General features: G+C 71.1%; 575 protein-coding genes and 24 pseudogenes (1 of these 599 running past the window's edge). 294 read left to right on the top strand and 305 right to left on the bottom strand.

Translation table 11 applies throughout. The features are described 5' to 3' along the window. A protein-coding gene (locus PH203_RS05870; RefSeq protein ID WP_289917154.1) for a Fur family transcriptional regulator crosses the window boundary here: on the bottom strand, positions 1 to 130 show its 5' end (the start). 308 nt of this gene lie to the left of the window's left edge; the window shows 130 of its 438 coding nt (coding positions 1–130); its start codon is at positions 128 to 130; its stop codon lies beyond the left edge, outside the window. A gap of 193 nt (positions 131 to 323) precedes the next feature. Here PH203_RS05870 and PH203_RS05875 point away from each other — a divergent pair, with 193 nt between their 5' ends. Next, on the top strand, positions 324 to 962 hold the full coding sequence (locus tag PH203_RS05875) for a hypothetical protein (RefSeq protein ID WP_289917156.1): 639 nt from the start codon (positions 324 to 326) through the stop codon (positions 960 to 962). 112 nt (positions 963 to 1,074) lie between these two features. Next, positions 1,075 to 1,695 (top strand): sigma-70 family RNA polymerase sigma factor, encoded by a 621-nt coding sequence (locus PH203_RS05880; RefSeq protein WP_289917158.1) that lies wholly within the window; start codon positions 1,075 to 1,077, stop codon positions 1,693 to 1,695. A gap of 72 nt (positions 1,696 to 1,767) precedes the next feature. Here PH203_RS05880 and PH203_RS05885 read toward each other — a convergent pair whose 3' ends face one another. Both PH203_RS05885 and PH203_RS05890 read right to left on the bottom strand, forming a co-directional pair. Continuing rightward, the gene (locus tag PH203_RS05885) at positions 1,768 to 4,839 is read right to left on the bottom strand and encodes an FAD-binding and (Fe-S)-binding domain-containing protein (RefSeq protein ID WP_289917160.1); all 3,072 of its coding nucleotides are present in this window, start codon (positions 4,837 to 4,839) and stop codon (positions 1,768 to 1,770) included. A 59-nt stretch (positions 4,840 to 4,898) separates the two neighbouring features. After that, positions 4,899 to 5,381 (bottom strand): MarR family transcriptional regulator, encoded by a 483-nt coding sequence (locus PH203_RS05890; protein WP_289917162.1) that lies wholly within the window; start codon positions 5,379 to 5,381, stop codon positions 4,899 to 4,901. Between the two features lie 92 nt (positions 5,382 to 5,473). Here PH203_RS05890 and PH203_RS05895 point away from each other — a divergent pair, with 92 nt between their 5' ends. Next, on the top strand, positions 5,474 to 5,989 hold the full coding sequence (locus PH203_RS05895; protein WP_289917165.1) for a YceI family protein: 516 nt from the start codon (positions 5,474 to 5,476) through the stop codon (positions 5,987 to 5,989). On the opposite strand, the gene PH203_RS05900 is transcribed toward PH203_RS05895, so the two are convergent. The 3 genes and pseudogenes from PH203_RS05900 to PH203_RS05910 all read right to left on the bottom strand — a co-directional run. Then, entirely contained in the window at positions 5,970 to 7,685 is a 1,716-nt protein-coding gene (locus PH203_RS05900; RefSeq protein WP_289918241.1) for a hypothetical protein, read from the bottom strand. The genes PH203_RS05895 and PH203_RS05900 overlap by 20 nt on opposite strands. Positions 7,686 to 7,880: 195 nt before the next feature. Further along, positions 7,881 to 8,399, bottom strand: a complete 519-nt coding sequence (locus PH203_RS05905; RefSeq protein ID WP_289917167.1) for an adenylate kinase — start codon at positions 8,397 to 8,399, stop codon at positions 7,881 to 7,883. Between the two features lie 67 nt (positions 8,400 to 8,466). After that, positions 8,467 to 8,730: pseudogene (locus tag PH203_RS05910) on the bottom strand (hypothetical protein); the annotation flags it as partial. Positions 8,731 to 8,970: 240 nt separating this feature from the next. Between PH203_RS05910 and PH203_RS05915 the strand changes: the two are divergent. The 4 genes from PH203_RS05915 to PH203_RS05930 all read left to right on the top strand — a co-directional run bounded on the left by PH203_RS05915 (position 8,971) and on the right by PH203_RS05930 (position 11,912). Next, the gene (locus PH203_RS05915; RefSeq protein WP_289917169.1) at positions 8,971 to 9,360 is read left to right on the top strand and encodes a cell division protein SepF; all 390 of its coding nucleotides are present in this window, start codon (positions 8,971 to 8,973) and stop codon (positions 9,358 to 9,360) included. Positions 9,361 to 9,764: 404 nt separating this feature from the next. Further along, on the top strand, positions 9,765 to 10,928 hold the full coding sequence (locus PH203_RS05920) for an ATP-binding protein (RefSeq protein WP_289918245.1): 1,164 nt from the start codon (positions 9,765 to 9,767) through the stop codon (positions 10,926 to 10,928). Further along, a complete protein-coding gene (locus tag PH203_RS05925; RefSeq protein ID WP_289917170.1) occupies positions 10,925 to 11,251 on the top strand; it encodes a nucleotide pyrophosphohydrolase in 327 nt (108 codons plus the stop codon). The genes PH203_RS05920 and PH203_RS05925 overlap by 4 nt, the downstream gene beginning before the upstream one ends. Before the next feature lie 190 nt (positions 11,252 to 11,441). After that, a complete protein-coding gene (locus PH203_RS05930) occupies positions 11,442 to 11,912 on the top strand; it encodes a DUF6099 family protein (protein WP_289918247.1) in 471 nt (156 codons plus the stop codon). A 178-nt stretch (positions 11,913 to 12,090) separates the two neighbouring features. On the opposite strand, the gene PH203_RS05935 is transcribed toward PH203_RS05930, so the two are convergent. After that, positions 12,091 to 12,258: a hypothetical protein gene (locus PH203_RS05935; RefSeq protein ID WP_289917172.1), complete on the bottom strand. Its 168-nt coding sequence runs from the start codon at positions 12,256 to 12,258 to the stop codon at positions 12,091 to 12,093. 239 nt (positions 12,259 to 12,497) lie between these two features. Here PH203_RS05935 and PH203_RS05940 point away from each other — a divergent pair, with 239 nt between their 5' ends. Further along, positions 12,498 to 13,421 carry an LLM class F420-dependent oxidoreductase gene (locus PH203_RS05940; protein ID WP_289917174.1) on the top strand — a complete coding sequence of 308 codons (924 nt, stop codon included), beginning with the start codon at positions 12,498 to 12,500 and terminating at the stop codon, positions 13,419 to 13,421. A gap of 107 nt (positions 13,422 to 13,528) precedes the next feature. Here PH203_RS05940 and PH203_RS05945 read toward each other — a convergent pair whose 3' ends face one another. Continuing rightward, positions 13,529 to 14,329, bottom strand: a complete 801-nt coding sequence (locus tag PH203_RS05945; protein WP_289917177.1) for an SAM-dependent methyltransferase — start codon at positions 14,327 to 14,329, stop codon at positions 13,529 to 13,531. A 104-nt stretch (positions 14,330 to 14,433) separates the two neighbouring features. Here PH203_RS05945 and PH203_RS05950 point away from each other — a divergent pair, with 104 nt between their 5' ends. After that, entirely contained in the window at positions 14,434 to 15,909 is a 1,476-nt protein-coding gene (locus PH203_RS05950; RefSeq protein ID WP_289917183.1) for a 3' terminal RNA ribose 2'-O-methyltransferase Hen1, read from the top strand. Continuing rightward, positions 15,906 to 18,449, top strand: coding sequence for a polynucleotide kinase-phosphatase (locus PH203_RS05955; protein WP_289917185.1), 2,544 nt, complete (start codon positions 15,906 to 15,908; stop codon positions 18,447 to 18,449). Before PH203_RS05950 ends, PH203_RS05955 begins: the two co-directional genes overlap by 4 nt. Before the next feature lie 681 nt (positions 18,450 to 19,130). Here PH203_RS05955 and PH203_RS05960 read toward each other — a convergent pair. After that, positions 19,131 to 20,021, bottom strand: a complete 891-nt coding sequence (locus PH203_RS05960; protein WP_289917187.1) for a hypothetical protein — start codon at positions 20,019 to 20,021, stop codon at positions 19,131 to 19,133. Continuing rightward, a complete protein-coding gene (locus tag PH203_RS05965; protein ID WP_289917189.1) occupies positions 20,018 to 21,223 on the bottom strand; it encodes an SPFH domain-containing protein in 1,206 nt (401 codons plus the stop codon). The genes PH203_RS05960 and PH203_RS05965 overlap by 4 nt, the downstream gene beginning before the upstream one ends. Positions 21,224 to 21,357: 134 nt before the next feature. On the opposite strand from PH203_RS05965, the gene PH203_RS05970 reads away from it, so the two are divergent. Both PH203_RS05970 and argF read left to right on the top strand, forming a co-directional pair. After that, positions 21,358 to 22,581, top strand: a complete 1,224-nt coding sequence (locus tag PH203_RS05970; RefSeq protein ID WP_289917191.1) for an arginine deiminase — start codon at positions 21,358 to 21,360, stop codon at positions 22,579 to 22,581. Positions 22,582 to 22,661: 80 nt separating this feature from the next. Further along, positions 22,662 to 23,669, top strand: a complete 1,008-nt coding sequence (argF, locus tag PH203_RS05975; protein WP_289917194.1) for an ornithine carbamoyltransferase — start codon at positions 22,662 to 22,664, stop codon at positions 23,667 to 23,669. 27 nt (positions 23,670 to 23,696) lie between these two features. Here argF and PH203_RS05980 read toward each other — a convergent pair whose 3' ends face one another. Beyond that, a complete protein-coding gene (locus PH203_RS05980) occupies positions 23,697 to 24,149 on the bottom strand; it encodes an ATP-binding protein (RefSeq protein WP_289917196.1) in 453 nt (150 codons plus the stop codon). A gap of 314 nt (positions 24,150 to 24,463) precedes the next feature. Here PH203_RS05980 and PH203_RS05985 point away from each other — a divergent pair, with 314 nt between their 5' ends. Next, a complete protein-coding gene (locus tag PH203_RS05985; RefSeq protein WP_289917197.1) occupies positions 24,464 to 25,291 on the top strand; it encodes an enoyl-CoA hydratase family protein in 828 nt (275 codons plus the stop codon). 53 nt (positions 25,292 to 25,344) lie between these two features. After that, positions 25,345 to 27,621, top strand: coding sequence for a bifunctional salicylyl-CoA 5-hydroxylase/oxidoreductase (locus PH203_RS05990; protein WP_289917198.1), 2,277 nt, complete (start codon positions 25,345 to 25,347; stop codon positions 27,619 to 27,621). A gap of 37 nt (positions 27,622 to 27,658) precedes the next feature. Here PH203_RS05990 and PH203_RS05995 read toward each other — a convergent pair whose 3' ends face one another. After that, a complete protein-coding gene (locus tag PH203_RS05995) occupies positions 27,659 to 28,471 on the bottom strand; it encodes a PaaX family transcriptional regulator C-terminal domain-containing protein (RefSeq protein ID WP_289917200.1) in 813 nt (270 codons plus the stop codon). Between the two features lie 15 nt (positions 28,472 to 28,486). Beyond that, the gene (locus tag PH203_RS06000; RefSeq protein ID WP_289918249.1) at positions 28,487 to 30,166 is read right to left on the bottom strand and encodes an AMP-binding protein; all 1,680 of its coding nucleotides are present in this window, start codon (positions 30,164 to 30,166) and stop codon (positions 28,487 to 28,489) included. A gap of 49 nt (positions 30,167 to 30,215) precedes the next feature. On the opposite strand from PH203_RS06000, the gene PH203_RS06005 reads away from it, so the two are divergent. Together PH203_RS06005 and PH203_RS06010 are read left to right on the top strand one after the other, a co-directional pair. Beyond that, a complete protein-coding gene (locus PH203_RS06005) occupies positions 30,216 to 31,349 on the top strand; it encodes an acyl-CoA dehydrogenase (RefSeq protein ID WP_289917202.1) in 1,134 nt (377 codons plus the stop codon). Continuing rightward, the gene (locus tag PH203_RS06010; RefSeq protein WP_289917203.1) at positions 31,346 to 31,744 is read left to right on the top strand and encodes a RidA family protein; all 399 of its coding nucleotides are present in this window, start codon (positions 31,346 to 31,348) and stop codon (positions 31,742 to 31,744) included. Before PH203_RS06005 ends, PH203_RS06010 begins: the two co-directional genes overlap by 4 nt. Before the next feature lie 13 nt (positions 31,745 to 31,757). Here PH203_RS06010 and PH203_RS06015 read toward each other — a convergent pair whose 3' ends face one another. After that, on the bottom strand, positions 31,758 to 31,946 hold the full coding sequence (locus PH203_RS06015) for a DUF5999 family protein (RefSeq protein ID WP_289917205.1): 189 nt from the start codon (positions 31,944 to 31,946) through the stop codon (positions 31,758 to 31,760). A 240-nt stretch (positions 31,947 to 32,186) separates the two neighbouring features. Here PH203_RS06015 and PH203_RS06020 point away from each other — a divergent pair. Continuing rightward, positions 32,187 to 32,339: pseudogene (locus PH203_RS06020) on the top strand (DUF6299 family protein); the annotation flags it as partial. Between the two features lie 85 nt (positions 32,340 to 32,424). On the opposite strand, the gene vanX reads toward PH203_RS06020, so the two are convergent. The 5 genes from vanX to PH203_RS06045 all read right to left on the bottom strand — a co-directional run bounded on the left by vanX (position 32,425) and on the right by PH203_RS06045 (position 37,896). Next, positions 32,425 to 33,033, bottom strand: coding sequence for a D-Ala-D-Ala dipeptidase VanX (vanX, locus tag PH203_RS06025; protein WP_289917207.1), 609 nt, complete (start codon positions 33,031 to 33,033; stop codon positions 32,425 to 32,427). Continuing rightward, positions 33,030 to 34,094 (bottom strand): D-alanine--(R)-lactate ligase, encoded by a 1,065-nt coding sequence (vanA, locus tag PH203_RS06030; protein WP_289917211.1) that lies wholly within the window; start codon positions 34,092 to 34,094, stop codon positions 33,030 to 33,032. Before vanA ends, vanX begins: the two co-directional genes overlap by 4 nt. After that, a complete protein-coding gene (locus PH203_RS06035) occupies positions 34,087 to 35,073 on the bottom strand; it encodes an NAD(P)-dependent oxidoreductase (RefSeq protein WP_289918251.1) in 987 nt (328 codons plus the stop codon). Before PH203_RS06035 ends, vanA begins: the two co-directional genes overlap by 8 nt. 106 nt (positions 35,074 to 35,179) lie before the next feature. After that, on the bottom strand, positions 35,180 to 36,352 hold the full coding sequence (locus PH203_RS06040) for a peptidoglycan bridge formation glycyltransferase FemA/FemB family protein (RefSeq protein WP_289917213.1): 1,173 nt from the start codon (positions 36,350 to 36,352) through the stop codon (positions 35,180 to 35,182). A gap of 452 nt (positions 36,353 to 36,804) precedes the next feature. After that, positions 36,805 to 37,896 carry an endonuclease/exonuclease/phosphatase family protein gene (locus PH203_RS06045; RefSeq protein WP_289917215.1) on the bottom strand — a complete coding sequence of 364 codons (1,092 nt, stop codon included), beginning with the start codon at positions 37,894 to 37,896 and terminating at the stop codon, positions 36,805 to 36,807. A 151-nt stretch (positions 37,897 to 38,047) separates the two neighbouring features. Between PH203_RS06045 and PH203_RS06050 the strand changes: the two genes are divergently transcribed. The 4 genes from PH203_RS06050 (at position 38,048) to PH203_RS06065 (ending at position 40,615) form a co-directional block, all read left to right on the top strand. Beyond that, entirely contained in the window at positions 38,048 to 38,743 is a 696-nt protein-coding gene (locus PH203_RS06050) for a response regulator transcription factor (RefSeq protein WP_289917216.1), read from the top strand. Then, a complete protein-coding gene (locus tag PH203_RS06055; RefSeq protein WP_289917218.1) occupies positions 38,736 to 39,824 on the top strand; it encodes a HAMP domain-containing sensor histidine kinase in 1,089 nt (362 codons plus the stop codon). The genes PH203_RS06050 and PH203_RS06055 overlap by 8 nt, the downstream gene beginning before the upstream one ends. Before the next feature lie 166 nt (positions 39,825 to 39,990). Continuing rightward, positions 39,991 to 40,218 (top strand): DUF397 domain-containing protein, encoded by a 228-nt coding sequence (locus tag PH203_RS06060; protein WP_289918253.1) that lies wholly within the window; start codon positions 39,991 to 39,993, stop codon positions 40,216 to 40,218. A 16-nt stretch (positions 40,219 to 40,234) separates the two neighbouring features. Continuing rightward, entirely contained in the window at positions 40,235 to 40,615 is a 381-nt protein-coding gene (locus tag PH203_RS06065) for a hypothetical protein (RefSeq protein WP_289917221.1), read from the top strand. 120 nt (positions 40,616 to 40,735) lie between these two features. On the opposite strand, the gene PH203_RS06070 is transcribed toward PH203_RS06065, so the two are convergent. Beyond that, positions 40,736 to 42,265: a UDP-N-acetylglucosamine 1-carboxyvinyltransferase gene (locus PH203_RS06070; RefSeq protein WP_289917223.1), complete on the bottom strand. Its 1,530-nt coding sequence runs from the start codon at positions 42,263 to 42,265 to the stop codon at positions 40,736 to 40,738. Between the two features lie 73 nt (positions 42,266 to 42,338). Beyond that, positions 42,339 to 42,536 (bottom strand): DUF4236 domain-containing protein, encoded by a 198-nt coding sequence (locus PH203_RS06075; RefSeq protein WP_289917224.1) that lies wholly within the window; start codon positions 42,534 to 42,536, stop codon positions 42,339 to 42,341. A gap of 359 nt (positions 42,537 to 42,895) precedes the next feature. Between PH203_RS06075 and acnA the strand changes: the two genes are divergently transcribed. Further along, the gene (gene acnA / locus PH203_RS06080) at positions 42,896 to 45,610 is read left to right on the top strand and encodes an aconitate hydratase AcnA (protein ID WP_289917226.1); all 2,715 of its coding nucleotides are present in this window, start codon (positions 42,896 to 42,898) and stop codon (positions 45,608 to 45,610) included. A gap of 156 nt (positions 45,611 to 45,766) precedes the next feature. Here acnA and PH203_RS06085 read toward each other — a convergent pair whose 3' ends face one another. Then, positions 45,767 to 46,510, bottom strand: coding sequence for a methyltransferase domain-containing protein (locus PH203_RS06085; RefSeq protein ID WP_289917227.1), 744 nt, complete (start codon positions 46,508 to 46,510; stop codon positions 45,767 to 45,769). Between the two features lie 507 nt (positions 46,511 to 47,017). Here PH203_RS06085 and PH203_RS06090 point away from each other — a divergent pair. The 4 genes from PH203_RS06090 (at position 47,018) to PH203_RS06105 (ending at position 53,078) form a co-directional block, all read left to right on the top strand. Further along, positions 47,018 to 47,599: an HD domain-containing protein gene (locus tag PH203_RS06090; RefSeq protein WP_289917228.1), complete on the top strand. Its 582-nt coding sequence runs from the start codon at positions 47,018 to 47,020 to the stop codon at positions 47,597 to 47,599. Positions 47,600 to 47,971: 372 nt separating this feature from the next. Further along, a complete protein-coding gene (locus PH203_RS06095) occupies positions 47,972 to 48,982 on the top strand; it encodes a lytic polysaccharide monooxygenase (protein WP_289917231.1) in 1,011 nt (336 codons plus the stop codon). A 108-nt stretch (positions 48,983 to 49,090) separates the two neighbouring features. Continuing rightward, positions 49,091 to 49,558, top strand: a complete 468-nt coding sequence (locus tag PH203_RS06100; RefSeq protein ID WP_289917232.1) for a hypothetical protein — start codon at positions 49,091 to 49,093, stop codon at positions 49,556 to 49,558. 271 nt (positions 49,559 to 49,829) lie between these two features. Next, entirely contained in the window at positions 49,830 to 53,078 is a 3,249-nt protein-coding gene (locus PH203_RS06105) for a GH92 family glycosyl hydrolase (RefSeq protein WP_289918254.1), read from the top strand. 167 nt (positions 53,079 to 53,245) lie between these two features. Here PH203_RS06105 and PH203_RS06110 read toward each other — a convergent pair whose 3' ends face one another. Further along, entirely contained in the window at positions 53,246 to 54,235 is a 990-nt protein-coding gene (locus PH203_RS06110) for an acetylxylan esterase (protein WP_289917234.1), read from the bottom strand. A 226-nt stretch (positions 54,236 to 54,461) separates the two neighbouring features. Here PH203_RS06110 and PH203_RS06115 point away from each other — a divergent pair, with 226 nt between their 5' ends. The 5 genes from PH203_RS06115 to PH203_RS06135 are packed head-to-tail and all read left to right on the top strand — an operon-like array spanning position 54,462 to position 60,728. After that, positions 54,462 to 55,445 (top strand): ABC transporter permease subunit, encoded by a 984-nt coding sequence (locus tag PH203_RS06115; RefSeq protein WP_289917235.1) that lies wholly within the window; start codon positions 54,462 to 54,464, stop codon positions 55,443 to 55,445. Next, complete coding sequence (locus PH203_RS06120; RefSeq protein ID WP_289917236.1) at positions 55,439 to 56,311, top strand: carbohydrate ABC transporter permease; 873 nt, start codon at positions 55,439 to 55,441, stop codon at positions 56,309 to 56,311. Before PH203_RS06115 ends, PH203_RS06120 begins: the two co-directional genes overlap by 7 nt. A 37-nt stretch (positions 56,312 to 56,348) precedes the next feature. After that, positions 56,349 to 58,004, top strand: a complete 1,656-nt coding sequence (locus tag PH203_RS06125) for an extracellular solute-binding protein (RefSeq protein ID WP_289917239.1) — start codon at positions 56,349 to 56,351, stop codon at positions 58,002 to 58,004. Positions 58,005 to 58,047: 43 nt separating this feature from the next. Then, positions 58,048 to 58,728 carry a hypothetical protein gene (locus PH203_RS06130; protein ID WP_289917241.1) on the top strand — a complete coding sequence of 227 codons (681 nt, stop codon included), beginning with the start codon at positions 58,048 to 58,050 and terminating at the stop codon, positions 58,726 to 58,728. Then, positions 58,725 to 60,728: a beta-galactosidase gene (locus PH203_RS06135; RefSeq protein WP_289917244.1), complete on the top strand. Its 2,004-nt coding sequence runs from the start codon at positions 58,725 to 58,727 to the stop codon at positions 60,726 to 60,728. Before PH203_RS06130 ends, PH203_RS06135 begins: the two co-directional genes overlap by 4 nt. Here PH203_RS06135 and PH203_RS06140 read toward each other — a convergent pair. The 5 genes from PH203_RS06140 to PH203_RS06160 form a co-directional block, all read right to left on the bottom strand. Continuing rightward, entirely contained in the window at positions 60,721 to 61,920 is a 1,200-nt protein-coding gene (locus PH203_RS06140) for a VWA-like domain-containing protein (protein WP_289917246.1), read from the bottom strand. The genes PH203_RS06135 and PH203_RS06140 overlap by 8 nt on opposite strands. A 443-nt stretch (positions 61,921 to 62,363) precedes the next feature. Next, positions 62,364 to 63,638, bottom strand: coding sequence for a MoxR family ATPase (locus PH203_RS06145; protein WP_289917248.1), 1,275 nt, complete (start codon positions 63,636 to 63,638; stop codon positions 62,364 to 62,366). A 158-nt stretch (positions 63,639 to 63,796) separates the two neighbouring features. Further along, a complete protein-coding gene (locus PH203_RS06150; protein ID WP_289917249.1) occupies positions 63,797 to 65,302 on the bottom strand; it encodes a hypothetical protein in 1,506 nt (501 codons plus the stop codon). 128 nt (positions 65,303 to 65,430) lie between these two features. Further along, positions 65,431 to 67,389, bottom strand: a complete 1,959-nt coding sequence (locus PH203_RS06155) for an alpha-glucuronidase (protein ID WP_289917251.1) — start codon at positions 67,387 to 67,389, stop codon at positions 65,431 to 65,433. A 20-nt stretch (positions 67,390 to 67,409) separates the two neighbouring features. Next, a complete protein-coding gene (locus PH203_RS06160; protein WP_289917253.1) occupies positions 67,410 to 71,186 on the bottom strand; it encodes a GH92 family glycosyl hydrolase in 3,777 nt (1,258 codons plus the stop codon). Between the two features lie 366 nt (positions 71,187 to 71,552). On the opposite strand from PH203_RS06160, the gene ngcE reads away from it, so the two are divergent. From ngcE to PH203_RS06205, 9 genes are all read left to right on the top strand, one after another. Continuing rightward, positions 71,553 to 72,995 carry an N-acetylglucosamine/diacetylchitobiose ABC transporter substrate-binding protein gene (gene ngcE / locus PH203_RS06165; RefSeq protein WP_289917255.1) on the top strand — a complete coding sequence of 481 codons (1,443 nt, stop codon included), beginning with the start codon at positions 71,553 to 71,555 and terminating at the stop codon, positions 72,993 to 72,995. Positions 72,996 to 73,067: 72 nt separating this feature from the next. After that, the gene (locus PH203_RS06170; protein ID WP_289917257.1) at positions 73,068 to 73,997 is read left to right on the top strand and encodes a sugar ABC transporter permease; all 930 of its coding nucleotides are present in this window, start codon (positions 73,068 to 73,070) and stop codon (positions 73,995 to 73,997) included. Positions 73,998 to 74,014: 17 nt separating this feature from the next. Next, positions 74,015 to 74,950, top strand: coding sequence for a carbohydrate ABC transporter permease (locus PH203_RS06175; RefSeq protein ID WP_289917259.1), 936 nt, complete (start codon positions 74,015 to 74,017; stop codon positions 74,948 to 74,950). Between the two features lie 194 nt (positions 74,951 to 75,144). After that, entirely contained in the window at positions 75,145 to 76,344 is a 1,200-nt protein-coding gene (locus PH203_RS06180) for an ROK family transcriptional regulator (protein ID WP_289917260.1), read from the top strand. Positions 76,345 to 76,477: 133 nt separating this feature from the next. Continuing rightward, on the top strand, positions 76,478 to 77,563 hold the full coding sequence (locus tag PH203_RS06185) for a substrate-binding domain-containing protein (RefSeq protein ID WP_289918257.1): 1,086 nt from the start codon (positions 76,478 to 76,480) through the stop codon (positions 77,561 to 77,563). A gap of 244 nt (positions 77,564 to 77,807) precedes the next feature. Beyond that, the gene (locus PH203_RS06190; protein WP_289917263.1) at positions 77,808 to 78,599 is read left to right on the top strand and encodes an ATP-binding cassette domain-containing protein; all 792 of its coding nucleotides are present in this window, start codon (positions 77,808 to 77,810) and stop codon (positions 78,597 to 78,599) included. Between the two features lie 50 nt (positions 78,600 to 78,649). Further along, positions 78,650 to 79,936, top strand: a complete 1,287-nt coding sequence (locus PH203_RS06195; RefSeq protein ID WP_289918259.1) for a sugar ABC transporter permease — start codon at positions 78,650 to 78,652, stop codon at positions 79,934 to 79,936. A 202-nt stretch (positions 79,937 to 80,138) separates the two neighbouring features. Continuing rightward, a complete protein-coding gene (gene dxs, locus PH203_RS06200) occupies positions 80,139 to 82,061 on the top strand; it encodes a 1-deoxy-D-xylulose-5-phosphate synthase (RefSeq protein WP_289917265.1) in 1,923 nt (640 codons plus the stop codon). A 176-nt stretch (positions 82,062 to 82,237) separates the two neighbouring features. Continuing rightward, positions 82,238 to 83,761 (top strand): amino acid permease, encoded by a 1,524-nt coding sequence (locus tag PH203_RS06205; RefSeq protein ID WP_289917267.1) that lies wholly within the window; start codon positions 82,238 to 82,240, stop codon positions 83,759 to 83,761. 201 nt (positions 83,762 to 83,962) lie between these two features. On the opposite strand, the gene PH203_RS06210 is transcribed toward PH203_RS06205, so the two are convergent. Then, positions 83,963 to 84,334, bottom strand: a complete 372-nt coding sequence (locus PH203_RS06210; protein WP_289917269.1) for an NTP pyrophosphohydrolase — start codon at positions 84,332 to 84,334, stop codon at positions 83,963 to 83,965. 159 nt (positions 84,335 to 84,493) lie between these two features. Beyond that, the gene (locus tag PH203_RS06215) at positions 84,494 to 85,369 is read right to left on the bottom strand and encodes an NAD(P)-dependent oxidoreductase (RefSeq protein ID WP_289917270.1); all 876 of its coding nucleotides are present in this window, start codon (positions 85,367 to 85,369) and stop codon (positions 84,494 to 84,496) included. A gap of 357 nt (positions 85,370 to 85,726) precedes the next feature. On the opposite strand from PH203_RS06215, the gene PH203_RS06220 reads away from it, so the two are divergent. Continuing rightward, a complete protein-coding gene (locus PH203_RS06220) occupies positions 85,727 to 86,746 on the top strand; it encodes a hypothetical protein (RefSeq protein ID WP_289917273.1) in 1,020 nt (339 codons plus the stop codon). A gap of 237 nt (positions 86,747 to 86,983) precedes the next feature. On the opposite strand, the gene PH203_RS06225 is transcribed toward PH203_RS06220, so the two are convergent. Then, positions 86,984 to 88,081 (bottom strand): LCP family protein, encoded by a 1,098-nt coding sequence (locus PH203_RS06225; RefSeq protein ID WP_289917276.1) that lies wholly within the window; start codon positions 88,079 to 88,081, stop codon positions 86,984 to 86,986. Positions 88,082 to 88,258: 177 nt separating this feature from the next. Between PH203_RS06225 and galE the strand changes: the two genes are divergently transcribed. The 7 genes from galE (at position 88,259) to PH203_RS06260 (ending at position 99,631) form a co-directional block, all read left to right on the top strand. Next, a complete protein-coding gene (gene galE / locus PH203_RS06230; RefSeq protein WP_289917277.1) occupies positions 88,259 to 89,245 on the top strand; it encodes a UDP-glucose 4-epimerase GalE in 987 nt (328 codons plus the stop codon). Between the two features lie 118 nt (positions 89,246 to 89,363). Next, a complete protein-coding gene (locus PH203_RS06235; protein ID WP_289917278.1) occupies positions 89,364 to 90,485 on the top strand; it encodes a hypothetical protein in 1,122 nt (373 codons plus the stop codon). Between the two features lie 40 nt (positions 90,486 to 90,525). Next, complete coding sequence (locus PH203_RS06240) at positions 90,526 to 92,097, top strand: hypothetical protein (RefSeq protein ID WP_289917279.1); 1,572 nt, start codon at positions 90,526 to 90,528, stop codon at positions 92,095 to 92,097. Positions 92,098 to 92,375: 278 nt separating this feature from the next. Continuing rightward, complete coding sequence (locus PH203_RS06245) at positions 92,376 to 93,599, top strand: CDP-alcohol phosphatidyltransferase family protein (RefSeq protein ID WP_289917280.1); 1,224 nt, start codon at positions 92,376 to 92,378, stop codon at positions 93,597 to 93,599. 23 nt (positions 93,600 to 93,622) lie between these two features. Further along, positions 93,623 to 98,104, top strand: a complete 4,482-nt coding sequence (locus PH203_RS06250) for a glycosyltransferase (RefSeq protein ID WP_289917283.1) — start codon at positions 93,623 to 93,625, stop codon at positions 98,102 to 98,104. After that, positions 98,094 to 98,888 (top strand): rhamnogalacturonan acetylesterase, encoded by a 795-nt coding sequence (locus PH203_RS06255; RefSeq protein ID WP_289917284.1) that lies wholly within the window; start codon positions 98,094 to 98,096, stop codon positions 98,886 to 98,888. The genes PH203_RS06250 and PH203_RS06255 overlap by 11 nt, the downstream gene beginning before the upstream one ends. After that, entirely contained in the window at positions 98,885 to 99,631 is a 747-nt protein-coding gene (locus tag PH203_RS06260; RefSeq protein ID WP_289917286.1) for an Ig-like domain-containing protein, read from the top strand. Before PH203_RS06255 ends, PH203_RS06260 begins: the two co-directional genes overlap by 4 nt. Positions 99,632 to 99,717: 86 nt before the next feature. Here PH203_RS06260 and PH203_RS06265 read toward each other — a convergent pair whose 3' ends face one another. From PH203_RS06265 to PH203_RS49620, 3 genes are all read right to left on the bottom strand, one after another. Beyond that, a complete protein-coding gene (locus tag PH203_RS06265; RefSeq protein WP_289917287.1) occupies positions 99,718 to 101,847 on the bottom strand; it encodes a 3-hydroxyacyl-CoA dehydrogenase NAD-binding domain-containing protein in 2,130 nt (709 codons plus the stop codon). Next, on the bottom strand, positions 101,844 to 103,061 hold the full coding sequence (locus PH203_RS06270) for an acetyl-CoA C-acyltransferase (protein ID WP_289917288.1): 1,218 nt from the start codon (positions 103,059 to 103,061) through the stop codon (positions 101,844 to 101,846). Before PH203_RS06270 ends, PH203_RS06265 begins: the two co-directional genes overlap by 4 nt. A gap of 214 nt (positions 103,062 to 103,275) precedes the next feature. Next, positions 103,276 to 103,593, bottom strand: coding sequence for a hypothetical protein (locus tag PH203_RS49620; RefSeq protein ID WP_354671236.1), 318 nt, complete (start codon positions 103,591 to 103,593; stop codon positions 103,276 to 103,278). A gap of 114 nt (positions 103,594 to 103,707) precedes the next feature. Between PH203_RS49620 and PH203_RS06280 the strand changes: the two are divergent. Then, positions 103,708 to 103,881: pseudogene (locus tag PH203_RS06280) on the top strand (carbohydrate ABC transporter permease); the annotation flags it as partial. 10 nt (positions 103,882 to 103,891) lie between these two features. On the opposite strand, the gene PH203_RS06285 reads toward PH203_RS06280, so the two are convergent. The 3 genes from PH203_RS06285 to PH203_RS06295 all read right to left on the bottom strand — a co-directional run bounded on the left by PH203_RS06285 (position 103,892) and on the right by PH203_RS06295 (position 106,903). Further along, positions 103,892 to 105,196, bottom strand: coding sequence for a ribonuclease D (locus tag PH203_RS06285; RefSeq protein WP_289917289.1), 1,305 nt, complete (start codon positions 105,194 to 105,196; stop codon positions 103,892 to 103,894). A 163-nt stretch (positions 105,197 to 105,359) separates the two neighbouring features. After that, positions 105,360 to 106,022 carry a response regulator transcription factor gene (locus PH203_RS06290; protein WP_059195623.1) on the bottom strand — a complete coding sequence of 221 codons (663 nt, stop codon included), beginning with the start codon at positions 106,020 to 106,022 and terminating at the stop codon, positions 105,360 to 105,362. Between the two features lie 212 nt (positions 106,023 to 106,234). Beyond that, positions 106,235 to 106,903 carry a DUF3000 domain-containing protein gene (locus PH203_RS06295; protein ID WP_289917299.1) on the bottom strand — a complete coding sequence of 223 codons (669 nt, stop codon included), beginning with the start codon at positions 106,901 to 106,903 and terminating at the stop codon, positions 106,235 to 106,237. Between the two features lie 100 nt (positions 106,904 to 107,003). Between PH203_RS06295 and hemE the strand changes: the two genes are divergently transcribed. Next, a complete protein-coding gene (hemE, locus tag PH203_RS06300; protein ID WP_289917301.1) occupies positions 107,004 to 108,071 on the top strand; it encodes a uroporphyrinogen decarboxylase in 1,068 nt (355 codons plus the stop codon). A 17-nt stretch (positions 108,072 to 108,088) separates the two neighbouring features. Here the strand turns inward: hemE and PH203_RS06305 are convergent, their stop codons facing one another. After that, positions 108,089 to 108,907 carry a rhomboid family intramembrane serine protease gene (locus tag PH203_RS06305; RefSeq protein WP_289917303.1) on the bottom strand — a complete coding sequence of 273 codons (819 nt, stop codon included), beginning with the start codon at positions 108,905 to 108,907 and terminating at the stop codon, positions 108,089 to 108,091. Positions 108,908 to 109,032: 125 nt separating this feature from the next. Between PH203_RS06305 and PH203_RS06310 the strand changes: the two genes are divergently transcribed. Continuing rightward, the gene (locus tag PH203_RS06310; protein ID WP_289917304.1) at positions 109,033 to 109,356 is read left to right on the top strand and encodes a hypothetical protein; all 324 of its coding nucleotides are present in this window, start codon (positions 109,033 to 109,035) and stop codon (positions 109,354 to 109,356) included. A gap of 3 nt (positions 109,357 to 109,359) precedes the next feature. Here the strand turns inward: PH203_RS06310 and PH203_RS06315 are convergent, their stop codons facing one another. Both PH203_RS06315 and PH203_RS06320 read right to left on the bottom strand, forming a co-directional pair. After that, positions 109,360 to 110,745, bottom strand: coding sequence for an FAD-dependent oxidoreductase (locus PH203_RS06315; RefSeq protein ID WP_289917305.1), 1,386 nt, complete (start codon positions 110,743 to 110,745; stop codon positions 109,360 to 109,362). A gap of 56 nt (positions 110,746 to 110,801) precedes the next feature. Next, the gene (locus PH203_RS06320; RefSeq protein WP_289917307.1) at positions 110,802 to 111,794 is read right to left on the bottom strand and encodes a DUF4349 domain-containing protein; all 993 of its coding nucleotides are present in this window, start codon (positions 111,792 to 111,794) and stop codon (positions 110,802 to 110,804) included. Positions 111,795 to 111,984: 190 nt separating this feature from the next. On the opposite strand from PH203_RS06320, the gene hemG reads away from it, so the two are divergent. Further along, positions 111,985 to 113,436, top strand: a complete 1,452-nt coding sequence (hemG, locus tag PH203_RS06325; RefSeq protein ID WP_289917310.1) for a protoporphyrinogen oxidase — start codon at positions 111,985 to 111,987, stop codon at positions 113,434 to 113,436. A gap of 5 nt (positions 113,437 to 113,441) precedes the next feature. Continuing rightward, the gene (gene hemQ / locus PH203_RS06330; RefSeq protein WP_289917311.1) at positions 113,442 to 114,173 is read left to right on the top strand and encodes a hydrogen peroxide-dependent heme synthase; all 732 of its coding nucleotides are present in this window, start codon (positions 113,442 to 113,444) and stop codon (positions 114,171 to 114,173) included. Here hemQ and PH203_RS06335 read toward each other — a convergent pair whose 3' ends face one another. The 6 genes and pseudogenes from PH203_RS06335 to PH203_RS06355 all read right to left on the bottom strand — a co-directional run bounded on the left by PH203_RS06335 (position 114,174) and on the right by PH203_RS06355 (position 121,077). Beyond that, positions 114,174 to 115,784: an alpha/beta hydrolase gene (locus PH203_RS06335; protein WP_289917313.1), complete on the bottom strand. Its 1,611-nt coding sequence runs from the start codon at positions 115,782 to 115,784 to the stop codon at positions 114,174 to 114,176. Between the two features lie 98 nt (positions 115,785 to 115,882). Then, complete coding sequence (locus PH203_RS06340; protein ID WP_289917316.1) at positions 115,883 to 116,671, bottom strand: TIGR04222 domain-containing membrane protein; 789 nt, start codon at positions 116,669 to 116,671, stop codon at positions 115,883 to 115,885. 176 nt (positions 116,672 to 116,847) lie between these two features. Continuing rightward, positions 116,848 to 117,615: a DUF4142 domain-containing protein gene (locus tag PH203_RS06345; protein ID WP_289917319.1), complete on the bottom strand. Its 768-nt coding sequence runs from the start codon at positions 117,613 to 117,615 to the stop codon at positions 116,848 to 116,850. A 532-nt stretch (positions 117,616 to 118,147) separates the two neighbouring features. Beyond that, positions 118,148 to 118,561: pseudogene (locus PH203_RS49625) on the bottom strand (endonuclease); the annotation flags it as partial. A gap of 858 nt (positions 118,562 to 119,419) precedes the next feature. Then, positions 119,420 to 120,238: pseudogene (locus tag PH203_RS49630) on the bottom strand (DUF692 domain-containing protein); the annotation flags it as partial. Between the two features lie 239 nt (positions 120,239 to 120,477). Further along, entirely contained in the window at positions 120,478 to 121,077 is a 600-nt protein-coding gene (locus tag PH203_RS06355; protein ID WP_289917323.1) for a TIGR03086 family metal-binding protein, read from the bottom strand. 138 nt (positions 121,078 to 121,215) lie between these two features. On the opposite strand from PH203_RS06355, the gene PH203_RS06360 reads away from it, so the two are divergent. The 3 genes from PH203_RS06360 (at position 121,216) to PH203_RS06370 (ending at position 124,438) form a co-directional block, all read left to right on the top strand. After that, positions 121,216 to 122,832 carry a recombinase family protein gene (locus PH203_RS06360; protein ID WP_289917325.1) on the top strand — a complete coding sequence of 539 codons (1,617 nt, stop codon included), beginning with the start codon at positions 121,216 to 121,218 and terminating at the stop codon, positions 122,830 to 122,832. A gap of 469 nt (positions 122,833 to 123,301) precedes the next feature. Next, a complete protein-coding gene (locus PH203_RS06365; RefSeq protein ID WP_289917326.1) occupies positions 123,302 to 123,715 on the top strand; it encodes an XRE family transcriptional regulator in 414 nt (137 codons plus the stop codon). A 201-nt stretch (positions 123,716 to 123,916) separates the two neighbouring features. Continuing rightward, the gene (locus tag PH203_RS06370; protein WP_289917329.1) at positions 123,917 to 124,438 is read left to right on the top strand and encodes a hypothetical protein; all 522 of its coding nucleotides are present in this window, start codon (positions 123,917 to 123,919) and stop codon (positions 124,436 to 124,438) included. A 560-nt stretch (positions 124,439 to 124,998) separates the two neighbouring features. Here the strand turns inward: PH203_RS06370 and PH203_RS06375 are convergent. Continuing rightward, positions 124,999 to 125,388 carry a hypothetical protein gene (locus tag PH203_RS06375; RefSeq protein WP_289917331.1) on the bottom strand — a complete coding sequence of 130 codons (390 nt, stop codon included), beginning with the start codon at positions 125,386 to 125,388 and terminating at the stop codon, positions 124,999 to 125,001. Between the two features lie 190 nt (positions 125,389 to 125,578). On the opposite strand from PH203_RS06375, the gene PH203_RS06380 reads away from it, so the two are divergent. Further along, a complete protein-coding gene (locus PH203_RS06380) occupies positions 125,579 to 126,802 on the top strand; it encodes a helix-turn-helix transcriptional regulator (protein WP_289917332.1) in 1,224 nt (407 codons plus the stop codon). On the opposite strand, the gene PH203_RS06385 is transcribed toward PH203_RS06380, so the two are convergent. Further along, positions 126,783 to 127,445: an HAD family hydrolase gene (locus PH203_RS06385; RefSeq protein WP_289917333.1), complete on the bottom strand. Its 663-nt coding sequence runs from the start codon at positions 127,443 to 127,445 to the stop codon at positions 126,783 to 126,785. The two genes, PH203_RS06380 and PH203_RS06385, sit on opposite strands and share 20 nt — an antisense overlap. Before the next feature lie 223 nt (positions 127,446 to 127,668). On the opposite strand from PH203_RS06385, the gene PH203_RS06390 reads away from it, so the two are divergent. From PH203_RS06390 to PH203_RS06400, 3 genes are read left to right on the top strand one after another with little or no spacing between them, the layout of a single operon-like run. After that, positions 127,669 to 128,142, top strand: coding sequence for an NUDIX hydrolase (locus tag PH203_RS06390; RefSeq protein ID WP_289917336.1), 474 nt, complete (start codon positions 127,669 to 127,671; stop codon positions 128,140 to 128,142). Between the two features lie 26 nt (positions 128,143 to 128,168). After that, a complete protein-coding gene (locus PH203_RS06395) occupies positions 128,169 to 128,414 on the top strand; it encodes a hypothetical protein (protein ID WP_289917338.1) in 246 nt (81 codons plus the stop codon). Positions 128,415 to 128,469: 55 nt separating this feature from the next. After that, complete coding sequence (locus PH203_RS06400; RefSeq protein WP_289917340.1) at positions 128,470 to 128,880, top strand: DUF6233 domain-containing protein; 411 nt, start codon at positions 128,470 to 128,472, stop codon at positions 128,878 to 128,880. A 92-nt stretch (positions 128,881 to 128,972) separates the two neighbouring features. Here PH203_RS06400 and PH203_RS06405 read toward each other — a convergent pair whose 3' ends face one another. The 46 genes from PH203_RS06405 to PH203_RS06630 form a co-directional block, all read right to left on the bottom strand. Beyond that, a complete protein-coding gene (locus PH203_RS06405; protein ID WP_289917343.1) occupies positions 128,973 to 129,335 on the bottom strand; it encodes a hypothetical protein in 363 nt (120 codons plus the stop codon). Then, positions 129,332 to 129,694, bottom strand: coding sequence for a hypothetical protein (locus PH203_RS06410; protein ID WP_289917345.1), 363 nt, complete (start codon positions 129,692 to 129,694; stop codon positions 129,332 to 129,334). The genes PH203_RS06405 and PH203_RS06410 overlap by 4 nt, the downstream gene beginning before the upstream one ends. Beyond that, complete coding sequence (locus PH203_RS06415; RefSeq protein WP_289917346.1) at positions 129,694 to 130,614, bottom strand: N-acetylmuramoyl-L-alanine amidase; 921 nt, start codon at positions 130,612 to 130,614, stop codon at positions 129,694 to 129,696. Before PH203_RS06415 ends, PH203_RS06410 begins: the two co-directional genes overlap by 1 nt. A gap of 2 nt (positions 130,615 to 130,616) precedes the next feature. Then, the gene (locus PH203_RS06420; RefSeq protein WP_289917348.1) at positions 130,617 to 130,862 is read right to left on the bottom strand and encodes a hypothetical protein; all 246 of its coding nucleotides are present in this window, start codon (positions 130,860 to 130,862) and stop codon (positions 130,617 to 130,619) included. A gap of 68 nt (positions 130,863 to 130,930) precedes the next feature. Beyond that, positions 130,931 to 131,125, bottom strand: coding sequence for a hypothetical protein (locus PH203_RS06425; protein ID WP_289917349.1), 195 nt, complete (start codon positions 131,123 to 131,125; stop codon positions 130,931 to 130,933). 10 nt (positions 131,126 to 131,135) lie between these two features. Next, positions 131,136 to 131,633, bottom strand: coding sequence for a hypothetical protein (locus tag PH203_RS06430; protein ID WP_289917351.1), 498 nt, complete (start codon positions 131,631 to 131,633; stop codon positions 131,136 to 131,138). Between the two features lie 14 nt (positions 131,634 to 131,647). After that, positions 131,648 to 135,589, bottom strand: a complete 3,942-nt coding sequence (locus tag PH203_RS06435; protein ID WP_289917353.1) for a carbohydrate binding domain-containing protein — start codon at positions 135,587 to 135,589, stop codon at positions 131,648 to 131,650. 14 nt (positions 135,590 to 135,603) lie between these two features. Then, the gene (locus tag PH203_RS06440; RefSeq protein ID WP_289917355.1) at positions 135,604 to 137,493 is read right to left on the bottom strand and encodes a phage tail tape measure protein; all 1,890 of its coding nucleotides are present in this window, start codon (positions 137,491 to 137,493) and stop codon (positions 135,604 to 135,606) included. Next, a complete protein-coding gene (locus tag PH203_RS06445; protein ID WP_289917357.1) occupies positions 137,477 to 137,830 on the bottom strand; it encodes a hypothetical protein in 354 nt (117 codons plus the stop codon). Before PH203_RS06445 ends, PH203_RS06440 begins: the two co-directional genes overlap by 17 nt. Before the next feature lie 20 nt (positions 137,831 to 137,850). Beyond that, positions 137,851 to 138,255 (bottom strand): hypothetical protein, encoded by a 405-nt coding sequence (locus PH203_RS06450; RefSeq protein ID WP_289917359.1) that lies wholly within the window; start codon positions 138,253 to 138,255, stop codon positions 137,851 to 137,853. A gap of 19 nt (positions 138,256 to 138,274) precedes the next feature. Further along, the gene (locus PH203_RS06455; protein WP_289917361.1) at positions 138,275 to 138,703 is read right to left on the bottom strand and encodes a phage tail tube protein; all 429 of its coding nucleotides are present in this window, start codon (positions 138,701 to 138,703) and stop codon (positions 138,275 to 138,277) included. Positions 138,704 to 138,728: 25 nt separating this feature from the next. Beyond that, positions 138,729 to 139,148: a DUF3168 domain-containing protein gene (locus tag PH203_RS06460; protein ID WP_289918261.1), complete on the bottom strand. Its 420-nt coding sequence runs from the start codon at positions 139,146 to 139,148 to the stop codon at positions 138,729 to 138,731. Between the two features lie 2 nt (positions 139,149 to 139,150). Continuing rightward, a complete protein-coding gene (locus PH203_RS06465; RefSeq protein ID WP_289917365.1) occupies positions 139,151 to 139,540 on the bottom strand; it encodes an HK97-gp10 family putative phage morphogenesis protein in 390 nt (129 codons plus the stop codon). Then, entirely contained in the window at positions 139,516 to 139,722 is a 207-nt protein-coding gene (locus PH203_RS06470) for a hypothetical protein (protein WP_289917368.1), read from the bottom strand. Before PH203_RS06470 ends, PH203_RS06465 begins: the two co-directional genes overlap by 25 nt. Further along, positions 139,719 to 139,916, bottom strand: coding sequence for a hypothetical protein (locus tag PH203_RS06475; protein ID WP_289917370.1), 198 nt, complete (start codon positions 139,914 to 139,916; stop codon positions 139,719 to 139,721). The genes PH203_RS06470 and PH203_RS06475 overlap by 4 nt, the downstream gene beginning before the upstream one ends. Continuing rightward, positions 139,916 to 140,254, bottom strand: a complete 339-nt coding sequence (locus PH203_RS06480) for a hypothetical protein (RefSeq protein ID WP_289917373.1) — start codon at positions 140,252 to 140,254, stop codon at positions 139,916 to 139,918. Before PH203_RS06480 ends, PH203_RS06475 begins: the two co-directional genes overlap by 1 nt. Beyond that, positions 140,247 to 140,591 carry a head-tail adaptor protein gene (locus tag PH203_RS06485; RefSeq protein WP_289917375.1) on the bottom strand — a complete coding sequence of 115 codons (345 nt, stop codon included), beginning with the start codon at positions 140,589 to 140,591 and terminating at the stop codon, positions 140,247 to 140,249. The genes PH203_RS06480 and PH203_RS06485 overlap by 8 nt, the downstream gene beginning before the upstream one ends. Next, positions 140,588 to 141,187, bottom strand: a complete 600-nt coding sequence (locus PH203_RS06490; protein WP_289917378.1) for a hypothetical protein — start codon at positions 141,185 to 141,187, stop codon at positions 140,588 to 140,590. Before PH203_RS06490 ends, PH203_RS06485 begins: the two co-directional genes overlap by 4 nt. Before the next feature lie 18 nt (positions 141,188 to 141,205). Continuing rightward, positions 141,206 to 141,670, bottom strand: coding sequence for a hypothetical protein (locus tag PH203_RS06495; protein WP_289917381.1), 465 nt, complete (start codon positions 141,668 to 141,670; stop codon positions 141,206 to 141,208). Continuing rightward, positions 141,670 to 142,047, bottom strand: a complete 378-nt coding sequence (locus tag PH203_RS06500) for a hypothetical protein (protein ID WP_289917383.1) — start codon at positions 142,045 to 142,047, stop codon at positions 141,670 to 141,672. Before PH203_RS06500 ends, PH203_RS06495 begins: the two co-directional genes overlap by 1 nt. Before the next feature lie 54 nt (positions 142,048 to 142,101). Continuing rightward, complete coding sequence (locus tag PH203_RS06505) at positions 142,102 to 143,349, bottom strand: phage major capsid protein (protein ID WP_289917385.1); 1,248 nt, start codon at positions 143,347 to 143,349, stop codon at positions 142,102 to 142,104. Positions 143,350 to 143,401: 52 nt separating this feature from the next. Further along, the gene (locus PH203_RS06510; protein WP_289917386.1) at positions 143,402 to 144,142 is read right to left on the bottom strand and encodes a hypothetical protein; all 741 of its coding nucleotides are present in this window, start codon (positions 144,140 to 144,142) and stop codon (positions 143,402 to 143,404) included. Positions 144,143 to 144,331: 189 nt separating this feature from the next. Further along, positions 144,332 to 146,386: a phage portal protein gene (locus PH203_RS06515; protein WP_289917388.1), complete on the bottom strand. Its 2,055-nt coding sequence runs from the start codon at positions 146,384 to 146,386 to the stop codon at positions 144,332 to 144,334. Between the two features lie 6 nt (positions 146,387 to 146,392). Next, positions 146,393 to 146,581 carry a hypothetical protein gene (locus PH203_RS06520; RefSeq protein ID WP_289917392.1) on the bottom strand — a complete coding sequence of 63 codons (189 nt, stop codon included), beginning with the start codon at positions 146,579 to 146,581 and terminating at the stop codon, positions 146,393 to 146,395. A gap of 18 nt (positions 146,582 to 146,599) precedes the next feature. Next, positions 146,600 to 148,417: a terminase TerL endonuclease subunit gene (locus PH203_RS06525; protein WP_289917394.1), complete on the bottom strand. Its 1,818-nt coding sequence runs from the start codon at positions 148,415 to 148,417 to the stop codon at positions 146,600 to 146,602. 18 nt (positions 148,418 to 148,435) lie between these two features. Then, positions 148,436 to 148,918 carry a phage terminase small subunit P27 family gene (locus tag PH203_RS06530; protein WP_289917396.1) on the bottom strand — a complete coding sequence of 161 codons (483 nt, stop codon included), beginning with the start codon at positions 148,916 to 148,918 and terminating at the stop codon, positions 148,436 to 148,438. Between the two features lie 155 nt (positions 148,919 to 149,073). Next, a complete protein-coding gene (locus tag PH203_RS06535; RefSeq protein ID WP_289917398.1) occupies positions 149,074 to 149,490 on the bottom strand; it encodes a holin in 417 nt (138 codons plus the stop codon). A 78-nt stretch (positions 149,491 to 149,568) separates the two neighbouring features. Then, on the bottom strand, positions 149,569 to 150,102 hold the full coding sequence (locus PH203_RS06540) for a hypothetical protein (protein ID WP_289917400.1): 534 nt from the start codon (positions 150,100 to 150,102) through the stop codon (positions 149,569 to 149,571). Between the two features lie 92 nt (positions 150,103 to 150,194). Next, complete coding sequence (locus tag PH203_RS06545; protein WP_289917401.1) at positions 150,195 to 150,437, bottom strand: MerR family transcriptional regulator; 243 nt, start codon at positions 150,435 to 150,437, stop codon at positions 150,195 to 150,197. Positions 150,438 to 151,374: 937 nt separating this feature from the next. After that, on the bottom strand, positions 151,375 to 152,145 hold the full coding sequence (locus tag PH203_RS06550; protein ID WP_289917403.1) for a hypothetical protein: 771 nt from the start codon (positions 152,143 to 152,145) through the stop codon (positions 151,375 to 151,377). A gap of 119 nt (positions 152,146 to 152,264) precedes the next feature. Beyond that, positions 152,265 to 152,555 (bottom strand): hypothetical protein, encoded by a 291-nt coding sequence (locus PH203_RS06555; RefSeq protein ID WP_289917404.1) that lies wholly within the window; start codon positions 152,553 to 152,555, stop codon positions 152,265 to 152,267. Then, positions 152,552 to 152,884, bottom strand: a complete 333-nt coding sequence (locus PH203_RS06560) for a hypothetical protein (RefSeq protein WP_289917406.1) — start codon at positions 152,882 to 152,884, stop codon at positions 152,552 to 152,554. The genes PH203_RS06555 and PH203_RS06560 overlap by 4 nt, the downstream gene beginning before the upstream one ends. Before the next feature lie 22 nt (positions 152,885 to 152,906). After that, entirely contained in the window at positions 152,907 to 154,301 is a 1,395-nt protein-coding gene (locus PH203_RS06565) for a hypothetical protein (protein ID WP_289917407.1), read from the bottom strand. Between the two features lie 6 nt (positions 154,302 to 154,307). Next, complete coding sequence (locus PH203_RS06570; protein WP_289917409.1) at positions 154,308 to 154,541, bottom strand: hypothetical protein; 234 nt, start codon at positions 154,539 to 154,541, stop codon at positions 154,308 to 154,310. Beyond that, positions 154,538 to 154,957: a hypothetical protein gene (locus PH203_RS06575; protein ID WP_289917412.1), complete on the bottom strand. Its 420-nt coding sequence runs from the start codon at positions 154,955 to 154,957 to the stop codon at positions 154,538 to 154,540. The genes PH203_RS06570 and PH203_RS06575 overlap by 4 nt, the downstream gene beginning before the upstream one ends. Before the next feature lie 10 nt (positions 154,958 to 154,967). Further along, positions 154,968 to 155,177, bottom strand: a complete 210-nt coding sequence (locus tag PH203_RS06580; protein ID WP_289917416.1) for a hypothetical protein — start codon at positions 155,175 to 155,177, stop codon at positions 154,968 to 154,970. 216 nt (positions 155,178 to 155,393) lie between these two features. Next, positions 155,394 to 155,936, bottom strand: coding sequence for an HTH domain-containing protein (locus PH203_RS06585; RefSeq protein ID WP_289917418.1), 543 nt, complete (start codon positions 155,934 to 155,936; stop codon positions 155,394 to 155,396). Continuing rightward, positions 155,933 to 156,793, bottom strand: a complete 861-nt coding sequence (locus PH203_RS06590) for a hypothetical protein (RefSeq protein WP_289917420.1) — start codon at positions 156,791 to 156,793, stop codon at positions 155,933 to 155,935. The genes PH203_RS06585 and PH203_RS06590 overlap by 4 nt, the downstream gene beginning before the upstream one ends. Before the next feature lie 106 nt (positions 156,794 to 156,899). Then, entirely contained in the window at positions 156,900 to 157,259 is a 360-nt protein-coding gene (locus PH203_RS06595; protein ID WP_289917422.1) for a hypothetical protein, read from the bottom strand. Beyond that, positions 157,256 to 157,486, bottom strand: coding sequence for a hypothetical protein (locus PH203_RS06600; protein WP_289917424.1), 231 nt, complete (start codon positions 157,484 to 157,486; stop codon positions 157,256 to 157,258). The genes PH203_RS06595 and PH203_RS06600 overlap by 4 nt, the downstream gene beginning before the upstream one ends. Continuing rightward, entirely contained in the window at positions 157,483 to 157,965 is a 483-nt protein-coding gene (locus tag PH203_RS06605) for a helix-turn-helix transcriptional regulator (protein WP_289917426.1), read from the bottom strand. The genes PH203_RS06600 and PH203_RS06605 overlap by 4 nt, the downstream gene beginning before the upstream one ends. Then, positions 157,962 to 158,453 (bottom strand): hypothetical protein, encoded by a 492-nt coding sequence (locus PH203_RS06610; protein WP_289917428.1) that lies wholly within the window; start codon positions 158,451 to 158,453, stop codon positions 157,962 to 157,964. The genes PH203_RS06605 and PH203_RS06610 overlap by 4 nt, the downstream gene beginning before the upstream one ends. Then, positions 158,450 to 159,115 carry a hypothetical protein gene (locus PH203_RS06615; protein ID WP_289917430.1) on the bottom strand — a complete coding sequence of 222 codons (666 nt, stop codon included), beginning with the start codon at positions 159,113 to 159,115 and terminating at the stop codon, positions 158,450 to 158,452. Before PH203_RS06615 ends, PH203_RS06610 begins: the two co-directional genes overlap by 4 nt. After that, positions 159,112 to 159,927, bottom strand: a complete 816-nt coding sequence (locus tag PH203_RS06620) for a hypothetical protein (protein WP_289917431.1) — start codon at positions 159,925 to 159,927, stop codon at positions 159,112 to 159,114. The genes PH203_RS06615 and PH203_RS06620 overlap by 4 nt, the downstream gene beginning before the upstream one ends. Before the next feature lie 81 nt (positions 159,928 to 160,008). Beyond that, positions 160,009 to 160,197, bottom strand: coding sequence for a hypothetical protein (locus PH203_RS06625; RefSeq protein WP_289917433.1), 189 nt, complete (start codon positions 160,195 to 160,197; stop codon positions 160,009 to 160,011). Then, on the bottom strand, positions 160,194 to 160,436 hold the full coding sequence (locus tag PH203_RS06630; RefSeq protein ID WP_289917435.1) for a helix-turn-helix transcriptional regulator: 243 nt from the start codon (positions 160,434 to 160,436) through the stop codon (positions 160,194 to 160,196). The genes PH203_RS06625 and PH203_RS06630 overlap by 4 nt, the downstream gene beginning before the upstream one ends. Positions 160,437 to 160,576: 140 nt before the next feature. On the opposite strand from PH203_RS06630, the gene PH203_RS06635 reads away from it, so the two are divergent. Further along, a complete protein-coding gene (locus PH203_RS06635) occupies positions 160,577 to 160,981 on the top strand; it encodes a helix-turn-helix transcriptional regulator (RefSeq protein ID WP_289917436.1) in 405 nt (134 codons plus the stop codon). 81 nt (positions 160,982 to 161,062) lie between these two features. Here PH203_RS06635 and PH203_RS06640 read toward each other — a convergent pair whose 3' ends face one another. Further along, positions 161,063 to 161,782 (bottom strand): peptidyl-tRNA hydrolase, encoded by a 720-nt coding sequence (locus tag PH203_RS06640; RefSeq protein ID WP_289917438.1) that lies wholly within the window; start codon positions 161,780 to 161,782, stop codon positions 161,063 to 161,065. A gap of 49 nt (positions 161,783 to 161,831) precedes the next feature. Between PH203_RS06640 and PH203_RS06645 the strand changes: the two genes are divergently transcribed. Continuing rightward, entirely contained in the window at positions 161,832 to 162,695 is an 864-nt protein-coding gene (locus tag PH203_RS06645) for an ATP-binding cassette domain-containing protein (protein WP_289917440.1), read from the top strand. Continuing rightward, positions 162,692 to 163,363 (top strand): ABC transporter, encoded by a 672-nt coding sequence (locus PH203_RS06650; protein ID WP_289917443.1) that lies wholly within the window; start codon positions 162,692 to 162,694, stop codon positions 163,361 to 163,363. Before PH203_RS06645 ends, PH203_RS06650 begins: the two co-directional genes overlap by 4 nt. On the opposite strand, the gene PH203_RS06655 is transcribed toward PH203_RS06650, so the two are convergent. The 7 genes from PH203_RS06655 to zapE all read right to left on the bottom strand — a co-directional run bounded on the left by PH203_RS06655 (position 163,355) and on the right by zapE (position 170,352). Beyond that, on the bottom strand, positions 163,355 to 163,534 hold the full coding sequence (locus PH203_RS06655) for a hypothetical protein (protein WP_289918263.1): 180 nt from the start codon (positions 163,532 to 163,534) through the stop codon (positions 163,355 to 163,357). The two genes, PH203_RS06650 and PH203_RS06655, sit on opposite strands and share 9 nt — an antisense overlap. Before the next feature lie 22 nt (positions 163,535 to 163,556). Further along, complete coding sequence (locus PH203_RS06660) at positions 163,557 to 164,393, bottom strand: polysaccharide deacetylase family protein (protein WP_289917445.1); 837 nt, start codon at positions 164,391 to 164,393, stop codon at positions 163,557 to 163,559. A 106-nt stretch (positions 164,394 to 164,499) separates the two neighbouring features. Next, positions 164,500 to 165,867, bottom strand: coding sequence for a PhoX family protein (locus PH203_RS06665; RefSeq protein ID WP_289917447.1), 1,368 nt, complete (start codon positions 165,865 to 165,867; stop codon positions 164,500 to 164,502). A gap of 91 nt (positions 165,868 to 165,958) precedes the next feature. Further along, positions 165,959 to 166,756 carry an SPFH domain-containing protein gene (locus PH203_RS06670; RefSeq protein WP_289917449.1) on the bottom strand — a complete coding sequence of 266 codons (798 nt, stop codon included), beginning with the start codon at positions 166,754 to 166,756 and terminating at the stop codon, positions 165,959 to 165,961. Positions 166,757 to 166,854: 98 nt separating this feature from the next. Next, positions 166,855 to 168,312, bottom strand: coding sequence for a SulP family inorganic anion transporter (locus PH203_RS06675; RefSeq protein WP_289917451.1), 1,458 nt, complete (start codon positions 168,310 to 168,312; stop codon positions 166,855 to 166,857). Positions 168,313 to 168,317: 5 nt separating this feature from the next. Further along, positions 168,318 to 168,896 (bottom strand): carbonic anhydrase, encoded by a 579-nt coding sequence (locus PH203_RS06680; RefSeq protein ID WP_289917453.1) that lies wholly within the window; start codon positions 168,894 to 168,896, stop codon positions 168,318 to 168,320. A 349-nt stretch (positions 168,897 to 169,245) separates the two neighbouring features. Further along, complete coding sequence (gene zapE / locus PH203_RS06685; RefSeq protein WP_289917455.1) at positions 169,246 to 170,352, bottom strand: cell division protein ZapE; 1,107 nt, start codon at positions 170,350 to 170,352, stop codon at positions 169,246 to 169,248. A gap of 37 nt (positions 170,353 to 170,389) precedes the next feature. On the opposite strand from zapE, the gene PH203_RS06690 reads away from it, so the two are divergent. The 4 genes from PH203_RS06690 to msrB all read left to right on the top strand — a co-directional run bounded on the left by PH203_RS06690 (position 170,390) and on the right by msrB (position 173,845). Then, the gene (locus PH203_RS06690; protein WP_289917457.1) at positions 170,390 to 171,313 is read left to right on the top strand and encodes a pyrimidine reductase family protein; all 924 of its coding nucleotides are present in this window, start codon (positions 170,390 to 170,392) and stop codon (positions 171,311 to 171,313) included. Between the two features lie 150 nt (positions 171,314 to 171,463). Then, positions 171,464 to 171,919 (top strand): indole-3-glycerol phosphate synthase, encoded by a 456-nt coding sequence (locus PH203_RS06695; RefSeq protein ID WP_289917460.1) that lies wholly within the window; start codon positions 171,464 to 171,466, stop codon positions 171,917 to 171,919. Between the two features lie 94 nt (positions 171,920 to 172,013). Next, complete coding sequence (gene murC / locus PH203_RS06700; protein ID WP_289917462.1) at positions 172,014 to 173,405, top strand: UDP-N-acetylmuramate--L-alanine ligase; 1,392 nt, start codon at positions 172,014 to 172,016, stop codon at positions 173,403 to 173,405. Positions 173,406 to 173,437: 32 nt separating this feature from the next. Continuing rightward, the gene (gene msrB / locus PH203_RS06705) at positions 173,438 to 173,845 is read left to right on the top strand and encodes a peptide-methionine (R)-S-oxide reductase MsrB (protein WP_289917463.1); all 408 of its coding nucleotides are present in this window, start codon (positions 173,438 to 173,440) and stop codon (positions 173,843 to 173,845) included. A 243-nt stretch (positions 173,846 to 174,088) separates the two neighbouring features. On the opposite strand, the gene PH203_RS06710 is transcribed toward msrB, so the two are convergent. The 3 genes from PH203_RS06710 to PH203_RS06720 all read right to left on the bottom strand — a co-directional run bounded on the left by PH203_RS06710 (position 174,089) and on the right by PH203_RS06720 (position 176,717). Continuing rightward, positions 174,089 to 174,742 carry a cutinase family protein gene (locus PH203_RS06710; protein ID WP_289917465.1) on the bottom strand — a complete coding sequence of 218 codons (654 nt, stop codon included), beginning with the start codon at positions 174,740 to 174,742 and terminating at the stop codon, positions 174,089 to 174,091. Between the two features lie 233 nt (positions 174,743 to 174,975). Beyond that, a complete protein-coding gene (locus PH203_RS06715) occupies positions 174,976 to 175,587 on the bottom strand; it encodes a response regulator transcription factor (protein ID WP_289917467.1) in 612 nt (203 codons plus the stop codon). Then, positions 175,584 to 176,717, bottom strand: coding sequence for an ATP-binding protein (locus tag PH203_RS06720; RefSeq protein WP_289917468.1), 1,134 nt, complete (start codon positions 176,715 to 176,717; stop codon positions 175,584 to 175,586). The genes PH203_RS06715 and PH203_RS06720 overlap by 4 nt, the downstream gene beginning before the upstream one ends. 823 nt (positions 176,718 to 177,540) lie before the next feature. Here PH203_RS06720 and PH203_RS06725 point away from each other — a divergent pair. Further along, positions 177,541 to 179,682: a tetratricopeptide repeat protein gene (locus PH203_RS06725; RefSeq protein ID WP_289917470.1), complete on the top strand. Its 2,142-nt coding sequence runs from the start codon at positions 177,541 to 177,543 to the stop codon at positions 179,680 to 179,682. Here the strand turns inward: PH203_RS06725 and PH203_RS06730 are convergent. Next, a complete protein-coding gene (locus tag PH203_RS06730) occupies positions 179,592 to 180,092 on the bottom strand; it encodes a hypothetical protein (protein ID WP_289917473.1) in 501 nt (166 codons plus the stop codon). The two genes, PH203_RS06725 and PH203_RS06730, sit on opposite strands and share 91 nt — an antisense overlap. Positions 180,093 to 180,112: 20 nt before the next feature. Next, entirely contained in the window at positions 180,113 to 181,369 is a 1,257-nt protein-coding gene (locus tag PH203_RS06735) for a hypothetical protein (RefSeq protein WP_289917474.1), read from the bottom strand. Positions 181,370 to 181,655: 286 nt separating this feature from the next. Here PH203_RS06735 and PH203_RS06740 point away from each other — a divergent pair, with 286 nt between their 5' ends. Next, positions 181,656 to 184,847, top strand: a complete 3,192-nt coding sequence (locus PH203_RS06740) for a tetratricopeptide repeat protein (protein ID WP_289917477.1) — start codon at positions 181,656 to 181,658, stop codon at positions 184,845 to 184,847. 376 nt (positions 184,848 to 185,223) lie between these two features. On the opposite strand, the gene PH203_RS06745 is transcribed toward PH203_RS06740, so the two are convergent. Then, positions 185,224 to 185,664 carry a hypothetical protein gene (locus PH203_RS06745; protein ID WP_354671233.1) on the bottom strand — a complete coding sequence of 147 codons (441 nt, stop codon included), beginning with the start codon at positions 185,662 to 185,664 and terminating at the stop codon, positions 185,224 to 185,226. Positions 185,665 to 185,868: 204 nt separating this feature from the next. Here PH203_RS06745 and PH203_RS06750 point away from each other — a divergent pair, with 204 nt between their 5' ends. Continuing rightward, complete coding sequence (locus tag PH203_RS06750) at positions 185,869 to 186,213, top strand: hypothetical protein (RefSeq protein ID WP_289917481.1); 345 nt, start codon at positions 185,869 to 185,871, stop codon at positions 186,211 to 186,213. A gap of 16 nt (positions 186,214 to 186,229) precedes the next feature. After that, positions 186,230 to 188,173: a caspase family protein gene (locus PH203_RS06755; protein WP_289917482.1), complete on the top strand. Its 1,944-nt coding sequence runs from the start codon at positions 186,230 to 186,232 to the stop codon at positions 188,171 to 188,173. Positions 188,174 to 188,181: 8 nt separating this feature from the next. Here the strand turns inward: PH203_RS06755 and purU are convergent. Beyond that, a pseudogene (gene purU, locus PH203_RS06760) lies at positions 188,182 to 188,388 on the bottom strand (formyltetrahydrofolate deformylase); the annotation flags it as partial. A 137-nt stretch (positions 188,389 to 188,525) separates the two neighbouring features. On the opposite strand from purU, the gene PH203_RS06765 reads away from it, so the two are divergent. Both PH203_RS06765 and PH203_RS06770 read left to right on the top strand, forming a co-directional pair. Further along, complete coding sequence (locus PH203_RS06765; RefSeq protein WP_289917484.1) at positions 188,526 to 189,482, top strand: 5'-nucleotidase; 957 nt, start codon at positions 188,526 to 188,528, stop codon at positions 189,480 to 189,482. Positions 189,483 to 189,681: 199 nt separating this feature from the next. After that, positions 189,682 to 189,891 (top strand): annotated as a pseudogene (locus tag PH203_RS06770) (peptide-methionine (R)-S-oxide reductase); the annotation flags it as partial. Between the two features lie 760 nt (positions 189,892 to 190,651). Here the strand turns inward: PH203_RS06770 and PH203_RS06775 are convergent. Next, positions 190,652 to 191,005 (bottom strand): helix-turn-helix domain-containing protein, encoded by a 354-nt coding sequence (locus tag PH203_RS06775; protein ID WP_289917485.1) that lies wholly within the window; start codon positions 191,003 to 191,005, stop codon positions 190,652 to 190,654. Between the two features lie 184 nt (positions 191,006 to 191,189). On the opposite strand from PH203_RS06775, the gene PH203_RS06780 reads away from it, so the two are divergent. Beyond that, on the top strand, positions 191,190 to 192,647 hold the full coding sequence (locus tag PH203_RS06780) for an MFS transporter (RefSeq protein ID WP_289917488.1): 1,458 nt from the start codon (positions 191,190 to 191,192) through the stop codon (positions 192,645 to 192,647). Between the two features lie 563 nt (positions 192,648 to 193,210). Here PH203_RS06780 and PH203_RS06785 read toward each other — a convergent pair. Continuing rightward, positions 193,211 to 194,125, bottom strand: a complete 915-nt coding sequence (locus PH203_RS06785; RefSeq protein ID WP_289917491.1) for an LAETG motif-containing sortase-dependent surface protein — start codon at positions 194,123 to 194,125, stop codon at positions 193,211 to 193,213. Between the two features lie 182 nt (positions 194,126 to 194,307). Continuing rightward, the gene (locus PH203_RS06790) at positions 194,308 to 195,009 is read right to left on the bottom strand and encodes an RraA family protein (protein WP_289917493.1); all 702 of its coding nucleotides are present in this window, start codon (positions 195,007 to 195,009) and stop codon (positions 194,308 to 194,310) included. Positions 195,010 to 195,117: 108 nt separating this feature from the next. Between PH203_RS06790 and PH203_RS06795 the strand changes: the two are divergent. Next, positions 195,118 to 195,399 (top strand): annotated as a pseudogene (locus PH203_RS06795) (MFS transporter); the annotation flags it as partial. Positions 195,400 to 195,764: 365 nt separating this feature from the next. Here the strand turns inward: PH203_RS06795 and PH203_RS06800 are convergent. Then, entirely contained in the window at positions 195,765 to 196,718 is a 954-nt protein-coding gene (locus PH203_RS06800; protein WP_289917497.1) for a lysylphosphatidylglycerol synthase transmembrane domain-containing protein, read from the bottom strand. A 305-nt stretch (positions 196,719 to 197,023) separates the two neighbouring features. Between PH203_RS06800 and PH203_RS06805 the strand changes: the two genes are divergently transcribed. Then, positions 197,024 to 198,499, top strand: a complete 1,476-nt coding sequence (locus PH203_RS06805; RefSeq protein ID WP_289917499.1) for a glycoside hydrolase family 3 N-terminal domain-containing protein — start codon at positions 197,024 to 197,026, stop codon at positions 198,497 to 198,499. A 20-nt stretch (positions 198,500 to 198,519) separates the two neighbouring features. On the opposite strand, the gene PH203_RS06810 is transcribed toward PH203_RS06805, so the two are convergent. Then, entirely contained in the window at positions 198,520 to 199,815 is a 1,296-nt protein-coding gene (locus PH203_RS06810) for a cellulase family glycosylhydrolase (protein ID WP_289917502.1), read from the bottom strand. 8 nt (positions 199,816 to 199,823) lie between these two features. On the opposite strand from PH203_RS06810, the gene PH203_RS06815 reads away from it, so the two are divergent. Beyond that, positions 199,824 to 200,906: a BadF/BadG/BcrA/BcrD ATPase family protein gene (locus PH203_RS06815; protein ID WP_289917503.1), complete on the top strand. Its 1,083-nt coding sequence runs from the start codon at positions 199,824 to 199,826 to the stop codon at positions 200,904 to 200,906. Beyond that, positions 200,903 to 203,113 carry a glycoside hydrolase family 3 N-terminal domain-containing protein gene (locus PH203_RS06820; protein ID WP_289917506.1) on the top strand — a complete coding sequence of 737 codons (2,211 nt, stop codon included), beginning with the start codon at positions 200,903 to 200,905 and terminating at the stop codon, positions 203,111 to 203,113. Before PH203_RS06815 ends, PH203_RS06820 begins: the two co-directional genes overlap by 4 nt. Here PH203_RS06820 and PH203_RS06825 read toward each other — a convergent pair. The 6 genes from PH203_RS06825 to PH203_RS06850 form a co-directional block, all read right to left on the bottom strand. After that, positions 203,103 to 203,990 (bottom strand): carbohydrate ABC transporter permease, encoded by an 888-nt coding sequence (locus tag PH203_RS06825; protein ID WP_289917508.1) that lies wholly within the window; start codon positions 203,988 to 203,990, stop codon positions 203,103 to 203,105. The genes PH203_RS06820 and PH203_RS06825 overlap by 11 nt on opposite strands. After that, the gene (locus tag PH203_RS06830; protein WP_289917510.1) at positions 203,987 to 205,009 is read right to left on the bottom strand and encodes a sugar ABC transporter permease; all 1,023 of its coding nucleotides are present in this window, start codon (positions 205,007 to 205,009) and stop codon (positions 203,987 to 203,989) included. The genes PH203_RS06825 and PH203_RS06830 overlap by 4 nt, the downstream gene beginning before the upstream one ends. 2 nt (positions 205,010 to 205,011) lie before the next feature. Next, on the bottom strand, positions 205,012 to 206,388 hold the full coding sequence (locus PH203_RS06835; RefSeq protein WP_289917512.1) for an extracellular solute-binding protein: 1,377 nt from the start codon (positions 206,386 to 206,388) through the stop codon (positions 205,012 to 205,014). A 115-nt stretch (positions 206,389 to 206,503) separates the two neighbouring features. Then, positions 206,504 to 207,175 carry a peptidyl-prolyl cis-trans isomerase gene (locus PH203_RS06840; protein WP_289917513.1) on the bottom strand — a complete coding sequence of 224 codons (672 nt, stop codon included), beginning with the start codon at positions 207,173 to 207,175 and terminating at the stop codon, positions 206,504 to 206,506. Continuing rightward, positions 207,172 to 211,458, bottom strand: a complete 4,287-nt coding sequence (locus PH203_RS06845; protein ID WP_289917515.1) for an NEW3 domain-containing protein — start codon at positions 211,456 to 211,458, stop codon at positions 207,172 to 207,174. Before PH203_RS06845 ends, PH203_RS06840 begins: the two co-directional genes overlap by 4 nt. Positions 211,459 to 211,611: 153 nt before the next feature. Then, positions 211,612 to 212,493, bottom strand: a complete 882-nt coding sequence (locus tag PH203_RS06850) for a MurR/RpiR family transcriptional regulator (protein ID WP_289917517.1) — start codon at positions 212,491 to 212,493, stop codon at positions 211,612 to 211,614. Between the two features lie 182 nt (positions 212,494 to 212,675). Between PH203_RS06850 and PH203_RS06855 the strand changes: the two genes are divergently transcribed. The 4 genes from PH203_RS06855 (at position 212,676) to PH203_RS06870 (ending at position 225,022) form a co-directional block, all read left to right on the top strand. Then, positions 212,676 to 213,440 (top strand): SIS domain-containing protein, encoded by a 765-nt coding sequence (locus PH203_RS06855; protein ID WP_289917521.1) that lies wholly within the window; start codon positions 212,676 to 212,678, stop codon positions 213,438 to 213,440. Positions 213,441 to 213,780: 340 nt separating this feature from the next. Then, entirely contained in the window at positions 213,781 to 217,485 is a 3,705-nt protein-coding gene (locus tag PH203_RS06860) for a LamG domain-containing protein (protein WP_289917523.1), read from the top strand. Between the two features lie 185 nt (positions 217,486 to 217,670). Then, positions 217,671 to 224,573, top strand: a complete 6,903-nt coding sequence (locus tag PH203_RS06865; RefSeq protein WP_289918264.1) for a polymorphic toxin-type HINT domain-containing protein — start codon at positions 217,671 to 217,673, stop codon at positions 224,571 to 224,573. An 8-nt stretch (positions 224,574 to 224,581) separates the two neighbouring features. Further along, positions 224,582 to 225,022 carry a hypothetical protein gene (locus PH203_RS06870; RefSeq protein WP_289917525.1) on the top strand — a complete coding sequence of 147 codons (441 nt, stop codon included), beginning with the start codon at positions 224,582 to 224,584 and terminating at the stop codon, positions 225,020 to 225,022. A 706-nt stretch (positions 225,023 to 225,728) separates the two neighbouring features. Here the strand turns inward: PH203_RS06870 and PH203_RS06875 are convergent. After that, the gene (locus tag PH203_RS06875; RefSeq protein WP_289917527.1) at positions 225,729 to 226,079 is read right to left on the bottom strand and encodes a hypothetical protein; all 351 of its coding nucleotides are present in this window, start codon (positions 226,077 to 226,079) and stop codon (positions 225,729 to 225,731) included. 46 nt (positions 226,080 to 226,125) lie between these two features. Continuing rightward, positions 226,126 to 226,958 (bottom strand): annotated as a pseudogene (locus PH203_RS06880) (IS5 family transposase). A 189-nt stretch (positions 226,959 to 227,147) separates the two neighbouring features. Here PH203_RS06880 and PH203_RS06885 point away from each other — a divergent pair. Next, positions 227,148 to 228,151 (top strand): annotated as a pseudogene (locus PH203_RS06885) (IS5 family transposase). Between the two features lie 98 nt (positions 228,152 to 228,249). Here the strand turns inward: PH203_RS06885 and PH203_RS06890 are convergent. Then, complete coding sequence (locus PH203_RS06890; RefSeq protein WP_289917530.1) at positions 228,250 to 229,593, bottom strand: transposase; 1,344 nt, start codon at positions 229,591 to 229,593, stop codon at positions 228,250 to 228,252. Positions 229,594 to 229,619: 26 nt separating this feature from the next. Here PH203_RS06890 and tnpA point away from each other — a divergent pair, with 26 nt between their 5' ends. Further along, positions 229,620 to 230,051, top strand: coding sequence for an IS200/IS605 family transposase (tnpA, locus tag PH203_RS06895; RefSeq protein WP_289917532.1), 432 nt, complete (start codon positions 229,620 to 229,622; stop codon positions 230,049 to 230,051). A gap of 92 nt (positions 230,052 to 230,143) precedes the next feature. Here the strand turns inward: tnpA and PH203_RS06900 are convergent, their stop codons facing one another. Then, positions 230,144 to 230,737 carry a glycoside hydrolase family 20 zincin-like fold domain-containing protein gene (locus PH203_RS06900; protein ID WP_289917533.1) on the bottom strand — a complete coding sequence of 198 codons (594 nt, stop codon included), beginning with the start codon at positions 230,735 to 230,737 and terminating at the stop codon, positions 230,144 to 230,146. A gap of 158 nt (positions 230,738 to 230,895) precedes the next feature. On the opposite strand from PH203_RS06900, the gene PH203_RS06905 reads away from it, so the two are divergent. From PH203_RS06905 to PH203_RS06920, 4 genes are all read left to right on the top strand, one after another. Then, positions 230,896 to 232,659: a beta-galactosidase family protein gene (locus tag PH203_RS06905; protein ID WP_289917536.1), complete on the top strand. Its 1,764-nt coding sequence runs from the start codon at positions 230,896 to 230,898 to the stop codon at positions 232,657 to 232,659. Beyond that, positions 232,659 to 234,974, top strand: a complete 2,316-nt coding sequence (locus tag PH203_RS06910) for a beta-galactosidase (protein ID WP_289917537.1) — start codon at positions 232,659 to 232,661, stop codon at positions 234,972 to 234,974. The genes PH203_RS06905 and PH203_RS06910 overlap by 1 nt, the downstream gene beginning before the upstream one ends. Before the next feature lie 177 nt (positions 234,975 to 235,151). After that, complete coding sequence (locus PH203_RS06915) at positions 235,152 to 236,231, top strand: LacI family DNA-binding transcriptional regulator (protein WP_289917538.1); 1,080 nt, start codon at positions 235,152 to 235,154, stop codon at positions 236,229 to 236,231. Between the two features lie 213 nt (positions 236,232 to 236,444). Next, on the top strand, positions 236,445 to 239,645 hold the full coding sequence (locus PH203_RS06920) for a SpoIIE family protein phosphatase (RefSeq protein WP_289918266.1): 3,201 nt from the start codon (positions 236,445 to 236,447) through the stop codon (positions 239,643 to 239,645). 9 nt (positions 239,646 to 239,654) lie between these two features. Here the strand turns inward: PH203_RS06920 and PH203_RS06925 are convergent, their stop codons facing one another. The 3 genes from PH203_RS06925 to PH203_RS06935 all read right to left on the bottom strand — a co-directional run bounded on the left by PH203_RS06925 (position 239,655) and on the right by PH203_RS06935 (position 244,663). Continuing rightward, the gene (locus tag PH203_RS06925) at positions 239,655 to 242,396 is read right to left on the bottom strand and encodes a SpoIIE family protein phosphatase (protein WP_289917540.1); all 2,742 of its coding nucleotides are present in this window, start codon (positions 242,394 to 242,396) and stop codon (positions 239,655 to 239,657) included. 132 nt (positions 242,397 to 242,528) lie between these two features. After that, positions 242,529 to 243,998, bottom strand: coding sequence for a HAMP domain-containing sensor histidine kinase (locus PH203_RS06930; protein ID WP_289917542.1), 1,470 nt, complete (start codon positions 243,996 to 243,998; stop codon positions 242,529 to 242,531). Next, the gene (locus PH203_RS06935; RefSeq protein ID WP_289918268.1) at positions 243,995 to 244,663 is read right to left on the bottom strand and encodes a response regulator transcription factor; all 669 of its coding nucleotides are present in this window, start codon (positions 244,661 to 244,663) and stop codon (positions 243,995 to 243,997) included. Before PH203_RS06935 ends, PH203_RS06930 begins: the two co-directional genes overlap by 4 nt. Before the next feature lie 174 nt (positions 244,664 to 244,837). On the opposite strand from PH203_RS06935, the gene PH203_RS06940 reads away from it, so the two are divergent. The 3 genes from PH203_RS06940 to PH203_RS06950 are packed head-to-tail and all read left to right on the top strand — an operon-like array spanning position 244,838 to position 247,689. Then, entirely contained in the window at positions 244,838 to 246,178 is a 1,341-nt protein-coding gene (locus tag PH203_RS06940) for a ferredoxin reductase family protein (RefSeq protein ID WP_289917544.1), read from the top strand. 10 nt (positions 246,179 to 246,188) lie between these two features. Beyond that, entirely contained in the window at positions 246,189 to 246,908 is a 720-nt protein-coding gene (locus PH203_RS06945; RefSeq protein ID WP_289917545.1) for an FMN-binding protein, read from the top strand. Positions 246,909 to 246,918: 10 nt separating this feature from the next. Beyond that, on the top strand, positions 246,919 to 247,689 hold the full coding sequence (locus PH203_RS06950) for an FAD:protein FMN transferase (RefSeq protein WP_289917547.1): 771 nt from the start codon (positions 246,919 to 246,921) through the stop codon (positions 247,687 to 247,689). A gap of 49 nt (positions 247,690 to 247,738) precedes the next feature. Here PH203_RS06950 and PH203_RS06955 read toward each other — a convergent pair whose 3' ends face one another. The 5 genes and pseudogenes from PH203_RS06955 to PH203_RS06975 form a co-directional block, all read right to left on the bottom strand. Continuing rightward, a complete protein-coding gene (locus PH203_RS06955; RefSeq protein ID WP_354671235.1) occupies positions 247,739 to 248,161 on the bottom strand; it encodes a tetratricopeptide repeat protein in 423 nt (140 codons plus the stop codon). 49 nt (positions 248,162 to 248,210) lie between these two features. Next, positions 248,211 to 248,438 (bottom strand): annotated as a pseudogene (locus PH203_RS49635) (tetratricopeptide repeat protein); the annotation flags it as partial. 1,623 nt (positions 248,439 to 250,061) lie between these two features. After that, positions 250,062 to 251,239 (bottom strand): annotated as a pseudogene (locus PH203_RS06965) (FxsB family cyclophane-forming radical SAM/SPASM peptide maturase). Between the two features lie 112 nt (positions 251,240 to 251,351). Further along, positions 251,352 to 251,549 carry a YxD-tail cyclophane-containing RiPP peptide gene (locus PH203_RS06970; RefSeq protein WP_289917551.1) on the bottom strand — a complete coding sequence of 66 codons (198 nt, stop codon included), beginning with the start codon at positions 251,547 to 251,549 and terminating at the stop codon, positions 251,352 to 251,354. A 20-nt stretch (positions 251,550 to 251,569) separates the two neighbouring features. Then, positions 251,570 to 252,655, bottom strand: a complete 1,086-nt coding sequence (locus tag PH203_RS06975) for a hypothetical protein (RefSeq protein WP_289917555.1) — start codon at positions 252,653 to 252,655, stop codon at positions 251,570 to 251,572. A gap of 321 nt (positions 252,656 to 252,976) precedes the next feature. Between PH203_RS06975 and PH203_RS06980 the strand changes: the two genes are divergently transcribed. Genes PH203_RS06980 through PH203_RS06990 form a run of 3 tightly spaced genes read left to right on the top strand, consistent with a single transcriptional unit; the run spans position 252,977 to position 255,503 of the window. Then, the gene (locus PH203_RS06980; protein ID WP_289917557.1) at positions 252,977 to 254,146 is read left to right on the top strand and encodes an ABC transporter ATP-binding protein; all 1,170 of its coding nucleotides are present in this window, start codon (positions 252,977 to 252,979) and stop codon (positions 254,144 to 254,146) included. Then, a complete protein-coding gene (locus tag PH203_RS06985) occupies positions 254,143 to 254,838 on the top strand; it encodes an ABC transporter permease subunit (protein WP_289917558.1) in 696 nt (231 codons plus the stop codon). The genes PH203_RS06980 and PH203_RS06985 overlap by 4 nt, the downstream gene beginning before the upstream one ends. Continuing rightward, entirely contained in the window at positions 254,835 to 255,503 is a 669-nt protein-coding gene (locus PH203_RS06990; protein ID WP_289917560.1) for an ABC transporter permease, read from the top strand. Before PH203_RS06985 ends, PH203_RS06990 begins: the two co-directional genes overlap by 4 nt. 3 nt (positions 255,504 to 255,506) lie before the next feature. Here the strand turns inward: PH203_RS06990 and PH203_RS06995 are convergent, their stop codons facing one another. The 4 genes from PH203_RS06995 to PH203_RS07010 are packed head-to-tail and all read right to left on the bottom strand — an operon-like array spanning position 255,507 to position 259,673. After that, positions 255,507 to 256,031 carry an ATP/GTP-binding protein gene (locus PH203_RS06995; RefSeq protein WP_289918273.1) on the bottom strand — a complete coding sequence of 175 codons (525 nt, stop codon included), beginning with the start codon at positions 256,029 to 256,031 and terminating at the stop codon, positions 255,507 to 255,509. A 34-nt stretch (positions 256,032 to 256,065) separates the two neighbouring features. Next, positions 256,066 to 256,491: a DUF742 domain-containing protein gene (locus tag PH203_RS07000; protein WP_289917562.1), complete on the bottom strand. Its 426-nt coding sequence runs from the start codon at positions 256,489 to 256,491 to the stop codon at positions 256,066 to 256,068. Between the two features lie 33 nt (positions 256,492 to 256,524). After that, complete coding sequence (locus PH203_RS07005) at positions 256,525 to 256,998, bottom strand: roadblock/LC7 domain-containing protein (RefSeq protein ID WP_289917564.1); 474 nt, start codon at positions 256,996 to 256,998, stop codon at positions 256,525 to 256,527. Beyond that, complete coding sequence (locus PH203_RS07010) at positions 256,995 to 259,673, bottom strand: ATP-binding protein (protein ID WP_289917566.1); 2,679 nt, start codon at positions 259,671 to 259,673, stop codon at positions 256,995 to 256,997. The genes PH203_RS07005 and PH203_RS07010 overlap by 4 nt, the downstream gene beginning before the upstream one ends. A 258-nt stretch (positions 259,674 to 259,931) precedes the next feature. Here PH203_RS07010 and PH203_RS07015 point away from each other — a divergent pair, with 258 nt between their 5' ends. Both PH203_RS07015 and PH203_RS07020 read left to right on the top strand, forming a co-directional pair. Further along, positions 259,932 to 260,900: an ABC transporter substrate-binding protein gene (locus PH203_RS07015; RefSeq protein ID WP_289917568.1), complete on the top strand. Its 969-nt coding sequence runs from the start codon at positions 259,932 to 259,934 to the stop codon at positions 260,898 to 260,900. A 45-nt stretch (positions 260,901 to 260,945) separates the two neighbouring features. Further along, the gene (locus PH203_RS07020; protein WP_289917569.1) at positions 260,946 to 262,436 is read left to right on the top strand and encodes an aromatic amino acid ammonia-lyase; all 1,491 of its coding nucleotides are present in this window, start codon (positions 260,946 to 260,948) and stop codon (positions 262,434 to 262,436) included. A 52-nt stretch (positions 262,437 to 262,488) separates the two neighbouring features. On the opposite strand, the gene PH203_RS07025 is transcribed toward PH203_RS07020, so the two are convergent. The 7 genes from PH203_RS07025 to PH203_RS07055 all read right to left on the bottom strand — a co-directional run bounded on the left by PH203_RS07025 (position 262,489) and on the right by PH203_RS07055 (position 270,234). Then, positions 262,489 to 263,067 carry an ATP/GTP-binding protein gene (locus PH203_RS07025; RefSeq protein ID WP_289917571.1) on the bottom strand — a complete coding sequence of 193 codons (579 nt, stop codon included), beginning with the start codon at positions 263,065 to 263,067 and terminating at the stop codon, positions 262,489 to 262,491. Next, positions 263,054 to 263,410: a DUF742 domain-containing protein gene (locus PH203_RS07030; protein WP_289917572.1), complete on the bottom strand. Its 357-nt coding sequence runs from the start codon at positions 263,408 to 263,410 to the stop codon at positions 263,054 to 263,056. The genes PH203_RS07025 and PH203_RS07030 overlap by 14 nt, the downstream gene beginning before the upstream one ends. A 1-nt stretch (position 263,411) precedes the next feature. Continuing rightward, positions 263,412 to 263,843, bottom strand: a complete 432-nt coding sequence (locus PH203_RS07035) for a roadblock/LC7 domain-containing protein (protein WP_289917574.1) — start codon at positions 263,841 to 263,843, stop codon at positions 263,412 to 263,414. 114 nt (positions 263,844 to 263,957) lie between these two features. Beyond that, on the bottom strand, positions 263,958 to 266,459 hold the full coding sequence (locus PH203_RS07040; RefSeq protein ID WP_289917576.1) for a nitrate- and nitrite sensing domain-containing protein: 2,502 nt from the start codon (positions 266,457 to 266,459) through the stop codon (positions 263,958 to 263,960). A 112-nt stretch (positions 266,460 to 266,571) separates the two neighbouring features. Beyond that, complete coding sequence (locus tag PH203_RS07045) at positions 266,572 to 267,579, bottom strand: substrate-binding domain-containing protein (protein WP_289917578.1); 1,008 nt, start codon at positions 267,577 to 267,579, stop codon at positions 266,572 to 266,574. A gap of 218 nt (positions 267,580 to 267,797) precedes the next feature. Further along, on the bottom strand, positions 267,798 to 268,622 hold the full coding sequence (locus PH203_RS07050) for an SAM-dependent methyltransferase (protein WP_289917581.1): 825 nt from the start codon (positions 268,620 to 268,622) through the stop codon (positions 267,798 to 267,800). Between the two features lie 85 nt (positions 268,623 to 268,707). After that, positions 268,708 to 270,234 (bottom strand): LCP family protein, encoded by a 1,527-nt coding sequence (locus PH203_RS07055; protein ID WP_289917583.1) that lies wholly within the window; start codon positions 270,232 to 270,234, stop codon positions 268,708 to 268,710. Between the two features lie 170 nt (positions 270,235 to 270,404). On the opposite strand from PH203_RS07055, the gene tatA reads away from it, so the two are divergent. After that, positions 270,405 to 270,608 (top strand): Sec-independent protein translocase subunit TatA, encoded by a 204-nt coding sequence (gene tatA, locus PH203_RS07060; RefSeq protein ID WP_289917584.1) that lies wholly within the window; start codon positions 270,405 to 270,407, stop codon positions 270,606 to 270,608. Positions 270,609 to 270,644: 36 nt separating this feature from the next. Here the strand turns inward: tatA and PH203_RS07065 are convergent, their stop codons facing one another. The 3 genes from PH203_RS07065 to PH203_RS07075 form a co-directional block, all read right to left on the bottom strand. Beyond that, complete coding sequence (locus PH203_RS07065; protein WP_289917585.1) at positions 270,645 to 271,919, bottom strand: cytochrome P450; 1,275 nt, start codon at positions 271,917 to 271,919, stop codon at positions 270,645 to 270,647. Between the two features lie 882 nt (positions 271,920 to 272,801). Further along, positions 272,802 to 273,266, bottom strand: a complete 465-nt coding sequence (locus tag PH203_RS07070) for a DUF6114 domain-containing protein (protein WP_289917586.1) — start codon at positions 273,264 to 273,266, stop codon at positions 272,802 to 272,804. Further along, a complete protein-coding gene (locus tag PH203_RS07075; protein WP_289917588.1) occupies positions 273,266 to 273,937 on the bottom strand; it encodes a DUF6230 family protein in 672 nt (223 codons plus the stop codon). Before PH203_RS07075 ends, PH203_RS07070 begins: the two co-directional genes overlap by 1 nt. Before the next feature lie 631 nt (positions 273,938 to 274,568). On the opposite strand from PH203_RS07075, the gene PH203_RS07080 reads away from it, so the two are divergent. Further along, positions 274,569 to 275,219 carry a Tat pathway signal sequence domain protein gene (locus PH203_RS07080; protein WP_289917590.1) on the top strand — a complete coding sequence of 217 codons (651 nt, stop codon included), beginning with the start codon at positions 274,569 to 274,571 and terminating at the stop codon, positions 275,217 to 275,219. Between the two features lie 45 nt (positions 275,220 to 275,264). On the opposite strand, the gene PH203_RS07085 is transcribed toward PH203_RS07080, so the two are convergent. Both PH203_RS07085 and PH203_RS07090 read right to left on the bottom strand, forming a co-directional pair. Then, the gene (locus tag PH203_RS07085) at positions 275,265 to 275,627 is read right to left on the bottom strand and encodes a hypothetical protein (RefSeq protein ID WP_289917593.1); all 363 of its coding nucleotides are present in this window, start codon (positions 275,625 to 275,627) and stop codon (positions 275,265 to 275,267) included. 23 nt (positions 275,628 to 275,650) lie between these two features. Further along, complete coding sequence (locus PH203_RS07090) at positions 275,651 to 276,592, bottom strand: lytic polysaccharide monooxygenase (protein ID WP_289917594.1); 942 nt, start codon at positions 276,590 to 276,592, stop codon at positions 275,651 to 275,653. A gap of 351 nt (positions 276,593 to 276,943) precedes the next feature. Here PH203_RS07090 and PH203_RS07095 point away from each other — a divergent pair, with 351 nt between their 5' ends. The 3 genes from PH203_RS07095 (at position 276,944) to PH203_RS07105 (ending at position 280,897) form a co-directional block, all read left to right on the top strand. Then, positions 276,944 to 278,746, top strand: coding sequence for a S8 family serine peptidase (locus PH203_RS07095; protein WP_289917596.1), 1,803 nt, complete (start codon positions 276,944 to 276,946; stop codon positions 278,744 to 278,746). A 272-nt stretch (positions 278,747 to 279,018) separates the two neighbouring features. Next, positions 279,019 to 279,666, top strand: coding sequence for a ScbR family autoregulator-binding transcription factor (locus PH203_RS07100; protein WP_289917598.1), 648 nt, complete (start codon positions 279,019 to 279,021; stop codon positions 279,664 to 279,666). 22 nt (positions 279,667 to 279,688) lie between these two features. After that, positions 279,689 to 280,897, top strand: a complete 1,209-nt coding sequence (locus PH203_RS07105; RefSeq protein WP_289917600.1) for a damage-control phosphatase ARMT1 family protein — start codon at positions 279,689 to 279,691, stop codon at positions 280,895 to 280,897. On the opposite strand, the gene PH203_RS07110 is transcribed toward PH203_RS07105, so the two are convergent. Next, positions 280,869 to 282,125 carry a cytochrome P450 gene (locus PH203_RS07110; RefSeq protein WP_289917602.1) on the bottom strand — a complete coding sequence of 419 codons (1,257 nt, stop codon included), beginning with the start codon at positions 282,123 to 282,125 and terminating at the stop codon, positions 280,869 to 280,871. The two genes, PH203_RS07105 and PH203_RS07110, sit on opposite strands and share 29 nt — an antisense overlap. Before the next feature lie 115 nt (positions 282,126 to 282,240). Here PH203_RS07110 and PH203_RS07115 point away from each other — a divergent pair, with 115 nt between their 5' ends. From PH203_RS07115 to PH203_RS07130, 4 genes are all read left to right on the top strand, one after another. Then, the gene (locus PH203_RS07115; protein ID WP_289917604.1) at positions 282,241 to 283,215 is read left to right on the top strand and encodes an ABC transporter substrate-binding protein; all 975 of its coding nucleotides are present in this window, start codon (positions 282,241 to 282,243) and stop codon (positions 283,213 to 283,215) included. Positions 283,216 to 283,236: 21 nt separating this feature from the next. After that, on the top strand, positions 283,237 to 284,031 hold the full coding sequence (locus tag PH203_RS07120) for an ABC transporter permease (RefSeq protein WP_289917606.1): 795 nt from the start codon (positions 283,237 to 283,239) through the stop codon (positions 284,029 to 284,031). A 499-nt stretch (positions 284,032 to 284,530) separates the two neighbouring features. Beyond that, positions 284,531 to 285,334, top strand: a complete 804-nt coding sequence (locus tag PH203_RS07125; RefSeq protein ID WP_289918274.1) for an ABC transporter permease subunit — start codon at positions 284,531 to 284,533, stop codon at positions 285,332 to 285,334. 74 nt (positions 285,335 to 285,408) lie between these two features. After that, the gene (locus tag PH203_RS07130; protein WP_289917608.1) at positions 285,409 to 286,185 is read left to right on the top strand and encodes an ABC transporter ATP-binding protein; all 777 of its coding nucleotides are present in this window, start codon (positions 285,409 to 285,411) and stop codon (positions 286,183 to 286,185) included. A 147-nt stretch (positions 286,186 to 286,332) separates the two neighbouring features. Here PH203_RS07130 and PH203_RS07135 read toward each other — a convergent pair whose 3' ends face one another. Further along, on the bottom strand, positions 286,333 to 287,568 hold the full coding sequence (locus PH203_RS07135; protein WP_289917611.1) for an endonuclease/exonuclease/phosphatase family protein: 1,236 nt from the start codon (positions 287,566 to 287,568) through the stop codon (positions 286,333 to 286,335). Between the two features lie 168 nt (positions 287,569 to 287,736). Here PH203_RS07135 and cyc2 point away from each other — a divergent pair, with 168 nt between their 5' ends. From cyc2 to PH203_RS07150, 3 genes are all read left to right on the top strand, one after another. Further along, positions 287,737 to 289,899 (top strand): germacradienol/geosmin synthase Cyc2, encoded by a 2,163-nt coding sequence (gene cyc2, locus PH203_RS07140; RefSeq protein ID WP_289917614.1) that lies wholly within the window; start codon positions 287,737 to 287,739, stop codon positions 289,897 to 289,899. 152 nt (positions 289,900 to 290,051) lie between these two features. Continuing rightward, the gene (gene phsA / locus PH203_RS07145) at positions 290,052 to 291,938 is read left to right on the top strand and encodes an O-aminophenol oxidase PhsA (protein WP_289917615.1); all 1,887 of its coding nucleotides are present in this window, start codon (positions 290,052 to 290,054) and stop codon (positions 291,936 to 291,938) included. 162 nt (positions 291,939 to 292,100) lie between these two features. Then, the gene (locus PH203_RS07150) at positions 292,101 to 292,712 is read left to right on the top strand and encodes a PDZ domain-containing protein (RefSeq protein WP_289917617.1); all 612 of its coding nucleotides are present in this window, start codon (positions 292,101 to 292,103) and stop codon (positions 292,710 to 292,712) included. On the opposite strand, the gene PH203_RS07155 is transcribed toward PH203_RS07150, so the two are convergent. Further along, complete coding sequence (locus PH203_RS07155) at positions 292,705 to 293,448, bottom strand: phosphodiesterase (protein WP_289917620.1); 744 nt, start codon at positions 293,446 to 293,448, stop codon at positions 292,705 to 292,707. The genes PH203_RS07150 and PH203_RS07155 overlap by 8 nt on opposite strands. A 138-nt stretch (positions 293,449 to 293,586) precedes the next feature. Here PH203_RS07155 and PH203_RS07160 point away from each other — a divergent pair, with 138 nt between their 5' ends. The 3 genes from PH203_RS07160 (at position 293,587) to PH203_RS07170 (ending at position 296,505) form a co-directional block, all read left to right on the top strand. Continuing rightward, a complete protein-coding gene (locus PH203_RS07160; protein WP_289917622.1) occupies positions 293,587 to 294,210 on the top strand; it encodes a LysE family translocator in 624 nt (207 codons plus the stop codon). A gap of 165 nt (positions 294,211 to 294,375) precedes the next feature. Beyond that, positions 294,376 to 295,503, top strand: coding sequence for an aminopeptidase P family protein (locus PH203_RS07165; protein ID WP_289917623.1), 1,128 nt, complete (start codon positions 294,376 to 294,378; stop codon positions 295,501 to 295,503). Between the two features lie 60 nt (positions 295,504 to 295,563). Continuing rightward, the gene (locus PH203_RS07170; protein ID WP_289917625.1) at positions 295,564 to 296,505 is read left to right on the top strand and encodes an aminoglycoside phosphotransferase family protein; all 942 of its coding nucleotides are present in this window, start codon (positions 295,564 to 295,566) and stop codon (positions 296,503 to 296,505) included. A 109-nt stretch (positions 296,506 to 296,614) separates the two neighbouring features. On the opposite strand, the gene treZ is transcribed toward PH203_RS07170, so the two are convergent. After that, positions 296,615 to 298,360: a malto-oligosyltrehalose trehalohydrolase gene (gene treZ / locus PH203_RS07175; protein ID WP_289917628.1), complete on the bottom strand. Its 1,746-nt coding sequence runs from the start codon at positions 298,358 to 298,360 to the stop codon at positions 296,615 to 296,617. Positions 298,361 to 298,545: 185 nt separating this feature from the next. On the opposite strand from treZ, the gene PH203_RS07180 reads away from it, so the two are divergent. The 3 genes from PH203_RS07180 to PH203_RS07190 all read left to right on the top strand — a co-directional run bounded on the left by PH203_RS07180 (position 298,546) and on the right by PH203_RS07190 (position 301,098). After that, entirely contained in the window at positions 298,546 to 299,097 is a 552-nt protein-coding gene (locus PH203_RS07180; protein WP_289917631.1) for a DUF1707 and FHA domain-containing protein, read from the top strand. Positions 299,098 to 299,308: 211 nt separating this feature from the next. Beyond that, entirely contained in the window at positions 299,309 to 300,622 is a 1,314-nt protein-coding gene (locus PH203_RS07185) for a M14 family zinc carboxypeptidase (protein ID WP_289918275.1), read from the top strand. Beyond that, the gene (locus tag PH203_RS07190) at positions 300,619 to 301,098 is read left to right on the top strand and encodes an SSI family serine proteinase inhibitor (RefSeq protein WP_289917633.1); all 480 of its coding nucleotides are present in this window, start codon (positions 300,619 to 300,621) and stop codon (positions 301,096 to 301,098) included. Before PH203_RS07185 ends, PH203_RS07190 begins: the two co-directional genes overlap by 4 nt. Positions 301,099 to 301,151: 53 nt before the next feature. Here the strand turns inward: PH203_RS07190 and PH203_RS07195 are convergent, their stop codons facing one another. Both PH203_RS07195 and treY read right to left on the bottom strand, forming a co-directional pair. Then, positions 301,152 to 302,402: a M14 family zinc carboxypeptidase gene (locus tag PH203_RS07195; RefSeq protein WP_289917634.1), complete on the bottom strand. Its 1,251-nt coding sequence runs from the start codon at positions 302,400 to 302,402 to the stop codon at positions 301,152 to 301,154. 642 nt (positions 302,403 to 303,044) lie between these two features. Continuing rightward, positions 303,045 to 305,423, bottom strand: a complete 2,379-nt coding sequence (gene treY, locus PH203_RS07200; protein WP_289917635.1) for a malto-oligosyltrehalose synthase — start codon at positions 305,421 to 305,423, stop codon at positions 303,045 to 303,047. A gap of 82 nt (positions 305,424 to 305,505) precedes the next feature. On the opposite strand from treY, the gene PH203_RS07205 reads away from it, so the two are divergent. Beyond that, positions 305,506 to 306,819 carry an MFS transporter gene (locus tag PH203_RS07205; protein WP_289917636.1) on the top strand — a complete coding sequence of 438 codons (1,314 nt, stop codon included), beginning with the start codon at positions 305,506 to 305,508 and terminating at the stop codon, positions 306,817 to 306,819. Here PH203_RS07205 and glgX read toward each other — a convergent pair. Further along, a complete protein-coding gene (gene glgX / locus PH203_RS07210) occupies positions 306,816 to 308,936 on the bottom strand; it encodes a glycogen debranching protein GlgX (RefSeq protein WP_289917638.1) in 2,121 nt (706 codons plus the stop codon). The two genes, PH203_RS07205 and glgX, sit on opposite strands and share 4 nt — an antisense overlap. Before the next feature lie 194 nt (positions 308,937 to 309,130). Between glgX and PH203_RS07215 the strand changes: the two genes are divergently transcribed. The 4 genes from PH203_RS07215 to PH203_RS07230 all read left to right on the top strand — a co-directional run bounded on the left by PH203_RS07215 (position 309,131) and on the right by PH203_RS07230 (position 313,535). Then, entirely contained in the window at positions 309,131 to 309,946 is an 816-nt protein-coding gene (locus PH203_RS07215; RefSeq protein WP_289917641.1) for a Tat pathway signal sequence domain protein, read from the top strand. Positions 309,947 to 310,002: 56 nt separating this feature from the next. Beyond that, positions 310,003 to 311,328, top strand: coding sequence for a copper amine oxidase (locus PH203_RS07220; protein ID WP_289917644.1), 1,326 nt, complete (start codon positions 310,003 to 310,005; stop codon positions 311,326 to 311,328). A gap of 85 nt (positions 311,329 to 311,413) precedes the next feature. Beyond that, positions 311,414 to 312,685 (top strand): SAV2148 family HEPN domain-containing protein, encoded by a 1,272-nt coding sequence (locus PH203_RS07225; protein ID WP_289917645.1) that lies wholly within the window; start codon positions 311,414 to 311,416, stop codon positions 312,683 to 312,685. Between the two features lie 127 nt (positions 312,686 to 312,812). Beyond that, positions 312,813 to 313,535, top strand: coding sequence for a 3'-5' exonuclease (locus tag PH203_RS07230; protein WP_289917647.1), 723 nt, complete (start codon positions 312,813 to 312,815; stop codon positions 313,533 to 313,535). Positions 313,536 to 313,554: 19 nt separating this feature from the next. Here the strand turns inward: PH203_RS07230 and PH203_RS07235 are convergent, their stop codons facing one another. Then, positions 313,555 to 314,418, bottom strand: a complete 864-nt coding sequence (locus PH203_RS07235; RefSeq protein WP_289917649.1) for an aminoglycoside phosphotransferase family protein — start codon at positions 314,416 to 314,418, stop codon at positions 313,555 to 313,557. Positions 314,419 to 314,639: 221 nt separating this feature from the next. Here PH203_RS07235 and PH203_RS07240 point away from each other — a divergent pair, with 221 nt between their 5' ends. The 6 genes and pseudogenes from PH203_RS07240 to PH203_RS07265 all read left to right on the top strand — a co-directional run bounded on the left by PH203_RS07240 (position 314,640) and on the right by PH203_RS07265 (position 320,860). Next, positions 314,640 to 315,575: a sugar ABC transporter permease gene (locus PH203_RS07240; protein WP_289917651.1), complete on the top strand. Its 936-nt coding sequence runs from the start codon at positions 314,640 to 314,642 to the stop codon at positions 315,573 to 315,575. Then, positions 315,572 to 316,405, top strand: a complete 834-nt coding sequence (locus PH203_RS07245; RefSeq protein ID WP_289917652.1) for a carbohydrate ABC transporter permease — start codon at positions 315,572 to 315,574, stop codon at positions 316,403 to 316,405. Before PH203_RS07240 ends, PH203_RS07245 begins: the two co-directional genes overlap by 4 nt. Beyond that, positions 316,405 to 317,679 (top strand): sugar ABC transporter substrate-binding protein, encoded by a 1,275-nt coding sequence (locus PH203_RS07250; protein WP_289917653.1) that lies wholly within the window; start codon positions 316,405 to 316,407, stop codon positions 317,677 to 317,679. The genes PH203_RS07245 and PH203_RS07250 overlap by 1 nt, the downstream gene beginning before the upstream one ends. A gap of 266 nt (positions 317,680 to 317,945) precedes the next feature. After that, positions 317,946 to 318,746, top strand: a complete 801-nt coding sequence (gene erm / locus PH203_RS07255; RefSeq protein WP_289917655.1) for an ErmE/ErmH/ErmO/ErmR family 23S rRNA (adenine(2058)-N(6))-methyltransferase — start codon at positions 317,946 to 317,948, stop codon at positions 318,744 to 318,746. Further along, positions 318,736 to 320,011, top strand: a pseudogene (gene mgt, locus PH203_RS07260) (macrolide-inactivating glycosyltransferase). The gene erm and the pseudogene mgt overlap by 11 nt, the downstream one beginning before the upstream one ends. A 4-nt stretch (positions 320,012 to 320,015) precedes the next feature. Further along, positions 320,016 to 320,860 (top strand): annotated as a pseudogene (locus PH203_RS07265) (methyltransferase domain-containing protein). A 107-nt stretch (positions 320,861 to 320,967) separates the two neighbouring features. Here PH203_RS07265 and PH203_RS07270 read toward each other — a convergent pair. Next, entirely contained in the window at positions 320,968 to 323,232 is a 2,265-nt protein-coding gene (locus PH203_RS07270) for an MMPL family transporter (RefSeq protein WP_289917657.1), read from the bottom strand. Positions 323,233 to 323,483: 251 nt separating this feature from the next. Between PH203_RS07270 and PH203_RS07275 the strand changes: the two genes are divergently transcribed. After that, positions 323,484 to 324,035, top strand: a complete 552-nt coding sequence (locus PH203_RS07275) for a DUF1697 domain-containing protein (RefSeq protein WP_289917658.1) — start codon at positions 323,484 to 323,486, stop codon at positions 324,033 to 324,035. On the opposite strand, the gene PH203_RS07280 is transcribed toward PH203_RS07275, so the two are convergent. Next, the gene (locus PH203_RS07280) at positions 324,004 to 324,840 is read right to left on the bottom strand and encodes a transglutaminase-like domain-containing protein (protein WP_289917660.1); all 837 of its coding nucleotides are present in this window, start codon (positions 324,838 to 324,840) and stop codon (positions 324,004 to 324,006) included. The two genes, PH203_RS07275 and PH203_RS07280, sit on opposite strands and share 32 nt — an antisense overlap. Positions 324,841 to 324,896: 56 nt before the next feature. On the opposite strand from PH203_RS07280, the gene PH203_RS07285 reads away from it, so the two are divergent. Continuing rightward, entirely contained in the window at positions 324,897 to 325,919 is a 1,023-nt protein-coding gene (locus tag PH203_RS07285; protein WP_289917662.1) for a 2-dehydropantoate 2-reductase N-terminal domain-containing protein, read from the top strand. A gap of 43 nt (positions 325,920 to 325,962) precedes the next feature. Beyond that, complete coding sequence (locus PH203_RS07290; RefSeq protein ID WP_289917664.1) at positions 325,963 to 326,580, top strand: DsbA family protein; 618 nt, start codon at positions 325,963 to 325,965, stop codon at positions 326,578 to 326,580. Between the two features lie 34 nt (positions 326,581 to 326,614). On the opposite strand, the gene PH203_RS07295 is transcribed toward PH203_RS07290, so the two are convergent. Together PH203_RS07295 and PH203_RS07300 are read right to left on the bottom strand one after the other, a co-directional pair. Then, positions 326,615 to 327,193 carry a DNA starvation/stationary phase protection protein gene (locus PH203_RS07295; protein ID WP_289917666.1) on the bottom strand — a complete coding sequence of 193 codons (579 nt, stop codon included), beginning with the start codon at positions 327,191 to 327,193 and terminating at the stop codon, positions 326,615 to 326,617. 203 nt (positions 327,194 to 327,396) lie between these two features. Then, a pseudogene (locus PH203_RS07300) lies at positions 327,397 to 327,720 on the bottom strand (helix-turn-helix domain-containing protein); the annotation flags it as partial. Positions 327,721 to 327,947: 227 nt separating this feature from the next. On the opposite strand from PH203_RS07300, the pseudogene PH203_RS07305 reads away from it, so the two are divergent. The 4 genes and pseudogenes from PH203_RS07305 to PH203_RS07320 all read left to right on the top strand — a co-directional run. Further along, positions 327,948 to 328,496, top strand: a pseudogene (locus PH203_RS07305) (thiamine pyrophosphate-dependent enzyme); the annotation flags it as partial. A 158-nt stretch (positions 328,497 to 328,654) separates the two neighbouring features. Then, positions 328,655 to 328,849 (top strand): annotated as a pseudogene (locus tag PH203_RS07310) (alpha/beta hydrolase); the annotation flags it as partial. A gap of 150 nt (positions 328,850 to 328,999) precedes the next feature. Next, entirely contained in the window at positions 329,000 to 329,962 is a 963-nt protein-coding gene (locus PH203_RS07315; protein WP_289917668.1) for a hypothetical protein, read from the top strand. 52 nt (positions 329,963 to 330,014) lie between these two features. Next, positions 330,015 to 330,521 (top strand): MaoC family dehydratase, encoded by a 507-nt coding sequence (locus PH203_RS07320; RefSeq protein WP_289917670.1) that lies wholly within the window; start codon positions 330,015 to 330,017, stop codon positions 330,519 to 330,521. 29 nt (positions 330,522 to 330,550) lie between these two features. Here PH203_RS07320 and PH203_RS07325 read toward each other — a convergent pair whose 3' ends face one another. The 16 genes from PH203_RS07325 to PH203_RS07395 form a co-directional block, all read right to left on the bottom strand. Then, a complete protein-coding gene (locus PH203_RS07325; protein WP_289917672.1) occupies positions 330,551 to 331,291 on the bottom strand; it encodes a sirohydrochlorin chelatase in 741 nt (246 codons plus the stop codon). A 5-nt stretch (positions 331,292 to 331,296) separates the two neighbouring features. Beyond that, positions 331,297 to 332,181 carry an ABC transporter permease gene (locus tag PH203_RS07330; protein ID WP_289917673.1) on the bottom strand — a complete coding sequence of 295 codons (885 nt, stop codon included), beginning with the start codon at positions 332,179 to 332,181 and terminating at the stop codon, positions 331,297 to 331,299. Next, on the bottom strand, positions 332,168 to 332,956 hold the full coding sequence (locus PH203_RS07335) for an ABC transporter ATP-binding protein (protein ID WP_289917675.1): 789 nt from the start codon (positions 332,954 to 332,956) through the stop codon (positions 332,168 to 332,170). The genes PH203_RS07330 and PH203_RS07335 overlap by 14 nt, the downstream gene beginning before the upstream one ends. Before the next feature lie 36 nt (positions 332,957 to 332,992). Beyond that, positions 332,993 to 334,096 (bottom strand): ABC transporter substrate-binding protein, encoded by a 1,104-nt coding sequence (locus PH203_RS07340; RefSeq protein ID WP_289917678.1) that lies wholly within the window; start codon positions 334,094 to 334,096, stop codon positions 332,993 to 332,995. 222 nt (positions 334,097 to 334,318) lie between these two features. Next, positions 334,319 to 335,653 (bottom strand): GTP-binding protein, encoded by a 1,335-nt coding sequence (locus tag PH203_RS07345; protein WP_289917681.1) that lies wholly within the window; start codon positions 335,651 to 335,653, stop codon positions 334,319 to 334,321. Between the two features lie 2 nt (positions 335,654 to 335,655). Then, the gene (gene cysD / locus PH203_RS07350) at positions 335,656 to 336,603 is read right to left on the bottom strand and encodes a sulfate adenylyltransferase subunit CysD (RefSeq protein ID WP_289917682.1); all 948 of its coding nucleotides are present in this window, start codon (positions 336,601 to 336,603) and stop codon (positions 335,656 to 335,658) included. Next, positions 336,600 to 337,136, bottom strand: coding sequence for an adenylyl-sulfate kinase (gene cysC / locus PH203_RS07355; protein ID WP_289917683.1), 537 nt, complete (start codon positions 337,134 to 337,136; stop codon positions 336,600 to 336,602). The genes cysD and cysC overlap by 4 nt, the downstream gene beginning before the upstream one ends. A gap of 23 nt (positions 337,137 to 337,159) precedes the next feature. Then, positions 337,160 to 337,870, bottom strand: a complete 711-nt coding sequence (locus PH203_RS07360) for a phosphoadenylyl-sulfate reductase (RefSeq protein WP_289917685.1) — start codon at positions 337,868 to 337,870, stop codon at positions 337,160 to 337,162. Next, positions 337,867 to 338,046 (bottom strand): hypothetical protein, encoded by a 180-nt coding sequence (locus PH203_RS07365; RefSeq protein WP_289917687.1) that lies wholly within the window; start codon positions 338,044 to 338,046, stop codon positions 337,867 to 337,869. The genes PH203_RS07360 and PH203_RS07365 overlap by 4 nt, the downstream gene beginning before the upstream one ends. Continuing rightward, complete coding sequence (locus PH203_RS07370) at positions 338,043 to 339,740, bottom strand: nitrite/sulfite reductase (protein WP_289917689.1); 1,698 nt, start codon at positions 339,738 to 339,740, stop codon at positions 338,043 to 338,045. Before PH203_RS07370 ends, PH203_RS07365 begins: the two co-directional genes overlap by 4 nt. A gap of 154 nt (positions 339,741 to 339,894) precedes the next feature. Further along, positions 339,895 to 339,978 carry a putative leader peptide gene (locus PH203_RS49640; RefSeq protein WP_310591794.1) on the bottom strand — a complete coding sequence of 28 codons (84 nt, stop codon included), beginning with the start codon at positions 339,976 to 339,978 and terminating at the stop codon, positions 339,895 to 339,897. 127 nt (positions 339,979 to 340,105) lie between these two features. Continuing rightward, positions 340,106 to 340,678, bottom strand: coding sequence for a GNAT family N-acetyltransferase (locus PH203_RS07375; protein WP_289917691.1), 573 nt, complete (start codon positions 340,676 to 340,678; stop codon positions 340,106 to 340,108). A 63-nt stretch (positions 340,679 to 340,741) separates the two neighbouring features. After that, positions 340,742 to 342,010 (bottom strand): hypothetical protein, encoded by a 1,269-nt coding sequence (locus tag PH203_RS07380; RefSeq protein ID WP_289917693.1) that lies wholly within the window; start codon positions 342,008 to 342,010, stop codon positions 340,742 to 340,744. 152 nt (positions 342,011 to 342,162) lie between these two features. After that, on the bottom strand, positions 342,163 to 343,452 hold the full coding sequence (locus PH203_RS07385) for a helix-turn-helix domain-containing protein (protein WP_289917695.1): 1,290 nt from the start codon (positions 343,450 to 343,452) through the stop codon (positions 342,163 to 342,165). A gap of 294 nt (positions 343,453 to 343,746) precedes the next feature. Next, a complete protein-coding gene (locus PH203_RS07390) occupies positions 343,747 to 345,381 on the bottom strand; it encodes an acyl-CoA dehydrogenase family protein (protein ID WP_289917697.1) in 1,635 nt (544 codons plus the stop codon). 135 nt (positions 345,382 to 345,516) lie between these two features. After that, a complete protein-coding gene (locus tag PH203_RS07395; RefSeq protein WP_289917699.1) occupies positions 345,517 to 347,550 on the bottom strand; it encodes a non-ribosomal peptide synthetase in 2,034 nt (677 codons plus the stop codon). Between the two features lie 494 nt (positions 347,551 to 348,044). Here PH203_RS07395 and PH203_RS07400 point away from each other — a divergent pair, with 494 nt between their 5' ends. After that, positions 348,045 to 349,184 (top strand): YihY/virulence factor BrkB family protein, encoded by a 1,140-nt coding sequence (locus PH203_RS07400; RefSeq protein WP_289917702.1) that lies wholly within the window; start codon positions 348,045 to 348,047, stop codon positions 349,182 to 349,184. Positions 349,185 to 349,249: 65 nt separating this feature from the next. Here PH203_RS07400 and PH203_RS07405 read toward each other — a convergent pair whose 3' ends face one another. Continuing rightward, positions 349,250 to 350,092 carry an NmrA family transcriptional regulator gene (locus PH203_RS07405; protein WP_289917704.1) on the bottom strand — a complete coding sequence of 281 codons (843 nt, stop codon included), beginning with the start codon at positions 350,090 to 350,092 and terminating at the stop codon, positions 349,250 to 349,252. 80 nt (positions 350,093 to 350,172) lie between these two features. Between PH203_RS07405 and PH203_RS07410 the strand changes: the two genes are divergently transcribed. Next, the gene (locus PH203_RS07410) at positions 350,173 to 351,147 is read left to right on the top strand and encodes an AraC family transcriptional regulator (protein WP_289917707.1); all 975 of its coding nucleotides are present in this window, start codon (positions 350,173 to 350,175) and stop codon (positions 351,145 to 351,147) included. A 4-nt stretch (positions 351,148 to 351,151) separates the two neighbouring features. Continuing rightward, a complete protein-coding gene (locus PH203_RS07415; RefSeq protein ID WP_289917709.1) occupies positions 351,152 to 351,838 on the top strand; it encodes a helix-turn-helix domain-containing protein in 687 nt (228 codons plus the stop codon). On the opposite strand, the gene PH203_RS07420 is transcribed toward PH203_RS07415, so the two are convergent. Together PH203_RS07420 and PH203_RS07425 are read right to left on the bottom strand one after the other, a co-directional pair. Then, complete coding sequence (locus PH203_RS07420) at positions 351,821 to 352,222, bottom strand: VOC family protein (protein ID WP_289917710.1); 402 nt, start codon at positions 352,220 to 352,222, stop codon at positions 351,821 to 351,823. The two genes, PH203_RS07415 and PH203_RS07420, sit on opposite strands and share 18 nt — an antisense overlap. Positions 352,223 to 352,322: 100 nt before the next feature. After that, a complete protein-coding gene (locus tag PH203_RS07425) occupies positions 352,323 to 352,955 on the bottom strand; it encodes a VOC family protein (RefSeq protein WP_289917713.1) in 633 nt (210 codons plus the stop codon). 138 nt (positions 352,956 to 353,093) lie between these two features. On the opposite strand from PH203_RS07425, the gene PH203_RS07430 reads away from it, so the two are divergent. Together PH203_RS07430 and PH203_RS07435 are read left to right on the top strand one after the other, a co-directional pair. Beyond that, entirely contained in the window at positions 353,094 to 353,741 is a 648-nt protein-coding gene (locus PH203_RS07430; protein WP_289918276.1) for a ThuA domain-containing protein, read from the top strand. 136 nt (positions 353,742 to 353,877) lie between these two features. Continuing rightward, positions 353,878 to 355,545 (top strand): serine/threonine-protein kinase, encoded by a 1,668-nt coding sequence (locus PH203_RS07435; RefSeq protein WP_289917716.1) that lies wholly within the window; start codon positions 353,878 to 353,880, stop codon positions 355,543 to 355,545. On the opposite strand, the gene PH203_RS07440 is transcribed toward PH203_RS07435, so the two are convergent. Beyond that, a complete protein-coding gene (locus PH203_RS07440) occupies positions 355,461 to 356,585 on the bottom strand; it encodes a LacI family DNA-binding transcriptional regulator (RefSeq protein ID WP_289917717.1) in 1,125 nt (374 codons plus the stop codon). The two genes, PH203_RS07435 and PH203_RS07440, sit on opposite strands and share 85 nt — an antisense overlap. Before the next feature lie 312 nt (positions 356,586 to 356,897). Here PH203_RS07440 and PH203_RS07445 point away from each other — a divergent pair, with 312 nt between their 5' ends. Next, positions 356,898 to 358,568, top strand: a complete 1,671-nt coding sequence (locus tag PH203_RS07445) for a carboxylesterase family protein (RefSeq protein ID WP_289917718.1) — start codon at positions 356,898 to 356,900, stop codon at positions 358,566 to 358,568. Here the strand turns inward: PH203_RS07445 and PH203_RS07450 are convergent. Both PH203_RS07450 and mmuM read right to left on the bottom strand, forming a co-directional pair. Further along, positions 358,450 to 360,303 carry a beta-L-arabinofuranosidase domain-containing protein gene (locus tag PH203_RS07450; protein WP_289917722.1) on the bottom strand — a complete coding sequence of 618 codons (1,854 nt, stop codon included), beginning with the start codon at positions 360,301 to 360,303 and terminating at the stop codon, positions 358,450 to 358,452. The two genes, PH203_RS07445 and PH203_RS07450, sit on opposite strands and share 119 nt — an antisense overlap. Positions 360,304 to 360,772: 469 nt before the next feature. Next, positions 360,773 to 361,693 carry a homocysteine S-methyltransferase gene (gene mmuM, locus PH203_RS07455; RefSeq protein WP_289917724.1) on the bottom strand — a complete coding sequence of 307 codons (921 nt, stop codon included), beginning with the start codon at positions 361,691 to 361,693 and terminating at the stop codon, positions 360,773 to 360,775. A gap of 455 nt (positions 361,694 to 362,148) precedes the next feature. On the opposite strand from mmuM, the gene PH203_RS07460 reads away from it, so the two are divergent. From PH203_RS07460 to PH203_RS07470, 3 genes are read left to right on the top strand one after another with little or no spacing between them, the layout of a single operon-like run. Continuing rightward, the gene (locus PH203_RS07460; RefSeq protein ID WP_289917727.1) at positions 362,149 to 363,066 is read left to right on the top strand and encodes an NADP-dependent oxidoreductase; all 918 of its coding nucleotides are present in this window, start codon (positions 362,149 to 362,151) and stop codon (positions 363,064 to 363,066) included. 41 nt (positions 363,067 to 363,107) lie between these two features. Next, complete coding sequence (locus tag PH203_RS07465) at positions 363,108 to 363,542, top strand: VOC family protein (protein WP_289917729.1); 435 nt, start codon at positions 363,108 to 363,110, stop codon at positions 363,540 to 363,542. Next, a complete protein-coding gene (locus tag PH203_RS07470; protein WP_289917733.1) occupies positions 363,523 to 364,686 on the top strand; it encodes an aminoglycoside phosphotransferase in 1,164 nt (387 codons plus the stop codon). The genes PH203_RS07465 and PH203_RS07470 overlap by 20 nt, the downstream gene beginning before the upstream one ends. A gap of 93 nt (positions 364,687 to 364,779) precedes the next feature. On the opposite strand, the gene PH203_RS07475 is transcribed toward PH203_RS07470, so the two are convergent. Further along, the gene (locus PH203_RS07475; RefSeq protein WP_289917735.1) at positions 364,780 to 366,873 is read right to left on the bottom strand and encodes an autotransporter; all 2,094 of its coding nucleotides are present in this window, start codon (positions 366,871 to 366,873) and stop codon (positions 364,780 to 364,782) included. Positions 366,874 to 367,078: 205 nt separating this feature from the next. On the opposite strand from PH203_RS07475, the gene PH203_RS07480 reads away from it, so the two are divergent. Both PH203_RS07480 and PH203_RS07485 read left to right on the top strand, forming a co-directional pair. Next, positions 367,079 to 368,176: a glycoside hydrolase family 43 protein gene (locus PH203_RS07480; protein ID WP_289917737.1), complete on the top strand. Its 1,098-nt coding sequence runs from the start codon at positions 367,079 to 367,081 to the stop codon at positions 368,174 to 368,176. Further along, a complete protein-coding gene (locus PH203_RS07485) occupies positions 368,173 to 369,582 on the top strand; it encodes an RICIN domain-containing protein (RefSeq protein WP_289917738.1) in 1,410 nt (469 codons plus the stop codon). The genes PH203_RS07480 and PH203_RS07485 overlap by 4 nt, the downstream gene beginning before the upstream one ends. Before the next feature lie 12 nt (positions 369,583 to 369,594). Here PH203_RS07485 and PH203_RS07490 read toward each other — a convergent pair whose 3' ends face one another. Next, positions 369,595 to 371,280 (bottom strand): rhamnogalacturonan lyase B N-terminal domain-containing protein, encoded by a 1,686-nt coding sequence (locus PH203_RS07490; RefSeq protein WP_289917739.1) that lies wholly within the window; start codon positions 371,278 to 371,280, stop codon positions 369,595 to 369,597. Between the two features lie 203 nt (positions 371,281 to 371,483). Here PH203_RS07490 and PH203_RS07495 point away from each other — a divergent pair, with 203 nt between their 5' ends. The 4 genes from PH203_RS07495 to PH203_RS07510 all read left to right on the top strand — a co-directional run bounded on the left by PH203_RS07495 (position 371,484) and on the right by PH203_RS07510 (position 376,942). Further along, positions 371,484 to 372,563: a rhamnogalacturonan acetylesterase gene (locus PH203_RS07495; protein WP_289917742.1), complete on the top strand. Its 1,080-nt coding sequence runs from the start codon at positions 371,484 to 371,486 to the stop codon at positions 372,561 to 372,563. Positions 372,564 to 372,758: 195 nt separating this feature from the next. Beyond that, entirely contained in the window at positions 372,759 to 374,450 is a 1,692-nt protein-coding gene (locus PH203_RS07500; RefSeq protein ID WP_289917743.1) for a DUF2264 domain-containing protein, read from the top strand. 23 nt (positions 374,451 to 374,473) lie between these two features. Beyond that, complete coding sequence (locus tag PH203_RS07505) at positions 374,474 to 376,456, top strand: PE-PGRS family protein (RefSeq protein WP_289917745.1); 1,983 nt, start codon at positions 374,474 to 374,476, stop codon at positions 376,454 to 376,456. 117 nt (positions 376,457 to 376,573) lie between these two features. Further along, entirely contained in the window at positions 376,574 to 376,942 is a 369-nt protein-coding gene (locus PH203_RS07510) for a VOC family protein (RefSeq protein ID WP_289917746.1), read from the top strand. A 29-nt stretch (positions 376,943 to 376,971) separates the two neighbouring features. Here PH203_RS07510 and PH203_RS07515 read toward each other — a convergent pair whose 3' ends face one another. Further along, entirely contained in the window at positions 376,972 to 377,559 is a 588-nt protein-coding gene (locus PH203_RS07515; RefSeq protein WP_289917747.1) for a TetR-like C-terminal domain-containing protein, read from the bottom strand. An 81-nt stretch (positions 377,560 to 377,640) separates the two neighbouring features. Between PH203_RS07515 and PH203_RS07520 the strand changes: the two genes are divergently transcribed. Beyond that, positions 377,641 to 378,303 carry a hypothetical protein gene (locus PH203_RS07520; RefSeq protein ID WP_289917749.1) on the top strand — a complete coding sequence of 221 codons (663 nt, stop codon included), beginning with the start codon at positions 377,641 to 377,643 and terminating at the stop codon, positions 378,301 to 378,303. Between the two features lie 201 nt (positions 378,304 to 378,504). On the opposite strand, the gene PH203_RS07525 is transcribed toward PH203_RS07520, so the two are convergent. Together PH203_RS07525 and PH203_RS07530 are read right to left on the bottom strand one after the other, a co-directional pair. Beyond that, positions 378,505 to 380,046: a hypothetical protein gene (locus PH203_RS07525; RefSeq protein ID WP_289917750.1), complete on the bottom strand. Its 1,542-nt coding sequence runs from the start codon at positions 380,044 to 380,046 to the stop codon at positions 378,505 to 378,507. An 82-nt stretch (positions 380,047 to 380,128) separates the two neighbouring features. Then, on the bottom strand, positions 380,129 to 381,448 hold the full coding sequence (locus tag PH203_RS07530; RefSeq protein ID WP_289917752.1) for a jacalin-like lectin: 1,320 nt from the start codon (positions 381,446 to 381,448) through the stop codon (positions 380,129 to 380,131). 148 nt (positions 381,449 to 381,596) lie between these two features. Here PH203_RS07530 and PH203_RS07535 point away from each other — a divergent pair, with 148 nt between their 5' ends. From PH203_RS07535 to PH203_RS07550, 4 genes and pseudogenes are all read left to right on the top strand, one after another. Then, on the top strand, positions 381,597 to 382,214 hold the full coding sequence (locus tag PH203_RS07535) for an ArsR family transcriptional regulator (protein WP_289917753.1): 618 nt from the start codon (positions 381,597 to 381,599) through the stop codon (positions 382,212 to 382,214). Then, on the top strand, positions 382,211 to 383,578 hold the full coding sequence (locus tag PH203_RS07540; RefSeq protein ID WP_289917754.1) for an MFS transporter: 1,368 nt from the start codon (positions 382,211 to 382,213) through the stop codon (positions 383,576 to 383,578). Before PH203_RS07535 ends, PH203_RS07540 begins: the two co-directional genes overlap by 4 nt. A gap of 208 nt (positions 383,579 to 383,786) precedes the next feature. Next, positions 383,787 to 384,539 carry a hypothetical protein gene (locus tag PH203_RS07545; protein ID WP_289917755.1) on the top strand — a complete coding sequence of 251 codons (753 nt, stop codon included), beginning with the start codon at positions 383,787 to 383,789 and terminating at the stop codon, positions 384,537 to 384,539. Further along, a pseudogene (locus PH203_RS07550) lies at positions 384,536 to 384,685 on the top strand (calcium-binding protein); the annotation flags it as partial. The gene PH203_RS07545 and the pseudogene PH203_RS07550, both read left to right, overlap by 4 nt. A 109-nt stretch (positions 384,686 to 384,794) precedes the next feature. Here the strand turns inward: PH203_RS07550 and PH203_RS07555 are convergent. The 9 genes from PH203_RS07555 to PH203_RS07595 form a co-directional block, all read right to left on the bottom strand. Then, positions 384,795 to 385,595, bottom strand: coding sequence for an ABC-2 family transporter protein (locus tag PH203_RS07555; RefSeq protein ID WP_289917757.1), 801 nt, complete (start codon positions 385,593 to 385,595; stop codon positions 384,795 to 384,797). Position 385,596: 1 nt separating this feature from the next. Further along, on the bottom strand, positions 385,597 to 386,400 hold the full coding sequence (locus PH203_RS07560; protein ID WP_289917759.1) for an ABC-2 family transporter protein: 804 nt from the start codon (positions 386,398 to 386,400) through the stop codon (positions 385,597 to 385,599). 1 nt (position 386,401) lies between these two features. Next, positions 386,402 to 387,406 (bottom strand): ATP-binding cassette domain-containing protein, encoded by a 1,005-nt coding sequence (locus tag PH203_RS07565; protein WP_289917761.1) that lies wholly within the window; start codon positions 387,404 to 387,406, stop codon positions 386,402 to 386,404. 149 nt (positions 387,407 to 387,555) lie between these two features. Then, positions 387,556 to 390,411, bottom strand: coding sequence for a glycoside hydrolase family 2 TIM barrel-domain containing protein (locus PH203_RS07570; protein WP_289917763.1), 2,856 nt, complete (start codon positions 390,409 to 390,411; stop codon positions 387,556 to 387,558). A gap of 38 nt (positions 390,412 to 390,449) precedes the next feature. Further along, positions 390,450 to 391,337, bottom strand: coding sequence for a carbohydrate ABC transporter permease (locus tag PH203_RS07575; protein ID WP_289917764.1), 888 nt, complete (start codon positions 391,335 to 391,337; stop codon positions 390,450 to 390,452). Then, positions 391,334 to 392,299 (bottom strand): sugar ABC transporter permease, encoded by a 966-nt coding sequence (locus tag PH203_RS07580; RefSeq protein ID WP_289917765.1) that lies wholly within the window; start codon positions 392,297 to 392,299, stop codon positions 391,334 to 391,336. The genes PH203_RS07575 and PH203_RS07580 overlap by 4 nt, the downstream gene beginning before the upstream one ends. A 20-nt stretch (positions 392,300 to 392,319) precedes the next feature. Further along, on the bottom strand, positions 392,320 to 393,579 hold the full coding sequence (locus PH203_RS07585) for a sugar ABC transporter substrate-binding protein (protein WP_289917767.1): 1,260 nt from the start codon (positions 393,577 to 393,579) through the stop codon (positions 392,320 to 392,322). 218 nt (positions 393,580 to 393,797) lie between these two features. Continuing rightward, on the bottom strand, positions 393,798 to 395,075 hold the full coding sequence (locus PH203_RS07590) for an ROK family transcriptional regulator (RefSeq protein ID WP_289917768.1): 1,278 nt from the start codon (positions 395,073 to 395,075) through the stop codon (positions 393,798 to 393,800). 113 nt (positions 395,076 to 395,188) lie between these two features. Next, the gene (locus PH203_RS07595) at positions 395,189 to 396,442 is read right to left on the bottom strand and encodes an FAD-binding protein (RefSeq protein ID WP_289917770.1); all 1,254 of its coding nucleotides are present in this window, start codon (positions 396,440 to 396,442) and stop codon (positions 395,189 to 395,191) included. Positions 396,443 to 396,561: 119 nt separating this feature from the next. Between PH203_RS07595 and PH203_RS07600 the strand changes: the two genes are divergently transcribed. From PH203_RS07600 to PH203_RS07610, 3 genes are all read left to right on the top strand, one after another. Next, positions 396,562 to 397,569: a hydroxyacid dehydrogenase gene (locus PH203_RS07600; protein WP_289917772.1), complete on the top strand. Its 1,008-nt coding sequence runs from the start codon at positions 396,562 to 396,564 to the stop codon at positions 397,567 to 397,569. 154 nt (positions 397,570 to 397,723) lie between these two features. Then, positions 397,724 to 399,043 (top strand): radical SAM protein, encoded by a 1,320-nt coding sequence (locus tag PH203_RS07605; protein WP_289917774.1) that lies wholly within the window; start codon positions 397,724 to 397,726, stop codon positions 399,041 to 399,043. A gap of 276 nt (positions 399,044 to 399,319) precedes the next feature. Continuing rightward, complete coding sequence (locus tag PH203_RS07610) at positions 399,320 to 400,795, top strand: cellulose-binding domain-containing protein (protein WP_289917776.1); 1,476 nt, start codon at positions 399,320 to 399,322, stop codon at positions 400,793 to 400,795. Here the strand turns inward: PH203_RS07610 and PH203_RS07615 are convergent. From PH203_RS07615 to PH203_RS07625, 3 genes are all read right to left on the bottom strand, one after another. Beyond that, the gene (locus tag PH203_RS07615) at positions 400,761 to 401,267 is read right to left on the bottom strand and encodes an ATP-binding protein (RefSeq protein ID WP_289917777.1); all 507 of its coding nucleotides are present in this window, start codon (positions 401,265 to 401,267) and stop codon (positions 400,761 to 400,763) included. The genes PH203_RS07610 and PH203_RS07615 overlap by 35 nt on opposite strands. Before the next feature lie 109 nt (positions 401,268 to 401,376). Then, entirely contained in the window at positions 401,377 to 402,333 is a 957-nt protein-coding gene (locus tag PH203_RS07620) for an MEDS domain-containing protein (protein ID WP_289917780.1), read from the bottom strand. Beyond that, entirely contained in the window at positions 402,330 to 404,864 is a 2,535-nt protein-coding gene (locus tag PH203_RS07625) for a LuxR C-terminal-related transcriptional regulator (RefSeq protein WP_289917782.1), read from the bottom strand. Before PH203_RS07625 ends, PH203_RS07620 begins: the two co-directional genes overlap by 4 nt. 512 nt (positions 404,865 to 405,376) lie before the next feature. Between PH203_RS07625 and rsgA the strand changes: the two genes are divergently transcribed. The 3 genes from rsgA (at position 405,377) to PH203_RS07640 (ending at position 408,570) form a co-directional block, all read left to right on the top strand. Further along, complete coding sequence (rsgA, locus tag PH203_RS07630) at positions 405,377 to 406,462, top strand: ribosome small subunit-dependent GTPase A (RefSeq protein ID WP_289917784.1); 1,086 nt, start codon at positions 405,377 to 405,379, stop codon at positions 406,460 to 406,462. A gap of 168 nt (positions 406,463 to 406,630) precedes the next feature. After that, a complete protein-coding gene (locus PH203_RS07635; RefSeq protein WP_289917785.1) occupies positions 406,631 to 407,989 on the top strand; it encodes an AlkA N-terminal domain-containing protein in 1,359 nt (452 codons plus the stop codon). Then, positions 407,986 to 408,570, top strand: a complete 585-nt coding sequence (locus PH203_RS07640) for a methylated-DNA--[protein]-cysteine S-methyltransferase (RefSeq protein ID WP_289917788.1) — start codon at positions 407,986 to 407,988, stop codon at positions 408,568 to 408,570. Before PH203_RS07635 ends, PH203_RS07640 begins: the two co-directional genes overlap by 4 nt. On the opposite strand, the gene PH203_RS07645 is transcribed toward PH203_RS07640, so the two are convergent. The 3 genes from PH203_RS07645 to PH203_RS07655 form a co-directional block, all read right to left on the bottom strand. Next, positions 408,509 to 408,877 (bottom strand): PPOX class F420-dependent oxidoreductase, encoded by a 369-nt coding sequence (locus tag PH203_RS07645; protein WP_289917790.1) that lies wholly within the window; start codon positions 408,875 to 408,877, stop codon positions 408,509 to 408,511. The genes PH203_RS07640 and PH203_RS07645 overlap by 62 nt on opposite strands. Positions 408,878 to 408,943: 66 nt before the next feature. Further along, entirely contained in the window at positions 408,944 to 409,426 is a 483-nt protein-coding gene (locus tag PH203_RS07650) for a DUF456 domain-containing protein (RefSeq protein WP_289917792.1), read from the bottom strand. A 36-nt stretch (positions 409,427 to 409,462) separates the two neighbouring features. Next, on the bottom strand, positions 409,463 to 410,497 hold the full coding sequence (locus PH203_RS07655) for a LuxR family transcriptional regulator (RefSeq protein WP_289917794.1): 1,035 nt from the start codon (positions 410,495 to 410,497) through the stop codon (positions 409,463 to 409,465). A 225-nt stretch (positions 410,498 to 410,722) separates the two neighbouring features. Here PH203_RS07655 and PH203_RS07660 point away from each other — a divergent pair, with 225 nt between their 5' ends. From PH203_RS07660 to PH203_RS07670, 3 genes are all read left to right on the top strand, one after another. Next, positions 410,723 to 414,415, top strand: coding sequence for a S8 family serine peptidase (locus PH203_RS07660; protein WP_289917796.1), 3,693 nt, complete (start codon positions 410,723 to 410,725; stop codon positions 414,413 to 414,415). Positions 414,416 to 414,595: 180 nt separating this feature from the next. Beyond that, entirely contained in the window at positions 414,596 to 415,987 is a 1,392-nt protein-coding gene (locus PH203_RS07665; protein ID WP_289917798.1) for a protein phosphatase 2C domain-containing protein, read from the top strand. A 27-nt stretch (positions 415,988 to 416,014) separates the two neighbouring features. Beyond that, a complete protein-coding gene (locus tag PH203_RS07670) occupies positions 416,015 to 417,757 on the top strand; it encodes a pyruvate dehydrogenase (protein WP_289917800.1) in 1,743 nt (580 codons plus the stop codon). Here PH203_RS07670 and PH203_RS07675 read toward each other — a convergent pair. Together PH203_RS07675 and PH203_RS07680 are read right to left on the bottom strand one after the other, a co-directional pair. Further along, complete coding sequence (locus tag PH203_RS07675) at positions 417,754 to 417,993, bottom strand: hypothetical protein (protein ID WP_289917801.1); 240 nt, start codon at positions 417,991 to 417,993, stop codon at positions 417,754 to 417,756. The two genes, PH203_RS07670 and PH203_RS07675, sit on opposite strands and share 4 nt — an antisense overlap. Positions 417,994 to 418,046: 53 nt before the next feature. Then, positions 418,047 to 419,483: a transcriptional regulator gene (locus PH203_RS07680; RefSeq protein WP_289917804.1), complete on the bottom strand. Its 1,437-nt coding sequence runs from the start codon at positions 419,481 to 419,483 to the stop codon at positions 418,047 to 418,049. 236 nt (positions 419,484 to 419,719) lie between these two features. On the opposite strand from PH203_RS07680, the gene PH203_RS07685 reads away from it, so the two are divergent. Continuing rightward, positions 419,720 to 420,331 (top strand): hypothetical protein, encoded by a 612-nt coding sequence (locus PH203_RS07685; protein WP_289917806.1) that lies wholly within the window; start codon positions 419,720 to 419,722, stop codon positions 420,329 to 420,331. Positions 420,332 to 421,184: 853 nt separating this feature from the next. After that, the gene (locus tag PH203_RS07690; protein WP_289917808.1) at positions 421,185 to 421,667 is read left to right on the top strand and encodes an ATP-binding protein; all 483 of its coding nucleotides are present in this window, start codon (positions 421,185 to 421,187) and stop codon (positions 421,665 to 421,667) included. A gap of 85 nt (positions 421,668 to 421,752) precedes the next feature. Here PH203_RS07690 and PH203_RS07695 read toward each other — a convergent pair whose 3' ends face one another. Together PH203_RS07695 and PH203_RS07700 are read right to left on the bottom strand one after the other, a co-directional pair. Next, a complete protein-coding gene (locus PH203_RS07695) occupies positions 421,753 to 422,793 on the bottom strand; it encodes a DUF2637 domain-containing protein (RefSeq protein ID WP_289917810.1) in 1,041 nt (346 codons plus the stop codon). 303 nt (positions 422,794 to 423,096) lie between these two features. Further along, positions 423,097 to 423,942, bottom strand: coding sequence for a (2Fe-2S)-binding protein (locus PH203_RS07700; RefSeq protein WP_289917812.1), 846 nt, complete (start codon positions 423,940 to 423,942; stop codon positions 423,097 to 423,099). 589 nt (positions 423,943 to 424,531) lie between these two features. Here PH203_RS07700 and PH203_RS07705 point away from each other — a divergent pair. Continuing rightward, positions 424,532 to 425,284 (top strand): GntR family transcriptional regulator, encoded by a 753-nt coding sequence (locus PH203_RS07705; RefSeq protein ID WP_289918277.1) that lies wholly within the window; start codon positions 424,532 to 424,534, stop codon positions 425,282 to 425,284. Between the two features lie 127 nt (positions 425,285 to 425,411). Further along, the gene (locus PH203_RS07710) at positions 425,412 to 425,702 is read left to right on the top strand and encodes a hypothetical protein (RefSeq protein WP_289917814.1); all 291 of its coding nucleotides are present in this window, start codon (positions 425,412 to 425,414) and stop codon (positions 425,700 to 425,702) included. A gap of 54 nt (positions 425,703 to 425,756) precedes the next feature. Here PH203_RS07710 and PH203_RS07715 read toward each other — a convergent pair whose 3' ends face one another. Next, positions 425,757 to 426,527 carry a hypothetical protein gene (locus PH203_RS07715; RefSeq protein WP_289917816.1) on the bottom strand — a complete coding sequence of 257 codons (771 nt, stop codon included), beginning with the start codon at positions 426,525 to 426,527 and terminating at the stop codon, positions 425,757 to 425,759. Positions 426,528 to 426,654: 127 nt separating this feature from the next. Beyond that, positions 426,655 to 428,328, bottom strand: coding sequence for a PucR family transcriptional regulator (locus tag PH203_RS07720; protein ID WP_289917818.1), 1,674 nt, complete (start codon positions 428,326 to 428,328; stop codon positions 426,655 to 426,657). A gap of 633 nt (positions 428,329 to 428,961) precedes the next feature. On the opposite strand from PH203_RS07720, the gene PH203_RS07725 reads away from it, so the two are divergent. Both PH203_RS07725 and PH203_RS07730 read left to right on the top strand, forming a co-directional pair. Continuing rightward, entirely contained in the window at positions 428,962 to 430,419 is a 1,458-nt protein-coding gene (locus PH203_RS07725) for an NCS2 family permease (protein WP_289917820.1), read from the top strand. Positions 430,420 to 430,461: 42 nt separating this feature from the next. Further along, a complete protein-coding gene (locus PH203_RS07730) occupies positions 430,462 to 431,616 on the top strand; it encodes an XdhC/CoxI family protein (RefSeq protein ID WP_289917821.1) in 1,155 nt (384 codons plus the stop codon). 203 nt (positions 431,617 to 431,819) lie between these two features. Here the strand turns inward: PH203_RS07730 and PH203_RS07735 are convergent, their stop codons facing one another. After that, positions 431,820 to 432,263, bottom strand: a complete 444-nt coding sequence (locus tag PH203_RS07735) for an SRPBCC family protein (protein WP_289917825.1) — start codon at positions 432,261 to 432,263, stop codon at positions 431,820 to 431,822. Positions 432,264 to 432,391: 128 nt separating this feature from the next. Between PH203_RS07735 and PH203_RS07740 the strand changes: the two genes are divergently transcribed. Next, positions 432,392 to 433,402, top strand: a complete 1,011-nt coding sequence (locus PH203_RS07740) for a DUF2278 family protein (RefSeq protein WP_289918278.1) — start codon at positions 432,392 to 432,394, stop codon at positions 433,400 to 433,402. 177 nt (positions 433,403 to 433,579) lie between these two features. Then, the gene (locus PH203_RS07745; RefSeq protein ID WP_289917827.1) at positions 433,580 to 434,800 is read left to right on the top strand and encodes a cytochrome P450; all 1,221 of its coding nucleotides are present in this window, start codon (positions 433,580 to 433,582) and stop codon (positions 434,798 to 434,800) included. Positions 434,801 to 434,835: 35 nt separating this feature from the next. On the opposite strand, the gene PH203_RS07750 is transcribed toward PH203_RS07745, so the two are convergent. Beyond that, complete coding sequence (locus PH203_RS07750) at positions 434,836 to 435,621, bottom strand: polysaccharide deacetylase family protein (protein ID WP_289917829.1); 786 nt, start codon at positions 435,619 to 435,621, stop codon at positions 434,836 to 434,838. Between the two features lie 77 nt (positions 435,622 to 435,698). Continuing rightward, positions 435,699 to 437,141, bottom strand: a complete 1,443-nt coding sequence (locus tag PH203_RS07755; protein ID WP_289917831.1) for a family 43 glycosylhydrolase — start codon at positions 437,139 to 437,141, stop codon at positions 435,699 to 435,701. A 254-nt stretch (positions 437,142 to 437,395) separates the two neighbouring features. Between PH203_RS07755 and PH203_RS07760 the strand changes: the two genes are divergently transcribed. Further along, positions 437,396 to 437,803 carry a (2Fe-2S) ferredoxin domain-containing protein gene (locus PH203_RS07760; RefSeq protein ID WP_289917833.1) on the top strand — a complete coding sequence of 136 codons (408 nt, stop codon included), beginning with the start codon at positions 437,396 to 437,398 and terminating at the stop codon, positions 437,801 to 437,803. A gap of 41 nt (positions 437,804 to 437,844) precedes the next feature. Here the strand turns inward: PH203_RS07760 and PH203_RS07765 are convergent, their stop codons facing one another. Then, positions 437,845 to 438,312, bottom strand: a complete 468-nt coding sequence (locus PH203_RS07765) for an Lrp/AsnC family transcriptional regulator (RefSeq protein ID WP_289917834.1) — start codon at positions 438,310 to 438,312, stop codon at positions 437,845 to 437,847. A gap of 79 nt (positions 438,313 to 438,391) precedes the next feature. Here PH203_RS07765 and PH203_RS07770 point away from each other — a divergent pair, with 79 nt between their 5' ends. Both PH203_RS07770 and PH203_RS07775 read left to right on the top strand, forming a co-directional pair. Next, on the top strand, positions 438,392 to 439,447 hold the full coding sequence (locus tag PH203_RS07770) for a Glu/Leu/Phe/Val dehydrogenase dimerization domain-containing protein (protein WP_289917837.1): 1,056 nt from the start codon (positions 438,392 to 438,394) through the stop codon (positions 439,445 to 439,447). Positions 439,448 to 439,544: 97 nt separating this feature from the next. Beyond that, a complete protein-coding gene (locus tag PH203_RS07775; RefSeq protein WP_289917840.1) occupies positions 439,545 to 440,285 on the top strand; it encodes a class I SAM-dependent methyltransferase in 741 nt (246 codons plus the stop codon). A gap of 22 nt (positions 440,286 to 440,307) precedes the next feature. On the opposite strand, the gene PH203_RS07780 is transcribed toward PH203_RS07775, so the two are convergent. Further along, a complete protein-coding gene (locus PH203_RS07780; protein WP_289917842.1) occupies positions 440,308 to 441,432 on the bottom strand; it encodes an FAD-dependent monooxygenase in 1,125 nt (374 codons plus the stop codon). Between the two features lie 88 nt (positions 441,433 to 441,520). Next, positions 441,521 to 442,675: a magnesium and cobalt transport protein CorA gene (locus PH203_RS07785; protein WP_289917843.1), complete on the bottom strand. Its 1,155-nt coding sequence runs from the start codon at positions 442,673 to 442,675 to the stop codon at positions 441,521 to 441,523. 165 nt (positions 442,676 to 442,840) lie between these two features. Between PH203_RS07785 and PH203_RS07790 the strand changes: the two genes are divergently transcribed. Then, positions 442,841 to 443,944 (top strand): winged helix DNA-binding domain-containing protein, encoded by a 1,104-nt coding sequence (locus tag PH203_RS07790; protein WP_289917844.1) that lies wholly within the window; start codon positions 442,841 to 442,843, stop codon positions 443,942 to 443,944. 101 nt (positions 443,945 to 444,045) lie between these two features. On the opposite strand, the gene PH203_RS07795 is transcribed toward PH203_RS07790, so the two are convergent. From PH203_RS07795 to PH203_RS07805, 3 genes are all read right to left on the bottom strand, one after another. Then, a complete protein-coding gene (locus tag PH203_RS07795; RefSeq protein ID WP_289917846.1) occupies positions 444,046 to 444,834 on the bottom strand; it encodes a serine protease in 789 nt (262 codons plus the stop codon). Between the two features lie 260 nt (positions 444,835 to 445,094). Further along, the gene (locus tag PH203_RS07800) at positions 445,095 to 447,959 is read right to left on the bottom strand and encodes an AAA family ATPase (RefSeq protein ID WP_289917849.1); all 2,865 of its coding nucleotides are present in this window, start codon (positions 447,957 to 447,959) and stop codon (positions 445,095 to 445,097) included. Positions 447,960 to 448,100: 141 nt separating this feature from the next. Further along, entirely contained in the window at positions 448,101 to 448,916 is an 816-nt protein-coding gene (locus PH203_RS07805) for a helix-turn-helix transcriptional regulator (protein ID WP_289917850.1), read from the bottom strand. 113 nt (positions 448,917 to 449,029) lie between these two features. On the opposite strand from PH203_RS07805, the gene PH203_RS07810 reads away from it, so the two are divergent. Continuing rightward, positions 449,030 to 450,694, top strand: a complete 1,665-nt coding sequence (locus tag PH203_RS07810; protein WP_289917853.1) for an AMP-binding protein — start codon at positions 449,030 to 449,032, stop codon at positions 450,692 to 450,694. After that, entirely contained in the window at positions 450,691 to 452,286 is a 1,596-nt protein-coding gene (locus PH203_RS07815; RefSeq protein ID WP_289917856.1) for an AMP-binding protein, read from the top strand. The genes PH203_RS07810 and PH203_RS07815 overlap by 4 nt, the downstream gene beginning before the upstream one ends. A gap of 15 nt (positions 452,287 to 452,301) precedes the next feature. On the opposite strand, the gene PH203_RS07820 is transcribed toward PH203_RS07815, so the two are convergent. After that, entirely contained in the window at positions 452,302 to 452,982 is a 681-nt protein-coding gene (locus PH203_RS07820) for a hypothetical protein (protein WP_289917857.1), read from the bottom strand. Between the two features lie 156 nt (positions 452,983 to 453,138). Between PH203_RS07820 and gcl the strand changes: the two genes are divergently transcribed. Continuing rightward, a complete protein-coding gene (gcl, locus tag PH203_RS07825) occupies positions 453,139 to 454,926 on the top strand; it encodes a glyoxylate carboligase (RefSeq protein ID WP_289917859.1) in 1,788 nt (595 codons plus the stop codon). 287 nt (positions 454,927 to 455,213) lie between these two features. Here gcl and PH203_RS07830 read toward each other — a convergent pair whose 3' ends face one another. From PH203_RS07830 to PH203_RS07845, 4 genes are all read right to left on the bottom strand, one after another. Beyond that, positions 455,214 to 455,450 (bottom strand): hypothetical protein, encoded by a 237-nt coding sequence (locus PH203_RS07830; protein WP_289917861.1) that lies wholly within the window; start codon positions 455,448 to 455,450, stop codon positions 455,214 to 455,216. A gap of 316 nt (positions 455,451 to 455,766) precedes the next feature. Next, complete coding sequence (locus PH203_RS07835) at positions 455,767 to 457,224, bottom strand: catalase (protein WP_289917863.1); 1,458 nt, start codon at positions 457,222 to 457,224, stop codon at positions 455,767 to 455,769. Positions 457,225 to 457,430: 206 nt separating this feature from the next. Further along, entirely contained in the window at positions 457,431 to 458,321 is an 891-nt protein-coding gene (locus PH203_RS07840; protein WP_289917865.1) for a 2-hydroxy-3-oxopropionate reductase, read from the bottom strand. A 27-nt stretch (positions 458,322 to 458,348) separates the two neighbouring features. Next, a complete protein-coding gene (locus PH203_RS07845; protein WP_289917867.1) occupies positions 458,349 to 459,170 on the bottom strand; it encodes a TIM barrel protein in 822 nt (273 codons plus the stop codon). A gap of 138 nt (positions 459,171 to 459,308) precedes the next feature. Between PH203_RS07845 and PH203_RS07850 the strand changes: the two genes are divergently transcribed. From PH203_RS07850 to PH203_RS07880, 7 genes are all read left to right on the top strand, one after another. Beyond that, on the top strand, positions 459,309 to 459,560 hold the full coding sequence (locus tag PH203_RS07850; RefSeq protein WP_289917869.1) for a hypothetical protein: 252 nt from the start codon (positions 459,309 to 459,311) through the stop codon (positions 459,558 to 459,560). Continuing rightward, entirely contained in the window at positions 459,557 to 459,925 is a 369-nt protein-coding gene (locus tag PH203_RS07855) for a helix-turn-helix domain-containing protein (RefSeq protein ID WP_289917871.1), read from the top strand. The genes PH203_RS07850 and PH203_RS07855 overlap by 4 nt, the downstream gene beginning before the upstream one ends. A gap of 124 nt (positions 459,926 to 460,049) precedes the next feature. After that, positions 460,050 to 460,559, top strand: a complete 510-nt coding sequence (gene uraD / locus PH203_RS07860; protein WP_289917873.1) for a 2-oxo-4-hydroxy-4-carboxy-5-ureidoimidazoline decarboxylase — start codon at positions 460,050 to 460,052, stop codon at positions 460,557 to 460,559. Between the two features lie 6 nt (positions 460,560 to 460,565). Next, positions 460,566 to 460,976, top strand: a complete 411-nt coding sequence (uraH, locus tag PH203_RS07865; protein ID WP_289917874.1) for a hydroxyisourate hydrolase — start codon at positions 460,566 to 460,568, stop codon at positions 460,974 to 460,976. Between the two features lie 4 nt (positions 460,977 to 460,980). Further along, positions 460,981 to 461,904 carry a factor-independent urate hydroxylase gene (gene pucL, locus PH203_RS07870; RefSeq protein ID WP_289917876.1) on the top strand — a complete coding sequence of 308 codons (924 nt, stop codon included), beginning with the start codon at positions 460,981 to 460,983 and terminating at the stop codon, positions 461,902 to 461,904. 127 nt (positions 461,905 to 462,031) lie between these two features. Then, complete coding sequence (locus tag PH203_RS07875; RefSeq protein ID WP_289917878.1) at positions 462,032 to 463,408, top strand: 8-oxoguanine deaminase; 1,377 nt, start codon at positions 462,032 to 462,034, stop codon at positions 463,406 to 463,408. Positions 463,409 to 463,645: 237 nt separating this feature from the next. Next, entirely contained in the window at positions 463,646 to 465,046 is a 1,401-nt protein-coding gene (locus PH203_RS07880) for a nucleobase:cation symporter-2 family protein (RefSeq protein ID WP_289917880.1), read from the top strand. 131 nt (positions 465,047 to 465,177) lie between these two features. Here the strand turns inward: PH203_RS07880 and PH203_RS07885 are convergent, their stop codons facing one another. Next, a complete protein-coding gene (locus PH203_RS07885; RefSeq protein ID WP_289917883.1) occupies positions 465,178 to 465,993 on the bottom strand; it encodes a helix-turn-helix domain-containing protein in 816 nt (271 codons plus the stop codon). Between the two features lie 87 nt (positions 465,994 to 466,080). On the opposite strand from PH203_RS07885, the gene PH203_RS07890 reads away from it, so the two are divergent. Beyond that, positions 466,081 to 466,944 (top strand): SDR family oxidoreductase, encoded by an 864-nt coding sequence (locus PH203_RS07890; RefSeq protein ID WP_289917885.1) that lies wholly within the window; start codon positions 466,081 to 466,083, stop codon positions 466,942 to 466,944. A gap of 157 nt (positions 466,945 to 467,101) precedes the next feature. Here PH203_RS07890 and PH203_RS07895 read toward each other — a convergent pair whose 3' ends face one another. From PH203_RS07895 to PH203_RS07910, 4 genes are all read right to left on the bottom strand, one after another. Then, positions 467,102 to 467,524, bottom strand: coding sequence for an acyl-CoA thioesterase (locus PH203_RS07895; protein WP_289917887.1), 423 nt, complete (start codon positions 467,522 to 467,524; stop codon positions 467,102 to 467,104). Positions 467,525 to 467,579: 55 nt separating this feature from the next. Further along, the gene (locus tag PH203_RS07900; protein WP_289917889.1) at positions 467,580 to 468,206 is read right to left on the bottom strand and encodes a hypothetical protein; all 627 of its coding nucleotides are present in this window, start codon (positions 468,204 to 468,206) and stop codon (positions 467,580 to 467,582) included. Between the two features lie 71 nt (positions 468,207 to 468,277). Then, positions 468,278 to 468,877, bottom strand: coding sequence for a histidine phosphatase family protein (locus PH203_RS07905; RefSeq protein ID WP_289917891.1), 600 nt, complete (start codon positions 468,875 to 468,877; stop codon positions 468,278 to 468,280). 53 nt (positions 468,878 to 468,930) lie between these two features. Next, positions 468,931 to 470,139: a pyridoxal phosphate-dependent aminotransferase gene (locus PH203_RS07910; RefSeq protein WP_289917894.1), complete on the bottom strand. Its 1,209-nt coding sequence runs from the start codon at positions 470,137 to 470,139 to the stop codon at positions 468,931 to 468,933. An 87-nt stretch (positions 470,140 to 470,226) separates the two neighbouring features. On the opposite strand from PH203_RS07910, the gene PH203_RS07915 reads away from it, so the two are divergent. After that, complete coding sequence (locus PH203_RS07915) at positions 470,227 to 470,868, top strand: helix-turn-helix domain-containing protein (RefSeq protein WP_289917896.1); 642 nt, start codon at positions 470,227 to 470,229, stop codon at positions 470,866 to 470,868. A gap of 26 nt (positions 470,869 to 470,894) precedes the next feature. Here the strand turns inward: PH203_RS07915 and PH203_RS07920 are convergent, their stop codons facing one another. Genes PH203_RS07920 through PH203_RS07930 form a run of 3 tightly spaced genes read right to left on the bottom strand, consistent with a single transcriptional unit; the run spans position 470,895 to position 474,523 of the window. Beyond that, complete coding sequence (locus PH203_RS07920) at positions 470,895 to 471,704, bottom strand: hypothetical protein (protein WP_289917898.1); 810 nt, start codon at positions 471,702 to 471,704, stop codon at positions 470,895 to 470,897. Then, entirely contained in the window at positions 471,704 to 472,978 is a 1,275-nt protein-coding gene (locus tag PH203_RS07925) for a VWA domain-containing protein (RefSeq protein WP_289917901.1), read from the bottom strand. Before PH203_RS07925 ends, PH203_RS07920 begins: the two co-directional genes overlap by 1 nt. A gap of 45 nt (positions 472,979 to 473,023) precedes the next feature. Beyond that, positions 473,024 to 474,523 carry an IucA/IucC family siderophore biosynthesis protein gene (locus PH203_RS07930; RefSeq protein ID WP_289917903.1) on the bottom strand — a complete coding sequence of 500 codons (1,500 nt, stop codon included), beginning with the start codon at positions 474,521 to 474,523 and terminating at the stop codon, positions 473,024 to 473,026. A gap of 96 nt (positions 474,524 to 474,619) precedes the next feature. Between PH203_RS07930 and PH203_RS07935 the strand changes: the two genes are divergently transcribed. From PH203_RS07935 to PH203_RS07945, 3 genes are read left to right on the top strand one after another with little or no spacing between them, the layout of a single operon-like run. Continuing rightward, complete coding sequence (locus PH203_RS07935; RefSeq protein WP_289917906.1) at positions 474,620 to 476,071, top strand: IucA/IucC family protein; 1,452 nt, start codon at positions 474,620 to 474,622, stop codon at positions 476,069 to 476,071. A gap of 20 nt (positions 476,072 to 476,091) precedes the next feature. Continuing rightward, a complete protein-coding gene (locus PH203_RS07940) occupies positions 476,092 to 476,997 on the top strand; it encodes a HipA family kinase (protein WP_289917908.1) in 906 nt (301 codons plus the stop codon). 23 nt (positions 476,998 to 477,020) lie between these two features. Beyond that, positions 477,021 to 477,302: a SelT/SelW/SelH family protein gene (locus PH203_RS07945; RefSeq protein ID WP_289917910.1), complete on the top strand. Its 282-nt coding sequence runs from the start codon at positions 477,021 to 477,023 to the stop codon at positions 477,300 to 477,302. Between the two features lies 1 nt (position 477,303). On the opposite strand, the gene aceB is transcribed toward PH203_RS07945, so the two are convergent. Next, positions 477,304 to 478,938 (bottom strand): malate synthase A, encoded by a 1,635-nt coding sequence (gene aceB / locus PH203_RS07950; RefSeq protein ID WP_289917911.1) that lies wholly within the window; start codon positions 478,936 to 478,938, stop codon positions 477,304 to 477,306. Positions 478,939 to 479,125: 187 nt separating this feature from the next. Continuing rightward, a complete protein-coding gene (locus PH203_RS07955) occupies positions 479,126 to 479,740 on the bottom strand; it encodes a nucleotidyltransferase family protein (RefSeq protein WP_289917912.1) in 615 nt (204 codons plus the stop codon). 219 nt (positions 479,741 to 479,959) lie between these two features. On the opposite strand from PH203_RS07955, the gene PH203_RS07960 reads away from it, so the two are divergent. Beyond that, positions 479,960 to 480,244: a DUF5955 family protein gene (locus PH203_RS07960; RefSeq protein ID WP_289917913.1), complete on the top strand. Its 285-nt coding sequence runs from the start codon at positions 479,960 to 479,962 to the stop codon at positions 480,242 to 480,244. On the opposite strand, the gene PH203_RS07965 is transcribed toward PH203_RS07960, so the two are convergent. Beyond that, positions 480,241 to 480,918: a DUF6304 family protein gene (locus tag PH203_RS07965; RefSeq protein WP_289917914.1), complete on the bottom strand. Its 678-nt coding sequence runs from the start codon at positions 480,916 to 480,918 to the stop codon at positions 480,241 to 480,243. The two genes, PH203_RS07960 and PH203_RS07965, sit on opposite strands and share 4 nt — an antisense overlap. Beyond that, positions 480,915 to 481,709, bottom strand: a complete 795-nt coding sequence (locus PH203_RS07970; RefSeq protein WP_289917915.1) for an IclR family transcriptional regulator — start codon at positions 481,707 to 481,709, stop codon at positions 480,915 to 480,917. Before PH203_RS07970 ends, PH203_RS07965 begins: the two co-directional genes overlap by 4 nt. A gap of 271 nt (positions 481,710 to 481,980) precedes the next feature. Here PH203_RS07970 and allB point away from each other — a divergent pair, with 271 nt between their 5' ends. Together allB and alc are read left to right on the top strand one after the other, a co-directional pair. Next, complete coding sequence (allB, locus tag PH203_RS07975) at positions 481,981 to 483,318, top strand: allantoinase AllB (RefSeq protein ID WP_289917916.1); 1,338 nt, start codon at positions 481,981 to 481,983, stop codon at positions 483,316 to 483,318. 48 nt (positions 483,319 to 483,366) lie between these two features. Beyond that, positions 483,367 to 484,497, top strand: coding sequence for an allantoicase (alc, locus tag PH203_RS07980; RefSeq protein WP_289917917.1), 1,131 nt, complete (start codon positions 483,367 to 483,369; stop codon positions 484,495 to 484,497). Between the two features lie 173 nt (positions 484,498 to 484,670). Here the strand turns inward: alc and PH203_RS07985 are convergent, their stop codons facing one another. After that, positions 484,671 to 485,417, bottom strand: a complete 747-nt coding sequence (locus PH203_RS07985) for a 3-oxoacyl-ACP reductase family protein (RefSeq protein ID WP_289917920.1) — start codon at positions 485,415 to 485,417, stop codon at positions 484,671 to 484,673. A gap of 108 nt (positions 485,418 to 485,525) precedes the next feature. Here PH203_RS07985 and PH203_RS07990 point away from each other — a divergent pair, with 108 nt between their 5' ends. The 3 genes from PH203_RS07990 (at position 485,526) to PH203_RS08000 (ending at position 488,052) form a co-directional block, all read left to right on the top strand. Beyond that, positions 485,526 to 486,344: an AIM24 family protein gene (locus PH203_RS07990; protein ID WP_289917922.1), complete on the top strand. Its 819-nt coding sequence runs from the start codon at positions 485,526 to 485,528 to the stop codon at positions 486,342 to 486,344. An 84-nt stretch (positions 486,345 to 486,428) separates the two neighbouring features. Further along, entirely contained in the window at positions 486,429 to 487,055 is a 627-nt protein-coding gene (locus tag PH203_RS07995) for a dihydrofolate reductase family protein (protein ID WP_289917924.1), read from the top strand. A gap of 91 nt (positions 487,056 to 487,146) precedes the next feature. Then, a complete protein-coding gene (locus PH203_RS08000; RefSeq protein ID WP_289917926.1) occupies positions 487,147 to 488,052 on the top strand; it encodes a DMT family transporter in 906 nt (301 codons plus the stop codon). Between the two features lie 124 nt (positions 488,053 to 488,176). On the opposite strand, the gene PH203_RS08005 is transcribed toward PH203_RS08000, so the two are convergent. Both PH203_RS08005 and PH203_RS08010 read right to left on the bottom strand, forming a co-directional pair. Continuing rightward, positions 488,177 to 488,563 carry a ribonuclease domain-containing protein gene (locus PH203_RS08005; protein WP_289917928.1) on the bottom strand — a complete coding sequence of 129 codons (387 nt, stop codon included), beginning with the start codon at positions 488,561 to 488,563 and terminating at the stop codon, positions 488,177 to 488,179. An 85-nt stretch (positions 488,564 to 488,648) separates the two neighbouring features. After that, positions 488,649 to 488,849 (bottom strand): hypothetical protein, encoded by a 201-nt coding sequence (locus PH203_RS08010; protein WP_289917930.1) that lies wholly within the window; start codon positions 488,847 to 488,849, stop codon positions 488,649 to 488,651. Between the two features lie 171 nt (positions 488,850 to 489,020). Between PH203_RS08010 and PH203_RS08015 the strand changes: the two genes are divergently transcribed. The 3 genes from PH203_RS08015 (at position 489,021) to PH203_RS08025 (ending at position 493,856) form a co-directional block, all read left to right on the top strand. Then, the gene (locus PH203_RS08015) at positions 489,021 to 490,280 is read left to right on the top strand and encodes a histidine kinase (RefSeq protein WP_289917933.1); all 1,260 of its coding nucleotides are present in this window, start codon (positions 489,021 to 489,023) and stop codon (positions 490,278 to 490,280) included. Between the two features lie 419 nt (positions 490,281 to 490,699). Further along, positions 490,700 to 490,975 (top strand): hypothetical protein, encoded by a 276-nt coding sequence (locus PH203_RS08020; protein ID WP_289917936.1) that lies wholly within the window; start codon positions 490,700 to 490,702, stop codon positions 490,973 to 490,975. 1 nt (position 490,976) lies between these two features. Beyond that, positions 490,977 to 493,856 carry a CHAT domain-containing protein gene (locus PH203_RS08025; RefSeq protein ID WP_289917937.1) on the top strand — a complete coding sequence of 960 codons (2,880 nt, stop codon included), beginning with the start codon at positions 490,977 to 490,979 and terminating at the stop codon, positions 493,854 to 493,856. A 5-nt stretch (positions 493,857 to 493,861) separates the two neighbouring features. Here the strand turns inward: PH203_RS08025 and PH203_RS08030 are convergent, their stop codons facing one another. Continuing rightward, positions 493,862 to 495,727, bottom strand: coding sequence for a caspase family protein (locus tag PH203_RS08030; protein WP_289917939.1), 1,866 nt, complete (start codon positions 495,725 to 495,727; stop codon positions 493,862 to 493,864). 178 nt (positions 495,728 to 495,905) lie between these two features. Here PH203_RS08030 and PH203_RS08035 point away from each other — a divergent pair, with 178 nt between their 5' ends. The 3 genes from PH203_RS08035 to PH203_RS08045 all read left to right on the top strand — a co-directional run bounded on the left by PH203_RS08035 (position 495,906) and on the right by PH203_RS08045 (position 498,970). After that, positions 495,906 to 496,952 carry a hypothetical protein gene (locus PH203_RS08035; RefSeq protein ID WP_289917941.1) on the top strand — a complete coding sequence of 349 codons (1,047 nt, stop codon included), beginning with the start codon at positions 495,906 to 495,908 and terminating at the stop codon, positions 496,950 to 496,952. A 79-nt stretch (positions 496,953 to 497,031) separates the two neighbouring features. Beyond that, entirely contained in the window at positions 497,032 to 497,712 is a 681-nt protein-coding gene (locus PH203_RS08040; RefSeq protein WP_289917943.1) for a response regulator transcription factor, read from the top strand. 73 nt (positions 497,713 to 497,785) lie between these two features. After that, positions 497,786 to 498,970 carry a cytochrome P450 gene (locus PH203_RS08045; RefSeq protein WP_289918279.1) on the top strand — a complete coding sequence of 395 codons (1,185 nt, stop codon included), beginning with the start codon at positions 497,786 to 497,788 and terminating at the stop codon, positions 498,968 to 498,970. A gap of 358 nt (positions 498,971 to 499,328) precedes the next feature. Here the strand turns inward: PH203_RS08045 and PH203_RS08050 are convergent, their stop codons facing one another. Next, positions 499,329 to 500,330, bottom strand: coding sequence for a Gfo/Idh/MocA family oxidoreductase (locus PH203_RS08050; protein WP_289917945.1), 1,002 nt, complete (start codon positions 500,328 to 500,330; stop codon positions 499,329 to 499,331). 129 nt (positions 500,331 to 500,459) lie between these two features. On the opposite strand from PH203_RS08050, the gene PH203_RS08055 reads away from it, so the two are divergent. From PH203_RS08055 to PH203_RS08090, 8 genes are all read left to right on the top strand, one after another. Next, positions 500,460 to 501,197, top strand: a complete 738-nt coding sequence (locus PH203_RS08055; RefSeq protein WP_289918281.1) for a GntR family transcriptional regulator — start codon at positions 500,460 to 500,462, stop codon at positions 501,195 to 501,197. Between the two features lie 301 nt (positions 501,198 to 501,498). Then, positions 501,499 to 502,647 carry an ROK family glucokinase gene (locus PH203_RS08060; RefSeq protein WP_289917946.1) on the top strand — a complete coding sequence of 383 codons (1,149 nt, stop codon included), beginning with the start codon at positions 501,499 to 501,501 and terminating at the stop codon, positions 502,645 to 502,647. A gap of 8 nt (positions 502,648 to 502,655) precedes the next feature. Further along, the gene (locus tag PH203_RS08065; protein WP_289917948.1) at positions 502,656 to 503,237 is read left to right on the top strand and encodes a sugar kinase; all 582 of its coding nucleotides are present in this window, start codon (positions 502,656 to 502,658) and stop codon (positions 503,235 to 503,237) included. A 96-nt stretch (positions 503,238 to 503,333) separates the two neighbouring features. Beyond that, positions 503,334 to 506,150 carry a DEAD/DEAH box helicase gene (locus tag PH203_RS08070; protein ID WP_289917949.1) on the top strand — a complete coding sequence of 939 codons (2,817 nt, stop codon included), beginning with the start codon at positions 503,334 to 503,336 and terminating at the stop codon, positions 506,148 to 506,150. Between the two features lie 617 nt (positions 506,151 to 506,767). After that, positions 506,768 to 508,924, top strand: a complete 2,157-nt coding sequence (locus tag PH203_RS08075; protein ID WP_289917951.1) for an SWIM zinc finger family protein — start codon at positions 506,768 to 506,770, stop codon at positions 508,922 to 508,924. 299 nt (positions 508,925 to 509,223) lie between these two features. Further along, positions 509,224 to 510,522, top strand: coding sequence for a 4-carboxymuconolactone decarboxylase (gene pcaC / locus PH203_RS08080; RefSeq protein ID WP_289917955.1), 1,299 nt, complete (start codon positions 509,224 to 509,226; stop codon positions 510,520 to 510,522). 34 nt (positions 510,523 to 510,556) lie between these two features. After that, positions 510,557 to 511,192 carry an MBL fold metallo-hydrolase gene (locus PH203_RS08085; RefSeq protein WP_289917956.1) on the top strand — a complete coding sequence of 212 codons (636 nt, stop codon included), beginning with the start codon at positions 510,557 to 510,559 and terminating at the stop codon, positions 511,190 to 511,192. A gap of 48 nt (positions 511,193 to 511,240) precedes the next feature. Further along, complete coding sequence (locus PH203_RS08090) at positions 511,241 to 512,020, top strand: exodeoxyribonuclease III (protein ID WP_289917958.1); 780 nt, start codon at positions 511,241 to 511,243, stop codon at positions 512,018 to 512,020. A 16-nt stretch (positions 512,021 to 512,036) separates the two neighbouring features. On the opposite strand, the pseudogene PH203_RS08095 reads toward PH203_RS08090, so the two are convergent. Beyond that, positions 512,037 to 513,745: pseudogene (locus PH203_RS08095) on the bottom strand (SGNH/GDSL hydrolase family protein). Between the two features lie 201 nt (positions 513,746 to 513,946). Here PH203_RS08095 and PH203_RS08100 point away from each other — a divergent pair. Both PH203_RS08100 and PH203_RS08105 read left to right on the top strand, forming a co-directional pair. After that, the gene (locus PH203_RS08100; protein ID WP_289917960.1) at positions 513,947 to 514,354 is read left to right on the top strand and encodes a DUF6278 family protein; all 408 of its coding nucleotides are present in this window, start codon (positions 513,947 to 513,949) and stop codon (positions 514,352 to 514,354) included. Between the two features lie 140 nt (positions 514,355 to 514,494). After that, positions 514,495 to 515,238, top strand: a complete 744-nt coding sequence (locus PH203_RS08105) for an amino acid ABC transporter ATP-binding protein (RefSeq protein WP_289917962.1) — start codon at positions 514,495 to 514,497, stop codon at positions 515,236 to 515,238. 168 nt (positions 515,239 to 515,406) lie between these two features. On the opposite strand, the gene PH203_RS08110 is transcribed toward PH203_RS08105, so the two are convergent. Next, positions 515,407 to 516,972 carry a CocE/NonD family hydrolase gene (locus PH203_RS08110; protein WP_289917964.1) on the bottom strand — a complete coding sequence of 522 codons (1,566 nt, stop codon included), beginning with the start codon at positions 516,970 to 516,972 and terminating at the stop codon, positions 515,407 to 515,409. Between the two features lie 116 nt (positions 516,973 to 517,088). Then, positions 517,089 to 517,847 carry a hypothetical protein gene (locus PH203_RS08115; RefSeq protein ID WP_289917965.1) on the bottom strand — a complete coding sequence of 253 codons (759 nt, stop codon included), beginning with the start codon at positions 517,845 to 517,847 and terminating at the stop codon, positions 517,089 to 517,091. Positions 517,848 to 517,991: 144 nt separating this feature from the next. Here PH203_RS08115 and ggt point away from each other — a divergent pair, with 144 nt between their 5' ends. Then, a complete protein-coding gene (gene ggt / locus PH203_RS08120) occupies positions 517,992 to 519,794 on the top strand; it encodes a gamma-glutamyltransferase (protein WP_289917966.1) in 1,803 nt (600 codons plus the stop codon). On the opposite strand, the gene PH203_RS08125 is transcribed toward ggt, so the two are convergent. Together PH203_RS08125 and map are read right to left on the bottom strand one after the other, a co-directional pair. Beyond that, a complete protein-coding gene (locus PH203_RS08125; RefSeq protein ID WP_289917968.1) occupies positions 519,795 to 522,338 on the bottom strand; it encodes an ATP-dependent Clp protease ATP-binding subunit in 2,544 nt (847 codons plus the stop codon). Between the two features lie 352 nt (positions 522,339 to 522,690). Beyond that, positions 522,691 to 523,458, bottom strand: a complete 768-nt coding sequence (gene map, locus PH203_RS08130; RefSeq protein ID WP_289917971.1) for a type I methionyl aminopeptidase — start codon at positions 523,456 to 523,458, stop codon at positions 522,691 to 522,693. A gap of 32 nt (positions 523,459 to 523,490) precedes the next feature. Between map and PH203_RS08135 the strand changes: the two genes are divergently transcribed. The 9 genes from PH203_RS08135 to PH203_RS08175 all read left to right on the top strand — a co-directional run bounded on the left by PH203_RS08135 (position 523,491) and on the right by PH203_RS08175 (position 534,826). After that, positions 523,491 to 523,742, top strand: coding sequence for a helix-turn-helix transcriptional regulator (locus PH203_RS08135; RefSeq protein ID WP_289917973.1), 252 nt, complete (start codon positions 523,491 to 523,493; stop codon positions 523,740 to 523,742). A gap of 147 nt (positions 523,743 to 523,889) precedes the next feature. Beyond that, complete coding sequence (locus PH203_RS08140; protein ID WP_289917975.1) at positions 523,890 to 525,812, top strand: hypothetical protein; 1,923 nt, start codon at positions 523,890 to 523,892, stop codon at positions 525,810 to 525,812. Positions 525,813 to 525,982: 170 nt separating this feature from the next. Then, a complete protein-coding gene (locus tag PH203_RS08145) occupies positions 525,983 to 526,825 on the top strand; it encodes a nitrilase-related carbon-nitrogen hydrolase (RefSeq protein WP_289917977.1) in 843 nt (280 codons plus the stop codon). Next, the gene (locus tag PH203_RS08150) at positions 526,822 to 528,111 is read left to right on the top strand and encodes an aspartate aminotransferase family protein (RefSeq protein WP_289917979.1); all 1,290 of its coding nucleotides are present in this window, start codon (positions 526,822 to 526,824) and stop codon (positions 528,109 to 528,111) included. The genes PH203_RS08145 and PH203_RS08150 overlap by 4 nt, the downstream gene beginning before the upstream one ends. 28 nt (positions 528,112 to 528,139) lie before the next feature. Beyond that, complete coding sequence (locus PH203_RS08155) at positions 528,140 to 529,687, top strand: PucR family transcriptional regulator (RefSeq protein ID WP_289917981.1); 1,548 nt, start codon at positions 528,140 to 528,142, stop codon at positions 529,685 to 529,687. 155 nt (positions 529,688 to 529,842) lie between these two features. After that, on the top strand, positions 529,843 to 530,685 hold the full coding sequence (locus PH203_RS08160) for a nitrilase-related carbon-nitrogen hydrolase (RefSeq protein WP_289917983.1): 843 nt from the start codon (positions 529,843 to 529,845) through the stop codon (positions 530,683 to 530,685). 31 nt (positions 530,686 to 530,716) lie between these two features. Next, the gene (gene hydA / locus PH203_RS08165; RefSeq protein ID WP_289917984.1) at positions 530,717 to 532,120 is read left to right on the top strand and encodes a dihydropyrimidinase; all 1,404 of its coding nucleotides are present in this window, start codon (positions 530,717 to 530,719) and stop codon (positions 532,118 to 532,120) included. 11 nt (positions 532,121 to 532,131) lie between these two features. Beyond that, the gene (locus tag PH203_RS08170; protein ID WP_289917986.1) at positions 532,132 to 533,151 is read left to right on the top strand and encodes a TIGR03842 family LLM class F420-dependent oxidoreductase; all 1,020 of its coding nucleotides are present in this window, start codon (positions 532,132 to 532,134) and stop codon (positions 533,149 to 533,151) included. Between the two features lie 118 nt (positions 533,152 to 533,269). After that, positions 533,270 to 534,826, top strand: coding sequence for an NCS1 family nucleobase:cation symporter-1 (locus PH203_RS08175; protein WP_289917988.1), 1,557 nt, complete (start codon positions 533,270 to 533,272; stop codon positions 534,824 to 534,826). 34 nt (positions 534,827 to 534,860) lie between these two features. Here the strand turns inward: PH203_RS08175 and PH203_RS08180 are convergent, their stop codons facing one another. Both PH203_RS08180 and PH203_RS08185 read right to left on the bottom strand, forming a co-directional pair. Beyond that, positions 534,861 to 535,517, bottom strand: coding sequence for a hypothetical protein (locus tag PH203_RS08180; protein ID WP_289917991.1), 657 nt, complete (start codon positions 535,515 to 535,517; stop codon positions 534,861 to 534,863). A 150-nt stretch (positions 535,518 to 535,667) separates the two neighbouring features. Then, a complete protein-coding gene (locus PH203_RS08185; RefSeq protein WP_289917994.1) occupies positions 535,668 to 536,666 on the bottom strand; it encodes a carboxymuconolactone decarboxylase family protein in 999 nt (332 codons plus the stop codon). Between the two features lie 167 nt (positions 536,667 to 536,833). Here PH203_RS08185 and PH203_RS08190 point away from each other — a divergent pair, with 167 nt between their 5' ends. From PH203_RS08190 to PH203_RS08215, 6 genes are all read left to right on the top strand, one after another. Continuing rightward, a complete protein-coding gene (locus PH203_RS08190) occupies positions 536,834 to 537,955 on the top strand; it encodes a sensor histidine kinase (protein WP_289917996.1) in 1,122 nt (373 codons plus the stop codon). After that, positions 537,952 to 538,611, top strand: coding sequence for a response regulator transcription factor (locus tag PH203_RS08195; RefSeq protein WP_289917997.1), 660 nt, complete (start codon positions 537,952 to 537,954; stop codon positions 538,609 to 538,611). Before PH203_RS08190 ends, PH203_RS08195 begins: the two co-directional genes overlap by 4 nt. A 157-nt stretch (positions 538,612 to 538,768) precedes the next feature. After that, on the top strand, positions 538,769 to 540,595 hold the full coding sequence (locus PH203_RS08200) for a gamma-glutamyltransferase (protein WP_289917998.1): 1,827 nt from the start codon (positions 538,769 to 538,771) through the stop codon (positions 540,593 to 540,595). A gap of 188 nt (positions 540,596 to 540,783) precedes the next feature. Continuing rightward, complete coding sequence (locus PH203_RS08205) at positions 540,784 to 541,629, top strand: inositol monophosphatase family protein (RefSeq protein WP_289918001.1); 846 nt, start codon at positions 540,784 to 540,786, stop codon at positions 541,627 to 541,629. Between the two features lie 475 nt (positions 541,630 to 542,104). After that, on the top strand, positions 542,105 to 543,520 hold the full coding sequence (locus PH203_RS08210; RefSeq protein WP_289918003.1) for an NAD(P)/FAD-dependent oxidoreductase: 1,416 nt from the start codon (positions 542,105 to 542,107) through the stop codon (positions 543,518 to 543,520). Positions 543,521 to 543,538: 18 nt separating this feature from the next. Further along, positions 543,539 to 544,048 carry an O-acetyl-ADP-ribose deacetylase gene (locus tag PH203_RS08215; protein WP_289918005.1) on the top strand — a complete coding sequence of 170 codons (510 nt, stop codon included), beginning with the start codon at positions 543,539 to 543,541 and terminating at the stop codon, positions 544,046 to 544,048. A 52-nt stretch (positions 544,049 to 544,100) separates the two neighbouring features. Here PH203_RS08215 and PH203_RS08220 read toward each other — a convergent pair whose 3' ends face one another. Then, positions 544,101 to 544,535, bottom strand: a complete 435-nt coding sequence (locus PH203_RS08220) for a hypothetical protein (RefSeq protein WP_289918007.1) — start codon at positions 544,533 to 544,535, stop codon at positions 544,101 to 544,103. A gap of 556 nt (positions 544,536 to 545,091) precedes the next feature. Here PH203_RS08220 and PH203_RS08225 point away from each other — a divergent pair. Continuing rightward, on the top strand, positions 545,092 to 546,840 hold the full coding sequence (locus tag PH203_RS08225; RefSeq protein WP_289918010.1) for a SpoIIE family protein phosphatase: 1,749 nt from the start codon (positions 545,092 to 545,094) through the stop codon (positions 546,838 to 546,840). A 65-nt stretch (positions 546,841 to 546,905) separates the two neighbouring features. Here PH203_RS08225 and PH203_RS08230 read toward each other — a convergent pair whose 3' ends face one another. Both PH203_RS08230 and PH203_RS08235 read right to left on the bottom strand, forming a co-directional pair. Further along, a complete protein-coding gene (locus PH203_RS08230) occupies positions 546,906 to 548,057 on the bottom strand; it encodes an MFS transporter (RefSeq protein ID WP_289918283.1) in 1,152 nt (383 codons plus the stop codon). Between the two features lie 19 nt (positions 548,058 to 548,076). After that, positions 548,077 to 548,433, bottom strand: a complete 357-nt coding sequence (locus tag PH203_RS08235; RefSeq protein ID WP_289918012.1) for a metalloregulator ArsR/SmtB family transcription factor — start codon at positions 548,431 to 548,433, stop codon at positions 548,077 to 548,079. Between the two features lie 57 nt (positions 548,434 to 548,490). Between PH203_RS08235 and PH203_RS08240 the strand changes: the two genes are divergently transcribed. Genes PH203_RS08240 through PH203_RS08250 form a run of 3 tightly spaced genes read left to right on the top strand, consistent with a single transcriptional unit; the run spans position 548,491 to position 552,672 of the window. Then, positions 548,491 to 550,650: a heavy metal translocating P-type ATPase gene (locus PH203_RS08240; RefSeq protein ID WP_289918286.1), complete on the top strand. Its 2,160-nt coding sequence runs from the start codon at positions 548,491 to 548,493 to the stop codon at positions 550,648 to 550,650. A 49-nt stretch (positions 550,651 to 550,699) separates the two neighbouring features. Continuing rightward, positions 550,700 to 552,181 carry an AlkA N-terminal domain-containing protein gene (locus PH203_RS08245; RefSeq protein ID WP_289918014.1) on the top strand — a complete coding sequence of 494 codons (1,482 nt, stop codon included), beginning with the start codon at positions 550,700 to 550,702 and terminating at the stop codon, positions 552,179 to 552,181. An 8-nt stretch (positions 552,182 to 552,189) separates the two neighbouring features. Then, positions 552,190 to 552,672, top strand: a complete 483-nt coding sequence (locus PH203_RS08250; RefSeq protein ID WP_289918017.1) for a methylated-DNA--[protein]-cysteine S-methyltransferase — start codon at positions 552,190 to 552,192, stop codon at positions 552,670 to 552,672. On the opposite strand, the gene PH203_RS08255 is transcribed toward PH203_RS08250, so the two are convergent. From PH203_RS08255 to PH203_RS08275, 5 genes are all read right to left on the bottom strand, one after another. Further along, on the bottom strand, positions 552,669 to 553,394 hold the full coding sequence (locus PH203_RS08255; RefSeq protein WP_289918020.1) for a Sir2 family NAD-dependent protein deacetylase: 726 nt from the start codon (positions 553,392 to 553,394) through the stop codon (positions 552,669 to 552,671). The genes PH203_RS08250 and PH203_RS08255 overlap by 4 nt on opposite strands. A gap of 46 nt (positions 553,395 to 553,440) precedes the next feature. Continuing rightward, entirely contained in the window at positions 553,441 to 553,722 is a 282-nt protein-coding gene (locus PH203_RS08260; RefSeq protein ID WP_289918021.1) for a hypothetical protein, read from the bottom strand. 25 nt (positions 553,723 to 553,747) lie between these two features. Next, positions 553,748 to 555,094: a S8 family serine peptidase gene (locus tag PH203_RS08265; protein WP_289918023.1), complete on the bottom strand. Its 1,347-nt coding sequence runs from the start codon at positions 555,092 to 555,094 to the stop codon at positions 553,748 to 553,750. Between the two features lie 153 nt (positions 555,095 to 555,247). Further along, positions 555,248 to 555,739, bottom strand: a complete 492-nt coding sequence (locus PH203_RS08270) for an NUDIX hydrolase (RefSeq protein ID WP_289918025.1) — start codon at positions 555,737 to 555,739, stop codon at positions 555,248 to 555,250. A 42-nt stretch (positions 555,740 to 555,781) separates the two neighbouring features. Beyond that, a complete protein-coding gene (locus tag PH203_RS08275; protein ID WP_289918028.1) occupies positions 555,782 to 556,852 on the bottom strand; it encodes an ADP-ribosylglycohydrolase family protein in 1,071 nt (356 codons plus the stop codon). A gap of 203 nt (positions 556,853 to 557,055) precedes the next feature. Between PH203_RS08275 and PH203_RS08280 the strand changes: the two genes are divergently transcribed. Next, a complete protein-coding gene (locus PH203_RS08280; protein ID WP_289918288.1) occupies positions 557,056 to 558,174 on the top strand; it encodes a glycerate kinase in 1,119 nt (372 codons plus the stop codon). 454 nt (positions 558,175 to 558,628) lie between these two features. Here the strand turns inward: PH203_RS08280 and PH203_RS08285 are convergent, their stop codons facing one another. Then, a complete protein-coding gene (locus PH203_RS08285) occupies positions 558,629 to 559,825 on the bottom strand; it encodes a helix-turn-helix domain-containing protein (RefSeq protein WP_289918029.1) in 1,197 nt (398 codons plus the stop codon). Between the two features lie 181 nt (positions 559,826 to 560,006). Here PH203_RS08285 and PH203_RS08290 point away from each other — a divergent pair, with 181 nt between their 5' ends. From PH203_RS08290 to PH203_RS08310, 5 genes are read left to right on the top strand one after another with little or no spacing between them, the layout of a single operon-like run. Then, positions 560,007 to 560,804, top strand: a complete 798-nt coding sequence (locus PH203_RS08290) for an ABC transporter ATP-binding protein (protein ID WP_289918030.1) — start codon at positions 560,007 to 560,009, stop codon at positions 560,802 to 560,804. Then, complete coding sequence (locus PH203_RS08295) at positions 560,792 to 561,574, top strand: ABC transporter ATP-binding protein (RefSeq protein WP_289918031.1); 783 nt, start codon at positions 560,792 to 560,794, stop codon at positions 561,572 to 561,574. Before PH203_RS08290 ends, PH203_RS08295 begins: the two co-directional genes overlap by 13 nt. Further along, entirely contained in the window at positions 561,571 to 562,461 is an 891-nt protein-coding gene (locus PH203_RS08300) for a branched-chain amino acid ABC transporter permease (protein ID WP_289918032.1), read from the top strand. Before PH203_RS08295 ends, PH203_RS08300 begins: the two co-directional genes overlap by 4 nt. After that, positions 562,454 to 563,533 (top strand): branched-chain amino acid ABC transporter permease, encoded by a 1,080-nt coding sequence (locus PH203_RS08305; RefSeq protein WP_289918034.1) that lies wholly within the window; start codon positions 562,454 to 562,456, stop codon positions 563,531 to 563,533. The genes PH203_RS08300 and PH203_RS08305 overlap by 8 nt, the downstream gene beginning before the upstream one ends. Beyond that, positions 563,530 to 564,804, top strand: coding sequence for an ABC transporter substrate-binding protein (locus tag PH203_RS08310; protein WP_289918036.1), 1,275 nt, complete (start codon positions 563,530 to 563,532; stop codon positions 564,802 to 564,804). The genes PH203_RS08305 and PH203_RS08310 overlap by 4 nt, the downstream gene beginning before the upstream one ends. A gap of 51 nt (positions 564,805 to 564,855) precedes the next feature. Here the strand turns inward: PH203_RS08310 and PH203_RS08315 are convergent, their stop codons facing one another. The 11 genes from PH203_RS08315 to PH203_RS08365 form a co-directional block, all read right to left on the bottom strand. After that, positions 564,856 to 565,917 (bottom strand): class I SAM-dependent methyltransferase, encoded by a 1,062-nt coding sequence (locus PH203_RS08315; RefSeq protein ID WP_289918040.1) that lies wholly within the window; start codon positions 565,915 to 565,917, stop codon positions 564,856 to 564,858. Between the two features lie 5 nt (positions 565,918 to 565,922). After that, entirely contained in the window at positions 565,923 to 568,871 is a 2,949-nt protein-coding gene (locus PH203_RS08320; RefSeq protein WP_289918042.1) for a BTAD domain-containing putative transcriptional regulator, read from the bottom strand. An 88-nt stretch (positions 568,872 to 568,959) separates the two neighbouring features. Next, positions 568,960 to 569,778, bottom strand: a complete 819-nt coding sequence (pssA, locus tag PH203_RS08325; protein WP_289918291.1) for a CDP-diacylglycerol--serine O-phosphatidyltransferase — start codon at positions 569,776 to 569,778, stop codon at positions 568,960 to 568,962. A 22-nt stretch (positions 569,779 to 569,800) separates the two neighbouring features. Further along, entirely contained in the window at positions 569,801 to 570,460 is a 660-nt protein-coding gene (locus PH203_RS08330) for a phosphatidylserine decarboxylase (protein WP_289918043.1), read from the bottom strand. 170 nt (positions 570,461 to 570,630) lie between these two features. Next, positions 570,631 to 571,845 (bottom strand): acyl-CoA dehydrogenase family protein, encoded by a 1,215-nt coding sequence (locus tag PH203_RS08335; protein ID WP_289918044.1) that lies wholly within the window; start codon positions 571,843 to 571,845, stop codon positions 570,631 to 570,633. 3 nt (positions 571,846 to 571,848) lie between these two features. Next, entirely contained in the window at positions 571,849 to 572,376 is a 528-nt protein-coding gene (locus tag PH203_RS08340) for a MaoC family dehydratase (protein ID WP_289918046.1), read from the bottom strand. 5 nt (positions 572,377 to 572,381) lie between these two features. Next, positions 572,382 to 573,395 (bottom strand): CoA ester lyase, encoded by a 1,014-nt coding sequence (locus PH203_RS08345; protein WP_289918047.1) that lies wholly within the window; start codon positions 573,393 to 573,395, stop codon positions 572,382 to 572,384. Further along, entirely contained in the window at positions 573,392 to 575,440 is a 2,049-nt protein-coding gene (locus PH203_RS08350; RefSeq protein ID WP_289918049.1) for a protein meaA, read from the bottom strand. Before PH203_RS08350 ends, PH203_RS08345 begins: the two co-directional genes overlap by 4 nt. A gap of 17 nt (positions 575,441 to 575,457) precedes the next feature. Next, entirely contained in the window at positions 575,458 to 576,801 is a 1,344-nt protein-coding gene (gene ccrA / locus PH203_RS08355) for a crotonyl-CoA carboxylase/reductase (protein ID WP_289918051.1), read from the bottom strand. 413 nt (positions 576,802 to 577,214) lie between these two features. Beyond that, on the bottom strand, positions 577,215 to 578,042 hold the full coding sequence (locus tag PH203_RS08360; RefSeq protein ID WP_289918053.1) for a TetR family transcriptional regulator: 828 nt from the start codon (positions 578,040 to 578,042) through the stop codon (positions 577,215 to 577,217). Between the two features lie 118 nt (positions 578,043 to 578,160). Then, the gene (locus PH203_RS08365) at positions 578,161 to 579,966 is read right to left on the bottom strand and encodes a 3-hydroxyacyl-CoA dehydrogenase (RefSeq protein ID WP_289918056.1); all 1,806 of its coding nucleotides are present in this window, start codon (positions 579,964 to 579,966) and stop codon (positions 578,161 to 578,163) included. A gap of 384 nt (positions 579,967 to 580,350) precedes the next feature. On the opposite strand from PH203_RS08365, the gene PH203_RS08370 reads away from it, so the two are divergent. Beyond that, positions 580,351 to 580,926 (top strand): adenylosuccinate lyase, encoded by a 576-nt coding sequence (locus PH203_RS08370; RefSeq protein ID WP_289918057.1) that lies wholly within the window; start codon positions 580,351 to 580,353, stop codon positions 580,924 to 580,926. Here the strand turns inward: PH203_RS08370 and PH203_RS08375 are convergent. The 4 genes from PH203_RS08375 to PH203_RS08390 form a co-directional block, all read right to left on the bottom strand. Then, positions 580,850 to 581,440, bottom strand: a complete 591-nt coding sequence (locus PH203_RS08375; RefSeq protein ID WP_289918059.1) for a GNAT family N-acetyltransferase — start codon at positions 581,438 to 581,440, stop codon at positions 580,850 to 580,852. The two genes, PH203_RS08370 and PH203_RS08375, sit on opposite strands and share 77 nt — an antisense overlap. Beyond that, positions 581,437 to 581,835: a RidA family protein gene (locus PH203_RS08380; RefSeq protein ID WP_289918060.1), complete on the bottom strand. Its 399-nt coding sequence runs from the start codon at positions 581,833 to 581,835 to the stop codon at positions 581,437 to 581,439. The genes PH203_RS08375 and PH203_RS08380 overlap by 4 nt, the downstream gene beginning before the upstream one ends. A 99-nt stretch (positions 581,836 to 581,934) precedes the next feature. Beyond that, entirely contained in the window at positions 581,935 to 583,497 is a 1,563-nt protein-coding gene (locus tag PH203_RS08385; protein ID WP_289918061.1) for an alpha/beta hydrolase, read from the bottom strand. A 135-nt stretch (positions 583,498 to 583,632) separates the two neighbouring features. Continuing rightward, positions 583,633 to 584,673: an Rv2578c family radical SAM protein gene (locus tag PH203_RS08390; protein WP_289918063.1), complete on the bottom strand. Its 1,041-nt coding sequence runs from the start codon at positions 584,671 to 584,673 to the stop codon at positions 583,633 to 583,635. Between the two features lie 205 nt (positions 584,674 to 584,878). On the opposite strand from PH203_RS08390, the gene PH203_RS08395 reads away from it, so the two are divergent. From PH203_RS08395 to PH203_RS08455, 13 genes are all read left to right on the top strand, one after another. Beyond that, positions 584,879 to 585,322 carry an SRPBCC family protein gene (locus PH203_RS08395; RefSeq protein WP_289918065.1) on the top strand — a complete coding sequence of 148 codons (444 nt, stop codon included), beginning with the start codon at positions 584,879 to 584,881 and terminating at the stop codon, positions 585,320 to 585,322. Between the two features lie 144 nt (positions 585,323 to 585,466). After that, positions 585,467 to 587,896, top strand: a complete 2,430-nt coding sequence (locus PH203_RS08400) for an MFS transporter (RefSeq protein WP_289918068.1) — start codon at positions 585,467 to 585,469, stop codon at positions 587,894 to 587,896. A gap of 188 nt (positions 587,897 to 588,084) precedes the next feature. Beyond that, a complete protein-coding gene (locus PH203_RS08405) occupies positions 588,085 to 590,553 on the top strand; it encodes a SpoIIE family protein phosphatase (RefSeq protein WP_289918070.1) in 2,469 nt (822 codons plus the stop codon). A 152-nt stretch (positions 590,554 to 590,705) separates the two neighbouring features. Then, on the top strand, positions 590,706 to 591,431 hold the full coding sequence (locus PH203_RS08410) for a class I SAM-dependent methyltransferase (protein ID WP_289918072.1): 726 nt from the start codon (positions 590,706 to 590,708) through the stop codon (positions 591,429 to 591,431). A gap of 82 nt (positions 591,432 to 591,513) precedes the next feature. Continuing rightward, complete coding sequence (locus PH203_RS08415) at positions 591,514 to 592,347, top strand: M55 family metallopeptidase (protein WP_289918073.1); 834 nt, start codon at positions 591,514 to 591,516, stop codon at positions 592,345 to 592,347. After that, on the top strand, positions 592,340 to 593,644 hold the full coding sequence (locus PH203_RS08420; RefSeq protein ID WP_289918074.1) for a M20/M25/M40 family metallo-hydrolase: 1,305 nt from the start codon (positions 592,340 to 592,342) through the stop codon (positions 593,642 to 593,644). Before PH203_RS08415 ends, PH203_RS08420 begins: the two co-directional genes overlap by 8 nt. A gap of 16 nt (positions 593,645 to 593,660) precedes the next feature. Next, complete coding sequence (locus PH203_RS08425) at positions 593,661 to 595,613, top strand: prolyl oligopeptidase family serine peptidase (RefSeq protein WP_289918075.1); 1,953 nt, start codon at positions 593,661 to 593,663, stop codon at positions 595,611 to 595,613. After that, complete coding sequence (locus PH203_RS08430; RefSeq protein ID WP_289918078.1) at positions 595,610 to 596,533, top strand: LD-carboxypeptidase; 924 nt, start codon at positions 595,610 to 595,612, stop codon at positions 596,531 to 596,533. The genes PH203_RS08425 and PH203_RS08430 overlap by 4 nt, the downstream gene beginning before the upstream one ends. A gap of 145 nt (positions 596,534 to 596,678) precedes the next feature. Next, complete coding sequence (locus tag PH203_RS08435; protein WP_289918293.1) at positions 596,679 to 598,382, top strand: CocE/NonD family hydrolase; 1,704 nt, start codon at positions 596,679 to 596,681, stop codon at positions 598,380 to 598,382. Between the two features lie 67 nt (positions 598,383 to 598,449). Further along, a complete protein-coding gene (locus tag PH203_RS08440; RefSeq protein ID WP_289918079.1) occupies positions 598,450 to 598,695 on the top strand; it encodes a LapA family protein in 246 nt (81 codons plus the stop codon). A 19-nt stretch (positions 598,696 to 598,714) separates the two neighbouring features. After that, positions 598,715 to 599,305 (top strand): GNAT family protein, encoded by a 591-nt coding sequence (locus PH203_RS08445; RefSeq protein WP_289918081.1) that lies wholly within the window; start codon positions 598,715 to 598,717, stop codon positions 599,303 to 599,305. A 5-nt stretch (positions 599,306 to 599,310) separates the two neighbouring features. Beyond that, positions 599,311 to 600,210: an arginase family protein gene (locus PH203_RS08450; RefSeq protein ID WP_289918084.1), complete on the top strand. Its 900-nt coding sequence runs from the start codon at positions 599,311 to 599,313 to the stop codon at positions 600,208 to 600,210. Between the two features lie 40 nt (positions 600,211 to 600,250). Then, complete coding sequence (locus tag PH203_RS08455; RefSeq protein WP_289918087.1) at positions 600,251 to 602,164, top strand: DUF5107 domain-containing protein; 1,914 nt, start codon at positions 600,251 to 600,253, stop codon at positions 602,162 to 602,164. Positions 602,165 to 602,187: 23 nt separating this feature from the next. Here the strand turns inward: PH203_RS08455 and PH203_RS08460 are convergent, their stop codons facing one another. Further along, positions 602,188 to 602,535: a VOC family protein gene (locus tag PH203_RS08460; protein ID WP_289918089.1), complete on the bottom strand. Its 348-nt coding sequence runs from the start codon at positions 602,533 to 602,535 to the stop codon at positions 602,188 to 602,190. Between the two features lie 150 nt (positions 602,536 to 602,685). Between PH203_RS08460 and PH203_RS08465 the strand changes: the two genes are divergently transcribed. Both PH203_RS08465 and PH203_RS08470 read left to right on the top strand, forming a co-directional pair. Then, positions 602,686 to 603,231, top strand: a complete 546-nt coding sequence (locus PH203_RS08465) for a phage holin family protein (protein WP_289918091.1) — start codon at positions 602,686 to 602,688, stop codon at positions 603,229 to 603,231. A gap of 6 nt (positions 603,232 to 603,237) precedes the next feature. After that, positions 603,238 to 604,284 (top strand): SDR family oxidoreductase, encoded by a 1,047-nt coding sequence (locus tag PH203_RS08470; protein WP_289918094.1) that lies wholly within the window; start codon positions 603,238 to 603,240, stop codon positions 604,282 to 604,284. Between the two features lie 69 nt (positions 604,285 to 604,353). On the opposite strand, the gene PH203_RS08475 is transcribed toward PH203_RS08470, so the two are convergent. After that, a complete protein-coding gene (locus tag PH203_RS08475; protein ID WP_289918096.1) occupies positions 604,354 to 605,445 on the bottom strand; it encodes an enolase C-terminal domain-like protein in 1,092 nt (363 codons plus the stop codon). Positions 605,446 to 605,447: 2 nt separating this feature from the next. Next, complete coding sequence (locus tag PH203_RS08480; RefSeq protein WP_289918097.1) at positions 605,448 to 606,407, bottom strand: LLM class F420-dependent oxidoreductase; 960 nt, start codon at positions 606,405 to 606,407, stop codon at positions 605,448 to 605,450. Between the two features lie 181 nt (positions 606,408 to 606,588). On the opposite strand from PH203_RS08480, the gene PH203_RS08485 reads away from it, so the two are divergent. From PH203_RS08485 to PH203_RS08545, 13 genes are all read left to right on the top strand, one after another. Further along, complete coding sequence (locus PH203_RS08485) at positions 606,589 to 608,541, top strand: FAD-dependent oxidoreductase (RefSeq protein WP_289918099.1); 1,953 nt, start codon at positions 606,589 to 606,591, stop codon at positions 608,539 to 608,541. Continuing rightward, positions 608,538 to 610,394, top strand: coding sequence for a transketolase (locus PH203_RS08490; protein ID WP_289918102.1), 1,857 nt, complete (start codon positions 608,538 to 608,540; stop codon positions 610,392 to 610,394). The genes PH203_RS08485 and PH203_RS08490 overlap by 4 nt, the downstream gene beginning before the upstream one ends. Then, a complete protein-coding gene (ligD, locus tag PH203_RS08495) occupies positions 610,391 to 611,320 on the top strand; it encodes a non-homologous end-joining DNA ligase (protein WP_289918105.1) in 930 nt (309 codons plus the stop codon). Before PH203_RS08490 ends, ligD begins: the two co-directional genes overlap by 4 nt. Positions 611,321 to 611,381: 61 nt before the next feature. After that, positions 611,382 to 611,735: a gas vesicle protein gene (locus PH203_RS08500; protein ID WP_289918295.1), complete on the top strand. Its 354-nt coding sequence runs from the start codon at positions 611,382 to 611,384 to the stop codon at positions 611,733 to 611,735. 49 nt (positions 611,736 to 611,784) lie between these two features. Next, positions 611,785 to 612,210: a gas vesicle structural protein GvpA gene (locus PH203_RS08505; RefSeq protein WP_289918108.1), complete on the top strand. Its 426-nt coding sequence runs from the start codon at positions 611,785 to 611,787 to the stop codon at positions 612,208 to 612,210. Further along, positions 612,207 to 612,977: a GvpL/GvpF family gas vesicle protein gene (locus PH203_RS08510; RefSeq protein ID WP_289918110.1), complete on the top strand. Its 771-nt coding sequence runs from the start codon at positions 612,207 to 612,209 to the stop codon at positions 612,975 to 612,977. The genes PH203_RS08505 and PH203_RS08510 overlap by 4 nt, the downstream gene beginning before the upstream one ends. Positions 612,978 to 612,981: 4 nt before the next feature. Next, positions 612,982 to 613,245: a gas vesicle protein GvpG gene (locus PH203_RS08515; protein ID WP_289918112.1), complete on the top strand. Its 264-nt coding sequence runs from the start codon at positions 612,982 to 612,984 to the stop codon at positions 613,243 to 613,245. Next, positions 613,242 to 613,967 (top strand): DNA primase, encoded by a 726-nt coding sequence (locus PH203_RS08520; RefSeq protein WP_289918114.1) that lies wholly within the window; start codon positions 613,242 to 613,244, stop codon positions 613,965 to 613,967. The genes PH203_RS08515 and PH203_RS08520 overlap by 4 nt, the downstream gene beginning before the upstream one ends. After that, on the top strand, positions 613,964 to 615,067 hold the full coding sequence (locus tag PH203_RS08525; RefSeq protein WP_289918116.1) for an SRPBCC family protein: 1,104 nt from the start codon (positions 613,964 to 613,966) through the stop codon (positions 615,065 to 615,067). Before PH203_RS08520 ends, PH203_RS08525 begins: the two co-directional genes overlap by 4 nt. Next, a complete protein-coding gene (locus PH203_RS08530) occupies positions 615,064 to 615,390 on the top strand; it encodes a gas vesicle protein (protein ID WP_289918119.1) in 327 nt (108 codons plus the stop codon). The genes PH203_RS08525 and PH203_RS08530 overlap by 4 nt, the downstream gene beginning before the upstream one ends. Next, complete coding sequence (locus PH203_RS08535; RefSeq protein WP_289918120.1) at positions 615,390 to 616,145, top strand: GvpL/GvpF family gas vesicle protein; 756 nt, start codon at positions 615,390 to 615,392, stop codon at positions 616,143 to 616,145. Before PH203_RS08530 ends, PH203_RS08535 begins: the two co-directional genes overlap by 1 nt. After that, positions 616,142 to 616,330, top strand: a complete 189-nt coding sequence (locus PH203_RS08540; RefSeq protein WP_289918122.1) for a gas vesicle protein — start codon at positions 616,142 to 616,144, stop codon at positions 616,328 to 616,330. Before PH203_RS08535 ends, PH203_RS08540 begins: the two co-directional genes overlap by 4 nt. Further along, positions 616,327 to 616,611, top strand: a complete 285-nt coding sequence (locus PH203_RS08545; protein ID WP_289918123.1) for a gas vesicle protein K — start codon at positions 616,327 to 616,329, stop codon at positions 616,609 to 616,611. Before PH203_RS08540 ends, PH203_RS08545 begins: the two co-directional genes overlap by 4 nt. Positions 616,612 to 616,624: 13 nt before the next feature. On the opposite strand, the gene PH203_RS08550 is transcribed toward PH203_RS08545, so the two are convergent. The 3 genes from PH203_RS08550 to PH203_RS08560 all read right to left on the bottom strand — a co-directional run bounded on the left by PH203_RS08550 (position 616,625) and on the right by PH203_RS08560 (position 619,262). Then, the gene (locus PH203_RS08550; RefSeq protein WP_289918124.1) at positions 616,625 to 616,795 is read right to left on the bottom strand and encodes a hydrophobic protein; all 171 of its coding nucleotides are present in this window, start codon (positions 616,793 to 616,795) and stop codon (positions 616,625 to 616,627) included. Positions 616,796 to 616,837: 42 nt separating this feature from the next. Beyond that, positions 616,838 to 617,659, bottom strand: coding sequence for a class I SAM-dependent methyltransferase (locus PH203_RS08555; RefSeq protein WP_289918125.1), 822 nt, complete (start codon positions 617,657 to 617,659; stop codon positions 616,838 to 616,840). A 109-nt stretch (positions 617,660 to 617,768) separates the two neighbouring features. Further along, positions 617,769 to 619,262: a bifunctional phosphatase PAP2/diacylglycerol kinase family protein gene (locus PH203_RS08560; protein ID WP_289918126.1), complete on the bottom strand. Its 1,494-nt coding sequence runs from the start codon at positions 619,260 to 619,262 to the stop codon at positions 617,769 to 617,771. A 63-nt stretch (positions 619,263 to 619,325) separates the two neighbouring features. Between PH203_RS08560 and PH203_RS08565 the strand changes: the two genes are divergently transcribed. Together PH203_RS08565 and PH203_RS08570 are read left to right on the top strand one after the other, a co-directional pair. Next, the gene (locus PH203_RS08565; RefSeq protein WP_289918127.1) at positions 619,326 to 619,991 is read left to right on the top strand and encodes a histidine phosphatase family protein; all 666 of its coding nucleotides are present in this window, start codon (positions 619,326 to 619,328) and stop codon (positions 619,989 to 619,991) included. A 79-nt stretch (positions 619,992 to 620,070) separates the two neighbouring features. Then, positions 620,071 to 621,690, top strand: a complete 1,620-nt coding sequence (locus tag PH203_RS08570; protein ID WP_289918129.1) for an ATP-binding cassette domain-containing protein — start codon at positions 620,071 to 620,073, stop codon at positions 621,688 to 621,690. A 75-nt stretch (positions 621,691 to 621,765) separates the two neighbouring features. On the opposite strand, the gene PH203_RS08575 is transcribed toward PH203_RS08570, so the two are convergent. Further along, positions 621,766 to 622,881: a Vms1/Ankzf1 family peptidyl-tRNA hydrolase gene (locus PH203_RS08575; protein ID WP_289918131.1), complete on the bottom strand. Its 1,116-nt coding sequence runs from the start codon at positions 622,879 to 622,881 to the stop codon at positions 621,766 to 621,768. Between the two features lie 57 nt (positions 622,882 to 622,938). Between PH203_RS08575 and PH203_RS08580 the strand changes: the two genes are divergently transcribed. Next, entirely contained in the window at positions 622,939 to 623,217 is a 279-nt protein-coding gene (locus PH203_RS08580) for a DUF6158 family protein (protein ID WP_289918134.1), read from the top strand. 18 nt (positions 623,218 to 623,235) lie between these two features. Here PH203_RS08580 and PH203_RS08585 read toward each other — a convergent pair whose 3' ends face one another. The 6 genes from PH203_RS08585 to PH203_RS08610 form a co-directional block, all read right to left on the bottom strand. After that, complete coding sequence (locus PH203_RS08585; RefSeq protein ID WP_289918136.1) at positions 623,236 to 625,353, bottom strand: catalase; 2,118 nt, start codon at positions 625,351 to 625,353, stop codon at positions 623,236 to 623,238. After that, entirely contained in the window at positions 625,353 to 625,895 is a 543-nt protein-coding gene (locus PH203_RS08590) for a type 1 glutamine amidotransferase domain-containing protein (RefSeq protein ID WP_289918139.1), read from the bottom strand. The genes PH203_RS08585 and PH203_RS08590 overlap by 1 nt, the downstream gene beginning before the upstream one ends. 6 nt (positions 625,896 to 625,901) lie before the next feature. Beyond that, positions 625,902 to 626,561, bottom strand: coding sequence for a diguanylate cyclase (locus PH203_RS08595; protein ID WP_289918141.1), 660 nt, complete (start codon positions 626,559 to 626,561; stop codon positions 625,902 to 625,904). After that, entirely contained in the window at positions 626,558 to 627,025 is a 468-nt protein-coding gene (locus PH203_RS08600) for a CBS domain-containing protein (RefSeq protein WP_289918142.1), read from the bottom strand. Before PH203_RS08600 ends, PH203_RS08595 begins: the two co-directional genes overlap by 4 nt. A gap of 196 nt (positions 627,026 to 627,221) precedes the next feature. Next, entirely contained in the window at positions 627,222 to 627,602 is a 381-nt protein-coding gene (locus PH203_RS08605; RefSeq protein WP_289918144.1) for a DUF2795 domain-containing protein, read from the bottom strand. Between the two features lie 312 nt (positions 627,603 to 627,914). Then, positions 627,915 to 629,726 (bottom strand): thiamine pyrophosphate-requiring protein, encoded by a 1,812-nt coding sequence (locus PH203_RS08610; RefSeq protein ID WP_289918145.1) that lies wholly within the window; start codon positions 629,724 to 629,726, stop codon positions 627,915 to 627,917. A gap of 242 nt (positions 629,727 to 629,968) precedes the next feature. Here PH203_RS08610 and PH203_RS08615 point away from each other — a divergent pair, with 242 nt between their 5' ends. The 4 genes from PH203_RS08615 to PH203_RS08630 all read left to right on the top strand — a co-directional run bounded on the left by PH203_RS08615 (position 629,969) and on the right by PH203_RS08630 (position 634,000). Further along, the gene (locus PH203_RS08615) at positions 629,969 to 630,763 is read left to right on the top strand and encodes an RNA polymerase sigma factor SigF (RefSeq protein WP_289918147.1); all 795 of its coding nucleotides are present in this window, start codon (positions 629,969 to 629,971) and stop codon (positions 630,761 to 630,763) included. A gap of 128 nt (positions 630,764 to 630,891) precedes the next feature. Then, the gene (locus PH203_RS08620; protein WP_289918148.1) at positions 630,892 to 631,524 is read left to right on the top strand and encodes a hypothetical protein; all 633 of its coding nucleotides are present in this window, start codon (positions 630,892 to 630,894) and stop codon (positions 631,522 to 631,524) included. Between the two features lie 155 nt (positions 631,525 to 631,679). Continuing rightward, the gene (locus PH203_RS08625) at positions 631,680 to 632,927 is read left to right on the top strand and encodes an aminotransferase class I/II-fold pyridoxal phosphate-dependent enzyme (RefSeq protein WP_289918149.1); all 1,248 of its coding nucleotides are present in this window, start codon (positions 631,680 to 631,682) and stop codon (positions 632,925 to 632,927) included. Then, entirely contained in the window at positions 632,924 to 634,000 is a 1,077-nt protein-coding gene (locus PH203_RS08630; RefSeq protein ID WP_289918151.1) for an MBL fold metallo-hydrolase, read from the top strand. Before PH203_RS08625 ends, PH203_RS08630 begins: the two co-directional genes overlap by 4 nt. Here the strand turns inward: PH203_RS08630 and PH203_RS08635 are convergent. Both PH203_RS08635 and PH203_RS08640 read right to left on the bottom strand, forming a co-directional pair. After that, positions 633,997 to 634,635, bottom strand: a complete 639-nt coding sequence (locus PH203_RS08635) for a VTT domain-containing protein (protein ID WP_289918153.1) — start codon at positions 634,633 to 634,635, stop codon at positions 633,997 to 633,999. The two genes, PH203_RS08630 and PH203_RS08635, sit on opposite strands and share 4 nt — an antisense overlap. Further along, positions 634,632 to 635,405, bottom strand: a complete 774-nt coding sequence (locus PH203_RS08640; protein WP_289918155.1) for an MBL fold metallo-hydrolase — start codon at positions 635,403 to 635,405, stop codon at positions 634,632 to 634,634. The genes PH203_RS08635 and PH203_RS08640 overlap by 4 nt, the downstream gene beginning before the upstream one ends. An 83-nt stretch (positions 635,406 to 635,488) precedes the next feature. On the opposite strand from PH203_RS08640, the gene PH203_RS08645 reads away from it, so the two are divergent. The 7 genes from PH203_RS08645 to PH203_RS08675 all read left to right on the top strand — a co-directional run bounded on the left by PH203_RS08645 (position 635,489) and on the right by PH203_RS08675 (position 643,964). Then, on the top strand, positions 635,489 to 635,890 hold the full coding sequence (locus tag PH203_RS08645; RefSeq protein ID WP_289918156.1) for a hypothetical protein: 402 nt from the start codon (positions 635,489 to 635,491) through the stop codon (positions 635,888 to 635,890). An 86-nt stretch (positions 635,891 to 635,976) separates the two neighbouring features. Beyond that, positions 635,977 to 638,055: a phage holin family protein gene (locus tag PH203_RS08650; protein ID WP_289918157.1), complete on the top strand. Its 2,079-nt coding sequence runs from the start codon at positions 635,977 to 635,979 to the stop codon at positions 638,053 to 638,055. A gap of 132 nt (positions 638,056 to 638,187) precedes the next feature. Continuing rightward, the gene (locus PH203_RS08655) at positions 638,188 to 639,249 is read left to right on the top strand and encodes a MoxR family ATPase (RefSeq protein ID WP_289918159.1); all 1,062 of its coding nucleotides are present in this window, start codon (positions 638,188 to 638,190) and stop codon (positions 639,247 to 639,249) included. A 199-nt stretch (positions 639,250 to 639,448) separates the two neighbouring features. Continuing rightward, a complete protein-coding gene (locus tag PH203_RS08660) occupies positions 639,449 to 641,191 on the top strand; it encodes a hypothetical protein (protein WP_289918297.1) in 1,743 nt (580 codons plus the stop codon). 55 nt (positions 641,192 to 641,246) lie between these two features. Then, the gene (locus PH203_RS08665; protein ID WP_289918161.1) at positions 641,247 to 641,675 is read left to right on the top strand and encodes an OsmC family protein; all 429 of its coding nucleotides are present in this window, start codon (positions 641,247 to 641,249) and stop codon (positions 641,673 to 641,675) included. A 154-nt stretch (positions 641,676 to 641,829) separates the two neighbouring features. After that, entirely contained in the window at positions 641,830 to 643,710 is a 1,881-nt protein-coding gene (gene dnaK, locus PH203_RS08670) for a molecular chaperone DnaK (RefSeq protein WP_289918162.1), read from the top strand. 113 nt (positions 643,711 to 643,823) lie between these two features. Further along, positions 643,824 to 643,964, top strand: coding sequence for a hypothetical protein (locus tag PH203_RS08675; RefSeq protein WP_289918163.1), 141 nt, complete (start codon positions 643,824 to 643,826; stop codon positions 643,962 to 643,964). Between the two features lie 10 nt (positions 643,965 to 643,974). On the opposite strand, the pseudogene PH203_RS08680 reads toward PH203_RS08675, so the two are convergent. The 3 genes and pseudogenes from PH203_RS08680 to PH203_RS08690 all read right to left on the bottom strand — a co-directional run. Further along, positions 643,975 to 644,332 (bottom strand): annotated as a pseudogene (locus tag PH203_RS08680) (respiratory nitrate reductase subunit gamma); the annotation flags it as partial. Between the two features lie 132 nt (positions 644,333 to 644,464). Next, positions 644,465 to 645,280 (bottom strand): annotated as a pseudogene (locus PH203_RS08685) (SAM-dependent methyltransferase). An 87-nt stretch (positions 645,281 to 645,367) separates the two neighbouring features. Next, positions 645,368 to 646,228: a helix-turn-helix transcriptional regulator gene (locus tag PH203_RS08690; protein WP_289918165.1), complete on the bottom strand. Its 861-nt coding sequence runs from the start codon at positions 646,226 to 646,228 to the stop codon at positions 645,368 to 645,370. Positions 646,229 to 646,466: 238 nt separating this feature from the next. On the opposite strand from PH203_RS08690, the gene PH203_RS08695 reads away from it, so the two are divergent. Next, a complete protein-coding gene (locus PH203_RS08695) occupies positions 646,467 to 646,892 on the top strand; it encodes a hypothetical protein (protein ID WP_289918167.1) in 426 nt (141 codons plus the stop codon). On the opposite strand, the gene PH203_RS08700 is transcribed toward PH203_RS08695, so the two are convergent. Beyond that, positions 646,874 to 647,671 carry a helix-turn-helix transcriptional regulator gene (locus PH203_RS08700; protein WP_289918169.1) on the bottom strand — a complete coding sequence of 266 codons (798 nt, stop codon included), beginning with the start codon at positions 647,669 to 647,671 and terminating at the stop codon, positions 646,874 to 646,876. The genes PH203_RS08695 and PH203_RS08700 overlap by 19 nt on opposite strands. A 118-nt stretch (positions 647,672 to 647,789) precedes the next feature. On the opposite strand from PH203_RS08700, the gene PH203_RS08705 reads away from it, so the two are divergent. Next, complete coding sequence (locus PH203_RS08705; RefSeq protein WP_289918170.1) at positions 647,790 to 648,095, top strand: 4a-hydroxytetrahydrobiopterin dehydratase; 306 nt, start codon at positions 647,790 to 647,792, stop codon at positions 648,093 to 648,095. 1 nt (position 648,096) lies between these two features. Beyond that, positions 648,097 to 648,840, top strand: coding sequence for a class I SAM-dependent methyltransferase (locus PH203_RS08710; protein WP_289918172.1), 744 nt, complete (start codon positions 648,097 to 648,099; stop codon positions 648,838 to 648,840). On the opposite strand, the gene PH203_RS08715 is transcribed toward PH203_RS08710, so the two are convergent. Together PH203_RS08715 and PH203_RS08720 are read right to left on the bottom strand one after the other, a co-directional pair. Continuing rightward, on the bottom strand, positions 648,824 to 649,321 hold the full coding sequence (locus PH203_RS08715; protein ID WP_289918175.1) for a hypothetical protein: 498 nt from the start codon (positions 649,319 to 649,321) through the stop codon (positions 648,824 to 648,826). The genes PH203_RS08710 and PH203_RS08715 overlap by 17 nt on opposite strands. Continuing rightward, on the bottom strand, positions 649,318 to 649,797 hold the full coding sequence (locus PH203_RS08720; RefSeq protein WP_289918177.1) for a hypothetical protein: 480 nt from the start codon (positions 649,795 to 649,797) through the stop codon (positions 649,318 to 649,320). Before PH203_RS08720 ends, PH203_RS08715 begins: the two co-directional genes overlap by 4 nt. Before the next feature lie 63 nt (positions 649,798 to 649,860). Here PH203_RS08720 and PH203_RS08725 point away from each other — a divergent pair, with 63 nt between their 5' ends. From PH203_RS08725 to PH203_RS08735, 3 genes are all read left to right on the top strand, one after another. Beyond that, positions 649,861 to 650,787 carry a YafY family protein gene (locus PH203_RS08725; protein WP_289918179.1) on the top strand — a complete coding sequence of 309 codons (927 nt, stop codon included), beginning with the start codon at positions 649,861 to 649,863 and terminating at the stop codon, positions 650,785 to 650,787. 141 nt (positions 650,788 to 650,928) lie between these two features. Further along, positions 650,929 to 652,854 (top strand): rhamnogalacturonan lyase, encoded by a 1,926-nt coding sequence (locus tag PH203_RS08730; protein WP_289918180.1) that lies wholly within the window; start codon positions 650,929 to 650,931, stop codon positions 652,852 to 652,854. 197 nt (positions 652,855 to 653,051) lie between these two features. Further along, the gene (locus PH203_RS08735) at positions 653,052 to 653,471 is read left to right on the top strand and encodes a hypothetical protein (RefSeq protein WP_289918192.1); all 420 of its coding nucleotides are present in this window, start codon (positions 653,052 to 653,054) and stop codon (positions 653,469 to 653,471) included. A 40-nt stretch (positions 653,472 to 653,511) separates the two neighbouring features. Here PH203_RS08735 and PH203_RS08740 read toward each other — a convergent pair whose 3' ends face one another. Further along, complete coding sequence (locus PH203_RS08740) at positions 653,512 to 656,172, bottom strand: cellulose binding domain-containing protein (protein WP_289918194.1); 2,661 nt, start codon at positions 656,170 to 656,172, stop codon at positions 653,512 to 653,514. A gap of 288 nt (positions 656,173 to 656,460) precedes the next feature. Then, positions 656,461 to 659,376 carry a glycoside hydrolase family 48 protein gene (locus tag PH203_RS08745; RefSeq protein WP_289918197.1) on the bottom strand — a complete coding sequence of 972 codons (2,916 nt, stop codon included), beginning with the start codon at positions 659,374 to 659,376 and terminating at the stop codon, positions 656,461 to 656,463. A gap of 478 nt (positions 659,377 to 659,854) precedes the next feature. Between PH203_RS08745 and PH203_RS08750 the strand changes: the two are divergent. The 3 genes and pseudogenes from PH203_RS08750 to PH203_RS08760 form a co-directional block, all read left to right on the top strand. After that, positions 659,855 to 660,153: pseudogene (locus PH203_RS08750) on the top strand (hypothetical protein); the annotation flags it as partial. Beyond that, a complete protein-coding gene (locus PH203_RS08755) occupies positions 660,150 to 661,862 on the top strand; it encodes a glycoside hydrolase family 6 protein (protein ID WP_289918199.1) in 1,713 nt (570 codons plus the stop codon). The pseudogene PH203_RS08750 and the gene PH203_RS08755, both read left to right, overlap by 4 nt. A 184-nt stretch (positions 661,863 to 662,046) precedes the next feature. After that, positions 662,047 to 662,964, top strand: coding sequence for a class I SAM-dependent methyltransferase (locus PH203_RS08760; protein WP_289918201.1), 918 nt, complete (start codon positions 662,047 to 662,049; stop codon positions 662,962 to 662,964). 10 nt (positions 662,965 to 662,974) lie between these two features. Here the strand turns inward: PH203_RS08760 and PH203_RS08765 are convergent, their stop codons facing one another. Beyond that, positions 662,975 to 663,550, bottom strand: coding sequence for a hypothetical protein (locus PH203_RS08765; protein WP_289918203.1), 576 nt, complete (start codon positions 663,548 to 663,550; stop codon positions 662,975 to 662,977). Positions 663,551 to 663,559: 9 nt separating this feature from the next. Here PH203_RS08765 and PH203_RS08770 point away from each other — a divergent pair, with 9 nt between their 5' ends. The 3 genes from PH203_RS08770 to PH203_RS08780 all read left to right on the top strand — a co-directional run bounded on the left by PH203_RS08770 (position 663,560) and on the right by PH203_RS08780 (position 665,763). Then, positions 663,560 to 663,880 carry a hypothetical protein gene (locus PH203_RS08770; RefSeq protein ID WP_289918204.1) on the top strand — a complete coding sequence of 107 codons (321 nt, stop codon included), beginning with the start codon at positions 663,560 to 663,562 and terminating at the stop codon, positions 663,878 to 663,880. Positions 663,881 to 664,026: 146 nt separating this feature from the next. Further along, a complete protein-coding gene (locus PH203_RS08775; protein ID WP_289918205.1) occupies positions 664,027 to 664,728 on the top strand; it encodes an SDR family oxidoreductase in 702 nt (233 codons plus the stop codon). 96 nt (positions 664,729 to 664,824) lie between these two features. Then, on the top strand, positions 664,825 to 665,763 hold the full coding sequence (locus tag PH203_RS08780) for a DMT family transporter (protein ID WP_289918207.1): 939 nt from the start codon (positions 664,825 to 664,827) through the stop codon (positions 665,761 to 665,763). A 4-nt stretch (positions 665,764 to 665,767) separates the two neighbouring features. On the opposite strand, the gene PH203_RS08785 is transcribed toward PH203_RS08780, so the two are convergent. Continuing rightward, a complete protein-coding gene (locus PH203_RS08785) occupies positions 665,768 to 666,391 on the bottom strand; it encodes a hypothetical protein (RefSeq protein ID WP_289918208.1) in 624 nt (207 codons plus the stop codon). A gap of 135 nt (positions 666,392 to 666,526) precedes the next feature. Here PH203_RS08785 and PH203_RS08790 point away from each other — a divergent pair, with 135 nt between their 5' ends. Continuing rightward, entirely contained in the window at positions 666,527 to 667,273 is a 747-nt protein-coding gene (locus tag PH203_RS08790; protein ID WP_289918209.1) for a helix-turn-helix transcriptional regulator, read from the top strand. Positions 667,274 to 667,322: 49 nt separating this feature from the next. Here the strand turns inward: PH203_RS08790 and PH203_RS08795 are convergent, their stop codons facing one another. From PH203_RS08795 to PH203_RS08805, 3 genes are all read right to left on the bottom strand, one after another. After that, positions 667,323 to 668,159 carry an aldo/keto reductase gene (locus tag PH203_RS08795; RefSeq protein WP_289918212.1) on the bottom strand — a complete coding sequence of 279 codons (837 nt, stop codon included), beginning with the start codon at positions 668,157 to 668,159 and terminating at the stop codon, positions 667,323 to 667,325. Between the two features lie 131 nt (positions 668,160 to 668,290). Continuing rightward, on the bottom strand, positions 668,291 to 670,117 hold the full coding sequence (locus PH203_RS08800) for a long-chain fatty acid--CoA ligase (protein ID WP_289918214.1): 1,827 nt from the start codon (positions 670,115 to 670,117) through the stop codon (positions 668,291 to 668,293). Positions 670,118 to 670,518: 401 nt separating this feature from the next. After that, a complete protein-coding gene (locus tag PH203_RS08805; protein ID WP_289918215.1) occupies positions 670,519 to 671,382 on the bottom strand; it encodes a LysR substrate-binding domain-containing protein in 864 nt (287 codons plus the stop codon). 162 nt (positions 671,383 to 671,544) lie between these two features. On the opposite strand from PH203_RS08805, the gene PH203_RS08810 reads away from it, so the two are divergent. Beyond that, positions 671,545 to 672,603 carry a bile acid:sodium symporter family protein gene (locus PH203_RS08810; protein ID WP_289918299.1) on the top strand — a complete coding sequence of 353 codons (1,059 nt, stop codon included), beginning with the start codon at positions 671,545 to 671,547 and terminating at the stop codon, positions 672,601 to 672,603. On the opposite strand, the gene PH203_RS08815 is transcribed toward PH203_RS08810, so the two are convergent. From PH203_RS08815 to PH203_RS08830, 5 genes and pseudogenes are all read right to left on the bottom strand, one after another. After that, positions 672,539 to 673,789 carry a DUF4185 domain-containing protein gene (locus tag PH203_RS08815; protein ID WP_289918217.1) on the bottom strand — a complete coding sequence of 417 codons (1,251 nt, stop codon included), beginning with the start codon at positions 673,787 to 673,789 and terminating at the stop codon, positions 672,539 to 672,541. The two genes, PH203_RS08810 and PH203_RS08815, sit on opposite strands and share 65 nt — an antisense overlap. Positions 673,790 to 673,799: 10 nt before the next feature. Continuing rightward, positions 673,800 to 674,408 (bottom strand): LamG domain-containing protein, encoded by a 609-nt coding sequence (locus tag PH203_RS49645; RefSeq protein ID WP_354671234.1) that lies wholly within the window; start codon positions 674,406 to 674,408, stop codon positions 673,800 to 673,802. Between the two features lie 254 nt (positions 674,409 to 674,662). Next, positions 674,663 to 675,247 (bottom strand): annotated as a pseudogene (locus PH203_RS49650) (sialidase family protein); the annotation flags it as partial. 446 nt (positions 675,248 to 675,693) lie between these two features. Next, on the bottom strand, positions 675,694 to 676,473 hold the full coding sequence (locus PH203_RS08825) for a collagen-like protein (protein WP_289918219.1): 780 nt from the start codon (positions 676,471 to 676,473) through the stop codon (positions 675,694 to 675,696). After that, entirely contained in the window at positions 676,470 to 676,742 is a 273-nt protein-coding gene (locus tag PH203_RS08830) for a hypothetical protein (RefSeq protein ID WP_171146965.1), read from the bottom strand. The genes PH203_RS08825 and PH203_RS08830 overlap by 4 nt, the downstream gene beginning before the upstream one ends. 239 nt (positions 676,743 to 676,981) lie before the next feature. On the opposite strand from PH203_RS08830, the gene PH203_RS08835 reads away from it, so the two are divergent. Beyond that, entirely contained in the window at positions 676,982 to 677,503 is a 522-nt protein-coding gene (locus PH203_RS08835; RefSeq protein WP_289918226.1) for an isochorismatase family protein, read from the top strand. On the opposite strand, the gene fdhD is transcribed toward PH203_RS08835, so the two are convergent. Continuing rightward, complete coding sequence (gene fdhD, locus PH203_RS08840; protein WP_289918227.1) at positions 677,490 to 678,338, bottom strand: formate dehydrogenase accessory sulfurtransferase FdhD; 849 nt, start codon at positions 678,336 to 678,338, stop codon at positions 677,490 to 677,492. The two genes, PH203_RS08835 and fdhD, sit on opposite strands and share 14 nt — an antisense overlap. A 7-nt stretch (positions 678,339 to 678,345) precedes the next feature. Next, positions 678,346 to 678,510 (bottom strand): annotated as a pseudogene (locus tag PH203_RS08845) (Fe-S-binding domain-containing protein); the annotation flags it as partial. Positions 678,511 to 678,620: the final 110 nt, after the last annotated feature.

Genomic DNA, 678,620 nt, shown 5'->3' on the forward strand with positions numbered 1-678,620 from the left:
AGGCGATGGCGTCGGCCCCGAGGTGGTCACCGGCGCGGACGGTCTCCAGGAGCGCGACGCGGGCGGCCGTCACCCGCAGGCCGGCCCCCCGCAGATCCCCTGCGGTGGTCGGAGGCTGCGGTGAAGTCATGGGTGCCAACCTACCCCCACAAACACGAATGGTTCAAGAAATGGATTCGTTCCAAGTCTGTGCCGTGTCGTGTGGCCGGATGTTTGCTTCCTGTTGTATGTGCAAGCCCGCGCGGCTGTATGCGCACCCCCGCGCGGGGGGAATCACGTACCTCCGCACGACGGGCCGGGCCCGGATGCGAGGATGTGACGCCATGACTGCAGGGTGGGGTTCTCGCACGGTACGGGCCGCGGTGTTCGCGGCCGTCTGTGTGCTGCTCGCCGCCCTGGGGCACGTTCTGATGTCCGGGCGGCACGTACCGGGCTGGGCACTGGCCACGGGCGCGGCTCTCACCGGGGCCGCGGGCTGGTGTCTGGCGGGGCGTGAGCGCGGGCTGCCGGCGGTGGTGGCCGTGGTCGTCGCCGCGCAGGCCGCCCTCCACGAGGGCTTCTCACTGGCGCAGCCGACCATCTCCGACGGCGGCGGCATGGGGTCCATGCCCATGGGGCCGATGCACCTGCACTCCATGGACGCCATGGATATGACACACATAGGCGCGGGCCACACCGCCTCCGCCGCGTCCTCCTCCCTCGGCATGTTCGCCGCCCACCTGCTGGCCGCACTGCTGTGCGGTCTGTGGCTCGCGTACGGCGAACGGGCCGCGTTCCGGATCCTGCGCGCCGTCGCCGGATGGCTCGCCGCCCCGCTGCGGCTGCTGCTCGCCGTACGGGTCCCGGCGCACCGTCCGCTTCCGGGCCGGCCCCGGCGCCGTGCCGGCCGGGCGCCGCGCCTTCTCCTTCTCGTCCACGCGATCACCACCCGGGGTCCGCCCGTGGGGACCGCTGTCGTCTGACAGACAGCCGCTGACCCGAGGCCGCCCCTGAGCGCCTCGGGCTTCTGCCGTACGCCCGCTTCCGAGCCGTACGGCTGTGTCCCCGTTCCCGGATGACCTCGAAGGACACCTGGTGATCACTTCTGCCCTGCCCGTCGCGCGCGCCGCGCGTGTCTCGCGTGAGGAACACGACAGACGAGCCGCGCTCGACGAGTCCGCCACCGCCTGGGCGCTGGCCGCCCGTGGCGGTGACCCGGCTGCCGTCGAGCAGTTCGTGCGCGCCCTGCACCGTGACGTCCTGCGGTACGTCGCCCATCTGTGCGCCGACCCGCAGGCCGTGGACGACCTGGCCCAGGACACGTTTTTGCGGGCGCTCGGCAGCCTGCACCGGTTCGAGGGGCGGTCCTCGGCGCGTTCCTGGCTGCTGTCCATCGCCCGACGGGCCGTGATCGACGGCTATCGGTGCGCGGCGGCGCGACCACGGCCGGCCGATGTGACGGACTGGGAGCCGGCCGTCGAACGCGCCCAGCCGTGCGGGCTGCCGGGCTTCGACGACGGCATAGCCCTGCTCGATCTGCTTCAGGCGCTTCCCGACGAACGCCGTGAGGCGTTCGTGCTCACCCAGCTGCTGGGACTGCCGTACGCGGAGGCGGCCGCGCTGATCGGCTGCCCCGTGGGGACCGTGCGGTCCCGGGTCGCGCGGGCTCGGGAGACGCTGGTCGAGTGGGTGACCGCCATCGATCTCGCGGCTTGAATCCGCGGGCCGGTGAGGCGTGTCGCGCGCACGCGGCGACAGCCGCATCACAGCCCCGGTACCGCGCCTGTGTCAGCCCGGCCGCCGCGCCCACGCCAGCCTGGCCGCCGCCCCCGCGGCGGCCAGGCCCGCCAGCCCCGCGCCCGCCAGGGCGAGCGCCCGCGTCCCGCGTCCCGGCAGCTCAGGTCGCACCCCTGGCGCCACCCCGTACGCGCTGCCTCCCGCCCCCGGAATCCCGCACGCCAGCAGCTCCGCCAGATGCACGCCCTCGTGGCCCCCGCTGTCGAGCTCGTGGATCTGCGTACGGCAGCTGAACCCGTCCGCCAGCACCACCGCCCCCTCCTCCGCCTCCCGCAGCCGGGGCAGCAGCACCCGTTCCGCGCACGCCTCGCTGACGTCGAGATGTCCGCGCTCGAAGCCGAAGTTGCCGGCCAGCCCGCAGCACCCGGAGTCCAGCCGCTCCACGTCGACCCCGGCCCGGCGCAGCAGCTCGCGGTCGGCGTCCCAGCCGAGCACCGCGTGCTGGTGGCAGTGGACCTGGGCCAGTGCCCGGGCCGACCGGTCCGGCACCGTGGGCGGTTCGTAGCCGGGGGAGTGCTCGGTGAGCAGCTCGGCCAGTGTCACCGTCCGCTCGGCCAGTCGCCGCACGTCCCGGTCGCCGGGGAACAGCTCGCCCGCGTCCGACCGGAACACCGCCGTACAGCTGGGCTCCAGCCCGACGACGAGCCCGCCGTCCCGGACATGCTCCGCCAGCCGTCGCACGGTACGGCCCAACACCCGCTTCGCCACCCCGAGTTGCCCGGTGGAGATCCACGTCAGCCCGCAGCACAGCGGTTCCTCCGGCAGTTCGACCCGCCAGCCCGCGTGCTCCAGCACCTCCACCGCCGCCTGTCCGACATGCGGATGGAAGTGGTCGGTGAAGGTGTCCGGCCAGAGCAGCACGCTGCCGCGCACGCCGTCGCCGTGGGACGCGTTCGGCTCACGCGTCTTGAACCACTGCCGCAGCGTCCGCCCGGCGAACAGCGGCACCTCGCGGTCCTCGACGCCCGCGACCGCGACGGCCGCCCGGGACAGGGGCGGGGTGTGGGTGAGCGCGTTGACGAGCGGTCCGAGCCGTGCCCGCCCGACCGTCCGTGCCACGACCGGCAGCCAGCCCATCGAGAGGTGCGCGCGCGGCCTGCGCCACCACCGGCCCTCGTAGTGGTGGGACAGGAACTCCGCCTTGTACGTGGCCATGTCGACATCGGCCGGGCAGTCCTTCTTGCAGCCCTTGCACGACAGGCACAGATCGAGGGCGTCCCGTACCGCCTCCGAACGCCAGCCCTCCTGGACCGCGCTGTCGCCGTGGCCGTCGAGCATCTCGAAGAGCAACCGGGCGCGGCCGCGCGTGGAGTGCTCCTCCTCGCGCGTGACCTGGTACGACGGGCACATCACGGAACCCGTGGTCTCCAGCTGCCGGCATTTGCCCACGCCCACGCACCGGTTGGCGGCCGCGGCGAACGAACCCCCGTCGTCCGGAAAGCCGAAACGCAGGTCGTGAGGGTCGTGCGGGGTCCAGTCGCCGCCGAGCCGAAGGTTCTCGTCGAGGCGGTACGGTGCCACGACCTTCCCGGGGTTCATCCGGTCGTGCGGGTCGAACACGGCCTTCAACCGGCCGAAGGCGTCCACCAGGTGCTGCCCGAACATGCGCGGCAGCAGCTCGCCCCGGCTCTGCCCGTCCCCGTGCTCGCCGGAGAAGGAGCCGCCGAACTCGACGACCAGATCGGCCGCTCGCTCCATGAAACGGCGGTAGGCGGCCACCCCTTCCGCGCTGTACAGGTCGAAGGGGATCCGGGTGTGCACACAGCCCTGCCCGAAGTGGCCGTACAGGCTGGGCCCGGCATCGCTCTGGTAGCCGAACTCCGCGAACAGGGACCGCAGTCGGCGCAGATAGTCACCGAGGCGCTCGGGCGGTACCGCCGAGTCCTCCCAGCCCTCGAAGGTGTCGGGGTGGCCCGGCACATGCGCGGTGGCGCCGAGCCCGGCCTCCCGCACCTGCCACAACTCCTCCTCGTGGACGGGGTCGTCGAGGAAGGCGACCTCCGGATCGTGCTCGGACTCGTGGAGCGCGTCCAGCATCCGGTGCGCCCGCTCGTCCGCCTCCTGGACGGTGTCGCCGCCGAACTGCACCATCAAGAAGGCGTCCCCTTCCGGCATGTGGGCCCGTGCCTTCGGGTTGAGGTGCTTGAGCCGCTCGTCGCGCAGGAGGTAGTGGTCGATGCCCTCCAGCGCGATGGGCTCGTACGGCAGGATCTCCGGTACGGCGTCGGCGGCCCGGTCGATGCCGTCGAACCCCAGGACCACCAGTGCCCGTTCCTTCACCACCGGCACCAGCTCCAGCTCCGCCCGCAGTACGGTCACCAGCGTCGACTCGCTGCCGACGAGCAGTCCGGCGACGTCGAAGCCGTGCTCGGGGAGCAGTGAGTCGAGGTTGTAGCCGGAGACGCGGCGCGGGATGTCGGGGAAGCGGCGGCGGATCTCGTCGGCGTGGGTGTCGCGCAGGGCGCGCAACCGCCGGTACACGGCGGCCCGGAGGTCTCCCTGCCGCTCGATCTCGGCGTACTCCGCGTCACCGGTCTCCCCGCACCAGAACCGGGTGCCGTCGTACAGCAGCACCTCCAGGCGGGCGATGTTGTCGACGACCTTGCCGGTCGACTGGGCGGTGGCCCCGCAGGAGTTGTTGCCGATCATGCCGCCGATCGTGCAGTTGGCGTGAGTCGCCGGTTCGGGGCCGAACCGCAGCCCGGTGTCCGCGAGCCGGCGGTTGAGGTCGTCGAGGACGATGCCGGGCTGGACGACACAGGTGCGGGCGTCGGGGTCCACGGACTCCAGCCGGTCGCAGTACTTGGACCAGTCGATGACGACGGCCGTGTTCGTGCACTGCCCGGCCAGGCTGGTCCCGCCACCGCGCGAGAGCACGGGCGCGTCGTGCTCCCGGGCGACGGCCACCGCCTCCGCGGCCGCCTCGGGCGTGCGGGGCACGACCACACCGATCGGTGTCTGCCGGAAGTTGGAGGCGTCGGTGGAGTAGGCGGCGCGGCTCCCGGCGTCGAAGCGGACCTCGCCGTCGACGCGTTCCCGCAGGGCGGCTTCCAGAGTGGGCATGAACCCCTCCTCGGTGTCGGCACGGGCACCGCCCCGGGTACCCGCAACCGCACCGGCGACTACTCCGTCGCGGGCTCCTCGGCGAACCCCGGCATCAGGGCGCGCATCGCCTCGCACTGGGCCGAGCCCATGATCCGGGCCAGCGCGTCCTTCACCGTCTCGGCGAGGACCCCGGAGGCCTCCGCCAGCAGCGTTCGCGCCTTCTCGGTGAGGGCGACCTCGATGCCGCGCTTGTCGCCGCAGACCGACCTGCGGGTGACGAGCCCGGCGTGCTGGAGGCAGGCGATCTGGTAGGTGAGGCGGGTCTTGGGGCGGCCCAGGAGCTCGGCGATGCGGGTCATGCGGACGCCCTCGCCGGGGTTGTCGGCCAGCAGGCACAGGATCAGGAACTCGTCGTGCGAGACGTCGAGACGCTCCTTGACGACCGAGCGCAGCTCCTGCTCCACCGCTCCGGTGGCGGCCAGCATCAGCATCCAAGCGTGCAGCTCCGCGGGCAGGAGCCCGCCACCTGCGGCGGAGGGACAGTCGGAGTGATCGGCCATGGTTTCCAGTCTACCTGTTGTCCAAATTTGAAGTATCGGCTAGCGTGCTGTCATCCAAATTTGGACTACAGCAGTAGCAGGAGTGAATGATCATGACCGTCGCCGTCGAAACCGGAACCTGGCAGCTGGACTCCGCCGCCTCGACCGTGGGGATCAAGCACAAGACGATGTGGGGCCTGGTGACCGTGAAGGGCACTTTCGGCGCCGTCACCGGACAGGGCGAGGTCCGGTCCGACGGCTCCGCGGTCGGCACCCTGACCCTGGCCGTCGCCTCCCTGGACACCAAGAACGCCAAGCGCGACACCCACCTCAAGGGCGCCGACTTCTTCGACGCCGACAACCACCCCGAGATCACCTTCGCGGTCCGCAGCGCCGAACTCCGCGACGGCGACAAAGTCCACGTCGTAGGCCAGCTCACCGCGCGCGGCATCAGCCGCCCTCAGTCCTTCACCGCCCGCCTCGTCGGCGCGGACGCCGACGCCCTCATCCTGGACGCCGAGTTCTCCGTGGACCGCGAGCACTTCGGGATGGGCTGGAACCAGCTGGGCATGATCCGCGGTCTCACCACGGTCACCACCACCCTCCGCTTCACACGGACGGCAGCCTGACGTAGGCGCTGGACAGCGTCTGCGGTGCGTCCGTGAAGGCACGCAGCCGGATCCGCACCCCCGCGCGGGGAAGGACGTACTTCCCGATGTACGGCCCCGCGGGAGGCCGGAGTTCATAGCGCGCGGTGGCGTGGGCGGGGAGCGCGGCCGGACCTCGCACAACCGTCCAGTACTGGCTCATGCCCTGGCCCGTGGTCAGCATGAAGTGGGGTGCGAGGGCCGTGCCGGACGTGTTGGTGACCTGGAGTGCGAGCCGGGAGCCGGCCACCGGCGAGGCCCGGTGCAGCGCGGCGACCCGCATGTGCAGCGGCGGCGTTCCCGTCGCCGCCCACGCGGCGCTCAGCAGGGCCGGGAGCAGCACCAGCGACGCCACCGCGACCCGTGCCCCCGGCCGGGCGAACAACCGCGGCCTCGGCTGCCACGCCGTCGCGAACTCCGAGGCCGGTGCGGTGACCGCGGCCGCCAGCCACAGCGGCGTCATCATCAGGTAGTAGCCGTCCTGCGAACGCGTCGCCAGAAAGAACGCGCACCAGGGCAGCACGGTCGCCGCGGGCCCCAACCGCCGTACGAACAGCACGAACAGCGTGAGCAGACCCACCGCGAGCAGCGCACTCGCGTGCGCGTACCAGTCGAGACGGTCGCTGCCGTCCGTGAGATAGATCGACACACCCACCAGGCCCTGACCGTGCAGCACCGCGCCCTGTGTCAGCGGCAGGGCGATGCCCCTGAGCCAGGCGCCCGGCTCGCTCACGATGAAGTACGTGTTGATCAGCAGCCATACGGTGACGGCGACCCCGGTGATCCGCAGCAGCACCAGCGTCGCGGCCCGGCCGCCCAGCTCCCCGCGCCGCACCGCGTAGATGCCGGCGAGCAGGAACGGTGCCAGGAACCACGGCAGTTGCTGCGCCGCGCACGCCGCGCCGAGACAAGCGGCCCGCGCCACCCCGGCCGCCCCGAGCCGCCCGCCCCGCCCGATCCGCGGCCAGTTCACGACCACCGGCACCAGTAGGGCGAGCGCGACGATCGCCGGGTAGCCGAGCCGGCCGTACTGCGTCAGCATCGCGAACCCGAGGCACACCATCGTCGCCGCCGGCCGCCACGGCACGGGCAGCATCCGCCACAACACCACCGCACCGACGATCAGCGCCCCCGTGCTCACCGCCGTCGCCGGGGCGGCACCGTGGCCGAGCCACAGCAGGGGCGCGGTCAGCAGCGGGGCGAGCGGGGGATAGCCGTACGTCAGGTCGTAGCCGCCGGTCACGGTCGGGGTGAGGGCGACCCCGTGACCGAACAGCCAGGGCCAGGGCTGCCCGTAGACCGGGTGCCCGGCGACCAGCTCCTTGGCGGCCTGGGTGGTCAGAAGCGCCTCGTCGCTGCCCCGGTGGAACACCGACCAGGCCGAGAGCGCCAACGTCACGGCCGTCACCAGCACGCACAGGTCGACGCGGGCGAGCGACCGTGTCCGGCGCACCACCAGCGCCAGCACCCCGCACACCAGGATCGAGGCGTAACAGACCGAGATCACCGCCGCCACGGCCATCCGGTGCGAGGCCGCCTGCGCCCACACCGTGCGGGTACCGATGAGCAGGCTGATGTCGGCGAGCAACGTCAGGACGCGGTGCCACTGCGCGGGGGACTCCGGGGCCGTCTCGGACACCACCGACCGCGTCCGCCGCCCGGGTGTCACCGGCTTCATTTCTGCCAAGTGCACGGGACCGGAAGGTAATCGGGGGTGGTGAGCGAGGTGGTGGTGGAGGTGAAGAGTCCGGTAGGAGGGCGGTAAGAAGACGAGTTTTTCGAGAGGTATCGCCTTAAATCACGACACCACGACACCACGACCCACGGCATCGCGGCGTTCAAAGGGCGATCGAAGGGTCGATCAGAGGGTCGATCAGAGGGACGTCAGCCAGGCCGCCGTGTCGTCGGGGTGGCCGAAGCGGAGCGTGTGCAGATGAGCGAAGCGGGGATCGCGGATCCGGCGCCCGATCTCGTGCCGGCGGATCCCGTGCTGCGACCACGCCCACCACACCGGGTGCTCCCGGCTCAGCCAGCCCGCCCAGGTCTCCCGGTTGCCGCCGAAGATGACCTCGCGCGTGACGGTGCGCCGGACGGACCGGCGCAGCACACGCGGCATGATGACGCGCCTGGGATAGTCCAGCCAGACCACGGTGTCGGCCCGGCCCCACAGCAGGTCGCGGACTTCCGGATAACCGACGGAGTCGACGATCCAGCGGGACCCGTCGGTGAGCCGTGACACGTCCTCGGTCAACTCGTCGTTGACGGCCCAGCCGGGGCCGCTGAAGTACAGCGCGTCCATCTCGTGGTACGGCAGCCCCAGCCGCCCGCTCAGGGCATGGGCGAGGGTGGACTTGCCCGCACCGGTGACGCCCACCACCAAGATCCGCTCCACGGGCGCACCCTATCCCGCACCCTCAACAGACGTCCCGCACATGTCGCTTGGCCGAGGCCGGCTGCTTCACATACGCCGCGGCCTCCGGGCCCTCGATGACGGTACGGCGGCCCGCGACCGAGGCGACCGGGTTGGCGCAGATGATCCAGCAGGCCTTGATCTCGCCGTCGGCCATCCTCCGGAACATCTCGACGGTGCCCTTGCCGACGCCGTCCTTGCCGACGCCGTCCTTGCGGGCCGTGCCGGGCGGCAGCTCCCACCGCTTCTCGATGAACTCCCGCTCGGCATCGACGAGAACCGACCGCTGACCGGGAAACCCCGGCCCGGAGTGGTGGGGGTCACACGGGGCCCTTGCGGCGGTCGGCTTTTGCTCCCAGAGCGTACGAATCGCCCATTACGCCGGTGTCACACGGCTTGATCACGAGCGGCTACGTCGGCCACACAGCTTTCGGGGGCACGATGTGAGGGGGTGAGAGCGTCGCGCACCGTGTCGCTGTTGGGCCGAACGGGTGACTTGGCGTAAGAATTGGCCGGTGCAGGCAATGAAGGCGAGCGAGTCCGGGGGGAACCGGTGAACAGGTACGACGTCACCGATGAACAGTGGGAAGGGCTCGCCCAGGTCGTTCCGTTGCGCGGCCGGGACGCATGGCCGTCGGCGGTGGACCACCGGGTCCCGCCGGAGGCGGCGACGGAACCCCGCCGTCGCTTCGTCGTCCTGCGGGTCAACGTCTTCGGCGACGCCCGCGAGGTCGCCGAGACCCTGATGGCCGGCATTCCGGTGCTCCTCGACCTGACCGGCGCGGAGGGCGAGGTCGCCAAACGCGTCCTCGACTTCAGTACCGGCGTCGTCTTCGGCCTCTCCAGCGGCATGCACCGCGTCGACCGCAACGTCTTCCTGCTGACCCCGCCGGGAACCGAGGTCAGCGGCCTGATGGAGAGCGCGGGTGCCCCCGGCGTGTGAGCCCGGTCCCCCGATCGTAGGAAGCGCCTTCCGCCGGAACGGTTCACCAGCCGACGGAGCCCTACGGTCCGGATATGTGCGCGACTTCTGTGCCGGCGGACTCCGCGGCCAACAGGGTTCCGAAGACCTCCTACGACCACCGGGTGCCGGCCCAGGGACGGGCGGGGACGCCCGGCGAAGGGTGCCCGGAGGTTTCGGGCGTGAGGTCCGACGGGGTGGCCGCAGAGGAGCCCCGGGACGTGTCGGCGGCGAGGTCCGCGGAGGCGTCTGCCGAAGGGTGTTCGGAGGCGTCGGGCGTGAGGGCTGCGGGGGCGGTCGGCGAGGGGCGTCCCGTGGTCTCGGCGGCAAGGTCCGCGGAGGCGTCCGTCGAGGAGCCCCCGGACGCATCGGTCGGGGCGCGCTCGGTGGCGTCGTCGCCTCGCTCGCCCGGCGTTCGCGTCGCGACCGGTCATCACCCCGGTCGCCCGCACCTCACCGAGCTGAGGCTGTCCGCCTTCGCCCGCCACCGCCGCGCGACCATTCCGATGAGCCCCCTCACCCTTCTCGTCGGGCCCAGCGGTTCCGGCAAGACGAGTGCGGTGCGGGCGTACGAGGCGCTGGCGCGACTTGCCGGCGGGATGGAGCTGGGGGAGGTGTTTCCCGATCCGCTCGGCTGTGTGCCGGAGCGGGCGCGGCCCGATGCCCAGCAGCGCAGGGGGTTCCGGATCGGGTGCACCGCTGACGGGCCCGAGGGGCCGGTCCGGCTCGACGTGGCGGTGCAGGCCGAGCCCGAGCTGCGCATCGTGGGGGAGCGGCTGGCGGCCGGTGGGGTCGTGCTGCTGGAGACCGCGTTGCGCGATCCGTCGCGGCGGTCCGTGCAGGCCGCCTGGCACACCGCCGGCTCCTCGCCCGTGACCCGCGCCCCGCTCCCCGACGACCGGCTCGGCACCGCGCTGCTCCCCTTACGCGTGGCCGGCAAGACCGACGGGCAGCGTCGGGTGCTCGCCGCCGCCGAGCAGATGGTCGTCGCGCTGCGGTCCGTGTTCGCCTGCGATCCGCGGCCCGACCGTATGCGGGCCCCCGTCCCCACCGGCTCCGGGCGGTTGCTCGGTGGCTGCGACAACCTCGCCGACGTCCTGTGGCGCACCCGCGCGGAGTGCGCGCGCCGGCACGGGCAGTTCGTCTCGGCCGTCGGCACCGGATGCGCGGGCCCCGTCACCGACGTGTGCGCCGAACTCCTCCACGACGGCACGGTCCAGGCCGCGCTCGACCGCGGCGACGGCGTCCGTACGGCGCTCGCACGGCTCGGCGACGGCGAGCTGAGGTACCTCGCGCTCGCGCTCGTGCTGTTCACCGGGCCCGGAGTGCTGGCACTCGACCAGGCCCACGAGGTGCCCGAGGCGATGCAGACGCTCACCGTGCTCGCCGACGGGTTGGACCGCCGCCTCGACCCCCACCAGCGCGCCGAACTCCTGCGGCTCGCCGGGCGGATGTGCGACCGCGGACATATCCGGCTGCTCGCCACGGCCACCGACGCGTCCTGGGCCACCGGGACCGAGGGCCTCACGGTGGTACACCTGGAGCCGTGACAGACCATCTCGATGTGGCGAAACTGCAGCGCAGGCTGGCCGAGTTCGCCGCCGCCCGCAACTGGCAGCCTTACCACACCCCCAAGAACCTCGTCGCCGCGCTCAGCGTGGAGGCCTCCGAACTGGTCGAGATCTTCCAGTGGTTGACCCCGGAGGAGTCGGCCCGCGTCATGGCCGACGCCGACACCGCGCACCGCGTCACGGACGAGGTCGCCGACGTCCTCGCGTATCTGCTGCAGCTGTGCGAGGTGTTGGGCATCGATCCGCTCGCCGCACTGGACGCGAAGATCGACAGGAACGAGCGGAGATTCCCGGCGCCGTAGCGGCGGTTGGCGCGGCCGAGGCTGACGTCGACAGGGAGTAGCCCGGTCCGTTTTCACTCTCCGCAGTCAAAATTCGGCCCGAAACCGATTCGTTGTCCACAGATTTCCGCCTTCCTCTGGCTTTTCGTCCCGTGGACCCTCACTCTGGGTAGTGGAGAACGGAGTTCGGGCGGCGGACGGGGGCAGCGGCATGGACGCGGTGCGGCTCATTGTGACGAGCAGACGCGCCCTCGCGGGTGGCGGTGACCCGCCTCAGGTGTTGACGGAGGTGTGGCAGGCACAGGCCCTGGCCCAGGCGATAGGGAGCCGGCTCGCTGTCTCGGGGCCGCCCCAACTCCGGGGCGAGGCAATCGGGTTGACCGAGCTGGCGGGCAGAGGATGCGGTGTCCTGGACAGTCCGAACCTGGACACCGCCGACCTGCGTGCCGCCCAGCTCACCGAACTGGGCGACGCCCGCCAGGCCCTCGTCTGCCTCGGCGGCCTCCTCGGCGAGGTGGGCATCGCCCTGGTCGGCCTCGCCTGCGCCGCGGACGACGAGGGCATGTACTGGCAGTGCATGGAGGCGATCGACGCGGCGGACGAGTCCCGGGACCGCGTCCTGTGGATGCTCCGCAAACTGGAGGACGGGGAACAGGGATCACCGGTACGGGAGGCGGTCTGACGCCTTCTGGGACCACGGATCCTGTGGGACCGCCGGCCTTCCGGGACCGCGGCCTGGCACGGCCCAAGAACTGCCACGGCCCAAGAACTGCCACGGCCCAAGCACCGGCGCCCAGGAGCCGGCGCCGCTCCCCAAGAGGTGGCGCGGTGGCTCGTGTTCGTCGCCCCGCGCCTCGCCCTTACTTCGCCTCGCTCTCCTCGCCCCCGCGCCCCGCCGACTGCAGGTCCGCGTCCAGGGCGGAGAGGTCCGCGTTGAGTGCCGCCATCAGCTCCTCCATCTGCTGCAGCAGCCCCTTCGGCTGACCGGAGGGCCCGGCACCCTGCTGCGGCACGGATTCTTCGGACATGACGGCCTCCTCGGCCCAGGCCTCCACGGGAGGCCGACACGGGTGACGCCCGGCGCTGACCGGCCGGCGCGGGCGCCGGTCGGTCCGGCTCCGCCCGAGCAACGATCATCGCCTTCACCGGGTCACTGGCCCGGGCAAGCCCTGTTCACGGCGTTGACGGAATTTCACCCGACCGGGCAGGACTGGGGCCGCGGGGACGGATGCGGTTGACCGATACGTCAGCGTGCAGGATGGGGGGTATGGATCTTCGCATCTTCACCGAGCCCCAGCAGGGCGCCACCTACGACACCCTTCTCGCCGTCGCCAAGGCCACCGAGGACCTCGGCTTCGACGCCTTCTTCCGCTCCGACCACTACCTCAAGATGGGCTCTGTGGACGGCCTGCCCGGCCCCACCGACGCCTGGATCACCCTGGCCGGCCTCGCCCGCGAGACCAAGCGCATCCGCCTCGGCACCCTGATGACCGCCGGCACCTTCCGGCTGCCCGGCGTGCTCGCCATCCAGGTCGCGCAGATCGACCAGATGTCCGGCGGCCGCGTCGAACTCGGCCTCGGCGCGGGCTGGTTCGAGGAGGAGCACAAGGCGTACGGCATCCCGTTCCCGAAGGAGAAGTTCGGCCGCCTGGAGGAGCAGCTGGAGATCGTCACCGGGCTGTGGGCGACGAAGGCCGGCGACACCTTCGACTTCCACGGCACGTTCTACGACCTCACCGACTCCCCGGCGCTGCCCAAGCCCGCCCAGGAGAAGATCCCGGTCCTGGTCGGCGGCCACGGCACGACCCGCACCCCGAAGCTCGCCGCGAAGTTCGCGGACGAGTTCAACATGCCCTTCGCCGGAGTCGAGGACTCCGAGCGGCAGTTCGGCCGGGTACGCGCCGCAGCCGAGGAGGCCGGCCGCAAGGGGGACGACCTCGTCTACTCCAACGCCCTGGTGGTCTGTGTCGGCAAGGACGACCAGGAGGTCGCCCGCCGCGCCGCCGCGATCGGCCGCGAGGTCGACGAACTGAAGCTCAACGGCCTGGCGGGTTCCCCGTCCGAGGTCGTCGACAAGATCGGCCGCTACGCCGCGGTCGGCTCCAGCCGCATCTACCTCCAGGTCCTCGACCTTCACGACCTGGACCACCTGGAACTCATCTCCTCCCAGGTGCAGTCGCAGCTGTCGTAAGGCGTGAGCGGACGGCATCACCGGCTCGGCCGAGCGGTGGTGCCGTCTCTCTATGTGCCCTCTCTGTGTTCGGTGAGGCGTCTGACGAGAACCTGACGCGACAGACGTCACGGCTTGAGGGCCACCCCCACATACAGCGGAATCTCCTCGCCGCCCTGCGGGGCACCGAGCTCCGGATGCCACGACGCCGCGAGCACCACCCCGGGGTCGACCAGCTCCAACCCCGTGAAGAACGCCGAGAATTCGGCGCGCGAGCGCACCTGCGCGTCCGTGCCGCCCTTGCGGTACACCTCGACCACACGCTCCCACGTCTCCGGGTCGAAGTCCCCGGTCGCATGAGAGAGCGTCAGATAGCTTCCCGGCGCGAGCGGTTCGAGCAGCTCACGCACGATCCGCGCAGGCTCGTCCTTGTCCGCCACCAGGTGCAGCAGCGCCACCAGGGACAGCCCGATCGGCTGCGAGAAGTCGAGGCTCTCCCGGGCCGCCGAGAGGATCTTCGCCGGTTCCCGTACATCGGCCTGGATGTAGTCGGTCCGCCCTTCCGGCGTGCTGTGCAGCAGGGCCTCCGCGTGCCGGAGGACGATCGGGTCGTTGTCCGCGTACACCACGCGTGCGTCAGGGGCGATCCCCTGGACGATCTGGTGGAGGTTCGGCTCGGTCGGGATGCCGGTGCCGATGTCGAGGAACTGCCGCACGCCCCGCTCGGCCAGCAGCCGCGAGGCCCGGTGCATGAACGCCCGGTTGGTCCGGGCCATCTGACTCACGGCGGGGAAGAAGGACGTCACCTGCTCGGCCGCCGCGACGTCGACCGGGTAGTTGTCCTTCCCGCCCAGGAAGTAGTCGTACATACGAGCCGAGTGCGGCTTGCTGGTGTCGATCCGGTCTGCGCCCAAGCCGGTGTCCGTCATGCGATGTCTCCGCTTCCGTGCGAGCGAAAATTCCCGAGTGCTGCCGATGTCCGGTCTGTACGGTGTGCATATCAGCAGTTCAGACCCTACTTGAGGCCAAGCCCGTGTTCCTTTCGATCAGCACGACCGGCACCCCCGAACGTCCCGCCACCGACCTCGGCTTCCTGCTCCACAAGCATCCCGAGAAGGCGCAGGCGTTCTCCACGTCCTACGGCAAGGCGCATGTCCTCTACCCCGAGGCCGATGCCGAGCGCTGCACGGCGGCGCTGTTGCTGGAGGTCGACGCGGTGGCGCTGGTCCGGAAGGGGAAGGGCAAGGGCCGCGGCGGGGCGCCCGACGCGGCGCTCGCGCAGTACGTCAACGACCGTCCGTACGCGGCGTCCTCGCTGCTCGCCGTCGCACTGAGCTCCGTCTTCTCCAGCGCGATCCGCGGGGTGTGCAACGCCCGCCCCGAGCGCGCCGCCGAGCCGCTGCCGCTGCGCATCGAGGTGCCCGCACTGCCCGCCCGGGGCGGCCCCGACCTCGTACGGAAGCTGTTCGAGCCGCTCGGCTGGACGGCCACCGCCGAACCGGTCGCGCTGGACCCGCAGTTCCCGGAGTGGGGCGACTCGCGGTACGTCAGCCTGGTCCTGGAGTCGCAGACCCTGACCCTCGCCGAGGCCCTGCGGCACCTCTACGTCCTGCTCCCCGTCCTCGACGACGCCAAGCACTACTGGGTCGCCACCGACGAGGTCGACAAGCTGCTGCGCGCCGGTGAGGGCTGGCTGCCCGACCACCCCGAGCAGAAGCTGATCACCAGCCGCTATCTGTCGCGTCGTTGGTCGCTGACCCGCGAGGCGATGGAACGTCTCGAACTGGTCCGGCTGGCCGAGGCCGACGACAGTGAGGTCGAGGAGATCGACAACGCCGTAGCGGCGGAGACCGAGGAGGAGGAACGGCCGACACCGCTCGCCGTGCAGCGGCGGGACGCGATCATCGCCGCCCTCCACGCCTCGGGCGCCGCGCGCGTGCTCGACCTCGGCTGCGGTCAGGGCCAGTTGGTGCAGGCGTTGCTCAAGGATGTGCGGTTCACCGAGATCGTCGGCGTCGACGTGTCGATGCGCGCCCTCACCATCGCCTCCCGGCGCCTCAAGCTGGACCGCATGGGCGAGCGGCAGGCCTCCCGCGTCAAGCTCATCCAGGGCTCGCTCGCCTACACCGACAAGCGGCTCAAGGGGTACGACGCCGCCGTGCTCAGCGAGGTGATCGAACACCTCGACCTGCCCCGGCTGCCCGCCCTGGAGTACGCCGTGTTCGGCGCCGCCCGCCCCCGGACCGTCCTGGTGACGACCCCGAACGTCGAGTACAACGTGCGCTGGGAATCCCTCCCGGCCGGCCACGTCCGGCACGGCGACCACCGCTTCGAGTGGACGCGCGAGGAGTTCCGGGCCTGGGCCGGGGCGGTGGCCGAACGGCACGGGTACGACGTGGAGTTCGTGCCAGTCGGGCCGGACGACCCGGAGGTCGGACCGCCCACACAGATGGCCGTATTCGAGATGAAGAGCACCGCTGACACAGAGAAGGAGGCGAAGGCGGCATGACCGAGAACCAGACCAAGGGGCGCGTGCTGCCCGTCACCGACCTCTCCCTCGTCGTCCTCGTCGGCGCCTCCGGCTCCGGCAAGTCCACGTTCGCGCGACGGCACTTCAAGCCCACCGAGATCATCTCCTCGGACTTCTGCCGCGGCCTGGTCTCCGACGACGAGAACGACCAGAGCGCGACGAAGGACGCCTTCGACGTGCTCCACTACATCGCCGGCAAGCGGCTCGCCGCCGGCCGCCGTACGGTCGTGGACGCGACCAGCGTGCAGTCGGACTCCCGACGCCAGCTCATCGAACTGGCGCGGCAGTACGACGTGCTGCCCATCGCCATCGTCCTCGACGTGCCCGAGGAGGTGTGCGCCGAGCGCAACGCCGGCCGCACCGACCGGGCCGACATGCCGGTCCGGGTCATCAAGCGGCACATCCGTGAACTCCGGCGTTCCATCCGGCACTTGGAGCGCGAGGGCTTCCGCAAGGTGCATGTCCTGCGCGGGGTGGAGGACGTCGAGAACGCCACGGTCCGCACCGAGAAGCGCTTCAACGACCTCACCCACCTCACCGGCCCGTTCGACATCGTCGGCGACATCCACGGCTGTGCCTCCGAACTGGAGTCGCTGCTCGGCAAGCTGGGCTACGTCGACGGTGTGCACCCGGAGGGCCGTACCGCCGTCTTCGTCGGCGACCTCGTCGACCGAGGACCGGACAGCCCGGGCGTACTGCGCCGCGTGATGTCGATGGTGAAGTCGGGCAACGCCCTGTGCGTCCCCGGCAACCACGAGAACAAGTACGGCCGTCACCTGAAGGGCCGCAAGGTCCAGCACACCCACGGCCTGGCCGAGACCATCGAGCAGATGGAGGGCCAGTCGGACGAATTCCTCGCCGAGGTGCGGGAGTTCATCGACGGGCTCGTCAGCCACTACGTCCTCGACGGCGGCAGGCTGGTCGTCTGCCACGCAGGTCTGCCGGAGAAGTACCACGGCCGCACCTCCGGCCGGGTCCGCTCACACGCGCTCTACGGCGAAACCACCGGGGAGACGGACGAGTTCGGGCTGCCGGTGCGCTACCCGTGGGCCGAGGACTACCGGGGGCGGGCGGCGGTTGTTTACGGTCACACCCCGGTTCCGGAAGCAACATGGTTGAACAACACCATCTGCCTCGACACCGGTGCCGTTTTCGGCGGCAGGCTCACCGCGCTGCGCTGGCCGGAGCGGGAGCTGGTCGACGTACCGGCGGAGCAGGTCTGGTACGAGCCGGTGAAGCCGCTGAAGTCGGAGGCGCCGGGCGGTCACGACGGCCGTCCGCTGGACCTGGCGGACGTCAGCGGCCGCCGGGTGGTGGAGACCCGGCACCAGGGCCGGGTGGCGGTCCGCGAGGAGAACGCGGCCGCGGCCCTTGAGGTGATGAGCCGTTTCGCGGTGGACCCGAGGCTGCTGCCGTACCTCCCGCCGACCATGGCACCGACGGCGACCAGCCACGTCGACGGCTACCTGGAACACCCGGCCGAGGCCTTCGCGCAGTACGCGCAGGACGGGGTCGCGCGGGTCGTGTGCGAGGAGAAGCACATGGGTTCGCGGGCGGTGGCGCTGGTGTGCCGGGACGCGGAGACGGCTCGGAAGCGCTTCGGTGTGGACGGCCCCACGGGATCTCTCTACACCCGTACCGGACGCCCGTTCTTCGACGACGAGTCGGTGACGGAGGAGATCCTGGGCCGGCTGCGGTCGGCGGTGACCGAGGCCGGGCTGTGGTCCGAACTGGACACTGACTGGATCCTGTTGGACGCCGAGCTCATGCCGTGGTCGCTGAAGGCGTCGGGGCTGCTGCGCTCGCAGTACGCCGCCGTCGGCGCCGCGTCCGGGGCGGTGTTCCCGGGTGCGCTCGCCGCGCTGGAGGGAGCTGCCGAACGGGGCGTCGACGTCGGGGAGTTGCTGGGCCGCCAGCGCGAACGCGCCTCGAACGCGGCCGCGTTCACCGAGGCGTACCGGCGCTACTGCTGGACCACGGACGGCCTGGACGGCGTACGCCTGGCCCCGTTCCAGATCCTCGCGGTGCAGGGCCGCAGCCTGGCGTACCTGCCGCACGACGAGCAACTGGCCCTGCTGGACCGGCTGGTGGAGCACGACGGCACCGGTCTGCTCCAGACCACCCGTCGCCTGTACGTCGACACGGCCGACCCCGAGTCCGTGCAGGCGGGCGTCGACTGGTGGCTGGAGATGACGGGCCGGGGCGGCGAGGGCATGGTGGTCAAGCCGCTCGGCGCGGTCGTCCGGAGCGGGGAGGGCCGTCTGGTGCAGCCCGGTATCAAGTGCCGGGGCCGGGAGTACCTGCGGATCATCTACGGTCCGGAGTACACCCGCCCCGACAACCTCACCCGGCTGCGTCAGCGCTTCCTCAACCACAAGCGGTCGTTGGCCATCCGCGAGTACGCGCTCGGCCTGGAGGCCCTCGACCGGCTGGCCGAGGGCGAGCCGCTGTGGCGGGTGCACGAGGCGGTGTTCGGGGTGCTGGCGCTGGAGTCGGAGCCGGTGGACCCACGCCTGTGACCTGGCCTCGCGGCCGGTCCGTCCCTAGGGTTGTCCCCGGGGGCGAGCCGGCCGCACAGGCTTGCCGCGGGCTGCCGATCACGGTCCGGGGCGGAGGGGGCGGCGAGTTGGATGCGGAGGCAGGCGAGGCGGCCCCGCCGCGGCCCGTGCCGCCGCCCCACCGGACATCGACGGCCCACCCTCCGCCGCCGAGCCGTTCCTCCGAGCGCACCGGCTCGATGGGAGCCTCATGTCCCCGCAGGTACTGCTCGGCGGACCGGCCGAACTCCTTTGTCCGGCCTGCCTGTTCGCCCGACTGACGGGCGGGCTCTGCCCGGGCCGCTGGATGGAGCCGCCAGAGCCGCCCCGGCCGCTGGAGGTGTCGCCCGAGCCGTCCCCGCCGCTGATGAGCCGCCCGAACCGCCTTTGCCGCCCGGGGTGTCGCCGAGCTGCCGCCCCGGCCGCGGGGGTGTCGCCCGAGCTGCCCCCGCCGCTGATCCGCCACTGATGAGCTGCCCGAGCTGCATCCGCCGCTGGCGGTGTCGTCCGAGCCGTCCCCCGGCCGGGGATGTCGCCCGAGCTGCCCCGCCGCCGATGAGCCGCCCAAGCCGCCCCCGCCGCCAGATGAGCCGTCCGAGCCGCCCGCCCCCGCCCCCACCCCGACGCTCCGCCGCGCACCCCCCACCCCGGCCACACAACCCGTCACCCCACCAGCCGCAGCCGCTCCGCACACACCCCCACCCGCACCGACTGCCCCCACGTCAGCTCCAGCGCATCGCTCTCCATCCCGTCCCCGAACGCGATCAACCGCTCCGACTCGACCGTCAGCCGGAGCCGGGCCGAGGCCGACAGCTCGCCCGCCACCAGGGACGTACCGGTCGCGGGGGAGGGCCAGGCCTCCCGTACGAACCACACGAGCCGTTCCTCCGCCGGTCCCGGCAGGCGCAGTGCGGCACCGCGCTCCTGCCACACCGAACGGAGCCAGCCCGTCGCGCCCGTTCCCGTGCCCACCAGCACCCCGGAGGAGGCCTGGGCCTCGACGGCACCCCCGTCGTCGTCGAGGCCCAGGCGGTAGCGGGCGGTCTGGTGGCCGGCGGCGCCGAGGTAGATCTCGTTGAGGGCGACGAGGCGCTGGGTGTCGTCGGCGACCGCCTCGACCATGGTGAGTTCGTCGACCGGTGCGGCTGTCGAGGTCAGGAGTTTCGCCGCGTCCTGCGGGCGGTGCCGCACCAGGACGCCCGGGTTGCGGCCGGGGTCGGTGTCGATGCCCAGCACCGGCTGTCCGGCGAGGTACTTGGCGACGTTCGCCACCAGCCCGTCCTGGCCGACGACGACCACCACGTCCTCCGGCGCGAACAGGAAACGGTCCAAGTCGGCTCGCTCGACCCTCGATTGACGCCATGTCAGAGGGATCGCCGAGGTGACCTCCGCCAGCGCCTGCCGGGTGCGGCGATGGCGTTCGGCCACCTCCTCGATGTCCCGGCCGCGGGAGGCGAGGAAGAACGCGGCCTGGCCGTGGGTGCCGTGGTGGGCCACCAACTCCTCGTACTCCGTGGTGCGGTGGACGAGGACGACCCGCGGGGCGAGGCTCATGCCTGGTCCCGGGCGCCGCCCAGCTTGGCCAGCAGGCCGGTCAGGACGTCGGGGGAGACGGTGAGGTTCTCGATGTGCGGCAGGCTCTCCGCGAGCCGGGTCCCGGCGAGGGCGTGCAGCACCGCCACGTCCACGTCCCCGTGCACCCGCAGCCATGCCTCCTGCGCCTGCGCCCGCGCCTCACCCACGGTCCGCGCCCCTTCGGCCTCGGCCCGGGACAGCCGCACCGCCCGTGCCGCCTCCGCCTCGGCGAGCTTGAGGGACCGGGCGGCCTCGGCGTCGGCGAGCCGCACCGACCGCTCGGCCTCCGCCTCGGTCAGCTTCAGGGAGCGTGCCGCCTCCGCCTCGGCGGACTTGACCGCACGCTCCGCCTCCGCCTCTGCCAGCTTCACGGTCCGCGCCGCCTCGGCCTCCGCCAGCTTCACCGACCGGGCCGCCTCCGCCCCGGCCCGCACCGCGTCCGCCGCCGCGTGCTCCTCCGCCTCCCGGCGGGCGTTCGTGCCCCGCTGCTCGACCAACTGCTCCTCGCGCCGGGCGAGTTCGATCTGGCTGGCCAGTTCGTTCTCGGCGATGGTCCGCTCCCGTTCGACCGCCACCGCCCGCCGCTCGTACGTGGCCCGGTCCGCCTCCTGCTGGATCTGCTCACGGGCGGGGGTGCGCAGGGCGCGCTCCACCTCCGGCTCCGGACGCAGCGCGACGACCCGTACGGCCACCACCTCGATCCCGGTCGCCGGCAGCCGCGGTTCCGCCGCGAGCCCCGCGGCGACCCGTTCCCGTACCGCCGCCACACCGTCCACCAGCGCCGACGACAGCGGCGTACGGGCGAGCACGTCCAGCGCGTGCTGCTGTGCCGTCTCCGTCAGCAGCGTGCCCAGCTGCTCCAGCGGGGTGCCGCGCCATGCGCCGGTGTCCGGGTCGATCGAGAAGTCCAGACGGGCCGCGGCGAGCGCCGGGTCGCTGATCCGGTAGGTCACCGTCGACTGCACCGCCACGTCCTGGAAGTCGGACGTGCGGGCATGGAAGGTCATCGCCAACTCCCGGTCGTCGACCGGTACTTCGGAGAGGGCGGCGGTCAGTGCGCGGAACCAGAAACTGAGGCCCGGACCGTCGTGCAGCAGTTTGCCGCCGCGGTGGTGCCGGATGTGCGCCGTGGGCGCGCCGCGCAGATGGCGCCAGCCCAGACGCCGGGTGATGTCGGCCACGAGACCCCTCTTTTCGTCGAGAGGACGATAATTGCGCATCGACTCGCTTATCGTCAAGGGGACGAAAATTGGATGCGGTAAGTGAAGTGGTCAAGTAGGGGGTGAATACGGTCTCCGGTGGTCAGGATGGAGGCATGGGATTCCATGTCGACTCCGAGGCCGGGCGGCTGCGCCGCGTCATCCTGCACCGGCCGGATCTCGAGCTCAAGAGGCTCACCCCCAGCAACAAGGACGCACTCCTCTTCGATGACGTGCTCTGGGTGCGCCGCGCCCGCGCCGAGCACGACGGGTTCGCGGACGTGCTGCGCGACCGCGGGGTCGCCGTCCATCTCTTCGGCGACCTGCTCACCGAGGCCCTGGCGATCCCGGCGGCCCGCACCCTCGTCCTGGACCGGGTCTTCGACGAGAAGGAGTACGGCGTCCTCGCCACCGACCATCTGCGCGCCGCCTTCGAGACACTGCCCGCACCCGAGCTGGCCGAGGCCCTCGTCGGCGGCATGACCAAGCGGGAGTTCCTCGACGCGCACGAGGAGCCGGTCTCCGTCCGCTTCCATGTGATGGACCTCGACGACTTCCTCCTCGCCCCGCTGCCCAACCACCTCTTCACCCGCGACACCTCGGCCTGGATCTACGACGGGGTCTCGGTCAACGCCATGCGCTGGCCGGCCCGGCAGCGCGAGACGGTCCACTTCGAGGCGATCTACCGGCACCACCCCCTCTTCCGCGATGAAACGTTCCGCGTGTGGAGCGAGGGGCAGGCCGACTACCCGTCCACCATCGAGGGCGGCGACGTCCTCGTCATCGGCAACGGCGCCGTCCTCATCGGCATGAGCGAGCGGACCACCCCGCAGGCCGTCGAGATGCTCGCGCACAAACTGTTCGACGCCGGGTCCGCGCAGACGATCGTGGCGCTCGACATGCCCAAGCGGCGGGCCTTCATGCACCTCGACACCGTGATGACGATGGTCGACGGCGACACCTTCACCCAGTACGCCGGGCTCGGCATGCTCCGCTCGTACACCATCGAACCGGGCGTCGGCGACAAGGAGCTCAAGGTCACCGACCATCCGCCGGAGCACATGCACCGCGCGATCGCGGCCGCGCTGGGGCTGAGCGAGATCCGGGTGCTGACCGCCACGCAGGACGTGCACGCGGCCGAGCGGGAGCAGTGGGACGACGGCTGCAACGTGCTGGCCGTCGAGCCGGGCGTCGTCGTCGCCTACGAGCGGAACGCCACCACCAATACCCACCTCCGCAAGCAGGGCATCGAGGTCATCGAGATCCCGGGCAGCGAGCTGGGGCGGGGGAGGGGCGGGCCGCGCTGTATGAGCTGTCCCGTGGAGCGTGCGCCTGTATAGACATGCCGACTGTATAGAAATGCTGATCGTCGTATAGACTTCCAGAGTCCCCTTGTCACGTACCACCTCTGGAGCGCCCCATGGCGACCGTCCCGACCGCCCTCGCCGGGCGCCACTTCCTCAAGGAGCTCGACTTCACCGGGCAGGAGTTGCTCGCTCTGGTCGAGCTGTCCGCGGAGCTCAAGGCCGCGAAGAAGGCCGGGACCGAGACCCAGTACCTGCGCGGCAAGAACATCGCGCTGATCTTCGAGAAAACCTCGACGCGCACCCGCTGCGCGTTCGAGGTCGCCGCCGCGGACCAGGGTGCCGCCACGACGTACCTCGACCCGTCGGGCTCGCAGATCGGCCACAAGGAGTCCGTACGGGACACCGCGCGGGTGCTCGGCCGGATGTACGACGGCATCGAGTACCGCGGGGACAGCCAGCAGAAGGTCGAGGAACTGGCCGCGTTCGCCGGTGTCCCCGTCTTCAACGGTCTCACCGACGACTGGCACCCCACCCAGATGCTCGCCGACGTCCTGACGATGACCGAGCACAGCGGCAAGCCGGTCGAGGAGATCGCCTTCGCCTACCTCGGCGACGCCCGCTTCAACATGGGCAACTCCTACCTGATCACCGGCGCCCTGCTCGGCATGGACGTCCGGATCGTCGCCCCCAAGTCCTACTGGCCCGCCCAGGACGTCGTCGAGCGGGCCCGGAAGCTCGCCATGGACAGCGGGGCGCGCATCACGCTCACCGAGTCCGTGGCGGAGGGCGTCGCGGGAGCGGACTTCGTCGCCACCGACGTATGGGTCTCCATGGGGGAGCCCAAGGCGGTCTGGGACGAGCGGATCGCGGCCCTCGGTCCGTACGCCGTGACCATGGACGTCCTGCGCGCCACCGGCAACCCGGACGTCAAGTTCCTGCACTGCCTGCCGGCCTTCCACGACCTGGGCACCAAGGTCGGGCAGGAGATATACGACTCCCACGGCCTGGAGAGCCTGGAGGTCACCGACGAGGTCTTCGAGTCGGCCCACTCCGTCGTCTTCGACGAGGCGGAGAACCGACTGCACACCATCAAGGCCGTACTGGTGGCGACGCTCGCCTGACGGAGACCGGGGCGGGGGCGGGCACGGTCACGCCGGGCGCCACTGCGGGGGCACCACCGGCAGTCTGAACCACACCGCCTTGCCGGACTCGGTGGCTCGGTGCCCGCAGGACGAGCTCAGGGCGCGGATCAGCAGCAGGCCGCGGCCGTGCTCCTGCCAGGGGTCCGGGTCGATGTCGACCGGGCGGGTGAGATTGCCCGGCGGGGCCGGGTCCGGGTCGTGGACCTCGACCTGGCAGCCGGTCGGGAGCAGCTCCACGACCAGCTCTATCGGGGCGTCCCCCGCGGTGTGCTCGACGGCGTTCGCCACCAGCTCGGCGGTCAGCAGTTCCGCGGTGTCGCTGTCGGCCCCGTGCTCCAGCTCAGCCAGCGCGGTGCGCACCAGCGCACGGGCCACGGGCACGGCCGCGGCGGAGTGCGGGAGCGCGATGCGCCAGGAGGCGGAGGCTGAGGGGCGATCTTGCAAGGCGGTTCCGTTCATGAGCAGGCTGTCCTGCTTTCAACCTTATGAATGGTACGGCGCCGCCCGGCAGAGGCGTCCGACGGGCACCGTACGGGACCTTCGGCCCCGTTACCGGGCGGCTTACCCCTCACAACGGCCCGCCTCGCACGGCTGCTCCCGCCGTAGCCGCTCTGTCGAGGAGCCGTGACAGATGTGACGGGTCCAGGTCACTCCCGGATGCTCTTATCGCGCACTCGTGACGACAGTCAAAGATGGGTGATAGCTTCGAGGGTAGAGCGTGGGAGAGCGCACCTTGTCCGAGTACTTGTCCGAGTACGAGGAGGCCGCACCGCATGAGTCCCTTCACCGGCTCCGCCGCCCGCACCGCCCGCTGGGAACACCTGCGGGTCGAGGTCGCCTCCGGCGTCGCCACCGTCACCCTCGCCCGCCCCGACAAACTCAACGCGCTCACCTTCGGCGCCTACGCCGACCTGCGCGATCTGCTGGCCGAGCTGTCCCGGGAGCGCTCGGTCCGCGCCCTGGTGCTGGCCGGCGAGGGCCGTGGTTTCTGCTCCGGCGGCGACGTCGACGAGATCATCGGCGCGACCCTGTCGATGGACACCGCCCAGCTCCTCGACTTCAACCGGATGACCGGGCAGGTCGTGCGGGCGGTACGGGAGTGCCCGTTCCCGGTGATCGCGGCGGTGCACGGGGTCGCGGCGGGCGCGGGCGCGGTGCTCGCGTTGGCGGCGGACTTCAGGGTGGCCGACCCGACGGCAAGGTTCGCGTTCCTGTTCACGCGGGTGGGCCTGTCGGGCGGCGACATGGGAGCGGCGTATCTGCTGCCGCGGGTGGTGGGGCTGGGCCACGCGACCCGGCTGCTGATGCTGGGCGAGCCGGTCCGGGCTCCGGAGGCCGAGCGCATCGGCCTGATCAGCGAGCTCACGGACGAGGGGGCGGTGGACGAGGCAGCCCAGTCCCTGGCCCGCCGCCTGGCCGAGGGCCCCGCATTGGCGTACGCCCAGACGAAGGCGCTCCTGACGGCGGAACTGGACATGCCGCTGGCGGCGAGCGTGGAACTGGACGCGTCGACGCAGGCGCTGCTGATGAACGGGGAGGACTACAAGGAGTTCCACGCGGCGTTCACGGAGAAGAGGGCGCCGAAGTGGAGCGGACGGTGAGGGTGGCCACCTCAGGGGCGCGGCCGGCCACCGACCATCCGCAGCCGCCGACGATGACGAGGCACCCCCTGCGAGTCGCGATCATCGGCGGTGGCCCCGGCGGCCTCTACGCGGCCGCACTGCTGAAACGCCTCGACCCGGCCCGCGAGATCACCGTCTGGGAACGCAACGCCCCCGACGACACCTTCGGTTTCGGAGTGGTCCTCTCCGACGAGACCCTCGGCGGTATCGAGCACGCGGACCCGGTGGTCTACGAGGCCATGCAACGGGAGTTCGTCCGCTGGGACGACATCGACATCGTCCACAGGGGAGGGCGGCACACCTCCGGCGGCCACGGTTTCGCGGCCCTGGGCCGCAAACGCCTGCTGGAGATCCTGCACGAGCGCTGCCGCTCCCTCGGCGTGGACCTCCGCTTCCGCACGGAGGCTCCGCCCGACCTGGCCCGCACCCACGACCTCGTGATCGCCGCCGACGGAGTCAACAGCACCACCCGTGAAGGCGCCGCCCATGTGTTCCGCCCCCATGTGACCACCCACCGCTGCCGCTACATCTGGCTCGCCGCCGACTTCGCCTTCGACGCGTTCCGCTTCGAGATCGCCGAGACGGAACACGGCGTGATGCAACTGCACGGCTACCCGTACTCCCCCGACGCCTCCACGGTGATCGTCGAGATGCGCGAGGAGGTCTGGCGAGCCGCCGGCTTCGACGAACCGGACACCCGGGAGTCCATCGACCGCTGCGCCAAGATCTTCGCGGAAGCCCTGGGCGGCAGGCCTCTCCGCTCCAACAACTCGACATGGACGACCTTCCGCACGGTCGTCAACGAACACTGGTCCCAAGGCAACACCGTCCTCCTCGGCGACGCCGCCCACACCGCCCACTTCTCCATCGGTTCCGGCACCAAACTCGCCGTCGAGGACGCCCTCGCCCTCGCCGCCTGTCTGGAGGAACAGCCCTCCCTGGAACAGGCGTTGACGGCGTACGAGGCGGAACGCAAAGCCGTCGTCGCCTCGACGCAGCGTGCCGCCCGCGCCAGCCTGGAGTGGTTCGAGAACCTCGGCCTCTACCTGGACCAGCCGCCCCGCCAGTTCGCCTTCAACCTCCTCACCCGCAGCCGCCGCGTCACCCACGACAACCTCCGCCTCCGCGACGCCCGGTTCACCGGCGCCGTGGAGCGGGAGTTCGGCTGCCCGCCCGGTACGCCCCCGATGTTCACCCCGTTCCGGCTGCGCGGACTGACGCTGCGCAACCGGGTCGTCGTGTCCCCGATGGACATGTACTCGGCGGTCGACGGTCTCCCCGGCGACTTCCACCTCGTCCACCTGGGCGCGCGGGGGCTCGGCGGGGCGGGGCTGGTGATGACCGAGATGGTGTGCGTGAGCGCGGAGGGCCGGATCACCCCCGGCTGCACCGGCCTCTACACCGGAAAGCAGGCCGAGGCCTGGCGGCGGATCACCGACTTCGTGCACACGCAGGCGCCCGGTACCGCGATCGGCGTCCAGCTCGGGCACAGCGGCCGCAAGGGCTCGACCAGGCTGATGTGGGAGGGCATCGACGAGCCGCTGCCCGACGGCAACTGGCCGGTCGTGGCCGCGTCCCCGATCCCCTACGGGCCCGGCAACCAGACCCCGCGCGAGCTCACCCGCGCCCAACTCACCGACATCCGCGAGCAGTTCACAGCCGCCGCCTGGCGGGCCGCCCGCGCCGGTTTCGACCTGCTCGAACTGCACTGCGCCCACGGCTATCTGCTGTCCGGCTTCCTCTCCCCACTCACCAACCTCCGCACCGACGCGTACGGGGGATCGCTCGCGAAACGGCTCCGGTTCCCTCTGGAGGTCTTCGACGCGATCAGGGGCGTGTGGCCGGAGGAGCGGCCCATGACCGTGCGGATCTCCGCCACCGACTGGGCGGAGGGCGGCACTTCGGCGGCGGACGCGGTCGAGATCGCCCGAGCCTTCGCCGCCCACGGTGCCGACGCGATCGACGTGTCCACCGGACAGGTCGTCGCCGAGGAGCGGCCCGAGTACGGGCGGTCGTACCAGACGCCCTTCGCGGACCGCATCCGCCAGGAGGCCGAGGTGCCGGTGATCGCGGTCGGCGCGATCTCCTCCTGGGACGACGTCAACTCCCTGATCCTGGCGGGCCGTACGGATCTGTGCGCCCTGGCCCGCCCGCACCTCTACGACCCGCACTGGACGCTGCACGCGGCCGCCGAGCAGGGATACGACGGACCGGGCGTCGTCTGGCCGGCCCCGTACCGCGCGGGCAGCCGACGCCCCCAGACCGGACGCACGGACGCCCCCAAGCCCCGCCTGACGCTCGGGACTTGAGAGCTGCCGGCATCATGAGGTCACCTTCCCGCCGCGGTCACATGCCGACGAACGCCGCCCCTGCGTCCCGCAGCCGTTCGTGCAGCCCGCGGAACACCGCTGCCGAGCGTTCGCCGGGCCAGTCCTCGGGGAGCAGCGCGGAGGGGAGGCCGGGGTCGGCGTAGGGCAGGTGGCGCCAGGAGTCCAGGGCGAGGAGGTAGTCGCGGTAGGCCTCCTCGGGCGGAGTGTCCTCGCGCTCCTCCCACGCGTGCAGCACGGGCGCGTGCCGGTCGAGGAACTCCTCGTGCTCCTTGGCGATGGCCGCGAGGTCCCACCAGCGGGCGACGGCCTCGGCGGTCGGGGCGTAGCCGAGGTGGTCGCCGCGGAAGAAGTCGACGTACGGGTCGAGGCGGAGCCGCTGGAGCACATGGCGGGCCTCCTCGTACAGCCGTGCCGGCGCGATCCACACCCCCGGCGCCGCGGTCCCGAAGCCCAGCCCGGCGAGCCGTGAGCGCAGTACGTGCCGCTTCTGCCGCTCGGACTCCGGCACGGAGAACACGGCGAGTACCCAGCCCTCGTCCTCGGGCGGCGCGACGGCGTAGATGCGGCGGTCGCCGTCCTCCAGCAACTGCCGTGCGTCCGGGGACAGTTCGTACCCGGCGGCGCCGTGTGCGGTGCGGGCGGGGACGAGCAGTCCGCGGCGTTTGAGTCTGGACACCGAGGAGCGTACGGAGGGGGCGTCCACGCCTGCCGCGGCGAGCAGCCGGATGAGCTCGGCGACCGGTACCGGGCCGGGCACGAAGCGGCCGTAGGCGCCGTAGAGCGTGACGATGAGAGACCGTGGTGCATGTTGGTCGGACACGTTGATCATCTTAGGTCTTCGGTATCAGTGCTGGTCACCCTCGGTGCGCAGGCGGAACCGCTGGAGTTTGCCGGTCGCGGTGCGCGGCAGCGCGTCCAGGAAGACGATCTCGCGCGGACACTTGTACGGCGCGAGCTCCGCCTTCACGAAGGCGCGCAGCGCATCGGCGTCCCGCGCGGCGCCCTCCTTCAGCACGGCGTACGCCACGACGACCTGCCCGCGGGCTTCGTCGTCCCGCCCCACGACGGCGGCCTCGACGACGTCCGGATGGCGCAGCAGCGCGTCCTCGACCTCCGGCCCGGCGATGTTGTACCCGGCGGAGATGATCATGTCGTCCGCGCGGGCGACGTACCGGAAGTAGCCGTCGCCCTCCCGGACATAGGTGTCGCCGGTGACGTTCCAGCCGAAGCGCACGTACTCGCCCTGCCGTGGATCGGCGAGATACCGGCATCCGACGGGCCCGCGCACGGCGAGCAGTCCGGGCTCGCCGTCGGGCATGTCCCGGCCGGCGTCGTCGACCACGCGCGCGTGCCACCCCGGCACGGGCACCCCCGTGGTCCCCGGCCTGATGTGCTCGTCGGCGGCGGAGATGAAGATGTGCAGCAGCTCGGTCGCGCCGATGCCGTTGATGATCCGCAGCCCGGTGCGCTCGTGCCAGGCCTGCCAGGTGGCGGCGGGCAGGTTCTCGCCGGCGGAGACGCAGCGGCGGAGCGAGGAGATGTCGTGGGCGTCCAGCTCGTCGAGCATCGCGCGGTAGGCGGTGGGCGCGGTGAACACGATGGAGACGCGGTGTTCGGCGATCGCGGGCAACAACTGCCTGGGCCCTGCCTGTTCGAGGAGGAGCGCACTGGCACCGGCCCGCATCGGGAAGACGACGAGTCCGCCGAGGCCGAAGGTGAAGCCGAGGGGAGGGCTGCCGGCGAAGACATCATCCGCATGTGGCCGCAGCACATGGGCGGAGAACGTGTCGGCTGTCGCGAGCACATCCCGGTGGAAGTGCATGCACCCCTTGGGGCGCCCGGTGGTACCGGAGGTGAAGGCGATCAGCGCGACATCGTCGGCGGCGGTCGCGACGGCGGGGTACGGGGCGGTGGGCGCCGTCCGGTTGAGGAGATCGTCGGGGGCGTCACCGCCGTAGGTCGTGATCCGGAGCCCGGGTATCTCGGCCTTGGCGAGGTCGTCGACGGCCCGTATGTCGCACAGCGCATGACCGACCTGCGCGATCTCGCACATCGTGGCCAGCTCGTGCGGCCGCTGCTGGGCCAGCACGGTCACGGCGACGGCCCCCGCCTTGAGCACGGCCAGCCAGCAGGCCGCGAGCCAGGGTGTGGTGGGGCCGCGCAGCAGCACACGATTGCCGGGTACGACGCCGAGGTCACCGGTGAGCAGATGCGCGAGCCGGTCGACGTGGGCGCGCAGGGTGCCGTACGTCCATGTCTCCCCGGAGGGGGTGTGGAACACCGGCCGGTCGTCGGGCGGGCCGGTCAGCAGCTCGGCGGCACAGTTCAGCCGATCGGGGTACCTCAGCTCCGGGAGTTCGAACCGGAGCTCGGGCCACTGGTCCGGGGGTGGGAGATGGTCGCGCGCGAAGGTGTCGATGTGCGCCGAACGGTTCATGGCGGTTCGCCCCCTTGCCTGGTCGGCCTGCCTTGTGGGCGTCGTGGGTGGGCTCGCGCAAGCAGCGTATCGTCTTGGTGACGACAGTCAATGGGACGCGATACGGTGGAAGGGTCCAGCGGAGAGGGGACCGGCAATGCCCGCATTCTCGCTCGATCCGGCACAAACCGCCTGGTGTGCGGAGCTCCGCACCCTGGCCGCCGACCGTCTGCGCCCCCTCGCGGACAAGGGCGAGCCGGGCCGCGTCAACCGGCCCCTGCTCGCCGAACTCGGCCAACTGGGCTTGCTGCGGCGCCTGTTCACCTCCGGCGCCCTCGATCTCTGCCTGATGCGGGAGTCCCTGGCGTACGCCTGCACGGAAGCGGAGACCGCCCTCGCGTTGCAGGGGCTGGGGGCGTATCCGGTGCACGCGCACGGCACCCCCGCCCAGCGGGAGCGGTGGCTGCCCCCGGTGAGTGAGGGACGGGCCGTGGCCGCGTTCGCACTGAGCGAGCCGGGGGCGGGGTCGGACGCGGCGGCGCTGGACCTGCGGGCGGAGCCCGACGGCCCCGCCCGCTGGCGTCTCACCGGGGAGAAGCGCTGGATCTCCAACGCCCCCGAGGCCGACTTCCACACGGTCTTCGCGCGCACCACCCCCGGTGCCGGGGCCCGTGGTGTCACCGCGTTCCTCGTCCCCGCCGACCGCCCCGGGCTCACCGGCACCGCCCTCGACATGCTCTCGCCGCACCCCATCGGTGCCCTGGACTTCGACGCCGTGCCCGTCACCGCCGCCGACGTCCTCGGGGAGCCGGACCGCGGGTTCCGGGTCGCGATGGGCACGCTCAACCTCTTCCGCCCCAGCGTCGGCGCGTTCGCCGTCGGCATGGCCCAGGCCGCGCTCGACGCCACCCTTGCCCACACCTCTCGACGCGAGGCGTTCGGCGGGAAGTTGAAGGACCTCCAGACCGTCGCCCACCAGGTCGCCGAGCTCGCCCTGCGCACCGACGCGGCCCGCCTCATGGTGTACGCGGCGGCGACGGCGTACGACGAAGGCGCCCTCGACGTCCCCAAGCGCGCGGCGATGGCGAAACTGCTCGCCACCGAGACCGCGCAGTACGTCGTCGACACGGCCGTCCAGTTGCACGGGGCGCGGGCACTGCAGCGCGGCCATCTGCTGGAGCACCTGTACCGGGAGGTGCGCGCCCCGCGGATCTACGAGGGGGCGAGCGAGGTCCAACGCGGCATCATCGCCAAGGAGTTGTACGCGAACCTGGAGGAGGCGTCCCGGTGAGCACCGAGCGCGTCAACCCGTCCGAGCTCTCCCCGCCCACGGGTTTCTCCCACGCCGTGGTCGCCACCGGCACCCGGGTGGTCTTCCTGGCCGGCCAGACGGCCCTCGACGGCGACGGGAAGGTCGTGGGGGAGGGGCTCGTGGAGCAGTTCGAGAGGGCGCTCACCAATCTGCTGGGAGCGCTGCGGGCCTCCGGCGGCACCCCCGCCGACCTCGCCCGCGTCACCGTGTACGCCACGGATGTCGCCGACTACCGCGCCCGAGCGGCCGAACTCGGGGGTGTCTGGCGGAGGTTGGCGGGCCGGGAGTACCCGGCGATGGCCGTCGTCCAGGTCGTACGCCTGTGGGACGAGGAGGCGTTGGTGGAACTGGACGGCTTCGCGGTACTGCCGTAGCGGCCCAGCGGGATCAGGCCGCCATGGCGAGCTGCGTGACCCGGTGCGGAGCCACGACGCTGCCGTCGGCGCGCAGCTCACCGGAGTCGTCGAAGACGATCGCCCCGTCGCACAACAGGCTCCAGCCCTGCTCGGGGTGGGCGGACACGACGTGCGGACCGGCGGCGTCGGAGGAAGGGCACGAAGGCTGGTGGGAACACATGTCGCACCTCCACATCGGGAGGACGATCCGTACGGGTCGTCCGTATGGATAGACCATGCTCCCGCCGCGAACTCATCGGAACCCCAGGACGCCGACCGTGACAACACGCGGACAACTCCAGGACCGATCCACGAAAACCGCTGCGGACTCGCCACCGAAGAAGTGACGATCACGCTCGTCGGCGCGCCCGGCCGGTGCCTGCGGAGGATTCCGTTCCGCTGACTTGGAAGGCATGTCCGTTCCCTGTCCGGCATCTACCGCTCGCTCGGCAGCTCCGGCCCGGTCTTCGTCAGCTCGTCCGTGAGCCAGGGCTCCCCGAGCGTCCGCCACGGCATCGGCGGCACCCGTGCCGTGTGCGACGGCGCCGAGCACGGGTGGGAGAACACCGGCAGGCTGAACGCCGGCGATCCGGCGGCGATCTCGCGGAGACCGGTCGCCGCCGGGTCGGCGACCACGTCGTCGATGAGGGCCTGCGGCTTTATACGACGGGGAAATCGAAATAGGTGTCCGGATAGGGCTCGTCGTCCAGCGTGTAATGCCACCATTCACGCTCGTACGCGCTGAAACCGCAGGTCTCCATGAGGGATCGCAGGGCCCGGCGGTTTTGTGCCTCGCCGGGCGTGATCCCTGGTGCGCCATGGTGGGAGACGGGATCCATCAGATCGTGGTCGCCGCCCATGGGGACGAGTTCACCCGTGGCCAGGTCATAGAGCGTGAGGTCGACGGTGCTGCCCCGGCTGTGGCCCGACCTGGCGGCCACATATCCCTCCGCGAACATGTCCGCCCTGCCGATACGGGGATAGTGCCGCGCCTTTCTCCGGCCGTCTTCCGGTTCCCGCGACCAGCGCAGAAAGCAGTCGACGGCATGCTGCGGCCGATAGCCGTCCCAGAGCAGTAGCCCGAACCCCAGCGACGCGGCCTTCTCCTGAGCCCGCTCCAGGGCCGCGCACAGCGCCCTCGTGCCGACGACCCGATTGGCCAGATATCCGTCCACCGGTTTTCCGGTGAAATTGTCCCAGGTGGCGTATTTGGCGTCCCAGCGGATTCCGGGTGCCATCTCGTCCACGAAGACGAAGCCGTCCCTCATCGGATCTTTCCTGTCAGGGCGAGGGAGACGGTCCGGTCGATCACCTCGGAGAGCGGAATTCCCGCGGCCGCCATCATGCGCGGATAACGGCTGTAGGAGGTCATGCCGGGGAAGGTGTTGACCTCGTTGAGGACCACCTCTCCGTCCTCCTTGAGGAACATGTCCACCCGGGAAAGACCGCTGCACCCCAGGGCGCGGTACACGGCCTCGGCCGTCTCCCGGACGCGCAGTCGTGACGCTTCGGGGATGTCGGCGGGGACGACGGCCGTGGAGTTCTCGGAACCGGTCTCGGGGGCGTCCTCCTGATGGATCCTGAAGAACCCGTGCGAGAGCGCGATCCGGTCGACCTCGCCGACGACGAGATCCGACTCGTTCCCGAGGACGGCGCACCCGATCTCGCTGCCGACGACGGCCTCCTCGATCAGCACCTTGGAGTCGTACCGCCGTGCCGTCTCCACCGCACTCGGGAGTTCCTCCGCCCGGGACACCTCGGTGACGCCGAAGGAGGATCCGGAACGGGCCGGTTTCACGAACACCGGGTAGGTGAGCCGGGCGGGGTCGACGGTTTCGCCCGCCGAGACCGTCCGGAAGACCGGCGTGGCGATTCCCGCGTTCGCGGCGACGACATAGGTGAGGGATTTGTCCATGCACAGGGCGGAACTCTGGATGTCGCAGCCGATGTAGGGGATGCCGGAGAGCTCCAGCAGGCCCTGTATCGCGCCGTCCTCACCGAGTGTGCCGTGGAGCACGGGCAGCACGACGTCCAGCCGGACCGTTTCGTAGCGCCCCTGCCCCTGCTGCCCCTGCTGCTCCGGCTCCAGGAGCAGCAGTCCGTGCACGTCGCTGTCGGGCGACAGTACGACGGGACGGCAGCCGCCGGTCTCCCAGTCCGCGTCGGGCCCGTCGCAGAGTTTCCAGGCGCCGCTCTTCGTGATCCCGATGCAGAAGGGCTCGTATTTCTCCGGGTCGAGGTTCCTGAGCAGCTCTCGCGCGGATTTGACGGAGACGAAGTGCTCCTCGGAACGGCCGCCGAAGAGGACGCCGACCTTCAGCCTAGCCATGCTGATTCCCGCTTTCGAATGTCAGGCAGTTGGTGAGAGAGTTCGCCACGGTGTCGCGCAGGGCGTGGTCCGTGTAATAGGCGGTGTGCGGAGTGATCAGCGCATTCGGCAGTTCCTGCAGCCGCAACAGCGCCTTGCTTGCCATGGGTCTGTCGCGGCAGTCGGCGTAGAAGACGCCTTCCTCGCCTTCGATGACGTCGAGGGCGGCGCCGCCCAGCCTGCCGCTCTCCAGTTCCTCCACCAGGGCCTCGGTGTCGATGAGCGCACCGCGCCCGGTGTTGACGACGAGTGCGCCGTTCTTCAGCCGCGCCAGGCGCCGCCGGTCCAGCAGATGGCGGGTGTCCTCGGTGAGCGGCACGTGCAGCGTGATCAGGTCGCTGCGGCGCAGCAGTTCATCGAGCCGAATGTTCTCGACGTTCTCGGTACCGATGACGGCGTGACGGTCATGGGCCAGAACGCGACAGCCGAAGCCTCGCAACCGCTCCATGACCGCCGCGCCGATACGGCCGGTCCCGATCACCCCGACCGTAAGATCGCGCAGTTCCCGTCCGGGCACATCGCTCAGCCGGTAGTCATGAATTCCGGTGCGGCGGACGATGGATTTCGCGTCCCGTATCGCCATCAGCATGAGCATCAGCGTGTGGTCGGCCACGCTGTCCGGTGAATAGGAGACGTTTCCGACGGAGATGCCGATGCTGTCCGCGTATTCCACGTCGATGTGGTCGCAGCCGATGCTCCGAGTGGAGATGTATCTGACGCCTGCTCGGCCGAGCGCACGGAGCGTGGGGCGGGTGACGGGCGTCTTGTGTCCGACGCTGACGCACCGGCTGCCGGAGGCCAGTTCACTGTTGGCCTCCGAGACCGGTGCGTCGGTGATGGCCGGCCGCACACCGAGGCCGGGCGCCAGCTCGCGGAACAGAACGGCTTCGTCCGGGCCGCATCCGTAGATGGTGATGCGGATCGATTCGCTGTGGGTCATGCCCGCAGTCAAGGCGGGAAGCTGTTGCCGGAACGTATGGGGTTTTCGATATGCCCCCGATACGTCCGGCCCTGGCACCATCTCGCGCCTCATACGGAGCGTCGCCTCATACAGAGCGTCGCCTCATATAGAGGTCGAACGCCCGGTGGACCAACGGTCGTAGCGGCAGGTCCCACTCGCCGACGTACCGCACCGCTCTGCCGCCCGTGCCGGCCTTGAAGCGGACCAGGCCGACGTGTGGGTCGTCGGGGCCGAGGGTGGGGGTGATGCCGCGCAGGTCGTAGACGTCGCAGCCGGTCGCGAGCGCTTCGCGGATCATCGCCCACTGGCAGGCGTGGGAGCCGCGTACCTCGCGCTTGGCGGTCGCGGAGGCGCCGTAGGCGTACACGGCGTGGGTTCCGACGCGGACCAGGATCGTGGCCGCGACCAAGTCGCCCCGGTGGTGGGCCAGATAGAGCGTGATCCGCTGCGGGTCCTCGGAGTTGAGCGCCGCGAACATGGTCTCGAAGTAGTGCAGCGGCCGGGGTGTGAAGCGGTCGCGCTCGGCGGTGTGGACGTAGAGGTCGTGAAACGCCTTCAGGGCTTCCGGGGTCCCGTCGTCGGCCGTCACCTCGACGCCTTCCCGGGCCGCCTTCTTGATGTTGCGGCGCCACTGCTGGTTCATGCCGCCGAGCAGCTCGTCCTCGGTCCGGCCCGCCAGCGGGACCTCGTACTTGAACTGCGGATGCCCGACACCGAACCCGTCCCGCGGGTGCTGCGGCAGCCAGCCCGCGTCCCTGAGACTCTCGCTCACCCGGGCGCCGACCGGATCGACCCACGGTCCCGGCAGCTCTGTCAGCCGCCGGACGGCCGGGTCGGTGATGCCCGCCTTGACCTGGGCGGTGCTCCAGGTGTGCGTCACGACCGGTGGGCCGAGCCGGATCGCGAAGGCGCCGTGCGCCTTCAGATACGCCGCCAGCGGATCGAGCCACGCGCCGATCTCGCCGCTCCAGTCGATGACCGGGCCCTCGGGAAGATACGCCAGCGTGCAGCGGTCCAGCCGTGGCACCGGCCGGTGCAGGACGAGCCCCGCACCGATCAGCCGCCGGCCGTCGAACCAGCCCAAGGACTCGCTGCGCCACTCGGTCTTGACGCGACCCCACGCCGGGGTCTGAAGAAAGCTGACCGACCGCTGGGCCCGCACGAACGCAAGATGCTCGGCGCCGCTGATCGGCCTGACGACGGGATTCCCGGCCGCCGGTGTTCGTACTGGTCCGCTGTCTGATGCGCTGTAGGACATGCCGCCAGTGAAGGCGGCGGGGTGTTGCCCGGACGTATGCGGTTTTCGATACGCCGCCGATATACGCGCCGCGGGAACATCGGTGCCCCGCGGCTGACCCGCCGCTGGCCTGCCGGCCACCAGTCGATGCCTGGCGCTCGCCGGCGGCTCACGCACCGGTCCCTGCTACTCGCCCGCCGCTCGCCTGCCGGTTACCGGTCGATGCCCGGCGCCCACCGGCGGCTCACCCGCCGATCCCCCTACTCACCCGTCGCTGGCCCGCCGATCCCCGCCACTCGCCCGCCGGTCACCAGTCGATGCCCGCCGCCCGCCCGCGGCTCGCCCGCCAATCCGCGCCACTCACCCGCGGCTCACCAACCGAGCCCGCCACTCATCGCCGACCCCCGCCACTCACCCGCCGATACCCGCGGTTCACCCGCCGAGGCCGCCACCCATGCGCCAATCCCTGCCACTCACCAGCCGATCCCCGCGGCCACCGGCCGATGATCGCTGCCCGTGGCCGGCAGCAGCCACGCGCTGCGCGGTTCCACGCCGCGGACCAGGATCTCGTCGATCCGCGCCACCGGGAACTCCGTCGGCCAGCTGAAGCCGAAGCCGGACCCGGCCATGTCCTGGGCCGAGCGCAGTTGCGAGGTGAGGCCGTCGAACGCGCGGTCGTCCAGGGTGCCGTTGAAGTCACCGAGCACCAGCACCCGTTCGCTGGGCTCGGCGGCGACCGCCTCGGCGAGCTTTGTCGCGCCGGCGTCCCGCGAGTCCGTCCAGAAGCCGCCCCTGGGCATCACCCGCACGGAACCCAGATGCGCCACGTACACCGCCAGCGGACCCTTCTCGGTGGCCACCGTGGTGCGCAGGGCACGGGGCGGGTCCACCGGGACGTCCTCGGGCGACAGCTGCTCGGCCAGCGGTCCGGCCATGTCCCGCAGTACGTCGACCGGCCGGGTGCCGGACAGCGGCAGCTTGCTCCACAGCCCGACCGTGCCCTGCACGGTGTGGTGCGGGTACGCCTCCGCCAGCTCCTCCTCGTACGTGCCCCGCGCGTCGTCGGTCAGCTCCTCCAGCGCCAGCAGATCGGCGCCGGAGGCGGCCAGGTCACGGGCGGTGCCGGCCGGGTCGGGGTTCTCGGCGGCGACGTTGTGGCTCACCACGGTGAGGTCACCGCCGGCGTGGGACTTGTCGGTGAGCAGGCCGCCGTAGAGGTTCAGCCACACCGTGACGGGCAGCAGCAGCGCGACGGCCGCGGCGGCGGAGCGGCGCCAGACCGCCCCGGCGAGCAGCGGCGCGACGAACAGGCCGAACCACGGCAGGAAGGTCTCCACCAGACTGCCCAGCCCGGCCGGGTTCGGGAGCTGCCGGTGCAGCAGCAGAAGCAGGCCGAGCAGCAGCGCACCGGCCGTGAACACCGGGCCGCGCCGCCATGGGCCCGGCTGCCGGGAGCCGTCCGGCCGCCGGGAGCCGTCCGGGGGCCGGGTGCCCGGGGTCGTGTCGTCGACGGCCGGGGCGGCCTGCCTGGCCTGCCCCGCCTCCGCCATGTTCACCTGCGTCATCGTCGGTCTCACTCACTCTTGCTCGCTCTTGCTCACCGCTGTCGGCTGGGCCTCGGCTGGGCCGTGTCGCAAGTGAAGAGAACCGGGTGTTACCAGGGCGTATGCGATTTTCGATACGCGGACGATATGTGCCGCCTCCTAGGCTTGACGTATGCGTGTCTTGATCGTCGAGGACGAGCCCTATCTGGCCGAAGCGATCCGCGACGGCCTGCGTCTCGAAGCGATCGCGGCCGACATCGCGGGCGACGGCGACACCGCTCTGGAGCTGCTCGGGGTCAACACGTACGACATCGCCGTGCTCGACCGAGACATCCCCGGCCCCTCCGGGGACGAGGTCGCCCGACGCATCGTCGCCTCCGGCAGCGGCATGCCCGTGCTCATGCTCACCGCCGCCGACCGTCTCGACGACAAGGCGTCCGGCTTCGAACTGGGCGCCGACGACTACCTCACGAAACCCTTCGAACTCCTGGAGCTGGTGCTCAGGCTGCGGGCCCTCGACCGGCGGCGCGCCCACAGCCGGCCTCCCGTACGCGAGATCGCGGGCCTGCGCGTCGATCCGTTCCGCCGCGAGGTCTACCGTGACGACCGCTACATCGCGCTCACCCGCAAACAGTTCGCGGTCCTCGAAGTCCTCGTCGCCGCCGAGGGCGGTGTCGTCAGCGCCGAAGAGCTTCTGGAGCGCGCGTGGGACAAGAACGCCGACCCGTTCACCAACGCCGTACGCATCACGGTCTCGGCGCTGCGCAAGCGGCTCGGCGAGCCCTGGATCATCGCGACCGTGCCGGGCGTCGGCTACCACATCGCCACGGCACCCGGCACCGGTCAGGAGGATGGTGACCGTGGATAGGCGGCGGCCCGGCCTGAGCGTCCGCCTCAAACTCACCCTCAGCTACGCCGGATTCCTCATGGTCGCGGGCCTCCTGCTGATCGTCGCCGTGGGGGTGTTCCTGCTGCGGCAGGGGTGGTTGCAGACCAATGAGTCGGGGGCGGTGCGAGTGACGCCGGGCACCCTCTTCGTACAGGGTTTCGCCCCGACGGCCGCCGCGGTCATGGCGTTCCTCCTGGTGTTCGGGCTCCTGGGCGGATGGATCCTCGCCGGCCGCATGCTCGCCCCGCTGGACCGCATCACCCACGCCACCCGCACGGCCGCGACCGGATCGCTGTCCCACCGGATCCGTCTGCCGGGCCGCAAGGACGAGTTCCGCGAACTCGCCGACGCCTTCGACGCGATGCTCGCCCGCCTCGAAGCGCACGTCGAGGAGCAGCAGAGGTTCGCCGCCAACGCCTCGCACGAGCTGCGTACGCCACTGGCGATCTCCAAGACCCTCATCGACGTCGCCCGTGCCGACCCGGACCACGACACCGGCCGGCTCGTCGACCGACTGCACGCCGTCAACACCCGGGCCATCGACCTCACCGAGGCGCTGCTCCTGCTCAGCCGCGCCAACCAGCGCTCCTTCACCCGGGAACACGTCGACCTGTCCCTCGTCGCGGAGGAGGCGGCCGAAACGCTCCACCCACTCGCCGAGAAGCACGGCGTGGCCCTGGAGACCAGCGGCGACATCGCCCCCACGAACGGTTCGCCCGCGCTTCTCCTGCAGCTCACCACGAACCTGGTGCACAACGCGATCATCCACAACGTCCCGGACCAGGGCACCGTCTGGGTCCGCACCGGCGTCCGCCCCGACGCCGTGGTCCTCACCGTCGAGAACACCGGCGAGCCCCTCACCCCGGAACGGGTCGCGACCTTCACCGAGCCCTTCCAGCGGGGCACCGAGCGCACCTACACCGACCAGGCGGGCGTCGGCCTGGGGCTGGCCATCGTCAAGACCATCACCGAGGCCCACGACGGCACCCTCACCCTCACCCCACGCCCGTCCGGCGGGCTCCGCATCACCGTGGAACTGCCCGCGGAGTCAGCGGCCTGAGCGGGCAGTACGCTGACGCGTTCGTCGCGTTGAGTGGTGGGTGCGGGCGGTGCAAGGAGCCATCGCGGTGCGGCGGGAGGGGCGGCGGATGACATCATCGGGAACGAAGGGAACGAGGCCGGGGAGTCGGTCGAGCAGGCGACCGGCGACACCGGGGCGCTGCGGAATCCCCGGCTCTGCCGGAGCGACTGCGAGGAGAGCTGCGAGCAGCGGTACGACGGAACTCGCCTGGTTCAAGTCCAGTTACAGCGGCAGCGAGGGCGACGACTGCGTGGAGATCGCGATCGCCGAACAGGCCGTCCACGTAAGGGACTCCAAGGACGTGAGCCGTCCGGCCTTCGCCGTGGGCCGGGAAGGCTGGGCACCGTTCGTGCGGTTCGCGGCCGGGTCCTGAGCCGCTGGGAACACGGATGCTTCACCACCTCGGCGGGCTGCTGTTCGTGGCCTTCGGTCTGGTGCTGGTCGCCGCCGGTGTCGTCTGGCGGGGGCATGTCCTGCGCCCCCTCTCGGCGAAGCGGGCGCGGGCGGCCGCGGCCCGGGACCGTTCCAGACAGCTGCTGCGGTCCGCGGACATGGCCATCGCCGAAGCGCGCCGCCGGGCCGCACCCGGTGAGCCGGCCATCGTCACCGTCAGGGATGTGACCCGGGTGGCGGGCCGGCACTACGGGCACCTCACCGTGGAGCACGAAGAGGCGGCGGCCGCCCTACGCCGCCGGTACGAGGCCGCTGACGGCCGGGCGGACTGCGTGACCGACGCGTTCACCCCGGCTCCTGGGACTCCTGGCCGATGAAGCGCGCGGTGCCGGGGCGAGTTGTATCTCTGCGCTCCGGCCCGGCGATCGGACCGCCGCCGGAGACAAGTCCCAGAGATGCCGCCGCCCCCTCCCCGGGGTGCGGCGGCATTCGCGCAATCAGATGTCCCGGAAGATCTCGATCTGCGCCCCCACCGAGTTGAGGCGCTCCGCGAGCTCCTCGTACCCCCGGTTGATGACATACACGTTCCGCAGCACGGACGTGCCCTCCGCGGCCATCATCGCCAGCAGCACGACCACGGCGGGCCGCAGCGCCGGCGGGCACATCATCTCGGCGGCGCGCCAGCGGGTCGGGCCCTCGACCAGCACCCGGTGCGGGTCGAGGAGTTGGAGCCTGCCGCCGAGGCGGTTGAGGTCCGTCAGGTAGATCGCGCGGTTGTCGTAGACCCAGTCGTGGATCAGCGTCTTGCCCTGCGCGGACGCCGCGATGGCCGCGAAGAACGGGACGTTGTCGATGTTCAGACCCGGGAACGGCATCGGGTGGATCTTGTCGATCGGGGCTTCGAGCTTGCTCGGCCGGACCGTGAGGTCGACCAGGCGGGTGCGGCCGTTGTCGGCGAAGTACTCCGGCGTACGGTCGTGGTCGAGCCCCATCTCCTCCAGGACAGCGAGCTCGATCTCCAGGAACTCGATGGGCACCCGGCGGACCGTCAGCTCCGACTCCGTGACCACCGCGGCCGCCAGCAGGCTCATCGCCTCGACCGGGTCCTCGGAGGGGGAGTAGTCGACGTCGACGTCGATGGTCGGCACGCCGTGCACGGTGAGGGTCGTGGTGCCGATGCCCTCGACCTTGACGCCGAGCGCCTCCAGGAAGAAGCAGAGGTCCTGGACCATGTAGTTGGAGGACGCGTTGCGGATGACGGTGACGCCGTCGTGCCGCGCGGCGGCCAGCAGCGCGTTCTCGGTCACGGTGTCGCCGCGCTCGGTCAGCACGATCGGGCGGTCGGGGGAGATCGAGCGGTCGACCTGGGCGTGGTACAGGCCCTCGGTCGCCGCGATGTCCAGACCGAACCGGCGCAGCGCGATCATGTGCGGCTCGATGGTCCGCGTACCGAGGTCGCAGCCGCCCGCGTACGGCAGCTTGAAGCCGTCCATGCGGTGCAGCAGCGGGCCGAGGAACATGATGATCGAGCGGGTGCGGCGGGCCGCGTCCGCGTCGATCGCGGCCATGTCGAGTTCGGCCGGGGGCACAATCTCCAGGTCGACGCCGTCGTTGATCCAGCGGGTGCGCACGCCGATGGAGTTCAGCACCTCCAGGAGGCGGTAGACCTCCTCGATGCGGGCCACGCGGCGCAGCACTGTGCGCCCCTTGTTGAGCAGCGAGGCGCACAGCAGTGCCACGCACGCGTTCTTGCTCGTCTTGACGTCGATGGCGCCGGAGAGCCGGCGCCCGCCGACGACCCGTAGATGCATCGGCCCCGCGTAGCCCAGAGAGACGATTTCGCTTTCGAGGGCTTCGCCGATTCGAGCGATCATCTCAAGGCTGATGTTCTGATTGCCGCGCTCGATGCGGTTGACGGCGCTCTGGCTGGTGCCCAGGGCCTCTGCGAGCTGCGACTGTGTCCAGCCCCGGTGTTGCCGGGCGTCACGGATGAGCTTGCCGATGCGTACGAGGTAATCGTCTGCCATGGGGTTGAGGCTATCTCAGATATGAGATGGCGCATTTCGGGGGGTCCGTCCGGGTGACGGACCTGACGATGCGTCAACGCCGCCTGGCGGTACGGGTGCGGCGCCACCCGAAAGGTCCGGGCAAATCCACCGATGTCGTACGACGTCCTGTGCTGCTGTGGGTCCGGCGCGGACCGTGACTGCCGCCGGTGGTGATGGACCAGGAGCGCCGGTTGATGTTCAGCCGCACGCCGGGCAGGATCCGGAAACTCTTGCGGAATGTGAGGGGCATCTGTGCCTCCCGTCGGGGTTGCGAACGTACCTGTCGGTTACCCCGACTTGGCGAGCTGATGGCCGAACGTTGCGCGGTCGGCCAGGTTCACGCCGCGCCGACGGCCGGGTTCGGCCGGATAATCACGGGGGTGGTGTCGGCCGTGTGGGACATCACAAACGGAGGCCGGGCATGACCATCCAGCCCCCGTGTACTAGAGTTATCTCGACATCGAGATATCTGCCTAGGCGCACCGCAGCCGCCGCATCGCCACCCCGGTGGTAAGGGTTACCTAACTTAGCCTGACCTTAGCGGATCGGCCAAGTTGCCGTGGCGGCAGGATCGTGGTGAGTACGCGCACATCAATGAAGGAGACTGTCGTGTCGGCGAACAGCTTCGACGCCCGTGCCACGCTGAGCGTGGGCGACGAGTCGTACGAGATCTTCCGGCTGGACAAGGTGGAAGGCTCGGCTCGCCTTCCGTACAGCCTCAAGGTTCTGCTGGAGAACCTGCTCCGTACCGAGGACGGCGCGAACATCACCGCCGACCACATCCGTGCCCTCGGCAGCTGGGACTCCCAGGCCCAGCCGTCCCAGGAGATCCAGTTCACGCCCGCCCGCGTGATCATGCAGGACTTCACCGGCGTCCCCTGTGTCGTCGACCTCGCCACCATGCGCGAGGCCGTCAAGGCGCTGGGCGGCGACCCGGCCAAGGTCAACCCGCTCTCCCCGGCCGAGATGGTCATCGACCACTCCGTCATCGCCGACAAGTTCGGCACCAACGACGCCTTCAAGCAGAACGTCGACCTGGAGTACGGCCGCAACAAGGAGCGCTACCAGTTCCTGCGCTGGGGCCAGACCGCCTTCGACGACTTCAAGGTCGTCCCCCCGGGCACCGGCATCGTCCACCAGGTCAACATCGAGCACCTGGCGCGCACGGTCATGGTCCGGAACGGCCAGGCCTACCCCGACACCCTCGTCGGCACCGACTCGCACACCACCATGGTCAACGGCCTCGGTGTGCTGGGCTGGGGCGTCGGCGGCATCGAGGCCGAGGCCGCGATGCTCGGCCAGCCGGTCTCGATGCTCATCCCGCGCGTCGTCGGCTTCAAGCTGACCGGTGAGCTCACCCCGGGCACCACCGCCACCGACCTCGTGCTCACGATCACCGAGATGCTCCGCAAGCACGGCGTCGTCGGCAAGTTCGTCGAGTTCTACGGTGAGGGCGTCGCCGCCACCTCCCTCGCGAACCGCGCCACCATCGGCAACATGTCGCCGGAGTTCGGCTCGACCGCCGCGATCTTCCCGATCGACGCCGAAACGATCAACTACCTCAAGCTCACCGGCCGCTCCGAGCAGCAGCTCGCGCTCGTCGAGGCGTACGCCAAGGAGCAGGGCCTCTGGCTGGACCCGAAGGCCGAGCCGGACTTCTCCGAGAAGCTGGAGCTCGACCTCTCCACGGTCGTCCCCTCCATCGCCGGCCCGAAGCGCCCGCAGGACCGCATCGTCCTCGCCAATGCCGCCGAGCAGTTCAAGTCGGACGTCCTGAACTACGTCTCCACCGCCGACGAGGCCGGCGAGGAGTCCTTCCCGGCCTCCGACGCCCCGGCGTCCACCAACGGCGTCCCGTCGAACCCGGTCACCGTGACCGCCCCCGACGGCTCGACCTACGAGATCGACCACGGTGCGGTGACGGTCGCGGCCATCACCTCCTGCACCAACACCTCGAACCCGTACGTCATGGTCGCCGCCGCGCTGGTGGCCAAGAAGGCGGTCGAGAAGGGCCTGACCCGCAAGCCGTGGGTCAAGACCACCCTCGCCCCGGGCTCCAAGGTCGTCACCGACTACTTCGACAAGGCAGGGCTCACCCCCTACCTCGACAAGGTCGGCTTCAACCTCGTCGGCTACGGCTGCACCACCTGCATCGGCAACTCCGGCCCGCTGCCGGAGGAGGTCTCCAAGGCCGTCAACGACCACGACCTCGCGGTCACCTCGGTCCTCTCCGGCAACCGGAACTTCGAGGGCCGTATCAACCCCGACGTCAAGATGAACTACCTGGCCTCCCCGCCGCTGGTCGTCGCGTACGCCATCGCGGGCTCCATGAAGGTGGACATCACCAAGGACGCGCTCGGCACGGACCAGGACGGCAAGCCGGTCTACCTGTCCGACATCTGGCCGACCGAGGCCGAGGTCAACGACGTCGTCGCCAACGCCATCGGCGAGGACATGTTCTCCAAGTCCTACCAGGACGTCTTCGCGGGCGACGCCCAGTGGCAGGCCCTGTCGATCCCGACCGGCGACACCTTCGAGTGGGACGCGGAGTCGACGTACGTCCGCAAGCCCCCGTACTTCGAGGGCATGACGATGGAGACCACCCCGGTCTCCGACATCACGGGCGCCCGCGTCCTGGCCAAGCTGGGCGACTCGGTCACCACCGACCACATCTCCCCGGCCGGTGCCATCAAGGCCGACACCCCGGCCGGCAAGTACCTCACCGAGCACGGTGTGGAGCGTCGTGACTTCAACTCCTACGGCTCGCGCCGAGGCAACCACGAGGTCATGATCCGCGGTACGTTCGCCAACATCCGCCTGCGCAACCAGCTCGCGCCGGGCACCGAGGGCGGCTACACCCGCGACTTCACCCAGGCCGACGGCCCCGTGTCGTTCATCTACGACGCCTCGCGCAACTACATCGAGCAGGGCGTCCCGCTGGTCATCCTGGGCGGCAAGGAGTACGGCTCCGGCTCGTCCCGCGACTGGGCCGCCAAGGGCACCGCGCTCCTCGGCGTCAAGGCCGTCATCACCGAGTCGTACGAGCGCATCCACCGCTCGAACCTCATCGGCATGGGCGTCCTGCCGCTCCAGTTCCCGGAGGGCCAGAACGCCGAGTCCCTCGGTCTGACCGGCGAGGAGACCTTCTCCATCACCGGCGTCACCGAGCTCAACGAGGGCACCACGCCGCGCACGGTCAAGGTCACCACCGACACCGGTGTCGAGTTCGACGCGGTCGTCCGCATCGACACCCCCGGAGAGGCGGACTACTACCGCAACGGCGGCATCATGCAGTACGTGCTGCGCAGCCTGATCCGCGGCTAGTCCTTCCCAGGAGGGCCGCATCCCCGCTGGACGGGGATGCGGCCCTTCGCCGTGTCCGCGCACGGAACGCCCGGGTCATCACCCACGGGCCACCTGCCGACCACGGTCCAGGCCCGCGCACCGCCCGCGCTCAGACCTCGGCTGCGGATTTCGGCCTCAGACCTCGGCCACCAGCAGCCGGTAGCCGACGTCGAAGGTCTCGTGGGCGAGCAGCTCGCCATGACGGGCCTGCCAGCGGCCCGAGTCGAGGTCGTCCGCGAGCCGGGCGAGCCCCGGTGCGAGGGCGGACGGGGCGGGCTGGGACAGCAGGGAGATGCCCGCGCGGACCCGGGGGTCGAGGTAGGCACGGGGGCGGCGCCAGTACGCGGCGGCGAATCCGTCCGTGCAGTCGTGGGGGACCGGAACCGGTTCCGCACGCGCCCCACCGAGCAGTCCGGCCAGCCGGTCCACGGAAACGGCCCGGGCGTCGTCGAACGCGGCCGCCTCCGGGAGATACTCCCGCACCAGCCAGAACCGCTCGCGGAACACCTCCTGATCCCACGTCAGCACGACGACACGCCGGCGCGCGACCCGACGCAGCTCGGCGATCCCGGCCACCGGGTCGGACCAGTGGTGGACCGTGAGCAGCGCCATGACCGCGTCGACGGCACCGTCCCGCAGCGGCAGACGCTCCGCGACGGCCTCCACGGCGGGCGCGGACCCCGCGGGCCGCTGGGCGATCATCACCCGGCTGGGCTCGACCGCGAGCACGGTCCGCGCCGGTTCGTAGGAACCGGTCCCCGCCCCGACATTGACCACATCGGCGACACCCCCGAGGGCGGCATGCACCTGGGCGGCGATACGGGCGTCGGGACGCCGGGTACGGGAGTAGGTGGCGCCGAGGGTGTCGTAGGTGGGCATGCGGCCATCATCCGCCGGGGAGGGCGGAGTTGGAGGAGCCGACGTCGAACGCGCCCTCGCCGGAGGCGGGTGGGCCGGCGGATGGATGCCTGGCGGTGAGTGCTTGGCGGTAGGTGCAGGCCGGTGAGTGACTGGCGGTGGGTGCCTGCTGGCGGATGCCTGCCGGTGGGCGGCGCGGGGCGGATACGACGGCTCCAAGCCGACCGGAGGGCCACGGCGGTCGAGTTGGCCGAGGCGGTCGGGTCGGCCGAGACGGCTGGGCGGGCTGGGACGGCCGTGTTGGTCACGACGGCTGTCACGGCCACGGTCGCCACCGCGGACCGGGTCGCCTGCCACCGCCAGGACGGTCGGGACGCCCCCGGACCGCCGCGACGGCCACGACGGCCGCAACGGCCACGACCGGTGGTGACGGGCACGAAACGACCACCGCACCGGCCCAGCCTCCACAGACCATCGAAGCCCCCTCCGCCCACCCCAACTCGGCCCCGTCACCCCTACCCTGTCCAGGTGACGCCCCCCGATCTCCTCCAGCGAGCCCTCGACGAGCCGCCCCTGCGCCAACTCCCGTCCCCCGCAGCGGACTTGCTGCGCGAGCTCGATGCGTCGCCGCGTCTGGTCGCCCACCTGAGGGCCGTGCACGACGTGGCGTACCGGATCGTCGAGTGGGTGGCGGAGCGGTACCCCGCGCTGCCGCTCGACCGTGAAGCCGTACTGTTCGGCGCGGCCACGCACGACATCGGCAAGACCACGCATGTCGCCGAACTCTCCGGCCCGGGCTCGGCACACGAGAACGCCGGCCGTGACCTGCTCCTGGAGCACGGCGTCCCCCCGTACCTCGCCCGCTTCGCCGCCACCCACGCCGGCTGGACCCTGCCGGACGTCGGCGTCGAGGACCTGCTGGTGAGCCTCGCCGACAAGATCTGGAAGAACAAGCGCGTCCCGGACCTGGAGGATCTGGTGGTCGGACGGCTGGTTGAGACGAGCGGCCGCGCGGTGTGGGAGGAGTTCCTGGCCCTCGACGACCTGCTGACGTCGGTGGGGGAGGGCGCCGGCGCGAGGCTGGCCTTCCAGGCGTCGTACCCGGTCTGAACGACCCCGCCCGACCCCAGCCGCATCGGCCCTCCAGAAAGTCCCCGCGCGCCTTCTCCCGTACGGCGTCCAGGGCCTCCTCGGTCACCACGGCACGCCACTGACGCCCAGCCCTCCTGCGCCACCCGTTTACACCTGCCTCCGTTCGCGCTACCTTCCGCAACAGGCGGGGTGGGAGCGCTCCCACCCGGGTGGACCGGAACCTGCCCGAAAGGACCCACCCACCCCGCCCATCCATACGCACGCACCGCACACACCCGCACGGCCCGTACCCAGGCAACGGACTGGACTGTCATGATCCTGACAAAATCAGCGGCGTCCCCGGGTCGCCGATTAACGCTCCCCACGCGCGCGAGAGCCTTCTTCCTCGTCATGATCTCCCTGCTCGCCACGGTCCCGGCCCTCGCCCTGGTGATGTCGACCGGCGGCGCGGCGGAGGCCCACGGCACCCCGATGAAGCCCGGCAGCCGCACCTTCCTGTGCTGGCAGGACGGTTTGACCGACACCGGGGAGATCAAACCGGTCAACCCGGCCTGCAAGAACGCCCAGGCGGTCAGCGGCACCACGCCGTTCTACAACTGGTTCTCCGTACTGCGCTCGGACGGTGCCGGCCGCACCCGCGGCTTCGTCCCGGACGGTCAGCTGTGCAGCGGCGGCAACACCAACTTCACCGGCTTCAACGCCCCTCGCAACGACTGGCCGTTGACCCACCTCACCGCGGGCGCGACCGTCGACTTCTCCTACAACGCCTGGGCCGCGCACCCGGGTTGGTTCTACATCTATGTCACCAAGGACGGCTTCGACCCGACCCGGAACCTCACCTGGAACGACATCGAGGACCGGCCCTTCCTCTCCGTCGACCACCCGCCGCTCAACGGCAGCCCCGGCACCGTCGAGGCCGACTACGCCTGGACCGGGCAGCTTCCGGCCGGCAAGTCGGGCCGCCACATCATCTACATGGTCTGGCAGCGCTCGGACAGCGCCGAGACCTTCTACTCCTGCTCCGACGTCGTCTTCGACGGCGGCAACGGCGAGGTCACCGGCATCCATGAACCGGGCGACCCCGCCGACCCGGTGCCCGGCACCTGCACCGCCACCCGCCGCACGACCGGCAACTGGAGCGGCGGCTACCAGTCCGAGGTGACCGTCACCAACTCCGGTGACGTCCCGATGCTCGGCTGGATGGTCGACTGGACGCTTCCGGCCGGCCAGACGGTCAACAGCCTCTGGAGCGGCAACGCGACCTACACCGGCCAGAACGTCATGGTCCACAACGCCGACTGGAACGGCTCGCTCGGTCCGGGCCAGAGCGCGACGTTCGGCTACGTCGTCTCCGGCGCCGGCGGCGATACGGCCACGACCCTGCCCTGCCGGGTCGGCTGAGCCGAACCATGGCCAGGGACCCGGCGGCCTTCCCCCATCCCGCCGGGTCCCCTCCGTCACCGGCGGCCTTCCGTATGATGATGCGCATGATCACGTACCGAAAGGCCCATGCCGCGTAGCCGGCCCGGCGCGCTGCGCGCCCGACGATCTCCCCGGCAGCCGTGGACGCTGCCCCCGCACCGCATCCACGGGCTCTCCTCCCGGACCAGCGTCGCCATAGACCGGGTGGAGACCCTCTCGGACGACTACTACGTCTACCCTGGCGCCACCGACCACGCACTCCGCCGCTACCGGGCGTTTCTCCATGGGGCGCAACGCCGCCCCGGCTACCCGCAGGCGACCGGGTGCTCGTGCCGCGGCTGCTCGTTCGAGGACGTACGGCACGCCCGTGACGTACTCGACGACGTTCTGCGGCAGCTTCCTCCGCGGCCTCGCGCCGAACTGGCCCGCCGGGTGCGGGTCCTGGACGTCCGATATCGGCAGCTCACCCTGCCTGATCCGTTCGCGGGGCAACGGCAGTGGCGTGCCGACCGCTGGTGGCGCCGTCGGCTCGCCCTCGGGCAGGAAGGCCGATGAGGTCCCCTTGAGACTCGGTGCGGACCCGGTGGACACCCCCACCGGGTCCGCGAGCCGGGCAGGCGGGGGAGTCCCTGCCCGGGTGTTGGTTGGCCGTTGGCGACGACGTGTCGTTCGGACAACGTTGTCGAGTGGTCTAAACCTCACTTTACCGTGTCAACGGACATCGAAGTCAAGCGAGTTGGGATTGGCCCGTCCGGGTGCTGCCCCCGCGTGGCCGTACGCCCGCCCGCCGCCCTGCGTGGTACGGCTGGCGCACGTGAAGTGCCTGATCATCGCCGCCGCCCTCGCCCTCACCGGCATCGCCCCCACCACCGCACCACCCGAACCGGTCGACGACCCCACGCCGTACGTCGACCCCCTCATCGGCACCCGAAACGGCGGCAACGTCTTCCCCGGCGCCGTCACCCCCTTCGGCATGCTCTCCTGGAGCCCCGAGAACACCTGGGGCGACGCCACCCTCCCCCACTCTCGACTTCGCTCGAGCGGGGGGACCCCCATCGCCGCGCCCGGCGGTTACCACTACGACGCCACCCGCATCCGCGGCTTCAGCCTCACGCACATGTCCGGCACCGGCTGCGCGGGCGGCAGCGGCGACATCCCGTTCTTCCCGTACGCCGGCGAGGTCACCTCCTCGCCCGCGAGCGACACCGAGGACGCGGTGTACGCCGCCGACTTCACCCACGCCGACGAGACCGCCGAGCCGGGCCACTACAAGGTCGGCCTCGCCTCCGGAGTCACCGCCGACCTCACGGCCACCGCCCGCACGGGCTCGGCCCGCTTCACCTATCCCGCCGACAAGCCCGCCTCACTGCTGATCCGCACGGCCAACTCCGAGGTGGGCTCGACCGATTCACGGATCGAGATCGACCCGGACGCCCGCACGGTCTCCGGCTCGGTCACCTCCGGCAACTTCTGCGGCCACCTCGACCCCGAGGGCCGACGCGCCTACTACACCCTCCACTTCACCGCCCGCTTCGACCGCGCCTTCAAGGAGACGGGCACCTGGGAGGACGCCCGGCTCAGCCCCGGTTCCCGAAACGCGTCCGGCGGCACCGGCGGCTTCGCCGACGCCGGCCGGCCCGTCGCGGGCAAAGGAGCGGGCGGATATGTCGAGTTCGCGCCCGGCGCCGGTCCGGTCAACGTCAAGGTGGGCATCTCCTACGTCAGCCGAGCGGGCGCCGAGGCGAATCTGACGGTGGAGAACCCGCCGTACCGCACCTTCGACGATGTACGGGAAGCCGCGCGCGACGCCTGGCGCGACCGTCTGGACGCGATCCGCGTGGGCGGCGGCACGGAGTCCGAACGCACCGTCTTCTACACCGCGCTCTACCACTCCCTCCTGCATCCGAACATCATCAGCGACGCCGACGGTCGCTACCGGGGCCCCGACGGCGAGCCGCACACCACCACCCGCCACGCCCAGTACGGCACCTTTTCCGGCTGGGACGTCTACCGCGACCAGGTGCAACTGCTCACCCTCCTGGACCCGCGCACCGGCTCCGACATCGCCCAGTCCCTGTACGAACTGGCCCAGCAGAACGACGGCATCTGGGACCGCTGGCTGCACGGCGCGAGCGGCACCCACGTCATGAACGGCGACCCCTCACCCATCGCACTGGCCGGCATCCATGCCTTCGGCGGCACGGACTTCGACGTGAGCGGCGCACTCGCCTCGCTCACGAAGGCGGCGACAGTGCCGACGGCCAAGGACCTGTCGGCGGCCGGGCGCCCTGTGCTGTCGGTCGGCCAACGCCCGTCCCTGGACCAGTACTTGGAGCGGCACTACATGCCGTCCGTCTCCAACGCCTGGGGCGGCGCGGCCGAGACCCTGGAGATGTCCGGCGCGGACTTCGCGCTCTCCCAACTGTCCGCGGCGGCAGGGAAGAAGAGACAGGCCGCCGACTTCGCCGCCCGCTCCCAGTGGTGGCAGAACACCTTCAATCTCGCGGCCACCCCCGACGGCGGCTACATCGCCAACCGCAACGCCGACGGCAGTTGGGTCACCGGTTTCACCCCGGCCACCGGCAACGGATTCGTCGAGGGCACGGCGGCCCAGTACACCTGGATGGTCCAGCACAACCCGGCCGGCCTCTTCGCCGCGATGGGCGGCAGGAAGCAGGCCGAGGCCCGCCTGGACGCCTTCTTCCGTAAACCGGACGGCAGTTGGGCCTTCACCGGCGCCGGCGGCGAGAAGTCCGAACTGGACAACGAGCCCTCGATCAACATCCCCTACCTGTACGCCTACGCGGGCGCCCCGGCCAAGACGCAGGAGACCGTCCGGGCGGCGATGCGACAGCTCTGGTCCACTCAGCCGGGCGGCATCCCGGGCAACGACGACCTCGGCGCGATGTCGTCCTGGTACGTCTTCTCCGCGCTCGGCATGTACCCGCAGATCCCCTCCCGGGCCGAACTCGTCCTGGCCTCACCGCTGTTCCCTCGGATCGAGATCGACCGCCCGCACGGCAACGACATCTCCATCGCCGCGGAGGGCGCCGCCGCGGACGCGCCGTACATCCGCTCCTTGAAGATCGACGACCGGACATCGCAACGCCCCTGGCTTCCCGCGTCCTTCGTCGCGGACGGCGGCCGCCTCGACTACACCCTCTCCGCCGCCCCACCGGACCACCCCTGGGGCACCGCCCCCGAGGACGCCCCGCCCTCCTTCCGCGAGGGCGAACAGCCGTACCAGATCGGCGTCGGGCCGACCACGGCGACACTTGCCCCGGGTGGAAGCACCGAGTTCGTCATCAAGGCCCTGTCGATGAGCGGGGGCGAGGAGCGTTTCCGGGTGGAGACACCCGAGGGCATCACGGCGACACCCGCCGAGGGAAAGGTCGTGGAGGGAACCCGGAAGATCACGCTGACGGCCTCCGACGACATCACGCCAGGCTTCTACGACGTGAGGATCACCGTGCCCTCCTACGCCCAACCCGTGGCCCTCACCGTCGCCGCCCCCGGCACCCTCCTGGCCGCCTACGACAACACCGGTATCTCCGACGACTCCGGCGACCACACCGAGGCCGACTACGACGGCGCGGGCTGGAGCCACTCCCGCCAGGCCCTGGCCGCAGCGGGCCTGACACCGGGCGAGCGCATCCGGCTGGACGGCCTGACCTTCACCTGGCCGGACTCCCCGAACGGCCGCCCGGACAACGCGTCGGCCACCGGACAGACCCTGGAACTGGCCGAACCAGCGCACCAGTTGGCCTTCGTGGGCAGCGCGGTCTTCGGCAGCCACCGGTCCAGGGCCACGGTCACCTACACCGACGGCACCACCGACACCATCCCCCTGTCCTTCACCGACTGGACCCTCGACGGCGGAAGCGCCGGCATCCAGTACGACAACAAGGTCGTGGCCAGGACGACGTACCGCAACATCGCGGGAGCAGGACGAGACCCGGTAGCCACGTACGTCTTCGCCACAGAGCCACACACGGCACCCGAGGGCAAACGCATCGCGAGCGCACGCCTGCCGAACGCCCCACGGCTGCACGTGTTCGCGCTCGCCGTCCGCTGACCGGAGGGGCCACGGCGCCGCACCGGCGCAACGGCGAGCAGGGGACGTGTCGGGGGGTGTCCGCCCGACCGAGGACGGACACCCCCCGGCGCGGCCCCGACCCCCGATGGCGAGTAGTGCGCAACGCGAACCCCACCCCACCCGCGCAGGCCGCCGCAGGCACCACGTCAGCCCCATACTCCCCGCAGCCAGTCCAACTGCCGCCGCACCTGCACCGCGTCCCCACCCTCGTGCCCGTTGTACGGATAGGCGTGGATCTCCGTCCGGGGCTGCGCTCCGGACAACTCGCCGTACCGATTGAACGCCGCGTACGCCCCACTCGGCGGACACACCGTGTCCCGCAGCCCCACCCCGAAGTGCGCCGGAGCATGCGCACGCCGGGCGAAGGAGATGCCCTCCATGTACGCGAGGGTGCGGTACGCGGCCTCTTCGGCGCCGCGATGGACGGACAGATACGCGGTGATCTCGCCGTAGGGGGTCGCGTCGGTGAGATCCAGCGCGCGGCGGACACCGCACAGGAACGGCGCGGTCACCAGAGCCGCCGACAGACCGGGCACGAGCCCTGCCACGGCCAGCGCAAGACCCCCGCCCTGACTGTTGCCGACGGCCGCGACCCGCCCGACGTCCACCCCCGGCAACTCACGCACCGCCGCGACCGCCCGCACCGCATCCGTGATGAGCCGCCGATAGTGATGGTCCCGCGGATCGAGCAGCCCCCGCACGACGGCCCCCGGCCCACCCGCCGCCGCCCCGGCGTGCGGATCGGGGGTCGCGCCTCCGTTGCCGTACTGGTCCCCCTGACCGCGATTGTCCATCAGCAGATGCGCATACCCGGCGTTCACCCAGGTGAGCCGCTCATGGGGGAGCCCCCGCCCGCGACCGTACCCCGCGAATTCGACCACCGCGGGCAGGAGTTCGGACACCCCCGCCGGTCTGCTGAACCAGGCCCGCACCGGGTCCCCACCGAAGCCCCGGAAGGCCACGTCCCATGTGTCCGTCAGCCGCAGCCCGTTCTCCACCGGCCGCACCGACACCAACACCTCTTCCTGAGCGGCCTCCTTGAGCGTCCCGGCCCAGAACTCCTCGAAATCGGCGGGCTCTTCGGGAAGCGGCCGATGATGCACCAGCTCCGTCAACGGCAGGTCGAACGCGGGCACAAGCACCTCGCAGGAGTCGGTCCGAGTATGGAAACTTGCGGAGTCTCACGCACCGAGCCCCCATGTTCTACCCCGCGCTCCACCGCCTACAACTCCGCGCACCCACATCAAAAGCCCGCTGCAGCACCCATTGACAGCGCTTTCTGACGCCTTTAGGTTGCCGCGAAGTTACCGGTAAGCGCTCGAAAGTTTCGGTTCAACTCCCCCCTCCTGAGAGGACCGAGCAATGAGCACCTCCACCAAACCGGCCTCTCCGCCGGGCATCGAGAACCCGTCCGCACCGGCCCCACCCCCACCGCCGTCCCCCCGCACCCCCTGGAGACGGGCCCTGCGCCGCGACTGGCAGCTCTACTCGCTCGCGCTGCTGCCCCTGCTGTTCTTCCTGGTCTTCCGCTATCTGCCGATGCTCGGCAACGTGATCGCGTTCCGCCGCTTCGAACCCGGCGGCTCGATCTTCGGCGAGCAGTGGGTGGGCCTGCGCTATGTCGAGATGTTCCTCAACGACCCCACGTTCTGGCAGGTGTTCCGCAACACCCTCTGGATCGGCGGACTCACCCTCGTCTTCTGCTTCCCGATCCCGATCGTGCTCGCCCTGCTGCTGAACGAGGTCCGCCGGCGCTCGCTGAAGCGCTTCGTGCAGTCGGTGTCCTACCTCCCGCACTTCCTGTCGATCGTGATCGTCGCCGGCATCACCCTGCAGATGCTTGCCACCGACGGCCCGGTCAACCATGTCCTGGGCTGGTTCGGCCACGACCCGATCCGGTTCATCCAGGAACCCGAGTGGTTCCGCGCGATCTACGTCGGCTCCGAGATCTGGCAGACCGCCGGCTGGGGCACGATCCTCTACCTCGCCGCCCTCACCACCATCGACGAGGACCTGTACGAGGCCGCCCGCATCGACGGCGCGGGCCGCTGGCAGCAGATCTGGCACGTCACCCTGCCCGGGATCCGCCCCACCATGATCACACTGCTGATCCTCAACATCGGCACCTTCCTGGCGGTCGGCTTCGAGAAGGTACTGCTGCTGTACAACGCGCTGACGTACCCGACCGCCGACGTGATCTCCACGTACGTCTACCGGACCGGTGTCGAGTCCAGCAGCTTCAGCTACGCAGCCGCCATCGGACTCTTCGAGGCGATCATCGGCCTGGTCCTGATCATCTCCGCCAACCAGCTCTCGCGCCGCACGGTGGGGACCAGCCTGTGGTGAGGCCGAGCCGCTCCTACCGGGTCTTCCAGGGTGTCAACGGAGTGATCCTCACGCTGGTCGTGGCCGTGACCCTGTACCCCTTCGTCAACATCATCGCGAGGTCCTTCAGCGGGGAGCGCCAGATCCGCGCCGGTGAAGTGACCCTGTGGCCCAAGGGGTTCAACCTCACCACGTACAAAATCGTCTTCCAGGACTCGATGTTCTGGCGGAACTACGGCAACACCGTGCTCTACACGGTCGTATCGACCGCCGTGGCCATGGTTCTGACGACCTGTTACGCGTACGTCCTGTCGAAGAAGCACCTCAAGGGGCGCACCGCGCTCGTCGGCATCGCCGTCTTCACCATGTTCTTCACCGGCGGCCTCATCCCGCAGTACGTCCTGATCACCAGCCTCGGACTGAAGAACAGCGTGTGGGCGATCGCGCTGCCCAACGCGATCAGCGTGTTCAACCTCCTGGTGATGAAGGCCTTCTTCGAGAACCTGCCGACCGAACTGGAGGAGGCCGCGCAGATCGACGGCCTGAGCACCTACGGGATCCTGCTCAGGATCGTGCTGCCGCTGTCCAAGGCGGTCGTCGCGACCATGGTCCTCTTCTACTCCGTGTCGTTCTGGAACTCCTGGTTCAGCGCCTTCCTCTACATGGACAGCTCGGACCTGATGCCGGTCACCGTCTATCTGCGCAACCTCATCTCGGGCGTGACCGGCGGCGGCAACGCCGGTGCCGGTACCGAGCAGCTCAGCCAGACCGGGGCCAACATCCAGGCGGTCGCGATCGTGCTCACCTCGCTGCCGATCATCTGCGTGTACCCGTTCGTGCAGCGCTACTTCGTCTCGGGCGTGATGCTCGGCGCGGTCAAGGGCTGACGCCCGCTCAATTCACTTACGGAACAAGGGAGTATCCGTGATGAACGAAGGACAGCTGTCGCGGCGTCAGATCCTGGCGGCCGCAGGTTTCATCGGTCTCGCCGCCCTCACCGGCTGCGGCAGCGGCGACGACGGCGGGGACGGCAAGGACCTGTCCAAGAAGCAGAACGGCGCGATGAAGGAGTACACCCCCGGCCAGCAGTTCAAGGCCGCGAAGCCGTTGTCCTTCTCCATGCTGCACAACAACAACCCGGTCTACCCGATGAAGAGCAGCTGGCTGTTCTGGAAGGAGGTCACCCGGCGAACCGGCGTCACCATCAAGCCCGTCGACGTCCCGCTGGCGGACTACGAGAAGAAGCGCAGCGTCCTCATCGGCGCGGGCGACGCCCCCTTCCTCATCCCGAAGACGTACCACCCGGGCGAGGTCGCGTTCGTGTCGTCCGGGGCGATCCTCCCGGTCAGCGAGTACGTGCATCTGATGCCGAACTACCAGGACAAGGTGAAGAGGTGGAAGCTCGAGCCCGAACTCGACTCCATACGCCAGTCCGACGGCAAGTACTACCTGCTGCCCGGCCTGCACGAGAAGCCCAAGGCCGGATACTCGCTCTCCTTCCGCACGGACACCCTCGAAAAGCTCGGCCTGACCCTGCCGGAGACCTGGGACCAGGTCTACGACGTCCTCAAGGCCCTCAAGTCGGAGTACCCCGACAAGTACCCGTGGACCGACCGCTGGAGCACCAACACCCCCTTCCCGTGCGGGGCGTTGTTCAGCTACCTCGGACAGGCGTACGGGATCAGGGCGGGCTGGACGTACGACAACATCGACTTCGACACCGAGGCGCAGAAGTTCGTGTTCACCGGCGCCTTGGACGCCTGGCGTCAGATGGTCGAGTTCCTGAGGAAGTTCGTCGCCGAGAAGCTGCTCGACCCGGAGAGCTTCACCCAGCAGGACGACCAGGCGCTGCAGAAGCTGCTGGCCGAGAAGTCCTATGCGATCAGCGCCAATCCGCAGGTGCTGGTGCAGGAGTACCGCTACAACCTGGAGAAGCAGGTCAAGGGCGCGAAGATCGAGATGGTCCCGGTGCCCCTCGGCCCGGCGGGCCCGGTGGTGATCGGCGGCGTCCGGCTGGAGAACGGCATCATGGTCTCCAGCAAGGCCCTGGGGAGCGACAGCTTCGTCGCGATGATGCAGTTCGTGGACTGGCTCTGGTACTCCGACGAGGGCCAGAAGTTCAGCAAGTGGGGTGTGGAGGGCACCACTTACACGGAGTCCGGCGGCCAGTACAGGCCGGCGCCCGGCATCTCTCTCATGGGCTCCGACCCGGACGCCCCGAAGGACCTCCAGAAGGACTTCGGCTTCTTCAACGGCGTCTTCACCTACGGCGGCAGCTGGGCCCTGGTCTCCTCCAACTTCAGCCCGGACGAGAAGAAGTTCCAGGACGCCATGGCCCAGCGCACCCAGCTGCCCATCCCCCCGGCCCACCCGCTGCAGTCCGTCGAGCAGGAACAGGCGACCCTCTGGGAGACCCCGCTCAAGGATCACGTCATCCAGAACACCCTCCAGTTCGTCCTCGGCAAGCGGCCGCTGTCCGAATGGGACGACTACGTCGCCGAGTTGAAGTCGAAGAACATGCAGCAACTCCTCGACCTGCACAACAAGGCGTACGAGCGGTTCAAGAAGGAGAACGCGTGATCCGCGTCCCGGCCGCGGCGCGACCGCTCGGGAGGGGCCCGCGATGAGCACCCCCACCACCGCCTTCGGCGCGGGCCCCCTCTCCCGGGCCGCCGCGCTCATCCACACCCTCGTCACCGTCGAAGCCCTGCTCCTGGCCGCCGCCGCACCCGGCCTCGCCGGTCTGTTCCTGCTGGGCCCCGACCCCTCCAACCTTCCCCTCGCCGCCGTATGCCTGCTCCCGCTCGGCCCGGCGCTCTCCGCGGCCCTGTACGCCCTCCACCACCGCGACCGCGACCTCACCGAACTCCACCCGGCCCGCGGCTACTGGCGCGGCTGGCGGCTCAACGCGCTGCCGGCGCTGCGGCTCTGGGCGCCGCTGCTCGGCTGGCTCACGGTCATCGCCTTCACGCTGACCCACTTCTCCGCGACGGGGCTGCCCGGCTGGTGGGCCGTGCTGCTCGCGGCGATCGGCGCGGGATCGCTTCTGTGGGGAGCCCACGCCCTCGTCCTGACCTCGCTCTTCACCTTCCGCGCCCGCGACACCGCCCGCCTCGCCGCGTACTTCCTGTTCCGGCACGGCCGGGCCACCCTCGCCGCCGGCTCGCTGCTCGTGCTGACCGCCGCGGGGACCGCACTGCTCACCGAGGCCCTGCCCGCCCTGCTGGCCGCGCCGCTGCTGCTGTCCCTGCTGCACGGCAGTCGTGCGGTGATCGCCGAGACCCGGGAGGACTTCACCGTATGAGCCGCAAGATCCGGTACGGCGGCGACTACAACCCCGAGCAGTGGCCACAGGAGGTGTGGGACGAGGACCACCGCCTGTTCACGAGGGCCGGTGTCGACACCCTCACCGTCGGGGTCTTCTCCTGGTCGTTGACCCAACCCGCCGAGGACACCTACGACTTCACCGTCCTGGACCGCATCCTCGACCGTGCCGCCGCCGAGGACCGCCAGGTCTGCCTCGCCACCGGCACCGCCGCCCTCCCGCCCTGGCTGGCCAGGAAGTACCCCGAGGTGAACCGCACCGACTTCGAGGGCCGCCGCCACCGCTACGGCCGGCGCCACAACTTCTGCCCCAGCTCACCGGCGTACCGCCGGCTCTCCACGGCCATGGCCGCACGGCTCGCCGAACGGTACGCACGCCACCCGGCGTTGATCGCCTGGCACATCAACAACGAGTACGGCGGCGTCTGTTACTGCGAGCTGTGCGCCGAGGCGTTCCGGGAGTGGCTCCGGAACCGGTACGACAGCCTCGACGCCCTCAACGACGCCTGGTGGACGACCTTCTGGTCCCACCGCTACACCGACTGGTCCGAGATCGAACCTCCGAGCGCGCTCACCGAGCACTGGCGCGGCCCCGACCACACCGCCTTCCAGGGCATCACCCTCGACTACTTCCGCTTCACCACCGACGCCCTCCTCGGCTGCTTCCTCGCCGAGAAGGAGGTGATCCGCGCCCATGACCCCGACACCCCCGTCACCACCAACTTCATGGGCATGTTTCGCCCCCTCGACTACCACCGCTGGGCCCCGCACCTCGACTTCGCCTCCTGGGACAGCTATCCGCCCCTCGACGCCCCGCCTACCTGGCCCGCCCTCGCCCACGACCTGATGCGCGGCCTCAAGGACGGGGCACCCTTCTGGCTGATGGAACAGACTCCGTCCACTACGGCCTGCCGGGACGTCAACCCCCTGCGCAGGCCGGGGGAGTTGCGGCTGGCCACGTACCAGGCGATCGCCCATGGCGCCGACGCCGCCCTGTACTTCCAGCTGCGCGCCTCGCGCGGTGCCTGCGAGAAGTACCACGGGGCGGTGATCGGTCACGCGGGGCGCGACGACACGCGCGTCTTCCGTGAAGTGGCAGTACTGGGAAGGGAGTTGGTGGAGCTGGGGGACGCCGTGCTCGACGCCCGCACCCCCGCCCGTACGGCACTCGTCTTCGACTGGGACAGCTGGTGGGCCCTGGAGATCTCCGACGGGCCCTCCCGGCTGGTCAAGTACCAGGACGTGGTGCACGCCTACTATCGGGCCGCGCGCGAGGCCGGCGCCGACGTGGACGTCGTACCGCAGACCGGTGACCTGAGCTCGTACGACGTGGTCCTGGCACCCGTGCTGCACCTGGTGAAGGGGGATCTCGCGGCCCGCCTCGAAGGCGTCGCCGCGCGCGGGGGCACGGTCCTGACGACGTTCCTTTCGGGGCGGTGCGACGAGCACGACCGGGCGTTCCTCACCGACGTGCCGGGGCCGCTGGCGCCTCTGACGGGCGTGCGGGTCGACGAATGGGACGCGCGGCAACGGGAGTTCGCCCAGCCGATTCCCGAGCTGGGCTCGGAAGCGCGGCTCGTGTTCGAGATCGTGCGGTTGCGCGGCGCCGAGGCGGTCGCCACGTACGGCGCCGACTTCTATGCGGGCACGCCGGCCGTGACACGGAACGTCTTCGGGGAGGGCGAGGGCTGGTACGTCGCCACCGCCCTCGCGCAGCCCGGCGTGGACGAGGTGGTCCTCCGTGTCCTCGCCCGTCACGACCTGATCGGCCCCTACGCCGACCACCCCTCGGTGGAGGCGGCGACCCGTGTGGCGCCCGACGGCACCCGCCTCCTCTTCCTCCTCAACCACGGTGCGGAGCACGCCCATTTGACCGCCCACACCACCGCCACCGACCTGCTGACCGGCAAGCGGACCGAGAAGGGCGAGCCTCTGACCCTCGATCCGCTCGGGGTGCTGGTCCTGCGCCTGATCAGTTGATGGTGACGACACGGGCCCAGGGCGGCGGGGAATCGGGCATGTACTCCGGATCCTGCTCGTTCACCGCGCGGCCGGCACGGGGGAACAGGCCGACGACCGTACGGCAGGGCGGCTGAGCGGATGGCCAGGGCGTCTGGCCGTCGGTCAGGGCGACGACCACGTCCGGGCGGGTCCGCAGCGCCCGGGCGAAACCGGAGCGCAGGTCGGTGCCACCGCCGCCGATCAGTTCGATGTCCTCGGCGCGGCAGAGCGGTACGGCCACCCCGGCGGCCGCGTCGCAGGAGATCACCGAGACCAGATCGCGCCGCCCGCCCACCGCCCGCGAGATCGCCGCGACCTCCAGCAGGGCGCTGCCCAACTCGGCGTCGCTCACCGAACCGGAGGTGTCGATGACGACACACACCCGGGGCGGGTGCCGGCGCAGGCTCGGCAGCAGCACCCCGGGCACACTCGCCGAGCGCCGGGACGGACGCCGGAAGCTGTGGTTCTCACCGGCCCCCGGCGCACCCGCCGCCGCACGCACCGCCGCCCCCAGCAACTGCCGCCACGGCTGCGGCGGCTGGAACGCCTCGTCCGCCCATCGCCGCCACCCCTCCGGGGCCTCGCCCGGCCTCGCTCTGATCCCCTCGGCGACCCGGAAGCGCACCGCGTCCCGCTGCTGCCTGCTCAGTCCGTGCGCCCCGTCGGGCCCCAGCTCCCACGGCCGAGCCTGCCCGTCGGCACCGCCGCCGCAGTCCAGCCACGCCAGGTCGGCGGCGAGCCCGGACATCGACGCCCTGCGCAGATACTCCTCCATCAGCAGCCCGTCGGGCAGCCGCAGCAGCGACGGGAGCACCGCGCCGGTCGGCCGGGGCAGGCCCTCGCCATAGATGTCGTCGTTGATCTCGAAGTCGGCGGCGATGTTCCTCCGGAGGCGTTCGCCGGGCCCGAACTCCTCGTTCTCCCGCGCATACCGCTCACTCCGCCCGTGATGATCCCGCAGCAGATGCGAGACCTCGTGCACCCAGACACCTGCCAGCTCCTCCACGGGCATACGGGCCACGAAGCCGGGGGAGACATAGCAGCGCCAGTGCGCGTCGACGGCCATGGTCGGCACGGAACGGTCCTCCACGATCCGCAGAGCGAAGAGAGCCACCGCGAGATAGGGCCGGACCTTGACGGCATGCAGCCGCGCGGCCAGCAACTTCTCCATGTCCAACGGAAGCCCGACCGGATTGTCGGGCCGGCCGCCGTGCCCCCTCGGCGCCACCGGCACACGGGCCCGTACCGGGCGGGGCGGGGGAGGCGGCGGCATCGGACGAGGCAGAGGCCGGGCCGCCCTCCGCGACGCCCCGGACACGGGCGGCGCCACCTGGGTGGTGCCCTTCACCGGCGGGCCCGATGCCACCTGCGTGGCGTGCTGCACGGGCGGGCCCGATGCCACCTGCGTGGCGTCCTCGACCGGTGGGCCTGATGCCGCCTGCGCGTCCCCCTCCACCGGCGGCCCCGATGTCCCCCGCGTAGCCTTCTCCACCGCCGCGGCATGGGCAGCCGAGGCACGACCCGTTCCTCTGTCGGGTCCGGGCAGCGACTGGCTCCCCACTCCCTCCGCCAGCCCCGGCATCCGCGCGCCCCCGGCCCCCATGACCTCCCCCATCACCGGCCCACCCCCATCGCCCGTCCCGCCTTACCGGTCTCCGTCGCGCGGGTCACCGACTCGTCCGCTCGGTGGGACAGGCTGATCACCCCGCTGAGGCGTTCCACCGCCTCCGGTACCTCCCAGTCGTCGCGTCGGAGCGCGGCGAGGGTCGTGGCGGGGGCGACCAGCAGGTCGGGGGCGCCGGTCTCCAGGGCGCGGATCAGTACCGCCCAGCCCGCTTCCCACCGCTCCCGCTCCGGTCGGGCGCCGACGGCGGCGACGACGGCCTCCAGCGCGGCCTGCCGCAGATCGCCCCGTTCCGGGAGGTCGGCGGAGGCCGGGTCGGCGAGCAGGGTCTCCGGGTCCGGGAGGTCCATCCGGTCCAGGTGGGCGAGGAGTTCCAGCCCGGGGCCGTCACCGACCGCGCCCCGCACCAGCAGCGCCAGCACCTCCCGCGACACGCCGGCCGCCGTACCGAACGCGAGCAGCGTCAACGCGGCCTCCCAGCTCCGGGGCGAGGGCCAGGCGCCACCGCGCCGCACCTCGGTGCTCGGCAGCCGGTGGATGAGCGTCGGCCGGGCCTTGAGGAACCCGCAGACCGCGCGCCGGGCGTACGTCACGGCGTCCGTCAGCAACTCCCGGTCGAGGAAGGGGAGTTCGGCCCGCGGCCAGATCCCGCCGAGGCCCCGCACCACCACGTCCTGGTCGTGCACCCAGTACAGGTGCACGAACCGGTTGGCCAGCGGCGGGCTCAGCTCCCACCCGTCCGCCGCCGAAGCCCGTGGGTTCGCGGCGGCCACGATCCTTACCCCCGGCGGCAGTTGCAGCGCGCCGACCCTGCGCTCCAGCACCACCCGGAGCAGCGCGGCCTGCACGGCCGGAGTGGCGGTGGAGAGTTCGTCCAGGAACAGCAGCCCCCGTCCGGCCCGCACGAGTTCCACGGCCCACTGCGGCGGCGCCATCGGCACACCCCGCACCTCGGGGTCGTCGCCGACGATGGGCAGCCCGGAGAAGTCGGTCGGTTCATGAACACTGGCGATCACGGTTGTCAGCGGCAGGCCGAGGGAGTCGGCGAGCTGTGTCAGCGCGGCGGTCTTGCCGATGCCCGGCTCGCCCCAGAGCAGCACGGGCAGATCTGCCGCGACGGCCAGGGTGAGCGCTTCGAGCTGTTCGTCGGGGCGGGGTTCGGTGGTGGTCGTCCGAAGGAGTGTCAGGAGGGAGTCTGCGACGGCGAGTTGGGGGGCATCGCCGGTGGCGAAGGGGTCGACGGGCAGGAGCGTGCTGGAAGTCATGGGCATCACCTGGGTGGGATGAGGGGGACGGGAGGACCCGTCCCGGATGTCGTGGGACGCCGAGAGAGGCGCGGGAGTCGAGTGGTGGCAGCCGTCGATCATTGACCGGCGACCGGCGACCGGCGACCGGCGACCGGCGACCGGCGACCGGCGACCGGTCAGCGGGCCAGGCCCGTGCGCGGCCGGGTCCGGCCGTTGAGCTTCTGGCGGATCGTGTGAGGTGTACGGCGGTCGAGCCGCGGCCGGTGGCTCGTGCGCCCCTGGTCCGAGGCGTCCCCGCCTCCCGCCGCACCCGCGGCGGGGTGCACGGGCAGCAGCCCCGACCGGAACAGCCCGTGGTCGATACGGCGGACCGCGGCCGTCTCCAGCTCGTCCCGGAGCGGCCCGTCCCGCAGCACCGCGGCGGGGCCGAGCAGCCCCTCGACCACGGCCAGCGCCCCGGCGACATCACCATGGAGCAGCCGGTCGCGGACCGCCGGCAACGCCTCCGGGCTCCGGTGCACGGTGTCGATCGCCCGCAGACAGGGCAACGGCGGCCCACCGAGCGCCACCAGCAGCTCCTCGCGCCGCAGTTGGGCAGGGTCGTGATCGACGGCGGTCAGCACGCCGTTCCGCAGGGCGATCCGATGCACCTCGCCCCGGCACTCCACCCGGTGCGGATCACCGGACGAGCCGTCAGGCCCGGCGCCGGGCACGGAACCGGGTCCGGAACCGTGGACCGTGCTCACCCCACCGCCCGCCGGCAACGCGGCGGCGACGAGCGGATGCAGCCGCTCGACCGGGACCAGCCCGGCCCTCAACAGTTCCAGGTCCGGCAGCACCCGGGCCGCCGCCTCCGGCAGCACCGGCAGCGCCGCGACCTCCTGCGGCGGCAAGCCCTCCCGCAGCGCCCGGACCGTCGGCACATGACTGTCATCCGGAGCCACCAGCTCGAACACGGCAAGCTCACGCGCACCGAGCCGCACCGTGAACGCCCCCCGGGACCGCCCCTCGGCCCGCAGCAGCACCTCCGCCTCGGCGGCCCAACCATCCACTGCCCACGAGGAGTCGAGACCGACGGACCACCCGAGAACCGCACCGGGCGATGCCCCGCCGCTCCCGCCGCTCCCGTCGCCCCTGTCGGCCCCGCACCGCGCCGCCAGCTCCCCGCTGCGCCCCGCATCCCAGAGATGCCGATGCAGATCGAGCCGGAACCGCCGGTCAGGATAAGGATGCGGATGATGCCCGGACTCGTTCTCCCCGGACCCCTCCCACAAGGCCAGCGCCATCCGCTGCCCCGCATCGGCCCGCATCGGCGGCGTCCGCACCACCAGCCGCACCGGTGCGGCACCGGACCCCAGGTCGTAGCGGGCCAGCGAAACGGTGAGCCCGGGCCGCAGCCGCCCGTCGGGGGCGATCCGCGGCATGTGCCAGCGCAGCAGATCCGGCGCGAGCCGACGCAGATCCGCACGAAGCGACGCGGTCAATGAAGTGCCGTGGCGGCGGCGCACGGCGCGCAGATCGAGATCGACATCGACCCGGGCGGCAGCGCAGGCGCCGGCCCAGTCACCCACGGCACGTCGTGCGGCAGCGGTCTCGATCATGGACGGTGGCACGGCGTACGCACGTACGCGCTGCCACATCAACAGGCGGGACGGAATCTCGTTCGCGAAGTGAGCTGCCATCAGCACTCACCCTGAGCGAACGATTCCCCCAATCCGTACGAGGAGAAGTTCATCATCGGCGGCATCATAAGCACCACGATCGCGATCTGTCAGCCGAGATTCTCCAGCCGGGATTCATCAGCCGGGATTCAGTGGATGCGCCGCCCGCGCACGTCGCCCGCACCGGACTTCCGGAAGAAGTAGCTGTTGATCTGATCCCGCCACTCCCGTGCGCTGCGGACCTGCTCCTCGTACCGCTCCACCACCCGCACATACCGCTCCGCGTCGACGAGACCGGCCAGCGAGTCCCACACCGCACGGGCCTCCTCCACCTCCGCCACACCCTCGAAGTGCGTGTCGTAGATATGCTGGATCACCGTCTTCCCGCTCCGCAGCACATGCCGGTACGGCACATGGTGGAAGAACAGCAGCAGTTCGTCCGGGCAGGTCTCCGCGGACTCGTACACCTCGGCCCACCCCTTGCCGTACAGCCCCGCGAACCCGGTACCCGTGGCCCGGCTGCGGTCGACCCCGACCCCGTCCCGGTCGGCGAAGTGATACGTCCCCCAAGGGCTGTACTCGTACCCGTCCACGCTCGGCCCGTAATGGTGACCGGGCTGCACCATGAACCCGACCCCGAGCGGCGCGGTGTACTTCTCGTACGTCCGCCACGAGTCCTCCATCACCGCGCGCACCCCCGACGCGGCCTCCGCCCGGAAGGTGAGCCGGATCCACTCGTCGAGGATCTCCAGCGGATCGGCGTCCGGCCGCCAGGCCAGCCGCCCGAAGGTGTAGAGGTTGGCCTGGGCCAGCGGATGCCCGGTCCAGAAGGGATCGTCACCGGCATTGGACACGGCCACGAGCCCGCCACGCGCCAACTCCCCGACCCGCGGCCCCTCTTCAGGACCGGAGAGCCTGAACCGCAGCACCTCGCTCCACATCGGCCCCAGCCAGCACACATGCCGCTGCTGCCCGGTGTACTCCTGAGTGACCTGCAACTCCACCGCGAGCCGTGTGCCCGGCATCGCCCCGATCAGCGGCGAGACCGGCTCCCGCACCTGGAAGTCCATCGGACCGTGCTTGACCTGGAGCACCGCATTCGGCGCGAACTCCCCGTCCAGCGGCACGAAATGGTCGTACGCCGCCCGTGCCCGGTCCGTCGTCCGGTCCCGCCAGTCCTGCCGGTGGTCGTACACGAACGCCCGCCAGTGGACCGTGCCTCCGTGCGGCTCCAGCGCGGCGGCCAGCATGTTCGCCCCGTCGGCGTGCGAGCGACCGTACGCGAACGGCCCCGGCTGCCCCTCGGAGTCGGCCTTCACCACATACCCGCCGAAGTCCGGGATCGCCTCGTACACCCGGTCCGTCGTCTCGGCCCACCACACCCGCACCCCTTCGTCGAGCGGATCGGCGGTCTCCAGCCCGCCCAGCACCACCGGCGCCGCGAAGGTGACCGACAGATGGGTCCGGATGCCGTACGGCCTCAACGCCCCGGCGATCGCGGCGACTTCGCCGATCCGCTCGGTCAGCAGCCGCGCCTCCGTCTCGTGCACGTTGACGTTGTTCACGGCGACGGCGTTGATCCCGCACGCGGCGAGCAGCCGGCCGTACGCCATGACCCGTTCGAGGTCCCCGCGCGCCCGTCCGTCCTCCCAGAACAGCGACCCGCCCGCGTACCCCCGCTCCACCTGCCCCATGACCGGGTGCACGGCCACGTTGTCCCAGTGGTCCAGCATCCGCAGGGCCGACGCGGGCCGGTGCTCCTCGTGTCGGTCCGCACCCCGGAAGGCGGCCTCCCCGAGCCGGACGACCTGGAAGAGACCGTGGAGCAGCCCGTGCCCGCCGGACGCGGTGACGATCGTACGGCCGCCACCGCGTTCGAGGACGAACGCCTCGCCGCCATCGCCATCGCCGCCGGTCGCTTCCAGCACCAGGTCGGACGGCCCGGGGGAGTCGTCCCGTGAGACGCTCCCCCCGAACCGTGCGCAGGCCTCGGCCACTTCCGTGTGCACGGTGTCGACCAGGGGGCCCGAGCCGCGGACCAGCGTCCGCCGGGTGCCGATCGACCGGAACACCTCGTACGGCAGCCATGCCGGATCGACACCGTGCACCGGACCCCCAATTCGCCCGCTCAGGCGAGCAGTTCGACTTCGGACACCACGGCCTCGCCGTCCAGCACGAGGCGGTACCTCTCGTACGTACCCGGCGACCCCACCGTGAACGCGCGGGTCTGTCTGTCCCAGGCGAAGGACTGACCGGAGCGTTCGTCCAGGGTCCGCCACGAGGTTCCGTCGGACGACCCCTGGAGCTTCCAGCCCGTGGGTGCCTTCGCGCGGTCGGCGGGCGAGGTCAGCGTGTACTGCACCGCCTCCACCCCTTCAGACACCGGCAACTCGGCCTCGGACAGCGTGACTTCGGTAGCCGAGGTGTTGTCGAAGAGCCCTGCGGAGGGACCGCTTGCGGCCTTCAGTGCGTCCGTCCGGGGTGTCGGCACCTTGTCGTCCCGGGTGATCGACACGGGCGCCGAGTCCTTCCCCCACGACGAGGGCCGCGGGCCCATGTCGAAGGTCAGCGTGCCTCCCCTGGAGATCAGCGAGTGGGGGAGCGAAGTCGACGTCCAGGGAAGCCCGTTGACCCTCAGCCCCTGGACGTACACATTGCGGGCGCTGTTCCTCGGCGCCCTGACCACCAGTTCCCTCCCGTTCTCCAGATGCACGGTCGCCTTGGTGAACAAGGGGGAGCCGACGGCGTATTCACCGCTTCCCATCACCAGCGGATAGAAGCCGAGCGCGGAGAACAGGAACCACGCCGACTGCTCGCCGTTGTCCTCGTCCCCGTGGTAGCCCTGTCCGATCTCGCTGCCGGTGTACAGGCGCGACAGCACCTCGCGGACGTTCCGCTGGGTCTTCCACGGCTGCCCGGCCGCGTCGTACATGTAGTTCACATGGTGGGCCACCTGGTTGGAGTGCCCGTACATGCCCATCCGCACATCCCGGGCCTCCGTCATCTCATGGATGACCCCGGGGTAGGAGCCGACGAAGTCCGGCGAGGCCGTCTCCGGGGTGGCGAAGTACGTGTCGAGCTTCTCGGCCAGCCCGGCGCGCCCTCCGTACAGATTGGCCAGGCCCCGGCTGTCCTGCGGGGCGGTGAAGGCGTAACCCCAGCCGTTGGTCTCGGTGTAGTCGTGGCCCCACACCCGCGGGTCGTACTTCGAGGACTCCACACGCCAGTCACCGGCCAGGTTCCGCCCCTGGAAGAACCCGGCCTCGGTGTCGAACAACTGCACATAGTCCTGGGCCCGGTCGAGGAAGTACTGCGACTCCTCCCGGTACCGCTTCTCACCCGTCTTCTCGTACAGCGCCCGCCCCATCCGGGCGATGCCGTAGTCGTTGAGGTAGCCCTCCAGCGCCCACGACAGCCCCTCGTGCGTCTCGGTGCTCGTGTAGCCGAGGAAGGGGGACGTCTCCATCCCCTTCCGCCCGACTCCGGAGGACGGAGGCACGACCGTCGCGTTCTTCAGCGCCGCCTCGTACGCCGCCTCGGCGTCGAAGTCCACGCCCTTGACGTACGCGTCGGCGAAGGCCACGTCCGAGGAGGTGCCGGTCATCAGGTCGGCGTACCCGGGGGAGGACCAGCGCGAGGTCCAGCCGCCGTCCTTGTACTGCTGCACGAACCCGTCGACCATCTCGCCCGCCTGAGCGGGCGTCAGAAGCGAGTACGCCGGCCAGGTCGTCCGATAGGTGTCCCAGAAGCCGTTGTTGACGTACACCTTGCCGTCCACGATCTTCGCCCCGGTGTGCGTCGGAGTGTCCGGACCCGGCATCGGCGAGAACGGCGAGGCGTACCGGTACGTCGAACCCACCTTCTCGAAACCGGAGTTGGGGTAGAGATACAGCCGGTACAGGCTGGAGTACAGCGTGGTCAGCTGCTCCGGCGTCGCACCCTCGACCTCCACCTTGCCGAGCAGCCGGTCCCACTGCCGCTGCGCACGGTCCCGGACCGTCTCGAAACTCGTGCCGTCCGGGATCTCCTGCCGCAGATTGTCCTTCGCCTGGTCGACGCTGATGAGCGAGGTCGCGAGGCGCAGCGTGACGGTCCGGTCCTCGAACCGCAGATACCCCTTGACCCCGCTGGAGTCGCCCCCGGTCACCGGCTTGTCGAAGACCCCGTACACGAACAGCCGCGTGGCCCCCGCCGACAGCCCGGACTTCACGTCCGAGTACCCGGTGACGACGCCGTTCTCCTTGTCGAGCGTCAGCCCCGCCTGGTCGGTCACATTGTCGAAGAGGACGCTCGCCTCGTCCCCGGGGTAGGTGAAGCGCAGCGCCGCCGCGTGGTCGGTCGGCGCCATCTCCGCCTTCAGCCCGTTCTCGAACCGCACCCCGTAGTAGTACGGCCGCGCGGTCTCGTTCTCGTGCCGGAAGGCCAGCTCCCGGGCCTCACGCCCGGTGTCCGGCACCCCCGTGGCCACCGACGGCATCACCTGGAAGGTCTGCCGGTCACCCATCCAGGGGCTCGGCTCATGGCTCGCGCTGAACGCCTGGATCGTCGGCAGATTGTCGTCGTTGTTGTCCCGCGCGTAGTCGTACAGCCAGCTCAGCGACCCGGCGTTCGTCACCGGCGTCCAGAAGTTGAAGCCATGCGGCACGGCCGTCGCGGGGAAGTTGTTGCCGCGGGAGAAACCGCCGCTGGAGTTGGTGCCACGGGTCGTGAGCGCGTAGTCCGACAGATGCGCCTTGGGCCTCTCGGGCGCGACAGACTCGATCCGGACGTCGTCCAGCCACCCCCGGAACTTCGCGGGCCCCGTGGGGGAGTCGTAGGCCACCAGGATCCGGTCGACCGTCTTGCCCGACGCCACCGCCCCGATCCGCGAGCGCACGTCGTTCCACTGGTTGACGTACAGCACCTTCGCGGCCCCCTGCCCCTGCGGCGACAGCGCGAATCCGTGCTGGTCCTGAGCCCCGAGCCCGCTGAGATACGTACCGTCCGTGAAGGCCAGGTCCACCGCCACATGCGTGGCGTCGTAGTCCCGGTCCCCGTCCGCCATCGACGGGAAGACCCGGTAGGACAGCCGGGTGTCCCGGCCGACCCTCACATTCACGTCGTACACCTTGTTGTACGAGTACGCCCGCCCGTCCGCGGTGTGCCGCCCCGCGTACCGCAGCGCCCGCTTCCCCGTGAAGCCCGCCCGTGCCTTCGCGGTGGGGGAGCCGTTCGGGCCGCGGTCGACCAGGGAGAGCATGTCCGGCGGCACGGGGCCCTCGTCGGGGCCCGTGGAGAACTGCACGTCGGCGAGCTGGAGGATGCCCGAGGCGCCGTTGTTGGCGGTGATGTCGAGGCGGAAGTGCCGGTACTCGGCCGGGCCTGTGATGTCGTACGACTTCGTCCGGAACCGTTCGTCGAACGCCTCGCCGGAGCGGGTGTCGAGGGTCTTCCAGTCCTTGCCGTCGGTCGAGCCCTTCAGGGTCCAGTCCCTGGGGTCGCGCTCGGCGTAGTCGTTGGCCGAGACCAGCGCGTAGGTGGTGATGGCCATCGGTTTGCCGAAGTCGAACTCCAGCCAGCCGGTGGGTTCGAAGGTCAGCCATTTGGTGCCGGGCTCGCCGTCGACGACCCGTTCCTTCACCTCGCCGCCGCCGGTGTTCTCGGCGCTCGCGCGGACGTCGTCGACCTGGTCGGTGACATTGCCCGGGATGCCGGTGCGGTAGCCGCCGTCGACGCCGGAAGCGCGCTCGACGGTGTTCACCCAGTCCGGCGGTGGATCGCCGGTCTCGAAGGAGGAGGCGAAGGCGCGGTCGGCGCCGGGCGCCTCCGGGAGGGCGGCCGCGGCCCCCTGCGAACTCATTGCCAAAGCAAAGGCGGCCGTGAGAACGACCGCCGAACACCGTCTGTACCGAGCTCTGTGCCGCATACGCCAGCGCCCTCCTGCCATCGCAGACAACGTTGTCAACTTCGATGCGCAAGGATCAGTTGTGGCCCAAGTAGCCAGCGATGTCAAGGTGTTGGGTGTGGCATTCGAGCGCAATGGCGGGCATTTTTCCGTCAGACCTCGCGCGGCTCGCACATATTTCCGCGAGGTCTCAACTCGGAAAAGACCAATGGCCAACCTTGCATTCGATCTTGCTCCGTTGGCGGGAAGTGGACTATACCTGTCGGCGATTCACCGATCTGTTCCACCGCACGTCCGCACTTCCTGCACGACCCAGCGTGACCCGACCGCGGTGCCGGGGAGGATCCGGTTCACCGCCTGAGTCCTGGAGAAGGCGAGGACTTGAGCATGGGATCCACTTCCGCCGAGAACAATGAAGGCTCCGTCGGCCGCCGCGATCTGATCAAGCGTTCCGCTGCGCTCGGCCTGATCTCCGTCCCCACGATGAGCTTCCTGTCCGCCTGTGCCAGCGGTGGCGGGGACGACAGTTCCGACAACGACACCGAGGGCCAGACGTCCAAGTCGAACCCCTTCGGAGTGAAGAAGGGCAGCAAACTCGATGTCGTGATCTTCAAGGGCGGCTACGGCGACGACTACGCCAAGGCCTGGGAGGCGAGTTTCAAGTCGAAGTGGGGTGTCACCTCCACCCACACCGGCACCCAGGAGATCACCGGCAAGCTCCAGCCCCGCTTCAACGCGGGCAACCCGCCGGACATCGTGGACGACTCCGGCGCCCAGCAGATCCCGGTCGACGTGCTGTACAAGAACGGCCAGCTGCTCGACCTCGCCGAGGTCCTGGACGCCCCCTCGATCGACGACCCGGCCAAGAAGGTCCGCGACACCCTGATCCCGGGCACCCTCGACGCGGGTCTGCAGGGCGGCAAGGTCGTCGCGCTGAACTACATCTACACGGTGTGGGGCCTGTGGTACTCCGGCAAGCTCTTCAAGGACAAGGGCTGGACGGAGCCCAAGACCTGGGACGAGTTCCTCGCCATCTGCAAGGACGCCAAGTCCCAGGGCATCGGCGGCCTCGCCCACCAGGGCAAATACCCGTACTACATCAACGTCGCCATCATGGACCTGATCGCCAAGACGGGCGGTCTGGACGCCATGAAGGCGATCGACAACCTCGAACCCGACGCGTTCGTGGGGTCCGACGCCGCGGCGGCCGCCGTCGACGCGATCTACGAGGTCGTGGAGAAGGGCTACTTGATGCCCGGCACCAACGGCCTGACCCACACCGAGTCCCAGACCCGGTGGAACCAGTACAAGGCGGTCTTCATCACCAGCGGCTCTTGGCTGGAGAACGAACAGCTGAAGTCGACGCCGTCCGACTTCGACATGAAGTTCCTGCCGATGCCGCTGCTGCCCGACAGCAAGCTGCCCTTCGAGGCGATCCGGGCCGGCTCCGGCGAGCCCTTCATCATCCCCGCCAAGGCCAAGAACCTGCCCGCGGCCAAGGAGTTCATGCGGATGATGCTCTCCAAGGAGTGGTCGACGTCGTTCGCCAAGGAGGCGAACTCGCTGACCATCGTCAAGGACGGCGTCGACACGGGCGTCCAGCTGCGGCCGGGCACCCAGTCGACGGTCGAGGCGTCCAAGGCCGCCGGGGACGACACCTTCCGCTACCTGTACACCGAGTGGTACAGCGAAATGGGCACGGCTATCGAGAACGCGTCGAACGAACTGATGGCCAAGCGTATTCAGCCGAAGGAGTGGCTGAAGCGGGCACAGGCCGCGGTGGACAAGCAGGCGAAGGACCCGGAATCCAAGAAGAACCATCGGGACTAGACCGCACGGCGCCCCGCGCCCCGGAACCGGGGCGCGGGCGTACCACCGGGAGACCAGGGGCAGGAAACGCCAATGCGCAAAGGGCAGTACCGGTTCGTCGCGGGATTTCTGTTCGCTCCCGTGGCGCTCTATGTGATCTTCGTGATCTGGCCTTACATCCAGACGTTCGGCTATTCGCTGACCGACTGGAAGGGGCAGTCGCAGACCTTCAGTTTCGTCGGCCTCGACAACTACAAGGCGTTGTTCCAGGACGACATCTTCATGGGGGCGATCTGGCACAACATCCTGTTCCTGATCTTCATCCCCGTGATCACCATTCTGCTCGCCCTGTTCTTCGCCTTCATGCTGAACGTGGGCGGGCGGAGCCGGGCCGGCGGAGTCGCAGGGGTCGCCGGATCCAAGTACTACAAGATCATCTATTTCTTCCCGCAGGTGCTGTCATTGGCGATCATGGCGGTGCTGTTCGGGGCCGTCTACCGCAGTGACGGCGGTGGCCTGCTCAACGGGTTCCTCGTCAAGCTCGGCCTGGTCGACGCCGAGAACCCCGTCGAGTGGCTCAACGAGCCGAACATCGTGCTGTGGGCCCTGCTCGTGGTGGTCGTCTGGCACGGCGTCGGCTTCTACCTCGTGCTGTTCTCCGCCGCCATGACGTCCATCCCGAAGGACATCTACGAGGCCGCGCTCATCGACGGCGCCGGCCGCGCCCAGTCGTTCTTCCGCATCACCCTGCCCCTGCTGTGGGAGTCCGTGCAGACCGCCTGGGTCTATCTCGGCATCGTGGCGATGGACATGTTCATCCTGGTCTCCACCATGACCTCCGGCGACTACGGAGGCGGCCCCGACCACCACAGCGAGGTCATGGCGACCGTGATGATGCGCAACTTCCAGCTCTACGGGAAGAGCGGCTACGCCTGCGCCATGGGCGTGGTCATGCTCCTCCTCACCCTGTTCGTGTCCGTGTTCACGTTGCGTGCCACCCGCCGCGACCGAGTCGAGTTCTGAGCGGGAGAGATACGACGATGAGCGCACCCCTCAAGGAGACCGCAGCCTCGGGCGGCTCCGTCCCCACCCGGCCCTCCGTCGCCAAGACCCCCGCCCGCCCCGGTGACGAGCGCGGCGAGGGCGTCGTCCTGAACGTCTTCTCGCACGGCTTCCTCGCCCTGTGGGCCCTGCTGATCATCCTGCCCCTGCTCTGGCTGGTCCTGAGCTCCTTCAAGACCGACGCCCAGATCGGCGGTTCGGCCTTCGGCTGGCCGCAGAACTGGTCGCTGGACGTCTTCTCCCGGGCCTGGGACAAGGGCATCGGCGACTACTTCGTCAACACCGTCATCGTGCTGGTCTTCTCGGTGCCGCTGACGATGCTGTTCGGCTCGATGGCGGCGTACGTGCTGGCCCGCTACCAGTTCTGGGGCAACAGGTTCCTGTACTACTTCTTCGTGGCCGGCGCGATGTTCCCGGTGTTCCTGGCCCTGGTCCCGCTGTTCTTCATGGTCAAACGGCTGGACATGCTGAACACCTACCAGGGGCTGATCCTGGTGTACGTCGCCTACTCGATGCCGTTCACGGTCTTCTTCATGCACGCCTTCTTCCGGACCCTGCCGACCGCGGTCTTCGAGGCGGCGATCCTGGACGGCGCCTCGCACAGCCGCACCTTCTTCCAGGTGATGCTGCCGATGGCCAAGCCGGGCCTGCTCAGCGTCGGTATCTTCAACACCCTCGGCCAGTGGAACCAGTTCATCCTGCCGACGGTCCTCATGCAGCCGCAGAGCGGCGACGATCCCGAGCGCTATGTCCTCACCCAGGGGCTCATCCAGCTCCAGCAGCAACAGGGGTACGCCTCCGACCTGCCGGTGCTGTTCGCGGGCGTGACCATCGCCATGATCCCGATGCTGGTCGTGTACCTGTCCTTCCAGCGCCAGGTGCAGGCGGGGCTGACATCCGCCACTCTGAAATGAAGCGCGCGTAGCGCTCCGGAACCGGCCGTGCGCACGCCGTTCCCCGCCCTGGGAGCGGCGCACGCACGCGTGTACGGCGCCGCGGATACTGTTCAACCTCTTGACGGAAGGCGACCCGAACGGCTCAGCTTAGAGTTCACTAGTTGGACATAGACGGGGCCTCATCGATGCGGTCCCGCGCGCAGGAGGTCGTCGTGGAGACTCCGGGGTCGCAGTCGTCGCTGCACCGAGCCAACCTGGAACGGGTCGTCCGGGCGGTCCGGCTGGCCGGGTCGCTCACCCAGGCGGAGATCGCGAGGACCACCGGGCTGTCCGCCGCGACCGTCTCCAACATCGTCCGTGAGCTCAAGGACGGCGGAACCGTCGAGGTCACGCCCACCTCGGCCGGTGGCCGGCGGGCCCGCAGCGTCTCGCTCAGCGGGGACGCCGGCATCGTGATCGGCGTCGACTTCGGCCATACGCACCTGAGGGTCGCCGTCGGCAACCTCGCCCACCAGGTGCTGGCCGAGGAGTCCGAGCCGCTGGACGTGGACGCCTCCTCGGCACAGGGCTTCGACCGGGCGGAAGAGCTGGTCAGCCGCCTGATCGCGGGGACCGGGGTCGACCGCTCCAAGATCGCCGGAGTGGGTCTGGGCGTCCCCGGCCCGATCGACCTGGAGTCCGGTTCCCTGGGCTCCTCAGCGATCCTGCCGGGCTGGATCGGCACCAAGCCCGCCGAGGAGCTGGGCGCCCGTCTGGGCGTACCCGTGCACGTCGACAACGACGCCAACCTGGGCGCCCTCGGCGAGATGGTCTGGGGCAGCGGCAGAGGCGTCAGGGACCTGGCGTACATCAAGGTCGCCAGCGGAGTCGGCGCCGGTCTGGTCATCAACGGCAAGATCTACCGGGGCCCAGGTGGCACAGCGGGAGAAATCGGGCATATTACTCTTGATGAATCCGGCCCGGTCTGCCGTTGTGGAAACCGTGGCTGCCTGGAGACCTTCGCGGCCGCGCGCTATGTGCTTCCGCTCCTCCAGTCCAGTCACGGCACCGATCTGACGATGGAAGGCGTCGTGCGGCTGGCCAGGGACGGAGACCCTGGCTGCCGTCGGGTGATCGCCGACGTCGGCCGCCATATCGGCAGTGGAGTCGCCAATCTCTGCAATCTCCTGAACCCGAGCAGGGTGGTCCTCGGCGGTGATCTCGCGGAGGCCGGCGAGCTGGTACTGGGACCCATAAGGGAGTCTGTCAGCCGGTACGCCATTCCCAGCGCAGCACGTCAACTCACTGTTCTCCCAGGGGCACTTGGGGGCCGTGCGGAGGTGCTCGGAGCACTCGCTCTCGCGCTCAGCGAGATGGGTGATTCGACCCTTTTGGACGGCACGCTGCACGCAGCAGCTCCTGCCTTCACTTAGAGAACGAAACCCGCCGTTGCCAACCCGTTAAGTATTTACTTCTTGACGTCGCACGTACGGCCGAGTTGACTTCCAGCCACCTCGGCCGCAACGACGCGGCCTCGTCAGGGAGGTTTCTGAAGTGAACACGCTTATGCGTCGTGCGGCCGTGCCCGTTCTGGTCTCGGCTCTCGCTCTGACCGCCGCCGCCTGTGGCAAGGCCGGAGACGACGACAACGACAGCGGCAGCTCCGACTCGGGCAGCAAGTCGATCGGTCTGCTTCTGCCCGACAACGTCACCGAGCGGTACGAGAAGTTCGACAAGCCGTACTTCGAGGCCAAGGTGAAGGAGCTGTGCTCGGACTGCAAGGTCGAGTACGCGAACGCCGCCGCCGACGCCAACAAGCAGGCGCAGCAGGTCAGCACCATGGTCACCAAGGGCGTGAAGGTCATCGTGATCTCCGCCCAGGACTCCGCCGCCATCAAGTCCTCCATCCAGTCCGCGGTGGACAAGGGCGTCAAGGTCGTCGCGTACGACCGTCTGGCCCAGGGCCCGGTCTCCGCGTACGTCTCGTTCGACAACGTCAAGGTCGGCGAGCTCCAGGGCCAGGCCCTGCTGGACGCCCTCGGCTCCAAGGCGACCGCCAAGTCGAAGGTCGTCATGATCAACGGTGACGACGCCGACCCGAACGCCGCCCAGTTCAAGGAAGGCGCGCACAAGACCCTCGACGGCAAGGTCGACATCGCCTACGAGCAGTCCGGCCTGTGGAAGGACACCGTCGCCGCGGAGAAGATGTCCGCCGCCATCACCCAGCTGGGTGCCAAGAACATCGCCGGTGTCTACGCCGCCAACGACGGCATGGCCGGTGGTATCGCCAACACCCTCAAGGGCGCGGGCATCGGTGACATCCCGCTGACCGGCCAGGACGCGGAGCTCGCGGCCATCCAGCGCATCGTCGCCGGCACCCAGTCCGCCACGGTCTACAAGGCCTACAAGCCGGAGGCCGACACGGCCGCCGAGCTCGCGATCAGCCTGCTGGAGGGCAAGGACATCAAGTCCATCGCCGCCACCGAGGTGACCAGCGGCTCCGGCAACAAGGTGCCCGCGAGCCTGCTCACCCCGGTCTCCGTCACCGTCGACAACATCAAGGACACGGTGATCAAGGACAAGCTCTACACGGCCGACCAGATCTGCACCGCGGCGTACGCCGCCGCGTGCAAGAAGGCCGGTCTGCAGTAACCACCGCCCCGGGGGGCGTGCCTTGAACGGGCACGCCCTCCCGGCAGGTAGAAGCCCCTCCGGCGCCCGCCCCGCCTTCATACCCCGCTGCGGGGCGGGCGCCGGACGGAAGCATGGCGAACGCGCCCGTTGCCAAATGGCACGGGCTGCGCGCAAGTTCATCAGTAAATCGGTGCCTCCTTCGGCACCCCCTTCCGCGCATTACCCCAAGCGCGGCATCCCCGCCGGTCAGGCGGCGAAGGAGATGGTTCACGTGTCCGCTACGCCCGTGCTGGCGTTGCGCGGAGTCTCCAAGCGATTCGGTGCGGTCCAGGCCCTCACCGATGTCGATCTGGAGGTCCACGCCGGAGAAGTGGTCGCGCTCGTCGGCGACAACGGCGCAGGAAAGTCCACGCTGGTCAAGACGATCGCCGGCGTCCACCCCATCGATGAGGGCGTCATCGAGTGGGACGGCAAGCCGGTCAGCATCAACAGGCCGCACGACGCCCAGGGACTCGGCGTCGCGACGGTCTACCAGGACCTCGCGCTGTGCGACAACCTCGACGTCGTCGGCAATCTCTACCTCGGCCGCGAGATCGTCCGCCGTGGCGTCATCGACGAGGTGGCGATGGAGAAGAACGCTCGCGAACTGCTGAGCACGCTCTCCATCCGCATCCCGAGCGTGCGCATCCCGATCGCGAGCCTCTCCGGTGGCCAGCGCCAGGTCGTCGCCATCGCGCGTGCCCTGATCGGTGAGCCCAAGGTCGTCATCCTCGACGAGCCCACCGCCGCCCTCGGCGTCGAGCAGACCGCGCAGGTTCTGGACCTGGTCGAGCGGCTCCGCGAGCGCGACCTCGGCGTCATCCTCATCAGCCACAACATGGCCGACGTGAAGGCCGTGGCCGACACGGTCGCCGTGCTGCGCCTGGGGAAGAACAACGGCTCCTTCTCCGTGAAGGACACCACCCACGAAGAGATCATCGCCGCCATCACGGGCGCCACGGACAACGCCGTGACCCGTCGTGCGGGGCGTCGCAGCACGGAGGCGGCAAAGTGAGCGACACGTCGAAGACCGAGGACACCGGAAAGGCGGCGAAGACCGCCGGTGTGGTCGAGGACCAGACCACCGTCGCCCCCGCCGACGACCCCACGGCCGCACCGGTCGCCGTCGTCGACCCGCGGCTGCTGCTCCGCGAGGAGGGCTTCAAGGGCTACTGGACCGAGTTCAAGCGCAAGACCAAGGGCGGCGAGCTCGGCTCACTGCCGGTCGTCATCGGGCTCATCGTCATCTGGACGATCTTCCAGCTGAAGAACGACCTGTTCCTCAGCGCGGACAACCTCTCCGACATCGGCTACTACATGTCGGCCTACGGCATGCTCTCCATCGGCCTGGTGTTCGTCCTGCTGCTCGGTGAGATCGACCTTTCCGTCGGTTCCGTCAGCGGCCTGGCGTCCACCTTGTTCGCCGTGTTCGTGGTGGACCACACCATGAACCCGTGGTTGGCGCTGTTCCTGACGGTGCTCACCGGTGCCGCGATCGGCGCGCTGCACGGCTGGTTCTTCGCGAAGATCGGCGTACCGGCGTTCGTCGTCACCCTCGCCGGCCTCCTCGGCTGGAACGGCCTGATGCTGTGGCTGCTGGGCTCCAGCGGCACCATCAACATCCCCTCGGACTCCGGTCCGGTGAACGTGCTGGCCAAGAGCTCCTACTTCATGGACCAGGCCATCATCGGTGCCTACCTGCTGGCCGGCCTCGCCGTGGTGCTCAGCCTCGTCGGCAACTTCGGTGAGCAGCGCCGCCGCAAGGCCGCGGGCGTCCCGTTCCGGCCGACCAGCGAGATCCTGCTGCGCGTCGGTCTGCTGGCCGTCGTGTCCTTCGTGGCCGCAGCCGTGCTGAACAGCGCCGCGGGCGTCTCCAACGCGCTGGTGATCTTCCTGGCCGCGCTCGTGATCATCGACTTCGTGCTGCGTCGCACGACCTACGGACGTCAGGTCTTCGCGGTCGGCGGCGGCATCGAGGCCGCCCGGCGTGCCGGTATCAGCGTGCCGATGGTCCGGATCACCGTGTTCGCCATCTCCGGCGGTTTCGCCGCGGTCGGCGGTATGTTCTTCGCCGGCCAGACCGCGTCGGCGACGCTGAGCGCCGGCACCGGCAACGTCCTGATGCTCGCGATCGCCGCGGCCGTCATCGGCGGCACGAGCCTCTTCGGCGGGCGGGGCACCGTGTGGTCGGCCCTCCTGGGCATGCTCGTGATCCAGTCGATCACGACGGGCCTGAACCTGCTGAACATGAACACCTCGATCCAGTACATGATCACCGGTGGTGTTCTGCTGGGCGCCGTGGTCATCGACTCGGTCTCCCGCAGGAGCCAGAAGGCCGCCGGACGCGGCTAGCACAATCCGGATCTGGCCCGGCGCTGTTCAGCGCCGGGCCATTTTCATGTCGTACGACCCGTGGATCTTACGAATGGTGGATCTTGGGTACAGCCGATCGCGTGACCTATCACGCACCGCCCGGGTCTCTTCCGCAAAGACGGAACATTAGACTCGACAAGCCCGGCAACAGCTCGAACAGCTCTACTGCAAGGAGGCACGGGTGCCGCTGCTGACCCGCATCAGGGGACCGCGCGATCTGGACCGGCTCAGCCTGGAGCAGCTGGACCAGCTGGCAGAGGAGATCCGGACCTTCCTCGTCGACGCCGTCTCCAAGACCGGCGGCCACCTCGGCCCGAACCTCGGCGTGGTCGAGCTCACCATCGCCCTGCACCGTGTCTTCGACTCGCCGAAGGACAAGGTGCTCTGGGACACCGGCCACCAGTCCTACGTCCACAAGCTGCTCACCGGCCGCCAGGACTTCTCCAAGCTGAAGATGAAGGGCGGCCTCTCGGGCTACCCCTCGCAGGCCGAGTCCGAGCACGACGTCATCGAGAACAGCCACGCCTCCACCGTCCTCGGCTGGGCCGACGGCCTCGCGAAGGCCAACCAGATCCAGAAACGCGACGACCACGTCGTCGCCGTGATCGGTGACGGCGCCCTCACCGGCGGCATGGCCTGGGAGGCGTTGAACAACATCGCCGACGCCAAGGACCGCCCGCTCGTCATCGTCGTCAACGACAACGAGCGCTCCTACGCGCCCACCATCGGCGGCCTCGCCAACCACCTCGCGACCCTGCGCACCACCGACGGCTACGAGCGCTTCCTGGCCCGCGGCAAGGACCTCCTGGAGCGCACCCCGGTCGTCGGCAAGCCCCTCTACGAGACCCTCCACGGCGCCAAGAAGGGCCTCAAGGACTTCATCGCGCCGCAGGGCATGTTCGAGGACCTCGGCCTCAAGTACGTCGGCCCCATCGACGGCCACGACATCGAGGCCATGGAGTCCGCGCTGGCCCGTGCCAAGCGCTTCGGCGGCCCGGTCATCGTCCACGTCCTCACCGAGAAGGGCCGCGGCTACCAGCCCGCCCTCCAGGACGAGGCCGACCGCTTCCACGGCATCGGCCCCATCCACCCCGACACCGGTCTGCCGATCAAGGCCTCCGGCGCCGACTGGACCTCCGTCTTCGGCGACGAGATGGTCCAGCTCGGCAAGGAGCGGGGGGACATCGTGGCCATCACGGCGGCCATGCTCCAGCCGGTCGGCCTGAAGAAGTTCGCGGACACCTTCCCGGACCGCATCTACGACGTCGGTATCGCCGAGCAGCACGGCGCGGTGTCGGCGGCGGGCCTGGCGACCGGCGGGCTGCACCCCGTCTTCGCCGTCTACGCCACCTTCCTCAACCGCGCCTTCGACCAGGTCCTGATGGACGTCGCCCTGCACAAGTGCGGCGTCACGTTCGTCCTGGACCGCGCCGGCGTCACCGGCACCGACGGCGCCTCCCACAACGGCATGTGGGACATGTCGATCCTCCAGGTCGTCCCGGGCCTCAGGCTCGCCGCCCCGCGCGACGCCGACCAGGTCCGCGCCCAGCTCCGCGAGGCCGTACAGGTCGACGACGCGCCGACGGTCGTACGGTTCTCGAAGGGCGCCGTGGGCCCCGCCGTACCCGCCGTGGGACGCGTCGGGGGCATGGACGTACTGCGCGAGCCCGGCACGGACACCCCGGACGTGCTCCTGGTCTCCGTAGGTGCCCTCGCCCCCATGTGCCTGGAGATCGCCGCGCTTCTCGACAAGCAGGGCATCTCCACCACCGTCGTCGACCCGCGCTGGGTCAAGCCGGTGGACGAGGCCATGGCCCCGCTCGCCGAGCGCCACCGCGTCGTCGTCACCGTCGAGGACAACTCCCGTGTCGGAGGCGTCGGTTCGGCGATCGCCCAGGCGCTGCGCGACGCCGGTGTCGACGTACCGCTGCGCGACTTCGGCATCCCGCCGCGCTTCCTCGACCACGCCTCGCGCGCCGAGGTCATGGCGGAGATCGGGCTGACCGCGCCGGACATCGCCCGCCAGGTCACCGGACTGGTCTCGAAGCTGGACGGCAAGTACGGCAGCGCGGCGGCGGCGGAGCCGGAGCCCGCACGCGACTGACACGCCTGAATGGGCCGGTAGTACCACCGCGAAGGGTGGTACTACCGGCCCATTTGCGTGAACCCCCACGCGCCGGGGCATACGCTCCCCCAGCTCTCGGCTTCGCTCGACCCGGGGGGACCCCCATCGCCCCCTCTCGATCATGTCGAGGACGACACAGCGTGGGAGGTACGCCCGTGAGCAGCACACTCTTCCGGACGAAGAGAGTCGAGCAGTCCATCCTCGATACCGAGGAACCAGAGCACGCGCTGAAGAAGTCCCTGTCCGCCCTGGACCTGACGGTCTTCGGCGTCGGTGTCATCATCGGCACCGGCATCTTCGTCCTGACCGGCACGGTGGCCAAGAACAACGCCGGTCCCGCCGTCGCCCTGGCCTTCGTCGTGGCCGGCGTCGTCTGCGCGCTCGCCGCGCTCTGCTACGCCGAGTTCGCCTCCACGGTCCCGGTGGCCGGCTCGGCGTACACGTTCTCGTACGCCTCCCTGGGTGAACTCCCCGCCTGGATCATCGGCTGGGACCTGGTCCTGGAGTTCGCGCTCGGCACGGCGGTGGTCGCCGTCGGCTGGTCCGGCTACATCGCCTCGCTGCTCGACAACGCGGGCTGGCACCTTCCGGAGGCGCTCAGCGGCCGCGACGGCGCCGACGGCTTCGGCTTCGACATCCTCGCGGCGGCGCTCGTCCTGGTGCTGACCGGCATCCTGGTCCTCGGCACCAAGCTCTCCGCGCGCGTGACCTCCCTCGTGGTCGCCATCAAGGTCACGGTCGTCCTGACCGTGATCATCGCGGGCGCGTTCTTCATCAAGGGCGACAACTACGACCCGTTCATCCCGAAGTCGCAGGCCGTCGAGGCGGGCGGGAGTCTCCAAGCCCCGCTGATCCAGCTGATGTTCGGCTGGGCGCCGGCCAACTTCGGTGTGATGGGCATCTTCACGGCCGCGTCCGTGGTCTTCTTCGCCTTCATCGGCTTCGACGTGGTGGCCACGGCCGCGGAGGAGACGAAGAACCCGCAACGGGACATGCCACGCGGCATCCTCGGCTCGTTGGTCATCTGCACGCTCCTGTACGTGGCGGTGTCGATCGTGGTGACCGGCATGCAGAAGTACACCGACCTGTCGATCACCGCACCACTGGCGGACGCCTTGAAGGCCACCGGGCACCCGTGGTTCGCGGGCTTCATCAGCTTCGGCGCGGCGGTGGGGTTGACGACGGTCTGCATGATTCTGTTGCTCGGCCAGACCCGGGTGTTCTTCGCGATGAGCCGCGACGGCCTCCTGCCCCGCTTCTTCTCCCACGTCCACCCGCGCTTCAAGACCCCCCACCGCCCGACCATCCTGCTCGGCGTGGTCATCGCGATCGTCGCCGGCTTCACGCCGCTCAGCGAACTCGCCGAACTGGTCAACATCGGCACGCTGTTCGCGTTCGTGGTGGTCGCGATCGGCGTCATCATCCTCCGCCGCACCCGCCCGGACCTGCACCGCGCCTTCCGCACCCCGTGGGTCCCGTTCCTGCCGATCCTGTCGGTGCTGGCATCGCTGTGGCTGATGCTGAACCTTCCGGCGGAGACATGGCTGCGGTTCGCGATCTGGATGGCGCTCGGATTCGTCGTGTACTTCCTGTACGGGCGGTCGCACAGCCGGCTCGGGCGGGAGACGGAGACGACGGTGGGGCAGATGCCGAAGCCGCCGAACGGCGGGGCGGAGTAGGCCGCCCAAGTCGTCTGCCTTGGCCCCTGCCCCTGCCCCTGCCTCGGCCCCGATCGATGCGCTTCGTCGCCTTGAGCGGGGCCGAGGCACGTACGGGTCAGGCGGCCGGCCGCACCAGGTCTGACCGCTCCCTCGGGCGGCCCCTGCCTCCGTGCGGCAGGAAGGGGAGGACGGTACCGGACACCACCAGCGCCCGGGCAGCTACCCGCGCACACTCCGAGGCCCCGCCACCTCCGCACCCAACTCCCCTACGCGCCGCCGGAGTTCCCGATCCGCCGTGACGACCAGGACATCACGCCCCGCCGCCTCGGCCACCAGCTCCACCATCCGGTCGTCCCCGCTCCCGGCAGCCGCCTCCACCCGCACGCCGGCCACGGACTCCACACCCCGGGCGGCCCCCTCGACCACCAGGACGATCTCCACGGGTCCGGCACGCCCCGGCACCCCGTCCACCGCCAGCCGGTCCCGCAACCGCTCCGCGGCTCCCCGCCGGTCCCGCCACCAGCCATCGGGAACGGAACCGACGACGTTGGCGGCATCGACGATGACGAGGAGCGGGGCTTCGGCGTTCATGGGGTCAGGGTGCCAGGTTCTGTGGGGGAGGTGGGGGCGGGTGTTGAGGTGGGGTGATCGGTGTGTGCCGGGTTCTGTGGGGTAGTTGGGTGCGGGCGCGACGCAGGGTTCCGTGAGCGCCGGGTTCCTTGTGTACGTACGCGTCGGCGTCGGCGTCGCTCACCGTCCCTCGTCGAAGCTCGCGTAATACGCCGCCGCCATGTCCTCCTCCCCATGCCCCAACTCCGCCGCCCGCTCCAGCCGAGCCGCACTCGCCGCCGCCACATCCAGCCGGACCCCGTTCTCCGCACCGGCGCTCACGATGAGCCGGGCGTCCTTCGCGGCCGTGGAGACCGCGAACTGGGCCGGGGTGAGCCGCCCGTCCAGCACCAGCCCGGCCTTGGCCCGCAGATAGCCCATGTCCAGCGGGCCGCCCGCGATCAGCGAGAAGAAGTCCCGCGGGTCCACGCCGAGCGCCTCGGACAGCGCCAGCACCTCGCCGGTCGCCGCGGTCGCGGCCAGCACCCAGCTGTTGGCGACCAGCTTCAGCCGGGTCGCGCTGCCCGCCTCGCCGGTCCACACCGTGCGGGCGCCGACCGCGTCGAAGACGGGGGTCACGGAGTGCCGGTGGGCTTCGGGTCCGCCCGCCAGCACGGTCAGTTGACCGGCCTCGGCGGGCTGCCGGGTGCCGAGGACGGGAGCGTCGTAGAAGACCAGGCCGTGCGCCGCGGCGAAGGCGGCCAGCTCGCCGAGCCCCTCGATGCCGGCCGTCGTCGACTGCACCCACACCACCCCCGGGCGCAGCGCGGGCAACGCCTCCTCCATCGTGGCCAGGGCGGCCGGACCGTCGTACAGCATGGTCAGGACGACATCGGCGCCCTCCACCGCCTCGGCGGGGGAGTCGGTCACGCGGATACCGGCGTCGGCGAGTGGCTCGGCCTTGGCACGCGTACGGTTCCAGGCACGGACGGCGAGCCCGGCTCCGGCGAGGTTACGGGCCATGGCGGCGCCCATGATGCCGGTGCCCAGGACGGTGACGGTGAGCTTGTCGGTCATGACGTCCACGGTAGGCCCGCGGGCCGGGGCCCGGGGGGGGCGGGTGTGTCGCGAGAGGGGTCGGGCAGTGGTCCATGGGCCGGACGCGGGTGGTCAGCCATGTCGCAGCCCAGGCCGCATGCTGGTTCGCGGGCCGACGCCGGGGATCAGGTATGTCGCGAGCCAGGTCGCACAGCGGTCCAGCCGCCGGGCCCAGGGACCAGGTATGTCGCGAACCACGTCGCACAGAGGTCCAAGCCCCGGACCCGGGAAGTCAGCCACATCGCGGCCCGAGCCGCACAGTGCCCCCGGGTGTGGCCCACGCCCCACCCGGGGGTGACCAGGCACGCCTCGAACCGGCCCGCATAGAGTGAACCGGTGAACGGCGACTGGCTCATCCGCGGCCGTGACGGCCGGCTCAGTGTCTATCTGCCGTCCGGTGAGGCCGTACTGTGCCGAGCCGAACTGGGGCCCGGCGGTTCCTGGGAGACGGCCCCGCGCAAGGTGGGCGGCGACCAACGGCTCCGCCCCGGCCTCGCGATCGGCCAGGGCACCGACGGCTACGCCCATCTGGTCTCCTGGCGGCCCACCAAACCCGGCGAGTCCGGGCTGGTCCACTCCACCCACTTCCGCCCGCGCCTCGCCGCCCTCGACTGGACCCCGATCGGCCACCCGAACCGGACCGGCGACCGCACCGGCACCCCCGCCGTCGCGGTCGACGCCCAGGGGCGGGCCCATGTCTTCGTACGCAACAGGGACGGCGGGGTGAGCATGGTCGCCCAGAAGGAGAAGGGCGGCTGGGACCCGTGGCGGGACCTCAAGGGGCATGACGTACAAGAGGACCTGGCGGCGGTCACGGCCGAGGCCGGGCAAGTCGAGCTCTACGCGGCCCACCCCGGCGGCATTCTGTACTGGCGCCAGGAGAAGCCGGGCGCACAGCCCGTGCTGACGGAGGAGATCGAGACCGACGTCCGCCCGGGCACCCTCGGCGCGCTCGCCACGTCTCCGGACCGCACCACCCTCTTCTACACCGACGGTTCCGGCGACCTCTGCACCTGGCGCCCCGGCGCCAAACCCGTCCCCCTCCTCGCCTCGGCCGGCCCCGGCCCGGTCTCCGCCGTCCGCTGCGAACTCGACGGCCACGACTGCACGTTGCTCGCGCAGCGCTCCGCCGGAGGCCGGGTCGCGTTCGCCGCCTATCCGACGGAGCAGGAGTCGGCGGGGGCGTGGTGGACGGAGTCGGGGCCCGAACTGCCCGGGGACGCCGGGGTGTCGCTGGCGACGGACGAGAGCGGTGCCGTCGTGGCGGCGACGCTGTCCCCGTCGGGCGGGCAGCTGCTGCTGACCCGCAGGAAGGACGAGCCGGGGCTGGCGCTGGAGGCCTGGCGGGAGATGTGAGGACCGGTGCCGGGATTCCTGGCACCGGTCGGTTTCCCCATGGGGCCGACCGCTGTCACACCATCCGCAGGATCCACTGCCGGCCGCCCGTGCCGACGGTGACAGGCGCCCCGAGCCCGGCGTCCGTGCCCGCGTGGAGCAGCAGCGCGCTCGGCTCCGTGTGCGCAGGGACAGGGCGAAGCGCCAGTGATCTCGGCGGAGTGACGGGGCGCCGGCCCCGTCACCGTCATACCGTCGTCAGGACCTTCCGCCGTTGGCCGGGGACTTCTTCGCCGACTCCGGGATCTGCGCGTCCGTGCGGATGGCCTTCCACAACTGGCCGGCCTGCGGCTGGGCGGCGACGACGCGGTTGGGGTCCTGGGTGTCGTACTTCACCGGCAGCATGATCGTCTCCATCGTCGACGGATCGATGCCGTTCATGCTGCGGCCGAAGTCGGCGAGTTCGGTGAGGGAGTCGAGGCCCGAGTCGGTCGTGAGGGACTCGGTGAGGGATTCGGCGATCTTGTACGTCTTGGTGGGGCTGCCGAACAGGTCCTGCTTCTTGATCTCGCTCAACAGGGCGATCATGAACTGCTGCTGGAGACCGATGCGGCCGAGGTCGCTGCCGTCGCCGTAGCCGTACCGCGTGCGGACGAACTTGAGCGACTGCTCACCGTCGAGTTCATGCGTGCCCGCGCTCAGGTTCAGCGGCTCGATCGGCTCGTCGAGGGTGACGCTGACCCCGCCGATCGCGTCGACCAGCCCCTTGAACCCCGCGAAGTCGACCTCCATGAGGTGGTCCATCCGCACCCCGGACATCTTCTCGACCGTCTTGACCACACAGGCCGGGCCGGCGAGCGAGTAGACCGAGTTGAACATCACGCGCTTGGCCGACGGGAGCGTGGAGCCGTCCCGCGTGGTGCACTCGGGCCGCGTGATCAGGGTGTCGCGCGGGATGCTCACGGCGACGGCCTTCTCGCGGCCCTCGGGGATGTGGATCACGAGCGCGGTGTCGGAGCGCGCACCGGAGATCTTGCTGCCCCCGTCCAGGTCCGAGTTCGCGCCGGAGCGGGAGTCGGAACCCAGCACCAGGAGGTTCTGCCCGGAGGTGGGCAGCTTCTCCGGGCGGTCGTCGCCGATCGCCTCGTCGAGGTCGACGCCCTTGATGTTGCCGTTGAGGTCGTTGTAGAGCCAGTAGGCGGTACCGGCCGCCGCGAGGACCAGGACGGTCAGGGTGAGCAGGATCCAACGGCCCACTCGGCGCTTGCCGGTGCGCTGACGCTTGCGGCCTCGTCCGCCGCGGCGCCGGGAGGGCGCGTCGGAATCGCTGCGCTGGGGCGTCGAGACATGGCTCATCCTGGTCCGAATCCTCGCTGGTCGTGCCCGAAGGGCGAAGCTTGACGCGTCGGGACTCGGGTGGGGAGGCCGGTCCGTGTGCTGCCGAACAATCCCGCACTATAAGCCGAGGATCGAACAATCTTGTACGAGGGGTGATGTATTTGTAAACAAGAATTGAAGAAATACTATGCGCCCATGACTTGGCTGATCACAGGCGGTGCGGGATTCATCGGTGCCCATGTCGTCCGCGCCATGCTCGCCGCGGGCGAGCGCGTGGCGGTGTACGACGACCTCTCGACGGGCGACCCCGGACGCGTCCCCGAGGGCGTGCCCTTCGTCAAGGGCTCCGTGCTCGACGGTGACCTCGTCCGCGCCACCCTCTCCGACCTGAGCGTCTCGGGCGTGGTCCACCTCGCCGCGAAGAAGCAGGTGGGGGAGTCGGTCGAACAACCGCTGTACTACTACCGCGAGAACGTCCAGGGCCTGCAGACCCTGCTGGAGGCCGCCGCGGACACCGGCGTGCGCCACTTCCTGTTCTCGTCGTCGGCGGCCGTGTACGGCATGCCCGATGTGGACCTGGTGACGGAGGACACGCCCTGCGCCCCCGTCAACCCGTACGGCGAGACCAAACTGGCGGGCGAGTGGCTCGTGCGTGCCACCGGGCGGGCGCACGGCATGACCACCGCCTGTCTGCGCTACTTCAACGTCGCCGGAGCCGCCGACGAGGAGCTCGCCGACACGGGTGTGTTCAACCTCGTTCCGATGGTCTTCGAGAAGCTGACCCAGGGCGTCGCACCGGTGATCTTCGGCGACGACTACGACACCGCGGACGGCACCTGCGTGCGGGACTTCATCCATGTCGAGGACATCGCCTCCGCCCATCTCGCCGCGGCCCGTGCCCTGACGGAGCGGGAGCCCGGCAGCGATCTCACGGTCAACATCGGCCGCGGACAGGGTGTCTCGGTGCGCGAGATGATCGCGTTGATCGGCGAGGTGACCGGCTACGCGGACGCGGCGGCTCCGGTGTCCGTCCCGCGCCGGGCGGGCGACCCGGCCAGGGTCGTCGCGTCGGCCGACCGCATCCGGGGTGAACTCGGCTGGACGGCGCGGCACGACGCCCGCGCCATGGTGGCGTCCGCGTGGGCCGGCTGGGTCCGGCGTCACCCGGAGGCCCGCCGCTGACCTGAGCCCGACCGGCCCGTGACCTCGAACGAAATGGCCGACCGGTCGAACAGGCGACTTATGATGGCGCGCCCGGGTCACGGGCCGACCGGGGGCCGATTCTCGGGAAGGACGGACGATGCGGGCCGGTACCGCGCGTGAGAACGCACGACGACAGCAGCCGTCGGACGCGGAGGCAACGGGCCTCGGCGCCCGCCGGCCGCCGGCCGTGCTCTGCGGACCCTGGCTGTTGTCCGGACACGACGGCCGGCTCCTCGTGTACGCGCAGGTGGACCAGGCCGTACTGCGCTGGACGGAGGACCGCCCGGGCGGCTCGGCCTGGCACGGTCCGGACGTCCTGCCGCTCAAGGGAGTCACGGACCTCACCGTCGTCCAGGGACGCAACCGCTACGCCCACCTCATCGGCCGCCGGGTGCGCGGCGCCGGCGACGGCCCGCGCACGGTGGACCTCTGCTACGCGATCCAGTACCAGACGGGCCGCCCGCTCAGCGAGTGGCGGTCGGTGGGCAACCCGCACGCCAAGCGCGAGCGCACGCCGCTGATGGGCGCACCGGCCGCCGCGGTCGACGCGGCGGGCACCCTGCATGTCTTCGCCCACACGGCCGAGGGCCGGGTGGCGATCCGGCGGGAGGATTCCCAGGGCCGCTGGGAGCCCTGGCGCGACCTGAAGATCTCCGCGGCCCTGGACGCTCCGGCCGCGGTGACCACCGCCACGGGGCGTCTGGAGCTGCTGGTGCCCACCCGCACCGGCGCCCTGACCTGGTATCAGCCGCAGCCCGGCGCGGATCTGGAACGAGGGCACGATGTCGCGGTGGTTCCGCTGCCCGGGTCCGCGACGGGCGTGGAGACATCACGCGGCCGGGTCACGTACTTCCTCACCGACGCGATCGGCGGCGGCATCGTCGCCGTACGTCCCGGGGAGTGGCCGGTGCCGGTCGGCGGCACCCCGGGCGACGGACGGCATGCGGCCCTCACCGCGACCGTGGACGGATACCTCTGCACCGTGCTCGCCCACCGCGACATCGAAGGCCGGGTCGTGCTCGGTGTGTGTGTCGCGGAGGACGAGCGCAACGGCGTGTGGTGGATCGACACCGGCGTCGGCTGTCTCGGTGATCCCGTGCTGGCTCGCGACGGACACGGCAGGGTCGTCGTCCTCGCCGTGGCCACGGACGGTGCGCTGATGCTGGCCCGTCAGGAGGACGGGCCGGGTGTGACGCTCGGCACCTGGAGCCGGCTGTGAGCGCGCCGGAGCCCACCGCCGTGCCGAGGGACGTGAGGACATGACACGGAGAACCGACCGAAGAGCCGGATCAGCCGCCGTCGCCGAGCCGGCGGGCGGCCGTACGCATGTGGTCGCGGTGATCGTGCCCGAGCCCGCGGACGCGGTGCCGCTCGTGGAACGGGAAGCGCCCGGCGCCGAGATCGCCGTCGTCTGTCTGCGGTCGGGCACCAAGGAGGGGCGGGCGGCGCTGGACCGGGCCCTCACCGCGGCCGGCTCCCGCGGCTGCCGGGTGCTCGGCGGCCCCCGCATCGTGGACGTCCAGGGCCGGGACGCCGTGGCCGCACTGCTGGCGGAACTGCGCGAGATCGACCCGGAGCGCTTGCACACGCTGGACCCCGACCCCACCCATGTCAGTGTCGACGAGGCGACCGGCGTGCCGGGGTACGACGTCCCCTTGGCGCACACCGAAGCCGCCGCCCACGCCCTTGCCGCGGCACGGGCCCGGCAGACGGAGACAGGCCGGCCGCTGTACGTCGACTGCCTGCGCGCGCAGGCGACGCCGGGGCCCGGTGCCGCCTCCGCCCGGCGCTACCCCATGCCCGTGAACTGGCTGTCGGCCGGCTTCGACGGCCGGCTGACGGCTTTCCTGCCCACGGCCGCCGGCGTGGTGCGCTGGCACGAGCAGACGCCGGGTGGCGCGTGGCGCGGACCCGAGCCGGTGGAAGGAGCCGGACTGGCGCCGGGGCTGCTGGTCATCGCGGATCCCCGGGGACTGCCCCACCTGTTCGGGCTGCGCCGGACCACCCGTGACGACGGCGGGGTGGACGTCGAGGTCGTGCACGCGGCGCAGTACCGGACGGGCCGGCCCCTGACCCCATGGCTCCCGCTCGGCGGACCGAACGCCCGAGCCTGGAACAAGGGGCGTGAGGTCGGCTTCCCCGCGGCCGCGTTCGACACCGCGGGCAACCTCTTCGTGTTCGTCCGCAACTTCGGGCACAGCATCAGCTGGCGCCGCCAGTCGGCCGACGGCGGCTGGACGGACTGGCAGCACCTCAGCGGCGTCAAGGTGGCCGACGACCTCGTCGCGGTGACCTCCGCGCACGGCGGGGTCGAGGTCTTCGCGCGGGCCCGCGACACGGAGGCGACGGTCCGCTGGTACCCGGGGCCGGACGGGACCTTCCGCGAGGACCGCGGGCTCCCGTTCGCCGCCCGCCCCGGCACTTTGGCCCCCGCTCCCGAACCGGGCGCCGTCGTCTACTGCGATCTGCACAGCGGCGAAGCCGCCGTCTGGCGTCCCGGTGCCCCGGCCCCCTGCCCGCTCGGCGGCTCCCCGGGAAGGCCCGCCGCGGTGCGCGGAGTCGAGATCGACGGCTGGCTCTACTCCGTGCTGGTCGCACCGGGCGCCGACGGCACCTGCTCGGTGGGTGCCTATCCGGAGGGCCGACCCGACGCCGGGGTGTGGTGGCAGGACCTCGGCGCGCCCTCCTACGGCGCCCCGACGGCGGCCGTGAGCCGGTCCGGCCGGCTCACCGTGGCGACCCGGATCCCCGGCGGCCGGCTGCTGCTGGCCCGGCGTCAGGAGAACCGGGACGGGCTGGTGTTCGACGACTGGGAGCCCGCGGGCCACTGAGCGCCCCGAGCCTCGCCCGGCACTGTGAATGGCTTGATTCCGACCCTCTGGTGCCTTGTGGAATGTGAAGATCGCAAATGGTTGCGTGGAAAACTTGTGATCAAAGTCGCTGCCTGCTGCAGGTCAACGCGTATAGAACCACAGGTGAAGGATTGTTAAAGTTCAGGTCGCTCATGTGATGAGCCTGTGAATGCACTGGCTTGAAAGTGGGCGCCTCCCTGCGGTACGGCGAACGGGCCACGGGGCTTGTGTCCTGTTTCGTCGGCTGCTGAGGGGTTATGACCAGGCTATCGCTGCGGGCTGTCCAGAAGTTGACCTGCAAGAAGCGCGACGCCTGGTGGACGGTCTTTCTCGTCGACCCCACCGCGACCCGGCTCCTGCTGGTCTTCGCCCGCTTCCGGTTCATCACCCCGGACCGTGTCACCTGGGCCGCCCTCTTCATCGGACTGGCCTCGGCCGCCCTCTTCCTGGAGGGTGACCGCACCTCGCTGCTCATCGGCGCCCTGCTCTACCACGTGAGCTTCATCCTCGACTGCATCGACGGCAAGCTGGCCCGGCTGAAGGGCAACGGCAGCGTCTTCGGGGGCTGGCTCGACTACGTCTTCGACCGTATCCGGGTGCTGTTCTGCGCACTCGCCCTCATGGGCGGGCAGTTCCTGCGCACCGACGACGAGCGCTATCTGGTCGCCGCCCTCGGCGTGGTCTTCCTCGACATGCTGCGGTACGTCGACGCACTGCAGATCTACAAGATGCGCCTGTCGATGCGGACGAAGATCGAGAAGGTCACCAAGGAACGGGCCGAGGCCGAGCGCGCCGAACGGGAGGCCGCCGCGGCGGCCGAGGGCGAAGCCGCGCAGGTCGTCTTCATGGAGGACCTGCTGCGCGACAACCCGCACACCGCCGCGGAGACGCTGCGCGACGAGGCGGGCGGGTCCAACGTGATCGACCTGCACGAACAGTTCCGCGGCCAGTTCCCCTGGTACACCCGGGTCCGCCGGGCCATGCTCCGCACCCGCGTGCGGCCGCATCTGATCAGCGGCATCGAGTTCCAGATGTTCATCTTCATCGTCGGACCGCTGACCGGCCAGATCCTGTGGACGACCGCGGTCTCCGCGGCCCTGCTGATGCTCTTCGAACTCGTGATCATGTACAAGTTCTGGCTCTCCACCCGCGACTTCACCCGGGTCATGAAGGAGCTGGCCCCCGCCCCGGCCAAGGCCGGCACCATCGCCCCGCATCTGCACCGGGGCCGGCACCGCCGGGCCGCGCAGGCGGCCCTCCTGACCGACGGGCGCTACCAGGCCCCGGAGCCGGACGAAGACCCCTTCTTCCGCCCCTACCCCCAGCCGAACGCCGTCCCCTACGGGGAGAACGTCCACGAGTCGGAAGTGCTCCCGCACATCCCGCAGCCGCACGGCGACACCATGCCGCTCGTCCAGTACGGCCGGACGCTGCAGGGTGGTCACCACGGGACCCCGGGGCCATGGGAGACGTCCCGATGAGAGCAGGCGCAGGACAACTTCAGATGTCACACACGCAGGACGGCGACAACTCATGGGTCACCGTGGTCATCCCCGCGTACAACGCGGCGACGACCATCGGCAAGGCACTCCAGTCGGCGGTGAACCAGACCTACGAACTGGTCGAGGTGATCGTCGTCGACGACGCCTCGACCGACGGCACCATCGAGGTCGTCGCCAACTTCGCCGGCAGCAATCCCCGGGTACGCGTACTGCGGCGGACACAGAACAGCGGCGGCGTCGGCGCCCCGCGGAACTGGGGCATCGCCCAGGCCGCCGGACGCTGGGTGCTCTTCCTCGACGCCGACGACGAACTGCCGCCCCGCGCCTGCGAGCGGCTGGTGGCCAGTGCCCTGGAGACCGGCAGCGACATCACCGCGGGCAAGGCGGTCCGCGTCAACCGGGCCACCGGCGACTCCGAGCCCTGGGCGCCGGAGGTCTACGCGATGGAGCGCACTGTCGCGGGCCTGGAGGAGTTCCCGCTCCTGCTCACCGACCCCATCGCCGCGGCCAAGCTGTACAGCGTGGAGTTCCTGCGCTCGGCCGGGGTGTGGTTCCCGGAGGGCGTCTTCTACGAGGACACCTACTTCTCCACGCTCGCGGGCTGCCTCGCCCGGGGCATCACCGTCATCACCGAGCCCGTCTACCGCTGGATGTGGGAACCGGACGGCGGGTCCATCACCGGCCGCACCGGCGAGCTGCGCAGCATCACCGACCGCATCGCGGTGCACCGGGCCACGGACCGGTTCCTCCTGGAGCGGGGCCTGTGGTCCCTGAAGGTCCGCAAGGACTCCAAGTTCCTCGCTCACGACCTGCGTCTCTACATGAGGGCCCTGGCCGAGGGCGACGCGGAGTTCCAGCAGGGCTTCGCGGACATCGTCAGCTCCTATCTGTTCTCCATCAGCGACGAGGCCTTCGAGCTGTGCGGTCCGGTCGACCGGGTGCGTGCCTACCTCCTGATGTACCAGGAGATCGAGGCGGCCCTCACGACGCTGGACTACACCCAGCGCAAGAGCGTGTTCTCCTCCCATCTGGTGGAGGAGGACGGCAGGGTGTACTGGTCCGCCGACCATCTGCATCTGCCGGACGCCCGCCGCATGCTGGATGTCACCGAGCTCGGCCTGGCCGCCGCTCCGGTGTCGCAGATCCCGCTCTTCGCCCAGCTCAACAGCTGGCGCGTCAAGGGCACGGAGCTGACCTACACAGGTGAACTCGTCAACCGCTTCGGGCGGATCACCGGCGAGGACTCCGTCTCGCTGTCCCTGGCCGTGCGCAACCGCCACACCAAGCGGGACGTCGTGGTCCCGGTGGCGGAGGTCGTCGTCGACGAGCGCCTCGTGACCTTCGAGGGCACGGCGGACCTTAACCGGCTGCTCGGCGACGACCTGTCCGACAGCACGGTGTGGAACGTGTCGGTCATCGTCGAGTGGAATCGCAGCCGCTCCCGTTCCGCGCTGAACGTGCGTGACATCGCCGTCGACGGTCTCACCTTCGACCGGGACGGCGAGGAGTACGAGGGATACCGCACCGTCAGCGGCAACCTGGCCTTCCGCTCGGCCACGGCCGGGCGCCGCACCTTCGAGACCGAGCAGAACGACCCGAACGCCCCCTGGATGTGGTGGCGTGACCGCATCCACCCGCCGGTCCGGCGGCTCACCCGCCGGTTCGAACTCGCCGTCGTCGTGCCCTGCTACAACGTGGCGAAGTACCTCGACGACTGCCTCGCCTCTCTCGCCGCGCAGCGCGGGTTCGACGCCATCCAGGTCATCCTGGTGAACGACGGGGCCACCGACGAGACCCCCCAGATGCTGGAACGTTTCTCCCGCTTCTACGCCAACGTCACCGTCATCCACCAGGCCAACGGCGGCCTCGGCAACGCCCGCAACACCGGCCTCGACCAGGTCGTCGCCCCGTACGTCACCTTCCTCGACTCCGACGACATCCTCGGCGAGGACGCCCTCGCCGCCATGGTCGAGGCCGCGCGGCGCGACGGCTCCGAGGTCGTCATGGGGGACCTCGTCAACTTCCCGGACCGGCCGTACGGCCCGTGGAAGGACTACTTCGGCAAGGGCGACCGGCTGATCGAGGACTTCGCCGAGATCCCGGACATGATCTTCAGCGGCTCCGCCTGCAACAAGCTCTTCAGCACCGCGCTGCTGCGCCGCCTCGGCGTCCGCTTCGGCGAGGGCGTGCACTTCGAGGACGCCTGGCTGACCCTGCCCGCACTGCTGCGCGCCAACGCCATCAGCCTGGTCGACCGGCCCGTCTACTGGTACCGGGGCCGCCCCGACGGCTCGTCCATCATGGACTCCCTGTGGAGCAAGCCCGCCAACTACCGCGACCACCTGCGGCTCAACCACTTCCTGCTGTACTACAGCGCCGAGGAACGCCCCGAGATCCGCCGGATGTTCCAGCGCTACGCCACCCGCACGTACAAGGGCTTCCTGTGCAACGCCCGCAACGTCATGGGCCGTACGCAGCTGGCCGAGATGTTCCCGGACATCCACCGTCACTACGCCCAGATCCCCGACGACGTCATCGTCGAGTTCGTGACCAGCCCGGCCCAGCAACTCGACCACTACGCGGCCCGGACCGGCAACTTCGAGCTGTTCTGCGACCCGGAACCGGCGCTCGCCACCGCGCCGCCGGTGCTCGAGATCGACGACGAAGGCTTCTACCGCACCTTCCCCGGCGGCAGCAGGCACAGCACCGCCGCCCGCGTGAAGGACCCCAACGTCGTGGTGGAGAGCGTCCGCACCCGGGACGACGTCCTGGTCGTCGAGGGATGCCTGGCCTTCCCCGGCATGGACCTGAGCGGTCCGATGGGGAACAGACTGGAGCTCGTCTACCAGACGAACCACAACAAGATCACCGTCCCGGTCCGGCAGGTCTACCGGCGTGATCTGTGGAACGCCCGCAACGGCCGCGACCTCTACGCCGGCTGGTACGCCGAGCTCCCCGCCGACGTCCTGGCGGAGAGCGGATTCGGTGTCGGGGACTTCCGGCTCCGGGTGCACCGCACCGAAGGAGACCGGCACCGCAACGTCGTGATGAAGGCACGCCTCGCCCTGCACCGGCTCAAGGGACCCGGACGGGTCGGCCCCTACCGCTACATGCTGACCATCGGCGCCCAGGACGCCCTGCATCTGCGCCTGGTCGACTCCGGGCTCGGCGCCCGCACCCGGCACGCGCTGTGGCGAGCGGGCCGCGAGCTGCGCATCCTCAAGACGCGCAACCCCGGCTGGAAGATGCGCCTGGCCTACTGGCTCACCTACCCCTTCCTGAACTCCAGGGAGATCTGGCTGATCGGCGAGCGCTCCGACACCGCGCAGGACAACTCGTACCATTTCTTCACCTGGATCCGGCAGAACCGCAAGCGCCGCAAGGCGTACTACGTCATCGACGGCGACTCGGCCGACTACGCCAAGGTCGCCCCGTACGGGCGGGTGCTGAAGCTCGGCTCGTTCAAGCACCGGATGTACCTGCTGCACGCCACCAAGCTCATCGGCTCCTACGACTCGGAGTCCTACCTCGTACCGGAGGGCTACAAGAAGGCGCTGTTCCTGCACCGGTTCGGTGAACTGGTCAAGTACCAGCGGGTCTTCCTCCAGCACGGAGTCACCTACAACGACGTCACCTCGGGTGCCGACCAGCGCATCGCCAGCTACGACCTGCTGGTGACCGCGGGCCGCCAGGAGCGCGACTTCATGGCGTCAGAGGCCGGCTACGGCGACCGGGCCCAGCCCGTGGGCTTCCCCCGGTTCGACGCGCTGAAGCGGGAACCGAGGGACAAGCCGCGCATCCTGCTGATGCCGACCTGGCGGCAGTGGATCGTCACCGCCTCCTACAAGAAGTCCTCGGGGCCGGCGAAGACCAGCTTCACGCAGTCCGAGTACTACCGCTTCTACCGGTCGCTGCTCTCCGACCCGCGGCTGGGCAAGGCCCTCGACCACTTCGGCGTGGACCTGGAGTTCTTCCCCCACTACGAGATCCGGCCGTATCTGCACACCTTCCAGTTCTCCTCGCCCTCCATCCATGTCGCCGACCCGCACACCCGCAATGTGCAGCAGGCGATGAAGGAGTGCTCGCTGATGGTCACCGACTACTCGTCGGTGTTCTTCGACGTGGCCTACATGGGCATCCCGCTCGTCTACGTCCCCTTCGACGAGGAGGACTTCTACGGGCGCCACTACAAGCGCGGCTACTTCAACCTCTCCGAGGACGGCTTCGGCCCGGTGTGCCGGACCGTCGATCAGGCGGTGGACGCGATCATCGCCGCGGTCCGCAGGGGCTTCACCGTCGAGCCGGTCCACCGGGAGCGGGTCGAGGAGTTCTTCGTACACCGAGGGGACGGCAACTGCGAGCGGGTCTTCGACGCCATCGACGCCCTCGGTACCGCCTCGGCGGCCGAACTCGCTCCCGCAGGACCGGTCGGCGCGCTGACGACCGAGCGGACCGCGCCCTCCCGGTGGGTCGATGCGGCCTGACGGAAACCCGACCCGTGTCTTCCTCGCGGGTGACTCCAGCGTCTGCAGCCGTGAGGCGGGACGGGCACCGATGACCGGGTGGGGCCAGACCCTGCCGCTGTTCTTCACCCGCGACGTGGAGATCGTCAACTGCGCGAGGGCCGGAGCCAGTTCGCGTACCTTCGCCGAGCGTGGCCGGCTCGCCTGGATCCTGGAGCACCTGAGACCGGGCGACTACCTGGTGACCTCCTTCGGCCTGATCGACCACAAACCGGAGAAGGAGTGGCGCACCGAGGCCTTCCACGACTACCAGCGGTATCTCCGGTACTTCGTCGACGGCGCCCGCGACCGTGGAGCCCACCCCGTCCTCGTCAGCCCGCACGAACGCTGCACCTGGGACGAGCACGGGAACCTGAGGCAGGTCTTCGGGGAGTACCCCATGGCCATGAAGGAACTCGCCGCCGAGACCAGCACGCCCTACCTCGACCTCTATGCCCAGAGCCTCGAATGGTGGACGCAGCTCGGTCCGGAGGGTACCCGGGCCCTGTTCATGTATCTCGCCCCCGGCGTGCACCCCAACTACCCCGAGGGAATCGAGGACAGCACCCATCTGCTGCCCGAGGGCGCGGTGGCCTGCGCCCGTTTCGTCGCCCACCAGCTCGCGGTCCGCCGGATCGTGCCCGCGCACTGGGTCACCGCCCTCGACACGCCGACGTTTGCGCCCCATGCGTTCGGATGGCTGGACGACGCGGAGCACGCGGCCCTGACGAGGGCACGGACCAGGGGAGCAGGGGAGACGCTGTGAGCCAGGACCATCAGCCCGAGCGGTTCCTGCTCGCCAGAGTGCACGGCGTGCAGCACGACGCACCGCAGATCCGGCTGACCACGGAGCTCACCGCGGACGCCGACCCCCGGCTGCCGCTCACCCCGGGACAGGAGGTCCGCTTCGCGCTCGCTCTGCTTCCCGAGGGCCAGGCACACCGCTACTACGGCTATCTGATGGCCGAGCCCTTCGCCAGGGTGGCCGACATCACCGGACTCGGCGGCATGAGCCTGCTCCCCAAGGGCGACCGGTACGCCACATCAGTGGAGTCGGGCGGCACCCGTGTCGCCCGGCTCACCGCCACGGTCCGGCACGACGTCCCCGCCGGGGCGTTCCTCATCCCGCAGCTGCGTGCCGGAATCATCGCTTTCGGCGGGACGAGCCTGAGCAGCAGCACGCATTCGGTGAAGCAGTACGGCTACCGTGTCGCGCCGCTCCCCGCGCAGGGACGCCTCCTGCGGGTGACCCCGGGCCACCGCGGGGTGCTACGGGGGCTGACCGAAGGGCTCGGCGAGCGCGTACGACTCGTCGGGGTGGGGCCGGCGGCGCACGGTGTCACCGCCGTCGAGCCCGACGGCGCCGTGGTCTACACGCCGTTCCCGAACCGGACGGGCTACGACCGCTTCACCTACGCGCTCGACGACGGTGACGGGCGGCTGACGCGGGGTCAGGTGACCGTGTTCATCGGCGACCTGGAGGCGGCGCCCGGCGTACTGGGCGGCTGACTCCGCTGTACGGTGCGACAGAGGGCCCCCGCCCATCAGGCGGAGGCCCTCTTCACATGCCCTGCTTCAGATGCCCTGCGGCGGTGTTACGCCGGAACCGACGCCACACCCGGAGCCAGGAACTTCTTGCCGTTCACCCGCTCCGACACACCCTCGCGGTCCAGGTACGGCGTGATGCCGCCCAGGTGGAAGGGCCAGCCCGCGCCCGTGATCAGGCACAGGTCGATGTCCTGCGCCTCGGCGACGACGCCCTCGTCGAGCATGAGCCCGATCTCCTGGGCGACCGCGTCGAGGACCCGGTCCCGGACCTGCTCCTCGGTCAGGACGACATCGCCCTGCTTCAGGAGCGCCGCGACCTCGGGGTCGAGCTCCGGCTTCCCGCTGTCGTACACGTAGAAGCCGCGCTTGCCCGCCTTGACGACGGCGGCGAGGTTCGGGGAGACCGTGAAGCGGTCCGGGAAGGCCCGGTTGAGGGTCTCCGAGACGTGCAGACCGATCGCGGGGCCGACCAGTTCAAGGAGGACCAGCGGCGACATCGGCAGACCCAGCGGCTCGACCGCCTTCTCCGCGACCTCGACCGGCGTGCCCTCGTCGATGACGTTCTGGATCTCGCCCATGAAGCGGGTGAGGATGCGGTTCACGACGAACGCCGGGGCGTCCTTCGTCAGCACCGCGGTCTTCTTCAGCTTCTTGGCGACGGCGAAGGCCGTGGCCAGCGAGGCGTCGTCCGTCTTCTCACCGCGGACGATCTCAAGCAGCGGGAGGATCGCGACCGGGTTGAAGAAGTGGAAGCCCACGACCCGCTCGGGGTTCTTGAGCTTCGACGCCATCTCGGAGACCGACAGCGAGGAGGTGTTGGTGGCGAGGATCGCGTGCGCCGGGGCGACCGCCTCGACCTCCGCGAACACCTGCTGCTTGACGCCGATCTCCTCGAAGACGGCCTCGATGACGAAGTCGGCGTCGGAGAAGCCCTCGGCCTTGTCCAGGACACCCGTGACCAGGGCCTTCAGACGGTTCGCCTTGTCCTGGTTGATACGGCCCTTGCCGAGCAGCTTGTCGATCTCGGCGTGGACGTAGCCCACACCCTTGTCGACGCGCTCCTGGTCGATGTCGGTCAGCACGACCGGCACCTCCAGGCGACGCAGGAAGAGCAGCGCGAGCTGGGAGGCCATCAGACCGGCGCCGACGACACCGACCTTGGTGACCGGACGGGCCAGGTTCTTGTCCGGCGCACCGGCGGGACGCTTGCCGCGCTTCTGCACCAGGTTGAAGGCGTAGATGCCGGAGCGCAGCTCGCCACCCATGATCAGGTCGGCGAGGGCGAGGTCCTCGGCGTCGTAGCCCTGCTGGAGGTCGCCGTTCCTGGCGCCCGCGATGATGTCCAGGGCGCGGTAGGCGGCCGGGGCCGCGCCGTGCACCTTGGAGTCGGCGATGGACCGGCCGCGCGCGACGGCCTGGTCCCAGGCCTCACCGCGGTCGATGACCGGGCGCTCGACCTCGACGTCGCCCTTCAGCACCTGGGCCGTCCAGATCAGCGACTGCTCCAGGAAGTCGGCGCCCTCGAAGATCGCGTCCGCGATACCGAGGTCGAAGACCTGCTGGCCCTTGAGCTGCTTGTTCTGGTTCAGGCTGTTCTCGATGATCACCGAGACGGCCTTGTCGGCACCGATCAGGTTCGGCAGGATCGTGCAGCCGCCCCAGCCGGGCACCAGGCCGAGGAAGACCTCGGGGAGGGAGAAGGCCGGGAGGGCCTTGCTCACGGTCCGGTACTTGCAGTGCAGACCGACCTCGACGCCACCGCCCATCGCGGCACCGTTGTAGTACGCGAAGGTCGGCACGGCGAGCGCGGCGAGGCGCTTGAAGACCTCGTGGCCGCCCTTGCCGATCGCGAGCGCGTCCTTGTGCTCCTTCAGCAGCTCGACGCCCTTGAGGTCGGCGCCGACCGCGAAGATGAACGGCTTGCCGGTGACGCCGACGCCGACGATGTCGCCGGCCGCGGCCTCCTTCTCGACCTGGTCGATGGCGGCGTTGAGGTTCGCCAGCGAGGCCGGGCCGAAGGTGGTCGGCTTGGTGTGGTCGAAGCCGTTGTCCAGCGTGATGAGCGCGAAGCGCCCGGCGCCGTACGGCAGGTCGAGGTGGCGTACGTGCGCGGACGTCACGACCTCGTCGGGGAACAGCTCGGCCGCACCCTTCAAAAGCTCAGCGGTGGTGCTCACTTGTCCCCCTCGAAGTGCGGGTTCTCCCAGATGACGGTCGCGCCCATGCCGAAGCCGACGCACATGGTGGTCAGGCCGTAGCGGACGTGCGGCTGCTCCTCGAACTGGCGGGCCAGCTGCGTCATCAGACGCACACCCGAGGAGGCCAGCGGGTGACCGAAGGCGATGGCGCCGCCGTACTGGTTGACGCGCGCGTCGTCGTCGGCGATGCCGTAGTGCTCAAGGAAGGCCAGCACCTGGACGGCGAAGGCCTCGTTGATCTCGAACAGGCCGATGTCGTCGATGGACAGCCCCGCCTGGGCGAGGGCCTTCTCGGTGGCCGGGATCGGGCCGTAGCCCATGACCTCCGGCTCCACACCCGCGAAGGAGTAGGAGACCAGGCGCATCTTCACCGGGAGGTTGTTCTCGCGGGCGAAGTCCTCGGAGGCGATGAGGGAGGCGGTGGCGCCGTCGTTGAGACCGGCGGCGTTGCCCGCGGTCACACGGCCGTGGACGCGGAACGGCGTCTTCAGACCGCTCAGGTTCTCGATCGTCGTGCCCGGGCGCATCGGCTCGTCGGCGGTGACCAGGCCCCAGCCCGTCTCACCGGCCTCCGGGTTCGTACGACGTACGGAGATCGGGACCAGGTCGGCCTGGATCTTGCCGTTGGCGTACGCCTTGGCGGCCTTCTCCTGCGAGCGCACGGCGTACTCGTCGGCGCGCTGCTTGGTGATCGTCGGGTAGCGGTCGTGCAGGTTCTCGGCGGTCATGCCCATGAACAGGGCCGACTCGTCGACGAGCTTCTCGCTCACGAACCGCGGGTTCGGGTCGACGCCCTCGCCCATGGGGTGGCGGCCCATGTGCTCGACACCGCCGGCGATGGCGATGTCGTACGCACCGAAGGCCACCGAACCGGCGACCGTCGTGACGGCGGTCAGGGCGCCGGCGCACATGCGGTCGATGGAGTAGCCCGGGACGGACGTGGGCAGACCGGCCAGGATTCCGGCGGTACGGCCGATGGTCAGACCCTGGTCACCGATCTGCGTGGTCGCGGCGATGGCGACCTCGTCGATCTTCTTCGGGTCCAGACCCGGGTTGCGGCGCAGCAGCTCCCGGATCGCCTTCACGACGAGGTCGTCGGCGCGGGTCTCGTGGTAGATGCCCTTCGGGCCCGCCTTGCCGAACGGGGTGCGGACGCCGTCGACGAAGACGACGTCCCTGACGGTACGAGGCACGATGGCTCTCCTCCAGATGCGGGATGGCACTGCTGGCACTGCTGCGCGGCGCATGCGCTGAGCGCGCGCTCAGGCCCATGCTACTTGTGGGTAACGTGGCTGCACAGTCCTGGAGGGGGGAGCGGCGAAGGTCACATCCGCGGAGGTGCCGTCGAGCTGCGCGGAGTCAGTACCGAGGTGGACGCAGGAAGTGATTCCGGCCCCTGCCGGGTGATCACCCCGAACGGCGTACGGGCCGCCTCCGCACCGAACCGCGCACCGGCCGTCCGCCGTATCGGCGCCGGGCATCGAGCGCCGCCAGATACCGGACCGCCTCCGTCACGGCGGTGGCGTCATCGGTCCACACGGAGGTGAGGCTCCCGGTCAGCGAGGGATGACCGACCGCCACCACCGGCATCCCGAGCTGCTCCGCCGACCCACCCGAGGGGTCGTCGGGCCGGAAGTCGACAAGGACCGCTCCGCCGATCTGCCGCCCCCGCCACAGAGGGTCCGAGCCCGAGCAGCCGGGCCGGCCGGCGGATCGCCGGCCCACCACGTCCACTCGCGACCCCGCCGACGTCTGCGCGGTCGGATTCGGCGCCCACCCCGACTCCCGCGCCGCCCGGAAGATCCGGTCCCGTCTCGCCTCCGACAACCCCGGCTTGCGCCCTCGGAAGATCTTGGCGTGATCTCGACGTCCCTGTTCCGCTTCCGGGACCCGTACGCGGCGCACCGGGAGGTGATCTCGGCGGGCGCGGTCCTGGTGATCCTGCCGATGCCGGTCGCCTTCCCGAGCCTGCAGCGCTTCGTCTGCAACGGCTTCATGAGAGGAGCGACCAGATGGCGGACCCTCAGGCGGACAGCGCGCTCACGAGCACCGGGGCGACGAGCTCGACCTGCCAGGGCCGCGCCCCGTAGCCCGCGAGCGCGAGCCCGACCGACTCCGCGTCGACGCTCTTCGGCGGCTCCCAGCAGACCCGCCGGACCGTGTCCGGAGTGATCAGGTTCTCCTGGGGCATGCCGAGCCGCTCGGCCAGGGCCGACACCCCGGCCCGGGCCGCCGACAACCGTGCGGCCGCCGCCGGATCCTTGTCGGCCCAGGCCCGAGGCGGCGGCGGCCCGGTCACCGGCTGTCCGGGCGCGGGCAACTGCGCCTCGGCCAGCCCCTTGGCCCGGTCCACGGCCGCCTGCCACTGCTCCAGCTGGCGCCGCCCCATCCGCTGCCCGAACCCGTTCAACGCGGAAAGGGCCTGGGCGTTGGTGGGCAGCGACAGGGCGGCCTCCACGATGGCCATGTCCGACAGCACCTTGCCCGGCGACACATCCCGCCGCTGAGCGATCCGGTCCCGCGTCTGCCACAGCTCCCGCACGACGGCCAGCTGACGGCGCCGCCGCACCTTGTGCATCCCGGACGTCCGCCGCCAGGGGTCCTTGCGCGGCTCGGGCGGCGGAGCCGAGGCGATCGCGTCGAACTCCTGCCGTGCCCACTCCAGCTTCCCCTGGCGGTCCAGCTCCTTCTCCAGCGCGTCCCGCAGATCGACGAGGAGTTCCACATCCAGCGCGGCGTACCGCAGCCACGGCTCGGGCAGCGGCCGGGTCGACCAGTCGACCGCGGAGTGCCCCTTCTCGAGTACGAAGCCCAGGACGCCCTCGACCATCGCGCCGAGCCCGACCCGCGGGAACCCGGCGAGCCGACCGGCGAGCTCGGTGTCGAACAACGCTGTCGGCACCATGCCTATCTCGCGGAGGCAGGGCAGGTCCTGAGTGGCGGCGTGCAGCACCCACTCCACCCCGGACAGCGCCTCGCCGAGCCCGGAGAGGTCGGGGCAGGCCACGGGGTCGATCAACGCGGTCCCGGCGCCCTCGCGGCGCAGCTGGACCAGATACGCGCGCTGTCCGTAGCGGTAGCCGGACGCCCGCTCGGCGTCGACGGCGACGGGGCCGGAGCCGGCGGCGAAGGCGGAGATCACCCGGGCGAGGGTCTCCTCGTCGGTGACGACGGGCGGAATGCCCTCGCGCGGTTCGAGCAAAGGAATCGGCTCGGGACCCGGTTCGGGATCGGGCGCCCCCGTAACAGAAGATCCGCCGTCGTCCGGAGGGGCGCCTCCGGTGGTTCGCAGTGAGCTGTCTGCTGCGGTCTCTTGGGCGTCGGTCACATGTCAAGGGTATCTGTGTATGGACAGCGCCCGCCGACGGAACGTTCCGTCGACGGGCGCCTGAGGGTCGTAAACCAGTCAGCTCAGTGAATGATCCGGTTTGCGTTCGGGGAAGGGGACGGGGAAACGGGGAAGGGGACGTGGAGAGGTGCCGGAGGCCAGGTCAGTGGATGATTCCGGTGCGCAGGGCCACCGCGACCATGCCGGCCCGGTCGCCGGTGCCCAGCTTGCGGGCGATACGGGCGAGGTGGCTCTTGACGGTCAGGGCGGACAGGCCCATGGAGACGCCGATCGCCTTGTTGGACTGGCCCTCCGCGACCAGCCGCAGCACCTCGACCTCGCGGCCGGAGAGCTCGCGGTAGCCGCCCGGGTGGCTCGGGGCACCCGGGGGGCGGCGGTGCATTCCGGCGGCGCGGGAGCCGATGGGGGCGGCGCCCGGTCGGGTGGGGAGCCCGACGTTGGTGCGGGTGCCGGTGACGACGTAACCCTTGACTCCGCCCGCGAGGGCGTTGCGGACGGCGCCGATGTCGTCGGCGGCGGAGAGGGCGAGGCCGTTGGGCCAGCCCGCGGCGCGGGTCTCCGACAGGAGGGTCAGGCCGGAGCCGTCGGGCAGGTGGACGTCGGCGACGCAGATGTCACGGGGGTTGCCGATGCGGGGACGAGCCTCAGCGACGGACGAGGCCTCGATGACGTCGCGTACACCGAGGGCCCAGAGGTGGCGGGTGACGGTGGAGCGGACGCGGGGGTCGGCCACGACCACCATCGCGGTCGGCTTGTTCGGGCGGTAGGCGACCAGGCTTGCGGGCTGCTCGAGAAGAACGGACACCAGGCCTCCTGGGGTGGGGGGACGGCTGTGAGGTCACAGACGTCTTCGGCACCAAAGCCGTAGGCCTTTAGAGAAAGATCACGATCTAGTGAGTAACAATTGGTGCAATTCGGACGTGTGGTCGATCGTTCGGTGAGCGATTGGGTTCGTTCGAGGGTTCACTCCTGACCGAAAGTGGTCGTGTCGACAAAGTGATCCTGAAAGAACCGAGCTCAGCGGGACTGCGGTCCCCGCCGCTGCGGCAGCGTCACCACCGACGCGTCACCCGGGCCGGCCGGCGGCAGCCCCGCGACCTGCGCCAGCAGATCGCACCACGACACCAGATGACCCGCGGTGTCCGGCACCCCGCCCAGCCCCTCGCGCGGCGTCCAGGAGGCCCGGATCTCGATCTGCGAGGTCGACGGACGCTCAGACAGCCCGCCGAAGTAGTGCGAGCTCGCCCGCGTCACCGTCCCGCTCGGCTCGCCGCACGCCAGCCCGCGCGCCTGCAGCGCGCCCGTCAGCCACGACCAGCACACGTCGGGCAGCAGCGGATCCGCCGCCATCTCCGGCTCCAGCTCCGCGCGCACCAGCGTCACCAGCCGGAACGTGCCCCGCCAGGCGTCGTGCCCGTCCGGGTCGTGCAGCAGCACCAGCCGCCCGTCGGCGAGATCCTGGTCGCCGTCGACGACCGTCGCCTCCAGCGCGTACGCGAACGGCGCGAGCCGCTGCGGCGCGCGCGTCGGCTCGATCTCGATCTGCGGCCTCAGCCGCGCGGCCCTCAACGCATCGACGGCAGCCCGGAAGGGCGGCGGAACATCATCGCCCGCATTCCGCTCCCCCTCCTTCGCATCGTCCATCCCGCCAGCGCCGTCCGACAGTCGTCCCTGAGCCGCAGCCATGCGGGGAAGATTAAGGGGAACGAGGGCTCCGTGCAGGGAGGGACACCCCTGTCGGGGTACGCGGGCTTGTCGGTTCCGGCGCCGTGCGAGACTTTCCCCCGTGAGTGCCAACGAGAACCCCACGGCCCAGCCGCCGTCCGCCACGTACGACTCAGCGTTCCTCAAGGCCTGCCGACGCGAGCCCGTGCCGCACACCCCCGTCTGGTTCATGCGGCAGGCCGGGCGCTCACTGCCGGAGTACCGCAAGGTCCGCGAGGGCATCCCGATGCTCGAGTCCTGCATGCGGCCCGAGCTGGTCACCGAGATCACCCTGCAGCCGGTCCGCCGGCACAACGTGGACGCGGCGATCTACTTCAGCGACATCGTCGTCCCGCTCAAGGCCATCGGCATCGACCTCGACATCAAGCCCGGCGTCGGCCCGGTCGTCGAGAAGCCGATCCGCACCCGCGCCGACCTGGCCCAGCTGCGCGACCTGACCCCCGAGGACGTCTCCTACGTCACCGAGGCGATCGGCCTGCTCACCCGCGAGCTCGGCGCGACCCCGCTCATCGGTTTCGCGGGCGCACCTTTCACCCTCGCGAGTTACCTCGTAGAGGGCGGTCCGTCCCGGACGTACGAGAACGCCAAGGCGATGATGTACGGCGACCCCGAGCTCTGGGCCGACCTGCTCGACCGTCTCGCGGACATCACGGCCGCGTTCCTGAAGGTCCAGATCGAGGCCGGCGCGAGCGCCGTCCAGCTCTTCGACTCCTGGGCCGGCGCGCTCTCCCCGGCCGACTACACGAACTCGGTGATGCCGGCCTCCGCCAAGGTCTTCGACGCGGTCGCCGGCTACGGCGTCCCGCGCATCCACTTCGGTGTCGGCACCGGTGAGCTGCTCAGGCTCCTGGGCGAGGCCGGCGCGGACGTCGTCGGCGTCGACTGGCGCGTCCCCCTCGACGAGGCCGCCCGCCGCGTCGGCCCCGGCAAGGCGCTCCAGGGCAACCTCGACCCGACCGTCCTGTTCGCGGGCACGGAGGCCGTCGAGAAGAAGACCCGCGAGGTCCTCGACACCGCCGCGGACCTCGAAGGCCATGTCTTCAACCTCGGCCACGGCGTCATGCCGTCCACCGACCCGGACGCGCTGACCCGGCTCGTGGAGTACGTCCACACGCAGACGGCCCGCTAGGACTCGTCCGAAGCGCCTCACCATGTGTGCCGGGGCCGCGCCTTCCTGCCGAACAGCAGACCGCGCGGTTCCGGCGGCGGAGGCGTGCCCGCCTTGAGCGGCCAGGCCAGCAGCATGCCCGCGAGGAAGCCCACGATGTGCGCCGCGTACGCCACCGTCCCGGCGTCCGAGACGCCCTCGCCGGACGAGTACACCGCCTGCAGCACGAACCAGAAGCCCAGCACCAGCCAGGCCGGCAGCCTGAGCGGCAGGAAGATCAGGAACGGCACGAGCACCCACACCCTGGCCTTCGGATACAGCACCAGATAGGCGCCCAGCACCCCGGCGATGGCCCCGGAGGCGCCGATCAGCGGGTCGCCCGAGTCGTCGTTGAGCAGTGCGAAGCCGTACGACGCCGCGTAGCCGCAGACGACGTAGAAGAGGATGAACCGCACATGGCCCATGCGGTCCTCGACGTTGTTGCCGAAGATCAGCAGGAACAGCATGTTGCCCAGCAGATGCAGCCAGCCGCCGTGCAGGAACATCGCGGTGAACACGGACAGCACCGGGGACTTGTCGTACGTCGGCGGGCCGACCACGCAGCCCGCGCCGCCCGGGCCCACCTCGCCGGTGGGGACCACTCTGGGCATCTGATGGTGGATCAGCTCCTGCGGCACGGCCGCGTAGTGGTCCAGGAACGCCTGGAGATGGCAGAGCTGGGACAGGCTGCTGTCACCCGCCACGGAGTCGGCCAGGCCGGGCATGTACAGGAAGACCAGCACGTTCGCGGCGATGAGCGCATACGTCACCACGGGGGTGCGGCGCACGGGGTTCACGTCATGGACGGGGATGACCACAAGGGAAATGTGCCCCCGATGTGGTTCTCGAATCGGTGAACGCCGGTACGCGCGCGTGCGTATGACTCCTCAACCGCCCGCGGCACGGGGAAGGCGGGTCGCGGGGCAAACGTGAGGAACAGGCGATGAACGACCGTATTACTCCTCCCATTCATGCGTTGCCCGACGGTGAGGCCGAAGTCGCGGTGGTGCTGAGGCTGCCCTGGGAGGACGTGGCCCGGCTGGGCCAGGACGCGGGGCGGCTGGCCGCGCAGATGCAGCGGCCGGTCACCCTCGACGAGGCGGTGAGCCACCGGCTCAGGTCCACCCGGACCGCCACGCACGCGAAACCGGCGGGGGAGCAGCCGCCGGCGGTGGCCGCCCCGAGCGCATCCGTCTCCTCGCTGCCACCCCGGCCGGCCGCCGACCAGGCACGTCAGGCCATCGAACGGATCAACGGCTCGGCGTGACGCTCAGGAGGCCCGTACTTTCAGCGCGGCCTTGCGGGCCGCCACGAGCACCGGGTCCCACACCGGGCTGAACGGCGGTGCGTAGCCCAGGTCCAGGGCCGTCATCTGCTCCACCGTCATCCCGGCCGTCAACGCCACCGCCGCGATGTCCACCCGCTTCCCCGCGCCCTCCCTCCCGACGATCTGCACGCCGAGGAGCCGCCCCGTGCGGCGCTCGGCGAGCATCTTCACCGTCATGGGGGAGGCGCCGGGGTAGTAACCCGCGCGGGACGTCGACTCGATGGTGACCGTCTCGAACTGCAGCCCCACCCTGCGCGCGTCCTTCTCGCGCAGGCCCGTCCGCGCGATCTCCAGGTCGCAGACCTTGCTGACCGCCGTACCGACCACACCGGGGAAGGTCGCGTAACCACCGCCCACATTGGCGCCGATGACCTGGCCGTGCTTGTTGGCGTGCGTGCCGAGCGCGATGTGCCGTTCCTGCCCGGAGACCAGGTCGAGGACCTCCACACAGTCCCCGCCCGCCCAGATGTTCTCGTGGCCGCGCACCCGCATGGCGAGATCGGTGAGCAGCCCGCCGTAGCGCCCCACGGGAAGTCCGGCGGCCCTGGCGAGCGCTGTCTCCGGACGCACCCCGATCCCCAGCACCACCACGTCCGCCGGATACTCGGCGTCCTCCGTGGCCACCGCCCGCACCCGCCCGTCCTCGCCGGTCAGGACCTTGGTGACCTCGGCGTCGTCGACCATGGTGATCCCCAGGCCCGCCATCGCCTCGTGCACCAGACGGCCCATGTCCGGGTCGAGCGTGGACATCGGCTCGCGCCCCCGGTTGACGACGGTCACCTCGTAGCCGCGGTTGATGAGCGCCTCCGCCATCTCGACCCCGATGTACCCGGCCCCCACCACCACCGCCCTGCGCCCACGCGTGCGTGCCAGCGTGTCGAGCAGCGCCTGACCGTCGTCGAGGGTCTGCACACCATGGACACCGGGAGCGTCGGCCCCCGGCATCTCCGGACGGATCGGCCGCGCACCGGTCGCGATCACGAGTTTGTCGTACGACGTCCAGGACTCGGCCCCGGAATCCACGTCACGCGCGCGTACCCGCTGCCCGGCCACGTCGATCTCCGTGACCTCGGTGCGCATGCGCAGGTCGATGCCACGGGCGCGGTGCTCCTCGGGCGTACGGGCGATCAACTGCTCGCGCTCCTCGACGTCGCCGCCGACCCAGTACGGGATGCCGCAGGCCGAGTAGGAGCTGAAGTGGCCGCGCTCGAAGGCCACGATCTCCAGCTCGTCGGGGCCCTTCATCCGGCGTGCCTGCGACGCCGCGGACATCCCCGCGGCGTCGCCACCGATCACGACCAGTCGTTCGTTCGCAGCGCTCATGCTCATGCGAACACGCTAGGCCCTGCCCTCGCATTCCCGTCCGCCCCGCGGGAGCGGCCGTTTCAGTCCTGTTCGCCGCCCTGTTCCTCGGTGCGCCGGGGCTGCGGTGCCGGGCGCGCGGTCGGGAGCGGGCCCAGGGCCGTCGACACGGTCGCAGGGGCCGGCCTGCGGGGGAGCCGGGGGCGTACCCAGCGCAGCCAGATCAGCAGGATCAGAGCCAGGACCACGGCGAAGGGCAGGACCGCGGCCAGGGCGACGACGATCCAGCGCAGCATCGCGACGAACGCGCCCCAGCCGCCCGCCAGCGCGTCCAGTACTCCCGGGTCGTCGTCCTCCGTGGCCTTCACCACCGGCTTCTCGGACAGGGAGAGGGTGATGGTGGCCAGGCTCGTGCGGTCCTTCAAAGACGCCTGGCGGGCGAGCAGCGCCTCCAGGTCGGCCTGACGGGTGCTCAGTTCGCTCTCCAGGGTGACCACGTCGGTCAGCTTGGTGGCCTGGTCCATCAGCTCCCGGATCCGGGTCACGCTCGCGCGCTGCGTCTTGATGCGGCTCTCCACGTCGACGACCTGGTCGGTGACGTCCTGCGCCTTCGCGGTGCGCTCCAGCAGCTTGCCCGAGCCCTCCAGGTCGGCGAGGACCTCCTCGTACCGGTCGACGGGCACCCGCAGCACCACGCGCGTCTCCTCGGTGCCCTCCTCGTCCCGGGAGGTGGTCTCCTGGCCGACATAGCCGCCCGCCGTCTCGACGGTGCTACGGGCCGCGTCGAGCGCCTTGGGTACGTCCTTGACCTGCACGGTCAGCTCGGCCGTGCGGATGATGTGGCTCGTGGGCAGCTTGGGCGCGGTGGTGGCCTGCTTGCCGCCGGCGGCCCCGCTGTCCGCGGCGCCGGGTGCCGCCTCCTGGGCGTCAGCCTGCCCGGCCTTGGAGTCGGAATCGCCGCCCGAGTCCGTGTCGGCCCCGCCGGAGCAGCCGGTCAGGGCGAGCGCCCCGGCCAGCAGGAGGGCGGCCAGGGCCTGGACGGGGCGTCCCGGTCGTAGGGATCGTCGTGCGCGCATCTGGTACCCCCGAGGGTCGTGACGAACTGACGCTCCTTCGACGCCGGGCCGCACCGGAACGTTGGGGCGCCACGGTTCCGAAGCGGTCACGGTCCGGACTCGGACGGGACATCGGGACATGCGGATGGGCCCTCCGGACGGGCCACAGGGCCCTGGCGGGACTGTCGGTGGCGTCTGAGAGGGTGGAGCCATGAGCGGATCAGGTACGGCGGAACACGTCGTCGTCATCGGAGCCGGGATCGCGGGCCTCGCCGCCGCGCACCGGCTGCTGCAGCGCGGGGCACGGGTGACCGTCCTTGAGGCGTCCGGCCGCGTCGGCGGCAAGCTGCTGCCCGGCGAGATCGCCGGCGCGCGCGTGGACCTCGGCGCCGAGTCGATGCTGGCCCGCAGACCCGAAGCGGTCGCCCTCGCCCGCGAGGTGGGCCTGACCGACCGCCTCCAGCCCCCCGCCACCGCCACGGCCTCGATCTGGACCCGCGGTGCCCTGCGCCCCATGCCCAAGGGCCATGTCATGGGCGTCCCCGGCACCGCCTCCGCGCTCGAAGGCGTCCTCTCCGAGGAAGGCCTCGCCCGCATCGAGCGGGACGCCGACCTCCCCCGCACCGAGGTCGGCGACGACGTGGCGGTCGGCGAGTACGTCGCCGCACGGCTCGGCCGCGAGGTCGTCGACCGGCTCATCGAGCCCCTGCTCGGCGGGGTGTACGCGGGCGACGCCTACCGCATCTCCATGCGCTCGGCCGTCCCGCAGCTCTTCCAGGCCGCGAAGACCCACACCTCCCTCACGGAGGCGGTCCGCGAGATCCAGGCGAAGGCCGCCGCCAACCAGCAGGCCGGGCCCGTCTTCATGGGCATCGAGGGCGGCGTCGGCAGCCTCCCGCTCGCCGTCGCCGAGTCGGTCCGCGCGCGGGGCGGCGAGATCGTCACCGACGCGCCCGTCACCGAGCTGCGGCGCGAGGGCGCCGACGGCTGGCGGATCACGGCCGGGGACCGCGTCCTGCACGCCGATTCCGTGGTCGTCGCCGTACCCGCCCCCGCCGCCGCCCGCCTGCTGCGCGCCGAGGCCCCCGGGGCCGCCGCCGAACTGGCCGGTGTCGAGTACGCCTCCATGGCCCTGGTCACCCTCGCCTACCGCCGCACCGACACCGACCTCCCGGCGGGCAGCGGCTTCCTGGTGCCCCCCGTCGACGGCCGCACGATCAAGGCGTCCACGTTCGCCTCCCAGAAGTGGGGCTGGATCGCCGACGAGAACCCGGACGTCGTCGTCCTGCGCACCTCGGTGGGCCGCTACGGCGAGACGGCCATCCTGGAACGCGACGACCAGGACCTCGTCGAGGTCTCCCGACACGACCTGAAGCAGGCCACCGGCCTCGACGCGCACCCCCTCGAAACCCGCGTCACCCGCTGGACCGACGGCCTGCCCCAGTACCCCGTCGGCCACCACACGCGCGTGGCCCGCATCCGCGAACACATCGCCAAGCTCCCGGGCCTCGCCGTCTGCGGAGCGCAGTACGACGGCGTCGGCATCCCGGCCTGCGTCGCGAGCGCGTACGCGGCGGTCGACCGGATCCACGGAGACGAGCGCGGTGAGCGGGAACTCACCGCCGACCCGGTGCAGAGTCTGCACGGAGGAGCAGGAGAATAAGGACCATGAGCAACGACGCCACCACCCCCGAGGCCGGCCGGATCCCGAACAAGGGCAAGCTGGCCAAGGACCTCAACGAGGTCATCCGCTACACGCTCTGGTCCGTCTTCAAGCTGAAGGACGTGCTCCCGGAGGACCGCGCGGGCTACGCCGACGAGGTCCAGGAGCTCTTCGACCAGCTCGCCGCCAAGGACGTCACCGTCCGCGGCACCTACGACGTGTCCGGGCTGCGCGCCGACGCCGACCTCATGATCTGGTGGCACGCCGAGACCGCCGACCAGCTCCAGGAGGCGTACAACCTCTTCCGCCGCACCAAGCTGGGCCGCGCCCTCACGCCGGTCTGGTCGAACATGGCGCTGCACCGCCCCGCCGAGTTCAACCGCTCGCACATCCCGGCGTTCCTCGCCGACGAGACGCCGCGCAACTACGTCAGCGTCTACCCCTTCGTGCGCAGCTACGACTGGTACCTCCTGCCCGACGAGGACCGCCGCCGCATGCTCGCCGACCACGGCAAGATGGCCCGCGGCTACCCCGACGTCCGCGCCAACACGGTCGCCTCCTTCTCCCTCGGCGACTACGAGTGGCTGCTGGCCTTCGAGGCCGACGAGCTCTACCGCATCGTCGACCTCATGCGCCATCTGCGCGCCTCGGAGGCCCGTATGCACGTCCGCGAGGAGGTCCCGTTCTTCACGGGCCGCCGCAAGGACATCGGGGAACTGGTCGCCGGTCTGGCCTGATCAGGCCGCGGGCCGGGTGGCCGGCCGCTTCCGGGCCTCGCGCGGCTCGGGCTCCGGGTGCGCGGCGCAGGCCGCGCGTCGCACCGGGAGCCTGCCCTCCAGCAGGTACGCCTCCAGGTGACCGTTGACGCACGGGTTCGGGCCGCCCGCGATGCCGTGGGTGCCCGAGTCCCGCTCGGTGACCAGGGCCGAACCCGACAGCCGGCGGTGCATCTCCAGGGCGCCTTCGTACGGGGTCGCCGCGTCCCGTTCGGCCGCCAGGATCAGCGTCGGCGGCAACTCACCGGGGCCGGTCCGCACATCCAGGGGTTCCTGACGCGGCATCGGCCAGTAGGCGCACGGCAGGTTCATCCAGACGTTGTCCCATGTCTCGAAGGGCGCCACCCGGGCGAGCCGCGTGTTGTCCCGGTCCCACACCGCGAACTCCGTGGGCCAGGAGGCGTCGTTGCACTCGACGGCCGTGTATACCGCGTTGGAGTTCTCCGCCTCCTTGGCCGCCTCCGGATGCGGCCCCGCCTGAGCGATCAGCTGCTTCGGGTCGCCCTTCAGATAGGCGGACAGCGCCTCCGCCCGGTGCGGCCAGTAGTCGTCGTAGTACCCGGCCGACAGGAACGCCCCCTGCAGCTGCCCGGGCCCCACCTTCCCGCCCGCCGGCTCCGCCGCCAGCTGCGCCGCCGCCCGGTCGTAGCTGCGCTGCACCTTCTCCGCCGTGTCGCCGAGCCCGTACACCTTGTGGTGCTTGGCGACCCACTCCCGGAAGTCCGCCCATCGCCCCTCGAACGCCGCCGACTGGTCGAGGTTGTTGCGGTACCAGATCTGCGCCGGGTCCGGATTCACCGCGGAGTCGAACACCATGCGCCGCACATGCGACGGGAACAGGGTGGCGTACAACGCCCCGAAGTACGTCCCGTACGACGCCCCCATGAACGTCAGCTTCTCCTCGCCGAGCGCCGCGCGCAGCACATCGAGGTCACGGGCGTTGTTGAGCGAGTTGTAGTACTGGAGAGCCCGCCCCGTCCGCTTCGCGCAGCCGCGCGCGTACGCCTTCGCCTCGGCGACGCGCTCCTGCTTGTAGGACTCCGAGGGGTGCGTCGGGGCCTGCGAGGGCGCCTTGAAGAAGTGCTTGGGGTTCTGGCAGGACAGCGGCGCCGAGCGGCCCACCCCGCGTGGGGCGTAGCCGACGAGGTCGTACGCCGCCGCGAGCCGCTTCCACTCCGGCATCACGCCGATGATCGGGAAGTACATGCCGGAACCGCCGGGACCGCCCGGGTTGAAGACCAGCGCGCCCTGCCGGGGCACCCTGCGCTTGCTGTTGGCCGGGTCCCTGTGGGTGGCCCGCACCCGGCTGACGGTCAGTCTGATCTGCCGGCCGTCGGGGTCGGCGTAGTCCAGGGGCACGGACACCGTGCCGCACCGGACCTCGGCCGGCAGGTCCTCCACCTCGGCGCACTTGCCGAAGGTGATGCCGTCGGCCTGGGCGCGCGCGGCGGCGGCCGCGGTGCCGCGCATCTCGGCCGCGCCGGGAGCACCCGGCGCGCTGCCGGCCGGGGCGGCCGCGAGAGTGGTCAGGAGCAAGGTCCCGGCGGCCGAGTAGAGGGCGGGGGCTCTCATCGCGTATCCCTTCGGTGCACGGCAGCAACAAAAGGGATGTTTCGTTCGGTTGTTGGTGAAGGCAAGCACCGTCCCGCGGGTGTCGGCGCCAATGCCCCCTATGCGCCCCTGGTGTGCCCGGCGCGCCAGTGCTGCTCGCGGTCGGCGAAGGCCGCCCGCAGATCGGGTTCACCGACGGCGCGGATGCCCCGTACGGCCACGGTCGTCAGATACGTACGGTCGTCGCCGCCGCTCGTGTGCCGGGCCAGGGCGCCGAGCAGCCGCTGACCGGCCGGGGAGGCCCAGCGCGAGTACGGGTGCACCTCGATCCGCGTGATGGCCAGGCAGCTCAGGGTGAGCGCGAGGGGCAGCGCGAACCAGAGGGCGACGAGATGGCGCGGCACGTCCGACGGGGCAGGTACCAGCAGCGCGGTCGCGCCCAGCACGAGGACGGCGAGCGCGGCGAGCTGCACCTGGCGGACCGCGGCCGCGATCGTACGCCCTCCGTCGGGCACCGCGAGGCCGTCGCGGACGAGACGGTCGGCGAGGCCGCGCACCGGGGGAGCGGTGGCCGCGGCGTCCCGGACCGGGGCGATACGGGACTGCCCCTCCGGCCCGATGGCACCTATCACCGAGCGCTCGATCTCGTCCCGGCCGCGCGGGTCGACGACCGTCGCCCAGCCGGTGTGCGCGAGCAGCAGCCGCCGCTGCCTGGCCATGGAGACAAGGGTGAGGTCGGCGACCCGACGCGGTCCGCCGGACAGGAACGCCGCCTCGTACAGCGTCAGGTCGTGTCCATGGCCCGCGTCCACATCGACGGCCGCACTGCGTACGGCGGCCAGGCACAACCGGGTACACGCGGTACCGGCGGCGGCCCAGGCCAGCAGGAGGAGAAGGACCCAGAACATGACGCTGTTCTATGCGAGATGGTCTGACCGGCGCCATGCCTTGCTCACAATTCGGACGGAGCGTTGCCGGTACGTGACGTTCCCCTTTTTGCGGCTGAACCGCCGCCGCTCTCGCGGACCTGGTTGCTCGCCGCGGGGGGTTGCTCAATTGCTGGTTGCGGTTTTGGGATGGTTTTCTATGGTGTGCGTGGCGGCGGGCTGGTGGCCGGCGGGGGCAGTGCGTAGCTCGGGGTCACCGGGACGGCGGGGGGCGGGGTGGTCGTCGCGAGCGGTGGAGCGGGGGAGTTGGTGATCGGGGGCGTGCTGCCCGCGGCCATGTCCTGGGCCAGGGCGTCGAAGTCGACGTAGCCGGTGGCCTCCAGGATCTTGATGTGGTCCAGGACCGTGGTGTTGGCGTCGTCGGCGAGGGTGCGGACGAGGGAGTTGCGGGTGCTCGCGCGGACCTGGGCGACGACCGAGAAGACCCTGCCGTGCGCGAGGCGCAGGATGTTGGCGAACTGGCGGTCGTAGTCGACGCCTTGGGCCGCGTCGAGCGTCGCGAGCCACTGCTTCTGCTGGTCGTTCGGCTCGTTGGGGAGTGCCATGCCCAGCTGCGAGGCCACATCCCGGACCCGCTCGTCGAGGAACGTGTGCCCCTGGACGAGGTGTTCGCCCGCCACCCTTACGGCGCGGGTCGTGCCCTTCTGCTGAGCCTGCTGGCCCGCCGGCAGCTCCCACAGCCCGGCCAGCCGGACCTTCGTGATGAAGTCCCGGTCCAGCGCGGACAGCGGCCCGTACTGCGTCGACACGGTCGTCGCGTTGAGCACGTCGACCCCGGTCCCCGACCGGTCGGCGTACGACCAGATCGGGAAGACCAGCGCCAGTAGTGTCGCCGTCAGGCCGACGATGATGATCCCTGTGCCACTGAAAATGCCTCGGCCCTTGACGGGGGGTCGCGGTCGCATGGTGCCTCCTGTTACGGCACCGCACGCTAGTGAGATTCGAGTGCGGGGTTCGCATGTTACTGCGGGGTCAACGCCAACTGCCTTACGGGGACGAAGGGTTGCAACCGGGACACTGGGGGCGAATGGTGGGCGGGGAGTTGGCGGCATACGGCACCAAAGGTGACGTATGGAGTGTGGAGAAGGTGTGACGAGGTCACGGTGTTAATCCGGGCACACTCGGCGGGGACGGGGCGCGAACGGGGGATGGGCGGGGCGTGGACGGACGCGTAGCGGTCGGGGCCCGGCTGCCGTAGAGGGGCTCCGCTGGTGGGGGCGGGCCTGTCGGCGGGAGGTGGGGCCTTGGTCGGGGTGGCTTGCCTGAGGGGGGCGAGGTTCTGATGGGGGCGGGCCCGTCGACCGGGTCTGGTCAGCCGACCCGGTCTGGCCCGTCGACTTGGTCGGCCTGCCTCGCGGGGTCAGGCCCGCCGGCCGGTGCCGGGCCGTTGGCGGGACCCTGGGCGTTGCTCTGGGGCGGGCCCTCGGTCATGGGCGGTCACCGGCGCAGCAGCACCCGTCGTGTCGCCCGCGCCAGCCGCACGGCCGGCCGGTGCGACCGGGGGCGTGGTCCCGAGCGCTCCAGCCACCACTCCCGCAATTCGGCCCGGGCCTGCGGGTTCTCCGGGAGGCCGGAGCCGAGCACGTACCCGGCGAAGTCCAGCGCGTCCCGCCGGTAGCCGTCGGTCATGGGGTGCCCGTGTGCGTACCCGAGGAACGCGGACCGGTATCCCGCCCCGAGAATCCCCGGCAGCTCCGGCGCCACCTTCGCCACGACATCCGCCCGCTTCCCGGCCAGCGCCCGCGCCTGCACCCCGAGCCGCACCCGGTCGAACCCCTCGGGCACGGGAGTCCCGGCGACGAGGGCGGACAGGAGGGCGGTCTGCGCGAGCGCGAGCCGCTGACGGGCGGGGGAGGTGTCGGAGGCGGTCTCCTCGCCCCGGCCACCGGGGGCCTGGCGCGCCGCGCCGGACTGCTCCGCCGTTTCCGGCGCGGGCTCGACCTCGGACTCGGACGGCGGTGTGTGGTTGTCGGCTTCGGCCGCATCGATGGTGGGCCCCTCCGACTCCTCCGCCGTCTTCGGCGCGGGCTCGACCTTGGACGGCGGTGTGTGGTTGTCGGCTTCGGCCGCATCGATGGCGGACCCTTCCGACTCCTCCACCGTTTCCGGTGCGTGCTCGACCGCGGACGGCGGCGCGTGGTTGTCGGCTTCGGCCGTGCCGATGGCGGGCCCCTCCGACTCCTCCGCCGTTTCCGGTCCGCACCCGGCCCGCGGAGCCAGCACGTCTGCCCCGGGGTGGATCCGCTCCGGCTGGCCGGTTCCCGCAGCCGTTTCGCCGGCTGCCGTGCCCGGGTCTCCCGCCCCCGTGCCAGGCGCTCCGGTTTCCGTGCCGGAGTCTCCGGTTCCTTCGCCTGCGCCCCGGGCTCCTGTGCCGGTGGCCCCGGCTCCTGCGCCCTCGACGCGCGCGGCCGTGTTCCGGGTTCCTGTGCCCGTACCCCCGGCTCCTGTGCTCGTGTCTCCGGTCCCCGTGCCCGTGTTCCCGGCTCGCGCGGCCGTGGTCCCGGTTCCTTCGCCTGCGCCCCCTGCTCCTGGGCCTATGTCTCCGGTCCCCGCGCTTGTGTTCCCAGCTCCTGTGCCCGCGCCCCCGGCTCCCGTGGCCGTCTCCCGGGTTCCTGCCCCTATCCCAGCCCCAGCCCCGCCCCCCGACGCAGCCCGCCCGACGTTCTCCCCGCGGCCCCCCTTCGAGGCCACCCCGCCCTGCTCCCGCCCCTTCTCCAGTGCCTCCCTGATCGACCCCAGCTCGCGCTCCAGCTCGGTCGGTTCCGGGAAGTTCTCGTCTCGTTCCAGGAGTACGCCGGGGGGTGAGATCCGGGACGCGAGGTCCGTGAGGATGTCGAGGACCGGGCGGGGGACGGGGTGGGCGTGGCTGTCGTGCCAGACGCCGTCCCGTTCGAAACCGCCGGCGACGTGGACGTAGGCGATGGCCTCCAGAGGGAGGTCGGTGAGGGCCTCGGCGGGGTCCTCGCCGCGGTTGACGTGGTTGGTGTGGAGGTTCGCGACGTCGATCAGGAGGCGGACCCCGGTGCGGTCGGCCAGCTCGTACAGGAACTGCCCCTCCGTCATCTCCTCGCCCGGCCACGAGATCAGTGCGGCGATGTTCTCGACGGCGAGCGGCACCGGCAGCGCGGCCTGGGCGATGCGGATGTTCTCGCACAGCACGTCGAGGGCGTCACGGGTGCGCGGCACCGGCAGCAGATGCCCGGCTTCGAGGCGCGGCGAGGCCGTCAGCGGACCGCCCGCCCGCACGAACGCGATGTGCTCTGTCACCAGGGGCGACCCCAGCGCCTGGGCCCGCTCGGCGAGGGCCGTCAGCCGGCCCTCGTCGGGGCGGTCGGCGCCGCCGAGACCGAGGGAGACGCCGTGCGGGACGACTGTCACTCCGCGCTCGCGCAGCCGCAGCAGCGACTCGGGGAGATGCCCGGGGCAGACGTTCTCGGCCACGGCCTCGACCCAGTCGATGCCCGGCATGCGCTCCACGGCGTCCGCGATCTCCGGTCGCCATCCGATTCCCGTGCCCAGTCGCTCCATCGTCCCCGTCCCTCCTCCGGCCGACTCTCCGCTCCACCTGGATCCGCTGTGTCGTCCCCTTCGACGGCTCGCTGTTTCCGGCGTGATCGGGGTATGGCCCCGGTGCCCGCCCGTGAATCCCCCTGTCGGGTCGTTCAGAGGAACATTTGAGGTTTGAGGGCACCGGTGCCAGGAGGTACGCAACAGGACCACCGGGTGTTCAACCGGACACGGCACGACCGACGGTCAGACCTCGACGGTCACACCCCGCCGGGCCACCGCTCCGGCGACCGCCCCAGGAGCCGCAGCGTCTCCGCGAGCGGCCCGGCGCCCGGCGGCACCTCCAGTGCTGCCGCGAACGCGAACCCCGGCCCCTGACCTCGCACCTCCGGGCCCGCCGGCACCCGCCGGGCCACGGTGAGCGCCGCCCGAAGGACCTCCTCGGGCAGGTCGATCCCGGCGCCCAGGGTGGCGGCCACGTCCCAGGCGTGCACCACGTAGTCGACGAGATGGAAGCCGATCGCGAGCCGCCCGGGGAACCGGCCGCCGAACTCGGGAAGTGTGAACTCCCGCTCCATTACGCCGGGTTCGGCGAAGGCTTCGAGGACGGTCGCCGCCGCCTCCCCATGGACCTTGGTCGGCTCACTCATGTCCTCCGATTCCGCCCAGTACGCCAGATCCCCACCCGCGCCACCCGCCGCGGCCGCGAACCCCCGGTGCTGCGCCGCCATGTGCGCCACCAGTCGCCGCAGCGTCCACCCGGCACAGGGGCTGTCCCGCTCCCAGTCCCCCTCCTGCGCGAGCTCCACGACGCGCACGGCCTCGTCCACGGCGATCCGGTCCAGCTCGACGACATCCATGAACCTCACGGTAAAAGAAAGCGAACGGTCGTGCTACTTAATTTCGCCGACCGCGTCACGTCCGACCACCCGCATTTCTCAGCCCACTTGACCCACTCGCCGCTTCGTCACCGCAGCGCCGGATGGTCCGCGACCACCGTGCAGGAGCCCGGCGCGATCTCCCTAATGCCTTCCATAACTCATGTACTCCCACCTAAGCTCGGAACCATGAACCAGCTCATCCCGCAGAGGCCGGCCCTCTACTGTCGGTTGTCCTACGCGCCCGACGGCTCGCTGGAGAAGGTCGAGCGTCAGGAGGCCGACGGCCGCGCGATGGGGGGTCGCCTGAACTGGCCCGACTTCTGCTGTGTGTACGTCGACAACTCCCGGTCCGCATGGCAGCGCAACCGCAAGCGGCCCGACTGGGACCGAATGCTCCTGACCCTCGACGTGGACAGCGGGCGCCTGATAGCGGCGGACCCGAAGGCGAACCATCACCACGACGGGATCATGACCTACCACGGCGACAGGCTCATTCGGCAGCCGTACGACCTGGAGCTGTTGCTCAACATCGCCGACAGCCGACGGATCCCCCTCGCCTCTGTGTCCGGTGTCCGTGACCTGTCGAATCCCGACGACCGTTTCATCCTTCGCATCGAGGCCGCCCAGGCTTGCCGCGAGTCGGACAACACCTCGCGCCGGGTGAAGCGGGCTCTCGGCGCTCGGGCCGAGCGAGGCCTCACGCAGGTCGGTGGGAGCCGGCCGTTCGGCTTCGGTGTTCAGATCGGCACCCGTACCAGACTCGACCCGGACACCGGCGAGGACATCGAGGTACCGGTCTACGACACGACCAAGCACGTGCCCGACGAGGCGCGCTACGCGGCCGACGCCGTGGACCGGCAGCTCGCCGGCCAGTCTCAGATCGGCGTAGTCAAGTGGCTGAACACGAAGTGCACGACGACCGCCGGGAACCCGTGGACCACCAAGACGTGGCGGGACTACGTCCTGCGGCCGCGGATCGCCGGGCTGATCGAGCATGAGGGCCAGCTGAAGAAGGCTGCCTGGGACGGCATCGTCTCGGAGGAGGCCTGGCGGGCCGTGACGGCTCTCTATGACTCCAGCCGCAGCGCACATCCCTACGTGGGGCGCGAGAGGCGGTACTTGCTGTCCACTGTCGCCGAGTGCGGCGGAAGTGACTGCGGCGGAATCATGAGAGGACGGCCTGTCGGTGGCAAGGACAAGCCGCATCGCCGGACCCGCTACACGCAGTACTACTGCCCGGTCTGCAAGAAGGTGTCGAGGAAGACTGAGCCCGTGGACGCCTACGTGCAGGGGCGCGTGCTCCGGCTGCTGAGTGACGCTCGACTCGCCTCGGAGCTGCAGGCTGCGGCAGAGGACGGCACGCCTGGGATCGCCGCCCAGATTGCCGAGATCGTACGTCGTAGGGACGAGAGGGCGGCGCAGCTGGAAGAACTCGCGGATGATCCGGATCTCGACCCCGTCTTGGCGATGCGCGCCGTGGCCTCCTTCAACCGGAAGATCGACACGCTGCGTGCTCAGCTCGACGCGACGGCAGAGCAACGTCGGCTCCAGCGGTACGTGGGCATCTCCCGTGAGGAGTGGATGGACTTGCCGCTCGATGTCAGGGCCACAGTGATCAAGGACCTGTATCGCGTGGTCATCCTGCCGAGCGCGCGGCGTGGTCCGGGATTCGACCCGTCCAGCGTCCGGCTGGAGCGGCGCCCCCTGGTCGATCGCCCCGAGCGGAGCCGGTGATGACCTGGAACGACGAGCGCCGCTCCTGAGCATCCTGGGCTGTGCCGTGTTCCTCGCGGGTGGTCGCGGCGGCGCGTTCGAGGACGGCCAGGAGCTGGGTGCGGCGGCCGGGATGGGGCTCTTGGAGCGCGACGGCTAGGGCCGTCTCTATCACCGTGAGGCGGTCATCGAGGCGTCTGAGGGATTCCATGGGTGATCCTTATGGACGACGAGCCGTTGCGCATGAGCACTGGAGTGCCCAAAGTTTTGGGCAGTCTCAACATGTCAGCAATCGATCAACGTGTCCAGATTTTTGGGCAAGGATAGTGAAGGAATCGCCAAAGACCGACGCCACCACTGGCGCTACATGCCCAAAAACCTGGACACTCAGCGTGTGACGCATGATGCGCCGAGCGCGCTGAGCAGTGCACACAGAGCCCCATTACCGCAGGCCACGCGGACACCCGACCGCACACAGGAGACGAGAGTCATGACAGCCGACGGGACGCGCGAGCGCACAGACCTGTCCGACCTTGTCGCGGAGCGCATGGAAGAGCTCAAGCTCAGCTTCCGCCGCCTTGAGGAACTGTGTATCGACCCGGAGGCGGAAGGTGACGCGTCAGGCGCTCCACTCTGGAAGCGCGGGACCCTGGAAAACCTGGCGAAGGGGCGGCCCATCAAAGCGCCCGACATCCCCCAGTTGCGCGCACTCGCCGCAGGGATTGAGGTCCACATCAGCGTGGTGCAGGAGGCCGCCGGCTCCCAGTTCCTCGGGATCGACACGGTATGGAGCCAGGACAAGCAGGCCCGGACCTTCGTCCGGGGTTTCCGGGACATGAGCCCGGAAGATCAGGCATTGGTCCTGGCGTTCATCGAGGAGAAGGCGCCGTTGCCTCGCAACTGACCAATTTCCGCCCCAACTTCCCTGCCCGGGTGACGAGTTATCCAGCGATCATTACTCACTGTGCACAAGAGGGTGGCTTAAAGTCGCCGCACGGTGCATGATGAGCGTCCGCCTGGGAAGCGCTTGCCGGTTCAACGATTCCGTGCTGCCCGCATCCCGTTCGGGCAATGCAGCAGCAGGGGGCTTCGTGGGGGGAGTTCCATGTCGGCCCAACATCAGTCAGTCATCTACATCCTCGGGATGCCGGACCACGTCCCGCCCGAGACACTCGTGCACGCCGAAGAACACCCGGACGCCCTAGCGGCCATCTATCTCAACCCGCTGGAGATCCGGAGCCAGGCCGTCTGGGACCTCAACTGGCTCGTACGGCACCACGTCGGCCACGCGCTGTGGCGGCAGAACTGGACCCTCGGAGCGCACGAGGGCCGGATGCAGGAGCCGCCTGAAGGTCACCGCTTCGCCGCCTCTCGGTGGGAAATCGATTCTGCGCGCAAGTTCCCGCGGGGTGTCCATGTCGTCCCAATCGAGGTCGACGGCAACTGTGTCTGGTATATCCGCGCCGGCTCCTGCACCCAGGTGCTGGTCACCGAAATGAACGTGGTGCTGGAACGCATCGCCGGAGACGCACTCTGGATCCAGCGCTGGTACGCCTATCAAGACAGGTTCCCTCACGGCGCAGGCACTCCGGCCGTGTCGCCACCTGGGGCCACGCTGCTGGTCTGAGCCGGATATGACAGCGCCCCCGGCCCGGGCCGGGGGCGCCGCGACCCGTCCCCAGCGCCTGGGAAGCGGATGGGGTGGGCCGTCTTGTCGGGCGGCCGCCCCCGACGGGGGACGGAGGCGGCCGCGTTTCGTCCCGCTACCGGCGCGATCGGCGCGCGGGCCGGTAGCGGGTGTCAGTGACACACAGGAACCTGTGCGGTCTCGGTCATCCCTCCCGCAGCGGCCTCGACCTTGACGCGGGAGCGGTTTGGATCAGCACGCGCTCGCAGAGTTCGGCGTGCAGATGGACGGTTGCGCCAGGCCCGGACGCGGAGGGGAAGTCGTGAGTTTCGTACTTCTCTCCGATGCCGATCGGCTGGTCGCAGCGTCCGCAGATCTTCATGGCCTTGCCGCCTTCCGTGCTCTGCTCCACGCGCTGCGCAGACGCTCGGCTTTCGGGCAGACCTCGGCAGGTGTAGCCCTGCACTTCGGGCAGCTTGCGCAGTGGTCCATCAGCTCGCTGTACGCCGTACCGACCTGGTCGGTGACGGCCTGCGCGGCGCTGTGCACTCGGCTGTCGTTCATCCCGCCTGCTCCGATCCGAGGCGCGGGCCGAATGCGTCCGAGATCGCGGCGGCCAGTGCTGCCGGATCGGTCAGCCATCGGTCGTCGCCTGGGCACATGCGCCAGAACGGGCCAGGCCCGCTGGTTCGGCGGGGAGGCGGGATCGTCACGGTGCCGCCCTCGCCCAGTGCACGGGTGTTGTCCACATCCCAGTCGCGTGTGGTTCCGACAGGAACGAAGTAGTAGAGCACTCCGCCAAGGGGGTCCTCGACGACGGCACCACACCGAGTGCCGAGGATCGCGAGGGCGGCAAGTCCGGTCTGGCGCGGGACGCGAACCGCGTCCCACTCATGGCCCGCGTCGTGCAGGGTGCACCCTGCTGCGGTGGGTAAGCGGGGTGTCGGCATCGCGGAGCCTCCTGGGCCGGTCGTGATCAGGTGCGTACAAGCGTGGCCGCAAGGGGGACTTGTTCCGAGGACTTCGAGAGGCCTCTTCTCGGCCCTAAAGAGGACTTCTCTTAGGGCCTATGAGTGACGGCTGGTCAGTCAGAGGGCTTCCGGCGACACTGTCCGCAGTGTTCGGCATGGAGGTGCAGCAGTGGCAAGGCCCGTAGGAAACACCCGTCTCAAGGCCGCCCGCGTGGCGGCGGGCTATCACTCCCAGCAGGCCCTTGCGGAAGCGTTGCGCGTCGGCGTGCGACAGGTCCGCAGATGGGAGTCCGACAGTCCGCCTTGGCCTCATCCCGAGGTGGGACAGGCTCTCACACAGGTCCTCGGCCAGGACCTCGAATCCCTCGGCTTCACCCCGCCAGCCGGTGCCACCGGGCGCGGGCGCCGAACTGTCCTTGCCACGACAGCCGCCGCCGTCGGCTTGGCTGCTGTCCCGACCAAGGCTCTCGCCATGCAGCCGTCCACTGCCGCCGAGGATTATGCGGCTGTCACGCGGTCGCACCGGCGCCTGTACTGGTCGGTCGCCCCCGCCACCTTGCACCCGGCCGCACTCGCACACGCTACCCTCGGCTGCGAGCTCCTCCCGGAGACGGCCGGGCAGACCCGGCAGCGGATCGCCGCGGCCTTGGGCGAGACGTGGCTGCTCGCGGGGCGGATCGAGTTCTTCGACATGCGTGACGCCGAGCGCGCTCAGCAGACCCTGCTGCGAGCACTCCAAGCCGCCGGCGAGGCCAACGATCCGCTGTTGGGGGCCGCAGTGCTGGCACACACCGCATTCATCCCGGGATGGGCCGGAGACCGTGAAGCAGCCGTAGAGCGAATGGTGGCCGCGCGCGCGTATGCCCGGCGGGGGCCTGCGTCAGCCGAACTGCTGGCGTGGCTGGACGCCGTGGAGGCCGAGTGCGAGACCCGGTGCGGGCACACACGGACGGCACTGCACCTGATCGGGCATGCCGAAGATGTCCTCACCAACGGCTCGGAGTACGCGTCGCCGGAGTGGCTGGACTGGTTCTCTCCCGTCCGGTTGGCCGCGTTCAAGGGCAACACTCAGCTGCGCGCCGGCCATCTGCCGCAGGCCCGTGTAACCCTGCTGGGTGTCCTGGACGACCTCGACGCGTCGGAGGAAAAGCAGACCACCGTGGTCCTCGGCGACCTGGCCGCCGTCGAGGCCGCGGCCGGCGACCCGGAGGCGGCGTGCGGGTACGCGTTGCGAGCACTCGATCAGCTGGAGCGCACGTGGTACGCGATGGGCATGGACCGGGTCCGTGATGTGCGGCGCACACTGGCGCCGCACCAGCACGAGGAGTGCGTACGGAAGCTGGACGACAGGTTGTACGGCTGGTCGACGACGGTCAGCGCCCTTGCTCGTTGAACTGTTTGATCAGCGGAGACAGCTCCAGGAGGCTCTCGACGCGGAACGTCGGGAGCTTCTCCGCTTCCTCGGAGTGCCACTGAATCGTGGCCCATGGACCACGGTGTACGAGGGCCGTATGCATGCTGGCTGCCACGGCTGGCCGCAGGTCGTTGTCGACTCGGTCACCGACATAGAGGATCTCTTCGGCGCCGTACGGGACGACTTCGGCGACGCGGCGGAAGAACTCTGGGTCGGGTTTGCTGGCGCCCCAGTCGTCCGAGGTGCCGATCAGGTCGACGTCATCCGTGAACAGCTCGCGGAGGATCTTCCCAGCGCGGATCGTCTGGTTGCCTGCAATCCCCAGCCAGAGACCATCGGCCCGCAGCTGGGCAAAGGTGGGACGGACGTCGTCGTACAGGTCCTCCTCGCCAAATGACTCGGGTTGCCCAGCAGCCGCGCGTTTTTCGCGCTGCTCGTAGAGGTCGAACCCCGGCTGGAACTCCTGGAACACCTCGCGGTAGTCCCGGCCCTGCGCGACGACTGCGCCGAACATCGCGTGGAAGGTATGCCGGGGCACACCGAGCCAGTCAGCCCAAGTGCCGTACTCACGCGTCTCGTCTACCAGGCACTCACCGACGTCGAACACCACTGCACGAATCATGACGGCAGCGTAGCCGGGTACGGCAAAGAGCCCTCTGCACGGCCCGTATCGGACGGTGCAGAGGGCTCGGTCATGGAGTGCCGGCACCGGTTGCGAGGCGCACGCGACGAAGCTCACGCGTGTTGGGATGGGGCCGTACCCGACGAGAGGCCGGACTGTGTCTTCTGTGTGGCGGAACCTTGGCGAGCGCACCGTGTACGAGAATCGGTGGGTCAACGTTGCGATGGCCGATGTGGAGTTGCCCGACGGCCGGCACCTGGACCACACCGTCATCCGACTGCGTCCGGTAGCCGTTGCCACGGTGGTGAACGAGGCCAACGAGGTGCTGCTGCTGTGGCGTCATCGGTTCATCACCGATGCCTGGGGGTGGGAGCTCCCGTCCGGTGGCACCGGTGAAGGTGAGGATCCCGCGGTCGCGGCAGCGCGCGAGTTCGAGGAAGAAACCGGGTGGCGCCCAGGTCCGATGCGGCTATTGCTTGCCGTCGACCCCATGCCGGGGATCTCGACGAGTCACCACCGCGTCTACTGGTCGGACCAGGCTGAGCAAGTGCGGGACGTGCCGGTCGACGCGATGGAGTCCGCGCGCCGCGAGTGGGTGCCGCTAGAGAAGGTTCCCGAGCTGGTGACTCGCGGAGAGGTCCGCTCGGCAAACGCAGTCGCCGCGCTCCTGATGCTGCACCACCTCCGGCTGACCTAGCAGTTCCCCGCTTAGGATCCCTGGTCGTGGCAGACATCCCCGACGAATTGATCAAGCTGGAACGATCCGCCGAAGAGGCCCGCGCGAAACTCGCCAGCCTCGACGGCGACGAGTACGAGACGCAGCGCCGAGACTGGCGCGACAAAGCAGCAGCCTTCCATGCCGCAGTGGCCGAGTACGCGGCACGGGACGACGTGGCCATGTCCCGGTACGAGCTGGAGCAAGCCGTGAAGCAGGCCGTACGGCACGCCGGGGAAGACCCGGCGGGCTAGCCCTGCACCCCACCCCCGCTCGACGGGGGTAGGGCGCAATGTTTCAATCGAACACATGAGCGACCTGCCCCCGGATCCCGCACGCCTCCGCGTGATCCTGGAGCACCTCGATAAGCAGATCGCCGACAACCAGATCGTCGGCATTTACTTGCGGCTCCAGCGCGAAGCCGTCCAGGCAGCGCTCGCCCGGGCCGAAGCGCCACCGCCGCGGCGACCCCGGCTCCCCAAAGGGGGCGCTGGCCTCGGCCCCATGGCGCGGATCTCGCCTCGGCCGCAGTTCGTCGTCCAGCAGAAACGGACGCCCCGCGGACCCGAGCCCGCCATCATCCACCTCGGGGACTGCACGATGATCGAGGGCACGCCCCACTCGATCAGCGAGCATGATGCTCGGGTCTCTCTGACGGATCCCAACCTGGAGCCGTGCGCGTTCTGCCGTCCGGACACCGAGTTGGGGATCCTGGACTGACCTGTCTGAACGCGATTCGGCATGCCCGGCTCGCCGCGGGCAGGCGAAAGAGCCCCCTGCACCGCCCGTATCGGGCGGTGCAGGGGGCTCGGTCATGCGGTGTCGGTATCGGGTGCGAGGGTGCGGGTGCGCGCGTCGACGCGGTCGACGGCGTCCCTGAGGGAGAGGCCGCTGTTGGGCTGCAGCTCGTGCGCCATGGCCTGTAGCCGGTCCTCGATCCGGTCGAGCCGCACCATGACTCCGGGTCTCTCGGGCACGCCCGGGCGGCCGGGTACGCCCGCCCAGTCGTCGGCGAAGTCATCGATCCTCGTCACGATCCGGCGGAGGCCGCGGACCGTACGCCAGGCCAGAGCGATCAAGCCGGCGATGGCTACGGCCGCCACGCTCCAGATGACGGCCACGTCGACCAGGGGTACGCCGGTGCTCTCCGCCAGGGCGCGCAGGGGCGTCGTCATCTGCGGTCCTCGTCGCCGCCCAGGACTATGCGCTTGAGCGCGGCCAGATCCTGGCTGAGCGCGTCCAGGTCGGGAGAGGCCGCCTGCGGCAGGGTGCTCGGCGTCTCGTACTGGGGCGGCCGCGCCCACCCCAGCAGCAGGCCGGCTGCGAGCTGCAGGGGCCGCCACGCGAGCCGCTCGGCCGCCCACTCCAGGCCGCGGAACGCGAGGTAGTACGCGGAGCCCACGCCGACCGTGACGGCGGCCGCCGCGGCCTCGCTGTCCACGGGCAGGCCGAGCCACCCCGTTCCGGTGAGCACCAGGGCGACGCCCCACGGGACGAGGGTCCGCATCGCGGAGACGAACAGGTTCCCGGTCATCAGTCCACCACCTTGAATCCGGCCTTCAAGCCGAGTCGCTTGAGGGAGTCACGGCCGGGGACGCCGTCGGCATCCGTGCCGCGGTAGCCGCCGCCGGCCTTGGAGCGCTGCCACGTCGCGTAGGCCGTCACCGTGGCGGTGCCGTAGTGCCCGTCGCTGTAGGGCTTGGCGAGCAAGCCGATGTCGACGAGGGCCGCCTCAACCGTGGCGACGCCCTTGTACGACACCGGGGCGCCCGTCTTGGCGGGGTCGGTCTTGGCGGCCTTGATGAGCTTGGACAGGCTCACGCTCGGGGTCGTCGGCGCCGGCGTGGACGTGACCGGCTTGTTCGTGCCCAGTCGCTTGGCGATACGGGCCTGCATCGCCTTCCAGTCGATCCCTCGCGGGTCGACCTTCCCTGGCTGCCAGTCCAGGTGCCGGATCACCGACGCCGGCGTCCACCCGTGATGCCGGCACAGCGCCGCGCCCACTTGCTCGATGGCGAGCAACTGGGCGGCCGGCCATGGGTCCTGGCCGTCGCCGAGGTTCTCGCACTCGAAGCCGTAGAAGTGCCGGTTGCCGTCCGTCGAGGCCTCGTCGTCGACGGGCAGCGTCTTCTCGGCGATGACCGCCCGCAGCACGTCGGGGTCGCCGAGGCCGGCATGGTTGGCGCGGCCGTAGCCGACGAGGTGGACGCGGCCGTCCTTGGTGATGACGCCGTGACACAGCGGCCCGGGCAGTGCCTCGTAGCCGTCGCGGCAGATGGCCACGGTGCGGGCCGAGCCCTTGGTCACCGTGTGGTGGATCATCGCGCCGTGCACCGGCCCCCAGGGGCCCTTGTGGTTGCGGTTGTGGTCGCGCCAGTCGCCGACCTCGACGACGGTCAGGCCCTCGTCGACGAGGGCGTCAAGGAACGTTCCTGCGCTGGGTGGTGTGGCCATCGTCAGCCCTTCCCCTCGGCCCGGACGCCTTCGACGGCGGCGAGGAGGACGGCGCAGTCCTTGGCCTCGCGCAGCTTGCGCAGGCACGCGGTGAGTTCGGGGTCGTCGGGCAGCAGCTGCAGGAGCTCGGCGGCCGCGTCGTGGAAGACGCGGGACACCCGTTGCAGCTTGGGGTCGGGCAGGTGCTTATAGGAGAAGCCACGGCAGGCCTGCACGGTGCTGACGTGGCGTCCGAGGGTGGCATCCATCAGGCCTCCAAGGGCATGAAGAAACCCCGGGCCGGTCGGCGCGGGGCAGGCGTGGGCGGGTGGTCGCGTCAGATGTCGGTGTGGGCGACGGTGTGGAACGTCGCGGTGACCGTCGGGGCCCCGGGCAGTGCCTCAAGGACCGCCCTGACCGCATCTACGACGTCTTGTTCGTCCAGGCCGGTGTCGCTGGGATAGATGTCCAGTTGGACGGTGGCCGGTGCCACGCCGCCGGTCTGCACCGTGTAGTACGGATAGTTCGGCATGCCGGTCTCCTCAGGTGATCGCGGTGGCGCTGGGGTAGTCGGCGGCGTCGCCCAGGTCCTCGACGTGGACGAAGGCCACGTTGTTGACGGAGGCCGCGATGAACGCGTTACCCGAGCCGACGTTGCGCAGGTAGGTGGCGACCAGGACCGCGGTGACGTCGGCTCCGGTGGTGTTCGCGCAGATGTTGCTGAAGTAGATCGGGCAGTTCGCGCCGGCCGCCAGGATCTGGACCCGGATCTGGTCGATGTATGCGGTACCCGACGTGTCGGTCTTGCGGACACGGAGCATCATGTTGTCGCCAGAGACGCTGGACTGCGCCAGGCATTTCAAGGTGATGCGGTAGGCCCGCCCGGTGCGGAAGGTGATGGGCGCCGTCGTGATGCCCACCGTCTCCGTCGTGGTGGTGGTGGCCGTGTTCGCGGTGATCGCCGCGAATTCCACGGTGAACGGCGGGGCGTCGTTGAGCCGCGCGTCGGTGATCCTCATGCCCGGTTGCCAGAGCGTCATCGGCGGCCTCCTCTCTACAGGGCGACGATGGCGGGACGGGCGAGGAGCACCTCGGTGCCTGCGGCATGAGGCTTGGTGATGTTGTTGCGGGAGCGCTCGACGGTGAAGGTCTGCGGGTTGATCACTTCGAAGTTGTCGAAGCGGAACTCGGCGTTGGCGTTGGTGTTGCCGGTGTCGCGGAAGCACCGGATGCCGACGCCCTCGGCCGCGGTCAGTGAGGTGTCGGTGGCCTGCATGTGCCACACCTTGGGTTCCGCCGCGGACGCGAGCCAGAACTTGCCTTTCACGGAGGTGCCGATGGTCTGCAGCCGGCACCGGTACGTGGTCCCGGCGGTGTGCGTGAGCGGCGCCGTGTAGGAGGCGAGTGTCGTGTCCACCGACGCCACCCGCTTCTGCAGGATCATCGTGATCGTTCCGGACGTGTTGAACGCGATCCGGATGGTGTAGAAGTTGCTGTTCCCGGTGCTCCGGCTGACCGGCCCCGCGACCAGCGCGGCTCCGGTCGCGGTCGCCGCGGTGGCGATGTCGACGTAGAAGTCGGTGTCGGCCGACGGGGCGGCGAAGCGGGCGATGTGCGCGATGCCCGCCGAGGGGTTGGTCACCGTCCCGTAGGTGCCGTTGATGTCGAAGTCGGCGGCAGCCCCGGTCAGAAGCCACGTGTGCCCCGAGTCGGAGATCCCCCACCCGTCGGCCACGGTCCGCGCGAACGTGTCATAGATCGCCGATGCCTTGGGCTGGGTGATCCGCACCGCCCATACGTAATAGATGGCGCCTGCCGCCGGTGTGCCCCTCTCCAGCGCCAACGTTGACGCCCTGGACGCCGTCGAAGGGGCGGTGACTGTCTGCTTCAGGAACGTCCAGGTCCCGGCGGGCACCGGCATCGGTGACGATCCGGCGCTGGTCGTGATGTACGTTCCCGCCGCTGTGTGCCAGTTGACGCCTGGTCGGATGTCGCTGTAGCCACCCGGCGAGTACGCCCACATGCTGACCACGTAGGAGGCGCCAGGCGTGATCGAGCCGACCGGGGTCAGCTCCCCCACCGCGTTTGCGTCGCTGCTGACGCCGTCCGGGGTGATGAGCATGGAGCCCTTGGCCTGGGGGTGCACGACGGCCGTGGACGGGGCCACGGTGCTGCCCTGCGCGGACCAGCCCGCAATGCCCTCGTCGAAGAACGGGTTGGCGTTGAGCAGCCGGCCGCCCGCGGTGACGCGCACCTCCTCCCCGCCGATGGCCAGGTCCCAGGGCGAGTCGAAAGGATCGGACGTCCACGGGCGGGTGGAGGTGAGGACGTCGAGGGTGGTGGCCGTCGCCGTGGCAGCAGCGGCCAGCGTGCTGCCGTCGGTGTCGACGTAGGCCGCCTGGGCCGACTCGCCGGCGGCGGGCAGCCCGTTGCTGTCGAGGACCGTGCCGACCAGGTAGGGGCGGTAGGGGGTGCAGTTGAAGGTGATGTCGAAGACGCCCTCGGCGTGCACCTCCTTGCTGCCGCGGATGAGCAGGTCGAACCCGTTGGGCCCGTACCGCTTGGGCGTGTTGATGACCTGCAGGCGGGAGCCTTCCTTGAGCGCCAGGACGGCGTCCAGGAGGGCGTGCATGCGGGGGTTGGCCATCTTCAGCGTCAGGGAGGCCACGCGCATCTCGTCCCACGTCGCCAGGTGCAGGCGCCAGTTGGCCTGACCCGCCAGCTGGTCGTCGGTATAGACGATGGTCTCGGCGGTGGTCTCGTTCTCGCCGATCCCGTTCGGCGGGGGCTGCGTGGACAGCTTGCCGTCGGTGAGTTCGGCGGTGGCCTCGGAGCCGCCCCGCCGCCGTGCGGTGATCTTGTTGTTGAGGTCCTTGTCGTCGTCCTTGGGCTGGAACGGGCCGAAGATCTGCCCGCTGCGGTAGTCCAGGACGAGTTCGACCGGCTTGTTGTAGAGGGCCTCCCGCGCGATGTACTTCAGGCCGACCTGGTCGCGGTGTTCGACGAGCAGGCCCAGGTCGGTCTTAGCGGCGTCCTCGGCGAGCGCGATGAACGAGGCCTCCCGGTAGGGCCCCAGCAACGTGCTACCCGGGCCGTACACGTCGAGGGCCGCCTGCTGGTCGCAGGTGAGCAGGCTCAGCCAGTTGCGGGCGGACAGCCCGGGCGCGCCGAGTTCGAAGGAGATGTCCCCTGCGTTGAAGTCGGTGGTGTAGGCGTCGACGAAGTTCGCCCCCCACACGCTGAGGTGGCCGATGCCCATTCCCTGCACGCCGGCGCCGAACGTCGTGCGGATCGTGCGGACCCGGTCGGCGGTGACCGCCACACCGGAGATGGTGGAGGTCAGGCCCAGGTCGTCGGGGTCCAGCAGGGCCAGCGTGAAGGAGGTGGTGGCGCCGGACTGGGCGGCGTACACCTTGACCTGTTGCCACCGCTCCAGAAAGCCCAGCCGGCCGGCGGCCTGGAGCTGCTCGTGGCTGATCGCCGCGGTGGTGCCGAAGCTGGCGCCGTCGGCGTCGACGCCGTCCAGGGTCAGGAAGTGGCTGCCGCCGGACAGCTGCGCGGCGAGCGTCAGAGTGGCGGTGCCGGTGGTGAGCTTCAGGATCTGGTGCTTGGCGGCGTCGGTGGGGAAGTCGTTGGCGGTGAACTTGACCATCAGGTAGATGGCCCAGTAGCCGGTGTTCATCCCGGGGATGACGCTGGATCGCAGGGTGCCGCCGGCCTTCACCGTGGGCAGCGCGGAGCTGCCCACCAAGGTGGTGTCACGGGCGAAGTCCAGGCCGGTCACGCGCAGCGGCCCGGCGGTGGACTGCGCGCCGTACTCGGCGACGTAGGTGTCGCCCTGGGCGCCCTCCTCGAACGTCCAGTACGCCTGTGGGGCGTAGATGGCGATGTGGCGGCGCATCGCGGACTTGACCGGCTTCTGGGTGCCGTCGTAGCGGCGCAGCACCCCGGCGACGTCCAGGTCGACGTAGGCGTCGTTGCCGCTCTCGTCCTGATAGGGGGTGACGCCGGCGGTCTCCCCGATCATGCGGATGGTGTCCGCGGCCGCCGTCAGCGGGCGCACCGTGAGGTCGGCGAACGACATCACGACCGGGGTGGGGGTGACGTCGGCGCGGACCTGGGCGCGGAAGCCGAACTCGCCGGAGGTGTAGGTGGTGTCGTAGGCCTGCAGGTGCCAGTGGTCCGGCTCCAGGCCGCCGTCGTTCCACACCCGCATGCGGATTTCGGGGCCCTCACAGCGCACCCGCACCCGAAGCGGTGTGCCCACCGCGTAGACCAGGCCGGGGATCTGCCGGCGCGGGCAGAGCGCGGCGAACTCGGTCGGGGTGTCGGAGCGCGTGCAGCCGACCGAGACGCGCAGACCTGCGTTGCCGGGCAGGCCGGTGTTGGGCAGCAGGTTGACGTCGGCCAGGTAGAAGCGGGCGCCCGAGGTGTCCGCGCGCAACACCGCGGACAGGGTGATGCCCTCCTCGGCGTTCTCGTCGACGGGCAGGGTGCCAGTGGCGACGGTGAAGACAGCCTCGTAGTCGCCGAGGTCCAGGCCGGCGGTGGCGATGTAGCGGGAGGTGTTGAGCGTACTGGTGGTGATCTTCCCGGAGCTGGGTGCCACGGAGTACTCGGAGGCGAGCGGCGAGGTACCCAGCGGGTCATAGATGGCCCAGGTGGCGCCCGAGGTCGCCGTGCCCCACCCGTTCGCGACGGTGCGGGCGAAGGTGTCGGTGAAGACGGCGGCCGGAGCGGCGGGGACGTCGCCGACGCGGAAGCGGAACTGGCTGTTGCGGCCGGCCCGGTCGTACCAGTCGCCCTCGGGGTTGCGGGGGCTGAAGTCGCCGTCCGGGTCGTTGAGCCGCACCGACATGCTGGCCGGGCGGGCCTTGACGGCCTCGGAGCTGATGCCGCGACTGATGGTGATCTTGGTGGTCTCCCGCATCGGCACGGCCGTCCATACGCCGTCGATGAGCATCTCCCCGATACGGGGCAGCGGCCAGGTGGCCATCTGAAGTCTCCCGTCTATGCCTGTCCGAGTGCGGTGACGTCGCCGCCGAAGCGGATGCGGATGGTCTCCATCAGCCAGTCGATGAACGCGTCCCCGCCGCCCGGTTCGAAGCCGACGCTCATGTGCTGCGGGGCCAGCTTGTCGCCCATCGGCGAGGACGTGTTCAGCAGCTGCTCCAGCCGCGACAGCGGCAGGACGGCTTCCTTCTCGGAGCCCTCACCGATCATGGCCAGGGTGGGGCCGGTGGCGATGCCGCCCTCGGCGAGGAAAGGGATGTTGGGCGTGGACAGGGTGATGCTGGGGATGGAGACGCCCAGGATGCTCCCGCCGCCGATGGTGAACGACAGGTTGTTCCAGGCGCCGATCACGCCGTTGATGGCGCCGCGGAAGGCGGCCGGGATGGCGTCGAACAGACCCGACACCGCGCGGCTCACCCGCCCCGGCAGGCCCTGCAGCCAGGACACCAGGGCGAGGGCCTTCTCGATGGCCCAGTCCTTGGCCTGCCCGAACCAGCCGGCCACGTTGCCGGGGACTCGGGCCAGCCAGCCGACCGCGGCGACGATCCCGTCGACGGCGGCCTCTACGCCGCTCTGCACGGCGCTCCAGACGCCGAGCACGATGTTCCGGAAGGTCTCGCTCTTCTGCCACAGAGCGACGATCCACACGATCAGCGCCATGATCAGCAGCACCACGACGGTGATCGGGTTGGCGAGCAGCGCGGAGTTCATCGCCCACTGCGCCACCGCAGCGATGCCCAGGGCGACAGCCAGGGCGAGCAGCGCCGGAATGATCATCTGCAGCAGCCCGGGGTGCTCGCGGAACAGGTCGGACACGAACGACAGGACGGGCAGGAGCATCTCGCCGAGCGTGGTGGACACCGTCCGCATGATGCTGTCGAACTGCTGGGCCGGGGAGGCAGCCATGGTGTCCGAGACGGACTGGGCTGCGCCGGCCGCCTGGTCCAGGCCGGTGGCCGCGGCGGCCCCGCTGGCATCCAGGTTGAGCAGCGTGTTGCCCAGGTCCTCGCCCGGGCCGCCGAACAGGGCAGCCTGCAGCATGGTTCGCTCGGTCTGGTCCTCGACGCCCTTGAGGGCGGTGGTGACCTGATCGAAAGCCTGGGTTCCCTTGCCCTCGTTGACCAGCCGCTGGATCTCGGCGACGTCCAAGCCAAGCTTCTTCAGCGGCTCCTCGGCGGCTTTGGTGTCCGCCAGACGCAGGCTGAACTCCTTGACCGCGTCGCCGAGCTTGTCGAGTTCGAAGGTGGGGTCTTGTGCAGCCTGGGCCAGCAGCCCGAACATCTGCGGCCCGGTGAACCCCAGCTGGGAGAAGAACTCCGCGTACTCCTTGGACACCTCGGGGAGTTCCTCGCGCATCGCGGCGGGCACCTTCTGCGCGGTCGCCGCGAGCAGGTCCAGGGCCTCGGTGCCGTCCTTGACCAGCCCAGCCTTGATCAGATTGCCCGCGGCCGCGGTGGCCATGCCCACGTCGAACTCGAAGGTCTTGGCCAGCGCCAGGGCGTCCTTGGTGAGCTGGGCCATCTCCTTGTCGGAGATGGAACCGAACTCGGCCATCGAGGACGACACCGCGGACAGTGCCTCGCCGACCTCGCCGACCGACTCGCCGAATCCGGCCGAGTACACGTCGCCCGCGATCTCGCCCGCGCGGGCGGCCTCCTCGTCGGTGAGCGCCAGCTGGTTCTGCAGCTGGGTCGTCACCGAGGAGATGTCCATGGCGGACTCAAGGCCCATGACGAATGCGGCGCCGAGGCCGGCCGCCGCGACACCGCCCGCCGCGCTGAGCCCGGTGAGCCGGTTCTCGATGCCCTGCGCGCCGCGGTCAATCTCGCCCTCGGCCTCCGACATGTCGACGCCGAGCCGGACGAGGAGCTCATCCAGAACCGCCATGCGCCACCGCCTTCCTGCGTGTGCGCCTGATCCGCTGGGCACGCTGCTCGTCGTCCCGGTCGTACTGCGCCTGCAGGTTCTTCACGATGGCGAGCATTTCCCGGCCGGACTGCCGCGGCCGGTCCGCGCGCGACCACACCATCAGGTGATCTCGCAGCACGGTCCGCCGGCCCCGCTTCAGGTGCGGGCTCATCAGGTCCATCGCCAGGCGCGCCAACAGCACGTCCAGCCGCTTGGGGGTGATGGGCCCGTACAGGTTCTGGTAGGCGACCAGGTGGACGATCTCCTCGTCCGTGAAGCGCTGCATCACCTCACCCGGCGGGGCCTTGAAAGCCACGGCCAGGTCGTACAGGAGTTTCAGCTCTGGTCGCCGTCGAAGTTTCCCTCCGCGTCCTTCACCTTCTGCTCGAAGTCGCGGTCCTCACCGGACAGGTGACGGCACAGTTTGAACAGGCCGTCGACGGTGCCGGGCGCCTTCTTCGACAGGATGCTGATGCCTTCGGCGAGGTCGGGGAAGACCAGCTGGTTGGTGCCCGGCTCATATAGGCAGCGCGCGACGATCTCCGCCCGGTTGGACTTGACCGCCATCTCCGCGCCCTTGCTGCCCTCGGCAAAGCGCAGCTTGTTCAGCTTGTTCTGGTAGGCCTCCCACGCCCCGGACGGCAGGCCCCACACGTCGACGGTGACATTCCACTCGGGGATGTCCACGCCCTCTTCGACCTTGATGTCCTGCGCGGCGCGGATGGCTTCCTTGATGCTCACGGGTCTCTCTCTTCCTCGATCAGGTGGCGGTCAGGGTCGGCTTGCCGCTGATTTTGAAGGTGACCTCGCGCGCCATTTTGTCGTCGACGGGGAACTCGTCGCCGATGTCCGAGATCCCGGCGTTGAACTGCCAGGTGTGCTCGTCGTCGTCGCCGGGCAGCAGGACGAGCTGATAGGCCCGCAGGCCGTCCTCTTCGAAATCGGCGTCCAGGTCCTGGTGACTGGTCTCGCCGGGCCGGTAGTTGATCGTGGCGGTGACCTCACCGCCGTCCTTCATCCCCTTGACGAACTCCCGGTACTTGTCCGGGGAATCGTGGGCGGTGACGTCGATCATGTTGCGGGTGCGGGACGGCCCCGACAGGGACTCCACGCTGGCGATCGTCACGAAGTTGCCGGCGCCGTTGCTGTCGCGCTTGAGCTGGGTCCCGGTTGCGTCCTCACCGGCCATGGCGGGTCACATCCTCTCTGGGTGGTTAGGGGCTGACCTGGGTCAGAACCCGGAACGAGATCGGTACGTGCCGGATGTCACCCGGCGGTTCGGGATCGGTCAGCGTCTGCTGGGAGACGAAATAGGTGGCCACGTGCCGGTGCCCGGCGATCGTCAGCGGCCGGTGCTCCAGCAGCGCCCGCAGCCGCGTGACGATCGTGCGCGCCTGGTGAAAGCCGCGGTACTGCGACCACACATGCAGCGTGATCACCGTGTTCGAGCCGTGGCTGTCATGGGTGTTGTCGGGGGTCTCGATGGACTCCCCGAGGACGACGTACGGGTAGGGCTGCTTCTCCTTGACCCAGTCGAACACGCCCTTGACCAGGGCCATCAGCTCGGCGTCCGCCGTCAGCACAGCCAGGACGGCGTCCTGAACGGGCCCGTCGGCGGACGCGGCCACGGGCATGCTCACCGCAGGGCCCTCCTGACCTCGTCGGTCAGCCGAGCCTGGTAGCGGCCGCGCTCACGCTCCAGCGCCGGATGCAGGGACGGCTGTGCGGGCCGGCTGCGCGTGCCCCGCTCGACGAAGAACGCGTAGTAGTCCTCCTGGTTGAACCAGCCGACGTCAGCGACCAGATCATCCTCGCGGTAGCGGATGTCGACGGTGTCCTTGAGGTGGTGGCTGTCCCGGCCGCTCGTGTCGACGGGCACGGTGCGCTCGACGTCGTCGCGCACGGCCTCGGCGGACTCCCTCACCCCCTTGACGAGGGCCTGTTTGATCTCGTCGGGCAGGTCCTCCAGGCGGTCGCGCAGCCTGGCCAGCCCGGTGATCGTCACGTGCGCGCGCCCGCGTGCCATCGCCCCGCCCCTCTGCCCTGATCGATGTCCTCGGCGGCCTGGCGCAGCAGGGCAGCGAACCGGCCCCGGTCCAGGGCCGTTTCCTCATCCGGCGCGCTGTAGAGAGCGATGGGGTAGTCGCGGCCGGCGATCCGCGCGAACACCTCGACCTCCAGGCGCACGGTGACCTCGGCCCGAGTCACCGCTTGCGCCTGAGTTCCTTGCGGATGATGTGCAGCTCGGCGGCGACGGCGAGCAGCCCCCAGGCGATCGCGCGCGGGATGTCGATGTCCGTCTCGCCCTGGCCGAGGAAGGCCTCGGCCCGCCGCTTGCACTCGTGCGCCTCGCTCGCGACGAACGGCCCTGCCGCGTCCGCGCGTTCGTGCTCGCCGGTCATCAGGTGCCCAGCTCGAACGGCTTGACGGTCACGGCCGTGACCGCGCTGTAGGTGATCGCCGCGCGTCCCGTGGCGCCGCGGAAAATGTTGGTCAGCGGGATGATGGCGTGCTTGCCCGCGGCCACCACCACCGCAACGTCGGCGATCGCCAGCCCCGACACCGTGCCCGGCGTTGCAATGGTCACCGTCTTGGAGGACGCGTCGGCGTTGTTGACGTACAGGAACCGTCCCGGTCCGACGGGTGCGGTGTCGCCGCCGCCGGCCGCGGCGACCGCCTGCGCGGCGACGTCGGCAATGCCGGCGGCCACCGGGACGACAGTCAGTGCAAGGTCAGCCATCGGGCTCTCCCTCTCCTTGGATCAGCTGGGCTTGGGCTTTGCGGTAGCGGGCGGTGGAGGGGCCGACGACGTGCAGCACCTTCCACACCTCGCCGGTGGTCTCGTCCCGCAGCTCGTCGAGCCGCCGCACGTCGGCGGTCGGCAGCAGGAAGATGTCGTGGCTGTGCTCGCTGCTGGTCTGCGCGGCGAGCAGCCGGTCAGTGGCAGAGGGCTGGTCGACCTTGGCGCGTACGTCATCCGGTTGACGTACGTACGTGGACGTCTGGCCGCCGTGCCCGTCGTCGGTCTCCTCCGAACGCCACACCTGCAGCGCACGGTTGAGCCAGTGGCCGATCATGTCCGGGCCCGGTACAGGCCGAGGAGTTTGCGATCCTTGTCGGACATTGACATGCCCAACGCCTCGGCTGAGAAGCTGCGGGAGTGATCGCCCAGGGACTCCGAGGCGAGGAGCATGGGATTGCCCCAGGCGGCGGCCGCCATGCGCAGCTCGATGCGTTTGACGCCGGCGGGGACGGGATCGTGCCCGGCGGTGTAGACGACCTGGACGGAGCGGTCGTTGGTGGGCCACCAGCCGTTGACGCGGGTGAGGGTGCCGGCCGCGGACCAGGTGTAGTCGTGATCCTTGCCGAAGGTGAGGTCCTCGTCCGGCTCGTCGTCGCCGAGGAGGGTGACCGAGGCGACCGCGGTGACCGGCCACCGCGGCAGGATCAGCATGTGTGAGCCGGTGCCCGGGGCCTGCGGCCAGGGGTCCTGGCGGGTGGGCGAGTCGAGGACGACGGTGTCGGTGGACAGCGTGAGGGACTGCCCAGTGACGTCATCGATCTCGCCCTCCGCGAGCTCCAGGAGCAGCTCGGCCTGGGCGGTCTCGTCGGCGGTGAAGGCGCCGGGGTGCCGCAGGAACAGCCGCAGCTCATTGGCGTTGGCGTATGTCACGGCACCCCACCCCCTTCGTCACGCGCGCTCCTGCAGGGCGGCCTCGATCGCAGCGAGCAGCTCGGCCTGGTCGCCGTCCTCGGGCAGGGCGATGTCCTGCTCGTCGGCGTAGTCCCGCAGTTCCTCGACGCTCAGCTCGGCGAGGGCCTTGTCGGTGGGTTCTGTCTGGGCGGCCTCGATGGCGGCAAGGATGTCGGCCTTCTTGGACGTGGCTCCCAGGTCGATCGCATGGTCGGCGGCCCAGGCCTTGAGGCGTTCGACGGTCCACCTGTCGGACGGCTCCTCGCCGGGGGGATCGGCTGCGGGTTTGCCGCCCAGGACACGCCGCAGCCGTTTACCGAGGCCCTCCTTGGGCTGGTCGAGGGCGACGCAGTGGCCGAGCTCGATACGCCGCAGCGCCTCGTCCTCGGGCACGTCGAGGATCTGCCCGACGCTCGCGGACAGGCCGGGGCTGGCCACGGGCCGGTTGAACTGCACGCGCATCAGGGCTTCACCCGCCCGTTGCCGCGGATGACGGAGATACCGAAGACGGCGTCGCCTGCGGCGGTGTCGGTGGCCACGGCGCGGATGTACCGCTTGATGCCGTGGTAGCCGATCAGGGTGGTGGTGGCTGCGGTCAGCGTGGCGGGCTCGGTGCCGTCCAGGTCGCTGTTGGCGACCGCGGTGTAGCCGGTGGCCAGGGAGTCGGACTCCTGGATCTCGACGGAGAACGCGTTGGAGGTGACGGCGCCCACGGTGATCTGCACGGCGGCCGCGTCGAACCCGGCCAGGTCCACGCCGGTGCCGGTGACGGTCGCGGTGTAGGCGGCGGGGGCGACGGACTGGGCCACCGCGAGATGGTTCTTGATGTCGGTCCTCATGACGGGACGCTTCCTTCCTGGCCCTGGGGCCTGGGTGGTGGGTCAGGGCGAGGATCAGGCGACGGTGTCGTTGGACTGCAGCCGCACGAACGGCTCTTCCAGGACCGGCATGGCGTCGGACTCCATGCGGCCGATGAACCCGATCTGGTTGCTCTCCGCGTACAGCTCGACCAGGCGCTGGATCTCGAACTGCAGGGCGTCGACGATCCAGTAGTAGGAGAAGTCGCCGAGCATGCCGATGTAGTCGTTGTTCGCCATGGTCGACGGCGCGAACTCCGACAGGACGTGGGGGATTTCGAGGATGGTGTCCGGGGCGTCGCCGAGGCCGGCCTTCCAGATGTACTGGTCGTTGGCGTCCTTGATCTTGCGGACCTCGGCCAGGATCAGCCGGTGGAACAGCCACCGCGCCCGGGCGTGGTACTGCGGCTTGAGCGCGTACTTGGCGTCGATCAGGGCATCGGCCGCGTAGCCGTTGGTGGCATTGTTCACGAACCCGGTGCCGGACGTGGGGACGTCCTTGTCCCGGGCGGTGGTGATGCCTCCCAGGTCGGCGTTGCCGACGGTGAACAGGCCCAACGGCTTCTGGTTGCCGTCGCCGGTCATGAACGCGTTCTCCTGCGCGGTGGCGTGCCGGTAGGCCATCCGCTCGCGCACGATCTGCTCGGGGTCCAGCGAGGCCCTGCGCAGCAGCGTGCGGGAGATCTTCACGCGCTTGGCGAGCGGGTGCGGGCGCAGCTCGCGCTTGCCGAAGCGCAGCGCGTCGTCCTGGCTGCCGGTGCCGACCTCGGAGGTCCAGGTGGCGTCGGCGAGGTCGGCGTCACGGGTCGGCACGCCGAGGGACTCAGCCTGTGTCAGGCGCATCACGGTGGCCAGGCCGCGCAGCGGCAGCTGGTCGTCGACGTTGGCCAGGAGCCGGTTGACGAACTCCTCCGGCGCGACGAGGAAGCCGCCCTCGGGGTCGTTGCCCGCGTTCAGTGCGCGGGCGTGCTCGGCGGACAGGCCGGGCCGGCCGTCGCGCAGGTAGGCGTTCCACGCCGTCATCTGCACGGCGGCGTTGCGGTTGCCCGGGCGGCCGTCGTCCGGGATGTCGTCGACCGTGTCGCGGTCGTCCTCAAGGAGGCGTTCGGCCCGCTCGATGGTCCGGTCGAGCTTGTCTCGCTCGTCCATGACCGCGTCGAACTTGGTCTCCTCCTCCGGCGTCATCGAGCGGCCCGCGTCAGTGGCCGCCTGCATGATGCCCGTGGCCTCGTGCCCCAGCTTGCTGCGCTGGGCCTTCAGCTCGCGGATCTTCAGGGTCGTCATTTCCGTCCCCTTCTGGGTGTGGGTGGTGCCGCCCGCGGTGCGGGGGCGGAAGTCAGTGGTTGAGGCCGGCCAGGCGCAGCAGGCGGGCCCTGTCGACGATTACGCCGGTCGCGCGGCCGTCGTCGTCGGTGTCGCCGGCGGCATTGAGGAGTTCCTGCAGCGCGTCCCGGGCGGACTCGACGAGCTGCTTGTTCTTCTTCGACAGCACCGCGCCCGCGCGGCCGCCCGCGGCCTGCAGCTCGTCGAGGTGGGCCATGACCGCCTGAGCGAAGGCCTCGGCGTCGGGGCGGCCGCCCGCCAGGTGACGGACCAGGGCCAGCCGGTCCTCACGGCCGGACTCGACGATGGCGTTGGGGTCCATCGGCAGCGGGACGGCGGAGACTTCGAACAGCTCCCAGCCCTCGGGGGTGCCGTCGTCGGCGATGTTCCAGACGTCGAAGCCGATGGAGAACGCGTTCATGATCTTGTTGCGGTACTTGCGTTCGACCTTGCGGGCGAAGTCGTCGTCCTGGTCGAAGACGATGGCCATCTTCAGCGCGTCGCCGTCGATCCAGGTCTTGTCGGAGCGGCCGATCGGCAGGCCGTCGCGACCCCAGTACGAATGCCCGTAACCGACCACGGGGTTGGCCTCGAAGCGGCCGAGCTCGGCGCCCTTCATGGTGAGGTTGAGGCCGTCGCCCTTGCGGCCCTCGGTGGCGGCGACGATCGTCAGCGGCTTGCCCGCGGAGTCGTCGCCCTGCTCGTCGTCGGCGCGCTGGACGTAGCCGCGCATGTAGTGACGCTGGCCCTTCATCGGTCCCTCCCGGGGTGTCGTATCTGCCGGTCACGCGGCGCGGTCTGCTGCTGACGGGCGGCGAAGCGCGCCGGAACGCGGCCGCAGGAGTCCTCACGGCGCACGTGCCACCAGGCCCCGGACGGGCCGCGCTCGGCGGGGCACCCGCACTCCGAGCAACTGCCTTGCTCGATCCCGTCCCGGGGCTGCTCAGTCGGCGACAACGGGCACCACCTGACACCTGCAACCCGCGTGCACGGGCGGGTGGAAGGTGTTGCGCTTGGCCTTCAGGGCCTCGCCGTCATTGCCCTCGACCTCGTCGCCCTTGGCGATGAACGGCACCTCGATCTCGGTCGTACGGCCGTCGAGCTTCGTGCAGTACGGGCAGTGCTTGGAGCCCTGGGTGACCCACTTCAGGGTCTGGACACCGGCCTCTTTCCACGTCTCCCGCGCGGCCGCGTTGGGCAGTTGCGCGCCCTCCCAGCGGGCGGTCTGTGCGGGCCGCTCCTGCTGCCACTTGATGAGCCGCTCGACGACCGCGGCCGCCGCGTCCTCCTGGGTGTCGGCCTGCTCGGTCTGCTTGCGCAGCTGCCCGAAGCTGGAGGCGATGCGGTAGGCGACGTGCGCGAGCGTGTATGCGTGCGCCCACGTGGACAGGTCGACGTCGTCCTCGTGGCCGACCTCCTCGGCGGCGTCCTCGGCGACGTCGGCGGCGAACGCGGTGATGATCGGCAGCCACAGCGCGGTCATCGCCTCGGCGATCGGCCCGTCCGTGGCGTACAGGGCGGACAGCGCGGCGAGGAACGCGGACGTCGAGCGGGCGCCGCGGCCGCCGGGGATCAGGTGCTCGTCGACCAGGGCGCCGACCTTCTTGCGTTCAAGGTCTGCGATCTCTTGGTCGGCCTCCTCGATCTTCGGTGCCCACGCGTCGGCCAGCCGCTCGCGCGCGGCGATGCCGCGACCGCGCAGCAGGCGCGCGTACCGGCGGGCGGCCTCGCGGCCCTCGCCGTCGACGTCGTCCTCGGCTGCCGGCGTGCTGGCGCCGGCGGGGACCATGTTGAGCGGGACCAGGTAGGCGTCGCCGCCGTCGACCGGGTTGAGGTTCTCCTTCTCCCGGACGTCGTTGGCAGACAGCCAGCCCCACTGGCGGCCGATCGCGTACGCCGCATAGCGGGCCGCGGTGTTGCCGCGCAGCAGCGCGTCGACCAGGTGCTCGGGGAAGTACCGCGCCCGTTCCTCGGGCAGGAGAAGCTGGGTGAGGATGGCCTGCTCCCACCGCGTCAGCCACGCGCTCAGGGCGGACGACACGTAGTCCAGCTGCTGTTCCTCGATGTTCGAGAACGTGGCGCGCTCAAGGTCACCGATCTTGTGGGGCGGCAGGCGCAGCCACCGGGCCATGTCGGTCACCTGCAGCTTGCGGGTCTCCAGGAACTGGTTGGCGTCGTTGGGCAGACCGACGGCCTGCCAGGTCACGCCCTCCTCCAGGATTGCCACGCGGTGGGCTCGGTCGATGCCGCGGTGAATGTTCTCCCAGTCGTCGGCCATGCGCTTGCGCGCCTCGGGCGAGAGGTTCTCCGGGTGGCTCAGCGCCCCTGCAGGAGCCGCGCCGTTCGAGAACGTCTTGGCGCCGTAGTGCTCGGTGGCCAGGCCCAGGCCGATGCTGTTCGCGGCGAGTTCGACGACGGAGTAGCCGGTGACACCGTCGTCGCCGAGGCCGTTGATGCACAGGAACTCGCCGGGGGCGAGGTTGGCGTAGATGCCGTTGACGTCGTCGCGGTACTGCACCCACCGCTCGACGCGTCCCTTGCCCATCTGTCGGACCTTGATCCGTACACGGTCCGGGCGCAGCGGCCACAGCTCCTCGACCACGCCGGTGCGTTCGTGGGTGACGACGTAGGCGACGCCGCGGCCCCAGGTGATGGCGTGGCCCTGCAGGGCCTCCTTGAAGGCCATCGCGCCCATCATGTCGTTGGGCGCATCGTGCAGCAGCGGGTAGAGCGGGTGGCTGGTGGCACGGCGCTTGCCGCGGGCGAGGCGCTCGTACAGGAACAGCGGCAGCAGGCCGAGGTCCTCGGCGATGACGCGGACGCCGGCGAAGAACGGCGCGTACATCATCGCGGTGTCGTAGTCGACGCGGACGCCGGCGCTGTTGGCCATGTCGCCGCGGAACCAGTCGACGACCCACTTCTCCGGGGTGGCGATCGAGGACAGCGGGCCGGCCGAGGCCCGGGCCACGGCCCGCACCCCGGAACGCAGGAAGCCCATCGCGCGTCACCCGCCTTTCTTCGCGTCGATGAGCTCCTGGCGCGCGGCGGCCTTCTCCGCGAGGACGGAGCCGCCCAGGCCGATGACGACGAGCGCGCCGCCCACGACGGTCAGGCCGAGCCAGGGGGCGATGAGCCACAGGCCTGCGCCGAGGAACACGATTCCGAGCAGCGCGAGGACGTCCCAGCGGTCCACCCGTCACCTCCGTTGGGGTCACAGGGCCATGCCCTGGCTTTCGTAGACGGACGGCTTGGGCATGCCGCGCATGGCGCCGTCGAGGGCGAACAGCAGGGCGGGGATGCCGTCGATGCGCTTGCCGGTCTTCTCCCGGTCGGGCTTGACCGGCCGCTGCCGGTCGGGGTCGTCGCGCGGGGACTTCTTCTCGACGACGTCGGCCATCCACTGCGCGACCGGGTTGCCGAAGTGGCTCAGCTCGTCGGCCTTCAGCCGGCGCATGAGCTCACCCATCGGCCCGGTCATCCGCAGGTAGGTCGTGTCGGATTCGAGCATCTTCAGCCGGGTGCGCTTGACGATCGCCTGCCGTACGGGCTCGCCGGACCACTTGTCGTAGGTGATGTCGACGATGCGGAAGTCTTTGTGGTCCGCGGCGATGTCGTCGTAGATCCGGTCGTAGTCGATCGTGTCGCCGTCGGTGGCGGTGATCCAGCCCTCGGCCACCCATTCCGACAGGCGCCCGTTGGTGTGCGTGTCGAGGTCCTCGACGACCGACTCGGGCAGCCAGAACCGCCACAGGACCTCACCGCCGGGGAAGACCAGGGCGAACGCGGTCAGGTCGAGCTTGCTGGACAGGTCCAGTCCGCCCCAGCAGCGCTGGCCCTGGAGCTTGGCGCGGATCCAGTCCGGTGTCGGGGCAACCTCGCCGACTCGCGCGTTCCACAGGTCCATGGACAGCCAGCGCGTCACCTGGCTCACGCGCTGGTTGAGGCGGAACTGCAGGAAGGAGTTCTCTTTGCTGCGGTCGTTGCGGGCCTCGGCGGCGTCCTCGCGCAGGGCCTGCACCGACAGGAAGGAGCCGAGGGCGGGGTTGGGCCAAGACCAGTTCGCCTCGTCCCACGGGTCGGTGGACACCGGCAGTTCGGGGCGGGCGGGGAACAGTCGCCACAGCCGCTCAAGGTCGTCGACGGTGCGCGGCATCTTCCGCACGAACGCGAAGTGGTGCGGCGCCCGCGCCGGGTCCTCCATGACCCGGTCGGCCTCGTCGATCATGTCGGCGCCGAACGAGGCGCCGTCCTTGGTCTCGGTGGTGATCGCGAGCATGAGCGGCTGCGTGCGCGCGCCGGCGCCGGTGACCATCGCATCCCACAGGGTGGCGTCCGGCTGCGAGAGGACTTCGTCCAGGATGAAGCAGTGCGGCGAGTGGCCGAGCTCGTTGTCGGCGTCCGAGGGGATGACCTCGTAGTGGCTGCCGGTCTTCTCGTCGACCAGGCGGCGGGCGTTCTTGATGTGGGTCAGCCGCGCCGCGAGGATCGGCGACTTGCGCATCATCTTCACCGCGGGCTCGAACACCTTGCCCGCCTGGCGGGTGTTGGCGGCCGCGCCGTAGACCTCGGCGGATTCCTCGCCGTCCCCGACGAGCATGTACAGCGCGATCCCGGACAGCAGTGCGCTCTTGCCGTTCTTGCGGGCCATGACGATGGTCGCGCGGGTGTAGCGGCGAACGTAGCAGCCCCACTGATCCGACCAGTGGACCTCGCCGAAGAGAGGCCGGATGATCTCGTGTTCCTGCCACGGCGCGAGTTCGAAGCGGGTGTTGGCCAGGGCGCCGGCGGGGTGGATGAGCAGCTCGGCGAAGAACTTCACGACCTTGTCGGCGCGTGGCTCGCAGTAGTGCGCGCCGCGCTTGCTGCAGGTCTTGCCGTCGAGGGTGTACCCGCACGTCCCGCCGCGCCGACTGTTGGGCCGCCACCGCTTGTTGTGGTCGACCTTGAGGACGCGCCGCCTGGTGGTGCGGCCCGGGCGGGCGGCCGCCTTGCTGCGGGCCGGGCGCCGGGTCGTGGTGGCCGGGGACATGGCGCCTCCGCAGGTCGGTCAGGACAGCAGCCGCTCGGCCCCCAGTCCGTCGCCCTCGTTCGGGATCTTCAGGCCTGCGCGGTCGGACGGGGTCAGACCAAACCGCGCGCCGTACGTACGGACCTGGGCGTCGGCCGCGTCCAGGGCGAGGAGCCAGGGGTTCTTGCCGCGCCGGTGGCCGCTGATGTCGCCGTTCTTGTTGAACACCGGCGACTCGACGACCGCGCCTTCCTCCTCGACGTGCCGGGCGGCATCCCGGCGGCGGGCGACGGCGTCGCACCAGGCGGCGAACGCCTCGACGTCCCACGCGGTCAGCACCCGCTTGGCCTCAAGGTCGGGGGCGTACTCCTCCCACACCTCCCGGGCCTCGTCACTCAGCCAGGTCGGCGGGGCGACGTCGCCGGCGGACGGCTGCGGCTCGTCCGAGTTGATTCGGTCCTTGCGGTCGCCGTGCAACACCCGCAGCTGGGTCGGCTTGGGGGCCGGGCCACGCTTCCCCATGATCACCTCCAGTGGTGACGCACCGTTACGGCGGCCGCCGCGGTACGGCGGATCCCGATACCTGTCAGCGCGGGAGGGGGCTCCCCCCCGCGTTCCGACCCCTCCCAGGGCCAGAGATTTGAGGCCCCCTCCCCGGCCGGCGTTGTCACGCTCGGTCAGAACGGAGGGGCGTCCGGCTCGCGCGGGGTCGCTGCCCAACCGGCCGGCTGATGCTTGCCCGTTGCCCGGGCGTGGCACGAGGCGCACAGGCCTCGGCCGTAGTTCGGGTGGTGCTCGTCCAGGCCGCGCCGGCGCAGCTCGCGCTTGGACAGTGGGTAGTGGTCGGCGTGCTCGCTGCGCGCGCCACAGGGTGAGCCGTGCTTGTGCTCGGTCGACGTGCACACGCACGTCGGGTCACGTTCGAGGACGCCCTTGCGGAAGCGGTCGCGGTGCTCGGCGTCGTAGCCCTGAGCCTTGGCCGAGGGGCGGTCGCGGCGGGAACGGGCCAGGCACTCGGCGCACTTGGCCGAGCCAGGTACGGGTGTGCCCGGGCAGCTGCCTGTCGTACAGGGGCGGGGAGCGCGGGAGGGCATGGGCGCTCACCTCCTGCGGGTATGGGTGCGGCCCCGTACCTGGTGGGCACGGGGCCGCGTGGTGTGTAAAGGGGTACCTCAGAAGTCGGGGCAGAGGTGCTTGTGCACGGCGTCTGTGACCTTCGCTCCGGTCTGTGGGGTGGCGATGTCGGGCAGGCGCGTGGTGATGGTGAACCGGTCGAGGGCGAGCTGGCTCAGCTTGTCCTTGTCGTCGGGGTTGCTCTTGATGGAGCTGCACTGATTGCGGCCCCGGTCGACGGTCTGGTCGTCCTTGCCGTCCTTGGCGATGCGTGGGTCGATGGCGTCCAGTGCGTCCAGGTACGCCTTGCGGGTGGCGGCGTCGGGCTTGGGCGGGAGGCCGGCGGCCGCGTCGATGCTGGCGCGCTGCTCGTCGGTGAGCGCGGGCGCGCTGCTCGTCGCGGACGGCTTGTCGTCGGCCTCGTCCTTGTCGTCGCTGTCGCCGATGGCTGCGCCGAGGACGGCCAGGCCGATGAAGAGGGCGAGGAGTCTGCCGCAGCCGATGGCGGCGATCTTGGGGCCCTTCTTCTTCGGCGGGCGCGGAGCGGGCGGCGCTCCCCATGCGGGTTGCTGCTGGTACGGCTGATGGCTCACGAGATCCCCCCAAGGACGCGCGGTGTGCGTGGGGTTCGCATCATGCCGTCGGGCGGGGGTGGCGTGTGGGGGCTGTGACGGTGCTGTGACGGCTACTGGGTGACGATGCCGACGAGGCGGAGGGCGCGGGGGCGTGTCGCGTGTTCGGCACGGGCGAGGTCAGCGAGGGCGTACAGGGGGCGGCCGTGTTCGTCGAGGCCTGCTACGGGCAGGTGGCCGCGGGCACGCCAGTTGCAGATGGCGGGGCGGGTGACGGCGGCCGCGGTGGCGCTGACGGTGCGGCGCCAAGCGGTGGCGAGCTCGGCGGCTTGGGCGCCGTTGTAGAGCTGGCTCATGGTGCCCCCGTTCTGCCGTGGACGTGCCGCAGCCCCGGGTTGAGGGAGCGAGTCCGGGGCTGCGGATGTGAGCTGTGGGCACAAGTGTGCTGCTGGCACCATGTTCACGCTACGTAGGGATCTTTGTCCAGCGGGAACGCCCCAGGATTCCGCTTCGAGCGGGCACAGGGGACGGCCGCCCCTTCTGGCCGCGGCGCGAATTCACGGGGGAAATGACACGCCGTCATATCGCCGATATGACTAGCGGAAGTATTAACCCATTGGGGCGATAAATGCCGCACGGGCGCTTCTGATTGAAGCTGCTGCGCGTTAAAGAAAGCGACGGCTCAAGAGCACCTTGGGCCTGCGGCGCCGTCGCCCATTCGTCCTGCCATAGACATATAGCTGGACGGCAGCGCCGCACACCTCTCTTCTGATTGGATGCTATGAATAGCACCCACTGCGACGGGTCTCACGGACCCGACCGCAACTCGTGTGACCCCGGGTCGGGGTCTTGCGGCTCGCCAGATTGCACCGAGGTTCGCCTTCTGGGTGAAGTCTGCGTCGCGACGGTCAAGGGCGCGACACGTGAGATTCTGATCTCCTTGATCGAGACCGGCCACGTCGATCCCAAGCATGTATTGCTGTCCGCGGCCACAGCCGGGGCCGTGACTGTGGGCGGGGCAGGAGTGAGGGCGATCGTCCGCAGGGTTCGCCGCCGACGGTAGTTCACCCCAATTCATCCTTCCGCTCTCACTGAATCGATCGGGCCAGACTCCATTGCTCTGGCCTGATCGGTTCCTTACGTGTCCGCGAGCGTTCTGGTGTCCACAGCCATCGATCCGAGCGGGAACGATGTGAGGGCGAAGAAGCGCTGCATCCAGGTAACGCCACATCTGCGTACGGGATGTGGTGCACGCATGCACATTCACCCCAAAGGCTGATGGCATTTCTAGGATCAGAGGAATGCCGGATCGTGCCCGTCAGGTATGCGGTCGGTGATCATGGACACATCCCCTCGTGGATCGCTGGCGTCGGCCTGGCGGCCTGCGAGGTAGCGCGTGGCGTGCTGGTCGTAGTCGTCGGGGGTCATTTGGTGGCCGCAGTCGAGGCAGTGAATGTGCCAGCGGCCGTCGGTCCGTACGAGCGTGCACAGGTCGCAGACGGGGCAGGGCGCGGCGCGGGGATGCTGGCGGGGTTCGGTGTGAGTGAAGTTGCGCAGGCGGCGGACCAGGTCGCCGAGGGCGCGGTGGAGCTCGGCGACGAGTGGGAGCGTGAGGGCGAATGGCAGGTAGGCGGTCAGCCATGTGCACCAGCCGGTGATGGTCTCGCCTCGGGTGGGCCAGGCCTGCTCGCAGGGTTGGGTGCGGGCGGTGCCGTACGGGTCGCGTGCGGCCGCGGGGTAGTGATAGGCGATGTGGCCTGCCCAGGCGCCGAGGATGGCGGTGATGGGCGCGGTGCCGTCGTCGTCGGTGCCGGGGGCGGGGTCGTAGCGGCCGGCGCCGAGGAGGTTGAGGACCCGGAGGTCGACGGGCACGGGGGCGTCGGCGCGGCCGGTACCGCCGAAACGGCCCTGTGAGGGCCGTCCGCCGGGCTCGATGAACTCGGCCTGCAGGAGTCGGGCTTGGGCGGGGATCTCGGTGAGCCAGCCGCGCAGTTCGCCGGAGTGGAGCCGGCACAGGTGCTCGTGGTCGGGGGCGGTGCGGGGGCAGATGGTGCAGGTGCTCATGGCTGGGTGCTCCGGTCTCCCGTCGGTGGGCGGCGGTCACACGTACTGGCGGGTAGGGGTGGCGTCTCGCGCGTGCGCGCGCCTGCGATTGCGGGCGCACGGTCGCAGGCGCGCGAGGGTCAGGCGTTCTTGTGGGTGTGGTCGGGGCAGGTGGGGTCGTGGTGGGTGCCGCATGAGGTCCACCAGGTCTCGCAGCAGGCGTCGTTGAGGGCGAGAGCGACGGTGTCCTCGGTGGCCCGGGTGCGCTGGATGTGCTGGGCGCGGGCGGCCTGGCGTGCGCGGCGGTCGGTGCGGACGTCGAGGGCGCGGCCGAGGGCGACGTAGGCGCTGGACCACAGGATGATCAGCGCGGCCATGATGCCGAGTGCTGTGGCGATCCACAGGCCGGTGAGGGTGTGGTCGTACGTCATCGTTGCCACCTGACGGGCCGTACGCCGCGGCGGCCGCGCGGGATGCCGGGCGTAAAGGCCGGGCGGGGTGCGGGGTTGGTGCAGGTGGGGGCGTGGGGGTAGTGGAGGGCTTCGGAGCCTTCGAGGGTGGGGCGCTCCTTGGTGAGTTGGCGGACGTGCCAGCGGCCGGCCGCGTCCTGCCTCACGGCCTGGTTGCCGTAGTCGACGCGCTGGGCGTTGACGGCCTGGGTGTTGCGGTTGGCGTTGAGGCACCAGATGACGTGGGCACCGCATCGGGTGCATATGCCGGGGCCGTTGGGTGGGGCGGGGCGCGTGTATGGGGTGGGCATGGCATCGGGTCCTTCCGGTCGGTCAGGCGGTGGGTCTGCAGGCGTGGCAGAGGCCTGCGGGCAAGTGGTGGCGTGAGGGCGCCTGGCAGGCGCGGCACTCGTGCCAGTCGGTATGCGGGGGGTGAGCGGCCCGGGCGCGGGCGTTCGCGACTTCGGCGCAGGTCTTGCAGGGGAAGCCGGTGCGGTGTTTGAAGCCCCAGTAGCAGTCGGGCAGTCCGCAGGCGGAGCGGGCGGGCAGGACGGCGCCGAGGAGCCAGCGGCCGGGGTCGGTGATGTTCTCGCCGGGGGTCCAGCGGCGTAGGCGGTCGAGTTGGTCGCGGATGTCCTCGGGCCAGATCCCGGCGTCGAGCTGGGCTCCGACCTCTCGGGCGATGCGGCGCACCAGGAACGGCCGGACGTCCGCGAGGAGGTCCGCCACGGGTTCCAGGACGGCCCAGACGCGGGGGCTGAGGGTGAGCTGGGGTCCGTCGTACGCGGGGCGCTCTTCGGGGTGTTGGGGCGTTCGGGGGGCGGGGCGGAAGGTGGCAGCGACCGAAGCGACCGAGGCCGCCGACGAGTTGTCCACAGGGGCGGCGACCCACTTACGGTCATCTCGCCTACGGCGGAAGGCCCCACGCTCCGGCGTGCTTCTGAGGTCGTTCAGTTCTAGGTCTTCCTTATACGCGGGGGCTCCGCACTCAAGATCGGGAGCCGCCCCGCCTTCAGTATCGGGAGTCATCTCCGGTCCGGGGCCCGGGGTGTGGGGCTCGTCGGCCGGGCGGACGGGGTCGTCGTGGACGGTGATCGCGTGGCGGCCGCGGTAGCCGGCGCGCTTGTCCTGGGTGATCCAGCCGGCGTCTTCGAGTTCGTCGAGGAGGTGGGCCGCGGTGCCCTCGTGCAGGGGCTGTCCGGCGCGGCGGCCGCCGTGGTGGCGCAGCACGGCGGCGATCTCGGCGAGGGTGAGATCCCGCTTCTCCACCAGCTTCGTGTAGCGCAGGAGGAGGTAGAGGCGGTGCAGGGTGCCGCGCAGGCTGTCAGCGGCCCGTACGGGCGCGCACACGAACCGCTCGGCCTCCTCCAGCGGGCGGCAGGTCCGCTCGTTCGTGCGGCCCGTGCCGGTCACCTGGTGTGAGCGCTGCTTGCGGGTGAGCTCCTGCACCCCGTCGGTCGGCGCAGGCCTGGAGAGCCGGCGCAGCGCCTTCTCGACGGTGGACACGCTCAGGCCGGTGAACTCGGCCAGCTTCTCGACGGAGGCCTCGCACGCGCGGCCCCGGGACAGGGCCTTGACCTTGCCGTAGACCTTCGTGTCCGCGTCCGCGTACGCCGCGGCGTCGACGACCAGGCGCAGCGGGTACTTCACCCATTGCCCGCGGGCCACGCCACCGGCCCCGCCGCGGCTGCGGCGGGGCTCGGCGGGGAGCTCGCGGGTGTGGGTCACGGTGTCCTAGCTGGTGTCGTCGGCGACCTGGTCGCCGTCCGGGACGGTGTAGGTGGCGCCGCACGGGCCGCGGCGGATGCCGGGGCCGGTGTGGCGGTGGAGCTGGCTGCAGCCGGTGCAGCGGACGGTGTACTCGGTGCGGCCCGAGGTCGCGATCGCCTGCGCGGCGACGGCGGCCGGGCCGCCCCAGCGGGTCGGGTCGGCGGGCAGCAGCGGTAACTGCCCCGGGACGCCGTTCACTTGGGCACCTCGCCGGTATGCGGGGGCTCGGTGCGCGCGTCGGCGGGCGGCAGGGTGAGGACGACCGGCCGGCCCGCGGTCTGGGCTCCGCTGCGGCTGCTGCTGCGCGGCCGACGGATCAGTCCGGCCGACTGCAGCTGGGGCAGTGACATGCGGACCTGCCGGGCGGTCAGGCGCAGCGTGCCGGCCAGGCTGCCCTCGGACGCGATGGCCGGCGACAGGTACCCGGTCGTACCGGCCAGGTGAGCCAGGCCCCAGCCCAGCAGGAGCGCCGAGGAATGGGGCAGCTCGGCGGCCAGGAGCGCCTGCTCCCACAGGTGGCGGTCGTACGACGGCGGGGGCGTCGTGGGGATGGGTGCGGGCCGGGTCCGGCCGCGGGCGACGTCGCCCGGGGTCGGGACAGCTCTCGTCTCCATGGGTCTCCGTTCAGAGGGTTGGGGGCCCGGGGCAGTGCCGGGCATGGTGGGCATCGATGGCGCGGGTGAACTGGGCGACGTACTCGGCGCCGGAGCCCTCGAACAGGCAGCCCCAGCGGCAGGTGAAGCGGGCGGCCGGCAGCCTCAGCCAGCGGCCGAGGTTCGGGCTGTAGTGGCCGAAGGACACCCACAGCCCGAACAGCTCCCGCTCGGCCCGCACGCCGTCTACCGGGCCGGGGGGATCGGAGCGGGGGCCGGGCTCGGCGCGGGCGGAGCGCCGACCGCGGGATGACAGCCGCCGAGCGCCAGGACCACGGCCAGCACGCTGGCCGACAGCAACAGCCATGACCGGTACACAGTCAGCCTCCGTCGCTCGGGTGTTCGGGTAGGTGGGCCGCCCGCCCCTCAGGGGGGCGTCGGGGCGGGCGGCCCGGTCTCAGACGGCCCGCCGGACAGCGGCCGCGGGCCGTACGCGGGTGCGCACCTCGTAGGGCTCGCCCGGGCGCAGCTCGCCGCGGGCCAGCGCGTGCCGGTAGGCGTCCGTGAAGGCGGCCACGGCCATGTCGATGACGGCCGGGGCCTTCAGCCCCAGGTCCAGGAGCGCAGCCAGGTTGCGCAGCAGCCGCGGCCGCCGGACCAGGTCGATGCGCAGCACCGGCCTGACCGGCTCCTCCTCGGCCACCGGCGCGGCCGGTGGCGCAGCCTGTGGCGCACGGTCGTCCGCCTCCTGCGCTACCGGCTCACCGGGTGGCTCATCACCTGGCGCGCTGTCCTCGGCCGCAGCCTCGCTGGCCTGCGGCGCATCGGCTTCGTCCGGCTCACCGGGCGGCGCATCGGCCGACTCGTCCTCGGCCTTGATCCGGTCCAGATCCCGGCGCACGGTGTCCTTGGAGACCTTCAGGCGCTTGCCGATCTCGCGTCGGCTCAGCCCCTCCTCGTGCAGCTGGCGCACCAGCGTGAGCCGGTCCGCGCGCGTCACTGCGCCACCTCATCCGGGGTGGCGCCGGGCCGGTCAGCGGACTCGTCGGCGGAGGCGGGCTCCTCGATGAGCGCGGCCAGTTCGACCAGGGCGCGGTCGCTGCCGTATGCCGACAGGCTCAGCTCGACACGCGGCGGCTTCCAGCCCCGCAGGCCCTGGCGGGCCGGATACCGGAACTCCCGGACCTCGTCGGCGCCCAGGGCGGCCGCCCATCCGGTCATCGCGGTGCGGGCGTCCTCAAGCGGCAGGCCGTCCAGGCTCCCCCGGGCGATGCCCCCGCCGGCCGCGGGACCGTTGTAGACCGGGCCGAACGTCCACGGCACCGGCGCCAGGCTCGTGTTCGCGTCCTGCAGCTCGGTCACCAGACCCAGCGCGGGCTGCGCCACATAGGACGCCCGGGTCAGCGCCGTCGCCTTGTGGTCCAGCCACGCGGCCTCGGCCAGGCCGGCACCCGTGGCGCCACCGGTGTGGGTGCTCTCCTCCCGCCAGCCGCACGAACAGCCAGCGGTGTGCGAGGAGTAGAAGCGGAACCAGCCGCGGGCCACCAGATCGGTGCGCTCGATGCGCCGTCCGTGACCGCGGACCGGGCCGATCGCCTCCAGGGTGCGCCACACCCGCACCGTGTCGGTCTTCGGCAGACTGCGACGAGCCGTCGGCTGGATCTCGTCCGGCGCGCGCCAGTCGCGGCGGCCGTGCTCGTCGTGGTGGACGTGTCCGGGCGGATCTCCGGCCAGGTCCCACAGGTGTCGGCGCTGGACGATCTCCCGCACCTGCAGGCGGCCACCGGCATGGTCGGTGATGTCACCGAGGCGTACGTCGGGCACCTTCAGGGCCAGGACGACGAGTTGCCCGCTCACCGGACACCCCCGGTGTCGCTGGTGTTGCTGGTCATGGTGTGGTCCTTCAGTTGGGGCCCGGGCGGGACGGTTGTCAGGGCACGTCCCGCCCGGAGATCAGGTGGGGTCAGGCGCTGGTGCGGGCGGCAGCCGCGAGGGCGGCGGTGTGGCGCTCCCAGGGCACGGCGAGCGCGTCGAGGGGTGTGCCGGGCCGGGCGCGGCCCAGCACTTCGCCACACCGGCAGGTGCCGACGAGGTCGAAGCCGCGGTACTCGACGACCAGGGCGTGTGCGGAGGACGGCGGCTCGGACACGGCCTGGTCGATGGCCTCGGCCAGCAGCCGGGGCGAGGCCTGCCAGGTCGGGTCAGTGGTACCGGACCCGAGCAGCTGCACGAGCGGGCCGCGCAACTCGTAGGCCAACAGCGGGCGTACGGGCTGCGGGTGGGTGAGCACGTGCAGGATCACGTCGTAGCGGGGCTCCTTCACCGGGTGCCTCCCTGGGATGCGTGGTGACGGACGCGGCCGCGGCGGATGGCGCGGGCCCGCGGCAGGTCTGGGCGGGGCCGGGTGGGCGGCAGCAGCGGGACGGGCGGCGCGGGCTGGGCGATGCGCGGCAGAGGACGGCGGGCCGCGCGGGCGTCGATGATCCCGGCGACCACCCACAGCGCCAGCGCGGCCAGGCAGACGACGATCAGCCACTGGATCGCGGTCACGGCGACACCCCCTGCGTGATCTGCAGGTCGGTGATCCAGCCGGCCGCGACGCACAGGGCGACCGCGTGCAGGATGTTGCGGGCCTCAAGGCGCGCCACGGCGCGCTGCCGGTGCGACTTGACCGTGTCGTAGGACAGGCACAGCCGGCGGGCCGTGCCTTCCGGGGACTCGCCCGCGGCGGCCGCCGCGACGATGCCGAGCTGCGCCTGCGACAGCGGGCAGTCCTTCAGCCGGTCGATGGTGCGGGCAGCATCCGCGATCACCTCCCCGCGCGGCCTGCGCGGCATCTGCCCGCGCAGGCGGCCGACCTCCTCAAGGAGGACCAGACGCAGGCGGTCCAGGCGATAGCCCTCGCTGAGCAGGTGCTGCTCGGCCTCGGTGCGCGGCGTCCACACCTGCCCCGGGTAGGGGGCACGCGGCCGCGTCAGCCCGGCGTTGCGCAGCTGCGCGATCGCCTTGTCCGTCAGGGCGGCGGTCACTGGCTCGCCTCCCGCTGCTGCCAGGCCGCGAGCGCGGCGTCCAGGTGGCCGGCGTGCGTCCAGCGGGCGTCGAACGGCTCCACCCACTCCTTGAGCAGGCCGTGCTTCGCGTAGTGCTGGGCGGCGTCGACGACCAGGAGCGGCTCCGCGAGCCGGACGATGGGCAGCAGGCAGGAGCCGGTGGCGGTGTGGGCCGACCAGCCGCCGGTGTGCGACCAGCGCAAGCTCAGGCCGTCCGCGCACGCCGTCGCGCCCAGGAGATCGTCCTGTGGCGGCCACACCAGCCGCAGAAACAGCACCCGGTACGCGCCCCACTCCACGCCCAGCTCCAGGAACTGCGGCGGCAGGCCCGCCTCGGCGAGCTCGGCATGGATCGCGTCGGCGTACGGGGCCTGCGGCAGCGTGGCCAGGGTCCGGGTGGCATCGCCCACGGCGTGGGTGCTCTTCCCGGCGGCCGAGGCCGCACCGTTCGCGATGGTGGCACTCACACCGCACCACCCGTCGCCTCGTACTCGGCGAGCCGCGCAGCAACCCACCGGGCGGCCGCGCCCACCGAGCGCAGCGGCGAACCCCCGCGGCCGCGGCCGTCGTTGCAGTACGCGAACCGCAGCGGCGTACTGAACCCGAACTGGCCCTCGGGGTCGGGCGCCGCGAGGCAAGCCCAGATCCGGCCGCGCAGCTTCCCGTCGCCCTGGGTGAGCGTGCCGACGATCGCCTTCGCCGTCACCGTCTTCACGCCGGTGCGGGTCACGACGAAGTCGTGCGGCTCATCCCGGCGGTCTCCGAAGTCCAGCCACGGCGTGGCCGGCCACAGCAGCAGCCCCGCCTTTTGCCGGGGCGGCAGCCCGTAGCCGAGCCTGGCGCTGCTGGTGGGCGTGTCGCGGGTGTCGTCGGTGTCCTCACCGGTGAGCACCCGGGCCGCGCCGCAGGACGTGCACACGATCCGCACCCGGATCTCGGTGAACGTGTTGCCGTGCGTCTCGCAGTACTCGTCCTGGCACTTGTGGTTGTGGTGGGGCTCGCCGAACCCGCGGTGGCGGCGGTAAGTGTGCTCGCTGCGGCGCCATCCGATGTCCAGCGCCGGCCGCTTGCAGCCGGTGAGGTGCGGCAGCGTCTCCCAGCCGAGATAGGTGTCCAGTACCGAGCTCACAGGCCACCGCCCAGCTCGGCGCGGCGGTCGGCCTCGGCGAGCTCGTGGCCGGCGCGGGCGAGCGCGTCGACCACGCACATGTCGCTGCAGTACCAGCGGGCCTCGTCGCCGAGCGCGGCGACCTGGAGGCGGGACCAGCCGAACAACGCGGGGTCGGAGGCGTCGTAGTCGTCCACGGTGCCGCACCCGTCCGTCGGGCACGTCGCGTGGATGTCACGGACCTGCAGGTCCAGGAGGCCGGCGAGGGCCTGGCGGTCGTCGCCCTGGACGACCAGGTCCGCGGCCTGCCCGTGCGAGGACCGGCACCGCACGATCGCGCGCCCCTCGACATCACCCGGGCAGGGGATGTCCACCCCGTACCTGGCCCTCCAGGTCAGCGTCATCGGGTAGGCGTCGAGCGAGGTCGTGCCGTACTCGACGGCCCGGGCCACCTCGGCCGCAGACAGGAAGTCGCCGGCCGGGCGGCCCTCCAGGAGACGCGTCACCGCGTCGAGCCGGCGGCGCACGTCGGCCAGCTCGGCGGAGCACTCGGCACGAGCCTGCTCGCGGGCAGCGTCCTCGATGTCCTTTGCTCGCTGTGGGTCGAACAGGATCCCGGCAGCGGCCTCGGCGTCGGCAATCTCCGCCGGGGCGGTGTGGCCCTGCTCCATCGCGGCGGTGATAACCCCGGCCGCGGCCAGCACCGGGGAGACCGGGCCAGCGGGGGCCGGGATCGCCTCGGCGTATGAGGCGACGGCGGTCTGCAGCGGCACGGGCGTGTACCGGGATTCCGGGAGCTGGGGCTTGGGCGGGTTCTGGGATGATGCGGTCACGGTGACCTCGATTCACAGTGGTTGAGGTGTGCCGGAGGGGTCGTGCGCGGGTGGAGCCGGGCACGGCCCCGAACTTTTTGATCAGGCGGCCGTCGTGGCGCTCTGCTGCGGGCGATAGGCGCCCTGCAGGAGCACGACCAGGCGGCCGATCTCGGCGTCCGTCAATCGGCAGCGCGGGCAGTCGTTCGGGTCGGGCTGGTCGTGCTGACACGAGTCGTTGAACCCGGCCTCGAACGCCTCCTCGGGCGTCAGGCAGACGCGGCGGTTCACGCTGCTGCGTCCCTGCTCTGCGAGCGTCGCGGCACGTGTCCGTTGGTGAGGTCTTCGATCTCGCAGTCGAAGATCTCGGCAGCCGTACGGAGAAAGCGCAGGCCTCCGTTGCTGCGGCCGAGTTCGACCTGACTGACGTGATTGACGCTGTAGCCCGCCTGGCGGGCGAACTCGGCAAGGGTCATGCCCTTCAGTTCGCGCCGCTCCCGAAGCTGTGCGCCGTTGGTGAGCAGTGGCATGCCCAGATACAAGCATGCATGTAAGTCTTATACAAGTCTTGCTCAAGAAAAACGTAAGTCGGGGTCGACGCGGAGAGACTGCTAGAGGTGACGTAGCGAAGTTCTAGACTTCTTAGAGAACGTTGGAGTAACTTCCGGACGTGAAGCCCTCAGACGACGCCCCTCTCCGAGTCGGTCAGCAGCTCTCTGGGCGCCGCGAGGACCTTGACCTCACCCAAGGTGCCGTGGCGGCCGAGGTCGGAATCACCGTCACGTCGGTCAGTTCAGCCGAGCGCGGCCGCGCGACCATCAGTCGCAGCAAGCGCCCCCTCTGGGAACGAGCCCTCCGGCTCAAGCCGGGCACGATCTCGCGCGCATACCGCGACGGCACAGATCTGGAGCCAGCGCCAGAGGTGGAGGCCCAATCAGAGGCCCCGTACGCGGACCTGTCGGACCACCTTGAGCGAACAGCGTGGGAGATGCCGCTGTCTGTCGAGGACCGGAAGTTGATCGTGGACATGCTGCGCCAGGCGAAGGCGCAGGGGCGCAGCGAGCGCAGCGCCTAGCCCGCGCGGCCTGAGTCTCACGTTGTCGCGGCCAGCGCGGCCGCATAGGTATGCGTCGCCCTTGTAGGACGTTTTAGCTGGTCACGGCTGTCGAAGGGGCGGTAGGGAAGCGACTCGGTGGTGTCCTTCGACTGCAACAGTTAGCCCGGGGGCGATCTCGGTGAACCCGGCGTCCCGCACCAACGGCAGCCCGCTGCCCACGAGTTCCCGCCACTGATCCCGTCCCGGCGTCCGTACGGCGACCGGGAATCCGGCGTCGCGCCAAGCCGCCCGTTCCTCGTCCGACAGTTCCCACCACGCCAGTTGGGCCCCGTGCCCCGCCTGCGCCATCGACTTCCCGGCCGACATCTCGACGTCGGGGCTCATCCACAGCACGGGCACCTCGGGGCCGGCGTCCACCGGAGGCTCGGGATCGTCCAGCTCGGTGCCGGACACCTGAAGCTTGGCCAGTTCCTTCGGCCACCCGTCCAACGGCACCGGCGGGAACACCCGCACCTCGGCCGACTTGCCGGTGACCGTGATCCCGGGCAGCGCCTCGGCCCGTCGCCACTCCGCACCGCGAGCCCGCCGCACGACCTTGCGGATCCGCGCGTCCTGCCAGTCCCGCATGGCCTGCGCCCACTCGCCGTCGCCGAGGGACCGCTCGTCGCTGAGCATGACGAGAACGGCACGCGCGGCGGTTTCAAGGGCGTCGGTGCGGGCGGGAGGAGCGGCCCGTTCGAGCCGGACGACCAGCGGCAGGACGAACTGGGGTGCGTGATCCCGGGCGATGACTTCGTGCTGGAAAGGACTGTCGCTCACGTCGCCCACCCTAAACAACCGATGGCCGCGACCCGACATCATGATCTGCATGGAACGCGATCTGCAGCTGGACAACGTGGGCCGCCGCTACGGCCTGCGCGGCCCCTGGGTCTTACGAGGCATCCACCTCACTCTCGCCCCCGGCACCCTCACCCGCATAGAAGGCCCCAACGGCACCGGCAAATCCACGCTCCTGCGCGTACTCGCCCGGCTCGACGCGCCCTCGGAGGGCCGGGTCAAGGGCCGCCCCACCACCGCCTACGTCCCCGAGCGCTTCCCCTCCGCGCTCCCCTTCACAGCCCTCGGCTATCTCACCCACCTCGGCACCATTCACGGCCTCTCCCGGCCCTCGGCCCAGCGCGCCGCGGGCGAGGTGCTGGAGCGCTTCGGCGCCGCCCCCTACGCCCGCACCCCCATGGCCCAGCTCTCCAAGGGCAGCAGTCAGAAGGTCGCCGTCGCCCAGGCGCTGCTCGCCGACCCGGAGCTGCTCGTCCTGGACGAGGCGTGGACCGGCCTCGACGCGGACGCCCGCGCCGAACTGGAGCGCGCCGTCGCCGAGCGCACCGCGGCGGGCGGTGCGGTGGTGTTCGTCGACCACGATCCGAACCGTCTGGCGGGGGTGCCGGACGCGACGTACGCCGTGCACGAGGGCGGTCTCCATCGCCGTACGACACGAACCGTGCCCACGGGCCCGCGGGTGACCGTCGTGGTGCAGGGGCCGTCCGGCGGCAGGTTGCCGGTGGAGGCGGCGCGGATCGCCGGGGGCGGGGTCGAGGAGACGGAGCCCGGTGTCTACCGGGTCGCCGTTCCCGCGTCGCACTCGGACGTGCTGTTGCGCACTCTGCTGACGGCCCGTCCGTCGTGGCATGTGGTGAGGGTGGGCGAGGAACCGACACGAGGAGAGGGCAGATGACCGCACTGTTCCGATATCAGGCCGCACTGCTCGCGCGCTCGCAGCGGTGGCTGCCGCCGTTCATCCTGTACGCCGTGTTCCTGGGCGTCGGGGTGCAGAGCGGGCAGCCGATTCTGGACTCGCTCGGCTATGCCGCCGCCGCGCTGCTGCCGGTGGCCGCGTGGCTGGTGCGGATCTGTGTGGCCAACGAACCGCCCGCGGCGCGTGCCTGTGTGTCGGCCGCTGTGGGACCCGCGCGGGCGCACCTCGCCTCGCTGCTGGTGGCGCTCGCCGCGGCGGCCGTGCTCGGTACCGTCACGACCCTCGTCGTGACGCTGATCAGCGATCCGGTGAGCGCCGACCACCAGACGCGGGTGGCGCGGCTGCCGGCCGGTGCGGCCGGGTTGCTCGCGACCCTCGCCTGCGCGCTGCTCGGCACGGCCGTCGGCGCGCTCACCACCTGGCCGCTGCTGCGCTCGCCGGGCCGGGCGGTTCCCGCGATGCTGCTCGCGGCGCTGCTGTCGGTGGTGACGACCGGTTCTCCGGCGCAGGCTGCAGTCTCCGGCCTGGTCACCGGTTCCCGCGAGGGCGCGGTCCCGCTGCCGTTGCTGCCGCTCGCGGCGGCCGCCCTGCTCACCGCCGCGGCGACCGCCGTGGCGTGCACGCTGACGTCCCGCAGATCACCCTGAGCAGGCGGTCCGCTGGGCCTCCTGCCACTCGCAGACCGGGCAGAGAGTGATGCCTTTGTACGACTCCGGGTACTCCGTCGGCTTCCGGCACAGCACGCAGTCCGCGTACGGCGGCCCCTCGGCGACCGGCGGCTTCGGCACCTCTCGGATCGTGCAGTAGTCGTCGCTCATGCCTTCAAGCATGCCTTGAAGGCTAGGACGGTCTCCTGTTCGCCCCGATCAGCTCGGACACCTTCACGAACCGGTAGCCCTTCGCCCGCAGCTCCGGCACGACCGCCCGCACCGCCCGCTCGGTCGTCGGGGCGGCGCTGCGGGTGCAGTGCATGACGACCACGGAACCGGGTCGCACCCCGTCGAGGACCTGCCGGGCCACCGCGTCCGCGTCGGTCGCGAAGGCGTCCCCGCTGACCACGTCCCACTGCACGGCGGTGACACCGGCGGGCGTCAGCGCCTTCAGCGCCGTCCGGTCGTAGCACCCGCCGGGGAAGCGGAAGTACGGCATGGCATCCGGCACGCCCGCCTTCCGGAAGGCCGTGTACGCACGCTCCACGTCCGCCCGCATGCGGTCCTCGGACACCGTCGGCAGCCCGTAGCAGTCGCCGGTGAAGGCGTAGTGGCTGTACGAGTGGTTCGCGACCTCGAAGAGCGGGTCCCGTCCGATGGACCGGGCCTGGTCCGGGTACTGCTCGGCCCACCGCCCCGTCATGAACACGGTGGCCGGCACCTTCAGCGCCCGCAGGGCCGCGATGAGCTCCGGGTTGTCGAAGCGCTCGCCGGCCGCGGCCCTCGGTCCCTGGTCCGCGGTCATGTCGGCGTCGAAGGTGAGGGCGACGGTCCGGTCCGGGGTGCGGGGGCCGTTCTCGAAGACCGGGGTGAGTCCGCCGGGACCGGGGGCGAGGGTCGGGGGCCGGGAAGGGACGACGGAGGGAGCCGGGAGGGCGGCTCGGGGTGCCTCGGGGGCGGTACCGCAGGCGGCGAGGGCGGCACCGAGGGCACAGGCGGCCGCGACTTGTCGTACTCGAATGATCACCGCATGAACATAACGGGATTAATCGGGCGGATCTCGGATTGCCGCCGCTCACGCGCGGACCCGCGCCCCCGAAGAGGCGCGGGTCCGTGTCCGGGTGGGTGTCGCTCTACCTCCGCCAGGGCCCCGTCACCGCGAACGTCGTCCCCGGTGTGTAGCAGTTGACGTACATCGTGTCGCCGTCGGGGGAGAAGGCGACGCCCGCGAACTCGCCCCACTCGGGGGCCTCGGGGGTGCCGATGTTCTGGGCGTTGCGTGCCATCGGGTACACCTCGCCGCGGCGCGTGACGCCGTACACGTGCTGTGCGCCGTTGCCGTCCTCGCAGACCATCAGGCCGCCGCTGGGGGCGAGGCAGATGTTGTCCGGGGACTCGCCGGGGAGCTGGATGTCGGTGTCGGGGCCGAAGACGATGACCAGGGTGAGGCGGCGGCTGTGCGGGTCGTAGCGCCAGATCTGGCCGAAGTGGTCGGCGGCCGAACCCTCCGCGCTGTGCGCGAAGGACGAGACGAAGTACACGCACCTTCCGCCCCAGTAGCAGCCCTCCAGCTTCTGGGCGTGCGTGATGCCCTTCGGGCCGAAGTCCTGCAGGCGGATGGGGGTCTGGACGGCCAGCGGGTCCGGTACGTCGACCCACTCGACGCCCTCGAAGCACGCGCCCGTCTCCTGGATCGAGGACAGGTCGGGTACGCCGGGGACGCGCATCGCCTGGAGTCTGCCGCCCGCGCGCAGTGAACCCAGGCCGCCCAGCGGCTTGTCGGGCAGGAAGCGGTAGAAGAGGCCGAACGGCTTGAGGAAGGCGTCCTCGGTCTCGTAGACGATGCCGCGCCCCGGGTCGACGGCGACCGCCTCATGCTGGAAGCGGCCCATCGCGGTCAGGGGGACCGCACCCGAGCGGCGCGGATCGGCGCCGTCGACCTCGAAGATGAAGCCGTGGTCCTTGGTGTAGCCGTTGGTGCCGGCCTTGTCCTCGGTCTCCTCGCAGGTCAGCCAGGTGCCCCAAGGGGTGGGTCCGCCCGCGCAGTTGACGGCGGTGCCGGCGATGGCGACCTGTTCGGAGAGGACCCTGTTCCGGCCGTCGAGCGTGAGCGCCGTACAGCCGCCCTTGCCCGCCGGGTCGTAGGTGAGGCCCTCGATCGTCGGGACGGGAATGGCCGCGGTGGCCCGGTTCTCGTGGTTGCGGACGAGGTGGACGCGGCCGTGTCTGCCCGCGAAGGCCGACATGCCGTCGTGGTTGGAGGGGACCTTGCCCTGACCGGAGCGCAGCTGGTCGCCCTCGCGGGAGAGGACCTGGTAGCGGAAACCTTCCGGCAGATCGAGGAGGCCGTTCGGGTCGGGGACCAGCGGGCCGTAGCCGGTATGGCCGAGGCCCTGTGCCGCGGCGGTGCCGGTGAAGAGTTCGGAGAGGGCGCCGGTGAAGGCGATTCCGGCGCCCAGGGCGCCGGTGCGGGCGAGGACCTGACGTCGTGTTGCGGACATGGAGCAGCAACCTTCCTGCTGGCGGACAGGATGTGACGCCGCTGTGTCTATCACCTGGGTCCGGCTGCGGGAACCACGCGCGTAGCACGTGTCATCGGTCGGACGAGTGCCCGTGTTCGTGGGCCGGGTGTTCCTGCGCCTTCTCCAGGAACCGGAGCAGCTCCACCGGGAACGGCAGGACCAGGGTGGAGTTCTTCTCGGCGGCCACCGCCACCACCGTCTGGAGCAGTCGCAGCTGCAGCGCGGCGGGCTGCTCGGACATCTCCTTGGCGGCCTCGGCGAGCTTCTTCGACGCCTGGAGTTCGGCGTCCGCGTTGATGATGCGGGCGCGGCGCTCCCGGTCGGCCTCGGCCTGCCGGGCCATCGAGCGCTTCATCGCGTCCGGCAGCGACACGTCCTTGATCTCGACGCGGTCCACCTGCACGCCCCAGCCGACGGCCGGACTGTCGATCATCAGTTCCAGGCCCTCGTTGAGCTTCTCGCGGTTGGAGAGCAGGTCGTCGAGCTCGCTCTTGCCGATGATCGAGCGCAGGGACGTCTGGGCCATCTGGGAGACCGCGAACTTGTAGTCCTCGACCCGGACGAGCGCGTTCGCCGCGTCGATCACCCGGAAGTAGACGACGGCGTCCACGCGGACCGTCACGTTGTCCCGCGTGATGCCCTCCTGGGCCGGGATCGGCAGCGTGACGATCTGCATGTTGACCTTGTGCATCCGGTCCACGAACGGGACCACCATCGTGAAACCGGGCCCCCGCACGTCGTCCAGCAGCCGCCCGAGCCGGAACACGACCCCGCGCTCGTACTGCTTGACGACCCGTGCCCCCGCGGCGACATAGACCACGCCGGCGGAACCGGCCGCCGCGGCCGCGGTCAGGAGCTCCTGGAGCATGACGACCCCTTTCATGAGAGGTCTTTTTGTCCGCTCCTGCAACGATATGCCCGGTACCCGGCCCGAGGCTACGGACCGGGCACCGGGTGGTGCGTGCCCTACCGGGCGGTCACCCGCACCGGTTCCGTACCGACCGCGCTGTGCCGCTCGGCCCAGTTCTCCAGGGCCGTACGGCAGGCGTGGTCCAGGTGGTGCAGACCGGACAGGTCCAGCTCCACCGGGCGGTCCTGGGGCAGCGACTCCAGGCTGTCGAGTATCTTCGGCAGCCTGAGGAAGGTCGCGTTGCCGGAGAGATACGCCTGGACCGGACCCGCGCCCTTGTCGATGACCTCCAGCTTCAGGTGCGAGGCCTCCCAGGCGGTCTTCGCCACGGCCAGCGCGAGGCCGATCAGGACGCCCTCGAACATGCTGACCGCGACGATCGACACGGCCGTGACCACGAGGATCAGAGCCTCGCCGCGGTGCTCGCGCCACAGCTCCACGATCGCGCGGACGGGGATCAGCTTGAACCCGGAGTAGACCAGGATGCCCGCCAGCGCCGGGATCGGGATGTAGGCGAGGACACCCGGCAGCAGCGCCGCGAACAGCAGCAGCCACACGCCGTGCATGACCCGGGACGCCTTGGTCCGCGCGCCCGCCTGGACGTTCGCCGAGCTGCGCACGATCACCGCGGTCATCGGCAGCGCGCCGAGCGCACCGCACAGCGCGTTGCCCGTGCCCTGCGCGACCAGCTCCTTGTCGTACTCGGTGCGCGGCCCGTCGTGCATCCGGTCCACGGCCGCCGCGCTGAACAGCGACTCGGCGGACGCGATCAGCGTGAACGCGACGATCGTGGCGAGCACCCCGACGTTCGCGAGCTCACCGAACTGGCCGAAGGACGGCGGCTGGACGGAATCCACCAGTCCGTGCACCTCGACGGTCGCCACCGGCATCGAGAACGCCAGGGCCGCGAGCGTGGCCAGGCCGACCGCGGCGAGCGGACCGGGGACCGTGCGCACCTTCGCCGGCATGTGCTTCCACAGCACGAGCACGGCGATGGTGGCGAAGCCGAGTCCGAGCGAGGCCAGTGCGCCGGTGTTCCCGACGGCGTCCGCGAGCGCGCCGGGCAGGCCGGCTATCTTGCCCAGGCCCGAGGCGGGCGCTTTGGTGTCGGCCATCGCGTAGAGCTGTCCGGCGATCAGCACCAGGCCGATACCGGCGAGCATGCCCTCCACGACGGAGACCGAGATGGCCCGGAACCAGCGCCCGAGTTTCAAGGTGCCCATGAGGATCTGGAGCAGGCCGGTGGCCAGCACGATCACACCGAGGACGGGCAGCCCGAACTTCTGGACCGCCTCGAAGACCAGCACGGTCAGACCCGCGGCCGGTCCGGAGACCTGCAGACTGCTGCCGCGCATGAGACCGGTGACGATGCCGCCCACGATGCCGGTGACCAGGCCGAGTTCGGCCGGGACACCGGAGGCGACGGCCACGCCCACGCACAGCGGGAGCGCGACCAGGAAGACGACCAGGGAGGCGGCGAAGTCCTGCCGCAGGTGAGGGTATTTGGTCATCATCGCGATCACAGCGCCTCGAACGTGTCGGTGTCCGGACGGTGTTCCTGCACGGCACCGGTGTGCACCTCGTAGTACCAGGCGTGCAGGGTGAGCTGACGCTCCGCCAGCTTCTTCTCGATGAACGGGTACGAGCGCAGCCGGAGCAGCTGCGTCAGGACGTGGCTCTGCACGCCCTCGGCGACGGCCGGGTCCTCGGCCGCCCCCGCCGGACGCGGCGCGGCCTGGGTGAGCCAGTCGCGCACGGCCGGCACGGCGGTCAGGTCGTCGCCGCGGACCAGGGCGCCGACGGCGCCGCAGTGCGAGTGGCCGCAGACCACGATGTCGCTGACACCGAGCACTTCGACGGCGTACTCGATGGTGGCCGCCTCGCTGGTGGGGTGTTCGGAGGCGTACGGGGGCACGATGTTGCCGGCGGTGCGGAGCTCGAAGAGCTCGCCGGGGCCGGCGCCCGTGATCAGGGCCGGGACGACCCTGGAGTCGGAGCAGGTGATGAACAGGACTTGTGGGGACTGGCCTTCTGCGAGGCGGGCGAACTCCTCAGGGCGCTGTCCGAACAGGCGGGCGTTGTCGATGAGGGGCTGCATATGTGGTGATTCCTCCTGGCGCGCCTGCAGCGGCGCGTCGGGCTTGCACGACAGATGTGGGGGGTGCGGCGAACTAGAGCCGCTGACCTCTGGGCGAAGCTTCACTGATCGTGTGCGCGCATGCGAACGTTGCGGTGACTGCGAACAGGAGGAGGAATTGCAACATGCGTCCCCCTTTCGACAGTTCACGGTCCACGCGCACGCCAAGGCTTGGTCAACGCCTGGTCAAGAAACACGTTAACCCTGCAAGGTTGTTTGCAGGGTTAACTTAACGTTTCGAGCTGAAGAGAGCCTGAAAAGGGTAGGTCGGCTGGCCTGAACTGAATCTTGACCTGGGGGAGTTCCCGGGTTAGAGGGACTCGATGATTCCCTTGCCGTCGCGGGCCAGCGCGGTGAGCCGGGAGATCGCCCGGAAGTACTTCTTGCGGTAACCGCCCTTCAGCATCTCCTCGCTGAACAGCTGGTCGAACGGCAGTCCGGACGCCAGAACCGGAACCTCACGGTCATACAGCCGGTCCGCGAGCACGACGAGCCGCAGCGCGGTGGACTGGTCCGGAATCGGCTGTACGTCGGTGAGACACACCGCGTTCAGGCCATCGGTCAGCGCGCCGTACCGGCTGGGGTGGACGCGGGCGAGGTGTTCGAGCAGCTGCGGGAAGTCGTCGAGCGAGGCGCCGTCGGTGGCGTACGCCGTCTTGGTGACCTGTTCCTCGGAGTAGGGCGCCGGGGCCTCCGGCAGACCGCGGTGCCGGTAGTCCTCGCCGTCGATGCGCAGGGTGCGGAAGTGGGCGGACAGGCCCTGGATCTCGCGCAGGAAGTCCACCGCCGCGAAGCGGCCCTCGCCGAGCTTGCCGGGGAGGGTGTTGGAGGTGGCGGCGAGGGCGACACCCGCGTCGACCAGCTTGGCGAGCAGGGAGGAGACGAGGACGGTGTCGCCCGGGTCGTCGAGCTCGAACTCGTCGATGCACAGGAGCCGGTGGCCGGAGAGCGTCTGGACGGTCTTCTGGAAGCCCAGGGCGCCCACGAGGTTGGTGAGCTCGACGAAGGTGCCGAACGCCTTGAGACCGGGCTCCGCGGGGGTGGCGTGCCAGAGGGACGCGAGCAGGTGGGTCTTGCCGACGCCGTAGCCGCCGTCGAGATAGACACCGCGAGGCCCGGTGGGGACCTTGGGCGCCTTCGCCTTGCCGAACCCGAAGAACCCGCGCTTGCCGCCGGCGACGGCGTGCGCCCCGCCGAGCCCGCCCGCGAAGCCGTCGAGGACCTTGACCGCCTCGATCTGGCTGGGCTGGTTGGGGTCCGGGAGGTACGTGCTGAACCGGACCGAGTCGAACCGCGGAGGCGGCACCATCTCGGCGACCAGCCGGTCCGCGGGGACGTGCGGCTCGCGGGCGCACAGGGACAGCGGGGCCGCGTCTGCTATCGGGCTGATCCCGTGGGCGGCGGTGGAGGACGACACGGTTCCCCATGCTAAGCGCCGTGCCACACTGCACGACATGCGACGCCTGTTCCCTGTGACCGACCAGACAGCGACGAGGGCCTCCGGCGGTGGGGCCGGGAGTGTGGGGGCGGGGGGTGCCGGTGAGGCCCCTGGGGCAGGGGGATCCGGCCGGGTTCACGGGGCGAGTGGGGTCGGTGAGGCTCCTGAGGCCGATGGGGGTGTCCTCCCGGGCGGCGACCTGATCGACCGCGACTGGGGGCTCGACGAACTGGCCGAGGCCTACGCCTACCCGGAGCCGGCCGCCGATGGGCCGCCGGTGCCCTGGTTGCGGGCCAACATGGTCTCCACGCTGGACGGGGCCGCGCAGCACGACGGGAAGTCGCAGCCCATCTCCACCGCGACCGACATGCGGATCTTCGGTACGTTGCGGGCGCTGGCGGACGTGGTCGTCGTAGGTGCCGAAACGGTACGGCAGGAGGGGTACCGGCCGGCACGCGCGCGTGCGGAGTTCGCTGATCGGCGGGAGGCCGCCGGGCAGGGGCCCGCGCCGGTGATCGCGGTCGTCAGCGCGAGTCTCGACCTCGACTTCTCCCTGCCGCTGTTCACGTCGCCGCTCGTGCCCACGCTGATCCTGACCGGTGCCGCCGCCGCTCCCGACCGGGTCGCGACCGCGGAGAAGGCGGGCGCGCGGGTCGTGATCGCCGGTGACGGGGTCGGTGTGGAGCCCGCCCGTGCCGTACGCGCCCTCGGTGAGCTCGGGTTCACCCGGCTGCTCACCGAGGGCGGGCCCCGGCTGCTCGGCCAGTTCGTGGCGGCCGGGGTGCTCGACGAGCTCTGTCTGACCGTCTCGCCGATGCTCACCGCGGGTGACGCGCAGCGGATCGCGGGAGGGCCGTCGGTGGCGGTCCCGCAGCGGTTCGCCCTCGTGTCGCTGCTGGAGGAGGAGGGTTTCCTCTTCAGCCGCTATCAGCGGTCCTGAAATCGTTCAGCGGTACCGCCGGTCCCGAAATCGGCGGAATCTACCGTTCCGTTTAGCTTCCGACGGGCACACTGAATCTCGCAGTCCCCGTGAGACCACGGGGCAGGATGGTTTCCGCAGAAGGGGCGTGCGGTGTTCACAAGCGTTTTGATGATCGAGAAGGCCCTGACCTCGGCCGACGTGGAGTTCGTGACCACGCTGCACGGGGACGAACAGGTCTCGTTCCATGTGCTGCTCCAGCCGCGGGGCGACCAGGCGGACCGCCTGCTGCGGGCCATCGACGACGTCGCCCTGGGTGAACTGGACGAGGCGGCGAAGGAGCGCGAGGTGCCCGAGGGGGACGCGGCACGGCCCTTCGGGGAGCGGGCGCTGGAGGTGTCGCTGCAGGCGCTGCGGGCCTCCGGCAACGCGGCGGAGGGGCGGCTGATCGAGGACCATCCGCTGGACGCGCTGAAGGGGCTGGTGGAGGAGGTCGGGGCGGACGAGGTGATCGTGCTGACCGATCCGCACTACGTGGAGGAGTTCTTCCACCGGGACTGGGCGTCGAGGGCCCGGCACAAGGTGGGGGTGCCGGTGCTGAAGCTGTTCTCGCACAGCAAGGCCTGAGAGCCGACCGCGGTCACCCGTAAACCATCGCATCGCAATGGATAGGGTGGGCCGCTGAACGTCCGCCGCATCCGCACGCACAGGGAGACATCACGTGGCACCCGGCACCCTTCCCACCGCCATGGACCGACCGCACTTCATCGGCATCGGCGGCGCCGGGATGTCGGGGATCGCGAAGATCCTCGCGCAGCGCGGTGCGAAGGTGGCGGGGAGCGACGCCAAGGAGTCCGAGACCGCCGCGGCCCTGCGGGCACTGGGCGCCACCGTGCACATCGGGCACGCGGCGGAGCACCTCGCCGATGACGCGAGCTGTGTGGTCGTGTCGTCGGCGATCCGGCAGGACAACCCGGAGCTGGCGCGCGCGGCCGAGCTGGGGATCCCGGTGGTGCACCGCTCCGACGCCCTCGCGGCCCTGATGGAGGGGCTGCGGCCGATCGCGGTCGCCGGCACCCACGGCAAGACCACGACCACCTCGATGCTGGCGGTCTCGCTGTCCGAGCTGGGCCTGAAGCCGTCGTACGCGATCGGCGGCGACCTGGACGCCCCCGGCTCCAACGCGCTGCACGGCGACGGCGAGATCTTCGTCGCCGAGGCGGACGAATCGGACCGCAGCTTCCACAAGTACGCCCCCGAGGTCGCGATCGTCCTCAACGTCGAGCTCGACCACCACGCGAACTACGCGTCCATGGAGGAGATCTACGAGTCCTTCGAGACGTTCGCGGGGAAGATCGTCCCCGGCGGCACGCTGGTGATCTCCTCCGACCACGAAGGCGCGCGGGAGCTGACGCGGCGGCTGGCCGGCGCGGTGCGGACGGTGACGTACGGAGAGGCCAAGGACGCCGACGTACGGGTGCTGTCGGTCGTCGCGCAGGGGCTGAAGAGCGAGGTCACCGTGGTCCTGGACGGGACGGAGCTGACCTTCACGGTCTCCGTCCCGGGCCGTCACTACGCGCACAACGCGGTCGCCGCGCTCGCCGCGGGTGTCGCGCTGGGCGTGCCGGCCGCGGAGCTGGCCCCCGCGCTGGCGGCGTACACGGGTGTGAAGCGGCGTCTGCAGCTCAAGGGCGAGGCGGCCGGGGTCCAGGTCATCGACTCCTACGCCCACCACCCGACCGAGATGACGGCCGACCTGGAGGCGATGCGCGCGGCGGCCGGTGACGCCCGCATCCTCGTCGTCTTCCAGCCCCACCTCTTCTCCCGCACCCAGGAGCTCGGCAAGGAGATGGGCCGGTCGCTGTCCCTCGCGGACGGCTCGCTGGTCCTCGACATCTACCCGGCCCGCGAGGACCCGATCCCCGGGGTGACGAGCGAGCTGATCATCGAGGCGGCGCGGGCCGCGGGCGCGGACGTGACGCCGGTGCACGACAAGGCGGACGTCCCGGCGGTGGTCGCGGGAATGACGAAGCCCGGTGATCTCGTTCTCACCATGGGCGCGGGCGACGTCACGGACCTCGGACCGCGCATCCTGGACCGTCTCGCGCAGTAGCGCAACAGAGCACTGGATAGGGGCTGAGCAACATGTCGTACGACATCGAGAAGCCGGACGAGCAGTGGCGTGCGGAGCTGAGCCCGGCCGAGTACGCCGTCCTGCGCCAGTCCGCCACGGAACCCGCCTTCACCGGCGAGTACACCGACACCAAGACGCAGGGCGTCTACTCCTGCCGCGCCTGCGGCGCCGAACTCTTCACCTCCGCCACCAAGTTCGACTCCCACTGCGGCTGGCCGAGCTTCTACGACCCGCGGGACTCCGATGCGGTGGAACTCATCGAGGACCGGTCGCACGGGATGGTGCGGACCGAGGTGCGGTGTGCGCGGTGCGGGTCGCATCTCGGGCATGTCTTCGAGGGTGAGGGGTATGCCACCCCGACGGATCAGAGGTACTGCATCAATAGCATCTCGCTGAGGTTGATGCCGGACGAGGGCTGACTCGCCGTCCCGGGCGAAACCGTGTCTGGCGGGTCCGAGCCCGAGTCATCTGCGCGCCCTGACCTGCCGTAGCGAGAAGGTGCCCCGACCGGCCGAGGCCGGGGCACCGCAGAGCGGTCCGGTGCCAGGTAGCGGATACGGCCGGTACGTTGCCGGACGCACCGCTCCTGCGCACCGGCCGCCGATGAGCCCGGTTGGTGTGTAGTTGTCAGGAGTTGCGTCGCGGGAGGACACAATGACCGCTCAGCGGGTCGACAGGTCGGCCAGGAACCTTCCGCCATGGCGCGTGGCTTCCGGGATGTAGGCGCAGTGTGTCGTGCACTTGCGTGTCACGAGCATTGTCGCGGCGTCTGCGGCCTGCCGGGCAGCTTCGCTCGCGCTCGTGCCGTATCCGGTGCCGCAGACCGGGTCACCGGAAACGCACCAGCTCTGGATTCGGCTCATCCACTCCGGAGGGATGTAGGGGTCCTTCTTGGGGTCGAATCCGAAGCCGAAGAGGTGCGCGAGCCCTCGGTTTCCGTACTTCTCGTCGTACCACTGGGGATCTCCGAGGAGTACGACGCCGACCACTTGGGACTTCAGCGCGGGCGACGCGTTCCGCAGCCAGACGTCGACACTCCACGCACCCGCTGAGTAACCCACGAGGACCAGCCGGGCCGGGCTGCACAGCTTATTGGTGTGGTCGACCATGTCGTCGAGGGCCTCGATGCCCTGCTCTACCGGATTCTCGTCCACCGGTTTGCCGTGGAGCCAGTCCCAGAAGTCCACGCCGGTCCGCTTCGGATGGGCGAGGAAGATCGCGTTGGCGGATTGTCCCCGCTTGTGCATGGCGTCCAGGTAGTGCTCCCAGACGCTGTGGACCATCGGCGACGTGTGGTCCTCGTTCAGACCGTGCACCCCCAGGAAGGTGGCGGTGCATGGCGCGGCAGGCGCTCGGGGCGCTGCCGTCGCCGTTGGCACAACTGTTGCGGTGCTCCCTGCCGCCAGCAGAAACGCGGCAACACTGCAGACCAGCCTCCGCCTGGTTTTCGACCACATGGTGTCCCTCCGGCTCGTGCGGGTGATGCGGAGCTCAGCATGGAGGTCGGCGCAGGCTGTCCGGCAGGTCAGAAATGACGGTCTGGCCAAGGTCAGCGGGAGGGAGGAGAGATGCCGTATTCGGCGGCGAAGCGCAAGAGTTCGATCCGTCGTCGCCGGTGGAGCTTGTCCCGGACGTTGCGGAGATATCCGAGCTCGGTGGTCAGAGCGATACCGAGGCTGCGGGCGATCTGCTTGTCGGTTTCACCGTCGGCCACGAGTTCCAGTACTTGCAGTTCGCGCTGAGTGAGATCGATCTCGCGCCATGACAGAACGTGCGCCGCGAGCGCCGGATCGAGTTGCCGAGGGCCGACGTACAGACCTCCGCGGGCCACAGACCGGACGGCCGCCAGGACTTCGTCCTCCTCGCTGTGTTTGGTCATATAGCCGCGCGCACCGGACTTGATCGCCGCGGTGACCGTGGCAGGGGCTCCCTGGTTCGAGAACACCACCACCCGGTGACCATGGGTGGCGAGCCTGTGCACCACGGGGATACCGGACAGTCCCCTGAGGGTCAGGTCGAGGAGAACGACATCCGCTCGCACGAACTCCTCGGCCGTGACGTCTTCGACCCTGTCGGCGAAGGCCACCACCGTCATGTCAGGTGTGCTCTCCACCATCTTGACCAGGTGCTCACGGAACATCGGATGGTCCTCGAGGATCACGACTGCGATCGGAGCGGCACCCACAGCGTCACCTTGGTTCCCTCCCCGGGGCACGACTCGATCGCCGCCGTGCCCCCGACGTGTTCCATCCGCCCGATGACCGAGTTGCGGATGCCGAAGCCGGCGCTCTGCCGCTCGACGTCGTAGCCGACGCCCTGGTCCCGCACGGTCACGCGGACAGCCCCGCTCCGCACGGTCAGCCGTACCACTGCGTGTCCTACCCGGGCGTGCTTGACGACGTTCGCGAGGGCTTCCCTGACCGCGCCGGCGATGGCCAGCGTGGCCATCGGCCCGGGCTCCGCAGGTAGTTCATCGGCGATGAGTTCGACAATGAGGCGACGCGGATGGAATTCGACCACCAAGTCCCTCAGTTCCCTGTCGAGCGCACTCCCGTGGTGTCCGTCGATGGCCGCGAGCACGGTCCTGATGTCGTCGGCCTGTCGCTCCGCGTCGACACGGATCGTGGACAACCGTTCTTCCGGTGGGAGTTCAGCAGCCGTCGCCTTCTTGCCGATGAGCTCGAGTGTCTGTAGCACGCTGTCGTGCAGCGACTTGAGCTGTTCCACACGCCCTGCGCGGAAGGCCGCCGCCGCGCTGGAATAGGCCGCTTCCCATGAGAGTGCCGCGATGATCGCGCTGACGACGAAGCTGGTCAGCAACCACAGATCCCGAGCGACGATGTCCGCCCAGCCGGGCGAGGTGATGTCGTACCCGTTCAGCCATGCCATGCCGAGCTGCACGGGCAGCGCCGCGCCCACGAGGATCACCAGTCCGGTACGGATTCCTTGTAGTCCTGTCCACAACATGGTGGTTCCCCAGAGGTACGGGTTGAACAGATCGTGGTTCTGCAGATAGACCGTGTGCTCAGGGATGACGGCACTCGCCCAGAAGGTCGCCGTCACGGCAAGGCCCAAGTCTGCTGCGCAGAACGCCGTCGACTTCAACAAAGATGCCGCCCGGCGCCGGACCACCAGGAACAGCAGGATGCTGTTTCCTGCGATCAGGGCCCCCACGGCCGCAAGGAGCTGGGGCTGCTCGGACAGTAGTTTCCCAGCGGCGACGATCATGATGGCGAGGGAGAGAGTCCGCCAGGCCGCACCGCCGAGAGCGATCCAGCGGAGATGATTCACCCGTGCCACGGTATCGGCTTCGGGGGAATCGGCACTGCGGCTGCTCACTCTGCGCATCAGCGGCCCCCCCCGGATGAACACCGCACTGTCCTGGAAAGCGTAGTGTGGGGCGCTTACCTCTAGGAATACGGAAAATGGCGGCTTCGTCCGCACGGTTCCCGTCTCGCCGTCGGTACTTGTCGCCGTTCTGCGGCAATGAGGCGCGATAGGTCACGGCTGACGGTCGGGCCCGTAGGGCTGCCTGGTGGACGACGGGTGCTCGTTGCGGGGCTGGTCTTCGGCATGCGTTCGACGAGGAGCGGTATGCGACCCCGACTGACCCGCCACGTGCCGACCGCACCTGGCCGAGGCGGGAGACGGGCTGAGCGAGTGGCTGAACCGTCGGCCTGGACGACCGGTGCCGGCCAGGAGTTCATCTCCGACATTGTCCTGTGAAGGGGGGCCGAGCCCCGCACCGCCGACTTGAGCGGGAGCATGCGGCTGCTGTTACGCCCACTGGTCCCAAGCGGACGCCAGGTCGGAGTGCAGTGTGACCCGTGGGTCTTCCGTCAGCGGTGTTCAGATCTCGGTGGGAGTGCCGAGGACGCGCGGCATCCCGCGCTGCTGCGGGTGCCGAGTTCCTGGCTCATGCGCTTAACGGTGGCCAACCAGCCGCGAAAACAACGCTGTTAATACACCTAGCGCCTGTTCCGATCCGCGGACGCCCCGTCGCCTGGGGCGACGCCGGTGCGCGTGACCCGTCTGGCGTCCCATGGATATCGACCGCGTGTGCGGAAAGGATTCTCCCGACGTATCGGTACGGACGCGCAGTGGGGGGGCACACGTGCAGGGCCACGGGCTCGGTTCCCGCAACGAGTTGAGCGGCACGGTGCATGGTGCGGCGGTTCAGGCGGGTGTGGTGTATGGCGGTGTGCACTTCGGTTCCGAGGCAAGCCCCGTTGGACAGACGCCCTGGGAGCTGCCGCCTTGCGGGCATGTGGTCGACCGCGTACCGGAGTTGGACGCACTGGAACGGCATCGGGCCCGTGTCATGAGGGAAAAGCGGCACATGCTGGCCGCGGTGAGCGGACTGGGCGGTGTCGGGAAGACCACCCTGGCCCTGAGATGGCTGAACACCCTGCGCCCGCAGTTTCCGGACGGCCAGCTCTACGCGGACCTCGGAGCCCAGTCGGCCGGTGGCCCGGTGCTTCCGTACGAAATACTCGGCCGCTTTCTGCGGGCGTTGGGAGCTCCTGGGCAGCAGGTCCCTGGTGATCCGGCCGAACGGGCGGCGCTGTACCGGTCGTTGACCGCCGGCCGACGTCTTGTCGTGCTGCTCGACGACGCGGCCACCGCGGCCCAGGTGCGCCCCTTGCTGCCGGGCGGCAGGAACGTGACGGCGGTGACCAGCCGCAGTCGGTTGACCGGGCTGGCCGTCGACGGTTGCTGTGCCGTTCACCTGGAGGCGCTCGCCCCGGAGGCGGCCATGGAACTGCTCGCCGACACGCTGTCCGACGACCGGGTCACCGCGGAGCCCGAGGACGCCCGCACCTTGGTCGAGTTGTGCGCCGGGCTGCCCCTGGCCGTTCGGGTTGCCGGGGCTCGGCTGGCGGCGCGGCCGAGGCGGCGTATCACCACGATGGTGCGCGCGCTCGAGGAAGAACACGACCGGTTGGAGGCGCTGGCCATCGAGGGTGATCACAATGTCCGGGCAGCGCTGGACCTGTCGTACCGGGGCCTGCCGCCTGCGGCAGCACGGCTCTACCGGTTGCTGGGATTGCACCCGGGCCCCGAGTTCGCCACCGCGGCGGCGACGGCGGCGCTGTCCGGAGTGCAGGACGCGGCGGAACTGCTGGAGACGCTGCATGACGCGAGCCTGCTCTCCGACGTCGGACAGGGGCGTCATCGGTTTCATGACCTGGTGCGGCTGCACGCCATCGCGATGGCGCAGCAGGACGAACCATGCGTCGAGCGGGAGCGGGCCGTGCGTCGTCTCGCCGACTACTACCTCGCGAGCGCCACGCGCGCCGAGGCGGTCATCGACCCCCAACACCGCACCATGGCCCGGGACTACGGCGACGGGCCGGTCGTCACCGCGGACGTCGGCCACGACGCCGAGGCCGCCCTGGACTGGCTGGAGCGGGAGCTGCCCAATCTGATGGCGGTGCTCCGTCAGTCGCGCGCCGCCGGATTCCCTACGGTCGGCTGGCAGCTCGCCGACGCCCTGTGGCCGCTCTTCCTGCGGCGGAAGTTCTACGACGACTGGCGCGCCGCGCACGACGAAGGCGTAGCGGCGGCAAGGGAGTTGGGGGACATCGCGGCGGAGTGCCGGATGCTCACCTCCGGCGGGGTGGGGCGGCTCGGCTCGGGGGATCATGACCTCGCCCTGGAGATGTTCGAGCATGCCGCGCGCCTGTTCGAGCAGTGCGGCGACCGGCTCGGCCGGGCCCGTACGCTCAACTACCGGGGGCTCGCTCTGCAGCGGCTCGAACGGCTGGACGAGGCAGCCGAGTTGTTTCAGTGTGCCGCCGTTGAACTGCCGGCCTGCGGAGACCGGCGAGCCGGTGCGCTAGCCCGGCTGAACCTTGCCGACCTCGCCCTCTCCCTCGGAGATCCCGAAGCGGCGCGCGAGCACGGCCATTGCGCCCGCGAGGCGCTTGAGGAGGCCGACGACGCGTACAACGCCGCACGGGCGGACACGCTCCTGGGCCGTTCGTATCTCGCGCTGCGGAGGGTCGACCGGGCGGGGGAGCGGTTCTCCGCCGCGTTGGTGACACTGCGCGGGATGGCCGCGAGCTACGAGATCGCCCGTGCCGTGGGCGGTCTGGGCGAGGTCGCCGAGCAGCGCGGGGACACTCGCACTGCCCGCGACCACTACCGCGAGGCGCTGGATCTCTACTCGTCCGTGGGCAGGTCCCAGTCGCCCGACGCGGAGTCCGTACGGCGCCGGCTCCACCAGGCGCGGAGTGGTGAGCTGGAGGCTTGACCGCGAAGGAGGCGCAGGGGTGTCGACCCGAACTCCTCGGCCGGCAATCCGGCCACCAGCCACGCATGGGCCAGCGAGGCGACGGCTCCCCAGACGTCCGCTGGCCGACCTACCCCGCTGGCCGTGAGTTCGCAGACGGTTCTTGCCGGGCCGATCCGAAGCCGGCAGCGGGAACCCTGGTACGCCGCGGTCACCAGAACACCGGGATGGATGAGGGCCATGGCGTCGGCCCTTGCCGGTTCCGTCCCCGACTCGATCAGCACGTCGCTGAGCTGAGACCAGCGGGCTGGTGCGGGAAGCCGGGTGCGACCGTGATCGTCCACGCTCACCGTCCCGGTGACCGTGTCCAGCAGCACGGTGCGGACCTGGTGGACCCCGCCGTTGGGTGACACCGCCATCTCGGATGCCATGGCGACCACCATCCTCGGCGTCATGTCGCGGTCAGGGTGCCCGGATCGTCGTACCGCACTGTGAGCGGCAGACGTGCCGGTTCCGTTGTCGGCCGGGTGGCGGGGGCCCGTAAGTGCAGTTTGCGATAGAGCAGGGCGCGCATCTTGCGGGAGAAGCGGCCGGGCTCCGAGGTGATGCGGGCGGCGACCCGCTCGTATCGCTGCCGGCGCCAGGCCGCGGAACTCCGCCTGAGCTGGGGAAGCAGCGGCCGGTCCGGGTGCAGGCGGGGCGCGAAGGACATGAGTTCGGCCAGCGGTGAGCCCGGATCCACGTCGGGATCGGCCCGCCCCGCCATGAGTACGGGTACGCCGGTCATGGCGCCGTACAGCGAGACCGAACCGTGGTCGCCCACGATGTAATCGGCGGCGACGACCGCTCCGGCCCAGTCCCCGTACGGGCTGACCAGGGTCATTCCTGAGCGGGTCAGTCCGGCGAGCCAGGAACGGACCTGCCAGTCGCCGTGCGCGTTCCAGATGTGGGGGTGCAGCAGTGCGGCGATCCGGAAGTTGTCCCGGGGCAGTTCGGCGATCAGTCGCTGCAGGACTTCCCAGCCATGTGCGAGGAGCGAGTCGGGACCCCAGGTCGAACAGACGAGAACCAGGTGTTGTCCGGCCCTGACGTTCAGGGCCTCCCGGTAGAGCGCCCGTGATGGGAGGCTCGCGGCGATCCGGTCGAAGCACGGGTCGCCCACCACCTGCGCCGACGGCACCGCCTCGGGGCATTCGCGGCCGAGCCTGGTCAGCTCCTCATGATGGGCGAGGACGATCACCTCGGGCACGACCGTGCCGTCGCGCATCAGCCGCTGCCTGCTGAGGCCGTACACACCGCGCTGCGCCACGGGCGTTCCGTTCCGTCCGGCCGGGGCAATCTTGTTGTGGCCGGCTCCGTGCGGCAGCACGATCACCGGTGCCTGAAGTTCGTGCAGACTGCCGTGGCTGGCGGCCAGCGCGAGGTGGAAGTGCGTCTGCACCGCCTGGTTCCACGGCAGCACCAGGCCACCCAGTCGGTCCAGGAACTCGGCCACGCCATTGCTGAACACATCGGGTGCCTGAGTGAAGAAGGTCTGCACCCTGACGTCGCCTTCCCACAGGCGTATTGCGTCGAGCAGCCGTTGCCCCGCGATCACCGTGTGCACCACGACGAGGACTCGCCTGCGAGTCCGACGGGTAGCCCAACGCTCGACGTCCAGTCGCACCGGCACATGACGCCAGTGCGACTCGGACACGGTCACGCTCATCGTCGTTTCCCCCGTTTTCCCTTCATGCCTACGCGGTCGTGGCCGGCCACGACCCGCGACGGACGCTTGGTGGCCCATGACAGAAGGGGTGCCCCCGCGGGCAGGACGGCGGGCTTGCAGGAACCCTGCACTCCCGTGGAACCCCGGCCTCACCACGGGTGTGCGCCCGTCACGCTTCGATGCGCCCCTGCGTCCACCCCGCACTCGAGAGAACGGTGGAACGAGTGTCGTACGTCTGTGCGGTCACTGTCGAAGGCGCTAGGAAGCAGCACACCCGTCGGGGGTAATGGTGGAACTTCTTGCTCTGGGGCCTCTTGAGTTGTGGAACGGCCCGCAGCAGTACGAACTCGGATCCCTCAAGGAACGCTGCGTGCTGGCCGCGCTCGTGCACGCGAGGGGGGAACCGGTCGCCGTGGACACGTTGATGGACCGCGTCTGGAACGGCGATCTGCCGCCAACTGCCGTGGAAACACTGCACAGTTATCTGTCGCGGCTGCGACGGCGGCTGCGTGCGGCGGTGGGCGACGAACGGGCACGGGTGGAGCGGCCCTCGCCCCGGCTGTATCAGTTGCGGGCCGACCCGGAGGACATCGATCTGCTGCGTTTCCAGCGGCTGCGGAGCGATGCCGCCGCCGCGGCCGTACGAGGGGAGAGGGAGCTGGCGATCGGGCGGCTGCGCACGGCCGAAGCCCTCTGGCGTGGTGAGCCGTTGACTGAGTTCATCGACAACGTCTGGGCGCTGTCGGCGCGTGCCCGGCTGATCGAGGACCACCGGCGGGTCCGCGAGGAACGGATCGGCCTGGAGATGGCGTTGGGGCGCCACGCCGACCTGGTCGGTGAACTCCAGGAACTCGCCTCGCAGAATCCCTTCGCGCAGAAGGTGATCGCATCCCTGATGCTCGCTCTGTACCGCTCCGGACGCCACGACGAGGCCCTCGCCGTCTACCGGGACACCCGCGGACGACTCCAGGAGAGTCAGGGCATCGAGCCCGGCGCGGAGCTCCAGGACCTGCACCTGCGCATGTTGGAACAGGACCACACGCTGCAGGCCACGGACATCGGCTCTGCTGCTCCGGAACTGGTGCGTGAATCGCGCAACTGTCTGCCCCGTGATACCCGTGACTTCACAGGACGGACAGGTGAACTGCGCATCCTGCTGGCCGCATCCGCCGGAGCGTCCGCCGCCGCCTCCGCCGGTACGGACGATGCGGTCGAGGCCCTGCCCGTCACTGTCGTGCACGGCATGCCCGGCATCGGCAAGACCGCGCTGGCCGTGCACGCGGCTCACCGGCTCCGCGCCGCCTATCCCGACGGGCAGTTCTACGTGGACCTGCGGGGCTTCAGCAGCCAGCAGCCCCTCGACGCGGCCGAGGCGTTGGCCGTCCTGCTCCACTCGGCCGGATCGTCCGGAGAGCTGCCGGACTCGCTGGAGGAGAGAACGGCCCGCTGGCGGGAGTGGACGGCACGGCACCGTGTGCTGGTGGTGCTCGACAACGCCAGGGACGCCGGTCAGGTCAGGCCCCTGCTGCCCGGCAGCCCCGCCTGCCGCGCCATCGTGACCACCCGGAGCAGGCTCGCCGGGCTCGACAGCGCCGCCTCCCTGCCTGTGGACGCCCTGTCCAAGGCGGAGGCGGCGGCGCTTTTCACTCGGATCGTCAGTACCTGGCGGACATCGGCCGAGCCGGAAGCCCTGGAGCGGGTGGTGGAGGTGTGCGGATGCCATCCCCTGGCTGTGCAGCTCATGGCCAGCCGCTTCCGCCACCGGGACTCATGGTCTCTGCAGGACCTCCTCGACCGGCTGACGCAGGCGACCGACCCCCTCAAGGAGTTCGACGACCTGATCGCAGCGGTCTTCGAGTTCTCGTACCGGGGACTGAGCGCCCCCGCACAGCTGATGCTTCGCCGCCTCGCCCTGCACCCGGGCCCCGACATCACGCTCCGCGCGGCGACGGCTCTGGCCGGTCCGGAATTCGAGGGAGAGCCGAGGCTGTTGGAGACGTGCGTCGATGAACTGCAGGACGCCAGTCTCCTCGAAGAACCATTGCGTGGACGCTACCGACTGCACGATCTGACCCGGGCCTTCGGCCTGCGGGCGGGCGGCCGGACACCCGAGGAAACGGCCCGCCGCGCATCGGTGGGCCGGCTCGTCGCCTTCCACCTCGCCACGGCCCGGCGGGCCGACCGCCATGCTCACCCCCACCGGCGGACGATTCCGGTGAGCGCGGACCAGGAGTCGGGCCACGCGGCGGAGTTCTCCGGCGCGGACGAGGCCACGGTGTGGCTGACGGTGGAACGCGCCAACCTCCTGGCCGTCGCGCGCACTGCCGCGGCCGACTACCCCGAGTACGCCGGGCTGTTCCCGAGCGTGCTGGCGCGCTCCCTCAAACTGTGGGGGACCTGGGACGTCGCGGCGGACCTCTTCGACGCTGCTGTACCAGCTCTGCGCGCCCTGGGCGACCGGTCCGCACTCGCCCGCACCCTCACCGACCGGGCGGACCTGCTGGCCCAGCGCGACCACGGCCAGGCCTTACGCTGCGCGACCGAGGCCCTGTCGATCTACGAGGATCTGCTGGACGCCCACGGTCGTGCCGACGCACTCCTGCAGTCGGGCCGTGCCCACCTCGCGGCCGGCCACGGCGGCACGGCGATGCGCGCCCTCGAAGCGTCGCTCGCGCTGTACCGCGAGGTCGGCGACCGGGCCGGAGAGGCCGAGTGCCTCAACGTGGAAGGCGCGGCGCTGTACTACGCGGGCCAGTACGACGAGGCTCTCCAGCGGGTGCACCTTATGCAGCGCATCTACGAAGAGCTGCCCGACCCGTACGGGCTGGCCCAGGCCCTGAACAACCGCGGTGAACTCCACCATTTCCAGGAACGCTACGACGAGGCCCGAGACTGCTACGAACGCTCCCTCGTCCTGATGCGGCAGCACGGCGGCCGGCAGGAGATCGCCATCCTCGACAGCAATCTCGGCGCGGTGCACCAGGCGGCGGGACGGTCGGACCGCGCGCTGGCCTGCTACCGCAGAGCCCTCGCCGCGCACCGTGCCGGCGGCGATGTGCTGGGCGAGGCCGATGTGCTGATCAGTATGGGGATGGCCCACGCCCGGTCGGGGCGCAGCGGTGAGGCGTTGCTGCACTTCACGATGGCGGAACAGATCGCCACCCGCATCGACAACCCGTATGAGCGCCTACGGGCGTTGATCGGCACGGCGGATGTTCAACGCGATTCGGGACGGCTCGAACTCGCGGCCACGAGCTATGGGCAGGCCCTCGAAGTGGCCCGGAGCGTCGACTTCCCGCTGGGTTGCGCGCACGCGCTTGCGGGCCTCGCGCGGACGGCGGCCCTCCGTCCGCACGACACGGGGCAGGTCTGGCAGTACGGCGAACGGGCGGTCGCCCTGTACCGGCGTGTAGGCGCCGGTGCGGAAGCGGAGAAGCTGCTGCGGTTGCTGATGACGTACGAGTCGACCGGCTCCTGAGCCCCCTCCCAGGAGCCGGTGACATCCGCTGTCACCACATCCAGCGGAAGACCACCACGGTGACGAAGGTGATGCCCGTGACATGGAACGAGGCGGTGTAGAGCCTTAGTGCGGTTCTCAAGGCACTCCTCAGATGAAGCGAAACGAGTAGGTGAGGCAGGGGTGATCACTCCGGCTGGCGAGTAGTAAACCGGAGGCTCGAGGAGTGCTGCGGCGTGTTTGCGGAAGTCGAACTGGCGTGGTAGAAAGCTGCGCGACTGTCGCCGCGACTCTCCGTGTGAGCAGCGTTTTTTGTTCGAGTGGCGGATCGATGTCGCCGTGCCGGTGACCGTTTGCGACCTCGCAAGGCACCCCCGTGCCTGTTGCCCTGCCGGACTCAGTCGGACGGAGCGTCCCGGAGAGGATCGTACGTGCTGTGAAAGGTCAGGCCGGTGAAGGAATGCCCTTGGAACACGGGGCCGTTCACCGTGCCGCCGGTGATGCTGTTGTGTACAGTTCCAGCTGTTCCAGCTTCCGCTGTCGGGGCGAACTCCTCGACGAGCAGCCGGAGTTCGGTGACCGCGTCGGGGTCATGATGCAGCAGGGCGCGCAGACGTAGTCGCAGCAGTGCGGTGACGTCGCCGATGAGCGCTTCCTCGTCGGGAGACCCGGCCGCCGCGACCAAGGTGTCCCGGGTGCGCTCCAGTTCCCCGCTCACGGCGGCCTCGTCACCGCCACGCGAGAAGACATGCAGTACACGTTGCTTCGCCTGCTCCCATGTCTCGGTGACCATGAGGCCGACTGCCGTGGTCGCTCCGCTGGTGATGAGTGTAGCCAACTCGGCTTCCACGGCGCCCCCTTGACGGTGTGGACCCTCGCACGGTGCCACGTGTGTCCACGGTAGGTGCGAGGAGCGCGGTCCGCCAGCGGTGTGCCCGGCACCGGCCTCTCCCGGACGCGGACGATCGAATGCGTGACATCGGGCGCCAACCTGCGCCAGTGTCCCTACAGTTGAGGCACCTCGATGAGCAGGGGGAGCTCAATGGATGCTGTGGAAGGCGAAGCCGGTGGCCTCGGTGAGTCGGCGTTGACCTTCTGGGTCTCGTACGACGAGGAAGCGGAGGGCTCGGGGGACTCGATGGGGCTGTTCGGCGGGAGCGGTGAAGCCGTGCTGCGCAGCATTCCCCTGGGCCCGCTGCGCAAGAACCTCACGGAGGCGGTCGACGCGCTGCAAGGGCTGTTCGCCGACATCACCGCACGCGGCGGCCCGCTCCCGTTGTGCGAAGTGCAGTTGTCCTTCCAGGTGTCAGCGAGCGGCGGCGTCCAGTTCGTCGGCACCTCGCAGATGCAGAGCGGCCGCGGCATCGTCCTGGTCTTCCGGCAGTGACAGGCGGCCTGGCAGCGTGGGGACCTACAAGGCGCTGCTCGTCGGTGCCAGCGACTACGAGATGCACGGAATCCAGTCCTTGCCTTTCATCCCCGGGGACTTGGCGCGGCTGTCGGCCGTCCTGCGTACCCACGGCTTCCAGAGCGTGGACGTCTACTCCCGCGCCGACAGCGGCAGACACATCACCGCCAACTTCATCAACGCCCGCGTCGCCGGATTCCTCCGCCGAGCCAGTCCCAGCGACACTCTCCTGATTCTGCTCAGCGGCCACGGCGTCCACGCCCGCGGCACTGACTACCTGGTGCCCGAGGACATCGACGAGGACACACACCCCTTCGAGTCCGGCTGCGTGGCCATCGACTGGCGGCACCTCCTCGACGAAACTGCGGCGGCTCACGTGGTCATCCTCATTGACGCCTGCCGTGAGGGCATCGACCAGGACTCCATGGGCGTCTCGAGCGTCAAGGGATGGGGCCGGCAGAAGGTCCGTGCCGCGCTGCGCCGCAAAGTGGCGTACGTGTACGCCTGTTCACCAGCTCAGCTCTCGCTCTTCGTCCAGGGACATGAGCAGGTGCAGGACCGCCGGGACCACGGAACCGTGCCAGGGGAGTCGTTCAGCCTCTTCTCCCGTTCGGTGTCCGACGTCGTGGCGTCGCTGCCGCAGGGATTCCCGCTGTCGCTCCTCGATTTCAAAGACCGGACCGAGAAGCGGGTGACGGAACTGCACCGGGCGTACGGGAAGCGAGGTGAGCCTCAGTCGATCCGGGTGGTGACCGACATCGCCCAGCACGACTTCTACTTCCTGCCACCCCCACCCATGCCTCAGGGCAACGGGCTGTTGCCCGGAGAAACCCTCCGGGCCGGCCACTCGGTCAGCTCGGCCAATGGTGCTTTCACGTTCACGTACCAGGCCGATGGCAACCTCGTGCTGTACCGCGAGAGCGACGGCCTCCCCTTGTGGAGCGCGGCCACCGGCGACCGACCTGTCGGGGTGTGCATCTTGAACGGCGACGGCAGTCTCGTCGTCTATGACGCAGCGGGCCATGAGATCTGGGCATCCGGCACCCTCGGCAACCCAGGGAGCCGACTGGTCATCGAAGACGACGGGAATGCCGTCATCCGTGGATCGGACGGCACGCCCCTCTGGACGACCGACACAGCCGCACCGCCCGATGCCTCGTCGAGCGCATGGGCAGGCCCCCGGCAGATGCCGGCCTCGCAGCTCCCGGACCGGGCAGCCACCATGTCCGGCCCCGGGGACCGGAGTGATACGACCCTTCATGCTGCGCCCGCGACCGCTCCGGACGACTGGTTCAGCCGCTTGTACGGGCTTGACGGGCAAGGGGGCCTCTACAGCGAGGGCGATCGGACCGACCTGCCCGTACCGTCCGCCCCACTGGAACCGCAGCCCGGCCCCGTGCAGCGGGAGCCCCGGCCGCCAGAACGGATCCGGAAGCTGCTGGCCGCCTGGCGCTCCCGGCGCAAAGCGGCGGCGGAACGGCGCGCCGCACTGCACGCCCAGCAGGCCCCGGCCGCCCCCGTCTGGTCCGGCTTCTGGCTGCCCAACTCTCCGGTACGCACTCTCATCGCCTGCGTGTTCATGCCAGGAGTCACCCTACCCGCGCTCGGCATCGCCACGACCGGTTTCACGGCCGGGCTCACTCATCGGAATGGGCCTCCCGTGTACGGCCTCGTCTTCTACGCCGTCATCGTCTCGATGGCGCTGTTCATCCTGTGGGTCTTCGCACTGGTGGCTTGCGTTCCTCTCGTCGAGTACGGCTCCGATCACGTCATGCAACATCCGCGGCAGGACGTGAGCGGGGCGATCGCGGGGCTCGTCGTCTTCAGCTACATCCCCGGCACCCTCTACACACTGATCACGGGGCTCGTCGAACCGCGATGGCTCGGTCCCATAAACACTTTGGGGTACGAGTTCGCCCACGCCGTGGGCCTGTTCTAGAGCCACCGTCAGCTGAAGACCGCGGTCCTGTTGCCGTGGATCAGGTCGCGGCTGTGGCAGTGCCACTTGACGGCACGGGCCAGGCGTTCGGCCTCGAGGCCGACTGTGATGAGGCGGGCAGGGTCGGCTCGGTGGTCGACGCCGATGATCTCCTGCTCGGTGATCGGGCCTTCGTCGAGGTCTGCGGTGACGTAGTGGGCGGTCGCGCCGGCGACCGTCTCTGCCCAGCTTCCGGCCAGCCATGCGGGCGTGCCTGCCGTGTTGCTCCATGAAGACGGTGCTCAAGCCCTTGCCGAAGGGACTCAGTACCATGAATGAGACGTGTGTGCGAATTGGTGCTAAGGAGAGTCCCATGGCCTACGAACTTGAAAAGCGCCTGGTCATCGGTATCGCCTCCAGCGCCCTGTTCGACCTGGCGGAGGCAGATGTCGTCTTCCGTGAGAAGGGGGAGGAGGCATACCGTGCCTACCAGGCCCAGCATCTCGACGACACGCTGGGTAAAGGAGTCGCCTTCCCCTTCATCCGTAGACTGCTGTCTTTGAACGACCTCGCACCCGAGGACCCTCTGGTTGAGGTTATCGTCCTGTCTCGCAACGATCCCGACACGGGCCTGCGGGTCATGCGGTCCATCCAGACCTACGGCCTGCCGATCAGCCGAGCCATCTTCATGCAGGGCCGCTCGCCGTACCGCTTCATGCCTGCCTTGAACATGTCCCTGTTCTTGTCCGCGAACGAGGACGACGTCCGGGAGGCCGTCAGCCTCGGGCTGCCCGCCGGGCGTGTGCTGGATCTTGCGGCAGTCGATGAAGCCGACGACCAGGATCTGCGGATCGCTTTCGACTTCGACGGAGTCCTCGCGGACGACGCCTCGGAGCAGGTCTACCAGACCGACGGCATCGAAGGGTTCCGCTCCCACGAGACGATGAACGCCGCCACCCCGCACGACGCTGGGCCGCTGCGGGACTTCCTCGCCAGCGTGAACCGGCTCCAGCAACGTGAAGAAGAGCAGCGGGCCAATGACCCCGACTACAAGATCCGCGTCCACGTCTCCCTCGTCACCGCCCGCAACGCACCTGCTCACGAACGCGCCGTGCGCAGCCTGAAGGGCTGGGGCGTGACCGTCAACGACGCCTTCTTCCTTGGGGGTGTAGACAAAAGCACGATCATGGGAGTCCTCAAGCCCCACATCTTCTTCGACGACCAGGTCAGCCACCTAGTCGGCACGGCCCGTAGCACACCCAGCGTGCACGTCCCCTTCGGGAAGATCAACGAACGAGATGACTCGGCGCCGGCCGAAGCGCACGAGTGAGGCTGCTGCCACACGGCGAGGCGGTGTGAATAGCTCCGACCGCACGGCGCGTCCTCGAAATCCTGCGTGGATGCCTGTCGGATAGGCCGTTCGACACCGCGGTCTGAGTCGGAGGAAGTGGCCGTGGGAACAGTCGGCGTCCCCGAGGCGAAAGACCTGCCTGTGGTCGAGCGGGACGTCGACGGTGTACAGGGCGACGGGCTGGCCGAGCTTCTACGACCCGCGGGACTCCGATGCGGTGGAACTCATCGAGGACCGGTCGCACGGGATGGTGCGGACCGAGGTGCGGTGTGCGCGGTGCGGGTCGCATCTCGGGCATGTCTTCGAGGGTGAGGGGTATGCGACGCCGACGGATCAGCGGTACTGCATCAACAGCATCTCGTTGCGGCTGACGCCGGACGAGGGCTGAGGCCCGGCCGGGGCGTGCTGTGCGGTGACCCCGTCCACCCGCGCTTGGAGTAGGAGAGGACGCCGGTGAGAGCGATCCTCAGGAGCGCGCGTAGTTCGATGGGCAGCGCCACCCTCTCGTCGGCGGACTGGGGCCACCGGTAGAGGGGCCCCAGACAGGTGTCCCGCAGCGTGTTGCCGGCGGACATGCATCGCTCCAACCGAACGGTGGCGTCGTCATCCTCGTGGGCCGGCGACTTCTCCATGAGGACACGCAGTTTCTCCTGACGCTGCTGTGCCCAGCTGTGCGTGGAAGGGCTCGTTCATCACCGGAACCGACGCCCGCCACCACGACCTGTCCACGATGATGTCCCGCCTCTTCTCGTACCGGGCGCTCCACCACCCCGGACGCGTGCACTACGTCTACATCGGTGCCGACCGCATCAGCTTCCACGCCGGCTTCCGGGCCGCCGATACGGAGACCGGGTCACCATCGATGTCGCGAGCCACGGCGTACGGCTGTCGCATCCGTCGGTGTGGACACCCCGGCCGGAGGAGGAGTGAGCTCCGTGGCCCGGTTGCGCAGGCTCAGCAACGTCGAAGCGGTGTTCGCGTACACCCGCGCGCTGATGCCCGGCACCACACAGGTCACCACGCACCTCACGGCCGGCGGCGACATCGATCCGCAGCAGCTGCGCGAGGCGGCCGAACGCTGGGCGGGCGCACTGCCGCTGCTGTCCAGGTGTGACCCGGGGCCGCCCGACGGCCGACGCCGGCAGGGCCTAGGCGGTCCCGTCGTGGCGGAGGACCAGGTCGAGGAGGCCGGGGAAGCGCGCGTCGAACTCGGCCCGGCGCAGTCGGTTGAGCCGCTTGGGTCCGGCATCGCGCTGCTCCAGGAGCCCGGCCTCGCGCAGCACCGTGAAGTGGCGGCTGAGCGTCGCCTTGGTGACCGGCACGTCGAAGCTGCCGCACGGCCGTTCCCAGTCGCCGGCCTGCGCCAACTCCCGTACCAGGGACTGCCGGACCGGGTCGGCGAGGGCGAGCAGCGCCGTCTCCAGCGACACGTCGTCCGGATCCGTGTGGACCGGCGGGGCGCGGTGGCCCGCGGCCGCCCGCTGCTGGGTCTGTTCCGCCATGACTGGATGCTCCGTTCCGACTCGCTCGGCCCGTGACGCGTGCCGTGCACGGATTGCAGAGTGTTCGATGATCTGCGTACACTCCGAGTGTTCGTCTATGAGCGAACACTCTAGCGGAGTCGGAGGCGCAACGCCCGGCTTCCGTCCCCCCACCCTGCCTTCGGCACCCCTGGAAGGAAGGCCCGTGCCACACAACCGACCCCACACCGCTCGGCCGGGACTGACGTTGGTCGCGGCCTGTCTGGGCTTCGTGGTCGTCATCCTGGACGTCAGCGTCGTCAATGTCGCCACCAAGGCGCTCGCCGCGGACTTCGGAGGCAGCCTGTCCGGCCTGGAGTGGTTGATCAACGGCTACACGCTCACCTTCGCCGCCTTCCTCCTGACCGCCGGCGCCATGGGCGATCGCTACGACCCCAAGCAGATCTTCATGCTCGGCTTCGCGCTCTTCGCCGTGACGTCCCTGGCGTGCGGTGCCGCGCCCTCACTGGTGGCCCTGATCGCGGCCCGCGTCGTCCAGGGAGTCGGCGCCGCCATGATCGTGCCGTCGTCCCTGTCGATCGTGAACACCAACTTCCCCGACCCCGCCGAGCGCACCCGCGCCGTGAGCCTGTGGGCCGCCGCGGGCGGACTCGCCCTCGCACTCGGCCCGGTCGTGGGCGGCCTCCTGGTGGACTCGCTGGGCTGGCGCTCGATCTTCTACGTCAACGTCCCGATCGCCGCCGTCGGCATCGTGCTCGTACGGGCCTACGCGCGTCCCGCCCCCGCCCGCGCCCGCGACGCCTCGGTCCGCCGCTCGCTCGACCTGCCCGGTCAGCTGCTGGCCGTCGTCGGCCTCGGTGCCCTCACCGGAGCGATCGTGGAGGCGAACGCCCAAGGCTGGACCTCGGCCACCGTCCTGACCTGCCTCGCGGTCTTCCTGGTCGCGCTGGCCGGCTTCGTCGCCGCGGAGCGCCGCAGCGGGGACCCGATGCTGCCCCTCCACCTCTTCGGCCGGAGGGCGTTCACCGCCACGTCCCTCATCGGCGGGCTGCTCAACTTCTCCTTCTACGGCCTGATCTTTGTCTTCAGCCTCTTCTTCCAGCAGATCTGGGACTACTCGCCCATCGGCGCCGGGCTCGCGTTCCTGCCGATGACGGCGGCCATCATGATCGCGAACCTGTTGTGCGGCCCGCTCGTCAAGCGCCACGGCGCCCGTACGGTGCTGATCACCGGCAACACCCTGGCCGCCGTCGGTTACCTGGCCACCGTGCCGGTCGTCGACTCCGGGGCCTACGCGCAGATGGCCGTCCAGTTCGTCATCGCCGGATTCGGCCTCGGCCTGGTCGTCCCGTCCATGACGAACGCCATGCTGGGCTCGGTGGACCCGGTCAACGCCGGCATCGCCTCCGGCGTCCTCAACGCCTCGCGCCAGCTGGGCGGGCTCATCGGGGTCGCGGTGATGGGCCTGCTCGTCGGACAGGCGTCCTCGGACCGGTTCCTGTCCGGGCTGCGGGCCGCCCTGGTCTGGGCGGTGGTCGCGCTCGTGATCGGCGGGGTGCTGAGCGCGATCGGCCTGCGCAGGCCCACGCCGTCCGCCGAACCGGCGCCCCCCTCCGCCGCGCCCCGGACCGAGCCCGCTCCCAGTGCCGCCGACGCGCGCTGACCGCGTCCGTCCGAGCCGCACACCGAACTCGCCGCCGCGGGAGGCTTCCGCCTCCAGGACTTCAAGAGCCGCCTCGTCCGCACGGACCCACTGCTTCCCAACGGACCCACTACTTCACAGATGACGGCACCTACGAGCAGTCCTTCGTCAACCTCGACGTACGCACCTTGCCGGCGAATCCACCGAGGACCGGGCGACCATCAGCGACGTCGCCCCGCCGTGCTCGCCGGCGCCTTCGAAGCGTCCCTGCGTGAAACGGTCTGTGACATCTCGGTCCAGATCAACGAACTGGACCGCCCGGGCTTCACCCGCACCCGGTCCTGTGGATCACCACAGCCGCCCCGCGTCCTGACATGAGCATCTCGCTGCGGCTGACGCCGGACGAGGGCTGATCCGGGCGTACCGCCCAGCCCCGCATGGGTTTGAGACACAGGTGCGGTGCGGACTTGGTGAGCGCGAATTGCGGCAGCTCCGCCGACCGGCCTCCGGCGAGTCGGCTGGAGGTGTGGGTCGGCGGAGCTGCCGCATGCCCTACGGCGTGATGCCCTTGCTTGCGGTCGTCCTCACGAGCGGCGGGTGCGGCGGGTCATGTAGATCGTGCCGGCGCCGAGGGCGATCACCACGGCGGCGCCGCCGGCTATGAGGCCGGCCGGCGCGCTGGAGCCCGTCTCGGCCAGCGGCGGGGTGCTGTCGCTGGGCGAAGGCGTCGGCGTGGCGGGCGGAGTCGACTCCAGCGGGGGGACGTCCGGGGTGGTCGGCGGCGTGGTGGAGGTGGAGGGCGACGGGGTGGTGGGCGGCGTCGTCTCCGGAGCGGGCGGCTGGCCGGCCGGCGGAGTGCTCGGGGTGGTCGGCGTCGACTCCGAGGGCGTGGGGGTGGGGGAGTCGGGCTCCTCGGGGGTGCAGGGCTTGTCGCCGCCGTTCCAGGCCGCGATGAGGTGGTACGGGGTGACGATGTTGTCGGGCTGGTACGGGGCGGGGCCGTGACCCTCTTCCGACTTGCCGTCGTAGATGATGTCGTCGCCGTACAGGTCGATCTGCCCGTAGCAGTCGGGCGACTTCACCGACAGCTTCTGCCAGGTCCGGTCGCCCGCGTCGGCGAGGTCGGCGGCGGTGAGGTAGACCGTGGCGTGGTCGACGAGCGTCTGGCGGCCGGAGGTGTACCAGTTGGAGCCTTCGGTGGTGTACTCGGCCAGCGAGACCGGGTACTTGCAGCCGTCGCCGACCGTCTGTCCCGGGGCCAGGCGGACCTCGACGGTGCCGGGGGCGGTGTCCCACTGGTGGAAGCCGCCCTGCGAGGTCCAGTCGGCACCGACCGGGTTTCCGTCGGCGCCGACGATGCGGTACTGCACGGTGGCGGACTGGCAGCCGCCTGCCGTCGTGGCGCTCGCGGAAGTGGCCCCGAGCAGGGGGGTGGCACAGGCGAGGAAAGCGGTTGCGGCGAGGGCGGCCGACGTTCTGGGGCGTGGGGAGCGCGTCAAGTTGTGCCTCTGAGGAATTGAGAATGTGGGAGGTGGCTGAGCGCGAGCGGCCGACACACGAACAGGCAGAAGTCTGTGGTGGTGCCACTCGCATCACTTGGCTCACTTCAGAAGCAGCGAGCGACCTGAATTCTTGTCGCCTTTCACAACTTCCGTCAATCTTTCGCGAGTTCAGCACAATCTCAACTCGGTGACGGTTGGTCTTCGTGGGCGTTCTGTGAGCCTTCGCGCGGGTTCACCTTCTGGTCGGTGAAGCCCAGTTCGGTCAGGGCCCGGTCGATGCGGGCCCGGTGGTCGGCCTCCCAGGTGTCCAGGGACTCCTCGGCCTCCTTGGCGAGCTTCGCCCGGGCGGCCTCCAGGATCTCCTCCCGGCGGCCGGCGGGGACGACGACCACGCCCTCCTCGTCGGCGACCACGATGTCGCCGGGGTGGATGAGAACGCCGCCGACGCGGACCGGTTCGCCGAGGGTGCCGAGTTTCTTCTTCGTGCCGGGGATGGGGATGACACCGCGGGCGAAGACCGGGAAGGCGGCCTCGCGGACCTCGGCGAGGTCGCGGATGAGGCCGTCGGCGACGAAGGCGGTGACACCGCGGCGCTGGGCCACGGCGCAGACGTTGCCGCCGGCCAGCGCGTAGTCCAGGTCGCCGGACTCGACCACGATGACCGAGCCGGGCTCGGCGCGGTGGATCGCGGCGTGCAGCATCAGGTTGTCGCCGGGCTCGCAGCGCACCGTGTAGGCGGGACCGGCGACGCGCGGGGCGTTCCACAGCGGGCGGATGCCGATGTCCATGACCTGGGCGCGACCCAGCAGGTCGGCGAGGGTGGTGGGGGGAACGTTCTCGAAGGTGCCGGCTGCGGTGTCTGCGGTCTCTGCGGTGTCCATCGTTCCATTCGATCTCGTTCCCGCCGTTCTTCTCAAGATCGACGGGGTAAAGACCGCGCCTGAAAAGTTGCCCGGAGTCCCGGCCCGTGCCGCCATGGACGGGGGATCATGACGGAGTCCGGAGCGCACATGACCGACGTGGCGACGTCCGACGAGCGTCCCTCCGCCGCCGCCTGGCGCAACCTGGTGACGGCCACCGTCGGGTTCGCGCTCACCTTCTGGGCGTGGAACCTGATCGCCCCGCTGGCCTCGGACTTCGACGACGACCTCCACATGGCGTCCTTCGCACAGTCCGAACTGGTCGCCATCCCCGTGCTGGTGGGTTCCCTCGGACGGGTGCCGGTGAGCGCGCTCACCGACCGCTACGGGGCGCGGGTGATGTTCCCGCTGGGCGACGCCGCCCATGCCCATGCCGAAGATGCCGAGCGCCGCGCCCGGGCCCAGGACGAAGCCCACGATGATCAGCGACACGTACGAGGTGCGGGTCGGGACGAGGAGCAGCACCGGCACGATCGTCAGGGCACTGACCACCGTCTACTCGGTCCTCGCCTGGTTCCTCGTCAACGACCGGCCTGACCGTCCCGGCCCCCACTGCACCTTGGCCGTGCACGGACCTCGCAGCGCGTCCGGCCGTGCACGGACCTCCCCGCACCTTGGCGTGCACGGACGTCACAGGCACCCTCGACCACCCATCGAGACCCCACAGCACCTCCGCCGCCCACGGACCCCACAGCACCCTCCGCCCTCTCACCCCCTCACAACACCTTCCGCCGCACCAGCTCCGACAACACCAGCACCCCCGGCACCAGCGGCAGCCACACCGTCAGCACCCGGTAGCCGACCACGGTCGCCGTCGCCAGACCCAGCGTCGTGCCGAAGGCGACCAGCGCGAACACCAGCGCCGCGTCCACCGGCCCGATGCCGCCCGGCGCCGGCACCGCCCCCACCGCCGTACTCGCGGCGAGGAACGCGAACGTCACCTGGGTCCAGGACAGCGGCAGGCCGAGCGCGGCGCCGACGCAGGTGAGCACGGCCGCCTGGAGCAGCGGGGTCGCGGCCGCGCCGCCCCACAGGGCGAGGACGCGGGAGGGGCGGGTGTGCAGCAGGCGTACGTCGGTCAGGGCGGTGCGGACGAAGCCGCGTACGGGGCGGACGAACGTCAGCAGCAGGGCGACCGTGATCAGGCCGAGCGCCACGGCCACGGCGGGGACGAGCAGCGCGCGCCGGTCGGGGACGAGCTCGCCGAGGTGCAGCAGGCCGGGTGAGGCCAGGACGAAGGCGGCCAGTACGACGGTCTTCGCGACCGGTCTGGCCAGCGAGTACAGGGCGAGGGAGGCCGTGGCGCGGGTCAGCGGGACGCCCTGGCGCTGCAGGAAGCGCAGGGTGACGGCGTGGGCGCCGATGCCGGCGGGCAGGACGTGGTTGGCGGCGCCGGCGGCGAACTGGGAGGCGAGGAGCGGGCCCGGCGGCAACCTCTCGGGGACGGCCCCCTGCCGGGCGCAGGCCGCCGCGACCCAGCCGAGGCAGGTGAAGAAGACCCCGGCCAGCAGCCACCAGGGGTCGGCGCCGACCAGCAGTGCGGCACCGTCGTAGGCGGAACGGCGGTCGATCAGCAGCCAGGCCGCGATCAGCGCGAGGGGGAGCAGGATCAGCGCCATGCGGGTCAGGCGGGCGCCGGGGGTGGGGACGGAGAGCGGGAGCGTGGTCATGGCACACGTCGTCCTTCCATGTCGCGCCCGCGGGGGACGGGCGGATGGGAGGCAGGGGGAGCGGAAAGCGGGGGGAGGGCGAGCGGCGAGCAGGGGAGCCGGGGGAGCCGGGGGACGGCTCGGGGAGGGCCTGGGGACGACGGAAATGTGCCCGTGCGGTGTGACGCCGGGGTGTCCTGGAGCCGAAAGCTGCACGACAACTGGCCGAGGAGAGCACCGCAAATGCACCGCTCCAAGACAGGTGGTGAATCAAACTATCCGGCATGATGTTGACTTTCGGCTGAATCAGCCAGAAGAATCCGGACGTGGCCCCTACAGCGCACACGACCGCCGACCCCGTCCTCCCGTCCGACCTGGACGAGGCCGCGCACCGCTGTCTCGTCGCCGGGTTCGACGGCACCACGACCTTCCCCGACACCCTGAAACGACTGGTCGACCGGGGTCTCGGCGGGGTCATCCTGTTCACCAGGAACGTCCGGGACGCGGAGCAGGTCCGGGAGCTCACCGACGCGCTGCGGGCGATCCGGCCGGATCTGCTGGTCGCCATCGACAACGAGGGCGGCGGCATCGGCCATCTCGTCGGCGCGGGCGCGCCCGAGGTCCCCGGCTCCTACGCCCTCGGCGTCGCCGACGACCCCAACCTCACCGCCCGCTGCGCCGACGCCCTCGCCGGGCACCTCGCGACCCTCGGCATCAGCGTCTCGTACGCGCCCGTCGCCGACCTCCAGCACCTGCCGAGCAACCCGATCGTGCGCACCCGCTCCTTCGGCGCAGGACCCGGACTCGCCGCCCGGCATCTGCGTGCCTGGATCACCGCCACCGAGGGGCGCGGCATCGCCTCCTGCGCCAAGCACTTCCCCGGCCACGGCGGCACCGACACCGACAGCCACCACGGCATCGCGGTCGACCCACGGCCGATCGACGCGCTCCGCGCCGATCTGGAACCCTTCCGGGCCGCCGTCGCCGCCGGGGTGCCGATGCTGATGAGCGCGCACGTCGTCTTCCCGGCGCTGGACGCCAACCGGCCCGCCACCCTCAGCCGCCGCATCCTCGGCGATCTGCTCCGGCACGACCTCGGCTTCGACGGGGTCCTGGTCAGCGACGCCCTGGAGATGAAGGCGATCGCCGACGAGTACGGCGAGGCGGCGGGCGCCCGGATCGCCCTCGCCGCCGGAGCCGACCAGGTCATCGTCGCCGTACCGGACCTCGAGGTCACGCTGGCCTGCCGGGACGCGGTCCTCGACGCGCTCGCCTCCGGTGTGCTGGCCGAGGAGCGGGTGCGGGAGGCGGCGGAACGGGTGCGGCGGCTCGCCGAGCGGTACGCGACCCCGGCCACGGCCGTCGCCCCGTGGGACGCCGGCGCCGGTCTGGAGGCCGCGCGCCGGGCCGTACGCGGCCAGGGTGCGCCGGCCGCGGTGCGCGGTGCGCATGTCGTCGACCTGTTCCCGCATCCGCACCCCGCCCTGAACTGGGGCGGCGAGGATCTGCTCACCGAGGTCCGGGCCCTGGACCCGTCGGCCGTCGGCACGGCGATCGCCGGTGAACCGGAGTATCCCTCGGCCCTCGTCGACGGCATCCTGCGCAGCGGCCGTCCGCTGATCGTCGCCACCTCCGATGCCGGGCTCCACCCCTGGCAGGCGCATCTGCGCGCCGCCCTCCTGGCCCGGCGGCCCGACGCGATACGCGTCGACACCGGGCTGCCGGAGGGCGGCGCGCTGTGCTCGTACGGGCGGGGGCGGGTGAATCTGCGGGCCGTCGCAGAGGTGCTCATCGGCGGCTGATCAGGACGGTCGCAGGCCGATCAGGACGACGGTCGCAGGACCTCCTTGATGCCGCGCGCCGCCAAGTACCCCTCGTCCTCGGCCCGTTCGGCCAGTACGACGGCCGGACGCGCCCCCTCCGTCCGCAACCGCATCCACTCCTCGAAGTACGCCCCGCCCGGACCCGACAGCGACCGGGTGCCCGGTGTGCAGTCCAACAGCAGGGCGGTGTCACGGGGTTGGGCGGTGAGCGGCTCGGCGATCGTCTGCCGCAGCGCCTCGGCGATCGGCTTGGGGCGGCCCGTGGCGTCGAACAGGCCCAGCGTGTACTCGAGTTCGGGGAAGTCCACGAGCGAACGGTCGACGTCGTGGGAGCACCACCACGTCACGCCCCACAGGTTCTCGCACCCGGCCGCGTTGCGTACGGTCGCCCGCGCGAACTCCGGGGCGTCGGCGGCCGGGATGTGCGGTTCCGGCGCCCCGGTCTCCTGGACCCACACCGGACGGGCCGGGTCGTCGGCGTACGCCTTCGCCAACTCGGTGCCGTACTCGGCGAGATGACGGACCTGCGGGGAGCGCGGGCCGTAGCGCTGGGCGCAGCCGCCGGAGAAGACCCAGGGATGCACGGTGGTCAGATCGCCCTTGCGGGCCGAGGCCTCGGGGGTGAAGGGGTGGTCGTCGCCGTACCAGGCGGCGTCGTACGCGGAGTGGGTGACCAGGCCGCCCTGCGCGCCGAGTCCGTCCCGGGCGGCGGCGAGGAGGGTGTCGAGGTAGTGGTCCACCTCGGCCGGGGTCACCGGGTTGTGCTCGACGAGGTTGTTGAGTTCGTTGCCGAGCTGGAGGCCGAGGAGGTGGGGGCGGCCGGCGAGGGCGCGTCCGAGGGCGCGCAGCAGGTCCGCCTGGGCCTCGACGGCGTCCGGGTCGGTGAAGACGTTGCGGTGGTGCCAGCTGCGGGTCCACTCCGGGTAGAAGTCGAAGCTCGACAGATGACCCTGGACGCCGTCCACCAGGACGTCGAGCCCGGTCTCGCCCGCGATGTCGACGAGCTGGACGAGCTGGTCGACGGCGGCCGGGCGGACGAGGTTCCGGTTGGGCTGGAGGAGCGGCCACAGATGGAAGACGCGGACGTGGTCGAGCCCCAGGGCGGCTATCTGCTCCAGGTCCTCGCGGGCGTGCGCCGGGTCGAAGTCCTGCCAGGAGTGGAACCAGCCGCGGCGGGGCGTGTAGTTGACGCCGAAGCGGAGCGTACCGATGGGATCCTCCTCGGGTTGGGTGCCGGTTCGGTGAGAGTTCGATGCCGGTCGGCTCTTGTCCTGCGCGAATGTATCAACCACCATAGTCAGCGATGGGCAATGATTTGAACCAGAATTCCGGAGACGGTCTCGTCGTCGGTCTCGACGCGGGCGGCACACGCACCCGGGCGATGTGCGCGTCCGTCGTGGACGGACGGCTCCTCGGCGAGGGCGCCGGGGGCCCGGGCAACGCCCTGACGGTCCCGGAACCGCAGCTCACCGACCATCTGACCGAGGCGATCGCCGCGGCGGTACCGGAGTCGGCGCGCGGCCGGGTCGTCGCCGTGGCCGGCGGCTTCGCGGGCGCCACCGGGGCCTCCCCGGCCGACCCCGGGTACGTCCGCGCCCGCACCGCGCTCACCGCGGCCCTCGGACGGCTGGGCGTCCCGCCCGGCCCCGTCGGCATCTGCAGCGACATCGAGGCCGCCTTCGCCTCGGCCCCGGGCACCCCCTCCGACGGACTCGCCCTGGTCGCCGGCACCGGCGCGGTCGCGATGCGGATCACGGGGCGCCGCGCCACGACCACGGTGGACGGCGACGGGTGGCTGCTGGGCGACGACGGCAGCGGCTTCTGGATCGGGCGCAGCGCGGTGCGGGCGGCACTGCGGATGGCGGACGGACGGGGGCCGGGCACGGCGCTGGCGATCCTGGTGGGGCGGGCGCTCGGGGTGCCGGAGGAGGCGCTGCCGACGGGCGGTTCGTCGTATGACGGGAAGGGCGGCGGTACGTCGGACGGTTCGTCGTACGACGGAAAAGGCGGCGGTACGTCGGGCTGGGCGCCCGCCCGCCGCGAGGACTACCGCCGGCACCTGCTCCCGGCCGTCATGGCCGACCCCCCGATCCGGCTCGCCCGGCTCGCGCCGCTCGTCGTCGAGGCGGCCGGGGAGAAGGACGCGGTGGCGGCGGGCATCCTGGCCGAGGCGGCGGATCAACTGACGGACACCGTAAGGGCGTTGGAGCCACGCCCGGGCGAACCCCTCGTCGCCACCGGCGGCCTCCTCGGCCCCGACGGCCCCCTCACCGCCCCCCTGGCCACCCGCCTCCACGCCCTCGGCCTCACCCTCGACTGGGTGACCGACGGCTGCCGGGGCGCCGTGGCGCTGGCCCGGCTCGCGCACTCCGGGGGCGACCGGTGAACGAGCCCCTCTACCGCGACCCCGCCGCCCCCGTCGAAGCCCGCGTCCACGACCTCCTCGCCCGCATGACCCTCCGGGAGAAGGTCGGCCAGGTCAACCAGCGCATGTACGGCTGGGACGCCTATCGCCGTACCGCCGACGGGAGTTACGAACTCACCGACGCCCTGTACGCCGAGACCGAGCGGTTCGCGGGCCTCGGCGCGCTCTACGGTCTCCAGCGCGCCGACGCCTGGTCCGGCGTGGCGTACGGGAACGGGCCGGGTGCCGAGGAAGCCGCGGAACTCGCCGAGTCGGTGCAGCGGCACGTCGTCGAGCGGAGCCGCCTCGGTGTCCCCGCGCTGTTCGTCGAGGAGGTCCCGCACGGGCTCATGGCCCTCGACGGCACCGTCCTGCCCGTCAACCTGGCCGTCGGCGCCACGTGGGACCCGGAGCTGTACGAACGGGCCGCAGCCCACGCAGCCGCCGAACTCCGCGCCCGGGGCGGCCACGTAGCACTTGTCTCGGCCCTCGACATCGCCCGCGACCCCCGCTGGGGACGCACCGAGGAGTGCTTCGGCGAGGACCCCCACCTCGCGGCGCGGCTCACCGAGGCGCTTGTGCGGGGCATGCAGGGCGGCCCGGGCGAGTACTTCGCCGCCGACAAGGCCCCCGTCGTCCTCAAGCACTTCGCCGGACAGGGCGCGACCGTCGGCGGCCGCAACTCCGCCGAGTCCGAGCTCGGTTGGCGTGAGCTGCACGAGATCCACCTGCCCGCGGCCCGTGCCGGGGTCCGCGCCGGGGCCGCCGCCGTCATGGCCGCGTACAACGAGGTCGACGGGATGCCCTGCTCCGGCAACCGCGCCCTGCTCACCGAACTCCTCAGGGAGACCTGGGAGTTCGACGGACTCGTCATGGCCGACGGGCTCGCCGTCGACCGGCTGGCCCGGATCACCGGCGACAAGGTCCTGGCAGGCGCCCTCGCGCTCAACTCCGGTGTCGATCTGAGCCTTTGGGACGAGGGGTTCACGCATCTGCAGGAGGCGGTCGAGCGAGGGCTCGTCAAGGAGTCCGTCCTCGATGCCGCCGTCGCCCGCGTACTGCGGCTCAAGTTCCGGCTGGGGCTGTTCGACCGCGGACAAGGGGCGCCGCCACCCCCTGCACCCACCGGAGGTGCGGAGATCAGCAGGGAACTCGCCCGGGCCGCCGTCACACTCCTCGACAACAAGGGCGTCCTGCCGATCCCGGACACGGTCACCCGTGTCGCCGTCCTCGGCCCTCAAGCAGCCACCACCACACACCAGTTGGGGGACTACACCGCCCCGCAGCCCCCCGGCACCGGCGCGAGCGTCCTCGACGGCCTGCGCCGGCTCGCCCCGCCCGGCGTCGACATCCGGCACGCCCGCGGCTGCTCCCTCACCGGCGCCGACCTCTCCGGCATCCCCGCGGCGGTCGCCGCGGCCGCCGCCTCCGACCTGGCCGTACTGGTGCTGGGCGGCAGCAGCGCCCGGACCCCCGACACCGAGTTCGACGCCAACGGGGCCGCCCTCAACGCCGTGTCCGAGATGACCTGCGGGGAGGGCGTCGACCTGGCCGAACTGCGGCTGGGGCCCGCCCAGTACCGGCTCCTGGACGCCGTCGTCGCGACCGGGACGCCCACCGCCGTCGTGCTGATCCAGGGGCGCCCGCACGTCGTGCCCGACACGGCCGGGGCGCTGCTCACCGCCTGGTACCCCGGGCCGTGGGGCGGGGAGGCCGTCGCCGAGGTGCTGCTCGGGCGCGCGGAACCCGGCGGACGGCTCCCGCTCTCCGTGCCGCGTTCCGCCGCCCAGCTCCCCGTCTACTACAACCACAAGGACACCGAGTACGGCGGCTACGTCGACGAGAGCGCCGAGCCGCGGTACTCCTTCGGGCACGGGCTGTCGTACACGGACTTCGCGTACGGCACGCCCCGCGTCTGCGACGGCACGGTCACGGTGGACGTCACCAACACCGGTACGCGGTACGGCCGTACGGTCGTCCAGGTCTATCTGAGGCGGCTGATCACCTCCAGCTGGCCGCGCACCCTCGAACTCTGCGCGTTCGAGGGCGTCGGTCTGGCCCCGGGCGAACGCCGTACGGTCGCCCTGTCGTTGGGGGAGGCCCGGACCGGCTCCGCCGAGATCCGTGTCGCGGAGTCGGCCCGGGCGGCTCTGCGTGCCGTGCCTGTGGTCGTGGACCTCAGATCTTGACGGCTCCGGACGAGACGCCCTTGTAGAACCACCGCTGGGTGATCACGAACAGCACCAGCACCGGGATCACGGAGATGACCGACCCCGCCATGACCATCCGCTGGTCGTAGCCGAACGACGAGCTCTGCAGCCGTGAAAGGCCCAGCGTCAGCGTCATGTTGCTCTCCGAGCGGAGCACGATGAGCGGCCAGAGGAAGTCGTCCCAGGCGCTGATGAAGGTGTTGATGACCACCACCGTGATCGCGCCCCAGGCGGACGGCAGATACAGATACCGGAAGCGCTGCCACTCGTTCGCGCCGTCGAGCATCGCCGAGTCCTCGATCTCGCGCGGGACCGCGAGGAACGCGCCGCGCATCAGCAGGACGTTGATGGCGCCGACGAAGCCGGGGAGCCAGACGCCGGCCAGGCTGTCCACCAGGCCCAGGTCGCGGATGCTGAGGAACAGCGACACCATGATCGACTCGAAGGGGAACATCATGGAGGCGATCAGGACCACCCAGACCGCCCTGCGGCCCTTCCAGCCGGGCTTGGAGAGCATGTACCCGGCGGTGGTGGAGAAGACCAGCTGACTGGTGACCGACAGGGCGACCACGATCAGGCTGTTCTTGATGTACGTGGCCACCGGGACCTGCTCGAAGACCGTGCGGTAGGCGCGCAGGGTGGGATCGTGGGGGAGCAGGGTGGCGTCGGCGCCGAAGACGTCCTCGCCGGTGCCCTTCAGGGAGGCCAGGAGCTGCCACAGGAGCGGGCCCACCGTGAGGCCCAGGACCAGGAACAACAGCAGGTAGCGGACGACGAGTTCGCGCGGGCGGCCGTAGTCGCGCAGGCGGGGCATCAGACGGCGGCGCTTGACCGCCGGGACGGTGGCCGTGGTCATGCGTCGTCCTCCTTCGTCAGGCGCTGCGCGAGCAGGGTCAGGCCCAACGTCAGCGCGAACAGGGCGACGCTGACGGCGGAGCCGTAGCCGGCGTTGCCGGTGATGGGGTCCAGGCCGACGTCCCGGATGTAGAAGGGCAGGGTGCGGTCGGCGCCGCCGGGGCCGCCGGTGGAGCTGCCGAGCATGTAGATCTCGGTGAAGACCCTGAGCGAGCCGATGCCCGTGAGGGTGCCGACGAGCATCATGGCCTGCCGGACGCCCGGGATCGTGATGTGCCAGAAGCGGCGGACCGCGCCGGCGCCGTCCATCTGGGCCGCCTCGTGCAGCTCCTTCGGCACGTTCCCGAGGGCGGCGAGGTAGAAGACCATGTACCAGCCGAGGCCCTTCCACAGGGTCAGGCCCATGGCGGAGAGCAGGATCAGCCACGGGTCGGACAGGAACGGTATCGCCGACCTGATCAAGTGGGCCTTCTCCAGCCAGGTGTTGACCAGCCCGTCGTCCGCGAGCAGCCACTGCCAGCTCAAGCCCACGACCACGCTGGAGGCCAGCACCGGGGTGTAGAAGGCGGACCGGAAGAAGCCGATGCCCGGGAGGTTCTTCTCCACCAGCACCGCCAGCATCAGCGGCAGCAGCACCATCAACGGGACGACGATCAGCGCGTACAGCAGGCTGTTGCGGGTCGCCAGCCAGAAGTCCGAGTCGTCCAGCATCCGCGTGTAGTTGTCGAGCCCGACGAAACTCGCGGCGCCGCCAAGGGGTTTGGCGTCGGTGAACGACAGCAGGACGGTGTTGAGGAAGGGAAAGACTCCGAACACCACCGCGCACACGATCGCGGGTGCCGTCCACAGCCACGGCAGCCACCAACGGCGGTACATCGCCGCCCCGTTGGCGCCGGCGGAGGGACCGGGCAGCACCGCCCGGGCGAGCCGGCGGGCGCGGGCCGGGGTGGCCGTGCCCCGCGCGGAGCCGGAACTCTCCGCGCCGGGCACGGACACCGGCTTCGTGATCTGAGCCGTCACCGTCAGCCCGCCTGCTTCAGCAGCTCGTTCGCCTTGTCCTGGGCGTCCTTCACGGCGTCCGCCGCGCTCTTCTTGCCCTGCATGGCCAGCTGTACCTGCGCCACGATCGCGTTCTGCACGGCCGGGGAGAGGTTGGTCTGGTTGGTGGAGGCCGTCTTGAGCTGGTCGGCGACGAGCTTGCGGGCCTGGGAGAACGGGTCGCTGCCGGTGACGTTCTGGAAGAACGGGTCGTTCAGCGACTCCGCGGTGGTCGGGAAGATCACCACGGCCGGGTCCTTGCACCAGGCCGTCTGGTTCTCGGCGTTGGTGAGGAACTCCGCGAACGACAGTGCCGTCGGCGCGTTCTTGCTCGTCGCGGCGACCGAGATGTACTGCGGGGCGCCGGCCGAGGCGCGGCCCAGCGCGTCGTACGGCTGCTGGCCGACGGCCGTCTTCGCGTACACCGACGGGCTGTTCTGCTTCACGAACCGCACGAAGCTCGGGTTCGTCGAACCGTAGGCCACCTTGCCCTGGCTGTAGAGCGTGGACGGGTCGTTGCTGGAGGACAGCGAGTCCTTCGGCATCGCGCCCTCCTTGTACAGCTTCGCCATCCACTCCACCCACTGGGTGGTGCGCGGGTCGTCGGCGAAGACGGCGGACTTGCCGTCGGCGGAGAGGACCTTGATGCCCATCTGGTCGAAGTCGGCCGGGATCCGCCAGATCGGGTTGGCCATCGTCGCGTAGAACTTGCCGTCGGAGGCCTTGGCGATCTTCTCGTAGTCGGCGAAGAGCCCGAACAACGTCGTCGGCGGCTTCGCCGGGTCTATGCCCGCCTTCGCCAGCAGGTCCTTGTTGTACGTCAGGAGGACACCGCCGGTGTACCAGGGCAGCGTGGTGTGGATCGACTTGCCGTCGGCGTCCTTGAAGACGGCGGACTTCCAGAACGACTCGACGAAGGGCCCCGCGGCGTCGGGGTCCTTGGTGCCGATGTCGAGCAGATAGCCGGCCTTGGTCAGGGCCGTCGCCGTCGGGGCGTTGACGTTGATGACGTCGGCCATCGTGCACGCCTGGGCGTCCGCGACCGTGCGGCTGGTGAAGGTGTTGTCGCCCGGGTCGTCGATCCACTTGACCTTGGTGCCGGGGTGGGCCTTCTCGAAGTCGGCGATCACTCCGTCGAAGAAGTCCCCGAAGTCCTTCTTCAAGTTGGTCGTCTGAAAGGTGATGTCGCCCTTGACCTCGCCGGTGAGCTTGCCCGACCCGACGTTCTGCTCGTCGACCTTGCAGCCGCCCGCCATGGCGTCCCCGCCGTCGTCGGAACCGCCGGACAGACCGCAGCCGGCGGCGGTCAGCGACAGGGCGGCGACACAGGTCAGGATGCGGGTCAGTCTCTTTGCGCGCATGTGATGGGTCCTCACTGGTTCAATCAACCAACTTCGACTCCGATTGATGAAAAGGTGGACCAGAATTCATCGGAGGTCAATGGTTTCCCATGTTGCTTTTAGGTTCCGTGCGAGATCAGTGCCGGTGCTCGTGGTCCGGGTGCGAGGGGTCGCCGGGGTGCTCGTGTCCCGGGGCGTACACGACATCGGCCCGAGCCTGGTCCAGCCAGTCGAAGAAGGCGCGGTGGCCCGCGGCGCGGCGCAGCTCGCCGGCGATGCCCTCGCGGACCTGGTCGTACGGCAGGAGGTCGGAGGTCTCGCTGAAGGGGTCGGCGCCGCGGCTCAGCGCCTCGGGGGTGAGGAAGCGGTCCCGGTTGCGGTCGTAGTAGTCGTAGAGCGCTTCCTCGGGTATCAGCTGCTCGCGTTCCAGTTGTTCGAGGAGGGTGCGAGCGGCCGGGGAGTGGGCCAGCGCGACGGCCACGATGCTCCCGAGCTCCGCAGGGGAAGCCGTGACGGTCCGCTGCTCGTCGGGTGCGGCGCCGTCGTGGCTTGTCGCGCCCCGCGGCGGAGCCGTACCTGGATTCAGCCCCGGGCCGCTCAGGCCGCGCCGTGCGCAGGCCTGCCGGGCCAGCTCGTCGACGACCACCACCTGCGTCGCCCAGCGCCTTCGTTGCCGCTCGGCCCGGGCGAACGCCTCCGGTCGGGCCTCGTGGTCTCGGGCCGGGACGGCCTCCAGCAGGGCGTTCACGCGATCCCGGGACACGACCGTCCCGTTCACCGTCGCCGCGTGGTGTTCATGGTCGCTCACGGTTGCACCTCCAGCTCCACGGCCTCCGTGTAGGCCACGCAGCCGTGCCAGCCCACCTTCGCCATCAGCCAGTACGACCCCGGCGGCACCGCCGACCCGTCCACTTCGATCACCGCCTCGGTCTCCTCCCCGCCGGCCACCGTGAACCCCTGGACGCCCGGTGCGACCCCCGCCCAGGTGCCCCAGGAGGACACCGCCCAGAGGGCGCCGCTGACGGGCCCCCGGGTCGTGTTGCGCAAGGTCACCGGGACACGGACGCGTTCGCCCCGCCGTACGGCAACCCGTTCGACTCCCAGCCGGGACACGAGCGTCGGTCCGGTGTGACCGTCCGGGACGTCCAGGGCCACCACGTCCTCGTACGTCTGCCCGCGGTACGTCAGCCGGGCCGCGAGCCAGTGGCGGCCGGGCTCGGGGGCGGGTGGTGGGGTGACCGTGATCTCGGTGAGGGTGAAGCCGCCGGGGGCGAGGGAGTACGGCAGCTCCGCGGGCTCGGTGGACCAGCCGGGCGGCGCCTCGAAGGTGACCGTGCCCGACACCGGTGCGTCGGTGAGTTCCGAAGCGACACGGAGGGTCGCCGTGACGGGTCCGGAGTCGTGGACGGTGAGCGTCGTGGGGGAGACGTACACCGTGACCGGCATGTTGCCGCGTGGGGCGGGGCCGGAGTTGTGGAGCCAGTAGCGGGTGTGGACGGGCTGGGCGGGTTCGGCGGCGGCCACACCGGGGCCGGGTGCCGCGGCGGCCCCCTCGGCCGGTGTGGCCCCTTGGGTCGGTGTGGCCCCTTGGGTCGGTGTGGCCCTTTGGACCGGCGTGGCGAGCACCGTCGCCACCTCGAAGCCCTCCAGCTCGATGCCCAGGACCCCCTCCGCCCCCGGCGCCAACGGCTCCCCGGGCCTCTCCAGTACGTCGGCCCGCGCGCCCCGCGTCCAGCCGTGCGGCCGGACCACCCGGGCCCGCACCGGGCGGCCGTTCACCTCGTGCACGCGGACGACCACCCCGCTGCCGGGGTCCGGCCGGCCGGTGCCGCCCCGGGCGAGGGGCGAGCCGACCGGCTTCAGGGCGTCCAGCAACACCTCACCGGCGGGCTCCAGTTGGAGCAGAGCGCTGTTGCGGGGCAGCAGGGCATCCTTGGTCCCGGCCCGTACCCGGGCGGTGAGGGGGTGGTTGAACTCATGGCCCCGCATGGGGAGTCGGCCTTCCCGCCAGTCGCCCTCGCCCGCCACCACCGCGTACTCGAAGGTGTGCGACCACCGCTGCAGCTGGAACGCGGAACCGTCGGGGGCCGTGCGGCGCGGCGGGTCGACCCAGATGCCGGAGGGCCAGCCGGTGCAGGAGCGCATGAGGGACATGTAGAGGTCGCCGGACGACGTGACCACGCAGCCGGGCGTGCCCCGGTTCAGGACCGTGAAGCTCCGGCCGTCCCAGGCGTCGCCCGGCGGCAGGGCCTCGCCGCCGCCCGCCGCGGTGGCCGTGACGGTGAAGTCGTCCAGGTCGGCGATGAGCGCGTCGACCGCCTTGGCGTCGTCCGCGCCGCCCGCCACGACGAGCAGCGGCAGCCGCTCCAGGTCCCGCAGATCAGCGCCCGGCACCCACTCCTCCCGCAGCGAGGCCCGCGGCGCGACCCACACCGCCGCCACGTCCCGCTCCGCGAGCTGCCGCCGCAGTTCGCGCCCGGCGGCCGGATCCCAGCCGAGGGCCTCGGCGACCACGGAGTTGCGGTCGGGGCCGCCGACGGCGATCCGGATGTCGGGGAGGTTGGAGTCGACCTCCAGATCGCCGTAACGGGGGCCGCCCGCGATGGTCGAGGTCGCGGTGACCCCGGCCCGGACCAGCGCGGCGGCGAGCTCGGCGCCCAGCTCACCGGCCACGTCCCAGTCGGCGTAGATCAGCTCGGCGACCCCGATCGAGCGGTGCCCGAGCAGCGCCCCGGAGCCGTCCCGCACGGCGACCCGCGCGGTGGACCCCAGCCCGAACCAGGTGTTCGCCGGGTTGTCGAGCGTCCACGGGAACTGCTCGCTGTCCACCTCCACGAACCCGAAACCGCGCCCGATGACCGCGTCCGCCACCTCGTGCACCGGCAGTCCGCCGCGCACGTCGGACGGCCAGCGCACCCGGATGAGCCGGTCGGCACCGTCGTACCCGTCGACGGTCGTCGACACGTCGAGCCGGTCGACGCCCTGCCAAAGGGTCAGCCGCTGGGTGTACTTGAAGAGCCCGAGGTCGCCGCGGACGGTGACGCGCTGTCCGGCGGGGGAGTGCGAGACCTCGACCTCGGCCTCGACGTCCCTGCTGCGGGCGGCAGTCGTGCCCGTCGGTGTGAGATGCCAGGGGCCCTCACCGAAACGCGGGTGCCTCGGGTACTCCTCCTGTACGACGAGCTCGTTGCCGATGTCGCCGGGGCGCAGCAGCTCGCGGCCGCCGCCCCCGTGTGACCGCAGGCTGCTGACGCCGCCGCCGCGCGCCGGGTCGACCGTCAGCTCGTAGAACTCGTTGCGGATGGAGGCCCCTTCGGCCGCCGTCCACCCGGAGACGCTGCCCTCGGCGAGCGGTACCGCCTTCAGGCCCAGCCCCGGGACGTCCGGTACGACGACACTCAGCCGCCCGTCCTCCTCGCGCACGGAGGGCAGCGGGAGTCCGGTGCTCTCGTCGACCGGCAGGAGGCCGCGGTCCTCGACCGCCAGCACGTCCTTCCGCGTCCAGGTCGCGGAGTTGAAGACGACGAGGTCGGCGCCGTCCCCCGGCAGCGGGATCACCCGGTCGGCCAGCGCCTGCGTCGCATCGGCGTGCACGGTCTCGGCGAGGTCGTACAACTCCCGCCAGCCGGTGAGGAGATCGATGTAGACCTGGTCCGACTCCGAGCCGGTGATGGCGTCGTGATGGGCGCCGTAGACCAGTTGCCGCCAGGCCTTGTCCAACGCCGCGTCGGGATAGGGGTGTCCGGCCGTGAGGGAGGCCAGCGTCGCCCAGGCCTCCGCGTCGGCGAGGAGCGTCTCCCCGTACCGCTGGGCCTGTTTGGTGTCGATGTAGGAGACGTCCTTGCCGGTGTAGACCGGGTTCATGTCCCGGGTCTGCGGCGAGGCCCTGCGGCCTTCCTCGTCGAGCTGTGCGCGCACGGCGGCGAAGAAGTCGCGGGGGATCGCGCTGATGAACCGGGGCCAGACGTAACGGGCGTTCCAGTTGCGGTGGATGTCCATCACCCAACGGCACGGCGGCGCGTAGTCCCCGCCGACCGGCAGCATCACATTGCGCGTGAGCGCGACCTTCTTCAGCCCCTTGAACAGCTTGAACGCGGCCTGCTCCGCCTGCGGCAGGGTAGGCGCGTTGTCGATCGCCCAGCCCGCGCCGTAGTGGTTGACCATGTAGGCGGTGAGGATCCCGCGCCCCGAGGGGGCGATCCAGTCGAACTCGGCCGGGAACTGCATCCGTTGGGGATCCCGCGGCTCCTCCCCGAAGACGGACAGCGTCGGCCCCCACTGGTGGAACGGCCCACGCGCCCAGGAACTCGACGTCACCCCCGCGTCCGCCATCAGCCCCGGGAACTGCGGATCGTGCCCGAACGCGTCGAGCTGCCAAGCGGTCTCGGGCGACGCCCCCATGATCCCGCGCTGGTATCCGTCGCCGTACAGCGCATTGCGTACGGTGGCCTCGGCGCCGGTGAGATTGGTGTTGGGCTCGTTGTAGGTGCCGCCCATGATCTCGACGCGCCCGGTGCGGATCAGCTGGCGCAGAAAGGCGCGCTCCTCCGGGAAGGCGTCCCAGTAGGGCTTGAGGTAGTCGACCTCCGCGAGCACGAAGGTGTACGCCGGGTCGCGCCGCGCGAGGTCGCAGTGGGCGCGGACCAGGCTCATCCCGGACTGGCCGCGGGAGTCGAAGGTGCGGGCCGGCAGACCGGTCGTGGCCGGGTCGTCGGCGACGTCCCAGGTCTCGGTGTAGGCGGCCTGGGTATTCCACCACACGGGGTCGTAGTGGAAGTGGCTGACCATGAACATGGTCCAGCCGGGCTCGGCGGCGGTGAACGGGGCGGTGTGCCGGGCGGTCTCGTCCCCGTCGACGGCGACGACCGTGATCTCGTCGCCCTCGCCGGTCACGGGTATCTCGGCGCGTGCGGTGCCGTCGTCCGATGTCGTGACCAGGGTCTCTCCGACGCTGGTCAGACCGCCCCGGCCCGCGGCCGTGAGACGGACCGTGCGGCCCGGGACGTGGCTGATCTCGGCGACCACGACCTGGTACGGCTGCGCGGCGGTTCCGACGAAAAGCTCGGTCGACTCGACAGAGGTGACGCGCATGGGTCTCCTACGAGAGTGCTCGGCGGAGCCCCATCCTGGCATCGCCGGGATGGTTCAAACAACCATCTACGCGTGTTCTCGATGAATCATCTATGCAATATCACTGCCCTCGTCGGGCCGCCGTCGGGTCGTCGGCGGGTCATCGCCGGGTCGTCAGCGGGTGCGCCGGCCCTTCGCCGAATGCTGCGGCACGATGTGGTCGGTCAGGGCCAGCGAGGCGCTCGCGCGCTGGTAGGAGAGCTGGGCGACCCGGACGTACAGGCAGTCGAGCAGCACCAGGACGGAGTGGCGGCCGCCGATTCCGGTGAGGAAGTTGGTCTCCGAGGCGGAGGAGACGAGCCGGATGTCGGCGGCCTTGGCGAGCGGTGAGCGCGGGTCCGAGGTGATCGCCACCGTGGTGGCGCCGCGCTCCTTCGCCAGCTCGAAGGGCTCGATGGTCTCCCGGGTGGCCCCCGAGTGCGAGATGCCCACGGCCACGTCCGCCGGGGTGAGCAGGGCGGCGGAGGTGGCGCCGCCGTGCACCTCGGTCCAGCCGCGCACCGAGCAGCCGATCCGGAACAGCCGCGTCTCGGTCTCCAGCGCCACCGCCCCGCTGCCGCCGGTGCCGTACAGGTCGATGCGGCGGGCCCGGGCCACGGCCTGCGCCGCCCGCTCGATCGCGTCGAGGTCGATCCGGTCGATGGTCTGCTGGACCGCGCGCAGATCGGCACTCCCGACGACCTGCACCACCCGCTCAAGGCTGTCGTCCGGGGAGATGTCCGGGCCGATCTCGGCGGTGCCCCAGTCGGAGACCTGGCCGCGGCCGCGCTCCTGGGCCAGTTCGATCAGCAGATGCTGGTAGGAGTCGAGGCCGATGGCCCGGCAGAAACGGGTCACCGTCGCCTGGGAAGTACCGGTGCGGCGGCCCAGTTCGGCGGCCGAGCAGTGGGTGACGGCGGCCGGATCCTCCAGGATCAGCTCGCCGACCTTGCGCAGGGAGCCGGCCAGCCGGGGCAGTTCGGTGCGGATCAGTGTCGTGACGTCCGTCGGAGGCATGAGGAGAAGGTATCAGCCACCGCTCAGACGGCTCGGTGAATACCAGTACCGACTGTCGGCGCGACGGGCCGGATGCCGGACGATTGCCGGGCGATTGAATGCATCACCCATCTTGTGGTTTATTGATTCACCGATGGAGATGTATAGGGTGGTTCAATCCATCAGTGGGGAGTGAGTGCCGCGTGTCCGTCGAGTCCGTCAGCGCCCAGGGCTTCGCGCAGCAGAGCCTGTCCGTCCTTCAGCAGATCACCGAGTCCGCCCGCGCCGACGTGGCCCGCGCCGCGCAACTGATCGCCGACTGCGTACGCGCCGACGGTGTCATCCAGGCTTTCGGTACCGGCCACTCACAGGCCATGGTCCTCGAAGTCGCGGGCCGCGCGGGCGGGTTGGTCCCCACGAACCGCCTCGGCATCACCGACCTCGTCCTGTACGGCGGCGACGACCCGTCCGTCCTCGACGACCCGCTCCTGGAACGGCAACCGGGCGTGGCCGCGCGCCTGTACGACCTCGCGGCCCCGCACCCCCAGGACCTCTTCGTCGTCATCTCCAACTCCGGCGTGAACAACGTGATCGTGGAGATGGCGTTGCGAGTCAAGGAAGAGGGTCACAAGCTCCTCGCCATCACCTCCCTCACCCACACCAACGCCGTCCCGGCCGGCCACCCCAGCGGCAAGAAGCTCGCCGACCTGGCCGACGTCGTCCTCGACAACGCGGCCCCGGTCGGGGACGCGCTGCTGGAGCTGCCGGGCGGGGGCGCGGTCTGTGCGCTGTCCACGCTCACCGGGGTGATGCTGGTGCAGATGGCGGTGGCGGAGGCGTCGCGGGTGCTCCTCGCCGCCGGGGAACGACCGCCGGTGTACGTCTCGGCCAACGTTCCCGGCGGGTTCGAGGGCAACCTGGAACTGGAGAAGCGGTACGCCGGGCGGATCCGGCGTACGGCGAGCTGACCACTACCGGGGGCAGAGGTGGTGTGTGGTCGGTGGGTGGGGCGCAGGGGGTCCGTTGCGCATCGACGGTGTTCTTGACTGGGGTTCGCCACCGTCGGCGTGTCGGAATGAAGTCGGCCGAAAGGGAGCACTGAGAAGCTGACTAATTCGTTCCCAACACGGGCAAATCGCCTGGTGCGGAGTGAGGTTGTTCTGGCTCATTCAAAGTGGTTGGGGCGCCTGATGTCCTGTTGCCTTTGGTTGACGGAGGGTGAGGCTGTGGTTTGAATATGGGCACAATTTGAAGATCGTGTGACACGGGGGGCGTGTTTCGGTGCGATTTGGCTCGTCTGGTAGACGCATGTCAACATGGCATGGGCATGATCAGAATGTCGGTACAAGGGTCGCAGCGGTCGTGGTCGCCGCCCTGCTGGCAGTTCTAGCGCCACCCGTTCAGCAGACTTCCGCGTCTGCCGCGGAGCCGGATCCCTCTTCTCTGACCGAAGGGCAGCGTGCTTTGGAGCAGGCTGCCGAGTCCGGTGAGCGTGTGGAAATGGTCGGGGAGCGTACGGACCGGTCGACGGTCTTCGCGAACCCTGACGGGTTCACGTTCACGCTGGAACAGTCGGTGGTTCCCGTGCGGGTGCCGAAGCCGGACGGCGGGTGGCAGGCGCCGGATGCGACTTTGGTGAAGCGCTCGGACGGTTCGGTGGAGCCAAGGGCTGCAGCGGTCGAGATGACGTTCTCGGCGGGTGGTGAGCAGGCGCCGTTGGTGTCGATCGAGGATGCGGGCAAGTCCCTGGAGCTGCGGTGGCCGGGGAAGCTGCCGGAACCGGAACTGGACGGTACGCGGGCGGTGTACGCGGAGGTCCTGCAGGGTGTGGATCTCCAGGTGGCAGTGACGCCGGAGAGCTTCCAGCCGGTGTTCGTGGTGAAAACGCCGGAAGCTGCGGCGAGCGACGAGCTGAAGAAGTTGACCTTCGGGCTGAAGGCCCAGGGGGTGGACGTAGTTGAGGGGGCGGCCGGGAATCTGACGGCTGTTGACGGAAGTGGCCAGACTGTCTTCCGGGCACCGCCGGCGCGGATGTGGGACTCGGCGGGCGATGTATCCGCAGTGACTGGCGAAGCCTCCGGTACGCAGACACAGCTGATGAAGACCCAGGTCCTCGCGGAAGACGAGCCGAGCGGTGCCTCCGCCGACCCCGCCGAAGCGGCTCCCTCAGGTTCGGGTGTTGAGCCGGGCCAGGGCGACACGGTCGCCCGGATGGACGTGCAGGTAACGGAGGACTCGCTGTCCGTCGTGCCCGACACGGCGATGCTCACCAAGACCGACGCGGACGCGTTCCCGCTGTTCATCGATCCGACAGTGACGTGGGGGGAGTCGGAGCGCACATTGCTGCGCAGTGACGGCTACGAGTCGTACGGCTGGGGAAACGGCGACGACGACCAGGGCAAGGGCGCGGGAAAGTGTGGCACCTGGAACGGCTACTACTGCGGTCCGGGATACGTGCAGAAGCTGTACTTCGAGTTCTCGCCTGCAAGCCTGAAAGGCAAGAAGGTCCTGGACGCGACGTTCCGGGTGACGGAGCCGTGGGCGTTCCAGTGTGACCCGCGCTGGGTGGACCTTGTCCGGACGAACAACATCTCCTCCGCCACGACATGGTCGTCGCGCCCGAAGGAACTGGACCTCATGGTGGACCGGCACGTCTCGGCGGGCCGCGGTTCGCTGTGTGACCCGGACTCCCCGGATGCGCCGATCGAGTTCAACGACAACCCGGAGGAGACCAACGAGAATCTGACCTCGACCGTGGCGAACTTTGCGGCGGGCAGTTTCTCCCGGCTGACTCTGGAGATCAAGGCACATGACGAGAGTGACGCCTCGGCCTGGAAGCGGTTCAAGAACGACGCCGTCCTCGCTGTGAAGTTCGTGGGTGTGCCCGACAAGCCGAGCGCGATCGGTCTGGTCACCGGTTCCGGCACGGTCTGCGAGACCGACGAGAGCGACCCGGCGGTCGTCTCTGACCCCACCCCGACCCTGACCGCGACCGCGCAGACGAAGGCCGGCGGTGAGAAGGAAGCCCAACTGCGCATCGCTTACGACCTGAATCACAAGAGCGGCAGCAATTGGGTGGACACCCCGGCGGGCAACGGCGACGAGCGCCCCTCCACCGGCTACGTCGGCGACAACACCAAAGTGAACCTCACATGGTCCACCCTCACGGACGGCACGCTCTACCGCTACCGCGCCTGGGTGCGGTCGTACTACAACGACGGCAAGAGCCAACTTCCCGGACCGTCGAACGCCTCCACCACCGGCTGGTGCTATTTCAAGGTGGACTCCACCGCGCCCAAGGCACCGGCCATCACCATCGACACCCCCTATAAGGCATGCACGACCAACGACTGCACAGCGCATGGTGGGCCGGGGGTGAAGGCCACGTTTACTTTCGGTCCTGCCACTGGTGACACCAACGTCGCCTACCAGTACAAGCTGTCGTCGACAGCGGCATGGTCGCCTGACCAGAAGGGTTCCTCGGTCTCTGTTCTCATCACGCCCACGAAGGCGACCCTTTACACCCTGTACGTGCGGGCCAAGGACGGCATCGGCCGGTACGGCGAGCAGAACGTCGTCAGATTTCTGGTCGCAGATGGTCAGAAGCCAGTAGGCCAATGGCAATTCGACGAAGCCGACGGTGCGGCAGTGGACGCCGCCACCTGGGACGGCTCGGACAATGCGACGCTAGTTGGGGGAGCCACGCGAGACACCCGCGGCCGTCGAGGCCTTATCACGAGGGATGCGGCGGGCATGCCGCTGTCGACGCAGGTTACGGACAAGGGACTGGCGCTCGATGGCAGCACGGGCTACGCGGCCACGGCTGGCACAGTTCTGGACACCTCGCAGTCGTACACGGTCAGCGCCTGGGTGAGGGTGGACCCGACGACCACGAACACTGTCACTGCGCTGAGCCAGTCCCCGGCGACTACGAGCCCGTTCACCAAGAAATACAGCCCGTTCATCATCTCCTACGGCACCAAGTGGAGCATGCGCGTGCTGGACAAAAGCGGTGCCTCCCACGAGGCGGCGGCACCGGCGACGACGCCCAAGGGAGTCTGGACGCACGTCGCCGGCGTTCATGACGCCACGGCTCAGAAGATCCGTCTGTATGTGAACGGCAAGCTCCAGGCGTCGGCCGACTCCGGTCCGGCTTGGCACGCCGACGGCGCGTTCCAAATCGGACGCTTGCTGTACGGCGACAACTACGTGGACTACTTCAAGGGCAGCATCGACGAACCCAAGGTGTGGCAGCGCCTGTTGTCCGATGAGGAGATCACTGACGAGGCGCGGCAGCTGACGTCGCAGACGTACGCGGATGTGGAGCTGGTCGCGAACTGGTCGGCTGACCAGGGGTCCGGCACCACCATCGCGGATACCACTTCCGGATACGACCGCTCACTGACATTGGCCGACGGCGCGTCGCTCGACGGTGAGGCGATCGTGCTGGACGGCGTGGACGCCGCGGCGACGGCGGCTGGGCCGGTCGTGGATGACACTGGGTCGTTCACGGTGACCGCCCTGGCGGGTCTGGACAGCGACACGCTCAAGAACAAGAGCATCGGGTACATCGGCCAGGTGCTTGGCCAGCGAACGTCGGACGGCTCTGCGTGGGGCTTCTGGTACGAGCTGACGGACAAGAAGACCGTGTTGGACGAGGAGACGATGGAGGAGAAGACCGTCCCGGAGGGCTTCTGGCGCTTCGGTCGCCTCAACTCTGACGGCACGTTCAGCGCGGTGACCTCGGAGGAGGCTGCGGTAGTGGACGGCATGGTCCGCATGACCGGTGTCTTCAACGCCCAGGACGGCACGATCAGCCTGTATGTCGGCGCCGTGCAGAACGGCGACGACAAGGCGTTCACCGCGAAGATCGGCACAGGCGACTTCGCCATCGGCAAGGGCTTCAACAGCAGCGCTTGGAAGTACTACCTGTCGGGCCGGGTCACTGAGGTCCGCCTGTGGGCGGGCGCGATGGCCAGCTCGGATCAGGTCGAGGAGACCGTGGGCGACTGAGCAGCGACGGGGCAGCCTGCTGAGCGCGCTGCCCCGGTTCCGCATTCCTTTCTGTTCTTCTCTGGCTTTCTTCATTGACGAAAACGGGGCGCGACGTGAGACATGGCAGGGGCACATCAAAGGGGCGAAGAGGTGGAGCCGGTCGGCTGCTGGTGCAGGCGCTGACTCTGGCACTGGTCGCGCCGATGGGCGTGGCCCAGGTGGCGCAAGCCGCTGACTCCGGAGGTCTCGGCCGCCCAGACGTGCCCAAGTCCCGTGTTAGCAAGGTCGAGGAGTTTGACGGTCCTGGTGCGAAGAAGGCACGGGAGCAAGTCGCGCGGGAGAAGAAAGCGAACAGGGCGCAGGCCGACCGGGCCCGAGCCGAGCAGCAGGCGGCCTGGCCCGGCAAGGGCGAGGCGACGCTGTCGCTCACCGGAGGCAAGCAGGGGACGGCGGATCCGGGTGGGGTTCCGGTAACGCTGGTTGCTCCGTCTGGCGGCGAGGCTGCGGCGGGCCGTGCTCACGTGACCGTGCTGGACCGGAAAGCAGCCAGTGCGGCGGGCATCACGGGCGTGTTGCTGACTGCCGAGGCGGATACGGCAGGTGCCGCCGAAGTCAGCGTCGACTACAGCAGTTTCGCCTCCGCTGTCGGCGGTGGGTGGGCGCATCGACTGCGCCTCGTACAGCTCCCCGCATGCGTGCTCACCAATCCCGAGAAGACGGAGTGCCGGACCCAGCGCCCGCTCGACTCGGACAACGACCTCGGCCGCCAATCGGTCTCAGCGCAGGTCCACATCGCACAGTCCACAGACGGCGCCTCACCCCAGCTGCTTAAGGCGGCAGGCAACGTGACCGCCGCTGCCACAGTCCTGGCCGTCACCGCCACGACGGCCGGTTCGGGCGAGTCGCCCAGCGGCTCCGGAAACTACTCTGCTACCCCGCTGTCGGAGTCTTCATCCTGGGAAGCAGGCGGCAGCTCCGGCTCCTTCACTTGGTCCTACCCCTTCACCCTGCCGCCGGCCGCGGCTGGCACTCAGCCGCCGCTGGCATTGTCGTACGACTCCGGCAGTGTCGACGGCCGTACCGCCAGGTCCAACAACCAGGGCACGTCCGTCGGTGAAGGCTTCACGCTGACCGACTCCTATATCGAGCGCACGTATGGATCGTGCGATGACGACGGCCACGATGACATCTTTGACTTCTGCTGGAAGTACGACAACGCGAGTCTGGTCCTCAACGGCAAGTCCTCGCGGCTGGTCAAGGACAAAGACAGCGGTCTGTGGCGGCTCGAAAACGACGATGCGTCGAAGGTGACGCGCAGCACCGGCGCCGACAACGGCGACGACGACGGCGAGTACTGGACGGTCGTCACCGGTGATGGCACGAAGTACCTCTTCGGTCTGAACAAGCTGGACGGCGCGGACAGTCAGCGCACCAACTCGGTTGCGACGGTCCCGGTCTTCGGTGACGACTCAGGTGAGCCAGGCTACTCCTCCGGTGCCACCTTCGGCGACCGTGCGCTCACGCAGGCGTGGCGGTGGAATCTCGACTACGTCGAGGACACCCGCGGCAATGCGGCCACGTACTGGTACACGAAGGAGTCGAACTACTACAAGAAGAACAAGGCTTCGACCGCCAACGCCGCTTACACCCGCGGCGGTTACCTGGATCGGATCGAATACGGTCTACGCAAGAACGCCCTTTTCACGGACAAGGCCGACGCGAAGGTCACCTTCGGCTACGCAGAGCGCTGCACGGCCTCGGACTGCTCTAGCCTGACCGATGCCACGTCGGACAACTGGCCGGACGTCCCGTTCGACGCGATCTGCTCGAAGGATGACGACGAGTGCGCCGCAACCGGCCCGACGTTCTTTTCCCGAAAGCGTCTGACGGGCATTGACACGTTCTCCTACAACGCCACGAGCAGCGGGTACGACGTCGTGGACTCGTGGGATTTCACCGGACAGTACCTGGACGGCGGGGACATCGGGGACAGCTCCGACCAGGTACTGACTCTGAAGTCGATCAAGCGGACGGCCAAGGCGGGTACCACCAGCATTGCCATGGACCCGGTCACGTTCATGTACCAGATGCGCCCCAACCGCGTCGACGCCACGGACAACATCCTGCCCCTGACCCGTCCCCGGATCTCGACGATCACATCGGAGACCGGCGCGATCACCACGGTGACGCTGTCGGGTGAGGAGTGCGTGCGCAGCCAGGTGATCGACGCAGCGCCCGACACCAACACCCGTTCCTGTTATCCGCAGTTCTGGAACATAAATGGTGCGACGGAAGCCTCGATCGACTGGTTCCAGAAGTACCGGGTGCTGGCGGTCACCGTCTTCGACCCCGCGGCCGACAACGAGGCCGTTGAGCACTCCTACGACTACAGCGACGCGGCCTGGCACTACAGCGACGAGCCGTTCACGCCGAAGGACGAGCGGACCTGGTCCGAGTGGCGCGGCTACGCCCAGGTGACTGCCTGGACAGGCGCGACGGGCGTCACGCGCTCGAAGAGCGTCTCCCTCTTCCTCCAAGGCATGAATGGTGACCTGAAGAAAGACGGCACCACCAAGTCCGTCTCGGTCGCCCCACTGCCGTCGCCTGCTCTCGGGGCTGCGTCGGTCACCGACAAGGACGAGTACGCAGGGCAGCTGCGCGAGCAGGTCACCTACGACGGCTCCACCGCCATCTCGGCGACGGTGAACGATCCCTGGTCAAAGGAAACGGCCCGGCAGACCCCGCCCGGCGCCGGTGACCACGTCGCCCGCTTCGTGCGCACCGAGAAGGTGCACAGCTACACCTACCTCACGGCGTCCCAGAGCTGGCGAGAACGCCAGACGAGCACGACCTTCGACAGCTACGGCATGCCTGTCACGGTCGACGACTTCGGCCAGGTCGGCAAGGGGGCGGACGAGACCTGCACCCGTACTTGGTACGCCCGCAACGCCGACCTCAGCATCACCAGCCTCGTCTCCCGCACCCGTACGGTCTCCCGAACCTGCGCGACTGCGGACGCCTCGCTCACATTGCCGGCGTCCATGAACCCGACGAACCCCGTTCGCGGTGACGTGCTCGCGGACGTGGCCACCGTCTATGACAAAACGAGCGCCACGACTTGGACGGCCTCCCAGACTCCCACTCAGGGCCTTGCCACGTGGACCGGCCGAGCCACCGGCTACGCCGCCACCGCCAACAGCGACGGCGATCGGCTGCCCTCGGGCTGGCAGCGGACTTCCGCGACTACGTACGACACCCTGGGCCGTCCCCTCAGCGTCAGCGACGCGACGACGAACCCACCTAAGTCTCTCGCCTACACCCCCGCCGACGCGGGTCCGCTGACCAAGACGATCACCACGGACCCCAAGACGTACAAGACGACCAGTTTCCTAGACGCGCGACGCGGTCAGCCACTGCGCATCTACGATGCCAACCTCAAGAAGACCGAGCTGGCCTACGACGCCCTCGGCCGTCTCACCAGTGTGTGGCTGCCGAACCGCGACAGCGCCAACCAGTCGCCCAACCAGAAGTTCGCCTACCACCTGGACAACTCCAAGGCCTCCTGGGTCTCCACCTCGTCCTTGAAGAAGGACGGCGAGACCTACACCACCAGCTACGCCCTGTTCGATTCGTCCCTGCGCGCCCTGCAGACCCAGGTTCCCACCCCGGACGGCGGCCGCCTCCTCACCGACACCCGGTACGACACACGCGGCCTGGCCTACGAAACGTACGCCGACATCTTCGATACCAGCAGCACCCCCAACTCGACGTACACACGCGCCGAGTACGGCGAAGCACCCACCCAGACCGAGACGCTGTTCGACGGGGCGGGGCGCCCCACGACCTCCAGTCTGCTCGTCCTGGGCGTCAAAAAGTGGTCCACCACGACCAGCTACACCGGCGACTCGATCGCCACGACGGCCGTCACGGGAGGCTCGGCCCAGCGCTCCATCACCGACGTCCGCGGCAAGACCGTGGAGACTCGCGAGTATTCGAGCACAAGCCCGGCCGACACCGCCTACAGGGCTGGTACCGGTGCGGCGTACACCTCCACGAAGATCACGTACGGACTGGATGGCCAGGAGAAGACGATCACCGGCCCGGACAACGCGGCCTGGACGTACGTGTATGACCTGTTCGGCCGTAGGGCCAGCTCGACCGACCCCGACAGGGGAACAACGCTCACCGAGTTCGACACTCTCGACCGCGCGGTCAAGTCCACGGACTCCCGGGGCCAGTCCGTCCTCACCGAGTACGACGTGCTCGGCCGTGTCACGGGAACCTGGCAGAACTCCAAGACGGATGCGAACCAGCTCACCAGCTACGTCTACGACACTCTCCTCAAGGGTGTGCCAACCTCCTTCACACGCTACGTGGGCGGCAAGGCGGGTGCCGCGTACACGCAGGCTGTTACTGACTACGACAGCCTTGAGCGGCCCGAGGCCACAGAACTGCAACTGCCGGCCAGCGACCCGTTCGTCAAGGCCAACCCAGCGCTGGCGACGCTGAAGTACGAGACGTACTACAACCTCGACAGCACCGTGAAACAGACCAAGGAGCCGGCGGCCGGGGGTCTTTCGGCCGAGAGCATCGACTACGGTTATGACACCCTCGGCAACCTGACCTCCGTCGGCGGTTCGACGGGCTACCTGCTGGACGTGGACTACTCGGCCCTCACCCAGCCGTATCAGCTGACGCTGGGCGCGGGCGGCACCGGCAACAAGAACCTTTTTGTCGCCAATGACTTCGAAGCCGGCACCGGCCGTCTGACCCGCAGCTTTGTCACTGACCAGACGCACGGCTACATGCTCCAGGACCTCAACTACACCTACGACCAAGTCGGCAACGTCACCTCCATCAGCGACCCGGCCCTCCTGGGTGGCGCCAGTTCCGCCGAGACCCAGTGCTTCGCCTACGACGGTCACCGCCGCCTGACTGAAGCCTGGACCCCCTCCTCGCAGAAGTGCTCCGACGCCAAGAGCGCATCTGGCCTTTCGGGCCCGGCCCCGTACTGGACCACATACTCCTACAACAACGCGGGCCAGCGGACCAGCGAGACAATCCACAAGTCCGCCGGCGACACCAAGACGACGTACTGCTACTCCAGCACCACCCAGAAGCACACCCTGACCGGCACCACCACCAAGGGCGACTGCGCCAGCCCTGAGCGCACTTACGAGTACGACGCGGCCGGCAACTCCTGGCACCGCCCCGGCAAGTCCGCAACCCAGACCCTGGACTGGTCGTCCGAGGGCAAACTCAGCAAGCTCACAGAGAATGGCGTGGCGACCGACTATCTGTACGCCGCCGACGGCAGCCTGCTGATCCGCAACACCCAGAACGGCGAACGCGTCCTGTACGCCGGCGCCACAGAAGTCCACCTCCGCGCCAACGGCACGATGTGGGCCCAACGCTCCTATGGAGCCAGCGGCACCACCACCGCCATGCGGTCCAACCAGTCGGGCACCGAGAAGATCACCTACCTCGTCGGCGACCAGCACAACACCGCGTCGCTGGCGGTCAACCGGGACACCGGCCAGACCTTCACCAAGCGCTACACCACACCCTTCGGAGCCGACCGCGGTACGCCTCTGTACGGGCCCTGGCCAAACGACAAGGGCTTCCTGGGCCAGACGAGAGATGCCACGACGGGACTCACTCATATCGGCGCCCGCGAATACGACCCGTCCGTCGGCCAGTTCATCAGTGTCGACCCGCTGCTGGACCCGAGCGACGCCCAGAGCCTGAACGGCTACAGCTACGCGGGCAACAACCCGGTGACCTTCAGCGACCCCACCGGTCTGTTCTGCGACGGCTGCAGCGTCGGCAACGACCACAGCGCCTGGACCCCAGGGCACGGTCCTGGCTGCACGACCGAGGGCTGCTACGACGAGGACGGCGACTACCTCTACGACACCAACGGAGGCGGGGGCGGCGGCACGGCCAGCGGTAACGGCTCCAGCACGACCGCTCAGACGCCCAGGCCCGTGGTCGACGGCATCATCGTTCCAAGCAAGGACGAGCTGTACGCGATGGGCTACGGAGGGGGCTACCCCGATTCGGTCAGCTACGCAGAGATGCTCTCGGAGTGGGCAAACTCGAAGTGCTACGTCCGAGACGGCATCGAGGCCTTCTGCGACACGGCCGAACGCGCGGGGCTTATAAGGGACCCGCATAGCAGCGCGAACGACCCCTGGGGCGTCAAGGCTACGTACCACTGCCTCACCGGCCGCGGTGACTGCGGTGAAGCGGTCGTATCCGCTGTCATCAACCTTGCCACGTTGGCCTTCGGGTCTATGAGCAAAGCGGCCGCAGCACGCGGCGCTTCAACCGCGGCCGCGGCAGAAATCGAAACGGCGGCCGCCAGCTTCCTCAAGTCTGCATGCAGTTTCACTCCCGACACACTGGTCCTCCTCAAGGACGGCGAGACCAAGGCGATCAGCGAGGTGAAGGCTGGCGACGAGGTAGCGGCTGGCGATCCCGAAACCGGCAAGCGCAAGGGATCGAGGACCGTCACCGACGAGATCGTCCACCAGGACGACGACCTCATCGACGTGACCGTGCAAACCGCCGACGGCGGCACCTCGGTCCTCCGCACCACCACCGATCATCCGTTCTGGAACAACATCCTCCAGACCTGGATGACAGCAGCACAACTCCGCCCCGGCCACCAGCTCAACACCGCGACTGACACACACGTGCGCGTCGCGGACGTGACCCACCGGGTCGGGTCGGCAGAGATGTACAACCTCACCGTCGAGGACCTCCACACGTACTATGTGGTTGCGGGCGACACACCAGTCCTCGTCCATAACGCATGCAAGGTGATCGGACATCATCCTGATTATGTAAATGTGGCCAAGGCGGAAGGTTTGCAGTATTTCGAGATACCTCCAGCTCCCAGAGAGCTAATTTCAGCGGCCGAGGAGATAGCGGCTAATCAGAAGTTCTTGGACAGGGGTATTCGAAACGGTGACTCCTTCAGGTTGGCCACGCCACTTGAGAAAATGAGGGGTGGCTCCGCCTACGAATGGGAAGTTCAATATCTCCTCGACCACGGATACACCTTTAATAAAGCTGGCGATACGTTGATCCCGGGGAGTTGATGCATCGAATGAGTGAGGAATGGATCGAGCAGCTTTCTAGCTGGCTCACCGGCCGGGGGTTCTCCCGGTCGGGCGATCGAGAGATAGGTAGATTTGGAAACATCTTTATCAGGTTCATGGGTGACCCCTACGAAGTGCATGTCGTGCGTGACCGGGGGGAATGGGCCATCGGGATCTCTCCTGCTGGCAGATCACCCTTGATGTGGCCGTATGTCTGGCGTCACTATCTAGATGCCACCACCCCCGATCCGTCTCGGCTGCCCGAATCGCTTGAGGAGCAACTTGACTTCGTCTACAGAAGGCTTGATGAAGTCATTGAAGCGACTCGTCGCGATGCAGAGATCGAGAACCATCTCCTCGCTATTAATCGTGCGATCATCGGCGCCCGCCTCGGGCTGGATCCCGATACATTGCGACGCAAGGAGGGGGGTGCAGGAGAAGGGGGATGAATCAGAAATTTCTCGACGACGGGATGGCGGAGGGTCCTGCGTTCAGGCTGGCTACTCCTGAGAGGGAAGTGCATTACCTGCTGAAAATGGCTGCACTTTCAGTGATGCAGAGGACGCCCTGATACTCGGAAGGTGAGAACAGGGGTTCAGGAGAAGCTGATCGGTGATCTGTCTGAATGGCTGCGGGCGCGTGATTTCTCACTTGCGACGGAGCGTCAGACTAGCGGTTACGAAAGTACCTACATTCTTCTGGGCGGGGCGGCATGTGTAGTGTGCTTGATCCGAGGCAGGGGGAGCGGGGGGCTATCTGGCCCCTCCCGGCGGTGACCCCAGGATTCCCCGAGGATTTGGCGCTATTATCTCGACGGCACTCCCCTGGAGGAAGTGCTGGTAGAAGGGGCCGAGTCGATCGAAGTAGAGGTTTCCTTTTTCGGAATCGCTGAACGAAGTCATTGCTGCCGCGCAATCTGACGGGGATGTCGGAGACCGTCTCATCGATATCAATTGAGGGATTGTAAAGGACAGGCTGGGGCTGGACCTGGATATGAATCCGCCTGGGCGGCGAGGTGCTGGAAATGGGTAAGGTCTGGCCATGATTGGGTCCGCATTCAATGGCTGAACGATGCGTTTTGGACCCCGCGGGATCTGTTGCAGATCAATAGCACACCAGCGGTACGCCGGGCGGATCCGGCGTACCGCCAGTTGATCACTCCGCGGGTACGGGAGTCAGCGCGACCGCCAGCGGATAGGCGCCGGTCGTCAGTGCGTCCCCGGTGGTGCCGGTCGTGGTGTTGATCGGGACGAGCTTGTTTTCGTCGGCTGTCGTGACGTATGCCGTGTCGCCCTTCCAGCCCAGGCCGACGTTGAAGGCCGATCTGCCGACCGTGACCTTGGTGCCGGGGGCGCCGGTCACCCTGTCGACGGGGATGACGTAGTCGCCGCTGCTGGGGCTGACCCAGAGTGTGCGGCCGTCCGGGGACAGGCCCAGGCCGTATGCCTGGCCGGTGACCAGGAGGGGCAGTTCGGTGTCGCCGGTCGTCGTGTCGATTGGAGTCACCGTGGAGCCGCCGGAGTTGGAGACTTAGAGCGCCCGGCAGTAGGCGTCACTTCAGGCGCTTAGTGGTGGGGCGGCCGTCCCAGCGGTGGCGCGGCGGATGAGCATACGCAGTGTGACGATCGCGGCGGACAGGTAGAGGTAGAAGTCCACGACCCGGCTGCGCTTGTCGGTGCAGCGCCGTAGCTTGCCGAAGCCGTTCATCCACGCGTGGCTGCGCTGGACTACCCACCTCTTGCCGGCCTGGACCGGGGCGGGGACGCCCTTGCGGGCGATCTCGCCGGTGAAGCCCAACTCCTCGAGCGCGCAACGGGTCTTGTCGCTGTCGTAGCCGCGGTCCAGGTTCACGTTGGCTTGGTCGGGAAGTCCGCCGACCTGCTGGTCGGCGGAGTTGAGGGTGGGCACGAGCAGCGGGGAGTCGTGGCGGTTGGCCCCGGCCGAGACGATGCCGAGCGGGACGCCGGTGCCCTCGGTGGCCACCGACCGCTTGAGGTCCTGTTTGCCCCGGTCGACCGGGGAGCGCCCGGCGGCCTGGCCGCCGCAGGGGGCCTTGGTGATGTAGCCGTCCACGGACAGTTCGTCGAGCTCCAGGTCGATCATGCGGTCGTACGCCTGAAGGGCGAGCGCGTGGATCTGCTCGGCTATCCCGAGCTGGGCCCAGTACTTGACGCGGCGTCTGATCGTGCGGTCCGAGCAGCCGGGGCCCGCGATGCGCTCGTAGCCGGAGCCGTGCACCAGGGCGGCGATGACGTGATCGAAGACGACCCGGTCAGGGACGCGCGGGTTGTGGCAGCCGAGCGGGTGCGTGTCGACGTGCTCGGGCAGCAGCGCCGAGAACTGGTCCCACAGCGGTTCGAACAAGCATGATGGCAGGACAGGCACGAGCCCCCCCGGTGTTCACTGAGCGTAGAGAACTCCATGATCACCTGGGCTCGTGCCTGCTCGGCCTCCGGGGCGCCCGATCGGCCACCCACCGCGCCTACTGCCGGGCGCTCTTAGGGCCTGTGTGAGGTTGTGATCAATCTTGGGTTCTGGGCCCGTGAGAGGGCGGGACCTGGTAGGACGCTGGGCGTGACACGTAGGCAACTCACCGAGGAGCAATGGGAGTTCATCGAGCCGTACCTGCCGATAGGCGAGTACGGTCCGTACCCCGATCGGCTGCGGGAGCAGTTCGAGGGGGTGATCTGGCGGTTCCGTACCAGCAGTCAGTGGCGCGAGATGCCTGTTGAGTTCGGACCGTGGCCGACGGTCTACGGGCGCTTTCGCGTCTGGCGGGACGCCGGGGTCTTCTCCGCTCTTCTGGAAGGCATGATTGCCGAGGCCGCCCGCCAGGGACAGACAGACTTATCCCTGGTCAGCGTGGACTCCACCACTGCCCGCGCCCACCACGACGCCGCCGGGATGCACATCGGCAAGGAGGTTATGGACGCCCTTGAGGAAGCTGCCGCCGAGCAGGAGCGGGCCCGGCAAAAGGGGGCGGCCCGCCAGAACAGAACGGACAGGACGGCGGGGACGGCCCCGAGCGGGAAGAGCGACGTCGTATCAGGCGACGGCGCAAGCTCCACTTGAACCAGGCTCTCCTCGGCAGATCCCGTGGTGGGCTGACGAGCAAGGTTCATCTCGCTGCGGACCGCAAGTGCCGTCCGTTGTCGCTCGTGCTGACCGCAGGACAGGCCGCCGACAGCCCGCAGTTCGTCCCCGTGTTGCAGAAGATTCGAGTCCGTCTGCCTGTCGGCCGTCCCCGGACCCGGCCCGACGCTGTCGCCGCGGACAAAGCCTACTCGTCCCGCGCTCACCGCTCTTACCTGCGCAAACGCGGCATCAAGGCAGTCATCCCGGAGAAGAAGGACCAGGCCGCCAACCGGAAGAAGAGGGGCAGCAGGGGCGGCCGACCCACATGCCACGACGACGATCTTTACAAGGAGCGGAACACCGTCGAGCGGCTCATCAACAAGATGAAGGCATGGCGCGGTGTCGCGACTCGATACGACAAGACGCCCGAGAGCTACCTCGCCGGCCTCCACCTCCGTGCCTCGATGATCTGGATCAACGACCTGTTGAAGGCAACTGGCTGATCACAACATCACACAGGCCCTAGTAGACGTACACGTTCTGCTTGGTGCGGCCTTGAAGTTCTCTCCTCCCTTCGCAAGCTCAGGAAGGGGATTCCCGTCTACCTTGCGGCGACGGGTTTGACGGTGTTACCCGCCCTGCGACCGCGCCTTCCGGCGGCCGGGACCTCCACGATGACGTGGCCGATCCGGTACAGGTGCAAGATGTTCCGAGCCGCGTTCCAGTCGGCGTTCGCCGTCCAGCCGCAGTCGGGGTTCTTGCAGACAAACAGTTCCTGGCTCTCTCGGCTGCCGGGGGTGGTGAAGCCGCAGGCTGAGCATCGCCGGGAGGTGTGAGGGGCGGGGACCTTGACGAGCCGCCCGCCATGGCGGGCGGTCTTGTACGCAAGCATCATCACGGTCCGCCCCCACGCTTCCTGGGCGATGGAGCGGTTGAGTCCGGCCTTCGCTTTGGCCCCGTTGTGCAGGAACGCGCCCTTGTTGTCGGGGTCGGGCTTGGGGGCGGGGCTCGTGGTCATGCCGAGGATGTTGAGCTGTTCGACCACCAGCACGCCGTAGGTGCGGGCGAGATACGTGGTGGTCTGGTGCTGCCAGTCCAGGGCTCGTCGCGTGGCTTTTGCTCGGAGCTGCTTGATCTGGTCGTAGGTGTGCTGCAACCGCCTGGAGGTCTTCTCCCCGCGGTTGCGGAACGTCTTGCGGTGCGCGGCCTGTCGCTCCAGTGCGAGGAGCTTGGCCTTCTCCTTCGGAGTCAGCCACTTGTCACGGTCGGAGTCACCGTTCGGCAGGCGCGGCGGGCGCCCGTGGTCCTGGTGGTCCTTGTTGGACAGCGCCAGGGGGATGTTTACTCCGGCGTCGATGCCGGCCTGCGGCCCCTGGTGGGGCTCGGGGGCGCGTTCGAGGGTCTGGACGCGGAAGGCGATGTGCCAGCCCAACGCGTCCTTGACGAGGCGGGCGCCGGTGATCCGGTTCTCCTTGTTGGCCCGCTTGCCGACCGGGAGATCCTTGGTCCAGCGGAAGCGGACCCGGCCCACCTTGGGAAGGTTGACCATGCCCCACCGGCGGTGCACGCGGACGATGTTCAGATCCCGGCCCTGCGGAATGTCCACGGACATCGACGCGCGGAAGCGGCCCTTGAAGCCGGGCTCCTGTGCCCGTCCCTCCCAGCAGTTCACCCAGGCCCGGTGGTATGTCTTCAAGACGGCCTGCGCGGCCTGCGCGGGCAGGACGGCGAGGTAATCGAGGTCCTTGCGGGCCTGCCGGATCGCAGCGTCCGCGGCTGCCAGGGTGCGCTTGTCCTTGGGCATCATCTGCCACCAGGAGTGCAGGCAGTTCCACAGGGTGCGGGCCGCGTGCGCCTGGTCATCCATGAGCCGGATCTCGGCAGGGCTCAGTGCCAGTCGGGCACGGTGCCCGAACTGCCGCTTCACCAGACCGAGTTCACTCACGACTGTCACTCTACTACAGTTGGTTTATGTCACCGCGCTGGAAACCAAACCCCGATGTACGCACCGGCCGTCACGTCGTCCACAACCTGCATGTCCACTTGGTGTTTGTCACCAAATACCGACGTAAGGCATTCACGGACGAGATGCTGACGCGCTGCGAAGAGATCATGCGAGAGGTCTGCACGGACTTCGAAGCCGACCTCAAGCAGTTCAACGGCGAAGAGGACCACGTCCACCTGCTCGTGCACTACCCACCGAAAGTCCAGCTCTCCAAGCTCGTCAACTCCCTCAAGGGCGTCTCCGCCCGCCTGCTGCGCAAGGAGTACGACGCTCACGTACGTCGGTACCTGTGGGGCGGCCACTTCTGGTCCGGCTCCTACTTCGCCGGAAGCTGTGGCGGGGCGCCCCTGACCGACGTACAGCACTACATCGAGCAGCAGAAACGCCCCGTGGGATGAGCTGAACAGTGCAGCCCCCCCGCTTCGGTGCAGGTCACCCCTATTTTGAGACGGCCTTCACCCCGGCGTGAACGCCGGAGCACTGGTCAAGATCAAAGGAGGAAGCCCTCGATCACGCCGCGCAGGGCGGCGGTCGGCCAGTCGCGGATCCTCACCTGCGGCAACTTGCCTGACGGGGACAGGAGTTGGCGCAGGGTCTGGGCGGCGTAGAAGGTGCCGGTCGCGTCGGATCCGGAGAGGGCGAGGACCGTGCGGCCGTCCCGGCGGCCGGAGGCGAGGGCGTAACCGCCGGAGGGGAGTCCGGCCGGGGAGCGGGCGCCCAGCCGTTTCAGAGCGGCGGTGGTGCCGGGGCCGTCCAGGTAGACGGTGAAGGCGGCGGAGGCGGGGGGCTTGTCGACCCTCACGATCCGGTCGGCGCCGGCCTCGCGGAGGGCCGTCTCGACGACCTCGCGGGCCGAGGCGTCCGTGTTCGGGCCCACGACCTCCACGACCCGGTCGGGGACCGTGAAGCGGCCGGGGCCGGTCTGTGTGCTCTGGGGTCGGGGCCAGACCTCGGGGGCGGGTTGCCGGGGCGCGGCCGACGCGGGGGACAGCGACGGGGTGGTGAGACCGGCGGCCGTGAGCAGCACCGCGGCCACCCTCGCCGATCTCCTGGAGAGTCTCGAACGCAAGGTGAATTCATCCACCGGCGGAGTCTATTGATGCTGATTGAATCATTCAATGGTGCGGCAGTCGGTGATCGGCGGTCGGCAATCTTGACGGTCCGAATGTTACCGGTAACATTTCCTAGCCGCCCCGCTACCGGTTCCCGCTGAACATGACCTGTATGGAAGGGAAGCTCCGCATGCCCGCACTGACGACGACGTCCGACGGTTTCCTGCTGCACGGCGAGCCGTTCCGCATCCTCTCCGGCGCCATGCACTACTTCCGGATCCACCCCGACCAGTGGGCCGACCGGCTGCGCAAGGCCCGGCTGATGGGCCTCAACACCGTCGAGACCTATGTGCCCTGGAACGTCCACCAGCCGGATTCCGAGGGCGAGTTGGACCTCGACGGCTTTCTCGACCTGCCCCGCTATCTGAGCCTCGCCAAGGCGGAGGGACTGCAAGTCCTGCTCCGGCCCGGCCCGTTCATCTGCGCCGAGTGGGACGGCGGCGGGCTGCCGGGCTGGCTGACCTCGGACCCGGACATCCGGCTGCGTTCGTCCGACCCCCGCTTCACGGGCGCGATCGACCGCTACCTCGACCTGCTGCTGCCCCCGCTGCTGCCGCACATGGCCGAGGCCGGCGGTCCCGTCATCGGCGTCCAGGTGGAGAACGAGTACGGGGCCTACGGGGACGACACCGCGTACCTGAAACACCTCGAACAGGCCTTCAGGGAAAGGGGTGTCGGCGAGTTCCTCTTCACCTGCGACCAGGCCGACCCCGAGCACCTCGCCGCCGGCAGCCTCCCCGGCGTCCTGGCCGCGGGCACCTTCGGCGGCCGGGTCGAGTCCGCGCTCGCCCAGTACCGAGCGCACCGGCCCGGGGACCCGCTGCTGTGCGCCGAGTTCTGGATCGGCTGGTTCGACCACTGGGGCGGGCCGCACCACACCCGCGACGCCGCAGACGCCGCCGCCGACCTGGACCGGCTGCTGGCCGCGGGCGCCTCCGTCAACATCTACATGTTCCACGGCGGCACCAACTTCGGCTTCACCAACGGCGCGAACCACAAGCACGCCTACGAACCCACCATCACCTCCTACGACTACGACGCCCCGCTCACCGAGTCCGGCGACCCCGGCCCCAAGTACCACGCCTTCCGCGAGGTCATCGCCCGGCACGCGACCGTCCCCGACGAGCCGGTGCCCGCCCCCGGACCCAAACTCCCGCCCACCACCGTCGAGTTGACCGAGCGCGCCCCGCTGCTGCCGAACGCGGGCGCCCTCGCCGCACCCCTGCGCACCGAGGACCCGGCGATGATGGACGAGCTGGGCCTGAGCTCCGGATACGCGCTCTACCGGACCACCGTCCCCACGGCCGGCCACGGCCTGCTGCACTTCGCGGGCGGCGTCGGGGACCGCGCCCAGGTCTTCCTGGACGGCGCCCCCGTCGGCGTACTGGAACGCCGGCACCACGACGAGACCCTGCCCGTCGTCGTGCCCCGCCCCGGCGCCACGCTGGAGGTGCTCGTGGAGAACATGGGCGGCGTCAACTACGGCCCGCGCATCGGCGCCCCCAAGGGCCTGCTCGGCCAGGTCTCCTTCAACGGCGCCGTCCTGCGAGCCTGGGACAACCACCCGCTGCCCCTGACCGGCCTCGCGGCCGTGCCCTTCGTCCCGTCGGAGGCCGGCACGGACTCCGTACCCGCCTTCCACCGGGGCACCTTCGAGGTGGCGGAACCGGCCGACGCCTTCCTCGCCCTGCCCGGCTGGACCAAGGGCCAGGCCTGGGTCAACGGCTTCCACCTCGGCCGCTACTGGAACCGCGGCCCCCAGCACACCCTGTACGTCCCGGCCCCGGTCCTGCGCCCCGGCACGAACGAACTCGTGCTGTTCGAACTCCACGCCACCCACGGCACCACCGCCCGGCTCACCGACACCCCAGACCTCGGGCCGGAGAACTTCTGATGCGGCACCACCTGCGCGTACCCGGGCCCGCCGGGCCCCCGCGCACCGGCCACCTCCCCTTCGCCGACGCCCCGGGTGTGCCCGACCGGATCGAGGTCACCAGCCGGTACCTCACCCGCGGCGGCCGCCCCTGGTTCCCGGTCTCCGGCGAGTTCCACTACAGCCGCTACCCGGCGGCGGAGTGGGAGGAGGAGCTGCTGAAGATGAAGGCGGGCGGGGTGACCGTCGTCGCCAGTTACCTCATCTGGATCCACCACGAGGAGACCGAGGGCCGCCTCCGCTTCGACGGTGATCTCGACCTGCGGCGCTTCGCCGAACTCTGCGCCCGCCACGGCCTGGACTTCATCCCCCGCATCGGCCCCTGGGTGCACGCAGAGGTCCGCAACGGCGGTCTGCCGGACTGGGTGCTGGGCCGCGACTGCGTCCCGCGCACCGACGATCCCGCCTATCTGGAGGCGGTCGGGGTCTGGTTCGCGGCCGTCGCCGAGCAACTGCGGGGGCTCGACCGGGCGAACGGCGGTCCGATCATCGGGATCCAGATCGAGAACGAGCTCTACGACCGGCCGGGCCATCTGCTGACCCTGAAGCGCATGGCCCAGGAGGCGGGGCTGAGCGCGCCCCTGTGGACGTCGACCGCCTGGGGCGGTGTCCGGCTCCCGCCCGATGAACTGCTTCCGCTGTACGGCGGTTACACCGAGACCTTCTGGACCGAGGCCGACGGCGGCTGGCCCGACACCTGCCGCAAGCACTTCTTCTTCACCCACCAGCGGGACGACGAGGGCATCGGCTCCGACCTGCGTCCGGTGGCCTCCGTCCGGGGCAGCGCGCCGGACGCCCTCGCCGACCGATTCCCCTGGGCCACCTGTGAGTTGGGCGGCGGGATGGCGGTCTCCTATCACCGGCGGCCACGGGTCGACGCGGCCGACATCGCCGCGCTCGGGCTCACCAAGATCGGATGCGGGTCGGTGTGGCAGGGGTACTACATGTTCCACGGCGGGACGAATCCGCCGGGGGAGGTGACCTCCCTCCAGGAGTCCCACGAGACGGGGTACCCGAACGACCTGCCCGTGCTGACGTACGACTTCCAGGCACCGCTCGGCGAGTACGGGCAGTACCGGGCGACCTATGACGAACTCAGGCTCCAGCACCTGCTGTTGGCCGACTTCGGGCATCTGATCGCGCCGATGGAGTCGGTGCTGCCCTCGCCGGGGCCGCGGGGGCAGGACGACCGGGAGACCCTGCGCTGGGCCGTGCGCGGCGACGGTCGCTCGGGGTTCCTGTTCGTCAACAACCATCAGCCGCACGAGCCGTTGCCGGAACATCCGGGCACCGCTTTCACCGTGGAGTTCCCCGAGGGCGGTCCGCTGAGCCTGCCGAGTGTTCCGGTGACCGTGCCGTCGGGGGCGGTCTTCTGCTGGCCGCTGCGGCTGGACGTCGGCGGGGTGCGGGTGGAGTGGGCGACCGCTCAGCCCGTGTGCGCGGTGGACGACATCGGCGGAACGGTCCTGGTGCTGGCGGCGGTTGAGGGAATCGCGCCCGAACTCGCCCTGGACGAGGACACGGTGGTCTCGTTGGGCATCCCGTCCGGGGAGGTCTCGTACGGCGACGGCCGGGTCCTGGTCACCGGGCTGCGGCCCGGTCCCGGGGCGCTGGTCGAGGTGGAGACCGTGGACGGCGGCCGGGTCGGGTTCCTGGTGCTCGACGCGGCCACGGCACGTACCGTCTACCGCGGCGAGGTGTGGGGTGCGGAGCGGCTGGTGCTGGCCGACTGCGGGGTGGTGTTCGACCGGGGCGGGATACGGCTGCACAGTTCCGTCGAGCGGCCGTCGTTCTCCGTGTTCCCGGCGCCGGACGAGGACGGGGGGTTCGGCACGTACACCTTGCCGTCCGAGAGGCTCTTCGCCGGCGAGGCCACGGTGACGCTCGTACGGGCCGCCGGGGCCGCGCCCGAGCCGGTGCGGGGGGTGCAGGGGCGGGTGAGTGCGCCTGCCGACAAGTACTTCGACGCGGTTGCGGCGGAGTACCGGATCGATCTGCCCGAGGGTGTGCCGCCGGGGACGTTGTTGCGGGTGCACTGGAGCGGGGATGTGGGGCGGGCCTATGCGGGGGACGTCCTTGTCGCCGATCAGTTCTACTCGGGGCGGGTCTGGGACATCGGGCTGGACCGGGTTCCGGAGGGGGTGTTGCGGGTGCGGGTGCTTCCCGGGTTCGAGGGGGCCGATGTGTATGTGCCGCCGGGGGCTCGGGAGGGTTGGGGGGAGGCGTGTATCGAGCGGGTGGAGCTGGTGACCGTTCGCCGTAGGGCTGTGGGGTGAGTTGTCGGGTGCGGGTGCGGATGCGTGGGGGCTGTCGCGCCCGCTCGGCGCAGCCGCTCCCGATACAGCCCCGCGCCCCTGAACGGGTGCTCCAGCCGGCCTGCGACCTATGCTGGGGCCGATTCGCCCCCGACATCACTCCGAATCGCTCCGAATCACTTCGAGGAAGCACCGCCGATGAACTCCCGCGCCGCCGGCGACCCCGCCCCCAAAGGGCGCAGTCGACGCAACTTCGCGGGCTCGCGGCCCGTCATGGACGACGTCGCCCGGCTCGCCGGGGTGTCCAAGCAGACCGTGTCCCGGGTGCTCAACGACCATCCGGCCGTCCGTCCCGAGACCCGTGAGGCCGTGCAGGCAGCCATGCGGAGTCTCGGGTACCGGCCCAGTCGCAGTGCCCGGTCGCTCGCCAGCGGGCGGACCCGGATGCTCGGGGTCATCTCCTTCGACGCCGCCCGGTACGGGCCCGCGAACATCCTGACGGCCATCAACACCGCCGCCCAGAAGGCCGGTTACCTGCTCAGTTCCATCGCCCTCGACGACACCGCCGACCACGACACCGTCGCCGAGGCGGTGGACCGGCTGTCCGCCGAGGGGGCCGACGGGGTCATCGCCATCGCGCCGCAGCACCGGGTGGGACGGGCCCTCGCCGACACCCGGCTCGACACGCCCCTCGTAGTCCTGGAGAACGAGGTCCGCGGCGGCACGCCGCTCGCCACCGCCGACTCCCGGGCCGGGTCCCGCAAAGCCGTCGAGCATCTGCTGCGGCTCGGCCACGCCACCGTGTGGCACATCGCCGGGCCCTCCGGCTGGACCTCCGCCGACCAGCGTCTGGAGAGCTGGCAGGAGACCCTGAAGGCGGCGGGCGCCGAGCTTCCCGAGCCGCTCGTCGGGGACTGGAGCGCCGACTCCGGGTACGAACTCGGCCGGCGGCTGGCCCGGCGCACCGATGTCACCGCGGTCTTCGCCTCCAACGACCAGATGGCCCTCGGTCTGCTGCACGCCCTCCACGAGGCGGGCCGCAGCGTACCCGGTGATGTCGCCGTCGTCGGCTACGACGACATTCCCGAGGCCGCCCATTTCCTGCCGCCGCTCACCACCGTGCGCACCGACTTCGCCGAGATCGGCGTCCGGTCCCTGCGGCTGCTGCTGGACCGCATCGACGGGCGGACCGGGGAGCGGGCCGAGCCGGTGATCCCCGTCGAGCTCATCGTCCGCCGCAGCTGCGGCGCGCCCGCAGCGTCGGTGTCCCAGGTGTGACCACCCGATCGAGGTCCGGGATCCGGTCCCGTTCGAACACGGGTTGGAGGGGTCGAACATCGGGGTGAAAGGTATCTCTTGGACAGTTCAGGAGTTTGTTGTGATCGGTATCACAAAGGGTCTAGGGTGAAAAACGACTGGGGGGTCCGCCGGGGGGCGCGCTGAACGGCGGCGCGCCACGGGGCCCGCCTCCGGGTGAGGGAAGTGATCCTGTTGTCCGTCGCCTGGGACGACATCGGCGGACTCGTCGATGCCCACGAACGTTTCCTGGCCGGCGCGCGGGTCGACGCCGACGTCCGCGGCTCCGTGCTGGACTCCTGGAAGCGGTGCAGGTCCGCAGGGCTGGAACCGGACCGGCTGCGCGTCCCCTACGCACCCGGCCTCACCCTGGACGGCCCGTTCCTGCTCGCCGCCGAGCCGGTCCTGAAGAACCTCGCCTCCTCGCTCTCCGAGGCCGGCATGACCATCGCGCTCTGCGACGGACAAGGGCGCATCGTCCAGCGGATCGGCGGCGGACGCCGGCTCAGCGACCGGCTCGACGACGTGAACTTCGCCCCCGGGTTCGACGCCTCCGAGCGGATCGTGGGGACGAACGGCGTCGGCACCGCGCTCGTCGAACGCAGCCCCGTCTATGTCGTGGGGCGTGAGCACTTCGCCGACTGTCTGCAGCCCTTCGCCTGCGCCGGCGCACCGGTGCGTAATCCGCTCAGCGGGCGCATCGAGGCCGTCCTGGACCTGACCTGTCTACGGGACGACGGCGACCCCGCCATGCTGCGGCTGGTCCGCGAGGCCGCCCACGCCATCGAAGCCCGGATGCTCGAGCAGTCCGCGGCACGGGAGCGGGCCCTGCTCGCCGCGTACCGGCGGGCCACGGCCCGGGCTGCGACCGACCGGCGGCAGCCCGACCGAGCCGGCGGAGCCGGTGACGAACTGGGCCGGGTCGACCTGGCCGTGCTGCGGGAGAAGGCCGAGGAACTCCTCGCCTCCCCGCACCGCACCCTCGACGAGGTGCCCCTCTCCGGCGGCCGCACCGCCACCCTGTTGCGCCGTCACATCCGGGGCGCCGCCGGGGAGACGGGCGTGGTCGTCGAGGCCCGCATCCTCGGCGGCCCGCATGTACGCCGGGTCTGCCTCACCGCACCCACCGCCCCGGTCACCCCCACCCTGGCCCTCCCGCACTCGCCGGTACCGTCCGCGCCGGCGCCGGCCCCCTCCCCGGCACCGGCACGGACCGTGGTCCCCTCCGCCGGGCTGCGGATCGTCGTACCGCCGCCGCCCGAGGTGGAGAGGCAGGGCCTGAGCGAGAGTGGGGCGACCCTTCCGGGCGGGGCCGCGGCTGTGACGACGGAGTCCGGGACGGCTGTCGAGCCCGGGGCGGCTGTCGGGGCCGAAGCGGCTGTGGGGTTGGAGGGCAAGTCCTCCGCCGGCGCCGCATCGGCCGTAGGGGGCGCGACCCGGATGCCCGGCCCGAGCGGGACGGGTGCGGACGTCGAGGCCGGCCTGCCCGGCGGGATCGAGACCGCCGCCGGTCCCGGGACCGGAGTGTCCGCCGCTTCCGCGGCCGGGGCGTCCGTCGCTTCCGGAACCGTCGTGTCTGCCGCTGCCGGGACCGTCGTGGCCGCCGATGGCGGGCTCGGTGGAGAAGCCCCGCCGTCCGCCGCCCCCCAGCCCGGTACGGACGGCCCCGCCGCCGACGTCCGGCTCCTCCTCCTCGGCGAGCCCGGTGTCGGACGGCTCGCCGTGCTCGCCCGGCGCCGGCTGGAGCTGCTGCGCGACGCGGGCGCACGGATCGGCACCACCCTGGACGTCACCCGCACCGCGGAGGAACTCGCCGAGGTGACCGTGGAGCGGTTCGCCGACTTCGTCGCCGTCGATCTGCCGGACGCGGTGCTGCACGGCGAGGAGCCGGGGCCGCTCGGGGCGGACACCACGCTGCGGCGGGTCGCGTTGGGCGCCGTGCACGAGGAATCGCAGCTGAACGGGGTCGGGGACCCGGTGCGGTACACCCCGGCCACACCGCAGGCCCACAGTCTGGAGACCCGGCAGTCGGTGCTCGAACCCGTGCCGGCAGCGGCCGGTGAACGGCTTGCGCAGGATCCGGCGCGCGGAGAACGGGTGCTCCTGGCCGGGATCCACTCGCTGATCACCGTGCCGCTGCGGGCCCGGGGCGCGACCCTCGGCGTGGTCAGCTTCTACCGGTCCCAGAAGCCCGCCCCCTTCGAGGACGACGACCTCGCCCTCGCCCAGGAACTCGCCGGCCGCGCGGCCATCTGCATCGACAACGCCCGCCGCTACACCCGCGAGCACAACACCGCGCTCGCCCTGCAGCGCAGCCTGCTGCCCCGGGGCCGCTCCGAGCAGAGCGCCGTCGAGGTCGCCTACCGCTATCTGCCGGCGCAGGCCGGGGTCGGCGGCGACTGGTTCGACGTCATCCCGCTGTCCGGCGCGCGAGTCGCGCTCGTCGTCGGTGACGTCGTCGGACACGGACTGCACGCCGCCGCCACGATGGGGCGGCTGCGCACCGCCGTCCACAACTTCTGCTCCCTCGACCTGCCGCCCGACGACCTCCTCACCCACCTCGACGACCTGGTCGGCCGCCTTGACCGCGGCGAGGGCTGGGCTGCGGAGAGCAGCCCCGACTCCGGGATCGTCGGAGCGACCTGTCTGTACGCCGTCTACGACCCGGTGTCCCGGCGCTGCACCCTCACCCGCGCCGGGCACCCGCTGCCCGCGGTCGTCGACCCCGACGGCACCGTGACCTTCGTCGAGCTGCCGTCGGCGCCGCCGCTCGGGCTCGGAGGGATGCCCTTCGAGACCGTCGAGCTGGAACTCGCCGAGGGCAGCCAACTCGTGCTGTACACCGACGGGTTGATCGAGGACCGGCACCGGGACATCGACACCGGGCTCGACCGGCTGCGCACCGTCCTCGCCCAGGCCGGCCGACCGCCCGAGGAGACCTGCGAGGCCGTACTCGACGCACTGCTCCCGGCCCGGCCCCACGACGACGTGGCCCTGCTCGTGGCCCGTACCCACGCCCTGGACTCCGAACGCGTCGCCACCTGGGACCTGCCCAGCGACCCCGCGGTCGTCTCCCGCTCCCGTGCCGCCGTCGCCGGACAGCTCGCCGCCTGGGGCCTGGAGGAACTGTCCTTCACCGCCGAACTCGTCGCCAGCGAACTCGTCACCAACGCCATCCGCCACGCCACCGGCCCCGTCCAGCTCCGCCTCCTCCGCGACCGCGCCCTGATCTGCGAGGTCTCCGACGGCAGCAGCACCTCACCCCGACTGCGCCGTGCCAAGAACGAGGACGAGGGCGGGCGCGGCCTCTTCCTGGTCGCCCAGCTGACCGAGCGCTGGGGAACGCGCCACACGCCCGAGGGCAAGGTCATCTGGACGGAGCTGCCGCTGCCGTGAGCGGCGAGGTCAGGGGCGTTCCAGCTCGAACCAGACGACCTTGCCGGTGCTCAGCCGGGTCGCGCCCCAGCGCCGCGCCAGCCTGTTGACGAGGTACAGCCCGCGCCCGCCCTCGTCGGTGGCCCGGGCCTGCCGCAGCCGCGGCAACTGCGGTACGTCGTCGCCGACTTCGCAGCGCAGTACGTCCGTGCGCAGCAGTCGCAAGGTCACCGGGCGGGTGGAGTAGCGCACTGCGTTCGTCACCATCTCGCTCACCAAGAGCTCGGCGGAGTCGCTCAGTTCCTCAAGTCCCCAGTCGGACAAGGCCCGTCGGACCAGTCGCCGGGCCCGGCCGGGCGCCGCGTCCTCCGGCTCCAGGAACCAGTACGCCACATCGCTCGGCGCGATCCCGTCGAAGCGGGCCGCGAGCAGTGCGATGTCGTCGTCCCGGTCGCCCGGTCCGAGCATGTCGAGCACCTCGTCGCAGAGCGCCTCCAGCGGCGGCGGGCGGTCCGGCCCGGTGAGCTGAGCGGTCGCGGCGAGCTTCTCCCGCAGCTGCTCCATGCCGGTCCACACGTCCCGCAGCCGCGACTCGACGAGCCCGTCGGTGTACAGCAGCAGGGTCGCCCCGGCCGGCGCCTCCAGCTCCACGGCCTCGAAGTCGACGCCGCCGACACCGATCGGCGCGCCCGGGGGCACGTCCAGGACCTCGGCCCGGCCGCCCACGTGCAGCAGGATCGGCGGCAGGTGACCGGCGCTGGCGATGGTGATCTTGTGGGCCACGGGGTCGTAGACGGCGTAGACACAGGTGGCCATGCGGTCCGTGCCGAGGCGCTGGGCCTGCTCGTCGAGGTGGTGCAGCACCTCCTGCGGCGGCAGATCGAGCCCCGCGAGCGTCAGGGCCGTGGTCCGCAGCTGGCCCATGATCGCGGCGGAGGTCATGGAGTGCCCCATGACGTCACCGACCACGAGCGCCACCCGGCTGCCGGTCAGCGGGATCGCGTCGTACCAGTCGCCGCCGACGCGCGCGGTCTCTGCCGCCGGTAGATAGCGCGAGGCCAGCCGGACGCCCGTCGGCCGGGGGAGCGTCTCGGGCAGCATGGTGCGCTGCAACTCGTCGGCGATGTAGGCCTCACGGCCGTACAGCATCGCCTTGTCGATGCCGAGCGCGGTGTGCGTGGCGAGCTGGGCGGCGATGAGGAGGTCGTCCGGCTCGAAGGGGGTGCGTTCGGGGTGCCGCAGGAACAGTGCGGCGCCGATGACCCGGCGCCGGCCACGGAACGGGGCGAGGATGGCGCGCCCGCCGTCGGGGACGATCGACTGGCCGTCCTCGCCGAGGAGTTCCGGCAGCGCGGCGCGGACGGCGGGGGAGTCGGCGAGGACGGGACGTACACCTCGCAGGACGTTCTCGAGCGCACCGCCGGGCCGCACCTCGGACCGTTGGGGAAGGAACTCGTCCAGGCCGTACGGAGCCCTGTCGCCGTCCTCGTCGTGCCCGTCCTGTTCCATCCGGTCGGTGCGGCGCAGGCGCAGCACCAGCGGGCCCGTGGGCCGTTCGTCGCCGACCGGCAGCGGCTCGCGCAGATAGACCAGGATCGTGTCGGAGAACGTCGGCACGGTCGCCCGGCACAGCCCCGTCACGATCTCGTCGAGGTCGATGCCGCGGGCGATCCGCCGGGTCGCGGCCCCCGCGAAGCGCAGCCGGTCCATGTCCCGCGGCATGGGCGTGGGCCGGCCGGGCGGCAGGTTCTGTCCGGTGTGCCGCCCAGGGGCGCCGGACCCGATTGCCGGTGGAGAAGCCGCCGACGGGCGTTCCCTTCGCGCCGGAGCGGCCGCAGCGGGCGGAGCGGCCGCAGCGGCCGGGGCGGCCGGGGCCTCGGCCACGCCGAGGGCGACGTGCGTGGCGAGATGGCCGACCGCCTCGACGTCAGCGGTGTCGAAGACGTCGCGGTCGGGGCGGCGGAGGAACACGGCCGCCCCGATCACGCCCTCGGGGGTGGTCATGGGGGCGAGGAGGACGCGATCGCCTTTCGGGAGACGGGGAGCCGGGCCCAGCAGTTCGCGCAGTGCCCCCTGGAGCGCGGGGGAGCTCCGGCCCAACGTCTCGCCCGCGAGCAGGACTTCGGCCAGGACGCCGGACTGCGACACCGCGGTGAGGGCTGGTGCCGTGCCGCCCATCGCGCCGCCGAGGCCTGCTCCGCGTACGGGAGGTTGCTCGGCCGCCCGCCTGGCCGTCGCGTGCAGTTCGAGGCGTAGTTCGTCGATACCGGAGTAGCCGAGCAGGGTGGCGGTGCGGACGACCGCGCCCGGGTCGGTGCCGGCGAGTTCGGCGATGCCGGTGATTTCCAGGTCCGCGTAGCGGACCGGGTCGGCCAGTACTTCGGCGACCCGGTGTTCGTCGGGGGAGAGCGTCGAGGGGCGGTTTCGCAGCCTGTTCGGCAGGGCACTCAGGGCGATCCGCGCATGTTCCGCCTGCGAACCCCGGAAGTCGCTCGCGGTCAGAAGGAGCCGGTCGGGCACCTTTTCCGGCCGGTGTCGGGGCCCTTGCCCGTGGTCGACATAGACGAGCACCGCGTCCGCCACATGCTCCACGCCCGCCGCGCACAGCTCCTGGACGACCTCGGCCCGATCCCTGGCACGGGCGATACGGCGCACCGCGCCGGCGAGCAACAGCTGAGGATCCGACCGCATCGCCTCATCTTTGGGGAGCCCGGAAGATCTGTCCAGCCGTACGCCCGCAGCCGGACCTGCCAACTCGGCGTCGGTGACCATGACTTCGTCGTACCGGTGACATCGCATCGGCTACGGTCGGACCCGTGACAGCAGGGACGCCCGGCATCCAGCCCCCTCGCCCGACCTCGGTCCGCTGAGGTCGTTCACAGCTCACAGCTCACAGCTCACGGCTCACGGCTCACCGTTCCGCGCCACCGCCCCGCCCCGCCCGAGCGGCAGCGCCACCGTGAACACCGTCCGTCCCGGCTCGCTGCTCACCTCCACCGTCCCCCCGTGCGCCCGCACCAGGGAGTGGGCGACCGCCAGGCCCAGTCCGCTGCCGCCTCGGTCCCGGCTGCGGGCCTTGTCGATCCGGTAGAAGCGGTCGAAGACCTTCTCGCGGTCGGCGGGCGGGATGCCCGGGCCCGCGTCGGTGACCCGGACGACCGCCCGCCCGGCGGCGGCCGTGACCGCCACCGTCACCGGGGTGCCGGGCGGGGTGTGGACGGCCGCGTTGGTGAGGAGGTTGTCCAGGACCTGCCGGATGCGGTGCGGGTCCAGGCGCAGCGTCAGCCCCTCGGGCCGGTCCGTCAACATCAGGGGGCGGTCCGGGTGTGCGGCGCGGAACGCGTCGGCCGCCTCGTGGACCAGCCCCACCAGGTCCGTGTCCTTCGGGCGCAGCGGGGTCTCCACCTCGGCCGCGTCCAGGCGGGCGAGCAGCAGCAGGTCGTCCAGGAGGACACCCATCCGGGCCGCCTCCGCGCGGAGCCGCGCCAGGTGCTTGTCCCGTTCCTCGGGGGCGTTGGCGGCGGCGTACTGGAAGAGGTCCGCATAGCCCCGTACCGACATCAGAGGGGTGCGCAGCTCGTGGCTGGCGTCCGCGACGAACCTGCGCAGGCGCTGTTCGGCCTCCGCGCGCACCGCGAGGGAGTCGTCGATGTGCTCCAGCATGGTGTTGAACGCGGTGCGCAGCTCCTCGACCTCCGGGCCGCCGTCCCGGCCGTCGGCGCGCAGCGGGAGCCGGGCCTCCGGGTCGGTGAGGTTGTGGGAGCTGATGCCGTGCGCGGTGTGGGCCATGTCGCTCAGCGGCTTCAGGCCGTTGCGCAGCACCTTGCGGCCGAACAGCACCAGCGCCAGCAGTGCGAGTCCGAACACGACGACCTGGATCGTGATCAGCTGCTCGACGGTGTCCTCGATCCCGTCCATGGGCGCGGCGCTGACCAGGACCACCCCGGGCTCGACCTCGCAGGCCCGCAGCCGGTAGTCGCCCGCGCCCTCGAGATGCTCGGTGCTCAGCACCTCCGTACTGGCGGTGGTCTGCTCCTTCGCGACGGCGGTGAAGTCGTCGACGTCCTTCGGCAGGTCGGTGGGGTCCTCGGGCGTGCGCAGCTCGGGGACGCCGTCCTTGACGTCGTACACGGCGTAGTACCAGCGGTAGTACTTCTTGCCCGCGAGCGAGCCGTTGTCCTGGATGCCCTTGGACTGGGCGACCTGGGCGATCTGGAGCTGCTCGTTGAGCTGCGCCGACAGATAGTCCCGCATGTACGTGGTCAGCGCGGTGCCCACGACGCCGAACACCAGCAGCGCCAGCACCCCGAGGCCGAGCGCCAGCCGGGTGCCGAGCCGGAGCCTGCCGTACGCCTGACGGAACCGCCGGATCACTCGGCCGCCTGCCGGATCACGTATCCGAAGCCCCGCACGGTGTGGATGAGGGGATCACCGGTCTCGTCGCCCAGCTTGCGGCGCAGCCGGCTGACGACCAGCTCGACGACGTTGGAGCGGCCGCCGAAGCCGTACTCCCACACATGGTCGAGGATCTGCGCCTTGGTGAGCACGGTCGGCGACTTGCGCATCAGATAGCGCAGCACCTCGTACTCGGTGGGGGTGAGGGTGAGCAGCCGTTCGCCACGGCGCACCTCGCGGGTGTCCTCGTCCATCGTCAGGTCCCCGACCCGCAGCACCGAGCGCTGGAAGCCGGGCCCGGCCGAGCGCCGCAGCACGGTCCGCAGCCGGGCCATCAGCTCCTCCACCGCGAACGGCTTGACCAGGTAGTCGTCGCCGCCCCGGGTCAGCCCCGCCACCCGGTCGGCGACCGCGTCCCGGGCCGTGAGGAACACCACGGGCACCATCATCCCCGAGCGCCGGAGCCGCTCCAGGACGCCGAAGCCGTCGAGGTCGGGCAGCATCAGGTCGAGCACCACGATGTCCGGCTTGAACTCCGCGGCACGGCGCAGCGCCTCCTCACCGGAGTTCGCGGTCGCCGCGTCCCAGCCCTCGTAGCGGGCGACGGTCGCCACGAGGTCGGCGATGGGCGGGTCGTCGTCCACGACGAGGAGGCGTACTTTTTCCACCTGCCCATAGTGCGTCACGACGGCCACGGCTCCAGGGCCGGTACCGCCCAACGGTCACATCGATAACCACTTGAAAGTCGTACGACAGCTGATCGACAGGTGGCCCGGGTGAAGCTCGATTACCCCAGCCCCGATCAAGGAGCGCCGTCCGTGACGACGACCGTCCAATCGCCCCCAGCGCCCCCCACGGCGATACGGCCGAAAGTGGTGGCCCGCACGGGCCTGTACGCCGTACTCGCCGCGAACGCGATCGCCGTGGCCGTCTTCTTCGCCCAGGCCGGCTTCGCCTCCAACGCGCTGATCGTGCTGGGCCGCCTCGCCGGCCTCTACGGGGCCCTCCTCATGGCCTTCCAGCTGGTGCTGGTGGCCCGCCTGCCGTGGCTCGACCGCCGCATCGGCATGGACCGGCTGACCTCCTGGCACCGCTGGACCGGCTTCGGCATCCTCTGGACGCTCCTCGCCCACGCCGTCTTCATCGCCTTCGGCTACGCCGAGGGCACCGACGTCGGGCCCATCAGCACGGTCGTCGACCTCGCCGAGACCACCGAGGGCGTGCTCCGTGCCATCGTCGCCCTCGCGATCATCATCGTCGTGGGCGCCGTCTCGGCCCGCTACGCCCGGCGCCGCCTGGCCTACGAGACCTGGCACTTCATCCACCTCTACACCTACGTCGCCGTGGTGCTGGCCTTCACCCACCAGGTCGCCGTCGGCACGACCTTCGCCTCCTCCAAGACCGCCACCGCCTACTGGTACGGCGTCTGGGGCGTCGCCCTCGGCTCGGTGGCCGTGGGCCGCGCGGTGCTGCCGCTGTGGCGCAACCTCCGCCACCAGTTCCGCGTCGAGGCCGTCGTCCCCGAGTCCGACAACGTCGTCTCGATCTACATCACCGGCCGCGACCTCGACAAGCTCCCCGCCCGCGCCGGCCAGTTCTTCCTGTGGCGGTTCCTCACCAAGGACCGCTGGTGGCAGGCCAACCCCTTCTCCCTGTCGGCGGCCCCCGACGGCCGCACCCTGCGCCTGACCGCGAAGGCCGCCGGTGACGGCAGCGCTGCTCTGCGGCACCTCAAGCCCGGCACCCGCGTCTTCGCCGAGGGCCCCTACGGCGCCTTCACCGCGCTGCACCGCACTCGCCCCGAAGCGGTCCTGATCGCGGGCGGCGTCGGCGTCACCCCGATCCGGGCCCTCCTGGAGGAGCTGCACGGCCACGCGGTCGTCATCTACCGCGTCGCCACCGACCGGGACGCCGTCCTCTACGACGAGCTGCGCGAGCTCGCCCAGGCCAAGGGCGCCGAGCTGCACCTGGTGACCGGGCCCGTCTCCCCCGACAAGCTGGCCCCGGCGGAGCTGTTGCGCATGGTCCCCGACATCACCGACCGGGACGTCTTCCTGTGCGGGCCGCCCCCGATGATGAACGCCGTCCTCGGCAGCCTGCGCGAGCTGGACGTGCCCAAGGCGCAGACCCACTTCGAGCGCTTCAGCCTGGCGGGATGAGGAAGAGATCGTGAAGCGAGCCATACCTGTAGTCGTCCTCAGCATCGCGGGCCTGGTCCCGGTCTGGATGTACGAGCCGTCGGCCGGCGGCACCGGCACGTCCACGCCGGAGGCCGCGTCGACCCCCTCGTCGTCCTCCTCCGCGGGGTCCTCGTCCGGCACCGTCGTCAAGGGCTCGGCCCTGACCACCGAGAAGGGCCCGGTGCAGGTCGAGGTGACCTTCCAGGGCGAGAAGATCACCGCGGTGCGGATGCTCCAGCAGCCGAACCATCCGCAGACGACGGCCGCCGTGCCGAAGCTGATCGCGGAGACCCTGGAGGCGCAGAGCGCCGACATCGACACCGTGTCCGGTGCGACGATCACCAGCGACGCCTACAAGGAGTCCCTCCAGGCCGCGATCGACGAGAACGCGAAGTCGGCGTCCACGTCCTCCTCCTCGGCTGCCTCGCCGTCGGCCTCCGCTGCCGCCGCCTCTCAGACGGTCGACGGTTCCGCCGTGAACACCGAGAAGGGCACCGTGCAGGTGCAGGTGACCTTCGAGGGCGACGAGATCTCCGCCGTGAAGATGCTCCAGCAGCCCAACCATCCGCAGACGACGGCCGCCGTGCCGAAGCTGATCGCGGAGACCCTGGAGGCGCAGAGCGCCGACATCGACACGGTCTCCGGTGCGACGATCACCAGTGACGGCTACAAGGAGTCCCTCCAGGCCGCGATCGACGCGAAGGGCTGACGGACCGATCATGCTGCACCGAGTCGAACACGTCATGGGGTTCCCGGTCTCGCTCCGGGTCGACGACGAGCACGTGGGCGAGGAGTCCGCGGACGCCGTCTTCGCCTGGCTGCGCGAGGTCGACGAGCGGTTCAGCCCGTTCAAGCCCGACAGCGAGGTGTCGCGGCTGGGCCGGGGCGAGCTCGCCGAGGCCGAGGTGAGCGCGGACCTGCGGACCGTGCTCGACCTGTGCGAGCACTACCGGGCCGCCACCGGTGGCGCGTTCGACGTACGGCTGCCGGGCCGGGGCCTCGACCCCTGCGCGGTCGTCAAGGGCTGGTCGGTGCAGCGGGCCGCGGAGCTGCTCACCGCGGCGGGCGCCCGGCGGTTCGTCCTCAACGCCGGCGGCGACGTGGTCACCGCCGGCGGGCCCTGGCGGGTGGGCGTACGCCACCCCGAACACGCCGACAAGCTGTGCACGGTCCTCGACCTCACCGACGGCGCGGTCGCGACCTCCGCCCGCTACGAGCGCGGCGACCACATCATCGACGGCCGCACGGGCCGTCCGGCGACGGGGCTGCTCAGCCTGACGGTGGTCGCCGGAACCCTCACGGAGGCCGACTCGGTCGCCACGGCCGCGTTCGCGATGGGCGCGGAGGGGGTCGACTGGGCGGCCTCGCTGGACGGTTGCGAGGTCTTCGCGGTGGACGCGGAGCGGCGGGTGCTGCGGACGCCGGGGTTTCCTACGGCGTCGGCGGCGGCGTCGGTATCGGCATCGGCGTCCGGGACGTCGGCGGCTTAGCGGGATCCGAGGGGCGCTCGGCACCAAGCCCCGGCCCCGGCAGGGCGGTTCAGATGGGCTGCGGCTCGAAGTCCCAGCCCGGCGGTTCGTCGGCCTCGGTCGTGAGTGCCCCCAGGCACGCCAGCAGCAGTGGGTGCCCTTCGTCCACGGCGCCTCGCGCGCGCCTCAGCGTGTCCTCGCGCAGGGCGGCGGCCTCTTCCGGGCGCCCCGAGAGCCGGCGTACCGCAGCCGCGTTGAGGGCGCAGCCCAGCGTCCACGGATGGTCGGCGCCCAGCGCGGCCGTCATTCCGCGCAGCGCCTGCTCCACCAGCCGTCCTGCCTCGGCGTGGTCGCCCAGCCGCCAGCGCACCAGACCCAGATTGCCCTGTACGCCCACGGTGTTGGGGTGGTCGTCGCCGAGCAGATGCTGGTAGTCCTCGGCGACCTGAACGGTCAGGTCGGCGGCCTCGACGAGATCGCCGTGCGAGCGCAGGAAGGTAGCGGCCCAGCGACACCAGGGTGCCGCCGAGGCCGTTCTTGGCGCGCAGCAGGTCCGGGTCGTCGTCGGCGCGGGTCTCCGTCAGCTGGTCCAGGACGGCCCGCCCGACGGCCTCCGCCTCCCGGTAACGGCCGCTGCGGCGCAGCATGTTGGCGTGGTCGTGGATCAGGAACAGCATGTCCCGGTCGTCCGGGCCGAGCCGGCCCCGCCAGCGGTTCACGGCCTGTTCGCACAGCCTGAGCGCGGCCCGGTTCTCGCCGCGCACCCGCATGTACTCGATGCAGTTCAGGACCAGTTGACGCACCACGGGGTCGGAGCTGTCCAGCACCCCCGCGGTCTCCAGGTGCGGGATGAGCTCCGCGTACCGGGCCCACTCGCGGGTGTCGGCCGGGTGCCGCGGGTCCGCGCCCGCCAGCAGCCGACAGGGCCTCGCGGCGCTCCTCGGTCAGGGTGCTGACCAGGAAGGAGTGGTAGAGGCGGTGCATGGAGACACGGTCCACGGCCGGTTCGGCGTCGGTGGACTCGACGTAGTCGAGGCGGACCGCGGTGGACTCCGACAGTCTGCGCAGCGCGGTGTGCCAGCGGATCGGGTCGCCCGCCAGCGCCGCCAGATGGTCCGGCAGATCGGACGGACGCGCGGCCTGCATCAGCCGGACCGGGATGGCATCGGGGGAGAACAGGGCGAAAAGATGGAGGAGTTCGACCGCCTCCGGGTTGTTCTCGCCGAGCGTGTTCAGCGTTGTCGACCAACTGGTCTGGAACCCCATCGGGTAGTCCGAGGAGATCCGGATCCCGATCATGCTGGCCTCGCCGCGCCGGATCATCGAGATGTAGTCCTTGGCGGGCATCGCGTTGGCGTCCAGCCAGGCCGCCGTCTGCGCCAGCAGCAGCGGCAGGTCCTGCACTGCGTCGGCGAGCTGGTCGGCCTCGGCGTCGGTCAGCCGCTGGGCGCGCCGCCGGACGTAGGCCACCGACTCGGGCCGCCGGAAGGGCTGCATCTCGATCTCGGTGACGGTGCCGGAGGCCGCCCAGTCCTGGGTGAGCGTGGTGATCAGGATGTGCCCGGCCCTCCGGCAGCAGATCCTCGACCTGCTCCATGTCGTCCGCGGAGTCCAGGATCAGCAGCCAGCGCTTGTACGGCGTCCCGGTGCGCAGTGCCTCGTGGACCGCGCGGATCCGCTCACCCAGTTCCTGGCCGACCGGCAGCTCCAGACGCGGGGCCAGTTGCGCGAACTGCTCACGCGCGGGGCCGCGGAAGCGGGCGCCGACCCACCACACGATGTCGTAGTCGCCGGCGAACCGGTGCGCGTACTCGTTCGCGATCTGGCTCTTGCCCACACCCGAGATACCGCGCAGCGCCACCCGCGCGCCGCTGCGGCCACCGGCTTCGAACCGCGTGTGCAGTTCCTCCAGGATCGCCTCACGGCCGGTGAAGCGGACGTTGCGGCGGGCCACGTTCCACACCGACGGCGGGTCGTTGGGGAAGCGGGGGGCGGGGGTGCCGGACGGGGCGACGGGCTCGGCGGACGGATCGAGGTCGAGGCGGCGCAGGATACGGTGGCGGGCCTCGCGGGACTCAGGTCGCGCAGGTCGACCGGGCGCAGCGGGGCGGCGGTCGCGGGCAGCGCCCTCGTGGCCACGCTCACGGCGGAGAACCGGTCGACATGGGCCGGCACCACCTCGTGCAGCGCCTCGGTCCACTCAGCGTCCGTGCGGGGCCCGAGCGAGAAGTACCAGTCGTCCAGCACGAGCAGCACCCGGCCCGGCGCCTGCAGCAGATTGCGCAGCGCGTCGGCGAGCGGGATCCGCAGCGGGGGGTCCCAGCGCAGCAGAGTCGTCTCATGGCCCAGCTGTGTATGCACATGATGCGCGTGCACTGTAAGCGATGCGCCGCTCAATCCGGGGGCATCACCGCGCTCAGCCGCCCGGCCGCGTGCCGTATCAGACGCTCCAGGTCGGCGCAGAACACCGAGGGGTGCCGGAACCCCGTACCGCGCGCATAGCGGTGGCCGTAGTTGCCGCCGCCGCAGACCCGGCCCACCGGGCAGGCCCGGCACTCGTCCGCGAGGCCCTCCACGCCGAGCTGGCGGGCGACGATCCCCGGATGGTCGAGGGCCGCGTCGAAGGCGTCGTCGAAGACGTCGAGGCCGGTGGCGGTCGCCTGGTCGTAGGCGAGGTTCAGGGGTCGATCTGCTCGATGGAGCCGTCGGTGTGCACGACCACCGCGCAGGTCGGGGAGAGGCCCACCGACTCGGTGGTGCTGGGCACCCCGAGCAGCAGTGCCACGACCTCCGTGAACAGTCGCACCCGGGGCTGCGAGCCGTCAGGCGCGCCGTCCCACCAGAGGTCGAAGGCGGCCGCCAGCCAGTCGCCGTAAGGGGTCGGCACGGAGGTCCGGACGCCCGGCGCGCGGGCGGGCGGGCCCGGCGGGGGGTTCGACCAGTTGGCGTGCGGCAGCAGCAGGTCCAGGCGGGGCGGGCGCAGCTCGGCCAGGGAGGCGTACACCTCGGCGGGGTCGCTGGTGATGTCGATGGCGCACAGGATCCCGGCGTACAGCTCGGGCCGGTCCGCGAGGAGCCGGGCGGCCCGCGCCGCCGCCGGCCACGACGAGCGCCCGGCCCGGTCCACGCGCCGCCTGTTGAGGTGCGCGGTGCCGCCGTCCAGGCTCAGCCCGACGCGGACGCCCGCGTCCGCGAGCCGGTCCAGGGTGTGCTCGGTGATCAGGGTGCCGTTGCTCTGCACGGTGGTGCGCAGCGCGATGCCGGCGGGCAGTGCCGCGCGCACGGCGGCCGTGTACTCCAGGGCCGTCTACGCACCGGACAGCAGCGGTTCACCGCCGTGCAGGTCGATCCGCACCTCCGACAGCCCATGGGCGGTGGCGTGTTCGGCGATGCGCAGGGCGGTCTGCCGCATCGCACCGGGCGACACCCGGGCCGGGCGCCGGCGCCAACTGGCGTCCTCACCCTGGTAGATGACGCAGTAGGAGCAGTCGAGATTGCAGCGGCTGTGCACCTTCAGGACGAACTGCCGGAAGGGGAAGGGCTTCTGCCCCGCTCGCCGGACGGCCGCCACGTCCAGTTCGGCATGCGGCCACGGCGCCGACTCCCGGTCCCGGGCGATCCGTAAGCTGTCGTCCGAAGCCGTCTGCACAGCATCGCCTCCCCCGGCAGGCCCCGTGCCGCCGCTACCGTTCTACCCCCGGGGAGTCCTCGTGATACGCCACAAGACCGCCGTCGGCGGCGCAGGACCGGGCCAGCAGCGTGGCCAGCACCGCACCGAGCACGGGGTGGTCCACCCGGGCCCGCAGCGCGGTCAGATCGACGTCCCGGTAGTCGGGCAGCGGGGTCCCCGCGGATCCCTCCCGTCCGGCCAATTCCGTCACCCTGCACTCCCTTTCGGCTCTCAGTCCGTTCCGCCGAGCGCGGTCATGCGCTCGTACGTCGACTGGGCGGACTGGGCTTGTGGCCCCTGTGCCGCCCCTGCCCGCTGCCACAGGGTCCATGCCGTCCGGTACGACTCCAGCGCGTGCTCGGGTCCCGCCGTGCGCTCCAGGACCACCCCGCGCTGGTGGTGCGCCCGGGCGGCCAGCAGCGGTGCACCGGCCCGGTCCGCACTGCGTACGGCGTGGTGGTACGACTCGGACGCCCGGTCCAGCCACTCCGGCGCCCCGGCCCGCCCGGCGAGCCCCAGGAGCACATCGCCGCGCTCCAGCCACGCCAGGGCCGCCGTACGGTCGTCGCGCGCACCCCGGGCCGCACGGGCCAGCACCCACTCGGCCTCGTGCAGATCGGTCGGGGTTCCGCCCGCGCCGTGGTGATGGCGCAGCGCCCGCCCGAACAGCAGCTGCCGGTCGGCCAGATGAGGATCACTGCCCGGCGTCAGCGCCAGCGCCGCCCGCAGCACCCGCACGGCCTCGGTGGCCACCGCCAGCTCGCCCGCGTGCTCGGCCCGGGCGACCAGTGCCTCGCCACGGCCCGCCAGCAGCTCCGCCCGCACCGGGTCGTCCCGCTCGACCAGGGATTCCGCCTGGGTGAACAAGGCGTCCGCGGCGACCAGTTCGGCCGGTTCGGCGGTGTGCCGGTAGCGGGCGGAGTGCGCCTCGGCCAGGCGCCGCAGCGCGGGCACCCGCAGCTCCGGGCCCTGGTCGCGGACCACCTCCACCGCCTGCCGCAGCGCCTGGAGCACCCCGGGATGCCCGGTGTCCCCGGCGGCCACGGCCCGCGCCTCGGCCAGGTCGAGCAGGGCCCGGCAGCGTACGGCGGAGGGGGCGCTGTGCCGGCCGCTGAGCCGTACGCCGTTCTCGAAGTCCGCGGCCGCCCGCAGCGCCAGCGTCCGTGCCTCGTCGGCCGCGTCCCGCCCCCGGGCGTCGTCGGCGAGCGCGAGGAGCAGCCGGCCGCGGGCCAGCACCGCCGGATCGAATCCGGGCCGGCCGGGCAGTGCGGAAGGGAGATGGGGGCCGCCGCCCGTGGCCGCTCCACCGGAGGCCATCGCCGTCACCGGCCCCGGCGCGCAGGAGCGGTGACGGGGGTACCGTTTCGGTCACTGGTGTGAGACGTGTGTGCGACGGGGCACCGCACCGGACGGCTGTGCCACTCACTCACGTCGCGCTCCTCGTCATGGACGGCCGGATGCGTGCGAACTCCATGACAGTACGAGCGCACTGCCCGGTCAACAGCGCTTTCCGGCCGCCGATCCGTAATACGCCCCCTGAAGTACCGAAACCCGAGCGGTTTACACTCAGCGCAACGACCCGCCTCACCGCGGTCGAATGCGGTCCATCTCGGCCAGACCCGAAGGGTATTCGGCGTTTTGATACGGATAGATTCAGTCACCAAGCGGTACCCGGACGGCACGGTGGCGGTCGACCGGCTCTCCTTGGAGATACCCGACCGGTCGATCACGGTCCTCGTGGGCCCCTCGGGCTGCGGCAAGACCACCACCCTCAGGATGATCAACCGGATGGTCGAGCCCACCGAGGGCACCATCTCCCTGGACGGCCGGGACATCATGCGGCAGCCGGTCAACACCCTGCGCAGGTCCATGGGTTACGTCATCCAGAACGCCGGGCTCTTCCAGCACCGCACGATCATCGACAACATCGCCACCGTGCCCCGCCTCCTCGGCTGGAGCAAGGACAAGGCCCGCGCACGCGCCCGCGAGCTGATGGAGCGCGTCGGCCTCGACGCCTCGCTCGCCCGGCGCTACCCCTACCAGCTCTCCGGCGGCCAGCAGCAGCGCGTCGGCGTCGCCCGGGCGCTGGCCGCCGACCCGCCGGTCCTGCTCATGGACGAGCCGTTCTCCGCCGTCGACCCCATCGTCCGCAAGGGGCTCCAGGACGAACTCCTGCGCATCCAGGAGGAGTTGGGCAAGACCATCGTCTTCGTCACCCACGACATCGACGAGGCGGTGAAGATCGGCACGATGGTCGCCGTGATGCGCACCGGCGGCAAGCTCGCCCAGTACGCTCCGCCCGCCGAGCTCCTGTCCGCCCCGGCGGACGAGTTCGTGGAGGACTTCCTGGGCGCGGACCGCGGCATCCGCCGACTGTCCTTCTTCTCCTCGGCGGGGCTGACGTTGGCGACCGGGCCGGTCGTCACGGCCGGCACCACGGCCGAGCAGCTCGCGGCCCGCGACCTCGCCGGCGCCCCCTACGTCCTCGTGACGGACGCGGAGGGCAAGCCCCTCGGATGGAGCGAGCCACAGCAGCTGCCGGCCGATGCCGGTCGACTGCTCTCGCACGGGCGGCCGTTCGTCGCGGGCACCGACTCGCTGCGGGCCGCACTGGACTGCGCGGTGCTCTCACCGACCGGGTGGGCGGTCGCCGTGGACGCCGACGGCCGGGTCGCCGGGGTGGTCTCCCAGCAGGCCATCGCGGAGGCCATCCGGGGCGCCCACGAGGAACACGGACGCACGGACGCGAAGGTCTCGAACGACAAGGTCTCGAACGGCAAGGTCTCGAACGGCAAGGTCGCCGGATGAACTGGGACCAGATGTTCGACATCCCCAGCGACCTCCAGCACACCTGGCTCGGCCTGGTCGGACTGCATCTGCGCGAGGCCCTGCTGCCGGTGCTCGCCGGACTGCTGATCTCGCTGCCGCTCGCCCAGCTCTGCGTGCGCTTCCGCTGGTTGTACCCGCCCGTGCTGTGGGTGACGACCGTGCTCTACGCCATCCCGTCGCTCGCCTTCTTCGTGCTGCTCATCGACTACACCGGCATCACCGAACTGACGGTGATGATCCCGCTCACCGTCTACAGCCTCGTCGTCCTGGTCCCGGCGATCGTCGACGGCGTCCGCTCGGTCCCCCAGGAGACCCTCGCCGCCGCGACCGCGATGGGCTTCGGCCCCGTACGCCGTTACGTCCAGGTCCAGTTGCCGATCGCGGTACCGGCGATCATCGCGGGAACCCGGGTGGCCACGGTGTCGAGCATCTCGCTCGTCAGCATCGGCACCCTCATCGGCAACCAGGGCGCCCTCGGCAACCTGATCAACGACGCCAACATCTACAACCGGCCCGAACTCGCCGTGAACGCCATCCTGTCCATGGCCGGGCTGGCGATCCTCGCCGACATCCTGCTGGTCCTGCTGCGCCGTCTGCTGACGCCGTGGATGCCGAACGCGGCCCGCACCAAGCGCAGGGCCACCCCCGCCTTGAAGGAGGCAGCCCGGTGAACCTGCTCAACTTCATCAACGCCTTCTTCAGCGACAGCGCCCACTGGCAGGGCTACGACGGCATCCCCACCCGCCTCGGCGAACACATCGGCTACACCTTGGAGGCACTGGCCCTCGCCGCCGCCATCGGTCTGCCGGTCGGCCTGATCACCGGCCACACCGGCCGCGGCGGGAACGTCCTGTCGATGATCGCCACCGCGGGCCGCGCCCTGCCGACCTTCGGCCTCCTGGTCCTGATGACCCTGCTGCTGGGCTTCGGCCTGGTGAACGTGATGATCCCGCTGGTGATCCTCGCCGTACCGCCCATCCTGGTCACCACCTACGAGGCGATCCGCTCCGTGGACCCCTCACCGGTGGACGCGGCACGGGGCATGGGCATGAGCGAGACCGGGGTGCTGTTCCAGGTGGAACTCCCGGCGGCGCTCCCGCTGATCCTCAGCGGTCTGCGCTCCGGAGCGATCCAGATCGTCTCGACCGCGACGATCGCGGCGTACGTGAGCCTGGGTGGGCTCGGCCGCTACATCGTGGACGGCCTGTACCAGCGCAACTACGAGAAGGTGGTGGGCGGAGCGACGCTGGTGGCGGGGCTGGCGCTGCTGACGCTGGCGCTGTTCTGGGCGGTGGGACGGGTGGCGGTGTCACGCGGGGTCCGCCGGCCCGCGTGACGGCTACTCGGCCCTTTTCAGGGCCAGTTCCAGCACGACCAGCAACGCGTCCCGGACGGAGCCCTGTTCACGTGCGTCGAAGACGATGACGGGCACCTGCTCGGAGACGTCCAGTGCCCACCGGATCTCCTCCAGGCTGTGCTCGACCCGCCCGTCGAACGCGTTCGCGGCGACGGCGAACGGAATCCTCCGGTGCTCGAAGTAGTCGACGGCCGCATAGCAGTCGTCGAGCCGCCGCGTGTCCACGATCACCAGGCCGCCCACCGCCCCCTCGACGATGTCGTCCCACATGAACCCGAACCGCTCCTGCCCGGGCGTACCGAACAGATAGAGCTTCAGGCTCGGGTCGATGGTGATGCAGCCGAAGTCCATCGCGACCGTGGTCGTGGTCTTGCGCGGGGTGTGCGTCAGGTCGTCCACACCGGCCGCGACCTCGGTGATCGCCGCCTCCGTGGTGAGCGGCTCGATCTCGGAGATCGAGCCGACGGCCGTGGTCTTGCCCACGCCGAAGCCGCCCGCGATCACCATCTTGACCGGCAGCGGCGGCCTCACCACGGCCCGTTCAGCCGTTGTCGCCGTTGTCACGGGGCACCTTTCGGGAGTCCGGGATGGCCCGCAGGCCATCGATCAGTCGGCGCAGGACGGAAGCGTCGTGCGTGGCCTCGGAGTCGGGCACGTGCACCGTCAACTGCCCCTCCTCGCGCAGGTCCTCGGCGAGGACCCGCACCACGTTGAGATGCAGCCGCAGCCGGGCCGCGAGTTCCGCGATGGACTGCGGGAGCCGGCAGGCGGCGACGATGTCGTGCTGCTCGAAGGAGAGCCGGCCGAGCGCGTCGAGCCCCTCGGCGGTGGCGACCACCTGGGTCTCGACGGGCATGGTCCGGCCCGACGGTCCGGCCGCCACCCGGCCGGCGGTGACCAGGAACGGGCGCACAGCGGGGGCGGGCCCGACCGGGTCGGGTCCCGGGGGCTGGATGCCGTCCGCCATGGCGTGTCCGTCCTGGTCTCGGTCGGGGAGCGGTCAGAGGGCCGAGGGAGAGCCGACGCTGTTCTTCAGCGCCAGGACCAACTGGGGGCTGAGCGCGCTGCCGGCCCGGTTGGCGAACACCGTCATCTCGTAGGCGATGTTGCCCAGCTTGGCCTCCTTGTCGGTGACCACGCCGAGGACGGCGCCGCTGCCGATCGCGGAGACCAGCACATGGCCGCCCTCCAGGTCGATGATGACCTTGTTGAGGCCGCCGAGGCCGTAGTTGCCGGACGCCCCGGCCGCCAGGCTGGTGATGCCGGAGACGATCGCGGCGAGGCGCTCGGAGTCGGCCTGCTCGCGCAGCTCGGAGACCGCGATGAGCAGTCCGTCGGAGGAGACGGCGATGGCGTCGACGACGCCCGCCGTCTCGGTCGCGAATCGGTTCAGCAGCCAAGTGAAGTCGGCTGCGGCGGCCTGCAGTTCGGCCGCGGTGCTTCCCGCCGGAGTGTCACCTGTCGACGTACTCACTGTTCCGCTCCTTCCGGGAGGTGGTTCTGGTCCTGCTCGTGGGGGGTGACGGGGGATGTGGTCGCGACGGCGGCTTCCTCGACGCTGTCTCGGTGCGCCCGCTCCACCGCGGCCTCGAACTCCTCGAGGGCGGCACGGACGGCGTCCGCGTCGGCGGGGCGGGGGGCCTGGCGGGCGCCGTGCGGGCCGGCCTCGGCGTTGTTACGAAGGGTGGCGCCACGGACGCGACGGCGCAACGGGCGGGCCGTGCCGGAGGTCCCGCCGGGGGGCGGCGGCTCCTCCGTGCGGGCCTGGGGGATGTAGGGCAGGCCGTCGGAGGACGAGGAGGAGGCCTGGGAAGCGGGCGGGGCGTCGTGCGAGCCGGACGCCGCCGATGTGACCGGGGCGTCCGCCGTAGCCGGAGTCACGGCCTCGTCGGAGCTGCCGTCCGTGGCCGGAGCCCCTTCCGTGGCCGGGTCGCTCGCCGAAGCGGCTGCCTCGGCCGTGGCGTCGGCAGCCGGAGCCGCCGGCGCGGCCGTCCCGGCTTCCGCCGGTGCCCCGGCCGTGTCGCTCGGCGCCGCCGTCGCGGGCTCCTCGGCGGCCGGAGTGTCCGTCGCCTCGGGGCGGCGCACCCGGCGGGGCAGGGGGCTGTGCTCGTCGTCGGGGAGCGGGTCCGTCTCCGACGGGCGTGGTCCGGAGTCGTCCGCTTCCGTGGCCGGCGTGGTCGGCGCCGGTGCCACCGCGGCCTTCGCCAGCAGCAGTTCCGGCGGCAGGGCCACCTCGGCCGTGACACCGCCGCCCGGGGTGCGGGAGAGGGCGACGTCGATGCCCCAGCGGCGCGACAGCGTGCCGACCACGAACAGGCCGAGCACCTTCGTGGGGACGAGGTCGAGGCGTTCGCGGCGGACGATACGGGCGTTCTCCTCGTCGAGCCGCTCGGGGTCCATGCCGAGGCCGTGGTCGGCGATGACGATCGCCGCGCCGTCGGCGGTGTTCTGCACGAACACCTCGACAGGGCTGTCCGCGGGCGAGAACGACACGGCGTTCTCGACGAGTTCGGCCACCATCAGCGTGAGGTCGCCGATGACGTCCGGCTCCACCAGGATCTCGGTCCGCGCGAGCAGCTGCACCCGCTGGAAGCCCTCGATCTGGCCGAGCGCGGCCCGTACGACGTTGGTGAGCGCCGTGGGTCCGGCGGCCAGGACGGACTCGCGGATGCCGGCGAGCAGCATCAGGCTGTCGGCGTTGCGGCGCAGACGCACCGCGATGTGGTCGATGCTGTAGAGGCGTTCGAGGAGCTCGGGGTCGGTCTCGCCGCGCTCCACCGCGTCGATCAGCGCCAGCTGACGGGAGGTCAGGTTGCTGACCCGGCGGCCGACGTTGCCGAACATCTCGGCGGTGTTGCGGCGGCTGAGCACCTGGCGTTCGAGGAGCGCGACCGCGGTGGCCTGCACGTGGTTGAAGGCCTCGGCGAGCTCGCCGATCTCGTCGGGTGCCGTCACCGGCACGGTGCCCAGCCGCACCGGGCCGTCGTCCTCGGCGTCGTCGTCGGCCACCCGGGCCAGCTCCCGGTCGGCGACGCCGGCGACCTGCCGGGCCGCGCCGGTCAGCGCCTGCACCGGGCGGACCACGGAGCGGCGTACCGCCACCGAGAACGCCAGCCAGAGGACGAAGCCGAACAGGGCGAGACCCAGTAGCAGGACGGCGTTGTGCAGCGAGTCGTCGGAGGCCTGGTCGGCGCGGTCGGCGATCTGGTCGATCAGCGTGGTGGCGATCCCGAGCCGGATGCTCGCCTGCTTGCGGTAGGAGCCGTAGGAGTCGAGCGCCGACTTGAAGGCCGCCTTCACCTCGGCGGGCGAGTCCGCCTGGAGGGAGCTCGGGTCGATCTGCAGCAAGGCGTACTGCCGGTCGATGACGGCCTGCGCGCTGTTGTGCTGGATCCCGCTGAGCTGCTCCGCCTGCGCCTCGGTGGCGAACCGGGCGAACCGGTCGGCCTGGTGGAGGTACTCGTCGTGGGAGCCGACCGCACCGATGAACTCGATGAGCGCGTTGGAGTCACCGGTCGTCGCGGAGAAGACACCGGTCTCGAAGGAGCTGTGGGCGGCGTCGGCGCGCAGCAGCGAGTCGAGGAGGTTGCCGGTGAAGGTGGCCGCGAGGGCCGGGTTGCGGTCGAGGCCGAGGCCGTCGATCAGGGCCTTGGCTGCGCTGGTGTACGCCGGGTCGATGTTGTCGGCGGGCAGATAGGCCTGCTCGACGGTGTTGCGCAGGCTCTCCAGTCCCTCGATGTCCTTGAGTGCCTGGGCCTCGCCGTCCGGGAGACCGGCGCCGAAGGCCTTGCGGACCTTCTCGACCTGGGTGTCGGTGGCGACTTGTGCGTCGCGGTAGGGGGACTGCGAGGGGGTGCCGCCGTCGTTGGTCGCCTCATGGCGCACGGAGAGCAGGATGGCCTGCTGGTGCTCGGCCTCCAGCCGGTCCACCAGGATCGCGACCTCGCTGCTGTTGCGCACGAGCCGTGCCGCGTCCGCCGCGTCCGAGGACTGCCCTATCTGGTCGGTGATCAGATAGGCGAGCAGTATCGCGACCACGGCGAGCGGCACGCCGACCAGCGCGTTGAGCTTGTGCCGGAAGGGCCGGCGGTCGGCGAACCCCCGTATGCCCCCCGGGGCCGACGGCGGTGCCGCCTCTTGCGTGGCCACCAGGCCTCCTTCATGGGGGTCTACGGCGCGCAAAGCCTTCACGTGACCGAATCTTTTCGTGTCCGAACGCCAACGACCCGGAGACTACCTGTTCTTCGGTGGACCGATCATGCCACGCTGAGTCAAGAATCCGTTACATCACCAGGACTCCCAGATGTCGGCTCATCCCTCGCACTTTCACAACCGGACGCGCATTGACGCCAATTGGTGACCAGGCTGCACTTGACTGACCGAGAACCGGCTGGATTGGATCAGGGCGTGACTTCCAACGCCCCACGCAGCAGGTCCCTCCGGAAGCATCCCGGCGCGGCAGTCGTCGCGCTCGCCGCCGCGGCGGCCCTGCTGGCGGGATGCGGCTCATCCGACGACACGTCCGATCCGCTCCAGAACGACAAGGGGAGCGACAACGGCAGCACCGACACCGTCGTCGTCGGCTCCAACAACTTCGCCGAGAGCATCCTCCTCGCCGACATCTACGGCGAGGCCCTCAAGGCCAAGGGAATCAAGGTCAGTTACAAGCCCAACATCGGCAGCCGCGAGGTGACCTACGGCCTGCTCAAGAGCGGGTCCATCACGGTCCTGCCGGAGTACAACGGCTCGCTGCTGTCCTACCTCGACCCCAAGGCCGAGCAGAAGACGGCCGAGGCGGTGAACTCGGCGGTCAAGACGAAGCTCGACAGCAAGCTGACGCTGCTGGAGTCCTCGCCCGCCGAGGACAAGGACTCCGTCAGCATCAACGCGGAGACCGCGAAGAAGTACAGCCTCACCAATGAGTCCACCCTCGCCGACCTCAAGGACGCCGCTCCCGAGCTCGTCATCGGCGGCTCGCCCGAGTTCCAGACCCGGCAGCAGGGCCTGCTCGGCCTGAAGTCGGTCTACGGCCTGGAGTTCAAGTCCTTCAAGGCGCTCGACGCGGGCGGCCCGCTGACCCAGGCGGCGCTGACGAAGAACACCGTGCAGGCCGCGGACATCTTCACCACGGACCCGACCATCACCAAGGAGGGGTTCGTCGTCCTCCAGGACCCGGAGAACCTCTTCGGCTTCGCCAACGTGACCCCGCTGGTATACAAGTCGGGCCTCTCCCAGGAGGGCGTGGACGCGCTCAACGCGGTCTCGGCCAAGCTGGACACCAAGACGCTCCTCGACCTGGACTCCCAGGTGCAGCTCGACAACAAGGACCCGCTGGACGTCGCCAAGGCCTGGCTGAAGACGGCCGGACTGGACTGACCGACACCACCGGGCCGACCCGGCATCGCAGGACCGACACCACAGTTGGACACGACCGACGACCCGACACGGGTGCCCTCCGGCAAGGAGGGCACCCGTGTCGTGCTGGACGGCACGACCCTCACCGTCCCCGCCCTCGCCCGCCTCGCCGACGGCACCGCCCGGCCCACCGCGGCCCCCGAGGCGCTGGAGCGGGCACACCGCTCCTGGCGCACTGCGGGACGCCTCGCGGCCGGCGGCCGCCTCTACGGCCGCGGTACCGGCGTCGGCGCCCAGCGCTCGGTCAGCGTGGCCGCCCACGACGAGACCGAGCACGGCCTGCGCCTGATGCGCAGCCACGCGGCCGGCACGGGCGCACTGCTCCCCGCCCGCCAGATCCGCGCGATGCTCGCCGTCCGCGCCAACCAGCTCCTCGCCGGCGGCTCCGGCATCCAGCCCGCCTTCGTCGAGGCCCTCGTCGAAGCGCTCCGCCTCGGAGTCCACCCCGCGGTCCAGGAGTACGGCGGGATCGGTACCGGCGACCTGACGGCCCTGGCCCAGACCGGCCTCACCCTCATCGGCGAACGCCCCTGGCTCGGCGACACCTCCCAGGGCCTGCCCGCCCCGGTCACCCCGCAGCCCGGAGACGCGCTCGCCCTCCAGAGCAGCAGCGCCCTCGCTCTCGGCCAAGCCGCCCTCGCCGCCCACGACATGGACGTCCTGCTCCGCGCGACCCATGCCGTGGGCGCCCTCTCGCTCGCCGCCGTCTCCGGCTCCCTGGAGGCCTACGCCGCCCCCGTGCACGCCCTGCGCCCCTACCCCGGAGCGGCCCGCACGGCATCGGAGGTACGCCGCCTGCTCGGCGGGCCCGGCATGCCCTGCGTCACCGCGCGCCGCATCCAGGACCCGTACGGCTTCCGGGCCTTCCCGCAGGTCCACGGGTGTGCCCTGGACGCCTCCGAGGCCCTGCGCCGGATCCTTGAGGTGGAGATCAACTGCCCCACGGAGAACCCGCTCATCGCCCCCGACGGCACGGCGGCCTACCACCACGGCGGCTTCTTCCAGGCCCCGCTGGGACTCGCACTCGACGCCCTGAACCTGGCCGTCCTGCAGACGGCACAGCTCTGCGCCGCCCGCCTCTCGGCCCTGCTCCGCCCGGACCTCACCGGCCTGCCCGCGTTCCTGGCCGCGGGCCCGGAGGGCAGCTCGGGCGCGATGATCCTGGAGTACCCGGCCAACTCGGCCCTGGCGGAACTCCGTTCCTGCGCGGCACCGGCCTCGGCGGGCCACGCCGTGGTGTCCATGGGCCTGGAGGAGGCGGCGAGCTTCGCGGGACAGGCGGCGCGCCAGACCTTGCGGGCCACGCAGGCCTACGCGACGGTAATGGCGTGCGAACTCGTCACCGCCGTAAGGGCGTTGCGGATGCACGACACGCCACCGCCGGTGCCCGCCTTCACCCTGGCCGCCGAGGCCCTGCCGTCCTGCACGGCCGACCGGGAGCTGACGGCGGACGTGGCGGCCGCCGTGGAACTGCTCCCGGTGCTGGCGGAGTTGTAGCCCGCTGCTTCACCGCGGCACTACTTCAACGCGGCACTACTTCAATGCAGCGCTACTTCACCGCGGCCGCGATCAACTGGTCGATCAGCGCGATGAGCACGTCCCGGGACGACTCCCGCTCACGGGCGTCGCAGAGCAGGACCTGCACATGGTCCGGCAGAGCGAGCGCGTCGCGTATCTCCTCGGGCGGGTAGGGGTGTTCGCCGTGGAAGCCGTTGACACCCACGACGAAGGGGATGCCCCGGCGCTCGAAGAAGTCGATCGCGGCGAAGCTGGACTTCGGGCGGCGGACGTCGACCAGGACGACCGCGCCCAGCGCGCCGAGCGCGAGGTCGTTCCACATGAACCAGAAACGCTGCTGGCCCGGGGTGCCGAAGAGATAGAGGATCAGCTCCCGGCTGATGGTGATCCGGCCGAAGTCCAGGGCGACCGTCGTGGCCGTCTTCTCCTCGATGCCGTCGAGGTCGTCGATGCCGAGTCCGGCGACGGTCAGCGGTTCCTCGGTGCGCAGCGGGGCGATCTCGCTGACCGAGCCGACCATGGTGGTCTTGCCGACGCCGAAACCCCCGGCGATCAGGATCTTGACGGTGTCGGGCGCCGACCGGGTGGCGGCGGTGTCAGAGTCGGCCAAGGCCGTCCCTCACTTTCTGCAACAGGTCCAGGTCCGCGGCCGTCGCGGCCGGGTGCGGCGGATGGGCGGTGATCCGGCCCGCCTCCAGCAGGTCACAGAGCATGATGACGACCACGCTCATCGGAAGGTCCAGCAGGGCGGCCAGCTCCGCCACGGCGACCGGCTCGGCGCACCGGCGCAGGATGCGCTGATGCTCCGGCTGCGGCCGGGGGGCCCAGGCCGGCGGCGGGTCCACCGCGGTCACCGTCGTGATGAGGGTGAAGTCGGCGCGGCTGGGCCGGGTCCGTCCGCGGGTGAGTGCGAACGGCCGTACCAGACGGCCCGCCGTGTCGCCTCCGCTCACCTCACGCGCCGGACTCGGCACCGGGGCCGATACCCGCCCGCGGCGCCGCGCTCAGGTGCTCGCCGATCTTCTTCACCAGCATGTTCATCTGGTACGCCACGACTCCGACGTCCGCGCCCTGGCTGGTGAGGACGACGAGATGGGCGCCGGGCCCGGCCGAGGTGAGTATCAGATAGCTGTTGGCCATCTCGATGAGCGCCTGCCGCACCGGGCCGCCCCGGAAGTCCATGCTGACCCCCTTGCTGAGGCTCATGAGCCCGGACGCGGTGGCGGCCAGCCGCTCGGCGTCGTCCCGCAGGAACCCGACGGACTTGCTGACCACCAGCCCGTCCTCGGACAGCACAACGGCGTGGTTCACCTCGGCGACCCGGTCCACGAGTCCGGTCAGCAGCTGGTCGAGCTGGGTGTGGGTGGCGGGGGTGGGGCGTGTCATGGGGTGTCCTTCGTCGGCGGTCGGGACGGTGGTCGGCGGTTGGCGGGAGGTCGGTGGGAGGTGGGCGGTGGGTCGGTGGTGGGTGGGCAGAGCCCGGTCATGGCTCTGAGGGGGTCAGTGGTCGGTGCGCCGGGGAGAAGCGGGAGGTACCGGCTGCTCCAGTGCGGCCGAGAGTTCGAGGTCGGGCGCATCCACGGCGGGGTCCTCCCGCTCGTACGGAGTCTCCCCGTCCTCGTCCCGCGCCCGCAGCGTCCCGCGCTGGAACCCGGCCAGTGAGGACGCGGCGCGCTCGGCGGTGAACTCGTCGTCGTGAGCGTCCTCTTCGGCGGGCACGGCCTCCTCACGGAGCTCGGCGGCGAGACTGGTCTGGGGGACGCGGCGGGGCAGCGGCCCGGCACCGGGACGGCGTCCGGGTTGTGCGGCCGGGGTGACCGGCTCGGCGGCACCCGCGCGACGGGTTTCCCCGGGCCGGGCGTGTTCCCGACCGTCCGGGGTGCCCTTCCGGCGGGTGGGAAGGGCCGGGTTCGCGGCGGTCCGCGTCTGCTCCTGGCCTGCCGCGTCGTCCCGCCGGGCGGGGCCCGCGGCTTTGCCGTGCGCCTGTCCGCCGGTCGCTTCGGCGCGTGTCAGGCCGTCGAGAACTCTGGTCGCGGTGGCCTGCCCCTCGGTCGGTTCCGCGTCCGGCGGCTCCGCGGGCTCGTGCACGACGATCTCGTGCGGCAGCAGCACGATCGCCGTCGTACCGCCGTACGGGGAAGGGCGGAGGGTGACCGTGATGCCGTGGCGGGTGGCGAGCTGGGCGATGACGAACATGCCGAGGCGGAGGTCGTCGGCCAGGGCCACCACGTCGAACTGCGGAGGAACCGCCAACTGGGCGTTGAGGGAGGCGTACTCCTCCTCCGACATACCGAGGCCGCGGTCCTCGACCTCCACCGCCAGGCCCTTGGCCACCAGCGCGGCGTGCACCGTGACGGGCGCCGGCGCGGGGGAGTACGCCGTCGCGTTGTCGATCAGCTCGGCCAGCAGGTGGATCACATCGGCCACCGCCGGCGGCGCCAGGAACACGTCCTCCTCGGTGTGCACCTCCGCCCGCTGGTACTCGGCGACCTCGCCCACCGCACTGCGCAGGATGTCGATCAGCGCGACCGGCTCCGACCAGCTGCGTCCCGGCCGCTCCCCGCTGACGACGACGAGATTCTCCTCGTACCGGCGCAACTGGCTGGCCGTGGAGTCCAGTTCGTAGAGGTCCTTCAGCACCTCGGGGTCGGTGTGCCGGCGTTCCAGGGCGTCGAGCTTGGTGAGCTGGAGGTTGACGAGGTTCTGGCTCTGCCGGGCGATACCGAGGATGACCTTCTGGAAACCGCGCCGGGTGTCGGCGAGTTCGACCGCGGTGTGCACGGCCGTACGCTGCGCCTTGTTGAACGCCATGGCCACCGAGCCGAGTTCGTCGCCGCCGTAGTCCAGCGGAGGTGCCGCGAGATCCACGTCGACCTTCTCGCCCCGGTCGAGCCGGGCGACCACGTCCGGCAGCCGCTCCTCCGCGAGGCTCAGGGTCGCCTCCCGCAGGCCGTGCAGCCGCCGGGACAGGGAGCGGGTGATCCGCCAGGACATGCCCACGCACAGCAGCAGACCGAGCAGGCCGCCCGCGCTCAGCGAGGCGGCGGTGAACAGCAGGCTGTCCGCCTTGTCGGCGCTGCGCGTGAGCAGCCCGGAGGTCTGGTCCTGGATCAGCCGGATGTACGCGGTGGTGACCGTGTCCAGCGCGGCGGTCCACTTCTTCTCCGCATCGGGCAGCGGCACCCTGCCGCCGGCGGCTTCCGACCGCGCGGCGAGCACCTGGTCCTCGATCTGCGTCAGCGTCCGCCACTCGGGGCTCTGCAGAATGCGCTCGGCCTGGATCTTCGCGCTGCCGCTCAGCTGCGGGACGATCTGGTCCTCGACGAGCCACCGCTGGCTGTGGACCAGCTTCGCGAACGACGTCCACTCGGCGTCGGTCAGATGCCCGGTCGGCCAGGCGAGGGTGAGCCGGGCGTCCTCCTGGGAGACCAGTTCCGCCGCGTGCTCCAGCGCCACCAGCGGACCGGCCTGCGAGGTGAGGTCGCCGTCGTCGACCTGGGAGAGCTCCTGGAAGGCGTGGATCTGTTCGTCGATGATCGAGCTGTACTGATCGAGGGCCTGGGCCGCAGTGATGTCGGTCGGGTTGTCCACCTGGCCCCGGTAGTACTCCAGACTGCCCACCGAACCCAGCACCGAGTACAGCCGGTCCGAGATGCGCGCCGGCGCGTTGTTGATCGCCTCGGACTGTCCGACCAGCTTCCCGACCGCCTTGTCGGTCTCCTTGCGCTGTGCGTCCAGCGCGGCCCGCGAGCCGTGCGGGGAGGCCAGCCAGGCCGCCGACTGACTGCGTTCCCGCTGCAGGGCGAGGGTCGCGTCGGTGCCCAGCGCACCGGTGGACAGGCTCAGTTCGGTCTGTCCGCGCAGCCGCAGGCCCTCGGTGAACATCTGCGTCGTGGTCACACCCCACAGTGCGGTGAGGGTGACGCTGGGCACCAGGGCCAGCAGGATCAGCGAGAGACGTATGGAGCCGAGACGGCGCCGGGCACCTGTCCGTGGAGACATTCGTCGTCCTAGGCGATGAGCAGGGAGTGGAACGGGGAGTGCGGAGCGGGGGATGGGGAGTTGCGGGGCGCAGCGGGGAGCGGTCGGGGGTGAGGCGATGCTATCCGTACGGTCAGCGGGTGCCGTTGGCCGCGAACTGTGCGACCGCGTCCACGTTCGCCTTCGTCACGAACGCCGGACCCGTGAGCACCGGGGACACCCCGCCACCGCTGACATTGCCGTTGGTGCGGTACAGCCACAGCGAGTCGACCGCCAGATACCCCTGGAGATAGGGCTGTTGATCCACCGCGAACTGCACGGAACCGCTCCTGACCGCCTTGACCAGGTCCTTGTTGAGGTCGAAGGTCGCCACGCGCGCCCTGCTGCCCGACTCCTTCACCGACTCGACGGCGGTGAGCGCGAACTGGGCTCCGTTGGTGACCACTTCGTCGATCGTCGGATCCTGTCGCAGCTCGGCGGTGATCGTGCCGGCGACCGCGTCGCTGTCGGTGCCCTCCACATACAGGTTCTCGGTGTCGCCGCCGAAGGTCTTCCGCACCCCGGCGCAGCGGGCCTCCAGGGCCACGTTGCCGCGCTCGTGGATCACACAGAGCGCGTGCCGGGCCTTGAGTCCGTCCAGCTTGTCGCCGACGGCCTGTCCGGCCACGCTCTCGTCCTGGCCGAAGAACTCCAGCAGCCCCGCCGACTGCCAGGACCCCATCCCGGAGTTGAGCCCGACCACCGGGATACCCGCCGCCTTCGCCGCGGCCACCGGACCTTGCATCGCCTGCGGCTTGGCGAGGGTCACCGCGATGCCGTCGACGTTCTCCCGTACGGCGTCCCGCACCAGCTCGGCCTGCCCGGCGGCGTCCGGATCGCCGGCGAAGGTCAGCTCGATCCCGTCCTTCGCGGCCGCCGCCTCGGCGCCCTTGTGCACCAGGTCCCAGAAGGTGTCCCCCTCACCGGCATGCGTGATGACGGCGATCCTGAGCCCGGCCCCGCCCGCCTTCCCGGCGGAGGCCGCGCCGGAGTCCGACGTGCCCCCGGACGCGGAGCAGCCGGCGACGAGCAGACAACCGGCGACGGCCAGGGCGGCAACGGCTCTGTGGGAGGCGGGAGGTGGAGGAGGGGGGGTGTTCATGACGGTGCGGCACCTCGCTGAGCGGCCGAGCTGGAGGAACAGCGAGAAGGGACCCCCGGACGGTGTTCGGCACGTCGTACGGCATCCGCCGTCCGGGTGATTCTCGCTGGTCGGAGCCAACCGTGTGTGACCACCAGTAGTCAAGTGAGCAACCACATGCGGAGAGTTGTCGCGCCCGCTTTGTGATGTTCAGGTGCGGACCTGCTGTATACGGCCGGCTACGGCTTGCGCCCCACCGCCCCGTACATCGCGATGTCCTCGTCCCGGATCGTCCCGGTCCCCGCGCCGTCCGGATGCCACTTGTGCACCTGGACGATGCCGGGCTCGACGAGGTCCAGGCCTTCGAAGAACCCGGCGGCCTCGGCGTGGGTGCGCAGCCGCATCGGCATGTCACGGGCCGCGTACTCGCGGGCGACCCGGCCGACCTCGGCCGGGGCGAACTCGGCGGTGCCGATGGACATCGCGAGGTAGCTGCCGGAGGGGAGCGGTTCGAGGAGACGGCGGACGATCCCCACCGGGTCGTGCTCGTCCAGCATGAAGTGGACGATCGCCACGACGGTCAGGGCGACCGGCTCGCCGAGGTCGAGGGTCTCGCGGAACGCCGGGGACTCCAGGACGGCCGCCGGGTCGCGCATGTCCGCCTCGACGTACGCGGTCCGTCCCTGCGGGGTGCTGTTCAGCAGTTCCTCGGAGAGCGTGAGGACCAGCGGGTCGTTGTCGACGTACACCACCCGGGCGTCAGGGGCCGCGGACTGGGCGATCTCGTGGATGTTCGGGGAGGTGGGGATGCCGGAGCCGATGTCCAGGAACTGCCGTATCCCGGCCTCCGCCGCCAGCCATCGCACCGCCCGGTTCATCCAGTCCCGGTTGGCCCGCATGTGCACCGGCAGCGCGGGCCACTCCCGGCACATGGCGTCGCCGGCCTCCTGGTCGGCGGGGTAGTAGTCCTTGCCGCCGAGGATGTAGTCGTAGATCCGGGCGGCGTGCGCGGTCTCGGTGTCGAAGTGGACGGTGCGGTCGGTGGGCTGTTCGTTGGCGGGCAATGTTGCCCCTCCCGTCGAGTCGTCCGTAACGAGTTCAGGGATCAACCTCCCATCAAAAGCCGGGGAGTTGTGCGGGAAGCCGCCATCATCCGTAGGTGAGATCCGAACAGGGGTCGTCGTCCGCCGACCGTGCTCCGTCCGCCACCTCGCTCGGTACCGCCGTCGGCGCGGCGGACGCCGAGGCGGTGTCGGCGTACGACTGTCCCAGTACGACACTCACCCCGGCCCGCGTGACGGACTCCAGACGGGACCCCGGGAAGGCCGCGGCCACGGTCCGGGCGTGCGCCGACTCGCCGGCCCCGTACTCGATCAGGGTCGTCGTGTGGTCCTGGGTCGCCGCCGTCGCCGTACCGGTGACGGTGAAGCCCTCCGAGGTGAGCGTGGCGGCGGCCCGCGCGGCCAGCCCCGTCACCGTGGTGCCGTTGTAGACGGCGACCTCGATGCCGCTGCCGGAGACGGGGGAGGCGGTGGGCGTCGGGGTCGTCGTCCCGCTCCCCGCCTTGCCGCTGCCCGGCTTCCTGCCGCCCGCGTTCTTCCCGTCGATCGTCCGGTCCGCCTTCAGCGAGGCGAACAACTCGTCCGCGTCCGGCTGCACGACGGCGACGCGCGAGCCGTCGTACCGCCAAGGGACGGTCACGAACTTGGTGTTGTGCAGATCGATGTCCTTGAGCGACATCGCGAACGAGATGAGCTTGTCGGCGGAGCCGAGCCCGGGGTCCACGGTCAGTGACTTCGTCGCCGCGTCCGCCAGGGGCAGCAGCTTCGTGGGGGTCAGGTCCCTGCTCTTGACCTCCTTCAACAGGCTGGCCACGAAGGCCTGTTGGCGTTTGATGCGGCCGATGTCGGAGCCGTCGCCGATGCCGTGGCGGATGCGGACGTAGTCGAGGGCCTTCTGCCCGGAGACGGTCTGCACCCCCTTCTTGAAGAGCAGCCTGCCCGGGGTGGTGCGGTGGGGGTCGAGGTCGTTCTCGTAGACGTTCTGCGGCAGGCACACCTTGACCCCGCCCGCCACGTCGGTCAGCCGGGCGAACCCCTTGAAGTCCACGACGACGGTGTGGTCCACCCGCAGCCCGGTCAGCTGCTCGACGGTGTTCTGGGTGCAGGCCGGATTGCCCTGGGCGGTCTCGCCGGTGGAGTACGCGGCGTTGAACATCGTGTCGGTCTGCGTCCTCGTCCAGCTGCCGTCGGGGAGCCTGCAGGGCGGGATGGTGACCAGGGAGTCGCGGGGGATGGAGACCGCGAGGGCGTGGCGGTGGTCGGCGTAGACATGGAGCAGGAAGGTGGTGTCGGAGCGGCCGATGTCGTCCTTGTCGCCGCCGCCGAGCCGGTCGTTGCCTCCGGTGCGGGCGTCGGAGCCGATGAGCAGGACGTTCTCGCCCTTGGAGGAGCCCGCATCGGGGCGGTGGTCGGAGAGACCGCCCGCGTCGAAGGTGTTGATGTTGCCGTCCAGCTTGAGATAGAGCCAGCCGGCGCCCGCGGTCGCGAGCACCACGACCGAGAGACAGATCAGCAGCGCGAGCCGTATGCCGCGCCCCCGGCGGCGGCCGGCCCGGCGACCGCCACCGTGTCTGTGCCGCGCGGGCGGTGGCCTCCGCGTACTGGTGATCGACATCCGTGCCGCCCTCTTGCTTGCATTATCGGGGGTTTGTCTTGTTCATCCCGAGTTGTACAGTTGCGCAGCGTGGCAACCGCCATCCGACGGCCGGCCGGGGCAAGTGTGCTCGACCGACGTAAGAGCGAGTTGAGAAGAAGCGAGTCGGGAAGAAGAAGGAGGGCGCGGCCGTGCTGCGTAACGGACTGGAACCCTGGCACCTGCTGATCGTGGCGATAGTCGTCATCGTGCTGTTCGGCTCGAAGAAGCTGCCCGACACCGCGCGGGCGCTCGGCAGGTCGATGCGGATCCTCAAGAGCGAGGCGAAGGCGATGAAGGACGACGACGCCGTCGCGGCCCCGACGACACCGGAGAGGCCCGCCACGACGCAGTGAGCGCCGTGGCGGGCCTCGGCCGTGCCGTGCCGGACGTCAGCCGAGCCGCACCGGCAGTGCCGTGTGGCCGTTCGAGATGAACGAGTCCACCGGCTCCAGCGACCCGGGCGCCACGGCGAGGGTGAGCCCGGGGAAGCGTGCGAACAGCGCCGGCAGGGCGACCCGGGCCTCCAGCCGGCCCAGCGGTGCGCCCAGGCAGTGGTGGACGCCGTGTCCGAAGGCCAGGTGGTCCTTGTCGGTGCGGGTGACGTCGAAGACCTCGGCGTCCTCGCCGTGGTGCTCCGGATCGCGGCCCGCGGCGGCGTACGCGGCCAGGATCGCCTCGCCCTCCCGGATCACCGCACCCTCGGGCCCGCCCAGCTCACCGAGCGACAGATCCGTGACCGCGTACCGCAGCGGCAGACTCGCCACCGGCGCGTGCACCCGCAGGGTCTCCTCGATCACGTCGTCCCAGGAGGCCCGCCCGGCACGCACCAGCGCGAGCTGCTCGGGGTCGGTCAGCAGGGCGTGGACCGCGTTGTCGAGCAGGTTGACCGTGGTCTCGTGACCGGCACTGATCATGAGCATCAGGGTGTCGAGAAGCTCCTGCTCGGAGAGGCGGGACCCGTGGGCCGCGCCGGTGGCCTCGTCTCCCGCACCGTCCCCCTCATGCGCCGCGATCAAGGCCGAGGTGAGGTCGTCTCCCGGCGACTCCCGCTTCGTCGCGACGAGTTGACGCAGCGCCGCATAGAACCGGGCGTAGATGTCGGCGACTTGCTCCGGGTCCGCCGACGTGTGGAAGACGCCGTCCACCACGGCCCGCAGCTCGGGGCCCTGCTCCTCCGGCAGGCCGAGCAGTTCGCCGATCACCTGGATGGGCAGCGGGTAGCAGAACTCCTCGCGTAGATCGACGACTTGGCCGTCGGCGCCGGCCGCGGCGACCCGGTCGAGGAGGGCCGAGGCGATCTCCTCGACGCGGGGGCGCAGGGCGGCCGTACGACGGGCGGTGAACGCCTTCGAGACGAGGGTGCGCAGCCGTTTGTGGTCGTCGCCGTACGCCGTGAACATGTTCTGCACGGCCACCCAGCTGAACAGCGGCCACTCCGGCTTGATCTCGCCGTCGATCCAGCGGGGCCAGTGCCGTCGCGCGTCCTTCGACACCCTCGGGTCGGCGAGCAGCCGCCGCAGCAGAGTGGGGCTGGAGACCGCCCAGGCCGGTACGCCATGCGGGAGTTCGACCGGGGTGACGGGGCCACGGGCCCGGATGCGGGCGGCCTCCCCCTGGATGTCACGGCCGGTCGGGTCGATCGCGATCGGGTGGCTGAACTCCATGGAAATCCCCTGCGCACTCGGCTGCTCGTCCCGGCCACGCTAGGCGGACCGGGGGTGACGGCGCGAGTGCGCGGAGTGAGCCACTAGCCGGATTCGAGCGACTCGGCCGACCTCCGCCGCGCAGGTGGCCAGCGCACCATCCGCCGACCGCCGACCTGCGGCACCCAAGTGAGCGGGTCGGCCTTGGGTAACCCGCGCTGCTCGGCCTGCGGCTGGGCGCACCGTCAGGGGTGGCCCGGGTGGTCCGGGTGGGCGCAGGCGCCGCCCCGCAGGCCGGTGGGTCTCCGGCGCCCAAGTGAGCGGGCCGACCTTTGGCAACCTCCCTGCCCGGTCTGCGGGTGGGCGCGATGCCAGGGGGCCAGGGCTGGCGCTGGCGCCGCCCCGCAGGCCGGTGGGTCTCCGGCGCCCAAGTGAGCGGGCCGACCTTTGCCAACCTCGCCGCCCGGCCTGCGGTGGGCGCGCCGCGAGGGGTGGCCCAGGTGGGCGCCGCGAGGGGGGCCAGGGTGGGCGTAGGCGCCGCCCCGCCGTCCGGTCGGCCTGCGGCTCTACAAGCGGGCGGGTCGGCCTTGGGTAACCCGCGCTGCTCGGCCTGCGGCTGGGCGCACCGTCAGGGGTGGCCCGGGTGGGCGCAGGCGCCGCCCCGCCGACCGGTCGCCTCCGGTACCCAAGCGAGCGGGCTGACTTCCGGCACTCAAGGCCCGTTGGTCGGCTCCGGCGCCCAAGCAAGCCGGTCGGCCTCCGACACCCAAGCCCACCTGGTCGAGCCTCGGCGCCCAAGCCCACTTGGTCGACCCCGGGACTCAAGCCCACTTGGTCGATCCCGGGACTCAAGCCCGCCCAGTCGACCCCCGGCACTCAAGCGACCTCGCCCGCCTCCGGCGCTCAAGCCGGCTCGCCGGCCTCCGGTCCCATGGGTGTTGCCAGGGCCGCCTTCGCCGACTTCGCCGCCTTCCGGCGCTTGCGTCGGCTCACCCGTGGTTCCTGGTCCGGGAGCCAGCCGAATGCCATGCAGCTGCCGGTGACACCGAGCAGGAGGCCGATGAAGAAGCCGCCCATGTTGGAGGTGAGCCAGGTGCCCAGGGTGATCAGCACCCCGGTGATGGAGTAGAAGAGGCGCTGGGTGGGGTTGAACAGGGTCAGCAGACCCAGCACCACCATCAGGGCCGGCAGGAGATAACCGGCCAGGCCCTGCATCCCGATGTGCAGGACGACCTTCAGTGACGCCTTCTCGGTGAGCAGGATCTCCGCCCCGCCCAGGGCGAGCAACAGCCCGCCCCAGAACGGACGGTCGGCCCGCCAGTCACGGAAGGCCGACCTCACTCCCCGGCGTGGAGCGGCGTCCGACATCAGCAACCCGACTCGCTGAAGCTGAGCTTGAGACCGGGAAGCTTGAACACCGCAGCGGTGGTCGCATAGTTGGTCTGGCGCAGATTGGCGATGTGCACGGTGTCGGCCTGCTGGCTGAAGACCCCGAGCGGGCCCTTGACCCCGGCCTTGGTGAGCGTGCTGGCGTCGTTGCCGATCTCGATGTTGGTGAAGGCCGCGTCGCCCGACAGCTCCGTGGAGTCGGTGGTCAGGTCGGTGGCGGTGACCTTCTGGGAGCCCTGGCCCGCCTTGATGAGCAGGTTGATCCCGCCGAGGTTGACGCTCTGGCACAGGCTGTCCAGCGTCGCGTTCTTGATCGCGGAGGTCACGACCAGCACCTGGCCCCCGGTATCACCCGCGTTGGGGCTGTTCTCCGCCATGTTGTCGAGCCCGCCGAACTGCTCGAAGCCCGTGCCGTTCAGCTCCTTGGCGGTGACCGTGAACGGCATGCCGGAGATCGCGAACTGCACCCCCAGTGCGCCCTCCGCGGTCAGGACCGCGAGCGTGGCGGCGACCAGCGTGGCCGGAACGGCCATCACGGCGGCCCGGCGGGCCCGGACCCGACCCCGTCTGACGGGCTCGGTCGAGGAACCGCTTTCCGGGTTCTCGGGGGTGTTGTCGGCGGACGAAGAGACGTCCGAGGACGAGGCCATGTCTGCTCCCAGGTGCATAGAAAGTGCGGTCTGGCGTCAGTGGCACGTTGTCCTGGCGCGGACAGCGCATGCGGAGGCGCTCCTTCACAACTCCCGGCGGCCGCAAGGGCTTTCTCGCTACTCCGCAGTAGCCGATGAGGAAGTTACCCGTGGTTACATTCAAGGGTCAAGGGAGATGTGAAAAAAGGGTGTTGGTTGTGCCTCACCTGTGCGTCAAGGAATTCCAGGGGCCCGGCAAAGCAGTTGACTATTCGTCAACTCCCTTGTTTCGTCTTGACGTTGACTGACCATCAGGTCTACAACTCTGCCTTGTTCAGACCGGATCCGTGGCGCCGGATCCGTCGCGCGACACCGTTCGCGCTTCCCGGACGTCCTGTCCGCCGCGGGCGTCTTCTGCGCCCGCCTCCTCCCAGGCACCCACACGGTCGCTTCCCCCCTCGGTCCGTGCCGAGTGCCCCGCCCCGCCCGGCCCGGCCGGAGGCCACCCCACGGCTCTCCGGCCGGTCGCCGGCCGGTTGCCGTCGCCTGCCCGTGACGTACGGAGAAGGCGTCACGAGCCGGCGACGGCGGACGCCGCGTCGCGTCCCCCCACCCCGTTCCACCCCCCACCTCGGAAATGAGGCAAACCCGCATGCGTACGCGATCCCTGCTCACCCTCACCGCCGCCGTCGCCGCCCTCACCCTCTCGGCCGTGGGCCCGGCGTCGGCCGCCGACACCGTCCTCACCACCGGTTCCCCGGCCGGCGACGCCGTCGCCGCCGAGGCTCAGGTCACCGCGGGCCTGGCCGCCGGCACCACGGCGACGCTCTACTCCAGCGCGACCGGCACCACGGGCATCACGTGCACCACCTCGCAGTTCACCGCGACGGTCGACAGCAACCCGACCGCTCCCGGCACCGCCTCCGAAACGCTCACCGGGCACACCTTCAGCAACTGCACCTCGAACAACGTGGGCGTGCTCGGCGTCACCAGCGTCACGGTCAACAACCTGGCCTACACCACCAGCGTGGCCTCCGACGGCAGCGTCACCGTGACTCCGGGCAGTGCCGGTCCCATCCAGACCACCGTCGTGCTCCGCACCCTGCTGGGCAGCGTCACCTGCGTCTACCAGGCGACCAACGGCAGCCTCGCCGGCACCTCCTCCAACACCGACAACAGCATCCAGTTCACCAACCAGCAGTTCTCCCGCACCTCCGGCTCCTCGCTCTGCCCGAGCAGCGGCTACTGGACCGCCAAGTACGGCCCGGTGACCTCCGGCGGCGCGGCGGTCTACGTCAACTGACCCGACGTACGGCGGAATTCGCCGGTGACCGGTAGCGGTGCACCGCTACCGGTCACCGGCGCACATGCCGTCCTCCAGCTCGGAGATCTCGCGGGCGCCCGGGGTGACACAGATCCACTCGACGGGGTGCTCGGAGTACTCCCAGCTGACCGGGTCGGCGAGCAGCCCGGTCAGGGCGGCGCCGGTGACCTCCTCGCCGGTCCGGTCGGCGGGCCATTCGTCCGACCGGAACACCCGGATGAAGCCGAGGGGCTGCCAGCAGGCGATGAGACGGGCGAAGCGCGGAATGTGCCGCCTCCACTCCTCCTCGTCCTCGCTCTGCGTCCAGTCGGCGAGCACGCTCCACAGGTCGGCGCCCTCCCGGGAGTTGATGTGGAGGCAGTACTCGTCGTCTTCCCACTGCTTCACCGCTGTGCGTCTCTCCCGTCGGGTCACCCCCGGCGCAGGCGCAGCGCGAGGGCGGTGGCCGCGGTCAGGACCAGCACCGCGGCGGCACCGCCCGCCACCATAGGCGCCGAGGGGCCGGATCCGGTGCCGCCGGTGGCCGCCACGGGGGTGGCGTCGGGCGCGGGAGCCGTCGTACGGGGCTCGGCGGCCGGCGCCGGAGTCCGCGTGGGCGTCGGGGCGGGACTGTCGCCGGTCCGGGCCCGGGTGCCGGCCGACGCGGGCGCCGATGCCGAGGGGCTGCTCTTCCCGGCCCCCTTGTCCTCGTCCCCGCCCGGCTCGCTCGCCGCCGCCGGGAACACCACGTCCGAGCACGAGTAGTAGGTGTCCGGCGTGCTGCTGTTCTGCCAGATCGTGTACAGCACATGACGGCCGGTCCGGTCGGACGGGAGCGTGGCGCGCAACCGGTACGCGCCGTTCGTCAGCGCCGGGTCCTTGCTCTCGGCGAAGGGCCGCGACGGGAGGTCGGACCAGGTCAGCGGTTGCGTCGGGTCGTAACCGGGCTTCGTCAGGAAGAGCTTGAACGTGCCGGTGTGCGGGATCGTCGAGACATACGTCATCGTCATCGCCGCCCCCGGGGCCAGCCGGGTCGACGGCCAGTCGGCGCGGGCGAGGTCGAGGCCCTGGTAGGCCGGCAGGCCGCCGCTGCACAACTCGCCGTCGGGGACGGTCTGTCGGTCACGGCCGTTCACGTTCGCGATGCGCAGATTGTCCCAGGCCGCGAAGGACGTACCGTTCGCGGCGACGGCGGCCCGGCAGGCCGCGGTCCCCGCCCGGGCGCCCCCGTCGGGCGAGCAGGCGTACACCCGGCTCACCGGATCCGTCGGCGCGCCGTGCGCCTGCGCGGGGCCCGCCGCCCACACGCCGAGCAGCAGGGGAGCGGCGGCGGTGGCGGCCAGGGCGGTGCGGTGTGCGGTCATCCGGGGCATCCGGGACGTCTCCTCGGCCGGCGCGGGAACGGTTTGCTCCCGTGCAGTACGGAAAACGGGCCCGGCGCGTTCAGTGCGGGACGGAAGGATCAAAAGGGTTCATTCACGCTCAACTCCCTGATGGCGAGGGTGGCTTTCCGGCCGGATCTAGGGTTTCCCCTGTATTCACATGACCTTGGCTTTGCCTATCGTTCGACCACAGCCGAACCACAGGTAACCCCTTACGCAATCGGCTGACGCGCCTGGCCGGCCGCCGCGCCGCTTTTCGAACCGCCCCCCGCCGCTTCACCGACGAAGCGATCAGACCGCCGTGCTCCGCCCTGCCCGGAAACGGCTACGAAAGGCAAGCCCTTGCGTACCTCCCCCTCCCTGCGACGGAAGACGCTCTCCGTCGCCGCGGTCTCCGCCGCACTGTTCACGGCGGCCGGCGCCACGGTGGCCACGGCCCAGGAGGCCGCCGCCCCGAAGGCAGCCGCCGTGCCCGCCGCCCAGACCGAGGCCGCTCCCGGCATCACGGCCGAGCGCCTGATCGTCGGCTACAAGGCCGGTGCCAGCGAGGCCAAGTCGAACAAGGCCGCCGAGGCCGACGCCGTCGCCAAGGGCAAGGAGGCCGGCGAGGACCTCGACTTCCAGCGCCGTCTCGGCACCGGTGCCGCCCTGGTCGACCTGGGTTCGGACCTGACCCGCACCGATGTCGCCGACGTGGTCGCCGAGTACAAGGCGGACCCGCAGGTCGCCTATGTCGTGCCGGACCGTCTGAACACCCCGCAGGCCGACCCGAACGACACCGAGTACGCCAAGCAGTGGGACCTGTTCGAGTCCACGGCCGGTATGAACGTCCCCGGTGCCTGGAACACCACCACCGGCTCCGGCGTCACCGTCGCCGTCATCGACACCGGTTACGTCGCCCACAGCGACCTCGCCGCGAACATCGTCGCCGGCTACGACTTCATCTCCGACACCGCGGTCTCCGTCGACGGCAACGGCCGTGACAGCAACCCGGCCGACCCGGGCGACCACTACGCGGCGGGCGAGTGCGGCTCCGGCGTCCCGGCGTCCAGCTCCTCCTGGCACGGCACGCACGTGGCCGGCACCATCGCCGCGGTCACGAACAACAGCAAGGGCATCGCGGGCATCGCCTACGGCGCGAAGATCTCCCCGCTGCGCGTCCTCGGCAAGTGCGGCGGCTACGACTCCGACATCATCGACGCCATCACCTGGGCGTCCGGCGGCTCGGTCTCCGGTGTCCCCGCCAACGCCAATGTCGCCAAGGTCATCAACATGAGCCTCGGTGGCGACGGTGCCTGCACCTCGGCCACCCAGACCGCGATCAACAACGCCGTGAACCGCGGCACCGTCATCGCCGTCGCCGCGGGCAACGACAACGACAACGTCGCGAACCACTCGCCGGGCAACTGCAACAACGTCATATCCGTCGCCGCGACCAACCGGACCGGTGCCAAGGCGTCGTACTCCAACTACGGTTCGCTCGTGGACATCTCGGCCCCCGGCGGCCAGACCAGCACCGGCACCGCCAACGGCATCCTGTCGACGCTGAACTCCGGCGCCACCACCGCGTCCACCGAGAACTACGCCTACTACCAGGGCACCAGCATGGCCACCCCGCACATCGCGGGCCTCGCCGCCCTGCTGAAGTCGGCCAACTCCTCGCTGACCCCGGCCCAGATCGAGACCGCCATCAAGAACAACGCCCGGGCCCTGCCGGGTGCCTGCTCGGGCGGCTGCGGCGCCGGTCTCGCGGACGCCGCCAAGACGGTCGCGGCCGTGAGCGGCGGTACGACCACGGGGACCACCTTCTCCAGCACCGCCGCGGTGGCCATCCCGGACAACGGCTCGGCGATCGAGTCCTCCATCGCGGTCACCGGCCGCAGCGGCAACGCCCCCTCGGCGCTCCAGGTCGCGGTGGACATCACCCACACGTACCGCGGTGACCTGGTCGTCAGCCTCGTCGCCCCGGACGGCACGGTGTACACCCTGAAGGCAGCGAGCTCCTCGGACTCCGCGGACAACATCAACACCACCTACACGGTGAACGCTTCGAGCGAGACGGCCAACGGCACCTGGAAGCTGCGCGTCCAGGACACGGCCGCGCAGGACACGGGCACGCTCAACAGCTGGAAGCTGACCTTCTGAGCTTCCTGAGCCCGTAGTGAGCAGGCGGGCCGGCCGGTGCGGATGGGGCACCGGCCGGCCCGCCTTTTTCAGTACCGACCGCCCCGTTTCCTTCCGGGGTCACCTCTCCGCCGCCATAAATGATCTACAAGTTGTGGGAGAACTGGAGACTGGACGGAGTTCGAGTGCCCGGTGATAGCGGTCGGACGGTGAGATATCGTGTACGGGGAGTAAGAAACAAACGGCATGGCCTGTTTTTGTGGGGCCATCGCGCCCCCAGGAGACTCCCTTCTATGGCCAGGCAGTTACGAGCCGAACAGACCCGTACGGCGATCATCACCGCGGCCGCGGACCTGTTCGACCGACGTGGATACGAGTCGACAAGTCTGAGCGACATCGTCGAGCACGCCCAAGTCACCAAGGGCGCCCTCTACTTCCACTTCGCCGCGAAGCAGGACCTCGCCCACGTCATCCTGGAGCTCCAGTCCAGGAACCTGCAACGGCTGGCCGCGGAGATGGGCAGCCGCGGCACCACCGCCCTCGAGGCCCTGATCCGCACCACGTTCGCGATGGCCCGCCTCTTTGTCGAGGGCCCGGTCCCGCGCGCGGGACTCCGGCTCGCCACCGACGGACTGGCCCTCCCACCTGCCGTTCCGCACCCGTTCACGCAGTGCCTGGAGTTCACCACCCGCACGCTCCATGCCGCGGTCAAGGAGACCGATCTCCACACGGACATCGATGTCGAGGCCGCCGCCCACTCCCTCGTGTCCTCCCTGGTCGGCACCCGTGTCGTCGGGCACCACCTCGAACCCGTCACCCGCCACCCGCGCCGGCTCGCCGAGATGTGGCACCTCCTGATCCGCGGCATGGTGACGGTGCCCCGCCGCGCCCGCTATCTCAGCCTCGTCACCCAGCTGGAGCGGGAGATCAGAACCGTCTGATCCGGGCGGTACGGTGGCGCCCATGCCCCAGACCCCGCCCGCCCCCGCGGCTCCCGTGATCCTCGGTGACGAACCCGGCTCGTTCCCGCACAGTGTGCTCGCCGAACGGCACCCCGCGATCGTGCGTCAGGTGCGGGAGGCGTTCCCCTACGGCCCCGAACAGCACCGCGCGCTCGACGCCCTTCTCGAGAACTGCACGAAGGGCACTGTGGAACCGCTCGCGGACGACTCGCGCGACCGCGCCGATTGGTCGGTCTGGGGAGCCGACACCTACGCCGGCCGCTCCTGGTTCGACATCCCCTGGCTCTGGTCCGAGAGCTGGTTCTACCGCCGGCTCCTCGACGCCGTCGGCTACTTCACCCCGGGCCCCTGGCAAGGCATCGACCCCTTCCGCCCGTTCAAGCTCGCAGAACTGGACGCCCCAGAGACGGACGAGGAGTTGGCCGCCCTCGACTCCCTCGAAGGCCGCCCCGTCGACGAACGGGCCACGGCCCTGCTGCACGGCTCCCTCTGGGGCAACCGCGCCGACCTCGGCTTCCGGCTCTCCGACGCCGACGCCGAAGGCCGGGACGCCGCCCCGGGCCTGGTCGCCGACGACAGCGCCGCCCTGTGGCCGCTCCTCGACGGCACCGGCACCCTCTGCCTCGTCGCCGACAACGCCGGCCGTGAACTCGTCCCCGACCTCCTGCTGATCGCCCACCTCCTCGCCCACGGTCGCGTCCGACGGGCCGTCCTGCACGTCAAGCCGTACCCGTACTACGTCTCCGACGCCACGACCGCCGACGTGATCGACGCCGTGCGCCGCCTGGCCGGGGCGCCGGGCGCGGCCTCCACATACGGCCGCACCCTGTGGTCGGCCCTCACCGACGGCACCCTCACCGTCCGCGCCCATCCCTTCTCCTGCGCCCCGCTGCCGTACGAGGCCATGCCCGACGACCTCCGCGCGGAGTTCGCCGAAGCCACGCTGACCGTCTTGAAGGGCGACCTCAACTACCGCCGTCTGGTGGGCGATCGGAAGTGGCCGCCCACGACGTCCTTCGCCGATGTCACCGCATATTTCCCGGGCCCGGTGGCGGCCCTGCGCACCCTGAAGTCCGACGTGATCACCGGCCTGACCCCCGAGACGGAGGCCGAGCTGGTGGCGGCGGAGGGACAGCGGTGGCGGACCGGCGGCACGCATGCGCTGATCCAGGTGCGGGCGGTCAAACGGCCTGCACAGGAAGCGACTTGAGCCCGTTGATGAAGTTCGACACCAGCCGCCCGGCCGGTCCCGCGGTCCGCAGGACCGGCAGCACCCGCAGCGCCTCCGTGTAGAGCACCCGTAGCTGCAGCCGCGCGAAGTGCGCGCCGAGGCAGACGTGCGGGCCGTCCCCGAAGGACACGTGCGGGTTCGGCGCACGGGACAGATCGAGCCGGTCCGGTGCCTCGAACGCACGCTCGTCACGGTTGGCGGAGGCGTGGAAGACGACCACCTTGTCACCCGCTGGAATCCGCCGCCTGGCCAGCTCGGTGTCCCGCACGGCGGTGCGCCGGAAGGTGAGCACAGGCGGATACCAGCGCAGCAACTCCTCGACTGCGGCGCCGAGTTCATGGCTCCCGTCCCGCAGTCGCTCGTACGCCCGCGGGTGCTCGGCCAAGGTCAGCAGTCCGCCGGGTGCCGCGCTGCGGACGGTGTCGTTGCCGGCGATCGTGAGCAGGAAGAAGAACATCTCCAGCTCGGCGTCGGCGAGTTCGGCGTCGTGGGCGAGGGCCGTCATGACGTCGTCGGCGGGATACCGCCTTTTGTAGGCGGCGAGTCGGCGCGCGTAGGCGAACATGTCCTTGAGCATCGCGGGCGACCGCGGATTCACCGGTTTCCCCGCCGCGTCGAGCACGGGGGCGTCGGCCTCGTCCGGGTCCTGGTAGCCGATGACCCGCCGGGTCCAGTGCAGGAGCAGTCCGCGTTCGCGTTCCGGGACGCCGAGCAGGTCGGCGAGGTTGAGCAGGGCGTAGTCGTCGGTCACCGCGGCGACGAGGTCGACGGTGCCGTCCCCGGCGCGGGCGGTCTCCAGAGCGCCGGCGAACAGGGTGCGGGCGCGTTCCTCGGCCACCTGGGTGAAGCGGCCGATGCGGCCCGGTGTGAAGGCCCGGCTGACGAGCCGCCTCAACCTCCCGTGCTGCGGCGGATCCTGATTGAGCATCATGCGCCGGATGAACGGCAGGTCGTCCGGATCCGGATCGCGGATCTGGGTGGCACCGAGGTGTGAGGAGTAGGCCGCCGAGTCCTTGAGTACCCGTACGACGTCCGTGTGCCGGGTCACCGCCCAGAACCCGGGCCCGGCCGGCCACCCCAGCACCTCCGGCTCGTCCAGCCGGACCACGGGGTGGTGATCGCGCAGGAGGCGATAGGCGTCGTACGGCACCCCGGTGGCGTACCGCCGGGGGTCGAACACTTCGAGTCCGGCCGCGGTGGAGGTCATACGACCCACGGTGGCCCACGGGTTCCGGCCACGCCACCCTCGTATGCTCCGGACTTCCACGATTCGGCCGGGTTGTATGTAGTGATCATGCCAATCGAGCGGTCATCATGCGCGGATGGCGTCACGTCCCTTGTGTTCGGGAAGAGGAAAGGCGGCGGCCGCCGCGATCGCCCTCGCGCTCGCGCTCACGGCCTGCGGCGACGACAACGACTCCGCGTCCACGGACGACGGGCGGCGGGCGGTCACCGTGGCCGCGCTGCCCCTGGTCGACTGCGCCATGCTCTACCTCGCGCAGGACCGCGGCCTGTTCGAGAAGGAGGGCCTGGACGTCCGCATCCAGCAGATCCAGCAGAGCCTGCAGGCGCTTCCGGCCCTGTCCAAAGGGCAGATCGACATGGTCGCGAGCGCGAACTACGTGACCTACTTCCAGGCCCATGAGAAGGGCACCCTCGACATCCGCGTCGTCGCCGAGGCGATCAGGGCCGCGCCGAAGATGATGGACGTCCTGGTGCCCGAGGACTCCGACATCAAGTCCGTCGCCGACCTCACGGGACGAAAACTCGCCGTCAATGTCCTCAACAACGTCCAGACACTCACCTTCAACGAGATCCTCGCCGAACAGGGCGCCCCCGGAAAGCCCGTCTACCGGCAGATCCCCTTCCCGCAGATGGGCACCGCCCTCGACAAGGGCCAGGTCGACGCCGTGCACGCGGTCGAGCCCTTCGACAGCGCCATCCAGGACGAGCTGGGGGCGCGGGTGCTGGTGGACGGGGCGGCGGCGCCGGTGCAGAACATCCCGCTCAGCGGCTACATCACCACCGAGGAGTACGCCTCCGAGAACGCCGGGACGCTGGCCGCGTTCCAGCGGGCCCTCAAGGCGGCGGTGAAGATCGCCGATTCGGATCCCGACGCCGTGCGGAAGATCCTGCCGACCTACACCAAGGTGACCGAGAAGCAGGCCGAGTCGATCGACCTGCCGGTGTTCCCCGAGACCATGGACGGCGCACAGATCGGCCGGATCACTCAACTCATGCGGAAGCAGGGGATGTTGAGCAAACAGATTGATCCGGTCACGCTCCTGGTGAAGTGACGTGAAGTGACGTGAAGTGACGTGAAGCGGACGGGGCGACGGTGGGAGTGGGGGCTGGGCGCGCTCGGCGTCCTGCTCGCCTTCGCCGTGTGCGAGGTCGTGAGCAGGGCGGGGATCGTCCGCCGCGCCTATCTCCCACCCGCCTCCGAAGTCCTGGGCAGAGCGGTGGAGTTGGCGGGCGACGGGTTGTTCCTGCAGTACGTCGCCGAGACCCTCCGAGCCTGGGCGCTGGGCCTGGGGCTGGCCTGCGCCATCGCCGTCCCCCTGGGCCTCCTCTTCGGCAGCGTGCCGGTGGTCGACGCGGCGGTACGCGCGATCGTGGAATTCCTGCGCCCCCTACCATCGGTGGCGCTGATCCCCCTGGTCTCCCTGCTCCTGGGCTCGGGCACGGAGACGAAGGTCGCGCTCATCACCTACGCCTCCGTCTGGCCGATCCTCTTCAACACCGTCTACGGCCTCGGCGAGACCGACCCGCTGGCCAAGGAGACCTTGCGCGCCTTCGGCTTCGGCCGCCTCTCGGTCCTCCTGCGGGTCGAACTCCCCGGCACGGCCCCCTTCATCGCCGCCGGCATCCGCATCTCCGCCGCCGTCGCCCTCGTCCTCGCCGTCGCCACCGAGATCCTGGCCGGCTTCGGCGAGGGCCTCGGCATCTTCATCGCCCAGGCGAGCCTGGCCACGGACGGCACGCGGGACGTCCTGGCGGGGGTGGTGTGGGCCGGGGCGCTCGGGCTGGTCATCAACGGGGTGCTGGTGTGGGGCGAGCGACGGCTGTTCCCGTGGACGCCGGCGCACCGGGGTGACGGAGTGACGGAGTGATGGGATGAGCGGTGGGCGGGGGACGGGCGACCGAGAGGAGGGGGCGGGGCAGAGGGCGTGGGGTTCGGGAGCGGCAGGGCCTGATGGCGGTGGCGCGGAGGAGGTTGCGGCCGGGGGCGGTCGCGGTGGAGAGGAGGGGGCGGGGGAGAGGGCGTGGGGTTCGGGAGCGGCAGGGCCTGATGGCGGTGGCGCGGAGGAGGTTGCGGCCGGGGCCGGTCGCGCCGGCGAGGAGGGGGCCGCGGAAGGTGTGCGTGCTCCGGGGGCGGCTGAGCGCGGCCTCGCACCCGCCCCGGTGTCGGGCCCGAGCGAGGCCGGGCAGCGCAGGGAGCGGGGTCCCGCGGGCGGTGGACCGGCGCAGCAGGGAGCCGCACAACCTGGCGGACTGCTCACGCGGATGCGGCCGCCCCGAGGCTCCGCGCGCCGGAGTCGAGGGCGTCGGAGTCGAGGGCGTCGGAGCCGAGTGAACGGGACGGCTGAGCCCCGAACCCGGCAGGCCCTGCTGCGCAGGCGCACCCCGGCCGCGCTCCGGCACGCCCTCCTCCGCTGGTTCGTGCTCGCGCTCGCCGTGGCCGTCTGGGAGGCGGCCGCCCGGGCGCACGCCAGCGTCTACTTCCCGCCGCCCGGCCGGATCGCCCGCCACGCCCACGACCTGTGGTTCTCCGGCCCCGCCCGCCACGCGTTCCTCTCCGAGGCCGCCGTCGCCGACATCCTGCCCAGCCTCGGCCGGATGGGCGCCGGGTTCGGGATCGCCGCCGTCACCGGGATCGCGCTCGGCGTCGCGGTGGGGCGGTCGCGGCGGGCGTATGCGCTGTGCAATCCGGTGCTGCAGTTCGCGCGGGCCGTACCACCGCCCGCCCTGGTCCCGGTCTTCGTCGTGGTCTTCGACTTCGGTACGCCGATGCAGATCGCGTCGATCGTGTTCAGCGCCGTCTGGCCGGTGCTGATCAACACCGCGGAGGGCGTCCGCAACACCGACCCGTTGCGTCTCGACGTCGCCGCCGTCCTCCGCCTGAACCCCGTCGAACGGCTCTGGTTCCTCATCCTCCCCTCCGCGCTGCCCCGCATCTTCGCGGGCCTGCGCCTGAGTCTTTCCCTCTCCCTGATCCTCATGGTGTTCTCGGAACTGCTGCCGGGCACCGCCAACGGCATCGGCTTCGCCCTCACCGACGCCCAGACCCGCTCCGACCTGCTCACGGTATGGGCGGCCCTGGTCCTGCTCGGCGCCCTCGGCCATCTGCTCAACACGGGCCTGCTGGCGGTCGAGAAACGGCTCGTCGGCAGGGGGAGGGCGACGCCCGCATGACCACCCGTACGCAGCCACCCCCATCCCCATCCCCGTCCCCACCCCACGACCCCCGGGCCAGGTGACGCACCCGCATGCTCCGCCTCGACGCGGTCGGCCAGTACTACGGCGACCACCCGGTCCTCACCGACCTCACCCTCACCGTCCCCGACGGCCAACTCCTGTGTGTTGTCGGGCCGTCCGGCTGCGGCAAGTCCACCCTCCTGCGCACCGTCGCCGGACTGCTGCCCGCCCGCGAGGGCAGGGTCACCGTCGACGGCACCCCCGTCACCGGTGTCCCCGACCGGCTCGCGGTCGTCTTCCAGGACTACGGCCGCTCCCTCTACCCCTGGCTCACCGTCCGCGACAACGTCGCCCTCCCCCTGCGCCGCCGGGGCCTGGGAAGAGCCGAGCGTCGCGCCGAGGCCGAGCGCATCCTGGAACGCGTCGGCCTCGACGGCGCCGCCAGACGCCACCCCTGGCAGCTCTCCGGTGGCATGCAGCAGCGCGTCGCCATCGCCCGGGCCCTGGTCTGCCGCCCCTCGCTCCTGCTCATGGACGAACCCTTCGGCTCCCTCGACGCCCAGACCCGCGAGGACCTGGAGGACCTCCTGCTGGAGGTCCACCGCACCGACGGCACGACCATCGTCTTCGTCACCCACGACATCGACGAGAGCGTCTACGTGGGCGACCGCGTGGTCGTCCTCTCCCCGGGCCCCGGCTCCCGCATCGTCCTCGACCTCCCCGTCCGACTCCCGGGCAAGCGCGAGCAGATCACCACCCGCGGCCTGCCGGAGTTCGTGGCCCTCCGGGCGGAGGTGGGACGGGCGGTACGGGGCGGGCGCGCAGGCGGTCCGCCGGAAGGGCCGTGATCCGGGGACACTGCCGACCGCGACGGACTCCACCCGGCCCGGCACGCAGGGCCGCGAACCGAGCCCGCGCGCCCGGTACTCGGCCGACCGCACAACCGGCACCCGGCACCCGGCCCCGGCACACGGCCCGCGCCGCCCCCACCTCCGTCAGCTCACCCGCACGTCCTGCCACACCAGCCGGTGGTCCGAGGTCGGCTGGTTCGCCCCGCCCCCGACCAGCCGGTACAGCGGGTCGTCCGTCGTCGGCCAGAACACGCCGTTGTCCAGCGGCTCCAGCCCCTTCGACGGCAGGACGTGGTCGACCCGCAGATTCCCGGGCGCGTTGTCGTTGAAGTCGGACGTGTCGTACGCCGGGTCGCCGATGTGGGAGGCGTTGGCGCCGCCCTGGAGCCGCGCCGCCTCCACCCCGCCCGCGCTGGCCGGAGGCGTGGCGGGAAGCCGGATCGCCGGGTGCTCCAGCAACTGCCGTACGGCATGGTCGTAACTGTCCCCGTCGTACGGATCCGCGTTGAGGTCACCCGCGATCACGAACCGCGACCCCGGCCGCAGACCACCGCGGCACCCCTTGTCGTCGTACAGGTAGGAGCTGCGGCGAGGGCCCGAGATGTAGTCGGCCCACAGGCGTATCTCGTCGTGGTTGCGCCGGCCGTTGCGGTCCTCCGGGCCGTCGAAGGTGGGCGGTGTCGGGTGCGAGACGAGGAAGTGCACGGTGGAGTGGCCGATGCGGACCGGTACGTCCCAGTGGCTCTTGGACGACAGCCGGAAGACCGCGCGGGCCTCGTCGCTGTAGTAACCGGGCGGCATCACATGGCCCGGCATGTCCTTCCACAGGAAGCGCTGGAAGGAGCGCACCGCGCGGGCGTCGATCGGGTACTTGGAGAGCACGAGCATGCCGTACTGCCCCGGGAACCAGCCGTACCCGAAGGCGTCCTGCCCGTACGCGTCCGAACCCGGCGTGGTGACCGCCCCGTTGCGCCCGTCGAGGTCCACGCCGGAGGCGACGCCCGTGTTGACCGGCCCGGTGAAGTGGTACGGGAAGCGGATCGGCGCCGCCCCGCGCTGGCCGACGGCTAGATAGTTCCGCAGGAACAGCCGGGCCGCCGTACCCGCGTCGTCATAGTCGAACTCGTTGATCAGCAGCACGTCCGGGTCGACCCGCTGGATGGTCTCCGCGGCGTTGCGCGCCTGGGCGTTGTCCGGGGTGGACAGGTCGGTGACGAGCGCGCCCTGGGTGCCGCGGTTCAGGGACGCGTTGAAGGTCGCGAAGCGCACCGTGCGGCGGCCGGACGCCGACGCGGGGACCGCGGTGGCCCCGGCGAGCGCCGCACCGGCGACGGCGGCGAGCGCGGTACGGCGGGAGAGGGCTCTGTGGTCGTGGTTCATCGGGACTCCGGGGTGGAGGGGACACGTGAACGGGTGAAGTCTGCGCGCGTAGAGATGAACGCCACAAGCCCCTTCGAGAACTCCCGAGTTCAGCCCTGATTCACGCGATGGTGTGATCATGTGCCGTGTCGCGGATGCCCCCGGAAGGGCCTGGGTAGGGCCCCGCCCATGACGCAGAAGCCCTTCGAACTCCCGCACTTCTACATGCCGTACCCCGCGCGGCTGAACCCGCATGTCGAGGAGGCCCGCGCCCACTCGACGCAGTGGGCCCGCGACATGGGCATGCTGGAGGGATCCGGGGTCTGGGAGCAGTCCGACCTCGACGCACACGACTACGGACTGCTCTGCGCCTACACCCACCCCGACTGTGACGGCCCCGCCCTGTCGCTGATCACCGACTGGTACGTGTGGGTCTTCTTCTTCGACGACCACTTCCTGGAGATCTTCAAGCGCACCCAGGACCGCGCCGGAGGCAAGGCCTACCTCGACCGGCTCCCGCTGTTCATGCCGATGGACCTCGCCACCCCGATGCCCGAGCCGGAGAACCCCGTCGAGGCGGGCCTCGCCGACCTGTGGACCCGGACCGTGCCCGCCATGTCGGCCGACTGGCGCCGCCGTTTCGCGATCGCCACCGAGCATCTGCTCAACGAGTCCCTGTGGGAGCTCTCCAACATCAACGAGGGCCGGATCGCCAACCCGGTCGAGTACATCGAGATGCGCCGCAAGGTGGGCGGCGCCCCCTGGTCTGCGGGGCTGGTCGAGTACGCGACCGCCGAAGTGCCCGTCTCCGTCGCCGAGTCGAGGCCGCTGAGGGTCCTGATGGAGACGTTCTCCGACGCCGTCCATCTGCGCAACGACCTCTTCTCCTACCAGCGGGAGGTCGAGGACGAGGGGGAGAACAGCAACGGCGTACTGGTCCTGGAGACCTTCTTCGGCTGCACCACGCAGCAGGCGGCTGACACCGTCAACGACGTCCTCACCTCCCGCCTCCACCAGTTCGAGCACACCGCCCTCACCGAAGTGCCCGCGCTCGCCCTGGAGAAAGGTCTCGCCCCGGGCGAGATCGCCGCGGTCGCCGCCTACACCAAGGGACTCCAGGACTGGCAGTCCGGGGGCCACGAGTGGCATCTGCGCTCCAGCCGCTACATGAACGAGGGCGCCACCGGCACCTCGCCCTGGCACGGCCTCACCGGCCCCGGCACCTCCGCCGCCGACATCGGCGCCCTGCTCGCCTCGGCCGCCGCGGAACGTCTGCGCGCGTACACGCACGTCCCGTACCAGAAGGTCGGCCCGTCCCTGCTCCCCGACTTCCACATGCCCTTCGAGGTGGAGCACAGCCCGCACCTGGCCGCCGCCCGCCCCCGGCTCACCGCGTGGATGCACCGCATGGGCATGCTCCAGGAAGGCGTCTGGGACGAGGACCGGCTCGCCGCGGCCGATCTGGCGCTGTGCTCGGCGGGGCTGGACCCGGACGCCACCCCGGAGGCCCTCGACCTCAGCGCCCAGTGGCTCGCCTGGGGCACCTACGGCGACGACTACTACCCCCTGGTCTTCGGCCACCGCCGCGACCTCGCCGCCGCCCGGCTGGTCACCCAGCGTCTGTCGGACTGCATGCCGGTGGCGGGCGAGGGGATCCCGGTGCCCCTGAACGGCATGGAACGCGGCCTCATCGACCTGTGGGCGCGCACCACGGCGGAGATGACCCCCGACCAGCGGCGCTCCCTCAAGGACGACGTGAACGTCATGACCGAGAGCTGGGTCTGGGAGCTCTCCAACCAGATCCAGAACCGGATCCCCGACCCGGTCGACTACCTGGAGATGCGCCGCGCCACCTTCGGCGCCGACCTCACCATGGGCCTGTGCCGGATGGGCCACGGCCCCGCCGTCCCACCGGAGGTCTACCGCAGCGGCCCGGTCCGCTCACTGGAGAACGCCGCCGTCGACTACGCCTGCCTGGTCAACGACGTCTTCTCGTACCAGAAGGAGATCGAGTACGAGGGCGAGGTCCACAACGCGATCCTCGTCGTGCAGAACTTCTTCGGCATCGACTACCCGACCGCGCTCGGCGTCGTCCACGACCTGATGACCCAGCGCATGCAGCAGTTCCAGCATGTCGCCGCGCATGAACTCCCCGTCGTCTACGACGACTTCGCCCTCTCGGACGAGGCCCGCGAGATCATGCGCCACTACGTCCTCGACCTCCAGAACTGGATGGCGGGCATCCTCCACTGGCACCGCACCGTCGACCGCTACAAGCCCGACCATCTGGCCCGCCGGGCCCACGGCTTCCTCCCGGACCGACCCCCGGTCCCGGCAGGTCACCGAACGTGACCACGGCCACCCGCAGCGGGAACTGACTCCTCCGCTCACGGTTTCCGAACCTTTTCGTACGGAACGGGATATTCAGGGAACTTCGGCGGGGTGCCAGGAGTCTTCCGGGGTGAAGGGGAACAAGACGACAGAACACACGGGGGTGTTCGACCTTGACCGACATCATCGAGAGGATCACCGAGAGCGACGAGAGCGACGAGAGGGAGCAGGCGGCGGCGCCCGGCGAACTGGTGCCGTACGTCGCGTCGTTGCCCGTCCCGCCCGTCCTGCGGCCCGCCGCCGGCGATGTGCTGCGGGAGACGGAGATCGCGCTGCAGCCGACCTGGGTGCGACTACACCCGCAACTGCCGCCGACCCTGATGTGGGGGTACGAGGGCCTGGTGCCCGGCCCCACCATCGAGGTGCGGCGCGGACAGCGCGTCCGTATCGCCTGGACCAACCGCATTCCCAAGGGCAGCGAATACCCGGTCACCGCCGTCGAGGTACCGGTCCGCCCGGCGGGCACACCGCCCGCCAACACCGAGCCCGGCCGCGAGGGGGTCAAGCCCGACGAGAACGTGGCCGCGCTGCCCGCCTGGTCGGTGACCCATCTGCACGGCGCACAGACCGGCGGCGGCAACGACGGCTGGGCGGACAACGCCGTCGGGTCCGGCGACGCCCAGCTCTCCGAGTACCCGAACGACCACCAGGCGGTCCAGTGGTGGTACCACGACCACGCCATGAACATCACCCGGTGGAATGTGATGGCGGGCCTGTACGGCACCTACCTCGTCCGTGACGAGGAGGAGGACGCCCTCCATCTCCCCTGCGGGGAGCGGGAGATCCCGCTGCTGCTCGCCGACCGCAACCTCGACACCGACGAGGACGGCGTCCTCAACGGCCGGCTGCTGCACAAGACGATCGTCGTCAACCCGGCCCACCCGGAGACGGGCAAGCCGGTCACCACACCGTTCCAGGGGCCGTACACCACGGTCAACGGCCGTATCTGGCCGTACGCCGACGTGGACGACGGCTGGTACCGCTTCCGGCTGGTGAACGCGTCCAACGCGCGGATCTACGAACTGGTCCTGGTCGACGAGGACGACAACCCGGTGCCGGGCATCGTCCATCAGATCGGCAGCGACGGCGGACTGCTGCCGCGCCCGGTGCCGATCGACTTCGACGGCGCGCTGCCCGCCCTGACCGCGGCGCCGGCCGAACGCTTCGACCTGCTCGTGGACTTCCGGGGACTCGCGGGCCGCCGGCTCCGGCTGGTCAACAAGGGCCCCAGTCAGCCGGCCGGCGTGCCCGACCCGGTGGGCGGGGTGCGCTATCCGGCGGTCATGGAGTTCCGGGTCCGCGAGTCCTGCGAGACCGACACCTTCGAGCTGCCCGAGGTGCTCTCCGGCTCCTTCCGCCGGCTCACCCACGAGGTGGGGCACGGCCACCGGCTGATCGTGCTCACCCCGCCGGGCACCAAGGGCGGCGGGGGACACCCGGAGATCTGGGAGATGACCGAGGTCGAGGACGCGAGCGGCATCCAGTTCCCCGCCGAGGGCGTCATCCAGATCACCGGCCCGGACGGCACCACGAAGACGTACCGCCGCACCGCCCGCACCTTCAACGACGGCCTGGGCTTCACCATCGCCGAGGGCAGCCACGAACAGTGGAGCTTCCTCAACCTCGCGCCGATCCCGCACCCGATGCACATCCACCTCGCCGACTTCCAGGCGCTCGGGCGGGACCCGTACGTGGTGACGGGCTTCGACCCGGCCGTCGGCGGCACCCGCACACCGATCGCCCACGACCCGGCCACGACGATCCCCCTGGCGCCCAACGAGCGCGGGTACAAGGACGTCTACCGGGTCCCGGGCGGTCAGATGCTGCGCATCATGGGGAAGTTCGACGGCGCGTACGGCCGGTTCATGTACCACTGCCACTTTCTGGAGCACGAGGACATGGGCATGATGCGGCCCTTCGTCGTGCTGCCCCCGGAGGCCCTGAAGTTCGACCACGGCGGCGGCCACCACGGCGGCCACGGGGCGGGGCGCACGGGCTGACCCCGCGAGCAGCCGGCGCCGGCCGGCGTACCGACCGGTCGAGCCTCGAACGTGCGCGGTGCCGAGCGGGCCGAACACCCATGGCTTCCCGTTCCTGACCGCCGGTCAGTCTCACTCGTTCGTGGCTCGTCCGGGGCCCGGGTGCCGGGTAGAGCATCAGCCATGGAACAGACCGCGTTGCGTCCCAAGCCGATGCCCGGCCAGGAGCCCGGCGGCGGCAGCAGGCCTCGCGCCCCCCGGCACCCGCACGCGGCACCCCGCCGCGGCCGGAGGGTGCGGTCCCTGTTGCTCGCGCTGTTCGTCGGGACGGTCCTGGTCCTGTCCGGGGTCGGCCTCGGCACGGTCGGCGCCACGGTGATCGGCATGAGCAGACTCGCCGAGATGCAGCGGCAGACGGCGCAGCGGACCCCGCCGGCCCCGGCCCGCCCGGCCCCGGCGTCTGCGGCGCCCTCGCCGTCCCCGCCGTCCTCGCCGGCCTCCGTGTCGCCCAGCCCGTCCTCGGTGCCCGTCGCCGCGACCCTCGGGCTGGAGGCCGTGGACGCCGAGAAGACGGGCGCCCTGATCGTCGGCGTGCATGTCCCGGGCCCGGGCTACGCGGCGGGCCTGGTGCGGGGCGACGTACTCCTCCAGATCGGCAAGGCCCGCGTCGATTCCGCCGCCGACCTCGCCCGCGTCGTGGCCGAGGCCCGCCCCGGCAAGGAGCTGACCCTGACGGTCCGTCACCGCAGCGGCGGCTACCAGCAGTTGACCGCCGTGCCCGGCGTCGTCACATGACCACCCGGAAGTGGCTGGTGAGCCGCCCGGTGTCGTCGAGGATGTGGAAGGCGAACCCCACGGGGGCGTCCCGGTCCGCGATCTGCTCACCCTCCCAGGGCAGCCGCAGCGTCCAGGTCACCCCGGGACCGACGGTCACCGGCCGCCCGGCGAACATGGTCGCCGCAGGCGTATGGGCGTGGCCGACGATCAGCCCGGCGATCTCGGGACGGCGTTCGAGCAGCTCCGCCAGCCGTTCCGGCTCCCGCAGCGGGTAGGAGTCCGGCAGCGGGTGGTGCAGTGCCACCGGGGGGTGATGGAAGGCGAGCAGCGCGCGCCGTCCCTCGCCGAGGCCGTCCAGCGTCGCCTCGATCCAGTCGTACGTCTCCTCGTCCAGGGCGCCTTCGTCCTGCCCCGGGATGCTGGAGTCGCACATCAGCACCGCCGCGCCCGCGAAGATCCGCACGCTGTTGACCGGGCCGTCCGCCGCCGGCAGCCCCAGCAGGGCCTTGCGGTACGGGGCACGGCTGTCATGGTTGCCCGGGCAGGTCAGCACCGGGAAGGGCGCGTCGGCGAGGATCCGCGCGACCTCCTCGTACTCCGCCTCCGTGCCGTGATCCGCGATGTCCCCCGTCACCAGCAGCGCGTCCACCCGTCCCGGCAGCTCCCACAGCCGGTCACGCACCCGCTCCGCGCGCCGCGTGGCCCGTTCGCTTCCGTCCAGATGCAGATCGCTGATGTGCGCGAGTACGAGCACGGTCGTATGCCTCCCCCGAGATGGATGCTAATGGCGTATGTCGATCTAAGCATTAGCTCTAATGTGTGAGCAATCCTCAACCATTAATGAAGGAAAAACGGGTGGTCGCCATCCCCGGCGCGGGCCACGATGAGCCCCATGCCGAGCACCCTCATCGCCTTCCTCGGGGCCTGCACCCTCGTCGCCGCCTCACCCGGACCGAGCACCGTGCTGATCATCAAGCAGTCGTTGCGCAGCAGGCGCTCCGGATTCCTGACCGTGCTCGGCAACGAGACCGGCGTGTTCGTCTGGGGCCTCGTCGCCGCGTTCGGCCTGACCGCGCTGCTGACGGCCTCCGAGGTGGCGTACGACGTCATGCGCGTCGTCGGCGCGGTCGTCCTCGTCGCCTTCGGTGTCCAGGCCCTGCGGCAGGCCCGCCGCGGCAAGGACGGCACGGTCGACGAAGGCTGGGCCGGGGGCGAGAAGAGCGGCTGGGCGGCCTACCGGGGCGGGCTGCTGCTCAACCTCGCCAACCCCAAGGCGGCCGTCTTCGCGATGTCCTTCCTGCCGCAGTTCGTACCGGACGGCGCCCCGCACCTGCCGACCATGGTCGGCCTCGCCGCGCTCTGGGCCCTCTACGAGATCGGCTACTACGGCCTGTACGTGTGGTTCGTCGGCCGGATGCGCACCCTGCTGTCCCGGGCCGGAGTGCGCCGGCGCCTGGAGCAGGTCTCCGGGGGCGTACTGCTCCTGCTCGGCGTCCGGCTGGCGCTGGAGAACTGACGCGATGACCGACACGCCTCCCGAAACGGCCGGTCCCGAAACGGCCGGAGGACCCGCCGGAAGACTCGGCGAACCCCACGAAAGCCCCGCCGACCGGCTCGCGCGGCCCCCGCTGTCCGGGCAGGATGCTGCCCGTAGTGTCTTCGCCCGCCTCGGGAGGTCCGGATGACCGGCAGCACGCCCGCGCCCTTCACCGCCGACGACTACCGGGCCCGCATGGAGCGCGCCGCCCGGGCGGCCGCCGACGCCGGACTCGCGGGGCTCCTCGTGGCCCCCGGCCCGGATCTGGTCTGGCTCACCGGCTACACGCCCACCGCGATCACCGAACGGCTCACCCTGCTGGTCCTCGCCCCCGGCCAGGACCCCGTCCTCGTCGTCCCCACCCTGGAGGCCCCGGACGCCGCCCACGCCACCGGGGCGCCCGCGCTGACCCTGCGGGACTGGACCGACGGCAAGGACCCCTACGCCGCCACCGCCGCCCTTCTCGACCCCGGCGGCCGGTTCGGCATCAGCGACAACGCCTGGGCGATGCATCTGCTGGGCCTTCAGAAGGCGCTGCCCGGCACCTCGTACGCCTCCCTCACCGACGCGCTGCCGATGCTGCGGGCCGTCAAGGACGCGGCGGAGCTGGAGCTGCTGGCGGCCGCGGGAGCAGCCGCTGACGCAACGTTCGAGGAGATCCGCAAGGTTCCCTTCGGCGGCCGCCGGGAGTCCGAGGTCGCCGCCGACCTCGCCGACCTGCTGCGCCGCTTCGGGCACGACCAGGTCGACTTCACGATCGTCGCCTCCGGCCCGAACGGCGCCAACCCGCACCATGAGGTCGGCGACCGCGTCATCGAGCGCGGCGACATGGTCGTCCTCGACTTCGGCGGCCTCAAGGACGGCTACGGCTCGGACACCTCCCGCACGGTCCACGTCGGCGGACCGACCGACGAGGAGCGCCGGGTCCACGACCTCGTCCGCGAGGCTCAGGAAGCCGGTTTCCGGGCCGTGCGGCCCGGCGTCGCCTGCCAGGAGGTCGACCGGGCCGCCCGCAAGGTGATCGCCGACGCCGGGTACGGCGAGTACTTCATCCACCGCACCGGCCACGGCATCGGCGTCACCACGCACGAACCGCCGTACATGATCGAGGGGGAAGAGCGGCCCCTCGTCCCCGGCATGTGCTTCTCCGTGGAACCCGGCGTCTATCTGCCCAGCCGCTTCGGGGTGCGCATCGAGGACATCGTCACCGTCACCGAGGACGGCGGGCGCCGCCTCAACGACACCACCCGCGACATGGTCATAGTGGACTGAGCAGTGGACTGAACAGCGATCAGGAGCCCCAGCACACCCCCGAGTGACTACGGCGCGACCATGACCCAGGCACCGACACCCACCGCGGACACCGTCCGCCGGCTGGTCCGTACCCTCCTCAAGGACGCATCGAGCGGCTCCGGACCCGAGGTCCGGCCCGTCGCCGAGAGCGCCGAGCCCGCCACCTGGTGGGTCGGCAACCGCCATGTGCTGCGTCTCGCCCCCGACCGCGAGGCCGCCCTGCGCCAGCGCCGCGAACTGCGGCTGCGCGACCTCGTCCGCCCGCACGTCCCGGTCGCCGTCCCGACGAGCGTGGCCCACGGCGAGTGGACGCCGGGACTGACCTACACGCTCGACGTCCTGGTCCCCGGCGGCTTTGCGGGTGAGCACGACGTCTCCGCCGTCGGCGAGGCAGATCTGGCCGCCCTGCTCACCGGCCTGCGCGAGGTGCCCGCCCGCCAGGCCGAGACCCTCGGCGTCCCGCGCACCTCCCCGCGCTCCCTGGAGCTGCTGCGCCGCACCGCCGGGAACGCCGCCGAACTCCTCGGTGCCGCCGACGAGTTCGACCCCGGCCGCCTCAACCAGTTCGGCCTGCCGGCCGCCGCCCAGCTCGTCGCGCAGCCCGGCACCGCCGTCCTCGTCCACCACGGCCTCACCCGCGACCACCTCGTCGTCAGTGCCGACGGCCGGGTACGCGGCGTGCTCGGCTGGGCCGACGCCGTCGTCGGCGACCCCGCCGAGGACATCGCGGGCCTCGCCCTGGCCGTGGGTTCCCCCGCCGCCGTCCGCGCCGCCACCCTCGCCGGCTACGGAGCGCGCCCCTGTCTGCGCGGCCTGTGGCTGGCCCGCTGCGACGTCGTGATCCGCCTCGCGGAACGCCTGCGGGGCCGCGACGGCACACCGCTGCCGGAACTGCGGGTACAGCTCCGGCACGCCTGGGAGGCGATCCTGCTGGAACGGGTGACGGAACTGCGCAAGGAGGACGGCGAGGAGGACCTCTAGAGGAGGATCTCCAGATGGGGCCCGTTGGAGGAGGCCCGTTGGAGGAGGATCTCCAGAGGAGCCCCGGGAGGACCCGCGGCCGAAGCGCGGCCGAGGCCGCCCAGCCCGCTCACTCCTGCAGCAGCACCACGCACGACTCCCCGGGTACCTGCAGCACCCCGTCCGTCCCCGGCCCCTCCACCGGCTCCCACGCGGCCAGTACGCGCGCCTCACGGGGCCCCAGAGGGATCGCGGCGGTGCCCTTGGCCAGATTCACCACCACCCGCACGTCCCCCCGCCGGAAGGCCAGCCAGCGCCCCTGCTCGTCGTACGCCACCCTGGTGTCGGCGAGGTCCGGGTCGGTGAGGTCGGCCTGTTCGTGGCGCAGGGCGATCAACTTGCGGTACCAGTCCAGCACGCGCGCGTGGGGTTCGCGTTCGGGCTCGGACCAGTCCAGGCAGGAGCGGTCCCGGGTCGCCGGGTCCTGCGGGTCGGGTACGTCCTCCTCCGCCCACCCGTGCGCCGCGAACTCCCGCCGTCTGCCCCGCCGTACGGCCTCCGCGAGCTCGGGATCGGTGTGGTCGGTGAAGAACTGCCAGGGTGTGCCCGCCGCCCACTCCTCGCCCATGAACAGCATCGGTGTGAAGGGAGCCGTCAGCGTCAGCGTGGCCGCGCAGGCCAGCAGCCCCGGGGAGAGGGAGGCCGAAAGGCGGTCACCCTGGGCCCGGTTGCCGACCTGGTCGTGGGTCTGGCTGTAGCCGAGCAGCCGGTGCGCGGCCACCCGCGCACGGTCCAGCGGGCGCCCGTGCCGGCGGCCCCGGAAGCTGGAGTACGTGCCGTCGTGGAACCAGCCGCCGGTGAGCGTCTTCGCCAGCGCCGCGAAGGGGGCGCGGCCGAAGTCGGCGTAATAGCCCTGCGATTCGCCCGTCAGCGCGCAGTGCAGGGCGTGGTGGAAGTCGTCGTTCCACTGCGCGTGCAGCCCGAAGCCGCCCTCCGTACGGGGCGAGACCAGGCGCGGGTCGTTCAGGTCGGACTCGGCGATCAGGAACAGCGGCCGGCCCGACTCGGCGGCGAGCGCGTCCACCGCCGTCGACAGCTCCTCCAGGAAGTGGCACGCGCGCGTGTCCGCCAGCGCGTGCACCGCGTCGAGCCGCAGCCCGTCGATCCGGTAGTCCCGCAACCACGCCAGCGCGCTCTCCAGCAGATAGGCGCGCACCTCGTCGGAACCCGGCGCGTCCAGGTTCACCGCCGAACCCCACGGCGTGTGGTGGGCGTCGGTGAAGTACGGGCCGAACGCCGGCAGGTAGTTCCCCGACGGTCCGAGATGGTTGTGCACGACGTCCAGGACCACCCCGAGTCCGAGTCCGTGCGCCCGGTCGACGAACCGTTTCAGCCCCTCCGGCCCGCCGTAGGGCTCGTGCACGGCCCACAGCGAGACGCCCTCGTACCCCCAGCCGTGCCGGCCGGGGAAGGGGCACAGGGGCATCAACTCGACGTGGGTGACGCCCAGTTCGACGAGATGCCCGAGCCGGTCCGCGGCCGCGTCCAGCGTGCCCTCGCGCGTGTACGTGCCCACGTGCAGCTCGTACAGGACCGCGCCGGGCAGCGGCCGGCCCGTCCACTCCGAACCCCACTCGTACCGGCCCTGCTCGACGACCGCGCTCAGCCCGTCCGGGCCGTCGGGCTGGCGGCGCGAGCGGGGGTCCGGCAGGACGGGACCGTCGTCCAGCGCGAAGCCGTACCGGCTGCCGTCCCGCGCCTCCGCCTCGCCCCGCCACCATCCGGCCCGTTCGGGAACGCGCTCCAACGCGCGCGTGGCGCCGTCGCACTGGAGCGTCACACGGTCGGCCTGCGGTGCCCACACCTCGAACTGCACGGACGGTTCCCCTTCGTCTGCTCACCGTGATGTAGCCCGTCCATCGTGCTTCAAACGAGATCGATCCGCTTCCGAATCCTCCCTTTCCCGACTGGTGTCGTGGCAGTTGGCGTCGGACACGCGCGCGTGGCGGCGGTTGTCACGTTTTCTGGACACCCGGCGTTCACTGCCCGACAATCACGATCGTGACGTCGTCCTTCGAGTTCAACACGTACCCCGCGCGGCTCTCAGACGCGGAGCGCGACAAGGCGCTGAAGGTGCTCCGCGACGGCGTCGCCATGGGCCGGCTCTCGCACGACACCTTCATCCGGCGCATGGAGCTGGCGCTCGCCGCCCGCCGCTCGGACGAACTCGCCGTGCTCACCGCCGACCTGCCCTCCGAGAGCCGGCTGTCGCGGATGGTCTTCGGCTCCGTGGAAGCGGTCTCCGGATTCACCCAGCGGCTGCGCCGCGCCTGGCAGGCGGAGCGGCTGCCGAAGCTGCTGCTGCCGCACCCGGGCGACGGACACCCGCTGCGCATCGGCCGTGATCCCGCGAGCGGCCTTCGGCTGAGCCACGAGACGGTGTCCCGGGTGCACGCCGAACTGCGCCGCCAGGGCGGCATGTGGGTGCTCAGGGACCTCGGTTCGACCAATGGCACGACGGTCAACGGGCGGCGCGTCATCGGGGCCGCCGTGGTCCGCGAGGGCGATCAGGTGGGCTTCGGGCGGATGTGGTTCCGGCTCTCCGCCGACTGATCCGAAACGTCCTCGAACTGAGCCGGACCTTAGCTCTGGCCTGGGGTTTACTTCCTGTCGAGGGCTCATATCCCTTTCCCGACCGCGGTGTTGACGTACCCCACAAGTCGTGACTCACTGTGCGTACACCATGCACATCAGGTGAACCGACGGCACCACATCGTGGAGGTGTGCCCTGTCGCCCCTCCTCCGTTACCCGACCGTCGACGAGCTGGGTGCCCGGGCGGCCGCACTCGTCTCCCGCCATCCCCGGGACGCCAGGCTCCGCCGCGTCGGCACCTCCCGAGCGGGCACCCCCCTGTGGCTGCTCTCCGTCGGCCACGGCAGCCGCCAGGCCCTGATCGTGGCCGGACCGCACGCCAACGAGCCCGTGGGCGGCGGCACCGTCCTGCGGCTCGCCGAATGCGCCGTCGCCGACCCGCTGCTCACCGACGGCGCCGACGCCACCTGGAACCTCCTGCTCAGCCTCGACCCCGACGGACTGCGCCGCAACGAGGGCTGGCTGCACGGCCCGTACACCCTCGGCCGCCACTTCCGGCACTTCTTCCGGCCCGGCTTCCTGGAACAGCCCGAGTGGCTGCCCGACGGCGCCGCCGCCGTCACCCTGCCGGAGACGCGCGCCCTGCTCGACCTCCAGGACGAACTGCGGCCCTTCCTCCAGTGCTCGCTGCACGGCGTCGACATCGGCGGCGGCTTCGTCGAGCTCACCCATGAACTGCCGGGCCTCGACCGCCGTATCGCCCACCACGCGACCCGCCTCGGCATCCCACGCGAACTCGGCCCGTACGACACCCTGTACTGGCCGGTCCTCGGCCCCGCCGTCTTCCGCATCCCGCCGCCGCGCCGGGGCGACCTGGCCGCCGCCATAACCGAGGCCGCCGTCGAGTCGACCTGGTTCCACCCCTACCGGTACGGCACGGTCACCGCGGTCGTCGAGGCGCCCATGTGGGGCGCGCACGCCGTCGAGGACGCCTCCGCGCCCGCCGACGCGGCCGCCGTCCTGCGCACCGTCAGCCGCACCCTGCGCCAGGACACCCAGCGCCTCGAACGGATCTTCACCCGCATCCGCCCGTTCGTCGCCGCCGCCCCGGACGCGGACCGGCTGCTCGCCCCGGTCGACGACTATTTACTGGTCTGCCCCGGCATCGCCGACTCCTGGGACCCCGACGTCACCGACGGCTCCCATCCGCTGCCGCCGCTGCACGCCGCCCACCTGGCCGCCCTGCGCATCTCCGGGCGGCGACTGGCACTGCGCACCGCGGGGCTGCTGCACCAGCTCGTCACCGCCGCCGGGACCGACCCGGCCGGTGCGCTGCCCGAGCTGGACCGGCTCATCGACCAGTGGTGCGCCGACTGCCGCGACGGCTGCGGGGCGCACTGGATCCCCGTCGCACGCCAGGTGGAGTACCAGGCCCGGGTGGTGCAGAGCGTGTTCGAACTGGCCGGGCGGCACACACGCGTGCGTTCCCGTTCGGGTGAGTCGGGGTGGGGATCCCAGACCGCCGTGCCGATGCATCTGGAATGAAGAACTGCACCACTGCAAACCGCACCACTGCATCGAGGACGGCCCGGGGCGCCCTGCTCGCCGCGGCCGCCCTCCTCGCCGCCGGCACGGTCCCCGCTCAGGCGGCGCCCCAGGACTCCCGCACCGGCAACTGGCTCTATCTCACGGTCACCAAGGGCGACACCCGCGGCACGCTGCTGCTGTGCGACCCGCCCCGGGGACACGGCAAGGCCGCCGAGGCCTGCGCCGAGCTGGACTCGGTGAACGGCGACATCGCCGCCCTCCCGCCGAAGGAGACCTACTGCCCGATGATCTACGCGCCGGTGACGGCACGCGCGCGTGGACAGTGGGACGGGCGGCCGGTCGAGTACGCGGAGACCTTCTCCAACGGCTGTGTGATGACGGCGCGGACGGGGTCGGTGTTCGCCCTCGACAGCGGCTGCGACAGCGGCAGCGTCGTCAGGGGCGTCGGCGGCCTCGGCAGCCTGCACGGCTGATCCGGCCGGTCCCGCTGATCCGGCCGATCCGCCGATCCGGGTGGTGGCGGGGTTCAGCCCGCCCGGTCGCGCGCGTGGAGCGCCGCCGCCACCACGGTGCGGGACTGGTGCCGGATCTGGTGCTCCAACGGCACCCAGCGGGCCCGGAAGCGCTCCGCGAAGGTCTCGCTCCAGGTCGCCACGAGCCGCTCCAGGCGCGGGGCCGCACGGTCGTCGTTCTCCTTCAGGACCCGCAGCAGCATCGAGGCCGCCCGCAACGGCAGCCGCCGGGCGAACGCGTCCACGCTGCCCACGTACGCGCGCGTGTTGTCCGCCGGAGGGGTGTGCATCCAGTCCGCGGCCAGCCCCGGAACCAGCTCCAGACCCCACCTGGCGGCCCGCAGCAGCGGCCCGTCGACCTCCGGCAGCCGCGGCTCGGCGTCCGCGAGCACCCGCTCCACCTGCGCGGTGTCCTGCAGCAGCCGCCCCGCGAGACGCCGCAGCGCGACGGCCGGCGCGGGATGCGGCGCCGGGTCGTCGACCAGGTCGCTCGCCCACATCGGCACCTCGACGATCGCGGTCAGCCCGCCGTACCGGTGCGCGTGGTACCAGGTGCTGTTGCGCGCGTCGTCCGGCATGCTCGGATACGCCGCGCCCGCACCCGGCGCCGGCATCACATGCACCCCCGGCCCGGACGCGGGCCAGCCCGCGGCGTCCGAGGCGCCGGTCTCCACCGGGATGTTCAGCTCCGCCGCCGACTTGGCGAACGGTTCCGCCAGACCCGGGATGTCCTTGGTCAACTGCACCCAGCTGCCGCCCAGATCGGTGCCGTGCAGGGTCACCTGGAGGTAGGGGCGCAGTTCGTCGATGACGCCGGTCAGGGCGCGGGTCTCCGGCGGCAGCCGGTCGGGCGGCAGCACCGCCGGCGACCACTCCGGCTGCTCGTGGCCCGCCGGCCGGAAGAAGCCGAGGTGGTAGTCGAACAGGCTGCGCGGCGCCGGAGTGACATGCAGGCTCGCCCCGTCGGGGTCCGCGCACAGCAGGAAGTGCCAGGACGTGCCGGCCCGCAACTCCCGCTCGTTCACCACGCGTGCGGCGACGTCGAGGAGGGTCGCGCCACCGGTCGGCTCGTTGGAGTGGGCGCCGGCCACGACCAGTACGGCCCGTCGGGCATGGCCCACGGACAGCAGGAGGAGGGGGCGGCCCGCCCGGGACCTGCCGATCTGTCGCAGGGTGCACAGAGCGGGCCGACGAGCGGCCAGCGCCCTTGCCGACGCGACGACTTCGGTCACTGAGGGGTAGCGCAGCTCCGGCAGGAGACTCACCCCCGACATATCCGCCCGGCTTCGCAATCCGCAGTACCCCACGCCGTCTGTGAACTGTCAAGCAAGCCCAGGGGGAGGCTCCAGGGGGCGCCCAGTTGCATTTACCGCCAGCGGGAAGAGACGTGGGTGTCAGCGGGGGCACGGGTTCCCGGCGAGCCGGGGGCGCGGACCCCGGCGCTCACCGCCGCCGTGGAGTGCGGACGTCCGGTATCGCCCGGCAACGGCGGATACGGCCCGGGCGGCGGCCCGCGCGGCACGAGTGGCGCCCCCGCGCGGGCCCGTCACGGCCCGCTCCCGCCCGCTTCCCGCCCGTCAGGGGCGAACGCGCCGCCGTCAGGCACCGCGCGCCGGCCGCCCGGCGCGGGCCCCAGGAGCGCAGGCGGTGCGAGCGAGGCGCGCGCACCGCCGCGGGAGCGCGGCAAGGGCGCACATACCCGGGGCGGGTGCACCAAGCCCGCGCTTCAGCGGCTGAGCGGACCCAGTGAAGTCAACTGCGGTTCGGCAGCGCCCTGAAGGGGCGCGGGGCTGTGTCGATGTGCGGCTCCGCCGCGCGGGCGCGACCAGCCACGACGGCGCCGCAGCCGACTGTCAGCCCTCGCTGCCCCGCGGCGGAGCCGCACATCGACACAGCCGGCGGAGCGCTCAGCTCCCCGCGGATGCCACGGGACCGTCCTGCGCGACCCGCTCCAGCAAGGCCACCGGCAGCCCCTCGAAAAGCTCCGCCACGCGCGCCTGCCCCGTGAACTCCCGCCCCGGAGCCAGCACATCGGCCCACCGGCCCGGCGGCAACGGCAGCCGGGTCTCCCGCCAGCCGCCCGCCTCCGCCAGCCGCAGCGACAGCCGGGTGACCGCGGTGACGACGTCCCCGGAGCGCGCGAACGCCAGACAGTGGGCCGCCGCCGGGCCCTCGGCCGGCAGCGGCGCGTACGTCGCCGAGTCGCCGAAGGCCTCAGGCCGCCGCGCGCGCAGTCGCAGGGCCGCCGCCGTCACCTCGCCCTTCTCACCCGGATCCGCCGGCGGGAACCGCACCGCCCGCCGGTTGTCCGGGTCCACCAGCGCCCGGTACTCGGCCTCCGTGCCCTGATAGACGTCCGGAACCCCCGGCATCGTCAGATGGACCAGAGCCGTGCCGAGCACGTTCGCCCGGACCGACGGCCCGAGTGCGCTCCGGAACGCCGCCACCCGCTCGCCCGGCGCCCCGCACGGCCCCGCCGCGACGAACGCCGCCACCGCCTCCTCGTACGGCGGCTCCTGCTCCGTCCAGCTGGTGTACAGCCCGGCCTCGCGCACATGCTTCAGCAGCGCCCCCTGCACCCGCTCCGCCTCCGCCGGGCCGAGCCCGAACACCGTCTGCCAGGCCGCCCACGCCAGCTGCGCGTCCGGCACGCCCTCACCGGTGCGGGTCACCTCGGCCAGGACGTCGGCCCAGCGCTGCGGGCACTCGGTCAGCACGGCCAGCGCGCCCCGTACGTCGGCACTGCGCTTGGTGTCGTGCGTCGACACGACCGTCCCGGTCGCCGGCCAGTCGCGCTGCACGCGCGCGCAGTACGCGTGGAAGTCGTCCGGGGACACCGCCGGAGCGCCCGGGTCGCCGCCCACCTCGGTCGCCGACAGCAGCGGCACATAGCGGTAGAACGCCGTGTCCTCCACGGACTTGGCCCGCAGCGCCGACGAGGTCTGCGCGAACCTGGTCGCGAACTCCACCCGGTCGGGCCCGTCGCCCGCCCGCCCCAGCACCAGATCGCGGACCACGTCGACCGCACCGGCCTCCTCGGGGACGACGAACGCCTGCCGGGCCTCCTGCGCGGCCTCCTCGGTGACGACGGACGCGGCGTCGACGGAGGCGTAGGGCCGGTAGACCTCCATACGGACCAGCAGCTCCTGCAGGGCGGTGCGCAGCGCCCACGGCGCACGGTCGCGCAACGCGGGCTCCTGGGAAGCGGCGCACAGCCGTGCCACGACCCGGGTCAGCCGCTCCGTCTCGGCGGCCAGCTCATGCGTGACGACCTTGTACGCCGCCCGCCGCACCGTCGCCTCCCAGTGCCCGCCCCGGTCCGTCTGGGGGGCCGCGAACCGCCGGTACTGGCCGAGGAGTTCACCGAACCCCGCCGGGTCCGTGAACACGCCGTCGATGTGCCGCAGGGCGTCGTAGCCGGTGGTGCCCGCGACCGGCCAGGACGCCGGCAGCGGCTCCCCGTCCGCGAGGATCTTCTCCACGACCGTCCAGCGGCCCCCGGTGGCCTCGTGCAGCCGCCGCAGATACCCGTCGGGGTCGGCGAGCCCGTCGGGATGGTCGATCCGCAGCCCGTCCACCACCCCCTCGTGGAGCAGCTGGAGGATCTTGGCGTGGGTGGCCTCGAACACCTCCGGATCCTCCACCCGCACCCCGATCAGCTCCGAGATGCTGAAGAAACGCCGGTAGTTGAGCTCGGTACGGGCCAGCCGCCACCAGGCGAGCCGGTACCACTGCGCGTCCAGGAGCTGCGGCAGCGGCAGCTCCTCGGTGCCCTCACGCAGCGGGAAGACATGGTCGTAGTAGCGCAGTACGTCGCCGTCGGCCCGCAGCTCACCCAGGACCGAGCCGAGCGGGCCGCCCAGCACCGGCAGCAGCACCTGCCCGCCCTGTGCCTCCCAGTCGATGTCGAACCATCGCGCGTACGGCGACTTGGGGCCCTCCCTGAGCACCTCCCACAGGGCGCGGTTGTGGCGGGGGGCCATCGCCATGTGGTTCGGCACGATGTCCACCACCAGGCCGAGACCGTGCTCCCGCGCGGTGGCGGCCAGCGCCCGCAGGCCGTCCTCGCCGCCCAGTTCGTCGCGCACGCGCGCGTGGTCAACGACGTCGTAGCCGTGCAGCGAGCCGGGCACCGCCTCCAGGACGGGGGACAGATGCAGATGCGAGACGCCGAGCGAGGCCAGGTACGGCACGGCCGCCGCGGCGGCGTCGAAGTCGAACTCGGGCTGCAGCTGCAGCCGGTACGTGGCGGTCGGCACCACCGGGTCGGGTCGCTCAGGTGTCATGCAGACCTACGTACCCGCCCCGCCGTCTTTCGTGTCATCGACCCCTGCACGTCCCCCCGCGCGCGTGCATTAGCTTCGGGCGATGGGCACCATGGGACGCGCGTATCGCGAGGTCGTCGACCTGACCGGGCCACTGCTGCCGGTCATGTCCTTCCTCGGCCGGCTGCCGACGGCCACCATCCAGTTCGGCAGCGTCCTCCTCGTCGCCCGCACCAGCGACTCCCTGACCGCCGCGGGGCTGACCGGCGGGGCGCTCGCCCTGGGCCAGGTGGCCTGCGGCCCGCTGGTGGGCCGGCTCGCCGACCGGCACGGCCAGCGGACGGTCGTGCTGTGCTTCGCCCTCGCCAACGCCCTGGCCGTCACCGCGCTCGTCGCCGGAGCACTGGCCGGGCTGCCCGCACCGGCCCTCGCCCTCCTCGGCACTACGGCGGGCGCGACGGTACCGCTGATCGGCCCCCTGGCCCGCGCCCGCCTGGTGTCCCTGGCCCGCCGCGCCGGCGCCCCCGACGGCACGGTCGCCACCGCCCTGTCCTTCGAGAGCACCCTCGACGAGATCTCCTTCGTCCTCGGTCCCGCGCTGGTGGGCGTCGCGGCGGTCGTGGCGCATCCGGCGTATGCGATGGGCGGAGCGGCCGTGCTGGTGGCTGTCTGCGGAAGCGGCTTCGCGCTGCATCCGACGGCGACGACAGGCGCCACCGGGGTGGTCCCCTCACCCACCCGAGGTGCGCGCCCCCGCATGCCCCGCGCCGTCCACGCCCTCCGCGTCGCTCTCGCCCTCCAGGGCGCCGTGTTCGGCGCCTGCCAGGCGGGCATCACCGCGCTCACCGACCGCCTCGGGCAGGGCGACCAGGCGGGTCTCGTCTACGCGGCGATGGGCGTGACGAGTGCCGTGGCGGGCCTGTCCATGGCCGCCGTACCCGCACGCATACCGTTGACGACCCGCTGGCGCCTGGCCACCGCGGCCGCGTTCGCGCTCTTGCTGCCCCTGCTGTGGACGGACGGCCTGATCGCCCTGTACGCGGTAGTCACGGCCCTCGGCCTCGCCTGCGCCCCGCACCTCATCACGGTGTTCGGGCTCACCGAGCGCGCGGTGCCGCAGGCGCGGCTCGCCGAGGCGATGGCGTTCGCGACGAGCGCCCTGGTGGGCGGGCAGGCCCTCGCGATCGCCGGAACGGGGCGCCTCGCCGAGGCGTACGGCCCGGCCGCGGCGTTCGGCGCGGGCATCCTCGCGGCCGCACTCGCCTGTGCGCTCGCACTGACGGCGCGGCCGACGTCGTACGCCCGAAGCACTGAAGGCGGCGAAGGAGGACAAGTCACCCAAAGTGCACAAGACGCCCGAGGTGCCGAAGTCGCCGAGGGCACGCCCCACGCGCGCGTGCCCTCCGGGGGTTCCTAGACCGGTCGCTGCAACACCGTCATGCTCCGGTCCACCAGTGTCAGCCGGTCCCCGGCCTGCACCTTGGGGCCCGTGCCCGGCGGGACCCCGTCCGCGCGGGCGGTGTCGACGACGACCTGCCACTGCCGGCCGTGGTTGACCGGGACCACGAAGTCCAGGGTCTTGTGCGAGGCGTTGAACATCAGCAGGAAGGAGTCGTCGCTGATGCGCTCGCCGCGCGCACCGGGCTCGGAGATCGCGTTGCCGTTGAGGAAGACGGACAGGGCCGAGGCCTTGGCGCGGTCCCAGTCCCGTTGGGTCATCTCCTCGCCCTCGGGGGTGAACCAGGCGATGTCCGAGAGCTCGTCGTGGGTGCCCTCGACCGGCCGGCCGTGGAAGAAGCGGCGCCTGCGGAAGACCGGGTGGTCCCGGCGCAGCCACACCATCGCGCGCGTGAAGGCCAGCATGTCGCCGAAGACCTCGCCGTCCTCCTCCGGCCACTGCACCCACGCCAGCTCGCTGTCCTGGCAGTAGGCGTTGTTGTTGCCGCGCTGGGTGCGGGCGAACTCGTCGCCGTGGCTGAGCATCGGCACGCCCTGGGACAGCATCAGCGTGGCGATGAAGTTCCGCATCTGGCGGGCGCGCAGCTGAAGGACGTGCGGGTCGTCGGTCTCGCCCTCGACGCCGCAGTTCCAGGACCGGTTGTGGCTCTCGCCGTCCCGGTTCTCCTCGCCGTTGGCCATGTTGTGCTTGTCGTTGTACGAGACGAGGTCGTGCATCGTGAACCCGTCGTGGCAGGTCACGAAGTTGATGGAGGCCAGCGGCCGCCGCCCGTCGTCCTGGTACAGATCGGAGGAGCCGGTCAGCCGGGACGCGAACTCCGCGACCGCACGCCGCTCACCGCGCCACAGGTCCCGCACGCAGTCCCGGTACTTGCCGTTCCACTCGGTCCACAGCGGCGGGAAGTTGCCCACCTGGTAGCCGCCCTCGCCGACGTCCCACGGCTCGGCGATCAGCTTCACCTGCGAGACCACCGGGTCCTGCTGGACCAGGTCGAAGAAGGACGACAGCCGGTCCACCTCGTGGAACTGACGGGCCAGGGTCGCCGCGAGGTCGAAGCGGAAGCCGTCGACATGCATCTCGGTGACCCAGTAGCGCAGCGAGTCCATGATCAGCTGCAGGACGTGCGGGGAGCGCATCAGCAGCGAGTTGCCGGTGCCGGTGGTGTCCATGTAGTAGCGGGGGTCGTCCGTGAGGCGGTAGTAGGACGCGTTGTCCAGGCCCCGGAAGGACAGCGTCGGGCCCAGGTGATTGCCCTCGGCGGTGTGGTTGTAGACGACGTCCAGGATGACCTCGATGCCTGCCTCGTGCAGCGCCCGGACCGCCGACTTGAACTCCAGGACCTGCTGGCCGCGGTCGCCCCAGGAGGCGTACGCGTTGTGCGGGGCGAAGAAACCGATGGTGTTGTAGCCCCAGTAGTTGCCCAGGCCCATGTCGACCAGCCGGTGGTCGTTGACGAACTGATGCACCGGCATCAGCTCCAGCGCGGTCACACCGAGCTCCGTGAGGTGCTCGATGATCGCCGGGTGCGCCAGAGCGGCGTAGGTGCCGCGCAGCTCCTCCGGGAGGCCCGGGTGGCGCATGGTGAGGCCCTTCACATGGGCCTCGTAGATCACCGTGTGGTGGTAGTCGGTACGCGGGCGGCGGTCGTCGCCCCAGTCGAAGTACGGGTTGACCACGACCGACGTCATCGCGTGCGGCGCCGAGTCCAGGTCGTTGCGCTTGTCCGGGGCGTCGAAGTGATAGCCGTAGACCTCCTCGCCCCACTGGATCGCCCCGCTGATCGCGCGCGCGTACGGATCGAGGAGCAGCTTCGCCGAGTTGCAGCGCTGCCCGCGCTCCGGGGCGTACGGGCCGTGCACCCGGAACCCGTAGCGCTGACCGGGCATCACCCCGGGCAGATACGCGTGCCGGACGAACGCGTCGCTCTCCCGCAGCTCCACCGCCGTCTCCGAGCCGTCGTCGTGCAGCAGACACAGCTCTACTCGGTCCGCGGCCTCCGTGAAGACCGCGAAGTTGGTGCCGGCGCCGTCGTACGTGGCACCGAGTGGATACGCCTCTCCAGGCCAGACCTGCATGGACCCGACTCTTTCAGCTAGCGCGCGCCGCCGGGGCGCCTTGCTCCCGAGTCTCCCCGAAAGTGATGGAACCACCTATGACTTACGTCCCTCTTACCGGTCGACCAGTGCCGCACGCGAGTACTCGCGTGCGGCACGAAATACCTGTGGGGCAATCACATACTCCCGTCGACCAGGGGGAGTAGGGGGAAGACGTGCGCGAGACAGTGCGCCGCCATCTGGGCAAGGTGGTGGCCGGTACGGCCATCGCGGTGGCCTCGACCGCCGTGATGGTCGGCATCACCCTGCCCGGGACGGCCGGGGCCGACGACACGGGGACGAAGGCGGGTGCGGGCGGCCAGGCGGCCGCCGCGCAGCCGTTGGGGCAGGACGAGCAGGGCAACGCGGTGGCACCGGGTGTCGCCGAGGAAGCCCCCGCCGAGGGCGACCAGGGCCGGGGCAGCGACCCGCTGACCGACGACGAGATGGCCCGCGCCCAGAAGCTCGCGGTGAACCGCCAGACGTTCGCCGCGACGGAGGACGTCGAGGGCGAGCGCGGTCCGCAGCAGCTGACCGTCGACCTCGCCGAGCCCGAGAGCGGCGCCGCGGGCACCTCCCGGCGGGCCGATGTGACGTACTACGACTACCAGGACGACACCCTCGTCACCAAGACCGTCGACCTCGACAGCGGCAAGGTCGTCGACACCGTCAGCCGGCAGGGCGTCCAGCCGGCGCCGAGCCGGGCCGAGACCGCCGAGGCGGCGAGCCTGTTGATCGCCGACCCGCTGGGCGCGGGCCTCAAGGCGGACTACAAGGACGCGACCGGCAAGGAACTCACCTCCCCGTCCCAGCTGAAGCTGAGCGGCGGCATCCACGAGTCCGTGCCCGGCGCCCAGCCCGCCGCACTCGACAGCTGCGGCGTCCACCGCTGCGTACGGCTGTTCACGAAGGTCAAGAACGGGCCGTGGATCGACACCAGGTATCTGGTGATCGACCTCAGCGCCCGCAAGGTCGTCGAACTCGACCACTGATCCCGGCCTTCGTCCACTTTCCGAACCTGCACCTCCTGCGAGGGAGTCACTTCTCCATGCCCGTCAACAGACTGAGCCGTGCCCGGAACCGGACGGCCCTCGGCCTCGCCGTGGCCGCACTGACCGCCGGCCTGACCACCGGAGCCGGACCGGCCACCGCCCAGCCGAAGGCCGCCCAGCCGAGGGCCGCCGCGGCGGCCGCCGCCGACTGCTCCGCCGCCTACCGCATCGAGCAGAAGCTCGCCACCGGCACGACCTGGCGCATGTGCTGGCGCTACGACGGGATGGCCGGCCTCATCCTGGACGACATCTCCTACCAGCCCAAGGGCGAGGCCAAGCCGATCAAGGTCCTGGAGAGCGGCCGGCTCGGCCAGATCCACGTCCCCTACGACAACGGCAGGCAGGAGTTCCACGACCTCACCGACGAGGGCTTCGCCCAGGGCCTGATGCCCCTGGCGTCGGCCGAGTGCCCGGGCGGCACCATCAAGACGGTCAAGGTCCCGGACCCGCAGGCGGGCAGGAGCACCAAGGTCAAGGGCCTGTGCACCACCACGCGCGCGCGTGGCCACGCCTACCGGATGCAGGCCGACACCGGCAACAAGGTCTACCAGACCCAGGGCAAGGACCTTCTCGTGTACGCGGTCAACCAGGTGGGCTGGTACGAGTACATGACCGAGTGGCGCTTCCAGGACGACGGCACCATCAACATGAACGTGGGCGCGACCGGCACCCTCTCCCCGTGGGACTACGACGCGGGCGACGGCCAGGGCATGCCGATCGGCAAGGGTCCCAAGGCGCGGGCCACCAGCCACAGCCACAACGTCTTGTGGCGGCTCGACTTCGCCCTCGACGGCTCCACCAAGAACCGGATCGAGCAGTACGACTCGACCGTCACCCCGCGCGGCAACCGGCCCCCGACCACCAAGACGACGCCCACGAAGATCACCAAGGAGACCGCGGGCGACGCCAAGAGCTACCGCTGGTGGCGGGTGGTGAGCGCGACCGGCAAGAACAAGGACGGCCACGCGCGCTCCTACGAGTTCGTCCCCGGCCCCAGCACCCGCTTCCCGGCGCGCGGTTACACCAAGCACGACGTGTACTTCACCCAGTACAACAAGTGCGAGCTGTTCGCCAGCAACAACCCCAAGTGCGCCGCCGGTCACCCCAGGTTCGTCGACAAGTGGGTGAACGGCCAGACCCTCACCCACCCCGTCGCCTGGGTCAACGTGGGCTTCCACCACATAGCCAGGGACGAGGACCAGCAGCCCATGCCGGTCCACTGGCAGGGCTTCTCCGTCGTCCCGCGTGACGTCACGGCTATGAATCCGCTCACTCCGGCGGACCTGGCCGGGCAGAACGGCGACTACATACGCGGTAGTTGAGAAACGACCCTGTCCATCCGGCTGCACCGCCGACCGCTCCCGGAGTACCCTTCCTTGATCGTTGGGTGGGGCGAGTCCCCCGGGAGTGCTCGGGGGAGCGGAAGGCGGTGCGCGGGTGGGCTCGGGAGGGCTGGAGTTGCCCCCTGGTGACGAGGGTCACGAGGGGAACTCCGCAGACGTCCCGCCCGGCACGGTGTCGCTGGCACGGCCCATGGACGCCGCCGGTTCCATCGGGCCGGAGCTGGACTGGGACGCCGACGCCTGGCGTGAGGTGCGTACGCGCGCTCAGCGAGCCGGCCGGGCCTACATCTGGCTGAACCTGGTCGAACAACGGCTGCGCGCGGTCGTGGCCGCCGTTCTGCGTCCCATCTACGAACCCGTCCACGGCGACGACTGGGTGGTCGCCGCGGCGGGGCCGGCGGGCCAGGAATGGGTGCAGCGCGCGGTCGCCGTACGCGAAGTCAGCCGCCGCAAGGGCTACTTGCTCGACCCGGCCGACGACAACGTCCTGAGTTTCCTCACCCTGCCGCAGCTGCGCGAGCTGATGGTGCAGCACTGGCCGTGCTTCGAGCCCTACTTCGACGAGCGCCGGGACGTCGAACTCGCCCTGGACGAACTGGAAGTGACCCGCAACGTCGTCTCCCGCAACCGGGCCCTGTCCGAGGCGGTCCTCGGCCAGGCCGAGCGGGCCTCGGCGCGTCTGCTGGAGATACTCGTCGCGGGCGGCGACGTGCCGTCCGCGCGCCGGCTGCCCGTGGACGCGGTCGAGGACCTCGTCGGAGACCGGTACGCGGACGTGGTCGCCGTGCACCCGGACCGGGTGCGGCTGCTGCGGCAGTTCCCCGCCGAGGACATCTTCGGCGGCGCCCGCCGCCTCGACGCCGTCGGCATCGGCCTCAACCTCCTCGTGCAGAACTTCTCCGGCCGCCGGCTGGTGCGCCTGGCCGAGGCCGGCTGCCGGGTGCGGCTGCTGTTCCTCAACCCGGCCTCCAGCGCCGTCAAGCGACGCGAGCGTGAACTCGGCATCAAGCGCGGGGAGTTGAGCCGTGCCGTCGAGATGAACATTCTGCACATGCGCCGGGTGCGGTCCCGGCTGCGCGACCCGGGCGCCTTCGAGATCCAGGTCTACGACGAGACGCCCCGCTTCACCGCCTATCTGGTGGACGGCGACGGCTCGGACGGCGTCGCCGTCGTGCAGTCGTATCTGCGCCGGTCCCGGGGCATGGAGGCGCCGGTGCTGGTGCTGCGCAACGGCGGCAAGGTGGTGAAGCCGGGGGAGATCGACGACAGTGGGCTCTTCCCGACCTACCGCGAGGAATTCGAGACGACTTGGGTGGATTCGCGCCCGGTGTCCTGAAAGTCGCGCGGGAGGTACGGGGAAGCGGAAGGCGGGAGGAAGCGGAAGGCAGTCCTCTGATTGTCAGTGGCGCATGGGATGGTGGAGACCACTGGGGGAAAGCACCACCAAGAAGGGGGGCCGCCGCATGGGCTGGCACCAGGAGCTGCTGATCGGCTTCGACCTGGAGACGACCGGGACCGATCCGCGCGAGGCGCGCATCGTCACGGGAGCCGTGATCGAGGTCAGGGGCGGGCAGCCCCTCGGACACCGCGAGTGGCTGGCGGATCCGGGCGTGGAGATCCCGGCGGACGCGGTCGCGGTCCACGGGATCAGCAATGAACGAGCGACCGCGGAGGGCCGCCCGGCGGACCAGGTCGCGGACGCCATCGCCGACGTCCTGACGGCGTACTGGAAGACCGGCGTCCCGGTGGTCGCCTACAACGCGGCCTTCGACCTCACCCTGCTCTCGGCCGAGCTGCGCCGCCACGCCCTGCCCTCCCTCCGGGACCGCCTGGGCGGCGTGGACCCGGCCCCGGTCATCGACCCCTACACGATCGACCGCTCCGTCGACCGCTACCGCCGTGGCAAGCGCAACCTCGAAGCGGTCTGCAGGGAGTACGGAGTCCCGCTCGAAGCGGCCCACAACGCCTCGGCGGACGCCCTGGCCGCGGCGAAGCTCGCCTGCGCGATAGCCGACCGGCACCCCAAGATCGCCTCCCTCGGCCCGGCGGAGCTCCACCGCCGCCAGATCGAGTGGTACGCGCAGTGGGCGGCCGACTTCCAGAGCTTCCTGCGCCGCAAGGGGGAGGCGGACGCGGTGGTGGACGGGACATGGCCGCTCAGGGAGCTGGCGGACGAAACCGTCTGAGCCTTCGGGGCCGAAGCACTCAGAACGGATACCACCGCACCGTCTCGTCCCCGTCCCGCAAGGACGCCACCCGCCGCTCGAACTCGGCCAGCGCCCGGGGGTTGCTCGGGGCGTGCTGAGCGACCCACGCACAGCTGGCCGTCTCCCGGGCGCCCCGCAGCACCGAGCACCCCGCCCACTCCCGCACATCCCAGCCGTACGCGCCCGTGAACGCGTCGTAGGCGCCCGCGGGCAGCCCGTACCGGTCCCGGGACAGGGCCATCACCACCAGGTCGTGCTCGCGCAGGTCCGAGGAGAAGGTCTCCAGGTCCACGAGGACCGGACCGTCGGGCCCGACGTGCACATTGCGGGGGAGCGCGTCACCGTGGATCGGGCCGGGCGGCAGCTGCGGGGTGAGCGCCGCCGCGGCCGCCGCGAACCCGTCCCGCCGTTCCCGCAGATACGCCGCGTCCGCCGGATCGATCGCCTCACCCGCAAGCCGCAGCCACCGTTCCACACCACCCAGCAACTCCCGGGGCGGAAGGGCGAAGGAAGGAGAGGGGAGGGCATGGACCACCCGTAGGAGTTCGGCCAAATCCCGGGGCTCGGCGGGCCGTACGGGGTCCGGCAGCCGGTGCCACACCGTCACCGGATGCCCCTCGACGAGCAGCGCCTTCGCCTCGGCCGCCCGCACCGCCGGCACACCCGCCTCGGCGAGCCACTGCGCGATGTCGAGCTCCCGCCGCGCCCGGTCCAGGAGTTCGGCGTCCCGGCCCACCTTGACGGCGAGATCACCAGCGGCGAACACCGCGTTCTCGCCGAGCGCGAGCAGCTGAGCCTGAGCCGCCGGCCCCGGCAGTACCCCCGCCGCGGCCAGTACGTCCCGCGCCCGTGCCTCGTCCATCGTCCGCCTCCGTGTCCTCACACCTGCCGGTACCGGATGTCCCGGATCCGCCGATGTGCTCGCGCACACACCGTCGACTTCCCGCCATCCACCGGTCAGTCTCGCATTCGCACAGGTCGGACGGTGTGCGCGGTGCCTTGACGACCCATATCCCCTTCACGACCATGACGGAGGCCCCCGAGGGGCCGGACTGTCACGAGCCGCGCAAAGGAGCCGATTACGTGACAACAGTGACCGTGACCAAACGGTCGACGCGCGGCGCGCCCCGCGCGGGCGGGGACCGCCGGACGGTGGACCGCGGAGCCTGGTTCCTCGTACTGCCCGCCCTGATCCCGATCCTCTGCCTGAGCGTCGGCCCGCTGGTCTACGGCATCCTGCTGGCGTTCACCGACGCCCAGTCCGGCCGGACCCGTGCCACCCAGTGGATCGGCACCCTGAACTTCCAGGACCTGCTGCACGACACGCTGTTCTGGGAGTCGTTCCGGATCGGCCTGGTGTGGGCCGTGGGGGTGACGGTCCCGCAGTTCCTGCTCGCGCTCGGCCTCGCCCTGCTGCTCAACCAGGACCTGCGCCTGCGCTGGCTGGCCCGCGCCCTGGCGATCGTCCCGTGGGCCATGCCCGAGGTCGTCGTCGGCGTGATGTGGCGCCTGGTCTACAGCCCGGACGCCGGGGTCCTCAACGAGACCCTGCGCGACCTCGGCCTCGGTGACGGCCGCGACTGGCTGAGCGGTCTGGCCACCGCCCTGCCCGCCGTCATCGTCGTCGGCATCTGGGCCGGCATGCCGACCACCACGGTCGCCCTGCTCGCCGGTCTGCAGAACACCCCGCGCGAACTGCACGAGGCCGCGGCGTGCGACGGAGCCGGGCCCTGGCGGCGCTTTTGGACCGTCACCTGGCCCGCCCTCAGGCCCGTCGCCCTGGCCATGGTCGCGCTCAACCTGATCTGGAACTTCAACTCCTTCGCCCTGGTCTATGTGCTCACCAGCGGCGGCCCCGGCGGCCGCACCCGCCTGCCCATGCTCTTCGCCTACGAAGAGGCCTTCCGCTACGGGCAGTTCGGATACGCGGCGGCGATGGGATGCGTGATGGTCGCGGTGATCTCGATCCTCCTCGCGGTCTTCCTGGCGGGCCGGCTCAAGGGAGGTGACGAGGCATGAGGACCAGCACCACGGGCCGCGTCGGACAGTACGCCGCCCTGCTCGCCTATCTCGTCTTCCTCGCCTTCCCCTTCCTCTGGCTGATCTCCACCGCCTTCAAGTCCCCCCGGGAACTGGGCAGTCTGCACCCCGCCTGGATCCCCGAGGACCCCACCCTCGACAACTTCCGCCAGGCCTTCGACGAACAGCCCCTCCTGCGCGCCGCCGGAAACTCCCTGCTCGCCGCGCTCGGCGCCGCCCTGATCGCCGTACTGATCGCGACCCCACTGGCCTACGTCATGGCCCGGCACCGCACCCTGCTCGCGCGGGCGGCGACCGGCTGGGTGGTGGTCAGCCAGGCGTTCCCGCTGGTGCTGGTGATCATCCCGCTGTTCCTGGTGCTGAAGAACCTCCATCTCATCAACTCCCTGTTCGGGTTGGTGCTGGTGTACGTGGTGTGGTCGCTGCCGTTCGCGCTGTGGATGCTCGTCGGATACGTCCGCGCGGTGCCGGCCGAACTGGAGGAGGCGGCGGCCGTCGACGGGGCCGGGAAGCTGCGCACGCTGGTCTCGGTGACCGCGCCGCTGCTCGCGCCGGGGATCGCGGCGACGGCACTGTTCGCGTTCATCACCGCGTGGAACGAGTTCTTCTTCGCGCTGGTCCTGCTCAAGACCCCGGAGAAACAGACCCTCCCGGTGGTCCTCACCCACTTCATCGGCGCGGAGGGTGTCGCCGACCTGGGCCCGCTGGCCGCGGCCGCGTTCCTCGCGACCCTGCCCTCACTGGTCGTCTTCGCGGTCATCCAGCGGCGGATCACCGGCGGGATGCTCGCAGGGGCGGTGAAGAGCTGATGCGCACGAGAGCGATCCTCGTCCTGTTGCTTCTGCTCACGGCCTGTACCGGCGCGAACGGCACGTCCGACGACGGCACCGTCACCCTCCGCTTCCAGTCCCTCGCCTGGCAGGAGGAGTCCGTCGAGGCCAACCGGCAGCTGGTCGAGGAGTGGAACGCGACCCACCCGGACGTCAAGGTCGAGTACGTCCAGGGCAGTTGGGACAGCGTCCACGACCAGCTGCTCACCTCCTTCGAGGGCGGCGAGGCCCCCAACATCATCCACGACGCCTCCGACGACCTCGCGGACTTCGCCTACGGCGGCTATCTCGCCGACCTGACCGACCTGCTGCCCGCCCGGCTCAAGTCAGACATCCCGCAGCGCAGTTGGGAGACGACGACCTTCGGGGGCGGGATCTACGGCGTGCCCTTCCTCCAGGAGCCGCGGGTGCTCATCGCCAACGCGAAGTGGCTGAAGGAGTCCGGCGTACGCATCCCGACGCCCGACAGGCCCTGGAGCTGGACGGAGTTCCGGCGGATCACGGACCGGCTCAGCGGCGACGGCAGGTACGGGGTCGCCTGGCCGCTCAAGGAGCCCGTCTCCGCCACACTCAACCTGTCCCTGTCGGCCGGCGGACAGCTCTTCCACCAGGGCTCCGACGGCAAGGTGACGATCCGCTTCGAGGAGGGCGACGAGGTCGTGCCGCGCACCATCCACGACCAGGCCAACACCGACCGCAGCGCCTCGCCCACCACCCTGGGCAGCGGCGGCTCGGACACCCTGCCCGGCTTCTTCGGCGGCAGGTACGCGATGGTCCCGCTGGGCTTCTCCTACCGCCAGCAGATCGTGCAGCAGGCCCCGAAGGGCTTCGACTGGCAGGTGCTGCCCGCTCCCGCCGGCGCCGGTGGACTCGGTCAGGGCGTCAGCCCGCAGACGCTGTCCGTCGCCGAGGACAGCCCGCACAAGAAGGAGGCCGTCGAGTTCGTCGACTTCCTGCTCCGGCCGGAGAACATGGTCCGCCTCGCGCTGGGCGACTGGATGCTGCCCACCGGCACCCAGGCGCTGAAGGACCCCGCCCTGCACACCGCCGAGAACGGCTGGGCCACCGGCACCGCCCTCGCCACCCACCTCCGCTCGGCGCCCGCCCAGTCCGTGCGCGGCTACCCCGAATGGAAGGACAAGGTCGCGACCCCGGCGTTCCAGGAGTACTACAGCGGCGCGATCGACCTCGGTGACCTGCGCAGACGCCTGGAGAAGGACGGCAACCTGGTCCTCGCCCGCTACCAGCGCTGAAGCGACGCTGGCGTAATTCGGTTGTCGGCTCCGACGGACCGCGCCTAGCGTGCCGTCCGTGGGAGCCTTCAACGCGATCACCATCTCCGGTCACGGCCGGGGCTGCACGCACTCCATCCGGATGCGTCGCCGCCTCGGAGCCCTGACCGGCCCGAGGAGCGGCATCCGCTGACGCGGCGGTGACCCACCTCGCTCTTCCCTCTGTCTTCCGGTCAGGGCCTTCGGCTGCCCATCTCACTTTTCCCGGAAGACAAGGACCACCAGCCATGGCCCGCCCCACGCGCGTCTCCCGCGCGCTCTCGCAGAACTTCCTCACCGACCGCGCCGCCGTCGAACACCTCGCCCGAGTCGCCGTACCGCAGCGCAGCAGGACTCCTCTGCTGCTCGAAGTGGGCGCCGGGAAAGGCGCGTTGACCGCCGCGCTCGCCCCTCGGTGCCGGCAGCTGCACGCCTACGAGATCGACCCGCGCCTGCTGCCGGGCCTGCGCGCCCGCTTCGCCGAGACACCTCAGGTCCGGGTCGTCCACGGCGACTTCCTCGCCGCCCCGCCACCCCGCACCCCGTTCTCCGTCGCGGGCAACGTCCCCTTCTCCCGCACTGCCGACATCGTCGACTGGTGTCTGCGCGCCCCGCACCTCACCGCCGCCACGCTCCTCACGCAGCTGGAGTACGCCCGCAAACGCACGGGGGACTACGGGAGCTGGACGCTGCTGACCGTCCGCAGCTGGCCGCGCCACGACTGGCGGCTGGTCGGACGGGTGGACCGGAGCAGCTTCAGCCCCAGGCCGCGCGTCGACGCCGGGATCGTACGCATCGAGCGTCGCCGCACACCGCTCCTCGACCGCGCCGGGTGCGCGAGTTGGTGCCGGCTGGTCGAGCTCGGCTTCTCCGGAGTCGGCGGCAGCCTGTACGCCTCGCTGCGCGGGACGTACCCACGGCGGCGGGTGGACGCGGCGTTCCGGGCGGCGGATCTCGACCGGGGTGCCCTGGTGGGGGAGGTGTCCCCGGCGCGGTGGCTGCGGCTGCACGCAAGTCTCAGCGGGTTCGTGGGCGTCCCTGAGCCTTAACAAGTTGCACGAGACGTCTCGTCTCGTCTAGTCTCGACGGCATGACCACTCCCGCACACATCGCCATGTTCTCCGTCGCCGCCCACGGCCATGTGAACCCGAGCCTCGACGTCATCCGCGAGCTCGTCGCACGCGGCCACCGGGTGACGTACGCGATCCCGCCGGTGTTCGCGGAGAAGGTCGCCGCGACCGGCGCCGAGCCCAAGCTCTGGAACTCCACCCTGCCCGGGCCCGGCGCCGACCCGGAGGCGTGGGGCAGCACCCTCCTCGACAACGTCGAACCCTTCCTCGCCGACGCCATCCAGGCGCTGCCGCAGCTGATCGAGGCGTACGAGGGAGACGAACCGGACCTCGTCCTGCACGACATCACCTCCTACCCGGCCCGCGTGCTCGCCCACCGCTGGGGCGTGCCCGCAGTCTCGCTCTCGCCGAACCTCGTGGCCTGGGAGGGCTACGAGAAGGAGGTCGCCGAGCCGATGTGGGCGGAGCCGAAGAAGACCGCGCGGGGGCAGGCGTACTACGCCCGCTTCCAGGGCTGGCTGGAGGAGAACGGGATCACCCTGCACCCCGACCCGTTCGCAGGCCGGCCCGACCGGTCGATCGTCCTCATCCCCAAGGCGCTGCAGCCCAACGCCGACCGCGTCGACGAGAAGGTGCACTCCTTCGTCGGCGCCTGCCAGGGCGACCGCGCCGCCGAGGGGGAGTGGCAGCGGCCCGCCGACGCGGACAAGGTCGTCCTCGTCTCGCTCGGCTCGGCCTTCACCAAGCAGCCCGGCTTCTACCGGGAGTGCGTGCAGGCCTTCGGCGACCTGCCCGGCTGGCACCTGGTGCTCCAGATCGGGGCGAGCGTGGACCCGGCCGAGCTGGGGGACATCCCCGCGAACGTCGAAGTGTCCTCGTGGGTACCGCAGTTGGCGGTGCTGCGACAGGCCGATCTGTTCGTCACCCACGCCGGCGCCGGCGGCAGCCAGGAGGGCCTCGCGACCGGCACGCCGATGATCGCCGTACCGCAGGCCGTGGACCAGTTCGGCAACGCGGACATGCTCCAGGCCCTCGGCGTCGCCCGGGTCGTCCCCACCGAGGAGGCCACCGCCGAGACCCTGCGGGCCACCGCCCTCACCCTCGTCGACGACCCCGAGGTGGCCCGGCGGCTGAAGGACATCCAGGCCGAGATGGCGAAGGAGGGCGGCACCCACCGGGCCGCCGACCTCATCGAGGCCGAGCTGCCCGCTCGTCCGGCGACGCGGCCGCACCTCGCCCGCTAGGCCGGTGTCGCTTCCCTCCGCCCTGCAACGCTCCCTCGACCTGCTGTGCTGTCCCGCGTGCCGAGCGGGCCGCCTGTACCCCGACCGCGGGGCGCTGCGCTGCCCGAGCGGGCACAGCTTCGACATCGCCCGGTGCGGCTACGCCGGCCTGCTGACCGGCACCCGCGCCACCAGCGGTGACGACGCGGCCATGGTCCGGGCCCGGGACCGGTTCCTGTCCACCGGCGCCTACGCACCCATCCGCCGGGTGGGGCCCGTATGGCGGCCGACGCCGCGTCCGGACCGGCCACGGTGGTGGATGTGGGATGCGGCACCGGGTACCACCTGGCCGGCGTGCTCGACCGGTTGCCCGGTGCCCGCGGTCTGGGCCTGGACACATCGGTGCGCGCGCTGCGCTCGGCGGCCCGTGTCCACGACCGGGCCGCCGCGGTGGCCTGGGACGTCTTCCGCCCCTTCCCACTGGCCGACGGGGTGGCTGATGTCGTGCTGGACGTGTTCGCCCCGCGCAACCCGGCGGAGTTCCACCGCGTCCTGCGCCCGACCGGCCGGCTGATCGTGGTCGGTCCCACCGGGCGGCACCTCGCCGAGCTGCGCGGCCGGTGGCCTTCGGCGGTCACGGTCGACCCGGCCAAGGAACAGCGCCTGCACCGGGCGCTGGGCCCCTGCTTCGAGGCCGCCGTCACCGAACAGGTGGAGTACCCCGCGCCCCTGACCGGTCCTGACGTCCTGGACCTGGTGGCGATGACGCCGAGCGCACGTCACCTGGGCCGTGCCGAGCGGCACGCCGACGGCTCCCTTCCCGATCAGGTCACCGTCTCCGTACCGGCCACCGCCTACCGGCCCCGGTGACCACGCGACGCACCGGCGACCACCTGCCCGGCCCCGGTGAACAGGCAAACGCACAGGGCCCGTTGGCTCCCCGGTGACCAACGGGCCCTGCGCCGTGCCGCGGGTGGTCACACCCGGGCAGGCTCCTCCACCTCGTGGGCGACGACCTCCGGCGCCTCGTCGTGCGTGAGGTCGGGCAGCCGGTTCAGCCACTTCGGCAGATACCAGTTGCGCTCGCCCAGCAGCGCCATGACCGCCGGGAGCAGCACACCCCGGATGATCGTCGCGTCGATGAGGACCGCGGCCGCCAGGCCCACGCCCATCTGCTTCATGGACTGCATGGACAGGGTGCCGAAGATCCCGAACACGGCGACCATGATGACCGCGGCGCTGGTGACGACACCGGCCGTGGTGACCACACCGTGCTGGATCGCGTCATTCGTCGACCGGCCCCGCAGCCGCGCCTCACGGATCCGGGAGACCACGAACACGTGGTAGTCCATGGACAGGCCGAACAGGATCACGAAGAGGAACAGCGGCAGCCAGCTGATGATCGCGCCGACGCCCTCCGCGCCCACCAGGGACGCGCCCCAGCCGTGCTGGAAGACGGCGACCAGGATGCCGTACGCCGCGCCCACCGACAGCAGGTTCAGCACGATCGAGGTGACCGCGATCGTCAGCGAGCGGAACGACAGCAGCATCAGCAGGAAGGCGAAGACCACGACGAAGGCGAAGACCGGGACGACCGCGCCGGTCAGCTGGTCGTTGAAGTCCTTCGAACCGGCCACCTGACCGGTGATCGGAGCCTCGACGCCGTCCACCTTGCCGAGCGTGGCGGGCCGTACCTCGTCGCGCAGCTTGTCCAGGCTCTCGCCCGCCCTGTCGAGGTCGGAACCGCCGACCAGCGGGACGTAGACGAAGGCGACGTTCTGCGCGTCGTGCAGCTTGATCTCCACCGGGCCGCGCGAGGCGCCCGAGGAGATGGCCTGCTGCTTGAAGGCGGCCAGCGCGCTCGTGACCTCGGGGGCGTTGATGTCGTCCGCCTTGACGATCACCTCGGCGGGCTCGGAACCGCCCGGGAAGGCCTCGTTGACCCGGTCGTACGTCTGCACGATCGGCAGCGAGTCGCCGAACTCCTGGTCCAGCGTGAGGTTCTGGGTCTTCATGCCTACCGCGGGGGCCGCGACGGCGAGCAGGACACCGGCGGCGGCGACGACCGAGACCATCGGACGCTTCAGTACGCCGCTCAGGACGGCCGTCCAGAACCGGCTCTCCCGATTCTTGGCGTGGCCGTGGCTGCCGCGGCCCCGGCGCAGACGGCTCTCCGGGTGCAGGAACGGGATCTTGCCCTTCTCGACCCGGTGGCCGAGCAGTGACAGCACCGCCGGCAGCACGGTCACCGAGCCGACCATGGCGACCGCCACCACGATCAGCGAGGCCAGACCCATCGCCTCGAAGTCCGCGATCCCGGTGAACAGCATGCCCGCCATCGCCACGCACACCGTGACACCGGAGACGATGATCGCCCGGCCACTGGTGGCCGCGGCGATCCGCAGCGCCGTCTGCGAGTCCCGGCCCGCCTCGCGCTCCTCGCGCTCACGGCGCAGATAGAACAGGCAGTAGTCGACGCCGACGGCCAGACCGACCAGCAGCATCACCGAGTTGGCGACATCACCCATCGGCATCAGATGGCTCACGATGCCCATCAGGCCCATCGTCGCCATGATCGCGGTGATCGCCAGCAGCACCGGCACCAGCGCCGCCACCAGCGCGCCGAAGGCCACCAGCAGGATGCCGAGCGCCACGGGCACGGCCGAGTACTCGGCCTTCTGGAAGTCGTCGCCGAACGCGTCGTCGAACGTCTTCTGCATGCTGGCGCTGCCGATCTCCTCGATCCGCACCGAGGAGTGGTCCTGCTGCACCTTCTCGACCGCGTTCAGCACCGGCTCGACCCGCTCGGCCGCGGTCTCCGCGTCACCGCGCATGTCGAACTGCACCAGCGCGCTGCGACCGTCCTTGGAGATGGTGTCCGCGGTGTACGGCGACTGGACGTCCGAGACCTTCCCCGTCGCGTCGACGGCCTTGACGACCGCGTCGACGGCGGCCCGGAACTCGGCGTCCGTCGCCTTCAGACCGCTGTCCTTCGCCTGCACGAGGACCGTCTCACCGGCCGGCTCCTCGATGTCGGCGTCCTTGATTATCTGCGCTGCGGTGTGTGTCTCGCCCTTCAGGCCGTCGCTCTCGTCGACGTCGACCCGGCCCGCCGCCGAACCGAGTCCCATCGCCAGGACCACGAACAGCACCCAGATACCGACCGCCGCCCAGCGATGCCGGGCGCTCCAGCCGCCGGCCCGGGCCGCGAGGCCCCGCACGCGTGTTTCTCCGTTCCCCATGACGGGCTTGCCCCCTTGAATGGGGTGACGGCCCCCTGCCGCCACCGTTCGATTCGAAGGTATGGGCCCGATAAAGCCGTCTCGTCGTGCTGCCCGGTGAAGTGCGACGACGGGGCTCCTTCTCTCGGACCAACGCCGTCTCCCCACTGGGGAGGAGAGTGACCCTTACATCTATCGGCGGCGCCGGGATGTCAGCGGGTCGTCGGTTTCACTGGGCGGTCGATGTCAGTGGGCCGTCCTAGGGTGGCCGCATGACGACGACGTATGCGGCACTGCTGCGCGGGATCAACGTGGGCGGCGCGAAGAAGCTCCCGATGGCCGAGCTGCGCACGCTGATGGCGGGCCTCGGGTACGACAGCGTCCGCACCTACCTCCAGAGCGGCCAGGCCGTCTTCGCCTGTGACCACGGCGACGAGGACTCCCTCGCCGCCGAGCTCACCGGGGCGATCGAGAAGCAGTTCGGCTTCTCCGTCGACGTCATCGTCCGCGACCACGCCTACCTCGCCGCGATCGCCGACGCCTGCCCCTTCCCGGCCGCCGAACTGGAGGCCAAGCAGCTCCACGTCACCTACTTCTCCGCCCCCGTCGACGCGGACCGGTTCGCCGCCATCGACCAACAGTCCTTCCTCCCCGAGGAGTTCCGCCTCGGCGACCGCGCCCTGTACCTGTACGCCCCGGACGGCCTGGGCCGCTCCAAGCTCGCCGAACAGCTCGCCAAGCCGCGCGTGAACAAGGGGCTGATCGCCACCAGCCGCAACTGGAACACCGTGCTCAAGCTGGTGGAGATGACCGCCGCAGAGTGATCCGCCGCACGCCGCCGTAGGTGGTGTACGAGGTGATCGTGTCCGGCACGGACACCGGCTCCCCGTTCCGCGCCGCCGCGTCCAGGAGGGCGAGGTCCTCCTCGGTGAGGTCCGCGTCGTCCCGGACCTGACGGGGACCCCAGCCGTCCCACGGCAGCGGTTCCACCCCGCCGAGCGCGGCCAGGTCCTGGAGGAGGCGGGCGCGGACCAGCCACAGGCCCCTGAGCCGGTCGACCGAGTGGAAACCGCACCGCGCGGGATCGATCCGCCCCTCCCGGCAGCCCCGCCAGACGTCCGCGGCCACCAGGAACCGGTCCCGCGGCACGTCCAACGGGTCGAACGGCACCTCGTACGACGGATGCAGCACCTGCGGGTCGACCAGCCGCCAACTCCCGTCCGGCAGCCGGTACTCGGTGACCCAGTGGTCCTCGAGGAAGTCCGCCACGAAGTATGTCGCGAAGCCGCCGCGGATGCGGGCGGGTGTGCCCGTGGCCCGCAGCAGCGAGCACAGCAGCAGGGAGAAGTCCCGGCACGTGCCCACGAACCGCTCATGCGGCGCCCGTTCCTCGGTGAGCGGCGCGTCCCGGCGCTCGCGCAGCAGGCGCAGGATCTCGGTGACGTACCGCGACTCGGCGTCCTCGTGCAGCCGTTGCTCGGGGATGGCGTAGCCGAAGCGCCCGCCCTCCAGCCGGTGGATGATCAACTCTCGTACTGTCTCGGCCAATTGCCCCGCCGTCACGGGGAGGCCGCTGACGTCGAGGTCGCCCGGGTCGCTGAAGACCGTCTGTCGCAGATAGTCGTCCATGCCGGTGACCCTGATCCTTTCCCCAGGGGCAAGGTCAAGTGTGCGAGGCTCGCTCCATGCGCTACATCATCATCGGAGCAGGAGCGGTCGGAGGCGTCGTCGGCGGGCGGCTCGCGGAGTCGGGGTGCGAGGTCGTGCTCGTGGCGCGGGGCGCGCACCAGGCGGCGTTGCGTGAGCACGGCCTGCGACTTCGGGTGCCCGACGGAGAGTCCGTCCATCGGCTGCCCGTCGTCGACGGGCCGGCCGAGCTCGGCGAACTGCGCGCCGACGACGTGCTCGTCCTCGCCGTGAAGACCCAGGACAGCGTGGCCGCGCTGCAGACCTGGGGGCCGGCCCCGGTGACCGGCGGGGGCACGGCGGCCGAGCGACTGCCGCTGGTCTGCGCGCAGAACGGCGTGGAGAGCCAGCGGCTGGCCCTGCGGACGTTCCGGAGGGTGTACGGCGTCTGCGTGTGGCTGCCCTGCACGCTCGTCGAGCCCGGCGTCGTCAGCGCCGCCGGCACCCCGCTCACCGGCATCCTGCACCTGGGCCGCCACCCGCACGGCACCGACGAGACCGCCCGGCTGATCGCCGCCGACCTGGAGAAGTCCCACTTCGAGGCGCCGGTCGTGCCGGACGTGGCCCGTTGGCAGTACGCCAAGCTGCTCGCCAACCTCGGCAACGCGCTGGAGGCCGTGAGCGGCCCGCTGTCCGGCGCGGCGGCGGAGGACCTGGCGGCCCGCGTACGGTCCGAGGGCGCGGCCGTGCTCGACGCCGCCGGCATCGCTTACGTCGACGCCGAGGAGCAGCGGGCGGCCCGTGGCGACAAGGTCACCCTCGTCTCCCTCGACGGCGTCCCCCGCGGCGGCGGTTCCTCCTGGCAGTCCCTGAACCGCGGCACCGGCACCATCGAGGCCGACTACCTCAACGGCGAGATCGCGCTGCTGGGCCGCCTGCACGACGTCCCGACGCCGCTCAACGACCTGCTCCAGCGGCTCGCCAACGCCTTCGCACGGGAGCGCCGGGCGCCGGGGTCGATGCCGGTGGGGGAGCTGGTACGGCTGGCGCAGGAAGAAGTGGATCACTCGAGCAGTGCTTGATTGGGCCATGGCACTGGACCAATAGGTCACTACCGTCGACGCCATGACCACCGCAGAACCCACCCGCGTCGACTTCTGGTTCGATCCCGCCTGCCCCTTTGCCTGGATCACCTCCCGCTGGCTGCTGGAGGTCGAGCGGGAGCGCCCCCTCGACCTCCGCTTCCACGCGATGAGCCTGTACCTGCACAACATCGGCAACGAACTGCCGGACTGGTACCGGGAGTTGGTCGACAAGTCGATCGGCCCGGTGCGGGTCGCCGTGGCCGCCGCGGAACGTCACGGGGAGAAGGTGCTCCGTGATCTCTACACGGCCTTCGGCACCCGCATCCACGAACGGAAGCAGGAGGACTTCGACGCCGTCGTCACCGAGTCCCTCGCCGAGCTCGGGCTCGCGGCGGATCTCGCCGCCGCCGCGCACGACACCGCGTACGACGAGGCCGTCCGCCGCAGCCACGACGCCGGTGTCGAGCCCGACTCGGGCGGCTATGTGGGCACGCCCACGATCCATGTCGACGGCACGGTGTGGTTCGGGCCGGTGCTGCGGGCGATTCCGCGGGGTGCACGGGCGGCCGAACTCTTCGACAGTTTCCGGGTGTTGGCCACCGAGCCGGACTTCTTCGAACTCAAGCGCACCCGCACGGGAGTCCTGAGCTTCGACTAGGCCGACAGGCTTTCAGGCTTTGTCGCCCCGCCACTCAGGCCCGGACGAGGGGCGTGTCCACCAGGTGCTCGGCCAAGAACCAGGACTGCAGCTCGCCGGTCCTGATGATCTGTGAGACGAAGAGGTCGTTGGTGCCGTCGTCTCCCAGTTCAGCGGTGCGCGCGGCGGCGTCGTGGGCCTCGACGAGGATGGTCTCGTGGGCTTCCAGCAGCCGGGACAGCATGGCCGGGACCTCCTCCACGCCGTTCGGGGGCCGCTGGATCGAGGTGATCTCGGCGACGTGCCGGGGGTCACCCACCGCGACGCCGCCCAGCGACTGGACGCGCTCGGCGAGGGTGTCGACGAGTGCCAGTTGTTCGTCCGCGTGCTTGTCCAGGACGAGATGCAGCTGGTAGAAGGTCGCGCCGCGCATCAGCCAGTGGTGCTTCTTGTAGAGGCCGTAGAGGATCTGCGTGTCCGCCAGGACCTTGTTGAGGCGCTGGCAGGAGTACATCCGGGCCTCGTACGAGAGGCCGAGCGGGAACTGCTTGACGGTCCCGAAGTCCTGGATCACTTCGCCCTTCTGGTGCAGCCAGGGCTGGCTGCCGCTCAGGGGCTGGGAGTTGGTGGTCATGTTCTGCCTCCTGCGGTGCTGTGCGTACTTGAGCGACGCTAGGGCGCTGTCGCCGCGTCCCCTTTTCCAGCAGCGCATGCACCAGAGCCTGTCAGCGCACGGCGCCCGGCGCCCCTCCACACGGATCCGCGAGGAGGCCACCAGCGCCTCGGAGCGGACCGCACGCGAAAGGCGGTACGGCGGAGCTACCTGGCTCCGTCCGCTCAGGAGGCCGAGTCCGGCTCCAGGAGCGTGTGAATCCGCAGCCCGAGGTGCAGCACCAGCCGGTCACCGCCGTTGTCCAGATCGAGCCCGGTGACCTCCTGAACCTGCCGGAGGCGGTAGTAGAGCGAGGTGCGGTGGATGCCCAGTGCCTCCGCGGTGCGGGGAATGGAGCCGGCGTTCTCCAGGAAGCACCGCAGCGTCTCCTCGAGCCGCTGGCCCACGGGGCTGTCCAGCAGGGTGCGCACGGGCCTGGGCAGCAGCGATGCGTTGAGCGCCGCATCGGGAAGCCGCAGCAGTACGGCGAGTTCGCCCAGCGTCTCGTATGTGACAGAGCGGGGCGCTCGGGCCGGCGGAGGACGGCTACCCGGCTGGAAGCAGGCCCGGATCGAGGCGGTCGGTGGTCTCGAAGGCAGAAGTCCAGCGCCTGACGGGCGTGGTGGAGCAGTGGGGGTGTGCGCCGCGACTGCTGACCGACCGGCTGGAGGAACAACGCGGCCGGGCAGAAAGGGATCTCTGCCCGGCCGTCCAGCTCAACTGAAGGATCGGACGGCGTCAACGATGACGCGGGTCACCGCCTTCGCACGGCTCCATGGCCAACGCGCTGCCGCAGGCCATCGGCGCACAGTTCCTCGACCGGTCCCGGCAGGTGGTGTCACTGTCGGGCGACGGTGGCTTCTCGATGCTGATGGGTGACTTCCTGACACTCGTCCATCACGGGCTGCCGGTGAAGGTCGTCGTCTTCAACAACTCGTCGCTGGGCATGGTCGACCTGGAGATGATGGTCGACGGACTGCCGCCGCACGGCACCGACTACCCGCACTCCGACTTCGCCGCCATCGCCACCGCGGCCGGCGCACGCGGCATCCGCGTGGAGAAGCCGGCAGAGGTGCGCGAGGCGCTCCGCGCCGCCTTCGCCCACGACGGACCCGCACTGGTGGACGTCGTCACCGACCCCAACGCCCTCGCGGTTCCCCCCAAGATCACCACCGAGCAGGTCACCGGCTTCGCACTGTCGGCGAGCCGCACCGTCCTCACGGGCGGCGTCGGCCGAATGATCGACCTGGCCCGGGCCAACCTGCGCAACATCCCGCGTCCTTGAGGGCACGGCGGCCACCTGTCCCAGGCTGCCTGGGGCGCGCTCAGGCTACGACCAGGGCATCGACGGACCACCAACCCGCGCCCGCCGCCCATAGAGTTCAAACACACCGCCGGGAACCGGCTCGAAACGCACGTCAGGCCGTCCGCGAACTGCTTACGGAACAGATACCCAGCTGGTATCTCGTCGCCACCGAGGACCGCAACATCCCGCCGGCCGCCGAGCGGTGGATGGCCAAGCGCGCCCGCGCTCATACCGTCACCGTGCGCGCACCCCATGCAGTGTCAGTGAGCGATCCCGGGCCCGTCACCGACCTGATCCTGCGCGCGGTTCGTTCCGTGCGCTCCGGACACTGACAGCCCCAGCCCCAGCCCCAGCTCCAGCCCGACGACGGACGGCCACGTGGTCCGGTCTTCCGGCCGCGCGGCGTCCCTCGTCCTCCCGATCGAAGAAGAGACAGCAGAAAGAAGAGAAAGCAGAAAGAAGAGAAAGCAGAAAGAAGACGCATGCCCAAGCTCCTGTCGAAGACACACACCGGCCTCCTCGCCTCCGCCCTCGCAGCCGTCCTTGCCCTGACCCCGACCGCAGCGAACGCCGCCCCTGGAGCGGACGTGCGTTTCGTGGCCCACCTGGACATCGCAGCCGGACAGCGGCCCGAGAACATCACCCTGGAACCGGGCGGCAGCGCCGTCGTCACCTTCGCGTTCAGCCGCCAGATCGCCCGCATCAGCCCCACCGGCGAGGTGCGCATCCTCGCCACCCTGCCTCAGCCCCCGGCCGGCTCCACGACCCCCGTCCTTTCCTCCCCCTTCCTCGGCGGGATCGTCCGCACCCATGACGAAACCCTGTACTTCCTCTACGCCACGGGAAGCAGCGATCTGACCGGCCTCTGGCGCCTGCGCCCGGGTGGCACCCCGCAGCGCATCGCCGCGCTCCCCGCCGACGGCCTGCCCAACGGCCTCGCCCTCGACCAGCACGGACACCAGCTGTACATCGCCGACTCGGTCCTCGGGACGGTCTGGCGCGTACCGGTCGGCGGAGGTACCCCGACCCGGTGGGCCGCCGCACCCGAACTGGCCGCCGACGGGTTCCTCGGCGCCAACGGCATCAAGATCCACCGCGGCGCGGTATGGGTGTCCAACCTCGACAAGGGGACCGTGCTCCGTATCCCGGTCACCCGACACGGCGACGCCGGGCCGGTCCAGACCCGCGCTTCCGGCCTGGTCGACATCGACGACTTCGCCTTCACCGGCCACGGCGACACGCTCCTGGCGGCAATCAACGCGGACAACGAAATCGCCTTGGTCAAGCCCGGCGGTCAGCACAAGGTCGTGCTCACCGGCGCCGACGGCCTGGAGAACCCGACCTCGCTCGCCGTACGCGGCACCACCGCCTACATCGCCAGCGGCGCCTACGTCACCGACAACGACCCCAACCTTCTCGCCGCCCGCATCAACCCGGGCAGGTGAGTCGGCCCGAGTCGCCCGCCCGAGACCGCCGCCCTCACGAAAGGACATCTCCATGACACAGCCCGCCACGGACCCGGCGCCCCTTGTACCGGACGAGTTCACACCCGAGAAATTCGAGGTCGTTCCGGCCCGGACCTTCGAGGATCTGCGCGTGGGCGAGGTCTTCCGGGCGCCCAGCCGCACCCTGACCGACGCACATGCCGCAGCCTTCCAGACGGTCTCCGCCGACAACCACCCGGTGCACTACGACGCCGAGTGGGCGCGCAGGCACGGCCATTCGGCACCGGTCGTCCACGGCCTGCAGGTCCTGGCCTTCACCGCCCCCGGAGCCACTCTGTTCCCGCACTTCATCGGTGAGGTGTTCATCAGCTTCCTCGAGCTGTCCTGCACCTTCCTTGCCGAAGTGCACTCCGGCGACACCCTGTATCCGGCACTCACCATCACCGAACTGCAACCACAGGGCGACAACGGTGTCGTGGTGACGGCCGCGACCATCCACAACCAGCGCGGCGAGCTCGTGTTGTCGGGGCAGCACAAGTACCTGCTACGGCGCCAGTAACCGTGCCGACTGGGCGACCAGCTCTGCCGTCAGGCACCCAACGCGGCCAGCACCGGCCGTCGTGCCGCCTCGTAACGCTCCACCAGCAGCCGGGCCACCTCCGGCGCCGCGCCCAGCACGTCCGCCAGCACGTCCGCCTCCGCCGCGCCCCGCGCGATCCGGTCCGGCAGAAATCCGGGCGCAAGGACATACGGCGCGACGGCCACCCGCTCGCAGCCCAGCGCCCTCAACTCCCGTACCGCGTCCTCGGTCCGAGGCAGTGCGGCGGAGGCGAACGCAGGTCGCACGGCGCACCAACCGGTACGCCGCCACTCCCGCGCGATTTCTGCGATCACTGCGATCGCCTCCGGGTCGGTGGACCCCGCCGAGGCCAGCACGACCCCGGTCGAGGACTTGTCGGCGGGCGTCAACCCGGCCTCGTACAGCCGCCGTTCGAGCGCGGACAGCAGCAGCGGCGACGGGCCGAGCACCTCGGCCTGCCGGATGCGCAGCCGCTGCGGTGCGTCCCGCAGCACCGCCGGGATGTCCGCCTTCGCGTGGAACGCGCGGGTCAGGAGCAACGGCAGGGCCACGACATCCCGTACGCCCTCCGCCGCCAGCGACTCCAACACCCCCTGCACGGACGGGATGTTGAAGTCCAGGAAGCCCGTCTCCACCCGTACGTCCGGGCGCAGCGCACGCACCCGGCGGACGAGGGCGTGCACCGTCGCGGCGTGCCGCGGATCGCGGCTGCCGTGGGCGATGACGAGGAGAACCGGCTTCCTGTGCACGGGACTTACCCCTTCACCAGCAGACCGCGGCTGCGCAGCACCCACCGCTCCAGCGGGCTGAAGATCAGCAGGTCGATCGCGATACCGACGAACAGGATGAGCAGGATCGCCAGGAACACCGTCGACATGCTGCTGTTGGTGCGGCCCACCTCCAGGAGCTGGCCGAGGCCGACGCCCAGGTCGGGTGCGTGCGCGATGATCTCCGCGGCCATCAGCGAGCGCCAGGAGAACGCCCAGCCCTGCTTCAGACCCGCCACATAGCCGGGCAGCGCCGCCGGCATCACGATGTGCCGGATGCCCTGGAGGCCGGTGGCCCCCAGCGTGCGGCCCGCCCGCAGGAACAGTGGCGGCACCTGGTCGACGCCGGACACCAGCCCGTTGGCGATGGACGGCACCGCGCCGAGCAGGATCACCGCGTACATCATCTCGGGCTCCAGGCCCAGCCAGATCACGGCGGCCGGCACCCACGCCACCGACGGCAGCGACTGCAGACCGGACAGGATCGGGCCGATCGCTGCCCGCACGAACTTCACCCGCGCCACCACCAGACCGAGCGGGGTGCCGATGAGCAGGGCGAGCGCGAAGCCGAACAGGCCGCGCGAGACGCTCGTCCAGATGTACTCGAGCAGTGTGCCCTTCAGCCACGCGTCCTTGGCCTCGGCCCACACGTCCCCGGGGGACGGCAGCTTCGACGGGTCGTCGACGATGTTCAGGGTGATCAGGCCCTGCCAGATCACCACGACCAGGAGGATCGCGGTGATCGGCGGCAGGATCTTCTCCCGGAAGGTCTGCCGGAACGGCGGCCGGCCCGTGACCTGGGTGTCCAGTGCGTCGAGGCCCGCCTCTACGCTCCCGATGTCCTGGACCGGTGTCGTGTCAGTGCTGGCCATGTCGGCGGATCTCCCCCCGCAGTTCTTCGGTGATCTCGATGGACAGTTCCGCCACCGGAGCGTCCTCGATGCGGCGCGGCTGCGGAATGCCGACCGTCCACTCACGGGCGATCCGGCCCGGCCGGGAGGACAGCAGGATGACGCGCTGGGCGAGGCGCACGGCCTCGCGCACGTTGTGCGTGACGAAGAGAACGGACAGGCCGGTCTCCTCCCAGATCCGCGTCAGCTCCTCGTGCAGCACATCGCGGGTGATGGCGTCGAGCGCCGCGAAGGGCTCGTCCATCAGCAGCAGCCTGCTCTCCTGGGCGAGCGCGCGGGCCAGCGCCACCCGCTGGCGCATACCGCCGGACAGCTCGTGCACCCGCTTGCCGTACGCACCCTTCAGGCGGACGAGTTCGAGCAGCGAGTCGGCCTTCTCGCGCCGCTCGTTCTTCGGAACCCCCCTGAGCTTCAGGGCGAGTTCGATGTTCTTGCCCGCGGTCAGCCACGGGAACAGGGCGTGCTCCTGGAACATCAGCGCCGGACGCCCGTCCGTCGTGATGGAGCCCGCGCTCGGCTCGTCCAGTCCGGCCACCAGGTTCAGCAGCGTGGACTTGCCGCAGCCCGAGGCCCCCAGGAGGGTGACGAACTCGCCGGGCGCGACATCGATGCTGATGTCGTCCAGCACGAGCTGCTGTCCGGCAGGGCCCGCGAACGACTTCGAGACATGCTCGATCCGGGCGGCGTACTCGGCCGACACGGTGTCGTCGGCGGCCTTGGCGAGGGTCGTGGCCATGGTCGTCACCTCCTGGGAACTCATCGGTTCGGTCGGTCAGCTCGTGCCGAGACCGGCGGCGTCGACCGTGCTCTCGCCCGCGGCCTTGAGGATCTTGTTGAGGATCGTCAGGTCGTAGATGTCCTTCAGGTTCGGCTGCTCCAGCAGACCGGCCTTGACCGCGTGCTGCGCCTCGGTGTCGAGGGTGGCGGCCAGCGGGTCATCGGTGAACTGGATCGACTTCCACGCCGGGTCCAGCACCTCGGCCGGCAGTGCCTTGCCGGAGTCGGTCTCCAGCTGGGCGTTGGCCGCGGCCTTCGCCGCGTCCGGGTTGGCGTTGATCCACTTGTTCGCCTCGACCGAGGCCTTCAGCACCGCCTCGACGGCCTTCGGGTGCTCCTTGAGGAACTCCTGCCGCACGATGATGTTCGTGATCACGAACTTCTCGTCGGGCCACAGGGTCTTCTCGTCCAGCAGCACCTTCGCACCCTCGGCGACCAGCTTCGACGCGGTCGGCTCCGGCACCCAGGCGCCGTCGATGGAGCCGGACTTGTAGGCGTCCGGGACGACCGAGTTCTCGGTGCGGATCACCGAGACATCGCCCTTGCCGCTCTCCGCGTCGACCTTCCAGCCCTGCTCGGCGATCCAGTTGAGCAGCGCCACGTCCTGCGTGTTGCCCAGCTGCGGGGTGGCGATCTTCTTGCCCTTGACGTCCTTCAGGGACTTGATCTTGTCCGGGTTCACCACGAGCTTCACGCCGCCGGACGCCGAACCGCCGATGATCTTCAGGTTCTTGCCGGCGGACTTGGTGTAGCCGTTGATCGCGGGGGAGGGACCGATCCAGCCGATGTCGATGGAACCGGCGTTCAGCGCCTCGATCTCGGAGGGCCCGGCATTGAAGATCGAGTACTGCGCCTTGGTGGCGCCGAGCTCCTTCTGGAAGTAGCCCTTGTTCACACCGACCAGCGCGGTGCCGTGCGTCAGGTTCCCGAAGTAACCGATCTTGACGGAGTCCAGCCCATCGATCTTCTCGGCCCCGGCGGCGACCTTGGCGGTGTCGTCGTCCTTGGCCTCGGAGCCGTAGCCGCAGGCGGCCAGGGTGAGAAGGGGAAGCGCGGCTATGACCGCGAAGGTGCGGCGGAAGGCGTGTGCTGCAGGCACGGGAGGTGTTCCTCTCGGAGGCCCGGCGGTCACGGTCTCTCAGGTCGTGGCCGGGAGGTCGGCAGGTCTGCGTCTACGGCGGTGGGGGGTGAGGGCGCGCATGCGGTGCGCGTACGTCAAAGCGCACATCGCGCCACTCCGCCCTGCCCGCTGCCGAGCGCGCCGCTGCCGACGCGGCCGCCCTCCTTCGCGAACGTGGAGAAGTAGTCGGTGGAGTTCATGTCAGAAGTCCCACCCGTCGTCCTCGGCCTCGTCCCTGACCGGCTCCGGGGACGCGAACGACTCGCCGACCATGCCCGCGGTGAGCGTGGTGCCGTCGTTCGGGTCGATCAGGATGAAGGAGCCGGTGCGCCGGGAGTCGGCGTAGGAGTCCACCGGCAGCGGTTCCGCGGTGCGGATCTTCACGCGGCCGATGTCGTTGGCGACGAGCTGTCCCGGGTGCGGGTGCAGGGACAGGTCGTCGAGCGTGAGACGGGACGGGATGTCCTTGACGATTGCCTTCACCGTGCGGGTGCCGTGCTTGAGCAGTACCCGATGGCCGACGGTCAGCGGCGCGTCGGCCACATGGCAGACGGTCGCCTCGATGTCCTGGGTGGTCGGCGGGGCGTCCTTGCTGGGCACGATGAGGTCGCCGCGCGAGATGTCGATGTCGTCCTCCAGGAGGACGGTCACCGACTGGGTGGTCCAGGCGACGTCGACGGACTGGCCGAGCAGGTCGATGCCGGCGATCTTCGAGGCGTGCCCCGAGGGCAGCACGGTGACCGCCTCGCCGACGCGGAAGGAACCGGCGGCGATCTGACCGGCGTACCCCCGGTAGTCGGGGTGCTCGGCGGTCTGCGGGCGGATCACGTACTGCACGGGAAGGCGGGCGTGGCAGTGGCTCAGGTCGTGGGTGACCGGGACCGTCTCCAGGTGCTCCAGGACGGTCGGGCCGCCGTACCAGTCCATGTTGGCGGACGGCTCCACCACGTTGTCACCGGCGAGCGCCGAGATCGGGATCGCGGTGACCTCGGGGACGCCCAGCTCGGTCGCGTACGCCGTGAACTCCTCGGCGATCGCGGCGAAGACGGACTCCTGGTAGTCGACGAGGTCCATCTTGTTGACCGCGAGCACCACGTGCGGCACCCGCAGCAGCGCCGCGAGGGCGGCGTGCCGGCGGGTCTGCTCGACGACGCCGTTGCGGGCGTCGATGAGGATCACCGTCAGCTCGGCCGTGGAGGCACCCGTCACCATGTTGCGGGTGTACTGCACATGCCCCGGGGTGTCCGCGAGGATGAACCGCCGCTTGGCGGTGGCGAAGTAGCGGTACGCCACGTCGATCGTGATGCCCTGCTCCCGCTCGGCCCGCAGACCGTCGGTGAGCAGCGCGAGATCGGGACCTTCCTGGCCGCGCGCGGTCGAGGCGCGCTCCACGGCCTCCAGCTGGTCGGTGAGGACCGACTTGGAGTCGTGCAGCAGCCGACCCACCAGCGTGGACTTGCCGTCGTCGACGGAGCCCGCGGTGGCGAACCGCAGCAGGGTCGTGGCCGAGAGCGCCTCGGAAGTCGTCGTGCTCATGCTTAGAAGTACCCCTCGCGCTTACGGTCTTCCATCGCGGCCTCGGACATCTTGTCGTCGGCGCGGGTGGCGCCCCGCTCGGTCAGCCGGGACGCGGCGATCTCGGCGATGACGTCGTCCAGCGTCACCGCGTCCGAGTCGACGGCACCGGTGCAGGACATGTCACCGACGGTCCGGTAGCGCACGAGCCGCTTCTCGACGGTCTCGCCGTCCTTCGGGCCGCCCCACTCGCCGCCGGTCAGCCACATGCCGTTGCGCGAGAAGACCTCACGCTCGTGCGCGAAGTAGATCTCCGGCAGTTCGATGCCCTCGCGGGCGATGTACTGCCAGACGTCCAGCTCGGTCCAGTTGGACAGCGGGAACACGCGGACGTGCTCGCCGGGAGCGTGGCGGCCGTTGTAGAGGTTCCACAGCTCGGGCCGCTGCCTGCGCGGGTCCCACTGCGAGAACTCGTCCCGCAGCGAGAACACCCGCTCCTTGGCCCGGGCCTTCTCCTCGTCACGCCGCCCGCCGCCGAAGACCGCGTCGAACTTCTCCGCCTGGATCTTCTCGGTCAGCGGGAGGGTCTGGAGCGGGTTGCGGGTCCCGTCCGGACGCTCCTTGAGCACACCGCGGTCGATGTAGTCCTGCACGGAGGCCACATGGAGCCGCAGCCCGTGCTTGGCCACCGCACGGTCGCGGTACTCAAGCACCTCGGGGAAGTTGTGCCCGGTGTCCACGTGCAGCAGCGAGAACGGAACGGCGGCCGGCGCGAACGCCTTCAGCGCCAGATGCAGCATGACGATCGAGTCCTTGCCGCCGGAGAACAGGATCACCGGCCGCTCGAACTCACCCGCCACCTCACGGAAGATGTGGACCGCCTCGGACTCCAGCGCGTCCAGGTGCGAGAGCGCGTACGGGGCGTCCGTGCCCTCATCGCCCCCCTTGACCTTCGCAACGGTCGTCGTCATGCCAGTCCCCTCTCGGTGAGCAGCGCGTGGACAGCCGCGGCGGACTCCTGGACGGTCTGGTCCTGCGACTCGATCCGCAGGTCGGGCGCCTCGGGCGCCTCGTACGGGTCGTCGACACCGGTCAGCCCGGTCAGCTCGCCCGCGGCCTGCTTGGCGTACAGACCCTTCACATCGCGTACGGAGCACACCTCGACCGGAGTCGCCACGTGGATCTCCAGATACGCGGCCCCGCCCTCCTGGTGGCGCTTGCGCACCGCCTCACGGCTGTCGGCGTAGGGCGCGATCACCGGGACGAGCGCCTTGACGCCGTTGCGGGCGAGCAGTTCCGCGACGAAGCCGATGCGCTGCACGTTCGTGTGCCGGTCCTCGCGGCTGAAGCCGAGGCCCGCGGAGATGAACTCGCGGATCTCGTCGCCGTCGAGCACCTCGACGAGGTGGCCCTCCTCGCGCAGCCGGCCGGCCAGCTCGTACGCGATGGTGGTCTTGCCGGCACTCGGCAGACCCGTGAGCCAGACGGTGGCTCCGGTCGTCACGTGCAACTCCTTCTCGATGGTGGTCATCCGTGCAGACCGCACTCGGTCTTGGCGCGCCCGGCCCAGCGTCCGGCGCGCGCGTCCTCGCCCTCCAGGACCCGGCGGGTGCAGGGGGCGCAGCCGACGGAGGCGTAGCCGTCCATCAGCAACGGGTTGGTCAGGACGCCGTGTTCGGCGACGTACGCGTCCACGTCGTCCTGGGTCCAGCGGGCGATCGGGGAGACCTTGACCTTCTGGCGCTTCTCGTCCCAGCCGACGACCGGGGTGTTCGCGCGGGTCGGGGACTCGTCGCGGCGCAGCCCGGTCGCCCAGGCCAGGTAGTCGGTCAGCCCCTGCTCCAGCGGCTGGACCTTGCGCAGCTTGCAGCACAGGTCCGGGTCGCGGTCGTGCAGCCTGGGGCCGTACTCCGCGTCCTGCTCGGCGACCGTCTGGCGCGGGGTGAGCGTGATGACGTTGACGTCCATCACGGCCTCCACCGCGTCCCGGGTGCCGATGGTCTCCGGGAAGTGGTAGCCGGTGTCGAGGAACACCACGTCCACGCCCTTCATGGCACGGGACGCGAGGTGCGCGACGACCGCGTCCTCCATGGAGGAGGTCACGCAGAAACGCTTGCCGAAGGTGTCGACGGCCCACTGGAGGATCTCCAGGGCGGAGGCGTCCTCCAGGTCACGGCCCGCCTGCTCGGCGAGCGCCTTGAGCTCGTCGGTCGTCCGTTCTTCCTGAACCGCGGTCATATCTCGTCTCCCGCTGCGTCATTGGGCTGAAGGCCCCGGGCGAGCAGCCCGAGGAACTTCAGCTGGAATGCGCGGTTGCACGCCGCGCATTCCCAAGCGCCGTGACCCTGCTCGGACGGGCGCAGGTCCTCGTCGCCGCAGTAGGGGCAGTAGAAGGGGGCGGCCCGCTCGCTCACGACAGTGACTCCTCACTGGCCCGCGAGGCCCAGGCGGCGAACCGCTCGCCCTCCTCGCGCTCGGCCCGGAACCGCTTCAGGACCCGCTCGACGTAGTCGGGCAGCTCCTCGGAGGTGACCTTCAGACCACGCACCTTGCGGCCGAAACCGGCCTCCAGACCGAGAGCGCCACCGAGGTGCACCTGGAATCCCTCGACCTGCTCGCCCTGGTCGTTGAGGACCAGCTGGCCCTTGAGACCGATGTCCGCGACCTGGATACGGGCGCAGGCGTTCGGGCAGCCGTTGATGTTGATGGTGAGCGGCTCGTCGAAGTCCGGGATGCGGCGCTCCAGCTCGTCGATGAGCGTGGCGCCGCGCTGCTTGGTCTCGACGATGGCGAGCTTGCAGTACTCGATGCCGGTGCAGGCCATGGTGCCGCGCCGGAAGGGGGACGGCTTGGCGGTCAGGTCCAGGGCCTGGAGGGCCTCGACCAGCGGCTCGACCTGCGACTCCTCGACATCGAGGATGATCATCTTCTGTTCGACGGTGGTACGCACCCGGCCCGAGCCGTGTGCCTCCGCGACCTCGGCGATCTTCGTGAGCGTGGCACCGTCGACGCGGCCGACGCGCGGGGCGAACCCGACGTAGAAACGGCCGTCCTTCTGGCGGTGGACGCCGACGTGGTCGCGCCAGCGGGAGGTGGGCTCGGCGGGCGCGGGGCCGTCGACGAGCTTGTGCCCCAGGTAGTCGTCCTCCAGGACCTGGCGGAACTTCTCCGGGCCCCAGTCGGCGACGAGGAACTTCAGACGGGCGCGGGTGCGCAGGCGGCGGTAGCCCCAGTCGCGGAAGATGCCGATGACACCGGCCCAGACGTCCGGGACCTCCTCCAGCGGCACCCAGGCGCCGAGGCGGACGCCGATCTTGGGGTTCGTGGACAGACCGCCACCGACCCACACGTCGAATCCGGGGCCGTGCTCGGGGTGCTCCACGCCGACGAACGCGATGTCGTTGATCTCGTGGACGACGTCCAGGAGCGGGGAGCCGGAGATCGCCGTCTTGAACTTGCGCGGCAGGTTGGAGAACTCCTTGCTGCCGATGTAGCGCTCGTGGATCTCGTCGATGGCCCAGCTGCCGTCGATGATCTCGTCCTCGGCGATGCCGGCCACGGGGGAGCCGATGACCACGCGGGGCGTGTCACCGCAGGCCTCGGTGGTGGACAGGCCGACCGCCTCCAGGCGGTTCCAGATCTCCGGCACGTCCTCGATGCGGATCCAGTGCAGCTGGATGTTCTGCCGGTCGGTGATGTCCGCGCTGCCCCGCGCGAACTCCTCGGAGATCTCGCCGATCACCCGCAGCTGCCGGGTGGTGAGGCGTCCGCCGTCGATCCGCACCCGCAGCATGAAGTACTTGTCGTCCAGCTCCTCCGGCTCCAGGATCGCGGTCTTGCCGCCGTCGATCCCGGGCTTGCGCTGGGTGTACAGGCCCCACCAGCGCATACGGCCGCGCAGGTCGTTGGGGTCGATCGAGTCGAACCCGCGCTTGGAGTAGATCGTCTCAATGCGTGTCCGCACATTGAGACCGTCGTCGTCCTTCTTGAACTGCTCGTTGCCGTTGAGCGGGGTGTGGTGCCCCGCGGCCCACTGGCCCTCACCGCGGTGACGGCTCACCTTGCGGCGGGGAGTCGCGGCGGCAGGCTTCTGCGGGGTGGCGGCCATGGTTGTTACGTCCTTCGGGACAGACGGGGAAAGCGGCTCTGACCTGCGCGTACGGGCGCATGGAAATAGGTGCGCCTCATTGCGCGGGGGAAAGCGGAGAGTCAGGAGATGTCGGGCGGCTGCGGCCCCGTGGCCGGAGGCCACTGATGGATGCTTAGCGCGCCGGACAGATGGCGCTGGACATGCGGCCGAGGTCGACATGCCGCCGACTCACCAAGGCAATTCCAGTTCCAGACATGACGGAAGCGTGTCACGGCGATCTGGACACAGTCCAGCTTCGTCCATCATGCGGACACCCTTGTCCCGAAGAGTGAGACAAGGGTGTCGTCGATCACACACCGCGCGAGGACTCTTGTCCGCGCAGGTCAGACGCGGTATGCCCCCGGCCAGGGCCCCGGTGCGGCCACGTCGGGCTGCTCCTCGACCTTGGTGTCGAAGAGCTTGAAGCCCCGGCGCTGGTAGTTGTCCATGGCGTGCTCCCCGTCCAGGCTGCACGTATGCAACCAGACCCGCTTGGTGGGGGCGAGCCCCGGCCAGCGGTCGGCGAGGTCCCAGGCGCGGGCGGCGCCGTACGACAGCAGGTGCCCGCCGATGCGGCGGCCCCGGAAGGCCGGGAGGAGGCCGAAGTAGACGATCTCCACGACCCCGTCGTCCTGCGGCTCCAGCTCCACATAGCCCGCGGGGGTGCCGCGGTCATGGGCGACCCAGGTCTCCACGCCGGGCCGGCCCAGGTGCTCCTCCCACTGCGCGTAGGTCCAGCCGAGCCGGTCGGTCCAGCGGATGTCACCGCCGACGGAGGCGTAGAGGAAGCGGCTGAACTCGGGGGAGGGGACCTCGGCGCGGACGATCCTGACGTCGCCGTCCGGCGCGGCGGCCGGGAGGGCGTCCGTCGGGGCGGTCTGCTCCAGGGACCAGGTGGTCACGGGGATGTTGGCCATGCCTGCCAGGGAACCATCCGGCCCGATGATCTGTCGAACGGCTCCTGAACCCCGGGACGGTACCTAGCCCAGGGCCCTGTTCACCGACGCCAGCGGCAGCGCGAACAGCACCCGGCCCGACTGGGACCAGAGCTCTCCCGTCGACTCCCAGTAGGACAGCGACTCCGACGCCGTGCTCCAGCACTGGTGGCTCTCGTCCGTGCCGCACTGCGTGGCCGCCGCTCCGGTCGCGTTCTGGCGCCACAGCGTGCCGTGGTCCCCGTCCGTGTCAGGGGAGCGGCCCAGGTACCAGTCGGAGCGGTACGACAGCACGGGGCCGACGCCCGCCGTCTTCGTCTCGTACGCCTCGTTCACGCGCGCGTACCCGGCGGGGTCCGTGGCGAGGAGTCCCGCGCGGTCGGAGGTGGTGCCGAGGTCGTAGCGCCAGAGCCGGACGGCGCGGTCGGCGTCGGCGGAGACCCATTCGCTCGCGACGAGACTGTCGGGGGAGGTGCTGCGGTCGAGGGAGATGTAGTCGGGGTGCGCGGCCGCCTCGCCCCCGGCGAGGGTGTAGCTGCCGACCGCGGGCAGGACCCACCGGTAGCCGTGTCCCGCCCAGCCGCCGCCGGCCACGCGGCCGACGGCGGGGCTGTCGACCGTGGTGCGCTGGACGCGGTCCATGTCGTACACGTACAGGCCCTCGGCGGCGGTCACCAGCAGCTTGTCCTGGTACCAGACCATGCCGGAGACCTGGGAGTCGAGGGCGCGGTAGTCGCGGCCGCCGTCGACCGGGACGGTGAGCAGGACCCAGGAGTAGGTGAGCCGGTCCATGTCGCCCGCGTCGATGAACGCCACCCGGGCCAGATCGTGGGAGCCCTGCGACCAGGCCGAGAGGATCACCCGGTTCGCACCCCACAGGCCGTCGTCGTCGGCGTCGCCCGAGGTGGTGACCGCGCCGGCCCGCCAGGAGCGGGTGTCGGCGGCGTCCCAGCAGTACGCGCGCGTGGCGGCCGGCTCGGCGGGCAGCGCCCGGCGCTCGGCGGCCGAGCAGTCGGCGGCGGAACGCAGGGTGCGGTCGGCGCTCGCGAGCACGTCGCTCACCCCGGCCGGCTCGCCCATCGCGTCGGCCAGCCGGTCGAGATCCCGCTGCGGCTGAAGGTGCTCCCGCAGCTCGAGGGCGTCGGTCTCGGCGGCCGAGGCGAGCGGCCTGAGAGCACCGGGATCCGAGGCGACCGTGGCCTGGGAGGCGCTGATCATGGTCGCGGCGGCGGTCAGCGCGAGGGCGGTCCCGGCCAGGAACGCGCGCAGCGCCTTGCCCTGCCTGCGCCTGCGGTGTCTGCCGCGATGCTTCATTCCGTACCTCCCGAGGCGGGCCAACTGCGCTTGGTGATCCGTGCGTTGACCAAGGAGCAGGTGGGGTGGCCCGTAGAGGGATGCTACGGCAGTAAGGCGCCCACGGTGACGAAGACCCTGCAAATATGCGGAAGATGCCGCAGTCGGGTGCTTCAGGGAGCCTGCGCGGACAACCGTTTGCCGGTCACCGCGGGGGCCGTCGAGTGCGGCAGCAGGTCCCGTGGGTCCTCCGGGAACAGCACCGAGACCTCCACGGCCTCGGAGAAGCGGTACGGCCGGTGTTCCAGCAGGCCGCCGAGGTAGCGGCGGATCCGGGACAGCTCCGCGCGCACCGTCACCCGGCGGGCCGGATCGGCGAAGACGTCCTCGGCCAGCTCCGCCGCGCTGCGCCCGGAGCGGTGCACCGCCAGCAGATACAGCAACTCGGCGTGCCGGGGACTCAGTTCATGGCTCCACGATCCGACGCCCCCGGACACCGTCACCGACCAGCGGCGCGGCTGCGACAGATCGAGGACGATCCGCGTGGCCCCCGGCGGTCCCTGCTCCGCCGCGGCCCGCACCAGCCAGCCCTCGGCCAGTGGCTCCACCGTGCACAGCCCCAGCGTCGGCAGCCACCTCCGGCCCGCCGACAACGACTTGGGCAGCGCGACCCGGCTCTGGTACGGCATCCCGGTCACCGCCGCGGTCCAGCCGTCCCCGTCCACCACCAGAGCCCGCCCGCCGAGTCGCGCCAGCACCGGCGCCGCCACCGCCCGCAGCTGCCCCAGCGCGACATGGTGCAGCTCCCGCAGCCGGGCCTCGGCCAGCTTGGCCACCGAGTCGACCCAGGCGAGCGTCGCCGGATGCATCGTCTCCAGCGGCCCGCTCACATCCACGACGCCGATCAGCCGGCCGTCCCTGGGGTCCGTGATCGGCGCCCCGGTACAGGTCCAGGAGGTCTGCGAGCGGACGAAGTGCTCGGCGGCGAAGACCTGCACGGGCCGCCGCTCCACCACCGGCGTACCGATGCCGTTCGTCCCGACGACGTCCTCCCGCCAGTCGGCACCGAGCTCGAACCCGGTCCCGTCGGCCTTGCGCAGCACCGGGTTGCTGCCCTCCCGCCACAGCACCCGGCCCTCCTCGTCGGCGACCACCATGATGTGGTGGGCGACGTCCGCGACGGACAGCAGCCCCTGGCGCAGCACCGGCAGCACATGCCGCAGCTCCGAGGTCTCCCGGCGCCGCTGCACCTCCTCCCGGGACAGCAGTCCGGTCCGGAAGTCGTGGTCCGGATCGACCCCGCCGCGCAGCATCCGCCCCCAGGACTGCTCGATCACCGGACGGGGTGCGACCGGCGTCCGCTGCCCGGAGAGCGTGGCGGAACGCACATCGCTGAGCACCCGCGCCGCGCGTGCCGCGTCCACGGCGGCGAGCTGGGTGACATCCGTCGGCGAGAGCGCCACTAGGTCCTCCCGGATGAGCTGCTTCGGGCAACCGGTTTCCCGTCGCCTTTCGGCCACGTGTGCGAAGTCGGTCCTGACTGTCTGTCTCATAGTGCCTTCAGCCCCTCGCGGAGGGACACACTCCGGCCACAGTCACCAGCAAGTTGCAACCCCCTGCAACCCTGGTGGACAGCCTTGCCCTGATTGAAACTTGACCTAACGCCGTCCCGAGCGGCGTTCGCGCCCTTGAACGGGCCACAGCGAGGGTGGTGCCGTGTCGGCGCAGCACCACCCTCGCACTCTCTTCCGTGCAGGTCAGAGCGGTGGGCGGGCCCGCTCCACCACGGACGCCAGATCCAGGCTCGACGGTAGCGTCCCGAAGGCCGCACCCCCGTCGCCGCCCAGCCGGGACGCACAGAACGCGTCAGCGACCTCCGCGGGCGCGTACCGGACGAGGAGCGCGCCCTGGAGGACCAGGGCGAGCCGCTCCGTCAGCCGCCGGGCCCGCCCCTCGATCCCGTCCAGATCGGCCAGTTCCGTCAGCAGGTCCTTGATCGCGCCGTCGAGGCGGTGGTCGGCGCCGCGGGCCCGGCCGACCTCCCGGAGATAGGCGTCGAGCGCCAGTGGCTCGCGCTGCAGGGCCCGGAGCACGTCCAGCGCCTGGACATTGCCGGCGCCCTCCCAGATCGAGTTCAGCGGGGACTCCCGGACGAGCCTCGGCAGCCCCGACTCCTCGACGTAGCCGTTGCCGCCCAGACATTCCGCCGCCTCGGCCGTCATCGGCGTACACCGCTTGGTCACCCAGTACTTGGCCGCCGGCACCGCGATCCGCAGGAACGCCCGCTCCTGCTCCCCGCCGTCGTCGTAGGCCGCCGCGAGACGCAGCGCGAGGGTGGTCGCCGCCTCGGACTCCAGGGCGAGATCGGCCAGGACGTTGCGCATCAGCGGCTTGTCGATCAGCCGTCCGCCGAACGCCTCGCGGTAGGTGCAGTGGTGGATCGCCTGCGTCACGGCCTGCCGCATCAGGCCCGCCGAGCCGAGGACGCAGTCCAGGCGGGTCGCCGCGACCATCTCGATGATGGTCCGCACCCCGCGGCCCTCGTCGCCGACCCGCTGCGCCCACGTGGCGTCGAACTCGACCTCGGCGGAGGCGTTGGAGCGGTTGCCGAGCTTGTCCTTCAGGCGCTGGATGTGGAAGGGGTTGCGGGTGCCGTCCGCCAGGACCCGCGGGACGAGGAAGCAGGTGAGGCCGTCGGGGGCCTGGGCGAGGACCAGGAAGCCGTCCGACATGGGGGCCGAGCAGAACCACTTGTGGCCGGTCAGCCCGTACGTGCCGGCCTCGGCGAGGGGGGTGGCCCGGGTCGTGCCCGCGCGTACGTCGCTGCCGCCCTGTTTCTCCGTCATCGCCATGCCGAACAGGGCGCCGGCCTTGTGGTGCGCGGGGCGCAGCTCACGGTCGTACACCATCGAGGTCAGTCGGGGTTCCCATACCTCGGCCAGCGCGGGTTCCGTGCGCAGGGCGGGGACGGCGGCGTGGGTCATCGACAGGGGGCAGAGGTTGCCCGCGTCGACCTGGGTCCAGATCAGGAACGCGGCGGCTCGCCGGACATGGCCCGCGGGGCGGTTCCAGGCGGCGGTCAGGCCCGCGGAGACGCCCTTGCCGAGGAGGCGGTGCCAGGCGGGGTGGAAGTCGACCTCGTCGATGCGGTGGCCGTAGCGGTCATGGGTGCGCAGGGTGGGCGGGTTCTCGTTGGCCTGGGCGCCCCATTCCTGGACCTGGGCGGAGCCGGAGGTCTTGCCCAGGGCCGAGAGTTCGCCGTGGACTTCGTCCAGGAGGCCGGGGTCCGTGTGGCGTTCCACGGCCGCCACCAGGGCTTTGTCGGCGGTGTAGACGTCGTGGCCGATCAGGGGTGGGGGCTGGTTGGTCACGGTGTGCGTGCGTCCTGCCATGTGTGGAACCTACCCGCCGTGGGGGCGTGATGTCGTTCGGCGGTCGCGCGTGCGTGGTGACTTGTCGCGCCCACGCGGCGCCAGCCGCACATCGACACGGCCCCGCGCCCCTCACAGGGGTGCTGCCATCAGGCCTCACGTGGTTCGGTCGAGCAGTCCGGCGAGGTCGGCGAGGACCGGATGGCGGGTGACGTCCTTGAGGGTGATCGCCCGGTCCAGGGCGATCGCCAGCTTCACCGCGGCCAGCGAGGTGCCGCCGCGGTCGAAGAAGTGGTCGTGGCGGCTGATCCGTTCGGCCGGGATGCCCAGCACCTCGGCCCACGCGGCGGCCAGCCGGCGCTCGCCCGGCGTACCGGGCTCGTCCGCCGAGGTGTCGAGATCCTCGGCGAGCGCGGTCAGCGTCCTGCGGTCGGTCTTGCCGTTCGCGGTCAGCGGCAGCCGCTCCCGCCAGTGCACGACGGCCGGAACCATGTACGCGGGCAGCGACGCCGCCAGCCTCTCCCGTACGACGTCGGCGGCGACCGGCGCCGGGCCGGCGCAGAACGCCACCAGCTGCGTCCCGCGTACGACGACCACCGCGCCGTCGCGGACCCCGGCCACCCGCAGCAGCGCGTTCTCGATCTCCCCGGTCTCGATGCGGAGGCCGCGGATCTTCACCTGGCCGTCCCGGCGCCCCAGGAACTCCAGCTTCCCGCCGGGCAGCCACCGCCCGTGGTCCCCGCTGCGGTACAGCCGCTCACCGGGCCGGTACGGGTCCTCGGTGAACGCCGCCTTCGTCCGCTCGGGGTCGTTGACGTACCCGCGCCCCACGCACACCCCGGAGAAGACGATCTCGCCGGGCGCGCCCAGCGGCACCGGGACGAGCTGCTCGTCGACGACGTAGATCCGCACGCCCGCGACCGGCCGTCCGAGCGGGACCCGCTCCTGGTCCGGCACCCGGTCCATGACCTCGTGGTTGGTGTCGTCCGAAGTCTCCGTCAGGCCGTAGGCGTTGACGAGCGGGATGCCGGTCCGGGTGGCGAACCAGCGCTGCACCAGCTCCTTCCTCACCGCCTCGCCGGTCACCGACACCCGCCGCAGACACGGCAGTTCCCTCGGCCGCCGCTCCAACTCGGCGAGGACCGCCTCCAGATACGATGGCACCACCTGCAGCACACTGACCCGGCCGCGTTCGACCGTGGCCAGGAACCGCGGCACGTCCAGGATCGTCTCCTGCCCGATCAGCAGGGTCCGCCCGCCGACCACCAGCGCCGACAGCAGCTGCCACAGGGAGATGCCGAAGCACTGCGGAGCCGTCTGCGCGACCACCTGGCCCGGGCCGATGTCCAGGTCCTCCAGCTTGGCGAGGACATGGTTGAGGAACCCGGCGTGCTCGCACATCGCCCCCTTGGGCTCACCGGTGGAACCGGACGTGAAGTAGATGTGGGCGAGCCGGTCCGCCGCGACGGGGACGCCGAGGTCCGTGTCGTCGTGCCCGCCGTCGTACGCGGCCGCCACGGAGTCCTTGCTCAGGATCAGGTCGTAGTCGGCGCGGGTCAGCATCGCCCTGACCCGCCCGGGCGGGAACTGCGGCTCGACCGGCAGATACACCCCGCCGGCCTTCAGGACGCCCAGTACGGCGGCCAGCCAGTCGAGGTTCCGCTCCATGATCACGGCGACCACGCCCTCGGGGCCCAGTCCATGGGCGAGCAGGGCCCGGCCGATCTGGTTCGCCCGGGAGTTGAGCTCGCCGTAGGTCCACTCGGTGTCCTCGTGGACGGCGGCCACCGTGTCCGGACGGGCCGCCGCCTGCTCCTCGAACAGCTCGTGCACCCGCCGGTCCGGGAGCTCGCGCCGCGGCCCCGCCAACTCCTCCAGCTGGAAGCGGAGTTCGGCCTCGGAGAGCAGGCTGCGCCGCACGGGTGTGGTGAGCGCGGTCAGGTGGTAGCCGGCGATCCGGGCGGCGGCCTCGCGGTCGAGGACGTCGGTGCGGTAGCGCAGGCGCAGGGTACGGCCGGTGGCGGCGACGTGCAGCACGGAGTCGTCGCGGTCGGCGGACAGGGCGGCGAGCACGCGCTCGTGTGCGGCCGCCACGGACTGCCGGTTGATCAGGAGACCTTCGGGCAGCGGGAGCTCGTACTCCGCCAGGCCCGGCCTCGGGTCCAGGGTCCACTGCGGGATCGTGTTCATGGCCTCAGCTCCTCCCCACCGCGGGATTTCCGCCCAGGGGGCAGTGAGAAATGCGTGTGAGATGTTCCGAGAGTGATGTGAGTGGTCGCAGAAAGGCGCGTCACGGCAACGCGGCAGGACCAGGACATGGTCGGTGACCTGCTGATTTCCCCCGTGTCGTGTGCGCCCGAGTGATCCTCGGCATACGCAACGAATACAGACCGAATTCTTTCGAATGATTCATGAGCGCTTCAAGTGTGTTTCGGGCAATGGCGATTTCCGGGCAGGTTTTCCGTGACGCGCACATGCCCTTCGGGTGAGCGGAAGGGGCGCCCGGCCAAGGAACTCACCGGAGGAATGCGCAATCGAACGTTTCGATTCCGTTACGTGCCGCCGGGAAATCCGGCCACCGCGGGCATGACACAAACACCGGCCGGATCACCCGCCCGGCAGCGCGCCCCCGCCGAACGGCCCGGGGGATGAGTGCAGCCTCCCGCGACGGATACCTTTAGGGCGTGCAGCCAGCAAGTGAATCCCCTCAGCGGCCCTCCGGCCGACTCCACCGGGCCCGGGCCCTCTACCGGAACGTCTCCAAGCGCAGGACCGCCTGGCTGCTGCTCAAGGACACCGTCAACTCCTGCATGGAGTACCGCATCCTCGGCCTCGCCGCCGAGGCGGCCTTCTTCACCCTGATGTCCGTGCCGCCCCTGCTGCTCAGCATGATCGGCCTGCTCGGCTACGTCGACGACTGGACCGGCACCGACACCATCAGCAGCCTGGAGGCCAACCTCCTGGAGGCCTCCCGCACGGTCCTCTCCGACAAGGGCGTCCGCCAGATCGCCCAGCCGATCCTCGACGACGTCATGAAGGGCGGCCGCCCCGACGTCATCTCCATCGGCTTCCTCTTCGCCCTGTGGTCCGGCTCCCGCGCGGTCAACGTCTTCATCGACACCATCACCGTCATGTACGGCCTCGACGGCGTCCGCGGGATCGTCAAGACCCGACTGGTCGCCTTCCTGCTCTTCCTCGCGGCCCTGCTCATCGGCTCGATCGCGCTGCCGCTGATGGTCGCGGGCCCGGACGCGGTGGTCCGGATCGTGCCCTGGTCGGAGACGGTCGTCCAGATCCTCTACTGGCCGGTCGTGATCGTCCTGTCGATCGCCTTCCTGACCACGCTGTACCACGTGTCCGTCCCGGTCCGCTCCCCATGGATCGAGGACGTCCCGGGCGCCCTGGTCGCCCTCGCCATGTGGGTGCTGGGCAGCTTCCTGCTGCGCATCTACCTCACCAACACCATCGAGGGCGCCTCGATCTACGGCTCACTCGCCGCCGCCGTCGCCGTCATGCTCTGGATCGGCGTCTCCGCCTTCGCCGTCCTCGTCGGCGCCGCCGTCAACGCCGCGATCGACCGTGTGTGGCCGGCCGCGGCGACGGCGGCCGCCCGCGCGGCGAACGAGCGGGCGCGCGAGCAGCAGGTCGCCGACTACGTCGCCCGCTCCACGGCCCACCAGAGGCCCGACCCCGAGGACCCCGACATGCCGTCGGAGTTCCCGGAGCGCTGGTCGCGGTTCCTGCCGCCCGAGGACGTGACGTCGAGGCTGCGGACCCATGTCAAGAGCACGCATCCGCCGCACAAGGAGACCGAGGGCTCCTGAGGCCGTCCGAGGCGGAGCCCGGCCGCGGGACCGAGGCGCGGCCCGGCCAGGGGACCGGGGCGGGGCTACACCTTCCAGGTGCCCGCCGCCGCGGCCTCCCGTACGAAGTCCCCGAAGTCCCGCGGCTCCCGCCCCAGCACCTCCCGGACCCCGTCCGTGAGACGCGCGTTCCGCCCGTCGAGCAGCCCCTCGAAGACCTCCACCAGGAACCCCGCCTCCTGGGGCGGCACCCCGAACCCGGTCAGCGCCTCGCCGTAGTCCCGCGCGGGCACCGGGGTGTACGTCAGTTCCCGCCCCGTCACCTCGGCGATCTCCCCGACCGCCTCCCGGAACGACAGCAGCCGCGGCCCCGTCAGCTCCAGCGTCCGCCCCGTGTACCGCTCCCCGGAGGTCAGCGCCGCCGCCACCACATCCGCGATGTCCCGCACATCCAGGAACGGCTCCCGCACCTCACCCGCCGGGAACGTCAGCCCGCCCTGCCGCAACTCCTCCGCCAACGGGCCCTCACTGAAGTTCTGCGAGAACCACGACGCCCGTACGACCGTCCAGTCCGCGCCCGACGACTTCAGCGCCTCCTCGGTCGCCAGCGCCTGTGTCTCACCCCGAGCCGACAGCAGCACCAGCCGCCGTACGCCGAGCCCGACCGCCTCCCGGGCGAGCGCCCCGATGCCCTCGGCCGCCGCCGGGGAGCCGACGTCGGACGGATACATCAGATACGCCGCGTCGGCGTCCCGGAAGGTCTCCGCCCAGGTCGTCGGGTTCTCCCAGTCGAACCCCTGGGCCCGGGACGCGGCCCGTACGCCGAGCCCCGCCGCGCGCACCGCCTGCGCCACCCGGCTGCCCGTACGGCCCGAGGCACCGGTCACCACTACCGTCACGTCCTGCGTGTTCCTCACGTTTTCCGTCATGCTCCGAGTCAACGGCGTGGCGCTTCAACAGCCCATCGCTGAACGGCTCATTCCCATGCGCGGACGTCTACGCTGGCCGCATGGACGCTCTCGCAGGCCTTCTTGAGGGCCCCCGGGCCCGGGGCGCTTTCATGATCCGAGCGTGTTTCGAACCGCCCTGGTGCGTACGCATCGAGGACCGCGCCCCGCTCACCGTGATGCTCATGGTCCGAGGCGAGGCGTGGATCACGCCGGACACGGGCGAGCGAAGCGAGACGGGGGTCCCCCCGGCCGAAGGCCAAGGGACGGTCCGGCTGCGCCCCGGCGACCTCGCCATCGCCCGCGGCCCCGACCCGTACACCTGCGCCGACGACCCCGCCACGCAGCCGCAGGCCGTGATCCTGCCGGGCGCCGAGTGCCACTACCCCGACGGACGTTCCCTCAACGGGGTCATGGACCTCGGCGTACGGACCTGGGGCGACCGGCTCGACGGCTCGGCCGTGATGCTGATCGGCACCTATCTGTGGCAGGGCGAGGTGAGCGGGCGGCTGCTGGACGCGCTGCCGCCGCTGCTGACGCTCACCTCCGATGTGTGGGACTGCCCGCTCACGCCGTTCCTCATGGAGGAGATCGTGCGGGACGAGCCCGGCCAGGAAGTGGTCCTCGACCGGCTGCTCGACCTGCTGGTCATCGCCGCGCTGCGGGCCTGGTTCTCCCGCCCGGAGGCGGAGGCACCCGCCTGGTACCGGGCCATGGCCGACCCCGTGGTCGGCCGGGTGCTGCGGCTGATCCAGGACGATCCCGCGCATCCGTGGACCGTGGCGTCCCTCGCGGGGAAGGCGGGCATCTCCCGGGCGGCCCTCGCGCGGAGGTTCACCGAGCTGGTCGGGGAGCCGCCGATGACGTATCTGACGGGCTGGCGGCTGGCGCTGGCCGCGGACCGGCTGCGGGACAGCGACACGACGCTGGAGGCGATCGCCCGGCAGGTGGGGTACGGGAGTGCGTTCGCGCTGTCCAGCGCGTTCAAGCGGGTGTACGGGGTGAGTCCGCAGGAGCATCGGGAGAGGGTGGCGTAGGCACGTGTACAGCGAAAGGCCCTCCCGGCTCACCGGTGCCGTCGTCTGGACCAACACGCCGTCCGGATCCGGCCCCGGGCGCGTCCTGCCCGACGGGTGCATGGATCTGCTCTGGCACGAGGGGCGGTTGCTCGTCGCCGGGCCCGACACCCGCGCATACGTCACCGAAGGCGCGCCGAGCGCATGGGCGGGGGTTCGCTTCTTCCCGGGTACCGCGCCCACCCTCCTCGGCGTCCCCGCCCGTGAGCTGCTCGATCAGCGCGTGGAACTCGCCGACCTCTGGCCGGCTGCCGAGGCGCGGCGACTCACCGCGCGCGTGAACGCGGCCGGTGATCCGGCGAGCGGGCTCGAAGAGGTGGTATTGGGCAGGGCCGCCGACACCGCACCGGCCGATCCCCTCCTCCGGCATGTCGTGGACGCCCTCGACGCGGGCCGGCCGGTGGCCGCCACCGCCGACGAACTCGGCCTCGGCGCCCGCCAGTTGCACCGCAGATGCCTCACCGCGTTCGGATACGGCCCCAAGACCCTCGCCCGGGTGCTGCGACTGCAGCGGGCCCTCGGACTCGCCCGGGGCGGGGTGCCGTACGCGGAGACGGCGGTCCGGTCCGGCTTCGCCGACCAGGCCCATCTGGCCCGGGATGTACGGGAGTTGGCGGGACTGTCGCTGACCGAGCTACTGGGGCGAGGGTAGCGGCGCGAACAGGTCGACGCCGTTGCCGTCCGGGTCGTGCAGGATCGCGTACCGCTGCCCCCAGACCGCGTCCCATGGCTTCAGCTCGCCGTGGTGGCCCGCGGCCACCATCTCCCCGTACACCGCGTCGACCTCGGCGGGGCTGCCGCACAGCAGGGCGAGGCTTGCCCTGCCGCCGCCGCTCGGCGGTTCGAAGTCCGGCATGAAGGACCGCACGCTCTCCTCGGTGTCGAACAACAGCCGCAGCCCGCCCGGCAGTCGGGCCTCGGCGTGTTCTTCCTTCTCGGAACCCTCCGGGAAGGCGAGACCGAGGCGGCGGTAGAAGGCGACGGAGGCGGCCATGTCGGAGACGACCAGGCCGATGGCATCGAATCGTGGAGTCATGCGGCCACCGTAGGCAGGGCGGGGACGCCCGGTCTTGAAGGAATCGGACACGGACTTCCGTACGGTCCGACCTGCCTGACGGCGTGCGTGCGGTCAGCGGTCAGTCGAAGGTGACCGGACCCCGCGGGGTGTCCACGGTGAAGGAGAGCCCCACCGGGCCCTCGCTGACGGCGAGTTCGGTGTCCAGGGCGGCCAGCAGGGCGCGGATCTCGGCCGGTTCGGGGGCCGTCGCCGACAGGGACAGCAGGGGAGTGGCGGGCAGCCCCGAGGCCGACGGATGCACCGCGGTACCCCAGTCGATGAGGAACGGCACCAGCCCGGAGGGGTGTTGGGTGTCGCCGTCCGTCAACCGCCACCGGAGCAACGTGCCGTCCGGTCTGCGGCGGCTCATGGGGTGCACCTTGCCGGGGTCGTAGCCACGGGTCCGGGCGGTCGCGACCGCCGCGTCCAGGTCGGGCGGACTGATCGCCCAGGTCACCGTCCGCGCCACGGTCACCGCGTCGACGTCGAAGGGGCGCGGCCCCTCGGGCTCCGGCTGCTCCGGGTCCGGGCCGATGATCTCCAGATAGCCGCTGCCGCCCAGCGACACCAGAAAGTTCCGTGTGCCGAGACCGATGTGCACCCCGCCGGGCACGGGCGCCACACCGGTACGCCGGGTGAAGTCGGCGACCGTGGCCGCCAGGTCGGGGGTTGCGAGGACGATGTGGTCGAGCCGTGCGGGAATCGTGTTCATCGTGCAGTCGAGGCTACGCAGAGCCGTCCGGGCGATGGAACACCTGTGCGGCGGGAGTCGAAATCTTTCGCACGTTCCGGCAGGCAGGAGGCCTGCCCCCGTACGCATAGGGTCGAAGCCATGGCACCCCTGTCACCCCTGTCGGCCCGGCTCCTGGTCTGCACCCGCACCACCGGCTACCGCCACGACTCGATCCCGGCCGCCGTCGCCGCCGTACGCACCCTCGGCGGCTTCGAGGTCGAGGCGTCCGAGGACCCGGCCGCATTCGAAGCGCCCCTGGAGCGGTACGCCGCCGTGGTCTTCCTCTCCACCAGCGGCGAGATCCTCACCCCGGCCGGCCGTGAACGGCTGGCCGCCTATGTGGAGTCGGGCGGCGGCTTCGTCGGCGTGCACGCGGCCGCCTGCACGGAGTACGAATGGCCGTACTACGGCGAGCTGTTGGGCGCCCGGTTCGACCGGCACCCCGCCCACCAGCCCGGCAAGGCGGTCGTGGAGGACCGGGACCACCCCGCCACCCGGCACCTGCCCGCCGTATGGGACTTCACCGACGAGTGGTACGACTTCCGCACCAACCCCCGTGGCACGGTACGGGTGTTGGCGCGCGCCGACGAGTCGTCGTACGACGGAGGCGGCATGGGGGAGGACCATCCGCTGGTGTGGTGCCGGGAGCAGGGTGCGGGGCGGGTCTTCTACACGGCGCTGGGGCACGCGGCGGAGGCGTACGAGGATCCGGACTTCCGGGCTCATCTGCTGGGCGGGATCAGGTGGGCGGCGCGGCTGGACTAGGGACCGCACCTTTCGCCCCGGTCCTGGTCAGCGGCCACAGAAAACCCTTTAGGCTGCTGCTGTCGCACGTGTGATCGGACCGGCGCGGCACGGGACCAGGGGGATCAGGGCCCAGGGATCAGGGGGACAAGAACAGGTGAACAGCGCGGCGGACGACGTGTTCCAGCCACTCCAGGTGGACGATCCGCCCGTGGTGGCCGGCTACCGTCTCGCCGCCCGGCTCGGCGCGGGCGGCATGGGCCGGGTCTATCTGTCGCACACGGCGGGCGGCCGCCCGGTGGCGATCAAGGTCGTACGCCCGGAACTGGCCGACGACCCCGACTTCCGGCGCCGCTTCGGCCGCGAGATCAAGGCCGCCCGGCGGGTCCGCGGCGCCTACACCGCCGAGCTGATCGACGCCGACCCGGACGCCACCCCGCCCTGGCTGGCCACGCTGTACGTCCCCGGCCCCTCCCTGGCGGAGGCCGTCCACCGCCGCGGACCGCTGCCGGTACCGGCGGTGCTGTGGCTGATGGCGGGCGTGGCCGAGGCGCTGCAGGCCATCCACGACGCGGGCATCGTGCACCGCGACCTGAAACCGTCCAACGTGTTGATGGCCGCCGACGGCCCCCGCGTCATCGACTTCGGCATCTCGCTCGCCGCCGACCTCACCGCGGTCACGGCGACGGGCTCCGCCGCGATCGGTACGCCGCAGTTCATGGCGCCCGAACAGGCCGTCGCCGGTGAGATCACCCCCGCGACCGACGTCTTCGCCCTCGCCCAGACGGCCGCGTTCGCCGCCCTGGGCGAACCTCTCTACGGCGACGGCCCCGCGGCGACTGTCCTGTACCGCATCGTCCACTCCGAACCCGACCTCACCCGCCTGCCGGAGCCTCTCCAGCCTCTGCTGGCCCGGTGCCTCGCCGCCGACCCGGCGGAACGGGCGACCCTGGCCGAGATCGTCGACCGGTCCCGGCAACTGCTGGGCCGCGAGGCCGACGCGGGCGGCGGACCGGCGGTGTGGCGGGACATCGTGGGACTCGAAGTGACGGTTCCGGCGCCGGTGGTCGATCCGGCAACGGTGCGTACGATGCCGCTGATCGCGCCGGCGCGGGCGGCGGAACCGACGGTGCCGACTCAGCCGCGCACACGGCGGCGTCGTACGCCGCTGGTCGCGGGCGCCGCAGTGGCTGCCGGGGCGCTCCTCGCGGCGGGACTGGTGTGGAACATCCGGGACCGGGCGGACGGGGCGGACGGGGCTCAGGGCAGCCGGGACGCGGTGGCGTCGTCGACCGCGGATCCCACGGCGTCAGGGCGGCCGGAGGGGGCCTCCTCGGCGGGTGGGGCGGACACGGCCGCCGAGGACGGGACAGCGGAAGGGGCGAGTCCCTCCCCGTCCTCCGCCTCGACGGGGAAGCCCCACGCGATACCGGCGTTCAACCCTCTGATGCTCGACGAGAAGAACTCCCTCTACCTCCACGACGGCCTGCGCCCGGAGACGCGCGGCGACCGCAAGGGCGACATCCGTTTCACCTGCAAGGAGGTCGGCTGCGCTCTCGAGAGCGACAGCAGCGCGATCCTCCAGATGTTCGGCAGCCCAGGCAACACCTACGAGGACTGCAGCTTCATGCTCACCGGCGCCAAGGGGGAGGACTTCCGCTACTTCGAGCTCGCCGCGGCATCCGCCGGCAGCGAGTTCTGCATTCAGCACCCCTCCGGAGACATCGCGTTGCTCGTGGTTCAGGTGAAGTCGACCGCGCTCTGGGACAAGCCCGGAATGAGCGCGCTGTCGGCGGACGTGTCGGTCTGGCGCGCGGACGCCTGACCCCGCGGCCGCCCCGTACTCGCCCGCTCCACCAACCGCGTCGACAACTCCGTCCGCGTCCCCTCCGGCCGCTCCCCCTCCATCATCCGCACCAGCAGCCGCATCGCCGTCGCCGCCATCTCCGACAGCGGCTGCCGGACCGTGGTGAGCGCCGGACTGGCCCACCGTGCCTCCGGCAGGTCGTCGAAGCCGACGACGCTCATGTCGTCCGGGACGCTCAACCTCCGTTCCGCCAAGGCCTGGTAGACGCCGAGGGCCATCCGGTCCGAGCAGACGAAGACGGCCGTGGGCGGCTCGGGCAGCTCGAGCAGTTCCAGCATGCGTTCGCGGGCGACCGACTCGTCGAAGCCCGCGTGGCGCAGATACTCCGGGCGGCGGCGTACACCCGCCGCCGCCAGGGCCGAGCGGTAGCCGGCGACCCGGGCCGTGCTGCACATCTTGCGCCGGTGCCCGGCGATCACCGCGATCCGCTCATGGCCGAGCCCCAGCAGATGTTCGGTCGCGCTCACCCCGCCCTGCCAGTTCGCCGCACCCACCGACACCACACCGGCCGGCGGCTCCACCACGGGGTCGATCATCACGAACGGGATGCGGTGCTGCTCCAGCCAGGAGTACTGAGACGGCGTCAACTCGGCCAGATTGAACAGCACTCCGGACGAACCGCGGGCAATGATCTTGTCCAGCCACCCCCGTTCCGGAGTGCCGCACCGCTTGCGCGTCAGACCCGCCGAGACGACCACCTCAAGGCCCGCGTCATGGGCGGCCTCCTCCACGCCGTGCAGCACCGCCCCCGACCAGGAACTGTTCAGCGAGTGCACCACGAGGTCGACCAGGGCCGGCGGCTTCGCCGCGTCGAAGCGCGGTCTGCGCACATAGCCCAGCCGGTCCAGTGCCTCCGTGACCCGGCGCCGCGTCTCCGGCGCCACGTCCTCCCGGCCGTTGACGACCTTGGACGCGGTGGGTACGGACACCCCCGCCTCCCGCGCCACCACGGCCAGTGTCGGACCGGCGGCCACGCTCGCACTCCCCGTACGGACCATCGGGAACCACCTCTCCGGCCCGCCCGTGGGCCTGGGAAAGTTTCGACCAGGGCAGGATGGTAAGCGCTTCCTAAGTGCTGCCTACCCTAGGTTCGCCGCGGAAAGTCGGGAAGAGGTGGCGAGCTTCCGCAGGTCGCCTCTCGGTGTTGCCCCCGGAGTGGCGCCAGTCGCTGATCGTATGCGGGCCGTAGCCGACTGTATGCGATGTACCCCGAACAGTCTCCAGTCCGTCTCGTGCGCCGGAATAGCGCGCCGTGATGTGGTGCTCTGTTGTTACCGGTGCACGAGCGCGGCGAGGAGGCTGGTGGTCGAATGACGGCAGTCCAGACAGATCCCGTGGTGAACACCCCGCACGGATCGGTACGCGGCCGCTACGAGAACGGCATCGCGGTCTTCCGCGGCATCCCCTACGCGGTGCCCCCCTTCGGCCCCCGGCGCTTCCAGCCGCCCGCGCCCCCGGAACCCTGGGACGGGGTGCGCGACGCCGGATCCTTCGGACCGACGGCGCCGAAACCGCCGTACTCCGAAGCCTTCGCGCAGTACCTGTCCGACCCGGTCGTGCCCGGCGACGACTGCCTCAACCTCAACGTCTGGACCCCGGAGCCGGGTCGCGGAACCCGCCTGCCGGTCATGGTCTGGCTGCACGGCGGCGCGCTGACCAGGGGCTCCTCGGCCGTTCCGGTCTACGACGGGCACTCCTTCGCCCGCGACGGCGTGGTCTTCGTCTCCGTCAACTACCGGCTCGGCGTGGAGGGCTACGGCCTCTTCCCGGACGCCCCCGCCAACCCCGGCCTGCGCGACCAGCTCGCCGCCCTGGAATGGGTGCACGAGTCGATCGGGGCCTTCGGCGGCGACCCCGCCCGCATCACCCTCTTCGGCCAGTCCGCCGGAGCCATCAGCATCGGCGCGCTGCTCGCCGCACCGCAGGCCCAGGGCCTGGTCCGGCGGGCGATCCTGCAGAGCGGGCCGCCCGAGGCCGCCGACCGCGACAAGGTACGGCGGATGGTGCGCCGCATGGCCACCCGGCTGAAGATCCCCGCCACCGCGGCAGCCTTCGCCGACGTCGACCGTGAACTGCTGCTGCGCACCCAGGGTGAGGTCGGCCGGCTCAGCAGCCCCGTGCTCGGCGGGCCCGCCTTCGGCATCGTCGTCGACGGCGACCTCGTGCCCCGCGACCCCCTGGAGGCCCTGGTCGAGGGCGGTGCCGCCCGCGACGTCGACCTCATGGCCGGCTGGACCCGCGACGAGTACCGGCTCTGGCTGGTCCCCGGCGGCCTCCTCGAACGCGTCGACCGCCTCGGCCCCGTCGCCCTGGCCGGAGCCATGGCCCGCTGCCGCGCCGGCGTGGAGGTGCCGCGCGGCTACCGCACCCTGCACCCCGAATCCGGCACCGCCGAGATCGTCGGCCAGATGGTCACCGACCACCTGCTCCGCATCCCCCTGCACCGCCTGGCCGACGCCCGCCCCGGCACGTCGTACGTCTACGAGTTCGCCTGGCCCTCCGGTCTCCCCGACCTCGGCTCCTGCCACGCCCTGGAGCTCGGCTTCGTCTTCGACACCGGCGACAGCCCCGAGTCGGCCAGGCTCGCGGGCGAGGGCGCCCCGCACGAACTGTCCGAGGCGATGCACGGGGCGTGGGTGCGGTTCGCGGTGGAGGGGGATCCGGGGTGGGAGGCGTGGGACGACTCGCATCCGGTGCGGATCTTCGGCGACAGCGGACCGGAAACCGGGGTGGGCGTACGGGAGACCGGGGACGGTGTACCGGAGACCGGCGACGGTCGACTGCATACCGTACGCATCCCGTACACCGCATACGGTCCACGGGATGCGGAGTTCGCCCTGTGGGACGCCGAACCCGCCGCCGTCACCCCTCCGGAATCCACACTCGCATCGGTCCTTCCCGCCGGTTCGCCCACGCGTAGTACGGAACTGCGGTCAGTGGTACGGCGGCTCCGTCTCCCCGGCGCAGTCCGCCGGCAGTGACGACGGTGACCCCGCCCAGCAGCTCCGGCTCGTGCCGGACGGCGAGGTCGGAGCCGTACGGCAGGGTCAGATCCTCGAAGCGGACGCCGGGCTCCTGGTCCACGCCCTCCAGGCAGTGGACCAGGGGGCCGCGTTCGATGGCCACGCAGCCGCGTACGGCGTCCAGGTACGGGTCAGGGCGGGTGAGACGGGCGGTCAGTTCCAGGTCGACGGTGAGGGTGTCGCCGGGGGACCAGCGGCGGCGCAAGCGCAGCCAGCCGGGGAGGGTCTCGGCGGGCGGCTCGCCGTCGGGGGCCGTCGCCGTGAAGTCCGTGCACCAGGACGGGATCCGCAGCGCCAGCGTCCAGTCGGCGTCCGGCGCCTCCTCCACGGTCACCGTGATCCGGCCCTCCCACGGGTAGGCCGTCTCCACCCGGACCCGGCCGCCGCCCGCCTCGTACACGCCCGTCGCGTACTGGTGCAGCTGCAGGCCCTCGGCGTCCCCGCTCGCCATGTAGTGGGGGAGGGAGGCCAGCAGCCGCATCACGTTCGGCGGGCAGCACGCGCAGCGGAACCAGGGCGTGCGGCGGGCCGCCTTGTCGGGCTCGGAGGCGCCCTCGTACTCCTCGCGCACCTGGAGCGGATTGACGTACAGCCAGCTGTCGCCGTCGAGGCCGACACCGGCCAGGAAGCCGTTGTAGAGGGTGCGTTCGACGAGGTCGGAGTACTTCGCCTCGCCGGTGAGCAGCGCCATCCGCCACGACCACTGGATGGAGGCGATGACCGCGCAGGTCTCCGCGTAGGCCCGGTCCGGCGGCAGTTCGTACGGCTCCCCGAAGGACTCGCCCTCGTGACGGGCACCGACTCCGCCCGTCAGATACGTCTTGGAGGCCACCATCGCATCCCATAGTCGCTCGGCGACTGCATACAGTTCACGGTCGCCCGTCTCCGCGGCCAGGTCCGCGACTCCCGCCAGCAGATACAGCTGCCGCACCGCGTGCCCGGACACCGTCGTGGCCTCGCGCACCGGCAGGTGGTCCTGCCAATAGGCCCGGCCCAGATGAGGGTTGACGTCGGCATCCAGCAGGCCGTGGCCGCGACGGTCGACGAAGTACCGGGCGAGGTCCAGCCACCGCCGCTCCCCGGTCTCCCGGTACAGCTCCACCAGCGCGGTCTCGATCTCGGGGTGGCCGCAGACGCCGTCGACCGGCTTGCCCGGGCCGAAGAGCGAGTCGATGTGCAGGGCGAACCGCTCGGCGACGTCGAGGAGTTCACGGGGCCCGGTGGCCCGGTGGTGCGCCACCGCGGCCTGCAGCAGATGGCCCGCGCAGTACAACTCGTGGCCCCAGCCGAGTTCTTGCCAGCGCCGGTCCGGGCGGGCGACCTGGTAGTACGTCTGCAGATAGCCGTCCGTGTCCTGCGCGGCGGCCAGCAGTGCGGTCAACTCATCGACGCACGCCGCGAGTTCGGCGTCCTGGGGGCGATCGGCGAGCTGCCAGGAGGCCGCCTCCAGCCACTTGTGCACATCCGAGTCCTGGAACGGGAAGTCACCGGTGAAGGAGCCCTTGCCGTCGGCGGCGGCACGGAGGTTGGCGAGGTTCCCGGCCTCCTCCAGCAGGGCGGGGCCGCGCGGGATGCTGACCTCGGCGTTGGTGGCGCGGCGGGCGGCCCAGAAACCGCCGGTGACACGGGCGGCCACCGCCGGGCGGAGGGCGGTGTGCGCGGCGGGGGTCGGGCGGAGGGGGCCGGTGCTCATACGGGGAGGCTCCGAGGATGGAAAGCGATTTCTGCGGGTGAGCATAGGAATCAACCGGTTCCCCCGACAAGAGGGGACCCATGCCTTCGGCGCGGGGTGCCCGCTGCCGCGACGAGGGAACGGGAACGTATCTGGCCCTTGAGCGACGCCACCGAGCCCCGCGCCACCACATGCGTGCCCAACAGCAGATGCTCTTCAGGGGTGTTGGGCTCCCGGCCCGACGCGGTCCGTAGTCGCCGTGCAGGACAAGTTCCGGGGCGGGCTCGATACCGCGTGCCCGGTGGGCGGCCAGATCACCGCGCTCCCGCCCCTGGGCCGTGGAGCGGCCGGACTTCCCACCGAGGAACAGCGCCCGCGCGTGGCCCTGCGAGACCAGCGCGTACGAGACCAGCGCGTACGAGACCAGGACATACGCGCCGCCCCCGTCGACGTCCTATGCCTCCGCCGGTGCCTACGCCTCCGCGTCGGCCTACGCTCGCGCCAGCGTCCCCGCGATCGACGTGATCGCCGCCGGTCCCACCCGGCAGCATCCGCCGATCAGCCGTGCCCCGGACTCCTGCCAGGCGCGGACCTGGTCGGGCGCGAAGGAGGACCGGCCGTTCCAGGCGCGGGCCTCGGCGTCCCAGGCCTCGCCGCTGTTGGGGTAGACCACGACCGGCTTGCCCGTGACGCGGGCCGCGATCTCGATCGCCGCGTCGACGTCCTCGGGGGCGCAGCAGTTGACGCCCACCGCGATCACCTCGTCGGCGTCGGCGGCCAGGGCGAAGGCGTCCTCCAGCGGCTGGCCGGCACGCGTGTGTCGACCGTCGATCGAATACGAAAGCCAGGCAGGTGTATGCAGTCCACGCAACGCCCGCAGCAGTGCCTCGGCCTCGTCGGCGTCCGGCACGGTCTCCAGGGCCAGTACGTCGGGTCCGGCGGCGTCGAGCACCTCCAGCCGGGGCCGGTGGAAGCGCTCGAGCTCGTCGACGGTCAGTCCGTACCGGCCGCGGTACTCGGAACCGTCCGCGAGCATCGCCCCGTACGGGCCGACGGACGCTGCCACCCACAGCGGGCGCGTGACGCCCCCGGCTCGCGCCCGCCGGGCCGCCTCGCGGGCCAACTCGACGCTCGCCGTGAGGAGTTCGACGGCCCGGTGGTGCCCGATCCCGCGCTTGGCGAAGCCCTCGAAGGTGGCCTGATAGCTGGAGGTGATGGCCACGTCCGCGCCCGCCTCGAAGTAGGCGAGGTGCGCCTCGGTGATCGCCTCGGGCCGCTCGGCGAGCAACCGCGCCGACCACAGTTCGTCGCTCAGGTCGTGCCCGACGGACTCGAGCTGGTTGGACATACCGCCGTCGAGCACGACGGTTCCGGCGGCGAGTGCCTCGGCGAGGGTGGAGTTGCTGGTCATGCCGTCGACGGTAGTCCCTGCGGCACCGGAGGCCACATCGGAGGGTGTCCGTCGAGCGGGCGGCCGTGGCTTGAGCGAGGCGAGGTGAGGTGAGGTGAGGTGAGGCGGAGCGGGGCGGGGTGTGGTGCGGCGTGGCGGCTGAGGCCCCTGCTCGGCGGGCGTCTCCTCGATGAGGCGCCGAACGGGACCCGACAGGATCGGACCGGACCGGCGCACGGCCGCCCGGAAACGTCACGAGGACCGTGGTCGCCGGGAAGACAACCTCCTCCCGAGCCGTTGAACGCCAGGCGTGGTCGAGGTGCGGCACCGCGTGCGAGGCCCGCTGAAGCCGGTCCGGAACCGGCCCACGGCTTGTCAGAGCCGCCAGCGGCGCCAGAGCCGCGTCAAAGCCGCGTTCGAGGCATGTTCGAGGCATGTTCGAGGCATGTCCGGGGAGGGAAAGCGGTGATCGCGGGATGAAGGCGGTGCGGTTCCACGAGTACGGAGGGATCGATGTGCTGCGGGTCGAGGAGGTGGAGCGGCCGACGCCCGGCGCCGGACAACTGCTGGTCGAGGTCCGCGCGGCCGGGATCCAGCCCGGCGAGGTGATGATCCGCGAGGGCAAGCGCCACGGGCGCTGGCCGGCCACGTTCCCCTCCGGGCAGGGCAGCGATCTGGCCGGTGTCGTGGTGGAGGTCGGCCCACAGGTGCGCGGCTTCGCGGTGGGCGACGAGGTTGTGGGCTTCACCCACGGCAGGGCGAGCCACGCGGAGTTCGTCGTGGTCGACGACGTGCACGTGGTCGCGCGCCCGCAGGGGCTGCCCTGGGACGTCGCCGGTTCGTTGTACGTCGCCGGCACGACCGCGTACGCCTGCGTCTTCGCGGTGGATCCCGGCCCCGCCGACACGGTCGTGGTGTCCAACGCGGCGGGCGGCGTCGGATCCCTGGCCGTGCAGCTCGCGCGGCGGCGCGGCGCCACGGTGATCGGGCTGGCGAGCGAGCGGAACCACCCCTGGTTGAAGGAGCGTGACGTCGTCCCGGTCGCGTACGGGGAGGGCGTGGCCGCCCGGATCCGGGAGGCGTCCGGCGGTGGCGTGGACGCGTTCATCGACACGTTCGGCGACGGATATGTGGATCTCGCGGTGGAGCTGGGGGTACGGCCCGAGCGCATCAACACCATCCGCGACTGGCAGGCCGCGGCGAGGGTCGGGGCGCGCACGTACGGGGAGGGTGCGGCGGCGAGCGCGGTCGTGCTCGGCGAACTCGCCCGTCTCGCCGCGCGCGGGGAGTTGGAGGTGCCGATCGCCCGCACCCACCCGCTGGAGCGGGTGCGTGACGCGTTCCGGGAACTCGAACAGGGCCACACCCACGGCAAGATCGTCCTCCGCCCGTAAATACCCGCCGTCCGACGGTGAAGCCTTGCTATGGTGCGCCGATGCCAACGATCAGGAAGGTCCAGGTCACCTTCGACTGCGCGGAACCCGAGCGTGTCGCCCGTTTCTGGTGCGAGGTGCTGGGGTACGTCGTCCCGTCGCCGCCGGAGGGATTCGCCACCTGGGACGACTACAACCGCACTCTGCCGCCCGAGAGGCAGGGAGCGGGGTTCAGCTGCAGCGATCCCACGGGTGTCGGCCCACGCCTGTACTTCCAGCGCGTTCCCGAGGGCAAGGTCGTCAAGAACCGGGTGCACCTGGACGTACGGGTGGGCACCGGGCTCGTGGGCGAGGAGCGGCTGGCCGCGCTCGAGGCGGAGTGCACACGGCTGCTCGCGCTCGGCGCGGTGCGCGAGCGCGTGCTCCTTGCCGATGAGTACAACGAGTCCTGCATCGTGATGCAGGACATCGAGGGCAATGAGTTCTGTATCGACTGAGGCCGCCGACGTCCTCGGCCCGTTCACCGGCCCGGCTCGCCTGTCGTCCCTCACCCACAACCCGAAGAACGGTGTCACCGGCGGCGTCTGGGTCGTCGGCGCCGGTGACCGCTCCGCCGTGCTGAAGGTGCTCACCCGCAACAAGCCGGCCACCGGCCGCTGGGCCGCCTCCGACGACCCCCGGCACTGGAACTACTGGCGTCGCGAGGCCGAGGTGTACCGCTCCGGACTGGCCCAGGTCTGGGAGCCGTACGGCATCCGCGCGCCCCGCCTGCTGGCCTGCGTGGAGCGCTCGGACGGTGACATCGCGCTGTGGCTGGAGCATGTGCGGGGGACGCCCGGCACCAGCTGGCCGCTCGCCCGTCACATCGAGCACGCCCGTCGACTGGGTACAGCACAGGGAAGGGTGCATACAGTCGACATGGTGCATACGGTCGACGGGCTACGGCTTTCTGCCGACGAGCCGCAGCCCTCCGCCGGCCACCCCTGGCTCTCCCACCGCTTCCTCCGCCAGTACGTCACCAGCAACACCCTCGGCGAGGACCTCCTCGACAACGACGACGCCTGGCAGCAGCCGCTGGTCCGCGACCACTTCCCCGCGGGCCTGCGCCGCGACATGGTCCGCCTCCGCCACGACCGCGAGTGGTTCCTCCAGATCATGGAGTCCCTCCCGCGCACCCTCAGCCACCTCGACCAGTGGCCGGCCAACGTCCGCTCCGACGGCCCCGACCACGTCCTGTACGACTGGGCCTTCACCGGCGACGGCGCCCTCGGCGAGGACCTCGGCAACTATCTGCCCGACTCGGTCTTCGACCTGTTCGTCCCGGCGGATCGGCTGCCGACGTACGCGGCCGAGGCGTACGAGGCCTACCTGCACGGGCTCCGGCACAGCGGCTGGAAGGGCGACGAACGCCTCGTACGGCTCGGGGTGTGCGCGTCCGCGGTCAAGTATGACTGGCTGACCGCCGGTTCGCTCGCCCGCGCCGGCGAGGAGCAGCTCGACTACGGCGGCGAGCGCACCGTCCCGGCCGAACTTCGCTACCGCGAGCGGGGATCGGCCCTGGCCTTCCTGGCCGGCTGGGCGGCGGAGGCCCGGTCACTCGCCCCGCAGCTGGGCTTCCCGGAGGCGCCGAGCGGACGCTGACCCTGACCAACCACCGCCCCCGCACCGGAGGTTCACACACCGCCTGCCGCCCGCCCCGAGGGCGCCTCGCCTGCCGGTGCCGCCTCCCCGGCCCTACGCCGCCTGCCGCCCGCCCCCGCGCCGACCCGCCCGCCGGTGTCGGGCCGCCGGAACCGCGAGCCCGCCCAGCAACCCGAGCCCCAGGGCGTACGGCCACCAGCCCATGGGGTCGTCCTGTGCAGCACCGGCGTTCCGCGTCACCGCGGCGTCGGAGGTGGAAGTCCCGGACGAGGAGGCGGACTTGCTCGGTGAGGCGACGGCGGTGAGCACCACGTCGTTGCCGTCGCCGCCCTGGTAGCTGATCCGGTAGGTGGCGTCGGCGAGCTTCACCTTCGTTCCTTCCTGTAGCCCGTCGAACGCCCCGGTGGTCCTGGAGCCGCCCGTGTGGTTCAGCACGGTGATGCTGCGTGCGGGATCGGTCCCGGCGGCCGCGAGGTCCAGGGACCCGGCGAGCCGGACCGCGCCGGAGACCTTCAACGGCTTGTCCCGCAGGACGAGTTCGCCCGTCGCGCGCTGTGTGTAGTTCCCGGAGACGGTGAGCCCGCCCGCGACGACCCCCTCGTTGGTGACCGAGCCCTTGACGGTCCCCTCGCCGCTCAACGTGGTCGCCACCCGCAGCCCCGACGTCCCCACGTCCAGCCGTGCGCCCGCCGACGTCAGCCGGATCGCCCTGCTGCGCCGAAGAGTCGCCCCCTGCCGCAACGCGAGCGTGCCCTTCTTCACCGTCGTCGTCCCGGTGTACGTCACTCCGCTGCCGGTCAGTGTCGTCGTCGCGCTGCCCGTCTGGGTGAGCGATCCGCTGCCGCTGATCCGGGGCAGGGTGAGGGCCTTGCGCACGTTGTTCAGCACGAGTGATCCGTTGTTGACGACCCGGTACAGACTGCCCGCGGTATACAGTCCACCGTCGCCTGTCGACCGTCCGCTGCCCAGTCGCAGCACCGCCCCCTTCTCGACGGTCGTCGAGCCGTCGTAGTACTGCACGGCCGCGAAGGTGACGTCGTTCCCGCGCGTCCCCGCGATGACCACGTCCCCGGCGCCGGGCGCGGACAGCGTGTCGTGGAAAACGCCGCCGCCGATGGGGGCGCCGAGCGTGACCGGTCCGTCGTAGTCGAACGTGAGCAGCGAACGTGACCGGGCGGCCAGCAGGTTGATGTAGACCGTCTCCGCGGTCCCCGGCATGAAGATCTTGTTCGTCGTCCCGTCGCCCCACTGGACGTTCGCGCCCTTGATGTTGGTGCCGCGTTTGTTGACGTTCTTGCGCGCGGGCGTCCAGTTCAGGGACGGGTCGCTGAGCGAGGGGTCGGTGTCGCCGCCCCGGTTCGACCAGCTGTACTGGCCCGTCAGGATCACCTTGCCGCCCGGCCGGGACTGGACGTTGATGTCGCTGCCGTACTCGCGCTGGTAGAAGTCCATGCGCTGGGTGACCGTCTGGCCCAGCGGGGTGTCCACGGTCCAGGTGCCCTGGTTGAGGATCTTGCGGACGTTGGGCAGCGAGGTCGCGAACTCCGGTCGTCCGGCGTTGAGTTGGGTGCCGTTGTCGATCACGCCGGAGAAGGGGTGGGTGCCCGACAGGTCCCAGGTGCCCCAGAGGAAACGCGGTTGGGTGATCAGCCCGGAGCCGCTGATGGTGCCCAGGTTGTACGCGACGTCCCTCAGCGACAGCCGCAGGGTCCCGTCGACCCGGATGTTGTCCTGGTTGAGCGCGAACTGCGGGGTGCCGTAAGGGAAGTGGCCGATCACGCCGGTCGAGCCGCCGTTGCCGTACTGCAGGGTCGCCCCGCGCGCGACCGTGATCGCGGGTGGATCGGGGTCGGTCGTGGTGACGTAGGGGTGGTTGCCGCCCTGGACCGACACCTTCTGCCGCTGGCGGGACTTGGGCAGGGTGAAGTCGCTGTCCCTGGTCAGGATCAGGGTCCCGCTGCCGCGCACGGTCAGGGTGCCCTCGCCGCGAAGGATGCCGTCGTACGTCGTCGTCCCGGACGGCACGGTGACGACGGTGTCGCCGGTGAGCGTGACGTCGCGGCCCGCGAGGACGTCGGCGGTGACGTCCCGGGCGCCGGCGGCCGCGGCCGGGGGAGCGGTGACCAGGAAGGCGACCGCCGCCAGGGCTCCGGCGGCCGCTGCTGTCTTGTGGGTATGGCTGCGCACGGGTACGGAGACGGGCCGGACGGCCGGCCGATAACAGAAAAGTGCGGCCCCCGACACAGCACCGTAGAAAGCGCCTTCTTTTGTCTCGTCCAACCCGTTGACCTCCCCGTTCCCCAGCCTTACCTTTCGGCTGTTCGCAATAACAACAGATGTTCTCAATATCGAACATCACTCTCAGGACACCCCCACCCGAGAGGCAGACCGTATGAGCCGCGTTCCCTCCGTCCCCGATCGCCGACTGCTGCTGAAGGGTGCCCTGGCCGCGGGCGCCCTGGCCGCCACCCCCACGGTTGCCGCAGCAGCCCCCGCCGTCGGCGCAGCCGACCCGAGCCCGCGGAAAGCGGCCCCGTTCGTGAACCCGCTCGTCCGCAACCGTGCCGACCCGCACATCCACCGGCACGCCGACGGCTTCTACTACTTCACCGCCACCGCCCCCGAGTACGACCGGATCGTCCTGCGCCGCTCCCGCACCCTGGGCGGCCTTGCCACGGCCGCCGAGTCGGTCATCTGGACCAAGCACGAGACCGGCCCGATGGGCGCCCACATCTGGGCGCCGGAGATCCACCGCATCGGCGGCAAGTGGTACATCTACTTCGCCTCCGCACCCGCCGAGAGCGTCTGGGACATCCGCATCTGGGTCCTGGAGAACGCCAACCCCAACCCCTTCAAGGGGACTTGGGCCGAGCGCGGTCAGATCAGGACGGCCTGGGAGACCTTCTCCCTCGACGCCACCACCTTCACCCACCGCGGCACCCGCTACCTCGCCTGGGCCCAGCACGAGCCCGGCATGGCCAACAACACCGCTCTCTGGCTGTCGAAGATGGCCGACCCCTGGACCCTGACAGGGCCTCAAGTCCGGCTGTCCACACCCGAGTACGACTGGGAATGCATCGGCTACAAGGTCAACGAAGGCCCGTCCGTCATCGCCCGCAACGGCCGCCTGTTCATGTCGTACTCGGCCAGCGCCACCGACTTCAACTACTGCATGGGTCTGCTGACCGTCGACGCGGACGCCGACCTGATGGACCCCGCGAACTGGTCCAAGTCGCCGGTCCCGGTCTTCACCAGCAACGACACCACCAAGCAGTACGGCCCCGGCCACAACTGCTTCACGGTCGCCGAGGACGGCCGCAGCGACGTCCTCGTCTACCACGCCCGCCAGTACAAGGAGATCGTCGGCGACCCGCTGAACGACCCCAACCGGCACACCCGCGTCCAGAAGCTCGGCTGGAACGCGGACGGCACCCCGGACTTCGGCATACCGGTGGCGGACACCGTCACGAACCAGGAGGTCGCGTCATGAGACGTGCGTACGCGGTGTTGCTCGCCCTCTGTCTGGCCCTGGCCGGCGCCCTCGTCACCGCGGGCCCCGCCCAGGCCGCCGCCCTGACCATCCCCAACGGCGTCCAGTTCACCGACAGTTCGGGAAGCGCCCTGCACGCCCACGGCGGCGGGGTCATCAAGGTCGGGTCGTACTACTACTGGTTCGGAGAGAACCGCAACGCCGACAACACCTTCCGGTACGTGTCCGCCTACCGCTCCACCGACCTGAAGAACTGGGAGTTCAGGAACAACGTCCTGACCCAGTCCTCCGCCGCGGAGCTCGGCACCGCCTACATCGAGCGGCCCAAGGTCATGTACAACGCCTCCACCGGCAAGTTCGTGATGTGGATGCACAAGGAGAACGGCACCGACTACAGCGAGGCCCGCGCGGCCGTCGCCGTCTCCGACACCGTCGACGGCAACTACACCTACCAAGGCAGCTTCCGGCCGTTCGACACCTACATGTCCCGTGACATCACGACGTTCGTCGACACGGACGGCACCGGCTACATGGTCTCGGCCGCCAACGAGAACTACGACCTGCACATCTACAAGCTCAACCCGTCCTACACCGGCATCGACAGCCTGGTCGCCAATCCCTGGGCGGGCGGCCACCGCGAGGCCCCGGCGCTCTTCAAGCGGGGCGGCGTCTACTTCATGCTGACTTCGGGCGCCACCGGCTGGAGCGCCAACCAGCAGAAGTACGCCACCGCCACCTCGCTCGCCGGCCCCTGGACCTCGATGGCGAACGTCGGCGACTCCGCGACGTACAACTCGCAGACCGCCTACGTCCTTCCGGTGCAGGGCACTTCGGGCACCTCGTACCTCTACATGGGCGACCGCTGGGGCAACTCCTTCGGCGGCACCGTCAGCGACTCCCGTTATGTGTGGCTGCCGTTGACCTTCCCGACCTCGACCACCATGTCGATGTCCTGGTACCCCGAGGTCACCGTCGACGCGGCCGCGGGGACGATCAGCGGTACGAGCGCCACGTACAACACGCTGATCGCGCGCAACAGTTCCAAGTGCGCGGACGTGCCCGACCAGTCGCTGTGGCAGGGCATCGCGATCAGCCAGTACACCTGCAACAGCGGCGGCAACCAGAAGTGGTGGTTCAAGGACCTCGGCACCGGCTACTACCAGCTGGTCGGCCGCGGCAGCTCTTTGTGCCTGCAGGAGAACGCCGCCACCGTCACCCAGGAGAACTGCGGCAGCGCGACCACCCAGCAGTGGAGCCTCACCGCCTCCGGCAGCTACTGGCTGATCAAGGCCCGCGCCACCGGGGAATGCCTGGACGTGAACGGCGCGTCCACCGCCAACTCCGCCGCCGTCATCACGTACACCTGCAACGGAGCGACGAACCAGCAGTGGACGCGCGGTACTTGACGCCCTCTCAGTTCACGCGAGCAGGTCGATCGCGTCGATCGACGTGCCCGCGCTGAGATAGGACGTCGACCCCGAACCGCTCACCACGTTGATCTTCAGGATGTTGTACCGACTGGTGTCCGTGAGCCAGGCGCTGGCCGGCACGCTGTAGGTGAACGTGTGGTTGTTGCCCCGGTAGGACCCGTTGGTCAGCGACCGGGTGCTCGGCTGGGTGGGCGGGGAGGGGATCGCCGACGTCCAGGTGTCGTTGACGACGACCTGCGGCCGGCCGTTGGCGTAGGCCGTCGTCACACCGATGCGCAGCGTGTGCGCGGCGGCGGCCTGGGCCGCGGTCAGCTTGAAGTACACCAGCAGACCGCTGTTGACGTCCTTCCAGATGTAGCAGGGGAAGGCCGAGGTCTCGGAGCCGCTGCCGATGACCACGTTGCCGGTCCAGGAGGCGGCGCGGACGTCGGAGGGATGGGCGTACGTCATCAGGTCGGCGTTCTTGAAGCCGCTCGGTGTGCCGGTCCAGTCGTTGATCCGCCAGATCGCGCTCGCGTTGCTCGGATCGTTCGAGGAAGGGATGGCGATGGAGTTCAGCGTGGTCGTCCCGCCGGCGGATACGGTCACCGATGTACTGTATACAGCCAACTCGCTCTTGTAGACGGTCAGCGTGTACGTCCCCGGCAGCACGCCGGTGATCGAGAAGTAGCCGTCCGACGAGCGTGCCGAACCCCAGTACTGGGCGGCGGAGTTCGCGAGCCCGACCGTGTACGGGTACGCCGTGTTCCGGCCCGTGATCCCGACGCCCGCGACCCGGCCCCGGCCGCCCGAGGGCACGTATCCCGAGATGCCGAGCGAGTCGGCCCACGAGGTGGTGAGCGTGCCCGGGTACAGCGACGAGGAGGGCGCGCCGCCGTCCGTGAGGGCGATGACGTACGGGCCCTGGAGGCCGAAGCGCTCGTTCTCGGTCTGGTTCTGGGCGTAGTGCAGGATCTCGTACAGACCGCCGCCGTCGGCGCTCTGGTGGCGCAGGAGGGAGCGGTAGAAGGGGCCGCCGGAGGCCTTCTCGTGGTTGGAGCGGACGATCCACAGGCCGACGCTGCCGGTCGTCCAGCCGATGTGGTTGTAGTCGATGACCCGGAGCTTGGAGTAGTGCTTGGAGCGGGTCTGGCCGTCGGACTTCGCGAAGACGTCCGAAGCCTCGATGGTGGTGGGCGCGTAGGTGTAGGAGTCGGGCTCGTCGTTGAGGAACAGGCCCGCCTTGACGCGCAGGATGAAGCGGGTCGAGGCGACGGAGGTGTCGGCCCGGTTGGTCCAGAGGTAGATGTTGTTCTCGCCGCTGCGGGCCGCGTAGTAGTGCCGGAGCGTGCCGTAGGCGACCGAGACCAGGATCGTCGAACCGGACTGACTGATCGTCACCGTCGAGGTGCCGAGGCCGGATTCGATGTGCGAGTTCTTGCCGCCGTAGCCCTGGTACTCGGTGCCGCGGTAGACGAGCGAGGTCAGGTCGCCGTTGGTCTTGCTGACCTTGAAGACGAGGTTGGCGCCGGTGTCGACGACGTAGTTCGAGCCGTCGTCGCGCCAGCCGAAGGCCGCGGCCGAGGCCGTCCCGGCGAGCGGTCCTGCGGCGAGCGCGGCCGACCCGGCGGCGGCCGCGGTGCCGAGCACGAAGGTGCGGCGGCGGACCGGTCTGTTCCCTGCGGATCCGGACATGGGGGTGCCTCCTCCGAGACATGTGGGGGTGGTGCGGGTGAGAGCGAGAGTGACAGTTGAATCGATTTCGCGAAAGGGCTTTCACTTTCCGGAGGTTGGCAATCTTGTGAAATCGGTTCAAGGTCTAGAAAGCGCTTGCCGGGAGGGGTACGGTCCCAGCCGCCAGGACTTGCCGCCCTGCCGCCGTGACTGAGGAGCCGCGAATGAGACGTTTCAACCTCGCCCTGCTGGCGACGGTCGCCCTGAGCACCGCACTGACCGCCGCACCGGCCCACGCGACCGTCCACGCCACCGCCCACGCGACCGCCGAGGAGCAGGGACGCCACCGCCCCCTCGGCCTCGAGAACTGCACCGCCGGCGCCTGCCACTTCGACGTCCCGGCCGGCACCTACGACGTCAAGGTCCTCCTCGGCGGCGACGCCGGGTCGAGCACGAGCATCAGCGGCGAGACGCGCCGCTCCCTGCTCCCCGAGACCGCCGCCGCGGCCGGTGAGCGCGTCGCCCGCAGCTTCACGGTGAACGTCCGTGTGCCGGAGGGGGAACCCACCGGCGCGGAGGGCACCCCGGGACTCGATCTCGTGCTCGGCGGCTCGGCGCCCGCCCTCGCCGGCATCCAGGTCACCCCGGCCCGGCACGCCCGGCAGATCTTCCTCGTCGGCGACTCCACGGTCTGTGACCAGCCCGGCGACCCGTACTCGGGCTGGGGCCAACAACTGCCCCAGTACCTGCGCAAGGGCCTCTCGGTCGCCAACTACGCCGACTCCGGCGAGAGTACGGTCACCTATCTGTCGAACCCTCAACTCTTCGCCGCGGTCCAGCCGTTGATCCACCCCGGCGACCTGGTCCTGGTCCAGCTCGCGCACAACGACAAGACCACCGACGAGGCGACCTACCGGACGAACCTGGAGACACTGGTCGCCGGGATCCGCGAAAAGGGCGGTGAGCCTGTCCTCGTGACGCCGATCGTGCGACGCTGGTTCAACTCCGACGGCACCTTGAACAACAACACCGCACTCCTGGTCAACGGCCTCGGCGTCGACCACCCCGCAGTCATCCGCTCGGTCGCCGCCGCGCAGGACGTCCCGCTGATCGACTTGACGGCGAAGACGAAGGCACTCGTGGAATCCTTGGGAGTCGAGGGTTCCAAGTCGATTTACCTTTACAACGAGAAGCGGGACAACACGCACACCTCCGTGCACGGGGCCACGGTCTACGCCGGCCTCGTCCGCGACGAACTCGTCGCCCAGCACCTGGTGCCGGAAGGCCGGGTGCGGGTGGGATGAGCCCCTGGGGCGCCTCGACCGGAACCGGGGCGCCCCAGGCCTGTACGTTCACGTTCCACTCGGTGAGCCGATGAACAACCTGCGGCCCGGTGGGGACTGGTCGCGCCCACGCGGCAGAGCCGCACATCGAGCCGGCCCCGCGCCCCTTGGGGCGCGGTAGCGCACCGGACGTTTTCAAGATCTGAAAGAGAGCCCATGCACCTGCCTCCCGCCGATCGCATCCGCAGCCCCTACACCGGATACACGCGTGCCCACTGGGAGGCCGCCGCCGACGGGCTGCTCGCCGCGACCGAGCCGTTCGCCGCCGAGGGCGGCGCCCTCTACTGCTTCCCCGGCGACCGCACCAGCTGGTCCGGGCGGCTCTCCGACGGACTTGAGGGATACGCCCGTACGATCCTGCTCGCCGCGTTCCGGCAGGACGAGACCGCGCTCCAGCGGTATGCCGAAGGCCTCGCGGCCGGGGTCTCCGGTGTCTGGCCCCGGATCGAGGACCGCAGCCAGCCGCTGGTGGAGGCGGCCTCGATCGCCGTGGCGCTGCGGCTGACGCGGCCGTTGCTGTGGGACCGGCTGGACGAGCCGGTACGGCAGCGGGCGGCCGCCTGGCTCGGTGACGCCCTGACCGCCGAGGCCTGGCCCTGCAACTGGGAGCTGTTCCCCGTCACCGTCGGCGGGTTCCTCCAGGAGATCGGCTACGAGGTCGAGGCGTCCCGGAAGGCGATCGACCGCGGGCTGGAACGGATCGAGAAGTGGTACGTCGGGGGCGGCTGGTACACCGACGGCGATGGGCGGAAGTTCGACTACTACAACGGCTGGGCCATGCACCTGTATCCGGTGCTGCACGCCTGGTTCGCGAACGACAGTCGGCTGTCGACTGTATACGGTGAACGGTTGGCGGCCCACCTTGCCGACTACAGCCGACTGTTCGGCGGCGACGGCGCCCCCGTGCACCAGGGCCGCTCCCTGACTTATCGTTTCGCCACCACAGCGCCCCTGTGGCTCGGCGCCCTCACCGGCCACACCCCGCTCACCCCCGGCGCGACCCGGCGGCTGGCGTCCGGGGCGCTGAAGTACTTCCTGGACCGGGGCGCGGTGAACTCCGACGGTCTGCTCACCCTCGGCTGGCACGGCCCCGACCCCGCCGTCCTCCAGGGTTACTCGGGGCCCGCCTCGCCGTACTGGGCGAGCAAGGCCTTCATCGGACTGCTTCTCCCACCGGACCACGAGGTGTGGACGGCCGAGGAGGAGGCGTCCCCGGTCGAGCTCGCGGACGAGGTCCGGCCGGTCGCCGCCCCCAACTGGCTGCTCCAGTCGACCCGTTCGGACGGACTGGTCCGGCTTCACAACCACGGCAGCGAGGACGTCCGCTACGACCCGTACTACACCCGCCTCGCGTACTCGACCGTGACCGCGCCCTCGCCGTCGTACGACAACAGCGTGATCGTCGGGGGCGACCCGAGCCGTACGGACATCGAGCCGCTCGGGGTCGGTGACGGGTGGGTGGCGTCGCGGCACGTGGGCGGCGGGGGAGCGCGGGTGACGAGCGTGGTGCTGGCGCGCGGGGCCGTGGAGGTGCGGGCGCATCTGGTGGCCGGGGTCGCGCCCGGGACGGCGGTACGGGTCACCGGGTGGGCGGCCGGGGAAGGGGTGCGGGCGGAGCTCGTGCCTGCCGTCGGGCTCGACGAGGGGCTGACCGGGGTCGTCGGCGAGGGCGGGACGCTCTTCGTCGCGCTGGCCAGGCTCACGGGGGAGGCGGATCCGGTGCCGTTGGGGGAGGCCGTGACCGTGACGGCCGATGGGGAGGGCGGGGTCACGGTTCGCTGGTCCGACGGGTCCGAAGTGCGGGTGCGGCCGGCGGAATCCGGGCTGGACGTCGTCACCTCCGGCTGAGCGGTTCGGGCAGTATGGGGATCATGGCTGGGGGATGCGAGCACATACAGCAGCTGGAGCGGGCCGGACTTGAGATCGCGGCCGATCAGCAGATCGAGGAGGTGCTGCCGGTTCCGTTCGCTCGGCGGTATGTCGTCGAGGGGGAGGCCGAGCCGACCGTGAAGGTCCGGTCGGAACGGTCCGACCTGGCCGATGAGGTCAACGCGCAGTGGTACCGGCTGGCCTCGGAGGCCGGGATCCTCGGAGCGGACGGGGTGTTCCTCGTCGATGTCGGCTGCTCGTCGCGGCGGTGGGTACGGGTTCGGCTCGGCGCCGCATGGGATCTCGCCGGAGCGCTCGGGGAGCGGCCCGGGCGGCCGGAGTTCCTCACCCTGTCGCCGGACGGGGACGCGCTGGTGGGTGCCACGAGCGGGGAACGCGACGTCCGGCTCGTCGCCGTCGACCGGGTCAAGGCGCGGCAGGAGGAGGCCGCGCAGGCCGCCGGACGGGAGACGGCACAGGAGCGGGCGGCCGCCTGGGAGACGCTGTTCTCGGGGCCGGGGCCCGCGAAGGCGCTGCTCGAGTCCTGGGCCGACGGGCTCTCGCTCAATCCGGCCACCCCGGCGGAGCTCCGGCCGCTGTTGGCGTCGGCGTACGGATCGTCGTATGCGATATACGGCCGACTGCCGACGGAGAGCGTGGACGCGCTCCTGGACGACCCGGAGTGGAAGACGCGGCTTCGCGCGGTCGAGCACCAGAAGCTCACCCCCGGACAGTGGGCCCGTGTGATCGCCGGTGAGGAGTCCGAGCGTCACCGGTGGATCCTCACGATGGTGGCCGCGGATCACCGGGTCGAGCTGACCGAGGACACCTGCCGGAGGCTCGCCGCGGATCCCTCGGCGCGCGTGCGCTCCGAGGCCGCGCGCCTGACGGCCCTGCCCGTCGATCTGGCGCTCACGCTCACCGCCGACCCCGACGGCTCCGTGCGGGCCACGGCCTGTCAGACGGCATGGCCCCGACTCGACGCCTGCGCACGGGAGTTGCTCCTCGCCGATCCGCACGGCGTCGTCCGCGCCCGGGCCCGGCTGCTGCATCACCAGGAACACCCCATGCCCCGGCCTGTGTTCGAGGCCGTGGAAGTGTCCGAGGTCCGCACCAAGGCGCTGGAGACCTGCCTTCTGGAGCGCGAACTCGCCGAGCACCTGGTACGGCACGGCGAGTACCAGGAGCGTCGTGCCCTCGCCGAGAACCCGCGCCTGGACCTGGACCTCGTCCTCCTCCTCGCCGAGGATCCCGACGCGTACGTCCGCTCGGCCGTGGCGCAGCGGGCCGACCTCACCGAGGAGCAACGCGCCGCCGTCGACTTCGAGTTCGACCCGAAGGTCCACTACTGGGATCTCGACTGGGTCGTCGCCCTGCATGAGGACGAGGACGCCATGCGCCGCCTCGCCGCCTCCGCCCACCCCCTCGTGCGCAGAAGCGTCGCCCGCGCCCGGCGTCTGCCGCCGGACGTCGTCGAACGCCTCGCCCGTGACGAGGACCGCGTCGTCCAGCTGTTCCTCGCCGAGTCCTGCGACGACGCCCCCGCGGACATGCTTCTGTCGGTGTGGAAGTGGTGGGACGGCAGCCTGACCGCCCCCGACCGGCCGCGCGGCCACCCCAACTTCCCCCGCCACGGCCTCCTTCGGTACGCCGACGACCCCAGCCCGCGCATGCGCCGACTGGCCCTGGACGACCCGGAGTCGACCCCCGAGCTGGTGGAACGGCTCAGCCGCGACCCCAGCAAGGAGGTGCGCTACCGCGCCGCGACCGACCCGCGGCTGTCGGCCGCCGCGGCCGCGAGGCTGCTGCAGGACCCGCACGAGGACGTACGGCATGCCGCCGCGCTCCATCCGCAGCTGCCGGCCCGGCTCCTGGTCTGGCTGCTGAGAGGCGGCGGCCCGGAGACGGCCGCCCGGAACCCGGCGCTGCCCGAGGAGGTCATACGCCGGATGGCCGGGACCCTCGCCGCGGGGGCGGACGGCTGAACACCGCGAGGGCAGCCGCCGGGACCGCCCTCAGAGGGCGAGGCGGGTGATCTTCGGCGTCTTCGTGGTCGGGAACCCGTTTGATCCGCGCGACGCGGCTCCACGAGAATCCGCCGCATGACTTCCGCCATCCGTCACACGACCATCGACTGCACCGACGCCTACGCCCTCGCGGGCTTCTGGTCAGAGGTCCTGAGCCTGCCCGTGCACGAGGACGACCACCCCGGCGACGAGGAGGCCCTGATCGAGGGCGCGGGCCTGCTCTTCGTCACCGTGCCGGAGCCGAAGACGGTCAAGAACCGCGTCCATCTGGACCTCCAGCCGCAGGACCGGACCCGGGACGAGGAGGTCGAACGGCTGCTGGCGCTCGGTGCCGAACTGGTCGACGATCAGCGGAGGCCGGACGGTACGGGATGGGTGGTGCTGGCCGACCCGGAGGGCAACGAGTTCTGCGTGGAGCGGAGTGCGGCGGAACGTACCGCGTAGGACCGGGGCCCCGGATGCCGTGGCGGGGGTCAGTCGTCGGGATGCGTCGCCTCGCGGGGCCAGTTCTCCAGCAGGACGTGCAGGGCGTCGACGGTCCGGTCCCAGGACTTGCGTACGTCGCGGGGGGCGCCGAAGCCGCCGGTGGACTCCAGGGCGCAGTAGCCGTGGAAGGTGCTGCGCAACAGGCGTACGGCGTCGGTGAGATCGGGTTCCTCCAGGCCGTAGGCGCGGAGCATGCCGTAGGTGATCTCGGCGGTGCGGTGCAGGGCGGGGGAGTCGGCGATCAGGGCCTGGTCGACACGGATCTGGGTGGCGGCGTACCGCCCGGGGTGCGCCAGCGCGTACTCCCGATAGGCCCCCGCGAACGCCGCCAGCGCGTCTTTCCCGGCCCGGCCCGCCACGGCGACCGCGATCGCGTCGATCATCTCGCCGCCGGCGAGCAGGGCGACGCGGGTGCGCAGCTCCTGGAGGTTCTTGACGTGCGAGTACAGGCTCGCGTCCTTGACGCCGAAGTGCCGGGCCAGCGCGGAGAGGGTGACGTGGTCGAAGCCGACCTCGTCGGCGAGGTCGGCGGCGGCCGCGGTGAGGCGGTCGGCGGTGATTCCTGCGCGGGCCATCAAGTCTCCGGGGGCGAACCTAGGGTATCTAGGCAGGATGCTAGTGCAGTAAGGCGAGGCGCGGGCGTCGATAATCGGGGGATGTCCGACCCGCATCGCCGTCTGCTCGGCGACATCCTCGCCGTGGGCTCGCTGTTCCCCCTCGCGGTCAGCGGCAGTTGCGCGGTCCGGGCGCACGGTCTGTTGGACGGCGCCGGCGACGGTGTGAGCGTGGCGACGGAGAACCCGGCACGGATGGAGTTCATCGCGGCCACGGTCCGGGCCGGTCTGGAGGAGTGCGGCTGGCGGGTGCGGACCGTGGGGAGAAGTCCCCTCACCGCTCAACTGATCGTCACGGCACCCGACTCCGGGGCCGAGTACGAGGTCGAGCTCGCCAAGGAGGTGTTCTGGCGCCCGCCGGTACCGACCGGACTCGGACCGGCCCTCGCCCTCGAGGACGTCATCGGCACCAAGGTCCGCGCCCTGGCCGACCTCGGCCTCCCCCGCGACCTCGTCGACGTCCACGCCGGCCGGAAGCTCTGGAGCCACCCCGAACTCGAGGAACTGGGCCGCCGGCACACCCGTGACCCCTTCGACCTCACCGACCTCCAGGCCCGCCTTGCCGCCACGGACTGGATCGACGACGCGGAGTTCACCGCGCGGGGGCTCGACGACGGGGCCGTCGTGGACCTCCGCCGGTGGGCGCAGGAATGGGCGTACGACATCGCGGAGCGGCTGATCGAGGGGCAGCCGCCGGAGGAGTGAGGGACCCCGCCCATCTCGTGTGCTGCCGTGACGTCCCGTGGCGGACCGCCCTCTGCGGCATCAGCGGCCCGGACGGCATCGACCCGGCCGCGGAGATCATCTGCACGATGTGTCTCGAAGCCCTCGAAGCCCTCGAAGCCCTCGAAGCACTCAGGGCCCCGTCCCCGGGGTGTGCCTCGGACCCGGCTCCCCGACCGCTCCTCAGCAGCGCGTTCCGGTGGCGTTGATCAGCGCGACGTCCTCCGCCCTCACCCGTAGCGCATGGCGATCGGTGTCGTCACCGCGGGACGGGGACGGGTCCCAGAGCCACAGCGTGTCGCCGCTCGCCCGGAAGGAGATCACCGGGTGGGCCGTGGGGACGGGGCCGTTGACGACCGGGATCTCCTTCGCGAGAGGGCGTACGCAGACCAGTTCGCCCTTGAGGCCGTAGTAGGCGGGGGGACGGTGGCCGGCGGTCGCCGCGTCCATGGCCCGGGCGGCGGCCTTCTGCACGTCGTCGAGTGACAGGGACACCGTCGTGAGGACCGCGATCAGCCCGGCCAGGACCAGCATCAGGCGGAAGAAGCCGGCGACGGACGCGACGACGTTGAAATGCCGTGCCCAACCGCCCACCGCGACGGCCGCCAGCACGCACACCAGCGCTACCCCCAGCGGCTTCAGCGCGACCGCGTACTGCCAGAAGAAGCCGACGTGCACGGCGTCGGCGGGGATTCCGAACATGTCCTCCAGATACACGGCGTGCAGGAACGCCCCCGCCCAGGGGATGACGAACGGCAGCGGCGCGGCGAGCACCGGCAGGAACCACTGCATGTTGCGGCTGAACCAGGACGCGCTGAGCGCGTACCAGAGGCCGAAGGCGATGAAGCCGATGCCGAGCGTCACCACGAGCCAGACGAACTGCTGGGCCAGGCTTGCCTCTTGGGAGCTCGCCCACATGTGTCCGGCGTAGGTCAACGCCCCCATGAACGCGGCGCCGCACCCCAGACGGACCGGCCACGGCCGGGGCGCGTTGGAGGTCATCCAGGCACCCGCCGGCCAGGACAGCCCGGCCGGGACCAGCAGGACCGACCACCGCCACGGAGTCGAGAGGACGCCGAGCACGATGCCGCACGCCAGGCAGAGCAGGCCCACGGCGACGGTCACCGCGACGGTGATGGCCTGCTGTCGCGGATCCTGCGAACTTCCGTTGCTCCGGGGCCCCATCGCCAGCCGGACGTCATGCACCGCGCGGTCGAACGGCCGCCCGCCGATGTTGCGCGACTCCAACTCGGCGAGCGCCAGCTCGCGTTGTGCATCGCTCTGCTCCCCGCGCAGATGCAGGGTGTGCCGTACGTCCCACCCGCCCACGGCGATCCAGTGCTCGGCGAGCCGGCGCAGGACGGGGTGCACACCCTCGGGCACCTTGTGATGCACGTGGTAAGTGGTGTGCGGTGCGGCCGGCTTGAGGGGGACCAGCTTGGTCTCCCGTATCCACAGGTCGATCTTCCGCCGGTCGGCGAGCGAGGTCAGTCTCTCGGCGGCCGCACCGCGCGCCGTCCATCGTGACCCGTGCACGGGTATTTCGACGATGAGTCCCGTGTACCCGTCGTCGGCGGTGACCGTGTCACCGTCACGGACGGGCCGCACGCCCCAGCCCTGAGCCTCGAACAGGCTGGTCGCCAGCTCCAGTTCGTCCTGGTCGTCACGGACCTCGACGACCAGGCGAACCCGGCGGTTGAACGGTCCAAGAGCCTCCGGTGTCACCGGCCCCCCTCCAGTTTGTACTGATCACTCCTTGAGTACAGGCCGGCAGCCGGTGACACCAAGTCGGACAGCGCGGCGATCGTCAGCCGATCGGCGCGTACAGCACCCCCAGCTTGTCGATCTCGGAGCCCGATCGCCCGGTAAAGCCGACGATCTGCCAACCCGACGGTGCCGTGAAGGTCTTGGTGTCGGAGGTCGCCGTACCGGAGGTCAGCGTGCGGCCCTTGTCGGTCGTGAAGGCGGCCGAGAAGATCCGGGTGTGGCCGTCCCTCTGCCCCTGTGTCAGCTTGACGGACGTGAGGTGCTCGCCGGTCGCCAGGGTCAGGGACGTGGCCGTGCCACCCGTACCGCCGTGGCTCAGCACCGTACCGCCGTCGTGCGTCAGCGAGACCGCGTCCAGGCGGGAGGCGCCGCGGAGGGTGAGGGTGCGGGGGGACACCGTGGCCGGGAGGTCGTCGGCGTCGTTGTAGGCCGTGCCGTGCGGGCCGCCGAAGAAGTCACTCGCCCGCAGGGCGGAGTTGAGGGTGTACGAGAAGTCGACGGTGTGCGGGAAGTGGTCGGAGAGGTTGGCGCTCGCGGAGTCCAGGAACGACGCCCACTCGTTGTTGTAGCGGGTGGCCGTCAGCGAGAGCAGCTTGCTGCCCCGGTACAGGACCTTGTCCACGACCTCGCAGCCGTTCGGCGGCGCGGAGGTGGGGCACAGCAGCGGGTCCGCGCCCTGCGTCGGCCGCACCCCGCCCTTCGCCAGCTGCACCCACGCGTCCGTGAGGCCGTTCGTGTCGGCGAGGGTGCGGATGTTGTCGCCGGAGCGGGTGTAGCGCGTGTTGGTGTCGCCCATGACGATGACCGCGTTGCCGGAGGAGTTCGCCTGGATGAAGTCCGAGAGCTGCTGGACGTTGGCGCGGCGGGCGGCGAGCGCGTCGTCGGTGTCGTCCGCGTTGGTGTGGACGTTGTAGAGGTCGACGAAGACGCCGTCGGCGAGCCGGACCCGGGCGAGCGAGAAGCCCTTCGGGGTCAGGCAGTTGGTGCCGGTGCAGGTGTTCCACTGCACCCGCTCGAAGTCCTCGAAGGCGTAGTCCGAGAGGGTGTTGAGACCGTCGCCGAAGGGCACGCCGCCGCTGGTCGCCGTGCGGTACGGGTGGTTGTCGCCGGCGTACAGGGCCGCGTGGTAGTTGAAGTCCTCCTGGACGTTGACGATGTCGTAGGCCCCCAACCGCGGTGAGATCAGGGGGGTGTTGGTCGCGGGGTGGCCGGAGCTCAGGCCCTCCGGGAGGCCGGCGACGTTGTACGTCAGCACATTGAACGAACCGGTCGTGGCGGCGGCCGCCGGTGTCGCGGTGGTGCCGACGAGGCCGGTGACGGCCAGCGCGGCGGCCGCGAGGGTGCCGATCAGTCTTCTCATGCGGGGGCTCCGGTCGAAAGTGGGGGACGGGAAAGCTGAGCGCTGTTCAGGTTCGACGGCAACCAGTGTGACGGGCAAGGGGAGTTGGGGAAACAGTGAGAGACATGAGAGTTGACTCTCATGCTTTGTGAGAGGACACTCTCACGTCATGGATGCCGGTAATCGCTTCGGCGACTTGGAGATCACCGACCCGAAGGCCATGCGCGCCCTCGCCCACCCGGTACGGCTGGCCGCCCTGGAGCGGCTCCAGCGGTACGGCCCGGCCACGGCCACCCAGCTCTCCCCGCACGTGGGCGCCACCCCGTCCGTGACCAGCTGGCATCTGCGCCATCTCGCCGGATTCGGGCTGGTCAGGGACGCGGAGGCCGGGGCGGACCGGCGGGAGCGGCGTTGGGAGGCCGTGGCGCGCGGCTACCGCTTCGAGGTGCCGGAGGACGAGGAGGGCCGGGCCGCTGCCCAGGTGCTCGCCGGGGAGATGTTCGCGAGCCGCGCGGAGCTGCCGATGCGCTGGCTCACCGAGACCGCCCCGGAGCTGGAACCGGAGTGGCTCGCCGCCGCGATGTCCAACAACACCGGGATCGCCGTGACCGCCCAGGAGCTGGCCGCACTGAAGGACGCGATGGAGGAGCTCCTCGCCCCGTACGTCAACCGCGAGGCAGCCCAACGGCCGCCGGGGAGCAGGGCCGTGCGGATGCTGATGTACGCCCTGCCCGAGGCGGCGGACGACGAGTCCGGAGCAGCCGACGAGTCCGGCACCCCGGAATGAGGCGCCCCCGGACATCGGTCTCCGAGACCTCCCTCTGGCGTGACCGGCCCTTCGTGCTCACCTGGACCAGCAGCGCCGTCTCGCAGTTCGGCGACCGCGTCTGCGAGGTGGCGGTCCCGCTCATCGCCGTCGGTCTCCTGGACGCCTCCGCCGCCCAGGTCGCCTGGCTGACCGCGCTCGCCTGGGCGCCCCATCTGCTCGGGCTCGTCCTGGGCGCCTGGGTCGACGGACGGCGGCGCAAACGGCGGGTGCTGGTCGTCACCGACCTCGTACGGGCGGGGCTGCTGCTGTCGCTGCCCGCCGCGTATCTGTGGGGCACCGTCACGCTCGCGCAGCTGTATGCGGTGGCCCTGCTCACCGGCCTCGCGGGCGTGGTGGCGGGCTGCGCCTGGCAGCCGCTGTTCGCCCGCCTGGTGCCGCGCGCCTCGTACGTCGACGCCAACAGCAAGTTCAGCGCCGCCCGTTCGGCCTCGTTCGTCGCCGGTCCCGCGCTCGGCGGCGGCCTCGTACAGGCGCTGAGCGCGCCCGTCACGGTCGTCGTGGACGCCCTGTCCTTCCTGGCGTCCGCGCTGCTGCTGGGCCGGGTCGCGGTGGAGGAGCCGGCGCCCGCGGCCCGTACCGGCGCCGCCGTGCCCGCGCTGCTGCGGGACGCCCGCGCCGGGCTGGCGTTCGTGGTGCGGCACCCGGTGCTGCGGGCGAGCCTCGGCTGCTGCACGACCGTCAACTTCTTCACGTTCCTCGCGGGCACCGGCATGGTGGTGCTGTTCGCGGACCGGGTCCTGCACCTCTCCCCGGGTGCCATCGGGTTGACCCTGGGCGTCGGGGCGACCGGCTCCCTCGCCGGCGCGCTGACCGCGCCCTGGCTGTCCCGCCGTATCGGCGTCGGGCGCGCGGTCGCCGTCGGCGCCGTGCTGTTCCCGGCGCCCTTCGCCCTCGCCGCGGTCGCGGGCGGTCCGGCCTGGGCCGCCGCCGGATGCCTGGGCGGCGCCCACTTCCTGGTGGGGCTCGGGGTGATGTGGTTCGACGTCAACCTCAACTCCCTGCAGACCGCGGTGACTCCGGACGCCCTGCGCAGCCGCGTCACCGGCGCCTTCACCACCGTCAACTACGGTGTGCGCCCCCTCGGCGCGCTCGCGGGAGGGGCGCTCGCCACGACGTCCGGGCTGCGGGCGACCTTCGTCACGGTCGCCGTCGGCGGGGTGCTGTCGGTGCTGTGGCTGCTGCCGTCACCGATACCGGGGATCCGCACCCTTGCGGAACTCCCCGCCGAACAGCCCGAACAGGTCGACCGGCCGGAACAGCCCGAACAGGCCGACCAGCCCTCCCGGAACGGCGGGCCGAGCCCGTTGGACAACCCCGTGTAGCCCCGGGCCTCGCCGCGTGGCCCTCGGGTCACGGCGCCGCCGCGCCTCCCGGACCGCCGGGAGCGTCAAGTCGCCGCCGCCTCCCGGCAGGTCGACGTCAGTTCGTCCAGGGCCCGCCACACCGCGTCGTACCCCTCGGCGTCGAACACGTACCGGGTGCCGCTGCCGTCGGGGACGGAGACGACATACGCGACCGGGGAGAACGACAGTGCGCCCCACGACTCGTGCCGGTGCCTACAACTGGGGCGAGACCGTGGCCGTGCAGTCCACCGGCAAGATCCTCATGTCCGGCCGGACCGGCGACGACTTCTCCCTGGTCCGCCACAACCCGGACGGCACCCGCGACGGCGGCTTCGGCACCGGCGGCGTCGTCACCACCGACTTCGGCCCCACGTCCGTGGTGAACGACCTCGCGGTCCAGCCCGACGACCGGATCCTCGCCGCCGGTGCCGCGGGCGGCGGCCGGACCACCACCGACTTCGGCGCCAACGACAGGGCGGGCGCCCTCGCCCTCCAGACCGACGGCAGGATCGTCGCGTTCGGCGACACCGACGAGGACCGCGCCCTCGCCCGCTACCTCGGCGGCACCGGCACCCCGCCGCCCCCGCCCCCGACGACCGGCGTCGACCTCGCGGTCACCAAGACCGGCACCGCCACCGTCAGCATCGGCGACCGGGCGACGTACACCGTGACCGTCACCGACAACAGCACCACCGCGAACGCCACCGGCGTCACCCTCACCGACACCTTCACGGGACCGGCGGGCACCGTCATTTCGGCGGCCCCCTCCCAGGGCACCTGCACCACCGCTGTCTCCTGCGCCCTCGGCACCCTCGCCCCGGCGCCAGGGCCACCGTCACCGTCGTCGCCGAACCCCGGGCCACCGGCACCCTCACCGCGAAGGCCACGGTCACCGCCACCCAGACCGACCCGGCGACCGCCGACAACACGGCCACCGTGACCACCGCGGTCGACAACTCCCGCGGCTGCACCCGCATCGGCACCAGCGGCAACGACACGATCACCGGCGGCTCCGGCGCCGACGTGATCTGCGGCCTGAGCGGCGACGACACCATCAGCGCGAGCTACGGCAACGACACCGCGGGCGGCGGCCCCGGCGCCGACACCTGCACGACGGACGCCGGGGACACCCGCCTGAGCTGCCCGTTGGGACCCCGCCCCTTAAGGCCGGGCCCCTGCCGGACGGGCCCGGCCGTCATCCGTTCACCCCCGTGTAGTGCCCGAGGCTCCACCGCCACAGCCACCGCGCCCCCAGATACGCCAGCACCCCCAGCAGCGGCGAGGCCGCCGCCAGCCAGTACGGGACACCGGTGTCATGGCCGTGCCCGGTCAGCACGGCGGCCGGGAAGTAGGCGACGAACGCGAGCGGAAGACCGTACGTCAGGAAGCCGCCCACCGCCTTCGGGAGCACGTTGAGCGGGTAGCTGCCGAAGGTGCCGAGGAGCTCCTCCAGCCAGCGGCCCCAGTACTCGGCGGCCGGGAAACGCAAGGAGGCGCAGGCCACGACCGTGAACAGGGCCGCCTCCAGGAGCATCCCGCCGAGCACGGCCGCGATCAGGTACGAGATCCGGCCCGCCGTCCAGTCCAGGTCGCTGCGGCTCAGCGCACCCGCCATCAGGCCCACGGCCACCGTCAGGTCACCGATCGCATTGGTGGGGAAGACGGACAGCTGGAGCTGGCGGTGGACCGGCATCGGACGGACCAGATACGTGTCGATGACCCCCTCCTGGATGTGCCGCCCCAGACCGTGCACCCGGCCGAGGAACAGCACGAACAGACCGTGCGCCAGCATCCGGGTCGCCGGGATCAGCAGCACGTCGGAGCTGTCCCAGCCGCCCATCCCGGTGAACCGGGTGAGCAGCACCGTCGCGAACACGATCACCGACACCTGCCAGACCGCACCGATCGCGATCATCATCAGGAACTCGGAACGGTACTCCAGCTGGGCACGGAAGTTGAGGCGCGTGATGCGCCACATGATCCGGACGGCGTTCACCTCAGCCTCCTTGGGAGATGACACGACGGGCGGCCCGGCGCCACAACAGACGGGTGAACAGGGCGAGTACGACGACCCAGGCGGCCTGGATCGCCAACTGCGCCCCCGCGTCGGCGAGTCCGATCCGGCCGATGTAGATCGACAGCGGCACGCTCAGCGTCGCCTGGAACGGCAGGAACGCGCTCAGCGTGATGAACCAGTCGGGGAAGAACCACAGCGGCGCGTACACCCCCGCCAGAAGGTTCTGCGCGAAGATCAGGATGAGCATCGCGGCGCCGTTGCGCAGGGTCCAGAAGCACAGCTGGTCGATCATGAGCATCACGTAGTACAGGACGACCTGGCCCAGCAGCAGGCTCAGCGCGAACACCCCGGCCACGGCCGCCGACTTCGGGGGTTCCACGACACCGGCCGCCAGGCACACCGCGTATGCTCCGAGCGCCCAGGCGACGCCGTACAGCTGCTCGCCGAGGGCGCGCAGGGCGTAGTAGCGCTGGGGCTTCAGCGGGCGCAGGTACCAGTAGACGATCGTGCCGAAGTGCATGTGCTGCAGGACGGTGTCACGCCCCGTGTACTGGTCCAACTCCCTTAGGCGGGAGGCCAGTACGGCCAGGACGGCGTACGTCACCGCCTGGTCGCGGTCGAGTCCGGCCGTGGTGCCGGTGTTCTCGTACAGGCCGTGCCACAGGGACGCCACCAGCACCACCTGCACGGTCAGCCGGAGCAGGGCGGCGGTCATCCGGGGCGGGGTGTGCAGTTCGCCGAGCGGGGTGACGCGGGCGGCGCGCCAGCCGTGGATCGCCGCCATGTCAGACACCGTCCGCATGGACGTAGGCGGCCCGCATCACGTCCTCGAGGTCCGCCTCGTCGAGCGCGATGTCCGTCACCTCGTACCGCTCGATGACCGCCTTCAGCGCCTGGTGCACGGTCGGGGCGTCGACGCCCTCGGTGCCGTCCGGGCCGAACACCAGCCGGGCGCCCGTCCGTTGGAGCAGGGCGATGCCCGGCAGCGGAACGATCTCGGCGTGCGGGTCGGCGAGGGTGGTCCGTATCTGCCAGGTCGAGCCGAACTTGCGGCGTATCTCGTCGAGGGTGCCGTCCAGGACCAGACGTCCGTGGTTGACCAGGACGACCCGTTCGGCGAGCCGCTCGACCTCCGTCATGTCATGGGTGGTGAGCAGGACCGTACGGCCGCGCTGCTCGACCTGATGTCGGAGAAACTCCCGCACCTGCTCCTTGACCACCACGTCCATGCCGATGGTCGGCTCGTCGAGGAAGACGACCGGCGGGTCGTGGAGGAGGGCGGCGGCCAGGTCGCTGCGCACGCGCTGGCCGAGGGAGAGGTGGCGGACCCGGGTGTCCCAGAAGGAGGAGAGGTCCAGGAGGTCGTCGAACTCCGCTAGCCGGGCGGCGTGTTCGGTCTTCGGCACCTCGTAGATGTCCCGCAGGATCGCGAACGACTCCCGCACCGGAAGGTCCCACCACAGCTGGGTGCGCTGGCCGAACACCGCGCCGATGTTGCGGGCGTTGCGCTCACGCTCCTCGTACGGCACCACGCCGGCGACCCTGGCGTGCCCGGCGGTGGGGGTGAGGATGCCGGTGAGCATCTTGATGGTGGTGGACTTGCCGGCGCCGTTCGGGCCCAGCAGGGCGAGGAGTTCGCCCGGGGCCACGTCGAAGGTGATGTCGGTGACGGCGTGCTTGGCGACCCGCTCCGGATTGACGAGCGAGCGGACCGCGCCGGTGAAGCCGGGTCGGCGGACGGTGGTGTGGAAGGTGCGGGAGAGTCCGCGGACCTCGATACTGCCAACCAAGTGACATCAACTCCCTTGTCAGAGAACAGAGTTGCGGCCGGTCGGCAGAGGTGCCGACCGGCCGCAGGCGACGTTCTGACAGTGTCAAAATGTCGATCAATCAGTCAATCGATTAGGGGTTCTCTTACCGATGATCTCGCCAGGTGGTCTCAGACGGCCGAGAACACGAACGAGAACTCCGCCGGCTCCGCCTTCAGCCGGTACTGCGGCAGCGGACCGGGTCCGCAGGACTGCGAGCCGATGCCGTGGTGCGCGTGGTCGAGGTTGACCCAGACCGTCTCGCCGGGGACGAGGTCGGGCCGGTGCCGGGCCGCGTCCAGCTGCTCGGTGGTCCAACGGCGGGCCGTGAAGGAGAACTCCGGGTCGCCCTCGATCCGCAGACCGCCGATCTCGGCCCAGCGGACGTCGGCGCGGGCGCCGTTCTCCTGGGGACGGACGTACGGCGTCTGCAGACCGTCCACAGTCGACCGCCAACGGCCGACGGCCGACGCCAGACGACTGTCCGGATACGCCTCACCGGGACCGCCGCCGAACCACTCCACCGCGTCCGCCTCGGCGAGCCCCAGCCGGATGCCCAGCCGCGGCAGCGGCACCGTCCACTCGCCCTCGGGCGCCACGGACACCGTCAGCTTCAGCCTGTTGCCGTCGGAGGTCCACCGGTACACCGTCGCGAGGCCCACCTCACGGGCGGCCGGCGACACCCGGGTCCGGACGGTGAGCGCGTCGTCGGACAGCTCCACCGCGTCCAGCCGGTGCTGCATCCGGTGCAGGCCCAGCGTGCGCCACAGCGCCGCGTACTGGATGCCCGAATGCCACTCGGTGCCCTCGTCGTTGTCCGTGGTGGCCCGCCACACATCCAGCCGCGGATTCTCCACGGCCACCCCGCCGACCGACTTCAGCGCACCCGTACGCGCGTCGAAGGCGGCCGGACCGAGCGTGATCTGCCGCTCGCCGCGGACGGGCCCGTCGGTGGCCGCGACGGACGGCACCGTGCGCGCGGCGACCGGGAGCTGCCCCCAGGCCACCACATGACCCTTCGGCCCCCACGCCGTGTCCTCCGCGAGCAGCGCCCGCACGGTCCACCGCGTCTCCGCGCCCCGTGTGTCCGCGGTCGGCTCCGGCAGCTTCACCTCGGCACTCTCGCCGGGCCGCAGCGCGGGCACCGACAGCGAGCCGGCCTCCACGCTCTCGCCCTCGACCTCGTACGACCACTCGAAGGCGAGCCCGGACAGATCGGCGAAGTCGTACTTGTTGGTCACCCGGACGGTGGTGCCGTCGCCCTCGATGCGGACGGGCTCGATGACCTTCTTGTACTCCAGCAGACCCGGGGACGGCGTACGGTCGGGGAAGACCAGGCCGTCGCAGACGAAGTTGCCGTCGTGCAGTTCCTCGCCGAAGTCGCCGCCGTAGGCGTAGCCCAGCTCGGGGTGGGTGATGCCGTGGTCGATCCACTCCCAGATGAAGCCGCCCTGGAGCCGGTCGTACTTCTCGAACAGCTCCTGGTAGTCGGCGATGCCGCCGGGGCCGTTGCCCATGGCATGCCCGTACTCGCACTGGATGAAGGGGAGTTCACGCCGCCCCAGGGTGCCGCCGTCGAGCTCCTTGCCGATCGCCTCGACCTCGGCGTGGTTGGCATACATCCGCGAATAGACGTCCGTGTCACGGCAGTTCCAGTCGCCCTCGTAGTGCACGAGGCGCGAGGAGTCGCGGCCGTGGATCCACTCGGCCATCGCGGTGAGACCGCGGCCGGTGCCGGCCTCGTTGCCGAGCGACCAGAAGACGATCGACGGGTGGTTCTTGTCGCGCTCCACCATCCGGGCCGCCCGGTCCAGGAGGGCCGGCGTCCAGCGGTCGTCGTCGACGGGGTTGTCCCGCCAGTCCTGCTCGGTGAAGCCGTGGGTCTCCAGGTCGGCCTCGTCGATGACCCACAGGCCGTACTCGTCGCACAGGTCGAGGAAGGCCGGGTGCGGCGGGTAGTGGGAGGTGCGCACGGCGTTGAGGTTGTGCCGCTTCATCAGCAGCACGTCCTCGCGCATGGTCGCGAGGTCCAGCGCGCGGCCCTTTACGGGGTGCCACTCGTGCCGGTTGACGCCCTTGAAGAGGATCGCCCTGCCGTTGACCTTGAGCAGACCGTCCTGAAGGACGATCGTGCGGAAGCCGATCCGGAGGGGGACGCGCTCGCCCTCGGTGACCAGCTCGCCGTCGTACAGCTTCGGGAACTCCGCCGACCACGGCTGGACCCCGACGGTCACCGGCTCGCCGGTGGCGACATCGATGTCCAGCGCCGGGACCAGCACCCGCCCGTCCACGTCGGAGTCGACCCGCAGCGTGCCCTCGCCGGTGACGTGGTCGTAGTCGGCGTGCACGAAGAAGTCGCCGGCGCTGCCGGCCGGGCGGTGCAGCAAGGTGACGTCACGGAAGATGCCGGGCAGCCACCACTGGTCCTGGTCCTCCAGGTAGGAGCCCGCCGACCACTGGTGGACCCGGACCGCGAGGACGTTGCCGGCCGGCTTCAGCAGATGCCCCACCGCGAACTCGTGCGGGATCCGCGAGCCCTTGAACTCACCGATGTCCGTGCCGTTCAGCCAGACCCGGGCACACGACTCGACACCGTCGAACCGGATGACCGCGCCGCCCTCCGACAGGTCCGGCCAGTCCGCCGGCAGGTCGAAGACGCGCAGGTGGTCGCCGGTCGGGTTCTCGGTGGGGACGTGCGGCGGGTCCACCGGGAAGGGGTACAGATGGTTGGTGTAGATGGGCGAACCGTGCCCCTGGAGGACCCAGTGCCCGGGGACCTGGACCTCGGCCCAGTCCCCGGCGTCGTAGCCCTCCTCGGCGAACGTGTCGTCCTCGGCGTCGATCGTCGGGGACACACGCAGCCGCCAGCTGCCGTTCAGGGACAGGGACTTGGCGTCGGAGGACGCGTACCAGGCGCGGGGCGGAAGGGCCCCGCTGCCCGGCGATACGTCCTCGACGTAGTCGACGTCGGTGGTGCGGAAGGACATCGGTCTCCAGGTCGTGTGAAACGTCGTTCGGATCGGGGTCAGCCCTTGATGCCGGTCTGCGCGATCCCTTGCACCAGCCAGCGCTGGAGGAAGAGAAAGACGAACACCAGGGGAAGGATGGAGATGGCCGTGGCCATGAATATCAGGTGGTAGTTGACGGTCTGGTTGGTGGCGTACGACGAGAGCGCCACCTGGACCGTCCACGCGCTGGGGTCCTGGCCGATGACCAGGGGCCACAGGAAGGCGTTCCAGCCCGCGATGAACGTGATCGTGGCGATCGCCGCGAAGAAGTTCAGCGAGTTGGGTACCACGACCCGCCAGTACGCACCCCAGTAGCTGAGTCCGTCCACGCGCGCCGCCTCCTCCAGCTCCTTGGGGAACCCCAGGAAGTACTGCCGGAACAGGAAGCAGGTGAAACCACTGAACAGGCCCGGAATGATCAGACCGCGGTAGGTGTCCACCCAGCCGAGCGACGAGACCAGCACGAAGCTCGGCACGAAGGTCACGGCCGTGGGCACCATCAGGGTGGCGAGGACCGCGTAGAAGACCTTGTTGGCGTGCTTGTAGGGGATGCGGGCGAGGCCGTAGCCGGCCAGCGAGCAGATCAGCAGGATGCCCGTGGTGTGCAGGACGGCGACGACGAGGGAGTTCCACATGGAGCGCGCGAAGTCGACGGTGACGTCGTCGAACGGCTCCTTGATGTTGCTCCACTGGATGTCGGTGGGGAACCACTTCCATTCCTCGCCCGTGATCTCCGGGTCCGTCATGAAGGCGTTGCGCACGATCAGATAGAACGGGATCAGGAAGAGGAGGGCGGCGATGCCGGTCGCGATGTACAGACCGGTGCTGCCCATGACGCCGCCGAGCCGCCGGGACTTCGCCGGCTTCGCGGGCGCGCTCTTGAGGTCGGGTGCCGTGGTGGTCACTGGGACTCCTCACCCCTTCCGAAGCCCATGATCCTGCCCTGGAGCAGGGTGACGAGGCAGATGAGCGCGGTCAGGACCAGCGCACCCGCGCTGCCGGCGCCGTAGTTCTGGTTCTCACCCAGGGCCATCTTGTACAGCTCGACCAGCGGCGGCATGCCCCAGGTGGCCTTGCCCAGCAGGATGAAGAACTCGTCGAAGGCCTGGTAGGCGGCGATGAGCAGCAGCAGGATCACCGCGGTCGACGTCGCGCGCAGCTGGGGCAGCGTGATGTACCGGAAGGTCTGCCAGCCCGGCTTGGCGCCGTCGATGGCGGCGGCCTCGTAGAGCTCGCGCGGGATGTTCTGGAGCGCGGCGAGGAAGAGGATCATGTAGAAGCCGGACTGCAGCCAGAGCCGGACGGTCACGATGACCAGCCAGTACCACGGTGGGTCGGGGTTGCCGAGCCAGGCGATGTTCTCGACCCCGAACCAGCCGATGACCGTATTGGCCAGGCCGAAGCGGACTCCGTTGAAGATGGACATCTTCCAGATCAGCGCGGCGGCCGCGTAGCTGACCGCGGTCGGCAGGAAGAAGACCGACCGGAAGAACGCCTGCATGAACCGCAGCCGGTTCACCAGGAGCGCGAGCCCGAGGGACATGGCCCAGGTGGTCGGCACGATGAAGGCGGCGAACACGGTGAACGTGACCAGGGAGTTCCTGAAGTCCGTGTCCGAGAGGATCGTCCTGTAGTTCTCCAGCCCGACGAACTCGCTCGGGGTGACCGTGAACCGGGCCTCGAAGAAGCTCAGATAGAGGCTCCAGCCGATCGGCACGAAGACGAAGACGATCAGGCCGATGAGGAACGGCCCGGTGAAGAGCCAGAAGTTGAAGGTGCTGCTCGCCCTGAGGCCCCGCCGCGGCCGGTCCCCCGAGACCTTGGCCGGGGCGGGGGAGGCGACCCCGCGTGTGGTGGTGGTCGACATGTCGAGATCCGTCCGCCGGCCTATCCGAAGAGCTTCTTGAGCTCGGCGTCGACCTTCTTCTCGGCCGTGGCGAGCTGGGACTTGGGGTCGGCGTTCTTACGCACCGAGTTCGCCACCACGTCGTTGACGGCGGAGATCATCGCCTGGGTCCAGCCGATGTTGTCGAAGTGGCCGAACTCGTTGAAGAGCTTCACGCCCTCGGCGGGCAGGCCGGTCTTGAGCTTGGTGGCGGACTCGGCGATCGAGGTGCGCGGCGGGATGTGGAAGCCGTAGGAGGTCGCCCAGTCCTCCTGGTACTGCTTCTGGTCGATCCACAGCCACTTCACGTACTCCTTGGCCGCCTCGACGTTCTTGCTCTTGGCGTTGACGAACATCGACCAGCCGCCGTTGTAGACGGACTCCTTGCCGGCGGAGCCGACCTTCGGGAAGGGGAAGATGCCGATGTCGTCGCCGAGCGCCTCGATCATCGCGGGCATGGCCCACATGCCGCACCACTGGATCGCGGTCAGGCCCTGGGTGAAGGCGGAGGGGTCCCACCAGTCGGTGGGGGCGTCCAGGAGCAGGTCGCCGCTGGTGAACAGGGTGCGCAGCTGCTTGAAGCCCTCGGCCACCTCGTCGGTGTTGAAGGCGGGCTTGTTGTCCGCGGTGAGGGTGTCGGCGCCGGCCGACCAGATCAGCGGACTCTGCACCGTGGTGAGGTCGTTGCCGAGGTAGGCGCCCTTGACCTTGCTGGTCTTGAGCTTTGCGGCGGCCTCGATCAGCTCCTCCAGGGTCTGCGGGACCTCGACCTTGGCCTTCTCGAACATCGAGGGCCGGTAGAAGAAGAACTGCGGGTCGTCGATCATCCGGACGCCGTATATCTTCCCGTCGACCGTGTGCGACGTGATGTCGGCCTGGTTGAAGTCGCTCTTGACCGGCTCGATGATGTCGGTCAGGTCGGCCACCTGACCGCTCTTGACGAGCTGGATCTGCGGGTGGAACTCGAAGACGTCGGGCGCGTTCTTGGTGAGCAGCGCGGCGAACAGCTTCTGCTCGAAGTTGTTGCCGGTGATCCACTGCGTGGTGATGTTGGCGTCCTTGTAGGCCTTCGCGTACCGCTTGATGGCCTGCTCGGTGCCCGCCTCGCCGTACGCGTGGAAGTACTGGACGAGCGTGTCCCCCGAACCGCTGCCGCGGCCGGTGTTGCCGCCGCACGCGGCGAGGGTGCCGGCGGCGGCCATGCCCGCGGCGGCGCGGAAGAGGGATCGACGGGACCAGTTGTTGTTGCTCAATGCCGACATGCTGACGTCCTTGTCTCGAGTACGGCTGCGGCTCTGTTGCCCGGTGGCCTGAAGCGGCTCAGCGCCAGGTGGCTCAAATGGAGTTGCGGTGCGGGACGTTAACCTTCTGCTAAGGCTTCGGCAAGGGGTTGGACGAAGTCTGCTCGAAGCGTTGTGGGGTGTTCGGAATACCGGACGCCACGGGTCGCGGAAGCCCGCACCGGCGACCCGCGACCGGCCTACGGTTGCTGCGAGTTGCTGCGGTTCAGCACGTGCGGCTCCTGGCGAGGTGCCCTGACGGGGGTGGTGCGTTTCTTCGGCGACCTCTGCCCGACCGACTGCAGTGCCCCTTCCAGCGCGAACGTCGCCGCGCCCAGGCACACCGGGTCCGTCGGGATCGGGGAGAGGACGATCTCGGTGGCGGCCATCGGCCGGGGCAGCGCGTGCCGGGCGACGGCCTCGCGCACCTCCGCGACCAGCAACTCGCCGAGGGCGGCCGCGACCCAGCTGCTGAGCACGACCACCTCGGGGTTGAACAGATTGACCAGGTTGGCGATCCCGGCCCCGAGGTAACGGACGGTGTCCCGCAGCGCACCGGCCGCCACCGGGTCGCCGCGGCGCAGCCCGTCGGCCAGCGCGGCGATCGTGGCGGTCTGGTCGTCCGGGTGCAGCAGCGGACTGTCGGGGCTCAGCTCCCGCAGATTCAGCATGATCCCGGACGCGCCGACGTACGCCTCGACGCAGCCGTGCTTGCCGCAGCGGCACTCCCGGCCGTCCAGCACGATCGTGGTGTGGCCCCACTCGCCGGCGCTGTTGCTGACGCCGCGGTGCAGCCCGCCGCCCAGGACGAGCCCGGCGCCCACTCCGGTGCCGAGGTTGACCACCACGGCGTTGCCGCGTCCCCGCGCGGCCCCGAACCACAGCTCGGCCACGGCGGAGGCGCGCAGCGGGTTGTCCAGGTACAGCGGGTAGGCGATGTGTTCGGTGAGCAGGTCGAGCAACGGCACGTCGTGCCAGTCCCAGTTGGGCGCGTACTCGGAGAAGCCGGTGTCCCGGTCCACCTGGCCCGGCACGCTCACCCCGACCCCGAGGACGCGGGCGCCCTCGACGCCGGCCTGCGCGACCACCTGGCCGACCACGGCGGCGACATGTCCGACGACCTGCTCGGGCAGGCTCTCGCCGGGGCGGACGTCCTCCTCGGCGCGGGCCAGCACGTTCAGCGCGAGGTCGAACAGCTCGACATGGACGTAGGTCTCCGCGATGTCGACCCCGATCAACGCGCCCCCCGACGCGTTGACCGCGACAAGTCCCCGGGGGCGGCCGCCCGCCGAGTCCTCGAACCCGACCTCCGTGATCATCCGGAGGTCGAGCAGCTCGCCGACGAGCGTGGCGACCGTCGCCAGGCTGAGCCCGGTGGCGGCCGCAAGCTCCTGCCGGGAGGTGGGCGACGCGGCGATGATCTGGCGCAGCACCTCGTAGCGGTTCGCGGTGCGGATGTCACGTGAGGTGCGCTTCACCGGGTTCGCCCATCCCTTCGGCTCGTGCCGGGACGACAGCGGCACCGGCGCGGCGCAAGGCTATGACCCGCCGGGGACTTTCGACAAGGGGTTAGGAAAGGGGCTTTATAAAGTCAGTCGGTGAGCACGTCCCGGACGAAGGCGTTGGCGAATTCTGCCTCAGGGTCCAGAGCGCCCGCCAGCGCCCGGAAGTCGTCCAGCCGGGGATACCGGTCGCGCAGGACCGCGCCCGGCGTGGTGAAGACCTTCCCCCAGTGCGGCCGCGGCCCGAAGCCGTCGAGCGCCTCCTCCAGCCGCCGCACCACCGGCAGCACCGCCGCCGTGTCCTCGATCCAGGTGAAGTGCAGCGCCACCGTGTCCCGCCCGTAGGACGGGCTGAGCCACTGCTCGTCGGCGGCGACCGTCCGCACCTCGCAGGTCTGCAGCACACCGGCGACCGTCTCCCGGATACCGTCGATCGCATACAACGCGTCGACGGCATGCTCCCGCGGCAGCAGATACTCCGACTGCAGCTCCGCCCCGCTGCTCGGCGTGAACTCCGCCCGGAAGTGCGGCAGCCGCTCGTGCCAGGGACCCGGCACCCCGAACTGCTCGGTGCAGTTCACCGCCGGCATCCCCGGCACCGGGTGCAGCTTCTCGGTGGCGGGCGCGGCCCACGGGAAGTCGCCGAACGGCTGATCCGTCCGCCGCTTCACCCACACCTGCCTGAAGCCCGGCTCCCGCCAGTCGGTGAACAGGCTCACGCTGTACGCCGCCGACATGACCGCCTCGAACGACGCCAAGTCCATCCCGTCCAGCGGCAGTTCGGTGAAGACCCGCTGCTCGACCTCGTAGGCCGGCTCCAGGTCCAGGGTGAGCGCGGTGACGACGCCCAGCGCGCCGAGCGAGGTCACCGCGCCCCCGAACCGCTTCTCCCCGCGCCCGATCGTCACCGTCGACCCGTCGGCGAGGACCAGTTCGACCTCCCGCACCGCCGCGCCCAGCGGGCCGTTGCCCACGCCCGAGCCGTGCGTCCCCGTCGCGACCGACCCGGCCACCGAGATGTGCGGCAACGAGGCCATGTTGGGCAGCGCGAGGCCGCGCGCGTGCACGGCGCGGGCCAGTTCCGCGTACCGGACGCCGCCGGAGACCCGTACCGTACGGGCCCCGGTGTCCACGTCGAGCACCGGCGGCAGGCCGGCGATCGAGACCAGCGTCCCGTCGGTGCCCGGCTCGGCGATCTCGTTGAACGAGTGGCCGCTGCCCAGTACCCGCACCTTCACGCTGTCGGCCACGAGTGCCCGGAGCGCGTCGAGCGAGCTCGGCCGGTGCAGTTCCTTGGCGGCGTAGGTGATGTTGCCGGCCCAGTTGGTGACCGTCTCCGTCATCCCTGTCGTCCCTTCGGCAAGGTGTCTTTCCGTTGACCCTCTCATCCGTCGACACCTACCGTAGAGAGCGGTTTCTATCGCTTTTCCTCGACCGACTCGACCGACCGGGGGTCACCGCCTTGCCCGAGCGTCCGCAGGCGCTGTTCGCCATGACCGCCGCCAACCTCCCGCATGTCTTCCCGCCGGAGGTGCTGGCCCGGCTGCGCAAGGCGGTGGACATCGACCCGGACCTGGTGGCCGAGGACTTCACCGCCCCGGGAGTGCGCGAGGCCCTCGCCCGCACCGAGATCCTGGTGACCGGCTGGGGCTGCCCCCGCATCGACACGGCCGTCCTCGACGCGGCCCCGGCGCTCCGCGCGGTCCTGCACTCCGCCGGCTCGGTCAAGGGCTTCGCCACGCCCGAACTCTTCAGCCGCGGCATCGCCGTCTCCTCGGCCGCCGACGTCAATGCGGGTCCCGTCGCCGAGTACACCCTCGCCATGATCCTGCTCGCCGGGAAGGACGTCTTCGTCGCCCGCGAGACCCTGCGCGGCTCGCGCGCCCACCCCGGCTGGGGCATCGTCCCGGGCATCGGCAACCACGGCCGCCGGGTGGGCGTCGTCGGCGCGTCCAGGATCGGCCGCCGGGTGCTGGAACTGCTGCGCCCCTTCGACCTGCGGCCGGCCCTCACCGACCCCTACGTCTCCACCGCGCGGGCGGCCGAACTCGGCGTACCGCTCCTGGACCTCGACGACCTCCTGCGCAGCTCGGACATCGTCACGATCCACGCCCCCGAGACCCCGCAGACCCACCACCTCATCGGCCGCCGCGAGCTGTCCCTGATGCCCGACGGAGCCGTCCTGATCAACACCGCGCGCGGCGGCCTCGTCGACCACGACGCCCTCGTCGGCGAACTGCGCACCGGCCGCCTCAGCGCGATCCTCGACGTCACCGACCCCGAGCCGCTCCCCGCCGACTCACCCCTCCACGACCTGCCCAACGTGTTCATCACCCCGCACCTCGCGGGCTCGCAGGGCAACGAGCTCAGCCGCCTCGGCACGGCCGTGGCCGAGGAGGCTGAGCGCCTGGTGGCGGGCGGGGGAGTGCGGTTCCCGGTGGAGGCGGCGGCGCTGGAGCACGGGGCCTGACCGGGCGCGTACGCCCCCGATGCACACCGCAAGAGATATGACAAAACCCGTTTCCTGGCACATATCGCTCGGCGCGAGGGGACCCGGTACGCCCGATGGACCGGCGGGGGCATAACGTGAGGAGTCGAACGCCTGAGCCGGGAGGAGATTACGGATGGGCAGCCGTACCGCACTGGTCGAGGATCTGATGGAGCGATTCCCGCACGTACCGCGGGAAGCCGTCTTCAAAGAGGATCTGCTGCGTGGCGGGGTGGCCTTCGATCCGTCCGCGCTCAGCGACAACGAGGGGGGTGAGGTCAAGCCGAAGTCGTACTTCATCTTCTCCTTCGACCACGGCACCCTGCCCGAACTCGGCGAGGCCGCGCTGCGCCGGCCGCCGGAGGAGATCATCCTCACGGGCGGGCCGTACGACCTGCGCCGGACCGTCGTCTCCGTGCGCGTGAACCCGGCCTCGCCGTACCGCGTCGCCGCCGACGAGGAGGGCGTGCTCGGTCTCTACCTCGACGGCCGCCGCATCGCCGACGTCGGTGTCCCGCCGATGCCGGAGTACTACAAGCACAAACTCTCCAACGGCAAGTCCGTCATGGAGGTCGCCCCCACCATCCAGTGGGGCTATCTCATCTATCTGACCGTCTTCCGGGTCTGCCAGTACTTCGGCGCCAAGGAGGAGTGCCAGTACTGCGACATCAACCACAACTGGCGCCAGCACAAGGCCGCCGGGCGGCCGTACACCGGCGTCAAGGACGTCGACGAGGTCCTCGAAGCCCTCGACATCATCAACCGGTACGACACCCAGAAGGCGTCCACCGCCTACACGCTCACCGGCGGCGCGATCACCAAGACGGTCGGCGGCCGGGACGAGGCCGACTTCTACGGGCGGTACGCCAAGGCCATCGAGGAGCACTTCCCGGGGCGCTGGATCGGCAAGGTGGTCGCCCAGGCGCTGCCCAAGGACGACGTGCAGCGGTTCAAGGACTACGGCGTGCAGATCTACCACCCCAACTACGAGGTGTGGGACGAGTATCTGTTCAAGATGTACTGCCCCGGCAAGGAGCGGTACGTCGGCCGCGACGAGTGGCACAAGCGGATCCTCGACTCGGCGGACGTCTTCGGCGCCCGCAACGTGATCCCCAACTTCGTGGCCGGCGTGGAGATGGCGGAGCCCTTCGGCTTCAAGACGGTCGACGAGGCCATCGACTCCACCACCGAGGGCCTGCGCTTCTTCATGTCGCACGGCATCACGCCCCGCTTCACCACCTGGTGCCCCGAGCCGACCACCCCGCTCGGCAAGGCCAACCCGCAGGGCGCGCCGCTGGAGTACCACATCCGGCTGCTGCAGGCCTATCGCCAGACGATGGAGGACTTCGGCCTCTCCTCGCCCCCCGGATACGGCGAACCCGGCCCCGGCCGCGCCGTCTTCTCGGTGAGCTCCTTCATGGACAGCCTCCCAGCTCAGGAGCCGGTCGAGGTGTAGTCGAAGGTGTGGTCGCGGGAGTTCGCCGCGGAGTTCGCCACAATCGGACAGGGCCCGGGTCGAGACATCCGGGCCCTTTTCGCGTATCTCTTCAGGAGTAACAGACACAACAAAGGCAACACGTCGTGGGTGAGCCCGAACCGCGGGTAACCGAATCTGAAAGCTGAGCTTGTCAGTTGTGTGGAACACGTGAAAAGCTCGGGCGCTGCCGCGAGGTTCCCCACAACTCCGTTGCCAATAAGGTGAGTTGACCTCGCTCCCCGATGCAGGAGTCCGATGCCCGACCTGCCGACCCCGCATGACGCCACCGAGGCCGTACGGTTCTCGGAGTACTGGGACGCCGTGCTGTCCTACGCCGATCTGTGCACGGCCGGTTCCGCCGCGGCCACACAGCTCGCGACGGAGGCGTTCGCACTCGGTATGCGCGAGGCCCGCGCCGCCGACCCCGCAGCGGCCAGGGGCACGGGCCGGCGGCCGCCGCAGCTGCCCCTGATCCCCTTGCTGCTGACCGCCGTTCGCACCACGGCCGCCGCCTGGGAGGCCGGTGGCCAGGGACACCGGCTCGATCCCGATCTGCGCCTGTGGCTCAACTCGGAGAAGGCCGACCGCTACACCGGCCCGCCGCTGCAGCGCCCGCTCGCGCTGCGCGGCCTGCGCGACATGCAGGAGGCCGACGCGGATCTGCTGTGGCTGGCCGAGGTGGAGGCACTGCCGCTGTCCGTGGTCGCCCGCCGGCTCGGCCTCGACCCCACCAACGTCGCCGAGGAACTGAACCAGGTGCGCGGCCTGTTCAGGGACCGCAGCCACCGCAACCACCTCGACACGCCGATGGACGCGCAGTGCCGCAGCTACGCCCGCCTCCTCGACGCGGTCACCCGCTCCTCGGCCGGCGACACCCCCGGCGACCTCTCCCGGCACCTCGCCACCTGCGTCCAGTGCGCCGAGGCCGCCGCCTGTCTGCGGCTGCACGGCGGCGGACTGCCCGGCGCGCTCGCGGGCGGGGTGATCGGCTGGGGCGGCCTCGCCTATCTGGAACGCCGACGCAGGGCCGCGGAGGTACGGCTGGGCGCCGGCCGCCCGGCGGCGCTCGACGCGGCCCCGCCGCACCCCGGCACGGCGAAGGCGCGGGTCGTGCGCAACGGACTGCTCGTCACCGCCGTCCTCGTGTCCCTGCTGGCCCTGGGCGTCTCGATGATGCCCATGGACGGCGGCATGTCGGACGGCGCCGTGAGCCCCGGTGAGTCCGCCGACAGCCAGCCGGTGGCCGACCCCGGCTCCGTCCTGCCGTCCGCGACCACCCGGCCGTCGCCGTCCTCCTCGCCCACCCCGTCCGACAGCGGCAGCCCCGGCAGGCAGAACCCCGACCCGGAGCCCCAGGGCACCACCTCCTCCGCCGCCCGCGACGACGACAAGCCCGCTCCCCGCACCACCGACCCCGCCACCTGCGAGGTCAAGTACGACCTGGTCAACCAGTGGCCCGACGGCTTCCAGGCCACCGTCACCGTCACCACCGACGAGGCCCTCGACAGCTGGCGCGTCGCCTGGTCCTTCGACGACGGGCAGAAGGTCAGCCAGATGTGGGACGCGAGCTTCTCCCAGAAGGGCTCCCGGGTCACCGCCACCGCCGCCGAGTACAACAAGTCCGTCGGCGCGGGCGGCACCCTCGCCTTCGGCTTCCTCGCCTCCTGGCAGGGCACGAACTCCCCGGCGTACGACTTCACGCTGAACGGGCGCAGCTGCACCGTGAAGTGACCCGGCAGGGCACTTCGACCTTCAGCTCGAACCACACCTCCTTGGCGGCCGCACCCGCGACGCGCTCGCAGCCCCAGCGGTCGGCGAGCGCGTCGACGAGGAGCAGGCCGCGGCCGCCTTCCGCGTCCGTGTCGGTGTGCCTGTCCGTGTCCGTGTCTGCGTCTGTGCCGCTGGGGCGGTCGGGGCGGTCGGGCGGGAGGTCCGGGCCCTCGTCGGCCACGGCACAGCGCAGCAGGCCGGCCTCCGGGTCCAGGGTGAGGGTGAGCCGGTAGCGGCCGGGGGCGTGCCGGACCGCGTTGGTGGCGAGCTCGCTGACCAGCAGTTCGACGGTGTCGACGGGGTCCAGGAGGCCGTACTCCAGGAGCCAGGTGCGGACGACGGTCCTGGCCCGGCGGACCGAGGATCTCCCCGGGCCCAGAATCGTCGTACAACCGCCGCCCACGGGGTGGCCGCGCGGATGGTCGTTCGGCATCGTCGTTTCCCCTCGACCCTTCGGCTCGCCTCAACCATGCGTCGTACGGGACGCGGGGGTCTCGGGGGAAACTACGTGGATCCGCGTGTATCCGCGCGCTGTGTCGCCGTCAGCCGGTGGCCGTGAGCGCGGTCTCCATGCGGATGGTCCACCCTCCGCCGGTGGCGTGCTCGGACCTGAGGTCCACGAACTCGCAGATCTGCCGGGTGCGCCACAGTCCGTCCTCCGGGCGCGGCTCGGGGCCGGGCGGCCGGAAGCCGAGGAACGGGTCGGTGATGCGGCCGCGCGGGGTGCGCACTTCGCAGACGATGCGTTCGCGGGTCGACCACAGCAGCAGGTGCGCGCTGTCGAGGCCCTGGGCGGCGGCGTAGCCGGTGGCGCCGGAGACGGCCTCGCCGAAGCGGTCCGCCGGTTCCGGTGCCATGCCCCGGGACTTGGCCTGCTGCGCGGCGAAGCGGTGGGCGGCGGTCATGTCCCCGGCGAGGCCGAGCGCGAGCGCCTCCGGTGGCGGGGCGGGCAGCGGGGCGAGGTCCTGCGTGACGTAGACGGCGGGTTCGGTGAACTCGGGGGCGGTGTGCACGCCTTGCCGGTCCAGCTGCGTGGGGTGGGTGCGGCGGGCGGCGTCGATGACGGCCGGGGGTGCGATGCGGGTGTCGTACAGGCACATCGCGGTGAGCGGGTAGGGGGTGAACAGGTCGGTGACCAGGGCCTCGTAGCGGGTCCATTCGGCGGTCTGGCGTGCGGAGCGGCCGTCCCAGACGGGCTCACCCGTCATATGGATCCGGCCGGTGGGGCCCGCGTGCGCGGCGTAGTAGTCGAGGGCGACGGCGAGGCCGTTCGCCGGGGTGCCGCTGTACCACCGGGTGGATTCGCGGAGGTCGACGCGGCGGGCGTCGGGGCCCAGCGCGTCGCGCAGCAGGACCAGCTTGCGGGCGGGGACGACGGCCAGTGGGTCCGGTTCGTCCTCGGCGGCGATGCCCTCCCTGAGGAACGGCACCAGGACGGCGAGGAACTCCTCGTCACTGGAGTGGACGCCGACGTGGTGTCCTGCGGGTGTGCGGTTCATGTCTCTGCCTCCTGGGTTCGATGACCGTGGCCGGCGTCCTGGCGCCCGACGGCCCACAGGGCGACCTGGCTGCGGGAGGTCAGCCCCAGCTTGCTGAGGATCCGCTCCACATGGCCCTCCGCGGTGCGCCGGGCGACCACCAGCCGGTCGGCGATCTGCTGGTTCGTCAGTCCCTGGGCGATGAGTTCGGCGACCTCGGCCTCACGCCGGGTGAGCCGGATGTCGAGGCCGAGGCGGCGCGGTGTGGCCCGCTTGCCCAGCGCGTAGTCCGCGGCCTGGTCGAAGGAGAGCTCCAGGCCCTCGCGGTGGGCGCTGCCGAACCCGCCGTCGCCCAGCAGCTGACGGGCCCGTTCCTCGGCGGCGCGGCGTACCGGGCCGTGCGACTGGTTGCGGGTGGTGGTGGAGCGGGTGTGCCGCCAGATCCGGTCGGCCGCGCCCAGCAGTACGGCGGCGGGCCGCCCCTCGCCGTCCCCGGCGTGGACGGCGGCGAGCAGTTCCAGGGTCATCGCGATCCCGAGTACGTCGCCGACGACCCGCTTGAGCCGCAGACACTCCCGGGCGTGGGTCCTGGCCCGCGCCCGGTCGCCCTTGGACCACTCGGTGAAGGCGAGTATGCGCAGCAGATACGAGTGGACCCAGCGCTCGCCCGCGGCCAGACAGGTCTGCCGGAACTCCTCGCACAGGGCCGTGGCGCGGTCGTACTCGCCCTGGATGGTCAGGACGAAGGCCAGCTCGACGTGTTTGAACCCGACCAGGCTCATCAGCTCGTTCTCCCGCGGCGGCCGGGACAGCGCCTGTTCGTACACCTCCCGCGCCCGCTCGAAGTCACCGCGGATCAGGGCGGAGCCGCCCCGGGTGAGGAAGGTGTGTGCGGCCTCGGTGCCGTCCGCCAGGCGCAGGCTCAGTTCGTACGACTCCTCGGCGAGGGGCTCGGCCCGCGCGGCGTCGGCCTGCACCAGCAGCATCAGGGCGAGCCCCCACAGGGCCCGGGCGCGGGCGCGGGTCGGCTCGGGCGCGGCGGCGAGGAGCCGCTCGTACCAGTAGCGGCCCTCCACCCAGGTGCCGCAGGCGAACCAGAAGAACCACAGATGCCCGGCCAGCCGCAGCCCCGTCTGCGCCTCGCCCGGTGTGTCCAGACAGAACTCCAGCGCCGAGCGGACGGTGTCGAGCTCGGCGTGCAGCCGCCGGACCAGCTCCGGCTGGTCGGGGCCGAACCAGCGCCGCTCGCACTCCTCGGCGAAGCGCACACACCACTCCCGTACGCGCTGCCGGGCCGCGTCCTCCGCGCCCTCGCCCGTCTCGCGGAGCCGGTCCAGTCCGTACTGCCGGATCGACTCCAGCATCCGGTACCGGGCGTGCACCGCGTCGCCGTCCCGGACCAGCAGCGACTTGTCCACCAGCCCGGTGAGGGCGTCCACCAACTCGTCGCGGTCCAGATCGGGCCCGGCACAGACCTCCTCCACGGCGTCCACGTCGAAGGTCCCGGGGAAGACGGAGGCACGTGCCCACAGGGTCTGTTCCTGCGGGGTGCACAGCTCGTGACTCCAGTCGACGGCGGCGCGGAGGGTGCGGTGGCGGGGGAGGAGGTGGTCGGTTGCGGGGAGGCCCGGGGGGCGATCGCCGGGGTGGGACGGGGCTCGGTGCCGGGGGTGCTGCTGCTCGGTCCGGTCCTTGGCCCGGCCGCGGGGGTGCTGCCCGGCTCGGTCTCGCGCGTGAGCCCCGGCTCCGTCCGCTGCTCGGTCGCCGGATCGGCCCTCGGCTCGGTCCCCCGCGTGGCCCTCGGCTCGGTCGCCCGCTCGGTCCCTCCCCCGGTCCCCGGCTCGGTCGTCGTCTCCGTCCTCGGCGAGGAGCCGGTAGCGGCGGTCGAGGCGTTCCAGCAGTTGCCGTATGCCCAGCACCCGCAGCCGCGCGGCCGCCAGCTCGATCGCGAGGGGCAGCCCGTCGAGCCGGCGGCACAGCGCGGCCACCGCGTCCTGGTTGTCCGCGGTGAGCGCGAACCCCGGCAGCACGGCCGCGGCCCGGTCGGCGAACAGGGCGAGCGCCGGATACTCCAGAGCGGCGTTCGCCGGGAGTCGCTCTCCCGGCGAGGGAGTCGCCAGCGGCTGCACCTCCAGGACGTGCTCACTGTCCACGGCCAGCCGATGCCGGCTGGTGGCCAGCACACGCAGGCGCGCGCTCTCCGCGAGGAGGGTCGCGGTGAGTTCCGCGCAGGCGTCGGCGAGGTGTTCGCAGTTGTCGAGTACGAGGAGCAGCTCGCGGTCGCGGACATGGTCGACCAGTGCCTGAAGGGGCGAACGCCCCGACGCGTCAAGGATGTTCAGCGCCTCGATCACCGCCAGCGGCACCAGCGAGGCGTCCCGCACCCCGACCAGCTGCACGACATGTGCCCCGTCGCCGAAGGCCCTCGCCAGCCCCGGCACGGCATGCAGCGCCAGCCGCGTCTTGCCGACCCCGCCCACCCCGGTCAGCGTCACCAGCCGATGCCCGGCCGACAACCGCTTGACCTCGGCGACTTCCTGCCGCCGTCCCACGAGACCCGGCGCCCTCAGCGGCTGGTCGGCGTATCCCCGCGTCGCGGATGCTTGCAGAATCGGAACCCGCCTCCGAACGTGGTGCACCGTGCCCGCCATGGCTCCGCGGTGGGCGGACACCTCAAGAACACTAGGGGCGGGGCAGGGGAATGGTGTCCGTAGTGCGACATTGCCAACTGAAGGCGCATTCCTGACGGAATGTGCTCATGGGCTGTCGCGCGGCGCAAGAACCCGAGGCGCCCCTGCACTCTGCACAGCCCTCTTGCCGGGTCCCGTAATTCGATGGCGCCGCCCCCCGTCCACGTCTAAGCTCCATCCTGTTCGAGCGGCAACCGGTGTTGCCGCCGGTGACCTGGCTTTGTCGAGGAGGTGTGACCGATGGCTGTCGTCGAGATGGGCGCTGCCCGCATCCGCAAGTTCATCAAGTCCACCTCCGTGGCCTCCGGCTGACCTCTCTTCTTCTCCCGCGCCAGTGAGCGCGGTGCCGGGGCCGTTCTTGTGAAGGGTCACCGTTGACTTCCACCTCTGTTTACTCCGCGCTCGCTCCCTACGGCTGGGACGACGCATGGGCGGACGAGTTCGCCCCCTACGAGCCCGAAGGGCTTGTGCCCGGACGGGTGATCCGGGTCGACCGCGGCCAGTGCGACGTACAGACCGCCGACGGTCTGCTGCGCGCCGACACCGCGTTCGTCACCCCGCACGACCCGCTGCGGGTGGTGTGCACCGGGGACTGGGTCGCCGTCGAGCCCGGCGGCAACCCGCGCTACGTACGGACGTATCTGCCGCGCCGTACCGCCTTCGTGCGGTCCACCTCCTCCAAGCGGTCCGAGGGGCAGATCCTCGCCGCCAACGTCGACCACGCGATCATCGCGGTGTCGCTGGCCGTCGAGCTCGACCTCGGTCGTATCGAGCGGTTTCTCGCCCTGGCCTGGGAGAGCGGCGCCCAGCCGGTCGTCGTGCTCACCAAGGCCGACCTCGTGCCGGACGCGGTGACACTCGCGCATCTCGTCCAGGACGTGGAGATGACGGCACCGGGGGTGCCGGTGCTGACCGTCAGTGCGCTGGACGGGGACGGGCTCGACGTGCTCGTGGCCGTCGTCTCCGGCGGTACGAGTGTGCTGCTCGGGCAGTCCGGTGCGGGCAAGTCGACGCTCGCGAACGCGCTGGTCGGGGAGGACGTCATGGATGTCCGGGCCGCCCGGGACGTCGACGGGAAGGGGCGTCATACGACGACCACGCGCAACCTTCTCGCCCTGCCGGGCGGGGGAGTGCTGATCGACACCCCGGGGCTCAGGGGGGTCGGGCTGTTCGACGCCGAGAGCGGCGTCGGGCAGGTGTTCTCCGAGATCTCCGAGCTGGCCGAACAGTGCCGGTTCCATGACTGTGCGCACGAGGCCGAGCCGGGGTGCGCGGTGCTTGCCGCCGTCGAGGACGGTTCGCTCGCGGAGCGGCGGCTGGAGAGCTACCGGAAGCTGATCCGGGAGAACCAGCGGATCGTGGCCAAGACCGATGCGAGGGTCCGTGCGGAGCTTCGGCGGGAGTGGAAGCGGCGGGGCGCTGAAGGCCGGGCGGCGATGGAGTTCAAGCGGGGCCGGTGACGCCGTAGGGGTGCGGGTGATTCGCGGGCCGCAGGCCGTATGTGGCTGGTCGCGCCCCGCGGCGGAGCCGCACATCGATACAGCCCCGCGCCCCTTTCGGGGCGCTCCAGTGCCGTGTCTGAAATCCGCCAGCCATACCCCTGTCCTCGTCGCACACTGGACCTTGTGATGGATGAAGACAGCAGGTACGAGGCGGTGCGCAGCCGGGACGGGCGGTTCGACGGGGAGTTCTTCTTCGCCGTCGAGACGACCGGGATCTACTGCCGCCCCAGCTGCCCCGCCGTCACGCCCAAGCGGCGGAACGTGCGGTTCTTCGCCACGGCCGCCGGGGCGCAGGGGGCGGGGTTCCGGGCCTGTCGGCGGTGCCGGCCGGATGCCGTGCCGGGGTCGGCCGAGTGGAACGTGCGGGCCGATGCGGTCGGCCGGGCGATGCGGCTGATCGGGGACGGGGTCGTCGACCGGGAGGGCGTCGCGGGGCTCGCGGAGCGGCTGGGATACAGCGCCCGGCAGGTGCAGCGGCAGCTCACCGCCGAACTCGGTGCCGGGCCCGTCGCCCTCGCCCGCGCCCAGCGCTCGCACACCGCGCGCGTGCTGCTGCAGACGACCGGGCTGCCGGTCACCCAGATCGCGTTCGCCTCCGGGTTCGCCAGCGTGCGCCAGTTCAACGACACGATCCGGGCCGTGTACGCCGCCACACCGAGCGAGCTGCGTGCCGCCGCGCCCGCCTCCCGTCGTACGGCCACTCCGGCGGCCGGGGTCCCGCTGCGGCTCGCCTACCGGGGCGCGTACCGGTCCGGTGCCGTCTTCGACCTCCTCGCCGCCGAGGCCGTACCCGGCGTCGAGGAGGTGAGCGGCCCTCGCGGGAAGCGCACCTACCGGCGCACCCTCCGTCTTCCGTACGGCTCCGGGATCGTCGCCGTCGAGGAACCGCCCCGCGGCTGGCTCGACGCCCGGCTCCACCTCACCGATCTGCGGGACCTCACGACCGCCGTGCAACGGCTGCGGCGGCTGTTCGACCTCGACGCCGATCCGTACGCCGTCGACGAGCGGCTCGGCACGGACTTGAGGCTCGCCCCGCTGGTCGCCGCCCGGCCCGGGCTGCGGTCGCCCGGAGCGGCCGATCCGGAGGAGCTCGCGGTACGGGCACTGGTCGGGCCGGCCGAGGCCGAACGGCTCGTGCAGCGGTACGGCAAGGCCCTCGACGCGCCCTGCGACGGCCTCACCCACCTCTTCCCCGAAGCGGCGGTCCTCGCGGAGGCCGAACCCGGCGGCCCCCTCGGCACGCTCACCGCCGCCCTCGCCGACGGCGCCGTACGTCTGGACCCGGGAGCCGACCGCGACGACGCCCAGACGGCACTGCTCGCCCTGCCCGGCCTGGACGCCCGTACCGTCGCCGTCATCCGCACCCGTGCCCTCGGCGACCCGGACGTGGCCCCGCCCGGTCTCGACATCCCCGACAGCTGGCGCCCCTGGCGCTCCTATGCCGTACGACACCTGCGCACCGCAGGGGAGTTGGAGTCTCGATGACCGCCCGTACGACCCTCCACTGGACGAGCGTGGAAAGCCCCGTCGGCTCCCTCCTCCTCACCGCCGGACCGACCGGTGTCCTCACCTCGCTGTCCGTGCCGGGGCAGAAGGGCGGCCGTACGGTCCAGGACGGCTGGGTGCACGACCCCGCGCTCTTCCGAGAGGCCGAGGAGCAGCTCGCCGCCTACTTCGCCGGTGAACTGAAGGAGTTCCGGCTGGAGTTCAGGGCCGAGGGCACCGAGTTCCGGGAGCGGGTCTGGGCCGCCCTCGACGACGTTCCCTACGGGGCGACCACGACGTACGGCGAGATCGCCGCGCGGATCGGGGCGCCCAGGGCGGCGGTGCGGGCGGTGGGCGGTGCGATCGGCGCCAATCCGCTGCTGATCGTCCGGCCGTGCCACCGGGTGATCGGGGCGGACGGCTCGCTGACGGGATACGCGGGCGGTCTCGAACGCAAGACGGCACTGCTGACTCTGGAGGGCACCCTCCAAGGCCCCCGCCGTCCGGTCCTTCCGTCCCTCAGTCCTCCAGCCCCCAGCTGTGGATCCGCCGCGGATGGATCCGGATCACCTCTTCGCTGAAGTGGGGCCCCAGCTCATGGGGCCCCACCAGCAGCTCCGCGTCCCCCCGGACATCGATCCCGCGCACCTTCCAGGGCCGAAGGCTGACGATGTCGTCGACGACGAGTGCGACCTTCGGGTTCTGCTGCAGGTTCCGCCACTTCTTGCTGCGCCCCATCTGATACCCCCCGACCAGGATCGTCCCGTCGTCCTGGGGGAAGAACCCGACCGGGTTCGCCTGCGGCTGTCCCGCGGGGGACACCGTGGCCAGCCGCCCCAGCCGCTGCGACTTCAGATACGCACGCTCGGCCTCACTGAATTCGGTCATGCGGCCACCCAAACACGCCCGCCCCACCCGCACATCGGCTCGTGGGCGTAGGGCCGCGGCCCTACGTCACCCCCAGATCACCGCCCCCAGCCACGCCCCGGCGATCAGCAGACACGTGAACAGCTCCGCCAGCACACTGGACCCGCCCGACCGCATCACCGTCCGCAGCGCGGCCACCGCCTCCCCGTGCCGGCCCAGCCGGAGCCGTTCGTGCAGGTAGACGCCGCCCATGAAACCGGGGATCGCGCCCAGCACCGGCACCAGGAAGAACCCGAGGAACGCGCCGACCCCGGCGTACACCCCCATCCGGGGCGTCGCCCCGCTCGTCCGCAGCCGTCGTGGCGGCAGTGCCCAGCGCACCACCTGGGACAGGAACAGCACGACGGTGGCCCCCACCAGCACCCACCAGGAGACCGGCTGCGGATCCTTCAGCGCCCACCACAGGACCGCGGCCCACACGAGCCACGACCCCGGCACCCCGGGCACGAGTACTCCGCACAGGCCGAGCAGGAGGACCAGGCCGACCAGCAGGAGGTCCCACACTCCCATTCGTCCAGGGTGCAGGACGGTCGGAGAAACCGCAGGTCAGGCAGGTTCGCCCAGGTCGCTTCCGGGAGCCGAGGCCGCAGGCGGGCCGGTCCGGTCCCGCGCCACCCATCCCCGCTCGTACGCGTGCCACCCCAGCTGCAGCCGGGTCGTCACCCCGCTGAGCTCCATCAGCCGCTTCACCCGGCGCTGCACGGTCCGCAGCCCCAGGTCGAGCTGTTTGGCGACGCTCGCGTCGGTCATCCCGGCCAGCAGCAGGGACAGCACCTCCAGATCGGTGCCGTCGGGGCCGTCCGCCTGCTCCTCGGTGACGCCGGAGGCTCCCAGCCGGAGCGGCAGCGCGTCCCGCCACACCGATTCGAACAGGGCCGACAGCAGCTCCAGCAGGCCGCTCGCGTGCACGACCAGTGCGGCGGGCTCCGCGGTGGGTGAGGTCAGCGGCACGAGGGCCTGGGCGCGGTCGGCGACGACCAGTTTGGTCGGTACGCGGTCCACGACCCGTACCTCCTCGTCGCGGCCCAGTGCGGCGGAGAGCTCGGTGATGCCGTGGGGGAGGTCCAGGACGGACCGCTCGACGGCGACGCGGTAGCGCACGCCACGCCCGGCCGCCTGCTCCTCCGCGTCGTTCTCCATGCCCGAGACGACCGCCGGGTTACCGGTGACCAGCGCGCACACCTCCTCGCTCGCCCCGAGCTGGAGCTGGAGGAAGCGCTGGGCGACCGCGCTCGCGCCGCTCACCACCTCGACGAGGTCGTGCACGGCCGGTTCGGCGGCGGCCGCCCGGTACTCCTCGGCGAGCAGCGCCGCCGCCAGCCCGGCCTTCTCCAGCTCGTGCCGCCGCTGGGTGAGCAGTGCGCCGAGGGCCACGCCGGGCGGCGCGGCGACCCAGCGGCCGGGGCGGGCCGAGGACTGGGCCGCGAGTCCGTGCTGTTCCAGGCGGCGCAGGGCGCGCTCGGTGTCGTGCTCGGCGAGCGTCAGCCGCCGCGCGAGATCCGGTACGTCGGCTGCGCCCACGGACACCAGCGCCCGGTACGCGGACTCGTGTCTCTCGTCCAGCCCCAGCGCGCCCAGCATCGAACAGCCCCTCCCCAGTGGTGCCGTGGCGGAAATCGGCCACGGCGCAAACCCGCCTCGGCACATCATCGCCGCACCAGCCGTCACTCTGCCAAGGTGGCGCCACCGCAGCATCAACCACCGTCCGTAATGCCCCTCTTGGGCTCCTTCGGCCTGCGCGTTTCGCGTGCGCGGGCGGTTCGCAGGCAGTCCACGGGCATACGGCGACACGGCAGGAGAGCGATCTTGGCGAGAGCGATACGCCGGACGGCCCTGGGGGCGGCGACCGCCGCCGTCCTGGCCGTCACGACCGCCGCGCCCACCCACGCGGCCGAGGCACCAAGGCCGCTGACCGGCAGCCGGGCCACCCCCGGCTCCGGCTCCGTCGTCACCCTGGTCACCGGCGACCGGGTGCTCGTCACGCCGGGCGGGGCCGTCGCCCTGCCCGGCGAGGACGGCACGACTCCCTTCACCCAGACCCGCCAGTCCGGCGACGATCTGTACGTCTATCCCGAGGGCGCGATCGAGGCGCTCGCCGCGGGCCGCGTCGACGAGGAGCTCTTCAACGTCACCGGTCTGGTCCGGCAGGGCTACGACGACGCCCACAGCGACTCCCTTCCGCTGATCGCGACCTACGACCGGGCCGTCACCGCCCGCAGCGTGCCGAAGACCCCGCGCGGCGCCGAACGCGACCTCGTCCTCGACTCGATCGACGGTGTCGCCCTCGACGCGGACAAGAAGAAGGCCGACGTCTTCTGGGCCGATGTGACCAACGGGTCCGTGGCGAAGCTCTGGCTCGACGCCAAGGTCGAGGCCACCCTGGACCGGTCGACCCGGCAGGTCCACGCCCCGGAGGCATGGGCCGCCGGCTACGACGGCAAGGGCACCAAGGTCGCCGTCCTCGACACGGGCGTCGACGCCGACCACCCCGACCTCAAGGGCCGTATCACCGCGTCCCGGAACTTCACGGACTCCGCCGACGCCGACGACCACCAGGGCCACGGCACCCACACCACCTCCACCGTCGGCGGCACCGGCGCGGCGAGCGACGGCAGGAAGAAGGGCGTCGCCCCGGGCGCGGACCTCCTCAACGGCAAGGTCCTGAACGACTACGGCTACGGCGAGACCTCGTGGATCATCGCCGGCATGCAGTGGGCGGTCGACCAGGGTGCCGACGTCGTCTCGATGAGCCTCGGCAACCCGGACCGGACCGACTGCACCGACCCGATGGCCCAGGCCACCGAGGAACTCGCGAAGTCGAGCACGGACACCCTCTTCGTCATCGCCGCCGGCAACACCGGCCCCGGCAACAACACGGTCTCCTCGCCCGGTTGCGCCCCGAGCGTCCTCACCGTCGGCGCCGTCGACCGCGACGACTCCACCGCCGACTTCTCCAGCCGCGGCCCGGCCTACGCCTCCCACACCCTCAAGCCCGAGATCACCGCCCCGGGCGTCGCCATCTCCGCCGCGGCGGCGGGCGGCCGCGGCGTCTACGCGTACCAGTCCATGAGCGGTACGTCGATGGCGACCCCGCATGTCGCGGGTGCCGCCGCCGTCCTGAAGCAGCGTCACCCCGACTGGAGCGCCCGGCAGCTCAAGGCGGCCCTGGTCTCGTCGGCCGACGCGGACATCCCGGGCGACGTCCGTGAGACGGGCGCCGGACGCCTCGACGTGAAGGCGGCGACCGACCAGACGGTACTGGGCGCCTCCGCCGTCCAGGCCGGCTCCTTCAACTGGCCGCAGGACAGCAGCGATCGCACCACGGTCTCCGTCCCCTACACCAACACCACCGACAAGGCGGTGGAGTTGAGGCTGTCGGTGGCCGGGGTCACCGGCAACGACGGCTCCACCGTCCGCTCGCCCGTCGCCCGCCTGGGCGCCGGACCGGTCAGGATCCCGGCGGGCGGGACGGTCGAGGTCCCGCTCCGCATCGACCCGACCGCGACCCTCAAGCGCGCTCAGTACGGCGACATCACGGGCCGGATCCTGGCGACGGCCGACGACGGCACCTCGGTCTCCACCCCCTTCGCGCTCTACGTCCAGCCGGAGACGGTCACCCTCCGCGTCAAACTGATCGACCGCCTCGGCGACCCCGCGACCGGCTCCTCCTCCGTCGACCTCATCGGCACCGACGACGCGAGCGGTGAGCGCCGCTTCAACGACGGGGCGACGGACCAGACGTACGAGATCCGCCCCGGCAGCTACTTCCTCTCCAGCTTCATCACCACACCGGAGACCGACGGAACCCTGCTCGACTCCCTCTCCTATCTGGCCCGTCCGCAGCTGGAGATCCGCGGCGACACGACCGTCGTCCTGGACGCCCGCAAGGCCCACCGCCTCAGCGTGCGGACGGACCGGCCGTCCGAACTGCGCGCCGTCACGCTCGGTTTCGCCCGCTCGTGGGACGACACCTGGCTGCACGGCGGCACCGCGGCGGCCGGGCGCTCGGTGCGCGGCTACTACGCCTCCGTGACCGGCAGGGCCACCGACGGCACCTTCGAGTTCGACAGCTTCTGGCGCGCGGCGGCCCCGCAGATCACCGAACTCGCCGTCGTGGGCGGCCGACAGCTCCACCCGGTCACCGCGTCCACCAGCTCGGCCAACCTCGACGGCAAGGGGCAGGCGCCGCTCTTCGACGCCAAGTCCGGTACGGAGGAGGAACTTTCAGGAGCCGACGGAAAGATCGCGCTCGTGAAGCTGGAGGACAGCGGCAGCGCGTACGAGGTCGCGACGCGGGCGAAGGCGGCCGGTGCGGTGGCGGTGCTCGGCTATCGCGAGGCGCCGGGCCGCTGGTATCCGTCGGCGGGCTTCACCGGCGGCGAGCTGCCGGTCCTCGGCATCCCGACGGACGAGGCACGGGAATTGCTCGCAGTAAATAACGTGACCCTGCGGTGGACGGCCATGGCGAAGAGCCCGTACGTCTACAGCCTCGCCCACCCGGAGACGGGCCCGGTCCAAGGCGACCGCACCTACCGTGTCCGGGACCGCGAACTGGCGGCGACGACAGCGACGTACAACTCGATGGCCGGTACCGCCACCGACCACATCGATCTGCAGTCGATGACCCGCCCGAGCGGACTGGCCGGCTACTTCGGTGAGATCGAGACGGTCCCCGCGCCCTTCCGGCGCACCGAGTTCCACACGCCCGGCAGCACCGGCTGGCAGCACGAGGTGTCCAGCAGCTTCCCCTGGGGCGAGTTCATGATCGACCCCGTGCGGACGTACGAGAAGGGGGAGAAGCGGACGGAGGAGTGGTACGGCGGCGTCCTGTCGCCGGTGACCCCGCTCGACCCCGAGGGCGAACAGGCGCTCGCCGCGGAACGCCAGGGCGATCTGATCGGCGTGGCGCCCGGCTTCTGGGGCGACGGCCAACACCAGGGCGTCCAGGGCAGCTTCGGCGACATCGGCAGCATGCTGCTGAAGCGGGACGGTGAGGTGATCGGCGACAGTCCCTACCCGTTCGGGGTGTTCACCGTCCCCGCGGACCCGGGTGACTACGAACTCACCCTCGACACCGCCAAGTTCGGCGCCCCGGCCCGCGCGTGGAAGCGCTCGACGGAGACCTCGACGACCTGGTCCTTCCGCTCGGCGCTCGACGAGAACGCCTACTCGCAGGGCATCCCGCTCCTGTTCCCGCGCTACGACCTCCCGGAGGACGGCCTCAAGACACTCGCCGCCGAGAAGGGCCGGATCGTACTGACGGCGACCGGCCACGCGGGGTACCGGCCCGGCGAGTTGACCTCGGTGAAGCTGGCGTACTCGTACGACGGCGGGGCGAGCTGGACGCCGGCGCGGACGGCGAAGAAGGGCGCTGTGTGGGAGGCGTACGTCGACCACAGCGCGGCGACAGGCAAGCAGGTCACACTCAGGACCGACTTGACCGACGCCAACGGCAACTCGGTCAGCCAGACCGTGGTCCGGGCCTACGACGTGCGTTAGCGCGTCAGGGGATGCAGGTCCGGGTCACCCGGTGTCGCCGGGCGGTTCTCCCGTGGGGGGTGGAGCCGCCCGGCGACGCTTTTCGTACGACCGTTCCCCGACTCACCCGCTCTGCGGCGAGCCGCCGCTTTTTCCGGATGCCCCGTTTTCATCCGGCCCGTGCGGTGGACAATTAGGGGCATGAGCCAGCAGGGGGGAAGGCCCACCGGTCACGAGGACGACTGGTGGGGTCAGCTGTACGACGACGACACCGAGGACGCGGGCCCCACCGCCGCGCCCGACTCACTGGACGACAGGTTCGCGTCGGCGGCGGACACGGTGAACACGGGGGTGGCGGTACCGCCACCGAGGGCGGCGGACTCCGGACTTACTGAGCGTTCTGAACCTCCCGAGCCTTTTGCATCTGCCGAGCCTGCGGGCAGTCGTGCCGCTGGGGCGGCACGGGTGGGTGCTGGGGGTCCCCCCTCTGGGGGAGGCACCCCGCAAGCGCGGGCGAGCGAGACCCACCCGCCCACCGAAGACCAGGGTGACGAGGAACCCCCGTCCACTGAAGCGCCCCCCATCCGCACAGCAACCCGCCTCGACATCCCCACCATCCCTCCCGCCACCCCCGTCGACTACGTAGGCTCCGGCCCCCCGACCTACGACGCGGAACCCACCGCCCTCCCACCCGCGGACCCCGACGACCTGGACGACCTCGTCGCCGACACCGTCCTCGACGGCGCCCGCTACGGCAGCTCCACCCTCCGCGCCGCCTCCGTCCGAGGCGACTCCGCCCGCTTCCGGGGCGAACCCCGCAGGGACTCCCTCCTCACCGCCCGCTTCGGCACCGGCGACCAGGCCCTGGTCCTCGTCGCGATGGCGACCGGCGCCCGGGCCACCCCCGGCGCCCACCGGGCCGCCGCGGAGGCCTGCCACTGGATCGGCCGGGCGGTCGGCCGCAGCCACGCACGGCTCGCCGAGGACATCCGGGCCGCCCGCCGCGGCGACCTGAAGTCGGGCCTGCACCGCCTCACCGACCGCAGCCTCGGCAAACTCCGCGCCAGCGCCGCGGAACAGGGCCTCGACCCGGAGGAGTACTCCGCGACCCTGCGCTGCCTGCTCCTCCCCGCCGACCTCCACTGCCGTACACGCGTGTTCTTCGGCGTAGGCGCGGGCGGACTGTTCCGGCTGAGGGACGGCGAGTGGCAGGACATAGAGCCCCGCATCACCGACACCACCGGCGAACCGGTCGTCGGCTTCGGCTCGCTCCCCGCGGAGACCCCCGAGGGCGACCGCCTCACCATGGACCTCGGCATCCCCACCCCGCCCAGCCCTTACGAGGCCGCCCCCGAACCACCCCGCGAACCCTTCCGCTTCCGCGCCTCGGTAGCCCGCCCGGGTGACACGCTCCTGATGTGCAGCGGCGGCCTGGCGGAGCCGCTGCGCGGTGAACCTGAGCTGTGCGAGTACCTGACGGGCAGGTGGTCAGGGCCCACCCCGCCCGGCCTCGCCGCGTTCCTCGCCGACACCCAGGTACGGGTGAAGGGCTACGCCGACGACCGTACGGCCGCCGCCGTGTGGGAGGCGTGACGGCGGGGGTTGTGGATTGATGGACCCATGGCCAAGCAGAACGTCGCCGAACAGTTCGTCGACATCCTCGTCCGCGCCGGAGTCGAGCGCCTCTACGGCGTCGTCGGCGACAGCCTCAACCCCGTCGTCGACGCCGTGCGCCGCAACGCCGCCATCGACTGGGTGCATGTCCGCCACGAGGAGACCGCCGCCTTCGCCGCGGGCGCCGAGGCCCAGATCACCGGGAAGCTGGCGGCCTGCGCCGGTTCCTGCGGCCCCGGGAACCTGCACCTCATCAACGGCCTGTACGACGCCCACCGGTCCATGGCCCCGGTCCTCGCCCTCGCCTCGCACATCCCCTCCAGCGAGATCGGCCTCGGCTACTTCCAGGAAACCCACCCCGACCAGCTGTTCCGCGAGTGCAGCCACTACAGCGAACTGATCTCCAACCCCAAGCAGATGCCGAGGCTGCTTCAGACCGCCATCCAGCACGCGGTCGGACGCAGCGGCGTCAGTGTCGTGTCGCTCCCCGGAGACATCGCCGACGACCCCGCCCCGGACAAGCCCCTGGAGACCGCCCTCGTCACCTCCCGGCCCACGGTCCGCCCCGGCGACACCGAGATCGACCGCCTCGTCGAGATGATCGACGCGGCCGACAAGGTCACCCTCTTCTGCGGCAGCGGCACCGCCGGCGCGCACACCGAGGTCATGGAGTTCGCGCAGAGGATCAAGTCCCCGGTGGGACACGCCCTCCGCGGCAAGGAGCACATCCAGTACGACAACCCCTACGACGTCGGCATGAGCGGACTGCTCGGCTACGGCGCCGCGTACGAGGCCACCCACGAGTGCGACCTGCTGATCCTGCTGGGCACCGACTTCCCGTACAACGCCTTCCTCCCCGACGACGTCAGGATCGCCCAAGTCGATGTCCGCCCCGAGCACCTGGGCCGCCGCTCCAAGCTCGACCTCGCGGTGTGGGGCGATGTGAAGGAGACGCTGCGCTGTCTGACTCCGCGGGTGCGGGAGAAGCAGAACCGGCGCTTCCTCGACAAGATGCTCAAGAAGCACGCCGACGCACTGGAGGGCGTCGTCAAGGCGTACACCCGCAAGGTCGACAAGCACGTCCCGGTCCACCCCGAGTACGTGGCCTCCGTGCTCGACGAACTCGCCGACGACGACGCGGTGTTCACGGTCGACACCGGCATGTGCAACGTCTGGGCCGCCCGTTACATCTCACCCAACGGCCGCCGCCGCATCATCGGCTCCTTCTCCCACGGCTCGATGGCCAACGCGCTGCCGATGGCCATCGGCGCCCAGTTCGTCGACCGGAGGCGGCAGGTCGTGTCGATGTCCGGCGACGGCGGATTCACCATGCTGATGGGCGACTTCCTGACGCTGGTGCAGTACGACCTCCCCGTGAAGGTCGTCCTCTTCAACAACTCCTCCCTGAGCATGGTCGAGTTGGAGATGCTGGTGGCGGGCCTGCCCTCCTACGGCACCACCAACAAGAACCCCGACTTCGCCGCCGTCGCCCGCGCCTGCGGTGCCTACGGCGTGCGCGTCGAGAAGCCCAAACAGCTCGCGGGCGCGCTGAAAGACGCCTTCAAGCACAAGGGCCCCGCCCTCGTCGACGTCGTCACCGACCCCAACGCCCTCTCCATCCCACCGAAGATCAGCACCGAGATGGTCACCGGCTTCGCCCTCTCCGCCTCGAAGATCGTCCTCGACGGCGGCGTGGGACGGATGCTCCAGATGGCGCGGTCCAACCTGCGCAACGTGCCCCGGCCTTAGGGCCGCTGCCGGTCGGCCGGCCGCGCGGCCGGTACGAACAGGCTCAGCCGGTACGTGGTCGGATGCGCCAGCCGCCCGCAGAGCACGTCGATCCGGGTCAGCTCCCAGTCGATCGGCTCCTCGGCGGAACGCAGCGCGCGCAGCCGCGCATGCCACTTGGACTCGTCCTGGGTTTCGAACAGCACGGTCCAGTCGCCCGTGCCGGGAGCCGTACGTGCCGCGGACCGCCGGCTCAAATCCTGCTGCCGGCGCTTCCTCTTCCCCTGTCCTGGCATCCGTCGGCCCCGCCCTAGCTCCCCGGCACCCACTTGCGGGCGTCCGTGTCGTACGAGTACTGCGGCAGCTTCTTGTCGGCCGTCGTGCGGAACGGTTTGCCGCCGTCGTCGATGCGGACGGTGTCCGCCCGGCCCTGGGAGGACCAGTCCAGTTCCAGGTACCAGCTGCAGTCGCAGGTGACGGTGCGCGCGGTGACCAGGAGGACCTCGGGGTCCTCGGCGGAGACCCGGTAGGGCATCCGGATCGCGGGGATCTCGTTCTCGCCGTCGTGGCCGGGCACCGAGTGGGCCACCGGACGGTCCGCGTCGAGGTCCACGGAGAACTCGCGGGGGGTCAGGGCTCCGCCGCAGCCGTTGTCCATGGCGTACGAGTTGCCCTCGGCCGGGGCGGCGCGCTGGACGACCCGGACGCGCAGCGCCTCCAGGACGACGGCCGTCGAACTCCGCCCCTGCACCGAGATCTGCACCATCGTGTTCCCGCCGTGCAGCGCGCCCTCCGCGGACGCCCAGACCGCGGCGTCCTGGGCGGTCGGGGGCGGCGGGACCTGGGACGACGGCCGGTCGATGACGTAGTGGTGGCCGCAGCCCGCGTACCAGACATGGGAGTTGACGGTCCAGGTCAGCGGCACGGCGGCCCCCGGCCCGGCGCCGCCCGTGGGGCTGCCGGTGCCCTTGGCGGACGGGGCGGCGGTCGCCCGGCTGCCGGTGCCTGGGGACGGGGAGGCCGAAGTCCGGCCGGGGGAGGGGGAGGAACTCGGCGGCTTCTTCGAGGAGGACGGGCCCGGCGACATCGGCCCCCCCGAGCTGGTACGGCCCGGGTCGGTGGGACGTACGGAGTCGGCGGACGACGAGCGGTCGTTGTCCGACAGGGCGGACAGCCCGGCGAGCGTGACGGCGGACGCGACCGCCACGGCCGACGTCACGAGGACCCGCCGGCGCCGGTACCAGGGGCGGACCCTGACGGGGGCGGCATTGCCGACCTGCACGGCGGCACCCGCCACCTCGTCGGAGCCTGCGCCGGCATCGCCGTCCGAGGTGCCCGTGCCGGTATCGCCGTCCGCGGCGCCCGTGCCCGTGTCGGCGCTGTCCGACGCCGCCGCGTCCGGGACCGACGCAGCCTCGTTCGGCGCCCCACCCACTTCCTTCTCCGCCGCCGGCTCCGTCTCCTTCGCCACCGGCGTCCGAGGCCGCTGCCTCGCCGCCACCGCCGGCAGCCACAGCCGGTGGAGCTCCAGCCGTTCCTCCGGTGTCGCCCCGCACAGCGCGGCGAAGCGTTCGACGGGGGCGAAGTCGACGGGGACCGCGTCACCGGCGCAGTAGCGGTGCAGCGTGGAGGTGTTCATGTGGAGGCGCCGGGCCAGCTGGCCGTAGCTGCGGTCCGTGCGTTCCTTCAGCCGTGTGAGCAGCGCCGCGAACTCCGCGACCTCGTGTGCGCCGTCCTGTCCCGACACCGACACCGTTCCCCCTGCCTCTCCCGAGCCTGTCGTCCATCCCAGGCACCCCATGTACCTGCACGTCAGAAGGCCTGGGATGGTTCCACCGTGGCGGATCGGCCGCCGGCTGTTGCGCAGCCCGCCTGTGACGGCTGATGCTCTTGGTGTCGCACCGACCAGGCCGGACCGACCATCCGCCCGCTGTCCGCGGCATCCCGACATCCAAGCACTCGATCAGTACACGGGGGACACCCATGCCCATGCGCACCCGAGTCGGCGCGCTCCTCGCCGTCGCCGTCACCGGACTCACCCTCGGCGCGACGCTCGCCGCACCCGCGGACGCCGCACCGGCCGCGCCGAAGTTCCTGTCGGCGTCCGAACTGCCGCCGCACCCCTCGTCCGCCTGGAAGGCCGGCAAGGTCACCGACGGCGCCCCGGAGGAGCTCCTGAGCTGTCTGACGGACGCGCTGCCCGGCTACGACTCGCGGTACCGCTCGTTCAGCACCGAACTGGAGACCAACGCCCACCAGCTCATGATCGTCGTCGGCGACACCGCGAAGGCCAAGGCCCTCGCCGCCCGCCTGAACAAGGACATGCGCTCCTGCGCCACGCGCATCGAGCAGGCCGATCCGGAGATCGACGCCGCGTACAAGAGCTACGGCACGCTGCCGGTGGAGGAGGGCGCCCGTGTGCACGGCCTGCACACCACCGCCTCCTGGGGCGCCTCCGACATCCACCTGCTCTCGGTCGGCCGGGACGGACGGGCCGTCACCGTCGTGCAGTGGGGGCAGATGGGCGACTTCGGCGACGCACCGGTGAAGGCGTTCAGGAAGACGACCACCACGGCCGTGAACAAGCTGTACTGAGGCCACCTGAGGCCACATCGGAAAGAGCGGAGCCGCCCTCCTGCCACGGGGGTCGGGAGGGCGGCTCCCGCTGCGCCGAATCCGGTACGCGGACGGTGATGGGCGGTGTTGGGTGGTGGCAGACGGTGGCGGGCGGTGAATTCAGGCCAGATTCACAGCCCGCCGAGGGGACGGCGACGGCCCGTCCCGCTCCCGGCGTCCAGGACCAGCCGCCCCATCCCTTCGCCGTGTACGGCCGGTTCGGCAGACCGGGATAGACACGGCGGCGGAGGCGCCGCGGTCACCGTGTCGCCCCGGTGTCCGGGCGCGGAGCCAGACCGGCGCACGGGGTCGACCGCAGCCCGAGGGGGGCAGATGCACCGGCCCGCCTCCGCCACCGGGGGCGGGCCGGTGCCGCGGGCGTACGCCGTCCAAGGGGGCGCCTGTGCCCCGTGGAGCGGTGCCGGGGGCGGGAGGCAGGGGCCGCACGGGCCGCGGCCCTTTTCCCGCACCGCAACCGGAACCTCTGCGTCGACCAGGGGTTTCCCGTACCGGAAGCCGCCGGCTCACGACCGCCCGCGGACGAGCCCATGCCCCCCGGCGGAACCGGCGGCACGCGTTCCCCGCCGCGCCCCCTCGCACAAGCCGCCCCACGGCACACTCCCGCCCCGCCGTCACCGTCCCGCGACCCGTGCGCACACCGCCCCGAGGCATCCGGCGACGGCCTTCCCGAGCCCGGCCCGGTGCCCTCCAACCGTGGCCGAACACCTGGTCGTTGATGATTCGACATGACTGCTGGTGGTCCCACGGGGCATGGATCCCGTGAACGTGTTCGAGCAGGAGGGGAACCGACATCGGCACGCGGGCGGGGGTCATGAAGAGGCAGGCACGAGGAGGCGGTCCCACGGCGATCGGGGCCTTCTCGGCAAAGACAGTGGAGGAAGTGGCCGCGGGCGCCGCAGAACTGGCGCAGGCGTCTCAGCTCAAACGCAGACTCGGGAAGGCGGACCTGCGGGCGGTGCCAGAAGTGCGCCGTGCCCTGCGGGAGTTGCTACGCCATTGGGGGAGGCCCGGACGATCGGAGATAGCGGAACTGCTCACCAGTGAGCTCGTCACCAACGCGCTCGTCCACACCGACCACGACGCGGTCCTGACGGCCACCGTCGGACCGGGTGGACTCCGGGTCGAGGTACGGGACTTCGTGGCCCGCCGCCCCAGACTGCGCGTACCGAACGCCGACGACGGTACGCACGGCCGGGGCCTGGTGCTCGTACAGTCCCTCGCCGACGCGTGGGGCGTGCGGGCGCACGGGGTGGGGAAGGCGGTGTGGTTCGAACTCGACCCCGGAGCCGCGTGACACGGGTGTCCCATGACGAACGGGAGAGGGGTACGGCCGGGAAGCCGTACCCCTCTCCCGTGTGCCCGGCCGGTGTCCGACGGGCCTAACCGAACTGCTGCTCAAGGTCCTTGAGCTTGCGCTCCAGGGAGTCGAGCCGCGGCAGGGCCATGGTGTCGTCCTCCGCGGTGAGGTCGACGGTGATCGGGTCAGTACTTTGGCGGACGGGCTGCAGAGACGGCCGTGAGCGTACGGGCAGTTGCTCCGGGGGCGATATGGCAGGCTCCGCGGAGACTCGATCGGAGCCCCGCTCCAGGGCCTGGGCCTCCATCTGCCGGCCGCCGCCGCGGCCGATGAACCCGCGGTGCCCGCGGCTGATGGCCTTGAGCTGTGCGCGCTCCATGCGCTCCGCCTCGCGGCGGCGCAGCCGGGCCGTCTCCTTCTGCCGCTTGTCCTCGCGGACCTCGTCGACCGCCTCGTCCAGGCTGCGCACCCCTTCGAGCAGCATGAGGGACCAGGCCTTGTACGTCTCACGCGGCGCCCGCAGCCAGCGGACCACGCGGATCTGCGGCAGCGGACGGGGCACCAGACCCTGCTCGCGCAGGGCGGCCCGGCGGGTCTGCTTCAGCGCGCGGTCGAAGAGGACCGCGGCCGACAGGGACATACCGGCGAAGAAGTGCGGGGCGCCGGCGTGGCCGAGGCCTCGGGGAGCGTGCACCCAGTTGAACCAGGCCGCGGCGCCGGCGAACGTCCACACGAGTATCCGGGAGCCGAGCGCCGCGTCACCGTGGCTGGCCTCGCGCACCGCGAGCACCGAGCAGAACATCGCCGCACCGTCCAGGCCGAACGGGACGAGGTACTCCCAGCCGCCGGACAGGTTGAGGTTCTGCTGGCCGAAGCCGACCAGGCCGTGGAAGGAGAGCGCGGCGGCGACGGCCGCACAGCAGAACAGGAGGACGTAGGAGGCGGTGCCGTATATGGCCTCCTTGCGCCTGCGGCGCTCCTCGCTGCGCTCCCACGAGTCGTCCGCGCTCGCGTCCCCCGAGGAGCGCTTGCCGCGCGCGAGCACCGCTACCGCTGCGAGCATGCCCAGGAGCAGTACGGCGCCCGGAAGCAGCCAGTTCAGCGATATGTCGGTCAGTCTCATCTGGGGTCCCTTGCATTGGGATAGGGCGTAACGCCCGCCATAGTGGCCCAATCCCACCGGCCCTCAGGGGGTTTCGGGGCAAGAGGCCGCCAAGGAGGTGCAAGGGAATGCCCAAGGCGGCGTTCTGCTCGAACTGCCGCATGAGGGGCGGGAGTTGAGTTCGAATAAGACTACCCGTACGAGTGGTTCCACGGAAAGTTCCTGCGGCAGGTGAGGAAATTGTGAATCGCCTGTAACCAAGCGGGAGTCCTGTTCGCGGATGATCTTACGCGACGCGCGGACGTGCTCGTTCCCGAGGGTGGCTCAACTGGCGGCTTCGGCGAGGAGTTTGACGACCCGGTCGGCGTCGCAGGTGCGCGGGCAGGTGACACAGGTGTCCTGCGGCTCCAGTGTGTAATACAGGCAGCAGCTGGCCCGGTCCCGGGTGGCCAGCGACTCCCCGCCCGGTCCGGTGAGCTCGCGGAAGGCGGCCGTCCCGATGTACGGCTTCGTCGTCCCCGGCAGCAGCAGCTCCAGTTCGCGCTCGGCCCGCTCCTGCTCGCTGCGGCCGAGCCGCTGGGCGACGTACCAGAGCCCCTCCACGATCTCGTCCGTCACCATGCCCCACAGCGCGCGCCCGCGCCGCCGCATTCGCGGTCCGAACCCGGCGAGCACGGGCTCCATGTGCTCGGCGATCGCGTCCCGCACCTCGGCGCGCAGGGCCTCCTCGTCGGGGACGACACGGGCGCCGGGCAGCACGGCCGCGGGGTCGCCGGGAAGGCAGGCGAAGGTGCCGGGGCGTACGGCGAAGGCCATCGGGCCCGCCGTCCGGTCGTACGAGACGTGTGTCACCGGGAAGCGCGGCACCCGGCGCCGCAGGAACCAGGGTGCGGTGATCAGCAGACAGGCCGGCCAGGCGTACCGGTGCAGTCCGAAGCTCGCTATGACATCCGGGCGTCCGCGCCGGCCGTGGTCCCGCAGGATCTGTGAGTCGTCCCACGCGAGGAAGGCCTCCAGACCGGCCCCGCCCTCCGCGAGCGAGGCGGCGGTGACCCAGCCGCCGCCCCTGGGGGCCTGCTCTCCCGCGCCCAGCTCCGTGACGGTGAGCCCCGGACAGGCCTCGGTCAGACGGTCGTAGGCGTCCGTGAGGGCCGACGGGGGCACGGTCATGCGGGGACCACCGATCCGGGACGGCTGCGCTACTGCATTGAAGGTAAGCCTAGCCTTACCCGTGAACTCCGGGATTTGAACCGGGGGCTTCTGCGCCTAAGGTGCTTGACGGACGAGTAACAACCCGCCGTAATGACCCCAAGTACCGACACGTCCGGAGGAGGACCCCGTGAACCAGGGCACGCAGGGCTCCGCCGGGACGGGGATACCCCGGGCGGTGCGGGTACCGCCGCAGCTCATGGCCGCAGACGTGGACCGCGGGCGCGAAGGCCCGACCGGTGCCGGCACCGGTGCGGCGCGGGGTGAGCACACCCATGCCGAGCGGCCGCGGGGTGCGGCTGCCGATGCGCAGGGCCGCCCCGGGGAGGCGGTGCCCCGGGCAGGAGTGCAGCGTCCGCGTCCCGGGGACGCCGGGCCGGGACTCCGTGGCGAGCGGCCGCGGTCCGCCGACGCCGTCGTGCCCGAGCCGCGTGCCGAGCGCAATCGCGCCGATGACGCCGCGGCCCCGCAGGTCCGGGCCGAGCGGCCGCCTGCCGAGCAGCCTGTTCCGGCGCCCGCGCCGCTACCGCCGAGTCCCGCCGACGCCGTCGTGCCCGAGCCGCGTGCCGAGCGCAATCGCGCCGATGACACCGCGACCCCGCAGGTCCGGGCCGAGCGGCCGCCTGCCGAGCAGCCTGTTCCGGCGCCCGCGCCGCTACCGCCGCGGCCCGCTCGGGCCGTCGTGCAGCGGGCCTCCGTGCGGGGACAGATACTCGACGCCCTGCGGACCGCGCTGGTGTCGGGTGAGCTCACGCCGGGCGAGGTGTACTCGGCGCCCGCCCTCGGCGACCGTTTCGGGGTCTCCGCCACCCCGGTGCGGGAGGCCATGCAGCAGCTCGCGCTGGAGGGCGCGGTCGAGGTCGTGCCCAATCGCGGGTTCCGGGTCGTGGAGCGGGGGGCCCGGGAGCTGGGCGAACTGGCCGAGGTGCGGGCGCTCATCGAGGTGCCCGTCGTGCTGCGGCTGGCCCGGACCGTCCCGGCCGAGCGGTGGGCCGAACTGCGGCCGCTCGCCGAGGCGACGGTACGTGCCGCGTCCACCGGCTGCCGGGCCACGTACGCCGAGTCGGACCGCGCCTTCCACCGCGCGGTTCTGGCCCTCTCCGGCAACCAGCAGCTCGTGCAGATCGCCGAGGACCTCCACCGGCGCGCCCAGTGGCCCCTGGTCGGCGCCTCCTCCTCCCGGGGCCGTGCGGAACTGGTCGCCGACGCGGCCGAACACACCGCTCTGCTGGACGCGTTGATCGCCGGGGAGCTCGATGTGGTGCGGGCACTGGTGGGGGAGCACTTCGCCGGCACGTCCTGAGCTTGTGACGGCGGTCACAGAATCGTCGGCTCCGCGCAACGGTGCGCGACACCGGGAACCCGGCCGCCCGGACCCGCGTGACACCCCGCACACGGCACGCCCGTGCCGCTACCGGAGGTGATCGGCGATGGACCCGTCCTTCATGGCCCAGCAGCAGGCGCAGCAGGCCAGCCAGCAAGCCCAGCAGGCCCACCAGCAGGCCGTCCAGGCCCACCAGCGGGCGCACCAGCAGCATGTGCACGGCGGCTACCACCGCCCGGCGCACGTTCCGATGCCGCACCGGGGCGGCCGCGGCGGGGGCCTGTTCTCACTCGTCGTGGTGATCGTCGTGGTCGTCGTCTTCGCGCGTGACCCCGAACTCCGTGACACGGTCCTCAACGAGATCCAGCAGCTGGTGGACAGGATCCAGAGCAGCTGAGCCGTCCTTGCCGCAGACGACCCCCGCCCCGCCCCGGCACCCCTCGCGGAGCGTTCACGCAGTCGCTGCCGGCGGTGCCAACTGCCGTGCCAGCCAGGTCGGTACGCCGCCCAGCAGCCGGTACAGCCGCCGCGCCTCCTCCCGCAACCGCGAGGCCTCCGGCTCGACCTCGGCGTCGGCCAGCGAGGCCAGCGCGGGCGCGGTCCCCACGAGGTAGCCCAACTCCTCCCGGATCCGCAGCGATTCGGCGAAGCCGTGCCGCGCCTCGGCCAACTCCCCGTCCCGCAGGGCGAGTCCGGCGAGATGGCGCCAGGTGAAGGAGAGCAGCAGCGGATCGGCGTGGGCCACCGCCCCGGCGTGCGCCCGCCGGTACGCCGCTCGGGCCGCCTGGGGCGATCGCGTGAGGTTCTCCGCGAGCAGCCCCCGCCGGAAGTCCAGCAGTGCCCGCCCCGGCGCACCCGGAGCGATCAGCGCCGCCGCCCGGCCGAGCGCGGCGCGCGCCTCGTCGGCCCGGTCGCGCACCCCGTGCAGCGTGGCGGCGTACGCAAGTTGCCCGCGTTCACAAGCGGCCGCGCCCCGTTCGTCGTCGCTCCCGGCCTGCGCCTCGGCGACCCGCAGCGCGTCCTCGGCGTCCTGCCAGCCCTGCTCGGTGTAGAGACACCGCTCCACCAGCAGCGCCGCCCGCTGCAGGGCCGACCCCGCGGAGTCCGGCTGGAGCAGCGCCGCCGCGTCGGCCCAGCAGGCGCGCGAGCGCAGCCGCCATACCGCGGTCTGGAGTGGATCGTCAGGGGTCGTTCCGTTACCAGACATGGCGGTATACGCCACCTCGCCCTCCCCGGCACACCATTGAGCTGTTGAGTGGTGGCCGCATCTCAGCACGAATGGACGCGCCCGGCCAAGGGGGTGGGTGAAGGATTTCACAAAGTCGTGGGATCCCTGGCCCTGCCTGGTTTCAGCTCATCCTCAACGCCAGGAAGAAATCCAGCTTGTCCTCGAGGCGTGAGAGATCACGACTCGTCAACTGCTCGATCCGGCCCACCCGGTAGCGCAGTGTGTTGACATGCAGGTGGAGACGGGTCGCGCACCGGGTCCACGAACCGTCGCAGTCGAGGAACGCCTCCAGAGTCGGGATCAGCTCCGCGCGGTGCCGGCGGTCGTAGTCGCGCAGCGGGTCCAGGAGGCGGGCCGTGAACGCTCTGCGGACGTCGTCCGGGACGAACGGCAGCAGCAGCACGTGCGAGGCCAGTTCCTGGTGCCCGGCGGCGCACACCCGGCCGGGCCGCGCCGCCGCCACCCGCCGTGCGTGCCGTGCCTCCTCCAGCGCGCCGCGCAGCCCCTCCGCGGAGTGGACGGCCGCGCTGACGCCGAGCGTGACCCGGCCGTCGTCGTCCAGACCGGCGGCGAGAGGGTCCCGTACGGACTCCAGGAGCACATCGGCGAGGATCCCCGCCTCGGAGCCGTCGTGCTCGGCCGAGACGGCCGGGAGCGGCACGAGGGCGACGGCCTCGTCGCCGGTGTGGGCGACGGCGATGCGGTCGGAGGGCTCGGGGCCGGTGGCGAGCGGGTCGACGAGGATCTCCTCCAGGAGGGACTGGGCGACCGCGCCGTCCTCGACGTCCGCGCCGTCCCACTCGACACGGGCCACGACGACCTGCCAGTGCGGGGCCGCCCCGAGCCCGGGCAGCAGCACGGGGGCGGCCACCCTGAGGCGCGCGGCGATCTCGGCGGGTGCGGCGCCCGTCTGGACCAGCTCAAGGACCTCCTGGGCCAGTCGGCGCCGGACCGTGCGGGCCGCGTCCCGGCGGTCACGCTCGACCGAGATCAGCTGTGTCACGCCCTGCAGCAGGTCCAGCCGCTCCTCCGGCCAGTCCCCGGCGTCCGCCTCCACCGCCAGCAGCCAGTCCGACAGCACCGTCTCGCGCACGTCCCGGGACCCCTGCGAGGAGCGCCCGCTGCTGCGGACCGGGAAGAGTGAGTACGTCGTGGAGCCGAGCGTGAGCCGGTGCGGGCCACGACGGCCCGTACGGGCGGCGGCCAGATGCTCCGCGGCGAGCTTCGCGCACACGTCGGCGGGCAGCGCCGGGCCGGTCGTCTTCGAGCCCGCGATCAGCCGGCCCGTCGGCGACAGCACCCAGGCCCGCAGGTCCAGGTCCGAGCCGAGCAGATCCAGGACCACGTCCGGGCCGCCGCCCGCCGGGCCCGAGGTCATCATCCGGCGGTGCCGGTCGACCACGGCCGCGAGGTCGCCGGCCCGCTCGCCGGAGACCTGGCGTACGACGTGCTCGGTGATCGTCGCGAAGGCCACCGACTCGTGGACCGCGAACAGCGGCAGCCGGTTGCGGGCGCAGGCCAGCACCAGGTCGTCCGGGATGTCCCCCAGCTCGGCCTCGCCTGCGGCCAGCGCGGCCACCCCGGCCTGCGCCAGGATGCGTACGAACGGTTCGGAGTCACCGGCGTCGCGGCGCCAGGCCAGGCCGGTGAGGACCAGTTCCCCGCCCGAGAGGTAACGGCTCGGGTCACGCAGGTCCGTGGTCATCACACCCCGCACGGTGCGATCCAGCTCGTCCTCGCCGCCGAGCAGCCGCAGGCCCAGCGCGTCGGTGTCCAGCAGTGCGCGCAGCCGCATTCTCGTCGCCGCCGATCTTTGTCTCGAAATCTACGATGAACATGGAGGGTCTCGTGGTGACTGGGGCTCGTCAGGTGGGCTGAGAGGCCACGTCTCCCGGGCTTCCGGGCTGTGTCCCAGGTCACGCCCACTGTGTCGCGCGTTTCCCCAGGAAAACATGGAGGTTATTGAGGACCTCCGTTCATATGAATCTACAAGATGACCGCGCCGACCAGCCAACTCCTTCGGAGTTTCCGTGACTGACCGCGCCCGCGCACGGCGCTGTGTACTGGGCCCACTCCGCGTGAACAGCACGTGAACAAGCCGGGCTCGCAGCACACGATCTGGCTCGATCCGAACGACCACGAGACGAGGAAGAGAGCCGGTCATGGACCACCTCGCGGACCCGGCGTAGCGAAAAAAGAGCTCTCCGGGCGGCGCGCGGGAACGTCACACTTCACCGCGCCGCCCGGAGCACCGGGTACCGCACCGCTCGCGGAACTCGCAGCAGGTCCCAGCACCAAGTCCCAGCACCGCATTGTTCGTTCGTCTCGGGCCGTCCCCCGGGTCGTGCGGCCGAAGCACCTTCCCAAATCCCGTAGCCGCTCCGGCGGCCGTCACGGGTGCCCCTTTGAACCTTGGGAGTAGGCCCACATGACCCAGCAGTCACTTGAGCCGAAGACCGTTGCCGAAGACGCGGGCGAAGGCACCCGCGTCCCGGCCGGACGGTCCTGGCTCGACCGGTACTTCCACATCACCAAGCGGGGATCGACGGTCGCGCGTGAGGTGCGCGGCGGTACGACCACGTTCATGGCGATGGCGTACATCCTCCTGCTCAACCCCCTGATCCTGTCCGGCAAGGACGTGGCGGGGGACACGCTCGGCCAGAAGGCCCTCATCACCGCGACCGCGTTCGCGGCGGCCTTCACCACGCTGCTGATGGGCTTCTTCGGCAAGGTCCCCCTCGCCCTCGCCGCCGGTCTCTCCGTCTCCGGCGTCCTGGCCTCCCAGGTCGCCCCGGCGATGACCTGGCCGCAGGCCATGGGCATGTGCGTGATGTACGGCGTGATCATCATGCTGCTGGTCGTCACCGGCCTGCGCGAGATGATCATGAACGCCATCCCGCTGGCCCTCAAGCACGCGATCACCATGGGCATCGGCCTCTTCGTCGCCCTGATCGGCTTCTACAAGGCCGGCTTCGTGCACCAGGGCGAGGCGACCCCGGTGTCGCTCGGCCCGAACGGCGAGCTCGCGGGCTGGCCGGTCCTGCTCTTCGCGGTCACCCTGCTGGCGATCTTCATGCTCCAGGCGCGCGGTGTCCCCGGCGCGATCCTGATCGGCATCGTCGGCGGCACGGTCCTGGCTGTCCTCCTCAACGCCCTGGACGTCATCGACCCCGGGCAATGGGCAGGCGGTGCCCCGGAGCTGCACGGCAGCGCGGTCTCGATGCCGGACTTCTCGATCTTCGGCCACGTCGAGTTCGGCGGCTGGGGCGAGGTCGGCGCAATGACGGTCGGCATGATCGTCTTCACCCTGGTGCTGGCCGGCTTCTTCGACGCGATGGCGACGATCATCGGCGTCGGCACCGAGGCCGAGCTGGCCGACGAGCAGGGCCGGATGCCGGGTCTGTCCAAGGCGCTGTTCATCGACGGCGCGGGCGGTGCGATCGGCGGCGTCGCGGGCGCCTCCGGCCAGACGGTGTTCGTGGAGTCGGCGACGGGTGTCGGCGAGGGTGCCCGTACCGGGCTGTCCTCCGTGGTCACCGGCCTGTTCTTCGCGGCCTGCCTGTTCTTCACCCCGCTGACGGCGATCGTGCCGGGCGAGGTCGCGGCGGCGGCCCTGGTGGTCATCGGCGCGATGATGATGATGAACGCACGGCACGTGGACTGGGCGGACCGCGCGACGGCGATCCCGGTCTTCCTGACCGTCGTCATCATGCCGTTCACGTACTCGATCACCGCGGGCGTGGCCGCCGGTGTCATCTCCTACGTCGCGATCAAGGCCGCCCAGGGCAAGGCTCGCGAAATCGGTGCCTTCATGTGGGCCCTCACAGTGATCTTCTTCGTCTATTTCGCCCTCAATCCCATTGAGAGCTGGATGGGCGTGCACTAGCGGCCCGTCCTACGGGACCGCTGCCGCTGAGGAGACCGAGACATGCTGGACATCGCCGACGAACTGCACCGGTGGGTCGAGCAGGGACGCGACTTCGCCGTGGCCACCGTGGTGACCGTCACCGGCAGCGCACCCCGCGGCCCGGGCGCCGCCCTCGCGGTCGACACCGACGGCACGGCGATCGGCTCGGTCTCCGGCGGCTGTGTGGAGGGCGCGGTGTACGAGCTGTGCCGACAGGCGCTCCAGGACGGCGAGACCGTCCTGGAGCGCTTCGGCTTCAGCGACGACGACGCCTTCGCGGCCGGTCTGACCTGCGGCGGCATCATCGACGTCCTGGTCATGCCGGTACGGACGGGGGACGCCGTCCGTCCGGTGCTGACGGCTGCAGTGGCGGCGGCGGCCTCGGGCCGGCCGGCCGCCGTGGCCCGCGTGGTGTCGGGCCCGCCGGACCTGCTGGGCCGCGCGCTGCTGGTCCACCCGGACGGCACGTACGACGGCGGCTACGGCGGCCGGCCCGAACTGGACCGTACGGTCGCCGCCGAGGCGAGGGCCTGCCTGGACTCCGGCCGCACGGGCACCCTGCGGATCGGCGAGCACGGCTCCCCCTGCGGAGCGCCGCTGACGCTCCTGGTGGAATCCTCGCTACCGTCCCCGCGAATGATCGTCTTCGGTGCGACCGACTTCGCCTCGGCGCTGGTGAAGGTGGGGAAGTTCCTGGGCTACCGGGTCACCGTGTGCGACGCCCGGCCCGTCTTCGCCACGCGGGCCCGCTTCCCGGAGGCGGACGAGATCGTCGTCGCGTGGCCGCACACGTACCTGGAGCGTACGGAGCTGGACCGGCGGACGGTGTTGTGCGTCCTGACCCACGACGCCAAGTTCGACGTACCGCTCCTGCGGCTGGCGCTGCGGTCGCCGGTGGCGTACGTGGGGGCGCTGGGGTCCCGCCGGACCCACCTCGACCGCACCGAGCGGCTGCGCGAAGCCGGCGTCACCGAGCCGGAACTGACGAGGCTGCGGTCGCCCGTCGGACTCGACCTGGGGGCGCGTACGCCGGAGGAGACGGCGCTGTCGATAGGCGCGGAGATCATCGCGAACCGGCGGGGCGGGAGCGGGGTCTCGCTCACGGGGGCGCAGACGCCGATCCATCACGACGGGGCGGCGTCGGGGACGGCGGGGCGGGCCGGGCCGGTGGCCTGAGCGGGGCGGGTCCGGGGTCTCGTCCGTCTTCTCGGAACCGCGGCAGCATCACCCCGGCGAGAGCGTGCGCGACGCCCGCCGAGCCGACCGGCCGGGCCAGTCCCCGGGCTCAGGTCGGGCCCGGGCCGTGGTCCTACCGTCCGCCGGAAGAGCCGCATCCCGTGCGCGTCGCCCCCGGCAGGCCCCGCCCCGTGTTCACTTCCTCATGCCGTCCTCAGCAGCCGATTGACCGCCCGTCCGAACACATACCGGGCCACCCGCCGCACCACCGGATCCAGTACCCCGGGCAGAAACCCGAACCCCAGCTCCTCGCGCCACACCACCCGGCTCCGCCCGCCCGGTCCCGGCCCCACCTCGATCTCGGCCCACCCCGTCACCACGCGGCCGCGCTTCTCCAGCCGGCAGAACCCGGACTCGTCGTCGTCCGTCGGCGGACGCCACGCGGTGACCTCCATACGGTCGTCGAAGGCGAGCGGACCGAGGCCGGTGCGGGCCACGAACACCGTGCCCTCGCCCGTCGGCTCCGGCGTCTCCACCGTGACCCGGGTCAGCGGGACCACCGCACCATGGCGGGGCCACTCCGTGAGCCGTCGCCAGGTCTCGGCGCGGGGGAGCGGTGCGGTGCGTTCGAGCAGAAAGGTGACCACTCAACGATCCTAGGGAATCCGGCCAGCTCAGCGGCGTATTCGTATACGGCTCACACGCCTGGCCCGCAACCCCTACGATTCGGCATATGGGAGGGCAATCCGCCCACCTCCAGGGGGAGTTGGTAACCGTGCCGCTGAAGGCCTACGGCGTACTGATCACACGGGCGGTCGACACCCGCCGCGAAGGCGCGGACGACACGCCGCACTATCAGATCCATCTGACGGACGACCAGAACGTCCACTACCGCGCAGCCGTCAACGTGCTGTCGCAGGTGCACCCCTCCGAGCTGCTCTACCTCGTCGACGAGGACTTCCGGCATCCCGTGACCGCCCGGCTCGCGGGACTTCCCGGCGGCTGGAACACCCTGCCGCCCGGACCCGGCGGCCCCAACCTCGACTTCGTGCGCGGCAATCTCTTCGACCCGGCGAAGATGCGCACGCTGCCCCCGGACGGCCCCGGCGCCGACGACGACCTGGCCGACCTGCTCGACCTCTACGTACGGCGCGCCGTCGCCGACCCCGATGCCCGGCTGTACGTCTTCGGCGAGCGCTTCGGGCCCGAACCCCGCGTCAAGGACAAGGTGTTCGGCTTCCTGCCCGGCAACGGCATCCACGACATCCACATGAACCAGGGCAACAGCCGGAAGTTCCGCAAGGACGACGGCGTCTGGCAGGACGGCGGGATCCTCATCCACTTCCCCGGCCAGGACCGCTGGGTCGCGATCTTCCTCGCCTTCCAGAGCCAGTCCTGGCACACCGACGACGTCACCGGACACGCCCTGGAGGACGTCGACGGCAACCGTCCCGAGCCGGGCACCCTGCCGGTCCGGATCGTCGCCGCGCTCGTCAACCCGCGCGGCCCGGCCCCCGAGGCGGAGACGGTCACCCTCCTCAACGCCTCGCCTGACCCCGTCGACCTCACCGGCTGGCACATCGGCGACCGCCTGGGCCAGAAGTCCCCGGTACCGAACGGTCCGCTGGCCGCCGGCGCCTGTCTCACCGTCCCGCTCACCGGTGGCGCCCAACTCGGCAACCACGGCGGCGAGATCACCCTCTTCGACGCCAGGACACTCAAAGTTCACGGAGTTTCCTACACCGCGGAACAGGCCGCGCGAGAGGGGTGGTCGGTCGTCTTCTGACGCCGTGACGCCGTGACGCCGTGACGCCGTGACGCCGTGACGCCGTGACGCCGTGACGGGGTGACGCGTGATGGGGTGACGAGCGGGACCTGATGACGGCTGTCGCATCCGCACCCCCGTACGGCACCATGGGCGCGACCCCGCACCACCACCACACCGGCGGCCGGAGGGCGTCCCGTGGACCGTGAACTGCAGGGAAGACGCGACGAGTTGCGGCGCGATCCCTACCCGCACTACGAACGGGCACGGCAGGCCGACGGACTGACCTACCTCGAAGAGCTGGACGCCTGGCTCGTCGCCCGGGACGCCGACGTACGCGAAGTCCTGCGCAGGCCCGAGGAGTTCTCCTCGGGCAACGCGCTGATCCCGGACGTCATGCCCGCGCCCGCCGCGCTCGCCGTCCTCGGCGGTGGCTTCGGCGGGCGCCCGGTCGTCGTCACCTCCGACGGCGCCCGCCACCAGGAACTGCGCGCACCCCTCGTACGGGGGCTGTCGCCGGCCCGGGTCGCCGCCGTCCTGCCGTACGCCGCTCGGCGCGCCGCCGAACTGGTCGAGGGGTTCGCCGAGGACGGCGGGGTCGAGCTGATGGCGGCGTACGCCAGAAGGCTCCCGGGTGATGTCATCGGCCGGATCGTCGGCCTCGGACCGCAGGACGTGCCCGGGATCGTGCACGGCGGGCACCGCGCCGAGGCACTGCTGTTCCGGCCGCTGGCGGAGGACGAGCAGGTCGCCGCCGCCGAGGACGTCGTGGCGATGCAGCGGACCCTGGAGCGGTATGTACGCGAGCGGCACGCCGAGCCTCGCGAGGACCTGTGCAGCGAGCTCGTCGCGTCCCTCACGGAACCCGGCCCCGGCGAGCTCACCCTCGAAGACCGCCACGAACTCGTCGCCCATCTGCAGAACCTGCTGATCGCCGGACACCTCACCACCACCGCGCTCATCGGCACGACCGTGCTGCATCTGCTCCGGCACCCGGATCAGTGGGAGCTGCTGTGCGCCGAGCCCGAGAGGATCCCGGCGGCGGTCGAGGAGGCCGCCCGCTACGACAGTGCCCTCCAGGGCTTCCGCCGGGTCACCACCCGCCCCGTGACGGTCGCCGGGACCGAACTCCCGCCCGGGGCCTCGGTGTTCGTGGCCTTCGGCGGCGCGAACCGGGACGCCGACCGGCACTCGAGGCCCGACGAGTTCGACATCACCCGCACCCCGGGCCGGCACGTCGCCTTCGGGCTCGGGGTGCACAGCTGCCCCGGGTCGCAGCTCGCCCGCGAACAACTGCGGATCACCCTGGAGGAGTTGACGAGACGGCTGCCGGGGCTGCGACTGGCGGACGACCAGCCGGTGGAGATGCGGCCGACGATGATCCACCGCTCCCCGCACCGCCTCAACCTCACTTGGTGAGCCGGAAGCCGGAATGCCTCAGCTGCCCATGAAGCTCACCGGTACACCTCCCCCGGCTCGGCCTTCCCCGGCGCCAGCAGCTGCGGCACGGTCACGAACACATACCCCCGCGCCTTCAGCGCGTCGATGATTCCGGGCACGGCCGGCACCGTGCCGTCGTAGATGTCGTGCAGCAGGATGACCCCGTCCCGGGAGACCTGGTTCAGGACGCGCTTGCGGATCAGGGCCGAGTCGTCGGTCGTGTAGTCCTTGGCGGTCACGCTCCACAGCACCTCCGACATGCCCAGCTCCCGGCAGATGCCGTGGACGAGGTCGTTCGTGCGGCCCTGCGGCGGGCGCATCAGCGTCGGTCTCCGTCCGGTGAGACGCTCTATCGCGGCATTGGGGCGCTTCAGCTCCTCACGTATCTGGTCCGGTCCGAGCTGCGTCAGGATCTTGTGGGACCAGGTGTGGCTGGCGACTTCGTGGCCCTCGTCGGCCATCCGTTTCACCAGCTCCGGATACTTCTCGATGTGCCGCTTGCCGAGGAGGAAGAAGGTCGCGGGGACCTTCTTCTCCTTCAGGATGTCCAGCAGTTCGGCGGAGTGCTCGCTCGGCCCCGCGTCGAAGGTGAGCGCGACGCACTTCACCTCACGGCAGTCGACGGTTCCGAACCGCGCCTGGGCGGTGGCCGGGGCCTTGGCCCGGGCCGCGCTGGGCGCGGTGGTGTCGAGTGATCCGCAGCCGGTCAGCGACAGCGCCAAGGACGCCGCCGCCACCGACATCAGCGCCGCTCGGAACCCGGCCCCCGTTTTGTTCATCTTCCTGGTCAGAGTAGGCATGCCGGGACTATACACAGCGATTATACTCGCTATGTATAGTCCCTGTGGTCATGCCCTCCCGGCGTCCGGGCCGGGTCTCACTGGGCGTAGAAGGTGGCGTCCGCCCGGTCCGTGGCGGTGCTCAACGCCTGCACCTTCAGCAGATAGTCGTAGTGCCGGATGTACTGCCCCGCGTGGCTGTACGCCTCGTACGAGATCCCGGCCGGGTCGGCCAGCCCGGCCCGCTGGCGGAAGCTCGCGTCCGAGGCGAAGGCCGACGTCCCGTCGTTCTTCTCCACCCATACCTCGAAGTTCTTGTGCCGCAGGTAGTAGCCGGGGAAGTTCGCCGACTCCAGCGAGACCGTGCCGCTGCCGGCGAGCCCCGTGACCACCCGGAACTGCGAGTCGGCGAGGGGTGAGACGTTCGCCTCGATCTTCGCCCGGTACTCCCAGTGCCGGATGAACCGGTCCGCGAAGTTGTACGAGGAGAAGCGCTGCGGGGTGACCCCGTCGGCGACCGGGATGCCGAAGTCCGGGGTCCCGTCGGCCTTCCAGTAGATCTTCTGCACGCGGGTGCGGCGGTTGGGGTCGTTCAGCGGGTCGCCGCTGATGTCCTTGTAGCTGCGGTCGTGGTAGACGAGGATGTCCGACCTGTCGTCCTCGGAGACGGTGAAGGAGTTGTGGCCCGGACCGTACTGCGAGGTCGCCGCGCTCGACTGGAAGACCGGTGTCGAACGCTTCGTCCAGGAGGCGGGGTCGGTGAGATCCGCGGTCGCCGAGGCGGTCAGCATCCCCAGGCAGTAGTTGGCGTCGGTGGCGCTCGCCGAGTACGTCATGAAGACCTTGCCGCCGTGCTGGATCAGCGCCGGCCCCTCGTTGACCTTGTAGCCGATCGTCTCCCAGGACAGCGTCGGCTGCGACAGCTCCGCCGGGGTCCCGCTGATCGTCCAGGGGTTGGACATCTTCGCGATGAACAGGCTGGTGTTGTTGTCCTCCGACGGATTGCGCTGCGCCCACGCCAGATACCGCACCCCGTTCACGACGAAGGTCGTCGCGTCCAGCGAGAAGCTCTCCCAGGTGGTCCTGATCTGGCCCTTCTCGGTCCAGGCCGCGGTCAGCGGGTTGGCGCCGGTGCCCTCCAGGACGTACATCCGGATCGCCCACACATCGCTGGTGGACCCGGCGGCGAAGTACACGTACCACTTGCCGTCGATGTAGTGGATCTCCGGTGCCCAGATGTGCGCGCCCATCACACCGCTGCTGTGCTTGGTCCAGATGGTGACCTCGGAGGCCGTCGACAGGCCCTGGATGGTGGTCGCCCGGCGCAGCACGATGCGGTCGTACTCGGGGACGGTCGCGGTGAAGTAGTAGTAGCCGTCGGTGTGTTTGAAGATGTGCGGGTCGGCGCGCTGCGCCGCGATCGGGTTGGTGTAGGTCACGGCGGGGGAGTCGGGGACGGCGGCCTGGGCGGGGGCGGTGCCCAGGCAGGCGGTGAGGGCCACCAGCAGAGCCAGTAGCAGGCGAACGGCGTTGCGTCTCAAGGGGGTTCTCCAGAGGTGCGGGCGTGCGGGAGGGGGCGGGTGGCCGGAACGAGGAGCCACTGCCGACCTGAGTCCGAGGCGTACGGGACTGTCCCTGTCCGTAATTTCGAACTCGGTTCGTCATTCCGGTCAGAAGATAGGAGTGGGGCATGTCCTCGTCAACGGTTTGGTCATGGGTGCTTCACCGGGCCGACGAGGGCCGGAGGTACCTTGATCACCGACGGCGTCACAGGGGCGCCGAGGGGGAGGGCGCGTTGAGTCCGGTCGTCTTCGGAGCCGCGGCCACCCGGCCCTGCACGCTCGTCGTGTGCCGGGGCTGCTGCTGCGGCAACGCGAGCAAACATCCCGGCGTCGACCACGAGTGGCAGCTCGACCGGCTGAGGGCCGCCGCCGCGGACTCCGGCGGCCGCCTCGCGGTCCGTACGACCGACTGCCTCGGCCCCTGCGACCAGGCCAACGTCCTCGTCGTCCAGCCCTCGGGCGAGGGCCGCCGCCGCGGCGGCCGCGCCACCTGGGTCGGCTGGTCCGGCGACGACGACTGCACGGACGACGTCCTGACCTGGGTCGCGGCGGGCGGCCCCGGCCTCGCCGAACCCCCGGCCACCCTGACCCTGCAGTTCATACGCCCGCCCCGGCCGGAGCTGCGGCGAGCCCGCCGCTGACACGGCGCCTGTTCAGGTCCCGGTACTTGTGAACTCCCGGCCTAGGAGTCCGTGACGGGCAGCGGCTCCAGGACGGGATTGGTCAGGTGCTGGAAGATGATCGAGGTCCGGAAACTGACGATCTCGCGGGCCTCGGTGAAGCGTTCGAGCAGGAACGCGTGCAGACGCTCGATGTCCGGGGCCGAGACATGGACGAGGAAGTCGTCGCTGCCCGCCATGGTGTACACGGACAGCACCTCCGGCAGCTGCGACACCGACCGCTCGAACGCCGCCACCACCTCCCGGTTCAGCGGCCGCACCTGGGCCGAAACCATCGCCTGCACACCCCGGTTGAGCGCGGGCAGCGCGACCTGCGCGTGGTAGCCGCGGATCACCCCGCGCCGACGCAGCAGCCGGATCCGTTCCAGACAGGTCGACGGTGCGATGCCCACCTTCTGCGCGATGGCCCGGTTCGATTGCCGCGCATCCTCCTGGAGATGCCGCAGGATCGCCGTATCAAGTTCGTCCACGATCGCCTCACCCCGCCCGGTTCCGAATGAAGTTCGGGGAGTTCCCCGGGTGCCGGAACATCAACCTAACGTCCGGGGCATGACGCGGACACTCGAACATGAAGAGGTGCGGATCCGACGCGGCCCCCGTTCGGGGCTCACCCTGATCGTGGCGGTCCACTCCCGGACCCTCGGGCCCGCCGTCGGCGGCTGCCGGATGCGGCGCTACGCCGACTGGCGCGACGGGCTGGCCGACGCGTTGCGGCTGTCCGAGGCGATGACGTACAAGTGCGCGGTGTCCGGGGTGGAGTTCGGCGGCGGCAAGAGCGTGATCGTGCTCGACGGCGACGAACACACCGAGCCCGCACCGGAGTTGCGTGCGGCCGCGCTGGCCGACATGGGCGAGTTCATCGCGTCCTTCGACGGGACGTACCGCGGGGGACCCGATGTCGGCACCTCGCCCGCCGACATGGCCGTACTGCGCCGCTCCACGCCGTACGTGTACTGCCTGCCCGAGGAGCACGGCGGCACCGGCGACTCCGGTGTCCCCACCTCGCTCGGGGTGCTCGCCGCCCTGCGGGCGGGCGCCGAGCACGTGTTCGGGACGGCGTCCTTCGCGGGCCGTACGGCCGTGGTGAGCGGCTTCGGCTCCGTCGGCAGGCGGGTCGCCGCCGGCCTCGCGGCGGACGGTGCCCGGGTGCTGGTCTCCGACGTGGACGCGGCCAGGGGCGAGGCGGCGCTCCGGGCGGGGTACGGCCGGGTCGCCCCCGAGGAGGCCCTCGCCACGCCCGCGGACATCCTGGTCCCCGCCGCCGTCGGGGGAGTCCTCACCCCGGGGACGGCCGATCGGCTCGACGTACGTCTCGTCGTCGGCCCCGCCAACAACCAGCTCACCGACGACACGGTCGCCGACACGCTCGCCGCCCGCGGCATCGTCTGGGTGCCGGACTTCGTCGCGAGCGCCGGCGGGGTCGTCTACACCCTGGGCCGCGAGGCCGGGCACCTCGACCACGACTCCGCCGTACGCCGGGTCGAGGGCATCGGGGACACCGTACGACTGATGCTGAAGGGCGGGAACCCGCTCCGGGAAGCGAAGGCGCTCGCCGCGGAGCGGTTGGAGCGCTTGCACCCGGACAGAGAGGCGCGTACCCGGTGAGGACCCGGCGAGTACGTAGCCCTGCCGCGACCGTGCCGCTCGTCTCCGGGAGGAAAATCGCGAGCGCCCGGACCGTCGGCGAAGTACGGTCCGTCCCGTGAGCGATCAGGACGGATACTTCGCAGAGCCCGTCGCGGCGGGGTACGACGACCCGTCGTCGGAGATGTTCCAGCCGGACGCCATCGACCCGGCGGTCGGCTTCCTGGCCGAACTCGCGGGCGCCGGCCCCGCCCTCGAACTCGGCGTGGGGACAGGGCGTATCGCCCTCCCGCTGGCGGCCCGCGGCGTCCCGGTGCACGGCATCGAGCTGTCCCGCGCGATGATCGCCCGGCTGCGCGCCAAGCGCGGCGGCGAGGCGATCGGGGTGACGGTCGGCGACTTCGCGACGGCGAAGGTGGACGGCTCGTTCTCCGTGGCCTACCTCGTCTACAACACGATCATGAACCTGACGACGCAGGAGGAGCAGGTGGCGTGCTTCCGCAACGTCGCCGCGCATCTGGCACCCGGGGGCTGCTTCGTCATCGAGGTCATGGTCCCCGAGCTGCGGAAGCTGCCGCCCGGACAGAACGCCGTACCGTTCCATGTGGGCTCACGGCGGCTGGGGTTCGACACCTACGACGTGGCGACGCAGCGGATGAGCTCGCACCATGTGAGCGTCGTCGACGGACGCGGGACCTACGACGAGATCCCCTTCCGCTACGTCTGGCCCGCCGAGCTCGATCTCATGGCACAACTCGCCGGACTGCGGCTGCGCGAGCGCTGGGCGGGATGGACACGGGAGCCGTTCACCAGCGACAGCAGCGGCCATGTCTCGGTATGGGAGAAACCCGCGGACTGAACCCCTGCGCGACTTTGCGGGGTCAGGCGACGACCGCGGTGTCCCAGTCCAGCAGCCGGGTGAGGTCCTCTTCCCGGGGGCGCGGGACGCCGCCGCTCCCGCCGCCCCGGGAGATGTTCCCGCTGACCGCGATGTTGTGCTCCACCCGCGGCCGCCGCAGCGCCTCGTACAGCGCCAGCCCCGCCTCGGTGTCCGGCGTGTCCCGCAGGGACTTCGCGAGGACGACCGCGTCCTCCAGCGCCATCGAGGCGCCCTGCCCGGTCGCGGGGGAGGCCGCGTGGGCCGCGTCGCCGACGAGGAGGGTACGGGCGGCGCGCCAGGGGGTGCCGGCGGGTATCTCGGTGGCGTTGGTGACCAGTACGTCGTCGGCGGTGGCCGCGACGATGTCCGCTGCGGGCCCGCCGTCCTCGCGCAGCAGCGACAGCAGCGGATCGCGCCAGGTGCCGCGCGTGAGCTCCTCGTCGGACAGCGGGGCGCCTGCCACCCGGGCGAACCAGTACGTCTCCCCGTCGGGCGACACCGCGTACCCGAACGCGGCGCGGCTGCCCCGGATCATGGTGATCTGCTCGCCGCCGCCGGGCGGTTCGGCGTCGCGGGTGTAGCCGTAGAAGACGCGCTGCGCCGCGTACTCCGGTCGTACGCCGGGTGCGATCGCCCGCCGTACGGTGGAGTTGAGGCCGTCGGCGCCGATGAGGAGATCGCCGCTCGCGCCGGTGCCGTCGGTGAAGCGGGCGGTGACGGAGTCCGGGCCGTCCTCGACGGAGGCGAGCCGAGCGCCGTGCCGTACGAGGATGCCCCGGCGTGAAGCCTCCTTCTGCAGCGCCGAGTTGAGGTCGCCGCGGCGCAGGCAGCGAAAGCGCAGCCGCGGGTCGTCGGCCTCGCCCATCGGCCCGCTCGCCACCTCGGCGCCGGTCGTGTCGAGCACCCGCAGCGAGCGCAGCGGGAAGCCGATCGCCGTGACCGCGTCGGTGGCGTCGATCTGTGCGAGCGCCTGCATGCCGTTGCTCGCGAGGGTGAGAAAGGCGCCGAGGTCCTCGGCCGAGTCGGGGTGCGCCTCATGCACGACGACCTCGAACCCCGCCTTGTGCAGGGCGAGCGCCGTCGCCGTACCGCCGATGCCGCCGCCGATGACCAGGATGCGCACCATGGCACGACCGTACACGGTCGCGTCAACCGGGCGTCTGGGAAAGGCGGTTGACGCGGCACGGCCGGTTCGGCCCGGGGCCCCGGGACCGCTAGAGCCAGTCCCGGCGCTTGAAGATGACGTACAGGCCGACGCAGATGACCCCCATCAGGCCGATGGCGAAGGGGTATCCGAAGCGCCAGCTCAGCTCGGGCATGTTCTCGAAGTTCATGCCGTAGATCGTGCCGACGAGGGTGGGGGCGAAGAGGATCGCCGCCCAGGAGGAGATGCGTTTGATCTCCTCGTTCTGCTCGAAGCCGGCCTCCGCCAATGCCCGCATCTCCGCGTTCTGTTGCTGGGTGACGAGCGTGGCGTTCACGGTGAGGATCTCGGTGAGGGCCTGGCGGAAGCCGTCGACGCGTTCGCTGGTGTGGGTGACGTGGTCGGCGACGTCCCGGAGGTAGCGCTGGAGCTCCTCGTCCGTGCCGTACTTGGAGAAGCCGGCCATCAGACCGTGCAGCATGCCGACCAGGGGGCGGGTGGCGCGCTGGAACTCGACCATCTCGCGGGAGAGTTCGTAGATGCGGCGGGACACCTCCGGGTCGCCGCGGAAGACCTCCGTCTCGATCTCGTCGATGTCGTTCTGGACGCCCGACACGACCGGCACATAGCCGTCGACGACCGCGTCGAGGATGGCGTACAGCACCGCCTCCGGGCCCAGCTTCAGCAGTTCCGGAGTCTCCTCCATGCGCTGCCGCACCGCCGACAGATCGGGTGCCGCGCCATGGCGGACCGTGATGACGAAGTCGGGGCCGACGAAGACGTGCAGCTCGCCGAAGTCGACCTCCTCCGGCGCGTCCAGATAGCGGGCCGCCCGCAGGACCACGAAGAGCGTGTCGCCGTAGCGCTCCAGCTTCGGCCGCTGGTGGGCCTCCATCGCGTCCTCGACCGCGAGCGGGTGGAGGTCGAACTCGGCGGCGAGGGAGAGGAGTTCGTCCGCGGTCGGACGGGCAAGACCGATCCACGCCATGCCGGAGCGCGCGTCGCGCAGTTCCCGGAAGGTCTCGGCGAGGGTCGCGGGCGCGGAGACCCGGACACCGTCGCGGTACAGCGCGGCCTGCACGATGCTCGCCGGCTCCGCCTCCGCCGCCTCGGCGGGTGACGCCTGCTGCTTCTGCGGCGGCGGGGGAGCCGGCGGGGTCAGGGCGCGGCGCCAGGCGGACTTGCCCCGGCTCTTCGAGGTCGGACGGGCGCGTCGCTCGGCCATCGCGGCTGCCTCCCGGATCGAGCCGTCGGGTGCGTGATCACGGGCAGGATATACGGGGCAAACGGGCAAACGGCATCGGTGGGCCCGCCCGGTCCGGGAAGCGGGCCGGCGTCCGGTGAGAGTTGCGGACAGAAGGTGTCCGCAAGCCTCGGTAGCGTGCTGTTCATGACGAAGACGACGGCTCCCGTGCTCGACACCCGCGCCCTCAACCGCGCGACCCTCGACCGGCAGTTGCTCCTGCGCCGCGCGGAACTCCCCGCCGAGGCGGCCGTCGAGCATCTCCTCGGCCTCCAGGCCCAGAACGTCAAACCCCCCTACTACGCGCTCGCCGCCCGCCTCGACGGCTTCCGCCCCGAGGACCTGTCCGCGCTGATGGCCGACCGCGAGGTCGTCCGCATCGTCACCATGCGCTCGACGATCCACACCCACACCGCCGACGACGCCCTCACCCTGCGCCCCCTGGTGCAGCCCGCCCGCGACCGCGAACTCACCCTGTTCCGCAAGGGACTTCAGGGCGTCGACCTCGACCGCCTCGCCGTCCTCGCCCGTGAGCTGGTCGAGGCCGAGCCGCGCACGATGAAGCAGCTGCGGGAAGCGCTCCTCGCCGAGTGGCCGGACGCCGACCCGCAGTCCCTCGCGATCGCCGCCCGCTGCAGGCTCCCGCTCGTCCAGGTCACCCCGCGCGGACTGTGGGGCAGGAGCGGCCAGGTCGCCCTCACCACCGCCGAGCACTGGCTGGGCCGCCCCGCCGAACCGGCCCCCACGCCGGACGAGGCCGTGCTGCGCTACCTCGCCGCCTTCGGACCCGCCTCGGTGAAGGACATGCAGACCTGGGCGGGCCTGACCCGGCTGAAGGAGGCCTTCGAACGCCTCCGCCCCCAGCTGCTCACCTTCCGCGACGAGCACGGCGTCGAACTCTTCGACCTCCCGGACGCCCCGCGTCCCGCCGCCGGCACCCCGGCCCCGCCCCGCTTCCTCCCCGAGTTCGACAACCTGCTGCTCTCCCACGCCGACCGCACCCGCGTGATCCCGCCGGAGTACTGGGGCCGCAGCTGGGTCGGCAACATGGTCCACAGCACCTTCCTCGTCGACGGCTTCCTCGCCGGCGTCTGGAGGCTTCAGGAGGACGCCCTCGTCATCGAGCCCTTCGGCGAGCTGACCCGGGCGCAGCGGGAGGAGCTCGTGGAGGAGGGCGCGCGGATGCTCGCCGGCATGCACCCCGGGTCCTCCTGCGACATCCGTTTCGGGACCGTCGTCCACCGGCCCTGAAGGGACCGGGACATGGAGAGGGGGCGTTGCGGGCCGCTCGTGGAGGCCCGCAACGCCCCCTGGTACTTCACCTGAGGGGTGCTCAGGAGAACTTCTGGGACTTATGAGTTGACCTGGGTGGTCACCAGGCTGGAGAAGGTGGTCAGCCGGGTGTAGACACCCGGGAAACCGGCCGCCGCGCAGCCTTCGCCCCAAGAAGTGATCCCTGCCAGGACGCCCCCGATGAGCAGGGGACCGCCGCTGTCGCCCTGGCAGGTGTCTACGCCGCCGGAGGAGTATCCGGCGCAAACCATGTCGGACGCGAGGTAGTCCGAGTAGCTGCTCGCGCAGCTGGAGTCCGAGACGATCGGCACCGTCGCGGTGCGCAGCTGGTTGGAGGAGCTGCCGCCCGACGACGTGGTACCCCAGCCGAGGACACGGGCCGTGGTGCCGGCCGCGTACACGCTCGTGTCGGACGAGGAGACGTACGACGCCGTGGTGTAGGGCATCGACGTCGACAGGGTCAGGACGGCCACGTCGTCACCGTTGCTGGCGTCGGTGTAGCTCGGGTGGATCCAGATCTTGCTGACCCGGCTGACCGTGCCGTTCGTACCGTTGCGGTACGTGCGTCCGCCGACGACTCTGACGCTGCTGGTGGACTCGCCGACCATACAGTGGGCGGCGGTCACGACCTTCGTGGCGGAGACCAGGGTGCCGCCGCAGAACTGGTTCTGCGAGGCGTCCGTGATCTGCATGACGAAGGGGTACGAGGTCGTCGTGGTCGTGGAACCGCCGACGATGGGCTGGGGAGCGGCGACAGCGGTGGGGGCGCTGACGAGTGCGGCCGCGGCGGCGGCAGCGGACGCCACGACGAGCGCGGCGGTCTTCTTGGCGCGGTTGAGCCCGAACATGAGTCTCCTCAGTGGGGGTTGCCGGTGGGGGGACGCGCGGGTGTGGGGGGTGGTGCACGGGGGTCGCGGGACCGACCCCCGTATGCCCGGGCGAGCGGCACGTTCATAAGCTAGAACTCGGAAGTTCCCCTTCCCAATGAGGGAACCCCCTAGGGCAGTTGGACAGGGATAACCCTCGGTCGGGCGACGCCAAACGCACGCGGGTCGGTGCTGAGCCTTCGGATGTTCCGAAACACGTCCGACGGAACCCGCGGGGCGCCCTACCTCGTACGGCGCCCCGCCGCCAGGCGCACGATGTCCACCCGCGAGCGGATCCCCAGCTTGCGGTAGACCCGTGTCAGGGTCGCCTCGACCGTCTTGACGCTGATGAACAGCCGGGCGGCGATCTCCCGGTTGGTCGCGCCCTCCATGACGAGTGCGGCGACCTGCCGCTCCATCGAGGCCAGCCCCTCCAGCACGTCCGCCGCGGGCGCGGGCGCCGGTTGCTCCGGCTCGGCGGCCGGGGGCACCGCGGCCGCGTCCACCTGACGCAGCCAGGGCAGCGCCCGGCAGCGCCTGAAGAGGCGGGCCGCCTCGTCGTACGACGTCGGACCGGGCATGGGGGTCCCCCCTGGTCGAGCGAAGCCGAGAGCTTGGGGGAGGGTGCGCAGCCGGGCCAGTGCGAAGGCGGTGCGGGCCTCCTCCAGGCCGTGGCCGAGCTTGGCGAGCCGGTCCTGCACCGAGGTCAACTGGGCGACGGCGGCCTCGTGTTCGCCGCGCCTCGCCCGTACCAGCGCCTCCGCGCGGTCCAGTACGGCCAGCACGCTCTCCCGGCCCAGCCGCAGCGCCTGCTCGCGGGTCACGTCGATGACGTCCTGTGCCTCGCGCACCTCGCCGATCTGCACCAGCGCCTCGGCGAGGTCGCCCTGCCAGCGGCCGCGCGCCGGGTCGGTGATGCCGAGCCCGTCCTCCAGCTCACGCACCCGGCGCAGCGAACGAACCGTTCCCTCCGCGTCCCCGGCGACCAGCTGGGCGTACCCGAGGGCGGCCAGGGCGCGCGAGAGGTACATCTGGTCGCCGTTCTCCTCGGCGTGCGACACCGCCTCCCGGGCCAGCTCCAAGGCCCGTTCCACCTCGCCGCCCGAGGCCTCGCACAGGGAGGTGAGGACGGCGGAGGCGACCTCGCCGAGGCCGGTGTCCCGGGCCATCATCAGGCTCTCCCGGGCCAGGTCGAGGGCGCGCCCGCAGTGTCCGGAGCGCAGTTCGGTCTCGGCGACCCCGCGCAGGAAGTGCACCTCGCTCTCGACCGACCCGCGGCGCTGCACCTCGCGCAGCAGCGTGGTGACCGTCGAACGGGCCTCGGCGAGCTGGTCGCTCATGATCAGCCAGCGGAACCGGGAGTACCCGGCGCCGTTGTGATGGCACGACACCCTCGGGTCCTGGGGCTCCTTCAGGGCGCGTTTGATGGTCGCGGGGGCGTCCGGGTGGCCCATCAGGGTCTCGATCTGGGCCTGGAAGGAGAGCGCCATCAGCTCGTTGTAGCGGTCACCGGCCCGCTCGGCCAGCGCCGCCGAGTGCGCGGCCTCCTCGCGGGCCTGGTCGAAGTCGCCGTCCACGAGCACGGCCCGCCAGGTCAGCTGGTAGTGGATCAGCGCGAGCAGCTGCGGGTCGTCGCCCGCGTCGGCGAGCGCCTGCGGGAACACCGAGTCGACCTCGGACATGGCGTGCCCCGCGGTGTCGATCACGATCATCCAGGCCCGCACCCGGTCCGCGGGCACGGCCGCCCGGGTCAGCACGTCCCGGGCGATGTCCCGGGCGAGGTCCAGCTCGCCCGCGGTGATCGCGTCCTCGGCGGCCTGGAGGCGGCGCTCGTCGGGGGCCGGGGTGCCGTCGGCCGGGGTGTGCCGGGCGGCGAGCAGCCCGAGCGAGGCGGCGACCGAGGGCGCGCCGCGGTCCCGGGCGAGGGAGGCGGCCTCGGAGAGGCTGTTCGCGGTCTTCTGGTCGGTGCCGGTGGTCGCCAGCGCCAGATGCCGGGCCCGCTCGATCGGATCGGAGGCCGCCTTCGACAGCGCCGCGTGCGCGGCCCGCCGCTCGTGCGCGGGCGCCTCGGCGTACAGCGCGGCCGAGATCAGCGGATGCGCGAACCGTACGGCGGGACCCTCGGGCTCGGTCGCCAGCAGTCCGAGCGCCGCGGCCTGGGCGGTCTCCGCCTCGGCGTTCTCCCTTCCGGCCGCGTGCAGCAGGGCCGGGGTGGGGCGGGCGCCGGCGCTTGCCACGAGGAGGGTGCGGCGGGCCTCGTCCGAGAGCAGGCCGAGGCGGTTCAGCACGAGGGTGCGCAGCGAGGTGGGCACCGGCAGCGGCTCGCCCGGGCGGGGCGGGGTCGGGTTCTCGCTGAGCGCGCGGCCCAGCTCCAGGGCGAAGAGCGGGTTGCCGCCGCTGGTGCGGTGGATGTCCCGGACCGTGGAGCGGGGCAGGCCCGTGTAGCCGCGGTGGTCGAGCAGCTCGGAGACCTGGGTACGGGTCAGCGGGTTGACGCGCAGGGCCAGGGTGTCGGGAGGTGACGCGCGTAGGTGGCGGTCGTACTCCTGCCCCTCCGTGCGTACCGCGCACAGCATCCGCACCGGTGTCTCGCCGAGCCGGCGGGCGGCGAAGCCGAGCAGTTCGGCGCTGGCCGAGTCCAGCCACTGCACGTCGTCGGCGACGATCAGGACCGGGCCCTCGGCGGCGAGCGCGCGCAGCGCCGACAGCACGGCCAGGCGCAGGGCGAGGCCGTCGCGCTGGAGCGTGGACTCGCCGCGGCCGGTGAGCGCCGACTCCAGTGCGGTGCGCTGGGCCGGTGGCAGCTTGCCGGACACCTCGTCGAGGACCAGGCCGAGCAGGTCGGCGAGGGCGAGGAAGGGGAGATGCGATTCGGACTCGGTGGCCGAGCAGCGCAGCACGGTGCGGGCCGCCCCGGCGTTTTCCGTGGCCAATGCCCGCAGGACCGTGGACTTTCCTATTCCGGCGGCGCCGTGCAGCAGCACGCTGCCGCCCCGCGCGAGTTGCTCACGGGCCTGGACGAACACCTCCTCCCGTCCGATGACCAGGTCGGGGCGGCATCTCGCAGGCTCCTGGAAGTCCCGTTGCACGGTCGCCGCTCCCCTCATGTCGTGTCCGGGCCAAATTCTAGGCAACGTCTCTTTGAAATTCGGAGTGACGGTGTGGTGAGGGAAATAACAACCTTGCGACAGGGCGAAGGCACGTCGAAATTCAAAGCAGCGTTACATGAATGATTTGTCAACATCGTGTTACGGCAGCACTCCCGCCCGGCGCGCCTCCACCACCGCCTCGCCCCGCGTGTGCGCCCCCAGCTTCCGCATCGCCGAACGCAGATACCCCTTCACCGTCTCCGGCCGCAGCCCCAGCCGCTCGGCCGCCGCCGCGTTCGTCGCCCCGGCCGCGACACACGCCAGAACGTCCAGCTCACGGGGTGCGAGCCGGGCATCCGCGGCCGGTGCGCCCGAGGTCAGCAGTCCGCAGGCGTCGAGCAGTTCGGCCCGCAGCCCGGGGTCGGTGATCCGCGGCGCCAGCGCCCGCAGCGCCGCGTGCGCCTCCCGCACCTGTTCCCGGCCCACCGGGTCGACGGGCGCCGGATGACCGGCCGCCGAGATCAGCTCCCGCGTCTCGTCCCGCACCACCAGCGCCTGCTCCACGTCCCGCGCCGCGTCCACGGCCGCGCTCAGGGTGCGGTCGCCCAGCGGCTGGGCGGTGCGCAGGGCCCCGTAGAGGACACCGCGCACCCGACGCCGTACGACCACCGGCACCGCCAGGATCGAGCGCAGCCCCTCGGCGGCGACCGGGGCGTCGTACTCGTGGCTGATCTGGCGGGAGGAGGGGTAGTCGGTGACCGCGCACGGGCGGGCGAGGGCGACGGTCCGGCCGCCGAGTCCGCTGCCGGAGGTCACCGCGAGCGAGAGCAGCGCGGGTGTGGCGGTGCCGCTGAGTTCGCTGATGCGCAGGCGCGGCCGCCCCGGCTCCACCAGCCCGCCGAAGGCGACGGGCAGCCCGGTGGTACGCCGCAGCCGTACCAGCGCGTTCCGGATCTCCGCCGCGTCTGTCGCCACCTGTCCGCCCTTTCGCTGCGGCCCACACCCCCGTTCGGGGGTAGTGAGACCTGCATCACGGATTACACGATGGCAGAGAGCCGCCCGGCAATGGCCCGGTACGAGGAGGACGGATGACGACCGAGATGTTCCGCGGGGCGCGGGACTTCCTGCTGCAGCATCGCGAGGACTACGCGAGGGCCTACGACGGTTTCGTCTGGCCCCGCCCCGAGCGCTTCAACTGGGCGCTCGACTGGTTCGACGTCATCGCCGACGGGAACGCCGCGACCGCGCTCCACATCGTCGAGGAGGACGGCCGGGAGACCAGGCTGTCCTTCGGGGAGCTGTCGGTCCGCTCCGACCAGGCCGCCAACTGGCTGCGGGACCGGGGGGTGGCCGCCGAGGACCGCATCCTGGTGATGCTCGGCAACCAGGCCGAACTGTGGATCACGGCACTGGCCGCGATGAAACTGCGTGCCGTCGTCATCCCGGCCACTCCGCTGCTCGGCGCCGCGGACCTGCGCGACCGGGTCGAGCGCGGCCGCGTCAGGCATGTGATCGTGCGTTCCGAGGACACCGCCAAGTTCGCGGAGGTGCCCGGGAGCTACACACGGATCGCGGCGGGCGACCCGGTCGAGGGCTGGCTGTCGCTCGACGACCTGTACGAGGCCGACGCCGGCTTCACCCCGGACGGGCCGACCCGCGCCGACGACCCGCTGATGCTCTACTTCACCTCGGGGACCACCGCCCGCCCCAAGCTGGTCGAGCAGACCCACACCTCGTACCCGATCGGGCACCTGGCCACCATGTACTGGATCGGCCTCAAGCCCGGTGACGTGCACCTCAACATCTCCTCGCCCGGCTGGGCCAAGCACGCCTGGTCCAATCTCTTCGCCCCGTGGAACGCGCAGGCCACGGTCTTCATCCACAACTACACGCGCTTCGACGCCGCCCGTCTGATGGCGGAGATGGACCGCGCGGGCGTGACGACCTTCTGCGCCCCGCCGACGGTGTGGCGCATGCTCATCCAGGCCGACCTGACCCAGCTGCGGACCCCGCCGCGCGAGGTCGTGGCCGCCGGGGAGCCGCTCAACCCCGAGGTCATCGAGCAGGTGCGGCGGGCGTGGGGCGTCACCATCCGGGACGGCTTCGGCCAGACGGAGACGGCCGTCCAGGTCTCCAACAGCCCCGGCCAGCCGCTGAAGACCGGCTCCATGGGACGCCCGAGCCCCGGCTACCGCGTGGAACTCCTCGACCCGGTGAGCGGCGAGCCCGGAGCCACCGAGGGCGAGATCGCGCTCGACCTCTCGGCCCGCCCCGTCGGCCTGATGACCGGCTACCACGGCGACGCCGACCGTACGGCGGAGGCGATGGCCGGCGGCTACTACCGCACCGGCGACGTGGCCTCACGCGACGAGGACGGCTACCTCACCTACATCGGCCGCAGCGACGACGTCTTCAAGGCGAGCGACTACAAGATCTCCCCCTTCGAGCTGGAGAGCGCCCTCCTGGAGCACGAGGCGGTGGCCGAGGCGGCCGTCGTGCCCGCGCCGGACGAACTGCGCCTCGCGGTCCCCAAGGCGTATGTGGTGCTGGCGGAGGGCTGGGAGCCCGGCCCGGACACCGCGAAGGTCCTGTTCGAGCACTCCCGTGACGTCCTCGCCCCCTACAAGCGCGTCCGGCGCCTGGAGTTCGCCCCGCTGCCCAAGACCGTCTCCGGCAAGATCCGCCGCATCGAGCTGCGCGAGGCCACGGCCGCGGGCTCGGGCGCCGAGTACCGCGAGGAGGACTTCCGATGACGGAGCAGCTGTCCTACAGCCATGGGACGAGCGGGACCCCACTGCTCGGCGACACGATCGGCGCCGACCTGGACCGGACGGTGGCGGCCTGGCCGGACCGCGAGGCACTCGTGGACGTGCCGTCGGGGCGGCGCTGGACCTATGCCCAGTTCGCCGCCGACGTCGACGAGTTGGCGTACGCGCTGCTCGCGAGCGGGGTCGCCAAGGGCGACCGGGTGGGCATCTGGGCGATCAACTGCCCCGAGTGGGTGCTCGTCCAGTACGCCACCGCCCGCATCGGCGCGGTCATGGTGAACATCAACCCGGCGTACCGGACCCATGAGGTCGAGTACGTGCTCCAGCAGGCCGGGATCTCCCTGCTGTTCGCGTCGTCGCGCCACAAGAGCAGCGACTACCGGGCGATGGTCGAGGAAGTCCGCGGCAGGTGCCCGCAGTTGCGGGAGACCGTATACATCGGGGACCCGAGCTGGGACGCCCTGATCGCCCGGGGGACACCGACGGCGTACGAGGAACTTTCCTGCGACGACCCGGTCAACATCCAGTACACGTCGGGGACGACGGGCTTTCCCAAAGGGGCGACCCTCTCCCACCACAACATCCTCAACAACGGATATTTCGTGGGCGAGATGATCGCCTACACCGAGCAGGACCGGATCTGCATCCCCGTGCCCTTCTACCACTGCTTCGGCATGGTCATGGGCAATCTGGCGGCCACGTCCCACGGCGCCTGCATGGTGATCCCGGCGCCGTCCTTCGACCCGAAGGCCACGCTGGAGGCGGTCCAGCAGGAGCGCTGCACCTCGCTGTACGGCGTACCGACCATGTTCATCGCGGAGTTGAACCTCCCCGGCTTCGCGGCCTACGACCTCTCCTCCCTGCGCACCGGGATCATGGCGGGCTCGCCCTGCCCGGTGGAGGTGATGAAACGGGTGGTCGCGGAGATGCACATGGCCGAGGTGTCCATCTGCTACGGCATGACGGAGACCTCCCCGGTCTCGCTGCAGACCCGGCGCGACGACGACCTGGAGCACCGCACGGGCACGGTCGGCCGCGTCCTGCCGCACGTCGAGGTGAAGGTCGTCGACCCGGCGACGGGCACGACCCTGCCCCGGGGCGTGGCGGGGGAGTTGTGCACCCGCGGCTACAGCGTGATGCTCGGCTACTGGGACGAGCCCGCGAAGACCGCCGAGTCCATCGACGCCGGCCGCTGGATGCACACCGGGGACCTCGCGATGATGCGGGAGGACGGATACGTCGAGATCGTCGGCCGCATCAAGGACATGATCATCCGGGGCGGCGAGAACATCTACCCCCGCGAGATCGAGGAGTTCCTCTACACCCACCCGAAGATCGCGGACGTCCAGGTGGTCGGGGTCCCGCACGAGCGCTACGGCGAGGAGGTGCTGGCCTGTGTCATCCCGCGGGACGCGACGGACCCGCCGACGCTTCAGGAGGTGCGCGCCTTCTGCGACGGACGGCTCGCCCACTACAAGGTGCCCAGCAGGCTCCAGGTGCTGGAGAGCTTCCCGATGACGGTCTCCGGGAAGGTGCGCAAGATCGAGCTGCGGGAGCGCGCCGCGCGGGGGGAGTGACGGTCGGGCGCTTTTTCAGGTGCCCGTCGAGTCCAGTTCGTCCGCCAGGCTGTTCACCGGCTGCGGGGTCCCCGTCAGGTCCAGGACGAACAGCGGCACCCCCAGCGAGTCGGCCACCGCCCGTGCCTCCGTGGCGTACCCCGCGAGGGAGAAGTAGACGCAGGACGCGGACTCCGTCATGGCCGTCAGCCACAGGCACTCCACGTCGCGGAGCGAGGCCGGGCGGACCGTCGGGTCGACCTGGGCAAGAAGGCCCCGGGCCGCGATGCCGATGCCGTTGGGAGGGCGCTGGTCGGCGCGGCGGATGTCGCGGTAGCCGAGCCAGCGGAGGTAGAGGGCGGCGGCCGTGACCGCGTCGCGGGCGGTACGGATCGTCACCGGCTGGAAGGCCCGCCGCGCGGCCGGGGCGACCCGCTCGGCGGCGCCGCCCGTCGTGACCGGGATGCGCAGGACCGTGCCGCACGGGCAGCCCAGCTCCGGATGCGGCCATTCGCCCTTGCGGCCACAGGCGGCGCACACCACCGTGACCCAGTCGTCCTCCCAGGACCGGTGCGAGACCGCCGTCGCGCGCGCGTGCGGGTCAAGCGGCGGCAGCACAGGGGCTCCGCAGGCGCACGGATACGACGGCGCCACATAGAGGTGCTCTCGCCGGCAGACCGGGCAGCGCACCGCCACGCTCTCGGACATGGACCCCATCGTCCTCCAGCCACCCCCTGCTTGTCCGTCTCTTGACGACCTCCGCCCACCCACTTACATTGCTTCCAGATAGTAGAAAACACTTTCCGCATTACGGAAGTACTCGCGGCGGGGCGCGACGGGAGTACAGGTCCGACGGCCGAAGCAGGAGTACTCATGCCTCGTATGACAGCCGCCGCGGCGGCAGTGGAGATCCTCAAGCGCGAAGGCGTCACGAACGCGTTCGGTGTGCCGGGCGCCGCGATCAACCCCTTCTACAAGGAGCTCAAGAACGTCGGCGGGATCCGGCACACGCTGGCCCGGCACGTCGAGGGCGCCACGCACATGGCGGAGGGCTACACCCGCACCGGCCCCGGCAACATCGGCGTCGCCATCGGTACGTCCGGCCCGGCCGGCACCGACATGATCACCGGCCTCTACTCCGCGATCGGTGACTCCATCCCGATCCTGTGCATCACCGGTCAGGCCCCGAGCCACCTCCTGCACAAGGAGGACTTCCAGGCCGTCGACATCGCCGCGATCGCGGGGCCGGTGTCGAAGATGGCCGTGACCGTCCTGGAGGCCGCCCAGGTCCCCGGTGTCTTCCAGCAGGCCTTCCACCTCATGCGCTCCGGGCGCCCCGGTCCCGTCCTCATCGACCTGCCGATCGACGTCCAGCAGACCGAGATCGACTTCGACCCGGAGACGTACGAGCCGCTCCCGGTCTACAGGCCGGCCGCGACCCGCGCCCAGATCGAGAAGGCCCTCACCTTCCTCCTGGAGTCCGAGCGGCCGCTGATCGTCGCCGGCGGCGGCATCGTCAACGCCGACGCCTCCGACCTGCTGGTCGAGTTCGCGGAGCTCACCGACACCCCTGTCGTGCCGACCCTGATGGGCTGGGGCACCATCCCGGACGACCACGAGCTGAACGCCGGCATGGTCGGCCAGCAGACCGGCCACCGCTACGGCAACGCCACGTTCCTGGAGTCGGACTTCGTCCTCGGCATCGGCAACCGCTGGGCCAACCGCCACACCGGCTACAAGCTGGACGTGTACCGCGAGGGCCGCAAGTTCGTCCACGTCGACATCGAGCCGACCCAGATCGGCAAGATCTTCGCCCCGGACTACGGCATCACCTCCGACGCCAAGGCCGCCCTGGAGCTGTTCGTCGAGGTCGCCCGCGAGCTGAAGGCGGCCGGCAGGCTGCCCGACCGCTCCGCGTGGGTCGCCTCGCACCTGGAGCGCAAGGGGTCGCTGCACCGCCGTACGCACTTCGACAACGTGCCGATGAAACCGCAGCGCGTCTACGAGGAGATGAACAGGGCGTTCGGGCCCGACACCCGCTACGTCACCACCATCGGCCTCTCCCAGATCGCCGGCGCGCAGATGCTGCACGTCTACAAGCCGCGCCACTGGATCAACTGCGGCCAGGCCGGCCCGCTCGGCTGGACCATCCCGGCCGCGCTCGGTGTCGCCACCGCAGACCCGGACACCCCGGTCGTCGCGCTCTCCGGCGACTACGACTTCCAGTTCATGATCGAGGAGCTGGCGGTCGGCGCGCAGCACCGCATCCCGTACGTCCATGTCCTCGTCAACAACGCCTACCTGGGCCTGATCCGGCAGGCGCAGATCGGTCTGGACATCAACTTCCAGGTCAACCTGGAGTTCGAGAACCAGAACTCGCCCGAGCTGGGCGTCTACGGCGTCGACCACGTCAAGGTCGCCGAGGGACTGGGCTGCAAGGCCATCCGCGTCACCGAGCCCGACCAGCTGCTGCCCGCCTTCGAGGAGGCCAAGAAGCTGGCCGCGCAGCACCGGGTGCCGGTCGTCGTCGAGGCGATCCTGGAGCGCGTCACCAACATCGCGATGAGCCCGACCGCCGACATCAGTGCGGTCAAGGAGTTCGAGGAGATCGCGACCGAGGACTGGCACGCGCCGACCGCGATCATCCCGATCAAGGCCTGATCAGCGGCAGCGTTCGGCAGCAGTACCGAGGGGTGGCCCAACCGGGGGGATGGGCCGCCCCTTCGGCGTGCCCATCCCCGCTGCTGCCCCCGTGCGATCCCCCGTACATCCCCCGTGCGATCCCCCGTCGGGGCCCGCCGCCCCCGTGCCGGCGGGCCCCGCGTAGATGAGAATGTGCCCGCACCCAAGGGCAGTTGAAGCCCCCGGGCGCGGGTTCAGAGGTTGATTTGAGGATTTCGTAGCCCGCGTACGCCCGGTGGCGTAGGCGGGCTCGGTACGTACGGTGCTCAGTGCTCGTGGTGCTCGGACAGTCCCGGCCAGTCGTCGGGGCCGCCGCCCTGCCACTCCACGATGTCCTCGTCCTCCACCTCGATCCGGTCGAGGTCGGCGAGGCGCAGCAGCTCGACTACGTCGTCCAGATGGGAGGCGACGCCGAGGTTGTGGTCGTCCGCGGTGACCCGCCGGGAGCCGTCCAGGGCCGGTGAGTGCACCACGACATGCGGGTGATGCGGTGCGGGTGCCATGCCTCCAGAGTCCTGCGTACGAGGCTCGCGCGCACCCCGGGCGCACCAAGAAGCGCCGGGATACGGGACCGTCCGTATCCCGGCGCTTCTCGGCCGGTGAGGCTCTTCGGTGGTACTGGGACCGCGGCGGCGGCGACGGAGCCCGGGCGCCCTTCCCTCAGGTCGAGAAGGGGGCCAGGTCCTTCACCACCGCACTGGCTCGCACGCCGCCGCGGTCCGCACCCTGCCCGGGCCCCGCACCGAGGACCACCCCTCATCCGGGTCTCTCGGCGTTCGGGCGCGAGCAGGGAGCTGTGTGATGCCCTGCCGGTGCGGCTCAGTCCTCGCGCAGGGCGCGGACCGCCTCCTCCACGCGCTTGCCGTACTCCGGGTCGGCGGCGTGGAAGTGGGCCAGGTTCTTCTCGATCACGTCGTCGCGGGAGACCTGGGACAGGCCGCCGGCGATGTTCGCGACGAGACGCTTCTTCTCGTCCTCGGACATCAGGCGGTACAGCTCACCGGCCTGGAAGAAGTCGTCGTCCTTGGTGTGCTGCGGGGCCTCGTGGGTGCCGGTCCAGCCGCTGACCGCCAGCGGGGCGGAGAGCGGGCGGCCGGTCTCCGCCGGGCCGTCGTAGGAGTTCGGCTCGTAGTTCTTCGCGGCGCGGCCCTGGGAGTTGGTGGCCATGAGGCCGTCCCGGCCGTAGTTGTTCGCCACGGTCGCCTTGGGGGCGTTCACCGCGAGCTGGGTGTGGTTGACGCCCAGGCGGTAGCGGTGCGCGTCCGCATAGGCGAACAGACGGCCCTGGAGCATCTTGTCCGGCGAAGGGCCGATGCCCGGAACGAAGTTGTTCGGGGAGAACGCGGCCTGCTCGACCTCGGCGAAGACGTTGTCCGGGTTGCGGTCGAGGACCAGGCGGCCCGCGCGCTGCAGCGGGTAGTCCTTGTGCGGCCACACCTTGGTGAGGTCGAAGGGGTTGAAGCGGTAGTCGGCCGCCTCGGCCGCCGGCATGACCTGCACGTAGAGGGTCCAGGACGGGTTCACCCCGCGCTCGATCGCCTGCAGCAGGTCCGTCTGGTGCGAGCCCGGGTCCTTGCCCGCCAGCTCGGCCCCCTGCTCGGCGGAGAGGGAGCGCACGCCCTGGTTCGTCTTGAAGTGGTACTTGACGAAGAAGGCCTCGCCCTCGGCGTTCGTCCACTGGTAGGTGTGCGAGCCGTAGCCGTTCATGTGGCGGTACGACGCCGGGATGCCGCGGTCGCCCATCAGCCAGGTGATCTGGTGCGTGGCCTCGGGGGCGTGCGCCCAGAAGTCCCAGACGTTGTCCGGCTCCTGACGGCCCGTGAACGGGTCGCGCTTCTGCGAGTGGATGAAGTCCGGGAACTTGACCGGGTCCTTGATGAAGAACACCGGGGTGTTGTTGCCGACGAGGTCGTAATTGCCCTCCTCGGTATAGAACTTGACCGCGAAACCGCGCGGGTCACGCACCGCGTCCGCGCCGCCGAGCGAGTCGGCCACGGTCGAGAAGCGCAGGAACACCTCGGTGCGCTTGCCGACGCTGCTCAGGAAGTCGGCGTACGTGAAGCCGGTGACGTCGTCGGTCACCTCGAAGTAGCCGTAAGCGCCGGAGCCACGGGCGTCCACCACGCGCTCCGGGATGCGCTCACGGTTGAAGCGGGCGAGCTTCTCCAGGAGGTGCTGGTCCTGGAGGAGGAGCGGACCGCCGACGCCGGCGGAGGCGGAGTTCTGGTTGTCGGCGACCGGGGCGCCGGACTCTGTCGTGAGCACGCGCTTCGACATCGTGGACCTTCCGTACGAGGGGCAGCGAAATCCTTTGGAAAACGGCTTCCGCTTTGTGGAGCCTAGGTTTGGGGCGATCTGGACGTCAACAGTTTGTTGAAGTTCTTGTTCGACGGTTTGTCGAGGTTGGAATCCGGGCGGCGCCGCCGCTTGGGCGCGACAGGACAGGTGTCAGCGGCGGCGCCGCCCGGAGGTCTTGGGGTGCGTCAGATCTGCGCGCCGGAGAGGCGCTCGACCGCGCGCAGCAGCGCGGAGTGGTCCAGGCCCCCGTCGCCCTGCGCACGCAGGGACGCGACGAGCTGGGCGACCACGGCGCCGACGGGCAGGGCCGCGCCGACGTTGCGGGCGGCGTCGGTGACGATGCCCATGTCCTTGTGGTGCAGGTCGATGCGGAAGCCGGGCTTGAAGTCGCGCCGCAGGAAGTTGTCCTTCTTGCGCGTCAGCACGGTCGAGCCCGCGAGGCCGCCGCCCAGCACGTCGAGCGCGGCCTTCAGGTCCACGCCCGACTTCTCCAGGAAGACCACGGCCTCGGCGCACGCCTGGATGTTCACGGCGACGATCAGCTGGTTGGCGGCCTTCACGGTCTGACCCGAGCCGTGCGGACCGCACAGCACGATGGTCTTGCCGAGCGCCTCCAGGATCGGCTTCGCGGTGTCGAAGTCCGCCTGCTCACCGCCGACCATGATCGACAGCACGGCCTCGATGGCGCCGGCCTCGCCGCCGGACACCGGGGCGTCCAGGACCCGGATGCCCTTGTCCGCCGCGGCCTTCGCGAGGTCGACCGAGGTCTGCGGGGTGATCGAGGACATGTCGATCAGGAGGGCGCCGGACCTCGCGTTCTCCAGGATGCCGTCGGGGCCGTACGAGATGGCCTCGACCTGCGGGGAGGCCGGGACCATCGTGATGACCACGTCGGCGTCCTCGACGGCCTCGGCGATCGAGGCGGCGGCCCTGCCCCCGGCGGCGGCCAGGCGGTCCAGCTTGTCCTGCTCCAGCGTGAAGCCGGTGACGTCGTAGCCCGCCTTGATCAGGTTCTCGGACATGGGGGAGCCCATGATGCCGAGGCCTATCCAGGCGATCTTGGGGAGGTTGCTCATGATGGGGTGCCTTTCACGTAAAGGGGGTCAGCGGGGCAGCCAGCCGAAGGCCTCGGCGCTCGGGCGGTCGCCCGGCTTGTACTCGAGGCCGACCCAGCCCTCGTAGCCCGCCTTCCCCAGCCGGCCGAGGAGGTCTTCGAGGGGCAGCGAGCCCGTGCCCGGGGCGCCACGGCCCGGGTTGTCGGCGATCTGGACGTGGCCGGTCTTCGAGGCGTACTCCTCGATCACCGTCGGCAGGTTCTCGCCGTTCATGGACAGGTGGTAGAGGTCCATGAGGAACTTGGCGTTGCCGAGGCCCGTCGCCTCGTTGACCTTGTCGACGATCCCGACCGCGGCGGGCGCGCTGACCAGCGGGTACAGGGGCGACTCGGGCCTGTTCAGCGCCTCGATCAGCAGGATCGCGCCGATCCGGTCGGCCGCGCGGGCCGCGAGGACCAGGTTCTCCAGTGCGAGCGCGTCCTGCTCGGCCGGGTCCACGCCGTCGACGCGGTTGCCGTACAGGGCGTTGAGCGCCTTGCAGCCCAGCGACCGGGCGAAGTCCGCGGCCACGTCGATGTTGGCGCGGAACCTCTCCGACTCCTCGCCCGGGACCGACAGGGCGCCGCGGTCGGGGCCCGGCAGCTGACCGGCGTAGAAGTTCAGGCCCGTGAGCTGGACGCCCGCGTCCTCGATCGCCCTCTTCAGGGCGTCGAGCTCGGACTGCTCGGGGGTGGGGGAGTCGACCCAGGGCCACCACAGCTCGACCGCGGTGAAGCCCGCCGCGGCGGCGGCCGCGGGGCGCTCCAGGAGCGGGAGTTCCGTGAAGAGGATCGACAGGTTGACGTTGAAGCGCTGCTCTGCAAATCCCATGTGGGCCTGCGCTCCCTTCCGTGTCGAGTGATTCCGTATTGCGGAAGTTCGTTTCTGCTTAATGGAAGATTGCCGTCGGGTCTCCTCGCTTGTCAAGAGGGCTCGGCGGAAGTCGACGCCGCGCGTTAGGTTGAGCGCGTGCGATTGAGAGTGGAGTTCACGACCGAGCCGTTCGACCTGGACGAGGCCCCCGCGCATGCGGTGGCGGCCCGTGAAGTGGTCGAGAGCGCCGAGCTGGACGCGGTCGACGTCGGCCCGTTCGGCAACACGGCGGAAGGCGGTGCCGACGCCGTGCTCACCGCTGTCGACGCACTGCTGCGCAAGTCCCTGGCCGCCGGTGCCACCCGGGTCTCGCTCCAGGTGAACGTCATCGGGGAGGGTGAGAAGTGACCGGCACGGGGGACGAGCCCTTCATCACGGCCGTGAAGCCGCTGGTCGACGCCATGGGCGGGGAGATGGTCCCGCCCGACGAGGCCGGCCCCGACGACGTGGTGCTCTCCTGGGAGGGTGCCGACGTCGTCGCCGTACGGCTGCCGCAGCTCGCGGACTCCCTCGATCACATCCTCGCCGCCATGGAGCGCAAGCAGGGCAAGCCGCTGGCCGACCTGGACCGCAAGGCCAAGCAGGAGGTCGTACGGATACTCGAGGCGCGCGGCGCCTTCTCCGTACGGCATGGCGTGGAGACCGTGGCGAGCGCGCTCGGGGTCAGCCGCTTCACGGTGTACAACTATCTGAACCGGGACAAAGGGGTCTGACCTGCGGCTTCGCCGGTTTCGTAACCCCGAATTTTCAACAAAGTGTTGACGTTGTGTTTCGGAGGGCGTTAGCTAACGGGAGCCCGCTTCAGTACGAAGGCCGTTCGCGGCCACGGAGGCTCCCGTGACTTCGACTTCCACGCCGCCGGGCCTGGCCCGGTTCAACGCTCTCGAGGAGCACGCGGCCATCGCCGCGCTCCACGAGGCGTGCGCCTCCACGGCATGGGCGAAGCGGCTGCTCGCCGCCCGCCCGTACTCCACCGCCGACGACCTCTACGCCGCCAGTGACGCCGCCATGGCCGAGCTGACCACGGCGGATCTGGAAGAGGCGATGGCCGGACACCCGCCCATCGGCCGCCCCAAGGAGGGTGACCCGACCTCGGCGCGCGAGCAGCGCGGCATGGCCGGCGCCTCCGAGGAGCTCAAGGCGGAGATGCTCGAACTGAACCTGGCCTACCAGGACAGGTTCGGCCATGTCTTCCTCATCTGCGCCACCGGCCGGACCGGCGAGCAGATGCGCGACGCGGTCAAGGAGCGGATCGGGAACTCGCCGGAGCAGGAACGGGAGATCGTCCGCACCGAACTGGGCAAGATCAACCGTATCCGGCTCGCCCGACTCGTCGAAGAGGACTGACGCAGCATGAGCACCAGCACCGCGGCCCTGCCGAGAAATTCAGTGTCCACGCACATCCTGGACACATCCGTCGGCCGCCCCGCCGAGGGCGTCGCCGTCCAGCTCGCGGCGCGCAGTGGCCGCGACGCCGAGTGGCAGGCGCTCGGCGGCAGCGCGACCGACGCGGACGGGCGGTGCAAGGACCTCCCGGCCCTGCCGGAAGGGACCACCCACGTACGGCTCGACTTCGCGGTCGAGGCGTATTTCGAGAAGAAGCAAGCCGATGCGCAGCAGGACGCCCCCGCGAATCGGGACAGCGGTACAGGGGGAGTGTTCTTCCCGGAGGTGGCGATCACATTCGCCGTCGTGCCGGGCGAGCACTACCACGTACCGCTGCTGCTCAACCCGTTCGGCTACTCCGTTTACCGAGGGAGCTAGCTAAATGCCCACGATTCTGGGACAGAACCAGTACGGCAAGGCCGAGAACCGAGTCGTAAAGATCACGCGGGACGGCGCCACCCATCACATCAAGGACCTGAACGTGTCCGTCGCCCTCTCCGGCGACATGGACGAGGTCCACTACTCCGGCTCCAACGCCAACGTCCTGCCGACCGACACCACCAAGAACACGGTGTACGCGTTCGCCAAGGAGTACGGCATCGAGTCGGCCGAGCAGTTCGGCATCCACCTCGCCCGGCACTTCGTGACCTCGCAGGAGCCGATCAAGACCGCCCGGATCCGGATCGAGGAGTACCAGTGGGAGCGCATCGCCGCTTCCGACGCCAACTCCCGGTTCATCGGCGCGGACGAGGTCAAGCACTCGTTCGTGCGCAAGGGCCAGGAGACCCGGGTCACGCAGATCACCTACGACGGTGAGAAGTGGGAGGTCATCTCCGGCCTCAAGGACCTCGTCGTGATGAACTCGACCAACTCCGAGTTCTGGGGCTACGTCAAGGACAAGTACACGACGCTCCCGGAGGCGTACGACCGCATCCTGGCGACCCAGGTCTCCGGGCGCTGGCGGTTCAACTGGACCGACGACGAGCAGCGGATGCCCAACTGGGAGAAGTCCTACGAGCAGGTGAAGAAGCACATGCTCCAGGCCTTCGCCGAGACCTACTCGCTCTCGCTCCAGCAGACCCTGTACCAGATGGGTTCGCGGATCATCAACAACCGCAGCGAGATCGACGAGGTCCGCTTCTCCCTCCCGAACAAGCACCACTTCCTCGTGGACCTGGAGCCGTTCGGGCTGAAGAACGACAACGAGGTGTACTACGCCGCCGACCGGCCCTACGGCCTGATCGAGGCGACGATCCTGCGGGACGGCGTCGAGCCGAGGATCCCGGTGGATCTCACCAACCTGTAAGCAAGTCGATGTCGGCACCTGCGGCCGGCGGGGCGAGCTCATGAGGCTCCCCGGCCGCGGCACTCAAATCCCGGGTCCTGCCGTGCCCTCTCCGTAGCAGCACACCCTTACGACAAAGGGGCGAACCATGGCAGCAGCCCAGCGCATCGTCATCGAGAACTGTTCGATCGCGACCGTCGACGCGAACGACACCGAGTACGCGAGCGGATACGTCGTCATCGCCGGCAACCGCATCGAGTCGCTCGGCGCGGGCAGGGCCCCCGAGGGCCTGGAGAACGTCGTACGCCGTATCGACGCCACCGGCCATCTCGTGACCCCGGGGCTGGTCAACACGCACCACCATTTCTACCAGTGGATCACCCGCGGCCTGGCCACGGACCACAACCTCTTCGACTGGCTCGTCGCGCTCTACCCGACCTGGGCGCGCATCGACGAGCAGATGACCTATACGGCCGCGCAGGGCTCGCTGGCCATGATGGCCCGCGGTGGTGTCACCACCGCCATGGACCACCACTACGTCTTCCCGCAGGGCTCCGGCGACCTGTCCGGCGCGATCATCCGCGCCGCCCGTGAGACGGGCGTCCGTTTCACCCTCGCCCGCGGCTCCATGGACCGCAGTGAGAAGGACGGCGGCCTGCCCCCGGACTTCGCCGTCGAGACCCTCGAAGGCGCCCTCACCGCCACCGAGTCGACGGTCAAGGAGCACCACGACTCCTCCTTCGACGCCATGACCCAGGTGGCCGTAGCCCCCTGCTCACCCTTCTCCGTCTCCACCGAACTCCTGCGTGAGGGCGCCGAGTTGGCCCGCCGTCTCGGTGTACGCCTGCACACCCACGGCTCGGAGACCGTCGAGGAGGAGCAGTTCTGCAAGGAACTGTTCGGCATGGGCCCGACCGACTACTTCGAGTCCACCGGCTGGCTCGGCGAGGACGTGTGGATGGCGCACTGCGTCCACATGAACGACTCCGACATCGCCGCCTTCGCCCGTACGAGGACGGGTGTCGCCCACTGTCCGTCCTCCAACGCCCGCCTGGCCGCAGGTATCGCGCGCGTCCCCGACCTGCTCGCCGCCGGCGTTCCGGTCGGCCTCGGCGTCGACGGCACCGCCTCCAACGAGGCGGGCGAACTCCACACCGAACTGCGCAACGCGCTCCTGATCAACCGCCTCGGCGCCCACCGGGAAGCGGCGCTCGACGCCCGCCAGGCCCTGCGCCTCGGAACGTACGGCGGCGCCCAGGTCCTGGGCCGCGCCGCCGAGACCGGCTCCCTGGAACCGGGCAAGCTCGCCGACCTGGTGCTGTGGAAGCTGGACACGCTCGCCCACGCCTCCATCGCCGACCCGGTCACCGCACTGGTCCTCGGCGCCGCCGCCCCGGTCACGGCCTCTTTCGTCAACGGCCGCCAGATCGTCGAGGCGGGCCGCCTGCTGCATGTCGACGAGGACGCGATCGCACGCTCCACGCGGGAACAGGCGCAACGCCTGGCGGGAATCGCCGGGCACTGAACCCCGTACCGAGGTACGGCACTCGACTCCGGCCGGGAGGGACGGCTCCCGGCCGGTAGCCGTGAACCCGAGCGGGGTTCATGGCGGCCGTGTCCGGGGCGCACGCCACACGTGTGCGCCCCGGAACGGTCACACCGCATACCCCATGCCCCCGTCCCCCCGGTCCCGCACGACCGCGCACCACCTCCAAGAAACCCACGTCAGAGCCGACGTGTCAGCTGACCCGGAGGAACCGTAGTGAGCGCCCAACGAGCCGACGGCATACGCTCCGTCGACACACACCCCGTCGACGAAAAACTCCCCGCACTGAAAATGGCCACCACGGGCCTGCAACACGTGGCCGCCATGTACGCGGGAGTCGTCGCCCCGCCCCTGATCGTCGGCGCGGCCATCGGCCTGTCCGGCACCGAACTCACCTTCCTGACCGGCGCCTGCCTGTTCACGGCCGGCCTCGCGACCTTCCTCCAGACGCTCGGCATCTGGAAGATCGGCGCCCGGCTCCCCTTCGTCAACGGCGTCACCTTCGCGGGCGTGGCCCCGATGACGGCGATCGTCGCCTCCACCGACGACAAGTCCGACGCCCTGCCGATCATCTTCGGCGCGGTCATCGTCGCCGGTCTCCTCGGCTTCCTCGCCGCCCCCTTCTTCAGCAAGGCGGTCCGCTTCTTCCCGCCGGTCGTCACGGGCACGGTCATCACCCTCATAGGGGTGTCGCTGCTGCCGGTCGCCTTCGGCTGGGCGCAAGGGCCCAACCCAGGGGCGGACGACTACGGTTCGACGACCTACCTGGGCCTGGCGGGCGCGACCCTCGCGATCGTGCTCGTGCTGCGCCGCTTCACCCGCGGCTTCGTCAAGCAGATCGCCGTGCTGCTCGGCCTGGTGATCGGCACGCTGGTCGCGATCCCCTTCGGTGTCACGGACTTCAGCCCGGTCGGGGACGCGGACGTGATCGGCTTCCCGACCCCGTTCCACTTCGGCGCCCCGCAGTTCCAGGTCGCCGCGATCGTGTCGATGATCGTGGTGATGGTGGTCTCCATGACCGAATCGACCGCGGACATGCTGGCGTTGGGCGAGATCGTGGACCGTCCGGCCGACGAGAAGACCATCGCGGCGGGCCTGCGCGCCGACACCCTCGGCTCGGCGATCAGCCCGCTCTTCAACGGCTTCATGTGCAGCGCCTTCGCCCAGAACATCGGCCTGGTCGCGATGACGAAGATCCGCAGCCGGTACGTCGTCGCCACCGGCGGCGCCTTCCTCGTCCTGATGGGCCTGTGTCCGATGGCGGCCTCGCTCATCGCCGTCGTACCGCGCCCGGTGCTCGGCGGCGCGGGCGTGGTCCTGTTCGGGTCGGTCGCGGCGAGCGGCATCCAGACCCTGGTGCGGGCCGGCCTCGACAAGGACAACAACGTCCTCATCGTCGCCGTCTCGCTGGCCGTCGGGATCATCCCGATCACGGCGCCGGAGTTCTATCACGCGTTCCCCGAGACGGCGAAGATCGTGCTCGACTCGGGGATCTCGACGGGCTGCGTGGCGGCCGTCCTGCTGAACCTGGTCTTCAACCACCTGGGCAGGCAGCGCGACGCCCAGGACGTGACGCACCCGATGGAAGCCGGCGAGGAGATCGCCGCAGCGCACTAGCCGATGGTGTAACCGCCCCCGCACGCCTGGCACTTGAGCGGCGTGGCCGGGTCGGGACCGCCCTTCCGGGAATCGGCCGTCGGGCGGTCCCGACCCGGCTCACGTCGTTGCGTGCCGTCGGCACGTCGCCGTCAGCCCGCGGGGCGCGTCGAGAGCCGGTCGAAGGCCTGGCAGGGGCGGGCCTCGGGGAGGCGGCCGGTGAAGAAGGAGCGGGGCGGGACACCCATCAGGGTGCGGAAGTCGGATGTCATGTGCGCCTGGTCGTAGTAGCCGGTGGTGGCGGCGAGGTCGGCCCACTTCGCGGTCGGCGCCTGCGCCAGCACCGCGCGGACGCGGTCGATGCGGGCGTAGTGCTTGGGGGAGAGGCCGACGCCCTCCGCGAAGAGGTTCCGCAACTGCCGCTCACTGACGGCGAGTTCCCGCGCCACGTCCTTCACCTGCCCAGGTATCCGGTCGGCCCGGATCGACAGGGCGTCGACGGCGGCCCGCAGTAGCCGGCCCCGCGAGTCCGGGAGCGGGAGCCGGGCGAGCGTGTGCGCCAGCCGGTCGATCAGCTCGTCGGTCTCCAAGACGGCTGCGGCGTACGACAGTTGGCGTGCTGTGCGCGTGGGCAGCTCCCGCAGGGGCACCACCCGGCCGACCAGGTCGGCGGCGGCCACCCCGAGCAGCGGACGTGCCGTCCCCGGCGCCAGATGCAGCTGCACACAGGACGCGAGGCGCTCGGCACCGGCCCGGTGGTACGAGGCGCGCGTCCGCGGGCCGACGACCAGGGCGTCGCGTCGGCCGTCCTCCCCGACGCGCACGACCAGCTTCGTCGCGGTGTCCGGAGTGTGCGCGACCGACTCGCCGCCGGTCACCGTGGCGATCTGGGCGATCCAGGGCCGGAGGGCGTCGGGCACGGACAGGGGCGGCAGCGGGGCGGGTTCGGCGCGGGCGGTCGTCGTCACCTCTCCACCGTAAGCGGGCGGCGCGGCCGCGCGGGCCGGTCAACCGTGCCGGAATTTCCAAGAGTTGCCGCAAGGCCGTCCGCCAGCGTGGAGACCATGATCCTAGTGACGGGTGCGACCGGCACCATCGGCAGTGAAGTCGTACGGCAGCTCGCGGCGCGCGGCGAGAAGATCCGCGCCCTGACCCGCGACCCCGGGCGGGCGCAGGTGCCCGCGGGCGTGGAGGTGGTGCGCGGGGACTTCCTCGACCAGCCGTCCCTGGAGGCGGCGTTGGCGGGCGTCGACGCCGCGTTCCTGGTGGGCGTGCTCGGGCCGGAGGACGGCGGGCGGGATGCGCGGCTGATCGAGCTGACCCGGGCGGCGGGGGTGCGGCGGATCGTGAAACTCTCCGCCATCGGCACCGGCGCGCCCGAGTTCGGCCGGTTCGGCACCTGGCATCTGCCCGGTGAACAGGCCTTGCGGGCCTCCGACGCGGAGTGGACGATCCTGCGTCCCTCGTCCTTCGCCTCGAACACCCTGGGCTGGGCGCATGCGCTGCGCGCGGGGCAGCCCGTGCCCAACATGACGGGGGAGGGGCGCCAAGGAGTCGTCGACCCGCGTGACGTGGCCGAGGTGGCGGTCGCGGCCCTGACCGACGCCCGGCACGCGGGGCGGACGTACACCCTGACCGGTCCTGAGGCGATCAGCGTCGACGATCAGGCCGCCGTGCTCGCCGGGGTGCTCGGCCGTCCGGTGGAGACGGTCACCCCGTCGCCGGAGCAGATGCGGGAGCAGCTGTCCGCGTCCGGCATGAGCGAACAGGCGGTGGAAGGGGTCCTGGGCGGCCTGGAGTTCGCCCGCGGGGGCGGCAACACCACCGTCACGGACGACGTACGGGAGGCGCTGGGGCGTCCGGCTCGGTCGTACCGGGAGTGGGCCGAGGATCACAAGGGCGCGTTCGACGGGGTGTGACGCGGTCAAGCACGGCGGCACGGCGGCGGGCACCGGGGTCCCGCCGCCGCGCCACCGGTTCGGTCGGTGTACATCGCCGGGTCGAGGGCCGCCTACGACGGCGAGCACCGGCCGGAGCCGGTCGACGCGTGACCCGCGGGCCGGGGCCGGGGGAGGCTCACAGTCCGAACAGGGACGGATCCGCCGCCAGTTCCTTGAAGCGCTCCTGCGGATCTGCGACCAGCCTGCGCTCCTTGAGGTCCATCAGCCCGCCGACGGCCGTGATCTCGGCCGCCACCGTGCCGTCCTTCTTGCGGATGGCCTGTTCTATGCGGAACGTCTTCCCCTCGCCCCATTCGAAACTGCAGCTCACCTCCACCTCGTCGCCCGCCAGCAGCTCCCGCCGGTAGCGGATCGTGGTCTCCAGGGCCACCGGTCCCACGCCGCTGCCGATGAGGCCGGCCTGGGTGATGCCGGCCGCCCGTAGCAGCGACCAGCGGGCGTGCTCCGCGTAGTTGATGTAGACGCTCTGGTTCAGATGGCCCTGCACATCCGTCTCGTACCCGCGGACGGTCACTGGAACGGCGAACGGCTCGGTCACGTCAATCACCTCTCGTACCACGGAAGTCGATGGACCAGATCCTGACACGTGCGCCTTACACCCGTCTCGGCGAGGCCAGCAGATAGCGGGCTCTGGTGCGGGGCTCGGTGTACTCGCCGACCTGCCAGCCCGCCGCCTCCAGCGTGACCGAGCAGGCCCTCAGCGCGGCGGCGTCGGGCTCGCGCACGGCGACCGCCTCGGGCTGCGGGGTCGCCCGCACCCGGTAGCCGCGGTCCGCGTCGGCGTCCGCGGGTGTGTGCCCGGCCGCCTCCAGCGCGAGTGCGGCGGCCTGCACCAGATGCGCCCGCTCCCAGCCGCACGGCCGGTCCGTCGCCCCGTCCGGATTCGTCATCCGGCGCAGCTCCAGCAGCCCCTGCCAGGCGCTGTGCACCTCCCGCACCCGGGCGGGACCCGCGGCCGGCGGATCCTCCTCACCGCCGATGCGGGCGGCGAACACCCCGGACGCCGACGGAGTCTCCGGTGCGGGCGCCACGGGTTCGGCGTCCCGCAGACGATGCCCGGCCGGGGTGAGGAAGTGATCGTGCGGCGGGCGCGCGTGCCGGAACGCCAGCCCGTGTCTGACCAGCGCTGCGAGCTGCGCCTCCGTGCCCTTCAGCCGTCCGGTGACGGGATCGGCGGCGTCGATGACGCGGCGCTGCGCGGCGGTCGGCGGTCGTGTCATGGGCGTGCTCCTCCCCGGGGACATGCCTGGTGAACGGGTGTCCGCCACCTGGCGGTCACCTCATTCGAAGACTAAGCCGGGGGTCTGACATTCCACCCGGCGATCACCGGCCGCCCGTGCTCCGTCCCCAGTCGGCACACCGTGCCCGTGGCCAGCTGGAACAGCGCCCCCTGCGCGGCGGGCAGCCCCAGCCGCCGTGCCGTCAGCACCCGCAGGAAGTGGCCGTGCGCGACCAGCAGCACCACGCCCTCGGTGTTGGCGAGGGCGGCGTCCACCTTGGCGAGGACCCGGTCGGCCCGCTCGCCCACCTGCTCTGGCGTCTCCCCGGGATGGTCCGGCGGTCCGGGCGTGACCCCGTCCGTGAACAGGAACCAGCCGGGCCGGGTGCGCTGGATCTCGACGGTGGTGATCCCCTCGTACCCGCCGTAGTCCCACTCCCGCAGGTCGACGTCGACCCGGGCGTCCGGCACCCCGATCAGCTCGGCCGTCTCCCGCGCGCGCTGCAGCGGGCTGACGAACGCGGCCCCGATCCGGTGCGAGCGGATCAACGGCACCAGCCGCCGCGCCTCCTCCCGCCCGTGCTCGGTCAGTGGGACGTCCGTCAACCCGGTGTGCCGCCCGGACCGCGACCATGCGGTCTCGCCGTGCCGGACGAGAAAGAGATCACCCATGACTCCAGGCTAGGAGCCCGGGCCGTACCGCGCCGCCGGTACCGCTCCTGCTGCTACTGCCGGTACCCGCTCAGGAACCGCCCGATCCGCCCGATCGCCGCCTCCAGGTCGTCCGCGTGGGGGAGGGTGAGGATGCGGAAGTGGTCGGGGGTCGGCCAGTTGAAGCCGGTGCCCTGGACGACCTGGATCTTCTCGCGCAGGAGCAGGTCCAGGACGAACTTCTCGTCGTCGTGGATCTTGTAGACCTTGGGGTCGAGGCGCGGGAACGCGTACAGCGAGCCCTTCGGCTTCACGCACGACACGCCCGGGATCTCGTTGAGCTTCTCCCAGGCCACGTTGCGCTGTTCGTGCAGCCGTCCGCCCGGCAGGGTCAGCTCCCGGATGGACTGGCGGCCGCCGAGCGCGGCCTGGATGGCGTACTGGGCGGGCGCGTTGGCGCACAGCCGCATGGAGGCCAGCATGGTCAGGCCCTCCAGGTAGTCCTTGGCGTGCTGCTTCGGGCCCGTGATCACCAGCCAGCCCGAGCGGAAGCCCGCCACGCGGTACGTCTTCGACAGGCCGCAGAAGGTCAGGACGACCAGGTCCGGGGCGAGCGCGGCGGCCGAGTGGTGCACGGCGTCGTCGTAGAGGATCTGGTCGTAGATCTCGTCCGCGAAGACCATCAGGCCGTGGCGGCGGGCGAGGTCGAGGATGCCCTCGACGATCTCCTTCGGGTAGACGGCGCCGGTGGGGTTGTTGGGGTTGATGATCACGACGGCCTTCGTGCGGTCGGTGATCCTCGACTCCATGTCGGCCAGGTCCGGGTTCCAGTCGGCCTGTTCGTCGCAGATGTAGTGAACGGCCTTGCCGCCCGCCAGAGTCGTCACCGCCGTCCACAGCGGGAAGTCGGGGGCGGGGATGAGGACCTCGTCGCCGTCCTCGATCAGCGCCTGTACGGCCATCGAGATCAGCTCGGAGACGCCGTTGCCGAGGTAGACGTCGTCGACGTCGACCTCCAGGCCGAGGGTCTGGTAGCGCTGGGCGACGGCCCGGCGGGCGGAGAGGATGCCCTTGGAGTCCGTGTAGCCGTGCGCCTGCGGGAGCATCCGGATCATGTCCTGGACGATCTCCTCCGGCGCCTCGAAACCGAAGAGTGCCGGGTTGCCGGTGTTCAGGCGCAGCACGCTGTGGCCCGCCTCCTCCAGCGCGTTGGCGTGCTCGATCACCGGGCCGCGGATCTCGTAACAGACCTCGCTGAGCTTGCTGGACTGCCGGAACTCCATGCGCTGCTGCCTCTCCGGTTTCTTGTGTTGCTTGGTTTTACCAAGTAGCAGCTTGGAAAGTCCAACGACTTGTCTAGACTGCGTTGCATGTCACCTCGCCGAAGCTACGACCAGTACTGTTCCGCCGCTCGCGCGCTCGACACCGTCGGCGACCGCTGGACCCTGCTGATCGTCCGCGAGCTCCTCGCCGGCCCGCGCCGCTACTCGGACCTGCACGCGGACCTGCCGGGCGTCAGCACGGACGTACTCGCCTCGCGGCTGAAGGACATGGAGCGGGACGGGCTCGCGACGCGACGCAGGCTGCCGCCGCCCGGTGCGGCATACGTCTACGAACTCACCGGCCGGGGGCGGGAGTTGCTCCCCGTGCTCCAGGCGCTGGGTGCCTGGGGCGAGGCGGAGCTCGGCGAGCTGCGGCCCACCGATGCCGTACGGGCGCACTGGTTCGCGCTGCCGCTGCTGCGGGCCCTGCGGGGCATGGGCGTGGGGGAAGGCCTCGTCGAAGTCCGGCTGGAGGAAGGAGACTTCCACCTGTATGTGGGTGTCGAGGACGGGCCGGTCTACGGTGACGGTCCCGCGTCCGGGGAGCCCGACGCGCGGCTCGTGCTGGACACGGTCACCTGCGCGGCGATCAGCCGGGGGGAGCTGAGCCTGGAAGACGCGGTGCGGGACGGTCGTATCGAGGTGGGCGGTGACGGGACGGCGGCGAAAGCCGTGAAGGCCCGCTGCTGAGCGGCAGCGGGCCTCCAGGCTCGATGTCAGGCGCCCGGCGGCACCTGCCGAGGCCGTCCCGACCCGCGTGTCAGGGCGTATCCGCCCACCCCCGCGAGCGCGGCCAGCACCCCGCCCACCGCGGTCCACACCCAGCGGTCGGACCACCAGCCGGAGGCCCAGCCGTCCTCCGGCTCGATGGCGGACAGCACCGCCGACGACTGTGAGGACTCGTCGTCGGAGTCGGACGCGGACGTGACCGCGATCCCCGGCACCAGCGGCTCGGACAGCGAGCCGTCCACCGCAGCCGCACCGCCGATGTCCTTGGAACCGACCTCCACCGACGCGTCGACCGGCTGGCCGAGGTCGGCCGTGGCGAGATCGACGGCCGTCAGCCGGATGTAGTACGTGCCGGGCAGCGGGTCGTCGGCCCACGGTTCGGACCAGCCGCGGACGGTGCGCAGCACGCACGCCAGCTCCACGGACGCGGCGTCCGCGGCCGCGGTGCGGGTCTGCACGCCGTACTGGCAGGCCTGGCGGCGGCGCAGTCCGTCGTAGACGTCGACCTGCCAGGTCTGCGCCGAGTGGGTCTCCGGCAGCTTCAACGTCGCCTCGACGGTGGGACGTTGGCCCGCGTCCGCCGGGAACGACCAGTACAGGTAGTCGCCCGTGGAGCCGGTCGCCGTGGCCTGCTGGCCCTGCTCGATCTCGGTGGCCGTACGGAACGACGTACCGGCCGAGGTGGGCGCGTCACCGTCGGACGAGGCCGAGGGGGACGGCGAGGAGTCCGCCGCCGCAGGGGAGACGGCGAGTCCCAGGGTCAGGAAGGCCGCGCTCAACACGCGTGTGATCCGCATCAGTTGGTCCTCCAGACCGCGACCCGCCAGCGAGAGACCCAGCCCCAGACGAGACCGGCGAGGAACCCGACCAGCACCAGCAGACCGAGCAGCCACCAGCCGCGCCCGAGACCGAAGGAGGCCACGTCGCTCGACGAGGACGGCGCGTCCACGATGTCGATGGTCAGCTCGACGGGCAGACCCGGCGTGGTCTTCACCCCCGAGGCGGGGGAGAAGGAGTTGGTCAGCTGGAGGCACACGACCTCGGCGGCCGGCTTGTCGCTGTCGTTGTCGTCCCGCTCAGGCTTGGGGTAGCGCAGCCCCGTGGAGATGACGTCCGTACGCCCGTTGCCGGCGGCCTCGCCGCGCACGATCTCACGGCCGTGCACGGTGACGGCCCGCAGCAGGGTCCCGTAGTCGGGGCTGACGGCCCGGTCGGCCGCCACGCTCACCGAGGCGCGCAGTTCCTGGCCGTCGAGGACCTCGACCCGGTACCAGCGCTCCTGCCCGAACTCCTCGCGGTCCGTGTAGAGACCGCTCTTGAGCGTCGGCGCCTTGGCGCACTGCGCGGCGCCCTCGGTGGCCACCGGTGTCACCACCGGGTCGGCCGCGCGGTCCACCAACTGGTTGACCTTGTCGGTGAGTTCCTCGGTGTGCTCCACCGAGGTGTACGTCCCGCCCGTCGCCTCCGCGATGCAGCTCAGCTGCTGCCGCATCTTGGTGTTCGGGACCAGGCCGAGGGTGTCGATGGTCAGGCCGATGCCCTTGGCCGCGATCTCACGGGCCACCTCGCACGGGTCGAGCGGGGCGCACGTGTCCTCGCCGTCGCTGATCAGGACGATCCGCTTGGAGCCGGAACCCTCGGTGAAGTCGTCGGCGGCCTTCAGCAGCGCGGGGCCGATCGGGGTCCAGCCGGTGGGCGAGAGGGTCGCCACCGCCGTCTTCGCCTCGGTGCGGTCCAGCGTGCTGACCGGGTAGAGCTGCGCGGTGTCCTTGCAGCCCGTCTTCTGGTTGTCGCCGGGGTAGTTGGCGCCGAGGGTCCGGATGCCGAGCTGGACCTCCTCGGGCGTCGCGTCCAGCACCTCGTTGAAGGCCTGCTTCGCCGCGGCCATCCGGGTGCCGCCGTCGATGTCCCGGGTCCGCATGGAGCCGCTCACGTCGAGGACGAGGTCGACCTGGGGCGCGGTCTCGCCCGTGGGTTCACCGGCGGCCGCCCCGGCCGGGAAGGCCATCCCGGCCGTGAGGGCGGCGAGCAGGGCGCACACTCCCGCCGCCAGCCGTTTACGTGTGATCATCGGCGGATCCTATTGACCGGGGGCACCGCACTCCAAAACGGCCCCTCACGCCAGCGGGTTCGGCAACTGGGCCCACTGGTCCCCGGGCGTCCCCGGCGACAGCCGCATCAGCGTCAACGCCTTGGCCGGCACCGGGTTCTCGAGCAGCGCCACGAGATCCGGGGTACGCGGAAGATCCCGTACGACGGTCTCCAGCGCCGCACCCAGCGCGGCACCCGAACCCGCCGTACCCGCCAGCGATCCCGCCACCAGGGCCCCGAACAGCTTGCGCCGCAGGGCGATTTCGTCGTCCGTGACGATCCGGCCGGTCAACTCCGGTACGGGGATGCCGTGCCGTGCGAGACGGGCCGGGCTGACCCGGATGTCGGCGAGGTCGCGGTAGACGAGGCGCAGCGGGGCGCCCGTCGCGGAGAGCACGACGAGAAGGTTCTGGCCGTGGGCCTCCAGGGCCACACCGAGGTCCAGCAGCCGCAGCCCGACGGTGAGGGACAGCCGGGTGAAGTCCGCGAGCCAGGCCGGGCGCGACGGAAGTCCGGTGGTGGCGAGCGCGGCCACCGGCACCACCCGCTCGCCGCTTCCGGCGTACACCTGCGGGGACTCACGCAACACGGCCGCGAGGTCGGGGGAGCCGGCCGTGGCGGCGCCCAGGGTGCGGGTGAAGTGCAGCAGGCCGTCCAGGTGCGTCTCCAGCGACTCGGCGAACGCCGACAGGGTCGCGGACAGGCCGATCGAGTAGACCGAGATGTCCCGCACCGACGACGTCAGCCGGGCGCTCAGGGCGGTCTTCACATGCGGGCCGCCGTCGGGCAGGGCCAGGGTGCGCAGTGACATCAGCGGATGCGCGGCCGGCCCCTCGTCGCCGGTCCGCTTCAGCACATGAGCCGCCTGCCACGGATGCACCGGGATCAACAGCCGCCGCCCGTCCCGCATCCCGTCCGGCCACACGCCGGTCACCAGGCACTCCTCCGCCCGTACCGGCAGCAGCCCCAGCCCGACGAGCGGCCGGTGCTCGGGCCCGTACGCGAGCTGCTCCGCCACCGAGAAACCCGGCCGGGAACGGCAGTTGGGGTGGAAGGGATGTCCGTCCACGACCCGCTGCTCCCACTCCCAGTCGGTCGCGGGCCACTCGTTCGAGGGGTTCGCCGGCTGCCCGGTCCGCGACAGCGCCAACGAGGCGACGCTGTGGTCGAGTTCGGCCACCAGGCCGTCGCTGTGCGGCACGCCGAGGTCGGTCACGAGCCGTGCGGGATCGCCGTACGCCGTGCCGTCGAGCCGTACGACGGTGACGTATCCGGCGGTCGCGTACGGGTCGGCCGCCGGGCCGTCGAGGCGCCGCCCGTCCCTCAGGCGCAGGGAGAGGCCCTCGCCGTCGGGGACGCGGCCGGTGATCCAGGGCAGCGGCTCGAACGCCAGCGCTCGCCACAGCCGGGTCAGCACGGCGGCCCGGGCGCCCGGCAGCTCGGCCGTGTACCGCGACACCAGGTCCGGACGCACTTCGGCCAACTCCTGGGCGACCTCGGCCTCGGCGGTGGGGGAACGGTGCACGGGTGGGCTCCTCGGGTACGAGTGGGTGGCACGGCGGGAGGCCGACGACAGAGATACTGATCGTCTCCGCCCGCACGTAGAGAACGAGTGAAACGCGTGGACCTCATCTCCCCGGCCGCCGCCGACACCTATGCTGCCGCGCCGCTGCTCAACTGCCTGCTGCGCGAGGTCGCCGAAGCACTCCCGGGCGCCGGTGAGCTGCGCACGCACAGGTTGCCCAGCGGTCGGCTGCTGCGGGTGCGCGGCGAGCGGCGGCCCGCGGAACCCGAGGTGAACACCGGCGGCGACTGGCATCGCATCGGCCACACCGAACTCGTCAAGCTCGTCGCCGAGGAACTGACCCGCCACACCGGCCTGTCCAACCACGAGCTGCCCGCCGAGATGATCGACAGCCGCGACGCCGTGGCCGCGATTCTGACGGCACGCGTGCGTGCGACGGCGCCGACGGACCCGTACCTGCTCTCCGAGCAGTCCCTGATCACCGGCCACCCCCACCACCCGGCCCCCAAGGCACGCGGCGGCGGCCCGGCCACCGGCTGGCTGCCCTACGCGCCCGAGGCGCACGCCCGCTTCCCGCTGACGCTGCTCGGCGTGCGCGAGGACGTCGTGGCCGAGGAGGGCGACACCTCCGCCCTCGACGCCCTCGGCGAGGCCCCGCCCGGGTACCGGCTGCTGCCCGCCCACCCCTGGCAGCTCGACCTGGTCGACCTCACGGCCGCCTTCGCCGACGGCCGTCTGATCCGCCTCGGCACGACCGGCTTGGACGCCTGGCCCACGGCCGCGATTCGCACGCTGTACGTCCCCGAGCGCGACCTCTTCCTGAAGTTCAGCCTGGACGTGCGCATCACCAACGACATCCGCCGCCTGTGGCGCCACGACCTGGAGAAACTCCGCCGGACCGACACGGCTGCGGCCCGGGCGTTCGCCGGCGGCCCGGCGGCCTGGCTCTCCGACCGCGGCTACCGCACCGCCGGCTTCGCCTTCGAGGAACTGGCCGTCCTCGTCCGCGACGGCTTCCGCGAGCACGTCCTGCCCGGCGCCACCCCGCTGCTGGCGGCGGGCCTGGTGGAGGGCTTCGACGGCTGCCCTGCGGGGGGCGCCGCATGGTGGGAGGCGTACCTGCGCACCGTCGTGCCGCCCGCCCTCGCGGCCTTCGCCGACCACGGTGTCGTGCTGGAGGCACACCTGCAGAACACCCTGGTCGCCGTCGACGGCGACGGAACGCCCGTGCAGGCGCTGTTCCGGGACGCCGAGGGCGTCAAGCTGCTCGCGGACGTGGACCGTGAGGCCGGCTGGGAGCGCCTGGTGTACACGCTGGTCGTGAATCATCTGTCCGAGGTCGCGGACGCCCTCGCCGAGCGCCACCCGGGCCTGGACCCCTGGCCCGCCGCCCGCCGGGAACTGGCCCGCCACGACCTCCCGGAGATCCCGGCCCTGCTCGCCTCGCCCACGCTCCCCGGCAAGACGAACCTGCTGCTGCGCTGGACCGGCGCGGACGGCGCGGACGCACGCTACCTGCCGCTCCCCAACCCGCTGGCCACCGCATGATCTGAACTACCCTGGCCGGTGTGCTGCGCGATGTGACTGCTGTTCGATACGTGACCCCGCTGAGGTCCGGCGGCTCCGTGCCCGGAGTCTTCGAGGCCGACGACCTGGGCACGTACGTCGTCAAGTTCACCGGCTCCGCGCAGGGCCGCAAGGCGCTGGTCGCCGAGGTGATCGTGGGTGAGCTGGCCCGGGCGCTCGGACTGCGCTTCCCCGAGCTGGTCCTCGTGCACTTCGACCCCGCGATCGCGGACGGTGAGCCCCACCAGGAGGTGCGGGAGCTGCACGGCGCCAGCGCGGGGATCAATCTCGGCATGGACTATCTGCCGGGCGCCGCCGACTTCACGCCGGAGCTCGCCAGGACCTTCCGGGTCGACCCCCTGGAAGCCGGCCGGATCGTCTGGCTGGACGCGCTGACCGTCAACGTGGACCGCACGGTCCACAGCTCGAACCTCATGGTCTGGCCCACGCTCGGCGTCGCACCGCCGCGGCTGTGGCTGATCGACCACGGCGCCGCCCTCGTCTTCCACCACCGCTGGGACGGCTCGGACCCGGCGAAGCGGTACGACTTCCGCCACCACGCCCTCGGCCACTACGCCCCCGACGTCCGGGCCGCCGACGCCGAACTGGCCCCCAAGGTGACCCTCGACCTCCTGCGCGAGGTCACCGCGGCCGTCCCCGACGCCTGGCTCACGGACCACGCGACCCCCGACGAGGCGCGCGAGGCGTACGTGACGTACCTCCACGCGCGCGTACAGGCCTCCGAGGCCTGGCTCCCCACCGACTTCCCCACCCGGGAGGAACTCGCCGCCGAGGAGGCCCTCCGGGCGGCGAAGACACAGCAGGGCAGGCCGAACTGGCTGAAGCGGGTCCCCGATCTGCACGGCAAGCCGGCCGCGGAACAGGATTGGTCGGTACACCTCGGATGAGCCCTGTGAGCCCCGTGAGCCCCGTGAGCCCCGTCGTGCAGATCGAGTACTGCACCCAGTGCCGCTGGCTGCCGCGCGCGGCCTGGCTGGCACAGGAGCTGCTCACGACCTTCGAGGCGGAACTGGGCGAGCTCTCGCTCAAGCCCGGCACCGGCGGTGTCTTCGTGGTCCGCGTCGACGACGAGGTCGTCTGGGACCGCAAGGAGCAGGGCTTCCCGGAGCCCACCGCCGTGAAGCAGGCCGTACGCGACCGAGTGGCCCCGGGAAAGTCCCTGGGCCACTCGGACAAGGCGGTGCAGCAGTAGCTCAGCCCTTGAGCTGCTCGTACGCCGGCAGCGTCAGGAAGTCCGCGTAGTCGGCGTCGAGGGAGACCTCCAGAAGCAGGTCGTGCGCCTGCTGCCAGTGACCGGCGGCGAACGCCTCCTCGCCCAACTCGGCGCGGATGTTCGACAGTTCCTCGGCGGCGACCTCGCGGGCCAGCTCAGGGGTGGCCTTCACCGTGTTTCCTGCGTGCTCGAACTCGACGCCCGCGTTGATCCACTGCCAGATCTGCGAACGGGAGATCTCGGCGGTGGCCGCGTCCTCCATCAGGTTGAAGATGGCGACCGCGCCGAGCCCGCGCAGCCAGGCCTCGATGTAACGGATGCCGACCTGGACGGCGTTGACGAGACCGTTGTACGTCGGCTTGGCGTCCAGCGAGTCGATGGCGATCAGGTCGGCGGCCTCGACGTGGACGTCCTCGCGCAGGCGGTCCTTCTGGTTCGGCTTGTCGCCGAGGACCTTGTCGAAGGACTCCAGGGCGATCGGGACCAGGTCGGGGTGGGCGACCCAGGAGCCGTCGAAACCGTCGCCGGCCTCGCGGTCCTTGTCGGCGCGGACCTTCTCGAAGGCCACCTTGTTGACCTCGGCGTCCCGGCGGGACGGGATGAACGCCGCCATGCCGCCGATCGCGTGCGCGCCGCGCTTGTGGCAGGTGCGCACGAGGAGTTCGGTGTACGCCCGCATGAACGGGGCCGTCATCGTGACCAGGTTGCGGTCCGGGAGGACGAACTTGGCGCCGCCGTCACGGAAGTTCTTGACGATGGAGAAGAGGTAGTCCCAGCGGCCGGCGTTCAATCCCGAGGCGTGGTCGCGGAGTTCATAAAGAATCTCCTCCATCTCGTACGCCGCCGTGATCGTCTCGATCAGGACGGTGGCGCGGACGGTGCCCTGCGGGATGCCGACGTAGTCCTGCGCGAAGACGAACACGTCGTTCCACAGCCGCGCTTCGAGGTGCGACTCGGTCTTCGGGAGGTAGAAGTACGGGCCTTTGCCGAGGTCGAGCAGGCGCTGGGCGTTGTGGAAGAAGTACAGCCCGAAGTCGACGAAGGCGCCGGGGACCTGGTTGCCGTCGGCGTCGACGAGGTGGCGCTCGCCCAGGTGCCAGCCGCGCGGCCGCATGACGACCGTCGCGAGCTCCTCGTCGGGGCGCAGGGCGTAGGACTTGCCGGACCTCTCGTCCGTGAAGTCGATGTTCCGGGTGTAGGCGTCGGCGAGGTTGACCTGGCCGAGGATCACGTTCTCCCAGGTGGGCGCCGAGGCGTCCTCGAAGTCCGCGAGCCAGATCTTCGCGCCCGAGTTGAGCGCGTTGATCGTCATCTTGCGGTCGGTCGGGCCGGTGATCTCGACGCGGCGGTCGTTCAGGGCCGCGGGGGAGGGGGCGACCTTCCAGGAGTCGTCGGCGCGGATGGCGGCGGTCTCCGGGAGGAAGTCGAGCGTGGAGGTGCGGGCGATCTCGGCGCGGCGCTCGGCGCGGCGGGCGAGGAGCTCGTCACGACGGGGCGTGAACCGGCGGTGCAGCTCGGCCACGAAGGCGAGGGCCGCGTCGGTGAGCACCTCCTCCTGCCGGGGCAGGGGCTCGGCGTCGACGATGGCCAGCGGGGACGGCGCTGGTGCGGACATGAGCTGTCACTTCCTTCAGCGAGCGTGGCACCGGGTGCCAGTCGAACCGGGTACGGCGAGCAACGCCCTCAGGGCGGTAGGGCGCTTCTGATCAGTGGATACTAGTTTCCTCATTGTGGAAGTTCAATGGTTTGTTGATATCGAGATTCTCTGAGTCGAGGCAAGGTGGCGCTCGGTGCCACCCCGCTCACTCAAGGTGCTGCAGATCAAGGTGCTGCAGATCTTCGGGGGTGTCGATGTCGTACGGCCGGGCGATGTCCCCGCACTCGACGAGCAGAAGCTGTCCGGCGTGTTCCTTCAGATACGCGCGTGCCCCTCGGTCCCCGGTCGCAGTCGTGGCGACACCGGCCCAGTGCGCCGACCCGAACAGCACGGGATGTCCGCGCACGCCGTCGTAGGCGGCGGAGACCAGGGACTCCCGCGACCCGTACGCACCGAGCACGCGCGCGTACGCCTCGGCCCCGATGCCGGGCTGGTCGACGAGCGACACGAGAGCGGCCTCGGCATCCGTCCTGGAGAGCGAGTCGAGCCCGGCTCGAAGCGAGGACCCCATGCCCTGCTCCCACTCCGGGTTCTCCACGACCACGCAGTCGTCGAGTCGCGCGGTGTCCCGTACGGCGTCGGCGGCGGCGCCCAGCACCACGTGCACCCGCGCGCAGCCGGCCGCGCGCAGGGCGCCCACCGCGTGTTCGATCAATGGCCTGCCGCGATGTCCGAGCAGCGCCTTGGGGCGTCCGCCGAGGCGTCGGCCGCCGCCCGCGGCCAGGAGCAGTCCGGCGACCTGGGGTGCCTTGTCCGTCATGTGTCCTGCATACCTGACGCCCGGGGGGCCGGCCGGTTTCCTGAGGCTGAATTTCGGTCCGCGGAGTGGCGCGGCCGCCGTCGGGAGGCGTTTACTGACCCCCGTCCGCCCCGGCGCCCGACCAGCGCCACGGGGCGCTCAGGGCGGGATCACGAGAGAAGGCGCACAACGGTGTGCGCGGGGGGGAGAGCTGTGTTGCGGAGCTTGGGGCAGAGGCCAGTGACCGGCAGCGACGAGGACCCCAGAGTGGCGGGCCTGCGGACCGCGGTGTCCAGGCTGCGCCGCGAACTGGCCGCGCACCCGGCCGAGTTCCCCGACCGCGGCATCGCCGAGGACGAACTGGCGGCACTGGCCGCGATGACGATCGACGGCGCGCCGGAGATCCCCCGGCTGCGGCGGTCGCTGCTGCTGATCGCGGGGGCCATCGGATCGGTGAGCGCGCTGTCGCGGGGGCTGTCGGACGTACGGGACGCGGTGGAACTGTTCGGGGAGCCGCGGCGCTAGTACAGGGGGCCGCGGTACGGGAACGGCCCGCGGTAGCCGCGGTCGGACGTGCGGTGCTCGAACTGCTCGCAGACCCAGGTCTCCTGGACGAACTCGGTGTGCTCGGGCCAGATCGTGAGGATGCCGTTCGGGCCCTTCTTGCCGTCGCAGCGCCGGTAGACGTCCTTCGCGCCACGGAAGCAGGCGAGCCCGGTCATCATGCTGTGGCCGACCGGGTGGTAGTCGGACCAGGCGCACGCGATGCACGCCTTGAGGCGTACCGAGCGAGGCAGCTCGCGCCCGATCTCGTGCAGGGCGTTCTCGAAGTCCGGGTGGGTGGCGCGGAATTCGTGTCCGTCGAGCCGCAGGGTGACGGTCAGGTTCTCCGCCTCCTCGGGGTACCAGAGCTGGAGCGCGCAGTGCACCGTCGCGATGCGCTCGCCCTGCCCCGCGACCTCGACGGGCATGGTCAGGCCCCACTCCAGGAGGCAGGACCAGAGGTCGCCCTCCTGGAAGGTGAACGCCGGCACGGGCGGCTCGCCCGTGAGCGCGCCGAGCGTGTCCATCGTCTCGCCCTCGAACCGCACACCCCTGATCGTCGTACGGATCAGCTCCCGGCCGTCCGACTCGAAGGCGATCTCCTCGAAGCCGTGCCGGTCGGTGTACCGGCCCGGCCACCGCATTAAGCCCGTCATGCCGGGTTCTGCGTGGCCAGCGCCTCGGACAGCTCCCCGGCCACCTGCTGCAGCACCGGCACGATCTTGTCCGTGGCCGCATCGGTGACCCGGCCCGCCGGGCCGGAGATCGAGATCGCCGCGGCCGTGGGGGAGTTGGGCACCGACACCGCGAGGCAGCGGACGCCGATCTCCTGCTCGTTGTCGTCGACCGCGTACCCGGCACGGCGGACGTCCTCCAGGGCCGCCAGGAAGCCCTCCGGCGTGGTGATCGTCTTCTCCGTGGCGGCCGGCATGCCGGTGCGGGCCAGCAGGGCGCGCACCTCGTGGTCCGGGGTGTTCGCGAGGAGGGCCTTGCCCACGCCCGTGGAGTGCGGCAGCACACGGCGGCCGACCTCGGTGAACATCCGCATCGAGTGCTTCGACGGCACCTGCGCGACGTACACGATCTCGTCCCCGTCGAGCAGCGCCATGTTCGCCGTCTCGCCGGTCTCCTCGACCAGCCGGGCGAGATAGGGGCGCGCCCAGGTGCCAAGGAGCCGGGACGCCGACTCGCCGAGGCGGATCAGACGGGGGCCGAGCGCATACCGGCGGTTCGGCTGCTGACGGACGTATCCGCAGGCCACGAGGGTGCGCATCAGGCGGTGGATGGTGGGCAGCGGCAGTCCGCTGCTCGCGGAGAGCTCGCTGAGGCCGACCTCGCCGCCCGCGTCCGCCATCCGCTCCAGCAGATCGAAGGCGCGCTCGAGGGACTGGACCCCGCCGGTGGCGGACTTGGCGGAGTCGGTGGTGCTGGCGCTGGACGTCGGCACGGCGCGTTCCTTTCGGGGTGGCAGGAAGGGCAGAAGCCTACCCGCCAGTCGGTTGACTCCCTGCTGGTACGTAGTTACGTTCTGCCTGCCGGAATACTAATTCCGCCTTGTGGAAACGTCCAGAGTGTGGAGCGTCGGGGCCTCGTGAAGCAGTGTGCCCTTGACGGCGTGGAAGCGGGAGTGAAGACTCCTTCAACAGAACGTTGAATTCCGTTACGTGGAAGTAAATCCCGTTTCTCGGAAGTAACAACGGCGACAGAGAGGGGTCCGGGTGTCCGACGTAGAACTGGTGCTGCGCTCGACGCGAGTCATCACTCCGGAAGGGACGCGCGCCGCCGCGGTCGCGGTCTTTGCCGGGAAGATCACGGCCGTACTGCCGTACGACGCCCCCGTCCCGGAAGGCGCCCGCCTGGAGGACGTCGGCGAGCACGTCGTCCTGCCCGGCCTGGTCGACACCCATGTGCACGTCAACGACCCGGGCCGCACCGAGTGGGAGGGCTTCTGGACCGCCACGCGCGCGGCGGCGGCCGGCGGCATCACGACCCTCGTCGACATGCCCCTCAACTCCCTCCCGCCGACCACGACGGTCGACCACCTCCGCACGAAGAAGGACGTCGCCGCCGACAAGGCCCACATCGACGTCGGCTTCTGGGGCGGCGCCCTGCCCGACAACGTCAAGGACCTGCGCCCGCTGCACGAGGCGGGAGTCTTCGGCTTCAAGGCGTTCCTGTCCCCGTCCGGCGTGGACGAGTTCCCGCACCTGGACCAGGACCGGCTCGCCCAGTCCCTCGCGGAGATCACCTCCTTCGGCGGCCTGCTGATCGTGCACGCCGAGGACCCGCACCACCTGGAGGCCGCCCCGCAGCAGGGCGGCCCGAAGTACGCCGACTTCCTCGCCTCCCGCCCGCGCGACGCCGAGGACACCGCGATCGCCCAGCTCATCGCCCAGGCCAAGCGGCTGGACGCGCGCGTGCACATCCTGCACCTGTCGTCGAGCGACGCGCTCCCGCTGATCGCCGCCGCGAAGGCGGAGGGCGTCCGCGTCACCGTCGAGACCTGCCCGCACTACCTCACCCTCACGGCCGAGGAAGTCCCGGACGGCGCCAGCGAGTTCAAGTGCTGCCCGCCGATCCGCGAGTCCGCCAACCAGGACCTGCTGTGGCAGGCGCTGGCCGACGGCGTCATCGATGTCGTGGTCACCGACCACTCGCCGTCGACGGCCGACCTCAAGACCGACGACTTCGCCACCGCGTGGGGCGGCATCTCGGGTCTGCAGCTGAGCCTCGCCGCCGTGTGGACGGAGGCCCGCAGGCGCGGCCACTCGCTCGAGGACGTCGTCCGCTGGATGTCCACGCGGACCTCGGAGCTGGTCGGCCTGGACCAGAAGGGCGCCATCGAGGCCGGCCGCGACGCCGACTTCGCGATCCTCGCCCCCGACGAGACCTTCACCGTCGACCCGGCCGAACTCCAGCACCGCAACCGTGTGACGGCGTACGCGGGCAGGACCCTGTACGGCGTCGTCAAGTCGACCTGGCTGCGCGGCGAACGCATCGTCGCGGACGGCGAGTTCACGGACCCGAAGGGCCGACTCCTCACCCGCACCCCCTGACTTCACCACCGCACCCGCAGCGGCCGACGACCGAAAGGCATTCATCCCGTGACGGCGCAGCATCGATCTCCTCTGGCCGGCTTCACCGGCGACGCGAACCCGTACGGCGGCGGTGACCCGTACGCCGACTACCGCACCGCCGACTTCCCCTTCACCCGGTACACCGACCTCGCCGCCCGGCAGCTCGGCGCCGGAGTCATCGCCGCCAACGACGAGTTCTTCGCCCAGCGCGAGAACCTCCTGCTGCCCGGACGCGCCGAGTTCGACCCCGAGCACTTCGGGCACAAGGGCAAGATCATGGACGGCTGGGAGACGCGCCGCCGCCGCGGTGTCTCCGCCGAGCACCCGTGGCCGACGGCCGAGGACCACGACTGGGCGCTGGTCCGCCTCGGCGCGCCCGGCGTGATCCGCGGCATCGTCGTCGACACGGCCCACTTCCGCGGCAACTACCCGCAGGCCGTGTCGGTCGAGGGCACCTCGGCACCGGGCTCCCCGTCCCCGGAGGAACTCCTCGGCGACGACGTGAAGTGGACGACCCTGGTCCCGCGCACCGCGGTCGGCGGCCACGCGGCGAACGGCTTCGAGGTGGCGGTCGAGCAGCGCTTCACCCACCTCCGCGTCAACCAGCACCCCGACGGCGGCATCGCCCGCCTGCGCGTGTACGGCGAGGTCGTCCCGGACCCCGAGTGGCTGTCGGTGCTCGGCACCTTCGACGTGGTGGCCCTGGAGAACGGCGGCCAGGCCGAGGACGCCTCCAACCTCTTCTACTCCCCGGCCTCCAACACCATCCAGCCGGGCCGTTCCCGCAAGATGGACGACGGCTGGGAGACCCGCCGCCGCCGCGACCAGGGCAACGACTGGATCCGCTACCGCCTGGTGGCCCAGTCCCAGATCCGCGCGATCGAGATCGACACGGCGTATCTCAAGGGCAACAGCGCGGGATGGGCGTCGGTCGCGGTGAAGGACGGCGAGGACGGCGACTGGACCGAGATCCTCCCGCGCACCCGCCTCCAGCCCGACACCAACCACCGCTTCGTCCTCCCGGCCCCGGCGGTCGGCACGCACGCGCGCGTGGACATCTTCCCGGACGGCGGCATCTCGCGGGTGCGGCTGTTCGGTTCGCTGACGGAGGCGGGGGCGGCGACGCTGGCGGCCCGCCATCAGGAGCTCGGGGGCTGACCCCCGCACCTCGAACGCCGGACGGGCATCTTCAGCCCGTCCGGCGTTCGAGGACGAGGCCCCTTCAGGGCCGAAGCGGGGGTCTGGGGGCGCAGCCCCCAGCGGGGTCGAAGGGGCGGAGCCTCTGGTGGATGGGACGGGTAGGGGCGGCGGGGGCGAGAAAAAGCCCTATCTCACGCCGCATGCCCCCCGTCCACAGCGAACTCCGCCCCCGTCACGTACTCCGCCCCCGCCAGATACGCGACCGTCCCCGCCACCTCCTCCGCCGTCCCGAACCGCCCCAGCGCCGTCATCGCCGCCTGCCCCGCCGCGAACGGCCCGTCCGCCGGGTTCATGTCGGTGTCCGTCGGCCCGGGATGCACGATGTTAGCCGTGATCCCGCGCCCGCCCAGCTCCCTGGCCAGCGCCTTCGTCAGCCCGACCAGCGCCGACTTGCTCATGGCGTAGAGCGTGCCGCCGGGCCCGGGCACCCGCTGGGTCATGCACGTACCGATCGTGATGATCCGCCCACCGTCCCCCATCCGGGAGGCGGCCGCCTGCGAGGCCAGGAACACCCCGCGCACATTCACCGCCAGCGCCCGGTCCACGTCCGTCAGCGACAGCCCCTCCAGCGGGCCCAGCACACCCACGCCCGCGTTGTTCACCAGCACGTCCAGGCCGCCCAGCGCCCGCGCCGCACGCTCCACGGCCCCCGCCGCCTCCTCCGGGTCCGCAAAGTCCGCCCGCAGGGCGACCGCACGCCGCCCCAGCGCCTCGACGGCCCGTACGACGTCCGCGGCCGCCTCCTTGTCGTTCACGTAGGTCAGTGCCACGTCCGCGCCCTCCCGGGCGAGCCGCAGGACCGTCGCCGCGCCGATGCCCCGGCTGCCCCCGGTGACCAGGGCGACCTTGCCGTGCAGAGTTCCGTAAGTCGTTGTCATGCCTCCATCCCAGCGGCCCGCACACGCGCGTGCTGGCGGCGAACGGACACGTAGCTCACCACCCGGAACTCCCGGAACTCTTTCCTCCGTCTCCCGCGTTCCCCTCACGTGACCCTTCAGCAAGACATCGTCGGCAACGCCATGCAGATGGCGGTCGTCAGCCTCCAACCCGGCCAGACCGTGTACTGCGAGGCCGGAAAGTTCCTGTTCAAGACCACGAACGTGACCATGGAGACCCGCCTCGGCGGCCCGTCGGACAGCGGCGGCGGTCAGCATCCGCAGGGCGGGGCCGGCGGCATGGGCGGCATGCTCCGCCAGGCCATGGGCACCGCCATGCAGGTCGGCCAGCGCGCCCTCGCGGGCGAGTCGCTGGCGTTCCAGTACTTCACCTCCACCGGCGGCGAGGGCACCGTCGGCTTCGCGGGTGTCCTGCCGGGCGAGATGCGCGCGCTGGAGCTCGACGGCACGCGCGCGTGGTTCGCGGAGAAGGACGCGTTCGTCGCCGCCGAGTCCACCGTCGACTTCGGCATCGCCTTCCAGGGCGGCAAGACCGGCATGAAGGGCGGCGAGGGCTTCATCCTGGAGAAGTTCACCGGCCGCGGCACCGTGATCATCGCCGGCGCCGGCAATTTCATCGACCTGAACCCGGCCGACTTCGGTGGCCGCATCGAGGTCGACACGGGCTGCGTCGTCGCCTTCGAGGAGGGCATCCAGTACGGCGTCCAGCGCGTCGGCGGCCTGAACCGCCAGGGCCTGATGAACGCCGTCTTCGGCGGGGAGGGGCTGTCGCTGGCCACCCTGGAGGGCAACGGCCGCGTCATCCTCCAGTCCCTCACCATCGAGAGCCTCGCCAACGCCCTGAAGAAGGCCCAGGGCGGCGACAAGCAGGGCCCGACGGGCGGCCTGTTCTCGACGAACGTCGGCTGATCCACGCGCCGCCGATGAGTTGCGGGTGCCGGTGGGGTCTGAGGTGATGACAGCAGACCCCACCCACGAGAGAAGGCACCCGTCATGGGCAAGCTCGTCTCGCAGATCTTCGTCAGCCTCGACGGCGTCTACCAGGCCCCGGGCGGCCCCGAGGAGGACCCCAGGGGCGGCTTCGAGCAGGGCGGCTGGATGGTCCCCTTCGACGACGAGGACTTCGGCCGCTTCGTCACCCAGGTCTTCGGCGACGTCGGCGCGTTCCTCCTCGGCCGCCGTACGTACGACATCTTCGCCGGGTACGGGCCCAAGGTGACCGACCCCGACAACATCGTCGCCACCAAGCTCAACACCCTGCCGAAGTACGTCGCCTCGTCCACCCTCACCGACCCCGAGTGGGCCCACACCACCGTGATCAGCGGCGACCTGGCCAAGGAGGTCACCGCCCTCAAGGAGCGCACCGACGGCGAGCTCCAGCTCCACGGCAGCGGAGCCCTCGTACGGTCCCTGCTGCAGTCGGACCTGATCGACACCGTCCACCTGATCACCGTCCCGGTCGTGCTGGGCGCGGGCCGCCGCCTCTTCGCCGAGGGCGGCCTGCCGACCGCCTTCAGGCACCGCAGCGGCCTGATCACTTCGAAAGGCGTCTCCATCCAGACGTACGACAAGGCGGGACGCCCGGAGTACGGCTCCTTCGACCTCCCCGAAAACGCCTAGCCGAAGATCGCCCCCGCCGGTACGGTGATCGCTCCGCGTGCGAGCCGCCGATGTCTCCACATGACCGTGGGAGACCGGGAGAGCCGCCCAGATGTCCTCGATCGCCGTACCGGGAGCCTTCGCGCCCCGCCGCGCCTGGCTGACCGATCTGCCCGTCCTGCTCGTGGCCGTGGTGTGGGGCGCGAGCTATCTCGCCGCCAAGGAGATCACCACCGCACGGACGGTGATCGCGGTCCTGGTGCTGCGCTTCGCGATCGTCCTGCCGGTCCTGGTCACCGCCGGATGGCGCTCGCTGCGCGCCCTGAGCGCCGCCCAGTGGCGCGGGGCCGGACTGCTCGGACTGATCCTCAGCGGGATCTTCCTGCTGGAGACCTACGGAGTCGTCCACACCTCGGCCACCAACGCGGGCCTCATCATCAGCCTCACGATGATCTTCACGCCGCTCGCCGAGGCGGCCGTCACCCGCACCCGCCCCTCCAGGGCCTTCCTCGGTGCCGCCGCCCTCTCCGTGCTCGGCGTCGTGCTGCTCACCCAGGGCGGCGGATTCACCAGTCCCTCCCTCGGCGACCTGCTCATGCTGCTCGCGGCCCTCGCCCGTACGGTCCACGTCCTTGCCATGTCCCGCGTCAAGGCCGTCCAGGGCGCCGACGCGCTCTCCCTGACCACCGTCCAACTGGGCGCCGCCGTCGCGGTGTTCGCGGTCCTGGCGACCGGAGCCGACGCCACGCCCTGGCAGACGGCGGCGGACTTCGGGCCGCGCGAATGGGCCGGGCTGCTCTTCCTGTCCGCGTTCTGCACGCTGTTCGCGTTCTTCGTGCAGATGTGGGCCGTCCGTCGCACCTCCCCGTCCCGCGTCAGCCTGCTCCTCGGCACCGAGCCGCTGTGGGCGGCCCTGGCCGGCATCGCCCTCGGCGGCGAACGGCTCGGCGCGCTCGGCCTGTTGGGCGGTGCGCTGGTGCTGGGCGGGACGGCGTGGGGGCGCCGGTCGGCCGGTTGACGCAGAACCGCCCTGCCCCGCGCCCGGTGACGATGTGGGGGGCGCGCGGGGAAAGGCGGTTCAGTGGTGCGTGCCACCTACGGGTGGCGGGCCGCACGGTTCCTCGGGCCGGTCCGTGGGGGGACTAGCAGCCGTAGTTGATCAGATCGAACGTCTCGTAGTGGTCGGCGGTGTAGTAGTCCTCCTGGTACTCCTCACCGGTGACGATCCGGCGAGCTCCGCGCGTGGACGAACCAGGCGTCTTGACCGTGTACTCGTGGTAGTACCCGGTCGACTGCGCGGGCAGGATGCCTTCCCGGTTCTGGAAGACACTGCCGTCCTGCGAGTACGGGAAGGGGCCGCCGGCGTCGATCAGCCTCAGCGTGTCGTACGCCTGCGAGGGCAGGTCGCCGTAACAGATGCTGCCGACCGCGGCGGCCGCCGGCGTGGCGGTGACGGTGCCGCCGATGAGGAGCGCGGAGAGGAGAGCGGCTGCGGCGCCGATTCGAGTGGTGCGTGGGGGGAATCTCATGCGCACATGATGACGCGCGTAGACAGTGACATGTCAATGACAACTCTGGAGATTTTTCCGTCAAGTCCGATGTGTTTTCCCGGAGTTAACCTCGCCCCAGGCTCTCGGCGGCGGCGAACAGCGCGACCGCCAGGACCACCAGCGCGACGCTCGCGTAGATCTCGTAGCCGTCGAGGAAACCGAGCTTTTGGACGAGCCCCCAGTGCAGATCGGTGAACTCGTGCAGCAGACCGACGACGCCCTGCACCAGGGCAAGGAACCCGAGGACTTCCAGCAGTTGCTTCATACCGACCACGCTCGCCCTTCACGCCCCCCGCCGGCATCGGCCACGGGACGGCGGACGCCGCACGGAAGGTCTCACTTGACCCGCCCCGGCCGCGCCGAAAGTCTCCGGTGCCGCGACTTTGGTCGGTGATCCCGTCCGCGCAGAGGTGCCGGGGTCCCCGGCTGCGTAGATTTGTCGACCGTGAGCGGAGACAAGCCGGCGGCGGTGCCCCGGCCATACGCGGGGCCACGCTGGCTGCTGCCCTCGGCCGTCCTCAAGGAGCTCGACCCGGACGCCGAGCACCCCGGACGGCGGCCCCGGCGCACCGCGCGGGACTGGCTCGTCGACTTCAGCTGCTTCGCGGTGGCCGTGTTCATCGGCCTGGTCGGCGCGGACGCCGTGACCTCCAACCCGAACGTCCCGGACGGCCTCGCCCGCCTGGACCAGCTCATCGGCGCGGTCGCCTGCGCCGCGGTGTGGCTGCGCCGCCGCTGGCCCGTCGGACTCGCCGTCGCCTCCCTCCCCGTGGGGCTCGTCTCGGACACCGCGGGCGGCGCCTGCATCATCGCCCTGTTCACGCTCACCGTGCACCGGCCCTTCCGGTACGTGGCCTGGCTGGGCGGCGCCAACATCGCGCTCATCCCGTTCTACTTCTGGATCCGCCCGGACCCCGAACTGCCCTACCTGGCCGCTGTCATCATCTTCGTCCTCTTGGCCGCGGTGGTGATCGCCTCCGGCATGGTCGTACGGTCCAAACGCCAGCTCGTGATGAGCTTCCAGGACCGCGCCCGGCGCGCCGAGACGGAGGCCCGGCTGCGCGCCGAGCAGGCGCAGCGGCTGGCCCGCGAGGCCATCGCGCGCGAGATGCACGACGTCCTCGCGCACCGGCTGACCCTGCTGAGCGTGCACGCGGGCGCGCTGGAGTTCCGGCCCGACGCGCCCCAGGAGGAGGTCGCCCGGGCGGCCGGCGTCATCCGCGAGAGCGCGCACGAGGCGCTGCAGGACCTGCGCGAGATCATCGGCGTCCTGCGGGCGGGCGACCACGACGACACCGGCCGCCCCCAGCCGACCCTCGCCGCGCTGGACGCGCTGGTCGCCGAGTCCCGCGAGGCCGGCATGAAGGTCACCCTCGACACCCGCGTCACCGACCCCGCCACCGTCCCCGCCTCCATCGGCCGCACCGCCTACCGCATCGCGCAGGAAGCACTCACCAACGCCCGCAAACACGCCCCCGGCGCCGAGGTCACCGTCTCCGTCGAGGGCGCGCCAGGCGAGGGCCTCACCGTCTCCGTACGCAACCCGGCCCCCGAGGGCGAGGTGACCCCCGTACCGGGCTCCGGCCAGGGCCTGATCGGCCTGACCGAACGGGCGACCCTCACCGGGGGCCGACTGGAGCACGGTCCCCAGGAGGGCGGGGGGTTCGCGGTGCGGGGCTGGCTGCCGTGGACGTGAGGGTGAGGCGGGAGCTGGCTGCGGTGTGTACGTGGCGTGTTTTCCAGATGGCGGCGACTTCGGGGAGCTCATGACGTGTTCTTCGGGCGGCGCCGCCTGCTGTCGGGCGTCGGCGACTCGCTGTCCGGGAGCCGCTCGTCGCCGTGCACCGAGGGTATGCCCTCGCTGTCCGTCCCCGGTGGACGGCCGCCGTCGCCGCCAGGCTTTTCAACTCCCGCCCAGCCCTGACTGGGTGACGTCTCGTCAGCGGCTCCTTGGCGGTGCCGTTTGCCCCTGCACCCGCCCGGACGCCCCAACTCCGCTCCCAACCCGCCCTGATGACGTCCAGTCACCCCGCTCTCGACGATCCCCGCCCCCGCTGACCTGGCCGCCGCCTGCGCCACTTGTGGCCGGTGTGACGGGCGCACGATCATGGGGCCATGTCCCCTGGTGCTGCGGAGTTCGAGGTCGCGTCGGTTCTCGGGGAGGTCAGGACGGAACAGGTGGAGGGCCTGGTCCGGATGCGGGACCTCGGCCTTCCGCTGTTGCGGCGGGCGGCCGTGCCCTCCGAGGACCGGGGCGGGGGAGAGGACCTCGAAGCCACGGGCGCGCCGTCCGTCGGCTTAGCTACCGAGGAGGGCGAGCGCCGGCTCGACGGCGTCCTCGCGCCCTACAGGACACAGGCCGCGCCGCGGCGGCCGGAACGGACGAACTGACGTGCCGCAGCAGACCTACGACCTGCACGCGCTGATCTACGAGATCCAGCAGGACGCACGGCAAGGGGTGAACGACGCCCAGGACATGGCCCGGCTCACCGCCCTGGTGCTCGGCCGGCTGGGATGTGCCTCGGGGCGCGAGGCGTACGACATGCTGTACGAGGACTGGAAGGCGCTGCCCCGGGGCACCATGATGTCCGGACTGCGCGCCGGGCAGATCCTCAGCGTCCTTCCCCATCTGATGGTCGACCAGCCCGTCGCCGACGAGCGACGGCAGCGGGAACTCCTGGACGAGGCACGGCAGTACGGGCCGCAGGACCAGTCCTGGCAGGCCGGCATCCTGGGCGTGAGCGGGATGCAGGCACTCCAGCAGCTGGGCGAACCCGCGGAGTTGGAGGACGCGCTCGCCCGGCTGGAGGAGGCCCGCGCGCTGCTGCCCCCGGGCAGCCCGCAGCGGGACGCGATCGACGTGTCGCACGCCGGGATCCGTATCCATCTGGCCCAACTCGGCGGCGGCGAGGACGACTTCGACTCCGCCGTCGAGGACCTGGCCCGGCTCGCCGACTCCCCGGTCTTCGACGAGCAGCAGCGCCTCGCCATGGCCGTGCAGCTGGCCGTCTACCGCTCCCACCAGGCCACCCGGCGCGAGGACGAGGCCGATCTCGCGCTGCGGATCCGGGAGATGGAGGCCGCCCTGGCGCGGATGTCGCCCCAGCAGATGGACCGGCCCAACCTGGAGGCCTACCTCGACGCCGCCCGCGGCAACCTGGCGATCCTCCGCGCCCGCCGCACCGGCGAGGACCTCACCGCGGCGGATTTCCCACCCGCGGCTCCCCTGGACGACGTACGACGGCAACTCGCCACGGTCCCGCAGAACGCGCGGACCGACCGGCTGTGCGACGTCGGCCTCGCCAGGGCGACGCGCGCCATGCTCGCCGGCGACCACGTGGGCACCGTCGAGGCGTTCGGTCTCATCGAGGAGGCCATGGACCTGCTGGAGCCCGACGACGAACGGTGGCTCCGCAACGCCGGCACGCTCGGCATGGGCCACTGCATGCTCGCCGTCAACAACATCGCACCGCGCGCCGACTGTCCCCACCACCTCGACCAGGGCATCGCGTGGCTGCGGCACACCCTCAGGCTGTCCGGGGGCCCGGAGCATCCGAGATGGGGGGACACCGGGATGGCCCTCGCCATGGCGTACCGGTTCCGCGGTGATTATCTGCATCCGCGCGACCGCCACGCCAAGCGCCGCAACCACGAGGAGTCCCGGCGCGTCGGCCTCGACTCCCTGCGGGCGGCGGCCTGGCAGGTCATCCTCCAGTCCGGTACCGTCCACGCCGCCGAGACCGCCCGGCGGGCCGGGGAGAACGCGCTCGACGTGGCCCGCTGGTGCATCGCCGACGGCGCGCACGCCGACGCCGTCCGCGCGCTCGACGCCGGGCGGGGACTGGCCCTGCACGCGGCGACGGTGGCGGCCACCGTGCCCGACCTGCTGGCCGCCGCGGGACAGACGGAGCTCGCCGAGGAATGGCGGCGGGCCGGCGAGGTGGTCGCACCCCGGCCGGAGAGCGGCCTCACGCTCACGGGACACCTGCCCGTCTCCGGCCCGTCCAGCCGGCTGCGCCACCGTGTCCTTCAGGTGCTCTCCAGCTCCCCGCTGCGGCAGCGGCTCCTGGATGCGCCCTCCCCCGAGGAGATCGGGGCAGCCCTGCGCACCATGGGGGCGACGGCCCTCGTCTATCTCGTCCCCGGCGGCAAGGAGGAGCCGAGCCTGACGGACCGGGTGTTCTTCGGCCGCCGCGCCGACGAGGGCCAGGCCCTCATCGTCTCGGCCGACGGCGGCACCCGGGCCCTGCCGCTGCCCCGACTCCTCGTCGAAGCACCGGAGCTGGCCACCTACCGCGCCACCGGCACCCCCGGCCGGGACGCCGGCGGACCGCCCACCGAACCCACCCCCACGCCGCCGCCCCGCCTAGACGTGAGCAGGGCCGCCCTCGAACGGCTCTGCGACTGGGCCGGTACGGCGGTGATGGAGCCGCTGCTCAAGCAGCTCCCGCGCGGCTTCGGGCGGGTGCCCTCCGCGGTGCTGGTACCCATGGCGGAACTCGGGGCCGTGCCCTGGCACGCGGCCCGGACAACCGGACGCCGCGGCGGCCACCGGTACGCCTGCCAGGACGCGGACATCTCCTATCTGCCCTCGGCCCGGCTGCTGTGCGAGGTGGCCACCCGGCCCGCCGCCCGGATGCGGCAGGCCCTCGTCGTCGGCAACCCCACCCGCGACCTCCACCACGCGGGCGAGGAGGCCGAGGCCATCCACTCCGCCTTCCATCCGCAGGGCGCCCTGCTGGGCCCCGGCGAGGCCACGCCCGACGCGATCACCGACTGGCTGCGCCGACAGCGCGGCGGACTGCTGCACCTCGCCTGCCACGGAGTGGTTCGCCAGGGCGAGCGGCACAGCGCCTATCTCGCCCTGTCCGGCGGTGAGCTGGCGGCCGAGGAACTCACCGAGGGCACCAGCCGCTTCCGCGAACTGGAGCTGGTCGTCCTCGCCGCCTGCCGCACCAATGTGTCCGGGCGCGGCTACGACGAGGCGTACAGCCTGTCCACCGCGTTCCTCGTGGCCGGGGCCCGCTCGGTGATCGGCTCCCTGTGGCCGGTGCCCGACGAGGCGACCTCCCTGCTGATGTACATGACCCACCACTTCATGAGCCGCGACGGCCTCGCCCCCGGACCGGCCCTGCGCAGCGCGCAGTTGTGGATGCTCGACGACCGCCGCACGGCCCCGCCCGGCATGCCGCCCCGGCTCCAGAACCGCGTCCGCCGGATCAGCGGCGCCGACCTGACCGCCTGGGCGGGCTTCACCCACCTGGGCTGGTGAACCGCTCAGGTGACCTCGGTGCGCACCACGACCTGGGCCGTCCCCCAGCGGCCCACGTCGTGCACCGGACCGCCCGCGTCCCGCCCGTACGACGGTGCGGTGAGCCGCAACAGCCCGCCGCCGCCCGCCGCTTCCTCCCCGCGCGCCCCCTCGCCGGAACCGGCGGGCGGCCAGGCGGGCAGCCGGAACGGCGCGAGGTTCAGCTCGTTCTCGGTCACGATCACCTTCAGCCAGTCGCGCGCGAAGGCCCCCCGCACCAGCGCCCGCCCCGGCGGCAGCCGCAGATACACCGGCTCCCCGCGCCGGGCCAGGCCCACCTTGCCGGGGGCGACGAACTCACCCTCGTACAGGTGCGGCGAACATGCGTAACCGTCCGTCAGATCTAGCAGCACACACCACAGTTGGCGGTCCGAGGTGTTGTGGATGCCCACCTTCACCTGCGGTTCCCGCCCGTCCATGGTGTACCCGCAGACGATCTCGCCGTCCGCCCCGTACGACACCCCTCCCACCGACGTCCGCTCGACGGTCACCCGCACCAGGGACGACAGCCAGGGATCGGGATTGTGCAGTTCCAGGATGTGATGCCAACGCGCCAGATGTGCCAGGCAGTCGACGACCCGCCCCGCGTCCGCCCGCGACCGCAGCGGCAGATCCGGCACCGGATGCCCGGCCCCGCCCGACACCCGCGCCCACCCGCCCGCCACGTCCACCCGCAGGGGCAGCCCGTACCCGCCGTGAGCGAGCGCGGGCACACCGTTCATGGCCTTGGTGAGCAGATGTACGGCAGCGGGGTCCCCGGCGAGTGTCACGGCGGCGGGAGTGAAGGCGAGCGCGGTCGGGGTCACCGGGTGTGCCAGGAGCCGGGCGTCCGGGCCCGGTTGCCACCCCTGCGGCTCCACCAGGCAGTACTCGGGCTGCACTTGGCGTACCACGACCGTGCGTGATGCGAGGCCGCCGAGCAGCGTGAACTCCGCGCCGGCCGCTCTCAGCCCGTGCGCCTGACCGCAGTTGACCTCCCAGCCGGACGTCGTGTGCCGGAGCAGGAAGGGCTCGGCCGCACCCTCGCGCCGCGACGGTACCGGGGTGCCGGACAGGAAGCCGCCGTCCTCCGGCCCGCGCAGCTCGGGATGCTGGAACGGGGTCCGCGAGCGCACGCGTTCCTCGGCCAGCGCGTGCAGCGCGCCGTACGAGGCGCTGGGACCCAGCCGGTCGAGCGCGCCCAGCAGCGCGTGGCTGAAGTAGCCGCGGACCCGGCCGTCGATGTCGTTCTCATGGGCGAGCTCGCGCGGCCGGCAGGCGGCGAGCAGCACATGCCGGGCCGGCTCGGGCCCGTCGCCACCGGAATCGCGGGCCGTGTCCGGGACCGGCCACCAGGGCTGCCAAGCCACCCCGCGGCCGGTGGCGCCCGGCGGTCCGAAGCCGGACTCGCGGGTCGCGCCGCCCGAGTGGCAGCAGTCGAGGATCGCGACGACATGGGTGCCGCGCGCCGCGATGCCGTCCAGCAGCGCGCCGAGTTCGGTGTCCTGCAGCATCGGCTGTCCGTCCGGCTCCAGACTGTCCTGGCACGCCAGCGCCTGCGCCCAGCCGGTCGCCTCACGCGGATCGTCGGTGCGGTGCTCGCTGCCGTGCCCGCTGAACCAGAACAGCGCGGTGTCCTGCGGCCCGCTGCGCCCCAGATGCTGTTCGACGGCGGCCAGCACGGCCGCCCTGGAGGCCTGCCGGTCGTGCAGGGTCCGTACGACGGGCGTCAGCCTGCCGCTCTGCCGGCGCAGCCAACTCTCGGCGTCCCGCGCGTCGTTGACACAGCCACGCAGCCGGTGGCGTCCCGGGTAGTCGTCGATGCCCACGAACAGGGCGTACACGGTGCGCATACGGCGATCTTGCCAGCAACGACACGTCGACGGGGCGTCGCCAGGGCGTTCACACGGCGTGTGCCGGTCATCCGTGCCAAACCCCATGCCCCTTCTGCGTGAAGGGAGTTGACTGGAGTGAAGCGATCGGCTGACCTTGTGCGGCCGCAGCACCACGGACACCGGAAGGAAGAGCGCAGTGAGCTTCGGGGGACCCGACAACCCGTACCAGCCGCCGTATCCGCCGCCACCCGGCACCGGGCCCTACATCCCGCCCCAGCCGTATCCGAACCCCAACCCCTATCCGAATCCCTACCCCTACCCCAACCCCAACCCCTATCCGCCGTACGTCCCGCAGCCGCAGCCCCAAGTCTCGCCGTGGGGGCGGCTGAGCGGTCTGCGCGGCGCCGAATGGCCGCGCCTGCGTGACCTGTTGCGGGGCGGGCGGCCGCGGATCCACGGCTGTGTCTGGCTGTTCCTGCTGGTGCCGTGCACCTGGTTCGTGGTGCCCGGTCTGATGCTGGGGTACGTGTTCGCCCGCTCGGCCCGCGTCAGGGCGCACCGCCTCTTCCCGCCCCGTGCCCACCGTCTCCACGGCGACCCGCAGGTGACACGCCTTCAGAAGGCGCGCGCCCTGAGCGCGGCCGCCATGACCCTCGCACTGCTGGTCGTCTACGGAAAGCCGGAGGACTTCGGCGAGGCGCAGGAGCAGTACATGATGCGGCTCGTGGTCACCCCGCCGCTGCTGCTCCTGAGCGCACCCCTGGTGATCACGGTCCTGTTCCGCTGGGCCGCGCCACACGTGAGGGCGCACATGGGACAGCGGGTGCGTGCCGCCGGGAAGGCCGCCCTGTGGTACATCGGCGCCGTGACGGCGGTGCCGCTGGTCATGCTCGGGATCGTGCTCATCGAACGGGACCGGCTGTCCACCGCCGACGTCCCCTGGCCCACCCTCGTGCTGATGGTGCCGCTGTTCTGGCTGCTGGCCTTCATCGTCTTCGCCACCGGCCCCGCCGTGCGCAGCGGCTTCAACGCCGCCGAGGTGCACGCGGCGCTGCCCGCCCTCCTCACCGGCGTCCTGGTCTGGGAGTTCGCGCTGATCAGCCTGGCGGCGGGCGGACTGCCGCCGGGACCGCCTGCCGTCGCCGTCCTCGCGTTCCTCTGCGGCCCGGCCTCGGTGTGCGCGGTGGCCTGGTGGGAGATCCACCGGCTGCGCACCCGGCACGGAGTCCGGCTGCGTGGCTGACGCGACCCGGCGAGCAGAGTGCCTGCGTGAGCGACGACCTACGGCACCGCGCCCCCGAAACCGTGATTACGTAAGGCCCATGACCGCGATCAGACTGCTTCTCGTCGACGACGATCCGCTGGTTCGGGCCGGCCTGTCCCTGATGATCGGCGGTGCCGACGGCATCGAGATCGTCGGGGAGGCCGCCGACGGCAAGGACGTCGACACGCTCGTCGACCGCACACGTCCGGACGTCGTCCTCATGGACATCCGGATGCCGTCCGTGGACGGTCTCACCGCCACCGAACGGCTGCGCGCCCGCCCCGACGCCCCGCAGGTCGTGGTCCTCACCACCTTCCACGCCGACGACCAGGTCCTGCGCGCCCTGCGCGCGGGCGCCGCCGGGTTCGTCCTCAAGGACACCCCGCCCGCCCAGATCGTCGACGCGGTACGCCGGGTCGCGGCCGGCGACCCCGTCCTGTCGCCCACCGTCACACGGCAGTTGATGCACCACGCGGCCGGCACCGCCGCCGACACCCGCCGCGCACGCGCGCGTGAACGCATCGCCGCCCTCAACGACCGCGAACGCGAGGTCGCCGTCACCGTCGGCCGGGGCCTGTCCAACGCCGAGATCGCCGCGGAGCTCTTCATGAGCGTGGCCACCGTCAAGACCCATGTCTCGCGGATCCTGGCCAAGCTCGACCTGAACAACCGGGTGCAGATCGCGCTGCTCGCGTATGACGCGGGGCTGTTGGAGGAGACCGGAGAGGGCGGGCACTAGCGGGGCGCGCCGTCCGTTGACGGGGGTGAGGGGGAGCGACGGGCGAGACGGGGGGAGACGGGCGGACATGGTCATGGCAGACGTGGTCGACCTGGGAGAGTTCGGCGACGCATTCCGCGCGGACCCGCATCCGGTGTACGCGCGACTGCGGGAGCGCGGCCCGGTGCACCGGGTACGGCCGCCGGGGTCCGACCCCGGCTACTGGGCCTGGCTGGTCGTCGGGCACGAGGAGGCGCGGGCGGCGCTCGCCGACCCCCGCCTGTCCAAGGACGGCCGCCGGATCGGCATGGTGTTCCAGGACGAGGGCCTGATCGGCCGCCATCTGCTGGGCGCCGACCCGCCCGAGCACACCCGGCTGCGCGGCCTCGTCTCACGGGCCTTCACCATGCGCCGGGTGGAGCGACTGCGGCCGAGGATCCAGGAGATCACCGACGACCTCCTCGACACGATGCTGCCGTACGGCCGCGCCGACCTGGTCCACTCCCTCGCGTACCCCCTGCCGATCACGGTGATCTGCGAGCTCCTCGGCGTGCCCGAGCTGGACCGCACGGCGTTCCGGAAGGTCTCGACGGAGGTCGTCGCGCCGACCAGCCCGGAGAGCTCGTACGAGGCGCTGGTCCGCCTCGACGAGTACCTCCGCGACCTGATCGAGGACAAGCGGCGCGCGGGGCCCGGTGACGACCTGCTCAGCGACCTCATCCGCACCACCGCCGAGGACGGCGACCGGCTCTCCCCGCAGGAACTGCTCGGCATGGCCTTCCTCCTGCTGATCGCCGGCCACGAGACCACGGTGAACCTGATCACCAACGGCGTCCGCGCCCTGCTGACGCACCCCGCCCAACTGGCCGCCCTCCGCGCCGACATGACCCTGATCGACGCCGCGGTCGAGGAGACCCTCCGCTACGAGGGCCCGGTGGAGAACGCGACGTTCCGCTACGCCGCCGAGCCCCTGGAAATAGCGGGCACCCCAGTGGCCAAGGGCGAGCACGTCATGATCGGCCTCACCGCGGCCGACCGCGACGCCGCCCGCTACCCGTCCCCGGACGACTTCGACATCCACCGCGACCCCCGAGGCCACCTCGCCTTCGGCCACGGCATCCACTTCTGCCTGGGCGCCCCACTGGCCCGCCTCGAGGCCCGCACAGCGATCCGGAGCCTCCTGGACCGAGCCCCGGACCTCGCCCTGGACGGCCCGCCGGGGGAGTGGCTGCCGGGGATGCTGATGCGGGGGGTACGGAGTCTGCCGGTGCGCTGGTAGACCCTCGGGACGCGCCATGCCCGAGGACCGACCGGTTCCCGATCCCGCGGGACACCTTGGCACCGGCCGTTGCGACGCGCCGACCGAGGCCGGGACCCGCGAAGCGCCCTCCGGCGCCGGGGCCTGCGACGCGCTGCCCGGTCCTGTGGTGCGCTGCCTGGCGTCGGGACGTGCGGCGCGCTGCCTGGCGTCGGGTCTTGTGGCGCGCTGCCCGGTGTCGGGACGTGCGACGCGTCGCCCCGCGGCCGGGCCTGCGACGCGCCGTCCGGCGCTGGGACCCGCGAAGCGTCTCGCCCCGGCCCCCGCCTCCGTCACCCGGCCCGGTGGCTCCGCCGCCCCCCACTCAGCCGCCCCCCACTCAGCCCGGCAGCTCCGCCAGTCGCACCGGCCGTCGTTCCCGGCGGGACATCTCGCACGCCTCCGCGATGCGCAGGGCCTGCAAGGCCTCGCGTCCGTCGCACGGGTTGGCGCGCTCGCCGCGGACCACCTCGACGAAGGCGTTCAGCTCGGCCTCGTAGGCGGGGCCGAAGCGCTCCAGGAAGCCCGTCCACGGCTTGGAGGCGGCCGGTGGGCCGGAGGGCTCCGTGGAGGCGATCGGGGTGCGGTCGTCGAGGCCGACGACGATCTGGTCCAGCTCGCCGGCCAGCTCCATGCGTACGTCGTAGCCCGCGCCGTTGAGACGGGTCGCCGTCGCCGTCGCGAGGGTGCCGTCGTCGAGGGTGAGGAGGGCCGCGGCGGTGTCGACGTCGCCCGCGTCGCGGAACATCGGCGGACCGGCGTCGGACCCGGCGGCGTACACGTCGACGACCTCCCGCCCGGTCACCCAGCGCAGGACGTCGAAGTCGTGGATCAGCGTGTCCCGGTACAGCCCGCCCGACAGCGGCAGCCACGCGGCCGGCGGCGGGGCCTGGTCGGAGGTCAGCGCCCGTACGGTGTGCAGCCGGCCGAGCCGCCCCGACCGTACGGCCTCCCGGGCCCCCGCGTACCCCGCGTCGAAGCGGCGCTGGAACCCCATCTGCAGCACCGTCCCGGCCGACTCGACCTCCTCGATCGCCTGGAGCGTGCCCGGCAGATCGAGGGCGATCGGCTTCTCGCAGAACACCGGGAGCGCCGAGCGCGCGGCCCGGCCGATCAGTTCCGCGTGCGCCGACGTGGCGGTCGTGATGACCACCGCGTCCACGCCCCACCTGAAGATCTCGTCCACCCCCGGCGCCGCGGTCTCCCCCAGCCGGTGCGCGAGCTCCTGCGCCCGCGCGCCGTCCGCGTCCGTGAGGATCAGGGAACCGACATCGCGATGGCGACTGAGTGTGTTCGCATGAATGGTGCCGATCCGCCCCGTACCGATGACCCCGATGCGCATGTGAACAAACTGTGGCCGCGGACCCCTCGCTGTCAATGCATATGTCCGGACAATCTGACTACACAACTTCCCGTCAACAGCGCGCGGAGCTACGCTCGGGCCGTGCCGAAACCAGATGTGGACCCGACCGTGTCGCTCGAACTCAGTGTGGACCGGAGCAGTCCGGTGCCGTTGTACTTCCAGCTGTCCCAGCAGCTGGAGGCCGCGATCGAGCACGGCAGTCTCACCCCCGGCAGCCTGCTGGGCAACGAGATCGAGCTCGCCGCACGCCTGGGCCTGTCCCGGCCCACCGTGCGCCAGGCCATCCAGTCGCTCGTCGACAAGGGCCTGCTGGTGCGCCGCCGGGGCGTCGGCACGCAGGTCGTGCACAGTCAGGTCAAGCGCCCTCTGGAGCTCAGCAGCCTCTACGACGACCTGGAGTCGGCGGGCCAGCGCCCCGCCACCAAGGTCATCGTCAACACCATGGTCCCGGCGTCCGCCGAGGTCGCGGCCGCTCTCGGTGTGGCCGAGGACAGCGACGTGCACCGCATCGAGCGGTTGCGCCTCGCCCACGGCGAGCCGATGGCGTACCTCTGCAACTACCTCCCGCCCGGCCTGCTCGACCTGGACACCGGCCAGCTGGAGGCCACCGGCCTGTACCGGATGATGCGGTCCGCCGGAATCACCCTGCACAGCGCCCGCCAGTCCATCGGCGCCCGCGGCGCCACCGCGGCCGAGGCCGAGCGGCTCGCCGAGGAGGAAGGGGCCCCGCTGCTCACCATGCAGCGTGTCACCTTCGACGACACCGGCCGCGCGGTCGAGTTCGGCACCCACACCTACCGGCCCACCCGCTACTCCTTCGAGTTCCAGCTGCTCGTCAGGCCCTGAAGCCGCACTCGAACGCCGCCGGGCGGGCACTGGGGACCGGCTCGAACGTCATCGCATTGGTCCCAATGTCCGGACAATGCGACCGGCGCGCGGGGCGTCGGGCTTCTCGTGTCGTGGGACACGGACCTGCCGATCCACGCCGTGGACCGCGACGCCGCCAGGAGCACGGGACCGTGCCGAACTGCCGGTCCACCGCGGGGCGCGACCCGCCACAATGCACCCGCACCCGGCGAATTGCAGGAACCATCCCATTGCTCCCCCGTTCAGCACCCAGCGTGAGCGTGCGGCACAATCGGGCCTGATGAGCACCTACGGCAACTTCACGGCCCCGATCGGCTCCCGCCGCGCCCCGGTACTGCGCACCGTCGGCACCCGGGAGCGCCGCTCACACCTGACCGCACCGCGTGTGCCGACGGTGGGCATCGACATCGGCGGCACCAAGGTGATGGCAGGTGTCGTCGACGCCGACGGCAACATCCTGGAGAAGCTCCGCGCGGAGACCCCGGACAAGTCCAAGAGTCCCAAGGTCGTCGAGGACACCATCTGCGAACTGGTCCTGGACCTCTCCGACCGCCACGACGTGCACGCCGTCGGCATCGGCGCGGCCGGCTGGGTCGACGCCGAACGCAACCGCATCCTGTTCGCCCCGCACCTGTCCTGGCGCAACGAGCCGCTGCGCGACCGCCTCGCGGGTCGCCTCGCGGTGCCCGTCCTGGTCGACAACGACGCCAACGCCGCGGCTTGGGCCGAGTGGCGCTTCGGCGCCGGCCGCGACGAGGACCACCTCGTCATGATCACCCTCGGCACCGGCATCGGCGGCGCCATCCTCGAGGACGGCCAGGTCAAGCGCGGCAAGTTCGGCGTCGCCGGCGAGTTCGGCCATATGCAGGTCGTCCCCGGCGGGCACCGCTGCCCGTGCGGCAACCGCGGCTGCTGGGAGCAGTACAGCTCCGGCAACGCGCTGGTCCGGGAGGCCAAGGAGCTGGCCGCGGCCGACTCCCCGGTGGCGTACGGGATCATCGAGCACGTCAAGGGGCAGATCGGCGACATCACCGGCCCGATGATCACCGAGCTGGCCCGCGAGGGCGACGCGATGTGCATCGAGCTGCTCCAGGACATCGGCCAGTGGCTCGGCGTCGGCATCGCCAACCTCGCCGCCGCCCTGGACCCGTCCTGCTTCGTGATCGGCGGCGGCGTGTCGGCCGCCGACGAGCTGCTGATCGCCCCCGCGCGGGACGCGTTCAAGCGCCAGCTCACCGGACGCGGCTACCGCCCCGAGGCGCGCATCGTCCGCGCCCAGCTCGGCCCCGAGGCCGGCATGGTCGGCGCCGCCGACCTGGCCCGTCTGGTCGCCCGCCGCTTCCGCCGCGCCAACCGGCGCCGGGTCGAACGGTACGAGCGCTACGCCAAATACACCGAGTCCCGCCGTACGACCCAGGGACAGGCGTGACTCCGCCCGTGACCGCTTCCGTACCCCGCCAGGGCGACGCCCCGGACGAACCACCCCGGCCCACCGAGGACCGCCGCCGGCGCAACCGCCGCCGGGCGCTCACCCTGCTCATCATCGTGCTGCTCATCGGCGTCCCGGCCGGCTATCTGGTGATCTCCGCCAACCAGAGCCGCAACAGCGGCAAGGACAAGGAGGCCAAGTACTCGGCGACCGGCCTCAGCGCGGGCTGGCCGTCGAAGGTGCAGCGCCGCCTCTACCAGGTGCCGATCCCGCACCCCGCGGACCGGATCGCCTACTACGAGACCAACAACTGGAAGACCAGCCGTCTCTACGTCCAGTTCCGCACCACCGACGCGGGCCTCGACACCTTCCTCGCCGGCGTCGGCGTCAACCGCGACGCACTGAAGGACGGCGAGATCACCATCGGCACCCGTGACCAGCACATCACCGGCTGGCGGTTCACCGGCCCGGGCCCCTGGTCGGGCCTCGTCCACGAGCAGAAGAACCCGGCACCCACCCAGGACATCGTGGTCAACACCGCCGACCCGGCCAATCCGATGGTGTACGTCGTCTCCCGCACCGTTCCGTAAGCGGGCCGCGGCCGGTCGCCGGAGCCGATTGTCAGACCCCGCCCGTAGAGTCGAAGACATCTGATCCGACACACGGGACGGGAGGTGGCAGGACGTATGGGTGACACGGCCGTGGTGGCCGAGCGGACGGCGGAGCAGGTCTCCGTGCGGCTCGCCGCCGTCTTCCTGCCCGCGCCCCTCCCACGCGAGGGCCGCATGGCCTTCTGGGACCCGGAGGACGCCCCGCTGCCCGACGGTCACACGGACCTGACGGTCGTACGACGTCATGGCGCCGGAGTACGCCGCAGGACCGCCCCCGCGCTCGAACTGCCCCTCGCCGAGGCCCTGCCGCTCCTCGTGCGCGCCCGGCGCGACCCCGCCGCCCACCCCGCCACCGCCTGCTGGGGAGCGGCCGCCCTGCACGCGCTCCGGCTCACCGCCCGCGGCCGCCTCCTGCCCGGCCTGACCGCCGACGGCCACGACGCCTGGCGGGCAGGGCCTCTGGACCCGGACGACATCGCCCACCTGCGCGCGATCGCCGCCGCCCTGCCGTACGAGGGCCACGCGGTCCCGCTGCCCGGCCCGGGCCCGCTGCGGTTGCCCGAACCGGAAGCGCTGCTGCGCTCCTTCCTGGACGCCGTCGCCGACACCCTCCCGCGCACCCCGGCCGCACCCCACGCCTCCGGCCGCCCCTTCGCCGACCGCCGCCCCCAGCGCCTGCCCCAGGCGCACGACTGGGCCGCCGAGGTCGCCGCCGGCATGGACGCGGGCGTACGGATCTCGCTCCGCCTCGACCTCTCGGCGTACGACCTCTTCGACGACACCGCCCGGGTGCGCAGCGCCGGGGCCGCGATCGTCCAGGTGCACAGCCTCGCCGACCCCACCCTCGTGGCCGACGCGGCGGCCCTGTGGTCGGGCGAGGCGGACGCGGTGTTCGGCCCGCGCGCCCGCGTGGACGCCGCCCTGGCCGTCCGGCGCGCCGCCCGGGTCTGGGCGCCCCTGGACCGGCTCTCCGAGCAGGACGTGCCCGACGTACTGGCCCTCACCGAGGAGGAGTTGGGCGACCTGCTCGGTGTCGCCGCGACCCGTCTCGCCGCGGCCGGGGTCGCCGTGCACTGGCCCCGCGACCTGGCCCAGGACCTCAGCGCCGCCGCGGTGGTACGGCCCGCACCGGGCTCGGCGACCGACGGCACCGGCTTCTTCGAGAGCGAGGAACTCCTCCAGTTCCGCTGGCAGCTGGCGCTCGGCGGCGACCCGCTCAGCGAGGCCGAGATGGACGCGCTCGCCGAGGCCCACCGCCCCGTGGTCCGGCTGCGGGACCAGTGGGTGCTGGTCGATCCGGCCCTCGTCCGCAAGGCGCGCAAGCGCGAACTGGGCCTCCTCGACCCGGTCGACGCGCTGTCCGTCGCGCTCTCCGGCACGGCGGAGGTCGACGGCGAGACGGTGGAGGCGGTGCCGGTCGGAGCGCTGGCGTCCCTCCGGGACAGGCTGACGGCGGGGGTGCGGCCGGCCGATCCGCCGCCGGGGCTTTGTGCCACCCTGCGCGACTACCAACTCCGGGGCCTGGCCTGGCTGGACCTCATGACCTCCCTCGGTCTCGGCGGCTGCCTCGCCGACGACATGGGCCTCGGCAAGACGATCACGCTCATCGCCCTGCACCTGAAGCGCGCCCGCAGCGAACCGACCCTGGTGATCTGCCCGGCCTCCCTGCTAGGCAACTGGCAGCGGGAGATCACCAAGTTCGCGCCCGGCGTCCCCGTCCGCCGCTTCCACGGCCCCGACCGCACGCTGGACGACCTGGCCGGCGGCTTCGTCCTCACGACGTACGGCACCATGCGCTCGACGGCGGCGAGGCTGGCCGAGCAGCGCTGGGGCATGGTCGTCGCGGACGAGGCACAGCATGTGAAGAACCCGTACTCGGCGACGGCGAAAGCGCTGCGCACGATCCCTTCCCCCGCGCGGGTGGCGCTGACCGGCACCCCGGTCGAGAACAATCTGTCGGAGCTGTGGGCCCTGCTGGACTGGACGACGCCGGGTCTGCTCGGCCCCCTGAAGTCCTTCCGCGCCCGCCACGCACGCGCGGTGGAGAACGGCGAGGACGAGGAGGCGGTGGCCAGGCTGGCCCGACTGGTCCGCCCCTTCCTCCTCCGCCGCAAGAAGTCGGACCCCGGGATCGTCCCCGAACTGCCGCCCAAGACGGAGACCGACCACCCGGTCCCGCTCACCCGCGAACAGGCCTCCCTCTACGAGGCGGTGGTGCGCGAGTCGATGCTGGCGATCGAGACGGCGGAGGGCATCGCACGCCGGGGCCTGGTCCTGAAGCTCCTCGGCGCGCTGAAGCAGATCTGCGACCACCCCGCGCTGTACCTGAAGGAGGAGGCCGGCCCGGCGGACCGCCTGGCGGCCCGCTCCGGCAAACTCGCCCTCCTCGACGAGCTGTTGGACACCCTGCTGGCCGAGGACGGCTCGGCGATCGTCTTCACGCAGTACGTGGGAATGGCCCGTCTGATCACCGCCCATCTCGCGGACCGCGCGGTCCCGGTGGACCTGTTGCACGGCGGCACACCGGTCCCCGAACGGGAACGCATGGTGGACCGCTTCCAGAGCGGCGCGACCCCGGTGCTGGTCCTCTCCCTCAAGGCGGCGGGCACCGGCCTGAACCTGACCCGCGCGGGCCACGTCGTCCACTTCGACCGCTGGTGGAACCCGGCCGTCGAGGAACAGGCCACCGACCGCGCCTACCGCATCGGCCAGACCCAGCCCGTCCAGGTCCACCGCCTCATCACCGAGGGCACCGTCGAGGACCGCATCGCCGAGATGCTGGAGGCGAAGCGCGCCCTGGCCGACGCCATCCTCGGCTCCGGCGAGGCCGCCCTGACCGAACTGACGGACCGCGAACTGTCCGACCTGGTCTCCCTGCGGAGGCCCTCATGACAGGCGGCCCGGCGGACGAGGCCCGCCGCGCCCTACGCGAGACACTGGCACGCCGGGCGGCGGAACGGGCGAAGGGCGAGGGGGGCGGCTCCGCGCGGGCGGGGGCCACAGACGAGGAGTTGGCGGAGACTACGGGACGCGGGGCTGCGTCGGGGACTGCCGACGGTGACGGGGACGGGGCGGCTGGCGGCGCGGGAGAGAGTGCGGTGGCGGACCGGGGGGTCGTGCTGCCGGGCGAGGGTGCTGGGGCTGGCCGGATGACTGGGGTGCCGCGGGACGGTGCTGAGGCGGGTCGGGCGGTTGGGGTGCCTGCGGAGGGTGCTGAGGCTGGTCGAGCGGTCGGGTTGCCCTCGGGTGGTGCTGACGTGGGTCGGGCGGTTGGGGTGCCTGCGGAGGGTGCTGAGGCCGGTCGAGCGGTCGGGCTGCCCCCGGGTGGTGCTGACGTGGGTCGGATCGTCGGGGAGGTCTCGGAGGGCGCCGGGGCTGGTCGGGTGACTGGGGTGCCCGGCGAGGGCGCTGAGGCCGGTCGAGCGGCTGAAGCGCCCTCGGGTGGCGCTGAGGCGGGCCGGCGGGTTGAGGTGCCGCGGGAGCGTGCTGGGGCCGTACGGACGGGTGAAGTGCCCTCGGAGGGGGCCGAGGCGGACCGGGCGGCTGCGGTACCGGCGGAGGGGGCTGAGGCCGGCCGGACGGCTGCGGTACCGGCGGAGGGCCCCGCGGCGCATGCCGCCCCGGCCGCCGGGGAGGGAGACGGTCCCCGGCCGGGCGCGCGCCCGGCGGACCGTGCCCGCGAGGCCTTGCGTGCCGCTCGTGCGGAGGCGCGGCGGCTGCGGGAGGAGGGGGCCGGTGACGGGCGCAAGGGCGTCGCCGGTGGGCGTGAGCGCGGAGGACAGTCACGTCGTTCCGCACCGTCCGCCCCGGCGCCCCGAGACGGCACACGTGGCCGTACCGCCGCCGAGCGGGCGCGTGTCGTCCGGGAGTTGATGAGCGACGCCTTCCGTATGCCCGACGACGGGGAGGAGACGGCCGGGCGGGACACCGGCTCCGCCGTCGAGCGGGGGGCCCGTAGGGGGAGTGGCACTGACGTCACGGACCCGGCGGGTCCGGCGAGGTGGTGGGCTGCCGCACCCGTCGGCGCGCCGCAGGACACGGACTCCGAGCCGCACAGCGCCGATTCCGCCCCCGCTCGACTCGGGACCGCGTCCCACCGGGCTCACGCCACGTCCGACGCCGACCTCGCCCGCACCGGCTCCGAGCCACAGCACCCCCATGCCGCATCCGCCTCCGACCCGGCCGTCGCTCCTCCCGGGGTGCCGCCGCGCCCCACCGATGCGGCCTCCGATCCCGCCGCGCCTCCCAGCGTGCCGCCGCGCCATACCCCCGTCACCTCCGCCGCCCCCGACCCCACCACCGCTCCACCCGCACCCCCACGGCACCGAACCCCTGCCGCCGCCTCCCCCTCGAACTGGCCCGCACCCGCGACGCCCCGCCACCCCCGTTCCATGGCGGCCCCGGGCCGGGACGGTGAACTCCGGCGTACCTTCCCGGCGTTCGCGGCTCGGGTCGCCGACGGCACCGGCGACCACGGCAGGTTCGCCGAGACCTGGTGGGGCAACGCCTGGGTGGAGGCCCTCGAGAAGGGCGCGCTGGATGCCAAGCGGCTGGCGCGCGGACGCGGTTACGCGGAGCAGGGGAACGTGGACGCCATCACGGTGACACCGGGTCTCGTGCTGGCCTATGTGCAGGGCAGCCGGCCCCGGCCCTACCGCGTGCAGGTCCGCCTCCGCACGCTCGACGACGCCGACTGGGAGCGTTTCCTGGACGCCGCCGCCGAGCGGACCGGGCACATCGCGGCGCTGCTGGACAAGGAGATGCCGCACTCCCTCGCCGAGGGCGGTGTCCGCCTGCTCCCCGGGCCCGGCGACCTGGAACCGCACTGCAGCTGCCCCGACCGGGGCCACCCCTGCAAGCACGCGGCCGCCCTCTGCTATCAGACCGCCCGCCTGCTCGACGCCGACCCCTTCGTCCTGCTCCTGCTGCGCGGCCGTGGCGAACGCGAGCTGCTCGACGCGCTGTCCCGGCTGAGCGCCGCCCGCGCGGCCCGTGCCGTCCAGGAGAGGGGACCGGCGCCGCTGCCGGGCGTACGCGCGAGCGAGGCGCTCGCGCCCCGTCGGCTCCCGCCCCTGCCCGCCCCGTCGCCGGTGCCCCCGCACCCCGAGCAGCCCCCGGCCTACCCGGCGGCCCCGGGCGGTCCGGACCCGTTCGCGCTGGACCAGCTGGCGACCGACGCCGCCGGCCGGGCCCACGCGCTGCTCGCCACCGGACATGACCCGGTCGCCGAACTGACGCTGTGGCAGGACGCGGTGCGGCTCGCCGCGGCCCGCCCCGGTTCCGGCCTGACCGCCACCACCCGCTCGCTGTACGCCGCGCTCGCCACCGCCGCCGACCGCACGCCGGCCGACCTGGCACGCGCGGTCGCCGCCTGGCGGCAGGGCGGGTTCGAGGGCCTCGCCGCCCTGGAGGAACCCTGGGACCCGCCGGCCGGCCGCTTCGACCGGGCCCGCCCGCTCCTCCTCGCCGCCGACCTCCCGGCCTTCCGCCCCTGGCGCAACCGCCTCACCCACCCCCGCGGCCATGTCCAACTCCGCCTGGGCCGCGACGGCTTGTGGTACGCCTACGAATCCGACCCGGGCGCCGACGACTGGTGGCCCCGCGGCACCCCCGACCTCGACCCGGTCGGCGCCCTGACGGGCCTGGGCGCATCTCCGGAGGGCTGACACGGTTCGCACAACGACCACAGTCCTGGCACAGGACAACCCGGCGGCCCCGGACCGGGCGGCCAGGGCTGGGCCACACCACCCGGGCCACACCACCCGGACCGCCGGCCGACAACCCCTCCGTATCCCCGTAGACGCCGGGGTGCGAGCCCGGTTCGGGGTCACGATCCGCGGCACCGCCCCCGCCCCCCTCCCGCAGTGAAGGCCGTGTGAGGGTTCCCCGGTGATGTGCGGGAGCCGCGTGTGGGGAGTGGGGGCCCAGGGGCCGGGCCGTCGGAAACGGCGGTTAGCGTGGAGCGGTGAGTGAGACGCAGACCCCCGCCCTGCAGTACCGCCTCGACGGCCCGGAAGACGCCCCGGTCCTCATCCTGGGCCCCTCGCTCGGCACGACCTGGCACATGTGGGACCGCCAGGTCCCCGAACTGGCCAAGCAGTGGCGGGTCTTCCGCTTCGACCTGCCAGGACACGGCGGCGCACCCGCGTACCCCGCGGTCGCGGTCGGCGAGCTCACCGCCCGGCTGCTGCGCACCCTCGGTGAACTCGGCATCCAGCGCTTCGGCTACGCGGGCTGCGCGCTCGGCGGCGCGATCGGCCTCGAACTCGCCCTGCGCCACCCGGACCGGATCGCCTCGCTCGCGCTGATCGCGGTCTCGCCGAGGTTCGGCACGCCGGACGAGTTCCGGCAGCGGGGCGTGATCGTACGGACGAACGGGCTCGACCCCATCGCCCGTACCTCCCCCGACCGCTGGTTCACCGGCGGTTTCGCCGCCACGCAGCCCGCCATCACCGACTGGGCCGTGCAGATGGTCCGCACCACCGACCCCGGCTGCTACATCGCCGCCTGTGAGGCCCTCGCCTCCTTCGACATACGGGCCGACCTCGCCAGCGTCGGCGTGCCCACCCTGGTCCTGGTCGGCTCCGACGACCAGGTCACCGGCCCGGCGGAGGCCCGTACCCTCGTCGCGGGCATCCCGGACGCGCGGCTCGCCGTGGTGCCCGGCGCCTCCCACCTCGTACCGGTGGAGCAGCCGGGGGCCGTCACCGACCTCCTGGTCCGGCACTTCTCCACCGCCTGGCAGCCCGCCTTCGACTCCACGACCGGGCAGACGGCCATCCCCGCCGCCGCCCTGAAGCCGGTCCTGGCCTCGCCCCCGCAGACCACGCCGATCGCCGAGATCGCGCCCGCCGCGCCCGCGCCGGTCGTGGGCGGGGGACGGCCCGATCCGTACGACGCCGGGATCAAGGTGCGCCGTGAGGTGCTCGGCGACGCGCATGTCGACCGGGCGCTGGCGCAGGCCGACGAGTTCTCCGGGGACTTCCAGGAGTTCATCACCCGCTACGCCTGGGGCGAGATCTGGGACCGGCCGGGTCTCGACCGCCGCTCCCGCAGCTGTGTCACGCTCACCGCCCTCGTCGCGGGCGGGCACATGGACGAGCTCGCCTTCCATGTGAGGGCCGCCCTGCGCAACGGTCTGACGCCGTCCGAGATCAAGGAAGTGCTGCTGCAGGCGGCGGTCTACTGCGGGGTCCCGGCCGCCAACAGCGCGTTCAAGGTGGCCCAGCAGGTCATCCGCGAGGAGACGACTCCCGAGGAGTGAGCGCCCGGCGGGCCCGCGCGGCAGGATGGGGGCCATGAAGCTCACGAAGAAGTCGCACGCCTGCGTCCGCCTCGAGAAGGACGGCCGCACCCTCGTCCTCGACCCCGGCGGGTTCAGCGAAGCGGACGCCGCGGTCGGCGCGGACGCGATCCTGATCACGCACGAGCACCCCGACCACTTCAACGAGGAGCGGCTGCGCGCGGCCATGGAGGCCAACGCGGCCGCCGAGATCTGGACCCTGAAGTCCGTCGCGGAGAAGATCTCCACCGCCTTCCCCGGCCGCGTCCACACCGTCGGCCACGGCGACACCTTCACCGCGGCCGGCTTCGACGTCCAGGTCCACGGCGAACTCCACGCCGTCATCCACCCCGACATCCCGCGCATCACCAACGTCGGCTACCTCGTCGACGGCGGCCGCGTCTTCCACCCCGGCGACGCCCTCACCGTCCCCGACCACCCCGTCGAGACGCTGATGCTCCCGGTCATGGCCCCCTGGAGCAAGATCTCCGAGGTCATCGACTACGTCCGCGAGCTCAAGCCGCAGCGGGCGTACGACATCCACGACGCCCTTCTCACCGACCTCGCCCGCCCGATCTACGACAACCAGATCGGCGCCCTCGGCGGCGCGGAGCATCTGCGGCTGGCGCCCGGGGAGGCTGCCGACCTCTGAGTGCCGGCCGGACTCTGAGTGTCAGTGGGTCCGGGTAGGTTGTGAGGCATGCGCATCGCGACCTGGAACGTGAACTCGATCACCGCCCGCCTGCCGAGGCTCCTGGCCTGGCTGGAGGGCAGCGGCACCGACGTGCTCTGCCTCCAGGAGGCCAAGCTGGCCGAGGAGCAGTTCCCGTTCGACCAGCTGCGCGAGGCGGGCTACGAGGCGGCGGTGAACGCGACGGGCCGGTGGAACGGCGTGGCGGTGCTCTCCCGGGTGGGCCTGGAGGACGTCGTCAAGGGCCTGCCCGGCGACCCCGGCTACGACGGCGCCCCCGAGCCCCGCGCCATCTCCGCGACCTGCGGCCCGGTGCGGGTGTGGTCGGTGTACGTGCCGAACGGCCGGGAGGTCGACCACCCGCACTACGCCTACAAGCTCCAGTGGTTCGAGGCCCTGAAGGCCGCCGTCGCCGGTGACGCCGCGGGCAGCCGCCCGTTCGCCGTCCTGGGCGACTACAACGTGGCGCCGACCGACGACGACGTCTACGACGTGGCCGCCTTCGAGGGCCTCACCCACGTCACCCCGGCCGAGCGCGCCGCCCTCGCCTCCCTGCGCGAGGCGGGCCTGTCCGACGTCGTCCCGCGCCCCCTGAAGTACGACCACCCCTTCACCTACTGGGACTACCGCCAGCTCTGCTTCCCCAAGAACCGCGGCATGCGCATCGACCTCGTGTACGGCAACGAGCCGTTCGCGAAGGCCGTCTCGGACGCGTACGTGGACCGGGAGGAGCGCAAGGGCAAGGGCGCGTCGGACCACGCCCCGGTGGTCGTGGACCTGGACGTCTAGCTCCTACGGCTAGCCCCTACAGCAACCCAAGGTCCACGGAGTCCGCGAGCGCCGCGAGACCCGCGTCCCCCGGATGCAGATGATCCCCGCTGTCGTACGCGGGCAGCATCCGCGCCGGATGGTCCGGGTCCCGCGCCACCCCGTCGAAGTCGAGGACGCCGTCGAACACGCCGGCGTCCCGGATCCAGGCGTTGACGGCGACCCGCTCGGCGTCCACGGCGGCCGTGCAGCGTGCCTCGCCCTCGCACGGCAGGATCGTCGCGGCCAGCATCCGCAGCCCGCGCGCATGCCCCCGGTCGGCGATCTCCCGCAGCCCCGCGATCACCTCGTCCGCCGTCGCCCCCCACCGCACATCGTTGACGCCCTGGAACACGACCGCCGTACGCGCCGACGTCTGCGCGAGCACATCCCGGTCGAACCGGTGCAGCGCGCTCACCCCGCCCGTGTCCGCGGACACCCCGTCACCGGGATAGCGGTCCAGGAGCACACGGTTCGCGGAGATCCCCTGGTTGAGCACCCCGTAGTGCGGCACCACATCCTGCGCCAGCAGCCGTGTGGCCAGCACATCGGGCCACCGCCGGTCGGCGTCCACCGTCGACCGGTCCCCGTCGGTGATCGAGTCCCCGAGCAGCACCAGGGACCCCGGCCCGCCGCCCACGTCCACCCCGGTCAGCAGCGGCCGGCTCGTCAGGACGGTCGTGTACGCCGTCGCCGAGCCGTCCGCCGTGTGGTCGCCCGCCTCACTGACGTACGACCGCTGCTGTGCGAGCCGGTGCACGGGCGCCGCCGCGACCGTCCCCGGCAGATGGAAGCTCACCAGCAGATCGGTGTCCGCGGGCACCTCGAAGTCGAGCGGATCGCTGAACGCCTGCGCCCCGGCGGGCACCTCGACACCCGCCGCCCCCTGGAAGCGCACCGCCACCGGCACGTCCCGCGCCGCCGCGCCCGACTCCCGCACGCCCACCGTCGCGCTCCCGATCCGCACCGGCGCCGCCGCGAAGGTGTTGTCGAACCGCAGCCGCACCCGGGGCCCGTCCACCGAGGTGTGCACCACCAGCCGCAGCGTCCGGTCGCTCCACGGCCCGACCGACGGATACCCGGCGGTCGCCGCCGCCCAACTCCCGCTCCAGTCGGCCGTGATGGCCCGCACGGACAGCGAGAACACATGCAGGCCCGGCGAGTCGGGCAGCCGCATCGAGGCCACCGGTCGCCCTCGGACGATCGGGACCGTCACGACGTACAGCCGTGTCCGCTCGGTGAGTTGGCCGCCGGGTGTGTTCACATGCGGCAGCGCCACCGCCTTCGTGGCGAGGGGGCCGGTGCGCCAGTCGGGGGCGGTGAGGCGGTACGAGGAGCTGCTGCCGTCGGCGTACGAGACAACGCCCGTGCCCGTCACCGCGGTGCCGTCCGTGCCCGCCGTCAGGAAGGCGAGCGCGTCGCCCCGGCCGATCACCCCCCGGACTGTCCGGCGGCCCGCACGTTGTCCGGCACGCCCGGTTCCCGCCGCGGCCAGGTCAGCCGTGCGCCCTGCACGGTCAGGGCCCGGCCGGGAGTCCAGCCCGCTGCCGCCAGGTCCTGGGCCGACAGCGAGGCGCCCGAACCGTCGAAGTCCGCCTCACCGGGCCGGGTGTCGTCACTGACCGCGGTGTTGTCGAAGAGCCGTTCCAGAGGCAGGGGTTGTGTTCTCGGCGCGGCCGGCACCGCCGGAACCGTTTCCGGTGCCACCGCCCGTCCCGGGCCGGCCAGCACCAGGACCCTGATCCCCCGTTCGGTACCGGTCAGGACGAGACCCGAGACGCTCCGTGAAGTTAAGGAGGCAGGGGTGGCCCGTCAACGAGCCATGCCCGAACTCGGCGTGAAGTCGCCCGGAATCGACCCCCCGCGCGCCTGTGGTGCCAGGCCCTGTGCCAATGACACGCTGGGCGTATGAAGATCCCTTTTCTCGGCCACCGCCGCAAGGAACCCGAGGCGCACGACGCCGAGGGCATCGCCGAACTGCTCTCCGAGTGCGAGCTGCTGCGCCGCCAGGCGGAGCGGTCGGGCGTCCAACTCGACGACACGGCTGCCTCGTTGGAGGCGCTGGACCAGCTGGTGCCCCGCTGGCGGGACGACGAGGAGGTCCTGGAGTGGCTCGGCAACGACGCCGGGCTGTATCTCGGGACGGTGATCGTACGGACCGTGGAGGGGGCCCGGTGGGGCATCAGATCCGACGGGCAGCCGGTGATCCTGCTCGCCTCCGGCCGTGAGTTCGACGTCGTCGCCGACGGGCACGAGTGGGCGGCCAGCGGGGTGCCCGAACTCTCCCAGCTGTATGCCGAGGTGGCGGAGGCGTAGGGGAGGGGGCGGGGAAGAGGGCGCATAAGAGGGGTGTAAATACGGCTAATGACCGAAAAGTGCGTGTCGCGCATTAACTCCACTCTTGTCTGGATAGTTTGCGGCAATCGCGACACAGCTGAGAGTGGGTAGGGCTGGGCATGGCCGTCGATCCGTTGATCGAGCTGCGTGACGTCAACAAGTACTACGGGGAGCTGCATGTCCTGCAGGACATCAATCTCACCGTCGGCAAGGGGGAGGTGGTCGTCGTCATCGGCCCGTCCGGGTCGGGAAAGTCGACACTGTGCCGGGCGATCAACCGGCTGGAGGCCATCCAGTCCGGCGAGATCCTGCTGGACGGGCGGCCGCTGCCGGAGGAGGGCAAAGCGCTGGCGCAGCTCCGTGCGGAGGTCGGCATGGTCTTCCAGTCCTTCAACCTCTTCGCCCACAAGACGGTCCTGCAGAACATCTCGCTGGCCCAGGTCAAGGTCCGGGGGCGCAAGAAGGACGAGGCCGACGAGCGCTCCCGCCGGTTGCTCGACCGCGTCGGCCTCGCCGACCAGGCGGACAAGTACCCGGCGCAGCTCTCCGGTGGCCAGCAGCAGCGTGTGGCCATCGCCCGCGCCCTCGCCATGGAGCCCAAGGCCCTGCTCTTCGACGAGCCGACCTCGGCCCTCGACCCGGAGATGATCAACGAGGTCCTGGAGGTCATGCGGCAGCTCGCCCGCGAGGGCATGACGATGGTCGTGGTCACCCATGAGATGGGCTTCGCCCGCTCGGCCGCCAACCGAGTCGTCTTCATGGCCGACGGGCGGATCATCGAGGACCGCGCGCCCGAGGAGTTCTTCACCAACCCCGACAGCGAGCGCGCGAAGGACTTCCTCTCCAAGATCCTCACGCACTGACCCGAGCAGGTCCGTCGTGCCGAACCTCTATTACGATGTGCCGTTCATCCCCGTGGTGACGGTGATCCCACCGGGGACGCCGCTGCCCGGTGGGGATCCCCCCACGGCCCCGAGACCGTAGGGGGGTGGCAGCTCACAGAGCCATACCCGCCCGGCGCCGGCCGGAGATCACTGCTCGCGCAGCGGGATCGACACGTACGACGGGTCGTTCTCCGGCGAGGAGAAGGTCAGCCGCGCGCCGGACGGGTTGTGCTCGATGTAGAGCGGGTCGACCGTGTCGACGACCAGGGCGAGCCGGTGCCCCGCCGGGACGTCGTAGGCCGTGGAGTAGAGCTCCAGGTCCACACCGAACGGCTTGCCGGGCGTCTGCCCGTGGAAGGTGTACGGCGCGTTGCTCACCAGCTTGCCGAGGCCGAGCGGCCCCACGTCGTACAGGTAGGCGACGAGCGTGCCGCTCTCCTTGGTGGGGGTGACCGTGGTGTGCAACTCGGTGGTGCCGCGGACCCGTTGGGCCGTCGGGTACTTCCCCGACTGCCATACCGCCGCCCAGGTGCGGGGGAGCAGAGGGATCGAGGCGACCGGGGGCAGCTGGGCGAGCTGGTCGAGGATGCTGGACAGGAAGACGACCCCGCCGTTCGCGCCCGAGTCGACGTTGGTGTGGATCGTGGTGGTGCCGGAGAGGGCGATCTTCTTCCGGGTGGCGCCGACCGACTTCCAGTCCGGGTAACCCTCGTAGCCGCCCGTCGAGCGGGACTTGAGCCGGACCGGCTGCTCCTTGTCGATGCCGTTGTCCTCGCCCTTGAGGTAGTGGCCGAACCAGCGCTCGGTGTCGGTCCACACATCGTTGGGCAGGCCGAACAGGCCCGTGAGTTCGGCGGTGGCGTGGTCACCGGGGCGGAATTCGAGTCTTTTCGGGCCGGTGAGCTTCTCGTAGAAGTCGGCGTACTGGTTGGGCGGGAAGACCGTGTCGCCCCAGGCGTTGGCCAGCATGACCGCGGCGCCGTTCTTGTTCAGCTGATCCACATATGTGGCGGCCGAACGTTTCTTCCCCCAATTGATCATGCCCTGTTCGTCGGACAGGTCGGAGGCGTAGAAGTTGTCGAAGATCTCCCGGAGTTCGGCGCTCTGCCGCCCCGTGACCAGGCTCGCGCCGTCCAGCAGCGCGCCCGCCTGGACATGTTGTGTACGGCCCGAGTAGATCGAGTCGATCAGATCGGCCCAGCCGCTGAGCGCCGCGACCGCCTTGACGCGCTGGTCGTGTGCGGCGGCAAGCAGGCTGATGCCGGCGCCGTACGAGACGCCCGCCATGCCGACCTTGCTCGCGTCGGAGGGGGTGTTGGCGAGCGCCCAGTCGATGACCTTGCGGGCGTCGGCTATGTCGGGCGGGCCCGCCACCTCTATCTCCCCGCCGGACTGCCAGAAGCCACGCACGTTGTAACTGAGCACGATGTAGCCGGAGTTCGCGAGTTTCTGGGCCTGCGCGAAGTACTCGACCTGGGGCAGGCCCCAGCTCGTCGGCAGCACGAGCAGCGGGTACGTACGGCTGCCGTCGGCGCCCGCCGGGGTGACGACGTTCGCCTTGAGGACGGTGCCGCCCTCGCCGGTGATGTCGACGAACCGGACGCTTGTCGCGGCCTGTGCGGCGGGGGCCGCGCCGAGGACGCCACCGGCGATCAGCGTCGCGGAGACGGCGCCCACGGCGGTCGTGCGCAGGGCCTTGCGATGGTGTCCCACTTGTCACTCCTCACTCGTGTAAGTGCAAAGTGACCAGACGGTAACCTCGACCTCTTACCGGAGGTAACCCGTCGGTAAGTTACGTGGGAGTAACGATTGTTGTCCTGTGGATGAATTCAGGAGGCGCGGTGGGAGTTCCGGGGAGCCGCCGGGGTGGGAAGCGGGGCCTGGGCTGCGCGGGTCACGTCCGCGACCAGCTCGGCGACATCGGGGCCGTACGCCTGTGAGTTGACCACCTTGAGCAGGAGCACGAAGGCGTTGTTGCCGTACTTGCGGGCCAGGCGCTCATGGTTGCGGGCGAGATAGCGGGTGGCGGCCTGGTTGGTGATGGCGGTCTGGCCGCAGAAGAGGAACACGGGCCGCGACAGGCCGGGTTGGCCGGCCGTGAGGCGGGCCAGCAGGACGTGTTCGACGAGGCCCTTCTCCATGCGGTAGCGCTCGCTGCCGATCTGGAACGCCAGCTTGTCCGGGCCCGGCTCCGGGTCGGTGTTCACCCGCACCCCGGGCAGCATGGCGTGCATGTGCGCCGCCATCCGCCGGTTCGACCCCGGGCCGCCGACGCAGAACTCCGTGCGCTCCCCGAAGCCCTGCCGCGCCGCGTCCTGGGTGATCACCTCGGCGTGCGCCCCGCAGTCCTTGATGAGCGCGGAGAGCTCCAGGAGTGCGAAGACGTCGTAGCGGTGCACGGCGAGGTCGGAGCTGCCGGCGTCACGGTTGACGACGAGCAGGGACTCGGAGTTGTCCGGCAGCCCGAAGAACGCCTGCTTCCTGCGGAGCTTCCGCTTCCACAGATAGGTACGAGCCACCCAGCCGAGGGCGGCACTGATGCCGGCCGCGACCACGCCCAGGACGATGTTGCGCACGTCGTCATTCATGGGCGCGCATGCTAGCGGGCCGACATGGCTGGTACGTACCGGTGTTCGAAGTGTGGCGGTCTCATGACGGCTGCCCTGAATGGGGCTGTCGGGGCCTCGGTGTTGTGGTTACGCTGCGCGGACGGTCCCGGCCTGGAGGTACGCATGCGTCGCCCTGTCGCGCGGAAACTGTCGGTACTGGCGGTCTCGGCCGCCGTGGTGTCGGTGGGGGCGACGGCTCCGCCGGATGCCGTCTCGACGCCCGCCGCTTCCACACCGCAGAAGGCCCCCGTGGCCGTCGGATACGGCGGCGCGGTCGCCAGCGTCGACCTCGACGCCTCCGCGGCCGGCATCGAGGTGCTGAAGAAGGGCGGCAACGCGGTCGACGCCGCCGTCGCCACGGCCGCCGCGCTCGGCGTCACCGAGCCCTACTCCGCCGGCATCGGCGGAGGCGGCTACTTCGTCTACTACGACGCCAAGTCCCGCAAGGTGCACACCATCGACGGCCGGGAGACGGCCCCGCTGACCGCCGACGCGAACCTCTTCGTCGAGAACGGCAAGCCGCTCGCCTTCGCCGACGCCGTGAGCAGCGGGCTCGCCGTCGGCACCCCGGGCACGCCCGCCACCTGGGCGACGGCCCTCGACAAGTGGGGGACCAGAAGACTCGGCACGGTCCTGAGGCCGGCCGAGCGGATCGCCCGCGACGGCTTCACCGTCGACGACACCTTCCGCACCCAGACCGCCCTCAACGAGACCCGCTTCCGCTACTTCCCGGACACGGCCGAGCTGTTCCTCCCGAACGGTGCGCTGCCCGTCGTGGGCTCCACCTTCAAGAACCCCGATCTCGCCCGCACCTACAAGGAGTTGGGCAGGAAGGGCGTCGACGCGCTCTACCGGGGAGACCTCCGCGACGACATCCTCGACACCGTCAACGACCCGCCCGTGGACCCGGCCTCCGGCTGGAACGCCCGCCCCGGCGAGCTGTCCGAGAAGGACCTCGCGTCCTACCGCGCCAAACTCCAGGCGCCCACGAAGACTTCGTACCGCGGACTCGGTGTCTACTCCATCGCGCCCTCCTCCTCCGGCGGCACCACCGTCGGCGAGGCGCTCAACATCCTGGAGAACACCGACCTCTCGAAGGCGAGCGAGGTGCAGTACCTGCACCGGTACATCGAGGCGAGCCGCATCGCCTTCGCCGACCGCGGGCGCTGGGTCGGCGACCCCGCCTTCGAGGACGTACCCACCCAGGGGCTGCTGTCGCAGTCGTACGCCGATCAGCGGGCCGCGCTCATCAAGGACGACGCGGTGCTGACCAGCCCGGTGGCGCCCGGTGACCCGCGCGACCCGGGCTCGACGGGGACGCCCGCGCCGACGACGTACGAGGGGGAGAGCACCACGCATCTGACGGTGGCCGACAGGTGGGGCAACGTCGTCGCCTACACGCTCACCATCGAGCAGACCGGTGGCAGCGGGATCACGGTGCCGGGGCGCGGGTTCATCCTCAACAACGAGCTGACGGACTTCTCCTTCACTCCCGCCAACCCCGCCGTGCACGACCCGAATCTGCCGGGTCCCGGCAAGCGGCCGCGGTCCTCGATCTCACCGACGATCGTGCTGGACCAGCACAACAAGCCCGTGGTGGCGCTGGGTTCGCCCGGTGGCGCGACCATCATCACCACCGTGCTGCAGACGCTGACACAGTTCGTGGATCAGAGGGTGCCGCTGGTCGACGCGATCGCCGCGCCGCGCGCCAGCCAGCGCAACCAGACCACGACGGAACTCGAACCGGCCCTCTACAACAGCGACTTGAGGACGCAGCTGGAGGCCCTCGGGCACGGGTTCCGGCTCAACGCCGAGATCGGTGCGGCCACGGGCGTGCAGCGACTGCCGGGCGGGAAGTGGCTGGCGGCCGCCGAGACCGTACGACGGGGCGGCGGCTCGGCGCAGGTGGTGTACCCGGCGCCGTAGTCACAGCTCAGGGGCGGGCGGCTCGTCCTCGGTGCGGAACTCGAGCTGCCCGCCCGTGACATCCACCGTCACGCGGCCGCCCTCCTTCACCCGGTTGTCCAGCAAGAGGCGGGACAGCCTGTTGTCCACCTCGCGCTGGATCGTGCGGCGCAGGGGACGGGCGCCGTACTCGGGCTGGTAGCCGCGCTCGGCCAGCCAGTCGACCGCCGCGTCCGTGAACTCGACCGTGATGCCCTGCGCGTGCAGCAGACGGCGGGTTCCTTCCAGCAACAGGTTGGTGATCCGGCGGAGTTGCTCCTGCGTGAGCTGGCGGAAGACCACGATCTCGTCGATGCGGTTCAGGAACTCCGGGCGGAAGTGCTCCCGCAGCGGCCGCAGGATCTGTTCGCGGCGGGCCTCCTCGTCCGCCTCCGCGCCGCCCGCGCCGAAGCCGATGCCCGCACCGCGGCGCGTGATGGCCTCGGAGCCGAGGTTGCTGGTCATCACGACGACCGTGTTGGTGAAGTCGACCGTACGGCCCTGGGAGTCGGTGAGGCGGCCGTCGTCGAGGACCTGGAGGAGGATGTTGAAGACGTCCGGGTGGGCCTTCTCGACCTCGTCCAGGAGCAGGAGCGAGTACGGATGGCGGCGGACGACCTCGGTCAGCTGCCCCGCCTCCTCATGGCCGACGTACCCGGGCGGGGCGCCCACCAGACGGCTGACGGTGTGGCGTTCCTGGTACTCGCTCATGTCCAGGCGGACCATGCGTTCCTCGCTGCCGAACAGGGCCTCGGCGAGGGCGCGGGCCAGTTCCGTCTTGCCGACGCCGGTCGGGCCGAGGAAGAGGAAGCTGCCGATCGGCCGGTCGGGGCTGGCGAGGCCGGCGCGGGAGCGCATGACCGCGTCGGCGACGACCCGCACCGCCTCCTCCTGGCCGACCACCCGCTGGTGGAGGTGGTCCTCCAGGCCCAGCAGGCGTTCCTTCTCCTCCTGGGTGAGGCTGGCGACCGGGATGCCCGTCTGCCGTGACACCACCTCGGCGACCGCCTCGGCCGTCACCTCCAGATGCTGTCCCTCGTCGGCCTCGTCCTGTCCGGTGGCCTCGGCGATGCGCTGCTTCAACTCCGTGATGCGGTCGCGCAGTTGCGTGGCCTGCTCGTAACTCTCGTTCGCGACCGCCTGGTCCTTGTCCCGGGTGAGCTCCTCGACCTCGCGCTCCAGGGCGCGTACGTCCGTGCCCTTCGTGCGGGCGCGCAGGCGCACCCGGGCGCCCGCCTGGTCGATGAGGTCGATCGCCTTGTCGGGCAGGCGGCGGTCGGTGAGATAGCGGTCGGAGAGCTCCACGGCGGCCACCAGGGCCTCGTCGGCGTAGCGGACCTGGTGATGGGCCTCGTAGCGGTCGCGCAGGCCGCGCAGGATCTCCAGGGTGTCGGCGACGGACGGCTCGGGGACCAGGATGGGCTGGAAGCGGCGGGCCAGCGCCGCGTCCTTCTCGATCCGGCGGAACTCCTCCAGCGTGGTCGCGCCGACGATGTGCAGCTCGCCACGGGCCAGGGCGGGCTTGAGGATGTTGCCGGCGTCCATCGACGCGGCCTCGCCGCCGCCACCCGCGCCGACCACGGTGTGCAGTTCGTCGATGAAGACGATCAACTCGTCGGAGTGGGCGCGGATTTCGGAGACAATGTTGTTGAGGCGTTCCTCGAAGTCGCCCCGGTAGCGGGTGCCCGCGACCACCCCGGTCAGGTCCAGGGCGACGACCCGCCGGCCGATCAGCACGTCCGGCACGTCGGTCTCGGAGATGCGCTGCGCGAGGCCCTCCACGACGGCGGTCTTGCCGACGCCCGCGTCGCCGATGAGCACCGGGTTGTTCTTGCCGCGCCGGGAGAGCACCTCGATGGTCTGCTCGATCTCCTGCTCCCGGCCGATCACCGGGTCGATACGGCCCTGGCGGGCCAGGTCGGTGAGGTCGCGGCTGTACTTGTCGAGGGTCGGGGTGCCGGTGCTGCGGGGCGCCTCGGTGCCCGGCCGGCCGGCGTCCTGTGCCGTCTCGGGCGGCAGGCCCGCCGGGGCGAAGTGCGCGGAGTTGAGGATGTGCCCGGCCGCCGAGTCGGGGTTGGCGGCCAGGGCGCTCAGGACGTGCTCGGGGCCGATGTGGCCGGTGCCGCGGGCCCGGGCCAGGTCGTGCGCGTCCAGCAGGGCGCGCTTGGCGGCCGGGGTGAGGGAGAGCGAGGTCGGCGGCGGGACCTCGCCGGGCGGGTGCAGTACGGGCCCCGACCGCTCGTCGATCTCCGTCGCCAGCTCGTCCGGGTCCGCGCCGGCCCGGCTCAGCAGCGACCGGGTCGGCTCGGCGGACAGCGCGGCCCGCAGCAGATGCTGGGTGTCCAGGTCCCGGCTGCCGTGCTCGGCGGCGTACTGGGCGGCCCCGCGCACCAGCTCCCGGGCGGGCTGGCTCAGGAGCCGGCCGATGTTGATCTGCCGGGGACCGGGCCTGGGACCGCCGAAGAAACGGGCGAGGAACTCGCCGAAGGGGTCGTAGCCTTCCGGTCCGCTGTAGCCGCTGGTCATGGCCGTTCCCATCCGGCGTCCCCGCGCGGGCATGGGGACACCCTCGCTGATCGACGTGCCGGGGTCGGGTAACCGGGTGGCAGCCGGTTACACCTGGGGCGCGCGTTCGTACAACACCTTCCCACGGATGGGCGGACCGGGCACTTCCGGTGGGGCCTTCCGCGGCCTGTCCAGCGGCTCGTGGGGGCTTCCCGTCAGTGCTCCTCCCGGAGGCGCCGGCTCGCTCAGCACCTTGCGCACCCGCGGCTGCCGGTCGACGGCGCCGACCTCGTGGCGGACGGCGGTGAAGCGGCGGGCCGGGGGCTTGCTCGACGTGCAGCAGGGCGGTGTCGACGGTGGGACGCGGATCGACTCAGCGTGCCGTCAGGACGCGGGGCCCGGCGTCCGTGATCGCCACCGTGTGCTCGGCGTGGGCCGCGCGGGAACCGTCGTTGGTGCGCAGGGTCCAGCCGTCCGCGTCCGCGTGGTAGCCGTCGGTGCCGCCGCCGATCAGCATCGGCTCGATCGCCAGGACCATGCCGTGGCGCAGTTTCATGCCGCGGCCGGGGCGGCCCTCGTTCGGCACGCCCGGGTCCTCGTGCATACGCCGGCCGATGCCGTGTCCGCCGAAGCCGTCCGGGATGCCGTAGCCGGCGGCCCGGCACACCGTGCCGATCGCGTGCGCGATGTCGCCGATGCGGTTGCCGACGACGGCGGCCTCGATGCCGGCGTCCAGGGCCCGCTCCGCCGTCTCGATCAGGCGTACGTCGGCCGGGCGCGGGGTGCCGACCGTGAAGCTGATCGCCGAGTCGCCGACCCAGCCGCCCAGTTCGGCGCCGAAGTCCGCCGAGACCAGGTCGCCGTCGCGCAGCCGGTAGCGGGTCGGGATGCCGTGCACGATCGCGTCGTTCACGGAGGCGCACAGGACGGCCGGGAAGGCGGTCGGTGCGAAGGAGGGCCGGTAGCCGAGGAAGGGCGAGGACGCGCCCGCCTCCCGCAGCACGTCGTGCGCCACCTCGTCCAGTTCCAGCAGGGATACGCCCACGTCGGCGGCCTTGCGCACGGCGGTGAGGGCACGCCCCACGACCTGTCCGGCCTCGTACATGGCGTCGATAGATGTGTCCGTCTTGAGCTCCACCATGCCAATTACTATACCGGTATTAGAATGGGCTCATGGTGCGCACCCCACTGACCCCCGAAGAGCGCGAACGCGGCGAGCGGCTCGGCCGGCTGCTGCGCGAGGCGCGCGGCGAGCGGAGCATGACCGCGGTCGCGGCGAGCGCCGGCATCTCCGCCGAGACCCTCCGGAAGATCGAGACCGGACGGGCGCCGACCCCGGCGTTCTTCACGGTGGCCGCGCTGGCCGAGGCGCTCGGGCTGTCCATGGACGAGATCGCGGGACGGTGCGCGCCGGCCGCCGTGTGACGGCACGCTTGCGTCGACTGCCGCACGTCACGTTCCGGCAGGGGAGGCGCACTCTGCGTCCAGTCCGAAAACTCCCCGTAGCCTCTTCGTAACACTGCTGGTGTTGTCTTACGGACCGAAGTACTCCGGTCTGGCGGGAGTTGAGCAATGGGAGTGGATCAACTCCCGGGTCGGGTCCGGGAGTTCGCACGCTACCTGAACGGACTTCTGGGCCGCCTGGATCAAGGCGGCGGCTGGTGCGCGGTCTTCTGGCAGCGCGACCCGGACGGCATGCAGGCCTGTCTCGAAGGACGTGAAGTCCCGCCCTGGGACGTGGTGGAGGCCCTGCTGCAGGATCTCGCCACCGAGTACGGCCACGAGGCCGCCGAACCCGAATCCCACCAGGCCCGCGCACTGCACGCCGAGGCCCTGGCCGCCTTCGACGCCCGCCCCGGCGGCCGCGACGACCTCGGCGACCGGCTCGACGTCATGCTCCGCGAACAGCGCTACACAGCCGAACGTCAGGCCGAGTTGAGCCGCCGCCTCGCCGCCGCGACCACCCAGGAGTCCGCCGACGCCATCCGCCTCGACCTCGCCTGGGCCCACGACGACCACGAACGCGCGACGGCACGCTGCGCGGAACTCCGGCGGCGGATGGAGCGGTTGGGCGACCGTTCGGTGCAGGGACAGGCGCAGGCGATCCGCCGAGGACGCGCGGGTGGCCGGTTCCGCATCGAGGCCGAGTACGGGCCGGGCGCGACGGGCGGCGCGGAGGGCGCGGCCCACGGGAGTGACCGGAACCCGAGCATGCCGCGGCAGCGCGACGCGCGCACGGCCGCAGAGGCGGCGGGCCCGCAGGGCGGACCGCAGTACGGCGCGGCCCCGGACCGGGACAGTCGGCGAGACGGGCCGCAGTACGGCGAGACCCCGGACCGGGACGGTTGGCGCGGATCGCCGTACCGCCAGGCCGCCGACCAGGGCGGTTGGCGGGACGGGCAGGCCGCCGGGCCCGAGCAGACGCCGGAGGCGGCGTGGGGCGGACCGGACGGCGGTCGCGGCCCGGGCGGCCGCGGCCGGGCCCGGGCGGACGGGGCCCGAGGGAGCGCGGGGCCGGACTGGCAGGGGGCCGGTGCTCCGGGGGCCGCGACCGACCCGGCGAGCGCCGCGCGAGCCGACTGGCACGGTGGTGCTCCGGCCGACGGCTCCCACGGCGCTCCCGCCCACACCGCTGAACCCCGTCCGTTCGAGGCGCCCGACCCCGGCGCGGCCGACACCGGAGGGCCCGCCGCAGGTGAGCATGTCGACGCGGCCACCGTCGAGGTGCCGTCCGCCCCCGAACCCGCTCCCGAGCCCGCCCCCAAGCAGCGCAAGCGGCGTCGCGGCAGTGCACGTTTCGCCGGGATCGTCGAGGAGGAGGCCGCCCCCGTCGTCGTACCGCCGACCGTCGTGCCCACGCTGCCGGCTCCCGCCGGCCGGCGCCGTACCCCGCGCGGGGCGCGGTTCGCCGGGGCCGCCGATGAACCCGTGGAGACGGCCGAGCCGCAGGCCGAGGCGCTGGGCGCGGCCGACGGGCGGGAGGTCGTGCGGGCCGTCGAGGCGCTGGTGCGGCTGCGGGCGGAAGGGCGCAGCGGCGAGGCGCACGCGCTGCTCGTCGAGGCCGCCCACTGGCCCGCCGCCCGCTTTCCGCTGCTCGCCGGGGAACTGCAGCGTGCCGGGCTCGGACACGACTGGGCGACCCTGCTGTGGGAGGCCGCCTCGCTGCCCGCCGAGCGGCTGGTCGCCGCGGCGGACGCGCTCACCGGGGCCGGACGCGGCGGCGACGGGGAGCAGATCCTGCGGCAGGGCGTGGCCCGGCCCGCCGAGGAGATCGGGACCGCCGTGCTCGGGCTGCTCGGCGAGGGGCGCCGGCGGGAGGTGCGGGCCCTGCTCGACGCCTACGTGCGGGTGCGTACGCCGGAAGAGGCCGCCCGCAGCGCCGCGCCGGGGCCGCAGACGCTCGTACCGCTGCTCCTGGAGGCCGCCCGGGGGGTCTCGGAGGACCGGCGCTGGGACCTCGTCCATGCGCTCCGGGTCGCCGGTTTCACGGCCTGACCAGGGCAGCCGCAGCACTCCTCGCTCACCCACGAGAGTGTGAAACGTGATCGACTCAGCGGGTTAACGACGATGGTCTTGGCAAGGCTGTCGGGGAGGCTTACTTTCGACCCTCTACGACCTGCATCTACGGGCGTAGAGGCTCTGAGGTCCCGTCGAAGGAGCAGCTCATGGCCAACGTCGTACGTGCCGCTCTGGTCCAGGCCACCTGGACCGGCGACACCGAGTCCATGGTGGCGAAACACGAGGAGCACGCCCGGGAGGCGGCCCGGCAGGGCGCGAAGATCATCGGGTTCCAGGAAGTGTTCAACGCCCCCTACTTCTGCCAGGTCCAGGAGCCCGAGCACTACCGCTGGGCCGAACCCGTGCCCGACGGGCCGACCGTCCGGCGTATGCAGGAACTCGCCCGTGAGACCGGCATGGTCGTCGTCGTACCGGTCTTCGAGGTCGAGCAGTCCGGCTTCTACTACAACACCGCCGCCGTGATCGACGCCGACGGCACCTTCCTCGGCAAGTACCGCAAGCACCACATCCCGCAGGTCAAGGGGTTCTGGGAGAAGTACTACTTCAAGCCGGGGAACGCGGGCTGGCCGGTCTTCGACACGGCCGTGGGAAAGGTCGGCGTATACATCTGCTACGACCGGCACTTCCCCGAGGGCTGGCGGCAACTCGGGCTCAACGGAGCCCAGTTGGTCTACAACCCCTCGGCCACCCACCGAGGCCTCTCCTCCTACCTGTGGCGGCTCGAACAGCCCGCCGCGGCCGTCGCCAACGAGTACTTCGTCGCCGCGATCAACCGGGTCGGCGTCGAGGAGTACGGCGACAACGACTTCTACGGCACGTCGTACTTCGTCGACCCGCGCGGCCAGTTCGTCGGGGACACCGCGAGCGACAAGGAGGAGGAACTCGTCGTCCGGGACCTCGACTTCGACCTCATCGAAGAGGTACGGCAGCAGTGGGCCTTCTACCGGGACCGCAGGCCCGACGCCTACGAGGGGCTGGTACAGCCATGAGCAACAAGGATCTGCTGGGCCGTCACCGGGCCGTCCTGCCCGACTGGCTCGCCCTCTACTACGAGGACCCGCTGGAGATCACCCACGGCGAGGGCCGGTACGTCTGGGACGCCGACGGCAACAAGTACCTCGACTTCTTCGGCGGCATCCTCACCACGATGACCGCGCACGCGCTCCCCGAGGTCACCAAGGCGGTGAGCGAGCAGGCCGGCCGGATCATCCACTCGTCCACGCTCTACCTCAACCGGCCGATGGTCGAACTCGCCGAGCGCATCGCCCACTTGTCCGGCATCCCGAACGCCCGTGTCTTCTTCACCACCTCCGGCACCGAGGCCAACGACACCGCCCTGCTGCTCGCGACGGCCTACCGGCGCAGCAACACGATCCTGGCGATGCGCAACAGTTACCACGGCCGCTCCTTCAGTGCGGTCGGCATCACCGGCAACCGCGGCTGGTCCCCGACCTCGCTGTCCCCGCTCCAGACGCTGTACGTCCACGGCGGCGTGCGCACCCGCGGCCCGTACGCCGCCCTCGGCGACGACGACTTCATCGCGGCCTGCGTCGACGACCTCACCGACCTCCTCGGTCACACCCGCCCGCCCGCGGCCCTGATCGCCGAGCCGATCCAGGGCGTCGGCGGCTTCACCTCACCCCCGGACGGCCTGTACGCCGCCTTCCGCGAGGTGCTCGCCGAGCGCGGCATCCTCTGGATCGCCGACGAGGTGCAGACCGGCTGGGGCCGGACCGGGGACAACTTCTGGGGCTGGCAGGCACACGGCGCCTCCGGGCCGCCCGACATCGTCACCTTCGCCAAGGGCATCGGCAACGGCATGTCCATCGGCGGGGTCGTGGCCCGCGCCGAGATCATGAACTGCCTGGACGCCAACAGCATTTCGACCTTCGGCGGCACGCAGATCACGATGGCGGCGGGGCTCGCCAACCTGTCGTACCTCCTGGAGCACGACCTCCAGGGCAACGCCCGGCGCGTCGGCGGACTGCTCATCGAACGGCTGCGGGCCGTCGCCGCGCAGACACCCGGCGTACGGGAGGTGCGCGGGCGCGGGCTGATGATCGGCATCGAACTGGTCAGGCCCGGCACCGACCGGGCCGATCCGGACGCCGCGTCCGCCGTGCTCGAAGCGGCCCGCGAGGCCGGTCTGCTGCTCGGCAAGGGCGGCGGCCACAACACCAGCGCCCTGCGGATCGCACCGCCCCTGTCCCTCACCGTCGCGGAGGCCGAGGAAGGCGCCGCGATCCTCGAGAACGCTCTGAGGAGCATCCACTAGCACCACGCTCAGCAAGGGAAACACCGCTATGACCACCACCTTGGACCACTGGGAACCGGCCCTGTCCGTCCGCCAGGTCCTCACCCTGGAACGGGTGCTCGCCGGGGAGCCCGAGGTGGTGGCCGGCGCGGCCCAGCTCGACCGGGCCGTGCGCTGGGTGCATGTCGCGGAGGCCGCCGACGTCGGGGTCATGCTCAGCGGCGGGGAGATGGTCCTGACCACCGGCGTGCTGCTCGCCGGCGACGAGGGCGCGCAGGCCGAGTACATCCAGTCCCTGCACCGGGCGGAGGCCGCGGCCGTCGTCCTGGGCCTGGGACGGGCGTTCCCCGCCCCACCGGACGTGATGCGCCGGGCGGCCGAGCGGTGCGGGCTGCCCATGGTGGTCCTCCACCGGCCCTTCCCCTTCGCCGAGTTGACCGAGGAGGTGCAGTCCCGGCTGGTCCGGCGGAAGTTCGCCGCGGTCAGCCTGTCCGAGGCCGTACGCACCTCACTCACCGGGCTCATCACCGCGGGCGCCCCGCTGCAGCGGCTGCTCGACGACATCGCCCACCACAGCGCCTGTCCCGTCGTCGTTACCAACCTCGCCCACCGTGTCCTCGCCACCGCGGGGGAGCGGCCGGCCGTGGACGACGTGCTGCGGGACTGGGAGCGCATCGCCCGGCAGGCCGGCGGCAGCGAGGGCGACGGCTGGATCCGGGCCGAGCTGGGCGGGCGCGGGGAGCGGTGGGGCCAGATCCTGCTGTGCGGGTACCGCGGGGACACCGCCACCGGGCGGCTGCTCGCCGACCGGGCCGCCGAGGCCCTGGTCCTGCACCGCATGCTCGCCGGGAACTCCGCCCACACCTGGGAGGAACAGTCCGCGCAGAGCCTGCTCACCGACCTGGTCAGCGGGGTCGTGCCGGCGAGGCAGCTGCTGCCGCGGGCGCGGGCGGCCGGACTGCCCGTCAACCGGCGGACGTTCGTGCCGCTGGTCGTCCGGGACGGGGACCCGGCCGAACTCGACCGCGTGCTGCGCCTGTTGGGGCTGCCGGGCCTGGTCGCCGAGCTCGCCGACGGGGCCACCGCCGTGCTGCTGAGCCTGGCCCGGGACCAGGACGCCGCGGTCCTGACGGCCAACTTCGCGGCCCGGCTGACCCAGACGGTCGTGGCGGCGGCCGACCCCCGTACCGCGTGGGACGACGTCCCCGCCGGAATGCGTGAGGCCCGGCATGTCGCGGACGCCGTCGCCTCCGGGGCCCTCGACCTCCCGGCCGTCGTACGCCTCAAGGACGTTCATCTGCGCGGTCTCATACGGCTGTTGCGCGACGACCCGCATGTGCAGTCCTTCGCGGAGCGGGAGCTGGACGGACTGCTGTGCGACTCCGGTTCGGGTGAGGGCCTGCTGGCCGTCCTGCGGACGTATCTCGCCACCGGCCGCAACAAGTCCCGCACCGCCCAGCTGCACCATGTCTCGCGCCCCGCGCTGTACCGGCGCCTCGAAGCGATACAGACCCGGCTCGGCGTCGACCTCGACGACTTCGAACAGGCGGCCTCGGTGCACATCGCGCTCCTCGCACACGACGCGCAACAGGGCTGAAACATGCCACGACCTGGGAAAACGGCGGTGAAACATGGGTCCACGACAGGGTGACACCGTGGCACGCCCGGCGCCCGCAGACGTGACACGGTGCAACTCAAAGCCTGCTTGCCGGCTTTCTAGCCTTCTCGCACACCGAGCGACCGGAGGTCCCGATGAGCAGAGTGATCCGTGCCGCCCTCTTCCAGACCGCGTGGACGGGCGACAAGGAATCGATGATCCAGGTCCACGAGCAGGCGGCCCGCGACGCGGCCGCGCAGGGTGCTCAAGTCCTGTGCTTCCAGGAGCTGTTCTACGGACCGTACTTCTGCCAGGTCCAGGACAAGGCGTTCTACGAGTACGCCGAAGCCATCCCGGACGGGCCGATCGTCAAGCGATTCCAGGCGCTGGCCAAGGAGTTGGGCATCGTCCTGATCCTGCCGATGTACGAGGAGGAGCAGCCGGGCGTCCTCTACAACACCGCCGCCGTGATCGACGCGGACGGCTCGTACCTCGGCAAGTACCGCAAGCACCACATCCCCCAGGTGCCGGGCTTCTGGGAGAAGTTCTACTTCCGCCCCGGCAACCTGGGCTGGCCGGTCTTCGACACGGCCGTCGGGAAGATCGGCGTCTACATCTGCTACGACCGGCACTTCCCCGAGGGGTGGCGTGCCCTGGGTCTCGAAGGCGCCGAGATCGTCTTCAACCCGTCGGCCACCTCGCGCGGCCTGTCCGCCTATCTGTGGCAGCTGGAGCAGCCGGCCGCGGCCGTCGCCAACGAGTACTTCGTCGGCGCGATCAACCGGGTCGGGGTCGAGGAGCTGGGCGACAACGACTTCTACGGGACGACGTACTTCGTCGACCCGGAGGCCCAGTTCGTGGGCGAGGTCGCCTCCGACAAGGAGACCGAACTCGTCGTCCGCGACCTGGACATGGCCAAGCTGCGGGAGGTCCGCGACCGCTGGCAGTTCTACCGCGACCGCCGTCCGGACGCCTACCCGCCGCTGACCGCACCCTGACCGAACCCATCACCCTGGCAGGAGAGGGACCATGAGCAGCCGTACCGTCATCCGCGGTGGTCTCGTCATCACCGCGTCCGACGAGATCCACGCCGACGTGCTGATCGAGGACGGCCGCATCGCCGCCCTCGCCGCCTCGGGCACGTCCGCCGCCGAAGCGTTCACCGGCGAACGGACCCTCGACGCCACCGGGAAGTACGTCATCCCCGGTGGCGTCGACGCCCACACCCACATGGAGCTGCCGTTCGGCGGCACCTTCGCCTCCGACACCTTCGAGACCGGCACCCGGGCCGCCGCCTGGGGCGGTACGACCACGATCGTCGACTTCGCCGTGCAGAGCGTCGGCCATTCCCTGCGCGAGGGCCTCGACGCCTGGCACGCCAAGGCGGAGGGCAACTGCGCGATCGACTACGGCTTCCACATGATCGTCTCCGATGTGAACCAGGAGACGCTCAAGGAGATGGACCTGCTGGTCGAGGAGGGGGTGACGAGTTTCAAGCAGTTCATGGCCTACCCCGGCGTCTTCTACTCCGACGACGGCCAGATCCTGCGCGCCATGCAGCGCTCCGCCGAGAACGGCGGCCTGATCATGATGCACGCCGAGAACGGCATCGCGATCGACGTGCTCGTGGAGCAGGCGCTGGCCCGCGGCGAGACCGACCCCCGCTATCACGGGGAGGTGCGCAAGGCCCTCCTTGAGGCCGAGGCCACCCACCGTGCCATCAAGCTCGCGCAGGTCGCCGGCGCCCCGTTGTACGTCGTGCACGTCTCGGCCATGGAGGCAGTGGCCGAGCTGGCGCGGGCGCGCGACGAGGGGCTCAACGTCTTCGGCGAGACCTGCCCGCAGTACCTCTTCCTGTCGACCGACAACCTCGCGGAGCCGGACTTCGAGGGCTCGAAGTACGTGTGCAGCACACCGCTCCGCCCCAAGGAGCACCAGGCCAAGCTGTGGCAGGGCCTGAGGACCAACGACCTCCAGGTCGTCTCCACCGACCACTGCCCCTTCTGCTTCGTGGGCCAGAAGGAGCTCGGCCGCGGCGACTTCTCCAAGATCCCCAACGGCCTCCCGGGCGTCGAGAACCGCATGGACCTGCTCCACCAGGCCGTCGTCGACGGGCACATCACCCGCCGCCGCTGGATCGAGATCGCCTGCGCCACCCCGGCCCGGATGTTCGGCATGTACCCGAAGAAGGGCACCATCGCGCCGGGCGCCGACGCGGACGTCGTCATCTACGACCCGCACGCCGAGCAGGTCCTGTCCGTCGAGACGCACCACATGAACGTCGACTACTCGGCGTACGAGGGCAAGCGCATCACCGGCCGGGTCGAGACGGTCCTCTCGCGCGGCGAACTCGTCATCACCGAGCGGGAGTACACCGGACGCGCGGGTCACGGCGTCTACACCCCCCGCTCCACCTGTCAGTACCTGAACTAGGAGTGGCGCACATGGACTTCGGACTCGTCCTGCAGACCGACCCGCCGGCCTCTAAGGTCATCAGCCTGATGAAGCGGGCCGAGCGCAACGGCTTCACCTACGGCTGGACCTTCGACTCCGCCGTGCTCTGGCAGGAGCCGTTCGTGATCTACAGTCAGATCCTCGCGAACACCTCGAAGTTGACGGTCGGCCCGATGGTCACCAACCCGGGCACCCGCACCTGGGAGGTCACCGCCTCCACCTTCGCCACCCTCAACGACATGTTCGGCAACCGCACGGTCTGCGGTATCGGCCGCGGTGACTCGGCGATGCGCGTCGCGGGCCGCACCCCGAACACCCTCGCCCGCATCAGCGAGGCGATGAAGGTCATCAGGGCGCTCGGCTCCGGCCAGGAGGCCGACCTCGGGGGCACGGTCGTCAAGTTCCCCTGGATCAAGGAGGACGCCCGACTCCCCGTATGGATGGCCGCGTACGGTCCCAAGGCGCTGAAGATGACCGGCGAGGAGGCCGACGGCTTCATCCTCCAGCTCGCCGACCTCTACCTCACCGAGTACATGGTCAAGGCCGTGAAGGACGCGGCCGTCGCCGCCGGACGCGACCCGTCCGAGGTCAAGATCTGCGTGGCCGCACCGGCCTACGTCACCGAGGACGACTCGCCCGAGGCGCTCGCCCACGCGCGTGAGCAGTGCCGCTGGTTCGGCGGGATGGTCGGCAACCACGTGGCCGACCTGGTGTCCAAGTACGGCGAGCACTCGGCACAGGTCCCGGAGGAACTCACGGACTACATCAAGGCCCGTGAGGGGTACGACTATTCGCATCACGGACGTGCCGACAACCCGGACACCGCGTTCGTGCCCGACGAGATCGTCGACCGGTTCTGCATCATCGGACCCGTCGAGAAGCACATCGAGAAGCTGAACGCCCTGCGCGAGCTGGGCGTCGACCAGTTCGCCGTCTACGACATGCACGACGCGCAGGAGACCACCATCGACGCGTACGGCTCGAAGGTCATCCCCGCGATCAACGCCTGACCGGCGCCCCACCGACCCCCCACACCTTGACACCCCTCTCCCCCCGCCGTCCCGGGGCGGAGAGGGGCCCAAGGCCCCCGCACGGCCTCTCCCGTCCCGCTCACCGATTGGCCTGCCCATGACCGACACAGTCCCCACGGGGTCGCACATATCGCAGTCCGCCGACGCCGGCGGCCGTATCGAACTCAGCCCCGAGGCCTTTCCCGCCGACAGTCCCTTCGCCAACGAGGACCTGCGTCCCGTACCGGTCTCCGAACGCAAGTGGACGACGTACAACTTCGCGGCCCTGTGGATCTCCATGGCCCACTGCATCCCGAGCTGGACCCTGGCCTCCGGCCTGGTCGCGCTCGGGATGGACTGGAAGCAGGCCGTCTTCACGATCGCCCTGGCCAACATCATCGTGCTGCTGCCGATGCTGGCCACGGGCCATGCCGGACCCAAGTACGGCATCCCGTTCCCGGTCCTCGCCCGGGCCTCCTTCGGACTGCGCGGCGCCAACATCCCGGCGCTGATCCGGGCGGGCGTGGCCTGCGGCTGGTTCGGCATCCAGACCTGGATCGGCGGCAGCGGCATCTTCGCGCTGGGCTCCAAGCTGACCGGCGGGCACTGGGAGAACGCGGGGAAGATCGCCGGTAACCCATGGCCGCTGTGGCTGTGCTTCCTGCTCTTCTGGGCGCTGCAGATCGCGATCATCTACCGCGGCATGGACTTCCTGCGGCACTTCGAGAACTGGGCCGCGCCCGTGGTGATCGTCGGCGCCTTCGTGCTGCTGATCTGGATCGCCGTCAAGGCCGACGGGTTCGGCGCGCTGCTCGACCAGCCGTCCAAGCTCGGCTGGGGCGCGGACTTCTGGCCGGTCTTCTTCCCCTCCCTGATGGGCATGATCGGCTTCTGGGCCACGCTCTCGCTCAACATCCCCGACTTCACCCGCTTCGGCGCCAGCCAGAAGGCGCAGACCTGGGGCCAGTCCCTCGGTCTGCCCACCACGATGACCCTCTTCGCGGTCCTCGCCGTGCTGGTCACCTCCGGCTCCGAGGTCGTCTACGGCGAGGCGATCTGGGACCCGGTCGCCCTCGCGGCCAAGACGGACAACGCCTTCGGACTGCTCTTCGCGCTGTTCATCGTGCTGATCGCCACGATCTCCGTGAACATCGCGGCGAACGTGGTCTCCCCGGCGTACGACCTGTCCAACCTGGCCCCGAAGTTCATCAACTTCCGTACCGGCGCGCTGATCACGGGTGTCGTCGGCATCCTGATCTTCCCGTGGAAGCTGATCTCCACGCCCGAGTTCTACATCTTCACCTGGCTCGGCGTGGTCGGCGGTCTGCTGGGCACGGTCGCGGGCATCCTCATCGCCGACTACTGGATCGTGCGCAGGACGGTCCTGCACCTCGCGGACCTGTACACGCCCGGCGGGCGCTACTGGTACTCGGGCGGCTGGAACTGGCGGGCCATCGCCGCGTTCCTGGTCGGCGGTGTCCTCGCGGTCGGCGGGTCGTACTCGGGCGTCGACGCGGACGGCAACAAGACGGGGCCGTTCCCGACGGACGGACTGATCCCGTTCCTCAAGCCGCTCGCCGACTACGGCTGGGCGATCGGCCTCGGCACGTCCCTGGTGCTGTACACCGTGCTGATGCTGCCGCTGGGCCGGGAGCAGGAGGGCATCAAGGCCTGAGCCCGCGGATGCGTGACGGAGAGGGCGGCCGGTGCTACCGGCCGCCCTCCAGTGCCGCCACCGCGTCCTTCGCAGCCTTGATGGCGCCCTTGTTGATCACCTCGGTGCTCGGCGCCTTCTTCGACTCGAAGTCGCTGCCGTTGTAGGTGATGACCACCAGCGCGTTGGACACCTGGGCGATGACCACGCCCTCGCGCGTCTGCTGCTTGTCCTCCGTGGTGAGGTTCACGACGGAGTAGCCCGCGTCACCGAGCCCCGGCACGTCCCCTCCGCCGCTCTTCTCCCCGATGCGCTTCTTGTACGTCGCCGCCGCTTCTTCCTCCGAGTCCTCGATCTCGAAGGACACGTCGAGCCAGCGGTAGTCGTACCCCTTGAGGGCGTTCCAGGAGCAGGTGCGGCGCAACTCGGTGTCCGTCGACGGGATCTCCTTGCCGGCCGTCTTGGCGCCCGGCACCAGCGACTTGACGGTCTTCGCTGTGACGCTGCCGCACGGTGCGGGGGCGGCGGCGTACGCCTTCGAGGCCGCAGCCGTCGCGGGAGCCGACGCGGACTGTGTGGTGCCGTCCTTCGACGCGGCCTCGTCGTCGGAGGACGGGGCCGGGCCGGACGACAGCGACCAGCCCGCGGCGGCGAGCACGACGACCGGCGACAGACGGGCGGTCAGGGCGAGCGGCAGAGGCAGGGAACGCACAGGCGCACTTTTTCCGTGGGGGAGGGTGCGGAGGGGTCCGCACTGCGGACGGGACGCCAGTGTCACACGAGTCCCTGTGGGGCGGTAGTGCCAACTCGCTCCGTACATGCGCGGTGACTGCGACCTGCTGACGATGTGTCGTGTGTCCCGTTATGTCCGTACGGAGTTGCGGGTGAACGCCGATTCGATGCGGTCGACCGCCAGGAACGCCCCATATGCCACGAGTTGCACCAAGTGCTGATCGGTGTGCTCGGGGCGGCGCCACGCGGCCACGTCCTCGTCCGTGACGCGGTACGGCGCGAGGGCGGCGAGCAGGGCGAGACGGGCGCCGGGGCGCTCGGACCGGTCGGGGAACGGGTCGGGCGCGAGCGGCGGATGCGCTCCGTCCCAGTCCTGGAGGACGTCCTCCACGACACTCTGGTCGTCGGCGTCCAGGACGCCGGCGCCGTCCATGGCGGCCCTGAGCAGGGCGGCGTACGCGGGACCGGCGGCCGTGCCGCCCGCCCACGCGGGGGACTCGCCCGGGTCGGGCAGATCCAGCAACGCCAGCGCGGCCCCGGGGCGGGCCGTGCGGCGGACGGTCCGGGACATGGTGCGGCCCACGAGGCTGCGTACCGGACGGAACCGCTGGGCGTTGCCCGGCAGCAGGTTCTCGGTCAGCAGCGCGGACACGATCCGGTTGATGAAGTGGAAGGCGAGCACGGTGCCGAGGTAGCCGGGGGTGTGCTCGCGTGGGAACGGACCGGGGGCGAAGGCGCCCGGGACACGGGTCCGCTTGCCCCACTCCAGCACGCGCGCGTGCTCCTCGTTCCTGGGCTGCTCGCCGCGCGCGAGGCGTTCGGCGAGGGCGTGGTCGCCGGTGGCGTGCAGCAGCACGGTGTGCGCGTCCACGCAGAACGGGCACTTGTTGGCGAGCGACACCCCGAGTGCCGCGAGCTCCTTGCCGGTACGGCTGCCGGGGCCCGCGATCAGCGACTCGCGCATCAACGCCCAGGCGGGGGCGAGGATCTCGGGCGCGGAGGAGAGGACCACGAAGGTGACCGGTTCGTCGATGCCGAAGTCGCGGGAGAGCTGCGTGTAGACCTCGGCGACCCGGCCGGTGGCCGCCTTGGGCGGCAGGGGTTCGGTGTAGCGGAAGGGTGTGGACATGCACAGCAGCGTGCGCCGTACGGGTGCCCCCGGTCGTCGTACGGCCGAAGGGAGTTGACGCTGCATCGGCCGGGTGGGTGGGCGGCGCCGACTACTGCGCAGGGAGTAGCCGGAGAGTTGTCCACAGGGCTGACGCCGGTGTCGGTACGGCGGTCTACTGTGCGTTCATGAGCGGGATCCACGGCCGGCCGGCCACGGGGACGACCACCCGCGAGCGGCTCGTCGACGTGGCCCTCGCGGCCGTCGTCGGTGCCCTCGTCGGGGTCACGGCGGCCTTCGACACGGACACGACCGCCGTCGACTACGCGCTGATCGCCGTCGCCTCGGCCGTCCTGACGCTGTACCGCACGGCACCCAGGGCGGTGCTGGCCGTGGCGACGGCGAGCGGCGCGGCGTACGTCCTGCACGCCCACCCGGGACCGCCCGCGGCCCTCCCCGTTCTCGCCGCGACCCATGTGGCGGCCCGGGTGGGGCACCGCGCGTGGGCGGCCGTGGCGGGCGGGGTGTTCCTGGTGGCGTATCTGGCGACCGGCCCGACGACCCGGCAGATCGTCGAACAGGTGGCGCTGCTCATGGGCTGGTTCCTGTGCGCGGTCGTCACCGGGCTCGCCGACCGCAACTGGCAGGCGTATCTGCGCCAGACCGAGCAGCGCGCCCTGGAGGCCGAACGCACCCGGGAGGAAGCGGCCCTGCGCCGCGCGGGCGAGGAACGCCTGCGCATCGCCAGGGAGTTGCACGACTCCCTGACCCACAGCATCTCCATCGTCAAACTCCAGGCGGGCGTCGCCGTCCACCTGGCCCGCAAGCGGGGCGAGGACGTGCCGCCCGCGCTGCTCGCCATCCAGGAGGCCAGCGGCGAGGCGATGCGCGAACTGCGGTCGACGCTCGAAGTACTGCGCACGGACGAGGTCATGGGCACGCCCGCGGTGCTGGTGGAACGGGCCAGGGCCGCAGGTCTCGCGGTGGAGCTGACGGTGACGGGGGAGGAGCGGGAGCTGCCCGCGACGGTCGAGAAGGCGGTGTACCGGATCGTGCAGGAGGCGCTGACGAACGCGGCACGGCACGCGGGACCCGCGAAGGTGCGCGTCCAAGTGGGCTATGGGGAAGGGGAGGTGACGATAGCCGTGGACGACGACGGGAACGCCGCCCCGGACTGCCCGCCCACGCCGGGCATCGGTCTGACGGGCATGCAGGAGCGCGTCACGGCGCTCGGGGGGACGCTGCTCGCCGCCCCGCGCGCGGAGGGCGGCTTCGAGGTGCGGGCCGAACTGCCGCTGGAGCGCCCGTGATCAGGGTGGCGCTCGTCGACGACCAGGCGCTCATGCGGGCCGGCTTCCGGGCACTGCTGGAGGCCGAGGACGACATCGAGGTGGTCGGCGAGGCCGCCGACGGGGAGCAGGGGCTGGCGCTGGTGCGCGCGGAGGTCCCCGACATCGCGCTGATCGACGTGCAGATGCCGGTGATGACGGGCATCGAGGCGACCCGGCACATCGCCGAGGATCCCGCGCTGGCGGCTGTCCGCGTGGTGATCCTCACCAACTACGGCCTCGACGAGTACGTCTTCGAGGCCCTGCGCGCGGGCGCGAGCGGCTTCCTGCTGAAGGACACCGAGCCGGCCGAACTGCTGCAGGCGATCGAGGTGGTGGCGGGCGGCGAGGCCCTTCTGTCGCCCTCGGTCACCCGCACCCTGATCGGCGAGTTCGTGTCCCGGCCCCCGGACCGGGCCACGGCTCCGGGCCTGGAATGCCTCACGCGCCGCGAACGCGAGGTGACCGCCCTGGCCGCGCGCGGCCTGACCAACGAGGAGATCGCCGCGCACATGGTCATCAGCCCGTTCACCGCGAAGACGCACGTGAGCCGGGCGATGACGAAGCTGGGGGCCCGGGACCGGGCCCAACTGGTCGTGTTTGCCTACGAGTCGGGGCTGGTGACGGCACGCGGCTGATATCCGCTTGCGTGGTCCGGGCGCCGATCACCACCCTGGGGCGATGACGGAGACGACCCGGCCCCGGCGGCCCGCATAGCTCCGGCCACGGAGGGCAGACGGCCGACACCGCTTCGTACGATCATGGGACCGCTGCCCCCGAGCGAGGAGTCCGCCCGTGTTCACCACTCGCCCCACCCTCCAGGGCACCTTCGGCATGGTGTCCTCCACCCATTGGCTCGCCTCGCAGTCGGCGATGGCCGTGCTGGAGGACGGGGGCAACGCCTACGACGCGGCGGTGGCGGGGGCGTTCGTGCTGCATGTCGTCGAGCCGCATCTCAACGGGCCCGCGGGAGAGGTGCCGATCCTCCTCGCACCGGCGGGCGGTGAGGTGCGGGTGCTGTGCGGACAGGGCGTCGCCCCGGCCGGGGCCACCGTCGCGCACTACCGCTCGCTCGGACTCGACCTCGTACCCGGAACCGGACCGCTCGCCTCCGCCGTGCCCGGCGCCTTCGACGCCTGGATGCTGTTGCTGCGCGACCACGGCACCAAGTCCCTCGCCGAGGTGCTGAAGTACGCCGTCGGATACGCCGAGGACGGGCACGCGCCCGTGGAGAACGTCGGGGCGACCGTCGAGACCGTACGGCAGCTGTTCGAGACCGAGTGGACGTCGTCCGCCGAGGTGTATCTGCCCGGCGGGAAGGCACCCCGGCCCGGTGAGCTGTTCCGCAATCCCGCGCTCGCCGCCACCTGGAGGCGGCTCCTCGCCGAGGCCGACGGGGCGGGGGACCGGGTCGCGCAGATCGAGGCGGCGCGGGAGGTGTGGCGCGGCGGGTTCATCGGCGAGGCGCTGGTGCGGCAGGCGCAGCGGCCCACCATGGACACCAGTGGGGAGCGGCACGCCGGCACGCTGACGGGTGACGATCTCGCCGGGTGGTCCGCCACCTACGAGGCGCCGGCGACGTACGACTGGAACGGCTGGACCCTGTGCAAGGCCGGACCCTGGAGCCAGGGGCCGGCGCTGCTGCAACAGCTCGCCCTGCTCCCCGCCGAGCTGCCGGAGTACGGGTCCGCCGAGTATGTGCACCTGCTCGTCGAGGGCTGCAAGCTCGCCATGGCCGACCGGGAGGCCTGGTACGGGGACGCCGGTGAGGTGCCGTTGGACGAGCTGCTGTCGGAGGCGTACAACGCCGGGCGGCGCGCGCTCGTCGGGGACAAGGCGTCGTACGAGCTGCGGCCCGGCAGCCCTGGCGGGCGCACCCCGCGACTGAGCGCGCACGCGCGCGTGGTCGTCACGGACGCACCCGGGGCCGGTCCGCTGGGGGCCGGGGAGCCGACCGTGGCGAAGCTTCCCACGTCACCCGTGCCCGGGGAGCCCGCCATCGGCGCCGACGGCACCACCCGTGGCGACACCTGCCATCTCGACGTCGTCGACCGCTGGGGCAACATGGTCGCCGCCACCCCCAGCGGCGGCTGGCTGCAGTCCAACCCCGTCGTGCCCGAGCTCGGCTTCCCGCTCGGCACCCGGCTCCAGATGGCCTGGCTGGAGGAGGGGCTGCCGAACTCGCTGACGCCCGGACGCCGTCCCCGGACCACGCTCACGCCCTCCATCGCGCTGCGCGACGGGGTGCCCGTCATGGCCTTCGGTACACCCGGAGGGGACCAGCAGGACCAGTGGCAGCTGCACTTCTTCCTGGCGGTCGCGCTGCGCCCGCCGGTGCGCGGAGGGCTTGACCTCCAGGGCGCCGTCGACGCGCCGAACTGGCACAACGACAGCTTCCCGGGCTCCTTCTACCCGCGCGGCATGCGGCCGGGCAGCCTGACGGTGGAGGCGCGGACGGCCGCCGACGTCGTCGAGGAGCTGCGGCGGCGCGGGCATGACGTGACGATCGGTGACGCCTGGTCGGAGGGACGGCTGTGCGCGGTCGCGCGGGACCCGGGGACGGGGATCCTGTCGGCGGCGGCGAATCCGCGGGGGATGCAGGGGTACGCGGTGGGCCGCTGAGACAGCCGTTCAGTGCGCTTGTGCGGTGCGCTTGTGCGGTGCGCTTGTGCGATGCGCCCGTGACGTGCGCCCTGGAGGCGCGCCCGGGAGATCCTCCCAAGAAGGTCATGTCCCGGTATTCACGGTGATTCCACCCGGTGTCCACTTACCGGGTGGGGATTGTCAGTGGGGCGTGCTCTCATGGATGCATGATCGAAGACACGGAAACCATCGACGAGTTTCTCGCCCGCCACTCGGCCGACGTGGAGGAAGCGGTCCGCAAGGCCGCCGCGGCCGAGATCATGCCCCGCTTCCGCCGGCTGGCCGCGCACGAGGTCGACGAGAAGAGCGGACCGCACGACCTGGTGACGGACGCCGACCGCCTGGCCGAGCAGCACCTCACCGACGTCCTCGGCAGGCTCCTGCCCGGCTCCGTCGTGGTCGGCGAGGAGGCCGTGCACGCCAACCCGGCCTCGTACGAGGCGATACGGGGCGACGCCCCGGTGTGGATCGTCGACCCGGTCGACGGGACACGGCAGTTCGTGCGCGGCGAGGACGGCTTCTGCACACTGGTCGCGCTCGCCCAGGGCGGCGTACTGCGCGCCTCCTGGACCTACGCGCCCGCTCTCGACCGAATGGCCACGGCGGTACGCGGCCAGGGCGCGTTCCTCGACGGCGAGCGGCTGTTCGCCGGGCCGCCGGAGCCCGGCCGGGACCTCGAAGTGGCCACGTCCCACCCGGACTACACGACCGACGACCAGAAGCGTGCCCTGCTGGGCCTGTGGACGGACGGGGTCGCGCCGCGGGCGTGCGGTTCCGCGGGGCTGGAGTATCTGGCCGTCGCGCGCGGGGAGTTGGACGGCACCGCCTTCTCCTGGGAGGCGGCCTGGGACCACGCGGCGGGCCTGCTCCTCGTGGAGGAGGCCGGCGGCGCCCATCTGACCGTCGACGGCGTGCCGTTCCGCATCACCGGCGGCAACGCCCTGCCGTTCACGGCGGCCCGTGACACGGCGACGGCACGGCGGATCGCGGGGTTGCTGGCGGGCGGGGTCTGAGCCGGGGCGCCGTGGGGCAAGCGCCTGAGCCGCGGTGACGGCGGCAAAGGTCTGCGCAAGGGCATCAGGAGGGCGAGGGCAAGGCCGCACAGCCGGGGTGCCGCTGGGGGGAAAGGGCCTGAGCCACCGCTTCGTGGGGCGGCGTCCGGGTCATGGCACCAAGGGGGGAGCAGGCGGTGGGCACGGCGGCGACCGGCGAGACGCTGAGCCACGGCACCGGTGCGGTGCACCCGCGCCGCCTTCATCGATGCGCCACGCTCGCGTCAGCTCGCCTCGCCTTACCTCACCTCGGCTCACCTCACCGATCCGCCGCGCCCGCGTCACCCACCCATGCGCCGCGCCGCGTCAACGCACCGACGGTGACCACCCGGACACCATCCGTCGATCCGTTCCCCCGCGACCAGGGGCTGTCGGTGCCCCGTCATATCCTGATCCAGTGGCCATCGGCTGACGAAGGGGTCCGAAGGTGCCGTCGATGCTCGATGCGTGCGTGGTGGGTGCGGGACCGAACGGACTGACCGCTGCCGTGGAGCTGGCCCGCCGGGGCTTCTCCGTGGCGCTCTTCGAGGCGCGTGACACCGTCGGCGGGGGAGCCCGCACCGAGGAGCTCACCCTGCCCGGCTTCCGGCACGACCCGTGCTCCGCCGCGCACCCCCTCGGCATCAACTCCCCGGCGTTCCGCGCCCTTCCGCTGGAGCGGTACGGCCTGGAGTGGCTGCACGCCGACCTGCCCATGGCGCATCCCTTCACCGACGGCACCGCCGCCGTGCTGTCCCGCTCGGTCGCCGAGACCGCCGCCTCCTTCGGACCGCGCGACGCGGGCACGTACCGCAGGCTGGTAGAGCCGTTCCTGCCCAAGTGGGACGGTCTGGTACGGGACTTCATGTCCCTGCCGCTGACCGCGCTGCCTCGCGACCCGGTGACGCTCGCCCGCTTCGGCCTGACCGGCCTGCCCCCCTCGACCTGGCTGTTGCGCCGTTTCCGCGACGAACGCGCCAAGGCCCTCTTCGCCGGCCTGGTCGCCCATGTCATGGCGCCCCTCTCCGGCTTCGCCACCGGCGCCATCGGTCTCGTCTTCGCGCTCGCCGCGCACGCCCGGGGCTGGCCGGTCGCCCGTGGCGGCTCCCAGTCCATCTCCGACGCCCTCGCGGACTACCTCAAGGACCTCGGCGGCGGCATCCACACCGACTACGAGGTCAAGCGCCTCGACGACCTGCCGCCCGCCCGCTCGTACATCTTCGACACCTCACCCACCGCCCTGGCCCGCATCGCCGGGTTCGGCAGCTACTACGACGGCTACCGGTACGGCCCCGGCGTCTTCAAGGTCGACTACGCGCTCGACGGCCCGGTGCCCTGGACCGCGCCCGAGGCCCGCACCGCCGGCACCGTGCAGATCGGCGCAAGCAGCGCGGAGATCGGCACCGCCCTGCGCGCGGCCTCCCGGGAGAACAGGGCTCCCGACAAGCCGTTCATGATCACCGTGCAGCCCAGCGTCATGGATCCCACCCGGGCCCCCGAGGGCCAGCAGGTCTTCTGGGCCTACGGCCATGTCCCGAGTGGCTGGACCGGCGACCTCACCGACGCCATCGAGCGCCAACTGGAGCGTTTCGCCCCCGGGTTCCGCGACCTGGTCCTGGCCCGCGCGACCGCCGGACCACCCGAACTGGCCGCCCGCAACGCCAACTACGTCGGCGGCGACATCGGCTCCGGCGCGGTCACCGGCCTGCAGATCCTGCTGCGCCCCAGACTCTCCCTGTCCCCGTACGGCACCCCGCACCCGGCCGTCTTCATCTGCTCGTCGGCCACCCCGCCCGGCCCCGGCGTGCACGGCATGTCCGGGCACAACGCGGCGAAGGCGGTCTGGCGCAGGCTCCGGCAGACATCGGGCTGAGGCACGAGGTAGGCAGACATGACCACCATCACGCTCGTCCAGGGCGACATCACCCGAGAGACCGCCGACGCCATCGTCAACGCGGCGAACTCCTCCCTGCTCGGCGGCGGAGGCGTCGACGGTGCCATCCACCGCCGCGGCGGCCCGGCGATCCTGGAGGAGTGCCGCAAGCTCCGCGCCTCACACCACGGCAAGGGCCTGCAAACCGGCCGAGCGGTCGCCACGACGGCGGGCAATCTCGACGCCCGCTGGGTCATCCACACCGTCGGCCCCGTCTACAGCCGCTCCGAGGACCGCTCCGGCCTCCTCGCCTCCTGCTACCGCGAGTCCCTGCGGGTGGCCGACGAACTCGGCGCCCGCACGGTCGCGTTCCCGGCCGTCTCCACCGGTGTGTACCGCTGGCCGATGGAGGACGCGGCCCGTATCGCCGTGGAGACGGTACGGGCGACGGAGACAGCGGTCGAAGAGGTCAGGTTCGTGCTCTTCGACGAACGGGCCTACGGGGTGTTCGCCGCTCAGGTGGGCTGACACGTCGGCTCGACCGCCCGGCACCCAGGACGGCCCAGCCGACGAAACCCCACTACGGAACAGGCACCGCCGGAAGCTGCGGCAGGCCGCCGCCGAGCAGCCCGGTGACCAGCCCCAGCACCGGGGACAGCAACCCGGTCACCGCGTTCAGCACCCCGCCGAGGTCCAGCGAGGCCAGCGCGCTGATCAGGCCCTGGACCGCGGAGGCGAGGGAGGCCAGCAGGCCTCCGACGGGGTCGGCCGCCTGGGCCACGGACCGGTCGCCGGACCTGTCCAGCTGCCGCAGGCGCTCCTGGACGTCGGCGTTCCAGGCCTGGAGCTCCTTCGCGTACGCGGCGGCCGCCTCCGGGGCGAGCCGGGTACCGTCCGCCTCGCCGAGGTCCGCCACCGTGTCGAGGAGGGGTGCCAGAGCGCTGTCGTGGTCGAGGAGCGTGTCCGTCTCGGCGCCGGAGAGCAGGGCGGCCTCGGTGATGCTCAGGCCCGGCACTGCCCGGCCCGCGTCGCCGACGGTGGCGGCTGTACCGGCCGGGCCGCGAGGATCAGCGCGGCGCAGACCAGGGGCGGCGCGAGGAGGCCGCGGGAGACAAGGGCGCGCCTTGAGTTCCTTTCGAAAGCGCCAGCAGCAGCTGGAAGCTCGCTGCTCTTGCGCCCACGGTGGGAACCGCCCCGACACCCCGCAAACCGATCACACCGCCCGCACGCGCCCGGCCGTCCCGCGGCGGAGACGCCGACCAGGGTCTTTGCCGTGGAGCCCGGCTCCTTACGGGTGTCAGCCCCGCGTCCCGCCGTCAGAGGGTGTCGCTCAGCCGCACACCGGCACCAGCACGGCGAGCCGATCCACATGTTCACGGCACCCGTGCGCCACCTCTTCCGCAGCTCCGCTGCGGTACACGACCAGCCATGACCTACGACCAGCCACGACAGCGCCGCAGCCGACCGGCACCCCCTCGCCGCACTTCCAGCGGAGCGCCCGGCGTCCGGGTGCACCTCGGCCGTGCCCGCCGGATCATGGAACCCCCAGTCCAGGCGAACGGGAGGTTCCAGTGGGGCCGGACTCCGCCCTCCCGCGGACCTTGCTGTCCGAGGACGTCGAGACGCTGCTGGCGGGTGCGACGGCCGAGCTGGGGCGTGAGTACCGGGTGCTGCGGGAGATCGTCGAGGGCGGGGCGGCGGCCGTCGCGGTCCTCGACACGCGGCTGCGCTATGTGTACGTCAACCCGCACATGGCCCGGATCGTCGGCGTACCCGCCGAGGAGCAGCTCGGACGCAACCTCGCCGAGATCATCCCCGGGGTGGAGCGGCCCGAGGAGGTGCCGCTGGCGGTGCTGCGGGACGGCAGACCGCGCGATGTCCTCATCGCCGGGAACATGGGCACGGGCGACGGCCGCAAGGAGCGCGAGTGGCACAGCACGTACCACCGTCTGAAGAACGACCACGGTGAGATCGTCGGACTCGTCGCCATCGGGGTGGAGGTCACCGAGCCGCGCCGCTACCTCAACGAACTGGAGCGCACCCACGGCCGGATGGCCATGCTGCACGCGGCCACCCTGCGGATCGGCACCACGCTGGACCTGAGCACCACCTGCCAGGAGCTCACCGACTTCGTCGTACGGGATCTCGCGGACGGCGCCTCGGTCGAACTGGTCGTCGAGAACGAGTCCGTACACCCGCGCCCCTCTCCGTCGGCCGGGGTGATGCGGATGCGGCGGGCCGCGGTGAGCGTCCGCCCGGAGCTCGCGGTGCGGCTGGGCGGCCTTGCGGGCCCGGAGGATGTGAACGACCACGGGCCGGGGTCCCCCATGCGCCGCTGTCTGGAACGCGGGCGCCCCTTCGTGACCAGCATGCCGACCAGGGTCCGGCCGGAGACCCGGGGCCCGTACGCGGACCGGCTGGCCCGCTACCGTGCCGCCGGCATCCACTCCACACTGGTCGTGCCCCTGCGCACCGACTCCCGCAGCGTGGGCGTCCTCGCCATGGTCAGATCCGGTTCCTCACCTGGGTTCACCGCCGAGGACGCGGTCGTCGCCCAGGAACTGGCCGGCCGCGCCTCCCACGCCATGGAACGCGCCCAGCGCTACGCCCGCGAGCACACCATGGCCCTCGAACTCCAGCGCGCCCTGCTCAGCGAGCCCACCCTCCCGCACCCGGACCTGGAGACCGCCTCCCGCTATCTCCCGGCCGACGACAGCGCGGTCGTCGGCGGCGACTGGTACGACTCCCTGGCCCTCCCGCACGGCCGCAACCTCCTGGTCATCGGCGATGTGATGGGCCACGGGGTGGAGGCGGCGGTCGCCATGAGCCACTACCGCTCCATGCTCCGCGCCCTGGCCTCCTCCGGCCTGCCCCTCCACGAGATGCTCGCCGCCGCCGACCGCATGGTCGCCGGCTCCGGCTTCGACCGCGTGGCCACCTGCCTCCTCGCCCTCGGCGACCCGGCCACCGACACCATCAGCTACGCCAACGCCGGCCACCTCCCACCCCTGCGCATCCTCCCCGACGGCCGCGTGGAACTGGTCCCGCTGTCGGCGGGCCCACCCCTGGGCACGGGGATGGGCGGCTACGAAACCGTCACCCGCCCGAGCCTCCCCGGCGGCGTCCTGCTCCTGTACACCGACGGCCTGGTCGAACGCCGGGACGAGGACATCGACACCTCCCTGCAGCGCCTGACGGAACTGCGCCTGCAGCCCGGCGGAGACCTGGACGAGATCCTCGACGGCATCCTGGCGCACGCGGCGACCGGGGCGGCACGGGACGACATCGCGTTGCTGGCGGCTCGGGCGCGGGGGGCGTGACGGGGCTCCGTGGCGCACTCCGGAAAAGGGGCCGTCGCCTGTGTCCGGCGCGGTGCGGCACGTCGTCAGCGGCCTCCGGCAGCCGCCCGCCGCCGTACGCCCGCCGCCACGGCCACCGCGGGCCCGCACGCCAGCAGCACCGCCAGCACGCCGTACCCGTACGTCAACGTCGCCGCCGCGGCCACTCCCGCGACCAGCAACGGCCCGCCCGCGTCGCCCAGTTCGCGTCCCAGCTCGGCCGCGCCCATGGTCTGGCCCAGCCGTTCCGGCGGGGTCGCCGAGGCGAGGGCGGCGAAGCCCAGCGGGGTGATCAGCCCCGTGCCCGCGCCGATCAGCGCGGCGGCCGACAGGACACCCGTCAGGCCCGGCAGCATCGCGCACGCCAGGCCCGCCGCCGCGAGCAGCAGCCCCACGACGAGCCCGCCCCGCGCGGTGATCCGTCCCATGTCCAACGCCCGCCCCGCACGCGGCTGCACGACCGCCGCACACGCCGCGAGCACCGAGACCGCGGCGCCCGTCGCCACCGTCCCGAGCCCGGCCACCGCCCCCGACACGGGCAGGAACCCCACGCCCACCGACAGCGCGGCGGTCGCCCCGGCGAGCGCGGCCGTCGGCACGAGGAACGAAGCGTCGGCCAGCCGCCGCGCCAGATCGACGACCGTCTGCCGGGCCCGGGGCAGCGGCGGTACGACGGGTACGGCGACCAGCGCCCACACCGCCACGGACGCGCCCAGCACCGCCAGCACCGTGAACAGCAGCCGCAGCCCGCCCGCCCACACCAGCACCCCGCCGAGCAGCGGACCCAGGGTGTAGCCGATGGACTTGTAGAAGCCGTAACTCCCGAACGCCCGCCCGTGCTTGGCCGCCGGATTGAGCCGCGCGACGAGGGCGGAGGCGGCGGGGGAGAACGCGGAGGCGGCCGCCCCCTGTCCGAGCCGCGCCGCCCACAGCCACCCCGGGCTGTCCGCGACGGCGTACAGCGCGGACGCGACGGCGAACGCCACCAGCCCGCCCAGCAGCACCGGCCGCGCCCCGATCCGGTCCGCGACCGTGCCGAACACCGGCTTCAGCAGGACCTCGGCACCGTCGTACAGCGCGAGCAGCCCGCCCAGCACCAGCAGTGAGGTGACCGCGTCCTCCGTGTCCCCGCCGAGGTTCGCGGCGATGCCGTGCGCTCCGAACGCGGTGGTGAAACCGGCTGCGTACAGCGGCCACATCCGGCGCGCGGGCGCCGGCTCACTCGGTCGTGTCACTGAGCCCCAGCCGCAGGTGTTCCACGTGGTAGACGGCCTGGTCGAGCAGTTCGGCGACATGGTGGTCGTGCAGCGTGTAGACGACCGACCGGCCACGCCGCTCACCGACGACGAGCCCCAGGTTGCGCAGCAGCCGCAGCTGGTGCGAGCACGCCGACTGCTCCATCCCCACCTCGGCCGCCAACTCCGTGGCCGGCAACGGCCCTTCGCGCAGCCGCGCCAGGATCAGCAGCCGGGACGGAGTCGAGAGGGCCTGGAGCGTGGTGGCGACCTTCGCGACATTTCCCGCGTCGAGGCGAACACGCTCCTCGGCGGTGGTGGTGACGGCTCCATGACCCATGCGGGGTATCTTACCCATCGCACATGAACAGATGAATGAGTCTTCATGTGTTCCTGTATGGTGTGCCGGGTGTCAGCGACTCTTTCTCCCAGCCGTGCCCCTTCCGCCGTTCCCGCGGCCACCCGTCCCCGCCGTACGCGCGTCCTCGCCCTGCCGGAGGCGCGGTGGGCGCTGACGGCGACGATCGCGTTTCTGGCGGGCCTGCTGCTGGACACCGTCGCCGGTGGCCCGTCGTGGGTGTACGGGCTTCTGTATGCAGTCGCCTATGCGGCGGGTGGCTGGGAGCCCGCGCTGGAGGGGCTGCGCGCGCTGCGCGAGCGAACCCTCGACGTCGACCTGCTGATGATCGTCGCGGCCCTCGGGGCGGCGGCCATCGGCCAGGTCCTCGACGGCGCCCTGCTCATCGTCATCTTCGCGACGTCCGGAGCCCTGGAGGCCCTGGCGACGGCCCGCACCGCGGATTCGGTGCGGGGGCTGCTGGACCTCGCACCGACCACCGCGACGCGCGTCACGGGTGACGAGGGCGGGAGCGGCGACGGAGGCCGAGGCGGGAACGGGAACGGGGACGGGGGCGGCTGTGCCGAGGAGACCGTCCCGACGGCCGAACTCGCCGTCGGTGACGTCCTGTTGATCCGCCCGGGCGAACGCATCGGCGCCGACGGCCGCGTCCTGGACGGCGTCAGCGAGGCCGACCAGGCCACCATCACCGGCGAACCGCTGCCGGTCGTCAAGCGCCCCGGCGACGAGGTCTTCGCCGGCACCCTCAACGGCACCGGTGCCCTGCGCGTCCGCGTCGAACGCGACCCCGCCGACTCCGTCATCGCCCGCATCGTGACGCTGGTCGAGGAGGCGTCCCGCACCAAGGCGCCGACCCAGCTGTTCATCGAGAAGATCGAACAGCGGTACGCGGTGGCCGTGGTGGCGGCCACGCTCGCCGTCTTCGGCGTCCCCCTCGCCTTCGGCGCCGACCTCACCGATGCGCTGCTGAGGGCGATGACCTTCATGATCGTCGCCTCCCCGTGCGCGGTCGTACTCGCCACGATGCCGCCGCTGCTGTCGGCCATCGCCAACGCCGGGCGGCACGGTGTGCTGGTCAAGTCGGCGGTGGCGATGGAGCGGCTGGGGGAGATCGACGTGACCGCCCTCGACAAGACGGGGACGCTGACGGAGGGGACGCCGGAGGTGACGGACGTACGGCCGCTGCCGGGCTCCGGTCTGGATGCGGACGCGCTGCTCGCGCTGGCCGCCGCGGCCGAACATCCCAGCGAGCACCCGCTGGCCCGGGCGATCGTGGGGGCCGCGCGGGGGAGGGGCCTGCGGATCGCGGCCGCGGAGGACTTCTCGGCGGAACCGGGGCGTGGGGTCACGGCTGTGGTCGAAGGGCGTGTGGTGAGGGTGGGGCGGGCGGAGGCCTCTGGTGGCGGTGTGGGCGATGCCGACGGTAGGGAGTACGCCGTCGGCATGGTGAAGACGGACGACTGTATGCACTCGGTCGCCGACCGTATGCAAGAGGCCGCAGATCGTATGCACACTACGCCCGCCCCGGCCACCACCCCCGAAGCCGCCTCCGCCCCCGCCCCCGACGGCGCCACCGTCGTCCTCGTCACCTGCGACACCACCCCCGTAGGCACCCTCACCCTCACCGACCGCCTCCGCCCCGCGGCCCCCGCCGCAGCCAACGCCCTGACCGCCCTCACCGGCACCACCCCCGTCCTGCTCACCGGCGACAACGCCTCCGCCGCCGCCCGCGTCGCCGCGGCCACCGGCATCACCGACGTCCGCGCGGACCTCCTCCCCGAGGACAAGGTGAACGCCGTACGCGGTATGCAGGACGCGGGCCGCAAGGTGCTGTTCGTCGGTGACGGCGTCAACGACGCCCCCGCCCTCGCCGCCGCGCACTCCGGCATCGCGATGGGCCGGGCCGGGTCCGACCTGGCGCTGGAGACGGCGGACGCGGTCGTCGTGCGGGACGAGCTGGCGGCCGTACCGGCGGTGGTACGACTGTCCCGGGCCGCCCGTCGCCTCGTCCTGCAGAATCTCGTCATCGCGGGGACATGCATCGCCGTGCTCGTGGTGTGGGACCTGGCCGGACACCTCCCCCTCCCGCTCGGCGTCGCAGGCCACGAGGGGTCGACCGTGCTGGTCGGGCTGAACGGGCTGCGGCTGCTGCGCGAGAAGGCCTGGCGATCCGGGGCGGCGCAGGAAGCGCGAGGTTGATGTCGGATTCTCGCCAGCCCGGGACCGGTGGCTGCACCATGCTGGTCGTATGCAGAAGGGGATGCACACCGACACCGAGCGCTGCGTGCGCGCCGTCCGGTCCAAGGACGCCCGGTTCGACGGGTGGTTCTTCACGGCGGTCCTGACGACCCGGATCTACTGCCGGCCCAGCTGTCCGGTCGTGCCGCCCAAGCCGGAGAACATGACGTTCTACCCGAGCGCGGCCGCCTGTCAGCAGGCCGGCTTCCGGGCGTGCAAGCGGTGCCGCCCGGACACCAGCCCCGGCTCACCGGAGTGGAACCAGCGCGCGGACCTCGTCGCCCGGGCGATGCGGCTGATCGCCGACGGTGTCGTCGACCGCGAGGGCGTGCCCGGGCTCGCCGCCCGCCTCGGCTACAGCACCCGGCAGATCGAACGCCAGCTGCTCGCCGAACTCGGCGCGGGCCCGCTGGCCCTGGCCCGGGCCCAACGCGCCCAGACCGCACGCCTGTTGATCGAGACAACCCCGCTGCCCATGGCGGAGATCGCCTTCGCCGCGGGCTTCTCCTCCATCCGCACGTTCAACGACACCGTGCGCGAGGTCTTCGCGCTCTCCCCGAGCGAACTGCGGGCCCGCAACCCCCGGAAGGCCGCCGGGCAGACCCCGGGCGCACTCACCCTGCGGCTGCCGTTCCGGGCACCCCTCAACCCCGACAACCTCTTCGGCCACCTCGCGGCGACGGCGGTACCGGGGGTGGAGGAGTGGCGGGGCGGCGCCTACCGGCGTACCCTCCGACTCCCGTACGGGCACGGCATCGTGACCCTCACCCCGAACCCCGACCACATCGGCTGCCGCCTCACCCTCAGCGATCTGCGCGATCTGACCGTCGCCATCAGCCGCTGCCGGCGCATGCTCGACCTGGACGCCGATCCGGTGGCGATCGACGACCAGTTGCGCACCGATCCGGTGCTGGCGCCGCTCGTCGACAAGGCGCCCGGCCGCCGCGTACCACGGACGGTGGACGAGGCGGAGTTCGCCGTCCGGGCCGTCCTCGGTCAACAGGTCTCGACAGCGGCGGCCCGCACCCACGCGGCCCGACTGGTCACCGCGCACGGCGACCCGGTGGACGACCCCGACGGGGGCCTCACCCACCTCTTCCCGGCCCCCGAGGCGCTCGCCGACCTCGACCCCGAGTCGCTGGCGATGCCCCGCACCCGGCGCAGCACGTTCACCACCCTCGTCGCCCAACTCGCCGACGGCTCCCTCAACCTGGGCGTCGAAGGCGACTGGGCGCAGACCCGCGCCCGCCTCCTGGCCCTCCCCGGGTTCGGCCCCTGGACCGTCGACGTCATCGCCATGCGCGCCCTCGGCGACCCCGACGCCTTCCTCCCCACCGACCTCGGAATCCGCAAGGCGGCCCAGGAGCTGGGCCTCCCCTCGACCCCGGCGGCGCTCACCGCGCGGGCCGCGGTGTGGCGGCCTTGGCGCGCGTACGCGGTCCAGTACCTGTGGGCGACCGACAGCCACCCGATCAACTTCCTTCCTGTGTAAGGGAAACCATGAAGCAGCACACCGTGTTGGACAGTCCCTACGGCCCCCTCACGCTCGTCGCCGAGGACGGCACTCTCTGCGGCCTCTACATGGCCGGCCAACGCCACCGCCCGCCGGAGGAGACCTTCGGCGCCCGCGACGACAGACCCTTCGGTGCGGCCGAGGAACAACTGGAGGCCTACTTCAAAGGCGAGTTGAAGGAGTTCACCCTCGAACTCCGGCTGAACGGGACGCCGTTCCAGCGCACCGTCTGGCGGCAACTGCGCCGCATCCCCTACGGCGAGACCCGCAGCTACGGCCAACTCGCCGACGCCCTGGGCAACCCGGGCGCCTCCCGTGCGGTCGGCCTCGCCAACGGCAAGAACCCGGTCGGCATCATCGTCCCCTGCCACCGCGTGGTCGGAGCGAACGGCAGCCTCACCGGCTACGGCGGCGGCCTGCAACGCAAGCAGCGCCTGCTGGACTTCGAGGGCGCGGCGGCGCTCTTCTAGCCGCCCAGCCCCCGGAGCAGCGCGGGCAGCGCCGTCCCGATCGGCTCCCTGACCACCTCGTCGGCGAGATCGTCGTACGGTGTCGGCTCGGCGTTGACGATGACCAGCCGGGCCCCGTGGTCGGCGGCGACGCCCGCGAGGCCCGCCGCCGGCTGGACCTGGAGGCTGGTGCCGACGGCGATGAAGACCTGGCAGGCCTTGGTGATCGCGACGGCCTCGCCGAGGACGACCGGGTCGAGGCGCTCGCCGAACATCACGGTCGCCGACTTGAGGATCGCGCCGCACTTCCGGCACGGCGGATCGTCCTCACCGGCCTCGACACGGGCGAGCGCGTCCTCCATCGGCCCGCGCGCATGGCATCCCGTGCAGACGACACTGCGTGCGCTGCCGTGGAGTTCGAGCACCTTGCGGTCCGGCATCCCGGCGAGCTGGTGGAGGCCGTCCACGTTCTGCGTGATCACCCGCACCGGCACGCCGGTCCGCTCCAGCTCGGCCACCGCGAAATGCGCGGCATTCGGCTCGACATCGAGCGTCCGGTTCTCCCGCCGCATCTGCCAGGAGCGCCGCCGGATCTCCGGATCGCCCATGTAGTACTCGTACGTCACGAGTTTCTCGGCCTCGGGATCCCGCCGCCACAGTCCATTCGGGCCGCGATAATCCGGGATCCCGGAATCGGTCGAAATACCTGCGCCACTGAGAAGGGCGACGAGAGGCTTGTTCATGCGGCCGAGAGTAGATCGTGAAAGCGGCCGCGGTCGAACAGTTATATTACTCGTCGTCCTTCTCCTGAACCGGCCCGAACGGCTCGATCCGCGGATTCGCGAACGGCCCGCGATACGAGCCCTCCGTCTCCGGCGTGCCCTGGATCCGTGCCCCGGCCTCCTCGGTCACCAGCAGTGCGTAGGTGCCGTGTGCCGGGTCCACGGGGACCAGGCCGTACGCCGTGTCGACCTCGTCGTCGGCGAGGCCGAGACGCCGGCGGGCGTCCTCCAGCGTGGCCCCCGACGGGAGCGTCACGGTGATGAGGACGGTGGGGCCCTGGGCAGCCATGGATCTCCTAGGAGCGGCCGGGGTGCTAGAGCTTGCGCACCGCCTGGACGATCGACGAGGTGTCGATGATGCCGTACCCGTAGTCGTAGTCGAAGCCCGACTGGCCCGAGTCGCGGGCGGTACGGCGGATCAGCGTACGCATCCGGGAGGGCGGGAAGGCCGTGGCCGACAGCTTGGTGCGCAGGGCCGCGACGACCCCCGCGGCGACCGGACAGGCGGCCGAGGTCCCGGAGTCCGGGCTGTTCGGACCGAACGCCTTGGAGCCGCTGAAGTGCGTGTACGTGGCGATGTCGGGCTTGCGCACGGAGAGTCGGCCCGGACCCTGGGAGGAGTAGCCGACCCGGGCGTCACGCGTGTCCACACCCGCCACCGACAGCGCCTTGGGGTGCGAGTTCGCCCCGTTGATGGGCCGGTTGGGGAATCCGCAGCGGCCGTCGGGGCAGTCGCGGCCGCAGTTGCCCGCGGCGAACAGGATGTCGGCGCCGGACTGCTCCAGCGCGGCCAGGATGAGGTTGAAGGGGTGGGCCCGGTTGTCGGAGTAGTTGCCCGGGTGCCCCGGCGGGAAGTCCCAGCTCGGCTTGAACGAACCCCAGCTGTTGCTGACGACCAGCCTGCGCCGCTCGCGCGGCATCTGCTCCAGGAGCGACCACAGGTGCGCGTACGCGGAGATCGCGTCGGAGAGCAGACCCTCCATCACCGTGGCGCCCTGCCGCTGCGAGAGCAGCACGGGAATGTCGATGAGGGAGACCTTGCGGGCGACGATCAGCGAGTCGAAGGCGCACATCGTGCCGTGGTGCACGGGGAACTGCCCGAAGTTGCCGGTCACCCCCGGCGGCTTCCAGCTGCGCGCCGCGTCGACCGTCACGGGCGTGCCCAGCGCCTGCCCGAGGTGGGCGACGTTGATGCCGGTGTCGACGATAGCCAGCGGTACGTCGCTGCCGTCGAGCCCTTCGCTGATCAGCGCGTTGGTGACGGCCTTCTGCACGTCGTGCCAGTCCCCGACCGGTGGCGTCCCGCCGCAGGTGGGCATGGTCTCGACGGCCGGGTCGGAGGAGACCCCGACGATGTCCGGCCGCGCCGTGCCGAGCAGCGCCAGCCGGCTCGCGCCGTCACGGTCCTGGATCTCGCCGCGCACCAGGACGCTCGCGTCCTCCGGGGCCAGCGAGAAGGTGAGCGGCTGGTCCAGCGAGAGCGGATCGCCGTCGGAGAAGGCCGGCTTGGCCTGCGGCACCGGAACCGGTGTGAAGTCGGGGTCCACCGAGACCCCGGGAACCGAGCCGACGACCTCGTCGGCGGGCGGTGTGCTGACCGACGGATCCACGACCGCCTGAACGACATCGCGTTCTGGGCGCACCTGAATGATTACCCGCATGTGTCCCCCTGTAATTGAATCCGGAAGCACGAGAAACAAACGCCACCGGTACCTGCGGATAAGGCGAGGATTGCAAGCTATTGGTGCCGGTGCAGGGGGTCCATACGTTCAAGGGCGTAGCTTTTGGCGGAGGTATCGGGAAAGGGGAAAAGCTCAGGAAACCCTTCGGCCGTTCTCCAGCTCGGCCGTCCCCACGCCCTCCGCGAGCACGTCGAGCGCGACCCGTACCCGGGGCCCCAGGGTGCCCAGCAGATAGTCGTCCAGTTCCTCGCGCGGTACGAGCCGCCAGGACAGCAGCTCCTCCTCCTGCAGCCGGATCGCCTTCAGGTCGTCCTCGCCGAGCACGCCACCGTCGTACAGATACGCCACCAGCGGCGGCCAGCCCGCCCGGTACACCCAGTCCACCGCGAGCAGCCGCCCGAGCTCGCGGTCGAGACCGATCTCCTCCAGCGTCTCGCGGCGCGCGCCCTGGCGCGGGGTCTCGCCGTCGTCGGACTCGATCGTGCCGCCCGGAAGCGCCCAGCCCTCACGGTAGTTGGGCTCGACGAGCAGCACCCGGCCCTCCGCGTCCCGGAAGAGCGCGGCGGCACCGGACAGGACACGGGGCAGACCCGCGATGTACGCGGCGAAGTCATCAGTGCTCATCCAGGAAGAGTAGTCCGGCGCCGGACGCCCTCCCCGCGACGCTCACTCCGTCCCCACCAACCGCAGTGTCCGCTCGGCGAGTTCACTGATCCGCACCCCGTCGAACCCGAACACCGCACTGCGCACGGTGTCCTCCAGCGGCTCCTTCCACTGCGCCGGAATCGCCTCGGCCCCGCTCAGCACCCCGGCCACCGACCCCGCGGTCGCCCCGTTGGAGTCGGTGTCCAGCCCGCCCCGCACGGTCAGCGTGACGGTCCGGGTGAAGTCGCCGTCGCCGTACAGCAGCCCGGCGGTGAGCACCGCGGCGTTCGGGACGGTGTGGATCCAGCCCATCCCGGAGGTCTCCTCGGCGACCGTACCGAGCGTGTCCTCCCAGGTCATCCGGGTGTCGTGCAGGGACATCACGCGCCGCACGGTCCGCGCGAGGCGGCTGCTCGCCGGTACGACGGTCAGCGCCTCGTCCAGCGCCTGCCGCACCGTCGACGAGGTGAACGCCGCCGACACCAGCGCCGCCGCCCACATCGCGCCGTACACCCCGTTGCCGGTGTGCGACAGCACCGCGTCCCGGCGGGCCAGGGAGGCGGCGCGGCGGGGGACGCCGGGGGAGGTCCAGCCGTAGATGTCGGCGCGGATGAGGGCGCCGATCCACTCCTGGTAGGGGTTGTCGTACGTCGCCGTCAGCGGCGGTTTCAGCCCGTTGGCGAGGTTGCGGTACGCGGCCCGCTCCGCGGTGAACGTCTGCGAGTACGGCAGCCTCAGCAGCCACAGGTCCCCGACCTGCTCGGTGCTGAAGCCGAAGCCGTGGGTCTCCAGGAGGTCCAGGCCGAGGATCGCGTAGTCCACGTCGTCGTCGCGGCAGCTGCCGTGGATGCGGCCGCGCACGCACTGGCGCCACTCGGGGCGCAGCTCGAAGCCGTCGCTCTCGCTGGGCGGCTCGGGCAGATAGTCGGTCAGCGGCAGGGCGGCGGCCTGCCGCAGATAGCGGTCGATCCGGTCCCGCGTCCACAGGTCGCCCTGCTCGACCGGCTTGCCGAGCATGTTGCCCGCGATCCGGCCCAGCCACCCCCCGAGGACGCGGTCGTCGAGCTCTGGTGCGGTGCCCACAGGGGTCATGGTTCCGGTTTACCCGATTCCGTAGGCCCGCACAGTGGGGCCGAAGGACCTTCGTAGGTCCTTCTCAAGGTCCGGGCGGGGGCATGACGGCGGGGGGTGCCGCCGGTTATGGTCGCAGCGGCGCGACTGGCCTGACATGCGTGAGGCCCGGAGAGCAAGGGGAATGCAAGGTGGCGAACGCTGCAGGCATCGGTGCCCAGAGGGTGCTCATCGCCGCGGACAAGTTCAAAGGATCGCTGACGGCCGTCCAGGTCGCCGAGCGGGTCACGGCCGGGCTGCGCCGGGTCGTGCCGGGGCTCGACGTCGAGGCGCTGCCGGTGGCCGACGGCGGCGACGGGACCGTGGACGCGGCGGTCGCGGCCGGTTTCGAGCGGCACGAGGTCCAGGTCGCCGGCCCCCTCGGCGAGGAGGTCACGGCCGCTTTCGCGTTGCGCGGCGACACGGCCGTCGTGGAGATGGCCGAGGCCAGCGGCCTCCAGCGGCTCCCCCAGGGCGTCTTCGCCCCCCTCACGGCCTCCACGTACGGCTCCGGCGAGCTGCTGCGGGCCGCGCTCGACGCGGGCGCCCGCACGATCGTCTTCGGTGTCGGCGGCAGCGCCACCACCGACGGCGGCGCCGGCATGCTCACCGCGCTCGGGGCCCGCTTCCTCGACAAGGACGGCGAGCCGGTCTCCCCGGGCGGCGGCGGCCTCGCCGACCTCGCCACGGCCGATCTGTCGGGCCTGGACCCGCGCCTGACCGACATCGAGTTCGTCCTCGCCAGCGACGTCGACAACCCGCTGACCGGTCCGAAGGGTGCCCCCGCGGTCTACGGCCCGCAGAAGGGCGCCTCCCCGGACGACGTGAAGACCCTCGACGAGGCCCTCGCGCACTACGCGCGCGTGCTGGAGGAAGCGGCCGGCCCGAAGGCCGCCGAGTACGCGGCCTCGCCCGGCGCGGGCGCCGCGGGCGGCATCGGCTACGGCGCCCTCCTGGTCGGCGCCCGCTTCCGCGCCGGCATCGAGGTCATGCTCGACGTCCTCGGCTTCGCCCCCGCCCTGGAGAAGGCCACCCTCGTCATCACCGGTGAGGGCTCCCTCGACGAACAGACCCTCCACGGCAAGGCCCCCGCGGGCGTCGCCGCCGCGGCCCGCGCCGCCGACAAGGAGGTCGTCGCGGTCTGCGGCCGCCTCGCCCTCCCCCCACAGGCCCTCGGCAGGGCGGGCATCCGCCGCGCGTACCCGCTCACCGAGGTGGAGCCGGACGTGGCGAAGTGCATCGCGGACGCGGGCCCGATCCTGGAACGGGTGGCGGAGCAGATCGGCCGGGACTTTCTGAGCTGAACGGCCCCGACGCACCGCCGGGGCGGCACCGAAGCCGAGCGGAACTGGTCGGCACGGCGGGTCGCGCCGAGTCGGGTTCGCGCCTGTCGATGGGGGTGCATCGAGCCTGGGCGGGGCATGTCGGCGGTGCTGGGCTGTGGCTGTCCGTGGGGCGCGCTGAGCGTGTGCTGGGCTTGTCGGTGGGGTGCGGTGGGCCTGAGCCGTGCTTGCGGGCAGGGCCGCGCCGAGTCGGAGCGGTGTCTGCCGGCGGGGCCCACGTGCCCTGAGCTGCGATTGTCGGCGGGGCGCGCTGAGCGTGTGCTGGGTTTGTCGGTGGGGGCGCGACGGGCCTGAGCCGTGCTTGCGGGCAGGGCCGCGCCGAGTCGGAGCGGTGTCTGCCGGCGGGGCCCACCTGTCCCGAGCCGCGCCCTCGGCCGGGTGCCGGTCCCGCCGGGGCACTCCCGACCCCGGCCGCTCACCTCCGCGCCCCCGACAGCCGGTACGCGTCCAGCGCCAACGTCATCTCGATCAGATCCCGGGGCCGGGCCAGCGAGCGGGACGTCAGCTGTTCAAGGCGCCGCAGCCGGTTGAAGACCGTGTTGCGGTGGCAGTACAGGCGTCCCGCGGCCCGCCCCGCCGAGCCCTCGCAGGTCAGCCACACATCGAGGGTCTCCAGCAGCACGGCCCGGTCGGCGGGCTCCAGCGCCAGCACCTCGCCGAAGACGTCCGACACCAGCCGGTCCGCCAGCTCCGGCTGGCTCACCACGAGCGCCGTCGGCATGCGCTGATCCAGCCGTACGACCCCGGTCGCGTCCGGCGGACACGTCCGCAGCGCCAGTTCCGCGAGCCGCCGGGCCCGCCCCAGCTCCGCCAGCCCCGGCACCACCGGACTGATCCCGCCCTGCCCCGAGCACCGCCCGTCGAGTGCCCGGGCCACCCCGTCCAGCCCCTGACCGGGCGTGAGCGCGACGACCCCCACCTCGCAGTCCGCCCGCATCCGCCAGATGAACCGGAACCCGGCCCCCTGCAGCGGCCGCACGCCCCCGTCCCGCCGCTCGGCCCGCAGCACCACGACGGCGTACGGCCCGTGCTCGGGAAGATCCAGCCCCGCCGCCGCCCGCGCCGCCAGCCCAGGGGTGGCCTGCCCCTCGAGGAGCGCGTCGAGCAGCGCCTGCAACTGCTCGTCGGTCCGCCGCCGCAGATCCGCCTCCGTCGCCCGGTACGCCTCCGACGCCGCCTGGGCCTGCGCGTCCACCGCCGACCACACCATCGTCGTCGACCGCATCAGCGCCGCCAGCCGCTCCGGCTCCCGCCCGGCCGCGCCCTCCACCAGCGCGTCCCACACCAGATAGCCCGCGTTGCGATAGGCGTGCACCAGCAGGTCCAGCGGCATGCCCTGCTGCGCCCGGCGCCGGCCCGCGTCCTCGGCGTACTCCAGGTCCCGGCGCGGCGAGTCCCGGGGCGCGGAGATCGTCTCGATGCCGATCCGCATCGCCTCCTCGGCCTCCCGCCACTGCTGGTCGTACCCGAGCACCTGCCCGTAGACGGGGGAGTACTCGGTGAGTTGCCGTAGGTGCTCGTCGACGAGCTCGGGCACCCGTTCCAGCAGAGCCGTGCAGGACTCCGCGAGCAGCTTCCAGTCATGACCGGTCCGCGGCCGTCGCCCTCCCATGGCCGGAGGATGCCACCGCCTGGCCGTCGCGCACAGGCCCCTGACACGCGGTGTTGTGCACGGGCACAACGCCCCGCCCGGCCCGCTGGGCACCCGCAGCGATTCGCCCGCGGGCCGTGGACGGACGCCCCCACCGGTGCTGGGGTGAGCGCCACACCGAGTGATGAAAGGGGGGAGGTCCATGGGCGGAACCGGACTCGTGGTGCGGGATCTCTCGGTCGGATACGGCCCCGTGCGCGCTCTGCGCCGGGTGTCCCTGGAGGTGCCGGAGGCAGCCGTGGTGACGGTCCTCGGCTCCAACGGCGCGGGCAAGTCCACCCTGCTGAGGGCGATCAGCCGCACGCTCTCCTTCCACGGCGGAGCGGTCACCGAGGGCACCGTGAGCCTGGGCGGCCGGCCGCTCGACCGGCTCGCCCCCGACCGGGTGGTGGCCGCCGGGGTCTGCCAGGTCCCGGAGGGACGCCGGGTGTTCGCGAGGATGACCGTCGCCGACAACCTCCGCGCGGGCGCCCTCGGCGGCAGCCGCGCCGGCCGGCCGAAGGCCCTCGCCCGTGTCCACGAACTCTTCCCCGTCCTCGCGGCACGCGCCCGGCAGCGCGCCGGTCTGCTCTCCGGCGGCGAACAGCAGATGCTCGCCGTCGCCCGGGCCCTGATGGCCGCCCCGAAGGTCCTCCTCCTCGACGAACCCTCCCTCGGCCTCGCCCCGCTCATGGCCGAGCGGATCGCCGACACCGTCCGCGAGATCAACGAACAGGGCACCTCGGTCCTCCTCGTCGAACAGAACGCCGCCCTCGCCCTGCGGCTCGCCACGCGCGCGTACGTCCTCGAAGTCGGCGAGGTCACCCTGTCCGGCCCGGCCGCCGAACTGGCCGCCTCCGACGAGGTCCGCCGCCGCTACCTGGGCGTGGTCGACGAGGACGCGGCGGCGGACGCGGCCCGGTCCCAGGGCGCGCGCACCCTCTCCCGGTGGAAGGGGTGAGCGCCGTGGACGCCCTCGAAGTACGCGGCCTGACCGTCCGCTTCGCCGGTCTCACCGCCCTCGACGACGTCGACTTCACCGTCCGCCCCGGCACCGTCCACGCCCTCATCGGCCCCAACGGCGCCGGAAAGTCCACCTGCTTCAACGTCCTGTCCGGCGTCTACCGGGCCACCGCGGGCAGTGTCCGATTCGGCGACCACGAACTGATCGGCATGCCTCCGCACCGCATCGCCGCCCTCGGTGTCGCCCGCATCTTCCAGAACCTCGCCCTGCCGCCCCTCGCGTCGGTCGAGGACAGCCTGCTTCTCGGCAGACACCGCCTGACCCGAACCGGCTTCCTGGCAGCGGGACTTCGTCTCCCCTCGGCCGCCCGGGAGGAACGCCTGCACCGCGAACGCGTCCGCGAGATCGCCGAGTTCGTCGGCATCGCGGACTGCCTCTCCCGCCCCGCGGGCTCCCTCCCGTACGGACAGCAGAAGCTCGCCGAACTCGCCCGCGCGCTCTGCATGGAACCGCGCCTGCTCCTCCTCGACGAGCCGGTGGCGGGCATGACCGCCGACGAGCGGCGCCGGACGGCCGCCGTGATCGCGGGAGTCCGCGACGGCCTCGGCATCTCGATCGTCCTGGTCGAACACGACATGGGGGTGGTGATGCGGCTCGCGGACGCCGTGACCGTACTCGACTTCGGGCGCCGGATCGCCGACGGCGCCCCCGCCGACGTGCAGAACGACCCGGCCGTCGTACGGGCCTACCTGGGGGAGGCGTCATGAGCACCTTCGCCGAGATCCTGCTCAACGGAGTCTCGCTGGGCTCGGTGTACGCGCTGATCGCGCTCGGCTTCGTCGTCATCTTCCGGGCCACCGAGGTCGTCAACTTCGCCCATGCGTCGCTGCTGTTGGCGGGCGGCTATGTCACCGCGACCCTGCACGACGACATCGGCTTCTGGCCCGCTCTGCTCGTCGGCATCGCGGGCGCGGCCGTGGTCGGCGCCGCCGTGGAGTTCCTGGTGATGCGGCGCTACCGGGGCGCCGACCACAGCGTCCTCGCGATCGTCACCATCGGCGTCGACATCCTGCTCACCACGGAACTCACCCGTCGTATCGGCACCGACGTCCTGGCCCTCGGCGATCCCTGGGGCGACGCCGTGCTGAGGATCGGGCCGGTCTCCCTCGCCCACACCCGGATCGCCGCGTTCGTGGCGGCGGCGCTGCTCATCACCGCGTTCCTGCTGGCCTTCCGGTACACGTCGTGGGGCGTGGCGATGCGGGCGGCGGCGGAGAGCGCGGAGACGGCCGCGCTGATGGGCGTACGGCTGGGGCGGGTGTCGTCGGGCGCCTGGGCCGTGGCCGGTGGACTCGCCGCCGTGGCCGCGCTGTTCCTCACCGTCTTCCCGACGCCGGGGCTGGAGCGGGCCACCTCGCTGGCCGCGCTGAAGGCGTTCCCGGCGGCCATCCTCGGCGGACTGGACTCCACCACCGGCGCGCTGGTCGGCGGGCTGCTGGTCGGCGTCACGGAGTCGCTGGCGACCGGCTACCAGAGCGATCTGACCTTCCTGGGCCGGGGGTTGGGCGACCTCGCCCCGTACCTCGTCATGGTCGCGATCCTGCTCATCCGGCCCGCGGGGCTGTTCGGCACGAAGGAGCTCGCCCGTGTCTGAAGCCCTGGTGAGACCGCTCAGGCTCCTGAGCACGCGGACGTACCTCTGGACCGCCGCGGCCGTCCTCCTCCTCGCCCTGCCCTTCTACCTCGACCGCTTCTGGCTCCAGGCCGGCCTGTTCGCCATGGCCGCCGCCATCGGCGCGATCGGCATCAACCTCCTCACCGGCGCCACCGGCCAGCTCTCCATGGGCCATGCCTTCTTCCTGGCCGTCGGTGCCTACGGCTACTGCGTGTTCGCCGCGGACGGCGACGACGGCCTGACCGGCCTCGGCCTGCCGACCTGGCTCGCGGCCGTGCTCGCCGTCCTGGTCGCGGGCGTCGCAGGCGGCCTGTTCAGCCCCATCTCCGGCCGCCTCAGCGGCGCCTACCTCGGCATCGCCACCCTCGCCCTCGTCTTCATCGGCCAGCACGTGATGTTCAACGCCCACGACCTGACCGGCGGCGCGAACGGCCGTGACGTGCCGCCCCTGAACCTCTTCGGCCTCACCTTCGACGACCGCGAACTCCTCGTCGCCGCCGTGCCGTTCGGATCGGCGGAGAAGCTCTGGTACGCCGGTCTCGTCACGCTCCTCGCGGGCGCGCTCTTCGCCCGGGGCGTCCTGCGCGGACGGCCGGGGCGGGCCATGAACGCGATCCGCGACCACCGCATCGCGGCCGGAGTGATCGGCGTGCCGGTGGCCCGGTACCGCGCCGCCGTCTTCGTCCTGTCGTCGATGTACGCGGGCCTCGCGGGAGTCCTGCTCGCGTTGGTCTTCCAGCGGACCGTCCCCGACTACTTCGGCATCACGCTGTCCCTCGAATACCTCGCCATGATCGTCATCGGCGGGCTCGGCTCGGTCTCCGGCGCGGTCGCCGGGGCCGTCTTCGTCACCATGCTCCCGCAGCTGCTGACCCGCTACAGCGATGCGCTGCCCCTGGTCTCCGCCCCCGGGACGGGCGGGATCGCACCGGGCGAGGCGTCCCGGTACCTCTACGGCGCCGCCGTCGTGCTGGTGGTGCTGTTCCTGCCCGGCGGCCTGGTCAGGGTGGCCGCCCGGCGCCGCACCAGAACCCTCACGGAGGAACGATGATCACGACGACGTACGCGACCAGGGCCGCCGCCGGCGCCCTCGCCGCGCTGCTCCTGCTGGCCGGCTGCAGCTCAAAGGCGAAGAACTCCGAGAACGGGGACGGTGGCACGCAGTCCGCGGGCGGGGTGAAGACCGGCGAGGGCATCTCCGGCAAGACGATCACGCTCGGCGTCCTCACCGACATGACCGGCGTCTACGCCACCCTCGGCAAGAGCGTCACCCAGGCCCAGCAGCTGTACGTGAAGCAGCTGAACGCCGCCGGCGGCGTCTGCGGCTACAAGGTCGCCCTGTCGATCCGGGACCACGGCTACGACCCGCAGAAGGCCGTCTCCGGTTACACCGAGCTGGAGCCGAAGGTCCTCGGCTTCGCGCAGTTCATCGGCTCCCCGTTCGTCGCCGCCGTCAAGCAGCGCGTCGACGGCCAGGACAAGGGCCTGGTGCTGCCGCAGGCCTGGTCGGCGGCGCTGCTGGGCAGCCCGTACATCCGTGTCATCGGCTCCACGTATGACATCGAAACGATCAACGCCGTCGACTTCCTGATCAAGGAGAAGGGGATCAAGAAGGGCGACAGGATCGGTCACGTCTACTTCGAGGGCGACTACGGCGAGAGCGCCCTGGTCGGCTCGAAGCACATGGCGAAGGAGGCCGGGCTGACCGTCGTCGAGCAGAAGATCAAGCCGACCGACAACGACATGACCGCCCAGGTCGCCGCCCTCAAGCAGGCCGGGGTCAAGGCGATCGTGCTCAGCGCCGGTCCGCGCCAGGCGGCCTCGCTCGTCGGTGTCGCCGCGGCGGGCGGGTTCGACGTGCCGGTCATCGGCAACAACTCCGCCTTCGCACCCCAGCTCCTCGCCACCCAGGCGGGACCGGCCCTGATGAAGAACTACTACGTGGCCTCGCCGTCGCTGCCGATCGGCGCGGACACCCCGGAAGCGAAGAAGCTGGTCGCCGACTACCAGGCCGCGTACCCGAAAGATGCCCTCGACAACGGCATCGTCGCCGGCTGGACCGCCGCCTCCGCCTTCGGCGAGGCCCTGAAGAAGGCCTGCGCGAGCAAGGACCTCACCCGTGGGGGCGTCGACAAGGCGCTGCTGACGATCGACTCCTTCGACCTCGGCTTCGGCCCCGCCCAGAACTTCACCGACCCCAAGTCGCCCTCCTCCCGGGAGAGCGTGATCCTGCAGCCCGACAAGAGCGTGACGGGCGGTATGAAGGTCGTACGGGAGGCGGCGGCGTCGGACGTGGCGGAGGCGTACACACCGAGGGCATGAGGCAGGGGTGGACGGGGGAGCACCCCGTCCACCCTCGCGGACACGTCCGGGTCACTTCACCGCGGCCAGTACCAGGTTGAACCCCGTGTCGGCGGCCAGCCCGGCCTTCCGGAAACCCGCCTCTTCGAGCAGCTGGACCCGCCGGGCCGGCCCTCCTTGCGTCCCGAGCCCGTAGCGGCCCGGCTGGGCGAGTGAGCCCGGGGTGCACAGCGTGGTCGAGGAGGCGTAGCCGATCCGTACCGTCGGATGCCCGATGCCGTCCTCCAGCCGGTCCGTCGACCACGGTTCCACCGCGACCAGGATCCCGCCCTCGGCGAGTACCTCGTGCGCCCGGCGCAGCGCCGCGGGCGGATCACCCAGGTCGTGCAGCGAGTCGAAGAAGACGACCACGTCGTACGGGCCCGGCCCGATCCCCGTGGCGTCGGCCACCCGGAACGACACGTTCCCCGGGCTGCCGGCCTCGATGGCCTTCGCCCGCGCCTGGGCGACGGACGGCTCGTGTGCGTCGAACCCGGTGACCGTGGACGCGGGCCAGCGCTGCCCGATCAACAGGTCGGCCACGCCGTGCCCGCACCCCACGTCGGCCACCCGCGCCCCGCGCTCCAGCCCTTCCACGAGCCCCGGTACGGCCGGGAACCAGACCGGCTCGATCTGGTGCACGTACGCGGTGCGGAAGTACCGCTCGATGCCGCTGAACATGCACGGATGCTGGGCGGCGTAGGAGAGCGCGCCGTCGGTCCGGAAGGCCTGCTCGACCTCGGCGAGCGCCAGATAGTGACCGGCGATGATGTCGCCGGCTCCGGCCAGGTACGCCGGTGAGTCGGCCTGCGCGAGCACGGCCGCATGCGCGTCGGGGAGTTCGTAGGTACCGGCGTCCGGGTCGTGGACCACGTACGCGGAGACGGTCTGCGCCGCGAGCCACTCCCGCAGCAGCCGGGAGTCGAGCCCGGTCTTGTGAGCCAGGCCGTCCACGGTCAGCGGTCCGGCTCCGGCCATCGTCTCGTACAGGCCGAGACGGTCGCCGAGCACGGTCGTCAACGTGCCGGCCGCACCGGCGAAGTCGGTGACCACGCGTTCGAGGAAGCTCTCTGTGTCCGTTGCTGTCGTTGTCATGGCTCTCACGGTGCACGGAGCCGCTTGCCGGCCCCTTGCCCGTGGCTTGCCGGACGCTGCGTGCGAGCGGCAAGCGTGCGCAGGCCCCGTTCGACGGCCCCCACGCGGCCGTCCGTACGCCCTTCCGCGCGGTGCGCCGCCAACCGCTCGGGCCCGAGTCCGTCCGCGATGCGCGCCCACATACCGGCGTGCAGGTCGCGGTCGGTACCGAACACCGTGGGCGCGAGCCGGTCGCTGTCGGCGGCGGTGAACAGGGCGGCCGCGGTGCCGAGTTCATCGAGCGCGACCAGCAGCTCGGCGGTGAGCCGCAGCACCATCCACACCTGCGGCCACATCCCGAGCCTCCGCAGACCGCCGAGGAGGACGTGACACGCGACGACGGCCTCCTCGTGCCGCCCCAGCCGGACGAGGAGGGCGGCCCGTCCGATCGCGGCGATCTCCCGGACGACCACGTTGCCCTGCGCCTCGCTCTGCCGGTGCGCCCTCGCGAAGAGGTCCAGCGCGAGAGCAGGGTCGCGGCGCGCCGCCAGTTCGCCGCGCGTATAGGTCACGAACCCGTCGACCCGGCTCAGCTCGGTCAGCGGCACCTCCTCCCGCGCCAGCCACCGCTCGGCCGCCACGTGGTCCCCGGCGAACTCCCGGACCAGCGCCGCACAGCACACCGCCGACCCCTGGCCCCAGCCGGGCGCCGCCGGATCGTGCAGCAGCGCGTCGGCGTCCTCCTCGACACCGGTGACATCACCCTGGTACATCCGGTTGGTCAGCCGGTAGAAGCGCCCCATCCACCGGTACTGGTGCCGCTCCGGCAATGCCTCGACCGCCGCCCCCAACAGCCGGTCGGCGGCCCGTCCGTCGCCCGTCAACCAGGCGGCGACCCCCACGGCCAGGGCCAGTTCGGCCTCCGTGTCGTCGGCGAGCGGCAGGGCGGGGTCGAGCCCGCGCAGCAGAGCCAGCAGCGGCAGATCGGGATCGTCGGCGAGCACCATGACCGTCATCAGCGCCAGCCGGGCGGCCTCCTCCCGACGCGCGGACCCCGCCAGCCAGCCCAGCGTCTCCAGCGTGTTGGCCCGCTCCTGCCGGAACAGCACCGCCGCCTCGGGCGACCGGTCCCGCCGCAGCCGGTGCACCCGCCTGGCGTGCTCCAGCATCCACCGGGCATGCGCGGCACGTGCGTCCTCGGACCCGTCGAGATGGGCGGCACAGGTGTGCCGTACGGTCTCCAGCAGTCGGTAGCGCGGCGGCTCGGCGGTGAGATCGCAGGCCACCAGGGAGGCGTCGACCAGCTCGGCGAGCAGCGCCGCCGGACGGCCCGCGCCCGCCGGGGCCAGGTGGTCGACCGCGTCGGCACCGAAACCGCCCCGGCACACCGAGAGCCGGTCGAGCAGGTCCCGGGCGTCCGGGTCGAGCAGCCGCCGCGACCACTCGACGGTCGCGGTGACGGCCGTGGCCCGGTCCCCGCCGCGCACCGGCTCCAGTACGTCGAGCCCCGCCGACAGGCGCTCCCGCAGTTGCGGCAGCCCGAACACGGCCTCCCGTCGGGCCGCCAGTTCCAGGGCCAGCGGCAGCCCGTCGAGCATCCGGCACACCTCCCGCACGGCCGCCGAGGGCCTGAAGCCGTCCCGCAGCAGCGCCGCCCGGTCGCAGAACAGCTCCACCTGCTCCTCCTCCACGGGCGGCCCGAGCCGTACGACCCGCTCCCCGGGCACGTCGAGCCGCCGCCGCGAGGTGGCGAGCACCCGCAGCCCGGGACAGCGCACCGACCACTCGCGCACGAGGTCCCGGACCGCGCCGGTCAGGTGCTCGCAGTTGTCCAGCACGAGCAGCACGGCCGCGCGCCCCAGTCGATCGGCGACGGCGGTGACCTCGCCCTCGGGCGCGGACCGCAGCCCCAGCGCGGCGACCACGGCACCGGCGACCCCCGACGGCTCGGAGATCTCGGCGAGCTCGACGACGTGCACCGGGCCGGAAGCGGGGCCCGGCTCGTCCAGCAGCTCCAGCACGAGCCGTGTCTTACCGACCCCACCCGGCCCCACGACGGTCACGACCCGGTGATCCCGCAGAGCCTCCCGCACCTGGGCGAGCTCGGCCTTCCGGCCGATGAAGCGGTCGGCGGGGGAGAGCGCTCGGGGCCGGGCCACGGGTCCCCGGGACGGCGGCGGATCGTGAGGGCCGGTCCCGGCCGCCGTACGCGGCACCCGCAGTCCGGGATCGTCGGCCAGCAGGCGCCGGTGCAGCTCGGCCACCGCGGGCCCCGGATCGAGCCCGTACTCCTCGGCCAGCCGTAGCCGGAACGCCTCCACCACGGCCAGCGCCTCCGCCGTGCGTCCTGTCTGGTGGCGGGCCCGGGCCAGCAGGAGGTGGAGGCGTTCGCGCAGCGGATCCAGGGCCGCGGCCGCCTCCAGATCGGGCAGGGCGTCGGCCGCCTCCCCGGAGAGCAGACGCAGCTCGAACCACTCCTCGCACAGCTGGCGGTGCCATTCGGTGAGCCGGGCCCGGTCAGGGGTGAACGCCGTCCGGTCGGCGAGGTCGGCGAGCGGGGCGCCGCGCCACACGGTCAGTGCCTCGCCGAGCAGCCGAGCGGCATGGGCGGGGCCCGACGCCGTCCGTGCCTCGGTCACCCGGCGCTCCACCAGACCGGTGTCGACCGCGTCCGGCGGCAGCAGCAGCCGGTATCCCGCCGCCTCGCGGGCGATCGGGGCGCCGTCCCCCATCGCCTTGCGCAGCCGGGACACATAACTGTGCAGGTTCCCCACCGCGCCCCGAGGCGGTTCCTCGTCCCACAGCGCGTCGATCAGCTCGGACACGGGCACGACCCGGCCGGGCCGCAGCGCGAGCACGGCCAGCACGATCCGCTGGGGCACGCTCGACAGCGGCCGCGGCCCGCCCCCGACGCACAGCCGGACCGGACCCAGCAGACCGACCTCGACACCGTCCGAACCGTCCGCAGGTCCCACGCCCGCCATTGTGGCCGAGCACCCGGCACACGCGGAGGGCCCGAACCGAAATCGGTTCGGGCCCTGTGCGAAGGCTTCTTCCAGGCGCCTACGGCAACTGCGCCGCCCGTGCCTCGCGCCGGTTGCCCCGGAAGTTGTTCACCCGGCGGGCCGTGGCGAACAGCGGGATGACCGCGCCCATGACCAGCTGCAGCGCGCAGCCCGTCTGCAGGAGCAGCTGTCCGCCCGGGGCGTCGAACGCCCAGGCCGCCAGCAGACCCATGGCCGACACGATCCAGCCGAGCATCGCCACCGCGAGGATGCCCCGCGGCTTCGGGTACTCGACCCGGCTCACCATCAGCCACGCCGTCCCCAGGATCGCCATCAGCGTCGCCTCGAAGGGCAGCTCCAGGAGCACGATCGAGACCACGGTGAGCGCCCCGAAGGGGGACGGCATGCCCTGGAAGGTGCCGTCCTTCACCGTCACGCAGGAGAACCGCGCGAGTCTGAGCACCACCGCCAGGAGCACCACGATCGCCCCCACCGCCGCCACCCGCTGGGAGGCGTCGGCGGCGACCATGCCGTAGACGAGGACGAAGTACGCCGGTGCCAGGCCGAAGCTGACCAGGTCGGAGAGGTTGTCCAGCTCCGCGCCCATCGGCGAGGACCGCAGCTTGCGCGCCACCAGGCCGTCGAACAGGTCGAAGACCGCCGCGCAGAGCATCAGGATGACCGCGGTGGCCGCGCTGTTGCGGGCCATGCCGGATTCCTGGGTGTCCGTGAGGTGCGGGATCAGGATGCCGGTGGTGGTGAAGTACACCGCCATGAAGCCGCACGTCGCGTTGCCGAGGGTGAGGGTGTCCGCTATCGAGAGGCGGAGAGAAAGAGGCATCTCCTCCTCGTCGTCGGCCTCATCGGCCTCGGGCACCCAGCCCGCCTGTGTCTCAGGATCAATCACGGTCAATGCGAGTCACCCCAGCCACGGTCTTCTGACCGACCTCGACCGCGACGTCCACGCCCTCGGGGAGGTAGATGTCGACGCGCGAACCGAAGCGGATCAGACCGATGCGGTCGCCCTGCTCGACCTTCGTGCCCTGCGGGATGTAGGGGACGATGCGGCGGGCCACCGCGCCGGCGATCTGGATCATCTCGATGTCACCGAGTTCGGTGTCGAAGTGCCAGACTACGCGCTCGTTGTTCTCGCTCTCCTTGTTGAACGCCGGAACGAACCCGCCGGGGATGTGCTCGACCGACGTCACCGTGCCGGAGAGCGGCGCGCGGTTGACGTGGACGTTGAGCGGGCTCATGAAGATCGCGACGCGGGTGCGTCCGTCCTTCCACGGCATGATGCTCTGCACCACACCGTCGGCGGGCGAGATGACCCGGCCCGAGGCGATCTCGCGCTCGGGGTCGCGGAAGAACCACAGCATGCCCGCCGCGAGTGCGGTGGCGGGCACGGCCACAGCCTTGGCGGCACCGGACTTGCGTGCGCGGACCAGGCTGAGGGCTGCGGTGGCGACAGTCGGGAGAAGCCACGGCGATGCTCCGCGCGCGAGGCGTACGCCGCCGGCCTGGCTGTCGCGTGGTGCAGAGGTTTGGCTGTGGGGCATGGATGACCTTCGTAGCGGATGGCGCCGCGCTGCAACGGGGGACGGCGGCTTTCCCGGGATCGTACCGGTCGTAGGCCACAACTGGGCAAGCCAGGAAGCCGAGTCGGCGGCTGAAGAGTGTTGACGGGGTGTGATCTTCTTCTCCAAGAAAACACCCCGTATCCGGACAATCAGCCCTGGAATCGATACTCTTCGAGCAGCCTGCGACCGATGATCATTTTCTGGATCTCGGCGGTACCTTCACCGATCAGCAGCATCGGAGCCTCACGGTAGAGGCGCTCGATCTCGTACTCCTTGGAGAAGCCGTAGCCGCCGTGGATCCGGAAGGCGTCTTCCACGACCTCCTTGCAGTACTCGGAGGCGAGGTACTTCGCCATCCCAGCCTCAAGGTCGTTTCGCTCCCCGGAGTCCTTTTTGCGTGCCGCGTTGACCATCATCGCATGAGCGGCCTCGACCTTGGTAGCCATCTCGGCCAGCTTGAACTGGATCGCCTGGTGCTGAGCGATCGGTTTACCGAAAGTGTGACGCTGCTGGGCGTACCGGACACCGAGTTCGAAAGCACGCTGAGCGACACCGCAACCACGCGCCGCCACGTTGACGCGCCCGACCTCCACGCCGTCCATCATTTGGTAAAAACCTCGGCCGGTGACGCCGCCGAGCACACGGTTGGCCGGAATCCGCAGGTCATCCATGATCAGCTCGGTGGTGTCGACGCCCTTGTAGCCCATCTTGTCGATCTTCCCGGGGATGGTGAGGCCGGGGCGGACCTCTCCGAAGCCGAGCTCCTTCTCGACGAGGAAGGTCGTCATCGACTTGTGGGGCTTGGCGGCCGCCTCCTCGGGAGTGAGTCCTTCGTCACTTCGGACGAGAACGGCGACCAGACTTGACGTCCCGCCGTTCGTCAGCCACATCTTCTGGCCGTTCAGGACGTACTCCTCGCCGTCCTTCACCGCCTTCGACGTGATCGCCGACACATCGGAACCGAGCCCCGGCTCCGACATCGAGAACGCGCCCCGGATGTCGCCGGCCGCCATGCGCGGCAGGAAGTGGTCCTTCTGCTCCTGTGTGCCGTGCTGCTTGAGCATGTAGGCCACGATGAAGTGGGTGTTGATGATGCCGGACACCGACATCCACCCGCGGGCGATCTCCTCGACGCACAGCGCGTAGGTCAGGAGCGACTCGCCCAGACCGCCGTACTCCTCCGGGATCATCAGGCCGAACAGGCCCAACTCCTTGAGGCCGTCGACGATCTGCTGCGGGTACTCGTCGCGGTGCTCCAGCTCGGTGGCGACCGGGATGATCTCCTTGTCCACGAAGTCGCGGACGGTGGAGAGGATTTCCTGCTGGATGTCGGTCAGACCGGCGGTCTGGGCGAGACGGGCCATGGCCTACTTCTCCGTGTTCTTGTCCGCAGGTGCGGTGAGTTCCGGGCGGCCGGGCTGCTCGCCGCCGCGCTCCTTGATGTAGGTCTCGGTGGGCACCATGACCTTGCGGCGGAACACGCAGACCAGCGTGCCGTCCTGCTTGTAGCCCTTGGTCTCGACGTAGACGATCCCGCGGTCGTTCTTCGACTTCGACGGCGTCTTGTCGAGGACGGTCGTCTCGCCGTAGATCGTGTCGCCGTGGAAGGTCGGCGCCACGTGCCGCAGCGACTCGATCTCCAGGTTGGCGATCGCCTTGCCGGAGACGTCCGGCACGGACATGCCCAGCAGCAGCGAGTAGATGTAGTTCCCCACGACGACGTTCTTGCCGAAGTCCGTCGTGTTCTCCGCATAGTTGGCGTCCATGTGGAGCGGGTGGTGGTTCATGGTGAGGAGACAGAAGAGGTGGTCGTCGTACTCCGTGACCGTCTTCCCGGGCCAGTGCTTGTAGACCGCGCCGACCTCGAACTCCTCGTAGGTGCGTCCGAACTGCATCGCGCTCAGGCCTCCGGGATCTCGAACTTGGAGGTGCGCTGCATGCCGGCCGCGCGCCCCTTGCCGGAGATGACCAGCGCCATCTTGCGGGAGGCCTCGTCGATCATCTCGTCGCCGAGCATCGCGGAGCCCTTCTTGCCGCCCGCCTCGGACGTGTAGTAGTCGTACGCGTCCAGGATCAGCTCGGCGTGGTCGTAGTCCTCCTGCGAGGGCGAGAAGATCTCGTTGGACGCCTCGACCTGACCCGGGTGCAGCACCCACTTGCCGTCGAAACCGAGCGCGGCGGACCGCTGCGCGACCTCGCGGTAGCCGTCGATGTTGCGGATCTGGAGGTAGGGGCCGTCGATCGCCTGGAGGTCGTTGGCGCGGGCGGCCATCAGGATCTTCATCAGGATGTAGTGGTAGGCGTCCGCCGGGTAGCCGGGCGGCTGCTCACCGACGACCAGCGACTTCATGTTGATCGACGCCATGAAGTCGGCCGGGCCGAAGATGATCGTCTCGACGCGCTGGGAGGCCGTCGCGATCTCGTTGACGTTGTTCAGGCCCTGCGCGTTCTCGATCTGCGCCTCGATGCCGATCTTGCCGACCTCGAAGCCCATCGTCTTCTCGATCTGGGTCAGGAGAAGGTCGAGCGCGACGACCTGCTGGGCCGTCTGCACTTTCGGCAGCATGATGCAGTCGAGGTTCTGCCCGGCCCCCTCGACGACGGTCACGACATCGCGGTACGTCCACTCGGTCGTCCAGTCGTTGACGCGCACGACCCGCGTCTTGCCCGTCCAGTCACCCTCGTTGAGGAACTTGACGATCGTGTGCCGCGCCCCGGGCTTGGCGAGCGGGGCGCACGCGTCCTCCAGGTCCAGGAAGACCTGGTCCGCCGGGAGGCCCTGCGCCTTCTCCAGGAAGCGGGGGTTGCTTCCCGGCACCGCGAGACACGAGCGGCGGGGACGCAGACGATTAAAAGGGTGCGCGGCGGAGCCGCTCGTTGGAAGGGCGGCGGTGGGAGACGGGTGGGCGGTCATACGGGGACCTCCAGGGGGTCGAGCTTGTTCGCTTTCCGGATCTCGTCGACGATGCGGCCGATGATGCCGGTGATGTCGAAGTCCTTCGGGGTGAAGACGGCGGCCACTCCGGCTGCCCGGAGCTGCTCGGCGTCACCATTGGGGATGATGCCACCGGCGATCACGGGTATATCTGTGGCACCGGCCACACGCAGTCGTTCCAGGACATCCGGCACCAGCTGGGCGTGCGAGCCGGACAGGATCGACAGACCGACCGCGTGCACGTCCTCGGCGAGGGCCGCGTCCACGATCTGCTCCGGGGTGAGCCGGATGCCCTGGTAGACCACCTCGAAGCCGGCATCGCGCGCGCGTACGGCGATCTGCTCGGCCCCGTTGGAGTGCCCGTCCAGGCCCGGCTTGCCGACCAGGAACCGCAGCTTGCCGACGCCGAGGTCCTTGGCCGTCAGGTCGACCTTGCGGCGGACGTCGGCCATGGCCGAGCCCTCCTCCGCCGGCACCGCCACCGGCGCCGACGAGACCCCGGTCGGCGCCCGGAACTCGCCGAAGACCTCGCGCAGCGCCCCGGCCCACTCGCCGGTCGTGACACCGGCGCGGGCGCACTCCAGGGTGGCCTCCATGAGGTTGCCGGTGCCCTGAGCGGCCTCCTTCAGCTTCTCCAGCGCCTTGCAGGGGCGCGGGTGGTTGAAGGGCGGCTGGTAGCGGGTGTCCCGCCAGTGCTGGAGCCCCGCGATCACACGGGCCTCCACGGCCGGGTCCACGGTCTGGATCGCGGTGTCCAGGTCGGCCGTCAGCGGGTTCGGCTCGGTCGTCTCGAAGATGTTGACGCCGACGATCTTCTCCTGGCCGGACTCGATCCGGGCCCGGCGCTCGGCGTGCGAGGAGACCAGCTGGGACTTCAGATAGCCGGACTCGACGGCGGCCATCGCGCCGCCCATCTCCTGGATCCGGTCGATCTCGGCGAAGGACTCCTCGACGAGCTGGGCGACCTTCGCCTCGACGACGTGCGAGCCCTCGAAGATGTCCTCGTACTCCAGCAGATCGCTCTCATGGGCGAGGACCTGCTGGATGCGCAGCGACCACTGCTGGTCCCAGGGCCGGGGCAGACCGAGGGCCTCGTTCCAGGCGGGCAGCTGCACGGCACGCGCGCGTGCGTCCTTCGACAGCGTCACGGCCAGCATCTCGAGCACGATCCGCTGGACGTTGTTCTCCGGCTGCGCCTCGGTCAGACCGAGGGAGTTGACCTGGACGCCGTACCGGAAGCGGCGCTGCTTGGGGTTCTCGATGCCGTACCGCTCGCGTGTGATCCTGTCCCAGATGCGGCCGAAGGCGCGCATCTTGCACATCTCCTCGATGAAGCGGACGCCCGCGTTCACGAAGAAGGAGATCCGGGCGACGACATCGCCCTTGCGGTCCTCGGGGATCTGGCCGGACGCGAACACCGCGTCCAGCACGGCGATCGCGGTCGACATCGCGTACGCGATCTCCTGGACCGGTGTGGCGCCCGCCTCCTGCAGGTGGTAGCTGCAGATGTTGATCGGGTTCCACTTGGGGATGTTGTTGACCGTGTAGCAGATCATGTCCGTCGTCAGACGGAGCGAGGGTCCCGGCGGGAACACGTGCGTGCCCCTCGACAGGTACTCCTTCACGATGTCGTTCTGGGTCGTGCCCTGGAGCCTGGTGATGTCCGCGCCCTGCTCCTCGGCGACGACCTGGTAGAGCGCCAGCAGCCACATGGCGGTGGCGTTGATCGTCATCGAGGTGTTCATCTGCTCCAGGGGGATGTCCTGGAACAGCCGGCGCATGTCACCGAGGTGCGCGATCGGCACACCGACCCGGCCGACCTCGCCGCGGGCGAGGATGTGGTCGGAGTCGTAGCCGGTCTGGGTCGGCAGGTCGAAGGCGACCGACAGACCCGTCTGCCCCTTGGCGAGGTTGCGCCGGTACAGCTCGTTGGACGCCTCGGCCGTGGAGTGGCCGGCGTACGTGCGCATGAGCCACGGCCGGTCCTTCTCCCTTGCCCCGTCGGCGTTCTGACGCTCAGTCATCTATGACCCCGGGTGTCTCAGATGTTGCGGAAGCGGTTGATGGCGTCGATGTGCTTGGCGCGCATCTCCTCGTCGCGCACGCCGAGGCCCTCCTCGGGGGCGAGGCACAGCACGCCGACCTTGCCCTGGTGGAGGTTGCGGTGCACGTCGTACGCGGCCTGACCGGTCTCCTCCAGGGAGTAGGTCTTCGACAGCGTCGGGTGGATCTTGCCCTTCGCGATGAGCCGGTTGGCCTCCCAGGCCTCGCGGTAGTTGGCGAAGTGCGAGCCGATGATCCGCTTCAGCGACATCCACAGGTAGCGGTTGTCGTACTGATGCATGTAGCCCGAGGTCGAGGCGCAGGTGGTGATGGTGCCGCCCTTGCGGGTGACGAACACGGAGGCGCCGAAGGTCTCGCGGCCGGGGTGCTCGAAGACGATGTCGATGTCCTCGCCGCCGGTCAGCTCGCGGATGCGCTTGCCGAAGCGCTTCCACTCCTTGGGGTCCTGGGTGTTCTCGTCCTTCCAGAACCTGTAGTCCTCGGCGTTGCGGTCGATGATCGCCTCGGCACCCATGGCCCGGCAGATGTCTGCCTTCTGGGGGCTGCTGACGACACAGACGGGGTTGGCGCCACCGGCGAGCGCGAACTGCGTGGCGTAGGAGCCGAGTCCGCCGCTCGCGCCCCAGATCAGGACGTTGTCGCCCTGCTTCATGCCGGCGCCGTTGCGGGAGACCAGCTGGCGGTAGGCGGTGGAGTTGACGAGGCCCGGGGCCGCCGCCTCCTCCCACGACAGATGACCCGGCTTGGGCATCAGCTGGTTGGACTTGACGAGCGCGATCTCCGCGAGGCCGCCGAAGTTGGTCTCGAAGCCCCAGATGCGCTGCTCGGGGTCGAGCATCGTGTCGTTGTGTCCGTCGGAGGACTCCAGCTCGACCGACAGACAGTGCGCGACGACCTCGTCACCGGGCTTCCAGGAGTTCACGCCCGGGCCGGTGCGCAGGACGACGCCCGCGAGGTCGGAGCCGATGATGTGGTACGGCAGGTCGTGGCGCTTGGCCAGCTCGCTGGTGCGGCCGTAGCGCTCCAGGAACCCGAAGGTGGACAGCGGTTCGAAGATCGAGGTCCACACGGAGTTGTAGTTGACACTCGATGCCATGACGGCGACCAGGGCCTCGCCCGGGCCGAGCTCCGGCAGCGGCACGTCGTCCAGGTGGATCGACTTGCGCGGGTCCTTGTCGCGGGTCTCCAGGCCCGCGAACATCTCCGTCTCGTCCTTGTGCACGGTGATCGCGCGGTACGACTCGGGGAGCGGCAGAGCGGCGAAGTCGGCCGGCGTCGAGTCGGGCGACTGGATCGCGTCGAGGATGTCCTTCACGGTCACGGTGTTGCCTCCGGCGATACGCACCCTGAGGGAGGGGTGCTGAGGGTTACGTCGGTGCTGCTGAGGGTTCGGTGAGGTGCCGTCGGTCCGGCGAGGTGGTGCTTCGGCAGCGCTTTGTGGCGCGGGAGGTTGCCTGTGACGCAGGCGTCCGGGCGGGGCAGGTCGATGACTTGCTGGGACAGCCGGCGTGCGAAAGGTCTCTGCACGCCGGCCGCCCGGACCTCTTCAACGTATGACACCGCGTGTCACCTGGCAAGGCACTGAGTGCCAGGAGTTGCACTCAGGTGAAATCTTTACGTAACAAATGAGCGATGATCGATCGAACAGGGTCTTGAAGGTGCCTGAAATCGGGACCGGACACACGAAAACGGCCACCCCGAAGGGTGGCCGTGATCACAGGCTTCAGCGGTCGCTCAGCGCTCCTTGAGCGCCTCCTCGATGGTCCTCATGACCTGGTCGAGCGGGGCGTCCGTGCGGGCGACCGTGACCAGTACCTCGCCGTGCGTCGAGACGGTCGCGGCGGCCGGCTTGGGGGTGGTGCTGCGCCCGGCCCCGATGCCCGTGCCGAAGGTCTTGCGGACGATCGCGAAGGCGTGGTCCAGCTGCGTCTCGACGTCGCCCTGGCCCCCGGCCCGCAGCCAGCGCCGCAGGACGTGGTTGTGGGCCGTGACGACCGCGGACGCGGCGACCTCGGCCAGCAGCGGGTCGTCGTTGGCGTCGTCGTCGTGCGCGTGCTCGTCGAAGTGGCCGAGGAGATAGCGGGTGAAGAGGCGCTCGTAGCGGGCCACCGACGCGATCTCCGCCTCGCGCAGGGTGGGCACCTCGCGCGTGAGCTTGTAGCGGGCGACCGAGATCTCCGGCCGGGCCGCGTACATCCGCATGACCTCCTTGATGCCGTTGCACACCGTGTCGAGCGGATGCTCGTGCGGGGGAGCGGCGTTGAGGACGGCCTCGGCGCGGATCAGCGTGTCGTCGTGGTCGGGGAAGATCGCCTCTTCCTTGGAGCGGAAGTGGCGGAAGAAGGTGCGGCGGGCCACTCCGGCCGCGGCCGCGATCTCGTCGACGGTGGTCGCCTCGTACCCCTTGGTCGAGAACAGCTCCATCGCCGCGGCCGCCAGTTCTCGGCGCATCTTGAGCCGCTGGGCGGCCGCACGACTGCCTGCGGCACTCTCCGGCGCGTCGGGCGTAGCTGGTGTACGTGAGGACTTGGCGGGCTGGGACATGACCCGAACGTACTGCATGTGCGCAGGTTGGCGCTCATGTCCCAGGGACCCCCCGCCCGCTGCGGGCGGGGGGTTTCCGTGGGGGTCGAGCAGTCCGCCCCAGTCCTCGTTCGCTCTGAACCAGTCGCCGGACGGTTCAGCGGCGGGCATATTCGCGGAAGCCGCGGCCGGTCTTGCGGCCGAGGCAGCCCGCGGCCACCAGGTGCTCCAGGAGCGGGGCCGGGGCCAGGCCCGGGTCACGGAACTCGCGGTGCAGGACCTTCTCGATCGCGAGCGAGACGTCCAGGCCGACGACGTCCAGGAGCTCGAAGGGGCCCATCGGGTAGCCGCCGCCCAGCTTCATCGCGGCGTCGATGTCGTCCAGCGAGGCGTAGTGCTCCTGGACCATCTTGATCGCGTTGTTGAGGTAGGGGAAGAGCAGCGCGTTCACGATGAAGCCGGCCCGGTCGCCGCAGTCCACCGCGTGCTTCCTGATCTTCACGCAGACCTCGCGGACCGTGGCGTGGACGTCCTCGGCGGTGAGCACCGTACGGACGACCTCGACCAGCTTCATCGCCGGGGCCGGGTTGAAGAAGTGCATGCCGATCACGTCCTGGGGACGCGAGGTGGCCCGGGCGCAGGCGACGACCGGCAGCGAGGAGGTCGTGGTGGCCAGGACCGCGCCCGGCTTGCAGACCTTGTCCAGCGCCGCGAACAGCTGCTGCTTGACCTCCAGGTCCTCGGCGACGGCCTCGACGGCCAGATCGACGTCGGCGAAGGCGTCGTAGGAGCCCGCCGCGGTGATCCGGTCGAGCGTCTGCGCGGCGGCCTCGGCGGTCAGCCGGCCCTTGTCGACGGAGCGCGAGAGCGACTTGCCGATCCGGGCCTTGGCGGCCTCGGCCTTCTCCTCGCTGCGGGCGGCGAGGACGACCTCGTACCCGGCCTTGGCGAAGACCTCGGCGATGCCGGACGCCATGGTCCCGGAGCCCGCGACACCGACGGAACGGACCGGACGGCCGGGGGTCTCGGAGCCGCCGGCGGCGGGCGTCAGGGCGTCGGCGACGACCGTGGCGCTGCCCGGCGCCTCGTACGAGTAGAAGCCACGGCCCGACTTACGGCCCGTCAGCCCGGCTTCGCTGAGCTGCTTGAGGATCGGCGCGGGGGCGTGGAGGCGGTCGTGGGACTCGGCGTACATGGCCTCCAGGACCGTGCGCGCGGTGTCGATGCCGATCAGGTCGAGCAGGGCGAGCGGGCCCATCGGCAGACCGCAGCCGAGCCGCATCGCGGCGTCGATGTCCTCACGGGAGGCGTACTTCGCCTCGTACATCGCGGCGGCCTGGTTGAGGTAGCCGAACAGCAGCCCGTCGGCGACGAACCCGGGCCGGTCGCCGACCGCCACGGGCTCCTTGCCCAGGGCGAGGGCGAGGTCGGTGACCGCGCTGACGGCGGCCGGCGCGGTCAGCACCGAGGAGACGACCTCGACCAGCTTCATCGCCGGGGCCGGGTTGAAGAAGTGCAGCCCGAGCACCCGCTCCGGACGGGCCGAGTCGGCCGCGAGCCGGGTGACGGACAGCGCGTTGGTACCGGTCGCCAGGATGGTGTCGGGGCGCACGATGCCGTCGAGCTCACGGAAGATCTGGTGCTTGATCTCGTACGACTCCGGGGCCACCTCGATGACGAGATCGGCGTCCGCGGCGCTGCGCAGGTCGGTGGAGGTACGGACCCGGGCGAGGACGTCGGCGCGCTCCTGCTCGGTGAGCCGGCCGCGCTGCACGGCGCGGGCGGTGGAGGTCTCCAGGGCGGCGACGGCCTGGGCGGCCGCGGCCTCACTGATGTCGATGCCGACGACCTCGCGGCCGGCCTTGGCGAGGACCTCGGCGATGCCGGTGCCCATCGTGCCGAGGCCGACGACGGCAATGGTCTGCAGCGGGGACAGAGGGGTGTCGGACAGGGGAGCGGCCATCGCGGGACTCCAGGAATGAGGGTGACGACTGGGAGCGCGACCCGGTGCGCCGAAGGGCGCACCGGGTGCGTGGAAGTTGCGGGATGCGGGTGTTGCCGGGCTACTTGCGCACACGCCCGGTGGTGCGATGCCGTCGTCGCGGACGTGCACACGCCCGGAGAACGGTGAAGCCGACCGGCCCTGTCCCGGAGCCATGTCGTACTGCGGTATCTCAGATACCGAACCGACTGCTCTTGCGGCGGCTGCGTCACCAGGCCACCGCAAGGAGTACCGCGAGTGGGTAACTCGCTCGTCTGAGCTTAACCGGCGGGTAACGAGCGCGCTAGTCCCCCGTGTTTGTGATGTACGTCCCGAGCCGCTCGCGACCCGCCTAGGCTGCGTGTCATGGACGAAGAGTTGCGATCACTCACGGAGCGCTTACGGCAGGAGTCGGGGGCGTCGGCGGCGTTCGAGCAGCTGGCGGAGACGAAGGACCCCGATGAGCTGGCCGGAGTCCTGACCGAGCCCGGACAGCCGCTGTGGGCGCGGGAGCTCGCCGCGTTCCGGCTCGGCCTCGCCGGGGACCGGCGTGCCTTCGAGTCGCTCGTCCTGCTGCTGAACCACCGTGATCCGCAGCGCTGTGTCTCCGCCGCGTACGCCCTGGCCCGCCTCGGGGACCCGCGCACCGCCCGCGCGGCCGCCGCCCTCGCCACCAACGAACTGCGCGTCGCCTACGCCCTGCACCCGGTCCGGCTGCTGACCGAGCTGCGGGCGCCGGAGTCGGTCCCTGCGCTCATCACCACCCTGGAGCGGCGGCTGCGGCCGCACGACCCGTACCGGCGGGTGGCGCTGGCGTGCGTGGAGGGGCTGGGCAGCCTCGGCGACACCCGGGCCAGGCCCGTACTCAACGAGGCGCTCGCGCATCCGGCGCTGGCGGAGGCGGCGGTACGGGCGCTGGCGCGGATTCCCGGGCAGCGGTGAGGGCCCTGACGTACCGCACCTCGGGCACCGGCACCCCGTCCACCTCGAACGGCTCCTCGGCGCCGTCGGGGCGGAACCCCGCCCGCTCGTAGAAGGCACGGGCGCGGGTGTTCCCCTTGAGGACCCAGAGGAGCATGCGCGGGTGCCCGGCGGCCGTGCAGCGGCGTATCGACTCCTGGAGCAGGAGATGTCCCGCGCCGGCGCCGTACGACGCCGGGTGCACGTAGAGCGCGTACAACTCGGCGTCCGTGGTGGGCCGTTCGCCGTCCCGGTAGGGGCCGTGGCAGGCCCAGCCGAGTACCTCGCCGTCCCGTTCGGCGACCAGGTTCAGCACACCGGTGCCCGCCTGCTCGAAGCGGGTGCGGCGGCCCTCGGTCTCCTCGGCGACGTCCATGGCGTCCAGGTGCGCCTGTGGCATCAGCCCCCGGTACGCCGTCTGCCAGCCCCGCACGCGGATCTCCGCCACCCGGTCGCAGTCCCCGAGGGTCATCTCCCGGACGTGCAGGCCGGTCATGGGGCGACCACCGCGAACGCCTCGACCTCCATCAGGAACTCGGGCCGCACCAGCGACGCGACCTGCACGGCCGAGGCGGCCGGCAGCCGGTCGTCGGGTATGTGCTCGGCGCGGGCCGCCCGGATCGCCGGCATGTGCGCCATGTCCGTGACGAAGTAGGTGAGCTTCACGACATCGTCGAAGCTCGCGCCCGCGGCGGCCAGACACCGGCGGAGGTTCTCGAAGACCTGGCGGGCCTGGGCCGCGGGGTCGCCCTCACCGACGAGCTTGCCGTCCTCGTCCAGGGCGAGCTGGCCGGAGACCGCGACGAAGGTGCCGGTGCCCAGGACGACGTGGGAGTACTGGGCGGCGGGGGCGAGCCCGGCGGGGGCGGGGATCCTGGTCAGCTCACTCATGCGTCCATGGTGGACCATGGCACTGACAACGCCCCCGACGGGTCGTCAGGGGCGTTGGTCAGGCGTCGATGAGCGCGTCGGCGAGCGCGTCGGCCGCTCTCAGCCGCGGAAGCCGAGCATGCCGTGCAGCGTCGAGCCCCGCGAGGAGGACGACGCCGAGCTCAGCGGCTTCGGGTCGGGCAGTGCGTCGCACACCGCGTCGACCTCGCCGCCGCTGCGCGGCACCGTGCCGTCCGTCAGATACGCCGCCAGGTACTTGTCCAGGCAGTCGTTCCCGCTCAGCGAGATGCCGTGGTTCCCGCCGCCCTGCTCGACCACCAGGCTGGAGCCGCGCAGCAGACGGTGGACCGTGACGCCGCCCTGGTACGGGGTGGCCGCGTCGTCCGTCGCCTGGAACAGCAGCACCGGCGGCAGATGGGCGTTGGAGACGTCCACCGGCTCCAGCGAGTCCGTCGGCCAGAACGCGCACGGCGCGTTGTACCAGGCGTTGTTCCAGGTCATGAACGGCGCCTTCTTGTACACCGCCCAGTTGTCGGCTCGCCACTGGTTCCAGTCGCGCGGCCAGTCGGCGTCACGGCACTGCACCGAGGCGTAGACGCTGTAGCCGTTGTCGCCCGAGGCGTCGACGGCGGCGAAGTTCTCGAACGTCTCGACCAGCGGGTCGGCGTTCTTGTCGTTCACGTACGCCGCGAACGCCTCCGCCAGATAGGGCCAGTAGCCGTTGTAGTAGCCGCCCGGGAGGAAGGTGTCCTCCAGCTCGGAGGCGCCCACCTTGCCGCCGGCCGGCTTCTTCGCCAGGGCCGCCCGCATCGCGTACCACTTGGCCTCGACCTTCGCCGGATCGGTGCCGAGCTTGTACGTGGAGTCGTACTTGGCGACCCACGCCATGAAGGCGCGGTGGCGGTCGTTGAAGGCGTAGTCCTGATCGAGGTTGTCGTCGTACCACACGCCCGTGGGGTCGACGATCGAGTCGAGGACCAGGCGCCGCACCCGGTCCGGGAAGAGCTTGGCGTAGACCGCGCCGAGATAGGTGCCGTAGGAGTAGCCGAAGTAGTTGATCTTCTTCGAGCCGAGGGCGGCACGGATCGAGTCCATGTCGCGCACTGCCTGGATCGTGTTGATGTGGGGCAGCACGTCGGCGTACTTCTTGCCGCAGGCCTGCGCGAACGACTTGGCCCGCGCCAGGTTGGCCTTCTCGATGGCCCAGGTGCTCGGCACGGAGTCCGGGCGGACCGGGTTGAAGTAACCGGGCTTGCAGTCGAGGGCCGGCTTGCTCTTGCCCACGCCGCGCGGGTCGAAGCCGATGACGTCGTACTGCGCCGCGACCGCCTTGGGCAGCGAGCCGGCGACGTATCCCGCGAGCGTCAGACCGCTGCCGCCGGGGCCGCCGGGGTTGACCAGCAGCGGACCCTGGGACTTCTTCGCGGTGTGCGGGACCCGGGACAGCGCGAGCGTGATCTGCCGCCCGTGCGGATTGTCGTGGTCGAGTGGGACCTTGAGGGACGCGCACTGGAGCGTCGGATAGTTCGTGGTGGCGCAGCTCTTCCACGTGAGCTTCGCCACCGGCGCGGTGCGCGGGGTGCTCGCGTCGGCGGGCAGGGCCGTGAAGCTTCCGGCCATGACGACGGCGGCACCGCACAGCACGGCTGCGCGTTTTCTCATGGAGTCCTCCCAGGACGGAGGGTTTCGGACCGCGAGTGTCACGGTCCATGCCGCATCGTCCCGGAAAGCGCGCCCGGAAGAACGCGTTCGGGCAAGACTTGACCCGATTGGGGCGCGGGATGCGCTCGTATGCGCTCAGATCAGAGTGAGTTGGGTGCCTTCCGGCAGATCGGTCACGGCCGGCTCGGGCTCGGGGAGGCGCCGCGGCACGACCCTGTCCGCGGGGCCGATGCCGTACTCCCTGGCCAGCTCGTGGACCTGACGGGTGATCCGGCGCTGGTACCACTTCGGCGCGTAGGAGCCGTCCGCGTACAGCCGCTCGTAGCGCCGCACCAGATGCGGATGGTGCTGCCCCAGCCACGCCATGAACCACTCCCGGGCCCCGGGCCGCAGATGCAGCACCAGTGGCGTCACGGAGGTGGCCCCGGCGGCCGCGATCGCCCGTACGGTGGCCCGCAGTTGGGCCGGGTGGTCGCTCAGGAACGGGATCACCGGCGCCATCAGGACTCCGCATCCGATGCCGTGCTCGGCCAGGGTGCGTACGACCTCCAGGCGGCGCTCCGGGGCGGGCGTGCCCGGCTCGACGGTGCGCCACAGCTCCGGGTCGGTGAAGCCGACCGAGACGGATATCCCGACGTCCGTCACCGCGTGCGCCCGCTTCAGCAGGTCCAGGTCGCGCAGGATCAGCGTGCCCTTGGTCAGGATCGAGAAGGGGTTCGCGTGGTCGGTGAGGGCGCCGATGATGCCCGGCATCAGCCGGTAGCGGCCCTCCGCGCGCTGGTAGCAGTCGACGTTGGTGCCCATGGCGATGTGCTCGCCCTGCCAGCGGCGTGAGCCGAGCTGGTGGCGCAGCAGCTGGGGGGCGTTGGTCTTGACGACGATCTGCGAGTCGAAGCCGAGGCCCGTGTCGAGGTCCAGATAACTGTGGGTCTTACGGGCGAAGCAGTACACGCACGCGTGGCTGCAGCCGCGGTAGGGGTTCACGGTCCACTGGAAGGACATCCGGGAGACCGCGGGCACCCGGTTGATGATCGACCTGGCCCGGATCTCGTGGAAGGTGATCCCGCGGAACTCCGGGGTGTCGAAGGTGCGGGTCACCACCGCGTCCGCGCCGAACAGCGCGGCATCGGTGGCCCGGCTGTGGCCGGTTTCCACGGTGAGGTTCTCCCAGCGCATGACGCCTCCTCGGTAGCACTGCCCACAGAATAGAACACATGTTCCCTTGATCGTGCGAATGTGTTTTCGAAGGTCTTGTGCAAGGTCTTGTGCGGGGTGTGTGCAGGGGCTTGTTCGAGGGGCTTGTGCGACCCCGATTTGGGCGGGCGGGGACCGTGGTGGTTGGCTTGTCCCAACCCCCGAGAACGAAGGTCCTGGAGGAAAAATGGCGCAGGTCGAGGCCACTACGGAGCGGGTCGTCGCGGCGGACGCGGAGAACGTGTTCGACGCCCTCGCCGACTACAGCGGCACGCGCGCGAAGCTGCTCCCCGAGCACTTCAGCGAGTACGAGGTACGCGAGGGCGGCGACGGCGAGGGCACCCTCGTCCACTGGAAGCTCCAGGCCACCAGCAAGCGCGTACGCGACTGCCTCCTGGAGGTCAGCGAGCCCACCGACGGCGAGCTCGTGGAGAAGGACCGCAACTCCTCCATGGTCACCACCTGGCGGGTCACCCCGGCCGGCGAGGGCAAGTCCCGGGTCGTCGTCACCACCGTCTGGAACGGCGCCGGCGGCATCGGCGGCTTCTTCGAGAAGACCTTCGCCCCCAAGGGCCTCGGCCGGATCTACGACGCGGTGCTCGACAGGCTCGCCACCGAGGTCGAGAAGTAAGTCCCCGGTGACCGAGGGGTGTTGAGCCCCTCACCGGATCGAGTGGATCTCCGCGGACCCCTTCGGCCTGCCGTAACTCGTCGCGCTTGCTCGCAGTTGTCGCCTTAAGTGGCAATTGTGCGGGCGCGACGAGGGGAGCGGCAGGTGCGCGAGACCACCCTGGTGCAGGGCGAGGTACGGGGCGAACCGGCCGAGCAGCCTCCACCGGTCCCTGCCCCCGGGCCTGCCGGGACCCTCGAACTCGGGCCGCGCCGCGTGCGGTTGATCTTCTTCGCGCTCATGCTCGCGCTGCTTCTCGCGGCACTGGAGCAGATGATCGTCGCCACCGCGCTGCCGAAGATCGTCGGCGAACTGCACGGCCTGGACAAGATGTCCTGGGCGATCACCGCCTATCTGCTGACCTCCACCATCGGCCTGCCGATCTACGGCAAGCTCGGCGACCTCCTCGGCCGCAAGGGCGTCTTCCAGTTCGCGATCGTCGTCTTCGTCATCGGCTCCGCCCTCGCCGGGCGCGCCGGGACCATGGACCAGCTGATCGCCTTCCGCGCGGTGCAGGGCGTCGGCGCGGGCGGCCTCATGATCGGCGTGCAGGCGATCATCGCCGACATCGTGCCCGCGCGGGAGCGCGGCCGCTTCATGGGCCTCATCGGTGCCGCGTTCGGACTCGCCTCCGTCGCCGGGCCGCTGCTCGGCGGGTACTTCACCGACCATCTCTCCTGGCGCTGGTGCTTCTACATCAACGTCCCCTTCGGCCTGGTCACCCTCGCCGTCGTCACCGTCGTGCTGAAGCTGCCCAAGCCGACCGCGAGGCCCCGGCTCGACATCCTCGGCGCGCTGCTCCTCGCCGCCGCCTCCACCTGCCTGGTGCTGCTGACCAGTTGGGGCGGCACCGAGTACGCCTGGGACTCCCACGTCATCCTCGGACTCGGCGCGGGCGCGGTCGCGTCCACCGTGCTCTTCCTCGTCGCCGAGCACTTCGCGGCCGAACCCCTCATCCCGCTGCGGCTGTTCAGGGACTCCGTCTTCAACATCACCGCGCTGGTGGGCCTGGTGGTGGGCGTCGCGCTCTTCGGCGCCGCGAGCTATCTGCCCACCTTCCTGCAGATGGTGGACGGCGCGAGCGCCACCGAGTCCGGGCTGCTGATGCTGCCCATGATGGGCGGCATCGTCGGCGCCTCCGTGATCACCGGACAGCTCATCAGCCACACCGGCCGCTACAAGCTCCATCCTGTTCTCGGCGGTGCCCTGTCCGTCCTCGGCATGTGGCTGCTGTCCCGCCTGGAGGTGGACACCCCCCGGCTGCAGTACAGCCTCTGGATGGCGGTCCTCGGCGCCGGGATCGGCATGGTGATGCCGGTCCTCATCCTCGCCGTGCAGAACTCGGTCCGCCCGGCCGACCTCGGCACGGCCACCAGTGCCAACAACTACTTCCGGCAGATCGGCGGATCCGTCGGCGCCGCGATCTTCGGCACCCTCTTCGCCGACCGGCTCACCGACGCCCTCGCCCAGCGCCTCCCGGAGCCGGCGGGGTCGCCCGACGCCGAGTCCATCACCCCGCAGCTCGTCCACGCGCTCCCGCCCGAGCTGCGCGACGCCTACATCCGCGCCTACGCCGACGCCATGCCGCGGATCTTCCTCTACCTCGTGCCGGTCCTCGTCCTCGGCCTGCTCATCGCCTTCTTCCTCAAGGAGAAACCACTGGTGTCCCACAACGCCGCCGAAATCGAGCCCGCACCCGTGAACGCCCCGATCCCACAGGCCCGTTCGCCGTACCTCGCCGGCATCCCCGTGTGCGGCACGGTTCAGCACCCCGACGGCACCGTCGTACCGCGCGCGGCGCTCACACTGATCGACGTCGCCGGGCAGCAGATCGGACGCGGGGCGAGCGGTGAGGACGGGCGGTACGCGCTGTCGACGCCCGGCTCGGGGACGTACGTGCTGATCGCGGCGGCCGGCGGCCACCAGCCGCAGGCGGTCTCCGTGACCGTCGGGGAGCGGCCCGTCGAACTCGACGTCGTGCTCGGCGGCGCCGGACGCCTCGCCGGGAGCGTGCGGACCGCGGACGGCACCCCCGTGCGCGAGGCCACCGTCACCCTCACCAACGTCCACGGCGAGGTCGTCGCCACCACCCGCAGCGGCCGCGAGGGCGGCTACGTCATCACCGAACTCGTCGCCGGCGAGTACACCCTGGCCGCCAGTGCCCCCGCGTTCCGCCCGGCCGCGCTGCCCGTCACCGTCCAGGCCGCCCGGGAGACCCGCCAGGACATCGAACTCGCGGGCGGAGCCGTACTGCGCGGCACCGTACGGGCCGGTGGGGAGCGAAGCGAGATGGGGGTCCCCTCGCCCGAAGGGTGGGGGAGGCCCGTCGAGGACGCGCGCGTGACGCTCCTCGACGCGGCGGGCAACGTCGTGGACACCCTCACCACCGGCCCCGACGGCACCTTCCGGTTCGTCGACCTCTCCTGCGGCGAGTACACCGTGATCGCCGCCGGGTACCCGCCCGTCGCCACCGTCCTGCAGATGGCCGGCGGAGGCCGTACGGAACGCGACCTCCAACTCGGACACGAGGACTGAAAACCCGTCAGTAACCCCGACACGCCCCTTACCGGCAGCTTCTGCCCGGGCCGGGTGCGCGAGGGGGCGCGCGGAGGCGATTCGGCAGGGCCAATTCCCGCATTGCCGCACATCGCGACTCTCCGCAGCCGTACGGTTGACTGAGCGGCACAGATCTTGCGGAGCCGTGGGGAGAAAGGGCCTGGGCCATGGAAGACGGCACCGACCGTGGCACCGAGAGGGACACGCCTCCCAGCCGCGGAGCTGGGAACGGCGCGGTAGAACATGCCGCGGCCGGCCGCATTCCGCTGGCCGTGGTCGTGGTGGACCGCGACGGCCTGGTGTCCCACTGGAGCCGGGGCGCGCGACGGCTGTTCGACGTCGCCAAGGAGGAAGCGATCGGCCGCCCGGCCGTCGACCTGCTGCCCGTCTCGGGCGCCCTGCCCGACGAGGAGGCGACCCCCTACGGCGTGTACGCGGCCTACGACGGGCTGGGACCCGACCTGGAGTCCTCCCTCGACGGCCGGCTCTCCTACCCGGCCGCGGGCCGCGCCCGTCTCACCGTCAGCGAACCCGAGCGCCTGGACGTCCTGTGGTGGGCGTACCCGCTGGTGGGTCCGGGCCGGGAGCGGCTGCTGGTGCTCGCCGCGGACGCCGGAGCCCTGCGTTCCGAGGACCAGGACGACGAGATCGCCGTCGAGCGCATCGCCCCCGCCTTCGCCCTGCACACCGACTTCCCGGGCGCCGGGGAACTGGCCCGCAGGCTCCCGGAGATCCTGCCCAGCATGAGCGTCGAGGAAGGCGCCCGCATCGTCGCCCAGATCCTGGAACTGGGCTACCCGGTCCTGGAGTTCAGCCAGAACGAACGCGTCCCCGTCACCCCCGACTGGGGCGTGGCCCGGCGCATCGAGCGCAAGGCACGCCGCGAGCGGGCCGCGCGGGCGGTGGCCGACGGGCTTCCCCTCCCACGGGAACTCGCCGACGAGGCCGAGGACCTGGAGTACGCCGCCGTCCGCGAGCGCCTGGAGTTCCTCACCGAGGTCAGCGGCCGCATCGGCACCTCCCTCGACCTGTCCAAGACCATCATCGAGGTCAGCCGGGCCGTCGTACCGCGCTTCACCGACGTCGCCGGCACCTATCTGCGCGAACAGGTCGTCGCGGGCGAAGGCTTCCCCGAGGGCGTGCCGGACACCACGACCATGTGGCACCGGGTCGCCCTGGAACACACCGACGAACCCGGCCGCTGGGACGACGTGGTGCCGGTCGGCGAGGCCATGCCGTTCCCGGCGCACACCCCGTTCTTCCAGTGCATGACCACCGGTGAGCCCGTCCTGGTGCCGCGCATCAGCGAGCAGATGGGCCACGCCATCGCCTCGCAGTTCGAGAAGCGCGACATCCGGCCGCTCATCACCGGCCGCTCGATGCTGGTCGTCCCCCTCAAGGCCCGCAATGTCGTCCTCGGCTTCATGATCCTGCTGCGGCACCCGGAGCGCGTCGAGTTCAACGACATGGACCGCGTCACCGGCGCCGAACTCGCCGCCCGCGCGGGCCTCGTGCTCGACAACGCGCGCATGTACACCTACCAGGAGTCCGTCGCCGAGACGCTCCAGGACAGCATGCTGCCGCACATCCCGCCGCGCATGGCGGGCTGCGACATCGCCACCCGCTACCTCCCGGGCACCCTGCTCGGCCGGGTCGGCGGCGACTGGTTCGACTCGGTGAAACTGCCCGGCGCCCGCACCGCCCTCGTCGTCGGCGACGTCATGGGCCACGGCCTCAACTCCGCCGCGATGATGGGCCAGTTGCGCACCGCCGTACAGACCATGGCCGCCCTAGACCTGCCGCCCGCCCAGCTGCTGCGCAACCTCGACGACCTCGCCCAGCGGCTCGGCGACACCTACCTCGCGACCTGCCTCTACGCCGTGTACGACCCGATCGCGAGCGAGCTGCACATCGCCAACGCGGGCCACATCCCGCCGGTGATCGTGCACGCCGAGGACGGCCGCAGCGAACTCCTCGACCTGCCCACGGGCGCGCCGATCGGCGTCGGCGGGGTGGCCTTCGAGTCGGTACGCGTGCGCGTGCGGCCCGGTGACCGGCTCGTGATGTGCACCGACGGCCTGGTCGAGGTGCGCGGCGAGGACATCGGCGTGGGCCTCGCGACGCTCTGCGAGTCCGCGGCCCACCCGGCCGCTTCCATGGACGACGCCTGCGACACCATCATCCGCGCCCTCAACACGCGTGGCGGCCGCAAGGACGACGTCGCCCTCCTGATGGCCCGCCTCAACGGCATCGAACCCGACGACGTCGCCGAATGGCGGCTCGCCCCGGACCCGGCCGAGGTCGGCCGGGCCCGCTCCGTGGTGCGCGAACAGCTCCATGAATGGGGCCTTGCGGGGCTCGCCGACACCGCCGAGCTGATGGTCAGCGAACTCGTCACCAATGCCGTACGGCACTCCCACAACCGCCCCGTCGAGCTGCGCCTCGTGCGTGGCGACACGCTGCTGTGCGAGGTGGACGACGACGACCACGAGCTGCCGACCCTGCTGAGCGCGGGCCCCGAGGACGAGTTCGGGCGCGGGCTGCGGGTCGTCACCACCCTCGCGCGGGAGTGGGGCACGAGCCGTACGAAGGCCGGCAAGACCGTGTGGTTCGAACTGACGTTGCCGCGACGCTGACGGACCGCAGGGGCGCACGGGGCGAGAGGGCGTACCCATGTCGCACAGGGAGTGAAGGAATGCGCCATGCGCTTGTAGCCGCGACCGGGGCGCGATAAACCGTACTCGCCCGTCACTTGCGACGGGCGCGGTCGCATCCTGGGGAGTTGGGCATGAGTGTGACGAGTCGGTACCGGGAGGCCTGGGAGGGCTTCTGGCGGGAAGCCCCCGACGGACAGGGGGCGGTGTTCTGGGACGCCGAGCCCGCACTGACGGCGGGCCTGCATCTCGCCCTGTTCGAGCCGTACATCACCGATCCGGTCCTGCCCCTGGTCGACCTGGGCTGCGGCAACGGCACACAGACCCGTTTCCTCGCCGACCGCTTCTCGCACGTCCTCGGCGTCGACCTGTCCGAGGCGGCCCTCGACCACGCCCGGCAGTCCGATCCGGCCGCCCAGGCCACCTACCGGGTGCTGGACGCCGTCGAGAAGGGCGAGGCGGAGTCGCTGCACGCGGAGCTCGGCGACTCCAACGTCTATGTGCGGGGTGTGCTCCACCAGTGCGAGCCCGACGACCGCCAGCCCCTGATGAACGGGGTCGCCGCCCTCCTCGGCGAACGCGGCCGCGGCTTCCTCGTCGAGCTGTCCGAGGCCGCCAAACCGGTCCTCGTCGGCCTCGCCCAGAGCCCCTCCGGCCCGCCGCCCAAACTGGCGCCGGTCTTCCGCCACGGCATCGCCCCCGGCGAGGTCTCCGACGACGCGCTCCCGGAGTACGCGCGCGCCGCCGGTCTCACCGTCCTGGCGAGCGGTGAACTCCCGCTGACCACCACGGAGTACGACGCGGACGGCGCCCGGATCGAACTGCCGTCGAAGTGGCTGGTGGTGGGGCGTACGGCCTGAGGGAGCCCCGCATTGGTCTGTGCCGGTGACGGTTGTCCACAGGTCTGACGGGATCGGGCGGAAACGCGTAGCGTGAGTCGGCATGAAGATCCTCATCAGCGCCGACATGGAGGGCGCCACCGGCGTCACCTGGCCGGCCGACGTGCTGCCGGGGACGCCGCAGTGGGAGCGGTGCCGGTCCATGTTCACCTCGGACGTGAACGCCGCCGTGCGGGGGTTCTTCGACGGCGGCGCGGACCAGGTGATGGTCAACGAGGCGCACTGGACCATGCGCAATCTGCTCCTGGAGCAGCTCGACGACCGGGCGGAGATGCTCACCGGGCGGCACAAGTCCCTGTCCATGGTGGAGGGCGTGCAGCACGGGGACGTGGACGGCATCGCGTTCGTCGGCTACCACGCGGGCGCGGGGATGGAGGGCGTCCTCGCGCACACCTACCTCGCCAACTCCATCACCGGGGTGTGGCTGGACGACGTGCGGGCCAGCGAGGGACTGCTCAACGCGCGCGTGGTGGCCGAGTACGGCGTGCCCGTCGTCCTCGTCACCGGTGACGACGTGGCCTGCGAGGACGCCCTCGGGTACGCCCCCGAGGCGCTGAAGGTCGCGGTCAAGGACCATGTGTCGCGGTATGCGGCGGTGTGCCGTACGCCGGCCAGGACCGCCGCCGACATCCGCGCGGCGGCCAAGGAGGCGGCCGCCCTGGCGGTCCGTCAGGAACCGGTCCGCGGCGGGCCGTTCACCGTCGCCCTGGAGTTCGACGCCGAGCACCTCGCCCTGGCCGCCACCGTGGTGCCCGGTGTGACCGGGATCGGGGAGCGCAAGGTGGCATACTCCAGCGACACCATGTACGAGGGGATTCGCACCTTCAAGGCGGTCACCACGATCGTCGCGGCCGCGGTGGAGGAGCAGTATGGGTGACCGGCAGGCCCTCGACGAGGTCGTGACCTTCACCTCCGACCTCATCCGCATCGACACCACCAACCGCGGCGGCGGCGACTGCCAGGAGCGGCCGGCCGCCGAGTACGCGGCCGAGCGGCTGGCCGGAGCGGGCCTGGAACCGGTGCTGCTGGAGCGCACCAAGGGCCGTACCAACGTCGTCGCACGCATCGAGGGCACCGACCCGTCCGCGGACGCGCTGCTGGTCCACGGTCATCTGGACGTGGTGCCCGCCGAAGCCCGGGACTGGAGCGTGCACCCGTTCTCCGGCGAGATCCGGGACGGGGTCGTGTGGGGCCGGGGCGCGGTCGACATGAAGAACATGGACGCGATGATCCTCGCCGTCGTGCGGTCCTGGGCGCGCGAGGGCGTACGGCCCCGGCGGGACATCGTCGTGGCGTTCACCGCCGACGAGGAGGCCAGCGCCGTCGACGGCTCCGGGTTCCTCGCCGACGAGCATCCCGGGCTGTTCGAGGGCTGCACCGAGGGGATCAGCGAGTCCGGGGCGTTCACCTTCCACGACGGGAGCGGCCGCCAGATCTATCCGATCGCGGCCGGTGAGCGGGGCACGGGCTGGCTGAAGCTCACCGCGCGCGGACGCGCCGGACACGGCTCCAAGGTGAACAGCGAGAACGCGGTGACACGGCTGGCCGCGGCCGTCGCCCGGATCGGCGCGCACGAGTGGCCGCTGCGGCTCACACCGACCGTACGGGCCGCACTGACCGAACTCGCCGCGCTGTACGGCATCGAGAGCGACCTGAGCGACGTCGACGGCCTGCTGGAGAAGCTCGGCCCGGCGGCCGCGCTCGTCGAGGCGACCGTCCGCAACAGCGCCAACCCGACCATGCTGGAAGCCGGTTACAAGATCAACGTCATCCCCGGCGAGGCCGTGGCGTATGTCGACGGCCGCTGTCTGCCCGGCGGCGAGGACGAGTTCCGCACCACCCTCGACCGGCTGACCGGGCCCGGCGTGGAGTGGGAGTTCCAGCACCGGGAGGTCGCGCTCCAGGCGCCGGTGGACTCCCCGACGTACGCGAAGATGCGGGCCGCCGTCGAGGAGTTCGCGCCGGAGGGGCATGTGGTGCCGTACTGCATGTCCGGGGGCACGGATGCCAAGCAGTTCTCGCGGCTCGGTATCACCGGCTACGGATTCGCGCCGCTGAAGCTTCCGGAGGGCCTCGACCACCAGGCGTTGTTCCACGGGGTGGACGAGCGGGTCCCGGTCGAGGCACTGCACTTCGGCGTCCGGGTACTCGACCGTTTCCTGCGCACGGCCTAGGCGACTGGGGGAGACGGTGCAGACACTGGCGTACGGTTCCTGGCCCTCGCCCATCGACGCGGCCCTCGCCGCCGCGCACGACGGGCACCCCGAGTTCACGGGCTTCGTCGGCGACGAGGCGTGGTGGACCGAGCCACGGCCCACCGAGGGCGGCCGGCGCACCCTGGTGCGACGGCGGGCCGACGGCACTCAGGAGTCGGTGCTGCCCGACCCGTGGAACGTGCGCAGCCGGGTCATCGAGTACGGCGGACAGCCCTGGGCGGGGACGGTGGCGGACGGCGAACCGCTCGTCGTCTTCGTGAACTTCGCCGACCAGCGGATGTACCGCTACGAGCCGGGCGGCGACCCGCGGCCTCTGACCCCGGTGTCGCCGGTGGGCGGCGGGCTGCGCTGGGCGGACCCGGTGCTGCGCCCGGAGCGGGGTGAGGTGTGGTGTGTGCTGGAGGAGTTCACCGGCGACGGGCCCAGTGACGTACGGCGGGTCCTGGCCGCCGTGCCGCTGGACGGGTCGGCGGCGCAGGACCGGGACGCCGTACGTGAACTGACCGACGCCCGGCACCGGTTCGTGACAGGGCCCCGGATCTCGCCCGACGGGCGGAGCGCCGCCTGGCTCGCCTGGGACCATCCGCGGATGCCGTGGGACGGCACGGAGCTGGTGCTCGCCGGGATCCGGCAGGACGGCGGCCTCGGCGAACCCCGCACGATCGCGGGCGGGCCCGAGGAGTCGATCCCCCAGGTGGACTGGGCCCACGACGGCTCCCTGCTGTACGTGAGCGACCGCACCGGCTGGTGGAACGTCTACCGCGACGGCGCACCGGTGTGCCCGCGCGAGGAGGAGTTCGGCGGGCCGCTGTGGAAGGTGGGCCAGCGCTGGTTCGCGCCGCTGGAGAGCGGTCTGATCGCCGTCGTGCACGGCCGCGGCGCCACCGCGCTCGGCATCCTGGACCCCGAGACCGGCGAGGTCGTCGACGCGGCGGGCCCCTGGACCGAGTTCGCGCCCACCCTCGCCGCGCACGGCGAGCGGGTCGTGGCCGTCGGCGCCAGTCCGCGCACCGCCCACGAGGTGGTCGAGCTGGACACCAGGACCGGCCGGGCCCGGGTGATCGGCGCCGGGCACGACGACAGCGTGGACCCCGCGTACTACCCCGAGCCGCAGATCCGCACCTTCACCGGACCCGCCGGACGCGACATCCACGCCCACATCTACCCACCGCACAACCCGGACTGTGTGGCCCCGGGCGAGGAGCTGCCGCCGTACGTCGTGTGGGCGCACGGCGGGCCCACCGGGCGGGCGCCGCTCGTGCTCGACCTGGCGATCGCCTACTTCACCTCCCGGGGTATCGGTGTCGCCGAGGTGAACTACGGCGGTTCCACCGGACACGGCCGGGAGTACCGCGACCGGCTGCGCGAGCAGTGGGGCGTCGTCGACGTAGAGGACTGCGCGGCGGTCGCGCTGGCCCTCGCCGACGAGGGCACCGCCGACCGGGACCGGCTCGCGATCCGCGGCGGCAGCGCGGGCGGCTGGACCGCGGCCGCCTCGCTCGCCGCGACCGGTGTCTACGCCTGCGGCACGATCCTCTACCCCATCCTCGACCTGGCCGGATGGGGTGAGGGCGAGACCCATGACTTCGAGTCGCAGTACCTGGAGACCCTGGTCGGCCCGCTCGCCGAGGTGCCCGCACGCTACGCGGAGCGGTCGCCCGTCGAGCACGCCGACCGGATCAGCGCGCCCTTCCTGCTGCTCCAGGGCCTCGACGACGTGATCTGCCCGCCCGTCCAGTGCGAGCGGTTCCTCGCCCGCATGGAGGGCAGGCGGGTGCCGCACGCCTACATCGCCTTCGAGGGGGAGGGGCACGGGTTCCGGCGGGCGGAGACGATGATCCGGGTCCTGGAGGCCGAACTCTCCCTGTACGCCCAGGTCTTCGTCCTGAACCCACCCGGCATCCCGACCCTGGAGCTCAGCAAGTGAAGGAACTCCTCAGACCGGCCCGGCTCGCCCCCGGTGCCCGCGTCGCCGTCGTCGCACCCAGCGGGCCCGTGCCGGAGGCCCGCCTTGAGGCGGGCCTCGACCTGCTGCGCGGCTGGGACCTCGACCCGGTGGTGGCACCCCATGTGCTGGACCGGCACGGCGAGTTCGACTACCTGGCCGGTACCGACCCGGACCGGGCCGCCGACCTGCAGGCCGCCTGGTGCGACCCGTCCGTCGACGCCGTGCTGTGCGCGCGGGGCGGGTACGGCGTGCAACGGATGGTGGACCTGCTGGACTGGGAGGCGATGCGGGCGGCCGGGCCGAAGGTGTTCGTCGGCTTCAGCGACATCACCGCACTGCACGAGGCGTTCGCCGTCCGGCTGGGCCTCGTCACCCTGCACGGACCGATGGCCGCCGGGATCGACTTCATCAAGAACGCGCGGGCGCAGGAGCATCTGAAGGCCACCCTCTTCGCGCCGGAGAGCGTCCGCACGATCGCCTCCGGCGGCGCGGCCCTCGTCCCCGGCCGCGCCCGGGGCGTCACCCTCGGCGGCTGTCTCTCCCTGCTCGCCGCCGACCTCGGCACCCCGCACGCCCGGCCCTGCGCGCACGGCGGGCTGCTGTGCCTGGAGGACGTGGGGGAGGAGACCTACCGCCTCGACCGCTGTCTCACCCAGCTCCTGCGCGCCGGATGGTTCGACGGCGTGCGGGGCGTGCTGCTCGGGTCGTGGGAGCAGTGCGGTCCGTACGACAAGGTCCGCGCCCTGCTGCTGGACCGGCTCGGCGGCCTCGGGGTGCCCGTCGCGGAGGAGTTCGGATTCGGGCACGGTGAAGGGGCATCGACGATCCCCTTCGGGGTGACGGCCGAACTCGACGCCGAGGCGGGCACGTTGACGCTCGACGAACCCGCTCTTCGCTGAACCGTCGTCAAGAAACACCCGTCCCGGTGATTGACCTCCCTTGACACGTGTCACACCCTGGCTACCGGTCGGTAAGCCGGGTTGTCCTCAGTGTGGAGGTCTTGTGTCTCGTCGTGTGCTCGGATACAGCGTTCCGCTCGCTCTCCTGCTCGGTACCGCACTCGTCACCCCAGCCCCCGCCGCAGGCCAATACACCGTCAAAGCCCTGAAGTTCACCGTGCAGACAGGCGGTCGCACCTGCACGATCGACGCGGATCTGTACCGGCCCACCGGTACCGGCCGTGCCCCCGCCGTGCTCGCCACCAACGGCTTCGGAGGCAGCAAGTCCGACGGCTCCACCGACGCCATCGGCAAGGCCTTCGCCCAGCGCGGCTATGTCTCGCTCGTCTACTCCGGGCTGGGCTTCGGCAACTCCGGCTGTCTGATCTCGCTCGACGACCCGGGCATCGACGGGACCGCCGCCTCCCGGCTGATCGACTTCCTCGCCGGGAAGCGCGCCGCCGACGACGGCACCGAGGCCGACTTCGTCACCCTCGACGCCAAGGGCGATCCTCGCGTCGGGATGATCGGCGGCTCCTACGGCGGTGCCGTCCAGCTGGCGACGGCGGCCGTCGACCACCGTGTGGACGCGCTCGTCCCGATGATCACCTGGAACGACCTGGCGTACTCCCTCGACCCGAACAACGCCGGCCCCCACGGCTCGGTGCCCGGCGCCTTCAAGTGGCAGTGGGCCAACGGCTTCTACCTCATCGGCGAGAGCCAGCCGATCACCATCCCCGGCCTCGACCCGTCCCGGATCAACTCCCTCGGCTGTCTGCACTTCGTCACCGAGGCATGCCGGACGGTGCGCACCCTCAACTCCGGCAGCTACCCCGCCGGCCGCACCGCCGAGCTGCTCGCCTACGCCCGCAGCGTCTCCCCGATCAGCTACCTCAGCCGCGTCGAGGCACCCACCCTGCTCGTCCAGGGCCAGGCCGACAGCCTCTTCAACCTCAACGAGGCGACGGCGACGTACCGGACCCTCAAGGCCCAGGGCACGCCGGCCAAGATGATCTGGCAGAGCTGGGGGCACAGCGGCGGCATGGTGGCGGGCGAGCTGAACCTCGGCTCGGGCGACCTGGAGTCGACGTACGTCGGCAAGCGGATCCTCGCCTGGTTCGACCGCTATCTGCAGAAGAAGACCGGCACCGACACCGGGCCCGCCTTCGCCTACTACCGGGACTGGATCACCGACCCGGCCGGCACCTACGCCACCGCCGACCGACTCCCCGCACTCAGCCAGAAGCTGTATCTGTCCGGGGACGGCAAGCTCGTCGACAACCGCTCCAAGGTGACCCGCGGCAGCAGGACGTACACGAACCGGCTCGTGCCCACCAGTCACTCCGAGAGCTCGCTGGCCGGGCTCGTCGGACTGCCGGACAAGGAGCCGTACGACACCGAGGGCAGCTATCTCGGCTGGACCAGTGAGCCGCTCGCCCGGACCACCGATGTCGTGGGCGCCCCGAGGGCCCGGCTCAAGGTCGTCTCGCCGAAGGCCGAGCGGACGCAGAGGTCCGGCGACGCCGCCGACAGGCTCGTGCTCTTCGCCAAGCTGTACGACGTGGCCCCCGACGGCACCAGGACGCTGGTGCACCGGCTCGTCGCGCCGGTCCGGGTGCCCGATGTGACCAGGAGCTTCACCGTGACACTGCCGGGGATCGTGCACCGGTACGAGAAGGGGCACCGGCTGCGCTTCGTGATCGCCGCCAGTGACGACGCCTACTTCGGCAACCGGGGGATCAAGCCGGTGACCGTGGTGAGCTCACCCGGCGACACCGGGGTCCTGGAGCTGCCGGTGGTAAGCCGCTGACCTGCTGGTTCACCCGGTGGGCGATTCTCGCCGCGCGTACGGGAGGCTTCGGGCCCACCCTGGTGCCATGAGCCCGAAGACCTCCGAGAGCGGCGGCACCACCCGCGGCAAGGGCGGCGGCGCGGTGACGCCCGCCCGGGTGATCGTGCTGCTGCTCGCCGTCCTCGCCCTGATCTTCATCTTCGAGAACACCCGCGCCACCAAGATCAGACTGCTGATCCCCGAGGTGACGATGCCCCTGTGGACGGCCCTGCTGGCCACGGCCGTCATCGGCGCCCTGTGCGGGGCCTATTTCATGAAGCGCCGCAGCTAGCCCGTCGTAGGGTGACGGGATGCCGCACACCGCATCCCGCTATCTCGTCGAGGGGCCCCGCGTGGGCATACGCCACATCACCTACGAGGACGGCGCCGAGTTCACCGCGCGCGCCCGGGAGAGCAAGGAGCTGCACCAGCCCTGGCTCTTCCCGCCGGACAGCGCCGACGCGTTCAGCGCCTACGCGGGACGGCTGATCGAGGACCCGACCAAGGCGGGGTTCCTGGTCTGCGAGAAGGGCCGCGGGGCGGCGGGGGACGGGCACCGGGGCGACGCGGCCGCCGACGGGGCGATAGCCGGGTTCATCAACATCAACAACATCGTCGAGGGCGCCTTCCTCAGCGGGGCGCTCGGGTACGGGGCCTTCGCGCACGCCGCCGGGCGCGGGCTGATGCGCGAGGGCCTGGGAATGGTCGTGCGGTACGCCTTCGGCGGGATGCGGCTGCACCGGCTGGAGATCAATGTCCAGCCCGCCAACGCCGCCTCGATCGCCCTCGCCCGCAGCTGCGGCTTCCGTCTGGAGGGCTTCTCCCCGAACATGCTCTACATCGACGGAGCCTGGCGGGACCACGAGCGGTGGGCCCTCACCAAAGAGATGATCCGGAAGTGAGGACCATGCGGACACGAGTGGTGCTGGACGCCCCTTCCAACCTCGGCCTGCGCCCGCCCGCGCCCGGCACGGTCCCGGGCTGCTACAAGCTCGCCGGCGCCCTGCGCGAGCAGCGGATCGTGCAGCGCCTCGGCGCCCTGGAGGGCGGGGTGGTGGTGCCGCCGCGCTACGACCGCGGCGACTGGCAGGAGGGCGACGGCGTCTTCAACGCGGCCGCGCTCGCCGCCTACACCGTGAAGCTCGCCGACCGTGTCGAGCGGCATGTGCGGGCCGGGGAGTTCCCGGTGGTCCTCGGCGGCGACTGCTCGATCCAGCTCGGCGCCTCCCTCGCGCTGCGGCGCCTCGGACGGTACGGCCTGGCCGCCGTCGACGCCTCCGCCGACTTCCGGCACCCCGGGAACTCCGAGCGGATCGGCGCGGCGGGCGGGGAGGAGGTCGCGCTGGCGACCGGGCGGGGGCAGGACGACCTCACGAACCTGGAGGGGCTGAAACCGTACCTGCGGGACGAGGACGTACGGCTCTTCGGCAACCGTGACGAGTTCGAGGACGACCGCGCGGAACTCGCCGGCCTGAAGATTCCCGTCGTCACCGTCGGGGACATCCGCGAGTGGGGCGCGCAAGCGCTCGCGACAGCCACGGCACAGGCCTTCGAGATCCCGGAGCTGGACGGCTTCTGGGTCCACCTGGACGCCGACGTCCTCGACCCGACGGTGATGCCCGCCGTGGACAGCCCCGACCCGGACGGGCTGCTGCCCGACGAACTCGTCGCGCTGCTGCGGCCGTTGCTCGCGTCCCCGCACTGCGTCGGGCTCAACGTGACCATCTACGACCCCGACCTGGACCCGGACGGCACGGCGGGCGCCCTCCTCGCCGACATCGTCGTGTCCGCCTTTGCCCAATCCTGACCGGTGGCTCCCCTGTTCAGCTCCCCGGCGAGCGGCTTCCATGACGATCGTGACGACGATCCGACATGAGGTACTGACGCTGCCCGCCGCGGAGTTGGGCCCGGACAACCCGCTACCGCCCCTGCGACCGGTGGAAGAGATCCACCGTGCGGACGAGGAACGCCACGACCTGCCGCGCGAGATGGCTCGCCAGATCGGCTACGAGCCGCTGCGCAGCCTGCTTCCCGTGCAGGTCCGGGACGGCTACGACCGGGTCCGCGAGCCACGCGGCATCGACACCCTCGTCATCGAGAACGACCGGCTGCGGGCCACCGTGCTCCCGGGCCTCGGCGGCCGGATCGCCTCCCTGTTCCACAAGCCGTCGGGCCGCGAACTCCTCTACCGCAACCCCGTGTTCCAGCCCGCCGCCTTCGCCCTCAACGGAGCCTGGTTCTCCGGCGGCATCGAATGGAACATCGGCGCCACGGGACACACCACCCTCTCCTGCGCGCCCCTGCACGCCGCCCGGGTCCCCGCCCCCGACGGCGGGGAGATGCTCCGCCTGTGGGAGTGGGAACGGCTGCGCGACCTGCCCTTCCAGGTCGATCTGTGGCTGCCGGAGGGATCCGACTTCCTCTACACCGGTGTGCGCATACGCAATCCGCACGAGAGGCCGGTGCCGACGTACTGGTGGTCCAACATCGCCGTGCCGGAGGAACGCCGGGTGCTCGCACCCGCCGACGACGCCTGGCAGTTCGGGTACGAGCGCCGACTGCGCCGGGTACCCGTCCCCTCGTACGAGGAGATACGCCGGCTCCCGCACGCCGCCGACTACTTCTACGACCTTCCCGACGCCCGGCGCCGCTGGATCGCCGCCCTCGACGCGGACGGGCACGGGCTGGTGCAGACGTCCACCGATGCGCTGCGCGGGCGCAAGCTGTTCGTGTGGGGTACGGGGCGGGGCGGGCGGCGCTGGCAGGAGTGGCTCACCGAGCCCGGGACCGGCGGCTACTGCGAGATCCAGGCCGGGCTCGCCCGCACCCAGCTGGAGCATGTGCGACTGGACGCGGAGAGCGAGGTGTCCTGGCTGGAGGCGTACGGGCCGCTGAGCTCCCCGCCGGACGTGGCGGCCGCGGAGGCGCGGCTCGAAGCCGTACTCCCGCGTGCGGACGTCGACAGCGCGTACGCCGCCTGGAAGCCGTACGCCGACTCCGAACCCGGTGAGATCCTCGCCGTCGGCTCCGGGTGGGGTGCCCTCGAAGTCCTGCGCGCGGACTGGAAGCTGCCCGGCACACCCTTCGACGAGAACACCCTAGGCGAGGCGCAGCAGCCGTGGCTGCGGTTGCTGCGTACCGGAGTGCTGCCCGAGCCGCGCCGGGTGCGGCCGCCCGGGCAGACACCGGTCGCCCCGCACTGGCGGGACATGCTGGAGACCGCGCCCGCCACCCCGCACACCGAGTACCACCTCGGTGTCGCGCAGTGGCATGCCGGTGACCGCGCCCAGGCCGTGCGCAGCTGGGAGCGGGCCCTCGAACTCGCCCCGTCGCTCTGGCCGTTGCTGCGCTGTCTCGCCGTGTCCGACCAGGAGGTCGGCAACCATGAGCGGGCCGCGGACCGGTACGCCGAGGCCTTCGACGACCTGTGCCGGGAGCGGCGGGACGCGGGGGAGGCGTGGACCGCGGCCACCGCAGCGCTCGGGCGGGAGGCGATCGAGGCGCTGCTCGCCGTACGGCGCGCGAAGGACGCGCGGTCGGTGTGGGAGCGGCTGCACGCGGGGACGCGGGCGCGGGGGCGATTCCGGTTCGTCGAGGCCCAGTTGCTGTGCGCCGAGGGGCGGCGGGACGAGGCGCGGGCCGTGTTCGAGGAGGGGTTCGAGGTCGCCGACCTGAGGGAAGGGGCGGAGGCCGTGGGGCGGTTGTGGGCGCGGGTGAGCGATGAGCCGCTTCCGGCGCGCTACGACTTCCGTATGCGCTGACGTTCTGTATGCGCTGACGCGGATTACGCCCGGCGGTCCACGTACTCGTACACCACCCCGTCCGGGTGCATCGCGATCAGATTGCGCCCCGCCGGGGTGCCCACCGGGCCCGCGATGATGTGCGCGCCCAGCTCGGTCAGTACCTGATGGGCCTCGTCGACGTCCTTCACGGCGATCGTGGCCGCGACCTTGCGCAGGATCTCCAATTCGGCCTCGGGGCCGCTCATCAGGAGGAAGCAGCCGACCGCGGCCACCTGCACCCCGCCGCGCTCGAAACGGAGGGCCGGGCCGCCGGCCAGGCGTTCGTAGAAGGGGACCGCGGTCTCCAGGTCGTCGACGCAGACACGCAGCGTGGCTCCCAGAATGTCCATGCGGACGAGCCTAGTTGGAGCGGCCGGAGGAGGAGATCGTTTCACGCGATCCCCTCACCCCGCTCCCGTGCCGTCCGTTACGGGGTTCCGCCGCACGGGCGGCCGTGCCGGACCGCGTTATGCATAGGGACGTACGGGTACCCGGCGGCCATGGACCGCTTGGATCATCTGGAGCACCTGGACAAACATCTGGTCGACGAGCTGGCGCAGGTGGCGCGCGAGACCGTGCGCGAGGAACTGCGCGAACAGACTCGCAAGCAGCGCCGCACGGCCATGCTGTACGCCGCGTCCGGCGCCGTCGCCCTGTACGCGGGGGCCGCCCTGGCCCTGACACTGGGGCTGGTTCTCGCCCTCGGCCTGCCCGACTGGGCGGCCGCGGTGATCACCGCCGTGATCCTCGGAATCGTCGCCTACGCGCTGCGCGCCGCCGCGAAGCCGTCCGCGTCCCGGCCCACGCCGGAGCGGGAGGCGGAGCTCACCGCGAGCCACGACCAGGTCGCCGGCGGTACCGGACCGGCCTCGCCGTCGACTGGGCTCGGCATGCCGTATCCGCCGGTGCCGCCCGTCGCGCCGGGCGGCACCGGCGGGGCGACCGGGGCGCCCGGCGCGGGCACACCGGCCGCGGGGATGCCGGGCCCCGGCGTACCGCCGAAGCCGGACGACATCGATCCCGAGCAGCCGCACCATCGGGCGTGATGCGCGGTGGGGCCCTGGAACAGCCCGTCCCGGCGCGGCCGTACCGTCGTGGTGACCGGGGCCAGCGGCGGCGTGGGGCGGGCCACGGCCCTGGCCTTCGCCGCCCGGGGCGACCGGGTCGCCCTGCTGGCCCGGGGACGCGAGGGGCTCGCGGCCGCGGCGGACGAGGTGCAGCGGGCCGGGGGTGAGGCGCTCGTCGTCACCGTGGACATGGCCGACGCCAAGGCCGTCGACGACGCGGCACAGAAGGTCACCGACGCCTTCGGACACATCGACGTGTGGGTCAACAACGCCTTCGCCGGTGTCTTCGCGCCGTTCACGCAGATCACCCCGGACGAGTTCCGACGGGTCACCGAAGTGACCTACCTGGGCTATGTGTTCGGCACCCGGGCCGCGCTGCGGCACATGCTGCCGCGCGACCGGGGCACGATCGTGCAGGTCGGCTCGGCGCTCGCGTACCGGGGGATTCCGCTGCAGTCCGCGTACTGCGGGGCCAAGCACGCCATCCAGGGCTTCAACGAGTCCCTGCGCTGCGAGTTGCTGCACTCCGGCAGTGGTGTCCGTACGACGATGGTGCAGCTGCCCGCCGTCAACACCCCGCAGTTCGACTGGGTGTTGAGCCGGATGCCGGGGCGGGCCCGGCCCGTCGCGCCGGTGTACCAGCCGGAGGTCGCGGCGCGGGCGATCGTGCACGCGGCCTCGCACGGACGGCGGCGGGAGTACTGGGTGGGCGGTTCGACCGTGGCGGCGCTCGTCGCCAATGCTGTGATGCCGGGGGTACTGGACCGGTATCTGGCGCGGACCGCGTTCGAGGCGCAGCAGGACGAGGCGCAGCAGGACGAGGGAGCGTACGGGGGGACGGGGAACCTGTGGAGTCCGGCCGACGGGCCGCACGGGCACGACTTCGGGGCGCACGGACGGTTCGACGAGGAGTCCCGTCCGGGCAGCCGGCAGGAGTGGATGTCCCTCAGGAGGGGCCAGGTGGGGAAGGCGCTCACGGTCGGGGCAGGCGTTCTCGCGGCACGCAGGCTTGCTCGCCTCGTACGCCGTTAGACGTTGGACCACGCACGCCTCGTACGCCGTCAGACGTTGGACCCGCACGCCGCTGGACGGCCTGCGCCACTAGGCGACCCTGAACTCCCTTGCCTCCTCCGCCCTCAGCGTCAGCCCGTGCCCGATCCCCGTCGTCGGGGTCACCGTGCCGCCCGTCGGGTCCAGGGCGCCGTCGAAGAGCAGGGACTCGATGCGGACGTGGTCGTGGAACCACTCGATGTGGCGGAGGTTGGGGATCGAGGCCGCGGCCGCGGCGTGGGCGTGCGGGGCGCAGTGGGCGGAGATCTCCAAACCGTGGGCCTGGGCCAGGGCTGCGGCGCGGAGGAACTCGGTCAGGCCGCCGCAGCGGGTGGCGTCCACCTGGAGGCAGTCGACGGCTTCCGCGGTGATCATGCGGGCGAAGTAGGGCAGGTCGTAACCGTATTCGCCGGCCGTCACATCGCAGACCAGCGCGTCGCGGACCAGGCGCAGCCCTGTCAGGTCGTCCGACGACACCGGCTCCTCGAACCAGCCGACACCCAGTTCGGCGAGGACCCCGCCGACCCGTACCGCCTGCTTGCGGGTGTACGCCCCGTTCGCGTCGACGTACAACTCCGCCCGCGAACCGATGACTTGGCGAGCCGCCCGGACCCGGGCGAGGTCGCGGGGGACCGCCCGGCCCCAGCTCTCGCCGATCTTCATCTTCACGCGCGGAATCTGCTGACCGTGCACCCAGCCGCCCAACTGCGCGGCCAGGTGCGTGTCGTCGTACGTCGTGAAGCCGCCGCTGCCGTAGACCGGCACCTGGTGGCGGACCGTGCCGAGGAGTGCGCACAGGGGGACTTCCAGGAGACGGGCCTTGAGGTCCCACAGGGCGATGTCGAGCGCCGAGATCGCGCACGCGGCGATGCCCTGGCGGCCCATGTTCCGTACCGAGCGGCACATCGCGTCGTGCACGGCCGGGATGTCCAGCGCGTCGCGGCCCGCCACCAGCGGAGCCAGGTGTTCGCGCAGGAAGTCGCCGACCGCCCGCGGGCCGTACGTCCAGCCCGTGCCGGTCGCGTCGCCCGCGGTCACCTCGGTGACCACCACGGTCGTGGAGTCCCAGGCCAGGGTGCCGTCGGCCTCGGGGGCGTCGGTGGGCACCGTGAGGACCGACACCGCCGGCGGATGCAGCTTCATCGTCAGTCCTGCTGGAGCTGGGGCAGCACCTTCGTACGGTAGAAGTCGAAGAAGCCGCGTTGGTCGGGGCCGATCTGGTTGACGTAGACGCGGTCGAAGCCCGCGTCGGCGAAGGCGGAGAGCGCGGCCACGTGCTCGTCCACGTCGTCCCCGCACACCGCCTTCTCGCTCACCGTCTCCTCGGTGACCAGCGGTTGCAGCTGCTCGAAGTGGCGTGGCGAGGGCAGGATCTGGGCCATCTCGCCCGGCAGGAACTGATTGCCCCACAGCCGGTGCACGGTGCGTACCGCCTCGTCGCGGTCCGTGCCCCAGCAGACCTTCGTACCGCCGCTGACGAGCTTCGCGCCCCCGCCGCCCTTGCGGAACTGGGCCACCATCGACTCGTCCGGCGTCATCGTGATGTAGCCGTCGCCGACGCGCGCCGCGAGCGAGGTCGCCGCCGGGCCGAAGCCGGAGATGTCGATGGGGACCGGCTCGTCGGGGACGGTGTAGAGGCGGGCGTTCTCGACCTGGTAGTGCGTGCCGTGGTGATTGACCTCCTCGCCGGTGAAGAGCCGGCGCATGATCTGGATCGACTCCTCCAGCATCTCGAGGCGGATGTGGGCGGGCGGCCAGACATGGCCCAGGATGTGCTCGTTGAGGGCCTCGCCGCTGCCCACGCCCAGCCGGAAGCGGCCGTCCGTCATCACGGCCGTGGTCGCCGCGGCCTGCGCCACCACCGCCGGGTGTGTGCGCACGGTCGGGCAGGTGACCGCCGTCTCCACGGGCAGCGACACCGCCTCCGAGAGTGCGCCGAGGACCGACCAGACGAACGGACTCTGGCCCTGTGCGTCGTTCCACGGATGGAAGTGGTCCGAGATCCACAGGGAGCGGAAACCGGCCTGCTCGGCCATCCTCGCCTGCTCGACGAGGTCCGCGGGGCCGAACTCCTCGCAGGACAGGAAGTAACCGTACTCGGGCATGGGGGTACCTCCGATACCTCCGCAAGGGGTGGGACGGGACGTGGTCCGGGTACCCGACGGCGCGGCCGGAAACCGGCGGACGCCGGGTCTTGCCGACCGCGGGCCGGGACGGACGTTTGGGCCCTCCGGCCAGGGTTACGCGGAAGGCTCCCGAGGTACGCGACAGCCCCGGAGGCGCACCGTGAGCCGACCCCGCATCGTGATCGTCGGTGCCGGATTCGCCGGGTACCGGACGGCCCGCACACTGGCCCGGCTGACCCGGCACAAGGCCGAGATCACCCTGCTCAACCCGACCGACTACTTCCTGTATCTGCCCCTGCTGCCCCAGGTCGCCGCCGGCATCCTGGAACCGCGCCGGGTCACCGTCTCCCTGTCGGACACCCTGCCTCATGTGCGGCTGGTGCTCGGCGAGGCCGACGGCATCGACCTCGACGGGCAAAGCGTGCAGTACACGGACCCCGAGGGCGGTGTCGGCACCCTGCCGTACGACCGGCTGGTCATCGCCGTCGGCAGCGTCAACAAACTGCTGCCGATCCCCGGGGTCGCCGAGCACGCGCACGGGTTCCGGGGGCTGCCCGAGGCGCTGTACCTCCGCGACCACATCACCCGGCAGGTGGAGCTGGCGGCTGCCGCGGACGACCCCGAGTCGTGCGCCGCGCGCTGCACCTTCGTGGTGGTCGGCGCGGGCTACACCGGCACCGAGGTCGCCGCACACGGGCAGATGTACACCGAAGCCCAGGTCCGCAAGCACCCCCTGCGGGACGGCATGCGGCCACGCTGGATGCTGCTCGACATCGCGCCGCGCGTCCTGCCCGAGATGGACGAACGGCTCTCCCGCACCGCCGACCGGGTGCTCCGGCAGCGGGGCGTCGACGTACGCATGGGGACCTCCGTCAAGGAGGCCACGCACGGGGGAGTGCTGCTGAGCGACGGGGAGTTCGTCGAGACGCGTACGGTCGTGTGGTGCGTGGGCGTCCGGCCCGATCCGCTCGTCCAGGACGTCGGACAGCCCCTGGAGCGGGGGCGGCTCATCGTGGACCCCTACCTCCAAGTGCCGGGCAGGCCCGAGGTGTTCGCGTGCGGGGACGCGGCCGCGGTACCGGATCTCCACAACCCCGGTTCGTTCACGCCGATGACCGCGCAGCACGCCTGGCGGCACGGCCAGGTCGCGGCGCGGAACGTCGCCGCGTCGCTGGGGATCGGCGGGCGGCGCGCCTACCGCCACCGTGACCTCGGGTTCGTGGTGGACCTCGGCGGCGCGAAGGCCGCGGCCAATCCCCTGGGCGTCCCCCTGCCGGGCCCCCTGGCCGGCCTCGTCACCCGCGGCTACCACCTCGCGGCGATGCCGGGCAACCGGGTCCGGGTCGCCGCGGACTGGCTCCTCGACGCCGTACTCCCGCGCCAGGCCGTGCAGTTGGGGCTCGTACGGTCGTGGTCGGTACCGCTGGACACGGCGTCACCGGAGCTGGCACGGGTGCCGGGGAGGCCGGAGCGGGACGAGGGGACGGGGGGCGGCAAGCCGGAGCGCGACGAGGACGAACCGGCGGCCGCGGGTGGCTCGGCGGGTGGCGAAACGGGCGGCGCGAAGGAGCCGTTGGGGTCCCGGCGGGATGGCCGGGCGCCTGGGAAGGGTCGGTCGGGTGGTGGGCCCGCCAGCAACCAGCCTGTGGCCGAGCCCGCCAGGAACCGGCCCGGTGGTGAGCCCGCGAAGGACCGGCCTGGTGGTGAGCTCGCCGGGAACTGGCCTGCGGCTGAGCCCGTGAAGGGCCGGCCGGGTGATGGGCCCGCCGGGAACCAGCCTGGTGGTGAGCCAGCTAGGAACCAGCCTGGTGAACCCGCCAAGAACCAACCCGGCGGTGAACCGGCCAAGAACCAACCCGGCGGTGAACCCGCCAAGAACCAACCCGGTGGCGAACCGGCGAAGAACCAGCCCGGCGGCGAACCCGCCAAGGCCCCCGGCCCCGCCGCTGCACCCGCCTTTGACCCGGGCCCGAGCGTCGGCGGCGGCTCGGCCGAGTCGCCCGCCCCGGACCCCGGCGCGGCCCCGGCTCCGCATACCACTCCCGCTCCCGGTCCCGTCGAACGTTCCGACCGCCCCGACCGCCCCGCTCACCCCGCGGAGGGAGACTCATGAACACCGCCGAACTCGTGGACCTGGCACAGCAGTTGCGCGTGGACAGTGTCCGCGCCGCCGATGCCGCGGGGTCCGGGCACCCGACGTCCTCGATGTCCGCCGCGGATCTGATGGCCGTACTCATGGCGCATCACTTCCGCTACGACTTCGACCGCCCCGCCCACCCCGGCAACGACCGCTTCGTCCTGTCCAAGGGACATGCCTCGCCGCTCCTCTACGCCTCCTACAAGGCCGTCGGCGCGATCGACGACGCCGAGCTCCTCACCTTCCGCAAGCTCGGCAGCCGTCTCGAAGGGCACCCGACGCCGCGGCGGCTGCCCTGGGTGGAGACGGCCACCGGATCGCTCGGGCAGGGGCTGCCCGTCGGGGTCGGGATCGCGCTCGCCGGGAAGCGGCTGGAGCGCACCGGCTACCGGGTGTGGGTGCTGTGCGGGGACAGCGAGCTCGCCGAGGGATCGGTGTGGGAGGCCGCCGAGCACGCCGCGCACGAGCATCTCGACGATCTCACCGTGATCGTCGACGTGAACCGGCTCGGCCAGCGCGGGCCGACCCGGCACGGACACGACCTGGACGCCTACGCCCGCCGTTTCCAGGCGTTCGGCTGGCACACCGTCGAGGTGGACGGCCATGACGTGGACGCGATCGACCGTGCGTACGGCGAGGCGATCTCGACCAGCGGACAGCCGACCGCGATCCTCGCCCGCACCCTCAAGGGCAAGGGCGTCGAGGCCGTCCAGGACCGCGAGGGCCTGCACGGCAAGCCGCTGCCGGAGGCCGACGAGGCGATCGCCGAACTCGGCGGCCCCCGCGACCTCCGCCTCCGGGTGCACGAGCCGCCCGCCGCCCGCATGCTGCACGCCGTACGCGCCGGACACCTCGAACTGCCCAGGTGGGACGAGGGATCCCCCGAAGAGGGCGTCGCCACCCGGGACGCCTACGGGCAGGCCCTCGCCGCCCTCGGCACCGCACGCGGCGATGTCGTCGCCCTCGACGGCGAGGTGAGCGACTCCACGCGCGCGGAGTTCTTCGCCAAGGAACACCCCGAGCGGTTCTTCGAGTGCTACATCGCCGAGCAGCAGATGGTCGCCGCCGCCGTAGGACTCGCCGCGCGCGGCTTCGTGCCGTACGCCTCCACCTTCGCCGCGTTCCTCACGCGCGCGTACGATTTCGTCCGTATGGCCTCGGTCAGCGGCGCCGGCATCAACCTGGTCGGCTCGCACGCGGGCACCGCCATCGGGCAGGACGGGCCCTCGCAGATGGGCCTGGAGGACCTGGCGATGATGCGGGCGGTGCACGGCTCGACCGTGCTGTACCCGTGCGACGCCCACCAGACCGCCCGCCTGGTCGCCGCCATGGCGAACCTGGAGGGCATCCGCTATCTGCGCACCTCGCGCGGCAAGAGCCCGGTGATCTACGGGCCCGACGAGGAGTTCCCCGTCGGCGGCTCCAAGGTGCTGCGCTCCTCCGACCGGGACCGGCTGACCGTCGTGACCGCGGGTGTCACCGTGCACGAGGCGCTGGCCGCCGCCGACACACTGCTCGACCAGGGCATCGCCGTACGTGTCGTCGACCTCTACTCCGTCAAGCCCGTCGACCGCCTCACCCTGCGCCGGGCCGCCGAGGAGACCGGCTGTCTGCTGACCGTGGAGGACCACCACGAGGAGGGCGGCCTCGGTGACGCCGTCCTCGACGCCTTCCTCGACGGGCGGCCCGTGCCACGACTGGTGCGTCTGGCCGTCCGTACGATGCCCGGCTCGGCGGCCCCGGACGAGCAGCTGCACGCCATGGGCATCGACGCCGAGTCGATCGCGGCCGCCGGCCGGCTGCTGGTGGAAGAGGCGATCGTACGGTGAGCAGGGACGCCGACGTGCGGACCGTGCGGGCCGGCCGCCGCACCGTCGAGGTGCACCGGCCGGGGAAGGTCCTGTTCCCCGGCGACGGGCGGACCAAGGAGTACACCAAGTCCGACCTGGTCGACTACTACCGGGCCGTCGCCCCCTTCATGCTGCCGCACCTGCGCGGCCGCCCGCTGATGCTGGAACGGCACCCGGACGGTGTCGGCGGACCGAAGTTCATGCAGAAGAACACCCCGGACGGCTACCCCGGCTGGATCGACCGCGTCGAGGTGACGAAGGAGGGCGGCACCGTCCGCCACACCGTGTGCGACGACACCGCCACCCTCGTCTTCCTCGCCGACCAGGCGTGTCTCACCCTGCACCGCTGGCTGTCCCGCGTCGGACGCGTCGACCGGCCCGACCGGATGGTCTTCGACCTCGACCCGTCCGGCACGGACTTCGCCCCCGTGCACCAGGCGGCCTGGCTGCTGGCCGAACTGCTCGACGAACTCAGGCTGCCCTCCGCGCTGATGACCACGGGGTCGCGAGGGCTGCATGTGGTGGTGCCGGTGAACGGCCATCACGACTTCGACGAGATACGGGAGTTCGCCAAGGACGTCGCCGACGCCCTGGTCGCCGAACACCCCGAGAAGTTCACCACCGAGGCCCGCAAGAAGGACCGCGGCGACCGGCTCTATCTGGACGTGCAGCGCAACGCCTACGCCCAGACCGCCGTCGTGCCCTACACCGTCCGCGCCAAGCCCGGCGCCCCGGTCGCCACCCCGATCTCCTGGACCCAGCTGGACGACCCGGACCTCGACGCCCGCCGCTGGAGCATCGAGGACGCCGTCGACCAGGCCCGCACCAACCCCTGGGCCGGAGTGATGACGAAGGGCCGCGCCCTCGGTCCCGCCCGGCGCAGGCTCAACGCGTTGCGCGGCTGACCCACGCAGGCATCAGAGGTTTGGCCAACGAACTTGAGGCCACCCGGAGTTAGAGGTGGCCATGTCGAACGCAAAAAACACATCAGACGCACAGAATTCACAGAAAACCCCCAAGGGTACGGAAAGCGACACGGCGGAAGACCGGCCGAGCCCCATGCAGGTGCTGCGCCATGCGCGCACCCAGCTCGCGGAGCTCACCGGCATGGCCGCCGAGTCGGTGTCGTCCTTCGAACAGACGGAGGACGGCTGGTCGCTGGAGATCGAGGTCATGGAACTCGCCCGGGTTCCCGACACGATGAGCCTGATGGCGAGCTATCAGGTGGACCTGGACCCCGAGGGCCAGCTGACCGGCTACCGGCGCGTTCGCCGTTACGAACGCGGGCGGGCCGACTCACATAGGCCTGGCGGCCGCTAGGCCGCCGTTCCGTTCCCGTCCGACCAACAGACAAGGAGGCACGGTCGGCATGACCGTTGTCCCGGCACAACAGACCGGCGGCGGAGGCGGCACCAGCGGCCTCTACGACGTTCTCGAGCTCATCCTCGACCGGGGTCTCGTCATCGACGCGTTCGTACGGGTCTCCCTGGTCGGCATCGAGATCCTCAAGATCGACGTCCGGGTCGTCGTCGCCAGCGTCGACACCTATCTGCGCTTCGCCGAGGCGTGCAACCGGCTCGACCTGGAGGCCGGCCCGAACCGCAGTCCCGGCCTGCCCGAACTCGTCGGCGAGATCACCGAGTCCGGCGCCCGCGGCAAGTCCAAGGGGGCGCTCTCCGGCGCCGCGCAGACCCTCTCCGACGCCTTCAAACAGGCGCGCGAGGAGGGCGAGGGCGAACAGCGGCCGCGGGCCCGCAAGTCGACGGCCGCGCGCAGGAAGGAGGAGCAGGAGTGAGCACGTACGTGTACGGCATCACGGACGGCTCCCGCGCCAAGCTGCCCGAGGGCATGGGCGGCGTCGGCGATCCGCCGCGGCCGGTGCGCATCCTCAAGGAGGGCGGCCTCGCGGCCGTCGTCAGCGACGCGCCCGAAGGACTGCGGCCCAAGCGCAAGGACCTGCTCGCCCATCAGAACGTGCTCGCCGAGGCCGGCGCGGGCGGCTGCGTGCTGCCCATGCGGTTCGGCAGCGTCGCCCCCGACGACGACACCGTCGCCGGGGTGCTCGCCGAACGCGCCGAGCACTACAAGGAGCGCCTCAGGTCGCTGGACGGCAAGGTCGAGTACAACGTCAAGGCCACGCACGACGAAGAGGCCGTACTGCACCGCGTGATGGCCGAGAACCCCGAGCTGCGTGCCCAGACCGAGGCCAACCGGCAGGCGGGCGGCGGCAGTTACGAGGAGAAGCTCCGGCTGGGCGAGATGGTGGTCGCCGCCGTGAAGGCGCGCGAGGCCGAGGACGCCGCCGAGGTGCAGCGAGACCTGGAGGCCGTCGCCGCGGCCGTCAGCGCCGGTCCCGAGTCCACCGGCTGGCTCGCCAATGTGTCGTTCCTGGTGGGACGCGACTCCGCCGAGACGTTCCTCGCCTCGGTGGAACAGGTCCGCAAGACCCACCCCCATCTGGAACTGCGGGTCAACGGCCCGCTGCCGCCGTACAGCTTCGTCGAGCCCGGCCCCGCCGAGCCCGCGGGCACCACGGCCGGCGCCGAGAGCTCGGGGGAGTGACCGGGTGGGCCTGATCGGAGAGGTCCTGCTGCTGCCGTTCGCCCCGGTGCGCGGCAGCGCCTGGGTGATCGGACAGGTGCTGCGCGAGGCCGAGCGCGTCTACTACGACCCGGCCACGGTGCGGGCCGAACTCGCGCAGCTGGAAGAGCAGTTGGAGTCGGGGGAGATCGACGAGGAGGAATTCGACCGCCGGGAGGACGAGCTCCTCGACCGGCTGGAGACCGGTTCGCAGACGCGGGCCGGAACGAACGACTGGACGGCAGGATGAACCGAGTGGGACTGGGCCTCGCGGTAGGGGCCGGATACGTCCTCGGACGTACCAAGAAACTGAAACTGGCCTTCGCCGTCGGCACGCTGGTCGCCGGCAAGCGGATGCATCTGAGCCCGCGGGCGCTCGCGGACCTGGTGTCCGGACAGCTGCGGAACAACCCGCAGTTCAAGGAGATCGGGGACCAGCTGCGCGAGGACCTGCGCGGTGTCGGCAAGGCGGCCTCCGGCGCCATGGTCGAGCGGCAGATCGATGCGATCGCCGACCGTCTGCACGGCCGTACCGCCGAGGTGCGGGACCGGATCGCGGGCGTGGTGCCGGACGTGCCGGACCTGGGGTCCGAGGACGAGGAGCCCGAGGACGCGTACGAGGAAGAAGAGGCGGAAGAGGAAGAGGGCACGGAAGGGGCGGCGGAGTCCCAGGAAGAGGAAGAGGAGGACGGCGGGGGCGAGGCCGGGTCCGCGCCGCGCCGGAAGCAGGCGGAGAAGCGGCCGCCGGCGAAGAAGGCACCGGCCAGGAAGGCGCCAGGCAAGAAGGCGGCCGCCAAGAAGGCCGCCGACAAGCCGCCGGCGAAGAAGGCCACGGCGGAGAAGGCCGCGGCCAAGAAGGCGACCGCAGGGAAGGCGCCCGCGCGGAAGACCGCGGCCAAGAAGTCCGCCGCGGCCCGCACCGCCGCCCGCGGCGCCCGGTCCCGGGTCCCGAAGGGAGGCGGTGAGCGATGACCGACACCCTCGGATCCGCGACCTCCGCGGCCCGCGGTGCCACGAAGGGGGCCACGAAGGCGGGCCCGCTCGGCGGGGTCGCGCAGAGCGAGGCCGTGGACCGGCTCAAGGCGGAGGTGCAGGAGTACCTCACCGCACAGGCCCAGCGGCTGCTCGTCGGCGCGGGCCGCAAGCTCGGCGAGAGCACGGTCAAGCTCAACGACATCGCCGAGGGCCGCAGCCCGGGCTTCGCCAAGCTCGCCCTGGAGGGCGGCCGCAAGCTGGCCGACGGCAAGGGGCCGCTGCGCTCCGCCCTGGAGCTGGGCGCCTCCCGGGCCAAGGAGAACGTGGTCGGCGCCCTGAAGAACCTCGGCGGCGGCAAGGGCAAACGCAAGGGCGGCGCGGGCAAGAAGCCCACCGTGATCATGGAGTACGTCGATGTCGGCGTCCCCCTGCGCACCGCCTACGACCAGTGGACGCAGTTCCAGGACTTCTCCACCTTCGCCAAGGGCGTCAAGAGCGCGAACCGCGCCGACGACACCACGTCCGACTGGCAGCTGAAGGTCTTCTGGTCCAACCGCAGCTGGAAGGCGCACACCACCGAGCAGGTCCCCGACGACCGCATCGCCTGGACCTCGGAGGGCGCCAAGGGCACCACGAAGGGCGTCGTCTCCTTCCACCGGCTCGCCGACAGCCTCACCCGGGTCCTGCTGGTGATCGAGTACTACCCCAAGGGCCTCTTCGAGAAGACCGGCAACATCTGGCGCGCCCAGGGCCGCCGGGCCCGCCTCGACCTCAAGAACTACGTCCGTTTCGTCACCCTCAAGGGCGGCGCCGACGACGGCTGGCGCGGCGAGATCCGCGACGGCGAGGTCGTCCGCAGCCATGAGGACGCGGTCGCCGAGGAAGAAGCCGGCGCCGAAGAGGAGGCGTACGAGGGCGAGGAAGAGCAAGCTGAGGAGGAGGGCCCGTACGCCGAGGAGGAGGACGAGGAGAAGGAGGAGTACGCCGAGGAACCCGAGGCGGACGAAGAGGAGCAGGAGGAGCCCGAGGGCGAGTACGAGGAGGAAGGCGCCGACGACGAGGAGTACGAGTACGCCGAGGGCGGGAGCCGTCGATGACGACCCCCGGACGGCTGCCCGAGCCCTATGGCCGGGGTGACGGCGGCGCGAACCTCGCCGACATCCTGGAGCGCGTCCTCGACAAGGGCGTGATCATCGCCGGCGACATCCGGATCAACCTGCTCGACATCGAACTCCTCACCGTGAAACTGCGGCTCATCGTCGCCTCCGTCGACAAGGCGAAGGAGATGGGCATCGACTGGTGGGAGGACGACCCCGCCCTCTCCACCCGGGCCCGGCGCGACGAACTCGCCAGAGAGAACGCCGAGTTGCGAGAGCGGATCGCACAACTGGAGCCCGGCAGGGCCGAGAAGGAGACCTGATGACCGGACTGCGTTACGTGTACGCCGTCTGCCGGCCCTTCAAGGCGCCCCTGCAGTCGCAGCTGACGGGCGTGGCGGGCGATCCGCCCAGACTGCTGGTCCACCACGGCCTCGTCGCCGTGGTGAGCCATGTCCCGGAGCGGGTCTTCGCCGAAGAGCCGCTCCGGGCGCATCTGGAGGACCTGGACTGGCTGACCGCGACGGCCCGCGCCCACCAGGGCGTGATCGACGCCCTCACCGTCGTCACCACCCCGCTGCCGCTCCGGCTCGCCACCGTCTTCCGGGACGACAGCGGCGTACGCACCATGCTGGAGGCCCGCGAGGCCGACTTCTGCCGCACCCTCGACCGGCTGACCGGCCGGGTCGAGTGGGGCGTCAAGGTGTACGCCGAGGCCGGACCCGCCGAGGCCGAGCCGCCCGGCGGGAAGGCCACGTCGGGCCGGGACTATCTGCGGCAGCGCAGCTCACGCGTGCGGGCGGACGAGGACCTCTGGCAGCGGGCCGAGGCATTCGCGAGCCGGCTCCACGAAACGCTCTGCGCCCATGCCGAGGATTCCCGGCTGCATACCCCGCAGAATGCCGCGCTCTCCGGCGCCGCAGGGCGCAATGTCCTCAACGCCGCCTATCTCGTCCCGCGGAGCGAATCCGAGGAATTCGTGGAACTCGTCGACCGGACGAAGGGCGAAGCGCCAGGAATGCGGGTCGAACTCACCGGCCCCTGGGCCGCCTATTCCTTCGCGGGGGAGAAACCGTGACCGTCGTCGAACGCCGAGAGATCGCCCTCGTGGACCTGCTCGACCGGCTGCTCGCCGGCGGGGTCGTCATCACCGGCGACATCACCCTGCGCATCGCGGACGTCGACCTCGTCCGCATCGACCTCAACGCCCTGATCAGCTCCGTCAACGCGAACGTCCCGTCGCCGTGGGAGGACTCCTCGTGACCCAGGCCCGCAACCGGCTCGACCTCGAACCCGACACCGTCGAGCGGGACCTCGTCAAACTCGTCCTGACCGTGGTGGAGCTGCTGCGCCAGCTCATGGAGCGCCAAGCGCTGCGCCGCTTCGACGACGGCGGTCTGACCGAGGAGCAGGAGGAGCGGATCGGGCTCACGCTGATGCTCCTCGACGACCGCATGACCGAACTGCGCGAGCGCTACGGACTGCGGCCCGAGGACCTGAATCTGGACCTCGGGCCGCTCGGACCGCTGCTTCCCCGGGAATGAGTTCCGGGGAACATCACCACCTGTACCAGCGTCCCCGTCCTCCGGCTGCGGTGGTGCCACGCATCAGGAATCCAAGGAGCCACAGAACCAGTACCGCTATAGCGACCCACCAGAGAATCTTCACTGCGAATCCGGCACCGAACAAAAGCAGCACCAGAAGCAGTACGAGCAGAATGGCTAGCATAATGTGAACCTCCTGCTTTCCGGGTTTCCCGGAAACGGGGATTCAGGCGCTCTTACGGCACAGAATTTCTCCGTGCAGCACGGCGAACCAGCCGTCCTCCTGCCGACCCCACTCCCGCCAGGCCTCCGACACCGCCGCCAGCTGCTCCGGCGTCGCGTGTCCGCCCTCCGTGGCCCGCTCCGCGTACGCCGACGCCAGGGTCCGGTCCGCCCACAGACCGCTCCACCACGCCCGCTCCTCGGCCGTGGAGTACGTCCAGGTGCCGGAGGTGGCGGTGATGTCCGTCAGGCCCGCCGCCAGCGCCCAGGACTTCAGCCGGCGCCCGGCGTCGGGCTCGCCGCCGTTGGCCCGGGCCACCCGCAGGTACAGGTCCCGCCAGTCGTCCATCCCCCGGGACGCCGGGTACCAGGTCATGGCGGAGTAGTCGGAGTCGCGGACCGCGACGAACCCGTTCGGCCTGGTCACCCGCAGCATCTCGCGCAGCGCCCGCACCGGGTCGCCCACGTGCTGCAGCACCTGGTGGGCGTGGACCACGCAGAACGTGTCGTCCTCGTACTCCAGGGCGTGCACGTCGGCGACCGCGAAGTCGACGTTCCGCAGGCCGCGGGCGTCGGCGGTGGCCCGGGCCTGCTCCAGGATGCCCGGCGCGCGGTCGACACCGGTGACCTGGCCGTCGGGGACCAGTTCCGCCAGGTCGGCGGTGATCGTGCCCGGGCCGCAGCCGATGTCCAGGATCTTCATGTGGGGCTTCAGCGAACCGAGCAGATAGGCCGCGGAGTTGGCGGCGGTGCGCCAGGTGTGCGAGCGCAGCACCGACTCGTGGTGCCCGTGCGTGTAGACGGCGGTCTCCTGCGGCTTCGACATGGCTGAACTCCCCTGTTCGACGTCCTGTCGGTGCAGGACACCGTACGGCACTCATGTCGAATGATGAGATATGTGTATCGCTATGTGGACTGACAGGGCTGACGGGTGATCAGCTGCCGGGCAGCGGACGGTAGACGGTGAGCGCCTCGGGCAGCTTCTCCAGCGTCACCTCGCCCTCCACCTGCGTGACTTCGCCGTCGTACGCGAGCAGCGAACCCGGGGCCACGCCCGCCAGACGGAGCCGGGACACCTGGACCGCGGCGTGCGCGGGGGAGCGGGTCAGCGGACCGGCGAGGGCGGCCGCCAGCAGACGTACCGCCGGTCGCCGGCCGCCGTGCACCACACGCACGTCGAGCTGCCCGTCGGCGAGATCATGGCGGCGGCCCGGCGTCAGGCCCACCCGGTGGTAGGTGCCGTTGCCGACGAACAGCAGCCACAACGGCCTTGTCCGGCCCCGGAATTCGGCCTCCAGCGGATGCCGGTCGGCGCGCAGGACACGCAGCGCCGCGAGCACCCCGGCAGGCCAGCCCCCGATCCGGCGCGACCAGCGGTCCCGCTCCCGGACGAGCTCCGGATAGACGCCCAGGCTGCAGGTGTTGAGGAAGATGCCATGGGTGTCGCCGCTGACGAAACGGCCCGCGTCCACCCGTACGGCCTCGCCGCCCTTGACCGCCCTGGCCAGGGACCGGACGTCCTCCACGCCCAGGTCGTAGGCGAAGTGGTTCAGCGTGCCGCCGGGCAGGACCGCGAGCGGCAGGTCATGGCGCAGGGCGACCTCGGCGGCGGTGTTCACCGTGCCGTCGCCGCCGCACACCCCGAGCACCCGGGCGCGGGTCGCCGCCTTCTCCAGCTCGGCCCGGACGTCGGCGGGCCGGCACTGCACGACCTCGCAGCCCGGCAGGGCGTCCTGCAGTGCCCGCATCCGGTCGACGCCGCCCGCGGCCTCGTTCGCCACCATGACCAGGCCCTCGCCGTCGGGCAGCGCGGGCACCTCGGCGCGCGGCCGGGCCGGCGGCATGATCTGGGCGCGGGTCGGCACCATGCCCCGTACGGCGTACGCGGCCCCCACGCCGAGCAGCGCGCCGGCCAGCACATCGCTCGGGAAGTGGACCCCGGTGTAGACCCGGGACAGCGCGACCGACCAGGCGACCGGCGCCACCACCGCGCCCCAGGCCGGGGACTCCAGCGCGACGCCCGCCGCGAACGCGGCCGCCGACGCGGAGTGACCGGACGGGAACGACGTGGTGATGGGCTGCCGCTTCAGCTGCCGCACCAGCGGCACCGGATCGAGGACCGGGCGGGGACGGCGTACGGACCGCTTGCCGAGCGTGTTGATCGTCAGGGAGGCCAGGCTCAGCGAGGCGAGACCGCGGGCCGCGGCGCGGCGGGCCCGGGGTGTCCGGCTCGCCGCCATGGCGGCCGCCGTGGCGAACCACAGCACACCGTGGTTCGCGCTCCGGCTCAGTTTCGGCAGGACCGGCTCGGCGGCCGGCCAGTTGCGCTCGGCGGCGAACTCGAAGAGCCGGCAGTCCAGGGCCAGCAGCGCGTCGCGGACGGCGTGCCGGCCGGGCTTCGGGGCGGTGAGATCCACGTCAGGCGTCATGTGGTGGCGGGTACCCTGAAGTGGCCGTTTCTTGTGCGCAACCGACCCGCGGAGGTTTGCTGCATGCGACTGCTCCTCGTCCGCCATGGCCAGACCCCGTCCAACGTCGAGTACCTCCTCGACACGGCGATACCCGGGCCCGGTCTCACCGCCCTCGGCGAGCAGCAGGCGGCGGCCCTGCCCGAGGCGCTCGCCGACGAGGACATCGAGGCCCTCTACGCCTCCACCCTGATCCGCACCCAGCTCACCGCCGCCCCGCTGGCCGCCGCACGCGGCCTCGACGTGATCGTCCGGGACGGCATCCGCGAGGTCTTCGCCGGCGACCTGGAGATGCTGGACGGCCACTCCCCGCAGGGCCACCTCTACATGGAGACGATCTTCGCCTGGTCCGCCGGCGACACCGGGCGGCGCATGCCGGGCGGCGAGAACGGCACCGAGGTGCTCGCGCGCTACGACGCGGTGGTCACGGAGGCCGCGGACAGCGGCGCCCGCACGGTCGCCCTCGTCAGCCACGGCGCGGCGATCCGCATGTGGACCGCGGCCCGCGCCGACAACGTCGACGTCGCGTTCGCGGCGGCCCGCCCGCTGGACAACACCGGTGTGGTGATCCTCGAGGGATCTCCCGCCGACGGCTGGAAGGCGCTGTCGTGGGCGGGGGCCGTCGTGGAGTCCACGGGGCGCGGGGCGGAGGCCGGACCCACGGGGCGGCCGCTGGACGAGGTCGAGTAGCGGAGCACAGGCCGGAAGCGCTGGAAGCGCCGAATATGCGTTTGCCCGGCCCGCCCCCCGACCCGCAGAATGCGGCCCCATGGGACATCTGGAAGCCGCGCACCTCGAGTACTACCTCCCCGACGGGAGGGCGCTGCTCGGCGATGTGTCCTTCCGGGTGGGCGAAGGGGCCGTCGTGGCCCTCGTCGGGCCCAACGGCGCCGGCAAGACGACCCTGCTGCGGCTGATCTCGGGCGAGCTGAAGCCGCACGGCGGAACGGTCACCGTGGGCGGCGGTCTCGGAGTGATGCGCCAGTTCGTGGGCTCCGTACGGGACGAGACGACCGTACGGGACCTGCTGGTGTCGGTCGCGCCGCCCCGGATCCGGGAGGCCGCGCAGGCCGTGGACCGGGCCGAGCACCTGATCATGACGGTCGACGACGAAGCCGCCCAGCTGAAGTACGCGCAGGCCCTCGCCGACTGGGCCGAGGTGCGCGGGTACGAGTCCGAGACGCTGTGGGACATGTGCACCATGGCCGCGCTCGGGGTGCCCTACGACAAGGCGCAGTTCCGGGAGGTCCGTACCCTCTCCGGCGGTGAGCAGAAGCGGCTGGTCCTTGAGGCGCTGCTGCGCGGCACCGACGAGGTGCTGCTGCTCGACGAGCCGGACAACTACCTCGACGTGCCCGGCAAGCGCTGGCTGGAGGAGCGGCTGAAGGAGACCCGCAAGACGGTCCTCTTCGTCTCCCACGACCGCGAACTCCTCGCCCGCGCCGCAGAGAAGATCGTGTCCGTGGAGCCCTCGCCGACGGGCGCGGACGCCTGGGTGCACGGGGCCGGCTTCGAGACCTACCACGAGGCCCGGCGCGAACGCTTCGCCCGCTTCGAGGAGTTGCGCCGGCGCTGGGACGAGAAGCACGCCCAGCTGAAGAAGCTCGTCCTGAACCTCCGTCAGGCGGCCTCCATCAGCCATGAGTTGTCCTCCCGCTACCAGGCCGCCCAGACCCGGCTGCGCAAGTTCGAGGAGGCCGGGCCGCCGCCCGAGCCGCCGCGCGAGCAGGACATCAGGATGCGGATCAAGGGCGGCCGCACCGGAGTGAGGGCCGTCACCTGCCAGGGACTTGAGCTCACCGGCCTGATGAAGCCCTTCGACCTGGAGGTCTTCTACGGCGAACGCGTCGCCGTCCTCGGCTCCAACGGCTCCGGCAAGTCGCACTTCCTGCGGCTGCTGGCCGGCGAGGACGTGGCGCACACGGGCCGGTGGAAACTGGGGGCGCGGGTCGTCCCCGGGCACTTCGCCCAGACCCACGCCCACCCCGAACTGACGGGCCGCACCCTCCTCGACATCCTGTGGACGGAGCACTCGCAGGACCGGGGCGCGGCGATGTCCAGGCTGCGCCGCTACGAGCTCACCCAGCAGGCCGAGCAGACCTTCGACCGGCTCTCCGGCGGCCAGCAGGCCCGCTTCCAGATCCTGCTGCTGGAACTGGAGGGCGTCACGGCCCTGCTCCTGGACGAGCCCACGGACAACCTCGACCTGGAGTCCGCCGAGGCCCTCCAGGAGGGCCTGGAGGCCTTCGACGGCACGGTCCTGTCCGTCACCCACGACCGCTGGTTCGCCCGCTCCTTCGACCGCTATCTGGTCTTCGGCAGCGACGGCCGGGTCCGGGAGACGGCCGAGCCGGTGTGGGACGAGCGCCGGGTGGAACGGGCGCGGTAGCGCGCCGCGTACGGGACGAGCGGGGACAGGGGGCCGGGCCGCGACAGCCGTTCGCGGCCCGGCCCCCGTACGCCCTCACGCCCACCGCAGCAGCGCGCCCAGGCCCCCCACCGGCCCCTCGGCCCCGCTCGCCTCCGTCGCCGGTGTCACCGCCAGCGCCGCCGCACCCGTCGCCACCGCCGAGCGGATCAGGGCGTCGTCCGCGCGGGCCGACCAGGAGTTCTGCTCGCCTAGGACCGTCAGCTCGGTGCGGCGCACCGCGATCTGGTCCGGGTCCTCGCCGATCCACACCTCGCGGTGCGCGTCGGGCCCCTCCGGATGCAGCAGCAGTTCGTCGATACGGTGCTCACGCGCGGCCTCGACCAGCGCGGGCACGCCCTCCACGGCTCCGGCACGCCCGTCGGCGCCCGGCTCACGTGCCGCGAGGAACCGCTCCAGCTCCTGCTCGGCCCGCTGCCGCACATGCTCGGCGCGCACCCGCTCCACGTCCTCGTCGAGCAGCCGGCTGCCGCTGCCGTGCGGAGCCTCGGCCACCAGGGCGTCCAGCCGCTCGGGCAGCCGCTCGCGCACGGCCCGTCGCTCCCGGTCCTCCCCCACGAGGACCAGCAGGTCGGCCCGGGTCTCCTCCTGGCAGACGGTGAGCGCGTCGGCGATCTCGGCCGCGTTGTGCTCCCAGGTGTTCTGGACCTTGAGCTGGAAGTGCCGCTCGGACCAGTCGGCGGTGCTCGTACGGTGCAGGGGCCAGGTGCGCCCGGTCACCGACCCGGCATCGCCCCGGCCCAGAGCGCTGCGCAGCTCGAAGGCCGCGCCCTTGCGGTCGATGTACGCCACCACACAGACCGGGTCCTCGCCGACGAGCTCCAGCAGGGGCGCGGTGTGCGGCAGCGGCGCCCAGTGGGCCCGGTCGCCGTCCGGGGAACGGGCCAGCGGCGGGTCCAGCACCACCTCTCCCGCGCGCGCGAACAGCGCACGGCCGTGCGGCTCGCGGGAGTGCTGCAGTTCGTCCAGCGCCTGCCGGACGGCCAGGCACGTCTCCTCGTCGGCGCCCTGCGAGGCCAGCTCCCGGGCCATCGCCGTGGCCGTCAGATGCCTCTCGTGGGGCGTCGCCTCCGTATGGCGGGAGGTGTCGACGTACACGGAGGCCCAGGGCCCCGGATGTTCGTAGAGTGGGTGCAGAAAGGCGAGATCCATGGTTCTCTCCCGGTTGCCGCTCGGGGGTAGTGCTCACCGGGCGGGTACCCGAAGCCCATGAACGAACACGACGAGTGGGAAACCGCCATGACCGGAGTCGACCCCAGCAGGCTGGACGACCAGCAGCTCATGAAAGAGCTGAAGAACATCCACCGCACGCGCCACGACACGCTGCTCTACGGCTCGAACGACGCGCTGCGCGCCCACAACGGCCGGATGGCCGAACTGGAGGGCGAGTATCTGCGCCGCAATCCGCAGCGCCTGGTCGCCGCGGGCCGCACCAGGGAAGGCGCCCGGGAACGCGGACGCGGGGAGTCGGCGACTCCCCGCGTCTGAAACCCCGGCTCCGGCCCGCTAGCAGCGGGTCGGCGGCCGGCCCCAGTGGCGGTGCGCCGCGATCGCCTCGATGAACGCCCGTACGAACTCCTCGCTCGCGGTTCCCGGCGAGGTGTCCGTCACGACGCCCTGGTCGGTCACCACCCGGTGGAACTCCGTGGAGACCCGCACCCCCTCCGGTTCCAGGGCCGACAGCACGCCCACGCCGGAGCCGAGCGCTCCCACGGCCTTGCCGTGGCGGTACGCGTCGCGGACGAAGCGCATGGCGTCCGGGTCGGTGACGGTCGGCGGGGTGCCCGTGGGGCCGCCCGGGATCAGGACCGCGTCGTACAGCACGGAGGCCACGGTCGGCAGCGCGCGGTCGACGGTGTACAGCTCACCGTCCGCACCCGACACCGTGCCGTCCGTCGCCGCCAGCGCCTCGACGATCGCGCCCTCCGCGGCCAGCGCCTCGCGGACCGACGTCACCTGGTCGGCGTCCACGCCGTCGGTGACCAGGACCGCGATCTGCCGGGTGCGGATCGAGCCGTCGCCGCGCAGTGACGTAAGGCTCAGCGCGGGGGAGAGCAGCTTGTTCGGCGCCTCCTCGGCCCCGGTCGGCTCCGGTACGCCGATGCCCCGGGCCACCTTGACCGCCAGCTCTCCGTCCACCTTGGCGAGTTGCTCGACCGTGCGGGCCCGTACGGTGATCGCGCCGACCTTGCCCAGCTCGAACCGGAACGCCTCGACGATGTGCTGCCGCTCCCAGTCGCTCATGCTCTTCCAGAACAGCGCGGGCTGGCTCCAGTGGTCCTGGAAACTCGGGCTGCGGCGGCGGATCTTGGCGCCGTCGACGCGTTCCGCGTAGTGCGTGTACGCGTGCCCGTCGGCGCCCGCGTGCGCCGGGCAGCCGCCGCCGAGGGAGTTCGGGAAGTAGTTCGTGCCGCTGTGGATCGTGTGCTGGCCGTACCCGTCCCGCTGGTTGGTCCGCACCGGCGCCACCGGCCGGTTGACCGGCAGCTGGGCGAAGTTGGGGCCGCCCAGCCGGATCAACTGCGTGTCCAGATAGGAGAAGTTGCGGGCCTGGAGCAGCGGGTCGTTGGTGAAGTCGATACCGGGGACCACGTTCGCCGTGTGGAAGGCCACCTGCTCGGTCTCGGCGAAGAAATTCTCCGGGTTGCGGTCCAGGACCATCCGGCCGATGGGCCGCACCGGCACCTGCTCCTCCGGGATGAGTTTCGTGGCGTCGAGCAGGTCGAAGTCGAAGGCGAACTCGTCCTCCTCCGGCACCAGTTGGACGCCCAGCTCCCACTCCGGGTACTCGCCCGCCGCGATCGCGTCCCACAGATCACGCCGGTTGAAGTCCGGGTCCCGGCCCTGGCACTCCTGCGCCTCGTCCCACACCAGCGAGTGCACGCCGAGGCGCGGCTTCCAGTGGAACTTCACGAACGTGCCGCGCCCCTCGGCGTTCACGAACCGGAAGGTGTGCACACCGAAGCCCTGCATCATGCGGTAGCTGCGCGGGATCGCCCGGTCCGACATCAGCCACATGATCGCGTGCAGGGTCTCCGGCTGGAGCGACACGAAGTCCCACAGGGTGTCGTGCGCGGAGGCCCCGGTGGGGATGTCGTTGTGCGGCTCCGGCTTCACCGCGTGCACGAAGTCGGGGAACTTGATGCCGTCCTGGATGAAGAAGACCGGGAAGTTGTTCCCGACCAGGTCGTAATTGCCCTCCGACGTATAGAACTTGGTGGCGAAGCCGCGCACGTCCCGCACGGTGTCGGCCGAGCCCTTCGGCCCCTGCACGGTGGAGAACCGGACGAAGACGGGCGTCCGTACCGCCGGGTCCTGGAGGAAGGCGGCGCGGGTGAACTCCGCGCAGGACTCGTACGGTTCGAAGTAGCCGTACGCGCCCGCGCCCCGTGCGTGCACCACGCGCTCGGGGATGCGCTCGTGGTCGAAGCGGGTGAGCTTCTCCCGGAAGTGGAAGTCCTCCATCAGCGTCGGACCGCGTTCACCGGCGGCGAGGGAGTCGTCGGTGTGGTCGACCTCCACGCCCTGGTCGGTGGTGAGCGGGCCGGCCGCGGGATCGTCCGCGCGGAAGGCCTCGCGCTGCTCCTGCTTGCGGTCGCGCGGGATGTCCTGCGGGGCGCCCATCAGGCGGCCTCCTTCGTGAACACGTCCAGGAACGCCTCGTCGAACGCCTTCAGATCGTCCGGCTTACGGCTGGTGACCAGCTTGCCCGGGCCGTGGTCGCAGACCTTCACCTGCTCGTCGACCCAGGTCCCGCCCGCGTTGCGGATGTCGGTCGCCAGACTCGGCCAGGAGGTCAGCACCCGGCCCCGGACCACGTCCGCCTCGACGAGCGTCCACGGGGCGTGGCAGATCGCGGCGACGGGCCTGCCCTGGGTGAAGAAGTCCCGTACGAAGGCGACCGCCTTGTCGTCCGTCCTCAGGTTGTCGGGGTTGGCCACCCCGCCCGGCAGCACCAGCCCGTCGAACGAGTCCGCCGTCGTCTCGCCCACCACCTCCTGCACGGGGAACGTGTCCGCCTTGTCGAGGTGATGGAACGCCTGGATGGTCCCCGGCTTCGTCGACACGAGAACCGGCTCGTGACCGGCGTCGACGGCGGCCTTCCACGGCTCGGTCAGTTCGATCTGCTCGACGCCCTCGGGCGCGGTCAGAAACGCGATACGCATGATTCCTCAACGTCCTTTCGTGGCCTGCCAGCGAGCCTCGTCGCTCGAAGCGCGCTTCTTGTTCCGTCGGGCCGCACGCCGGCAGCGCAGCAGCTCCTCGCCGTACGGCAGCAGCACACAGGCGCCGATCGCGGCCGTGACGCCCGCCAGATAGGCCTTCGACAGCGGCCGCCGCCGCGGCACCAGCCGCCAGGCGTCGGGATCGCCGCGGCCCCCGCGCAGCAGGGACTTCACCTGGTCGGCGTGCAGACACATCAGCGAGGCCAGGGCGCCGAACGGCAGCGACTCCAGGAAACTGTGGATGTGCTGCTCGATCGGGCGGACCTCGCGGTCGCTGTCGACGGCCGTCCGTACGTCCCACAGCGCGGTCGCCTCGTGCACCGCGGCGCCGCCCAACTGGACGGCGAGCAGGGCCGGGTTGACCTCGTAGCGCAGGGTGGCCGCGATCGGGATGCCGACCTCGGCCATCATCAGGGAGTGGATCACCGACTCCTTGGTCCCCGCGGTGTCCTCGATACGGGTCCGCCGGTGCATCACCCAGTCGGCGAGACCGGGCACGAACCAGCTCGGGAGCAGCCCGTACAGCAGATACCGGGTGGTGACCTCCCCGACGTCGAGGCTCCCACCGCTCGCCGCCCTGACCTCGGCGGCCTGACCCCGGCTCACAGGGCACCCCGGCCGCCAGGCTCCGTCCGGTCGTCCGGCTCCGTCCGGCCGTCCGGCTCGGCTCGGCTGATCTCGGCCAGTACCGAGTCCGGGTTCTCCGACTCGGCCAGGTCGCCGAGGCTCACCATGCCGACCGGCAGTCCGTCCTCGACGACCGGCAACCGGCGTACGGCGTGTGCCCGCATCAGGGCCGCCGCTGCCGAGACCGGGTCCTCGGGGGCGACCAGCACCGGGTCGGAGGTGCACACCGAGCCCGCGCTCACCGTCAGCGGGTCGACGCCCTCGGCGACCGCCCGCACCGTGATGTCACGATCGGTGAGCACCCCGACGACCCGCTGCCCGTCGGCCACCAGGACGTCGCCGATGTCCTGCGTGCGCATCAGCTGCGCGGCCTCGACGAGTGAGGCGTCCGGGCGGACGGCGACCACGCCCGGTGTCATGACGTCCTTCACGAATTCGGCCATCGGTGTGGCCCCTTCCTGCGTTTGCGGCTGATGGGCGGGGCCGGGCACGGCCACGACGGTCTCGCGGCCACGGCGATCTGCGGCCGGAGCCGGAGCCGCCCCCGTGCCGACAGCCCGGCGCGTCGTACCCGAAGCCCGGCCCCGGCGTCCGCCGTGCCGGATGCCGGCCCCGCCGCAGTACCCGGGGCCCGGAGTCCTACGCGCCCGGCCGGGTGAGCGCTTCGGCCAATTCCTGGACGGTCGCGTAGTGCCCCTTGCGCGGCAGTCGCTCCACCGCCTCGACGAGGGTGTCCGGCGCGTACGCCCGGCGCAGTGCCCCGGCCAGTTGCCGTGCGCTCGCCGGGAACGCGCTGCGGCCGAGATGCCGGGCCAGTTCCAGCCGGACCACCCCCAGCGATGCTCCGGAACGCCCCGGCGCCACGGGCCCGCCCGCGATCACCGGATCGTCGTCGGCGGTGGGTTCGGGATCGTGCCACTCCTCGGTCCGGGTGGGATGCCCGGACCTCAGCAGCCCCTGCAGTTCGTGTTTCATCTCGTCGTCGCGGTGGACGCTCAGCCGGTCGCTGCCTCGCTGCATGACTCTCCCTCCAGATCTTCGGGGGCGGTCTCCGCGTACCCGAGGACCGGGCCCCGACACGGGGGTTTGCCCTCCGTTTCGGGGGAGACCCGGCCGTTCGCCCCCCACGCGATCCAGGGGAGGGAAACACCATGGCGGTCCTGGCCGTGTTCATCCCGCTCCTCATGCTCGGCGTGGTGCTGGCACTGGGCCGTTACGAGGAGCTGCTCCTGCCGGACGAGCGGGAGAAGCCGGGGGAACTGCTGCGGGACGACGGCAAGCCGTCCGTTCCCCCTGCTGCTTCCGTTCCCCCCGCTGCTGAGGCCCGGCTGCCTACTTCTTCTTCTCCCGCCCCTTCTCCCGCCCCGGCAGGAACTCCTGCATCTTCGCCTTGAACCCCTGCTTGATCATGGACCCGCGGTCGGCGTCGCCCTTCAGGATCGACTCGGCCGTGGCCTCCATCTGGTCCCAGGTGGCATGCGGAGGGATCGGCGGTACCGCCGGGTCGGTGAGGAACTCGATGACCGCGGGCCCGTCGGCCTCCAGGCCCGCGCGCCAGCCCGCCTCCACGTCCTCGGGCTTCTCCACGCGGATGCCGGTCAGGCCGAGTGAGCGGGCGAACGCGGCGTACTGCACGTCCGGGAGCTCCTGAGAGGGCAGGAAGGAGGGGGCGCCCTCCATGGCGCGCATCTCCCAGGTGACCTGATTCAGATCGTGGTTGTTCCACACACCGACGACCAGCCGCGGATCCTCCCACAGGTCCTTGTACTTGGCCGCCGTGATCAGCTCCGCCATGCCGTTCATCTGCATCGCCCCGTCCCCGACCAGCGCGATCGCCGGCCGGTCCGGGTGGGCGAACTTCGCGCCGATGGCGTACGGCACTCCGCAGCCCATCGTCGCGAGCGTGCCGGAGAGCGAGGCGCGCATGCCGTCCCGCATGGTCAGGTGCCGGGCGTACCAGTTGGCGGCCGAGCCGGAGTCGGAGCTGATGATCGCGTCGCCCGGCAGCAGCGGGTCCAGGGCGTGGGCCACGTACTCCGGGTTGATCGGGTCGGCCGACAACTCCGCACGGCGTTCCGTCACCTCACGCCAGCGCCGGACGTTGTCGCACACCGTGTCGTACCACTCGCGGCCGCGCTCCTCCCCGTTCAGCAGCGGTATCAGCCGCTCCAGGGTCGCCTTGGCGTCGCCGACCAGATTGACCTCGTACGGGTAGCGCATCCCGACCATGTGCGGGTCGATGTCGATCTGCACCCCGCGCGCGTCGCCGAAGTCCGGCAGGAACTGTGTGTAGGGGAAGGACGATCCGATGGTCAGCAGGGTGTCGCAGTCCCGCATCAGCTCGTACGACGGCCGGGTGCCCAGCAGGCCGATCGCACCGGTGACGTAGGGGAGTTCGTCGCTGAGGGCGTCCTTGCCGAGCAGGGCCTTCGCGACGCCCGCGCCGAGCAGTTCGGCGATCCGCTGCACCTCGGTGCGCGCGCCCGAGGCGCCCTGGCCGATCAGAATGCCCACCTTGTCACCGGAGTTGAGGATCTCGGCCGCCCGCAGCAGGGACTCCTCGGACGGCACGGCCGTCCAGGAACTGCGGTCCAGGCTGGACGGCACCATCTTGAACTCGTGCGTGGGGGCCGAGTAGTCGAGCTCCTGGACGTCCCCGGGAATGATGATCGCGGTGGGGCAGCGGCGGGCGTACGCGGTGCGGATCGCCCGGTCCAGTACGTTCGGCAACTGCTCGGGGACGGTCACCGTCTCCACGAAGTCGGAGGCGACGTCCTTGAAGAGGGTGTGCAGATCGACCTCCTGCTGATACGAGCCGCCCATCGCGGTGCGATGCGTCTGGCCGACGATCGCCAGCACCGGCACATGGTCGAGCTTGGCGTCGTAGAGGCCGTTGAGGAGATGGATCGCGCCGGGGCCGGAGGTCGCCGCGCACACTCCGAGACGGCCGCTGAACTTGGCGTAGCCGACCGCCTGGAACGCCGACATCTCCTCGTGCCGCGACTGGACGAACCGCGGCTCGTTATCGGCCCGGCCCCATGCGGCGAGCAGGCCGTTGATGCCGTCGCCCGGATAACCGAACACATGGTCCACTCCCCACTCGCGCAGTCGCTGCAGGACGTGGTCGGAGACCTTGGTGCTCATGGACGGACCTCCCGGTCATAGGGGCACACGGGCGCCTTACGAGTGACCGCACGGGCCCCCGGAAAACCTGGAACCGGTTTGCGGCCCAGGGCCGGGGGCAGGCGCAGTGACAGTGCTTCGGACAGGAGGCACGTCCGTGGGAGAGGCCCGTCGGCCGGCCCCGGCTGTGCCTGTCCGACCGCGGCCGCGCTCCCACGGTGACCGTCCGACCCAGAGCGCGACCAAGGGAGTTGCGACGCACCATGTCCACTCGAGTGAGCGCGAAGCACCACCCGCACGACGACGCCCCCGACACCGCCGAGGCCTTTCGCAGGCTCGCCGCGCTGCCCCCGGGCCCTGAGCACGATCGCCTGCGCGGAACGATCGTGGAGGCGTGGCTGCCCATGGCCGACCGGCTCGCCGGACGCTTCCGCAGCCGCGGTGAGAGCTTCGAGGATCTGCGCCAGGTCGCGGCACTCGGCCTGGTCAAGGCCGTCGACCGCTACGACCCCGAGCGCGGCAACGCCTTCGAGAGCTACGCCGTGCCCACCATCACCGGTGAGATCAAGCGGCACTTCCGCGACCACATGTGGACGCTGCACGTGCCCCGGCGGGTCCAGGACCTGCGCAACCGTGTGCGCTTCGCCTGCCAGGACCTGTCCCAGACCGTCTCCGGGCGGCGGCCCACGGTCGCGGAGATCGCCTCGCACGCCGGTATGAGCGAGGAGGACGTGCTGGTGGGGCTGGAGGCGCTGGAGAGCTTCACCGCGCTGTCGCTGGACGCGGAACTGCCGGGGAGCGAGGACGGGTACTCACTCGGTGACGCGCTGGGAGAGGCCGATCCGGCACTCGACACGGTGGTGGACCGGGAGGCGGTCAAGCCCCGGCTCGCCGCGTTGCCCGAGCGGGAGCGGGCGATCCTGTACATGCGCTTCTTCGGGGACATGACCCAGTCGCGGATCGCCGAACAGCTCGGGATCTCGCAGATGCATGTGTCCCGGCTGATCAGCCGGTGCTGCGGGCGGGTGCGGGAGCAAGTGATGAGGGACGTCGCGTAACGGGCCGTCGAGGTCACTCGCTTGGCCGCACCCGTCCCGCGAATGGGGTCCGGCGGCGCGCGGCCGGGCGTGAGGCGGGCTGTGATGGCTGCGTGACCCCGCAGTCGACGGTCCAAGGAGTACACCCCATGCGCCGCACCGCCCGTGCCCTGTCCGTTGCCGTGCTGGTCGGCGCCGCCGTGGGGGCTGCCGTGCCGGTCGCCTTCGCGGAGCCGGCCGCCGAGGTCAGTCCTGGCAGTGCCCAGCCGGGCGGGAGCGTCACCGTCTCGGTGTCCTGCGATCCCCTCAGCGGGACGGCTCCCACCACCATCGAGGCGACCTCGCAGGCCTTCGACGAGGGGACCGTCCAGCTGCAGCTCGTCACCGGGAACGACGACGCCGTGTCCGGGCCCGCCTACCGAGGCACCGCGCGGATCGGCCCCGCCTCGGACTTCGAGGAACCGGACGCGGTCGGCCGGGACTCCGCGTGGACCGTCGACGGGACCTGCCCGGCGGCCACCGGCACGCAGGGCAGGCAGTGGAGCGCGACGTTCACGGTGGTGCGCGGGAGCGGGCACTCCGAACACTCCGGGCAGTCCTGCACCGAGCCGCGCACGGCGTCCTGTTCCGGCGCCGCGGTCCAGCGGGGGGTGCGGGCCGGTGCGGGCGGGGCCTTCACCGATTCGGTGCCCGCCCTGGTCACCGGCGGGGTGCTCATCGCGGGAGCGCTGGGCGCGGCCGTGTACCGGGTACGGCGTAAGGCGCCCCCCGGACAGGCGTGAGCCCGGCGTGTGACCGGCGCAACTCGAGCGGACCCCTATGGGTGCGCGCCACCCTGGGTACTCAGATGCCGAGGGCGCCGCCCCCGTCGTACGGAGCGACCCGAGGTGAGGGCACCCCACGGCGCCGCGACCCAGCAGCCCACCCGGAGGTACCCATGCGGCGGACGGACCCGGAAGGACACGGCCCCGTCCGCTACGGCCCCCCGCTGCCGGACGACGGACTGCCCGTGCTGCCCGAACTGGCCGCCGTGCTCGCCGCGGCCGCGACCCGCGGGAACAGCGAACCGGTGGGCGGCGGGACCGAACTCCTGGAGGCCGCGTGCGGCTACTGGGACCGGCGTGGCCTGGCCGTCGGATCCGAGCGGGTGGTGGCGGCCCCCGGCGCCCCCGCGCTGCTGCTCGCGCTGACCGCCGCCCTGGGCGGCGACGTCCTGGTGCCACGGCCCTGCGCGGCCTGGTGGGCGCCGTACGCACGCCTGTTGGGAAGACCCGTCTTCCATGTGCCGACACCGGCGGAGAGCGGCGGTGTCCCGGATCCGTACGCCCTCCTGGAGACCGTCCGCCGGGTCCGTGACGAGGGCGGGGACCCCCGGCTGCTCGTGCTGTCGGTCGCCGACGACCCCACCGCCACCGTGGCGCCGCCCGAGGTGCTGCACGAGACCGCGCAGGCCGCCACCGGTGAGGGACTGCACCTGGTCAGCGACGAGACCTGGCGGGACACCGTGCACGCGCCGCACGACACCGTGCTGCTCAGCCCCGCCGAGATGCTGCCCGAGAAGGTCACCGTCGTCAGCGACCTGGCCGGTGCGCTGCTGCCGTCGGGCTGGCCCGCCGCCGTCGCCCGTTTCCCCGCGGGGCAGTTCGGCGACGGTCTGCACGCGCGCGTGCTGGACGTCCTGACCGCGATGGGCGCCCGGGTCGCCGCCCCCGTCGCCACCGCTGCCGGATACGCGCTCCAGGAACCCGAACCGGTCACCACGCGCGTGACGGCCGCCGTGCGCCTGCACGCGCGCGTGGCCGCCGCCGCGCACGCCGCCGTCGTCTCGGCGGGCGCCCTGGCCCGGCCCCCGCAGGCCGGCCGGCACCTCTACGCCGACCTCGGCCCGCTGCGCACCGCCCTGTCCGCGCACGGCGTCGGCGACGCCCAGGACCTGGAGGACTTCCTCGCGGCCCGGCTCGGGCTGCCCGCCCCGGGCGGCCACCGCTTCGGCGACGACCTCGGCGCCCTGCGGGTACGCCTGTCCACCGGTTCGCTGCTCACCGGGACGGACGCCGAACTCAAGGAATGCCTCAGTTCACCCTCACCGTTGGAACTGCCACACGTGCAACGCGCGTTGATCACTCTGAAGTCGGTTTTCGACGACCTCCGCGACGACGCTCAGCGATGGGAGCCTCCTCGATGACGCAGCAGTCCGAGTCGACCACCACCAGCACGACCACCAGCACGGCCACCCGGGAGGCCGACGATCCGGCGGCCCTGTCCCCCCTAGCCCCCCTCGCCCCGTTCCCGCCGCTCGCCGAACCCCGCCCGCTGGGCGAACGCCGGGTCTGGCCCCGGACCTTCCACGACCGCCTGACCGCCCCGCTGCCCGGCCTCAAGGCCATGGCCCGGTTCGCCCGCGAGGGCTCGGTCCGTCCCGGCCGCGAGGGCCTCGCCGACATCCCCCGCCTGCCCTTCGCCCCCCGCCCCCTGCCCCGCGTCGACGCCCGCACGGTCGCCGTCTCCTGGGCGGGACACGCCAGTTGGGTGGTGCGGATCGGCGGTCTGACCGTCCTCACCGACCCCGTCTGGTCCCGCCGCATCCTCGGCACCCCGGCCCGGATCACCCCCGTCGGCATCCCCTGGGACGCCCTGCCGCGCGTCGACGCCGTCGTCATCAGCCACAACCACTACGACCACCTCGACGCCCCCACCCTGCGCCGGCTCCCGCGCGACACCCCGGTCTTCGTCCCCGCCGGACTCGGCCCCTGGTTCCGCCGCCGCCGCTTCACCCTCGTCACCGAGCTCGACTGGTGGGAGGCCGCCGAACTGAACGGCGTACGCCTCGACTTCGTCCCCTCCCACCACTGGTCCAAGCGCACCCTCACCGACACCTGCCGCAGCCTCTGGGGCGGCTGGGTCCTCACCTCCAGCGACGGACAGCGGGTGTACTTCGCGGGCGACACCGGCTACGGCCACTGGTTCTCCCGCATCGGCCGCCGCTACCCCGGCATCGACCTCGCCCTCCTGCCGATCGGCGCCTACGACCCCCGCTGGTGGCTGAGCGATGTCCACTGCGACCCGGAGGAAGCGGTGCGGGCGGCACAGGACCTGGGCGCGCGCCGGATGGCCCCCATGCACTGGGGCACGTTCGTGCTGTCGGCGGAACCGGTCCTGGAGCCGCTGACCAGGGTGCGGGCGGCCTGGGAGAAGGCGGGCCTGGCGCGGGAGGACCTGTGGGACCTGCCGGTCGGAGGATCGAGGGTGCTCGGTTAGACCCCGGCCGTCCCACGGACGCGCCGCCACACGGAGGGGGCCGCGCTGATCACCACGGTCAGCGCGACCGCCGCGACCACACCCTCCCAGGGTTCGCTGAACAGCGAACCGCCGAGGATCCCGATCAGCTGATAGGTGACCGCCCAGGCCAGACAGGCCGGGAAGTTGCCCCGGACGAACCTCCGCAACGGCCACTTGGCCATGAGGCATGCCAACATCACGGGGATCCGGCCCGCCGGCACCAGCCGCGACAGCACCAGCACCGTCACACCATGGTCGGCCAGCTTCTCCTGCGCCTGCGTCAGCCGCTCCTCCGGAGCCCGCGACCGGATCGCCTCCAGCCACCGCGACCCGTTCTTCGACCGCATCCCGCGCCGACCCAGCCAGTACAGCGTGGCGTCCCCCAGGAACGCGGCCACCGACGCCGTGACGAACACCAGCGCCAACGCGAACGGCGCGGTCTGATGGAACGCCACCACCGCCGCCGAGCTCACCAGCGCCCCGGTCGGCACGATCGGCACCAACGCCCCGATCAACACCAGCAGGAACAGCGACGGATACCCGATCGCCTGCTGTGTGGACTCCGGCGGCACGGTCGACACGGGGGCCGCCGCCAGCAGCCAGGGCGACGTCACCGCGCCACCCCCGGCCGCACGCTCTCCCCGTGCCCCAGCAGATGCACCGCCACCCCCGGCGCCCGCTCCGCCGCGAGCCGCACGAACTCCGCACCGGGCGCGTGGAATTCATGGGGGCGCACGGCGTCCATCCCGATCGGCCAGTACGTGCCGTAGTGCACCGGCACCGCGCTCACCGGATCGAGCTGCGCCAGTGCCTGCGCCGCCCGCCCCGCGTCCAGGTGCCCCTCCCCGAGATGCGGGCCCCAGCCCCCCACCGGCAGCAACGCCACATCGACCGGCCCGACCTCCTTGGCCATCGAGTCGAACAACCCGGTGTCCCCGGCGAAGTACGTCCGCGCCTCACCCTCGACGACATACCCGAGCGCGGGGGAGCGATGCGGCCCGACCGGCAGCCGCCGCCCGTCGTGCAGAGCGGGGACCGCCCGTACGACGACGTCCCCCACCGCCGTCTCGTCGCCGGGTGAGACCTCGCTGACGTGCAGATGGGCGAGCCGGCGCAGCCCCGGTACGGCACGGGCCGCACCCCGGGGCACGAGCAGGCGCGTGCCCGGCGCGAGCCGCTGCAGGGAGGGAACGTGCAGATGATCGGCGTGCAGATGGGAGACGAGCGCCACGTCCGCACGCCAGGCGGTCGGCGGCGGTACCGCGCCCCGGCGGCGGCGCAGATGTGCGAGCCGGCGGGCGAACAGAGGGTCGGTGAGCACACGTACGTCCGAGTCCGCGACCGTGCAGGTGGCGTGACCCCACCACGTGATCTCCACCGGCACCTCTTTGCCTCCTTCGCGCGACTCCCCGAAGCCTACGGGCAGGAGTAGGGTCGGCGGCGAAACCCGGAGGTGAGGGGGACGCCATGGGACCGGTCCGCGTGACGGCGATCGCGAGTCTGACGCCGCTGGAGGAGCTGGAAGCGGACCCCTTCCTGGTGGACTCCCGCAGCCAGCACGCGATGTGCGCCCGCTGGGCCGCCGAGCGGGGCTACATCGTCAGCCGGGAACTCCTCGTACGGGGCCTGCGCGCCGACCACTGCGTCCTGTGGGACGGCGTCCGTCCGGGCACCGACCTCTTCGTCGCACCCAGCCGCCGCGTCCTGGAGAGCGCCCTGTCCTCGGTCGAGGAGTTCGTCGCCGAGTGCGCGCGGCGCGGGGTGCGGGTGGAGACCGTGGGGTCCGCGGAACCGTCGTACGACGCCCAGATGAAGGCCCGGATCCACCGCCGCCTGTCGATGCCGACGGCGGGGTACGACGGCCGTTGACGCCGTCGCGGGGACACCGGGGCACCTCCGTCCGTTGTGGCAGGGTGGGCACAGGCCCGCGTCGGCGACGGGCCGGAACGTGAGGTGTGCGGGGCGTGCGAGGCGGGCGTTGGCGGCGGGCCGCCAGTCAGGCGGGGCGCAGTGTCACGGTGTGGGCCGTTTCGACCCTCACCATGCTGGTGCTCGCCGGGATCCTGCCGGACTTCCAGCTCAGGTCGGCGGACGGGGACAGCGCGACCGACATCGCCGTCACCGCGGCCCTCGGCGCCGGCGCCTTCGGTGTGCTGTCGGCCCTGGTCTGGCCGCTCCTCGTACGGCTCCTGCTGCTGGTGCCCGCGCTCGTGCTCGGCCTGCTGGTCTTCGTCCTCAACGGCTTCCTGCTGCTGCTGGCCCTGCGGCTGAACCCCACCGAGCGCGGCGCGGCCGCCTGGGAGACGGCGGTCGTGGTGGCCGCCGTGATGTCGGCCGTCGCCTCCGCCACCGGCGCCGCCCTCGCCGTGCGCGACGACGACGCCTACCGCCGCCGCCTCTACCGGCTCGCCGACCGCCGCCGCAGAGCCGGACCGGCGGGCCCGTCCTCACCCGGGACCGTCTTCCTCCAGCTGGACGGGGTCGGCCACGACGTCCTCCAGGCCGCGGTGAAGAAGGGCGTCATGCCCACCGTCGCCCAGTGGCTGGACGGCACCCACCGGCTCACCCCGTGGCGCACCGACTGGTCCAGCCAGACCGGCGCCAGCCAGCTCGGCATCCTGCACGGCAGCAACGAGGACGTGCCCGCCTTCCGCTGGTACGAGAAGGACAAGCAGGAGGTGATGGTCTGCAACCGCCCCACCAGCGCCGCCGAACTCCAGCGCCGGGCGGTCGAACGCACCGGTGACGGCGGCCTGCTGAGCGCCGACGGCGCCAGCCGCGGCAACCTCTTCAGCGGCGGCGCCGACGAGCAGGCCCTCGTCCTGTCCATCGCCACCCGCCGCCGCAGCCGCGAGAACCGGTCCCGCGCGGGCTACTTCGCCTACTTCTCCGACCCCGCCAACGCCGTCCGCACGGCCCTGTCCTTCTTCGCCGAGGTCGGCCGGGAGATCGGTCAGTCGACCCGGTCCCGCACCTGCCGGGTCCGTCCGCGCGTCAGACGCGGCGGCCTCTACCCGTTCATCCGTGCCTTCGCCACCGTCGTCGAACGCGACGTCGTCGTCGCCGCGGTGATGGGCGACATGCTCGCCGGACGCACCGCCGTCTACGCCGACCTCGTGGCGTACGACGAGGTCGCCCACCACTCGGGACCGCACAGCCGGGACGCCGAGAAGGTCCTCGAACGCCTCGACCGCTCCCTGGCGTTGATCGAGAAGATCGCCGAGCACGCCCCGCGCCCGTACCGGATCGTCGTCCTGTCCGATCACGGCCAGAGCCCCGGCGAGACCTTCCAGGCCCGCTACGGGCTTACCCTCGGCGACCTGGTGCGGGCCGGCTGCGGACTGCCCGTGCCGCGCAAGGCGCAGCGCACCCACAGCGGCGCCGAGGCCCGCGCCGCCGTGCGCGCCGCGCTGCGCCGCCCCGTCGAGGAGAGCGGCGAACAGCACCGTCCCTCGCGCAGCCGCCGCTCCGAGCCGCTCGTCCTGGCCTCCGGCAACCTCGGTCTGATCTCCTTCCCGGACGTCCACCACCGGATGACCAAGGAGGAGATCGACGCCCGCCACCCCGCCCTGCTGACCACCCTCGCCAACCACCCCGGCATCGGCTTCCTGCTCGTCCGGAGCGAGGAGCACGGGGGAGTGGTGCTCGGCCCGTTCGGCACCGAGATCCCCCTCGACCGACTCGACGAGAACCCGGGCCCGTTGGCCGCCTTCGGGCCGGGTGCCGCCGACGCCGTACGCCGCACGCACGGGTTCGAGCACACCGCCGATGTCATGGTCAACTCCTGGTACGACCCGGCCGAGGGCGAAGTCCTCGCGTTCGAGGAGCAGATCGGCTCGCACGGCGGGCTCGGCGGCGCGCAGGGGCGGCCGTTCCTGCTGTCGCCGGTCGTCCTCTCCGCACCGGTCGCAGGCGAGCAGGAACTCGTCGGCGCCGAACACGTCCACCGTGTCCTGCGGCGCTGGCTGCGGGAATCGGACGGTCCCCAGGTGCCGTTGACGGAACGTCAGGACGAAGACCGGCGCGCGGCATAGGTGTTGAGGTCTGCCCGGTCGCCGCCGCACGCCCGATAAATCGAGTGCGCCCGGCGCCGGCCCCGCACACACTGTTCGTATCGGACCCCGCGCACCGGCGCGCCCTTCTCGAACATCTCCTGGAGCCACTTCTTGCAGGCATCCGTCACCGTCACTCCCGCCCGCCTCCCGGAGCTCCTCCTCGGTCTCGCGACCGTGCGGCCGGTCTTCATCTGGGGCGCCCCCGGCATCGGAAAGTCCTCCCTGGTACGGGAGTTCGCGGATTCCCTGGGCCTGGAGTGCGTGAGTCTGCTGGGCACCCAGCTCGCCCCCGAGGACCTGATCGGCGTGCCCCAGATCCGCGACGGGCGCTCGGTGTTCTGCCCGCCGGAGGCCATCGCCCGCGACGAGCCGTACTGCCTGTTCCTGGACGAGCTCAACGCGGCCACCCCGGACGTCCAGAAGGCGTTCTACTCGCTGATCCTGGACCGCCGTATCGGCAACTACGACCTCCCGGACGGCTCGATCGTCATCGGCGCCGGCAACCGCGCCACCGACAACGCCCTCGCCCGCCCCATCGCCTCCGCGCTGGTCAACCGGCTCGCCCACGTCCATCTGGAGGCCTCCGCCAAGGACTGGCTGGTCTGGGCCGCGGGCAACGGCATCCACCCCTGGATCCTGGACCACCTCACCGACCGGCCCGACCATCTGTGGTCCAAGCCGCCCAAGACCGAGGAACCCTTCTCCACGCCCCGCTCCTGGCACATGCTCTCCGACGCCCTGCACTCCTTCGGCCACGGCCTCGACGAGGAGACGCTGAAGGTCATCGCGCACGGCACGCTGACGCCCGCGCACGCCACCGCGTTCTGCGGCTACGTCAAGATCGTGCGCAGCCAGTACGGCATCGAGGCCATCATCAAGGGCGACGCCCGCTGGCCGCACCGCATGGAGGACCGCGACCTCCTCTACTACCTCGCCGAGTCCTTCCGCGGCCGCCTCATCAAGGAACTGCCCGCGAGCAAGGAGCACCTGTCGGCGACCGGCCAGCAGACCGCGTACCGCGCCAAGTCGCTGCTCGTGCAGCTCGCCGAGATCTCGGTCGAGGTCGCCCAGAGCGTCATCGCCCCGGACACCGACGGCAACCCGCTGCTGCCGGCCTGGTTCCTGGTCGAGTCGGCACGGGACATGCCACGGCTGGTGGAGGCGCGGCAGTGAGCCAGGCGCTCCGCTGGACCGGCGATGCCGTCGAGGCTGGTCGCGCCCCGGGGCGGAGCCGCAGCCGGCCCGGTGCTGCGACGCCGTACGCGCAGCCGCCGCGTAGGCAGCGACTGCGCGAGGAGCCGCCGCGGTGAGCCGTAGCCATGCCCCCAAGCCGCCCAAGAAGGACCTCGCCGCCGAGGCCTTCGCCGAGGGCATGCGCCTGGTGCGGGCCAACCGGGCGCTCGCCGCCGTCGGGTTCAGCACCTGCCGCAAGGAGGACTGCCCGGACGCGCCCGCCTCCGGGCTCGTCCGCGTCGACTCCGACGGCATCGTGCACGCCCACCCCACCCGCCGCGCCGACCCCGCCGACTGGGCCTGGGCGGTCGCCCACGCCGTCATCCACCTCGGCTTCGGCCATGTACCGGCGAAGGAGGGCCGCCGGACCCAGCCGGACCGGTTCGAGCTCGCGGCCCGCTGCGCCGTCGTCAACCGCTTCCTGCTCGGCTTCTCCATCGGCCGCACCCCAGACAGCCTGCCGCCGTCCTACCCCGACGGCGACGAGGAGCAGCTCGCCGCCCGCTGGCGCCGCGACGGCATCCCGCCCGCGTACGAGCACTGCGGCACGGCGGGTCACGAGCCGGACCAGCTGCTGGTGCCCTGGGACACCTGGATGGGCGGCACCCCCAAGAACTGGCAGCTGGAGTTCGCCCACGCCCTCACCCGTACCGTCGCCACCGCCATGGACGTCGCCGGCGGCCGCCGCGGCTCGATGCGCGGCGGCCCCACCCGGCTCCAGCCCTGGGAACGGGCGCTCAGCTGGTTCGTCTCCTCCTACCCGCTGCTCGGCGGCATCGCGGCCGGCATCACCCTGGTCGCCGACGCCGAACTCGCCCGCGCCCACGACATCTCCGTCGCCGCGGTGAACGCCGAGCTCGCCGAGATCTACATCAACCCGCTGCGCGAACTCGACGACGAGGAATGGCGGTTCGTCCTCGCCCACGAGATGCTGCACGCCGCTCTGCGCCACGGCGACCGCTGCGGCACCCGCGACCCGTACCTCTTCAACATCGCCTGCGACTACGTCATCAACGGCTGGCTCACCGAGATGCAGGTCGGCACCATGCCCGACGGACTCCTGTACGACGCCGGCCTCAAGGACCTCTCCGCGGAGGAGGTCTACGACCGTATCGCCGGCGACCTGCGCCGGATGCGGCGCCTGGGCACCCTGCGCGGCAAGGGCCTCGGCGACGTCCTCGGCGGCCCGCTCGGCTCGCCCCGCGACTACGTCGACCTCGACGAGTTCTACCGCCGCGGCCTCGGCATGGGCCTGGATCTGCACCAGGAGCAGTGCCGCGGCTTCCTGCCCGGCGGCCTGGTCGAGGAGATCCGCGCGCTCAGCCACCCGCCCCTGCCCTGGGACGCCCGACTGGCGCGCTGGTTCGACGAGTTCGTACCCCGCCCCGAGGCCCTCAGGTCGTACGCCCGGCCCTCGCGCCGCCAGTCCTCCACGCCCGACATCCCGCGCGCGGGCCGGTACTTCCCGCCCGAGGAGATCGCCCGCTGCACCTTCGGCGTCGTCCTCGACACCTCCGGCTCCATGGACCGCACCCTGCTCGGCAAGGCGCTGGGCGCCATCGCCTCGTACGCCGGGTCCAGGGACGTACCGGCCGCCCGGGTCGTCTTCTGCGACGCCGCCCCGCACGACGCCGGATATCTGCCGGTCACCGAGATCGCCGGCCGGGTCCGCGTCCGCGGCCGTGGCGGTACGGTCCTGCAGCCCGGGATCGATCTGCTGCACCGCGCGGACGACTTCCCGCCCGGTGCGCCGGTGCTGGTGATCACGGACGGCTGGTGCGATGTGCTGCGGGTGCGGCGCGAGCACGCCTATCTGATCCCGGAGGGTGCGCGGCTGCCCTTCAGCGCTCGTGGACCGGTCTTCAGGGTGAGCAGGGCCTGAGTGTGATCGGATGGGGTCCACAACCCGGAACCGGGACCACACGAAAGGACTGACCGTGGCTACCACGCGCTCCGCACACACTGTCTGGGAAGGCAACCTGCTCGAGGGCAACGGCGTCGTCTCCTTCGACTCCTCCGGCGCCATCGCCCAGCAGCCGGTGACGTGGGCTTCCCGCGCCCAGGAGGCGAACGGCAAGACCAGCCCCGAGGAGCTGATCGCGGCCGCCCACTCCAGCTGCTTCTCGATGGCGTTCTCGCACGCCCTCGCGGGGGCCGGCACCCCGCCCACCAAGCTCACCACCTCGGCCGACGTCACCTTCCAGCCGGGTGAGGGCATCACCGGCATCCACCTCACCGTCGAGGGCACCGTGCCCGGCATCGACGAGGACGCGTTCGTCGCGGCGGCGGAGCAGGCGAAGGTGAACTGCCCCGTCAGCCAGGCCCTGAAGGCGGTTCCGATCACCCTCTCCGCCAAGCTCGCCTGACGTCTGCGTACGTTCCGATGCCGCGCCCCGGTCCATGGGGGCGCGGCATCGGCGCTTTCCGGGGTACCCGGCTTTCGGGGTACGCGGCATTGACAACAGCGCACTCAAGTTTTGTGCTGGAGTCCGGGAAGTGCCCTGGCGGAAGGGGACAGCGATGGGACGCGCGGTCGGGATCGATCTGGGGACCACGAACTCCGTGGTGGCCGTCCTGGAGGGCGGCGACCCCACGGTCGTCGCCAATGCGGAGGGGGCCAGGACCACACCGTCGGTCGTGGCCTTCGCCAAGAACGGCGAGGTGCTCGTCGGGGAGGTCGCCAAACGGCAGGCCGTGACGAACGTCGAGCGCACGGCCCGCTCGGTGAAGCGGCACATGGGCGACGGGGGCTGGCGCTTCCCGGACCAGGGCGAGATCGACGGCACCCGCTTCCGGGCGCAGGAGCTGTCGGCGCGGGTGCTGCAGAAGCTGAAGCGGGACGCCGAGTCCTATCTCGGCGAGGACGTCACCGACGCGGTGATCACCGTCCCGGCGTACTTCGACGACGCCCAGCGGCAGGCCACCAAGGAGGCCGGCGAGATCGCGGGCCTGAAGGTGCTGCGGATCATCAACGAGCCGACGGCCGCGGCCCTCGCCTACGGCCTGGACCGGGGCGAGGAGCAGACCGTCCTCGTCTTCGACCTGGGAGGCGGCACCTTCGACGTCTCCCTGCTGGAGATCGGCGACGGCGTCATCGAGGTCAAGGCCACCAACGGCGACACGCATCTCGGCGGCGACGACTGGGACCAGCGGGTCGTGGAGCACCTGGTGAAGAAGTTCCAGGGGCAGTACGGCGTCGACCTCGGCAAGGACAAGATGGCGCTGCAACGCCTGCGCGAGGGCGCCGAGAAGGCCAAGATCGAGCTGTCCAGCTCCTCGGAGACGACGATCAACCTTCCCTACATCACGGCCTCCGCCGAAGGCCCGCTGCACCTCGACGAGAAACTGACGCGTGCTCAGTTCCAGGAGCTCACCGCCGACCTGCTCGACCGCTGCAAGACCCCCTTCCACCAGGCGGTCAAGGACGCCGGCATCAAGCTCGCCGCGGTCGACCACGTGATCCTCGTCGGCGGCTCGACGCGGATGCCCGCCGTCACCGACCTCGTCAAGGAACTCACCGGCAAGGATCCGCACAAGGGCGTCAACCCGGACGAGGTCGTGGCCCTCGGCGCCGCGCTCCAGGCCGGTGTCGTCCGCGGTGACGTCAAGGACGTCCTGCTCCTCGACGTCACCCCGCTCTCCCTCGGCATCGAGACCAAGGGCGGCATCATGACCAAGCTCATCGAGCGCAACACCACGATCCCGACGCGCCGTTCGGAGATCTTCACGACGGCGACCGACAACCAGCCCTCGGTGGGCATCCAGGTGTACCAGGGCGAGCGTGAGATCGCCGCCTACAACAAGAAGCTGGGCGTCTTCGACCTGACGGGGCTGCCTCCCGCGCCGCGCGGTGTCCCGCAGATCGAGGTCGCCTTCGACATCGACGCCAACGGGATCATGCACGTCTCCGCGAAGGACCTGGCGACCGGCCGCGAGCAGAAGATGACGGTCACCGGCGGCTCCGCGCTCCCCAAGGACGACATCGACCGCATGATGCGGGAGGCCGAGCAGTACGCGGAGGAGGACCGGCGGCGCCGGGAGGCGGCGGAGACGAGGAACCAGGCCGAGCAACTCGTCTACCAGACCGAGAAGTTCATCCGTGAGAACGAGGAGCGGGTGCCCGGCGACACCAAATCCGAGGTGGAGTCGGCGATCTCGGAGCTGAAGGCGCTCCTGGAACGCAACGCCGACACCGGCGAGTTGCGCACCGGCGTCGAGAAACTCGCCACCGTCAGCCAGCAGATGGGCCAGGCGATGTACGCCCAGGCCCAGGCCGCGGACACCGGCAGCGGCACCGGCACCGAACAGCACACCACGCCTTCGGACTCCGCCGAGGAGGAGGGCGTGGTGGACGCGGAGATCGTCGACGACGACAAGGAGCAGAAGGGCGGGGCCGCCTGAGATGCTGGTGGTGACGGACTCCACGGAGGGAGATCGGCAGGGCTGACAACAGGAAGCGGCGTGCACGGTTAGCGGCGCTGGCGGCGGCTTCGCTGCTGGCGGGGACGGCCGCCGTGGGCGTGCACGGCTTCGTGGACGCGCCGGACAACCGGGACTGGTCCGTGGACGCGGCCCCGGCCGGCCATCATGACAACAGCACGGACGGCCACATCGAGGGCGGCGCCGCCCCGGCCGGCCACATCGACGGCGGCTGACGGGCTGCGCCCCCGTCTTCTCCCGACCCCGCCGCTCCGGCCGCGGCCCCAGCTGTCCGGGGTCGCGGCTGCGGTACACCACATACGGCCGGAACAGATACTGCACCGGCGCGCTGAACATGTGCACCAGCCTGCTGTACGGCACGAACGCGATCAGCACCATCCCGATCACCGCGTGCACCTGGTACAGCACCGGCACGCCCGCCATCCGGTCGATGTCCGACCGCGAGCACCCCGGCCGCCGTGCCGCCGTAGAGCGAGAGCAGATGGTACGTGTGCTCGTCGACCCCGAGTTTCCCGGTCCACGACATCGGCACGAACGGGCCCATGATGTGTCCGGCCAGCACGAAGAGGATGCCGTAGTGGAAGGTCGTAGAGGTAGCGCGGATCGCGCTCATGACCACACCCCTCTGGGGCGTGCTGCCGTACGTCGCCTTCGCCCTGCTCGTCGCCGGACCGATCTGGCGGCGCACCCGTCGGCGGCACCCGTTCGGGTCAGGTCAGACCTTGCGTGCGACCCCCGCGTACACGGGGACGATGCCCTCGGCCTGGGCCGCCACGTCCTCGGGCCCCGGCCGCCATCCGATGACCGGGATCACACCGGGGCCGAGCAGCTCCAGACCGTCGAAGAAGCGCGTGAACTCGGCGAGCGTGCGCGGGTGGAACGGCGTACCGACCGCCCGGAAGTGCTCGGCGGCCTTCGCGACGGCCTCCGGGCTGAGGTCGGGGGTGACCTGGGAGAGGATCAGATGGCTGCCCGGGGCGAGTTCGGCGACGTACCGCTCGAGCAGGCCGTACACGTCGTCGCCGGCGGAGTCGTCGCCCAGGTAGTGGGTCAGCGCCACCAGGGACAGTGCCACGGGCCGCGAGAAGTCCAGGGTCTCCGCGGCCGGCCGCAGGATGGTGCCGGGGTCGCGGACGTCGGCGTGCACGTAGTCGGTGGCGCCCTCGGGGGTGCTGTGCAGCAGCGCCTGGGCGTGACGCAGGACGATCGGGTCGTTGTCGGCGTACACGATCCTCGAGTCCGGAGCGACCTCCTAGGCCACCTGGTGGAGGTTGGGCTCGGTGGGGATGCCGGTGCCGATGTCGAGGAACTGGCGGATCCCGGCCTCGGCGGCCGTGCGCACGGCCCGGTGCATGAAACGGCGGTTGGCGCGGGCCCCGCGCACCGCCGTGGGGTCCGAGGCGAGGATCCTGCGGGCCAGGGCCTCGTCCACCGGGTAGTTGTCCTTGCCGCCCAGCCACCAGTCGTACACCCGCGCCGGATGCGGCCGACTGGTGTCGACCGTGGTGGGCGCGCCCTCGGATCCGGTCATGCGGGGTCTTCTCCTCGGTCCTCGATGCGGTCGCGTGGCCGTCTCGGAGGCGGCCGGCAGGGTGCCGGCTCGGACCGACAGGTCGCGTCAGTAGGTGGTGCGGCGCTCCCGCAGGATCTTCTTGGTGCGCTCCGCGGACGCGGCACGCGCCGTCATGTGGTCCAGGACCTCCAGATGCGCGGAGACCTCCGGGCGGGAGTCCAGGTACAGGGCGCCGGTCAGATACTCGGTGAACGCCATGTCGGGCAGCTCCGGCTCGGCGAAGCGGAACAGCGAGAAGGGCGCGTACGTCCCCGGGTGCGGGCCCGCCGCGAATTCGGCGATCTGCAGGGTGACCCGGTCGCGCTCGGCGAACTCCAGGAGTTTGTCGATCTGTTCACGCATGATCCCGCCGTGGCCGACCGGGCGGCACAGCACCGTCTCGTCCATGACCACCCACAGATGAGGCGGATCGGCCTTCTCCAGCAGCTCCTGACGGGTCATCCGCAGGGAGACATGCCGCTCGATCGTCTCGGAGCCCTGCTGGGCGATCGTGCCCGCCTCCATGACGGCCCGCGCGTACGCCTCGGTCTGCAGCAGCCCCGGCACGAAGTGCGGCTCGTAGGAACGGATGATGCGCGCCGCGCCCTCCAGGCTCACATAGAGGCTGAACCAGTCGGGCAGCACATCGTGGAACCGCTGCCACCAGCCCGGCTGGTTCGCCTCCTCGGCCAGTGCGACGAAGGCGTCCGACTCCTCCTCCGCCACTCCGTACGCCGACAGCAGCAGTTGCACATACGGGATCTTCAGCGCGACTTCGGCCATCTCCATGCGCCGCACGGTCGCGGGCGCCACACGAAGGACCTTCGCGGCCTCCTCGCGCTTCAGCCCGGCAGCCTCACGCAGCTCCTGCAGCCGCTTGCCGAGCACCACCTGGCCCACAGTGGGCGCAGGCCGCCGCTCACTCACGCCACGCCTCCCCTACGCGCCGAAGTATGCGGGCAGTGTGTCATGTTCCGCTGCCGGTCTCACGGGGTCGGGGTGAGGCGCTCACCACGTGGGGCCATTACTTCCGGGGTAATCGACCGGTCCGACCGGCTGCGGGATCGTGATGACACCGGGTTCCGGGGCGGCGCACTCCGCTCCGGGGCCCGGGGACCGACCCCGCTCACAACCCCGACTCGACCTCGCCGGAGGGTGATTCGTCATGTCCGCAACCCAGCTGTCCGCCCTCGCCCGCACCTGTGACCCGCACCTCGCCCTGCGGCGCTTCCTCGCCCTCGACGCGGTCGTGACCGGCGCCAACGCCCTTGCCTACCTGGCCCTCTCCGGCCCGCTGGGCCGACTGCTCGGCGTCGACTCCACGCTGCTGCTGGGACTCGGTGCGTTCCTCGCGGGGTACGCGGCCGCCGTCGGCCTGCTGGCCTCCCGGACCCGCCCCGCCGCACTGCCGGTACGGGCCGTCATCGAGGCCAACCTCGCCTGGGCCGTGCTGAGTTGCGTCGCCCTGGCCCTGTGGCTGACCCCTTCGACGGCGGGCGCCGTGTGGACCGTCGCGCAGGCGCTGACCGTCGCCGGGTTCGCCGCACTCCAGCACATGTCCCTGAGGGTCCGTCAGGACATCAGCGACTGAAGGTACTTGACCGTCGCCGGGTCGGCCGGGAGGAACGTCTCGATGGCCAGCTCGGCGACGGTCACGTCCATGGGGGTGTTGAAGGTGGAGATGGAGGAGATGAACGACAGCACCCGCCCCTCGTGCTCGATCTGCATCGGCAGCGCGAAGTACGGTACGTCGTCGAACGGTTCACCGGCCCCGGTGTCGGGCACCGGATACGCGGCCACCTCCTCGTACAGCTCCCGCAGCGGCTGCGAGCGGTGCAGCGCGATCTGCCGTTCCATCTGGGCCAGCAGATGCCCGCGCCACTCAGGGAGGTTGCGGATCCGGGGCGCCATGCCCTCCGGGTGCAGGGTGAGCCGCATCGCGTTGAGCGGGGGTTCGAGGAGGTGCTCGGGGACGCCGTCGAGCAGCATGAGGATGCCCCGGTTGGCGGCGACCACGTTGTACATCGCGTCCAGCACCAGCGCGGGATAGGGGTCGTAGCCCTGGATGAGCCGCTCGATGCCCTCGCGCAGGGCGCCCAGCGCAGGATCGTCCAACGGGGTCTCCGGATACCGCGGGGCGTAACCGGCCGCCAGCAGCAGGGCGTTGCGCTCCCGCACCGGCACGTCCAGATGCTCGGCCAGCCGTAGCACCATCTCCTCGCTCGGCCGGGACCGGCCCGTCTCGATGAAGCTGATGTGCCGCGCGGAGGAGTCGGCCCGCAGCGCCAGCTCCAGCTGACTGACCCTGCGCTGTTCCCGCCAGGCCCGCAGCAGCGGACCGACGGCGTTGTCGGAGGCGATGGTGGTCATACCGCGACCGTAGACGACGCAGCGCCCGTTCGGGGAAGCGGGCCCGTCTGACCAGGGCTTCCACGGGCTCTCTGTGGCAGGCTGAAGGGGAACCCCCCGTCCTGGAAGGAGCGACGCCATGCCCGTCGAACCGCTGTCGCAGAAGGAGATCGAGGACCGGCTCGCGGAACTGCCGGGCTGGTCGCTCGACGGTGACCGCCTCGCCCGCTCCTACCGTCTCGCCTCGCACTTCGCGGCCACGGCGATGGTCGTCCACATCGCCCAGGTCCAGGAGCGGCTCGACCACCACTCCGACCTCACGCTCGGCTACGACACGGTGTCCCTGACCGTGAACACCCACAGCGTGGGCGGCGCGGTCACCGAGAAGGACTTCGAACTCGCGCAGCAGGTGGAGGCCCTCGCCCCGGGCCACGGGGCCCAGTGAGGTGCTGGACTACGACAAGGAGGCCGACGCCTACGACACCACCCGCGGCGGCGAACCCCGCGCCGCCGCGGCCGCGGACGCCGTGCTCGGCCTGCTCCCCGCCGGAGTCGACCGCCTCCTGGACGTCGCCTGCGGCACCGGGATCGTCACCCGGCGGTTCGCGCGGGCGCTGCCCGCGGCCCGGGTGACGGGCGCCGACCTGACCTACGGCATGGCCCGGATGGCGGCCGGGCGGCTGCCCGGTGCGATCGTCCTCGCCGACAGCCGCCGACTGCCCTTTCCCGACGGGACGTTCGACGCGGTGACCAGTGTGTGGCTGCTGCATCTCGTCGACGAGGCCGACGACGTGCGGAGCATCGTCGCCGAATGCGCCCGGGTGCTGAAGCCCGGCGGGGTGTACGTCACCACCGTCGACAAGGCCGCGGCGCACGACGTCGGCAGCGACATCGACACCGTCCTCGCCCCGCGCCCGCGCCGGCCCGCCCCGGACGCCGGCCCCCGCGTGGCGGCGTACGCCGCGGCTCAGGGGCTGGTCGACGCCGGGCGGGCCCGTTTCCAGGGTGTCGGCCAGGGCCGCAGCCCCCGCCGCACGGCCGCCGACCTGCGGCGCGGCTGGTTCACGATGCTGCCGCCGGGCGACCCGCGCACCGACGCCTTCGCCGCCCGCCTTGAGGCACTCCCGGACCAGGACCGGCCGCGCGCCGACCCCGTCTTCGCGCTCCGGGCCTTCAGGAAGCCCGCGTGAACTCCATGACCCAGTTGGTGAGCCAGGTGTCCCCGTCGTCGAGTGAGAAGGCCTGCTCCCAGCGGGCGCCGGTCGCGGAGACGTCGGACCAGACGAAGCGCACGCGGACGTCCTTGCCGATGGGGGTCCCCCCGCCTGAGCGAAGCCGAGAGTGGGGGAGTGTGTCGTCGCCGTAGAACTCGCCGCGGTCGTCCTCGAACCGGCCGAAGACCGGCGGGAAGAGGGTTCCGGTGCGGCTGGAGGCCCAGTTCAGCGACCACTGCTCCGTCTCGCGGTCGAAGAGCCGCAACGTCGCGCCCTTCGAGCCGAGATGGGGCATGTCGATCTCGTCGATGTTCGCGGCGCCGTCGAACAGCGGCCGGCAGCGGCTGGTCCCCGAAAACTCCTCCCAGGCGCTGTCCGGGTCGAGGAAGTCGGTGCGGCGGCGGTGGAGGACCTGCCAGTCGCCGTGGAAGAAGTCGAAGTCGTGCGGGCTGCTCATGAACGGTCTCCAGTGGTTCCTTCGGGCAGGGAGTCGGCCAGGTAGGCGGCCAGGTCGGGGACTTCGGGCGCCAGCAGGTGGCGGACCCAGGCGTCCCGTTCGTGCAGGATCGGGGGGAGCTCCCAGACACAGCCGATCCAGGGCAGGTCGGGCCTGATGAAGTGGGTCGGGTCGTGGTCCGGGCAGCCGAGGACGGGCTGGCCGGCGGCGGCGCCCCGGAAGTGCAGGACGTTGTCCCACACCCAGCTGTAGGCGTTGAGATAGGCGCCGTCGTCGCCGCCCCGGTGCAGCACGACGAAGGTCGCCGGCGGGGTGCCGTCCGCCTCCGGCAGCAGCTCCGGGAGGATCTCGTACGCCGCCTTCTCGACGTCCGGCGCGATGCCCGCCGGGTCGGAGGTGACGTGGTAGCGCTTGATGTGCCGGCCGGCCACCTCGATGGGCGGCGGCACGGTCAGGAGTTTCTCGGTGAAGCTCATGACCGGGACGTTAGGACCGCTTCACTGACACCGTCTGTCAGTGAAGTCTGGGATTCTGTGGCGGTGAAGTCCAGTCGGCTCGTCTCGATCCTGCTCCTGCTCCAGACCCGGGGCCGGATGACCGCCGCCCAGCTCGCCGAGGAGCTGGAGGTGTCGGTGCGTACGGTCTACCGGGACGTGGAGGCGCTCGGCGCGGCGGGCGTGCCGCTGTACGGCGACGCCGGCCACGCCGGCGGCTACCGCCTGCTGGACGGCTACCGCACCCGGCTCACCGGCCTCACCGCGGACGAGGCCGAGGCGCTGTTCCTCGCGGGCGTCCCCGGGCCGGCGGCCGAGCTGGGTCTCGGGTCCGTGCTGGCGGCGGCACAGCTGAAAGTGCGGGCGGCGCTGCCGGTGGAACTGCGTGCGCATGCCGACCGGGTCAGCGGCCGTTTCCACCTCGACGCGCCCGGGTGGTACGCGGAGGTGGAGGAGGCACCGTACCTGGCGGCGGTCGCGGATGCGGTGTGGAACAACCGTGTACTGAACGTCGTATACCGCCGCTGGCGTGCGCCGACCGATGTGGAGCGCCGACTGGAACCGTACGGGCTGGTCCTGAAGGCGGGGCGCTGGTACGTCGTCGCCGGGCCGGGGCCGCGTACCTTCCGGGTCGACCAGATCCTCCGACTCGCCGTGTCCGAGGAGGAGTTCGCGCGCCCCGAGGGCTTCGACCTGGCCGCGTACTGGGCGGCGTACCAGCGCGACTTCCATGAACGGCTCTACCGGGGCGAGGCGGTGGTACGGCTGGCGCCGGGCGTGTCGCTCGCCCGCGCGGTGAACCGGCGCGAGGAGTCCGACGGTTGGACCGTGGCCACCGTCCCGATCGAGTCCGTCGAGCACGCCGTCGGGGAGTTCCTGCGGATGGGGACGGACGTGGAGGTCCTGGAGCCGCCCGAACTTCGTGAGCGGCTTGTGGGGACGTTGCGGGAGTTGGTGGCACGGTACGGGTGAGGTCGTGCGTGACGGGTGTGGGCGGGGTCGTGCGTGAAGGGTGCAGCTGACACCGGCAACCTCGGTGCGCGCGGCGACGACTGAGTAACGGAACCCGTCCTCATGGGCACCCCTGTCCGTCCCTCGCAGGAGGTACGTCTCGTGCAGCACCCGCACCCGCACCCGCACTCGCGCCCGTATTCGCGCCCGGACCGCAGACGAAGGGCCGTCCTCTCCGCGCTGGCCGCCACCACGACGCTGCTCGCCGCCGGGCTCACCCAGCTCGCCACCGGTACGGCCGAGGCCGCAACAGCCCGGCAGGTGGAGGCACTTGACCGCGGCGTCGTCAGCGTCCACACCGACGCCGGCAACCTGGTCAGCTGGCGCTGGCTGGGCACCGACCCCAACGACGTCTCGTTCAACGTGTATCGGGCCGGTACGAAGGTCAACTCGACCCCGGTCACCGGCTCCACGAACTATTTCCACACCGGCGCACCGGCCCAGGCCGACTACACGGTCCGCGCGATCGTCGGCGGAGTCGAGCAGGCCGACTCGGTCCACGCCGTACAGTTCCGCACCGGCTACAAGGACGTGCCCATCAGCCCGCCGTCCGGCGGCACGACCCCCGACGGCGTCGCCTACACCTACGAGGCCAACGACGCCTCCGTCGCCGACCTCGACGGCGACGGTGCCCTGGACTTCGTCCTGAAGTGGCAGCCGACCAACGCCAAGGACAACTCCCAGTCCGGCTACACCGGCAACACCATCCTCGACGGCATCAAGCTCGACGGCACCCGGCTGTGGCGCATCGACCTGGGCCGCAACATCCGCTCCGGCGCGCACTACACACAGTTCCAGGTGTACGACTACGACGGCGACCGCAGGGCCGAGGTCGCGGTGAAGACCGCCGACGGCACCGTCGACGGCACGGGCGCGGTGATCGGCAGCACCTCGGCCGACCACCGCAACTCCAGCGGCTACGTCCTGTCCGGCCCCGAGTACCTGACCATGTTCAACGGCCGGACCGGCAAGGCGATGCAGACCGTCGACTACGTCCCGGCGCGCGGCACGGTGTCGTCGTGGGGCGACTCGTACGGCAACCGCGTCGACCGCTTCCTGGCGGGCACGGCGTATCTGGACGGGGCCCGGCCGTCGGTCGTCATGGCCCGCGGCTACTACACCCGTACCGTGATCGCGGCCTGGGACTGGCGCAACGGGTCGTTCACCCGTCGCTGGACCTTCGACACCAACTCCTCGACCAACAGCGGCAGGGGCTTCGACGGGCAGGGCTCGCACAGCCTCTCCGTCGGGGACGTCGACAACGACGGCAAGGACGAGATCGTGTACGGCGCGATGGCCGTGGACGACAACGGCAACGGCCTGTGGACCACGAGGACCGGCCACGGGGACGCCCAGCACCTCGGCGACCTGGACCCCTCGACCTCGGGACTGGAGTACTTCAAGGTCTCCGAGTCGAGCTCCCAGCCCGCGGAGCTGTACGTCAACCCCGCCTCCGGGGCGATCCGTTGGCAGCTGGCGGCGTGCTGCGACAACGGCCGCGGTGTCGCCGGTGACATCTACGCCGGCAACGACGGCGCCGAGGTCTGGTCCGCCTCCGACACGTCCATCCGCGACGAGGCGGGCGCGACGAAGGGCCGCGAACCCTCCTCGGTCAACTTCCTCTCCTGGTGGGACGCCGACACCACCCGCGAACTCCTCGACGGCACCCACATCGACAAATACGGCATCTCCTCCGACACCCGCCTCCTGACCGGCGCGAGCGTCCACTCCAACAACGGCACCAAGGCGACCCCCTCCCTCTCCGGCGACATCCTCGGCGACTGGCGCGAGGAGGTCGTCTGGCCGACGTCGGACAACACGGCGCTGCGTATCTACTCAACGCCGCACGAGACGACCACGAAGATCACGACCCTGCTGCACGACACGATGTACCGCACGGGGCTGGCGTGGCAGAACACCGCGTACAACCAGCCCCCGCACCCGAGCTTCTTCATCGGCAACGGGATGGCTACGGCGCCTCGGCCGACGGTGTACACGCCGTTGAGGCGGCTTGTCTCAAACTGGTGAACCTTCAACCGGCGGAGCGGAATCGGCGCGGCTCGGCAGATAATCTTCACACTCCATGCACATGTGGGGGACAGATGACTCAGCAAGACCTGCCGCCGATGCCGGACGCTCCGCCGCCCGTCGCAGCGCCGGCCGCGCCGGTACCACCGGTACCACTCGCCGAACCGACCGCCGAGCCAGGCCGACGAATCGGACCGGTGGCTGCCGGTCTGATCGGCCTGGTGCTCGGCTCGGGCATCGTCGGTGGTGTGTGGGCGATCACCGCTGCCGGTCCTGGCGAGCCGGAGACGTTCACGCTGGAAGGCAGCTTCACGCTGACGGACGAGGTCGTCAGTGACGGCGACGACGGCTGCAAGGGTGAGTACGACAGCGGCTACGACGACATCGCCGAAGGCACGTCCGTCACTGTGTACGGGGCAGGTGGGGATGTCGTCGCCACCGGCTCCCTCGGCGACAGCGCGGAAGACGAGTACGGAACGACCTGCACCTTCGATGTCGTCGTCGACGATGTGCCGAAGGGGGAGAAGTTCTACAAGGTCGAGGTGTCGCACCGGGGTACGTTGCAGCTGACGGCCGAGGAGGCCGAGAACGGCGAACTCGCCGCCAGCCTGGGCTGAGCACAGGGCGTGTGCCGGAGCCGGCACACGCCCTTGGTCTTCAGCTCACGGTGCAGTTCTGATCACCCAGCTTGAACGCCGTCGGCTTCCCGTTCGCGCCCGACCAGCTCCCCGTGAACCCGAAGCTCACCGACGAGCCCGCGGCCACGTTCGCGTTCCAGGTGACGTTCTTCGTTGTCACCGCCGAACCCGACTGGGTGTACTCGGCGTTCCAGAGCCGGCCGATCGTCTGGCCGTTCGGGAAGGTCCAGCCAAGTGACCAGCTGGTCCAGGCACTTGAGCCCCTGTTGCTGAGCTGGACGTCCGCCTGGAAGCCGCCCGGCCACTGGTTGGTGATCCGGTACGTCACCGCGCAGGCGCCCGTGGGCGTCGGGGTGGGGTCAGTGCCGCCACCGCCGCCGCCCGTGTCGGAGGTGTCGCCGTAGATGACACCGCGGCCGTTCGTCGAGACGTAGACCCGGCCGTAGATCCTCGGGTCGCCGGTGATCGACGCGCCCGTCCAACCCCACCGGTGGGCATCGTCGTTGATGCGGGTCCAGGTCGAACCCTGGTCCGTGGAGCGGAAGATGCCGCGTACGCCGCCGATCTTCGCGCTGGTGTAGAGGGTCTGGTACGACGCACCCGTCGCCGCCTTGCCGAAGCCGATGGTGTCGGCCTGCTCGATGTTCGGCAGCTTGGTGAAGGACGTACCGCCGTTGGTGGAGTGCCACAGGCCGTACACGCCGTCCGGCGCACCGCCCGCCAGCCACACGTCACCCTTCACACCGGGCAGCGCCTTGAAGCGCACGCTGTCCCCGCTCGGCAACCCGGTCGCCGCCGAAGCCGTGAAAGTCGCGCCGCCGTCCGAACTCACATAGAACGTGCCCGACTTGAAGCCGTAGAAGGTCTTCGGGTCCACCCGGTCGGACTCGACGATCGCCCCGGCGGGGATCCCGCTCGACGGCGCCCAGGACGAGCCGAAACCCGTCGTGTACTGCACGCCCGTGCCCGCCGGACTCCACACGAACCGGCTGCCGTCCGACGCCGCGGCGACCGTGCCGCCGCCGCTGACGCCCGAAGGGTCCGTCCCGGCGAACCAGTTGGCGCCGTTGTCCGTCGAGAACGCGATGTGCGGACCCGAATCGAGGTCGCCGACCCGGACGACCGTGCCGGGGTCGGTCTCGGCGAAGTCCAGGCTCGTCGTCGTGGTGAAGTTCGGCTGGGTGTACATCATCGGCGGCACCTTGGTCAGGTCCGTGTGCCGGAAACCGCCGATGTCGCCCAGGGCGCTGAGGAGTTGGGCGCCGCCGGACGGGGGAGAGGCGAGGTCGTTGACCGCGGTCTCCTCCAGGCCCTGCACCATCGGTTTGATGGTGAACTGGCTGCCGCTGTCCCAGTTCCCGAGGTTCTCGGTGCCGTAGATCGTCGCACCCGTCCCGTACATCATCCGGTTCGAGTCGAACGGGTCGATCTCCAGGGCCTCGGTCATCCAGCCGAGCTTGGGGGTCTGCTCCGGCGGCGACGGGTTCGCGCCCCAGGTCAGCCAGGGGGAGGAGGAGACGTCCATCGTGTAGCGGTTCGAGCGGTCGGGGTACGAGGTGTAGTCCCAAGCCCTCGTCCAGGTCGCGCCGCTGTCCGTGGAGCGGAAGATCTGGGTGTCCGGCCACCAGGAGCTGTAGCCGGTCGCCATCAGCGTGCCCGGGTCCTGCCGGTCGACGGTCAGACCGCTGAAGCCGTAGTAGGTGTCGGCCTCGGCGACCGGGCTGATGTCCGTCCAGGTGCCCGTCGCCGTCGCGTACCGCCACAGCCGGCCCTTGCCGCCGTCGTACGGACCGCCCTTGTCGCTGTATGCGATGTACAGATAGCCGTTGACGGTATCCAGTACACCCTTGTGCCCGATGTATCCCGTCGGCTGCCCGGCCACCCGCGACCAGCTCGCACCCCCGTCCGTCGACCGGTACACCGAGTTCTGCAGATCCGCGACCCCGACGTAGATCGTCTGCGTCGCGCCGCCCGGCGAACCCGTCCGCTCGTCGAAGGTGACCCAGACGACCCCCTGGTTGTCGCTCGCATAACCGGACGTGTCGCTCGGATCCTGCACGTAGTTGCCGACGTTGGGGAAGTTCGCCACCTGCGACCAGGTCACCCCGGAGTCCGTCGACCGCCACAGCCCCTTGCCGCTGGGCGCGCCCAGATACAGCACGCTGTTCCTGTTCGGGTCGATCGCCAGCCGCTCACCCATGCCGCGCCCCGGCATGTTGCCGCCGAGCTTGAACGGCAGAACGGTCTTCTGCCAGCTCGCACCCCGGTCCGAGGAGCGCAGGATCGCCCCGTTCCCCGGATCCCAGCTGTTGGTGTACGTACCGACGGCCGCGTACACCCTGTCCGGATCCACCGAGTCCGTGGCCAGAGCGGCCACCCCCGTGTGCCCCCAGTCGTCCCAGCCCACCGAGTCCAGCAACGGCGTCCAGGTCTTGCTCGACTCCACCCAGCGGTACGCCCCGCCGATGTCGGTCCGGGCGTACGCCATGTTCTTCTCGCTCCGGTTGAAGACGATGCCGGGGACGAAGCCGCCACCGTCGATCCGGGCGTTCCTCCAGGTGTACGTGTCGGCGGCGAACGCCGCCTTCGAGGCACTGTCGGCGGCCAGCGCGGGCGGGGTGCCCGCGAGCAGGCCGGCCGCGAGAGCGAGGACGGCCGTGAGGATGCGGGTTCTTCGCACGGGGGGTCCTTTCCGGGACGTGGGGGGACACAAGGACGGGAAGGTGCGAGTAGCAAGCGCTTTCTCATCGCTACGAGAGGTGCCGGGCGGTCCCCAGTGCGGGAGGGGACCGCCCGGCGAGTCGGCCCCGCCGTCCGGTGGCGAGACCTCGTACGCGGAGCTTTCAAGCGGTACCGCGGAAGAGGGCGGTGCCGTACCACGCCCCTCAAGGGGCGCGGGGAACTGCGCGACCAGCCACAACGGACCCGCAGTCGAACACGGCCCAACCCGCGGAGCGCTTCGCGGGGGCTATTCGAGAAGCTCCGCGTACGAACCCATGGCCAGGGCGATGTCCGCCTGGGCCCAGAACCGGTGGTACGTGAACGACGGCACCGCGCCGCCCGCGAGATACGCCTCGATCTTCGACCAGGCCGGGTCGTCCTCGTAGAACGACCGGATCGACTCGAAGGTCGACGACGAGTTGATCGCGTCGCCGTTCGGCATCGTGCCGGTCCAGCCGGACGGGATGTACACCCCGTCGTCGAACCGGTTGTAGTCGGCCCGGTTCTCCGGCACCGCGATGCCCAGCGCGTCCTGGTGGTTGTCCCACATGCCGTCCAGCAGCGCCTTCGCCGTGGCCGCCGCCTGCGTGTCACCGGAGCGGTCCGCGTAGTACGTCAGGGTCTTGGCGTACGCGGCGGCCACCCCGACGTCATTGGTGTAGTCGGCGACGGTGACGTGAAGTCCGCTGTTGGCGCCGGGACTTGACGGGTTCCAGGTGTCGGGCTGGCCCGACCACTGGAGCGTCGCCGGGATCTGGTAGGTGCCGTCCGGGTTGATCGTGGTCTTGGACAGCGCCCAGTCGACCCACTTGTCGAGGACGGTCTTCGCGGCCGCGTTCCCCGTCTGCTGGTAGTACTCGGCCACCCGCTCCATCGACCACGCCTGGAAGCCGAACCACTGGTTGGACGGCGGGTCGTGGTAGACGGGCTGCTGGTCGTAGTACATGCCGTAGAACGTGGACTTCCCGGCCGGCGGGGTCGCGTACCGGCCCGCCCAGCTGTTGGTCGCACCGCCCGCTATGGCACCCTCGTCGGACTGCAGCCAGCGGTAGAACTCGATCTGCCGGGTCAGCGAGGTGCCCCAATCGGTGGCGCCCGTCGCGGACTTGGGCTTGAGGTCGGCGTAGGCGCTCAGCGCGTACGCGGCCATCGGGTTCTGGTAGCCGCCGTGCGCATGGCTGGAGCCGATGCGCCAGGCCCAGCCCGCCGAGGTGTCGGTGGCGCCGCCCCAGGCGTAGTACCAGGACATCAGATACATCGAGGCGTCCTTGCCGGTGCCGGCCGGGCAGGTGCTCGGACCGACACAGTTGCCGATCTTCTTGAAGTACTTGTCGTACATCGAGTAGCGCAGATAGTCGCCCATCTTCGCGGCCTTGGCCACGGTCGCGGAGATCTGCCCGCCCTTGCCCTGTGCGTCGGCCCACTTGTCGGCCCAGTACGCGGCCTGCACCGCACGCGCGTCGGCGTCGGGGGCGTTGGTGAACTTCCACTGCTTGGCGTAGGAGGCGTCACCGGTGAACAGGTCCAAGTACCCGTTCTTTCCCCCGTACTTGAAGGCGTCACAGGTCGGCTGCGGCACCGTCTCCCACACCGACTCCTGCGCACCGCGCTGGAAGGTGTTGATGTACGACGGTCCGGTGTCGGTCGGTCCGGCCTCGCACTTGCCGGGCGCGTTGCCGTAGCCGTAGACGTTGTCGACGTCCTGCAGCCAGTGCATACCGTAGACATCGTCCGTACCGTATGCAGTCTTCAGTTCACCGGCGATCGGATCCGATCCCACCGACACCCCGGTGTCCAGCTTCGCCGGGTACTCGTTCGGGGTGTCCAGCTCGGGCGCGTACGTCGCCGGCTTCGAGGCGTTGTAGAAGGAGTTGGCCGGCTGGTCGGCGTGCGTGGGGATCATGTACTTCTCCATGATGTCCCAGGCACCGTTGAACTTGGACCAGTCGCCGGTCACCTTGCCGTACATGGCCTGCAGCCAGAGGAGGTAGCTGTACGCCTCCGACGTGGTCTCGTGACCGTGGTCCGGAGCCTCGACGATCAGCGTCTCGACCGAGTGGTAGGGGATGCCCTCGGGGGAGAAGTAGCCGTTCGCCGGGTTGGTGATCTTGCCGTACAGCTCCAGGAAACGGGCGTCGTACTCACCCGCCGCCTCGACCTGGGTGACCGTCACCGACGCCTTGGCGTGCCCGGTCGCCGTCGACTCGAAGACCGCCGCGCCCGTGCCGGAGGAGTCGGCCGAGACGGTGACGTTCTGGGCCGTGTTCCAGTTCGACGGGGTGAAGGTCAGGGAAGCCCCGCCGGTCACGGACAGGCCCGAGTTGCCGCTCGCGCGGGTGGTCGTCACCGTCACGTTCGCGGACGGCTGCGTCGACAGCTTCACCCCGAACGTGCCCGTCTTGCCCTGCTGCACGGCGAGTTGGGTCACCGAGGCCACCACGGCGGGACCCGAGGCGACCGTGATGCCCACCGGCGTGGACGACGCCGACGCGCCCAGGCTGTCGTAGCCCTTCGCGACAAGGGAATGATTGCCCACGGTCAAGCTGGAGACCGAGAGCGAGTACGGCGACGTCGTGTCGGTGCCGAGCAGCGTGGTGTCGTCGTAGAACTCCACCTTGCTGATCGTCGCGCCGTTCGCCGCCGCGGCGGTCGCCGCGAGCGGGACGGCGTCGCCCTGGGTGTAGACGGCGCCCGCGGCCGGGCTGGTCAGCACGGTGATCGGCGGCTGGTGGGCGCCGGTGCAGGTGGTGCCGTTGACCGCGAAGGACGTCGGAGCGGTGTTGGTGCCGCTGTAGGTGAACTGCGCGCCGGTGGAGACGGCGGCGCCGACCGCGATGTTCCCGTTGTAGGCCGCGTTGTTCACCGTGACCGTCTGACCGGACTGGGACCAGGTGCCGTTCCAGCCGTTCGTCAGTCTCTGGTTGCCCGTGTAGGCATACGTCAGAGTCCAGCCGTTGATGGCCTCCGTACCGCGGTTGGTGATCGTCACATCCGTGGTGAAGCCGGAGCCCCAGTCGTTCGTCTTGTAGTCGACACTGCACTGAACTGCGGCTGCCTGTGCGGGAGTTGAACTCGCGCTCAGCAACGCGAACGGAAGTGCCAGGGCGGCCGTGACAGCCGTCCATAAGCGCCGGACAGCCCGGCGTCTCCTTCTCGGTGCCATGTGCTGGTTCCTCCTTGCGGCTCGGAGAAGTCAAGGCTTGAACCAGTGGGAGCGCTCCCATAGTGGGGATGAGGGTGAGAAGGGTCAAGGTGCTTGAAGAGTCGAAAAGATTCGATGGATGTGGTTGAGGAAAAGTCAAGTGACTCCTCTGTTCTTTGCCGTCACTTGGCGCTAGCTTCATGGGCACCAGTGGGAGCGATTCCATCAGTCGACGCGTCCGTCACGACGCGCTGATCTGCAAGGAGTCGCTCATGCGACACCCCCCGCGACACCCCCCTCCTTCAGAACTCTCAGCCGTCGCCGGCGCGAGCGTCAGCGCCGGGTTCTTCGCCTCCTGGTCGGGGAGCAACGGCGTACCGACCCCGTTCGAGCTCAACGGCACGACGCGCCATGCCGACGCGGACCCCTCGCCCGCGCCGACATGCACACCGACGTCGTGCCGGCTCGGCCTGTCCGGCATCAAGCCGGAGTACGCCCGTTCGAGCCGATGTCCGGTATGCAGGATCTCGTCGACGCCATACGGGCGACCGGCGCCGGCGACCTGATCCCGGCCGGCGGGCTCGCGTACGCGAACGACCTCAGCCGGTGGCTGAGAACAGCTGCGGCCACACCTCCGTCGACCAGGTCATGAAGTGGTTCGACGACCGTGGCCTGTCCTGTTCGGGCTGGTCCTGGAACACCTGGAACCGCAGCCCGGGTCCCGCAACCCGTAACTCCCCGACCGGTAATTCCCTGACCCGTAATTCCCGTATCGGAGAAGGAAACCCGCACTCATGAGTCGTACCAGAACTGCGCTTCTCGCAGCCATCGCCCTGGTCGCCGGGGCCTCCGGGACGGCGCTCGCCGTCAACCCGGCGGACGTCGGCACGGCCGCCGTGGCCTGCACGGTCGACTACAAGATCCAGAACGACTGGGGCTCCGGCTTCACCGCCGCCGTGACGATCACCAACAACGGTGCCGCCAAGACCAGTTGGGCGGTCAAGTGGTCGTACGCCGGGAACCAGAAGGTCACCAGCGGCTGGAACGCGAAGGTCACCCAGAGCGGGACGGGAGTCACCGCCGCCAACGAGAGCTACAACGGCACGCTCGCCACCGGCGGTTCGACCAGCTTCGGCTTCCAGGGCACCTACAGCGGCACCAACGCGATCCCGGCGACCTTCACTCTCGACGGGGTGACCTGCAACGTCGACGGCGGCGGCGGGCCGACCGATCCGCCGGACCCCGGAACCGGCACCCGGGTCGACAACCCGTACAGCGGCGCCAAGGTGTACGTGAACCCGGAGTGGTCGGCCAATGCCGCCGCCGAGCCCGGCGGCAGCCGCATCGCCAACCAGCCCACCGGTGTGTGGCTGGACCGGGTCGCCGCGATCAACGGCACCGGAGGGAAGATGGGCCTGCGGGCGCACCTCGACGAGGCCCTGAAACAGAAGGGCAGCGGCGAGCTCGCCGTCCAGCTGGTGATCTACGACCTGCCGGGCCGCGACTGTGCCGCGCTCGCCTCCAACGGTGAGTTCGGTCCGACGGACATCGACAAGTACAAGACGCAGTACATCGACCCGATCGCCGCGATCCTCGCCGATCCCAAGTACGCCTCGCTGCGGATCGTCACCACGGTCGAGCTCGACTCGCTGCCGAACCTGGTCACCAACGTCTCGCCGCGGGCCACCGCCACCCCCAACTGCGACACGATGAAGGCCAATGGCAACTACACCAAGGGTGTCGGTTACGCGCTGAACAAGCTCGGTGACGCCCCCAACGTCTACAACTACGTGGATGCCGGGCACCACGGCTGGCTCGGCTGGGACGACAACTTCTCGGCGACCGTCCAGACGATCAAACAGGCGGCGACCGCCGAGGGCGCGACGGTGAACGACGTCCACGGCTTCATCACCAACACCGCCAACTACAGCGCGTTGAAGGAGCCGCACTACACCATCAACGACTCCGTGAACGGCACGTCCGTGCGCGAGTCGAAGTGGGTCGACTGGAACCGGTACGTCGACGAGCTCTCCTACGCCCAGGCCTTCCGTCAGGAGGCCGTGAGCCAGGGCTTCCCCTCGGGCGTCGGCATGCTCATCGACACCTCCCGCAACGGCTGGGGCGGCAGCGCCCGGCCCACCGGCCCCGGTGCCAAGACCGATGTGAACACCTACGTCGACGGCAGCCGTATCGACCGGCGTCTCAACACCGGCAACTGGTGCAATCAGTCCGGCGCCGGCCTCGGCGAGCGTCCGCAGGCCAGCCCGGCGGCCGGGATCGACGCCTACGTCTGGATCAAGCCTCCGGGCGAGTCCGACGGCGCCAGCAGCGCCATTCCGAACGACGAGGGCAAGGGCTTCGACCGGATGTGCGACCCGACCTACACGGGCAACCCGCGCAACAACAACAACATGTCCGGTGCCCTGCCGAACGCGCCGCTGTCCGGCCACTGGTTCTCCGCGCAGTTCCAGCAGCTGATGCAGAACGCCTACCCGCCGTTGCCGTAACGGTGCGTCGGGGGCTGCGGGTTGAGTGTGGTTGACCGCGCCCCTTCAGGAGCGCCCAGGCCGCCGGGGCTTGTCCGACAAGCCCCGGCGGTGTCAGGCGTTTTTTGCCGTCCCGGCAACAGCGGTGGCCTTCCCGCGGTGCGTCGGAGCACGCTGGCGGCACCAGGACGAGAGGCTGACCCCCATGGCGCACGATCACCACGACCAGCTCGACCAGCACGGCTCACACGGCTCGCACGGCCGGCACGGTCACGATCACACCGACCTCGACTGGGCCGCGATGGCCCCGATGATGGAGGAGCAGGCGGAGCTGTACACGCCGCTGTACGAGCGGGCCATGGCGTGGCTCGCCAAGCGGCAGACCGAGCCGGGGCTGATCGTCGACGTGGGCAGCGGTCCCGGAGTGGGTTCCTGTCTGCTCGCGGAGACCTTCCCGGGCGCTCGGATCGTCGCCGTCGACGGTTCCGAGCCGCTGCTCGAACGGGCCAGGGAGCGGGCCGACCGGCTCGGGTTCGGGGACCGGTTCGGCACGCTCGCCGGTGAACTCCCCGGCGCACTGGACGACTTGGACTACCCGGCCGACCTCATCTGGGCCAGCTGGAGCCTGCACCACCTCGGTGATCAGCGGGCCGGCATCGCCGCGTTCGCCGAGCGGCTCGCTCCCGGCGGCACGCTGGCGCTCCTGGAGGGCAGTCTGCCGACGCGGTGTCTGCCGCGTGACATCGGCATCGGACGCCCCGGGCTGCAGGCCCGGCTCGACGCGGTGCACGAGGACTGGTTCACCGAGATGCGGGCCGCGCTGCCCGGCACCGTCGACGTGGTCGAGGACTGGCCCGCGCTGCTGGCCTCCGTGGGCCTGAAGCACACCGGCACCCGCAGCTTCCTGCTCGACCTGCCCGCCCCGACCACGGACCGGGCCCGTCATGTCGCCGTCGCGACCCTGACCCGGATCCGCGAGGCCGTCGGCGAACGCCTCGACGCCGACGACCTCGCCACCCTCGACCGCCTCCTCGACCCCGACGACAAGGCGAGCATCCACCACCGGCCGGACGTCTTCTTCCTGGCGGCCCGCACGGTGCACACGGCGGTCCGCGGGGTCTGACGCCGGGTGATCAGCAGCGGCCCGGCCGGGCGTACACGCTGATCTGCGCGCCCCGCACCCGGCGGGTGCCGCACTCCACGAAGTGGTCGGCGAGCACCCGCCGCTTCACCTCTTCCCGAGGCGCCCGGTCGGCCGGCTGACCGGCCGGGTCTCTCGCCACCACGATGCGCTCCGCACCCAGCAGACGGTCCCGGATGTCGGCTGCGGGCGCCTCCGTGCCGTACAGCGTGTGCGAGGCGACCGGCCCGCGCTCCAGGGCCAGATCGCGCAGCCCGCGCACGGACCCCGGATCCACCAGCGACCACACACGCCGCCGCGACGGCATGTACAGCACCCCGTCGGCCCCGCCCCCGGCCGCGCGGAGCGCCTCCGCGACGGCGGTGACGTCGTCGGTACGGCTCTGCGGGGTCCGCAGCTGCAGCGTCACCGGCAGCGCTGCGAGCAGGGCGAAGGCGGTCGTCCCGGCGACGAGCACGGCCACCGCCCGGACCCCGCCCCGCGCCCGGACCAGCCGCCCGAGCCGGTCCAGTGCCGCGCCGGCCAGCAGGGCGGTCCCGGCGTGGCCGTACAGGACATAGCGGTCCACGTAGAGCCGATGGTGCCTGCCTTCTCCGCCGACGGTTCGCTGCTGGCGGGCAGCGCGCCCGACGGCTCGGTCCAGGTGTGGGAGACCGACGAGCCCACCCTGCCCCCGGCGACCCTGCGGGCCGGGGACGGACCCGTGCGGAGCCTCCGATTCACGCCCGACGGCAGGCAGTTGCACATCCGCACGCCCCATCTCGCCGACCGCACGGCCGTGTTGGCGCCCGAGCAGGCCGCGGACCGGGTGTGCGCCTGGGCCGGCGGCGACCTCACCGAGACGGAGTGGCGCCGCCACTTCCCGTCCGCCGAGTGCCGCACCGGCTGCGGGCCTTGACTTCGAGAACGCTTCAAGTGATCTACTCCCGGCATCCGCAGGACAACACGATCCGCGAGGAACACGCATCCGCGAGGAACACGAGTCCGCGGGGGAACACGCATCCGCAGGGCGACCCGCGCCGCGGAACACCACAGGGGGCAACCATGACCGACTCACCCGTCGCACTGATCACGGGCGGCGGCAGCGGCATCGGCGCCGCGGTCGCACGGCAGCTGCTCGACGCCGGGTACCGGGTCACCGTCACCGGCCGCGGGGAGGAACGCCTGCGCGGCTTCGCCGAGGAACTCGGCAACCCGGCCGAGCTGCTGACGCTCGTCGGCAACGCGGCCGACTACGACAGTGTGCGGTCGGCGGTCGACCGTACGCTCAAGGAGTTCGGCCGACTGGACACGGTCGTCGCCAACGCCGGGTTCGCCACGCACGACTCGGTCGCCGAAGGCGACCCGGCCGGCTGGACCGAGATGGTGCTGACCAACGTCCTCGGCCCGGCGCTGCTCATCCGGGCCGCCATCGACGCCCTGAAGGAGACCCGCGGCCGGATCGTGCTGGTCGGGAGTGTCGCCGGGTTCGTGCCCACGCCCGGCAACATCTACGGGGCGACGAAGTGGGCGGTGACCGGGCTCGCCGAGAACACCCGGCGGCAGGTGACCGAATGGGGCGTCGGCGTGACCCACATCGCGCCCGGCCGGGTGGAGACACCCTTCTGGGACAGCTACGGCAGTCTCCCGCCCGGTCATCTCCTCACCGCCGACCAGCTCGCCGACTCGATCGTGTGGGCCGTCCGGCAGCCCGAGGGAGTCGACGTCAACACCGTGGTCGTACGGCCGATCGGGCAGCCCAACTGACGTCCCCGCCGGCCGGGCGGGCCCGTGGCCCATGCATGGACCCCCGGCGAACGGGTACGCGGGCGATCTCCGTCCCCGGCGCGAGGACCTCGCTCCATGACCGGCACCGACACCGTCCGAGACCACCGGCGCACGCCCCGGCTGCCCGGTGGTCCGCGCGCGGGACAGGCCGTCGCCGCGCTGACACTCGCCGTGTCACCGGTGTGCATCGAACTGTCCGGGGCGGACGCCGGTACCGCCTCCGTCTACCGCTGTCTGCTCGCCCTGCCCGCCCTGGTGCTGCTCGTCGTCCCGGAGTACCGGCGCGAAGGCCCGCCGCCCCGGCGGCAGTTGGTCTACGGACTGGCGGGCGGGGTGCTGTTCGCCGGGGACATGCTGCTGTGGACCAAGGCGATCACCGAGGTGGGCGCGGGACTGTCCACCGTACTGGTCAATGTGCAGGTCGTGCTGGTGCCGCTGCTGGCCTGGGCCGTGGACCACGAGCGGGTGCCCCGCCGTTTCGTGCTGTGGCTGCCGGTGCTGGTCGTCGGCGTGGTGCTCACCGGAGGGCTGTTCGAGGAGGGCGCGAGCGGCAGCGACCCGGCCGCGGGCACGGTCCACGCGATCCTCGCCGCCCTGAGCTACTCCGGCTTCCTGTTCCTGCTGCGCCGCGGCGGCTTCAACGGCCATGTCCGAACGACCTACACCGCGGTCGTCCTCTCGGCCACCCTCGCCTCCGCCCTCGGCGGCTGGGCCTGGGGCGCCTTCGACCCCACCCCGTCCGGCACCGCCCTGGGCTGGCTCGCGCTCGCGGCGCTGACCAGCGGCATCATCGGCTGGCTGATGGTGGCCGTCTACTCACCCCGCCTGCCGAGCCACGTCGGCGCGGTCCTGCTGCTGCTCACGCCCGTCGGGGCGCTCGCGCTCGGGGCGGCGGTGCTGGGGGAGCGGCCGACGGTCGCGCAGTGGGCGGGGTGCACGCTGATCCTGGTCAGCGCGTACGCGACGGTGACGCGCGGAAGGGGCGCCCCTCCCCGGCGGGGGCGCCCCTCGTGACGCGCTAGCCGCGCTGCACGTAGTTGCAGCCGAAGACCACGTCCAGCCGGTCGACGTAGCAGCGGTCGTAGCCGGCGTAGGCGTAGATTGCGTCGCGCTCGCCGTCCCGGGCGAAGAACGTGTCGTCGCCCGCGCTGCCCCTGAGGGTGTCCCGGCCGGCGCCGCCCGTCAAAGTGTCGTTGCCCCAGTCACGTGCGAAGTCGTGGCCGTCGCCGCCGTCCATGGTGTCGCCACCCATGTCGCCCCGCAGGGTGTCGTTGCCGCCGAACCCGCTGAGCCGGTCGACGCCCCCGTTCCCCCGGAGGAAGTCGAGGCCTCCCTCACCCGCGATCCGGTCATCGCCGCTCCCTCCGTACAGCCGGTCGTTCCCCGCGTCACCACAGACGACGTCGTTGCCTCCGCCGCTGCTGATCGCGTCGTTCCCGCCGAGACCGACGGCGATGTCCCTGGCCGAGCCGGTGTTGAGGACATCGGGCCCGTTGCCGCCCCACACCGTGGCGTAGTAGCCGTAGCACCGCGGCGGCGCGGGCGCTGCCGCGTCGGCCTGTGCCGCGACCACCGTGCCGGCCACGAGGGCGACGGCCGCGCAGGCCACCGTGAGCGACCGTGTCCGTGTTCGTGTCTTCATTGCTGAACCCCGTTCGTGGTGCGAATACCTGGGGTCCACGGTGAACTCACCCCGCCCCGACCACCATTCGTCATTTGGCGAATCCCTCGGCCCCCGAGCGGTACCGTCGAATGAGTTCGGCGAGAGGAGACGGTCATGAGCCGTCACTCGGTCACGGCACGGGATCTGCGGGCGATGTTCGATGTCCTCGACGAGGCACGGCACGACGACGGCGAGGACTTCCCGCCCCGCAGCCTCCTGCGCGGACTCGGTCGGCTGATCCCGTGCGACATCGCAGGATTCGACGAGCTCGACATCCCCACCCGTCGGTATCTGTACCTCGAGGAGGCCCTGTACGGGGGCGACTACGAGGAACCGGACGTCGATGCCTACTGGCGGTGGCGGCACCAGGTCCCGTACTGCCGGCTGGCCGAACAGAGTTGCGGCCGCCTGCCGGTGGCCCAGCACCTGGACTTCTTCTCCGCTCGGGAGTTCCGGAACTTGCCGTTCTACACGGAGTACCTGCGCCCGGCCGTCAACATTCTCTTCGTGATGCTGCCCAGCGCACCGGGGCGCATCCGTACGTACAACTTCGGCCGCGAGGACGCACGCCGCTTCACCGAACGCGACCGCCTCGTACTGGAGTTGCTCCGCCCCCACCTGTACGCCGTCTACCGGGAAGCAGCCTTGCGGCGACGGGCGCCGGTCCGGCTCACCGTCCGTGAACTCGACGTCATGCGGGCCGTCGCCGACGGGCTCAGCACCGAGGCGATCGCCCGGCAGTTCACGGTGGCGCCCAGCACCGTCCGCAAGCACCTGGAGAACGTCTTCCGGAAGCTCGGCGTCTCCAGCCGTACCGCCGCCCTCGCCCGGCTGTTCCCCGAGCCTGACCCGGGGGCATGACGAAGGCCCGGGCGGTGCACAACCGCCCGGGCCCCGAACCGGCTTGCCGTCAGGCCACGTTGAACGTCGACGGGTCCGGACCCAGCCGCCGGTCCTCGTTGAGCGCGCTGATCGCCGCGAGGTCCTCGGTGTCCAGGCTGAAGTCGAAGACCTCGATGTTCTCCTTGATCCGGGACGGCGTCACGGACTTGGGGATCACGACATTGCCCAGCTGAAGGTGCCAGCGCAGCACGACCTGCGCCGGAGTGCGCCCGTGCTTCTGCGCGATGGCCACGATCGCCGGGACCTCGAGGAGGCCCTTGCCCTGGCCGAGCGGTGACCAGGCCTCGGTGGCGATGCCCTGCTCCGCGTGGTACTCGCGGGCCGCGCCCTGCTGGAGGTGCGGGTGCAGCTCGATCTGGTCGACAGCCGGGATGACGGACGTCTCGGCGATCAGGCGCTCCAGGTGCGCGGGCTCGAAGTTGGACACACCGATGGCGCGGACACGGCCGTCGGCGTGCAGCTTCTCGAACGCCTTGTACGTGTCGACGTACAGGTCCCGCTCGGGGGTGGGCCAGTGGATGAGGTACAGGTCCACGTACTCGAGGCCCAGCTTCTGCAGCGACGTGTCGAAGGCACGCAGCGTGGCGTCGTATCCCTGGTCGCTGTTCCAGAGCTTGGTGGTGACGAAAATGTCCTCGCGGGCCAGGCCGGACGCGGCGAGCGCCTTGCCGGTGCCCTCTTCGTTGCCGTAGATCGCCGCTGTGTCGATGCTGCGGTACCCGGCCTCCAGAGCGGTGCTGACCGCCTGCTCGGCCTCGTCGTCCGGGACCTGCCAGACGCCGAAGCCCAGCTGGGGCATCTCCACGCCGTTGTTGAGGATGATCGGGGGGACCTTGCTGCTCACGAGCTCTTGATCCTTACGGTTGTCGACAGGTGGTACTCCCATCGTCAACGATCAACAGCGCTGATGCATTCCTGACCGCGGAATCGGTCGGAATCCGCCGGGAACCTGCCGGGAACCCACCGGGAACCGCCTCAGGCCCGGTACAGGGCCTCGACCTCGCTCGCGTACGTCGTCTCGATCGCCTTGCGCTTCAGCTTCAGCGACGGCGTCAGCAGCCCGTGCTCCTCGGTGAACGGCTGCGCCAGTATCCGGAACGTCCGGATCGACTCGGCCTGCGAGACCAGAGTGTTGGCGGCGACCACGGCGCGGCGCACCTCCGTCTCCAGGTCAGCGTCGCGCACCAGCTCGGACGGGGTCAGCTGCGGTTTGGCGCGCATCGCCAGCCAGTGCTCGACGGCCTCCTGGTCGAGGGTGACCAGGGCGGCGATGTAGGGGCGGTCGTTGCCCACGACGATGCACTGGGCGACCAGCGGATGGTCCCGGACGCGTTCCTCCAGCAGGCCGGGGGCCACGCTCTTGCCGCCGGAGGTCACGAGGATCTCCTTCTTGCGGCCGGTGATGGTGAGGAAGCCGTCCTCGTCGAGGGAGCCCAGGTCGCCGGTGGCGAGCCAGCCGTCGTGCAGGGTCTCGTCGGTGGCCTTCTGGTTGTTCAGGTAGCCCTGGAAGATGTTGGGACCGTGCAGCCAGATCTCGCCGTCGTCCGCGATGTGCACGGTGACGCCCGGGATGGGCTGTCCGACGGAGCCGTAGCGGGTGCGTCCGGGCGGATTGGCGGTCGCCGCCGCCGTCGACTCGGTCAGGCCGTAGCCCTCGTAGATCTGTACCCCCGCGCCCGCGAAGAACAGGCCGAGCCGGCGGTCCATCGCCGAGCCGCCCGACATCGCGTTGCGGAGCCGGCCGCCCATCGCGGCCCGCACCTTGGCGTAGACGAGCTTGTCGAAGAGCTGGTGCTGCATGCGCAGACCCGCCGAGGGGCCGGGGCCGATGCCCCACGCCTTGGCCTCGATGGCCTCCGCGTACTTCACCGCGACCTCGACGGCCTTCTCGAAGGGCCCGGCCTTGCCCTCCTTCTCGGCCTTGCGGCGGGCGGAGTTGAAGACCTTCTCGAAGATGTACGGCACCGCGAGGATGAACGTCGGCCGGAACGCGGCCAGGTCCGGCAGCAGGGCGGCGGCGTTCAGCTGCGGCTGGTGGCCGAAGCGGACCCCCCGGGTGATCCCGGCGACCTGCACCATCCGCCCGAAGACATGTGCGAGCGGCAGGAACAGCAGGGTCGCCGCCTCGTCGCCCTTCTTGGAGTGGAACACCGGCTCCCAGTACTCGGCGACCGTGTCCGCCTCCCACATGAAACTGCCGTGGGTGATGACACAGCCCTTGGGGCGGCCGGTCGTGCCCGAGGTGTAGATGATCGTGGCGACCGAGTCCGGGGTGACCGCCTGCCGGTGCCGGTGCACCACGTCGTCGTCGATGGCGGCACCGGCGTCGTACAGCGCCGGGACGGGGTCCGCGTCCAGCTGCCACAGCTGGCGCAGATGCGGCAGCCGGTCGATGACGGTGGCGATCGTCATCGCGTGGTCCTCGTGCTCCACGACCGCCGCCGTGCACTCGGCGTCGTAGAGCATCCAGAAGCACTGCTCGGCCGAGGAGGTGGGGTAGATCGGCACCACCTGGGCGCCGATCGTCCACAGGGCGTAGTCGAAGAGGGTCCACTCGTAGCGGGTGCGGGACATGATGGCGACCCGGTCGCCGAACCGGATGCCCTGGGCGAGCAGCCCCTTGGCGAGGGCGAGCACCTCGTCCCGGAACTCCGCGGACGACACGTCCCGCCACTCGCCCTGCTCGTCCTTGCGGCCGAGCGCGATGTGCAGAGGGTCCTCCTGGGCACGCCGGAACACGACGTCGGCCAGTCCTCCCACGGGGGCCGGCAACGCCAACGGAGGATTGGTGAATTCGCGCAAACCCCGCTCCCCGCTCCCTGGTCCGGCTCCCTGGTCCCGCTCCCGGTGACGCTCCGCACAGCGCCGTGAAAGCTACCCCACCCGGCGGCGGGGCGGGAGGGGTGCGAATCCGAGCACTGTTCAGGTATGCACTGGTCAGCGCCGGAAAATGCGCTCACATGGGGAAGGGTCGGACAGAAAACTGACGGTTGAGTAAGTTTCGGTGCCGTAATCTCCACCGAATCTGTACGACCCGTCTACGGTCCACGTCCACCGACGGAATGATCAGTTCCGTCGCCCAGTCGTCTCCTGTATCAGCGTCTCGGCATCCGAATCCGTCACACCTGACGCGGCGCCCACACCGGCACCGGACCCGACCGTGAACCGGGCCGGCGCCCCGTGCGGCAGCCTTCGGTGAGTGCCTACCGCCGGTGCAAGCGGTCTCCGCCCGCCAGGATCGCCGTCGCCAGGGCGTCCGCCGCGTCCTGTGCCGCCGCTTGCCGGCGCCCGTGGACGAGCACGAAGTCCACCCGGCCCAGTTCCGGCAGGCCCGCCCGGTCCGGCATCCGTGCCAGGCCCGGCGGGATCAGGCCCCGTGAGTGGGCCATCACGCCGAGGCCCGCCCGGGCCGCCGCGATGAGGCCGTTGAGGCTGCCGCTGGTGCAGACGATGCGCCATTCCCGGCCCTGGCGTTCCAGGGCCTCCAGGGCGAGGGCCCGGGTGATGCCGGGCGGGGGGTAGACGATCAGGGGGACCGGACGGTCGGGGTCCAGGCGGAGGCGTTCCGCGCCGATCCAGACCAGCCTGTCGTGCCAGACCAGTTCGCCGCGCGGGTCCTCGGGGCGGCGCTTGGCCAGGACAAGGTCCAGCTTTCCGGCGGCCAGTTGTTCGTGGAGCGTGCCCGAGAGCTCCACCGTGAGCTCCAGGTCGACCTCGGGGTGGTCGTAGCGGAAGCCCTCCAGGATCTCCGGGAGGCGGGTCAGCACGAAATCCTCCGAGGCGCCGAAGCGCAGCCGCCCGCGGAGCCGGGTACCCGTGAAGAATGCCGACGCCTGCTCGTGCACCTCCAGGATCCGGCGTGCGAAGCCGAGCATCGCCTCGCCGTCCTCCGTGAGCTCCACGGAGTGGGTGTCCCGGGTGAACAACTGCCGTCCGGCCGCGTCCTCCAGACGCCGGACATGCTGGCTGACCGTCGACTGGCGCAGCCCCAGCCGCTTGGCGGCCTGCGTGAAACTCAGGGTCTGGGCCACCGCCAGGAACGTGCGCAACTGGGACGGGTCGTACATGTCCCGCAGCTTATCGCGGAACGTGATGACAGTCAGAGCCGTATGCCGGATTCCCGATCGCGGTCCGGAGGAGGACGATGAAGGGGGGTCCTGCGGCCCCCGTACCGCCGTGAGACACACGCTAGATGGAGCACTGTGAAACGCCTGCGCTGGCCGAGTTGGATGCCGATCGACCCGTACATCCTGCTGCTCCTGGGAACGGTGGGCCTCGCCGCCCTCCTCCCGGCGCGCGGGACGGGCGCGGACGTGGCCTCCGGCGCCTCCACCGCCGCGATCGCCTTCCTCTTCTTCCTCTACGGGGCGCGGCTGTCCACCCGCGAGGCACTGGACGGACTCAAGCACTGGCGGCTCCACGTCACGGTCCTGGCCTGTACGTTCGTCCTCTTCCCGCTGCTCGGGATGGCGGCCCGGGGCCTGGTCCCGGTGCTGCTGACCCAGCCCCTTTACCAGGGACTGCTCTTCCTGACGCTCGTCCCCTCGACGATCCAGTCGTCGATCGCCTTCACCTCCATGGCCCGCGGCAACGTGCCCGCCGCGATCTGCGCCGGCTCCTTCTCCTCGCTGGTCGGCATCGTCATCACCCCGCTGCTCGCCGCCGCCCTGCTCGGCAGCAGCGCGGGCGGGTTCTCCGCCGACTCGCTCGTCGAGATCGTGCTGCAGCTGCTGGTGCCGTTCGTCGCCGGGCAGTTGCTGCGGCGCTGGATCGGCGGGTTCATCGCCCGGCACAAGAAGGTCCTCGGCCTGGTCGACCGGGGCTCGATCCTCCTCGTCGTCTACACCGCGTTCAGCGAGGGCATGGTCCAGGGCATCTGGCACCAGGTGAGCCCGCTGCGCCTGGCCGGACTGCTCGCCGTCGAGGCCGTGCTCCTCGCCGTGATGCTCGCGCTGACCTGGTACGGCGCCAAGGCGCTGCGCTTCGACCGGGAGGACCGGATCGCCATCCAGTTCGCCGGGTCGAAGAAGTCCCTCGCCTCCGGACTGCCCATGGCGAGCGTCCTGTTCGGCGCGCACGCCTCGCTGGCGGTGCTGCCGCTGATGCTCTTCCACCAGATGCAGCTCATGGTGTGCGCGGTGATCGCCAAGCGCCGCTCCCAGGACCCGGTCCTGGAGGACGAGCGCGAGGGCGTGGCCGCGGGCGAGGGGCCGGGCGCACAGGTCAGCCCGTCGGCTTCAGCCTCAGCGTCACGAAGCGCGGTCGGTACAGGGACACGTTCCGGTTGAGCTGGGCGGCCGCGGCGGCCGGCTCCAGCCAGTTGACGTCGTAACTGAGCACGAGCCGCCCGCCGCCGCTCCCCGCGCCGCTGTCGGACAGGGCTGGATGGACCTGCGGGTTGTACGCCGCCACGTCGCCCTCCGGCAGCGCGGCACCGAAGTCCTTCGTCGGCCCGTGCCACGGCCCGGTGGGGGAGCAGGCCCAGTAGGAGGTGACGGTGGTCAGTCCCGCGGTGCCCGCGGCCATGGTGAACAGGACGTACGTCCCGTCCTCGCGTACGACGGAGAAGGCGCTGCCCACTCCGGTGCGCTTCCGTTCGTCGCCGAGGACGGGGGCCGGGCGGGCGCCGGAGGCCCACCCGGAGCCGTTCCAGTACTCCCACGCCCCCGGCTCCCCGAGCCTGCCCTCGGGCACCCGGGCCACATACGCCGAGGAGACCGGGCGGGACACCGCCTGACCGTCGTCGCCGCCGAAGACGTACGTGAAGCCGCCGTCCTCGACGAGTGTCGTGCCGAACAGGACCCGCCGGGAGGGATCGGGGACCAGCTGCTGGTCCATGACGCGGGTGACGGACTCGACACGCAGGTCGGGCAGGGAGAGCGTGGCCACCTCGGTGGCGGTGGGCATGCCGTAGATCCACGGTGCCGCCGCGGCCGTCCGCACCCACAGCAGCACCCGTACGACCTGCTCGTCCGCCCCGGGCGACCGGGGCTCGACCCGGGCCGCGACCGGCCACCGCCACTGGTTGGGGGCCGGGTCGGCGAAGAGCGGGGCCGGCAGGGTGGACTCCAGCCGACCGTCGCGCATCAGCACCGCCGAGTTGCGCACCAGCGGGGCGGTGGTGTCCCGCCAGGTGAACGACTCGCCCACCGGGTTGGGCGGGGCGTACACCTGGCCGAGATAGGTGTCCGAGAACAGCCACAGCACCCGCCCGTCCGGCAGCCGCACCGAGTGGGTGCCGTCGCCGCCGGTCCAGTCGTCGGTGCGGGTGGCGTCGTCGCCGTAGCGGGCGAACTCGGCGGTGAGCCGGTCGTCGGTCGACCACGAGTCGACGGTATGCGGTATGCAGTCGCCCGCATCCTGTCGATCGTCGTCCTCGGGCAGCGCGGTGAGCAGCACAGCTCCGAGGACCAGGGCCAGCAACAGACCGAGCCCCGTTCCCGTCCGCTGCCGTGCTCGTACGTCGTCGGGCACCTGAGGGACGTTAGTGGCTGTCGCTCACATGGTCCATGGGCAGCCAGAGGACGGCGTTCCCGGGTTGGAGGCCGTCGGCCAGTTCCTCGTCGTCGAGCGCCCGGTCCCAGACGCGGACGTCGTCGATCGCGCCGGTGAAGAAGGCCCGCCCGTCCATGCGCTGCCCGATGTGCACCCCGAAGGGCGAGTTCCGGCTGACCGAGCCGCTCGGAGCGTCCGCGGTACCGACCGCCGTACCGTCGAGGAACAGCGACAGCCGCCCGCCGCCGCGCCGCAGCGCCAGATGGTGCCACGCGCCGTCGTTGTACGCGCCGCCGGCCCGCACCGAGGCCGACCGCGGTGCCATGGCCGCGTCCCGGACCGTGATCAGGCCCTGCACCCGGTCGTTCCCGGGCTCGGCACGCAGCCACACCTGCGGCTGTGTGGTGCCGACGCCGCCCATCCACAGCAGCGGCTGCTCACCGGCCGTCGCCGAGGACCGGAACCACAGCGACGCCGTGAAGTCCTCCGTCCCGAGCGGCAGTTCGCCCCGGTAGGGCAGGCGTACGGCATCGTCGGCGCCGTCGAAGGACAGCGCGCCCCCGATCACCCCGGCGGTCTCCTGGGCGTCGCCGAGCACGGCCGCGCGTCCGGCGCCCAGGACCAGATCGGCGGTGGTGGGGTCCGGGTCGCGGCGCGGGGCGAGCCAGTCCTCGGTGAAGCGGGCGAAGCGGATCTCGTCACGGACGTCGACCGCGCCGCCCTCTTACATCAGGCCCACGGTGTCCGGCCCGATCTCCGCCATGTCGGAGTAGCCCGCCCGGTCCTTCGTCACGACCGTGCCGCGGTCGACGCCGTCCCAGGTCTCTGAGCCGTCGTAGGAGGAGCGGACCGTCATCGTCCGGCGGCGGTCGGGGTCGGCCGGGCAGGCCGGCAGAAGGCGGCCGCCCAGGCGGAGCATCGAGCCCTGCACCTGGGGCGCGTAGAGGTCCGGCAGAGCCCGGAAGGGGACGGCGAAGCTGTCTGCGCCGTCGAGGCTGACGGCCTGGTCGCGGTGGCCGGGGTCGGTGCCGTCCTGCTCCCGGCCGCCGACCAGGATTCGCTCGCACCGACCCGCCAGCGCTCCCCGCCGTCGTCGCTGACGACCAGCGCCGCGTGGTCGGCGCTCACCCGGCCGCCGTCCCATGTCTCGGCGTTGACGCCGAGGACGAGCCGTCCGGCGTACGGGCCGCGGCTGAGCCGGATGCCGTGCACGGGGCCGGTGGCGTACCAGGAGTTCCACTCCGGCGGCAGGATCTCCGAGCTCGGATCGCGCGGCGCCGACCACGTGAGACCGTCGTCGTCGCTGTACTGCGGACGGGGGTGCGGTCGCAGTACGGCGGACGGGGGTGCGGTCGCACGGGATGTCGCAACTCCGGCCGCCCGTACGGCCCGTGCAGTACGTCTCCGCCAGCAGGATGCGGTCGGTCTCCCGGTCCCCGACGGGCGCCGGGTTGCCGTGGCTGTCGCCGCTGCCGTCGTCGTCGACCACCTGCAGCGGGCCCCAGGTGCGGCCGCCGTCCGTGGAGCGCTTCAGGATGATGTCGCTGTCGGCGGCGCCCCCGCAGTTGAGGACCCGGCCCTCCGCGAAGGCGAGCAGCGTGCCGTCCGTGGTCCGCACGATCGCGGGGATGCGGAAACAGGCGTATCCGGGATCCTGCGAGGCCTTGAAGAGGATCTGTTCCTCGAACTCCGGGAGCGGGGCGGCGGGCCGGGCGTGCGCGGGGAGCGGTGAGGCGATGAGGGCCAGAAAGGTGACGCTGACGGTTCTCAGACGTGCACGAAACCTCGACGACACGGTGCGACCTGCCCTTCATCAACACGGTCGCCCGGACCTCCCGTGTTCAACGTGCACGTCGCAGAGGCCAGTTGGCGTCTCCCACGCCTCACAAGGCTCGCGTATTCACCCGGCGGCGGGGCACCAGCGCCAGGACCGGCAGGACGGCGGCGGAACCGGGGGCCGGTGCCGGGACGGCCGCGCCCGCCCGGCGGCAGACCAGCGCGTCCGGATCGTCGGCCGGGACCTGGAGGGTGTAGCCCTCGGGGCAGGCGGGACCCGGGTCGCCCTGCGGGCCGGGATCGCCCTTGTCGCCCTTGTCACCCTTGGGGCCCTGGACGCCCTGCGTCCCCTGGGTGCCGTCGACACCGGCGGGGCCCACCGGCCCGGCGGAGCCCTCGGCACCCACGGGGCCCGGCTCACCGGGCTCACCGGGCTCCCCCGGGTCGCCGGGCGAGCCGGACGGGCCGGGGGAGCCCTCCGGTCCCGGCGGCCCCGATGGTCCGGGCTCACCGCGCGGTCCACGGGCGCCGGGGGCGCCACCCGCCCCGGTGGCTCCGCGGTCGCCTTTCTCGCCGCGCTCACCGGGTGGCGCCGCGGGCACCCGGATGCGGTCGATCAGGTCGTCGACCGCGTCGGACGGGTCGGGCGCCGCCGGGGTGCCGCCGCCGGCCTCGACCTGGGCGCGCAGCTCACGCACGTCCTGCGCCAGCGTGGACACGGCCTTGCCGCGCCGGTCCGCCTCCGCCTGCATCTCGGCGGCCCGGCGGTCCCCGGCGTCGATGCGCGCCCACAGGATCACCGCGATCCCGGAGAGGGCGACCAGGATGCAGACGAGGAAGACGCTGCGCCAACGCGCCGCGAGCAGCCGTTCGAAGCGTGCCCTCACGACGTACCTCCGAGTCGGTGGATGTCGAGCCTGAGCCGCGCGATCTCCGACTGGTCGGCGGTGTGCAGCGAGGTCAACTCATCGATGCGCGAGTCGCGTTCGGCGACCTGGCGTTCCAGCCGGTCGCGCTCGGTCTGCAGCTTCTCGGTCAGACTGGAGTAGCCGCTCAGCGCGTTCTCCCCGCGCTTGCCCAGATACGCCACGGCCGCCGCGCCCAGTACGCCGGCGGCCGCCAGTAACGATCCGAGGAGGGTGGTGCCGGCATCCAAGTGACTGCCTCCTACTGGACGACGGGCCGGTTCCGACAAGACACGGCCCGTTGAACTCACCGTCATCAACGAGCCACTTGCCGCCGGGGTGTGCCGCCGGATCCGACTACGCCGGACGGGTGGTGACGGGGCGTCAGGGCTGACGTCAGGTACGCGTAATCGAGCGGCCGGCGCGCGGTGGGCGAAGTCTATTGATCGGATTTCCGGTACGGAGGGCTGACGGCGGATAACGTTCCGTCATGACCGCACCCCTCGACCCCGCGCGCAGCGCCCTCGTCCTGGTCGATCTGATGGACCGGATCGTCGCGCTGCCCCTGGAGCCCCGCAAGGGCACCGAAGTCCTCGCCGCCGCCGAGGAGTTGGCGGCCACCTTCCGCTCGGCCGGCGCCCCCGTCGTCCTCATCCGCGTCGAACGCCCCGGCGTCGCCGAACAGCCGCCCGGCAGCGGGCTGGTGGCCGGACTCGCGCGGGACGGCGACATCGAGATCGTGAAGCGGACCATCGGCGGCTTCCAGGGCACCGGACTCGACGACCACCTCCGCCGACTCGGCGTCACCACCCTCGTGTTCGGCGGGATCGCCACCAACCTCGGCGTCGAGTCCACGGCGCGCGCCGCGGGCGACCTCGGCTACGACCTGGTCTTCGCCGAGGACGCCATGGCCGCGTTCACGGCGGCCGAGCACGACGCGTCGGTGCGGCTGGACTTCCCTCGGCTGGGGTCGGTGGTGCGGACGGCGGAGGTCACCTTCACGCGGGACTGACGCTCGCCCGCAGCGCGATCCGGTCCTCGCCCGCGTACACGTTCATGGACGTGCCGCGCAGGAACCCGACCAGGGTCAGCCCGGTCTCGGCGGCGAGGTCGACGGCGAGCGAGGAGGGGGCGGAGACGGCGGCCAGGACGGGGATGCCGGCCATCACCGCCTTCTGGGCGAGCTCGAAGGAGGCCCGGCCGGAGACGAGCAGGATCGAGCGGGACAGGGGGAGCTCGTCGTTCTGCAGGGCACGGCCGACCAGTTTGTCGACGGCGTTGTGGCGGCCCACGTCCTCACGTATGTCGAGGAGTTCCCCGTCCTCGCCGAAGAGGGCCGCCGCGTGCAGACCCCCGGTCCGGTCGAAGACCCGCTGTGCCGCACGCAACCGGTCGGGGAGGCTTGCGAGCAGGTCGGCCTCGATGCGGACCGGGGGAGTGTCGGAGATGGGCCAGCGGGCCGTGGTCCGGACCGCGTCGAGACTCGCCTTGCCGCACAGACCGCAGGACGAGGTGGTGTAGACGTTCCGCTCCAGGGTGATGTCGGGGATCACCACGCCGGGTGTGGTCCGTACGTCGACCACGTTGTAGGTGTTGGAGCCGTCCACGGTCGCCCCGGCGCAGTAGACGATGTTCTGCAGATCGGATCCGGTCGCCAGCACACCCTCGCTGACCAGGAACCCGGCCGCCAGGGCGAAGTCGTCGCCCGGGGTGCGCATGGTGATCGCGAGCGGCTTGCCGTTCAGCCGGATCTCCAGCGGTTCCTCGGCGACCAGCGTGTCCGGCCGGGAGGAGACCGCCCCGTCCCGGATGCGGAGCACCTTGCGACGTTCCGTGACTCGTCCCATGTCCTGATCAGCCCCGGTTCTGTACGTACTGGCGGCCGAAGCGGCCCTTGATGCAGAGAGTGCCGTGGGCCACCGGGTCGTCGTGCGCCGAGGTGACCTTCACGATTCCATTGTCCTGCACGTGCACAGTCAGGCCGCAGCCCACCCCGCAGTACCCGCAGGCGGAGTCGGTGAGCGGCCTGTCCTCCCTCATGCGGCGGTTCTGTGGGCGAGGAGGTCGCTGATGGCGTGGACGGTGCGGAGGGTGGGGACGTGGGTTTGGGTGATGTCGGCGAGTTCGAC

This window comes from Streptomyces sp. S.PB5, assembly GCF_030403745.1.
Classification (GTDB): Bacteria; Actinomycetota; Actinomycetes; order Streptomycetales; family Streptomycetaceae; genus Streptomyces.

What these genes read in the sequence shown, in the direction of transcription:
- PH203_RS05875 (WP_289917156.1), top strand. Translation starts at nt 324, where the DNA reads ATGACTGCAGGGTGGGGTTCTCGCACGGTACGGGCCGCGGTGTTCGCG.
- PH203_RS05885 (WP_289917160.1), bottom strand. Translation starts at nt 4,839, where the DNA reads ATGCCCACTCTGGAAGCCGCCCTGCGGGAACGCGTCGACGGCGAGGTC.
- PH203_RS05890 (WP_289917162.1), bottom strand. Translation starts at nt 5,381, where the DNA reads ATGGCCGATCACTCCGACTGTCCCTCCGCCGCAGGTGGCGGGCTCCTG.
- PH203_RS05895 (WP_289917165.1), top strand. Translation starts at nt 5,474, where the DNA reads ATGACCGTCGCCGTCGAAACCGGAACCTGGCAGCTGGACTCCGCCGCC.
- PH203_RS05900 (WP_289918241.1), bottom strand. Translation starts at nt 7,685, where the DNA reads ATGAAGCCGGTGACACCCGGGCGGCGGACGCGGTCGGTGGTGTCCGAG.
- PH203_RS05930 (WP_289918247.1), top strand. Translation starts at nt 11,442, where the DNA reads ATGGACGCGGTGCGGCTCATTGTGACGAGCAGACGCGCCCTCGCGGGT.
- PH203_RS05935 (WP_289917172.1), bottom strand. Translation starts at nt 12,258, where the DNA reads ATGTCCGAAGAATCCGTGCCGCAGCAGGGTGCCGGGCCCTCCGGTCAG.
- PH203_RS05940 (WP_289917174.1), top strand. Translation starts at nt 12,498, where the DNA reads ATGGATCTTCGCATCTTCACCGAGCCCCAGCAGGGCGCCACCTACGAC.
- PH203_RS05945 (WP_289917177.1), bottom strand. Translation starts at nt 14,329, where the DNA reads ATGACGGACACCGGCTTGGGCGCAGACCGGATCGACACCAGCAAGCCG.
- PH203_RS05955 (WP_289917185.1), top strand. Translation starts at nt 15,906, where the DNA reads ATGACCGAGAACCAGACCAAGGGGCGCGTGCTGCCCGTCACCGACCTC.
- PH203_RS05960 (WP_289917187.1), bottom strand. Translation starts at nt 20,021, where the DNA reads ATGAGCCTCGCCCCGCGGGTCGTCCTCGTCCACCGCACCACGGAGTAC.
- PH203_RS05970 (WP_289917191.1), top strand. Translation starts at nt 21,358, where the DNA reads ATGGGATTCCATGTCGACTCCGAGGCCGGGCGGCTGCGCCGCGTCATC.
- argF (WP_289917194.1), top strand. Translation starts at nt 22,662, where the DNA reads ATGGCGACCGTCCCGACCGCCCTCGCCGGGCGCCACTTCCTCAAGGAG.
- PH203_RS05980 (WP_289917196.1), bottom strand. Translation starts at nt 24,149, where the DNA reads ATGAACGGAACCGCCTTGCAAGATCGCCCCTCAGCCTCCGCCTCCTGG.
- PH203_RS05985 (WP_289917197.1), top strand. Translation starts at nt 24,464, where the DNA reads ATGAGTCCCTTCACCGGCTCCGCCGCCCGCACCGCCCGCTGGGAACAC.
- PH203_RS05990 (WP_289917198.1), top strand. Translation starts at nt 25,345, where the DNA reads ATGACGAGGCACCCCCTGCGAGTCGCGATCATCGGCGGTGGCCCCGGC.
- PH203_RS05995 (WP_289917200.1), bottom strand. Translation starts at nt 28,471, where the DNA reads ATGATCAACGTGTCCGACCAACATGCACCACGGTCTCTCATCGTCACG.
- PH203_RS06005 (WP_289917202.1), top strand. Translation starts at nt 30,216, where the DNA reads ATGCCCGCATTCTCGCTCGATCCGGCACAAACCGCCTGGTGTGCGGAG.
- PH203_RS06015 (WP_289917205.1), bottom strand. Translation starts at nt 31,946, where the DNA reads ATGTGTTCCCACCAGCCTTCGTGCCCTTCCTCCGACGCCGCCGGTCCG.
- vanX (WP_289917207.1), bottom strand. Translation starts at nt 33,033, where the DNA reads ATGAGGGACGGCTTCGTCTTCGTGGACGAGATGGCACCCGGAATCCGC.
- vanA (WP_289917211.1), bottom strand. Translation starts at nt 34,094, where the DNA reads ATGGCTAGGCTGAAGGTCGGCGTCCTCTTCGGCGGCCGTTCCGAGGAG.
- PH203_RS06035 (WP_289918251.1), bottom strand. Translation starts at nt 35,073, where the DNA reads ATGACCCACAGCGAATCGATCCGCATCACCATCTACGGATGCGGCCCG.
- PH203_RS06040 (WP_289917213.1), bottom strand. Translation starts at nt 36,352, where the DNA reads ATGTCCTACAGCGCATCAGACAGCGGACCAGTACGAACACCGGCGGCC.
- PH203_RS06045 (WP_289917215.1), bottom strand. Translation starts at nt 37,896, where the DNA reads ATGACGCAGGTGAACATGGCGGAGGCGGGGCAGGCCAGGCAGGCCGCC.
- PH203_RS06050 (WP_289917216.1), top strand. Translation starts at nt 38,048, where the DNA reads ATGCGTGTCTTGATCGTCGAGGACGAGCCCTATCTGGCCGAAGCGATC.
- PH203_RS06065 (WP_289917221.1), top strand. Translation starts at nt 40,235, where the DNA reads ATGCTTCACCACCTCGGCGGGCTGCTGTTCGTGGCCTTCGGTCTGGTG.
- PH203_RS06070 (WP_289917223.1), bottom strand. Translation starts at nt 42,265, where the DNA reads ATGGCAGACGATTACCTCGTACGCATCGGCAAGCTCATCCGTGACGCC.
- PH203_RS06075 (WP_289917224.1), bottom strand. Translation starts at nt 42,536, where the DNA reads ATGCCCCTCACATTCCGCAAGAGTTTCCGGATCCTGCCCGGCGTGCGG.
- PH203_RS06085 (WP_289917227.1), bottom strand. Translation starts at nt 46,510, where the DNA reads ATGCCCACCTACGACACCCTCGGCGCCACCTACTCCCGTACCCGGCGT.
- PH203_RS06095 (WP_289917231.1), top strand. Translation starts at nt 47,972, where the DNA reads ATGATCTCCCTGCTCGCCACGGTCCCGGCCCTCGCCCTGGTGATGTCG.
- PH203_RS06100 (WP_289917232.1), top strand. Translation starts at nt 49,091, where the DNA reads ATGCCGCGTAGCCGGCCCGGCGCGCTGCGCGCCCGACGATCTCCCCGG.
- PH203_RS06115 (WP_289917235.1), top strand. Translation starts at nt 54,462, where the DNA reads ATGAGCACCTCCACCAAACCGGCCTCTCCGCCGGGCATCGAGAACCCG.
- PH203_RS06130 (WP_289917241.1), top strand. Translation starts at nt 58,048, where the DNA reads ATGAGCACCCCCACCACCGCCTTCGGCGCGGGCCCCCTCTCCCGGGCC.
- PH203_RS06135 (WP_289917244.1), top strand. Translation starts at nt 58,725, where the DNA reads ATGAGCCGCAAGATCCGGTACGGCGGCGACTACAACCCCGAGCAGTGG.
- PH203_RS06140 (WP_289917246.1), bottom strand. Translation starts at nt 61,920, where the DNA reads ATGGAGAAGTTGCTGGCCGCGCGGCTGCATGCCGTCAAGGTCCGGCCC.
- PH203_RS06145 (WP_289917248.1), bottom strand. Translation starts at nt 63,638, where the DNA reads ATGACTTCCAGCACGCTCCTGCCCGTCGACCCCTTCGCCACCGGCGAT.
- PH203_RS06150 (WP_289917249.1), bottom strand. Translation starts at nt 65,302, where the DNA reads ATGGCAGCTCACTTCGCGAACGAGATTCCGTCCCGCCTGTTGATGTGG.
- PH203_RS06160 (WP_289917253.1), bottom strand. Translation starts at nt 71,186, where the DNA reads ATGCGGCACAGAGCTCGGTACAGACGGTGTTCGGCGGTCGTTCTCACG.
- ngcE (WP_289917255.1), top strand. Translation starts at nt 71,553, where the DNA reads ATGGGATCCACTTCCGCCGAGAACAATGAAGGCTCCGTCGGCCGCCGC.
- PH203_RS06170 (WP_289917257.1), top strand. Translation starts at nt 73,068, where the DNA reads ATGCGCAAAGGGCAGTACCGGTTCGTCGCGGGATTTCTGTTCGCTCCC.
- PH203_RS06175 (WP_289917259.1), top strand. Translation starts at nt 74,015, where the DNA reads ATGAGCGCACCCCTCAAGGAGACCGCAGCCTCGGGCGGCTCCGTCCCC.
- PH203_RS06185 (WP_289918257.1), top strand. Translation starts at nt 76,478, where the DNA reads ATGCGTCGTGCGGCCGTGCCCGTTCTGGTCTCGGCTCTCGCTCTGACC.
- PH203_RS06190 (WP_289917263.1), top strand. Translation starts at nt 77,808, where the DNA reads ATGGTTCACGTGTCCGCTACGCCCGTGCTGGCGTTGCGCGGAGTCTCC.
- PH203_RS06210 (WP_289917269.1), bottom strand. Translation starts at nt 84,334, where the DNA reads ATGAACGCCGAAGCCCCGCTCCTCGTCATCGTCGATGCCGCCAACGTC.
- PH203_RS06215 (WP_289917270.1), bottom strand. Translation starts at nt 85,369, where the DNA reads ATGACCGACAAGCTCACCGTCACCGTCCTGGGCACCGGCATCATGGGC.
- PH203_RS06225 (WP_289917276.1), bottom strand. Translation starts at nt 88,081, where the DNA reads ATGAGCCATGTCTCGACGCCCCAGCGCAGCGATTCCGACGCGCCCTCC.
- galE (WP_289917277.1), top strand. Translation starts at nt 88,259, where the DNA reads ATGACTTGGCTGATCACAGGCGGTGCGGGATTCATCGGTGCCCATGTC.
- PH203_RS06235 (WP_289917278.1), top strand. Translation starts at nt 89,364, where the DNA reads ATGCGGGCCGGTACCGCGCGTGAGAACGCACGACGACAGCAGCCGTCG.
- PH203_RS06240 (WP_289917279.1), top strand. Translation starts at nt 90,526, where the DNA reads ATGACACGGAGAACCGACCGAAGAGCCGGATCAGCCGCCGTCGCCGAG.
- PH203_RS06245 (WP_289917280.1), top strand. Translation starts at nt 92,376, where the DNA reads ATGACCAGGCTATCGCTGCGGGCTGTCCAGAAGTTGACCTGCAAGAAG.
- PH203_RS06250 (WP_289917283.1), top strand. Translation starts at nt 93,623, where the DNA reads ATGTCACACACGCAGGACGGCGACAACTCATGGGTCACCGTGGTCATC.
- PH203_RS06255 (WP_289917284.1), top strand. Translation starts at nt 98,094, where the DNA reads ATGCGGCCTGACGGAAACCCGACCCGTGTCTTCCTCGCGGGTGACTCC.
- PH203_RS06295 (WP_289917299.1), bottom strand. Translation starts at nt 106,903, where the DNA reads ATGGCTGCGGCTCAGGGACGACTGTCGGACGGCGCTGGCGGGATGGAC.
- PH203_RS06310 (WP_289917304.1), top strand. Translation starts at nt 109,033, where the DNA reads ATGAACGACCGTATTACTCCTCCCATTCATGCGTTGCCCGACGGTGAG.
- PH203_RS06315 (WP_289917305.1), bottom strand. Translation starts at nt 110,745, where the DNA reads ATGAGCATGAGCGCTGCGAACGAACGACTGGTCGTGATCGGTGGCGAC.
- PH203_RS06320 (WP_289917307.1), bottom strand. Translation starts at nt 111,794, where the DNA reads ATGCGCGCACGACGATCCCTACGACCGGGACGCCCCGTCCAGGCCCTG.
- hemG (WP_289917310.1), top strand. Translation starts at nt 111,985, where the DNA reads ATGAGCGGATCAGGTACGGCGGAACACGTCGTCGTCATCGGAGCCGGG.
- hemQ (WP_289917311.1), top strand. Translation starts at nt 113,442, where the DNA reads ATGAGCAACGACGCCACCACCCCCGAGGCCGGCCGGATCCCGAACAAG.
- PH203_RS06335 (WP_289917313.1), bottom strand. Translation starts at nt 115,784, where the DNA reads ATGAGAGCCCCCGCCCTCTACTCGGCCGCCGGGACCTTGCTCCTGACC.
- PH203_RS06340 (WP_289917316.1), bottom strand. Translation starts at nt 116,671, where the DNA reads ATGTTCTGGGTCCTTCTCCTCCTGCTGGCCTGGGCCGCCGCCGGTACC.
- PH203_RS06345 (WP_289917319.1), bottom strand. Translation starts at nt 117,615, where the DNA reads ATGCGACCGCGACCCCCCGTCAAGGGCCGAGGCATTTTCAGTGGCACA.
- PH203_RS06355 (WP_289917323.1), bottom strand. Translation starts at nt 121,077, where the DNA reads ATGGATGTCGTCGAGCTGGACCGGATCGCCGTGGACGAGGCCGTGCGC.
- PH203_RS06365 (WP_289917326.1), top strand. Translation starts at nt 123,302, where the DNA reads ATGACAGCCGACGGGACGCGCGAGCGCACAGACCTGTCCGACCTTGTC.
- PH203_RS06370 (WP_289917329.1), top strand. Translation starts at nt 123,917, where the DNA reads ATGTCGGCCCAACATCAGTCAGTCATCTACATCCTCGGGATGCCGGAC.
- PH203_RS06375 (WP_289917331.1), bottom strand. Translation starts at nt 125,388, where the DNA reads ATGCCGACACCCCGCTTACCCACCGCAGCAGGGTGCACCCTGCACGAC.
- PH203_RS06385 (WP_289917333.1), bottom strand. Translation starts at nt 127,445, where the DNA reads ATGATTCGTGCAGTGGTGTTCGACGTCGGTGAGTGCCTGGTAGACGAG.
- PH203_RS06390 (WP_289917336.1), top strand. Translation starts at nt 127,669, where the DNA reads ATGGCCGATGTGGAGTTGCCCGACGGCCGGCACCTGGACCACACCGTC.
- PH203_RS06400 (WP_289917340.1), top strand. Translation starts at nt 128,470, where the DNA reads ATGAGCGACCTGCCCCCGGATCCCGCACGCCTCCGCGTGATCCTGGAG.
- PH203_RS06405 (WP_289917343.1), bottom strand. Translation starts at nt 129,335, where the DNA reads ATGACGACGCCCCTGCGCGCCCTGGCGGAGAGCACCGGCGTACCCCTG.
- PH203_RS06410 (WP_289917345.1), bottom strand. Translation starts at nt 129,694, where the DNA reads ATGACCGGGAACCTGTTCGTCTCCGCGATGCGGACCCTCGTCCCGTGG.
- PH203_RS06415 (WP_289917346.1), bottom strand. Translation starts at nt 130,614, where the DNA reads ATGGCCACACCACCCAGCGCAGGAACGTTCCTTGACGCCCTCGTCGAC.
- PH203_RS06420 (WP_289917348.1), bottom strand. Translation starts at nt 130,862, where the DNA reads ATGGATGCCACCCTCGGACGCCACGTCAGCACCGTGCAGGCCTGCCGT.
- PH203_RS06425 (WP_289917349.1), bottom strand. Translation starts at nt 131,125, where the DNA reads ATGCCGAACTATCCGTACTACACGGTGCAGACCGGCGGCGTGGCACCG.
- PH203_RS06430 (WP_289917351.1), bottom strand. Translation starts at nt 131,633, where the DNA reads ATGACGCTCTGGCAACCGGGCATGAGGATCACCGACGCGCGGCTCAAC.
- PH203_RS06435 (WP_289917353.1), bottom strand. Translation starts at nt 135,589, where the DNA reads ATGGCCACCTGGCCGCTGCCCCGTATCGGGGAGATGCTCATCGACGGC.
- PH203_RS06440 (WP_289917355.1), bottom strand. Translation starts at nt 137,493, where the DNA reads ATGGCGGTTCTGGATGAGCTCCTCGTCCGGCTCGGCGTCGACATGTCG.
- PH203_RS06455 (WP_289917361.1), bottom strand. Translation starts at nt 138,703, where the DNA reads ATGGCCGGTGAGGACGCAACCGGGACCCAGCTCAAGCGCGACAGCAAC.
- PH203_RS06460 (WP_289918261.1), bottom strand. Translation starts at nt 139,148, where the DNA reads ATGCCCGTGGCCGCGTCCGCCGACGGGCCCGTTCAGGACGCCGTCCTG.
- PH203_RS06465 (WP_289917365.1), bottom strand. Translation starts at nt 139,540, where the DNA reads ATGGCACGCGGGCGCGCGCACGTGACGATCACCGGGCTGGCCAGGCTG.
- PH203_RS06475 (WP_289917370.1), bottom strand. Translation starts at nt 139,916, where the DNA reads ATGACCGGCGAGCACGAACGCGCGGACGCGGCAGGGCCGTTCGTCGCG.
- PH203_RS06480 (WP_289917373.1), bottom strand. Translation starts at nt 140,254, where the DNA reads ATGGCTGACCTTGCACTGACTGTCGTCCCGGTGGCCGCCGGCATTGCC.
- PH203_RS06485 (WP_289917375.1), bottom strand. Translation starts at nt 140,591, where the DNA reads ATGATCGGCCACTGGCTCAACCGTGCGCTGCAGGTGTGGCGTTCGGAG.
- PH203_RS06495 (WP_289917381.1), bottom strand. Translation starts at nt 141,670, where the DNA reads ATGCGCGTGCAGTTCAACCGGCCCGTGGCCAGCCCCGGCCTGTCCGCG.
- PH203_RS06500 (WP_289917383.1), bottom strand. Translation starts at nt 142,047, where the DNA reads ATGAGGACCGACATCAAGAACCATCTCGCGGTGGCCCAGTCCGTCGCC.
- PH203_RS06505 (WP_289917385.1), bottom strand. Translation starts at nt 143,349, where the DNA reads ATGACGACCCTGAAGATCCGCGAGCTGAAGGCCCAGCGCAGCAAGCTG.
- PH203_RS06510 (WP_289917386.1), bottom strand. Translation starts at nt 144,142, where the DNA reads ATGAAGGGCCAGCGTCACTACATGCGCGGCTACGTCCAGCGCGCCGAC.
- PH203_RS06515 (WP_289917388.1), bottom strand. Translation starts at nt 146,386, where the DNA reads ATGGGCTTCCTGCGTTCCGGGGTGCGGGCCGTGGCCCGGGCCTCGGCC.
- PH203_RS06525 (WP_289917394.1), bottom strand. Translation starts at nt 148,417, where the DNA reads ATGTCCCCGGCCACCACGACCCGGCGCCCGGCCCGCAGCAAGGCGGCC.
- PH203_RS06530 (WP_289917396.1), bottom strand. Translation starts at nt 148,918, where the DNA reads ATGGGGAAGCGTGGCCCGGCCCCCAAGCCGACCCAGCTGCGGGTGTTG.
- PH203_RS06535 (WP_289917398.1), bottom strand. Translation starts at nt 149,490, where the DNA reads ATGCCCTCCCGCGCTCCCCGCCCCTGTACGACAGGCAGCTGCCCGGGC.
- PH203_RS06545 (WP_289917401.1), bottom strand. Translation starts at nt 150,437, where the DNA reads ATGAGCCAGCTCTACAACGGCGCCCAAGCCGCCGAGCTCGCCACCGCT.
- PH203_RS06550 (WP_289917403.1), bottom strand. Translation starts at nt 152,145, where the DNA reads ATGAGCACCTGCACCATCTGCCCCCGCACCGCCCCCGACCACGAGCAC.
- PH203_RS06555 (WP_289917404.1), bottom strand. Translation starts at nt 152,555, where the DNA reads ATGACGTACGACCACACCCTCACCGGCCTGTGGATCGCCACAGCACTC.
- PH203_RS06560 (WP_289917406.1), bottom strand. Translation starts at nt 152,884, where the DNA reads ATGCCCACCCCATACACGCGCCCCGCCCCACCCAACGGCCCCGGCATA.
- PH203_RS06575 (WP_289917412.1), bottom strand. Translation starts at nt 154,957, where the DNA reads ATGGAGACGAGAGCTGTCCCGACCCCGGGCGACGTCGCCCGCGGCCGG.
- PH203_RS06630 (WP_289917435.1), bottom strand. Translation starts at nt 160,436, where the DNA reads ATGCCACTGCTCACCAACGGCGCACAGCTTCGGGAGCGGCGCGAACTG.
- PH203_RS06645 (WP_289917440.1), top strand. Translation starts at nt 161,832, where the DNA reads ATGGAACGCGATCTGCAGCTGGACAACGTGGGCCGCCGCTACGGCCTG.
- PH203_RS06650 (WP_289917443.1), top strand. Translation starts at nt 162,692, where the DNA reads ATGACCGCACTGTTCCGATATCAGGCCGCACTGCTCGCGCGCTCGCAG.
- PH203_RS06655 (WP_289918263.1), bottom strand. Translation starts at nt 163,534, where the DNA reads ATGAGCGACGACTACTGCACGATCCGAGAGGTGCCGAAGCCGCCGGTC.
- PH203_RS06665 (WP_289917447.1), bottom strand. Translation starts at nt 165,867, where the DNA reads ATGTCCGCAACACGACGTCAGGTCCTCGCCCGCACCGGCGCCCTGGGC.
- PH203_RS06670 (WP_289917449.1), bottom strand. Translation starts at nt 166,756, where the DNA reads ATGCTCCAGGAGCTCCTGACCGCGGCCGCGGCGGCCGGTTCCGCCGGC.
- PH203_RS06675 (WP_289917451.1), bottom strand. Translation starts at nt 168,312, where the DNA reads ATGATGACCAAATACCCTCACCTGCGGCAGGACTTCGCCGCCTCCCTG.
- PH203_RS06680 (WP_289917453.1), bottom strand. Translation starts at nt 168,896, where the DNA reads ATGCAGCCCCTCATCGACAACGCCCGCCTGTTCGGACAGCGCCCTGAG.
- PH203_RS06690 (WP_289917457.1), top strand. Translation starts at nt 170,390, where the DNA reads ATGCGACGCCTGTTCCCTGTGACCGACCAGACAGCGACGAGGGCCTCC.
- PH203_RS06695 (WP_289917460.1), top strand. Translation starts at nt 171,464, where the DNA reads ATGATCGAGAAGGCCCTGACCTCGGCCGACGTGGAGTTCGTGACCACG.
- msrB (WP_289917463.1), top strand. Translation starts at nt 173,438, where the DNA reads ATGTCGTACGACATCGAGAAGCCGGACGAGCAGTGGCGTGCGGAGCTG.
- PH203_RS06730 (WP_289917473.1), bottom strand. Translation starts at nt 180,092, where the DNA reads ATGGCATCCGAGATGGCGGTGTCACCCAACGGCGGGGTCCACCAGGTC.
- PH203_RS06735 (WP_289917474.1), bottom strand. Translation starts at nt 181,369, where the DNA reads ATGAGCGTGACCGTGTCCGAGTCGCACTGGCGTCATGTGCCGGTGCGA.
- PH203_RS06740 (WP_289917477.1), top strand. Translation starts at nt 181,656, where the DNA reads ATGGTGGAACTTCTTGCTCTGGGGCCTCTTGAGTTGTGGAACGGCCCG.
- PH203_RS06750 (WP_289917481.1), top strand. Translation starts at nt 185,869, where the DNA reads ATGGATGCTGTGGAAGGCGAAGCCGGTGGCCTCGGTGAGTCGGCGTTG.
- PH203_RS06765 (WP_289917484.1), top strand. Translation starts at nt 188,526, where the DNA reads ATGGCCTACGAACTTGAAAAGCGCCTGGTCATCGGTATCGCCTCCAGC.
- PH203_RS06775 (WP_289917485.1), bottom strand. Translation starts at nt 191,005, where the DNA reads ATGGCGGAACAGACCCAGCAGCGGGCGGCCGCGGGCCACCGCGCCCCG.
- PH203_RS06790 (WP_289917493.1), bottom strand. Translation starts at nt 195,009, where the DNA reads ATGGACACCGCAGAGACCGCAGACACCGCAGCCGGCACCTTCGAGAAC.
- PH203_RS06800 (WP_289917497.1), bottom strand. Translation starts at nt 196,718, where the DNA reads ATGACCACGCTCCCGCTCTCCGTCCCCACCCCCGGCGCCCGCCTGACC.
- PH203_RS06810 (WP_289917502.1), bottom strand. Translation starts at nt 199,815, where the DNA reads ATGGTGGTTGATACATTCGCGCAGGACAAGAGCCGACCGGCATCGAAC.
- PH203_RS06815 (WP_289917503.1), top strand. Translation starts at nt 199,824, where the DNA reads ATGGGCAATGATTTGAACCAGAATTCCGGAGACGGTCTCGTCGTCGGT.
- PH203_RS06825 (WP_289917508.1), bottom strand. Translation starts at nt 203,990, where the DNA reads ATGACCACGGCCACCGTCCCGGCGGTCAAGCGCCGCCGTCTGATGCCC.
- PH203_RS06835 (WP_289917512.1), bottom strand. Translation starts at nt 206,388, where the DNA reads ATGCGCGCAAAGAGACTGACCCGCATCCTGACCTGTGTCGCCGCCCTG.
- PH203_RS06845 (WP_289917515.1), bottom strand. Translation starts at nt 211,458, where the DNA reads ATGCGCGTCACCTCTGTCGAGTCGACCGAGCTTTTCGTCGGAACCGCC.
- PH203_RS06850 (WP_289917517.1), bottom strand. Translation starts at nt 212,493, where the DNA reads ATGCCTCCGACGGACGTCACGACACTGATCCGCACCGAACTGCCCCGG.
- PH203_RS06860 (WP_289917523.1), top strand. Translation starts at nt 213,781, where the DNA reads ATGTCAACATGGCATGGGCATGATCAGAATGTCGGTACAAGGGTCGCA.
- PH203_RS06865 (WP_289918264.1), top strand. Translation starts at nt 217,671, where the DNA reads ATGGGCGTGGCCCAGGTGGCGCAAGCCGCTGACTCCGGAGGTCTCGGC.
- PH203_RS06870 (WP_289917525.1), top strand. Translation starts at nt 224,582, where the DNA reads ATGAGTGAGGAATGGATCGAGCAGCTTTCTAGCTGGCTCACCGGCCGG.
- tnpA (WP_289917532.1), top strand. Translation starts at nt 229,620, where the DNA reads ATGTCACCGCGCTGGAAACCAAACCCCGATGTACGCACCGGCCGTCAC.
- PH203_RS06905 (WP_289917536.1), top strand. Translation starts at nt 230,896, where the DNA reads ATGCCCGCACTGACGACGACGTCCGACGGTTTCCTGCTGCACGGCGAG.
- PH203_RS06910 (WP_289917537.1), top strand. Translation starts at nt 232,659, where the DNA reads ATGCGGCACCACCTGCGCGTACCCGGGCCCGCCGGGCCCCCGCGCACC.
- PH203_RS06915 (WP_289917538.1), top strand. Translation starts at nt 235,152, where the DNA reads ATGAACTCCCGCGCCGCCGGCGACCCCGCCCCCAAAGGGCGCAGTCGA.
- PH203_RS06925 (WP_289917540.1), bottom strand. Translation starts at nt 242,396, where the DNA reads ATGGTCACCGACGCCGAGTTGGCAGGTCCGGCTGCGGGCGTACGGCTG.
- PH203_RS06950 (WP_289917547.1), top strand. Translation starts at nt 246,919, where the DNA reads ATGCTGCACCGAGTCGAACACGTCATGGGGTTCCCGGTCTCGCTCCGG.
- PH203_RS06975 (WP_289917555.1), bottom strand. Translation starts at nt 252,655, where the DNA reads ATGGCCTCCGGTGGAGCGGCCACGGGCGGCGGCCCCCATCTCCCTTCC.
- PH203_RS06985 (WP_289917558.1), top strand. Translation starts at nt 254,143, where the DNA reads ATGAACTGGGACCAGATGTTCGACATCCCCAGCGACCTCCAGCACACC.
- PH203_RS06995 (WP_289918273.1), bottom strand. Translation starts at nt 256,031, where the DNA reads ATGGTGATCGCGGGCGGCTTCGGCGTGGGCAAGACCACGGCCGTCGGC.
- PH203_RS07000 (WP_289917562.1), bottom strand. Translation starts at nt 256,491, where the DNA reads ATGGCGGACGGCATCCAGCCCCCGGGACCCGACCCGGTCGGGCCCGCC.
- PH203_RS07035 (WP_289917574.1), bottom strand. Translation starts at nt 263,843, where the DNA reads ATGACACGCCCCACCCCCGCCACCCACACCCAGCTCGACCAGCTGCTG.
- PH203_RS07040 (WP_289917576.1), bottom strand. Translation starts at nt 266,459, where the DNA reads ATGTCTCCACGGACAGGTGCCCGGCGCCGTCTCGGCTCCATACGTCTC.
- PH203_RS07045 (WP_289917578.1), bottom strand. Translation starts at nt 267,579, where the DNA reads ATGAACACCCCCCCTCCTCCACCTCCCGCCTCCCACAGAGCCGTTGCC.
- PH203_RS07055 (WP_289917583.1), bottom strand. Translation starts at nt 270,234, where the DNA reads ATGTCGATCACCAGTACGCGGAGGCCACCGCCCGCGCGGCACAGACAC.
- PH203_RS07065 (WP_289917585.1), bottom strand. Translation starts at nt 271,919, where the DNA reads ATGGAGTTCAGCCACCCGATCGCGATCGACCCGACCGGCCGTGACATC.
- PH203_RS07070 (WP_289917586.1), bottom strand. Translation starts at nt 273,266, where the DNA reads ATGTCGGACGCCGCTCCACGCCGGGGAGTGAGGTCGGCCTTCCGTGAC.
- PH203_RS07075 (WP_289917588.1), bottom strand. Translation starts at nt 273,937, where the DNA reads ATGGCCTCGTCCTCGGACGTCTCTTCGTCCGCCGACAACACCCCCGAG.
- PH203_RS07080 (WP_289917590.1), top strand. Translation starts at nt 274,569, where the DNA reads ATGCGTACGCGATCCCTGCTCACCCTCACCGCCGCCGTCGCCGCCCTC.
- PH203_RS07090 (WP_289917594.1), bottom strand. Translation starts at nt 276,592, where the DNA reads ATGCCCCGGATGACCGCACACCGCACCGCCCTGGCCGCCACCGCCGCC.
- PH203_RS07100 (WP_289917598.1), top strand. Translation starts at nt 279,019, where the DNA reads ATGGCCAGGCAGTTACGAGCCGAACAGACCCGTACGGCGATCATCACC.
- PH203_RS07105 (WP_289917600.1), top strand. Translation starts at nt 279,689, where the DNA reads ATGCCCCAGACCCCGCCCGCCCCCGCGGCTCCCGTGATCCTCGGTGAC.
- PH203_RS07110 (WP_289917602.1), bottom strand. Translation starts at nt 282,125, where the DNA reads ATGACCTCCACCGCGGCCGGACTCGAAGTGTTCGACCCCCGGCGGTAC.
- PH203_RS07115 (WP_289917604.1), top strand. Translation starts at nt 282,241, where the DNA reads ATGGCGTCACGTCCCTTGTGTTCGGGAAGAGGAAAGGCGGCGGCCGCC.
- PH203_RS07130 (WP_289917608.1), top strand. Translation starts at nt 285,409, where the DNA reads ATGCTCCGCCTCGACGCGGTCGGCCAGTACTACGGCGACCACCCGGTC.
- PH203_RS07135 (WP_289917611.1), bottom strand. Translation starts at nt 287,568, where the DNA reads ATGAACCACGACCACAGAGCCCTCTCCCGCCGTACCGCGCTCGCCGCC.
- cyc2 (WP_289917614.1), top strand. Translation starts at nt 287,737, where the DNA reads ATGACGCAGAAGCCCTTCGAACTCCCGCACTTCTACATGCCGTACCCC.
- PH203_RS07150 (WP_289917617.1), top strand. Translation starts at nt 292,101, where the DNA reads ATGGAACAGACCGCGTTGCGTCCCAAGCCGATGCCCGGCCAGGAGCCC.
- PH203_RS07160 (WP_289917622.1), top strand. Translation starts at nt 293,587, where the DNA reads ATGCCGAGCACCCTCATCGCCTTCCTCGGGGCCTGCACCCTCGTCGCC.
- PH203_RS07165 (WP_289917623.1), top strand. Translation starts at nt 294,376, where the DNA reads ATGACCGGCAGCACGCCCGCGCCCTTCACCGCCGACGACTACCGGGCC.
- PH203_RS07170 (WP_289917625.1), top strand. Translation starts at nt 295,564, where the DNA reads ATGACCCAGGCACCGACACCCACCGCGGACACCGTCCGCCGGCTGGTC.
- PH203_RS07190 (WP_289917633.1), top strand. Translation starts at nt 300,619, where the DNA reads ATGAAGAACTGCACCACTGCAAACCGCACCACTGCATCGAGGACGGCC.
- treY (WP_289917635.1), bottom strand. Translation starts at nt 305,423, where the DNA reads ATGACACCTGAGCGACCCGACCCGGTGGTGCCGACCGCCACGTACCGG.
- PH203_RS07205 (WP_289917636.1), top strand. Translation starts at nt 305,506, where the DNA reads ATGGGCACCATGGGACGCGCGTATCGCGAGGTCGTCGACCTGACCGGG.
- glgX (WP_289917638.1), bottom strand. Translation starts at nt 308,936, where the DNA reads ATGCAGGTCTGGCCTGGAGAGGCGTATCCACTCGGTGCCACGTACGAC.
- PH203_RS07220 (WP_289917644.1), top strand. Translation starts at nt 310,003, where the DNA reads ATGCCCGTCAACAGACTGAGCCGTGCCCGGAACCGGACGGCCCTCGGC.
- PH203_RS07230 (WP_289917647.1), top strand. Translation starts at nt 312,813, where the DNA reads ATGGGCTGGCACCAGGAGCTGCTGATCGGCTTCGACCTGGAGACGACC.
- PH203_RS07235 (WP_289917649.1), bottom strand. Translation starts at nt 314,418, where the DNA reads ATGGACGAGGCACGGGCGCGGGACGTACTGGCCGCGGCGGGGGTACTG.
- PH203_RS07245 (WP_289917652.1), top strand. Translation starts at nt 315,572, where the DNA reads ATGAGGACCAGCACCACGGGCCGCGTCGGACAGTACGCCGCCCTGCTC.
- PH203_RS07250 (WP_289917653.1), top strand. Translation starts at nt 316,405, where the DNA reads ATGCGCACGAGAGCGATCCTCGTCCTGTTGCTTCTGCTCACGGCCTGT.
- erm (WP_289917655.1), top strand. Translation starts at nt 317,946, where the DNA reads ATGGCCCGCCCCACGCGCGTCTCCCGCGCGCTCTCGCAGAACTTCCTC.
- PH203_RS07270 (WP_289917657.1), bottom strand. Translation starts at nt 323,232, where the DNA reads ATGGGGAACGGAGAAACACGCGTGCGGGGCCTCGCGGCCCGGGCCGGC.
- PH203_RS07275 (WP_289917658.1), top strand. Translation starts at nt 323,484, where the DNA reads ATGACGACGACGTATGCGGCACTGCTGCGCGGGATCAACGTGGGCGGC.
- PH203_RS07280 (WP_289917660.1), bottom strand. Translation starts at nt 324,840, where the DNA reads ATGGACGACTATCTGCGACAGACGGTCTTCAGCGACCCGGGCGACCTC.
- PH203_RS07285 (WP_289917662.1), top strand. Translation starts at nt 324,897, where the DNA reads ATGCGCTACATCATCATCGGAGCAGGAGCGGTCGGAGGCGTCGTCGGC.
- PH203_RS07290 (WP_289917664.1), top strand. Translation starts at nt 325,963, where the DNA reads ATGACCACCGCAGAACCCACCCGCGTCGACTTCTGGTTCGATCCCGCC.
- PH203_RS07295 (WP_289917666.1), bottom strand. Translation starts at nt 327,193, where the DNA reads ATGACCACCAACTCCCAGCCCCTGAGCGGCAGCCAGCCCTGGCTGCAC.
- PH203_RS07315 (WP_289917668.1), top strand. Translation starts at nt 329,000, where the DNA reads ATGCCCAAGCTCCTGTCGAAGACACACACCGGCCTCCTCGCCTCCGCC.
- PH203_RS07320 (WP_289917670.1), top strand. Translation starts at nt 330,015, where the DNA reads ATGACACAGCCCGCCACGGACCCGGCGCCCCTTGTACCGGACGAGTTC.
- PH203_RS07330 (WP_289917673.1), bottom strand. Translation starts at nt 332,181, where the DNA reads ATGGCCAGCACTGACACGACACCGGTCCAGGACATCGGGAGCGTAGAG.
- PH203_RS07335 (WP_289917675.1), bottom strand. Translation starts at nt 332,956, where the DNA reads ATGGCCACGACCCTCGCCAAGGCCGCCGACGACACCGTGTCGGCCGAG.
- PH203_RS07345 (WP_289917681.1), bottom strand. Translation starts at nt 335,653, where the DNA reads ATGAGCACGACGACTTCCGAGGCGCTCTCGGCCACGACCCTGCTGCGG.
- cysD (WP_289917682.1), bottom strand. Translation starts at nt 336,603, where the DNA reads ATGACGACGACCGTTGCGAAGGTCAAGGGGGGCGATGAGGGCACGGAC.
- PH203_RS07360 (WP_289917685.1), bottom strand. Translation starts at nt 337,870, where the DNA reads ATGACCGCGGTTCAGGAAGAACGGACGACCGACGAGCTCAAGGCGCTC.
- PH203_RS07370 (WP_289917689.1), bottom strand. Translation starts at nt 339,740, where the DNA reads ATGGCCGCCACCCCGCAGAAGCCTGCCGCCGCGACTCCCCGCCGCAAG.
- PH203_RS49640 (WP_310591794.1), bottom strand. Translation starts at nt 339,978, where the DNA reads ATGTCTGGAACTGGAATTGCCTTGGTGAGTCGGCGGCATGTCGACCTC.
- PH203_RS07375 (WP_289917691.1), bottom strand. Translation starts at nt 340,678, where the DNA reads ATGGCCAACATCCCCGTGACCACCTGGTCCCTGGAGCAGACCGCCCCG.
- PH203_RS07380 (WP_289917693.1), bottom strand. Translation starts at nt 342,010, where the DNA reads ATGAAGCATCGCGGCAGACACCGCAGGCGCAGGCAGGGCAAGGCGCTG.
- PH203_RS07390 (WP_289917697.1), bottom strand. Translation starts at nt 345,381, where the DNA reads ATGGCAGGACGCACGCACACCGTGACCAACCAGCCCCCACCCCTGATC.
- PH203_RS07395 (WP_289917699.1), bottom strand. Translation starts at nt 347,550, where the DNA reads ATGAACACGATCCCGCAGTGGACCCTGGACCCGAGGCCGGGCCTGGCG.
- PH203_RS07405 (WP_289917704.1), bottom strand. Translation starts at nt 350,092, where the DNA reads ATGACGGAAAACGTGAGGAACACGCAGGACGTGACGGTAGTGGTGACC.
- PH203_RS07410 (WP_289917707.1), top strand. Translation starts at nt 350,173, where the DNA reads ATGGACGCTCTCGCAGGCCTTCTTGAGGGCCCCCGGGCCCGGGGCGCT.
- PH203_RS07420 (WP_289917710.1), bottom strand. Translation starts at nt 352,222, where the DNA reads ATGACTCCACGATTCGATGCCATCGGCCTGGTCGTCTCCGACATGGCC.
- PH203_RS07425 (WP_289917713.1), bottom strand. Translation starts at nt 352,955, where the DNA reads ATGAACACGATTCCCGCACGGCTCGACCACATCGTCCTCGCAACCCCC.
- PH203_RS07440 (WP_289917717.1), bottom strand. Translation starts at nt 356,585, where the DNA reads ATGGTCCGTACGGGGAGTGCGAGCGTGGCCGCCGGTCCGACACTGGCC.
- PH203_RS07445 (WP_289917718.1), top strand. Translation starts at nt 356,898, where the DNA reads ATGACGGCAGTCCAGACAGATCCCGTGGTGAACACCCCGCACGGATCG.
- PH203_RS07450 (WP_289917722.1), bottom strand. Translation starts at nt 360,303, where the DNA reads ATGAGCACCGGCCCCCTCCGCCCGACCCCCGCCGCGCACACCGCCCTC.
- mmuM (WP_289917724.1), bottom strand. Translation starts at nt 361,693, where the DNA reads ATGACCAGCAACTCCACCCTCGCCGAGGCACTCGCCGCCGGAACCGTC.
- PH203_RS07460 (WP_289917727.1), top strand. Translation starts at nt 362,149, where the DNA reads ATGAAGGCGGTGCGGTTCCACGAGTACGGAGGGATCGATGTGCTGCGG.
- PH203_RS07465 (WP_289917729.1), top strand. Translation starts at nt 363,108, where the DNA reads ATGCCAACGATCAGGAAGGTCCAGGTCACCTTCGACTGCGCGGAACCC.
- PH203_RS07470 (WP_289917733.1), top strand. Translation starts at nt 363,523, where the DNA reads ATGAGTTCTGTATCGACTGAGGCCGCCGACGTCCTCGGCCCGTTCACC.
- PH203_RS07480 (WP_289917737.1), top strand. Translation starts at nt 367,079, where the DNA reads ATGAGCCGCGTTCCCTCCGTCCCCGATCGCCGACTGCTGCTGAAGGGT.
- PH203_RS07485 (WP_289917738.1), top strand. Translation starts at nt 368,173, where the DNA reads ATGAGACGTGCGTACGCGGTGTTGCTCGCCCTCTGTCTGGCCCTGGCC.
- PH203_RS07490 (WP_289917739.1), bottom strand. Translation starts at nt 371,280, where the DNA reads ATGTCCGGATCCGCAGGGAACAGACCGGTCCGCCGCCGCACCTTCGTG.
- PH203_RS07495 (WP_289917742.1), top strand. Translation starts at nt 371,484, where the DNA reads ATGAGACGTTTCAACCTCGCCCTGCTGGCGACGGTCGCCCTGAGCACC.
- PH203_RS07500 (WP_289917743.1), top strand. Translation starts at nt 372,759, where the DNA reads ATGCACCTGCCTCCCGCCGATCGCATCCGCAGCCCCTACACCGGATAC.
- PH203_RS07505 (WP_289917745.1), top strand. Translation starts at nt 374,474, where the DNA reads ATGGCTGGGGGATGCGAGCACATACAGCAGCTGGAGCGGGCCGGACTT.
- PH203_RS07510 (WP_289917746.1), top strand. Translation starts at nt 376,574, where the DNA reads ATGACTTCCGCCATCCGTCACACGACCATCGACTGCACCGACGCCTAC.
- PH203_RS07515 (WP_289917747.1), bottom strand. Translation starts at nt 377,559, where the DNA reads ATGGCCCGCGCAGGAATCACCGCCGACCGCCTCACCGCGGCCGCCGCC.
- PH203_RS07520 (WP_289917749.1), top strand. Translation starts at nt 377,641, where the DNA reads ATGTCCGACCCGCATCGCCGTCTGCTCGGCGACATCCTCGCCGTGGGC.
- PH203_RS07530 (WP_289917752.1), bottom strand. Translation starts at nt 381,448, where the DNA reads ATGAGAAGACTGATCGGCACCCTCGCGGCCGCCGCGCTGGCCGTCACC.
- PH203_RS07535 (WP_289917753.1), top strand. Translation starts at nt 381,597, where the DNA reads ATGGATGCCGGTAATCGCTTCGGCGACTTGGAGATCACCGACCCGAAG.
- PH203_RS07540 (WP_289917754.1), top strand. Translation starts at nt 382,211, where the DNA reads ATGAGGCGCCCCCGGACATCGGTCTCCGAGACCTCCCTCTGGCGTGAC.
- PH203_RS07560 (WP_289917759.1), bottom strand. Translation starts at nt 386,400, where the DNA reads ATGGCGGCGATCCACGGCTGGCGCGCCGCCCGCGTCACCCCGCTCGGC.
- PH203_RS07570 (WP_289917763.1), bottom strand. Translation starts at nt 390,411, where the DNA reads ATGTCCTTCCGCACCACCGACGTCGACTACGTCGAGGACGTATCGCCG.
- PH203_RS07580 (WP_289917765.1), bottom strand. Translation starts at nt 392,299, where the DNA reads ATGTCGACCACCACCACACGCGGGGTCGCCTCCCCCGCCCCGGCCAAG.
- PH203_RS07585 (WP_289917767.1), bottom strand. Translation starts at nt 393,579, where the DNA reads ATGTCGGCATTGAGCAACAACAACTGGTCCCGTCGATCCCTCTTCCGC.
- PH203_RS07595 (WP_289917770.1), bottom strand. Translation starts at nt 396,442, where the DNA reads ATGACGGAGACGGTCACCAACTGGGCCGGCAACATCACCTACGCCGCC.
- PH203_RS07605 (WP_289917774.1), top strand. Translation starts at nt 397,724, where the DNA reads ATGGGCAGCCGTACCGCACTGGTCGAGGATCTGATGGAGCGATTCCCG.
- PH203_RS07610 (WP_289917776.1), top strand. Translation starts at nt 399,320, where the DNA reads ATGCCCGACCTGCCGACCCCGCATGACGCCACCGAGGCCGTACGGTTC.
- PH203_RS07615 (WP_289917777.1), bottom strand. Translation starts at nt 401,267, where the DNA reads ATGCCGAACGACCATCCGCGCGGCCACCCCGTGGGCGGCGGTTGTACG.
- PH203_RS07620 (WP_289917780.1), bottom strand. Translation starts at nt 402,333, where the DNA reads ATGAACCGCACACCCGCAGGACACCACGTCGGCGTCCACTCCAGTGAC.
- PH203_RS07635 (WP_289917785.1), top strand. Translation starts at nt 406,631, where the DNA reads ATGGATGAAGACAGCAGGTACGAGGCGGTGCGCAGCCGGGACGGGCGG.
- PH203_RS07640 (WP_289917788.1), top strand. Translation starts at nt 407,986, where the DNA reads ATGACCGCCCGTACGACCCTCCACTGGACGAGCGTGGAAAGCCCCGTC.
- PH203_RS07645 (WP_289917790.1), bottom strand. Translation starts at nt 408,877, where the DNA reads ATGACCGAATTCAGTGAGGCCGAGCGTGCGTATCTGAAGTCGCAGCGG.
- PH203_RS07650 (WP_289917792.1), bottom strand. Translation starts at nt 409,426, where the DNA reads ATGGGAGTGTGGGACCTCCTGCTGGTCGGCCTGGTCCTCCTGCTCGGC.
- PH203_RS07655 (WP_289917794.1), bottom strand. Translation starts at nt 410,497, where the DNA reads ATGCTGGGCGCGCTGGGGCTGGACGAGAGACACGAGTCCGCGTACCGG.
- PH203_RS07665 (WP_289917798.1), top strand. Translation starts at nt 414,596, where the DNA reads ATGAGCCAGCAGGGGGGAAGGCCCACCGGTCACGAGGACGACTGGTGG.
- PH203_RS07670 (WP_289917800.1), top strand. Translation starts at nt 416,015, where the DNA reads ATGGCCAAGCAGAACGTCGCCGAACAGTTCGTCGACATCCTCGTCCGC.
- PH203_RS07685 (WP_289917806.1), top strand. Translation starts at nt 419,720, where the DNA reads ATGCCCATGCGCACCCGAGTCGGCGCGCTCCTCGCCGTCGCCGTCACC.
- PH203_RS07690 (WP_289917808.1), top strand. Translation starts at nt 421,185, where the DNA reads ATGAAGAGGCAGGCACGAGGAGGCGGTCCCACGGCGATCGGGGCCTTC.
- PH203_RS07695 (WP_289917810.1), bottom strand. Translation starts at nt 422,793, where the DNA reads ATGAGACTGACCGACATATCGCTGAACTGGCTGCTTCCGGGCGCCGTA.
- PH203_RS07700 (WP_289917812.1), bottom strand. Translation starts at nt 423,942, where the DNA reads ATGACCGTGCCCCCGTCGGCCCTCACGGACGCCTACGACCGTCTGACC.
- PH203_RS07710 (WP_289917814.1), top strand. Translation starts at nt 425,412, where the DNA reads ATGGACCCGTCCTTCATGGCCCAGCAGCAGGCGCAGCAGGCCAGCCAG.
- PH203_RS07720 (WP_289917818.1), bottom strand. Translation starts at nt 428,328, where the DNA reads ATGCGGCTGCGCGCACTGCTGGACACCGACGCGCTGGGCCTGCGGCTG.
- PH203_RS07725 (WP_289917820.1), top strand. Translation starts at nt 428,962, where the DNA reads ATGACCCAGCAGTCACTTGAGCCGAAGACCGTTGCCGAAGACGCGGGC.
- PH203_RS07730 (WP_289917821.1), top strand. Translation starts at nt 430,462, where the DNA reads ATGCTGGACATCGCCGACGAACTGCACCGGTGGGTCGAGCAGGGACGC.
- PH203_RS07750 (WP_289917829.1), bottom strand. Translation starts at nt 435,621, where the DNA reads ATGCCTACTCTGACCAGGAAGATGAACAAAACGGGGGCCGGGTTCCGA.
- PH203_RS07770 (WP_289917837.1), top strand. Translation starts at nt 438,392, where the DNA reads ATGACGCGGACACTCGAACATGAAGAGGTGCGGATCCGACGCGGCCCC.
- PH203_RS07780 (WP_289917842.1), bottom strand. Translation starts at nt 441,432, where the DNA reads ATGGTGCGCATCCTGGTCATCGGCGGCGGCATCGGCGGTACGGCGACG.
- PH203_RS07785 (WP_289917843.1), bottom strand. Translation starts at nt 442,675, where the DNA reads ATGGCCGAGCGACGCGCCCGTCCGACCTCGAAGAGCCGGGGCAAGTCC.
- PH203_RS07790 (WP_289917844.1), top strand. Translation starts at nt 442,841, where the DNA reads ATGACGAAGACGACGGCTCCCGTGCTCGACACCCGCGCCCTCAACCGC.
- PH203_RS07795 (WP_289917846.1), bottom strand. Translation starts at nt 444,834, where the DNA reads ATGTTCGGGCTCAACCGCGCCAAGAAGACCGCCGCGCTCGTCGTGGCG.
- PH203_RS07800 (WP_289917849.1), bottom strand. Translation starts at nt 447,959, where the DNA reads ATGAGGGGAGCGGCGACCGTGCAACGGGACTTCCAGGAGCCTGCGAGA.
- PH203_RS07810 (WP_289917853.1), top strand. Translation starts at nt 449,030, where the DNA reads ATGACGACCGAGATGTTCCGCGGGGCGCGGGACTTCCTGCTGCAGCAT.
- PH203_RS07815 (WP_289917856.1), top strand. Translation starts at nt 450,691, where the DNA reads ATGACGGAGCAGCTGTCCTACAGCCATGGGACGAGCGGGACCCCACTG.
- PH203_RS07820 (WP_289917857.1), bottom strand. Translation starts at nt 452,982, where the DNA reads ATGGGGTCCATGTCCGAGAGCGTGGCGGTGCGCTGCCCGGTCTGCCGG.
- gcl (WP_289917859.1), top strand. Translation starts at nt 453,139, where the DNA reads ATGCCTCGTATGACAGCCGCCGCGGCGGCAGTGGAGATCCTCAAGCGC.
- PH203_RS07830 (WP_289917861.1), bottom strand. Translation starts at nt 455,450, where the DNA reads ATGGCACCCGCACCGCATCACCCGCATGTCGTGGTGCACTCACCGGCC.
- PH203_RS07835 (WP_289917863.1), bottom strand. Translation starts at nt 457,224, where the DNA reads ATGTCGAAGCGCGTGCTCACGACAGAGTCCGGCGCCCCGGTCGCCGAC.
- PH203_RS07840 (WP_289917865.1), bottom strand. Translation starts at nt 458,321, where the DNA reads ATGAGCAACCTCCCCAAGATCGCCTGGATAGGCCTCGGCATCATGGGC.
- PH203_RS07845 (WP_289917867.1), bottom strand. Translation starts at nt 459,170, where the DNA reads ATGGGATTTGCAGAGCAGCGCTTCAACGTCAACCTGTCGATCCTCTTC.
- uraH (WP_289917874.1), top strand. Translation starts at nt 460,566, where the DNA reads ATGAGCACCAGCACCGCGGCCCTGCCGAGAAATTCAGTGTCCACGCAC.
- pucL (WP_289917876.1), top strand. Translation starts at nt 460,981, where the DNA reads ATGCCCACGATTCTGGGACAGAACCAGTACGGCAAGGCCGAGAACCGA.
- PH203_RS07875 (WP_289917878.1), top strand. Translation starts at nt 462,032, where the DNA reads ATGGCAGCAGCCCAGCGCATCGTCATCGAGAACTGTTCGATCGCGACC.
- PH203_RS07900 (WP_289917889.1), bottom strand. Translation starts at nt 468,206, where the DNA reads ATGACACGACCGCCGACCGCCGCGCAGCGCCGCGTCATCGACGCCGCC.
- PH203_RS07905 (WP_289917891.1), bottom strand. Translation starts at nt 468,877, where the DNA reads ATGGGTGATCTCTTTCTCGTCCGGCACGGCGAGACCGCATGGTCGCGG.
- PH203_RS07910 (WP_289917894.1), bottom strand. Translation starts at nt 470,139, where the DNA reads ATGGAGTTCCGGCAGTCCAGCAAGCTCAGCGAGGTCTGTTACGAGATC.
- PH203_RS07915 (WP_289917896.1), top strand. Translation starts at nt 470,227, where the DNA reads ATGTCACCTCGCCGAAGCTACGACCAGTACTGTTCCGCCGCTCGCGCG.
- PH203_RS07920 (WP_289917898.1), bottom strand. Translation starts at nt 471,704, where the DNA reads ATGCGGATCACACGCGTGTTGAGCGCGGCCTTCCTGACCCTGGGACTC.
- PH203_RS07925 (WP_289917901.1), bottom strand. Translation starts at nt 472,978, where the DNA reads ATGATCACACGTAAACGGCTGGCGGCGGGAGTGTGCGCCCTGCTCGCC.
- aceB (WP_289917911.1), bottom strand. Translation starts at nt 478,938, where the DNA reads ATGTCCGCACCAGCGCCGTCCCCGCTGGCCATCGTCGACGCCGAGCCC.
- PH203_RS07955 (WP_289917912.1), bottom strand. Translation starts at nt 479,740, where the DNA reads ATGACGGACAAGGCACCCCAGGTCGCCGGACTGCTCCTGGCCGCGGGC.
- PH203_RS07965 (WP_289917914.1), bottom strand. Translation starts at nt 480,918, where the DNA reads ATGACGGGCTTAATGCGGTGGCCGGGCCGGTACACCGACCGGCACGGC.
- PH203_RS07985 (WP_289917920.1), bottom strand. Translation starts at nt 485,417, where the DNA reads ATGACAACGACTTACGGAACTCTGCACGGCAAGGTCGCCCTGGTCACC.
- PH203_RS07995 (WP_289917924.1), top strand. Translation starts at nt 486,429, where the DNA reads ATGGGCAAGCTCGTCTCGCAGATCTTCGTCAGCCTCGACGGCGTCTAC.
- PH203_RS08000 (WP_289917926.1), top strand. Translation starts at nt 487,147, where the DNA reads ATGTCCTCGATCGCCGTACCGGGAGCCTTCGCGCCCCGCCGCGCCTGG.
- PH203_RS08005 (WP_289917928.1), bottom strand. Translation starts at nt 488,563, where the DNA reads ATGAGATTCCCCCCACGCACCACTCGAATCGGCGCCGCAGCCGCTCTC.
- PH203_RS08010 (WP_289917930.1), bottom strand. Translation starts at nt 488,849, where the DNA reads ATGAAGCAACTGCTGGAAGTCCTCGGGTTCCTTGCCCTGGTGCAGGGC.
- PH203_RS08020 (WP_289917936.1), top strand. Translation starts at nt 490,700, where the DNA reads ATGTCCCCTGGTGCTGCGGAGTTCGAGGTCGCGTCGGTTCTCGGGGAG.
- PH203_RS08030 (WP_289917939.1), bottom strand. Translation starts at nt 495,727, where the DNA reads ATGCGCACCGTGTACGCCCTGTTCGTGGGCATCGACGACTACCCGGGA.
- PH203_RS08040 (WP_289917943.1), top strand. Translation starts at nt 497,032, where the DNA reads ATGACCGCGATCAGACTGCTTCTCGTCGACGACGATCCGCTGGTTCGG.
- PH203_RS08045 (WP_289918279.1), top strand. Translation starts at nt 497,786, where the DNA reads ATGGCAGACGTGGTCGACCTGGGAGAGTTCGGCGACGCATTCCGCGCG.
- PH203_RS08050 (WP_289917945.1), bottom strand. Translation starts at nt 500,330, where the DNA reads ATGCGCATCGGGGTCATCGGTACGGGGCGGATCGGCACCATTCATGCG.
- PH203_RS08060 (WP_289917946.1), top strand. Translation starts at nt 501,499, where the DNA reads ATGAGCACCTACGGCAACTTCACGGCCCCGATCGGCTCCCGCCGCGCC.
- PH203_RS08070 (WP_289917949.1), top strand. Translation starts at nt 503,334, where the DNA reads ATGGGTGACACGGCCGTGGTGGCCGAGCGGACGGCGGAGCAGGTCTCC.
- PH203_RS08085 (WP_289917956.1), top strand. Translation starts at nt 510,557, where the DNA reads ATGAAGCTCACGAAGAAGTCGCACGCCTGCGTCCGCCTCGAGAAGGAC.
- PH203_RS08090 (WP_289917958.1), top strand. Translation starts at nt 511,241, where the DNA reads ATGCGCATCGCGACCTGGAACGTGAACTCGATCACCGCCCGCCTGCCG.
- PH203_RS08100 (WP_289917960.1), top strand. Translation starts at nt 513,947, where the DNA reads ATGAAGATCCCTTTTCTCGGCCACCGCCGCAAGGAACCCGAGGCGCAC.
- PH203_RS08105 (WP_289917962.1), top strand. Translation starts at nt 514,495, where the DNA reads ATGGCCGTCGATCCGTTGATCGAGCTGCGTGACGTCAACAAGTACTAC.
- PH203_RS08115 (WP_289917965.1), bottom strand. Translation starts at nt 517,847, where the DNA reads ATGAATGACGACGTGCGCAACATCGTCCTGGGCGTGGTCGCGGCCGGC.
- ggt (WP_289917966.1), top strand. Translation starts at nt 517,992, where the DNA reads ATGCGTCGCCCTGTCGCGCGGAAACTGTCGGTACTGGCGGTCTCGGCC.
- PH203_RS08125 (WP_289917968.1), bottom strand. Translation starts at nt 522,338, where the DNA reads ATGACCAGCGGCTACAGCGGACCGGAAGGCTACGACCCCTTCGGCGAG.
- map (WP_289917971.1), bottom strand. Translation starts at nt 523,458, where the DNA reads ATGGTGGAGCTCAAGACGGACACATCTATCGACGCCATGTACGAGGCC.
- PH203_RS08135 (WP_289917973.1), top strand. Translation starts at nt 523,491, where the DNA reads ATGGTGCGCACCCCACTGACCCCCGAAGAGCGCGAACGCGGCGAGCGG.
- PH203_RS08140 (WP_289917975.1), top strand. Translation starts at nt 523,890, where the DNA reads ATGGGAGTGGATCAACTCCCGGGTCGGGTCCGGGAGTTCGCACGCTAC.
- PH203_RS08145 (WP_289917977.1), top strand. Translation starts at nt 525,983, where the DNA reads ATGGCCAACGTCGTACGTGCCGCTCTGGTCCAGGCCACCTGGACCGGC.
- PH203_RS08150 (WP_289917979.1), top strand. Translation starts at nt 526,822, where the DNA reads ATGAGCAACAAGGATCTGCTGGGCCGTCACCGGGCCGTCCTGCCCGAC.
- PH203_RS08155 (WP_289917981.1), top strand. Translation starts at nt 528,140, where the DNA reads ATGACCACCACCTTGGACCACTGGGAACCGGCCCTGTCCGTCCGCCAG.
- PH203_RS08160 (WP_289917983.1), top strand. Translation starts at nt 529,843, where the DNA reads ATGAGCAGAGTGATCCGTGCCGCCCTCTTCCAGACCGCGTGGACGGGC.
- hydA (WP_289917984.1), top strand. Translation starts at nt 530,717, where the DNA reads ATGAGCAGCCGTACCGTCATCCGCGGTGGTCTCGTCATCACCGCGTCC.
- PH203_RS08170 (WP_289917986.1), top strand. Translation starts at nt 532,132, where the DNA reads ATGGACTTCGGACTCGTCCTGCAGACCGACCCGCCGGCCTCTAAGGTC.
- PH203_RS08175 (WP_289917988.1), top strand. Translation starts at nt 533,270, where the DNA reads ATGACCGACACAGTCCCCACGGGGTCGCACATATCGCAGTCCGCCGAC.
- PH203_RS08185 (WP_289917994.1), bottom strand. Translation starts at nt 536,666, where the DNA reads ATGTCCACACCCTTCCGCTACACCGAACCCCTGCCGCCCAAGGCGGCC.
- PH203_RS08190 (WP_289917996.1), top strand. Translation starts at nt 536,834, where the DNA reads ATGAGCGGGATCCACGGCCGGCCGGCCACGGGGACGACCACCCGCGAG.
- PH203_RS08205 (WP_289918001.1), top strand. Translation starts at nt 540,784, where the DNA reads ATGATCGAAGACACGGAAACCATCGACGAGTTTCTCGCCCGCCACTCG.
- PH203_RS08210 (WP_289918003.1), top strand. Translation starts at nt 542,105, where the DNA reads ATGCTCGATGCGTGCGTGGTGGGTGCGGGACCGAACGGACTGACCGCT.
- PH203_RS08215 (WP_289918005.1), top strand. Translation starts at nt 543,539, where the DNA reads ATGACCACCATCACGCTCGTCCAGGGCGACATCACCCGAGAGACCGCC.
- PH203_RS08230 (WP_289918283.1), bottom strand. Translation starts at nt 548,057, where the DNA reads ATGTGGCCGCTGTACGCAGCCGGTTTCACCACCGCGTTCGGAGCGCAC.
- PH203_RS08235 (WP_289918012.1), bottom strand. Translation starts at nt 548,433, where the DNA reads ATGGGTCATGGAGCCGTCACCACCACCGCCGAGGAGCGTGTTCGCCTC.
- PH203_RS08240 (WP_289918286.1), top strand. Translation starts at nt 548,491, where the DNA reads ATGGTGTGCCGGGTGTCAGCGACTCTTTCTCCCAGCCGTGCCCCTTCC.
- PH203_RS08245 (WP_289918014.1), top strand. Translation starts at nt 550,700, where the DNA reads ATGCAGAAGGGGATGCACACCGACACCGAGCGCTGCGTGCGCGCCGTC.
- PH203_RS08250 (WP_289918017.1), top strand. Translation starts at nt 552,190, where the DNA reads ATGAAGCAGCACACCGTGTTGGACAGTCCCTACGGCCCCCTCACGCTC.
- PH203_RS08255 (WP_289918020.1), bottom strand. Translation starts at nt 553,394, where the DNA reads ATGAACAAGCCTCTCGTCGCCCTTCTCAGTGGCGCAGGTATTTCGACC.
- PH203_RS08260 (WP_289918021.1), bottom strand. Translation starts at nt 553,722, where the DNA reads ATGGCTGCCCAGGGCCCCACCGTCCTCATCACCGTGACGCTCCCGTCG.
- PH203_RS08265 (WP_289918023.1), bottom strand. Translation starts at nt 555,094, where the DNA reads ATGCGGGTAATCATTCAGGTGCGCCCAGAACGCGATGTCGTTCAGGCG.
- PH203_RS08270 (WP_289918025.1), bottom strand. Translation starts at nt 555,739, where the DNA reads ATGAGCACTGATGACTTCGCCGCGTACATCGCGGGTCTGCCCCGTGTC.
- PH203_RS08275 (WP_289918028.1), bottom strand. Translation starts at nt 556,852, where the DNA reads ATGACCCCTGTGGGCACCGCACCAGAGCTCGACGACCGCGTCCTCGGG.
- PH203_RS08285 (WP_289918029.1), bottom strand. Translation starts at nt 559,825, where the DNA reads ATGGGAGGGCGACGGCCGCGGACCGGTCATGACTGGAAGCTGCTCGCG.
- PH203_RS08290 (WP_289918030.1), top strand. Translation starts at nt 560,007, where the DNA reads ATGGGCGGAACCGGACTCGTGGTGCGGGATCTCTCGGTCGGATACGGC.
- PH203_RS08300 (WP_289918032.1), top strand. Translation starts at nt 561,571, where the DNA reads ATGAGCACCTTCGCCGAGATCCTGCTCAACGGAGTCTCGCTGGGCTCG.
- PH203_RS08310 (WP_289918036.1), top strand. Translation starts at nt 563,530, where the DNA reads ATGATCACGACGACGTACGCGACCAGGGCCGCCGCCGGCGCCCTCGCC.
- PH203_RS08315 (WP_289918040.1), bottom strand. Translation starts at nt 565,917, where the DNA reads ATGACAACGACAGCAACGGACACAGAGAGCTTCCTCGAACGCGTGGTC.
- PH203_RS08330 (WP_289918043.1), bottom strand. Translation starts at nt 570,460, where the DNA reads ATGCCCCACAGCCAAACCTCTGCACCACGCGACAGCCAGGCCGGCGGC.
- PH203_RS08335 (WP_289918044.1), bottom strand. Translation starts at nt 571,845, where the DNA reads ATGGCCCGTCTCGCCCAGACCGCCGGTCTGACCGACATCCAGCAGGAA.
- PH203_RS08340 (WP_289918046.1), bottom strand. Translation starts at nt 572,376, where the DNA reads ATGCAGTTCGGACGCACCTACGAGGAGTTCGAGGTCGGCGCGGTCTAC.
- PH203_RS08345 (WP_289918047.1), bottom strand. Translation starts at nt 573,395, where the DNA reads ATGACCGCCCACCCGTCTCCCACCGCCGCCCTTCCAACGAGCGGCTCC.
- PH203_RS08350 (WP_289918049.1), bottom strand. Translation starts at nt 575,440, where the DNA reads ATGACTGAGCGTCAGAACGCCGACGGGGCAAGGGAGAAGGACCGGCCG.
- PH203_RS08360 (WP_289918053.1), bottom strand. Translation starts at nt 578,042, where the DNA reads ATGCAGTACGTTCGGGTCATGTCCCAGCCCGCCAAGTCCTCACGTACA.
- PH203_RS08365 (WP_289918056.1), bottom strand. Translation starts at nt 579,966, where the DNA reads ATGGCCGCTCCCCTGTCCGACACCCCTCTGTCCCCGCTGCAGACCATT.
- PH203_RS08370 (WP_289918057.1), top strand. Translation starts at nt 580,351, where the DNA reads ATGGACGAAGAGTTGCGATCACTCACGGAGCGCTTACGGCAGGAGTCG.
- PH203_RS08375 (WP_289918059.1), bottom strand. Translation starts at nt 581,440, where the DNA reads ATGACCGGCCTGCACGTCCGGGAGATGACCCTCGGGGACTGCGACCGG.
- PH203_RS08380 (WP_289918060.1), bottom strand. Translation starts at nt 581,835, where the DNA reads ATGAGTGAGCTGACCAGGATCCCCGCCCCCGCCGGGCTCGCCCCCGCC.
- PH203_RS08385 (WP_289918061.1), bottom strand. Translation starts at nt 583,497, where the DNA reads ATGAGAAAACGCGCAGCCGTGCTGTGCGGTGCCGCCGTCGTCATGGCC.
- PH203_RS08390 (WP_289918063.1), bottom strand. Translation starts at nt 584,673, where the DNA reads ATGCGCTGGGAGAACCTCACCGTGGAAACCGGCCACAGCCGGGCCACC.
- PH203_RS08395 (WP_289918065.1), top strand. Translation starts at nt 584,879, where the DNA reads ATGGCGCAGGTCGAGGCCACTACGGAGCGGGTCGTCGCGGCGGACGCG.
- PH203_RS08405 (WP_289918070.1), top strand. Translation starts at nt 588,085, where the DNA reads ATGGAAGACGGCACCGACCGTGGCACCGAGAGGGACACGCCTCCCAGC.
- PH203_RS08410 (WP_289918072.1), top strand. Translation starts at nt 590,706, where the DNA reads ATGAGTGTGACGAGTCGGTACCGGGAGGCCTGGGAGGGCTTCTGGCGG.
- PH203_RS08415 (WP_289918073.1), top strand. Translation starts at nt 591,514, where the DNA reads ATGAAGATCCTCATCAGCGCCGACATGGAGGGCGCCACCGGCGTCACC.
- PH203_RS08420 (WP_289918074.1), top strand. Translation starts at nt 592,340, where the DNA reads ATGGGTGACCGGCAGGCCCTCGACGAGGTCGTGACCTTCACCTCCGAC.
- PH203_RS08440 (WP_289918079.1), top strand. Translation starts at nt 598,450, where the DNA reads ATGAGCCCGAAGACCTCCGAGAGCGGCGGCACCACCCGCGGCAAGGGC.
- PH203_RS08445 (WP_289918081.1), top strand. Translation starts at nt 598,715, where the DNA reads ATGCCGCACACCGCATCCCGCTATCTCGTCGAGGGGCCCCGCGTGGGC.
- PH203_RS08450 (WP_289918084.1), top strand. Translation starts at nt 599,311, where the DNA reads ATGCGGACACGAGTGGTGCTGGACGCCCCTTCCAACCTCGGCCTGCGC.
- PH203_RS08455 (WP_289918087.1), top strand. Translation starts at nt 600,251, where the DNA reads ATGACGATCGTGACGACGATCCGACATGAGGTACTGACGCTGCCCGCC.
- PH203_RS08460 (WP_289918089.1), bottom strand. Translation starts at nt 602,535, where the DNA reads ATGGACATTCTGGGAGCCACGCTGCGTGTCTGCGTCGACGACCTGGAG.
- PH203_RS08465 (WP_289918091.1), top strand. Translation starts at nt 602,686, where the DNA reads ATGGACCGCTTGGATCATCTGGAGCACCTGGACAAACATCTGGTCGAC.
- PH203_RS08475 (WP_289918096.1), bottom strand. Translation starts at nt 605,445, where the DNA reads ATGAAGCTGCATCCGCCGGCGGTGTCGGTCCTCACGGTGCCCACCGAC.
- PH203_RS08480 (WP_289918097.1), bottom strand. Translation starts at nt 606,407, where the DNA reads ATGCCCGAGTACGGTTACTTCCTGTCCTGCGAGGAGTTCGGCCCCGCG.
- PH203_RS08490 (WP_289918102.1), top strand. Translation starts at nt 608,538, where the DNA reads ATGAACACCGCCGAACTCGTGGACCTGGCACAGCAGTTGCGCGTGGAC.
- PH203_RS08500 (WP_289918295.1), top strand. Translation starts at nt 611,382, where the DNA reads ATGTCGAACGCAAAAAACACATCAGACGCACAGAATTCACAGAAAACC.
- PH203_RS08505 (WP_289918108.1), top strand. Translation starts at nt 611,785, where the DNA reads ATGACCGTTGTCCCGGCACAACAGACCGGCGGCGGAGGCGGCACCAGC.
- PH203_RS08520 (WP_289918114.1), top strand. Translation starts at nt 613,242, where the DNA reads ATGAACCGAGTGGGACTGGGCCTCGCGGTAGGGGCCGGATACGTCCTC.
- PH203_RS08525 (WP_289918116.1), top strand. Translation starts at nt 613,964, where the DNA reads ATGACCGACACCCTCGGATCCGCGACCTCCGCGGCCCGCGGTGCCACG.
- PH203_RS08530 (WP_289918119.1), top strand. Translation starts at nt 615,064, where the DNA reads ATGACGACCCCCGGACGGCTGCCCGAGCCCTATGGCCGGGGTGACGGC.
- PH203_RS08535 (WP_289918120.1), top strand. Translation starts at nt 615,390, where the DNA reads ATGACCGGACTGCGTTACGTGTACGCCGTCTGCCGGCCCTTCAAGGCG.
- PH203_RS08550 (WP_289918124.1), bottom strand. Translation starts at nt 616,795, where the DNA reads ATGCTAGCCATTCTGCTCGTACTGCTTCTGGTGCTGCTTTTGTTCGGT.
- PH203_RS08555 (WP_289918125.1), bottom strand. Translation starts at nt 617,659, where the DNA reads ATGTCGAAGCCGCAGGAGACCGCCGTCTACACGCACGGGCACCACGAG.
- PH203_RS08560 (WP_289918126.1), bottom strand. Translation starts at nt 619,262, where the DNA reads ATGACGCCTGACGTGGATCTCACCGCCCCGAAGCCCGGCCGGCACGCC.
- PH203_RS08565 (WP_289918127.1), top strand. Translation starts at nt 619,326, where the DNA reads ATGCGACTGCTCCTCGTCCGCCATGGCCAGACCCCGTCCAACGTCGAG.
- PH203_RS08570 (WP_289918129.1), top strand. Translation starts at nt 620,071, where the DNA reads ATGGGACATCTGGAAGCCGCGCACCTCGAGTACTACCTCCCCGACGGG.
- PH203_RS08575 (WP_289918131.1), bottom strand. Translation starts at nt 622,881, where the DNA reads ATGGATCTCGCCTTTCTGCACCCACTCTACGAACATCCGGGGCCCTGG.
- PH203_RS08580 (WP_289918134.1), top strand. Translation starts at nt 622,939, where the DNA reads ATGAACGAACACGACGAGTGGGAAACCGCCATGACCGGAGTCGACCCC.
- PH203_RS08585 (WP_289918136.1), bottom strand. Translation starts at nt 625,353, where the DNA reads ATGGGCGCCCCGCAGGACATCCCGCGCGACCGCAAGCAGGAGCAGCGC.
- PH203_RS08590 (WP_289918139.1), bottom strand. Translation starts at nt 625,895, where the DNA reads ATGCGTATCGCGTTTCTGACCGCGCCCGAGGGCGTCGAGCAGATCGAA.
- PH203_RS08600 (WP_289918142.1), bottom strand. Translation starts at nt 627,025, where the DNA reads ATGGCCGAATTCGTGAAGGACGTCATGACACCGGGCGTGGTCGCCGTC.
- PH203_RS08605 (WP_289918144.1), bottom strand. Translation starts at nt 627,602, where the DNA reads ATGCAGCGAGGCAGCGACCGGCTGAGCGTCCACCGCGACGACGAGATG.
- PH203_RS08610 (WP_289918145.1), bottom strand. Translation starts at nt 629,726, where the DNA reads ATGAGCACCAAGGTCTCCGACCACGTCCTGCAGCGACTGCGCGAGTGG.
- PH203_RS08615 (WP_289918147.1), top strand. Translation starts at nt 629,969, where the DNA reads ATGTCCACTCGAGTGAGCGCGAAGCACCACCCGCACGACGACGCCCCC.
- PH203_RS08620 (WP_289918148.1), top strand. Translation starts at nt 630,892, where the DNA reads ATGCGCCGCACCGCCCGTGCCCTGTCCGTTGCCGTGCTGGTCGGCGCC.
- PH203_RS08625 (WP_289918149.1), top strand. Translation starts at nt 631,680, where the DNA reads ATGCGGCGGACGGACCCGGAAGGACACGGCCCCGTCCGCTACGGCCCC.
- PH203_RS08630 (WP_289918151.1), top strand. Translation starts at nt 632,924, where the DNA reads ATGACGCAGCAGTCCGAGTCGACCACCACCAGCACGACCACCAGCACG.
- PH203_RS08645 (WP_289918156.1), top strand. Translation starts at nt 635,489, where the DNA reads ATGGGACCGGTCCGCGTGACGGCGATCGCGAGTCTGACGCCGCTGGAG.
- PH203_RS08660 (WP_289918297.1), top strand. Translation starts at nt 639,449, where the DNA reads ATGCGCCTGGTGCGGGCCAACCGGGCGCTCGCCGCCGTCGGGTTCAGC.
- dnaK (WP_289918162.1), top strand. Translation starts at nt 641,830, where the DNA reads ATGGGACGCGCGGTCGGGATCGATCTGGGGACCACGAACTCCGTGGTG.
- PH203_RS08695 (WP_289918167.1), top strand. Translation starts at nt 646,467, where the DNA reads ATGTCCGCAACCCAGCTGTCCGCCCTCGCCCGCACCTGTGACCCGCAC.
- PH203_RS08700 (WP_289918169.1), bottom strand. Translation starts at nt 647,671, where the DNA reads ATGACCACCATCGCCTCCGACAACGCCGTCGGTCCGCTGCTGCGGGCC.
- PH203_RS08705 (WP_289918170.1), top strand. Translation starts at nt 647,790, where the DNA reads ATGCCCGTCGAACCGCTGTCGCAGAAGGAGATCGAGGACCGGCTCGCG.
- PH203_RS08715 (WP_289918175.1), bottom strand. Translation starts at nt 649,321, where the DNA reads ATGAGCAGCCCGCACGACTTCGACTTCTTCCACGGCGACTGGCAGGTC.
- PH203_RS08720 (WP_289918177.1), bottom strand. Translation starts at nt 649,797, where the DNA reads ATGAGCTTCACCGAGAAACTCCTGACCGTGCCGCCGCCCATCGAGGTG.
- PH203_RS08745 (WP_289918197.1), bottom strand. Translation starts at nt 659,376, where the DNA reads ATGGCACCGAGAAGGAGACGCCGGGCTGTCCGGCGCTTATGGACGGCT.
- PH203_RS08755 (WP_289918199.1), top strand. Translation starts at nt 660,150, where the DNA reads ATGAGTCGTACCAGAACTGCGCTTCTCGCAGCCATCGCCCTGGTCGCC.
- PH203_RS08760 (WP_289918201.1), top strand. Translation starts at nt 662,047, where the DNA reads ATGGCGCACGATCACCACGACCAGCTCGACCAGCACGGCTCACACGGC.
- PH203_RS08770 (WP_289918204.1), top strand. Translation starts at nt 663,560, where the DNA reads ATGGTGCCTGCCTTCTCCGCCGACGGTTCGCTGCTGGCGGGCAGCGCG.
- PH203_RS08775 (WP_289918205.1), top strand. Translation starts at nt 664,027, where the DNA reads ATGACCGACTCACCCGTCGCACTGATCACGGGCGGCGGCAGCGGCATC.
- PH203_RS08780 (WP_289918207.1), top strand. Translation starts at nt 664,825, where the DNA reads ATGACCGGCACCGACACCGTCCGAGACCACCGGCGCACGCCCCGGCTG.
- PH203_RS08785 (WP_289918208.1), bottom strand. Translation starts at nt 666,391, where the DNA reads ATGAAGACACGAACACGGACACGGTCGCTCACGGTGGCCTGCGCGGCC.
- PH203_RS08790 (WP_289918209.1), top strand. Translation starts at nt 666,527, where the DNA reads ATGAGCCGTCACTCGGTCACGGCACGGGATCTGCGGGCGATGTTCGAT.
- PH203_RS08805 (WP_289918215.1), bottom strand. Translation starts at nt 671,382, where the DNA reads ATGTACGACCCGTCCCAGTTGCGCACGTTCCTGGCGGTGGCCCAGACC.
- PH203_RS08810 (WP_289918299.1), top strand. Translation starts at nt 671,545, where the DNA reads ATGCCGATCGACCCGTACATCCTGCTGCTCCTGGGAACGGTGGGCCTC.
- PH203_RS08835 (WP_289918226.1), top strand. Translation starts at nt 676,982, where the DNA reads ATGACCGCACCCCTCGACCCCGCGCGCAGCGCCCTCGTCCTGGTCGAT.
- fdhD (WP_289918227.1), bottom strand. Translation starts at nt 678,338, where the DNA reads ATGGGACGAGTCACGGAACGTCGCAAGGTGCTCCGCATCCGGGACGGG.